Here is a 922,746-nt window from a genome sequence, read left to right as displayed (position 1 = left end):
GCGCACGTCCCTGACCGCGAGCTGCACCGGTAATGAAAGCAACGCGGCCTTCGAGCGAACGAACTGAACCCTGTGTCATGAGATAGCCCTCTCTGCAGAATTGAAACTCGTTCTAGTAGTAAACCCTGCACACCGCCCTTCGCGGATGGATTCGAGAACAGTTCGCGGAGCAACCGAGTCACCCACGTGGATGTCGGCCGCTTCCTTCAGCGTTTCGTTTGGCAGACGAGGCGAGCAGTCGATCACCACTTCGCACTCGAGCTGTGACCGCTCGCCGGTATGAACGTGCTCGACGCAGACGGTCCCTCCAGCGATTTCGACGACACGGGACGCGAGCACCCTGGTGATCCCGGCCTGCTGGATGCGCGTGTTGGCGCCGACCAGATCCCCACTCGCACCGAGCCTCGAACCGACGATGCTGTCGGGGGTCACAATCGAGACGGAGACGCCCTGGGCCGCGAGCACTTCTGCGAGCGCCACCGCGATCGGTCCACCGAGCGGATCGATCAGCGCGACCGGACCCGGCCCCACGGTGGCCAACTTCTCGAAGGCTTCCGACGCATCCAACCACCGAACCGAGTCGTCAACCGGATACGTCGGCGGCCGCGCAGCACTACCGGTGGCAAAAACAATCAGCTCGCCCCGACCACGTGCGTCACTCAGGTCCTTCGCGTCGACCGTCACCCCGGTTCGCATCGTCACGCCGCTACGACGGCATTCGTCCTCGAGCCACTTCGCGAGGAGTGTGAACCGGCTTCGGCCGCCACCTCTCGCAAAAGTTCGGATCATGCCGCCAAAACGCGATGAACTCTCGACGAGCGTGACCGAGTGCCCTGCCACCGCCGAGATCCGCGCGGCTTCCATCCCGGCGGGGCCACCCCCCACGACCAGCACGGCTCCCGGTGTCGAAATCTGCTCTCGCTCATCGAGGTCCACCGTCTCGAAACCCGCGCTCGGATTCCCGACGCACGTCACGACAGGATTGCGAGGATCACGCACGAGGCACGTCTGATTGCAGAGCACACACGGCCGGGGACGATCGCCGCGCGCGGCTTTCACGACCAGGTCCGGGTCCGCGATCTGGGCCCTGGTCATCTCGACGAACTCGGCTACTTCCAGCGCTGCGTGAGCGTCGGCCATATCCACGACGCTCCCCTGCAGGACAACAGGAATCGACACCGCGGCCTTGATCTCACGGCACAGGTCGAGGTTGAAGTTCGGCGGGCAGTGAAAGTCGGGGCGGTACCTGTCAGACGAATAGAGTCCGCCACGAACGACAACAAGGAGATCGAGGAGCGGAGACACTTCACGCGCAATACCGATGGCAAGATCGGGCGTCAGGCCCGCCCATGGCGCTTCCTCGTGGCAGGACAACCGCAAGGAGACAACGTGATCCGGTCCTAGTTCGTCACGCACGGCCGAAAGGATCTCGCGAACAAGGGCGACGCGATCAGTACCGTATCGATCGTGCCGAGTGTTGGTCAGGCCCGAAAGGAATTGCCGCAGAATACTTCGAGGGCCGGCATCGAGTTCCACTCCGTCCATTCCCGAAGCGACGGCCAGCGCCGACGCTTCGCAGAAGCCGGCTATCAGCTGGTCGATTTCCGGCTGCCCCATTGCCATCGGCAATTCGCGCGTCACCGGGTCGGCCACTCTTGACGGTCCCCACAGCACCGATTGAGAGTATGCGCTGGAACCCTGCATCCCGGTATGCCCCAGCCCGGCAAGAACCAACGCTCCGTACGGGGCGCACGCAGTCGCGATCGACTGCCACCCCGGGCCACATTGCGACGCCAGCGGTGCCCGCTCGTACGGCCAGTCGTTCTCCAATACCGAGGCCACTTCGGTGACGACGATCCCGGCTCCGCCTTCGGCGCGGCGCTGGTAATACGCCCGGTGCCGATCGGAAAGCGAGCGTCCCACAGCAAGGTTGGTCTCGTGCGGACCGAAAACAACCCTGGACCGGACTTTGCGTCCGGCCAGGGTTGTGTGTTCGTGAAGGCTCAACTCACAGCTCGATCAGAGCCGGAGATTCAGCTCGCACCCAGCGTGCGGGTGAAGCCTTCCGGGATCACCAGATCCGCCGGGCTCAGCTCGGTGATGGACGAGTGGCCGAGGCCCATCAGCCCCGAGTCGATGCCCATCCGCATCAGGTCGAGCACGTTCTCGACACCGGCCTGGCCGTTTGCCGAGAGACCCCACAGGTAGGCGCGCCCGAGCATGACGGCCTTGGCTCCGAGTGCGAGCGCCTTGACGACGTCGCCGCCGCGCCGAATACCGCCGTCGAGAACAACTTCCACCTGATCGCCCACGGCCTCGGCGATGCCCGGGAGCACGCGGATCGGCGCCGGGGTGCCGTCGAGGTTGTTACCACCGTGGTTGGAGACCGAAATAGCGGAGACACCGGCGTCGACAGCTCGCTTGGCGTCGTCGATGCGCATGATGCCCTTGAGCATGAACGGTCCACCCCACTGCTCACGCAGCCAGGCGATGTCTTCCCACGTCGGAAGCGGAGTCTGCATCCACTCGCCGTACGCGCCGAAGAACGTCGGCGCCGGCTGGCCGGGAGCCGCGAGGTTGGGTGTGGTCAGATCCGGGATCTTGCCGGTCTTGGCGAACTCCAGCAACCACTTCGGACGCATGATGCCCTCGGGGGCGAACTGGAACATCGCCTTGAGATCCATCTTCTCGGGGATGGACGGGCTGCCCCAGTCGCGACCGTACGAGAAGGACCAGTCGGTGGTGATGATCAGGCCCTTGGCACCGGCAGCGCGAGCGCGCTCCATACGTTGGAGAAGCACGTCGCGGCTGCCGACCCAATACATCTGGAAGAAGACCTGCGGGTTGGCCGCGGCAACTTCTTCGATGGACTTGCTGGCGAAAGAACTCAGTCCGATGGCTGTTCCCCGTGCTGCAGCCGCACGAGCTACCGCTACCTCACCGTCGGGGTGCACTGCCTGCACACCGGTCGGTGAAATCATGACAGGCAACGAAATGTCCTGGCCCATAATGGTGGTGGACATCTCGCGCTTGTCCGACAGTCCCGCAGCGTGGGGAGCGAAACCCAGTTCGCTGAATGCCGCGACGTTGTCGTCGACAGTCAGCCCTTTCTCGGATCCCGCCACCAACGCCGCGTACACGGACTTGGGCAACCTCTTCTTCGCACGGCGCTGTGCTTCTGCCACCGTCTCGAAGAAAGCATTCTTAGCCATTGAACTGACCTCTCTGGGGTGCAGCTTTCGCCGCACTGTCGGTATCGCGCAGTAGTTACTGCATTCCCGCAAGCGGGTTTTCGTCACAAATCTTGGCGGGCGGACGCATCATCAATGTCAGGGGCACCGATGCACGTGGGGTCTTACGCTGACCGGAACGGGAGTGATCGACACTGGACTTCGGGACCTCTCCCGCCGACGCCAATGCCTTTTCACCGTTGCCGATGACGCACTCGGGGTCAGGTCCGTCCATCGGCAGTCCGGTGAAGAACTTGGCCGCCATGCAGCCACCCCGGCAGGAGTCGTAGTGGTTGCACTTGCTGCAGGCGCCACCGGTCTGCGGCGAGCGCAGCTCCTCGAACAGGTCCGAGTGCTGCCAGACTTCCTGGAATCCACCGTCTTTCACGATGTTTCCGGCAAGGAACTGCTCGTGAATCGCGAACGGGCACGCGTAGACGTCACCGACCGGGTCGATCAGGCACACGACACGACCCGCGCCACAGAGATTGAGACCGGGCAGTGCATCGCCGAACGCGGAGAGGTGGAAGAACGAGTCTCCCGTCAGGACGCCTTCACCATTGGCCACCAACCAGTTGTAGAGCTCACGCTGCTGTTCGGGGCGTGGGTGCAGGTCGTCCCACACGTCGGCGCCGCGGCCCGAAGGGCGCAGTCGAGTGATGCGCAGGGTCGCGTCGTACTTGTCCGCGAGAGCCTTGAACTCGTCGAGCTGACTGACGTTGTGCCGCGTGACGACCACCGAAATCTTGGCGTCCTTGAAGCCGGCTTCCTTCAGGTTCGCGAGAGCACGCTCGGCCATTGCGAACGAACCAGGCCCGCGCACAGCGTCATTGACTTCAGCGGTGGCACCGTCGATGGAAATCTGCACGTCGACGTAGTCACTGGCGGCGAGGCGCGCCGCGACCTTCTTGTCGATCTTCACGCCGTTGGTGGAGAACTTCACACCAACCTGGTGGTCCGTCGCGTAGTCGACGAGCTCCCAGAAGTCGGAGCGCACCGTCGGCTCGCCGCCACCGATGTTGACGTAGAAAACCTGCATACGCTGCAGCTCGTCGATGATGGACTTGCACTGTTCGGTGCTCAGCTCGTTGGGGTCACGACGGCCCGACGACGACAGGCAGTGCACACAGGACAGGTTGCAGGCGTAGGTGAGTTCCCACGTCAGGCAGATCGGGGCGTCGAGTCCGAGTTCGAACTGATCGACGAGGCGACCCACCTTGGCGGGCGGGGAGGGTTGTTCAAGAACTGAGGTCATGGCTGTGTCCTCGCGAAGAAATGAAGCGGGCGAACGTGCAGAAGGGCTGTTCCGCACGTGGGGGCGAGCGTCTGGCTCAGACAGGCACGATCATGTGCGAGTCGGCGAGAGTGCTCAGCGCGCGGGCATATTGGGGAGCCGCGTCATCTTCGATGCCTTGCGCACGTAGTGCGGACCGGACATCAGGATGGTCTGGCAACGCCTTGACCACCGCAACGATGGTCGTGTTCTTCAGGAACGACAGCTTGCGCGTTCCGAAGTGGTAGAGCAACGCCCCGAAAGGTTCGGGGCGAAGCGCTACCTGCGGGTGGAGTTTCCACCCCGCATCGAGATCCAAAGCAGACACGGTCAGTACACGCCGCACATGCCGTCGATGGAAACTTCCTCCACGAGGGACTCCTCGACGAGGTCGTTCTCGAGCGCCTTGTTGTCACGATCTGACATGGATTCCTCCTGCGGTCGCACTCCGTCTGGAAGTCTGTAGATCAGACTTCCAACCTGGGAGTTGGTGGTCACTAGTGGGACTTCACTGTGACTCGGTTCACCACTGTAATGGCATCGAGTGCAGAATGACACACATGGAGCGAAAAAAGTATGCGTAGCCGCAAGAAACCGTCCGCTCGGATAGGTCGTCGCCCCTCCACAACGAAGGAGGGAATCAGCACGATCGGCATCGAACTGTTCTCCACAGTCGGCTTCAACGAGGTGAGCGTCGACCAGATAGCCGACGCCGCCGGCATCGCGCGTCGGACTTTCTTTCGCTACTTCCCGTCAAAGAACGCCGTCCCCTGGGGCGACTTCGACGGGCATCTCGACGAGATGCGTGAGCACCTGGATTCACTGCCCGCTGACATCCCGTTGGTCGACGCACTCGAATCCGCATTGTTGACGTTCAACACCTTCCCACCGGAAGAGACTGCGGTACATCGCAAACGGATGGAATTGATCCTCGAAGTTCCGACGCTTCAGGCATACTCTGTGGTGATGTACGAAGGTTGGCGGCAGGTGGTCGCCGACTACGTCGCACGCCGAATGAATCTCGAGCCGACCGATCACGGCCCACGCACGGTCGGCTATCTTCTGCTCGGGGTCGCCGTGTCGGCGTACGAGCAGTGGCTCACCGACGATTCACTCGAGCTACCGGAACTCTTGAAAACGGGTACGCAGTCCCTGCGGACCGGCATCAGCACCTGAGAAGCATCACCACCCGAGAAAGGCGATCATGTCCACCATCACGAACGAACCGGTCCTGGATTCACTGGCACCGTCGACGCCGGGCGTGTGGTCGTTCGGGCATGTCACCGTCGAACGCGTCGATTCCGGTCCGATCTCGCTCGATCGCCGAGGCGGTCGCCTCCACGTCAGGCACTCCCTCACTCCCGCCGACCTGAGTGAGCGACTCGTCGCCGGAGTCACCTCGTCGATCCAGGACGCAGAGTTCGGCCAGGACGAATTCGAGTTGACGATGGTCGGCCTGGTTCGCTCCACCGTGGACGGCGCTCTCGAATCCTGGACCACCTACTACCGGAACTCCCTTGCCGAACTATTGGACGGCACTGCAGATTTCGCGCCGATTCACGACAAAGCCCATGAACTGGTTCGCGGTTCCGTGCTCGATCTGGGTTCCTGCTTCGGTTTCCTGCCCCTGCGACTCGCGCGCGCCGGAATGGAGGTGACCGCCACGGACATCCTGCCCGGAACGATGATCCTACTCGAGGCGGTAGCCCCCGAACTCGGCATCACGATCGACACGGTGATCTGCGACGCGGGTGAAGTTCCGGCACCGGACAACAGCGCCGACACCGTCACCGCGATTCATCTCCTCGAGCACGTCGACGACGCAGTCGGCGAAGCCGTGATCGCGCAGGCACTCCGGATCGCACGTCAACGGGTCGTCATAGCCGTCCCCTTCGAGGACGAAGCCACGGCCTGCCACGGTCATATCCGTACGTTCGATCTCGAATCATTGCGTGCGGTCGGCCGGCAGACCGGTGTGCCGTTCGAGGCATTCGAGCATCACGGCGGCTGGTTGGTGCTGGACGCTACGGCCGCCTGAAAAGAACTAGCCTTCTTTCAGCGTATGGGCGACAAGTGCATTCGCGTGTCCATGACCCATACCGTGCTCCGACTTCAACCAATTGACCAATTCCATGTGCTTGGTGAGGTCTGAGCTTCTGATCAGCTCTTGCCATTCAACGATCGGCCGACCGTACTTCTTCTCGATCGAAGGAAAATACGACGCCGGGCCTTTCACGGGTTCAGTCATGACCGGAATCTACCTCCACCGCCCGACAATATTCGCGCACCTGCGGCACCCGCATGTCCGCACCTGCGGAATCGCTGGGTAGATACGCGACTATCGGATTATGGTCGAAGCACACCCAGCCGAGAGCACAGGAGTTCAGAGATGCGACTGTCAACGCGAAATCAACTCAGCGGCACAATCACCGAGGTCAACCTCGGCACCGTCATGGCAACGGTCAAGGTGAAATTGGACGGCGGCAACCAGATCGTGACTTCGTCGATCACCCGTGATGCCGCACTGGATCTCGACCTCGAACCAGGCCAAGCTGCAACGGTATTCGTGAAGTCCACCGAGGTGACGATCGGCGTCGAATAACTGGTGAGCGCTGAGATCAGGGCCGAGTGAGCTGCGTGGTCATCGTGTAGTTCTTGCTCGGCCCCGTCACGGTCCAGACGACAGTCCAAGCCGATCGATTGCCGGCAGTGACGTCGATTCGCCCGCGGTAGGTATCTGCACCGCACAGGTGCTCGACTTCCTCCCCCGGCGCCCAGTCGTGGAACTCTCTACCGTCTTCGAATGTCACAGCCCATTCGAGGCCACGCTCTGCAATGAACAGAGTCCGGAACACCGGCAGCTCCAGATCGCCGTCACGCAGAGTGCCACTCTCGTACCAGCGCATCCGACCGTCACCGGCGTCGGAGATAGTGGTCTCGCCGAAGACATGTTTGGTGTAACCGGAAAGGCGGTCGACGATGTCGCGCTCGAAGTGCCACGTTCCTGCCAGCGCCCTCGGCTCGATCCTCGCGTCGTCAACCATGTGACAATTCTAGTGACCTTGAACAAGGACTTGCGAAGGAGCCGAACGAACTGCGGAGAGTATGTTCCGAGTACACCCGGAACACGCAGGAGATTCACACAACCATGAACGATTCGGCCGCCCTTCACAAACGCACAGTGTTCGCCGACGATCTCGAGATCGGCCAAGTGATCCCATTGGGCTCGTACACGGTGACCGAAGAGGAGATCGTCGAGTTCGCAACCCAGTGGGATCCCCAGTGGTTTCACATCGACAAGGAAGCCGCCGGGTCCGGTGTCTTCGGCGGGTTGATCGCCAGCGGGCTCCACACCCTGTCGATCTGCCAGAAGTTGGTGGTCGCCAGTCTCTACGACCAATGGAACGTGATCGCCGGAAAGACCATGCGCGACGTGAGCTTCCGACGTCCACTTCGCCCCGGTGACACCCTGAGCGGAAAGGCCACCATCGACAACGTCGTGTTCGACAATCGCGCGCGAGGATTGGTCACCATCACAGCGAAATTGGTCGATGCACAGGGCAATCGCGTTCTCGACGTGGTCACGGACGCCTACCTGCACTGCCGCCCGACTCGCGGACAGTGAATTGTCGGTAAATTTCGCACCGCATTGTCTGAATTGCCGTACTTTCAGTGACGTTGCGATGCAACAGTACCCATCCCCCCAATCAGGAGTTCCTCACACATGAGCAGCCTCGGCGAGATCAATCCTCTCGGCATTCTTCAGATCCTCATCTACATGCTCTTCGGTGGCTCGTCCAGCACTCCCGAATAGACCCTAGCTTGCCATTGCCATAGTCAGCGCCTAAGGTGCTGACTATGGCAATTACTAGTCAGGTATCCGCGGCGGCCGGGCAGTCGACGGACGCAGCGATTCATCACACCGAATTCGACTCCAGCTGGCGGAGTTTCGACGGCATTCAGGGCGGACTCGCCGTGGCACGGATGCTGCGAGTGGCAGCGGAGGCGTCCGGAGCCGAACCTCTGGCAGTCACGGCGCACCTGGACCGCCCCGTCCCTCCGGGGCCGGCCGAGTTGACCGTCGGCGAGATGCGGGGCGGGCGGACCGTCAGTTGCCACGTCACGCTGACCGGTTCGGGATCCGCTCTCGTTCGGTTAGCCCGAGACACAGGAGCCACGACGCTGTCCGCCCCCGGAGTCGAGCCGAGTCCGGTCGACCCGGCAACCCTGCCTTCGCTGGAGATCCCGGTGGATTTTGTGCCGTTTTCCCAGCACCTCGACATCCGGCCGATCAACTCCGCGAGGCCGTTCGCCGGTGGCGACTCCCCCGAATTCGACGTCTGGATCCGCCTGCTCACAGACCTCGATTTCACGGCTCAAGAGCGCGCCGCGGTCCTGCTCGACGCGCTTCCGCCCGGCCTGTTCGCGACACTGACGATGCCAGTGGCTATACCGACCATCGAGTTCACCGCGCATTTCACACCGGAGCACCTCACGGCAGATCCCCAATCACTGTCACCGTGGTATCGCCTACGCCACGGGACCGCCTGGGCGACAGACACTCTCTGTGTAGACGAATCCGAACTATTCGACTCGACCGGACGGCTCGCTGCTCGGGCACGCCAACTTCGTCGAATTCTGAGTTGAGTTCAGCTCTCCTACACCTGGAGGTCGCGACGACGGAACGCGACAAGCGATGCTGTCGAAAGCACTACTGCCACAACGATCATTGCCAGCAGCGGCAGAACGGTCACAGGCTCGGCAGGGGCACCCGGCACGTGGGTGAAGGGCGACAGGTCCAGCACTACCTGCGGAAGCTTCAACAACGTGCCGAGTTGCCCGAGCACGATGCATGCCGCCAAGATTCCCCAGGAGAGCGCCGACGCGTATGTCGGGAACAGTCCGAAAGCCAACGACACCAACCCCACGACTACGAGCACCGCAGGCAGATAGGCCAAGGCGGCGCCTGTCATGCGAAGTGTGTTGCCGCCGATGTCGTCCGTGACGAGACCGAAGGCGAATCCGGTGAACGCACCCATCAAGACGTGCGCGAGTATCACTCCGCCCACAACCACCCCTAGATGGGACAGCATCCACTTCCGCCGCGACAGCGAGGTTGCCAGCAACGGTTCGAGCCGTCCCAAGGTTTCCTCGCCCCGCATCCGGAGAAGACTCTGGACCGAGTATGCCGCGATGACTATCGACGTGAGCCCCAGAGCGGTGGCCAAGTAGGAATCCACCAGATCCGTACCGCCGCCACCGAGTTTCTCGAACATCTCCGCGGTCTGCTGCGACGATCCCACCATCGCGTCGATCTCGTTGCCCACAGCGCCGTACGCGAACCCGAGTATGACAACGGCAAAGATCCACCAGAACATCGTCATTCGCTGCATGCGCCACGCCAGGCCCCAAGCCGACGGTAGCCACGATGCCGCGGCCGGCGGGCCGGGTCGAGGCTGAACGAGTCCCGCTCCCTGATCGCGATGGCCGATGAGAACAAAGGCCACCACCACGTGCACAGCCGCAAATCCGATCAGCAACAACAGGATCCACCAGGCGTCGTCGTCGAAAGGTCGGATCTGTTGCGCCCACCCGATCGGTGAGAGCCACGACAACCAACCGCTCACCACGCGAGTTCCGTCGTCGACGACCGTACTGTTCACGTCACCGACCGCACGCAGCATGAAGGCAACACCGATCGCGGCGCCCGCCAGACCGTTGGCCGTACGAGCACCGTCGGTGATCTGCGCCGTCACGGCTGCAACTCCGGCAAACGCGATTCCGGTCCCACCTATCGAGGCGCCCAACGCGAGCGAACCAACGACAGGCAAACCGACGGCGATCGATCCCAGTGCAATTCCCAGTGTCAGAACGACGTTCGCACCGACCGTGACGATCAGTGCGGAGGTCAGGAGCGCTCGTCTACCTACCACCGCAGCACCGATCATCTCGGCTCGGCCGGTCTCCTCGTTCTGTCGCGTATGACGAACCACCGCAAGGGTGCTCATCAATGCCGCCACCAACGCGAACACGAGCACCGACTGACTGGCGACTATCGCGCCCTGCGAATCACCGGACACGATACCGTTGGTCGCCAGCGCCACCGGCGATACCGCGGAACTGACTGCGATGTTTCGTAATTCCTCGGGTGTCGAGTACAGCCCGGTCACACTGGCGACAACGAGCAGCATGAACAAGACGATCGAGATGACCCACACGGAAAGCTGAATTCGGTCCCGTCGCAAAGCCAGCCGGACCAGTCGGCGCGTACCGGTGAATTGGCTCGCCGACGCCGGTACCGGTGGAGCGGCCTCGACAACGACGGTCACGGCCGTACCCCGGTCTCGGCTCGCAGGTGGACCGAAGTCTCCCTGGCACGCTCGTCACCGTAGTGCCGCAAGAAGAGTTCTTCGAGTGTCGGCGGAGTGGAAGTGAGCGCCACGATTCCGAAGCCGACCAAGTACGTCATGAATGGTCCGAGCTGCGCGCTGTCGACTTCGCAGGTGAAGTGGTTACCGTCGATCACCGCGTCGTGCACACCGCCGAGTCCGTCGAGTCCACCGATCGGGCGCTGTGTCTCCGCCGAGACAGACGTGCGCGTGAGGTGCCTGAGTTCGGACAGCGTTCCCTCTTCCACCGTCCGCCCGTCGCGGATGATGCTCACGCGATCGCACAGCGCTTCGACCTCGGCGAGGATATGGCTCGACAGCAGAACCGTCTTTCCGTCGTGAGCCACTTCCTCGACGCAGTCCTGAAACACGGCTTCCATCAACGGGTCGAGCCCCGATGTCGGTTCGTCGAGTACGTAGAGGTCGACGTCGGACGAGAACGCAGCCACGAGTGCAACCTTCTGCCGGTTACCTTTCGAGTACGTCCGCGCCTTCTTGGTCGGATCCAGTTCGAAGCGATCGAGCAACTCGCTGCGGCGTTTTCGGTCAAGGCCACCACGCAGACCCGCCAACAGATCGATAGCCTCGCCGCCGGTGAAGTTGGGCCACAGATTCACCTCGCCAGGCACGTAAGCGAGACGTCGATGCAAAGTAACAGCGTCTCGCCACGGATCGCTACCGAGAACAGTTGCTTCTCCGGAATCAGAACGGAGCAGGCCGAGGAGCACCCGAATGGTTGTGGATTTTCCGGAGCCGTTCGGCCCCAGGAATCCGTGAACTTCACCCGTCGAGACGTCGAGGTCGAGGCCATCCAGCGCGCGGGTGGTACCGAACGTCTTGACGAGGTTCTTCACTGAAATCGCCGCACCCATGAACTTGACCGTACGCCGATTTCACAAATGTGTGAAGATAGGAAAAGAGGAAAGATCGAAGGGTTCCGATGACCGCCACCAGCAATACCGTTGCACCGGACGAGAGCCGACATTATGTCGAGCGACTCTCACTCGTGCTGAGCGACATGGGTTTTCCGCCGATGCCCGCCCGCGTGTGGGCCGCGTTGATGACCAGCGAGACGCCCTCGTCCACACCCGGAGATCTCGGATCGCGGTTGGGAGTAAGCCCCGCCTCCATCTCCGGAGCAGTCAGATACCTCCAGCAAGTCGGGTTGATCGAGCGTGTGGCCGTCCCCGGATCGAGGCGTCAGCACTACTGCGTCAGCGTCGACATGTGGGCCGACGCGTTTGTCACGAAACAGTCCTCGCTCTACCAGGTCTCGGCAGTTGCGAGCGAGGGCATTCGGGTCCTCGGCGAAGGAACGACGGCCGGCGATCGTATGGCTGATCTGCGCGACTTCTTCGACTTCATGGCCGCGGAAATGCCACGAATGCTCGCGGACTGGCGCTCCCGGCGAAAAGACCGGACACCTGGTAGGTAACTTCAGGTTTACCCTCAATTTCGGCGGGGTACCTCAATTCTCGTTCCAGCATGGTGAGGCGCGGCGTACTCGAGGAGTTGCTGATGAAGCTGTCGATCAGGGGCGCGAACACTTCACCGACTCCACCCTTCGCACGAACCGCCTCACCCGAAACCTGTGAACGATCGATTTCCTTGAACCGCACCGCCGCCGAAGCATTCGCCGGCGATCATCATGCACTGTCGAAACTCCTGGCCCGATTGCACCCTCGCGTCGTTCTCTACTATCGCGCCAGACTCCTCGGGACGCCTGTTGCATCGTTCGCCGACGATCTCGCCCATCAATGCACCCTGGACGTCATCACACGAATGTCCGATACGATCTCGGCCGACACACGCATCGAGACCTTCGCTTACGAGTTGGCCTCTCGACGGATTGCGTCAATTCCCCAGTCACGCAACATCGACGGGCAATTCAAACGCCCACGTCGCCTGACCGACGATCAACGTGAGGTCCTGGTACTGCGAATCGCAGTGGGTCTGACTGCCGAGATGACCGCGTCGACTCTGCGCACAACTCGATCGAGTGTGCTCCTCGTACAGCACCAGGCGCTGCGCGCTTGGACGGTCTCCGAGCGGAGCTAGATCAGACCTTGCTTACTCGCGGCGTAGACGGCCTCGGCTCGCCGGCTCACCTCGAGTTTGCGCATGATGTTACTGACGTGGAACTTGACGGTGGTCGGTGAGATGAACAATCGCTCACCGATCTTGATGTTGGACAAGCCGTTTGCGAGAAGCCTCAGCACTTCCAATTCGCGATCGGTCAATCGTTCCTTGGTTGCCGACTGTCCGTTGAGCGAACGGACGACAGCCGATGCGCTGCGAGAATCGAACGCACTCTCGCCTCGCGAGACCGCCCTGATCGCCCGCACCAATTCGGTGGTGTCGACGTCTTTGACCACATAGCCGCGAGCACCCGCGTGCACCGCTCGCACCACCAGTTGATCGTCGAGAAAGGTGGTGAGAACCAACAGTCCGAGCCCAGGATGCGCGGACGACAACTGGCCACAGAGGGTCAGCCCCTCGTAATCGGAACTGGCGGAGAGCTTGAGATCCATCAGGACGATGTCCGGCCCGACCTTGTCGACGACGGCAAGCGCCTCGGCGAGGGACGACGCCTCCCCCACGATCTCGAGGTCGCTTTCGCGCTCGAGCACCGAGCGGAGCCCTTGCCGCAGAATCGCGTGGTCGTCGACCAGGACTATGCGAACCAAACTTTGAACCGGCGACGCTCCACGGGTGACGACGGGACGGGCAGTAGTCATGATTCCTCGCTCTCGATTTCAGTGGTAGAGCACAGGTTTTCAATGCCCGAGTCGAGCGGCAGTGCCCCTGGCAGCGGCAGTGGCAGTCGCACGAGAATCTGAATCCCACCGATCCGAGCCCGTCGCACTTCCAGCGCGCCACCCAACTCCAAGGTTCGCGCCTGCATGTTCGCGAGACCGCGGTGGCGGCCGTCGAGATCGTTGGTGGCTGCGAGTTTGAGAATAAGCCGCATCCGGGCGGGGTCACCATCACCGTCGTCGGAGACCGACAACAACACGGAGTCCGCCCGATAGGTCAGACGGAGTACCGCCCGATTCGCGTGAGCATGGACCGCTGCGTTGAACAGGGCTTCCCCGGCGATCCGCAGAAGGGCGTGTTCGGCATCGCTCGGAAGTTCGGTCGGGGTCCCGCCGACGCGAACGCTGACTGCCAACTCGTCGGGCATGTGAACCACGCCGAGCTGCTCGAGCATCTCGGGCAGCGACGTCCTGTCCGCGTCCGAGGAATGATTGAGAGCGTAGATCGCCGAACGGAGCTGCTCGACTGCCCGCCTGGTCAAATCCTTTGCCAAGTCCAGTCTTTCACTGCGCTCGGCCTCCGGGATGTCGCTGCGGCAGACCTCGATCTGCATTCCGGCTGATAACACCGCCTGCGTCACACTGTCGTGAAGTTCGCGGGCGATCCGGTGGCGTTCGTCGTCGACCACCTGATGCCGGTGAGCCACTCCCAACTGACGCTGAGTGGACTCCAATTCGCTGTTACGCACCGCAAGATCTGCCGCAGTGCGATTGGCCTCCGCATACGCATCCTCAGCACGCTCGAGCAGTAGCTGTCCGCGCTGGTAGAGCGCCGAATTCTGCAGGGCCACAGCAGTCTGGCTGGCCAGAATGCTGAGCACGGCGCCGTCCGTCGTATCGAGCGTCCGGTTGGCCGGCGTCCAGGCCGCAAAGGCGCCGACCACACCACCGCCGAGCACGATCGGCACAAACGCGTAGTGAGCGTCGATCACCGAGTTGGATTCGATTCTTCCGTACCGGATGTCGTCGAGGCATTCGACGACATCCTCCGGAAGCGGTGGCCCCTCCACATTGTCGACCAGGAACGGCGTCGCATCCGGACCGAGGACCAATCGCCGGGGCCCGGCGTCGGGCAAGGTCCCATCGGCCAAGGCGAAGACTATCCAGTTGGCACTCAGATGAGCGCGGGCAGCTTCCGCGACCGCGCAAACCAGGGTTTCCGGGCCCTCGACGGTGCGCACCAATGCCCGCGAGATCAACTCCAACGCATGTACGACGCGCTCGAGGCGCTCCGCCGCACCGCGATACTGCGGGTAGAACGAACTCTTCCCCGACCGTAATCCGGTGAGCCGGGACAGGTCCGCGGTCATCGTCTGCACCACTTCACAGCGTCACTCTTCACAGCGTCCCTCTTCACAAGGCACCTCTGAACAACGCCACCATCTGCTCCTGCGTCGCTTCCCTGGGATTGGTGGACATACAGGCATCGAGCAAAGCGAAGCTGGCGAGCCTACTCAGATCTACCTCTCGAACACCCAACTCCCCCAACCCCTTCGGCACGCCGACCTCACGCGCAAGCCGTTCGACCCGATCGGCCACCGCCAGCGCTGCTTCCTCCGGGGTGCCGTGCTGCTCGGGAAGACTCAGTGCCGCAGCGATGGCAACAAAGGGGGCAGCGTCCGTCGTGGAATTGAACCGGATGACGTGGGGCAACAGAATTCCGTTGATGACGCCGTGTGGCAGGTCGAGCATGCCGCCCACCTGATGGCTCATCGCATGCGCGGCGCCGAGTATCGCGTTTGTGAACGCCAACCCGGCCTCGAGGCTCGCCTGCGCCATCACCGACCGCGCTTCCATCCCCATCGGGTCCTGGATCGTGTGCACCAGATTCTCGGTCACCAACCCGACAGCGCGGAGCGCGTGATGATCGGTCAACGGATTGTGGGCCAGCGAGACGAAGGCTTCGATACCGTGCGTCAGTGCATCCAATCCCGTTGCAGCATTGAGCCACTCGGGCATCGTCGTGAGCAACCGCGGATCGATGACCGTCACATCGGGGACCAGTGCCCGGCCGATGATGGTGATCTTGGTGCCGCGGGTCGTGTCCGTGACGATGCAGAACTGCGACACGTCCGCGCCCGTGCCGGACGTGGTGGGAACCATCACCAACGGTGGGATCGGTTTTGTCGCCTGATCCACACCCTCGTAGTCGAGTATGTTGCCGCCGTTGGCAGCGAGGACGGCAACACCTTTTGCTGCGTCGATGACGGAACCGCCGCCGAGCGCGATGATGACGTCGCACTCGCCTTCCTGGTACACCTCGAATCCGGCCGCGATCTCGAAGTCCTTGGGGTTGGGTGTCAGCCCTGACCACACCGTCGCGGTCAGTCCCTGCTCGGTGAGATGGCCTTCCAGTTCGCTGACCCATCCGGCGTCGATCAGACCGGGATCGGTGACCAGGAACGGTCGGAACCCACCGAACCTCAAAGTCGCGTGTGCTGCCTCGACCAGGGAACCGATGCCGAAGACGATCTCGGGGGCGTGAAATTTGACCAGTCGAGCAGCAGTGCCGCGGCGATGAACACCGTGGTTCACAGCATCCGGATATGCCACGGACACGACCCCACTCTCCTCTCGCTGCGCTGAGATCTCCGCTCGGGATTTCGCATCCGTCGCTCTCAGTGCATCAGCTCTCACGTGCACCAACTGGTGTGATCCACCTTACAATCGCTGGCCCCGAGCCTACGCGGACGGCAGTCGGGGCACACCCACCGAAGGAGAGGCACTTACCTACCCGTTCGGGCAGGTAAGACATCTCTGGAAAATAGATGGCGCGGCGGCCAGGTCGCGTTGTACTTTCGGTTTCGGCCAGAGCGGCCGGTAGTACTGATCCAGAAGGTGTTTATGACCCAGCCCGCGCCGAGCGCGCCTCCCGCCCCTGCACTGTCGGCAACCTCGAGGGTCACTTGCTGATCCTCGAAACGTCGGACTGACAGCCGCGAGGCCCCCTCGGCCTGCTCCTACTGCTTTGTTCACTCAGCTAGGAGTTCTCCAGTGCCTCGATCACACAATTCCATCTCGAAAACCGACACCTTCTCCTGCGTTCAGTGCGGACTCACCGTCATGACGTACGGCCCAGACGGCGATCGCCGAAACCATTGCCCCAGTTGCCTGCATTCCCGACACCTGTTCGACCAGGCGGAAGGTGGGCCGTCAGACTGCGGAATGCGGATGGCCCCCATTTCGATCGCGGTGCTGCGCAGTGGCGATTGGATGATCATCCACCGTTGCGCACAGTGCCTCGAACTCACCTCCAACCCCGTCAGCCGAGACGACAACCAGTTGTTGTTGATGAGGATGGCAGTGCGGCCACTCGCGCAACCGCCCTTCCCGCTCGAAGCCTTCGGCAACTTGTAATGGGTGGGAACGCAGATGCCACGTAGGAATCCCAGCACCCGCTCGCGGCGGGCACCGCAACGCACCAAGCAAGTACTGCACGGAATCGGCGGCGAGCCAGGATCGAGTTTCCGTTGTCTCACATGCCGTTTGGATATCCCCACCGAGGCCCCGGGTACCGCCCATCGGAACCACTGCCCGAACTGTCTGGCAAGCCGACACGTGGACGGGCGTATTCCCGGCGACCGAGCACAACAGTGCAGAGGCGCAATGGCGGCGCTGTCCTTGACAGTCCGGCACGACGGTGAATGGATGCTCGTTCACCAGTGCCTCGAGTGCAATACGTTGAAAGTCAACAGGATCGCCGGCGACGACAACGCCTTGGTCCTGCTGCGCTTGGCGCTACGTCCGTTGGCGGACCCTCGCCTGGGCTCGCGAGCGTTGCTAGCGCTCTGATGAATCGTCAGGTGTAATCGCACGGTTCTGCGCGCGATTACGCCTGACGACAACCACGAACATGATCCCGGCGAGCAAGCCGACCACAGTCGGTCCGAGGACCAATCCCGAATACAACCAGGGGGCAGGTTCAGCCGGAAAGAGGTCCATGAATTCGGGTCCGGTGAATGTAGGTCCGGAAAATGGATCCCGATAGGATCCGCTGGTGAGAATATGCGGTGACGCCAACGACTTCCACCACCACTGAAACACACCGAGCGCGACAACCCCACACACCGCTCCGAGCACTGTCAGCGCCGCGATCGGTCGCCAGATCGATCCCCTGATTTCGGTCATGAGATCAAACTAGTTCACGACGGATCGCGCAGTGACATCAGTGAAGTGCAGTGGCATCAGCGAAGTGCGTGCCCCAGTTCGGCGGCTTTCGTCATCAGTTGCGCGGCATCTCGGGCAACAACAACCTCGTCGCAGATCTCCGAATACTCCGGCATTGCGCACGATGCCTGGTTCCAGTAACGCTGTGGTTCAGGCGTGATCCAGGCCAGACGGTGGACCTTTCGGCGGAGTTCCTCGAGCTTGTCCACCTGCGGCGGCAAGCCGTTGCATCGACCGTCACCCACGATGATGACGGAAGTCCGCGAGTTCAAGGTGTTTCCGTGCTCGTCCAACAATTCAGCGAGCACCCGCCCGTAGTCGCTGCTCGCTTCCAGATCCAGTCCCGGGTGCGCGAGTACTGCGGCCAGTGCACCGTCACCGCTACTGGCGAGAAGGGTGTCGGTCACGTCGACCGGACGATCGACGAACGCGAGCACTTCACAACGATCTGCCCGGCGATGCATCGCCTGAGCCAACCGCAGCGTGAAGGCTGTGATGGGCCGCACGGACAGCGACACGTCTGCGATCAGAAGCAGCCGAACACGATCGGGGCGAGGAGCTTTCACGACCAGATGGAAGGGTATCCCGTCAGTGCGCAGGCTCGAACGCACCGTGCGGCGCATGTCGAGATGCCCACGAGAGCGCTCACGGGGTCGCAGCCTGGACGGACCTCTCATGCGCCGAAGCACCTCGTGGCACGCGAGTTCGATGTCGTTGTGCGTTGCACCTGCAGCAGATTCGCTGTCCGGCGCATCGGGAGCGGATTCGGCGAGCGCAGCGGCCGAGAGCGCTTGCACAAACGCTTCGACCGCCTCGACGAGCCGATTCAATTGCGCCTGCGTCAACGGCCCGTCGTCGGAGACGTCCGCGTACGCCTTGCTCGGGTCGTATGCGTCCAGCCAGGCCAGGATCGACGTCGGATCGTCCCACGACAAAGAACCGACCACTGCTGCAGCAACACTGGTACTGAGGTCACCGACCACTGCCGAGGCTGCACGGTCCACGTCGACCGTGTAACTGACTCCGCGTCGACCGGTCTCCGAACCGGTATCGACCGACAGTTCGGCGTCACTCGACGTCATCGACACATCGTCGTCGTCCTTGTGCGGGTTGAAGCCCTTCTCCGCTTCCGGAGTGTCGAAGTAGTCGCCGACCTCGGCCGCACGCTCGTTGTACTCGGCGTACCGACCAATTTCTTGATCCTCGTCGATCCCGAGCGCGGTGGGCAGACCGTCCGCCACCTCGGCGCGCGACGCCATCCGCTCAGCGTGGGCCGTCTCCGCAGGCTGCCGGAACAGCGCGTCGAACGCCCGCTCGAAACCGGCCTGCTCGTGAGAGTACTTGGCGCACACTGCCCGGAGACACGCTCGCAATGTCTTGCGATCCGAGGCACCGACCATCGCGAGGACACGCCGAACCTCGATGACCTCGGCCGGTGACGCAGAAACTCCGGCCGCCCGCAGCAATCGGCCGAAGCTCGCGGACACCACGTCGAGAACAAACGACGGTTGCCACACGGCAAGGCCACCGAGCGTCGTCATCGCGTCGAACGGATTCCGCTGCCGCCGCGGATTCCCTGTTGATGAGGGTCACGTCCACCCGTGCCCCGGAACACGGCCGTCGTCGTGTTGGCGGGTTTGCTTGCCACCGTGGATCGCTCGATCGGCTCGCCACCGTCACGCGACGGTGATTCGAGAAGCTTTCCGTCGAATCGTTGCTTGGCCAGCGTCACATCGGACGAGTACTTGAGCAACGCCGTGAGCAGGATGTCGCGCACCTTGGCGTCGGAGGCGGTGTCGAATCCGCTGGCCGCGAGCACTGTTGCCGCCCTGGCCGCGTCGATGACCTCCGAGATGGACGGACTCTTGCGCAGCGGGAGGTCACGCAGAATGCGAGCCAATTCGACGACCTCGGTGGCCGTAGCCGAATCCACCTCCGGCGCTCGGGCCGTGACGATCTCGCGTTCACGCTCCGACGTCGGATAGCCGAGATGGTAATGCAGACAGCGACGCTTGAGCGCGGGTGAGAGTTCGCGGGTATCGTTGGACGTCAGGATGACCCAGGGCTGCGAGCGGGCAACGAACGTACCGACCTCGGGAATGGTGACCTGCTGCTCGGCGAGAATCTCCAGGAGCAGTGCTTCCATCGACTCCTCTGTGCGGTCCACCTCGTCGACCAGAAGCACCACCGGTTCGGGTGAGAGGATCGCTTCGAGCAGCGGCCGTACTGACAGGAAGTTCTCGGAGTACAACCCGAAATCCTGATCGGCCAGAAACTTGGACGCTTCGGCGACGCTGTCGAATTTCGAAACCTGATCGCTGATCCGGTCACGGAGCATCTGCACGTGCAGGAGTTGCTTCGCGTAGTCCCATTCGTACAGGGCGCGATTGTCGTCCAGCCCTTCGTAGCACTGCAATCGCACCAGTTTGCGGCCCCCGATCGCAGCCAGCGACTTCGCCAGTTCCGTCTTGCCGACACCGGCCGGCCCTTCTAGCAGGAGCGGACGCCCCAGCGCCGTCGCCAGATGAACGACTACCGCGAACTCGTCATCGGCAATGTAGTCCTGCTCTCGCAGAGCATCTTTCACTTCGATTCCGCTGGAGAAACTGCGACCGGACATGGAATACCTTTCGATAGGGGCACAGCCCCTGTGCGCCTTTTTGGTAGTGCGGGCTACCAAAAAGGCGCACGGGGCCGGAGGCCCTGCTAGAAGTACGACTTGTTGATCGCGTGATCGACAACCGGAATCATCGACTCCACGGTGACCTCACGGGGGTTACCCGGGGTGCACCAGTCGTCCTGAATGTGCTCGGAGATGGCGCGCACAGTCTTCTCGTCACCCTTGATGACATCACCACGACCCTCGTACTTCTTGGTGTTCATCTGGTTCTTCGCGTACGAATCGGTGCGAACCTGACCGAAGTTGTCGGGGATACCGACGTCCTTGGCCAAACGGATGGCAGCCTCGACGGCAGCATCTGCAGCCTGAACCGTGGTGAGGTTGCGAGTGTCGACACCGAGTGCGCCGGCCAACTGGGCGTAGCGCTCGTAGCGCGAAGGCAGGTTGTACTCCCACACACGTGGCAACGCGATGGCGTTGTTCAAACCGTGGTGGCTGTCGAAGAAGGCACTGACCGCGTGCGAGATCGAGTGAACGATGCCCAGGCCGCCGGAGTTGAATGCCTGTCCGGCGATGTACTGCGCGTTCATCATTCCCTCGCGAGCCTTGAGGTTACGCGGCTCGAAGACAGCCTCGCGCAGGTTCTTCGCGACCAACTCGACCGAGTAGATCGCGTTACCGAGCGAAGGCGCGAAATCGAGACGAGACACGAAAGGCTCACTGCCGTGAGCGAGTACGTCGAAGCCGCAGTACGCGGTGAAGTGCTGAGGGCAGGTGTAGTAGAGCAGCGGATCGTCGATCGCCAATGTCACGATGGTCGCCTCGTCGAAGCCCACCCACTTGTGCGGGTTGTTCATGTCCGACGTGTCGGTGATGACGTACGCCCACGACGTCTCGGAACCCGTTCCGGCCGTGGTGGATACGGCGATATGCGGCGGGTTCTCCTTGTTGGTGGACTTGGCGAAGCCCTCGAACTCGTTGATGTTGCGACCGTCGTGTGCGATCACGACGCGAGCGCCCTTGGCGGCGTCGTGGCTCGAACCACCGCCGATCGAGATGATCGAGTCGCACTTCTCCTTCTGGTAGAGAGCCGCGGCCTCCATGACGTTGTAGTCCTTGGGATTCGACTCGACCTTGTCGTAGAGCACGACCTCGACACCCTGGTACTCGATCTTGCCGACGAGTTCCTCGATGATGCCCGAACCGCGCAGACCGGTCGTCATCAGAAGGGTGCGCTTGAAGCCGAGGTTCTTGGCCTCCACCCCGATGATGTCGTGGGCGCCCACACCCATCAGGGCGCGAGGGAAGGGGTGGAACTCCTTGATGGGAAAGTCCCAGATCTGGTTGAGCTCGATAGCCATCGGTATCTCCTCAGGGATGTGCACGAATGTGACTGCGGGAGGGATTCGAGCCGATTCTTTGTGACCGGCGTCTCACCTGGTTCCCACTGTGTACCGACAAACAGCCCGTGCACAGACTTCGACAGCTCAACCGCCCGGACGCCGCCCGTGAACCGCCCGTTCGGGCAGGTGATCGCCACCCCGGACCGCCAGGACGGCCGGATCAGACCGCCGTGGTTCCCGCTGATCGGGAACGTGTTGCTCGGCGACTACGATCCCCAGTAGCTTTTCATCACTGCTAACATTGAACTAGAACACGTTCTAGATGTTGACCTTCACTGACCTGCGCTTTACCCAGCTTCACGAGAGGACTAGCTTCGCGATGACGACAGTCGAGGTACCGCACAGCTCGCGATCGGCGGTACTCACCGTGTCCGGAGTCATCGAAGAGACTTCCGACGCCCGGTCGCTGGTGTTCGAGATTCCCGCAGAACTGAAGGACAAGTTCGACTACAAGCCAGGTCAATTCCTGACCCTGCGCATCCCGAGCGATCAAACCGGCTCGGTCGCACGCTGCTACTCCCTGGCCAGTTCGCCCTTCACCGACGACGCCCCCAAGGTGACCGTCAAGCGAACCGTCGACGGCTACGGCTCCAACTGGTTGTGCGACAAGCTCCAGGTCGGCGACACCATCGAAGTGCTGCCGCCGTCAGGTGTCTTCACGCCCAAGTCGCTCGATCACGACTTCCTGCTCTTCGGTGCAGGTAGCGGAATCACTCCGGTGATCTCGATCCTCAAGTCCGCCCTCACGCAGGGCAGCGGCAACGTCGTGCTGATCTACGCGAATCGCGACGAAAAGTCCGTCATCTTCGGCGCCGAACTGCGCGAATTGGCAGCGCAACACCCCGGCCGCCTCACCGTGGTCCACTGGATCGAAACCGTGCAGGGACTCCCCGCCATCTCACAGTTGGCGACACTGGCCAAGCCATTTGTCGCGTACGAGGCCTTCATGTGCGGTCCAGGCCCCTTCATGGACGCCGTCCACAAGGCACTGGCAGAGGCCGGGATGCCCCGCACGCAGGTTCACGCCGAGGTCTTCAATTCACTCGCGGGCGACCCGTTCCGTGACGTCGAGGTAGCCGAGGTCTCCGACGAAGAAGCAGCCGACGCCGCAACCGTCGAAGTCGAACTGGACGGTGAAACCCACACCCTAGTCTGGCCGCGCAAGCAGACGCTCGTCGACATCATGCTCGCCAAGGGCCTCGACGTTCCGTACTCCTGCCAGGAAGGTGAGTGCGGGTCGTGTGCCTGCACCGTTACAGAAGGCGAAGTTCAGATGGACAACTCCGAAATCCTCGACGCCGAGGACGTGGCGAACGGCTACATCCTCGGCTGCCAGGCGAAGCCGATCACCGATCACCTGAAGATCGAGTTCTGAACCCTGCTTCGATGCATGACGGCCCCTGATTCCCTGCGGAATCGGGGGCTTTGTCATGTTCCGAGTCTCGCGAGTCATCTCCCGAGTCATCTTCTGAGTCCCTCCCCGAAACCCACGCAGGCGCCGTTGTGGGCAACCGCCACAGCGCAAGAATCAGTACGAGGGTCACGATCAGGAAACCCTCACGAAGGACCAACCCCAACGGCAGCAGGAGCGGCGACGTCTCGATGAACTGCTGTCCCATACTCGGCCCGCAGTAGACGAGCGCCAACCCCAGAGCGGCCGCACCGAACTGCAGCGGCGATCGAAGCCGAAAGAGAACCGTGACGGCAGCAGGCACGAGATACACCCAGTGGTGAATCCAGCTGATCGGCGAAATAATCGGCGCGCTCAATCCGATCACCAACGCCGCATCGACCGCATGCCCGACGCGATAGACATCTCGGGCGATCCAGAGCGCTACCACCGCGCACAGCACGGTCAGCGGCATCGCCAGAGACGCCGTCCAGGTGCCCAGGGCGGCAAGTCCGCCCTGCAGCGAACTGTTGCCGGCACTCGCGATCGCCTGCCCGCTCAAATCCACCCGGTCACTGAGGTTCCAGACGACGTCCGACCAGAAGGTCCAGCTGACGGCCGGGTCCACCACTGTTGCGACGGCAGTCGCCGCGGCAAATCCGATCGAACTCCAGATCGCGAGTCGCCACTGCTTCGTGACGACGAAGTAGACGATGAAGAGAGCCGGAGTCAGCTTGATCGCAGCCGCGACGCCGATCAGCAGTCCTCGCGGAAACCACCGGCCGAATCTCGAATCCTCCCGGCGAATCACGTCGAGCAGTACGAGCACCATCAGCACCAAGTTCACCTGGCCGAAGGAGATGTGCGCACTGACGATGGGAGTCACCGACACGGCGAGGACCAATGCCGCCATGACGAGCGGCCGCTTCGGGAGGCGAGCGGGAGTGAACCTCGCAACCGTCCACACCAATGCCGCGATGCACAAGCCCGACCACAGCAGATAGGCAGTCCACCAGTCGAAGAGAACAGTCGGCCAGAGGAAGATCACCGCGAATGGGGTGTACGTGAACGGCATACCCTCGTCGACGATCAACGGGCCGACAAGATTGCCCTCGTAGATGTTCGATCCCGCTGCGAACGCCTGGGCAGCGTAGCGGTAAACGAGAAAATCAACGGGTTCGACGGCTCGAACGGAGTACACGAGATAACACAGAGCTGCGACGCCGGCAGCGATCAGTGAACCGATTGTCACAATTCGAGACGCCTCGACACGGGTGGCGGGCATACCGAGAATCGTCCCACAACCTTCCGAGCGACACTTCGCTAGCGGGCCGCTCGGAAGTGTGCTCGCTCGTCTGCGGTCAGGTGTTCACACGCGTAGCTCAGCGCCGTGCGTCCCATGTCTGCTGCATTCGCTTCGAGGAACCCGGTCAACAAATCCCGATCCACCCGTTTGCCGACCTCGCGGAGCATCCAGCCCATCGCTTTCTGGGTCAGGTCCCGTCGATCACCCAGAACTTGCGCGGCGAGTTCGAGGGTGGTCGACGCGTCGCCGCAAGTAATGAACCCGTACGTCGTCAGCAGCGCCACCCGTCGTCGCCACAGGTCACCCGAATCGGAAAGCTCGAAGACCAGCCGACGATCTCGGTCGTACAACCAGCCGCCGAGGATCTGTCCGGCGGACGAATCCACGAGATCCCAATTGTTCACCCGCCCGTCCTCGACAGCACTGAGATAGAAGTCGGCGATGCGGGCGCGACTCTCGTCGTCGAAAAATTTTGGGCGACTGACTTTTTCGAATTGAGCGACCAGGATCAGCAGCCCGGCCAACCGGTGCTCGTGAACGTCGCTGTCGAGAAGGAGGCGTATCTGAGGCAACGCGAGGCCCACATGCTTCTTCACCACCGAACGCGTCTTCGGCACTCGCACTCCGATGAAGACGTCACCCTCGCCGTACTCCCCCGGCCCCGTCTTGAAGAACCGCTGAAGGTGGACGGCATCGGCGGGATCGGCGAGATCGGCCAACTGCTCGATCACGTCCTGGGCACTCGATTGCGTCACCCCAGAACCTTCTCACGAGTCGCCTGTGCTGACTCTTCGATTCTCAGCGTTCTCACACCGTGTGCCCTGCTCGGCCACAGGTCGGCAGACGACACTCGGGGACAGTCAGTGAAAGGACCACCCATGATCACCGCCGCTATCGCATTCACCACTCTCACCCTCATGGCACTCTCGGGACATATCGCGGCAAGCGCGCCGCGTGGGCTCGTGGCAATCCGGACGAATGGTCACAAATCTTGATATTCGAGCCTCCGCATCGACCCTAACTGCAACGCGAATGCAATTGGCGGAGAGTTGATCTCGATCTTCCGCGGGCGTGTACTACAGGTGGACACACTCTCGTCTTTGGAGGTCTCGTCATGAAGTCGTGGAATCGAATGCAAGATGCCGTCGCGGTGGTTCTCGGCGTCTTTGCGGCTCTCTCGCCGATGTGGCTCGACACCACCGATCGGGCAATGTGGTCACTCGTCGTCCTGGGTGTCCTGGTTGCACTGTCGGGTCTGGCACACATGGCACGTCCGGACATGGCCATGGCGGATTACGCGATGGGCGTTTTCGGCGTCTTGATGTTCGTTTCACCCTGGGTCATGAGCTTCGACGCTCTGCGCGGTGCGTCGTGGACAGCCTGGGTGGTCGGGGTCCTGACAGTTGTGGTCGCGGTGAGTGCGATGCCGGTGATGAGTGCGCGGATGCATCACGGGGGTCACGGCGGCGTAGCCGCCCATTGACAAAGCGGTTTGATCAGGCTTTGATCGCGCCCAACAACCGCCCGGCGTCGAAGGCTTCGGCGCTGGGCGGTAGCGCGCCCGGCCGCCCGCTCACAAATACCTCGACGGTTCCCGATCCCACGCCCGCGGCGCTGAGCCCGTCGATCCGCCGCAAAGTCTGTCGTGCAACGGCTTCCGCGCTGTCGAAGAGTGTGACGCCGGCGGGCAACCGCGCTGCGATTTCGTCGGCGAGCAGTGGGTAGTGAGTGCACCCGAGGACAACGCCGCTGACGTCGTCGGGCGTACGGGCAACCGCGGAATCGATGGCAGCAAGTGCGGCTGCGCGATCACCGAGATCTATCGAATCGGCCAGGCCGTGGCACGGCACCCCGACGACCTTGGCGCCGTTACCGAACTGCTCGATCAGATCGGCTTGGTACCGGCTGGCAGTTGTAGCGGCGGTCGCCCAGATCGCCACTGAATCGCACGCGGCGGCAGCGGGCTTGATCGCAGGCACGGTTCCGATGACGGGCACTTGCGGTCCGACGAGTTCGCGGACGTGCGGCAGCGCTGTGACGCTGGCGGTATTGCATGGAAGAACGATGACCTGAGCTCCACGATCGAGGCTCCGCCGCACCGCACCGAGGACCCGGTCGATGACCCACGGCTCTGGCTTGGGCCCCCACGGGGCGCCGTCCGGATCCAGGGACAGCACCAGATCGAGATCCGGGCGCAGGCGTCTGAGCCACGCAGAGGTAGGGAGCAGGCCCAGTCCCGAGTCGATGAGTGCAACGATCACCGCACAAATCTATCGTCTCGGAACCGGTCCTGCCTCATCCGTTCAAGCTGGTGTGGACTCCAACACGTCCGAGATGGGCGTGCCTGCCGCGATCTTTGCACGCATCTTCATCACGGCCCCCGCGCTACCTCCGCCGACGACAGCTGCCAACACACCGTCGCGCTCGTAGTAGGCGACGAACTTGCGGCCGTCGTCCTTGACGATGTGAACGGTATCCGTGGGTGCGACGGTCCCCAGAGCCTGGATCTTGACGTCGTACTGATCGCTCCAGAAGTACGGAACCTGCGCCGGCGCATCCGGATCACCCGTGCCGGTGATCGCACCTGCCAGGATCTTGGCCTGGTCCCCCGCGTTGGTCCAGTGTTCGACACGCTTGCGTCGATCACCGATCTGCCAGGACGCGACGTCGCCGACCGCCCAAACGTGTTCGGTGCTGGTGCGGCCGACGCCGTCGCAGAGCACTCCGTTGTCGAGTTCGATCCCCGAACCGTCGAGCCATCCCGTGACTGGCACCGAACCGACTCCGATCGCCACCACGTCGACCGGGATCTCCGAACCGTCGCTCAAGGTCGCGGCGGCAACCGCCCCCTCGCCGGACAGCGAGGTCAAGCCGGTGCCGACGCGGACGTCGATGCCCTCGTTCCGGTGCAGACGTTCGACGAGGGCGCCGACGACAGGACCCAGCACCGACGCCAGCGGTGTCGGTTGGGGTTCGAGCAGGACGACGTCGACGCCGTGAGACTTCATGCTCGCGGCCAGTTCACAGCCGATGAAGCCGGCCCCGACAATCAGCGCGCGCTTGCCGGGAGCCAAGTCGCCGCGAAGGGCCAACGCCTCCTCGATGGAGCGCAGAACGTGCACCCCAGACAGCTCTGGAAGGCCGGCAATCCGACGGGGAGTCAGTCCGGTCGCGATGATCAACTCGTCGTAGTCCAGGGTGGATCCGTCGGCGAACGCCACGGACTTCGCAGCAGTGTCCACCGAGGTTGCCGGCGAACCGAGCTTGAGGTCGACCTTGTTCTCGACGTAGAACTCTGCCGGGCGCAGTGTTGTCTCGTCCTTGTCACCGCGGATCACTTCCTTTGACAACGGAGGCCTGTCGTAGGGCAGATGCGTTTCCCCACCAGCGAGCGTCAACTCGCCGTCGAAGCCCGCTCGTCGTAGTTCCTCGACGGTCCGCAGTCCCGACAAACCCGCACCCACGATCACTATCCGTGCCACTACGTACCACCCTGTCCGACCCACGTCACTTGCAGCGCCCACTATGAACGCCGTCACCATTTGCCTCCGACTCTGCCATACCAAATGCCGGAGTAGGTGTGGTGCATCCCGCATGTCCACCTACCAGTCACTACAGTTGTAAGTACTTCAGACGCACGCACTGACACATGAGCAGGGAGCCCCCATGACCAGCGATTCCAGTGAAAAGAACAGCGTCCGATTCGGCGCCGACGGTGGCGCCGAACTAGTCAGCACCCAGGGCAAGACGATCATCGCCGACGCCGTGGTCGCCAAGATCGCCGGTATCGCGACCCGCGAGATCAACGGCGTGTACGACGTCGGCGGGGGCACAGCGCGTGCGGTGGGGGCACTTCGCGACCGCATACCGGGCGCCCGCGTCAACCACGCCCAGGGCGTGGCGGTGGAGGTGGGCGAGAAACAAGCCGCCATCGACATCGGAATTGTCGCCGAGTACGGCGTCGCACTCCACGAACTGGCGGTAGGTATCCGCCGAAACGTCATTGCCGCAGTCGAAAGCATGACGGGTCTCGAGGTCACCGAGGTCAACATCACCGTCTTCGACGTCATGCTCTTCGAGGATGCAGAGAGCGGTGGCAGTACCGATCCGGAAGCCAAGCCGAGGGTTCAGTGAGTACGGCCGACGCCGGCCGCGAGATCGACGCGGCCGAGGTTGTCGCCGACGCAGTTCTTGCGATCCCGGAAGTGGCAGATCTGCACGGCGGGCAGTTCGGCGAGGTGGGAACCTACCTCCCAGGACGCCGAATCACCGGCGTCGTCGTCGACGAAAACTCCTGTGCGGTACATATTTCCGTTCACTACCCGGCCGACGTTCGCAGCGTCGCCGAACGCGTCAGAGCTGTGGTGGCGCAGTTGGTCGACGTACCGGTCGACGTCACCGTCGGAGACTTGTCGACAGCGGGGTACCTGCCGGATATCTCCGAGAATGTAGTCACAGAAATTGCACCGAACATTCGAGAAGGGAACTGACATGAACAGCACCACCGTCGGACTGCTGGTCGGTCTACTCCTTGCGCTCGCCGGAATCATGGGTGGATTCAGCGGATTCGTCTTCGCAGTCCTGCTCGGCGCCGCCGGTATGGCGATCGGAGCACACCGCGACGGACATCTCGATCTCGGCGCGATCCTTCGAAGCCGTGGCCGTGGCTGAGCCAGTTGATTCGAGCGCGGCAGACGATCCCGGCCTACGCGGTTCGCTGGTCATCAAGGACCGGGCGATGGCCAAGATCGCCACGGCCGCAGCGGTAAACGTCCCCGGAGTGGTCCGCCAGTCCGGCGGTTTGACCCGCCTGACCGGACGCGACCTTCCGCGAGCGGACATCTCGATGGGCAGCGACGCCGTCGCCATCAACCTCTTTCTCGCCGTGTCCTGGCCGTGTTCGGTCACCGAACTGACCGGGCGCGTACGAGCGGAAGTCGGACGCAGCGTCGAGTCGCTGACCGGCCTGCCCCTCCACGACATGAACGTCATGATCGCGGCAACCGAGGGCACCGACGATTCTTGCGTTTCCGGCGTCGAGATCGCGGAAGACCCTGCACAGGAGGCGCTCTCGGATCCGATTCCACCGCGAGTTCCCTCCGCGAACCCGGCCGCCGCGGTCTCCGCCGTCGTCATCGCCTGCGGCCTACTCGCGCTCGCGTTCGTGGTCTCTCGCGAATGGTTCATCAACCGTGGAACTTTCGAATCGGCACCCTGGATCCGAAACTCCGTGGAATGGACGTCTCGTCTGCACTGGCAATCGTGGCTGCTTCCAGTGGCAATCGCTGCCGTCGTCGCAGGTGTGGTCCTCATCATGTCGGCGGTCAAACGCCGCGCTAAAACCCATGTCCCACTGGGCAACCCGGGCGCATCGACGGTATGGATGCGACCAACGGACATCGCACGTCTGTGCAGTAGCCACGCAGCGATCGTTCCCGGCGTCGGCTCGGCTCACACCAGCGTCGACCGCAAACACGTCAAAGTCCACGTCGAATCCACCGGTGGCGATCGCGCCCAACTTGCCGCGTCCGTCGATTCGGCAGTCCGGCCTCACCTCGCGATACTGCAGCAGCCACTGCAACTTTCGGTGGTCGTGAGAGAAGCTGCCGTACGACGAAAGGACGCCTCGTGAACCGTTGGATCTCCGCGGTCGATCGGACCATCGTCCTCATTGTCGGAATCGCGCTGCTTGCGGCCGGCACATACGCCATCGCGTGGGACGCGGGTGCCTCGCTGATTCGAACCTGGGTGTCACGACTTGATCGGGAAGTCCTCTTCGGCCTTCCGGAACAGCCTTGGTGGCACTGGGTCCTGTCTGGCACCTTTGTTCTCTGCGTCGTCACCGGTTTCGGGCTTTTGTACCTGAACCTTCGCCGGCGCCGAACGAGCGCGGTCACATTGCGGCACAACGAATCCGGTACCGACGTCAGCGTGGATCTCGGACCCGTTGCCGACGGTGTAGCTGCCGAACTAGCCCAGCTGAGCGGCGTGCGAAGCACCAGGAGCAAAGCGGCGATCGATCGCGGCCTGCCGACGCTGTCGATTGTCGTCACCGCAGACCCGGCGATCGACGTCGCCGGGTTCACCGCTTCGGCCGAACGCATCGCCGGCGCAACCAGGCGAAGCCTCGACGGCTCACCCGTCGCAGTGCAGGTTCTGTTGCATCTCGACCGGGTCGAAGCCACCAAGTAGGTAAGAAGCAAACAGGCACCTGATCACAGACCACTTGATAACAGACACAGAAAAGGCGCTCACTCCCCGAAGGGAATGAGCGCCTTTTCTAGTGCTGTGAATCAGCTAGCGAGACAAGAGTCTCACTTGATGATCTTGGCAACCTTGCCGGCGCCGACCGTACGGCCGCCTTCGCGAATTGCGAAGCGCAGGCCCTCGTCCATGGCGACAGGCTGGATGAGCTTGACGGACATCTCGGTGTTGTCACCGGGCATGACCATCTCGGTGCCCTCAGGCAGCGTCACGACGCCCGTAACGTCCGTGGTACGGAAGTAGAACTGCGGGCGGTAGTTGTTGAAGAACGGGGTGTGGCGGCCGCCCTCGTCCTTCGACAGGATGTATGCCTGGCCCTCGAACTCCGTGTGGGGAGTCGTGGTGCCCGGCTTGACGACAACCTGTCCACGCTCGACATCTTCGCGCTTGATGCCACGAACGAGCAGTCCGACGTTGTCGCCGGCCTGGCCCGAGTCGAGCAGCTTGCGGAACATTTCGATACCCGTGACGGTGGTCTTGGTGGAGGTCTCCTTGATGCCGACGATCTCCACCTCCTCGTTCACGTTGACCGAGCCGCGCTCGATACGACCGGTGACAACGGTGCCACGGCCGGTGATCGTGAAGACATCCTCGACGGGCATGAGGAAGGGCTTGTCCGTCTCGCGGACCGGGTCCGGGATGGACTCGTCGACAGCAGCCATCAGGTCGAGAATGGACTGCGTCCACTTCGGGTCACCCTCGAGTGCCTTGAGTGCCGAGATCGGAATGACGGGGGCTTCCTCGTCGAATTCCTGAGCGGCCAGCAGTTCGCGGACCTCCATCTCGACGAGCTCGAGGATCTCGTCGTCGTCAACCATGTCGGCCTTGTTCAGGGCGACGAGGATGTAAGGAACGCCGACCTGGCGAGCGAGCAGGACATGCTCGCGCGTCTGGGGCATCGGGCCGTCGGTAGCTGCGACGACGAGGATAGCGCCGTCCATCTGAGCTGCGCCGGTGATCATGTTCTTGATGTAGTCGGCGTGACCCGGTGCATCGACGTGCGCGTAGTGGCGCTTTTCCGTCTGGTACTCAACATGCGAGATGTTGATCGTGATGCCACGAGCCTTTTCCTCGGGAGCCTTGTCGATCTGATCGAAGGCCGAGGCCTCGTTCAGGTCGGGGAATGCATCCGCGAGAACCTTGGTGATGGCCGCCGTCGTCGTGGTCTTGCCGTGGTCGACGTGACCAATGGTGCCGATGTTCACGTGCGGCTTCGTCCGCTCGAACTTCGCCTTCGCCACTTTGTGTCCTCCTGGACTGTTGTTGCTTGCCGTATGCAGCAGTGCGGTTGGTTGTTACTTGGTCGTGCTTCGTGCCGGAAGAAACCGAGGTCACTTACCGGCGCGGGCTGGGGAGCTCGCTGTGCTTACTCGCCCGTCGCCTTGGCGATGATTTCCTTCGAGACGTTCGCGGGAACCTCTGCGTAGGAATCGAACACCATGGAGAAGTTCGCACGGCCCTGGGTCTTCGACCGCAGGTCACCGATGTAACCGAACATCTCCGAGAGCGGAACCAGCGCCTTCACGACACGGGCACCACTGCGTTCCTCCATGGCCTGGATCTGGCCACGGCGGGAGTTGAGGTCGCCGATCACGTCGCCCATGTATTCCTCGGGCGTTGTGACCTCGACAGCCATGAGCGGCTCGAGAATGACGGGGCCGGCCTTGCGGGCGGCTTCCTTCAGTGCCTGCGAACCGGCAACCTTGAACGCCATTTCCGAGGAGTCGACGTCGTGGTAAGCACCATCGAGCAGCGACAGCTTCAGGTTCACGAGCGGGTAGCCGGCGAGAACACCGTACTGCATCGCGTCCTGCGCACCGGCATCCACGGAGGGGATGTACTCGCGCGGGATACGTCCGCCGGAGACCTTGTTCTCGAACTCGTAGGTAGCACCGTCTTCGCCCACGAAAGGCTCCAGAGCGATGATGACCTTTGCGAACTGGCCCGAGCCACCCGTCTGCTTCTTGTGGGTGTAGTCGTGCTTCTCGACCTTCTTGGTGATGGTCTCGCGGTACGCAACCTGCGGCTTACCGACGTTCGCCTCGACCTTGAACTCGCGACGCATACGGTCGACGAGGATGTCGAGGTGGAGCTCGCCCATACCGCCGATGACGGTCTGGCCGGTCTCTTCGTCGAGTTCGACCGAGAAGGTCGGATCCTCTTCGGCCAGCTTCTGGATCGCGACGCCCAGCTTTTCCTGGTCGGACTTGGTCTTGGGCTCGATGGAGACCTGGATGACCGGCGCGGGGAACGACATCGACTCGAGGACGATGGGGCTCGCCTGATCGCACAAGGTGTCACCGGTGGTGGTGTCCTTGAGACCGATCATGGCGTAGATGTGGCCGGCTACGGCCTCGTCTACCGGGTTCTCCTTGTTGGCGTGCATCTGGAAGAGCTTTCCGATGCGCTCCTTCTTGCCCTTGGTTGCGTTGAGCACCTGAGCGCCCGGATCGATACGACCCGAGTACACGCGGACGAAGGTCAGCTTGCCGAAGAACGGGTGAGCAGCGATCTTGAAGGCGAGAGCCGAGAACGGCTCTTCCTTGCTCGGCTTGCGAGTGATCTCTACTTCTTCGTCACCGAGCTTGTGGCCGACGACCTCGCCGATGTCGAGCGGGTTCGGCAGGTAATCGATGACTGCGTCGAGCATGGGCTGAACGCCCTTGTTCTTGAACGCGGAGCCACAGATGACCGGGTACAGCTCGGAAGCGACCGTCATCTTGCGGATGGCGCCCTTGATTTCCTCAACCGTGAGCTCTTCGCCGCCGAAGTACTTCTCCATGAGAGCTTCGTCGGACTCGGCAACGGTTTCGAGCAGCTTCTCGCGGTACTCTGCAGCCTTCTCGACGAGGTCCGCGGGGATCTCTTCGATGGTCGGCAGTGCACCGGTCGGAACCACGCCGCGCCAGGTGATGGCACGCATCTCGACCAGGTCGACGACGCCGTCGAAGTCGTCCTCAGCGCCGATGGGCAGCTGGAGAACGAGCGGCTTCGCGCCGAGACGGTCGATGATGGTCTGGACTGTGAAGTAGAAGTCCGCGCCCATCTTGTCCATCTTGTTGACGAAGCAGATGCGCGGAACGTCGTACTTGGCAGCCTGACGCCAAACCTGCTCGGACTGCGGCTCGACACCTTCCTTACCGTCGAAGACAGCAACTGCGCCGTCGAGCACGCGCAGCGACCGCTCCACCTCGACCGTGAAGTCGACGTGGCCGGGGGTGTCGATGATGTTGATCTGGTTGTTGTTCCAGAAGCAAGTCACGGCGGCAGACGTGATCGTGATGCCGCGTTCCTTCTCCTGCTCCATCCAGTCCGTCGTCGACGCACCGTCGTGCGTCTCACCGATCTTGTAATTGACACCGGTGTAGAACAGGATGCGCTCGGTGGTGGTGGTCTTGCCGGCATCGATGTGCGCCATGATGCCGATGTTGCGGACCTTGTTCAGGTCAGTCAGCACTTCCTGTGCCACAGGTTTCTTCCCCGCTCGTTGCTTGGTTTTCGGGTGTCGGCCGTATCCGGTGTGTTCCACCGTCAAGGCCATGGTCTTTCAATTATGTCTCTGCCGAGGCGCACCTGGCCACCTGCGTCCGGAAACCGGCGAGATGATCAGGTTCGCCAACGGCGACAAGCGTCGGAGCCCCACCCGATGGCAGTTGCTCCGACGCTTTACATCACCAGCGGTAGTGGGCGAATGCCTTGTTGGCTTCGGCCATCTTGTGAGTGTCTTCGCGACGCTTCACAGCTGCACCGAGGCCATTGCTGGCATCGAGGAGCTCGTTGGCGAGACGCTCGACCATGGTCTTCTCACGACGTGCACGCGAGAAGGTGACCAGCCAGCGCAGTGCCAGCGTGGTGGAACGACCGGGACGAACCTCGACCGGCACCTGGTAGGTAGCGCCACCGACGCGGCGGCTACGAACCTCGAGTGCAGGCTTGACGTTGTCCAGGGCGCGCTTGAGGGTGACGACCGGATCGGTGCCGGTCTTCTCGCGTGCCTGCTCGAGAGCCTGGTACACGATTCGCTCTGCGGTGGACTTCTTGCCGTCCAGCAGGATCTTGTTGACGAGCTGCGTCACCAACGGGGAGCCGTAAACCGGGTCGTTGATGAGCGGGCGCTTCGGAGCGGGGCCCTTACGTGGCATTAGCTCTTCTCCTTCTTGGCGCCGTAGCGGCTGCGTGCCTGCTTGCGACCCTTGACACCCTGGGTGTCGAGGGAGCCGCGGATGATCTTGTAACGGACACCCGGGAGGTCCTTCACACGACCGCCACGGACGAGCACCATGGAGTGCTCCTGAAGGTTGTGACCTTCGCCGGGGATGTACGCGGTGACCTCGACCGAAGTCGTGAGGCGAACACGTGCGACCTTACGGAGCGCGGAGTTCGGCTTCTTGGGGGTGGTGGTGTACACGCGAGTGCACACGCCACGACGCTGCGGGCTGCCCTTGAGGGCTGCCGTCTTGACCTTGGCGGTCTTGTCGCGGCGACCCTTGCGGACCAGCTGGTTGATGGTTGGCATTTACCGGCTTTCTTGTGACGAACAGACTGCTCGAGCGAACTCGGGCCGTTCGAAAACGTGGCTGTTCTGAAATTAGGGATCTAGCAGTTGGAGCAAGAGAGCTGCTGCTCCTCACCCACCTCAGAGTCTGTACTCAGCACTTTCGCGCCGTGCACCACCCCCGAGGTCGGGCGTGTCGCATACCCCCACACAGGCAGCCGGATGCTCGTTCATCAGCAAATTCTGCTCGAACGCGCGCACGGCAATACCTAGCTAGGCACACAGATCGGCCCGGGCATGCCGGACACGACCCATAACGATACCTGTCGGCGCGCCACAAGGTCAAAGTGAGGCCCCGGTGATAGTGGCCTCATGCTCTGACCAGACACTCTGGCCGCATGCGCAGACCGCATAGCTGGACCAAGCAGTCAGAACGGTCGCGCTCAGATGCTCCGGTTCAACGTCAACCCGCCGAGCTTTGCCGCGGCCTCGCACGGATCCGCTCCGCCTTGCGGCTCGGTGACCCACCACCCGAACACTCCCCCGGCCGGCGCGCTCGCGCTCACCCCGCAACTCTGCGGATCGGCCGGCTGGCGGACCTGGTACCCGCCACTGCCGTTGATGTCGATCTTCGCCACCACGTATCCCAGATGTTCGAATGCAGCGCGCTCGTGATCGAGGGTGCCCGTCTCGAACCAATTGAAGGTGATCTTGATCGGACCCGCAGCCCCGATGCCGTCCCAACGGCAGATAGCGCCGAAGAACCCACGCCCGACGGCGTCGGCACCCACGGCGCCGGCGATCTGCTCGTCGGTGACCGCTTCGCATTCTTGGAGGACGTTCGCGAATTCCTGGCTGTCACTACCGCGGTAGCTGCCCTCCGCGCGGGGAGTCCCGGTGACCACCGAGCCGCAGCCCGTGAGTAGAACCATCGACCCCACCAGGGCGAGTCCGATCCTTACGCCCTTCACTGTGCCCTCGAAACTGTTTTTTCCATCAGATCCCGTGCCACCGCGCACGGATCAGTGGTCGGAGGCAACAAGCCGTAGGTGATCGACCAGTGCACGAAGTCTCCGCCGAAGGCGATACCCAGCTCGCACAACGAACCCGCTGTGGACGCGATGAAGCCCTGGTGACCACCGATCGTGATGTCGTCAGCGGGACGTCCGAGCAGGTCGGACCCTGCCCGTTCACGGCCGATCGGGCTTCCGCGGTACCAGGAGAAACTGACGCTCGGGCCGTTCGAACCGGCGACCTCCCATTGGCAACCGACGCCGTTGCGCGTCGTCGTCGCAAAAGTGCCGAGATTGAAGGCGTTGACAACTTCTTCGTCGGTCACCGAGCCGCATTCGGCGAACATCGGACCGGGAGCGGTGGGTGCGAGCGCCGGCGAAGTGGCGCCGCCCCCCGGCCGATCGGCAGACCCGTCGTCAGAGCTGCAGCCGACCACCGCCGAGAGCACGGCAGCCGAGACCAATACCGAAGTCCCGATCGAAGTGAGAGTGCGTGCGGCCATGGAGCCGACTGTACTTCTCGGTGGCCCCCGACACACGCCACGTACATGCCTCGCGCAGCGGCGGCGGACGCGCCGCTACCGATTCAGGGGGTTGCGACCGGTACCCGAACCAGCGTGGAATCCAATTGCGCCGCCCACTGTTTGACCACCTCGGTGCGCCGGCGCGAGTCGTCGGTGAGTACGTCAGCCAGCCCCAGCCCTCGGGCGAGGTCCAGTGTCGCCTGGACCAGGCGATGCGTCACCGGATCGGAGTCGTCGACACCCAGACTCTCGACGGCCATCCGGTGCGCGATGCGCCCGAACCGTTCCTCGAGGGGCAGCACGCGGGCACGCAGGTCGGGGTCGGAGGCGGCGGCCGTCCACACCTGCAGTGCTGCCTTGAAGAGGGTCCCGGTGTAGTACTCGACCAGCCGCGAAATGATCGCCTCGGTTCGTCCGGCTCCCACCGGAAGATCGGTCGATTCCTTTCGTGCCTGATCCATCCGGGCGTCGAACATCACCTCGAGCGCCGCGGTGATGAGGTCCTCGCGAGTCGGGAAGTGGTGCTGCATCGCACCTCTGGACACCCCGGCACGCTGCGCGACGACGCTCATCGTCGTTGCGCTCCATCCGAGTTCGGCGAGACATTCCACCGTCACTTCGAGCAGGTGGGAGCGCGTGACTCGACTTCGGTCCTGCTTGGGTTCTCGAGTCATCGCGCCGCCATCCCTTCTACTCCTGTGTTCCAGTGCTTCTGTGTTCCAGTGCGCAGTTTCTACTGCGCCCAGGCCGCTGGACGCTTCTGCAAGAAAGACATCATGCCCTCACGAGCCTCCTCGGACGAAAACAGCCGAGCCGACTGCGCGATCATCTCCTCGCCGTCCCGGTCGAATCCGGCCAGGACCGAACGCGTCGTGATCCACTTCGATTCGGCCAGCCCCTGCGGTGAACATTGGCGCAAGGTGCCGAGTAGTTCGGTGATCGACTCCCCCGTGTCCTGCGACGCGGCGGTGACGAGTCCGATGGATTCGGCCTCGTGCTGGCCGAACTTCTCTCCGGTGAGCAGGTAACGGCTCGCAGATCGTTGGTCGAGCCTCGGTAGGACCGTGAGCGAAATGATGGACGCTGCCAAACCCAACCGTGATTCCGTCACGGCGAAAGTACTCGCCGGTCCGGCCACGACGATGTCGCACGCCCCGACAAGACCCATGCCTCCGGCCCGGACGTGTCCGTCGATCCGCCCGATCACCGGCTTGGGAAGCTCGAGAATGCTGCGCAAGAGCGTCAACATTCCCCTCCCGCGCTCTTTGACGGTCTCCTCCGGTGATGCGGACGAACCGGAGGCCTCACTGAGATCGGCTCCCGCACAGAATGTTCCACCGGTGTGGGTGAGCACCACCGCTCGAACTTCCGGATCGGCGGCCGCTGACGTCAGCCCAGCCTGCAACTCCGTGACCAACCGCGCCGAGATCGCATTGCGGTTGTGTGGTGAGTCGAGAGTGATCGTGGCCGCACCGCCCGCTACTTCGTACCGTACGTATGGCTTGTCCTCGTCCGTCATGGTTCGCCCTTTCTCGTGAGACCGTCTAGTAAGACCGCGGCAGACCGAGGGAATGCTGCGAGACGAAGTTGAGGATCATCTCGCGACTGACCGGGGCAACGCGGGCGATACGTGCCGCGCCGAGCATGGCAGCCAGTCCGTATTCCTTCGTCAGACCTGCGCCGCCGTGCGTCTGAATCGCTTGATCGAGTGCCTTGATGCTGGCCTCGGCGGCCGCGTACTTCGCCATGTTCGCGGCTTCGGCAGCACCGAAATCGTCACCGCTGTCGTAGAGCACCGCGGCCTTCTGCATCATCAGCTTGGCGAGTTCGAGTTCGATCTTCACCTGCGCGAGAGGGTGCGAAATACCCTGGTGCGCACCGATCGGCGTCTTCCACACCGTTCGCTCGTTGGCGAACTTCACCGCAGCGTTGAGGGCGTAACGGCCCATACCGATCGCCATCGACGCACCCAGAATGCGCTCCGGATTGAGGCCGGCGAACAACTGCATCAGGGCGGCATCAGCTTCACCGACCAGAGCGTCGGCCGGCAGGCGCACGTCGTCGAGGAACAGGATGAACTGGTGGTCCGGTTCGATGATGTCCATCTCCATCTGCGTCTTCACGAATCCGGGAGAATCCGTGGGGACGATGAACAGAGCGGGCTTGAGCTTGCCGGTCTTGGAGTCCTCGGTGCGCGCGACGATGAGAACCGCATCAGCCTGATCGACACCCGAGATGTAAATCTTGTTGCCGCTCAGGATCCAGTCGTCGCCATCCCTGCGTGCCGTCGTGGTGATCTGATGAGAGTTGGAACCCGCGTCGGCCTCGGTGATTCCGAACGCCATGATCTTGGAGCCGTCGGCGAGGCTGGGTAGCCACTGCTGCTTCTGCTCCGCCGTGCCGTACTTGCCGATGATGGTGCCGCAAATGGCCGGGGATACGACAACCAGAAGCAGACCGGCGCCCTGTGCCGCCAATTCCTCCTGCACCAGCGCGAGTTCGTAGATACCGGCACCGCCGCCGCCGTATTCCTCCGGCAGGTTGACGCCCAGGAATCCGAGTTTGCCCGCCTCGTTCCACAATTCGGTGAGCGGCTCACCCTTGCGCGCCTTTGGCAGCACGTAGTCGACGTAGTTGAAGCGCTCACCCAGTTTGGAAACGGATGCCCGCAGTTCCTTCTGCTCTTCGGTTTCGATGAAACTCATCATGCTTCCTCTTCTGTAGCGGGTTCTTCCACACGTGCGAGTACCGATCCGACCTCGACCTGCTGGCCGACAGCGACCGGAAGTTCCACCAGGACACCGGCAGTCGGCGCGGTGACGGTGTGTTCCATCTTCATGGCCTCTAGCCACAGAATCGGCTGGCCGGCAGTGACGGTGTCACCGAGTGCGGCACCGAGGCGGATAACCGATCCCGGCATCGGAGCGAGCAACGAACCGGCCGCGACTTCCGCCGACGGATCCACGAAGCGCGGTGCTGCCGTCAACGCGACGGGCCCCAGCGAGGAGTCGACAAAAATCTCACTCCCGTAGGCCGCCACGTCGAACGAACGCCGTACTCCGCTCTGCTCGAGCACGACTCGGGCAGCAGTTGCCGATACCAGGCTCACGTCGTCGAAGCCTTCTGCGCTCAGCACCCCGCTTCGGCTCAGGGAGTATCGGATGTCGTAGTCGCCCGACGCAGTGGAGTAGCTCTTGCTCTGCGGCTGCGACGGGAGGTTGCGCCACCCGCTGGGCAAGCGGCCGATGACGCGCGCCGACGCCCGGTTGTGAGCGGCATCGGCAAGTGCCGCCGCCAGCGCCGAAAGCCTTTCGGCGTCGGTGTCGGCCAGAGGCGTTGACAACTTCTCGAGGTCATGGGTCTCGAAGAACGCCGTATCGGTGTCTCCGGCAATGAAGGCCGGGTGGCCCAGGACGTTGACGAGCAGGTCCCGGTTGGTACGCAGGCCGTGAATCCTGGTGCGCGCCAGCGTCGATCCGAGTAGCCGCGCAGCTGCCGTTCTGGTCGGCGCATACGAGATGACCTTGGCCAGCATCGGATCGTAGTGGACGCCCACAACACTGCCGTCAACGACGCCGGAATCGAGCCGAACGCCCGGCTCGCGCAGAACACTGAATTCTGCCACGTCACCGGGCAACTCGATGTGGTGAACGGTTCCACTCTGCGGCTGCCAGTTCTTGGCGGGATCCTCGGCGTACAGGCGCACCTCGATCGAATGCCCACGGATCTCCGGCTGTTCGTCCGGAAGTACTTCACCTGAAGCGACCTGCAATTGCAGTTCCACCAGATCGAGGCCGGTGGTGCACTCCGTGACCGGATGCTCTACCTGCAAACGGGTGTTCATTTCCAGGAAGAAGAAGTCGCCTTTTTCGTCAGCCAGGAATTCAACGGTTCCTGCGCCTTCGTAACCGATGGCGTTGGCTGCGAGCCGCGAGGCGTCGAAGAGCTTGTCGCGCATGGCGGGGATGCGTTGCACGAGCGGCGACGGTGCCTCTTCGACGACCTTCTGGTGTCGACGCTGGATCGAGCACTCGCGCTCCCCCACCGCCCACACGCCGCCGTGCCGGTCGGCCATGACCTGAACCTCGATGTGCCGACCGGTCTCGAGGTAGCGCTCGCAGAAGACCGTCGGGTCGCCGAAGGCGGACTGCGCCTCACGCCGCGCCGCTTCCAGTTCGCCGTCCAGCGCCGACAATTCACGAACGACACGCATTCCGCGTCCGCCGCCGCCCGCCGACGCTTTGATGAGCACCGGAAGATGAGCGTCGGTCACCGCAGCGGGATCGAGTTCGGACAGCACCGGAACTCCGGCCGCGTCCATGATCTTCTTGGACTCGACCTTCGATCCCATGAGCTCGATGGATTCGACGGGCGGACCGATCCACGTCAGCCCCGCGTCGATGACGCTGCGCGCGAACTCCGCGTTCTCGGAGAGGAATCCGTAGCCGGGGTGAATCGCGTCGGCGCCCGAAGCCTTGGCGGCGGCGACGATGAGCTCACCCCGCAGGTAGGTCTCGGCAGGCGTGTTACCCGGCAGCCGAACGGACGCGTCGGCTTCGGCGACGTGCGGACTGTCGGCATCTGCGTCGGAAAATACCGCGACCGTGCCGATTCCGTTCCTGCGGCAGGTTGCAAAGACACGGCGGGCGATTTCGCCACGATTGGCGACCAGTACAAAAGTGATTGTCACGGCGTGCCTCACATACGGAAGACGCCGAAGTTCTCGGTGCCTTCGATCGGGGCGGTGGCAATGGCCGACAGGCACATTCCCACCACGGTGCGGGTGTCTCGGGGATCGATGACGCCGTCGTCGTACAGACGCCCGGACAGGAACATCGGAAGTGACTCGGCCTCGATCTGGTTCTCGATCATCGCGCGCATACCGGCATCAGCCTGCTCGTCGAAAACCTGGCCGCGGGCCTCGGCAGCAGCGCGTCCCACGATGGAGATGACGCCGGCGAGCTGCGCACCACCCATGACGGCGGACTTGGAACTGGGCCAGGCAAAGAGGAATCGCGGATCGAACGCCCGTCCGCACATGCCGTAGTGACCGGCGCCGTACGACGCTCCGAGCAGGATCGAGATGTGCGGAACCTTGGAGTTGGCAACCGCATTGATCATCATCGATCCATGCTTGATCATGCCGCCCTCCTCGTATTCCTTACCCACCATGTAGCCGGTGGTGTTGTGCAGGAACAGCAACGGCGTGTTGGAACGGTTGGCGAGCTGGATGAACTGCGTGGCCTTCTGGGATTCCTCGCTGAAGAGCACTCCACGTGCGTTGGCCAGGATGCCGATCGGGTAGCCGTTCAGCTCCGCCCAGCCGGTCACGAGAGAGGAACCGTAGAGCGGCTTGAACTCGTCGAAGTCAGAACCGTCGACGATACGGGCGATGACCTCACGCGGATCGAACGGGATCTTCAGGTCGGCCGGAACGATGCCGAGCAACTCTTCCGGATCCTCGAGCGGTTCGATGATCTCGGCGCGGGGTGCCGGCCCCTTCTTGGTCCAGTTGAGCCGCTTGACGATCGAGCGACCGATGCGGATCGCGTCCTGCTCGTCGGCGGCGAAGTAGTCGGCCAGGCCGGACTTGCGAGCGTGCATTTCGGCGCCGCCGAGTGCCTCGTCGTCGGATTCCTCACCGGTGGCCATCTTGACCAGCGGCGGGCCAGCGAGGAACACCTTGGAGCGTTCCTTGATCATCACGACGTGGTCGGACATGCCCGGGATGTACGCGCCGCCGGCCGTCGAGTTACCGAAGACCAGTGCAATGGTGGGGATTCCGGCTGCGGACAGCTGAGTGAGGTCACGGAACATCCGGCCACCGGGAATGAACACCTCTTTCTGCGTCGGCAAGTCTGCGCCACCGGACTCGACGAGCGAGATCACCGGAAGGCGATTCTGCATCGCGATGTCGTTCGCGCGGAATCCCTTACGCAGCGTCCATGGATTGCTGGTGCCGCCGCGCACGGTGGGATCGTTGGCGACGATCAGGCATTCGACACCTTCGACGACGCCGATACCGACCACGGTGCTGGCGCCGACCGGGAAGTCACTCCCCCACGCAGCGAGGGGGCACAGTTCGAGAAACGGGGAATCCTGATCGAGCAGAAGCTCGATCCGCTCGCGTGCCAGGAGCTTTCCCCGCTTGTGGTGACGCTCGGTGTACTTCTCGCCACCGCCCGCCAACGCCTTGGCGTGCTCGACCTCGATCTCGGCGAGCTTGGTGTTCATGGTCGATGTTGCGGTCTGGTACACCTCGGAATTGGTGTCCAGTGTTGACCGAATGACACTCATGACTGATACCCCAATCGCTTGGCCGCGAGGCCGGTGAGGATTTCGGTGGTTCCGCCACCGATTCCCAGAATTCGCATGTCCCGGTACTGCCTCTCCACTTCACTTTCCTGCATGTATCCGAGGCCGCCGAACAGCTGAACGGCTTGGTTCGCAACCCATTCACCCGTTTCGACCGCCGTGTTCTTGGCGAAGCACACCTCAGCGATCAGATCGCCGTCACCGGCCATGTACCGCTCGATCACCGAGTGCGTGTACACCTTGGCGACGTCGATCTTGCGGGCCATCTCGGTGACGGTGTTCTGCACGGCCTGCCGACTGATCAGTGGGCGTCCGAAAGTCTCGCGGGCGCGGCACCATTCGAGGGTCAACTCGAGGCATCGCTCGGCACTGGCATACGCCTGCGCAGCGAGGGCGACGCGCTCGGAAACGAAGGCCTGCGCGATCTGCGCGAAGCCGCTGTTCTCTGCCCCGACCAGATTCTCCACCGGAACCCGGGCGTCGACGAAGGACAGCTCCGCGGTATCCGATGCACGCCAGCCCATCTTCTCGAGTTTGCGCGAGACCGTGAATCCCGGTGTGCCCTTCTCGATCACGAGCAGCGAGACGCCACCCGCGCCAGGGCCACCGGTACGCACGGCCGTGACGACGAAGTCTGCGCGAACACCGGAGGTGATGAACGTCTTCGCGCCGTTGACTACGTAATGGTCGCCGTCGCGCTTGGCTGTGGTTGTCAGGTGTCCGACGTCGCTGCCTCCGCCGGGTTCGGTGATGGCGAGCGAGCCGATCTTGTCGCCGCGCAGGGTCGGCTTGACCCACTTCTCGATCTGCGCCTCGTCGCCGGCCGCGATCAGGTGCGGCACCGCGATGCCGCAGGTGAACAGCGAGGCGAACAGCCCGCCCGACGCACCAGCCTGATGCATCTCCTCACAGATCACGATGGAGTCGACGGCGTCGCCGCCCTCACCGCCCGCCGATTCGGGCGCACTGGCCCCGAGGAGGCCGAGAGCGCCTGCCTTGCGGTGCAATTCGCGCGGAATCTCGCCGTCGCGCTCCCACTGCGTCAGATGCGGCAGAATCTCCTGGTTCACGAATCCGCGTACGGTCTCGCGAAGCGCAAGCCTTTCCGGTGTGGTCCACACGGTCACCGTGAATCCTCTTTCTCGTCAGTTACGGGGAGTAGCGAAATCGGGATGTCGATGTGGCGCGAGCGCAGCCATTCACCAATTCCCTTGGCCTGCGGATCGAACCGCGCCTGCGAGGCCACACCCTGACCGAGAATTCCCTCGATCACGAAGTTGACGGCACGAAGGTGCGGCAGCTGGTAGCGAGTGACGTTCAGGTCTGCTGCTTCCGGTAGCAGTTCCTTGAGCATTTCGACGGTCAGAGTGTGCGCCAACCACTTCCACTGCTCGTCTGTGCGAACCCAGACTCCGACGTTGGCGTTTCCACCCTTGTCTCCACTGCGCGCACCGGCGATAGTGCCGAGCGGCACCGAGAGCGAAGACTGAGGCGGCAAGGGCTGCGGCCGCTCGGGTTCGTCGACCGGTTCGAGGTCCTGCGTCAGCGTCGACGGAGCGATGTCCACGCGAGTGCCGTCTGGAAGTACGGCAACGTGAGGCACCGATCCCGCGTCGACGTAGCCGGGGGTGAACACCCCGTACGGTTGGCCGTTGCTCGGCGGAGCGGTCAGCGAGAAGCCTGGGTAACTGGCAAGCGCCATTTCCACCGCAACCGCAGAGAAGGGACGACCGATCACCTTGGGGTCGGAGTCGCGAACCACGCAGCGCAGTAACGCACTCGCGGTTTCCTCGGTGTCGGAATCCGGGTGATCCGTGCGAGCGAGAGTCCAGACCAGTTCGGCCGGCTTCTTTGTCAGCCAGGATTCGAGTTGAGTCTTCGCCAGATCAGCCTTGGCCTCGATGTCGAGACCGGTGAGAATGAAAGTGGCCTCGTTGCGGAACCCGGCCAGCGTGTTCAGCGAGACCTTGTACTGCGGCGGCGGGGCCTCTCCCGTGACGCCGCTGATCAGCACCCGATCCGGGCCTTCCTGGGTGAGCACCGCGTTGTCGATGCGGGTGGTCACGTCCGGGCCTGCGTAGCGTCCACCCGTGATCTCGTACAACAGCTGCGCCGTCACGGTGCCGACGCTCACCTCGCCGTCCGTTCCGGCGTGCTTGGTGATGACCGAAGATCCGTCCGCGTTGATCTCAGCAATCGGGAAGCCTGGCCGGCCCAGATTCGGAACCTCTGTGAAGAACGCGTAGTTGCCGCCGGTGGCCTGGGTTCCGCACTCGATGACGTGGCCCGCTGCGACAGCACCGGCCAGCTGATCGAAATCATCTCGCTTCCAACCGAAGTGATGAGCGGCTGGACCGACGATCACCGACGCGTCGGTGACACGTCCGGTGACCACGACATCGGCGTCGGCCGACAATGCTTCGACGATGCCCCAGGCGCCGAGGTACGCGTTGGCCGTCAGCGGGGAGCCGAGTCCGAGTTCGTCTGCCCGAGAGACCAGATCGTCGCCCTCGACGTGGGCGATCTTCGCGTTCAACCCCAGCTTGGTGTTGACCTCGCGCAGCGCATCGGCCAGGCCGGCGGGATTGAGACCGCCTGCATTCGCGACAATCTTCACGCCCTTGTCGAGCGCGAGGCCGAGGGTGTCTTCCACCTGCCGCAGGAACGTCTTCGCGTAGCCGAGCGACGGGTCCTTCATCCGATCCCGGCCGAGGATCAACATCGTCAGTTCGGCCAGGTAGTCGCCGGTCAGGTAGTCGAGTTCGCCGCCCTCGAGCATCTCGCGCATCGCCGAGACGCGATCGCCGTAGAAACCGGAACAGTTACCGATCCGTACCGAACTCATTTATCCACCTCCGCTTCTCGTCCCTCGCGGCCGGATCCGACGGCAGCTCGTCCCTCGCCGCTGGGCCCCGCGAACGCCTGCGCGAACCCGAGCCACTCGTCTGCGTCGGCGCCCACGGCGACCAGGTCGAGATCAGCGCGATTGGCCCGCTGAGTGACCAGCAAGCAGAAGTCCAATGCCGATCCGGTCACCTTCTGCGGCGCATCTTCCGGCCCCCAGGTCCAAAGCGACCCGTCCGGCGCGGTCAACTCAACCCGGAAATCCTCGGCGGGCGGCGTCTTTTCATTGACCGAGTACGCGAAGTTCCGCGTCCGTACACCCAGGTGAGCGATGTTCTTGATGCGCGCCGTCGGGGCGCGTTCGGCGCCAAGGGCATCGGCGACGTCCTGTCCGTGTGCCCACGTCTCCATCAACCGCGCGGTTGCCATGGAGACTCCGCCCATGGGCGGGCCGTACCAGGGAAACTTGGTGCCGGCCGGCGCTGCGGTGAGCGCCTCGACGAGAGCAGTGCGCCCCGCTCGCCAATCGGCCAGCAACTCCGCAGGCGGGCGGGCAGCCTGCTCGGCCGCACCGTCGTCGACGAACCCCGCCGGATTCACGAATGCCGCCTTCAACTGCTCCGCGAACCCGTCCGGGTCGGTAATCGCAAGGATCGCGGCACTGTCCGTCCAGTGCAGGTGCCCGATCTGATGCGCGATTGTCCACCCTTCCGCAGGCGTCAGTGTCGCCCACTTCTCCTCGGGCAGATCTGCAACCAGGGCATCGAGGCTCTCGCCTTCGGCCCGCAAGTCATCGATGAACGTCTGAAGTTCGGCCATGCGACCAGCATCACACTCGCACCCATAAAAATCAAGCACGAATGATTGTTATTGCGAATTCTTGTGGTGAGAGACTTAGCTCAACCGCCATCGACTACCAGGAGCACCCATGAGCGACGCCGTACTGATCTCGCGAACCGGCGATGTGGTTACGTGGACCCTCAATCGTCCGGACACCCGCAACGCGATCTCCGAGATCGACATGATCGAAGCTCTCGAAGACGCGGTCACCGCGGTGAACCGAGATCAGAGTGTGCGCGCAGTCATCCTCACGGGAGCCGGGTCAGCCTTCTCCTCCGGTGGCAACGTCAAACACATGCGAGACAAGGAAGGCATGTTCGGTGGCGCGCCCGGCGAGATCCGCCAGGGCTACCGGCATGGCATCCAGCGCATTCCACTCGCGCTGTACACGTGTGAGGTGCCGACCATCGCAGCCGTCAACGGACCCGCCATCGGAGCGGGCTGCGATCTCTCGCTCATGTGCGACCTCCGCATCGGGTCGACGGCGGCGGTCTTCGCCGAGAGCTTCGTCAAGGTAGGACTCATCCCCGGCGACGGCGGAGCGTGGCTACTCCCCCGCGCGATCGGCAACGCTCGCGCCGCCGAGATGGCATTCACCGGCGAACCGATCGATGCGGCGAAGGCACTCGACTGGGGGCTGGTCTCGCAAGTCACCGAGCCCGAGGAATTGCTCTCCGCAGCGCATGCCCTGGCAGCGCGGGTAGCGGCCAATCCCCCGCAAGTACTCCGGATGACCAAGAAACTGCTTCGCGAGGGCCAGCACCAAAGCCTCGAGAGCCTGCTCGAACTCTCGGCCGCCATGCAGTCGATCGCCCATCACACCCGCGATCACCACGAAGCCGTCGCGGCCATGCTCGAACGTCGTAGTCCTGAGTTCACCGGAGAATGAAGACCGGCAGTCAGCTACTGCCGGTCGGCGCAGTCCTCACCTCTATACTGTCGCTCCAGTTCGGAGCGGCATTCGCGACTACACTGTTCTCGCAGATCGGACCTGCCGGCGCCACGACGCTGCGACTGACGATCGCCGCGATCATCCTCGGCGTCGTCCGCCCGCGATGGAGCCGGTGGTCGAACCGACAGCGCAAGGGTATCTTCGCGCTGGGCATCGCCCTCGCCGTGATGAACGGTGCCTTCTACCTCGCCCTCGAGACGGTGCCCATCGGCACCGCCGTCACCATCGAGTTCCTCGGACCGCTCACCCTGGCCGCAGTTCTGTCTCGTCGGTGGGCCGACGGAGCATGGGTGCTGCTCGCCTTCGGCGGAGTGTTGCTGCTGGGGCTGGGCGATCACGGCGAATCCGGTTTGGACCCGATCGGGGTGATGTTCGCGTTGATCGCCGCTGCCGCGTGGGCCGGCTACATCGTGGCCGGCTCCCACCTGGCAGCGACGCTCCCGAGCGCCGACGGGTTGGCGGGCGCAAGCATCGTCGCAGCGGTATTGACGCTCCCCTTCGGCATCGTCTCCGGCGGGAGTGAACTGCTGGATCCGAGGATGCTCGCCGCCGGCGCGGCCGTCGCCATCCTCTCGTCCGTCATCCCGTACAGCTTGGAAATGTGGGCGTTGCGATCCTTGGCCAAGAAAGTCTTTGCTGTCCTCATCGCCCTCGAACCCGCTGCGGCGGCGCTGGCCGGAGTTCTCGTGATCGGGCAAACGCTCGATGCGTTCACACTCGTGGCCATCGGACTGGTGGTAACCGCGGGTGTCGGGACGGTCGTCATGAATCGAAAACCCACACCGAAATAGTCCAGGTACCGTCAGAGCACGTCATTCCAACGCACAGGAGAACCATGACCAACCCGATCATCGCCACCGTTCTCGGTAACACCCCGCAGATCGACGAAAGCGCGTTCATCGCGCCCAACGCCACCGTTGTCGGCGCGGTGACCATCGCTGCGGGCGCCAGCATCTGGTACGGCGCGGTTATCCGCGGCGACTCCGAGTCGATCTCCATCGGCGCGGACACCAACATTCAGGACAACTGCACGGTTCACGCCGACCCGACGTTCCCCGCGGTACTGGGCGAACGAATCTCGGTCGGCCACAACGCGGTGCTGCACGGATGCACCGTCGAAGACGACGTGCTCGTCGGCATGGGCGCCGTGGTGCTCAACGGCGCGCACATCGGTTCGGGATCGCTGATCGCGGCCGGTGCCGTCGTGTCTCAGGGAATGCAGATCCCGCCTGGATCACTGGTAGCCGGTGTGCCCGCCAAGGTCAAACGTGAACTCTCCGAAGGCGAAAAGGCCGGTATCACCGCCAACGGCGCCGGCTACTTGATGCTCGCCAAGGCCCACCAGGACATCGAGCAGGCCTGATCGACGTCTGCAAAACTCGAACTGGCGCAACAGGTCCAGGCAGCTCAACCGTTCAGCGCCCCCTGACCTTCGCGGCCGGTAGCGTCCTCGGGTCCAGCATCGTCACCGCAGAATTCACCATCAGTTACCTGCGTCCCGCGTGCGGAGCACTGCTCCGGGCGCGGGCGCGCGTGAACAGCAAGAGCAGATCCCAGGCCCTCGCCCGCTGCGACATTTTCGCAGTAGCCGAGGACGGCAGTAAAACCCTGTGCGCCGCAGGTCAGGGAACGGTCAGCGTCATCACGTTGCGCGACTAACCGCGGGGCCGCAACGTACTGTTCGGCAACTCGGGCGCCGACAGCGCCGGACCGTCGTATCCCGGCACGACACCAAAACGCTGATCCTGGACGCTGCCGTCGAATCCGGAGGCCAGTTCGGCCTGCCACTTACGTCGATACTCGACGATCTCTTCGTGTGTACGGCCCATGAAGTTCCACCACATGATGACTTGCTCTCCCAACGGTTTACCGCCGAGAAGTAGCAGTCGAGTGGGTTCGGAACCCGGATTGCGCAGAGTCAGTTTCCCGAAACCCGTTGCTTGATAACCCAACTCAGCCCAGCCGACGGTGGTTCCGCATAGCACAACCGATCCTTGATCGACGATCACCCCGTGCTCATGTGAACGATCGACGTCGAGGGCAATCTCGGCGCCAGGATCCAAAATCACCTCGGCGCCCAACAATTCGGTGAAGGTCGACACCGGAGACGAGTCACCGGCGAGCGAGCCGAGGAACACACTGAGCGTGGCGCCGCCGATGGTCACCGGCTCGGGCCGGTAGTGAACAAATGCGGGTGCGGTCTCGCGCGCCGCGTCCGGAAGCGCCACCCACAGCTGCATCCCGTGCAGAACCTTCGTGTTCGGCGTCGACACCTCGGAGTGCGCGATCCCGCTCCCGGCCGTCATCAAATTCAGTTCGCCCGGCCGCACCATCGCATGGGAGCCGATGCTGTCACGGTGCTCGATCTCTCCGGTGAACAGCCAACTGACCGTCTGCAATCCGGTATGCGGATGCGGCGGCACATGCATGCCTGGTCCATTGCCGACATCGTCGGGCCCGTAGTGATCGGCAAAACACCACGCCCCGATCAACGAACGCTCGCGCTGCGGAAGGGTGCGCCGCACTCGCATTGCCCGCGGGCCACCGAGCGGCACGTCGCGCGGGGTGAGAATCTGAATCTCGCTCTCGACCGGATGGCCTTCGCATTCCTGCTCGACGGGTTGCGCTTCGAGGTTGCTCATATCGTCCATCCTGCCTCTGGTCATGCCTGCGTGAGACGCAGACGCGTGCACAATTCGGCCAACAGTCGAAGTTCGTCCGCGTCCAACGCCGGTCCGACGTGGCGGCGAATACTTGCCGCATGACGGCGACCCACTGATTTCTGCAGCGCTGCACCCGCTTCGGTGAGTTGCACGATCGTGCCGCGACGGTCACGCGGATCAACACTTCTCGATACCAAGCCTTCGCCTTCCAGCCGCTCCACCAGGCGGCTGAGCGACGGTTGACTCAACAGAATCTCCCGGTTCAGGTCATGCAAGCGCAGACAGTTCCGCGGCGCGAGACTGAGCGTGAACAGCACGTCGTACTCGCGCATCGTCACCTGATCCCAGACGTCATCGGCAGAGAGCCGCCGCATCACCGACACCTGGGCGCGAAACAAGGCCTCCCAGGCGTCGGTGGCGAGCTCGGTGGTGCTGACCGGAGTCTCTGTCTGTTGTGCGTCAGGCAGTGACACTGCTTGCCTCACGAGCCGCCTTCATCGACGCGTGAGTAGGCGGGTTGTCCGGCACATGGGCGGGGCGCCTGGCCGCGAACTCACGGCGCAGAACCGGAACAACTTCCTCACCGAGCAGATCGAGCTGCTCGAGCACTGTCTTGAGCGGAAGACCCGCGTGATCCATCAAGAACAACTGGCGCTGATAGTCACCGAAGAAATCGGCAAAAGCCAAGGTCTTCTCGATGACCTGTTCGGGGGAACCGACCGTCAACGGGGTCTGCTCGGTGAACTCCTCGAGCGAAGGTCCGTGGCCGTACACAGGGGCATTGTCGAAATACGGACGGAATTCCTTGACCGCGTCTTGACTGTTCTTGCGCATGAAGACCTGACCGCCGAGTCCGACGATCGCCTGATCCGCGGACCCGTGGCCGTAGTGCTCGTAACGCTGGCGATAGAGCTTGATCAGCTCGATGTAGTGCTCTTTCGGCCAGAAGATGTTGTTCGCGAAGAATCCGTCACCGTGATAGGCCGCGATCTCCGCGATCTCTGGGCTGCGAATCGACCCGTGCCACACGAACGGAGCGATGCCGTCCAGCGGGCGCGGAGTGGACGTGAATCCCTGCAGCGGTGTGCGGTACTCCCCCTGCCAGTTCACGACCTCCTCGTCCCACAGCCGGCGAAGAAGTTGATAGTTCTCGAGCGCCAACGGGATTCCGGCGCGAATGTCCTTGCCGAACCACGGGTATACCGGCGCGGTGTTTCCGCGTCCCATCATCAGATCGACGCGCCCCTCGGCGAGGTGCTGCAGCATCGCGTAGTCCTCGGCGATCTTCACCGGGTCGTTGGTGGTGATCAGCGTCGTGGACGTGGACAGCGTGATCTTCTCGGTCTGAGCAGCGATGTATCCGAGCATCGTCGTCGGTGACGACGGAACGAACGGCTTGTTGTGATGCTCGCCGGTCGCGAAGACGTCGAGACCGACTTCCTCTGCGTGCTTGGCGATGGTCGTCATGGCCTTGATGCGATCGTGCTCGGTGGGCGTGACCCCAGTCGTGGGATCAGTGGTGACGTCGCCGACCGTGAAGATTCCGAACTGCATGGTTGCTCCTCCGCGAACTAGATCCATGCGTTTGCATGTAACTCATCAAACATTCAACCATCCTGCTGTATTCCACGGCAAAAGGTGAGGGCGGCACACATGATGTGTGCCGCCCTCACCTGGTCAAACCTGGTAACGGAAACCGGTCAGTGCATAACGATCGGTGTTACCGTCTCGCCTTCGGCCACCGGCCTGGTGGTCTTGCTCCGCGGCAGAAAGAACGCCGGGATGAGGGTCAGGACGATCAACACGGTGGCCACGAGGAAGGTGTTGCCGAATGCGTCCGACGCTGCGCTGAGAATCGACTCGGCCGCAGACTCTTGCGGGCTACCCGGCTCGGTCGGAATGTGCGACGCCGCCCCGACCATCGTCGTATCGAGGCCACGATCGAGGAGCTGGTTGGTGAGAACCACCGACATCACAGCGGTACCGATCGAACCTGCAGTCTGCTGAACGATGTTCATCAGGGTGGAACCGCGAGCGATCTGCTCGTTGGAGAGCGTCACAATTGCTGCGGTCATCAGCGGCATCATGGTGCAACCCATGCCGAGGCCCATGACGAACAGCGCGCCCATCAGCAACCACGTCGGGGAATCCGAGGCGACCTGTGTGAACACACCCAAACCGATGAGAATCAACGGCAATCCGGTCAGGACGATCTTGCCCGGGCCGATCTTGTCGACCAGTCGGCCCGCAATCGGCATCGTGACCATGGCACCGAGACCCTGCGGAGCCATCAACAATCCGGCAGCGAGCGTGGTGTGACCGCCGACCTGAATGAAGTAACTCGGGAAGAGCAGTCCGGCGCCCATGAACGCGACGATGAACAGCGACGTCGTGATGACGGCAGTGCTCAACTGACGGTTCTTGAACAGGTGCAGGTCGATCAGCGGGTGATCCTTGTTGAGCGCGTGGAACACGAAGGCGATGATCAGCGCCAGACCGATACCGGCCGACACCAGAACCCTGGCCGAGGCAACGGTTCCCACTTCGGGGATGGACGACACACCGAACAAGAACAGCGCGAGGCCGGGCGACAGCAGGATCATGCCGAGGAAGTCGAAGGACTCCGAAGGCTTTGCCTTGTCTGACGGCAGAATGATGAATGCAGCTGCCAGGGCGATGATGCCGATCGGCAGGTTGATGAGGAAGATCCAGTGCCAGCTCGCGGCCTCGATCAGCCAGCCACCGAGAATCGGGCCCCCGATGGGGCCGAGCAGCATCGGAATACCGAGCACGGCCATGACCCGACCGACACGGTCTGGGCCGGCAGCCCGGGTCATGATCGTCATGCCGAGCGGCATCAACATGCCGCCACCGAGGCCCTGGAGCACCCGGAAGCCGATCAGCGAGGTGATGTCCCACGCCATCGCACAGGCGACTGAACCGAGAACGAACAGCACCAGAGCGGTCATGTACAGGCGTTTGGTACCGAATCGATCTGCTGCCCAGCCGGTGACCGGGATGACCGTCGCCAAGGCCAGTGTGTATGCCGTCATCGTCCATGCGACGGTGGCGTACGAAGTCTGGAAGTCCTCGGCAAATGTGGTGAGCGCGACACTCACCACGGTTACGTCGAGAATCGACATGATGGCGCCGAGCACCACCACGGAAGCGATCTTGAGGACCGCCCCGTCAAGTTTGTCGGACGCCGGTGCCGGCGCGTTCGGCGATGTCATCGCGAAGTCTCCTGGTTGAGTGCTCGCAGATAATCACCCGCGAGAATGGGCTTGAGAGCCTCGAACAAACGAATCCGCTCTGGCTCTGGAACGCGCGACGCGAATTCGCGAAGCTGGCCGCGCTTGCACTCGATGTGGTTGGTCGTCACCTTACGACCGGCCTCCGACAAGGAAACCCGCTTGACGCGTCGGTCCCGCTCGTCTTCACGGCGATCGACCAGGCCCATGTTCACGAGCTGATCGATGTTTCGTCCCGTGGCTGCCACCGAGAGCCGAAGCTCGTCGGCAACCTCGTTGATCGGGATCGCCGCATCACGTTGTGCAAGTACGAACAGCACACGCACCTGAGAGAACGAGAGATCCAGTTCGATCAACGCATCGATCGACTCCGAATCACCGGCGCTCATCAGGCGAGTGAACAACTCGTCGAGTGCTCCATACAGGTCATCAGAATCGGAAGCGATCACCTGGCAAATGGTAGTGCGATTGCAACTATTGCCCAAATGAAAACATGTTGCAACTTATTAATTGGTGACCACCATCACGTTGCAAAGAATCATTCCTGCAGCAAGATGGCCTTTCCGAGAACTTTGCCGCTTTCGAGATCAGCCAGGGCAACTGCTGCATCGGCAAGGGGATACCGTGCCTTGACCAGCGGTCGCAAGCCGTTTCGGACGTGTTCTACCAGCGATGCGTGCACCTCGGCTACCGCTTCGGGATTGGTGCGTGTGAACTCGCCCCACGCGGCTCCGACAATGCTGATGTTCCGGAACAGCACCCGGTTCACCTTGACCTCGGGTATGCCGCCACCGGCAAATCCGATCACCACAAGTCGTCCTTCGGGTGCCAGAACACGGACGGCGTCGTCGAACGCGTCGCCGCCCACCGGATCCACCACGATCTGAGCGCCGACGCCGTCGGTCAGTTCCCGAATACGCTCGCCCCATCCCGGGGCAAGCGCGACCACCTCGTCGGCGCCGAGTTCACGAAGGAAGTCCTCGACGCCCTCGCGTCGCACCACGGCAATCACCCGGGCACCGTGCGCCTTGGCCAGCTGGATGGTTGCCGTTCCGACTCCGCCCGCAGCGCCGAGCACGACGACCGTCTCCCCCGCCACGATCTTCGCGCGACGAGCCAGCGCGAACTCCATCGTCTGATAGTTGATGATCAGTGAGGCCGCCTCGTCGAAGGCGAGTCCGTCCGGAATTCGGAGTACCTGCGCCGGGTTGACGGCAATCCGCTCTGCATAGCCGCCCAGATATGCGGCCGCCAGAACACGATCACCCGGAGCGAAACCCGAACCCTCGGGCGCGGAGACCACGACGCCCGATATCTCCGCTCCGGGAATGAACGGCGGTTCCGGGCGGATCTGATACTTGCCGTATGTGATCAGTAGGTCCGGAAAGCAGACGCCACTGGCCTTCACGTCGATGAGGACCAGACCTTCGGCTGCGGGCTCGGGAACCTCCTGCGCGACAATTCCTTCGGGACCGGTCAGTTCCGTAACCACCATTGCGCGCACAGAAAGCTCCTCTTCGGGACATCTGAAATCTGGACCGGTAACCCGGTTTTTCTCGACTTTAACCCGGTACTCACGTCAGATCATCGTTCGCTCCCGATGTGCAGTCGTTCGAGTCCGTCGAGAATCAGATCCAGACCGAAGGCGAATTCGGCAGCGTAGCTGTATCCCGGCGCCAGCACGTGCTCGGTGGTCAACTCGGCCAGGTGCGGATACTGACCGCTCTCGAACGATCCCATGATCGCGTTCGCCAGTTCCGTCGTCTCCTGCGTAGTTTCGAACGGCAAGCTCACCTCTTGCAGCACGAAGCCGTAGATGTACGCATCCATGATCGAAAAGGCATGCGCAGCAAGGGCGACCGGAAATTCGGCCGCGCGTAGCGTCCCGATCACTGCGTCGTGGTGACGCAAGGTCGCGGGACCAGGCGTCGTTCGAGACTCCATCAATGGAGTTGCCCACGGGTGCTTCCCCAACACTGCACGAGTGGATACCGCTCGCGCGCGAAGTTCCGTTCGCCATGGGCGTCCCGGCGTCGGCAGGTCGATCTCCGCAAAAACCGCGTCGACCATTCCGTCGAGCAGGTCCCCCTTGTCCGACACGTGGTTGTACAGAGACATCGCCTCGACGCCCAACTGCGTCCCCAGTTTGCGCATCGTCATCGATTCGATCCCCACGGAATCGGCCAGTGCGACGGCACCGCCTACTACGTCATCTCGGGTCAATCTCGCGCGCTTGTCCACATTGACAGAACTTACACCGTAAGTGTCATACTTACGATGTAAGTATTCGATGAACGGAGACTCGCATGGCACAGGAACTGATGACCGCCGTCGTACAGGATCGCTACGGCGAGGCCGACGTTCTCTACGTCGACCGCATTCCACGACCCGCTGTCGCCGACAACGAAGTGCTGATACGCGTCGAGGCCGCGTCGGTCGACCGCGGGGCATGGCATCTCATGGCCGGGTTGCCATATCCAGTGCGCCTCGCAGGATTTGGACTGCGCGCACCCAAGAACCGGGTACGCGGACTGGACGTCTCCGGTCGCGTCGAGGCCATCGGCAGTTCGGTTACCCGCGTGACAGTCGGCCAGGAGGTGTACGGGATCGCAGTCGGTTCTTTCGCGGAATATGCGTGCGCGCTCGAAACGAAGATTGCCGCAAAACCTGCCCGGTTGTCGTTCGCGCAAGCGGCAGCGGTGCCGGTCTCCGCCCTCACAGCGCTGCAAGCCGTGCGCGACCACGGCCGCGTGCAGGCGGGGCAATCCGTCCTCGTACTCGGCGCATCCGGTGGCGTCGGGATCTACGCGGTGCAGGTGGCAAAAGCCCTGGGAGCGCACGTTACCGGCGTATGCAGCACCTCGAAAACCGATACGGTCCGCTCCATCGGTGCCGACGAGGTTCTCGACTACCGCGTCGACGACGCCACCGACGGATCACATCGATACGACGTCATCATCGACACCGGCGGCAACCGCCGACTGCGAGACCTACGACGAGCACTCACACGCACCGGAACGCTGGTGATCGTCGGCGGCGAGAACGGCGGACGGTGGCTCGGCGGAATCGATCGCCAAATCCGCGCCCTGTGCTTGTCTCCGTTCATATCTCAGAAAATGGGCACCTTCATCGCTTCGGAGAACGCCGACGATCTGGAGGTCCTGACGCAGATGATCGACGCAGGTGACATCGCCCCGGTGATCGACTCCGTTCATCCCCTTGCCGACACCGCCGTCGCCGTGGCACGAATGGTCGACGGTTCCGGCTGCGGAAAGCAGATAATCGCCACTCGCTGAAAAGCCTGACAGAATCGGCTCACTCCAGCGAACAGGAATCTCACGTGAACCCAGATCTCACGCTCGCGCAGCAGCCAGAGCGAGGACCGATCTTCGTCAAGTCCCGCCCGGTCCGCACCGGCGACATCGACGTCGCCAAGCAGGTCAGGCTCGACGCCGTCGCCCGCTACCTGCAGGACGTCGGCAACGACAACATCGAGGCCGCGGGAGCCATCGACACCCATCCGCTCTGGATAGTGCGTCGTACGGTGGTCGACGTCGTACGCCCGGCGATCTGGCCGGAAGAGTTGACGATGACTCGCTGGTGCTCCGGCTTCTCCACGAGATGGGCGAACATGCGCGTGCGCTTCGACGGCAGCAACGGCGCGCTGATGGAAACCGAAGGCTTCTGGATCAACATCAGCGCCCAGTCGGGCATGCCCACCCGGATGAGTGACGAGTTCATGCAGCCGTTGGAAGAATCCACCGACGAGCATCGCCTGAAGTGGAAACGCGTCCTCGCCGAGAACGCACCCGACGCGGACGACGCCGGCGTTCTCGACACGCCGTTCGCTCTGCGCGCCACCGACATCGACCCGTTCGACCACGTCAACAACGCCGTCTACTGGCAAGCGGTCGAAGAGGTCCTCAGCGCTCGCACAGAACTGCGTACCGTTCCGCATCGAGCGCTGATCGAGTACCTCTCCCCCATCGTCTCCAGCGACGACGTCGTCCTGCGCAGCCGCGTCGACGACAAGACCGTCACGGTCTGGTTCCTGGTCGGCGAAGCGCTCCGCGCAGTTGCGCAGGTGAGCGCCCTCTAACGCAGTTTCTGGGTCGCGACAGCCGCGACACCGAACACCAACGCAAGAAGAATCGCGGCCCAGAAACCGAAGAGCCACCACACCACGCCGAACACGACCACTGCCGGGGCAACGGTGATGAAGGCGATGGTGGGGCTTTCGCGTACCACCTCGAGTGCAGTTCGGGCATTAGTTCGATCGAGCTTCTTACCGGCCATCGAAAACCTCCTTCAAGGTCCTGACCATCCAGAGTAACCGGACTGACGGGCATAAAGCGGATACCGTGAACGCATGGCCGACCACCGCACCCTCGTCCTCATGCGACACGGCAAGTCCAGCTATCCCGAGGGCATCCGTGATCACGAGCGTCCGCTCGCCGAACGGGGCCTGCGCGAGGCCCGCATCGGCGGCGAATGGATCCGTGAAAACGTCCCGCCCGTCGACGCCGTTCTGTGCTCCACCTCCCGGCGGACCGTCGAAACCCTTGCCTCGACAGGTATCGAGGCGCCCGCCGGATTCGAGAAGTCGATCTACGGCGGCTCACCCGCCGACGTGATCGCAGCTGCGCGGACCACTTCCGACCACGTCAAGACGCTACTGGTCGTCGGACACGAACCCGGAATTCCCTGGACTGCACTCGATCTCGCATCGAACGAAAACTCCGAAGCGGCCCAGCGTATCCGCGACAAGTTCCCGACTTCGGCGATCGCCGTCCTCTCCGTACCGGTGCCGTGGACCGAACTCGACGACTCCGTCGCCACTCTGCTCGAGTTTCACGTGCCTCGTTAGATCAACCACACTGCTAAAGCACCTCACGTAGCAGGCGGTCCGAAAGTGCAAGCGCGTCACGGTCGTACGTCGACGTGGACGCCAGCACTTCGTCGGCACCGATCCGCTCGGCCAGATCGTGAAGCTGCTGCTTCACCTCGACGGGCGTCCCGTGCAGCGCCGACGCCATGAACGACTCGATACGCCTGGCGTTTCGATCACTGCGCGGGGCGCGCCTGATCTCGTCCGGCGACGCGAGCGGCGGAAACTCCCCTGTCCGTGACGATTCTGCGAGCGCGTACGCCTCCGGGATCAGCACCTCACGGGCCGCGTCGGTGGTATCGGCGACCGCCACCTCGAGGGAAACCACCACATAGGGTTCGGGATGCGTGTCGGTGGGCCGGAAAGCTCGGCGGTACTCGTCCAATGCATCCACCCGGCCGGTGCTACCGATTCCGAGTATCGGCCCACCCACGACCACCGGAAGCCCCAGCTGCGCTGCCACTTTCAAGCCTGCGCGCGTCGCGAGCACGAAGATCGGCACCCCTGTCTCCGACGCCGGCCTTGCCGTCACTGCCGCGGATCCGTCCAGGTAGCGCCTCACCTCTTCGAGATCTGACCCAAACGTGTCCGGAGTATCCTTACTGCGTCGTAGTGCGTGACGGACAGGCTCCGTGAACCCCAACGATCGGCCGAGCCCGAGATCGATACGCCCGGGATACAGCGCCTCCAACATCAGGAACTGCTCGGCGACGATCAGCGGTTGGTGATTCGGCAGCATGACCCCACCGCTGCCGAGCCTGATATCGCGCGTATGCGCGCCGATCGCGGCGAGCAGTACTGCCGGCGATCCGCTCCCGATCCCCGGCACCGCGTGATGCTCGGCGACCCAGAACCGGTGGTAGCCGAGAGCGTCGGCGTCGGTGGCGCGTTCGAGCGAATGCGTCAGAGCTGCGGAGTCGGGGTATCCGCTCCTGGTTCGGGATCGGTCGAGCAGTGAGAGAAGCACTCTCGGAGCAACAAGGAATTCGGAGAGTTTCATCCGGGCGCCAAACGAGGACCGTTTCTGACCGCAATACCCGCCACACTGGACCTGTCGCCGGAATTCACCATCACATGAAGGGCACGTCATGGACATCAAGCTCGAACTGGTCGCCATTCCCGTCACCGACATCGACCGCGCCAAGGACTTCTACGTCCGCCTCGGCTTCAATGCCGACCATGATCACACGGTCAGCGAGGACCTGCGATTCGTCCAGCTGACCCCACCCGGTTCGGCCTGCTCGATCTGCATCGGTAAGGGAATCACGGACGCCGAGCCCGGTTCCGTCGTCGGCATGCAGGTAGTGGTCAAGGACATCGAAGAGGCTGAGCGTGAGTTCAAGAGCCGCGGCATCGACATCAGCCCGATCGACGACCGAGCTTGGGGACGGTTCATCTACTTCGCCGACCCCGACGGCAACAAGTGGGCCGTCCAGGAGATCGTCATCCCGGACCTCAGCGGCAGCAACGCCTGAAACGGATTCCTGAAAACGAGAAATCCCCCGTCTCATCAGAGACGGGGGATTTCTACCAACTAACCGCTAGCGGTAGTCGTTGCTGAAGCCGTAGTCGTCCAGCGGAACTGCAGCACCGGTGTTCTGGCCGAAGCCGTCCGGGCTGTAGTACTGGTCGTCGTACGACGGCACTGCGTAAGCAGCGGCGCGTGCCTCTTCGGTGGGCTGAACCTGGATGTTGCGGTAACGGTTGATACCGGTACCGGCGGGGATCAGCTTGCCGATGATGACATTTTCCTTCAGACCGATCAGCTTGTCCGAGCGGCAGTTGATAGCCGCGTCGGTCAAGACACGAGTGGTCTCCTGGAACGATGCCGCGGACAGCCACGAATCCGTCGCGAGCGACGCCTTCGTGATACCCATGAGCACCGGACGGCCGGCCGCGGGCTCGCCACCTTCGGCGACAACGCGGCGGTTTGCCGACTCGAACTCGGCGCGCTCGGTGAGCGAACCGGGCAGGAACTCGGTGGCACCGGAATCGATGATCGTCACGCGACGAAGCATCTGGCGCACGATGACCTCGATGTGCTTGTCGTGGATCGACACACCCTGGCTCCGGTACACCTCCTGGACCTCGTTGACCAAGTGGATCTGAACCTGACGCGGACCCATGACTCGCAGGACCTCGTGGGGATCGGCAGCACCTTCCATGAGCTGCTGTCCGACCTCGACGTGGTCACCGTCAGCCAAGAGGCTTTCGCGACCGTCGGCATGCTTGAAGACGCGCAGACGCTGACGCTTGCTGAGCTTGTCGTAGACAACCTCTTCGCCGCCGTCGTCCGGAACGATGGTGATCTTGTAGAAACGATCGCCGTCTTCGAGCTGTACCCGACCGGTGACGTCCGCGATGGGAGCCTTGCCCTTGGGCACACGTGCCTCGAACAGCTCCTGGACACGCGGCAGACCGCCGGTGATGTCATCTCCTGCGACACCACCCTGGTGGAAGGTACGCATGGTCAGCTGGGTACCGGGCTCACCGATCGACTGAGCGGCGACGATACCGACAGCCTCACCGATGTCGACCAGCTTGCCGGTGGCCATCGAGCGGCCGTAGCAAGTGGCGCAAACGCCGGTTCCGGTGGTGCAGGTCAGGACCGAGCGGACCTTGACCGTCGTGATGCCGGCTTCGAGCAGAGCATCGATCGCGGGGTCACCGAGATCGTGGCCACGCTCGACGATGACGGTGCCGTTCGCGTCGACTGCATCGGCCGCCAAGGTACGGGCGTACGTGCTGGTCTCCACGTGAGCATCGCGGATCATCGTGCCGTCGGCCTGCTTCTCGGCGATCGTGGTGACGATGCCGCGCTCTGTTCCACAGTCGACCTCGCGGACGATGACGTCCTGCGAAACGTCCACCAGACGACGGGTCAGGTAACCCGAGTCGGCGGTGCGGAGTGCGGTATCGGCCAGACCCTTACGAGCACCGTGTGTGTTGATGAAGTACTCGAGAACGGTCAGGCCTTCCTTGAAGGAAGACTTGATCGGACGCGGGATGAACTCACCCTTCGGGTTTGTCACCAGACCCTTCATACCGGCGAGCGAGCGAACCTGAGTCATGTTGCCGGCTGCGCCGGACTTCACGATCATCGGGATCGGGTTGCTGTCGGGGAAGTGAGCCTCCATGGCCTTGCCAACCTTGTCGGTCGCTTCCTGCCAAATGGTGACCAGAGCGCTGTTGCGCTCCTTCTTGTCCAGAGCACCACGCTGGTACTGCTTCTCGATCTTGTCGGCCTGAGCCTCGAAGTCCTCGATGATGGCAGGCTTCTCCGGCGGCACGAGCACGTCGGAAATCGAGACCGTGACACCCGAACGGGTGGCCCAGTAGAACCCGACGTCCTTGAGCTTGTCGACGGTCTGAGCAACCACGATCATCGGGTACCGCTCGGCGAGATCGTTGATGATCGTCGCCTGGCGCTTCTTCGGCATCTGCTCGTTGACGAACGGGTAGTCCGCCGGAAGCAGCTCGTTGAAGAGCACACGGCCGAGTGTCGTGGTAGCGGTCCAGCCGTCACCGTACTTCCAGCCCTCGGGGAACAGTTCGTTCTCGAGGTCGCGCGGCGGACGCTGCTGCGTCAGACGCACCTTGATCTGAGCCTGCACCGAGAGAGCGCCGCGGTCGACTGCCATCTGAGCCTCGGCGGGCGAGGAGTACACGCCCTGCTCTGCCTCGTCGTTGGTCGGAGCAATGAGCTCACCGGCGACACCCTCGTCGAGACGGGTGAGGTGGAACAGACCCGTGACCATGTCCAGACGCGGCATGGCGAGCGGGCGACCCGAAGCAGGCGAGAGGATGTTGTTCGAGGACAGCATCAGGATGCGTGCCTCGGCCTGAGCCTCTGCAGACAGCGGGAGGTGAACAGCCATCTGGTCGCCGTCGAAGTCGGCGTTGAAGGCCTCACACACCAGCGGGTGGAGCTGAATGGCCTTGCCCTCGACGAGCTGCGGCTCGAATGCCTGGATACCCAGACGGTGCAGCGTAGGTGCACGGTTGAGCAGCACGGGGTGCTCGGCGATGACCTCTTCGAGGACATCCCACACCTGGACGCGCTTACGCTCGACCATGCGCTTTGCCGACTTGATGTTCTGCGCGTGGTTCAGATCGACCAGACGCTTCATCACGAACGGCTTGAACAGCTCGAGAGCCATCAGCTTGGGCAGACCACACTGGTGCAGCTTGAGCTGAGGACCGACGACGATCACGGAACGACCCGAGTAGTCGACGCGCTTACCGAGCAAGTTCTGACGGAAACGACCCTGCTTGCCCTTGAGCAGATCGCTCAGGGACTTCAGCGGGCGGTTACCCGGTCCGGTGACCGGACGTCCACGACGACCGTTGTCGAACAGGGCGTCGACCGACTCCTGCAGCATCCGCTTCTCGTTGTTGACGATGATCTCGGGAGCACCGAGGTCGATCAATCGCTTGAGGCGGTTGTTGCGGTTGATGACGCGGCGGTACAGGTCGTTGAGGTCGGACGTCGCGAAACGTCCACCGTCGAGCTGAACCATCGGGCGAAGCTCCGGCGGGATCACCGGAACAGCGTTGAGGACCATGCCCATCGGCGAGTTGCCGTTGGTCTGGAAAGCCGCAACCACCTTGAGGCGCTTGAGAGCACGCAGCTTCTTCTGGCCCTTGCCGCTGCGGATGGTCTCGCGAAGAGACTCTGCCTCGGCGTCGAGGTCGAAGTTCTGCATCAGGATCTGGATGGACTCTGCGCCCATCGCACCCGTGAAGTACTCGCCGTAACGGTCGACCAGCTCGCGGTACAGGAGCTCGTCGATGATGAGCTGCTTGACGCTCAGCTTGGTGAAGGTGGTCCAGATCTCGTCGAGACGATCCAGCTCACGCTGCGCGCGGTCACGGAGCTGACGCATTTCGCGCTCGCCGCCGTCCTTGACCTTGCGGCGGACATCGGACTTCGCGCCCTCTGCCTCGAGCTCCGCGATGTCGGCTTCGAGCTTCTGCGCACGTGCCTCGAGATCGGCGTCACGCTGATCTGCGACGGTCTTCTTCTCGACCTGCATCTCGGCTTCGAGTGTGGACAGCTCGTTGTGACGGAGCTCCTCGTCGACACCGACGATGACGTAGGCAGCGAAGTAGATGATCTTTTCGAGATCCTTCGGAGCCAGGTCGAGCAGGTAACCGAGACGGCTCGGAACACCCTTGAAGTACCAGATGTGCGTGACCGGTGCGGCCAGTTCGATGTGACCCATACGCTCACGACGAACCTTGGCGCGAGTGACCTCGACGCCACAGCGCTCACAGATGATGCCCTTGAAGCGGACACGCTTGTACTTACCGCAGTAGCACTCCCAGTCCCGGGTGGGGCCGAAGATCTTCTCGCAGAAGAGGCCGTCCTTCTCGGGCTTGAGCGTGCGGTAGTTGATGGTCTCCGGCTTCTTGACCTCGCCGTAGGACCAATTGCGGATGTCCTCTGCACTGGCCAAGCCAATGCGGAGTTCATCGAAGAAGTTGACGTCGAGCACGTAACTTCCTTTCCCCGTTGGGGTTACGGTTGCCGGTCACCCGGCAACCTGACTGCCAATTCAAATGTGAACTACGCCCCCGGGCCGCTCTTTCAAGAGCAACCCGGGGACCGAAACCTAGTTCGCGAGGTCGTCGACCGTCGCAGCTTCGTTCCTGGACAGGTTGATGCCCAGGTTCGCTGCGGCCCGCTCCAAGTCCTCGTCGTCGCCGTCCGCCATCGTGATGGCCGCGCCGTCCGAGGACAGCACCTCCACGTTGAGGCAGAGCGACTGGAGCTCCTTGAGGAGCACCTTGAACGACTCGGGGATGCCGGGTTCGGGGATGTTCTCGCCCTTGACGATGGCTTCGTACACCTTGACTCGACCGACCACGTCGTCCGACTTGATGGTCAGCAGTTCCTGCAGCGTGTAAGCCGCGCCGTAGGCCTGCATCGCCCAGCACTCCATCTCACCGAAGCGCTGGCCACCGAACTGGGCCTTACCACCGAGAGGCTGCTGCGTGATCATCGAGTACGGACCGGTCGAACGAGCGTGGATCTTGTCGTCGACCAAGTGGTGCAGCTTGATGATGTACATGTAACCGACCGAGACCGGGTACGGGAACGGCTCGCCGGAGCGGCCGTCGAACAAGGTGGCCTTTCCGTCGGGTCCGACCATCTGCTCGCCGTCACGGTTCGGCAGCGTCGCGCCGAGGAGACCGGTGAGCTCGTCTTCCTTCGCACCGTCGAACACCGGGGTGGCGATGTTCGAGTCGGCCGGAGCGGACAGCATCTCTTCCGGCAGGGTCGCAGCCCAGTCGGGACGAGAGCCGTCGGACGCGACCTGAACGTTCCAGCCGGTCTTGCCGATCCACCCGAGGTGGGTCTCCAAGACCTGACCGATGTTCATACGACGCGGGACGCCGTGCGTGTTCAAGATGATGTCGACAGGCGTGCCGTCCGAGAGGAACGGCATGTCTTCCTGCGGCAGGATCTTGCCGATGACGCCCTTGTTACCGTGGCGGCCGGCGAGCTTGTCGCCGTCCTGAATCTTGCGCTTCTGTGCCACGTAGACGCGGACCAACTCGTTGACACCGGGAGGCAGATCGTCGTCTTCGTCACGCGAGAACACGCGGATTCCGATGACCTTGCCGGTCTCACCGTGAGGAACCTTGAGGGACGTGTCACGAACCTCGCGAGCCTTCTCACCGAAGATGGCGCGAAGGAGGCGCTCTTCGGGGGTCAGCTCGGTCTCGCCCTTCGGCGTGACCTTTCCGACCAGCACGTCGCCGTCACGAACCTCGGCACCGATACGGATGATGCCGCGCTCGTCGAGGTCAGCGAGGACCTCGTCGGAGACGTTCGGGATGTCGCGAGTGATTTCCTCGGCACCGAGCTTGGTGTCGCGGGCATCGATCTCGTGCTCCTCGATGTGAATCGAGGTCAGGACGTCCTCTTCCACGAGACGCTGCGACAGAATGATCGCGTCCTCGTAGTTGTGGCCTTCCCACGGCATGATCGCGACGAGCAAGTTCTTGCCCAGCGCCATCTCACCGTTCTCGGTGCAAGGGCCGTCGGCCAGAACCTGGCCGGCCTCGACACGCTGTCCCTCGTCCACGATCGGACGCTGGTTGGCGCACGTGCCCTGGTTGGAGCGCGCGAACTTGCGCATCCGGTACGTCTTGCGGCTTCCGTCGTCGGCCATCACCGTGACGTAGTCCGCGGAGATCTCCTCCACGACACCGGTCTTCTCGGTGATGATGACGTCGCCGGCATCCACAGCCGCACGCAGCTCCATGCCGGTTCCGACGAGAGGTGCCTCGCTGCGAACCAGCGGGACAGCCTGACGCTGCATGTTCGCGCCCATCAGGGCACGGTTTGCATCGTCGTGCTCGAGGAACGGAATCATCGCGGTTGCGACGGACACCATCTGACGCGGCGAAACGTCCATGTAGTCGATGTCGGAGGACGCGACGAACTCGACCTCGCCACCCTTACGGCGGACGAGAATCTTCGAGTCGGTGAAGCGACCCTCGCGGTCGATGGCCGAGTTGGCCTGCGCGACTACGTGGCGGTCTTCTTCGTCGGCGGTCAGGTAGTCGACGTCGTCGGTCACCTGTCCGTCGACGACGCGACGGTACGGGGTCTCGATGAAACCGAACGGGTTGACGCGTGCGTAGACCGACAGCGAACCGATCAGGCCGATGTTCGGGCCTTCCGGGGTCTCGATCGGGCACATGCGGCCGTAGTGCGACGGGTGAACGTCGCGAACCTCGAGGCCGGCGCGCTCACGGGACAGACCACCGGGGCCGAGGGCGGACAGACGACGCTTGTGCGTCAGCCCCGACAGCGGGTTGTTCTGGTCCATGAACTGCGACAGCTGGGAGGTTCCGAAGAACTCCCTGATCGCAGCGACGACGGGACGGATGTTGATCAGCGTCTGAGGCGTGATTGCCTCGACGTCCTGCGTGGTCATGCGCTCACGAACCACACGCTCCATGCGGGACAGGCCCACGCGGATCTGGTTCTGGATGAGCTCGCCGACCGTACGCAGACGACGGTTGCCGAAGTGGTCGATGTCGTCGACCTCGACGGGAACCTCGACGCCGCCCGGAGCCGTCATCGAGGTGTCACCTGCGTGCAGACGCACGAGGTACTCGACGGTGGCGACGATGTCTTCTTCGGTGAGCGTGGATGCAACGATCGGCTGACCCGCGTTCAGGCCGAGCTTCTTGTTGATCTTGTAACGACCCACGCGAGCGAGGTCGTAGCGCTTGTCCTTGAAGAACAGGTTCTCCAGCAGAGTCTGCGCGCTCTCCTTGGTGGGGGGCTCGCCCGGACGCAGCTTGCGGTAGATGTCGAGCAACGCCTCATCGGTGCCGGCGGTGTTGTCCTTCTCCAGCGTGGCCATGAGGATCTCGGAGAAGCCGAAGCGCTCCGTGATCTGCTCGGTGGTCCAGCCGAGTGCCTTGAGCAGGACGGTGACAGGCTGACGACGCTTGCGGTCGATACGGACACCAACGGTGTCGCGCTTGTCGACGTCGAACTCGAGCCATGCGCCGCGACCCGGGATCACCTTGACGCTGTGCAGATCCTTCTCGGTGCTCTTGTCGACGCTCATGTCGAAGTACACACCGGGGGAACGCACGAGCTGCGAGACGACCACACGCTCGGTGCCGTTGATGATGAAGGTGCCCTTGTCGGTCATCATCGGGAAATCTCCCATGAAGACCGTCTGGCTCTTGATCTCACCAGTGTTGTTGTTGATGAACTCCGCGGTGACGAACAAAGGCGCCGCGTAGGTCATGTCCTTGTCTTTGCACTCGTCCGTCGAGGCCTTGACCTCGTCGAATCGAGGGTCGGAGAAGGACAGCGACATAGTGCCGTTGAAATCCTCGATCGGAGAAAGCTCCGCGAGGATGTCCTCGAGACCACCGGACACTGCATTGTCGCCGAGTGCCGCTGCTCGTTCGCGCCAACTCTGCGCGCCGACCAGCCACTCGAACGAATCTGTCTGTACGTCAAGAAGCCCGGGAACTTCGAGGGGTTCGCGAACTTTCGCGAACGAAACCCTCTTCGGGGCTCCGGGGATTCCGGAAACTGCCTTGGTCTGGCTAGAGACTGCCAAGATGCGTCCTTCCAGCACCTCACGCGGGCCGCTCCGTGCTGTTGCGACCGCCGCTGTATCTGCTTCGAATTTCGCTGGTTACAACCCGAACGAAACCCGTCGCAGAAAGCAAGAAGTACTTGACTTCGCAGCGGTTGAGACGAGGGGTGGACAGGAGGCAGCCAGCGCAACGTCCAAAAGTACACCCTTACTCAGGAAATGTCGAGTCGGGTGTAACTGAGGGTCTAATTCAGATACTGACGTGAGACTGCCGATCACTCGTCCGTGCATGTTCACCGATCAGAGTGGACCTTGCGGACCGCCCCGTCAAGGGCGAGAGCGCGTGTCGCAGCATTCGAACATTCGTCACCTGCATTCGAACACTGCCACCCGAAGTGTAGCGAGCACCGGCGTCACATACGAAAAATCTGGACCGACATCGTGCGTCGGTCCAGATCTTCGCGCTGGTGCCCCAGTGCTACTGGTCGCGTATCTCCGAGATCAGCCAGTTTCCGTCTTGCTTCTCCAGGCTCACGATGACCATTCCGGAGCGAGAGTCTGCCGCCACGCCGTTCTGCGTCGAGCTGACGTTGAGTTGGGCGAGCAACTGCGCCCGGTCCTTCTCGAGTCGTGTGACCCCGATCAGCGGGACATCAGCGGTGGTTGCCGTCTGGGTTTGTTCGACGCCGGCCTTCTGAGTGTCCTTGTACTGGGTCAGTTGGTCACGCATCGACTGATTCAGGCCCTGGACGCCCTTGTCGAAATCGGCGTCGAAAGTGTCGGGCGAGAACGTGAAGACTGCGGCCAACGCCGACGGCGTCACGCGAAGAACCTCGGCCGTGGCGCCTTCGTCCACCCAGGCGATGTCGTCCGTCTTCGCACCGACTTTGAAGAAGGCGACACCCGCGAGGATCGCGACGACCACCGCTGCTGCCCCCAGGATCGCGACCAGGCGCCAGCCGGCCTGGGATGGTGGGGATGTTGTCGCCGACTCCCCCGCGTCTGTCTCCGGGGCAGCGGGGGCGGTGGTCTTCGGTTCGTCGGCGACGGTCTTCGCCGACTTGGTGAGATCTGGGCCCGGCGTGGATTCCGGCGCGTCGGATTCAGGCTTCGAAGGCTCGGCACCCGAAGCTTGCGCCTTCATGAGGTTCGGCTTCGCAGCTTCCCGCGTCGCTGGTTCGGGAGTCGCCACTTCCGGGGTCACTGCTTCCGGCTGCTCGATCGTGGGCTCGACCGGATCCGAATCGGATGTCCCCGCGGGGACGTTGAGCGAGCGAGCGCTTCCCGCGATCTTCGGCCGACGGTTCTGCGGGGAGGACGGTCCGCCGGTACGACGTTTGGGTGGCATTACGCGCTTCTCCTTCGAGGGATGTCGGTGTGCAGGTTCGTAGAACTACCGGCCACCGGAATCACCGCCCTCGGTTGTCGGTGCAGGAGCACTGGATGCGGGTGCTTCGGTCCCCGAGCCGGGGGCGGGCGTCGCATCAGGTGCCGGCGTGGAGCCGTCGGCGGCCGGCAGAGTGCCGGAGCCGAGGTCGACCCGCGATCCGACCGGATCGGCCGACTGCGCCTTCCAGACCCCGTCCACCTCGACCATTCCGAGCCGCATCCCGAGCTGGTTCTTGACGAACTGGTTGCCCTGGGTCGTGGTCACTCGAACGACGACCAGAGCCGTGGCTGTCCGATCATCGGTGTTGAGTTCGGTCAGAGCGGACTGCACAACCTCGGTGTCAGCCTTCGAGCCCGAGTTACGCAATTCGTCGGTGATGGAATCCTGAACGGTCTGCAGGTAGGTCGTCATCTCGTCACCGGTCACCGAAGAACGCATGTTCTCGATCGACTGGTCGAGATTGGCCGAGTCCGCGTTGTTGAGATTGATCGCGACTTGCTGCGCACCGATCAACGCGTCGTCACGCATCTCGGCGGTGGTGTGGTCGGTGGTAAGCGCCCGCACGTAAGGGACGCCGAATACACCGAGCGCAACCACTGCCGCCAGAAGCAAGACACCGACCGCAATCAGAGACGCTGTCAGCCCCTTCGGTTTGCCGGTCGTCGGCGTTCCCGCTTCGACTTGCTCGGGCCCGCCGGACTGCGGGGAACTGTTTCTCTGAATCACACTCACTACCCTACTTACCTGTTTTGCCCAGCCTCTGGCCGCGAATCGTCAACTGCCACAACTCAGTAGCCTGAACTGCACAAACTCGATCACATTCGGATCGGTCTACTTCGGTGTCACTCCGAGCATCGGCGCCAACTGCGTCGCGATCGGGTTGAGGTTCAACTTGTCCGGATCGACCTTCGGCTTGAAGTCCCAAGGCTGGATCGTGTCGGGATCGGCGTAAACCACGCGGTTGGCACTACGAACACCCGTCTCGCTGCCCAACGGCACCTCACACGACGCCGCGGTGTTGAGCGGGAAATCCTGCTGGGTGTCGTCGAAATTGGGATTCTGACGCTTCATCTCGTCCAGGATCGCCATCGTGCCTTCGTAACCCACCGTGCACGAGAGCGGATTGTTGGTCTCCAGCACCAAGCCCTGATGGACAGTTCCGTCGCCGGGAGCAACCGTCGGTGCGGCAGCAGCCAGGCCCGGAAGGAAGATCAGGAACGGCTGCAGCGCGATCGTTCGCGGCGCAAGTGTCTTGGTGGTGGCCGCCAGGTTTGTCAGGTCGGTCGTCAGGCTCGGACCACCCTCGTTTATGAGAGCGCCAATCTGATCGCTGGCCGGAATGCCGTTGTCGATCAAGCGTCGGATGTCCGGATCGCTGGTCCGCAACTGCGCCGTGACAGCATCGAGATCGCTGCTGAACTGCTTGATCGCAGAGGACTGGTCCGACTGCGTCGTCAGAACCGTCTCACTGTTGCGAATCAGCGCGAGTGTCTGAGGCAGGGTATCGAGACCGGACTGTGAGAGACCCGACAACGAATCGGCCAGGACCTGAATGTCCTCACCCTTGCCGTTGAACGCAGCACCGAGTTCGACGGCGACGGTGTGGAGTGCGTCCACCGGCACGGACTTGACCAAGCCGTTGGCACTGGTCAGGACATCCTCGATCGGGATAGGAGTTGTGGTGTCCCCCACCGCAATCACCGATCCGTCCTCGAGGAAAGGTCCCTGATCGGTATCGGGCTGAAGGTCGACGTACTGCTCGCCGATGGCGGAGCGGTTAGCCACGACTGCGCGGGCCGACGAGGGAATCTCCGGAGCACTGTTGTCGATCTTCAGGTCGACCTGGATTCCGTCCTCGGTCAACGACATGTCGCCGACTCGGCCGACCGGAACGCCGCGATACGTCACTTCGGCGTTCGTGAAAATTCCACCGGACGTGGCCAGTTCGGTCTTGACCGTGTACTGACCGAACCCCATGAGGTTGTCCAGACGCACGTACTTGGCACCGACGTAGATGAGCCCCAGAAGCGCAACCAAGACAAAGCCGACGAGCTGCCATTTGACCAGAGCTGATCTCACTGTCCATCACCGCCAATTCCGAACTGTTCCAGCATTCCCTGGATGGGATTGAGTGGGTCCGCCGCCGGCGCCGGGGTTGCCGGGTCTCCCGCCGTTGTGGCAGGAAGACCAGCGACGACGGGGATCTGCGGCAGGATCGGAGCGATCGGCAGCAGTGACACCGTCGGCCAACCCGGCCGCGGCCCATTGCCGTTGTAGTACGGGTTGGACGGATCGACTACCGGCTTGGGGTTGCCGAACTTCGGCTGACGGTATTCCGGTTCACCCTGTCCGACACCAAGACCCGAGAGAGTATTGCCGATCTGCAGGTCAACGCTCAGGAAGAGGTTCACGGAACCACCCTGCGCAATCTTCTCGACACCGTCCGGGAACGGGAATGTCGGGAGGAAAGGAAGTGCCCCGACGAAGTCGTCACCGGAGTCGGCGAGCGCCTGCAGCGTCGGACGAAGAGCCTGAAGATCTGCGATCAGATCGTCCTTGGACTGCGTGAGAACGTCGGTTCCCACTGTTCCGAGTCGATCCACCTGAGCGAGCATCTGCGTCAACTGCGGACGCTGCTCGTTGAGAACCTGTGTCGCAACGGGCAGTTCCTCGAGAATCTTGCCGATCTTCTCGTTCTGATCGTTGACTCGACTCGAGAGCACGTCGAGTCCGTCGAGGGCGCGCGTGATGTCGTCACGCTGCTCGTTGAGTCCACCGATGAGAGTATTCGCCTGCTCCAGAAGACTTCTCGTCTTGCCTTCGCGGCCGTCGAACGCGGCCCCGAGTTCTTCGACGATGGGCTGCAACTGGCCGACACCGCCGCCGTTGAGCAGCAGCGACAGCGCCCCGAGAACCTGCTCGATTTCGGTGGCGTGCCGGGTGCGATCGAGCGGAATCAGATCGCCGTCGGCCAGCTTCGCAGAGTCCGGTCCGGACGGCGGGGCTGACAGTTGGATGAACTTCTCGCCGAGCAGGTTCGTCTGCTCGACCGCGGCAATTGCATTGGCGGGCAGATCAACCGACGAGTCGAGGACGATGCCGACATCTGCGGTCCATCCGTCCGGTCCGACCGACACGTCGTCGACGCGACCGACGGGAACGCCGTCGACCTTCACCGCAGACTGCGGAACAAGGTCAAGGACATCGTCGAACTGAATGGTCAAGTGCATCGGATCCGAGCCCACATCAGGACCGCCCGGAAGCGGGACCGCGTAGATACCCTCGGACGAGCAGGCGGTTGCCGAGATCAGGACAGCGCACAATCCGGCGCCGAAAATCAATGAACGCTTCACTCGCCCTCCCCGTTTCCACTGGTCAGCCGCGGTGACACGACGCCGGGCACAGTGCCCGGAACTACCTGCATCTGCCGTTCGGAACCGGCGAGGATGCCGAAGGGAAGGTTCAGGCCTGCGGCCTGATTGGCCGCGTCGGTCATCGCGGCGACATTTGCGCACTGGTCGATTGCCGGCTGCATCTGCCTTCCCAACGCCTCGAACCGCGGATCACCGGGCAACAGTTTGCCGAGATCCATCAACTTGCAGAGCACTCCGGCCGGGTTCTGAAGATCCGGGAACGCCAGACGTGAAGCCAGCACTCCTGATTCGGCGTCGTAGGAGTTGACCAGGTTGGAAATCGCCAGAGGAAGCATGGTGAGCGTGTTGGCCAGGGCTTCCTTGTTGTTCGCCAATGTCTGCGTCGGTTCGACCAGTCCCTCGGTTGTCTGGACCAACTGATCGCGGTTGTCGGCCACGAACTTCGCGACGTCGCCGAGAGCAATCGACAGCTGATTCAGAGCGGCACCGAGATCGTCTCGCTCACCCGCCAAGAATCCGGTCAGATCCGACAGCTGAGTGTTGAACTGACGCACCTGCTGATCGTTGGCAGCCAGCGCACCGACGAACGTATCGAGGTTCTTGATGGTGAGCGAGATGTTGTCTCGCGAATCGTTCAGCGTCCGTGCGGCATCCGAGAGGTTGGTGATGCTGTCTCCCAACGCTTCACCGTTGCCCTCGAGGTTGGCCGCGCCGGTCTCGACGAAATCGGAGAGCGCACCGTTCTTGTTGGCGCCTTCGGGACCGAGGGCCGACGCGAGTTCGTCGATGCTGGAGTACAACTGGTCGACCTCGACGGGCGTCGCTGTCTTCTCGATCGGAATGACTGCACCGCTGGCCATCTTGTCGCCGCCGGTGAAGACCGGAGTCAACTGGATGTAGCGGTCGGCAACCACCGACGGCGTGATCTGGGCAGCACTGGCGCCGGCGGGGATGTCGATCCCACGATCGACACGAAGCTCGACCTTGACCTGATCTCCCTGAGGTTCGACGGATTCGACGGTGCCGACCTTGACACCGAGGACACGAACGTCGGACCCGTCGTAGATACCCACCGACTTGTCGAAGTAGGCAGTGATCTTGGTCGTTCCAGCGCGCGTGAACACCCACCACAGCGCGCCACCGATTACGAGTAACCCGATGAGAACAGCAGCGATGATCGCGATCGAGCGCTTCTTGGAGCCGCTTCCGGCTTCGGCAGTATCAGCCATCAGTTGCCTCCCAACGTACGAACAGGGTCACGGTAGCCCGGAATATCCGGTAGACCCGGCGGAAGGAGGTTCACGACGACCTGGTCGAACCAACGGCCGTTGCCGACCACGTTGGCGTACAAGCGAATGAAGGGTTCGTAGAGCTTCAGTGCCTTGTCCAAGTTCTCGTTGTTGGCCTTCAGGATGTCGATGACGCCGTTGAGCTGCGTCAGCGCCGGCCCAATTGCCGCCTCGTTGTCACGAACGAGGCCGGTGAGCTGCTGAGAGACGCGCTGAGTTCCGGTGAGCAGCTGCGAAATCGCCTGCTGGCGATTGTTGAGCTCCTGCACCAGAAGTCCACCGTCGCGGATGAGCTGGGTGAATTCCTTGTTGCGATCAGCAAGGATCTGTGACGTCTTCCCGGTCGCGTCGAAGAGCTTTTGCAAGTCCTGATCGCGGCTCGCGATCGTCTGGGACAACCGGCTGACTCCGTCGAGCGAGGCTCGCACGTCGCCGGGTGTCTCGGAGAAGGCTTGGGACAACGTCTCCATGCTCTTCGCCAACTGGTCGGTGTCGATGTCACCGACTGTGTCCGCCGCTGCCGAGAAAGCCTGAACAACGTCATACGGAGACGTGGTGCGCTCGAGCGGAATCCGGTCCTTGGGATCGAGGTTGTCGGTTCCGCGCGGATCGAGTGCGAGGTACTTCTGCCCCAGAATCGTCTTGATCTGGATGGACGCCGAGGTTTGATCGCCGACCCACGCGTCACTGACCTTGAAGTCGACGAGAACCCGATCTCCGTCGAGATCAACGGAGGTGACCTTGCCGACCTTCACACCGGCGATACGAACCTCGTTACCGGGCTTGAGCCCGGCGGCTTCGGAGAACTCGGCGGAGTAGGACGAACCTGCCCCCACGAACGGAAGCGAATCGAGGAAGAACGCTGACAAAGTGGCTAACAGCACCACGAAAATACCGATGGCTCCGGCCATTGCCGGACTGCGACGTTTACTCATCGACCTTGCAACTCCCTCATACCGTCTTGAGTGCATCGCGTGGCCGCGTTGGTGTAGATCGGCTGGTTGACCGTCGGCAGGCCGGTGGGCAGATTCAGCGAGGCAGACTGTCCGGGACCGGCGACGATGTCGATTCCACACAGGTAGAACTGGAACCAGGAACCGTAACTCGCGACGCGGGAGAGCTTGTCGAGCTTGACCGGCAAGGTCTCGAGCACCGCATTCACGTCGTCACTACGACGGTTGAGTGTGGTCGCCAACGTGTTGAGTGCCGTGATCGAGCCCTGGATCGACGGCCGCGTCGGCTCGAGCAGGTCTGCCGTCGCGTCGGTCAGGCCGGCGAGTGAGGTCACGGCCGAACCGACCACACCACGCTCGTTGGCCAACCCGGTGACCAGTTGCTGGGTGTTGACGATCAGCGAATCGAGGTTCTTGTCATTCGCGTTGACGGTGTCGAGAACGTCGTTGAGGTTCTTGATCACCGCGCCGATGACAGCGTCCTTGTCGGCAACGGTGTTGGTCAGGCTCGCGGTGTTGCGTACGAGCTCACTGATGGTGCCCGACTCACCCTGGAAAACCTGGATGATCTGGTACGACAACTTGTTGACGTCGTCCGCGCTCAGGGTGGTGAACAGCGGCTTGAATCCGTTGAAGAGCGTCGTGAGGTTGACCGCCGGGCGCGTCTGCGCCAGCGGCAGGGTGTCGCCGCCGGTGATCTTCTTGCCCTGGCTACCTTCGCCTTGTGAGAGGGAGATGTACCGCTGCCCCACCAGGTTGCGGAACCGGATCGTGGCGATGGAACTCGCCGGCAACCAATCACGGTCGGATACCGAGAACTGCACCTCGGCCTGATTGTCGTTGACGATGGCGATCTTCTCGACCTGCCCGACACGAACACCGGCAATGCGTACCTCGTCGCCCTCGTTCAGCGAAGTGACGTCGGAGAATACTGCGTTGAACTTGGTTCCTCCGCCACCGCCGAGGTTGGCGATACTGGCCGCCAGCAATCCCGTCGCCAGGACGGTGACCACCACGAAGATGATGAGCTTTGTCAGCGGAGCTGCGAGTCCTCTCATTGGACGCTCACCTCCGCACCGGCGAATGCCGGAGCACTGACCATTGTGGTCCACGCCGGAACGTCCTCCGGCGCAACACCGTTGGCCTGTCCGTAGATCACCTTCAACGTATCCTCTTCGAGTCGCGAGCCCGCGTAGCCGGCCTGCTGTGCAGGACCACTGTTGTTGGTCGAGAAGAGCTGCGGTCCGGAGCCCTCGGGTGCGGGCAGGAATTCCATGGTCGCGGGTCCTGGGTTGCGGGACGGCACCTGGTAGGAACCGTCACCGTACGACCCACCGGGGTACTGCGGGAACGGGCGACCGGGCTCGGTGACGTTGTCGTAGCAAACCGGGCCGCGGTTGTCGACGAGCCGGGGCTCGTCCTGGTTGGGCAGGTAGCGGCCCTTGGGGTTCACGATCTGAATACTCGCACGCACACCGGGATTGGGCGCGTCGGTGGACAGAATCTTGGCCGCTTCCGGAGCAGTGTCCGAGAAGCCCTTGAACGTGCACCCGAAGGTCGGCGAGTATTGCGCCAACAGCTGGAGCGCTTCGGTCGAATCCGCAGCGAGCGTGATGATCGAGGACGAGTTCGTCTCGAGGAATGCTGCTGTGTTCGACGAGGTCGCGGTGAGCGACGCCAGCAGTGTCCGCAACTGATCCTGCTTCTGCACCACCGTGTTACCCGTTGTCCGCAGATTGTCCAGAGCGTTGACCAGATCGGGCGCAGCGTCCGAGTACGTCTGGGAGAAGTCCGCGAACTTCCGCAGATCCTCTTGCACGGCAGGTAGTTCGGTGTTGACGCCGCGGAAGATCTCTTCGAGACGATCGACTGTCAAACCGAGCTCGGCACCGCGTCCCGTCAGGCCCTGAGCGAGAGACCCGAGAGTGTTCGCCAAATCCTGCGGCGGAATGGCCTGCAGGAGTGGGAGCAGGCCGTCCAGAACGTCGCCGACCTCGACAGCGTTGCCGCTCTTGTCCTGGTGGATCACCGTTCCCGCGGAAATCGGGGTCGCGGTGGTTCCCTCCGGGATGATCAGGGAGACATATCGCTCACCGAAAAGCGTCTTCGGAAGCAGACGCGCCGTGACGTTGGACGGAATCAGATCAGCCTTGTCCGGTTCGATCGCGAGGACCGACGTGACCTGGCCGTCTTTTGTCGACGCGGATCGCACCTCGCCCACCAGCAGCCCACGGACCTTGACGTCCGCGTTGGGCGGCAAAGCATTTCCGACGGTGTCAGTCACGAGGTCGATCTTTACTACGTCCTTGAACGTCTTGTTGAAAGTTCCGATGGTGAAGGCCAGGAACAAGGCCAACACCACGAAGAACACGAGTCCGAGCACACGGCGGCGCAGGACTGACGGAGCCTCGATCATCCGGCCACCCTCACTGTCGTCGTGGTGCCCCAGATTGCGAGGCTGAGGAAGAAGTCGAGAACGGCGATCGTCACGATTGCGGCACGAACAGCGCGGCCGACGGCCACGCCCACGCCTGCGGGACCACCCGAGGCGTGGAAACCGTAGTAGCAGTGGATCAGGATCAGCACGAAGGCGAAGACCAGGACTTTTGCAAACGAATACAGCACGTCCTGCGGTGGCAGGAACAGGTTGAAGTAGTGGTCGTACGAGCCCGTCGACTGCCCGTTGAACACCGTACTGATCACTCTCGAGGCGAGGTACGCCGCAAGCAGACCCACGATGTACAGCGGGATGACGGCGACGAAGCCGGCGATCATGCGGGTCGTGACCAGGAACGGCACCGACGGCACCGCCATGACCTCGAGTGCGTCGATCTCCTCCGAGATTCGCATGGCGCCGAGCTGAGCTGTGAAACCACAACCCACCGTGGCCGAGAGCGCAAGAGCCGCAACGATCGGAGCGATCTCACGGGTGTTGACGTAAGCGGAGAGGAAGCCGGTCAGAACCGAGCTACCCAACTGCTCGAGGGCCGCGAAGCCCTGCAAACCGACGACGACACCGGTGAATCCCGACATCATCGCGATCACGCCGATCGTTCCGCCGATGACTGCGAGCGCACCGCTACCGAACGTCACTTCGGCGAGCAGCCGAAGTGTCTCCTTCCGGTACCGGTGCAGGGTGCGCGGTGTCCACGCGATTGCGCGCGCGTAGAACGACATCTGCTCGCCCGCGCGGTCCAACGCGTTCAATGGAATCTTGGCAACTTTGCGGCTCTTCAGCAGGAACTGATCGCCGCGGCCTCGTGCGATGGTCATTTAGGTCAAGATCCCTTCGCCGGCACGATCTGGAGGTACACCATCGTCAGAATCAGATTGGCGAAGAACAACAGCAGGAACGTGATGACGACGGCCTGGTTCACCGCCTCACCGACGCCCTTGGGGCCACCGGACGGGTGAAGTCCCTTGTACGCGGAGATCACACCTGCGATGACACCGAACACCGCGGCTTTGATCTCACCGCTCCAGATGTCCGGTAGCTGCGCAAAAGCTGAGAACGACGAGATGTAGGCACCGGGGTTACCGCCCTGCAGAATCACGTTGAAGAAGTAACCACCCGCGATACCCACGACGGACACCAGTCCGTTGAGCAGCACAGCGATCAGCACCATCGCAAGTACACGCGGAACCACCAGGCGCTGAATCGGATTGATTCCGAGGACTTCCATCGCGTCGATCTCTTCGCGAATGGTTCGTGAACCGAGATCGGCCGTCACGGCCGATCCGGCCGCACCGGCGACCAACAATGCTGTCACCAGAGGGCTACCCTGCTGGATCACCGCCAGGACGCTGGCAGCGCCGGTGAACGATTCTGCACCCAACTGCTTGATCAGCGAACCGGTCTGCAATGAGACGACGGCGCCGAAAGGGATGGCTACCAATGCCGTCGGCAAAATCGTCACGCTGGCGATGAACCAGGCCTGCTCGATGAACTCACGGAACTGAAATGGACGCCGAAACGTATTCCTGACGACGTCGACGAACAATTCGACGATGTTTCCGGCCTGAGTTAATGCTCCGTTGACCGGACTCAGAACCGAGTTGCGGGTAACCCCCATCCGATATGCCTACCCTTGCCCGTGTGTCGTGTTTCCGTAGGGATCGCCCTCGTATGCAGGAATGACCTGCGTGTCTTGCGAGTTGTCGTTCCACTCCCCCTGGTAGCCGCTCGCTTCGGCGTACTGGGGATCGTACTGCCCAGTTCCGTCAACCTCGTCCAGGCTGTCCTGAATTGCCGCCTGAGCGTTAGCTGGGAGGGTGTGCATGATCTGGCGGACGCGCTCCTGGCGACGACGAACGGCCTGCCGCTCCGGGTTTCCCGGGGTGGCCTTCATCTGCGGCACGATGCCCTCGACGTCGTCGACACCACCAGCATGGTGACCGGCGTCGACGAGCGCCTGCTCGTGCGCCATCTGGGCCTCGTCCTTCTCTTCCGACATACCGATCGGACCGATCATCGTTCCGTTGAGGAACTGCTTGACGACGGGTTCGTCCGAGGTGAGCAGCACCTCGCGAGGGCCGAACATCACCAACTGACGACGGAAGAGCATGCCGATGTTGTCCGGCACCGTGCGCGCGAGGTTGATGTTGTGCGAGACGATCAGAATCGTCGCGTCGGACTGCGCGTTGATGTCGATCAGCGTCTGGCTGATGTAGGTCGTGCGCACCGGGTCCAGACCGGAGTCAGGCTCGTCGACGAGGATGATCTCGGGATCGAGGACGAGTGCACGCGCCAGACCGGCACGCTTGCGCATACCGCCGGAGATCTCACCGGGAAGCTTGTCCTCGGCGCCGACCAGACCGGTGAGGTCCAACTTCTCCATCACGATCTTGCGGATATCGGATTCCGACTTCTTGGTGTGCTCACGAAGCGGGAAGGCGATGTTGTCGTACAAGTTCATCGAGCCGAACAGAGCGCCGTCCTGGAACAGAACGCCGAACAGTTTGCGGATCTCGTAGAGCTCCTTGGAGGAGCACTGCAGGATGTCCGTGCCGTCGATGACGATGGAGCCTTGTTCAGGGCGGAGCAGTCCGATCAGGGACTTCAGGAACACCGACTTACCGGTACCCGAAGGCCCGAGCAGTGCGCTGACCTCACCCGCGGGAAGTGTCAACGACACGTCCTGCCAAATCCTCTGCGACCCGAAAGACTTTGTCAGTCCTTGTACCGCTACCTCGACTCCCACCATTACCTCCGCGACGTCCGTTGCATGCATGCACCCGTGTGGGTTGGGTCACTCTATCGCATGGGAGTGGTACCCGTGACTGCGAATACTACTAACGAGTAGGGAAGAAGCATAATTCAGGTCACAGCCCAGTTCGGACACCCCTCCCACCTGCACGGATTCCGACATATCACCCGCGAAAAAAGTTCAAAAAAAGAGGGCCACTCCCCGTGGGGAGTGGCCCTCTTCGTTACTACTCGCGAAGAGCAGCGGGAAAACCGTCTTACTTGATGACGATCTTTGCGCCGGCAGCTTCGAGCTTTTCCTTGGCAGCCTCTGCGGCGTCCTTGGCAACCTTCTCGAGGATCGCCTTCGGAGCGCTCTCGACGAGGTCCTTGGCTTCCTTCAGGCCGAGGCCGGAAACGACCTCACGGACGACCTTGATGACCTGGATCTTCTTGTCGCCAGCCGACTCGAGGACGACGTCGAACTCGTCCTGCTCTTCAGCAGCTTCTGCGCCGGCAGCCGGTGCGCCTGCAGCGGCGACGGCGACGGGAGCAGCAGCGGTGACCTCGAAGGTCTCCTCGAATGCCTTAACGAACTCCGAGAGCTCGAGGAGGGTGAGCTCCTTGAACTGGTCCAACAACTCTTCGGTGCTGAGCTTCGCCATTGTGGCGGTCCTTCCTGTAAGTCCCATGTCGCTGATCCGCGACCGGGCGGGGTTATAGCAGTGATGCGCGGGTGCGGATCAGCTTTCGGCTTCGGCCTCGGCCGGAGCCTCGGTGGCAGCCTCTGCGGGGGCCTCTGCGGCTCCGCCTTCTGCAGCCTTCTTCTCCTGCAGGGCAGCGGCCAGACGGGCCATCTGCGAAGCGGGAGCATTGAACAGGCCTGCGGCCTTTGCCAAGTTGCCCTTCATCGCGCCGGCAAGCTTTGCCAACAGGATTTCGCGGGATTCGAGATCCGCGATCTTGTTGACCTCTTCCACGGACAGCGCAGCGCCGTCCATGTAGCCGCCCTTGATGATGAGCGCCTTGTTGTCCTTAGCGAAGTTCTTCAGAGCCTTCGCAGCGTCGACCGGTTCGCCCTTGATGAATGCAATGGCGGTCGGACCAACGAACAGGTCATCAAGGCCCTCGATGCCGGCCTCTGCGGCGGCACGCTTGACCAGGGTGTTCTTGGCGACGGAGTAGGTGGCACCTTCTCCGAGAGCGCGTCGCAGTGTCGTGATGTTGCCAACCGAAAGGCCACGGTATTCCGTGACCACAGCGGCGGTCGAACCCTTGAACTGCTCGGTGATTTCCGCAACTGCGGAAACCTTCTCAGGCTTTGCCATACTTCGCCTCCTCTCGTGACAGTCGTTGTCCCACTCAGGAACCGCTGCACCTCATCGGGGTGAACCCGAGAAGACACAGTCCGCGACATGCAAAACGCCCCGGCGCAAGCGCACGGGGCGTACAGAGGAAACATGAAGAAGAGGCTTACGAATCAGCGTAACCATGCAACGCAAAGCGGTGCATAACCAGGCAAACTGTAGAACCACTACATCAAGCTATCCCCCTACCTCGTTCACCTACGTGGGCCGCCGGGCACTCCCGGACTTTCAACCACACTCATTACTGAGTGCAATCACCAACGGTCTTGGGTAGAACATGATTTTGGGGTGAAGTTCATATCCAGCACTGAACTCCGCGTCGAAGACTACCTGACTACTTGCTGCATAACCAAATCGGGTTCGTCACGCACCTGGTTTCTTCACGCACCCCGTTTCTTCAAGCACCGATAGCCCTGGCGATCTTGTGTTCGATCTCTGCCCGAGCTCGGTCCGGCAGCACCAGCAGCCCGTCGAGTTCCTTGTGGGCCTTCCGATACGCACTCTGACGTTCCTGTGGCGTCGCGCCATCGTCCATGGCCAGTCGCAGCAGACGTTGCGCCCGTACCAGGCGCTCTTGTTCGTCGAGGGTGAATCCGCTCCGACGGCGACGTTTCGCCTCCGCCTCTGCGATCTCGAAGGCGATCGAGTAAGCGTGCACCGCCTCGCGGTACTCGGTTTGTGCCTGCTGGTTACCGATCATCGTCTCCGGATTGCCTGGACGGAGCAGATCGGCACGATATTTGGCTCGATGAAAATCGGCCGTCAAAGGCTCACGCATGTCCGTCATCATCGGAGTGTCGAGCAGTGTGACCGGGTCGAGCTCGTACGAGAACCATCGGGCGTCGACCGCATCGTGCTGCTCGATTGCCTTGGCCAGCTCTCGACGCTGTGTTTCTTCGTCGGCGTGATGTTGTGCGTTGGCCTGCGCGATGGCGACCTTGGTCTGCTGCTTGAGCCGGAAGCGCTCTTGCCGGCGCTCGATCCGCCTTTCGTTGGCAACCGCGACACCTTTCAGCGCCCCACCGATGGTGCCGCCGAAAACGAAGATCAGCCACCAAAAGTTTCCGAGGAACTGGAACGCTTCGTGCATACACCCGATGATGCCACTGCTGTACCGGATGCCACTGCACAGCGAGGCGGACCTCGCCCACAACAGACAAGAAGGCCGGCAGGGAATGATCCCTGCCGGCCTTCTTGTTCGTATGCGGACTGCTTACGCGTCTGCAGCATCCTCGAGGAGGTTGCGAGTACGGTTCGGATCCACCGGGATGCCCGGACCGGTGGTGGTCGAGACCGTGATCTTCTTCACGTAGCGGCCCTTGGCCGACGAGGGCTTCGCACGCAGGATCTCGTCCAGGGCTGCGCCGTAGTTCTCCACCAGCTTCTCATCGTCGAACGATGCCTTGCCGATGACGAAGTGCAGGTTGGCCTGCTTGTCGACGCGGAAGTTGATCTTTCCGCCCTTGATGTCGTTGACAGCCTTGGTGACATCCGCCGTGACGGTGCCCGTCTTCGGGTTCGGCATCAGGCCACGCGGTCCGAGGACACGGGCGATGCGGCCGACCTTGGCCATCTGATCAGGAGTCGCGATTGCGGCGTCGAAATCGACCCATCCACCCTGGATGCGCTCGATCAGGTCTTCTGCACCGACTACGTCAGCGCCTGCAGCCTCGGCTTCTGCTGCCTTCTCGCCAACAGCGAACACGATGACGCGAGCGGTCTTACCGGTGCCGTGGGGCAGGTTGACCGTTCCGCGGACCATCTGGTCAGCCTTACGGGGGTCGACGCCCAGACGAACTGCAACCTCAACGGTTGCATCCATCTTGGTGGACGACGTCTCCTTGGCGAGCTTTGCAGCCTGAAGCGGGCTGTAGAGCTTGTCTGCGTCGATCTTCTCAGCGGCGGCGAGGTACGCCTTGCTGCGCTTTGCCATTTGTTCTGTCCTTACTTATCACTGCAGCGAATTACCTGTGCAGTGGTGAATGGTTCAGTTGTGGTCGGGGCCTGGCCGGCCCTCCCACGGAATGCTGTGGAGCGGACTACTAGCCCTGGACCGTGATGCCCATGGAACGAGCGGTGCCGGCGATGATCTTCGCGGCCTGCTCGATGTCATTGGCATTGAGGTCTTCAGCCTTGGTCTTCGCGATTTCGCGCACCTGATCCATGGTCACCGAGGCGACCTTGGTCTTGTGCGGTTCGCCGGAGCCCTTGGCGACGCCGGCTGCCTTGAGGAGCAGCTTGGCGGCGGGAGGGGTCTTCAGCTTGAAATCGAAGGTCCGGTCTTCGTAGACCGAGATCTCGACCGGCACAACATTGCCGCGCTGGGACTCAGTCGCCGCGTTGTAGGCCTTGCAGAACTCCATGATGTTCACGCCGTGCTGACCGAGCGCGGGACCCACGGGAGGTGCAGGGTTAGCCTGACCTGCCTGGATCTGCAGCTTGATGAGCCCGGCGAGCTTCTTCTTCTTTGGGGGCATCTCTAGTTCCTAGTTTCTAGCTTGGGTGTGTGTCTTGCGTCGAACAAATTGCAAGTTTTGGGGTGGTCAGATCTTCGCGACCTGGTTGAAGTTGAGCTCAACCGGGGTTTCACGACCGAAGATCGACACGAGAACCTTGAGCTTTTGCTGCTCGCCGTTGACCTCGCTGATGCTGGCCGGAAGGGTTGCGAACGGGCCGTCCATGACGGTGACCGACTCGCCGACCTCGAAGTCGACCTCGATGAGGGGCTTGCCGAAGGACTCGGACGGTGCCTCGCCTGCTGCGACGGCGGCCGCTGCAGCCTGCTGCTTCTTCTGCTCCTGCTGCGGGAGCAGGAACTTGACGACCTCGTTGAGGGTCAGCGGTGAGGGACGCGACGTGGCACCGACAAACCCGGTGACGCCAGGTGTGTTGCGCACGGCGCCCCACGACTCGTCGTTGAGCTCCATGCGAACGAGGATGTATCCGGGCAGGACCTTGCGGTTGACCTGCTTGCGCTGACCGTTTTTGATCTCGGTGACCTCTTCGGTGGGAACTTCCACCTGGAAGATGTAGTCACCGACATCGAGGTTCTGAACGCGAGTCTCGAGGTTGGTCTTGACCTTGTTCTCGTAACCGGCGTACGAGTGGATGACGTACCAGTCGCCCGGGGCGCGACGCAGCGCAGCCTTGAGTTCGGCAACGGGATCCTCGACCTCGAGCTCGGCGGCGGGAGCGGCCTCGTCGGAGTTCTCGGCATCGTCGGAGATGACGTCCTCGGTCGCTGCAGTGTCGGCAGCGTCTTCAGCAACGTCTGCATCGGTGCCTTCGGCAACGTCTGCATCGGTGCCTTCGGCAACCACGACGTCTACTTCGGCTGCCGCCTCGGCAGAAACACGCTCTTCGGCCAAAGCCTCATTCGTGTCGTTCTCGGGGGTGCTCACTGGGGCACTCGCTTCCTCTCGTTACTCGGACCCGGGTCGGGTCTTGTCGCGCTCGCAGGCAAAGACGCCCGGCTGCTACGGCGATCAGCCGAACAGCCAGGTGACACCCTTGATCACAGCGATATCGACGCCGCTGATGAAAGCGACCATGAAGACCACGAACGTCAGCACGACGCTGGTGTAGGTGATCATCTGCTTGCGGTTCGGCCAGATGACCTTACGGAGTTCTGCGATGACCTCGCGGAAGAACTTACGCAGGCGCTTGAAGATGTTGTCTTTCTTCGCCTTGGGCTTCTTGCCGGGGTTCGTTGCAGTCGGCTTGGCCGATGATGTTCGGGATGCCGTCCGGGCCGGAGTCTTCACGGTGGACGCGCTGACCGAGGTGCCGCGTGCAGCGCGCTTGCCGGTCGGCTTGTTGGAAACCCCACTGGGTGCGGAGGGGACCTCTTCGGCACCGTCCTTGTCCAGCGACAGATCGGAACGCGTAGTCGCGTCAGCTGCAGTGTCGTCGACACCGGTCGAATCGGCAGACGTTGAAGTCTCCGCATCCGAAGTGTCGGCGTCGCGCTTGGCGCGCTCCTCGCTCACGTCGTTCCTCTCAGTCGCTGGCATCCGGGGGCAGGGGCGACAGGACTTGAACCTGCAACCTGCGGTTTTGGAGACCGCTGCTCTGCCAGTTGAGCTACGCCCCTTTGGTCGACCTCGACAGGTGAACCCTGCCTGAATCAACCGTTCTGCGATCACACAACATACGCGCTACCCGAGGTGAATGTCTTGCAACATTCAGGGCAGCGCGCAGCGCTGAGGAATCCCAGAAATCTCAGTGTACTTCAAAGCCCCGGAACAAACACAATCCGCCCTGCGATCAGGCTAGACGGACCGTGGCAGTGGCACGACCGAAGATCTTCTTTCCTTCGGACTTGGCCACGATTGCCAGTACTGCGGTCTTGCTTTCTTCGTCGATCGACTTCACCTTGGCGGTGAAATCGATCTCGGCAGCCTTGTCGGCCGCCACGATGACCGGGCTCGTGAACCGTACGTTGTACTCGGTCACTGCGCCCGGATCTCCCAGCCATTCGGTGACGTATCCGGCACCGATGCCCATGGAGAGCATGCCGTGCGCAACCACGTCCGGCAAGCCGGCAAGTCGTGCAACCTCGTCGCTGAAGTGAATCGGGTTCGGATCTCCCGAGACACCGGCATAGTTGGCGAGGTTTCCGCGTGTCAGGGTGACGGACTTCTCGGGGAGAAGTTCGCCGACACTCACGTCGGAGAATTTACGAAGCGACATGCATCATCACGTCCTTGACTGCGTGGGCGATGTTCTCGTCCACTTCCCCACCCGTTCGAGCGACAAGCGTTGTCCACGTGGTGACAACTGCCTCGTCGTTCTGATCGGTGATGATGTTCTTGGTCACGATGATGTCGCTACCTGCGGCCTGCCTGAACGAATCCAGGAAGACATCGCAGAAGAGTCGGTCACCGACCTGCATGGGCTTGTGCAGCACCAAACGCTGATCGGTCTGAAGAATCTGACTCAAGTCGTAGCCTGTGACGATCTCTTCGAACAGACGTCGCTGAGCAATGGCACCCACGATCGCGACAAAAGTGATGGGAGCGATCAGACCGTCGTATCCGAGGCCTTTGGCTGCCGACTCGTCGTAGTGCGCGGGATGCGCGTCCTGGACGGCGCGAGCGAACTCGCGCACCTTCTCGCGTCCGACCTCGTAGAAGTCTTCGACACGATAGTGGTGACCGACCATCTGGACGGCATGAGCGGCCGGGTCCGTAGGGACCTCGGCCGCTGCCTGGTTCTCTTGCAAATCTGTCACGCGGTGAGACTCTCTTCTAGCTAGGACCCGAAGACGCAGGCCCGGAGAGGGTCTTCCGCGAAAATCGTCGTCCTGTTAAGGACTTACTACTTCGACTCGCGATGCGACTGGTGGGTTCCGCAGTTGGGGCAGAACTTCTTGAGCTCCAGGCGATCGGGGTCGTTGCGCCGATTCTTCTTGGTGATGTAGTTGCGGTGCTTGCATACCTCGCAGGCCAAGGTGATCTTGGGCCGAACGTCGGTCGAGGAGGCCACGGGATGCCTTCTTTCGGGTGTATCTGATTACGAGCAATCAGGGTGGATCATGCATATTGTGTAGCGGTGACCGGACTTGAACCGGCGACGCAACGATTATGAGTCGTTTGCTCTACCAACTGAGCTACACCGCCTCGGTGTCGAGTGTCGCGCGGAAAGCACGGCACCACAATCCAGCGAGCCCCCTAACGGAATCGAACCGTTGACCTTTTCCTTACCATGGAAACGCTCTACCGACTGAGCTAAGGGGGCGTGGCTCAGGAGCGCGTTGCCGCTCTCTTGAAGCCTCCGAAAGATTACACACGAACGAGCGCCAGCACCAAATCCGCTGGTCATCGGGGCAAAAATGGTGCCGGAGCCCATTCTTGCACCGATCGGGGCCTGTGGCGAGGGCTTTGCGGGAACCAACTTGGCCCCGCACTCCCCCGAAACCATCCCCCGGGGCCCATCCCGAGGCCCCTGCGCCCCCGACGCCCCTGAGCCGCAGCCGGCTCCTGCGTCGCCAACGCGCGCTCGACCTCGGCACAAGCACAAAAAAGTCAGCCCCGATTCTCGGAAAGAGAATCGGGGCTGACTTGGTGTGGCAGATGTAGGATTCGAACCTACGTAGGCATAAGCCGACGGATTTACAGTCCGCTCCCATTGGCCGCTCGGGCAATCTGCCGTGCTTGCACCAGGCTTCGATCCGGCGCATTCGCAAGTATATCGCGACGTGCGGCGGCCGAAAACGGCTTCCTCGGTGCGGTGAGAAGAATACAACGAACACACCCCCATTTTGCAAACCGGGTGGTAACGGGCGGTGCCGACCCGATAACGTCGAGGTGTCCACCGGTATGGAAGGTGGGCGGAACTCGATGTTCGTGAACTACCGGAAAGCGGGAGTGTGAAGTGGCTGATTCGTCCTTCGACGTGGTGAGCAAGGTTGACCGTCAAGAGGTGGACAACGCCCTACATCAGGCTGCCAAGGAGTTGACCACGCGTTTCGACTTCCGAAACACGGGAGCGTCGATCGAGTGGTCTGGTGAAGAGACGATCACGTTGAACGCCGACACCGAGGAGCGACTGCTGGCCGCCCTCGACGTGTTCAAGGAGAAGTTGATCCGTCGTGACATTTCGCTGAAGGCATTCGATGCCGGCGAGCCGGCGCAATCCGGAAAGATCTACAAGCTGTCCGGAACCCTGGTCCAGGGCATCAGCAGCGAGAACGCGAAGAAGATCACCAAGAAGATCCGCGACGAGGGCCCCAAGGGCGTCAAGGCGCAGATCCAGGGTGAGGAACTTCGTGTGAGCAGCAAGAAGCGCGACGACCTCCAGGGTGTCATCTCCTTGCTCAAGGGTGAGGACTTCGGGATCGCCCTGCAGTTCGTGAACTACCGGTAGTAGGGGCTGCGCCCCTGTGCGCCTTTTTGGTAGTTCCGACGACCAGAAAGGCGCACAGGGGCCGAAGGCCCTACATCCCCGCCATCTTCTCCAAACGCTCGATCCGGTCCGCCATAGGCGGATGCGTCGAGAACAGCTTGCTCACCTTGTCCCCCGCCCTGAAGGGGTTGGCGATCATCAAGTGGGACTGCGCCGCGAGCTTCGGCTCGGACGGCAACGGCGCGGCCGCGACGCCCGACTCGAGCTTGCGCAGCGCCGACGCCAACGCCAACGGGTCACCGGTGAGCTCGGCTCCCGATTGATCCGCCTGATACTCGCGAGAGCGCGAGACGGCCAGCTTGACCACGGTTGCCGCTATCGGTCCCAGGAGGGAAACGAGCAGCAGCGCGATCGGATTACTTCCCTGCCCGTTCCCTCGTCCGCCGAAGATGCTCGCGTACATCGCGAAGTTGGCCAGGCCCGAGATGACGCTGGCCATCGCGCCGGCCACGGACGAGATCAGAATGTCCCGGTTGTAGACGTGGGAGAGTTCGTGCCCGAGCACGGCCCGCAATTCGCGTTCGTTCAGGATCTGCATGATGCCGCTGGTCACGCACACCGCGGCATGACGAGGGCTACGACCGGTGGCAAACGCGTTCGGGGCGTTCGTGGGGCTGATGTACAGCCTGGGCATCGGTTGGTGCGCCGTCGTGGCGAGTTCGCGCACGATCCGGTAGATCGCCGGTGCCTCGACCTCGGTGATGGGCTGGGCGCGCATCGACCGAAGAGCCAGCTTGTCGCTGTTGAAGTACACGTAGGCATTCATGCCTACGGCAAACAGAACGGATCCCCACAGGAGGAACGGGCTGTTGAACAGCGAGCCGATGAAGACGATCAGCGCCGACATCCCCACCAACAACCCGAATGTCTTCGCACCGTTCGCGTAGCCGTGCAAACCGCTCACCTCTTGCCTCGCCGGAGCCGAAGGCTCACCCGAACTCCCCGGCGTGTGCACCGGGTCTGTTCAGTCAACGAAGGACAGGGTCATCAGGGTTCCCACCCAGAGCTCGTCCGGGTTTCCACCCGGTAGCCCCGATTCGTCGAGGTGTCAGCCGACTCGTTCGATCGTGTAGTCCACGAGACGCACCAGCGCTTCGTTTGCGGGCCCCTGGGGCAGTTCGGCCAACTGAGCCTTCGCCGCGACGGCGTACTCACCCAGCTTTGCCTTCGCCTTGGCCATGCCCGGCGAACGTTCGAGCAGTTCGAGGGCTTCTTCTACCAGGGCGTCTTCGGTAACCGGGCCCGCGAGCAGCTCCCGCAGGCGATCCGCGTCGGCTCCTTCTTCGCGGAACGCGTACAAGACGGGCAGGGTATGGACGCCCTCGCGTAGGTCGGTGCCAGGTGTCTTACCGGACTGCGCCGATACGGACGAGATGTCGATGATGTCGTCGGAGATCTGGAATGCGGTGCCGACGGCATCACCCAGGCGCTCGAGGCGCTCGATGTGAGCTGCGTCGGCGCCGGAGAAGGTGCCGCCGAATCGTCCGGAGGCAGCGATCAGCGAACCGGTCTTCTCCCACACGACCTTGAGGTAGTGCTCGACCGGATCCTGCTCCTTCTTGACGCCGATCGTCTCGCGCATCTGGCCGGTGACCAGCTCGGCGAAGGTCTCGGCGATGATCCGAACTGCTTCGGGCCCGAGCGTCGACACCAGGCGCGACGCGTGTGCGAACAGGTAGTCGCCGGCCAGGATCGCCACGCTGTTTCCCCAGCGGGCGTTTGCGCTGGGTGCCCCGCGCCGCATGGACGCCTCGTCCATGACGTCGTCGTGATAGAGCGTTGCGAGGTGAACGAGTTCGGTGACGGTCGCTGCGGTGATGATCGACGGATCGTTCGGCACCGGTCCGAGCTGCGCGGTCAGGATCGTGAACAACGGACGGAAGCGCTTTCCCCCGGCGCGCGCGAGGTGCAGCGCTGCCTCGGTGAGGAAGTCTTCGCCGTCGGACAGCTCGCTGACCAACAACTCCTCGACATCGGAGAGTCCACCACGCACTACTGCGGCGAGCTGTTCGTCGCCCAGGTCGATGCCTGCAACGACGGTGCTCGATGCGGTTGCGTCGGCAGCAGTCTTTTCGGTGCTCACGATGTCAGTACCCATTCCTGTCGTCAGTGACGGCTCGGTTCCCACGGTAGTGAACCTAGCGGTTCGCGCTCGGGACGGCCTCGCCACGGTGGCGATCGCGAGCCTGGGAAGATGTGAGTGTGTCCGTAGAAGAGCAGTCCCCCGTCGTCGATTCGCTTCCGACCGAAACCGACATTGTGGTTATCGGCGCAGGTCCCGCGGGTTCTTCGGCCGCTGCATGGGCCGCCCGCAGCGGCCGAGACGTCGTGCTGGTGGACGCTGCCGTGTTCCCGCGAGACAAGACTTGTGGTGATGGACTCACTCCGCGCGCCGTAGCCGAACTGGATCTCCTCGGCCTCGGTGAGTGGGTTCGGTCACATACGACGAACAAGGGCCTGCGGTTGTCCGGCTTCGGTCAAGAACTCGAACTCGAGTGGCCAGGAACATCCTTCCCACCGATCGGCAGTGCCATCCCCCGCACCGAACTCGACGACGCCATTCGCCGGTGCGCCGTCGAATCCGGCGCGGTCATGGTCGAGGGCACCAAGGCTGTCGACGTCGAACTCGACGGTGATCGCGTAGCCGCCGTCGTGCTCGCCGGCCCTTCGGGACGCAGCACCCTTCGTTGTCGGACGCTGATCATCGCCGACGGCGTTCGCTCGACGCTCGGCAAGAAGCTGGGTCGTCAGTGGCACCGGGACACCGCGTACGGCGTCGCGGCACGCGCGTATGTCGCGACGCCGCGCAGCGCCGATCCGTGGATCACCTCGCATCTGGAACTGCGGGACGCGGAGGGCACGTTGCAGGCGGGGTACGGCTGGATCTTCCCGCTCGGCACCGGCGAGGTGAACATCGGCGTCGGGACACTGGCGACGTCCAAGCGTCCGGCGCCGGGCGCCCTGCGTCCCCTGCTCGACTTGTACACCGATCAGCGCCGAACCGAGTGGCAGTGGAGCAGCGAAATACATTCCGTAGCTTCGGCTTTGCTGCCAATGGGCGGCGCCGTCTCCAACATCGCCGGACGCAACTGGGCCGTGATCGGCGACGCCGCAGCGTGCGTGAACCCGCTCAACGGTGAGGGCATCGACTACGGCCTCGAAGGCGGACGTTTGGTGGTCGAACAGCTCGGCGCCGACGACCTGACGCAGCTGTGGCCGACCGTGCTTCGGGAGCATTACGGTCAGGCGTTCTCGGTCGCGCGCCGGCTCGCAGGCCTGCTGACTGTTCCGCAGTTCCTGCCCGCGTCAGGTCCGATTGCGATGCGTTCACGAGCACTGATGACGGTTGCCGTCCGGGTTATGGGAAACCTCGTCACCGATGCCGACGCCGATCTGACGGCGAAGGCCTGGCGCGCGTCAGGAGCCGCGTCGAGAAAGATCGACTCGCGACCGCTGTTCGGTTGAGCAATTGCTGTGCGGGTCAGGCAGTGGCGTAATGCAGCGCCACGATGCCGCCGGTGAGGTTGCGCCACTTGACGTTCTTCCACCCGGCAGCCTCGATCTTGCGGGCCAACTCTTCCTGGGTCGGCCAGGCGCGGATCGATTCGGCGAGGTAGACGTAGGCGTCGGGGTTGCTGCTGACGGTGCGTGCGACCTGCGGGAGCGCCTTCATGAGGTACTCCATGTAGACCGTGCGGAACGGCCCGAAGACTGGCGTCGAGAACTCGCTGACGACGAGGCGTCCGCCAGGCTTGGTTACCCGGGCGATCTCGCGCAGTCCGGCTTCGAAGTCGGAGACGTTGCGCAGGCCGAAGGAAATCGTCGCGGCATCGAACACGTTGTCGGCATAGGGCAGGTACATCGCGTCACCTGCGACCATCGGAACTTTGCGTGAGATTCCGGCCTTGAGCATTCCCTTGGAGAAGTCGGTGGCGACGCACCAGGCACCGGAGCGCCCCAGTTCGACGGTCGAGACTCCGGTTCCGGCGGCGAGGTCGAGTACCTTCTCGCCCGGCTTGAGGTCGAGGGCTTCGCGGGTGGCCTTGCGCCACCCCTTGTCCTGGCCGAAGGACAGCACGGTGTTGGTGAGGTCGTATCGCTCCGCGACGTCGTCGAACATCGACGCGACTTCGTGCGGTTGCTTCTCGAGAGTTGCTCGGGTTCCGTGTGTAGTGGCCACACCCGAAACGCTACCAACCCTCGGGCAGCGAGGGCGTTCAGGCTGCTCTGGCACCCGTTCGCCGCCCGAGGCCCTGCACGTCCTCGTAGTGACGGAGCAACTCTTCGCAGATTGCCGGCCAGGTCCGGTGCAGCACCGAGCGCCTCGCCGCGGAGCCGAACTGCACTCGCAGATCACGCTGGCGAAGTGCGTCGACGGCGCTTGGCAGGAGTTCGGTGAACCTGTCCGTCGGCAGGAGGTAGCCGTTGCGGCAATGCGAGATCAGATCACGGGGGCCACCGGCGTCCGGTCCGACGACGGGCACACCGCTCGCGAGGGCTTCCTGAACCGCCTGGCAGAAGGTCTCGTGCTCGCCGGGGTGAACGAACACGTCCAGGCTGGCGTACGCGTCAGCAAGCGCGGTACCGCCGAGTTGTCCGGTGAAGATCGCGTCCGGCATCAGTCGTTGTAGGTTCCCGCGATCCGGGCCGTCTCCGACGATCACGATCTGCACGCTGGGGTCGGCCGCCAGCACGGCCAGTCGCTCGATGTGCTTTTCGGGCGCGAGGCGACCGACGAAACCGACCACCAACCGGTCGCTGTCGCCGATCCAGGACTGCCGCAACGCCGAGCTACGACGCGAAGGCGCGAATCGTTGTGCGTCGACTCCGCGGGCCCATCGGTGCACGCGCGGAATGCCGTGCTCTTCGAGGGCGTCGACTGCCGACGTGGAGGGCGCAAGGGTCCTGTTGCAGCTCTTGTGGATTCGACGGGTCCACGCCCACGCGGCGCGACTGGTGACGCCGAGACCGTAGCTTTCGGCAAATCCGGCGACGTCGGTCTGGTAGACCGCGACGGTCGGGATCCCGAGCCGCTTGGCGACGGCCACTCCCCCGGCGCCGAGCAGGAACGGTGACGCCAGATGCACGACGTCGGGCGAGAAGGTCCGCACGGCCGTGGTCAATCGTGGTTGCGGCAGGCCGACGGGAAGTGAACTGACTTTGGGCACCATGACGGCGGGCACCCGAACCACCTGAACACCTTCGTGTTCGGTGGCGGCAGAGGTATCGGATCCGACAGTGTCCGGCGCAATGACCATGGCGTCGTGGCCAGTGCGATCGAGGTGTTCGAGCACGCGTAGTACCGAGTTGGTGACGCCGTTCATGTTGGGCAGGAATGACTCCGCAACGATGGCTACTCTCACACCGAGAACGGTGACAGGGCCAGGAAAAGTCCACGTCATGTTCGTGTGAAGTTCGGGCGAAGCGCGAACTAACTCGAGGCGACCGGCGCCGATCGCGGAGCCCCCGCTTCCCGCTTGCGCAGATACCAGATCGACGGTCCAGCCAGAAGCCACGTCACGACGATCACGGATCCGGCCGGGATCAGCGCCACGGTCGCATTGCGTCCGGCTACCCTGACCAGGTCGGGCTCCGTCTTGTAGTACTCCACCTCGATGCGTTGTCCCACAGTCAGATTGGTGGGGTAGAGCACGCCGAGTTCAGGGTTGTGATTTGCGCCGTCCGGTGTCACGAAGCTGATCGCCGACCGAAGCGAGCCCGCCGAGAGCACCTCGGCGGTTGCGGTCCCCATGTTCGATTCGATGGTCCGATCGTTGCGCCAGGCACCGAGAACGAGGATGACCGCGAGCACCGAAATGCCGACGGCAACCACCAGCACGCCGATGCGGAGCCGACGCAGAACTGTTTGTGTCACAGCTGTGCCCGCACAGAAGCGTGGAGTTCGCGCAGCCCACTGCGATCTGTCGCGACCTCGAGAACACGGATCCCGTTGGCAGGTTGCGCCAGCGTCGTGGCCAGGGCGTCGACGGTGACGGCTCCGTGTGGCACGCGGTACGCCGCACAGAGCGCAGCGAGGTCCATGCCGTGCGGTGTTCCGAACACTCGCTCGAAGACTCCGGCGTACTGCGGGTCGCCTTGTTCGAGGAGCTCGAAGATGCCGCCGCCGTCGTCGTTGGCGACGACGATGGTGAGGTCGCTCGGCCTCGGCTCACCGGTCCCGATCAGCAGTCCGGAAGCGTCGTGCAGGAATGTCAGGTCGCCCATGAGAGCGACGGTCCGGCCACCCTCGTACGCCAGTGCGGCACCGACCGCCGCCGAGACGGTGCCGTCGATACCTGCGACGCCGCGGTTGGACAGCACCCGCACGGCGGGCTTGGGGTAGCTCACGAGGGCCGCGTCGCGAACGGGGTTGGAGGCGCCGAGCAGAAGCTGGTCACCGTCCACCAACGCATCCATCACGGCCGCTGCGACGTGCAGGCCGGTGGCCTTGGGGTGGGCGTCGAGTTGCTTACGCACGGCAGTTTCGGCGTGTTCGGTCAGCGCGGCGCACCGAGCGATCCACGCGGGATCTGGCGTTCCGGTGATCACTGCCCTGGTACCGGTGGCGAGTACGTTGCCGGACACGTCAGGCCAGCGCGGCCCGGTTGTCAGCGCGTAGACGTCGACGCTCGGGTCGGCCAACACCTTCGAGACCTGGCGATGCAGCGTCGGGCGGCCGGTGATGATGGCCTGCTTGGGCTTGAGTTGCGAGAGAGCGAGTGGATGCAGCGCGATCCCGTGCATCGGAGCCGTCGGCTCGGCCACCGTCGGCAAGCCGGCCAGCTCGGGTCGAAGTGCACTGCCGTGTCCGGAGATGACCACCGTGTCCGCGGTGAGGTCCAGATCGACCGGAACGTCGAGCGTCGCGTTCTGCGTGGTGGTCCAGGCCGCACCGCCGGGACGGCCCTCCGGAACCGGTCCCTGGACGTGCACGTCCGGCACCAGCGGCTCACGGAGCGGGATGTCGAAATGCACGGGGCCCGCGTTTCCGGATCGGGTTCCGCGGGCAGCGGCGAGGACACGGCAGACCGCGGAGCGCCACTGGCTGTTCTGCGTCGAATCGTCTTCGGCCAGGCCCAGGCTGATGGTTGCGCGAACCTGACTGCCGAAGAGCCCAAGCTGCTCGACGGTCTGGTTGGCGCCGGTGCCGAGCATCTCGTACGGCCGGTTCGCGCTCAGGACGACGAGCGGCACTCGCGCATAGTTGGCCTCGAGGACAGCGGGTCCGAGGTTGGCGACGGCGGTCCCGGAGGTCATCACAATGGGGACCGGTCGTTTCCCTGCGATTGCCAGTCCGAGTGCCAGAAAGCCTGCGGTCCGCTCGTCGATCCGCATGTGCAGACGCAACCGGCCGTCGAGGTCGGCAGCCTGTAGGGCAAATGCGAGGGGCGCGTTGCGAGAGCCTGGACACAGCACGACTTCACGCACGCCACCACGAACCAGTTCGTCGACGACGGCTGTGGCTTGTGCAGTGGACGGATTCACGCCTTCAAGAGTGTCAGATGTTCAGGCCCAAGCATGCCCAGGGGCGGGGACAGCGGCATTATGTGGGGGTGCGCACACTCTTCGATCCAGCCGAGCTCGAACCCCGCCGGTTCTACCAGTTACTCACCGCTTCGGTGGTCCCCCGGCCGATTGCGTGGGTGTCCACGGTGTCGGCCGACGGCGTAGGCAATCTGGCTCCGTACAGCTTCTTCACCGTGGCCAGTTCGGCGCCGCCGATCGTGCAGTTCACGTCGGTCGGGCGCAAGGACAGTCTGCGCAACATCGAAGTGACCGGCGAATTCGTCGTCAATCTCGCGACGGCTCCTCTCGCGGACGTCGTGAACGCCAGTTCGGCTTTCTACGACGCCGATGCCGACGAATTTCTCGAGCTCGGTATCGCGAGTGAGCCTAGTGAGCGGGTTCGCCCCGTCCGGGTCGCCGACTCCCCGATCGCCATCGAATGCACGCTCCACCAGGTCATCGAGGTCGGCAATTCGTTTGTCGTGATGGGAAATGTGGTCGCGGTCGCTGTTCGTCCCGAAGCCGTGGCCGACGACGGCCTACCGGACTTCGCGGCTATCGCGCCGATGAGTCGATTGGGCCGAGCACAGTGGGGCCTTCCGCCCGAAGTCGTCGAAAAGGACAGACCCACCACTCCACAGCGACACTAAATCAGGTTAGGGTTACCTGATTAGGTACGAGTAACAGATAATCAGGGAGCAACCAGTCATGGCCAAGCGCGCCAAGTTCGTGAAACCGGCCTCACGCAGCATCGTGTCGGCGCAGGTCGTGGCGAACAAGCGAATCAGCCCCAGTTTCATCCGAGTGACCATTGCGGGCGAGGAACTGTCCACCATCGCACCGATGGGTGCCGATCAGTGGTTCCGCATGTTCATCCCGCAACTCGGTCAGAGTGAACTCCGGTTGCCGAGCGCGGCAAGCAATCTCTGGTACGCGCAGTATCTGTTGATGTCCAAGGACACGCGACCTGTCGTGCGCAACTACACGATTCGCGCCTACCGCGCGGCCGGATCAGGCCTCTTCGGCGAGACCACGGAAATCGACATCGACTTCGCCTACCACGGGGACATCGGCCCGGCATCCGCGTGGGCGGACGCCGCGTCGGCCGGCGACAAGGTCGCCCTCCTGGACGAGGGGTGCATCTACAACCCCACTCCCGAGGCCACGTGGCAACTGCTCGTCGGCGACGAGAGTGCGCTTCCCGCGATCATCGGCATTCTGGAAACCGCGCCCGCAGATCTGCGTGCCGAGGTCTTCGTCGAGATTCCGAACATCGAAGACAAGCAAGACATTCCGGAGCTGGTGAACGTCAATGTTCATTGGCTGGTTCGCGAGGAAGAACACACGACACCGGGTGTTCTGACCCTCGAGACCGTCCGCGATGCCAAACTGCCAGAGGGGCCGTCGTACACGTTTGTCGCCGGCGAACAGGCGCTTACCACCGGGCTGCGTCGGCATCTCGTGAACGACCGGAAGTTCGCCAAAACCGACATCACCTTCACCGGCTTCTGGCGCCACGGCCATTCGGCTCACTGACGGACACATCAAAAGCAACGAGCGGCCCGGGAGATTCTCCCGGGCCGCTCGTTGTTTTATGTTCGCTTAGGCAGCGTGCTTCTGGATCAGCTCGCCCAGACGGGGCAGAGCTGCAGTCACATGCTTCTTGGCCGAACCGCGCAGCTTCGAGTACATCGACTTGACGACGGCCTTGTCGCTGCCGTCGATACGCTCGTCCGTCACCTCGAGGAGGGAATCGGCAACCGCGTCACCGCGGGCGCTGATGAAATCGGCGAAGCTACCTTCGCCGGAAGCCGAGAAGTCCTGCCAGTACGGCTCGAGCTTTGACACGAAAGCCGGCAGAAGCGCGGTGACGGCGTCCGGCACGATGGACGGGCTCACCTTCTTGACCGCGCCGTAGCCACCCTTGAGAGCCAGCCCTGAGGCCCCCGACTTATCCGAAACCTCTGCGTCGATCAAGGTCTGCACGTCCGCGACGACCGCGGGAACCCGTGATTCCTCGAGCAGGGTTTCGTTCAGAGCTGCAACCACTTTCGATCCCTTCATTCTTCACTGATGTTCATCAGGTCGCGCCCGAGACTATACGAAATTCGGCTGGTCCCTACTGCCGAGTATCCGATGGCAGCGCCGAGCCCGCTTCAGCCACCAGTCGCGTCGGTCCGCGGATGCGGCCAGCGTCTCGAGCAGAACCGGATCAGGCTCGACGGCACCCACCGACAAAGCACCGTCGACAGCTGCCCCGGTAACCGCGACATCCCGGACGAACAGGCCGCCGGTGCCGAGGCCGCAGGCAAACGGAAGCGAAGGCAAGGCTGCCGCGGCCGCCAGCCCCGCTGACATCCCCACAGCCGTGTCCAGCGCACTCGAGACCACCACCGGCACCCCGTAGTCCGCCAGCTGCGCCGACAGCGCCACCACAGCACGCATTCCGCCCAGCGGCGGCACCTTCACGACGGCTACGTCCGCTCCCCCGGCTCGTACGACGCGCAGGGGATCCTCGGCACGGCGAATGCTCTCGTCGGCAGCGATCCGCACACCGGTCCCCGCCGCGCGGACCCTGACCAGCTCCTCGACGCTTGCACACGGCTGCTCGGCGTATTCGAGTTCACCGTCTTCGGTGATCGCACGCAAAGCCGTGATCGCCTCGTCCACACCCCAACCGCCGTTGGCGTCGACGCGTACGTTCGGGATGTGCCGACGCACCTCGTTCACCCGCGCGACGTCCTGCGCCAGAGACTGCCCCTTCTCGGCGACCTTGACCTTGGCGGTCCGGGCCCCGGGGAAGCGCTCCAGCAATTCCGGAACGGCAAACGCGTCGATCGCCGGCACTGTCGCGTTGACGGGAACTGCATCACGAAGCGCCGGCGGCGGACCCAGCCACGCCGCTTCGATACCCGCGAGCAGCCACTGCGACGCCTCTTCGTCGTCGTACTCGACGAACGGGGCGAATTCTCCCCACCCGGCCGGGCCACGAACGAGCAAGGCCTCACGAGTCGTGATGCCGCGAAAGCGAACTCGCATCGGCAGCGCGAGCACCGCGGCGTCCGCGATCAGATCGTCGAACGAGGGGAACATGTCAGGGCTGTCCTGGAAGCAGTTCGATCATGAGCGCCTCACCGTCGGCGAGGAGCTTGCCGTCGAGGTCCGTCAGGCGCGCGCTGACAAAAGTCTTGCGACCCTCGACCCGATCCACCTTCCCCTCGATCACCAGTTGTGTGTTGAGCGGAGTGATGGCGCGGTAGTTGATGTGGAGGTAGCCGGTGCGGGAGATCGGACGGCCACCCGCGTGGACCGTCATCCCGAAGACGTCGTCGAAAAGCAGGGGCAGGACACCTCCGTGAGCGGCGCCGTTGCCGCCCAGGTGGTAGCGGCGGAAGACACCGGTACTGCGGACTCCTTCGGTGTCGAACTTCTCGACCATCCACGGGAGCATGAGGAGGCTGCCGCGACCGGGCAGTTGAATGTTGGAACCCGCGGGCGACTTGCCTTCCGGGACCTCGTACGGCGTCAACCGATCGGCAAGTTCCTCGGCCTGCGTAGCGATGTCTGCGAGTACGTCGTCGGGCACGTTGGTCGAGACCGCAAGGTCCTGCAACCTGCGCATCGCTTCGACGAAACGGCCGAAGTCCGGACCTGCGGGAGTGTGCCGGAACCGCGGAAATCCGCCCCGGTTCTCACCGTCTGTGACGATCTCCGTGCCATCTGCGGTTTGTTCGCTCATGACCTGCACGTTAGCGCGCCCGGGAACGTGTTCTACCTCAGGTATCCGTTAGACGCGCGACGCTTGCCTCTATCGTGACTCAGGTGACCTTCAACCCGCAGCTCTGGCGCCCCGTCCCCGGATTCGAGAACCTCACCGACATCACCTACCACCGGCATGTCAGCCAAGGCACCGTTCGCGTCGCCTTCGACCGACCGGAAGTGCGTAATGCGTTCCGCCCGCACACCGTCGACGAGTTGTACCGCGCGCTCGATCACGCCCGGATGACCTCGGACGTGGGCGCGGTGCTCCTCACCGGCAACGGACCGAGCGAGAAGGACGGCGGTTGGGCGTTCTGCTCCGGCGGAGACCAGCGCATCCGTGGTCGCAGCGGCTACCAGTACGCCGAAGGAGAAACGGCGGACACCGTCGACAAGGCACGCGCAGGGCGCCTGCACATCCTCGAGGTCCAGCGCCTGATCCGCTTCATGCCGAAGGTCGTGATCTGCCTGGTCAACGGCTGGGCTGCGGGCGGCGGCCACAGCCTGCACGTGGTGTGCGACCTGACCCTCGCCAGCCGCGAGCACGCACGGTTCAAGCAGACCGACGCCGACGTCGGAAGCTTCGACGGCGGCTACGGCAGCGCCTACCTGGCAAAGATGGTGGGCCAGAAGTTCGCCCGCGAGATCTTCTTCCTGGGTGAGACGTACACCGCCGAGGAAATGCATCAGATGGGCGCCGTCAACAAGGTTGTCGACCACGCCGAACTCGAAAACGTCGCGATCGACTGGGCCGGCAAGATCAACGGCAAGTCGCCGCAGGCGCAGCGAATGCTCAAGTACGCGTTCAACCTGCAGGACGACGGGTTGGTCGGTCAACAGTTGTTCGCCGGTGAGGCAACCCGTTTGGCATACATGACCGACGAGGCCGTCGAGGGTCGCGACTCGTTCCTCGAAAAGCGTGATCCCGACTGGTCACCATATCCCTGGTATTTCTGAGACAGTAGTGAAGAGAGGGGAGGTCGGACGTGGAGATTCTGAGCAGTCGGACGATTTTGCGCCCGAGCGAGTACGAACGAACGCTGAGCTTCTACCGGGACACCCTCGGCCTGGCGATCGCTCGTGAATATCCAGGCGGCACAGTCTTCTTCGCCGGCCAAGGGCTGATCGAAGTCGCTGCGCACGGCGGCACCGGCGAGGGTGGCTTTCGCGGCGCGATCTGGCTGCAGGTCCGTGACCTCACTGCCGCTCAGACCGAACTGGTTCTCTCCGGGGTCAAGATCGCCCGCGAGGCCAGACAAGAACCGTGGGGACTGCACGAGATGTGGATTGCCGACCCGGACGGGACGCCGATCGTGATGGTGCAGATCCCGGAGGACCATCCCATCCGACGCGATTCCCGACCGCCGTCCGTGTAGTCGAGACACAGCTGTAGCCGAGCAGAGACAGATGCCCGCCACGAACTTCCGTGGCGGGCATCTGTCGGTTCTTCGCAGAGATCAGTTGCGCGTGCTCAGCGCCTGCGAGATCTGATCGCTCTGGGCCTGACCCTCGAGTAGTTGACGAACCAGCCACAGCCGCAATACCTTTGCCACCGATGCGGCCAGGAAGAGCGCAACACCGACCACTGTCAGGGCGAGGAAAACCACGGTGAGGATCTGGTACGACACCAGATCCCGCAGGTCCGAAAGCGTCAGCGAAGAGATGTAGACGACGAAGGCGCCGACCACTCCGACGACCATGAGCACCAGGCCCGCGATGCGCGTCGCCGCGTCGCCGCCTGCCTGCTTCTTGTCCAGCTTCAACTCTGCGATGTTCTTCTTGAATTCCTCACGGCGATCTTCGGCGAGAGTAGTCATCGTCATCCTCCTAGATAACTGGTAGAAAGTTCGTTTTCGATGTCGTGTGGATCGCCGGTCTTGACGACGCGTCCCTGCAACATCAGTGCGGCCGAGGTCGCGATGGGCAGCACCGCTCGTGCGAACTGCTCAGCGACGAGAATGGAAATGCCTTCGGCTGCAAGCGAGCCGACGACGTCGTACATCTGCGAGACGATTCGAGGTGCGAGGCCCATCGACAGCTCGTCGAGCAGGAGCACCGTCGGGTGAGTGCCGAGTGCCCGTGACAGCGCCAGCATCTGCTGCTCGCCGCCGGACATCGATCCGGCCAACTGTCCGCGCCGCTCCCCCAGGATCGGGAACCTGCCGTACGCAACCTCTTCGAGTTCGGCCAACCCGACGCCCGTTCCGGTGGCGATCCACAGATTTTCGCGCACGGTCAGGTTGGCGAAGATCCCGCGCCCCTCGGGGATGGAGCAGACCCCCAGCCGAGCCAACTCCGAAGGCTCGACGCCGTTGACGACCTGGCCCGCGAGCCGGAACTCGCCGCGGGTGACCGGCAGGACACCCGAGCAGATCTTGAGCGTCGACGTCTTGCCACCGCCGTTGGGTCCGAGCAGCGCCACCACGGCGCCCGGTTCGAGAACCAGATCCACCCCGTGCAGAACCTCGATGGATCCGTAACCGGCACGGACACCGGACAGTTCGAGCAACGGTTCGGTGCGGTCGGGGCTGCGTATGCCCTCGTCGATTTTCGCCTCGCCAATTTTCGCTGAAGTCATACCGCCTCCTCCTCGGTCCCGATGTAGGCTGCGATCACTTCCGGATCCGTCCGGATCTTCTCCGGATCGCCCGAGGCGAGGACTGCGCCGTAGTCGAGCACGTGGATGGTCGAGCACACTTTCATCACCAGCGGAATGTCGTGCTCCACCAGACAGATTCCGAGTCCCCCCGCTGCCAGTTCGGTGAGCATCTCGGCAAAGACCTCGGTTTCCTGCTCGGTCTGGCCCGAGGCCGGTTCGTCGAGCAGCAGCACTCGCGGGTCGGTCATGAGCGCCCGTGCAACTTCGACGACGCGGGCGCGTCCGGTGGGGATGTCCGCGACGTCCTTGTCCGCGACATCGGTGAGTCCGGTCAGCTCCAGCAGGCGATCGGTCTCGCTGTCCACGTCGATCTTGTTGCGGCCGTTCGCCTTGTGGATGTCTCCGGCGACGCGCAGGTTGTCACGCACCGACAGTGAGACGAACAGTTCGAGCCGCTGGAAGGTACGTGCCAGCCCGCGACCTGCCCGCTTGTGCGGCGGCAGCTTCGTCACGTCGACGCCGCCGAGGAACACCTGACCGGAGGTGGGTTTCTGCAGCCCGGTGATGGTGTTGAAGAGCGTCGTCTTACCGGCGCCGTTCGGGCCGATCAACCCGGTCACCGTTCCCGGAGCCACCGTCAGTGAAACGTCCTTGACGGCCACGTGTCCACCGAAACGAACGCTCACACCGCGTGTTTCGAGCAGAGGTGTCTCAGACATGGGCGGTCAACTCCTTTTCGGACTTGACGAGGTCGATGCCGAGTTCACGGTCGAGTTCCTCGCGCACCTCGTCGCTGTATGGGACGTCGATCCCGACCTCTTCCGGGACCAGCATCTTCTTCGCCGCCAGTTCTTCCGGAGTGAGAACCGCACTGGGCATGACCATCTCACCGATCACGGGCAGCATGAACACGACCGCGATGGTGATGGACGCGAACCACCAGTTGCCGAGCACCCCGGTCAAGGCAAGGACGTACGTCACCGCGATCACGGCGGCGCCGCCGTAGAGGACTGGCGTGGCGTCGGTGAGCCTTCGGTAGCCTTCGACGACCTGGTGGATGGTGCCACTGGGGTTCGCGCCGACCCCGATGCCGATCAGTGCCGGGCTGACGGCCGCGATGTTGCCGAAGAGCAGCCACATTCCCTCCAACTCCGGTTGCGCCGAAGCCAGATTGGTGAACGAGACCATGATGACGGCGAAACCGATTCCGGCCATGAGGCCACCGAACAGCGCGCCGGTGACGTATCCGATACCCGCGACGACGGTCAGCATGAGCAGCGAGAGGCTGACCATGATGGCAAAGCTTTCGCCCGAAACGGAGCCCATGGCGCTCGACATCAGAATGCCGCCGAGGCCGGCGATCCCCGAGGAGATCATGAAGACACTCAGCTTGAGCCGAACCAGGCTCTGCCCGAGCATGGCCGAACCGGCCGGGCTGTCCTTCATCGCAGCGAGTCGGCGCCCGTAGCCGCTGTTACGCAACGCGATGACGCCGACACCGAGCACCGAGAACAGCGCGGTCACGGTCATCAGGAACACCGTCTCGTTGCTCAGATCGAGCGGGCCGATCTTCAGCGGTGGGAGGGCGATGTTGCCGTCCTTGAACAGCGAATACTTCATGCCGAACATCTCGTGCTCGGTGGTGTCACGAAGGACCATGTTGGAGAGGAACACTCCGAAGGCCATGGTCGCAAGCGCGAGATACAGTCCTCGCAGCCGCAGCGCCGGCAGGGCAACGAGGCCGCCGATGACTGCGGTGACCAGGACTCCGACGACGATGCCCCACAGGTTGAGGTGCGCGGCCAACCCGGAACCGGAGATCCCGAAGTGGAAGGCCACGATGGTGGCGATAGCACCGAAAGATACCGGCGCCAAGTTCAATTCACCCGCATAACCGGTGAGGAGGGTGAGCGAGAGCGCGATGATCGCGAACGTCATTCCGATGGTCAGTGTGGTGACGGCGGAGGTCACCATCAGCAGACGGATCAGGTAGACGATGACGATCAGCGCCACGCCCCAGACGACGGCCTTGCGCACGCTCGGAACGTGGTAACGCTCGCGAGTCCGAGTGACCGCGCCACGCAACCGGTCCTGTGGGAGCACGATCAACACCACGAACAGCGCGATCATCGGCAGGGAGACACGGAAATTCGACGTCCAGCTCCAACTCGTCGGAAAGTACGCCAATACGTACGTACCGGCAAGCCCGAGAACCACGGCGCCGACAAACGTGCGCGGAATGCTGCGCAACCGGCCGAACATGGCCGCGGCAAACGCGTCGATCACCAAGAGCGTCAACATGTTCGCCTCGAGTGTGCCGCCGCTGATCGGGGTGATCAGGATGCCGGCCAGGACTGCGAGCGTCGAACCCATCGCCCAGGACAGTGCCGCGAGACGCTCCGGATTGTGGCCGTTGAGGCGCAGTAGTTCCGGATCGTCGACGACGCCGCGCATCGCGACGCCGGCGCGGGTGCGCGTAAACAGGAGCCGCAGGCCGACGGCGATAGCGATCGCAACGAGGATGCAGATCAACTCGTGGTAGCGGATGCTTGCGCCGAACACCGTGATCTTGGACTGGTCGCCGAAAAACATCTGCATCGTCCGAGCAGTTTCGGGGTGCCAGAACCAATGCGAGATCGAGAGCATACCGAGCAGGATCGAGACCGTCACAACGATTTTCGTGACCTCCGCCGTATCGCGCAGACCCTTCATGATCAAGACGTAGAGGCCGAGGCCCATCAGTGGCCCGACCAGGACGAGTGAAATCAGCAAGGCAACGGCGGTGGGAAGTTCCCAGCCGTAGCGCAACTGCCAGTAGATGAACGCACCGAGCATTGCCTGAGCACCGTGCGCGAAATTGAAAATGCCTGACGTGTTGTACGTAAGCACCAGCCCGGAGGCGGCGATCGCATACACCGATCCCAGGACCAAACCCAAGATCGTGAAAGTGACAAAAGTGTTCATAGCTGAACCCTCGTTAGGGACTCGGGCGGTGGTTGGCGCTCACCGCCCGAGTCAGGAGAATCAGGACTGCGGCTTGATGACGTTCGCGTTCTGGTACTTCGTCGACACGCGGTCGGCGCCGAGTTCGGTTCCCCACGTGCTCTTGTCGGTCGCGACGAGGTACTTGGGGTCACACTTGAATTCGCCCGCGGTGGACGGGAATGCCTGCGAGTAGGTATTGCCCTTCAGCGAGGTCATGAGTCCGCAAGTGGCCGGCATGTTCTTGCCGGGATCGGTGGCGGCGTGCAATCCGCCGCCGTCCCACTCGTGAATGTTCGAGAGTTCGTCGACCATGCACTGGCGCGTCAGATCGCTGCCGCACTCGTCCGCGGCGGCCGCCCACAGCAGGAACGACGACGCCGCCTGCATCCCGAGGAGCGCCGTCTTTCCGCCCTGCTCGGAGACCAGATCCACGTACTTCTTCACTGCGGGCACCTTGTCCGCGTTCTCGAGCATCTGGAAGGTCATGCCCGCGTTGAGGTTGTCGAGCAGGCCGGTGTCCTTGTTCCAATCGGAGACGGTCGCGCCGTACCAGGTGGCTTCGCCGAAGAAGATGGGCTCGATCCCGACCTGGTCGAGAGCCTTCACGAAGTTCAGCTCCGACGGGCTCGCCGATCGTGACGTCCAGATACCCTTCGCGCCACACTCCTTGTACTTCTCGGCAAACGGCACGTAGCTCGATTCGCCCTCGTAGTTGAGGGTGACGCCACAATCCTTGAGCTTGAAACCCGCAGCCTCGGCGATCGAGCGAATCTTCGTGGTAGAGCTGATGATCGTGGGCATCGTACTGTTGACGACGTCGAAGTCGTTCACCAGGTCGGGGTGCATCTCGGCCATCTGGAACCACTGCGAGCCGTTCGCGTAATCGACCGGGAACGGGACACCCTGGAACGTCATCGGTCCGTTGGCTGCGTCGGGCGAGACGGTGAAGCCTGGCACGGACACCAGATTGCACGCGACACGCGTCTGCTCGGCGGTCTGATCCATCGCGAAGCCGTAGCCGACCATCATGAACTGGCTTGCGCACGCTTCCTGCATGACCGAGTTGGCCTGCGTCATCGCGGCGTCGTAGTCGGTTCCGACGACCTTGCGGCCGTTGATGCCGCCCTGATCGTTGCACCACGAGATGAGCGCGTTCACCGCGTCGCTCATTTCCTTGTTCAGCCCCGGCGACTTCACGTACCCGCGGTCGTCGCCGAATCCGATCTTGATCTCGGTGTCGCTGACGCCCTGATCGGTTGCGCCGGTGGCGTCTCCTTCGCCACACGGCGAATCGAGGGTGCCGAACTTCGCATCGGAGGTGCTCGACGCGAGGTCGGCGCTGACGCCGGATCCGCCGACAGCGACGGCGTAGGGATCGTCACCACGATTCGATGCGCAGGCTGACGCCAGAACGGCGGTCGCGGCGAGTGCCACGATCAGCTTCGTGGACTTGTTGGGCTTCACGGTCGGAGCTCTCCTTCTCACTGACAGACACCGAGAAACAGGGGTGAAACCCCTGTTCCGGTGCGCTCGGTGCCCGTAGGTAATCAGCGTTTAAAACGGTCCGAATGTGCCTTCCCGGTGAGTGAGACCAAAAAGTGAGGTCCCACACAGGGTTCCAATTTCGTGGCGCTGAACACATCACGAACGGCAGCGCCGCAGCCCACGCACGGGGACGTACTCCACGGAGCCCCTGTTCGCATCCCGTTCGCTGTACTTTTACGCGTTCGATACGCACAATTCACGTTGTGACCGCAGAGCTCGTAATCCTCCTGGTGGTAGTTGTCACCGCCCTCGCGTTCGATTTCACGAATGGTTTTCACGACACCGGTAACGCAATGGCCACCTCCATCGCGACCGGTGCACTCAAGCCCAAAGTTGCGGTCACACTTTCCGCGATCCTGAACCTGGTCGGTGCATTCCTGTCCGTCGAGGTCGCCGCGACGGTGGCCAAAGGTGTCGTCAACCTCGGCGCGGTCAGCGGGCAGGATCTGCTGCTGATCGTGTTCGCCGGTCTTGTCGGCGGAATCATCTGGAACCTGGCGACCTGGCTTCTCGGATTGCCGTCGAGCTCCTCGCACGCACTGTTCGGCGGATTGATCGGCGCCGCAATCGCCTCCATCGGTATGGGCGGAGTCGAGTGGGGTGGAGTTCTGACCAAGGTCGTCGTCCCCGCAATCCTCGCGCCGGTCGTCGCGGCTCTGGTCGCCGGCGTCGGCACCAAGCTCGTGTACCGCATCACCGCATCCGTCAAGGAAGACGAGCGCGAGCGCGGTTTCCGTTTCGGACAGATCGGCACCGCCTCACTGATCTCACTTGCACACGGCACCAATGACGCCCAGAAGACGATGGGCGTCATCTTTTTGGCCCTGGTCGCTCACGGCACCATCACCGCCGAAACCGAGATGCCGTTCTGGGTGAAGTTCACCTGTGCCGTCGCGATCGCGCTCGGCACCTACCTCGGCGGTTGGCGCATCATCCGCACGCTGGGCAAGGGCCTTGTCGAGATCGCCGCGCCACAGGGTCTGGCAGCCGAAGCGTCGTCCGCCGCCATCATTCTCACGTCGAGCCACCTCGGACTCCCCCTCTCGACCACCCACGTCGCCACCGGATCGATCCTCGGTACCGGCATCGGCCGCAAGGGCGCCGAGGTCCGCTGGGGCGTCGCGGGCCGGATGGCCGCCGCCTGGTTGATCACCTTGCCGTCGGCCGCCGTCGTCGGCGCTATCTGCTGGGCACTCGCGCATCTGGTCGGCGGACTTGCCGGGGTGCTCGTCGTCTTCGCCGCTCTCATCGCGTTCGCGATCTTCATGTACCTGCGTTCGCGTAAGGAACCCGTAGACGCGGCCAACGTGACCGCCGAATGGGACGAGAATCCGGATGTGACGGCTCGAGAGATTCCGGTCGCCGATCCCACTCCGTCCACCGAACCCACTCGCAACTCCTGAAAGGGGCGCAAGAGAATGCATCTACTCACCGATACCCTCGATTCGCTCTGGCAGGTAGTGGCAGTCGGACTGCTCTTCGGAGCCGGACTGCCGGCGATCTTCGCCTTCGGTCTCAAGTCGCTGAGCCTGCCGAACGCCGACGGCACCGAAGGACCGTCCACCCTGGGTAAAATGGGTGCGTACCTCTGTTTTGTGGTCGTGCTCGTCACGATCTTCGCCGGAATACTGTTGTTGATGAAGAACTTCTTGGCCAGCACGTTCGGAATCCACGTCTTCTGAGTGGTCGTCGCGGCACACCACTGAAACCACCGAAACGAAAATGAGGCCGAGGATTTGAGCAAGTATTCATTGCGCAGCGTGCTCGACTGGCTGCGTGCCGGGTACCCCGAGGGCATCCCGGACAAGGATCATTTTGCACTGCTCGCCGTTCTCCGTCGTCGTCTGACCGACGAGGAGATCGAGCAGGTCGTTTCGATGTCCATCGAGTCCGCACACGAGGTACCGGACCGGCACGTCGACTACGACACCATCCGCGCCATCATCGAGGGAATCCTCAACGAGGAGCCTTCCGAGGACGACGTCGATCGTGTCACCGAGAGGTTGCGCGCAGGTGGGTGGCCAGTCATCGAAGACGCGGAATCCGACAACGAAGTTCGAGACGTGAGCTGACCTCATGGCCCTTCCGCCCTTCCTCACGTCGATAGTCGGCTGGTTGCGGGCCGGCTATCCCAATGGCGTCCCCGAGCAGGACTACATCCCGCTCTTCGCACTTCTCACTCGCAGACTCTCCGAAACCGAGGTCGACGCCGTCGCCGACGCGTTGATCGAGGACGGCGATCTACCCATCGAGAAGACCGACATCCAGGTCCTCATCACGAAGATCACCAACGAGATGCCACTCGAAACCGACGTCGACCGCGTGCGAAGCCATCTGGCTGCCGGTGGTTGGCCGCTGGCCGGGCCGGATGTCCGGTGAACGTTCTTCGCACACTGGCCGTTCCGCAGGGTGAGGCGGTTTACGAGGTACTGCCGCGCATCGCGCAGATCCTCGAAGGCAAGCACGACGCCGTGCTCCCCGTCCCGGCGTCCGACGCGCGCGAGACGGCCCGCCTGAGCGATGCTCTGCACCCCGATCAGCCCATCGACGACGGTGCTTCGCTGGTAGTCGCGACCTCGGGAACCACCGGCACTCCGAAGGGTGCGATGCTCACGGCGAGCGCACTGCGGGCAAGCTGCGACGCGACGCATGAACGCCTCGGCGGGTCGGGGTCCTGGTTGCTAGTTCTCCCCCCGCACCACATCGCCGGTATGCAGGTTCTGTTGCGCAGTGTCCTCGCCGGAACACAACCGGTGATCGTCGACGTCAGTGCGGGTTTCGACCCGGCGGCATTGCCGGGCGCTGTCGCCGCGATGAGCGGACCGCGCCGCTACACCTCGTTGGTGCCGACGCAGTTGGTCAAGGCGCTCGGTGATCGCGCCGCGGTCGAGGCATTGGCTTCGCTCGACGCTGTCCTGCTCGGCGGCGCTGCGACTCCAGCACCGGTACTCGCGCAGGCAGCCGAAGCTGGCGTCACCGTCGTCCGGACCTACGGAATGAGCGAGACGTCAGGCGGCTGTGTGTACGACGGAATCCCGTTGTCCGGGGCACGGATTCGTATCGACGACGGCCGGGTTCTGCTGGGTGGGCCGATGCTCGCGTCCGGGTACCGCGGGCTTCCCGACCACCCTGCCTTCGCCGAGCCCGGGTGGTTCCGGACCGACGACGCCGGATCAGTGGTCGACGGGGTCCTTGGCATCAGCGGCCGGTTGGACGAGGCAATCTCCACCGGCGGGCTGACCGTCGTACCGCAGGTGGTCGAGGCCGCGTTGGCCGATCATCCTGCCGTGCGCGAGTGCGCGGTGATCGGCGTCGACGACCAGCGGCTGGGGCAGCGGGTGGTGGCCGTGGTCGTACCCGAGGGCGAAGCTCCGACGCTCGAAGAACTTCGCGCACATGCTCAGCGGACACTCGACGTCACTGCAGCGCCGCGGGAGCTGTTCGTCGTGGACGCACTCCCCCTGCGTGGACCTGGCAAGCTCGATCGCGCCGCTCTGGTGGCGCGGTTCAGCTAGCAGCCGCAGCACGATTGTTCAGCCGCAGGCCTGATCAGCGCCGCGGCTGCACAATCAGCGCGCGGCTCCGCGGAGGCAAGCCCGCTCGAACCTTTCGCGGACGCGTTCGAAGTCGCGAAGATCCGCCCATACCCACCGGAACACCTCGAACCCCGCGTCCCGGATAGCGTCCTCCCGCAGTTTCTCCCGCTCTACCGCCCTACCCGGATTGTCGCCGCGGTACTTGACCATCCCGTCGAACTCGCCCACCACACCGTGCTCTTTCCAGAAGAAATCGACCCTTGCGATGAACCGGCCAACGTGACGGATCTCGTGCTGCAGGGTCGGCATCGGCCAACCGTCGTCGCGCATGCGTACCCGGCTGATGGACTCCCCCGGACTCTCGGCACCAGGTTCGATGAACGTCGCCGCCACTCGAGCGCGACTCATCCCCAGCCGTCCGCGCGCATGATCGAGCGAAGCGTCGACGTTCTCACGCCTCATCCCACGTCGCAGGGCGCAATCACCGATCACCACGGCGGTCTCGAACGGCGTCGTCCGTGCGAGGTCGACGAACGTTCGCGCAAGCGACGTGGTTGCGACGCCGTCGATCAGCACGACCTCCTCGGTCGGGACCACTGCTGGATGAAGATGCAAGGTCTGGCTCTTCCGCCCACCCGAGCATCGGTTCCGCGTCATGTGCACGGTGTCCAATCGCAATCCGCCGCAATCCAATCCGTGCGTGACCGCTGCCGAAGCGTGGCTCACGATTGCGTCTGGTCCACAGCTTTCCGCGGCTGCCATGACAGCGCAGCGGTGGCGTGCTCTCGCATCGAGTTCGCGGAAGTGATCGGCGCGCATGTAGATCCCCGCTGCGATTCGGTGCAGCTCACCGCGCCTGACCGCTCGCTGCAACTGCGCGTCGCTGGTGCCGTCGCGGTGAGCCTGTGCCCGCGTGAGAATCTCCATGCAGCGAGCGTGATGCCGCCGCGCCCGCACACCGACAAGCAAGATCCGTCTGGGGATTGTTTGCCGGTTGTGGAGCACCGACCTCGCGCGCTGTGCAAGTAACCGCAAGTTCCACGCAAGGTCCATGCAAGATCGGTCTGCCAAGCTTCATCCCATGAACCACACAGCTTCGCCTCTTGCCATCGAGGCCGACGGACTCGTCAAGAAGTTCGGCGAGCACCGCGCGGTCGACGGCGTCAGCCTCACCGTCCCCACCGGCTCGGTCTTCGGCGTCCTCGGGCCGAACGGCGCCGGCAAGACCACCACCGTCCGCATGCTCGCCACCCTCCTACGCCCCGACGGCGGTGAGGCACGCATCTTCGGCCACGACGTCAGCCGTGAACCCACCGCGGTCCGTTCCCTGATCGGCGTCACCGGGCAGTACGCCTCCGTCGACGAGGACCTGACCGCAACCGAGAACCTCGTGATCTTCTCGCGGCTGCTCGGCCTGAGCCGCCGCGATGCGCGCACCAAGTCCCTCGAACTCCTCGAGGAGTTCGAACTGGTCGAGGCCGCAAGCAAACCGCTCAAGAACTTCTCCGGAGGCATGCGTCGACGCCTGGATCTGGCGGCCAGCCTGATCGCTCGCCCGCCACTGCTGTTCCTCGACGAACCCACCACGGGTCTGGATCCGCGCACCCGCGCCCAGATGTGGGTGACCATCCGACGATTGGTCGCCGAGGGTTCGACGGTGTTGCTCACCACGCAGTATCTGGACGAGGCCGATCAGTTGGCGGATCGCATCGCGGTGATCGACCGCGGCCGCGTGATCGCCAACGGCACCGCCGACGAACTCAAGGCTTCGGTCGGGATCTCCTCACTCCAGCTCAAGCTGGTCGATCGTGATCGCACCGAGGAAGCTCGCTCGCTCATCGCGTCGGCGCTCGGCGTCGAGGTAGGTGTCACGCCCGAGGTCGGACGGATCACCGCCCCGTTGAGCGACCCGTCCATCACCGCCGACCTGTTGATCCGCCTGCGCGAGCAAGGTATCGCCGTCGACGAGATCAACGTACAGAAACCCAGCCTGGACGAAGTGTTCCTGACCATCACCGGGCACCAGCCCGAAGACGGTGGACGCAACGACGCCCAGTCCGACAACGACTCCGATCGGAGCGTCGCATGACAACCACCCTCACCAAACCCCGGTCACCGATTGCCCAGCCGGATGCCGCACCCCGCCGCATCAGCCTGCAGCAGAGCTTCGCGAACACTTTCACGATGGCGTACCGCGGAATTCTCAAGATCAAGCACAACCCCGAGCAACTGTTCGACGTCGTCATCCAGCCGATCATCTTCACGTTGATGTTCACCTACATCTTCGGCGGCGCACTCGCCGGTGACGTGACGGCGTATCTGCCGACGATCATTCCCGGCATCCTCGTTCAGACCGTCATCACCGGTTCCATCGTCACGGGCACCCAGCTTCGTGAGGACATGGACAAGGGCGTGTTCGACCGCTTCAAGTCCCTGCCCATCGCTCGGATCGCCCCGCTGTCCGGTGCATTGCTCGCCGACGTCGTGCGCTACGGCATCGCCACGACCATCACGTTCATCGTCGGTTTCGCGATGGGATACCGCCCCGCAGGCGGCGTGGTCGGCATTCTGTCCGCCGCGATCCTGGTCATGGTGTGCGCGTTCTCGATCAGCTGGATCTTCGCCCTCATGGGCGTAATGATGAACAAAGCGTCCACGGTGCAGGGCGTTTCGATGCTCGTGCTGTTCCCGCTGACGTTCCTGTCGAATGCGTTCGTCGATCCTGCCACCATGCCGAGTTGGCTTCAGAAGTTCGTGAGTATCAACCCGGTCTCACACTTGGTGACCGCGGTTCGCGAGCTTGCCAACGACGGTCACTTCGGTATCCACGTCGTGTGGTCGTTGGTCGGCGCCGCGGTGATCGTTGCCGTCATGGCACCTTTGACTGTCCGTATGTACATGCGCAAGACGTAAGTCCCGCACCACTGTCCAGCTCTAATCCAGCACCGGTCCGCGAAGCACAGCCAACACTGCTTCGCGGACCGCTCTGCGTGAGTAGCCCGACACCTTCTCGGTTTCCTCAGACCACCTGTCGGCTCCGACCACACCAACCGCGAAGTCGGAGAGACGCGCATGGTGGAGCGAGACGAAGTCTTGTCTCCCGGGCATTTTCAACGACAGAGCCATCAGTTCGACCCCGCGGTCGATGTTGCCCGTGACAAGATCGAACGAGCCGATCGCCGACGCCAAGGAACCCGCGAGCGGCAGGTCCGCATAGCCGTTCGGATCGAACTTGAGAGCACCCGAATCCTTCATCTGCAGAACACGACCGGCCACGAGTTCATGTCGTCCGTGAACGACGTGAGCGCACACTGCCGCGGCACCGAGCAGAACGACGAAGGGATCACCGAAGATGTTCTCGATTGCAGGACCCAACAGCTCCAGTGCTTCTCGATACCGAGCCAGGCCGTCCTCGATACGGCCGTCCGCGAGATCCGCCTCGGCAATGCTCGCCATGAGCGCCGCGCGCCGTTGATCGGTTTCGATGGCACCGGTCCCGGTCGAGTGCGCCAGGGCCGGGCGCGCCCGATCGAGAAGTGTTCGCCCGCCGGCGGTGTCACCGGATGCGATCATCGCTCCGGCTTGAAAGCAGATGAGCTGCATCGCCTCGTCACGTGCACCGAGACGTTCCATCGACGCCGCCGCAATCGCGTAGAACGCGATGGCGTCGCCATAGCGGGCGGACTGGCTGTGAACTGACCCGACATGCTGGGCTGCCATCGCCAGTCCCCATTCGTCACCGACACTGGTCGCGTAGTCGAACAGAGTCTGCCCGTCCAGCAATGCGCCGCGCAGATCGCCGATGTTCTCCCGCATGTTCGAACGCGCGGACAGCGCAGCCATTCGGGTCTCGGGGTCGGAACTGCGAACGCCTTCCGCAACCAACCGCGCAAGTTTGTGGTTGGCGATCCCACTCGTGGAGAGCCTGATCAGAAATGCAAACAACGGACCGAGATCATCGCGCTCACGCAACAGCTTTCGAAGACGAACCCGCGCACGGGCATGGTTTCGATCGGCCTCTGCGAAGAAGAGATGCATCGCCACCAGAATGAACGTCGCGCCCACCAGTTCTGCGTTCACGCCGCGCAGATCGTTGTCCGCGGTCGCCTCGACGATCTTCGACGCCCAGTTCGAGATTTCCGAGTTCGATCCTCGTACTGCCCACAGAATCGCGAGGACGGGAAAGACGTTGGCCACGGTGACCGCGTCGCCGCGCTCCACTGCCCAGCGCAGCACAGCGAGAAGGTTGTCGTGCTCGGCGTCCAGGTCGGCAATCAGGCGAAGCTGATCCGTTCGTGATCGCACAACGGCGTCCTCGGCGATCGCGATCGCCCAGTCATCCAGACGCCGAATCACTTCCGGCCCCTCACCGGACGCAGCGAGTTGCTCCTCGCCGTATTCACGGACCGTCTCGAGCATGTAGTAGCGAAGCTCACCCTCCCCGTCGCTGACGGAAAGAAGAGACTGATTCACCAGCGCTTCGACGGCACCGGCCACATCGGTCAACTCGCCCCACCCTGCAACGGCCTGCGCCGAGGAAAGCGTGAAGCCTGCCGGGAATCGGCACAACCGACGCAGCGCGATCTGATCTCCGCCGCCCAACAGATTCCAACTCCAGTCGATCACCGCGTGAAGCGTGCGATGCCGATCCGGCGACGTCGGATCATCGGAGCGCAACAACGCGAACCGATCTCGCAGTCTCGAACCGATTTCGTCGACGCTCATCGTCCGGACCCGAGCGGCCGCGAGTTCGATCGCCAACGGGAGTCCGTCGAGCGTCGTACACAGCTTGACGACGGCGTCGACGTCCAGATGAACCGAAGGCCGCACCGCGCGGGCTCTCGCCGAGAAGAGCTCGACTGCCGAGCCGGTTCCGTCGTCGATCGCCAACGGCGGCAACGGGTACACGGCCTCGGCGCTGATCATGAGCGGAGATCGACTGGTGGTCAGTACCGTCAGCTGACGGCCGGCCGCGATCATCTCGGCCACGATCTCCGAACACGCGCCGATCACGTGCTCGCAGTTGTCGAGGATGAGCAACATCGGACCGGCGGAGAGTGCCTCTTTGAGTCGCTCTCGTGCCGAATGTGTCCGGCCGACGGTCAATTTTCCTGGCGCCAGGTCGGATTCACTGATTCCGAGGGTGCCGCCGATAGCCGCGATCACATCTTCGCTGCTGCGCAACGACGCCAACTCCACCAGTACCACCGAGACGCCCGGCTGGTTCACGGATGCATGCAGACCCAATTCGTGTGCAAGACGTGTCTTTCCGGCACCGCCGGGTCCGAGAATCGTTACCACACGTGAGCGGGCGAGCAAGGATTCGATCTGGTCGATGTCGTTGTCGCGACCGAGCAGGGTGTTGGGCGCAGCGCGCAGGCCGATCGCACGCCCAGCCCGCGGTATTGCCGCCGGCGCCCCCAGAAGTTCTGCGTTCAGAGTCACCAATGCTGGTGACGGATCAGCGCCCAGACGGTTGGCGAGGTGGTTGCGGAACTCCGCGAACACTTCGAGCGCCTCGTTGACCCGGCCGGCTCCGGCGAGCGCACGCATCAGCGCTTCGGCTGCCGTGTCGTCGAATGGATTCGCCAAGTGCCGTCCGCGCACCAGCGGAATGGCTGCCGTGTACTCCCCCAACGTGAGGAACGCGTCGATCTGCGCCGTCTCCAGTTCGTCGTACACGCGGCCCGCGTCGAGCGCCAGACGATCTGCGACGTCGCCGACGACGTCGCTCCCGGGTGTACCGCGCCACAGGCGCAGCGCCTCGGTCGCGGCCGCAAGTGCCTCGGACGCCTCGGCGTCGCCGGCGCGTAGACGACGGGCCGTGTCTGCTGCCCTGGCGAGGTCGACGCGCGGCCTGGCGAGAGTGAGCCGGTATCCGGCCGCCGTGACCTCGAGGGCCCCGTCCGGGAGTGCAGATCGCAGGCGCGAGACCTGAGTGTGGAGGGCGTTCATCGGTGAGCGCGGCGGCTCCAAGCCCCAGACGTCGTCGATCAGGCTTTGCGCGGTACGTGGCTCGCCAGGATTGCGAGCCAGCGCAACCAGCAGAGTTCGAGCCCGCGGACCCGGCAGCGGAACGAGGCGATCGCCCACTTTGGTCGAAACGGGTCCGAGCAAGGCAATGTCGGCCAGGTCTTCGCCCGACTGCGCGTACCTGGCGCGCTCACTCACGTCTCGAGTCATGTGCTGATCCACCGCGTTCGATCGTATTGCACAGTGCAAAGATCGTTGTATGGCAACAGCTGCTCAATGGATCGAAGGCGCGAGGCCGCGCACACTCCCGAACGCGATTGCGCCCGTGCTGGTCGGCACCGGAGCCGCGGCGTCCCTGGACCTCGCAGTGTGGTGGAAGGCGCTCCTGGCACTGGTCGTCTCCTTGGCCTTGATCGTCGGGGTGAATTTCGCGAACGACTACTCCGACGGAATCCGTGGAACGGACGACGACCGCGTCGGGCCACTGCGTTTGGTCGGGTCGAAGTTGGTCAGTCCCGGAGCCGTGAAGGCCGCAGCGATCAGCTGCTTCGCCGTTGCCGCGGTGGCCGGGTTCGTTCTGGCGGCGACCACAGCGTGGTGGCTGGTCGCGGTCGGCGTGTTCTGCATCATCGGTGCCTGGTTCTACACCGGCGGCAAGAAGCCGTACGGATACAGCGGGTTCGGCGAGATCGCCGTATTCATCTTCTTCGGGCTGATCGCAGTGCTGGGAACTCAGTTCGTGCAGGCCGAGCGGGTGGATCTGGCCGGGCTGGCCGGAGCGATCGCCATCGGCTCTTTCTCGAGCGCGGTGCTCGTTGCCAACAATCTTCGCGACATCCCGACCGACACCGAGTCCGGAAAGATCACTCTCGCAGTACGGCTCGGTGACGCGAAGACCCGCACGCTGCACGTGATCCTGCTGGCCGTTCCGTTCGTCGCGACCCTGCTGCTGATCCTGCGCACTCCGTGGGCATTGCTCGGATTGCTCGCGTTGCCACTGGCAATCCGAGCCAACGCCCCGCTGCGTTCAGGCGGGCAGGGAATGGACCTGATCCCCGCGCTGCGCGATACCGGACTCGCCATGCTCGTCTGGGGTGCCGCGACCGCAGTTGCGCTCAGTCTCGCCTGAACGTCGACGCACTCAACGGTTGTCGGGGACGAACGCGCTGAGCAGGAAGTTCACGATCGAGATGATCAGCGCCCCCCAGACTGCCGTCCAGAAGCCGTCGACCGTCAATCCGTAGGACGTTCCGGACGAGATCCACGCCGTCAGCATCAGCATCAGGGCGTTGATCACGAGAGTGAACAGTCCAAGCGTCAGGATGAGCAGCGGTAGCGAGAGAAGCTGCACTACCGGCTTGATGAAGGCGTTGACCACCGTGAAGATCAGGGCGATCACCGCGATCACGAGAACCGTGCCCCAGGTGCCGTTGCCGTGGTTGGCGATCGTGATGCCGGTGACCCACGCCGACGCCAGCCAGATGGCTATGCCGTTGATGATGAGACGTGCCAGAAATGTCATGTCTGAATGCTGGCACATCCCTCCCGTGCATGCGGAACCGTGCCGAATCTAGGCGGCGCGATTCATCTTCGCTTCCAACCGCTCACGGATTACCGGCACCGTGACCTGCGTTTCGAGGGCCTCACGGGTGGGCCCGTCGGCGACACGCAAGATGCCGAGCAGGATGTGTTCGGCGCCGATGCGATTGTCCTTGTGCGCGAGCGCTTCACGAAGCGAGAGTTCCAACACCTTCTTGGAGTCCTTCTCGAATCGTGAACGAGGGAACCCGAATCGGCTCTTGCGAGAGGAATCGACGCTGTCCGGCACAGGAGTCTCGTCCAGCACACCCTCGCCGAAGGACTGCTCGAGACTCTCCCGCACCGCATCGAGATCGATGCCGATCGACTTGAGTATCTCGGCGTCGTCGTCGAGATTGTTCGAGCTACCTTCGCTCGAGCCGGCGCCGGCGTGGCGGATCGCATCGAGCGTGACACCCGACTCGGTGAGCACCTCGGTGGCGATGCCTCGATCAGCTGTGAGTAGCGCGGAAAACAGTTCCATCGGAGTGACAGGACCGGAGCCGGCGACAGCATCGACGACGACTCCCCTCGCCTGCGCGGAGAACCTTTCGAACATGGCACTTACCTGCCCTTCTCGCGCAGTGAACGCAGCATCGATTCCGATTGAGCGGACGCATATTTCTTGTGTACGGCTTGACGGCTGACCTCGAGGGTTTCCGCGATTGCCTGCCAGGACCATCCGTGGCGACGCGCATTGGCGACCTGAATGGCCTCGAGTTTTTCGAGTAGACGTCGCAGTGCTCGAACGGCGCGCAATCCCTCGGCGGGATCCGGACTGCCGGCGGCAGCGGCGAGAGAGGTTGCTTCGGTCATAGTGTCAATTTAGATTGACATCCCGTTGTTGTCAACCAAAATTGACACCGTCATGTCAGTACCCGGCGACTGCCCCGTCCACTGCCAACTGCAAGTCAGCCTGCACAGTGCGGGCGATATCCATCGGCTTGTCCGGTAGTTCGGTCACGGGCACCCCGACAAAGACGCTCGCAGCCTTCACGTCGCCGGGGACCGGGCCGTAGTTGATGCCGATCGACACCAAGGCCGGCGAGCATCCCAACTTCCCGGCCCGGGCGACGATGTGGCCGATACCGCTGTTGACGTGCTGCAGCCGCGCCGGATCCTCGGTATTGCACGTCCCCTCCGGGAAAATCGCCAGACAATCCCCATTGCCCAGACGCTCGGCCGCGACGTCCATCATCACGCGGCCGGCATCCGAAACAGCGCGAAGGCCGTAGTTCTTGCTGCGAAAAACCGGAATGCTGCCCATCATGTCGACCTTCTTGCGCTGCGAAGGATCAACGAAGAGTTCGTCTTTGGCGAGGACCCTGGTGCGTCCGATCACCCGACGCAAGGGAGTACGCCACGCGGTCGCGGCGAGCGTGAATTGGTCGCTCTCCGTCAGATGATTGACTGCCACGACCAATTGCGTCTTGCGTTCGAGCAGAGTCTTCAGCGCAGCTTCCGCACCCGGCGCATACTTCACCCGTGGGCGGTACTTCAACGCCAGAGCGGCATAGGCGAGCTGCGCCACAAACCGGTTCTGCTGATGGCTGCGGTAGTACTCGTACACAGCCTCGTAATTGTCGAGTGAAACTTCAGGATTGCCCATGATCCGCCCTCGCTGGAGAAGTGTCCCTTGGACAAACGATACACAACCTACGGTTGCGTAGGTTTGTGTTTCACATGGCGTAGCGCTGGGAGAAACGCACTTCTCGAGGTAAAACGGTTTCTGTGATCCGCTCGGCCATATCTACCGACCTACCCGCACTGCAACAGATCGAGATCGCCGCGGGCGAACCGTTCCGAGACATCGGGATGGACGCCATCGCAGACGATCCACCGCCGACGCTCGACGAGTTGAACGATTTTCTCGCAGCCGAGCACATCTGGGTTCAGACCGACGCAAACGACGTGCCCGTGGCGTACGCACTCGTCGAGATCGTGGACGGCGGCGCGCACATCGAGCAGGTATCCGTTCACCCCGACCATGCACGCAAAGGCCTCGGAGCCCAACTGATCGACGCCGTCACCGAATGGGCGGCGGACCATCACCACGATCTCGTGACTCTGACGACCTTCGTCGACGTTCCGTGGAACGCGCCGTACTACGAGCGACTCGGATTCGTGCGCCTGGCCGACAACACGCTCTCCCCCGGCCTGATTCGCATCAGAACGGACGAGCAGTCGTCCGGGTTGGACGCCTGGCCACGCGTGACGATGAGCCGCCCCGCCCGTGGTCACGTGTCAGCAATGCAGAAGTACGCGGTTCAGGAGTTGGCGGTCCACGCACCCGAACGTACGAACTCGTCCAGCACTGCCGTCGGGCCGAGCAGGTCGATCCCTTCCGACGCCACCCATTCGTCGTTGTAATAGGTGCCCGAGTAACGCTCTCCGCCGTCACACAGCAGCGTGACGACGCTGCCGCTGCGCCCGGCCGCCATCATCTCCGCAATCAACGCAAAAGCTCCCCACAGGTTTGTCCCCGTCGAGCCACCCACTTTGCGCCCCAGGGCTGCGCTGGCATGCCGGGCGGCGGCGATCGAGCCTGCGTCCGGCACCTTGATCATTCGGTCGACCACCTGACCGACAAACGACGGTTCGACGCGCGGACGGCCGATGCCCTCGATCCGGGAACCCCGTGTACCGACGATCGACGGATCACTCGCTCGCCACGCGTCGAAAAACACGGAGTGCTCCGGGTCTACCACGCACAGCCCCGTGTCGAATTTCCGGTAGCGAAGAAAGCGGCCGATCGTGGCGCCGGTTCCACCCGTCCCGGCTCCGACGACCACCCAGTCGGGAATCGGATGTTCCTCGTGCTCGAGCTGAGTGAAGATCGATTCGGCGATGTTGTTGTTTCCGCGCCAATCCGTCGCGCGCTCGGCGTGGGTGAACTGGTCCATGTAGTGGCCGTTCGACTCACTCGCGAGCCGATGCGATTCCGAGTAGATCGACGACGGATCGCTCACGAAGTGACAACGTCCACCCTGCGCCTCGATCAATGCGATCTTGGCGGGACTCGTGCTCGCGGGCATCACCGCGACAAAATCCAGGCCGAGCAACTTCGCGAAATACGCCTCGCTGACAGCCGTCGAACCGGACGACGCTTCGATGACGGTGGTCTCTTCGGTAACCCAGCCGTTGCAGATCGCGTAGAGGAAAAGCGACCGTGCGAGTCGATGCTTGAGACTTCCCGTGATGTGGGTCGACTCGTCCTTCAGATAGAGCTGGACGGTCCAGTTACTCGGCAGCGGATAGCGCAGCAGGTGAGTGTCCGCGCTGCGTTGTGCGTCGGCTTCGATCAACCGCACCGCGTTGTCGACCCACTGGCGCGACGTCCGCCGGTCGACGTCGAGCGACTCCGTGGTCACCGCCCATCTCCACGCAGCTTGGAACGAAGATCGTCACGATCGGACCGGCGCTGGGCGTCGACGGCCGCGATGCCCGCGTTGACGCGTTTGCGCAGTTTCGCGAAGAGCAGCAGCGACAGCGGCAGCGCGATCAGCACTGCGAACAGTGCGGCGACAATCAGGGGAACGTCGGTCCCGGCGAGCTTTCCGCCGCCGATGATGAGGGCACCGATAGCGACGACAAGCAGCAGTCGAGCGACCGAGTACAGCACCACGTCGCGGGCCAGTTGACCCTTGGTCACCGGCCCGGCAGCCGACTTTGCTTGCCCAGAGTTTGCGGAAGGTTTACTGGCTTTCGCTGGCTCGGAAGGAACATTTTCGGGGTTTTCAGACAACTGACTCACCCTCTCAGGTTACCCATTCCGAATACCGGTGGCACCGAGCCCGCTATATCCATTTTGTCCTTTACTTAAACATTACCTTAACTTGAAGGATCGACTACCCGGCCATAACTGTGCAAACATTGCGCTACCACTCAGAAAACGGTCGAATGTGAGCGAAGGACTTCGAAACAAACTCGACGCAGGTTTTTGGCAACTGCTCGACACACCAGTTCGGAACCAAGGTCGGAACCACTGCTCGCTTCAGAGTCACTGCCCGTCAACGTTCGACATCAACATGGAGGACCTCACAATGAGCGCACCAACCTTCAATACCGCCGCAGACGCACTCATGACGCCCGGACAGGTAGCGGCATTGTTTCATGTCGATCCCAAGACCGTGACCCGCTGGGCACACGCGGGACGACTCGGCTCGCTTCGCACACCAGGGGGACATCGTCGATTCCGTGAGACCGAGGTCATGCAGCTTCTGCGCTCGCTGACCACGGAAGCGGACCACAACTGAGCGTCTGCAGCCCGCAAAGAGAAACACGTACTACCCGACAGATACAGCATTGACGCACTGAGCCGAAACGCTTGTCCGCACTACTTCTGGTGATGCGGGCCGGAGACTGAGTAGGCTCGAACTCAGTTCCCTGAGGAGGTGCGCCGTGTTGTATCTGTTGGCGTTGGTGGGTTTGGTGACATTGATCGTTCTGATGTGGAAGGCATTCGGGCCCGATCCGTCGACGCGTGCCCCGGTGAGCGGCGTGCGCGGGCCGGATGACGATCCCGAATTCCTGTGGAATGTGAACCAGCAAACACGACGCAAGCGCACGGAAGGTCCGGACGTACCGCCGACTGACACGTCGATGTAGCGTCCGGGCGTCACCCGGCTGTCCGATTACCGCCCCGGCAACCCGAACGGGGAGGCCGGAAAGTCCTGCGCAACCACCGCAGCCAACTCCAGCACCGCTTCCCGAGTACCTGGGCGGAGCCGGTCCAGGTCGATTTCGGCGCCCTCTTCCAAATGCTGGTCGAACGGAATCAGTCTCACTGCTCGACAGCGCTGCTCGAAGTGCTCGACGACCCGCGGTAGATCAACCTTGCCCGAGCGAGGCCGCACCGCGTTGATGACGGCCACGGACGTGGCGACCAACCTGCCGTAACCGTGAGCGTCGAGCCAGTCAAGAGTTGCGGAGGCGCTACGCGCACCGTCGACGGATCCGGAGCTGACGACGATCAACGAATCTGCACCCTCGAGAATGGCCTGCATCGCCGAGTGCATCAAGCCGGTGCCGCAGTCGGTCAGAACTATGCTGTAGAACTTTTCGAGCATGTCGACCGTGCGCGTGTAGTCCACGCCGCTGAATGCCTCCGAGACTGCTGGATCACTGTCGGACGCAAGCACTTCGAGCCGGTGCTGGTTTTGCGATGTATAGCCTCTGACGTCGCTGTACTTCTCGATACTGTTCTCGTCACGCAGCAGGTTGCGCACCGTTGCCGGCGTCTCGAGCGGGATTTTCTGACTCAGGGTTCCCCGGTCCGGGTTTGCATCGACTGCGACGACACGATCGCCGCGAATCGAGGCGAACATCGATCCCAGCGTCGCAGTTGTCGTGGTTTTGCCGACGCCACCTTTGAGACTGAGCACCGCAACCTTGTAGCAGCCCTGCAGGGGCTGGTTGATCTGGCGCGTCAACTCGACGACATGCTGATCCTTCGCACCGTTCCCGAGGTTCACCGAACGGCCGGACATCGTGTACAGCGCCTTGCGCCAGCCACCAGCCGGGGCTGGCCGGACAGGCTTGACGAGGAGCGCAGCCGAGAGGTCTTGCGCCGTCATCGAAAGAGCCGGTTCGGGACGATTGCCGGGAGCGGGGTTGAATCCGGCCTGCTGTATCGGAGGGTGAACCGGTACCGCCGGCGGCGGAGCAACCGGCATCGCCTGCCCGTTCTGCAGGGTGTGACCATTCTGCGGCGCTTGACCGTTCTGCACCGGCGCAGCGCCGGGGTGACCGAACTGCCGAATCACGGGATTGGGCTGATGCATGCCAGGCAAAGACGGTGCCTGCGGTTGCTGGAGCGGTCTCGCGGTTGGGCGCGCAGTCGGACCGGGCTGGTTCTGGACGCGCTGCGAGTTCTGAACGGACCCTGCACGATTCGTGGGTTCGTAGGTCTGCATCGGCATCGCGGGTGAGGACGCGAACAGGCCGTTGACCGGGCCGGGCTGCGCCGCCGGGTACTGGATGACCGGAGTATTGGGGCCCGAAGTTTCAGGAGCCGAAGTGTTAGGTACCGGAGTGTTAGGTACCGGAGTGTCAGGAGCCGGAGCCTTGGGGTCCGGAGCCTGAGCTGATCCTGGAGATTGAGGTGTTCCTGCCGCCGGAGTCACTGAGGTCGTCAGCGGCGGCGGGCCCGCGGGCGCACTGGGCGCCTGGCCGGCTAATTGCTGGAGCGGACCGGAGTCGGCCGGCGCCACGAAGAGACTGCGAACATCGCCGGGAACCGAGGCGGATGAGGGCTCGGGCGCGGATGCGCGCGGATGTCGCCGCGTCGGCTCGGCAGGGCGCACCGGCTCCCACAGTCCCGCTCCGGCGTCTTCAATCTTGCCTGCTCCGGCGTCTTCAATCTTGTCGGCCATCTCGCCGTTCCCCCTCGTCGATCCCACAGCTACGAGACAGCTAGTTATTCACCGAGCTTCATCGTAGCTGGTGCCGCCCCTGACTTACCTACCGGTGATACCTACAGACCGGTCGGCAGCCACCCACGGTACCTCGAGAGGATCAGTTGAGTCCCGCGTAAGAGTGCAAGCCGGAGACGACCATGTTGATGATGAAGAGATTGAACAGCATCGCAACGAAACCGGCGATATTGATCCAAGCAGCCTTCGTCTCCCGCCACCCGGACGTTGCCCTCGCATGCAGGTAGGCCGCGTAGATCACCCAGGCGATGAAGGACATCGTCTCCTTCGGATCCCAACCCCAGAAGCGTCCCCACGCAGCTTCCGCCCAGATGGCACCCAGGATTACGCCCGCGCCGAACAGCGGAAACGCGATGATCGTGCTCTTGTACGCCAAGCGGTCGAGAGTCTGGGCGTCCGGCAGTCGCTCTGCGATCCGGCCGCCGATGCTCGTGCCTTCGTCACCGGGCGGGAACTTCAGTCGCAGCAGGAACAGGAGGCTCGCGATACCGCCGATCATGAAGATGCCGGAGCCGACGCTGACGATCGTCACGTGAATCGGAAGCCAGTACGAGCGCAGCGCCGGAACCACGGGAGCCGCGTCGGCGTAGAGGACCGTGCCGGCGAGGAACATCAGAATCAGAACGGGAACCAGCAGGAAGACCCACATCGGACGGTAAGTCGGCTTGATCAACAGGACGTGCCCGACCAGCAACGACGCCGCACACGCCATCGCCACGAATTCGTACATGTTGCCGAGTGGGAATCGTTCCGTCGCAAATCCGCGGAGCACGATCGACGCGATGATCAGAACCGTTCCGACGACCAGGACAGCTCGGCCCATTCCGCCGAATCGCTCCGAGAGCGACTTGGTCGAAGTCTCCGTGACCCTGCCCGGCACGGAAGCGTCGACTCCGCCGGCCGAGACCAGTTCCTTGTTCTGAACCGCCTTGGCTCTGGCCGACGCGTACTGCACGATGAGCAGCACGAACGCCAGAACGAGCACGGTGAAGGCGGACTTGAAGGCCCAGTCGCTGTACTGCGCGAGTGTCTCGTTGGTTGTCATCGGGCGTTCTCCTGGGCGTGCGGTTGTTTCACCGCGGTGGTCGGATTGCTTTTCAGCAAGCGGTCGGTGAGGCGGTCGAACTCGTCGCCCCAGCCTGCGTGGTCGGTGCGGGCAAGCCCACCAAGTTCTACTACAGTACGTCGTTCGTCATCGGGATAGATACGTGCCCAGACGCGGCGACGCTTGATCACGAGCGAGACAAGCAGACCCGCCATCATCGTCAACGCCGAAACCAACACCCACACCTGAGCGGGATCGTGGGAGACCTGAAGGTTCACGAAGTCGACGGCACCATCGAATCGCACCTGGGTGCCGTCGGCAAGCGTCGCGCTCTCCCCTGGGAAGAGATTGACTCGATCCTGCTTGACCAGTCGACCCTGATTGATCAGTTCGGTGTTGAGTTCGAACAGCGATTGCGGGTTACCGGTATCGAGTCCGGTATCGCCCTTGTAGATGTCGATGGCGACGGCCGGGTCGTTCATCGCCGGGTAGCTCGACGACAGAAGGTTGCCGTGGAACAGCGCGGTGGGCGCGAACAATCCTTCGATGGCAATCTGATTCTTCCGACGCTCGTCCGCATCGGGATACATGCCGCCCGGCGGGTCGAAACGCATCGCGCCACTGCTCAGGAACGTCGTTGCGTCGTCGGGACGCCACTGGAGCGTCTCGGTGCGGGTCTCGCCGTTCGGGAACGTGACGGTGAAGGTCGGCGCGTATCCGTGTCCCTGCAGATACACACGATCGCCGGCGATCCGCAGCGGGTGGTTCACCTGGATGGTCGTGTCCCGCCAGGTATCGGACTCGAGGTCGTCGCCTGCCTGGTACGAGATGTCCGATGTGAACATCTCTGCCTGACCGGTCTCGAGGTAGTCGGCCTGGAAATTTTTCACACGTACACACAGCGGGGTCATGCCGGTGCCGTCGAGGCTCAGACCGGCGACGAACGAGTCGAACACGGCCGGCGAGGTCGTGCAGAAGCCAGGTCCGTCGTTGGCGATGACGATGCGATTGCCCTCGTAGCCGAACAACTTGCCCGCGGCGATCGCAATCAACAATCCGACCAACGACAGGTGGAACACGAGGTTGCCGAATTCGCGGAGGTATCCCTTCTCCGCCGAGATGGTGATCTCGCCTTCACGGCGCGATTTCGTATCGCCGCGACGCGTTTCGACGCGCCACCCACGCAGTTCTTTCGACACCCGGGCGGCAAGTTCGTCGGGACTCTCGCCGTCGACGACGCTCTTGGTGTGGTGCGGCAGGCGAGCAAGATTGCGCGGCGCGTTCACCGGACGGGTGCGCAGCGCCTTCGCGTGCTCCACGCAACGCGGCAGTATGCAGCCGACCAGCGAAATGAAGAGCAATGCGTAGATCGCGGTGAACCAGAAACTGCTGAACACGTCGAACAGTTCGAGGCGATCCATCCACGGACCGAGCGTCGGCCGTGCGGCGATGTAGTCAGCGACCTTGCCCTCGTTGAGGGTTCGCTGTGGCAGCAGGGCGCCGGGTATAGCAGCAAGCGCGAGGAGGAACAGCAGTACCAGCGCGGTCCGCATCGAGGTGAGCCCGCGCCAGGTGTTGCGCCCGAGTGCAACGACTCGACCGATCACCGACTGCTTCGGCAGGACGGGTATCGAGTTGTCGTTATTGTCGTCAGCTGTCATATCGGCAGCGTCACCTCCGAGATAAATGCGTCACGAACCCAGCCGACGAACTGGTCCCACGCGCCTGTGACGAGGGCGATTCCCACTGCCACCAACATGATTCCGCCGAAAATTTGAATGGTGCGTGCATTACGCCGCAACCAGCCGACGCCGGTCAGCGCACGTGCCGACCCCAGCGCCAGAAAGATGAACGGCAGGCCGAGCCCGATGCAGTACGCGACGATCAAGGTGACACCGCGCGCGGCGGTCATCCCGTCGGTTCCCGCGGCTACGGACATCACACCTGCCAATGTCGGTCCGAGGCATGGCGTCCACCCCAGCGCGAACACACCCCCCAGTAGCGGTGCCCCCACCAGCGACGACACACGACGCGGTTCGAAACGAACGTCTTTCTGCAGCGCCGGTATCAGTCCGATGAACACCAGGCCCATCGCGATCGTGACCACACCGCCCACGCGCATCAGGACCTCGCGGTTGACGAGCAGAGTCGAGATCACGCCGAAAACCGACGCGGTGGCGAGAACGAAGACGACGGTGAAGCCGGCGACGAACAGTCCGGCCGCACCGGCGACCCTCAAGCGACTGCTTCGGGTGATCATCCGGGTCCTCGCCTCGTCGGCGGTGATCGCGGGGGCGTCGGCGCCGACGACGCCGGCGAGGTAGGAAAGGTAGCCGGGAACGAGCGGCACGACGCACGGTGAAGCGAACGACACCAGACCAGCGAGCACGCAGGCGCCGAGGGCCAGCAGCAGCGGACCGGACGACGCTGCGTTCTGAAACGCTTCGCCCACACCGGCACTCAGTGTGTCGCTGCCGGCCAGCAGCGTGGTGGTCGTGGTTGTCATGTCTACTGCGCGTCTTCCTGAGCTATTCGCTGGACGACGGGCAGCAAATCCTCGGCGAGAAGTTCTTGGAGAAATACCGCGGCGACGCGGTGCTGGCGATCGAGGACGATCGTCGTCGGAATGACCGACGTGGGGTAGCCGTCACCGAGGGCGATCAGCGAACGCATCGACGGGTCGTAGATCGACGGGTACGAGACCTTGTTGTCGACCACGAAGTCCTGCGCTTTGTTCTTGGTGTCGTCGCGGACGTTGATGCCGAGGAACTGCACGCCCGAATCCTTGGTCTGCTCGTAGACCTGTTCCAGATCGTCGGCTTCGGCGCGGCACGGCCCGCACCACTGACCCCAGACGTTGAGGACGACGACCTTGCCCTCGAAGTCCTCGACGCCGACCTTCTGACCTTCGTTCATCAGATCGGGCCCGGAGAGCTTGCCGATGGTGCCTCGGTCGGACGGCGGATCGTAGAAGATCTTGGTTTGTCCGCCCGGTGAGACGAAGTCGAAAGTTCCGCCCTGTGCGACGGCGTCGTCGCCGGTCGCGCAGGACGAGAGAAGAAGCATCGCCGACGCAGCGGCTGCGAATGCTGCGGCGATGCGGCGCGAAATCATGCCACCGGAGCGGAGCGGAGTCATGCTCCTGTCACTCTCGGGTCGGAGGCACCGGCAGGTTCGGAGTAGACGATGTCGACCAAGGTGTCGCCCTCGTAGACCAGTGACGTCAACGAGGCCAGACCGCACTGACGGTGACGGGGGTCGTGCCAGAGTCGCTCGCCCTGCAGGAATCGACGCAAAGTCCAGACCGGAAGCTGATGGCTGACAACGACGGCTTCGTGTCCGACTGCCGCGACGCGTGCGGCGTTGACGGCTGCCAGCATCCGATGGGCGATCTGCAAGTAAGGCTCGCCCCAGGAGGGGGTGAACGGGTCACGCAGTTTCCACCAGTGACGCGGACGCGAGAGCGCACCGTCACCGACAGCTACCTTGAGACCCTCGAATTCATTGCCCGCCTCGATGAGGTTCTCGTCGGTGACGATGTCGAGCTTGTGCGCCTCGGCGATCGGAGCCGCGGTTTCCTGTGCGCGCTGCAGCGGCGACGCGACCACGTGGGTGATGTCGTGATCGGAGAGCACGGATGCGACCGCACGAGCCTGTGCCTCGCCCGCCACCGACAACCGGAAGCCCGGGAGCCGTCCGTAGAGGATCCCGCGCGGGTTGTGAACTTCGCCGTGGCGAAGGACATGGACGATGGTGCGGGTGGACGTGTGGTCGGGGTGATCGGCGTCGGTCACAGTCGAGGGTCCTCGCTGAAGATGATGGATGTCGGAAGCGTGCGGGTGTTCTGAAACCGGTCAGGGCTTGACGGCAGCAGCTGCGGCCTTGGCTGCGTGAGGCATGGCGTCGGCGATGATCGAGAATGCTCGATCGTCGAGTGCTGCGGAGACGAACCACGCTTCGAATGCGCTCGGCGGCGGGTATACGCCACGGGAGAGCAGCGCGTGGAAGAAGGCGGGGAATCGCCAGGTCTGCGCAGCTTTGGCTTCGTCGTAGTTGGTCACCGTGTTCTCGGTGAAGAACACGCTCACCAAGGTGCCTGCGTACTGCACTCGGTGTTCGACGCCTTCGGCGGTGAGTGCTTGGGTCATGAGGTCGCCGAGGGCGGTCGCGTTCCGGCCGAGCTTGGCGTACACCTCGGTGTCGGCGGCGCGCAGGCTCGCGAGTCCGGCGGCGACGGCTACGGGGTTACCCGAAAGGGTGCCCGCCTGGTAGACGGGACCGTCCGGTGCGAGGTGGCCCATGATGTCGGCGCGGCCGCCGAATGCTGCGGCGGGCAGGCCGCCGCTCATGACCTTGCCGAAGGTGTAGAGGTCACCTGCGACGTTGTCGATGCCGTACCAGCCCGAGGCACTGACGCGGAATCCGGTCATCACCTCGTCCATGATCAGGAGTGCGCCGTGCTCACGGGTGAGACGACGCAGACCCTCGTTGAAGCCGGGAAGCGGCGCGACAGCGCCCATATTTCCGGCGGCAGCTTCGGTGATGACGCACGCGATGGCGCCGGGGTTGGCGGCGAACGCCGCGGCCACTGCGTCGAGATCGTTGTAGCGGACGACGATGGTGTCTTCGGCTTGCGCGCCGGTCACACCGGGCGAGGTCGGCAGTCCGAAGGTCGCGAGGCCTGATCCGGCGTCGGCGAGAAGGGCGTCGACGTGGCCGTGGTAGCAACCGGAGAACTTGATGATCTTGGAACGCCCGGTGAATCCGCGGGCGAGGCGGACTGCGCTCATCGTGGCTTCGGTTCCGGAGTTGACCAGACGAACCTTTTCCACGGGCGCGACGCGGGCGACGATTTCCTCGGCGAGAGCAACTTCGCCTTCGGTGGGCGCACCGAAGGAGAGACCTCCGAGGGCTGCTTCGCGAACGGCTTCGACGACTGCGGGGTGAGCGTGCCCGAGAATCATCGGACCCCAGGACGACACCAGGTCGACGTAGTTGTTCCCGTCGACGTCGGTGAGGGTGCAGCCGGACGCTTCGCGAATGAATCGCGGTGTTCCGCCGACCGAACCGAACGCGCGGACGGGCGAGTTGACGCCACCCGGAATCACGTTGCCGGCACGTTCGAAGAGCCGAGCGGAGTTCGTTGCATGCACGTCGGGATCACCGGAAGACACAGTCACGGCTTCCAGTGTCCCAGTTCTGTCGAATCTGACAACGACAGGGTGTAGGACTTCGGTGCTCGGGGCGAGTTTTCCGGTCGAACCGGGCCCCGCGTGAGACGATTTCGGGCATGAAGCGACTGTTGACGACGCTGATGGTCTCGGCTGCGATTCTTCTCACATCGTGTGGTTCGGACGCTTCCAGTGACGACAGGGCGACAATTTCGTCGTCGCCAAGTGCCACGGAGGCGGTTGGAACGACCGCGGCAACGAGCACCGAGCCCGCGTTTCTCGGCGGGTGTTCGGCCGTATCCGTCTACGTTCAGCAGCGTGTTCAGAGCGGCGACACGTCGACACAGACGGCGGGAGCCGACTTCCTGAAGATCGTCGAGAACGACCCTTCGTACCAGGCTATGTCCGAGAGCGAGAAGGAACTCTTCCGTCAGGGAATCGAAGCGGGCGCCGCAGGCTCCTGCTGAATGTGAGGGTTGGGATCGAACCGGGTTGCCCGCGGTGCGCTACGCGCTATCGTCGGTTCCATGGCCACCACAGCGGACCACCTCAGGACAACACTCGACGGACGCTGGCGGGAGGTGCGTGAGCGCGTTCGCGGCGAATTGAACGACGAACGTTTTGCTCCGCACTACACACCCAACACCGCCATAGCGCGTTCCAAGGCTCTCGAACAGATGCGGGTTCTCGCCGATCTCGGTTACGCCGCAAACGGTTTCGCGGTATCTCACGGCGGAACGGGCGACGCCGGCGGCGCCGTCACCAGCATCGAGATGCTGGCGATGTCCGACCTCTCGCTGATGGTCAAGGCGGGCGTCCAGTGGGGATTGTTCGGCGGCGCCATCGAAAACCTCGGTACCGAGCGTCACCACCAGGCGTACGTCAAACCGCTGATCGATCTGGACCTACTCGGTTGCTTCGCGATGACCGAGACCGGCCACGGCAGCGACGTACAAGAACTCGAGACCACGGCAACCTACGACGTCGAGACGGGCGAGTTCGTCGTCAACTCCCCCACTCCGTCCTCGCGCAAGGACTACATCGGCGGCGCTGCACAGCACGCCACCGTCGCGGCGGTGTTCGCTCAGTTGATCACCGGTGGCGAAAGCCAGGGCGTCCACTGTTTTGTCGTGCCGATCCGCGACGACGCCGGCACCGACCTCCCCGGCGTCACGACGTCCGACTGCGGACTCAAGGGAGGACTACCCGGAGTCGACAACGGTCGCATCGTCTTCGACCAGGTTCGAATCCCGCGTGAGAACCTGCTCAACCGTTACGCCGACGTCGCCGAGGACGGCACGTACAGCTCGGCGATCGACAACCCGAACCGTCGTTTCTTCACAATGGTCGGCACGTTGGTTCGCGGACGTGTCACGGTCGGTGGTTCGGCAGCAGCTGCCGCCCGCGTAGGATTGGCCATTGCCGGTCGATATGCCTTGCAGCGCAGGCAGTTCAGCGCTCCGAAGAGTGACGACGAGGTTCTGATCATGGACTACCTCGTCCACCAGAAGCGTCTGTTGCCGTTGATCGCCCGCTCGTACGCACTGCAGTTCGCACAGAACGAACTTGTTGCCGCGATGCACGACATCCAGAGCAGCGACAACCCGGATCCACAGGAGCAGCGCGAACTCGAGGGTCGCGCCGCCGGACTCAAGGCCGCCAACACGTGGCATGCCACGCGGGCCATCCAGGAGGCACGCGAAGCGTGCGGCGGCGCAGGCTATCTCGCGGAGAACCGTCTCACCGCACTCAAGGCGGACACCGACGTGTTCACCACGTTCGAGGGCGACAACCACGTTCTGACGCAGTTGGTCGCCAAGGAACTGCTCACCTCCTACGCCGACGAAGTACGCGGCATGAGCCCGGTCGACTGGATGCGCTTCGCCGCTACGACGGTCTCCGACGTGGTCAAGAAGCGCACGGCGGCGCAGCAGATCCTGCAGACGATCGTCGACACCCGCCAGGACAACGAAGAGGACGGCAGCCTCTTCAACCGCGGCACCCAGATGAAGATGTTCGAGGACCGCGAGGAGTACCTACTCGCCACTGCGGCAAGGCGATTGCAGGCTGCACAGAAGCGCGAGGAGAACCCCTTCGACGCGTTCAATTTCGTGCAGGACCACGTGCTCAAAGCCGCGCAAGCACACATCGAGCGCGTCATCCTGGAAGCATTCGTCGCCGGAATCGACTCCTGTGAGGACGAGACCACAAAGGAACTCTTCGGCGAGGTGTGCGACCTCTATGCACTGTCCGTCATCGAGGAGGACAAGGCCTGGTTCATGGAGCACCGGCAGCTGTCGGTGGAGCGTTCGAAGGCCGTTACGCGCGGGATCAACGAGCGTTGCCGCACCCTGCGCCCCCACGTCGAGACGCTGATCGACGGGTTCGGCATTCCGGAGATCCTGCTGGGGTCGGCAATGTTGGACGGACCGGGTACGGACACTGTGCGATTGAAGTAGGCGGTTGGGTGGGGTCGGCAATCGCCGACCCCACCGCACTTAGTGTGCTGCCGCCCTTTTCGACTGGCGAGAGGCGACCAGTCCGGTCAGGCCGAGTGCCGCGATCAACCAGATGCCCAGAACGAGTACCGCCTCGCCACCCAAGTAGACGACGGAGCGAATGGGGCTCCATGGCCGCCGATCTGCGCCAGAATGAACGAATGTGCTGCCAGAATCTCGGCAGGAACGACACCGGGCTGGAACGACACCGTGATGGCGCCGCCCGAACTCGGGAAGTTGACGAAGACCAGCACCGTCAACACTGCAAAGATCGCCGCAAAACACTGCGGTCGGGCGATGCAGGCACTGATCGATCAGTACTGAGCGAAGACCTCGTCAGCGAACCGTCGAATCGAATCGAATCGCGATCACGAACACCCGTCGGCGGGATGTTGATACCGAAGGGGTCGAACGAACCGTGTCGTTCAGGAACGAACGAGGCGAGCGATAGCTGCCTGAGCTTCCTTGATCTTGACATCCGCTTCCGGACCGCCCTGTTTGGCAGCTTCGACGACGCAACCTGCGAGGTGGGCGTCGAGAAGCTTCAGGGATACGGACTGCAGCGCGCTCGTCGCGGCGGACACCTGGGTGAGCACGTCGATGCAGTACCGGTCGTCTGCGACCATGCGCGAGATTCCGGCCACCTGACCTTCGATACGACGAAGGCGTTTCAGCAGATCGTCCTGCTCGGGGCTGTAACTACTCATACCGCAAGTATACCCCCTACCCGTATGAGGGCTAGCGGGATGCGACGAAGCCCACCCGGACGCGGCGCACGACATCGATGGCCATGAGCCCCGCAACCAGAATCGACACCCCGGCACCCGAGATCCAGAGGCCGTCGTAGTGCGTGCTCTCGAACGGCGGAGCGCCCTCCAATATCGGGCCGAAGTCGGTAGTCGTCGTACCCGACCGCCAGCACACGATCACCAGAATCGTGGCGGCGACGATGCCGAGGACACCGATCCACGTCTTCACGTCGACGAGCGGAGATGGCTGCGACTCAGTCATCGGCACACCCGTCCGGTTCCACACCAACCGTGACAACCTGGCTCAACGCCTCCCGAAGTCCCTGATCGTCTTTGGCCCACGCCCGCACCAATCCCCCGGTGGTCAGACGCAAGCCGATACCGTGCCGACGCCTCGGCACTCCGGACAGCTCACCGAGTGCGCGTGCGGTTTCCCACGGTTCCATTTCGTCCTCGTAGGCCGCGTCGTCGGACTCTGGGAACACCTCGGCGATCTCGGTGATCGGCACCTCTTCGGTTCCCTGACGCAAAGTAGTCGCGGTCAGAAGTACGCTCGCATGCCGGCGCGCGGCAATCACCTGCACGTACACCAATCCGGTGAGAATCACAGCAAACATCGCCAGACCGAACCAATGCACGACGGGGCCGGTGAACAGTTCGATGACCAAGGCGATCAGGCAGAAGATCGGACCGAACGCGACGGCCCACCACCGCGAACCCGGTTCGTAGTAGAGAACGTCCGGGCCACTTTCGGGAGCATGGTCAGCCACGGGCAAACCAACTTCGTGTGGTGTCTCGGTAGATCGCAATGCAGGCACAGATCAGCATGACGGGAACAACAAGCGCGAGCACGGTACTGATCCCGGCCACGACCAGCGCGATCTGCAGCACAGCGAATACTCCGGACACGATCACGAGTATCCGTCGACAGAGAGGTTTTCCGGCGCGAGTAGGACCGGCAAGGCCGCCGATCGCGAGACCGGTCAACAGCAGAACCAGCCCGGACACCCGCACGAAGGTGACGTAGATATCGATGTTTCCAGCCGATACGCCTTGATCGGTGAACTGCTCGCGCAGCGAATACGACGCGCTGGTGACGTTGATCAGGCCAAAGAGTATGAGTAGGAACGCGCTGGCGATCCACAGCCAAAATGCTGCCTCGACGGCCGTCGGGCGCCTGACCTTCGTAGAGATACTCACGGGTTCAAGTGTGCGCTATCCGCTGACGATGCCCGGAATCATGAGCACCAGGAGTGTCACCAGAACAGAGGCGCCGAGGATCGCGAACAAGATCACTTCGGTGCGTGAACCACGTTGGCGCAGTGGCGCGTCGTGGGTGCTTTCTGTGCGCAGGGCGTCCTGAGAACTCATCGCGTGCGACCTCTCCCCTACTACTGCAGTGACCCGTTTCACAGTACCCCGAGCTACCTACCGGTTCCCCGCCGGGGGGAAACGAAGGAAGTACGGATTGGACTCTTTTCGGTGCATCATCACAATCGCGCCGACAGCAGCAACTGCCTGCAGGATTTCCGCTCCACCGAACAGCAAAGTGGCCGCGCCGCCGTCGCCGCCGAGCCCGAAGATCACCGGGATCGCGGAGACCAGCATGAAGACGCCACAGAACGTCAGCAACATTCGAGCCCAGTTCTTGCCGCGACTCATCGAGCGCACGAACAGAAGGAACACCGCGGTGACGATCACGACCAGCACTGCGGAGAACACGATGACCAGTGGGAACATACCGTCCACGTCGGAACGCGTCAGGCCGGCATCGACAGCTGCTTGGTTTCTGAGCATCTCGTCGACGAACATCGACTTCTGCCCGAGCAGCATCCAGATCATCGCGCCGCCCTGGACCAAACCCAGCGCCGTCACAGCCCACCACAACTGAATCGCAGTCACGACATCCGTCGGCGGCTCGGGTTTCGGCGCAGGCCCCGGGTATCCGTTGTAACCGGGGCCGTATCCCGGGATCTGACCGGTAGGCATCGGTCCGAGTTCGCGGTACGGCTGGTTCTCGAACGGCTGGTTCTCGTAGGGAGGTTCCCGGCGGGGCGGTTCCTGGCGCGACGGCGGCCACTGCTCGGTCATGAGACCAGCGTATCGGTCGATACCGGCGCAGCCACCATGCGTGACACCGTCACAGCCACCATGAGTGACACCGTCACAGCCATCCGGCGACTTCCGACGCCCAATAAGTGAGGACCACATCGGCACCGGCCCGGCGAATGCTGGTGAGCGATTCGAGAATCGCGGCATCCCGATCGATCCACCCGTTCTGCGCAGCGGCCGTAATCATCGAGTACTCGCCCGAGATCTGGTACGCCGCGACCGGAACTGGAGACCGGTCTGCCGTCTCACGCAGAATGTCGAGGTAGGACATCGCCGGCTTGACCATCACCATGTCGGCACCCTCGGCGATGTCGAGGTCTACTTCGCGCATCGACTCGCGGCGATTGGCACCGTCCTGTTGATAGGTACGACGATCACCTTGCAGGGAGGATCCAACAGCTTCACGGAACGGTCCGTAGAACGCTGACGCATATTTCGCGGCATAGGCGAGCTGACCGACCTCGACATACCCGGATGCATCGAGCGCACCGCGGATAGCAGCCACCTGACCGTCCATCATGCCGCTGGGTCCGAGCAGGTGCGCACCCGATTCCGCTTGCGCGAGAGCCATTTCGACGTATCGAATCAAGGTTGCGTCGTTGTCGACAGCACCGCCGGCAGTCAACACGCCGCAGTGGCCGTGATCGGTGAACTCGTCGAGGCAGGTATCGGCCATGATGACCGTCGAATCACCGAGTTCTTCTGCCAGCGCACGCAATCCGACGTTGAGGATGCCGTCGGGATCGGAGGCACCGGAACCCTGTGGGTCCTTGTCCTCCGCCTTGGGGACACCGAAGAGCATCAGGCCACCGACACCGGCTTCCACCGCTTCCACCGCGGCGGACCGCAGCGAATCGAGTGTGTGCTGGAAAACGCCTGGCATGGAACTGATCTCACGCGGCGAGTCGATGCCGTCGGCAACGAACATCGGCAAAACGAGGTGCCGGGGTTCGAGCGAGGTCTCTGCCACGAGTCGCCGGAGCGCTGGGGTGCGCCGGAGCCGGCGAGGGCGATGAGTGGGAAACACGAGAAGTAGCCCTCCTTCGTCGGGACCTGTGAGTGGTTGAGGAGCCCACAGACTCCTCAACCACTCACGGGTGCGCTAGCGCCTTCGAGACTTCTTACGCGGGGGCGGCAAAGCACCTTCGGCGCGCAGACGAGCTGCGTGCTCGGCCAGAGCCTCCACCAGCGGTCCCACCTGAGAGGTCTCGGGCTGCACGTCGACGCGCAGACCGAACTCGATAGCGGTTTCGGCCGTCTTCGGGCCGATGCACGCGACCAACGTGCGAGCGTGCGGCTTGCCGGCGATGCCGACGAGGTTACGCACGGTCGACGACGAGGTGAAGCAGACGGCGTCGAACCCACCGGTCTTGATCATCTCGCGGGTCTCGGCCGGCGGCGGCGCTGCCCGGACGGTGCGGTAGGCGGTCACGTCGTCGATCTCCCAACCACGTTCACGCAGGCCCTCGGCGAGGGTTTCGGTTGCAATGTCCGCGCGCGGCAACAGAACCCGGTTGACCGGATCGAAAACGTCGTCGTACGGGGCGAATTCGGCCAACAGGCCTTCGCTGGACTGCTCACCGGTCGGGATCAGCTCGGGGTTGATACCGAACGAGCGCACCTTGGCTGCGGTTGCTTCACCGATGCAGGCGATCTTCACGCCGGAGAAGGCACGAGCGTCGAGACCGAACTCTTCGAACTTCTCCCACACTGCGCGAACAGCATTGGTGGAAGTGAAGACGACCCACTGGTAACGACCGTCGACGAGACCCTTGACCGAACGCTCCATCTGAGCCGGGCTGCGAGGCGGCTCGACGGCGATGGTCGGAACCTCGATCGGGATCGCTCCGTGAGTGACCAGACGGTCGCTCATCTCGCCGGCCTGATCCTTGGTGCGCGGCACGAGGACGGTCCAGCCGTACAGAGCGCGAGATTCCCACCACGACATCTTGTTGCGTTGCGCGACGACCTTCCCGACGGTGACGATGAGCGAGCCCACCAGTTCGGATCCCGCTTCGTTGAGCGTGGCGAGAGTTGCCTCGACGGTTCGCTGCTGACGAGTGGTGCCGCGGACGGTGATGGCAGCAGGCGTCTGCGGAGCCAAGCCGTTCTCGACCAGCGCGCTGGCGGTCTCGGCGAGATGTCCTGACGTTGCATGCAGGACAAGCGGTCCCGGTGCAGCGGCCAGAGCAGCCCAGTCGACTTCACCGCGAACGTCGGCCTCGGTGTGACCCGAGCCGAGCGCCATACCGGCGTAGCTCGGCACTGCCGAACCGGATGGAAGACCGGGGAGGACCTCGAACTGAACCTGCGTGCGAGCGACCGCGGTGACTTCTGCAATCACGGAATCCGTGGTCAGCGGGTCACCGGAGACCAGACGCACGACGTCGTGACCGTTCTTGGCCTCGTGGACCAATGTCTTTGCAACCTCGGCCGGCTCACCGAGTGCCGGACGCACGTCCGCGATCAGCTCGCCGGTCTCCTCGTCACGACCCATGTCGATGCCGACGAGCGCGACGACGCCCTTGTCGACGTCCGGATCGGTGAATGCCATTGCGGCGCCGGTGAGGACGTCACGTGCGCGAACGGTGAGCAGGGCGGGGTCGCCCGGTCCCGATCCCACGAACAGGATCCGTCCGGGAGTGTTCTTTCGGACTCGGGTCATCGGTGATTCTCCAGTGCGCTGTATCGAAATGGGAACTTGGTGCAAGTGCAAAGTGGGGCGTCAAACATCGGCTGCCTCGCCTGTGGTCACGTTCATCAACTCTCGGGCGCCGAGTTCGAGTAACTCGTGCGCTACCGCTCGGCCGAGTTCCTCGGCCTTGTCCGGCGCACCGACGGCGCCGGTACGGATGACGTCCGAGCCGTCGATGGCGGCTGCGCAGCCGCGTACCGACAGTTCGTCGAAGATTCTGCCGTCGTCGTCGAGGGACTCGACGATTTCTGCAATCGCACCTACCGGCGCTGTGCATCCGGCTTCCAACTCGGCGAGAAGTGCACGCTCGGCAGTGACTGCTGCTCGGGTACCCGCGTCGTCGTGCTCGGCCAGAATTGCTGCCAATTCCGTATTGGCAGAAAGACATTCGACGGCCAACGCGCCCTGCGCCGGAGCGGGGAGCATCTGTACGGGCTCGATGTTCTCGGTGATGAGATCGAGCAGGCCGATCCGGGACAGGCCGGCGCGGGCGAGGATCACGGCATCCAGTTCACCGGATTCGACCTTGCCGAGGCGACGCTGCAGGTTGCCCCGCAGCGGCACGATGTCGAGGCCGAGCCCGAGTGCCTTCAGCTGTGAAACACGCCGCGGCGCCGAGGTTCCCACCTTGGAACCGGCCGGAAGCTCGCCGAGGACCAGACCGTCGCGGGCGACGAGCGCGTCACGCGGATCCTCACGAGGCGGAATCGCAGCGATGACAAAACGCGGATCCTGCGCGGTCGGCAGGTCCTTGTAGGAATGCACTGCGACGTCGACGCGGTTGTCCAGCAAGGCTTCTCGAAGCTCAGCGGTGAATACTCCGACGCCGATCTTCTGGACGGGATCCGTGGACTGATCGCCCTTGGTCTTGATGATGACCAACTCGGCGGGATGTCCGGCTGCAATGAGGGCATCGCGCACGGTTCCGGCCTGTGTGGTCGCGAGAAGACTTCCGCGAGTGCCGATCCGCAGCGGGCTCCCCGATTGCGGGGTGGTGACGCTCATGCCTGCAGGTCCCTTCCAGTGCGGTCGCCGTCCACCAGATCGGTGGGTGTGGCCACGGCCGCGGGAGATCCGGGGCTGAGTTCGAAGAGTTCGCGCAGCGCTGCTGCGTAGGAGTCGCCGCCGGGGGCCGACGCCAGTTGCTTGACGCGCACGGTCGGGGCGTGGAGAAGCTTGTCCACGACGCGGCGCACGGTGCGCGCAACCTCGTCGCGCTGCGGATCGTCCAGGCCGGGTAGACGCGAATCGAGCCGCATCAGTTCGGCTTCGACGACGTCGGCGGCGCGCTGACGCAAAGCCGTGACGGTCGGAGTGACCTCGGCGAGACGCTGTCCCGCAAGGTACGTCGCAAGCTCGCCGGCAACGATGGTGCGTGCGGCATCTGCGTCGGAAGCGGCGGCGCCTGCCGCCGGATCACGCTGGAGCGTCTCCATGTCGAGAACGGTGACACCCGGCAGGCCGGCGACGGCGGGATCGATGTCGCGCGGCAACCCGAGGTCGCAGATGACCAGGTGCTTTGTGTTGTTGCGATCGGGCTCGGCGAGTGCGCGGTGCACATCCGCCAGGGTGACCACTGCCCCGACCGCGCCGGTACAGGTGACCATGACATCGGCTTGCGCCATCGCGGCCGAAAGCTGGTCGAAGGCAACACCGTCGGCGTCGACGCCGTTGGAGCGTGCTGTCTCGGCGAGGTGCTCGGCTCGTTCCTGCGTCCGGTTGACGACGACGATGCGTTCGATTCCGGCACGGGTGAGGTGCGCGACGGACAGACCGCCCATCGAGCCTGCCCCGACGACCACGGCAGTGCGGCCGACCAGGCCGCCCTCGCCGATGATGCCGGCTGCACGATCGAGAGCCACGGACACGACTGACGCTCCGGCGGAGTCGATTCCGGTTTCGGAATGCACTCGCTTTCCGACGCGCAGTGCCTGCTGAGCCAGTTCGTGGACGACGCGTCCAGCGGCCTGCTGCGCATCCGAAGATGCGTAGGCAGAACGGATCTGGCCGAGAATCTGCTGTTCGCCGATCACCATCGAGTCGAGGCCACTGGCTACCGCGAAGAGGTGTTCGACCGCTGCTTCGCTGTAGCGGACGTAAGCGTGAGCGTGCAGCGCCGTCAGGTCGAGACCTGAATGGTCGGCCAGGATCTCGCCGACTTCGGTGAGAGCACCGTGGAACGCGTCCACCACCGCGTAGACCTCCACGCGGTTGCAGGTGGAGACGATCATCGCTTCGGAGATGTGCGAGGACGCCAGAAGCTTGTCGATCAGCTTCGGACGATCGGTGTCGGTAACAGCTACTCGCTCGAGCACCGGGACGGGCGCGGTTCGATGCGAGACCCCGACAAGCAGAACACTCACGGCGCGATCACTGATCCGTTTCTTGTCGAACCTGCTCCGACCGGAGCGGGTGAACTGGTGGATGGAACTGACGAAGCGGATGCGGCGTGAGCCACGCGTACTCGCGGCGCGCTGGATGCCTGATCGGCATTGCGCGCACTGTTGAAGGAGAGAACCTGCATCTCGACGGCCAGATCGACGCGCCGCAGTTCTACGTGATCGGGAACGTCGAGGGCGATCGGCGAGAAACTCATGATGCAGCGCAGCCCGGCGCTGACGAACTGGTCGCACACGCCCTGCGCTGCTTCGTCCGGTGTGGAGATGACGCCGATGGTCGCGTTCAGTTCGCGGCAGGCGACGGTCAGTTCCTCGGTGCTACGCACGACGAGGTCGCCGACTCTGCTTCCGATTCGATCTGCGTCACTGTCGAAGAGTCCGACCATCTCGAAACCGCGGCGGCTGAATCCGCCGTAGCCGACCAGCGCCTTGCCGAGGTTTCCGACTCCGACGAGGACGACCTTGTGCCCACGATCGAGTCCGAGTGCACGCTCGATGCGAATGCGGAGCCTGTTGACGTCATACCCGACGCCGCGGACGCCGTTGGGTCCGAGGAACGACAGATCTTTGCGCAATTTCGCTGATCCGACACCTGACGCCTGGGCAAGCTCCTCGCTCGAGACGATGGAGGTACCCCGGTCGGACATCACTCCGAGGACCCGCAGGTATGCGGCCAAGCGCGTCACCGTAGCCTGGGGGATGACGCGATCCTGAACGATCGAGTCGGTGACCGAGGCGCTGGCAGCGTCGGTGACAGAAGAGCCCGCAGCGCCGGTGACGCGCTGAGCCACAGGCTCATGCGTCTGGTGCGGTTCGGTCACGTCGCTGGCTCCTCGTCCGGTCGACACGACTGTCGACCTCCACGATGCTCCGGGGGGAATGTTCACACCACGGTAACCGCTTGTGAACCCATGCACAAAGTTGCTCGAGACGGGTTCGATGTGCCGTTCACCTGCAAAGCGGCTCCGCGGACATCTTTGAGGGTTGCCTTACTTGCGTAAATCGTCGCGAAGGCGTTCTTCGTCAACTTCCCAGTAACCGTGCTCGCGTCCGTCGAGAAGAATGACCGGCAATCTGTCCCCGTACTCCGCTCTCAGCTCTGGATCCGTCGCGGCAGCTTCGTCTACGTCGATGCACGTCAATTCCAGCTCGAACTCGGAACAGACCCGTCGTAGTACCTCCGCCGCGCCGACGCAGGACGCGCATCCTGCGCGTGTCAACAGGGTTACTTCATGCGTAGCTGCAGTCATCGACGCAGACCTTTCTTCAGCTGGGATGCCATCTACTTGATCGGTCGAGTGTGCCTCCAGAGCCCCACTCGGTACCAAATCGGCGGAGAGGAACGTCACACACCCCAGGGAAGGTCGCCATCCAACCCATCGGGCCTCATTGCGGAGGATAGGCTGACTCGAAGAGTTCTCTGCTCGAGAGTGCAACACGGGAGGTGCGGGTGCCTGCGCGATCACTACCGAACGGCTCCGGATTCGGATCAGGGCTGGCCGGGGTCATACTCCCCGGACGTCGCCATGTGAAAAATCCGCTGGGCCCGAGTGAGTCGGAAGTTCGAGCCAATCTCGCCGGCGAGGCGAGTGCTGATGCAGCCCTGGCGTTACACGAAGCTTCCAACCCCACAGAACCCGAAACTGGCGAAGAGCCGCCGACCGTTCCGCGCGACCTCACGGCCGCCGCATTCTTCGACGTCGACAACACCATGGTGCAGGGCGCATCGATCATCCACTTCGCCCGTGGTCTCGCTGCTCGCAAGTATCTCAAGACCTCGGATCTGGTCGATTTCGCATGGAAGCAGATCAAGTTCCGAGTCACCGGCAGAGAAAGTAGTGACGACGTCGCGGAGGGCCGTGAGAAAGCACTGTCATTCGTGGCCGGTCGATCCACTGCCGAACTCGCCCGCCTCGGCGAGGAGATCTACGACGAGGTCATCGCCGACAAGATCTGGCCAGGCACGAGAGCGTTGGCCCAGATGCATCTCGACGCCGGACAGCAGGTGTGGTTGGTGACGGCGACTCCTGTCGAACTTGCTCAGGTCATCGCTGAGAAACTGGGACTGACCGGCGCCTTGGGCACCGTCGCCGAGAGTGAGGACGGCGTCTTCACCGGCCGGCTCGTCGGCGACATCCTGCACGGCATGGGCAAGGCTCACGCCGTGCGGACACTGGCCGTACGTGAAGGACTCAATCTCAAGCGCTGTTCCGCCTACTCCGACAGCCACAACGACGTGCCGATGCTCTCTTTGGTGGGGACGCCCGTGGCGATCAATCCCGACGCAGATCTTCGTGAACTCGCGAAGAACCGTGGTTGGGAAGTTCGCGATTTCCGCACCGGACGAAAAGCGGCCAAGATCGGCGTACCGACGGCGCTCGTGCTCGGAGCTGTCGGCGGGGCGCTCGCGGCAATTCTTGCAAGGCGCAAAGAACAGAACGCCTGAGCGGGTGCGGTCCGAATCGACTGGCGATCCGGACCGCACTCAGCCGAGAAAGACGTTGCGACGCTTGGCCAACAGTCGATACAGCGTCTGTTGAATCGTTTCTCGAACATGGTCCGTGACCTCGAACAGGACCATCGGGTCGTCGGCGGCACCGCTCTCGAAGGTGTCGGTGACGATGGGCTTTCCGAACTCGATGTACCACTTCGACGGCAACGGAACCAGGCCGAGCGGCCCGAAGTGCGGAAACAGTGGTGTCACCGGAAAATACGGCAACCCGAGAACCCGCGCGAGTGTGGTCAGATCACCGATTTTGGGATAGATCTCCTCCGAACCCACGATCGAGCACGGAATGATCGGGACACCGGTACGCATTGCGGCCGACACGAAGCCACCGCGCCCGAACCGCTGTAACTTGTACCGCTCACTGAACGGTTTCCCGATGCCCTTGAATCCTTCCGGGAACACCGCCGCAACTTCCCCCTCGTTGAGCAGACGCTCGGCATCGGGGTTGCACGCCAACGTATGACCAGCCTTGCGCGCCAGACCGCCTACCACCGGCATCTCGAAAGCCATGTCCGCAGCCAACATTCGCAGCGGGCGGTGCGCCGGATGATGATCGTGCACCGCAACCGACGTCATCAGGCCGTCAAGCGGGATCACACCGGCGTGATTGGCAACCACCAGCGCTCCCCCGGTGAGGGGAATGTTCTCGATCCCGCTGACCTCGACGCGGAACCACTTCTCGAACAACGGCCGCAACATCGGCATGACGACGTTGTCCGCGAAATGCGGGTCGAATCCGAACTCGTCTACCTCGTAGTCACCGGACACCCGACGTCGGAAGAATTCTGCCGCCGAGCCGATCTGGTCGACGATCGCCGACCTGGCCGCATCGACGAACGTGCTCTCACCGCCTTGGTCGGCCGCCGACGAAACTCCGGACGGATGCCGACGCTCACTTTGTTCACGGATGTCACGCTCCGTGCCGGTGACGGACTCACGCGACCGAGAGGTTGCCGACTTTCCGGTGTGAGTTGCACTGGGCCGCAAGGGAATTACCTTTGCCACGTCACTCACCCCTTCACCGCACTTCGTCCCGACACCGGCATGTGCATCACGTCTGCAGTTGCCGCTGCCTCGGCGGTGTCACCGCCGAGGATGGTGCTCAACGCATTCTCTGCCCGATCGATCCACTCGGACTTGATGATCCGGCGGGTCTGCATCGCACGCATGAAATCGTCGAGTGCCTGCATGGTGGTCCATCGCGGCTCGAACCCCAATTCGCTGCGCATGCGAGTGGTGTCGAGTCCGCAGCCGAACCGGAAGTACTCGAGTTGCTCGTCGGTGTACAGCCTCATGGACGATCCCACCAACGCGCTCCCGACACTGCGGAACAGCGCGAGCGGCATCGGAACTTCGACCCTTCCTGCCCGGCGGATCGCCTGCGACATCATCACCACCCCGTCGCCGGCGATGTTGTACGTACCCGAGGCGTGTCCGATGGTCGCCTTCTCCAACGCTGCGAGGGCATCCTCGACGTGGAGCAATTGCAGACGCGCGTTGCGCCCGACGATGGTCGGCACGAGCGGGGCGGTGACGTAATGCCCGACAGTTGCCGTCAGTTGAGGTCCGATCAGCGGCGCCAACCGCAGAATCCCGACCGAGATGTCGGGACGCCGACGCCCCATCCCGCGGAGGTATCCCTCGATCTCGAGACTGTCGCGGGCATATCCGCCCGGCGGCCGGCGGCGCGCACTCATTTCTTCGGTGAACTGGGCGGGGTCCTTGGCACTGCACCCGTAGACAACCGAGGCCGAGCGCAGGACCACCTTGCGAACCGTCGGAGCTTTCTGGCAGACCGCGAACAGTTGCATGGCGCCGATGACGTTCATGTCCTTCATCGCGGCGCGGCTGCCGGCTTTGGGGGCTTTCTGAAGCGTCGACGCATGCACGACGGTGTCGACCTCGGCGTTTCGGATCACTTTACCGATCAGCGGATTGCGGATGTCTGCTCGCACGAATTCCGCGCGGCCCATTCTGCGCATCATGTCCTTGCTCGGACTGACCGCGTCGACGGCGATGACACGCTCGATCGACGGATTCTGCGCAAGCCTGGTAATCAGGTAGCCGCCGAGGAATCTGCTCGCCCCGGTCACCAGTACGACGCGAGGCGCCGTGCCCCCTGAAGTGTTGTCACCTTCAACCACCAAGTACCCCCATATCCAGTAGAAACGCGCTCTGCCGAAGCGTTCCTCCCGCGATTTTCCCCCACTTTACGGGCAGAGGGGGTCCCGCGCTGACTACCCAAAATTCGGCCATTCAAGACAAACCGCCCAGACAATGAGACGGCCGACACATCTCTCCCCCTGAGATACGTCGCCCCTCCCCTGAAATAGATCGATGCCCGCCACCCCGGGAGGGGCGGCGGGCATCAACAGGTATTGCTTATTTACCGAGTTTCCTGCGCTGTACTCGGGTACGACGAAGCAGCTTGCGGTGCTTCTTCTTCGACATGCGCTTGCGACGCTTCTTGATCACTGAACCCATAGCGGGTGTCCCTCACGTTCTTCTCTAGCGTTCCTGCGCACGCCGGTCACGTACGCCTGCGCCAAGCAATTGGCGCCTGGCCCTCGTTTTAACTAGCTCAGCGCCTTACGACACCAGCTTGCTGGTACGACAGTGACTCATCGTACCGGTGTGGACTCACTCGGCATAAACCGAGCCTCCGGCACAGCAACCGCTGTGCCCGCGACTCAGCTCACGCCGAGGTCATCCTCCTCGAACCGGCTGGTCAGCCGGCATCGAAGTACGAGGTTTCGAGGTAATCGTGCACTGCCTTCGCATGTACACGGAACGAACGGCCCACTCGTACAGCGGGCAATTCGCCACTGTGCACCAACCGGTACACAGTCATTTTCGACACCCTCATCAAAGTTGCTACCTCAGCAACAGTGAGGAATTGCGTGCCGGCCACTGCCGGCTTTCCGTCGTGGGACGAACCCATGGACGGCTTGTTTGCAGACACCATTAATCCACATACCTCCAGCACGACTCGCGCCGCCGGCTTCCCCTCCGGCGGAACAGACACGTACGTACTAAGTCGAGCTTAGCTGTACTGGTGGGGTTAAAGCGACGGGTGTGGCTAAACGGACGACTATTCCGCAGCTGCACCCATCGCGGCCGAGCGTGTCTTGGCGGCATCCAAGGCATCGAAGAACGCCGTCCGCAGGCCGCCTGCTTCGAGCTGACGCAGTGCCGCAGCCGTCGTTCCGCCCGGTGACGTCACCGCGGCGCGAAGATCCGTCGCGCTGTCGCCGGTGCGATCGAGCATCGCTGCGGAACCGACCATCGTCTGCACCACCAATTCGGTAGCGACCGGGCGCGTCAGGCCGAGACCGACTCCCGCGTCGATCATCGCTTCGGCAACCAAGAAGAAGTAGGCCGGCCCCGAACCCGAGACAGCCGTGACCGCGTCAATCTGCGATTCGGGAACTGTGACTACTTTGCCGACGCTGCCGAGGATGCCGCGTACAAGTTCGAGGTGCTCGGCCTTGACGTGGCGTCCGGGTGACAGAACGCTCACGCCCTCCCCCACCAACATGGGGGTGTTCGGCATGACGCGGACGACCGGGAACCCTGCCGGCAGACGCGTTTCGAAGAACCCGGTGGGGATTCCCGCCGCGAGAGAAACGATCAACTGCTCGAGGTCACCGTCCAGATCGACCTTCGTCAACGCGGTGAGCGCTGATTCGACGTCGTTGGGCTTGACTGCGATGACGATGACGTCTGCACCCTCCGCGGCATCGGCGACCGTGCTGACACGGATGGAGTATTCGGCAATCAATTCGTCCGCGCGAGGCTGATACTGCTCGGCGACAACCAGATCCTTGATGGCGTGGCCGGCCTGCAACAGCCCGGAGATCAGCGCCTCGCCGATCTTGCCGCCACCGATAATCGCAATTCTTGTCATGGCGAACAGCCTGCCACGACCGCAGCGATCGACCCTAGCGGGGCATCATCGCCAGCTGACGGCTCTGTACGACAACCGCTCCAGTCGAATCAAGGACTGCGTGGTCCTCTTCGAACCACGTGCTGCCCAGAACATCCGAACTTGCTCGCACACGAAGCCATCCCGGCGTGGGCAGTCGGCGCAGGTACGTCGTCAACTGCACTGTCGGCGCCCACCCGAACAAGCCGCGGTTCATCGTCACCGGCGCGCTGATGTCACCTGCCATGATGGCGAACAGCACAGCGGTGTCGAGATCGTTCTCGTCTTCGGGCCCGGGGCGGACCCACATCCTCACCTCGGCCTCGCCTTGGCTCCCCGTCAGGAAGTGCGCCGAGGTGGTGTCGATTCGCATGTCGCAGCCCTGCCCGACGTGCACGACCTGAGCCATCGGATGATCACCGATGACTGCCACCGCACTCTCCGGCGGTTCCGGTGACATGTCGTCGATCGACGAGGCTGTGACAAATGTCGGGTCGCCGTCGTCCGGGAATCCCAGCGTGACCGCCGCGCGAACGGCGCTGCGACCGGCCTGGCTCAATTCGACGTCGATCAACGCGACCTGCCGTCCCTGCTTGCGGACGGTCACTTCCAAGTCGACTTCACCGGGGTCGGGGGCGGAGAGATAGTTAGCGCTCACGGCCAGCGGCTGCATCGCCAGAAGCGAGTCGTTCTCGCCCGCGCCGTCTCGCAGACATTGACGCGCGGCAGCGGCACACACCGCCATCATGGAGCCACCGTGCACCTTCGGCCCGATGGTCCAGATCGGGTCGATCGTTGCGGTGTATCTCCCGTCGCCGAGCGAGGTGAGGCGATTGAGATCTTGAAAGGGGCTGGTGCTCATCGATTTTCCTGTTCGGTACTGTCTCGGTGTTGCGGGAAATGTCGTGCGGCAAGGTCTTGGTGCGCCAAGCGTCGCAAAGCTGTCAGGACGGGTTCGTACATGGCGGTTCCGAGGACTGCATAGCGAATGCCGTCCTCGGTCGAAGCGGCGTGGCGAACGCCCTCCTTCGTCGTACCGGTGGGCATCAGCTCGATTTCCACTTCGGCAATCCCTCGGATGTGCTCGCCGTAGGCGCGCAATCGTTCGTCCGACAGGCTCAGTCCGGCATCCTCGAGGCCTATCAGTGCACGCTCGAGGTGAGCAACCGCCACGTACCTCGGCTCGTAGACCTGACCGAGAAACTCCAGAACCTTGCGAGCCCTGGGAAACTGTTGATCCGGCACCGGATCGACGTAGGGCGGTAGTTGTGCGATCGCGCGACCGAAAGTCTCGAATTCGGATCGCTCGTTACTGTCCACCAATTCGAGCACCGCGCGAATTCGTGGGATCGCGAGTCCCGCGCCGGCCAGGGCCCTGATCAACGCGAGTCGCTGGACGTGCTGTTCGCCGTACCTCGCTCCCGTTGCGCTGGTCGGCTCACCCGGCATCAGCAGACTTTCACGGAGGTAGTACTTGATCGTGGCGAGAGCAACGCCGGACTGCGCGGCCAGTTCGGAAACCTTCACCGTTCCTCCATCCGTCGACTCGCCGAGTTCATTGGATAGTGATGCTATCCAATGACTGTGGCACGCCCGAACAGAGGGCACGGGTTGCGCTAGGGTTGAACCTTCTTTGCGCAAACCACCAGAAATTTCCGAACGGAGCGAACAGGCGGAATGACGGACTTGCAGTCGGAGGCCCAGCCCGACGAACAGTGGCGCATCGTCGAACCACTGGCGCTGACTCCCCTGCTCACCGCCGCACTCGAGGTGTTCCACGAACTCGGTTACCACGGAGCGTCGGTTCGTGACATTGCCAAACGCGCCGGCGTCACCGTGCCGACGCTGTACTACCACCACGGCAATAAACAGGGCATCCTCGTCGCACTGATGGAACCGGGAATCGAGAACGTCACCGCGCGCGCGAGCGCTGCCGTCGATGCTGCCGGGCCGTCGCCAACGGCGCAATTCGGCAATCTCATCGAGGCCTGCGTCCTTCACATGACCAGTCGCTCCGACATCGCGTTCCTCGATTCCGAACTCCGATACCTCGAGGACGCGGAACGAAAGAGTTACGCGGCCAAGCGAAAGAAGCTCGAGAACCTACTCGTCGACGTACTGACGGCAGGCGTCGAGAGCGGTGAGTTCACGGTCCCCGACATCACCGGAACGGGCCGCGCACTGCTGGGCATGTGTCAGTCCGTCGTCCTCTGGTATCGACTCGACGGACCGCAGACTCCGCGCGAAGTCAGTGTTCTGTACCGCGAGATAGCGTTGAAAGCCGTCGGTGTCACTGCGTGAGCGCTGGTCGAATTTCCAGTCACGTCCGACTAGCCCTGAGACTGACGAACGTCACACATCCCGGCTGACACCGAAACCGGGACGCGTCCACGGTCACGGGTCCACACTTAGAAGCAGAGATGCGCGGGGTGGATCCGCAGACCGAGGGAGTTCTTGACGTATGGCCAACAGCAATCCATTTGTTCCTCCTAGCGCGGTCGACGTGGACCTTTCCGCGGTCGCCTGGGGAGCGAACCGCACGATGTCCGACTTCGAGACGGGAATGTGGCGGATGGAAGAGGCGCAGCCGCAACTGCGCTCACCGATCGTTGCGGTAGAGGTTCTCGATCGCGCCCCGGACTGGGACCGTCTGCTCCACGCAGTCGAGTGGGCATCGCACGTGGTTCCGCGCATTCGTATGCGCGCGGTGGAACCGGCAATGCAGCTGGGCAATCCGGTGTGGTCGGTTGATCCCGAGTTCGACATCGGCTACCACCTACGACGCGTCCGCTTGCCTGCACCGGCCGACTTCGATCACGCGCTGCGCATGTGTCGTCACCTTGCCACGGAACCTTTCGACAAGGCTCGGCCGCCGTGGAGCGCGCTGCTCATCGAAGGTCTCGACGACGGACGTGCCGTGTTCGTGGTCAAGACTCACCACTCCATCACCGACGGCATGGGTGGCATCCAGATGATGACGCTTCTGCACAGCAGGCGCCCGGATCCCACTCCGAACAAGCCCGACCGCATACCGCCGGCTCCTGAGCACCTGTCTTCGGTAGGCGCCTTCGGTGAGGAGGTCGTCAGCGAGATCCGGCGTGCGCCCTCCCGTATCGCCAAGCTGGTTCGCGGCGCCACCAATGTTGCGACCACAGCGATCTCGAGTCCGTTCAGCACGGCTTCCGAGGTCCTCGGGTACGCCAATTCACTCCGCAAGATCGTCACTCCCCCAGCTCGTTCCGGTTCCCCTCTGCTCCACGATCGCGGTCTCGGACGATGGTTCGGAACTCTCGAAGTGGGTGTCCCCGCACTCAAGGCCGGGGCGAAAGCTGCCGGCGGTTCACTCAACGACGCGTACGTTGCTGCCCTGCTCGGCGGGTTCCGTCGCTACCACGAATCGTTCGGACAATCCGTCGACAGCATTCCGATGGGGATGCCGATCAGCATGCGAACCGGCGCGGATGCCAACGGCGGCAACCGGTTTGCAGCAGTCCGCTTCAACGGCCCGGTCGCCGAGACCGATCCGGCCAAACGCATAAGGCAGGTACGAGAAATCGTCCTGGGTCTGCGTGAGGAACCGGCGTTGGACGCTCTCGACGTCGCTGCCCCGATCCTCGCCCGCCTACCAAATTATCTACTCGCGAACTGGTATCTGTCCCAGTCGACTGGACTGGATCTGCAGGCGAGCAATGTCGCCGGCGTACCGGTACCGGTGTATCTCGCCGGCGCGAAGATCGAGCGGATGTTCCCGTTCGGGCCGGCGCCCGGGTGCGCGGCAATGGCAACACTGGTCTCCCACGTCGGAGTGTGCTGCATCGGAATCAATCTCGACACCGCTGCGATCACGAAACCCGCCTTGCTGATGCAGTGCTTGCAGGAGAGCCTGGACGAGATCGTGGCTCTCGGAGTTCCAACGGAAGGTGCGTGAGTCATGAGTGAAAACACGAGCAACCCGCGCGTATACCTCACCGAAACCATGACAGAGGCCGAAGCCGGAGTACTGCGAAAGTGGCTTGCCGACAAGGCAACCGCATCCGAAACGCGGCCGGTCACCGTCAACATCACCGACAAGACCCTGGCAGAACTGGCGGCGCGGACTGACGACCCGATGCTCGCGCCGCTTCGCGTTGTGTGGATTCCGGACACCCGTACCAAACACAACGTCGCGGTGCGACTGCGCGATGCACTGGCACCACGCGATCCCCTCCACCCTGGACGCGGTGCGCAGCGCAGAACCCTGCGCACCGACCCGTCACGGTGCCAGGTCATCGAAGGTGAACCCGCGCCACTGAGCGATCTCGAGCGTCGACTCGAAAAAAGTGGTGGCGGTTCGCTACCCGAGTTCATCCGTCGTCAGGCCGCGCTGGCGCTCGAGCGCGCCGAGTTGGGCCTTCTGGGTGGTCAGTACAAGGTGTCGCGGTTCGTCGTCGACGAGATCACCGACACCCGCCGGTTCGCCACCGAGGTCATGGCGTTGGCCGACCGGTTGAACATCGCCGTCGCCGACGTCGATCGCCGTGCGCGTGAAGCACTCGAAGAAATGGTTGCCACCCAAAGTCGCCAAGCCATCGCGGTGTGGGATCGTCTGGGCCGCTACTTCGCCCGCGCGTACAAGCTCGACGTGGACACGAGCCGCTTCGAGGAACTCCGTGAGCTGAACAAGGAACACTCACTGGTCTTCCTCCCCAGTCACCGTTCGTATCTCGATCCCCTCGTTCTGCGTCCGGCGTTGATCGCGAACGGCTTGCCGCTCAATCACGTCATGGGCGGTCTCAACATCAGCTTCTGGCCCATGGGCTCGATCCTCAAGCGCAGCGGCACCGTCTTCATTCGTCGAAGCATCGGCAACGACGAGGTCTACAAGTGGTCGATGCACGAGTACATGCGCTATCTCCTGACCAAGCGCTTCAATCTGGAGTGGTACATCGAGGGTGGACGCGGGCGCACCGGGAAACTGCGCCCGCCGCGCTTCGGTCTCCTGACCTACCTGACCAAGGCATTTCAGGTGAGCGGCGCATCCGACGTGTACCTCGTTCCGGTCGCGCTGAGCTACGACCAACTCTACGAAGTCGGTGCAATGGCTGCCGAGGCTCTCGGCGCCGAGAAGACACCGGAAGGCCTGCGCTGGATGGTGGGTTACGTACGCGCACAGGGGAAACGCAACGGCGTCGCGCACGTGACCATCGGCCGACCACTCTCACTCGCAGAGGCACTCAGCCAAGAAACCGACCAGCGTCTCGCCATTCAGAAGGCCGGAATCGAGGTGTGTCACCGAATCAACGAGGTCACACCGGTGACCGTGTCGTCGCTGGCGATGTTGGCGTTCCTCGGAATCGAAGACCGGGCGTTGACCGTTCGTGAACTCACGGCGATCCTGACGCCGCTGTTCGGGTACATCACCGCGCGCGATCTTCCGATCGCCGGCGACGTCGAACTGTCCGATCCGCATGTCATCGAGAAGGCATTGCAGACACACGTTGATTCCGGCGTGCTCGAGCGTTTCGATCGCGGCGGCGAGCAGGTCTTCTACCTCGGCAAGGACCAGCATCTTGTCGCTGCCTTCTACCGCAACAACACAATTCACTTCCTCGTCGTGCGTGCCATCACCGAACTCGTACTCCAGGCAGCCGTCGAAGAACGGTTCGAGGATCCCATCGGGGACGGGTGGGCGGAGGCCAAACGGATCCGGGATCTGTTGAAATTCGAGTTCTTCTTCAGCGACCGGGACACGTTCGAGCAGGAGATGAGGACCGAACTGACCCTGATCGACCCCGAGTGGGAAACCGTCATGGCCGACGACAAACGAACTGAGCACATGATCGAGACGGTTCGGCCGTACCTTGCGCACCGCGTGCTCCAACCGTTTCTCGAGGCATATCAGGTTGTCGCCGATCAGCTTGTGCTTGCACCGATTTCGACGTCGTTCGACGAGAAGTCTTTCATCAGCAACTGCATCGACGTCGCACATCAGCGTCGCCTGCGGCAGCAGATCGCCAGCAACGAATCCGTCTCCGGCGAATTGTTCTCCACTGCACTGAATTTGGCGCGAAACCGTAACCTGATCGAAGTCGACGACGACGGAGTCAGGGCCCGGCGCCTGGCATTCGCTGCCGAGATCAAGGTTCAGGTCGAGCGCCTGCGTCACCTTCGCGCACTCGCGCATGCACGGCTCGATCAGGTGGCCATGCCGGTGCCCGACGCCGCCGCAGTAGTGACCATTCCAGAAGCAAACCGAGCACCCGCCGAGAACGAGGAAGTAGGACTGTGACCGGACTCGAGCGTCTGCACTCAGCCATCGAAGCCGCCCCTCCCGGGCCCGGAACGATCGCCGCCTTCGACCTCGACGGCACCTTGATCAGCGGTTACTCGGCCAGTGTCGTGTACCGAGACCGCCTGCGACGCTTGGATATCAGCGTCGGCGAATTGTTGCGCACCACCGGTGCCGCGATCGACACCCAGTTCCGTGGCGCTGATGTCGGAGCACTGATGGACATCGGCGTTCGCGCCCTGGGCGGCCGTACCGTCGAGGAACTGAACGACTGGGGCCGACGGTTGTTCAAGCAGGAGATCGCCGCGATGATCTACCCGGAAGCACGCGGGCTTCTGGCAGCGCACCGGCGCGCCGGCCACACGATCGTGATGGCCACGTCGGCGACTCCGTTCCAGGCCAAGTACGTCGCCGAAGATCTCGACATCGAAGATGTGCTGTGTACCGAACCCGAAGTCGTCGACGGAATGCTGACCGGCGAACTGTCCTCACCCGCTCTGTGGGGTCCGGCCAAGGCCAATGCGCTTGCGGAATATGCCGAGACGATGGGCGCCGACTTGAAGAACGCATTTGCCTACTCCAACGGTGTCGAAGATGTTTTCATGCTCGAGGCCGTCGGGCGACCTGTCGCGTTGAATCCCGATCGTGGCCTGGCCAAGATCGCGTTGCGCAATCACTGGCCTTCGGTCAGCCTGCGTAAACCGCAACGAGGCGCTACCCCGATCTCCACGATCCGAACGGCGACGGCCATGGGCGCGCTTGCTGCCACCGCCGCCCTCGGCGCGTCGGCGGGCATCGTCACCGGCAACCGACAACTGGGCGCGAACCTCGTCGGAACGTACGGTCCCGACATCTCGCTCTCGCTGCTCGGCATCGACGTCGAGATCGACGGCGAGCACAACGTGTGGGATCACCGCCCGGCGGTGTTCATGTTCAATCATCAGAGTTCCCTGGACATGTTGGTCCTCGGCACCGTCATAAAGCGTGACGTGACCGGTGTCGCGAAGAAGGAAGCGGCAAGCGATCCGCGGTTCATGCCGGTCGGCGCATTGCTCGACGTCGCGTACATCGACCGTACCGACACCACAAAAGCGAAGGCCGCATTGCAACCGGCGGTCGACAAGCTGAAGAACGGCGTCTCGATAGTCATCGCTCCGGAGGGCACCCGTTCTCCGACGCCACGCCTGGGCCCTTTCAAAAAGGGTGGATTCCACTTGGCGATCCAGGCCGGTGTGCCGATCGTGCCCGTGGTGATTCACAATGCGGGCGAAAGGATGTGGCGCAATTCGCTTGTCGCTCATCCGGGCCCGGTCTACGTCTCGGTGCTCGATCCCATCTCGACCGAAGGCTGGGAGACCAAGGACCTCGACGCTCACGTGGAGAAGGTGCGCACGCAGTTCGAGGCTGCGCTACTTGCCGGCCACCGCTGAACGTGCCAGGTGCTCGCGTGCAAACGCGAGCGCCTGCGCCAGCATCGAGGACCGCTCCCGCCGGGTGCGCGCGTTCTGAGTGTTGATCTCGATGACGGCCTGGCCGCTGAATTCGCTCGCGGCCAACTGCTGACACAACTCCGCACACGGCTGTGAACCATGCCCCGGGATCAAGTGCTCGTCCATCGACGCCCCACGACCGTCGGCCAGGTGCAGATGCTCGAGTCCCCTACCCATACGCGAGGCCAACTCCAAGGCATCCATGCCCGCCGTCGCGGTGTGCGACAGGTCGAGTGTGTAGTGAGCGTGATCGGAATCGGTCGGGTCGTACGACGGACTGAATGCCGACAGCGCCGCGCCTGGACCGCCCCGTTTGCGTAAACGCTCCGCAGATTTGTCCTTGCCGCCGAAGAAGCTGTCCGCGCGCATGGGGAACATGTTCTCCACCGCCACGACGACGCTGCTCTTCGATTCGAGGTCGACAACCTGTTCGGCGAAGCCTTCGGCGTACTTGCGCTGCCACCGGAACGGCGGGTGGACGACCACCGTCGTGGCACCCAAGGTTTCGGCGGTGCGAACCGAACGCTCGAGTTTCTCGACGGGATCGGAACCCCACACGCGCTGCGAAATCAGCAGACACGGCGCATGCACAGCCTGCACCGGGATCGCATATTTGCGAACGAGGGCAGCAACAGCACCGACGTCCTGGCTGACGGATTCGGCCCACACCATCAGTTCGACACCGTCGTATCCCAGATCGGCGGCGTAACGAAATGCCGCTTCCGTGTTCTCCGGATACACAGAAGCCGTCGACAAGCCGACGGCTATCGGCCGACGAATCATGCGCTGCGATCCCCCGATCATCGTCCGATCAACCCGAAGTCAACAAGAACGCCAATGGACCGAGCGTCACGATCATGCCGACGACCACCGCGATCACAAAACTCGTGATGTCGTCCGTCTTGCGCAGAACCCGCACGACGGCCACCAAGCCGACAATCACGATCAGCGCGAGCACCAACGCCACCCACGGCAGCATGTCCCACAGCTTCTCGAAGCCCTTGAACATCGCGCCGCCGACGATCAGTGCAACAACAACCTGACCGGCAAGCACTGCCCATTCACGGATCGAGTTGCGCTCGCCTGCCTCTTCCGCTGCCGGTTCGGCTTCGACGTCGGACTCCGCGACGGCACTGGACTTTTTTGCACTGTCAGCGACTGCCGGTGCCTTGACCAGATCGACCACGGAGGTCGATTCGGCCTCGCCGGCATCCGCGTCCGCGATCTTGTCGATCAGTTCGGTGCTGTCGTCCGGAGCGGCCGGAGCAGGAGTAGGTGTCTTGACGACGGGAGTAGGGACACGCGGCGGCAGGATCGGCGGACGCAACGACGGCGACTGGTTTGCGGCACGCTCCTGACGCATCAGGTCGCCTGCCAGGGTCTGACCCGACAGCAGTGCCGGTTCCTGCGTTACCTGCGTCGGCGACGAGGAGCCGAGCGGTGCCCGGCTCACCCACTGTCCGGGCGAGGACTTCGAGGTCTGTCCCGGCGACGGTGTGGAAGGCGGCTTCGGGGTGGTGACCGGCGGCGCGGCAACCGGCTTCGATTCAGCCTTGGGTGCCTGCGGGTCGTCATCGTCGTCGTCATCGTCGAACGAGACGGCGAAGGCGGCGGTGCGGTCGGCGGGAACCTTCGGTGCCGGCGCGGTGGGCTTTGCGGTTTCCGCAACAGTCTCGGCCGGCGCGGAAGGTGCAGCGGTTTCAGGTGCTGCGGTTGCCTGCTCGGACGCCGCTGGTTCAGCCGACTCGGGCTCGGCTGCCGCGCGCGATCCCGACTGGCGAACGATCGGGATCTCACCCGTCAGTTCGGCGACGGAGATGCCACCGGCAACGCCGCGCCGACGTCGTCCACCTCGGGATTCGACGCTCTGACCGTTCCGCTTGAGCAGTTCCGCTACGGAAATCTGCTGACTGTCTTCGGTCATCAAGCACTCACCACCAATTCACCGCCCATTTCTGTGTCGAGCTTTCGCAGAATCAGACCCTCACGCAGCGCCCAGGGACAAATTTCCAGTTCGTCCACTCCGAGCGCCCGCATGGTTGCCTCTGCGATGAGCGCGCCGGCCACAATCTGCTGTGACCGATCTGAGCTCACTCCTTCCAATTCTGCACGGTCCGCTGCCGTCATCCTGGATATGAAGGCTATGAGTTGCCTGAGTCCGCTGGAAGTCAGGGTCCGTTTTGCCCGGGGGCCTGCGGCCGAGGGGGCCGCGCCGGTGAGCCGAGCCAACGATCGGAAGGTCTTCGACGTCCCGACCGTGCGGTCCCAGTCGCCTGCGGCACGCAGTTCTTTGGCTGGTCCGACCAACTCCGCGTCGAGCCAGTCACGCAAGACAGCGACCCGGCGCTTGCCCGGCGGATCGGCCTGTAGCCAGTCGCGTGTCAACCGTCCGGCACCGAGTTGCAGTGAGAAGGCGACGTCCGGATCCTCGTCACCACCTGCGGTGAGTTCGAGCGAGCCGCCGCCGATGTCCAGGTTCAGGATGCGTCCGGCGCTCCAGCCGTACCAGCGGCGCACGGCCAGAAAGGTCAAGCGGGCTTCGTCGACCCCGGAGAGAACCTCGAGATTGACTCCGGTTTCCGCGCGAACGCGGGCGAGCACGGCTTCGGAATTGTTGGCGTCACGGACGGCGGAAGTGGCAAAAGCCATCATTTCCTCGCACCCGGACGTCTTGGCGATACCGGCGAATTCGGAGACCGTCGACACCAACCGATCAGCTCCTGACGTGGTGATATCGCCGCGGTCGTCGGTGTTCTCTGCCAGCCTCAACGTGGACTTGGTCGAGCTCATGGGTGTTGGGTGGCCGCCCCGATGGGCGTCCACAACCAATAGATGGACGGTATTGCTTCCGACGTCGAGTACCCCTAGTCGCACATCGCCACGTTACTGGGTCTACCGTCGGCCCTTGTGACAGCAGGTAACCCAGACCGGTCCCACAAGATGACTCCGAGCCCCGAGGTCGATCTCGATTTCCCGCGCGAGTGGGTCGAATTTGTCGATCCGGAGAACTCCGAGCACCTCATTTCCGCTGATATGACGTGGTTGCTCTCGCATTGGACCTGCGTGTTCGGCACGCCGGCGTGTCAGGGCATCATCGGCGACCGCCCGGACGACGGCTGCTGCTCGCACGGCGCTTTCCTCTCCGATCAGGAGGATCAGGACAAGCTCGATGCGTCAGTGAAAATGCTCACAGCCGAAGACTGGCAGTACATGGAAAAGGGTCTCGGCAAGAAGGGCTACGTCGAAGAAGACGACCTCGAGGACGAGCCCGCACTGCGCACCCGCCGCTACAAGGGTGCGTGCATTTTCCAGAACCGGCCGGGTTTTGCGGGCGGTCCCGGCTGCGCGTTTCACTCGATGGCGCTGAGGAAGGGCATCGAGCCGCTCGAGGTGAAGCCGGACGTGTGCTGGCAGCTACCCATCCGCCGCACTCAGGACTGGGTCGACCGGCCGGACGGCGTCCAGATCCTCAAGACCACGATCACCGAGTACGACCGCCGCGGCTGGGGTGAGGGCGGCGACGACCTCGCCTGGTACTGCTCCGGCTCCCCCGACGCTCATGTCGGGGAGCGGCAGGTCTGGCAGTCCTACGGGCCCGAGTTGACGGAGCTTCTCGGAAAGCGCGCGTACGACGAGCTGGCTCGCCTCTGCAGGCGTCGCGCGGGCCTCGGCCTCATAGCGGTCCATCCGGCGACCACGATCGCTCAGAACAAAGCTCAGGGCTGACTCCGCCTGAACAAAAACAATTCAGCCGCTCACACGATCGTGTGAGCGGCTGAATTCTTCTCGACATTTCTTCTCGACGAGGTTCGATCACGCTTCGAGCTTGTAGCCCAATCCGCGGACGGTGACCAGATGTTCCGGCTTGGCCGGATCCGATTCGATCTTCGAACGCAACCGTTTCACGTGTACGTCAAGGGTTTTGGTGTCACCGACGTAGTCGGCTCCCCAGACGCGGTCGATCAACTGTCCGCGGGTCAGCACCCGGCCGGAGTTGCGGAGCAGGTACTCGAGGAGGTCGAACTCCTTGAGCGGCAACGTCACCGGGTTACCTGCGACCTGCACGACGTGACGCTCGACGTCCATCCGTACCGGTCCGGCCTCGAGCACACCGTTGTCGGAGGCGAGGTCTGCCTCGTTCTCCACCCCGCGGCGCAGCACCGCACGGATGCGGGCGATCAGCTCGCGCGCCGAATACGGTTTGGTCACATAGTCGTCCGCACCGAGTTCCAGGCCGACGACCTTGTCGATCTCACTGTCGCGCGCCGTCACCATGATGACGGGAACGCCGGAACGCGACCGCAGCGCCTTGCAGACGTCCGTGCCACTCATGCCGGGCAGCATGAGGTCGAGCAGGACGATGTCCGCTCCGGAGCGATCGAATTCCGCCAACGCCGACGGTCCGTCGTTGACGATGGTGGTCTCGAAGCCTTCCTTGCGGAGCAGGAACGCCAGCGGGTCCGCCAAGGACTCCTCGTCCTCCACGATCAGCACACTCGTCATCGTTTGGCCTCCATGCCGTTTTCTCTACTGCCTTGTTCTCGTCTGCCGATCCGCGTGGAACCGGCGGTTCCCGCGTCGTCAGAGTCGATGTCGTCGTCCGACTCCACGTGTGCCGGTATCTGCAACGTGAAGGTAGACCCTGTTCCCGGTTTGCTCCACAGTTCGATGGAGCCGTTGTGATTGGCCGCGACATGTTTGACGATCGCCAGCCCCAGACCAGTTCCACCGGTCTGCCGTGACCGCGCCTTGTCCACGCGGAAGAATCTCTCGAACACTCGCTCCTGATCCGCTTTCGCGATGCCCTCACCTCGGTCGGTGACCGCGATCGCGACATTGTCGCCTCGCACCGACCGACTGACGGACACCGGAGAACCCTTGGGCGAGTAAGCAATAGCGTTCTCGATGAGGTTGGACAGTGCAGTCACGAGAAGGGTCTGATCCCCGAGCACCTCCAGCCCGCTCGGATGGTCGGTGGTGACGGTGATCCCGGCGGCCTCGGCCGACAGATTCGCCCGCGACAGCGCCTCGGACACCACCGTGTCGACGTCGACCACGTCGAGATCCGGCAGCTTCTCGGCACCTTGCAGACGCGAGAGAGCAATCAACTCGGTGACCATCTTGCCCAGACGAATCGACTCACCGAGTACCCGTTCGCCGAAGTGGCGCACCGACTCCGGATCGTCGGCGGATTCGAGCAGTGCCTCCGCGAGCAAACTCATCGCGCCGACCGGGGTCTTCAGTTCGTGGCTGACGTTCGCGACAAAATCGCGTCGTGTCGCCTCCATGCGGACCTGCTCGGAATCGTCGTCGGCGAACAGAACCACGAAGTTGCGGTCGTCCTTGCTGAGCAGCCGAGCGGTGCCACGAACGGCAATCTTGTCGCGGCCGCGCTGCGCGGTCTGCGCTGTCAGATCCACCTCGACGGTCTGACCTGTCCGCAGGACTTCCTGTGCTGCCCGCCACGCTCGCTCGTCCACCAGACGATTTTTGACCAGGCCGAGTTCTTCGGCGCGAGGGTTGAAGAGAACGACGTCGTGGAAACCGTCGACGACGGCGATGCCGCTTTCCGAAGCCAACACGATGAGGTCGAGGACCTGGGACATCGTGAGCCCGGTCTGTTCGTCGGAGCGCTGACTCTGGCGCGACGACAGCCTTGGCACCAGCACCCCGCCGACGAGGTAGCCGACCAAGCCGGCGACCACGACCAGCAGCACTGCAATCACGACACTCACGGCGCAATCGTACGTTCGCGCGAAGTGTCGGTTACGGCGGGTTCCGACGTTCCCGCCCACGTAATCCGCCAGGTGGACGGCGTTGGTTCGTCGTTCATCTGTTGTTGGCCGAGGCCCCCCGAAAACACTGTTCGGGGGGCCTCGACGCACATCATCGGGTTGCTACTTTCCGCCCTGATTCGCCACCGCGGCGGCGCCGGCAGCGGCGGCCTCCGGATCCAGGTAGGTGCCACCCGGGTTGAGGGGCTTCAGGTTCTCGTCGAGGTCGTAGCGCAGCGGGATGCCGGTCGGGATGTTCAGGCCCGCGATGTCCTCGTCGGAAATGCCGTCGAGGTGCTTGACCAATGCACGCAGCGAGTTGCCGTGCGCGGTGACCAGCACGTTCCGGCCGGCGAGCAGCTCCTGCGAGATGGTGTCCTCCCAGTACGGGATCAGGCGCTTGACGACGTCGAGCAGGCACTCGGTCAAGGGAACCTCGTCGAGGTTCGCGTACCGAGGATCGGTGTCCTGGCTGTACTCGCTGCCGGCTTCGATGGCGGGCGGCGGGGTGTCGTAGCTACGACGCCAGAGCATGAACTGCTCGTTTCCGTACTCTTCCTTGGTCTGAGCCTTGTTCTTGCCCTGGAGAGCGCCGTAGTGGCGCTCGTTGAGGCGCCAGTCGCGAACTACCGGGATCCAGTGGCGATCGGCGGCGTCGAGTGCGAGGTTGGCGGTGCTGATCGCACGGCGGAGGAGAGACGTGTAGAGAACGTCGGGCAACAGGTTGTGCTCGGCGAGCAGTTCGCCGGCGCGCTTGCCTTCGGCCATGCCCTTGTCTGTCAGGTGTACGTCCACCCAGCCGGTGAACAGATTGAGTGCATTCCATTCGCTCTCGCCGTGGCGGAGCAGGACCAGGGTTCCGATACTCATGGCGTTCATCCTGGCACGAGTACCGGAACCCTTCTTGATCAACCCTGTCTGGAAATCAGCTCGAGGCTACTTCCGCAGTTCGCAGATCCTTGCGGAGGATCTTTCCGGCCGCTGATTTCGGCACGGTGCTGATGAACGAAACCTGGCGGACCTTCTTGTGCGGCGAGACACGCTCGGCGACAAACGAGATCACGTCGGCTTCGGTCAACTCGGCGCCGTCCTGGAGAACGACGAATGCCTTCGGTACCTCTTCACCCTCGGCGTCGAGCACACCGATCACGGCGGCGTCGGCGATCTGCGGGTGGGTCAGCAGCAGAGCCTCGAGTTCGGCCGGGGGAACCTGGTAGCCCTTGTACTTGATCAGTTCCTTGAGTCGATCGACGATCTTGACGACGCCGTCGCCGTCGACGGTCGCGATGTCACCGGTGTGCAGGTAACCGTCGTCGTCGAGGGTGTCCTTGGTGGCCTGGTCGTTGCCGAGGTAGCCCACCATGATGTTCGGGCCCTTGCACCACAGTTCACCGGGCTCGCTGACCCCGTCCGTGCCGAGTGCCGGGTACGCGACCTCTTCGCCCGTTCCCGGGTCGACGAGCTTGCATTCCATGTTGGCGATGGTGGGACCGCAGGTGTCGAGTGCGATGTCGTCACGATCGAACGGGATCGCGTGCGAGACGGGGCTCATCTCGGACATCCCGTAGCCCTGGCGGACGTGGCAGTTCAAGCGGTCGGCGACGGCCTTGCCGAGCGCCGCGTCGAGCGGGGCCGCACCGGAGAAGATGGTGTGCACGCTCGAGAGGTCGTACTGGTCGACCAGCGGGTGCTTGGCCAGCGCGACGGCAACCGGCGGCGCGACGAAGATGTACGTCGACTTCTGCTCGGCGACGATCCGCAGGAACTCGACGAGATCGAACTTCGGCATCGTGATGAGGCTCGCACGGCGGTAAAGCGCAGCGTTGAGCAGGACCGTCATGCCGTAGATGTGGAAGAACGGCAGGACCGCGAGGATCTTGTCGTCGGTCTCGATCCCCATCCGCGGGATGATCTGGCAGACGTTGGCCACGAGATTGCGATGGGTGAGCATGACGCCCTTGGGCCGGCCGGTGGTGCCCGAGGAGTACGGCAGCACCGCGAGCTGGGTGGCCGGGTCGAAGGAGATCTCGGGCGCCGCTGCACCCTCGCCGAGCAGATCTCGCAGCGACAGATGGCCTTCGGCGCCGTCGAGCACGAACACGTTCTCAGCGGGGATGCCGACCTGATCGGCGGCTGCCTTGGCCTGCGGCAGCAGCGGCGAGACGGTGAAGAGGAACTTGGCCTTGGAATCGGTGAGCTGCTTGGCGATGTCCTCGGCGGTGTAGAGAGCGTTGATGGTGGTCGCGACACCACCGGCACGAAGGATGCCGTGGAAGACGGATCCGAAGGCCGGGACGTTGGGCGAATGCAACCCGACCACGTCTCCGACGGCCAGTCCGCGCGCTGCGAGAGCGCCTGCAACGCCGTTGATCTGTGCGATCAGCGAAGCGTATGTGGTGACTGCGCCAGAACTGCCCTCGACGAATGCCGTCTTGTCGAGGTCTGCGGGGTCGGTGTTTCCGAACAGAAAGTCGTAGACGCTGAGGTTGGGGATTTCAACGTCGGGGAACGGACTCTTGAAGCTCACTGTGCTCCTCGAAAAGTTGCGCGGCAGGGTGGTGTGTCCAACTTACTGTGACTCACGGGAACAGTATTATTCCGTGACGACAGTCACAAGTAAAGGTCACTTTACGTGACACATCCGCAATGTGTCTCACCCCGCTCTGTCAGCTTTGCGCGGGCTCCTCCTCGATGAGGTGCTTGAACGGTTCGAGATTCGCCAGCGACTCACCTCGCGACACCCGCCACGCCCACTCACGCTTGATCGACGAAGAGAAACCGAGTTCGAGGATGACGTTGAAATCGCCGTCGGCGGCTTCGAGAACCTGACCGAGCACTCGATCGAGTTCATCGCCGGTCACGGCATGCTCGGCGATCTTGCCGACCAGGTAGATGTCCCCGACCTTGTCGAGCGTGTACGCCACCCCGTACAGACGGCGGTTGCGCTTGAGCAAGAACTTGTAGACGCCTTCGAAGTTCTCGTCCACCTTGCGGCACACGAATGCCTCGACCCGCACGCCGTGATTGCCGACGGTGAGCAGAGTCGACGTCTTGAGTTTGTGCTCGCCGGGAAGTTCGACGATGAAATGCGCGTCGTCTTTCCTGGTGAACTCGAGTTCGCGCTCGGTGAGGGCCTGCTCGATAGTGTCCGAAATGCTGCTCATGTACGCACTCCCCCGGTCCGGCGTAGACGCCACAGACCCCGCGCACGGCGGGGCGAGAAGTCGCTGGGACCGGTTCCGTTGTTGTAGTTGACTGCGGCTTTGCGATAGCTCTCGAGTAAACCGTCCGCGGTGTGTTCCCACGAGAAATTCTCGGCGTGACGCGGTGCCTGCGCGGCGAGTTCGGACAAGCGCGTCGGCGTTGTCACCAAAGATTCGAGGGCGCCGGCCCAGTCTTCGGTGCGGTGTCCTTGAACCAGCAGGCCCGTCTCACCGTTGCGTACGGCCACTCCCAGTCCGCCGACGTCGGCGGCGATCACCGGGGTCCCGCAGGCTTGAGCTTCGATGGCGACCAACCCGAAGGACTCCGAATAGCTCGGCACCGCAACCAGATCCGAGGCACGGTAGACATCGGCGAGACGCTCGGGTGCCTGCGGCGGCAAGAACGTCACTTGCGCCGTGATGCCGAGCGAACGTGCCAGTTCGATCAACACGTCCGGCCTCGCGAGACCGGTTCCGGAAGGCCCACCGACAACAAGGATGCGCAGGGGCAAACCGGGCCGGCGGCTGATCACTTCGGCTGCAGCACGCAGCAGCACGTCCGGCGCTTTGAGCGGTTGGATGCGGCCGACGAATGTCACGACCACTTCGCTGGGGTTCAATCCCAACAACGCGCGGGCAGCATCGCGGTCACCTGGTCGATAGCGGGTGAGGTCGGCGCCCGGCGCAACAACGTCGATACGCGTGGGATCTGCGCCGTACAACTCGTGCAGCGCTTTGGCTTCGTCGGTGGTGTTGGCGACCAGCCGATCGGATTCGGCGACAACTTGCTGCTCGCCGATCTGCCGTGCTGCGGGCTCCGGAGTGTCCCCCTCGGCCAGCGAAAGATTCTTCACTGCCGCGAGGGTGTGAGCGGTGTGGACGAGGGGCACGCCCCAACGGTCGCGGGCCAGCCAGCCGACCTGCCCGGACAACCAGTAGTGCGAGTGAATCAGGCTGTAGTACCCGGGTTCGCGTCGCGCTTCCTCCCGCAGAACTCCCGCGACGAAGGCACACAGTTGAGTCGGCAGATCTGCCTTGTCCAGTCCTTCGAAGGGTCCGGCCGCGATGTTGCGAACCCGCACCCCGGGAGCGGCGTCCACGACGGGCGCGTCCGCGGAAGACGTCGCGCGGGTGAATATCTCCACCTCGACGCCACGTTCGGCGAGTTGAATGGCGGATTGCAGAACGTAGACATTCATCCCACCCGCGTCACCGGTGCCGGGTTGCGCCAATGGCGAGGTGTGGACCGAGAGAACGGCCACCCGGCGAGGGCGCGAAATGTGCATGGGCGTCACCACTCCATACTGCCCCCTCACCGGGCGCGAACTCTAACCGAGGCTCGAGATGAAGGTTCGGACTTCGGACACGAATCGTGTCGGATCCTCCACGAACGGGCCGTGATTGCAGCCTTCCCAGTACGACGCCTGCGACTTGGGAATCAATTCCTCGGCGTGCTTACCTGCGCTCACGTCGACGACGGAGTCCTCGGTTCCGTGCAGAACGAGGACCGGGATGTCCAGGTTGCGGAGCAGGTCGTCGTGACCGACGGTACGGTTGAACAACGCTGCGCGCACCCGCGGACGCGTCGAGAGGCTGTACCCGAACAATGCCTGCGACGCTGCGCCCTTGCCCTCGGGTGGGCCGGTGAGCGCGTTGCCGAAAGCGCCGAGTGCCCGGATCGCCTCGCGGGGATCTTCGGACATCGCGCCGGGAACCGCACTCCGCATCGCCGAGCCGACCTTGCCGCCCTTCTCACCGCGCCCGATGCTGGTGATCGCACCGACCAAAACCGCACCCGCCACCGCTCCGGTTCCGTGCGCTGCCAGGTAATCGCAGATCACCAGACCGCCGTACGACCAGCCGAGCAGGATCGCGTTCTCGGTGACGCCTTCGGCAGCGAGAACCGCCGCGACGTCGCCGGCCCAGTTCGCGGAGTCGTCGTATCCGGATTCGGGCGCATCGGAGTAACCGTGGCCGCGCAGATCGACGGCGATCAAGCGGTAGTCCGCTGCCAGGTCCGCGAGGACCTGCTCCCCCCAGCACTGTGACGACTGAGCCCAGCCGTGCAGCAGCACCAGCGGGGTCCCCGCCGAATTTCCGGTTACTCGATAGACGATGGACGTGCCGTCGACGCTGACGGCTTCACGAATAGACATGCCGTCACGATAGAGGCTGCGACTGCGGCGCCGACGGCGAGCATGTAGGCGGAGGAGACGTCGTAGCGGTCGATCAGCTGCCCGGCCAGCGCAGAGCCGAGCGCCACGCCGACGCCCAGACCGGTGACCGTCAGGGTCATTCCCTCCGTGAGCTTTTCCGGTGGGACGATCTGCTCGACCAGGGCTGTCGCGATGATGAGCGTCGGAGCGATGGTCGCGCCGGCCAGGACGTACGCGCCCGCAAGTGCGGCCACGTTTCCGACCAGTAGAAGCGGGACGCTGAGAAGGGCGACCGCGGCGGACGCGATCATCAATTGCCCACGCAGCGATCGCGCCGGGTGCATCGATCCGAAGATCAGTCCCGCGATTCCCGAACCCCCGGCGAACAACGCGAGGACCAGCGTCGCGGAGCCAGGTGAATTCTGTTCCTCGGTGAACGCGATGGCGCCGACGTCGATGACGCCGAAGATCGTTCCGAGCATCACCATGATCACGATGACGATCCACATCACGTGGTTACCGAGTACCGATCGTCCGCGGCCGGGTCGACGCGGATGCACCTTCGGCTCTGTTCCGCGCTGGATGACCAGCAGCAGGGTCCCCGTGACCAGCAGAATCAACCCTGCAAGTGGTCCAGCCTCGGGGAAGAGCCCGATGCTCAAACCCACCGAGATGACCGGGCCCGCCACGAAGCAGAGCTCGTCCACCACCGATTCGAAGGCGAAGGCGGTGCGCAGCTGAGGTTTTCCGACGTAGATCGCGACCCACCTGGCGCGAATCATCGCCCCGATCGTCGGGGTGGCGCCGCCGGGAATTACCAGGACGAAAAGCAGCCAGTCGGGGGCTTCCATCCGGACTGCGAGCAACAGAGCCCCGATCGCGGTGACGCTGACGGCCGCGGCAATCGGCAGGACCGCCCTCTGTCCGAAGCGGTCGACCGCGCGCGAGACTGCGGGCGCGATGATCGCCGACGAGAGCGCAAAAACCGCGGCGAGCGCGCCGGCGAGCGCGTAGTCACCACGAAGTTGCGAGATCATCGTCACGATTCCGATGCCGATCATCGCGATCGGCAGCCTTGCGACAAATCCGGCGGCCGAGAATGCGACCGATCCGGGGGCCGAGAATATCTCGCGGTAGGCGCTCAGCAGGCCTTTGTTGGTGGATTCGCTCATGTCAGCTTCTCGTGCACTGAACTAGGTTCACAGAGCCGAGGCCGACTCGACAAATCGTTTTCACTGTGCGCTCGGGTTGACCTGTCGGTAACTTGCCTTACGATTGCGCGAATGAGTGTCCTGGTGTGTTTCCACGCCCATCCCGATGACGAAGTTTTCACTACGGGCGGCGTGATGAGAATGGCCGCCGACGCAGGTCACCGCGTCGTAGTCGTCACCGCTACCGACGGTGCTCTCGGTGAATTCCCCGACGGACTGTTGGACGAATATGAGACGTTGGCTCAGCGCCGCAGCCGTGAGCTCGAGGCGTCCACCGACGCGTTGGGCGCCAATCGCGTCGTGTCCCTGCACTACCCGGATTCGGGGATGGTGGGTACGCCCGAGAACGAGAATCCGGAAGCGTTCTGCAACGTCGACGTCGAGAAGGCAGCCGAGCGTCTGGCCGAGGTTCTTCGTGAGGAGAACGCCGATGTCCTGACTATCTACGACCCCAACGGCGGATACGGGCACCCGGATCACATCCAGGTTCACCACGTCGGAGTTCGGGCTGCGGAACTCGCGGGCACGCCGTTCGTTTACGAAGCGTCCACCAACCGCGATCACATGAAGATGCTGATGCAGGCCAACCCCGAGTGGACCGAGGAGGCGCAGCCGCCGGATATCGAATCGTTCGGGCTTCCGGCAGACCAACTCACCACCGCCGTCGATGTCAGTTCGGTGATCTCGTCCAAGCGTGCGGCCATGCACGCGCACGCAACGCAGGTCGGCGATTTCGGCCCGTTCCTGGAAATGCCGACGGAGCAACTCGCCGCGGCATTCGGTACCGAGTGGTTCCGGCGCCGAAACGCGCCGGAGGGGCTGTCGGAAACCGCCCTTCCCCTCTGAGTCTTCACCTTCGATAAACCGAAGTCCCGACGCAGGTTTCGGCGGCTCGTTACCATCGGTAGGCATGGACCTCGAACAACTTGTCGCGAGCATGCCTTTTGCAGTTCACACCGGAATTCAGTTGGACAGCGCGGCACCCGAACAGGTTGTCGGCCATCTGGATTGGGACAGCCACCGCACCACCGCCGGCAACGGAATGCACGGCGGCGCCTTGATGACGCTGGCAGACAGCGTCGGCGCCGTCTGTGCATTCCTCAATCTTCCGCCCGGCGCAAGTACGTCCACCACCAGTTCGTCGACCGTGTTCACCCGTGGGGTTCGCAAAGGCACGGTCACCGCAACTGCCCGTCCATTGCACGCGGGGCGCAGCACCGTCGCGGTCGTGACCGAGATTCGTGACGACGAGGGCCGCCTCGTCGCTCAGGTCACCGCATCGCAGGCAGTTCTGGGACCGTGAAGCTTCCCTCGTACCGCGCCTCCGGTGCCACCCTTCCGTTCGGCAATCTGCTTGCCTCCCATGACGTTGCGATGGAGGGTTACTTCTGGCGATTCACGATGCCGGAGACCGGACGGGTGGTGATTGCGCTCGCCGGAATCAACAAGTCCGACGGTGGCAACTGGTCGACGCTCGGTCTCGCGGCGCATCCGGGCGGATTCCTCCGGACCGCCGAGTACCCGGGTGGATCGGCCGATCCCCGCATCCTGGGCGCTCACGCCGACAACGCTTTCTGTGGCAACGCCGATCAACTGCAGGTCGATTTCGGCGACAGCCATCTCGATGTGCGGATCAGTAATCAGCGATTCTGGCCGCACCGCCGCTTCGGCGGATCGAGCTACTTCCAATCTGTTCCCGCGCTCAATCAGTACTGGCATCCGTGGCTTCTCGGCGGCCGGGTCGAGGGAAGCGCCGTCATCGACGGGCACAGCTGGGATCTCACCGGAGCACAGGTGTACGGCGAGAAGAACTGGGGAAAGGGAGGATTCCCGGAATCCTGGTGGTGGGGGCAGGCCCAGGGATTCACCGATCCACGGGCCTGCGTGGCGTTCGCCGGCGGCCAGGTCAGCGCCGGGCCTCTGCGCACCGAAGTCACCGCCGTGGTAGTCGCCTTGCCAGACGGCACGGTGTTGCGGTTGGGCAATCCGCTGACGTCACAGGTGGAGACGACCGTGTCCGACGATCGCTGGACGCTTCGGGGTTATAGCCGAAAGTGGAGCGTCGACATCGACGGGACCGCGCCCATCGCCGACGCGCACATACTTCCGGTACCCATTCCTGCCGAGCGTCGAAACGTACCCGGAGCGCTCGAGCATCTCGGTGGAACCATGTCGGTTATCGTCCGGCGACGCGGCACCATAGTCTGGAAGGACCGATCACGATTGGCCGCTCTCGAGCACGGCGGATTGGATCGGGCGCAGGCCGAACTCACTCGGAGGGAACAGCTCTCGCAAGATCGATGAGAGCGGATGCCGCCGGGTTCTTGCCGCCCGACGAACGCCAGACCAATTCCAACCGAGATCGAGCTTCAGGCTCGAGATCGATCCGATGCAACTCCCCTACCGCCGACTCGGGAAGCACAGCCATTCCCAGCCCCTGTGCGGCCAACGAAACGATGATGCCGAGGTTGCTTGCCTCGAGCGCAACCGTCGGCTTCGTGCCGGCCGCGGCGCACGCGAAGTCCAGACACGTCCTGATACCGGTTCCCTCCGGAAGACAGATGACCGATCGTATGGCGAGTTCGGCAAACGGCAGAGACGACAACTCGGCCAGCGGATGATCCGCCGCCACTCCGGCCACCAGTCGTTCGTCGGTGATCACCCTCGATTCGAGGCCTTCCGGTAGCTCACCCGCAACCCCGATGACGGCTATGTCGAAGGTTCCGTCCACCACTCCGGCAAGCAGGCTGCGCGAATCGTCCTCGGCAAGCGAAATGTCCAAACCTGGGTGCCTGGTGTGTAGACGACTGAGCAGATCGGTCAGATCGGCGGAAGCGCAGGCGGTGACCATCCCGACCGAAACGGAGCCCCGAACCAGTCCGTTCAGGGCGTCGACAACGTCGCGACTGCTTTGCACGGAAGCAAGTGCAGCGCGGGCGTGTGGGAGGACGGCTCGCCCGGCGTCGGTCAGACGAACGGTTCGACCACTACGATCGAGCAACTCTTGCCCCAGCTCGCGTTCCAGTCTTTTGACCTGCGCACTCACACCCGGCTGGGCCACGTGAAGCCGCTCGGCGGCGCGGGTGAAATTGGCTTCCTCCGCTACCGCGACGAAGTATTCGAGCTGCCGAAGTTCCATAACTGTTGATTCTAGCTTTGAGACAAACTAGATCTTGGACTTATCGAAACTGTGCTTGCACGATGGAAGCATGACAACAACACATGAAGTTCAGAGGGCCGCAACCCCCGAAGACATTGCCCGACTCTTCGTCCAGTTCGCGAACGCCGGAAACGCAGACGCTGTCGCCGGACTGTACGAGGAAAACGCTGTGATGGCGTTTCCACCCGGATCCCTCACGATCGGCCGTCAGGCTATCCGCGAAGTGATTTCTCAGATGCTCGCAGCGGCACCGACATTCACCGTCGAAGACGCCCTACCGACCGTGATCAGCGATGACCTCGCCATGACCTCGACCAAACCTTCCGACGGAACCGGCGGACGCACACAGGTGGCGCGCCGCCAGCCCGACGGTTCATGGTTGAGGGTGCTCGATCGACCGGAACTCTGACTGCCTTCTTCGCAGTCAGACAGCCGACGCACGCCGCATGGCCGCCGCCGGGTCGGCGAACAGCGAGCTCAGTGACACGACCGTCGAGGCGTATTCCTGAACGCGATTGCCGAAACCGGTGATACGAATGTCCTTGCGCTCCAAGGAGGATGCCGACGAGAAAGCCTCGGCGACGTGCGGCACGCCGGCCGGGTAGTCGGTGAACGCCTGACCACCGAGGATCACCCGATCCGGGTTGAACAGGTCACGCAACATCGCCACTGTCCGGCCGAGCACGCGCGCCCGGTCGACCAGAAGTTCGTGGGCCGGAATGGAACCCGCCGACGCAGCACGATAGACATCGGCGATCGTGACACGCTCACTGCCCTGGATCACTGCGCCCGAAGACAGCGCCTGCGCGACGACCGCGCGGTCGCTGATCGTCGCTTCCAAGCAACCCACCGCGCCGCAGGTGCACCGCGCCGACGAGCCGGTGGGGAGGTGCGCGATCGAACCGGGCCCGCTGGACGGGGTGCGCACTCGTCCTTCGAAAGTGATTGCGATACCGGCGGTTTCACGGGCGTAGAAGTACAGACCGGTGGTTCCCGGCGTCGGAGCCTCGGCGCGGTCGTTACTGAGCAGAAGTTCCGACGCGGCCATCGCCTCGACGTGTGCGGCAACCGAAACGGGGAGGTCCAAGCCGGCCCCGATGATGGACCCGACCTTGGCGCCCTTCCACCCCAGACGCGGGTGATCGACTACTCCGGTCGCTGAATCGACGCGACCGCCGATTGCCACGCCGACGGCGAGCGGGCGGCGCTTGTGCCACCGTGAGGCAAACGATTTGGCCGACCGCGCAATGGTGGCAAGTGCGACAGCGGAATTGGTGGCGGGCGTCGGAATCTCGACGGCGCCGAGCACCTTGCCACGAATGTCGCTGGCGATGATGCTGGTGACTACGGCACCGATGTGGATGCCGACGGTCAGGTACGGCTCGTGATTGACCTCGAACGGAACCCGCGGACGCCCGATTGCTCCGGAGGCCGTCAGGTCTGCGCGTTCGCGCAGGATCCCGAGGTCCAGCAGGCTCGTAACCTGCCGGTTCACTGTGGCGATGCTCAGTCCTGATGCCTTTGCCGCGGTGTCACGTGAGAGCGGCCCGCGGGATCGAGCAATGCGCAACACCGTCGCGGACGGACCGTCGGCAATGCGCAGTTCGGGCGCAACTATCTGGGTACGGGTCCGGGTTCCCGATAGCGCGGTTCGCGATCGGATGTTCGGAATGGCGGAGATTGTGGGTGTCGACATGGCTGTCCCTTGCAGAAGGAGGAGAAGGCGCATATCTCTGTCGACCGAGAATCAGCGTTTCCACTGGTCACACGAAGAAATAGACAGAAAAGGCGCAGAAATTAGCTGCAGAAAGAACGGCGGCGACAACACAGCTCTCGCGCCAGAGGCAGACGCGAACCAAGCGCAGCGGTCACATAGGTGACCCGCAAAGCGGCAGGCTGGTCGGTCGACATGGCTCCAAAAGTAGCAGCTTCAGGGAGATTCACAAATCAGGTGCGGTAACGATCACACTGAACGCAACCCTGTCGGGGCGAAATCTCGCGTGTTTGGGTGGGCACACTCCCCACGAAAGGTGCACCATGTCTACAGCTTTCGCCAAGCCGACCCTCACGAATGCGGCATCAACGAACGGAGCGGCCGTTGACGCCGCTCGCGGCACTGTCACCACCCTCGGCGCGCATATCGGCGCCCGAATCGACGGAATCACTCTCGGCGGGCATCTCGACCCGGCGACGATCTCGCTCATCCGACAGGCACTTCTCGAACACAAGGTGATCTTCTTCCGCGGGCAAGACCACCTCGACAACGATTCGCAGTACGAGTTCGCCCAGCTGCTGGGCACCCCGACCACTGCCCACCCCACGGTGAAGTCGCACGGCGCAAAAGTCCTCCCCATCGATTCGGACCTCGGCAAGGCCAACAGTTGGCACACCGACGTCACCTTCGTCGATCGCATCCCCAAGGCGTCGATCCTGCGCGCGGTGCAGCTACCCGAATACGGCGGTTCCACGACGTGGGCGTCAGGGGTAGCCGCGTACAACGGACTGCCGGATCCGCTCAAGGTGCTCGCGGAGAACCTCTGGGCTCGCCACACGAACGTCTACGACTACGCGGCCACCAGCGCCGAGCGGCTCACCGAAGATCGCACGGCCGCCTACCGCGAAGAGTTCCAGTCCACGTACTTCGAGACGGAACACCCAGTGGTTCGTGTCCACCCCGAAACCGGAGAACGCACGCTCGTCCTCGGACACTTTGTCAAGAACTTCGTCGGGTTGAGCACCGAACAGTCGAACGGTGTATTCAAGCTCCTGCAGGATCACGCCATCAAACTCGAGTACACGACGCGCTGGAACTGGGCGGCCGGTGATGTCGCCATCTGGGACAACCGCGCCACCCAGCACTACGCGATCGCCGACTACGACGATCAGTACCGCCGTCTGGAGCGCATCACACTTGCCGGTGACATTCCGGTCAACATCCACGGGGAACGAAGCAGCAGCATCGCCGGCGACGCCTCCGAATACTCGATTATCGAAGGTGCCTCGACTCTCCCATGACTTCACCGGATTCCGCCCTTCCTCCGCATTCCCGCGGTTGCGAAGGCTTCAAGGGCCGAATCGGCCGCACCGCAGCCGATTCGGCCCCGACTCCCCGATCACTCTGCGCGCCGTCACCTACACACCCGGTCGGATACAAGTACCGCGTCGTCACATCGAATCCATCGAACGGGAAGCAGAGTATGCCGCCGACTAGCCCTACGATTGCTTCATGACCATTTCTTCCGATGCCCGCATCGCCGTAGTCACCGGAGCCAGCTCCGGAATCGGTGAGGCCACCGCCCGCACCCTGGCAGCTCAGGGATTCCACGTCGTTATCGGTGCTCGCCGCGTCGATCGTCTCGAGAAGATCGCCGAGGAGATCGGTGGTACCGCGCTCGAACTCGACGTCACCGACGAGGATTCCGTCGACGCGTTTGCGGCCGTGGTCCCCCGAGTCGACGTGTTGGTCAACAACGCAGGTGGGGCAAAGGGTCTGGCGACGGTCCTGGACGCCGATCTGGACGACTGGCGGTGGATGTGGGAGACCAATGTCCTGGGCACGTTACGTGTGACGAAGGCACTGCTGCCCAAGCTGATCGATTCGGGTGATGGTCTGGTCGTGACCATCACCTCTGTGGCCGCGCTGGAGGCATACGACAACGGCTCGGGTTACACCACCGCCAAGCACGCTCAAGCCGTCCTCCATCGGACATTGCGCGGTGAACTCTTGGGTAAGCCCGTTCGTCTGACCGAAATTGCGCCGGGAGCCGTCGAGACGGAGTTCTCACTCGTCCGGTTCGAAGGCGATCAGGACAAGGCCGACAAGGTGTACGAGGGAATCACACCGTTGGTGGCGCAGGACATCGCCGAGATCATCGGTTTTGTCGCGTCGCGGCCGTCGCACGTGAACCTCGATCAGATCATCGTCAAGCCGAGGGATCAGGCAAGCCCCGGTCGGTTCCACCGCACCACCAGCTAGTTCGAATCGTTCTGACTAACCAGTGCGAATCGCCCGGTGCAGGACGAGGCCGAGATTGCGTGCAATCTCGGCCTCTGTCATTTCCGTGGAAGCGCTGCGGGCACTCACGGTTTCACCCGCGGCGATGATGTACCGACCGTCACCGGCATAGTCGTACCAGTGAAAAGTTATTCCGTCGTCGGTCGGCCTGCTGTCGACGGCTCCTCCCGGGTATGCGGTGACTTCACCGATCGAGATCCGCTCTCGGCCGAAGAATCTGCTCACTTCCTCGCTCCCGCGCGCACCGGCGGCGCTGCTCAGAAAGCTCTGCCTCCCGGCAGTTTTCGGCCTTTCGATGCTCAGGCCACGCTCCGATCCAGCGGGGCAGGTCGGCAGGTGATCGACGAGCATCCGCGGAATTGCAGATGGGCGTGCCACGGTGAAAACCACGTCGGAGCCACAGTCGACAGTCCTGCCGGGCAGTTGAGTCAGGAGCACACCCAGGTCGCCGGCAACAACACCGTGCAATCGCGTCACCGTACTCATCTTCTGCCCGTGAAAACCGGAAACCTCCACACGAGCATCAGGATTCGCAAGAGCACCGAGAACATGATGCAGCCGATCGTCGAGCACGGCAGCCAGGTGCGCTCCCGCTCGACGTCGCGCCGCTGTCAGCTCGTTCATGGTGTCGGCCGTCGGACGAAACCGCAGCGGGTACGGGAGTCGGTCACGTCCGACCGCTTCCCAGAGAATCTGGAATTCGAGGCCGGTGAACTGCCACTGCTTGGTTATCATTCGCCCAACACCGCCGGGGAGACCATGGGTAGGTCGCCGATCAGGGCGTTGCCGTTCTCGACGGTGACGAGGTAGCCGGGGGTGTCGTGAACGTTGTCTTCGCCTTGTCCTTGTCCGCGTCCCGGTGCCATGCCGCCGACGCCGCCCATCGCGCCCCGACCACTCTGCGCCCCCGTCGCCGAAGTACCGCCGGTTCCGTTGACTCCCCCACGTCCGCCACCGGCGAGGCCACCGCCGCCGCCAGGGCCGCCAGGGCCGGGAGCGCCACCTCCGGTGCCGCCTGGCCCGAAGCCGCCGGTACCGATTCCACCTGCGGAGCCACCACCCGATCCGCTACCCATGAGGCCTGAAGGCACTCCGGAACCGAGTTGAGCGCCATTCGGAGTTGCACCTGCCAGGCCACCTGGCGCTGCACCGGCCGGCAGCGCGCCGGCATTTGCCGCGGTAGTCCCGGCCGGGCCGGAATCGTTTGCGCCCCGGGCTGCATCGGCACCCGAATTCCCTTGGGCCTCAACGCCGCTACGGTTGTCACCATTTCCGGAATTGGTGCCGGATGGGTTCTGACTGGAACCGTCTCCGGCCGGATGTTCAACTACGAGGTGTCCACCGTCCGACCCTTCAACCGCTCCGTCTCCTGATGTGAACGGCATGCCGGATCCGTTCCCCGAGCCCGAAGTGTTCCCGCCGCCGGAACCACCGCCACCGAATGCGCCGCCCCCAGACCCTCCACTGCCAGCCCCTCCACTGCCGGTGACCGGATTGAACGCGGCCGGGAGAATCGGCACCTGGTCGTCCGCGCGCTTCATGTACGGCAGATACATGTCCTTCATCACCTGGCGCGCTTGACGTTCGGCTTCTTCCGCTTCGTACTGGGCCTGCTTCCACGTCGCTCCGGGAACCAAGCTGAGAAACCTCTCGACCGTCGAGGCGCCGTCGGGTGCCGGAATCGAGCGTTTGGCCTCGTCGAGTGCGATCTTTGCCTCCTCGATCTTGTTCGAGATCAGATCGACGCGCACCTTCAGCTCACCCGCATCTGCCGAGTAGGCCAGCACGGCTTCCAACGCAGCCGAGCCGCCCCGCCCCTGCCAGCCTTCGGTGATCGCGCCGTTCACATCGTTCTGGAACTTCCCGATGCCGGCTTCCACCCGGCCGGCAATAGCCTTCCACGCCTCGCCGATTGCACGCAGGGTTGCCGGATCCATCTCATTGACGTGATCGAAGATTTCGGAGTGCGACATCGCGTCGAACGGATCGTCGTCCACGATTGCGTGTTCGCTGTACTCCAGTAACGAGGTCTGGGCGGTGAGAGCATCGCGCTCACCCCAGGCTCGTGCGCGCTCTGCATCGGCGACAGCAGTGGCAGCAGCCATCTCGCCGTCGAACGCGCCGCGGTCGTCGGTCACGGATTGAACCAGAGCAGATGTAGCGATTGCGCTCGCGACAGGAATACCGACAACTGGCAATGCCGCCAGGCCGGAAGGGACGGCCCGCGTCGCTTCGGAAATTCTGCCCAGCACGTCTTCCAGAAATGGAATGCCCACTGCCGTCCCCCTGACGTCGAAACCTCCGTCAGACTCCCCCGAGCCGACAGCACTTACCTGTACAGACGCAAGCAACGACCGGATGGTTCCGAATTTCGACAGATTGCTCGGTTCACAGCAACAAATCGGTTTACGGCAGTGCGGACATCGACTTCCAGGTCGGCAGATCGATCGCCCAGTCGTAGATGTCGCCGTCCGCAGCGGACAGGTCGATCGACGTGCCGGTCACCTCGACGGGGTCACCGTAGAGGGCGGTTCCGAAGTATTCCTGCGCGTCGGATGTCGACAGGTTGATGCAACCGTTCGTGACGTTCGACGAGCCCTGCACCCCGGTGGTCTCAGGATTGGCATGGATGAATTCGCCGTTGTTGGAGATGCGCACCGCCCAACGCTCACGCACGTTCTCGTAGAACGGCGGGTTGGACATCATGAAGTCTTCGTACTTCTCCGTCACCATGTGAATGCCGCTGCGCGTGACGTTTCGAGGTTCGTTTCCCTCGCCGTAGCTGACGGGAATGTCCATGATCGTCTGACCGTCTCGCACCACCTGCATGCGGTGGCTCGGCGCGTTCGCCTTCACGATCTGGCTACGACCGATCGTGAAGTCGAGCGTGAGATCCTGGTCGCCGTACGCGCCACCGCCGTAGTTCAAGCCGTAGAGCTTGGCATCCAGATGGACAGTTGTGCCAGGCATCCAGTAATCGGCCGGTCGCCAATGGGCCCGTGATCCGCCGTTGTCGTCGGGCAGCCATGCCCACGATCCGGCGGTGGGCGGCACGGTGGTCACGACAAGCGCCTTCTCGACGGCCGCCTTGTCGACGACGGAGTTGTCGAACTGCAACGTGATCGGCGCCGCGATACCAACTTCCTGGCCGTCGGCGATGTTGAGGGTAGCGCTGGTGGTCGACTCCGGGGCAACCGTCGTAAAGCTCCCTTGCACTGGCACAGATTTGCCGTCGGTTCCGGTTGCCGAGCCCGACCACGAATACGTGGTGCCGTAGCCGAGTGCCTCACTGACGGTGAACGTCGTCTTGTCAGGCGAGAGTTGTCCGGCGACGGCCTTACCGGCCGCGTTGCTGAGATTGACGTCGGACAGTGTTCCCTGGGTCACCGCTACCGAGACGGGCGCGACCGGGCTGACGTCTTTGGTACCCGGTGCCGGCGTCGACACCACGGTCACCACCGGTGCTGGTTCGGCAGCCGCCGCACCGCCTTGTCCGTCCTTGCCACCGATCGTGCAGCCGACGGCGGCCACCATCACAGCGAGCAATACAGCTACCAACGCAACAAGACGCGAACGACTTCTCCGACCACCCAGCTCATGCACTTCAACAGGCTACCTGCGGGCTCCGTCAGGAATCAGATGGTGAGGCCCACAGTTACCGGTTCCGGTTCCAGGTGGACGCCGAACGCGGCTTCGACGCCGTCGCGAACCGTCCGCGCGAGCGAGACCACATCCGCGCTCGTTGCCGACCCTCTGTTGGTCAACGCCAAGGTGTGTTTCGTCGACAGCCTGGCCGGCGCATCTTCACCGGGATAACCCTTGGAGAATCCGGCCCGTTCGATCAACCATCCGGCCGAGAGCTTGGTTCCACCACTGCCCGGGAACTGCGGCACGGTGACGTCTCCGAGCTGTTCGGTTATTGCTCCGAGCACAGCGGGCAGCTTGTCGTCCGGCACCACGGGGTTGGTGAAGAAGGAACCCGCGCTCCAAGTGTCGTGGTCGTACGGATCGAGCACCATCGCCTTGCCTGTCCGCAATCCCAGAACCGCCTCGCGGACCTGCGACGCAGGCAACCGCTCGCCTTCCTCGGCCCCGAGTGCGGTGAACAGTTCGCGGTACGCGAGCGGGGCGCTCAATCCGTCGGTCGACGCATCGAATTCGACGGCGAGAACCACTGCTGCATCGGAATGCTTGAGAACGCTCGACCGGTAACCCAACTCGAGTTTCGACGGTTCGACCCACGACACTTCGCCGCTGCGTCGGTCGAGCAATTGAACCTGCCGAAGCCGCGAGCCCACCTCGACGCCGTACGCGCCGACGTTCTGCACCGGCGTCGCACCGGTCGAGCCCGGAATCCCGGACAGGCATTCGAGGCCGCCCAGTTCCGCGGCGACGGATTGGCCGACTACTTCGTCCCACACTGCGCCCGCTTCGGCAATGACGCGGTCCGTGTCGAGGCTCACGGTGGTGTTGGCCACACGAACGACAACTCCGTCGAATCCCGCGTCTGAGATCACGAGATTCGATCCGCCGGCGAGAATCAGCGTCGGGATCTGCTCGCGATCGAGCAGCGTCACGACGTCGATCAACGACTGCGTCGTCGGGCATTCTGCGAGCAGCCGCGCCGGTCCTCCGATTCGGAGCGTCGTCAATCCCGACAAGTCAACGTTCTCGGACACGAAAGCGCCTGATTCCACGACGCGTCTGCCAATGGTTACGTCCCACACATCGATAAACGGTAGCCTCCACAATCGTGAGCCGTCGCATCGAGCATTCGTCGAAGTACACAGTCCCCGCCGAAAAGGTCCATGAGGCGGTGACCTCCGAGCAGTACTGGCGCGACCGAATCGTCGCTGTCGGTGGTCCCGGCGCAACGATCGAAGAGCTGACCGTTCGCGACGAGACCGTCGCGGTCACGATGTCGCAGATCATCGCTGCCGAGCATCTCCCGAGCATGGTGTCGAAGGTCGTCAACGGCGACATCGTCATCAAGCGCAGCGAAACGATGGCACCGTTCAAGGACGGCAAGGCCACCGGCACCTTCTCCGCCCACGTCGACGGTGTTCCCGCCCGTATCGAGGGCACGCAGGTCCTGACTGGTGACGAGAACTCCGCCACTCTCGAGATCGAGGGTGAGGTCGAGGTCAAGATCCCGTTCCTCGGCGGAAGGATCGAAAGCGCGATCGTCGACGAGGTTGTCCGGCTCATCCAGGCCGAACAGGACTTCACCCGGGAGTGGATCGCTAAGTAAAATCCTGCGGGCGGCGATAGTTGTGGATACTGCCAATTTGGCTTGTCACAGCGCGTAACAGGTATTCTTTCCGATCATGGCTCGCCGCATCGACTACTCCGCCCGCTATCAGCACTCCCCCGAGCAGGTCTACGCGGCACTGGCGGACCGCTCGTACTGGGAGGCCCGCGTCGAGGAGATGCGCAAGCATTCCGAGAACCATGTGGAACATTTCGAGGTCACCGATTCCGGAATCGATCTCGTGCTGCACCACATTCTCCCGCGCACCGATTTGCCGGACATTGCTCAGACGGTGATGAAGAAGGATCTGGTCATCACGCGCAAGGAGTCGTACGGCGCCTTCGGTGACACCGTGACCGGAACGTACGAAGCGTCCATCCCGGCCGGGCCGGGGAATCTGTCCGGAACCATGGAATTGTTCGCGACCGATACCGGGTCCACGCTGCGAACCACGTCCGAGGCCAAGGTCTTCATACCGTTCATCGGCGCGAAGTTGGAACAGCTCATGCTCATCAACCTCGTCGATCTTTTCCGCACCGAAGCTCAGGTCACGGCGACCTGGCTCGCCGCACGCTGAAGCGGCGTGAAGAAGGCTCCACCCCCGAAGATCGAGGGGGTCATCACCCGTGGCACGACGGGGATCAACAGACTGCGACGAAGTGACCGGTGGATCGTCCACAACCGCACTATCGCGCATGCCCTGAACAACGCGGCCGATCCGTTGATCGTCGACCTCGGGTACGGGGCGACGCCGGACACCACCTTCGAGATGGCAAGCCGCCTCACCGCTGTCCGGCGGGATCGACGCGTCATCGGGCTCGAGATCGACCCCGCCCGCGTAGTCGAGAGTCGTGACGGTGTCAGCTTCGCCCGTGGCGGATTCGAACTAGCCGGTCTCACACCCGTTTTCGTACGCGCCTTCAACGTCCTCCGGCAATACCCGGAGGACGCTGTGGACTCTGCGTGGGCACACATTCAGTCCGGCCTCGCCCCGGGCGGACTGCTACTCGACGGCACCTGCGACGAGCTCGGAAGGCGTTGCGCCTGGGTGCTTCTCGACGCCGATCGTCCATTGACCCTGACGCTGGCCTGGGACCCCTTCGACATCGAGCGTCCTTCCGACATCGCGGAACGTCTCCCGAAGGCTCTCATTCACCGCAATGTTCCAGGTGAGCCGATCCACGCTCTGCTCAGCGCGGCCGATCGAGCCTGGGCCACCGCTGCGCCACACGCCTCGTTCGGACCTCGACATCGCTGGGCTGCCGCATTGGAAATTCTTCGGGCGCAAGGAATTCCCGTGCAGCCCGCGCGACGACGTCTTCGCGACTGCATCCTGACGGTGCCATGGCATGTCGTAGCGCCGAACCCCTGAACTCGCAGACGGGAAACGCCTCGCCGCAGAAGTTGTCTCTGCGGCGAGGCGTCTGTGTGCAGGCGTCGGGCTAGGACCCGAAGATGTTTTCCAGGCTTCCCAGCGAACCTGTCGAACTGCCGCCGTTGTCGGGATCGCCGCCGTCGGACTCTGCCGTGACCTTGACTGTGACTGCGGCCTGGGTCTCGGAACCGAGATAGCCGTCAGTTCCGCTGAACACCGCGGTGATTCGGCGATCTCCGAGTTCGGTGAAGGTGTGCGAGAGCGTGGCCTTACCGTTCACCACCGCAACCGGTCCACCGATCGGGGTGGTTCCGTCCATGAACTGAACCGTTCCTGCGCTGAGCGTAGGTACCACTGCCGCAACGAGATCAACCTTCGCGCCCTTGACCGCTGACGCCGGAGCGCTCACGGTGATGGACGTTTCCTGATCCTCCGCGGCCGGAGCCGTGACCGAAACCGGCTGAGCGGCCGAGGTAGAGGTGAGGAATCCTGTTGCACCCGAGTACACGGCCGTGATGTCGTGCGTACCGACGCTCGCGAACTCGTGCATGATCGATGCCTTGCCCTCGACGACCGGTACCGGCGAGCCGAGATTGCCCGAGCCGTCCTTGAACTGCACTGTGCCGCCCACCGGTGTCGGCGTGACGGTTACGGACAGACCAACTGCCGTACCGGTTTTTGCATCCGCCGGAACGGTCAAGACCGTTTGGGTCTGCTGGTCGGTGGGGGCCGGCGCCTTGACGTTCACGGTCTGGGCGTTCGATGTCGAGCCCAAGTAGTTACCCGAACCCGAGAACACTGCGGTGATGCTGTACTCACCCGCCACGTTGAAGGTCGGCGTGGTTGTCGCCTTACCCGTTGCGTCCACGGGAATCGAGGGGCCCAGATCCCTGCCACCTTCCTTGAACTGCACGGTTCCGCCTGCAGCACCGGTCGAGACGGAGGCAGTGAACGACAAGGCCTCCCCCGTTGAACCTGTCGACGGGCCGACGAGGGTAGTCGCGGTGCTCTCCTCGACCACTACCGGAGCGACCGTCAACGCATGCGGCGCCGACGTCGAGGCCTGGTATACGCCGGAACCGGAGTACACCGCCACGATCGAATGCGTTCCTTCTGCAAAGGAATTCGTCAGCGAAGCCTTGCCGTTGGCATCGACGGTAACGGCGCCGCCGAGGTCGGTTACACCGTCCTTGAACTGCACCGTGCCACCCGCTGGAGTAGGCGACACCGTAGCCTCGACGGTCACGGACTCACCCGCCACAGCACTTGCGGGACCGGTGATCGTCGTTGCAGTGCTCTTGTCGGCTTCGGAGACGACGACGTCGACGGCCGACGACGTCGAGGTCGCTACCTTCGCATTGCCGAGATATTTGGCCGTCACGCTGTGCGTTCGAACGTCAGCAGCTGTCCAGGCAAGTGTTGCAACACCATTGGCGAGCGTGCCCGCACCGATCTTGGTGGCACCGTCGAAGAACTCCACCGAATCACCCTCAGCACCACCGGTCACTGCCGCCTTCAGCGCAACAGACTGCCCTACCTTGACGGCGTCCGTGGGAGACAGCGTCGTCGTCGAAATGTTCTTCGACACCGTCACCGCCGGGCCCTTGTTCTGGAAATCGGAACTCGTCACTGACGCGTTGTAATGCACAGACGTATCCAACGGCACCTCACGCGCACAATCGGCGCCCACCGTGTACTTGAACTCGAACGACTTCGTGTCGTTGTTGTACAGCGGCCACTCGATCGGAGTCCCCTTCACACGAACAAAATCAGCACCCTTGGACTCGACACTCCGCGTCGAACCATTCACCTTCGCCGAACCCTCGACATACGTCAGACACGTCGGATGAACATCCTTGATCGCATACAGGTAATCCACGACGATGTTCTTCCGCTTGAACACAGTCTTCACGGTGATCGTCTCACCCTCGGACGGAGTCACATTGCTGATCGTCCGCGTGTACTCGTAGTTGTTCGCATTCCACGTCAACGAACCCGGTGTCTCCGGAGCAGCTCCCGCAACCCCGACACCCGCAACCACCGCGAAACCCGCAGCAACAGCAAACACACTCAAACCTGCAACTACACGACGTGCAGAACCTACAGACATAGATTTTCCTTCTCGAGAAGTGAGGGATATGGGTGATGCCCCACCACCTGAAGCGGGCGGGGCATCACCGGGTATCGATTGCTAGGAGCCGAAAATGTTGCCGAGGCTACCGAGCGAACCGGTGCCGTTGCCTGGTTCTTCACCGTCGACCGGTGCGGCGATCTGGACGGAGACCTGATCGGAGGATGCCGTCACTGTGCCGGCGCCCGAGTACTCCGCCGCGACAATTCGCTGACCCTGAGTTGCGGGCTTCCACGAAAGGCTGGCCTTTCCGGATGAATCGACCGTAGCCGTGCCGATGACGGTCTCGCCGTCCTTGAAGGTGACTGTGCCACCGGCATTTGCTGGGCTGACCTGAGCGGAGATGGTCTGCGCTACGCCCACCTGCCCCGCTCCTACACTGAGATCTGTTGTGGAACTTGTTGTTCCAGCGGGCTGTTCGGCCACTGTTACATTTGCGGTGGTACTCGACCCGGTGACGCCCGATCGGCCGGAGAATACGGCTTCCACTGTCTGCGCACCAGCAACCGTCGGAACCCAGGCGTAGGTGGCTTCACCGTTGCCTGCCACCGGTACCGAAGCCAGCACCGTTCCACCGACCTTGAACGTGACCGTTCCGCCGGCGCCCGACGCAGACACCGTTGCCTTGAGCGCGGTCGACTTGCCGACCTGCGCACCCGAGATCGGAGCCAGCGTCGTACTGGACTGAGCATCGGCCTGCGAAACGCTCACGTTCACCGGTGCCGAAGCGGATCCGACTGCGCGCGCCGTGTCGGCGAACTTCGCTGTGATCGAATGATCTCCACGGGTGGCCGGTGTCCAGGCTAGTGTTGCAACACCATTGGCGAGGGTGCCCGCACCGATCTTGGAACCGGCGTCGAAGAACTCCACCGAATCACCGTCGGCACCACCGGTCACCGTCGCGCTCAGCGCAACAGACTGCCCCACCTGAGCGCCACCGACCCCAGCCAATGTCGTCGTCGAGACGTTCTTCGACACGGTCACCGCCGGGCCCTTGTTCTGGAAATCGGAACTCGTCACTGACGCGTTGTAATGCACAGACGTATCCAAGGGCACCCCACGCGCACAATCGGCGCCCACCGTGTACTTGAACTCGAACGACTTCGTGTCGTTGTTGTACAGCGGCCACTCGATCGGAGTCCCCTTCACACGAACAAAATCGGCACCCTTGGACTCGACACTCCGCGTCGAACCATTCACCTTCGCCGAACCCTCGACGTACGTCAGACACGTCGGATGAACATCCTTGATCGCGTACAGGTAATCCACGACGATGCTCTGCCGCTTGAACACAGTCTTCACGGTGATCGTCTCACCCTCGGACGGAGTCACATTGCTGATCGTCCGCGTGTACTCGTAGTTGTTCGCATTCCACGTCAACGAACCCGGTGTCTCCGGAGCAGCACCAGCAACCCCGACACCCGCAACCACCGCGAAACCGGCAGCAACAGCAAACACACTCAAACCACCTACAACACGACGAACACCACTCACGGACATCCACAACCCTCTCGACAAACGGGGGCAGACAGCCGTCCAGGACAAGCGTCCGTCTGCTTTCGATGCCGTGACGTTATCCCATTGACTGTAAAGTAACTACGCTTTTCGCAGATTTAGTTCATCTGCGACATCGCCGATCTGCAATAACCCTAGGCCGAAAGTCCTAGACGACCGATCTCGATGTCGTTCTACCTGCAGGAAAGAGAAAATCTTCGCCCCGAAGTTGCGCATATCAAATCTCTGATATCGGCGTCATATTCGATTTCGGACGTGATGCCAGAAGGTCGCAGAAACAAAAAGAATTCAATCTCGATTACAGGCTTGCGGCGAGCGCCAACTCCACTCGAACAGCAACATCCACACTCGCGTTCTCACACGAGAGAAACAACTCGTGCGCGTCGAGTCGACCGATCGCCACCGCATCGGCGACTACTTCGTTGAGTAGGACTTGGGAAATTCCACCGGAAGCCAGGTCGTGCACGGTACGCAACGGCGTGGTGATGCGGATGGGCCCGATCTGTTCACACTCGTCATCCGCGAGCGGCAGTCGGTGCAGGGCGACCTGGCGGGTCGGCGCCGCGAGAGGGTGCGCAACGGAGAGATGAATGAAGCGAGGTTGCAGGTGCCCGAGGCCGTGTAGATCTGCGGCACTGTAGTGCGAAACAGTGGCGCTACCGGCGAACCACGTGCACCACTTCGCAAACTCGTCCAAGGCAGTATGCCTGACGCGTTCGAGGCGAAAAAGTCCGCGACACTCAATCGTCCAAGCTCCGGATTCCGTCATCTCGTCCATCAAGGCCAGACCGAAACCCAGTTCGGATGCCTGAAGAGCCGTGACAAATCCACACTGTCGTAGCGCCAGCAGCTCGAGTGACTCGTAGTCCGAAGCCATGACCACCTCCGGTGACCGTCGAAAACGCCGTTTCGAACAGACTACGGGCGACTGTGTCGCGCATCACAGGAATGAAGAAGTGCGTATTCACAGAGTTCGTTCAGACTCGTCGGGAAGAATCTGGCGAATGACTGTCGCAGCGAACAACCCTCGTCCGCGCAACCGAGTGCTCATCATCCTTCTCGTGGTGATCGCCGTACTCGTCGCGGCACTCGTCGGTGGAGAACTGTACGTACGCAACCAGGTGAAGACCTGCATGGCCGACCAGTTCCAGAGCGAACTGGGATCCCAGGTCGATGTCGGGTTGAGCTGGAAGCCCGTACTCCTGCAGGCAGTCGACAAGAAGGTGCCGTACATCAGCATCGACAGTGACGACTCTTCGTTCGGCCCCGCAACGGGAATGCAGGTTCACGCGAAGGTGAACGACATCAACTTGCAGCCCTCGGCGGGTAACAGCGGCACCATCGGCAGCTCCAGCGCCGACGTCAACTGGTCTACCGCAGGCATTCTCGCCACTTTGCAGGAGCAGACCTTCGGTGGCCTCGTCTCCGGCGTCACCGCCGACTCGAGCGCCGGAACACTCGCATTCGACGTCGGACCGGTCGGGCTCGCGAAGCTCACGGTCAAGCCCACCGTCACCAACGGAGTGGTCGACGTTCAGACCGTCGGTGCCGAGATTCTCGGATTGGGTCTGCCGACCGACCTGGTCGACGGCATCGTCCAGACACTCACCGACAGCCTGCAGACATACCCCCTGGACATGAAGCCCACGGAACTGACCGTCACCGACGACGCTATCGAGATCTCGCTCGAGGGTGGCGCCTACGCCATGCCCGTCGCCGACGCGAACAACCAGAACACCTCGGCGGTGCCGGACAGCTGCGGCCTGCTGACCTAGTCGGTCAGACCGTCCAATACTGCTCGGGTTCCGGACAATCCGAGGCGGGTGGCACCGGCCGCGATCATGTCGAGTGCCGCCTGCGTCGTACGTATTCCGCCACTGGCCTTGACTCCCACGCCCGGGCCGACGGTCTGCGCCATCAGTGTGACGGCCTCGACAGTTGCCCCGCCTGCAGGGTGGAATCCGGTGGAGGTCTTGACGAAGTTCGCCCCGGCGCGCACGGCTGCGCGGCAGCATTCGACGATGGCCTCGTCGGACAGCGCTGCGGTTTCGAGGATCACTTTGAGGATCGCACTCTCCCCCATCGCCTCGCGGACGGTGAGGATGTCTGCCAACACCGCGCTGTAGTCGCCGGCGACCGCCGCTCCTACGTCGATGACCATGTCGATCTCGGCTGCGCCTTGATCGACGGCCAGTCGCGCTTCAGCGCCCTTGACCAGTGAATGATGCTTCCCCGACGGGAATCCGACGACGGCCGCCGTCACCAGTCCTTCGGCGCGAATCGGCAACATCGACGGCGAGACGCAGACAGCGAGCACACCGAGGCTGCGTGCTTCGGCGATCAGGGCGGTCACATCGGCCGCGGTGGCTTCGGGTTTGAGCAGAGTGTGGTCCACCATCGCGGCAACCTGGGAACGAGTGAGTGCGGCTTCAGACATGATGGAAAGCTTGGCACACCACCACGCGACCGTCGCCGCAGCCGCACCTGAGAGACTAGGCCGCATGACCGCTGCACCTTCGATCGATGATCGTCGCTATGTTCTGTCCCTCGGCTGCCCCGACACCACGGGCATCGTCGCACGCATCTCGACCTTTCTCACCGACGTCGGTGGATGGATCGTGGAAGCTGCGTATCACGCCGATGCCGACACCGGATGGTTCTTCACGCGGCAGGCGGTCCGTGCGTCTTCGGTGAGCATGAGCATCGACGAGCTTCGTGAACGGTTCAAAGCTGTTGCGGCCGAGATCGGTCGGGAAACCGAGTGGACTCTTCACGACTCGGGTGCTCCCAAGAAGATCGTGCTGCTCGTGAGCAAGGAAGGTCACTGCTTGCATGATCTCCTGGGCCGCGCTGCGGGCGGGGAACTCCCGGCCGAAATCAGCGCCGTCATCGGCAATCACGAGGATCTGCGCAGTGTCACCGAGCGCCACGGGATCGACTTCCACCACGTTCCGTTCGCCAAGGACCCGGCTGAACGGGGACCGTCCTTCGAGAAGGTCCGCGCCCTGGTCGACGCTCACAACCCCGACGCCGTGGTTCTTGCACGCTTCATGCAGGTGCTGCCCGAATCACTGTGCGAGCACTGGGCCGGCCGCGCGATCAACATCCACCACAGCTTCTTGCCGTCGTTCATCGGTGCTCGCCCGTACCACCAGGCCTTCGCGCGCGGTGTGAAATTGATCGGCGCCACGTGCCACTACGTGACCGCCGAACTCGACGCCGGCCCGATCATCGAGCAGGACGTGATCCGTGTGGACCATGCCGACGATGTCGCCGACATGGTCCGTCAGGGTCGGGACATCGAAAAGCTCGTACTCTCACGCGGACTGCGCTGGCATCTCGAGGATCGTGTCCTGGTCCACGGGCGCAAGACGGTTGTCTTCAGCTAGAGCAGCGGTGCGCTAGAGGTTGCGCAGTCGCACGATTTCCTTGTCGAACTCGTCGATGTTCTCGATCGACGACATATGACCGACGCCCGGCAACACGATCAACCGTTCGAGGTTGCCGGCGTCGTCAAGGACCTGCGCAAGCTTGCGCGCATGGACCGGCGGAGTGAGCCGATCGAGCGAGCCGACGAGCACGGTGGTCGGCACTTCGAGATTGTCGAGTCCCTCGTGAATGTCGAGGGTGCTCAGCGCTGCTCCCCAACCGCCACGGATGCGGGGCTTGCACTCACGAACGATGTTCTCGCAGAACTGAATCTCGGCCTTGGTCGCGTTCGGTGACATCGAGACGTATTGGATCGCCTTCGTCATCGCGCCCGAGGAGACGAACGGAACGGGCGAGCTGAGGATGGCGCGGCCCACCGGGACCGGCACCCGAGGAAAACGATTGGGCAGTGGGATGACCGTGGTCTCCGCGATCAACCTCTCGCTCGCGGTGCTCGCGAGCATGACCGCCGATGCGTACGTCTTGACCTCGTCAGGGTGGCGACCAGCCCAGGCGATGATACTCATCCCGCCCATGCTGTGACCGACGATGACTGCCTTCTTGTCCTCGCGAACCGTGGCTGCCAGCACTGCAGACAGGTCGTCGGCGAGGACTTCCGGGCCGAGCGGAAGATTGCCGACGGTGCTGCGGCCGTGACCGCGCTGATCGTAGGTAATGACGCGATACTCGCCGGCAAGCGCATTGACCTGCGGGTACCAGAATTCGGTAGAGCACGTCCATCCGTGACTGAGAACGATCGGATCGCCGTCGACGGGACCGTAAGCCCGGACGTTGATGATCGCACCGTCGTCGGTGGTCAGTTCGCTGACATCGGCTTTGAGCGTCGGAGTCTTCAGGAGTGCGTTGGGTTCGACATCGCTCGAGAGGGTCAAACCGCGCGTGGATCGGCGATGACGGATCCCCGCGACCACCGCGACGAGCGCTCCCACTCCGACGGCGCCTGCCAGTACTCGTAGCTCTGTGGTGCGCGAACGACTGGACATGCATTTACCCCTGACTGCTGCTGACGACAGACGGATGCAATCTATGTGTGACTGCCGTTAACCGACACTATCACTCGAACAACGCTCGTTGTCAGCGCTGAAGCGAAGAGTGGGGCAGCACACGATGAGCGGAAACCGCAGCACCGGATGAGCGGGAACCGCAGCACCGGATGAGCGGGAACCGCAGCGCACTACCAGCGAGAACCGCCGTGCTGGATGTCATCCACGCGCGGGCGAACGTCCACGAGATACACGCACACTGCAACGACCGCGATGATGCCCAGGAGACCGACAGGAGACGTCGCCAAAAGGATCAACGCCGCGACGATCAGAATTCCCAGCCAGATCGGTTTGGTCAATTTGTTGACGGCAGTGAAGGCGTCCGGGCGCTGCCTGACGGCATGGACGATCGCGTAGACAGCACCCACCAGCGCGAGCACTTTCAGTGCGAGAAATATCAGACCGACTAGCCCATCGACTTGAGTCACAACTACATCCTAAGTTCTCATCCGGTTCCCGACGAACACGAAGGCTCCCACACTCGGCTGAGCGCGGGAGCCTTCGTCAGGTGGAGCTGGGCAAATCAGGCCTTCTTGGCCGGAGCAGCCTTCTTCGCCGGAGCCGGCGCGGTGGCCTTGGCCGGTGCAGCCTTCGCGGGAGCAGCCTTGGCCGGAGCGGCCTTCTTGGCGGCGGTGGTTGCGCGCTCCTGGACGTCGGAAGCAGCAGCGGTCACGCGAGCGGCAGCTTCCTTGGAAGCCTCGTCAGCCTGGTCACCGAGGTCGAGGACCTTCAGCGCAGCCTCGTCGCCGGCGTCGGCAATCTTCTCACCGGCGTCAGAGATCTTCTCGCCGACCTCTTCTGCGGTGTCGGAGATGCGTCCGGCAGCGCGGCCGGCCAGCTTGGCAGCCTGCTCGCCCACGGCGCGCGTCTGACGAGCAACGGTTCCGAGTGCGTCTTCGGTCAGCTCGACGGCGTCGCCGAGTGCCGACTCTGCAGCAGCGATACCCTCTTCGACTGCGGGCTGCTTGCGGATGCGCTCGACTGCGTCTTCGCCGCGCTCTGCGAGGGAGTTGTACAAATCGCCGGCAACCTTGAGATATGCCTCGGCGACCTTGCGGAGCTCCTCGGGTGCGAACTTCTCGCGCAGCTCGGCGAGCTCTTCGGGCAGCTCGGACGGCAGGCCGGCGAGACGCTCACGCAGCGCATCGACGCTCTCGGCGACGTCACCCTGGACGGAAGCAAGCTTCTCGCGGGCACCGTCGACACGGCCGTTGACGTCACCCTGGGTGTTCTCGGCGCGCTCACGAACCTGAGCAACAACGTCGGCTACGGCCTGGACGACGAGGTCGCCTGCACCGACGGCGGCGTAGAGCGAGGTCTTGACGCTGTCGATGGCGTTCTTGTCAGTCATCTTTTTCTCCTAGTGAAGTCTCGGTGTCTGGAATTGCGGCCGATTCAGCGAAATCGGGCGCTGCGGCTGGTCTGGACGACTCGTTTTCGCGACAGAACGAGTCGTAGATTTCGAGCAGTACTTGCTTCTGCCGTTCGTTGATGGCCGTCTCGGCCAACACCGCGTCCCTGATGGGACTGTGCGGGCGTTGTTCGAGATATCCCGCTTGGACGTACAGGACTTCCGAGGAGACTCGAAGACCCTTGGCAATTTGCGCCAGTACGTCTGCCGACGGTTTGCGCAATCCGCGTTCGATCTGACTCAGATACGGATTGCTGACGCCGGCGAGTTGAGCAAGTTGGCGCATCGAAACTTGGGCGGCTTCCCGCTGTGCACGAATGAACCCCCCGATGTCGTGTGCCGCAGAGCTGACGACGCGAGCTGCCAAGTCGCTTGCTCCGGCTGCGGCACCGGATAATTCACGATCTCCGTCGTCGGAGTTCGTCGACTTCGCTGGCATTGCGTCCTCCCTTTCCAGTGGACATTTCCCAGGATAGGAGAGGGTGCTAACTATTGCAAGCACTACTGCTAGCACTCGTGGTGGACGTCACATATCGGACATCTCAGCCGAAGACGAGCGTCGAAATCGTATAGATCAGCAGACCGGCGATCGACCCGACAACGGTGCCGTTGATACGGATGAACTGAAGGTCTCGACCGACCTGCAATTCGATCTTTTCGCTTGCTTCGTCGGCATCCCACCGCTCGACCGTGTCGCTGATGACCCCGGTGATCTCGTCGGTGTAGTTCTCCGCGATGTACTTGGTGCCCTGCACCAGCCAGCCGTCGACCTTCGCGCGCATGGAGTCGTCGTCGCGCAGCCTGACTCCGAGGCCGGCCACGTTCTCGGCGACCTTGGTTCGCAGGGTGCTGTTCGGATCGTCGACGGACTCCATGATGAGTCGCTTGGCGACCTGCCACGTCGACGACGCCAGACCGGTCACTTCTTCGCGGCCCATGATCTCGGCCTTGATCCCCTCGGCCTTCTTGATGGTCTCCGGGTCGTTCTGAAGATCGTCCGCGAAATCGATCAGGAAGCGATTGGCAGCGAGGCGCACCTCGTGCTCGGGATTGGAACGAACTTTCCAGGTGAACTCGACGAGCTCCTTGTAGATCTTCTCCCCCAGCATGGCGTCGACGAACTTCGGCGACCATGCCGGCGAATCACGAACGATCACACGATCGATCGTTTCCTGGCTGCCGAGAGCCCACTGATGCGCGCGCTCGGCCAGCAGTTCGATGATCGGCAGTTGCTTGTTGTCCTTGAGAAGCTCACCGAGCACTCGGCCGATCGGCGGTCCCCACATCGGCTCGGCGAGACGCTTCACGATCGTGTTGTCGATGATCTGGGCGATGTCCTCGTCGCGAAGAACCTCGACCATGCCGCGCAAGACCGTCGACGTCTCGGCGGCGACGCGAGCGGCATTGGCAGGTTCAGCCATCCACGTGCCGAGCCGGAGCGGAATCTGCGCCTGCTGCACCTTGGCCGACACAACTTCGGGAGCCAGGAAGTTCTGTCCGACGAACGAACTCAGACTGGCCCCGAGCTGGTCCTTCTTGCGCTTGATGATCGCGGTGTGCGGGATGGGAAGCCCCATCGGATGACGGAAGAGTGCGGTGACGGCAAACCAGTCGGCAAGTGCGCCGACCATGCCGGCCTCCGACGCGGCCCGGACGTATCCGACCCACTCTCCGGCACCGCGGGATTCCTGCCACCGGCAGAAGATGTAGACCACCGTCGCGAAGCCGAGGAGGCCCGTGGCGAAGACCTTCATCTTGCGAAGGTCCCGACGCTTGGCTGCGTCGTCGAAGGCGGAGAGGCTCAGTTGCTGCACCCTCGCCATTGTGCCGAAAGGTGTGACGCGGCGTAGCGCGAGCGACACGAAGTCTGATTCTGCAGGACCCAATCCCCCTAACTGCCGATGTGAGTGCCCGAGATAAAGGCACGGACATTAAGCTGGAACGGAAAAGTAGACCGATCGGACGTGGCTCGCACCACAGATATGAGATGACTCGTGGCCAAGAATGCCGTGCAGGACAACGAGCAGGTAGACGGCACAGTCGTTGCTGATGCGAAGCCCGAGAAATCCGACGGTCGCAAGCGTCGTTGGCGTGAGCACAAGATCGCTCGCCGCGAGGAACTCGTCGACGGCACCATCGCCGCAATCCGGGCGCGCGGCCGTGAGATCGGCATGGACGAGATCGCATCCGAGATCGGTGTCTCCAAGACAGTGCTCTACCGCTACTTCGCAGACAAGAGCGACCTCACCACCGCCACGATGATGCGGTACGTCGAGACAATCCTCTCGCCGCGTATCTACGAAGCGATCAGCGGTGATCTCGACGATTTCGAACTCACTCAGGCCAGCATCACCGCGTACGTCGAAACCGTGGCATCCGACCCGGACATCTACCTCTACGTCATGGCCAACGGCGCCGGCGCCAACCGCGACGTCGTTGCCGACTCCGAGCGCATGATCGCCGAATTGCTCTCCACGGTGTTGGGCAATCGTCTTCGCGAGATGGAAATGGATTCCGGCGGCTCCCTGCCGTGGGCGTTCGGGATCGTCGGCGGAATTCAGCTCGCGACGCACTGGTGGATCTCCAACAAGTCGATGTCCGCAGAATCGCTGATCGACTACCTCACGATGATGACCTGGGGCGGAATCACCGGCATCGCTGCGGTCAATGGATCACCGGCCAAGTTCAAGTCCGTTCCCCATCCCCTCGTCAAGCCCGCCGAGAACTGACTCGCCCGAGACCGAACTTTCAGGTCACAGGGGTCAATCCTGTGACATTCTTTCGGCATGGCACAAGACTCGCTGTGGGAAACACCAGCCGCCAAAGCCCTGCGGGCAGACCCCGGGTTCGAACTCGATCAACTCGATCGCAACAGCACTTCGGGATTCACCGGAAACAAAGCTGACGGCGCACGTCTGCTCGAGGAGCGCGGCGCGGTTCTGTCCGACCTGCAGGAGTTGCTGTACGCCAACGGCCGGTCCGGGGACAGTCGCTCGATTCTGCTGGTCCTGCAAGGCATGGACACCGCAGGCAAGGGCGGCATGGTCCGGCACGTGATCGGTCATGTGGATCCTTCAGGAGTTCAGCACGCAGCTTTCGGTGTCCCGACCGAAGAAGAGAAGCAACACCACTACCTCTGGCGGATCAAGAAGGAACTACCCCGCGGCGGCTATCTCGGTGTGTTCGATCGCTCCCACTACGAGGACGTCCTGGTCGTGCGCGTTCACGATCTTGTCCCGGAGGATGTCTGGAGCAAGCGCTACGACGAGATCAACCAGTTCGAGAAGGAACTCGTCGACGCCGGAACCACCATCGTGAAGGTCGCAATGTTCGTCTCGCTCGACGAACAGAAGAAGCGACTCGAAGAACGTCTCGACCGTCCGGACAAGTACTGGAAGTACAACCCGGGCGACGTGACCGAGCGCGGATTGTGGCCGGCTTATCAGCAGGCGTATCAGGCAATGCTCGACAAGACGTCGACCGAGCATGCACCGTGGTACGTCGTGCCGTGTGATCGCAAGTGGTACAGCCGAATTGCGGTCACGGAGCTACTGATCGATGCTCTGGAGAAGCTCGATCTCGACTGGCCGCCTGCCAACTTCGACATCGAGGCGGAGAAGGCGCGACTCGCACAGTCCTGATCAGAAGCAGTCCCGATCAGAACAGGTGTGGGGATTCGCGGTGCACTTTGTGGTCGTGACGCACAGTGCTGGCGTACAGGGCTACCGCGAGGCCGATGGACGCGACGCCGGCGAGTCCGGCGATCAATGCCCAACCACCCTGTCCTGAGCCTGCCGCCACCAGGAAACTGCCGAGGCAGACCACTGTGGCCAACACCAGGAAGTACGACGCCCACGCTGCAAAGAGATTGAGCTTCATCGTTCGCTCCTCCGGTCGGATCTCTTTCGTTTCGACCGTACGCCGGAGTATGACGGTCGACAAGGCACACTCGTCGCGAGGTTTCCCGACGACCACGCCGGGTAGCCGAATTACATGGACATCGGAACTCTTTACCGCGGAATCGAATCGGCGCGCGGACTGGACGGTCCGTCCACTGGCATGAGGCGCAGGATCCTCGCGATCACCGAGCGATCAGACGGGTCACGTACTGTCGCAGCGCTTCTCCGGGGCGCTGCTGTCGGGCATCCCATCCATCCCGCCCTCGTAGCGATTCCGGTAGGCGCCTGGACGACTTCGCTGATGTTCGACACCGTGCTCCGCGACCCGCGGACCGCACGACGATTGATCGGGCTCGGGTTGGTCTCGACGCCACCGGTTTTGCTGACGGGCTGGCTGGACTGGTCCGAACGTGGCGACGTCGCCCGCCGTGTGGGACTGGTGCACGCTGCGTCGAATGCAGTGGGTATCTGGTCCTTTGCCGCGTCGTATCGGTTACGCGGAAAGGACTCACCAGCGCTGGCGCGGGTTCTCTCGGCGCTGGGACTCGCCGCGGTCGGCATCGGTGGTGCGCTCGGCGGTCACATCGTCTTTCGACTCATGGACGATCCGGGCGTCGAAGCTGCCTCGACGCCCGTTCTCGATCCCATTCTGGACGTGGTCAACTGAGCTGATCGAATCTGAATACTGTTCAGGCGTAAGCACTTCCGGAATAACTTCGCAGTTCCCGCGCGGTCTCGTCCGAATCCGCCAGCGGCCTGTTCATGACCCAGTGCGGGCTGCGGGTGCCCAGTGTCGCGGCAAAGTCGGCGACTGCGTCCGGGGCCGGCACCGCGTGTTCGCCCAGATATCCGAGAACGATCAGGTCCTCCCCCGAACGAGTCTCCACGGCCAAGGCCCAACCGCACGTCTCCTCCCAGAGCAACGCCACCTCACGCCCGGGAAAACGCGGCAGCGTTCGGTCCAACGCGATGTAGGCCTCCAGGGGGTGCTCGCGCCTGCAACACCATTGCTCGATGCCGGCTCCCACGCCGACCGCCACACGTTGTACGTACCGCTCGAACCCGAGTCCGACGGTTGCGTCGACCAGCATTTGTTCTGTCATCGAACCTCACTCCTCGCCATCGTGTTTGGAATGTGCCCAGCGCCGACCGCGCCGAAACCCGGTTCAGATCATGGACTCCGGGTATCCCCAGACGAACCGATCAAGTGGAGAGGGGACCCGATGAAGTACTCGCCCGCTATGGCTCCCGGACGAATGCTCAAGATCTCCATGGTGTCGGTCAACGCCGATCCACTCGCACCGGTGGGCTGCTCGGCAGCTGGTGCACAGAACCTGCACGTCGACGAGCTGTCCGCGGCCTTGGTTCGCGCCGGACACGACGTCACCGTCTTCACCCGGAGGGCGCATGTCGGTGGACCGGACCGCGTTCGCGCTCGCACCGGGTACTGCGTCGACTATCTCGAGGCCGGTCCGACTCAGGCTCTTCCGGATGCCGAAATCCTTCCTCACCTGGGAACCTTTGCCAGCATTCTGCGCGCTCAATGGAGTACCGACCGACCCGATGTGGTGCACTCGCATTTCTGGATGTCTGGTGTGGCAACGGAACTCGCGACCCGCTCGCTCGGCATCCCTGTACTTCAGACATTCCATTCCCTGGGATCTGCCGCGCACCGCCACCTCGGAGCAGCCGACGACAGTCCCTCGGAGCGGACTCACCTGGAACCGTTGATCGCCCGGGGCGCAACCCATGTCATCGCGACCAGTTCGGACGAAATCTTCGATCTGGTTCGGCAGGGATCACCACGATCACGCACCACGATGGTGCCATCGGGCGTCGACACCGAGGCGTTCACCCCTGAAGGACCCGCCGCGAAGAAGACCGCACCGCATCGATTGATCTGCGTCGGAAGGCTGGTGGAGCAGAAGGGCTTCGATGTTGCCGTCGCCGCGCTGGCTTCGCTGCCGGACACGGAGTTGGTGGTGATCGGCGGGCCGCCCGTCGCACAACTGAGCACCGACGAGGTGGCGATCCGCTTGGTCAAGCTCGCCGAGCGGCTCGGCGTCGCAGATCGAGTCCAATTATTGGGGCGGGTTCCGCACCGCCAACTACCTAAACTGATGCGATCGGCCGACGCCCTCGTCTGTACCCCCAGATACGAACCGTTCGGAATCGCGGCTCTGGAGGCGATGGCGTGCGGAGTCCCGGTTGTGGCGACTCCTGTTGGCGGACTGCGGGATACCGTGATCGACGGGCTCACCGGGCGGCGGGTCCCGGTCAACAATCCGGCGGAAACCGCGCGGGCAGTCCGGCATCTTCTCGACGACGAGGACGAAGGCGCGGCATTTGCACGGCAGAGCCGGGCTCGCGCGTGCGAATCGTATTCATGGGATCACGTCGCCACCGAAGTGGTCCGAACCTACGGCCGCTGCGTCACAGCACCGCCGAGAGCCCGCCAACACAAGGGCACTCACCGAAGTGAAGTGCACTGACGCTGACGGGCTCTACGAACCTGATTTCACAAAGCTGTGAGTGACACTGCGAAATCAAGCCGGGAAACGTCGGGTCTCTTCGAGGCCGATCGCGTGATCCAGCGACTCGTAGCAGGCAAACATCGACTCCTGACCAGCTGCTTTGAGTAGCCTCTGAACCGGGCGGGCGCAGACGAGCGCGAGTGTGCCGCCCACGTCGCGTGATCGCGTCGACAGGACCGACAGCACGGACAAGCCGCACGTCCCCATGAATTCGAGTTCGGAGAGATCGACAACCAGCGTCCGGTCCGCGGCAACGTGGTACGTCAAGAAGTCACGAAAAGCATTGGCGCTCATCAGGTCGATCTCGCCACGAACGTGGATCACAGCGGTATGTGCACTGATGCGGTGCGCGTGAAACGATGCGGTCGCTGTCCCGGTCGCGGGAGGTCCGTAATCTACCGATCCCTTCGCCGCGTTCGTAAAGCCTGAAATAGATGATCCTGGAACAACAGTCATGGTTCTCCCATCCCGCAACGGTTTACACTCTGCAAAAGAGAAGGGACCTCCGAAGGAGCCGCACGATGAACGGGTCTCCAGAATTACGGATAAATCCCTCATCGGCTGTGTGCTCAACCTCGGTTTGAAACAGTACGCCAGCATGACCGGCGTCACAAGTGCGTTGCGACCATTCGTTTCGGTGTTCCGAACAAAAATGTGGTTTGGTCTGCGCTTCCGCGAGGTAATCCGATGTTGCGATCGCCAACGGTCGTGAGCAGATCTGTGTCGTTTACCCCGGCACCACCATCGACCAAATTTCGTGTTCGGGGGTCACTGTGAAGGTCGAGATGGGTATCGTTCTCGGCACCAGACTTCACCGCGACCCCTGGTACGACGATCCGGAGAACTTATGGCACACCTCAGCGCACTCGAGCCCGATCAGGATCAGACTCAGCCAGTTGTGGAGTTGAGGATTCAAGCGACTCTCGATCAGCTGTCGATTTTGCGTGCACTGGCCGCCACTGTTGCCATTCAGGAAAACTTCGACCTCGACGCCATCGCCGACATCAAATTGGCCATGGACGAAATCTGTACGCATCTGATTGTTCGTGCTGCCCCTGATTCGGTTCTGGTGTGTCGGTTCGTGTTCACTCCCCCGCAACTGCACGTATCCGTATCGACGACAACCACGGAGTACGAGGACAGCACTCAGCGATCGTTCGGGTGGCACATCCTCACCGAACTCACCGATTCGATTTCGCTCGACCAGGAAGAGAACCTCGGCGGCGTCGGCTACATCACGACCATGAAGTTCACCAAGGCCCTCAGCGGGCGCCTGTGACCGCTTCCGCAGACGGCCCGTCACGCCCGCGCCGGCGGTCCACCGACGAATATCGGGACGTCATACCCGTTTTCGAGGAAATGCGGACCCTCGAGCCCCACAGTCCGGAGTACGAACGAGTGCGCACCGCACTGATCACCAGGTGCCTACCGTTGGCCGAACACATCGCCAGACGATTCGACGGGCGCGGCGAGGCACACGACGATCTGGTTCAGGTGGCGCGCCTCGGTCTGGTCAACGCCGTCGACCGTTTCGATTCCACGCGCGGATCCGATTTCGTCTCGTTCGCAGTTCCCACCGTAATGGGTGAGGTTCGGCGACACTTCCGTGACACCGGTTGGGCGCTACGAGTTCCGCGTCGGATGAAGGAGTTGCATTTCCAACTCGGGCAGGCGATCAGTGAGCTGTCACAACAACTCGGGCACGCGCCGACCGTCGACGAGTTGGCCGAGACGTTGGGAATCGAGCGCGAAGAAGTCGCCCAGGCGTTGATCGCCGGCAATGCGTACCAGACCGTCTCGGTCGACGGTGCCGCGTCCAATCACACCGATGATCTCCCGCTCGTGGAGACACTCGGTGACTACGACGCCGCACTCGAGAACGTCGAGAATCACGAGGCGTTGCGTCCTCTTCTCGACAAGCTTCCCGAACGAGAGCGGACGGTGTTGATGCTCAGATTCTTCGGAAACCTGACGCAAACACAGATCGCCGAGAAAGTTGGCGTATCCCAGATGCACGTGTCGAGATTGCTCGCGAAGACACTGAGTAATCTCCGCGAGCAACTCGACTGAGTGGGACTGAGCGGGTCAGATCGTTGCGGTGTCGATCACGAATCGGTATCGCACATCGCTCTTGATCACGCGCTCGTAAGCATCATTGATGTCGCTCGCCGGGATCAGTTCGATTTCTGCACCGATGCCGTGCTCGGCGCAGAAATCGAGCATCTCCTGTGTCTGCGGGATACCGCCGACCATGGAGCCGGCGAGGCTACGACGGTTTGCGGCGAGCGAGAATGCTCGAACTTCGATCGGCTTCTCCGGCAGGCCCAGTTCGACGAGAGTGCCGTTGATGGCCAGCAGGGACATGTAGGCGTCGATGTCGAGATTGACCGAGACCGTGTTGAGGATCAGGTCGAACTCGCCGCGAAGAGCCTTGAACGTCTCACGGTCGTTGGTCGCGTAGTAGTGATCGGCGCCGAGGCGGAGCCCGTCTTCTTTCTTGCCGAGCGTCTGGCTCAGGACGGTGACTTCCGCGCCGAGCGCCTTGGCGATCTTCACACCGACGTGACCGAGGCCGCCGAAACCGATGATGGCGACCTTCTTGCCTGGGCCGGCGTTCCAGTGCCGCAGCGGTGAGTACAAGGTGATGCCTGCGCACAGGAGCGGCGCGGCAACGTCGAGTTCGATGCCCTCCGGGATCGAGAGCACGAAGTGCTCGGTGACGACGATGTGTGTCGAGTAGCCACCCTGTGTGCGCTCGCCGTCGCGACCGGTGGCGTTGTATGTACCGGTCACACCCTTGCGGCAGTACTGCTCTTCGCCGGCGGTGCAGGCTTCGCACTCCCCGCACGAGTCGACGAAGCAGCCAACGCCGACGCGGTCGCCGACCTTGTGCTTGGTGACATCGGAACCCACAGCGGCGACGACGCCGGCGATTTCGTGTCCAGGGACGATCGGGTACTTGGCTCCGCCCCACTCGTTGCGAGCTGTGTGGATGTCGGAATGGCAGATGCCTGCAAATTTGATGTCGATGAGAATGTCCAGTGGACCGAGCTCGCGGCGTTCGACGGTGGTCTTCTCGAGGGGACCGTCAGCGGACGTCGCGGCATAAGCAGCAGCAGTAACCATGCACACATGCCTACCCGTGCATGGAGGGACCTGCAAATCGCAGGCCCCTCCATGACTAGTTCTTTACGTGATTTACCCGGCGTCGCGCTCGGCTTGCTCGGCGCGACGACGCAGGCGCCTCGCGGCCGCAACCATGTTGCGCAGCGAAGGCTCGAGCTGCCAAGGATGGCGGGTCTTGAGGCCGCCGTCCGGGTTTGCCCACAAACGATCGAGAGAGATCGATTCGCTTGCCTCAGTGAGCAATTCGTCGAGCTCGTCGATGTCGGGAATCCGAGCCGAGCGAGATTCGTAGACACCGGGGCCGACGCCGTGCGTGAGCGCGCCTTCCTTGAGTGCCTCGAGAACCCACGTGATGGAGCGGGTCGCGACGATAGCCGTCACATCTGCGTCCAACCGTTCGATGGCGTCGACCACCGACGACCGAGCGGAGTACGTCAGATGCGTGTGGATCTGTGTTTCCGGCTTCGCTCCACCTGTTGCCAGACGGAACGCGTCGACGGCCCACTCCAGGTAGGCCTCCCGGCCGTCCTCACGCAGTGGCAGCAGTTCACGAATTGCCGGCTCGTCCACCTGGATGATGGCGATTCCGGCGGCTTCGAGATCCGCGATTTCGTCTCGAATGACAAGTGCCAGTTGCTCTGCCGTTTCGTAGAGCGGCTGATCCTGACGAACGAACGAACGAGCGATCATGGTGACCGGACCCGTCAGCATGCCCTTGACCGGCTTGTCGGTCAGCGACTGCGCGTAGGCAATCCACTCGACCGTCATCGGCTTCGGACGTGCGATGTCGCCGTAGAGAATCGGCGGACGCGTACAACGAGATCCGTAGGCCTGAACCCAACCGTTGTGCGTGAAGGCATAGCCCTCGAGCAGTTCGGCGAAGTACTGGACCATGTCGTTGCGCTCGTGCTCACCGTGCACGAAAACATCGAGACCAATATCCTCTTGCAGACGGATTGTGCGCTCGATCTCTTCCTGGATGCGCTTGTAGTAGTCGTCCCACTCCAAACGCCCCTGGCCGAGTTCGTAACGCGCCTGGCGAATCGCGTCGGTCTGCGGGAACGAACCCAGTGTCTGGGCCGGAACCAAAGGCAGGTTCAACCGTTTCTGCTGCGCTTTGCGACGCTCCTCGTACGGTGCACGCACGCGATCTTCGGGCTTGATCGCGTTGACCCGAGCACGGACTGCGTGCTTGAGCTTGAAGTGCACCTTCGTCGGACGCTTACGCCACTTGTCCGAAGGACCTTCGGTGAGCGCCTTTGCCAGTGAGACGACCTCGCCGACCTTCTGCTTCGCAAAAGCCAGACGGTCTGCGACGTCTCCCGGGATGTCGTACTCGGAGAGCACGTCGTACGGCACGTGCAGCAGCGACGACGACGTGGAGACGACGAGGTCAGGCACGACGTCCTTGAGTTCGTTGAGGTACGTCAAGGTGTTGAACCGGTCGACGCGCCACACGTTGCGACCGTCGACGACGCCTGCGTAGATACGCTTGCGCTTGATGTTCGGCACCGCGGCCAGTTCCTCGGCCGTGATCTTGCCGTGCACCAAGTCCAGACCGAAGGCCTCGATCTTGGTGGGCGCCAGGATGTTGAGGGCTTCGCCGAACTTGCCGTACGGACCCGTCACCAACAGGCGCGGGCGCAGCGGGGCCGTCGAAAGCTTCTCGTACGCACGTCCCAGAGCGGCGAGCTCCTCGGCGGTGCGGTCCTCGGTCACCGAAGGCTCGTCCAACTGAACACAGGTGGCACCGGCCTTGGCGAGCTGCTCGAAGAGCCTCTCGTACTCGGGCAGGATTGCGTCCAACAGATCGAGTGGGGTGAAGTTCGGATCGGACTTCTCGGTGGCAGGCCCGACCTTCGAGAGCAGAAGCAGCGAAACGGGTCCCATGATGACGGGGCGCAATTCGATGCCGCGCGCCTTCGCACGTTCGAACTCGTCGAGCAGTGCTTCCGAGTTGAGCGAGAACACCGTGTTCGCGTCGATCTCGGGCTGACGGTAGTAGTAGTTCGTGCCGAAGAAGCGCACCAGCTCGAGAGGCGGGAAGTCGGGGCGACCGCGGGCCATCGTGAAGTAGAAATCGAGCGAATCGAGTGCGCCCTCGAGCGGCTTGAACCGCTCCGGCACTGCGCCGAAAAGCAGCGCATTGTCGAGCACGTGATCGTAGAAGGAGAAGGTGTTGCCGGGAACCTGGCTCAACCCCGTCGCAGCCAATTCGCTCCAGGTCGATTCCTGGAGTTCCTTGGCGACCGCGAGGAGTGCGTCCTTGTCCGAAGTGCCGTGCCAGTAGGACTCGAGGGCGCGCTTGAGCTCACGGCGCGGCCCGATGCGCGGATACCCCAGGACGCTGGAGCCGAATGCTGCAGTGCTGCTGGACATGCGGTCGACCTTTCTAACCGAGGGGCGCGAGCGCCCTGTGCGCCTCTGTGGTAGCCGGAACTACCAGAAAGGCGCACAGGGGCGTTGGGCCTTAGCTTGCCTGCTTGGTGGAGCGACCGTTGTCGGCGTATTCGTAGAAGCCCGCGCCGGACTTCTTGCCGGTCAATCCGGCTTCGACCATACGCAGGAGCAGCGGCGGAGCGGAGTACAGCGGCTCCTTGAACTCTTCGTACATGGAGTCGGCGATGGACTTGACGGTGTCGAGGCCGACCAGGTCGGTCAGCGCCAGCGGACCCATGGGGTGCGCGAGGCCCAGAACGGTTGCCTTGTCGATGTCTTCCTTGGTGGCGAAGCCCGACTCGACCATGCGGATCGCCGAGAGCAGGTACGGCACGAGGAGCGCGTTGACGACAAAGCCGGAGCGGTCGGCACTGCGGACGACCTGCTTGCCGAGGATGTCGCTGGCAAAAGCCTCGGCGCGCTGCGAGACGGAGGCACTGGTCTTGAGCGTTGTCACCAATTCGACGAGCGGCAGAACCGGCACCGGGTTGAAGAAGTGCATACCGATGACTCGCTCGGGACGCTTGGTCGAGATGCCGAGCTTCATGATCGGGATCGACGACGTGTTGGACGCGAGAACCGCATCCGGGTCCGTCACGACCGCGTCGAGCTCGGCGAAGATTTCGCTCTTGATCTTCTCGTCTTCGACGACGGCCTCCACGACGAGCTGGCGGTCCGCGAAATCGCCCAGATCGGAGGTGAAACGCAGACGCCATGCGGCCTGCTCACGCTCGCGTTCTGTGATCTTTCCGCTGCTCACGCCGCGGTCGAGCGAACGCAGGATGCGTGAACGCCCGGCTGCTGCAAGCTCGCGAGTCTGCTCGAAGACCAGAACATCGACATGTGCGCGGGCGCACACCTCGGCGATTCCGGCACCCATGATTCCGGCGCCGATAACGCCGACGCGCTGAATTTTTTCGCTGGTCACGTCAGCTCCTTGTTTGTCTCGTGGAGTTTGTCTGGTGAAGGTGTTGCAGTCTGATCAAGGTGTTGCAAAGAAAGCACTTCGAACTGCGTCGACACTGGTGGCCGACGCAATTGGAACTGCCTTGAAGACGAGAGAAAGTAGATCGGTGATACAAGCAGGGGAGAGACCCGAAGCCGAGCCTCTCCCCCACCCGAAGTCAGTTCTTAGTGGAACTGGCCCTCTTCGGTGGAGCCCTTGAGAGCTGCCGTCGAGGTGTTGGGGTCAACGGTGGTGGCGATGGTGTCGAAGTAGCCGGCGCCAACCTCACGCTGGTGCTTGATGGCGGTGAAGCCACGCTCTTCAGCAGCCTTGAACTCGCGCTCCTGCAGGTCGACGAATGCCGTCATGCCTTCGCGGGCGTAGCCGTAGGCCAGGTCGAACATGCCGTAGTTGAGCGAGTGGAAGCCGGCCAGCGTGATGAACTGGAACTTGAAGCCCATTGCGCCGAGCTCCTTCTGGAACTTCGCGATGGTCGCGTCGTCCAGGTGCGCCTTCCAGTTGAAGGAAGGGGAGCAGTTGTAGGCCAGGAGCTGGTCCGGGAATTCGCTGCGAACGGACTCGGCGAACTTCTTTGCAACCTCGAGATCCGGCACGCCGGTCTCCATCCAGATGAGGTCTGCGTACGGTGCGTAAGCCTTGGCGCGAGCGATGCAGGGCTCGATGCCGTTCTTGACGCCGTAGAAGCCTTCAGCCGTGCGGGTTCCGTCGAGGAACGGGCGGTCACGCTCGTCAACGTCGGAGGTGATGAGGGTTGCGGCCTCAGCGTCGGTGCGGGCGATGATGACGGACGGAACGTCCGCAACGTCGGAAGCCAGGCGAGCCGAGGTCAGGGTGCGGATGTGCTGCTGCGTGGGGATGAGCACCTTGCCACCGAGGTGGCCGCACTTCTTCTCCGAAGCGAGCTGATCCTCCCAGTGGACACCGGCAGCGCCGGCGCCGATCATGGCCTTCTGCAGCTCGTAAGCGTTGAGAGCGCCACCGAAGCCGGCTTCGGCGTCGGCAACGATCGGAGCGAGCCAGTTGCTGACGGAGGTGTCACCCTCGGTCTTGGCGATCTCGTCGGCGCGCAGCAGTGCGTTGTTGATGCGACGAACGACGGTCGGAACCGAGTTGGCCGGGTAGAGGCTCTGGTCCGGGTACGTGTGGCCCGAGAGGTTCGCGTCGCCGGCAACCTGCCAACCGGAGAGGTAGATGGCCTTCAGGCCGGCGCGAACCTGCTGCACAGCCATGTTGCCGGTAAGTGCACCGAGGGAGTTGATGTAGTCCTCGTTGTTCACGAGATCCCACAGGATCTCGGATCCGCGACGAGCGAGGGTCTGCTCCTCGACGACGGTGCCCTGGAGCTTGACGACCTGATCGGCCGTGTAGTTACGAGTAACGCCCTTCCAGCGAGGGTTGGTGTCCCAATCCTGCTGGAGCTCAGCTGCGGTCTTCGGGGTGCCGGTGGTCGACATCAAGACTCCATCTCTTTGATCTGCTGGTCCGGCCTGTTGTGAGCAGTACGTGCGTACTACTTCACATACTTGCCAGGCCCTTCTTGTGTACTTACCGAGAATGGCACATCGAAAAAGTGCCGTCTACCTGTTGCTAATGCCAATCTTCGCTACCTTTTCAACACACTTTGCTAAGTCTGTGAAGATTCCTACACGGCGAGCACTACCCATTCGGACAGGTTCCGTACTGGTGAGTAGTAATGAAACCGCAGGCTGTGAACGAAATGCACTCAACTCCGCCGCTAGTGAATTACGCCTGTTCGCGCAGCGCACGGAACGGGCCTGTCCGCTACTTCGGAGTCAACTTCATTGCCCGCAAGTGACCGCAATCACTCCATCGCAACAGCATTCGCGCGAGCACTTTCCCGAGATCGAGGCCTCGCAAAGCCCCCGACAACCCGTTCGCCGGCCATATGCTGTCGAACCATGACTTGTCGTTCGACGCCCTCGACACCACTGAACGGGCGATAAAGCTGTGCCGGACAACTATCAGCAGCCACCGAACAACCAGGCATGGTCGCAATCCGGGCCTCAACCGCCGCAGTTGGGATACCGGGCCGCGCCGCAGTCCTATCCCCCACCGCAGGGATTCCCGCCTGGTCCGCCACGTGGAAATCCGCCGCCACGACGACCCGGCTGGGTGATTCCGGTATCGATCATCGGTGTCATCACCGTGTTGGCTCTCTTCGGCGGGCTTGCATGGGTTCTGTGGCCGAAGGACGTCCCCAATTCGACAGCCGGTGGAGCCGCCCACACCACCACCGCCGCGAACACACCCGGCACCACCGGTGCCACGACAACTGCTCCCAGCACGACATCCCCGACGACCACACGCGCCGCGAACTTCCCGGCAGGCGCGTCCGCCTGCCCCGGCAGGCAGCCTGCCGGAAGTTACAAGGAGTCCGCGACCAGCGGGGGTAAGACATCGTGCGAGTTTGCCGAGGCAGTTCGGATCGCCTACGGAAACTCCGGTGCCGCCGGTCGATCCAGCACGGTTTCCGCACGTAGTCCGGTGACCGGCAAGGAGTACACGATGGCGTGCAAGGTGGCCTCCGGCATCGTCACCTGCACCGGCGGAGACAACGCAGTTGTGTACCTCCGCTGACGTGCACACTTGCGGCGGTAGCAACCCGGCGCTTGTCGTTCCAGTGTCGCACTGACGGATCCTCCGATAGCGTGACCGCATGCCCCTGTACGAGTTTCGCTGTACCGGCTGCGGCCCACTCGAGCGGTCGTTCGCGATGGCCGAAGTGCCCCAGTCGATCAGTTGCCCCCAGTGCAGTCTCGAGTCCAAGCGGGTGGTCTCGTCTCCCCGGTTGAGTCACGCGTCGTCGGCCGCGATGGGTCTGCTGGACAGCACTGCTCGATCGGCTCACGAGCCTGCCGTGGTCAGTGGGTCACTACCTGGCCGCGGCCGAAAAACTGCCCCGACCACATCCAATCCGTTGCACCGCAAGCTGCCTCGCCCCTGAGCACCCTCGCCGCAAGTCACGATCCGACACGAAAGTCCTGCCGCCACGAGTTTTCCGTTTCTTCGAGAATGAGGAGTGCATATGCCTGAACTGCTGTTTCCACTCGATTCCGCCAAGAAATTCACCGACCAGGCGATCGTCGGCCACAATCGGTGGCACCCGGACATCCCGGCAGCGGTGACGGTGAAACCCGGTGATGCGTTTCGTGTCCATTGCCGCGAATGGTTCGACGGCGCAATCCACAACGACGACTCCGCCGACGACATTCTCAATGCGCCACTGACCACGGTCCACACGCTGTCCGGCCCCTTTTCCGTCGAAGGCGCGAAGCCCGGCGACCTGCTGATCGTCGACATCTTGGATATCGGTCCTATCCCCCAAGAGGATTCTGGTCCGTTGGCCGGCCAAGGCTGGGGGTACACAGGCATCTTCCCCCGGAACAACGGCGGCGGCTTCCTCACAGAACAGTTCCCCGACGCGTACAAGGCTGTCTGGGATTTCTCCGGACAAACGGCGACGTCACGTCACATTCCGCACGTCTCGTTCACAGGCATCGTCCACCCAGGACTCATGGGCACGGCTCCGTCGGCAGCCTTGCTCGCCAAGTGGAATGCCCGCGAGGGTGCCTTGATTGCCACCGACCCCAATCGGGTTCCCCCGCTTGCGCTTCCGCCTGAGCCCCGCGATGCCGTTCTGGGAACCTTGACCGGTGACGAGTACACACGCGTGGCCGGCGAGGCGGCTCGCACCGCTCCCCCGCGCGAGAACGGCGGAAATCAGGACATCAAGAACCTCACCAAGGGCAGCCGAATCTTCTATCCGGTGTTCGTGGACGGTGCGAATCTGTCGGTCGGCGATCTTCACTTCTCTCAGGGCGACGGTGAGATCACTTTCTGCGGTGCCATCGAGATGGGCGGCTTCATCGATCTTCGTGTGGACATCATCAAGGGTGGAATGGATACCTACGGTGTTTCCGAGAACGCCATCTTCATGCCGGGCAACACGGATCCGCAGTATTCCGAGTGGCTTGCATTCTCGGGCACGTCCGTCACGTTGGACGGCGAGCAGAAGTACCTGGATTCACATCTGTCGTACCAGCGTGCGTGCCTGCACGCGATCGAGTACCTGACCAAATTCGGGTACGCGCCAGAGCAGGCGTACCTGCTACTCGGTGCGGCACCGATCGAGGGCCGTCTGTCGGGTGTCGTGGATATCCCCAACTCGTGTTCGACGGTGTATCTCCCGACCGCGATCTTCGACTTCCCGCTCGCACCGTCGTCGAGCGGACCGTTCCAGATCGATCCCGGAATCGGCGCCCCTCGTTCGGAGAACAGGGTCTGAGCCTTCGGCCCGTGAGTGGTTATGGAGTGCCAAGGCTCCTCAACCACTCACGGGGGCGGAGCCCCTGTGCGAAGACTGCGAACCCACCTTTGCGAAGCCGGACCGTCGCTCGTATCCTGGGAAAATGTCGAAAACCTTTGTCGGTGTCCGGCTCCGCCAACTGCGGACCGAGCGTGGGTTGAGTCAGGCTTCGCTGGCCAAGACGCTGGAGATCTCGGCAAGCTATCTCAATCAGATCGAGCACGACGTCCGGCCACTCACCGTGCCGGTCCTCCTGCGAATCAGTGAAGTCTTCGGTGTCGACACCACCTTCTTCTCCCCACAGGACGACACACGCCTGATCGCGGAAATGCGTGAAGTTGCCCTCGATCAGGAGATGGGCATCGACGCCGACGCCCACGAAATCGCGGAGATGGTCTCCACCCACCCCGGCCTCGCCAAGGCGATGGTGAACATGCATCGCCGCTTCCGCAACACGACGGCCCAGCTCGCCGCAGCGACGGAGGACCGTTTCTCGGACGGCAGTGGCAGCGGTTCGATCACCATGCCGCACGAGGAAGTGCGCGACTACTTCTATCAGCGACAGAACTACATCCACGATCTCGACACCGCAGCCGAAGAACTCACCGCCCGAATGCGCTTTCACCGTGGCGACGTCGCCGGCGAGATCGCCAGACGTCTCGAGTCCGTCCACGACGTGCAGATCGTTCGACGAGTCGACTTGGGCGAGAACATACTTCATCGCTACGATCCCGACACCAGGGTGCTGGAAATCTCCGCAAGGCTCTCGGGCGGGCAACAGGTCTTCAAGTTCGCGACAGAACTCGCGTACCTCGAACACGGCGAGCTGCTCGACTCGTTGGTGGCCGAGGGCAACTTCACCAGCGAAGCGTCGGTCTCCCTAGCGAAGCTTGGCTTGGCCAACTATTTCGCCGCGGCCACCGTGCTGCCCTACAGCCAGTTTCACGAGGTTGCCGAGGACTTCCGCTACGACATCGAGCGCATGTCTGCCTTCTATTCCGCGAGCTACGAAACGATCTGTCACCGCCTCTCGACCCTGCAGCGCCCCAAACTTCGCGGGGTCCCCTTCATGTTCGTACGTGTCGACCGTGCCGGAAACATGTCGAAGCGTCAGTCCGCCACCGGATTCCACTTCTCCACCAGCGGCGGTACGTGCCCGCTGTGGAACGTCTACGAAACGTTCTCATATCCGGGCAAGATCATGCCCCAGATCGCGCAGATGCCCGACGGCCGCCGATACCTCTGGGTTGCGCGCACGGTCGAACGTCGAGCGGCTCGATACGGACAGCCCGCAAAGATCTTCGCCATCGGATTGGGATGCGAGATTCGACACGCCCACCGACTCGTCTACAGCGACGGTCTGGATCTGGACGAGTCGAATCCGGGAACGCCGATCGGCTCGGGCTGCCGCGTCTGCGAACGCCTCAACTGTCCGCAGCGTGCCTTCCCCCCGTTGGGTAAAGACCTCGATATCAGCGAGCACCGGAGTTCGATTTCGCCGTACGTGATTCGCTGAGCGCACTGACTAACTCACGTGGTTGCGAAGGAACGCGACTGTGCGATCGAACGCAATCATCCCGTCCACGGTATCGAGGTCGAACTGATATTCGTGGTCCAGTGCAAGCTCGTGATCGTCCGGGTAGAACAGTGCGTCTACTTCGACGCCCAGACCGGCGAGCCGTTCTGCCATGGGTTTCGACTGGCTGGCAGTCAGCGGATCGATGTTTCCGCCGGTGATGAACGTCGCTGGAAAGGTCGAGGTGACATGCCCGAGTGTCGACATCTGACCCACTGCAGTCGACCCGTCGAAGTCCCTCCTTCCGAGGTATCCCCACAGCGATTGCTTGTCGACGCCCCAACCGAAGTACTTCCCCTGCGACAGTAGCGGTTTCAGATCGAAGACCCCACAGTCAAGGACAACTCCGCGTATCTGCTCGGGACGCAATGCCGGTTCCACACCCATTTCCCACGCGTAGTCAGGGCTGGTCATGACCGTCGCCAACTGACTGGACAACTGCGCGCCTGCCGAATCTCCCGCAAGAAAGAGATTGTTCGAATCGACATGCAACCTGTCCGCATTGCTCACAATGAATCGATACGCGTCGTTCAGTTGATTCACGGCGGTGGGGTAATACGCCTCCGGCCCCAGTGAATAGTCCACCGAAATCACAGTGAAACCTTGATTTGCCAACAGTTTGTAGTAACCGTCGGCATCAGTTCTCGATCCCGATACCCAGCCACCGCCGTGCACCCAGACCACCGTCGGTAGCGCCGAAGTGGACTCCGACGGGTAGTACACGTCCAGTTGCGCATCGTCGTCGCCGTCGCGGTACGACTGATCGAGAATCGAGACGATTCCTGACGGTGCATGCCTGTCGAGTTGTGCGTGAGTCGCTTCGGAGCCACCCGCTGACATCCACCGTACGAGGAGAACTCCCGGCCACGGACTGACGAGTGCCGCGGTTACCCCGGACAGCAGAATGACGACGAATACCGCCGCGATTCCGACAATGCGCCTTCGCCGTCTGTCGGGGGAAGACGCGCGCACAACAACTCCTGGGGTCGGATCGGATTCACCCAGGCTAGACCAAAAGGACTAGTCGAGAATTCCCCGGCAACACACCCGCGGCGCTTTGTCTGAAATGACCATTTTGCCAGTGGTTCACCATCATCCGACAACTAGCGGGTGTGTGCGTCGAGAAACTGAACCGTGCGATCGAGGGCAGTGAGACCGTCGGCATTGTCCAGATCGAACTGATACTCGTGACCGAGCGCCGGAACGTGATCGGCCGGATAGAACAGTGTGTCGACCGCAACTCCCCACCCCGTCAATTTGTCAGCCAACGGTTTCGACTGAGAATCTGTCAAAGGATCCGCGTTGCCGCCGCTGATGTAGGCAGGCGGAAATTGAGCGCTGACGTAGTTCAAGGTCGACATCTGATCCGCTGCGTCGGTACTCATGAAGTCACGCACGCCGGTATACGCCCAGAGGGACCGATCAACCCCCCACCCGATGATGCCGGGTCCGCCGACCATGTTCCCGACGTCGTAGATTCCACAGTTCAGGATTACTCCACGTAACTGATCCGGCCGCAGCGACGGGACCACGCCCACACGGTTCGCATACGCGGGATCAGTGATGAGAGTGGCGAGCTGACTCGAGAGTTGCGCTCCCGCAGAATCACCGGCGAGAACGACCGTCGTCGGATCAACATGCAGCCGTTCCGCATTCGCAACGACGTACGCGTGAGCGTCGTTGAGCTGCCGCACCGCTGTCGGATAGTGATGCTCAGGTCCGAGTGAGTAGTCCAGGGACACAACGGTGTAGCCACGAGAGGCCAGCAACTCGTAGTACGGCGCGTAGTTGGACTTGCTTCCCGAGATCCAGGCACCGCCATGAGTCCAGATCACCGTAGGTAATGCGGTCGTCGTCGCTGCGGGAAAGTAGACGTCCAGGTATGCGTCGTCGTCATCGGCGCGGTACTGCTGGTCCTTGATCGAGTCGACGCCTTCGGGGGCGTGCTTCTCGAGAGCCTCGGTGACTTTCACAGCATCACGATCGAAGACCCAGCGCACGGTGAGCGCGCCGGGTCTCGGGCTCAGTACAAAAGCTAGAACCACGGCTCCGACAAGGACTATCACTATCCCGAGAGTCCACAGTGCTCGCTTGCGCCATCGGTGCGGCGAAGGGTTCGTCATCGGGTTTCCCTCACTCTCGGCACAATGTCCGGATCAGCGTAACGCGAAGCCGATACCGCCAGGCGCGATCAGCTGAGTTCTGCGATCCGCCTCTGCGCGAGCGCCGTGACTTCACCCTTGGCTACCTTGCCGCCGGCCGCCATCGGCAATTCGGCGACCGTCATCACGTACTCGGGTATGTACTCGCGGGTCACTCCTCGGCTCTGCAGCCAGGCGGTCAAGTCCTCCGAACTCAGATCGCTATCAGCGGACACGACGACCGCACAGACCTTCTCACCGAACAGCGGATCGTCGACTCCCACCACGGCGACCAGTTCCACCGAAGGGTGCGCGCGTACATACTCCTCGACTTCGACCGCGGAAATGTTCTTGCCGCCTCGAATGATGATGTCGGCTTTTCGTCCGACCACACGCACCCGTCCTGTCTCGTCGATCTCGACGATGTCGCCGAGAAGCATCCAACCGTCGTCGGTGTACAACTCGTCGTTCGCATCGGCGTCACCCCAGTACCCTTGGCACATCAGTGGGCCGTTGACCGCAGGCTGACCTCGACGGACGGCTTCGGTCACTTCCTTTGCCGCATCGTCGAATACACGAACTTGCATTCGATCGATGACGTGACCGCACGTCTTCAGTCGGGTGTCGGAATCGTCCATGACCGTCGTCACCGAGACGGCGCCGGTTTCGTTCGATCCGTAGAACTGCAGGACTGCCGCCCCGGTACGTTGTTCGAAGGCCAGTGCCTCCGAATACGGCACGGCTTCACCACCGGTGAACATGAAACGAAGTGACGAGAGATCGGCCGATTCCGCGGCCTCCGAACGCAACAGCATCTTGAATTGTGTACTCACACAATTCAAAGCAGTCACCCGTTCGCGCTCGATCAACTCGATCATCACCGAAACGTCGAAGCGTTCCATGACGACATTACGAGCACCGAGTAGCGCCGGCAGGAAATGCGAAGTCCAGAGACCGAATCCGAAAGGTGCCGGAACCGCGCCGAGGAACACCTCATCCGGACCGATCGCCGCCGCCTCGGCGGCAATCTCGGAGAAACCAACCCAACGATCCTCGGTTTGTGTCACCAATTTGGGCAGGCCTGTTGTGCCGGAGGTCGAGTTCAGCATCGAAACAGCTGACGTGACAAAACACGGACTGGTTGCGGGGAACTGCTTTAGCTCGACCGGCAACGAGATGAGTTCGCCGTGTGCGCTCACGCGTTCGAAACTCACGTCTGCGCGTTCGTCGGCGAAGACGACGTCCAGTCCGGGATGCTCTGCCCGCAGACTCGCCACGAGTTCGGCGGTATCGACGCCTCGCAGCGTGCGAGTGGTGACGAGAACGGAGGCTTCCGAGCGGGCGATCAGATGAGAGATCTCGCGAATGCCCGAGCGCGAACCGATTCCGACGGCGACGCGGCCGGTACGAAATGCTGCGCAGAGAGCCGCATGGAATACAGCGGTGTCGGGGAGCAACACGGCTACATGTCCGTATCCCTCACCAGCTAGATCCAGCGCCGACGCGATCGCATCGGCAATCGCGTCGTACTGTTTCCACGACACCCTCGATTCCGGAGTGACAAAGGCGGTTTCGTCCGGGATGGTCTCAGACCAATGCCTGACCATTTCGCTGATGCTGACGCCGGCGAACCGGTCCGGATTCGTGGCGAATTCACCGACGGTGAAGTCGAGTGTCTTCGTTTCAAGCATGATCGTCGATCATCTCCCGTCGGCGCTGAGGACGCCCATCGATTGTTTGTACGCGTTGTCCAGTGTCGCTGCGGAATCGCATTCGCGGACGAGTTCGCCGCGCTGCATGACATATCCGCGGTCGACAACCGATTTCAGTGCAGTAAGTGCCGGTTCCGTCACGATGACGGTCACACCCTCGGCGGCCAGACCCCCGACCAGCGCTCGCAGCTCCGCGACGATTTTCGGTGCCAGTCCTGTCATCATCTCGTCGAGGAGCAACACCTTCGGGGTTTCCAGAAGGGCCCGCCCCAGAACCAACATCTGCTGCTCACCACCGCTGAGGACCCCGGCATAACTCTCCGAGCGTTCACGCAGGATCGGGAACCTCTCGAAAGCTGTTTCCACGGCTTCGGCTTTCAATCCCAGCAGGTCTGCGCCGACGCGTAGGTTCTCGCGAACGGACATTCGCATGAACAGTTGCCTGCCTTGGGGAACGTAGGCAAATCCGCTGCGGACACGATCCAGTGCCGATAATTTCTGGATCTCTCGACCATCGAATCTGATTGTCCCGGTGGCGGGAACCGAGCCGTAGATGGATCCCGCCAAGCTGGTCTTGCCTGCACCGTTAGGACCGACGATCGCTGTCACTTCACCGGCGGGGGCGACAAGGGAGACTTCCCGGACGGCGACAGCGGATCCGTATCGAACTGTGACTCTGTCGAGTTCGAGCATGTCAGGCGCCTTCCTCGTATTCGGAACCGAAATAGACTTCTCGCATCGCGTCGCTGGCCAAGCACTCCTGCGGTGGTCCGTAGAACGCCACTGATCCGAAATTGAGCAGCACGATCTTGGTGGCGAGCGCCGCGATGAGATCGACGTTGTGATCGACCAGGACTACTCCTTTGCCCTGCGCTGCAATCGATCGCACGGCACCGGAGATTGCAGCGATGCCGTCGTGATCCGCGCCGGCAAACGGTTCGTCCAACAGGAGAACATCGGGTTCGGTCGCCATCGCCCGCGCCACCTCGACCAGACGCTGCGCGCCCAAACTGAGATCCCCGCAAGCACTCTCGACGTCGGTGACCGAGTATCGCGCAGCAATCTCCCGGGCCCGCTGTGCTGTCCGGTCCCAGTTCTCGAACGGTCCTTTGATCGCCCACCACAGCGAGTGCAGAGGTGAGGTGATCTTGTGTCCGTACAGTCCCGGGATGATGTTGTCGACGGCGTCGAGTTCCGCCGCGAGCTGCGGATGTTGAAACGTGCGCGAGAGCCCTTGCCGTGCACGGCGCTCCGACGGCCCGGTCAAGGCAGCACCCGCGAGCGCGACGGTTCCGGAATCTGCTTGCTGTGTACCGAAGATGCAGTCCACCAGTGTGGTCTTGCCTGCCCCGTTCGGGCCGACCAGTCCGATCACCTCTCCCGGTCCGACGCTGAACGAGACATCGTCGACAGCGCGGACGCCGCCGTAGGACTTGTGGAGCCCGCTCACTTCGAGTAGCCGAGTCATCGATTGCCACGCTCCTTGTACAGACGGTTCATTCGACCCAGAACGTTCTGACTCCACCCGATCACCCCACCAGGCGCGACGATGAGGATCACCAGGACGGCTCCGGCGAGCAGCAGTTCACCGCTTCCCTGGTACCCGGGCATGTTCAGCGTCACGATCACCACGATCAGTGCACCGAGCGGAGCACCCCACGCGGAACCGCGACCACCGATGATCGGCATGAAGATCGCGAGGAAAACAATACTGAGAGTGAATGTTTCAGGAGTGACAGCTTGCACCGACACGGTGAACAGCGATCCGCCGGTCGACGCGATGGCGGCACCGATCGCCAGCGCCACGACGGTCAGGTGAGCGGGATTGACGCCGGAAGACCGTGCGACATTGCGATTGTCGCGGGCAGCTTGCAACATCAGACCCCACACCGATTTCCGGAGTCGATCGACAGCGACCGCGATAACACACACGAACAAGATCGCGAACACGACCAACGCGTAGCGCGGTGGCTCCCAACCGAACATCGTCGCAGTCTCGACACCCGAGATCCCGGCCGAACCTCCGGTGAAGCTCGGCCCGTCGATCAGCCAGTGCTCGAAAGCGATACCGAACAACAAAGTGACCGCGGCGAGGTAGAACCCGGAGAGTTTCTGCGTCGCCAAGCTGAGGAGCACTGCGGCCGCTGCGGCGGCGAGGGCGCCGAGAATCCATCCCCACCACATCGACAACCCGGTCCGAACAGAGATCAGCGCAACGGCGTACGCACCGATCGCGGCGTACGCGCTGTACGCCATCGACAGTGATCCCGCGAGCACGAATGGCACGTACATGCCAAGTGCGATCAGCGAATACGTCGCAGCGAGGAACACCAGATCCTGCCGGTACAGACTCGGCCCCATCCACAGCAGCACGGCGGCAACCACTGCCACGGTGATCAGAGCTTCCCGTGACACAGCGAGCATTCTCGCCCGGGAACCGCCACCTGAAGTGGGCGGACTTGACGTGAGCGGACTGGTAGAAAGCGAGGCCATCAGACGCGAACCTTCCTCGAGAGCAGGCCTTCCGGACGGAAAGCGAAGAACACCAGTGCAATCAGCAGAATCGCGGTTTGAGCAGCACTCGCACCGAAGTAGTACGGGGCGAACACCTGGACGACGCCCAACACCATTCCGCCGATCAGCGGAGCCCAACTCCGGCCGGTACCACCGATGACGAGTGCGATGAATGCCGTCAGCGTCCATGACAGACCGCTCGTGAACTGAACACCGGCCTTGGGAGCGAACAGAAGTCCGGCGACCGCGGCGATCACACCCGCGAGGGTGAACGCGATGAGGCGTACCCGATCCACCGGCAAGCCCAGGACGCGGGCAGCATCCGGACTGTCGCCGACGGCGCGGAGCAGACGGCCCGACGTGGACCGGTTCAGCCACAGTCCGATACCGACGAAGATCAGAGCAGTTCCGACGACGAGCACAACGGTCGAACTGTCGACGGTCGCACCGAGCACCGATATCGGATCGAAGTCGACGATCTTCTGCCCGGGAAGTGGTGTGCGGCCGAAGACAGTGCCGGCGAGCTGCTGGATCCCGAACAGTACTGCGGTCACCGCCACCAACGCCGGTAGTTCCCCACGACCCGAACGCTTCTGAACCTGTTTGACCACAAGCTTTTCCGTCAAGATCGACAGCGCCACCGCTACCGCGATCCCCAGCGGCATGGCAATCCAGAGAGCGAGCCCGTAATTGATCGCGACCCAACTCGACGCCATGGCCGCAGCCATCGCGTACGGGCCCATCGCAAAGTTGAAGAAATCGGCGCCGACCACCACGAGATACATTCCGAGGGCTATCAGTGAGAAGAATGCACCGATCTCGATGGCTGCGAACCACAGTTGTGCGTCTGTCATGTCAAGGCTCCTCGGTTATCCGCACGGGGGTTGGTAGGAATCCCACGGATGGGCCGGCTTGTTGTCCTCACCGAATTCGACGAGCACCAGTCCGCAGAGGCTGTCCGGAGCCAGGTGATCCTGCGAGGAGAACGACAGTGTCAATCCGTCCTGGCCGAAGCTGGCGGGAAGTGCCGAAACCTGTTGAAGAGCATCACGAACGGCCGTTCGATCTCGGTGGTCGCCGGCAATCTCGATGGCCTCAGCCAACATCATGACGGCGTCGTACGCCTGTGCGTCGTAGGCGGTCAGTTGATAATCAGGCCCCTTCACCGCCTGCACCTTGCGACGCAGTTCGGTGGTTCTCGGGTTGTACTCACTGAGCGAGCCCATGTACACCATGCCGCTCAACGCCTTCGGGTCCGCCAAAGCCCAAGATGCGGGCTGGTTTCCGATGGAAGCGAGTGAGAAGCGTTGCGTCTGCGGGGTGATCTTCGACAAGGTGTTGTGCGCGAGGATTTCGAAGTGCCCGCCGATACTGGCGACCAGAATCGCGTCCGGTTCGGTTTCCGCGAGACGTGAGACCTGTGCGGTGATGTCCGCGGCATCGACCGGCGCCTTTTCGACGCCCGTCACTCTCGCGCACTTCTCGAGCGCCGGCCGCAGGGTCTTGATGATTCCGTCGATGGACGCACTCGCATCACCGAGAATTCCCAGGGACTTGTACCCCATCTTCTCGAAAGCCCCGCAGTACACCTGGGCGTACTGCTTCAACGAGTTCGGAATCATGAACGAGTAGTCGTTGTCAGGCGCCGAGGCAAAGGCGTCGCTGAGAACGACCGGAGCTATCGCGGGAATCTTCGACTGCTGGAGAATCGACTTGGCCTGCAGCACCGACCCGCTGCCGGTGGCGAGGATGACCGCACTTGATCCGTGATCGACCAACTTCCGAATGATCGACGGGGTCTTGGTGGGACTGCTCTCGTCATTCTCGACAACCAATTCCACCTGCTTACCGTTGATTCCGCCGGCCTGGTTGATCAGGTCGACAGTCATACGCACGGTCTTGCCGGCGATCGTGCTGTACGACGCACCGGGCCCGGTGGAGTCTTCGTCCAAACCGATGACGATGGTGTCTTCGGGAATGACACCGGCAGATGCGCACGCGCTCGCCCCGAGAACCACTGCCGCGCAGACGGCAATCGCCTTTCCGAGTCTCACATCAATCTCCCGTCCAAACCATGCTTGGTAAATCAAACAAGCGCTTGATTTACGAGTGTGGACAGAAGTATGCACTGGGTCACACCGATAGTCAAAATTCGAACTACACGCGCAGGAACTGCGTTGTTACGGCTTCTGCAGCTGCCGGATCGAGGAGCTGAGTTCGCGAATGACGGACTTCAATTCGTCGACGTCCGAACGGAGTTCGGCCATTTGGGAGTCCGAACGGAGTTCGGCAAATTCGGAGGCAGGAGATACGGTCTGCGCTTCCTTCTTCGCCGTGCGCCGCGCAATGCGTGCCACCGGCTCGCCGTCGACGGAACGTGCGGCGAAGCCGTCCAGGAAAACCGAAATCAGATTGCGCTGAAGATCATCCGCCAACTCGGACAGCTGAGGGCGATACTGCGCGACGGTGGACCAGACGGATTCACGCAGGAGACGGTGAAACTGTTCGGGATCGATGTCTTCCCGAAACTCCGCGTCGGCAATTCCGCGAGCGATAGCCGATCGCCAGTAGCTGTGTGCCTTCTGAACCAGGATGGTGATGGGCGCGTCCGCCGGTTGCGACGAAAGTATGGCTTCTCCCTGATAGACCTCCGTGGCATACGGGTGATCCACCGCCGAGGCAAAAGACACCGAGACCATCGTTGCCAGGCGATCTCGGGCCGAACCTCCCGGCTCGATCGAGTCTTCGTACCTGACGTTGAGGTCTTCGAGAAACCGGACGACGATCTCGTTGGCTATCGCATCCTTGGAGTCGAAGTAGTGGTAGAGGCTGCCGGAGAGAATCCCGACTTCGTCGGCGATGTCGCGTACCGTCGTCGCGGCGATTCCCCGCTCACTGAACAGCTTGGCCGCATGAGCGAGTATTTCGTCCCGTCGGGTCGAGCGCACGAGAAGATCCTTCCGACGTTCCGATCGTCAAGCGAGTGCTTGATCAATTTCTCGTCGATGCTAACACCGCACCCTCGCTGACCTGCGGTGTGAGGTCCTGGACATCCAATCGAAACACCGGACACACACTTGTCACCGACAGTCATTCCACCGCAACAACTTCCACCTACTCTGTGCACTCGACGAATACAGCGTTGTATACGCACTCCGGATACAGATCTGTCAGAGCCATTGTCTGCCAGAGCCATCGACACGAAAGGCCCGTACATGCGAACCTTCTCGAAGCGCACCCTTGCCGCGCCGGCCGCTCTCGCCGCGCTGGGCTTGGTTCTCACCGGCTGCGGAAGCAAGGCGACAGACACCGCATCGGGAGATTCGACGGCTACGTCGTGCGTCGACACCTCGGGGGACACGATCAAGGTCGGTTCCCTGAATTCACTCTCGGGCACCATGGCCATCAGTGAAGTGACGGTCCGCGACTCCATCTCGTTGGCGGTGCAGGAGATCAACGATTCCGGCGGTGTGCTGGGCAAGAAGATCCAGATCGTGGCAGAGGACGGCGCGTCGGAGCCGACGGTGTTCGCCGAGAAGGCCGAGAAACTGATCAGCAGCGATTGCGTCGCAGCAGTTTTCGGTGGCTGGACCTCCTCGAGCCGTAAGGCCATGCTGCCGGTGTTCGAGGACAACAACTCTTTGCTCTACTACCCGGTCCAGTACGAGGGACTGGAAGATTCGAAGAACATCTTCTACACGGGTGCAACGACCAACCAGCAGATCATCCCCGCTCTGGATTACCTGAAGGAGAAGGGCGTCAAGTCGCTGTATCTGGTCGGGAGCGACTACGTGTTCCCTCAGACCGCGAACCGCATCATCAAGGCGTACGCGGCAGCGAACGGAATCGAGATCAAGGGCGAGGATTACACGCCGCTGGGTTCGACCGACTTCTCCACCATCGTGAACAAGGTCCGCACTGCCGACGCGGATGCCGTGTTCAACACACTCAACGGCGATTCCAACGTTGCGTTCTTCCGTGAATACTCGAATGTCGGCCTGAAGCCCGCCGACATGCCCGTCGTCTCCGTCTCCATTGCGGAGGAAGAGGTCGGCGGAATCGGGGTCCAGAACGTCGAAGGCCAGCTGACGGCGTGGAACTACTACCAGACAATCGACTCCCCCGAGAACAAGAAGTTCGTCGAGGCGTACAAGGCGAAGTTCGGCCAGGACAAGCCCACGTCCGATCCGATGGAAGCGGCATACACCTCCGTCTACCTCTGGAAGAACACCGTCGAGAAGGCCAACTCGTTTGCGGTCAAGGATATTCAGGACAACGCCGACGGTGTGACCTTCCAGGCACCCGAAGGACTCGTCACCATCGACGGCGACAACCACCACATCACCAAGACTGCCCGAATCGGCGAAATCCGTTCCGACGGACTGATCTACACGGTCTGGGATTCGGGACAGCCGATCGAGCCGGATCCGTACCTGAAGAACTACCCCTGGGCCGAGGGACTCGGCAGCTGATCAACGAAAGGCGGAATTGACGGAATCGACGAGTAGAGAGGTGGAGCGTCTGTCATGGATGTTGTGATCGGACAGTTGTTCACGGGTTTGAGTATCGGATCGATTCTCCTGTTGGCAGCGTTGGGATTGTCTCTCACGTTCGGGCAGATGGGTGTCATCAACATGGCACACGGCGAGTTCATCATGGCCGGCTCGTACACCGCATACGTAGTGCAGCAGGTGATCTCGAATGCAACGGGATCGTTGATCATTTCTCTGCTCGTCGGTTTCGTCGTCGGCGGACTGATGGGTGTCGTGCTCGAAGTTGTCCTGGTATCGCGGATGTACCACCGCCCCCTCGACACTCTGTTGGTGACCTTCGGCGTCGGATTGATCCTTCAGCAGTTGGCACGAGACATTTTTGGGGCGCCGGCAGTCAATGTTTCAGCACCGACTTGGCTTTCGGGTGGGGTCGACATTTTCGGCGCCGTGGTCCCGAAGACACGAATCTTCATTCTGGTATTGGCGATCGCTGCGGTGATCGCGCTTTCGGTCGCGCTGAAGCAGTCGTCGATGGGTAGACGCATCCGCGCCGTCGTACAGAATCGCGATCTGGCCGAGACGAGCGGAATCTCTTCTCGTCGTACGGACATCACGACCTTCTTCCTCGGATCCGGACTCGCCGGCGTCGCGGGTGTCGCGTTGACGCTCATCGGTTCCACCAGCCCGACCATCGGCCAGTCGTATCTGATCGACGCCTTCCTGGTTGTTGTCGTCGGCGGTCTCGGTCAGATGAAGGGAGCTGTGATCGCAGCCTTCGCCCTCGGCATCTTGAACTCGTTCATCGAGTACTCGACGACGGCGTCGATCGCGAAGGTGATCGTGTTCGTCATCATCGTCGTCTTCCTTCAAGTCCGGCCACAGGGCCTGTTCGCAGTCAAGACGAGGAGCCTCGTATGAGCATCCTGAACAATTCCCGAATTCGGGTGTGGGGCGGTTTTGCACTCGCCGCCATCGTGCTGTTCGCCGTCGCTCCGGCTGCGCTCTCGGACTTCAGGCTGTCACTGTTGGCCAAGTTCCTGTGCTTCGCCATAGTCGCTGTCGGTATCGGTTTGGCTTGGGGCAGAGGTGGAATGCTCACGCTCGGCCAGGGGGTGTTCTTCGGGATCGGCGCCTACGTGATGGCGATGCACCTCAAGATCGCCGATGCCGAACTCAAGGGTGACGCGGTCCCGGACTTCATGTCCATCGCCGGCAAAACAGAACTGCCGGGATACTGGCAACCGTTCGCCTCGCCATTCGTGGCGATCTTCGCCATCCTTTTCCTGCCGGCCGCTGTTGCCTTTCTCCTCGGACTCGGTGTGTTCAAGCGGAGAGTCAAGGGCGCGTACTTCGCGATCCTCTCGCAGGCACTCGCCGCGGCTTTTGCAATCCTCTTGATCGGCCAGCAGTCGATCGGTGGCAGCAACGGCCTCAACCGTTTTCGTACGTTCTTCGGTTTCAATCTCAACGATCCGGCGAACAAACAGATGTTGTTCTTCATCGCTGCCGGAGTTCTTCTCGCGTCGGTCGCTCTCATTCGCCAGCTGATGAACTCCCGATACGGCGAACTCCTCGTCGCCGTCCGTGATCAAGAGGAGCGAGTACGTTTCCTCGGATACGATCCGGCGAACATCAAACTGGTCGCCTACGTGACCGCGGCGTTCCTTGCCGGTATCGCCGGCGCGCTGTTCGTTCCGATCGTGGGCATCATTTCCCCCGCCGACGTCGGGATCGTCCCGTCCATCGCTTTCCTCATCGGGGTCGCGATCGGCGGCCGCGCAACGCTTCTCGGTCCGGTACTCGGTGCGATCGGCGTCGCATGGGCACAGTCGACATTCTCGGAGAAACTCCCATCGGGATGGATCTACGCTCAGGGGCTGATGTTCATCGTCGTGGTCGGATTCTTCCCGGCAGGTGTGGCCGGATTGTTCACCCTGATGCGCCACCGCAAGAAGCGTGAGACCCCGGCCGACCCACCGGTCAAGGTCTCCCAACCCGAACCAGTGGAGGTGTCGTCATGACCAACACAACCGCCACCAGCGAACCCACACCGGCACTGGGCGGCAACGCCGGAATGTCGTCCGAGTACCTCGAAGTACGGAATCTTTCGGTCAGCTTCGACGGTTTCAAGGCCGTCGACGGCGTCGACTTGACCCTCATGCAGGGCGACCTGAGGTTTCTCATCGGCCCGAACGGGGCTGGAAAGACAACGCTGGTCGACGCCATCACCGGACTCGTTCCCGCGACGGGTTCCATCACGAAGTCCGGCGAGCAACTGCTCGGCAAGAAGGTTCACAAGATCGCCCGCCTCGGCGTCGGGCGAACCTTCCAGACGGCAAGCGTCTTCGAAGAGCTCTCGGTGCTGCAGAATCTCGATATCGCGGCCGGAGCCGGCCGATCACCGTGGAACCTGCTCAGAAAACGCAAAGGTGTGCTTCCCGAGATCGAAGAGGCGTTGGAGACAACCGGGTTGGAGCACCTCAGGGACACCGCCGCGGGCATTCTGGCGCACGGACAGAAGCAGTGGCTCGAAATCGGAATGTTGTTGGTACAGAACTGTTCCGTGCTCCTGCTCGACGAGCCCGTCGCAGGCATGAGCCTCGAGGAGCGCGAGGAGACCGGGAACCTTCTGCGGCGCATCGGCGGTGCACGAACCGTCGTCGTAGTCGAGCACGACATGGACTTCATGCGATCCTTCGCCACGTCCGTCACAGTGCTCGCCGCTGGGAAAGTGCTTGCCGAAGGAACTGTGGCGGAGGTACAAGCCGACCCCAAGGTGCAAGAGGTCTACCTCGGCACAGCCGCTGCCGGAACAGATCTCGGCGCCGACACCGAACCGACCCCGGAGGACTGAATCATGCTCGAACTCGTCGACATCCGCGCCGGCTACGGACGTACCGAAGTGATCCACGGCGTTTCCCTGCTGGTTCCCAGCGACGGGGTTGCGGCAGTCATGGGTCACAACGGTGCAGGTAAAACCACCTTGCTGCGCGCCGCCGTCGGACTGATCAAACCCACACGGGGAAAGGTACTTCTGAACGGTGAGGACATCACCGGTCTACGGCCGAGCGCCCGCGTCGCTCGCGGACTCGCCTACGTACCCCAGGGTCAGCAGTCGTTCGGACAACTGACAACTGCCGAGAATCTTCGGGTCGTCGCCGACGGGCGCAAACGCGGAAAGGCACTCATCGCAGAGGCGTTGGATCTGTTTCCAGCACTCACCACGCTGCTCGATCGACGGGCCGGGCTTCTCTCCGGTGGGCAGCGACAGCAGCTTGCGATCGCTCGCGCACTGATCACCGAACCCAAGATCCTCATCCTGGACGAGCCGACCGAGGGCATTCAGCCGAACGTGGTCGCCGAAATCGAAAGAACCGTAATGGAACTCACCGAGCGAGGCGATCTCGGTGTCCTCCTCGTGGAGCAACACATCGGTTTCGCGCTCCAATCAGCACAGCATTACAGCATCCTCGCGGCCGGACACGTGACCTCGACCGGTGAGGGCGGCACCACGTCCACCGATGCGGTTCGTCGAGCGATGGCAATCTGACATGAGTGTGCGGCCGCCGCTGCGCGAGCAGGTCTACCGGTCGATCCGGAACGATCTGATGTCGGGTCAGATCGCGCCATCCGAACGACTCGGCGAGGAGCGGTTGGCTCATCTCTACGGCGTCTCGCGAACACCGGTCCGCGAGGCGCTCGCAAAGTTGGAATCCGACGGGCTCGTCGAACGCGACGAACACGGCCTCTTTCCGTACCGACCGCACCTCGACGAGTTGGGTGGCCTCTACGAGCTGCGCACACTCCTCGAGGTGCACGGACTTCGGCGGGTACTCGATGGTGAAGCCCCCGTCCATGACAAAGACGCGCTCGGTTCCGAACTGGACCGGTGGTACGCGTTTCGCAAACAGATGCCGTCGCCAGACGCCGGTTTCGTGACTCTCGACGAGGAGTTTCACATTGCGCTCCTCGCCTCGTCCGGCAACCACGCACTGGTCGACGCTCTTCAGGCCGTCAACTCGAAGCTGCGCCCCGTGAGGATGTTCGACTACCTGACTCCCGACCGTATGAAGGCCACCGTGGAGGAACATATCTCCGTCGTCGAACTGGTTCTGGACGGCAAGATTCCGCAAGCGCACGAGGCACTGGTATCGCACATCGACATCTCTCGCGCGGTCGTACTCGACCGCGCTCGGCAAGCCCTCTCGTTGGCCGCTATGGCGAATGCCGTGCGGAATTGATCAGGTTCGTGTCGCTGACTCGAGGGTCACGACTTCGGTGACGTGGTCTCTCGTCAGGGGGATCAGCAGAGACTCCCCCGGTACGGTTGGCTTCGGACCGAGTTCAGAGCCTGGGACCGTACCCGTTGTGCCATCAGAGCATTCGACGGCGACTTCGCCCGCGTAGTCCACATCAGGCACAACTTCGCAGGTGAGTCCGTCATCTGTGGTGAAAGCGGAGATACTCGAACCGACGGGCCCGTGGATTACCGTCCCGATTGGGTCCGCCGGAGTCGAGGTGACGGACGTTGTGGTGACGGGTGTTGTGGTTAGCGGTGGACTTGTCTGCAGCGTGGTGGCTGTTGCCGCGGTGGTGGTTGTGGCCGCTGTAGGTTCAGGCGTCGTCGTTCCCGTAGTCGGCGTGGTGGTCACGGGAACAGCTGTCGCTGTTGTCGGTGTCGGCTCGGCGACTCGCGCTGCCTGTCCGGTGACAAGGCTCAGCGGCGTCACCGGAGGTGAAGAATCAAGCCCGCACTGAGCGGCCGACAGATTGACGGATATGTTCGTCGATCCCAGGATCACTGTGACCAGCCCTTCACCCAAGATCGACAATGCGACAGTTACGGCCTCAACAGTGAAGCTCACTGAAACAGTCGAAGACGCGACAAAAGGCGCGGAACCGGAAGCCGCTCGGGTACTGGTGACCTTGATGTTCGAGAAGCGCGCTTCTACCCGCGCGAGCAGTGGGACATTCGCCATCACGAAGGTTGCAGTAGTCGGCGACGTCGACGTGGCCGAACCGTTTGCACCCACCGCCGGGATGGCAACCGTGGCGCCGCCGACTTTCACGGTTCCCGTCGGCTGGTCAGTAGCCGCCGACGTACTCGCACAGCGTGCGTTTGTCTTGACGCTCGTGCTCGTGATCGCGTCCGCCGGTATCAACGTGATCCCCAGTACCGAAACCAGATTCAATTGCAAACCCAATGTAGATGTAGTTTCCGCGTCCGCATCCGACCCGGCCGCCCCGCATGGGGTCGATGCCGACGCTCCTACGAGATACGCGGCGCACTGAACGGCGCTACCAGTGCGGCTGAGTGCGGGCAACCCCAGCAATACACCGGAGTTGTCCGCCAACGAAACGGTCCCCGTGGTTTTGCCCGGCGCGAGTTGAGTTTGCGCGGTCGGATGTTCGATCAACGAACCGCCGAGATTTCCTCCGAGAGTTATCAATCCGCCGGTCGCCGTTCCTTTGCCCGACGTCGATCTGCCGTACCCGCTTGTTGTCCAGGTTCCGGTGGAAATCGGGCCGGTCACGTACTCCGAGTCGGTCCACGCCGCTTCGGTCTCGCCCAGAAGTGGGTGAGCCGAAAATCCGGAGCCCAGCACTACCGCAACTGCCAATACGATGACTGAGAACAGGTGGCGACGCTTCATTGCCTACCGCCCCCCGGCGGTAGAAGAACCTGAATGGGTTCGGTTTTCGGGTCGGCCGAGTCGGCATCAGCGTCGTCATCGGTAGTGCGCGGCCAGAATACCGCTACCACCAAAGCGGCCATGGTCAGCGTGATCGCCCCCAGAACAAGAGGATTCGAGAAGTAGACGATCACCCGCGCCAGTCCCGGAACGTGCCAGAGCACCTTCCGAACCGTGGTGACCTCGTAAACCGCGGGATCAGCCGAGGCGTTGGCATCACCCTTGAGATCGAGAATCGTGATGCCGTTGTCCTGGGTACGAGCGGAGACGACCCGGTGGGTCACCGGCAGTTCGGACACTCCCCGATCGACGGTGACGACGTCGCCCACCCCGACCGAATCCGCAGGCACTTCACGCACAACTGCCAGAGATCCGGTCGGAATGGTCGGCGACATGGAGCCCGTCTTGAACATGATCAGCGTGATGTCGAAGGCGAAGGCACAGACCACCAAAGCGATACAGATGACCCCACCGACTGCAAGAACCTGAAGGATGCAGTCCCCGATGATCGTCGGGACCGAACGCTTCTTCGTCCTGGCATGTGTTGCCCGGGCACGTGTTGGCATTGCAGCTCCTTCAGGGTGTTGCACTGAACTGCCAAGTGGGAGTTGCCGTTTTACCGATCAACGCCGAGTTGCTCCAATTGGCCGAGGTCCCGGGCAATGAAATCTCGAAGCACAGCGCCACCGGAGCTCCCGGGGACACTCCACCGGTGGGTAGCGCGATGGCCCCGGCTGCGGAACCAGTTGAGAGCGACGGAAACACCGTCGCACTTCCCACTACGAATTGTGGTGTTCCCGTGGAGAAGGCTGACGCATCACAGGTGGTCGACTTGACCACCCGATACCGCAGCGCCGACGCCAGAGTGGAGTCGCCGGCAACCGTGGCCGCCTGCAGAGTGACGGATGCTGCCGGCGAGGCCGGCACTGTTCGAAGGGAGACCGGGCCGTACGAGAACGCACCGGGGCGTATCAGGAGCGCCGAGGGCGTGTACGTGAAAACCCCAGGGGCGCTGGACGAATGCGACGACCATCCGCCGCCGATGTTCGACTCGATTCCGAATGTTCCGGTGCGAAACGATGCATCGCCCATCGTGCTGTCCACCCAACTGGCGGCCACGGTAGTTGCACCGATACCCAGGACGAGTCCCGAGGCCGCCAGTGCGTACACCTGACGCATTCTCCGTGTGACCACGCAGGCGTCAGGGGGTGGACTGGCCGGTGAACTGCCAGAGCAAGCGCCCGGTGTCCTGGCCCGACACGATCGAGGGGTCCACTCCGGCAGGCAGCGTGACCGCGAAGCAGAGTTCGACCGGAGTCCCGGGACCCGCTGCGCCACCGGCCAAGGTGACGTCCGAGCCCGAACCTGCCGTCAAGGCCACCGGACTGGCTGTCGTGCCCACCCACGCGATACCTGATCCGATACCGGCCGCAGTGCAAGTCGCCGACGGGACATTTCGATACACCGAATACCGCAGGGCAGGTTTGAGTACGGCATCGCCGCCGGTCGCACCGAGCAGTTGTACCGTCGCACCGAGTGTGCTGGCTGCGGGACCGATCCGTAGCGCTACCGGCGCATACACCGTCGTCCCAGGCGAGAGCGCTGCGAATCCGGTGCTGAATGTGAAGTGGCCGGCGGAGGCATCGACCTGGTACTCGCCCCAGGTCGTCAGTCCGTCGAAGCTGCCTTGGAGATTCCAACTTCCCGTCTGGAACTGCGCGTCGCCGAAAACGTTGTCCGTCCACGCTGCCAAGGTGACGGCGGCGCCGATACCGAGGACGAGTCCTCCGGCAAGCAGTGCACGTACTTTGCGCCTGTTTACAGCCTTCCGATCAGTGGCCATGCTGGTCTCGATTCACTGTGAATGCGAAAGAACCTCCGATTCGGGAAATCTAGCCCCCGCTTTCACCCGAAATATCCGAAATGGCCGAAATTGAGACAAAGATTTGACGCCTTCACCGCCATCCGTGGGCGCTGACCAGGGGGAAATAGGAAAGCCGGCCAGATGGTTGCACCTTCCAACGACACTTGCGTTCTGATCGCTGAGAAAGGCACCACATTCATGGCCGTCCCACTTTCCATCCTCGACCTCGCCCACATCGGCGACAACGAAACCGCCAAAGACAGCTTCGACGCCAGCGTGACGTTGGCGCAGCGTGCCGAGGAGTGGGGCTACAAGCGAATCTGGTACGCCGAGCACCACAACATGGGTTCCATCGCTTCTTCGGCAACCAGCGTCCTGATCAGCCACGTCGCCGCGAACACCAGTAAAATCCGCCTCGGCGCCGGGGGCATCATGCTCCCCAACCACGCACCGCTGACGATCGCCGAGCAGTTCGGCACCCTCGAGACACTGCACCCGGGTCGCATCGATCTCGGTCTCGGCCGCGCACCCGGTAGTGATCAGAAGACGATGCAGGCACTGCGACGCGACCCGAGTTCTTCGGACAGCTTCCCGCAGGACGTACTCGAGCTTCAGGGCTACCTCGGCGACACCTCGCGCGTCCCCGGAATCAACGCCGTTCCCGGCAAGGGCACTCACGTTCCGCTCTACATCCTCGGATCGTCACTCTTCGGCGCCAAGCTCGCCGCGATGCTCGGCCTGCCGTATGCATTTGCCTCACACTTCGCTCCCAACGCCCTGCGCGATGCCGTTGCGATCTACCGACGCGAGTTCAAGCCGTCGGAGCAACTGGCGGAGCCGTACGTCATCGCCGGCGTCAACGTCATCGCCGCCGACACCCATGAGCAGGCCCAGCAGGACTTCCTCGCGGCCAAGCGTTCGCGTGTCAGCCTTCTTCTCGGACGCGGACGCAAGTTCACGGACGACGAAGCGGACATGCTGCTCGACTCCCCCGCCGGTCAGCAGGTTCTTCAGATGACCAAGTACAGCGCCATCGGCACGCCCACGGAGGTGCGTACCTACCTCGACGAGTTCACCGAGCACGCGCAGGCCGACGAGCTGATCACGGTGTCAACCGGTACCAACCGCGAGGCTTGGTTGCGCACGTTCGAACTCCTCGCCGACGTGAGCGATCTGGTGCCCGCCTAAGCTGCCGGTATGGGCGATCCATCCCGTCGGGGGTTCATCTCGGTACTGGCCGTTCTACTTTCGACGGGTTGGGCAGCCAACCACTTTGCCTCGCTCATCCCGGTTCTCCGGGTGGACGAGGGCCTTTCGCATGCCGTGCTCGACGGTGTTTTCGGTATCTACGCGCTCGGACTCCTGCCCGGCCTGTTGACCGGTGGAGCACTGTCGGACCGCGTCGGCCGAGCCGTAGTCGTCCTGCCCGGAGCGCTCATAGCCTCACTCGGAACCTTGACTCTTCTCCTCTGGCACGACGCGCCCGGGCTCATGGTCGGGCGCCTCGTAGTCGGTATCGGTGCCGGTCTGGCGATCGGCGCCGGTACCGCGTGGGCGGCTGACCTTCGCGGCAAGTCCGGCACCGTGATGGCGGGCGTCGTACTTACCTCGGGTTTTGCACTGGGACCGCTGTTTACGGGCCTGCTGGCGCAATTTGCCGCTTTCCCGCTCGCCACGCCGTTTGTCGTCTCGGCCGTCTTGTCGGTGGGTTCGGTTGCCGCGGCGGCAGTGTGGAGTCGTACTCCTGCTCCCACCAAAGCCGCGATGTTCACACAGATTCCCGACCGCGCAGAGCGGTCGGGAACCGGCGTGAAGGTCGCACTGCTCTGGGCACTTCCGTTGGCGCCATGGGTGTTCGCCAGCGCAACAGTGTCTTTCGTGACCATGACGGCCAGGCTCGGGGACCGCTACTCAGGTCCTCTCCTTCCGGGTTTCGCGGCGGCGCTGACTCTGGGTGCTGGAATCCTGGTTCAAACCGCTGCGCGCCATCGCAATTGGGGCCCTCAGGCCGGCACGGTCGGCGCCGCACTGGCGGCGCTCGGATACTGCCTGGTCGCCGTCGGCGGTGCACACCCCGCGCTCGGGTTGTTCATTGTCTGCTCGCTCGTCCTCGGTACGGCCTACGGACTGTGCTTGCGTGAAGGCCTACTCGATCTCGAGTCGCTGGCTCCCCCGGCCTCGCGGGGCGCTTTGACCGGGATCTTCTACGTCGCCACCTATCTCGGATTCGGACTGCCGGTGCTGCTGGTCGTCATCGAACCCACGATGGGTCCGTCACTGCCGTTGGTGATCCTCGCCGCTGTTGCCGCCGTAGTTGCCGTGGTCCGATTCCGCCGATTGCGGTCGACACAGGCTTCCGCGTCACATCCGCGTCTCGAAGCCGCATCGGTCTGAGCGTCCATTCGGACGGAGTTGGCGGTACTTGCAGTCGCAGCTACCCGGCGGTGTTAGCGTCGGAGGACCAGAAAGTCACTGCGTAGGGACACAGCAATGAGCAAGAGCGAGGCGGGCAAGGCCGAATCGGCCAAGAGTAGTGCGGACGACCTGACGGGTCGGCGCATCCTGATCACCGGCGCTGCCCGCAATATCGGTTCTTCGCTGGCCAGACGCCTGTACGACCGTGGCGCGTCCGTCGGACTCCTCGGCCTCGAGCCGGAACTTCTCGAGCAAGTCGCCACCTCCTGCGGCCGCGCGCCGTGGCAGTTGTGCGATGTCGCCGATCTCGAGCAGGTATCTCGCGGCGTCAGCTACATCGCTGAGCAGCTGGGAGGCATCGACGTAGTCGTGGCCAATGCCGGCGTCGAGGCGAATTCGTCGATCCTCGGCGGAGACGTCGAAGACATGCGTCGCGCAGTCGAAGTCAACCTCATGGGCACGTACTACACCCTGCGCGCAGCGGGTCCCCACATCAGTCACGAAGATGGTTACGCCCTGGTGGTCGCATCCGCCCACGGCGCGGCGAAGCACCCGTTTCGCGGACCGCTTCGTGCTTCACGCGCCGGCGTCGAGGCGTTGGGAGACGCGTTACGCCTGGAAATGAAACAGCTCGGCACCAAGGTGGGCGTCGCGTACATCGGCGACATCGACACCGACACCACCGCACTGTCGTTCGACGGAGCACGCGGAACTCTCGCCAACTCCGGCACCACGACCGTCGCTGACGCCGTCGACGCGTTCGAGCGCGGTATCGTCGGCCGGAAGTCACGCGTACACGCGCCCCGCCGCAGCGCTGCGGTTCGCCACATCGCGCAACGAGCTATCGACCTCCGTCCCTCTCACGTCCGTGGAGTCGCATGAACCCCCGCATCCCGCCCGGCCGATTCAAGGACCTCGGTCCGATCAACTGGGGAATCTGGCGTGTCCTGTCGAAGGTTGCCGGAGCACCCGATGCGCATCTGTTCAGCACATTGGGACGCACGGGTGGACTCTTCCGCGGTTGGCTGCACTACTCCGGCTCACTCATGCCCGGCGGCAAGATCTCTCGCCACGACACCGAACTGATCATCCTGCGGGTCGCGCATCTGCGGGACTGCGGTTACGAGATGGATCACCACATCAGGCTCGGCCGCAAAGCCGGAATCGACGCAGAACAACTGGCCCGGATCATCGAGGGCCCTGGCGCTTCAGAGTTGAGTCCGCGTCACCGTGCGATCTTGACTGCGGTAGACGAGTTGGTCACCACCAAGGACATCACCGACAACACGTGGGGAACGCTCTCGCAGCATCTCGACGATCGTCGGTTGATCGAATTCACATTGCTGGTCACCCAGTACGACGGCCTGGCCACCACGATCGGAACCTTGCGGGTTCAGCGCGACTTCTCCTGAAGTTCCGCGGCGGCCGTAACTCAGCTCTAACCCGAGGACATCTGGACGAAACACCTGATCAATAGCGTATACAGGTATGTCGACAGGGATGAATACGGCTCCGGAGCCACTGCGTGAGGTGGTCTACCGGGAACTACGCACCGAACTGGTCAACGGGACCATCGGGTTCGATCAGCGCCTGACGGAACCGAAGCTCTCCACGCGTTTCGGCATTTCTCGCACGCCCATACGGGAAGCGTTGACGATGCTGTGCGCCGATGGACTCCTGCGCCGGGAAGAGTACGGATTCTCCGCCGTGCGCCCGAGCATCCCGCGGATCCGAGATCTGTACGAACTCCGAATCACCCTGGAATTACAAGGAATTACCCGGGCGATCGCAGATCCGACGATCCGGCACGATCGAACGATCCTCGACGACGAGCTGGTGCGGTGGCGTGCCCTGGCTCTCGATCCGCCCGCTCAGGAACCGGGGTTCGTCGAACGGGACGAGGAGTTTCACGTCGCCGTGCTCAGGGCGTCGGGCAACAATGAACTGGTCGCGTCACTGCTGTCGGTGAATTCCCGTATCCGGCACGTTCGGATGTACGACTTCATGGTCAACGGCCGCATCGACACCTCGATCGCGGAGCACATTCGAATCCTCGAAGAACTACGTGCCGGCAATCTGCCCGAGGCCCGCACGCTTTTGCATCAGCACATCGGCGAGTCTCTCGACGTCGTCCTCGACCGGGTGACCCGCGCGATCACCGCGCTCTCACTCGCCACCATCACGGACTGATCGGAGCAGTACACAACCATGACCATCGCAGCAGAAGTTTTCACCCCGACAGCCCGGGTCGAGCAGGCATTCCAGCGGATCGAGGAAGTAGACCGCCCCGAAGTCTGGATCACGTTGCGTTGCAAGGAAGATGTGCTCGCCGACGCCGCCTCGGTTGAGGCCAGACTCGCTGCGGGCGAGCACCTTCCCCTGGCGGGGCGTCTGGTCGCCGTCAAGGACAACGTCGATGTCGCCGGTCTGCCGACCACAGCGGCGTGCCCCGAATTCGGGTATGCGCCGGATGAAACGGCCAGTGCCGTTGAACGGTTGATCGAGCACGGCGCTGTTGTGCTGGGAAAGACCAACCTCGACCAGTTCGCCACCGGGCTGGTCGGAACTCGGAGCCCGTACGGAGCCGTTCGCTGCGCCTGGAACGAAGAGCTGATCTCGGGAGGTAGTAGCTCCGGATCCGCCGTCGCCGTCGCCCTGGGAATTGTGGACATCGGAATCGGTACCGACACCGCCGGTTCCGGCCGGGTGCCGGCAGCGTTCCACGGGATCTACGGACTCAAGCTCTCCCTCGGCGTCATCCCAGCCCACGGAGTAGTGCCCGCCTGCATCGACTACGACGCTCTGACGGTGTTCGCCGACGACCTCGAATCGGCAACCGCGGCAGCGGCAATCATGGTCGGCCACGAACCTCGAGATCCCCGCAGCCGAGTCTGGCCTTCCGACGTTCGTCTCGCGGCGGCGCCGAATCCCCGCGTCGCCGTCCCCCGAATCGAGGATCTTGCTCAACTGAGCCCGTCGTATCTGGCAGCGTTTCAGGACACCGTGGCGGCTCTGGTCGCCGGCGGCGCCGAGACCGAGACGGTCGACATCTCCGGGCTGCTCGACGCGGCCCGATTGCTCTACGACGGCGCCGTGGTGGCGCAGCGATACGCCGCTGCCGGCGAGTTCCTCGAAACCCGCCCTGCCGGAGCAGATCCCGCGGTGTCCGACATCGTGCTCGGCGCGAAGCACCCCACCGGATACCAGCTCGTCGACGATCTCGACGCTCTCACCCGCGCCAAGGCAGCTGCCCGGGAACTCCTCGCCGGGTTCGACGCCCTGCTGCTTCCCACCACCACCGAACATCCGACGATCGCCGCCGTGACCGAGGATCCGTTCGGAATCAACCGCCGCATGGGAACTTTCACCAACTTCTGCAACCTGCTCGACATGGCGGCCGTCGCGGCGCCAGGACACCGCACCGCCGAAGATCACCCGTTCGGCGTCATGTTCGTCGTACCTGCGTTCGGCGACCAGATCGCCATCGACCTCGCTGCGCGACTCGGCGGTGTGCCTTCACCCACCCTCGTGAACACCGGAATCGACCTCGCGGTGTTCGGCGCTCACCTGCGCGGGCAACCACTCAACAGACAGTTGGTCGACCTCGGCGCTCGGTACGTCGAAACCGTCACAACCTCGGATGCCTACAGACTCTTCGCCCTCGACACGACGCCACCGAAGCCCGGCCTGGTGCGCCGCGGTCCTGGCCTCGGCGCACCGGTCGTCGGCGAGATCTTCCGGATCTCACCGGCAGGTCTCGGAACGTTCCTCGCCGAATTGCCTGCGCCGATGGCGCTCACGAGCGTCGAATTATCCGACGGCAGAACGACAGTCGGTTTCAGCTGCACTCATGACGCCGTCGTCGGCGCGAATGACATCACCGACTACGGCGATTGGGCTGCATACCTCTCTCGCTGACAGCTAGGGCTTGCAGATTCGAGTGACTGCCTCGCGCAACACTTCGCGTCGGCGCGCAATCTCGTCGGCATCGACGTTCTGGTTGTCAGCCACACCGGGTGCCACCACCCAGCCGAACACAAGGCCGAACAGCATTGTTATCAAGTCCTGGGGATCCCAGTGCTTCGAGATGATGCCGTCATCCTGTGCCTTGCGGATCATGGCCATTCGCGGAACCCAACTGGAATGTTCCTCGGCCAGCTTCTTCATCCTCGGTGCCTCGCCCTGCAGTTGGCCCCAGATCATCATCCGTTGAATCTGTGGCTTGCCGAGCATGGCGTCGAACAGTTCGACGGCATGCTCGGGCATGTCTTCACCGGTGAACTCGATGGACTCCATCGCCTGCTCGAAGTCGACGTCGAGCACCGCGTGGAACAACGCGACCTTGTCGCCGAAATAGGCGTAGAGGCGCTCCTTACTGGCGTTTCCGTTCTTCGCAATCCGATCGATGCGCGCACCGGCAAGCCCGTAGGTGCCGAATTCTTCTTGCGCAGCGTCGAGGATTCGCTGTTTCGTCGCGGTCACGTCAGTGGGAGCCATAGTGATGATGGTAACCGAACGAACTATTTCGTTTGACTCATCCGAGAAGGCTGGAATACCTTTTTCCAATGACCACCACGTCCCACGTCGACGGCGGCACTCTGCCACCGATCCCGGCTGTCTCCGAGAATCCGAATCATCAACGTCGCTGGCTGGTGCTCTGCATCGTCGCGTTCGCTCAACTCATGGTGGTGCTCGACGGCACCATCGTCTCCATCGCCCTACCGGCGGCCCAGGAGGAACTGGGCATCAGCGACCTTGACCGCGCGTGGGTGGTCACGTCGTACGCCTTGGCGTTCGGTGCGCTGCTGCTCCTCGGCGGACGTATCGCCGACTACTGGGGCCGCAAGCGATCCTTCATCGTCGGCATGGCGGGCTTCGCGGTTGCCTCCGGCATCGGCGGCATCGCGCAGAGCGGTATCGAACTGTTCATCGCCCGCGCCGGCCAGGGCGTCTTCGCAGCATTGCTCGCGCCCGCTGCGCTGTCGATGCTCACCACCACCTTCATCGGAGAGAAGGAGCGCGCCAAGGCTTTTGCCGTCTATGGCGCGATCTCCGGCGGTGGCGCTGCCATCGGACTGCTCCTCGGCGGAGTGCTGACGCAGTACGTCGACTGGCGCTGGTGCCTGCTCGTCAACATCCCGATCGCGCTGATCGCCATCGCTGCAGCCGTCCCGATCGTCAAGGAAACCAAAGCGCACGGTGACACGAGCTACGACCTTCCCGGCGCTGTCCTCATCGCCCTCGGGCTCGGATCACTGGTCTACGGATTCACTCGCGCCGAGCACGGCTGGGGTCAGGCGGACACTTTGCTGTTCATCGCACTGGGTCTGGTCTTCCTCGCGATCTTCGTGGTCGTCGAGAGCCGCAGCAAGAATCCGCTTCTACCGCTGAGCGTTCCGTGGCATCGTGATCGCGGCGCTGCTCTGATCGGCTCCATGCTGGTGGGCGCCGCCCTGCTCGGCGGCACGTTGTACCTGACGTTCTACCTGCAGATCGTGCTCGGATTCAGCCCGGTCATGGCCGGCGTCGGATCGCTGCCGATGGCATTCTTCATCGTCTTGGCGTCGACCATCGCAGCGCAGTTGTCCACCAAGATCGGCCCCAAGCCGCTCATGGTCGCCGGCCCGCTGGTGGCAGCAGTAGGACTGCTCATGCTGACCCAGATCGAGGTACACAGCTCCTACTGGACGCACGTGTTCCCCGGCCTCGCGATCTTCGGCTTCGGACTCGGTCTACTGATGGTGCCGATGCAGAACCTCGCACTGATCGGCGTTCCCGACCACGACGCCGGCGCTGCCAGTGCCCTGGTCAACGCCACCCTGCAGATCGGCGGCGCACTCGGCACCGCACTGTTCACCACGATCTACGCTTCGGCCAAGTCGGCCTTCACCGCCGACAACGCGGCGCCGATCCCGCCGGAAGGCATTCCTGTCGACATGTCGAATGCGACCATCCCGACCGGGGACCAATTGGCGCTACTCCCCCAGCCGGTGCAGGACTTCGTCGCCTCGATGACGGACTACTTCTTCGGCGCCGAGGTATCCGGATACTCGGCCGCATTCGGTTGGGCGGCAATCCTGTTGGCGATCATCGCACCGGTAGTGCTGGTTCTGGTCCGCGCCAAGAAGGGTGATCTGCCCGCCGAGGGTGCAGTCCACATGGGTAACCCCTGTGCGCCTTTATCAACCGCCCGCGGTTGATAAAGGCGCACAGCAGGTCAGGCCTTCTTCAACACCTCAGCCACCGGAGTGTTGCTGCGGCCGATCAACTTCTGCAGGTCACCAGACTCAGTGTCCAACGCCCCCTTGGCAATTGCAGCATCGGAATCCGCGAGAATCTCTGCGACCGGGGCAGGCAGGCCGACGCTCTCGAGAATCCCCTTGTATGCGTCCTCGCTCACGAACTGGTACGCGATCGGCTTGCCGGCAAATTCGCTGATCCTCTCGGCCAATTCGGCGTAGGTGAGCCTCTCGTCACCGCCCAACTCGTACACTGCACCTTCGTGGCCATCTGTGGTCGCGACTACTGCTGCGGCGTCGGCGTAATCCGCACGCGCCGCAGCCGCGATCTTGCCTTCCGCTCCCGCACCGACCAGTGCGCCGCGTTCGATCACACCGGCCAGGTCGTTGGTGAAGTTCTCCCAGTACCAACCGTTGCGCAACAGCGCGAACGGAATACCGCTCCGAGTGAGCACGTCCTCGGTCGCCTTGTGCTCGGCAGCAAGCTTCATCGGCGTGTCCTGAGCATTCAAGATGCTCGTGTAGGCGATGAATCCGACGCCGGCAGCCTTCGCCGCGTCGATGATGTTGGTGTGTTGCGCGAGCCGTGACCCCACTTCACTTCCCGAGATCAGCACCAGCTTGTCGACGCCCGCCAATGCGGTTTCCAACGCCGAGGCATCGGCATAGTCCGCTTGACGTACAACTACTCCGCGGGCGGCGAGGCTTTCCGCCTTCTGTGGATTGCGGACGACTGCGACGATGTCGGACGCGGCGGTTCCCCGCTCGATCAACGACTCGACTACCAGTTGTCCGAGGTTTCCGGTTGCGCCGGTGACTGCAATGCTCATGCGAACTCCCGATCCAGGTTGAAGCGTAAATGCGTTCTGCAACCATCATGCACTTATTTTTCGTAAGTGCAACACGTCGAGTTAGCGCTATGGGATCGTGCAGTAGTAGCCTGGGTTCATGACCAGCACCGACTCACCTTCACGTGCTGCCCAGACCCCTGATCCGAATGCCGACGTCGTGGACCCAACGCTCGAGGCTGACGTCTTCGCTCGCGGGTGCAACTCTCGGGCGGCATTGCAGAATGCAACCGGACGCTGGGGCGCACTCGCGCTGGCGGCATTGAACGAGGGCCCGTACCGGTTCAGTGCCCTGCGCCGACGCGTCGACGGAGTCAGCGAGCGCATGCTCTCGCAGACCCTGCAAACACTCGAGCGGGATGGCCTCGTGCACCGTGAGGTACTCGAAACCATCCCGCCAAAAGTGGAATACAGCCTGACCGAACTCGGCGCCGACGTCGCCGCAAAGATCACGGCCCTGATCGAACTACTCGAGTCGCAGGTTCCGAAAATCGTTGCGTCACAAGCGTCGTACGACGCTCGGAATCAGCTCAACTTGTCCGAGAGCTGAGCGATGAACTCGTCGAATGCGTAGGGAACGCTCAGCACCGTCGGAGCGGAAGTAGCCATGGCGTAGTCCATTCCGACCAGACGAACCAGACGGCCGTTCGACACCGAGGTCATGTTCGCGAACGGACCGAAGGACATGAGCTTGTCCAGGTTGGTGCCATCGGCGTCGACGAGAATGAAGACGTCGGCGTCGAGTGTGTCGATGGATTCCATGCCCACGGACACCGAACTGTCGCCGGAAGTGCACACTGCGTCGACACCGGGCGAGGTCTTCACCCCGAGCTGGCCGAGAAGACGGATCCGCGGGTCGGTGCCGCAGAAGACGATCAGGCCCTCGTCGGTACGCATTGCATACGTTGCGGTTTTGCCCTGGAACTGCGGGTGATCAGCGGCCTGCTTCTCGAAGTACGCCCCGGTCTCGTCGATCAGCGTCTGAGCCTGCGCCGGCTGTCCGAGCGCTGCACCGATCATGCTCATCTGCTTGTCCCACGCCGTATCCCACGGCTGGTCGGGGAACGCGACGGTCGGCGCGATGTCACTGAGGCGCTTGTACTCGCCCTCGTCGATGCCCGAGTAGACGGCGAGGATCACGTCGGGATCGAGCCCGAGGATCTGCTCGAACGGGATATCGGGATTGGTCGTCATGAGAACGGGCTTCGCACCGTTCAGACGCGAAGCGTCCCAAGGCAGAATGTTGTTCTCGATGCCGTCGCCGGAGAAGCTCTCCATGGCGACCGGGACCTTGTTCAGTGCAATCACCGAATCCTGGCCACTCCATCCGATGGTCACGATGCGCATAGGCTCCGCGTCCATCGTGGTCGAGCCGTAAGCGTGGTCGACGGTCACGGGGAACGCCCCCGCCTCGGCGGCACCCGAAGCTTCGGTGTCCGATCCGGCGTCACCTGAGGTTCCACAGGCGGAGAGCGTCAGCGCGACGCAAGCCGCGAGCAGTACGGAACGAGTTTTCATGAGTGGTCCTTCGAAAGCCGGATGGTCGACTCGGGACGCTAATGCGTTGCGCGCCTACACCCCGACTCGAAGGCCTCAGATGGCGGTTTCGCAACACAACTCGACACAAAAGACGAAAAACCCCGTGCGTCTTTCCGGTAGTGCGAACTACCGAAAAGGCGCACGGGGCCGAAGGCCCTGCCGTCAGAAGTTGATCATGTGGCCGGCGAGGCCGTGGATCGCTTCCTGCAGTGCCTCACTGAGTGTGGGGTGGGTGTGGACGTTACGTGCCAACTCGTTGACCGTGAGGTCCCACTTCTGGGCCAAGGTCAGCTCGGGCAGCAGTTCCGAAACGTCCGGTCCGATGAGGTGCCCGCCGAGCAGTTCGCCGTACTTCTTGTCGGCGATCAGCTTGACGAAACCGGTCGGGTCACCGAGACCGTGTGCCTTGCCGTTGGCAGCGAACGGGAAGTTCGCGACCTTGACGTCGTAGCCCTCGGCTTTGGCCTGCTCCTCGGTCAAACCGAACGAGGCGACCTGCGGCTGGCAGAACGTCGCACGCGGCATCATCCGGTAGTCACCGAGTGTCTGCGTCTCCGCGCCGCCGATGGTCTCGGCAGCGACGACAGCCTGAGCTTCCGCGACGTGCGCGAGCTGCAGCTTGGCGGTGACGTCACCGATGGCGAAGATGTGCGGGACGTTGGTGCGCATGTAGTCGTCGATCGCGATGGCGCCGCGATCGGTCAACGCGACACCGGTGTTCTCGAGACCGAAGCCCTCCACGCGCGGTGCGAAGCCGACGGACTGCAGAACCTTGTCGACGACCACGGTCTCGATCTCGCCGGACTTGTTGTCCTTGATCGAGACGGTGACCTTGCTGCCGTCGTCGCTGATGGACTGCACAGCGGCACCGGTCTTGATGGTGACGCCGAGCTTCTTGTACTGCTTGGCGATTTCCTTCGAGACGTCGGCGTCCTCGTTGGGCAGTGCCCGATCGAGGAACTCGACGATCGTGACGTCGACGCCGTAGTTCTTGAGGACGTAACCGAACTCCATGCCGATCGCGCCGGCACCGACGATCAGGATCGAACCCGGAAGGTCACGGGTGAGGATCTGCTCTTCGTAGGTCACGACGTTCTCGCTCAGCGAGGTGCCGGGCAGCAGCTTGGTGTACGAACCCGTCGCGATGATCGCGTTGTCGAACGTGATCGTCTCGGTGCCACCCTTGCTCAGCTCCACGCTGATGGTGTTGGCGTCGACGAACGTGCCCTTGCCGTCGTACTCCGGGATCTTGTTCTTCTTCATCAAGAAGTGAATGCCCTTGACTCGCCCGTCCGCGACCTTGCGGCTGCGATCGAAAGCGGAGCCGAAATCGAAGGACACGTCTCCGGACATGCCGAACGTCTTCGCTTCTTTCGTGAAGATGTGCGCGAGTTCGGCGTTACGGAGAAGCGCCTTGGACGGAATGCAGCCGACATTCAGGCATACACCGCCCCAGTACTTCTGCTCGATGATGGCGGTGCTCAGGCCCAGTTGTGCCGCGCGGATAGCAGCGACGTACCCACCGGGGCCGGCTCCGAGGACAACGACGTCATAGTGTGAGGTCACGATTCACCAGGGTAGTCCTGCATCGTTTCGCTGTCCCCAGATGGTCGCATTACCCGTCGGTAGCCCACACTTCTCGGGCAACTCGGGCGAAATTTCCGCCGTACACGGCCTCGATCGACGGCTCGTCGAAGCCCCGCTCACGCAATACCTGATCAAGTGTCAGCACGTCCTCCGGAGGAGTCCACTGCAGTGGCCCCCACGCGGTGTACGCCTCGGAGAACGACGACGGGTTCTGCTCGATCTCTTCGCGGAAGTCGTCGGCGTCGAAGGAGAAGTCGGAGCCGATCCCGACGTGATCGATGCCGACGAGTCCGACAGCCTCTTCGATGTGGTCGGCCATCGCGGACAGCCGAGCCTGGTCGTCATCCGGTCCGTTGACGCCGAGGAATATGCCCACGCCGTTGATCCCGATGACGCCGCCGGTCTCCGCACACGCTCTGGCCTGATCGTCGGTGATGTTGCGCGGATGCTCCCACAACCTTCGGAGGTTCGAGTGGCTGTAGATCATTGCTCGCTGGGTGATAGCTGAGATGTCCAACCCCGTCTGTACCGAACAATGTGAGCCGTCGACCGTCATTCCGACGCGATTCATCTCGGCAACCAGGTCACGACCGTATCCGCTCAACCCCGTGTCCGCCAGGTCCAAGCAGCCGCAGCCGGCAGCGTTCATGTAGTTGTACGTCGGCAACATCGAGCGGACTCCGAGGTCGTAGAAGTACGAGACGTTGGCTAGGTCTCCCTCCAGCGGATTCGAGTCCTCCAGGTCGAAGGCCAGGGCAATTCCGCCGGACTCCTGAACCTCGACGACGTCGTCGACAGTGAAGACAGGGGTTATCTCCGGAAACTCGACCCGCGCCTGCCACGCGAAACTCTTGGCGATTGCCGTCGAGTCCGCGCGAGTCTGCGGCGAGTAACCGACGTTCACCGAAACGTAACTCCCCGCTGGGCGCTGATATCGGAGAAGATCTTCGACAGACGCGTTCGACTGCAGAGGTAGGCAACAGTGTTGTTCCCATAGTGGATATGTCCGGTTCACTCACTAATCCCGTCGATGATCAGGGAAATTCACCTGAAACTGGTCGTACGTTCAGCAAATCTCTGGTTCACTGGCGGATAACGCACCGATGCGGTAGAACTTACAAGACTCACACGCCCTGTATCTATCGGCAGAGCATGTACCAGCAGGAATTCCCGCACGGGAACAGCAACAAAGGACCGTTCACTCCTGGGCGGATTCGAAGGAATTTTAGGTGGAGGTTTCTGAACGTATGCGTGCTCGCACTTTCAAGCGTGGCCGTCTGGTCGCCGCTGTAGCCGCAGTATCCGTGCTGCCGATGCTGATCAGCCCTGCCGTCTCGTCCGCAGGTGGAGATCCGTCGACCACCACGGCAACTGTAGCCAAGGTAAACACAACGGGTTCCAAGCTCTCGAGCCGCACGGACAACGGGCGCATCGCCACCATCAAGGTGTACTCCCCTTCCATGGAACGCGATATTCCGCTCGAGGTCATCGTCCCAGCAGACGGCAGCGAACCCCGCCCGACGCTCTACCTGCTCAACGGTGCGGGCGGCGGCGAAGACCGGGCGACCTGGCAGCGTCAGACCGACGTCAACGAGTTCTTCGCTGACAAGAACGTCAACGTCGTGACCCCGCTCGAAGGCGCATTCAGCTACTACACCGACTGGGTGAACGACGACCCGTCCCTCGGCCGTCAGAAGTGGCAGACGTTCCTGACCCAGGAACTCCCGCCCGTCATCGACGCCGAGTTCAACACCAACGGCGTCCAGTCGATCTCCGCGATCTCCATGACCGCGACCTCGGTCCTCAACCTCGCCATCGCAGCTCCGGGCCTCTACAAGGGCGTCGGCGCGTACAGCGGATGCGCTGAGACCAGCACACCGGTCGGCCAGTCCTCCATCGAACTGGTTGTGGGCATGCGCGGCGACGCTGACGTGACCAACATGTGGGGCCCCCTCGACGGACAGGGTTGGATCGACAACGACCCCGTCGTCAACGCCGAGAAGCTCCGCGGCACCGAGCTCTTCATCTCCACCGGCTCCGGACTCCCCGGCCCACACGACACCCTGAACAACGAGGCGATCAACGGACAGGTCGGCACACTCGCCAACCAGGTGATCGTCGGCGGCATCATCGAGGCAGCAGTCAACTACTGCACCCACAACCTCGCCTACCGCCTCAACGATCTCAAGATCCCGGCCACCTTCGACTTCAAGCCGACCGGCACCCACTCGTGGGGCTACTGGGAAGACGATCTCCACAACTCCTGGCCGATGCTCGCTCGTTCGATGGGCATCTGACCGAAATCGTTCCGGCTCGACCCCGCTCCCTGCACTTCCGGGAGCGGGGTCGAGTCCTTGTCTGGGCCGATTCGAGGGTTAATTCGGGGGTTAATTCCGGGGCCAATTCAATTGTCAGGCAATCGAATCGCGTCACTTTCTGCGCCGCTCTGCTTTACTGACACATAATAAAAAGTGAACCTGTTCCAGTAAGGGCTCACAGGCACTTCGATCCGTTCCGGATCCGAAGACATTCAGGTGGAGGATCCGAACGTATGCGTGCTCGAATTTTCAAGCGTGGCAGTGTGATCGCAGCTCTCGCAGTGGCCACGGTGCTGCCGATGCTGGTCAGTCCGGCGACAGCTTCTGCGGGCGGTGACACGTCCGGATCGCACGTCGTGAGCAACACCAAGACCGGCGACCGCAAGGTCACCATCTCGGTCTTCTCCCCGGCGATGGATCGCAACATCCCGCTCGAGGTCATCCTCCCAGCGGATGGCAGCGAACCCCGCCCGACGCTCTACCTGCTCAACGGTGCAGGCGGCGGCGAGGACTCGGCGACCTGGCAACGCAAGACCGACGTCATGAACTTCTTCCAGGACAAGAACGTCAACGTCGTCACACCGCTCGAAGGCGCATTCAGCTATTACACCGACTGGGTGAACGACGATCCGGTTCTCGGTCGTCAGAAGTGGCAGACGTTCCTGACCAAGGAACTCCCGCCCGTCATCGACGCCGAGTTCAACACCAACAAGGTGCAGTCCATCTCCGCGATCTCCATGACCGCGACCTCGGTCCTCAACCTCGCCATCGCGGCTCCCGGCCTCTACAAGGGCGTCGGTGCATACAGCGGATGCGCCGAGACCAGTACTCCCGTCGGTCAGAGTGCGATCGAACTTGTCACAGGTACCCGCGGCGGAGCTGACATCACCAACATGTGGGGCCCGCTCGACGGTCAGGGCTGGAAGGACAACGATCCGGTCCTCAACGCCGAGAAGCTCCGCGGCACCGAGCTCTACGTCTCCACCGGCTCCGGACTCCCCGGCCCACACGACACTCTCGCCAATCCCGCGATCAACGGTCAGGTCGGTGCGCTCGCCAACCAGGCGATCGTCGGCGGCATCATCGAGGCAGCAGTCAACTACTGCACCCACAACCTCGCCTACCGCCTGAGCGACCTGAAGATCCCGGCCACCTTCGACTTCAAGCCGACCGGCACCCACTCGTGGGGCTACTGGCAGGACGATCTCCACAACTCCTGGCCGATGCTCGCTCACTCCCTGGGCGTCTGACCCGATTCGTTCTCACTCGACCCCGCTCCAGTGTTTCGGGAGCGGGGTCGAGTGCTGTCGGGAGCGAGCAGTAAGAATGGACGTATGACTTCCGATCAGCAGCCCACCACCGGCGACGACCCCTACCTCTGGCTCGAAGACGTGACCGGTGAGTCTGCACTCGATTGGGTCCGTCAGCACAATGCCGTGACCGAGGAGCAGCTCACCGACAACGAGCGCTTCGATCGACTGCAGAGCGACGTGCGCGAGATCCTCGATACCGACGCGCGAATCCCCTACGTCCGCCGTCGAGGTGAGTTCCTCTACAACTTCTGGCGCGACAGCACCCACGTTCGCGGATTGTGGAGACGCACGACGTTCGATCAGTACGTCACCGACGACCCGGAATGGGACGTCCTCGTCGACCTCGACGCCCTGGCCGAGGCCGAGGGCGAGAACTGGGTCTGGAAGGGCACGCAACTTCTACGCCCGCACCGCAACCGTGCATTGATCAGCCTCTCCCGCGGTGGGGCAGACGCGGCGGTCGTTCGCGAGTTCGACATCGAGAAGCGCGAGTTCCTCGCTCCCGAGGGCGAGAATCCCGGCTTCTACCTTCCCGAGGCCAAGACCGACATCGACTGGATCGACATCGATACCGTCTACGTCGGAACGGATATCGGACCAGGGTCGCTCACCGATTCCGGATATCCCCGTCTGGCCCAACGGTGGAAGCGCGGCACTCCCCTCTCCAGCGCCGAGACCGTCTACGAGGGCCAGACCACCGACGTGGCCATCTCGGCTTCGCACGATCCGACGCCCGGGTTCGAACGGGACTTCGTCACTCGCTCGGTCGATTTCTACAACTCTCAGCATTTCGAAGTTCGCCCCGACGGTGAACTGGTGCTCGTGGACGTCCCCGAGGACGCCGGTATCTCGATTCACCACGAGTGGTTGTTGATCCGCACCAAGTCCGTGTGGGTCGTCGAGGACACCGAATATCCGACCGGCGCACTGCTTGCCATCCGCTACGACGATTTTCTTGCCGGCTCACGAGCACTGACATCGATCTTCGAACCCGACGCACATTCCTCGCTCGAGCACTACACCTGGACACGCGATCATCTGATTCTCGTGGTACTGACCGACGTGCGCACCACGCTGCGCATCCTGACGCCGGGCGAAAACGGCTGGGAGGATGGACCTTTCGAAGGACTTCCAGAACTGACCAGTATCGAAATTCTCGACACCGACCCCGATGTCAGCAACGAGTACTTCGTCAATTCGAGTGGATACACCTCCCCTGCAACTCTTCTGCACGGCGTGATCGGCGAAACCGAACCCACTGCACTCAAGCAAGCTCCCGCGTTCTTCGACGCCGAGGACATCACCACGGAGCAGTTCTTCGCCACCTCCGCCGACGGCACCCTCATCCCCTATTTCGTGGTCCGCAATCCGCGTAGCGAGCCCGGCCCCACCCTGCTCTACGGGTACGGCGGATTCGAGATCTCGCTGACGCCGTCGTACAGCGGTTCTCTGGGCCGTGCCTGGTTGACGCAGGGCGGAACCTATGTGGTTGCGAACATTCGTGGTGGCGGCGAGTACGGACCCGGTTGGCACACACAGGTTCTCAAGGCTGGGCGCCACAAGGTGCACGAAGACTTTGCTGCCGTCGCGAGAGACCTCGTCGATCGCGGAATCACGACCCCGGATCTTCTGGCAGCTCAGGGCGGAAGCAACGGCGGCCTGCTGATGGGCATCATGCTGACCAAGTACCCCGAACTCTTCGGCGCCATCGTCTGCCAGGTCCCGCTGCTGGACATGCGTCGATTCCATCTCCTGCTGGCCGGCGCGTCCTGGATGGCCGAATACGGTGACCCCGATGTCCCGGAGGAGTGGGCATTCATCTCGGAGTATTCGCCGTATCAGAACATCGACGCCGCCGCGTCGTACCCACCGATCCTGATCGCGACATCCACCCGCGACGACCGCGTCCACCCCGCGCATGCCCGCAAGATGGCCGCACGGCTGGAAGAGCTGGGCAAGCAGGTGCTGTATTTCGAGAACATCGAGGGTGGCCACGGCGGCGCCGCGGACAATGCTCAGCTGGCCTTCAAGACCGCGCTGACCTACGAGTTCCTCTGGCAGAAACTCGGCTGATCTTTCAGCGGTCGCGCAACCACGCGACGACGCGCTCGCTCACAGCGGTGGGATTGCGTATCCAACCGTTGTGACCGAGTGGTTCGTCGATGTGCGTCATCGTCACTTGGGCCCTGGAGAGCTTGTCCACCAGGTTCTTTGCCGACCGGCGTGGAGCGAGATCGTCCCCTTCGATCGTGATCGACAGAACCGGCAAGGTCAGGCGGGCGATCCGCTCCTCGTAGTCGATATCCGCACCGATGGGTTCCATGCGACCGGTCCTGGCGAACCGTGCCCAATCGGTGATCAGTACTTTCGACTGTCGACCGAAGCCGCCGACGTTGACCCGGTCTCCCGGCCAGAAGCCGGCAATGTTGGCTGTCACCGACATCGCGGACGAACCCAGATAGAGTCCGGGCGCACGGATTCCGGGGAATCCGCGGTGATACGGCGATCCGGAGGCAACCAGGATCAGTCCGCCGAGCCGGCCCCGAATCCTCGACGCGTACATGACCCCGATCTGGCCGCCCATGCTGTGCCCCATCAGAAATGGTGTGCTGGCCGGAAACCGCTCGCGCACCACCTCGAACGTCGCCGGACAATCGATCGAGACCAGTTCCTGATATCCGAAAGCACTCGACGCGCTCGGGCGCGGTTTGCTGTCACCTTGGCCGCGCAGTTCACCGATGGCCGCATTGAAGCCGGCTTCGACCAGGGCCTGCGCCACCGGATCGTAGAACCCGGCGGGAACTCCGAGCCCGGGCAACATCACCACCACGGGTGCGTCGTCGTTCGGTCCGGGAAACAGACGGATCGGGGTCACGGTGCCGTCGGGGAGTTGGATCGGTACGGTCTCCATTCAACTCACACTAACCACCCACGCCGCGGATGGGCAGAGCCCACGCGCCGACTATTCGAGGCTTCCCACGATCAGCGGATCCGGAGTACCCACGATCTCGTAATCCTTGTTGTCGTAATCGAACTGACTGAGCACGTGACGCATCGCGTTTATCCGCGCGCGTTTCTTGTCGTTGCTCTTGATGACGGTCCACGGAGCGGTGGCGGTATCGGTGAACCGGATCATCTCTTCCTTCGCCGCCGTGTACGCATCCCACTTGTCCAGAGAAGCGATGTCCATCGGCGAAAGCTTCCACTGCCGCACGGGATCGACCTGTCTGATCGCGAACCGCGTGCGCTGCTCCAGCGGTGAAACCGAGAACCAGAACTTGATCAAGCTGATGCCGTCGTCGACGAGCATCTGCTCGAACAACGGCACCTGGCGCAGAAATCGCTCGTGCTCCTCGTCGGTGCAGAAACCCATGACCCGCTCGACCCCGGCCCGGTTGTACCAAGATCGATCGAACATCACCAGTTCCCCGGCGGCGGGAAGGTGCTGCACGTAGCGCTGGAAGTACCACTGCGTCGACTCGCGAGCCGACGGCTTCTCCAGCGCGACGACGCGAGCGCCACGAGGATTGAGGTGCTCCATGAATCGTTTGATCGTTCCGCCCTTACCGGCAGCGTCGCGTCCTTCGAACACGATGGCGTGCCGTGCGCCGGTTTCTTTCGACCAGTTCTGCAGCTTGAGGAGTTCGATCTGCAGCAGACGCTTGGACATTTCGTACTCGTCCCGAGGCATCCGTGCGTCGTACGGGTAGCCCTCCCGCCAGGTGTCGACCTCGAAACCGTCCGGCGACGTCAGCAGCACCGGATCGTCGTCGTCATTGTCGTCGACGGTGAAGGCGGCGGTGTCGGCCAGATCGACGGCGGTCGAGAGATCCGCGAAGGCGCTGAGGAACGGTCGGCGTTCTGCTAAATCGGTCACCGCCGACAAGTTAGTCTCCCGCAGCAACCGTTCGGTGAAGCTGGGATGAACTACCGGGGTATGACACGACGGGCTCAAAAGATCAGGGTGCAGATCGGGGTCGTCCCCGATGGTGCCTGATGCGATCTCGCTTCAGAATTGAAGCATGACATTCGAAAGCAACACACCTCGCCCCTTCACCCGTTCCAACGACAAGAAAATGTTCGCCGGAGTGTGCGGCGGAATTGCAGATTACTTCGGCGCCGACGTCAATCTTGTCCGTCTACTCGCCGTTATCGCCGCTATTTGCACGGGGGGAACCGCGGCATTGGTATATCTCGCCGCCTGGATGCTCATGCCATTAGGGTGAGAATTCCGGCAATTGACATGGCGAGAATTACGCGCCGACAAAAAGTATTTCGGGGCCTACGCGCCAACACGAGCAGGCCCCGAAATCAACAATCTACTTGGCGGCCTTCAGCTCTCCACCGCTGAGCGCAGCGAGGGCCTCGAGACCCTTGACGGCCAGGCCACTGACGCTGCCCAACCAAGATGTTCAGTGGTTCACTTGGGACGAGGAAATGACGCCAATCCGAAAACTCAGGGAATGACAGGCGGCGTAAAGCCGGGGGTGCCGAGAGATTATCTTTCGACCAACTCACGATTTTGGTCGGAAACTGCCTGCAGAAGCGTCGTGAACCCCACCCGCAATAATTCGATGTAGTGCTCGATATCCGGCATCGTCTCTCGCGAGACGATGACATTGAGCGTCAGAGAACCTCCACGCGCAGCAATGAGGAAGTGGCGCAGAATGTCTCCGTCGACCGGCGCCTGCCCGCCGAGAACTGCCACCGCCGGCGCACCTTCGAAGACATTGCCGTCGACCGATACCGGGACATTGCTGATCGTCGTGTTCTGAATGACCTTGTGCGAAGGGTCAAGCTTGTTGATCCGACGCGAGAGACCGGTGAGTCTGAGCAGAGCCGCGGGCGAGGTTTCGATGCGTGTGCCGTAACGACGGACGGCTGGGTGCGAACTCCGCCCTTTGGCCCTCAACGCCGAATCTCTGATCAGTGTCAGCCGCTCGACCGGATCTTCGACGTCCGTGTGCAGATCGACCGTCAACAGCGCCAGTTGGTTGGCCGACTCCCATTCGGCTATCTGCCGCATCGATCGGGGAACCATCGCTGCCAACCCACTGCCTGATTTCTCGCCCTTCTCCGACAGGTATGCGTCGAGAGCGCCGGCGACGACGGTCAGGAAGATGTCGTTGACCGTCACGTCCGGAACGGCCGCTCGGATCGCTTTGATGTCTGCGCCGTCCAGCGTCAGGAAATCGATCGTGATGTCTCCGCCCAGCATGCCGTTGAATCGGGTCGGCAGGCGGTCGGCCGAGTACGTAGGTAGCTCTCCGGCCTCTTCCGCCTCCCGAACCGTCTCGGCCGCAACCTTTGTCACGGACAGACCCCGGCCGAAACGGATCGCCTGGCCGGGCAAACCCACGACCGTGCGCCCGATCAAGTCCAGCGACGAAAGCCCCGAACCGGCACGCTTCGTCTCCGGCTTCGGCGGACCGGAGAAGAGAAGGTTGGTCAGATCGCGGATCGCCAGACCGTCACCGGCCCCGTGGTGGGTCTTGAGCATGATCAGCGTCAGATTGCCCGGTAGCTCGTCGATCCCGTGCACTCCGGTCATGACGTGCAACTCCCAGGGCGGCCGGGACAAGTCCATCGGCTCACCGAGCGAGCGCCCGAGCAATTCACGAACCGGCGCCCACCCGGCAACCGGGGCACGATGGACGTGCACGTGATCATCGACGTCGAAATCGGCCGGGACCCAATAGGGATAGTCCAGATCCAGCGGAACTCGCTGGAGTCGACTCGTGAACAGTGGCCAGTATCCGAATCTTTCGGTGATCCACCGAACCGCGTCGTCGTGCGTCATCTCTGCGAGCGGATGGCCCGTCGTGTCGAAGAAGTAGGCGCAGACCATGTGGCTCAGATGTCCGCCGGACTCGTTGTAGACGAACTCCGCGTCTCGCGGCCCCATCTGAGATACCGCGGCTGGCAACGAGTTCCGAAAGATCATGCATGCCCCTCAATTCCGACGCTGAACGAATGTCCGAATTGTAGCGAGCTGACATGCCGATCCTCTGGGTTCTGCTCGGAATCGTTGGGTATCACCGGATCCAGCAATCGGAAAAGGTGCCTGTGATTCCGATCGATCAGGAGGCAACCTCTTGGTTAGGTGAATCCGCAGTCTGCATCGCGGCAGCCGCTGCCAAATCATCGAAACTTGCTCGCAGTAGTTCGATGTAATGGTGGAGATCGGGCATGGTCGCGGTGTCCGCAATGACGTTGAGGGTCAGTCCCCCACCCGCTGCGGCGACCATGAAATGCCGTAGCCCGTCGCCGTCAACCGGGGGCTGGGTTGCCAGCACCGCTGCACCCGGTGCACCGTTCAACGTCAGCCCTTCAACAGAGAGCGGAATATTGCTCACCATTGTGTGCTGGTAGCGGGGACGAGTGACATCGTGGGAATTCCTACTTCGCGCAAAAGCAATGAATCTCAGCAGGAATGCCGGCGCCGTTTCGATCGCGGCGTCCACACGGCGAGTGGCAGGGTGGGAAGTACGTACCTTCTCCGAACGCGAGGATTCCGCGATGAGTGCCAATCGTTCCAGCGGCGCCGCAACGGACGTGTGCATATCGACTGACAAGGTCACCAGTTGATTGGCAGACTGCCACTCCTCGACCTTGCGCATCGAGCGCGGCACCATTGCCACCAAGGATCCCCCTGGCGGCTCACCATTTTCTGTCAGATACCGCGACAGCGCACCACCGACGATCGCCAGGAGAACATCGTTGACAGTGGCGCCTGGAACTGCGTGTTTGACCCCACCGATTACGGCACCTGGAAGGGTCAATTGCTGCAGCGTTCCCGATCCGCTGACTTTGCCGTTGAACCTGGTAGCCGGACGTTCGTTGAGGCTCTCGACCCATTCACCGGCCGATTGGGCCGCGTTCGCAGCGCGTTGAGCAGCGCGATTCCCAGGAACGCTCCGGGCGAATCTGAACATCTGGCTGGGAATGCTCGCCAACGATTCGAGGAGTACACGCACCTTCAATAGTCGAGGTACTGGAACGTGTCGGGCGGCTCGCTCTTCGCCCGAGAAGATGGATTCCCCCAACATCCGGATTGCTATCCCATCCGCTGCGCTGTGGTGGGACTTGAGCACTACGGCGGTCAGCCTCCCGTCCAGATCGTCGAGACCTTCGATTCCGTTGAAGAAGTGCAACTCCCATGGCGGACGGGTCAAGTCCATCCGTGAAGTCATCAAAGCACTCAAAGGCTTCTCGAGTGATGCCCAACCAGGCTCCGTGAGGTCTGTGACGTGTACGTGGTCACGGATGTCGAAGTCATTGACGGGCATCCAGTACGGATGATCGAGTCCGAGCGGGATACGACGTACCTTGTGGGTGAACATTCGATGGTGGCCGAGCCGTGCGGTCACCCATTCGACTGCTTGCTCGCGCGAGAACTCCGACTCAGGGCGCTGAGAAGTATCGAAGAAATACACCCCTATCAAATGCCCCAGATGGCCGTCCGCCTCGTTGTAGATGAAATCGGCATCACGCGAGCTCAACCGCGCCAACTGCACCGCAAATTTGCTGGGCAATCGCATCGACACTACCTCGTCTCACTGCATCGGTAATCGTGACCGGAACTCGAAACCGAACGATCCCCGAGGCGTACGTCAGCCTCGGGGATCATTCGGACTCGGTGGCGTATTCCAATTCAGACTCCACCAAGAATTTCCTACTTCGGATTCTGAAGCATCTTGCTTCCGGCGGAGGTGAGGCCCGCTGTGTCGATAACCCATTGCACGATCGAAGTCAGGTATCTTTCAAGCATTGTGCATTTCCTTTCATCACACTGGGAAGGACGAAAGCGCGTTCAGGTATTTCCCGATCGTGCCCACGAGATCAACCGACCCGAAATTGACGAGATCGGACAGGTACGTCAATGATCCGTTCAACATTTCTTTCTCCTCTTCGGATTAGGTGCCGGCTATGGAGCCGAGGCCGGATTGGATCGATCCGGCTGACGCAGCGGATCCTGTGACACCCAGTTCAATGAAGGAAGAGATAGCTGCGAAAGCTCCCTCGATAATTCCCTTGAGAGCCGCCAAGGGCAACTGGACCGAGTTCGCGTCAATGCTGCCGACCGCGTCGATCAAACTTGCTGTATCCACTGTACTTCCACACTCCTTGGAATTCGTTCGTTCGGGTTTCGAAAAGAAAAACAGCGGAGTCCATCAGATCTGCGTGGCCGTTATCCAAACACGCGGGTCTTGACGATTCCGAATTACGGCAGAGGGGGAACCTGCCACCCCAGGTCGATCGACGACATTATCGGCGCGAAAATGATGCCCGCAATGACCGACTTGATCAACCCTCCCATTTCGCCTTCGAGCACATCAGCGACCGATCCCAAACTACCCATCATTCACTCCCACTGTCAGAAAGATCCTCGGAAATTGAAACTATCGATCAGCTGAGTTCGATAGCGGATACCAACGAGCCTGTGCCGGCCTCTACGCCCGGCAGCATCGACCCGCTCCATGTGTTGGCCAGCAGATCGGTGAACAATTGCGCAGTCGCTTGGAGGAACATGACGATCATACTGATTCCCACCCTTTCGTAGGTCTTGGTTTACTCATAGGACGTTTACATCGGACCGCTTGCAGTAGCCCACAAAGAACTGGTCCGAGCAGCAAAGAGAAAGATTTTGCAAACCAGGTAACCGATATCCTTCGGGGCGTACGCGCCCTTTCGCGGCTGTGGGGTGACATCAAGGTAGTGCAGAAGAGCCCGATTTGGGGAACTTTCGGCTAAACATTTTGAAGCTTTCTGAAACCTGTTCCATTTTTGCAGGTCGCGGGCCCGATCCGGCCACAATTTCTACTGAAGTCCATCAACACACCGCACTCAATAGCTTGGGTAACGCGGCACTACACACTGCAACGTATCTGCCGACGAGTGCAATCGATCTGTCTACCAATACCGTTCGACTACGCAATCCGAAGGTGAAACCATCCCGCGAAAGTACTAGTACTAGAGGACGTTTCAACTCCGGCGCACCGACAAAAGTGCTAGCCCTCAACCATACAAGTCCGAACGGCTATGACTGCCAATAAGATTGAATCACGTTGCTGGATCACCAGATGATCTGAGCACAGGAATGTCTGTGGAGGAAACCAAGTCCACAGTCGCGCATCACAGCTGACCGAGAGACGTGACCGCCTGTGCCAATTTGCACGGACGGCCACGTTCTCGCCGCATATCACCGCCGCGACCAATTGGACTAATTCACGACGGAGGCAGAGCATCCAATGTTAGTGAAGCGTGCCGGCGCCCGCATTGAGTGCCGGGTAACTTCCAACCGCCCCCGTGATGTCGTCAGACGGAACACAAGAGGTAGATGCACTGACTGGAATCACAACGGCTACTCCGTTCGCCTTGAAGCTGAAGTAGTTATTCGCAAAGTTACCGAACTCGGCTGCGGTTCCCGAAGTAGAGAGTTTTACATCGAACACCGGAGACGTCGTCACAACGGTGATCTGAGGTGCCTTGAATGTCGTGCTCGGGCCGACTCCAAACTTCCCAAGAGTAATAATTCCGCCTGAAGCCGAAACAGTAGGACTACCCGAACTGATATTCGTACCCGAACTCGTCTTGGTCGCGCTTGTCAACGTCGCGGTATTGTACGAGAGCTTGTACTGAATATCACTCAATCCCTTGAAAGTGTAACCCGGGAACGAGCTCGGCGTAGTCTGGTCCCCGAATTGGATTGTGTAGGTATTCGGCTGACCGGCCGGCGCAACGACCGTGTGGTCAACGGTGACAGAAAGGTTTTCCAACTGCGCAACATTTCCAGGTGAACCGGCCCAACACGCGTTCTTAAAGCTTGTTGTCGTGGGCCCCGCTGTTGCCGACGCCGGAGCAACGGCCGCGAACACCAAACCTGCTGATGCAGCTACAGCTGCGAGACCAATCGTAGTACGTCGCGCCAGTGATACAGTCATGTTCTTCACTCCTATTTCCTCGTAAGGCGGTTTGATCGAACTGCCTGTCCGACGCGGTTACGCTCGCAGCGTTCCGTGTCGTCAGTTCCCCCTACCCGCGGATATCCCGGGTGGAAGTCATCGACTCGTAGCCGAGTCAGATATGGCAACAGATGCAGTCATCCACTCCGGCCTTTAATCAACACGCAGTGGATCCATTCATTAAACTCACCTGTATCGTGAAGAATTTAACAACAATATTAGATAAGCTTCACCGCCCGGCCGAAGACGCCAGAGATAAATATTCCATTATATACGCAGAGCAACGAATCGTTCCCTCAAATATTCCAATCACGATTTCGAGAAATTGAAATTTGCAACCCATAGAAAATAGTACTTGTATAAACCAAAAGGCATAGACATGAATCCATCTGCTTCGATACATTTCAATTGCTTCGGACCGGAACTTTCCTCCTCGATGCGCAATACTGTAACCCAGATCACTGCAACATGTATCAGTTTTGTGAAGATTTTCGGAAATAGTCTATTTTAGTTGCATTTTTCCACCAAAAGAACTAGTTGATTTCACACTAAAGCCTTACTTAATTCAATCATCTGTTGGATATGTTGGCACTAAAGTTTTAGCACTAAAGAACTTGTCCAACGGTCGTAAACCGATGCGATTGACCGCCGTTAGGATGCCGTCTCCAGACAAGCAAAAGCCCGGCCCACCGAATGGTGGGCCGGGCTCTAGGAGCTAGGTGGAGATGGACTCAGAAGTCCATGCCGCCCATGCCGCCGGTCGGATCGCCTGCAGGCGCTCCGGCCTTCTCGGGCTTGTCAGCGACAACGGCTTCGGTCGTCAGGAACAGAGCCGCGATGGACGCTGCGTTCTGCAGTGCCGAGCGGGTGACCTTGACCGGGTCGTTGATGCCTGCAGCGAGCAGGTCGCCGTACTCGTTGGTCGCAGCGTTGAGGCCGTGACCTGCGGGCAGGTTGGAGACCTTGTCCGCAACAACGCCGGGCTCGAGGCCAGCGTTGAATGCGATCTGCTTGAGCGGAGCGGACAGTGCAACGCGAACGATGTTCGCGCCGGTTGCCTCGTCACCTTCGAGCTTGAGGTCGTCCAGTGCGGGAGCTGCCTGGAGAAGTGCAACGCCACCACCGGCGACGATGCCCTCTTCGACGGCTGCCTTTGCGTTACGCACTGCATCTTCGATGCGGTGCTTGCGCTCCTTGAGCTCGACCTCGGTAGCAGCGCCGGCCTTGATGACTGCAACGCCGCCGGCCAGCTTGGCCAGACGTTCCTGCAGCTTCTCACGGTCGTAATCCGAGTCGCTGTTCTCGATCTCGGCGCGGATCTGGCTGACACGACCGGCGATTGCGTCGGCGTCGCCGGCACCCTCGACGATGGTGGTCTCGTCCTTGGTGATGACGACCTTGCGTGCCTGGCCGAGGAGCTCGAGGCCTGCGGTCTCCAAGGAGAGTCCGACCTCTTCGCTGATGACCTCGCCACCGGTGAGGATGGCGATGTCGGCGAGCTGAGCCTTACGACGGTCACCGAAGCCGGGAGCCTTGACGGCAACAGACTTGAAGGTGCCACGGATCTTGTTGACCACGAGGGTGGAGAGAGCTTCGCCCTCGACGTCCTCGGCGATGATCAGGAGCGGCTTGCCGGACTGGATGACCTTCTCCAGCAGGGGCAGCAGATCCTTGACCGTGGAGATCTTGGAGCTGACGAGCAGGATGTACGCGTCTTCGAGGACGGCTTCCTGACGCTCTGCATCGGTGGCGAAGTACGCCGAGATGTAGCCCTTGTCGAAGCGCATGCCCTCGGTGAGCTCGAGCTGCAGGCCGAAGGTGTTGGACTCCTCGACCGTGATGACGCCTTCCTTGCCGACCTTGTCCATAGCCTCGGCGATGAGCTCACCGATGGACGGGTCGCCGGCGGAAATACCGGCGGTAGCAGCGATCTGCTCCTTGGTGTCGATCTCCTTGGCGGTCTCGAGCAGGCGAGCTGTGACAGCCTCGACAGCCTTCTCGATGCCGCGCTTGAGGCCGAGCGGGTTCGCGCCGGCTGCGACGTTGCGCAGACCTTCACGGACCAGAGCCTGTGCGAGAACGGTAGCGGTGGTGGTGCCGTCGCCAGCGACGTCGTCAGTCTTCTTGGCGACCTCCTTGACGAGCTCGGCGCCGATCTTCTCGTACGGGTCGTCGAGTTCGATCTCCTTGGCGATGGAAACACCATCGTTGGTGATCGTGGGGGCGCCCCACTTCTTTTCGAGAACGACGTTGCGACCCTTGGGGCCCAACGTCACCTTGACAGCGTCGGCGAGGGCGTTGAGGCCTCGCTCGAGGCCACGACGTGCCTCTTCGTCGAACGCGATGATCTTTGCCATTGCGAAGTGATCCTCCGGATAGGGGGTGACACACAAGGTGACCGCTCGTCGGGTCACCTCATCGGCACAAGGCGACCGTTTGACCAGTCACCTCATTACACGGGCGACCGATTTGCCTGGTCACCCATCTACGCCTGTGGTCTAGTCAGTGCCCGCGACGGACGACCGGGGGTGTCTATGGTTCCCGGTCTCACTGCCTCGACCTGGCACTCACGGTTCGCGAGTGCCAACTGCATTTTTAGCACTCGAGCGTGCCGAGTGCAAGGTTGAGCCTCAGCCCGCGATGCAGAACTGTCCGTTACTCAAATTGACCGCAAACGAGAGCACTCCGACGCAGTCGACGCCGTTGGCATCGGCCGTAGCGCCCGCTCCGTAACCGGCGATGGCGAAGGTGACATTTCCGTCAGCCGCCCCGGCCCGCGCGATACCGCCGCCGAGTGCAAATGCCTGCGCCTGACCGTTACCGCGAGAAGCCCCCAGCGCGGTTCCGAAGCCGTTGGCATATGAATTTGAGTAGCCGTTGTCGGCGGCGACGCTCACAGCGGTACCGCTCTCGGCGGCACCGGCCTGCGAACGGCCGGCTCCGACGGACTGCGCGCCGCAGCTCGCGGTCTCGGAGACCTGGATGTCATTGGCCGACGGCGGCGAGACACACGTGACGGGGGCTGCCGAAGCAGCTCCCGCACCGGTCAGCGCCAGCCCGGCGGCGAGCCCCATACCTACAGTCATCACAGCCCCTGTTCTCGCCAGGCGGCCCCCCAACCGACTACTGGAAATTCCGCTGACTCGAGAGGATGAGCGGCGGAACCAGACTGACGAGATCAAGGGCATAGAAACTCCTTCGTGGAACAAGTTCATTGGATTCGGGCGCGAGAGTACCCGCTCGAGTGAAGTCCGTCACCCCCGCCTGGTCAAGCCTCGAGGACGACCCCGAGAAGGGCCGGAAGATCCGCGACCGAATCGATGACGTGGTCGGGCTTCTGAACCGAGAGGTCGAGCACTGTTTGCCGAAACTTGCCTGTGCGCACCAGAACTCCGGTCAGGCCGACCCGCTGTGAGGAGAGGACGTCCCCGATCAGATCGTCGCCGACCATCACCGTCGCCTCAGGTTCGACATGCATCAGCTCCGTGGCTGTAAGGAACCCCGTGAGAGACGGTTTACCCACCGCGGCGATATTTACACCCGCCACTTCCTCGAAGCCGGGCAAGTACGTTCCGGTGTCGATTCGAAGGCCACCTGACGTCTCCCACATCATCCCGCGGTGCATCGCGACGACGGGCACTCCGGCGAGCAGTAGTTCGAGCACTCTGCTCAGCGCCTCGTGGGTGAACTCCGGGCCGGCGCCGCCGAGAATCACGACCTCGGGATCGGCGTCGTCGAATTCGATTCCCTCGAGATCGGCGGACACGTCACCGTGATTGAGTACCCACGCCCTCGCGTCCGGGTACGTCGCCCGCACGTACTCCCCCGTGAGCCTGGCGGCAGTAACTATCTGGCTCGCCTCCACCTCGATACCGGCGTCGCACAACCCCTGCGCGATGAGTGTCGAACTGCGCGAGGTGGTGTTGGTCAGAAACCCACAGGCCAATCCGCGCCGCCGAACTTCGCGTACTGCTTCCCCTGCTCCCTCGATCGGCTGCCAGGACGTGAGCAGGACTCCGTCGATATCGAACAGAACACCTTCGATGTCGGCCATTGCACCAGCCTATATTCGCCATCGAGGTCCTGCCGAGGCGTCGAAACCCGAAATCCGTCGATCGCTCAGTAGGCTCCCACCCATGGACCTGCGCGACGACGACCTCTTCTCCGTTGCCGGTTCTCTGGCCGAATTGCTCGGCGCTCCCGTCACGATCGAGGACGAGAACTCGACGGTTCTCGCGTACTCCGGCGGCGAGCAGGCCGTGGACGAAGCTCGCATCGGCACGATCCTCGGCCGGCAGGTGCCCAGTCGATTCCGCCAATTACTCTCCGATGCAGGAGTATTCGATCGCCTCCACCGAGAGAGCGATCCCATCTACGTCGATCTCGAAGACCCTGCGATCACGCCGCGCCTGGTCATCGCAGTTCGCGAGAACGATCACCCCGTCGGCTCGATCTGGGTCGCACTGGCCGGATCACCGACGCCCACACAGGAATCGATACTTCGTTCCGCGGTATCTGTCGTGGCCGAGAGAATCGCCTCGGAGCGTGACCGGGTCGACAGCACACGCCGTCGCCAATCCCAGCGCGTCCAAGCTCTGATCGGCGGTGGCGAACCCGCATTCCGTGCCGCAGACGACTTGCGGTTGGCAGGCCCGCTCACCGTCGTCGCCGTCGGAACCGTCGCGGGACCACTGCCGGCGGGGTTGGTCGCGTCCTTGAGCTTGTACCTCGACACTCTGGCCGTCGACGCCGTTGCCGCTCAACTGTCCGAGACTATCTACCTTGTCATCGCGGCCGACGAGACCAACGCTCGCCGATTGTCCGCCGACTTCCTCACCCGCGCTCGCGGTCGCGAATTCCTGGCAGTGGCCGTCGGCCGGACCGTGAAGTCTGCAAGCGAATCACATCTTTCACGCTCGGACGCCGACCATGTTCTCGGAGCGCTTCGTCATGGCCGGTCCGGCGGAACCGTCGCGGGAATGAGGGACACGTTGGCCTCCGTACTCGCCCTGCATGTCGCCGACATCATCGACGGACTCGGCGACGCCACGCCGCTCGGAAGCCTCGAACGTCACGACTCTCAGCACGGCAGCGATCTGGTCGCAACGGCAAAGGCCTTTCTCGAGCACGGCGGTGACGTGGCGAATTCTTCTGCCGCACTCCATGTTCACCCCAACACGCTCCGCAACCGCTTGCGTCGAGGCAAGGAGATGTGCGGCGTCGACCTGACCGACGCCGACACCCGCTTGATTCTGATGCTGCAGTTCAAACTCGGTCGCTGAGCAGGCGCGGCGGTGCGTTGTGCGAATCCACAACGAGGTAGCTCCGACGATGGCCGAACGGCCAGTCCTTTTGCCGCCCCTGCGATTCATGCTTGAGAGAAGAGCCGGATGTGACCGGCGTCTCGGTTCGAGCAGAGTCTGTAGAAGGAGTGCGTCATGGGAACTCGTCAAAGCCCCGATCGTGTGGTCGTGGTCGGTGCGGGTGTTGTCGGATTGTCGACGGCCTGGTTCTTGCAGGAACGTGGAGTCGAGGTCACCGTCGTCGATCGCGACGGCGTCGCGGCCGACGCGAGCTGGGGCAACGCCGGTTGGCTGGCCCCCGCATTGACGCTTCCGCTGCCGGAACCCGCAGTGCTCAAATACGGCTTGCGCGCGATGCTCAGCCCGTCGTCACCGGTGTACGTGCCACTCACCACCGACCTGAAGCTGATTCGGTTCCTGGTCGGGTTCGCGCGCCACTGCACTCCGTCGAAGTGGCAGGAAGCGATGTCGGTCTACACCGAGGTCAACCGAACAGCCTTGGGCGCGTACGACGAACTCGCCGACGGTGGCGTCCGAGAGCTGACCCGCCTGGCCGATCCTTTCCTCGCCGCGTTTGCGTCCGAGAAGGACCGACAGACCTTGGTGGACGAGTTCCATCACGTAGAGGCTGCGGGCGGCGAGGTCGACTTCGACCTCCTCGACTACGACGCGATTCATTCGATCGAGCCTTCACTCGGCCAGGGTGTGAAAGCCGGTTTGCGTCTGCGTAATCAGCGTTTCATCGATCCCCCATTGTTCGTGAACTCGTTGGCGGACGCGGTTCGTGAACGTGGTGGAGAAATCGTCAGCGGTTTCGACGTCACGCAGATCGACGATCGGGTCGGCGGAGTCAGTGTTCGCAGTGCACACGGTGATTCACGCGACGGTGACTCCGTAGTCATCTCGAGTGGTGCCCGCTTGAACAAGCTCGCCGCACCGTTCGGTGTGCGCAAACTGGTGCAGGCCGGACGCGGATACAGCTTCAGTGTCAAGCCCGAGCACCTCCCCAAGAACCCTGTGTATTTCCCCACCCAGCGCGTCGCATGCACTCCGTTGCACGATCGCTTCCGCGTGGCAGGAATGATGGAATTCCGCAGCCCTGACGCGCCGCTGGATCCGCGCCGGGTGCAGGCGATCATCGATGCGGCCAAGCCGATGCTCAGCGGCATCGACTGGACTGCACGGGAAGAGGAGTGGGTGGGCTCACGGCCGTGCACTACCGACGGTTTGCCGTTGATCGGCGCCACGCGCTCGTCGCGCGTGCACGTCGCCGGTGGTCACGGAATGTGGGGAATCGCCTTGGGTCCGTTGACCGGAAAGATGGTGGCCGACTCGATGACCGGCGCTCAGACGCCAACCGTCATGCGCCACTTCGATCCGCTGCGCTGACAGCCGGTTTCACCCACTTGTAGTACGCGCCCGTCAGCAGAACCAGCCATCCGGCACCGACGAGCAGGGCGACTCGGGTATCGGCGATGACGCCGAGCAACACGATGACAAAAGCCAGGAACACGATCGCGAAGATCTGACCGTACGGCCACAGCGGCACTGGAAACTTCAGTGCCGCTGTTTCGTCTGCACTCATCTGAGCGCGGGAACGGAACTGCGAGAGCAGGATCATGATCCAGACGAAAATCGTGGCGAAGGTGGCCAGCGAGGCGATGACGAGGAATACCTGGTCCGGGATCAGGTAGTTGAGCAGGACTCCCACCAACAGGGCAACGGTCATGATGACAACGGTCATCCACGGAACACCGTTGGCGGAGACTCTCTTCATCACCTGTGGAGCCTGGCCGGCGTGCGACATCCCGAACATCATGCGACCGGCACCGAAGACGTCGCTGTTGATGGCCGACAGGGCCGCGGTGATGACAACGATGTTGAGGATCGAAGCGGCCGTTCCCAATCCGAGATTCTCGAAGATCTGGACGAACGGGCTGTTGTCGGAGTTGATGGTCTGCCACGGAATGATCGCCATGATGACAGCCAGGGTGCAGATGTAGAAGAGAATGATGCGCACCGGGACAGTGTTGACGGCTTTCCTGATGGTCTGCGCCGGATCCTCGGCTTCGCCCGCGGTGATACCGATGATCTCGGTGCCGCCGAACGCGAACATGACGATCGCAAAGCACGCGACGAATCCGCCGAAGCCCGTCGCGAAGAACCCGCCGTCCGACCAGAGGTGGCTGATTCCGGCATCGGTGTCGTGAACGCCGAATCCGAACACGATGATCGCGATGCCGCCGGCGATCATCGCGACGATGGCGGTGATTTTCACGAGCGTGAACCAGAATTCCAGTTCACCGAACACCTTGACGCTCAACAGGTTTATCGCGCCGATGAAGAAGACGACAGCCAGAACCCAGATCCATCTCGGTACGTCCGGGAACCAGAACTGCATGTATAGGCCGAAGGCGGTGACGTCGGCGAGGCACACGATCACCATCTCGAACGTGTACGTCCACCCCGTCATGAAACCGGCGAGTGGTCCGAGGTGCTTGTTCGCGTACTCGCTGAACGAACCGGAGACCGGGTTGCGGACCGCCATCTCGCCGAGCGCTCGCAGCACCAGATAGACCGCGATGCCGCCGATCAGATAGGCCAGGAGCACCGACGGGCCGGCCCGTTTGATGGCCTCGGCGCTGCCGTAGAACAGTCCGGTTCCGATTGCTGATCCGAGGGCGATGAAGCGGATGTGGCGTGCCGTCAGCCCTCGTTTGAGGCCATCCTGCGTTGCGGCGTCGCTGTTCACTTCTCGGTACTCCAGTCGGATGGATCGTCATACGTGCGCGAACCATTGTCCGCTACCACCGCGCGTGTTCCCGCACGACCCTGTTGGACGGCCGTACAGTGACCTGACACACATGGTCCATTGACGGATCGCTTACGATCGACAAAAGTGTTTGTAACTTTACGTAGCATCAACTCGACTGGAGAGACTGTGTCCAACACCCTCGAAGCAAGCATCGACATCGACGCATCACCGCAGGATGTGTGGGCAATCGTCGCCGACCTGCAGCGCATGGGCGAATGGAGCCCACAGTGCAAGGTCATGAAGGTGATCGGCGGGACCGTGCGTGAGGGTGCCAAGACCATCAACATCAACCGCAAGGGCCTGCTGGTCTGGCCGACGTCGTCGAAGGTCGTTCGTTTCGAACCCAACAAGTCGGTGGCGTTCCGCATCGCGGAGAACCGCACGATCTGGTCCTACGAACTCGAGCCGACCGCTACCGGCACCAAAGTGACCGAGCGTCGCGAGGCTCCCACCGGAACGTCGAAGGTCTCGCAGTTCCTCGTCAAGACCGTTCTGGGCGGAAACGCAGACTTCGAGGTCGAACTCGTCGAAGGCATGAACGCCACCTTGAAGCGTGTGAAGAGCGAGGCCGAGGCGGCTGCACGCACCTCTGCTTGACCCTCGACCTGGTCGAGGCATCAGGATCCGTTCCATGGATCCCGTGATGACACAGATAGCGCAGGCACAAGAATTGGCGAGCTCCGGCGATCGAGCCGGGGCTCGCTCTGCGTTCGAGAAGGTGTGGGAAGAGATCAGCGTCGCACCAGACGCGCTCCACGTCGTCTCCCTCGCGCACTACATGGCCGACGTTCAAGACGATCCTGCTCAGGAGCTCTGCTGGGACCTGCGCGCCCTCGACGCTGCCGATTCGTTGACGGACGCGCGAGCCCAGGAACACCACGCATCGCTGCAGGTCGCCGGTTTCTATCCATCGCTGCACCTCAACCTGGCTGCCGACTACCGCAAACTCGGACGCGACGCCGAGGCCGTCGAGCATCTGACGAAGGCCGAGGCGTCGGTCGGCACACTCGCCGACGACGGTTACGGCCGGATGATCAGGGGCGCCATCGAGCGACTGCGGGCAGAATTGATCCGTGACCACTAGTTCCGCCCTCCTGACGATCGGCGAGATGTCCCGGGCGTCGGCGCTCCCGATCAGCGCGCTGCGGTTCTACGACAAGGAAGGCGTGCTCGTCCCGCATTCCGTCGATCCGCACACCGGTTACCGCTGGTACACCGACGATCAGCTCCGCGACGCACGCGTGATCGCCGGTATGCGACGCGTCGGTGTTCCGATCCGCGACATGATGGCCGTCCTGACCGGGCCGGAACCCCATTCGTGCCTGGACGCCCATCTGCGCAACCTCGAGGACGGTCTCGCCGACGCCCGCGCCGAACTGGGGCGAATTCACCGGCTGATCGATTCGCTACCTGCCTCCGGCGGCGTGGACATCGACTCCTGGGATCTACGACGCGCACTCGACGCCGTGCTGTTCGCCGTGAACGAGGAATCGGAGTTCCCGATACTTCGCGGCGTCCACCTCGACATTCACGACGGCGTCGCTGCGTTTGTCACCACTGATCAGTTCCGGCTCGCGGTCGCCGAGGTGAAAGTTCACTCCGCTCTGACAGTGTCCGCCGTCGTTCCCGTGGCCTTCGCGCGATTGTTACGCGACGTCGCCGGCGTCGTGACGTTGACTTTCTCCGCGCGCACAGTGAGTGCGTCGTATCCGGGAGGAGAGGTGTCCAGCCCGCTGATCGAGGACGGCGAGTTCCCCGATCACCGAATCCTGCGCGAGCACCACGACGCGGTCGAACTGAGCGGCGACCACCTTGCCGCCCTGCTCAACGGCACCGGACACGGCGCCGTCGTCAGCATCGACGAAGACGGCGGTGCCCGGGTGGATCCGGGTGCAATGGATCCCCGTGAGAGGTTCCGAGTACTGGTCGACCGGCAGCGACTGCGCGACGCCGCAGCGGCCCAACCGGGGCGGCAACTGGTGATCCGAGTAAGCGGCGCGACGCTGCCGCTGGCGATACGCACGGGCGACTGTGTCGGGTACTACTCGTACTTGATGCCACTGCAGGGACGTGCATGATGTGGCAGTAGCCCGTAGGAGAGAAGGCATTCACGTAATCTATGGATGCTCTACCACCCCGTACTGTCAGTGCGACCAGCAGAAGACCTACCGAGTAGTTAGAGGAGCCTGTGGCACGCCGACCCACACCCCCCGGAACCCCGCAACCCACCGGGATCGGACATATCGTCGATCTGGTTCGCCATGCGATTCCGCCACTTCATCCCGCCGGCCTGCCGTTCGTGCTGGCCCCGCTGGGAGTTGCAGCTCTGGGCCGCAACCGTAAGTGGGTGCGCCGAGCCGGTCTGACCACCGCCGCCGCATGCGCCACGTTCTTCCGTCACCCGCACCGGGTGCCGCCCAACCGCATCGGCGTCGTCGTCGCACCCGCCGACGGCGAGGTGGCGCTGGTCGACAACGCCGTTCCGCCCGCCGAGCTCAATCTCGGAAGCGAGCCGCGCCCGCGCGTCAGCATCTTCCTGTCGGTTCTCGACGTGCATGTCCAGCGCAGCCCTGTCGGTGGAACGGTCAAAGAAGTCGTTCACCAGGCAGGCAAGTTCCTCTCCGCAGATCTCGCCGACGCCAGCGAGGTCAACGAGCGCAACAGCATGCTCATCGAAACCGCCGACGGTCACGACGTGGCAGTTGTCCAGATCGCGGGACTGCTCGCACGCCGCATCGTCTGTTACGCCGGTGTCGGTGACGTCCTGCCGATCGGCGACACGTACGGACTGATCCGTTTCGGCTCGCGCGTCGACACGTACTTCCCCGCCGGAACCACACTCCTGGTCGAGCCGGGACAACGCACGATCGGTGCTGAAACAGTTATCGCGCAACTGCCGTGAAGACGCCGAAGATGAAGTCAGCCGTGAAGAAGCCGGGAGCAGCCCAACCCGGCGCGAAGATGCCCAAACGCACCCAGGCGGTCCGGTTGCTGCCGTCCGTCATCACCATCCTGGCGCTGTGCGCCGGGCTGTCCGCCGTCAAGTTCGCTCTCGACGGACAACCCGGTACTTCGCTCGCGATGATCGGCGCCGCAGCCGTCCTCGATTCACTCGACGGCCGCATCGCGCGACTGCTCGACGCCACCAGCAAGATCGGCGCCGAACTCGACTCACTGGCCGACTCCATCTCCTTCGGCGTCGCCCCGGCCCTGGTCCTGTACGTGACCTTGCTCGACGGCACCAGCATCGGCTGGATCATCGCGTTGATCTACGCGGTCAGCATCGTGTTGCGACTCGCACGTTTCAACACCCTGCTCGACGACGACGACGTCCCTGCGTACGCACGTGAGTACTTCGTCGGCGTTCCGGCTCCCGCCGGCGCACTCATCGCCCTCACTCCCCTGGCCGCGACGGCTCAGTGGGGTGACGGCTGGTGGTCTTCGCACATCGTCGTCATCGTGTGGACGCTCTTCTCGGCTGCACTGATCGTCAGCCGCATCCCGACGCTGGCGATGAAGTCGGTATCCGTGCCGCCGCACATGGCGGCCGGCCTGCTCGTCCTGGTGACGTTGGCTGCGGCCGCACTCATCACCTACCCGTACATCCTGCTGATCGTTCTCATCGCGATCTACCTGGTGCACATCCCGTTTGCCGTGCATTCGAAGCGGTGGGTGGCAGCGCGTCCCGAAACCTGGGACATCAAGCCTTCCGAACGCCGCGCGATCCGACGCCAACCCAACGTCGGTGGCCGCCGCTCGGCCGCTCGTCTCGGACTGCGGCGACCCCGCTAGTCCACGACGTACTCTCGAGAGGTGACTTCGCCGGAACTCGCCCTCACCGTTCGACTCAACACCTCTGCCGCCGACCTACGCCGCGGGGTCGTGCGCTTGCACCCCGAAGCGTTGGCGGCGTTGGGCATCCGCGAATGGGATGCCATCGCACTCATGGGAGCCCGCGGCACCGCGACCGTCGCGGGCCGTGCGCCCACCGGAACCCCGGCGGGCACGATCCTTCTCGACGACGTCACCATGTCGAACGTCGGACTCACCGAGAACTCTTCCGTCGTGGTCGGTCCGGTGACGGTGTACGGAGCGCGATCCGTCTCCGTCACCGGCTCGTCCATGGCGACAAATTCGATCAGCTCGACGGTTCTGCGACAAGCCCTTCTGGGCAAGGTCGTCAGCGTCGGCGACACGGTCTCGCTCCTACCCCGCGATCTCGGTCCGGGTACGAGCACTTCCGAAGCCACCCAAGCGCTTTCCCGCACCTTCGGCGTCGCGTGGACATCCGAACTGCTCACCGTCACGGCCGTCGAACCTGCCGGTGGTCCGGTCAGCGTCCAGCCGAATTCGGCGGTCAACTGGGGTTCCGGCTCGGCGGGTGCGCTGACGCCGAGTGCGCTTGTTTCCAGTCCCGATGCAGTCACGATCGAACCCGCACCGTCGGTTCCGCTGGATCACCTCGTCGGCGCGCAAGTGCAGGCGGCCAAGCTGACCGAGTGGCTCGGCCTGGCACTTGACGAACCAGAACTGCTCCGCACGCTCGGCGCCTCCCCGCACCTCGGCGTCCTCGTCACGGGGCCCGCCGGCGTGGGCAAAGCCACGCTTGCCCGCTCGGTCCTGTCATCTCGCAAACTGGTCGAACTCGACGGCCCGGGAGTCGGCGCCACCGAGGCGAATACCCGCCTGCAGCGAATCGTCGACGCCGTTGCTGCCGTGCGCGGCGGTGGTGTGCTGCTGATCAGTGACATCGACGCACTACTTCCTGCCACAGCCGAACCGGTGTCCGCGCTGATCCTCGAACAACTGCGCAGCGCCGTCGCCACCCCGGGCGTGGCATTCGTCGCGACCTCCGCCCATCCGGAGACCGTCGACGCGCGCCTTCGCGGCCAGGATCTCTGCGACCGGGAACTCGCGCTTACTCTGCCGGACGGCGCAACACGCAAGGCGTTGCTCGAACTCCTGCTCCGCCGCGTGCCCACCGGAACCCTCGAACTCGACGCCATCGCCTCGCGCGCACCCGGATTCGTGGTCGCCGACCTCGCGGCGCTCTGCCGTGAAGCTGCTTTGCGAGCGGCTACGCGAGCGTCCAAATCCGGTGATTCTCCGGAGATCACGCAGGAAGATCTTGTCGGTGCCCTCGAAGTGATTCGGCCACTGTCCCGTTCGAGCACCGAAGAACTCTCGATCGGCAGCGTCACCCTCGACGACGTCGGCGACATGGTCGAAACCAAACAGGCGCTCACCGAAGCAGTTCTGTGGCCGCTGCAGCACCCAGACTCCTTCGCGCGTCTCGGAGTCGACCCGCCCCGCGGCGTGCTCCTCTACGGACCTCCCGGCTGCGGTAAGACGTATCTCGTTCGCGCCCTTGCCAGCTCAGGTCACCTCAGCGTCCACGCCGTCAAAGGTGCGGAGCTGATGGACAAGTGGGTCGGCGCCTCCGAGAAAGCCGTGCGCGAGTTGTTCCAGCGCGCACGCGATTCGGCACCCTCGTTGATCTTCCTCGACGAAATCGACGCCCTCGCCCCGCGTCGCGGTCAAAGCTCCGACTCCGGGGTGTCGGATCGCGTCGTGGCCGCGTTGCTGACCGAACTCGACGGCGTCGAGCCGCTACGCGACGTCGTGGTGTTAGGCGCCACCAATCGACCGGATCTGATCGACCCGGCCCTCCTGCGCCCCGGCAGACTCGAACGACTCGTATTCGTACCGCCGCCGGATGCGGAGGCTCGCAAAGCGATTCTGCGTGCTTCCGGAAAGTCGGTACCGCTCGCCGAAGATGTCGATTTGGACATTCTGGCCGTCGATCTCGAGGGATACTCGGCAGCAGACTGCTCGGCTCTCCTGCGTGAGGCTGCACTCGCCGCCATGCGTCGGAGCATGGACGCGGCCGACGTGACGGCCGCGGACGTGGCAACCGCCCGTGAGAAAGTACGTCCCTCACTCGATCCCGAGCAGGTGGCACACCTACAGGCGTACGCGGACAACCGATAAGGACTGACCATGGCTGCTGATCTGGTTCTGTACGGCGACATCGTGACCATGCACGAGGACTCACCACGCGCCCAGGCACTCGCTGTGACGGGAGGCCGGATCACAGCTGTCGGCGCGCGCACGGACGTCGAGAAACTGGTGGGGCCGGATACCCGCGTCGTCGACGTCGGAGGTGCCGCTGTTCTGCCGGGGTTCATCGAGCCGCACGGTCACCCCCTCGAAGAAGCGATCGTGCTCGGGCCCGACGTCGTCGACATCCGGCCTGTCACGATCGCCGAGGCAGACGCCGTAGTTGCTGCCGTCGTCGACACGGTTCGTTCGCGAGGTGCTGCCGGTGCTTCTCTGAACGGTTGGGACCCGTTGCTGCAGAAGGGCCTACCCCACCCGACCATCGACTGGCTGGACTCCGTGGCGCCGGAGTACCCGCTCGTGATCATGCACAACTCGGGTCACGTCGCGTATTTCAACACGGCGGCAGCGGTACAGGCCGGCATCACCCGCGATACCCCCGATCCGATCGGCGGATCGTACGGCCACGACGCGACGGGCGCACTCGACGGAGCCGCGTACGAAATGCCTGCGGTGTTCGCAGTCGCGGGCCACGCAGTCACCATCGGTGACGACTTCCCCGCACTGGTGGCGGCCGAATGCGCCCGGCTGAACGCCGCGGGTATCACCACCATCGCCGAATTGTCGTTCGACCCCAAGATGCGACCGGCCCTTGCAGCGATAGCCGACACCGGACTGCTCACGACGCGCTTGCGGCTCTACGAAATGTCCAACGACGCACGCACTACCGAGGCATCGCCGGGCGACGGAAACGACCTGGTGCGCCAGATCGGGATCAAGGTCTGGTCCGACGGTTCGCCCTGGGTCGGCAACATCGCCACCAGTTTCCCGTATCTCGATACCGAGGCAACCCGCGCGCTCGGGATCGCCTGCACGCACGGGCATGCCAACTACACCGGCGAACAGATCCACGACATCAGTTCCGCTTACTTCGCCAAGGGGTGGCAGATGGCGTGCCACGCCCACGGCGACGACGCGATCACCATGGTTCTCGACGCGTGGGAACGACTTCTGAAGGAGCACCCCCGGCCCGATCACCGGTTGCGCCTCGAACATGTCGGCGCGATGCGTCCGGATCAGTTCGTCCGCGCAGCGGAACTGGGCGTCACGGTCAGCATCTTCATCGACCACCTGCACTACTGGGGTGACGTTCTCGTCGATGACCTGTTCGGCCCCGAATACGGATCCGTTTGGGCCGCAGCAGGATCTGCACTCGCGGCCGGACAGCGGTTCACCTTCCACAACGACGGACCCGTCACCCCCGCCAATCCGCTACGGAACATGCAGGATGCCGTCACCAGGCTTTCGCCCAGCGGCCGCGTCGTCGCGCCCCAGGAGCGGATCCCCGTGGACGCCGCCGTTCGCGCCCACACGGTCAACGCCGCTTGGCAGCTGTTCAGCGAAGATCACATCGGGTCCATCTTCCCCGGCGCCTACGCGGATCTTGTTGTCCTGTCGGCGAATCCCCTCGATGTCGAGCCGACCGAGTTGGCCGACATCAAGGTGCTCGCCACCACCCTGGAGGGCCGGACGGTGCACGGGGACCTGAGCGCGATCGGCTGATCTCGAACTCAAAGTAGTCCGTTTTGTCTCTGGTTCTCGAAAGTATGTTCGATTAAACTTTGAGCATGGACAGCCGGGAAGCATGGCACTTGGATGGTGAGGATCTCAAGAGTGAGGTTCTGGATCTGGTGCGCGCCCGGCACGAGTTGCAGTCGCGGATGGTGTTGCTGATCGTGGAGATGTTTTCCCGGGAGGTTCTCGGAGGGAAGGGTTTTCGGGCGATCGCGCAGTGGTTGCACGGTTCGACGAATTTGGAGATCGGTGAATGCAGTCTGCTCGTTGGTTTGGCGCGGTTGCTTCTGCTCGAGCCTGTTGTCGCGGATGCGTTTCACCGTGGTGATGTTGATGCGTTGAAGGCTCGTCAGGTGGCGTCGTTTTGTCAGCATCCGCCGAAGAACATGACGCCGGCGGATGTGGACAAGGCTCGTGGAATCTTGTTGTCGTTGGCGTCGAGGAATATTGCGGATTGTGATGCGGTGCGGGCGGCGATCCGGAGGATCGAGAAGCAGTACGGCAACCGTGAGGACGGTGTTCCGGTGGGTGAGGATTCGGAGCGCAACGAGTTCTATGCCTCGAAGGGCTTGTATGGACGGGTGACGGTGAAAGGTGATCTGGATGCGGTGAACGGTGCCCGGTTGATCACGTTGTTGTCGAGCCTGTCGGCTCCGACACCGGAGAAGGACGGCGTCAAAGACACCCGCACGCCGGCGCTACGACGGGCGGACGGGTTCTGCGAACTGCTGCGCCGCTACGAGCGGGCGGGACTGGGTCCGATCGAAGGCGGCGTGAAACCACACATCACAGTCACCGCCAGCGCAAAAGACATGACCGATCTGCAAGCCTTGAAAGACCTCCTGCCGTCCACGGAGGAACTCGGGTTTGCATGGACGGACTGGGTGGGCCCGATCAGTATCGACACCGCACGGATGCTCGCCTGCGACTGCACCGTGACGCGGATCTTGTTGGACGAGAATGGTGTTCCGCTCAAGTGTGGTAAGGAAGTAAGAACGGCGACGGTGCCGCAGCGGCGTGCGTTGACGGTTCGTGATGGTGGGTGCGCGTTTCCAGGGTGCGGGACTCCGTCGGGGTGGTGCGATGCCCACCATATTGTTCACTGGGGTGATGGTGGCCCAACGGATCTCGACAATCTGATCTTGTTGTGCGGTCATCATCATCGGACACTGCACCACACCGAATGGCGGGTGGAGATCGGCCCGGATCGGAAGACGGTGTTCTACCCGCCGATGTCCGTTGACCCGTATCAGCATCCGATCGGCGGGAACAGCCCGCCCACAGCAGCCTGAAGTGAAACAACTCGAGACGCGAGCACCGGGGCACGATCATGCCCCGGTGCTCATGCTGCGTTCCGTCATCTTCGCGGAGACGTACGGCCTACCAGCGGTTCCGAACCTCCTCGGCAAATCCGAGGAGATCTCGAACCACCACGGAGGTACCGTCGTCGAGGATTACTGTGCCGGAGAACTTTCCGAACACCTGATGCTGAATCGAACGCAGCACCCCGACGTCGAAAGTCGCGGCACGGTCGATGATCGGCTCGAAAGTCATCTCGAAGCGACCATCGTTGCTCGAGAAGTTCCACGGAGCGCCGTCGTACGTTCCCTGCGGGATATCGAAGTCGATCCTGTCCAGTTTGTGTGCCCGCCCTCCGACAAACACAATGTTCTCGCTGGCTGCCCTGGTATCCCCGAAGCCGTACCCGATGTTGAATCCGAACCGCTCGCCGTTCACCAGTCCGGACGCAGAACCCCAGTACCAGGTGTTGTCGTAAGTCCAGACTCCCCTGCCCCAATCGAGAACGCCGAACGAGTCCTCCGAGCGAAATGTGAAGTCGTCGGTCCCGATTCGCACGGTCCCGGTAGCGGGCAGGCAGTTGATCTTCTGGTTGTAGTAGAACGACCGCGGCGCCTTCGGAAACGGTGTGGCGATCACCATCCGGTCATCGGCAGGACTCGCCAGAAACAGATCGGCATGTAGACCTCGCCCACCGCCGAAAGCCGGATAGTCGACGATCAGGTGACGCCCACCGTCCACATGGCGAAACTCGAACCGTGCCTTACCTTTCGACACCACCACATCACCGTCGTCCGCACTTTCGGGCAAACCGAGCCTTCCCATCGGGAACGGCAGCATCACGTTTTCGGTGATCTCGTGCGGTGTTCGGAAATCGAGCCAGGAGACTCCGAGCAAGCCCATGTACCCATTGTCGGCGACGGTCAACGCGATGCCGTAATCCGCAGTGAGAACGCAGTAGTAGTCCCATTCCTTGATCCGGAACTTGGGAGCGGTGATCGCAGAGCGTCGATACTTGCGAATCTCCGATGGGGCCCAACCCGTCTCGACCAGATGTCCGCGATCGTCGAGAAGCGGGCCGGGCGACATCAGTGTCTGCATTCTTACTTCCAGCGTCCCAAGATCTCGTTTGCGCGGTTGGCCAAGGCCATCTGGAAGAACGGACCGAAGCTCACCCGCGCCACTCCGAGCGGACCGAAACTTGCCGGGTCGTCCTGATCCGGGATTCCGATCGCATTGATCGGAAGTGGGAGTTCGGACGTCAAGCGGCGCTGGGTTGCGTCGTCGTGACGCCCGACGGGGTAGAGAACGTCGGCGCCGGCATCGGCTGCCAACTTGAGGCGTGCGATAGCGCGATCGACGCGATCGGACTCGTCACCGACCTGCTTCACGAACAGGTCGGTACGCGCGTTGACGACAACGTGAACTCCGGCGGCGTCGGCAGCCTGGCGAAGCCCGCCCACGAAGTCGGCGTGCTCTTGCGCCTCACGCAAGCGTCCGCCTTCACTGTGAACGGTGTCCTCGATGTTGAGTCCGACAGCGCCGGCATCGATCAGCCCGTCGATGAGAACTGCCGGCTCGAGCCCGTAGCCACCTTCGATGTCCACCGAGATCGGGGCGTCGACTGCACCGGTGATCTGCTTGATCCGGTGCAGAAGTTCGTCGAAGGTAATGCCCTCGTTGTCCGGCTTGCCGATGGAATCGGAAACCGGGTGGCTGCCCACCGTCAGGGCTGCAAAACCTGCAGCCACCGCAAGATTCGCCGACCACGCGTCCCAGACTGTCGGGAGAATGACTGGGTTGCCTGGCTGGTGCAACGCCAGTAGAGCTGTTGCCTTGTCGTTGATCGAAGTCATGCGGTGGCTCCTCGAGATCGTGGGGTGTACCTCTGACCTACCGACTCTAGTGAGCGACCGGGCAGCCTGTGCTCTTGTAATCGACCTGGAACTCCTTGATGCCGTTGATCCAACCCGAGCGCAGACGGCGCGGATCACCGATCTTGGTGATGTCCGGGACGTTGTCGGCAATCGCGTTGAACATCAAGTCGATCTCCATACGAGCGAGGTTGGCACCGATGCAGAAGTGCGCGCCCGTTCCACCGAAGCCCAAGTGCGGATTGGGATTACGAGTGATGTCGAACGTCATCGGGTTCTCGAACACGTCCTCGTCGAAGTTCGCGGAGCTGTACAGCATCACCACGCGCTGCCCCTTCTTGATCGACACTCCTGCCAATTCCGTGTCCTCGAGCGCGGTGCGCTGGAAGGCGGTGACGGGTGTCGCCCAACGGACGATCTCGTCGGCCGTCGTCTTGGGACGTTCCTTCTTGTACAGCTCCCACTGCTCGGGGTTGTCCAGGAACGCGATCATTCCGTGCGTGATGGCGTTGCGGGTGGTCTCGTTGCCCGCCACCGCCAGGATCAACACGAAGAACCCGAACTCCTCCGGGCTCAAGGAGTCGCCGTCGATGTCGGCCTGGACCAGTGTGGTGACGATGTCGTCTGCCGGGCAGGTACGACGCGCGTCTGCCATTTGGTACGCGTATCCGAGGACCTCGGTGGACGCGACTGCCGGATCACCCTGGTATTCCGGGTCGTCGTAGCCCATCATCTCGTTGGACCACTTGAACAGCTTGTCTCGATCGTCCTGCGGTACACCGATCAGATCCGCGATCGCCTGGAGCGGCAGCTCGCTGGCAACCTGCTTCACGAAGTCGCCCGGACCTTCGCTCACAGCAGTGTCGACGATGCTCCGTGCACGACGATCCAACTCGTCGCGCATGCCGTTGATCGCGCGAGGCGTGAACAGCTTCGAAATCAGCTTGCGGAGCTTGGTGTGCTCCGGCGCATCCTTGTTGAGCAGAAGATGGCGGAGCATCTCGACGGCCTCACGTGGCATGTCGTCGGCGAAACGCGCGATCGCGGTGTTCTCCCAGCTCGAGAACACATCACTGCGCTGGCTGACCTCTTTGACGTCAGCGTGACGCGAGACCACCCAGTAGCCCTCGTCCTGGAATCCACCGACCGTCGGCGGCTGCTCACACCACCACACGGGTGCGTTGCGTCGCAGTTCGGCGAATTCCTCGAAAGGGATCCGCTCCCCGAGGACAGCAGGGTCGGTGACGTCGAATCCGGCCGGCAGGTCAGGCGTGCGTGTTGTGTCCGAGATGGTCATGGCGTCCTCTGATCGGTCGAATGTGCGCTACACCACAGAGTAGCTTTCACTAACGGCCTGTCAAGTGAAAGACGGGGAGTCTCGTGCAATCGTCCCGCAAGAGCCCCCGCGGCACTAGGATCCCGGTAATGACAGATACCTCCGGCAGACTGACGCTGCGAGAGAAGCAGAAGCAGCGAACCCGCGCAGACCTCGTGGATGCCGCCGGCGCGCTCTTCACCGAACGCGGATACGCGGCTGTCACCGTGGAAGACATCGCCGGCCGGGTCGGCTGCAGCCGAGCCACCTTCTACCTGCACTTCCCCGGAAAGATCGACATTCTCAAGGCCCTCGGCTCGAACACTGTCGTATCCAGCACCCTCGCCATATTCCAGGATCTCGACCATGTACTCGATTCCGGTTCGCGCGAAGAGTTCGCCGGCTGGATCACACGCGCTCTCGACTGGTGCCGCGATCACCACCACATGATGCGGGCGTGGGACGAGGCCATGATCCTCGAACCCGAGTTCCGCACACTGGCCCGCGAGGGCATCTCCGCACTGCCTAACGCGATGCCGTCGTACCTGGCCCGCTGGCCGCAGGACCGACATGACGAGGCAAAACTTCGAGTAGAGCTCCTGCTCACACAAGTCGAGCGTTTCTTCATTCGCTGGGCCGAGCAGGGCGCGATCACCGCGGGTGCGGACGTCGCAGCAGACGTTCTCACCGACATCTGGTTTCCGGCACTCACGCCGCCCGCTACTGATGGTGCGGCGCCGCGATAGGTTGGCCCGATGCCACTCGATCTTCGAGCGATCCTCACCACCGTCGCTGCGCTCCTGTCCGGGATACTCGCTGCGCTGGCCCTGACCAATCCAGTTCTTCGTGACTGGGCCATCGTCGCCTCCCCATCGGAAGTGGATCGCTGGATCAGTAGCGGACCCACTGCTGTCGGACTCGGCGCCGTAGTTGCCGTGCTTGCCTGCGCACTCTCACAGCGTCGCGGTTCCCGTCGGGCAGCCTGGATCGCGATCGCTGTCGGGGTCGCCGTCATCGCGATCATTCGGGCAGTCGTACCCGAGGTTGCGTCACTGGACCTGCTGATCGCCTTGATCATCGTCAAAAGTGTTGCAGCCGGTGCGATTCTGGGCTGCGTGGTTGCCGTCAGTTGGGACCGCACTGCCACGAAGAACGCGACACTCCTCGGCGTGCTCGCCACCTTCCTCGCGATCCGCACGTTCGCCGGCGGGTCTGGCCGGATGAGTACGTCTTCGGTAGGTGAGCCGTCGTGGTGGCTGATCGGCGCCACGGCCGCGGCAGCGATTGCCTGTGCAGTCACCGCGCAGGCCGGCTTCCGGATCCGCAAGCCCGACGCGGGCGAAATCCGCATCGCGCTCGTGGTGATCACCGCGCTGGCGATCGGGCATCGCGTGCTCGGCGCCGTGATCGACCGCCAGCAATACGCGTCCGAGGCAACCGCCTGGATCGTCATGGTTTTGGCGGCAGGTGCTGCGCTCGCGTTGACGTGGATCGCCGCCTACCGTCTCGGCGACACCTCCGGTGCTGGTGGCAAGTTCCTCTGGGCGGCAACCGCTCTGGCCGCTGCGTCGGCTCCGTTGTTCGTCGACATCGCGAAGGGTTCCGGTCACTGGGGTCAGCTGAAGTCCCCCTGGGTACTGGTGCTTTTCGCAGCCCTGCCGGTCGCCGTCGGATTGCGACTGCACAAGCAGGTGCCAAACCTCGTGCCCATCGCCGTTCTCGTTGCGGTACCGCTGTCAGAACTACTACCATTCGACTCCGCGCACGGTGTCTGGGCAATCGCCCTGAAGATCGCCGCACTGGGCCTCGCCACCGGATTGCTGTTCGGTTCCCTGGCTCCCGGCAGCTTGGTCGACGCCACCCTCGGACTCGCCATTCCCTTTGCCGCGATGACCTTCTCGTCGATCGCCATTCTCACCGATCAACTCACTGCGCCGCCAGAGTTGACAGCGGCAGACATTCAGCGATTGATGGAACTTCCCATCCCGGCGCACGTCAGCGCTGACGGAGGATTATTCGGACGCGGCATCGGCATCACCGTCGACTACGTCACCGCGCAGACCGTCGGCACTGCAATCCTCTTCGCCCTGATCATCGGCTTCTGTGGTGCGGCGATCCTTCGACGATCCCACCCGCCCGTCGAGGTATCGGAACCCACCGAGACCGCCTGATCGGGACAGACCGATGACCATCGACGTCCGGTCAAGCACCGGCACCCTTGCCGCCTTGCTCTCGGGAATCCTTGCGGCCGTGGCGCTGACTAGCCCAGCCCGCATGAGATGGCTTGTTACCGAGCCGCAGTCGAAGATCGACCAATGGATCAGCAGCCAATCCACCAGCGTCGTGGTCGGCGCCATCGTCGCGGTGGCTGCCTGCGCGTATCTCCAGCACCGCGGTTCTCGCAGGCGTGCGTGGGCGTTTGTGTGTGTAGGCGTTGTCGTGCTGATTCTGATCAGATACCTCGTACCCGAAGAACTTGGTCTTGATCTGCTGAGCGTTTTAGGTTTTGCCAAAACCATTGCAGCAGGAATCATCCTAGGTGGCGCGGTCGCCGCCTCGTGGGACAACCGCATCGGACGCAACCTACTGATCGTGGGCGTGGTGTCGACGTGGTTGGCCGCGCAATCGTCCACCGGAGATTTGATACCCACCAGCACGTCGTCCATCGGTGAACCCGCCTGGGCACTTCTGGTGCTGACGCTGATCTGCGCAGTAGCGTGCGCCATCACGGTTGACCCCGAATCTCGGCCAGGTGAAGGCGAACCGGGCGTTGCCGCAGCCGCTCTGGCAGTTGTCACCGGCCTCGCCGTCACCCAACGGATTCTGAGTTCGGTCGTCGACCGGCAAGAGGACCCGTCGACGTATTCGGGTTGGGTGGTCATGGTTGCGTCCACCGTCGCCGTCCTCACCCTGACCTGGTTCTGTACGAGGAAACTCGACGCCGCATCAGACAGCGGCGGATTCCTCTGGGCTGCAACCGCTCTTGTGGCCGCCGCCACGACGGTGTTCGCCGATCTGACCGACCGCTTCTTTCTCGACGGCGACCGAACTTCACCGTTGGTGATCACTGCCCTCGCGATCATCGCAGTTGTCTTCGGGTTGACGCGTTCTCGACACGGAGATCGCAGGATCGTGGGTCTTGCGCTCCTGGCTTCGATCCCGTTGTCGGAGTTAATCTTCAGCGGCGATCACGAACTGGCTCTGTTGCTCCGGATCGTCGCGCTAGGCGTGGGATCGGGATTACTGTTCGGATCCGTTTTGCCCTCGAATCCCGTCATCGGGGCGCTGGGGTTGACCATTCCTTTCACTGCCCTGATCTTCATGTCGATCGGGCAGCACGAGATCGAGACAGTGTCATCAACCTACGTCCAGCCCGACGCCCCATCGACTTACCTCGAGCGCAACTCTGAACTGCGCGGCTACATCGACGCGAGCGAGCCCGGCGCAGCGTATCGGGCGGAAGCCTCGACGATTGCCTACGCATACGAGGAGCCACCTCGTTCCGTCGGTACCGCGCTTCTGATGTGTGTAGTTGTCGTCGCCACCGGTATCGCGCTGCGCCGCCGAAACCCCGTTGACACACCGTCACCGGACTGAGACCTGCTATTGCGGTGCAACTGGTACCGGATTGACTATTTTGGAGCAGTGCCCATCGCCCGCAGGACGCTGCTCGTCGCACTGAGTGGTGTGACGGCATTCGTCGTCACCGTCGTCGCTTTGGCGCCCTTCGTCAACAGCCAGTCGACGTCGATTTCGACGGGCGACCGATTCTGGTCGATATCGACCATCGGTGCCGGCGTTCTGGCTGTCGTCGCGGTCGGGACAGCCGCGATGATGGCCCGTTGCCGGTTACGGACCGCTGCCATGACGGCATTCGGTGGACTCCTCCTCGAACTGCCCGGACTCTACGATCACAACTTCGAGGCACTCTCGCCCGTCGGTGCGGGAGTCGCCGTCGGCGCGGTCACGGTTGCTGCCGCTCCACGGGTCCGAGCCGCTTCGGTCGCGGGAACGATTGTTGCCGTGCATGTCTCGGATTCACTCCTGGACGAGGACGCAATTCCTCGGCGGTACGCGGATTACATCGCCGACAACACCAACCAGTTTCAACCACCAGTGCTGGCGGCAACACTGATCGCACTGGCGTTGACCGCCGCGTGTGTCGCCGCGTTCTGGTTCCACGATTTCGACAAGGACCACACCAAGGAACGGATGGCCGTTCGGCCGGTGACGATCGCGGCGGTGCTCACCCTCTTCGGCGTCGCGGCAAATTGGTGGTTCGAGATCACCACCGTCACGGCGGCGGTGCCCCTGCTACTCGTCGCGTTAGTGATCACGGTGATCTGCGCGCGAGTGTTGGGCGACGGCAGTCGGATACTGCTGATGTGTACCGCTGCCGTCGCAACTCTGGCGGCGGTCTCGGCGAACCGTCCCGCAACCGAGGCTATGGAGTGGTCGAAAACCCCGGCCTCGACCGCCGTCGTGATCGGAGTCGTCATCGCCGCCGCGGCAGTAATCGGCGCGATCGCTCCCTCGCGGGTCGTCGGCTACGGATTGCTACTGACGGTGACGGTCGCCGGGATCGTCAGCTACGCCACGTCGCCGTCGCCGAAGATCGGTGACGTTCTCACGATCAGCGATCTTCTTGTCGCCTTCACTGCAGCGATCGTCACGTACGCGATCGCCAGCGCGATGTACCGAGAGCCACCGCGGACCGGAGCGTCACGAGCCCTCGTCGGACTCGGTGTCATCTTCGGCCCGACGGCGCTGGCCCTCCTCGTCTATCCGCAGTTCGACTACGGATGGACGGCGTACACGCCGCTGGACGAGAACAAGCCCTTCAATGGCATCACGACGGTAGGCCCGTTCGAGATCTCGACCGACATCCTGATACTCGACGCCGTGGCGCTGATCATCGTGGCGGTCTGCGCCTATGCGAGTCTGCGCTTGGGCCGGATCAGTCGATCCGTTCCTCCGCCGATCAGTCGATCAGATCCATCGACGTCAGGCGATGGAACACTTTGAGCGATCCCGGCGCCACCTCGTCCATCGCTGCGTACTCGGCGAGCGTGAAGTAGCGGAACTCGGCGATCTCGCTGGTCGGGCGCGGGTCTCCGGCCATCTCCGCCAGATAGCAACTCATGTGCAGGCCTGTGTCCGCGGAATGTCCGAAAGCGTGAGCCTCGAAGACATCGAGAAACGTGACCGTCCCGTCGACCAGATCGACGTCGAGTTCCTCCCGAATTTCGCGGTGCAGTGCCTGCTCGGGCGTCTCACCCGGGTCGATCTTTCCGCCGGCCATGTAGAACGCGGTCTTGCCCACGGAGCGGGTCTGGATCAGCTTGCGGTCACGAATGTGCGCGAGGGCAGCGGTACGGATGATCGTGGTGGGAGTCGACGAATTCACGTCGTCCAACCTACGTGTATCCGCGAGTGCCGAAGATGTCCGAATCGACTCGCTGCACATCGAAACTGCCACGCCCGGTAATATGTACGCAAAGACAACCTCTCCGACTAGGTGAATTGTCTCGTTAATCCGATAGGTTCGATTTTGTTCGGACACCCCGCCGCCCGCTGACAACACGACGGAGTGCCTTTTGCTCGCTATCTTGCTTGCCCATGCCGTTGCCGCCCTCTTGGCTCCGCTTGTGGTGCGCAGGTTAGGGCGAAACGGCTTCTTCCCCCTCGCGATAGTCCCCCTCGCCAGCCTCGGCTGGGTCATCGACAAATGGGGCACCGTCGAGACGCTGCACATCACCTGGGTTCCCGGCCTGTCGATGGACATCGACTTCAGGTTCGACGCGCTCTCGGCCATCATGGCCGTGCTCGTCCTAGGCGTCGGCACGCTCATCCTGGTCTACTGCGCCCGCTATTTCAACGACGACGAACCTCGACTCGGCATCTTCGCCGCCGAGATGGTCGCCTTTGCCGGCGCCATGTTCGGGCTCGTGACCAGCGACAACATGCTGCTGCTCTACGTGTTCTGGGAACTGACGACGGTCCTGTCGTTCCTGCTGGTCGGTCACTACGCCGAGCGCGCCACCAGTCGCCGCGCCGCAACCCAAGCACTGCTCGTCACCACCGCCGGTGGTCTGGCGATGTTGGTCGGCATGATCATCCTCGGTCAGGTCGGCGGCAGCTACAACCTGTCCGAACTGGTCGCGAACCCCCCGACGGGTTGGCTCCCGTCCGTCGCGATCGTCCTGATCCTGATCGGTGCGCTCTCCAAATCGGCAATCGTGCCCCTGCACTTCTGGCTGCCCGGTGCGATGGCCGCGCCCACCCCTGTCAGCGGTTATCTTCACGCTGCCGCGATGGTCAAGGCCGGTATCTACCTCGTCGCGCGCCTGGCTCCCGGATACGCCGATTCGCCGCCATGGCGCATCACCATCATCAGTTTGGGTCTGCTGTCGATGATCCTCGCCGGTTGGCGAGCCATGCGCGCGTACGACCTCAAACTGGTCCTTGCCTTCGGAACCGTCAGTCAACTCGGCTTCATGATGGTCCTTGTCGGCATCGGCACGCGTGACGCTGCCCTGGCCGGCATGACGATGGTCGTGGCGCATGCGATGTTCAAGGCCGCACTCTTCATGGTCGTGGGCATCATCGATCACACCACCGGCACCCGTGACCTGCGCAAACTTGCTCACCTGGGTAAAGCTGCACCCGCTCTCGCAATCATCGCGAGCCTCGCTGCCGCCAGCATGGCCGGTCTACCACCGCTACTCGGCTTCGTCGGCAAGGAAGCCGCACTCGAATCGGTGCTCGAAACGAACGCGCTCGGCCACTGGTCGTCCATCGCCGTCGTGACGGTGATCGTGTTGGGCTCGATCCTGACCGTCGGCTACAGCATTCGGTTCATCTGGGGTGCCTTCGGACGCAAGACCCTGGGCAAGCCGAGCCCGGCCGTGAGCAAGATGCACAAGCCGGGTTGGCTGTTCCTGTTCGCGCCCGGCCTACTCGCGGTTCTCGGTCTGGCCGCCGGCATTCTCTCGCCCCAACTCGAGAAGCTGCTGACGCCGTACTCCACCACTCTGGCCCCGGGGCCGCACGCCGACTACCACCTCGCGCTGTGGCACGGATTCAACACTCCGCTGCTGCTCACCAGCATCGTCATCGCCGGCGGTGTCGCGCTCTACATCGCGCAGCGTCAGATCAGCCGCCTGCACTTCGAGCACCCGCCGCTCGGCAACGCCGACCGTATCTACGACGCGACCCTGCGCGGCATGGACACCATCTCGATGCGCCTGACCGGCGCCACTCAGCGTGGTTCGCTCCCCCGCACGCAGTCGACGATCCTCGCGACGCTGGTCGTCGTTCCACTGTTCTTGCTGATCATCGACACCAAGGGCGGCGGAGTCGACCTTCGGATGTGGGATTCGCCCATCCAGTTCACTATCGCGCTGATGATGATCTCGGCCGCCATCGCCGCGACGCTGATGCGCAACCGCCTCGCCAGCGTCATCCTGGTCGGACTCACCGGCTACGGCTGCGGTGTGTTGTTCGCGCTGCACGGTGCTCCAGACCTGGCTCTGACCCAGTTCCTCGTCGAAACACTGACGCTGGTGATCTTCGTACTCGTACTCCGAAAGTTCCCCGCCGAAGTCGACGAGAGCAAGGCGATCGGCTTCAAGTGGCCGCGTGCCGCACTCGCCGTCGCCGTCGGAATCACCGTCACCACCATCGCGGCATTCGCCACCAACGCCCGGAACACTCGTCCGATCTACGAACTGCTTCCCGACGCGGCCTACGACCTGGGCAACGGCAAGAACGTCGTCAACGTCCTACTCGTCGACATCCGCGCATGGGACACCCTCGGTGAGATCTCGGTGCTGCTGGTCGCGGCAACCGGCGTCGCCAGCCTCGTGTTCCGCAACCGCCGCTTCGGTATCGCGCCGCGCGTCGCCGACGCTCCCTCCGTCATCGTCGACAAGGCGGCCGCCAACTCTGACACGACGTGGTTGCGCGGCGGAGACCTGATCGATCCGCGCCACCGTTCGCTGGTTCTGGAGGTCACCACGAGGCTGATCTTCCCGACCATCATGGTGTTGTCGATCTACTTCTTCTTCTCCGGCCACAATGCTCCCGGCGGCGGTTTCGCCGGCGGCCTGACGGCGGGCCTGGCGCTGGTACTTCGTTACCTCGCCGGTGGCCGCTACGAACTCGGTGAAGCTGTACCCATCGACGCGGGCAAGATTCTCGGCCTCGGTTTGGCGCTAGCCGCGGGCACCGCCCTGGTGTCGCTGTTCCTCGGCGCCCCGGCGCTCTCGTCCGCCGTCTTCGAGTTCACCCTCCCGCTCATCGGCCACGTCAAACTGGTCACCGCTCTGTTCTTCGACCTGGGCGTCTACCTCATCGTGGTCGGTCTGGTCCTGGACGTACTCCGAAGTCTCGGCGCCCGCCTCGACGCAGAAATCGAGGTGAAAGCACCATGAGCGCAAACATCGGAATGCTGATCCTGATCGGCGTCCTCACGTCGGCCGGTGTCTACCTGCTGATCGAACGAAGCATCACCCGGATGCTGCTCGGCTTGCTCCTGTTCGGCAACGCCATCAACCTCTTGATCCTGACCGTCGGTGGATCGGACGGGAATCCGCCCATCGTCGGCCGAGATTCGGTCCACGAGGAGATAGCGGATCCGCTCGCCCAGGGCATGATCCTGACGGCCATCGTGATCACGATGGGTATCGCCGGCTTCGTTCTGGCACTGGCGTACCGGTCATTCAAGATCAACACCGCCGACGCCGTCGAGGACGATCCCGAGGACACCAAGATCCTCAAGCGTCGCCTGCCCGCCGACGCTCCCGACCACGACCGCTCCGACGACCCGCTCACCGGTGCCCCGAGCATCGGCGGCGACGCATTCGACAAGGACGGCAACCCAATTCCCCTCGAACAACTGGTCAACCTCGAGGACATCGAATGCTACGACGACCTCCACGACGGCGACTTCGAGGACGAACCGGTACCCGACTGGGCCACCGACCTTGCCCGTAAGAAGGAATCCGAGAAGCGGCGCAAAGACGCTCGCCAGACCAAGATCGAGGGAGGTGGAGGCGCATGACCATCTCGGACAACCTGATGGGAGCCCTTGCGCCCCTGCCCGTCCTGATCCCGATGTTGGCCGCAGCCGCGACGCTGGTAGTCGGCCGACGTCCGCGCTTCCAGCGTGTGATCACCCTGATCGCGCTCGTCGGAGTCGTCGCGGTGTCGGGCCTGCTTCTCTACCTCGCCGACCGCGACGGTACGACGGCTGTTCAGGTCGGCGGCTGGGATTCACCCATCGGTATCACGCTCGTGGTGGACCGTCTCTCGGCGATGATGCTCGTGGTCTCGTCGGTGGTGTTGCTCGCCGTCATGATCTACGCGATCGGTCAGGGTATTCGCGACGGCAGCGAGGCCCAGCCGGTCTCGATCTTCCTGCCGACCTATCTGGCATTGACTGCCGGTATCTCCAACGCGTTCCTCGCCGGTGACCTCTTCAACCTGTACGTCGGTTTCGAGGTCCTGCTCGCCGCGAGTTTCGTGCTCCTGACGCTCGGTGCCAGCGCCGACCGCGTCCGGGCCGGCATCTCGTACGTGATGGTCTCGATGGTGTCTTCATTGATCTTCCTGGCGGGCATCGCCTTCGCCTACGCTGCGACCGGCACCCTCAACATGGCCGACATGGCCCTGCGCTTCGACGACATTCCGCCAGGAACACGAACCGCCATCTTCGGTGTCCTCCTCGTGGCATTCGGCATCAAGGCTGCGGTTTTCCCGCTGTCGGCGTGGCTCCCGGACTCGTATCCGACCGCGCCCGCACCGATCACCGCCGTCTTCGCGGGGTTGCTCACCAAGGTCGGTGTGTACGCGATCATCCGGGCGCACTCGCTGCTGTTCCCGCAAGGAGAACTCGACAACGTACTGATGGTGTGTGGCCTGCTGACGATGGTGGTCGGCATCATGGGTGCCATCGCGCAGAGCGACATCAAACGTCTGCTCTCGTTCACCCTGGTCAGCCATATCGGTTACATGATCTTCGGTATCGCGTTGTCCACGACGTCCGGACTGTCCGGCGCGATCTACTACGTCGCCCACCACATCATCGTGCAGACGACGCTCTTCCTCGTCGTCGGTCTGATCGAACGACAAGCCGGGTCGTCGTCACTGCGCCGTCTCGGTGGTCTCGCGGCGGCCAGCCCGATCCTCGCGATCGTCTTCCTGATCCCGGCCCTGAACCTCGGTGGTATCCCACCGTTCTCGGGCTTCATCGGCAAGGTCGCACTCCTGCAAGCCGGGGCGTCCGACGCCAGCGCGCTGGCGTGGATCCTCGTCGCCGGCGGCACGATCACCAGCTTGCTGACGCTCTACGCGGTCGCCCGCGTGTGGACCAAGGCATTCTGGCGAGCCCGCGCCGACGCGCCTGAAGGTGACCTCGCCGACGTCAGCCCGTCAGCGTTGATCGACGAATCCGAGGAGGACATCGCGTTCGTCGACCGCGAGGACGTCGGCAAGATTCCGATCTTCATGCTGATTCCGACGGTCGGGCTCGTCATCGTCGGACTGGGGCTGACGGTGTTCGCGGGCCGGATCATCGACATCAGCGACCGAGCGGCGAAGGATCTGCAAGACCGGTCCATCTACATCGACGCGGTTCTCGGCAACCACCGACCCGTTCCGGTCGACGAAGCTCCCGTCGCTGCAGACGACCCTGCTGTAGCTCCCAGTACCGATGCCCCGAACACCGAGGAGGCTCCGCGATGAAACGCGAACAGGTACTTCGCGTCGGGATCCTGCTGTGGCTGATGGTCGTGTGGATCCTGTTGTGGGGCAACATCAGTTTCGGAAACATCTTCGGCGGACTCGCCGTCGGCCTGATCATCATGGTCCTGCTTCCCCTCCCCCGCGTACCGGTCGAGGGCCGGGTGCATCTGCTGTCGATCCTGCGTCTGTTGTGGATGATCGTGTACTACGCGATCCAGTCGAGTATCCAGGTCGCTTGGCTGGCGATCCGTCCGTCGCCGCCGCCGGTCACCGGGGTTCTGCGGTACCAGCTCGGGATCAAGTCGGACCTGGTTCTCACGCTGTGCATCGACGTTCTGAACCTGATCCCGGGCACGATGGTTCTCGAGATCGACCAGAACCGGCGCATCGTCTACGTCCACGTGCTCGACGTCGGCTCGCAGAAAGCCGTCAGCGCGTTCTACCGCTCTGTGGAGGACCTCGAGCGGTTGTTCATCGCGTCGTTCGAACGTGATTCGGACTGGCGGCCCAGCCCGTGGCACCAGCGCGACTACGAATTCGATGCACCCCGGCAGGAGGACCAACCATGAACGGGTTCATCACCACGATCCTGATCATTTCGGGAGTGATTCTCCTGATCGCCGCAGTATTGACCACGTTCCGATTGCTCGACGGGCCGAGCTCACTCGACCGCCTCGTCGCCCTGGACACGATCATTGCGGTCTCGATGTGTGGGCTCGCGGTCTGGGCCGCGTACAGCGAAGACACGACCATCGTTCCCGCGATCGTCGCGCTGGCACTGGTCGGCTTCATCGGTTCGGTGTCCGTCGCGCGCTTCCGGGTGAGTGACCAGTGATCGGCAACATCCTCGACACGATCGGGGCAATCTCCATCTTCCTGGGCGCGCTGCTCGCGCTGACCGCGGCGGTGGGAATCGTTCGCTTCCCCGACACCCTGCGTCGTATGCACGCGGCCACCAAGCCTCAGGTGGTCGGGCTCATCCTTGTTCTGATGGGTGCCGTGTTCCTGCTTCGTGGGAGCGTCGACATCTGGATGCTGGTACTGGTCGGCATCTTCACGTTGCTGACCGCGCCCGTCATCGCACACAGCGTCGGCCGCGTCGCCTACCGCGAACAGCGCGAGGAGGACGACCTCATGAAGATCAACGAACTGGAAGACCCGGACTCTCTCCGGTAGCGGCATCCCACTCACCGTCGCGCTCGCCCCACACTGCAAGAGCGGTGCCGGGGCGGGCGAAGAAGGTGCCGAAGTACGCCACCGACATGAGAACCAGAACAGCCAGCAGCAGCGGACCGAAGATCGCCGGGTACTCGGCCATCTGCACCGAAGCGAATCGGTACGAGAGCAACAACCCCGCGAGCAGTGCCGAGCCACCGATCAACAGACGCACTCGGAACCAACCCCAACCGCGCTCCGGATCCCGCAGCGCGGCATCGAGGGTCAAGCACAGAACCGCACCGGCAATGAGGTCGACGCCGTAGTGGAATCCGAAACCGAGCGTCGCCGTCAGGGTCGCGACGAGCCAGAACGATCCCAGGCTGCGAATCCACCACGGGCCGCTGCGCGAGTGGATGAACAACGCGACTGCCCACGCGGTGTGCAGGCTCGGCATGCAGTTTCGTGGCGCGGCGTCGTCGAACGGCAGCGACGACGGTGACGCGAAGTCGAAGTTGGGCACGATGTTCGGCCAGTAGTCGCCGATCTGGAATCCGAAACCACGCGGACCGAAGGCGAACACCGGACCGACCACCGGGAACAGGACGTAGAAGATCGGGCCGATCAACCCGATGAGCAGGAACGTACGCAGCAGGTGATGCGACGGCCACCCCTTGCGTACTTGATAGAGAGCAACCACGATCACCGCGACGGGTAGTTCGACGTAGATCCAGTCGAGCGCTGCGGCGCCGACGGGGCCCATGGCGTCGACGATCTGGCCCATCACCCACGACGGGTTCCCGAGAGCCTGGTCTGCGAGGAAGACGTACTCGTCCCACACATCGGTGCCGACGAGAATGGTGATCTCCAGCCACGTCTCGGCAACCTTGGCCGCGATGATGAGCAACGCGCCCAGCGCAACGCCGTGCAGAACGCTGAGTCGACGCTCACCGGTCAACTTCCACACCGCGTACACCGCGATGGCCGTCAGCACCCAGGTGCCGCCGGTGCCCATCGTCAGCGGTCCACCGGAGAACCAGCGGATCGTGCCGACGACCACGTCGATCACGACCGCCGCGGATACCGCGTAGATGCGTTCTTTGTTGTTCAGTCCGACCAGTGCGAGAGCGAGGCCCACCCAGGGCATCGTCGCGGAGCGGGGAACGAGGAAGTAGTCACCGAACAGGCTTTCCACCGGGCCGAGATAGCCCTTGTGCGACGCGAACGCCTGCACGCCCAGGACCAGCACGGTCAATGCTGCTGTGCCGATCAGAAGGCCTCGATGAGAACTCGACCACGAACGATCCGATTGTCCGGGCGCGTCCCCTCGTTGGGACCAACTGTCTATCAACACCGGACAATAGTAAACGGCGTGTGAACCGAATATGGACACCCACTGGACAAACGGTTGGTATGCCCGGATTTCCAGCGCGCGAAACAGCCCTTTGAGCGTTGAGCCTGCTAGGTGCCCAACTCCGCGACCAGGGCGTCGACGACCGCAACCAGATCGCCGCCGGTCGCTTCCGCAACACGGCGTTGGCGCTGGTAAGACGCGCCACGACGGGGAATGTCCGCTACCGACGCCAACTCGTCCGCGCACCCGAGTGAGACCGCAATCGGCGCCAGGTCGTCGAGCAAGCGATCCAGATCGTCAGTGACGAGGCACTCGTTCGAGTCGGAGTCGAGGATGATCTCGGCGTCCAGTCCGTATCTCGCTGCGCGCCACTTGTTTTCCTTGACGTGCCACGGCTGCATGTTCGGCAGAGTCTCACCGGCGGTCAGTCTTCGGTCCAGGTCGACGATGAGGCAGTGGACCAGAGCAACGAGTGCGCCGAGTTCTGCGCGCGTCGAGACGCCGTCGAACACCCGGACCTCGATGGTTCCCCACTTCGGTGCGGGACGGATGTCCCAGTGCATGCCACCGATCTTGGTGATCACACCGGTCTTCATCTGGTCGTCGATGAACGACTCGTATTCGGCCCAGTTCTCGAATTGGTACGGAAGGCCCGCGGTGGGCAGTTGCTGGAACATCAACGCGCGATTTGACGCGTATCCGGTATCCACACCGGCCCACATCGGCGAGGACGCCGACAGTGCCAGCAGGTGCGGATAGCGCTGCAGCAGTGCATTGATGATGGGGAACACGCGGTCCGCGGACGAGACACCCACGTGAACGTGCACGCCCCAGATCAGCATCTGCCGACCCCACCACTGCGTGCGTTCGATGAGTTCGTCGTAGTCGGGCGTCCGCGTGACCAACTGCGTCGACCATTGCGCGAACGGATGTGTGCCCGCGCTGATGAGGTCGACGCCGAGCGGATTCGCCGCGCGACGCAGCAGATCCAGTGACCTGTCGAGATCACTCATCGCCTCGCCGACCGTCGAGTGAATACCCGTGACGAGTTCGACGGTATTTCGCAGTAGCTCCTTGGTGATGTGCGGGGTCTCGGAGCCGGCAAGCTCTTCGACCGCCGAAAACACCTCGGCTGCTGTATTGGAGAGGTCTCTGGTCTTGCGATCAACCAGCGCGATCTCCCACTCCACGCCCAGCGTCGGGCGCGGCGAACCTGGAAATGGAACTACCACGCAGAGAATCCAATCACAGTGTCGGTAAAAACACCGTGCTGGCTACTGCGTGGTAGTCGCCGGAAGTGATGCAAAACTCAAGTGAGTTGTCAGCTCTTGGCGATGACACCGCAAGCAACGCGTCCGCCTGCGTCACCGGTGTCGAGTGTCTGCTGATCCGGTGCCGGCGCGTAGCGCGTCGGGATGTTGCCGAAGTTGTCCGCACCGGCATGGATCATGACGGAAGTTCCACCGTTCGCGACCAGTTCGTCGACGGTGAATGCATCGGTCGTGGTGACCAGCGTGGCGGTGCCGTCTTCGAGGACCTGGACCGAAGTGAGGTCACCGCTGGCCGGATGGCCCGTGTGGCCCTCGGCCTGGAAGTGTCCGCCTGCCGAGAGGAAGTTACCCGGCTCTCCGCCGCTCGGAGCTACGGAATTGGTCTCGCACTTGGCAACCTGGTGAACGTGGAATCCGTGGAATCCGGGGGTCAGGCCTTTGGCGTCGAGGGTGACCTTGACGTCGCTACCTTCCTGGGCGAAAGTGACCGTTCCGACCTTGGCGCCGTCGGTGCCGTTCAGTGTCGCGGTGACCGTCTCGGCAGAACCGCCGGCGTGAGCCGTCTCGGAACCGTGGCCGCCCGCGCTTTCGTGCGCGCTGGGATCGGCTGCACCGGTCCACACCGGAGGAGTCGTGCCGGGGACGCTGCTGGGCTCTTCGCTGTTACTGCAAGCGGTCAAGCCGAAAGCGGCAATCGCGACTACAGGGGCAACGACGCGCCAGGACATACGCCGGGTGCTGCTGGGGGCCATCGAACCGCTCCTTTGAGGTGGCGAGAAAGTGCTTCTGATCATAACGGCGTGTGTAGTAGCTGGAACCGACGGGTCAGTTCCACCTTCACGACCGGTCAGTTGGAGGTCACGATCACGATCACGCCAGGTGACGCGTTCGCGATGCCGGCGAATCGAGGTTCTGCGGTGACTCCGAGTTCAGCTGCGATCTTCTGCGCCGCTGCCTTCTCCGCCGCGGACGATCCGTAGTACACCGTCGTCGTACTGACGGTGCCCTCGCTGTAGTTACCCGTCTCCTCGACGTTCCAACCTGCTGCCGTCAACTCCTCGGCAGTGCCTGCTGCCAGGCCGGAGACGGTGCTGTTATTGAGAACTCGAACGCTGACATTCGACGTGTCGGTGCCGCTCGCGGAGCTGGAAGTCGTGGTCGTCGCAGTTCCCGAGGGTCGCGACGTGGTGGTGGTATTGCCCGAAGCGGGTTGCGTCGTCGCTGCCGGCTTGGAGGTGGCAGGGGCCGCAGCGGGAGCACTCGTCGTGGCAGGCGCCGATGATTCGGTCTGCTCTGCTGCGGTGTTCTCGTCCCCCGATCCACCGTCACCCGATCCACCGAGAGAGGCTGCTCCGAGACCGATGAACACGATCGCCAGAGCGATCAACACCATGGCGATTGCGCGAAGCGGAGGTCCGGACGGCTGCTCTTTCGGGGTACTCACGATGTCGACCTTATCGCCAGTACGTGGACAGTCCGCTCATATGTACGCGTGATTCAGGTGACCTCGAAGCCGAGGCGCCGAGCGGCCCTGGCCTTCTGACGGCTGGCACGCAGACGACGCAGGCGCTTGACCAGCATGGGATCAGCCGCCAAGGATTCGGGGCGATCGACCAAGGCATTGAGAACCTGGTAGTAGCGGGTTGCCGACATGTCGAACAACTCCTTGATGGCCTCTTCCTTCGCGCCGGCGTACTTCCACCACTGGCGCTCGAAAGAGAGGATGTCGTGTTCCCGGCGGGTGAGGCCGTCTTCGCCGACCTCGTGCATGCCAGCTGTATCTACTACCGAATCGTCGGCGCCAGTGCCTTCGGACTGGTTCCGACTACGCGCGGTTGCGCCGTCCATGTCACTCCTCGACTGCTGTGCTCGGCGTCAGCGAAACTCGTATGCCCGGTGTTCTTGTTCCGACCGAATTCTCGCGGCCGTGAGTTTCCCGGTCCCCTGGCCCGAAGGTAACTCACAATTTCCCCCGCGGCCCACGTTCCGACCGAGCAACGAATTACATCGCTGTTCTTCAGCAACCATTGAACCATGATCGAGTGTGCGGGCCGTGATAACTACGCGGGCGCGCCGCACTATCCTTGTCCGCATGGCTATCCTCCCCATCCGAATCGTCGGCGACCCGGTACTGCACAAAGCGACAGAGCCGGTCACTCAGTCCCCGGCCGAGATCGCCGAACTGATCGCAGACATGTACGAGACGATGGACGCCGCCAACGGCGTCGGTCTGGCGGCCAATCAGGTCGGTGTTTCACTCCGAGTCTTCGTCTACGACTGCCCCGGTGACGACCGCACCAGCGAGCGTCGACGCGGTGTCGTCGTCAATCCAGTACTCGAGACCTCCGAAATCCCCCAGACGATGCCCGATCCGGACGAAGACTTCGAGGGTTGCCTTTCCGTCCCCGGCGAGCAGTTCCCGACGGGCCGCGCCGATTGGGCGAAGGTCACCGGCACCGACGCCGACGGCAACCCGATCGAGGTCGAGGGCACCGGATTCTTCGCACGGATGCTCCAGCACGAGACGGGCCATCTCGACGGCTTCCTCTACACGGACGTGCTGATCGGGCGCAACGCGCGCGCCGCCAAGAAAATCATCAAGCGTTCCGGTTGGGGCAAGCCCGGTCTGACGTGGACGCCGGGCACCGTCGACGATCCGTTCGGTCACGACGACGACGATTACGAAGACTGAGAATTCTGCTCTGAACGGCAACATTTCGATCGGTAGCCGGGTGGTCCTGCGATACAAGCTCCCACCCGGCTACTCGCATCCCATGACCGACGTCATCGGCATCCTCGAGGGCGCCGATCCCATCGCCGTCCGCGCCGGCGACGGTCGTCTGGTCCAAGTCTCCGTCGATCAGGTGATTGCACTCAAGACGCTCTCGGCCCGTCCGATTCGCATCGGCGAGATTCGAAACCTCGAAACAGCGGCCGCGGCGGCATGGCCGGGGGTCGAGCAGGCCTGGATCGACGGTTGGTTGCTACGCGCCGGTCACGGGTTCACGGGTCGCGCCAATTCGGCTTTGCCACTCGGTGGTTCGGGGACGGTGGCAGGCTTCGACGCGAGCACTCTCGAACGGATACGCCAGTGGTTCGGTGACCGCGATCTGCCCACCCTGCTGCTCCTCCCCGATCGGCTCGGCACCGCGCCGGACGGGTGGACCTGTGAGAAGGAAACCATCGTGATGGCGGCCGATCTGGGCAACGTCACGCTGCCGGCAGGCCCACCGGTCACCTCTTTCTCCGACCGCCCCGACCACAACTGGTTGTCGATGTACGACGCCAACGCCGATCCCACACACGTCGAGGCGGTCCTCACCGCCGTGGTGGGCAGCGCAACGTTCGCCGCGATCGGAAACACCGATACGACGCTCGCCATCGGGCGCGCAGCGCTCACCGAAGCGCCCGACCACAAGCGCTGGATCGGGCTCACCGGTATTCACGTCGACCCCGAACACCGTCGTCACGGAATCGGGTCGCTGATCTGCGGGGATCTACTCTCCTGGGGTCGCGAGAACGGTGCGACGCACGCGTACCTCCAGGTTTCGGCCGGGAACTCCGCGGCGATCGCGCTGTACGAGCGGCTCGGGTTCGTCGAACACCACCGCTACCGATACGCCACCGATCCTGTCGGCGGCTGACGCTAGGCTTGCCCTCGTGCGCATCGCTACTTGGAACGTCAACTCCGTCCGTGCCCGTACCGACCGGATCATCGACTGGCTCGGTCGATCCGACGTCGACGTCCTGGCAATGCAGGAAACCAAGTGCAAGGACGAGCAGTTTCCGTACGAACGCTTCAAGGAGATCGGCTACGAGGTCGCCCATGTCGGGTTGAGCCAGTGGAACGGTGTCGCGATCGCTTCCCGCGTCGGCTTGGAAGACGTGCAGATCGGCTTCGAGGATCAGCCCGGGTTCGACAAGGATCCCGAGGCCGATCCGGTCCGCGAGGCACGCGCGATCGGTGCGACCTGCGGCGGTGTGCGGGTGTGGAGCCTGTACGTCCCCAACGGCCGTGATCTCGAAGACCCGCATTACGCCTACAAGCTGGATTGGCTGGCCAAGCTGCGCGACGACGCGGAGGGCTGGCTCAAGCAGGATCCCGAGGCGCAGATCGCCTTGGTCGGCGACTGGAACGTCGCTCCCACGGACGACGACGTGTGGGATCCCGCATTCTTCGAGGGCAAGACCCATACGTCGGAGCCGGAGCGAGCGGCCTTCACGGCGTTCACCGAATCCGGGTTCGCGGACGTCGTCCGCCCGTACACCCCCGGCCCCGGTGTGTACACATACTGGGACTACACGCAGCTTCGCTTCCCGAAGAAGCAGGGCATGCGAATCGACTTCATCCTCGGTTCACCGGCATTCGCAGCGCGCGTCGAGGCGGCCGAGATCGACCGGAACGAGCGAAAAGGCAAGGGCGCCAGCGATCACGCTCCGGTGATCGTGAATCTCGGGTAATCGTAAATCTCGGAGCGTGATCGTCTGTTCGTAGTTGCCGGCGGTCAGTCCTCGACGAGCAGTTCCAGGTACTCGGGATGCTCGCCGAGGTACCGCTGAACGTAGGTGCACACGGGACGTACCGACCACTCACGGTCACGGGCACAGTCCATCGCGAACTGCACGAGTACCGCTGCCAGCCCCTGCCCGCCGTACTCTTCCTTGACGACGGTGTGCATGTACGCGACCACGTCGCCGGCTTCGGCTCCGCTGCCCAGAATCTCGTCCTCGTCGCGATAACCGAGGATGCCAACCAACTCGTCGCCGGAGAGCAGTTCGAATCGTTCGTGCGACGGATTGTCCACGAGCGTCACTTCCGGTGAGGTTCCGGCTTTCGAGTTTTCGATGTCGTTCATAGCGGCGACCTCCACGGCACGATGTGCACCTGCGCGATCGGCGACAGCTGCGTTCGCACGCTCTCCATAACTGTGATCCATGCCACTCATAGAATCAGCTACCGACGACGCTGTCCCGGATTCGACTAATTTTTGCACCGGAAGCGACCGGATCGCAATCGCCGTTCGCGCGGTCGTTCGTACCGTCGTTCGTGCAATGGATGGACCGAGCTGCCGTTTCCCCAGGTCCGATCGGTAGGCTCGTCGTCGTGAAGCTGCTGCCCCTGACCCCCGCCGGACAGACCCCGATTCGGGCATTGACCATCGCCGGAACCGATTCCGGCGGTGGAGCCGGTATCCAAGCCGATTCCCGCACGATGGCGATGTGTGGAGTGCACGCCTGCGTGGCCGTCGCCGCCGTGACGGTCCAGAATTCGGTGGGTGTCAGCGGTTTCCACGAGATTCCGCCGGAGATCGTCGCCGACCAGGTACGCGTCGTGGTCTCGGACATCGGTATCGGCGCAGCGAAGACAGGAATGCTGGCGTCGACGACGATCATCGAAGCGGTAGCCGCAGTCGCCGCCGAGGTGGGGATCGGGCGCGACCGACCGATCCCGCTCGTGGTCGACCCGGTGTGCGCGTCGATGCACGGTGATCCGCTGCTGCACGAAGAAGCGCTCGACGCGGTCCGCAACACCTTGATTCCGGCTGCCACGGTGGTCACTCCGAACCTCGACGAGGTTCGGTTGATCACCGGCATCGAGGTCGTCGACGACAAGAGCGCCCGCCAGGCGGCAGAAGCGCTGCACGCGCTCGGCGCTCAGTGGTCCATCGTCAAGGGCGGTCACCTTCGAACGTCTGAGTTGTCCACCGACCTGCTGTTCGACGGCGACCGCTTCCTCGAATTCAGCAGTGCCCGGATCGACACCGGCAATGATCACGGTGGTGGTGACACATTGGCTGCTGCGATAACTTGCGCTCTCGCACACGGCTATTCCGTTCCGGACGCAGTGGCATTCGGCAAGGAGTGGGTGACCAAATGCCTCGAGGCGTCGTACGACCTGGGCGCCGGCCACGGTCCGGTGTCCCCGCTCTGGCGGCTCCAGGTCTAGCACTCGGGGTCTAGTGCGCTAGTTCCGTCGTACGCGCCAGATTCCCAGATCGACGGGAACTCCGTTGGGCGTGGTCGCGAAAAACCCTCGCCGCCATGGCCGAATCGTGAGATCGAGATCCTCCAGGGTGCCGGCTTCGAGTTCCTCGAGAGTTGTCGCCGACATCATGACGTTGCCGTCGCCGCCCAAGCCCATCATCCGGGCGGCAATGGTTACGTCGACACCGAGCCAGTCGTCGCCGATCTGACGCGGAGTTCCCGTGTGAAGGCCGACGCGCATGCGTGGGGTATATCCGTCGAGGTCGACTCCCGCGAGCGCGTCCTGTGCGTTGAACACCGCTTTCAAGGCCGCATCCGGGCGAATGAACACCGCCATCAGGCCGTCGCCCATCCGTTTGACGACGTGTCCACCGTTGTCGGTGATCGGGGTTTCCACGGCCTGCGCCACTGCGCGCAGAAGTGTCAGCGTGGCGCCGTCACCGGCTTCGAGCGACCACGTGGAGAACCCGACCAGATCGGTGAAGACGATGGTCAGTTCTTGATCCCCGCGGCCGCGGCCCATCTTTTCCAGCGCTGCCTGCCATACCTGCAGTGCTCCGAGGCTCACTTCGCGAGTGGCTGCCGGCTTCTGATCGAGCAATCTGTCAGCGACGCGGGCCACGGCGCGGGCACCGCCGGGGCCGGCGAGCGAGAGCGGATCCCCGAACCCGGGATCGCCGGGTAATACCCGCCTGAGCCGCCTTAGCGCGTCGATGAGCTGCTGTCGACGGTTCAGTTCTGCCGCAGAATTCAAGACGACGTCGACGACGCCTCGAACCGAGGAGGAAGAAGCACCTGTCGTGTCGGTGCTCTCCGGGGACAGATCAGCCATAACTCAAGCGTAACTCAGAGTTACAGACAGTGTGCTGCCGCGGTTCTCGCACAGTGGCCTCCTGGTCGCTCGCGCAATCGATCAGTCAATCATTCGGTCAGTCGATCACTCGGTCAGTCGATCACTCGGTTCTGGCCTGTGTCCGGGCATCGCCTACGGGCACTCCGTTGGGCCCGCTCAAGTCCTGGGAATACGTCGCAACTCCGAAGGCTACTGCAGAAGCATTGACGGCGAGCGCTTCGCGATCGATGTTCGCAAGGTTGTCCTGGGCACTGTGGTAATTCGGGTCGAAGGTCTCCTCCGCTTCTCCGCCCCACTTCTCGGCCTGAGCCGGCGTCTTGCGTTCGTCGGCGCCGCTGAACACTCCACCCGCCGGGATTCCGATCTCGATGAACGGGCCGTAGTCGGAGCGCCCGTCGAAGTCCGTTCCGTCCGCCGCAATTCCTCGCCCGGCGAGAAAATCGACGAAAGTGCGCTCGATGCCCGCCGACCCCTCGGGCCCGGACCCCTCCCCCACGGCATCCGAGTTGTCGCCGTCGTAAGCCAGGTACCCGGCGTTGGGCGAACCGAGCATGTCGAAATTCAGGTACAGGGCGATGTCGGCCCGATCCTGATCGCTCAGGCCCTCGACGTAGCGAGTGGAGCCGACCAATCCCACTTCTTCCGCTCCCCAGAATGCGAAGCGCACGGCATTTTCGATGCTCGGTGAGCCTCCCATCTGCAACGCGGTTTCCAGTACGGCGGCGGTACCGGTTCCGTTGTCGTTGATTCCGGGACCTTCCGGCACGCTGTCGAGGTGGGCGCCCACGACAACCACGTTGTCGGTCGCGCCGGTCTTGGTCTGTGCAATCACGTTGCGCGACTTCGTCGTTTCCGTCGACGTGTCGAGAATCAGCGTGAGGTCTCCGGGCGCTGCCGCAAGAGCCTCTCCCGACGCCTTACTCACCCCGCCCGTCGGGATGCGGGCGTCTTCGGGTTCACCCAAGGTAGCCCCGCCCAGCATTGCGTCTTCGTTGTTCGCAACCAGCAACGCTGCCGCGCCGCGGTCTGCGGCGATCTTCTGCTTGTCGCCGAACGGGCACACTCCGCGGGTGACCAGCACGATGGCACCGTTCACGTCGCGGCCGTCGTAGTCGGTGGCCTCGCAACCGGGGGTCTCGTCGGCGGGAATCGCCACCAGACGCGCCGTGATTCCTGTCGGTCCCGTGGACGTGGAATACGTCAACGCCCGCACCGGAACATCCGAGCCGTCAGCGGCTTTCAGGGATTCGGTCCCGGGATCGAAGGAGCTGAAGTCGAATTCCGGGGTGCTGACCTCGAAACCCTTGTCTTCGAGCAGGTTTGCCACGTAGTCGACGCTGGCGTCGTAACCGGGGGTTCCGGCCGATCGATTGCCGTCGTTGTTAGCGGCGATCTTCTCGAGTTGCTCCAGATGCCCGGTCACGGCGTCGACCGTGACGGTCTCGGAGAATGCAACCGGGTCTGTCGGGACGGCCGCTTCACTTCCCGACGAGCATCCACTCACCACGAGCGCTCCAGCCATTCCGACCACAACCACACCGAAGAGTCTCATCTTCGGAGGATATCGGCCGAAGCACAGGAAAGGGACCCAGTACGAATGGTTTTTCGTACTGGGTCCCCTACTCTGCTGTCACTCCTGGTTCTCGGTAGGTCTCCCGACAACACCTACCGAGGGAGCGACAAGATCAGGCGTCGCGACGATTCACGATGACAATACTTACTCCGAAAATCACCAGAACGAAGGCCGCGAAGTAAATCAGGCTGCCCCAGGGTCCCCAGTGGAAATCAAGGCTTCCGCCGCCGGGGCTGAGGAAGTGGTTTGCATTCGCGAACGGCAGGAACGGAGTGATCTTCTCGCCGACACTGCCGAACAGTCCGAACAGGCTCTCGATGAGCAGCGGCCAGAGCAGGAGCAACGCAATAGCGCCGGCCGACTGACGGATGATCGATCCGACGCCGACAGCGAGGATCACGCACAGGAAGGCGTAAACCGGGATGCCGTAGATCGCACGCCAGTCATCGCCGGTCGACAGGGTCAGACCCGTGCTGGCCTCGGAACCGGCCATGGCCTTGGCCACCGCGTAGGACCCGAAAGCGAGGACAAACGTCAGCACCGCACCGAAGGCACCGATGAGACCGGCCTTGGCGATCAGAACCGAGGCACGGTTCGGAACTGCCTGGAAGGTGGTGCGGATGGTCCCGAAGCGGTACTCACTGGTGACCGCGAGGGCCGCCATGATCATGAGAACCATGATTCCGAAACCCGAGATCCCGGCTGTGGCGACGGCGGTGTCGAGGTCGGGTGCACCCTGGACGTCCGAAGACGTCAGAGCCGACTTGGCAACGGCGCCCATGATGGCTGCGAAGCCGAGCGCGAGCACAACGATGATGACCGAGCACCACAGCGGCGACTTGGTCGTGGTGATCTTGATACGTTCAGCACTGAGAACAGCCATTACAGTGCACCTCCCATAGCCTGCTGTGTGTTTGCGTGGTGGGCTCCGGCACCCGGATCGACACCGGACGCGTGGTACTGGACATCGTCTCCGGTCAACTTCATGAACGCATCCTCGAGCGACCCCTGCTGAGACGCCAACTCGTACAACATGATTCCCTGCGAACCGGCCAAACCACCGATCACATCGGTCGTCGAATCAACGACCACCAACGCCGGCGCAACACCGGAACCGTCCTCACGCACCGTCAGCCCCTGCGAGAGCAACACACTGCGCAACGCATCGAGCTGTGGGCTGCGCACGCGCACCGTCGACTCCGACGAACGATCCACGAACTCCGCCACCGTCGAATCCGAAATCAACCGACCCCGACCGATCACCACCAACTGCTCCGCCGTCAACGCCATCTCCGACAGGAGGTGACTCGACACGAGCACGGTGCGGCCCTCGGCCGCCAACCGCTGCATGAACTTACGAATCCAGACGATACCCTCCGGATCGAGACCGTTGACCGGCTCGTCGAACAACAACACCTTCGGATCACCCAACAACGCACCCGCCAACCCCAGACGCTGCGACATACCCAACGAGAACCCGCCGGCCTTCTTGCCCGCCACCTCGGACAACCCGACCAACCCGAGCACCTCGTCGACCCGGGACTTCGGAATCCCGTTCGAAGCAGCCATCCACTGCAGATGCGCCCGCGCACTGCGATTGGGATGCACCCACTTCGCATCCAACAACGCCCCCACCGTCCGCAACGGTGTCTTCAGCTCCCGGTACGGCTTGCCGTCGATCAACGCCGCACCCGACGTCGGCTGATCCAAACCCAGGATCATCCGCATCGTCGTCGACTTGCCGGCACCGTTCGGGCCCAGAAAGCCCGTCACGATGCCCGGCTTGACCGTGAACGACAAATCGTCCACCGCTTTCGTCGGTCCGTAAACCTTGGTCAATCCCCTCAGTTCAATCATGAGGAGAACTTTGCCCTACGGGCTAAGACCAGCACATCGGCCACAGGTCTAGTTCCGAGTGGTACTCAGGTAGGACACAAAGCGGGGCAATCCGGGCATAACCCTGAGAAACACCCGGAAATGGTCCGTCAGGACGATGCTTGGGCCCAGAACCGCTTGGGAATCCGGCCGGCATGACGCGCCTCGAAACCGGCTACCACTGCGTGCCGCATCGCCGACGCCATCAGTGCGGGATTCTTGGCGCGCGTCACCGCTGTCGCAAGTAGGACTGCGTCGCAGCCCAACTCCATGGCAAGGGTGGCGTCACTGGCCGTTCCGATTCCGGCGTCGAGGATGACGGGCACGCCGGCCCGCTCGACGATCATCTCGATGTTGTGCGGATTCGCGATACCAAGCCCAGTGCCGATAGGTGAACCGAGCGGCATGACTGCCGCGCAGCCGACCTCTTCGAGGCGAAGCGCCAGAACCGGATCGTCCGTGGTGTACGGCAGGACGGTGAAACCGTCGTCCACCAATTGTTCTGCGGCGGAGACTAGTTCGATCGCATCGGGCAGCAGTGTCCGCTCGTCGGCGATGACTTCGAGTTTCACCCAGTTCGTCTCGAGTGCTTCCCGTGCCAGCTGCGCCGTCAGCACTGCTTCAGCGGCGCCGCGACAACCGGCGGTATTCGGGAGCGGCTCGATTCCGAGGCGTCGAAGCAGGTCCAGAACACCGGTGCCGCCGGCCGCGTCGACTCGCCGCATCGCGACGGTGGTCAGTTCGGTGCCCGAGGCCACCAGAGCTTCTTCGAGCACCGCGAGGTTGGCGGCGCCGCCCGTCCCGGTGATGAGCCTGGAACCGAAACTACGGCCCGCAATGGTGAGAAGATCCTGCTCAGCCACCCTGCACCGCCGTGAGGATCTCGATTTCCCAACCACGTCCGACGGATTCGTCCCAACGACCGCGCGGAAACAGTGCACCGTCGACGGCGACGGCGATGCCCTTGCTGGGCAAATCGAGGTGCGTCAGTAGTTCGGTCACCGTGACTGCTCGATCGAACTCGAGGTCTTCGCCGTTGACGGTGATCCCGATCGGGACCTGCTCACTCATGAATTTTCCTTAGCTGCTGCGAACCGCTCGGGTTCGGTTCCTTTTACCTCGACCAAAGATGTGCCGTTCAACAACGCGAGCGTCGCATCGGCGGTGACGGGCGTCAGTAGAACGCCGTTGCGGCCGTGTCCGGTGGAGACGACAACACGATCGGACACGCGCCCGATCAACGGCAGGTTGTCCGGCGTCATCGGACGTAGGCCTGCCGCGCATTCGTAGAGTTCGTATTCGCCGATCGCGGGCATCAGCGCCTCGGCGTCGTTGATCAGGTCCCGCACTCCCGCCATGGTGACCTGTGTGTCTTCACCGGACTCGTATTGTGTTGCGCCGACGACGATTCCGTCGCCGCGCGGGACGAGATACGCGGGTCGTCCGTGGACGCTTCCGCGGATTGTGCGGCTGGGCGCCGGGGTGACTCCAGGTCTGCTGCGCAGGCGAAGGATCTCACCCTTGACCGGCCGCACCTGCAGTCCGGGCCACAGCTTGGGTGACGCGATGCCGGCGGTGAGCACTATCTGATCGGTATCGAGTTCGGCAAGGTCGTTGACAGCACGCGCGATCAATTCGACGCCGGATTCCGCACAGGCCTTCTGCAACGCCTCCAGCAGAAGTCTGTTGTCGACGGCAGACTCACCGACAGCCATGAGTCCCGACCGGATGCCGCGGCCGAGCATCGGTTCGAGTTCACGGATGCGTGCGCGACCGAGGATTTCGAGTTCATGGCCCTGCGAGCTCACCCATTCGGCGATGGTCTGCAGGTCTTGCGCGTCGGCAGCATCGAGAGCGACCGTCAGCGAGCTGTCCGCAGTGAAGACCGAGGGCCCGAAGTTTCCGAGCTCTTCACCGAACGCCGGCCACCGCTCCAGGGAGGCCGCGCCGACGGCCAACGCTGTTTCCTCACCCGGCCAGCCTTCGGACAGTGGGGCAAGCATTCCGCCCGCCACCCACGAAGCCCCTGATCCGATGGACGGGTCGTACAACCGAACGGCCCAACCGTCGCGGGCTGCGCGCCACGCTATTGCGAGACCGATGACACCGCCGCCGACCACCGACACCGTACGAGCGTGTGTATTCACGAAACTCCACCTCCACTTCCTGCGCCGGCATGATCCGGGTCAGGTCTGACGGTCGGGATCTGGTCGCGATCCCCTCTCAGCCCTACGAACCTCGTAGTCACGACAAAAAGTGACGACGACGTTTCAGGACTCCCGTGTCGAACCTTGCTCCCTAGAGGCTACCGTTTGCTCCGTGCACCCCACACATCCCAGTAACGTCATCGACCGGCGCGAGCGCCTGGCAGCAGCACGGCTGTACCTGTGCACCGACGCGCGCCGCGAGAAAGGCGACCTCGCGCAGTTCGCCGAGGCAGCATTGTCCGGCGGAGTCGACATCATCCAATTGCGCGACAAGGGCTCTGCCGGTGAGCGCGAGTTCGGCCCGCTCGAGGCCAAAGACGAACTGGTAGCGCTGGGCATTCTCGCAACGGCAGCGCGGCGCCACGGCGCATTGTTGGCCGTCAACGACCGCGCGGATCTCGCAATGGCTTCCGGTGCCGACATCCTCCACCTCGGCCAGAACGACATCCCCGTCCCCTACGCGCGAACTGTTGTCGGTGAAGACGTCGTCATCGGCCGTTCGACGAGCAGTCGCGCGCAGGCCAGTCTGGCCGCCATCGAAGAGGGCGTCGACTACTTCTGCACCGGACCAGTCTGGGCGACACCGACCAAACCGAATCGAAGTGCGTCCGGTTTGGAACTGGTTCGATCGACCGCAGACGCCGCGCCGCCGCGCCCCTGGTTCGCGATCGGCGGCATCGACGAGGAGCGCCTGCCAGAACTGCTCGACGCCGGTGCCACACGCATCGTCGTCGTGCGTGCAATCACGCACGCGTCGGATCCCCAGGCGGCCGCGCAACGCCTCGCCGCAGCCGTCGCTGGACGCTGAAAACCGGTAACTGGCGACCGTCAACTGTTTGCCGGGACAAATCCGCACAGTTACGGGTCAGCACGCCTGACTCGAAACATGAACGGAAGTTGTCCGATCAGACAACAAACCCCCAGTTCGTAGGCGCGATTGAATGTCCGAAATGTCGGAATACGTGATCTTAATCACAGTTGCTCCGATTGCGTGTCACATCCCATTCGGTTTGTTGTAGTTTACCTCCAGTTACTAACTGAACCTAGGAGCACTAAATGGGATCCCTCGACACCGGCTCGCTCAGCACCGAATCGCTCGAAGACCTGAACCTCGGCAAGATCAGCGAGCTGCTCAAGCTCGGTATCACCGCGGTCAGCTTCATCACGGCGCTGAACTCGCTCAGCTGAGCCTCGTTTCGGTCGGGAGACCGAAACACGGAAGGGCCGGACTCCTGAGGAGTCCGGCCCTTCTGCTGTGTACGAAACTGTCAAGACTCGAGTTGTTACGACTGGGTGCTGCTCGCCGTCCTACTCGCCTCGGTCAGGTTCTGGTCACTGTCTTCGGTGGAACTACCCGACAACCATCCGAATCCGCCGTCCTCGAGCAGGACGGTGTGCGGGTCGGCGTCTACCGACACAACCGGCGCAGTACGGAGTTCCGGCCACGAGGAACCGAATCCCGGATGCAGTGGCAGAGAATCGACATCGGCTTCACGGACCCACCGCAACTCGGTGCTCTCACCGTTGGCAACGGTCGACAGTGGATGTGCCGCGTCAGCTACGACGGTGGTGTACGTCCACCCGCTCTCGGCGCGCATGGTGACTACCTCGCCGCGAACGCGGACGGCGTCCTCGGCGATACCTGCTTCTTCGTGGGCCTCCCGGACAGCAGCGTGCGTCGTGCTCTCGTGTGAGTCCCGCGCTCCGCCGGGCAGTGCCCACGTTCCGCCCTGATGGCTCCACGCAGCACGATGCTGCAGCAAGACCATGGGCGATCCGTCCGAATCGGGGGCGCGCAAGAGCAGCCCGGCGGCACCGTGTTTACCCCAATGCCGCGTACCGTCCGACCCGATGGACCAACCGTCACCGTCACCACGCATCGACTACCTCGCTCCGCCTGCTCTCGCCGTTGTCCCACACTAACCGTTTCAATCTGCTCCAGGTGTAGGTGATGCTTATATGCTCGCGAAGATGCCCTGAATCATTTCTCGGCGACATCATTTCTCGGTAGCCCGCGTACAACAGCGAAATGAGGTGCCCGATGGTCGACCGTGTCGTCCCGTCCATCGAACCCCGGTCGCTGCCGCCCTCCGAGGCCACGTCCGTGTCGGCGGAGGACGAGCGGGCACTTCTGCGGCGCGAACTCCAGGCATTCATGTCGTCCACACCTGGTCGGCTGACGGTCGTCGGACTGATCCTGATCGCGATCACCCTGATCGCCGGACTCCTCGCCACCGCAGCGATCGAGAACCGTCAGGCAAATCTCGACCTCCTCCTCGTCGAGACCGAACCTCTCGCCAACTCCGCCCAGAATCTCTACAGCGCGCTGTCGTTGGCAGACGCCGCCGCGGCCACTGCCTTCATCTCCGGCGGCCTCGAACCCGCCGAGGTACGCGACCGATACACGCAGTCGATCGGTGAGGCGTCGGCGGAGATCGTGCAGGCATCGGCCGGCCTCGACTCGACGGATCTCGCCGGCCACAGCGCGTTGACCACCATCTCGACCGACCTGTCCGTCTACACCGGGCTGGTCGAAACCGCACGGGCAAACAATCGTGTCGGAAACCCCGTCGGAGCAGCGTATTTGAGCGAGGCCTCGCAGTTGATGCAAACCTCGCTGCTGCCGATGGCTCAGCAACTGCACGCATCGCAGGAGACTCTGGTTTCCCAGGTACAGCGCGATTTCGAGGCTCCACCGTGGTGGCCGATCGTGGCATTCGTCCTCGTCCTCTGCGCGCTGGTCGCGGTGCAGGTGTACTTCTCCCGCAAGAGTCGCCGACGCTTCAATCTCGGGTTGATCCTCGCCTCGCTCGCGGTCTCGGCAGCGCTGCTGTGGCTGCTCACCGTCGGACTGGTCTCCGCACTGGCCACCGGGCGCGCTCTCGACGCGGGCGCCGAGCCACTGCACGAACTGACCGAAGCACGAATCATGGCGCAGCAAGCACGCACCGTCGAAACTCTCACCTTGGCGAGACGGGATTCAACCGCCGAGGACAACGTGACGTTCACCCGCAAGGTCGACGCTCTGCGCGATATCCTCGAGCGCCTGCAAGACGATGATCGCGCCCGAGTGAACAGCGAAGTCCTGACCGCCGCACTCGACTCGCGCCAGCGGTGGGTGGCTGCGCACACGCGCATGTACGACCGTCTCGGAAACGGCGACTTCACGTCCGCCGCAGCCATCACCATCGGCGCCGGAGAACAGGATTCGGCCGCGGAGTACGGAAGGCTCGATCACGAACTCTGGCAGGGAATCGTGGATTCGCGTACAAATCTTCGATCCGACGTCTCGTACGCCTCACGTGTGTTGGCGGCCTCCGCACCGGGCATGACTGTATTGGCAGTTCTCGGTGTAGCCGGAATCTTCATCGGATTCTGGCCCCGACTGCGGGAGTACCAGTGACTGGAACAGCAGGGTTACAGCGGAAGCGCCCGGTTGCACGCATCGCGATTCTTGCGGCGGCCGTGCTGCTACTCGCTGGGTGCGGTGCGGGACGAGTCGAAGACCTGAACAACTCAGCCGGCACGTCGTACACGGAACCGCCGCTACCCGCCGAAGCCACGATCGCTCCCAGCCCGACGCCGACGACCGCCGCCTCGTGCACCAACCTCACCGCAAGCCTGCGGCCGACCCCCGCCGACGCTTCGCCGCGTCCGCCCACCCCGAGCCTCGACGCCATCCGAGCGCGCGGGCGTCTGATCGTGGGCTTGGACACCGGTTCCAATCTCATGAGCTTTCGCGATCCGGCCACCGGACGCCTCGAAGGTTTCGACGTGGACATCGCCCGCGAGATCGCCCGTGATCTGCTCGGCGACCCGGAGAAGATCGAGTATCGGATCCTGACGTCGGACGATCGGATCGCTGCGCTTCAGGAATCGATGGTCGACGTGGTCGTCAAAACCATGACCATCACGTGTGACCGGCGTGAGAAGGTCGACTTCTCGACGCAGTACTTCTCCGCTGAACAACGAATTCAGGTCTTGCAGGGGTCACCCGTCCGCGGCATCGACGACCTCGCAGGCAAACGGGTCTGCGCTGCCCGCGGAACGACGTCGGCCACTCGAATCCAGCAACTCCAACCGGAAGCCACCGTCGTGACCGTCCCGATGTGGTCCGACTGCCTGGTCGTCCTGCAGCAGGGGCAGGTGGACGCGATCAGCACCGACGACACGATTCTCGCCGGGCTCGCCTCGCAGGATCCGTACCTGATGATGGTCGGCGGATCACTGGGCGCCGAACCCTACGGAATCGGCGTCAACAAGGACAACCCCGATCTGGTCCGATTCGTCAACGGAACACTGGATCGGATCCGGGGCGACGGAACCTGGAACCGTATCTACGACCGCTGGCTCAGTGTCCTCGGTCCGTCACCCGGTCCCCCGCCGGCTGTCTACCGGGATTGAGGCTGACATGACCGAAGAGACCGGCCCCGAGCCCGACGCCACCCAGGCAGCCCTACGACCTGAGCCCGAAGCCACCGGTGCCTATGAGCGTCCCGAACCCGAAGCCACCGGCGCCTACGAGCGTCTCGAACCGACGTCGGCCCAGATGCGGGGAACCACGCCGTCCGCGTCCTCCTCCCCCACCGGCCGCTCCACCCGATCCCGCCGCAGCCGGTCGGGGCGCAAGCTGCGCCTCGGCGGCGGTCTGGTCGAGGTTCCCCCCGTCCCGCAGATCGACCCGGCATCTGCGGTGATGAGTGACCCTACGGTCCCCGAACGCAAACGGTTCTGTTGGAAGTGCAACGAACCGGTCGGCCGTAAGAGCGCAAGCACCAAGGCAACTCAGCACGGAACGTGCCCCAAGTGCGGTTCCACCTTCGACTTCCGCCCATTGCTCGAAGAGGGCGAACTCGTGTCGGGGCAGTACGAGGTCCAGGGACCGATCGCGCACGGCGGCCTGGGATGGATCTACCTCGCGATCGATCGCAATGTCAGCGACAGATGGGTTGTTCTCAAGGGACTCTTGCATTTCGGTGATTCCGAAGCGCAGGCCGTCGCGGTGGCTGAGCGTCAGTTCCTCGCCGAGGTCGCCAACCCCAGCATCGTCAAGATCTTCAATTTCGTCGAGCATCCGCGCCCGGACGGCACACCCATGGGATACATCGTCATGGAGTACGTGGGCGGACGATCGTTGCGCGAGGTGCTGGCCGAATTCCCGGACGGCAAGCACATGCCGATCGAGCAGGCGATCGGCTACGTTCTGGAAATCCTTCCGGCACTGAGCTATCTGCATTCCACCGGCCTGGCGTACAACGACCTCAAACCCGAGAACGTGATGGTCACCGAGGATCAGTTGAAGCTGATCGACCTCGGTGCCGTGTCCGGAATCGAAGACTACGGATACCTGTACGGCACTGCCGGCTATCAAGCACCGGAGATCATCGAGACCGGCCCGACTATCGCGTCCGACATCTTCACCGTCGGAAGAACACTCGCGGTTCTCACTCTAGACATGCCCTCGAAGCACGGAAGGTATCTCGACGGCCTCCCCGAACCCGAGGACGAGCCACTGCTGCGAGACCACGAGTTCTTTCACCGCCTGCTGTTGCGCGCCACCGACCCGGACCCGAAGAAGCGATTCCAGTCCGCCGAGGAGATCGCAGGCCAGCTCACCGGCGTTCTGCGAGAAATCCTCGCGGAGCAGACCGGGCAGGAAAACCCCGGACTCTCGCTCGTGTTCAGCAGGCAGCGAACGTCTTTCGGCACCGACGAGTTGGTCGGGCAAACCGATGTGTACGTCGACGGTGTCAGCCACGACGCTGCTCTCGATCCGCGCGAAGTTGCGCACGCACTTCCCATTCCGTTGGTCGACCCCACCGATCCCAGCGCGCCGTTGCTGGCAGCAGCGGTGCACAGCGAACCGTCTCAGACTCTCGATGCTCTCAAGCATGCCCGTGAGAACGGCATCGACCGAACATCCGGCACACCGGCGGCCTCCGTCTCGGGCGAGGTTCGACTGGCCGAGGCCAAGGCTCATCTCGATCTCGGCGATCCGAAAACCGCACTGACTGTTCTGGGTGAACTCCAACAGAACATCGGGGACCACTGGAAGATCGAGTGGTATCGAGGACTTGCGGCGTTGCAATCAGGCCGATTCGAGCCTGCTTTCAGTCATTTCGAGACAGTCCTCACCGCGCTGCCAGGCGAGGCGGCACCCAAGCTGGCGTTGGCAGCGACGGCAGAACTGATTCTCCAGCACTGGGAGAGCGACGACCCGGACCAATGGTGCCGCTTCTCCGAGAAGTACTACCGCACCGTCTGGCGGACCGAACGGAATTACGTGAGCGCAGCATTCGGGCTCGCTCGCCAACTCGCCGATCACGGCAACAAGAAGGCAGCCATCGCCGCCCTCGACGAAGTCCCCACGTCTTCCCGGCACTACAACGTCGCGCGGATGTCGAGCGCATTGACGATGCTGTCCGGTGTTCCGATCGCCGAACTCGACGAATCGACTCTGAGGGAAGCCGCCCGTCGTGTTCGGGCGCTACCTGCTGAAGAGAGCCGAAGTCTGCAGATGCGAACCCTGGTGTTGGGTACGGCACTCGATTGGATTCGCTACGGCAACCGCTCGCACACCGAACTCGAACCCATCCTCGACCTGCCCTTCACCGAGCAAGGTCTACGCACCGGAGCCGAAGCCTGCCTTCGCGCCCTCGCTCGCGCCACGCCCTCCCGCACACACCGCTACGCCCTCGTCGACCGGGCAAATGCTGTACGTCCCCGCAGCAATTTCTGACGCGCCCCGAGATTTACAGCGCGGCCACCAAAGCCTTTGCCGCGCGGGCGATCGCCAATTCCTCGTTCGTGGGGACCACGAGCACTTCGACGGCCGACGAGGATGCGGAGATACGACGCTCGTTGCGACTCTTCGCCTCGTTGAGAGCCGGGTCGACCTCGATACCGAGACGGGAAAGGCCGGCCAGGCTGTCGCGTCGCACGTCGATATTGTTCTCCCCGACGCCACCGGTGAAGGTGATGACGTCGACGCCGCCGAGTTGAACGATGAAGGCACCGATGTACTTGCGGAGCATGTGTACGTAGACGTCGTACGCGAGTTTTGCGTCTTCGTCGCCGCCCTCGATCAGTGCGAGCAGAGCGCGGAAGTCGTTGACTCCCGAGAGTCCCTTCAAACCGGAACGACGGTTGAGGAGGTCGTCGATCTCGTCGACCTTCATTCCCGAGTTGCGGTTGAGGTGCAAGATGATGCCGGGATCGATGTCGCCGCTGCGAGTGCCCATGACAAGACCCTCGAGCGGGGTGAGACCCATCGTGGTGTCGATAGCCTTGCCGCCCTTGACCGCCGAGGCCGAAGCGCCGTTTCCGAGATGCAGAACTATCTGATTCAGCTCGGCCGGATCCTTGCCGAGGAAGTCCGCGACTCGTCCCGACACGTATTCGTGTGAGGTCCCGTGGAAGCCGTACCGGCGAATCTGGTTGGCCTTGGCCACGTCCCGATCTATCGCGTACGTGGACGCTGCGGCAGGCAACGTATGGAAGAACGCGGTGTCGAAGACGGCTACGTGCGGAACGTCCGGCAGTTCTTCGCGCGCCACCTCGATACCGATCACGTTGGCCGGATTGTGCAGCGGTGCAAGGTTCGACAGATCCGCGATGGCTTTCACGACGCCGTCGTCGATGAGCGTCGGCGAATAGAAGATGTCGCCACCGTGCACGACGCGGTGACCGACTGCGATGATTCCGGCCTCGCTCAGCGGCCGTCCGACCTCGGCGACGATGTCGAGCACCATCTTCAGGCCCGCGCGGTGATCGGCGATGAGAAGGCTTCTATCTTCGACTCCGGTGCGGTGGTTGTAGACGATGTGGCCGTCGGGTTCGCCGATGCGTTCGATGAGACCGTGCGCCACCGATTCCGCCGTATCCGGGTGCACGAGTTGAAATTTGATGGATGACGAGCCGGAATTGATGACCAGTACGGTGCCGTCGCTCACTCTTACGCTCCCTGTGCCTGAATTGCCGTGATAGCCACGGTATTGACGATGTCCTGGACCAACGCACCGCGTGAGAGGTCGTTAACCGGCTTGTTCAGTCCCTGCAGAACCGGGCCGACGGCGATAGCGCCGGCGCTGCGCTGCACTGCCTTGTAGGTGTTGTTGCCGGTGTTCAGGTCCGGAAACACGAACACCGTGGCCTTGCCTGCCACCAGCGAATCCGGCATCTTCTTGTCGGCGACACTCTGCTCGACGGCGGCGTCGTACTGAATGGGCCCTTCCACCAACAGGTCTGGTCGGCGCTCGCGCACCAAAGCGGTTGCGGTACGAACCTTGTCGACGTCGGCTCCACTGCCCGAATCGCCGGTGGAGTACGAGAGCATAGCGATGCGCGGATCGATCCCGAACTGCGACGCCGTCTGTGCGGACGAGATCGCGATGTCCGCCAACTGCTCCGACGTCGGGTCCGGAACCACGGCGCAGTCACCGTAGGAGAGAACGCGGTCGGCCAGGCACATCAGGAAGATGCTCGAAACCGTCGCGACGCCGGGGGCCGTCTTGATGATCTCGAACGAGGGCCGGATCGTGTGAGCGGTGGTGTGGGCGGCACCGGAGACCATGCCGTCGGCAATACCCAAGTGCACCATCATCGTTCCGAAGTACGAGATGTCGGCGATCACCTCGCGGGCTCGCTCGATGGTCATGCCCTTGTGTGCACGCAGCGCGGTGTATTCCTGTGCGAAGCGCTCGGTGTACTCGGACTGCGCCGGTGCGAGTACCTGTGCGCCACTGATGTCCACGCCGAGTTCCGCTGCGCGTCGACGCACACTCGGTTCGTCACCGAGGATCGTCAGGTCGGCAACCTGGCGCTGCAGCAGCCGGCCGGCGGCGCGCAGGATCCGGTCGTCGTCACCCTCCGGCAGGACGATGTGCTTGCGGTCGCGTCGAGCACGGTCGATCAGCTTGTACTCGAACATCTGTGGGGTCACGACCGACGGAATCGGCAGTGCCAGTCGGTCCATCAGGACGTCGGCGTCGACGCGCTGTTCCATCAAGCTCAGGGCGGTGTCGACTTTTCGCTGCGAACCGACTGCCACGCGTCCGCGGGTTTGGGCTGCGGCGCTTGCGGTGTCGAAAGTTCCGAGGGTTGTGGTGAGGATCGGAAGACGCTGTTTGAGGCCGGCCATCAACGCCGCGATAGCCGGGTGCGGCGTGATCCCGCCGTTCATGATGATGCCCGCCAGCGACGGAAATCCCTCCGCCTCATGCGCATTGAGCAACGCGAGCAGCACGTCAGAGCGATCGCCCGGTGCGATCACGACCATGCCTTCGACCAGACGCTCGAGGATGTGCTCGGCGGTCATGCCGCCCACCATCACCTTCAGTGCCTCGCGGTGCAGCAGTTCCGGGTCACCCGAATACAACTCGCCGCCGGTGGCCTCCATCAACTCCGCCATCGTGGGCGAGACGAGCAACGAAATCTCCGGCAGGCTCCACGTCGGAACACCGATGTCGGACAGGGCTGCGGTGACCTCGTCGAGCTTGTCCGGATCGCAACGATTGGCGACGACGGCGAGCAGATGGGCGTGGTTGGCGGCCAACTCGGCGGCGCACAGGTGCGCGAGCTGAGCAACCTCCTCGACGCTGCGCCGAGCGCCTCGAACCGCCAACAGGACCGGCGCTCCGAGGTTCACGGCGATGCGGGCGTTGAAGCTCAGTTCGCTGGGGCTTGCGACGTCGGTGTAGTCACTGCCGATGATCACGACAGCGTCGCACTGCTCTGCCACGGTGTGGTACCTCGCGACGATGTCGGCCAGCGCGGCTTCGGGGTCGGCGTGAACCTGCTCGTAGGTGACGCCGAGTGCGTCGGCGTAGGAGAGATCGGCAGTGGTGTGCTCTAGCAGGAGTTCGAGGATGTAGTCGGTTTCCTCGGTCGAGCGGGCGATCGGGCGGAAGACACCGACCCGGGCGACGGTGGCGCACAGCATCTGCAGCACGCCCAGCGCGATGGTGGATTTTCCGGTGTCACCTTCAGGAGAGGCGACGTAGACACTCGACACGGCAGCGGGCGCTTCTGGCATGCCCAACAGCCTAGTGTGGGCCGCCGCCCACCTTGCCACTGATCGTGGCCACGCTCACGCTCGTGCCGATAACCGGCAGCTACGAGAAAGACGAACGGTGCCTGCCACACGTCGAGTGGCAGGCACCGTGATCAGCTTCTGGATCAAGTCAGCCCAGTGCGCGGAGCCGGGGCGCCAGGTCGCGCTCGAACAGTTCGAGGAACCGGCGCTGATCATGGCCCGGTGCATGGAACACCAGGTGGTTCAGGCCGGCGTCGACGTAAGCCTTGACCTGCTCGACAGCGTCGTCGGGATCGGAAGCGACGATCCAGCGCTTGGCCACCTGCTCGATGGGCAGAGCGTCGGCAGCAGCTTCCATTTCGATCGGATCTTCGATGCTGTGCTTCTGCTCCGGTGTCAGGGACAGCGGAGCCCAGAAGCGCGTGTTCTCGAGCGCAGCCTCCGGGTCGGTGTCGTAGCTGATCTTGATCTCGATCATCTTGTCGATGTCTGCGACGTCGCGCTCGGCCTTGGCTGCGCCCTCGGCGACCGCCGGAAGCAGCTTCTCGGTGTAGAGCTCCATGCCCTTGCCCGAGGTGCAGATGAAGCCGTCGCCGGCCCGTCCCGCGTACCGAGCGACAACCGGTCCACCGGCCGCGATGTACACGGGAATCCCGCCCTCGGGAACGTCGTAGATCGAGGCGCCGCGAGTGGTGAAGTATTCGCCTTCGAAGTCGACGCGATCGCCGAGCCACAGCTCACGCATCAACCGCACGGACTCGCGCAGCCGCGCGAACCGTTCCTTGAACTCGGGCCACTCGCCCTGGAAACCGGTCGCGATCTCGTTGAGAGCCTCGCCGCTGCCGACGCCGAGCATGATGCGTCCCGGGTAGAGACATCCCATCGTCGCGAACGCCTGAGCGATGACCGCCGGGTTGTATCGGAACGTCGGCGTCATCACGGACGTGCCGATCTGCACACGCTCGGTGCGCTCACCGACGGCCGTCATCCAGGCGAGCGAGAACGGCGCGTGTCCACCGTTGTGGCGCCACGGCTGGAAATGATCGCTCACGGCAACGGAATCCATGCCGTGCTGCTCGGCCAGAACTGCCAGCTCTACCAGTTCGCGAGGGCCGAATTGCTCAGCCGAAGCCTTGTATCCGAGCTTGAGTTCCTGCGCCACCGTGCACTCCCTTGTCGTCTGTTTCGTTTACTTCTCTGACATGCTTCTCGTTCTTTGCAGACTATCCAGACACCGCAAGGACTTCTCTGCATATCTCAGCGAGCGAGGCTGGTGACAACTGTCGCGATACCGGCTGCCACGGCAACCCCCGCCAATGCCAGGGCAAACAGCCACAGTGCGTGCGGTTCTGGCATCGCGGCTCCGTCCTCGAGCGCCTTCTTCACCTGTAGCCAGCGTCGCATACCTACCAGTGCAGCTGCCGCCGAGAGTGCGATCAAGATCAGACCGAGCGCCGTGCGGACCCACCCTGTGCTCCACTCCGGCACCAACTGGACGACGGCGATGCCGCCCGCCAGCAAGGCAAGTGAGCTTCGCATCCAGGCGAGGAAGGTGCGCTCACTGGCGAGAGTGAAGCGTTCGTCCGGGCGGTTGGGTTCGCTCATGCGTGCTCGCCTCCGTGCGGTGCCACCAGATCCGGGTCCTGACGCCAGTCGTAGACGACCTCGGTGCGCAGGACGATGTCCTGCAGCGAACGTCGTCGTCGATCGACCGCCGACCACAACAACCCGAAGGCGAAGAGTACGCAGAGCACCGCGCGGACGAACGCCAACGGCCAGCGCACGAGGCGATGCCCGGACGTGATCACGCGCAGCCCCATCACCAGGGAGCCGACGGTCCGACCGGTGGTCGCCCAGCAGGCAGTCAGATAAGCCACCGAGACACCGAGAAATGCCGTCGTGGACAGAAAGATTCCCGGTTCCGAGAACGTGAAACTCTGCGGAGAGAAGAGCAGTCGGACGAAGGCGAAGCCTACGTACACGGAACCCATCAGGAGCAGGACGACGCCCAGGTCGATCAGTCCGGCGAGTCCACGGGTGACGATGCCGGCCGGGCCGGAACTCTCCTGGGCCACTAGCGTTCGCCTGCGTTCGTCTTCGGATCGGCCTCTGGTGACGGCTTTTCTGATGACGGCATTTCTGGTGACGGCATTTCTGGTGACGCTGCGTTGTCGCGGCCGAACAGTCGCCCGACGAACCCGGCGACAGCGTCGTCCGCCTGCATGCCCTGCACCCGCGCTCCGTGCACGGCTTCCGTGGAGAGTGAGCCGGTCGATTCACGAATCATCTGTGGGAGGTCGACGCCCTCGATGACCTGGTCGGCAATCTTGACGAGGTCGATGCGGTTGACCTGGCGTTCGAGGTCGACCGTGTCGACTATCCCGTCGAGGTCGAGGCGATCGATCACCGCTTTGACGTCGAGGCGACTTGCGATCTCGTCCACGTCGACCCGGTCGATGATCGGTTCGAGCGAGACCCGCTCGGCAATCTTGTCCACGTCGATGTTTTCGGCGATTCTGTCGATGTCGACGTGGTCTACGACGATTTTCGTGATGTCGACTTCGGCCAGAGCAGCATCGACGACAGCTTTGATCACCGTCCGCAAGGTGGAGTCGGCGAACTCCGCAGTCGAGCGAATCGCTTCGGTGCCACGGCTGGTGACCTGGGTGATCGCGTCGTCGAGAGTGCCACCGACGACGGGGATCCGCTGCACCGAATCAAGGGCGAGACCAGCGGTTCTGCGCGCCGCACCGGCCGTGATCGCAGCAAGCCCGAAGGCCAGCCGAATCACGTCGGATTCGGGGTGGTGCGACTGCGATCCCACGCAATTGTCTCCATCTTCTTATCGGACCGTTATCCGGACATTCGTCACTCTTCTTCGCATTGTGCCACTGTTGGAAGGCACAAATACGCTGTCCGGCTTGCGCCTGGGGGGAAATATGAAGACACGTCGTTTCACGGTTCGGCTGACGATGGCGGTGGCCATGGCTGCCGGCTTTCTCGGCCTCACTGCGCCGACGGCGAGCGCGGATTCCGTGGTCAGTCGCATCGACGTCTACTCCCCCTCGATGGACCGTTGGATCGCCAACGACGTGATTTCCCCGGCCGGCGGCGGCGCTGCCCCGACGTTCTATCTGTTGACCGGCGTCGGCGGCGGTGAAGACGGGATCTCGTGGTTCAACAACACCGGAGTCCGTGACTTCTTCGACGACAAGCACGTCAACGTGGTCATGCCGGTCGGCGGCAAGTTCAGCATGTACACCGACTGGAACGCCGACGATCCGGTACTCGGGCGGAACAAATGGCAGACGTACCTCACCAAGGAACTACCGGCTGCAGTCAACGCTCGGTACAACACGACCGGCGTCAACGCGCTCGGTGGTGTGTCGATGGCCGGTGGACCGGTCCTGGACCTCGCGATCCAGTCGCCCGGCACCTACCGCGCCGTCGGCTCGTACAGCGGCTGCCCGCGCGCCGGCGACCCGCTCGGTCAGGCAGCGGTGCGTTCGATGGTCGAGATACTCGGCGGCGGTAACGCAGGCAATATGTGGGGACCGTGGGGTAGCCCGCAGTGGGCTGCGCACGACCCGCTGATCAACGCCGAGAAACTGCGCGGTACAGCACTGTTCATCTCGACCGGCAACGGACTTCCCGGCCCGGTCGACGGAATCAACTCACTGGCGATGGCTGCCGGGGTCGTTCCCGGCGCTGTGCTCGAAGGCATCACCAACATGTGCACTGCCGCGTTGCAGGGTCGATTCGGTCAGCTCGGCATACCCGCGACGTTCAGCTTCCGCCCCGAGGGCACCCACACCTGGGGACTTTTCGAAGCTGATATGCGTGCGTCGTGGCCGATGATCGCCGATGCTATCGGAGCGTGAGCTTTCGCGCCCTGATCTTCGCCGCAAAGCGCGGCAAGCTCATGCTGCCAACAGCGCGGGCAGTCCCCATTCCTTGGCGAGCAGTTCGTACGAGCGCAGGCGATCCTCGTGCCGATAGGTCACCCCGGTGATCACCAATTCGTCCGCCCCGGTGAGCTTCTGCAAACTGTCGAGCCTGTCGGCGACGGTGGTAGGTGAACCAACGAACTGCGTGATCAGCCGATCCTCCACCACTGCTTTGTCGGCATCGGAGAGTGGGAGCGCCGTTGCCGGATCGGGATACGGTATTGCTACGTGCCCGCTGCGGATGCTGTGTGTCCAGTGCCCGAACGTCGACGCCAACTCTCTCGCCGTCGCATCGTCTTCCGCAGCAACAACATCCGCGGACACGACGACGTACGGCTCGGAGAGAACTGCCGACGGCCGGAATGCCGCACGGTATGCTTCGACGGCATCGAGCGTACTCGACGGCGCCACATGATAATTCGCACCGAACGGCAATCCGCGCCGTCCGGCCAGCTCGGCGCTGGGGCCTGCACTGCTTCCGAACACCCACAATTCGACGTCGGCATCCTCACCGGGACTGGCGTGCAATTCGATGCCGTCACGGGTGCGGTGCGTGCCGTTCAGGAGCGAAAGTATGTCGTCGACCTGCTGATCGAAATCGGGCGCCTGCGCTCCCGGAAACGCCAGCGCCTCGAACGACGCCTGCAACCGGGGTGATGTGAGAAGACCGGTCGGATCGAAGGGCGCCGGAATCACCACGCCCTCACGTACGACGTTCTCCCGCTTCGATTCTGCGGGGGCAGTCGCTCCGGCAGCGACGGCACGAAGCGCCTCCACCCGACGCTGACCACTACGCCCGATACCCAGATCGATTCGACCCGGATACAAGGCTTCGACGGTGCCGAAGGCTTCCACCACCTGAGCTGGCGTGTTGTTCCCCAGCAGCACGGCGGCCGAGCCGACGCGAATGGTGTTGGTGGCGGCTGCGATCAGCCCGACAAGCACTGCCGGTGACGACGAGGCGACCCCGACGAAATGGTGTTCGGCGACCCAGAACCTCTTGTATCCCCAGGCCTCGGCAGAGCGCGCCAGATCCAGCGAATTCCGCAGAGCCTGGCGGGCGGTTCCGCCCTCACTGATCGGCGAGAGGTCGAGTACGGACAGCGGCGCGCTCACCTCGGTGCGCTTCCGGAGCCGGTGTCGGGTGTCTTCTCGCCGGCTTCCACCGCCAATGTCAGGCGATTCTCGGCGGGGGCCACGGGGCACGTCGCGTAATCGGTGAAGGCGCAGGGCAGGTTCGACGCCCGATTGAAATCGAGGACTACCGCGCCACCGGGCTCCGGTGCGCTCACGTGCAGCGAGCGTGCGGCCGGGTAGGTGGACACACCACTGGTCGCATCGGTGAACAGGATGTGAAAGCCGTTGTCCTTGCCCGCGAACGCAATCAGCGTGTGCGTTTCACCGCCGTGTTCGAAGCCGATGGTTCCCCTGGCGTCGTGATGATGCTCGAGGCGATCGACGACCGCGCCCGTCGTGACCGTGCGAGCCTCCTCGAAAGCAGTGAAGACACCGTCGATGCGCCACTGCGGATTCGGCTCGAAGGTCGGAATACCACTGAACTGTGCCAATGCCGGGGCCGACGAATCATGAATCCGCAGTGCCACCTCGCCGGTGCGGCGGATGACCTCGACCAGCCGTGCACCTTGCTTGACGATCAGTCCCGGCGCACCCTCGATCGGATTCAGAGTGGCTGAACCGTCCACTGCGACGCCGTCGATCGAGAGGTCGTCAGCCGGTGTCGCGGTGACGACAACGGCATTCGCGTCGGCGCGCCATGCACCCGGCAGATCCGCGAAGGTGGAATCGGTGTCCACCAGCCAGTGCAACGCAGTCAGGCTCAGCCAGCCGAGTGGCTCGCTGAAGGTGGCGTCGCGCGAGGCATGCCAAGCATTCCAATCGCCGGCGAAGGTGCTGGTGGACGTGTCGGTAACGGTCATGATGCGCGGACTCCTTCAGCCTGCTCGTGCGGGTGACGCAGCCCGAGATGGCTGCGCAGGGTGGTTCCTGAGTATTCGGTCCGGAAACTGCCGCGGTCCTGCAGTTCTGGTACGACAGTGTCGATGAACTCGTCGAGGCCACAGGGGGTGAGGTGGGGAACGAGGATGAATCCGTCGCTCGCGTCGCCCTGGACGTAGCTGTCGATCTCGGCAGCCACCTCGGCGGCACTACCCACGAACTGTTGGCGGGCAGTCACTTCGATGATGAGTTCACGGATGCTGAGGTTTTCGGCCTCCGCCTTCGCACGCCACTGATCGGCAACCGCTCGCGGATCCTTGACGTGCCGGACGCGTCCGCGAGTGATGTTGACGTCGTCCGACGGATCTTCCTGCGGCAAGGGGCCGTCGGCGTCGTACTGCGAAAGGTCTCTGCCCCACACCTGTTCGAGAAAAGCGATGGCAGTCTGGGGCCCCACCTGCTGCCGCCGGATGTGATACGCCTTCTCCTGCGCGTCCGCTGCGTTGTCACCGAGGACAAAGGTGGCGGCGGGGAGAATCTTGAGGTCTGCGTGTGTACGTCCGTACTTGGCCAGGCGCCCCTTCATGTCGGCGTAGAAGGCCTTGCCCGCTTCGAGGGTTCCGTGCCCGGTGAAGATGGCGTCTGCCTTGGCCGCGCCGAACTCGCGTCCTTCGTCGGAGTCACCTGCCTGCAACAGAACTGGATGCCCCTGCGGACTCCGTGGTACTTCGAAGCGTCCGGAGATGTCGAACTGCTTACCGGAGTGTTGGAACTGGCCGACCTGCTGGTCGGTGGCGAAAACACCGCGCTCACGGTCGACGATCGGACGGTCGATGCTCCAACTGTCCCACAGCGTCCGTACTGCGTCGACCAACTCGTTGGCGCGTGCATACCGCTCGGAATGCTCCAGATACCCGCCGCGGCGGAAGTTCTCGCCGGTGAAGGCGTCCGAGGAGGTGACCAGGTTCCAGGCGGCGCGGCCGTCGGAGAGATGATCGAGCGTCGAGAACTGCTTGGCCAACTCGTACGGTTCGTTGAACGTCGTGTTGATCGTCCCGGCCAGGCCGAGATGCGTTGTCACACCGGCAACCGCATTGAGAATACTGAAGGTGTCCGGGCGACCGACCACGTCGAGGTCGTGAATTTTGCCCTGATGCTCGCGTAGGCGCAAACCCTCTGCGAGGAAGAAGAAGTCGAACAATCCGCGTTCGGCACTGCGTGCGAGATGCTCGAACGAGCTGAACTCGATCTGACTCTTGGACGCCGGATCGGTCCACACCGTGGTGTTGTTCACGCCGGGAAAGTGAGCGCCCAGATGAACCTGCTTGCGAATCCTGTTCTGTGTCATCGGTGTTCCTGTTCTTTACTCGCGCTACGCGAACTGATTGACGGGCAACTCGAAGCCCAACCGCTCGCGCAGTGTCGGGGCGGTACTCGGTCGCGGATTGAGAGTTGGAACTACGTCCGTCGCGATCTTGTCCACGGCGGCGGCCAGCGCCAGGGGACGCAGAACCACACCGTCGATCCCGGCGAGCCCACCGATCTCACGCAATAGCGCAGTCAAACCCGCGCTGTCACCGCGATAGAACAACGAGTGCGGTGCATACGGCGCTCCCGCCCATTCCTCGAGTTCCGCCAAAGCGTCGTCGGCGGCACCGCGATCGGCTCCGAGAAGTACGTCGACATCGAGGAGCACTCTGACGCTGCGCCCGAGGGCAGCCGCACTCGCGTGGACCAGCTTGGCCGTAGCTTTGCCCTCGCCGAGGTCGGTTGCCGAAATCCGAATCAGATCTCCGCGCGCAACGGCGAGTTCGCGGGCCTCCGGTCGACTCGCGTCGACGGCGATCAGCGGCTGGCCCTGTGGCGATCGCGGCGTGATGGACGGGCCCTTGACGGAAAAGTTCTTTCCCTCGAAATCGATGTAGTGCAGCTTGTCCCGATCGATGAAACGTCCGCTCACAGCATCACGTATCTCGGCGTCGTCCTCCCAGCTGTCCCACAGCCGACTGACCACCTCGACCGCCTCGGACGCTTCCTCCCACGCAGACTCCGGACCCTGCACTGCCTTTCGGCCGAACAACGCCGCCTGCTCGGTGGTGTCGGACACCGCGACCTGCCAACCGGCCCGCCCAGCAGACGAGTAGTCGATGCTCGCGACAGCCTTGGAAATATGGAACGGTTCGGTGTGCGTGACCGTCGCAGTGGGGATAAGGCCGATGCGCGAGGTCACAGCACTCAGCCTCGCCGCGGTTGCCACTGCTTCCAACCTGCCCTGTACAGCGTGCTGGCCCTCGGATTGGAGCCCGAAAGAATCGGGGAGGAACGCCAGATCCACCCCACCCTGATCCGCGGCGGTCACCAGGTCCACCCAGTACGACGGCGTGAACAGATCTTCGGCGCGCGAATCCTCGCGTCGCCAGGAGTGCGGATGAGCTCCGGCGCCCTCGAATTCGAGGCCGACTAGGAATGCTCCGGAACTACGCTCGGACATGTTGGGCCTTTCCTGTCGAATGATCCCGCCCGGGGATCGCGTCGAGAAGTGTGCGTGTGTACCCGTTTCGGGGATTGTCGAAAATCTCGGCGGTAGTGCCGATTTCGAGCAATCGCCCAGCTTGCATGACGCCGACTACGTCACTGATCTGGCGAACTACCGCCAGATCGTGGGAGATGAAGAGATAGGTCAGTCCCAGCTCTCGCTGCAACTCGTCGAGTAGCGCCAAGATCTGCGCTTGAACCGAGACGTCGAGAGCGGATACCGGCTCGTCGAGAACGAGCAGATCCGGCTTCAGAGCGAGCGCGCGAGCGATCGCCACCCGCTGACGCTGGCCGCCCGAGAGTTCGGCCGGCTTGCGGCTCAGGAACTGCTCGGGCAGTGCAACCTGATCGAGCAACTCGGCGGCACGGCTCTGTTGCTGACTGCGTCCTCCAACCTTGAAGGCCCGCAGCGGCTCCGCCACGATGTCTTGGACGGACAATTTCGGGTCGAGTGACGCGTAAGGGTTCTGATACACGAGCTGAATCTTTCGACGCAGCTCGCGCAGGTCTCTGCCCTTGACCTTCGTGATGTCCTGACCGTCGAAGGTGATGGTGCCGGCGTCCGCCTGCTCCAATCGCACGGCAATGCGTGCGGTGGTCGACTTGCCGGAGCCTGACTCCCCGACCAGTGACACCGTCTGACCCTTCGGGACAGTCAGCGACACTTCATCAACCGCGGTGATCGAACTCCCGCGGCCGACGTTGAAACGCTTGGTGATTCCGGTCAGCGTCAGCAGCGGCGTCGTGTCCTGACGGACCGGGCGATCAACCGGTCCCGAGGACAGGCTCGGCGCAGAGTTCAGCAGCTTCTTCGTGTACTCGTCTCGCGGGTCTCCCAGAATATCTGCGGTACGGCCGGATTCGACGATCCTGCCGCCCTGCATGACCAGGATCCGGTCCGCGCGGTCTGCGGCCACACCCAGGTCGTGCGTGATCAGGAGCACGGCGGCACCGGATTCGGCGATTCGCTCGTCGAGATGGTCGAGAATGCGTCGTTGAACCGTGACGTCCAGAGCACTGGTCGGCTCGTCGGCGATGATGAGGGTCGGGTTCGCCACAAGAGCGATGCCGATCAGAACTCGTTGCCGCATACCGCCGGACAGCTCGTGTGGGTACTGGCGTGCCCGGATTTCCGGGCGGTCGATACCCGCACGCTCGAGCACGGCGACGGCATCCAACCGCGCTGTTCGCCGGTCGGCGAGGCCGTGGATCCGCAGGACTTCTGCAACCTGGTCGCCGATCCGGGTCACCGGGTTGAGCGAGGTCGTCGGATCCTGCGGCACCAAACCGATACGAGCGCCGCGGATTCGCTGCCACGCGCGGTCGGAGTACGAATCGATTCTCTCACCTTCGAACTCGACGCTTCCGCCCGTGATGTGGCCGCTACCGGCGAGCAGGCCCAGTATCGCGTGCGCCGTTGTCGACTTTCCCGAACCCGACTCCCCCACCACCGCAACCACTTCGCCGCGGCCGACGGTGAAACTCACACCGGATACGGCCGGCTCGTTGCCGTAGGAGATCTGCAGGTCGGTGACGGAAAGCAACTGTTCCTCGGTCGTGCTCATCGTCGGTTGCTCCTTTCGATCTCATGGCCGATACGGTGTGCCGAGATGACCACGGCGACAATCGCGAGACCGGGAAGTGTTGTCATCCACCAGGCATTGGCGAGGAAGTTGCGCCCCTCGGATACCAGCGATCCCCATTCAGGGGTAGGCGGAACCGCACCGAATCCCAAGAAGCTCAGTGCCGACACTGCAAGAACTGCCTGCCCGAACTCGACTGCGGACAGCGCGACCACGGGCGCGTACGAGTTGGGCAGCACGTGCCGACGCAGGACACCGAGCCACTGCACACCCGAGCTAAACGCGGCCTCGACGTACTGAGCGCCGCGCACCCGCATCACTTCGGCACGCATCACTCGCGCAAAATTGGCGACCATACTGACGCCGACCGCGATGGCAACGTTGATGGTGCCGAAGCCGAGTGCGGTCACCAACGCCAGCGAGAGCAGCAGCGCCGGAATGGACAGCAGGACATCGACAATGCGCATCAGAACGGCGTCGACGACTCCGCCGACAAAGCCCGCGAGCAGACCGATGATCGATCCTGCTACCAACGCGATTCCCACCGCTACCAAAGTCGCGGTCAGGGACAGTGCAGCGCCGTGCACGAAGCGTGTGTACAGGTCACGCCCGAGGTTGTCGGTTCCGAACCAATGCGCCAGGCTCGGGCCCTGCAGTTTGTCTGCCGGGACGCCGGACAACGGATCGCCGCTGGCAAAAAATCCGGGTGCGACGGCAAAGCCGATGGCAAGCAACACGATCAACACCGGAATCACCAAGCCGGGCTTTCGGATCCAGCCGATGGCCGTGGACTTTCGGCGCGAAACAACAGGTGCCTTCGCCTCGACGCGCGGATCGAGGAGTAGGGGTTCGATCAATGTGTCAGACATGAGCCGGCTCCAGATCGGTCGAGCTTTCGGTATTCGACTTTTCGGTGTGACTCTTCTTCGTCTGGATGATCCGTGGATCTATCAAGGGGTAGAAGAGGTCGACCGCGAGGTTGACGAGCACGAACACGAGAGAGGCGAACACAACGACTCCCTGCACCACCGGGATGTCCTGCGCCATCACCGACGTCTGGGTCAGACGGCCGACGCCCGCGCGGGAGAACACCGTCTCCACGACCACCGAACCAGCCAGCAGAGTTCCGACCAGTACACCGGCGATGGTGAATGCCGGAATGCTCGCCAGTCGCAACGCGTGACGGGTCTGCACGCGCCAACGGCTGGCACCCTTGGCATAGGCGGTCTCCACGTGCGGCGAACGCAGCGTCGACTGCAGGCTGGTCGTGAGGACCTGTGCGATAACGGCGCCGGTCGGGATCGCGAGGGTGATCGCGGGGAGAACTACCGTTGCGAATCCCTTGTCCCCGAATGCCGGGAAGATGTGCATACGGAACGAGAAGAGTTGCAGGAGGATCAGACCCACCCAGAAGGTGGGCACTGCCACTCCCAGAGGCGGCAGCGAGAACAACAGGTTCGCCAGCCACCACTTGCGGGTGTAGGTAGCGAAGAACGCGATCGCCACTCCGAACAGCACGGCGAGAACCAAAGCCGTGGTTGCCAGCACCAGGGTGCTCGGCAATGCCGAGAAGATGGCATCCGTCACCGACTGACCGGTGGAGATCGACGTACCGAAATCGCCGCGAAGAGCCTTGGTCAGCGATGTCCAGTACTGCACCCACACCGACTGGTCCAAGCCGTATCGTGCCCGAAGCTGATCGAGCGCAGCCTGATCCACTGCAACACCCTGCCCGGATGAGTCCGCAGCCATGCTGACCGGATCGCTCGGCAGGAGGAACAGAATCACGAACGAAATGGTGAAGGCGGCCCAAAGGACAACTGCGGCCTGGCCCAGTCGGGTGAGTACGTATCGAGTCATGACTACTTACCCGACAACCATGCGTCGTAGAACTGCAGGCGTGACGAGGCTTCGAAGTTCAGATCCTGAACACTCGATCCGGCGCCGATGGCCTGCGAGAGCTCGATGGTGGGAATGGACAGCCCACGGTCGAGGATCAATTCCTGTGCGGTGGATACCAGTTCGCCGCGCTGCCCGTTGTCCGTGGCTGCAAGCTGCTCGGTGAGAACCTTGTCGAGCTCCGGATCTGCGCCGCGACGGTTGAGGTTGCGGCCCTCGGTGCTGAACGACGCCCGCAGGATGTCGGCGTCGGCCCTAGTGCTGTTGTAGTACAGCGAATCGTAATCACCCGACACCCCCTTCTCGGTCCATTCACCGTTCGAGACCAGATTGAGCTGCAGGTCGACGCCGACCTTCTTGAGCTGCTGCTGAACGAGCTCGAGAATGGCCTGATTACCCGAGAACACCGGGCTGAACGTGACGCTGAAAGTGAGCTTCTGCCCGTCCTTCTCGCGAATACCGTCGCTTCCGGTCTTCCAACCGGCTGCATCGAGAAGCTTCGCCGACTTGTCGGCGTCGTACGTCACGACACTGGATTCGTCGGTGTAGAGCGGAGTGGTGTGAGCCAACGGGCTCGTTGCCGGGAAGAACGACGGATCCAGAACGGTGTCGACGAGCTCTTGCCGGTTGATCGCCGGAACGATGGCCTGGCGGACAGACTGATCAGCGAGAACTCCACGACTGACGTTGGGCTGGAAGAAGAAGCTCACGCCCGGGTTCGGCCGGGTGAGGATGCGTCCGCCTGCGCCCTCGATCTGCGGTGCGTCCTGTGGGAGCGCATCGCTGACCGCATCGAGCTGGCCGGAAGCCACGCTGCCCGCGCGCACACCGGATTCGGGGACCACGGTGAAGTCGACGCCGTCGAGGTAGGCCTCGCCCTGATGCGCGACCGCGTCCGACGCCCAGTTGTATCCCGCGCGCTTGGCGATCTTGACACTCTTGTCCTGCTGCCAGTCGGTGTAGACGAACGGCCCGGAGGCGATTACCGCTGCACCGGGGCAGCGCTGCTCGGATGCCAGTGCAGTGGTGGAATCAGCGAGGATTCCGAGCTGCGGCGTCGAAGTTGCTTGCAGGAACTGAACATTGGGTCCAGAGAAATTGATCTTCGCCGTGTGTGCGTCAACGACGTCGGTACCCGTGTAGGAGGACAGGTAGCTCTTCGCCAACGACGCGTTCGGCCCGAGGTTCTTGACCGAATCGAAGGTCTTCTTCACCGAATCCGCCGTCACCGGTGTGCCGTCACTGAAAGTGGCATCGTCGCGAAGGACAAACGTGAAGCTCGCGGCGTCGGGGCTGATCTCCCAACTCTTGGCGAGCCACGGGGTGATCTCTCCGGAGTCGGGATTTTGATCGGTCAGCGAATCCACCACGGTACGAGTGACATACACCGTCTGGTTACTTCCGGCCTGGGCCGGATCGGCGCACGTCGGCGCCTGCGAGAGGCCGTAGCGAAGGGTTCCACCGGACTGCGCGGGACCCGCGTCGGCACCGCTGTCACTTCCGTTGCTGCTGCAGCCGGCGAGGACCGTGCCGAGAACCGAGAGAGCACCGATACCGGCAATTACGGTCGCGCGTTTACGGGCACCGAATGAGGGCGAGGACACCAAGAACTCCTAAAGAGGCATGCCGAAGAGCGCACCCGCCGCCCTGAAGCAAGAAGCTCCGAAAAGGCGATCGAGCACGAATCACTTGTGCAGAGAAGAGAAAACAGACTTGTCGACGACTCGCCTGAGTGTGAATGACTGACCGAGGTCAGTTGGTACAGAAAGATCCCGCGGTGCGGCACAGGTCTACGTGACGACGCGACCAGGCGGTATCGAAACCGCCTTCGACTGCCTTCATTTCGTGTTCCTCCATCGGTCCTGGCGGTAGCACCCGCACCCGATCACTCGGGGGGTTGCTGCGACTTCAATGAGCCAGGTCTCTCGGTCGCTCTGGATGGTCGTTCGCAAGTGTACGAGGTCAAACCCGGGTGTTGTCAACCCGGTCGGTAGGAATTGCTGCTCGGGTCACATTTTCGAGCACTCGAAGTTGTTTCTCGAACGGGTGGACTCCCACCTCTTCGGGCGAGAGTGAAGCGTCGTAAAGCGGTGTGTATCCACTGGACAGATACAGCGCGAGCGCCTCGGGTTGCCGAGGGCCCGTCGTGAGGAACACCCGGTTGTATCCGCGAAGTTCGATCTCTCGTTCCAACTCACGAACGACGACCTTGCCGAGGCCGCGCTTCCGATAGTCGGCCGATGTCCAGATTCTTTTCAGTTCGGCGGTGGTGGAATCGAATTGGCGAAATGCACCGCCCGCAATCGGTACATCCGCGTGGGTGAGCACCAGTAGCGCCCCCTGCGGGTACGCAAATTCTTCTGCCGGGTACGTGGTGAGATCCTCGAGCATCGCTTCGCGAGTTCCGCCGTAACGCGAGCTGTATTCGAGCGCCAACTCCGCAATCAGTGGAGCTGCCAAGGGATCGTCCTGCGATACCGAGTAGACCTCTACCGCGCCGATACCGTCGAGCTGCCGAGTCCCGAGCTCCAGTGCCACAACACTTTCCTCCATGAATCTGGTCAACGCTCCCCCAGCCGAAAAGCTTCCGAAGCGAGAGTGGTTCCGTCGACGAGGTCCGATACAAGTTCACCCAGGGCTGGACCGAATTTGAATCCATGACCCGAGAATCCCGCCGCAACCGTGACATCGCCGACTCGGTCGATGACGAAGTGACTGTCCGGCGTGCTCGTGTACAGGCACGTGATCGACTCGACCTGGGCGGAATCGACGCCGGGTAACCACGACTCGGCGTACTCGACCAATCGTTGCTCACCGTCGACATCAGGGGTGTAGTCGCGGGTCTGCGGAGTCACCACCGGCCCGGTCGCGTGTTCACCGATCTTGATGCCGTCCTCGGAACCGAGTCCGTAGATTCCCGCAGTCTCCAACTGTGCACCCGGGTGGTGAACGAAACTCGGCCACTCGACTCCCGGATCGAGCGGTGCGAAGTGCGCCGGTTGTTCCTGCGTCGTGCGCAGCGTCGGCAATGCGATTTCGGAGCCGAGGCCGCTGTCTGCGATCAGGTCCGCAGTCCACGCACCGGCCGCGATCACGACCTGACGAGCCGCGAGCGTTCCACTCTCCGTCACCACGTCCACGCCGTACGACGCTCGCGCGAGTGCCAGTACCCGAACGTCGTGACGGACCTCGGCACCGGCGAACACCGCTCCCGCCTTCAAAGCGGTCACGGCGCGATCCGCATGCAACCGGCCTGCATCGGGGTGATGGAGCACGGTGGTGTCGAATCGCAGCCCCGGCCAGCGCGCGGACGCCTCGGCAGGAGTGAGGATCTCACCCTTGATGCCCGCCTCGACCAATATCTGCGCCTTGGACTGCACCGCCTGCGGCAGACCGTGATCGACCGCGCCTGTGAGTTCCAGGAACCCGATGTCCGTCGTGGTCTCCAACTCCCGCCACAGCGGCAGCGCGTCGGCCGCCAACCCTGTGTACAGGTGATTGTCGTAGGCCTGACGGTAGATGCGCGAAGTACCGTGCGACGCACCGTGCTTGTGCCCCGGCCCGAACTGTTCCAGCTGTACGACGCTACGTCCGCGCGCCGCGAGCCGCCATGCGGCGGAGGACCCGACGAGCCCTCCGCCGATGACGATCACATCGGGAATCTCACTCATGGACGAGAGCTCACTTGGTCTTCGGAAGGCCGGGCGGGTTGATCAAAGACGTGTCGACGGCTTCACTGGTGATGTTCCAGCGCTCGAGGATCCGCTGGTACGTGCCGTTCTCGATCGTGTGGTTGATCGCGTCATTGATTGCCTTGATCAGACCGTTGTCCTTCTTCACCAGCACCGCGATCTGCCCCTGCAGAGTGTCGCCGGCCCCGGAGAACTCACCGACAACCTCGGTCTCCCCCGACTGCTTGGCGTGGAACTGTGATGACGGGTTCGGCCCGAAGTAGGCGTCGATCCGGCCGGACTGCAGCGGGAGGTAGTAGTCGGTGGTGTTCTGGTAGTAGGAGATGTCGGTGGGCGCCAGGCCGGCCGCGACGTTCTGCTCACTCCACTTGACCAGCAGCGCTTCCTGATTGGTGCCCGAGGAGACGGCGATCTTCTTGCCCGCGACGTCCTTGGGTTCCTTGATGGAAATTCCGGCGCCCTTCTTGGCTTCGAAGGCCAGGGTGTCGAGGCGGTAGGTCGCGAAGTCGTACTTCTCCTTACGCTCCTCTGTGACAGTCACATTGGAGAGGAAGGCGTCAGCCTCGCCGGAGTCGACGCGGACGAAGTTCTGTGCCCAGTCAGCTGTCTGCAGGTCGACCTTCAAGCCGAGAACGTCGCCGATCAGGTAGGCGAAGTCGGTCTCGGAGCCGATGAGGGTGGTGTCGTCGTCGGCGTAGAAGCGGAGCGGCGGAGCGGAACCGGCACTACCGGTGACGCGCAGCGTGCCGCGGTCGCGGATGTCCTGAGGCAGCTCGGCGGCGATGGAATCCACCTTGTCGGTGGTGATGCGATTCTGGTCGGCGGTGAGGTTGTAACCCGCGGCAGCGGTGACCTGGGCTCCGTCGGACTCGGCGTCCGCACTGCTGCACGCTGCGCTGAGCAGTCCGACGGTGGCGACAGCCGAGATCAGGAAAGTGGCGCGACGGGATGGGGAGAACATCAATTTTTCCTTTCGGGAATGTGTCTTGGTCGCGTCAGAGAACGCGGGAGAGAAAAGCCTTGGTTCGTTCGTGAATCGGATTGTCGATCACCTGCGAAGGTGGGCCCTGTTCGACGATGACGCCGCCATCCATGAAGACCGCGGTGTCCGCCACTTCCCGAGCAAAACCGACCTCGTGCGTGACGATCACCAAAGTGGCGCCGTCACGGGCCAGCTGAGCCAGGACTTCGAGAACCTCGCCGACCAGTTCCGGGTCGAGCGCCGAGGTCGGCTCGTCGAAGAGAATGACCGCCGGCCGCAGTGCCAGCGCTCGCGCTATGGCGACGCGCTGTTGCTGGCCACCGGAGAGTTGGCGGGGATACTCGTCGGCCTTGTCCCCCACTCCCACTCGCTCGAGCAGTGCGCGAGCTTCGCGGTACACCTCGTCACGGTCTCGTTTCTGGGCCGAGAGCGGAGCTTCCACCACGTTTTCCAGCGCAGTCAGGTGCGGAAACAGGTTGAAGTTCTGGAACACGAATCCGATGTGTGAACGCTGTTTCAGGATCTCTCGGTCACGCAGTTCGTGAAGTCGATTTCCCTTGCGCCGGTATCCGATCAGTTCTCCGTCGATCCGCACGGTCCCTCGGTCGACCTTCTCGAGGTGATTGAGGGTGCGCAACAAGGTGGACTTACCGGAACCGGACGGGCCGAGAATGACGGTCACTTCACCCTTGCGGACCAGGAGATCTACGCCGGCAAGTACTTCCAGCGCGCCGAACGACTTGTGGATTCCGCGCGCTTCGACGGCGTACACCGTCTCTTCGGCCAGCTCTGCGGTCATCGGGTCGCACCTCTCGGAAAATCGAGACGCGCATCACGAATCTCGTCGAACTTCTTGCGAGCCTTCTGTATCGGAGTCAAAGGAAGAGCGCGGGCGGATCCACGGGCGTAGTGGCGCTCAACGTAGTACTGACCGATCGAGAGCAACGTCGTGAGGATGATGTACCAGATCGTGGCGACCATCAGCAGGGGCACAACTCGTCCGTTGCGGCCGAAGATGACCTGCACCTGGTAGAACAGTTCGGCGATCGCCATGGTGGAGACGATGGACGTTCCCTTGAAGAGTCCGATGACCTCGTTGGCGGCATTGGGGAGGATCGCCCGCATCGCCTGCGGGAGAACGATCTTGAAGAACTGTCGACTGCGCGGAATACCGAGCGAGTGAGCAGCTTCGATCTGACCGTGATCGACCGAGATGATTCCGGAGCGGATGATCTCGGCCGAGTACGCGGCCTGGTGTAGCGCCAAACCGATAACTGCTGCGGTGAATCCGCCGATCACACCACTGACCTGGAAGGTGAAGAACTCCGGCCCGAAAGGTATTCCGAGAGAAAGCGTCTGGTACAGGTACGTGATGTTGAACCAGAAGAGCAGCTGCACGATGAGCGGAATCGAGCGGAAAGCCCAAATGTAGGTCCAGGCGATCACCTGCAGGACCGGGTTCTTCGACAACCGGCCGAGTGCCAGGAACACTCCGAGACCGAATCCGAGGATCGTCCCCCACAGGGTCAGTTTGATCGTCATCCACAACGCGGCAAGCACTGATTTCGCAGTGAAGTACTGCGCGAACGTAGGCCAGTCCCAGCCCGGGTTGACGACGAGTCCGTGAATGAACTGAGCAAGCAATGCCAGCACAACTGCGCTGATCAACCAGCGCAGCGGGTGCCAGGTACGAGCAACGACAAGTTCCGAGTCGGGAAGTTGCGGCTCGGCCACCGACTTGTCGGGGCGGACATCGGTGGGCGCGCTCACGGCGCACTACCTGACGGAATGGACATCACGAATAGACCTTTCAGGGAATGGGGACGCAGCTGTGTTCTCGAGGTGGTGTGCTCGAGTTGCGAAGACGACGGCAGTTCGGTCAGTGACAGTGACACGAAGCGGTGCGGCACAGATCGATGTGACGACGCCTGTGCGCAGCGTGCGAAGTGGAACCCATGTGATGCCTTCCATCGGTCCTGGCGGTAGCACCCGCTCCCGATCACTCGGGGGGTTGCTGCGACGTCGACGAGCCAGGTCTCTCGGTCGCTCTGGATGGTGAGCAAAGACTAGACGCGAAATGCCGAGTCGTCAAATATTGTATTTCCCTGCACTGCAAGGGAAATGAAGGTCTCTCCACGTTGAAATCGCACTGATTCCAACGGTGCCCGAAGCCTTGGCCGCCGTGTTCAATGGAGTGTTCGAATCAAGACCGGGACCGCCGTCCGGACTGACTTTTCCTCTGCCGTACCGTCTGCGGAGTGAGTGGAATCGACGCTTTCTTCATCTTGTTGGCCGGTATCGGTGCGGGCGCGATCAATGCCGTGGTCGGCAGCGGAACGCTGATCACGTTTCCCACCCTGGTCGCCTTCGGCATGCCGCCGGTGACCGCGACGATGTCCAACGCAGTCGGGCTCGTCGCCGGCGGGGTTTCAGGGACGTGGGGATACCGGCGTGAGTTGTCGGGACAGGGGGATCGTCTGAAATGGCAGATTCCGGCGTCGCTCGCCGGCGCGCTCCTCGGTTCGTGGTTGCTCATGCACCTACCCGAGAAACTGTTCGAGACCATCGTTCCGGTGCTGTTGATCCTGGCTCTCGCACTTGTGCTCCTCCAACCACGTATCCAGGCGTGGGCGAAGAAGCGCTCCACCGAAGAAACGGCGCTGTCCACCAAGAGGCTGATGCTCCTGACCGCCGGCACCTTTGCAGTCGGCATCTACGGCGGTTACTTCACCGCCGCGCAGGGCATCCTCCTCATCGGTGTGATGGGTGCCATCCTCCCGGAAACCCTCCAGCGCATGAACGGCGCGAAGAACCTGCTCTCACTGCTCGTCAACATCGTCGCAGCCGGGATGTACATCACTCTTGCCTTCGACCAGATCAATTGGGCAGCAGCCGGATTGATCGCTGTCGGCTCACTCGGTGGTGGCGTTCTGGGCGCCCGCTACGGACGACGCCTGTCCCCCACTGCACTGCGCTACACGATTGTCGTCGTCGGCCTGGTCGGCTTGTGGCGTCTTCTCGCTTGACCGCCCACATCGGGCGGCCCCCGCACATACTGGAGATATGACCAGAACAGACGATCAGACCGGTTGGACCTACCTCATGGACATGGACGGGGTTCTCGTCCACGAGGAGCACTTGATACCCGGAGCAGACACGTTCCTGGCAGAACTGGCGTCGAACGACATTCCGTATATGGTGCTCACCAACAACTCCATCCGCACCCCGCGTGACCTGCGAGCACGCCTCCTCAACTCGGGACTCGACATCCCGGAGAAGTCGATCTGGACGTCAGCGCTCGCTACCGCGACCTTCCTGGCCAACCAGCGTCCGGGCGGCAGCGCCTACGTGGTCGGCGAATCGGGGCTGACCACTGCACTGCACGACATCGGCTACGTCCTGACGGATAGTGACCCCGACTACGTCGTCCTCGGCGAGACGCGCACGTACTCCTTCGAGGCAATCACCACCGCCATTCGCCTGGTCGAGCGCGGATCGCGGTTCATCGCCACCAACCCCGACGCCACCGGGCCGTCGCGCGACGGCTCTCTACCGGCAACCGGCTCGGTCGCCGCTCTCATCACCAAGGCAACCGGACGCGATCCCTACTACGTCGGCAAGCCCAACGCTTTGATGATGCGCTCAGCCCTGCGGTCCATCGGCGCTCATTCGGCCAACACATTGATGATCGGCGACCGCATGGACACCGACATCGTCTGTGGCCTCGAAGCCGGACTGCAGACGATTCTGGTGATGACCGGGATCTCGACCCGCGCGTCGGTCGAGCTCTACCCCTACCGCCCGACCATCGTCCTCGAGTCAGTCGCCGATCTTGTGGGAACGACAACCGATCCATTCCGTAGCAACACAAACAATTGATTCAAATTGCAAAACAAAACCGCGAGTCGGTAATTAGCCGGCGAAAGAACGGTGAATTTGCCAGAATCCGACTAGTCCGCTTTTTCCAACTAGACAAACAATCGGTTTTCTTCAGACCAGAATTACATAATGGTAGTTATACACAGTTCAGAAGCGGTTTTCTGGACCAGAAAAGGTGGATCGCAGTCGAAAAAGAATTTGCGACAAAGCAGTAACGAATCGTTTGCCGTGGATGATACTCATTTCTGAACGACCCATTTCGGGTCCCAGACATGAAATGAGATTTTCATGAAGAAGCAGACCAAGGGCGCGATCGCTGCTGCGGCGGCCGGTGCCCTCCTCCTCGGCGGTGCGGGCTCGCTCGCAGTGTGGAGCGACTCAGCCGACGTCGGAGGCGGCGGACCCGTCACTTCCGGTGCACTCGACCTGAGCGCCTGCGCACCGGTCGGCGGCGGTTGGAACTCCCTCAACCCAACGAAGACCGCAATCACCAACATCTCGGCTTACCGCATCGTCACTACCGAGAGCATCGAATACACCTGCGACGTCACCGTGACCGCAGTGGGCGATCGTCTCGCGGCTGTTCTGACCGCGGATACGGCCGGCATCGTTCCGGGTGCCAACAGCGCCGAACTTGCCGCCGCTGTACAGCCGGTTACGACCATCAAGGATGCTGGTGGCAACCCGATTTCACAGATCACCAAGGTACAGAACGGCACGATCGTGCACGTCGGAGTCCGTCTGAACTTCACCGAGGTGGCCAATCAGGTCGCACAGAATCAGTCGCTGAACTTGGCGGCGATGAAGTTGGTCGTCACTCAGCCAGCGCTGACTCCGGCTCCGTAATTTCATGAGGAAAAGGGTCTGGGGAGCTATCGCAGTCGCGGTGGCTGCTGTAGCGGTGTTCGCATCGTCACAGCAGTCGCTCGCACTGTGGTCCGATTCGGCGAGCGCGAGTGGTGGGACCGCAACTGCCGCCAGCGTCAACCTCACCGTTGGCACATCGGCCGGAACCAGTGCGGCCTACTCCCTGGCGAACTTGACGACGGCCGCGACGCCTATCGTCCCGGGGAACACGGTGCAAGCTCCGCTCACCGTCAAGAATTCGGGGTCTGATCCTCTGCAGTGGCGAATGCAGTCGACGACCACACTTCCGGGATTCACGTTGACCACGTACGGAGTTGCCAACGAAGGTGCCTGCCCTGCCGGCGTCAACACCACGGCCCCGGCAGTGACCCCATTGACGTCCGGATCGATGAATGCATCGCTGCAATACCCGGTTTCTCCCGCGTACATGCCGACTCCGCTCGCATCTGGTGGCACATACGTCCTGTGTCTGCGGCTCACGGTGGAGGCTGGTGCGGTTTCCGGTCAGACGAACAACGCCACCTTCACGTTCCAGGCAGGGGCGGCATGACGAAACACTCGACCAAACGCGGTGAACGTACCGGCCCTCTGTGGTGGGTCACCTCGATTGTCAGCTGGACACTGCTGTTGGCGATTTCGGCTGTCATCGTCGCGACCATCGTCGTCCCCTTCTTTGCCGGCGCACAACGCTTCACGATTCTGACCGGTTCGATGCGCCCGACGTACAACCCTGGATCACTGGTGGTAGTCAAACCTGTCGATCCATCCGAACTTGGGATCGGTACACCCATCACCTACCAGCTCGAATCCGGGCAGCCAACCGTCGTCACGCACCGGATCATCGCCACAAGTGAAAACCAGAAGGGTGAAAGAACTTTCATCACCCAAGGCGACGCGAACGGTGAACGCGACGAGAAAGAAGTACGGCCAGTACAGATCCGGGGAAAGGTTTGGTACAGCCTTCCGTATCTCGGCTACGTCAACACTTGGCTCACAGGAGAGCAGCGGATCGTGATCGTGGTGATAGTCGTGACGGCACTACTGCTGTACGCGGCCTACATGATGATCAGCGGCATCCGCGACGGCCGGAAGGAGCGAGCTCGAGCCCGATTGGCTCCTGACCCTGCAGCTTCCAACGTCACCGACTCCGTCCAGATCGAGAGAGGCCAACACGATGCCCTCGCACCCTGACCGTCCGGCCCACCGGATTCGTCACCTGTTGACCAGCACGCGTTTTCGCGCGCTGCTCGCACTGGGGATGGTGCTAGGCGTCGGCGGTGTGACCACACTCGCGGCCTGGACGTCCTCCGCCACTGCGATTTCGGGAAACATCACGACCGGGTCGATCAATCTACAGTTGAACACCACAACCCAACCCATGCTGACCACAACACTGAGCTTCAGCCAACTCGGCAAAACCGGGATGCTCCCCGGCGACTCGAACTCCGCCATCGTCAAAGTCAACAACGTGGGGGCAGGCGTGAATCTTCCTCTGAAATACACGATTACTTCCACCAGCGCCGGCGCACTGACGACCTACTTGCGGATGACTGTGTCGTCGAACGGAACTGTGGCCAACAAATGCACAGATGGCAGCAATGTGGTGTCGTCTTTACCCCTGACCCTCACCGCAAATCAGGCGGTCGGTGCGCCCGACCGTTCTCTGGCTGTCGGGGCAACCGATAATCTCTGTGTCTCGGTGACGCTTCCGACAAGTCCGACCCCACCGACGAGCAGCTCGTCGAGCGTCGTCCTGAACTTCTCGGCAAAGGTGTGAGCGCCGTGTCACGACATACCAATATTCGACCGAAAGCCTCTATGCCGAGGCGGATTCAGGAAATCCTGCTCACGGTCGGAGCCCTCGCCGGTCTGGCATCCATCGCCTTGTTCGTTGCCGGCTTCGCTTTCGGTATCACGCCGCTGATCTTCAAGAGCGGATCGATGTCTCCCACGATCGATACCGGCGCGCTGGCATTTGCGCGCACAGTGCCTGCTTCGGAAGTTCAAGTCGGTGACATCGTCAGTGTCTACGACAACCAAGGCGTTCGAATCACCCATCGTGTCGACACGATCGAGCAGCAAGGCAACAATCTTGCCGTCGCACAACTGCGCGGCGACGCAAATCCCGTCGCAGACCCAGATCCTTACGTCATCACCGAAGCGGATCGAGTCTTCTTCAGCGTCGGCCGACTCGGCTATGCCGCAGTCTGGTTGTCAGGGCCGAGTGGCATTGTCCTCGGTGCGATTGCCGTCGGGGGACTGCTGTACATCGCATTTCGCCCCCGAAAGAGAGCGGATGAAGGGGAACCCGGGCTGGATCGTCAGGATTCGCGCGGCGATTCCCACGCCTTCAAGGCAATCGTCGCATTGGCAACGGTCGGTCTCAGCGTGACGGGCATTACGAACATAGGTGGAACACAGGCCGCCTTCACGGGCACGGCGACAGCGGGCAGCATTTCGTTCAGCACTTCAGCAAGCTTTCCGAAACCTCCCGCATCAATGACCTGCTCGGACAAGGGAACTTCCGTCCTGCTCGCTTGGCCTGGCGTTGCCACGGATACATTTCGAATCATCGTCCGAAATGCAACCAACACCACCCAACCTCCGCTGATCAGAGACGTGACCGGCCTCTCGACGACCCTGACGTTGTCCGATCTGCCCAGCGGCGGGATTCTCCTGTCGAACACGAACTACGATGTCGAATTACACGGACTCGGTGGAAGTTACGTGACACCGGAATACACCGGGTACCGCATCAGCAGTTCGACACTGCTCATCATCCTCAATGACATGGCGTGTGTATCCGGACCCACGAGCGGAACCACGGCAGCCTCAGCTCCGGCCGCTCGGTCGGCGCTGGTTGCGCAAGCTCAGAGTGCTACGACCACCACCCCCACCGCAGCAGTCAGTTCGGTCACACCTTCACCCACGACTACTCCGAGCGCATCAACAACCACGCAGGCCACGACAACTACCAGCACAACTACGCCCTCGACAACCACCTCGTCACCGGCTACAGCTACGCCGTCCTCAGCGACAACGACCAGGACAACGACACCCGAAACAACTACGACCACCGCGAGCGAGGTTCCCATCGACGCCCCGGCGACCACGACCGGTCTCAGCGCCCAGAAGCTCTCGACTGTCAGTGGAACCGTTGTGTCCGTGTCGAATTCATCAGGGACTGAGATATACCGAGGTACCGTCGACACCGACGCTGTCCTCCACTGGCTCACCGGAACTGATCAGTTGTATGTGATCACCACTGCAGGCGTCACCGTCATCGACACGTCAACGGGGGTCTGGGCCGAATCTCCCGCCCCGAGCGAACTTCCGGACGAGATCAAGGCATTGGTGCCGTGATGAAAAAAACGACGAAAGCCGCAATGGCAGTCGCCGCGGCCGGAGCTGTATTGCTCGGCGGTTCGGGCACATTGGCGAAGTGGACGGACAGCGCGACTTTGACAAGCGCCGCCGTCCAATCCGGGAGGCTGGAGCTGGGGGCATGCGTCACCACGCAAGGGGGAGGGTGGTATTCACAGGTGTACGTGAACTACGACCCCAATCCGAACCCACTCGTACCCATCCCCGATATCACTACGTATCGACTCAAGCCCGGATACAACTACACATTCTTCTGCGACTCGGTAGTCACGGCCACTGGTCCGAGATTGAAAGCCAACGTCATGGTCGACAAGTCCAAGCTGAGCGGCGGCATCGCCACTGCCCCCAACGTCGGCCTTCGAACCTATGTAACGGATCAGAGCAACAATCTGCTCTATGACAGCAGCGCACCCGCACCCAACGTCGGAGTGGTCACCTCGGCGCTGAACAACACCTATCTGGCGGCCCAGGTGCTGTTCACGATCTACCCCGCTGACACGACGAGCTCAGGTCTCACGCTGAATACGACGGCGTTGACGATCGACGTCGAACAACTGGGTCTCACGCCCGCGCCGTAGAACGCCTTGCCGACGGAAGTTCAAGGCAAGGCGCTCTAGCGATTCAGCCGAGAGCTCGCTTCAGATCAGCCAACAGATCAGCCGTGTCTTCGAGCCCGACGGACAGACGCACAACGCCATCTGTAAGACCCACTGCCGCACGGCCTTCCGGACCCATCGCCCGGTGCGTCGTCGTGGCGGGATGAGTGATCAAGGACTTGGAGTCACCGAGGTTGTTGGAGATGTCGATGATGCGCAGGCCGTTGAGAACCTCGAATGCCCGCTTCTTGCCCTCACCGTCGGAGGCGTTGAGCTCGAATGTGACAACGGTTCCGCCGCCGCTCATTTGAGACTTCGCGAGCTCGTGCTGCGGGTGTGAAGTCAGGTACGGATACTTGACCCACTTGACGCCGGAGTGCTCTTCGAGGAATTCGGCGATCTCGAGGGCCGAAGCCACGGAGTGCCGAATGCGGACCGGCATGGTCTCGAGACCCTTGAGCAACGTCCACGCGTTGAACGGGCTGAGCGCAGGTCCGGTGTGCCGCATCAGTTCTCGAACGGGACCGCTGATGTACTCCTCGGTTCCGAGGATCGCGCCACCGAGCACGCGACCTTGACCGTCGATGTGCTTGGTGCCGGAGTACACAACGACGTCGGCACCAAGATCGAGGCTGCGCTGCAACAGGGGTGTCGCGAAGACGTTGTCCAGCACTACCTTTGCCCCGGCCGTATGAGCAAGCTCCGACACCCGCCGAACGTCGACGAGGGACTGCATCGGGTTGGACGGCGTCTCGAAGAACACCGCCGTGGTGGGCACGGACAGCGCCTCTTCCCACTGCGCATTGTCCTCGCCGTCGACAAAAACGACCTCGACGCCCCAGCGCGGGAGAATCTCGTTGCACACCACGAAGCAGGATCCGAAGAGGCTGCGCGCGGCAACCAGTCGGTCGCCGTTGCCCAACAGCGCACCCAACGCCGTGAAGACGGCTGACATTCCGCTGGCCGTCGCAAAGCAGGCTTCCGCGCCTTCGATCAGACGAAGACGCTCTTCGAACATCTTGACCGTCGGGTTGCCGTAGCGAGAGTAGACAAAGTGATCCACCTCGCCGGTGAAGGCTTGTTCGGCGGCTTCTGCACTCTCGTAAACGAATCCGGAGTTGAGGAACAGCGCTTCGGACGTCTCCTCGAACCCGGTGCGCATCAGTCCGCCGCGAACACCGAGAGTGCCGAGACCGACGTCGTCCGGCAGCGCTCGTTGAAATGCGCCACCCTGTGGAATTCCACTCACTGCTGCCTCCATGGCAGGCCGATGGCCCGCCAACCTACAAGTCCGCGATGTCCGTCGGCACCCAATGCGCCTTCGAACCCGTCGAGCACGTTGAACGACGGGCCGATGCCCGCCGCAGTCGCAGCTTCCGCCGCACCGATGGAACGCTGTCCGGATCGACACAGGAAGATCACCGGACGCTCCGACCCGGAGGAATCGGCAGTGATGCCGGCTTCCTTCAACTGGTCGACGAAGTTGTCATTGCGCGCGCCGGTCGGGTGGCTCACCCATTCGATCAGTGCGGCCTGCTTGCCGAGGGACGAGACATCGGGGACACCGACGTACTTCCACTCTGCATCGGTCCGCACGTCGACCAGCACGGCGTCGGGGTTTTCGCGGAGCAGCTCCCAGGCTTGCTCCGGCGTCAGATCGCCTGCGTAACTCACGTAGTCCATGTTTTCACAAGACTGCCGTTGGCGCCTGAGCGGGCCGTCAGTTGCAGACGACCCAGCGGTTGCCGTCACGGGTCAGTGCCCAGGTCGAGACTCGATCTCCCGCTCCGCCGCCGGTGATCGTCACGTCGGCCCGGGCACGATCGCCATTGACCTCGACCTTGTCCACGCCTTTGAGTTCGACGGTCCCGTCCACGCCGGCCAGCGGACCAGTGCTCGAATTGAAGCTCGCACAGGTCAGGGTCTTGACTGTCTCCGCGTCATCTCGGTTCTCGGCATCGACGTAGTCGGTGACGGAACGGCTCACACGGTCGGACTCGGTGACGTTGTCCTCGGCCGGCGAAATCCACGACGCGACAAAGATTCCACCCAGAATCAGGGCGACGATGGCGACAGCCAAGAGGAACGGCCCCGCAGACGCCTTCTTGCCATCGATGTTGTCGGATTCGCGAAGCTCGTCACTCATAATGCCAATACTCCCCCACAACTTGAAATTGTGGCCCGCCAAGGATCAGGCCCCTACCCCGAATACCCGAGACAACAGGAGAATGGGAAGAAAGAATAGGTTTACCCACAACCGATCGAGTGAGAGTGTGGATCCGTTCGGCCGCAACCGAGGCACTGTGCTTAGGTTCGGCTAAATTGGATACTTGTCGATATGTTGTCCGAACTTCGAAGAAGGTAGCTGTCCTCACGATGACTGACTCCAACCGCCCACTCCGGGTCGCGATCGTCGGCGCCGGCCCCGCCGGCATCTACGCCGCCGACGCCCTCATGAAATCCGACACCGCAGTCTCCGGCCGCGGCGTCAGCATCGACCTCTTCGAGCGTATGCCCGCGCCCTTCGGCCTGATTCGTTACGGCGTCGCGCCTGATCATCCGCGTATCAAGGGCATCATCACCGCCCTGCACAAGGTGCTCGACAAGCCTCAGGTACGCCTGCTCGGCAACATCGACTACGGCACCGACATCACCCTCGACGACTTGCAGTCGTTCTACGACGCGGTCATCTTCTCCACCGGCGCCAACGCCGACCGCGCGCTCGGCATCCCGGGTATCGAACTCGACGGCAGCTACGGCGCGGCCGACTTCGTCTCCTGGTACGACGGCCACCCCGACGTACCTCGTACGTGGCCGCTCGAAGCCGAGAAGGTCGCCGTCCTCGGCGTGGGCAACGTTGCGCTCGATATCGCCCGTGTCCTCGCAAAGACCGGCGACGAACTGCTGCCCACCGAGATCCCCGCGAACGTCTACGAGGGCCTCAAGAACAACAAGGCCGTCGAGGTTCACGTCTTCGGACGCCGCGGCCCGGCCCAGGCCAAGTTCACGCCTCTCGAACTGCGCGAACTCGACCATTCGCCGACCATCGAGGTCATCGTCGACCCCGAGGACATCGACTACGACGAGGGTTCCGAGCAGGCTCGCCGCAACTCCAAGCAGGTCGACATGGTTGCGAACACCCTGCAGGACTGGGCAATTCGCGACGTCGGAGCTCGCCCCCACAAGCTGTTCCTGCACTTCTTCGAATCTCCCACCGAGATCCTCGGTGAAGACGGCAAGGTCGTCGGCCTGCGCACCGAGCGCACCCAGCTCGACGGCACCGGCAACGTCAAGGGCACCGGCACGTACAAGGACTGGGATGTCCAGGCCGTGTACCGCGCCGTCGGTTACCTCTCGCAGAACGTCACTCAGCTGCCGTTCGACGATCAGGCAGGCACCGTTCCCAATGATGCCGGACGCGTCGTCGCCGACGACAACGCCGAAGGCGCGGCCCGGTTCATGCCGGCCACGTACGTCACCGGCTGGATCAAGCGCGGCCCCGTCGGCCTCATCGGCCACACCAAGGGTGACGCCAACGAAACCGTCGCGAACCTCCTCGAGGATTCCGTCAACTTCGCCGGCGCCGCGAACCCCGACGAGAACGCCGTCATCGAGTTCCTCGAAGGCAAGCAGGTGCCGTACACGACGTGGCAGGGCTGGTACCGCCTCGATGCCCACGAGCGCAGCCTGGGTGAGCCCGAGGGCCGTGAGCGCATCAAGGTCGTCGAGCGTCACGACATGCTGAAGGCTTCCGAGCCCGACCGCACCAACTGAGTGCACAGAAGTAACTGAACAGAAGCCGCCTACCGGCCCGACGCGACCCAGGTCACATCGGGCCGGTGGTGTGTGCAGGCACCCAGGACGACAGGGCAAAATAGACTCCGTGTTTGACGCCCATGTGCATATCATCGACCCGCGCTTCCCGCTGGTCGAGAATCACGGGTACCTGCCTGAGCCCTTCACCGTCGCCGATTACCGGGCGCGAGTTGCCTCGCTGAAGGGCCTGAGTGTGGACGGCGGAGCGGTAGTAACCGCGTCGTACCAGGGCAATGACCAGGAATACCTGAAGGCCGCACTGTCCGAACTGGGCGAAGGCTGGGTGGGCGTCGCCGCTTTACCACTCGATGCGACGGACGAAGACATCGTTGCTCTGGATGCACTGGGAGTGCGCGCCGTCCGGTTCAACCTGCGCCGCGGCGCCACCGACCTGCGTCTGCTCGCCGATCTTGCCAACCGCGCATTCGATCTGGTCGGCTGGCACGCGGAGTTCTACGTCGATGCCACACTGTTGCTGTCGTTGGAACCTGTTTTCGCCAAATTGCCCGCGGTGAGCATCGACCACCTGGGAATGTCGACCCGCGGACTGCCGTATCTCCTCAACCTCGTCGACCGTGGGGTACGCGTCAAAGCCACCGGGTTCGGCCGCACCACCATCTCCGACGTCGGCGATGTTCTGCGACAAATCCATGCGGTCAACCCCGCTGCGCTGATGTTCGGCACCGACTTACCCGGCACACGGGCACGTCGAGCTTTCGAGGTCCACGATCTGGACGTGATCGCCGAAGCGGTCGGCGGCGACCTCTCCGCTGTCATGGGCGACAACGCCCGCTCCTGGTACCGCTGCGGTCAGGTGAACGCGACGGCGCCCAGCCACAGCCCCGCGGCGATCAGTGCTCCGAACAGTTCCACCAGCATCGACAATCCGACTGCCTTCACCGCGTGAAGCGTCGACGCCCAGGCGATGTCGTAGCGGCGCAGTCGCGCTAGTTCGGCGAAGTACGTTCCGACGATGAATCCGAGGAACAACCCCACCACCGGGATCACGAAGAACCCGATGATGCCGACGACGCCACCGACCACCACCGACAGGTTGGGCACTCCCCCGGACTTCATTCGCTTGCCGGGCCACGTGTACTTGACGATCCCGGTGACCACCAGCGCCAGCGTGGACAATGCGAACACCGTCCACGCCGTCGCGCCACCGGTCATGCTCGCCCACACCAGAATTGCACCGAAAACGAGAAGTGTCCCGGGGAGGATCGGAACGACGACTCCGATCAGACCGACCAGGATGACCAGTCCGACGAGGACCTCGGCCGCTGGACTCATCCGACGGGACGCACTTTCGACGCGGCTTCGCGGGCGCGGGCGCGGGCGGTCGGGACATCAGCAGCCGTCGACACCGCAACACCCATGCGACGACGTGTGAAGCTCTCCGGCTTGCCGAAGAGTCGCAGGTCCGTCTCGGGAACCGCGAGAGCCTCTGCGACACCGTCGAATCCGATCCCCTTTGCCTCCACACCGCCGTAGATCACTGCCGACGCTCCCGGCGCCGTGAGTGTCGTGTCGACCGGCAAGCCCAGGATCGCGCGGGCGTGCAATTCGAACTCGGAAAGTCGCTGCGTACGCAGAGTCACCAATCCGGTGTCGTGCGGCCGTGGGCTCACTTCGGAGAAGAAGACGTCGTCGCCCTTCACGAAAAGTTCGACGCCGAAGACACCTCGCCCGCCCAGAGCCGTGGTCACCTTCTCGGCGACGTCTCGGGCCGAGGCGAGGGCAACCGCGGACATCTGCTGCGGCTGCCACGATTCGATGTAGTCGCCGGCGTCCTGCAGGTGCCCGATCGGCTCGCAGAACGACGTCTCGACCTCACCGCTCTCACCGACGGCGCGAACCGTCAATTGGGTTATCTCGTAATCGAAATCGACAAAACCTTCGACGATCACCCGGCCGTGATTCACACGACCTCCGGCCATCGCGTAATCCCAGGCGGCGTCGAGATCGTCGGCGGACCGAACAGTCGACTGTCCCTTCCCCGACGAGGACATGACGGGCTTGACGACGCACGGGAAACCGATTCGGTCTGTCGCTGCCTGCACTTCGGCAAGCGAGTCCGCGAAAGCATACGGCGAAGTGGGCAGACCCAACTCTTCGGCTGCGAGTCGGCGGATTCCCTCACGATTCATCGTGAGCTGGGTAGCGCGAGCGGTCGGAATGACCACCGCGCCCCCGCGCTCTTCGACGAGGGCAAGAGCGTCCGTCGCGATGGCCTCGATCTCGGGAACCACGAAGTGAGGCTTTTCCAACTCGATGACGGCAAGCAGCGCTTCCGGATCGGTCATGTCGACGGTATGAGCACGATGAGCTACCTGGTGCCCAGGGGCGTCGGGATACCGATCCACCGCAATCACTTCGACGCCCAGACGCTGCAACGCGATGACAACTTCCTTACCCAACTCGCCTGATCCCAACATCATCACGCGGATGGAGTTCTCGGTCAGTGGAGTCCCGAATCGGAGCGGAAGGGTCGGCAGGTACGAAGGCGTCGAATCAAGCTGCATGGGTGCGACTATATGCCAATCCCGATGCAGGTCAGCGCAGTTATCGGCCGTCCACCACACCTTCGCGGTCAAAACCACGTCTGATCGTTCGTGGTACGGCTGGTTTGCGATAGGTGCGGGTGACCGTGTCCGGCTCGGAATTCTGTTGCGGCAAAGCATCGTTGCCGACCTGGCGCACTTTCACGAGGTTGCGCCCGGCACGCTTGCCGTCGTACAGAGCCTCGTCCGCGACGCTCATGAGGGTGGCCAACGTCGGCGTCGCATGATCGACCCACGCGACTCCGACGCTGACTGTGCTCGTCACGTCTGATTCGGCCGAGTACTCGACTTGTGCGCCGCGGACGGCCTCGGCGACGTCGACTGCTCGCGTGAAACTGCAGTCCGGCAGCAGAATGGCGAACTCCTCGCCGCCAAGCCTTCCGATCAGATCGCCGTCGGACAATCGGGCAGCGGCCCGTTCGGCGAAGTTAGCGAGAACGCTGTCACCGGTCATATGTCCGTGAGTGTCGTTGATGCTCTTGAAGTGATCCAGGTCGAGCATCAGCAGGCCGACCGGGGACTGCGCGCGGGCCGCGTTGGCAAGTTCCGATTCCGCATGTCCGAGAAAGGCGCCGCGCGAGAGGACCCCGGTCAAATGGTCGAATTCCACCGCGAGAAATAGTTCGCGCTCGGCAGCACGACGTTCCTCGGTCGCACAGGCCACCGCGATCGGCCCCAACGCGATCAACGTGACCGCAATGGACGTGATGACGTCCTCGTTCGAACTCGAGGTGCCCTGGTCCCCGATATCGAGTCGACCGCTACCCGCCATCATGAGTGACCACACCGACCAGACCACGGACACGAAGGCAGTACTCGGGACCGAGATACGAGTGGCACACCAGAGGAGAGCTGGAATCGGCAGGACCAGCGCGATCGGCCCTTCGATGTTGAGGGCGATCGGCACGCAGGCTGCAGTCGCGAGCAGGGGAACGCTCACTGTGGCGACGGTTTTGACGGTCAGTGTGCGGCGGAACTCGGCAAGGCTCGACGGGATGGTGAGAGTGAGAATGAGAGGAAGGACCAGCAGGTACGCCATTACCTCGGTGGCACCCCAGTGGACAAACGTGTCGGTGAAGGACTGACCGCGAAAGAGACGGTCCAAGGCGCCTGCCGTAGCCGCGGTACCAGTCGCCGCGACGAACGAGACGAAGACCATCCACACCAGCGACTGCGAATCGACCAATCGGAACGGAGTGCGCTTCAAGTAGTGCAGAGCAAGGACTCCGACCGTCACTCCGGCGACATTCGCCCCGTTCAACTGCACCGCGAGCGACAGGGAGTTGCCGGTCACCAGGTCAGCGCAAACGTATCCGACCGTCGCGGCGATCCACGTCGGCCACTCGATCAGAACCGGCCACCTGACCATCATTCCCAGCAGCAGGGCGTTCGCGCACCAGAACGTCGCGAGCAACCCTGGTGGGCGCGTGAGGATGCCGATCAACGAAGCCGCAAGCACGACGGACAGCACGAGGAGTAGACGCAGAAAGCGACTTGTCCTAACCATGCGTCACCTCGCGGTCTGCTACCTCTTAAGACAGGAGCACTGGACGTCGCGACACGTTTGCATGCCGTCGACGGTATGTCGATGTCGTCGATCCATCGTACGCAGGTGCGCCCACCGCTGGCCTTCGTTCGATCGCCGAAAACACCACCTACGAAAGCCCGCGAATACGGGTGCCCTCCGACCACGAGAGTGGACAGAGGGCACCTGCAATGCAATCCGAAGTGCAGAGCCGTATGGATCTGCCGGAAAAGGATGACTATTCGGCGGATCCACTGGAGAGACCCGAAAGCGAACCGGTGGACGAGCCCTCGGCCTCGCCGGACAGCGATTCGGTGGGAACGGACTTGAGGAAAGCGCCGAGCGCCGTGAGCAGGGGTCCGAGGGTGCTGAGTGATCCGAACATAAAGGTTTCTCCTGTATGTGAGGTGGTGTGATGTTCCAGCGCCAGACCGGCCGCAGGCGGCGACCGGAATGGTTCGGGAACTCCTGCCGCGCGGAAAGCGGAACCGCCCCCCGAACAACATCCCGAGTTGTGATGTAGCGCACTACCTTGGCGCTGTGTGCATTTATAGACCGACTACTCGCGCTTGTCCAGCTACCGAATAGCTACCATCGCGGATCGCTCGTAACACCTTTCGGCATAAGTGCAGATCAACGGGCAGTTTCATAAACCGGATCATTGCCATATGTGATTTAGCTCACACCTGGGACGCTAAAGGTGCGGCTCGCAGACAACTGCAAGCGACACTTTCGAACAAATGACACTTACTTATCAGCATCCGATCCGGTTCCGGGGTGAGTGAGCCCTTTTCTCGGGATGCAGTTGTGGTCACGAACGCGAGGGCGTTCTTTGCGGAAGGCGCCGAGATTCTGGATCGAGGTCATGCGGCCACTCCCATGCATGTTTCGAAAGTCGTCTGCGCTCGAACGTCAGATGGTCGAACGTCAGGAGTTCGTTTCAATCGCTCCGCCCCTTTGTGGCCAAGCTATATACGTACGTCCAGTTTGTTTATTTTCAAGAAGAACATGACATATTGGATCCAAATGTCAACCATCAGTTCGGGCGTTGTGACCTGAATTCAATCTCGAATTCAATGTGTTCTACATCACAGCCAATTAGGGCAAAAGGATGCAATCGTCAGAGTCGGTGCCGACCTCGACCGCGATCTGTCATACCGTGTGCGTGTGATCAATCGCGAACGAGCGGCAACCCACGCAACTCACCGGGAACCGTCGTGTTAGCAAAACTCCTCAAGGCGTACCTGCCGCCGTACCGCTGGTTGCTTGCCGGAGTCCTCGCACTTCAACTCTTCGGGGCTATCGCGTCGTTGGTCCTCCCCACGCTCAACGCGCGGATCATCGACGACGGCGTCGCCCGCGGCGACACCGGGTTCATCATGTCCACCGGCGGGATCATGCTTCTCGTCTCGCTTGCGTCGATCATCGCGTCGGTCGCGTCGACCTATCTGGCCGCAAAGTCCTCGATGGGTTTCGGCCACGACGTTCGAGGCGCCTTCTACAAGGCCGTCGGCAGTTTTTCGGATCGCGAGTTCAACAGTTTCGGCGCGCCGACCCTGATCACACGAAACACCAACGACGTCCTGCAGATCCAGGCCCTGGTGATGCTGACGTCCTCGATGCTCGTCAGTGCACCGTTGATGTGCATCGGCGGCATCATCATGGCGCTGCGCGAAAACCTTCAGATGTCATGGCTCCTGACGATTTCGGTACCACTGCTCGGCATCACCGTCTCGGTCGTGGTCGCCAAACTGATCCCGCATTTCCGGACGATGCAGACGCGGATCGACAACATCAATCGATCACTGCGTGAACAGCTCACCGGTATGCGCGTCATTCGCGCCTTCGTTCGCGAACCTGACGAGACGATCCGTTTCGACAAGGCCAACAAGGAACTGACCGACACGGCACTCCTCATCGGCCGCTACCAAGCGGTACTGCTACCCACCGTCATGCTGATCGCCAACCTGTCGAGCGTCGCGGTGCTGTGGTTCGGCGCGCATCTGGTCGATACCGGAGACATGCAGATCGGACAGATCAGCGCATTCCTGGCCTACGTGATGCAGATCCTGATGTCGGTGGTCATGGCAACCATGTTGGCCGTGGTGATCCCGCGCGCAGCCGTGTGCGCAGACCGCATCAAGGAAGTCCTCGACACCGAGCCGACCGTGCCCGCACCCGCCCAGCCGCTTCGTCCGACATCTCCTTACGGTGTTGTCGAGTTCGGTGGAGCCGGCTTCACGTATCCGGGAGCAGAAACGCCGGTCCTGTCGAATGTTTCGATGCGATGCATGCCAGGCACGGTCACCGCGATCGTGGGCAGTACCGGTAGTGGCAAATCGACCCTGGTCTCGCTCATCCCCCGACTCTTCGACGTCACGGCCGGCGCCGTCCTGGTCGACGGCTTGGACGTCCGCGGCTGGGATCAGGACGAACTCTTCGCCAACTTCGGATACGTGCCTCAGAAGGCGTACCTGTTCGCCGGCACGATTGCGAGCAATATCCGCTACGGAAACCCGACGGCCACCGACGACGACATCTGGGCAGCCCTCACCATCGCTCAGGCAGACGACTTCGTCAGGGAACTGTCAGACGGTCTCGAGTCACCCATCGCCCAGGGCGGCGGCAATCTCTCGGGCGGACAAAGACAACGTCTCGCCATCGCCAGAGCTGTGATCCGCAGACCCCGGATCTTCGTGTTCGACGATTCGTTCTCGGCACTCGACATGCACACCGACGCTGCAGTCCGGCGCGAACTTCGTACGGTCTCGACGCATTCGACTGTCATCATCGTCGCGCAACGCGTCGCGTCCATCATCGATGCCGACCAGATCATGGTCCTCGAGGACGGCGCTCCTGTCGGCCTCGGCGACCATCAGTTCCTCCTGGCGAACTGTCCGACCTACCAAGAGATCGTGGCTTCCCAGATTCCCGCGGAGATGAGCGCATGACCAGCCCGCAGGACCCGACATGGGGCAGCCCCAACAGCCAGTACTTCGACGATGCGCCGACCGTCGTGTTCGACAAGATCCCGAACGAGCCGGAATCCGCGGACGGCGAGGCGAAGTCGAGTAACCCCGAGAATCCCGACAAAGAGTCGAAGCCCGCGCTGACCGCGACGGACACCAAGCCACGCCACTTCAAGGCGACGATGAAGCGGCTTCTCTCGCTTCTGCAGCCACACAAGTTTGCAGTCTGCTGTGTCGTCGTTGCGACGATCGCCAGCATCGCACTCTCCGTCGCGGTGCCGAAGATCCTCGGTCACGCGACGGACCTCATCTTCGCCGGGTTCATCGGCAAGAGCCTGCCGGCCGGGCTGACCCGCGATCAGGCAGCGGAGGCGATCCGGGCATCAGGAAATTCGACGTTCGCCGACCTCGTCGCCAACTCGACCGATGTCGTTCCCGGTGTAGGTCTGAACTTCGACGCCATCGGCAACGTCGTCATGCTCGCGATCGGCGTGTACTTGCTCTCGTCGCTGCTGGCCTGGTTGGAAGCATTCCTCCTCAACATCATCGTCCAGAAGACCATCTACAACCTGCGCGCCTCGGTCGAGGCGAAGCTTCACCGCCTGCCCCTTCCGTACTTCGACAAGACACCGCGCGGCGAGATCCTCAGCCGCGTCACCAACGACATCGACAACATTTCGTCGACGTTGTCGTCGACATTGACCTCGCTCCTGACGTCGGTGCTCACCGTCCTCGGTGTCCTGACGATGATGTTCGTCATTTCTCCGATGCTCGCCCTGATCGCGCTGATCGCCGTGCCGGTATCGGTACTGCTCGTTGCCAGGGTCGCCAAGCGCGCACAGGTCTTGTACAAGGCTCAGTGGGCCGAGACGGGCAAGATCAACGCACAGATCGAGGAGAACTACAGCGGTCGCGATCTGGTTCGCGTGTACGGGCATCAGGCCGAAGCCGAGCGTGAATTCGCCGAGCAGAACAAGAAGCTCCTCGACGCGTCCTTCGGCGCACAGTTTCTCTCCAGCCTGATCATGCCGGTCATGAACTTCGTCGGAAACATCACCTACGTGCTGCTCGCGGTGGTCGGCGCACTCAAGGTCGCCAGCGGCAACATGTCACTCGGTGACGTTCAGGCGTTCATCGTCTACTCACGCCAGTTCAGTCAGCCGCTCACGCAGATCGCGTCCATGTCGACGAGCCTGCAATCCGGGGCCGCGTCGGCCGAGCGGGTCTTCGAGCTTCTCGACGAGCCCGAGCAGTCACCCGACATCGACGTGCCGCTACTCCCCGAGCCTGCCGGACGCCATCGCAACGTCGGTCACATCGAGTTCGAGAACGTCTCCTTCCGTTACGAGCCAGACAAGCCGTTGATCGAGAACGTGTACCTGACGGCTCGGCCCGGGCAGATGGTCGCCATCGTCGGACCTACCGGCGCCGGCAAGACCACCTTGGTCAACCTGCTCATGCGCTTCTACGAAGTCGACTCTGGCCGAATCACTCTCGACGACGTCGACATCTCGCAGATGCGCCGCTCCGACTTACGCAAGCACGTCGGCATGGTTCTGCAGGACACCTGGCTCTTCGGCGGAACGATCCGCGACAACATCGCGTACGGCCGGCTCGACGCCAGTGAATACGAGATCCACGAAGCCGCACGCGCCGCCTTCGTCGACCGCTTCATCCACACGCTCCCGGACGGGTACGACACCGTGCTGGACGAGGAGGCGTCGAACATCAGCTCGGGCGAGAAGCAACTCATCACGATCGCCCGAGCATTCCTGTCGGAGCCCTCGCTGCTGATTCTCGACGAGGCGACGAGCTCGGTCGACACACGTACGGAACAGCTTGTGCAGCAAGCAATGTCCGCGTTGCGCGTCGGGCGCACCAGCTTCATCATCGCGCACCGGCTCTCCACCATCCGTAACGCCGATCTGATCGTCGTGATGGAGGCGGGCAAGATCGTCGAACAGGGCACACACGACGAACTCATCGCAGAGGCGGGCGCGTACTTCCGTCTCTACAACGCTCAGTTCGAGGGTGCCGCCGTCTAGTGATCGGCGCCTCCCTTGGCGGACACAGTGCCCCGGAGCACACCTGATCGATTCGACACGTTACCGTCGAGTCAGGAGTGTTGTCACCGTCTGAATTGGGAGTGCGTGTGTCTGCAGAAGCTGTGGAGAAGAAGGGCCCGCTCGCGGGCATTCGGATCGTGGAATTCGCTGGATTGGGACCGGGCCCGCACGCCGCGACGCTGTTGGCGGACATGGGCGCCGACATCGTCATCGTGCAGCGCGCAGGGCAGATTCCGCAGGACTCGAACGCAACCGACCAGATCAAGCGCGGCCGCCGCATCGTCGAGGCCAACCTGAAGGATCCGGCCGACGTCGCCAAGGTGCTCGATCTCCTGGGCCGCGCCGACGTCCTCATCGAGGGCTTCCGCCCCGGCGTCATGGAACGCATGGGACTCGGACCCGACGTGGTGTCGGAGCGCAATCCGCGCCTCGTCTACGCCCGTATGACGGGCTGGGGACAGGAAGGACCGCTCGCCAACGCCGCCGGTCACGACATCAACTACATCTCACTGACCGGTGTCCTCAACGCCATCGGACGTAAGGGTGAACGTCCCGTCCCGCCGCTCAACATGGTCGGCGATTTCGGCGGCGGTTCCATGTTCCTGATCTTCGGCATTCTGTCGGCTCTCGTCGAGCGCTCGACGTCCGGTAAGGGCCAGGTCGTCGACGCGGCGATGGTCGACGGAACCCTCGCGCTCTCCCACATGATGTGGGCATTCCGCGGTCGCGGCGTCTGGTCCGACGAGCGAGGCGTCAACCTCCTCGATACCGGTGCCCCGTTCTACGACACCTACGAGACCTCCGACGGTAAGTACATGGCCGTCGGTTCCATCGAACCGCAGTTCTACGCACTGCTGCTCGAGGGCCTCGAACTCGATCCAGCTACGCTCCCCCACCAGATGGACACGTCCAAGTGGGACGACATGAAGAAGCTCTTCACCGAAAAGTTCCTGTCCAAGACTCGCGACGAGTGGGCCAAGATCTTCCTCGGCACCGACGCCTGCGTCTCGCCGGTCCTGACGTTCGCCGAGGCACCGTCGAACGAACACATCGCGGCCCGCGGTTCGCTCATCGAACTCGACGGCGTCACCCAGCACGCACCGGCGCCGCGCTTCTCACGCACGCCCACCACGACGCCCGCCGCCCCGGCGCGTGAGGCGACGGTTATCGACACGGTCTGGACCTAGGGCCTTCGGCCCTGTGCGCCTTTTTGGTAGTTACTGCAACCAAAAAGGCGCACGGGGCGTCAGCCCAACCTGTAGAACCTGAACATCTCGTGCTCGATCGGCAGCACGTCCACCCGCTCGAAACCTGCTGCCTTGGCATAGCTTTCGAGAGTCGAGTGTCTCATCACCGTCCCGGTGCCAATGCTGCCTGGATGCGAAAGACTGTCCGGCAAGCAACAGGTCAGCGAAAAGCCGTACAGCAATTGCTCGATCGGACCCGCCTCGGGATCGAACGCATCCGCTGTTCGTTCGTCCATCACGATCACCGGAGCGCCCGGCTGGGCAATCGCCCGAGCCGTGGACAGAAATCCCACCGGATCCGGTACGTCGTGGAGGCACTCGAAAGCAAAGACGGCATCGTACGTCCCGGCATCGGCTCGGCCTGTCTCCGGAGCTTGGCCGGCAACGTCGACCAGAGAGAAATGCACGCGGTCGTCGACCCCGCGATCGTGGGCGTTACGACGGGCGGCGTTCACCGAGGCTGCGTCGACGTCGAAACCGTGCACCTCGATCTTCGGGTAGCCGAGGGCGAGCGCGATCGACGACCAGCCCTCCCCCATTCCTAGATCAGCGACCTGCCCGCCGTCCGAGAGAACCGCATGCAGGTCGGTGACTACCGGCAGGAACTGCTGACAGAGCTGCTGCAGATACATCGGCCGGTTCAGCAGTGCCTGGCCCTCGCGAGCATCGGGTCCCATCGATTCCCACGTGACTCCGCCGCCATGACGATAGGCGTCCAGTAGACGTGGCATCGACCCCGTCGTCGCGACGAACAGCCTCGCCAGCGGTGTCAGGAACCTCAGGTTTTCGTCATCGACCAACACTTCGGCGTGGGCCGGCGACAGGCTGTACCGACGATTGGCATCCGAATTGACCTCCACATATCCGGCCACGGCCTGCTGCTCGAGCCACTCCCGCGCATACCTTTCGACGGTCCCCGTCCGGTCCGCCAGCTCCGTCGACGTGAGCGGGCCGTGATCACTCAGCGCGCGGTACCAGCCCAACCGGTCGCCCAGATACACAGCCTGCAGCTCCGACGCGCCGAGTGTGGCCGCGAACAATCGTTCTGCCAGCGCCTCCGCCGCACTGGTTCCCGCTGCGCCTGTACCGTCTACGACCGTCATGCCTGACCTCCTGGTTTCACACCTCTTTCAGTGTGTGTACCCAGTTCTCAGACGACGACCATTCGTTGGTCGGCCGTGTCGCGATCCGTCGCGAGAGTGTCGTAGGCAGCGGCGATGGATGCAACGCCGCGAATGAGGTCCTCAGGGGAACGCGCGTACGGCACGCGGATGAATCGTTCGAACGCGCCTTCGACGCCGAAACGCGGGCCGGCAGCGAGGAGCACTCCGAAGTTGGGTGCCACCGCCGCCAATGCCGTCGAGACGGGCGCAGACATACGCATCCAGACCGACATACCGCCGGAGCCGATGGTGGGGCGCCAGTCCGGCAGACGCTCGGCCACCGCACCGAGGAGTACTGCGCGCTGTTCGCGCAGAACTTCGCGACGCTGTTCGAGGAGCGAGCGGTCGTCGGCTAGTAGATAGGCAGCCGCAAGCTGATCCATGACGGGAGTACCGAGATCGATCGCGGCACGCGCACCGACCAACTGTGTGATGAGCGCGGCGTCGGCGCGAATCCAGCCGACACGCAGTCCACCCCACAGCGACTTCGCCGTCGAACCGATCGTCACCACTTCGGTTTTCGCAGCGCCGCGCCCATGTGAGGCGACCGGTGCCGGCGGAGGTGCGTCGAGCCACAGGTCCACCATTGTCTCGTCGACGACCAGAGTCATCCGCGTTTCGTGCGCGATCTTCGCAAGTTCGGCGCGCCCGGCAGAATCCATGCAGAGTCCGGTCGGGTTGTGGAAATCGGGAATCAGGTACGCCATTCTGGCAGCGGTTTGCCTTGCTGCACTTCGAATCCCGTCGAGGTCCCAGGCTCCAGCTGCCGCGAATTCCGGTCGGACCGGTACCGGGACCGGTCGGGCACCGTTTCGCCGAATTGCCTCCAGCGCATTGGGATACGTCGGATGATCGACCAGCACTCGCTCGCCGGGCGAGGTGAGCACCGAGAGCAACAACCGAAGCGCGTGCTGCGCGCCCGAGGTCACCATGATCTGTTCGGCGGTGGTGGGCAGACCTCGTGCTGTGTAGCGCTGCGCGATCACGTCACGCAAGTCGCCGATCCCGACCGGTTCCATTCCGTGCGTGGGCAGGTAATTCGGAAGTTCCCGCAGCGCAGACGCATACGCAAGTTCGACTTGCGCCGCGGGAGCTGCCATCGCGGCATAACTGAGGTCGACGACGGGTCCACTGGGCCCCGGCTGGTGGGAGCGGAACATCAACCCGTTGGGCTGAGCACCGGCCGGTAAGGCCACCGTGCTTCGCGAGCCCTGCCGGCTGATCAGGTACCCCTCGTCGCGCAACACCGAGTACGACGACGTGATTGTGGTCCGGCTGAGTTCGAGCACCGTCGCAAGTTCGCGCTCACTGGGCAGCGCGACGCCGAGCGGAACGCGGCCGTCGTGCACGAGCAGGCGGATACCGTCGGCAAGCGCGCGGTACGCGGGCCTGCGTCCGGACTCTTCCTGCCAGGACCCGAGATCACGCGCAAGCGAACGGGCACCAAGAACTCGGGTCATCATGCAGTCCAGTATCGACAACTTGGCTATGTATTTCAATACCAGTCGAGTTGATCATATGTCCATGACTACCTTCGCAACCCTCATCGGCATCGGCCTCTTCGTGGCACTCGTGTACTTCTTTGCACCTGCCGAAGGTGAAGGTACCTACATTCGCGTCGAGCAGTTTCGCCTGGCAGCACCCCTCGGCGGCATCTTCCACCACGCAACTCCAGACCGCGAGAACAACTCTGTCAGACCTCCGTGCGATTGCGATCAGGGGGAAGAATTCACTGATCTCAGTCCAGTTGCCTAAAACTGGACTCTATTGCGTACCTGGAAAGTCTCCAGACGAGGCGCCGCAATTCTTCTCTCGCGCGCCACAGCCTGGCACGACAAGGTTCTGTGGGTCCAAGAGCACCTCGGAATGGAGGAGGGCAGCGTCGCACACAAACGACTGATTCTCTCGCACCACAAGCACCTCAACCGAGGCGACTTCCTCGTCGACGACCGCGGAGCAAACGGCGCAGACCGATTCGAGGGTGAGTGGATCAAGTTCGGCAGCACCGAGTTTCCCGACTGGAAGACCGTCACCGCGCACCTGTCGAAGCTGGCTTGAAACACGAAATCCCCGTTCCTGCAGGCAGGAACGGGGATTTCGAGGAATCGAATTAGCGGACGATCTCGCGCCGGACGATCGTCTCGTCGCGGCCGGGGCCGACACCGATGCATGAGATGAACGCACCCGAGAGCTCCTCGAGTCGTAGAACGTAGTTCTGCGCATTCTGCGGCAGTTCCTCGAAGGTGCGAGCCTCCGAGATGTCTTCCCACCAGCCAGGCATCTCTTCGTAGATGGGCTTGGCGTGGTGAATGTCGCTCTGCGACATCGGCATTTCGTCGTGACGGACACCGTCCACCTCGTACGCGACACAGATCGGCACGGTGTCGAGGCTGCTCAGCACATCCAGCTTGGTGAGGAAGTAGTCGGTGATGCCGTTGACGCGCGTCGCGTAACGCGCGATGACCGCGTCGAACCATCCCGTGCGACGAGCGCGTCCGGTGGTGACGCCGACCTCGCCGCCCTGCTTGGCCAGGTATGCGCCGTGATCGTCGAACAGCTCCGTCGGGAACGGGCCGGAACCGACACGCGTCGTGTACGCCTTCAGAATTCCGAGGACCGTGGTGATCTTGGTGGGACCGATTCCCGAACCGACTGCCGCGCCACCCGAAGTGGGGTTGGAGGAGGTCACGTACGGGTACGTGCCGTGGTCGACGTCCAGCAGAGTGCCCTGCGAACCTTCGAGCAGAACGGTCTCGCCGCGCTCGAGGGCGAGGTTGAGTTCCAGGCGCGTGTCCGAGATGCGGTGCTTGAAACCCTCGGCCTGCGTCAGTACCTCGTCGACGACCTGCTGCGGGTCGAGTGCCTTGCGGTTGTAGATCTTGACCAGCACCTGGTTCTTGAATTCGAGTGCTGCTTCGACCTTCTGGGTCAGGATCTTCTCGTCAAGGACGTCCGCGGCACGGACACCGACACGGGCGATCTTGTCCTGGTAGCACGGGCCGATACCGCGGCCGGTCGTGCCGATCTTCTTCGCTCCCAGGAAGCGTTCGGTGACCTTGTCGATGGCCACGTGGTACGGCATGATCAGGTGCGCATCAGCAGAAAGCAGCAGGCGGGACGTGTCCACGCCGCGCTCTTCCAGTCCTGCCAATTCGGTCAACAACACACCCGGGTCGACGACGACACCGTTACCGATGACGTTGTTGACGGCGGGGGTGAGGATTCCGGACGGGATGAGGTGCAGTGCGAACTTGTCACCGTTCGGCAGAACCACGGTGTGTCCGGCGTTGTTACCGCCCTGGTATCGCACGACCCACTGAAGCTGCTCGCCCAGTAGATCTGTAGCTTTGCCCTTACCTTCGTCGCCCCACTGGGCGCCGATCAGGACGATTGCCGGCATGACGTTGTCTCCTACGGTCGACGTGCAGCAGTTGTCCCGCCGCATTGGTACTGCCTGGCTTCCGCGCACATGATGCAGCGCCGAACTGTTGCAGTGACCGAAGGAGCAGTCTAGCCCAGAGCACCAGACCAGACCTGACGGTCCAGAATTTGGCCGGTGACCATCACGATTGCGAGTCGACACAGACACTCGCACTAAGATCGTCGGCAGTGATTCGGACGGCCATTTCGGGGAAGGGTGGCGAGGTCCCACTACCCGAGAAGAAGTCTGATCGAGCTAGGAGTGGCTTTGACCCCTGTGGTGCTCAAATGTGGCGATTCGCCGGTTCCACTCCCCCTGGGTGAACTCACGTCGTTCACTGTCCCCGAGCTTCCGGAGAAGCAAGACTTCGACGAGGCACTGTCCCAACTGCAGGTCGTGACGGAGCCGCGCTTGATCGTCGTGGGCAACGACGGCGCGTTTGCCGCTGCATTGACGCGGTTGATGCGACTCGAGCGACTCCACGTCGAACTCGCCTACGTCACCGAGAACAGGTCCGATGCGACCGACGCGTACAAACTCGCGACTGGTGCACGGGCTGCGCGCACGGCGTTGAAAGGCACAGTCCACACCGTGCCGCTCATTCGTGACGATGCCGGAATCGCGTTGGTCGGCGCAGCAACGGTCACAGGCCCGGCCGATGCCGCTGAACTGATCGGCGAGGCCTACGTCGACGACAACAAACTGTTCTCCGGCACAGTCCCCGGTATCCGGATCGTGCCGAGCCCCAAGCTCCCCGGCATCAAGGCATCTGTCGATCGTAAGAGTCGTTGGAGCGGACGACGCTGGCTCGAAGGCCGTGCAATTCAGCTGGGATCGCCCGCAGCTCGCCTGGTTCGCGACGGTGTGCCCAACCCGCGCGATCTCAAGCGTTCGACCTTCTACCGGCACGACAAGACTTGGTTGTTGGTCAGGTGAGAACCGGAGCAGCACGGTCGGCGGTTCGACCCAGCCCCGTCTTCCTCGGCGTCGTTGCCGTCACCGTCATTGCCGGAGTCGTCGCTTGGAACTCGACGTGGGGTTCCATCGCGGGCCGCGCGGGTGTTTTTGTCCTCGTGGTTGCCGGCTGGGTGGTCACGCTGTGCTTGCACGAGTTCGCCCATGCGTATCTGGCGTGGCGTCACGGAGACACTGACGTCGAGGCTCGTGGCTATCTGACACTCAACCCGCTCAAGTACAGCCATCCGATGCTCTCGATCGGGTTGCCGGTGCTGTTCATCGCGTTGGGCGGCATCGGGCTTCCGGGCGGCGCCGTGTACCTGCGCACCGGGATGTTCCCGCCCAAGGTGCAGGCGCGAATATCGCTCGCCGGTCCGTTCACGAACGCCGTCGCCGCGGTGATCCTCCTCGTCGTCATACGTGCGTACGGCTCAGGGACCGAGCACCTGACGTTCTGGGCTGGCCTCAGTTTTCTGGCGTTCCTACAGGTCATGGCAACAGTCTTGAACCTGCTCCCCGTCCCCGGTCTGGACGGTTACAACGCGCTGGAGCCGTACCTCGCACCCAACACACGACACCAACTCGAACAGTTCAAGCCGTACGGGCTACTCCTGTTGGTTGCGCTCCTGTTTGTCCCTCAAATCAATGTCGTCTTCTTCGACGCGATCTACTGGATCTTCGAACTGAGCGGTGTGTCCGACTACTACGCCATGCTCGGTAACGCCCTCATGCGTTTCTGGACGTGATCGAGTGCGCTGGAGGAGACTCGTGAGAGTCTGACATTTCAGACATTCATCTTCTTCAGGAGAGCATCGATGATTGCGACGTCATTTCAGTCCGGCGGAGTGGAGTACACCCTCACGCGGGCCGAGATTCGACACGTGGAAGCACTGATCGACTTGCTCGCCGACGACCCGATCGGGAGCACTCGGGAGACGACCAACCCCGAGGCTCGAATGATCTACGAGGACGCGTTCAAGCGAATCGACGAGGATCCGGCGCAACTCCTCGTCACAGTTCTTGTCGGCGACGCTGTAATCGGCACAATGCAATTGACCTTCATTCCAGGTATGAGCCGGATGGGCGCGACGCGACTGCAGATCGAAGCCGTTCGCGTGCACGAGGATTTCCGCAGCAAGGGCATCGGCAGTTCGATGATCCGCTGGGCCTGCGAAGAAGGTGCCCGGCGCGGTGCCTTCCTGGCACAGCTCACCTCGGATCAAACTCGCAAGGAAGCTCACGACTTCTACGAGCGACTCGGATTTGTCGCCTCCCATGTCGGGTTCAAGAAGTCACTGAGCTGACTCCCAGCCACCAAGACTCCAGAACGCAGGCTCGAGCACCGGAGCACGACTGTGCCCCGGTGCTCGCGTCTTGAGTTGCTTCGGTTCAGGCCGCGGTGGGTGGACTGTTCCCGCCGATCGGCTGCTGGAACGGATCAATCGACATCGGTGGGTAGAACACCGCCTTCCGATCCTGGCCGATCTCCACCCGCCATTCGGTGTGGTGCAGCGTCCGATGATGATGACCGCACAACAAGATCAGGTTGTCGAGATCCGTTGGGCCACCGTCACTCCAGTGAACGATATGGTGAGCGTCGCACCACCCCGACGGCGTTCCGCACCCCGGGAACGCACACCCACCATCACGCACCGTCAACGCTCGCCGCTGCGGAACCGTCGCCGTTCTCGCTTCCTTGCCGCAGTCGAGCGGAACACCATTTTCATCCAACAGGATCCGCGTCGCGGTGCAGTCACAGGCCAACATCCGTGCGGTGTCGATGCTGATCGGGCCCACCCAATCCGCCCACGCAAACCCCAGCTCCTCCGTCGACGGCAGCAAGTCCTTCAAGGCCTGCATATCGGTCATGTCTTTTGCGCTGGCGGTGACCGTGATGTGTGGTTTCACGCCGCCTTCGATCGGACCCAACCCCGCCCGCTCGTACCGCCGCAACAGTTCGCAGAACCCGTCCGCACGTCGTAGTGCCGGAGTGCGGGTGTCTTTGACGCCGTCCTTCTCCGGCGTCGGCGCCGACAGGCTCGCAGCAACGTGATCAACCGTGCACCGTTCACGGCATCCAGATCACCCTTCACCGTCACCCGTCCATACAGGCCTTTCGAGGCATAGAACTCATTGCGCTCAGAGTCTTCCCCGACCGGAACACCGTCCTCGCGTTTTCCGTACTGCTTCTCGATCCGCCGGATCGCAGCACGCACCGCATCACAATCCGCAATATTCTTCGACGCCAACGACAACAAGATTCCCCGAGCCTTGTTCACATCCGCCGGCGTCATGTTCTTCGGCGGATGCTGACAAACGACGCCACCTGCCGCGCCTTCAACGCATCCACATCGCCCCGGTGAAACGCATCCGCGACAACAGGTTCGAGCATCAACAACCGCGCCAGGCCGACCAGCAGGCTGCACTCACCGATCTCCAAATTCGTCGAACCATGCAACCACTGCGCGATCGCCCGAAAACCCTTCCCGCCGAGAACCTCACGGGAAAACATCTCCACGATCAACAACACCATCCGCGACTGCAACTCGTGCCGGACACGCACCAGATCCAGAACCTCACACTTGAGATCCCCACCATCCAACTGCCACGCATCCCGACTGTCCATGCCCAAAGTCTAAGCGAACAAACTTTCGATAACTAGAGACATAACAGACAACTTCAAGAAGACCGAAAAACTCGAGAGCTGTTGAAATGCATCGCTATTCGAGCCGACGTCCACGCGATTCGTTGACAGAGACGCGCAACTCGCCGAGCGGCACTTCACGCCCCGACTCGCTGCGCACCTCGACGCGAACGCGCTCACCGGTAGCGTCGTCCGCCACCGCCAGCGGACCACCCTTTCCTCCGTGCAGGTAATTGTCCCCCCACTGCATCAGCGCGAGAACCGCCGGCAGCAGGTCACGACCCTTCTCGGTGAGCACGTACTCGTGCCGCGTCCGCTTTCCAGGCTCCTTGTACGGCACACGCTCGAAGAGGCCCGCCTCCGTGAGCTCCTTCAGCCTCGCCGACGCCACCGCCTCGGTAATGCCGACCCGCGACGCAAAGTCGTCGAAACGAGTTGTGCCGTAGTAGGCCTCTCGCAAAATCAGCATTGCGGAGCGAGTGCCGACCACTTCCATAGCCCGCCCGATCGAACAATGCGTGGCCCGCCAGGCGTCGCGATCTTCGAGCACCCCGGTCAGTCGTACAGCGTCCATGGGTTTCACCATACCCCCTGGCTTGCCATAACCATAGCCAGAGTCTAGATTGCTGACTATGGAACTTCATAGCCAGCCGGTGCGGACCGGACCCCTCCTCGCAATACTGTCGGGGGCGCCGTTCGTCGCCAGCCTTGACCTCTTTGTGGTCAACGTGGCCTTCGGCGACATCGCCAAGAGCTACCCGGGCCACTCGCTCGGCGAGTTCAGTTGGATCCTCAACAGCTACGCGATCGTCTACGCCGCGCTGTTGATCCCCCTCGGACGCTGGGCGGACAGGATCGGACACAAGCGCGCCTTCATCGCCGGCCTCGCACTGTTCACCCTCGCCAGCGCCGCCTGCGCTTTCAGTCCGTCATTGTGGGCATTGGTGGCATTCCGCATCGTCCAGGCAGTCGGCGCCGCAGCGCTCACCCCGGCCAGCCTCGGCCTCCTGATCAGTGCACTCCCGGCGGCGAAACGCCAATCCGGCGTACGTATCTGGGCGGCGGCCGGTGCAGCTGCCGCGGCATTCGGACCCGTCGTCGGCGGCATTCTCGTCGAGGCGTCCTGGCGCTGGGTCTTCCTGATCAACGTTCCGGTGGGGATCGTGTTGCTCTACTTGGCAGTCCGACTCGTACCGGACACGACCCACAAGGACCCCGATGCCGGGATCGACGTCGTCGGCGCTGCCCTGCTCACAGTCGGAGTCGGCTCCCTCGCGCTGGCACTCGTGCAAGGACCTGACTGGGGGTGGACCGACAGTCGCGTTCTGATCGCCTTCGCGGTGGCCGCCGTGACACTACTCTCTTTCTGGTGGAGCAACTCTCGTCACCGAACTCCGTTGATTGCTCCGGATCTTCTGAAGATCCGCTCATTTGCCTGGTCCAACGTCACCGCCATTCTGTTCAGCGCAGCGTTCGCCGCCGGCCTGCTCTCGAACATCCTCTGGCTGCAAGAAGTTTGGGGATACTCGGCATTGCGTACCGGCTTCGCCGTCTCACCGGGTCCGCTTCTGGTTCCGCTGTTCGCCATCGCCGGTGGATCGCTTTCGCGCAAGTACTCGGCCGGTCGCGTCGCCGCACTCGGCAGCCTTCTGTGGGCCGTCGGAACGGTATTGGTCCTCGTCTCGGTTGATACAACGCCCAACTACGCGACCGGACTCCTACCCGGTTGGATCATCGCCGGAATCGGTGTCGGTCTTGCCCTGCCGACCATTTTGTCGCAGGCCACGGCAGATCTGGCACCGGCCCGATCGGCCACCGGTAGTGCAATCGTCAGCATGAGCCGACAGATCGGAACCGTTCTCGGCGTGAGCGTTCTGATCGCGGTTCTCGGCTCTGCTGTCGACTACGACACCTTCCGCCAGGCCTGGTGGGTGATCTTCGCCGTCGCGCTTGCGTCTGCCCTGGCATCGCTGGGAATGACACCTGCGACCACACCCACCCCAGTTGTCCCTGCTGAATCCGCCATCCCTGAAAGGAATTTGTCATGAGAGACGCAGTTATCGTCGAAGCCGTTCGCACTCCGATCGGCAAGGGAAAGGCGAACGGCGCCCTGCACCGCATCAACGCCGTCGACCTCCTCGCCCACAGCCTCACAGCGGTAGTCGAACGCACCGGAATCGATGCAGCACTGATCGACGACGTCATCGGTGGCGCGGTCAGCCAAGTCGGCGAGCAGAGCCAGAATGTCACTCGCACTGCCCTTCTCGCCGCCGGCTACCCGGAGTCGGTACCGGGAACCACCGTCGACCGCCAGTGTGGAAGTAGCCAACAAGCAGTTCATTTTGCCGCTCAGGGCGTTATTGCCGGTGCATACGACATCGTTGTCGCGGCCGGAGTCGAGTCCATGAGCCGAGTGCCGATGGGCTCGAGCAGCATCGGGCGCGAATCGCTCGGCGTGGGTTTCGAAGAGCGCTATCCGGACGGTCTGGTACCGCAGGGCATCAGCGCCGAATTGATCGCCGCCAAGTGGGGACTGAGCCGCACCCAACTCGACGAGTTCTCGGCGTCGAGTCACCGGAAAGCCGCGCTGGCAACCGAAAGTGGATACTTCACCAAGGAACTCGCAACTCTCCCGCAACTGTCGGTCGACGAGGCCATCCGCCCCGGCACCACCGTCGAGACCCTTGCCGGCCTACGGACCGCCTTCGAATCCGACTATTACGCACAGCGATTCCCACAGATCGACTGGTCCATCACCGCAGGCAACAGCAGCCCCCTTTCGGACGGCAGTTCGGCGGTGATGATCACCACCAGTGAGATCGCCGCGAAACTCGGCCTCACACCGAAGGCACGACTGCACAGCTTCGCTGTCGCCGGCGACGATCCGCTGTACATGCTCACCGCGGTCATCCCTGCTACCCAGAAGGTCCTGGCCCGTGCGGGGTTGACGGTCTCGGACATAGATCTGTTCGAAGTCAACGAGGCTTTTGCCCCAGTGGTCCTCTCGTGGGCAGCGGACACCGGCGTCGATCTGTCCAAAGTGAACGTCCACGGCGGCGCCATCGCGCTCGGCCACCCGCTGGGCGGCAGTGGAGCGCGGATCATGACCACTCTGGTCAACGCGATGGAACAGCGCGGCGCGCGCTACGGACTCCAGACCATGTGTGAGGCAGGCGGGTTGGCCAACGCGACCGTCCTGGAACGCTTGGGCTGAGCACTCTCCCCGATGGACGGCATTCCGACATCAGTGACCGAGTGCCGTCCATTCGGGGTCCGGCTTGCGCGCAACGACCCGGAACACGATTCCACCCCGTCCGGTGCGCTGCACCTCGTCGATCAGGAAACCGGCGTTTTCGAGGTATGCCACCGGTTCGCGAGTGAGGTGATCAGCTCCGAACCGAACAAAAAGCGGTTCCACGGCCTTCATCAACGCACGAGCAACAATGTTCTTGCTCGGCCCGTGCTCGGCGAGAACGAATCGACCACCAGGCACCAGGACCCGAAATGCTTCGCTCGCAACTCGGTCCGGATCGGGGATCGTACAAAAGGCGTACGTGGACACCAACGTGTCCACGCACTCGTCGGGAACATCGAGTGCTTGCACGTCTCCGAGACGTAGGTCGACTTCGGTCTTCACCCCCTCGGAGACCTTGACCCTGGCCTGATCGAGCATCGCACTCGAGATATCCACGCCGATGACGTAGTCGACGTCATCCCCGTAGAGAGGCAGGTTCAGCCCGGTACCCACGGCGATCTCGACCACGCGGCCATGCGCCTGGTCCACAGCCCATTTCCGGGCGTCACCGAGCACAAAGCGTTCGAAGCGCCCGATCTGTCGGTCGTAGTGCGCCGCCATTGCGTCGAAAGTCTTGGCGACCTGTGCAGTGTCTGGTTCACGCATAGTGCCCCGTTTCGATCGATCTTCTGTGCAGTCTTACATGCGAGCACCGGGTCGGGAAGACCTTTCGTGACGAAGGGCAACCGACCGAGCAAGGTCGTCCCTGACGGATGCCCCCGGTATCGTTCCAGGTGACCTGACCTCACCTACGACGATCATGGATAGAGACCTCGTGCGATCAAGTAACTGCGTCACCGGTTCGGTCCGGCCACCTTTTTCCACTGATTCCACTGGAGGTCTGTGATGGCCGGCGGACTCTTCGCCCTGCTCGACGACGTCGCGGCCCTGGCTCGTATGGCAGCCGCCTCGATCGACGACGTCGCCGCAGCAACCGGTAAGGCGACCGCCAAAGCTGCGGGTGTCGTCATCGACGACGCAGCCGTCACACCGCAGTACGTCCGTGGACTCGCGGCCGAGCGCGAACTACCGATCATCAAGCGCATCGCCATCGGATCGCTGCGCAACAAGCTGCTGATCATCCTGCCGATCGCTCTGCTGCTCAGTCAGTTCCTTCCCTGGCTCCTGACACCACTGTTGATGGTCGGTGGCTGTTACCTCAGCTATGAAGCAGTGCACAAGATCTGGGGTGCGATATTCGGCCACGGTGATCACCACGAAACGGCCGACGAGCACCCTCGCGACGAAGAGGCCGTGGTTTCGGGTGCTGTCCGCACCGACCTGATCCTGTCCGCCGAGATCATGGTGATTGCACTCAACACCATCGCGGGCGAAGGTTTCTGGAGCCGGTTGGTAATTCTTGCCGTCGTCGCCGTGGTCATCACCGTGGTCGTCTACGGCGTCGTCGGACTGATCGTGAAGATGGACGACATCGGCTTGAAAATCGCCGAGACGTCGTCGGGCTTCACCCACAAGGTCGGCCGTGGACTGGTTCGCGGTATGCCTCACGTGATGTCGGTGCTCTCGGTGGTGGGTACCGCCGCGATGCTGTGGGTCGGTGGCCACATCTTGTTGGTCGGCATCGACGAACTGGGCTTCCACCCGCTGTACGACGCCGTTCATCACGGGGAAGAAGCAGTCAGTGACATCGCCGGAGTCGGTGGCGTACTGGCGTGGATCGTCAACACCCTTGCCTCGGCAGCGCTGGGCCTGGTGGTTGGCGCCATCATCGTCGCAGCTCAACTGGGTATCACCCGCCTGCTCGCAAAGCGTTCTGCGACGGCCTGATCGCCTACCTGTGGCGGAGCACCATCTGCTCCGCCACAGTTCGCATCCCTTCACGCAAGGACGAGGGTTCGAGCACCTCGACGTCGGCTCCCAGCCCGATCAACTGTGAGAGCGCGACGGCTTCGCTCTCGAGTACCAGCTCGGCACTCACCCATCCGTCGTCGTCCTCTGGTCCCACTTCGACTGCAGCCGCAAGCTCGCCCACCACATCGGGCAGTCGACGCCTTCCCTCGCGCGACACCCGCACCTGGCAGTCGAAACGAAGCAGCGACCGGTCGAACTCGGCCATCGACGCAGCCCACCACGACGGCAGATCGAAATCCACCGGCCGGGTGAACGAATCATCTTCTACCACCGCATTTTTGATGCGGCCGACTCGAAACGACAGCGTTCGACCGTTCATCCCCGCCACCAGGTACCAAACACCGGCTTTGATGACCAGCCCCAGCGGTTCGACCGTCCGCTCGCGATCGCGGTAGGCGAAGCGCAGCCGACGCGAGTCGAGCACAGCGGATGTGACGATCGGAAGACCTGAGATGTCTTCGACTCCGCCGAACCAGCCGGGGACGTCCACCAGGATGCGGTCCTGCCACAAGCGCGCGCTCTCGCGCAGCGGACCGGGCAGGGTGCGCAGCAGTTTGGCCCCCGCCGAACCGACGGCGTCGGATCGCCCGAGATCCGCAGCGATGGACGGCACGCCCAACAGCATGAGCGCGGACGTCTCGTCGTCCGTCATGCCGGACAGCTTGGACTGCCAACCGTCGAGCAGACGAATGCCACCACCCGGTCCGCTCTCGGTCCAGATCGGCACGCCGGCAGCCGACAACGAGGCCACGTCGCGATAGATCGTTCGCACCGACACACCGAACTCGTCGGCCAACTGATCGGCAACGACGCCACGACTGCCCTGCAAACGCAACATGAGTTGGAGCAACCGCGCGGATCTCATGACGCGAACATTACCGAGAATCACTGACAGAAATTGTCAGGAATAGGAGTGCACAATGACCGTCATGGTCACCTGGAAGCAGTTCTCCGAAGAAGTTCCCGCCCTCGCCGACGCGGTCCAAGCACGATTCAAGGCCGACAAGCATCACGTCCTCGCAACGCTGCGCAAGGATGGTTCACCGAGGGTCAGCGGCACCGAAGTCGAAATTCTCGATGGGCGTCTGGTGCTCGGTTCGATGTTCGGTGCACTCAAGGCGAAGGACCTCATCCGTGACGGGCGCTACGCCCTCCACAGCAATCCCGGCGAGCACACGATGGAAGGTGGCGATGCCAAGATCGCCGGAATTGCACGCGAAGTGACCGGCGACGAGTTCGAAGCCGTGCTGGCAAGCTACACCTACGAGGTTCCGAAACCCCTGCACCTCTTTGTCCTCGACATCGACGAGGTGGTGCACACGACTGTCGACGACGAGCACATGTACGTAGACCTCTGGAAGCCGGGCAAGGAGATCACCCGCTTCACCAAGTGACGTTCTTCTCGCAGTGCTCGCCGTTGGCACACGATTCCACCTGGACAGTGGCGTGGGAAAGACCGTGACTCTCGAGGACGGTACGCGCGGATTCCAGAACGTTCGACGAATTCGCGTCACTGGTCAGGTGGACCGTCGCGACATCCATTCCGGTGGTAAGCGTCCAGACGTGTAGGTCGTGAACACCCATCACGCTCGGCAGCGCAGCCAGGTCGGCCTCGACCGCTTCGACATCGACGTCGGCCGGCGACGCCTGCGTCAGAATGCGCAGCGATGCTGCGGCCAATTTGATCGCACGCGGCACCACCCACAGCGAGATGAGAACACCGACGACGACGTCCGCCCACGTCCAATTGAACAGCAGGACAAGGCCACCGGCGATCAGAACACCGACGCTACCAACGGCGTCGGCAAGCACTTCGAGGTAGGCGCCGCGCACGGCCAGGCTGTCCTTGGAGTCGCCGCGCAGCATCAGCATCACGACGATGTTCGCGGCCAGACCGGCAGCCGCAGTGATGATCAGGGCGCCGCCCGGGATCTCGGGTTCGTTACCGATCCGGCCGATTGCCTCGTAGAAGACCCAGGCCGCGACGGCCAGCAGCATCACGGCGTTAGCCATGGCGGTCAACACTTCGGCGCGATGCCAACCGAAGGTCCTGGCCGCGGTGGTGCTGCCCTTCTTCGCGAGTAGCAACGCCGTCAGGCCCATCGCCATACCCACCACGTCGGTGAGCATGTGACCGGCGTCGGCAAGCAGAGCCAACGAGTTGATCAGGATGCCGACCGTCGCTTCGAGCACGAGGAACGCAACGAGGATCGCAAGTGCGACCGCCATTTTTCTGATGCGCTGCGGTGACGGTCCTACGCCGACCGAATCTGCTGCCGAGTGGCCATGTGAATGGCCGTGCCCTGCTCCCATTTGTCCTGTTCCCTCCCAAGTCCTTCTCAGAGCATATGCATACATTCGCATATATACAATGAGTTGCTCAGTGAGCGGGAAAGGGCAGAGGTCAGTGATCCGGCTCGTACGCCGGGTGTGGCACAGTCGGCGGCAGAGTGGCGATCGACGAGATGCGCTTCATGCCCGCAACCTGCAAGAGGTCGACCACCAACGATCTGATCTGGGCGAACACCACCGTCGAGGACAGGCCCGCGTTCTCGACTACCGCCGGTTTCAATTCCTTGGCCACCGAGCGGAGGACACGCGCTGCCTCGGCTTGATCGGGCTGCTCCCCCGGCTCCGCCAGGATCATGTCCTTCAGCACTTCGACGGCTTTCGACAAGCGCTCGACCTGAGCCACCAAACGGGGATCGAGAATCTCGTCGTCCCTGACCAACGTCAACGAACGACGCGCGAGTACTCGAATATTGCGCAACGCATTGTCGATGGGATCGGCTGTCGCCATGAGCCTTTCGAGACGAGGTCGACTGTTCCAGTACAGCGGGGAGATCCGGCTGATTTCGCGCCCGCCGAGGAGGTTGGTGCGCAATCCGTCGATGGCACCTTGAGTTGCGCGCGCCTTCTGGAGCGCCTTCACGATCGGGTCCGGATCGTTCGCGACAAGGCCGTCTGCCACCAATTGCAGTACCTCGGAAGCTGTTCCGAGAATCGACGCAGCATCCTTGCGTGCGCGTCGCACCGGATGGGTGGGGATGATCGCGACAACCGCGATGCCCACCAGACCACCGACCAGGGCATCGATCATGCGATCGGGCCCGCCGCTGCCACCCGGTGGGATCAGCGTCGCCACCAGCACTGCCGAGTTTCCGGCCTGCATCGAGAAAATCGGCCCGCTGTTCAGAAGCACCGCGACGGACATCGCCAGCACGACGACCAAACTGATCTGCCACGGTCCGCTCCCGATACCGGAGATGATCAGGTCGCCGATTCCGATACCGACCGTGACGCCCGCAACCAACTCGAACGAGCGCCGCAACCGGGCACCCAGCGACAGACCGAGCGAGACCACGGCGGCAATCGGCGCGAAGAACGGCGCATGGTGCCCGATCACCGTAGTGGCAACCCACCACGCCAATCCGGCCGCCAAGGCACATTGAATGATCGGTAGCGCCGACGTCTGAAGCCGACGCACCGATTTGCGAGCACGGTCCTTGATGCCGGCCCGGCTCGGACGGAAACTGCTAACCGAGGCCAAGCGCTTCGGCGGCGTTGGGATCGCAGTCTTCGAGCAGATCGAGGCAACGCGCGTACTCGTCGGCCTCACCGATCGTCTTCGCGGCCTTGGCCAGGACAGCAACGCAACGCAAGAAGCCACGGTTCGGTTCATGGCTGTAGGGCACGGGGCCGAAACCCTTCCAACCGTTACGGCGTAGTTGATCGAGTCCGCGGTGATAGCCGGTACGCGCGTAGGCGTAGGCAGTGATGGTTTCGCCCTTGTCCAGGGCAGCCTCGGCGAGGTAGGCCCACGCGATGGAGGCAGTGGGATGGTCGGCCGCGACCTGGGCCGGGTCAGCGTGGTTGAGCAGTGCCGATTCCGCGTCGTCGTCGCCGGGAAGCAGAGTGGGCTTGGGTCCGAGCAGGTCACCGAATTGGGTCATGCGCTCATTGTGCCCGCTACGCCTTTCCGCCACAGGACCGCCTCGCCGACGGTGGGAGTTATGCAGGCTACATACCGGTCGTTACCCTGACATGGTCATTGCTGCATAAGACCGAAGGGTTACCCGTGCCGGACTCGAAAGACGACAACTCGAAAAAGAGCGCAGCCCCGAACGGTGCGCCGGAGAAGTCGGTCCCGACCGAACCTGCGACTGTGGCGATTCAGAAGGCGGGCAAGGGCTCGACGGCACCGAAGGCGGACGCCGGAGTCAAGGCGCCGAAGGCGGACGGCGAAGGCACGGCAGCGAGTGCGCCAACCGTCGCGATTCCGAAAGTCGCGCAGCCGACACCAACATCCCGGCAAGCTCCGACACCACCGCCTCAGCGCGCCGCGCCTCAGCGGGTAGGCGTCGCGCCAACCCCACCTCCGGCCCAGCCGATGCCGACTCGCATCGAGCCCGCCGCGCCGGAAAAGACCAAGCGCAGCGGCAAGGGCTGGTATATCGCAGCAGCAGCGGCAGGCGTCGCCGTCCTCGCGGCAATCGGCATCGCGGTCTTCGTCTCGTCAAACAGCGGTAGCGGCGAAAGCTCACCTGAAGCTCAGGTCCAGACCGCCATCTCGACGTACGTCGACGCACTGCAAACCGGCGATCTGGCAACTCTGCGAACGTCGACGTGTGGAGCGCTGGGCGAGTACTACCGCACCATTCCGGACGCGGCGTTCGCTCAGGTTCACGACAATGCCGTCGCGCAGAAGACGATTCCGCAGGTCGGAGCCGTCGACGCGGTCCGCATCACCGACGACACCGCGATCGCTCAGGTGCAGGCAAGTTTGCCGAGCACCGGCGAGCAGTCGTGGCGCACGTTCGACCTCGAGCGCCAGGACGGCACGTGGAAGGTTTGCGATCCCAGCAAGTAAGAACCTGAACAGAAAATGCGCGCCGGCGAGAAATTTGCCGGCGCGCATTTTGTTCGGTGAAGCTGAGTTGTGAAGCCGATCAGCCTGCGGACACCGAGCGTCCGGCCGACTTCAGGTCGTTGCACGCCTCGACGACGCGAGCCGTCATGCCTGCTTCGGCCTTCTTGAGGTAGCTGCGCGGGTCGTATGCCTTCTTGTTTCCGACCTCGCCGTCGATTTTGAGGACGCCGTCGTAGTTGGAGAAGAAGTGTCCGGCGATCGGACGGGAGAACGCGTACTGCGTGTCGGTGTCAACATTCATCTTGACGACGCCGAAGTTCAGCGAATCCTCGATCTCCGACTTCAGCGATCCCGATCCGCCGTGGAAGACGAAGTCGAAGGGCTGTGAGCCGGCGGCCAGGCCGAGCTTGGTAGCGGCAACCTTCTGGCCCTCTTCGAGAACCTCGGGCTTGAGCTTGACGTTGCCCGGCTTGTAGACACCGTGGACGTTTCCGAAGGTGGCTGCGAGCAGGTACTTGCCCTGTTCGCCGATGCCCAGAGCATCGACCGTCTTCTCGAAGTCTTCACTCGAGGTGTAGAGCTTGTCGTTGATCTCGGCCTCGACGCCGTCCTCTTCGCCGCCGACAACACCGATCTCGACCTCGAGGATGATGCGTGCAGCCTTCGAGAGGGCGAGCAGTTCCTTGGCGATGGCCAGGTTCTCGTCGATCGGGATGGCCGATCCGTCCCACATGTGCGACTGGAACAGCGGGTTACGGCCGGCGTCGACCCGCTCCTGTGAGATCGCGAGCAGCGGACGCACGTAGGTGTCCAGCTTGTCCTTCGGGCAGTGGTCGGTGTGCAGCGCGATGGTGACGTCGTACTTTGCCGCGATCACGTGTGCGAACTCGGCGAGCGCAACAGCGCCGGTGACCATGTCCTTGACGCCCAAACCGGAACCGAACTCGGCGCCGCCCGTCGAGAACTGGATGATGCCGTCACTGCCGGCGTCCGCGAAGCCCTTGATGGCTGCGTTGATGGATTCGGAGCCGACACAGTTGATGGCGGGGAAGGCAAAGGAATGCTCCTTGGCCCGACCAAGCATCTCGGCATAGACCTCGGGAGTTGCGATAGGCACGGCGGGAGTCCTCCATTTACGTGTCGTTCGGAGCGCTCGGCGATGGGAAAGCGCTTCGTGTGGTCCTAGCAGTATGGCAAGTCCGACTCGTCACGTCTCTTTGCGGTCTCGGCCGCCGCACAACCCCGGCATCAGTCACCGCCACCGACGCGATGACCTGCGGTGGTGGGAAACACTCAGATTCGGCCGGTACTCTGGCCCCCGTGAATGTGCAGGCAGCAACTGAATCCGTGACGAACCTGGCCTTGCTGCCCGGCTTCCTCGATCCCGTGAACCTCTTGAATTCCTTCGGAACGTGGGTTCTGGTGGGATTGCTTCTGGTGGTCTTCATCGAATCAGGCCTGCTGTTTCCGCTCTTGCCCGGCGATTCACTCCTCTTCACCGCAGGGCTGATCGCGGCTTCCAAATCGACCGAGATCGAACCGTTCGCACCTCTGTGGGTGCTCTTGGTGACAATTCCGATCGCCGCGATTCTGGGCGACCAAGTCGGGTTCTACATAGGCGCCAAGGGCGGAACTGCCCTGTTCAAGACGGACGACGCGCGGTTCTTCAAGAAGAAGTACATCGACGAGTCGCACGCCTTCTTCGAAAAGCACGGCCCGATCACCATTATCCTGGCTCGGTTCGTACCGATCGTGCGTACTTTTGCACCGGTGGTCGCCGGTGCTTCGAAGATGAAGTACTCACTGTTCCTGACCTACAACATCGTCGGCGGCATCCTGTGGGGTGCGGGCGTGACTTTGCTCGGCTACCTCCTGGGGCAGATCGAATTCATCCGCGACAACGTCGACTACATCTTCATCTTGATCGTCCTGGTGTCGGTTCTGCCGATCGTCTTCGAAATCGGAAAGCGAATTCTGGCGTCGAGACGTGGTGAAACGGCGAATACTTCCACTACGGACAATTCGACGGTGACAGTCCCCGAAGACCCCACCCCCTGATTGCAGAACGAGGCGAAGTACTGACGACGATGACGCTCGCATCCGGCAGTTTCTCCCCGCTCGAGACTGCCGGGCCTCTGTTGGTCTGGATCATCGTCGTCACGTTCGTCTTCATCGAGTGCGCGATCATTCTCGGATTGTTTCTGCCCGGTGATTCGCTTCTGATCACAGCCGGAATCGTTCTTGCCGGCCACGAGTCCGGTGCAGGCCACGTGTGGGCACTGTCGGTGGGCGCGATGATTGCCGCTATTGCCGGTAACCAGGTCGGGTACGTCATCGGCCACCGGACCGGCAATCACATCAAAGCCCGTAAGGGCGGCAAGTACTTCACCGAGAAGAATCTGCACCGCGTCAACATCTTGTTGGAAAAACACGGTTTCTGGGCGGTCCTGATTGCCCGTTGGGTTCCATGGGTGCGCACTCTGTGCCCAATGGTCGCGGGCGCGGCCAAGATGAACCACACGCGCTACACAATCGCGAGCACCATCGGCGCGATCATCTGGGCGCCGGTGCTATTGCTGCTCGGCTTCTATGGTGGCTCGTTCCTCGATCGTGTTCCGTGGTTGCTGCCCGCCGTACTGATCGTGATGATGGTCAGCTTGGTCATCGGTACCGCGTTGGGCATCTGGCAGTACCGCAAGGAGATGGCCCGTCCGGCCGAAGACGTCGAGGTCGAAGAAGTCCTCGACTAGAAGATGTCTTCTCAGTGCAGGTGGCTCTGGTCCCACGCCGGCAGCGGATCCTCGTAGCGAGTCCAGGCCCGCGATCCTTCGCGTAGTTCGTCATCGGTCAGCAGAGCCGGATCGAGGATTCGTGACGGCGCCGACTGGTCGAGTTTCACTCCGATGAACACGATCTCCTGTCCCGGCACCTCCGCCGCCGACGCCCACAGTTGAGCCGGTTCGATGACGAGGTTGGGGCCTGCCTGCGACCAGATAGCGGCGAATTCGGGCCGGCTGGCGATCCAGCAGAAACCCTTGCTTCGCAGGAGTCCGGCGAACTGACCGAGCGCAGCCTCGAGACGCGCCGGATGAAATGGTCGCGAGGCGCGATACGTGACGCTTCGTATTCCGTATTCCTCCGTTTCCGGGGTGTGCCCACCGGCCAGTTCCTCGTCCCAGCCCGGTACCTGCGCAGCCAGTTCCGGGTTGTAGAGACCGGTTTCGAGGACGCGATCGAGGGTGACTTTTCCGTGGTCCGTCCGAATCAGTTGAGCGGTGGGGTTGAGCCTGCGGAGCGTTGCCTCGACGGTTCCTGCCGCCCGCGGACTCACCAGGTCGGTTTTGTTCAGCAAGATGACGTCGGCGAACTCCACCTGATCGACCAGGAGATCGGAGATGCTGCGTCCGTCCCCCTCCCCGGCTTCGAGGTTGCGCTCGTCGAGTCGTTCGCCTTTTGCCAGCTCACCGAGGAAAGTCGACGCATCCACCACCGTCACCATCGTGTCGAGCTTCGCGAGCGAGCCGAGGCTGAAACCGTCCTCGAATTCCCAGTCGAAGGTCGCTGCCACCGGCATCGGTTCGGAGATGCCGGTGGACTCGATCACCAACTGATCGAACCGTCCTTCTCGCGCCAGAGCGCCAACGGCGTCGATCAGATCCTCACGCAATGTGCAGCAGATGCATCCATTGGTCAGCTCGACCAACTTCTCCTCCGTGCGATCGAGGTGGCCCTGGCCCGCGACAAGGGCCGCGTCGATGTTGATCTCGCTCATGTCGTTGACGATGACGGCGACGCGTCGACCGTCACGGTTGGCGAGGATGTGGTTGAGGAGTGTGGTCTTGCCTGCGCCCAGAAATCCGGACAGCACGGTTACCGGTAGCTGCTTCATCCCTTAATGATAACCGTTGTCATTATTGGCAACGTGAAGCGGGCCTACTGCACTGCGGACGTACTACCCGAGAACTGGCTCTCGGGCCTCGGCAAACCGAAATGATCGCGAAGCGTCGTACCCGGGTATTCGGTCCGGAACAGGCCGCGATCCTGCAGGATCGGGACCACTCGCTCGGTGAAGATCTCGAGTCCACCCGGGTAGTACGGTGGCATGACGTTGAATCCGTCGGCAGCACCGCTGGTGAACCATTCCTCGATCGTGTCGGCCACCTGCTCGGCGGTTCCGGCAAAAACCCGATGTCCGCGCGCACCCGCCAATCGATGAAGCAGACCACGAACCGTCGGACGCTCGCGCTCGACGATCCCCGCGATCACCTGCAATCTGCTTTGCTTGTTGTCGGTGACATCCCCTGCAGCCGCGAACAATTCGACGGGTACCGGTGCATCCAGTTCCAGATTCCGAACATCGGTCCCGGTGAGTGTACCGAGTTGCGCGAGCCCGTACTCCGGCGAAGTCAACTCGTTGAACTCCTGCTCGAGCGCCTTCGCCTGCTCCTCGGTGTCACCGATGAACGGGCTGATTCCGGGCAGGATCTTGACGTGATCGGGGTTGCGGCCGAACTGAGCAGCCCTCGACTTGATGTCGGTGTAGAACGCCTGAGCGTCGAAAAGTCTCTGGTGCGCTGTGAAAATCGCCTCTGCGTACTGACCGGCAAACGCGCGACCGTCGTTGGACGCACCGGCCTGCACCAGCACTGGGTATCCTTGCGGCGTTCGCGGTGCGTTGAACGGCCCCCGCACCCGCAGATGCCGCCCGACGTAGTTGATCTCGTGAATCTTGTTTCTGTCCGCGTAGATTCCGCTCTCGCGGTCCAGACTGATCGCGTCGTCCTCCCAGCTGTCCCACAGCCGCACCACCGCGTCGACGAATTCCCGTGCACGCGAATACCGGTCACCGTGATCCGGATGCTTGGCCAGCCCGAAGTTGGCTGCTGCCAGATCGGTGCCGGTGGTGACGATGTTCCACCCCGCGCGTCCGTTGGAGATGTGGTCGAGCGAGGCGAACAGCCGAGCCAGGTTGTACGGCTCGTAGTACGTGGTCGACGCCGTCGCGATCAATCCGATCCGCTCGGTCGCCACTGCAATGGCCGTCAACAAGGTGATCGGCTCCAACGTCCCTGCGGGACCATGCTCGACGTCGCTGCGCAACGCGGGACCGTCGGCGAAGAAGATTCCGTCGAACTTCGCTGCCTCAGCGGTGCGAGCGATCTCCTGGAAATACGTGACGTCGAACAGACGTTCCGGTGTCGTCCACGGATGACGCCACGCCGCTTCGTGATGGCCGGCGGGGTGAATGAACGCGTTGAGGCTCAGTTGGCGCGAGGAATCAGACATGCCTGAATGCTGGCAACAACCACCTTCCTCCGACAGGGTTACGGTTCGTGTGATTCCAACTCCGAGCGGGCGCTCGGTATCCTCGCATAGGTGACTTGTGTAGTTGTAGCCGAGTTCGTACCGTCTCTGAGGACATCACCTGTTCTTCGGCAATGGTGCGAAGTGTTCTCCGAAGGCCAGCGTCACCTTTCCGGAGCGTCGCCGACAGCGACTGCGCTGATGGAAATGATCGAGGCCGAAGACAATTCGGCCGATATACGGCGTTGGATTGCACGCGACGCCGGCACCGACGAGGTCCTCGGCATCGCCCAGGCACGACGAAACTCGGCCGAAGTCGATCTCGCAGAGTTTCGAATGTACGTGACACCCCATGCGCAACGACGAGGGGTAGGACGAGCGCTTGCCGAACTGGTCGAGGTCGACCTCGCCGGGTTCGGCGTGCAGAGAATCCGGGTCACTGCGCTCGTGGGAAGTGCAGCCGAACCCTTCCTACAAAGGTTCGACGGCCACCGCGTGTTGCTTCGGTTGGCCAACCAGGTACAGCACCTCAGCCCTCCCACCGCAGACAGCACTCGCCCCGGCTATCGAATCGTCAGTTGGCGCAACCGAACCCCGGACAAATTTGTCCGCTCCTTCTCGGAGGCATTGAACCGACTCCTCGACGCACCGGGCGCCGGACTGCAGATGCCCGAACGTAATTGGGGAGTCGACGAGGTCAGATCGTGGGAACGGAAGATGACCGGTGGCTCTCAGATACTTCTGGTGTGCTGCGCGGTCGACGACGCCGTCGGCGAAGTAGCCGCAGCGACAGTGGTGACGGTGGACGAAAATGACAGCACCCACGCTTCGCAGCACGACACCGTTGTACTCCCCCGGCACCGCGGGCACGGTCTCGCTCAGTGGGTCAAGGAGCAACAAGCGTCTGTGTTGGCAGCTGAATTTCCTTTGCTGAGAGAGATTTACACAACGGTGAACGCGGAAAACCACCCGATGCTGACCGTCAATCGGAGACTGGGATACCAGACCGTTGCGGAGCGAATCCTGGTGGAGATTGGATCGCACACGCCTCGGTGACAATCTCTCTCCACAGGTCCGGGTGAGACTGCCAGAAGTTGTGCGCGACACCGTCGACGACACCGAACTGACCGTTCGGCACGAGCGCGGCCAGTTGCTGCAACGGCCACGACGGGCGAATGTCGTCGGCCGCCGCGAGAAACGTCATGGGCACCTGTGAGTCAGCCAGCTGCCGAAACAGCTGTGGTTCATGGATCCATTCGATGAACGACTCTTGAAGCGATTGCCAGACAACAGGTTCCCAAGGTATCTGCGGGTCCTGCTCGATCCCCGCTTCGTACTGCTTCGACCACGTCCGGTCCTTGTGGAGACCGTGCCCCGCGATTCCGACGACGCCGGACACCGATTCCGGGCAGTCGAGTGCGTACCTCACTGCCAAGTCAGATCCCCACGAGTGCCCCAGCACGACCCAGCTGTCGATCTCGAAGGTGCGCCGGACCAGTTCGAGGTCCGCAACCGCCTGCGCCATCGTATGAGCGCCGCCACCGGAACGGCCGACTCCGCGCGGCTCAGGGCACCACGCGCGCATTCCTTCAGGAAGCAACTCGTCGTTGCCGAGATAGTGAACGCATCCCGGGCCGCCGGAGAGAACCAGAACGTCCGACCCTGACCCACCGACATCGATGTGAAGACGAACACCGTCAGTGTCGATCACGTGCCGGGATTCCATGACGAAGAAGCCTAACGCTTACGCGGGTATCCCGCCGCCGAGACGACAAATGCCGCTTCCATGAGCATCCACCCGCCCACCTGCACCGAGAGGTCTCGCTCTGGGACGCTCGACGAGCGCACCGTCCCGGCGGCGAAGGTGGCGATGTCGCCGGACAGACTGGGCAACTGGGCGTCCTTTGTCCAGTCGTGTCCGAACAGCGGCAGTCCTTCGATCTGCAGTCTGTTGTTCCAGGCTGCTTCCGCGGAGGACAGAACGATCTGCGCTGCAAGTTCTCGCGCTCGCAGGTCCTCGTGGGTCTCCCACGACAGGTTCACCACCACGAACGCGAGGTAGCGAGCCAAGATCGCGTTGAACAATCCGCCGTCGCCCCCGCCACCGCCCGTGATGACTCCGTACTCGGTCATGCCGTCGTACACGGCGTCGACCAGCTTGTGGACTCGCTCGCGGTGACGCGGTTCGCCCAATCGCGTCGACAATTCGGTTTCCAACCCCAGCGTGACGCCCTGACAGTACGAATAGATCGCGCGCTCGAGGGTGCCGTCGCGTCGGATACCGTCGAAGATCAGTCCGGAGTCCGGATCCCGCAGCGTCTCGTCGATCCAGTCGGCTGTTGCCTGAGCACGCCAGAGTTTTCCGGTGCGCGCCAGCATGATTCCGGCGGGTCCGTTTGCCGGGGTGTTGTAGAAATCGGAGCCCTTGCACCACGGAATACCGCCGCCGTCGGCCGGGGACCACGAATCGAAGAGTTGCGATTCGAGCGCCTGGACCGCTGTTCGGTGATCGACCGAGAACATGCGTTGAGCACGTTCGAGGGATAGACCCAGCCACGCCATGTCGTCGTAGTAATTGTTGGTCCACGCCGAGACGTTGCGGACCCGAACACTGCGGGCAACCTTCGCGACCCGGCGACGACGCTTGGGTGTCGGGTCACGTTCGAGCGCGTCGATTGCAGTATCGAGCAGGTGTGCTTGCCACCAGTAGTGCCACGGCTTGAACATCCTCTCGCGCCGAACAGCAGGCCAGGCAACCACGCCGAGTGCCGTCCGGGGCATTCCCCACAGGCGCCGAAGGTGACGACTGACTATCGCGCCCTCAGCCGCATCGGCCCGCTCTGCCCACACTTCCTGCATAACTACCTATCCTGTCTGGTCGAGGCGCTACACGCTAGCCGGAATTCGCGAGCGAGATCAGCGGGAATCGGCGAGATCGGCATGCTCACGTACCCACGCGTGCATCGCAATGCCGGCCGCGACACCGGCGTTGATGCTGCGAGTCGACCCGAATTGCGCAATCGAGACCGTCATGGACGCAACCTCTTTCGCATGATCGGTCACTCCGGGCCCTTCTTGACCAAACAGCAGGATGCACTCTCGCGGCAGGCTTGCCGTTTCCAGCGGCACCGACCCGGGAGTGTTGTCGACGGCCACGATCGTGAGTGAATTCTCACGGGCGTACTCGACGAGCTCGCCGATGTCGGCGTGGTGAACGATGTGCTGGTATCGATCGGTCACCATGGCGCCCCGCCGATTCCAGCGCCGACGCCCCACGATGTGGACGGCGGCTGCGGCGAACGCGTTGGCCGTGCGGACCACCGTGCCGATGTTGGCGTCGTGCGCGAAGTTCTCGATGGCAACATGCATGGTGTGACGGCGCGAGTCGATGTCCTCGACTATCGCTTCCCGCGTCCAGTACCGATACTCGTCCAAGACGTTTCGACGATCACCCTCGACCAGAAGTACCGGGTCGTAGCGCTCGTCGGTAGGGGGTTCGGTGTCGTGCTCCTCGGTCCACGGCCCCACGCCGTTGGGGTTCTCACCCCATTCGGTGGGTCCCGGTTCGCCAGCCCCACCGGAAACGTCGTCGGCAGCGACTTCGGTCATCAGAACACCTCGTTGGAATGTGCAGCCACGGTGAAGCCGTGCGTGGTCTGATCGTTGACACACGAGACGTCTGTCGCGGTGGTCGTGCAGGTGAAACCCAGTTTGCTCAGTGGTTGACCGGCCGCCAACACCGGATCGGCGTCGGCGCCGCCCGACGTGTACACCTCACCGCCCGAACACATGAAAGCACCCTCGCCCTCGCCGGTGACGCGAATACCGTTGCCCCAGTTGACCATGCAGCTCTCCGGTCGCGGCGGAACCGGGGTGGTCGTGCCCTCGCACCCGGCTTCGGTCCTGGTGGGCAACTTGATGATGCCGCACTGGAAGTTCCCGTCCGGAGTGGTGAAGTAGTACGACTCGTTGCGCTCGAACTGCACGTCCGTGAGCGTCGTCGTCGGCGGCAGTGTCGTGGTCGGAGGTTCGGTGGTCGTGGTGACGACGGGCGCGACGGTGGTTGTTGTCGTCGGCACGGCTGTCGTGGTGGTCGAACTGGGCTGCGCCGCTACGGTCGGCGCTGAATCCGCCTCGCCGCCACACCCTGCAAGCAAGAGCGCCGACCCGACACCCAACAACACGAACCCCACCCGAACACGAACCACCCGACTACCTCCACACACGTCACCTTGGCCCAGCAACAGCCGACAGTGCACTCTATCGCGTGGTCGACTAAGTGCTGGTGACGCGCTTGTTCATCAACCGTGAGAGCCACGCGGGCGAGAACCGCGACGCGCTGAGGAAGAGTTTCGCCTGAGTTCCGACCGGGTAGTGAACCTTGTGTATGCGTCCAGCGCCGCGCGTGGCCGCCCACAACTCCTGGGCGACGTCGGTGGCGGTCAATTTGATGCCCAACGATCTGGTGGCACCGGTGTCCATTCCCGTGACCATCGCCGTCTGGACGAACAGGGGCCAGAGCGCGAGTACGCGGATGTCGTGCTGCGCCCATTCCAGATCGAGCGCCTCGGTCAAGCCGCGGATCGCGAACTTCGTGGCGCCGTAGGTCGCGAGTTCGGGTTGGCCGTAGATTGCCGAGGCGGAGCACAGATTGACCACCTGCGCCCCGGCGGTATCGCGGAGGTACGGGAAAGCCGTGTGCGTGCCGTTGAGGGTGCCGGTGACATTGATATCGATCATTCGGCGATGTGCCGCAAGAGAAATATCCTCGAATCGTCCTGAGGAGAGCACACCCGCGTTATTGATCAGGATGTCCAGACGCCCTGACTGCCCGGCAAATTCGGCTAAGCACTGCGCCCAGCCGAGCGAATCCGTGACGTCCAGGACTCCCGTCACGACGCTGCCAGCGAAACCGTCGATCTCGGCCTTCAGGGAGGCAAGGCCGGCGTCGTCGATGTCGAACGCACCGACGCGGTATCCGTTGCGCGCGAACAACAGCGAGGTCTCCCGCCCGATTCCCGCCGCAGCACCGGTGATGAAGACGTTCGGTTCGCTCATGCGGTCAGGCTATCCTGGATGTGGAGGAAATCTGATGAATCACCGTCGCGTCGTACACACCGTATGTTTCATCGCGGTGGGGTATCTGATCGTGCTCGCGGTGTGGCTCGGATGGCTGGTCGAGCACACTCCCCCTGGCACTCTTCCCTATCAGATCGGCGGACTGCTCGCCGCTTTCGGTTCGGTTCTCGGATTCGGGATGGCCTGGGCCAACCGCCCGACCCGCGCCGAACGCAAACTCGAAAAGCACGGTCTCGAAGGATGGGCACGAATAGACACGGTCACTCCCTTGCGCCGAACCGTCGACGGTGAACTGGCCAAACTCGCACTTCACCTCACGGTTCCCGGCTCCGGCTCGTACTCGGGCCGGATCGAGTACGAGATCCGACCCGAGTACAAAGACAAGATCACTCCCGGATCCACGGTCACCGTCCTGGTGGACCCGCAGAACCGAGACCGAATCATGCTGTGCCCGTGAAAACTAGATGCTCTTCTTGCGTCCCAGTGCCAACATACCTTCCACCAGCATCAACTGTGCGCCCGCGTACGACGCCAAGATCACACCCTCGGCAGCGGCGCGGCCCGCGGTCCCGCGAATGAACAGTCTACGAACCACGATCAGCCCGTCGGACGCGGTGAAGAGCACTCCGCCCAAACCGAGCCAGGAGCGTCGATCCTTGTTCGGAACGACCACGTCGAGCACGGCCTTCGACTGCGGCGCCAGAGCGGGGTCCGCCGACAACGTCGAGGTGGTTCCCAACATCAATCCGTATCCGGTCAGCGGCGCCGACACGCTCGGCGCCTTGGCACGGAGCAGACCGGACGCCGTCGACCAACCGCTGATGCGGGGCCGCAGGGCAGCGCGGGTCGGGCGAGCGCCGCGGCGCAGCAGGAGCGCAGAGTAACTTGCCTGCATCACCGCGAACGACGACGCACCCTTGATCAGACGGGCATCGTTGTCCGGGTCGATCATGAACACGTCGCCGACGGTTGCGGCGGCGAGGCCGGCCAGAAGCAGTGCGGTATCGGCAGTTTCCGTCTCCGAACGCTTGCGCAGCACTCGGGCAGCCAGGGCGGGTGCGATCAACGGCTTCGCGATCTGCTGAACCCGCTCGTTACCGACTACTGCCCCGACCACGGTCGCTGCCGTCGCCGCCGCAAAAACTGCGTGCTCGATGCCCCACTTGCCCGCCATCACAATCCTCCTGTTGGTTACACGTCCAACAGCGACCGTACTGGGTCACTCAAGCGGCATCGCCGGATTTGACGTCCGCGCCGTAGACATCGACGTATTCCTGCCCCGATTGCTCACAGAGCACTGCCATCAATTCGTCCGTCGCCGCACGTACGACGGCCTGGTACCCGCGAAGTTCGCGATATCGCGAGAAGTCGATCGGCTCCCCTACCGTGATCCGAACCTTGCTGAAGCGCCACATCCGAGTACCCGGCGGGTTGACGGCGTCGCCGCCATGCACGACGACGGGGATGACCGGCGCCCCGGTTTCCAAGGCGACACGAATCGCTCCGGTCTTTCCCTTGTACAGGCATCCGTCGGGTGATCGTGTTCCCTCGGGGTAGATCCCCCAGACACCACCCTTGTCGAGAATCCCGGTGGCCGTGTCCAACGCCGCACGGGAGGCGTCGGCGCCGCTACGGTCGATCGGCACCTGACCCGCCCCACCGAAGAACCAGCGCTGCATCGCGCCCTTCACACCGGTCCCGGTGAAATATTCACTCTTCGCGACGAAGGTGATGCGTCGGCGCACCATGAGAACCAGGAAGAACGAGTCGACGACTGCCCGATGGTTGCCGGCGAGAATCACCGGTCCTTTCTTGGGGATGTGGTGCTGACCCTCGATCGTCGGCCGCCCGAACAGCCAGAGGACCGGGCCGATCAGGACGTATTTGAACAGCCAATAGAGCACAGGGCATCACCTTTTCCGTCTAGTAGACAGCGTCTACGTCGAGAATAGTAGACACTGTCTTCCATGACTGTCAGCAGCCTTCGCGAAACACTCGTCGCCACCGGCGTCGAGATTCTCGATGCCGACGGCGCCACAGAACTGACGCTACGGGAGATCGCGCGTCGTGCGGGCGTGTCACACGGCGCCCCGCGGAGATACTTTCCGACCCACAACAGCCTGCTTGCCGCAATTGCCTCACATGGCCTGCGCGATCTCACCGACAGACTCGACCCCATCCTCACCGGCAAACAACCCGCTCGTAGCCGATTGATCTCGGCAGTAATCGAATACGTGTCATTCGCCCAGGAACGACCGGCGATGTTCGAGTTGATGTTTCGCCACGACCTCCTCGAGGGCGCAGGCAGCAACCTCCGAGAGTCTTCACTCCCACTCTTCGCCACCCTGCACTCCCTGTGCGAAAAGGCCGACGCCTCCGATCCCACCACTTCTGCGTTGAACATCTGGACCGGAACCCACGGCATCGCAGTGCTGGCGGCAAATCGAAGCCTCGCGCTCGTCGCACCCGACCTCGATGTGCCGTCACTGGTCGCCACCGCCGTGACGGACCACCTTTTACAGACTCGTTGATTTACATAGTTAACCTATGCAATAATATTCTTCGTGACAGATGAAGAACAGCAACTGCACGAACTACTCGTCGACCTCGTGAGCAATACGCACCGCTTCGCGAAGCTGGCTGGTTCGTTCGCGTCCGATCAGTACCCACGCGCCTGGCTGCGCGCGCTCTCGCTACTCGAGGAATACGGCGAAATGCGGATCAGCGATTTCGCTCGACTCGACAGAAGCTCGCAGCCCTCTGCCACTGCGCTACTGCGCAAACTCGGCGAGAACGGTTACGTCGAACGCCGCGCCGACCCCGAGGATGCCCGGGCAGTTCGAGTCGCCATGACGGACAAGGGACGAAAGATCTTGAACGACGGTCGAAACGAGATCGCCGACGCTCTAGTCCCCCACTTCGTCGAACTCGGGCCCGAACAAATCAAGAAACTCGCCGACGGATTGGCCGAATTGCGGTCCATCATCAAAACTTCCGACCCCAGCTGAAACACCCACCACTGAAAAAGGAGGTGGCCGTGAGCAACACGACCGCGACATCAACGCACCAGAACGAGGCTCCGCCGAGCCTCCTGAAGCAACCGAAAGCGGTGTGGGCGGTAGCCTTTGCCAGCGTCATCGCCTTCATGGGCATCGGTCTGGTCGACCCGATCCTCAAGCCGATCGGTGAACAACTCGACGCCACGCCGTCCCAGGTTTCACTCCTGTTCACCAGCTACATGCTCGTCACCGGCGTCGCGATGCTCATCACCGGTGTGGTCTCGAGCCGCATCGGCGCCAAGAAGACACTCCTCGCCGGGCTCGCGATCATCATCGTGTTCGCTTCTCTTGCAGGCGCTTCCAGCACCATCGGTCAGATCGTCGGATTCCGTGCAGGCTGGGGGCTCGGCAATGCGCTCTTCATCGCAACGGCGCTCGCGGCTATCGTCGGCGCGGCCAGTGGCGGCGTCGCTCGTGCGATCATCCTCTACGAGGCTGCATTGGGAATCGGCATCGCGGTCGGACCGTTGGTCGGCGGAGTTCTCGGTGACATCAGCTGGCGCGCACCGTTCTTCGGCGTCGCAGCCCTGATGGCGGTTGCCTTCATCCTCATCGTCGTGATGCTTCCCAGCGCACCCAAGCCTGAACACCACACATCCATCGCCGCGCCGTTCCAGGCGCTGCGGCACCGCGGACTACTCACCGTCGCCATCACCGCGCTGCTCTACAACTACGGATTCTTCACCCTGCTCGCGTACACACCGTTCCCCCTCGACATGGGGGCGTACCCGATCGGATTCATCTTCTTCGGCTGGGGACTGATGCTGGCGATCTCGTCGGTTTTCCTCGCCCCACGCCTGCAACGTCGCTTCGGCACACTACCGATGATGATGCTGGCGCTGACACTGTTTGCACTCGACCTCGGCATGATGGCGCTCTTCACCGAGAACAAGATCGTCCTGATCGTGGGTGTCGTCCTCGCCGGTTTGTTCCTGGGTGTGAACAACACACTCATCACCGAAACTGTCATGATCTCGGCTCCCGTGGAACGGTCGACCGCCTCTGCTGCTTACAGCTTCGTTCGATTCGTCGGCGGCGCCGCAGCCCCGTGGGTAGCCGGCAAGCTCGGCGAATCCAACGTCCACATGCCGTTCTGGGTCGGCGCGGTTCTCACCCTCGCCGCCGTGTTCGTCCTGTCGAGCGGACGCAAGGTCCTTGCTCACGTCGACGACCACGATCCCGCGCCGCACAGCGTCGACGAAGCACTCGCCGTAACCGTCGGCGACTGACCCCTGTGAGTGGTTGAGGAGTGCGAGGACTCCTCAACCACTCACGGGGCGTCAGCTCAGGTTCAGATCTTCCAAGCCCAGCAGCGATCGGTACTCGACGCCCTCGGCACCGATCACCGCATCCGCACCCGTCGCGCGATCGACGACCGTAGCGACTCCGACCACGGTGGCCCCTGCCTCGCGCAGGGCCTTCACTGCTGTCAACGGAGAATTGCCCGTCGTGGTCGTGTCCTCGACAACCAGGACACGCTTGCCGACGATGTCCGGGCCCTCGATCTGTCGCTGCATCCCGTGCGCCTTGGCAGCTTTCCGAACGACAAACGCGTCGATCGGGCGCCCGGGAGCATGCATCACCGCCATCGCAACCGGATCGGCGCCCATCGTCAAACCTCCGACGGCGTCGAAATCCCAGTCCGCGACCAGTTCACGCAGCAGTGAGCCGATCAGCGGCGCAGCCTTGTGGTGAAGCGTCGCGCGGCGAAGGTCGACGTAGTAATCGGCTTCCTTGCCCGAGGACAACGTCACCTTTCCGTGTACAACAGCCAATTCGCGCACCAGCGCAGCCAAATCCTCACGATCGCTCATGAGTGCTCAGCCTACCGACCACTGCCTTACGTTCGGCTTCTGCCTCTGGGCTACGTGCGCCCGCGGCCTCGTCCGACGATGTTGGTCAGCCGGCGAACCAGCCCCTTGGGAACCAGACGCCCGGCTGTAGTGAGGACCTTGTACTGGATCCCCGGAATACTGATGACCTTGTCGTCACCGAGATCCTTCATCGACGCCGCAACCACCTGGTCGACGCTCAGCCACATCGGCTTGGGGATGGTGGACATCTCGATGCCCGCGCGCTCGTGGAACTCGGTGCGGATGAAGCCCGGGCACAGCGCCTGCACACGCACTCCCGTTCCGGCCAACCCGCCGGACAGTCCCTCGGTGAACGAAATGACATATGCCTTGCTGGCCGAGTACGTCGAACCGCGCCCGGACAGCAGGCCCGCGACGCTCGCCACGTTGACAATCGTTCCGTGCGCCGACGTGATCATGCTGGGCAACGCAGCGCGAGTCAGCCGCATCACGGCGGTGACGTTGACGTCGAGTTGCGACTGCAGAAGCGCCGGATCTGCAGTCCAGAACTCGCCGGAGGTACCGAATCCGGCGTTGTTCACCAACACCTCGACGCCCTTCTCCAGACGCAGCGCGACCGAATCGCGTCCAGCCTCCGATGCGAGATCGGCAACCAGAATCTCCGACTCGGTGCCGAACATCGTCTTCATCTCGGACGCGAGATCGTGCAATCTGACCTCGTCACGCGCGACGAGAACCAGGTCGTATCCGAGGGAGGCGTATTTCTTGGCGAAACCTGCGCCGAGACCAGAAGTAGGTCCGGTCACCAGGGCAACGGGACGCACGGGGCGATCCGAGTGGGAAGTCGACATACCGGCCACGCTAGTGGTTATTGCTACTGGACGGGAACCTGAAGGTCAGTCGACGGGGCGAATTGTGCCCGAGCGCTGCGACGCCGGACGCTGAGCCGGCTTGTCAGCCGCCTCGGGTTTGCGCAGCGATTGGTCCTGACGTGGCGCAGATTCACGCGGTCCAGACTCACGCGGCGTAAATTCACGCGGCGCAGCCTCACGAGGAGGCTGCTCCTGACGCGAACGGGGATGCTCTACCGGATCCGGAGCGGGGCGAGACTTCTCGGTACCAGGCCGCGGGCGGCTCGGATCGTGATCAACCTCGAGTTCGTTGGGATCGGTGACCGGGGGCAGTACGTGCAAAATGCCGGACAGGCGCGCAACCGACTCGATTGCCGCGTCCCAATCCCGGCCGTTGCTGGTCACCGGGAGCGAACCGAGCGTCCACTGCCCTTCACTCCACAGCATGCTGATGGACGAGGGAACCGATTCGGTGAACGCCACCATGCGCTGATCACAAACGCGACGAGCAATCTCGAGGTCCGTCGCAAAAACCACCCGGGAACCGATCGCACCCAGCAGGTTCAGGTCGCCGTCCTTGGGCGGAGCCGTCGACTTCAACCGAAGATCGATGTCGACGTCCGACCCGATCTCGCGGCGAACGGCCACGATCGTTGCGGTCTCTTCCAGGTCGAACAGCACGAACTGCTCTCCGCGACGGCGGCCGCGGACAACGTCGGTAGCAGTCAGGTAGTCCTGCTTGGCCATGACCGCGCGGTGCCATTCGCCTGCCAGCTGATCGTCAGTGGCCGTGTACGTGTAACCCTGAGCCTTTGCCCAGATCTGACGCACTCGCCCCGATTGATCTCGCCTCGTCCTGTCGACGTACAGAAGCGCACCCGCGCCTGCGAGTGCAATTACTGCCAGTCCGAACCACATTCCAGTCATCACCCTCCAGGGTAGCGACTCACGGCCTCAACCTCCCGCGACACCCTGGTGGACTCGCCCGATGTGTCGTGAACGACTCAGTTGCCGAACTTCGGCAACGACGTACTCAGAATCGTGTTGGCGGTCATCGTGCCGTTCTCCACCGGAGTTCCGTCGACGACGATGTTGTCACCCGGTTGCAGATCGGCGACGGTCGCACGGTTAAGCGCGATGAGTGTGGTGTCCGCAGTGGTCAGGACCGTCACTTGCGAGCCGCCGATCGAATCGATGACCAACGTGCCGCCGTCGTTCGACTTGACGGTGCCGACTGCTCCCCCGGCGTCACCGATCACTTCGCCGAGCCCGCCCGGAAGCTGGCTGAGCGGGGAATCCGTCGTCGGAGTCGGCGCCGTGGTGCTTGCCTTCGGCTGTGTGGTGGTCGGTGCCTGTGTCGTAGTGGTCGGGGGGACGAAAGCGGTCTGGGTGCCCTTGTCATTCGAGCCGAACGCCGAGAACGCGATGATCGCGATCACGGCGACCAGGATCCCGACCACGCCGGCGGCCACCCACGTCGCGAGCTTGCGCTTCTTGCCGCCTCCCGGTGACCCGTCTTCGATGAACGGCTGTTCCGGCGGAACCCCGCCACCACCACCGGCAACCGGGTACTGCTGCGTATTCCCGTACTGCTGGGCCGTGTACGGCGGATAGGCCTGCGTCGCACCGGGCGGCGGCGCCTGCGGATCGAACTGCGGGTTGTAGGCAGGAAAGGCCTGGGTGGGATTCGGCTGCTGCCCCTGCTGACCCAAGTACTCCGTGTTCTGATCCGGACCACCGTAGGGATACTGCTGTGCCCCTGGCGGTTGACCGAAATACTCCGTCGGCTGGTTCGGATTCGACTGGCCGGACACGGTCCCGTACTGCTCCGTTGGCTGGTCGGGCGTGCGCCCCCACACCTCGGTCGCCTCGGGATCCTCACGGCGCGCCCCACCCGAGTTACGCGGATCGTTCTGATCGGTCATGCCTGGCCACCTTCGGTTAGGACGAAAGAGCGTCGAAGTCGTTCGGAGAGGCGCGAGTGCAGACATCCCCAGTTCGAGCATCCAGCCATCCAGGGTAGAACAAAATGCGAATGCCCCGCCGATCCACTTGGATCGACGGGGCATTCCGCTTACCGAATCAGGAGAGAACCAACTGATCCGCGTCCTCGCTGACACCGACATGCACGGTGTCGCCGTCCTGGACCTTGCCGGCCAGGAGCAGCTTGGCGAGCTGGTCGCCGATCGACTGCTGAACGAGTCGACGCAATGGCCGAGCGCCGTACAGCGGGTCGTAGCCGCGCACCGCGAGCCACATCCGAGCCGCACCGTTCACCTCGAGGGTGAGACGACGCGCAGCCAGACGCTTCTGCAACTGCTCGAGCTGGATGTCCACGATGTGCTCCAACTGCTCTTCGGAGAGCGAGTCGAAGACAACGACGTCGTCGAGACGGTTGATGAACTCCGGCTTGAACGCGTGGCGTACCGCGTCCATGACCTGCTCACGTGTTCCACCGGATCCCAGATTGGAGGTCAGGATCAGGATGGTGTTGCGGAAGTCCACCGTGCGGCCTTGACCGTCGGTGAGTCGGCCTTCGTCGAGCACGGCGAGCAGGACGTCGAACACGTCGGGGTGTGCCTTCTCGACCTCGTCGAAGAGGACCACCGAGTACGGGCGTCGCCGAACTGCTTCGGTGAGCTGGCCGCCGGCTTCGTAGCCGACGTATCCCGGAGGGGCACCGACGAGTCGGGCCACCGAGTGCTTCTCACCGTATTCGCTCATGTCGATGCGGATCATCGCGCGCTCGTCGTCGAAGAGGAAGTCCGCCAAGGCTTTGGCGAGCTCCGTCTTACCCACGCCGGTCGGGCCGAGGAACAGGAAGGAACCGGTGGGCCGATTGGGGTCGGCGACACCTGCTCGGGCGCGGCGAACCGCATCCGAGACGGCGACGACGGCGTCGGTCTGGCCGACGACTCGCTTGCCGAGTTCGGACTCCATGCGGAGCAGCTTCTCGGTTTCGCCTTCCATCATCCGGCCGGCGGGGATTCCGGTCCAGGCTGCGACCACGTCTGCGACGTCGTCTGGCCCGACCTCTTCCTTGAGCATCACGTCACCGTCGGAGGCGGCTCCGGAAGCGGCTGCTGCCTCTTCCAGTTCCTTCTCCAGCGCCGGGATGCGACCGTAGCGCAACTCGGCTGCCTTGCCCAGATCGCCGTCACGCTCAGCGCGTTCGGACTCTCCTCGCAGGGTTTCGAGCTGTTCCTTCAGCACGCGCACCGAGTCGATGGCCTGCTTTTCGTTCTGCCAACGGGTGCTGAGCTGATTGAGCTTTTCGCGGTCGTCGGCGAGTTCCTGACGCAGCTTCTCGAGCCTTGCCTTGGACGCGTCGTCGGTTTCCTTCTCGAGTGCCACTTCTTCGATTTCGAGTCGGCGAACAGTGCGTTCCACCTCGTCGATCTCGACGGGTCGCGAGTCGATCTCCATACGAAGTCGCGATGCGGCTTCGTCCACGAGGTCGATGGCCTTGTCCGGCAGGAACCGCGACGTGATGTAGCGGTCCGAAAGCGCGGCAGCAGCCACCAACGCGGAGTCGGTGATGCGCACGCCGTGGTGCACTTCGTAGCGCTCCTTGAGGCCGCGCAGGATGCCGATGGTGTCCTCGACCGAGGGCTCACCGACGAGCACCTGCTGGAAACGACGCTCGAGTGCTGCGTCCTTCTCGATGTACTTGCGGTACTCCTCGAGCGTGGTGGCGCCGACCAGTCGCAGCTCACCGCGGGCGAGCATCGGCTTGATCATGTTGCCTGCGTCCATCGCGGATTCACCGGTGGCTCCGGCGCCGACGATGGTGTGCAACTCGTCGATGAAGGTGATGACCTGTCCTGCGCTGTTCTTGATGTCGTCGAGAACTGCCTTGAGGCGTTCCTCGAATTCACCGCGGAACTTGGCGCCGGCGACCATGGACCCGAGGTCCAGGGACACGACGGTCTTGCCTCGCAGCGATTCCGGGACGTCACCCGCGACGATGCGTTGGGCCAGGCCCTCCACGATCGCGGTCTTGCCGACGCCGGGCTCACCGATGAGTACCGGGTTGTTCTTGGTACGACGCGAGAGCACCTGCACGACACGGCGAATCTCGGTGTCGCGACCGATCACCGGGTCGAGCTTGCCGCTTCGTGCGGCTTCGGTGAGGTCAGTGGAGTACTTTTCCAGCGCTTGGTAGGTGCCTTCGGGCTCCGGGCTGGTGACTCGAGCGCTGCCACGGACAGTGGTGAAGGCTTCACGCAATGCGTCCTGGGTGGCGCCATGACGTACGAGCAACTGTGCGACGTCGGAGTCGCCGCCGGCCAGTCCGTAGAGGACATGCTCGGTGGAGACGTACTCGTCGTCCATCTCGGTGGCGAGGTGCTGAGCAGCGGTCAGTGCCGCGAGTGCCTCACGCCCGAGTTGCGGAGTGGAGCTTGCGCCGGTTGTCTTGGGCAGGCGATCGACGATTGCCTGCGCTTCTCGGTGTACGACGGTGGGGTCGACGCCTACAGCTTTGAGTAGTGGGGCAGCGATGCCGTCGGTCTGGTCGAGCAATGCGACCAGCAGATGGGCAGGCCGGATATCGGGATTACCCGCCGACGACGCCGACTGCAGTGCAGCCGTCATCGCAGCCTGGGTCTTGGTTGTTGGTGTGAACGAGTCCACTTGTCACCTTTCTGGCGAAGTCGAACGGGAAGAGCCGCGACCGGTTGGTATTGCGACTGTGTCACTATGCTCAACGCGGACAAACTTGAGTCTATTCCGCTCAAGTTTGTTTTCGCCAGGCCGAGTTGGTTTCGTAGGTCACATTTTCGGCCGTACTAGAATTGTGGCGAGAGTTGCAGCTGGTGCGAAAGGGGGATGGATTGGATCCGACAGTGATCGCCCGTCTGCAATCCAGCCTCGATTCTCTGACCGACGACGAAGAGAGCCGTGCGCACTTCTCGGCCGTGTTCTACACCGGCCTCTTTGCGGAACATCCTCTGTACCGCTCATTGTTCCCGGCCGGGATGGAATCGCAGGGGCACCGTTTCTTCAGAGCGATCGAGTTCGTCGTCAAGAACCTCCCCCAGCATCGCCGGATCCGAAAGTTCCTCACCCAACTCGGCCGAGACCACCGTCGCTACGGTGTCGAGCGTGAGCACTACGAGGCCGCCGGCGTCGCTCTGAAGCGCGCGGTTCGGTCGATGTACGGAACCAGCGCGCACAGTCGCTACAAGTGGACACTGGAACTGGAGGACGCCTGGTCTCAGTTCACCGATCTCGTCGTCAGCACGATGGCCGACGGTGCCGAATCCGATACGTCCCCGGCGCTCTGGGGTGGGACCGTGGTCAGCCACGAACGAGTGCTCGACGATCTGGCGATAGTGCGACTCGAAGCCGACCCACCCATTCCGTACGGGGCGGGGCAATACCTCGGCGTTCAGATTCCCCAGCGCCCGAAAATGTGGCGGTACTACTCGCCGGCGATTCCGACCAACCCTTTCGGCCAGCTCGAGTTCCACATCCGCAAGGTGTCGGGAGGATGGGTCAGCCCCGCGATCGTCAGCGAAACCAACGTCGGTGACCGCTGGGTCATGTCCACTCCCCTCGGCGGTCTCGAGGTCGACTTCACCAGCGACCGCGACGTTCTCATGATCGGGTCCGGCACCGGCATCGCTCCACTGCGGGCCCAAGTGATGGAAATGTCTCAACGCGCGCACAACCCGCGCGTGCACCTCTTCGTCGGCGGCCGCTATCCGTGCGACCTCTACGACCTCGAAACCCTCTGGCACATCTCGCTCAGCAACCCGTGGTTGACCGTCGTACCGGTTTCCGAAGAACCCGAAAACCCTTGGTGGCACAACGGACCGGCGCTCGAACCACCCTTCGGAATGCACAGCCGGCTGATCGGACCGATCGGAAAAGTGGTCGCGCAGTTCGGCTCGTGGGCCGACCGTCAGGTGCAGATCTCGGGGTCACCGTCGATGATCAAGACAACCGTCTACGCCTTGCGTGCCGGCGGAACTCCGCTCGATCAGATCCGGCACGACCCGCTCTACTGACTACAGGAGAACTTTCATGGCCCAGCGAACCTGGTCGAGCACAGTCGTCGAACATCACCGTCTCCGTGAGGATCTGGCGGTTGTCCGCCTGGTCGGCGACGTCATCCCGTTCCGCCCCGGCCAGTACGTCGACGTCAGCGTTCCGCAGAATTCGCGGTTGCTCCGCCGACTCTCCCCCGCCCTGCCTCCCTCACACGACGGGAAGTTGGAGTTTCACGTCAAGACGGTTCCCGGAGGTTGGGTCAGCGGCTCGATAGTCAAGGACACCCAGCCTGGTGACGTCTGGCAGATCCTCGACCCGCGCGGCGATCTGTCGGTCGACGAGAACGGCCCCACCGTCATCATGGTCGCGGGCGGAACAGGTTTGGCCCCACTCCGCTCGATCATTCTCGATCTGGCTCAGACTCCGAACCCGCCGCAGGTGTACCTCTTCTTCGGCGGCCGAACGCTTCGTGATCTCTACGCAGCGGACATGCTGTGGCTACTCGCCGACCAGTTTCCGTGGTTGCAGCCGATTCCCGTCGTCGAAGATCTTTCCGACGGCGGCCCGCCCGACGGATGGTTCGACCGTTTGAACGTCGACATCGGATTCGGCGACGACCATCTCATCGAAGGCACACTCGCCGACGTCGTCGCGTCGTACGGTGCGTTCACCGAACATCAGGTCCTGGTGTGCGGATCAGCGGCCATGGTTCGATCGACGCGTGATCGATTGATCGAGGCCGGAACGCCGGCCGAGGTCATTCAGTTCGATCCTTACTGACGGTCAGTACGTCGGATCATTGCGAACGGTGTCGACGTCGATGCCCACTGCGCGAAGCCTGAATTTGGTGCTGTTGACCATGGATTCGCTGCCGACGACCTGAATGTCGTAGCCCGCCCAGTCCCCGAACGAGGTCACGACCTTGCCGACCTTGCCGGTGATGCGCCTGGACATTCCGATCGGGGGCAGCGGTTCCGGCTCGGTGTGCCACCACGGATTCTCGTCTTCTTCTGAGACCGGGATGATCGTGAGCCACGGGTGCTTCTCTGCCAGCTTCCACAGATGCGGAAGGTCGTAGAGATCGCACGGATGCTGTCCTGAGTAGAACAGTTGGACCTTGCGGGTGTTGCCGCGTCGGATCAGTTCGAGGATCTGTGCGCGCAGCGGAGCCACTCCGGTTCCCGACGCGATCATCAAAATGTCCTTGGAGTTCTCCGGAATCCCCAGGGCGCCGATGGGTGAACCGACCACCCAGGTGTCGCCGACCGCGGTCTGGTTCACCATGACCGGGCTGACCCACCCGCCGGTGACCTGGCGAACGTGGAACTCGAGGATTCCGGTCCCGTCGTACGGCGTGGCCGGCGAGAGGTAGCGCCACATCCGCGGCCTCGCGGCGACCTGCACGCTGACGTACTGACCGGCGCGGTACTCCATCGTCTGGTCGAGTTGCAGCCTGACGACGGCGACGCCCTTGATGGCCGGGCGGCATTCGATGACGGCGGCGCTCCAGGCGGGCGGGCCGTCCTCCGCGTTGGCGGCGTCCATCATCGCTGCCGAGATGATCGCGAGCGCGTTACGCCACGCGCTGTCCACCTCGTCGGTCCACATTTCGGCGCCACCGAAGGTCTCGAGTGCTTCGATCAAGGCATTGCCGACTGCCGTGTAGTGCTCGTCGGTGACGCCGTACTTACGGTGATCGCGACCGAGCTGCGCGAGGTACTCGAGTATCGCGTCGGACTCGTCGAGGCGTTCGACGACGTGAGCGATAGCGCTGACAAGCCGATCACGCTGCACATCCATTGATGCCGGAAAGAACTCCCGGGTTTCGGGCGATCGAGCGAACAGGATCGAATAGAAGGTACGGGCGAGCCGTTCCGGACCATCTTCTACCGCAGTGACGGATTTGAAGCTCGACCGGACCAGAGAGATTGCTTGCGAATCCACGCTCATCCTCGTCCCGACTAGACGCGGCAAGACCCGCCGCGGAATTTCGTCTGCAGCTTATGTCACAAATGTCTGACTCGTAAATCATTCTGGACAAGTGTCACAATGCGACCCCATTTCGCGGTGTGACCGTCCCTTTCTTATTCTTGCGTGCAAGATAAACAAGAGCTTCGACACTCTCGATCGCCGAGCTAACGTTCAGCGAAATCTCAACCAGCCAAACAGGAGTCGTGCCGTGGATTTTGTTCGACAGGACGAATTGCCCACCGATAGCGGGCTTACGTCCCAGATCGCCTCCACTACCCCGACGCTGACCGAGCTTCAACGTCGGGAACTCGAGTGCGTCGAATTTTTCGACTCTCCGGAACTGGGCCACCTCCCGACGGCTCGACGGCGCGAGGCCTTGCGTGAGCTCCATCGGAGCGGCACCTACACGCACACAGCGGAGGAATTGCTCGTCGGCGCCAAACTCGCCTGGCGAAACCACGCCAGGTGCGTCGGTCGCGCACATTGGCGGACCCTCAAACTCATCGACGCGCGCGACGCCGTCACGGCTTCCTCTCTCGCAGAAGCATGCTGGGAGCACCTGCGGCTGTCGACCAACCGCGGCGCTCTGCAGTCGGTCGTGACGGTCGGGCCACTTCCACGCGAGGACGGCCAGGAGTACCGCATCCTCAGCCCGCAACTGATCCGCTACGCCGGCTACCGGCAACCAGATGGCACCATCTTGGGCGACCCTTGGCACGTCGATCTGACCGCTCAGGTCACCGCGATGGGATGGAAGGGCGCCGGTACACCGTTCGACGTTCTCCCCGTACTGATTTCGGTTCCCGACGAACCCCTGCAGTACTTCGACGTCCCGACCGACCTCGTTCTCGAGGTCGAGATCGAGCATCCCGAATACAGCTGGTTCGCTGATCTGGGGCTGAAGTGGCATGCCGTTCCCGCGGTCTCGGACATGAACCTCGACATCGGCGGAATCGTGTATCCCTGCACCCCGTTCAGCGGTTGGTACGTCAGCACCGAGGTCGGCGCCCGTAACTTCAGCGACGGTGATCGCTACAACATGTTGCCCACCATCGGAGCGATGATGGAACTCGACATGAGCCACGACCGCACGCTCTGGAAGGATCGTGCACTGGTCGAACTGAACCGCGCAGTTATTCACAGCTACCGCAAGGCCGGCGTCATCATGGTCGACCACCACACTGTCGCAAAACAATTCATCGATCACATCGCGCGTGAGGACAAGGCCGGGCGCAAGTGCCCCACCGACTGGTCGTGGGTGAACCCGCCCATGTCCAGCTCGCTCACACCGACGTTCCACCGCCTGTACGACGAGCCCGATCTCGACATCCGGCCCAACTTCGTGACGAAAAAGAAGAAGGGCACCGACCAAGGCCGGTGCCCCTTCCACAACTGATCGCGCTCAGAAGGGGATCTGCCCCAATCCGACGCCGACCACGAGCATCGTGATCGAGATCAGGCCGGCTCGCCATAGAACCTTCTTGTGGTGATCCGCCAGGGACACGCCGGCGAGTGTGACCAGCAGCAGGATCGCCGGGACCAGCGGGCTCTGCATGTGCACGGCCTGCCCGGTGATCGAGGCGCGCGCCATCTCAACCGGCTCGATTCCGTACTGCGCTGCCGTCTCGGACAGCACCGGGAGCACACCGAAGTAGAACGCGTCGTTGGTCATGAAGAACGTGAGCGGAATGCTCAGGACGCCCGTGATGACGGCGAGGTGCGGGCCCATCGCGTCGGGGATGACCTGCAGCAGCCACTCTGCCATCGCCTCGACCATGCCGGTTCCCTGGAAAACGCCGGTCAGCACGGCTGCTGCCAGCACCATCGCGACCACCGAGACGATGCTCGACGAATGGCGTGCGATTGCTTCACCCTGATCCTTGACCGCCGGGAAATTCACCGCGAGAGCGATCGACGACGCAATCATGAACAGCACCGGAATGGGCAGGATGTCCATCACGAGCACAACCAGAAGGATCGTCGTGAGCGCTGCGTTGAACCAGAGCAGCTTCGGCCGCAAGGTGTCACGCCCGGGGGCAAGTCCGTCGATGAAGCGTCCGGTGTCGCCGCCGCCGTCCGCGGGCTCATTCGAGCCGCCGGTGCCGGCGCTTCCGGTGCTTCCGGTGCTTCCGGTGCTGGAACTTCCACCGTTCCCGACTTTTTCGAGGATGCGCTCAGAAGTCAGGACCAAAGTCCCGATCCTTCGGCGCTCCATGATCCCGAGGTGAATCGCGAACCCGAGAACCATGATCAGGCCGACGATCAATGACGGCACCATCGGGACGAAGACGTCGGAAGGAGAGAGTCCCAGTGCGCTCGCTGCCCGGACGGTCGGGCCACCCCACGGAATGATGTTCATCGTCGCGTTCGACAGGCCGGCGATCACCGTCAGGACGACGGGACTGACACCGAGTTTGAGGTAGAGCGGGAGCAGCGCGGAGGTCACGATGATGAAGGTCGTCGAACCGTCTCCGTCCAGCGAGACCACCATCGCGAGCACTGCGGTTCCGACGACGAGCCGCATCGGATCGTCACGCACCATCCGCAGGATGAGCTTGACCAGCGGATCGAAGAGGCCGACGTCGATCATGATTCCGAAGAAGATGATCGCGAAGAACAACAGCGCCGCGGTGGGTGCGAGCGACTTGATGCCGTCGGTGATCATGTCACCGATTCCGAGGCCGGCCCCGGCGAGTAGTCCGAAGGCCACCGGAACCAGAGTCAGTCCCACCACCGGGGTCGCGCGTTTGGTGAGGATCAGGAACATGAACACCGCAACCATGAGGAAGCCGAGTGTGACGAGCATGATGAACTCCTTTTGTGCTGAATTGCCGAGAAAAACGGCACGGCAAATCGAGCCGGTGACCTTCGTGGAGGTGAAACGAAACTTCGTTGTGCTTAGTTGATGCCGGGTGGATCGAGTGTTGCGTCGACGAACCGGGATTGATCGGCGAGGAATGCGGAGAACTCGGGTTCGGTGAGAACTGCACTGTTCCAACCGTTTCGGCGAGACAGCTCGTTCCACCGCGGGCTCGCCGCCAGATCCCGCACCAAATTCTGCAAGTGCTGACGCTGATCGTCCGTCAGGCCCGCCGGCGCCATGAGCCCGCGCCAATTGGTGAACGTGACGTCGACTCCCGACTCCGCCATGGTCGGTGCATCCACCGCCGGAGTGCGCTCCGGCGAACTGACCGCAAGGACCCGAACCGTGCCTGCCGCAATCTGATCCAGGTACTCCCCGATACCCGTAGCGGCGACGTCGACCTGCCTGGTGAGCAGTGCGGGAAGCAGTTCTCCGCCGCCGTCGTAGATCCGGTACGGGGAACGCGACGGATCGACACCGACCGCGCGGGCGAACAGAAGGCGGAACAACCCGTCCGGTCCACCTTCACTCGAACCACCGCCGATCGAGATCGACGACGGATCCGCCACCCAGGCCTGCATCAGATCGGCGAGAGATTTGTACCGTGAATCTGCTGGAACCAGTAGCGCTTCGGGTTCTTCGACCAGTCTCGCAATCGGCGTCACGTCGGCAAGTGTGTGCTCGGACGGAAGTATCTCGAGCGAACCGAGAACTCCGAGTCCCATGACCATGAGTAAGTCGGGGTTTCCGCGTTCGAGAGCCAACCGGTTGAGTCCGACGATGCCGCCCGATCCGGGCAGCACAACGACGTCGGCGTCGACGGTTCCTTCGTCGGCAAGTGCCTGCACCATGGTCCGGGCGGTCAGGTCGTAACCACCACCGGCCACCGAGGGCACCAGTACGCGCAGTTCTTCGGAACTCTCACCCGCACGGCCACCGGCAAAGAAGGACTCGACCGGAGCGCATCCGGTCGAGAGCACGAGAGTCATCGCGCAGGCACCGAGCAGGGCGATATGCCTGCTCAGCCGCTTCGATGCGCCCATGGCGTCGTCCTTGTCTGTTGGCTGCCTGCTGGTAGCGATGTGTGAACAGGTTTCATACTGACGCACTTTGTGACTGGGGTCACCATTGGGAAAGCAGATTGATTTGTGCTCATTGTGCTCACGAACGGCCGCTTTCCCGGCATCGAACTGAAGGCTAGGGTCTGGCTGGTGTCCTCAGGAAACGTGCAAGCAGAGCGAGAGCGCAAGTCGCCTCTGCGGGCGCGCCTGCGTCGGCGCCGGCACACTCTGGCGACACAACTTCTCGAACTGCAACTTCTGATTGTCGTTGCGGTTCTCGTGTGCGTCACTGCCCTCTCTCTCGCGCAGTCGTCTGCGAGTTTCCAACGCGAGGAGGGACGTCGCGCTCTCTCGGCAGCTGAATCGCTCGCAGCCAATCCGGCAGTACGCGAACTGCTCCCCCAGGCTCAGACCCGCCTCCGCTCCGGACTACAGGGTTCGGTCGACTCGGTGCGCGCCATCTCGGGTGTCACCTACGTCTCGCTTGCCGATGCCGACGGCGGTATCGTGATTTCGACGCGTCCCGGCGATGTCGGCATCGGCGCACGTCAGACAGAAGATCGGTCTTGGACGGGTTTGGTCGACACCCCCTCCGGCAGGGCCGTGGAGGCGCACGTTCCGATCCTCGGCAGTGAAGGAGCGATTACCGGAACCGCGATCGTCGGCATCGAGTACCCCTCGATCTGGACGCGGCTAGGGCAGTCGGCGCCGAATCTCCTGGTGTACCTCGCGGTGGCCTCACTTCTCGGCGGTGTCGGGTCGATCCTGTTGGCCCGCAGGGTCAAACGGCAGACCCTCGGCATGGAGGCCGGCGAGATCCTGGACCTGGTTCGCCAACGCGAGGCAATGCTGCGCGGCCTCAAGGAAGGCGTCATCGCATTCGACGCGCAGGGAAAAGTGGTGCTGATGAGCGACAGTGCCCACCAACTCCTCGACATCCCACGCGGCAGTGCCGGCAGATCGGTGCGGGACCTCGGTCTCGACGACCGCCTCCAGAGTGTACTGACTTCCGGCACAACCGAATCCGATCAGTTAGTTCTTGTTGGCGATCGCTTGCTCGTCCTCAACACCGTCTTGGTCGAATCGAAGGGCCGCACCATCGGGTCGGTCACCACTTTCCGCGACCGCACCGAATTGCGCTCTGTGGAAGAAGAACTCGACGTGACCAAAACCAGCACCGACGCACTACGCGCTCACATCCACGAGTTCGACAATCAACTGCACACCATCTCCGGCCTCATCCAGCTCGGCGAATACGACGAGGTGGTCGGCTACGTCGAGGGTCTGACCATGGAGCGCGCGCAGGTCAGCGCGACCGTGACCGAGAAGATCGCCGACGTCGGCACCGCCGCACTCGTGATCGCCAAGATAGGCGCCGCTGCACAGGGGTTGGTCACGGTCGAGCTGGCGCCGGACACACATCTGGAGACGGTGGACCGCAGACTCGGACGAGATCTCGTGACGGTGGTCGGAAACCTCGTCGACAACGCCGTCGACGCCGTCGGTGAGATGCCGGAAGCCTCGCGCCGCAGGGTTCGGTTGTCGATTCGAGACCGTGGCACCGCCGTCGAAGTGCGGGTCGAGGACGCCGGCCCCGGTATCGCGCCGGAGAATCGCGACAGAGTGTTCGGCCAAGGTTGGAGCACCAAGGGACAATCGAGTGACGGACACGGTTTCGGCTTGGCGCTGGTACGCCTGACGTGTCGTCGGCGAGGCGGAGACGTCACCGTAAACACTCGTTCGGCAGAAGGCATCGAGTGGACTGTCTTCACTGCAGTCCTGCACGACGGAGAGGGCGCATGATCCGGGTACTGGTGGTCGACGACGACTTCATGGTCGCAAAGGTGCACAGCGGATTCGTCTCGCGGATAGACGGTTTCGAAGTGTGCGGCGTTGCCCATTCGGCCGAGGCCGCACTGACCGCAGTCGGCGAATTGCAACCCGACCTGGTGCTTCTCGACGTGCACCTGCCCGGCACCACCGGACTCGATCTGATCGCCCCGTTTCGCGAGCTGGCACCGGAGCTGGATGTTCTTGTCATCACGAGTGAGCGCGAGGCGGGCTCGGTCAAGAAGGCACTGCGCAGCGGCGTCGTGCATTACCTGATGAAGCCATTCACGTTCGAGGTTCTCCGTGAGCGTCTCGAGCGGTACCGATCGACGTACGCGAACCTCGACAGCATCGGCGAAGCAGAACAGGGAGCGGTGGACGAGGCTTTCGGCGTGGCCGGTGGCGCGACAGGAGCGTCGTCTCTCAAGGGTCTACCGAAAGGACTCAGTCCCGAGACCCTTCAGCTGGTCGAGACAGCACTACGAGACGAATCCGAACCCGCTTCGGCTACAGACATTTCCGAGAGGGTCGGCATCTCACGGGCGAGCTCGAGGCGCTACCTCGAATACCTCTACGAAACCGGGCGGTCCACCACTTCGCTGAAGTATGGAGTGGTGGGCCGCCCGGAACGTCGTTACGTCTGGAAACGCTGACCCTTCGCTACACGACGCTGGTTCCTAGACCGCGCGGGCGCTGGTCTCCCAGTACCTCGCGCGCAGTGCCTTCTTGTCCAGCTTGCCCAGCGGCGTCAGCGGAAGGGAATCCACGAAGTCGATGCTCTTGGGAGCGTGAACCGACCCCTTGGCCGCCTTGACTTTCTCGACCAGCTCCTCGGTGTCGACGGTCAGTCCGGCACGAAGTACGACGCAGGCCTTGACGGCTTCACCCCACTTGTCGTCGGGCACACCGACTACCGCCACCGAAGCGACGGACGGGTGCGACGAGATCACGTCCTCGATCTCGCGCGGGAACACGTTGAAACCACCGGTCACGATCATGTCCTTCTTGCGATCGACGATGGACATGAACCCGTCCTTGTCCTTACGCGCGATGTCGCCGGTGTGCAGCCAACCGCCACGGAACGCCTCGGCGGTCTCGGCCGGCTTCTTCCAGTACCCCTTCATGATCAGCGGACCACGGACACAAATCTCACCGAGTTCTCCCTGCGGCACCTCGTTCAGGTCGTCGTCGAGCAGCCGGACGTCGAGCCACGGCACCGGACGCCCACAAGTGGCGAGGCGGGCCGGATCGTCGGCGAGGTGTTCTTCCTTGCGCAGCACCGAAATTGTCATGCCGCACTCGGTCTGACCGTAGAACTGGAAGAAAATCTGACCGAACTTCTTGATGCCCTCCTGCAACCTGGCTGGAGACATCGCGGACGCTCCGTAGAACAGCGTCTGCAAACTCGAGACGTCCCGCTTGGGCAGATCCGGGTGATCCATGAGCATGTAGATCATGGTGGGCACCAACATGGTTGCCGTGATCTTGTGCTTCTCGATCGCTTCGAGCACAGCACCTGGTTCGAAGGCAGGCAGGACGATCAACGCACCGCCGCGCAGCAAGGTCGGGATGAAGAACGCTGCACCTGCATGTGAGAGTGGCGTGCAGATGAGGAAGCGGTTGTCCTCGGGCCACTGCCACTCCGACATCTGGATCTGATTGAGCGCTGCACCCGAACGGAAGGATCCGACAACACCTTTGGGCTTGCCGGTCGTTCCGCCGGTGTAGACCATGCTGCTGGCGTCTTCTGCGTCGACACGCGCTGCCTTCAGCGGCGCGGGCTCGAACGTTGCAGCCAGCGCGAGGATGTCGATTCCCACCTCGGACGGACCCATCGAGAGCACGTTGGTCAACGAGGGTGACGACGCCTTCAACTCGGCGGCACGCTCTTCGAAGGCGTTGGGATCGAAGATGAGGGTCTCGATCTCGGCGTCGTCGACGATGTACTTGTGGTCGTCGAGCGATCCCATCGGGTTCAAGGCGCTCGCCCGGCAGCCGGTGATCATGGTCGCGCCCATGCTGATCAGTACCTCGGGGCGATTCTTCGACAGCATCGCGGTGCTGGTGCCCTGAGTGATTCCCAAAGACGCGAGAGCCTGGGCGAAGCAGCTGATCTGATCGCGCATCTGACCGCCGGTGAGGATCACGTCGCCGAGGTACAGCGCGGGCTTGTCGTGATTGCGTTCCAGAGCGGTGATGAGCAGGTCCGGACCGTATACCGGTCGGTGCAGGTCAGCGAACTCGTCTGTCATCTGGTCTTCCTTCTGCTCGGCGCGTGCAGTCATCGAGATGTGCTCCCGGTCACGGATACGATATCCAGAATTGCACAAAACTGGAACAGGTTCCACCTCTTCGATCGAATCCGAGAATGCTCCCGATCAGCGGGAAGCCCGTCGTCACCCGCCAGAGCGGTGGTTAGCGTCGATGTACCCACCGAGACGACAGCGTCTCGGTCGCGTCCAACGGAGAGTGTCATGACTACCAACCTCGGTACCGCCCACTTCACGGCATCTGCTCCCCGCACGGCCACCACGCTCCTCTCCGATTTCGACTCGTTGTACGGCACCGTGCGATCGGCACCCGACGGGTCCGTCGTCGAACAGGACGTCGTGTTCTTCGGCCGGCCTGATCCGGGCGCACTGCTCACCGGATCCGTAAGGCCGCTGGGCTCGACGCTCGAACGGATCACCGAATACCACGACCAGACCGGGCATCTGGTGGCCGAGGTCTTCGTCCGGGAAGCCCCGACAGCGGGCACAGGAACCGATTCCGTTGCTGCCCTTGCTGATTTCGCCGCTCGTCGTTACGGCTCCGCGTCGCTACGACGGTTTCGCGGACGCTGCACCGCGACTTCCGCGGGAGCAGATCTGAACTGCTCCGTGACGGTGCTCGCCACATACGAGAAGGACCACGAGAGCGTCGCCGACGTAGCTCTGGTCGCCACCGATCCCGCTGGGGTTGTCACCGCTCGGGCCTGGGCGACTCTCGCCGTCGACAATGCTGCGACTTACGCGATCGACGACGCGGCGACTTACGCGATCGACAACGCGGCGACACTCGCGAGCTGAATCTCTGCAGGTCACCGAGCAGGTGTTCCATCCAGCGGGAACTGCCGTATCTCCAGAGGACGCTTCGTCGTTGTATGAGACGGATCACATCACTGGAGCGTCGCAAGACGCGGCTCGGAGGAAGACATGGCACTCGGAACCGGCCCACTCACCACTACGGACGCCTCGACGCAGTCGGGCGCCGGCGAGGAAATTCGAGAAATCGAAGCGGCAGCGCCCCCGGCGCGGTTCGCGCGTGGATGGCACTGCCTCGGACTGAGCAATACCTATCGCGACGGTCAGCCCCACCAGATCGAGGCATTCGGCACCAGCCTCGTCGTCTTCGCCGACAGCAAGGGCGACATCAAGATTCTCGACGCCTACTGCCGCCACATGGGTGGCAACCTCGCTCACGGAACCGTCAAGGGCGATTCGATCGCCTGCCCGTTCCACGACTGGCGTTGGGGCGGTAACGGAAAATGTACGGCGATCCCCTACGCACGACGCGTTCCGCCGCTGGCCAAGACGCGGGCGTGGACCACACTCGAGAAGAACGGTCAGCTGTTCGTCTGGCACGATCCCCAGGGAAATCCCCCGCCCGCCGAGGTCACAATTCCCGACATTGAGGGCTTCGGAAGCGATGAGTGGAGCGACTGGAGCTGGAACACGCTCACCATCGAAGGCTCTCATTGCCGCGAGATCGTGGACAACGTCGTGGACATGGCCCACTTCTTCTACGTTCACTACTCGTTCCCCAAGTACTTCAAGAACATCTTCGAAGGTCACGTCGCGAGCCAGTACATGGAATCGGTGGGACGTGAGGACATCATCAGCGGCACCAACTACGGCGATCCCAACGCTGTTCTTCGTTCGGATGCTTCGTATTTCGGTCCGTCGTACATGATCGACTGGATCAAGAGCGAAGCCAACGGGCAGATCATCGAGACCGTCCTGATCAACTGCCACTACCCGATCTCGAACAATGCGTTCGTCCTGCAGTACGGCGCGATGGTCAAGAAACTACCCGGTATGGACGACGAGTCCACTGCCGCGATGGCAGCGCAGTTCACCGAGGGCGTCGAGATGGGATTCCTTCAGGACGTGGAGATCTGGAAGAACAAAGCCCCGATCGACAACCCGCTGCTCTCGGAGGAGGACGGCCCGGTTTACCAGTTGCGGCGCTGGTACAACCAGTTCTACACCGACGTCGAGAACGTCACGGAAGACATGACGAAGCGCTTCGAATTCGAGATCGACACCACCCGCGCAGTGGAGAGCTGGAAGCGGGAAGTCGCCGAAAACGTTGCCGCACGCGACGCCCAGGCGCTCGAGACCACCTCCTGATCCGCAGCCGAAAACACTGCTGAGACAAACTGACTGGATGCAAGGAACAACATGACGTACGAAGTGCTCGAACAGATCAACGCGATGGCCGACGACATCTTCGCCGAAGGCATCGAGGCCGAGCGGATCGGCCGGGTGGCCGACGACACCGCAAAGAAGATGAAGGCAATCGGTTCCATCCGCATGCTGCAGCCCAAGGAGCATGGCGGCATGGAGGCGCATCCGCGCGAATTCGCCGAAACCGTCATGCGCATGGCTTCACTGAACCCGTCGGCCGGCTGGGTCCACGGGATCGTCGGAGTTCACCCGTGGCAACTTGCGTTCGCGGATCCCAAGGTGCAGCAGGAGATCTGGGGATCCGATCCCGACACCTGGATGGCATCGCCGTACATGCCCGGCGGAATGTGTATCCCCACCGACGGCGGCTACAAGTTCTCCGGTCGCTGGCAGTTCTCCTCCGGCACCGACCATTGCGACTGGGCATTCCTCGGCGCGATGGCGTGTGACAAGGACGGCAACATGGAGATGCCGCCGCGCATGCTCCATGTGATCATTCCGCGCACCGACTACGAGATCATCGAAGACTCGTGGGATGTCATGGGACTTCGCGGCACCGGCTCCAAGGACCTCGTAGTCAAGGATGCGTACGTCCCCGATTACCGCGTCATGGACTGCGACGAGGTCATCGACGGCACGGCAGTGCGCAAGTACGGGCGCACCGAAACGCTGTACCTGATGCCATGGTCGAACATGTTCCCCCTCGGCATCACCGCCGCCACGATCGGCATCTGTGAGGGAATGCTCTTCCACGCCAACGAGTACCAGGCCGATCGCATCAATGCACAAGGCACGGCGGTCAAGGACGACCCGTACACCTTGTTCGCAATCGGTCAGGCGACTGCCGACATCCGGGCCGCGCGCGACACCCTGCTTGCCAACGTCGACCGCATGTGGGATCGAGTGGACGCCGGCAAGGAAGTGACCTTCGAGCAGCGCGCCGAGGGACGTCAGACTCAGGTGCAGGCCGCCTGGCGCGCGATCAACGCGATCGATCAGGTCTACCCACGCTGCGGCGGCAACGCACTGCGGATGGACAAGCCGCTTCAGCGATTCTGGCGCGACGCTCACGCTGGGCAGCACCACGCAATTCACGTACCGGGCACCGTATTCCACGCCGCCTCACTGAGCCGCCTCGGCGCCGACCCGCAGGGACCGCTGCGGGCGATGATCTGATCAGACTTCGACACAAGAAATCGACAGGAACCAGACACGATGACACACACTGACATCAAGGGACTTGGCTACGTCAAGATCTCGACCAACGACATGGCACGTTGGCGCACTTTCGCTTTCGACGTTCTCGGCTTCGCCAAGGGCAGTGGGCCGGACGAGAACGCACTGTACCTGCGGCTCGACGAGCGGGCTGCGCGCATCGTCGTCGTCGAAGGTGAGCGCGACGAGATCGTCAACATCGGTTGGGAGGTCGCCGATCACGCCGCACTGCGCCGTGTCCAGGAGGCCCTCGAAAAGAACGGCACCGAGGTGGAGCAGCTTTCGCTCGCCGAAGCGGATGCTCGACGGGTCGAAGAGGTCATCGCGTTCACCGATCCCGGTGGAGCAGCCATCGAGGTCTTCCACGGAGCGATCCTCGACCACAGCCCCGTGGTGACGCCCTTCGGCGCTCGATTCGTCACCGGCGCACAGGGTCTCGGCCACGTCGTGCTCCCGGTGATGGACAGTGCTGCGAGCTTCGACTTCTACACCGAGGTGCTCGGCTTCTACCCGCGCGGCGCCTTCCGCCTGCCGGCCCCGCCCGAATTCGGGCCGCTGCGAATCCGTTTCATGGGCGTCAACGAGCGTCACCACAGCTTGGCCCTGTGCCCGGCACCACACGGCGGCGCACCCGGCTTGATTCACATCATGGTCGAGGTCGACACCCTCGACGCCGTCGGCCAGGCACTCGACCGAGTGATGAAGGACGGATTCTCCGTGTCGTCGACCCTGGGTCGTCACACCAACGACAAGATGATCTCCTTCTACGTCCGCGCACCAGGCGGCTGGGACATCGAGTTCGGCACCGAGGGCGCGAAGGTGGATCAGGACTCGTACTCCTCCGAGGAGATCACCGCTGACAGCTACTGGGGCCACGACTGGTCCGGAAGCGAACCGCTGGCAGCTATGTAGTACCTGCCGGTGACGATGTAGTACCTGCCGGTGACGATGTAGTACCTGCCGGTAGTAAACCGACGAGGGGGCTTGCGCGAGCATTCGCGCAAGCCCCCTCGTCGTTTCCACCGTGACGCGCCCGAAAACAGACCGGTGATCCACTTCACAAATCCATAACTCTATGACACTATTTCTAATTGAAATAGCCAGTTCACTGGTTGTGGAGCTCTAAGAGAAGTGAGGTACACGATGACACTGCAGGCTGTGGATGCTTTAGGCGCCGATTCGGCCCCGACAGCAATTCTTGATCGCGTCTCGCTGGTTCTCGACGCCTTCGACGGTCCCGGCAGGTTGACGCTCGCTCAGGTCGTTCGGAGCACGGGCCTGCCCCGCTCGTCTGCCCACCGCATGCTCGAACGTCTCGTCTCGATGCGTTGGCTGCGTCGCGACGGCCGCGACTACGAACTCGGTATGCGTCTTGTCGAGCTGGGATCGCTCGCGGTTCATCAAGACCGGCTCCACGCTGCAGCCATGCCGCTTCTCCACGAGCTCTACCGCGTCACCGGCTTCGTGGTTCACCTTGGCATCCTCGACGGGCCCGATGTGGTCTACATGGAGAAGATCGGCGGACGCCTCGCAGCTGCGGTACCGACGCGTGTCGGTGGTCGACGCCGCGCCGAGACCACTGCGATCGGTCAGGCACTGCTCGCGTTCGGTTCGCCGAAGTCCTCAGGCTACGCACTGCCCCACCTCGCCAGGATTCGCGAATCAGGGGTTGCATTCGAAACCGGAAACGGCCTACCGGGATTCAGCTGTCTCGCGGCACCGATCGGCCCCATCGGCCGCGCTGTTGCCGCAGTATCCATCTGCGCGCCATCGAAGGCTCTCCGACTCGACCACGTCAGCGCAGCGCCGGTTCGGATGGCGGCCGCTGCCATTTGGCGAGGCATCGACGGCGGATCGCTTAGCGTCACTCCAACTTTGCAGCGTCGCCACCTGCTGCGCAACATGCCCACCGCAGCCGGGGCGTGACTCAGATATTCGAGCCGTTGCCGGTGAGACCGGCTTGCTCGAGCGCCAACACGTACTCCTCGACGTTCTTCCATCTGCCAGGCGTCGAGGGCAACGGTGATCCCAGTCGGTCATGCTCGGCGACGTTCGCATACTCGGCGGATGCACGATCGATGTCTTCGAGTAGTTCGCGAGCAAGTTCGATCTCGGCTCGGAAGTACCGTTCCGACCATCGCAACGTCATGACCGGGAACGACCAGGCCGGCTCGTTCTCGGCATGATCTGCGTGGAGTTTCGCGCGTCGAATCTGTTCTTCGACGTTGGCGATGTGGGCTTCCACCAGTGCCTTCAGTCGCTCGGGTTCGTTGAGGTGCCCCATCCACAGACGCAACATCACGCCGTGCTTGAGCACCGGCACCTCCACCGGCGCCTCCCGTGACCACGTCCGGACGGCGTCGGTTCCCGACTGTGTAATGGAGTAGAGGCGCTTTCCCCGCACCCCTGGTTCGGAAACGACCCGAGACTCCACGAATCCGATGCTTTCGAGCTTCTTCAGCTCTGCGTAGACCTGGCTGATGGACGGGCTCCAGTAGAAGAAGCCGACGCTCCAGTCAGCCCACTTCTTCAGATCGTTTCCGGTCAGTTCCTCCCCGAACGTGAGCATTCCGAGCACTGCCCAGCTGGTAGCGGGAAGTCCTCGGGACACGTCATCAGGTTCGGACATGCCCGAAGTCTAACAATCACTGGTGATTTGCTGGTTTCGTAGAATCCGAACGGACCGCTGAGCGGGATCAAATTTGCCCGAGACCCCTCCACCTGACACTCGGTCGGTCCGCACCCGTGCCGAGAAGCCATTGCTGCCATTGAGTGGGACTGCCGCTGGATTACGACCGCGGCGCCACACATCGTTGCTTCTGAAGCTGTTTGCAGGATTTTGAGCAGAGATTTGAACAAGGAGACGACATGACCGTGGAAAACGCCGAGCCGCCAGTTCTGGACGGACGCACACTTCGTAACGTGATGAGCAATTTCTGCACCGGCGTCACCGTCATCACTGCTCACGACGGAGATTCACCGCTGGGCTTCACCTGCCAGTCCCTGGTCTCGGTATCGCTCGATCCCCCGCTGCTCTCGTTCTGCCCGGCGAAGACGTCGACGAGTTGGCCGAAGCTTCGAGAATCCGGAACTCTCTGTATCAACGTTCTCGCCCACGACCAGCAGGACATGTGTTCCGCCTTCGCACGCGGCGGGACCGACAAGTTTCTCGGCATCGAGTGGGATGCCGCCGGCAACGGTGCTCCGGCGCTCAGCGGCGCGCTCGCCCGCATCGAGGCAACCGTCGAGCAAGAACACGACGCCGGTGATCACACCATCGTCGTCGCACGCATCACCGATCTGAACGTGCTACGCCACGACGGTCCGCTTCTGTTCTACCGCGGCGGCTTCGGACGCTTCGACGCCTGAGTTTCTTGTGTCCGTCCCGCTGCGTGGGAGATTGCGGCGCCGAATCGAGACGGCACCGATAGCGTCCGAAGTAGTTGTCAGACCCTGAACTTCTCGACTGATCGGACTAACTCGATGACCACTCTCGAACCAGACACCACGGCCGCGATCACGGCGACGGTAACCACCTACCTCGACGCCGTGGCTCGCGGATCGTCAGCGGACATCGCCGCCCTCTACACCGAGAACGCAACGCTCGAAGACCCGGTCGGCAGCGAACCCCGCATCGGTAAGGCTGCAATCACAGAGTTCTACGGCGCTCTCGAGGGCGGTGCGCAAGAGACGGAGCTTCTCACGTTGCGGGTCAGCGGATCCAGCGCGGCCTTCCACTTCCGCGTCGTCACGCCGGTGGGCGATCAGGTCTACGAGGTCGAACCCATCGACGTCATGACTTTCGATGCGGACGCAAAGATCACTAGCATGCGCGCCTTCTGGTCACCGGCCGATCTGATTGCACGCTGATGCGGCAGGTCAGCTGCCGGAACTGCGGAAACAGCGTTCTGGTCGAGAAATACAGCGAAGCGCACACCAGCGTCCAATGGCTCGAAGAGTCGCAAGTGGTGTGCCCGGAATTGGGGCGTGAGAACGGTCGCGCCAACGCTCAGCGGACGTGTGGCGCTCTGCGCCAGACGATCAACGACCTTGCCGACGCCGGTGAGCTGGAGATGAGCCTGCGCAGCTACCCGGTGCCGGGCAAGCTGTCCTGAACGCTTCCGCGGAGGACTTCGGCGAACGTGCGCGCCGAATCCAAGTCGTCGGCGTTCGGCCGCCCCTTCCGGATACCGCCGAACGGCTTGAACGGAAAATGCGTATCCCACGCGCGGGACGAAAAGGCTGCGACCACATCGAAGCCCTTCTGCTCGAGCAGCTGAACCAGCGGGCGCGAGAAGCGGTGAATCCCCTGGTCGGGAAAACCACTGGTGGCGAAGACAAAAGCCTTGGATCGCCGTTCTTCGGGGAGTGCCTCGATGAACGCGCGTAAATCTTCGTGGTACGAGCGCAGGTAGATGCCGGAGCCGAAGCCCACCAGGTCGTAGTCGGCGAGCTGCGCGGCGTCGATGTCACCAGGCTCGACCACGCGAGCATCGAGAACTTCTCCGATGGCGTCGGCGATCCGCCGCGTATTGCCGTGGGAGACAGAGGTACACACGATGATTGCCTTCATCGGCTGCCTTCTTTCATCTCTGCGTGTGGGATGCCAACTACGTTCTCGCGCAGGTAGATCCAAGTGATGAATCCACCGCAGATTGCAAAGATCACGGCGACAATCGAATACGCGTCGAGGGGAAACCCAGTCCAGATCAAGCCGGCAACGAGGACCATCACACCAACAGCCAGACCCGCCGATACTTCCTTGGACATACGCACCCCTCCCCTGGCTTGTCACTGACAGTTCCAGGATAGAGGTCCCGGCGAAGCTACGGATAATCGTGACGGTGGGGAATGATGCCGGTATGTCAGCACGATTGAAAGGACGGAGACGCGCGGTCAACTTGTTGCTCGTCGACGTTGAACGATGGGCCGATGAGCACGACGGCGTCAAAGCTGTAGCGCTGGTCGGGTCGTACGCGCGCGGCGCGGAGCGTATGGCGAGTGATCTCGATCTGATGATCCTGGCCGAAAACCCGGAGGCACTCGCCGATGAAGGCTGGTTCGTGCAGATCCGTCCCCACGCCCGATTCATCAGAGCCGCGAACTGGGGTCCGGTCCGAGAGCGACGCTTCCGCCTCGGGTCCGGTCTTCTCGTCGAACTGAATTTCGCGACTGAAAGCTGGGCGGACGTTCCGCTCGACGGGGGCACGAGGCGCGTGCTCGAAGACGGCCACCGAATTTTGTACGACACGGGAGCTCTTCATGTCGCTGCGAGTGCCGTAAGAACTGATCGATGAGCACTGCGACGGCCTTCGAAATCCTGACAACCGAAATCTCCGCGTTGCGCGGCTCGCCTCTCATCGCGATTCACGTCGACGACTTCCTCAATCCGTCGAAGATTCGTCATCGTAGAGGGCGACAATCACCGGAAGGGTTCTGGCTCGACAGCTACGACTAAGACGCCCTCGAACGCCATATTCTCGACCCACTGACGCCGGGAGGGAGCCGAGAGTACCGACAACGACGGTACAGCGACGCATACCTCGTTGCAGCCGATGGAGCTATCGTCCTCATCGAAGGCCTGTTCCTGCATCGTGACGAACTCGCTTCCCGATGGGACTACTCGATCTTTCTCGACGTGCCCTTCGGGATCACCGCGCAGCGTATGAACCTTCGCGACGGAACAAACGCAGATCCGGGACATCCGTCGATGAACAGATATGTGGGCGGGCAACGGCTTTACTTCGCCGCTGCGAAGCGCTGGACCCGAGCCGACTGCGTCGTCGACAATTCCGACCCGAAACTGCCTCGAATCACGACGCATGCCGCGCGCTAGAAGTTACCGCTACTCATCGCCGACCTCGCGCTTCATCGGTGCGCTGTGGATGTGAATTGGTAGGTTGCCGCATCCACGATCTCGGCAGGCGTGATGTCGATCTCGCCGTTCAACCAGGCCGTCACCAATTCGGCCAGGCCGCCCACAAAGAGTAATCCGTTGATCTCACCCTGGTGGGGAGGCCAAGCTCGGTCGCCGTACAAGAGTGCAGCCTCGTCGGCCACCATCTGCGCGAACCCACGCAGCGCTCCGCGTCGGTGAGTGCGCAGCGGCTCGTAAGCCACCGACTCGACCATCGCGACGCGCCCTTTTCGGGGATCGTTCGTCAGGATGTCGACGAACGAAGCAATGGCGCTCCGCACGCGCTCCTCCCTCGTCCCGTCGGTCGCTCGGAGTGCAGCCATTCCGGCCACGCGCACCTCGTCGACGATTCCGTCGAAAACCTGCTGGAGAAGTTCGTCTTTACTGGTGAAACTCTCGTAGAAGTATCGCTCTGTCAGCTTGGCATGCGCACAGATGGCGGTCATGGTTGCACCCTGTCTGCCCGCGGCCGCAAAAACTTCCAGTCCTGCTGCGAGCAAGCTTTCACGCCGAAGCGCTGCCCGCTGCTCACCACTCAGACCGGCATATCGACGGGGTGTGGGAGAAGCCATGAGTCGATATTGACAGACGACGCGACTCTGACGCAGACTACCCACATCTGACAGGCATCGCTGTCAGATGTAAACCGGAGGCAGGTACGTGATGTCGAAGACCCTGGCCGTTCCCCCCATCCGGTCGCGTTTGCGTCCCATCTCAGGCAATTCGGGACTACCCGGAATTGGGCAGACTCTCAAATACATCCGCGACTCCCTCGAATTGATGCAAAAACGTTGGGATCGCTACGGCGAAGTCTCGTGGTTCTCGACTGCGAAGAGCACCTACGACAACGACGCGTTATGCAACATGCCTTCACCAGATCGCGTCTCGAAAAGACCGTGGACCTGCTGAATCCTGCGATCGCCTCGGCGCTCGACGCCTGGAGTCCGTCCGATGGGTTGCGCGCATACACAGCCCTCAAAGCTCTCACACTCAACCTCGCGACCGACATCTTCATGGGCGGCACGGAAGGGACTGCTGAGAACGAAATTGACTCAGTGAAAGAAGCTTTCGTCGATTGCGTGCAAGCCGAGCGGTGTGCGAAACCCAGATACAGGACCACTTCGCACCCGCTGGAACCGATGTGTCAGTGGTGCCACATTTCACTCACCACATGCCGCAGTACTGGCCTGATCCCGAACATTTCGATCCCGAACGCTTCGCGGACCACCGACGCGAAGACAAGGTACACCGGTATGCCTGGGAACCGTTCGGTGGAGGCGTGCACAAATGCCTCGGCATGCACTTCGCCGGCGTCGAAATCAGAGCGATCATGCACCACCTACTCACACGCTTCGATTGGCAGGTCGCGCCCGGCTACACCGCCCCTCTCAACTACACGTCCTTGCCGTTCCCCTCCGACGGACAGCCGATCGATCTGAAACTACTCACCACTTCTCATGACCGGTAGTGACCGAACCGACGACTAGATCTACTCGCACATGACTACCGGCACAGAGGCTTTCGAAATCAAGAGGAAAACATGAGCACTCGGCCCGCCCGAAACCGGCACGCACGCGCTGCTCCGAAACCAGAGGTCGTCGCCGCGGCGGAATTCTTACTCGCAGAATCCGACGCCCATATCTTCCGTCGCCGCTATCTCGAACTGCTCACCCACACCACAGCGCCGGATGGCGCAACCGTCACGGACTACACGGTCGCCGAAAGGTATCTACTCAACGCTGCAGCAAAAAGACGTGCTGCGCGGCGCCCGTCCAATCCTTAGCCACGATCGCCGGTTGGGCAACGCTCGCGAACTTCGAGCACACCGGCACTGGGGTCACGAAGTCGTCGTGGGGTAACGACGAAGAATAGAGTGTGCTGCCTGGGTGACAGTGGTGCGATCGTAGGTTTGCACGAAGTCGAAGGTCCGCTCGAGATCTGGACCGTTGTCATGAAGATCTCGCGCCGACAGCATCGCCGCATGGTGTGGCCCCAGAGTGACTACCGTCCACTCGTTGACGAGATCGTCACTCGGGTCGAGCGGTGCGTGTTGCACTTTACCGTCGAGCATCACAGACAGTCCGACGCCGTAGACACCGGCAAACCCTACGGTATCGGCGAGATGACGCCACCGCGCTGTTGTGGATGCAGTGAAATGTTCGGCGTGTTGAAAGGTGCCCAGAACAAGCATCGAGGAACCCGATGTGGCGGCTTGTGCTTCGAGGGACTTACTCAGTTGGATCAACAGACGCTTGGTACCGAGCCGAATCGGGCTGTGAGCCGACACGATCGAGTAGGGAGTGCCCACGTCGGGGATGGGATCACTCCACACCGGCGTAGCGGGCATCGCGACGACCGGTTCGGACAACAGTGAACTCGGATCATCGACTGCGGGATACAACTCACCCGTTCCGTAGGTGGCTCCGATGGTGAGTGCGGCGAGACGGGCGGATTCCGAGTCGACACCCTCGGCCACGATAATCGCATTCGATCGCTCGACGTAGGCGCTGAGCGCGTGCACCGTCGTTCCGATTTCGAAATATGCTGCCTTGGTGAGCAATTCAGCGGACGTGATAATGATGTCGGGTTCGACCAAGGACAGCAGTGTCGCGGAGTGCCTGTCGATGCCGACACTGTCGAGTGCAATCAGACGCCCGCCCGCGCGGGCTTCTCTGATCACTGCCAGAGAGTTGTGAGGATCGGCGAGCACCGCCGTGGAGTCGACCGTTACGACGATCCGTTGCAGATTTCTCGTAACTCCTTCGATACCAGGAGCGTTGAGAGCTTTCCGGGACGCCGAGTCGACGGCCACCAGTAACGGCAGACGATCCGCGACGGCGCTTGCGAGTGCAGTACGAGACATGGCCAGTTTGTGACTGTCGAACTCCGACCGTTGCTGCATCAACTGCGAGGCGCGGCGGAGGGCATGAGCCGAACTCAGAGAGGAATTGCCAGGCCCACGCAATTGCAGCTCAGCGCCTGCAAGTGCGTGGTCGTCGAGCCGGCGAATCGGTGCGAACTGCATGCTTACTTCCAGGCCAATCACATCGGAGAACAGGGTGATCGGAGGGTTCGACGCTGTCGAACTGCTGCTGGTGTCATACGCCATGGTGTGGTTCTTCCGTACGAGTCGGGACCACCAAGCGTTCATGCGGCCGGACGCATCGATGGCGGCGCCGGCTGCTCGACACAGAACGAGGCTACCGCAAATCTCGGCGCGACCCGGTGACGACAACCTGATCCCGCACCACAAAGTGCACATCCGCACGCAGATCAGACCAGGATCGAAGTCAACGCATATCGAGCGCTGCGCACTTCACATCGTTCGTGGGAGTTGTTTCCGGCTCAAGCACCGAGAGCGTCAACGGTCGACGTGGCGTCGCCCGCAAAAAGTTCGGAAGCGCCGAGAGCCTGAAAGATCATGGAGACCGCTCGCGTGGGGGCAAACAAGCGAATACGGTTGCGGCCACGCCCCGCAGCATCGACAACGGCATTTGCCACTCCGGACGACATGAAGGTCACGCCGGAGAGATCGACGTGAATATCGGTGTCGACCAAGAGAAGTCGGTCGAGCGCATGCACCAATTCGACACGCTGACCCATATCCAATTCTCCGGCCAGCCTCAGCACCGCATACGCAGGGGTATAGCTTTCCACCTCGATACTGTACCGATGCCCTTCTCGACCGGCGCTGTCAAAGAGATCGAGAACATTTGCAGCTGAAGAACGTTCGTTGATCGTAGTCATGAAAGCCTCTTGTCTGGACTCGTCGTGCCCCACCGCCGGAATCAGCGATGAATCACTGTGCGTCGGATATCCGTGTCGGTCACTGCGTTCCAGACGAACTCTGCCATCGGCAGGTTTCGCTGACACCTCCACATCTATAACGCTAGGGTCTCGAAAACGTCACAGCGCGATATCGCTCGTCAGATACCGCCCCCCGACGCCCAGAACGCACAAGCCCGCGCCTGGTCCCCGACGCACCTGCGAGTCGGCATCTATGCGGTGTTGACCACTACCTTTCTCGCTGACTGGGAAGGTGTGTTCGACCCACCGCGCTGCCGCAATACCTTCTGTGACATGGACAACATTGTCGACGTACTTGTCATCGGATCGGGCGCTGCTGGATAGGCCGCAGCGCTACAAGCGCACGCCGACGGCGCATCGGTCGTCATTCTGGAAAAGTGTGGACCTGATTCCGCGGGCGGCAACACTCGACTGTCCGGCAGCGGATGGTTCGTCAACCAGGACCCTGCCGCCGCCCGCACATTCCTGCGTTCATTGAACGGATCGTTCCCCGTTGCCGACGACGTCATCGATGCCTGGGCCGAGAACACCTACGGGCTGTCCGACTGGCTCCGCAGTCTGGGTGCAACTGTAGCGATGACCGGCGATTTCCATTCCACGGCAGAGTTCGCCGAACTCGACGGAAGTTCTTGTTACGCAGGGATGGACACCGTCGAAGGGAAGATGGGCAATGAACTTCTCTACCGGTTCCTCGTCTCTGCTCACTGAACGCGGCATCACAACTCTCTTCGATACCGAAGCGACCAGACTCCTGACGGATGAATCCGGAGCGGTGACCGGAGTCGAGATTCGTTCAGGTGGAAAAATTTCGCAGATCCAAGCGCGCCGAGGTGTCATCCTTGCCACCGGAGGTTTCGAAGCGAATCCGGCCATGGTGCGCGATTACTTACGCTTGGAGAATCCGAAGATCTGGGGCTCACCTTCGGCAACGGGCGACGGCCACCGGATGGCACAGGCAGTGGGCGCCGATCTATGGCACATGAACAACATGATGACCATTACGGGAATTCCCGGCGACCTCGAAAACCCGACGGGATTCTTTCTCGCTCTGTGGAACGCACACAACTATGTGTTCCTCAGCCGGGAAGGTAGACGGTTCACCGACGAGTCAGCCGAAATGCGGCACGGTCATGTGTTCAGAGAGGGTTCCTACCAACACTTTCCGGTGCAACCGATGAACATCGTGTTCGACGAGACGATGAGAGTGGCCGGACAACTGAGTCCCGGTCGTGACGCATTACCTGTCGGCCACAGGGTTCTCGACGAAGGGTACGAGTGGAGTTCGGACAATCAAGCCGAGATCGACAAGGGTTGGATCGTCAAAGCGGACACGCTTGCCGAACTCGCCGAGCAGCTCGGCTTGGACCCCGCCGTCGTGGAAACCAGTGTGCACCGCTACAACGAGGCGTGCGCGGACGGCGTCGACCATTCCTTCGGCCGCAATCCGGAAACTTTGGCCGCAGTAGCCACGGCTCCGTTCTACGCTGTCGCCGCACCGCCACTGCTGGGTTGGAGTAACGGCGGACCGCGCCGCGACGGTCATTCCCGCGTTCTCGATACTGCCGGCAATCCGATTCCAGGACTGTATGCGGCGGGCGCCGTCAGTTCCACGTACAGCGCGGCGAAAGACGGTGGATTCCATATCGCCGATGCCTTGGCGTTCGGCCGGGTTGCCGGCGCGCATGCTGCCGCGCGAGCGACAGCGGGCGACCGAGTCATGTACGAGCGGCCTTGACCTCGTCGAAGAACGCGACGACGGCGGCTTCGTTCTCCGGCGGAACGGTGAGCGATGCTCGTGGCCCCGCTACCGCGATGGAGTCGTCCGCGAGCCTGTTCCCGATGGTGAGTTTCAGTCCCGACTTCGACGGTTTTGCCTTCACTGCAATGTGTTCGACATGCCAACGAGCCACTTCGCTCGTGCTCGCGGCGGTGCGGTCGAAGACCTCCACCGTGCGGTGGTCGAGGACCATCACGATGTTGGTCCCGACGGTGACTTCCAGATAGCGCCGTTCCGCCACGGTGTACGCCTTTCGGTTAGGTGAAACCGACGCTACACACCGTGGCTGAACTCAGCGTGTCAAAACCTCAGCTGTTCAAGATTTCAGCTGTTCGAAACCTCAGCGGGACGAACTTCCTGCATCCACCGGCAGGGCGACCGACGTGATGTAGCGAGCCTCGTCGGAAGACAGGAACAGAGCAGCGTTCGCTACGTCCACCGGTTCGATCCACGGAATGGCGAGCATGTTCATCGTCATCGCTGCGGCAGCAAATTCTTCGCGCGTCGGGTTCTCGAGATCGGGGCGGAACTTGCCGCGCACCAACGGGTTCTGAATCATGAGGGTGTCGACGTTGGTGGGATGGACCGTATTGACGCGTACGTTGTGCGGAGCCAGTTCCTTTGCCAGCGAGCGCATCAGACCAACGACTCCATGCTTGGCTGCGGTGTAGTGCGCAACTCCGACCAACCCCCGCAGTCCGGCGATGGAACTGGTGAGCGTCATCGATCCCCCACCTCGCTCGATCAAATGCGGAGCTGCAACGGTGGTGGTGTGCCACACGCCGGTCAGGTTCACGTCCAGCATTGTCTGCCACATCGTTTCCGACATGGTCAGCGCCCCGTCAGAGGACGTGATACCGGCTGTAGCGCAGACGATGTCGAGACCACCGAGCGTTCCGACGGCCGAGTCCACGGCAGTGCGTAGTGCCTCGAGATCCCGAACGTCCACTACCGCAGATTCGACCTTTCGCCCCAGCGCCCGGATCTGCGCCACTGTCTCATCGAGATCGGCCTCCGTCGCGGGCGGCGTGACTGTGGTTTCCACCGAGGTGCACACGTCGACCGCGATGATGTCCGCGCCCTCTTCGGCAAAACGCACGGCCTGAGCCCGCCCGATTCCTCGTGCCGCACCCGTGATCAGCGCGATCTTGCCTTCCAATCGAGAAGTCATCAATTCACACTTTCTGGGTCAGGCCGGCGTCGACAACCAACTGACAGCCGGTCATGTAGCGGGACTCCGCGGATGCGAGAAACAGGACCGCATTACTGACGTCCACTGGATCGACCCAGGGAACGGGCAGCAAGTTGCGAGCGCTGAGCACTGCAGCAGCGTCTGCTTCGGTGGGATTCTCGATGTCCGGGCACAGGTTCGCGAACACTCGCTCGTTGATGATCATCGGGGTACGTACCGAACCCGGATGCACGGAGTTGACGCGGATACTCAGCGCCCCCAACTCGTTGGCCAGCGTTCTGGCCAGGCCCACCACGGCATGCTTGGCTGCGCTGTAATGACTTGCTCCGGCAATACCTTTGATTCCCGCTGTCGAGCTGACCAGAACGACGGATCCACCGTCGCCGAAGTGCGGAACGCAGGCCTTGACGGTGTGCCACGCCCCGGTCAGATTGACGTCCAGCGAGCGGTTCCACACTGCAGGATCGATGGTCCACGACGGTCCCGGTGTGTCGTAGACGCCTGCATTCGCGACCACGACGTCCAACCCGCCGAGTTCGGTAACGCACTCGGCCACGACGGCGGCCAGACCGTCGAAGTCCCGAATATCCGCCACACCGGTGACCGCGACACCGCCTCGATCACGCACTGCCTGAGCGGTTTCCGCCAACCCCGATTGCGCCTGTTCGACATCCAACGCGATCACGGACGCGCCTTCTTCGGCGAGCCGCTCACAGTGTGAGCGTCCCATTCCGCCGGCCGCACCCGTTACGAGCACCCGTTTGCCCTCCAGCCGGCTCATGCGTGCACCGCGCTGTTCAGTTCGAAGCCTCGGTATCCCGCTGCTGCCACGTCTGCACAGATGTCGGAGTAGACACCGAAGCCTCCGATGAAGGGCATGAATATCCTCGGCTTTCCCGGGATGTTGGCTCCCATGTACCAGGAGTTCGCGGATGGGAACAATGTTGCCGACGCCCGGCGTGAGCACTCCTCGAGCCAGTTGTCCACGGCTTCGGCACTCGGCTCGATGGTGTCGATCCCCGCCGAATCGAGGTGGTTGATCGCGTCGGCGATCCAGTCGACGTGCTGTTCGGCAGCGAGAATCATGTTGGACAGCACACTCGGGCTACCCGGCCCGGTGACGATGAACAGGTTCGGGAAGCCGTGCACTCCCAAACCAAGATAGGTTCTCGGACCCGCATGCCAGTTCTCTCGCAAGGTCTCGCCGTTGCGGCCACGGATCTCGATGCGATCGAGTGCCCCGGTCATCGCATCGAAACCGGTGGCGAACACCAATGCGTCGAGTTCGTAGTGCGAGTCGGTCGTCTTGATCCCGGTCTCGTCGATTGCCTCGATCGGTGCGCTCTTGAGATCGACCAGGCTCACGTTGTCACGGTTGTAGCTCTGGTAGTAGTCGGTGTCCGTCACGATCCGCTTGGTCCCGATGGGGTGGTCGTTCGGGATCAGCAGGTCGGCGATGGCCTGATCTTCGACCACCGATCTGATCTTGGCCTCGGCAAATGCGGCCGCCGTCGCGTTGGCGTCGATGTTGCTGGTCTGGTCGGCGAAGGTTTTGGCGAACAGGACACCGCCGAGCTTCCACCGCTCTTCGTAGGCCGCGTTTCTCTCGGCCTCGGATACCTCGAGCGCACTGCGAGGATCCGAAACGAACGGTGATCCACCGCCGCTGCGCTTGGACAGCGCTCGACGCTCAGCGTAGTCGGCCTTGATCTCTGCGCGTCGTTTGTCATCGAGAGGCGTGTTTCCCGCCGGCACACTGTAATTCGCGGACCGCTGGAACACGAAGAGGTGATCGGCCTGCTCGGCGATCAACGGAACGGACTGGATGCCCGAAGATCCGGTGCCGATCACTCCCACTCGCTTGCCGGTGAAATCGACGCCCTCGTGCGGCCAGAAGCCGGTGTGGAAGACCTCACCGCCGAAAGTCTCGCGACCTGCAATGTTCGGAACGTTCGCGGTCGACAAGCTACCGGTAGCACACACGACGAAGCGTGAGGTGACGTCATGACCACCGTCGGTGTGCACTCGCCACGTCGACGAGTCCTCGTCGAACTGTGCGCTCAGGACACGGGTATCGAAAGTGAACCCACTGCGTAGGTCGAAGCGATCGGCGACGTGATCGAGGTAGGACAGGATCTCCGGCTGCGCGGCGTACTTCTCGCTCCAGTCCCAATCCTGTTGCAACTCTTCGGAGAACGAGTAGGAGTAGTCGAAACTCTCGACATCGCAGCGTGCGCCCGGGTAGCGGTTGAAGTACCACGTGCCGCCCACTCCGGAGCCCGCCTCGAAGCCGTGGACACGCAGCCCCTGCTCGCGAAGTCGGTGCATGGCGTACATGCCGGCGACGCCGGCGCCGATGACTACGACGTCGAGTGGTGCGGTGGAGAAGTCAGGATCGGTCATGGTGGCCACGCTACGAGTGGGTTGAATGGTAGAGGAACAGGTTCTCCCGCTGGGTGGGCGAAGCCTCCACCCCATGACACTGGGTGGGCGAAGCCTCCACCCCATGACACTGGGTGGGCGAAGCCTCCACCCCATGACACTGGGTGGGCGGGCGGGACGGGTTTGTCCACCGATCGGGGGACATCGATGTCGTCCAGCACTCGGACCCGTAGGTGGACAGACCCGAAGGGGTTTCGGGGCCATAGTTGTCTCATCACCGAAACACACGGTCACCGAGACCGACAAATCGAGGAGAAACATCATGAGTACCAACACAATTCGACCCGAAGCACTTTCCTTCTCCGGCCTCAGCATGGCAGCTCTGGTTGCCCGCGCCGCCGGTGCGAACGCTGTGAAGTCGATAACCGACACTTCCGTCACGACGGCGATGATCAGCAATGCGGGCTTCGGTGCCCTGCATCTGGTCGACGCGTCCAACCCGAACGGTGACTGGATCGTCCCGCCGGCCGACTACATCCTCCCGAACATGAACGTAAACGTGGTCGCCACGAGCAAGAACCAGAACGACTTCCCCATCGTGCTCACGTACCGCTCCGACGACGGTGGAGTGTTTGTCTTCAGTGCCACCAACTCGAAGACCAGGGCGGATGCCGGCGGTACGTACGCCCCCGACAGCCACGACGTCACGGTGACGATGACCTCGGGTTACCCGGCCATGAACGTCACGTACGTCCTCCGGTGACGCCTGCTCACTCCAACAAACCCTGCCGCATCGCGGCGGCGACGGCGGCGCCTCGATCGTTGACTCCGAGTTTCTCGTAGAGGCGCTGCACGTGGGTTTTGACGGTGGAGGGCGCTAGAAAGAGCTGAGAGGCGATGGCGGGGATGCTGGCGCCCTGCGCGATCAATCCGAGGACTTCACGTTCGCGGGCGCTGAGCGTCGGGCCGGACGGTTCACTTCGACGCCGAACCTCCCCGACCAATCCGGCGGCGATACTGGGCGGCAACACATCTCGGCCCGCAGCACAGTCGAGCACGGCGCTCACGATCTCGGCGCGAGTGGATTCCTTCGGCAGGAATCCGGCAGCACCCGCTTGCAGAGCCTGATAGACGACGGACGACTCGTCGTGAGCGCTGAGCAGTAGCACCCGCGTCGGAAGCTCGTCTCGAACCACGGCGGCGGCGACCTGAGTTCCGTCCAGGTGCGGCATCCGGAAGTCGAGCAGTGCGACCTGCGGGCGTAGTTCGCGGATCATTGCGAGCGCTGCCGCGCCGTCGTCGGCCTCGCCCAGGACGTTGATGCTGTCATTGCCGGTCAGAGCCCGAACCACGCCCTCACGGAACAACGGGTGATCGTCGCCGACCACCACGGAAACCTGGCCGGCCAGCGGCTTCGTGCCTTCGCGCATTGCTCACTTTCTCACGCCCGTACCAGCAATGCGAGCACTTACGCCTCCCCCGATCGGGGGACACGCGATTCAACCCCGCCACGGCCCCGTCGGCGGACATACAGCAGCCCTGATTCGCGACAAGATTGATTCATCGCCGAGAACGGCAACCGCACACCATCCCAGGAGCAGACATCATGCGTACCAACACCACTCGCTTCGTAGCAGTCACCGCAATCGCCCTCGCTGTCGGCGGAACCGCACTGGGAACCGCAGCGGTCGCCAACGCCGGCACCATGCCCACCGACGGACCGACGGTTGCCATGACCATCACCAACAACACCGACAACCCGATGCTGCTGGACAGCGCGTCCAACCCCTACGGACAGTGGATCAACGGCCCCCGCTCCTACCTGGCCCCGCACACCACCGAGATCGTCACCGCGTACAGCAGCGATCCTCGAGGCATCGGTGTCGACGTCACCTACAACATCGCAGACGGCGTACAGACGGTCATGGCTGCCAACAACTACGCCGGCAACCCCACCCTCGACGGGACTCGCATCATCGGCGACCCGACGCACGTCATCCTCGCCGACTACATGGCCACCGGCTACCCCACGATGAACGCCTCCTACGACGTCTTCACCCAGAACTGAACCAAGCGTTGATGCAACCACGAACTTGATCCGCTACGGCCCACGACCCGGTATCCACATGGATGTCGGGACGTGGTGTGTGCCGGCCCCTAGACCCGCTCGACCAACACGCAGCGGGCGCCACTGAAGATCGTAGGCATGCACTTGTTGCAGTGGATGCACAGTGAATGAGTATCGGATTCGGCTGCGATCCGATTGATCAGATCGGGTTCTCTGAGCAGCGCCCGCGCCATGGCGACAAACTCGAATCCCTCCGCCATCGCCGTATCCATACCCGCTTTGTCCGTGACACCGCCGAGGAGCACGAGCGGTAACTTCACCGCAGCACGGATCTGTCGAGCCTCTTCCAGCATGAACAGCGGCTTGTACGGATAGGTATGCAACATGCTCTTGCCAACCAACTGCACACCGAGTCGAACTGGTTGCGGCATCGCGGCGGCAAACTCGCGGATCGGCGCATCGCCCTTGAACAGGTACATCGGGTTGAGCAGTGAGCTACCCATCGTCAACTCGAGCGCATCGACGCTTCCGGATGCTTCGAGCCACTGCGCCACCTGGATTGCTTCGTCCACCCAGAATCCGCCTGGCACACCGTCGTCCATGTTCAGCTTGGCCAAGATCGCGATCTTGTCGCCGACGGCATCGCGCACACTGCGCGCAGTTTCCAGTACGACGCGAGCCCGGTTCTCCAGTGATCCGCCGTAAGAATCCTTACGACGGTTGAGTTTCGGACTCAGGAACGAACTCGCAAAATAGTTGTGACCGAAGTGAATCTCGACGGCGTCGAACCCTGCCTCGACGGCAAGTTGCGCGGCGCTGCCATGTGCCGCAGCAATTCTGGCGATGTCCGCTGTACTGGCGCTGCGAATCATTCTCATGCTCAACGGATTGAACGAACTCGACGGCGCCAGCGCAGGCAAACCGGTCGACTTCTGATTTGCCACCGGACCGGCATGCCCCAGCTGCGCCGACGCTGCTGCCCCTTCGGCGTGAATGGCATCGGTGAGTCGTCGCAGTCCGGGGAGGGCTTCGGGCCGCATCCACAGCTGGCCGTATTCGGTCCGCCCTTCCGGTGTGACGGCGCAGTACGCGACGGTGGACATCCCGACTCCGCCGGCGGCTGGGCGACGATGGAACTCGATCAGCTCGTCGGTGACCAGGGCGTCGGGAGTTTTGCCTTCGAATGTCGCGGACTTGATGATTCGATTTCGAAGGGTCACCGGGCCGAGCTTTGCCGGGGCAAGCACGTCGGGAGAAGTGGTCATCGAGTTTGCCTCTCGCGGGAGTTGTCTGCAGGACGGTAGATCGAGGGCCCCGAGCCGGCTAGTACCCGTGCCACGGAGCGGGAAACGACTTCAGCCCGGCCGAGGCGGCCGGGCTGAAGTACCTCACTGCTGTTCAGACGCGTCCGAAGTACGCGTCCTTGAGAACTGCCAGGTCGTCGATGTCCTTGGCGTCGGCGTCGAGAACCACCTTGCCGATGTCGAGGACCGTCACGTGATCGGCGACGCTCATCGCGGCCTCGACTGCCTGCTCGACCAGTAGGACAGCCAGCCCTGTTTCCTTGAGTTGTTGGACGCGGTCCATCACCTCACCGACGATCACGGGAGCGAGACCGCCCGAAGGTTCGTCGAGAAGGAGCAACCTCGGCTGCGCCATCAGCGCTGCGCCGATCGCGAGCATCTGCTGCTGACCGCCCGACATGGAACCGGCGGGAAGCGAACGCTTCTCCCCCAGGATCGGGAACATCTCGTACATGGACTCGACGGACTCCATGAGTTCGCTGCGCTTCACCTTGCGGGTGTAGCCGCCGAGCAGGAGGTTCTGCTCGACGGTCTGCTTGTGAAAGACCCGCTTGCCCTCCTGCACGTACGCCATCCCCTGCCGCACCCGCTTGTGCGCGGGAACTCCGGTGATGTCGGCGCCGTCCATCTCGACCGTCCCCGAGGCCACTTTGTTGAGTCCGGACAGGGCGCGGAGCGTGCTCGTCTTGCCGGCTCCGTTGCGTCCGAGCAAAGCGGTCACCTGACCGGGATAGACGTCGAACGACACATCCCAGACGACGCGCAGATCGCCGTACCCTGTCTGCAGGTTCCGGACCTTGAGAATCGGTTCCATCACTTCACCTCACTGGTCTGATGGTCTACTGCGCCGATTTCTTCGAGAAGCGCTTCCTCATCGCCGGACTTCACTCCGAGGTACTCGCTCAACACGCGGGGGTGATGTTCGATCGTCGCGGCGTCACCGGTAGCGATCACCTGTCCCTGAGCCAACACCACGATCTCATCGGCCAACGAGAGCACGAGGCGGAAGTTGTGCTCCACCAACACCACTGTGGCCCCGGCATCACGCAGCACCCGGATCAGGTCTGCCAGGCGTTCGAGTTCGTCCTCGTCGAGTCCGGATGCCACCTCGTCGAAGAGGACGACCCTCGGCTCGGCGATGACGGCGCGAGCAACCTCGAGCATGCGACGCATCCCCAGGGGCAGCGACGTCGCGATCTCGTTGCGTAGGTGCGACATCCCCACGAGTTCGAGGACACGCTCGGCCTCGACGATGTCGGCCTTCGCGATCCTGCGGAAGCTGGGCAGGCGAAGCACGGCCGACGCCATAGACGCGTGGTGCACCGAATAGCGTCCGGATGCAACAGCTTCCAGAACCGTGATGTTCTCCGGAATCGTCGGAGTTTGGAACGTCCGCGCCACACCCACACGCGCCACCTTGTGCGGCGACGACTGCGAGACGACCGTGCCACCGATCGTGATCACGCCCGCATCCGCGGTGTAGAACCCGCAGATCATGTTGAGCATGGTCGTCTTGCCTGAACCGTTCGGCCCGATCAACGCAGTGACCTTACCGGCTTCTGCAGTCAGAGTTGCCGCATTGAGTGCCTGGTTGCCACCGAACGCTTTGGACACTCCGTCGACCACCAACCGTGCACCGTTGATCGGCGGCAGTTCCGGTGTTCCACCGCTGTTTCCCTTCACAGCGACAACGCCCAAGCCGGCCTTGCGATCGAGTTTCGAGACGATCGCTCGCCCGACCTTGGTCAAACCACCGGAGAGCAGCACACCGCCGATGATCAGGAAGCCGCCGTAGAAGATCAGCGAATACTCCTGGAATGCCGTCGACTGGTTGGGACCGAGCTGCATGATCGCGGCACCGACTACGGCGCCGTACACACTTGCCGCACCGCCGAGGATCGACGCCGCCAGAACTGCTGTGGCAAAGGTGAACCCGAAGGCCTCCGGCGAGATGAACAGGTCGGTGTTGGCGAACAGCGCACCCGCCAGACCGGCCGGGAACGCACCGATGGCATAACCGAGCAGCTTCATCCGGAACACCGATACACCCTGCGACGACGCCAGAACCGGCGACTGCTTGAGTGTGCGGAACGCGATGCCGTGGCGCGAGACCACCAGGTTGCGCATCACCGCGAACCAGAGGACGGTCACCACGACTACCACCATGTAGTACTGCTGGGTGTCGAGTTCGGAACCGAAGAGCGTCGGCGGCTCCATACCTGTGAGGCCGTTTCGGCCGCCGGTCTTGCCGCCGAAGATCGCCAGTACGTCCGGTACCAGCAGGACCAGGAAGAACGACGTCATCGCCAGGGACCAGTTGCCCAGTCGCAGACCGGGGACACCGGTCAGAATGCCGACAGCCAGTGCCACCGCACCGGAAGCAGCAAGCTGGAGCAGGATGTCGGTGTGACCGGCCTGGGACATCAGACCTGCGGTGTAGGCACCCGCCGCGTACATCGCGGCCTGACCGAGAGCCAGTTCACCGGCAAAGCCGAGGCTCAGGTTCAGACCACTGACGACAAGCGCCAGGATGCAGGCCAATTGAATCTGCCGTGATGTCGACAGATCGAGTCCGAGGGCCGGGAGCAGCAAGATCACCACGGCCAGGACCAGCGGGATGATCCAGCTTGGAAGGGAACGGAAAGTCCGCCACGCACTTACCATCTCACACCACCCGTTCTCGGACATTGCCGAACAAGCCGGCAGGTTTGACCATCAAGATGACGATCAGCACCGTGAATACGGCGATATTGCTGTACTGACTTCCCGCCCACAGGGCAGTGAACGATTCCACCAGACCGACGGTCAACCCGCCGATCAAAGCGCCTGGCAGAGAGCCGAACCCGCCGATCGCCAACGCCACGAACCCCTTGAGCGCCAGTGCGGCACCCAACGTCGCAACCGCAAACGTCTTGGGACCGACCAACAGTCCGAGGACACCGGCCAATGCACCCGAGAAGGCAAAGGCACCCAGCGCCAACCGTCGTACGTTGACTCCGCGCAGCATCGCCGCTTCACGATCCTCGGAGATACCGATCAGAGCCAGACCCGTCATCGTTTTCTTCGAGACGTAACTCAACCCGATGACCAATGCGATCGCAGCAACCAGCAGTGCGATCTCGACCGGGTAGGTACGGCCGCCGAGCAAGGTGATCGGTTCGTTCGATCCGAAGAACGGAACGGTGAGAGGTTCACTACCCCAGATCAATTGGGTGGCGCCGTTGAGCAGAGTCGCAACGCCCAACGTCGTCACCAATTGGTTCTGGTGATCAGCCACCGGTCTGATCGCGACTATCTCCTCGACCGAGGCGAGGAGCATCACGGTCACGGTTGCCATGACGGCCACCACGAGAACGGGGAGTTTCAGAGTCACCAGACCGGTGTAGGCGACAAAGGTGCCCACCATCATCAGCTGAGCTTGAGCGAAGTTGAAAGTGTTGGAGGAAACGAAAACGATGTTGTACCCGATGGCAACCAACACATAGACCGCGCCGAGCGCCAAACCGGACCACAGAATGGTCATGACGCAGCCGGGTTTCCGAACTGACCGTTGAGGATCTTCGTCGGACTGATGAACTTCAACTCACTGGTGTCCGGGTTCGGTCCGTGGTTGTCGGAGCTGAAGTTGTAGCGCGAGAGGAAGGCAGTCTTGGCATTCCCCTGGACCTCCGAGGTTTCCAGCGCCTCGGCGAGCTTCTTCGGATCGGTCGAACTGCCGACCTTCTCCGCGGCTGCCGCGACGAGAGGGAAGGCGTCGTAGTTGTCCGCGAGGATGAGTGTCGACGGGATGGAGCCCAGCGACGCCATCGTGTCCACCATCGTGGTGACGAGCGCATTGTTCGGATCGGACACCGTGCTGGTGAACACCTGCGTCACAAGGTTCTTCACCTGGGGCGTACCAAGCACACCGGCCGGCGGATCGTTCGCGATCAGGTTGGTGGCAGACACCGAGGTGTTTCCGACCAGCGGCACATCCCAGCCGAGTCGCTCGAGGCTCTGCAACACGTATCCGAGAGGAGCACCGTACGCATCCAAGGCGATGGCCGCGGCACCTGCATTCTTGAGCGACTGCAACTGAGCCGTCATGTCCAGCGCTGCAGCGTCGTACTCCTCGTTACCGGCAGCCTTCAGACCGACCTTCTCTAGTGCACTGGTCATCTCTTCGCCGAAGAGTTCACCGTAGGCGGTGCTGCCGTGCAGCACTCCGACGCTGCTGTAGCCCTTGGTCTTTGCATACTCGGAAATTCCGCGAGCTGTGTCGGTTGCGCCCGGAGCCAGGTCGAAGTTCAGCGGGAACTTCGAAGGGTCCGTCGAATCAGGCGAGGGTGCCATGCTCAACGAGAGGATGTTGTTCTGCTTGAGGATCGGGAGAACCGCAGCAGCGATCGACGAAGGACCCGAGTTGAGGTAGAGGTCAGGCTTGTTGCCCGAGTTGATGGCTTCGCGCAGCTTGGTGACGGCGATCGTTGCATCACCCGCGTCGTCCACCGTGGTGAGCTCGATCTGGCGGCCACCAATTCCCCCGGCCTCGTTCTGGACCTGAACGCCCGCCTTGGTGGCGAGCAGCGAGGTCTGCGAGTTCGCCGCGAGGACTCCCTGCGCACTGATCCCGCCGGTCAGCAGCACTCGGTAAGGCGAGTCCGCGCCACCGTCGGACTCCGAGGAACCACTACACCCTGCAAGAGCCAGAGCCGTCACGGCTACTGCCGCAACAAGAATGGGCCGACGATTCATGTCTGCACTCCTAGAACACATGTATGCACCGAACGTCAGGCGAATACCTGACGAAAGAAGGATCGGCTGGTGGACACGCCTGATTTCAAGCACCAACCAACCAAGCACTCGCTTGATGATCTAGCAAGCAGTTGCTTGGGTTGGAGCATAGAATGTGATCTGGATAACGTCAAACGCGCAAAAGAGAAGTCATGGAAGCGGACGCTATGCACGTACGAGCCGTCTCGACAGCACGATTCCCGCTGGGTGGAAACACCAAAACGGCCCCACGCCCTGCGGGATTCGGTGAAGTGAATCCCACTAGGCATGGGGCCGTGTTTCCAGAGTTCCGACTAGCGTTGGTTGCGAGGCTTCCAAACCACCAACGCGTTGTTGCGCGGGATCGGCACGAGGTCCCGGCGATAGCCCGCATGGACTTTCGCGATTTCCTCGGCCAATTCGCGGACGCGATGCTGCAGAGCCTCGACCTGGTTGGTCAGTTCGATGATCCGTTTGATTCCGGCAAGGTTGACGCCCTCGTCCTGCGAAAGCCGTTGCACTTCACGAAGAAGCGCAACATCACGCGGAGAGTAACGCCGCCCACCACCGGTGGTTCGGTGCGGGGTGACCAACCCGAGTCGGTCGTAGTTACGCAAAGTCTGCGCATGCATCCCGGCCAACTCGGCTGCCACCGAGATCACGAAGATCTGAGCGTCAGGATCGACCGTCGTATCCCATTGATTCTGCGGTCGCTCGGTCATCATGCACCGGCCCACCCGGCCCGTGGATCGAACCCGCTCGCCTTCTCGGCTTCGAGATAGGTTTTCAGCGCTTCGATCGCCGGGTCGTCCAACTTCTGCGGGACGGATACCTTGACGGTGACCAGAAGGTCACCGGCTCCCTCGGGACGCTTGGGGATGCCACGTCCGCGAACTCGCAGAATGCGTCCGTCCACCGTTCCGGCCGGAACCTTCACTCCGACACGGCCGTCCAAGGTCGGCACCGACAGTGTCGTTCCCAGTACCAGCTCGCCGTAGCTCACCGGAACCGTCAGTGTCAGGTCGTCACCGTTGCGGCCGAAGACGCTGTCCGGCTTGACGCGAATGTTGACGAACAGGTCACCCGCCGGAGCTCCGCGGAGTCCCGCTTCGCCCTTGCCCTTGAGTCTGATCTTCTGACCATCGCTGACACCCGCAGGCACCCGGACCGTGATGGTCCGTGTGCGATTGGTGACGCCGCTACCGTGGCAGTCCTCGCAAGGCGAGTCGATGATCGAGCCGGTTCCCCGGCAGTCGTCACACGGCTCACTGAATCCGAAAGCGCCCTGGTTCCGGCTCACTACTCCGGTTCCGTTGCAATGCGGGCACACTCGCGGGCTGGTGCCTGGCTTTGCGCCGCTGCCGTGACACGTGGTGCACGACGTCGGGCTGGTCAGACGAAGTGGGACGGTGACACCGAGCGCTGCTTCGCGGAAAGCGAGCGTCGTCTCGGTCTCGAGATCCTTGCCTCGACGCGGACGGTTGGGCGCAGCTGTGCGCTGGCCCGCTCCCCCACGGTTGAACAATCCGCCGAAGATGTCTCCGAGACCCGAGTCCTGTCCTCCGGCGCCGCCGCCGAACAGGTCGTTGATGTCGAAACCACCGGCGCCGGGGTTGAATCCGCCGCCGCCTTGCGCGCGGGGACCGAAGCCGCCGCTGGCAAACAGACGCCTGGCTTCGTCGTACTCCTTGCGCTTTTCCGGATCGGACAGCACTGCATGAGCTTCGCTGACTGTCTTGAAACGCTCTTCGGCCTTCGCGTCGTCAGGGTTGGCATCGGGATGCAGATCCCGGGCCAGCTTGCGATACGCCTTCTTGATCTCGTCGGCCGTGGCGGTGGACGAGACGCCCAGCTCTTTGTAGAAGTCCTTCTCGATCCACTCCCGTTGACTCACTGGGCGTCTCCTCCTCTCACTCTTACTTCGCTTCTTCCTCTGAACCGTCAGCAGACTTGTCGCCCACCCGGTCCGTCACGGCCACCATCGCGGTCCGAAGGACCCGGTCGCCGAGCTTGTAACCCTTGCGCATGACCGTCCCGAGTACGGGGTCGTGGCCTTCGCCTTCATGCTGCACCGCTTCGTGGAGCGCGGGATCGAAATCGTCACCCTCGTTACCGAAGTCGGTCAAACCCAGACCCGTCAGGGTCGTGTTGAGCTTGTCCGCGAGCGCACGCAACGGACCTGTTTCCAGATCACCGTGTGCCCGAGCACGATCCAGATCATCGAGAATTCCGATGAGCTCGGTGATGACCGAAGCCCGCGCGGTTTCCTTGATGACCTGCTTGTCACGCTCGACGCGACGACGGTAGTTGGTGAACTCCGCCTGAAGTCGCTGCAGATCCGCAGTTCGTTCGGCGAGCTGATCGGTGGCGGATGCTTCCTCCACGATCGACTCTGCTTCCTGAACTACCCCTGTGTCTTCCGAGTCGAGCGGCGGCAGGGATTCCCCCGCCGCCTCTCCCTGTGCACCGGTCTCGGGGTCGACCGGGTTGTTCTCGGAGTTGTCCGAGGTCACTTCTTGTCCGAGTCGGTGGGCTCGTCGACAACCTCGGCGTCGACGACGTCGTCGTCATTGCCTGCGCCGTCGGTGTTACCGGCCTCGTTTGCAGCGGAAGCCTCGTAGATGGCCTGGCCCAGAGCCTGCGACTCGGTGCCCAGCTTCTCCACTGCGGTCTTCACTGCAGCGATGTCGGTGCCTGCCAGAGCGTCGTTGACGTCCTTGACCGCTGCCTCGACCTTGGTCAGGATCTCCTCGGAGACCTTGCCCGCGTTCTCACCTTCACGCTGCTCCTTGACGAACTTCTCCGTCTGGTGGACCAGCGACTCGGCCTGGTTGCGGACCTCTGCCTCTTCGCGACGTGCCTTGTCTTCCTCGGCGTGAGCCTCGGCGTCCTTGACCATGCGCTCGATCTCTTCCTTGGACAGACCGGAGCCGTCCTGGATCTTGATCGTGTTTTCCTTGCCGGTGCCCTTGTCCTTCGCCGTCACGTGCACGATGCCGTTGGCGTCGATGTCGAAGGTGACCTCGATCTGCGGAACGCCACGCGGGGCGGGCGGCAGATCGGTGAGCTCGAAGGAGCCGAGCAGCTTGTTGTGCGAAGCGATTTCGCGCTCACCTTGGAAGACCTGGATCTGCACCGAAGGCTGATTGTCGTCAGCGGTGGTGAAGGTCTCGGAACGCTTCGTGGGGATGGTGGTGTTGCGCTCGATAAGCTTGGTCATCACGCCACCCTTGGTTTCGATACCGAGGGAAAGCGGCGTGACGTCGAGGAGCAGAACGTCCTTGACCTCGCCCTTGAGCACGCCGGCCTGGAGTGCGGCGCCGACGGCGACGACCTCGTCCGGGTTGACACCCTTGTTGGGCTCACGGCCACCGGTCAGTTCACGAACCAGATCGGAGACTGCCGGCATACGGGTGGAGCCACCGACGAGCACGACATGGTCGATGTCCTTGACGGCGATTCCGCTGTCCTTGATCACTGCCTGGAACGGCGCACGGGTGCGATCGAGCAGGTCCGAGGTGATCTTCTGGAACTCGCTGCGGGAGAGCTGCTCGTCCAGGAAGAGCGGGTTCTTGTCCGCGTCGACCGTGATGTACGGGAGGTTGATGGAGGTGCTCTGCGAGCTGGAGAGCTCGATCTTCGCCTTCTCCGCAGCCTCACGCAGACGCTGCAGGGCCATCTTGTCCTTGGTCAGATCGATGCCGTTCTGAGCCTTGAACTTGTCGACCAGCCAAGCGACGACGCGCTCGTCCCAGTCGTCGCCACCGAGGTGGTTGTCACCGGAGGTTGCGCGAACCTCGACGACGCCGTCACCGATTTCGAGCAGGGAGACGTCGAAGGTGCCGCCACCGAGGTCGAAGACCAGAATGGTCTGCTCGGTGTCACCCTTGTCCAGTCCGTATGCCAGTGCAGCCGCGGTGGGCTCGTTGACGATACGAAGGACGTTTAGGCCGGCGATCTGGCCGGCTTCCTTGGTCGCCTGACGCTGTGCGTCCTCGAAGTATGCGGGGACGGTGATGACGGCATCGGTGATGTCTTCGCCGAGGTAAGCCTCCGCGTCACGCTTGAGCTTCATGAGCGTGCGGGCGCTGATTTCCTGCGGCGTGTACTTCTTGCCGTCGATTTCCACGTTCCAGTCAGTGCCGATGTGGCGCTTGACGGAGCGGAGGGTGCGGTCGACGTTCGTGACTGCCTGGTTCTTCGCGGGCTGACCGACGAGAACCTCGCCGTTCTTGGCAAATGCGACCACCGAGGGGGTGGTACGTGAGCCTTCGGCGTTGGCGACCACTACGGGCTCGCCGCCCTCCAGCACTGCAACTACCGAGTTGGTCGTACCGAGATCGATACCGACTGCACGAGCCATAGTGTTCCTACCTTTCGTTCTGCGGTTCTCTGCCCGAGTGGTTGATCTCGAACATGACCGCGAGTTTTTCGCTTGGTGAGCGTCCTCCGCTCAAGTTTGCCTCCGACCGTGGCCGGGAGTCAACTTGAAGTTGAGCCGAGGGCGCTCAAGCTTGTCGAAATGGTCAACTACAGCCCACGTAGATTTGTTCCCGCCTTCCCCGAAAAGCCGAAAAAGTGCGCCACATCACTTCCGAATCTCTCCGAATGGCTACGATCGGCCGGTGACCGATCCCGACAATTCTCCCGTTCGACCTGCTCGACCGGCGCCGGCGCGCCCGGCACCCGAGCGACCCGACGTCTCGGTTCGGCCGCTCCGACCTGCAGCGAACGACGAGACGCCCAAGGCCGTGACCTTGTCCACCTCTGCCTGGATCGGCTCGTTCGTCGTCCTGGCCGGAATCGCCGCAGTGGTAGTCACCAGCCTCGACGACGTCCGATCCGCTCTCGAAGAATCGACTGCGCGCGACAACCCCGGATACTCGTCCACCGACATCTCCGACGCCGTGACCGTCGTGCTGGCAGGCAGCGGCGGCGGCGCTCTCGTTTTGGTCCTGCTCGCACTTTTGAGCCTTCAACTCCTCCGCGCACGCAATAACGCCGGGCGAGTGATGACGGCGATCGTCGGAGCCCTGAGCGTCGCGGCCGGGCTCGGCTTCATGTCTCTGGTCGACGGCGCAGCGGATATCGGCGCTGGAGTCCTGACGTGGGGTCCGATTCTCTACTGCGTCCTTGTCGCGGTGGCGGCGATCGCGCCATTTGCTCCCGGGGTCAGCGATTGGCTGCGAACACGCAGATGAAGATTCACGTACAACTCGACTCGGCGCCGGGAACAGGCGCTGCTCGCAGCCGTGAACTCGCGGAGACCGGCGCCGGCGGCCTGTTCACGTTCGAGGGGCCACACGACGTGTTCTTCCCACTCGTCGAAGCCGCTTCGGCCGTCGACCTCGACCTGATGACCAACGTCGCCATCGCGTTCCCCCGCAGTCCCATGCATCTGGCTCATTCGGCCAACGACCTGCAGTTGCTCAGTCGCGGCCACTTTAGGCTGGGACTCGGATCGCAGATCAAACCGCACATCGAAAAACGCTACAGCGCAACGTGGTCGCGTCCAGCGGCCCGCATGAAGGAGACGGTCGCCGCGGTCAAAGCGATCTTCACGGCGTGGGAGAACGCCTCGACGCTGAACTTCCGCGGCGAGTTCTTCACCCACACTCTGATGCCGCCGACATTCGACCCCGGACCCAATCCCTATGGGCCGCCGCCCATCCTGATGGGGGCACTCGGGCCGGTGATGACCCGTACCGCCGCGGAGGTTGCCGACGGACTACTGGTCATGCCGTTCCACTCGGAGCGACATTTCCTCGAGCGCACACTTCCTGCCGTCGATACAGGCCTTCACGAATCCGGGCGCACCCGAGACCAATTCACGGTCATCCCGCAGGTCATCGTCGGCGTCGGCCGCAGCGACGATCAACTCGTCGCGGCCGCCCGAGGCGTCCGGGCACTGCTCTCGTTCTACGGATCGACGCCCGCATACCGTCCGGTGCTCGACGTCGAAGGGTGGGGCGAGGTCCAGCCGGAACTCAACGCCCTGTCGAAGCGAGGCGGCTATGCCGACATGGCCTCGTTGATCACCGATCCGATGCTGACCACACTCGCAGTCGTCGGCACCCCGGAAGAATGTGCGACCGAGATTCGGCGGCGGTTCGGCGAGCATGCCGACGAAGTGTGTTGCTACTTCCCCGGTTACGACGCAGAGCCGGAAGACGTGGCGTCGATGATCTCGACTCTCGCCTGAACCTGGTCAGGCGCCCTGATCAAACCCCTAAGGTACGGGCCAACTCGACGAGCGATTCCCGGGCAGCGCGCAGGCTCGCCTCACCCTGCTCGATCAGCGGTGCCATCGCCGGAATACGCTGCGCCAAAGTCAGTTCCGCAGTGATGACGGAGACATCCATTCCCATCGACACCCCCAGTACCTGAACGAGCAGCGGGACGGTGTGATCGTTTGCCTCGTTCCCCGAACCCGGCGCATAGGTGTTTCCGCGGCTGGACACGATCACCACTGGCTTGCCTGCCATGGGCTGAGTGCGAGTGTCGAAAGGCACCGTTGTACCCAGGACGTGTACGTAATCGATCCACGCTTTCAACGTGGACGGGATCGACCAGTTGTACATCGGTGCACCGATCACGACTACGTCCGCCGCGGCGAGTTGCTCGATGACCCGAGCCTGCAGTGCTTCTGCGTCGGCGTCCGGCCTCTCTCCGTCGACGCGCAAGCGTGGTGCGTAGTGCAGGGCCGCGTCCGCGAGGTGCGGCAAGGGATCTCGGTGCAGGTCCAACGTAACCGTCGTGTGATTCGGGCTGATCTCCGACCACTGCGCAGCGAACAGTGCGGTCAGGTCACGCGAGGTCGAGTTGCGGAGTTCGGCAGACGAATCGATGTGAAGTAGTCGTGGCATCCCTCATCAGTACCAGAGCGTGCTCAACTCTTCTCCGCGGCGAGATCGGATTCGGCCGCGTACTGCGCCAGCAGGACACGCTCACGCTCGCGATGCGGATAGAAGAAGGTCACCACTGCGGCACCGGCGCACACGATGATGATTGCCGCGAGGTAGGCATGTGTATCCCCGTCCAGGAAGGCATTTTTGGCGGCGGTCATGATTTGGTCTGCGTATTGCGGGTAGCGTTCCGCGAGAACTTCAGCGCTGGAGAAAGATTTGGTGAGCGCGGCTTGAGTTTCGGGAGTCACCTCGGATGCGTTCGGCGAGGACGAGATCGCATTCCCCAACGATTTTGCGTACCCGGCCGTGAGTATCCCGCCGAGAATCGACTGCATGATGGCGCCGCCCAGGTCTCGTTGCAGGTCCGAGGTTCCCGACGCCATACCCGCGCGGTGCACGGGAACGGATCCGGTCAGCGAACGCGATGCCGGTGTGCCAGCCAGGCCGACGCCGATCCCGACAAGCGCATAGGCCAGCGCGACCTGCCAATACTGTGTGCTTTCGTTCCACAGGAAAAGCGCGACAAACAACCCGAGAACCACGAACAGGTAGCCGGAGAGCAGCGTGACGCGGGCGCCGTACCTTTCGATCATGGTCGCCGAACGCGGCGCAACGATCACCATCGCCAAGGCCGCCGGAATGATGGCCGCACCGGCTGCCAGCGTCGAGTAACTCAGTACGTTCTGCAGGAACTGCTGGCCGATGAACATCGCGCCCATGAGCGAACCGAACACCACCAACCCACCCACGGCTGCGACCCAGAAAGTTGGGCGCGCAGCTACGTGAAGGTCGAACAGTGGATTGACCGCGCGTCGCTGTTGCAGGAAGAACCCGATACCCGCGACGACCGCTATCGCCCCGAGCACCAGTGCCATCGTGCCCGAACCCTTGACCGGCGCGAAGTTGATGGACAGCACCAGCGCCCCGATGAAGACGATCGAAACTATGCCGCCGAGATGATCGACTCGCTCGGTCGTCTCGTTGACGTGAGCAGGCACCAACATCAGTGAGCAGATCAGTGCCACAAGAGCCAACGGAAGGGTGACGAAGAAGACCGATCCCCAGTGAAACTGCTCGAGCAACGCGCCCGAGACGATCGGACCGAGTGCTGAAATCGCGCCACCGATTGCCGACCACATGGCAATCGCCTTGGTCCGTGCCGGTCCGGCCCACAGCGCCGTGATGATCGCCAGCGTGGTCGGGAATGCAAGACCTGCCGAGACGCCTCCGACTATCCGAGCGAGGAACAGCACTTCGAAGTTCCCGGCGAATCCAGCCACGATCGACGCCGGAATGGACAGCGCCATGCCGGTGACCAGCAGCATCTTGCGACCGTATCGGTCTCCCAAGGCCCCCAGGTAGAGCACCGTTCCGGCCAGGCCCAGCGAGTAGCCGACCGCGATCAGATTCAGTTGCGTCTGACTGGCGTCGAAAGCCCGCCCGATGTCGGGTAGCGCGACGTTCGCGACCGAGAGATTGAGGTTCGCGACCGCAGCCACCAGGATGAGCGTCCCCAGGACGAAGGTGGCTCGATCCGGTGATGCGGACTTGATGTCACTCGCCATGCGCGTGCTCCCATCGAGGTGGGACCCGAACCTGGGAGTTATGTCCGGATCATCCCGAACTCAAGATAGAACCCTCGTCCGGCGCTCGCATAGTGAACGGGTCCCTATTCGGGCACAATTTCAGCCAAGACGCCCTCGGCGCTGCGGGCAGCAACCAGGCAGGCGCGCGAGGTGAATCTGTCGAATAGCGGATGTCTGGACAACTCGCGCCATCGCCGGACGGCCGCGGTAGCCCGCGCACGCTGCACCTCCGGCGATTCTTCCGGTTCGCAGCCCAGTCGGTCGCTGGCCCGGATTCCGTAGCCACCGATCAGCCTTTGCAGTTGTGCCAGGTCGTCGGGTGGCAGATCTGTGTGTACCGAACGAAGTCGCCCGAGCAGGCGAAGTTCGTGGAAGCCGTGAACATCGGCAAGCAACCGTTGCGCCTCCGCCGCGATCTGATCGCCTTCCTCACTCGGATCGGCCTCGAGTATCCTGCCCAGCGTCACCAGCGCAGTGTGCGATTTCAGTTGATCTGCCCGCTGCCCGAATTGAACGTCGATCACCTGACGCAGTTCATCGAGGCCGCTTCGCTCCAGCAATTCGGCGGCCAGAGACGGTGAATCAGTGGCCCCCAGCTTGATCGATGTCACGGCGAGGCGAATTCCGAAGAGCCCGAACCGATCGGCCAACTGCGCCCGCATCCCCGCATCGACCGGGAGTGGACTGTCCTGCCTGGCAAAACGATCCGCGGAGAGCAGTGCCAGGCTCAGATCCTCGGATGGAACCTGCGCGAGCGCCGAGAAGGCCGCGAACTCGCTCTGCCTCATCGTCCGAGCAGCGAGCGCGAGCAGACCTGCCACCGGAACCACCGACTGGCACAGGCCCGTTCGCTCCAACTCCTCGGCGAATCGTGCCGCGACGTCCTTCGCCGAAGACAACGCATCGAGCCTGCCTGCGCCGACCTCGTCGGCACGCGAGAGAACACCGATCACTCCGAGCGGCCCGGATTCTCCGCCCACGTGATCCGCGATCTTCCCGAGAAACTGCATGTCACTGGCGTTCAGGGCCCGAAGAAGATAGACCACTGCATCCGCGCCCGGTGCCCCGCCGTCAGGAACAAGCATGTCCCAGGTGCGGGCCGAAACCTCGGTCGAGAGCGAAGAGGTACCCGGTGTGTCGATGATCGTCGTACGAGCCAAAGCCGAAGACGGCCAGTCGACGTCGATGCGGTCCACCGAGCCTGCGGTGTACTCGCCCAGATCGAAGGTGAGCCTGCCGTCGCGGCGCGTCACCGGCACGTTGAACTCGGCGCCGTTCTCGGCCGTCGCGGTCACCTGCGGCGTTGTCCCGTTCCGATACCAGGTGACGACGCGCGTGCACTCGGTCGCGTCGGTTGGCGCTATATCCTGTCCGACGAGCGAATTGAGCAGCGTCGACTTACCCGCCTTGAGGGAACCGGCGAGCGCCACCCGGAGTGGCTCGTCGAGCCTGGCCGCACATTCTTCCAACTGGGCGCGCGTCTGTGGTTGATCGGCGTAGACCCGTCTGGCGTGATCGATCAGTGCGTGTGCCGACTCCACAGCGGTCACGGCGGTCACGGCATTCATGCGTTGGTCACCTTTGCCGAAGCGGGAGTTTCGCCGATCAGCGTTCCGGCAACGGCGTCGAGTTCCGCGACGACGCGCATATCGGTCTCCAGACGCTTGATACGAGCGGCATGTTCGCTCGACTCCAACTGCGCGGCTTCCTGCGTGGCGCGAAGGGATTCGTTGATCGAGCGCAGCGCCTGCTCGGCGATGTCGGTGAAGTGATCACGCAACAGCCGCTGCACCAGGCGGAGGCGATCCTTCGACTCCTTGCCCACCTGGAAACTGACGTCGTCGGCGAACCGTCGGATAGCCGCTTTCGCCTCAGCCCGACGCTTGAGCACCTGGGCCTGCTTGTCTTCACGATAAGCCTTGGTACCCAGCAGGACCCCGGCGCCGATGGAGATCGGGTTGACCAGAGCCATGCCCATCATCGTGGTGATCAAGCCGAACATCAGAACGCCACCGTACGAGCCGCGCATACCGACCAGGACCTTTTGAGTGATGCCGATTCGTCCGGATTCGAGATCCGACAATGCGCCGACCGGTTCCAGGAAACCGTCGGTGTCGGCAACGTCGAGATGCGGTAGCGCGACGTCGCCGGTCTCCGCAAAGTGCTGTGCCACAACTTCTGCCAACCATTGAGCTCGGTCGTGAGCCCACACGAAGTTGTCACCGATCGCGGTGGCGATCTCCTGCTCGAGCCACTCCCCCACTACGTCCCAGTCCTTACCGGGATCACCTTCGTCGACCGTCTCCTCGGCCTGGCGGGTAACCCGGCGCAACCGGTCCCGGAGGTCGTGATCGATGTCGGCGGCGAGGTCCGCGATGCCGTCGCCGAGGCTCTGTTGCCAGAGCGAGGTCTTCTTATGCAGTTCCTCGGCCGCTGCCCGGGCGCGCTGCAGACCCGCGACCGCCGCCTGTGCCGTCGACGGATCCTTCAGCGCCGCAAGCTCACTGCCCATCTCCAACGTCAGATGCGCTGCCGCAGAACGCACGTCCATCGCTACCGCGCGTCGAGTGTTCGATTCGGCACGCGCAACGACGTTGTCCCGCAGGAACTGATAGAGGTCCAGGAAGCCTGATTCCGCTTCGAGTTCTTTGTCCCCCAGCCTCAGCGCGTGCGAGCGCAGTACCGAGGAGATCGGAATGAGTGGCAGGTCCAACCCGGCGCGCTGGAGGTGTCCGCGGTCGGCGTCGAGGATCTGCCGCCAGTGCGGGTACAGATCGGTCTTGCTGATCAGCCCGGCCACCGCAGGACACAGATTGACGACCTGGCGGATGAATCCAAGCTCGGGTTCGGTGAACTCCTGGCTGGAGTCCGACAAAACCAACACGGCATCGGCCGCGGTGATCAACCCCAATGTTCCTGCAGCATGCGGATTTCCATGACCACCCACGCCGGGGGTGTCGATCAGCACCAAACCGTCGGCCAACAGCGGACTGGGAACACCGACCTCGACGCGCAAGACCTCACGCCCTTCGGCGCGAGGTGTGGCCGGGGTGATCCCCATGAGTTCTTCGAGCGGAAGTGGTACCCGGATGGGCGCCGCGCCCGGATCGGCGAGAATCAGTTCGGCAACCGCGGTCTCCGCGTACTGCACGACCGTCGCCACGGCAGTGGTCTCGTCGTCACCGACCGAGCAGACGTCGATGCCGAGCAGCGAATTGACGAACTGGCTCTTGCCCTGTTTGAGGGGGCCGACCACCACGATACGAATACGCGGGTCGTTGACTCTGACCTGGGCGTTCTCGAGTCGCCGCACCAGATCCGTGCGCCCGAAATCCTTCGCCACTACAGCTGTTCGTTCGAGCAACGACGCCGTCGACGACGCGACGCGCGCCTTCCGGTGGCTTACCTGACTCGCTGAATCACTCATGAGCTACGTTGACCCGCAATTCTTCCCGACTCGAATATCCGGCCCTGCGAACGCATAGCGCACGCAGGGCCGGATTTGTTACATCAGGTCATTTTGACCGACTTCAGTTCCTGCGTCAGCAGATCAGGGATGCAGGTGATCGACAACCGCAACCGGGTCGATGTGATCGACCGGTGCTGCAACCGAATCCTCGGCGAAGAGCGAGTGTTCGGTATCGGCGCTCAGGCCCGAAGCGGAACCCGAACCGAAAGCGTCGGTCGCATCGATCGACGACCACGGGTTCAACGCACCGGTCAACGAGCTCGTCAGGTCGGACACTCCGCTGACCGCTCCACCGAGAGATCCACCCAGGTCAGCGACTCCACCGCCGCCAACGGTACCGCCACCGTCGACGGTGCCACCGGCAGCGGCGGTTGCGTCTGCTCCGATCGAACCGGTCACGTCGGTGACTGCCCCGACGGCTCCGCCGGCTCCGACGGCTCCGCCGAGGGATCCACCGAGGTCAGCGACACCGTTCAGTGCACCGCCGAGCGACCCACCCAAGCCGGCCGCCGCGTTCGTGGCTGCATCGAGACCTGCGGTTGCGTCCAGACCTGCTGTTGCGTCCAGAGCGCCGCCCACAGTTGCTCCGAGATCGCCGGTCACAGCGCCGAGGTTCAGGCCGTCCGCCGCGATGCTTCCGAGGTCGACTGAAGGCAGTTCAGCGGAGATCGGGCCGAGGTTCACTGCGCCGAGGTCGACGGAAGGCATATCGGCGCCGATCGCACCGGTACCGATTCCGCCGATGTTCAGTGCCGTGTCCAGCGCTCCACCGAGGGCCCCTTCGGCACCGACAATGCTGTCGAGAGAGCCGCCCAATCCGGCCCCGAGGCCTGCGCCCAGTGCACCGTCGAGCGCGCCGGCGAGGTCTGTACCCACCGAACCGACAGCACCCAGGCCGCCTGCACCTGCGAGAGCGGTGTCGAGAGCCGCCGCCACACCGGCAGCCAAGCCTGCTTCGCCGCCCAGGCCGAGTGCACCACCGAGGTCGATTCCGGTAAGTCCGCCTGCGCCCAGTGCTGCGTCGAGTGCGCCGCCGAGGCCGCCCGCGAGCCCGGCATCAACGCCGAGTGCCGAACCGAGGACGCCTTCGAGGGCCGTCGACAGATTCGCGCCGCCGCCCAGAGCCGCCGCGAGGTCGGCGCCGAGTCCGCCTTCGATGTCGAGTGCTCCCCCGAGCAGTCCGCCGAGTGCGCCGCCCAGGTCGGCTCCGACCGTTCCGCCGGCACCGAGAGCGCCGGAGAGTGCCGCGCTGAGCTGCGCGCCGAGGTCTGCGCCGCCGCCGAGCACTGCGTCGAGGTCGAGTCCGCCGCCGAGGCCCAGTGCTGCGTCGAGTGCTCCGCCGAGTGCAGTTTCCAAGCCTCCACCGACGCCGAGTGCTCCGCCGAGGGCGCCGCTGAGTGCAGCACCGAGATCGAGCCCGCCCGCGATATCTGTGAGGACACTGACGTCGGTGATCGCGCCGAGAACGCCGCCGAGCGATGCACCCAGATCGGCGCCGATCGTGCCGCCTGCTCCCAGGACACCGGAGAGCGCGCCGGACAATGCCGTGCTGAGGTCACCCGTCAGAGCGCCGGCCAGGTCCAGGCCGCCGCCGAGGGCAAGGGCGGATTCCAGTGCGCCGGTCAGGCTTGCACCCAATTCGCCGCCGATGTCGAGAAGACCACTGAGGTCCGCTGCGCCGCCGAGGAGTCCACCGAGAGCCAGCCCGAGGTCGGCTCCGAGGTCGCCACCGACGGCGAAGACGGGTGCGAGGGCTCCGCTGAGCCCTGCCGTCAGGTCGAGTCCGCCGACTGCGCCGATTGCTGCGTCGAGCGCTGCTCCCAGTTCCGCGGTCAGGCCGCCGGTCACTCCGAGCGCGCCGCCCAGAGCCGCGCTGAGCTGTGCACCGAGGTCGAGTGCGCCGCCGAGATCGAATGCGCCACCGAGACCGAGGCCGGCTTCGATCACGGCGCCGAAGGCTGCACCGAGGTCGGCACTGATCTCGCCGCCGATGGCAAGCGCAGCACTGAGGGCTGCCGCGAAGTCGCCGACCAGATCGAACTGGCCGCCGAGGGCGCCGCCGACTCCGAGGCCCGCGCCGGCGCCGAGACCCAGGCTGCCCCCCAGACCGCCACCGAGACCACCGGTGAGTCCACCACCGATTCCGAGTCCGCCGCCGATCGCACCGGCAGCGGACGCGCCGGCGTTGACGATCGCGGACAGGTCGGCGCCGCCACCGGCAAAGAGTCCGGACTCGGCGACCAGCGGAGCAACAGCGACGATGTCGGCGGGGCTGACGTCGCACAAACCTGCAGCGTTGAGAGCCTCGGTCGGGTTGGCGCAGTAGTTGGCAGCTGCCTCGTCGTCGCGAAGTAGCCCGAGGATGAATTCGAGTACGGCGTTCGTTGCCATGGCGGGTTCTCCTGAAGTTCGTTGACCGTGATGTTGCCGGTGGGATGTTGCCGGTGGGATGTTGCCGGTGCTCCGGAAACTGGTGCGCTGCCAGAGGTAGCGAGTGGAATCAACGCTAAGAACTTTTGTGACCGGGGCCAACGGGGAGCATCCCCCTCTTCTACGGGGGCGGAGGGGGAAGTCCCCTACGGGCCACAACTGGCCTGGTTAGGGGATTTGCCCCGATTAGGGGATCGGCCCCCTACTTCGTCGGGGCGCCTCCAATCCGGTAACGATCTTGGTCCTGAAACCGACATCGCAGACAACCGCGACAGTCCTTCTGTCGCCCACGACCAGGGGAGTTCGTTCATGGCGGCAGGGCTCGGCATCAGCATCGGTTCGGCCACTCTCGTAGCTGTCAGCGACGGCTCGACCGGTGAAGCGCAACAGGTCCGCTTACCCAGTGCACTGCAATTGGACGACGGATCCGTCATCACCGGATTTGTCGAGCGCGTCGGAGACCCGATTCCGATACTTGCCGCCGACGGCACCGAGTACCGCGGCGAGGATCTCGCGGCAACAGCGGTAGGCGCGCTCGTCGGCCAGGCGGGCGGCGACGAAGGGCCAACGGTCGTCCTGGCTCACCCTGTGGGGTGGAACCGCCACACAGCACGCACCATGGAGTCCGCGCTGGATGACGCCGGGGTTCACGGGGCGACTCTCGTCACCGAACCCGCGGCCGTCATGGCGTGGCTCGCCGCTTCCGGAACTGTTGTCAACGACGGTCTGACCGTCGTCTACGACCTCGGCGCCCGTTCGCTCGACGTCACGATGATGTCCACCACCGGCGGACGAAGCGAGATCTTCGGAAAGCCTCTGCGCAGCGAGGACATCGGCGGCGACGAATTCGATCATCTCGTCACCGTGCACCTGCTCGATGCGGTGTCGGATCACTTCGCAGCCCTTGATCCCTTTGCTCCTCAGACGATTGAAGCGCTGGAAACTCTGCGCGAGCATGCTCGCGCAGCCAAGGAGGAACTTTCCACCGAGACGGAAACCGTTGCCCCCGTGGCACTTCCCGGCGCCGTCAGCGACGTTCGTCTCGTTCGTTCCGAGCTCGAGGATCTGATTCGCCCCGCCCTCACCGAATCGGTGGCCTTGGTTCGCGAAAGCCTGCGATCTGCAGGCGTCGAGTCCAGCGATGTCAATCAGGTTGTTCTGGCGGGCGGAAGCTCGTCCATTCCCCTTGTCGCCGAACTACTGTCTGCGGAGCTTCGTGTTCCGGTGATCGCCGACGCCGATCCGGCGTCGTGCGCGGCGTCCGGCGCAGCGACGCTGGCTGCAGAATTGACAGCCACCACGGCACTCGCTGTCCCTGTTGTCCCCGCCGAGCCCACCCGCAAGCCCGCGCCGGTTCCGGCCTTCTCCACTCCGCTCCTTGCCGAGCCGACGGAGGAAGAGAACACGGCGACTCGACGCTCGTCGAGGGTGGGCGTCGTTGCTGCGGTGGTTGGTGCATTCATCGTGCTCGCCGCAGGCGGGCTCGGAATCGGAACAGCCATGGACAAGATCAACGTCCCGTCCAGTTCGGCGAACACCACCAACGAGTCCACCTCCTCGACTGCTTCGACCACCCCAGGCTCTACTCCCGGCAGCACCACGGCAGCCGAAGCGGCAGGCACCGGATCCACGACTGCGAACAACGGAAGTCAGAACAATCAGCCGGGTTCTCCTGCCGCCGCAGGCGGCTCCACGACGGCACCAGGGGCAGTTCCGGTTGCCGGCGCACCAGCTGGATCTGCGCCCGCACCGGGCGAGACCGCCCAGTCGGCGCCTGCACCTGCCGCACCCGGCGCCCCGGCGCCCGCACCGGTTCCCGCCCCGGCACCAGCGCCCGCGCCCGCACCTGGAGCTGGCGTCGGAACCGGCATCGGTGATGCTGCGACCGGCATCGGCAACGGAGTCGGCGGTTTGGTCGACGGCGTCGGGAACGGCGTGGGCGGCGTGGTCGGAGGTCTCGGAAACGTCGTCGGTGGTGTCGGAAACGTGGTCGGTGGTGTCGTCGGCGGCGTCACCGCGCCGATCCGCTGACCGGCAGGCTTTCGATGAACCGTGACAGCGGCACCGAATCGTCTTACATCGCAGGACTTTTGCGCGGCATTGATCTGACTGCATCGCCACTGCGCCTGTTCCTCACCGGGACCGACGCCAGCGCTCGGCCCCAAGTGTCGAGGGCAGTGCGGAAAAGAATCGAATCGGGTGACAAGCCCGTGGTCACCACGCTCGCACATGATGCCCCGGCCGATGCGATTGTGGTGATCGCGGACGCGCAGGCTCTGACCTCCGATGAAATCCGAGCCCTGAACGAGCTTGTTCAACGCGACGACCTCGGAGTTGTCATCGCCTCCGATCGGATCGATCCTCCACTTGCACCGATCTACGCGAACATCTCGAGTTTCGGTACCGTCCTTCACCTGAACCCGTTGAACCGATCCGATATTCGGAAGATCGCCGCAGAGCGAAGGGTCCCACTCGACGACCGTGCCGTGCTGACGCTCGAGCACCTTGCCGGGGGCTCCCTCGGGGCCGTCGAAGCGTACTTCGCCGCCGCCTCGGCGGGCCGCCCGGAAATGGCGCCGGCCATACGCACACATTTTCTCCATCAGGTCACCGCTCTGCATCCGATCGAGCGGGAGATCCTGGAGGTTTCACTCGCCGTCCCGGACATCGACTCTTTCGAACTCGATCTGGGACAGGAGAAGTTCAGCCTCACAGCCGCATTCGACCGTGCACTGGCGACCGGACTGTTCGGGTCGCGATCTCCTCTCGTCGCGAGCGTTTTGGCAGAGTCGACCAGCACAGGGCGTATCCGCAGCGAGCTGATCAGAATCGTCGAATCACGCGCGCACGCGCGAACTCTCGACATCGACACAGCACGAAGACTTTTCGACTCCGGCATCCGCCACCGTGATCTCACGGCCGTACTACGAGACGCAATCGACGCCAGCATGCCGGCGGTCGCGGCAGATCTCTTTCGTCGTGTGCATTCGATCGAGCCTCTCGACCTGGCCGACACGCTGCTGTACGCCCAGGTCTCGGCTCGGAGTGGTGACCTCGACACTGCGTGCCGCCTGGCAGATTCCGTCATCGCCGAACCCGATCTCGACACCGCGAAACTGGCGACGGCAGTGCGGATCCGCGCAGCTTCATCCGCTAGCTGTGGTCAACTCGGCGCTGCTGCAGATCTCTACGCCTGGCTCGGGCCAGAGCGCACCAGAAGCGAATCCCCCTTCGCCGCAATCACCTTCCTAGGCATCGGCAAGGTCGACGACGCGAACGCGGCGCTCACCGGGCACACCGGATCACCGTCGAGCACCACGGTCGGCGCTGCCACTCTGGCCAACGGATTGATGCAATCGGTAACGGTGAGTGCACCGGGTGCGCTCAACACAATGTCACGCGCGCTCTCCCTCCCCGGCGGCGCCGACACCTCGCAATTCCAGCCTGATTCCGCCCCGGCACTCGTCGCGCTGGCGCTCCTGCACAACGGTGCCCACGAACGCGCCGCCGCTGTTGTCACCGCCGCGATCACCGCCGACGACGCAAGCAGTCACACGTGGGCACGACTTCACATTCTCGGTGCCTGGATCGCGATGATCCGTGGGAACGACACTGCTGTCGAAGACTTACCGGAAGAGGTAGTCCGCGGTCCCCTCCGCGAACGTGACGCACTGTTTCTGCATGCTCTGATCGTGGGTCTCGCTCGGCGCTCCGGCGATCTCGCTCAATTGCGTCGGGCTTGGTCCGGCGCGGCAGGCGCCCTCTCGTCCTGCAGCGTGGATCTCTTCAATCTGCTTCCCATCGGCGAACTGTGGCTTGCGGCAGTACGACTCGACGAGGCCGAGCAGGTCGAGCATCTTGTCGACGACGCGCGCTCACTCCTCCGTGCCCTCGGCGAGCCGCCGCTGTGGTCTTCGCCGCTTCATTGGTACGGCGTCCAGGCATCGATCCTCGCGCAGTCGCCGGCCGACCTTCTTCCACACGCGCATGTACTCGCGGAATCAGCAAAAACCCACACTTACGCATCCGGTTTGGCGACCGCCGGACGCCAGTGGCTCCTACTCATGCAGGGCACCGTGAACGCAGACGAAGTCGAAGCCGCCGCGCGAACGCTCAGCCGAATCGGACTCCCCTGGGACGCGGCCCGCCTCGCCGGCGAAGCAGCGCTGCGCACCCCGGACACCAAATCGGCGACGGCCTTGCTCCACGTCGCGCGCTCGCTACGCACAACGTCGACGGCCGAGACGAATGCAACCGATTCGGCCGACAGCGCGACACCACCGTCGGTTCTCACCGAGCGCGAACAAGAAGTTGCCGAACTCGTAGTCGTCGGCCTGACGTATCGGGAAATCGGCGAACGTCTCTACATCTCCGCCAAAACCGTCGAGCACCATGTCGCACGCATCAAGCGACGCGTCGGGGCACAGTCTCGTTCGGAATTGCTCACCATCCTTCGAAGCATGACACCGACGAACAAATAGTCAGCTGCACGTTGCGCAAAGGCCTGCGCATCTCCTCTCAAGGAGAGTTTTCACACGAAATGGAGCACGCATGCCGAGCGGTTCCGGCACCCGAAAATTCTCGACGCACAAGCTCCATGTCCCCCGGCACCACGCCCGCCACCGCGGCGAGTCCGTCCGGAGCGGTTTCGCAATCAGCGACCTCGCTCCCGTCGGAAGTACCCGACCTGGTGGTCCCGAATCCCGACATGCCCGCAATGCCAGTGGCCCGAGACCCGGAATGCGAAGTTAAACAGAAGGATTCAACTGTTCGAGGGAAGGCACATATTCCTCGTCAAAATTTTTCCCCTATGGTGGGTGCGGTACCTACCGGCTTGGTGCCGGGGACTTGAAGGGATTTCATGCCTAACTCGTTGGCGATCCGCACTGCTGTGGTCGGCGCCTCGGCACTACTGCTCGCAGCTCCATTCATCACGACGGCATCGGCAGAGCCCGCCTCCGACACGCATGTCGAACAGCTCGAAGCCGACCAGCTTCCGGCTGAGCTGGTCGAGGCAATCACACGCGATCTGAAGATCTCCCCGCAGGAGTACCTGGACCGCGCTGCCAAAGCTCAGGAGCTCGGTGCGTACGCCCAGGATTTCAAGTCCGAGCGCCCCGGCGACTACGCCGGCTCGTGGATGGGACTCGACGGTCAACCCGTCGTAGCCGTCACCACTACCGAAGCTGCACGCATCGCCGCCGACGACGGTTACCGCACGCACGTCGCCCCCGTCTCCGCCGATACTCTCGAGAAGACACTGGCCGACGTCAACGGATGGATTGCCGGGCTGCCCAAGGAAATCTCACGCGCAGTCAATTCGGCGACTATCGACGTCCTGAACAACCAGGTCGTCATCGACGTCGCGAACAGCCCCGTCGGGCAGGCACTCAATCTTCCGACCCTGCTCGAAAACACCAAAATCGTTCTCAGCCCGGACGGTGGCGGATCGGTTGACCCCCGAGCGCTCGGCGGCGACACCTACATCACGTCGACGGGCCCCATTCGCGAGACGCCGACCGAGAACATCTCGGTCTGCTCGTTCGGGTTCAACGCCGTCGACAATCAGAACAACGCACTCAATATCAGTGCTGGACACTGCAATCCGGCCGAGGGTTCGAAGTCGCCGGTCTACCTGCCGAATCACGCGAACGTCGACGACAGTCAATTGATCGGCGCCTTCTCACAGTCTTCCGTCGGCAACAACGCCGGCGATCTCGATTACTCGGTCATCAAGTTCGACCAGTCGGGCATCGACGCCGGCCTCGATCGCGCTGCCGTCCGCGGCGCCAACGGCACCACCCTGGCGATCACCGGAACAGCACGTCCCGTGATCGGCGCCCCCATCTGCAAGTCGGGCCAGACGTCCTCCTTCACCTGTGGCGTCGTGGCGGCGGATCGAGTCGAAACACAATTAGTCATGGCCGACGGTGATTCGCGAACCGTCCGCGGATTCGCCGGTACCGCGTGCACCCTCGCCGGCGACAGCGGCGGCGCCATCGTCTCCGGAACCTTGGCGCTGGGCATCACCAGCGGCTCGAACAGCAGCGGCGCCCCCAGTTGCAACGAAGCGAACCTGGTACTGGCGACCTCGGGTGGAACCTCGAATCTCGGTATTCCGGTCGGAGATATTCTCGACGCGGCAGATCGCGCATCCGGTGGCGGCGTCGGTTCCGGAATCCGCGTTCGCACTGCGGGTTGACCAACCCTGATCCACTCACCGTGCCCGCCGATCCGTATCTCGATCGGCGGGCACAGTGCTGTCGTCGGCCAGAGTCAGCGCTGTGTGCTCCTGTAACGGGTGGGATTAGTGCGTTCGAACCCATATAGTCATGGTCGACTGTGATCGGCTCACACAAGTCCGTGAGCCGTATCCGTGTGCTCCCAGGGGGGTGGTACGCGGTCAACGAAGTGGAAAGGCCCTCATGCGAAGCTCCATCGCACGTCGTGCCGCAGTGTTCGGTTCGGCCGCGCTGCTGCTCCTCGGACCGATTACCGCGGTCGCGAACGCAGAACCGAACGAATCCGGGGTATCCGATCAGGCAGCCCATCTGCCCGTCGAACTCGCCGAAGCTCTACAGCATGACTTGGCACTGACGCCCGACCAGTTCGTCTCGCGTTCCGAACTCGCGCAGAAGCTCGCGGAGTTCGCCGCCATCGCGCGCGTCCAGTTCCCCGACTCCTTTGCCGGCGTGTGGCTCGACGACCTCGGCAAGGGAGTCGTCGCTCTCGCTGACGGTCGCGACAAGGACGCTGCCCGCGAGGCCGCCGAGAAGGCCGGCTTCGAGGTCAAGGACGTCGCTCAGAGCGAGCAGGCCCTGCACGGCCAACTCTCGGCACTCAACGCGTGGCTCGATTCGCAGCCTGCCGAGGTCGCAGACCTCGTGCGTGGCATTGCCGTCGATGTAGTCGGCAACGGAGTTGCCCTTACAGCCGATCCTGCCGCCGGCATCGAATTGCCTGAATTCCTGAAACGGACAGTTGTACACACCGCTGCTCCGCTGCTGGTTCCCCCGATCGTCGCGGACCTCATCCCCGCAACCGGGTCCGCAACCGGCGACGCCGCACTGGGCGGAGACGCCTTCGGCGCAACCTCCGGCAACACCGGACTTCGTTGTTCGTTCGGATTCAACGGCACCGACGGTTCAGGACGCACGGTCAACATCAGCGCCGGCCACTGTGATCCCAACCGCGCCGCTGCCGGCACCTCGAACTCCAGCCAGGTCTTCCCTATGGTGAACAACCAGACCGGACCCCGCGTCGGATACTTCGCCAAGAGCAGCTTCGACGGGCGCGACTACTCGGTCATCAACATCGACGACAACGCGAAGTACCGCTTCGAGAACAACAGCGTGCGGGTCCCGTTCAACCGTTCGGTCAACATCACCGGTACCGCCGATCCTGTTGTGGGCGCCCCGGTATGCAAGGCAGGATCGACCACCGGCTTCAGCTGCGGCGTCGTCACCGGCGTCAACCGCGTCGCCAAGGTTTTGGATCACACGCTCGACAACGGTTTCACCACCAACATCTGCGTCCTGCAGGGTGACAGCGGTGGCCCCATCGTCTCCGGAACATTGGCAGTGGGCATCACGAGTGCCTCCAACGTCGCCACCTCCCCCCTGTGCGAGATCGCACAGGCCGAGACGCTGTTCGGACAGGAAGCACCGACGCAGTACGCGACGCCGATCAACGACATCCTCGCGGCCAATCCAGGCCTGAAGGTTCGCGACTACTGATCGCATGCTTTAACCGAGGTAGCAAAACGGGCGCCACACCTTCAGAAGGTGTGGCGCCCGTTTCGGCGTTTGTGACGTTCTACTGGAACAGCTGCTTACTGGAAGAGAGTTGTTCCGGCCGGAGCGTTCAGGACCTTGATCAGGTCCATACCCGCGACGATGGCGGTTCCGCCGCCGGCGAGGATCGTACCGGCGACTCCACCGATACCGGCGCCGGTGACCATGCCGGGCAGGCAGCCGATAACCAGGCCGGGCAAACCCACGATGCAACCGATGACTGCACCGACGATCGTGCCGGTGAGGCTACCGATCTGCGTGGCAAGCCCGAGCTGTGACTGGAACTTCTCGATGGCCTTCTGATCCTCGTCAGGCGAAGCCACCGGGGTGAACTCGGCAGCGACCGGTTTCGGCTTGGAGCTGGCCGGATCCAGGTTCGGCTTGAGGGTGAGGGTCTTGCCGTCCTCACTGACGGTTTCGTCGAACGGGAACTGAACGTCGCCGAGGTTGAACGCGAGCGGCAGGCTCACGAGAGTTGCGCCCTGGCTGTTCTGCAGATCGACGTGTGTTCCGTCACCCGATACTCGGAATGCCCCAGCGTCGATGGTGGTGACGACAGCCTGGTCGACGACCTCGGCGGTGTACGAAACGTCGGGTGACGTCTCCGGAGCTGCATAAGAAGTACCTGCAGCGATGCCCATAGCGGCAATGGTCATCGCTGCGACGGCCGCAGCTTTACGAATGAACATTTTCAATCCTCCCCGGGATCGGGCGGGCGCAAGTCGATGACTCACGCCACCCGTTTCCCCTGTGCGTGACGGGCGTAACGATAACAGTCGGTCGGTTGTCCTCACCTGCTCGGAACCCGAGTTAGGGCTGCCTGACAGATAGACACCTGATGGGCACCGCCTAACGTGACGACCAGACATGTCTGCGTCTGACCAAGCCCGTCCGACGCAGAAGATTGATCTCTCCAGGCCACGAGCGGTTACCAGCCGGTACCTACAGGCTGGTAATGCTAGTTACTGGCGGGTAACATAACGCAGGTTAGTATCAGTGGGCTGTCCCGAGGTGGCCGACGCGTCGCCCTGAAACGAAAGGCCGCGACATGAATGCCCTGACGATTACGTTGGGCACGATTGGTGCACTGCTGAGCTTGGTGTGTTGGTACATCTTCCTCTCAGGTGCATTGAGGATGTTCAACACCGTGCGCATCGGCCAGTCGGCACCCGATCGATGGCGCCCGTTCTTCCCTCGCTTCAAGCAGATGATCATCGAGTTCATCGCGCACACGCGCATGAACAAGTTCCGCAGCGTCGGCTGGGCCCACTGGCTCGTCATGGTCGGCTTCCTCGGCGGATTCCTGCTCTGGTTCGAGGCTTACGGCCAGACGTTCAACCCGGAGTTCCACTGGCCTATCTTCGGTAACACGTGGGCGTGGCACCTGTGGGACGAGATCCTCGGCCTTGGCACCGTCATCGGTATCACCACGCTGATCGTGATCCGTCAGCTCAACCACCCGCGTCTGCCGGCGCGCCTGTCCCGATTCGGCGGCTCCAACTTCAAGGCTGCCTACGTCATCGAAGGCATCGTCCTGCTCGAGGGCCTGGGCATGATCATGGTCAAGGCCGGCAAGATCGCGACCTACGGCCACGCCAACCCGTGGACCGACTTCTTCACCATGCAGGTCGCGAAACTGCTTCCCGCCAGCCCCGTCATGATCTCGGTGTTCGCGTTCGTCAAACTGATGACCGGCATGATTTGGCTGGCGATCGTGGGCCGCAACATCACCTGGGGCGTCGCGTGGCACCGCTTCTCGGCGTTCTTCAACATCTACTTCAAGCGTGAAGACGACGGCACCGTCGCCCTCGGCGCCGCGAAGCCCATGATGTCCAAGGGCAAAGCCCTCACCATGGACAACGTCGACCCCGACACCGACACCCTCGGCGCCGGAAACATCGAAGACTTCTCCTGGAAGGGCTGGCTCGACTTCACCACCTGCACCGAGTGCGGCCGCTGCCAGTCCCAGTGCCCCGCGTGGAACACCGGAAAGCCGCTCTCCCCCAAGCTGCTCATCATGTCGCTCCGTGATCACGGCTACGCCAAGGCCCCGTACCTGCTCGCTGGTGGACGTAAGGACATGGGTGGCGACGAGATCGGTCTCGTCGACAGCGAGGGCAACGTCAAGGAAGCCGCCCTCGCCGCGATCCCGGAGGCCGCACGCCTCGAGGCCGACCGCAAGCTCGTCGGTGAAACCGTCGAAGGTGAGATGGCCCCGGTCATCGACGCCGAAACCTTGTGGAGCTGCACCAACTGCGGCGCCTGCGTCGAACAGTGCCCCGTCGACATCGAACACGTCGACCACATCATCGACATGCGTCGCTACCAGGTCCTGATCGAATCGGAATTTCCCTCCGAGCTCGCCGGACTGTTCAAGAACCTCGAGAACAAGGGCAACCCCTGGGGCCAGAACTCCAAAGACCGTCTCAACTGGATAAACGAGATGGACTTCGAGATCCCCGTCTTCGGCAAGGACGCCGACAGCTTCGAGGACTACGAGTACCTCTTCTGGGTCGGCTGCGCCGGCGCCTACGAAGACCGTGCCAAGAAGACCACCAAGGCCGTCGCTGAACTCCTCGCCACCGCGGGAGTGAAGTTCATGGTTCTCGGCGCCGACGAAACCTGCACCGGCGACTCCGCGCGTCGTGCCGGCAACGAGTTCTTGTTCCAGCAGCTCGCAATGCAGAACATCGAGATGCTCAACTCGGTCTTCGACGGTATCGAGCAGCGCAAGCGCAAGATCGTCGTCACCTGTGCGCACTGCTTCAACGCGCTCGGCAACGAGTACCCGGAGGTGGGCGGCGACTACGAGGTCGTGCACCACACCCAGCTGCTCAACCGTCTGGTGCGCCAGAAGAAGCTGATCCCCGTTGCATCCGTGAGCGAAGACGTCACCTACCACGACCCGTGCTTCCTCGGACGCCACAACAAGGTCTACGACGCTCCCCGTGAACTCATGGAAGCCTCCGGCGCCAAGCTCGTCGAAATGCCGCGTCACGGTGAACGTTCCATGTGCTGTGGTGCCGGTGGCGCCCGCATGTGGATGGAAGAGAACATCGGCAAGCGCATCAACGTCGACCGCGTCGACGAAGCGCTCTCCACCAACCCCAAGAAGATCGCCACCGGTTGCCCGTTCTGCCGCGTCATGCTCACCGACGGCGTCACTGCCCGTCAGGAGCAAGGCCAGGGCGAAGGCGTCGAGGTTGTCGACGTCGCACAGCTGATGCTCAACTCCGTCACCCGCCTCGAACCCACCAAGCTCACCGAGAACATCAAGGTGATCCCGCGGGAGAAGGCACCGGTCGCTGCTGAGGCAAAGGCCGAAACTGTCGAGCAGGATCGGGTCGCCGAAGTCGAGGAAGCAGCCGCGACTCCGGAGGCCAAGGCCGCACCCGCCGGCAAGGGCCTGGCCATGAAGGGCCTTGCCAAGGCACCCGGCGCGAAAGCTCCCGGGGCCAAGGCACCCGGCAAGGGACTCGGAATGGCAGGCGGAGCAAAGGCTCCCGGCGCCAAGAAGGCTGCTCCCGCTGCAGCCGACGCAGCTCCCGCTGCCGAAGCCACAGCACCCGCCGCACCTGCGGCGAAGCCCAAGGGCCTCGGTCTTGCGGGCGGAGCCAAGGCACCCGGCGGCAAGGGACTGCAGATGAAGGGCGCTGCCAAGGCACCCGGAGCGAAGGCTGCGGCCACACCGGCAGCGGAAACTCCCACTGCTGAGGTTGCAGCACCCGAAGCTGCTGTACCCGTCGCCAAGCCGAAGGGCCTCGGCCTGGCCTCCGGCGCCAAGGCTCCCGGCGGCAAGGGACTGCAGATGAAGGGCGGAGCCAAGGCGCCTGGAGCGAAGACAGCCCCTGCTTCTGAAGCACCTGCCGCTGCACCCGAAGCACCCGCCGCTGCACCTGCTGCACCTGCTGCACCTGCAGAGGCTCCGGCCGCCGAGGCGGAAGCCCCGAAGGCTCCACCGGTTGCCAAGGCCGGCGGACTCGGATTCAAGTCGGGCGCAAAGGCCCCCGGTGCCCGGAAGGCAGCTCCCGCTGCGGCCCCGGCACCGACCGCGGAGGCCGAACCCGTCAAGGCGGAAGCACCCGCCGAAGCACCTGAGGCGTCCGCACCCGCAGAAGCTCCGGCTCCTGCTGCCGCGCCACCCGCTCCCAAGGCAGGCGGGCTCGGATTCAAGGCCGGCGCAAAGGCTCCCGGCCGCAAGAAGTAGACGCACCACACGCGAATGCCCTCACCGTCATGGTGGGGGCATTCGCGTTTGAATGGGAGCCCCTAGCCGACCGAGCACCCTTTCCCTCGACCCAGCACACAGTGCAGCACGCGGAAACCGGTGCTCGCCCTATGCAAGTGGTGCTCACTCCCCCGCCAAACTCGAGGCCGGCGTGTCAATCAGCGACAAGCATCACCGCACCGCGCGCACGCCCGACTCCCCTTTCCTGCTGCCGTCCGATGACATAACGCCCCGGGCCGATACCGGTCGCGCCGTGCTCCGGATGGATGAGGTACGCGGTCACTCGGGTGTCGAGCACGCCGAGCGCAAGGCCCCGAGCATCTTTCACCGGTGTCGACCAGGTGCACTCCCCTGCGTCTGCAACCAAGCTGTGAGGGTTGCCGCCCGCCGCGCTCCGCAGCAGTTCCACTCCGGAGAGCGGAACAGTCACGGATCGAGTCCACGGCAACGGCGCGACGATGTTCGCAAGCAGCGAGAACGGGATCACGATGAGATCGCCCTGTGCCTGAAGACCGTCGACCACAGGAATGGACACTTCCTTCTCGAGATAGTCGAAGACATCGAGGCCGGTAAGGGTGGTAAGAGCGGACAAGGTCATGTTCGAGTTCATATGTATCACCTGGGGTTTGAGGTTGAGGTGGGTTTGACGTTCAGGTTCGGCGAACGAGGCATGCATAGTCGGCACCGGTGATACCGTAGGTCCAGCCGGCGGCATCCATCGCGGACGTGAACCATCCCGGCACGTGAAGTCCGTATCGCCGCCGATGCCCATCGCGTTCGAGAGAGCCGTTGACCGCGAGTAGGATTCGCCCACTTCGGCCCCAGCCTTCCGGCGACGCATAGAGCTGCAGGAGACAACCTGCATTGCCGGGATCGTCAGTTTCGTCGACCAGCGTCAGTCCGGCACTATCAATGTAGGTATCCCAGCCGATGCGCTCGATCGCACATCGGCGGATCTCGACATTGCGCTCCTGCGCGATCCGTTCGGCGGTCGGGTTGAGCACCACCCAGTCGGGAACGATCGCCCCGTGCAGAACGAACGCGTTTGTGCCGTCGTCGAATTCGATTGCAGGGGAATCGGAATGGTGCAACCGCCGCGCTCCCTGCACGCTGCCCGGAATCGGTTCGGCATTCAAGGCGGTGGGTCGTTCAGCCATGATGCACACACTGTCGAACGCCCACCACCACCCGGTCGAGTCAGCCAGCGCCGTTTGCACGTCCAGGAGCTCACGATCTTCCGAATCGAATGTCGCAAGACCATATCGACGGAACGTCTCGTAGTACGCGATTCGATGGGCTTCTTGCTGTCCGTACCAGGTCACCCTGCCGGCCACCGGGGTCAACGTCGTTCGTATCGCAGCTGCGACGCCGTCGAACAGCGTGGTGTGCAACGATTCCCAAACGGATGCCCTGATCAGGCGTTCCCTCTGCCGGCGTTCTATCTGCCAGTCAGTTCTCCGACGTTCGATTCGCGCGTCCATGCGTCGGCGCGATGCCGCAAACATGCTCGCGATATACCCAGATGGGCAGTCGAGTCCGGTGCCGTCCACAGACATCTTGGTCAACAGCTCTTCGGTCGCAATCAGGTCCGAACCGGCGCGGGGAGACGGGACCCAGACAAACTCCGGTTTTGAGAGCCCGGATCGCCGATACAGTTGCACGACAGAAGATTCCGCGGTCGATCGATCGGCGGGACGAGTACACAATCCGCGTTCGAGCCAAACGTCGCGGATCTTTTCCAGGGCCTGACTGTCTTCATCGAAGAGATTGAAGTTCTCGGGCAATGTCGCTCGACGTGATGCCGACGAGCGAATCGGTGCGGCGCTCACGCGACGGTGGCGGTGTCCGCCTTTCCTGTAGTCATAGTTCTACAGCGTGGCACGCAAACGCTCCGAACGCAAGGAATGCCCGGGCGCAACGTCGAGAACCTGCCACCGTTTCCGTTAACAAAACACCCCCTCCAGTGAGGTGAAACCAGTTCGCACTGTGGACAAGTGGTGACCGATCGACATGGGGGAACAGACACATATCATCCGCAGGCCGGACCAACTGTCCCGCCTCGATGCCAACGGACGACATCGATTGCAAGTCGAGGCCGTGGCCGGTGCAGCATCACCCGGTGCCGCTGTCAGCCACATCTCGGCTGCGGTGCTGCACGGTTTCGAACTCTGGAGCACTCCGCTCGATGTCGTCCACCTGTCCCGGAGTCGGCGAGGTGGTGGCCGAAAGTCCGCTCCCCGAGTCACAGGTCAAATCCACGACGCTCGCGGGCTGGTCGGTCGCGTCGACTTCCTGTGGCTTGAACAGCGCACTGTCGGAGAGTTCGACGGCCGCATCAAGTACGGCCGACTGGTGCCCGCCGGTCGCAGCGCCGAGGACGTGCGCTGGAAGGAGAAACTCCGCGAAGACCGGCTCCGTGACGCAGGTTGGCAGGTCGCGAGGTGGACCTGGTCCGACCTGTCGACTCCGTCGCTCGTGACAGGTCGGATCACGGCGGCCTTCTCGCGCGGGCCGGTCAGGTACTAGCCGGCTCCCACAGCTCCAGCGCCGGAATGCCGGGTGGGGTGAATCCGAGCACCTGTCCGTAGAAGGACAACTCGGCGTTACGTGAGCTGATGATGGTCGACTGCTTGCGGAATCCGTGAGATTCACCCTCATAGGCCAGGTACGCGTGCGGAATGCCCTTGGCCACCAGGGCATCCCGGAATCGCTCCGCCTGCGAGGGTGGCACGATCGGATCGTCGAGACCCTGGAGCAGCAACACCGGGCAGTTCAACCCGTCGACGTTGTTGAGCGGAGCACGTTCCGCATACAGGTCGGCAGATTCCGGTAGCGGGCCGATCAAACCGTCGACGTAGCGCGATTCGAAATCGTGAGTTTCCTGCACAAAAAGGTCCAGTTCGGCTACGCCGAAATAGGAAGCACCACAAGCGAACACGTCGGACGTCGTCAGTGCGGCCAGCACGGTCCATCCACCCGCAGATCCGCCCTCGATGGCAAGGCGGGCCGGATCGGCAAGCCCCTGCTCGGCCAACCCGGTGACGGCGGTGACGACATCCTGCACGTCGACGACGCCCCACTCTCCGCGCAGTCGGTTGCGATACTCACGTCCGTAACCGGTCGACCCTCCGTAATTTACGTCGACGACGCCGATTCCGCGGCTGGTGAAGAAGGCGTAGACGAGGTTCAGTGCCGGTGCAACGTGTGCCGTCGGGCCACCGTGAACAAACGCGACGTACGGCGGCAGTTCACCGTCGAGACCTTTGTACCGCGGACTGCGCGGCGGATACGCGACGGCATGCACTTCTCGTCCCTGTCCGTGGGCGACGACGGCTCGCGCTTCCGGAAGATAGGCGGACTCGGGCAATCCTTCGACCGAGGAACGAATTTCTTCGAGTTCGCCGGTACCGAGGTTCAGTTCACGTAGCGCACCCGCCAGCTTTGCTCCGCCCGAGGTGAGCAGCAGCCGGTCTCCACGGACCTGCATGAGGCCGATGCTGGTGACGCCGGGGATCGCGATGTCGCGCAGTTCTCCCGACGCCGGGTCGAGTACCGCCAGTGTGTCGGTTCCCACGTTGCGTGCGGTGAGAAGGTGTCCGTTGTCGAGTTCGACGAACCAGCGCGCGCCGAATCGCCATTGCGGCCCACCGAAATCCGCATCCGCCGGGCAGACCGGGGTGATCTCCGCGCCGACTCGATAGATGTTCCACCAGCCGCTGCGATCGCTGATTGCGTAGAGCTCGTCGTCGGTGATCCACTCCGGTTGCAGGACAGACTCTTCGGGTCCACCGACCAGCACGGAGTACGCCTGCGCGACGCCGTCGACGAGTGAAGCGACCCGTAGTTCGGTACCGTCCCAGGGCATTTGGGGATGATTCCACGCGATCCAGGCGATCTTGGTTCCACTCGGCGAAAGCCTCGGCGAGGAGAGGAAATCGGATCCGCCGACGATCGAGCGAATCTCACCGGGGCCATCCAGCGGAATCGCACAGATGTCGCGCGTGATCGTCCCGTCAACAGCGTGCGATTCCCGAACCGCCCAGACTTCGCCGTTCACGATCTGCAGGTCCGCGTACCGCAGCGCGGCCGGCGACGCCGGCTCTGGCGTCAGAGCCCGCGGAGTGAGGCCGTCGAGGACGTACACGCGCTGATCGGAGAATTCACTGAAGACCAGTTTCCCGGACTCCGTGACGGTCCAGGCGCCACCGCCGTACTCGTGAACCCTGGTCCGCGCGTTCCACGGCGCGGGGAGAATGTCGACGGGTTGGTTGTCGAGACCAGACCGACGAATCGACGTCCGACCGCTCTCGGTCGGCCGGAGTTCGGCCCACCAGATCTCGTCGCCGACGTATCGTCCGCCCTCGACGGGGTGCCCACCTGCAGCGAGATCAGCTGCTGTGATCGGCGACGTCCACGATCCGTACGGGGCTGCAATCTGCTCGCTCGGGGTCATCGCTCGACAATAGCCAACGGGTCGTGCGACGCGGTCCCCGACAATGCACTGCACAGTCCCCGACAATGCACTTGCACAGTGGTGGGATCATGTAACTCGTGAGCACACCAGAACCCGTCCGCCATCGTCAGCCGCAGCGCGAGCTGGAGCAGTCGTCGAAGCTCCAGAACGTCCTGTACGAAATCCGTGGACCGGTGCACGCGCACGCCGCCCGGTTGGAGGCGGAAGGGCACCGGATCCTCAAGCTCAACATCGGCAACCCGGCACCGTTCGGATTCGATGCTCCCGATGTGATCATGCGGGACATGATTGCTGCTCTGCCCTATGCGCAGGGCTATTCGGAATCCAAGGGCATTCTGTCGGCGCGGCGCGCGATCGTGACGCGATACGAGCTGGTTCCCGGCTTCCCCGAGCTCGACGTCGACAACATCTACCTCGGCAACGGTGTTTCCGAGCTGATCACGATGACCATGCAGGCCCTCCTCAACAACGGCGACGAGGTGCTGATCCCAGCACCGGACTACCCGTTGTGGACCGCGATGACGAGCTTGTCCGGCGGCACACCCGTCCACTACCTCTGCGACGAGGCGAACGATTGGAATCCCGATATCGCCGATATCGAATCCAAGATCACCGACAAGACCAAGGCTCTCCTCGTCATCAACCCGAACAACCCCACGGGTGCGGTGTACTCGATGGAGGTTCTGCAGCAGTTGGTCGATCTGGCGCGCAAGCATCAGCTTCTGCTCCTCGCCGACGAGATCTACGACAAGATCCTCTACGACGACGCAAAGCACATCTCGCTGGCGACGCTTGCCCCTGATCTGCTGTGCCTGACTTTCAACGGCCTCTCGAAGGCCTACCGTGTCGCGGGATACCGCTCCGGCTGGGTGGCGATCACCGGGCCGAAAGATCATGCGGCCGGTTTCCTCGAGGGGCTCGATCTCCTGGCGTCGACGCGGCTGTGCCCCAACGTTCCCGGACAGCACGCCATTCAGGTCGCCCTCGGCGGACACCAGAGCATCGAGGACCTGATCCTGCCCGGCGGCCGCCTGCTCGAGCAGCGCGACGTCGCTTGGGAGCGGCTGAACATGATTCCTGGTGTCTCGTGCGTGAAACCTCGCGGCGCCCTCTACGCGTTCCCTCGCCTGGATCCGAACGTCTACGAGATCCACGACGACGAGAAGTTGGTTCAGGACCTACTTCTCCAGGAGAAGATCCTGATGGTTCAGGGCACCGGGTTCAATTGGCCGAACCACGATCACCTTCGCATCGTTACGCTTCCGTGGGCCCGAGATCTTGCCGTGGCCATCGAGCGATTCGGCAACTTCCTCACCAGCTACAAGCAGTAGATTCTCCGGCCGAATCCGGGCGAAATCGAGTAAACAATTCGTTGTACAAATGCCCCGTAAACGTAAAACGGCGGGGCATTTGTGCGACCTTGGTCACATATTTCGCAAACCACGCGGTTTGATTGACACTTGAACTATTTAGTGACCTGCCCTGATGTGAAAACGGTCCAACCGGTACGTGATTCGTTGTGAAATTGGTAGTTGGACAACACGCCAAATCGGTTTGAAATTGGGTAGATTAGATATCAGCACTTCGGTGCCGCGAGCACCTGGTATCCCTCCCCCCCCCTGTGGATACCAGGTTGGTGGCGGGGACAACCCCCCCCTGTTCCCCGCCACCCAGCTCGACCAATCTTAGTTTCACTCTCCGGTACTTCTATCCCGGATATTGTCTGTGCCGACACTGCCGTTGATCGACACTGCCGTTGATCGACACTGCCGTTGATCGACACAGTCCTCAGAAGCTGACCATTCGCTTCGGAGCCGATAACATTGCACCGGTGCAAATCCCCAGTCCGACACTCCGTTTCCGATGAGTCACGGCCACGGCCACGGCGGACCCATCCAGATCGGGCCCACCGCATCCCGCGTCGTCATCGGCTTGCTCGTCGTCATCGGCATGGTCGTCGTCGCGGCAGCAATCGCGCTGTGGCCCGACAAAAACTCTTTTCCGGTCCCGCTCCCGTTTCAGAATGCCGACGGCAGCTCGGTGGAAACCGAGGCGGGCACGGTCACCATGCAAGACCTCGGCGACTGCGGAAGTTCTTCCGCTGGAAGGGTATTCGTCGGTGCACCGCAGCCGCCGCCCACCTCGGCTTATCAATGCCAGCGGAGCATCGTCGATATCGAATCCGGGCCGAATGCCGGAACAAAGACCTTACTCGAGGTCATTCCGGGCGCCGGTCAGCCGGACCTTCGCGTGGGTGATCACATTCGCCTCGTGCGTCAGACGGACCCGAACGGCAATACGCAGTACTCCTTCGAGGACTATTCGCGGGGACTCCCGCTGGCGCTGATCGTCGTCGCGTTTGCCGTGGTCATCATCGCCGTTGCGCGGTGGCGCGGATTGCGCGCACTCGTCGGCTTGGTGATCGCCTTCGGCGTTGTCGTCGGATTTCTCCTCCCCGCCCTACTGGACGGCAAGCCTGCAATACCCGTCGCACTGGTCGCCGGGGCGGTGATCTTGTACGCGGTTCTCTATCTGGCGCATGGCGTCTCATTGAAAACCAGTTCGGCATTGCTGGGCACCCTCGCCGCGATGGTGCTCGCTGCCGTTCTCTCCTACCTCTGTATCGAACTGACGCATCTCACCGGACTGTCCGAAGAGCAGAACACCAATGTTCAGACGTACATCGAGCACATAGACATCACCGGCCTGCTGTTGGCGGGATTCATCATCGGCTCACTGGGCGTTCTCAACGACGTCACCATCACCCAGGCGTCCTCGGCATTCGAGTTGGCCGAACTCGACAAGCATGCGTCCCGCCGAAAAGTCTTCAGTGGTGCGATGCGGGTCGGACGCGATCACATCGCCAGCACGGTCTACACCTTGGTTCTCGCGTACGCAGGCGGGGCGCTGCCACTGCTGCTGCTCTTCAGTGTCAGCGGGCGCCCGCTTCAGGATGTTTTGGTCGGTGATGCCGTCGCGATCGAGATCGTACGGTCCGCGGTCGGCGGAATAGCTCTGGCTCTTTCGGTTCCGCTCACCACTGCCATCGCCGTGATTCTCGCACGTCCCCCCGGCAGTGCGGTCCAAGCCGGTTCGACTTCGGGTGGACGCCACTCCAAACGCTGAGAACCGGGCCTCAGAGTCCAGGAATCGGAGGAAGAACCGGCAACAGAATCGGCGGAAGCCCGGGAATGTAGATCGCGGGCGGCGGAGGCGCAGGCGCGGGCGCGGGTGCGGGCGGCACGTAGGTGTCCTGCACAACCGGCGGTGCCTCGACGACGGGTGGGGCTTCCTCAGTCGCAGTCGGAGGCGGAGTCGTTGTGGACGGCGGCGGCGTAGTCGTGGTCGTCGGGGCCGGCGTGGTCACCTCGGTTGCCACAGGTCCAGCTTCCTCGGAGTCTCCGAAGACCTTTCCTCCATAGCCCAACCCCAACCCGACGATGACGACTGCCGCGATCACACCGGCGCCGAGGCCTGCAAAACGCAGTGGATTCCTCGGTTCGGTGGACGTGGATTCCACAGTCTGGGTTCCGGAGAGCCACGACGGGTGTGCGGTTCCCGCTCCGACTCCCTCGTCTTCGCGCACTGCCGAGTACGCCTGGGCGTCAACCATCACGGCCTCGGTATCGGCGTCCCGTTCGGCCCCGAACCCGTCCGTGGACGGTTCACCGTCTGCGACGACAAAATCTGCACTCTGGTCGAATCGTTGCTCGTGCCGGTTCGGTCGCGGCTGCGGCAGTTCCGCAGCGTACGGACTCGAGATCTGTTCCTGCGGAACAGACTTCGCCTCGACAGCAACCTCAGGCACAGATTTCGGTCGTCCCGATTCGGGGAGCGTCGCGACTCCCCCATGGCTGAACGCCTGCACCGGGAGGGGCACCTCTGCCGGTGTGTGAATCGGATAAGGTGCGAAGATCGGCGCCATCGCGGGGACCTGAACCGGCGCGGCGACAGGGCGTGACGACGGCGCCATGGACAACTCCGCGATCAGCGCAGCGCCTTGCGCTGTCACCAGTTCAGGCTGCTCGGGCGCGATGACGGGGCAATCCAGCCACGCCGCGAGAATCGCTCGCACAATCGGGATGCGCGCGCCGCCGCCGATAAGGACAATCGCGTCCGGGTTACGGCCGGACGTTGCGATAACCTCTCGTATCTCTCGCGCGAAAGCCTCCACCGACGTGACGACCAATGAATCGAAAACTTCCCGCGACAACAAGAGAAGTCCACCGGGTCCGGGCAGGCACACCGCGCTCCGTGTGGACAGCTGTTCCTTGGCAAGTCGGCATCGCGACTGCAGTTCGGAGTCGCCGCCCGGGTCGGCCGGCGTCGCAATTCGGCGACGCACGGTCTGATCGGAGTAGACGAGGTCGTCGAAGTGGTCTCCACTGACCCGAGTCGACCGAGCGGTCACCACGGTCGATCTCGTATGCCTGTCCACAACACTGATCGTCGATCCCGAACTACCCATGTCGACGACGACGAGCGTGCTCTGATCGGTCAATGCGCCGGGTTCCTCGAGCATCCGAAGCGTCGCTGGTACTTCGGGAACCAGCTCGAAGTTGTCGATGCCTTTCTTTTCGAACGCGGACTGGAGTGCACCGGCTTGCGCTTGATCGCGGTAGACGACGACCGTATGGCTGCTGAGTTCGGCGTTCTCGGACAACGCCACTCGGGTCGCTTCTGCAGCGATGTCCTCCGGGACGTCTTGCCCCCGATCAACCGATCTCGATCGAAACACCGGACCGCTGTGGTCGGGCGTCCCCGGGCGCGCCAAACGCACAGCGCTGGCTCCCACCGTCACGCCCAAAACCAAGTTCATGATCCACCTTCGTCGACCGATGACGGGTCTTGTCAGCAGACCCCGTCATTCCCCGGCCGGAAGTCTACCCACTAGGGATGGGCTACGAGGTTCGCGCATCGCATCCCACGCCCAATCGCAGCTACTATTTCGCTACCTGGACGTTCGACCTACCGACCTAAGCCGCGATAGTTCCAACCGGCAGCACGCCAGAGTTCCGGATCGAGGCAATTTCTGGCGTCGACGATCACGCGTCGACGAACGAGGGGTTCCAGATCGGCAGGCTTCAGTGAGGCAAACTCGTCCCATTCGGTCGCGATCAAAACGACATCGGCATTCATGCAAGCGTCTGACGTGGAGGTTGCGTAGTGCAGGGTGGGAAACAGTCGGCGAGAATTGTCCATCGCCTTCGGATCGAAGACGGTAACTGCCGCCCCGTGCAGCTGCATCATTCCCGCAACGTTCAGCGCAGGCGAATCGCGCACATCGTCGGATTCAGGCTTGAATGCGGCCCCGAGCACCGACACGTTAGCTCCCAGCAAACCACCATCGCAGGCTGCCGTCACCAGTTCCACTGCTTTTGTACGTCGTCGCATGTTGATGCTGTCGACCTCACGAAGGAAGTACAGCGCTTGGTCTACGCCCAACTCTCCGGCGCGTGCCATGAAAGCCCGAATGTCCTTCGGCAGGCAACCACCGCCGAACCCCAACCCGGCATTCAGAAACCGCCTGCCGATCCGAGCGTCGTACCCGAGAGCGTCGGCCAAAATCGTGACATCGGCACCGGTGGCCTCACACACCTCCGCAATCGCGTTGATGAAGGACACCTTGGTCGCGAGAAACGCATTCGCAGACCCCTTGACCAACTCGGATGTCGCCAGATCGGTCACGAGGAACGGCACCCCCACACCTAACATCTCGGCGTACACCTCACGAAGAACACCTTCGGCATTTCCCGGTCGATCACGATCAACCCCCAGAACCAACCGATCAGGGCTCAGGGTGTCCGCGATGGCGTGCCCCTCACGCAGAAACTCCGGATTCCAGGCCACCTCGACGGCGCCACCCGCGGGCGCAGTGGCCCGCAGTCGCTCGCCGAGAGCCGCAGCCGTGCCCACCGGAACGGTCGACTTGCCGACGATCAGCGAAGGCCGTCGAAGGAACGGCGCCAACATGTCGATCACCGAATGAACGTGACTCAGATCCGCGGCGTACTCCCCCTTCTTCTGCGGAGTCCCCACCCCGACAAAATGGATGTCGGCAAAATCCGCGGCGTCGGCATAGGACGTCGTGAACCGGAGCCGACCCGACTCCAGATTCTTCTCGAGCATTTCGGTCAGACCCGGCTCGAAGAACGGGACCTCCCCCCGAGACAACTTGTCGACCTTGGACTGGTCGATGTCGACGCCCAACACGTCGTGACCCAGTTCGGCCATACACACTGCGTGGGTCGCCCCCAGGTATCCCGTTCCGAACACGGTCATTTTCATGTGTTGTTGGTATGCGCCCGAACTTTCCGACACACGTACGCCAGGTGGGCGCGAAACCAACATCGGGCGTACGACGAGTGCGTCGCGCCTGCGACCTATGCTTCTGCCATGCACGTTCTCTTTGTCTGTACGGGAAACATCTGCCGATCACCTACCGGTGAACGCCTCGCGCGTGCCTACGCCGCCGAAGCCGGGGCCACCGGATTCACCGCTTCGAGTGCCGGCACCCGGGCGATGGTCGGACACCCGATCGAGCCGACTGCGGCACGGGTGCTCGCGGGTCTCGGCGGCGACCCCGGAAATTTTCAAGCCCGCCGACTGACGACGGCGCTGGCTGCGGATGCAGATCTCATTCTCACTATGACCGAAGGTCACCGGGACAAAGTCCTGGCGATGGCTCCAACGCGACTGAAGCGCACCTTCACCCTTCGAGAGGCCGCACGGTTGGCCTCGCTCGCGGACGCCGGCAGTGTTGACGATCTCGCCGCCGCCAGACCGCGTTTTCGTGCCACCGAGCCCGAGGACGTCACGGATCCGATGGGCAAGGAAGAGAGCCTCTTTCACGAGATCGGACTTCAGATCGCCGATCTCGTGGGCCCGCTGCTCAGCCGACTTCGCTTCGGTGAGGGCTGAGCGACGTCACCGCGATCAACTGTGGTCGGGATCTGCTTTCTCGGCAGTGTGTGAAGTCCACACATCCGGGGCTAGCAGAACCGCTGCAAAGCTAACGGGCCCCCGAGCAATGCTCGGGGGCCCATTAGCGCGGACGCGGGTGAAACCAAAAGGTCAGTACTGGATCCGATCAGTTGACTGTCGACGGAGCCCGCACTGCACTGGCACCGGCGCTGGCCGAATTTCCCAGAGGTACGTCAGCGACAACAGGATCGGAGTCGTAGTAGTACTTGTACTCGTAAACCCCGCGACCGTTCAGTGGGGTCATCGTTATGACAGTGCCAAGAACCGTCGCACCCACGCTGTGGAGGTTGCCCACCGCCCTGCTCAACTGTTCCCTCTTCGTCGAACCATGACGAGCAATGACGAGTGCGCCGTCAGCCAGAGCAGACAGAACTGCAGCATCCGTAACCGGAAGCAACGGCGAGGCGTCGATGATGACGTAGTCGAACCTTCTGCGTAGATCAGCGAAAACTGCCTGGGCAGTGTCAGTCCCCAGCAATTCGCTCGGGTTCGGAGGAATCGGACCCGAGGCAAGAACTGTCAGGTCCGCATTGCTCGTAACCTGAAGCACGTCGTCCAGATCTGCTTGCCCGGCCAGGACCGAACTGAGCCCGACGCTTCCGATCAGTCCGAGGTACTTCGACACCCGCGGCTTACGCAGGTCACCTTCAACGAGACATACCTTCTTGCCCGCCTCGGCCAGCACGAGTGCGATGTTGACGGCGGTCGTGGTCTTACCCTCCGACGGAAGCGAACTCGTGACGACGATGACACTCGGGGGGCGATCCACTGCCAGGAACTGCAAATTGGTACGTAGTTCACGGTATGCCTCGGCACTGGCGGAGTTGCCTTCGTGGAAGTTGATCGCTTGATGAACTTCACGTTCCTTGTCGAACGGAATTGTTCCCACCATCGCCGCACCAACGATGTCCTCGACTGTCTTTCGTTCTTTGACAGTGTTGTCCAAGCGGTCACGCACCACCGCTAACCCGATCCCCAACAGAAGCCCGATCGCGGCGCCCAGTGCCACGTTCCGCGACGTCTTCGGCGAGACCGGTTCCGCCGGAGTTTGTGCTCGCTGCTCCACAACGACGCGCGCCGGCGCCGTGCCCCCGTTGGCCGGTGTACCCAGATCTTTGACCATGACGACAAATTCGTCCGACAGCGCATTTGCAATTTCTCGAGCCAGGTCAGGCGACGCATCTTTCACGCTCAAGTCGAGAAGTACTGTCTCCGGTGCCGATGTGGCGGTCACCTTCGATGAAATCTCCGCAGCAGATAGCCCGCCGAGCCGATCCGGCCCGACTGAATCGATAGTCCTCTGTGCCAGCGTCTCGCCGGTAAGGAGCTTCGCGTAGGAAGTGACCAACTGCTGCGAGAGTTGGTTGCCTTGATAAGCCTCGTTCACGGTTGTTCCGGTAGAGGTCGACACGAACAGGCGCGTGGAAGCCTGGTAGATCGGCGTGGCAATCAACGAGGCGCCCAATGCACCCAAGATCACGACTACAGTGACGACAGCGATTATCTTCCACCGTGCCTGCAGAATCTTCAGGTAGTCCCGTACATCCATCGTCGAATCTCCTTCGGCTCGAACACGAATCACGTCTTCGAGTAGTAATCGACAGCCGCTTGTCGAGCCGCTGCACTCAATCCAGGCTGAACGAGGCAGCCAATCTTCTATCGCAAACACATAGTGTGATTTCGTGTCCGGAACGAGCAGGTTCGCGTTCGCACATGGCACGTCATGACGCAGCCGATACATGAAGGCGTAGCGACGGGCTCGAGGTAGTGGACATCAGGGCCCTCTCCCACGTTTCCAGTTCCGGCCTTGCTTGCCGAGACCGCCCTGCGGCTACCCCAGCGCATGCATTCAGTCCGAATTGGGAGCAAATACTACGAACAGCTGGACTGAACTCTACTGTGTCATTAACCTTTTCACCACCGCAACAACAATTCGGCGCAGCTGTGCAGCAACATTCGATCCCGCCGTCCGAGCGAGGATCACCCACGGCCAATTGGCGACGAGGACCAAAGTCCATCCAGATGCATTCACGGATCACTGGGCCGAAAGCTGCTGCACACCAGCAGAACAAGGCACTATTCCACACCGCGACACCATCGGCGGGACGAGACCGCCGCGCCGCGCCGCCGCAGCGAATCTGTTGACGGACCTTGGTCCCGAGCTTTGGCGAATCCACCCGAAGGCGGATTCGCACCAGGCGCAGACCACTGACGGTTGCGACGATTTACGGCTGGTTTCAAAGATTTACGGCCTTCCGAGCCCTCGATAGGTCCACCCGGCGTCGCGCCAGGTGCTCGGTTCCAGGCAATTTCGCCCGTCAATGATCACCTTCTTGCGCACGATCGTTTCGAGGTCCGACGGCAGCAATTTTCGAAATTCGGTCCATTCGGTCAGGACCAAGACGACGTCAGCCCCTGCACACGCTTCAAGTGCGCTCGACGTATAGGTGAGAGTGGGGAACAAAGCCTTCGAATTTCCCATTGCCTTTGGGTCGTAGACATTGACGGCAGCGCCTTGCAGCTGAATCTGACCCGCGACGTTGAGAGCCGGCGAGTCACGAACGTCGTCGGAGTCAGGTTTGAACGCGGCACCGAGAACCGCCACACGGGCTCCGAGCAGCGAGCCACACGCTTCACGGGCCAGTTCGACCATCCGTGTACGACGGCGCATGTTGATATTGTCGACTTCACGCAGGAAGGTCAGTGCTTGATCTGCTCCAAGTTCACCCGCGCGTGCCATGAAAGCACGGATGTCCTTCGGTAAACAGCCACCACCGAAACCGATCCCGGCATTGAGGAATCGCCGGCCTATTCTCTCGTCGTGACCGATGGCATCGGCAAGTACCGTGACATCTGCACCCGAGGCCTCGCACACCTCCGAGATCGCATTGATGAACGAGATCTTGGTCGCCAGAAAGGCATTGGCTGATGCTTTGACCAACTCCGAAGTGGCAAGGTCGGTGACGACAAAGGGAATACCTTCGTTCAAGAGCTGCTCGTACACTTCACGTGCAACCGATTCTGCACGTCCAGGTCGATTGCGGTCTACCCCTAGTACAAGCCGGTCCGGGTGAAGCGTGTCCTTCACCGCGTAGCCTTCCCGGAGGAACTCCGGGTTCCACGCCACCTCGACATCTCGTCCTGCAGGCGCCAGCTCACGCGCCCGCGCACCCAATCGCTCGGCAGTACCCACGGGCACAGTCGATTTCCCGAAAATGACAGCCGGCCTGGTCAAGAGCGGTGCGAGGGTCTCGATCACCGAATCGACAAAACGCATGTCGGCCGCGAACTCCCCCTTCTTCTGAGGCGTACCCACACCGAGGAAATGGATGTCCGCGAACTCTGCAGCCTCCTCGTAGGAAGACGTGAACCGAAGACGTCCCGCGGCTATGTTGCGGCGCAACACTTCCTCGAGCCCTGGCTCGTAGAAAGGAACCTCCCCAGCTTCGAGCATAGCGAGCTTGTTCGGATCGACATCGACCCCGAGAACCTCGTGACCCAACTCGGCCATGCATGCTGCGTGTGTCGCCCCCAGATAGCCGGTGCCGAATACCGCAATACGAGAAGTCATAACGATGTCTGCCTGTCGAAGTCGGGTTTACGTCGAATAATCCTGTAGTACTTCATGTCCTGATCGAATCGACGTTCTGTCGATACCACTCCACGGTCGATGCGATCCCCTCAGACAAGTCAATCCTGGGCTGCCAACCCAAATCTCGAAGCTTCCCGATGTCGAGCAGCTTCCGCGGCGTTCCATCAGGTTTCGTGTGGTCCCATTCGATCTCGCCGCCGAACCCGACCTCGTCCGCCACGATCGCGGAGATCTCCGCGATGCTCTGGTCCTCGCCTGTACCCACGTTGACGTGCTCAACTCCGTCATAGTGGTCGAGCAGATGAAGGCAGGCATCCGCCATGTCGTCGACATGGAGAAACTCACGCCGTGGGGTCCCGCTGCCCCAGTTCACAACTGATGCCGCTCCCTCACGGCGCGCGTCGTCGAAGCGCCTGATGAGTGCCGGCAGCACATGAGAGCCCTTGGTAGAGAAGTTGTCACCGGGACCGTAGAGATTGGTCGGCATCGCGGAAATCCACGGACGCCCGAACTGCTTGCGAACAGCCTGCACCTGCAGGATTCCGGCGATCTTTGCGATCGCATACGCATCGTTGGTCGACTCCAAGTGACCGGTCAGCAGATACTCTTCGCGAATCGGTTGAGGAGCGAACTTCGGGTAGATGCAGGATGACCCGAGGAATAGCAGGCGCTCGACATCGAACTCGGCCGCCGCATCCATCACGTTCACCTGAATGCGAAGGTTATCGGAGATGAAGTCCACCGGCAGTGTGCTGTTCGCCAAGATCCCGCCCACTTTGGCTGCCGCGAGAACCACGTTCTTCGGCCTCTCCTCGGCGAAGAAGTCGAATACTGCACCGCGGTCGCGAAGATCGAGCTCGGAAGACGTGCGACCGACAAGGCGATCGAAACCGTCGGCTTCCAAACGGCGCCATATCGCTGAACCGACGAGCCCACGATGGCCCGCGACGAACACACTCTCGCTCCGATCGAGCGGCCGCTGCACGTAACCTCCTGTCATCGAGCGTGCTCCCAATCCACCAAGTTCGGACGATCGATCCAAGGCTTGCCCTCACATGTCAACGCCTCGATGTCCGCGTCGACCATGATTCGAGCCAGTTCGGGGGTATGCACTGTCGCTTTCCAACCGAGCTTCTGCTCGGCCTTTCCGGCGTCCCCGATCAACGCATCGACTTCCGTCGGACGGAGATAGCGCTCGTCGAAGCGCACATGATCTTCCCAGTTCAGGCCGGCATGCTCGAAGGCCACCGTCAGGAAGTCCTTGACCGAATAGTTGCCGCCAGTCGCGAGAACATAATCGTCCGGTTCGTCAGCCTGAAGCATCCTCCACATTCCCTCTACGTACTCCGGCGCGTATCCCCAGTCACGAATTGCATCGAGATTGCCCATGTACAAATTACTTTCAAGGCCAGCTTTGATTCGAGCGACTGCTCGCGTGATCTTGCGGGTCACGAACGTCTCACCACGGCGGGGGGATTCGTGGTTGAACAGAATTCCATTCACGGCAAAGATCCCGTATGCCTCACGATAGTTCTTCGTGATCCAATACGAATAGACCTTCGCAGCGCCGTACGGCGACCGAGGGTAGAAGGGGGTCTGCTCGTCCTGCGGAGGTGGTGTTGCACCGAACATCTCGGAGCTGGACGCCTGGTAGAACCTGCATTCGAGCCCTGCCATTCGAACAGCTTCGAGCAACCTGATCGACCCGATTCCCGTCGTGTCGCCGGTATGTTCAGGCTCGTCGAAGCTCACCCGTACGTGGGACTGCGCCGCGAGGTTGTAGACCTCGTCCGGCCGTATCTGTGCGAGAAGGGTGACCAAACGCGCCCCGTCGCTGAGATCTCCGTAATGGAGGAACAGCTTTGCATCCGGGGTGTGGGGATCTACATACATATGATCGATGCGAGATGTATTGAACGTGGACGACCTACGAATAAGTCCGTGGACCTCGTATCCCTTGCTCAACAACAGCTCGGCCAGGTAGGAACCGTCTTGGCCTGTAATTCCGGTAATCAGTGCGCGTTTCACTTGAAACCCCGTCCTCGAAGCAGATACTCGTCTGCGGATAGTCATCGGCCGAATTGTGTTGTGTGGGAGTACCGACCCCACAACCAGAACTGAGAAACCCTCACGGCATTACTGCCTCCTTGATCCGCGATCTCAAATCCTCCAGTTCCGCGGCAGCGGAATCCATTCCGTGGAAGATTCGGGCAGATTCGTCGTGCCCGAGATTCAAGCTGCCACCCGTCGAGTCGTCCATCCACAATGCCTGCGGCGCGAGTACCGGTTCCAGCGAATCCCTCAGCTTCGGTACCGAACTGCTGCCCGACATCACCGGTATCGATCCACCGCGAGCGCTCAGGATCAAAACATGGAGTCGGTCACTGATGGTCACAGCCGCGCGCTCGTACAGGGCACGGAGAGTGAACTCCTGTTGCCGATGGGTCACGTCATCGTCCCACCCCACGTAGGGAATTCCGAGCGTCGCAGCAACTTCACGGTTGTGGTTGTCGTCCTCGGCAACCTGGCAACAGGCCATCAGATCCAAACCATTTGCCGACACCTGATTGTGGATCGACCGAAGGTTCGCGTAGTTCACCGGTCGGTCATGCCGAAGCGAAAGCAAGGCTATTTCTCGGGCCGCAGATCCTTGGCCCGCCGACTTCGCTACGCCAGATGCGCTGCCCCGGAACGCGAGATCGGGATAGAACCGGCTCTTACCTCGCAGATATTCGCACGTCCGTTTATCACGTGCCGCGTAGACGTCGGCGACGCCGACGAGAATCTTCTCGGGTATTGCCGCGACGGAGCTTCGCACCTCGATCGATCGCCCCAAAACGAGGATTCGTGTACCGAATATGCGAAGCACCGCAAAGACTGTCACCAGTAACGAGTGTTTAACGACGCTCGCGACCGAAGCTCCCAGAACTGCAGGCCCTGGCGCCATGACGATCACTGCCCGCTTGCGGCGCACCGTATCGGCCAATACTGCTCGCCAGAAACGAAAGCCCGAGTTCATGACCTCGTCGGTTGGTTCCCAATCGAAGGCATCGACGTACTCCGCGCTCATACTGCCCGAAAAAACTACGGGGCTCAATCCCAGGCCGCGCATGTAATCGACTGCTGTTCGGCGTATCTCGATGTCTCCCAGATTCCCCTGGGCTGCCGCAATACTCATGAAGAACCTACGCATGGGGATCCCTCCTCATTGCAACGACAACGACGCAGGTCAGGAATACGGTTTGAAGTACGTAGCTGAGCGAGAGCGACCATCCAGCTCCGAGCGCCCCGTAACAGGGAGCCGCCACCACGATTCCGACTAGGCAGATCAACGTGCTCAAAACAGTTATGTAGGAGACAACTTCAACTCTGCCCGTGCCTTGCAGAATTGCGTTCAACTGCGACGAGATCGCTGCGAAGATCAAACTGAAGCAGACGACCTGCATTACCGGTACCGCGTCTACATATGCAGCGCCCAATACCGGTGGCACGACTACAGGTATGACTGCCGCGATCACACCGAAGATCACCGCGCTGGCAAGACACACATACATCGCGGGTCGCAGAATGCTCTGGGTGATTCGCCCAGTCGTCGAGCGCGCCGCTGCAGGCATGAGAACTGCCGCAAATGAAGTGGGAATCAGCCGCAGCGGAGTGGTGATACGACTCGTCACGCCGTAGATTCCGGAGACTGCCGGGGATGTCACGAGTCCAACCAGCAGTACGTCGAAGTTACGCGTCTGAGTGGCAACGGAATTCAACCAGAAGTGCGATGACTTACGAAGAATCGACGTATACGATCGCCTCGATCTGATACGAGTGATTACCGGTCCGAGCCGAATGGCCACGAAGACAGCGATCATCGAGGAGAACGCGAGACCCACTGAATACCAGAACACTGCATCGACACCCGAGAGCCAAGCGGCCGCGACGAAGACGAGGGCAAGTGCTCGTCGAAGGAGCAATGATACGGCGTTCTGCCAGGTATCCCCGTCAGCGAGTGGTAGCGAAAGCAGCGTCTCGACGTAATTGTCCAGGACAACCCACACTGCCAATGGCACAACGAACCAAAGCCTCGGCTCGAACGCCGAGGCCACAGCCGCGATCATTACCAGCAACGCCCCAACGGCCAGATTGGCGCGGCGCGAGAACTCCAAAGTCGAAGCTATGAGAGGTTCCTGGTCACCCAACGCACGGATTCGAACCAGAAATGGGGTGAAGCCGAAGTTCAGAACGGTTTGAAGCACCAGTCCGACGCCATAAGCCGCAGCGAAGATTCCAAAGCCGGACGGCCCGGAGATGCGAGCGAGGAGAACCATGCTCAGTGCCTGAATCAACGCGCCGACAAGACGTCCGCCGGCGATTCCGGTGAACTGCACCACCAGGGGGTTCGTCATCACCTTCACGTGGCACCAACCAAGTGGTGGAACGACTGTACGACTCCAGCGCAAAGCGGCCGTGTGCTTCTCATGCTCGTCCGATCACCGCGACCGGGGCACGGACAATTGCACTCGCCGGAACATCCGATATGACAAGGCAATTCGCGCCAATCACCGAGTGGTCACCAATCGACGTACCACGGAGGACGGTGGATCTGGCCGCAATCCATACGCCATCGCCGATGACGATCGGTCCATTGTCGAACTCGAAAGTCCGTGATTTCCTGCTATGACTGCCCGAGCACAGGAAAACGTCCTGCGAGACGCAACTGTTCGACCCGATGCTCACCGGTTCGAGATTGAGGATCCACGCTCCCTCACCCACCCAGGTGTTGTCGCCGATCGAGAGCTTCCACGGCCAATGGATCTTCACGTTGTGCCGTATCAGGACTGCTTCACCGATCTGAGCGCCGAACAGTCTGAGAATGGCGACCCTCATGCGTGCCGGCACGAACCAAGCCCGAAAGAGCGGTGCCACCGCGAGCCAGGCGATCTGCACTGACGCCGGACGTCCCTTGTCATATCCTGCCCCGGTGAATTCGCCGAGGGAGATCTGTGGATGGGTCACCGCGCTCGGGCTTCCGTCAGTCGAGTCGGCGAACTCGCTCGGTTGACAAGTCGGTCGAACAGTTCGCCGAACGCGATAGTGGCAGAACCGGGGGACAGTACTTCGTGCACGTACTCCCTCCCGTTTCGCGCGAGTTGCTCCGAACGGGCGGGGTCAGCCACCAACATCTCGATTTCACGAACCAATGCCTCCGGATTGCCGGCGTCGACGCGCACTCCCGCCCCTGACAGGGCGATCTCTTCGCCTGACGCACTGTCCGCAGACGTAGCCGCGACGACTGGCACTCCTGAGGCGAAATACGAAGTGAGTTTGCTCGGAACAGCCATACTGCGAAGATCGGCCAACTCGTTGAGAAGTAGCGCATCCGCTGCACGTAGCACGTCGGTGAAGGTTTCGCTGCCAACAGGATCCATGAATTCGATCCCCGCGCATCCCTTGGACAACTCTTCGAGATGGGCTCGCTGATTCCCGTCTCCCATCAGCACGAATTTGATATCGGACTGCCGTGCATCGAGCAAACGCGCGGCGTCCACCACGTTTTCGAGCCCTTGCTTTGCACCCATGTTTCCGGCGTGCAGAACTATCTTCTGGTCCGGCTCCCATCCCAATCGTCTTCGCGAATCCTCTCGGGCGCAAGCAGACTGGGTGAGGTCGAGGTGGGTCCAGTTCCTGATAACCGTGATGCTGCTCGAATCGACGCCGAGGTTCTCCTGGGCATGCTTCGCGAACCGCGGATGGATCACGACAACCTGATCGGACTTTCGCAAGATCCAAGACTCGACTCGATCGACGAGAGACGACAATCCACCGCTTAGTTGGCCGGTCTCGGAAGCGCCCAGTCCGTAGAAGTCCTGAACCCACAGCACCACGGGTGTGCGCGACCGAAAGAGCCTGGTCCTGATGACAAAGGCCGCTGAGGACAAAAGTGTTGGGCTTACACACAGAACGAGGTCTGCCCGGTGGAAAAGAGTCGCCCAGGACGCCCGCAGGGCGAAGCTTGCCTCCATCAGGATTCTTCGCAGGAAACTGGGATTCCGAGGGATGTAGTGACGGAGTCTGTGCACTGTCAGATTCTCTGACTTCTCGACCGAAGACAGTCCCGAGAAACCATCCATCTTTTTCCAGAATGGATAGTGCGGATACCCCGTCACCATCCTGACGTCAGCACCAGCATCCGCTATCGCATTTACCAAGCCCTCAGTGTAAGGAGCGATACCGGTTGGCTCAGGGGAATAGTTGATTCCCACGATCAGGATTTTGTTTCCCCGATTATCCATCGTGCTCATTTCCCTTTTCAGCTCACTCAGGACGACAGTCCGTGCACAGCTTGCAGGTGTGCACTTCTCTGCGAATCACTCTCGAATCTTTCGCCGACTTTCCGTGCGGGAACTCCGACATTCACAGAGAAACTCTCGACGTCACTCGTCACGACCGAACCTGCTCCGATCACGGCACCGTCGCCTATCGTCACACCGCTCAATATCACCGAACAAGCGCCTATCCATACATCTGTTCCAATTTCGACAGAATCACGAGCGCCAGGCTCTCGGTCCCCCACCCACGTCGACGCGAGCATCGGAATACCCACTTCGTCGATCGCGTGGTCTTCACGCCCTACGATGTAGACATTCATTCCGATCATGACATGGGATCCGATCGAACCGTCTACCTGGATAACAGTCCGAGGCCCGACGCTGACATTATCGCCGATATTCAATCCGTGAGGCGCACTGATGATTGCCCCACGGCCGGCGTTGAAGTCACGTCCTACTGAAACATTGCCGTTCGATATTGCCAGCCCGTTCATGAATCCTCGAAGGGCTCGCCTAACCCCTGACGGGAGGCGGGATCGGTTACTCATCGTGCGACCATCTCCTTGGGCCATCCGTCTTTGTCGAATTCAACGACCTGCCCTCTCAACGCGGCAGAGATACCCGATGCCATCGACTCAGCGGAATAGAGTTCTCCAACCTTCGTTGATATTTCCCTTGCCGATACGGGATTGGAGTCCAGATACAGAAAGTAATCGCGTAGTGCCACGGCCAGCGATTCCTCGGTTGTCGGCGAGTAACTCTGCATCGGACCGACTACGGCAAGCTCGATCTCAGGGGCGTGCGGGGCATCCTCGGGATACAGCATCGGAACTCCGAATCCCAGGCTCTGAGTGACACTCAATCCGACGTATCCTGGAGAGACCGACATGATTGATCGTGCGTAGATTTCGGCAAGCTCGACGGGGCTTTCGATACGTCCGTGTAGAACAACGGATTCTTCGAGACCGAAATCTGAAATTTGCTTCTCTATCGTTTCCGTAGCATTTCCGAAACCTACGATTTCCAAGACGGCACCCTTGTCTTTGAGGCCCGATCGATGGAAAGCCGGAATCAATTGATCCACGTTCTTCTCGGCAACCAATCGACCGACATAGACTATTGATTTGCGTGATTCAGTGGCGTTCTCGACGTTGATATGAGCGCGCTTGTACAAAGAATTCGGCGCTACCCACACTGGCTGGTCCGGTATCTCGCGCCTGGCCGGGACTACGCTGGCGTATCCGTAGAGAATAGTTCCCTGAGACAACCGGCGCATCGTCCGTCGAAGAAAAGCCGTCTTCGATGAAGACCCTTCTCTGGGATGAAGGTGACCCCAAACCAAAGTACGGCGTCGCATAATTCGCCGAAGGGCTAGAATACCCCACGCCGTGAGACTCCGAGGGTTCAAATCCAGAATGGTCACAGAAGCAGAAAGTGGATTTCTCCAGGAGCCAACCTGAAGAAGAACCCTGCCACCGAAGATTCCGATCCGTCGAACTCGCTCATAGAAATCCTTGTCGATACCAGTTCGAACCGTAGGATCCAGTCCGTAGTCCGAGGCAAGAATGCGGAGATTGCCATTTTCCATCTCGCGCAACACTTCGATGCACGGATTCCGATACGTTGGAATTACCGCCAAGTACATCGAATATTTCGACGATGACATCGAAACGGTTCCCCCAAAGTTCTCATCGAGTATGACCGATTGGCCAGTGTGCATTGCGCAATTCCCTCTACATCGGATCCCAGGCTGCATTCACCGGGAATAGCGAATCGGATTCGCGATTTGAATACAAAAGAATGACAGAACCGATCAGTAAGCGCCGTCACTTGCCATTACGGCTTTGAGCGTTTTCACGACGATCATGACGTCCCCAACCATCGACCAGTTGTCGACATAGGACAGATCCAGTCGAACAGTTTCTTCCCACGAAAGATCCGAGCGCCCACTCACCTGCCACAAACCGGTGATCCCTGGTTTGACCAGCAGTCTCCTTTTCACGGCCCCGTCGTACGCCTCTACCTCACGCCTCAACGGCGGCCTGGGACCAACCACACTCATCTCGCGACGGAGCACGTTGACGAACTGGGGCAACTCGTCTATTGAAAACTTTCGAATGACGCGTCCTACCTTGGTAACCCGAGGATCGTCACGCATCTTGAACAGAACGCCGGCGCCCTCGTTGTCCGACAGGAGACTGTCGACCTGCGCGTCGGCATTTTGAACCATAGATCGGAACTTCAGCATCGGGAAAGGAACCCCGTCCAATCCCATTCGCTCTGACCGATAGAGCACAGGACCCCGACTGGTGAACTTAACTGCCAACGCCGTCGCGATCAACACCGGACTGATCAGGATGAGAATGACAGACGCGAAGACGACGTCGAATGCCGTCTTGGCGAACCGTTGCGCACCGTGGTAGCGCGGACGTTCGACGTGAATCAGTGGAAGACCGGCCACCGGCCGCATCGAAAGCCGGGGACCGGAAACGTCCAGGATTCCAGGTGCCACAACAAGATCAACGTCCTTGCACTCCAGATCCCAGGCCAGTTTCCGCATACCGTCGTACCCGAGGTGTTCCGTCGCAGTGACCGCCACAGCATCGGCACCGACCAAGTCGAGCGCGTCAGTCACGTCGTGCTCGTCCCCGAGGACCGGTATTTCGTTGCCGTCGACGACTATGACTCTGTCCCGACGACCTAGTTGACTCGGTTGGCAAACGCCCACTACCCGATAACCGTCGCCGGGAGCTCGTTCGAAGGTTTGGGCCAGTTTCTTGACTGCAACGGGGCTTCCTACAACCAACACGGATGTCTGGAAGTCGCCTCGAGACCGCTTCCGCGCGATGACCTTTCGCCAGATCCAGCGGCTTGCCATCAGCGCCGTCAGCCCAACCGGGAATGCAAAGGCCAGATAGAGTCGCGCGATGTCCAACTGCAGCAGAAGACTGACAATCGCAATGAGTCCGAAGAGGCGAACTGTCGCTACGAAAATTCGCCTGTACTCTTCGGGGCCGCTGCCGATCACACGGATCGATCGAGTGCGGAAGATGCCCAGAGACGATAACCACATTGCCGCCAACGCAATTGACACACCGGTGTAACTCAGTTGCCCGAGGATGCCGGAGCTCACCGCACGGCCGTCCCCGCCGAACCGTAGCCACTGAGCCAGGAAAACTGTCCCCACGATGATCACCGAGTCGCCCAGGAACAGTCTCCTGCGGTATGCCGTTTCCCATTCCCGCCGTGAAGTCGATCCGCGGCGGAGGTCGGGCACTGCACGGGGAAGCGTGTGCTTGTTCTTGCCCAGCGTGGACACGTCGAGCGCCGTCACGTGATCAGTCCCTTCCTCATTCGTGGAATCCGTGCGTCATTGAATTCGTACGTCGTTGACAGGTGTTGAGCGTGATTCGTCAGATCGAGCAATACGCTGAAACAGCAAATCGCTCGCTTCGATCCGTTAAGTGCAATTCCTCGAGAATCGGAACGCTCTCACGCTCCGAGTGGATTACATTTCAGCACTGTCTGCGCGCAGGATCAAACGCAAAGTCGCCCCAGTTCAGGCCCGTAGCCGCGCACGCCCCCGCGCATTCCAATCTGACCGCAGCGCAACCGCTTTGCGACTTGCCTCTCGGGCGCTGCTCGATCGGAACAACGGGGCGAAAGATCGATTCAGAAGCAACTTTCGCGTTACTTCGTCGAAAGTGCAGCAAACAGAAGGACCTTACTCGCCAGTAGGCGGTTGCCACAGCGCACCGCCTCAACGATACCGCCTGAATAGAGGATCATTTCCATCGGTAACCGACGCAATGACTTTCGCCGACAGAAGGTGCCTGCGCTGTTGGGGACCTACGTCCCCGGCAGGGATCTTGGTCCCTACTGCCGATTCGATGTGCAATTCGAAGGCGAATAGCCATACAGCCCTTGCTGATACAGGTAGCGCCCCCGAAACAAGATCAGGTCGTCTGTCCAGTTCACGACAAACCGACCGCTGAAATGAATTTTTCATTCGTCTCACTATGTGAGATTTCTACCCGGCTTCAGCCGTCCACATCGGGGTGTTAGGAATTCGCACCTTGTAACCGATCACGTAAGGTCGACAAAAGTCGGGTTCGTTGACACATGCTCACGCCGGCCGACACGTCCGGCGCTGCCCGAGTAGACGACCAGTTCGAATAGGACTACATATCTTGAAGATTCGCGACCTACGCACGCAGTCGGGAATTATCCCCCGCCTCACTGTCCGCTGGCTGATGATTGCAGCCGCGACAATCTTTGCTTTCTGGCCTACCTGGACCAATTTGTGGAGGAGCACTGCGAGTGGCACCGCCATCGGATACGTTTTCGTCCTCCCCCTGCTGTGCCTGATAGCTGCCGTCGGAACAGATTTACGACGAGGCCCGGACCTCCCGATCCATGATCGTGAGACGGACAAGATTGTCGGCGGTATCGGCTTACTGGTGTCGCTGGGGTTGCAGGCACTCCTCATGCCACGTTTTGCCGAGAACTACGAATTGATGCATATCGATGTAATCGCGGCTTGGGTATTTGTCTGGAGCGCAGCGGTTCTCATGTTCGGGTTACGTCCAGTGAATCGTTACTGGGCAGTATGGGTTGTCCCGATCCTTCTGGCTCCGCTCATCTACCGCACGTTGGCGACTGAACTCGGCGGCACACGCTTCGACTACAGCATCATCATGGTGCTGGTCGCTTCGGCCGCCACGACGATCGCCGTCAGTCGAACGTGGAAGAGGGGATTCGCCGGGTTCGTCGGCTCGTCCGTCTTGGGTGCAGGCTTGGTCTACTACCTCTCCCGTCAGTACCCGACTGCGCCGTTGTTCAGCATCCAGCTGCTACCGGCATTAGGTAGCGCATTGCTGGTAGGCGGGTTCTTCTACCTGTACGAGCGACGCGGAAAGTCTTGGAAGCCGTTCGAGCGTCCGCTCCGGAATCCTTCGACGTCAACCAGTAACTGGACGATCCTGGTGGTGTTCGCCGCAGCGATTGTGATGTTCTTTACGCCAGTGCCCACCGCACAGAACGTTCCGGTCTCGGTAGGGCCGCCTGCGACATCCGACCCACGACTCGTCGTCCCCGCTGGTTGGCGTGAAATCTCGACCAACGAATACGACTGGCCGAGAAAGTACTTCGGTTCCACTTCGGCACTCACTCGCCAGTCGATTCGTGCCGACACACCCAACCCTGCATGGGACAGCCAGATGCGCCCACGCACCGTCCAAATGGACGTTGTTCAAGTGCGTCGCCCATCCACTTTGGCTGTCTATCCGAGCAACACAACCTATGATCTCCAGAATGCACGTGTCAGCCCGCCGGTACGAGTCGAGTTGAGCCGCGGGGTGGTCGCAGAAATGTACACCGTTGTCGACGACTCCCTCCTCCTCACCTGGAGCAACCTCAATTTCGTGTGGACACGTGGCGACGGTGCCGCACAGCGCGTCACACTCTTGACAGTGGACAATCATGAACCGAATGCCTTGTTCCCCGAACCGAAACCATCGATGGCGTCGAATGGAAGCAACACCTTGGCCGTTCTACTCAGAGGCCGGATATCGACGGTGGACAGTGAATCTCAGTACAAGGACCTCGGTATGCTCCAGTCACTCGGAAGGCTTGTCGTGGAGGCACAGAAGTGGTAATTCCCAATCTCTCGGTTGAGGACGAAAGCTCCGAGCAATTCAAACGAGCCGCACTCCACGACGCTGTGAACGGACTGCGTGAGCGCAAACCGATTTCATCGGCATCAGTTGCGTTCTATCCATGGCAGCGCAACATCCTGCTCGCGATTCTCGCGATCACAATCGCGTGTCTTGTCTTCTTCCTGACTCCCACGCTCATCGTTCTCACATTGGTGTGCACGCTCGGGTACGTGTGGGCGATGGTGGATCGACTTGTGTTGTTCACACGAGGTTTGGATGCTTCCTCGATCGTGACGATCAGCGATCAAGAGGCAAGCGCACTTTCGGATGAAGATCTCCCGCACTACACAATCCTTGTTCCGGCGTACAACGAACCGGAAGTAGTCGGGGACCTGATTTCCGCCATGCGCGCGATCGACTACCCCTCGGCCAAATTGCAAGTGCTGTTGCTCCTCGAAGAGGATGACGCTGTCACGATCGACGCTGCAACTGCCGCCGGAGTCGATGAAGTGGTGAGCATCTTGAAGGTCCCCGCTGCAGATCCACGTACCAAACCCAAAGCCTGCAACTACGGATTGCACTTCTCAACCGGCGAGATAATCACCATCTATGACGCCGAAGACTCTCCGGATCCTCTTCAGTTACGCCGCGTAATAGCGACTTTCGCGAAGCTTCCAGCGAATACTGCGTGTGTGCAGGCGAAACTAGCGTTTCACAATGGAACTCAGAATCTATTGACTGCATGGTTTACGGCCGACTACGCACTCTGGTTCAATTTCATCCTCCCGGGACTGATGCGGAGTCAATCACCAATTCCTTTGGGAGGCACGTCCAATCATCTTCGCCGAAGTGTGCTCGACGAGATCGGCGCCTGGGATCCCTTCAACGTCACCGAGGATGCAGACCTCGGAGTCCGCATCGCCGAGAGCGGTTACCGGACCGCAGTTCTGAACTCGACGACGCTGGAAGAGGCCAACAGCGACACGATCAACTGGATCCGCCAACGCTCACGCTGGTACAAAGGTTACCTGCAGACTTGGTTGGTTCATATGCGTCAACCGTTGAAACTGTGGCGCGGACTCGGCACGGTCGGATTTCTACGCTTCACCATCTTGATGGCGGGGACGCCCATTGTGGCGACACTGAACATGGCGTTCTGGCTGATCAGTCTGGGTTGGATCCTCGGCCAACCCGAGGTCATCCACGACGTGTTTCCCAACTACGTCTATTTTCCCGCCCTCGTGTCACTCGTGTTCGGTAACGCCGCAGTCCTTTACATGAACTTGGTGGCATGCCGAGAGACGCGAAATCCTATGCTGCTGATAGCTTGCCTGACCGCTCCGCTTTACTGGGTATTGATGAGCATCGCAGCCATCAAAGGCACATATCAGTTGATACGCAACCCGTCTTACTGGGAGAAGACCTTCCATGGCTTGAACACGTAACCTCAATTCCCGATCAATACTTGTGGCGCGGGTTGAGCTTTGGAGCTTGCGGTCCGATCACTCTCCGTCGACAAACATGCAAAGGCGAGAACGACTGGTAGCCAGTAATAGGCCTGCTCGAAGAACGCCGATGTCAGAGCGAATGTCATCATCGAGACCAGCACGCCGGCCGCGGCAGCGTTCTTGCCGGACTTCATCGATCTGAACGCGACCAGTGCCGTCGCGCAGATGATCAGTGCCACGGCAAGGGCAAGCACCACCCCGCCTTGGTACCAGGATCGTAGGAAAACATTGTGAACGACTGTGACATTGTCGAACGAGGCAGCATTCGCCGAGTTCAAACCGACTCCGGACAGCGGATGCGCACGAATCGCGTCCCACGCGAATCCGTAAGTGTCGTTGCGGATCTCGAGCGTGCTGACAGCCTTGGTCTGGCCGGTGACCTGGAGGTATCGATCGGCCGGCGTCTCCAGGTGCTTACCGAACTCGGTGTAGGTGATTGCGATCCAGAAAAGAATGGCGGCACCGACAAAACTCTTCGCGATGGTGGTGATCTTCACTCGCGAAGAAATCGCCACGACGATCAATCCGATCGCGCAGGCCGACAACGAACTCAAACTACCGGTCGCCAGCAGTCCCACCGCGTTCACGATCGAGATCAGCACCAGAACGAGCCGATTCTCTGCCTTTCGCACCGCAGCCCCCAGGCAGAGAATCAATGCAAGTGAGGACATGATTCCCAGAACGTTCGGATGACCTGCCAGCCCTGGAGCACGACCGTTCACAACACCGAATCCGAAGACAGATGAACCAGCCAGTTGGATGGCGGCGACCAGAGCAGAAACCGATTGGCTTGCGATGAACGCAATACAGACACGCCTGACAAAAGCCGGATCACGCTGGACATTGGCGACCATCACAAATATCCCGAGCCCGAGAACAATGAAAAGTTGGACTCCAACATAGAGATTTCCGGTGACATCACTGCCACGCGTCGCCGTTACCGTCGCGACGAGGGCTGCGTAGCCGGCCATCAACCAGATGCTGACAAACTGCGGCCGAGCGACTCGCCCCAGCGCTACTGAGGCCACGATGACCACAAGCACCGCCATCGCCCATAGCTGTGTGACGGTGCCGGGCAACGAGCGGTATATCGGAACTACGATCGCAATCGCCATCCAAATGACGGTGGTCGGCGAAAATGGAACTCTGGCTGTTCGCCTTGCCGTCGGAGCGACACCATCACGAAGGCCTTCAAGTCTGACCTGACTCGGCGTTGTCATTGAGTTCCTGCTTCCGACAATCGAATTTTTTGCATTTCACCCTCAATTTCACCCTTCACCAACGGCCGACTGAATAATCCCCGCTCAGAGAAGAAGTCAGTCCCCGTCAGCGCCGTCGCGTAACTGCAAATAAGCGAATCGCCGGCGAAAAACTTTGCCACGACATGACAGATATCCAAATGTCCTCGACTTGTAGCCGAAAGGAAGTGGCATATACCTCTCGGCTCAGGCAATATGACCGCTATGAGTGGTTTCTCCGCATGGGTCGAGCATCAACTGGAACTTCGCTCGTTCAGCGACATCCAGGAAGCTGCGCGTGCGCTGAAGATTCGACCTTCCGAACTGAGTCGATGGCTTTCGGCCAAGCGCCCTCCCACGCAGGACACGATGCGGACGGCATGTCAGGTCTTCGGTGCTCCGATTACAGAGGTGCTCGTAGCCGCCGGTTATCTGACTCCCGAAGAAGCGCGGCCGGGAACGACCCCACCGTCGGTTCTGAATTCGATCGCGACGCAAGCCCTGGTGGACGAACTCGCCCGCCGCGGTATCGATCAACACAGCGGTATCGATCAACACAGCGGTATCGATCAACACTGAGCTGCCAGAATCGCATCTAGCTTGGAGCAGGAGTTGATCGCGAGTGTGCCCGAATGAGCCCGGGCTACCGACGTTCACATGCACGCACGCAGAAATGGTGCGGATTCTCTTGCACCAAAACATATTTCGACCTCTGGTGTCATGGGTGGGATTCTTCAGTAGGTCAGCTGCGGATCGGGCTGATCCAATCGTTCCTTGAGCCAGACTCTCAATTCCGGTCCGTACTCGGTGCGGCTGAGCGCATGGTCGAGAGAAGCTCGCAGAAAACCGCCCGGGTTACCCAGATCGTGGCGGGTACCGTGATGGACGACGACGTGAACCGGATGGCCCTCCGCGATCAACAGCGCTATCGCATCCGTCAGTTGTAGCTCTCCACCTTGACCTGGCAAGATTCGCCGGAGTGCATCGAACACGGCTCGATCGAGAAGATAGCGTCCGGCCGCGGCGAGAGTGGACGGAGCATCCGCTGGGTCCGGCTTCTCCACCATGCCGACCACCGCGAGCACATCGGGATCGTCGCCTTCCACAGGTGCTTGCACGTCGAACACTCCGTAGGCGCCAACAAGATCCGGCGCGACGTCGAACGCGCACAGCACGGAACCGCCGCGCTCGGCACGCACCTTCGCCATAGCGTCGAGAACGCCGCAGGGGTGAACCAGGTCGTCGGGAAGCAGCACCGCGAACGAGTCCTCGTCCGCATCCAGCACCGATTCGACAAGACCGACAGCGTGTCCCAATCCCAGCGGAGACTCCTGCACAACCGGCTCCACCGAGATCAGGCCCGGAGCACGCCGCACGCGCTCGAGCAGATGATGCTTTCCGCTGGCCGCAAGCTTGCCTTCCAACACCAGATCCTCGACAAAATGCCCGACGACCGATGCCTTGCCCGGCGCAGTGACGATCACCAGACGTTCCGCGCCTGCCTGCGCCGCTTCGCTTGCGACCAGCTCGATCCCGGGTGTATCGACCACGGGGAGCAACTCTTTCGGAACCGTCTTGGTGGCCGGGAGGAAACGAGTCCCCATCCCAGCAGCCGGCACCACCGCAGTCTTGAAAGACCGTTCAGCGCACCCTGTCATCGTTCACCTCTCCGCTCACGCGATGTTTCACACACTTACCGTTACGCGCATGCAGCGGTCGTCCCCTCATTTAGACGACCGAGGCTCACACCGCATGTACAGCCTGCGCACAAGGTCTACCGGGCGACCGATGCCGTCGCAAGTTGACTCGAACTCGGAATTCGTTGCGCGCGAGAGCTACACACCACCCCGCATTGTCACTCCCACGACGGTCGCACCAAACTCCGCTCACTACCCGTTACCACGGCGAACTGTCGTGCCCGCTTTTCGACGTCAATCAGAACGGGACCGCCCTGTCAACCAAAGGGGCAGGTACAGCACAACTTCCGATCGCAGCGGTCCGATCGAACCGTCCTCGTGCGACCGGACGTAGGTCCTGCGGGCGCCGCGTCGATGGTCCCGCCCGGTCGAGGCGGCTTTCAAGTTCGGTTATCCGCAGGTGAATGCCACTGAATGCCATTGAATACAAACGAAATACGATCATCACATCACAAAGACACGTTCAGGTTGTTATCAAATCGTGATCAAATATCCGCTGCGCGAATAGTAGAAGGGTCGACCGGAGACCGCGCTAACCTGCCAGTGAAGTGATCACGTCGAAGAGTGGATCGTCAGGCCCGATGTCCATCGTGCACTCGTTCGGACGTGGATCCGGAACGAAGGCCCACAGGAGGGCTCCCGCCGTGCCGGCCGCCTTCTGCCCCGTCAGCTTCGTCTCGATATTCGTGGCTCTGGTCGCCAGTGATTCGCAACTGCCCGCCAATTCGCCTGTCTCGGCGACCAACAACGGCTTCCCGACGGTCGTCGCCTGTTCGATGCGACGCGCCAGTCCGTTCCACTGATCGCCCGGAAGCGGTACCCCGTCCGCTCCGTAGTCGTGATACTGCAGAACGTCGACGAAGTCGGACTCGCTCACGTATTGGTAGTCGTCACCAGCAGTGCCGCACTGACCGCCCCCGACGTATCCCGCCGTGATCAGAGTGTTCGGATCAATCGCGCGAAGCTCGGCGCCTGCCGTGTCGAAGAACTCCCGCAACACCTGCGCGGAATCAGACGGACACGTTCTCGTCCACCAATTGCAGGCCGCGTCGGTACACAGACTTGGCTCCGGCTCCCCCACCAATTCCCACGCCGCGACGGAAGGTTCGTTCTTCCAGCGGTCGACGGCGGTGTGCATCCAGTCCTGGAAGCTCATGGTGGCTCGACCCGGGATCAGGTTCGCGACCTTCCAGTCGTCGGTGTACCAATCCCTGGATTTGAATTGCCCGTCATCGCACCCACTGTCCTGGGGTGAAAGCACCGGAATCGTGAACTGGTTGTGCCGCGCCGCAGCGTCGAACACCGCGTCCATCGGGCCGAAATCCATCTCTCCGGAGAATTTGTTCACCGCAAGAGCTTGGAAGGCGTTGAAGCGTGTGACGGAGTTCGGTGGCAGCGAACCGAAGTACGCGTCGAGGTCGACCATGGCGCCACAGCCGAAGTTCACCGACCAATCAGTGGCCAGCTGATAGGCATTGAGCCCGGTAGGCCACCATGGCTGTCCGTCCAGTGTCAGTCCGTTCGACGACGCTCCGACCCGAACCTGCTTGGGAGAATCGGCTCCCGCGGGCATCACGAACATCCCCACCACCGCCGCGACGGCCACAACACCGGCTACAGCGGAAGCGACACGGCGCCGGACTGTGCCACGCTCACGCGGACGCACTTCTTCAGAAGACATCTGCAACCATCCACGTCATACGGACAATCCTCCCATACGAATTGCCTCATCGACCCGTCTGGCGTTCACCGGTGATGCGATACAAACGCCAGGCCGACGGGTCCATGCCGCCGTCGTTGGATACTTCGAGCGCCAGCGCTCCGACCCCTCCGGCGCCGGTGTCGTACATCGTCGGATAGCGCCGATTGACGGCGTCCGAAACGCCACGACCGGTATTCGGAACCGACAGGATGTACTCGACGTGATGTTCGGCGGGGTTGTTCAGTACGCGCACGAAGTCCGCATCGGAAGGCACGACAAACTGCCGAGGGTTGTTCGAGGATGCCACGACGGCATAGCTCTCCACGGTGTCGAGCAGAACCGAACCCTCCGGCAGATCCAAGTCGTCCAAATACTTGGCGATGCGACGCTCGGCCGCAAACGTGCGGAGATTCGTCTGCTCCTCGAGGTTCTTCCGGCCCGGAATGATCGCGCTGGCAATGGAATGCTCGAGCACTGCGAGCCGGGCATTACCCATCGCGACAAACGTGACCAATGTCGACCCGACCAGCAAACACAGAGAGATCACAAGGGGCAGAGAGGGTCCCGACTGCTCAGGGTACGTCGTCACCGAGCGTGACGCAGCAGACCCCGGTCGGCGCGTGACAACCGGAACGCCGCGCGGAGCGATCAGCACGACCAGCACGAAGCACAGCGGAATGATCGAAATGTAGAAGCGCAGAAGGGGAAACGTCGAACCCATCACGTAGAGCAGTGTCTGAGCGCCGAGGATCGCGCCGAACAGCACAAGAGGCACGACCACTTCGGCGTCCCGCCGCCGGAGTGCGTAGATGATTGCCAGGACCGCGAACACCGGGAGCGCCGGCCCGAGTACGGCCATTTCGGTAATAGAGAAAGCAAGGCGTGTAATCGGCGAGTCGGTTCCGGCCCCAGCCTGCTCGAGGATGGAACTGTTCCCGTACACCGACGAGAACTGTTGGAACGCTTGACCCGTGATGAGCCAGCTGGCAAACGACCACAAGACGAACGCCAGGAATCCCGGCATCATCACGACGACACCGTCGAGTGCCGCTGCCCAGAGCCGCAAGCCAGGTCCCGCGCCCTCGCCCCGTTCCTCTTCGGTCGGTTGAAAACGAAGCCAACTCACCACAGTCACCAGCACAACCGCGACGAACAGCGGTGCCAATGCGTCGTATCGGGTGAGGTACGCCAGTGCAAATGCGAGGCCGGCACCGATAAGGTCGTGTACGTCGTCGCTGCGAATCCACCGAATCAAACGACGTGTCGCCCACAGAACGAAGAACAGGAACGGGGCTTCGCTCATTCCGCTCGCCGCGTACATGACGATCATCGGATTGACAGCGAACAGCACGGTAAGGACGACGGTGACCCATCGCGCACACCCACGGTCGCGACTGATCCCGCGTATCTGAATCACCGCACCAGCCATGAACGCCGCGGACATCACGACCGCAGTGATGTTCCACCGCAGCAGGTCCGGCCACCAGTGGCCCATCAGGCCCATCGGAATCTGGACGGCCGCCGTCAACGGGGTGAACACGAATCCGATCGCCGCGAAGTGCGGATCACGGCTGAGCAGCATTGCCGACACCGCGGCAACACGGCTGAGCGAGTCGGTGAAGATGAAGCCGATGCCGGCGTTCATCCACACACCCAACGTGGTGTAGATCGCGAAGAGGACAACAAACATCCGCCAGGGCTTGCGGCCCGGCAGGTCGTGGACCGCGACGGACGGGGCCGGGCGATCGGTGACGGTCACTGTCCTCTACGCCTCGTCACGAGCACACCGCCGACGGCCACAGCGATCAGAACCACGGTCCCGAATCCGATCCAGCCGATCGTGACTGCACTCGGGCCGGTCTCTTCTTCGGCGGATGTCGCAGTGCCCAACGGTGCGACGTTGACTCCGATGTCGAACGGCTCGCCGCCCGCAGGCGCCACCAGTAGATCGCCCGTCAGTTCTGCGAATCTGTCCTTCCCACCTTCCAACCAGTTGAGCAGAGCGTCGGCGTCGGCCGCATTACCTTCAGACGTCAGTGCTACCACTTCGTTATGCGAACCCGAAACCACCTGCAAGGCACCGTATTGCCCACCGAATTCCAGGCCTTGCAAGCGCAGGAGCCCTTGATCTGCCGTGTCCATGGGGAGAGCAACCGGAGTGGGCAGGGTTCCGTCCGCCGCGATCAACAACGCCGGCAGCGAACTGGTCGCGGCGTCGCCGAACGGGAGTACACGCGGTTGCATCGGCAGGTAGCTCAACCGCTGCATCGCGACAACGAGGCGCTGAGCCCGAATGAGATCTGCAAAATCACCTCGACTCAAACCGACGTCGAGCGTGGGCAGCATCGACTGCGGCAGGGCCTGGAATCCTCCTGGCGTCGGCGGAAATCCGGTAGAGGAGGTGATGGTGCTTGCCGGATCGACGGTGAGGGAAGAAGGACTACTCGTGCCGCACTGAAAGTCGCCAGTCACGTCCATCGAGACCTCGAACGTCAAATCGCGCCGCAGGAGTTCGTTCGGAACATCGACCCCGATGTCGAAGCGCCCGGTCTCGTTCACCGTTTGCGAGGCAAGTCTCGTATCCCCGAGCGAGATCGAAAGCTCTCCGTTGCGCGAATTAGGCAGCGGCACATAGGAACCGATCATTCTTACCGACACGTCTTTCATCGGACGCCCCAACTGCGATTGACTGAACGGAACGTCGACCTCGATGTGATTGAGACCGGAGGCCGTCAACGTTCCGAGCTTCAGTTGACCGACGGTGATCGCGTCCTGGGAAATCTGTGCGACTGTGTTGTCCGGCGACGCCAGCGCTCTGCTGGCCGCCCAGTAGCCGTCGAAGTTCGCCGCCAAGAGACTGACCTGAGGGACGAGGGTCTTGTCGTCCCCCGAAATCCGCAGCACGGGTGAACCATTGGGAGTCGCCGCAAGATCGATTCCGGCGTCCCCGCTGTTGCCGAGCACGACAGCTCGCTCGAACAGTCCCGGCTCGGCGGACGGTAGGCTCTGGCCGTTCGGCAGCTGTTCCACCACCACGGCGTGGGGCTGACTTCCGTACTTGTTGACAATCGCTGCACTCAGTTGCAAAGCCGCACTCTGCTGCGACCCCGACGAGCCGTCCGTAACGTAGATGGTTGCCTTCCTCAAAATCGGAGGAAAGAACGTCGCCACAGTTCTCGGCTGCTGCTCGGTACCGTCGTAGGCGACAAAGGCATCCCTCAGCGCGAGGGGCTGGTATCTCGTTCGGTCGTAGCAACGGTCGTCGACGGGAACGAGGTGAGCGATCATCGACACGGTCACGCTACGGTCGACTACTTCGAGCCCTTGCAACGGAACCGAAATCGGTAGACCGGTTCCGGCTTGACCTGCGTCGAAATCGACGCGGCTCACCAGCCGGCCGTCGGCAGTCACTTCGAGCCAACCCCGACTGAAGTCGGTCGGAGCGGTCAGGATACCGGTCACGGCAGTTGCGGTCAGTCCGTCCGGCACCGGCACGGTCACCAACACGGGCGCGTCATCGGAGGAGAACACGATGTCTGTGCCCCGCCCGAGTTCAGTGAAGGAGATCGGGGTTGTCGCGCCAGCGGCCACCGAAGTGTCGGAGTCGTCCTCGAAATCCTGGGCCGAGGCCACACTGCCGAGCGGAAGTAATACAGCCACCGCGACAGCCACCGGCATTGCCAGCGCGCGCGTCAGCCAGGTTCGAGTGTGGCCCATCAGTGTGTCTCCTCGACATCTTTTGTTTCCGCGCAATCACCAAACACAAATCATGAGTAGCAATCTCGCCAGTTCGCTACGGTCCCAGGTCCGATCGCACCGTTACGGACAAACAAACCATAACGACCAATTTATGTGTTTGGCTAATTATCCCGTCGGGCGAGACTTTTGTTACGGCGCGTCACATGATTAGCAATCACCGCCACTGGGAAGCCGAAAGAATCCGCACGAAAGCCCGTCCATACGCCTGAACGTACGTCCAGTTTAAGCGATTCGCAGGTGGAAAGTTCTCAGATAAGGATGCCGTGACGATTAATTCGATCATTCCCGTCGGCAAGAACGCGATCGGAACACTGATCGGCGCACCGTTCCAATTCGCATCATCGCTGCGCATGGCCAGGGCTTTCCACCCTTACGGGCTCGAACTGAAGGGAACATTGAAACCGGCCACTCCCTGGTGGCCGGTATCGGAATCGTCGACGATTACCGTCAGCGCTCGAATGTCGAAGGCACTCGGAACACCGGGGGACCTACCAGACGTACTCGGCCTGGCTCTTCGATTGCATGATGTCGGCGCCGATGAAATCCCGTGGGACATTCTTCTCGCAACATCAGGACTTTCTACCTTCTCGAAAATGTTTCCCGCTCCGGCATTCTCATGGAACGGCGCGAGATACAGCACACTGGTTCCTTACTCACGCGCGGGCGGCGCCGCAGCGTGGCTGATCGTGACACCGCGCGGCGTCCACCCGACCGGCACTTCACTGCCCGCACTGAAGGCGGCCGTCGATCATTCCCCTCTGCACTTCTCCGTCTACCTAGCGAGAATTCAACGTCAGTTGATTCCGATCGGACACCTCTGCCTCGACGAAGTCGCGGACCACCCGGATTGCCTCCAGCCGTCCTTCGATCCGATTCTGAACAGGCCGACCCACATGCGCATGCTTCCGGAGTGGCTCGCGGAAACGCGGAAGTTCGCGTATCGCGGTAGCCGCAACGGTCGAGGAGACACAAAAAAGCGCGGTTGACCGAACTTGCCGATCAACCGCGCCGAAGCTCACTCAGCTGGTGAATTTGTCCTTGATATCCGAGACCTTGTCACTGACAGCGTCTCCGGCCTTCTTGACCTTTGCCTCGCCCTGATCGGCAACACCTTCGGCCGCCAGATCATCGTTGCCCGTGGCATTCCCGAACTTTTCCTTCGCCTCGCCGATGAGATCCTCAGCGCGGTGCTTTGCCTTGTCGATGAAGTCAGACATGTGTTTCTCCTTCTAGGATTCGGCCGTGGGATTCGGTCGTGTATTCAGTCGAACTCGAACAGCGTGTAATAGATGCGGGTCAGCGTTTTCCGGTGACTGCCTTGACCAGGAACAGCAAGATGACGGCACCGAGCAGGCAGGTGAGGAAGCTGAAGATCCAGCCCGCACCCTCGACATCGAAACCGAAGACCCGTAGCAGGAAGCCACCGATCAGGCCGCCGATCACACCGACAACGATGTTGAGGAGAATTCCCTGCTGGGCATCGGTTTTCATGATCTTACTGCCGATCCAACCCGCCAGTCCGCCGATGATGATCCAGGCGATGATTCCGAGTGAGAGCATTGTGACTCCTTGAGGTAAGGGACGGCGCAATGAGAGACTGCCGGCGAAGGGAGAGTTCCACGCGATCGGCCCGCGCAACTAGACCGTGATCGCGGGTTGTGTTTGCACACAACCGGACTCTCCGCCGCACGACGCGGGGGATCGTGCACTCGGTAGCAGCCACATTGTCTGCTTACCTTTCTATCAGGTGGTCACGACAGAACCAAAACGACTGGCGATTCAACACATACGACGAACAACACTCACCGACCCACACATGATCAGCGTCACGACGATTGCGATCACCATCGATGTCGCAGTCGCCACAAGAACCGTGACACAAAGTGCCACAGCAACATCCATGATTCTGTGCACAATGGGGAGGTCTACCAATACCCGGTCGTCAGGTGGCTCAAACCTCGATTGATCAGAGAGTTCTCGGCTCATCGTGTTTCGTACTTTTCACGGCGATGCGAATTCTGGTCGCGACGGACGAATCGCCGACTACCGCCTGGACTTGATCGCCTGTGTTGGCAACCCGAGAAACCAACTCGGGCAGCGTTTCCGATCCGGATACGACGCTCCGTCTCAAGGTCACCCGCAAATCGATTGTTCGAACTCCGCGGTCGACCAACGCTTTTCCTCGGACACCCGATACTTCGTCGAAGTCCTCCAATGATGCAGTCACTCCTTCGGCGACCGCACCCAGATCCGCGGTGATCGAATTGTGAGAGTTCGACCCCGGAACCGTGATCTCCTTCACCCGCCGAAGCGGCACATGAGAGATCAACCACCGCAACGCGAGGAGGGCAAGCAGAACTCCCCCTACCCCGACGGCCCATGGCCACCACGAGCGGTCGCCGAGATCTTCAGCCCACGGGATGTCGATTCGCGCCGGCAGATCCTTGATCACGTCGAGATTCCAGAGGATCGCTGCGACTCCCAGCGCTATCGCGAGTAGTCCTGCGATGCACGTCGCCACGCGATCTATCACCGTCGCCGTTCGGGTCATGATCTTTCCCCCGTCTGGATGCGAATCTTGATTCGAGGGGACGGTGACAACGTCTGGGCCAAGTTCCCCAGCACGGCACGGATTTCCGATTCCGCGGTCGCGGCACCATCGGGCGTGACCGAGGCCTTCACTTCGAGCTTGCGCCGAGTCGCGTGTGACGAAGCGGAGCGAACATTAGTCAGCGACTCGACGCGTACCGACGCTATCGCTGCTACATCGGCGGGATCGATCCACGTGTCAACGACTCCGACCAAGGCATTGGCAGTTTTTCGCCGCGGTTTGAGTCCGAGGATCACGAACCACAGGCCGAGGACGACGGCTGCGATTCCGGCCGGCAACATCCAGCCCTGGTAGGCGAGCCCGTCCACATATTCGAAAGCCCCTGATATCCAATGCGACCCAGTGATCGCGCCTAGGTCCACAAGGGCGTCTCGAATCCCGACCACGCCGAGCGCAAGTACCGCCGCTGCGATCAGAAATCCGGTGAACGCCGACCCTGGCGTCGCCAAAGGAACCGGAGCCGCAACCCTCGAGGCGGTAGGTAGTACGACCTTGTCCGAAGTCATTGCACTTTCCTTCCCGCATCACCCTTGGTCGATGCCGGGAGAACGCTCACGATCGAGACGTCCACGCCGTCTACGTCCAATCCCGAGACCGATTCCAACTGGGCCCTCACGTTGTCTCGCACCGCGGTGCCGATGACCGACAAGGATCCGGGCCACTCGATCGCGATGTCCACCTTGGCTCGTACCCGCCTGCCGGACAACAGCACTCGTGCCCTCGGCAATTCACGCCCGGTCAGTTTGTCCATGCCGCCGGCGTGGTGACGCACCCCCGGCGTTCCGCGAGTCGCCTCGAGCACCAACTTCTGCGCGACTCTGTCTCGAATCGTCAGTGATCCGCGTACGCCCGGCTCGCCAAGCACAGACTCCGGCAGAGCTGTCTCAGCCACGACCGCGACCCTTCAGCATCACACCGAGATCGAACTCACCGTCACGCTGACCACCGACGAGGTAACCGACCACGCCGAGAACCAGCGCGATGAGGAATCCGGTGAAACCGCCTGCAGCAGCTGCGACTCCGAGAAGTAGTCCTGCCAGAAGGCCGACAGTCGAGGTGGTCATGTGAATCCTCCGTTGTGGATGATGTTCAAATGTGCGAGTCAGATCTCGGTATAGGTCTTGGCGCCCGGTAGCCGAGCGCGCACCCGGGTGTACTGGGCCCGAACGGGTCTGACTATCTGTCGCATCGTGCCGCGCAGCGTCGGACGGACACCCACATCGATCGGGGATGCGAAGTCCCGGTCGATGCGTTCGAGCGCTCTATTGAGCGCGTCGGCTGATCCCCCAGCATCGGGGTGGTGCTTCCTGATCGCCGCTCGTCGTGCAGAACGGCGATCAGGCTCTGTACCGCGGGAACGCTCAGGCATTGTGCGGGCGGCCTACTACGTCTTCCACTGTCACATTCACGGGGCCGGAAATGAGTCCCGAAATGGCTTGGCGGATGCGTAAAGCGGTCTCTCGAACGGCGGCGTCGGCGAAGATGCAGACGTGGACGTCGGTCGACGACTCCGTCACCCGCACGCCGACGACACGACGACCGGGAAGGTAGGTGCCGACCTCGCCGAACATTCCGGCATGAAGTGATGCGACGCCGGGTACAGCCGTCACGGCCTCAGCGACGGTGTCAGCGATTTCGGAACTCACTGCACCCGGGTGGTCTTGGGCTCGCCTGCTTCGTCGTCGCTGCCCTCGTCGAGGTGAACGTCGTGAACCGTGATGTTCACCTCGGTCACTTCGAGACCTGTCATCCGTTCGAGCGCTGCGATGACGTTGCGGCGAATGCCGGTGGCCAGGTCCGCGAGTGATACGCCGTACTCGGCCACGATGTCGATGTCCACCGCTGCCTGCTTTTCGCCGACCTCGACCGATACTCCCTGGGAGTGGTTGACACTCGCGCCGGGAATCCGCTCGCGCAGTGCCCCGACGACCCGGGATGCTCCGCCGCCGACGTCGTACACACCGCTCACCTCTCTGGTGGCGATGCCGGCAATCTTCGAGACAACGGTGTCGGCGATCGATGTCTTTCCTTGCGAGCTCACCAGAGCCGAGTCATTCGATGATGCAACATCCTTCGTAGATGCTGTCGCAATCTGCGTGCTGACCATTGCCATCTCCTCCTGTTGATCGATCTACCTGTGTAGTCGTGACTCGAAGGCAAAACCGAATGTCCCAGTCGGGTGACGTGCGTCACTGACATTTATTAGTTACGGTCCGTAACATCCAACGCCCCGGCTGGACGAACAATCCTCGAACGCAGCCGAGTTTCCGCATTTCTGTGAGAGGAGCGACTGTGGCGTTACCGCACACACAGGGGCTCACGGGAGCGCCTGACGGCCTGGACACCGCGACAGTGGACGCTGCGATACTCGGCGACCGACAAGCATTCGAGTCACTGGTGCACCACTACGGACCAGCGCTCCACCGCTATGCACGTCGAATGCTCGCGGACGAAGGCGACATTCTCGAAGTAGTTCAGGACACCTTCGTGGCCGCGTGGCGTCAACTCGATTCGTTTCGTGGTGAATCGTCGATGCGAACATGGCTTTTCGCGATCTGTTCCCGAAAGATCGTGGACAGCTACCGAATCAAGAGAGCTCAACCGATCGACGACAAGCTGCTCGACCCTCTTGTACCGTCTCCCGAAGCCGGTCCATTCGACACGACCTCGAACTCCGCCTTCCTGGAGGCGCTGGAGGAAGCGTTGGGGGAATTGCCTTATCGCCAGCGTGCGGCCTGGACGCTGCGAGAGGTGGAGATGCTCACGTTCGTTCAAATCGGAAAGATTCTAAGACTCACTCCGGATGCGGTGCGTGGGCATCACCACCGTGCACGGGCTAACCTGAGTGAACGAATGACGAGGTGGCGATGACCGAATCACGAACCGACGCATTGATGGCCCACGCATCCGAGGCCCTGCGAAATGCCCCGGAGCCAGGCTGGGATCGAATCAGCGACAAGGTGATCCGGGCGCTCCGATCGACCTCGGCATCGGGCTGGCCACTGAACGCACACGCGTCCGAGGGTCCACGTCTCGGCACGGTGTCGGTAAGCGATCACGTACTCCGCACCCACCTCGCCGCAGAGATACGTTCTCGACACCACTGCTCACCGAGCAGCATCGAGTTCTTTGTCGACGGCCACGAAATACGTTCACTACGTATCGAACTGGCTGCGCCCTACGGAGTTGATCTGGCCGAGCTGTCGGATCGGGTGCGATTCACGGTCGTCGATGTCGTTCACATGATCCTCGGCAATATGGAACCACAGTTCTCTGCAGAGAGCGTCCACATCGCCGTGACCGACATCGTGGACGATCTACTTGCCGAGGAAAACACCAAAAGCCGTTCCGAACACTAGGTGTTTGTTCAGCACGTGTTTGGGAACCCGGCACTCATGACGACTCCCCCACCCCCGGATCCGGGCCCTGTTCCCGACCCCGGGTCGCCGACACCACCCGCGCCGACACCACCCGATCCGCTGAATCCGCCACCCGTGCCGCCCACTCCAACGCCACCGAACCCGTATCCCCCGGATCCGATCCCGCAGATCTGAAGTCGGCTGCCGCAGGGAGTTCAGCCGCCGAGTTCTGCGATCATCTCGCTCAACGATTCTGCGGCGATACGCAGTTCGCCTTCGTCGGGATTGTCGGGCGAGGAAGGCAGGCGTTCGGCCAACTGCTCGCGAGTGACAAGCGAGATACCCTCGAGGCCGAACCCTTCTTCATCGGGGACGTAGATCTCGATCTCGCCCCCGACCGCTACCAATTCCGAATGGGGGCCGCTACCCAGCAGTGCACGCAGGTGTTCGGTCGTCACGGTCATATGGTTCACGTGAAATCTCCTGCTTCGGTGACAGCTGACTTCGCTGGTTGTCGATTCGACCTGACGCACTACCCCCTACTGAGTACCCCCCGCGGGTGAGCAGGAAACGACGAGTACATGAACAACTACTTCCCGAAGGGAACGCAGACACCATGAGCGAACAGACTCCCACCGACCACACCGATCAGACGGACGAGCCGCGGACCACCGGCACCGACCACGATCCCGGCACCAGTCCCGACACCGCACACAAGGACGTTCAGACCGATCCGTCGGGCGAGCCTACGTGGGCCGACGAGGGCGGGGCGACAACCACCGGTCCGGCGACTGACACCGCCTGATCTCGCCCGGCCCGAATCATCGGGACCAAGGTCCCGTGAGTCCGCGCTCACGGGGCCTTGAAATCCTCACGGATCTAACGCTTTTCACCTGCGGTTTCGCGATGCGGTAAGGTAGGCACCCAGCACGGTTGAGCACCCAGCCGTTGAAGACGTGCACGGTTCGCGTGTTGCTTCCCGTGCCGTTTCCCGGTTTCGCACGAAACCGTTTCGAACTAGGCCGTTTCGAACCAGACCGATTCGAACGAACCGTTTCGAGCAATCCGTCAGGAGTTTCGATGAACGAGTTTTCGAGAACTACAGATGAGCGTGCCGACAGTCCCCCGATTTTCACCGTCACGTCCGCGGAAAACATTCAGTCACTGGTGGTCAGCGGCGAGATCGACATCCAGTCCCGAGCTGATTTTGCTGCCTGCGTCGATGATCTGATCAGCGAGCATCACCCGTTCGTAGTCGACTGCTCGGACGTCCAGTTCATCTCCGTCGGAGGTCTTTCCATCATCGAAACTCTGTCGGCCAAGGCTCGAAGGCTCGGCGTCCCGTGGACACTGATCGCAGCGCACCCCGTCAGGCGCCCGCTGTCCCTGTTGAAGATGGATGCCGACATCGTGTTCACCGACTCGGTGGCCGAGGCGGTCACCTACCTGTCCGCTACCGCCATCATGGACGAGACCCTGGCGGAGCCGATGTCGGCGTGAGTAACGATCTCGAAAGGCTCTCCGAATTCGTCGTTGTCGCCAACCGACTGCCCGTCGATCTGGAAATCGACGACACTGCAGCCGACGAGGACGGAAGCAAGAACTGGAAGCGAAGTCCGGGTGGGCTCGTCACCGCGCTCGAACCCATCTTGCGGCAGCGAGACGGCGCTTGGGTCGGCTGGCCGGGCGTCGCAGACGAGAAGGTCGATCCCATAGTTGTGGACGGCCTCCGCCTCTTTCCCGTCGAACTGACCTCTCAGGACCTCGCCGAGTACTACGAGGGGTTCTCCAACGACACGTTGTGGCCGCTCTACCACGATGTTCTGGTGGCTCCGACGTTCGAGCGATCGTGGTGGCACACATACGTCGCGGTCAACCAGCGGTTCGCCGAGGAAACCGCACGTTGCGCCGCGGACGGAGCTACCGTCTGGGTGCAGGACTACCAATTGCAACTCGTGCCGGCGATGCTTCGTGAGCTGCGGCCGGACCTGACTATCGGGTTCTTTCTTCACATTCCATTTCCTCCCGTCGAGCTCTTCATGCAGCTGCCGTGGCGCAAGGAGATCGTCAAGGGGATGCTGGGCGCCGACCTGATCGGCTTCCACTTACCCGGTGGCGCAAACAATTTCCTGTTCTTGGCCCGCAAACTACTCGGCTTGAAGACGACAACCGCAGGCGTCGGTGTGCGAAGTGCGCTGGGGCATGTCGATTTCGATTCTCGCGTGGTCAAGGTGGGAGCATTTCCCATCTCCGTCGATTCCGCCGAACTCGAGCGCCAGTCGAAGAGCGAATCGGTGTTGCGCCGCGCACGCGAATTGAAGGAAGAGCTCGGCAATCCCGAGAAGATCCTGCTGGGAGTCGATCGCCTCGACTACACCAAGGGCATAGACCTGCGGCTGCAGGCCCTGAAGGAACTTCTCGACGAGGGCCGCTTGGACCCGGAGAAGTACACGATGGTGCAGCTCGCTACGCCCAGTCGTGAACGCGTGCAGCACTATATCGATCTACGCAGTGTCATCGAGGAACAGGTGGGTCGCATCAACGGCGACCACAGTCAGATCGGCCGCCCCGTCGTTCACTACCTGTATCAGCCGGTCGACCGAGAAGAACTGATCGCGCTGTTCGTCGCTGCCGACGTCATGCTCGTGACTCCGATGCGCGACGGGATGAATCTCGTGGCCAAAGAGTACGTAGCGTGCCGCGGCGACCTCGGTGGCGCTCTCGTTCTCAGCGAGTTCACCGGCGCTGCAATGGAATTACGACAGTCATATCTGGTCAACCCGCATGATCTGGACGGCGTGAAGAATACAATCCTGACCGCAGTTCATCAGGATCCGAAAGAGGGCCGTCACCGCATGGCTGCCCTGCATCGCCAGGTCATGTCACACGACGTGCATCAGTGGGCCGAGTCGTTCCTGACCGCACTTGCCCCGACTGAACCGCGCCCGGAAGATCAGTTCGTCACGGAGCGCGAGTCGGACTTTGCGCGCAACAACTGACCACCGAGGGCTTGAGTCAAGGGTGTGCAGATACTCGAGCTAGGATTGGTTTCAGTTCATCGTCAAGCAGCGGCTGCGAACTGATCTCCTCGCCATAGCCGTGCAATGCTGCATCGGCCCAGAAAGACAGGCCGACCATGCCACTCACGATGAAGTACTCAGAGACCTACAACGACGCTCTCATTGCGCTCGCCGCCGCCACTCATCGGCCGGCCAATGTGGTGAATCTGTTCGGCGAGTACGCTATTCGTGTTGATCTCGAGTACAACCGATACTTACTCGCCACCAATACCGTTGCCGGGCTTTCAGATCAGCCTGATCTGGGCGACTTGTGGCTGGTGAGATTCTTTCAGTCCGAATTGGCCGACACTCCCGATCAACTGCTCGCAGAGGCGTCGCATCAATGGCTGGTCGATGCCCTGGATACAGCGCTGGAGCAGATCGAACGTGCCGGCAACAAGATCGTCGCAGATGCAGATTTCGGCGACCCTGCGCGCACCGACACACCGTCGCACCCCACGGAAACTAATCGGCTTCCGCAGTCAACTGACTGATCCGAGCCGCCAGAACGGCGTTCTCGGCTTCGAGAGACAAGATCAAACGAATTCCGACAAGATTGACTCCGTCGTCGATCAGCGCGGTGATTCGTCCGAGCGTATCCAGATCAGCCTCGCTGTACCGACGCGTACCGCCATCCGTGCGCGTCGGTGTGAGCAGGCCCCTTCGCTCGTAGAGGCGCAGCGTTTGAGGTCCCACTCCGGACAGTTCTGACATCACTGAGATCCCGTACACGCCACGCAGCGCCCGGGTCTGAGATTCCGACGTCACTGGAACCTCCTAGTTCGGTGTCGGCTGCCTTCGTCGGCGTTATTCGACCTTAGCACCATCGCGCAGTGAATCTGACGCGGACGACATAGATTCAAAGGTGTCCAGGACCACTTGCGGCAAAAATCGCGGAGCCGACAGAGCATGTAAGGGCAGGTGAAGCGCGTTTTCGTCGAGAATCGGCACACAACTTGCTTCTACAGTTGGAACGACGCAACCTTGCCAATTATCTACATTGGCTGATATAGATTTTGTAGCACCTGAAAGCGCCATAACCGGCACTCGAAGCTGCAGAACACCCAGACGTCGGAGTTGGTGGTTCAGCTGACTCCCACACGGCACACTCTTCACCGGGAGCAAGATGACGACGATCGACATCCCGCCAACACAGGGCGAGAGCAACACCGGCATCGGAATCACTGCCGCAAGCGCGACTTTGACGACCGTAGAGGTCAAGCGCCGAATCGCGATGATGTTCGGCGACCCGGTGACAGAGGAACCAGTCGCACTCGCGCACTGAACCTGACCGACCCGCGATCCGATTGACGATGGCGCGCGACCGCCCCATTGGAGGGCGATCCCCATCATGACGAGAGGAAAACATATGTCCGAGTTCACCGTACCGGGGCTGAGCAGCGCAGACGGCTCGACCGTCGCCGACACCCTGCAGGAACGCCTCAGCGCCTACAACGACCTGCACCTCACGCTCAAGCACGTCCACTGGAACGTCGTTGGACCCAACTTCATCGGCGTGCACGAGATGATCGACCCGCAGGTGGAGCTGGTTCGCGGTTACGCCGACGATGTGGCGGAACGTATCGCGGCACTTGGCAACTCGCCCAAGGGCACCGCAGGAGCGATCGAACGCGACCGGACGTGGGACGACTACTCCGTCGGCCGCGACGATGCCCGCGCTCACCTCGCGGCGCTCGACCTCGTCTACACCGGGGTCATCACAGACAGTCGCGCCGCAATCGAAAGCGTCGGAAAGATCGACCCGATCACCGAAGACATGCTGATCGGCCAGACCGCACAGTTGGAAAAGTTCCAGTGGTTCGTTCGCGCGCACCTCGAGAACTCCGGTGGCAGCCTCGTACACGAAGGCGCGTCCACCGAGCAGGATGCCGCAAATGAGGCACGCCAGAACTGATTCACCGTCCTCGATTTCGGCCGATCGGGGGTCGGCCGAAATCGCGCCCCCAGAACCGGAAAGGGTAGGAGCATGTCTGCGGACTCGCGCGGCACGTCAGCACAAACCCGTCGCGAGTATCAGATGTTCGTACTGCAGCAGCGCTTGTTGTTCGGATCGATCGTGGCAGGCACTGTGCTTGGGGTCCTCGCAATCAACTACTTATGAACCACCAGGCGCCGCAGCCGTCGAAGACAGGACAGAAACGACACAATCATGAGTTCGAGCACTCTCCGCTCGATCGCCCGCAGCGATCGGTTTGCGGCAAGCACTTCTTCTCTTCTCCTCGTGGACAGCGATTTTCGTGTCCGGGGAGCAAACGAGGAATACCTTGCCATGTCCGATCGCAGTTTGGATCAGCTGCACGGAGTGGAAGTGTTCGAGGCCTTTCCAGACAACCCCGCCGACTCTTTTGCCGACGGAATCTCCTCGTTGACAATGTCGTTCGACCGGGTGATGCGAACCAAATCTCGTGATGCGCTGCCAACTCAACGGTACGACGTGCGCGACGAGCGCGGTTCCGGGCTGTTTGTCACGCGCTATTGGAACACGGTGAATTCCTCGGTCACCGATGACGACGGCCGGGTGATCGGGGTGCTTCATCGTGTGTACGAGGTTTCACGACCGCAGGCTCAGCAGTCCAGTTCTGCGCCAGACGTACTCGCCCGCCTTCGCGCGGAAAATGACGAACTGAGAAGAGCTTTGGATTCTCGGCCCGTGATCGAGCAGGCCAAGGGATTGCTGATGGCCGAGCGTGAGTGTTCAGCGGACCAAGCTTTCGACCTACTGGTGGAGATGTCGCAAGAGTGGAACGTCAAGGTGCGCGACATCGCCGGCGGTCTTGTCGCCGCAGCAGAGAGACGATCCGGCGGTCTTGTCGCCGCAGCAGAAAGACGAGCCGTGGATCAAAAGAATTCCTGACGACCGGGATTCAAAATTTGTACGGCTGGGTAATGACCGACCAGAGGTACCCCCGAAATCCTCCCTCTCGAGGGAGGAGCCTCGAAGGTCCCGCCGGCGCAGACCATGCACCGGCGGGACCGAGCTTTGCACTAACGCCCGACCCGGGCCTCGATCCGAGTCGAGTTCGTCACGCAGCGAAGGGAACGTCCATGTTCATGCGCTCCTACACATCTCCCAGGCCCCTTGCCGACGAGTGGGACTGGCAACTGTCCGGCACCTGCCGCGACACCGACCCTGCTCTGTTCTACGACGACACGAACGAGCGCGGATCGAGGCGGGCGAAGCGCGAGAGTTCGGCGAAGCTGGTGTGTGCCAGATGCCCCGTCGTGCAGAGATGCCTGGTGCACGCCATCCAGACCGGGGAACCTCACGGCATCTGGGGCGGGATGACGGCCACCGAGCGAGAATCGTTGCGTAAAGCGCGAACTGCACCACTGGTCAGTGCTGTGTCGAGCTCGACCGAGCAATAATTTTTGGGGCAGGAACTGGTGGTGCGGAAACTCAGGGCCGCGCCTCGTGGTGTCGACGCCCATGCGTGCGTCGACGCTCCTTCATCTCGGATTCGAAGAGATGCGGCACTCCGCCGGCCAGTCGGTCGCGCACCACCTTCTCGCATTCGCGGAAGAACGACCAGTAGTTCTCGTCAAACTCCTCGACCAGCTGGAAAGTCCAACGCCCCTCGACCACGTTCCGGCCCATCAGCTCGTCCTCGACTTGACCTGCCAGTTCGTCGTTGCCGCTGGTGCGCAGTAGCTCGACGACCTCGTCGAGCATCAAATCCGCGTGCCCGATCAGCTGATGGAAGTCGTACAGAGCACCGCGCGCACGCTCCACCGTTTCGAGGGCGTTCGACAACACACCGGCCGCTTTCACTCCCTCGTCCGTGACGCCTTCCGGTCGAACGTGCACAGGGATCTGTCTTTCTGCATGGGTGTCCATGATGCGGAAGTACCCGAACGAGCCGCACATGAAAGATGGGATCAGGTACGAGTGCACCACAGGTGATGTGTCTCACAATTCATCTTCGAGTTCGATAATGAGGGTTAGTTCGCCGGGCGAAGGGTAATCGAAGGCTATGAACACCTCTGGGGTCGAGATGGTCGGCACGCATGGCCGCTACCGGTCCTTGCCTCGTTCTGCCGGAATACCGCCACATCTACCCACAGGAAGTCCCTTGATCCCTCTGTCGAGTTCGACCGAAGCCGAACTTACTCACGACTCCATCGCCTCGCTCCGTGTCCGGGCGTCGTACTCTCAACTTCCGACTCTGCGTGGAATCACCCGCACGGTCGCCAACAACACCGGATTGGATGTCGATGGGACAGCCGATCTCGCTCTGGCGATGGACGAAGTCGCAAGTATCCTCATCGGCCATGCGATACCGTCCAGCGATTTGACCTGCCGTTTCGAGACATTCGGTCGCACACTTCGGACCGTCGTTTCAGTGATTGCGCACTCCGAAATTCCCGACAAGTCGCACAGCTTCGGATGGTTCGTTCTCGAAGCACTGGTCGACTCCGTCCGTTTGGAACAATCGGAGATCGACGCGGACGGTCACATTACCCTGACGATGACGCTTGAAAAGGGCTTGATCCAGGAGCGTGCGTGACCGCTGTCCCACCGGACAAGAAGGACCAGTACGAACTAGCTGTCGAACTATTCGTCTCGATGGCTTCGCTTCCGCCTGATGATCCGACCCGAGAAAAAATCACCAACTCGATCATCGAATTGTGCCTACCGCTCGCCACCCACGTCGCACGCCGCTACCAGGGGCGAGGCCAGCCTTTCGAGGACTTGGAGCAAGTTGCGCGCGTCGGGTTGGTACAGGCCGTGCAGCGATTCGATGTGGAAAAGGGATCGGATTTCCTGTCGTTCGCCGTCCCGACGGTAATGGGTGAGGTACGCAAGCATTTTCGCGATCATGGCTGGTCCGTTCGCGTCCCGCGAAGTCTTCAGGAACGACACCTTGCCCTGAACCGGGCGCTCACGTCGCTGTCCCAGACTCTCGGGCGTGCTCCGACCGTCGCGGAACTCGCGAAAGAACTAGACATCGAGCCGGACGAGGTCGAACAGGGGCTCACAGCCGGCAACTCGTATCGGACCGCACCGCTCGACACCGCATCCGCCGGCGACGGGAGCGGACTGACTCTGATCGACACCTTGGGTCAGTACGACGAAGCGATCAGTCGGATCGACAATCACGAGACATTGCGGCCCGCGCTCCTGGCATTGCCGGAGCGGGAGCGCACGATCGTCGTTCTGAGATTTTTCGGTCATCTCACCCAGTCTCAGATTGCCGAGAAGGTCGGTCTTTCCCAGATGCATGTGTCCAGAATCCTCACTCAGACGCTGAAGCAGCTACGCACCGAGATGGGCGAAATCTTCTGACGGTATGTCTCGAGGATCAGATGTACTCCTGTGCAAGACGTTCCATCTCGTCTCGGTCGATGAGCCCGGGCTGGCCGATGTCGAGAGCCTCGAGATACTTGTTGGCGAGGCGATAATCGTGACCCCACCTTCCGTGCTCACCGTCCTGCTCGGTGCGCTGCAGACTGGAACCGGGCGGAACCTCGTCCCGCAGACCGTTGGTCTCTGCTCCGATCAGCGTGTCGAGCTTGGTCGAGATAGCCGTAAGTGCATCGCGGTCGTTCATCTGAATCCCTTCGTCCGGTGACGCTGACCCCCACCCTACCGAAGCGTATAGCCAAAAACATTGCACCGCTTAATGTTCGACTCCACGCCTGGACGGTTTTTCACCCTCGAGCTACACTGAGCGGTACCGAGGTTGAGAATACAGCCGGGGTTGAAGCCACTGGCGCTCGGTTCGCATCAAGGCTCTGGATCAGGTGAGTACGTTCTGCGCGTGTCCGTCCTGCGCATATCCATTGAGCTCTAGAGCTTTCCACAGCTGGACGCGTTCACTTTCCGCGCCGCCAGATCGGTCGTCAGCCTTTCGATGAAAGCACACAGACCGGATCTGCCATGAATCTGAATGAACTCGACCACACTTCGATTGATTCCATCGATCCCTCAACACAATTGGGGCCGATCTTGGAAACACAAGGCTTCGCTGCCTGGCGGGTAGCACCCTCGACAGTCCTGATCCAGGTCAATGTCGATCTCGACAGACTCTCCGCGCCCGAAGTACAAGAACTTCTCAGCTCGTACGCTGCGGAGTGGACTCGCGTCATCTTCGACCTGTCCAATTCACTGTTCGTCGGTGCGGTATGCCTCGAACTGTTCGCCGAGCTGAACTCCCGTTCGCGAACCCATGACTTCCAGTGGTCCGTTATCGGGTCACACCCACTTCGACGCTTGCTTCGGGCAGCGCGGGCGGAAGAAGAATTTCCGGTTACGAACTCTGTCGAGGCCGCCATGCGCGCGCTCCGCGAAGCCGAGAAGTCGCTCGAAGTCTCCTGACGGCACGCCCGGCACCGACGTCGAGCGCTGAGCGCTGAACGCTCGCAGCGACTAAGGTTCGTCGGGCTGTCCGACGAGCTGAGAGAGACCGAGAATGACAATCGCCAAGCGCCTCGATGCCTTGCAACAGAAGCATCCGGCACTGGGGTTCCCGATAGCGGTCCTCTACAAGTTCCTCGACGATCAAGGTGTTTATCTCGCCGCGCTGATCGCTTACTACGGATTTGTCTCGCTGTTTCCGCTGCTTCTCCTACTCTCGACGATTCTCGGCTTCGTGCTGTCGGACAACCCCGAACTTCAGCAACAGATCTTGGACTCGGCACTGCATCAGTTCCCGGTTATCGGTGACGACCTGGGCAACGCGCAACAGATCGGTGGCGGCGTCACGGGTCTGGTGATCGGAATCGTCGGCGGCCTCTACGGTGGCCTCGGTGTCGCTCTGGCTTGCCAGAATGCGATGAACACGGTGTGGTCTGTGCCCCGAAACATGCGACCGGATCCCATCCGCGGGCGGCTTCAAGGGTTACTGCTGCTCGGCACCATCGGTCTCGCGATCTTGGGGACCACCGCTGTCTCCAGCATCGGTGGCGCGCTTCATCTGGGCGGTTCGTTCAGCTTCTTACTGACCCTCGCGGCAGTCGTCTTGAACGCGGGTATCTTCATCGTCGCTTTCCGGCTCACCTGCGCGAGGCCGCTGTCTGTGGCCGATGTGGCACCCGGAGCGATCGCCGCTGCTGTTCTCTGGCAAGCACTTCAGTCCTTCGGTGCCCTCTACGTGACGTCCGTGGTGCGGGGTGCTTCCACCACCAATGGCGTCTTTGCCATTGTTCTGGGTTTGTTGGCCTTCTTGTTCCTCGCTGCCGCCTCGATCGTCATGTGCGCGGAAATCAACGTCGTGCGAGTCGACAAACTCCATCCGCGGGCGTTGCTGGCTCCGTTCACCGACAATACCGAGCTCATCGAAGGCGATCGGCGCACCTTCGCCGATCAAGCAAAAGCGCAACGCGCGGTTCCTCACGAGAACATCCACGTGACATTCGACGGGCACACCAAATCCGACGAATCGGACTGATCTCGACCCCGATCGAGTTGGGTATTTGGTCCCGTCCTGAGCATCGGGGTGACATTCTGCGCCGCAAATCCAGATTTAACACAGGTGTTGTCATTTCGCGCAGTATCGAAGCGACGAATACATCACAGCAGGTAGACGCGCATAGTTGAACAATCACCTGCTTCCGGCGCGGCCCCACAACGGGACAAACCCGCCAAATACTGCAACTCGCCATGCATGTAATTGGAGACAGAAAAAGAAGAGCATGGCAGGATCAGGTGTGAGACCGGACTCTCGATGGGAGGGCTCGGCTCGATGGATCCAGGAGAATTTGGTTATGGCTCAGGGCAGTGTCAAGTGGTTCAACGGTGAAAAGGGCTTCGGATTCATCGAGCAGGAAGGTGGCGGACCGGATGTGTTCGTTCACTACTCGGAGATCCAGGGCAGCGGCTACAAGTCCCTCGACGAGGGCCAGAAGGTCGAGTTCGAGATCGGACAGGGCCAGAAGGGCCCCCAGGCTCAGAATGTTCGCGCCATCTGAGCTCGATCCCAGTCTGAATTCAGACTGAAAAGGCTGGACGCTGCACCGCACGGTGCCGGCATCCAGCCTTTTCTTGGTTTCTGGGTCTACTTGGTTTCCAGGTCGGACGCGTGCCGAGTTCGGTACCGGTTAACTCGCTCGCGCCCGCTTCTTCTTGTGGGAGCTGTCGCAGAACGGCGCAATGGCGGTCCGTCCACATCGGCACAAAGCGACCGTAGAGCGCTTGTTCTCTATCGGAGTGCCGTCGTCGCGGAGCAACTCGAAGTCACCACGTACCAGCAGCGGTCCGTCCGAGCAGGCGGTTATGGTGGTGTTGCACCCGGAACTATCCGGTGTTTCGGCAGATGACGATTCGGGAAACGCGGTCATATGTCCTCTTCACTTCTCGATTCGGCCACTGGCGTGCCCACTTCCATGCCCGTTCCGCAGGCTCGCGGCCCACTGAGCGCCACTCTCGTTTCCATTCTGCTCTCCTCCGCCGATCCGAGGGAGCTGAAGGCTGCCGCTGACGCGTACGAAGACGCACGATCCACCGACCTCACCTACGACATTCTTCGAGACGATGACGCCCAGTTGACGCTGGCGCTCCTCTACGAGCTTCATCTGCAGGGAATCGAGAACGTCGCGGACGAGTGGGAGTGGAATCCGGACCTGCTCGCGGTGCGGTCTCGTCTCGAAACGCACTTCGAGTCCGCCATCGCGCAACTCGTGGGGACTGTACCGTCGTCTGGCGACGTGGTGGCCGACCTGTGGGCGATGACGGCGCCCAGTGCCGGACCCGGTCTTGCGGCCTTCATGGCGAAGGACGCCACGGTCGATCAGTTCGCGGAGGTGCTGATTCACCGTTCGCTCAATCAGCTCCGTGAAGCGGATGTGCACACCCTTGGAATTTCGCGGCTCTCCGGTGCCGTCAAGGCAGCCCTCGTCGAGGTGCAGAGCGACGAGTACGGAGGCGGCCGCGCAGAGCGTATGCATTCGCGTCTGTTTGCCGACACGATGCGGGCCGTCGGTCTTTCGGACCGCTACGGTCACTACATCGATGCCGTTCCCGCAGTGACCTTGGCGTCGTTGAATGCTCTCTCGCTCTTCGGTTTTCATCGCCGACATCTCGGCACCCTGGTCGGGCACCTGTGCGCCGTCGAGACCACGTCGGCGCTGCCGAGTAAGCGGTACAGCGCCGGCCTGCGCCGACTCGGATTCGGTTCGGACGCGACCCTGTTCTACGACGAGCATGTAGAAGCGGATTCCGTCCATGAACAGATCGCCGTTCGGGAGCTTGCCGGCGGTCTTGCTTCTTCACAGCCACACCGCGCCGGCGACATCTTGTTCGGCGCCGCAACTTGCCTCGCGTTCGACGATCTTCTCGGTGAACATCTCACATCGAGTTGGGAGAAGGGTGAGACTTCGTTGCGCGAATGACCACCAGTTGTTCGATTTCCTGACCGGTGGTGATCAACCCTCGCGCCTCGAGCATCGTGCGTCTCTCACGCATCACGGGCCCGAAAGGAATGTACTTCCGAGCCGAAATCTCTACCGCCATACCGTGTTCCTCGAGTATCGCCTCGGTCTTGTCGACCCCGCACAGTACCGACTGCAGGAGAAGAAGTGTGCCGCCGGGGACGAGTACGTCGTGAACGGTGGCCGCGATCCTGTCGATGAGGGCGCGTCCGTCCTTGCCTGCGTCCCAAGCACGTTCGATTCCAGCGGTAGGGAGATCATCTGCAATTGCAGGGACGTACGGCGGGTTGGAGATCACCAGATCGAAGAGTTCGCCGTGCACGGCCTCGGTGAGATCGCCACGACGGGAATCGATGAAGGTTCCGTTGAGGATTCCGTTGAGACGAGCGTTGGCGCACGCTCGGCGAGATATGTCGACTGCGACAACGTGGCCTGCACCTGCCGCAGATGCCGCGACGGCGAGGGCGCCGGTCCCCGTGCACAGATCCAACACCCGACTGCGAGCGGTGAGGTGCTCGAACAGCAGTGCATCCGCGAGTAACGACGTGTCGTGTTGCGGTGGATACACACCAGGTAAACGCAGGATCATCATCGGCTCCTCTTTTTCGGGCGACATCGCACATCGCTGCATGCGGCTACCCAGGAACCTCGAATTTCATGCAACATTGGAGTATCGACCGCCTGGAACGGTCACATCGCCGCAGTTTGCGGAGTAGACCTGAGTCATGACAGGCAATGCGGACACTCCACAGGGAGCCGCGGCGTTTGCTTCCGCAGCAGATTCGCTCGACACCCTCGCCGAGGCGATTGCCGGACTCCGGTCCAATCTGAACACGGACGAGCACCTGGACTCCATGCTCCAACGTCTGGCCGAGACGGCGGTCAAAGCACTGCCGGACGCCGACGCAGTCAGCGTGACCGTGTTGTCGGCCGATGGCCCGCGAACTGCTGCATCTACCGCGGACTATCTCTCCGGGATAGACGACGCCCAGCACTCCGCCGATCGTGGTCCGTGTGTGGACGCCGCGCGATCAGTCTCGTCGGTCCGGGCAAAGGTGGGTGATCACGAAGCCGAATGGCCGGAATTCACCGTCGAGGCCCGCAAACAAGGCGTCCGGTCCTACTTGTCCGTGCCGATCACCATGGGCGAAGGGAGCGCCGAACTTCTCGGCGCTTTCAACGTCTACGGATTCGCATCGACCGAGTTCAAGGCCTTCGACGAAGAGTTGATGAAATTGTTCACCGCCGGTGCGGGCGCGGCGATCGCAGATTCACGACGCTGGCGTCAAGCACACGAACACATCGAACAATTGCACTACGCCATGGAGTCTCGGGCCGAGATCGAGCAGGCCAAGGGCGTCCTGATCGCCGTCCACGGTATCGACGCCGAGGAAGCATTCAGGCGCCTCGTGCAGCAATCACAGCACACCAACGTCAAGCTGCACGACGTTGCACGGATGCTCATCGATTCGGTGCGCCACCGCAGTTTCTGAAGATTCTTCAGTCGCAAAACCCCGTTTGGTACCCCGAAGGCACCGCTCCCAAACGTATCCAGAGATGTTTCACCGAAACAGGTTTCGACCTGCGCGACTGCTGGCGGTCGAGCGGCGGCACTCGTCTGAAATGTGGTTATCTGTTGAGAACCGGGACGAAAGAAGACCCGACCGTACCAGGGTGAGGAAAGGATCGTCACTGTGCCAATCGACCAGGTTCTTGTCGTAGTTCCCGCCCACAACGAAGCCGAAGACCTTCCTAATTGCCTTCGTGCACTCGCAACAGCGGCATCGGCTTGCGTTGTCCCCGTCCGACTTGTTGCCGTCCTCGACAACTGTTCGGACGGAACCGCGGGGGTCATACCCGACGGGGTGGAAGTACTCCGCGTCGAGCATCAGAACGTCGGACGTTCGCGAGCGACGGGCTTCTCCGCGTTCGGCTTAGATTTGGGTGCCTCAGCGTGGTTCACCACCACCGATGCCGATTCGGTGGTCGGCCCCACGTGGATTGCGCGCCAACTGGAGTATGCGCGTACTGCGGACGTCGTCGCGGGAACCGTGCGCATCGCCGACTGGGAAGGTCATCCACACTCTGTCCGCGAACGATACGAACGTATGTATCACGAGCATCCGTACGGTCGACACGGTCACGTCCACGGTGCCAACCTCGGTGTCCGCGCCGACATGTACTGGAGCGTAGGAGGATTCTCCGATCTCGAAGAAGACGAGGACGTCGATCTCGTCCGGCGGTTGAGCGAGGCGGGTGCCTGTATCACGTGGGCAGAAGATATTGCGGTCACCACGTCTGCACGTCTCGACGGCCGAACTCCGGGCGGTTTTGCCGGACATATCCGTAACCTGGGTGGTATGACCGCCGATAACGAAGAAGCGGAGTTGGCACGATGAAACGACTACACACACTCCTGGACGCAGGTGGACTGTACTTGCCGTTGCCCGGCGGCGGCGCGACGGCCGCACGATGGACCTCCCTGGCAGAACTCACTCGAGAGAACGTGGTCCTCGGCCGAATGGCCGAGGCTCACACCGACGCCGTCGCGATACTCACCGAACTCGACGGCCCCGATCCCGAACCGGGACAGCTCTGGGGCGTGTGGGCAGCCGAGCCACCCGAACCAGTCGTGAATGCATCTGAGCACGTGGGGATCTGGACGCTCACCGGTCGCAAGTTGTGGTGTTCGGGCGCTAACACCTGCACACATGCACTGATCACCGCGTTGGTCGACGGTGTCCCCTCGCTCTTCGCGGTTGAGCTCGGACTACCTGGGGTACATCCCGTTCCCGATTCATGGAAGGCCGTTGGTATGGCCGAAAGCGACTCCAGCGCGGTCGACTTCGACATGGTTCCGGCAATACCGGTTGGCACGGCAGGGGACTATCTGAGCCGGCCGGGGTTCTGGCACGGCGCGATAGGGGTAGCCGCATGCTGGTACGGCGGTGCGTGTGGAGTTGCAGATCCGTTGTACGACAAGGCCGCAAGCAGCGAAGATCCCTATGTACTCGCGCACCTCGGTGCGGTCGACGCGGCGCTGGCCGCAGCGCGCAACGCGCTCGCAGTCGCGGCGGCGGAGATCGACGCCGACCCTTTCAACGAAGACGCCGAGGCCATGCAACGGGCACTGCGTGTGCGGGCAATCGTCGAACGCGCCGCCACCGAGACCCTGGATCGGGTGGGACGCGCTCTCGGGGCCGCACCGCTCTGCATGGACGCCGAGCATGCCGCCCGCGTCGCCGACCTCACCGTCTACTTGCGGCAGAGCCACGCCGAGAAGGATCACGCAGAACTGGGCCGGATTGCGGCTAAGGGGAAACGGCCGTGGTGAACTCGAAACTGTTCGCGCAGAAGCCCGTCGACGACGGCGGCACCCCCGAATCGACATGGCAGGCGTGGGGACGCAGTTTTCCGGAACTGGACCTCAGCGGGTGCTCGCGATTGATCGTCGTCGCTCCCCATCCTGACGACGAAATCCTCGGACTGGGTGGAACCGCGCTCCTGGCAACACTTTCCGGCATCAATGTTCAAGTGGTGTCCGTTACCGACGGCGGCGCTTCACATCCCGACTCACCAACGGTGACTCAGCCCGAGATGGAACAACTTCGACGGTCCGAGTCGGATCGAGCAGCGCGTGTGCTCGGAATTCCCACACCGGTTCGATTGAGCATCCCGGACGGGAGGATTGGCGAGAACCGGCGAGAGTTGACCGACCGCCTCAGCTCGATTCTCGGTGATTCCTCGGCCGATACTTGGTGCGCCTCGACGTGGCGCGGGGACGGCCACCCGGATCATGAAGCTACCGGGGACGCTGCGGCAAGGGCGTGCGCGGATACTGGAGCACGATTGATCGAGTACCCCATCTGGGCGTGGCATTGGGCCGCGCCGGATCATGCGGCAGTCCCGTGGGAACGAGTCAGAAGAATGACCTTGCCGTCCGATGTTCAGGCTGCAAAATCTGCTGCTGCCCAAGAGTTCACATCACAGATCGCACCACTCTCCGATCACCCTGCGGATGCACCCATACTCCCCCGACACGTGATGGAACGCTTACTGCGACCATACGAAACGGTGTTCGTATGACCGATCGTGAACTTCCCGCGGACTACTTCGCCAAGATGTATGCCGCACAATCCGATCCATGGGACTTCGAATCTCGTTGGTACGAGCAGCGAAAATACGCGCTCAGTATCGCGATGCTCCCGAAACCCCGATACCGTCGCGCGTTCGAACCTGGGTGCTCGATCGGGGTCCTCACCGAGAAATTGGCCGAGCGCTGCGACAGCGTTCTCGCCACCGACATCGTCCCGGCCGCACTCGAGAGTGCTCGTGCGCGGCTTGCCGGTCGCGACGCCGAATTCCGCCTCTGGGCTTTGGGTGACGACTGGCCCGGCGAGACCTTCGACCTCGTCGTCATCAGCGAGGTCGGCTATTACCTGACCTTCGACAAACTCGTCGACGCAATGCTGCAGGTCGTCGAGCATCTCGAGCCTGGCGGCACCCTGCTGTGTGCCCACTGGCGTCACGTCGTACCGGAGTATCCGCAGAACGGTGACGCCGTTCATTCGGCTGTGCGCCAGACGCCGGGGTTGGCGCAGTTCGCGTCGTACCAGGACGAGGACGTGCTGATCGACGTCTTCGTGAAGGGTCCGCCGTCACCACCGTCGGTAGCTCGTTCCGAAGGTCTGATCTAGAACACCTGTGCGCGGTTGAGGAGTGCGGGGACTCCTCAACCACGCACGGAGGTCAGTCTCGCTTCTCCAACGCGAGGTCCGTATCCGAGTGCAGTTCTCCGACTTCGGTCTTGAGGATCCGCATCGACCGACCGAGGCCGCGGGCGGCGTCCGGCAGCTTCTTCGAACCGAACAGCACCACGAGCACTACTGCGACGATCGCCCAGTGGGTCGGGCTGAGCGCGCCCATCAGGCGGGTTCCTTGCCCTCGGGGTACACCGCGTCGACCTCTACCTCGACGAGCCAACCGGCCACCGGCAGTCCCGCAACCTCCAGCGCGAAGCGGGTCGGCCGGGCACTGTTGCGTTCGATCGGAGCGATCGGCTCGGCAGTGCCCATCGGCACCAACTCCGTGTCACCCGTGTCAAGATTGGTATTGGCGAAGAACTGGCGGTACGCGCGATTCCATCCGGTGTAGTCGGCCTTGTCCGATCCCGGCGCGTTGTCGAGGAAGACGCGCATCGTCACGACGTCTTCTAGACTCAATCCCTGTGCTTCGAGGTTGTCGCGGATCTTCTTGAGTACGTTGATGCCCTGCGCCTCGGTGACGGTGACACCGGCCGGCAGAACACCGCCGGAGAACTGACCGTCGATGTACGACTCCGGCGAACCTTCCGGCGCCGCCTTGTTTCCTGCCGACGGGCCGATGCCGCTGGTCTTGTAGATCGCGGTGTCGCCGCCGATCGCGACACCCTGAGCGATCATCGGGTTTGCCTGCCCCGCTTCGAGAATCGATTTCGAGACGAACGAACTCGATGTGGTCTCTGCGTCCGCCTCGTCAGACGAGCAGGCCGTGGCGAACCCCAGTAGCGCAGTGGCGGCAAATGCCGCTGCAAGGACCTTGGTGCTGCGAGAATTCATGATTGGACCTCCAGAAAAAGTGATGGAAAACGAAGCACGTCAGGCAGTTTGCGCAACACGCTGATGCAGGTGGGTCACGACGTCCTGCGCGGACGTGAAGGCCCCGTGCTGCCAGGCGATGGCGTTGGAGAGGTGATCGCCGGCGAAGTAGATCCGGTCGACGGGTTCGAGCAGCTTGGTGTACTCGGGAGTTGCCATGCCGCCGTGGGAATCTCCCGCGCCGGCCCACGACGCCCAGGCGGATTCCGAATACTTGGTGCGGCGCCAGCTTCCGGAGAAGGACGACGAGATGTCGCGAGTGTATTTGTCGCCGTGGATTTCTGCGCCTTCGGCGATGGCCTTCGCCAGCCGCTGACGGTGAGTGAGCGATTCGAAAGCCTGTTGACGCTTACCCGAGCTGTAGTACGCGACGACGACGCCGCGGTCGGAGTTGTAGTGGTCGTAGGGGAACATGATCTGGGAGATGTCGCGGTCGGTGTTGGACGCGCCGCCGTAGATGCGGTCCTCGGTCTCCCACCACCGACGCGAGTATTCGATACCGAGCTTGCCCGACGACGACGGCTTGGCTGCATCCAACGCGAGCAGGATGTCGGAGGGCAGGTTGTTGTTCAGCCGCTTGATCAGGTGCGGCGGGATCGTGCAGATTGCGTAGTCGGCGGTGATCGACTTGGTCTTGCCGTCGACGACGTAATCGACGGTGACGCCTTCCGGCACGTTCTTCATGCCGCTGACCTCGGCGCCGAACTCGATGTTGTCCATGCCGATCGCGTCCTGGAACTTGTAGTAAATCCGGTCCATGCCGCCGACGGGGGTCATCATCGTCATGGCCTGGTCGTAACCGAACTCGAAGGAGAATGCACGCCCGATGCCGCCCTGGATCACCTCGCTCATCCCGAATGGTTCGATCTCGGTTCCGAAGTTGAGGCCGGCGCCCGGCTCCACGGCGTGCCCTCGACGCGAGGATCCGACGTAGCGGCCGTCGCTGGAGAGATCACCGAAGTCGGTGAGGAAGGACGAGAGTGCTTCCTTGTCTTCCTTGCTCAAGACCTGGTCGAGAGCGCCCTGATTGGTGGCCTTCTGCAGCAGCTCGGACATGTATCCGTAGGTGTCGGCCTTGGCTGCTCGGTAGGTGATCGACTGATTGGCCAGCGGCTTGTTGCCGGTGTAGTTGACGAAGGTGTTCGCATTCTGGTTTCCGAACATCTGCAGTTCGACGCCCAGTTCGCGGCAGTAGTCGATGGTGTTGTGATTTTGCGGAATACGCGTCGCACCGAGGTTGTAGAAGTGTCCCTCGGAGAACGTACAGGTCTGTGTCTCGCCGTTCAGGTCGGTTTCTTCGGTGCCGTTGCGGATCGACCACACCCGACCACCCGGCCGGTTGCGCGCTTCGAGGACAGTGACCTTGTATCCGGCCTTCTGCAGTTCGTAGGCGGAGCACAGACCGGACGGTCCGCCGCCGAGGATCACGACGGAGTGACTTCCCTTGACCTTTCCGATCAGGTCACCCGCGGCGGGTGCCTGGAATCGTCTCGGCGTCGACGCCACTGCCGGCGCCAGGCCGATGGACGACATAGCACCGAGTGCCAGGCCCGCGCCGCCGGTGATTCCCAGACTGCGCATGAAAGATCTACGTGTGTATGACATTCGAGCTCCCCAGTGTGCTCCCGGTGACCCGGGTGGTTGGTGTTGAACACAGACTTCAGGAGCGTTGGGTCCGGAACTTGACGCACAGGAAACAGTCAGTGGGGGTCGAGTGAGAAACCTGCGAGCATCAGCATCGGGCTCTCGCACCCGAGTGCGATCAGCGGAAGCATGTCCGCAATATCGGCGTTACAGGACCGGACTAGCGTGACGCGACATGTCCGCTCTCACCGAAGCCATCGCGCGGTCCTTCACCACGCGCGAGAAGCAACCCCCGGCGCGATCACCGCTGCGCGCGTTGGGCCGTCGGCAACTCTCGGGCGCCGAAGTGCTGGCCCAGTCGGTGGCAACCACCGCCCCCGCTGTGTCGATGGTCGTTCTGCCCGTCACCATGCTGACACACGGCCGATTGTTGAGCGGGATGATCACCATCATCGCGGCCACCGTGCTGGTGACGCTCATAGCCTTCTGCGTTTCGCAGTTCACCCGCCGAATGGCTGCGTCGGGCGGATTGCACAGCTTCGTCTTTCGTGGCCTGGGCACCCGGGCAGCATTGACCACCGGCACCGCCATGCTGGTCAAGTACGTCGGCAGCGCGGTGATGACGCTCTATCACGGAGGACAGGCCGCAATCGCATTGCTCGGCTTCGCGGGTGTGCACGTGGACAAGACTTTTCACGTCATCGCGCTCTATCTGGGGATAGCCCTGCTGATTCTCGGCGCCCTCGTTCGAAGTGTCAGATTTGCCGCTCTCGCGATCCTCGTCGTCGAAAGCTGTTCACTTCTGTTCATCGTCGGGCTCATGATTCTGGGCGGTTCCGGAAGTCAACAAGCACAGATCGTTCCGCCCACCTCCGGCCACGGGCTGTTACTCACCGCCCTGGCTGCCGTGTTCGCTCTCGCCGGATTCGAGAGCGCGGCCTTCTTCGGCCCCGAAGCTCGTCGTCCGCTGGTAACCGTCACCCGCACAGTCCTTCTCACACCAATCATCTGTGGATCGCTCTTCATCTTTGCAGGCTGGGCCGCTTGGTCGGGACGTAGCGACACCCTCGTCAACGCCTATCTCCACGGAACAGCGACGGGTGTGAGTCCAGGTGTCGTCATCGCGCTCAACGTCGGTCTGGGGTGCTCGTGGCTGGCGTCGTCGATGGCGTCGTCCAATGCTGCGTCGCGTCTGGTCTACTCGTTCGGCGTCGAACGCCTACTCCCCCGCCGGTTCGCCTCGGTTCACAGCGCATTTCGCACGCCCTACTTCGCGCTGACCGTCGTCGTCTGCACAGTTCTGGTGGGCGGCGGAGCCTTTGCCATCCTTGGACGCGGAGAGATTTTCGACGACGTTCGACTGACGGTTCGCGGTGCCGTCATCGTTGCCTATGCACTGGTGGCGATCGCATCGGTTGTCTTCCTGACGCGTATCGGAGAGCACACTCCCGGTGTTCTCACAGCCGCGTCGTGTGGAAGTGGTGCCGGTGCGATAGTTCTCGGTTACCTCGTTTACGCCAACACGATCGACCATGCGTACGTTGCACCGATCGCTGTGCTCGTGATCCTGACCTCGGGCACGCTCTGGCAGTTCTACCTGCGACGCCGAAGCCCCAAAAGTCTGCTGCATGTCGGAGCTTTCGACAGTCCCGAAACCGAGGACGTACTACCAGGAGCTGGGGTGTTCGCCACCGACGCAGCCGGAAACATCGTGCTGGTGGGCGAGCCGACTGCCGGCGCTCGCTGATGGTGGGCCGACCACGCGACCTCGGTGGGCACGAACCCCGAGCGGTTCAGCGCGCCCTTGCCCTCCTCGAGTCGGCGGCCAGGCTCGGATCGGGAGCCACCGCCAAGGACATTGCCGCCCTGGCCGACATCCCACCTGCCACTGCGTATCGGTTGCTCAACATCCTTGTCGCCGACGGTTACCTGGTTCGGATCGCCGACCTCTCCGGCTTCGCGCTGGGCCGACGCACCCGTGAATTGGCCGGGGCTGCCGCCGAACCCACCCCCGTCGACAATTCGGTGCTCCTCGAAGAACTTCGCGAGCAGCTACGGTTCGGCGTCTACCTCGCGTCGTTTGCAGAGAACAGAATTCGACTGGTCGATCGCGATCCCGACCATGAGCTCAGCGGCGAACGGACGCTGGTCACAGCCGTTCACGCGTCGGCTATCGGGAAGCTGCTCCTCGCCAGCCGACCCGAGTTGGCCGAGGCCCCATTGCGAAAGGTCACCGCACACACCATCACCGACGGCGACCAGTTGGAACTCGAACTCTCTCGGATCCGGCGCGGCGAGCCTGCCCGTGAGGTCGACGAGATTCGTGTCGGACGCTCCGCCGTCGCCGTCCCGATCCACGACGCGGAAAGGTGTGTGGTCGGCGCCTTGGCTGCGATAGGTCCGACCGGCAGACTTTCCGTCGACGACGCAGAACTTGTGGCGCTCTTGCGGGAGTACGCGGAACGCATCGTTGCACCGACGATGTCGAAGGCAAGCTGAAAATCAGAGGCCGAACACACGTTTGGCGAAGCCGAGATGCTCGTCAGCCCAGCCGATGACGCCGAGCGTGGAATCGAGATTCTGCGGCGGAGTGCGCACCAAGGTGTCGCGTCGGACGAGACGGTCGAAATCGACCTGCACGCGGTCGAACTGGACTCCGGCCGTGACCATGATGTTCGCCAGTTCTTGCGCCATCACCCCGTACGCGACTGTCGTGGGATGAACGCCGTCGAGCGAGAAGAGTCCGCCCGAAGCGCGACCACCGTGACCGTCGGCGGAGAGGAACAGCGAGTCCGGCACGGGTTGCAGGTCGGTCAACGCTTTGGGTAGGGGGTACGGCGTCCACCATGACGGCCGCGCATTGACGTCGGTGACGTAGCGCCGTGAAGCCACGCGCTCGAGCAACCCGGCGATGTCGCAGAGGTACCAGTCCTTCCCTACTCGACGGGCGTTTGCGACTGCCTGCTCGATACCGTCGTTGTACATGTCGATTGCGGTATCGACGGCCCACGCCTGCGCGCCGGTGATGTGTTGATCGTGCTGTGGGTCGAAGTCTGTGTCACGCACCCACGGTCGCGCGTAATACGGGAAATACCGTGATCCGATTTCGATCTTTCCGCCGAGCCCGTGAGCGATCGGTGCGATGGTCACGTGTGGGACGGTGCAGAGGATGACGTGCTGCGCGTTGATCTTCCGGATCGCGGCGAGCACCTCGGCATACTCCGACGCGAAGTGCTCGGGCTGCCACACCGTGTAGTCGCGCTTACCGTCCGGGTCACGGAAGTTGTTGCCGCTCCACTCGACTCGGAGTTCGGTGACGGTGCGGAGCGCGTTGTTGGCACCAAGGAAGACGATCAGAGTTTCGATGCCCTCCTTGCCCAACTCCGCTGCTGCATCGAACACCGTCATGCGCTTCTCGGCGTCGGAGCCTCGCGGCAGAACTCGCAGTGCGGCGCGCTCACCGTTGTTCTCGACGATCTGGCTGATCAAATCGTCGTGCGGTTGGCGAAGAGCATCCTCACAGCCCTGCGCCGTCTTAGTCAGAGCGTCACGAAGATCCCACCCGTACACCGAGAGGTTGTGGTTGATTGCCGAGAACGTCGGGGCTTCGCTGCCCGGTCCGCGTTCCCAGTAGTCCTCCACCTGGTCCGTGAACGCACGTGCAGCGAAGAGTGCGAGCGGAACCTCCCAGAGGTCGAGCCGTGGGCCGAAGCGCTCCTCGAGGGTGCGGAGCAACAGTTCGATGTTGAGCGGAAGCCCGCCCGGGCCGCCGTAACGGGGAAAGCGGAACTGGTCGAGCCGGCCCAACTGGTGAGCAATGATCGCCGGATACGACAGATCGGTATTGAAGATCGCCCCGCTTTGAAATCCCTGCGACAGCGAATCGCCGATGACCACCAACCGGTGGGGAGCATCGCCCCCAGGCGGAACTACCGAAATCCCCACCGTGGGATCGAACTGCGGAACCCTGGGTCCGCCGGCGGCCGCGGCCACGACGTCGTCGGGAGTATCGGATGGAAGTTCCATGCCCAACTCACCTCCGGAAAAGTCCAGCTGGTCAGCTGATCAGTGGTGGCTTACGCCGATCGGCGTTGGCCTGATCCGATTGCTTCTCGATCGACCTGACAACCTCGTCGGCCCACTGTTGATTTCGCCCGTCGAACTCTGCGCGGTCCCGCCGCGCGATACCGCGTCCGACCAGGATGGCAATCGGAATGGAACACACGACCCATACGAGTAGTACGCCACCGACAATCCACCACATAACCAGTAATTGTGCCCGATTCGACGACTGTTGTGCTCCAGGTCGAAACATCTGTCCGAATCGTGGCGGTCAATCCAGATGAGCGTGCAGGTCAGAAACGGTCTGCGTCGACGGTTTCACGGACTTTACGAACCTGATTCCATCCCCGGACGGCGATGCCGAAGGCAACAAGCGACATCAGATCCGAGACCGTCAAACCGTGTTCCCTGTTCAACGACCACAAGACCTGACCTTCCATCGGTCCATTGAAGAACAGCCACGCCACCCCTGCACAGGCGGTCGCAACAACACTGGCTTTCGACGGCTTCATCAAACACACGGTGCTGGTCACGAACAACAAGTTCATGAAAACCAGACCGTAGAAAATTCCGATCATGCGACTCCCCCCGAAGTTCGTTCGTTCAGCTGCGGTTGAAGTTCAGGTACGCCTTCGACGGTGTCGGGCCGCGCTGGCCCTGGTACTTGGATCCGGCCTCGGAGCTTCCGTACGGGAACTCTGCAGCGCTCGAGAGCTTGAGCAGGCAGAGCTGTCCGATCTTCATTCCCGGCCAGAGCGTGATCGGCAGGTTTGCGACATTGGACAGCTCGAGTGTGATATGGCCGCTGAATCCCGGGTCGATGAAACCGGCGGTCGAGTGCGTCAACAGGCCGAGGCGCCCGAGGCTCGACTTACCTTCGAGGCGACCGGCCAGGTCGTTCGGCAGTGAGCACACTTCGAGAGTCGAACCGAGAACGAACTCGCCGGGATGAAGCACAAACGGCTCGCCCTCTGCCGGTTCGACCAGGCTGGTCAACTCGTCCTGGCGAAGTGCCGGGTCGATGTGCGTGTACCGCGTGTTGTTGAAAACCCGAAACAGACCGTCCAGGCGCACGTCGACGCTCGACGGTTGCACCATGGAATCGTCGAAAGGGTCGATACCCAGACGTCCAACGGAGATTTCGGCACGGATGTCACGATCGGAGAGCAGCACAGGTAGAGGTTACCGGTTCCGCGGGCAGTGCCGACCCATCGCCGGGGCGATCACATTGCGGTGACGAAGCGCGATGGGTGAGTTCGGGACTCCCCCGCCGTGCCCCTGCCTCACATTGCCTCGAGCTATCCATACCGAAAGGCTCTCCCGCGCAGAACTTGTGGACAAAACATCCACCAATCGTACCGACTTCGACACGCGCCATCTGATCAATGACAGCCAGGGACACGCTGCTTGAGAGCTCGTCTGATAATGTTCGGAACGCACGTTGGTCGGCGGTGAAAACACGCCCGGTCGCTGCGACGCCGATGTAGTTCAATGGTAGAACATCAGCTTCCCAAGCTGAATACGCGGGTTCGATTCCCGTCATCGGCTCCACAGATTCTCCGCAGTTCAGAGCCCTTTTTCGGGGTAGCGCACTTCGCTTGTTTGGGTCCCAAATCCTGTGACAGGTACACCGCAGGTACACAACCTCCTCCATTCAGTGATCAGTCAATCTGAATCCAACGCCAATGGGGGTGCTAGAGGACCGCGTCTCTGAATTCTGCAGTTCATTGATGCCGTCCGACAGGTCGTCACCCGGCCTAAATCGGTGTCCATTGCTGTGCTGGCGCCGCAGCATCAGGGTCCGATACGAGTCATGACGCAGGGCCCTCAGCAGGTGTTCGTCACCAATTGCCCCTCGCGCATTGGTGGCAGTTCCTCGGCTCTCACATCAGCAGTTGCTCGGCTTGGCTCGTGGCCAAGGGCATCTGGGATGACAGAACGCACGTAAACGACAGTCGCGGGAACTCGGTGAACTCGGCATCCGTCAAAAGCTCCTGCGCCGTAAAGGTTGTTCTCTTCCGCCTCGCGGAAAGGGTTCCTGGTCATGTCTTCTCATCGGTGGAAGTACCTGCACATTCCACCCCCGACGACAATCCGTCCTGTGCAACTTCGCTGCCACGTCATGATGGATCTCTCAAAGGTGCGGGCAATCCATCACAGGTGAGAGTGACCCTCAGGTCGAAATCGCCAAGGCTCTGTTTTGCTCCACTGCGCCAATACAGATTGGTCATCTCGCACTTCTTTGGAGACTGGTCCGACCCCACAGCCGCATTCACAGAAACTCTGCCGAAACTGTCAGGGCGACCTGGGATTGATTCAGAAGAAGGATCAAGTAACCTCACGTCCCACTTCTGTTCGACCTGTCCAACCAGTTCGGACCGAGCCTGTCTCTCGGCTTCCTCTGGGTCCATTCGCGCTCGTGACTTGTCCGCCACCACGGTGATGGCGAACAGTGCAGTGACAACCCCGATCGCGACCAGCAGTTTCCTCGTCTTCAGATTGGACCTCTGCCCACGAAGACGGATCCATCCGTTCTGGATCAACCAAATGAGAAGCCAGAACATCACGATCGCCAGCAGAATGATGAACTTGCCGATGAACCAATCAATGATCGGTGAATCTCTCACATCAGCAAGGAAGTGGAAATCGAGGTATTGGTCATCCATGCTTCGGTTCTCCTCGCGATTGCATGCCATGCCGGTCCTGCCGCGGGTCCTGAGCAGAATCGCAAGTGGCAGAATACGTTGCACCGAAATCACATTCGGACATCAAGCTACTCAATTCCTTCTCGACGTTCACGATGGCCTTCGCCTCTCACAGTTCCCGTCCAGCCGACGAGTGCTAGATCGTGCCTGCATCGAGCGGTGACCGCAGTATTCTTGCGCGAGCCCGTACAAAGAGTTCGTGCGCAACGAAATCGAATTCACGACGCACTGCCACCACACAGGTTTCGTTCTGCTCCGGAGCCCCTGCCAGTACCGCAAAGGTGCGCTTCGTTCGTGTTTTCGTCAGGCGAGTGGTTCAGCCGAGCCATTCGGAGATGGTGGCGTTGTCGATGCCGCCACCGAAAGAGTGGAACACCAGCAACGCTTGCCCCGACATCACCAGGCGGCCGTCCTCGGCGAGGCCGATATCGAGCATCCCCGCTTGCCCTTGGACCTGGCACCACACGAAGTCGGGAACCTGCAACAGCCCCGACGCCGGGTCCGTATCGAGGTCCGCCGGATGAAGGGACACTTCACCGAAGACGTTGTCCTCGAGCGCTTCCGCGGTCTCACGGTCCACCAACACCAGCGGGCCCGCACCGATCAGTCCGTCGGTAGGTTGCCGCGTGAACACGAAGTGCGCCCTCTCCACGGTCGGCGGCAAGGTTGCGGTGTCGATAACTGTGCGATCCCCGACAAACCCTGGCTCTTCCGGGACGACGACCCAGTGGTCCATTGATTTCTCCCCTTGAAGTGTTGTGGTCGAAGCAAATTCGAGATTCTTGCAATCACATGGCTAGCCGTCGCCCAGGTCTTCGAGAACGTCGGCGAACACCGAATCCGGTAACGGGTAGTGCTCACGCACCGTGGCACGTCGATGCTCGTCGAGCCACCGCAGTGTCCTCTCTCGATCACCGGCAGTAGCCACCTCACGAAACTGTTCCCAGAACATGACAAGTGGACCTGCCGGGTCGGCAGCCCGGCTGCGGAGATAGTCGAGTTGGCTGTCGACGACCTCGAGCGGTGACCCGGTGTCGGTGATCACGCGATACGCCGCCAGAAACCTCCAGCTGGTACTACGCGACTGGTCTCGGACCAGATACTTCTCCTCCAGAAATGCCGAGAAAAGCTCAGCCGGCTTGGTGTCGAATAGTTGCATTGCTGGGCCCTGAGCCCACTGCGTCACTATTGCCGCAGCGGAGGCGGTGTCGAAGATGTCGATCTGCAGTCGGCGGAACTCCTGGTCCTGAAGCCTACTGTCGGGAATGTCCTGCCTCAGAGTGATGGCACGAGGAATGAGCGGTTCGAAGAGCCGGACATGGCCGATGGTCAGTTGTTCTCTGTTGGGGATCGGATCGATCCCGACGGTGTCGAACCACCACCGAACTGGCGTGTGCAGCAGTTCCGCTCGCAAACCGCTACCGATGATCGTCCAGTTGGGCCCGAGCTTCTGCACCGCCGCGCCCAGCACCTTCTCCCACGCAGCGCCTCTTCCTTTCTTCGGAGTCAGATCCGCGATCGCATCTTTCGCCATCTCCCGCAACTGATCCCGGTCCATTCCCAGGGACTCGAGCACCTCACTGACCGATTTCGAAGGCTTAGGCTTGTCATCGCTCATCAGTACACATCCTGTCCATCGAACGTCATTCGTTGTCCATCGTTTCAGGGAGAAGATTCTTAATCCAGTTCAACGGAATCTGCAGGAACTGCGCAACTTTTTCTGCCCAGGCCCGGTCAATAGTCGCGTTTCCCGTCTTGAGATCCCACACCTGAACGATAACCATCGTGGCATCCTCAAACTCGTCGATGATCGTGCGGATGAGTACGACATCAGGTCGGAAGCTTCCCAGCTCACCTCGACCCGCGACTTCCGGTCCCCCCTCGATCGGCCTGAACGACACTTCCGGCAACAACACAACTCCAGGAAACAGCTGTCCGACCTGTGGAGAGAGAATACTGCGGACGAAACCTTCAAACATCGAATGCGCGAAAATGCCGAGTAGCCACGGGGGTAGGCGTGTCCCGTAAAGGTCAAGTACGGTCCACCATGCCAGAGACGCCAGATACTGCAATATCGGCTCCACATGGTCAATGACGACCTGGTCCTCAGTAGTTGGCGGCGAATCAGGCGGAATGACTAGCGGTGTCCTCGGTGTCCGGGCTGGGCCCGGCTCGATAGCCGCTGATGGTGGCACCAGTTCGCCGGGGAGCGGCTTATCAGGTGATGTCGTCCCAGGGTTGGGGGTAGAAGGCCGCTCTGTCGGATCTTTTATGGCACCTGGCTGGGGGATCGTGCTCGGGTCGGGATCGAAGGGGTCGAACTCCGGGGGCCCGGGTTGTTGGGGCGCACCGGGTGCCTCGGGATCGACCGGAATGTGGCCTGGGTTGACCGGATCGACGGCCGGTTGCTCGCCAGGTTCGGGAGCCGAAGGTTGTTCGGGGTCAACGAATCCAGGTGTGGTGGCGCCGGGGTCTACTGGTGGTTCGAAACCCGGATCCGACGGTGTTGCCGGATCGCCTGAATCCGGCTCGCTGGAGGGATCTTGCGGCTGGGTCGGATCGTGATCACCCGGCAGACGCGGTACAGGCCGCGGTGTGGGCCTCCGAGGCGGCGGCTTCGCGGCAGGTCCGGCCGGCCCGGGCCTGGCGTGGCCGGGAGTGTCCTGCTCATGCGCTGGGGGCAGCTTCACGAACGGAGAAAGGACAGTGCGAAGAAGTGCCTGATCCTGCGGAGAAAGCAGGGCCATAGCCTTCACAAGCATTTCGGCGAGATTCACTCCGGCCTCGAGCGCCCATTCCTCGAGGTTTTCCATGCGGCCGAACAGTTCCGAATCCCCCAGACCCACACCTGCAAGGATCTGCGCGAACAAAGCTGCGATTCCAGCGGTGAGCATGAGCCCGGCTTCGGCTGCACTGAAGATGCCGCCGATGATCGGAATTCCTGCCAATTCCGCTTGGGGTGTGTCGGTTTCGTTCGGTGTAGCGGGCGCTGGGTCGATGGATGGGGATGTCCCGGCACCTGGTCCGTCCCCGCCGATGTCCTCGGCCGGCGACTGCTGCGGGATCTGCTCCGGCACTTGCGCCGGAGCCTGCTCAGGGACTTGTGGTTCGGGCTCGACCGCGGGTGGGACTGGTGGTTGAGTGGGTTTCGGTTTCTGTACTGGTGAATTGGGGGCCTTATGGCCTTCGACCTGGGGTGTCTCGTTCCAATGTGGACCGTCATCTGAGCGGGTGCCGTCGTCCTCGCCGGAGATCTTGGTCGGGCGCGCCGGTGCAGGCGATTTCTTGCCGCTCTGTGTGCGATCCTGCGGGTCCGCCAAAATCGGATACAGAACGTTCTCGATACCGGCGGTGTCGACGACCTGGACGAGCTGTCCGTCCCGGATCTCGTAATGCGTCGGAATGGGTGTGCCGTTGGCGTCGTACGCCCACGGGGCATCGATCGTCGAGACCGGATTCCCGTCGGCGTCGAAGACCGTGACCGTGCCATCGGGATTGACACTCATGCGACCGCCGGGCGGCACCGTCACCGGAATCACGGATTCGTGCGACGACGTTTCGTCGTGGATCAGGAAGAAGAACCGGTACCCGTCGGAGATCGGATCGAACACCCGCAACGAGGACTGCCCGCCAGGTGAATACGCCATGAGCGGTGAAGCGATAGTTCCGACGACCTGCGAGAGCACTGATTCCGGTGTGCGGGGGCTGAAAGGTCCCGGCCGCCCGCGCACTCCGATACCAGCAGCGGCGAACGCCGCAGCGCCGATCAGGGTGAGTTCGAGATACCGGTCACGGCCCGAGTCCTCCACAGTTGTGGAAACATCTGCTGCCGGGTCCGGAACCCTTTGGGCCGGTGCGATATTCGAATCCGAATCCGCGGGGATCGGTCCGGGACCACGATCGGGAACCGCTGTGGGTGCGGTCGATCCTGCAGGCTGCGGCGTATTCGGTGCAGGTCCGCCGGTGGTCGACGGAACCGGAACTCCCGCAGGGTTCTCGACACCAGATTGTGTCGGCGAATTCGTTTGCCCCGGTTGCGCCGCACCGGGCACGGGAACGATGGGGGTGCCGTTATAGGCGGGAAAGTTCGTCGGAGCATTCGCCCCGACATTCGGGCCACCGCCCGGAGCCTGTGCACCGGGAATCCCAACGGTGGTCGTGGGTCCAGCGGTTGCGGTAGTGGACGGCGCAGTAAGACACGGGTTGATGTACTCAGGCGGGATCGGTGCACCAGGTGGTAGTGAGGCGATCAGGTTCAGGTAGATTTGATGATCACGTGCCCGCACCGCCGCGCAATCCTCTTCCGGTGTCGCATGCGCCGGTCCGGCAGTGAGCGCGAGCCCCGCACCGATCACGCCGGCGGTCCCGGTCAACAGTGCGCCGGCTGCAAGAAACCCCGCGAACGACCTCTTGAGTCTCGGAGCGGACTTCAACGTCGATCACCACTGCTGCCCGACTTCTTCCGCACCGTGGCAATCAATTTTTCTGCGCCCCACCAGAACAGGCGCCCCGCGATCGACATCCACAGAAAGAACGCCAGATACACCAGGATCGTCCCGTAATCCTCGGCCCAACCCCCGAGTCGCCCGATCACCGCGAACGCTGCAATCAACAATGCGAGCCCGAAAACGGTGGCGATCACCGCCTTCGACGTTTCGCTCAATTCACTGTTCGGATCCCAGTCGTCATCGCCAGCGTTGCGGTCGCGACCGACAGCAGCTCGTTGATCAGCTATCGGATCAGGCCGAGAATGATCAGCACTACGGACAGCCATCACATGAACTCCAGATAATAAACGAGAACGGCAGCAGGACAGATGAATTCAGAGAGGATCTGAATGCGACAAGATCGAATGGCGCGCTAAGTCGATGTCAAGGCGCACAACGAAGTCAGAAAACAGTCAGTTGAGGCGCGGATGTCGAGCAGATATCCCCGCGTGACCGCCCCGGGATCAGAGGTCAGAGCCAGGTGGGATCGGAGTACACGAACAACGTGTTGTCGGACGTCGTCGTCGACACCGAGAGTTGCGCGTACGAGCGGATCGTCACCGGCCCCATGCACGCATCAACCTTCACGTGCACGTTCTCCGCAGTGATCGACGCCGTCGACGACTCGAGATCCTTCTTCCCCAACGGAATCGTCGTGATCGTGCCCGGCGCAATCGTCGACTGAATACTCGGATTCACCGACGCATTCACACCCACGCTCGCCGACGGGACACCCGAAATACTCACACCGACAGACGGACCGAGCGAAAAGCCAAGCCCCACGCCAAGTCCAGAGGAAACATCGATCTGGCAGCCGATCTGCAATCCCTGCTCCACATAACCGGTCTTCACCGCCGAATCGCCCGCACCACCAATCGTGCCGGTCACCTTCGCCGACACGAACCCCTCACGGGTGAACGCCGTCGTCGCCAGATTCGGCACCGGATTCGCCGAAAGTTTGGTAGCCGCAAGATCCAACGACCATCCGTCATCGGTGACCGTGCTCGCATACTTGTCTGCCAACGCCGTCGGGGCCGCCGAGGCGGTTCCACCGAAGACGATCCCTGCTACGACAACGCTTGCAGCACAAACACTTACAGCCCCAACCAAAGACTTCACACAGGGACGTGCTGCGCGATTCGATTGACCGATTCCCATGGACTGCTCCCGAGCTTCGAACGGCAACCTGACGGTAACCGATAACTAACTGAACAAGTTACCGGACAGTACCAATCGTCCCGTTTGGCCGCCACACCTCCAAATGCCCCGGAGCCGAAATACCTCGAAACTCCAATAACAGACACATCACGAAAGCAGGCCGACCTGCATGGGGGGAACTTGTCACAACGTGTCCGACATCACGTTTCCTGTTTGGCTCACGCGGTAGCGCCCCTGCGTTCCGGCCGTTCTCCGAGACGCGAGCGATAGTCGAAGGCATCGTGTACCGCTACCGGTGCGGGATCACTGGCGGGACGTACCGGAAACGCTCGGCCCGTGGCAGACGTAATCGCGTCTGTCCCAAGGGGGCGGTCGGTGTCCTAACGTCACAATTGTCAAGGACTAGCGCTCTGCGGGCTATCCGAGCATGAGTGCTTCTCGTTGACATGGACTGTCTCAATCGAGCGCACGCCGAGACCGATCGTGGAGTCTGACCGCGAACCAATTCAGCTTTGGGTCGCTTCGAAATCAGTTTTGTGGCGATTCGAAACAACCTGCATTCCGATAACAGAAACGCACAAGAGCCATTAGCGGCGGACAGCAGTCCATAACGGGATTGCAAATGGTGCTAGATTCTGGCAATGCCTTCGCCCTCAGGACTGAGGATTAACACATGACTCCACCCGGTGCAGGACCGATGCAGGAACCACCCGGTTGGTACCCCGACCCGAATTCGCCGTCTCTCCGCTGGTGGGATGGCATCGAGTGGTCCGATCGGTGGGCGCCAGCCTCGAATCGCCCAAATGGCGCCACGACCTCAGAGGCGACACAGATCGCATCTCCGAGTCCAACAAATTCCGGTCACTGGCAAGCGCCTTCTTACAGCTCTGTACAGGCCTATAGCCTCAGTACGTCGAAGACTGCTACGGCGCCGAAAAAGAAGCAGTTCACCGTCCTTTGGATTGCCGGACTGATCTTTGTGGTCGGACTCTTCGGCTCAATTCTGGCGAACAATTCCAGCGGCAGCTCAACTGCCGAAGCAACCAAGACCGTCGAAGGGCCCACAGACCCACAAAGTCTCGCGTCAGCTCTTCCCACAGTCGGAGATACGTCCCTCGGCGACCTGAACAGCTACAGAACCCTGGACGAATCCGAATTCAAGAAGATAATGCATCCGTCAGGGAACCTCGTAGAGTATCCGTACCCTTATGTGGGCTCGCGTGTTGTTCTCTATGGCAAGGTCGACGGACTTCCATCAGGATACGAAACCGCTGGCGGTGGCACCTACTTCGACGCCACCGTCAGCTGGCACGACCTCGGTCCAATAGTCAGCTGGAGTCTGAACTCCGTCGACGTACCCATCATCGGCTTGAGACCTGAACTTGGAAACGTCGAACCTGGCAGCAACCTTGCGATCTATGCGGAGGTTCGCCGCCCATTCCTCAATGGAGCGAAAGTATTCGACTCAGCGCTGCGCAAGCCATTCCTCATTGCACACGCAGTGCGCGTGATTCGCTAGATCGACGCGTGGGGCGGTGGTTTCATAAATAGCCGGGAACGACAGCTACCCGTAGCGGCCAGATCTTCCGGCTGTCGCTGACTTGTTTGAATGACGCCAATGCATGCCAGACCGACAACCGCATCTGAACACCGACAGGTACACACAGATGCAACGAGCACCCTGAATCCCCTCGAAACACCCCGCAGTGCAAGCCCACCAACCTGGGGCAACGCCATTCAGTCACATTCCCAAGCGGAATACGCGGGTTCGATTCCCGGCGTCGGCTCCACAGATTCTCCGCAGTTCAGAGCCCTTTTTGGGGCAGTCGCACTTCGCTTGTATGGGTCCCAAATCCTGTGACAGGTACACCGCAGGTACACAACCTCCTCCATTCAGTGATCAGTCAATGTGAATCCAACGCGAATGGGGGGTGATAGAGGACCGCGTCTCGAAATTCTGCAGTTCATTGATGCCGTCCGACAGGTCGTGACCCGGCCTAAATCGGTGTCCATTGCGCGCACTGTCAGGAGAGTGCTGTCGACCTCGAAGCCGATGGTTGCCGGTACCTCGGTTCGTTTGCCGTCCATCAGTGATTCGAGCGCGACTACCAACCAATGGGGTTGGAAACTGTCTCTGCTCGGGCTCCGCGCGCTTATCAGTTGAAGTTTTTAAAACCGATCTGCCGTAGCGCACCCGGACGCCGGGGACCACAACTCACGCAAGAATGCAGTTTTTCTCACAATCACAACTGTGAAAAGACCCAAGTCCGTCAAAAATCACCTTCGGAGAGCATCAAGTACGTATTCTTTCTCAGTACCGGACAGCCCTAACCGTAAGTCCCAATGCACGACCATCGGTCAGCACATTAAAAACCCTCACCAACCTACATCTTGCCTGCTCGGATCATCCGTGGATCAACTCATACACTCCAGATCCGGAGAGCCGGATAAAGCTCGAAGAAATACCCCAGTTTCGAGGACTGTCACACTAGCGTCGCGCCAACTTCCCGAAGACCTCAAGAAACCGGCAGGTTGGCCCCAATTCGATAGAAGGCCGTACGTGTCCAGAGTCAAAACCTTATTCCTCGCAAGCATTGCAGCGTCTTCCCTGGTTATGACATTCGGAGCTACGGCTTCTCACGCAACTCCCAAATCGGACGCGGCGCAGGAAAACACCTCGACGAGTGTTGTCTCCAGCGATGAGGCACAGATCTACATCCCGGAGGATGTTGCGAAAAATGTCCGCTAACGGTGTCCCCGCCAGTAAGCAGCACAGCCCAGAGTATACAGAGATGGCGTTGGACGAATATTGGACTCCAGAGCGTATGGAAAACGCAATCCCGGTGGATATGGACGTCTAAGGTGTAGTAGAAATCTCACCAGAATAAACTTCGACACCTTCGGAGGAGAAGAAACCACCACTGAATGCCGAGGCACCCGCGGTGTCCTTGTCAGACCCGATGGGTCCGACGGACCCATCGCCGGACATGGAGGAGCCAAGCCACGACACTACAGGTAGAGCAGCTACTCAGACAGAGAACGATATTAACTCTGGGCTGATAACTGCGGCGGTCACACCGACAACCACATATGCGCCGGCCAACGGCAAGGTCTTTTTCCGGAAAGTGTGCACTTTGCCGGAGGTGCTTCTGGTGGACCTTGGTTGGTGAACTACAACTCCTCGAATGGCCTCGGATATATCAGGACAGTCACCTCATTCGGTCCAGGCTCGCCTGCTTACATTGCAGGTCCCAATTTCGATAGCAGGACCTCTGGCCTGTATGCAGTAGCGAATGCTGCCGGGCTCTAGACGGAGAGAGGAGGTGAATTTGAAATGAATAACGTCCTCTTTGCTATCGTCAACGTGATCGTGGCGATGGCGAACGGTTCCACGATCCCCTTCTCATTAGAAGGCGCAGGGCCACTAACCGCCCCCGACTTGTAGAGAAGATCGGCCGACCGCATGTGGATGACAGTTTCAGCTCTGCCTGAAACCTGCATATCAGCAGATGCGCGGATCGTGCGGTGGTCACAAACACAATCTTCCCTTCCTGGGCAGGAAGGGAAGATTGTGTTTGACAGGTCCCAAATAGTCGATCGAGGCCGCCCCGAATAGGATCAGCAACCGAATGTCCCAGCGACGCCGGTTTGATCACGCAAGTGTGCACCGTGAGCAGAATTCACACAGAGGTCGATTTAATGTGCATCTGCTCAAACAGCATTCTCAGCTCCGGGTGATCGAATACGTCTGTTGGCTCGAGTGCCCTTGCCACGTTGAGGCAGCTACCGATCCCGGACGCGGGCGGGAGCTGTCGCTTGATGTTGACCACGATGGACCTGTACCTAGTTGGCGCCGACCATTTCAGGTCGTCGACCAGGTAGCCGATGGAAGCGCTGCGGTCTTCGGTCTGATCACGGGCGGCCGCACTATTTGGTGAGGATCGGTCGGTCGCCTCTTGAAATGTAATTGGCGAATCGCTCAATTCCTGCTTGTGAGAAGCTCCCTCGGCCTGCGCGTTTCAGTGCGGCTTCGACGAATGGGAGTGGTTTCCTGCGGTATGTGCGGTAGATGCTGTCGAGTACTGGTTGCAGTGCCCGGCGTGCGAGGTCTGCTGTTTCCGGGTCTGAACCCCCGAACTTCACTGTCACATTCGGCATAGATACCCCTGTTGGTCGAGTGTCCGATTCCCTGGCCGGAAGCGTACGTATCGGGATTGCGAATCAGTACAGAAACACCAAAACGGGGCGCTAAGTCCCTACTTGCGGTGGATGCGATTCCGTCTTTGGGTTGACGAAAAGGGGCCCGACCGCGGCGTGCGGTCCGGTTTCTGTTCTACGACTGCGGGTTACGCCCCGAAACCGAGGCTGCGGGTTTCGCCTACTTCACGTTGGGTGGCGAATTGCCGATTCTGACGGGTGTTTGCGTCAACACATAGCGAACTCCCCATTTGCAACGTCCAAGCAGAATGACCCCCGCGACATAGTTGCCGTCTTCGACGAGGTACCCGAATTCTTTGAGGGGATAGCTACCGGCCAGCCGAAGGTGCCCAGTCCCGTGGTCGACCACCTACAACGGGCGTTCCACGGTTCCGCAGAAGTTCAATGCCTGTGGTGCAAGGACCCGCGGGGTCGTCGCCCCTGCGACCACTGGCGGAACTGTCCACCGCTGTTGCCTCGGTTGGCTTTGTTGACCTTGACGGTGGCGTACTCGAGGTTGCGCTTTCGACCGCGTGGTCGGGGATCTGGAAGTCGTAGCTGGTCTGCAACCAGCCTGTTCCATCAGCCTCTGCGATGAATGTCCCGATGGGTAGCGCTCGGAGACCCAAGTCATCGATGCCAGTTTCCGCGATCTCATTGCCAACATGCCCCACGACGTTCTATGGTTCATTACATGAGTAATGAACCAGTGAACACCGAGCGCCGATCATCGTGATCGACGACGGACGACCACTGTTCCAGCAGATCGCCGAGCAGATCGAGAGTTCGATCATCGACGGCTCACTACCCGAAGACGGGCAGGTGCCGTCGACCAACGAACTGGCGGCGTTCCACCGGATCAATCCGGCCACTGCAGCCAAGGGCCTCAATCAACTCGTGGGCGAGGGGATTCTCTACAAGAAACGCGGAATCGGAATGTTTGTCACTGTCGGCGCCCGCGATGCACTCAGGTTCAGACGCCGAGAAGCGTTCGCACGCCAGTACATCGAGCCGCTGGTCACGGAGGCCGACCGCCTCCAGATTTCCCTCGACGAACTCAAATCCATGCTGGACGACCGGAAGGCGGACTGATGAACGCAAGCACGACAACGAGCGAGTCCCACGTCAGGCGTTTCGACGAAACTCAACTCGTCGCCTCGATGCGCTCGGTGGGCAGAAAGTACGGGGACGTCGACGCGCTCGCGGACGTCTCGTTCGAGATCAGCCGCAACAAGATCTACGGCCTGCTCGGCCGCAACGGCGCAGGCAAGACCACGATCATGCAGATACTGACCGGGCAGGACCTGCACACCAGCGGCGACGTCGAGATATTCGGGGCTGCCCCTTTCGAGAATGCCGACGTACTGGCGAACGTGTGCTTCGTCAAGGAAAGCCAGACGTACCCCGAAGACCTCAAGGTCAAGCACGTACTCGTCGCCGCCGGCCATCTACTCCCGAATTGGGACCACGCGTTCGCCGAGACACTGCTCGACGATTTTCAACTTCCCCTCTGCCGCAAGGTGAAGAAGCTTTCGCGCGGCATGCGGTCAGCATTGGGCGTGATCATCGGGCTTGCTTCCCGTGCACCGCTCACGCTCTTCGACGAGCCGTATCTCGGCCTCGATGCCGTTGCACGCCAACTGTTCTACGATCGTCTGCTTGCCGATTACGCCGAACATCCTCGCACTGTGGTGCTTTCGACTCACCTGATCGACGAGGTAGCCAATCTGCTCGAGCACGTGATTGTCGTCGACGGCGGCCGGATTGTCGTCGACGAGGACGCGGATGCACTGCGTAGCCGCGCCGTAGTGATGTCCGGTCCCATTGATGCGGTGGATGCCGTTGCCGCGTCCGGCAGGGTCCTGCGCCGGGAGACACTAGGCGCCCACAGCCGAATCATGTTGCAGGCCGATGTGACAGAGACCGAGCGAATCCGACTGCGGGAGGCGGGAGTCCAAGTGGAACCGGCATCTTTGCAGGAACTTGTCATCGCGACTTCGACGCAGCGCAAGGAGATCACCGCATGAGCATCACAACGACAGAGCCACGGACGGTCCCGAAGGCGCCCACTCGGTCCAGGATCGGTTCCGTCCTACAACTGCACACAGTCGCGTGGCCGTTGCTGATCGCCTGGCCGGTGGGCATCCTGTTGATCTCGTTCCTGATCAGCTTCACTATCTACGCGATCGTCGGGAACGATGAGGGTGAAGGATTCACCGGCAGTGTGTTCTCGGTTTACGGTTTCGTGCTGGCGTTCTACCTCCAGTCGATGACGCAGACGTTCCCATTCGCGCTCGGACTGAGCGTGACTCGACGCGAGTTCTTTACTGCCACAGCGGTAATGGCGCTGGCACAGTCCGCAGTCTTCGCAATTGCGCTGCAACTGCTGTCCGTGGTGGAGTCCGCCACCAACGGCTGGGGTGTGCACATGCGCATGTTCGGCATCGCACGCTATTTCACCGACAACACCGCCGTACAGTTGCTCGCGCTGTTCGCGACGCTGCTGCTGACCAGTTCGATCGCAATGCTGACAGGTGCGATCTACCAGCGGTGGAGGACCACCGGCCTACTCGCCTCCCTCACCGGACTTTTCGGCTTGCTCGGCCTGTCAGCGATCCTGATCACGTGGGCTGGATGGTGGCCGGCGATCGGTTCGTGGTTCGCCGACACCACCCGAGTTGTACCGATGGCACTACTCCCCCTGGCTCTTGCCATCGCCTGCATCGCCGGAGCCTGGACAACATTGCGTCGCGCAACGCCGTGACCGCGCAATCATGTGCGACGCCACATGTCGCGCCGTCTCGGAGTGCTCCTCGGATCAAAACCGTCTAGACAGCTCGTCCCCCTCCCTGAGCCAGGAAGGGGGACGAGCGTCGCAACAGCGTGCTATCCAGACCCCGATTTGTCCGCTCTACTGCCGAGCCACCCGCTCTACAAAACTCGAAGCCCGCAGCACCAGTTCATCTTTCCGATCCTGGCGCGCAGCGGCGGCATCGTAGCCGGCATAAGGGAGCGGGGGGTCGTTACGAACGTTGTCCGAGCACTGGAAGTCTCGGCAGATCAGTGTTCCGACCGTGCTGCCACGTCGACCAGCGGGCCCGGCCAACTTGGCGCCGTAGAAGACGACCTCGTTGGGAAGTCGCGTGTCTCGGCACCAAGAACACTGGGCGCGCGACCGCGGAGTGGCCTCCGCTTGAACGAGCAAGACTCCGATGGTCTCCCCGTCGAGTGTCGGGACGATCGCGTAGGCGCGTCGGCCCATCTTGGGATCTCGCCAGCCCAGATAGTCGAGAGCGTCGAAGTCGATGGTGCCGAAGCCGTCTGGCAAGGTGAGATCGGACTTCTCCTTGCGACTCGCGTTGACGAGGCTGGCACGGATAGATGTATCGGTCAAAATGATCATGGGTGTATACCAATCGTGGCTCGGTGAAGGTGGGTACAGCTCATGGCCCGATCAGCACCAAGTGCTGTCGGGTCCGAAGTGCGCTATCTGTCGCCGGCGAAGACGACGCCGACAACCCCCTCACACCCATGGGGCTTCACCGTGTACGTAACCACACCGCGATGGTAGCTAGAGGCAAGCGTCACCGGCCACTCGATTTATCAGTCACGCCACACCGCAGTGAACTCGTACCAAGGTCCGCCGAGGTGAGTTGCGGAGAAATCATCGAACCCCGATGGTGGGCCGCTGGGCGCGTACGCCCGCCCACTCGAGGTGATGAACATGCTGTCGTTGTCGATGAAGTAGACCTCACCGGGACGTACGACATGGGCACTACTGATATCGAACTGGCCGATCTCGAGCTCTTCGAGAGTCGATCCAGGCTGCTCCAGCAGAGCAATCGCGATGGTCTCGAACTCGCCGCTCTTGTCGAGGAAAGTTGCTGGTGGCATCAACAACACCGCAGCGACCACGGCGATAATGGCAACCGGAGAGGGCAGGATCCACCACGACCACCGTCGGTCCTGGCCGAGGACATAGAGGGTACGGATTGCCCACACCAGACCGACCACGCTCGAGATGAGCAGAGCCACAGCGCTGACGAGGATGGGATCCAACCATCTGAACTCCCCGAACGGCGAAGGCCACCAACCGTAATGCTCGCGGATCAACGCAACAAGCGGAATAACGGTGAAGGCAAGAAGAATCGGCCCAGGGGGCTTGGCGGACGCCGGAGGATCAGCTACCACCATTCACCCAACGACTTCGGCCTTCTCATCACCCCACCGTATCTGCAGGTCATGGCAAACTCAGTTGCATGACGAACGCCTTTGCAGTACAAGCACTCTCGTTCCACCCACAACATCCACCACAGCGATCGGCACTCTGCGCCACAACCGGCACACATAGACAATCTGCACAATCCGTACAAACAACGCGAATCGTGCGACAATCGGACGGTGAACGAGACCGCGAGTGGAGTTTCGCACCCGCGCCGACCGCGACTACTGAGCGTCGGCGTCCTCCTCTCCGCCGCCCTCCTGTGGTCCACTCCCCTCGCCGCCGCCGCGCCCACCGAACCCGGGCCAGCCAGTTGCATACCATTCGGAACCGCCCAACTGCCACCAGGTGCGCCCTCCGGTGGAGGTCGAGTCGGGTTGGCAAACCTACCGACATTCACCAGTTCAACCGCCCCCGGCTCGGTCGAGATCCGCACGCCAACTACCCAATTCAATCGTTTCTGGGACTTCGCGCTCGTCGACCACGACTTACTCGCTCGGCCACGAGAGCCAGGCGCATCAACGGCTGAACCGTGGCGTTTCGTGCCGATGCCCGAGTGCCTGCGTGGACGACTGGTCGGGATATCACTGGACGACGACGAACTCGTCGCGGTCGACGACAACGGCTGGATCTACACGATGGACAACGCCTCCCAGGATCCGCTGGTATGGAACTGGACCTCAGCGTGGGGTGCGCCCCTGTGGAGCGGCACAGGTCGACAACTTCCAGGAGACCGGCCGAACGGGTGGGCACTGAGCGTCTCGTCGCCTTGGGACAATCAAACTTTCACCGACATCGCAGGACGGATTCACTTCGTCGTGCTCGCTAAGATGACGATGATCCCCACGCTGACCGCGGACGGCAGCCGAATAACCTACGCAGACCCGTGGCTGCCCAACGACGACAGCTACGAGATCGGCGGCCCGCTCGGCGGGCGATTCCAGGCGGACTCGCTGTCGGCGGCCGGATCAACCACTTTCGTGATGAACAAGTACGGCGACATGTACACCCGCACATTTGATTTCGATTCTTCGGGATCGGACTCGATCTTCTTCCGCTACAGCTGGGAAGATCAGTCGGACAAGCCGTCGGCACCCAACCTCGTGGCCGAAACTCTGGACCGCAGCACCGCCGCGATCCAACTTCCGGCGCCCGACTGGGTGCACCAGCCCAAGATTCCCGGTGAAGTCACATCCGCGATCAGTGTGCACTCACTCGGTCCCGGCCCGAACCGGCGTGAGTTGCGTGTCGAGGGCCGCCGCGGCGCCGAATCCGGTTTCTGGCACAAGGATCTCGTCGGGGATGCTTGGGAGTTCACGCCGACCGGCGCGTCCCTCCTCGGCACACTGATCGAAAACGGGCCGACAGACCGGTCGACGGATACTCTGTCCCCCGCTGCCCCCTGGCACTTGTCCACGACCTTGCCCGCCCGCGACGGTGCCATCGACGGTCAGGCTCTGATCGACATCGGGTTTCCGTACTCTGTGGTGGATCCGCGCATGCTCGACGCGATCGGCCAGCACGCACAACCGTCCGGATACCGACTGGACGTGGACCATTTCGACCCGGTCGCCACCACCCGGACCGCAACCGTGACTGCACCGGATGGCACGGTTCTTCCGGTCGTCCTGCACACCGCCGACGGACTACGGATGGCTCCCCGCGCATCCGGCCTCGATGCCGATCCGCGCCACCTCGTCGGGGCAATCGAGATCCCGTCGGACGCGTACGCGGATCGGGCATCGAACCCCGCTCTGGACGCGTTCGTGCAGGACTGGATGCGCGGAAACCACATTGCCGCGATCACGCTCAGCGCCACCGACCACGACTTGGTGATCCGCTAGCCGAAGCCAGCGCCGTCCACCGTGTCACCTCGATTAGGCTCAGCAGATGGTCGACACCACACCCGACGTGCCGATATCACCCGTCGACGCTGCGAGCTTCCAGCTCGGCATGCACGTCCAGCCGTACCTGGTCACTATTGCCGGACTGCTCTCTCCGGGTGGCTTCGTCGATCGAGACGGTCGACCTGATCTAGTGCGACTTCACCGCACACTCGCCGCTCACATCGCGCAGGAGCCACTACTGCGGCAACGACCGGTTATGCGGAACGGGTCATGGTGGTGGACGGAAAACGACATCGACTTCGACCTCCATCTCTCGCTTGACGAACGCGGGCCTACAGAACCCGACTTCGAAGCCGTCTGTGGTCGACTTGTGATGCAACCCCTCGACACCACGCGACCGTTGTGGCACATCGCCTTCGTTCCTGCAGCTCGACCGGGTCTGTGCGGCATCGTCATCCGAGTGCATCACGCGGTTCTCGACGGCGCCAGAGTCAGCGACCTTTTCGAGCGCTTGTTCGCCTCGCCTGATTCGAGAAGAATCGACCCGGGCGCTCCCGTGCCAAACATCCCTCCGAAGGCCGCCGGTTCCCTCGACCTCCTCCGATTTCGAATCGGCACTTTCCTGCACCGGCCAATCCGATCACGGGTGTTGCTGGGCGCCATTGGTCCCACGAGATCGATCTCGTCCGTCAACGTCGACACCTCTCTGATCGAGCATGCCGCGCAGCAAGCGGGAGGAACTTTGAACGATGCCTATCTCGTTGCGGTGGGCGGCGGACTGCGATTCATCCTCCAAGAATGCGGCGAGCCCATCCCCACGTCGATTGCGGTATCGGTACCCGTCGCAGTCACAGCGATCGGTAGCGCACGCAATGCCGTCGGGTTCATGATCATCGACCTCCCACTTCGCGAAACCGACCCACAACGCACAGTCGCGATCGTCGCGAAGCAAACCGCTGCGGCCAAACCTTCCGCACGCGCTGCGGGAACAACCTTTCGGTCACCGCGTATCGCCGGCATTTTCGACAAGCTCGCAAAGCGGCAGCACATGATCGGTGCAGTCGTGTCCAACGTCCATGGACCGAGCGGCCCGCTCACGCTCGACGGGGCAGCGCTCGTCGAACTCTGGCCTCTGGGCCCGTTGGCGGGCAATGTCCGCGTCGGCTTCACCGCAGCGTCCTACAACGACACACTCTGGATCGGAATTCAGGCCGATGCCGAGCATCTCCCACCTGCAAGCAAGATCGCCCGAGCCGTCGAACGGACTCTCGACGAAATAGCCAGCACTGCACACTGACTGGATCTACTGCCACTATCCGATGCACCTCGCCGCTTGGGCAACGGATACTGTCGAGACGTCTCGACAACAACTCCACTGATTCGAGCCTGCAAGCCGGTGTCGTCACGACACGATCGTCACGAGGAAGGCGAAAGATGTTCACACCTGCAGAATTCGGCAAGGTCTCGGTACTGGTTCCTGAGAACGGTGGTGCCGTCCCCTACGGAAACACCGTGGTAGTGCACGGATCTGAAAGCACGCTCGTCATCGACCCCTCGCTATCCCTCGACCGAGATCCCGTAGGTGCAGATCTCGTATTCGTCAGCCACGGCCACGAGGACCACATCGCCGGACTACGCCATTTCGACACCCCGGCCTATGCGCACCACCTCGACGCACCCGCAGTCGCATCCCTCGACACGATGCTCGCCAATTACGGCCTTCCTCCGAACGAACGAGTCGAGGTCCAGCAGTCGATTGATACGCAATACGGCATACCCCCGAACCACGAGAACGTGTCGGGGATCGCGGGCGGCCACGCCTTCGACCTCGGCGACCGCACTGCGACAGTCATTCATTTGCCAGGGCACACCCGCGGACACTGCGGGGTCCTCGTCGAACCCGACGGCTTCTTCTACGTCGCCGACATCGACCTCACCTCCTTCGGCCCGATGTACGGCGACCTGGGTAGCAGCGTCAACGACTTCCTCGACTCCATCGACCACGTCGCAACGATCGACGCACGCTGGTACGGAACCTTCCACCAGAAAGGCGTGGTCGAGGGCAGCGACGAGTTCCGTCGCCGGTTGTCTGCCTACCGCGACAAACTACTGAGCCGCGAAGACCGTCTCCTCCAATTCCTCGGCGAACCAAAACTCTTGGAAGACATAGTCGCTCATCGACTCGTCTACCGCCCCCACGTATCGGCCCCGTACGTCGACGCCGTCGAACGACGGACAGCTCAGCTACACCTCGAACGACTCATCGCATCCGGTGCCGTCACAGTAGACGAAAACAAGGTGTTTCGCCGGACCCTCTGACATCCCTGGCGAACTGATCGCGCCCTTTCGGATACTTCCGAAAATCGTACCGAAGTTCACCGAAAAAGATCTGGCACTCAAGGTTGCAGAGTGCCAGATTCGTTGGTTATCATGTTCTCGCACAGTGAGTTCGGTCGCCGTCGAGGTGACGGTGACCTTTCTTCGACGTTACGGGAGGTGTGTTGCTGTGCTTCGTTTCGATCCTTTCACCGACATCGACGCGATCACCAAATCCTTGCTTGCTACCGGAACCGGTAGTAACCGAAGTCCACGCTTCATGCCAATGGACCTCTACAAGATCGATGACCACTACGTCCTGCATGCCGATCTTCCCGGCGTCGACCCAGGATCGGTGGACGTACAGGTAGACGGCTCGACCCTGACCTTGACCGCGCACCGCAGTGCCCTCTCCGAAGAGGGAGTGACGTGGTTGGCCGGCGAACGTTTCACGGGTACGTACAGAAGGCAGCTGTCCATCAGTGAGGACATCGATTCCGAACGGATCGTCGCCTCATACGACAACGGCGTGTTGACCGTGACCTTGCCGATCGCCGAGAAGGCAAAACCGAGGCGGATCGAAATCTCGTCGGGGCCGCCGTCCCGCACTGCGAACTCCGAGTCAGAAGCTCAGGGTCAGATCGTGGCCTGACCTGTTCGGCCTGTAGCGCTACCCATACATCGGGATCGCACCGCAGGATTCTGCAGCGCATTGTGCGAAATCGCCTGCACAAGAACCGTTCATCCCAGGAGGTCCACTATGTCCGCGACAACCATGGCCCCCGCCACCACCCTGGCCGAACCGGTCGTCTGGAACGAAGACCCGCAGCGGCAAAAGTGGTGGAAACGCATACTCGCAACCAGCCCGCCGGAGAATCCCCACAATGAAGAATTTCAACCCTGACAGGCCCAGACCGATCTCGACGGATGCGGGCACCCGCATCTGATACGGCGCCTTCCGTCCGTTCATCCTGGCGGACGGAAGGCGCCGTTCAGGCGTCTTTGCACACGCGCAGCTTGCAGGTCGTTCACCGTGCAATCTGCGCATACCAGCCGGCACTCGAGAGAAGAACCGCCCGAAATGGGCGAAGCAGGACGAAACACTCACACACCCAGGACGAAGCTCGCCGCCGCCCTCCAACCGTGACACGTACGGTTAATATGTAAACGTCAGTGACCTCACTGGCGTTCACCGGCCTCGTCGGTCCCCTGAATTGTGTGGCCGTCGAGGTCGTCTCATGTCGCCACCCAACGTGGCAGTGGTCAGGCTTCTGCACTCGACGGCGGCGAAGCCGTCGCCAGACCCTCCAGAAGGATTGCCAGGCCGCGCTCGAGTTCGTCCTGCCCGTCGTAGTGAGCCATGATCGTAGCCATCGACCGTAACCTCGGAAACTCGGCGAGCGGAAGCCGATGCAGACCGAACCGGAGGAGATCGTCTGTCTCCTCGGAATTTTCGGATACTGCCCTGGCTGAACCTGGATTGTCCGGTCAGCGCCACGAAATCGAAACGGCAGTCGGATAATTCGGATTCAAAGACGGAGATCACACCCCGAGCAAAACTGAGATCAATCCCTTCCAACGTGAGATACCGGATGTCCAATCCACCGCTACCCGCAGACAGGCCACGCACATCTACCAGACCATCGTCGGTCCCCGCCCATGGGGAGACGAGAGTGTGGGGCGGCTTGACGATCCGCGACTGATCGAGCAGCTGCGCCCGTAAATTATCGACGTCCTCATCTGACCAACGTCGACGTAGGGAGGTGATCGCGGACCGGTTCACGGATTCAATAGTATCGGCAAAATCCCCAGCGATTGGCTGCGGCTGTCCAAGAAGCGAACCACCACGCATCAGCACTTCGGTAGGAATCACTTCTCGGTGCGCGCAAAAACAGCCGGACCGTGAAATGCACGGCCCGGCTGTAGCGCTCACGCGCACCAAGTGGAACTCGGAGTTAACTCGGGTACTGAAACCGGTCGTGTACGAGTCGTTGACTCATCCCCGGATCAGTATCGAATTATTCACTCTCACAAGTTGATTACGTCGCCCACAAAGATCTGATCGGGATTGACGATCTGTGGATTCATGTCCCACACCTGCTGCCAGGTGAGACCTCGTTCTGCCGCGAGGTCGAACAATGTATCACCGGCTGCAACGACTACCTCTGAGCCGGACGCTGGAGTCTCCGACTCCGGAATGCTTTCTACCGGTGCAGATTCGGATGCCTCAGAGTAGACAACGGGCACAGGCGCCGGTTCCGGTGCAAATTCGGGTGCTACGTCCTGTGCCGGCACGGGCGCGGGCGCGGGAACAATACTCGACCCGGTATCGCACGCCCCGATCGAACCCAGGAAGGACATGGGATCGACTGCGCCTCCACTGTGAATGCGGAGGTGCAGATGTGGACCGGTGGAGCTACCGGTGTTACCCGTTGCCCCGATCTGGTCGCCTACCTCGACGTGTTGCCCCACACCGACCCATGTTTCGGAGAGGTGGCCCATCTGAATCTGCTCGCCACTGTCCGCTTCCAACTGGATGTACGTTCCGTATCCACCCGGATCATTTGGTCCGGCAACAGAAATCGTGCCCGATGTCGGCGCGTGGAGCGCGGTGCCGACGTTGACAGCGAAGTCGACTCCGTCATGTCCTGCGTGATACCCCTGCGAAAGTGATCCGCTTACCGGCCACTCCCAACTGCAACTCGCCGACCAGCCTTGCGCACCGGCCGTACCTGCATTGACAACTGCTCCGGCCCCCACAAGGGCGCCCAGTCCTGCAGTTACGGCGATGAATCGTTTTGTGCTGGAAGGCTTGTGTTTTCTGTGCTTACTCATAATTTCCTTGAATGATGTGCTCGGAGCCGGCGCAGGTTCCACCGCCAGACAGCACTCAGGACGTGCTGAGCTACGCGGTGCATCGCACCAAGACTCCGTTGGAGTGAAATTTTCGGATTGCGCCATGGAGAGAAGTACGGTGACACTCTCGAACGCGATCGCGCGCATAGACCCGCAGGTCTGTATCTCCTGGTGACAGCACAGGAGATACGGGTTCTACATCGAGGCAGTGCCTGAATCGATCGTTGATCGAGGACGACGAATGCCGGACCGAACTGAGGGCATGTTGTTCGAAGATCGACAGGGTGGGTGTCTACCCGGTTGGTCGGAAACGGGGTGGAACATGGAGATCCTTGCGTTGCGGATGAGGAATCACCTCATACGCTGTCGTTTCACGACGCTCCACACCACGGTTGAATTACCTGGGTACATACCTGTTTTTGCGCTTTCGACCCGACCGGTCGATATCAGGCGCCACTTCATTCCACGGCATCTGGTGAAAGAGTCCCAGTGCCTCACATCACTTCTGGAGACGATACCGCGCCTCGGTCACCCGGCACGTCAGCGTTATCGAGATGGGACATACAGCTGGCATTGCTGCTACACGCCGAACGGGAGACCAGTGCACGTTCCGGCATCGGAAACGCGCGCTGATCTCCCGTCAGGTCGATCTACTAGCTAGTGCATCTATGGTTTGCGCTACTTCTCTGCTGCGTGATGGGCGGCGATGTATCCGTAAACCAGCCCCTGGCCGATCGTCGCGCCGGCGCCCGGGTAGGTGTGACCGAATACGTTGGCCGCGGTATTACCGATCGCGTACAGGCCGTCGATGACGCTGCCGTCCTCACGAAGCACGCGTGCATGCTCGTCCGCCTGCACACCGCCGCAGGTGCCCAGATCGCTGAGCGTCATCTTCACCGCGTAGAGGGCGCTCTTGTCGAGCTGCCGAAGATTCGGGTTCGGAGACACTGTCGGGTCGCCGTAGTACCGATCGTATGCACTGCCGCCGCGACCGAACTCCGCATCGCTACCTGCAGCAGCGGCCTCGTTGAACTTCTGGAAGGACTCGGCAAACGCATCCTCGGGGAGACCGACCTTGCGGGCGAGTTCGGCCGGACTGCTCGCCTGGTGCGCGATGCCCGACTCGAAGAACGCCTGCGGAAGCGGCTGACGGGGGAAGATACCGCCTGCGAACACATAGCTGTTGCGGTACTCCTGGTCGAAAACAAACCACATCGACTCGGCCGGATCGCCAGCCTTTTCCCGTTCGAGCACGCGCTGGCCGAACGACATGTAGTCCGTCGCCTCGTTCACGAATCGACGACCGGTCTGGTCGACGATGAAAGAGCCGGGCAGCGCACGCTCTGCGAGCATCACCATCGGCGGGCGGCCCTTGATGCTTGCCACCGCGGGGAACCACCAGGACTGATCCATCGATCCGATACCAGCGCCGAGCTCTTGTGCTGCCTCGATCGCTTCGCCGGTGTTGCCCTCTGCGCCCAGGCTCTCATGCTCACCGAGGCTCTCGGACTGGTACTTGTGGCGCCACTCCATGTTGTGGTCGAACCCGCCGGCTGCCAGAACGACACCGCGTCGGGCGGTCACCGTCACTTCACGTCCGTCTTGCACAACAACTGCACCCGTTACGCGGCCATCTTCGGTGATGAGCCGAACCAACGACGTTTCCGTCCACACCGGGATACCGGCCTGGACCACACCTGCGAACAGGCCGGCGGCGAGCGCCTGACCGCCTGCGATGTATTCACGCTTGAGTACGTACTTGCCGTAAACGCCCTGCGCCAGGCGGCGGATGATGCGAGGGAAAGCCTTGCTCGGCTTCTTCACCATCAGGTTCATCCACTTGTAATCCGCACCTGTCACCGGCATCGGCAGTCCGGCTTCCATCAAACCGGGCCTCAGGCGACCGCGTTCCGCTCCCAGTACCGACGCGTCGAACGGCAGGCACTCGCAGGTACGTCCGGCGGCGCTACCGCCCGGCAGTTCGGGGTGGTAATCGGAGTATTCCTTGGCCCAGAAGAACTTCATGGGCGTCGTGCGGTAGAGCATGTCGACGGTGGCCGCACCGTTGTCGACGAAGGCTTCTCCTCGTTGGGCAGGCGCAGTATCACCGACCACCGAACGCACGTATGTCTTCGCGCGCTCAACGGTGTCGCCCGCACCGGCTTTCGCCAAGATCGGGTTGGCTGGCATCCAGAACGCCCCACCGGACCGCGCCGTCGAACCGCCGACGTACTGCGTCTTCTCCACGATCAGCGTGGACAAGCCGAGTTCGTTCGCGGTGAGGGCGGCAGCCATGCCGGTACCGGACCCGATCACCAGTAGATCGACAACGATGTCCTTGGCTTGTGTCGCGGGGGGTGCCTGATTCTTAGCCATTGAACAAATCCCTTCACGTGGTTATCGACGTAGAACGCTAAGGCAGTCGCGGCGCAGAAGGTTCCGGATGCCCAGTCAGCGGGACATTGCGAGTGGATTGGCGAAAACAGCTCTTGCCACGGTTCGGGCGTTGTGGCCGTCTCAGCAGAACTACGCCTTGCCCTCGTCGACCTTTAGGCTGCTCTCGTGACGACAGACTCCGGCATCGTTGACGAAACGCTCGGCACCCTTGTCCGCGGGCACTACATCTTGTCCGACGGTGAGCGATTGGACGACGACTACTACAGCCTGACCTGCAGCCTCGACGGGCGGGACGTCGGATTTATCGCCCACTCACTCGAGCCTGACGCCGTACGCGGCATGCTTCCCCGCCTACGCCACGTCTTCGAGCAGCACCAGGCTCTTCATCGTCTGGCTGTCGAAGCGATTGTCAGCGAAGAAGCTCCGTCACAGGACGAAGTGATCGATGCACTGCGCGATTTGGTGCTCGAGTCCGTCGAGGTCTTTCCCGACAACCACGTCGTCCTTGGTCTGACAGACTCGTGCGGCTTGCATTTCATGGACGGGTACTGGCCGGCGGTTCGTTTCAACGGCGGCGATGGCGTCGTCGAGGTGACTGTCGAATCCTGACCGCGATCCTCGTCTCGGACTATCTGCTGATGTTCCTCGGCACCGATGAAGAATAATCATCTACATGAAATGGAACACCCCTACAGAGACCGGCTGGTTCGTGAACCTTGCCGAAGGTGGTTCGGCCGTATCGATATTCGATCCGTCGGGGAGCGTCCAAGGCGAACTGATTCCCGCACCCGACGACGGATTGGAGAGCGTTGCCGACGGGCGGAAGAGGAAACCGTCAACAGCCGAGCAGGATCGACCCAGGCTCACATTCCGCAAAGGCCGACCTGCATCACTTCGATTGTCCGACGGAACGATCGGGACCCTGATCGACCAGAAGCCAAAGGCCATGCGCCGCAAGAACAAGCTGTGCGAAGTCGATATCGCGGGCAGAAGATACCTCTTCGTTCATTCATCGGGCCGAAAGGCAACAGCCCGGCGTGACGGAATCGCATTGGCTCACATGGAACGTGGGCGATGGTCCGGTAGAAGTATCGTCACCAGAAGAACCCTCACGGCAACGGACACCCTTGACGAATGTGTCCTGACACTGTTTCAGAAGGTAGTGACACCTGGACGTACCGGCGCCTTCGATCAGGTACTGACCGACCTCAGCAACATATGACGTGCGCCACATTCGGTGGATCTCAACCGCACTCGAGATACTAACTTTCAACTCTTAGGTCCACGGACATGCCTTGGACACAATGAGTTTCACATCTCGGATCGGAAGGCTGAAGCCAGATCATGGTCAATGTCGACGCTTTGAACACGCTCGCCCAGCGATTGTCGCCGGGTGCGATGATCACAGATCCAGATCTACTCAAGTCCTATCGGCAGGACTGGAGTTTCGATCCCGCAGCCGGCACGCCGATCGCCGTCGTACGTGCTTCGACGACGGCAGATGTCCAGGAAACCTTGCGCTTCGCCAACAGTCACAATGTCCCGGTCATTCCACGGGGCGCCGGCACGAGCGTCGTCGGCGGATCCACCGCCGTCGACGGCGCTATCACACTCAGCCTCGAGCGAATGAAATCCATTCGAGTAGACGTGTCGTCACGAACCGCGATCGTCGAACCAGGGGCCATCACCAATGCCGTCAAGGCTGCTGCCGCACGCGAAGGTTTGCACTATCCACCAGATCCGTCGTCTTATGAAATCTGTTCCATCGGCGGTAATGCCGCTACCAACGCAGGAGGACCGTGCTGTATAAAATACGGCGTCACCAGTGACTACACCCTGGGCATGACGGTTGTGCTGCCTGATGGGTCCGTCGCCGAACTGGGCGGAAAACGGACCAAAGACACCCCAGGGCTTGCATTGACCAAACTATTCGTCGGCAGTGAAGGAACGCTCGGTGTGATAACCGAGCTGACGCTGCGACTCATCCCCCAGCCTCCGACTCCCCACACATTGGTGGCCTTCTTTCCTCTGATGGCAGACGCAGTTGCCGCTGTCCGAGACATCACAAGTTCCATACGCCCTTCAGAACTCGAAATTCTCGACAACGCTGCTATCAAGGTGGCGGAAGACTTCCTCAACATGGAACTGGACACCGATGCCGGAGCACTACTGATCGGGCGATCCGACGCCGGTAACGGCGCAGAGACAGAGATGAAATTGATGAGCACTCTCTGCGAAAAGCATCGAGCCACAGCCACATACGCTACCGACGACCCTGACGAAGGCGAACTGTTCATCCGCCCCCGCTATGCCGTTTACGAGGCCTTCGAGCAGAAAGGGGTGGTCATCGGCGACGACGTCGCGGTACCCATCGACAGACTCACTGAGCTCACCGACGGTATAGCCGACATCGCAAAGCGCTACAGCACCACCATCGTCAGCTACACCCACGCCGCTGACGAGCTCACGCACCCAGTCCTCAACTACCCCATCGGAGACGAGGCCGCCGCGGAAGCCGCCTCTGCAGCACGACAAGAGATCTATGAACTGACGAGAAACTTGGGAGGTTCTGCAACGGCAGAATATGGTGTAGGACAGGATAAACGAGATACTCTTTCGAATTCGCTCGATCCCGTCGTCAGCAAACTGAACAGGACCATCAAGAATGCTGTCGACCCCAACAACATCTTGAACCCGCGCGTTCTGATCCCCTCGATCGGCTCGACGGACGGCATCTGAGGCCGCTACTGTATCGAATAGCGACGAGTACCTGAATTCTTCTGTGCAACCGGATATGGTGAGGCTGTCGTCTTCAATACAGCGGTGCAAGAAGGGAAGTTACGACCAAGACGTTATGTCGGGGAATACAAGCAAATCACCTGGATATGGCTGGAGGCTTCCGTGATGAATCTCGTTCGCCGACTGAGCGTCTGCGCATCCGTCGTGATCGTTTCGGCTCTGACGCCGGTAGCCCTCGCATCCGCTTCGGTGACCATTCCGTTTCAGATCAACCCTGCGCCGTACGGCAACCCGAACGGCAGCTTCGACGCGCCCGCCGTCCGCTGCGTAGCTGTAGTCGACGAACAACCCGGCACGGTGACGATCACCGGCGGCAAGGAAGACCGCTGGGGATGCCTGCTCTCGTCCGAAGTACGCTGGCTGAACCTTTCGACCGGGGCCTCGGGATCCGCTCGGCTCTCGGACGGTCTGAACGGAGTCCCGGCAGAGGCGATCGTGCAGACCGGGACCGGTCAAGTCGCTGTCGCCGTGATGTCTGTTGCCGGATCCATCATCACCCCAGGTGTCACATCGTTCTACGTGCCGTAGCACCAGAACTCCGCATCACGGACGCGGTGGTGCCTAAGCTCCTGTTTACCGACCCGTCATCCCGGTTAGCCTGAAAAGACGCTACCGAGAGGACGCCCATGACCTCGTCAGTGCACGAAACAATCGCAGTCGATCTGGATTTGATCGACGTTTACAAGGATCTCCACAGTCACCCTGAGCTGGGGTTTCACGAAGATCGCACGTCCAAGATCGTCGAAAAATATTTGCATGCATTGGGATTCGACATCACAACCGGAGTCGGGACTACCGGAGTCGTCGGAGTCCTGAAGAACAGAGCGGGCCCCACAGTGCTGCTGCGTGCGGACATGGACGCCCTCCCGGTTCGGGAAGAAACCGGATTGGACTATGCCAGCACCGTGACAACGGCCGACGATCAGGGAAAGACCGTCTCGGTCAGCCACGCGTGCGGCCATGACCTGCATACGACCTGCTTACTCGGTGCGGCCCGGATCCTCTCGCAGGATACGAGGACCTGGTCTGGCACTCTTGTCCTCGTCTTCCAACCGGCTGAGGAACTTGGCGCGGGTGCGCAAGCCATGGTCGACGACGGACTGTTCGAGCGATTCCCGAGGCCCGACATCGTTCTCGGACAACACGTATCGCCGCTACCGGCGGGCACGATCGCCGGGCACGCCGGCCCCTCGTATGCGGGATCGGACTCGTTGCGTGTGCGACTGGTCGGAAAAGGCGCGCACGGATCGATGCCGGAGAACTCCGTCGATCCCGTGGTCATGGCAGCCGAAACCGTGCTCCGCCTACAAACTGTCATTTCACGCGAAGTGCCGAGCACTGCGACGGCGGTCCTTACCGTCGGCTCCATTCATGCTGGAGATGCCGCCAACGTCATTCCCGGTGAAGCGGAACTCCAACTCAACATCCGTAGCTACAACGCCGGTGTGCGTCAACGCATCCTCGACAGCGTCGACCGCATCGTCCGGGGCGAAGCGGCCACCGCCGGTGCACCCACCCCACCGACCATCACCGAGACTGAGCGCTTTCCGATCGTCGTCAATGATCCGGCAGCGCTGGACAAGACCCTCGATGCTTTTGCCGAATGGTTGGGAACGAACAAGATTCTCGACCCCGGCGCGGGCGCAGGTAGTGAAGACGTCGGTGTCCTCGCGACCAATGCCGGTGCGCCACTGTCGTACTGGCTGTTGGGTGGTACCGACCCTTCACTGTTCACGACAGGTGACATGACCGATCCGGCTTTGCGAACCGTGCCGTCGAATCACTCTCCGCACTACGCCCCCGTGATCGAGCCGACCCTGACAATCGGTGTGAACGCCTTGGTCGTCGCGGCCAGGACGTGGCTCCCAACTCCCTAGGGTAATGCGAGTCCGCAAGCGATCGACCGTCCATGCGATCAAGGCCGCAAACGCGTAGGCGCCGCCGAGAAAACTTGCAGCGCCCCACCCTGCCGCGTCGAAAACCATAGTGGTGGAAACCGCCCCAGCCGCGCTGCCCAACGAATAGAACACCATGTAACTACCGATGATCTGCCCCGACGATTCCGGCGTGTTCGCGACGATCAGATTCTGGCTCGTGACATGAACAGCCTGCACGGCAAAGTCCAACGCAACAACACCGACTACGAGTAACACCAGCGAGTGCGTCGCCTGCGCGTTGAATACCCACGACAGCAAGAGAACGACCAACGACGCCCCGGTGACGCGTTGCGCTTTGCCTTGATCGGCCCACCGGCCGGCACCGACCGCGCCCAATGCTCCGACCAATCCTGCGATTCCGAAGAGCCCGATCTGTGTGGTCGACAACCGCCATGGTTCCTCACTCAACGGCAGGGCCATTCCGCTCCACAAAGCACCAAAGGACGCAAAAAGGAACAAGGCGATCAGTGCCCGGGTGCGAAACAGTCGGTTCGTAAGAGTCAATGTCACGACAGACCCCATTGCGCGCACGTACGAACGCCTATCGGGTTGCGAACGAGGATCTTTCGGCAGCATCGTCAACGCGACGGCCGCGACCAGTACCGAAATGAAAGTGGATCCCGCGTAGACCGCCCGCCAGCCTGCCAGATCCGCAACTGCGCCGGCGACAGTCCGAGCGAGGATGATGCCGACGACAACGCCGCTGGTGATGACACCGATGTTTGCGCCCCGCTCGTCCGGGTCACTGATTGCCGCAGCGTAGGCAACTATGACTTGAACAACTACCGAGAACGTGCCTGCGACCGCCATCCCGATCAACAGCTGCAGATTCGTGGTGGCCAGAGCAACAAGGATCGTTCCCGTTGCAGCAGAGACGATCTGGATTGCGATCAATTTCTTTCGATTCACGAGATCGCTCAGTGGCACCAACACGATCAACCCCACCACATAACCGAGTTGGGCGAGTGCGACTACGAAACCGAAGCCGGCCGGAGGAATGGAAAGATCCGAGCCGATTTGCCCGAGGAGCGGCTGTGCGTAGTAGATATTGGCTACCGAGACCCCGCAGAGCACTGCGAGCAACAGGCGAAGTCCGCGAGGAATTTTCAACCTGCCCCGTGCGTTCTCGACAGCATGACGTGCAGTCACTTCCACCTCAACTTGGTTGCGTTTTGATACCATTTGGAGGCTACGTCAATACAGTTTCAAAACGCAACCAATGAGGAACTCGATGCCGGATCGCACACAATGGACGGACCCGCACTGCCCGACGGCCCGAGCGGCCGACATCATCGGCGACAGATGGTCGCTGTTGATCGTGCGTGACGCCTTCGACGGGTCATCGAGATTCAGTCAGTTTCAACGAAACCTGGGCATCGCAAAGAACATTCTCACGGACAGGCTCAAAGTCCTTGTCGAGCAGGGAATCTTCGAAGTCCAACCGAACGCGCAAGGTACCCGCAACGAGTACATCCTGACCGAACGCGGTATGGATCTGTTCATCGTGATCACCAGCCTGCGACAGTGGGGAGAGCGCCACGCCTTCGATGACGGTGAGCCACACTCGATCTTGATCGACGACACCACGGGCGATCCGGTTCCCAGGCTTCGACTGATCAACGCGCGGAATATCGACCTGGACCCTACAAGTACACACGTGGAGAAGGTCGAGGAAGGTTGACTCGCAACTCGCCAGATTGATAGATGAGCGCGCGGGATTCGAAGTACGCGCATACTCCGATCATGACTGTCGATCTCGAGTTTTCCTGGCCACAGTTTCTCTGGATTGTATTCATCTTCGTCGGCGTGCCCACAATCATCGGCGCGGGCATCATCTGGACGATCTGGCGTTCCGAACGAACTGGCCTGGAGCACTCCACGACCGCCCACGGCGCCGGGCACACGGGATCGGGCCCACTAGGACTGTGGCGCACCGGCCTATTGGCCTTTGCACTGGGCGGTCTGTCTTGCGTGGGCTGGCTCAGCTGGTCAGCCGACTACAAAGGCGGAGTCCGCGGCCCCGGCCTGCCTGCCCCGACACAGTTCCCCACCTGGCAGGTCGTTGCCTGTGGACTGACAGTGATTCTGGCGTGTTTCGGTTCCGCACATTGCTCGCGATGGATGAAGGCGGGCGGTCTGACTGCAGCTGCCGGCACTGCTGCAGGATTCACCACAGCATTCAGTATCGACGCCAGTACCGATGTCACCGGACAGGCAGGCGTGGGCGTCGCACTGTCCACAATCGGGTGGGGCCTCACCCTTACCGCACTGATGCTTCTGCGCGGCAAGTGGTCGCGACGACGCTGAATCTGTCCCTCAGTGCGGTTCACCCGCGGCGCGTTTCAGTGGCGCGGGCAGTGTCGTCGAGGTGACGGTCGAATCTTGACGAAGGAATGGACGTGATGCCCAGACGGATCAGTATCGCGAGTAGTGCTGAATTTCCTCGCGATCTGCAGCGCAGATGCACTTTCGATCGAGACCGCGGTCGGCAGTCACTGCGCAGAAGCGAACCCCGAGCGGATCGTGGGATTCCATACTGTGCTGACACGCCGGGCAGATCGACGGTGTTTTCTGATCCTCGTCAGTCGACTCGGATTGCCCTCGTGCATTCGACACATCGGACGGGTTCGACGCCATACAGGCGCTCCAGTTCTCGGCCGTTCGACCACAGACCGGGTTGGCGTCGAGGACGACATGGCTTGACCGCGCATATTCGAATGACCCTCGACGTACCCCACGCTACTCGCTTCGGCACACCGGTTTGTACCAATTTCTGCCCACGCGACAATCCCGGTCGAGCAGGATAGAACTACTGCACACACCATTTCCGTGCAGGATTCGAATTCGTGCAGCATTCGTCGTGAAAGGGCTTCTCGTGAACACTTTCCAACGTGTATCCGCCGCCGTGAACGTAGTGGTCCAACCACTGATCGGTGCTCCTATCGTAGGCAAACTACTGGGCCGTTCAATGACCGTCATCACCTACGTCGGACGCAAGTCCGGTCGCACCTTCAGCGCGCCCGTGTCCTACAAACGAAAAGGTGACCATGTGACAATCGGCGTTGCCATGCCGGACAAAAAGAGTTGGTGGCGCAATTTCTATCCGGAACAAGGTCCGATCGTTCTCCAACTGGACGGTATCGATCGCCCCGGCGAGGCACTCGCACACCGAAAAGGCAAGGGTGTCTACGTCTCCGTCGAACTCGCTCCCGTCGACTGACGGGCTCGAACAGACACCGGCGCAATCATATTCAGCTCTCACCCGCCGCCTCGCGAGATCGTGGTGATTCAGATCTCGTGACGGTCGGGACCTTTGACCCTGTGCAATCGACACTCGGTCTCGCACCCTTCGACGCGGGTTTTTTTGTCGAACATCGGTCGGACAACCCGATCCTGTCGGGACATTACCGTCCGGTAACATCGACGGCAGGCGTGAGCTGGAAGAGGTGACCACCGTGACGATCGGCATCTATCTGGTCGACGACCACGAGATCGTCCGTCGTGGATTGGCAGACCTGTTGAATCAGGTATCGGGATTCAATGTTGTGGGCGAGGCGTCGTGTGTTCGCGAAGCCTCGGTCGGAATACCCGAATGCCGACCCGACGTGGTTGTCATGGACGTCAGACTTCCCGACGGCAACGGTGTGGAACTGTGCCGAGAACTGGCGTCGACCTACCCGGACGCGGCCACCTTAATGCTCACGTCGTACTCCGACGACGACGCACTGCTCGACGCCCTGATCGCCGGCGCGCGTGGATTCGTCCTCAAGAACATTCGCGGCCACGACCTGGTTTCAGCGATCCGTACGGTTGCTTCCGGCAAATCGCTGTTGAACACCCAGGCGGTGATCGGTTTAGTGCGGCGCATCCGATCCGAGCAGGAGTCGGGGACTGCGGCAACCCTGTTGACCGATCAGGAACTCTTGATCTTCGAGTTGATCGGCAAGGGACTGAGCAATCGAGAGATCAGCACGCACGCAGAACTCTCGGAAAAAACAGTCAAGAACTACGTTTCACGCATCCTCGAGAAACTGGGTCTCGAACGTCGAACGCAGGCTGCAGTTCTGGCGACAAAGCTTCGTGCGGGCACTTCTCACCCGGATCCTTCGGGCCTGGCGACTACTCACCTGCTGACGCCGTCCGGCTCGCCCTTCTCCGCCACCACGGGCACGCACCATGCCAGGTAGCCGCGACGCGCTCATGCTCAGCCTTTTCGGCGACATCGCCGCAAGCGCCGAAGTGGCTGCTCTGAACCCGACTGCGATTCCCAAGCTGCTCAGTGCCGTGTTGACTGTCGGGTCCACGCTCCAACTCGACGAAACCCTGCAACAGATAGTCGACGTTGCGCGGCATCTCCTCGAGGCGGATTACGGTGCGCTCGGGGTGAAGTCCCCCGACGGCCGCTTGTCGCGATTCATCCACTCCGGTTTGGATCAGGGTCAGGTTGCCGAGATCGGGCGTCTTCCCGAAGGTCACGGGCTACTGGGCCTGGTTGTTCGAGAACCCTGCCCAGTTCGAACCGACCGCATCTCCTCGCATCCGTCCTCGGCAGGGTTTCCAACCAATCACCCGCCGATGGACACGTTTCTCGGTGTTCCGATCTTCGTCAGGGGCGAGGTGTTCGGGAGCATCTACCTCGCGGACAGCTCGGACCGGACCGCCTTCGACGACCGTGACGAGGCCGTACTCCGGATCCTGGCAAATGCTGCGAGTATCGCAATCGACAATGCGCGTCTGTTCGAGGAATCCCGGACGCGAGAAGCCTGGCTCAAGGCCGTCGCCGCCGTCAATGCACGTCTGCTCAGCGGCGGATCCCGCGACGAGACGCTAGCGGAGGTGGTTCGGACGACGCGGCATCTCACGGATGGAAATCTTGTGTGCGTGGTTCGCTACGACCTCGGCAGAGAGCCGGTAGTCCACGTCGCCGATGCTGCCGATTCCCAGCGTGTCCCCGCGATCGGCTCAGCCGTCGATCTGTCCGGGACCGTGATCGACGACGCTGCGCGCAGTCGTCGGCCGATCTCTGCACCACATGGCAGTTCCGTTCCGGCACTGAATGTTTCCGGCGACGAATCGGTGATCGCACTCCCCCTCTCCGGAACCTCGTTCGGCGGCGGAGTTCTCTTCGCGTCACGCCGCAGCGACCGCCCGTGGGGTACAGAGGAGATCGAGCAGCTGACGGCAATGGCAGACATCGCTTCTGTCACTGTCGAATTCGCAGAACAGCAACGGAAAGAAAGACTGGTGGACGTCCTCGAAGATCGCGACCGAATCGCGCGTGATCTCCATGACCACGTCATCCAACAGCTGTTCGCCACTGGATTGAGCTTGCAGGGGGTATTGCAACGCCCAGGCGACGAGGACACAGTTCGAACCGTATTGGACACCTCTGTCGATCAACTCGACCGGACAGTCCGCGAAATTCGCACCGCAGTCTTCGACCTCCACACGAGCGAGATGTCCACGCCCACAAGTCTGCGGCGGCGACTACTCGACGCCGTCAACGGTCTGTCCGGCCACTCGTCGATCACTCCCAGCGTCACTTTCGAGGGAACCATCGACAGTTCCGTCCCGGCTCGACTTGCCCCGCACGCCGAAGCCGTTGTGCGCGAAGGCCTGAGCAACGCTCTACGACATGCGCATGCCGACGCCATCGACGTCACAATCCGGGCCACCGAGGAGCTTGTCATCAGCATCGTCGACGACGGTGTGGGTATCGACCAAGCGACCAGAATCCACGGTCTCGACAACCTTGCGACCCGCGCTCGTCAATGTGGAGGCTCGAGCAACATCACCAGCGAGAACGGTGTCACCGAATTGGTCTGGCGTGTTCCGCTGAGCCCCAGGCGAAGTCCGATACCGATCCATGGCCGTTGAGCATCAGAGTGGATCGAGTTGAGCCTTCAGCAGGCAGCACTCATTACCCTCGGGGTCCGCGAGAACATGCCACTGTTCCTGCCCTGTCTGGCCGATGTCAGCCGGGCGCGCACCGAGACCCAGTAGGCGTTCGAGTTCGGCCTCCTGATCGCGATCAGTAGTGTTGACGTCGATATGCAGGCGAGGCTTGCCCTTCTCCGGTTCATCTCTGCGACTGAGGATGATCGTCGGCTGTGGACCGCCAAAGCCTTCGCGAGGGCCGATCTCCAACGAACCGTCGTCCATTCGATCGAGCACGACGAAGTCCAGGACCTCGCACCAGAACCGGCCCAGCACCTCGGGTTCCCGGCAACCGAGCACCAGTTCACTGATACGGCATGCCATGACAATCTCGCTTTCTTTCCACCCGTGAAGACAACTCTCTCGACCGTACCGGACCACGTGATCTACGCCATGCCTCTGTTCCGATCCTAGGGACCTTTTCCCCTCGTCCGAGTTCCCAGTCGCCACGATCATTGCGTTATGTTCCACAGTCCCAGGCATTCTCGGTATTTCGTCGCGTCGATTCACGTAGGCGGCCGTCGTGGTTGATCTAGCACCCCGGCCGGTCAACGAGGTCGATATCCACGTCGGCGCAACTCCCCGAACCGCTCCGAAGGGTTCGAAACTGGTCGAGATCCTCAGGACTACCGATCACAAGATGATCGGCCTGATGTACATCGTGACATCGTTTGCCTTCTTCCTGATCGGCGGACTGATGGCGCTGCTCATGCGCATGGAATTGACCGTTCCGGGAATGCAATTCCTGTCCAACGAGCAGTACAACCAGTTGTTCACCATGCACGGAACGATCATGCTCCTGCTGTACGCGACCCCGGTCTTCTTCGGATTCGCCAACTACCTCATGCCACTGCAGATCGGGTCGCCGGACGTGTGTTTCCCGCGACTCAATGCATTCAGCTACTGGTTGTATCTCTTCGGCGGCCTGATCGCCTCCGCCGGATTCGTAACACCCGGTGGTGCGGCAGATTTCGGCTGGACCGCTTACGTGCCGCTCACCAGCGAACTCCACTCCCCCGGCATGGGCGCCGACCTGTGGATCATCGGTCTCACGCTCGGCGGCGTCGGCACCATCCTCGGCGCAGTCAACATCGTTTCGACGATCGTCTGCCTGCGCGCCCCTGGGATGACGATGTTCCGCATGCCGATCTTCACGTGGAATGCGCTGGTCGCCAGCATGCTGATTCTCCTCGTTTTTCCGCTGCTCGCTGCTGCCTTGATCGGACTGTGGGTGGACCGGCACCTGGGAGCGCACCTGTTCGACCCCGCCACCGGTGGAGTCATGTTGTGGCAGCACCTGTTCTGGTTCTTCGGCCATCCCGAGGTCTACATTCTGGCGTTACCGTTCTTCGGCATAGTCTCGGAGATCTTTCCCGTCTTCAGCCGCAAGCCGATCTTCGGGTACACCGGATTGGTCTACGCAACGCTGGGAATTGCGGCACTGTCGATCGCGGTGTGGGCACACCACATGTACGCAACCGGCGCCGTTCTCCTCCCCTACTTCTCGTTCATGACCTTCCTGATCGCAGTTCCCACCGGAGTCAAGTTCTTCAACTGGATCGGAACGATGTGGAAGGGGCAGTTGACCTTCGAATCGCCCATGTTGTTCTCCGTCGGCTTCCTGGTCACATTCTTGTTCGGCGGACTCTCCGGCGTCATTCTTGCCAGCCCGCCCTTGGACTTTCATGTCACCGACACGTACTTCGTCGTCGCACACTTCCATTACGTCCTCTTCGGAACGATCGCCTTCGCGACATACGCCGGAATCTATTTCTGGTTCCCGAAAATGACCGGCCGGATGTTGGACGAGAAGCTCGCCAAGATTCACTTCTGGTTGACCCTGATCGGCTTTCACGCAACATTTCTCGTCCAGCATTGGCTCGGCGCTCAGGGTATGCCTCGGCGGTACGCGGACTACCTGCCGTCGGACAATTTCACTCTTCTCAACACGATCTCGACCATCGGCGCGTTTGTGCTCGGAGCCTCGACGATTCCGTTCATCTGGAACGTTTTCAAGAGCTACCGGTACGGCCGAATTGTGACCGTCGACGATCCTTGGGGCTTCGGAAACTCGCTCGAATGGGCGACGTCCTGCCCACCACCGCGACACAACTTCACCGAACTCCCCCGAATCCGCAGTGAGCGGCCCGCGTTCGAATTGCACTACCCACACATGGTCGAGAGAATGCGCGACGAGGCGCACGTCGGACTGCTTGGACACAAGTCGGTTACCGGGGTAAGCACTGAGGTGAAACAACATGAATGACGGCACGAAGTACCGAGCCTGGGCAGAAAATCAGCAACACGAATGCCGAGCGAAACCCGGCCATCTTCTCGCGCCGTTGATCGCCCTCATGTTCGCGGTCACGACGCTCGTGTGGTTGCCCCTGACGACTGCCGTGTGCTCGATAGTCGTCGCAGGATTGTTGTTCGGCACTGTCCTGCAAGCAAGTTCGCATTCGACAGACACAACTCGAAGAGTTCACGATGAAGCCCGAATTGTCGACTGACCTCATCACCTCGGAGTGGTCCGCAGACGGAGCGGTCGTCGTGTGCATCGACGGATCCCCGCTGCGCCCCGGCGTGATCACGTGGGCGGCAGAATTTGCGCATCGCCACAGTCTCTGGATGCGAATCGTTTTCGTAGCTCCGAACCCTTGTGATCCGAACACCTCGGCGTCGCCGACCGGCCTGTTCATGGAGGCCATTCAGATCGCCGAGTCGGTGTCGCCAGATCTTCGGATCCGGACCGATCTGATCTCCGGGGAGAACACCGCAATCCTCACCGCGCTTACAGCTGAGGCCGCCTTGATCGTCAACCCACAGGGCGATCTCGCCGCACCTGGCCCGACATGTTCGTTCGCAAAAGTCGGAACACCGCGTGAAAGCAACGCTGCGGCAGCCTTGCCCGTTGTCGTCGGTTTGGACGGAAGCGCCCACAGTGAAAGCGCTTTGGCAATTGCATTCAAGGAAGCCGACGCAGTGAACACCGAACTTCTCGTCGTACATGCTGCCTCGCCCGAGGCCGAGTTGCGTCGAGACTTCGCATCCGGGCACGCGCCCCAGCACCCGACCCCGCTGACGTGGCAACTGTCGGGTTGGGCCACACTCTACCCTGGCGTCGCCATCCGTCAGATCGAGTTCGACGGCCCCTCGGAGGCCATTCTGGAACAACTCTCCACCGAGGCAAGGCTTCTCGTCGTAGGACGGCGTGGGCGAGGCTCGTTCGACGACGCCGGTCTCGGCACGACGAGCAGTGCGATGATTCGAAAAGCTCAGTGCCCGGTCATCGTTGCGAGCGAAGCCTGAATTCGTTCCTCACTCGCTCAGAAACCGTAGCTGTGGATGGGTGCGAGCTGACCGGCGTGATGGGCTTCGATCACGAAACGCTCGTGGTCGACCAGCTTCTCCGGGAGTTCGTCAACCGGCCACCACCGCAGATCTGCAGATTTCAACGGCTCCATCCGGCGTGGTTCACCCGACCACGTACGGCATTCGTAGAAGAAGTCCACTCGATGATCCACCGGTTCGATCCCTTCCGCGTGGCAGCGATGCAACACGGTCAGCGGCTTCAGTTCCGAGGAGAGCAACTCGACGCCAAGTTCTTCCGCAGCCTCCCGAACGGCAGCGTCGAGTGCCGGCTCCCCCATTTCGACGTGTCCCGCAGCACCGTGAGCCCAGTATCCGTCCATGAATCCCGTGCCCTCGCGTAATTGCAACAGCACCTCCGGGCGTTGAAGCGGGTTGCTTCGACAGAACATCACGTACACCGCTGGTACCAGCGCAAATTGATCGGCCACACGACCACGCTATCGTGCGCGTGAAATGACGGCGCCCCGCGAGTACGAGCTCGCGGGGCGCCGTCGACGATCTGCTGGATCAGTTGACGTCGAACCGGTCGAGGTCCATCACCTTGGTCCAGGCGGCGGCGAAGTCCTCGGCGAACTTCTGCTTGGCGTCTTCGCTGGCGTACACCTCGGAGAGTGCGCGCAGTTGCGAATTCGATCCGAAGACGAGGTCCACTGCAGTTGCCGTGTACTTCGGGTCGCCCGTCGCACGATCAACCCCGTCGTAGACGTTTTCGTCCGTCTTCGACGGCTTCCACTCGGTACCCATGTCGAGAAGGTTGACGAAGAAATCGTTGGTCAACGTCTCGGGACGGTCGGTGAACACCCCGTGGCCGGTCTTGCCGAAGTTCGCGTTCAGCGCGCGAAGTCCGCCGACCAGCACTGTCACCTCGGGCGGGGTCAGCGACAGCATGTATGCGCGGTCGACCAACAGAATCTCTGCCGGAATCTTCTCCCCACCCTTGAGGTAGTTACGGAATCCGTCGGCCCGGGGTTCGAGTACCTCGAACGAGTCGACGTCTGTCTGCTCCTGCGTTGCGTCCGTACGTCCCGGAGTGAACGAGACCGTGATGTCCTGTCCGGCGTTCTTCGCAGCCTGTTCAACGGCCGCTGTACCACCCAGAACGATCAGGTCGGCGAGCGAAACCTTGGCTCCACCTGCCTGGTTGAAGTCCTGCTGAATCCGCTCGAGAGTCTGAAGCACCGCGGAGAGAGCTGCGGGCTCGTTGACTTCCCAGTTCTTCTGCGGCTCCAGTCGGATTCGCGCACCGTTGGCGCCGCCGCGCATGTCGGTGCTGCGGAAGCTCGCAGCCGACGCCCACGCGGTCGACACCAATTGCGAGACGGACAGCCCGGAGTCGAGAAGCCGACTCTTGAGGATCGCAATGTCTGCGTCCCCGATCAGTTGATCATCGGCCGAGGGAACAGGGTCCTGCCACAACTGCGGTTCGGGAACCCACGGCCCCAGGTAGCGCGTGACCGGTCCCATGTCGCGGTGCAGGAGCTTGTACCAAGCCTTGGCGAACTCTTCAGCGAATTCTTCCGGATGATCGAGCCAGCGCCGGGTGATCTTCTCGTACGTCGGATCCAGGCGTAGGGAGAGGTCGGTCGTCAGCATCGTCGGAGTACGTCCGACCGACGAATCGAACGGGTCCGGGATCGTGCCCGCCCCCGCGCCGTCCTTCGGAATCCACTGCCACGCCCCCGCCGGGCTCTTGGTCAGCTCCCAGTCGTAGCCGTACAGAATCTCCAAGAAGGTGTTGTCCCACCTCGTCGGAGTGGGAGTCCACACGACCTCGAGACCACTGGTGATCGCGTCCTTACCCACACCCGTGCCGAAGGCACTCTTCCAGCCCAGCCCCTGCTGCTCGACGGGTGCGCCTTCCGGTTCCGGTCCGACGAGGTCGGCCGGGCCGGCGCCGTGCGTCTTGCCGAAGGTGTGGCCGCCGGCGATCAGCGCGGCTGTCTCCACGTCGTTCATCGCCATGCGAGCAAAAGTTTCTCGAATGTCGCGGGCAGCTGCTACTGGGTCCGGTTGGCCGTTGGGCCCTTCGGGATTGACGTAGATCAGGCCCATCTGAACTGCGCCCAGCGGCCCGGACAGCTCGCGGTCTCCGCTGTAGCGCTCGTCGCCGAGCCAGGTGTCCTCAGGACCCCAGTAGATCTCCTCGGGTTCCCAGATGTCTTCTCGACCGAAGCCGAAGCCGAAGGTCTTGAACCCCATCGACTCCAGGGCGCAGTTGCCCGCGAACACCAGCAGGTCGGCCCAGGAAACCTGCTTTCCGTACTTCTGCTTCACGGGCCAGAGCAGGCGCCGTGCCTTGTCGAGGCTGGCGTTGTCCGGCCAACTGTTGAGCGGGGCGAAACGCTGAGCGCCTTGACCGCCGCCACCGCGACCGTCTGCAATGCGATAGGTGCCGGCAGCATGCCAGCTCATACGCACGAAGAGTCCGCCGTAGTGACCGTAGTCGGCCGGCCACCAATCCTGCGACGCCGTCATCAACGCGATGACGTCGCGCTTGAGTGCCTCGACGTCGAGTTTGGCGAATTCCTGGGCGTAGTCGAAATCGGCTCCCATCGGGTTCGACTTCGACGAATGAGTCTGGAGGACCGACAGATCCGGCTGATTCGGCCACCAGTCGCTGTTCGTTCTCGGACGGTTCCCGGTAGGTGTCGGAGACGAGATTGCGGGGTTTTCACTTTCGCTGGTGCTCTCGGTGTTTCCATCGTGAGCAACCGGGCAACTATCGGACACGGTAATCCCTCCATGAGCGAGTAGAACAGACTTCGATCACGGGTGTGATCGCAAACTCTGAGTTGTCGAACAGTCGGCACACAGGCCCCAATAAATGACCTCGGCTTCGTCGAGCACGAAGCCGTTGTGCGCCGACGGCGTCAAACACGGCGCTTCGCCTACGGCACAGTCGACGTCCTCGACGACGCCACACGACCTGCAGACCACGTGATGGTGGTTGTCACCGACGCGAGACTCGTACAGCGCCACCGATCCGGATGGTTGTATCCGCCGTATCAATCCGGCGTCGGTGAGAGCGTGCAACACGTCGTAGACCGCCTGCCGTGACACCGCCGGCAGAACTGCCCGCACAGCATCGAAAATCGTCTCGGTGGCTGCATGTGGGCGTGCATGCACAACCTCGAGCACCGTGACTCTAGGACGAGTCACGCGAAGCTCAGCGTTACGCAGTCGGGCTGCGTAATCCGGCGTCGAAGGCACCTTTCCACTATTGCGCAATCTTCTGGACTGAACCCAGACTTTCGCGAAAAATCCTCGTCTACACGGATTTACCGACCGATTCGTCTGTGCTCCGAACAGGACGAACGGGCCTGGGAATCATGGGAGATGAATTGGGGGTAAGTCTTGTTGTGCCAGTCGCAGTTCAGCGGCCGCGATGACGCCAGGGAAGTAGTAGTGCCCCTCCGGCGACTGAACAAGAGATGCAGCGTCGATACCGTGGACTTCCCATACGTCAACCGGGCCGCCGGTGTTGTTCATTCTGACAAACCAGTCCCGTTCGCCCTCGTCACCGGCGAGGAAGCATCCCTCCTGCTCTGCTCGTAGACTTCCTGCTATTCCGCGAGCTGCGCCCATTCGGCGCCAGTCCAATCCGTACCGCTGGATCGACGCACGGTTCAAGACGGAGGTGACCTGGTAGCGGGTCGACATCGTCAAAAGGTAACAATCTTCCGTTTGTTCCAACTACCGTGAAGGGAGAATCCGCCGAGGTCAGGAGTGATCGTGCCCAAATTGGAGATCAAGAGGAAGTCAGAACTCTCGCGGCAGGAAGTCGCCGACCGACTCATCGCCCTCGGCCAAGCACTCGCCAGTGGATCGGAAGTGGAACTGGGATCGGGCGGGGACTCGATCGAAATCAGTGTTCCGGAACAGGTTCGGTGGGAACTCGAGATCGAAGTCGACGGCAATGAAGTCGAGATAGAAATCGAGATCCACTGGCGCGACGACCCTCAGGAAGAAGCGGAAGAGAAGTCTCCGCCTCTTGCCAAAGCAGTTCGTCGCAGCCGACCACGCAAGAGCACTGCCAAATAGGTCGAACTCGAACACAGTTGTCGGGCAATTAAGGAGACGCCGACACCTCGAGAGACACTACGCGCAGCAGAGCTCGGAGATCCCTTTCGATTCGTCGAAACAGTTGGTAGACAACGATGAATCCGGCGATCCCGCCCAAACACAGCGCACGGACGGTTGCGTTGAGTTCCTCACCGGCACCAGAACCGACAAAACTGAGCCCCGCGATTCCCACCAGGGGAACCGACGCCGCCACCGCGAGGTACCTCGTGCTGCTTCGACCCAGTGAACGTATATCGCGGCCGTCGTCGCTTCGTAACTCGCCGTGTGACAACAAGATCGGATACAGACATCGAACCGAGTAGAAGGTCAGGATGAAGAACGGATAGGCGACTGCGACGGCTCCGCACACGGCCAGCGACGACATCAGGTGCACGTAGGCTCGCTGCGGAATACCGCCGGCCGCAATCTGCAACGCAACTGGATATGCGATACCGGCCAGGACCCACAGACCGAAAGCGATCACCACTGCGCGGTGTCCGACGTTCAACGTAGCGGTACGCGCCTTGTTCAAGACCTCCGCGCTGTACGTCTGACCGTTACGCAGTCCGTGAGGCACGGTGAGCGCGAGCCGACACCAATACAGGACCGCTGCGGCGCCGAGGGAGAACGCGGCCACCCCGATGACCAGATGAACCTGCTCGAGATGCTGCTGAGCCTGCGGCGAGAGCCCCGAGATAATCAACATCTTGTTGTAGTAGTAGTTGTAGCCCGCCGCCAGGAGATTCGGAATTCCGATCGCGGCCAGCAGAATCGGCAGTGCCCATTTCCACAACGTCGAACGCGGGCTCCCTTCCGGTGGGTCCACCAGATTGCGGGCAGACCGGTCCAGACACAGAGCGAACTGACGGGCCAGCTTTCGGCCGCCAGACCACCTTCCGTCTCTCTCCGGCGCGAGAGACTTCACCAGAACTCGACGCAACGCCGGCGGACAGTCGTCCGGCAACCGGGCCTCGTCCGCGGGATCCACTCCGCGCCGGCGGGCCTCGAGCGCCTTCTTGGGCGACGGTGGGTTCTCCCCCGTTCCGTCGTCTGTGAAAGGCCTACTCCCGGTGAGGAGTTCCCAGAGCATCACGCCCAGTGCATAGATGTCGCTGCGGGTGTCGAGGGTGCCGGGCACCCCGACGGCACAGGCCTCCAACTGCTCCGGAGACATGTAGGCAAGCGAGCCTCCGACAAAACAAGCAGCGTCCTCGGTCGAGACCTCCTCGCTCGAGCTGACATTGAAGTCGGCGAGTTTGGGGATGCCTTCGACACTGAGCAGTACGTTCGCCGGCTTGATGTCCCGATGCAGAACGCCGTGTTCACGTGCGTACTCCAGGGCGTCGGCCAGTCTCATTCCCATCCAGGCCACGGTCTCCGGCCACGACATCGCAGCGATCTCGCTCCGCAAGCTCGTCTCGCTCGGCTTCATCTCGCCCTTCTTCGCCAGAGTTTGATCGATGGCGTCGAGAAGAAGTTGTCCGGACCGCTGGGCCTGCGGTGTCACACGCACAAGTTTGACCACGTCGAGCAGAGTCCCACCTGGCATGTACTCCATGAACAGGACTCGCAGTGCGCGTTCCTCGAGCAGTCGCTGATCGAAGACGCGGACGATGTTGGGATGGTCGAGCTGGGCGAGGGTCTGCGGCTCGACTCCGACGTTGCGTGAGATCTTCAACGCAACCCACCGCTGCATCGACAGTTGTCGGGCGAGGAACACTCGGGCAAATGCGCCGTGCCCGAGTTCCAATACGAGTTCGAAATCGTCCAGGTGCTGCCCGATTTCGAACTCGTCGAAACCCGAGAGACCCAACATCATGACCTCTTCGCGACCGGCCATCGAATCGCGGTCGAACATCTGCTCGAAACTCTCTGCCTGCAAAGGGAACTCGGTGACGTACTCGGCCGCCACGACGTCCTCGCCGCTCTGCTTCCGTAGCCGGAACTCCTCGTACAGCAGCTCGGCCGGTAGTGGTTCTTCGAGTAATTCCGGATACTCGGCGCAATATTCGGTGAGCCGCTTCAGGCGATCACTTTTCAGCCAGCGGTACTCCATGTCGATTCCGACCAGTTCGATCAGCGCGGCCCGGCGAATCTTGGCTGGATCGGGCAGATAGTCGCTCAGCTCGGACGGGGTTCCCGCCTCCCAGTCGCCGACCAGGCGCCCGAGCCCGTCGGCACCGTTGCGCCCGTCATGCCCCACTGGCAGTGTGGACGGGCGCAACTCGGTAACGGTGCCCCGTTCGGTCAGGGGCCCGCTCGCGACTGTCGCGTCACTGGCCTGCGCACCACGTTCATTCATGACACTTCTGCTCCGCACCTCGAGCACGATGAATCGAGGTGACTCACTTCAGCGTAACCCCGGTAGTACCCCAGACCCCAGCGAATCTATGCGGGGTGAACGGGCAGCTTCGCGCCGATGCGGACAAGGTCTTCGCGATCTTTGATCTTGACGCGGTCACGCCCGTGCCCCGCACCGAGGTCACGTTCGGCGGCATCGATGCGAAGCCATCCGTCCCAATCGACGGGCAGCAATTTTCCGGCCGCGAGTAATGCAGCGATCCGGCTGCGGTCCGATCGACGTTCGACATTCGAATCCAGCTGCCGCAGCATAGTTTCGACGGTTTGGCGAGCATCGGGACGCGCCGCACCGATCAGCCCGACGGCACCTCGCTTCATCCATCCGGTCACGAACAGGCCGGTGATGGGAAGACCGCTCTCGTCGACCACCGCACCGCTCTGGTGCGGAACCGTGCCGCGTCCGTGATCGAAGGGCACCCCGGCAAGCGGAGTGCCGCGAAGTCCGATTGCCCGGTACACGGCTTGAACCGGATAGTCGGTACAGGCCCCCGAAGAGGTGACGTGACCGTAGCCGTCAGGATCTGTGCGCTCGACGCGCAGTGCTTCGACTTTCCCGTTACCGAGAAGCTCCACCGGCTGTCGGTAAAAGTGCAGGTGAACCCGGCGCTGGGCGATTCGGTCGGCAGAAGCAGCGCCCGCGAAAGTGCGGAGCGTCTCGACAGCCAGTCGGGTATGCACCAACTGTTTGGTCACTCGCTCGATATGCCGATCCGGTGCGACATCGGCAGCGTCGACGACAACATCGACACCGGGCAGTTCACCGAGAGCGCGCAACTCGTTCGGGGAGAATCGAGCGTCGGCGGGTCCGCGCCGGACGAAGATGTGCACTTCTCGAACGAAGCTTTCGGCGATACCTTTCTGAACTTCGGCGGATACGTCCGTGGACTGTAGCGATTGAGCCTCGGAGAGGAGCATGCGCGCGACGTCGAGTGCGACGTTGCCACCCCCGATCACGGCGACCGATTCGGCGTTCAGCGGCCACCGCGGCGAACTGTCCGGGTGATCGTTGTACCAACCGACAAAATCGGCGCCACCGAAAGAGCCTGGAAGGTCGACGCCGGGAATGTCGAGTGGCACATCCTTTGGCGCGCCGGTTGCAATGATCACGGCGTCGTAGGAAGAAACTAGTGCCTCGACGGAAAGGTCCTTTCCGATCTCTACGTTGCAGAACAGCCGGAAGACACTGGCGCCGAGCGCGGTGTGCAGAGAATGGACGAACTTCTCGGACTCGGGGTGCCCTGGCGCGAGACCGTAACGCACCAGTCCGTACGGCGTGGGTAGACGCTCGAACACGTCTGTCTTGGTGCCGGGCGCCAGTTCAGCGAGAGCGCTCGCAGCGTGGATTCCCGCCGGCCCCGCTCCGACGACTGCAACACTGCGCGGAGGTGAGAAAACCGGGGGCGACGCAAGCGGGGATATCGCTCTCACACTGATCATGCACTGAGGCTAGGAGCTCAACTGCGCTAGAGATCAAGTCCCCCGCTTTTCAGTAGCCCGCTTTTCAGTAGCCCGCTTTTCAGTAGCTCTGCTCAGCAGGCTTGTGCTCGGTTGTGTAGCGGTAGAACTCCGCGAGTTCGAGTTCACCGGCAGCTGCCTCGTCGACGATGACGGTCACGTGTGGGTGCAGCTGAAGCACTGACGCCGGGCAGAACGCCGAGACCGGACCTTCGACCGCCGCCCGGACCGCGGGCGCTTTGCGTGCGCCATCCGCGATCAGGACGAGATGCCGTGCATCACTGATGGTTCCGAGTCCTTGCGTGATCACATGATGCGGCACGTCGGCCGGGTCCGCGAAGAACCGTGCGTTGTCGGCGCGGGTTCTCTCGGTCAAGGTCTTCACTCGGGTGCGCGAGGCGAGCGAGGAGGAGGGCTCGTTGAAACCGATGTGCCCGTTGAGGCCGATTCCGAGGATCTGCACGTCGATGGGACCGTTTTCGGCAATGGCTGCGTCGTAGCGCCGGGCGGCTTCACTGGGATCCGCGGCTCCGCCGTCGGGGCTGAACACTCGCGAATTGTCGATGTCGAGGTGATCCACGAGTTCTGTGCGGATGGTGTGCGCGTAGGACTGTGGCTGATCGGACGTGAGACCTACGTACTCGTCGAGAAGATACGCGCTCACGGCCGCGAACGACACTCCCGATTCTCGATGCCGCCTGATCAGCTCTCGATACGTGTGCAGCGGTGACGATCCGGTCGCGAGGCCGAGCATCCGCGCTCCGTTTTCGATGGCGGCGCAAACGATATCGGCAGCGATTCGCCCGCCGTCTTCCGGACTGGGAACTATGACGATTTCCATTCAGACTTCCTCACTGCTCTTGCCTGCTCCGACGATGGCCTCGCGTACGGAACCCGAAGCGCGGTCCAACAGTTCGGTTGCTTCGGCGAAGTCGCATTCGGCCAACAACATGACGACCGCTGCCTTCACATGACCATCGGCATTGTCGATGGTCTCCGCAGCGATCTCGGTATCGACTCCGGTGGCTGCCGCGACGATCCGGTTTGCACGATCGACAAGTTTGGCATTGGTCGGCCGAAGATCGACCATCAGATTGTGGAATGCCTTCCCGGAGCGAACCATACTGGCCGTGGAGAGCATGTTGCACACCATCTTCTGCGCAGTTCCGGCCTTGAGCCTCGTCGATCCGGTGAGGATTTCGGGGCCGGTCTCCACTTCGATGGCCACTCCGGCATGAGAACTCATTGCCGCGTTCCGGTTGCACGAGACTGCCACTGTTGCAGCGCCGAGTTCGCGGGCGTGATCCAGTCCCCCGATGACGTAGGGGGTACGACCGCTGGCCGCCAGACCCACCACGACGTCCGTGGCGTTCAACGAGATTGCGTCGAGATCGACCCCAGCCGCCCGCGGATCGTCTTCTGCCCCCTCGACAGCGTTCAAAAACGCTCCCGGGCCACCGGCGATGATGCCGATCACCTCGCCCGGATCTGTACCGAACGTCGGAGGGCATTCCACTGCGTCGAGAACTCCCAGACGCCCACTTGTCCCCGCTCCCAGGTAGATCAGTCGACCACCTTGTGCCCGAGCGGCGACGATCAAGTCGACTGCGGCTTCGATGGCGGGTAACACCGCCGCGACCGCGTCGGCCACGATTGCGTCCTGCTGATTCATCACCGTCAGCAGACCCGACACCGACATGACGTCGAGATCGCGGGTGAGAGGGTTGGGTCGCTCGGTGGAGAGCATTTCCAATTGCATTGTGACGAGTCCTCCTAGATCAAATCTCACAGTGACGACTCCTCGTCAGTGCCGCTTCGAAGCGATGGCGTCATGGCTTCGTTGTAGAGCAGAGAGTGCGCTGGGCAGCGAATGCGCCACCATTGCGAAAATTGTGTCGACTACCAACAGCTGACCGGTGCGGCTTGCCATCGCAGCCGATCGGAAACCGAATTCTCTACCGGCAGTGAGTAGAACGTGGTGTGACTGCACGGCGAGCGTCGATCGTGCCCCACCGGTGATCGCAGCCGTCGACGCCCCGGTACGACGGGCAAGGGCAAGTGGTTCGACGACATCCGAAGTCTCACCCGAATGTGAGATCCCCACTGCGATGTCGTCCGGTCCGAGCAAGCTGGCGCTGACCATGGCCGCGTCTCGGTCGAGATGAACCCGGCAGTTGACGTCGATGCGAGAGAGCTTCAACGTGAGGTCTTGCGCGACGATGCCTGACGCGCCGATGCCGTACACCTCGACCCGGCGGGCGGATCGAATGCGGGAAACAACTTCTTCGAGCGCAGCAGGATCGGTCAATTGCGCCGTGCCCTTGAGTTGTTCGGATTCGAACTCGGCGAGCTTGGCCATCACCTCGCCGGCCGAGTCGGCAGCAACGATGTCCACACCGAGCGGGATCGTGTCCCCGGCGCCGGACCCGCTGATGGCCGCCAGCGCGAGACGAAGCTGTGGATAGCCCTCGAAGCCGAGCCTTTTGGCTGTGCGGACCACTGTTGCCGTGCTTGTCGACGCTCGCTCGGCGAGATCGTTGACCGTCAGGGTGGAGGCCAGACTGGGATAGGCTTCGATGATTTCGGCGATCCGCAGCTCGGCAGGCGACAGGCTACTCAGTGATGCACGAATACGAGCAAGCAGGTCGACGGACGCCGGAGCACTCCGGTCCAAAGTCATAACGCCTCGATTCGCATCGTTTTCGGAGCTGACGGCACCGATGTGATTCTAGGCAGCCCACGGCTTCCTGGCGTCAGAGATCCGAGCACACTGGCGTGACGTGCACCGGTGCACGAAGCAATGCTTCCGGGCAATCCGTGTGCGGTGAGGAAGCCGAGAACCGCGAAAGCCAATGCTTCTTTGATGTCGGAGGTGACGCCGAGTTCGTCCGAAGACACAAGCGCGATGTCGCCCAATTCGTCACGGAGCATCGCCATCAACGTCGGGTTCTTGGTACCACCGCCTGACACCACCACTTCGGTGGCTGCCAGTCCTCTTACGGAATCGGCGACGGTCCGGGCGGTCAGTGCAGTCAGTGTCGCGACGATGTCGGCCAGAGACAAGGATTCGTAGCCCCGCAGAGCGGCGAGTAGATAGTCCCGATGGAACAATTCCTTGCCCGTGCTCTTGGGAGCGGGCTGCGCGTAATACGGTTCGCTCAGTAGTTGTGCGAGCAGATCGACGTTCGGTGTGCCGGCTGCGCCCAGAGCCCCACCGAGATCGAACCATTGCGCCCCCGCCGTGAATTCGCTTACCGCAGCGTCGATCAACGCATTTGCCGGGCCGGTGTCGAAGGCAATCGACACTGCGGCACCATCTGCCGTCGATGTCGGGACGCCTCCCGGAGCAGTGACGTTCGCGATGCCACCCAGATTGAGCGCGACGGAACCCGAAGTTCTTCCGTTGAGCCACAATACGTCGAATGCGCTGACCAGTGGTGCGCCCTGACCACCCGTCGCCACGTCGCGAGAGCGCAGGTCCGACACGACCGTGCATCCGGTCTTCTCGGCTATCCAGGCCGGCTGCCCGAGCTGGAGAGTTCCTTTTACTTGCGCTCCTTCGACCCAGTGGAACATCGTCTGACCATGTGAGGAGATCAATTCCGCACTGCCACCGCACAGTTCCGCGTTCGCCCGCGCAGCCACGGCCGCGAATGCCTGCCCGATCTCGGTGTCGAGTTGGCAGATCTGACCGACAGTGGTGGACGCTGGCGGTACCGCAGCAGCCACGGCTGCCCGCAACTCACCGGAATATGGTTCGCTGACCATCCCCAGTGGGGTCAGCACAAGAGTGTCCCCATCGATCCGGATATCTGCTGCGGCAGCGTCGATAGCGTCGTACGAAGTACCGGACATCAGACCGATGACTCTCATGAAATATCCCTTACTCGGATCGTTTCGGCATTCGGAAAAGCTGCGGTCAGTCGACGAGTGCCCGCTTGTGGGCATTTCCTCGCAAGGTACTCAAAGCGATCGCGCTGACGGCGCACGTTGCCATCACGAAGTAGGCCGGAATATCGAGATTGGAAGTTTCCTTGATCAGCCACGTGATGATCAGACCGGCGCAGCCCGAAAAGACCGCGTTGGACAGGGAGTATGCGAGTCCCAATCCGGTGTACCGGACCGAGGTGGGGAACATCTCGGAGAGCATGGCGGGTCCGGGTCCGGCAACAAGTCCCACTGCGGCGCCGGCGGCAAACACTGCAAATCCCTTGGCTGTCAGAGACGTCTGCTCGTTCTGCAGGACGTTGAGCAGCGGCAGAGCCAAGACCAGAATTATCACGGTGCCGGTGAGCATGACCGCGCGTCGTCCGATGCGATCGCTGAGTCCACCCGCGATCGGAATGGTCACCGCGAAGCCCGCATTGGCGAGCACGGAAGCAACAAGGGCCTGATGGAAAGTCGCGTTGAGCGAACTCTGAAGATAAGTCGGCATCACGACGAGGAACGTGTAGCCGGCAGCGGACCACCCCATCAACCGCCCGATTCCGAGCAGAATCGCCTTGGCTGTCTCTCCGACAGTCGGCTGCACTACAGGCGCCGCTGCATCAGCTGTCGGTTCGGACTGGACTGATCGAGCGCGCTCGAACGACGGCGTTTCTTCGAGGCGGAGCCTGAGCCACAGGGCAACCAGACCCATCGGAAGTGCAAGGAGGAACGGGATGCGCCAGCCCCAGTCACTGAGCTGTCCCGAGTCGAGGACAGTAGCGAGGAGTGCTGCGATACCCGCACCGGCGAGCAGTCCGAGTGCGACGGTGAACGACTGCCACGAGCCGTACAGCCCGCGTCGTCCGGGCGGAGCAAACTCGGTCATCACCGACACTGCACCGCCGAATTCACCGCCGGCCGACAATCCCTGCAGAATTCGAAGGACCGTCAAGAGCAGCGGTGCCAGAATTCCGACGCTCTCGTAGGTGGGGAGCACACCGATCAGCGTCGTCGCACCCGACATCAGCAGAAGAACGATCACCAAGGTGGGGCGTCGGCCGATGCGGTCACCGAGTCGACCGAACAGCGCGGCCCCCACTGGGCGGAAGAAGAAGGCCAGCGCAAACGACGCGTAGGTCTTGATCAGACTTTCGAGGTCGCCGGAGCCGTCGGCGCTGAAGAAGTTCGACGCGATGATCGTCGCGAAGAACCCGTACACACCGAACTCGTACCACTCGATGAAATTTCCGACGGAGCCGGCGACGAGCGCCCTGCGCCGTTTGAGCTGCGCACCATCGTTCCGTGTCTGCACTGTGATGCCCATGCCGTCCTCCGTTGACGAAACCCGAATATGCAACAAAGTTTCATCTGAACGGAGCATAAATGTCAAGAAGTTTCATGATTGGATTTTTGTGGCCGCGGAATCCCTATGCTCCCGCGAACGTGAATGCCTCCGCCTGTTCGAACCGGCCAGTGGAATCACCGGAATAGACGGTGCTCTCGTTCGGACCGAGCCCGAGCTTTCGGACGGGCGCCCCTTCCGCGAGATCCATCGAAGCCACGTCCACCCAGAAAGTATTCGGTGTCATCGCCGACTCGAAGAAATAGAGCGTGCGTTTGTGATCGACGACCGTGCGCCAACGGGTCGACGAGATGTTGGGCTCGTCGGGAGTCGAAATACCTAGGGGCACCGATACATTCCGAATAACGCTGAAGGTGGATGCCAATGCCGACCGCGGATCGTCCGTCTGCGGTATCGCATCCACATAGAACGATGCCCGCGCGAATCGGTCAGCGGCACGGTTGGTTCCGGGCAGCATGACGGTTCCGTTGATCTGCTTCCAGTACTCGTTGACGGCGAGTTGCTGATCGAAGATCGGCGAATTGGTCATCACCTGGTACTCGCGGCTGTGATGAATCGTCGGGTGCCCACCGACGTACTCGATGATCGCGCTGTCTCCTCCAGCGTCCGAGAGCGACATGTGCAGCGTTGCGAGGCGGTCTTCGCCGGGAACGGCGGCGGTCACCACAGTGAACGGTTCTGACGCCAATACGTCGACCGCTTCCCGAACTGTCGCAAAGCTGTCCAGGACGTATTGTGCCCACGCCGCGATCGACAATCCCGGGCTCGAACCGTCGTAGGTCGGGTACTCGGACTCGACCAACCACAAGAGATTGGCAGACAGCCCAGACTCGTTGACCCCGTCGGTCGTGCACATGTCGTAGGCCGTCGCGACAACGCTTCCGTATTTCGAGGTCCACTGTATCGAGTTCGAACCCGCGCAGCCCTCCCTGGTCATCCCGCGCGGGAATGCCCAGAGGTTTGTTCCGAGGTCGACCTTCCAATCCATCGATCGAGCAGTGATCACAGTGTCGTTGGGCCCCAAGTAGACCAAGCGTGTACACATCGATAACTATCCCTTCCGTTAGGGCGTGACGATATTGAAACTGGGGTCGAAGGTGTCCAAACCCGCCCAGCGTCTCCAGCACTGATTCGTCACCGTCCAGCGAAACCTTCCCGGCCTTGGCCAGTTCAGCGGCCGCGCTCGATTGCTGGAGCGCCGCCACCAGTGCAGCTTTACCACCCCATCTCTATCGGTTGAGCACGCGCTTGGAATCACCCGCGCAGGGTGAAGCTCACACGACCACGCGAGATGGTTGGCGAGGGTGATCAGCCGGGGAGTTCCTCCGAATTCCGAGATGCGAGTGCAATTGCCAGGACTGCGATCCCACATCCGGCAACCAGGATCCATCCCAGCCTCGATGCCTGTGCGACGTCTACCGGTGCACTGCCGCCGATAATGCCACCGGCCAGCGCCACACCGAGAGCAGCACCGAATTGGCGTGCACTGGAAGTTATTCCACCGGCAAGCCCCGCCTGCGATCTCGGCAACCCGTTGACGGCGGTGTTGGTGATGGGGGCATTCGAGAACCCGAATCCGATACCGAGAAACAGGTAAGCGGCCAACAGCATCGGAATCGCCGTGTTGTTGTCGAGCGAGACCAGGCACAGCCCGCCGAGCGTCGTGAAGCTACCGGCGATCAGCAGCGGCCGCCGCGGGCCGAAGCGTCCGACGAGTATTCCGGACAACGGCGCGCAGACCGTTGCCGCAACAGCCATCGGAAGGGTGATCGCGCCGGCCAGGGCTGGACTCATACCTCGGGAGTGCTGCAAGTAGAACGTGCCGAGCAGTAGCGTCGCGTTCAACGCTACGAACACCACGACAGCGCCGATCACAGCCGACGAGAACGGTCTGCGGCCGAAGAGCGCGAGATCCATCAGTGGCTCGCGCTTACGTGATTCGACGCGGATGAATGCGGCCAACGCTGCAGCAACAACCACGTACCCGGCCGTCGCCGCGGCAGAGAACCATCCGATTCGCGGACCCTCGATCAGAAGGGCGACCGCCCCGCCGACAAGAATCACCAGTAGCAACTGACCGGGAAGGTCGAGACGTCGCGACTGCTGCGCTCGGGACTCCGGTACAAACACAGCAGTCAAGGCGAGCACGGCCAAGATCACCGGCACGTTGATCCAGAAAACCGATCGCCAGCCGAAACTTTCGATGAGCACGCCGCCGACGATCGGCCCTGCCGCCATACTCAGGCCGAAGACCGCGGCCCACACCCCGATCGCCTTGGCCCGCTCCTTCGGGTCGGTCATCACGTTGACTACGATCGCCAAGGCAACCGGACTGAGCATCGACCCACCGACGCCTTGGACAATCCGCGCCGCGATCAGCACCTCCACGGACGGAGCGAGTGCGCAGGCAATCGACGCCACCCCGAAAACGACAAGCCCGATCTGAAAGACTCGTCTCCTGCCGAAACGATCGGCCACCGCGCCGGACGAGATCAGCAAGCTCGCCAGGACGAGTGTGTACGCGTTGACGACCCATTCCAGACCACGGGTTCCGACGCGAAATCCCTCACCGATCGTCGGCAGGGCCACGTTGACGATGGTCGTGTCCAAACCGACGACGAACAGGCTCGTGCAGCAGATCGCCAGGATGCCCCATCGCCTCCCTGCATCAAGTCCGATCACTTGCGGTTCGATCCTGCTCGAAGGTTTCATGGTCGGACTCCATCTCTCGAAGTGCTCTGCCGTACTCGACTATCGAAAGGATCGTTGCTCTCCAGCGTCCGAAGCCGGTAGAAATTTTGCGGAAACTGCAAAGATGGACGGCATGGATACTGAATTCGAGCAGTTGATCACCGATATCGGACCGAAGCTGCGCACGCTTCGACGCGATCGCGGATTGACTCTCGAGGCGCTGTCCGAGACCACCGGCATCTCCGTCAGCGCACTCTCACGCCTCGAATCGGGGAAGCGTCGTCCCACCCTCGATCTCCTGTTGCCGCTTGCCCGAGCGCACCGGGTCGCGCTGGACCAACTCGTCGGCGCTCCCGCTACGGGCGATCCCCGGGTTCACCTCACCCCGAGCCGACGCAGGAACGGCAGTGCCGTCGTTCCGCTGACGCGCTATCCCGGCCGCGTGCAGGTCTTCAAGCAGGTGATCGGTCCGCGCCCACCGAAGCTGGTCACCCACGCCGGCTACGAATGGCTCTATGTCCTCGCCGGGGATCTGCGTCTCATCCTGGGAGCGAACGAGGTTGTCCTCCACCCCGGTGAAGTCGCGGAGTTCGACACTGCCGAACCCCATTGGTTCGGGCCTGCCGATGAACAGGTGGTGGAAATCTTGCATCTTTTCGGCCCGCAAGGCGAGAAGGCGCATGTGCGCACGAAGGCAAAAACTACTACTACACAAGGCCTGGTTACCGAAAGTTAGTTCACCGCATGCGTTTTCAGTCGGTTCGACAGGGTATGAGCGTGCTCGAGGAGTAGCGTTCCCAACTCGGCATGACGCGCGGGCCGGAAGCGAGTTTCCACTCCGGTCAGGCTGAGCGCCCAGGCCGGGCGACCGTTGCGGTCGAACACCGCGGCACCCATCCCCCAGCTTCCCTCGACGATGAGGGCTGGATTAACGGCGTAGCCGGTGACCCGCGTCGACTCGATTCGCTCTCGAATCGATGTCTCACTGTGGATCTCACCCCATTCCGAATCCAGATTCACCCGGGCGAAATAGTCGTCGACGTCCCGCGCCGGTAGGTGGCTCAAGATGGCAAGCCCCGCCGACGCGATTCCCAACGGGAATCGCTTTCCCTCGTGCAGCACGTGAGATCGCAGCGGAAAACTGCCTTCCTGACTCAGGATGCAGACGGTCTCGTCGCCTCGACGTGCCGACAGGAATGCGCTCTCCCCCGTGACCCGGGCAAGTTCGTCGACGACGTCGCGAGCGCGGTCGGTGATGTCGTACCGATTTCCGGCCGCCGCCCCCAGGAGGTACAACTCCGGACCGAGAGACCACCGACCGGTTCGTGCGTCACGGTCGACCAGACCTTCGGCAGCCAAGGACGTGAGCAGTCGGTGTGCGGTGGGTCGAGCGAGGCCAGTGGCCTTGCCCAATTCCGTGGTGGAAGTGCCCGTTGGTTCGGACGCGCCGAGGGCTCGCAGAAGTGCCGCCACCCGCGCGACCATGGCCGGCGATTGCTCGTGAGTTGGCATGACTTCATCCTAGCGTCCACTCAGTGAACGAAATTCCTTCAGATGGTCAGTAGTCGATCAGTTCTCTGTCGATATTCGAGATTGCTTGAACCTGTGAGCTGGAGATAGTTCACTGGATACCGAAGTGAGTGAGTGTCTACTCAATGAACGCCTGGCAGGGAGAGATCATGACAGCAAAGGTGTACGAGTCCGCAGCGGACGCGGTCGCCGACATCGTCGACGGCGCAACGCTGGCAGTCGGCGGATTCGGTTTGTGCGGCATCCCCGACGTGTTGATCGGCGCGATCGCAGCTACGAGCGCAACCGACCTCGAGGTGTTCTCCAACAACTGCGGCGTCGACGATCACGGTCTCGGAATCTTGCTGAGCGCCGGACGCATCCGACGGGTGACCGCGTCGTACGTCGGTGAGAACAAGGAGTTCGCCCGGCAATACCTGGCCGGCGAACTCGAAGTGGAACTGACGCCGCAGGGCACGCTCGCCGAGCGTCTGCGCGCCGGCGGAACCGGAATCCCCGCATTCTTCACACCGGCCGGAGTGGGTAGCCCCATCTCCGACGGCGGAATGCCCTGGCGATACGACTCCGACGGCTCGATCGCGATTGCATCGCCGCCGAAGGAGACTCGCGTTTTCGGAACCAAGCGTTACGTGATGGAAGAGGCGATCAACGCCGACTACGCACTCGTGCACGCTGTTCTCGGTGACACCGACGGCAACCTCGTGTTCGACAAGACCGCGATGAACTTCAACCCTCTCGCTGCCATGGCCGGTCGCATCACCATCGCACAGGTGGAACGCCTCGTCGAACCCGGTGAAATCGATCCGGCGTCAGTGCACCTGCCCGGGGTCTTCGTTCAGCGCGTTGTCCACACCGGACCTCAGAACAAGCGAATCGAAAAGCGAACCGTCAGCGCTTCGGAAGGAACATCACGATGACCGCACCAGTGACAGTGACGGGTTGGACGCGTCAGCAGATGGCAGCACGGGCGGCCGCAGAGATGATCGACGGCGAGTACGTCAATCTCGGAATCGGCCTTCCCACACTGATTCCCGGATACCTGGGCTCGGACGTTCGTGTTGTCCTGCACTCGGAGAACGGAATTCTCGGCACGGGACCGTATCCCACCGAAGACAACGTCGATCCTGATCTCATCAATGCCGGCAAGGAGACCGTCACCGTCAATCCCGGTGCGGCATATTTTGATTCGGCCCTCTCGTTCGGGATGATCCGCGGCGGCCACATCGACACCGCAGTCCTCGGCGGCATGCAGGTGTCGAAGACCGGTGACCTCGCCAACTGGATGGTGCCAGGCAAGATGGTCAAGGGCATGGGCGGCGCGATGGACCTCGTCCACGGTGCCCGCCGCGTCATCGTCGTCATGGAGCACAACGACCGCGACGGCAACCCCAAGATCGTCGACGCCTGCACCCTGCCGCTCACCGGCCAGGGCGTGGTGAATCGGATCATCACCAACCTCGCCGTCATCGACGTGAGCGAAGAAGGACCCCTCGTTTTGCGTGAACTCGCCCCCGATGTCAGCGTCGAAGACGTAGTCGCCGCAACCGGCACCGAACTGAAAGTAGAACTGGCATGACCGACACGACCACAGTGATTGTTGCGGGAGCTCGCACCCCGATGGGTCGACTCCTCGGATCGTTGAAAGACCTCTCCGGGTCCGACCTCGGCGGCATCGCCATCAAAGGCGCCCTCGACAAATCCGGAGTCGCACCCGAACAGGTCGACTACGTCATCATGGGACAGGTCCTCACCGCCGGCGCCGGCCAGATGCCCGCCCGCCAAGCCGCCGTCGCCGCCGGCATCCCCATGAACGTCCCCGCCCTGAGCATCAACAAAGTGTGCCTGTCCGGCATCGACGCCATCGCCCTCGCCGACCAACTCATCCGCGCCGGCGAATTCGACATCGTCGTCGCCGGCGGCCAGGAATCGATGTCCCGCGCACCCCACATGCTCGAAAAAAGCCGCGAAGGCTTCAAATACGGCGACGTCACCCTCCGCGACCACATGGCCTACGACGGCCTCCACGACATCTTCACCGACCAAGCCATGGGCCTGCTCACCGAACAAGTCAACCAACAAGAAACCGCCCACATCACCCGCGCCGAGCAGGACGCCTTCGCCGCCGCCTCACACCAGAACGCGGCCCGCGCCTGGAAAGACGGCTACTTCGACAACGAAGTCGTCCCCGTCTCCATCCCCCAACGCAAAGGCGACCCCATCGTCGTCGCCCAGGACGAAGGCATCCGCGCCGACACCACCACCGAATCGCTCGGAAAACTGCGTCCCGCGTTCAGCAAGGACGGCACCATCACCGCCGGCTCCGCCTCCCCGATCTCCGACGGCGCCGCCGCCGTGATCGTGATGAGCAAAGCCAAGGCCGAAGAACTCGGCCTGACCTGGATCGCGGAAATCGGTGCCCACGGCGTCGTCGCCGGACCGGACTCCACCCTCCAGTCCCAGCCCGCCCGCGCCATCGCCAAGGCCTGCGCCAAGGAAGGTATCGACCCCACCGACCTCGACCTCGTCGAAATCAACGAAGCATTCGCCGCCGTCGGGATCGCCTCCACCCGCGAACTCGGCCTCGACCCCGCCAAGGTCAACGTCAACGGCGGCGCCATCGCCGTCGGACACCCCCTCGGCATGTCCGGCGCCCGCATCGCCCTGCACCTCGCCCTCGAACTGCAACGCCGCGGCGGCGGCATCGGCGCAGCCGCACTCTGCGGCGGCGGCGGACAAGGCGACGCACTCATCGTCCGCGTCCCCAAGGCGTAATTACTTCCTGCTGACCAGACGGGTCGACGAGCCCTCATCGCGCTCGTCGACCCGTCTGTTTCGTGCCAAAGGTTACTTGGGATCGAGCGTCGTCGAGCGGTTGCGCAACAACGCCTCGATCTCCGATCGTCGGTATCTCCGATGTCCGCCAAGCGTTCTCAGAGTTCCGACTTTGCCCTCCCTCGCCCATCTGGATACCGTGGTCCGGTCGACGTGGAACAGTGCCGCAACCTGTTTGGTCGTCAGCCACTCATCGACAGGTGCTGTGTGCTCTTCTTCTCGGCTCATTGACAGACATTCGTAGCCGCAGCCCGAATGGACGGGTCCGATGACGAATTGGCTACCCCAGGTGCGCTGTGAAAGACTCGCTGCAAAACTTTACTACCTCTTGGGGAAACTATGTCGAAGTCGGTAACTCTGATCCGTTCCACATCACTCTCTTCAGTCGCTGAATATGCCTATGCAGCAACGGCTCCCGCCGAGGCCCGACTGATCTTCCTCGCAGGATCGTGCCCGTTGAACGAGGACGGCTCCACCGCCGCCATCGGCGACTACGCGGGACAGGCAGCCAAGGCCGTCGACAACCTCAGAACCGCCCTCTCGGACGCCGGCGCGTCCATCACCGATGTGATCAACACCCGCGTTCTGGTGGCGTCGAGCAGTCAAGAAGACCTCGTCGCGGCGTGGGAGGTAGTCCGCGACGCGTTCGCCGATCATGACGCCCCAAGCACTCTGATGGGAGTGACCGTTCTCGGTTACGACGATCAGTTGGTCGAGATCGAGGCAATCGCGGCCGTCGTCGACTGAACTCGAACCTGGCTGGACGTTCCTACCGGGGCTCTTTCCTACCGTGGATCTTCGTGAGCAAGGGCCCGGTAGCCCTTTGCCCCCGCACGATCCACGGCGGCTCGCACAACAGCGAAGATGGCGCCCTGCAGTGCAGCGGCGATCAGGACTTCCCTACTCGACCTGCTCAGATCCTTGGGCTCGGGCGCATTCTTGTCGTCACCGATGCGCTTCCACACCTGTTGGAAAACAGCGCCCGCCAAAATGCCGCCCAGGACGCTCGTAGCCAGCGAGAGTGGCTTGTACATCGCTTTCGATACTGCGCTCATTGCGCGGATCCTCCGTAGTTCGATTCGTACCGCTTGAGCGGCTGACCGGCTCTCACTACCCCGCAGGCGAACTGTCGAAACATTGCACCGACGCGGCGCGAAGTTGACTGTCGCACGTTATGTTCCACGGTTTGCCATTTCGCGGGCCGGGTAGGATCGTCTTAGCGAAAGAAGGTTGTGTAAGTCATGGAAAACTACAGAATCGAACTACCGGACGGTACTACGGTGATGGAAGATTTCGTCTCGGATCGCGCCGCCATCGCATACGCGGTCGATCTGAATCACGGGTGTAGCGAGAAAGTATCGGTATTCCGCATCACCGACGAAGGGGAAACCATCCCGACTCGGATGTGCCCCAAGCCGAATCCTGGTTCGCGGCGTCGCACGCGAAGCGCCCGATAGAAGCCGGTCAAGAAGCATCCAGACGGGGGAAGAGCGTCTCCCTTGCGAGCAGCAGCAAGGCCGCAGCGACCGGAATCGCCAGCAACGCACCGACAATACCGAGCAACGCTCCGCCCAACAGGACCGCGACCACAGTCACCAACGCCGGGACCGCCACCGTCTTGCCGATGATCTTCGGAACGAGTAGGTAGTCCTCGAGCAGACGTAACGCGATGAAGAACGCAACTGTCGCCAATGCCGTTGGGACAGAGACTGTCAGGGAGACCAGGGCGACGATAACCCCTGCGATCGTGGAACCGACTATCGGGATCAGATCGAGCAGAGCGACCAGCAGTGCCAGGATCAACGGGTACGGCACATCGAAGATCAACAACCAAGCGAAGGTGCACACTGCGGTGATCACGGAGATCAGAACATTGCCGAGAACGTACCCACCAACACCTGCCAGTATCTGGTCACCGATGGCGATTGCTCGGGGCCGCCGCGAATGTGGCACCAGCCGATACAGATTCGTGCGGATTCGTGGATAGTCAACCAAGAAGTACGTCGTCAGTACAGCAACGATTCCGGCGTCGGCGACTGCGCTGAACACCGCCCGCCCCGCACCGAGCAAACCCGTCGCGAGCGCAGAACCCGAACCATCCAGTTGTGTAGTGAGGTGCTGTTCGAGGTGATACTTCTCGTCGAGGTCGTTGACGATCGGGTACCGGTCACGAATGTGTGTCAGAAGTTCGGGAGCGTGCGATGCAAACTGACGTCCCTGCTCGACCAGCGGGGTGATCGCAGCGACGAGAAACAGGGCCAACATCACGGCAATTCCGAGGAGTACCACGGTGACCGCGATCCAGCGCCGGAAATGTCTCCGCTCCAGCCAGACGATCATGGGTTCAATGCCCACCGCGAGAAACAGCGCGACCACGATCAGGATCAGCATGCCTCGCGCCGCCAGCAGCACCTCGATCACCGCGTACGTCACGGCAACTCCGGCCGCGGCACTCAGACCGATGAAGAACGGTGAACGACGATCGAATCTCGGTCCGGGTTTGCCCAGCGGCCGGACGGGCGTCGCCAATGCCGCGGCTTCGCGTTCCGCTTCAGCCATCGGATCTACGGCTTGGACTTCGCTTTCGGATTCCGGTGATCGATCCGCGGAACTGGGATCCATTCAAGCCACCTCACGATCCGCAGGACTTCCCGGCACGGGAGTGAGTACCCGTGCCGTAATCGGATCAACCTCGCGGCTTCTCCGCTCCGCTTCGTGTCAGCGCGAGCCCGGTTCCCACAACGCCGATGATCGACACAGCGATGGCGATGCTCGGCCAACCGTCGCTCTGCCAGTAGACGTCGTCGAGAGTGATCAGTAGCGCGGCCTCGTCGACGATGAGTCCGAGCGCAATGCCCAACGCGATGCCCATCCAGGTTCTTGCGCGAGGACTTCGGTCTACGAGTCCGAAGATCGCCACCCCGGCCAACAGCAGAATTCCCCATAGATAGTGATGCAGGTGAGTGCCACCGGCGCTGATGTCGCCGACATCCCTGGTATCGATCTGGATCAACCACGTCACCAGACGTGCTCCACCGAACGTCAATGTGAAGGCCACCCACGCCAACACCAAGCCGCGGCGTGATTCGTCAACCTGATTCCATCTGCGAGGGAATCTGAATCGCTCGGCAGATTTCTCTTCGTCATGGTCTCGAGAAAGCATCCTCCATGTTTACCCGATGCCGCTCAGAGTCAGATTTCGGGGTGGATGCACCAAAACGTAAATCGATAACAAAAAAGCGGTACCCGATCTCCGAAGAGATCGGGTACCGCTTTCTCAGCTACTCGCGCAGTATCGATCAATACCAGACTTTTCGTCCGCCCACTGCACGCCCGGTAGCACCGAGGATAGACAGAACTGCACCTACGACGACCAAGATGATGCCGACAGTGGTCAGAATGCTCAACCCCGTGAAAAAGCCGATCAACGCCAGAATAATGCCGAGAACAATCATGTGAGAACCTCATCCGGTATGCGTATAAAAATGATCTACTCAACTGACGCTACTACAGAAACTTCTCAACCGATAAATCCGATAAATACATTCATAAATACGAAACTCGTATTACTACCCAATAGTGTCGCCGTTAAAACATCAGCCTTTCTTTTACTTCTCCGTCACGGTTCCACGTCCTCGATCTTCGCCTCGACCGCCGGCGTGATGTGGCTCAATACGCAGCGCCAACGACCGTCTCGCCGGGCGAACACGTCGGTGGTCCACTCGTCGGCGTCGTACTGCCTGCCGTCGTAGTGCGCAGTATTGGTGATCCGCGTGGTGAACAGTGCAACGTCACCGAAGAAACGCACGCGAGCGCTCCCGACGCGGTCCATCGCCGAATGCGTCAGGTCACCCGAGGCCACGAAGCCCAGAAACTCCGCTTTGGTCGACACCCCGGATTCCGAGACGATCACCCAGTCGTCTGCCATGAAGTCGCCGATCCGTTCGGCGTCGTTCGAGCACATCGCGACGTTCCACTCGTCTGCGACAGCGATCAACGCCGCACTCTCCTGATCCGACATGTCTTCTCCCTGTCGTCGGGGCGTCACCCCTGGCGGGTGATGCCCCGACGACAGGGTTCCCGCAAGGCGGACGTCGAACCGACATGAACGACGAGAGAGCAGAGATGACCGACACCAGCCGCACCGAGAATGCAGCTCAGGCGTATATCTACGGATTTCCCCTCGTTTTCAATCTCGACCAGGTCCATCGGTACGTTCACGACGGTGTCGGAGCGAACCCCGCCGGACCAGACCACGGTAATCAGATTTCCCACGAACATTGCGTCGATCGTGGGCCGGTGGGCATGCGGTGGCGACGGCGACCTCCCCGCGGTGCACGCCTCGCAGGACGCCACCACCCTGACCGTCGTCGACTCCACCGGGAACTCGGCGGGTCTCCCAGTCCCCGACTCCGGGGTAAGCCAGGACCTCCTGTTCCTCGAGAAATTCCGCATCTGGTCACAGGCCTTTCCGCCGGCCCCACGCGATCGAGAACTCCAGGATTCGTTCTCACCGATCGGAATCACCGAGCACGGGGCTTCTCCCTATGTATCGGTGTCTGCCGACGACGCTGCGGCGCTCGCAGACGGGTTGACCGCCGGAGAGAAGAATCTGCACGAAGCACTCACGCACGGCTCCAGCCCCGAGGCCAACGGTTGGAAGCTGACTTTCCACGCCTTCGACTACAACCTCGACTACTTCGGGGTCGGCACAATCGACGATCCACAATTCAAGATCGCCGATCCCAGGTTACGCATCGTCGAACGCGCCGCGGCCGCCACGGGCGGGCTGTGGGGTAACCACCCTACGAAGCGGCGTACATCATGCCCTACGTCGACGATCAGGGCGAGCAGTTGAACGGAACCCACACCTACACAATCAGACTCGACCCCACTCCGCCGGTGAGCGCCTTCTGGTCGCTGACGATCACGATCAGCCACGAGGAGCCGAAAGATCTCACGGCGAAGGCAAACTGGCTGCCCGCCCCGCGCGGGGATTTCCGACCGGTACTGAGAATGTACGAGCCTTCGCCCGCCGTGCTCGATCAGTCCTACGTCGTCCCCGCCATCACTCGCTCGCGAGAATGACGGCTCGCGTCTGACGGCCTGCCTGGGGGTAGGCCGTCAGACGGACGCAGAATCAGGCGTGTGTGCCGCCGTCGACACGGATCTCCGTGCCCGTGATGAAGGCACCATCGTCGGATGCCAGCATCGCGATAACTCCCGCAACACTTTCCGGCCCGGCCATGGGAGCACCACCGGACTCCAGATCAGTGCTCAGAATTGGCGACAGCTTGCCGAAGAGCGACCAGTCGGTGTCTTCCGGCAGGTACGACGCCGTGGTGTCGGTGATCCCGCTCTTCACACTGCCCGGAGCTACCGCGACGGCACGCAGACCCTGCTTGCCGTATTCGAGAGCCAGTGCGTGAGTGAAGGACTGGATTCCTCCCTTACTTGCGGCATACGCGGCCATGTACGGGTGCGCGAAGGCAGCGGAGGTGGAACTGAAATTCACCACGACTGCGTTGCCGGTGGCAAGGAGAGCCGGCAGTGCCTGACGAGTGACGAGGAAAGAGCCCGTCAAATTCACGGAGAGCACCCGATTCCACAGGTCCAGCGAGGTCTCGTGGGTGTGCCCACCACGCAGTATCCCGGCGGCGTTGACCAGTACGTCCAATCCGCCGAGAGTCGAAATTGCCTGACCCACAACCTCGATGACGGAACTTTCGTCACCGATATCGACGACGAGGGTGTCGAGGCGACCCTCCGTCGAGGCATGTTCTGCCGACTTCCGGGTGTTCGCCAAACCCTTCTCGGAGATGTCGGCAGCAACCACTCGGCCACCTTCGGCGAGCAACCGCAGCGCGGTGGCCTGCCCGATTCCAGATCCTGCGCCGGTGACGAGAATACGACGACCTTCGAAACGATTCATTGCTGTGTACCTTTCACGAAAACGAGTTGGCTGGTAATCCAGGCTCGGTGGCGCCGACACTCACAACTCACCCGCGAGAAACTTCAGGTACGGGAAATGCGCAGCACTGCAACAGGTGCGGCACTGCGAAATCTCAGCGAGGCAATGCCCGCCGAAGTGGCGAATGTCAGACGGATCCGGCCGGTGCGGCCAAGGCTCTTTCGATCCAGACGAGACCAGAGGGGCGGCGGTCGATCGCCTTACACCCCCGTCGGAATGTCGCTACGCCGAATCGGGCCGTGCGCAGTGCACGGCCGGAAGCGAGAGAAGAGCGGCGTATGGACATCACAAGCACGGTAGCAGCGCGAGCACAGGTCGCTCAAACGCATTGTTCGCGGAGCGTGTCCTTTCAGGTAAGCAGATGTCGCTTCCGGACAACTGAACCTACTTAGGCAACACTAACCTGATCGTCACCTCAACAATCCGATCCAGGAGCACAACTGATGACATGTGCACCGGACGTCGGCGGCACTACACCAACCAAGATGCCAACCAAGATGCCAACTGCGGTGCTACGCAGCGCCGACCACAATCGCGGACTCAACGACGTTCTCGCGACCGTCGAGGCAATGGAGCGACCGAGCGACCATCTACTGAGGATCACCGCTCGCTTGAGCGAGCCGACCAACGACCCAATCTGGTCACGCCCGAATGTGGCGGTACGCATGAATCTCGGGCCGGACTTCGACGACGCTTCGCGCGTGTACACGGTGAGTTCCTACGATTCAGCGAGCGGATCGATCGTCATCGACGCGGTCCTGCACGGACAGAAGCGCCAGACCGGGGAGCGTGGGCAGTTCGGTGCAGGCGACCTCGTCATCTGTTGTGACCCAGCCGATTCCGACGACGTCGACAGGCAACTGCTCGATGATCGATTGCAACGCGGGTATTGCGGTGTCGTCCAGAAAAAGAGAGCGAGCTCGCCGATCCCGAGAGCTACGTAGTGTCGGGCGCCGGTGAGCGCAGTGAGATGCGCGCAATCCGGAAGCACTTCGGTCGACCGTCGGGCTCGACAAAAACGACGTCGCAATATTCGGCTACCGGAAGCAGGGCGTCAGCAACACCGAGATCGACCTCCGTCGGCGCGAGAACTACGAGCGCATCCTCGCCGACGGCGGAACCCTGACCGACATCGACGACCTGGCCATCGAGCTCTGATCGCGTACACCGGCCGACCTGACCGGCCGTGCACTGCGGTGATAAGTTCCTCTGTGCCAGCAGACCCCCACACAGGGGGTCAGGGAATCCGGTGTGAATCCGGAACTGACGCGCAGCGGTGAGGGTGACCGCCCGGGCTTACGCCACTGGATGAGAATCTGGGAAGGCGCTCGGGTGGGGCGATCTCGAGTCCGAATACCGGCTGGCAGCAGGGGTCAACAGACGCCTGTTCACACGGTAACGGGCTCCGCGAACGAGCCCCTGCGAGAACGAGATTCCATGCGTCTGTCCAGACTTCGCCTACCCGCCGCTGCCGTTGCAGCCCTGTTGGGCGCATCGTTGGTTGCCTGTTCCTCCGACGACAGTTCTGCCGAACAATCCAGCGCCTCAGTCCAGAACTGTGGCCGCGACGTCACGGTGGAGCGACCGATCGAACGGGCGATCGCGGTAAATCAGCCTGCGGCCGAAATGCTGTTCGCGCTGGGAGTGCAGGACCGGATGGCCGGCTACGCCATGAGCGATGACGACGTCCTCCCCGAACTGCGCGAGGCGCGTGGTCAGGTGAAGGCCTTCGACACCGAGTTCCCTTCATTCGAGAGTGTCCTCGAACGCGAACCGGACATGGTCTACACGACCTTCAACTACACGTTCACCTCGGAAGGCATCGCCGACCGGACCAAGTTCACCGACCTCGGGGTCGCGACGTATCAGTCGCCCAGTGAGTGCACCGGTCAGGATGCCGAGCAGAGCAAGGCCCTCACGCTCGACGACCTCTACTCCGAAATCGGCGACGTGGCAACACTGTTCGATGTCAAAGACAAAGGTTCCGAGCTGACCGAGAGCCTGAAGGATCGCGCGGCCACCGCCACGGCGTCACTGGGAGCCGAAAACGTGACGCTGGCGTGGTGGTACGCCGCCACGAAGACTCCGTACTTCGCCGGATGCTGCGGCGCACCGGGAATCATGACCGATGCGGTGGGTGCGAAAAACGCCTTCGACGACAACAAACAGTACTGGCCCGAAATCGGTTGGGAGAGTGTGCTCGATCGAGACCCGACCGTGCTGGTGCTCGCTGATCTCGACCGCGGCGGAGACGGTGACAGTGCCGCAGACAAGATCGCGTTCCTCGAATCGGACCCGGTCGCCAGCAAGCTCACCGCAGTGAAGAACAAGCGTTACATCATCCTCGAAGGCACGACGATGGATCCCTCGATCCGCAATGTCGGTGGCATCGAACAGCTCTCCGACGGGCTGCGCCAGTTGGGTGTGGTCTAGATGTCCGCGGAGATCAGAGAACTGGTGCGTCAGTGGGACGACCAGCAAGCGGCATACATCGCGGATCGCGAGAAGCGCTTCGACGTGATTCTCGACGTTCTCGAATTGCAGTACGCGCAGACACCCTTCACGGTCGTCGACCTCGCCTGCGGGCCGGGTTCACTGAGCGCCCGGATCCTCGAGAAGTTCGAGCACGCCGGCGTTGTAGGGATCGATTACGACCCGATGCTGCTGGAAGTCACCCGTCAGTCGTCGACTCGTTTCGGTGGCCGACTGCAGCTGATCGACGCAGACCTGGCGGGAGCCGATTGGCCGACTGCAGTGACTGCGCCGGTTCAGGCGATCGTGTCGACGACCGCACTGCACTGGTTGCAACCGCAGCAGCTCGTCGAGGTGTACCGGCAGTGCCGCGAACTGCTGAGCCCAGACGGTGTCCTGCTCAACGGTGATCACTTTCGCTTCGACGGCCGCTCCCCCGTCATAAGGCGATGGGCGAAGGCTCACGACGAGCAGACACAACGCTCCGCTTTTGCGGCCGGTGCTCCCGAGTGGGACAGCTGGTGGGACGGGTTGCGGGCCACTCCCGGCATCGGGGCACTGACCGACGAGCGTGAGCGCAGATTCGCCGGACGTGACGCCGCCGCGCCCACCGCCGTCGACTTCCAGTTGGCGGCGCTCGCGCAGGCAGGTTTTCGGGAGTCGGGAACGGTCTGGCAACTGTTCGACGACTACGTGGTCTACGGCGTGAGATGACGACAAGAGTTCGGCTGCGTGACATCCCGAAATCCGTCACCCTGCTGTGGGTGATCGGTGTTGTCACGCTGGCCGGTTCGGCCGCCGTGGCGATCACGTTGGGGCCGGCCGGTCTGTCGGTCGGCGAGGTGGCCTCGATCGTCGTCGGCCATCTCGGCGGTACCGCGGCGGACGTCACCCCTATCCGCGACGGCATCGTGTGGGATCTCCGTCTGCCGCGTACTCTGCTCGCCGCGCTCTGCGGTGCGGGCCTCGGATTGTGCGGAGCGATCATGCAGTCGCTGCTTCGCAATCCGCTGGCCGATCCGTTTGTCCTCGGTATCTCGTCCGGGGCCTCGACCGGTGCCGTTCTGATCGTGATCCTCGGAGTGGGGTCAGGGGTGGTCGGGTTGTCGAGCGGCGCCTTCATCGGCGCGGTGATCTCCTTCGCTCTGGTGCTGCTGCTCGCCCATGCGGCCGGCGGCACGCCGGATCGGGTGATCCTGGCCGGTGTCGCCGCGACCCAACTGTTCTCCGCGCTCACCTCGTTCATCGTCATCACCTCGGCCGATCCAGAGCAGACCCGCGGTGTGATGTTCTGGCTCCTGGGCTCACTCGGCGGCGCCGATTGGCTCGATGTCGCGCTCTGCGCGGCGGTGGTGGCAGTCGGCCTCGTGGTCTGTCTAACTCACTCCCGTGCACTCGACGCCTTTGCCTTCGGTGAAGACGCGGCGTCGTCGCTGGGAGTGAACGTGTGGCGGGTACGGCTGACCTTGTTGCTGGCAACAGCTTTGATGACCGCGGTGATCGTGAGCGTCGCAGGCGCCATCGGCTTCGTGGGCCTCGTCCTCCCGCACGCGGCGCGGGCTCTCGTCGGTCCGAGTCACCGGCGACTGCTGCCCGCGTCCGCACTGATCGGCTCGATCTTCCTCGTCTGGGTCGACGCTGTGGCACGCACAGCCATTGCGCCGCAAGAACTCCCGGCCGGTGTGGTGACCGCGCTGGTCGGTGTGCCCGCGTTTGCCGTCATCCTCTGGAGACGGAAGGCCAGGCCATGACACTCGAAGCAACCGGTATCAGCTGGCGCGTCGGCGGGGCACTCATCGTCGATGACCTCGATGTCTCCCCCACCACCGGCAGTACGGTGGGACTTCTCGGCCCCAACGGCTCGGGAAAGTCGACGCTGCTGAAACTTCTTGCCGGGCAGAATCGTCCGACAGCCGGCGAAGTGACCCTGGACCAGACTCCGTTGTCCGACTGGAAACGCCGCGACGTCGCGCGCCGGATCGCCACCGTCGACCAGCACAGCAACACCGAGATCGATCTGACTGTTGCCGAGGTCGTCGAACTCGGACGCACACCGCACCGCGGACTGTGGGGCGGGCAATCCGATTCCGATCGCGACGCCGTCCGCGCAGCGATCGAACACACCGGCCTCGCCGGAATGCTGGACCGGTCGTGGCACACCTTGTCCGGAGGGGAGCGACAGCGCGTCCAGATCGCGCGCGCCCTCGCCCAGGAACCCCACGAGCTGCTACTCGACGAACCGACCAATCACCTGGACATCAACCACCAACTCGAACTGCTCGCGCTCGTACGACGCCTGCCCACCACCACGATCATGGCATTGCACGATCTGAATCTGGCCGCCATGTTCTGCGATTCGATAGTGATGCTGAACCGGGGATCCATCGTTGCCCACGGGAGCCCGACCGAGGTCCTCACCGCCGACCTGATAGCCGAGGTCTACCAGGTCGACGCCGAGGTCCGCCTGGATGGTCCCGGGGGCGTACCCACCGTGCGATACCTTCCGCCTTGCCACGTGTAACCGTTCCGAGTGCCAATATGGATACGTGACCCTCGATGATGTCGCCGACGAGTTATACGGCCTCGAACCCGGCGAGTTCGTCGAGGCGCGTACACATCATGTGAGGACTGCCCGTGAGGACAACAACCGCACACTGGCTGCGGAGATCGGAAAACTTCGGAAGCCGACCACCGTGGGCTGGTTGGTCAATCTCATATCGCGCGATCTACCGCAAGATCTGGATGCACTTCTGGCGCTCGGCGAATCGCTACGCGATGCCCAGCGCCATCTGTCTGGCCCGGACCTGCGCCGACTGACGACACAGAGGCAGCAGGTGGTGCGGAGTCTCGCCCACAAATCCGGTGAGATCGCGGCTTCGCGTGGAAAGAGTGTGGGTGAGGATGCGTTACGTGATGTCGCGCAGACCCTCAATGCCGCCCTGGCCGACAAGGAGACTGCCGCGCAGGTCCGACTGGGACGAGTTGTGACCGCTGCGAGTTACAGCGGTTTCGGACCCGCCGGGCTCGCAGTGGTGAAAGAGAAATCACCGCAGCAGGCCCCGGTTGAAGAGCCGCAGACTCCGAAGTCGAAAACTCCGGACCTGAAGGCCGAACGTGCCAGGGCAAATACAGAATTACAGGAAGCCACGGCGCAGGCCGACGAGATCCGCCGCCGGGTGAAGGCAGAGACCGCCGAACACGAGGAGGCCAGAACGACGCTTTCCGACGTCGAACGTCGCGTTGAAGAACTGCGCGCCGAACTCGAGCACGCCGAGCAGCAACGGCAATTCGCTCGGAACGCCGAGAAGGCTGGTAACGCTGCGGTTCGAGAATCCGAGAAGGCACTTCGTGCTGCTGAGCGGCGGATCGAGGAAGCAGAGCGCACCGTCGACGACTTGGAATGAGAATGGCGCTCGGAGCGTCGAAATCGGTGGGCGGGCCTCAGCGTTCGGACTCGCCAACGGAATTGCAGACTGATCAGCCCGCGGCAGCTTCGAGCTCACTCAAGGATTCCTCGAGGTGACCAAGGAGCCGCTGCAGGTGAGGGACGTTACGGCGGCAGCCGACGAGACCGAACTGCATGGTGTCCGCGTAGCCGATGACGGTGATGTTCATTGCCTGCCCGTCCAACGGAATCGAAGCCGGATAGCAACTCTCGAGCTTCGCGCCATTCCAGTATCGCGTCGTCGTCGGGCCGGGGACGTTGGAAATCACCAGATTGAAGACTGGACGCCCGGTGATCAGTCGGGAGGAACCAGGGATCAGCGGCAACCCTAGGCCCGCGACGTTCAATGCACTGAGCGCCGTGATCTGAAGGGGCGTCAGGCCTGACATCAGGGACTTGGCGCTACTCATCGAGTCGTGAATTCTCTGAAGTCGGGCCGCCGGATCCGCCAATTCGGTTGCCAGATCACACAACACCGCACCTACGGCATTGCCGGAAGCCTCACCCACTTCGCCTTTACGAAGAGATACCGGCACCATCGCGATCAACGGTTTGTCCGGCAACTCGTCCAGTTCGATCAGGTATTGCCGCAGCGCGCCCGCGCACATTGCCAACACCGCATCGTTGAGCGTCACGTCTGCAACGCAGCTGACCTTGCGCAGGCGCTCGATCGGCCACGACTGCGCCGCTACACGCCTCGCTCCGGTGATCGGGACGTTGAAGATCGATTTCGGGGCAGCAAACGGCAACGGTGCGACGTGGTCCTTCACTGCCGAGGCAGCGGCGTTCACTATCGCAGGGCCTACCCCGACCACATCTTGCACGGTGTCGATCACGGAGCCCACACGTCTCTGCAGGTCCAGCCCGCGACTGGCTCGGAGCCGCCTCGAAGAAGGTCGCTGCGCCCACGGCGGCATCGACTCTCGATCGAGCGGATCCGACGAGAGACTGCGATACCACGCCTGAACAGCAGACACACCGTCCATGAGCGCATGGTGCGTCTTCATGTACACGGCAACTCGGCCGTCCGCGAGGCCTTCGATCACATACGCCTCCCATAGCGGCCGATGCCGATCGAGCAGCGTGCCGTGCAGCATCGAGGTCAGCTCCAGCAGCTCACGAACTCGACCGGGCCTGGGCAGCGCAAGCAACCGGACGTGATATTCGAGATCGACGTCCTCGTCCTCCGTCCAACGCACCGGCGCGAAGTTCGACAGGAACTGCACCGGCTTGCGGCGAAAGAGGGGGCGGATCGACTCGACGTCGGTGAGCGAACGGTAGAGCGATCTAGCGAATTCGCCGTCGTCCCCTTCCGGTGGAACGAACAGTGACAGGCCGCCGACATGCATGGGGTGCTCCCGTGACTCCATCAGCAGGAACATCGAGTCGAGCGGCAGCATCAGCGCCATGGCGATCCGTTCTCTCGGGCGGGTGTCCGGAGCACCGGTTAACCGCTGTTCGACAAAGTTACTCGCCTTGACTGCCCACATTGTTGACTCCGACAAAACATAGCCCGGCTCGATTTTGGCGGGAGGCCGATGTCCCCCTCGACGACCGCCATCTTGGCTGAAGTACTTCACGGCGATTCGGGATCGAATGATGAGACACAGGGCATTGCAACGAATTTCAATGCTCACGGCCACAAGTAGTAGCGGAGCCGATCGCAGTAATACTTTTGTCGGAATTGTTTCAAATTGTCTGTACATCCGAGTCACACGTGACTACCGTCACTCATCATCACAATCCCGACTGGTCGGTTGCACCCAAAGGAGAAATACATGTCCCGACGTTCGACGTCGCGTGGGCCTTTCAACGCGCTCGCCACCGCAACTGTGCTCGCCACCGTCACTGCGGTGGGTGCCCTATCGGCAGGTATTGCAGGCGCCGCCCCAACTGTGGAGACTCCCTTCGGCGGCTGGGATTCATGTCCCATCGACAATCCCGAGACCAGTACCTGCATGGATGTCACAGTCACCGGCGGAAACATGAAGATCGGCAAGCTCTCCGTCAGCATTCCCACCGGGGCGATGCGCATCGCCGGCGGAGTTGCCTACCGGGAGAATCCGGAGGCTGAATTCGGATTCGACCAAGTATTCATCCCGCCGAACGACAACAGCCGGGGGATCTACGCCAAGCCCATCGAGATCCCCGGCGGCGCACTCGGAATCGACCTACCGTTCAACAATCTCTTCGGACTGAACAAGGCCTCGGCCACCGTCGAGTCGACGTCTGCACTCCCCACCGTGGATGCATTTCAGCTTGGTGTGAAGTTACCCGTCAAACTGAAGATCGCGAACCCTCTCCTCGGCGGCAAATGCTACCTAGGCTCGGACAGCAGCCCCGTGCAGCTCAACTTGGACGTGACGGAATACGGTGTCCTCGAAGAAGTTCCAGGTTTTCCGGACACCGCTGTCGTTCGAAATACCGGACACACCGGACAGCCCTTCGCGGTCCCGACAGCATCCGGATGTGGTCCGTTCGGCGTTCTGAATCCCATCGTGAACTGGCGTGCCGGTCTTCCCTCGTCCACCACGTCCAACTCCCTGACCACAACGAGTGACGTCTACAACATCGGTGCCGACAGCCTCAGGCCCCAGCCGGCCGGATCGCCCGAGCCCGCCGCCGTCATCGCCGAACGTAGCGCCAACTAGCAATTCAACTCACTACCAGCCGGAACCGTCAGCGCCGAAAGATTTCTCACCCCGAACGGAGATCACTTGTCCATGCGCACAATACGATTCAGAGCCGCGCTCGCCGTCGTCGCAGCAGGAGTCCTCACTCTCGGGGCGGTGTCAACCGCGACGGCGGCCCCGCTGCCCAACGCCCCGTTCGGGGGTTGGGGCAAGTGCCCGATAGCCAATCCGGAGACAAGCACCTGCGTCGACGTTGTCGTCAAAGGCGGCGAAATGAACATCAACGGGCTCAAAGTACCGATTCCTTCCGGCTCGTTGAATATCGCCGGCGGTGTCGCCTATCGAGAGAACCCCGACGCAGAATTCGGGTTCGACCAGATCTTCATACCCCCAACTGACGGCACCAAAGGCGTCTATTCCACCCCCATCGAGGTGCCGGGCGGAATCTTCGGACTCGGTCTTCCGTTCCCCGGCGGCCTGACCACTATCAAGGCGACCGTCGAGCCGGTCGCGTTGCCAACAGTCGACGCATTCCAACTCGGCGTCACACTTCCGGCAAGATTGAAGATCTCCAACCCTCTGCTCGGCGGAAACTGCTATCTGGGTTCTGCGAGCAACCCAATCCTGTTCAAACTCGGAGTGTCCGAAAATGGTGTCCTGGAGGAAGTTCCAGGATTTCCGGATACCGCCGCCGTCAGAAACGTGACGCACGCCGACCAGAGCTTCGCGGTACCAGGCGCATCTGGATGCGGACTGTTCGGCGCATTGAATTGGGCCGTCAATCTTCGCGCGAACGTTCCGTCTTCGAGTGGTCACAACTCTTTGACCACCACAAGCGATGTGTTCAACATCGGCGCCGACAGCCTGCGGACGCAGTAGAGCAAGCACCGGCGACTCGAGAAGTATCACCGACAAAAAGGAGATATCGATGTCCCATACAGTTCGCCGCACCATCTTCGTCACAGCTGCCGCCGCAGCCGCGATTGCAGTCGCAGCCGGCACCGCTTTGGCTTCGACCGTCGTCACTCCAGCGGGTCAAGCCGTGACTGCTTCGAGCAGCAATCTCAGTATCAAGACAGGAACGATCACACTCACCTGCTCCAGCACCACGGGCTCCGGAACCATCCCAGTCGCGCCGGGTAACTCCAACACCGGCACCGGCGGGGTCAACGTCAACATCGGCACCCCCAGCCTGACCGGATGCAAAGCCAACGGTCTACCCGCTGTGGTCACAACCTCCGGGACGTGGCAATTGAACGTCTCCGGGGACGCCATGCCCGGCGGCTCTGCCCAGGGATCGCTCATCATCCCCGCTAACGGTGCAGTCGTCACACTGCCCGGATCGACATGCACGGTCACCGTCGTAGGCTCCGGAGCTGGAGGCACGGGAGTCAGCACCATCGGACCGCTGCCCTTCGACATCCCCAACCAGCGCGTCGTGGCAAGCAACACCGGCACCGTGAACTACACACGCACCGGCACCGGGCCCGTCTGCCCCGCCGCAGCCACTGGCACGGCAACGATGTCGGGCACACTTCAGTTCGCGTCGGCCTCGCCGATCAACGTGACACCGTGACGATCGACAGGTAGACAGCAAATCTCGTTGGGGGATCGACGCTTCCGTCGGTCCCCCAACGAACGTCCGACGGCCCGGACCCACACACGACCACATCGGTTGCGGCGCAAAGTGGACCAGGGCTTCATTCATCTCCTACCTCGGTGGCGTCGAGTAACGCGCCGAGCGCGAGGTGGAGTTCGGCAAGCTCACGTCCGCCGGCTTTCGTCAGTACGCGAGTATTTTCCGCGTCCAATTCGCGGACAATGTCTTTGGCGAGCACGATAACCCGTTTTCCCTCGTCGCTGAGATCTAGGCAAACGGCGCGAGCATCGCGGCTGTCGCGTTCGCTGACAACAAATCCGCCCTTCTCCAAAGCTCGCACGAGCTTGGATATGTAGATTCGCTGCAACCCTGTCTGTGCGGCAAGTTCTCGCTGACTAGGCCTTTCCCCCTCACTCACGAGACCGTGAAGTGACGCAAGCACCGAATACTGGGCGTGAGTCAACCCGAGATGCGCGACCGCTCTGTCAACTCCCGCCCGCCAGCGCAGGGCAAGATGCCACACCAGCGACCCCGTAGTCCATGTTTCTCGATCTTGCATACATATAGAGTACATGGCTACTATCCCAATTAGAGTATATGGAAACTATTTTAGGGAGTCATAATGCCTACAATTTCCGTGCTCGACTCAACCATGGCTTACAGCTCGTGCGGCGAAGGCACACCCTTCGTGCTGCTCCACGGAAATCCCACATCCTCGTATTTGTGGCGAAACATACTGCCACGCATAGGAAATATCGGCCGTGCACTTGCTCCCGACCTCATCGGAATGGGCGCGTCCGGCAAGCCCGCAATCGACTACGGTTTCCTCGACACCGCCCGCTATCTCGATGCCTGGTTCGACGAGATGGAGCTCGACGACGTCGTACTCGTCGGGCACGACTGGGGTGGAGCACTCGCCCTCGACTGGGCTACCCGCCACCCCGATCGCGTCCGAGGTGTCGCACTGTTCGAAACGATCCTCCGTCCGATGACCTGGGACGAGCACTTCCCGGGAGACGCACGAGCACGAGTCGAGGCACTGAGAGCCTCTGGGACCGGCGAGACGAAGGTACTCGACGAGAACTTCTTCCTCGAAATCGCGCTTCACAGAACAGTTCTCGGGGGTCTTTCCAAAACAGACGTCGACGCCTATCGTGCTCCCTACCCCTTCCGTGAGAGTCGCCGGCCCCTGCTCGCGTGGCCACGATCCTTCCCCATCGAAGGAAGTCCCGATGAAGTGAATGCACGTGTGTCGGCGTACAGCGAATGGCTCGCGGAAAGCACCGAGGTACCCAAACTCCTTCTCACCTTCAGCGGCCTCGCCGAACTTCTCATGGTCGGACCCGACGAAGTCGCGTGGAGCCGATCGAACATCGCGAATCTCGAGGTGACCGAGTGCGGTCCCGCAGGGCATCTCGCCCCCGAGGATCAGCCCTCGGCAATCGCCGCGGCAATCACCGAATGGACACAGCGGCAACACCGTTTCAGCCGCGAGTGACTCGACTCCGTCGCCAAGCGCTCCGAGCGCCGTTTCGCCGACGCGGGCAGTAGCGCCCCAGACCTTGCTCCGAAATATGGGACCGACACCACCTCCGCCGGATTTGTCCGATATAACTAACGGGCGAGTACGCCGGTTGGGTCGAGGTCGAGAACGAGGGGGCGTGGGTGGTAGAGGGGGCGTGGGTGGTAAATGAGGACGGGCTGGGACAGACCTCGGAATCGGGGGCTCCACACAGAGTGGGCGGGTTTCTCTATCACCGCAGCGGCGACCGATGGGAGTGGTCGGACGAAGTTGCGCGGATTCACGGCTACGAACCCGGACAAGTAGACCCCACGACTGAATTGATGCTCTCGCACAAGCATCCGGAGGACCGAAGACACGTTGCACAGACACTGCTCGCCATCCGCACTTCAGGCGGCCCGTTCAGTAGCCGGCACCGCATCATCGACACTGCCGGGAACACACACTCGGTAATCGTCGTCGGAGACAGCGTCGTGGCTGAGTCAGGTGAAGTGGTGGGGAGCTCCGGCTTCTACATCGACGTCACCGAAACCCTGGACAGCAACGTAAAAGCATCCGTCGACGAATTGGTCAACGAAATCACCGTGTCTCGCGGAGTGATCGAGCAAGCCAAAGGCATGCTCATGGTGATCTACGGCATTTCGGCCGACCGCGCCTTCGACATCCTCGTGTGGCGTTCTCAAGAGACCAACGTGAAACTCAGGGATGTCGCCGAGCAGTTGATAGTTCGGACACTGGACGACTTCCAGGTTCCGACACCACTGCGGACCCGGTTCGATCACTTGCTGTTGCAGGGTTGAATGACAACAGGGTTGAGGGATCTGCTTAAGGCGGTTCCCGTGGCTGGCTGCTCAACCTCGAGGAACCTCGCCCGCATTGATTCCGGGACGGTCCGATGCGGCCTATCCCCGTTGTTACCCAACACGGAGTAAAAGGAAACTACTCGTCGCCGGACTTCTTGTCGGAGGTCTCCTCGACCAGTTCAGGTGCCTGTTCGCGAGTTGCCATTCCACCGTCGCCGCCCTTGTCCACGGGCCCTGGGTGCCCGCCCTTAGGCGACTGGTCGTTGTTGTCTTTCTCGGTCATGCGGTCATCCTCGTCATCTGGTCGTGTCAGTCATACGGCGTGCGACCTTACCGGAGCCTCGGCCCACCTCCCTCTCAATCTATCGCTCTCAGGACTTCCCGCAACCCTCACCGATTTTGTTTGCATTTCAACACTTTCGGGCAGGTGACTGCGAACAGCATTTCCACGAGGAGAGGTCGATCCCAGTGCGTGCAGTGACTTGGCAAGGCAAACGGAAAGTAAGCGTCGATAGGGTTCCGGACCCCACGATCATCGAGCCCACCGACGCGATCATCAAGGTCACCACGACGAACATCTGCGGATCAGATCTGCATCTGTACGAGACTTTGGGTGCGTTCATGAATGCAGGCGACATTCTCGGTCACGAACCGATGGGCATCGTCGAAGAAGTCGGGTCGGATGTCACGAATCTCGAGATAGGCGATCGCGTCGTGATCCCGTTCCAGATCTCGTGCGGCGATTGCTTCATGTGCGATTCGAGTCTCTACACCCAGTGTGAGACGACTCAGGTCCGCGATCAGGGAACGGGCGCAGCGTTGTTCGGCTTCTCCGAGCTGTACGGATCGGTGCCAGGTGGTCAGGCTGAATACTTACGAGTCCCGCAGGCACACTTCACACACATCAAAGTTCCCGAAGGTCCGGCGGATTCACGATTCGTCTATCTCTCCGACGTGCTTCCCACTGCCTGGCAGTCGGTCGAATACGCCGACATCCCGCCGGGTGGATCCGTGACCATCCTCGGTCTCGGACCGATCGGTGACATGGCTGCTCGCATCGCGCACCACAAAGGATTTCGGGTGATCGGCGTGGACCGTGTGCCCGAACGCCTTGCGCGCCTTGCCGAACGCGGTATCGAGACCCTCAACCTGGACGACTACGGCAGCAAGATCGGCGATGCCGTCAGAGACGCGACAAACGGCCGCGGAACCGATTCGGTGATCGACGCTGTCGGCATGGAAGCGCACGGGTCTCCGATCGGAAAGCTCGCGCAGCAGTTCGTCGGACTCCTTCCCGATGCTCTTGCCGCGCCTGCGATGCGCACCGCAGGGATCGATCGGCTCGGTGCTGTCTATTCGGCCATCGACATCGTTCGGCGCGGGGGGACCATTTCTCTGATCGGTGTATACGGCGGAATGGTTGATCCACTGCCGCTGATGACCATGTTCGACAAGCAGATTCAGATCAGGATGGGCCAGGCGAACGTCAAGAAGTGGGTCGACGACATCATGCCCTTGCTCACTGACGACGACCCACTCGGCGTCGACGCCTTTTCCACTCATCAGCTGCCGCTCGATCAGGCGCCACACGCCTACGAGATCTTCCAGAAGAAGCAGGAAGGCGCGGTCAAGATCCAACTGAAACCGCACGGGTAATCCAACTCCGCAGTACTATCGCCCGATATGCCGTATTTGGATCGCGCCGGAGAAGTATTTGTCCTCCACCTGGGTAATGAAGGCGAGCCGGATACGCCGAATCCGTTCAATCCCCGGTGGCTCGACCAGGTCGAGGACCTCCTCACCGAAGTCGAAAACTTCGACGGTCCGGGAGCGCTGGTCACGACAGCTGTGGGCAAGTTCTATTCCACTGGGCTGGATACAGATTGGATTCTTCACAACGCCGATCAGGTCAACGGGTACATCGACCGCGTTCAAACCTTGTTCGCGCGAATGTTGACGTTTGCGATGCCCACCGTCGCCGCGCTTCCGGGACATGCCTTCGGCGGTGGTGCAATTCTGGCCGCCGCGCACGATCACGTCGTGATGCGAGAGGATCGCGGTTTCTTCTGCCTGCCAGGGATCACTATCGGCGCGAGTTACGCACCCGGAAGCATCGCCCTACTTGCATCACGTCTTCCGACACGCGCAGTCCACGACGCACTCGTCACAGGTAGGAGGTACGGCGGGATCGAAGCATTGTCAGCAGGATTCGTAGATCAAGTCGCGGCTCCGGACGATGTGCTCTCGACAGCTGTCGACTACGCACGCACGTTGACGCGAACTCGTGGACGCACGCTCAATGAGATCAAGGAACTGCTATATGCCGAGCCGTTGGCCCTCCTACGAACGCCAGTAGTGGGAATCGACAAGCAGGTGATACTGAAAGACAACTGACCGATACCACCGACCGTCGTACTCGCTTCACACACGCTCCACAGAAAGAAACTGAAACCGAAATGGCTCGCGAACTTACCGTCTCCGACAGCGTCGTCGTCAACGCCGACGCGCTCTCCCTCTACGAGCTCATCAGCGATCCCACTCGTATGGGTGCCTGGAGTCCCGAAAACTTAGGCGCAACCTTGCGAGGAGACAGAGAAAGAGCCTTCCTGGGCATGGAGTTCGACGGGCACAACAAGCGTGGGCGCGCGCAGTGGACCACGAGATGTACAGTCACCGCTGCCGACGCCGGGAAGCTCTTCGAATTCCGTGTTCACAAGATCGGCCTGAGTACTCCCCGGATCCCCGCCTCCATCGCAACCTGGCAGTACCGATTTTCACCGGTGCCCGACGGAACCCGAGTTACCGAAACGTGGACCGACGACAGACGCGGCTGGCCGGACTTCGCCGCCGAGATTTTCGACAAAATTGCCACCGGAGGAAAAACGTTCGCCGACTTTCAGCGCGGCAACATCCGCAAGACGCTCCTGAACCTCACGAACGCAGTTGAGCAGGAGGTTTCCGGCATCGAAGGTAACGCCGGCTGACCAGCCGACACCATTTGTGGCAGTTTCTGCCACTTTTGGTACAGTGCGGATATGGCAACAGCCCGCCGCACCGCACTGCTTCTCCGCGTCTCGCAGAGTTGTGCTGCCGCTTTCGTCGAACGCGGTGATACTTCGACAACCATCGCCGAGCTCGCGGAGCGCGCGGAAATCTCCGAGCGAACGTTCTACCGCTGCTTCGCCACCAAAGAGGAGAGCATCTGGCCGATGCTCGACGACGGGAACCGGAGTCTCGTCGCTGCACTCGGTGAGCAGCCACGCGATTCCGGACTGGCGCCGGCTGTCCGGAACGCCTTCGTCGCCTCGGTCGGTGAGTCTTTCGAAGACATGACACGATCCCTGATGCCGATCATCTTCGGCGATGCAGCACTCCGGAGAGTGTGGGAATCAGCGACTTTCGAGACGATGGAGCTCATTCGCCCCGAAGTGGCCCGGCTGATCGATCGACCGGAAAACTCGCTCGACGCCACTGCAGCGGCGGGTCAATCGACGCTCGCCGTGGTCGCAGCACTGCGGGAAATGGCAGATCACCGAACACCTGCACTCACGGCAATCAACCGCGCACTCGACGCGTTTTCGACGTCGTATCTCGCGCACCCAACAGGTAAGGAACAATCATGACTCAAGATCTCTCCGGAAAAACCGTTCTCGTCACCGGTGGCGCCCGCGGCCTCGGTGAAGCGTTTGCGCGCGGCATCGTCGCAGGCAACGGGCGCGTGGTCATCGGCGACATCCTCGACGAAGACGGCCGAGCGGTAGCCGAATCTCTCGGCGAGGCAGCGCGTTACGTTCATCTCGACGTCACCGACCCGGGATCGTGGAAGTCCGCCGTCGAGTTCGCCGTGTCCGAGTTCGGCGCAATCAACGGACTGGTCAACAACGCGGGAATCTCCGCTTCCGGCCAGACTGTCACCGATGAACCCCTCGAAACGTTCCAACGGATCATCCAGATCAACCTGGTGTCCGTACATACCGGTATCCACACGGTGGTCCCGTTCATGAAGGCCGCCGGCGGCGGATCCATCGTGAACATTTCCTCGGCCGCAGGTCTGATGGGCATGGCTCTGACCAGCGGTTACGGCGCAGCCAAGTGGGGTGTGCGAGGACTGAGCAAGATCGCTGCCGTCGAGCTCGGTCGCGACAAGATCCGGGTCAACTCGGTTCACCCCGGCATGGTCCTGACGCCCATGACTGCACCGACGGGTATCAGCCTCGAAGAAGGCGCATTCCCCAACAATCCGTATCGCCGTGTCGGTCGCCCGGAAGAGTTGGTCGGTGCGGTCACCTACCTTCTTTCCGACGATGCCTCGTACACAACGGGTTCCGAGATCGCCGTCGACGGTGGCTGGACTGCCGGACCGTCGATCGAGTACATCGCCGGTCAGTAAAGTCGGGTTCCACCCCCGCCTGAGTCTGCGCAGTCCGAGCACCCTCAGGTGGACACCAACATCTCCCTGATTGCATTCGGAGAAGACAACTTTCGCAGTCGTTGTAGCGCCCGATGCAGGTCTAGTGACACCTGATCGGTCGTACGGGCAAGCGATGTGGCAGTCGCCTTGATGTCGAGGCCGACGATCAACCGCAACACCAGGACGTCGCGTTCGACAACCGGAAGGTCTGTTGGAGGCGGAAGCGGCCCACCGCTGAACCCGTCGGATGCCGCCCGAGCAATCGCGACGCTCGTTCGCGCGTACAACAGGCGCAGGAACGGCTGATTCGTCTCCGATCCGTCGCACACTGCCGTGAGAACCGCGACGCACGCGGCATCCGCGGCGGAGTCGGAGACGGCCCGATCAAGCTCGGCGCGGCACCGCAGCACAACCATCGGACGAAATGCCGCATACAAACTGGTCATGGACTCACGGCTACCGCTCCGTGCCGCGGCGACCAGCACCTCCAGCGAGCCTTCCTGCAGCATGGGCTCACATTCTCTCTTTCTCGACGGAAATTCGTTGTGCAATCCGAGGGATCAACTGGAACCGAATAGTCCGGCGAAGCGGTTCACAGTCGGCGCGGGTGCATGATCTTGCCGGCGTTGCCATTAATTCTGGTTGTCCTGACCCCGGCCGTCGCCCCGATCCCAGGCACCGCCCTGATCCCAGGTACCGCCCTGCCCGCCGTTTCCACCATGGCTCCAATCCTGGGAGCGATCACCACCCTGATCGCCACTCCAACTTCTTGCGTCGTTCCGGTGCGGATGGTCGTGTCATGAACAATCCGTTCTCCGTAGATTTCTCGAGGCTGTCTCACGCAGTCGTGAATGGGACACACACCAGTGAAGTCCTGCATCCTTGCCGCCCACTGGCACTAACCTGGCAAATTACTGGCAGGGTGTTGATTCAAACCGAACGCCTTGCACTGCAGAACTTTTCGATTTCTCAGGCTTGTCTTTGCTGCTCCAAGTCCGACCGTTCCGTTCCACGCGACAAGGGGTCACACGGGCGTAAGGTCGAGAGAGTTCGGCTCAGTCGTCAAGAGCGGAAGGACACCTAGACAATGCGAAGCGATGGAGATACGTGGGACATCGTCAGTAGCGTCGGACTCACCGCGCTGGCAGTGGCAACGTTCCGAGCATTGGAGAGCACCCGTCCGGACGCGATCATCGAAGACAAGTTCGCATCGTGGTTCGTAGAAGCCGCAGCCGAGCCACATTTCACAGCTCTTCTGAAAGACCCCGCACTCCTCGACGACACACCCTTCGGCGGTTTCATGGGTTTGCGAACCAGATTCTTCGACGAATTCTTCCTGTCGTCAACCGAATCCGGAGTAACCCAGGCGGTAATCGTTGCGGCAGGCTTGGATTCACGTGCGTACCGATTGGATTTCAACTCAGGATCGACAGTATTCGAAGTGGATCAGCCGAAGGTGTTGGAGTTCAAGGCCGAAGTGCTCGCTGCGCACGACGCACAGCCGAAGGCCGATAGACGCACTGTGCCTACTGATCTGCGCAACGACTGGCCGAACGCACTCGAGGAGGCTGGTTTCGATCCTAGCGAACCCACGGCCTGGTCGGCGGAAGGCCTGCTCGCCTATCTCCCGGGCCCGGCCCACGACGCCCTGTTCGAGCGGATCGACGAACTCTCGGCCACCGGTAGTCGCTTGGCGGTGAACGACTTTCCGGCCGGAACCGACCCGAGCAAGCTAGCGGCCATCAGATCCAAATACTTCACCAAGGACCCGTTCGGAGACCTTGACATTTCGCAACTGTTCTACAGCGACAAACGATCCGATCCGGGGCAGTGGTTGGCTGAACACAATTGGACCGTCCGTCGCTTCAGCTCAGTCGAGTTGGCAGAACTGTACGATCACCGGATCCCCGAACTCCCCGAACTCCCCGAACTCCCCGAAGAAATCGCAGCACTGTCGACGCAACCGTCCTTTTTGGCCGCCACCAAGAACTAACTCTCACTGTCATCACGAAAGTTCCTCGGGTGCAGACCTTCTCCCATTTATCCAGCTTCAACGTGCGTGTCACCACTACACGTCACCCCAGCCGACTGGGTCAACGATCAAGCTGTACGTCCTCGGCGCGGTCGCGACGGCTGTCGAGAACGGGACACTCTCCTGGGATCAGAAACTCACCATCACCGACGACCTCAAATCGATGCCCGGTGGGACCATGCAGGACCTGCCATCGGGAACTGAAGCCACGGTCCGGGGAACCGCCGGCAAGATGATCTCGATCAGCGACAACACCGCCACCGACATGCTGATCGCTGCTGTCGGGCGCGAGCAGGTCGAAGCCGAGTTCGCCCCGATGGGCATGGCGGATCCTTCGCTCAACATCCCGCTCAAGCCGACCCGCGCACTGTTCCAACTCGGCTGGGGCGACGAAGGCGCACAACGTATCGCTTGGCGCGACGGAACTCCGGACGAGCGTCGAGCGATACTCGCGGCGCTGCCGGGTGATCTGGTGGACATCCCGGCGTCTGCATTCACCACCCCCGCATGGCCTTTCGACATCGATTGGTTCGCCTCGCCTGCCGGCCTGCGTGCCGCGTTGGTCTCGTTGCAAGAGACGGCGAAGACCGAGAGCGGCGCACCCGTTAGAGACATACTCGCCGAGGATCCGGCGCTCAGTGACGAGTCCGCGAATTGGTTAACCTACGGCGGATTCAAGGGCGGCAGCTCCATCGGGGTCCTTGCGGGTGCCTATTACATGGAACACGACGATCGTGCGTGGGTTGTCACCATGCAAACCCATGGTGAGGAGGCTGCACTGGTTGCCGACCCGGCTCTGTACTTCGATCCGGTAGACGCCGCGATGCTCTTGATCCAGAAGGATGCAACCAGCTAGAGCGCACTGGGCGGGTTGAACCCACGGACGCAGACTCCTACCTTCGACCGTGGAGAGGGCCGGATACAGAGAACCGCTGCGCATCCGGTGTCACCAGGATGCGCAGCGGCTTCGGTAAGTCTTAGCCCGTGGGAGGCTCAGTCTCGTCCGACGAGAATCCGTCGAAGAATGCGATGACCTTCTGAAGAAGTGTCGCGATGTCGAAATCTTCCAAGCTACCCATTGCGTTCGTCCTTTCGTTTAACACTGGAGGATGAAACGTGCATCGTGCAATTCCCAATGTAAAGCATCAATGAGATTATTTCTCGACCAGGCAACAATTCGACTGAAATGCCCCACTCAGCAAGATGTGAGCAAATTGCCACAAATAACAGCCCCACTAGCAATATTCCCATTATCCGCGACCCACGAATAGTTCCCAATTCGCAGGTGGGTAATTTTTGAGAAAAATTTCTGGGCGCGTCGATTCCGATAGATATTCTTGGCGACAACCTCAACCACAGACTGCAAGGTAGACGAAGTTTCGACACAGAAGGTATGCAACTCTATCGGAACCTCGACCGCGATAACGAATCGATTGCAGCACTATCCTTGATACCTCTCCTCAGCTTTGGATTTCACATGTAACCACTAGCGATTTCCGCTGATCGACCGCAATACCAGTTCAGGGATCCGAGAGTCTGAATTGATACTGTGCACGCAATTAGCTGGTCATATATCGGCCGCCCCGCCGTAGCTCGAACTTCGTCAAAACTTCAAACAATCCTAATGCTGGACGTTAGTTTAGATGCGTTCGCATTTCTCCGGAACCAGCTCGATAAATGCGAACCCGCACCGATGTATCCGAGACTGCACGGCGGCGGCCCCTCGGGACACGATCCGTGCCTCTACGACGGGTGGGCGGGCAAGCTCACCCGAGGGTGAAATAGGGGGTGAGACATGCCTGGGGGGCTCGTTTTACCGAGTCCGGCACAGTACGTTTTCCCAGGCACGCCAGTCCCCAGATTCACACGGCGTGCAAGGGCTCGTTGACGCTTCCGAGATGTTGGCAAGGCCGACCACAGGCCCCGTTCTCCCGACGAGAACGGGGCTTCCTCGTGTCTGTTTCCGCCTTCCACCGACCGGGTAGACGCGAACATGAGCGCCACCTGCTCGACTGGATCCACCGCTGGCCGCTACGAATCGAACGCCCCGACTGTCGGCGTCGAAGAAGAATTCATCCTCGTCGACCCGACATCGTGGTTGCCGTCCACCGACAGTGCCGCGGTTGCGGAAACCGCGTCGACACTCGGTTTGGATCTTCAGTTCGAACTGTCCCGGTGCCAAGTCGAGACCAACTCTCCCGTGTGCCGAAGCATCGACGAACTCCGAACCCACTTGATCGACATGCGTCGGCTCGCGGGGAAAGCGGCCGAGTTGAACGGCTGCAGACTGTTGGCAGTCGGCGCACCACTGTCGGGGCCTTCGCGTTTCGCGATAAGCGACTCGCCTCGCTACCGGAAGATGGGGCAACACTTCGGCGCCCTCGCTGCCGAACAGAGCATCTGCGGTTGCCACATCCATGTAGGCGTCGCTGATCGAGCAGAGGCAGTGCAGGTCTGCAATCACGTGCGCATCTGGCTGCCGGCCTTGCTCGCCCTGAGCGCCAATTCCCGCATTCACCAAGGAGTCGACACAGACTTCTCGAGTTGGCGGGCGGTTCAATGGTCCAGGTGGCCCGTCGCCGGACCGCCACCGTTCTTCGAGACCGCCGACGATTTCGACACCGCGGTCGCGATGATGGTGGATTGCGGAGTGATGCTCGACAAGCGGATGGCCTACTGGGATATCCGACCGTCCTGCCACCTACCGACCGTCGAGATCCGGGTCTGCGACGTTCAACCGACGGTCGACGATGCCGTGCTGCTTGCGACACTTGTGCGTGCTCTGGTCGCCACTGCTCTGCGCGCCGTAGACAACGGCGTCCCCGCACCGCGCGCTTCTCTCGAGCGTCTTCGCCTCGCGACATGGGTGTCTGCAAAGGAGGGCATCCTGGGAAAGCTGATCGATCCGGTTACCGCACATAGAATTTCGGCCACGGAGCTGTTTCATCGACTCCTGATCCATCTCCGCGACTCACTTGACGAGACAGGTGAGTACGCGAGTGTGGAGTCGGCGCTGCGCCGCAAGTTGGTCACCGGTAGCGGCAGCGACTGGCAACATCGAACGCTGCGCCAGGTCTGCCTTCGGGAACTGATCGCGCGCGCCGTTCGACTCACCCTCCCGACCGCGCAGGCGGGCATGGATACGCATGGCGGGCCGACTCCGGATCAGTAGTAATGCCGCCGACCGCCGATGGCGTGCCCGGCCGCGCCCAGCGCGTACAGGACGATTCCGATCACCAGCAAGACGACACCAATCGTCCACAGGATCGGAATGTTCACCACGAAACCGATTATCAGCAGGATTACGCCGAGGATGATCATGACAAGCTCCTTCAGTGCGTTCACTCGGGCGGATACGCCCGCCTCGAGCCGCATACACCGTGGATACCCGTCGGCCGAGCGTTTCATACCCTCTGCGACCGGGTATTTCGCTGGGCACCACAATATTTGAAGAATCGAGCACGCCATGATGAGAATTGTGACTCTGATCGTTCTGATCTGGCTGATCGTCGGAGCCGTCGCGGCCGGCCAGCGCGGTTACTACAGCAGTTCGCCGACCAACTGTGCCGGGGTCGGGACCATCGCGCTCACCGTCATCGCCGGCCCGCTGAACTACTTCGGCGTCAATCCCAAAGTGACGGATTGCACGCTTCCTCAACCGACCGAATGAACTGCCGAAAATCCACGCTAAACCGACTAGTCGTTACCCTGGAGGTGAGTCGACACACATCGAAGTGAGGGGCCACCATGACCACTGCACCAGATCGCACCCGAATCGAGTTCCCGGACATCAGCTCGCGTGCGTGGGAACACCCAGCCGATCGGGCCGCATTGGTGACGCTCCGGACGCTTCGGGGGTTCGACACTGTTCTGCGGACGCTGTCCGGCCTACTCCAAGAACGTCAGCATCGCCTCATGTATCTCGCCACGTCCGTGCGAGTCGACGAACGCCAGTTCAGCGACCTCAACGATCTGCGACGCGACTGCGTCGACATTCTGCAGGCCGACGAGACACCAGAGTTGTTCGTGCTCCAAACCCCGATGGTCAACGCCTTCACCATCGGCATGGACAAGCCGTTCATGGTGGTCACGACCGGCCTACTGGACGTGATGAACTACGAGGAGCAGCGGTTCATCATCGGCCACGAACTCGGCCACGCACTGTCCGGCCATGCGGTGTATCGCACCATCTTGATGCATTTGATGCGACTTGCCGGAACCATCGGCTGGTTGCCCGTCGGCGGGTGGGCCCTGCGTGCGATCATCGCGGCCCTCATGGAATGGCAGCGCAAGTCCGAACTGTCCGGTGATCGTGCCGGACTGTTGTGCGGGCAAGACGTCCACACAGCGATCCGCGTCCAGATGAAATTGGCGGGCGGATCCCGAGTCAGTGAAATCGACATCGACGCATTCTTGGCCCAGGCTGCCGAGTACGACGCCAGTGGCGACCTCCGCGACGGTGTACTCAAGCTCCTCAACATCGAACTGCTCTCGCACCCGTTCTCGGTACTTCGCGCCGCAGAACTCAAGAAGTGGGTCGACAGCGGAGACTACGCCGCAATTCTGCGCGGAAACTACCCGCGGCGAGGAGAAGACGACGGAGCGAAGATCAGCGACGAGTTCAAGAATGCGGCCAAGACCTACAAGCAGAACTTCGATGAATCAGAAGACCCTCTGATCCGAATGGTGCGCGACATCGGCAGCGGACTGGGCGGCGCGGTCGGCGCCGTCGGAAACGGCGTTGGCGACGTGGCGTCGGATATCAAGGAACGATTTACTCACTGGCGCAAGACTTCCGACAGATCAAAGGGCGCCGACGACGCCGAGTGAGCAGAATCGGGACCTGCCACCGAAGGCAGTCGGCGGCAGGTCCCGAGTTCTTGGCGTGAAGGTGATGCAGGCTTCCCTCTGCACCACCCTCACGTTCACAGACAGTACCAGCAGTCGAACAAACGTGCGAACCGAAAGCGGTCGTGTCGAATCCCCGGTTGTCGGGTACGCGGCATAGGACCACTACAGAAGGGAGCCGACATGCATGCTGGGCGACTGAAGAAGGTCGGTTCGAGTGACGGCCCGTTTGCCTCCGTGTACTTCGAGGACGTCCGCAACCGGGAGGATGCGCGCGAGCGCTTCGAACTCGAATGGCGCTCGATGCGCAACCAACTCTCGAAGCAGGGCGCATCCGAATCACTGATCGCACGACTGGACGAGGTGAAGGACAACCATCACGGAATCTCGGGACGCGCCGGGCGGGCTATCGTCGCCACGGCGGAGGCCGTGCTGATCGACGACATCCTGCTCGAACCTGCCGGATCGACCATCGCAACCTTGGGCGAGCTGCCCTACCTGGTTCCACTGATCGCACACGGATACGACACCGAGCCGTTCCTCATCGCCAAGGTCGACCACACTGGCGCAGACTTGTGCGTACGTGATGCCCGCGGGCGTGACGTGTACGGCGAATCGGTCGACGGCGACGGCTTCCCGGTCCACAAGGCACACGTCGGCGGTCAGGAGCGGTACACCGACAGCCAGAGCCTCGTGGAGGAGAACATCCGGAAGAACCTGACACAGGCCGTGGAGCGCGCCGCGACGCTCGCCCGTGAACACAAGGTTGCACTGGTAGTCGTGATCGGAGAAGTACAGTCCCGCAAAGCTTTTGCTCAGCTCCTTCCGTCGACGCTACGGGTGGTGGACGTCGAAAAAGGTTCGCGTTCAGTCGGTTCGACACCCGCCGAGGTGTCCAAGTCGATTCGTGAACTGATCGACACGCAGCGACTGCGCAGAATGGATACGGAAACCGAACGCTACGTCGCAGAGCAGGGGCGGGACTCCGGCCTCTCCATCGACGGGACCGCACGCGTCCTCGACGCACTCGAGCAAGGCAAGGTCGAGACGCTGCTGCTCACCGACCCCGACGACAAGGAAGTCACGAGTGGAAAGTTGATCGGGCCCGCCGATCGCGTACTCCCCTACATCGCAATCGGGACCGGCACCGAACTGGTACAGATCGACGAACGCCTGGTTCTCGCCGACGGCTACGGCGCGATACTTCGGCACCCCTGAACAACCGGCCTGCTGATCAGATTCGGGGGCGAGCACGTTCAGCGAGAAGCGTGCTTGCCCACCGAGTCCGGAAATCCATCGGCAATCGCTGCCACGAGCTCCAGATATGCCCGTGCAGTGCGCTTGTTCAACAACTTCAAGTCGATCGGACCGCCCTCGCCGAGGTGATCGTCGTAGGGCAGGGTCTTGACCGCGCGTACTCCACGCTGAGCGAAAACGTCCTCGAGCTGGTCGAGATCGAGCGAAGACGAACCCGGTCGCGTCGAATTGATCGCCACAACCGACCTGCTCACCAGATCTGCGTATCCATGTTTGGTCAGCCAACTGAGCGTTGCTGCTGCACTACGGGCACCGTCCTGCGCCGTCGGGCTGACGACAACCAAGGCATCTGCTTCGTCGAGAATTCCGTACATGGCCGAGTGCATGATTCCAGTGCCGCAGTCGGTGATGACGATGTTGTAGTGCACCTCGAGAATCCGCAGGGTATCGAGGTAGTCCTGCTCGTTGAACGACTCCGAAGTTTCCGGATCTGCTTCACTCGCAAGGATTTCGAGCCGGCTGTCACCTTGCGACGTGTAGTAGCGAACATCGCTGTACGTACGAATGTCGCCGTCGGCCAACAGATCACGAACGGTCAGATGATGTTCACGTCGTTCACGATCAGCCAGAGTCCCCAGGTCAGGATTGGCATCGATGGCTACGATCCGATCCCCGCGGATCGAGGCGAACGTGGACCCGACGGTCTTGGCCGCCGTGGTTTTTCCCACACCACCCTTGAGCGAGATGAAGGCTATCTTGTACACGCCGCGCACCGTGCGGTTGGCACGGCGCACCAGAGCTTGGTGTTCGAGTTCGGCAGCCGACTGCCCCGTGTTGATGCGACCGCCGGTCAGTTTGAACAACACACTGCCCAAACCGCGTTCAGGTGGACGCTTCGCCCGCTTGATGATGTCCAAGTCGTCGACGGAGGTCATAGGCCTGGGCGTCGAGGTTCGAAAATCGGTCGGCTCTTCACGCCGCTGCTGGCGCATCCGCTGGCTGGGCAACGGTTTTGAGGCTGGTTCGTCGAATTGCGGTGTGAACGTGACAGTTCGAATCGACGTTGAGTAGCCGTCGTCAGACGCGTCGAAAAGGCCGTCGCCTCTAGTCGTTCCCGAGTTGTTCCCCAGGACTCCGCCATTCGAACTGTTGTTATCGCTGCGCACCGTTTTCCTAGGTCGAGGTCGGAATCAATTCGGACATAGCCTCTCGGACGCTATCACTCTGGCGGGCTTGCCGTTCTCTGCTCAATACCGTCACAGCACAACAGACCGTTACACCCGCCTTTCGATGACTTTGGTCCCCCCGCCGGTGCCATTCTCAGCAAATACGAACGTCGTAACGATATGCGGCACATATATCTTCATCTGCCGCTGAAAACAGCTCTCCGCAATGTCAGGGCAAATCCCTTGGTACCAAACGAGAAAAGAGAGGGCGATCGCCTCGGCGACCGACCCACCTTCATGGACAAGTGTTCAGCTGCTGAAGAATTCCAGGCTTCCGCGAACGTCCGAAAATCGTCGACAGATCCATACTTCCGAATGAACCGCTCGTGTCGCAGTGGTTGATGGTGGGCGCGACATCAACGCCGGTGGCTTCTGCCGCATTCACGTTCACCCCGAAGTGTCCGCGGTTGTCTTCGCAACTTTTCTGCCGGCGCCGAGGAGGTTAAGGATGCCCTAAGCCGTCCCCCGGAGCCATCGCGACCCGGTCACCTACTAAGCCCGGTAGTAGGCGCCTGTATCCTTTCGCGTATGACGCCGGGTCCGAATGATGTCGCGCAGCTGCGCGGCGCCTTCGTGGGCGGTACATCCGGCGCGGTCTCTGTCGCGGCCCACGCCCTCGGTGGCGGCGGCATGGCCCCGTCCGAAAGCGCGGTGGTGTTGTTGATCCTCGCGTGCGCGAGCGTCGGCGCGGTGGTCACGTCCATCGACACCCGCCGCTCCCCCGCGCTGTTACTTGCCCTCATGCTCGCTGCGGGTCAGGCCATCGGTCACGCGACTTTGACCATCGCTGCGGATCATCAACACGGGCTGCTCCTGTCACTTCCGATGCTTGCGGCGCACATCGCTGCCGTCGGAGTGTGCGCAGTGCTGATACGCGGCGCAGAACGCGGGTACGTCGTGGCGGCGTCGACGGTGGCCGCCATCGTCGCAGTGCTTCTGCGCCCGTGGGCACCTGAACCGTCACCGTTCGCTGCGCGTACTCGATACCGCACCAAAGTTGTTCTGCGTCAACTTCTCACCTCTGGCCTGGGCACTCGGGGCCCACCGGCATTCGTGTAACTCACCTCCCCTTTCCTTTCACGCACGTGATTACGTGCGCCACTTTGCTGTACGCCTTTTTTAACCGCCCGCGGTAACGAAGGCGCACAGCGGGATCGAGTACACGCATGTCCGCACCCGAATTGGAGCGCGCACAGACGCGCGCGTCCAACGACAGTTCTCCCCCGAAGAAGCAGGTTGGCGGCGCCAGACCACTGATCCTGCGCCTGCACTTCTACGCCGGCATCCTCATCGGACCGTTCATCCTCATCGCCGCGATGAGCGGTGGTCTCTACGCGATGGCACCCACCATCGAGAAGTTCGTTTACGACGACTACCTCCAGACCGACACCACCGGACAGATCGCGTCACTGAACGACCAGATTCGTTCCGCTCAGCAGTACCGCCCCGACTTGACTGTCTCGGCAGTACGTCCGTCCCCTGTCACCGGCGAAACCACCCGGGTCCTGTTCACCGATCCGTCACTGGGCGAATCGGAGAGGCTCGCGGTCTTCGTTGATCCGGTGCTCGCACAGCCGGTCGGCGAGTTGGCGGTGTACGGAAGCAGTGGTTCACTGCCACTGCGAACCTGGATCTCCCAGCTACATCGCCACCTTCATCTGGGCGAGCCCGGCCGCCTCTACAGCGAATTGGCCGCGTCGTGGATGTGGGTGGTCGCTCTCGGCGGTGTCTACCTCTGGTTCCGTCGATACCGCACCTCCCGGAACGCTCGACTGCTCATGATCGACCGAACGTCCACCGGACGAAGCCGGACGCTGAACTGGCACGGTGTCGTCGGCATATGGATAGCAGTTGCATTGGTCTTTCTCTCGGCGACCGGCCTCACGTGGTCGACGTACGCCGGAGAGAACGTCAGCAATCTGAGAACCGCATTGAGTTGGACGACGCCATCGGTCGTGAAGACTCTCGGCGATGCTCCCCCACCGGCAACGGGCGGGCACGAGGGTCACGACATGGCCCCCGCTGCCACCGGCACGCTGACAGACACCAACGTCGGACGCGTCGACACCGTCCTCGGTATCGCCAGGTACAACGGGATCACCGGTCCGGTCGAAGTATCGATACCCGCGAACGCCGAGACAGCGTTCACCGTCGCCCAGACACGTCAGCCCTGGGTGTACAGCAACAACACCATCGCAATCGACGGAGCGACGCAAAAGGTCACCGACGAGTTGTGGTTCTCGGATTGGCCACTCGCAGCCAAACTTTCGGCCTGGGGAATCCAGCTCCACATGGGTCTGCTGTTCGGCCTTGCCAACCAGATCGCACTCGCCGCATTAGCACTCGCGCTGGTCAGCGTCGTGATCCGCGGCTACATCATGTGGTGGCGCCGACGCCCCACCCGAGGCTCCGACTGGGCAGTCGGCCGGGTTCCCGCCCGCGGCGGAATCCGCAACCTCTCCCCGATCAGCCTCGTTGCGCTCGTCGCGATCACGGCGTTGGTCGGCTGGTTCGTGCCGCTACTCGGCATCAGCCTTCTCGCATTCCTGCTGATCGACGTGTGCATTGCGGCGTCCAAACGCCGTGCCACCATCTGACCATTCACGAATTACGGAGACACACATGACTGTTCGTACAAAGATATTCGCAGCTGTTGCACTCACCGCGGCTCTCGCTCTGACCGGCTGTTCTTCCAACTCCGACAAGGAAACCGAAGCTGCACAATCGATCACCGTTCAGGATCAATGGGTCAAGGCGGCGCCGGAAGGAATGAGCGCGGCGTTCGCCGAACTCGTCAACTCCAGTGACAAGGACGTGCGCGTGGTCTCGGCAACCAGCCCTGCGTCGTCGCGACTGGAACTGCACGAAGTTGTGACCGGCGACGGCGGAACTATGACGATGCGCCCCAAGGACGGCGGTTTCCTGGTCCCCGCCAACGGTTCCGCCTCCCTCACACCGGGCGGTGACCACCTGATGTTCATGGACTTGTCCGCGCCGCTTCTCCCCGGCGCAGAAACCGACCTCACCTTGATCTACGACGACGGTTCCAGCACCACGTTCACGGCCCAGATTCGCGACTTCTCCGGTAATCAGGAGAACTACGACCCGAATCACGGTGGCTGAGAACACGAACCCGCCCAGCCGAGCTCTCAGCCGGCGGCGCCTTCTCGGAGGAGGCGCCGCCGCCCTCGGCGTCGCGGGAATAACCTGGGGCGCAACCACAGTGGTCGAGCGCCGCGAACACGAGCAGCAAGCAGGCAAGCTCGTGGAACCGTTCTACGGAGTCCACCAAGCCGGCGTCGACACCACGCCGCAAGCGCACGGCACCTTCATCGGGTTCGACCTCTTGCCTGGAACCGATCGAGCTGTAGTCGTCGGAATCATGAAGATGTGGTCCGAGGATGCGTCACGGCTCACCGCCGGCAACCCGGCGTTGGCGGACACCGAACGGGAACTGGCTGTGGATCCGGCCCGCTTGACGGTGACCGTCGGCTACGGCCCTGGCCTGTTCTCCAAGCTGGGATTACAGGCACGTCAACCGGATTGGTTCGAACCGTTGCCGAGCTACGCGATCGATCGACTCGACGATAGATGGGGCGGCTCGGACCTGTTGTTGCAGATCTGCGGCGACGATCCGGTGACCATCGCTCACGCTGTGCGAGTCCTGACCAAGAACGTGCGATCATTGACGACCATCCGATGGACGCAAAAGGGATTCCGCAACGCTCGCGGCACCATGCCTGAGGGAACGACGATGCGCAATCTCATGGGCCAGGTGGACGGTACGGTAAATCCTGCTCCGGGAACAGTGGATTTCGATTCGCTGATCTGGCACGACGGAGCCGGTCAGCCGTGGCTGGCGGGTGGAACCTCGTTGGTACTGCGACGCATTCGCATGGAAATGGATACGTGGGACGAACTCGACCGCTCGGGGCGCGAACTCACCATGGGGCGCACCTTGTCCAATGGCGCTCCACTCAACGGAACCAACGAATTCGACGAAGCGGACTTCACTCTCACGGACAAGTTCGGCATTCCGGTGATCCCGCCAGGATCACACATCGCCAGAGCCCACCGAACACACGAGAAGGAGCAGTTCTTCCGTCGGGCGTACAACTACGACGACGCACCCGAGAGCGGGCAGACCTCGAACTCGGGATTGATCTTCGCCGCATTCCAACGGGACATCGCCGAGCAGTATCTACCGGTCCAGCAGCGGTTGAGTGACTTCGACGCACTCAACGAGTGGACGACGCCGATCGGTTCGGCGGTGTATCTCATTCCGCCGGGATGCAGCGAGAACGACTATCTGGGAAGCGGATTGCTCGGATAGCGGCGCCATGCAGAAAGGCAGGCAACACTGTGGGGCGGGATCAATCGGATCCGCCCACAGTGTTGCTGCCTAGAAATGTTGTCTTACTTGGATTTACGAGGTCCCGGCATAGCCGCACCTGGACGGGCGGTGGTCAACCTCGTGACCCAACCACTGACGGGCCACTTCTTCAGGCCGACGTTGTGGGGGGTGACTTCCGTTCCGACGTACTTGGCAGCAAGCTCGTCGTCGACGGTTCCGTTGAACCGCCACAGTTGGCTTCCGTCGGCATTGCGGGTGGACACCTCCCATGACTGAGCACGGAATGCACCACGAATGATGCTGTCCGCAAACACCAGAACCGGGATGCCGATCTCGGCGCGGACAGCCGCACCGGCAGACCACTCGGCGCGCGCGAGTTCGTAGATCTCTTCCGGCGTTGCTCCCGGACGGGAGGAGGCCGGTACATGAAGGACGATGCTCGGTGTCGGGAGTTCCGGCGCGGGATCCGCCGAGTACCGCAAGGCGAGTTCCTCGACGCGGGTCGCACGGGCGTCCTTTTCCGAGGTATCGCCAGCGAGGTTGGTCAGGCCGTCTCCCGCGTCGGTGATCCGCAAGGCTTCCACGATTCCGCAGACGACTTCTCCGGTTGTGGCGGCCGAATCGGTGGCGGCGGAGACCGAGCGGAGGAGTACGAAGTGCTCCACCGCTGACCCCGCGTCGTAAATTTCGCGGATCCGAGCGATCTTGGCTGCGGTCACAGCAGTATTCGACTCGGCTGGGCCGTCCGCTCCTTCGAGATTCGCGAGTTCACCGAGCGCTTCGAATACCGGCGCGAACACTTGGTTTCCCGTGCCGTGCCCGACATGAAATACCTGGTCGTTGCGCGGGTCGCGCAAAGCAAAGACATACTGCCCCAGCCTCTTCCCGACCTTTTCGGTAAACGGCTGCGGAGCCGGCTTCCGGACGACGACCTCGGTGGACAGAGTGCGCATCACGGCCAGACGAAGTGCGTCGGGCACGCTACTGGAACCGGCAGCACCGGAAAAGATTGCCGCCGAAGCAGCGCTGATCGAGGTGAACGTGCGGCCGACTTGCTTCTCGAGAGATGCAGAGACCGTACCGACCGCAGTCAGTTTTGCATCGAGGGTGCCGTCACCCTCGACAAGGAACTCCTTGATCAACGGAGCAACGAGCAGGGTGGAGCCGATAGCGCGAGGAACTGTCCAGACAATAGCCATGGCACGAGCCTAGGCGATCACTTCGAGACGCGAGGCGAACGCGACTCAGCCCGCCGCTGCCGGCCCGGCCAGTCCCTGCACAAGAAGGTTCCACGCTGAGTGCGCGACTTCTCTTCGCGAGCTCTCGGCGGTCCGTTCCATGATCGCGGCAAACATGGCGATCGCCAGGATCACGTCCTCAGCAGTCACGGACTCGCGTATCTTCCCAGCTCGACGCGCCTCCTCGAGGCGTCCTTCGAGGAGATCGGTCAAACGTGTGCCGGCCGAATTCAGTCGAGAGTCGCCGAAGGAGACAGGCTTGATGACCTCCACGAACACGATCGAGGTAGTGATCTGGTCGACCAACAAACGAAAAAGATCGTCGAGAGTCGAATCCGGATCGGCAGCCAAGTCCTGCAGCTCGACGATGTTCTCGTCGAACACCGCGAGCGCAAGGCTTTCGCGCGTGGGAAAGTGCCGGTAGAGGCTGCCCTGGCCGACTCCTGCAGTACGGGCGATCAGGCTGAGCGGAGCAGCAAAACCCTGAGTGGCGAACACCTCGCGAGCTGCTGAGACGAGCGCCGCACGATTGCGCGCCGCATCTCTCGGCCCTCTGTTGAGGGATCCGCTATTGACGCGGCCAGACGATGTCACGCACACTACGATACCAACCGGACAGCATTGTCCGGTTGGTTGCGGCCCGACACCGGTTCACACCCCGACCCGACCGTCGTGAGCGCTCGAACACGCGCCTGCCCTCCGTGCTGCCTGTCAGTGAGGCACGTCTGTCCGTGAGAGATACGAAAGGCAATCCCGCACCGGGAGTTGGACTCGATGAAATCGTTCACGACCATCAGAACCAGATCTGCCATCGCACTCGTCGCATTGATCACCATCCTTCCGGTGTGTGTTGCCGCTGCCGAACCCGCCGCTGCCCCCGGCTCCATCCTCGAAGCGTCAGGCGTCGGCTCGAATGCAGCAAGTCGCGCGGAATGCGGGCCCGGTTCGATGCCCGAGACAGGGTTGCAGGGCGATGTACCCGCCGAGGACCGAAACAGCGGACGCAGCCGAGAGGGCTACAGCTGCAACATGTCTCAGATCGGTGGTTACTCGGGTCGCGGCGGCGGCATCACGTCCACCAACTTCGAACACTGTTCGTACGTCGGCAGCTTCTTCCCCGGAAACCTCCTGGGTCCCGCGCAGGGCGTCCAAGTTCTCGACGTATCAAATCCTGCCAACCCCGCACTCACCGCCACACTGACCGAACCCGCGATGCTCGCCGGAACGTGGGAGAGCCTCAAGGTAAACACCGCACGAAAGCTGCTGGTGGGCACGGGTGTTCCGCTCTTGACCGGCGTCGGCCTGATGTCGGTCTACGACATCTCAGATTGCGCGCACCCGAAACTACTCAACCCCGGACCCGGAACCGATCTGGGAATGCTGCTGCCCATCACCAATCACGAAGGCGGATTCTCACCGGACGGGAACACATACTGGTCTTCCGGCACCGCCCCCGGCGTTGTGAGCGCCGTCGATCTCACCGATCCCGCCAACCCTCGCGTCATCTGGCAGGACCTCATCGGGTTGTCGACCCACGGCTTCGGCATCAGTCCCGACGGAAATCGCATGTATTTGTCGAACAATCTCGGCGGAATACATGTTCTCGACATCAGCGAGGTTCAGCGCCGCGTCCCGAATCCGCGGGTGCGCCAACTGTCCCAGCTCTCGTGGACCGACGGCTGGGCCACCCAACACAGCATTCCGGTCACCTACAACGGTTCGCCGTACCTGTTCTCCGTCGACGAAGGTGGTTCCGGCGGAGTCAAATTGATCGACGTCTCGAATGACGACGAACCGGCCGTCGTCAATTCGGTGAAGCTCGAAATCAATCTGCCGGAGAATCAAGACGCTGCGCTGGCGTCCGCTGCCGGTGGATCACTGTTCGCGTACGAATCACACTACTGTTCGGCCGATCGCCCAGTCGACCCGACGGCGCTGGCATGTGGATGGATCTCCAGCGGGATTCGGGTCTTCGATGTTCGAGATCCCTTCGACCCCCACGAGATTGCGTACTTCAACCCACCCGCCCGAACCGGCGACAATCTCCAACTCGCCAACTCGCCGCACGCTCTTGCCTCGCTCATCGGGGTACCCATTCTCAGCACGCCGGCAATTGCGCAGTCGATCGCGCAAGGTCAGTTCGACCCCGGTCAAGCGCTGAGTTCACGATCAGGCATGCTCGCTCTCGGCGACGTCTCCACCGATTGGTGCTTCTCCCCACCCGAATGGCGAGGGACCACGTTGTGGGCGACGTGTGCCGACAACGGCTTTGTTGCCATGCAGTTCGAAAACGGTGTTTACACACCGCCCTCGAACCAGAAAACGACTGTCGGATCATGACGGCTACGCGGTCGGTCAAAGCCGTCGCGCTGGTGGCTGCGGCACTGATGCTGCTCGTACTCGGCGCAGCATTGCGTCCCCTGCTCGCGCCCGAGAACCACACGCAGACAGCTGTTCTGAGCGAAACCGAAATCGGATTCGTGCACGACATGGCAACCCACCATCAGCAGGCCCTCTTCATCCTCGCGCGTCTGAGTCCTGATGTGAACCCGGCGGTGACGAGGCTTGCCCAGCAGATCGACGAAGTTCAGCGAACCGAGATCGGCGTCATGCTCGGCTGGCTCCGACTGGCGGATGTGCCACCGAACAGTAGAACGCCGATGGAGTGGATGGAAGCATCCGCGAGCGGCACGGGCGATGGCCATCATCACCCGGCACCCACTGCGATCGAGACCGACGCCGAAGTCATGCCAGGAATGGCTACGACCGAAGAACTCGAGAGATTGGGCGCCGCTCGAGGCAGCGATGCCGAGGTCCTGTTCCTTCAACTGATGGAACGCCACCACCGCGGCGGGATCGCCATGGCGCTGGCCGCCGATGCCCTACTCGAGAGCGGGCCAGTGAAACAGTCCGCCCGCGACATGATCAACACCCAGAGTCAGGAATCCGGGCTGATGGCGCTGATGCTCGGACAACGTGGGGCACAACCACTGCACTGACCCGCGTGTGCACTGACTACGATAGGTGTCGACCTGCGAACTACAGCACCAACCGCGACGACGCCTCGTCCAGAAGGAATCGGCACTTCATCATGACCCTGCTCGTTCGCGGAATCGACTGGTCGAACCCGACAGCACCGCGGATTCGCTGCGTCGACGACACCACTTCCGCTACGACCTTCTTCACTCACGACTCGGTACTGCGATTCTCCGTCGACAAGGCGAAGGGCCGCCGTTGCCTCGGTTGGCGAGATCTCACCGCCGAAGGTCCGGGGCACTCGCCGTGCGACCGCGGGGCCATGGTCACCGCAGGACGCCAATGCGACCGATGCCGAAATCGCGAGGGGTTCACAACAGTTCATCAGGCACACGTCAGCGGCGCGCACATTCATCCGAACGTGCGTACCTACCTCGCACAACCACAATGGCTCTACGTCGACGTATTCGCCGGCGGTCAGATGAAGGTGGGGACGGCGTCCGAGTTCCGCAAGCATCCGCGAGTCGCCGAGCAGGGAGCGGTCTGTGCATTGTTCGTAGCGCGGTCGACGGACGGTTACAGCATCCGTTCGCTCGAAGCCCGGGTGTCGGAAGAATTCCACTTGAGCCAGGCCATACGTACGTCTCGAAAGATCGAAGCACTGACGGGATCTTTGGATCGCGAAAAACTCCGAAAGTCGTTGCATCACTTCGTGTCGTCTGTCAAAGACGACCTGAATGACATCGGGTCGGACATCGACGGAATCGAGATCCTGGAGGTTCCCGAAGAATGGACGGCGCCGGCGTGTGCCGACGTGGTCTTCGATGCGGCACCGTTGATCGCGTATCCGCACACTTTCGAGTCCGGGGAGCATTCTCTGTATTTGGAGGGCCTTGCCGGTTCGATCGCATCGCTGCGGATCGACCCCGACCCTGAATCACCACGCTTTGTCGCGGACGTGTCCGGACTGGTCGGTCGAACCATCACCGTCGGCGAGTTCGTATCCCCTGGCGTGGCGATTCAGGAATCGTTGTTCTGAAAGTAAATCAGCAGCTTCCTGCGGTCGCTGCGGCGAATCCGCGAGTGACCTCGGCCTGTTCGTCGGCAGACAGGCTCGACCATTCCGGATAAGCCTGGATGGACGTCATCATGTCGTTTGCCAATGATTCACGCGTCATACCCATTTCCTCGCCCGACTGATCGATTGCAGGCTGGTACGCGTCGAGGTACCGGAGTACGTCGGCGCAGGCTTGCGCGTAGGTCCGCGGCAGCGCCGAGCTCGCATTCGGGTCCGAAGGAATCTCCGCCGGAGCGCTCGACTCGACCGACGGTGCCTCGGTAGTCAGGTCCGACGACGTCGCCGGAGCCTCGGATGACGCCGTCGGCGTCGCCGTGGTAGTCGCCGAAGGGGAGGAAGTAAGTGTTCCGACCTCGGTCGGCTTGTCTCCGTCAGAACCGCAGGCGACCAGCGCCACCAGCGAGCAGGCACCGATGAACCCGGTGATCGTTTTCTTCATCCTTCAAGGATGCCAGAGGGCAGCCGGCGTATGAACGGACCGGCTTAACCTGCCGGCGAGAATCGTCCATGCGGACCGTCGAATCCGGGAGCCTCGTCCGCCCAACTGCTCGATTGGACTGTATGCCCCCTCCACGAACCCATGCTACCGTGACTTAACTAAAAAGTAACTATGGGTGGGATTGTCCGATCTGCCGCGTTCATCCGGAACGCTCCGATCGGAAATACTTCGTCTTTAAGGGGCTGGAACGAGTGGGACTTTTTCGTCGACGAGGTTCCCGGGAGGATGACGACGATCGCGGGCAAAACCTCGATCGCAGCGACCCCGGGTATGCCGCGTGGTTCGCGAACGTCGCCGACGCGGGCGGTCAACCGGTTCCGTACAAGCGGCCGCTGACCGCGCCGGTCTACCCGCAACTCCAGTCGCCGACACCGGACTACTCGCCAGACACCGGATGGCCACTCGACACACCCTCCGGGGACGGCTGGCTACCCGCCGACCGAATCGACGAATTCGAGTCGTCGAATGGCCGCTCATCTGCACCGAACGGAACAAGTCCTCAAATCTCACAAGCTGAACCGTTGCCGTCTGGCCCGCCGCCGATGCCGCAACCAACGATTCCACCTCGAAATGTACCGATGACTTCACCACCGAAGCATCACCTGGAGTCGCCCCGCGCGGCTCTGCCCTACCAAGGAGAAGCAATGAGCAACATCGACAAAATCCTCGGCGAATTGATGCGCATCGACGGCGCCAGCGGTGCAGCCGTAGTCGACGCCGACAGCGGCATGGTTCTCGGTATGAGCGGCAACCCGTCATTCAGCCTCGAGTACGCCGGCGCAGGCAACTCCGAGGTGGTGCGAGCAAAGCTCCGCACGATGAGTAACTTGGGGATTACCGACACTCTCGAAGACATTCTGATTACCCTGAGCAGCCAGTACCACCTCATTCGTGTACTCGAGACCCCTGGGCTGTCGACGCTGTTCGTGTACCTCGTATTGGACCGCGCACGTGGGAACCTGGCACTCGCTCGCCACAAGCTGGGCGAACAGACCCCGAAGATCGAGATCTGAAGCTTCCCCTCCTCGACAAGGCCCGGAGATCGCCGAACGGCGACACCCGGGCCTTGTTCGTTTCGCACCATCGATTTGCATACGACTTGCGGGCACCGATACTGAGACCGTGACTATCGCGGACACTCCTTGCGTGTGGTTGACCACCCTCCGAAGTGACGGCTCGCCGCACACGACTCCAGTCTGGTTCTTGCTGCGTCAGAACACATTCTGGATTCCGAGCGCCGAAAAGAATCGGAAGGTTCGGAACCTGCTGGACGACCCTCGGGTCTCATTGGCGGTCGACGGCTCCACACGCGACCCGTGGGTCGCACAGGGACTCGGGACAATTCATCACGACGTCGGCGAGTTCGGCGATCTCTTGAGACATTTCGGCGAGAAGTACGACGACTGGGATGCCGCGGACGAGACTCCCGACGGCCCGCGGGTTCTCATCTCGGTCCCGGTGACTCGGTGGCTCCTTCGACCGGACCGACAGACAGTGCCGGTTCGGCCCGAAATGTCGTGAATGACATACTTGTAGTTCATCTCTCGCAGAAATGGACTCTCACACATGGCACGCACGGCACATCACAGGCGCGGCATCACCGGCGTCACCATCGGCATCGCTGCCGTGATCGTGCTGGGAGGCTGCGCCAATTCGAAGGCCGCAGCACCCGAAACATCCTCTCTCGGTTCAGGAATCGGATCCGGCGTAACGACGACGGTTGTGGCCGGCGCCTCGACGCCGTCGTCCGCCACAGCTGAACTGCTGGCGCAGATCCCGATCAAGGGACGCGCACCCAAGACCGGATACGACCGCGCCCTGTTCGGTACGGCATGGACGGACGACGTCACCGTGGAGTTCGGCCACAACGGCTGCGATACACGCAACGACATCCTGCGCCGCGACCTCACCGACCTGACATTCAAGGATGGCTCCAAAAGCTGCTCGGTCCAAACCGGAACGCTCCGTGACCCGTACACGAACAAGACCATCGCGTTCACTCGCGGCCAGGACACGTCTTCTGCAGTCCAGATCGACCATGTTGTCGCACTCTCGGACGCCTGGCAGAAGGGCGCACAACAGCTCGATACGCAAACGAGAACCAATCTCGCCAACGACCCTCGAAACCTGCGCGCTGTCGACGGACCCACGAACCAGAAGAAGTCGGATTCCGACGCGGCGTCGTGGCTGCCACCCAACAAGGCCTACCGCTGCCAGTACGTGACTGCTCAAGTGGAAGTCAAAGCGGCATACGGTTTGTGGGTCACCCAAGCCGAACACGACGCCATCGCAGACATTCTCGCGACCTGCTGAAACTTTCGCGGTGATCTTCGGCCAGTGATCAGCGGCCTTTGATCAGATACCGCACAATCGCCATTCCGAGCGCGAGGCCTAACACGGTGACCAGCGCTGCAACCAGACCGTAACCGGTCACCGCGACGAACACACCGGTAATGATCGCGACAACAGCGATGATCCCCGCGTCTACTCTGCTTTGACCACGTTCAGGCATGGCACTCTCTCGTGCTGTCAGGTCCGTCCGCTCCCCTCGTAGCGGACGGACCCAGCGGCAATCTGTCGAAATACGCGAACTTCTGGTGGCCTCACCGGGCTGACTTTGCGGGCGGTCCTGCGAGGCCGGCACGTCCCCCGGAGCCAACTCACATCGGTTCACGAAGTCCGTACCTTCGCAGAATATACCGAGTGGTAGGTAATTGCCGGGGGGCTAAAGTCCCTGCTCGTGGACTGATGCGACGAGTGGTCGAAAACTCGAGACGAACGACGGCATCGGCGCGCCGAGCGTTCGAGACCCTCGACCTCATCCATGCGCGGTGAGAAGTATCCCGCGCTCCGCGAAATACCGATCGAACGTCTCCCATCCCATCGATACACCGGATTGCGTTTCCTTCGTCCTACCGGAGGGGTTGTGAAACGTCACGCCCTCGTCGGTGCAATCGGTGACCAGAACGAGGTGACCGCCGATCCGACTGGACGGGGGCGTACCGGATTCCGCATCACGAATCGAAGCATGCACGGACACCATGGCGAAACGATCCGGTGCGGTCAGGTGATCGCTGAGTTGATCCAAAGGCAGTGGAGCGACGGAGGTTGCCTCGAGGCCCCATGATTGTGTCGAGAGGTACTCGACGAGCGGCTGGTAGATCATTCCGGCAACCCGATCACCGTCTCGCCGGTATGCACCCGCAGCTTCCAGTTCTCGCATGAGGACCATTGCCGGTGGCGGCAGAACTCCCGAATTCGCCAATACCATTCGAAGGCAGGCGATCCCGCATCCACGCCACGACCAGAATGCGTAGTCCTCCGGAGTACTTGCGCCGGATGCAGACCAGGCCGGATCGTCTTCCGTCCGGATCCGGCCCGACAGAATGTCGTCGACAAGCTCAGGAGACTCCCATTGCGAAAAATAGGGAACGCCGGCGTTGCGGCTACTCTGCACGATTCGAACCTGTCATTCCAGTATTCGATCACACACCCGTATTTCAAGCCGAAACGTCGACGTTCCCAGCCTGACGAGGTGACTCAGCCTCCGAGTGAACCCGTCGGCAGCTTCGAGAAAATGTCCCCGATGTTCGTCTCGGCACCGGACTGAGCATTGATCGCAAGCCTGCCGTGCGCACCCGACGACGATGACGGACTGTTGCCGATCGCTTCGTTTGCGCCGGACAATCGGAGTCGGACCGTCCGCTGCGGGAGTGCCGTCCTCGTTGACACGAACCACCGAAGCAGGTTTCCCGGCAACAACATTGCCCGGATCGGTCACCGTCGCCGAGACGAACTCCGCGTTGGCCGGAATCGGAAGATCGATCTTCAAACGTGAGATCTTCTTGACGATTGCGCCGCTCACATCGTTCGGGATCTGGACGCTACCCGGATCTAGGTCGACGTCGAAGACTCGACCTGGCGCTACGACCGCAGAAGCCGAAACCCGCACCGTGGCAGGCTTTCCGTCTGACGACGGCTCGGAGAACGCACTCGGAACTGCGCGGCACGTGGCCTGAAAAGTTGTCGACGTGGTTTCAACAACGGGTGCCGCGGTCGCCGGAATCACGGCCACCGCGGTTCCACCGGCAAAGAGGCCGCTAGCAGCGCAGCATTCAGTAGGTAGATATCTGGTAAGAGGCGCTGTCAATTCTCCGTTCACACTCTACCCTTACGGGAGGGTAGAGTCTGAGAACCTCGTCAGGACGGAATCTCATGGCAGTAACCACCGCTTCATCCACCAACGACAACTCGGTACGGGCCGCGCTTCGGTCACCTCGCCGACTCAAAACCGAAGTCTTGGCCGGACTGGTCGTGGCATTGGCATTGATCCCCGAAGCGATCTCGTTCTCGATAATCGCCGGGGTGGATCCGCGGGTGGGACTGTTCGCGTCGTTCACGATGGCTGTGACCATCGCCGTCGTCGGCGGACGACCTGCCATGATCTCCGCGGCCACCGGCGCCGTCGCACTGGTCGTCGCTCCTCTGACGCGCGAGCACGGAATCGACTACCTGATTGCGACAGTCCTTCTGGCCGGCCTTCTCCAGATCGTGTTGAGCCTCCTCGGCGTCGCAAAGTTGATGCGTTTCATCCCGCGCAGCGTCATGGTGGGATTCGTCAACGCACTGGCCATCTTGATCTTCATCGCCCAACTCCCCCATCTGATCGATGTTCCGTGGCTCGTCTACCCACTCCTGGCCGTCGCCCTCCTGATCCTCGTGTTCTTGCCGAAACTGACGAACGCGGTCCCGGCTCCACTGGTGGCGATCGTGCTACTGACCGCCGCCACAGTCGTTTTCGCATTCGACGTTCCCGACGTCGGCGACGAGGGCGAACTTCCGTCGAGCCTGCCGACGCTCCTGTTCCCCGACGTCCCTCTGGACGTGCACACACTGTCGATCATTGCTCCGTACGCGTTGGCGATGGCGCTCGTCGGACTCCTCGAATCGTTGATGACCGCCAAGCTCGTCGACGACGTCACGGATACCCACTCGAACAAGACCCGAGAAGGGTGGGGCCAAGGCGTCGCGAACATCGTCACCGGCTTCTTCGGAGGCATGGGAGGGTGCGCGATGATCGGCCAGACCATGATCAACGTGAAGGTCTCCGGCGCTCGCACTCGGATTTCGACTTTCCTCGCAGGCGTGTTCCTGCTGATACTCGTGGTCGGCCTCGGCGACGTCGTGGCGTTGATTCCGATGGCCGCATTGGTGGCCGTCATGATCATGGTCTCGGTCGGCACTTTCGATTGGCACAGCATCAATCCGAAGACACTGCGCCGCATGCCGATCGGCGAAACAGTGGTCATGCTGGTCACAGTGTCCGTCACTGTCACCACCCATAATCTTGCCTACGGCGTGATCGTCGGAGTGATCACCGCGATGGTGATCTTCGCCCGCCGCGTCGCGCACCTCACCGAAGTTGTCGACGTAGCGCATCCGGACGAGGACACCCGCGTCTATGCGGTTCGGGGCGAGTTGTTCTTCGCATCGAGCAACGATCTGATCTACCAGTTCGACTACGCCGGCGACCCGAAGAACATCGTCATCGATCTCTCCGAGTCTCATATCTGGGACGCGTCGACCGTGGCGACCCTGGACGCAGTCACCACCAAGTACGCGACCAGAGGAAAGAAGGTCGAGATCGTGGGCCTCGACGGCGCGTCGGCCGAGCGCCATCTGCGCCTGTCCGGTCGTCTGGGCGACAGTCACTGAGAGGATGAAGGCCGAGCGCGACGAAAGTGGGAGTGATGTCTGAGCCGGAACACGCGGGCCAGGGGCAGAACATGCAGATCGGTCAGGTTGCCGAGCGCACCGAACTGTCGATCAAGACGATCCGTCATTACGACGAGGTCGGTCTGGTGACCCCGTCCGAGCGGAGCGCCGGAGGTTTCCGCCTGTACACCGAGGCCGACGTCCAGCGGCTACTGGTGATCCGACGAATGAAGCCGCTCGGATTCAGTCTCGAAGAAATGAAACAGCTCCTCGATTCTCTGGCAGTGCTCGGTGACAAAGCTTCGGACGCATCGATGCGAACCGGTGCAACCGAATTCGTCACCGCCTGCCATACCCGAGCGGAAGCAAGCTGCATACACTTGCGTAAGCAACTCGCCTACGCCGAAGAACTGACGGGATTGCTCGCCGACCACAGTCTGAACGGTGAACGGCATTCGTGATCTGCCGGCTGAACTAAGCTGGGTTGATGGCCCGATACTTCGACGTACATCCCGAAAACCCGCAGCCGCGCGCGATCAGCCAGATCGTCGAAATGCTGCGCAACGACGCGGTCATCGCCTACCCCACCGATTCCTGCTATGCCTTGGGCGCCCGAATGGACAATCACTCGGGCACCGATCGGATCCGCGAGATCCGTCATCTGCGGTCGGATCACCACTTCACACTCGTCTGTGCCGACTTCGCGCAGCTCGGGCACTTCGTCCACGTCACCAACTCGGCGTTCCGGGCGGTGAAAGCGGCCACACCGGGCCAATACACCTTCATCCTTCCCGCCACGAAGGAAGTTCCGCGGCGGCTGGCACACGCCAAGAAGAAGACCGTCGGGGTGCGCATTCCCAGCCACCCGGTCGTGCGTGCGCTCCTGCAGGAATTGGGTGAGCCGATCCTCTCCAGCACCCTTCTGCTGCCCGGCGCCGAGGAGCCGATGACGGACGGCTGGCAGATCAAGGAAGAACTCGACCACCAACTCGACGCGGTCATCGACTCGGGTGACTGCGGAACCGAACCCACCACGGTCGTCGACTATTCGTCCGGTGCCCCCGAGATCGTGCGCGTCGGAGCGGGAGATCCTTCCCGTTTCGAATGACCGTGCAGATCAGCTTCGCGTTTCGGGGTGGACGTTTGTCGAGCCACGCATCGATGGACGAGGAGCGGAATCGCCCTCTCTTCGAAGATGGTCTCGCACATCACCCGGAAGGGATGATCAGGCGGTCCTTCCTGCGGTCAACAGCGCAGCAACGAACTCACGCACCAACTCTCGCTCGTCGTTCTGGTCTGCCCCCGGCACCATGAGCAGCGAGAGGATCACTCGCACGATCCAGCGTGCTCGAGTGGCTACCTCGGCACCGGTCTCACCGAGCATCGCAACCCCCAGTCCGTTGATGACGTCGGATGAATTGGCAAGTTCACCGGCAAGACTCGCATCTCCCGGGGTGAACCATGCAGCCAACGTCGGCGTGCTGCGTACCGCGGACACCGCCGCGAGCATCGCCGTTTCGAGGCGCTCGCTCGGATCGTCGATGGCTGCTACCGATTCCGCGATCGCAGTTCCCAGTCTGCGAGCTTCGCGGTGAACGAACGCGATGTGTAGAGCCTGCCGATTCTCGAAGTACCGATACAGGGTGGCCCGCGAACATCCTGCAGCAGAAGCTATCTCCGCCATACCGACCGTTGCGACGCCCTTTTCGACGAACAATTGTGCCGCGCTGTCGAGGATCTTCTCGGCTGCTGCCAAAGCGCGGCCCTCACCGAGCCAGTCGTTGCTCACGGCCGGCTAACCGAGATCGGGGCGGTGAGTGGACGGCGGACGTAGTTGCCGGGTGCGTACTGCATCGCGTCGATGTCTACATGGAAGTCTGGAATCCGGGAGAGCAGCTCTTCCAACGCAACTCGTGCCTGCATCCGAGCGGCCGACGCACCCAGACAATGGTGGGCGCCATGACTGAAGGTAAGAATCTTCTGTGGCCGGCGCAAGACGTCCAACTCCGCCGCGTCGGGTCCGTACTTGTCGGGATCACGATTTGCCGCACCGTACATCAGCAAAACCTTACGTCCTGCCGGAATCACTTTGCCACCCAAGGCCACATCCCGCGTCGTGGTGCGTGCCAGACCTTGAACCGGTGAGGTGAGTCGAAGCAGTTCGTCGACTGCGTCAGTGATCAATGCGGGCTCGTCCAACAGGATCTGACGCTGGTCGAGGCGTTCGGTCAGCATCGCCACCGATCCGCCCAACATTCCTGTTGTGGTGTCGTTTCCACCGGCCACCATAGTGAAGGCAAAGCCCAGAATCGACAGTAAGCCTGACATGTCGCCTTCTTCACCGAGCCCAGCGGCCAGTAGGTGCGAAATCGTGTCGTCACCCGGTTCGACCTTGCGGCGTTCGATCAGCGAAGCGAAGTACATCATCAACTCACCGGTGGCGGCCTGCGCCGTCGTCGCCGCTGCGGCCACACCACCCGCCGAATTGGCAGCAACAATGGCCTCGGTCCAGCCGTCGAACTGATCACGGTCCGATTCCGGCACACCCAGATAATGTGCGACAACCATCGACGGCAACGGCTTGAACAATTCGACGACGATATCGCCGCTGCCACGCGCTTTCAACGCCTCGATACGTTCGACGACAAATTCGCGGACCATCGGCTCGACCGCCGACACCTGACGCGGGGTGAACCCCTTCGACACCATGCGCCGGAACTCCGACTGCACGGGCGGATCCTGCATCACGAACGGCGGATTGTCCTGCATCCCGATCTGCTCGAGTTCACCGTAGACAGTGGTCAATCCCTTTGCCGACGAATATGTCTCGTAATCGCGAGCAGCGTTGTAGACGTCTTCGTGACGGGTGAGCACCCAGTAGTCGTCCTGCGCCGCAGCTTCCGGCACAACATTGTGAACAGGATCGTTCTCGCGCAATGCGTCGTACATTGCCCACGGCGAACGCCAGGACTCCCCGGTAGAAGGAACAAATCGTGGCGATTGTGACACGGCGGTTGGCATGACTCGACTATGAGACAAATAGTCAGATGTGTCAACGTTCTACGATCAACCGTTCCTACGATCAGTATCGAGCAACTCACATCCGCGCAGAGCACTCCGGACGACGCGCAGTGGTTGCGGTCCTGCTCCCCGCGAGCATCTCCCCTTCATCAGAGACTGGTGTCTGCACCACATCGGGCAAGGCCGGGAGGTTGCCCTCTACGACAACACCGGTTCCGCCGGGTCCACCCGCAAGACAAGCGCATTCAGCCTCAACCACTGGCACGGACGCAGCGAGGACAAGAGCGGCAATTCTTACGGCGCCTTCACTCGATCGATGTCGGACAGTGAAGTTCGGGTCGCGTTCCGCAAGAGCTGCACGACCTTCCGGTGACGATCATCGATTGGCAACCGCGCGACGCGGAGAGTCGGATCGCGCACGGACAGGTGGAGGCCTACGTCGATTACGTGAGGCGATACCGCGACACCGTCGCGTGGGCAGCACTCATCGACGCCGACGAATACCTCTAACACGCACCAGGATTGGACTGGGAGGTTCTACTTGCCGGCGTTACTCAAGCAGGTTCGCATCGCGTCGTTCTCGATGCTCTGGAATACGAATCCAGGTGGACGCGCGACGGGCAACTACGAGACGTCGACACGCTCAAATACCTTGGGCTACAAAGGCACGGCTGCAAGAACATATTGCGGCTGTCGGAGATTCTGCGAGCAGACGTCCACTGGGCCTGGAAGACAACCGAACCCGACACGTTGATCCGGCCGGACAGATCGCTTTACTACTTCCGCCACTACCGCGGTTCGGAAGCGACACTCGACTTCACTCCGCTGCCGAACTTCGGACCCCAGGCTTACGAAGAAGGTGTGGACATACCAGCGGCAATCGACTTATCACAATAATGAATGTGCCTGCAAGACACAGATATTCGGGCACAGATAAACCTCCGGCCCGCGCCCCGAAGGCAATGCCTTCAGGTCGCGGGCCGGAGTGCTACCTATCCGAAAAACGGATCAGGAAAGCGACTGTGCAGCGGTGACTGCAGAAATGATTGCGATAACACCAGCGAAGAGACCGGCAACTCCGCCGATGCCCTTGCCGATTGCTTCCCAAGCCTTGAGGTCGTCTGCTGTGGAACCCATGTCTATCTCCTCATCATGGAATGTGTACGCGGTCCGCGCGCCCGGTATGTAACGGCGCTCACAATATACGTAAGACAGCCGAGTTTTAAAGTGGTGCCACCAAGTGGGACGTAACTCACATCTCATCCAGCGGGAACCCACGAGTAACAATGCGCGATTAGGACAACGCTTCGGGAACCGTTGAATGACGAGCAGGAGAACAGCAGTGGGCAAGTTGGATGGAAAAGTGGCCCTGATCACTGGCGCAGGGCAAGGCGTCGGCCAGGGAGTTGCGTTGGCACTCGCCAAGGAAGGTGCTTCCGTCGCCGTGGCGGGCCGGACCGAGTCGAAACTCGTCGTCACATGTAACGAGATCACCGAACGCGGCGGCCGTGCCGAACCGGTACTCGTGGACATCGCCGACGCGGATTCCATCACCGCCGCCGTGTCGCGAACAGTGGAACTGTTCGGCGGCGTCGACATTCTGATCAACAACGCCAGCCTCAACCCGCTCGGCAACGTCCTCGACCTCACTCCGGAGCGCCTTGCCGACGGACTGACATCCGGTCCCGTCGCGACGCTGCGAACCATGCAAGCGTGCTATCCGTTCATGAAGGAGCGCGGAGGCGGGGCGATCATCAACATGGTCAGTTCCGTGTCCGTCCGCTGGGACGCCGCCGGCTACGGCGGATACGCGGCCGTGAAGGAATCCGTCCGAGCCCTCAGTCGCGCAGCAGCCTGCGAATGGGGCGTCGACGGGATCCGAGTCAACGCGGTTGCTCCTCACGCGTCCTCGCCCGGGTTACGGCGTTGGGCAGATGCACGCCCGGAAGAGGCTGCCGCCTTTGTTGCCGGGATTCCGCTACGGAGGATCGGCGACTGCGAGACAGACATCGGGACAGCGGTGGCTTTCCTGGTCGGGCCGGATGCCGCTTATCTGACCGGAGCAACAATTCCACTCGACGGTGGTCAGTCGCGCTGGGGCTGAGAGGTTGCGTCGTCGAAGGCAAGCACCGCCGACTTGTCTTCGGCGATCGGGCGGCGGAAAACGAAACCGACCACAACGGATGCCAAAACCAACGCGGCCAGCACTATGAGCCCGACCATCCACCACATGGTTTTCAGTATGCCCGAACCCACATCGTCGAGAGTCGCGCCGGGCGCCTTCGAACTTCGTGAACCGAGCGCGAAAAATGCTTGGTACCAGTCAAATTCCTTTTTGACCGTTTCGTGAGCTTCTCGAAAACCCGTGATCGAGCGCACAATTTCGGATCTCGAACTGGGACGAGCGCGTGACTACCACCGCACCTCGGTGCATCCTGTCAGGTATGGAATCCGCTGTTTCGGCCCAAGTCGCCGACGGAAGCACCCTTACGCACCCGTGGGGCGGGACAAGCAACATCACCGATCTTGGTGGTGATGTTCACTGGATCGACTTCGGCGGTCCCAGCGGAGCGCCGCCCATCGTGCTCGTTCACGGACTGGGCGGCTCACACCTCAACTGGGTTCGGGTGGCACCAGCACTGGCGGCGCACACGCGTGTGTACGCACTGGACCTCGCGGGATTCGGACTCACCTCTGCCCGTGGGCGACACACCGGCGTCGATGCCAACTCAGCACTTCTGAATCGCTTTCTCGACACAGTGGTCGGTGAACCCGCCGTCCTGTTCGGCAATTCCATGGGCGGAATGGTCTCCGCGATGGCGACCCACGCCAGTCCCGAATCAGTGGCCGGCCTGGTCCTGGTGGATCCGGCACTCCCCCTGCCCGTCCAACTTCCCGACCTGACCGTCGCCGCACAATTCGCGCTCTACTCGATGCCGTACGTCGGCGAGCAGGTTCTCGGCTTCGGACGTCGGAAGATGTCAGACCACCAATTGGCCGCACAGATGACCAGATTGTGTTTCGCCGATCCGACGCGAGCAGACCCCGCGGTTCTCGAAGCGGGCGCCGCGCTGACGGCGATTCGCCGCAACGAACCCGCTCAGGATGCCGAGTTCCTCCAGGCAGCACGGTCACTGCTGAGGACCCTCGCCCGCCCGGCCTCGTATCGAAAGACCCTGCGAGAGATCATGACTCCGACGCTCCTGATGCACGGCGACCGCGATCGACTGGTCCCGGTCGAGGCCGCACGGGCAGCGGCTGCCGCTCATCCACACTGGACCACCATCATTCTCGGCGATACCGGCCACACCCCTCAGTTGGAGATTCCGGACGAGTTCTCACGCCATGCGCTCGCGTGGCTCGATCGCACGGGGTTGATCACGAACTGACCCGTACCGGCACCACAACGGTGGAACGTCCTTGCCGATCGAGCAAGTGCCCCATCAACTTCGGTATCCCGAGGACGATCCGGCGAAGATGACATTGGCAGGTCCGGCCCACAGGTAAGCGCGAACGGTCAAATACTCCAAAGCTCTCGAGCCCTGGGAATGTGTCGGGGTACTCGCGTAGCGTGAGAATCGCGCCTTCATTGGCCAGCCCGCTCTGTGTCCCTTGCTTGTGTATCCGTTTCGGTAAAGGAGAGTTTTCAGATGCCCGCACGTACAGCGCTCGACGGAACGCCCTGTTGGATCGACCTCACCAGCTCAGACACCGCGGTTGCCAAATCCTTCTACACCAACGTGTTCGGTTGGCAGGCTGACGCAAACGACGACCCGCAGTACGGCGGCTACGCGATCTTCAGCAAAGACGGTCAGCCCATCGCCGGGCTAGGCCCCCAGCAGGAGGGAAACCCGTACGGCGACGTCTGGACCACCTACATCTCCTCTGCTGATGCGGCAGCGTCGGCGTCCAAGGCCGAAGCCGCAGGCGGCATGATCATGATGCCGTCGATGCAGGTCGGTCCCCAGGGCAGCATGGCGATCGTGGGCGATCCGGCCGGTGCCGTCGTCGGTATCTGGCAGGCAGATCAGCACAATGGCTTCGGGCTGGTGGGCGAGGCGAGCACACCGGTGTGGCACGAGACATTGTCCAAGAACTACGCCGCAGTTCTGCCGTTCTACACCGACGTGTTCGGCTGGACCTACGAGTCCATCGGCGACAGCGACGAGTTCCGGTACTCACAGGCCAAGCAGGGCGACACCGTCGTCGCCGGTTTGATGGATGCCAGCTCGTTCCTCCCGGCGGAGGTGCCGTCGTTCTGGCAGGTGTACTTCGGGGCGGACGACACGGATGCTGCAGTCGCCAAGGTCGTCGAATTCGGCGGCAGCGTTTTGCGGGATCCCGAGGACACGCCCTTCGGCCGTCTCGCATCGGTTGCCGATCCTCTCGGTGCCAAGTTCCAGATCTCGACGATCATGGAGTGAACTTCCGCGCGCAGATTTGAACACTCGCCCAGAAGGTATGCAGTTTTCTGTGTCCAACGCCTAATCTCATGGGATGCCCGCCCCCGCACCTCTCCTCGATGTGTACTCCCAGCCGACTCTGTCGACGCTTGCGCCGTCGGTACTCGCTTCCCTCGGCGTGAGCGGCGAAGCGAACCGTCTCGATCTGCAGCCCAGCAAAAAGACCGTCATTCTGCTGGTAGACGGGATGGGCGCGAATTTGCTCGCCCGCAACGCCGAACATGCACCATTCCTGAATTCGCTCGCCGGAACGCCCATACGGGCAGGATTCCCCACGACCACGGCCACCAGCATCGTCTCGCTGGGGACCGGTCTGCCGTCGGGAGCGCACGGCATCACCGGCTACCAGTCCTACGTCGAAGAAGCCGATTCGGTGTTCAACTGGCTGGGCTGGCACAGCGCAGGCAAGAAGGATTCTCAGACCGACTCCATCGTCCCGGAGACCCTGCAGCCGCAGGCCACGACCTTCGATCGCGCAGCGGCCGCCGGCATCACCGTCACTACCGTCGTTCCGTCTAAATTCGACGGCAGCGGCCTCACCCGGGCGGGAATGCGCGGTGCCCAGTTCGCCGGGATCCAGGCGTACGGAGACCTCCTCGCTCGCACGGTGGCCGCGTCGAAATCCGCGGACCGGACATTCACTTACTGCTACATCAGTGAGATCGACGCGCTGGGCCACGTCTACGGGCCCGAGTCTGAACCGTGGACATTCCAACTGATGCTTGTCGATCGACTGGTCGAACAACTCGCCGCGGCTCTCGGTCCGGACGTCAGATTGCTGGTGACGGCTGACCACGGAATGGTCGACGTGTTGGACGAGAACAAGATCGACTTCGACAACACTCCGATTCTGTCAAAAGACGTACTCGCTCTTGCCGGTGAACCGCGTTGTCGTCACATCCACACCAGAGAAGGCGCCGCGCAAGATGTTGCGGACCGCTGGCGTGCCGAACTTGGTGACCGCATGTGGATCGGGACCAGATCCGAGGGCATAGTCGCGGGATTATTCGGGCCCGCAGTGCATTCCGAGTATCACGGCCGGATCGGTGATGTCATCGCCATTGCTTCCGGGGACGTGGCCGTCGTACGTCGATCTGTCGAATCGGGACTGTCCGGCCTCCGTGGACAGCACGGCGCCCTCACTCCGGATGAACTGCTGGTACCGCTCTTGTCCTCAGGGCAGCAGTAGGGCTCGCGCCCGGCGAATCTCGGGAACCCCGACGACCTTGCATGCGCCCAACAGGACGACGGCACCAACGGCCGCACCCGCCGACAATGAAATAACAGCAGCAAGCCTGGGCTCGGGGACTCGATTCTGAACCGCCACCACCAAAGCCAGCGCACAACCGCCTGCCAGAACTGCCGCCGTCGAAATCCTTCCGACGGTGGCCCGCACGTGGCGGAATCCCAACAGTCCATATCGCTTTCGAAGCAGGACGTGGCCCAGCACCGCTCCGCACACGTAGGAGAACGAGCCGGCTGCACAGACGGCCAGGACCAGCGTTTCGTCACTCGCCGACAGTGACGCAAGAAGAACAAGCGCCGTCTTGGCAACTACCATCACCACGGCTATCGCCGCGGGAGTTCGGGTGTTGTTGTCGGCGTAAAACACTCGGAGCTGAAGCATGACCATCGCAAACGGCACCAGCCCGAATGCGCTGACTGCCACGGCAGTTCCGATCAACCGGGCGCCGCTGCCGTCTACTCGGCCGAAGAAGATCAGGGTGGTCAACGAAGGACCGAAGACCATGAGCGCCACGGTAACCGGAATCAGCGCCACCACCGAATACCGAGCTCCCCGGCCGAGGTCGGATACGACGCCGTCGTCGTATCCCGCAGCAACCGACCTGGCGATCCGCGGCATCAGCACCGTCAACAACGACACACCGAGAACGCCGTACGCCACTTGAAACAGCAGATCCGCGTGCGTGTACATCGAGTAGACGTGACGTGAGAGCGTCACCTTCATCGTCACCCACACCCCAACCTGACCGGCAACGACGTACACCAGAACCCACCCGAGCAACGGCGCCCCGACGCGCACCGGGCGCCAGGTGTGCGGGACGACCCGCACGCGAAGGCGCCACCGAAACCCGTTGCGGTGCAGCGCTCGAGCAACGACGGCGGTTTGCGCCACGATCCCGAGCAGAGTACCGATACCGATCACCAGAACCTGCGCCATTGTCATCGACTCGGGAGTCAGAGCCACCGGCCCCGGGATGCACAGGAAGACTGCGACCGTCACCAGAAGGACGACGTTGTTGATCACCGGCGCCCAGGCCGGCGCACCGAACACCGATCGAACACTGAGCACAGCCGTCATCATCGCCGTGATGCCGTAGAAGAAGATCTCCGGCAGAAGCAAATACGCGAAGAGCGTCGTGAGCTCGCGTTGAGCCGGATCATCGATCACGGCCGAGACCAGCGGCGGCGCGCACACCACGGCCACTGCCGTCACGAGAGCAAGAGCAAGCGCTCCCACAGTGAGGACGCGCTGCGTCTGCTCACGTTCGAGCTTCCGCCCACGGCGTCGTTGCCGCGTCAGATACGGAAGCAGGACACTGGCGAGAATCCCGCCGAGGAGGAGCTGATAGACCATGTTGGGGAAGCTGTTGGCCGCGTTGTACGCATCGCTGACCAGGGCAATGCCCAGGACAGCGGCAAGGGCAAGGGTGCGGACGAAACCGGTGATCCGGCTGACCGTGCTGGCGAGCGCCACTTGCCCGCCCATCTTTGCCAAGCTGCCGCCCGTCTCACCCGTACGTTCGGACTCCCCCACGCTCTCGACCATCTCGCCAGGGTGCCACATCGCAGTGCTCAACGCGCCGGACCGGAAACGACCGCCCTCCTGGAAACGACTGAGCGCCCCGAACCGAAGTTCGAGGCGCTCAGTACGTACGCGTGAAGATCAGGCTGATTCTGCCCCAGCCAACGGCGGCATGACGACAACCTGACCGGCGAAGGACAGACCGGCACCGAAGGCGAGAAGCAGGGCCTTGTCGCCCGCCTTGCACTGGCCGTCGCGCAGCATCTGCTCCATAGCGAGCGGGATCGACGCCGCGGACGTGTTGCCTGTCTCGGCGATGTCGTTGGAGACCGGGAAGCCCTCGGGCAGCTTCATGCTGCGAGCGATGACCTCGTTGATGCGCTGGTTTGCCTGGTGCGGCACAAAAGCGTCGATGTCCTCGATACCCAGCCCCGACTTCTCCAGGGTACGAGTGGCGACCTTGCCCATCTCGAAGGCAGCCCAGCGGAACACCGCGGTACCGGCCATCTTGATCCACGGCCGAGGTCCGGTCGGGTTCTTGGTGTAGTCGAGCCAGCTCGGCTCCTGAACGATGGCGTCGGACTGGCTGCCGTCCGAACCCCACTCGACCGGGCCGATTCCGACGGTATCGCTCGGGCCGACGACAACTGCGCCTGCGCCGTCACCGAAGATGAAGCGAACGCTGCGATCGGTGGGCTCGGTGGCCTCGCTCATCAACTCGACGCCGACCACAAGAACGTGATCTACGGTGCCACCGCGAACGAGGTCGCTGGCCACCGCAAGGGCGGTACAGAAACCGGCGCAACCTGCTGCGACGTCGAATGCAGCCGGACCCTTGATACCGAGCTCGTGGGCGACGATGGACGCAGCCTGAGGAGTCTGCAAGTCCCACGTCGACGTCGCGATGATCACGGCGCCGATCTGCTCGGGCGCCATGCCACTGACGTCCAGTGCTTTACGGGCCGCGCTGATCGACATCGCGAGGATGCCTTCACCTTCGCCGGAGAACCGGCGCGACTTGATACCCGATCGCGTCTGGATCCACTCGTCGGTGGAATCGATCAGCTCGCAGATCTCGTCGTTGGTCACGACTCGCTCCGGGCGGTGAACGCCGAGCCCGAGAAGGACGGACTGCCGACCTCCGGCCACACTGGCAATCGGCTTACCCATTGATCGATCTCCTCGTTGGTTTCTGGTGATGACGCGCATTCGACATCACACGTTACGTACAGGACATAAGCCCCTGCCTCTCAGGTCACCGTTCGATCACGGCAACAACATGAGGCTGGCTCACATTACGCTTCGGTCAGGTATGTAGTCCAGATCCACGATCAGGCGCGTAAATGAGCTAGAACTGCCAAAACACGACGATGCCCGCTCTCGGAAGCCGACAGGCCGAGTTTTGCGAAGATATTTCCTATGTGCTTGCTCACAGCAGTGTCGCTGACGACCAATTTCCTGGCGATTTCCTGATTTCCCAGCCCCTCCGCCATCAGGCCGAGAACCTCGGACTCGCGTGGGGTCAGTGATCTGATCGGATCGTCGGCGCGTCGACGGCTCATCAGTTGGGATACGACCTCGGGATCCATCACGGTTCCGCCGTCGACGACCCGGTTCAATGCGTCGACGAACTCGGCTACCTTGCCGACCCGTTCCTTGAGCAGGTACCCGACCCCGCCGGCGCCTCCGGCCAACAATTCACCGGCGTAGCGATCCTCGACGTACGCAGAAAGGACCAGGACGGGAAAGCCCGGGCGAAGCTTGCGCACCTCGATCGCCGCTCGAAGCCCCTCGTTGGTGAAAGTAGGAGGCATCCGGACGTCGAGCACCGCGGCGTCGGGGGCTGTCTCCTCGAACACCGTGAGGAACTGTGCGGCGTCGGAGACGGCAGACACCTCGAAGCCCTCTCCGCGGAGCAGCAGTGCCAGCCCTTCTCGCAGGAGAGCGTCGTCCTCGGCAATCAGAATCCGCACGGTAGTTCCACCCTCATCGTTGTCGGTCCACCCTCCGGGCTCTCCAATACTGCGGTTCCTTCGAAAGCCTCGACCCGGCGTCGGATACCCGCCACGCCGCCGCCCGGGCGTTCGTTCGCGCCGCCCTGACCGTCGTCGATCACATCGATGAGCATCGTCTCACCCAACGAGTCGTCCGACGTCTCCGTCCGTGCCGTGACGGTGACGCTGCTCGCTCCGCTGTGTTTTGCGACGTTGGTCAAGGCCTCGGCGACGACGAAGTACGCAGCAGCCTCGACGGCAGCCGGGGCACGGCGGAGTTCGTCGATCTCGAGCACACAAGGCACGGCGGAGCGCCCGGCGAGCGCGGAGATCGCGCCCTCCAGACCCAACTCGTCGAGGATCGGCGGGTAGATGTCGTGCACCAACGTCCGGAGTTCGCTCAACGCCTCGGTGGCCGCATCCTGGGCCCGATGCAGTTGTGGCAGAGCCTGGTCCGGATTGTTCTGCAACGACCGCTCGGCCATCCCCAGCATCATCACCACCGCGACCAGACGGTTCTGCGCGCCGTCGTGCAGATCCCGCTCGATGCGCTTGAGTTCGGCCGAATGTGCGTCGAGCGCCGCAGCGCGGCTGGCCGTCAGGGCGGTGACGCGCTTCGAGAGGTCCGAACGCGTGTCCGGCGCAAGCAAAGTCGTGGTCGACCAGCTGATCCACTTCGCCATCGCGGGGATCAACCACCACGCGATCAGGAGGTACAGGATGCCGATCAACGGCATTCCGGCAGCGCCCAACCACGACGTCACGGGGTACGGATTGTTGACGGGTTCACCGGCGGGCATCTGCTGCCAGTACAGCGGGACAGCAATCGAATTGAGTGCACCGAGTGGCAGCGCAATGGTCAGCATCGCCGCGACGAAAGCCCCCAGACCATGAATCGACAACCAGGCCGCGTCGCGCCTCGTCGACTGATCGGTGAGGAACCGGCGCCAGTCCCCGAAGGTCGGATTGCCGGGCATCGGCGGGTATCGCTGCAGAACAGGGCGTCCGGTGTACGCAGCCGTTCGCTTACGAGCCAGGCCCGCCCACCACCGGAGCACTCGCACGTACGACGGCAACAGCAACCAGCCGACGATCAAAATCGAGAGCGACAAAAGAATGAGACCGACCATCAACAGGAACAAGGAGACCACAGCTGCCGCACCCTCGACGAGTACGTACACCGCAGCCCTGGTTCTCTTCTTCACTGCACCAGCATGCCGCACCGCACCGCACGATCCACTACAGCTGGCTACACCATCGATTCGGGACTCTGCTGGATGTCGACGAATGCCGAATCTCCATAGCGTTCATCCCATGAAGAATCGACACTCGGTCCTCGCCCCGCCGGCTCCTGGTGCCACGGCCGCTCGAACATCTGCCGTGCGACTCGAAGGCGTCAGCAAGGTCTACGGCAACGGCCGCGGCGCCGTGACCGCCCTCGACAACATCAGCCTCACCCTGCCGCGCAGCACCTTCACCGCCGTGATGGGCCCGTCCGGCTCAGGTAAGAGCACTTTCCTGCACTGCGCCGCGGGCCTCGACCGACCGAGCAGCGGATCGGTGTGGTTGGGCGACACCGAGATCTCACAGCTGAAGCCGAAGGCCCGCAGCATCTTCCGACGCGATCACATCGGTTTCGTCTTCCAGGCATACAACCTGCTCGGCGCTCTCGACGTCGAACAGAACGTCACGCTACCGCTGCTGCTCGCCGGACGACGAGCCGACAAGCAGTACCTGACCTTCGTCCTCGAATCCGTCGGGCTCGGATCACACCGAAAGCGCAAGCCCTCCGAACTGTCCGGCGGCCAGCAGCAACGCGTCGCCATCGCGCGCGCCCTCGTCACCCACCCCGACGCACTCTTTGCCGACGAGCCGACCGGCGCCCTCGACTCCCGCAGCGCCAAGCAGGTGCTGGAGTTGTTGCGCCGGACAGCCGCCGAGTTCGATCAGACCATCGTCATGGTCACGCACGACCCGGTGGCCGCGTCGTACGCCGATCGTGTGCTGTTCCTCGCCGACGGGAAACTGGTCGGGCACATCGACCGACCGACACCGCAGCAGATCGCCGAGCGCATGACACACCTCGGGGACTGGTGATGATGAAAGCGCACACTTTTGCCCATCTGAAAGCGCACCGCTCCGGGTTCGTCGCCGTGTTCGTCTCCGTATTCTGCGCAGCCCTCCTCACCTCCGGTTTGGGTGTACTGCTGGAATCAGGAGTGCGAGGCGGAGTCTCACCACATCTCTACGCCGGTGCCGACGCCGTGGTCAGCGCGCCGCAGGCACTCGTCGTCAAGGAAGACGCCGATCAGCCTTTTGCCGAGCGAGTTCTCCTCGACGGTGATGCGGTCCGCAAGCTCGAGGCACTCGACGTCACGGTGGTTCCCGACATCTCCGTCCCCGTCAGCACCGCCGAGGGCGTCGTACTCGACGCACATCCTTGGAACACAGCACAACTGGCGCCGTACTCGCTCGCTGAGGGTCGCGCTCCGCAGAGCCGCGACGAGGTGGTCTCGACCACCGGCGCCGCCCTCGGCGAGCGAATCACGCTGGCTCACGGCGGCTTAGTGGGCGATTACACCGTTGTCGGCACAGCAGATTCCTCTTCGGTGCCGTCACCCGACCGTCCGGCACTGGTCTTCCTCGACGACAAAGAGGCCGGCCGGTTGTGGCCGCACCAGAACTCGGTCACCGCAGTCGGATTGATCGCACCCGAAGGCGTGAATGCCGCCGCTCTCGCTCGCGAGGCACTCGCTGGGACCGGCGCCGAGATCTCGACCGGCACCGCTCGCGGAGGCATCGAATTCCTCGACGCCGGTGCTGCGCGGACTCAGTTGATCGTGCTCTGCGCCACGTTTGCGGGCCTTGCATTGATGGTCAGCATGTTCGTCGTTTCCAGCACACTGTCGCTCTCGATCAACGCCAGGCGCCGAGAGTTCGCTCTGCTGCGTGCAATCGGAGCCACCACTCGGCAGGTCCACGTCATGATCGGGCGTGAAGTGCTGCTCGTTGCTGCAGCTGCTGCGGCCCTCGGCGCGGTGCCCGGATATCTGCTCGCCCGAGTTCTAGGCGCACAGTTCGCCGCAGCCGGGGTCATGCCCACAGATTTCGCGTTGGCCTACAGCCCCCTTCCGGCGATCGCGGCATTCCTGATCTGCGTACTCACTGCCCGCGCTGCCGCTGCGATCGCTGCCCGTCGGCCGGCAAAGCTCGACCCTGTCGAAGCACTCCGCGAATCCGAAAGCGGCCCGGCGAAACTGGGCCTCGGACGCATCATCACCGGGCTGATCTTCGGCGCCGCCGGCCTCAGCGCGTGCATCCTCCCAGCTTTCCTGCCCGGCAGCGTGGCAGCCGCCGGAGCCGGTTCGAGCGCGCTGCTCTTGATCTTCTCGGTCGCGCTGCTCGGCCCGTTGTTGGTGCGCGGCATCATCAAGGCCCTCGGCGGCCCGCTGCGCCGTAGCCGATCGGCGTCGAAAGTTCTCGCTGCCGCCAACGCCGAATCCAACTCGAGGCGACTCTCGTCGGCCGTTGTTCCCTTGGCTCTCGCAATCGCGCTGGGCTCGGTGCAGTTCTTCAGCCAGAGCACCGTCGCAGCCGAGGCGACCAATCAGTCGATCAAGGGCGTCACCGCAGACCTGATCGTCGGCGCTCCGGCCGGTATAGCTCCCTCGCTCCTCGACTCGATTGCAGCGGTGCCCGGTGTGAGTGCGGCAAACCCCGTGGTGCGCAGCCAGGTCTTACCGGTACCGAGTGGCGAGGAAGGCGGCTCAGCCGACAGCGCGATCGCGGCCCAGGGCATCGACGCCGCCAGTGCCGACGCGACCCTCGATCTCGCGGTGACCGAAGGCGACCTGAGCGCTCTGACCGGCGATACCGTTGCCGTGAGCGAAGACGGCGCCTTCACACTCGGAGCCAAGGTTGGCCAGCGCGTCGACCTCTATCTGGGTGACGGAACGCTGGTGCATCCGATGGTCGTCGCGAAATACGGTCGCGGCCTCGGATTCGGGGACGTGACCATGCCGATCGAGACTTTGCGTCAGCACTCCACCGACGCCCTGATCGACACCGTTCTGGTTACTGCCGAACCCGGACGGTCGACTGAAGTACAGCAGTCGTTGCAGTCCTTCCCCTCGATCGCCGCGATGAACCAGGACCAGTTCGGCGCCGCAGGCGAAGATCAGCGGCGTATGCAGTCGTGGGTCAGCATCCTCGCCGTCCTCGTCCTACTCGGTTATCTGGCCGTCGCCGTCGTGAACACTCTGGTCGCCGCCACTGCCGAGCGTTCCCGCGAGTTCGCGCTCCTGCAGCTGGTGGGCTCGCGGACGAAGCAGGTCCGAGCGATGATGCGCATCGAATCGTTGATGGTGGTGGGAATTGCCGTCGTGGTCGGATCGCTGATCGCCCTGCCGCCGCTGATGGGCATCGCCGTGGCGGTGTCCGGGCAGCCGATCCCGTCGATCTCACCGGTGATCTACGGTTCCATCGTCGCCGTGACCGCGGTTCTCGGGTTTGTCTCCATCGCGATCCCGACTCGCGCCGCCCTGCGCAAGAACCCGATGGACGGTGTCCGCAAGAACTGAGTGCCACTACCGTCGTCATCTATGGATGCGGCCGCCTGGGACAAGAAGTACGAAGAATCCGAGCTCGTCTGGGGCGCTCCTCCCAACGAATTACTGGTGGAATACGCAACGGCCCTCCCCCACGGCCAGGCACTGGACCTGGCGTGTGGCGAGGGCCGTAACGCGTTGTGGCTCGCAACTCGCGGTTGGGAGGTGACCGGCGTCGACTATTCGGCCGCCGCGATCGAGAAAGCCCGCACGATCGCGGCCCGGTCACCCCGATCGGTCCTCGACCGTCTCGACTACCGATGCGGCGACGTCACCGTCGCGGATTACGCCCCCGGAAACGGGCAGGCATACGACTTGACCCTGCTTCTTTACCTTCATCTGCCCGCACCACAACGCACCCTGGTTGTGAACCGTGCCATAAATTCTCTGAAACCTGATGGAATCCTCATGATTTTGGGTCACGACCGAAGCAACATCGACTACGGCGTCGGCGGGCCGCAAGATCCCGAAATCCTTTACACACCAGAAGAATTGATGCAAGAGTTCCGCGGACAGCTCGAGTTCGAGATCGCCGGAAATCCCCACAGACACACCGAAACGGGAATCGCGATCGACGCGCTGGTCATCGGACGCAAATCCGGTGTTGGCAATGCAAAGAACGGCTAGTAACATGTATTAAGTTACCGACGAGTAATAAACTTCGGGCGGTACTAGGAGTGCTGGACCGCACCACCTCACTGGGAGAAGCAGAAGACATGGGCCATTACAAGAGCAACGTTCGGGACCTGGAGTTCAACCTCTTCGAGGTTCTCGGACTGGAGAAGCCACTGAGCGAAGGCGCTTGGGGCGACCTGGATGCCGACACTGTCCGCAACATGCTGGCAGAGGTCGCACGCCTGGCCGAGGGACCGCTGGGCGAATCTTTCGCCGACGCGGACCGCAACCCCCCTGTCTTCGATCCTGAAACGCACACCGTTGCACTTCCGGAATCCTTCAAGAAGTCGTTCAAGGCTCTGTGGGACGCCGAGTGGTACCGCATGGGACTGAGCGAAGAGGTCGGCGGCGTGCCGGTTCCCCGCTCCGTCGTGTGGGCCATCGGTGAGCTGATCCTGGGCGCACAGCCCGCAGCGCACATGTACCAGGCCGGACCCGCCTTCGCGGACGTGCTGTTCAACAACGGCACCGAAGAGCAGAAGAAGTGGGCAGCCACCATCGTCGAACGCGGATGGGGCGCCACGATGGTCCTCACCGAGCCCGACGCCGGCTCCGACGTCGGTGCCGGACGCACCAAGGCGATCAAGCAGGACGACGGCTCCTGGCACATCGAGGGCGTCAAGCGCTTCATCACCTCGGCCGACTCGGACGACCTGTTCGAGAACATCTTCCACCTCGTTCTCGCTCGCCCCGAAGGCGCCGGACCCGGCACCAAGGGCCTGAGCCTGTTCTTCGTCCCGAAGACGCACTTCAACTTCGAGACCGAAGAGTTCGGCGAGCGCAACGGCGCCTTCGTCACCAACGTCGAGCACAAGATGGGCCTGAAGGTCTCCGCCACGTGTGAGGTCACCTTCGGCGGCCACGGCATCCCCGCACAGGGCTGGCTGGTCGGCGAGGTCCACAACGGCATCGCCCAGATGTTCGACGTCATCGAGCACGCTCGAATGATGGTCGGCACCAAGGCAATCGCCACCCTCTCCACCGGTTACCTCAATGCTCTCGACTACGCCAAGCAGCGTGTGCAGGGCGCAGACCTGACCCAGATGACCAACAAGGCCGCGCCGCGCGTGACCATCACGCACCACCCCGACGTGCGTCGTAGCCTGGCAATGCAGAAGGCATACGCCGAAGGCCTGCGCGCGGTGTACCTCTACACCGCAGCACACCAGGACGAGGTTGTCGCCAAGCTCGTCTCGGGCGCAGACAAGGACACCGCGTTCCGCGTCAACGACCTGCTGCTCCCGATCGTCAAGGGCGTCGGCTCCGAGCGTGCGTACCAGTACCTGACGGACAGCCTGCAGACCCTCGGTGGCTCCGGCTTCCTGCAGGACTACCCGATCGAGCAGTACATCCGCGACTCCAAGATCGACTCGCTGTACGAAGGCACCACGGCCATCCAGGCTCAGGACTTCTTCTTCCGCAAGATCGCCCGTGACCGCGGCGTCGCGCTCGCTCACGTTGCCGGACAGATCAAGACCTTCATCGACAGCGAAGCCGGCAACGGCCGTCTGAAGGCGGAGCGCGCACTGCTCGCCACCGCACTCGAAGACGTCCAGGCCATGGCTGCCACGCTCACCGGCTTCCTCATGGGAGCTCAGGAGCAGCCCACCGAGCTGTACAAGGTCGGCCTCGGTTCCGTCCGCTTCCTGATGTCCGTGGGCGACCTGCTCATCGGCTGGCAGCTGCTCCGTCAGTCCGAGATCGCTCTCGCAGCACTCGACAACGGCGCTTCCGACAAGGACAAGAGCTTCTACGAGGGCAAGGTCGCCATCGCGTCCTTCTTCGCCAAGAACGTCCTGCCGGAACTCACCGCTTCGCGCGAGATCGTCGCGAACACCGAGAACGACATCATGGAGATCGACGAAGCAGCATTCTGATTCGTTCCTGATTCATGAAAAGTGCCGGTCCCGAGAATGTTTCGGGGCCGGCATTTTTGTTGTCAGCGGTCATCTGCGCTCGACGGTCGGGCAACTTATCTGTGCGGACAGTACGGACGTCGTCGGTTGTTCGCCGGCTCTCGCCGCCGTTCCGGTCATTGCGATTGCCAGACGCGTTCGGTCCGAGGAACCGGTCATCTCGAAGGGCGAGTCGTCACTGATACCGAAAGACACGAACTCTCCACTTTGATCGGAGAACTTCACTATCGCTCCGGATCGCCCTTGCTCCGGACTCTCGTTCACCATTACGTACAAGTGAAAATCGCGTCCCGGATACTCGCCGCCTCCGTCGTATTCGTAGAACGAACTCGTGTGCACCTCGTACGTCCATTGACGGTAGCCAGTTGGAGTGGCATCTCCGGAACCCGATTCGATACACGTGACAGATCCGGGCACCGAGACTTTGGCAGCGCCCGTCCAAGCCCCCGACAGCTTTATCGCTCCGTATGGCGCATCTTCGGCAGGCAAGTTCGGAACATTCGGAGGACCAGCAGCCGGATTGCGTCCGGTGAACGCGAAACGCTCTTCGCTGGACACGAACGGGGGCGACTCGCGCTCACCGGCACAGGAGACAACCGAGAGGGCGGCCATGACTAGTACCGCGCACATACCGCGCCTACGAACCGGCACCTCGACTCCCCCCGTCCCATTTCCAACAGAATACATACCGTTCGGTCTCCAAGTTACCGAACGTGTCCGACACATCCCATTCATGGGACCGCTCGCCCGCTACCGATGTGATTGGGTGAGCACAACATCAACTGAACCGGCACTCGGATTCGGTATCGGACCGAGTACAGCGACAGATAGGTGATCATGGTGGTCGCACCAGAGCACGCACAACTCGATTACGCCCCAGAACTGGCATTGACCGCCACGGACCTGGCGCTCGACGGCCCATGGGGGCCGGTGTTCGGACCCGTCAATCTCGAGATTCGTGCGGGCGGTGTGACCATCCTCGAAGGCTCGGCCGGTTCAGGACGTACGTCCTTACTTCTGACACTCAGCGGACGAATGAAAGCCAGTTCCGGATCTCTGTCCGTCTTCGGTCGAACGCGTCCCCGAGAGATCTTCGAGATCGCCGGGGTCGCCGGGTTCGAGGACATCGACGAGCTTGCCGAGTCCGTCACCGTCCGAGATTTGATCACCGAACAAATTCGCTGGGATGCGCCCTGGTACAAGCTCATCGGACGTGCCGGTGACCGCGAACTCGAAGCGGTGTGCGCTCCCGTCTTCGGCGATCATCCGTTACCTGCGCTCGGCCGGTACGTCAGCGATCTCGGGGAACTCGAGGCGACCCTGCTGCGTATCGCCGTCGCGAACACGAAGAAACCGGCCTTGCTTGTCGTCGACGATCTCGAACAGGTGCGGCGCGACTCCGAACGCGCATACCTCGTCGAGCGACTCGTCGAGATGGGGAGCTACCAGACCATCATCGCGTCGACCGTCAACCCGCTGCCCGACGGATCACCCATCGAAGCCGTCACCCTGCTCCAAGAAGTCACCAATCCCGACCAAGAAGGCGCTAGGTAACCGCGATGCTCGCTGGAATGTCTCTCGGAACCGAACTCAAGCGGTTCTCCCGCGGCGCGATGCCCAGAATTGCACTCGTCACCATCATCTTGATGCCGCTCCTGTACGGCGCGATGTACCTGTGGGCCTTCTGGAATCCATTCGGTGAGGTCAACAAGGTCCCCGTAGCGCTGGTCAACACCGACCGTGGCGCAATGGTGCAGGGTCAAGAGCTCAAGGCGGGCGACGAAGTCAGCAAAGCACTTCTCGATTCCGGTGAGCTCGATCTCCACCTGGTCTCACAGCAGGAAGCCGAACAGGGAGTCTCGGACGGCACGTACTACTTCTCTCTCACCCTGCCCGAGAATTTCAGCGAGGCCGTTGCCTCCCCGACGTCCAAGGACCCCCACAAAGCTCAGTTGCAGTTCACCTTCAACGACGTCAACAACTACCTCGGCACCATCATCGGCCAAAATGCCGCCCAGCAGGTTCTCAGTCAAGTCAGCGACAAGATCGGCGCGCAATCCGTCGAGACGGTTCTGGTCGGATTGACCGATGCGGGTGCAGGTTTGAAGCAGGCCGCCGACGGAGCACTCCAGCTCTCGGCCGGAGTGAACACTGCCAATGCCGGAGCCGGCGAATTGGCGTCGGGCTCGAAAACTCTGGCAGACAACATGGTTACCGCACGTGACGGCGCAGCCACTCTTGCCGGCGGTACAGCGCAACTCTCGACCGGCATCAATACCGCCACGGACGGCGTCCTCGCACTGACCGACGGTTTGGGGCAACTCGATCTCGGAGCCGTCCAACTTGGCGACGGCGCAAGCCAACTCAGTGGTGGCGTCACCCAGGTCGTCGACCAATTGAGCGTCCTCGGGAACACACAATCAGACGTCGCACAGCTGGTCGGGCAGGCAGTGGCCAGTCTTCGACTGAACCCGGATCCGGTCAGCCAACAGATCGCCAATGCCCTAGCGCCTGCCCAGGAAATGCTGCGCACTCAGGGTTTCGGTGAAGCGACCATGGGCCAACTGAGCGAACTCAAGAGCGGTGCACAACAACTCGCTTACCAACTCGACGATCCGTCGAGCACCTTCCGAGCCGGGCTGAATGCCGCGGCCAACGGCGGCGGTGAACTCCGCAACGGTCTGGTGCAGCTTCGTGACGGCGGTCAACAGGTCAACGACGGCGCTCAAACCCTCAGTAGTGGACTGGTTCAACTCACCGACGGTAGCGTCCAACTCTCCGACGGTGCGGCCAAACTCGCCGACGGCACCGAGCAACTTCGCGCCGGGTCCTCCGAACTTGCAACCAAACTCACCGAGGGCGCCGGTCAGGTTCCCAGTTGGACCGATCAACAGCGAACCGCAACCGCTCAAACGCTCTCCAGCCCGGTCGAACTGCAGGAGACGTACGAGAACCGGGCCAGCACTTTCGGTACCGGTTTTGCTCCATTCTTCCTGCCCCTCGCGCTGTTCGTGGGCGGCATCATCACCTGGATGCTGCTCAAGCCGCTCCAGAACCGGCCCATCGCAAACGGGCTCGGTGCGCTGCGAGTGGTCCTCTCCTCGTACTGGCCGGCATTGCTCATCGGCATCTGCCAGGTGATCGTGATGTACCTGGTCGTGCACTTTGCCGTCGGTCTGCACCCCACACACGCCCTCGGCACTGTCGGATTCCTGATGCTCATCACTGCCACCTACATGGCGTTGATCCAGGCGTTCAACGCCATCTTCGGAGTCTCTGTCGGACGCGTCATCACCCTGGCGTTCCTGATGCTGCAACTGGTTTCGGCCGGCGGCATCTATCCCGTCGAAACCACCGCGAAACCGTTCCAGATCATCCACCCGTTCGACCCCATGACCTACGCGGTGAACGGGCTACGACAACTCACCGTCGGCGGTATCGACTCGAGGCTGTGGGTCTCGATCGCCGTCCTCGGTGGCCTTCTCGTCGCCTCACTCGGCGCCAGTTCACTTGCCGCACGTCGCAATCGGCAATGGACCATGGACAGGTTGCATCCGCCGATCGAGGTCTAGGCCTCGGGCCAAGGCTCCACGGTCAGCGCAGGCCATTCCCTGCGCCACCGTGCCGCCTTGGCCTCGTAAACCTCTCTCGGCGCCAGCACCGGGTTGGGGCGGACGATCATGCCGAAAAGATCGTCGTATCCATGCGGGGCATACACGTCGACGGTGCCGTCCGATGCCTTGCTGATCCCGAAACAGCAAGTTGTGGAAGCGAAGTGGTCAATAGCGTCGCGGCAACTGGTGAACGGAACGCCGGGAATCCCGAAATGCTGCTCGTACCACAGGTGCACGCGAGCTTCGTTGCGCACTTCGACATCGACATCCACATCGGCGAACAGTTTTGCGGCCGAACGAATCACGCGATCTTCCGCGTCGTAGCTCAGATCGCCGGCGTCGAAATAGAAGAGGTCGTAGTCCTTGATTCCGGCTCCGGGGTCACGGCCGTCGATGTGATTCCAGACGGTTTGGAAGAGCCCACCTGCGGTCAGGTACCACTCAGCCAACTCCAACTTCGGCGCCCGATCCACGATCGTTGCGACCACCGGATTGGCCAGGGCGATCTCGAGAAATCGTTCACGCATGCTCTTCAGCCTCTCATATGACAAGGAAACTTGACATCTAGTGACAAGTATTCTTTACTTTTCCCATGACTGGAAAGGCTGGCGACAACAACGTGCGGGAGCACCGACGCCTCGCCGGCCTCACCCAGGCGCAACTGGCCACAGCAGGTCAGGTGAGCAGACAGAGCATCGTCTCCGTCGAACGTGGTGACTACGCACCGAGCGTCTACCTGGCACTTCGTCTGGCACTGGCGCTGGGGACCACCGTCGAAGCGCTCTTTCCCCTACCCGAATCGGCACTCACCGCAGAAATTCCAGAGGAGACGGCATGAGCACCATGATGAAGGCAATGCGGTTCGTCGGAGATCTGGACGACGACTTCTACAAGGACGAGCGCCAGCGCGACGTCTGGAACGAAGCCTCGGCGGTGGGCTTCCAATTCGCCTACTGGATTGCGTTGATCGCAGCGGCGATTCTCCCGTGGGTTGCCGGCCGAACCGGCGCATGGATTTCATTGGGACTGGTCATCGGATGGTTTATCTGTTCGATGGTGGTGCTCCGCTACGCGCAGGCTCACGACGTCGACGTCTACGCGAGCATGAAAGGTCTGCAGCCCCGATCTCTCGTGGCTGGGTCCGTCTATCTGATCGCATTGATCGGCGTCGTCGCCCAACTCGTAACTCGTCCGGGCGACGGAATCGCGACCTGGGCCGGCGCTGGGGTCGGTGCACTCGTCGGCGTCACGGCAGCCGCCCTAGCCGTAAAGCACCACCAACAGCGCGCCAAGCGACGCGAAGCGGCCGAAGAACTTCTCTGACTTCCGGAAGTCTGCCCGGCACAACGGAATCCATAGAGTTGGTAAAATCGTGCCAGGTCAACCGATCGCGAGTAACGTCGAAACGGTGAGCACTCGCCTCGGATACCAGATGCCCAACTTCAGCTACGGCGGTCCGGTCAAGGACCTCTTCCCCACCGTCATAGCGCAGGCCCGCGAAGCCGAAGCCGCAGGCTTCGACACTGCATTCGTGATGGATCACTTCTACCAACTCCCCGGAATCGGAGCGCCGGACGCCCCAATGCTCGAGGCCTACTCCGCGCTCTCCGCGCTGGCGACGGCCACCGAGACCATCCAGTTGTCTGCACTGGTCACGGGAAACACCTACCGCAATCCGCCCATGCTCGCCAAGACCGTCACCACCCTCGACGTGGTGAGCGGCGGTCGGGCCATCCTGGGTATCGGCGCCGGTTGGTTCGAACTCGAACACAATTCGTTCGGATACGAGTTCGGAACTTTCACCGAACGCTTCCAGAGACTCGACGAAGCACTGCAGATCATCGCGCCGATGCTCCGCGGTGAGCGGCCCACCTTCGACGGCAAGTGGTACCACGTCAAGGACGCCATCAACGAGCCTCGCGTCCGCGACGACCTGCCGATCCTGCTCGGCGGCGGCGGAGAGAAGAAGACGTTCGGGCTCGCCGCTCGCTTCGCGGATCATCTCAACATCATCTGTGGCCCGTCCGAACTGCCGCGCAAGATGGAAGCACTTGCGGCACGCTGCGACGAAGCCGGCCGCGACCCCGCGACCCTCGAGACCAGCTTCCTGACGTTCATGATGATCGACGAGGACGGTGACAAAGCTCGCGCGCATCAGCGGACATTCCTCGCGGAACGTGGTCTCGACATCACCACGGCGCCGGAGGACGTTGTCGCCAAGGCCACCGAACGTCATTTCGTGGGCAGCCCGGACGACGTCGCCGAGCAAGTTCAGACGCGCATCCTCGACCACGGCATCGACGGCGTCGTGATCAACCTGATCACCAACGGCGAAGAGCCAGGCATCGTCGACCTCGCGGGCCGCACCCTCGGCCCACTCGTCGGCAAGTAGTTCCCTACTCGCACTTCACGATCGGCACCGGGTCGTACTTGACGGTCCGGGTGTTCGAGGAAATCTCGGCACCACTCGCGTGGTCGGTGATCACGCGAGTGTCGCTGACCGTGAATCCGGGCGCACCGCTCGAAGCCACACAGCCAGGCCCCTCCGGCAACGTCACGGTGTTCGGCGACGTCGGCGACGTACGCGGGCCGGTCGTCGAAGCGACATCGACGGTTTTGGTTCCCCAGATCCGAACGGTGATGTTCGACGACGTCGCAATCGTCTCGATCATCACGCCGGTCTTCGCCGGATTACGGAACTGCAGGTCGATCGCACCATCGAAGATTGTCGCCTCACGAGCCTCCGGGTACCGCGAGATGTAGTAACTGTGCTCGGTGTGTGCAACGTCGTCCATGCCAGCGAAGTACGTCGCGTTGTAGAGCGTCGTCGCAAGCTGACTGATACCGCCGCCGACAGCCTTGTCCGGGCGCCCGTTGTTGATGATCCCTGACTCGACGTACCCCTGAGCGGCACCGCGTGGACCGGTGTATTCGTTGAGCGAGAACGTATCCCCGGGCTTGATGACCGCACCGTCGATCGCCGACGCAGCCAGGCCGATGTTCACACCGGACGCGTATTCGAAACCACCGGTGGTGAATTCGCCGATCACCTCGTTGATGCCGAGTGCGTTCGCGGCTTCGGTGGTCAGCGCCGGCGGAACCGGACCGTACACGGCAGGGGTTGCCCGAGAAGCCGTGCTGCCCAGCAGAACCGGAAGTTCCTTGACCGTGTCCGGCCAGTTGATCAGATCTCCGACAACACCAGGCACAACCGTCGGCTTACCACCGGCGAAGGTGAACGACGCATCCTTGGGTTGCACTTCCGTCGACACCAACTGCGGAGTCAGAATCTTGATCGCGGCATCCGTGTTGTACTGCGGGGTCAGCCCACCCGAGCCGTCGGGTGTGAAGGTCAGCACCTCGCCGATCTGGTCGACGCCGAGCGTCGCGACCTTGCCGTCACGGCCGTTGACCACGACGTCACCCGAGACGGCCGGAATAGCGATCTCCTGCAGTGCACGATCGACACCGGCCTGAGTGACGGTGACCGGCACTTCGTCGACTGGAAGATCGACGACGCCACCGTCAGACCACTCGGCGGCGAACGTGGCTCCCGCCTGCTGCGCTTCGAGTGCCTGGCCGGCGGCGGGCGAAATACCCGTCGCCTTACCGTCCTCGAACACGACTGCACCTTCGACGGGCGCACGATCGCTGTTTGCCGCAAGCTGCGACATCGAGGCGTCCAACGCCCCCTGGTCGACGGTCGACACGACCGGAACCTCGCGGGAGCCGAAGAACGACGTGATGCGGGTGATCGGGTTGATGGGCTGAGCGTTCACACCGGACAACGTGGCCGACCAGTCGACATCAACACCCGCAGACGCAGGAACGATCTCGGAGTCGACGCCGCCGGCATGGACGGCTACGGGTTCGACAAGCCTTGGGCCGAGTTCGGAGCGCAGCGTGGTTTCCGCGTCGGCGGGCGTGAGATCACCGATGTCGACCCCGGCGACCTGCGTGCCTCGGGGAGTTTTCCCCGACGACGTGAAGATGTCCACTCCGTAGGCAATCACTGCGACGGCAAAGATGGCGCCGACTGCTATCGCCGGTTTGACCCACTTGCGGGAAGACGCCGGAGCGGGCGCCACCGGTTGTTGCGGTGGCGGGGGTGCAACTACCTCTGGTTCGCGGACAACAGGCTCGTACTGCTGCTGGATGGGTTCGAATTGCTGCGTGTCGTACTGCTGCACGAACTCGGGGCGCGGCGGCTTCGGGGGAACCACAACTGCCGGGGGCTCGAACTGCTGTGTCTGCTCGCCGATGGCTTCTGTCGCCGGAGCCGAGTCGACAACTTCCGTCGGCGGTGCGTCGTCCGCCGGGACGACAGGGATGACGGTGGTGACCTCGTTTGCCGATTCGTCATCGGTCAGTTGGTAGTGGGCCGGCTCGCCGACGATTGGCTCGTCGACGGTCGCTTCTGTGGAATCGATTGCGTCTTCGTCGACAGGCTTCGGTGCTTCGACCGGTTCAGGCTTTACTGTTTCAGCTTCGACAACTGCCTCGGTGTCCTCAGGGGTCTGGGTTTCCTCGACCGATTCGTCCTCTTCGACCGCCTGAGGTTCCTCGACCGACTCGAGTTCCTGCTCTGGGAGGGACGAGTCCTCGCTGTTCGTCTTCTCGACGGACGGACCCTCTTCGTCACTCACCTGTTGGCTCCTCGCTGCATCAACCGTCGCTGCGGCGCTCACCGACAACTCAATACAGGATATCCGGACATACGAGAGCCCCGCGCTGCTGCCAGGTCGGGGGTCAGGCAGCAACACGGGGCTGTCATGAATATCGGTAGCTATTCTGCAGCGTTACACGCCTTCGCGAAAAAGTTTGCAAAGGGTTCGGGGATCCGGCCACCCCTCGTGGCCGGATCCCCGATTACGCATCCCCTCGCACCGATCACTGCAGGTGAGCGCAGTTTCACACGCGAGGGGAGATTGTGGAGCGGTTACCGCTCGATAATCGCCGTGACGCCCTGGCCGCCGGCGGCACAGATCGAGATCAGGCCGCGGCCCGAACCCTTTTCGGCGAGCATCTTGGCGAGGGAAGCGACGATACGTCCGCCGGTTGCCGCGAACGGGTGACCTGCAGCCAAGGACGATCCGTTGACATTGAGCTTGCTTCGGTCGATCGAGCCCAGTGCGCCGTCGAGGCCGAGGCGTTCCTTGCAGTACTCGTCGGATTCGAAAGCCTGCAGGGTTGCGAGAACCACCGAAGCGAAGGCTTCGTGGATCTCGTAGTAATCGAAGTCCTGCAAGGTGAGGCCGTTGCGGGCCAGCAAACGCGGGATCGCGTACGTGGGAGCCATGAGCAGCCCGTCCTTGCCGTGGACGTAGTCGACGGCAGCGGTTTCGGAATCGACGAGGTGCGCCAGAACCGGAAGATTGCGCTCGGCGGCCCACTCGTCGGTGGAGAGGAGCACTGCCGAAGCACCGTCGGTGAGCGGCGTCGAGTTGCCGGCCGTCATCGTCGCGTCGCCGAGCTTGGTTCCGAACACCGGCTTGAGCGTTGACAGCTTCTCGACGGTCGAACCGGGACGGAGGTTGTCGTCGCGGGTCAGGCCGAGGAACGGGGTGACGAGGTCGTCGAAGAAACCGCGGTCGTAGGCAGCTGCCATGTTCTTGTGGCTGGCAGCGGCAAGTTCGTCCTGGTCCTCGCGCTTGATGCCGAATTCCTTGGCGGTGATCGCAGCGTGGTCACCCATCGACTTGCCGGTGCGAGGCTCGCCGTTGCGCGGAATTTCCAGGCCGAGCATGCCCGCACGGACGTTGCCGAGCAGCTTGATGCGGTCGCCCGTGGACTTCGCGCGATTGAGGGAGAGCAGGAACTCGCGCGCCTGATCGTTGACGCCGATCGGGGCGTCGGACGTGGTGTCCGTGCCGCCGCCGATGCCCGAATCGATGCGGCCGGCCGAAATGGCGTCGCCGACGGCGATGATCGACTGCAGTCCCGTGCCACACGCCTGCTGAAGGTCGTACGCCGACGTGTACGGGCTCAGCGCGCTGCCGAGAACGGACTCGCGAATGAGATTGAAATCACGGCTGTGCTTGAGCACCGCACCGCCGACGACCATGCCGAGCTTCTCGCCCTGCAGATTGAATCGGCTCACCAGACCGTCGAGCGTCGCAGTGAACATGTCCTGGTTGGACGCCTGTGCGTACGCCTTGTCCGAGCGTGCGAACGGAATGCGATTTCCGCCGACGATCGCAACCGGACGGCGCTGACCTGCAGAATTTGCAGCGGCTGCGGCCGGTGCAGTGCGCGGTGCGGCGGGCTTTGCATTTGAACGGGCTTTGCTTGTCACTTGCGTCTCCAAGGATGGTGCGATTACCTGTTGAAGACTATTCTTACTCAGTAGTAAGTTACTTGTCTATCGCCGCATTCTTTCGATTGCCCGGTGAGAGACAACCCGAAACACAACAGAAGGTAGGACCGTGGCAGCCAGCAAGGGAGCTCCCGACCTCTATTCACAGTTCCTCTCGTCCGCCCCCGGCGCATTCATCGCGTCGAAGGCCGGCCTGCCCAGGCCCGAGAACCTGCGTCGATACAAAGCAGGAGAACCCGCACTCGCCGGACCTGTCCTCATCGGCGGCAAGGGTCGACTCGCAGAACCACTTCGCGTACTGCTCTCCGACTACCCGGCGGCTCAGGCACACGACAGCAGCTTCGGTGGACTCGTGTTCGACGCCACCGGAATCACTCAGGTCAGCGAGCTCGAGCAGCTGTTCGAGTTCTTCCAGCCCGTAATCCGCAACCTCGCACCGTCGGCTCGCGTCGTCGTTCTCGGCACGACGCCGGAAGAAACGTCGAGCGTCGACGAGCATGTCGCGCAGCGCGCTCTGGAAGGCTTCACCCGCAGCGTCGGCAAGGAGATCAAGCGCGGCTCCACCGCTCAGCTGGTCTACGTCTCCCCCAAGGCATCCACCGGACTCTCCGGCGTGGAATCGACTCTGCGCTTTCTCCTTTCGGCAAAGTCCGCCTTCGTCGACGGCCAGGTCATCGTCGTCGGCGCTGAAGATTCCGTCGCGCCCGCAAGCTGGGACAAGCCGCTCGAAGGCAAGGTTGCCGTCGTCACCGGCGCAGCCCGCGGTATCGGCGCCACCATCGCCGAGGTCCTGGCCCGCGACGGCGCGCACGTCGTCTGCGCTGACATCCCGGCCGCCGGCGAAGCGCTGTCCGAGACCGCGAACAAGGTCGGCGGCACGTCCCTCGCCCTCGACGTCACGGCAGCCGACGCAGCCGAGGTCCTCGCAGCTCACCTCCTCGAGCGTCACGGTGGAGCGGACATCATCGTCCACAACGCCGGCATCACCCGCGACAAGACCCTCGCCAACATGGACGAGGGCCGCTGGAACATGGTCATGAACGTCAATCTTCTTGCACCGCAGAAGATCACCGAGCACCTCGTCGAGAAGGGCGCCCTCAAGGAAGGCGGCCGCGTCGTCGACGTCTCCTCCATCGCCGGCATCGCGGGCAACCGCGGCCAGACCAACTACGGCACCTCCAAGGCCGGCGTCATCGGCCTCGTACACGCCGAAGCTCCCGTCCTGGCGAAGAAGAACATCACCATCAACGCCGTCGCACCGGGCTTCATCGAGACCGCCATGACCGCAGCCATCCCCTTCGCCACCCGCGAAGCCGGCCGCCGCATGAGCTCGCTCCTGCAGGGCGGCGAGACCGTCGACGTCGCCGAGACCGTCGCATACTTCGCCAGCCCGGCCTCCAATGCCGTTACGGGACAGGTCGTTCGCGTCTGCGGCCAGAGCCTCCTGGGCGCATGATGGCAACAAAGACCGTCGCGCTCACCGAGCAGCCCAAGACCCTCGACATATACTCCCGCGCGGTAATCGGATTGTTGCCGTGGAACAAGTCCAACTCACGCTCGGTGCCACAGCAGACCTTCACCCTCACCGGATTGAAAGTCGACACCGACAACCTGGCGGCGTACTGCCGCGTGACCGGACTGCGGTTCGGCGACACTCTGCCGATCACCTACCCCTTCACCTTGGCATTCCCGACCGTGATGAAGCTGATGGTGTCGAAGGACTTCCCCTTCGCCGCCGTCGGCTCCGTTCACGCCGAGAACGTCATCGAATCGCTGCGGCCCATCTCCGTCAGCGAACCGCTGGACCTCTCGGTGCATGCCGAGAACCTGCGTGAGCACCGCAAGGGCCTGCTGATCGACGTGATCACCGAAATTCGGGTGGGACGCGAACTGGTCTGGCGACAGACCTCGAGCTTCCTGAACCAGCAGAAGACCTCCCTGTCCGGCCAGCCCGGACCGGAGCCCAAGGCCGACGAGGTCCCGCCGATGCCGATGAGCACCATCCGCGTCGACCAGACCACGATCAGCAAGTACGCCGCAGTCTCCGGCGACCGCAATCCGATTCACGTCTCGTCCCTGGGCGCCAAGGCTTTCGGTTTTCCGAAGACCATTGCTCACGGAATGTGGAGTGCTGCAGCCCTTCTGCGGACCGTCGAGGGTTCTGTCGCGGACAAGGTCACGTACAGCGTGCGCTTCGGCAAGCCGATTCTGCTACCGGCGACGCTGAATGCATACGCCGACCGCACCGATGACGGCTGGGATCTGTCGCTGCGTCACCCGAAGAAGGGTTACCCGCACGTCACTGCGACGCTGCGCTGACCTAGGTTTTGTCGGGTTCCCACCCACCCCAATTCAGCGAACGTACCTTTCGGCGCCTTGGATGCGCTGAAAGGTACGTTCGCTCAGATTCGTTTTGGGGGCTACTCGGACTTCTTCTTGCCCGACAGACCGCGCCACGCGAGGGATTCGAGTAGGTCCGCTGCGGCATCCACTTCGATTTCCCCACCCGCGACTCGGTCGGCTACCGCCTCACCGGCACCGACGAGCGCGATGGCGATGATCCCGTAATCGTGCGCGGCATCAGGATCCTTGGTGCTGGACTCGAGCAGATGCGCGGTCAACTCGATCAACCGATCGCGACTGGACTGCACCGTTCCCGCAAAAGCCTGCTGCCCGACGGCCTGACGGTAGAGCACCATCCACGACTTGCGGTTTGCGCCCACGAACCCGAGGAAGCCCTCGAGAGCGGCGCGCAATTGTTCGCGCGGAGTCAGGTTAGGCGCGCCGGCCGGGGCGAGTGCCTCGAGGAAGCGAAGTCCTTCACGATGAATGCACGCCGCGAACAGCTCTTCCTTCGAGCCGTAGTACAGGTATAGCATCGGCTTCGAGATCTCGGCTTTGGCCGCGATGGCGTCCATCGAAGTTTCGTGAAACCCCCTGTCGGAGAACACGTCCACAGCTGCGTCGAGCATCTGCTGCTCACGCACTGCGCGTGGCAGCCGCTTGGTACCGCCGGCCATGCTTCCTCCAACCACAGGGTAAATGTCGATCTTACTCTACGGTAAGATTGTGCGTCGAATCGCAGCTTCGACTCAGCAGGTCACGACACCTTTGGCCGCGGCAACCGTGACGACGGCCTGATCGACTCGGGCCTGCGGAAGCGCACCCGACGCGACGGCCTGCTCGAGTTGGTCGAGAACCCGCGGTACGTCGTCGGTGGTCAGCCACAATGCCTGATCGACTCCTGCCGCAAGTGCAGCCTGAACGGCGTCGGCAATATCATATCGGTCGGTGATCGCCTGCATACCGCTGAGGTCGTCGGTGAACACCGGACCGGTGAACGGCGCTGCGCCGTAACCCACTCCGTCTCGAAGCAACGCAACGGCGGCGGGACTGATGCTGGCAGGCGTGCCAGGCTCAGTCAGACCGGGAACCTCGAGATGGCCCATCATGACGCCGACTCCGGTCCCCGACAGTTCACGGAAGGGAATCAGGTCCGACGCGATCAGATCCTGCAGCGGCGGCGTGGTCACCTCACCTCGGTGCGAGTCACCCGACGCGCTGCCGTGCCCGGGAAAGTGCTTGATCACCGGGAAGATTCCCGCGTCGCGCATGCCTTGCGCGTACGCACCGGCGTAGGCAACCACGGTCTCGGGGTCGTCGGAGTACGAGCGGTCACCGATCACGGAGTCGTCGGGTTGACTGCTGACGTCGACGTCGGGCGCGTAGTTGACCGTGATCCCGAGATCCTTCAAACCGCGTCCACGCTCGAGTGCCATCTGGTACGTCTGTTCCACTGTCATGGTCTGCGCAGTTTCCCTGGCCGACGGATCGGGACCGAGGATGTCCGCGACGCGCGAAACCCGTCCGCCTTCCTCGTCGATCGTCACCATCAACGGCAACTTCGACGCCGAAGAAACCTGCGGCACTTCGCGATTGGTGAGCATCGACTGATCAGTCCAGCTTCCGACGAAGATACCGCCGATCTCCTCGTTCTGCACGATCGACAACGCGTCGTCGGTCCCGGTGACGCCGACGTTGAGCAGCTGGGCAAGTTTCTGACGTAGGGACAGCGAAGCCAGAAGGTCGCTACCGCACGACGCGGCGACGGGCGCCGAGCTGGATGACGCAGGCGTCGACGTGATCTCGGTGCTTGTGCTGGTGCTGGGCGTGGCGCTCGAAACAGGATCAGCGGTCCCGTTTTCGCCTGAGCATCCCGCAACCAACCCTCCGCACAAAGCAATGGTCGTCGCAGCCTTCAGAAACTTGATCCGCATACCTCGACCGTAACGGACCCGGTACCCATACACTCCCTCACGGGCACATCGGGACGGTAGCCTGGAAGAGAACCGATTCCCCCGCTGACGAGGAGGTCGTGATGCCACAAGGTCTGATGCTCATCGCGTACGACGGTTCCGACAACGCCAAGCGCGCCGTCAACTATGCGGGGCGTTTCCTCTCCGCCAATCGCGCTGTTCTCGTCACCGCCTGGGAGCCGATGGTTCGCCAGGCCGCTCGCATGTCCGGCCTGTCCGGGGTGATGCAACCGGAGTGGGTTCCCGACGACGACGTCGAGGACATCGCGTACACCGACGCCAAAGTCACCCTCGCCGAGGGCGTCGCGCTGGCCGAAGCCGCTGGCCTGACCGTCGAAGGTAGAAGCGCCGAGTGCCGATCCGCGATCTGGTCTGCAATCGTCGAAACCGCAGACGAATTGGACGTCGACATCATCGTGACCGGCACCCGCGGTACGACGGGTTTGCGGTCGCTTCTGCAGAGCAGCGTCGCGGATCATGTTCTGCGTCACAGTCATCGGCCGGTGTTGATCGTCCCTCCAGGTAAGTGACCTTCGCGCATTCCTGATCCGCGGCCGACTAGTGTCGAATGCACCATGGATGGTTTTGTTCTCTCGCGCCCCGATCACAGCGTGGTCACCCGCGGCGTACGACGCAGCTTCGACAGCTCCGACGCGGCTGCCAACGCTTTGTCGGCGGGTTCGGCAAAGCTGATCGTCGGTGCTCTCCCTTTCGACCCGGCTGCCGCCACGGCGTTGTACGAGCCTGCCGAGGCAACGATCACGCCCCGTCCGTGGCAACCGGTTGATCCCCAGGCACTGCCCACGACCCGGGTCGGCCGAGAGATCCCGTCGTCGTCGGAGCATCTCCGTCGTGTGGAAAAGTTGATCGGACGCCTCCGCAGCGGAGAGGTCGACAAAGTTGTCGCGGCTCGCACTGTGGAGCTTCGGACGCAGACCCCGATCTCCCCGGCTGCGCTCGCCGCACGCATGGCGGCGCTCAATCCCGTGGCCAACACCTTTGCCGTCGACCTCTCTGCGGCGGGAGCCGAATTCGAGGGCCACGGCCTGGTCGGCGCAACACCCGAGGTGTTGGTCAGTCGACGCGGGCGCGTCGTGACTTGTCGCCCGTTGGCAGGGACCGCAAAGCGGTCCGCTGACGCCGATCAAGACCGCGAGGCAGGCGAGAGCCTTCTGCATTCGACGAAGAACCTGGCCGAGCACGCCTTCGTGACCTCATGGATCCGCGCGATCTTGCAACCGATGTGCAGTGAATTGTCGGTACCGGCGATACCCGAGCTGACCAATACCCACGAGGTTTGGCACTTGGCAAGCCCGATCCGCGGCACGCTGCGAGACGACACAACTGCGCTCGACCTCGCTATCGCCCTGCATCCGACGCCGGCGCTGTGCGGAACACCCACTGACGCGGCACTGAAAGTCATCCGCGAGACCGAAGAGCCACGCCGTTTCTACGGTGGCGCCGTCGGCTGGTGCGACGACGCCGGCGACGGCGATTGGGTGGTTGCCATCCGCTGCGCCGAGATCAGTGCAGACGGCCGTAACGCCTGGGCCAGCGCGGGTGGTGGAATTGTCGCCGAATCGGATCCGCAGGACGAACTCGACGAGACATCTACGAAACTGCGCACTCTGTTGACCGCGCTCGGTGCCGAAACCCTCGACTGACCAGCACGTCACGAGGGTAATCGTCCGGATTCTCGAGTGCGGGTGATACCTTGACCCGAGCAGTTCGTACGGGCCGGTAAGTCCGTCCGACCGCGAACGACCGACTAACGACCAATTGGGAGATCCGCGATGACGAAGTTCCTTGTCCCCGGTGTGGCCAGCGCTGTCATCGGTGCCGTTCTGGGTGCCGGCGTCATCTTCGGTGTCACGGCCGCCGCGTCGGACAACACTCGTCCCGAGATCGACCGCAGCGGAAACGCAGATTCTTCCGTGCTGAACCAGGTTGAGTACGGCAGCCGCTGAGAGCGCAGGCCTCGCGAGTTCCCGTTCTTCCGCCGACGCAGCGGTGTCTTCGGTAGACACCGCCCCGTCGGCAGAGCCCCTGTCGAAGCGGTGGCTGTTCGGCGCCTCCGTCGTAGCGTTTCTTCTCACTTTTCTGCAATCGCCGGGTCTGATCACCGCTGACACCAAGTACGACCTGACGCAGAATCCGTTCGGTTTTCTCGAACGCGCGTCGCATCAGTGGAGTAGTCAGGCGCCGCTCGGCCAGGTTCAGAACCAGGCCTACGGATATTTCTTTCCGCACGGGCCGTTCTTCGCGCTCGGCGAGTTGGCGAATGTTCCACCGTGGATCACCCAGCGCATCTGGTGGGCGCTGCTCCTGATCGCGGGTTTCTGGGGCATCATCCGCGTTGCCGAGGCTCTCGGTATCGGTAGTCGTAGTTCACGCGTCATCGCAGCGGTTGCCTTTGTTCTTTCTCCCCGCGTGCTGACCACGCTCGGTTCGATTTCCTCGGAAACCCTGCCGATGATGTTGGCGCCGTGGGTGTTGTTGCCGGTGGTTTTGGCCTTCGGCCCTGTGCGTGGAAAAGGAGTCCCTGGACTCCCTAACCGCTCACGGGGGTTGAGGCGGTTAGCCGCACAATCCGCCCTCGCCGTCGCTCTCATGGGTTCGATCAATGCCGTCGCCACCGCCGCGGCCTGCCTTGTCGCGATCATCTGGTGGCTCTCGCACAAACCCAACCGAACGTGGCTGACGTTCACCGCCTGGTGGGCCCTGTTCGTCGCTCTCGGCACCCTGTGGTGGATCGTGCCGCTACTGCTGCTCGGCAAGATCAGCCCACCGTTCCTGGACTACATCGAGTCCGCCGGTGTCACCACTCAGTGGGCCTCGTTGGCGGAGATACTGCGCGGCACGGACAGTTGGACCCCGTTCGTCTCCCCCGAACGCATTGCCGGCGCCGTTCTGGTCACCCAGCCGGCAGCAGTTGTCGCCACCGGTCTGGTTGCCGCTGCCGGCCTCGCCGGGCTCTGCATGCGGTCCATGCCCGCTCGCGGCAGGCTGACGCTCATCCTGTTCGTCGGTATCACCGGTCTGGCCGCGGGGTACGTAGGTGAACTCAGCTCGCCGGTATCGGAGTCGGTGCGTCTGTTCCTCGACTCGGCGGGCGCTCCGCTGCGCAACGTCCACAAGCTCGAGCCGCTGGTCCGTCTACCGCTGGTGCTCGGACTCGCACACCTGCTGGCCAAAGTGCCGCTGCCGGGATCGGTTCCACTCGCCCGATGGCGCCGCGCGTTCGCCCATCCCGAGCGCGAACCGATGGTCGCACTGACCAGCCTGATCCTCGTTGCCCTCACCCTCTCGACGGCCTTGGCCTGGACGGGAAAGCTCGCTCCCCGCGGTGCGTATCCGGACGTTCCCTCGTACTGGAACGAAGCAGCGCAGTGGCTCGAGGACAACACCTCCCCCGGATCGGAAGCCGAACGTGCCCTGGTCGTCCCGGGAGCGCCCTTCGGCAGCCAGGTCTGGGGTCTGACGCGTGACGAACCGCTCCAAGCGTTGGCGAGTACGCCGTGGGCGGTGCGTGACTCGGTCCCGCTGACCCCGCCCGGCGCCATCCGAGCACTCGATTCGGTGCAACGTCTGATCGCCGACGGACGTCCGTCGGACGGCCTCGCGCAGACCTTGCTGGGGCAGGGCATCCACTATCTGGTGATGCGCAACGACCTCGACGGCGAAACGTCGCGCTCGGCCAGGCCGATACTCGTGCACCAGGCGGTCGAAGGCTCGCCGGGGATCGAGCGAGTTGCCCACTTCGGTGACGACGACAGCCCCGAACCGATCGAAGGGCTGGTCGCTGACAGCGATCTGCGTCCCGGTTACCCGGCCATCGAGATCTTCGAGGTCACCCCGCCCGACGGCACCCCGGCGGTCAGTGGACCGTACTCCGTCGACCTGAACCAGGTTCCGCGCGTTCAAGGCGGGCCGGAATCTGCTGTGCGCCTTCACGAAAGCGGGCTGATCCCGGGGACCGGCCCGATGATTCTTGCCGCCGACGCCGAAGCTGCGGGACTGCCCGTCGATTCTGTCACCGTCACCGACACACCTCGCGATCGGGAAACCGATTTCGGTCAGGTCGACAACCACAGTTCCGCCCTGCGAACGCCCGACGACGCTCGTCGTACCTACAATCTGGTGCCCGACTACCCGGTAGCGAACACGCCTCTCGTGGAAGGCCGTTGGAGCGGCGCCTCGATCACCGTTTCCAGCGCAGCCTCCGACGCCACCCAGCTGGGCGGTACTTCACCGTCGAGCAGTCCGGCATCGACGGTCGACGGTGACCCGGCCACCGGCTGGTTCAGCAACGGCATCGAGCGTGCACTGGGCCAGTGGTTGCAGATCGACTTCGACACACCGATTTCCAGTGGGTTGCTTCATCTGACTACCAGTGCCGCGGCAATCGGAGCTCCCGTTAAATGGCTCGAAGTCTCGACACCGAACGGCAGCACGGCGGTGAAGGTGGAACGTCCCGGTGAGCCCATCACCGTCTCGATCCCGGGCGGGAACACTCCGTGGGTACGCGTCACAGCGACTCACACCGAAAACGGATCGCCTGGAACACAGTTCGGCATCAGCGAACTCTCCGTCGAAGACTTCTCCGATCGCAGCGCGCCGAAGACCGTCCCGATCCGTTTCGACACAGTCCTGCCGAGTACGCCGGCGGACGCATCCGTGAACGCTTGGAACCTGAGCCAGGAGTTCCCCGGCCGCAACGCGTGCGCCGACTCGACGGACCGCGTGCGGTGCAGCAATGCATTCATGGCCATACCCGAAGAGCCGAGCCGTTTCCAGCGCACGCTCACGGTGCCCGAAAACACAGTCGTTGCACCGACACTGACTGTCCGAGCGCGTCAGGGCAACGCCCTCGAAGATCTGCTTTCCGTCCCAGGCCGAATCACGGCTTCGGGTTCCAGCGACATCGGCGACACACGCGGATCTGCCTTCGCTGCCACCGACGGCGACCCACGCACCACATGGTCGGCGCCGCAGAGCACCACCGAACCGGGCGGCCCGAAACCGACGCTGACTCTCAATCTTCCCGAACCCACCCTGGTCACCGGCCTGGACATCACACGAGGACTTGGCACCCTGCCCTCGCTGCCGACCAGCGTCGCGGTGAACCTCGGCAACGGACCGCAGGTTCGAGAGCTGCCCGACCTCGAAGACGAAACGCCTCGAACCAGTCGAGTTACCCTCTCCCCCTACGTCACCGACAAGATCGTCCTCAGCGTCACCGATTGGGAGCCCGTCCTCGATCAGACGGCGCTCGGCTTCGCCCAAGCGCAGCCCACCGGCCTCGCCGAGGTCGGCGTCGTCGGCGCAGACGGGACACCGATCGCCGGTTCCGGCGTGCAGGGCCCAGACTCATTCGACAACCGCACCGTCACCGTCCCCTGTGGTGACGGCCCGACCATTTCGGTTCCCGGACAGCAGTTCCCCACCTCGATCACAGCGACGGCGGTCCAACTTCGCACCGGCGCACCGGTCGAGGCGCGTGTGTGCAGCCCGAACGCCTCGACACCCTTGCCGGCGGGACAGCCCGAGGTGGTCGTCGAACCCGGCCCAGCGTTCTCGGTCGACAACCTCCACCTGACGGCTTTCGATCCATCACCCGCACAACGGAATACACCGCTCGAATCGACCGCGTGGACGGCGAATCACCGCGAACTCACCGTCACGAACTCGTCCACCGATCAGCTGATCGTCAATCCCGAGAGCACCAGCATCGGTTGGATCGCCACGGCGCCGGACGGTTCCGAACTGACGCCGGTGGTCGTGAACGGATGGCAGCAGGGCTGGATCGTGCCGGCAGGCACCGCGGGAACCGTCACCATCGACTTCCCCAGTGACAGTTGGTACCGCCTCGGCATCTTCGGCGGACTCGTGTTGCTGATCCCGCTGCTGTTCGCAGCTTTTGTCCCCGCTCGCCGAGTGTCCAAGCCCCTCACACCGCCCCGACCGTGGCGCAGCGTCGCGGCGGGATGGGTGGGCGTGCTCGTGGCGGCCACCGTCATCGGCGGCGGAGTGGGAGCGGCGATCGCGGTTGTCTGCTCGATCCTCGGGCTCGCCGCGCTGCGATTCTTCGGCCCGACTCGAACCGCACGAATCCTGGTCGGCACTGCCGGCGTGGCGGCGATGATCGGCATCACGCTGCTCTCGACGGGACCGTGGCGGGCACCGGGCGGCTACGTGGGCGACTCGTTCGCGATTCAGTTCTCGTTGTTGGTCGCCTTGGTCGTGACCGGGTTGGCCGCGCTGCCCTTTGCCGGTTCACCGATGTGGCGACGCTTCTCCCACCGCGTCACCGCAACGCGCGCCGGTTCCTCCACCAACGCGTAACTGGCCGAGGCCACAGCGACGCTCAGGACGACCGTGAGGGCCAGGACGTAGAAGAAGCTGCCCGAGAACGGAACTATCCCGAACACGGGGAACACAGCGTTCAGTACGGCCAGGTGCCAGATGAACAGTCCGTAGGACCAGCGTCCAATTGCCAACGCCAACGGACTGGCCAGGAAACGATGCTGCGATTGATCGCGCAGAACCAGGGGCGCGATCAAGGAGAAGCTGATGATCGCGCCGAGAGCAATCTTGATCGCGTACTGCCACGGCTCAGGCCGCACCAGACCTTCCGGCCCGGCCAGATCGGTGCATGAGAGAACGAAGGCGACAAACGCAACAAAAGTCAGGAGTACCCGACGGTGCGCGAGGCGATGCACCCACGTCGATGGGCCCACTGCCAGCTCGGCCAGGATCATGCCGGCGCCGAACCACGGCAGGTAGCCGGGCAGCCAGTTGTCGTGGTGGATGGCGTCCGGCGTCGGAATCGGAATGAATGCCCACGTCAAGGCCAAGACCGACACCCCGAGCAGAAGCGGCAGCCGGAACCGGGTCGAGTTGCCACGTAGTCGCGCCATCAGGAAAGCGAACAACGGCAACAGGAGGTAGAACGCCACCTCGACCGACAGGCTCCACATCTGTGTGAGCCCCTCGGTGAGTGTCAACGGCACGAATACCTGCGCCAACCCGAGATTCGCCAGCCACAGTTGGTAGCCCCCGCCTGCGCCGGGCAGGAACAGCAGGATCAGGACCACTGCCACCCAGTACGCCGGCAGAATGCGCGTCGCGCGGGAGATCCAGTACCGGACGATCGACTGCGGCTGCCCGATTCCGCGAGCCTTTGCCGCGTGGGGGCGCCACAGGAGAAATCCGGACAAGGCAAAGAACACCGCTACGGCGAGATCGAGTCGGCCGAACGCGCGCCCGATCGCCCCGGACTGCGCTTCACCCGTCTGAAACGCAACATGGGTGACGAGGACGCCGAGCGCGGCCAATCCACGCATACCGTCCAATGCTGGAACGAAGCCCCGAGCCTGTGGCGGGACCGTCTGAGAGGAATTCGTGGAACTGATCATCACGGATAAGTGTGCACCCCAGGCCGATTGAGGGAAACCACCAGGGACTCACAACAAAATGCCTGGCCAATTCATGCCCTCATGCGACAAACCGGGCCGGTGGACTGTTAGTGTTCTGCCACACATGGTGTCCATCGGGGGCCCCATGCCATCTGCGCAGCTCATATTGTGCCGGTTGGGGAACCTCGAAAGACTTAACGGGTTAGGAGTCACAGCATGGCGGAACGCTCAGGGCCGAGCCGGATACTTCCTTGCATTCTGGTGGGCCTCGGTGCCTTCCTTTTGGCCATCGCCATCCTCATTCCTACCTACACGGTAGGCAAGCTGGAGAAGACGCCACTCGACCTCGAGGTGACCACCGTCGCCACGGGCAACGGTAGCGTCCTCAACTCGGCGGCCCTCCTCGGCGGAAAGGCACAGGTCGACACCAACGTGCCGATCGTCGCTCAGCGCTACGTCACCACGCAGGACCCGTCCGACGCCGACATCATCACCGTCGAAGCCGGCCAGACAGTCCGTCGTACCGACAAGCAGGGCGACACCGGGCTGCTGACCGCAACCCTGGACCGTGTCACGCTCGATCGCGTCAGCTCGATGCCGACCAACGATCCGGTCGGAACCGTCCAGACCTCCAGCGACCAGCCCGCCGAAGAAGTTTCCCGCGACGGTCTGCAGTACAAGTTCCCGTTCAATACGGAACAGAAGAGCTACCCCTACTTCGACCTGAACGCTCGCGCCACGAAGGACATCGACTTCGTCGAAGAGACCGAGATCAACGGTCTGAAGGTGTACCACTTCCAGCAGACGATCGATCCCGTCGACCTGTCGAAGGTCGTCAACTCCCCCACCAACAAGCTGAGCCTGCCGGCCGACACCTGGGGCGTTCCCGGTGGCGCTACTCCGATCACGATGACACGTTGGTACACCAACGTCCGTGACCTGTGGGTCGAGCCCAAGACCGGCGTTGTCGTCAAGGGCCAGGAGCAGTTGCACCAGTACTACGGACGCAACAAGGATGCCGTCGACGTCGAGGTTCTCAAGGTCACCCTGCCCTTCGACGAGGCGACCATCGAGTACCAGGTCCAGCAGGCGCGTGACGGCATGGACAAGCTCTCGCTGTTCGGCCGCACCGTCCCGATCGTGGCAGGTGTGCTCGGCGTCATCGCGCTGATCGCCGGTATCTTCCTCGGCCTTCGCGGCGGCAAGGGCGGAACTCCGGCCCGCGCTGCACACGGCGGAACGAACCAGAATCCCAGCGGCCAGGGCTCGCCCGAGCCGGCTCCGGGTGAGCACGACTGGACCTCGGACGACACTCAGGTGATCCCGCGTCCGGATCTGCGCAAGGACTGATTCAGACAGTAAGTAGAGCGCCCCTTCCACACGGAAGGGGCGCTTTGCTGCGTTTCGGGATGTTGTTGCCGGATCGGCGTACGGATTGGCGCGACGGGTCGTTCCCTCCGCACAGTCACGGGCTTAGCGTTTTCTGGAAGTCCAGATCACCCCGAGCACGAGGAGCCACATGCCCGCATCAACAGTTCTGGGGTCGCACATCTGTGTCAGCGATCTGACGCGACGGAGATTCGTGGTCGGCACGGCAGCATTTTCTGGGCTGTTCGCCGCCGGTTGCGCACGATCCGCCGGGACCGAAGGCGATGCATCCGGGATGCGCACGGTCACGACCTCTCTCGGAACCTACGACATTCCGGTCACCCCGAAGCGCGTCGTCGCCATCGACTCCCGACTCGACCTCGAACCGGCCGTCGCGATGGGCCTTCCTGTCATCGCGTACAGCTTCGACGCCGCCGAGCCGTGGGTTCCGGCTGATCCCGCGGCGCAGGTGTTCGAGGCACCGGTCAACGTCGAGGCAATTCTCGCGCTGGAACCGGACCTGATCATCTGCACCGACATCGGTGAGGCCTCCGACATGTGGCCGCTGCAGCAGTTGAGCCAGACAGCGCCTGTGCTTCCGATGGACTTCACGCGTCCGTGGCGCGAGAACATCGATCAGTTGGCGAACTGGCTGGGGCGCACCGAGAACCCCGACGTCCGTCAGATCATCGGAGCGTACGAGGACAGAGCAGCCGGATTGAAGGAACGCCACGCCCAGAGCTTGGCGAGCAAGCAGGTTGTGCTGCTGAACTACGTGGACCAGAAGGTCAACGGCGTCAACCGCAAGGGCATCTCCACGCAGGTTGCCGAAGACCTCGGCGTGCAACTCCAGTGGCCAGTCGAGGGACAGAAGGAGATCTCCACCGAAAATCTGGTGACTGCCCTCGACTCGGCCGACGGAATGATCGTCACCACCGCGCCCGGCGTCGATCCCGTCAGCGACGACCGTGTGATGTGGAACCGTATCCGCGCAGTTCGAGGCGACAACGTCGTCTACACGGGCGGAAACATCAACTACGGATCCGTCTACACCGCGATGCGTACGCTCGACTACTTCGACGATCTGTTCACGCGTCTGGAGAACTGACGCCACTGCGAGGTGCCGGCCCAGCGCGGTCGGCACTTCGCACTGCGGCGACGGACACCGCCAACGCCGTCGTCGACGCAACCACGACGGCGACACCGATCAACTCTCCCGGCGTCTTCGCCCACACCAGCATGACCGTCGCCTCCACAGCCAGCCCTGCCCATGCCAGAAGGGCCACTCGTGTGCGTTCTGACGCGATTGCGGACAGCAAAGCACCCTGGAGTACCGCCAGCGCTGCACCGTGCAGGGCGAAGGCCCACAGCATCGGAGCCACGGCGGCGTACGCGTCGCCCACGAGCATCGGCACCAGTGGGCCGGCCACCGCCGCCCCCAGAACCAAGACGGCGCCGATACCGAAGAGCACCGCCAACGCCGAGCGAACCGCTTGCGCCGAGTGCGCCGGATTCGCCATCTTCGGGTACAGCACGACGCCCACTGCCTGTGGCAGCCAGAACGCCACCTTCGTCGCAACGGCGCCGAGTGCGTAGACACCGGCGTCGTATTCGCTGAGAACGACGCGGACGATCAGCAGATCCAGCGAAGACAACGCGATAAGCGCGAGCTGAACCTGCGACGCCGCGAGCACGGAGACGACGCCGATACGCACCGGCCGGTCCTCGCTCACCGAGACGGTTCGGTCGACCACGCGAACTATCGCCACCAGCAACGCGGTTCCGGCCGCGCCCGCGACCAATGCCGCACCTGCTCCGCCGCCGAATGCCAGAACGATCACCGCCGGAAGAACTTTCATTACTCCGGCGCCGGCAAGTACCGCGCTGAGAGTGCCGAATCGACCGTGCCCCTGCAACAACCCCTGCTCCGTGGCCAGCAGAACCAACATGGGCGCAGTCACCAAGGCCGAGAACGCCGCCACGATTCCGGTGTCGAGCAGCCAGGCCATCGCCGGAGCCAGCGCCACCGCGAGGACAGCGACAATCGCCGTGCATCGATACCCCAACGACCGCAACGCATCTGTGCTCTTGCCGCGCACCGCCTCGCGAGCCACCACCGTCTGCAACGCCAATGCTGGAACCGCAAGTACCAACTGGGCGGCAAGCAGACTCGCGAACTCTCCGTAGCCGACCGGCCCCAACCATCGGCTGGCCAACCATGCCAACAGGTACGACGCGACATTGGCCGTCATCGATCCCACCAAAACCATGCCGACCCCGGCCGCGGCGGCGCGATCGAGCGGTTGGCGAGGCATGGCAGTAATGATGCACCACGTATCGTGCGCGTCATGACAGTGCAAGCCGGATACCGCCGTTACCTGCCTACGGCGTACAGCCTGGCGCTGGCACTGTTGATCCTCGGACCACTGCTCGGCCCCGGCTACCTCCTGCTGCGCGACGCCGTCAGCACGCCGCGCTCGTACCTGACCGACTCCGCCCTCGGACTCACCGACGCCGCAGCCCGCGCTGTTCCCCAGGACGCGCTGATCGCAGCGTTGAGCACCGTGATCGACGGCGGACTGGTGGTCAAGTTCATCCTGCTCGTGGCGCTCTGGCTCGCCGGTTGGGGCGCGGCGCGCATGGTTACCGTTCTGCTGCCGACTGCCGGTCTCGGTCCACAACTCGTCGGGTCGACGGTGATGCTCTGGAACCCGTATGTGGCCGAGCGTCTGCTGCAAGGACATTGGAGTCTGCTAACCGGATATGCCGCACTGCCGTGGATCGTGTGTGCCGGAATCGGAGTTCGCCGCGCAACGCCCGGATCGTGGTGGGCGTTGGCCGCGTCACTGGCATTCGCGGGCCTGACACCTACCGGCGCCCTGCTCGCTCTGACAACTGCGCTGATGGTGGTTGCCACCCCGGGAGGCCGGAACTCAGCCCTTCGGCGTGTCTGCGGCGCTATCGGATTGTTCCTCGTCGCCGCCTCACCATGGTTGGTCGCCACCTTCGTATCCGGAGCAGCAGGCGACGGTTCCGATCCGGCGGGAGTCGCGGCCTTTGCCGCCCGAGCGGAACCCGGTCTCGCGACCCTCGGCAGCCTCGCCGGTCTCGGCGGTATCTGGAACTCGGCAGCGACACCGTCTACTCGCACAACTCTCTTCGCGTTGGTGGGAACGGTTCTTCTGCTCATCGCGGTGTTCGCCGGTCTGCCCACTTTGTGGCGCCGACGCCGGAATCCTGTCGTCAGTGGGCTCGGACTGCTGGCACTGTTTGCGGTGCTGGCTCCGACCCTGGGCGCCACTCCCTGGGGTCTCGACGTCGGCCGATGGTCGGTCGAGGTGTTCACCGGCGCCGGTCTGCTGCGTGACGCGCAGAAGTGGGTCGCACTGGCCGTACCGTTCTATGCACTCGCTGCCGCCGCGGCGGTGATGTGGGCAGGCAATCGGTTCTCCCTCCCCCGCCCGACATCCTCGGTTGCCGCCGTCGTGGTGACGATCGTGGCGCTACCGGATCTGGTGTGGGGCGTCGGCGGCGCGTTGAAGCCCGTGCACTATCCCGGGTCCTGGACCGTGGTGGCCGAGCAACTACGAGACGAAACCGGTGACGTTGCAGTGCTTCCCGCCGGGATGTTCCGTGCCTTCCCCTACAGCGGTGATGCGCCGGTACTCGATCCAGCACCACGCTTCCTACCCCTCGACGTGCTGCAGACCGGCCAACTGGTGGTTGCCGGTGGTGCGGTCGGCGGTGAAGGAACCCGGGCCACCCAGGTCGAGGATCTGCTGCTTGCCGGCGGGAGTCCTACGCAGTTGGCCGATCTCGGAGTCGGATGGGTACTGATCGAGCGTGAGACACCAGGCCAGTTCGGCAAGGCGGCAGCGACACTCGACGGATTGGAACAGGTCTTTGCCGACAACGATCTCGAGCTCTACCGGGTACCCGGAGATGTTGCCGCGCAGGAAGCGTCGACCGGTGCCCGAACGTCCGTCATAGTTGCGCATTTCGCCTGGATACTGATGGGTGTAATCGCGCTGATCTCAGTCGGACTGAACCAGAACCGAATTCGACTCGCGAGGCGCGGCCAGTCCTGAGACCCACCGACCGTCCTTGTGCGCGGTCAGCACCTCGAGCACTCCGGTGCCGGTCTGCTCCCAGGAGAACTCGCCCGACCACACCCGAGCTTTCTCACCGAGCACCGTGCGGAGTTCGTGGTCGCGGAGCAGGGTGCCTGCCGCCTGCGTCAGATCGGCGATGTCGCCGTCGCCGGCGTGCTCACCGCCGACCAACAGCCCGGTCACTCCGTCGACGATCGAGTCGGTCAGACCCTTGGAACTGCGGTAACCGATCGTCGGAACACCGTGCTGCGCAGCCTCGATGACCGCCAGGCCCCACCCTTCCTTCCGCGAAGGCATGAGGTGAATCCACGACTGCGCAAGGAGTTCATGTTTACGAGCCTCGTCGACGTGACCGTAGAACGAGACGGCGTCACCGATTCCCAACTCGGCGGCGCGATCTCGCAGGTTCTGCTCCCACCAACCACCACCGATGACGTCGAGATGGATGTCCGGAAGCGTCGGACGCAGGGCTGCGACGGCCTCGAGTGCGTCCTCGATCTGCTTGTGCGGCACCAGTCGTGAGAGAACCGAGATGGTGGGACGCTCGGCCCTGGTGATCGATCCACCCGCGTCGACGCCGACGGGGAGCCGATCGGCACCGTTGCGCACCACGGCAATTCGTTCGCGCTCGACACCGAGGTCCACCAATTCTTCGGCCGAAGGAAGCGACACCGTCAGATACTGACTACGTCGATGGGTGCGCGGTGACAATCGCGATTCGACCCACCAGCCGATCCGGCCGACGAGCTTGCCTGCCACCGGCCATTGTTCACGATGGCAGTGATGGACCAGAAGCGTGACCGGTGCACCCGCCACGGTCTTCGAGAAGAAGGGGATGCCGTTCTGGGTGTCGATCACCGCGTCGGGTCGAATGCCCTTCAGCGATCCGAAACCCAGACGTCCGGCGGCAATGGCAGCCAGAGCGCGGGGGTACACGCTGAAACGTCCACCGGCCCGGCTGATGGTGATGCCGTCTCTAACCTCCGACGCGGGCGCCCCGGGATACGACGCCGTCCGCAGCGTCACCTTGATACCGCGCTCGGCCAACTGTGATCCGACCTGCTCGAGGTAACGCTCGCTTCCACCGCCCTGGGGATGCCCGGTATCGCGCCAGCAGAGCAACAGAACCTCGCGCACGTGCGTTACTCCCTGAGTTGGTCGGTGGTCACCCCGATTCGGGCGATCCTGCGGGATGCCCCGCCTGACCGGCCGGTAACCCTGCCGAACACCCTAACTGTTCGAGCGTCCGTATTGCCGCGCTCCTGACGGTGTTCGTGGACCGGGAGCCCCCGTGGCTAAAGTTGCTACCCGTGACCAAGCCCGCAGTGACCCGCATTTTCGGCCGACGGGCAACCCTGAAACGCTCGTTCGGCCTGCTCAGCGACTTCCGCCACGAGCAGACCGCACCCGACGTCTTCTACGGTGCGCTCGCACGCGACTCCGTCGAATTGATCTCGGACCTGCACGAAGGCCACACCGGACGATCCCTCGACGGTCTCACCGTCCTCGACGTGGGCGGCGGGCCGGGCTATTTCGCGGAGGTCTTCCAGGCCGCCGGTGCCCGCTACATTCCCGTCGAGCCCGATCCCTCGGAGATGCATGCGGCAGGTCTGAAAGTAGGAGGCGCGGTGCGTGGATCCGGTTTGGCGCTGCCGTTCCTGGACTCGTCCGTGGACATCTGCTTCTCCTCCAACGTCGCCGAACATGTCAGTGAGCCCTGGCTGATGGCGGAGGAAATGCTGCGCGTGACCAAGCCCGGCGGCTTGATGGTTCTCTCGTACACCCTGTGGTGGGGTCCGTTCGGCGGCCACGAAACCGGGCCGTGGCACGCGCTGGGCGGCGAGTACGCGGCCAAGCGGTACCTCCGCAAGACCGGACGCGAACCGAAGAACAGATTCGGGGTGTCGTTGTTCAAAGTCGGCGCCACCGACGGCTTACGCTGGGCCCGTGGAACCAGCCAGGGAACATTGCTCGCCGCGATCCCCCGTTACCACCCGTCGTGGGCGTGGTGGATGGTCCGAGTCCCCGGTCTGCGGGAGTTCCTGGTGAGCAACCTCGTCGTGGTTCTCGAAAAGAGATAGCGGCATGCGCCTCGCACTCGACATCGGTGGCACCAAGATGGCTGCCGGCATCGTGTCCGAGGATGGCCGTGTTCCCGTGTTCGACAGCGTGCCGACGCCGCAGACCAGCCCGTGGGGAGCGTGCGCAGCGCTACTCGAGCGAGTCGCCGACGGCCGCGCCGTCGACGGTGTGGGCATCGCGTGTGCCGGGCCCGTGGACACCGTCGCCGGCGTCGTCGCTCCCATCAACATCACCGAGTGGGCACAGGGATTCGAGCTGGTAGCGGGCGTCCGCAACCTCTTTCCCGACGCCGGAACCGCCCTCGCCATGGACGGGGCGGCCGCGGCACTGGCAGAGTTCCACCACGGCGCCGGACGCGGAACCCCGAACCTCCTGAGCCTGGTCGTCTCGACGGGAATCGGCGGCGGAATTGTCCTCGGCGGAGAGATTGCGCGAGGTCGAACCGGCAACGCGGGCCACATCGGCCACCTCGTCGTTCCAGGCTCTTCCGAACCGTGCAGTTGCGGGGGCGTCGGCTGCCTCGAGACGGTGGCAAGTGGACCCGCCGCGGTGCGATGGGCTCGTAGCCAGGGGTGGACGGGTACCACGGGCCGTCAGCTCGCCGAGAGCGCAGACAGCGGGGACACGATCGCCGTGGACGCACTTCGCCGCGCAGGAACGGCGCTCGGTGGTGCCATCGCCTCTGCGGCCGCCCTCCTGGACGTGGACCGCGCGGTGATCGGCGGCGGTTTCGCACAGTCGGGTGCACCGCTGTGGCAACCGATGCTCGACGCGGCTGCCCGACATGCCCGTTTGTCGTTCATCGCTGGGCTCCGGATCGTTCCCGCCGAGCTGGGTGGCGCCGGAACTCTGACCGGCGCAGGTCTGCTCTCGTTCACCGCCGCGATCTGACACGCGTTCTTCTCTGATAAATCCGCAGGGAGTCCCACTAAACGGGTGCCACCTGTTCCCAATTTCTGTAACGTGTTTTAGTGTTCTGACTCACACCGTTACGGGCACTGCGCGTGACACCTATGGGAAGGAGGTGACCGTGAGCCCAGACGCTTCCTCATCTGACGTTGCCTCGACCGTTTCTTCGACAGAAGAAGCCGAGCATCACGCCCAGGTCGCCCGACCGAGTGATTCCCTCCGCGACACCGAAGACCTCCGTGAACGACTGGAACGGTGGATGGCGGGAAAGGTGCCGCCCGGATCGACCGTGACCGTCGCCGACGTCACCTTGCCCGCAGCCAACGGCATGTCCAGCGAAACCATTCTCTTCGACGCCACCTGGGACGGCGATCATCATCCCTTGGTCGCCCGGGTAGCGCCGACGGAATCGACCATGCCGGTCTTTCCGACGTACGACCTCGAATCCCAGTTCCGCACCATGGCACAGGTGCGCGAACACTCGGCGGTGCCCGTGCCTGCGGTGTACTGGTCCGAATCCGACCCGGACGCGTTGGGTGCGCCGTTCTTCGTGATGGAACGCATCTCCGGCGAGGTGCCACCTGACGTCATGCCGTACAACTTCGGATCGTGGGTCACCGAAGCGTCCCCCGAGCAACGAAAGACCCTCCAGCGCAGCTCGGTCGACGTCCTGGCTCAATTGCATGACATCGACAAGCCTTGTGAGCGTTTCGACTTCCTCCGACTCCCCAATTCGGGACCGACTGCACGAGAAGCATTCACAGCACACATCGCCGAGCAGCGCGCGTACTACGAGTGGGTGGTCTCCGACGGCATCAGATCACCGCTCATCGAACGTGCCCTCGACTGGATCGAGGAGAACAATCCCGCGGACGATTCTCCGGCGGTGCTCTGTTGGGGCGACTCGCGCATCGGCAACGTCATGTACCAGGACTTCGCGCCGGTAGCCGTACTCGACTGGGAAATGGCAACTCTCGGCCCGCGGGAGATGGATCTGGGCTGGATGGCATTCCTGCACAGGTTCTTCGAGGACATCGCCGGCCTGGCGAACCTACCCGGCCTTCCCGACTTCCTGAGACTGCCGGATCTCGCGCAGACCTACGCCGAGATCACCGGCCGCACCCCACACGATCTGGAGTTCTACGTTACGTACGCTGCACTTCGCCAGGCGGTGATCATGTGGCGAATCCAGGCCCGCGCCATAGCTTTCGGACAGTCGCAGCGACCCGAAGACCCTGACGACATGATCATGCACCGCGCTTCGCTGGCCGCCATGCTGGACGGTACCTACTGGGAGAGGCTCACCTGACATGCTCTCACCGATGGACGACTATCCCGTTCACCAGATCGCCGAACCGATCCGTCACGTAGCCACCTCGGATCGAAACTTCTACGACCGCTACTACTTCAACTGCTACCCCACCGAATCCCCCGACGTGTTCCTCATCGTCGGACTCGGCCAGTACCCCAACCTCGGCGTCATGGACGCATTCGCTGTGCTTCGCCGCGGTGACGACCACATCGTTGCTCGCATGTCGAAGGCGCTGGGCGCCGACCGTACCGACACCACCGTCGGACCTTTGCGCATCGAAGTGATGGAAGGACTTCAGAAGCTCCGCGTCGTCCTCGAAGCGGGCAGCGAATACGATCTCTCCTTCGACATCACCTTCGATGCCACCATCCCGGCGGCGCTCGAGCCCAAGCACTTTCGCCGTCAACTCGAACGAGTCACGTTCGACACCTCACGCTTCCTGCAGACCGGCACGTGGACCGGATCGCTCATCGTCGACGGGGACAAGTTCGCGATCGACCCGAAGACATGGCGAGGTAACCGCGACCGCTCGTGGGGTGTGCGTCCGGTCGGAGAAGCCGAACCGCAAGGCAGACGCGCCGTCGACGGAATCCAGAACTTCTTCTGGATCTACGCGGTCATGCAGTTCGACGAGTTCACGATCTCGGTGATCATGCAGGAAGACGAGCAGGGCAGGCGCATCGTCGAAGAAGCCATGCGAGTGTGGCCGGACGAAGCCAGGGACAACGAATGGCTCGGCCGGCCCGAACACGAACTGACGTTCTGCCCCGACACCCGCGACGTCACCGGAGCGACCATCACCTTTCACCGGCCAGGCGGTGAAGTCCTCACCGTCACCTGCGAACTGTTGCTGGCCAACTACATCGGAATCGGCACCGGCTACGGGCTCGAACAGGACTGGCGTCACGGAATGTGGCAGGGCGAACTCGTCGTACAGGGACTGCGCCACAAGGTCCACGAGATCGAACCGTTCCAACGCATGTTCTCCCCCGTCGACAACCTCGCGTCCTTCACGCTCACCGAAGGCACGAATACCCGTACCGGCACCGGCCTTTTCGAGGTAGCCGCCATCGGACCGCACGAGAAATACGGATTCACCAGTTTCACCGACACCGCACAGGCAGACGACGCGTATGCCCTCGCGGCGACCGACAACACCGAGGAATGAATTGATGACTGACTACGACAAGCTCTACATCGGTGGAGCATGGGTGGCCCCGGCCACCGACCAGGTACTCGAAGTGTTCTCTCCCGCAACGGAGGAGCGCGTCGGCAGCTGTCCCATCGCAGCACCGGCAGACATCGACGCGGCCGTGTCCGCAGCCCGCGCGGCGTTCGAGGGACCGTGGTCACGCACCACCCCCGCCGAGCGCGGCGCGATCCTCGCCAAGGCCGCCAAGCTGATCGAAGAGCGCAGCGCGGAAATCAACCAGCTCATCTCCAACGAGATGGGCCAGCCGCCCGCCATGGTCGGCATGATGCAGCAGACCCCGTCGATGGCGACGCTGGGCTACTACGCCGAGCTGGCCGACAAGTTCGCGTGGGAAGAGAAGCGCACCGGCGCATTCGGGCAGACCAAGGTGACCCGTGAGCCCGTCGGCGTCGTCGCCGCCGTGCTGGCCTGGAACGTCCCGCTGTTCCTGGCGATCAACAAGCTGGCCCCCGCACTGCTCGCCGGCTGCACCGTACTGCTCAAGCCCGCACCCGAATCCCCTCTCTCCGTCCACGTGATCGCCGAGATCTTCACCGAGGCAGGCGTTCCCGAAGGCGTCATCTCCGTGCTCCCCGGCGGAGCCGAGACCGGCGAATACCTGGTCTCTCATGCGGGCATCGACAAGATCACCTTCACCGGATCCAGCGCCGTCGGCCGCAAGATCGGTGCCATCGCCGCGCAGAACCTCAAGCGCTGCTCCCTCGAACTGGGTGGCAAGTCCGCCGCGATCATCCTCGAGGACGCCGACATCGCCGCCGGAATGCCGATGCTCGTCATGTCCGGCCTGATGAACACCGGTCAGGCCTGTGTCGCTCAGACCCGAATCCTCGCTCCCCGTTCGCGTTACGACGAGGTCATCGAGGGAATGAAGACCGCTGCAGGCTTCATGACCGTCGGCGATCCGTCCGATCCTGCAGCACAACTCGGCCCGCTGATCTCCGAGAAGCAGCGCGAGCGCGTCGAGGGCTACATCGCCAAGGGCAAGGAAGAAGGCGCACGCGTCGTACTCGGTGGTGGACGTCCCGCCGGCCTGGACAAGGGTTGGTACGTCGAGCCGACGATCTTCGCCGACGTGGACAATTCGATGACCATCGCACGCGAGGAGATCTTCGGACCCGTTCTCTCGGTGATTCCGTACGACTCCGAGGACGAGGCCATCAAGATCGCCAACGATTCGGATTACGGCCTCGCCGGATCGGTGTGGACCACCGACATCGATCACGGCCTCGAAGTTGCCGCGCAGATCCGCACGGGTACCTACGCGATCAACTGGTACGCCTTCGATCCCGGATCACCGTTCGGCGGGTACAAGAACTCCGGTATCGGCCGCGAGAACGGACCCGAGGGCCTCGAAGCCTTCTGCGAGACCAAGTCCGTACTCATGCCGCCCGGCTACGTGGGCTGACCCACCCGGGAGTTGGCACCCTTTGCTGACAGTTGGCACCCGTTCCGACCTGCCGGAACGGGTGCCAGCCCCGTGAAATGGGTGCCAACTCCCAGCGAATCCACAGATCCACCCGGTACCGTCGAAAACGAATCAGTCATCTCACAAAGGACATTCATATGCTCACCAACGCCATCAACGCTTTCCTCGCACTCTGGGGCAGCGCCTCCGTCGGCAGCAGTGGATACCAGATCCCGCCGGGAACCCTTCCGTTCGGTTCCTGAGACAGGACAACAGAACCCGCTGAGCGCACGTCGCGCTCAGCGGGTTCTCTGTTCTCGTCGACCCGGTATCTACCGGTCCAGAACGTGATCCACCAATCGATCCTCGTGACCGGACACCAACGCATCGGCGTCTCCGGCGTTCACATGACCGAACCACGTACCACCAGGGTTCGCGATCACCAACGGCCCCAGGTTGCACGGGCTCAGACAACCCGTTCCCGTCACCTTTGCCGACGTTCCTTTGGCTGCGGCGCTCATGGCCCGGTGCAACGGTCCCGCTCCGTACGCCATACAGCGCGGGCCCTTGCACACCAACAGATGAGTCTCGTGCTGCTCGATCACGGACCAAGCCGGACTGCGATACGACGCCGGACTCGCGGTGATCGGCTTTCCGGCCGCGCCGAGTTCGTCGATCACCTGCGCGGCCACAGCACCTTCGAGCGTTTCCGATTCGTGGAGCGACACTTCCAGTTCGGCACCGATCCGGGTTTCGCGCCAGTTCGCGACCGCCTTGCTGGTCCACGTGAGCAGGTACCGATCCCTCGGCACCGCAACTGGAATCAACACGACCTTGCCCACGTCATCGGTATGCGCTCGATCGAGTTCCTCGTGAAGGCTCGGCGACGCGACATCGAGGTACGCAACACGAACGTCGGCGTCGGTGCCGGCCCGAACAGCGTCGAACATCCGTCGCGCGGCCGACTCGTCGAGGCCGCTGACGGTCGGCCGCAGTACGACGATCACCCGATGCGAACCACTGTCGACACTCATGCCGACGGCGCGGTTGTCCAGTCGATGCTGCTCGACGGAGCAAGTCCGAACTCTTCGATCTTCGCGCGCAGCTCTTCCGCGCCGTAGACGTTGGGGAATCCGCTGGTGAACATGGCGAGCGGGAGTACGACGAAGCGGTTCTGCTTGACGGCATCGAGATCGCGTAGGCCTTCTCGGCTCTTGATCGCGTCGATCTTGCCCTGTACTTCGTCAGCGCTCTTCTTGTAGTCCATGATCACGATGACGTCGGGTTCTGACTTCGCGACGGTCTCCCAGCTCGCTTTGAACCAGGTGTTGTCGACGTCGGCGAACACGTTGGTTCCCCCGGCGACGTCGATGATTCCGTTGGGGGCTCCGTTGCCTCCGCTGGTGTACAGATCTTCTTCACCGCTGTCGTAGATCAAAACCTTCGGCTTGTCGGCGGCATCTGGCGCGGACTCCAGACGTGCCAAACGTGAATCCAATTCGGTCAACGCCTCGGCGGCGGTGTCCTCGGTTCCGAACAGCTTTCCGTAATTGGTCACGTCCGCACGAAGGGCATCCCACGGACCCATCGTGCCGAGCGCGGAATCCGCTGCGGCACTCTGCCGACAACTATCGGAGATCACATATGCATCGATGTTGTTGCTCTGCAGCGATTCCGGCGTCACACCGGAGGCTCCCTTGAACAAGCCACTGTAGGAGCCGACCACCAGGTCCGCCTGCTTACCCAGAATCGTCTCCATCGTGATCGTTCCGTCCAGGTGTGGGACGTCCGCAATTCCAGGTCCGAACATCGACTCCATGACCGCGTCGTTGTTCGTGTTCAACACGACGGCCGCGAGACGATCCAAACCGCCGACTCGGAGAATGGTGCCGATATTGGCCGCATTGCTTGTCGCAACGACGTTCTCGATCGGAAGCTGGAAAGTGCTTTCGGTCCCGCAGTTCTCCAATGTCACCGAAGTCTTGTCTGCAGCTTCGTCCACCGGTGCAGTTGCCGAGCAGCCGGCAACTGTCAACAACGCTGTCGCGGCTACAACCGCACCGAACGACGCTCGGGTCTTGACATGTATCAAAGTGCACTCTCCGAAAATGATTGTTGTAGTTGAGAATTTCGTGATTCGAATACGAGGTGTGAACGGCCTGTCGCGGGGTTCACGAGCTCGAAAGTCTCGACGCCGAAGACAGTTGCCACCACCGAGGTGGTGAGTACGTCGGATGGATGTCCGAACGCCCTGGCCACTCCATCCGCGAGCACGAGCACCCGATCGCACACTGCCGCAGCCAAATCGAGGTCGTGCAGTGCCATGATCACCGTCCGGTCCAACGACCGGACCAGATCGAGCAGTTCGAGTTGATGCCGGATGTCGAGATGATTGGTCGGCTCGTCGAGGATGAGCACGCCGGCGTCCTGCGCGAGACCTCGGGCGAGAAATACCCGCCGACGCTCGCCGCCGGAAAGCGTGTCCATCGAAGAGAATCGGTGCTCGATCATTCCGACCTCGCCCAGAGCACGATCAACGACGGCATTCTCGTGCTTTCCGCCGACACTCCAGGGCTTTGCATGTGGCGTGCGGCCCAGAGTCACGTACTCGTGAACCAACAAATCGGCGGGACTCTGCTCTTCCTGCGCCACAAAGGAAATGGCTTTGGCCCGCGAACGCGCGGACATCGCGTGCACGGACTCGCCGCCGACGCGTACGTCACCGTCGGCGATCGGTCCGAGACCGGCAAGCGCACGCAACAAAGTCGACTTGCCCGATCCGTTCGGACCGACAACGCCGACTACTGCACCGGCGTCCGCCGCGATGTCGACGCCCTTGACGACGGTTCGGCGGTCGATGCGGACAACGACTCCGGACGCGGTCAGCGCCAGGGCGCGGGCGCTCACGAACTGCCACCGAATCGGTAGCGCCGACGGCCGAGAAGCAGGAGAAACAGCGGGGCACCGATCACCCCGGTCACCACGCTCAGCGGGATCTCGGTCGGCCGCAACGAGGTCCGCGCCACGACGTCGACCCACACCAGGAACGACGCGCCGATCAGCGCTGCCGCCGGCAACACCACTCGATGTCTGGCTCCGACGAGCATGCGTGTGACGTGCGGTATGACCAAGCCTACGAAGGCAATCGCGCCGGACACTGCAACCATCGTGCCGACCAACGCTGCCAGCACGCCGAACAGCACGTTTCGCAGGGTTCGGATGGGAATACCGAGCGAAGCCGCGACGTCCGGTCCGGCCGCCAGCGCATCCAGCCAACCGTGCAGGGCGAACACCGCTGCCGTCAGCAGGAACACAACGATGACCGGCGCCCACAACTTGTCCCAGGATGCCCCGGCCAAACTTCCCAGGAGCCAGAACAATACGGACTGCGCGGCCTGGGAATCATTGGTACGCAGCACCAGAAAACTCGCGATCGCCGACAGGGCGGATGCGGTAACGGTGCCGGTCAGAACCAATCGCAGTGGAGTGATACCGCCTTGCAGCGTCGCGATGGTGAAGACGAGAATCGCAGCTCCCAATGCCCCGATCATCGCGCCGAGGCTGAGCGCCCACACTCCCGCGCCGGCGAACAGTCCGGTGGTGATGACGGCGGTGGCACCGACACTCGCACCGGACGACACTCCCAGCAGGTGGGGATCGGCGAGAGCGTTACGGACGAGGGTTTGCACCACCGCACCGGCAACGGCAAGACCAGCGCCGACAGCCAGACCGAGCAGAACCCGAGGTGCCCTGATCCCCCACACGATCGCAAGTTCGGAACGCGTGACGGGTGGGCCTCCGAAGCGCGAGTGCACCACGTCCACCACAGTGGACACGGGGAGCATCTCGGATCCGAACGCCAACGCGCACACAGCAGAGAGCACGGTGACGACCAGCAGAGCGGGCAGCACGATACCCGGACCGAGTCGTCCTCGCGGTGCACCAGCCTTCGGCGAAGGCAGGTGGGTAGGTGGAGACAGAGCTCCGCCAACAGCATTCATGGTGTGACCGATCCATCCTCGTGGCATGACACAACGTCAACGAGGGTGGTATCTGGCTACGGTCGACGCATGGACGACCTCACAGTGGCGGGACCGCGCCGGAATTGCACCGACTTCCCATTACCTCGATGATGACGTCAGAACCATAACGGACCGCGGTCACCATTCTCGACACCGGATCAAGATTGCGACCCGATCATCGATCTCGTATGCCGCACGACGGCTTCCGTTCGCACTCGAAGTTCTTCGGGTGAATCCGATTCCAGCACAACCCGATGCACCTGACTGTCCACGGCAGTCACGGTCAGCCGCGACGTCAACAACGCATCGTCCGCGCTGAAACCGCGGCTCTGCAAGTACACCGAAAAACTTAGTACCAGTTGCTGATTCATTCCTTCGACCTGCTCGATGAGCTCACGCGTACGCGGAACCTGATCGTAGAGCAGGTGAAAGAACTCTCGCGGCTTACTGTTCACTTCGACCGCGCACTCCACCAACACCCGGACGGCCTCGTCCAGGGAGAGTTCGCGCTCGACGATGTCGGCAAGACAGACCGCAAAACTTTCCCGCGCAGCACTCACGTGACGGTTAGCCAACTCCGAGAGGATCTCGTACTTGTCGCCGAAATACTGGTAGAGCGAGCCCACCGACACCCCTGCCTCGTCAGCGATCCGGTTGGTGGTCGCCGCCATGCCCTCCGACGCGAAAACGCGAGTAGCCGCCTCCAAGATCGCGTCGTAGGTAGCCCTCGAGCGCTGTTGGGAGGGCCTTTTCCGCCGAGTCGACACGGTCCTCCGATGCGAGTTGTCAGCGGCGACGCCGGTACCGAGAATTGTGTAGGTGACCAGCGCCGATTACTCGAAGTTTATGCCCGACCGGTACACCGCCCACATGCCGGAGCCGACCCCGACGTGGTGGGGGTGGAACGGCAACACCGTCCACGTCGCGCGGGCAGTGGTTCCAGACGCGCCGGTTCGGGTTCTCGGTATCCACGGCGCCGGCGGGTACTCGGGTGCGTTGTGGCCGTTCGCCGAGATCGGCGTGAAGCTCGGAGCCGAAGTCCTCTTCCCCGATCTTCCGCTGTGCGGGGACACCGTCGCAGCCGATCCCGCCGGCATCCGGTACGAGCAGTGGGTCGATCTCCTCTGCGATCTCGTCCGGGCCGAGAAGGCAGCCGATGATCGGCCGCTGGTACTGCTGGGAGCCAGCATCGGCGGTCTGCTGGCCTACAAGGTAGCCGCGCGGACCGGTCTGGCCGACGCTGTCGTCGCTACCTGTCTGCTCGATCCCTCGAATCCGTCAGCCAGGGCCGCCGCGGCGCGGTTCGGCCCGATGGGTGTCTACGGCGCTCCCCTGATGCGGCGCACCGAAAGTCTGGTGGGCCGCATCCGCGTGCCCATACGTTGGGTCGCAGACGTCGCGAACATGAGCAGTAACCGTGAACTTGCGACGCTGTGCGCAACCGATCCGCGCGGTGGCGGTGTTCGGGTGCCACTCGGATTCCTCAGCAGCTACTTCTCGTTCGAGCACACCGCGCCCGAATCATTTCGGACGACGCCCGTCCTGCTCACCCACCCGGCCGACGACCGATGGACACCGCCCGAACTGAGTCTGCAGTTCCTCCACCGCATCAACGCCCCCACCGAATCCGTGATGCTGAACGGGTGCGGGCACTTTCCCGTCGAAGAGCCGGGCCTGACGCAGTTCCACGACGCCGTCGACACACTGCTGCGCTCCGTCGCCGAGCGTCACCACACGAAACCGTCATCACCCGCCTAGCCTGAAGTTCGTGAGTATCGAACCCAAGGCCGAGCCGACGGGAAACGGCGACGAGAGCACCACGACAGTCGTACTGGCGTTTGCGGCGAACGCACTGATCGCCGGGGCCAAGACCGCGGCCGCCATCGTCACCGGATCTGCCTCGATGGTCGCCGAGGCCACCCACTCCTGGGCCGATACCGGCAACGAAGTGCTGCTGCTGATCGCGAACCGCCGCTCGAAAAGGGTTCCCGACCGAGACCAGCCACTCGGGTACGGCCGGGAGGCCTACATCTGGTCGATGCTCGCCGCCCTCGGACTTTTTGCGCTCGGCGCAGGTGTGTCGATCACCCACGGCATCCAGGAACTGTTCCATTCCGAACCGGCCACCGACTTCGGTGTCGCCTACGCAGTCCTCGGCGTCTCGTTCATCCTCGAAGGCATCTCGTTCCGGCAGGCGTACAAACAACTCCGAACCGAAGCGTCCGCCGTGAACCGCGACGTCATGGCCCAGGCGCTCAACACATCCGACCCGACGACCCGGGCCGTGTTCGCCGAAGACGCTGCGGCACTTATCGGTTTGGTCATCGCGTTCGTCGGTGTTCTATTGCACCAGATCACCGGTTCGCCGATCCCCGACGCCCTCGGCTCCATCTTCGTCGGCATTCTCCTCGGGGTCATCGCGATCATCCTGATCGATCGCAACCGCCGCTTCCTGGTCGGCGAAGAGGCATCGCCGACGCTGCGGGCAGCAGCCGTCGAGGCTCTCACCCAACTGCCCGAGATCAACCGAATCACGTTCCTGCGCATGGAATACCTCGGGCCGCGGCAGGTGTACCTGGTGGCCAGCGTCGACCTGGTCGGCGACTACGCGGAATCGCGAGTGGCCCACACGTTGCGCGCACTCGAACGCTCACTCGAGCAGAGTCCACGCGTCGTACGAGCGATCCTGACCCTCTCGACGCCCGAAGAACCGTCGATCACAGTCTGAACTTCCGGCCGGGCGATAGGCTCTTTCGATGCGCGCACTGATCGTGATTCTGGCGGTTCTGGGATTTGTCGTCGGAGGAATTCCCCTGGTGGGCAGTCTGATCGACGTGATGACCAGTCCTGACGAGACCATCGTCTATCAGGGTTCCTACGTACCACTGCGCGGCGTGCAGATGGCTCGGGACTACGAGTCGTCGATGAACATCGCTTTCGACGCCCGATCGGACAATCCACGCTGGCTCGTCCTGGCCTGCTATCCCCTGATCGGAGCAGCACTGGGCGCTCTGACGGCCGTCGCACTGGGACGTCGCGGGTGGTGCCTGACGCGAGCCTGAACAGACGCCGATGGCCACCCGTCGTCTACACGAGGGGTGGCCATCCGAGGAATACGTTCAGATGTACATCGCAGGATCGATGTAACTGTTCGGGTCCACCAGTTTTTCCTTGGTGGTCCGTGGCCGCGCCACCGCCGGGATACCGGTCGCGATGGATTCGGCCGGAACATCCCTGGTGACAACGGCATTGGCGCCGATAGCGCTACCTTCACCGATGACGACGGGCCCGAGGATCTTGGCACCAGCGCCGACTGTGACCCGGTCACCCAGAGTCGGGTGGCGCTTGACCTGCTCGAGCGAGCGACCACCGAGGGTGACGCCGTGATAGAGCATCACGTCGTTACCGACTTCGGCCGTCTCCCCGATCACGACGCCCATGCCGTGGTCGATGAAGAACCGTCGACCGATGGTGGCACCGGGATGGATCTCGATGCCGGTGACGAAGCGTGTCAGCTGCGAGAGCACTCGCGCCGGGCCGCGTAGTGCGGGGACGGCCCACATGCGATGCGCAACCCGATGTGCCCAAATAGCATGCAGCCCTGAATAAACGAGCGCGTTCTCCACATTGCTGCGCGCGGCAGGATCCTGACCGCGCGCAGCCTGCAGGTCCTCGCGAATTGTCCCGAGGATACTCACAAGTCTCAGTCCCGGATGTGTTCGAACAGCGGGGTGGAGATGTAACGCTCGCCGAAGTCGCACACGACAGCCACGATCAGCTTGCCGGCGTTTTCCGGACGCTTCGCCAGCTCGAGTGCTGCCCAGACGATGGCTCCGGACGAGATGCCGCCCAGGATGCCTTCCTTGGTGCCGAGTGCGCGAGCGACCTCGATGGAATCGGGGAACGAGACGTCGATGATCTCGTCGTAGATCTCGCGATCGAGAACGTCGGGCACGAAGTTCGCGCCGATTCCCTGGATCTTGTGGGGGCCGGGCTGGCCACCGTTGAGGATCGGCGAGTCGATGGGCTCGACACCGACGACCTTGACCTCGGGCTTGTACTTGCGAAGGGTGCGTCCGACGCCGGTGATGGTGCCGCCGGTGCCGATGCCGGACACGAAGATGTCGACGGCGCCGTCGGTGTCGGCCCAGACCTCTTCGCCCGTCGTGGCCTCGTGGATGGCCGGGTTGGCCGGGTTCGCGAATTGGCTGGCCGAGACGGCGTTCTCGGTCTGCTCGACGATTTCCTTGGCCTTGGCGACCGCACCGGCCATGCCCTCGGAGCCCGGGGTCAGCACGATCTCGGCGCCGTAAGCACGCAGCATCACGCGACGCTCGGTGGACATGGTCTCGGGCATGGTCAGGATGACCTTGTAGCCGCGGGCAGCACCGACCATGGCAAGGGCGATACCGGTGTTACCACTGGTGCCCTCGACGATGGTGCCACCGGGCTTGAGTGCACCCGACTTCTCGGCGGCATCGATGATTGCCACGCCGATCCGGTCCTTGACGCTGTTGGCCGGGTTGTAGAACTCGAGCTTGACGGCAACCTGTGCGTCCAGGCCCTCGGTCAGACGGTTGAGCCGCACGATCGGGGTGCGCCCGACCAATTCGGTCACGTTGTTGTAGATCCCGCTCATATCTGGTCCTCCTGAGGATCGAGTGTGTCGACCCGCTCGCTGATCACTGCTTTACGGCTGAACTGCATTACGGCTACAGGCAAGGGCATACAGACGACCGATGCCGCATCGGTTCATCAAATTGAACCAATGCGGCACCAGGCCACTACATACGGGGGCGGTTTATCAGGCCAACCGCTGCTTCAGAGCTTCGAACTCGTCACGAATGCCGGTCGGCAGCTTCTCGCCGACGAAGTCGAACCACTCTTCGATGAGCGGGATCTCGGCCTTCCACTCGTCGATGTTGACCGCGAGGGCCTCGGTGATGTCGGCGTCCGACACATCCAAGCCTTCGATGTCGAGTGCCGATCCGGTGGGAACGACGCCGATCGGAGTGTCGATGCCGGCAGCCTTGTGCTCGATGCGCTCGACGATCCACTTCAGGACACGAGAGTTCTCGCCGAAGCCTGGCCACAGGAAGCGTCCGTCGTCGCCGCGGCGGAACCAGTTGACGTAGAAGACCTTGGGGAGCTTGGACGCGTCCGCGGACTTGCCGAGGTCGATCCAGTGCTGGAAGTAGTCACCGACGTTGTAGCCGAGGAACGGCAGCATCGCCATCGGATCGCGGCGCACCGTACCGACCTGGCCTTCGGCTGCTGCGGTCTGCTCGGAGCCGACCGTCGCACCCATGAAGACGCCGTGCTGCCAGTCGCGAGCCTCAGTGACCAGCGGAACCGTCGTCTTGCGGCGTCCACCGAAAAGGATTGCCGAGATCGGCACGCCCTTCGGGTCGTCCCACTCGGGAGCCATGATCGGGCACTGCGACATCGGGGTGCAGTAACGCGAGTTGGGATGAGCCGCATGGGTGCCCGACTCGGGCGTCCACTCGTTGCCCTTCCAGTCGATCAGGTGCTGCGGGTCGCCTTCGAGGCCCTCCCACCAGACGTCACCGTCGTCGGTCAGAGCGACGTTGGTGAAGACCGTGTTGCCCTGGTCGATGGTGCGCATGGCGTTGGGGTTCGACGACCAGTTGGTGCCGGGAGCCACGCCGAAGAAACCGAATTCCGGGTTGACGGCGTAGAGCTGTCCGTCCTCACCGAAACGCATCCAGGCGATGTCGTCACCGAGGGTCTCGGCGCGCCATCCGGGAATGGTCGGCTGGATCATCGCGAGGTTGGTCTTGCCACAAGCGGAGGGGAATGCCGCCGCGATGTAGTAGGCCTTGTCCTCGGGCGAGATCAGCTTGAGGATGAGCATGTGCTCGGCCAGCCAGCCCTCGTCGTGCGCCATTGCCGAAGCGATACGCAGCGAGTAGCACTTCTTACCCAGGAGAGCGTTTCCGCCGTAGCCGGAACCGAAGCTCCAGATCTCACGATCCTCGGGGAAGTGAGTGATGTACTTGGTGTCGTTGCACGGCCACGCGACATCTTCCTGGCCATCGGCCAGCGGAGCGCCCAGCGAGTGCAGCGCCTTGACGAAGAATCCGTCGGTGCCGAGCTTGTCGAGAACCTTGCCGCCCATGCGGGTCATGACGCGCATGGAGACGACGACGTACTCGGAATCGGTGAGCTCGACGCCCAACTTCGGGTCCTCGGCGTCGAGGGGGCCCATGCAGAACGGCACGACGTACATGGTGCGTCCACGCATGCAACCGCGGTACAGGTCACCCATGAGGGTGCGCATCTCCGCGGGGTCCATCCAGTTGTTGGTGGGACCTGCGTCGATTTCTTCCTTCGAGCAGATGTACGTACGCGATTCGACTCGCGCGACATCGGACGGATCGGAGTTGCCGAGGAAAGAGTTCGGCTTCTTCTCGTCGTTGAGGCGGGTGAAGGTTCCTGCCTCGACCAACTTCGTGGTCAGTCGGTCCCATTCTTCGTCCGAGCCGTCTGCGAAGACGACGCGGTCAGGCTGGGTGAGTTCGGCAACCTCTTGCACCCATGCAAGCAGTTCCTTGTGCTCCGTGGGGGGCGTGCCGTCAGTTCCATTGAGACCGGGAATGGTCGCTGAGGTCATCAAACTCTCCTGGGGTGAGCCGGAACCGGGTTCTTGTGACACCGGATGTGCGAACTGCAGCGCCCCGATACCAGTCGATCCCGGTGTCCCCCTCTCGACGGGGTCCAGCCGCGTCATCCACTCACGTGGATTTCACGGACGCCGGGTGTCCTATGTATTGAGGTTAACGCTGGCTGTTCACCTGCAGGTAATCGGGTGCGGTCAGAAATGTCACAGAAACGATTCAGTTGGTGTGTTCAGGGGCCTACCCGGCGCTCAGAGCACATAAACGGAAGCTTTTCAGAGCGCTCCGGCATCGATTTTCTGCCACACGAGGGAGCCTTCGTCGTCTCGACGGCATTCCCAGGCCGAGTAGTCACCGTCCGACTCGATCATCGTGAGGCGATCGGCGCTACCGTCGCGATCGAAATCGGACACGATCACGACGGCGTCGTCGGAGTGGACGACACGGCTGTCAACCGTTCCGTCACCGTCCAGGTCGAAGGCGTCGAAAGTCAGGTCGCCGGCATCGACCGGTCCCGACGAAGGCCCGAAAGTCTCAGGCTCGATACGTCCCGGATCGAGTGGTTCGGCTTCGTGACCGTCGATGTGTCCGGGCGTGATCAGAAATGCGTCCATTACTCCCCCTGCTGGATGATGACCTACTGCTTCGGCAACCCCTACCGAAACCGTGCGCTCAGTATTACCAGACTCCGACGATCAGACGTGGGTGAAATTGCGGCCCTGTGAACAACCCTCAATTCGAGGAATGTCAGAAGGCCGCGTTCAATACGGCGAGATCGCGCTCGCACGACGTCAGTTGACCCGATCTGGCCGCGGCAAGCTCACGTAGTTCGCCGTCGATCTCCACGATTCGGGCCTGCGCCGACGCCAACTGCTCGCGGCTCTCCGCCATGATCGCCGCTCCCAGATCCGCCTCGGCCTCGAGCAGAACGCTCTGGACTCGCTGCTCCCACTGTGCGCGAACCGTCGACATCGATTCGACGATCCACGACCTGCAGTGGGCGCGATCCGCCATCAGCCCGCGAGTTCGCGCCAACCACCAGGCCGCGGCGCCACCCAGAACCAACGTCACGGGGATACTCGCGAACTCCAATGCCGGAATCATCTCCAGCGGAGTAACCGCGATACGGCCGAGGCCGAGACCCGCGGACGCGCCGACAAGAATTGTCACCCGGTCCTCGTTTCCGCGCTGACGGCCCGGCGGGTCCTCCGGAATCCGTGGGGAAGGCATGTATCCGGTCGCCTCCGCCACCTCGGCAGCTGTCGCCATCGCGGCATCGATTACCCGCGTGTGATGGTCGACCTCGTGCTGCAACCGCATCGGTACGCTGCCCAATTCGGCTCGCGAGGCCGTGTCGACCCAGCCACGTGCCCCTGCGACCGTCGCCCGGGTTGCTTCGGCGATTTGTTGTGACAGATCCCCACGCGCTCGTTGCAGTCGGCTTCGCACCTGCACCAGTCGTTCGCCTCGCCGACCGTCACGATCTGCCAGCAGTCGCGATCGCTCGGCCCGCAGTTCAGCACCCGGAACGCTGTCACGCAGATTCCGGATCTCCACCTCGATCATCCGGCGCGTCTGCGCTATGACGCCGGAATCCGAGTCACCCGCCTGCCTCTCACGTGCCACCTGGCTCACGACGGCAACGAGCGTCTGCTCCTGACCAGGCACAATCGGAACGATCGATGCCTGGGCAAAAGCGGTGCAGTGAGAGGAAAGAACCTCGACATCACGCCGGCGCACAGCCTGCCAGTCTCGGTAGACGTCAACGCGGGTCAACGCCACCACCACCGGCGTTCCGCTTTCTGCTGCGTCGTCGAGCAGAAGAAGATCATCGCGACCGATCACGCTGGCAGCATCGACGACCAGAAGTACGACGTCGGCGTCCACCTCGCGTGCCACGATCGAACACTCGCCCGAAGCACGGAACATCTGCACGATGTCTTCCCGACCACATCTCTGTGGCCCGACGACGTAAATGCGAGTGCCACTGGATGATTCACCACCGACGAGGCGACCCGGATCGGAGGACGGGTTCCATCGTTGCACCACACGCAGAATCGAATCCGGAAGTACCGAAACGCTATTCATCGGTCACCGCCGGAGCAGAGCGATCGCCCCCGAGCTGCGCCCATCGACGCACATACCCGCGGCGAATCAGTGAAATCCTTTGTTGTGGAGCCTCTTCCGACTCGTCGACGAGCTCGCCCCACCACCGACTGCACGTGCCCGCGCCGTCAGCCGTCCGAGGATCGGGAGGTTCGCCTTGACACAGACCTCGAATTTCGGGACTCATCATCGCCGCCGCGGCGCCGAACAACACTGCGGAGTCCGAACTCAGATACAACTCGATCTCGTCCCTGCCCGCAGTGCTGCGCGAGGCAGATCGCGTCAGCGCTGGACCGATCTGATCGACCCGGCCCCACCACTGCGCCTCCAGGACAGGTCCGAGAGCCGCGAACAACTCTTCGACGCCGCGTCCGGTCAGCGTCTCCACCGGAACCGTGTGCACGCCGACGGTCTCCGAGATTTCCGCGGCCCGTCCCAGCGCCTCGTCCCAGCGCGGTCCGAACAGGTCGGCCTTGTTTGCAGCGACCACCGCCTGATCCGAGACTCGGGCGATCGCTCGGCGGTCGACTTCGCGGACCGCGTCGACCACCACGTAGACAACGCAACGATGACCCAGATCAGGGTTCGACGTTCCAGGGACGTCGAACGCCCGCGACTCGGTCACCACAACCGGTGCACCGACAACTCTGCGCGAGAACCGCTGATCGCGCCCCAGGACCCGGGCCAACGACGACCGCCCCACCCCTGCTCGTCCCGCGACTACCAACTCGAGCGGTGCGGTCAGCGATCCGAGCACGGAGTGAACCGCCTCTGCGGCTCCCGAATCGATCGACGCCAGCCGGTATGCCAGAGCGCGCAGCCCTTCGATCGGCTCCGCGCAGGCGTCGTCGAGCGATTCTGCGGGCAACATTCGTGACCAATTGCTGCATGCAAATCCTGTGTTCATCCCCACCCCACGTCCCCATCGTGTCGGTGAGATTCTGTCAGGTTCTCGGCAAGGACGGCAGGTGACACCGCCCTTTCGCCGGCTGTCCGAAGTCGGCGGTTTCAGGACTTTCCGTGGAAAGTCTCAACTCAAACTTCAGACCCGTCTGCGCTAAACGGGGGTCATGCGTGACAATGGGTTCGTGAACGAAGCCGATCAGCATGCACCGCAGACCCCGGACACGGGGCAGACGGACCACGCCAAGGGGTCCCGTCTCCATCCGAGAGTGACCAGCTTTCGCTCTCGCCGGGGTGCGCTGACCGACGCACAGCAGCAGGCTTGGGACCGTCAGTGGCCGCTCATCGGCGCCGACGTCTCGGACACACCGCTCGACGCGAACGCCTGGTTCGGACGCGAAGCACCCCTGATCATCGAGATCGGTTCGGGTACCGGCACCGCGACGTCCGCTATGGCCAAGGCAGAACCGCACGTGAACCTGGTCGCGATCGAGGTGTACCGCCCGGGGCTCGCACAGCTTCTCCAGCAGGTCGAACGCGAAGAGATTCCCAACGTCCGCGTACTACGCGGTGACGCGATGGACGTACTCGAGAACATGGTCGCCCCCGAGTCCCTCACGGGCGTCCGGGTGTTCTTCCCGGATCCGTGGCCCAAAGCCCGCCACCACAAGCGTCGCCTCCTGCAGGGACCGACGTTCGCGCTGATCGCCAACCGCCTCAAGCCCGGCGGAGTCCTGCACGTGGCAACTGATCATGCCGAGTACGCCGAATGGATCGAAGAAGCCGGCAATGCCGAGCCGCTGCTGACGGCACTCGACTGGGAGTCTCCGATGACCCACGAGCGTCCCGTCACCAAGTTCGAGGACAAAGCCCATAAGGTCGGAAGTGCAATCACCGAGCTTATATGGGGGAAGATCAGAGCATGAGCGTCAGCGAACAGCTATCCGACGACGTGACGTCGTCGGAATCTCCTCTCGACTTCGGTCGCGACTCCCGCCACCCCAAGCGGGTGCTTCTGGTCTGGGACGCCCCTAACCTCGACATGGGCCTCGGTGCCATCCTCGGTGGCCGGCCAACCGCCGCCTACCGGCCACGATTCGACGCACTGGGCCGCTGGCTGCTCTCTCGCACCGCCGAACTGTCCGCACAGAACAGCGGCACGCTCGAGCCTGAAGCGACCGTCTTCACCAACATCGCGTCCGGCAGCGCCGACGTCGTTCGTCCTTGGGTCGAAGCCTTGCGTAACGTGGGTTTCGCGGTGTTCGCCAAGCCGAAGGTCGATGAAGACAGCGATGTCGATTCGGACATGCTCGAGCACATCGCGCTCCGGTACGGCGAGGGCCTCGCCGGAATCATGGTCGCGTCCGCCGACGGCCAAGCGTTCCGCGAACCTCTCGAGGACATCGCAGCAACCGGTATCCCGGTCCAGGTTCTCGGGTTCCGTGAACACGCCAGCTGGGCTGTGTCGTCCGATATCTTGGACTTCGTCGATCTCGAGGACATCCCAGGTGTCTTCCGTGAGCCTCTGCCACGGGTAAGCCTGGACACCCTGCCCGACGAGGGCGCCTGGTTGCAGCCGTTCCGACCGCTTTCTGCCCTGCTCATCGGGCGAAAAAGTGTTGCCGAGTAGGAGTTGATCAGTGTTCGCCAGCTGGGGAAGCATCGTCTATCGAGCCCGCTTCACCGTCATCGCTGTCATGGTGGCGGGGCTCCTCGGGCTCGCTGCGTACGGCCTGAGCCTGCAGGATCATCTCAGCCAGAGCGGCTGGGACGATCCGGGGTCGGAATCGGTAGAGGCTGCAAAACTCGCTGACGGCACGTTCGGACGCAGCACGACGGGTGACGTTCTGGCGCTGTACACGGCGCCGGAGGGCAAGACCGTCGACGACCCCGAGTTCCAAGCGAAGGTCATCGACAATCTGCAGCGGCTCGTCGCCGACAACCCCGACCAGATCATGAAGATCAACGGCTCGTACTTCAAGGTCGACAACGGTCTCTCGGTGGCGGCCCTGGCGGACAAGACCAAGCAACACGCGGTCACCAGCATCGCGATCGCCGGCGACAACGACACCGCGGTGTCCAACAACTTCCGCGACGTCGAGTCGCAGTTCTACATCGACGGCGTCGACGTGCAACTCGCCGGCCTGCAACCTGTCGCGAATTCGCTCAACGACACGATGGCCAACGACATCAAGCGCATGGAAATGCTCGCAATTCCCGCCGTCGGTGTCCTGCTGTTCTTCGTCTTCGGTGGCGTCGTCGCTGCGGCCCTCCCGTTGATCGTCGGCGGTCTGACCGTCATCGGCGCCAACGGCATCATTCGACTGATCACCAACTTCACCGAGGTCAACGCGTTTGTTGCGCCCGTGGTCTCTCTGGTCGGCCTGGGTCTCGCGATCGACTACGGACTGTTCATCGTCAGCCGTTTCCGAGAAGAGATAGCCGAGGGGTACGACACCCCGACCGCAGTACGCCGAACGGTCATGACGGCGGGTAGAACGGTCATGTTCTCGGCGACCATGGTTGCCGTCAGCCTCGGCGGTCTGCTGTTGTTCCCGCAGGGCTTCCTCAAATCGGTGGCTTACGGCGCCATTGCTGCCGTGATGCTTGCCGCGATCTCGTCCATCACGATTCTTCCCGCTATTCTCGGCATTCTCGGCAAGCGGATCGACGCGCTGACCTTCAAGAAGCTGCGCCAGACCAAGACCAACGAGGAAATCGAGAACGGTTTCTGGGGCAAGCTCACCCGCTGGGTCATGCAGCATCCGCTCAAGGTCGCGGTCCCGATCGTCGCGGCTCTACTGCTGATGATCATTCCGCTGACGGGCATCAAGTTCGGCGGTATCAACGAGACGTACCTGCCCCCGGACAGCCCCACGCGTGTCGCGCAGGCGCAGTTCGACGAACTCTTCCCAGGTAATCGCACCGAGCCCGTTCGACTCGTCATCGAGGGAGCGGACAACACCACTCTCGGTCAGATTTCCAAGACCGCAAACGCTGCGCCGGGTCTGGTCGAGAAGTTCACCCCGGAGGTTGCGACCAAGGACGGGGTCAACGTCCTCAAAGCCGGTCTGACCGAGCGCAACGAGGCACGGCCCACCATCGACTATCTTCGATCCGCGGATTGGCCCGAGGGCACAACTGTGCTCGTCGGCGGTACTCCGGCCATCGAGCAGGACAGCGTCGACGCGTTGCTCGACCGTCTGCCGCTGATGGTCGTATCCGTCATCCTGCTGACGACGCTGCTGATGTTCTTGACGTTCGGTTCGCTCGTCCTGCCCATCAAGGCTGCGTTGATGAGCGCGCTCGGCCTGGGTTCGACGCTCGGAATCTTGACCTGGATCTTCATCGACGGGCACGGTTCCGGTCTCTTGAACTTCACGCCGGGACCGATCATGTCTCCCGTCCTGGTGTTGATCATCGCGATCGTCTACGGCCTGTCGACCGACTACGAAGTGTTCCTGCTCTCCCGCATGGTCGAAGCGCGAGCGCAGGGCGCGAGTACTACCGAATCCATCCGAATCGGCACGGCACATACCGGCCGGATCATCACCGCTGCCGCACTGATTCTGATCGTGGTCACCGGTGCATTCGGCCTGTCCGATCTGGTGATGATGAAGTACATCTCGTACGGCATGATCTCCGCGCTGATCATCGACGCCACGCTGATCCGAATGTTCCTGGTCCCCGCGACCATGAAACTGCTCGGCGACGACTGCTGGTGGGCCCCGGCCTGGATGAAGCGGATCCAGCAGAAGATCGGGCTGGGTGAGCCGATCCTCGACAACGAACTTGTGCTCGCAAACGTCCCGCAGATCGCGCCCGTCGGTGCGATCGCCGGACCGGGTCAGCCGCGCAAGATCGAAGCGGCCTCGCGGGTCATGCCGCCGCCTGCCCCGGCTGCACAGCCGGAAAGCGGACCTCGTGTTCCCGATCCTCTCACCGAGCCCATTCCGCTCAGCGAAATGACGATCAAGGCACCGAACACGGATACACCTGCCGCGGAGAAGCCGGCACCGCGACGTCGTCTCGATATCGGGAGTGCAGCCAGCGCGCCCCAGAACTTGATCGAGGCACCGGTCCCCAATCCTTCGTACCGACCGCAACCGAACACCACCGACAAGCGGAGAAACCCGACGCCCGCTGCGCCGGCCGAGCGTCCCATCGAGAGTTGGTTGTCGGACCTGCGGGCTCGGGAACAGACTCCCCCGGCCTCACGGCCGCTGCCGGTGGTCCGGACGCCTTCGCGTACTAACGGTTCGGCAAGCAGCGGTTCAGGTACCAACGGCTCGAGCCGGAATGGCTCTGCAAACGGTGCTACCAACGGTTCTGCAACAAATGGCGCTGCAACAAATGGCGCTGCAACAAACGGCTCGGCCCCGACCTCGGTGGAGGCGACCCCCCAGTCGCCGCCTCCACCGATCGCTCCGGAGCGTCGTCCCACCGAGCCCCGAGTCTCGGATGCCTCTGACGGCGACGACAACGCCACCGGCAGGCACCGACCTGACGACGCAGGCGCCATCAGTGTCAGCGAGCTCATCGCTCGCCAGAAGCGGAGCTGACCTGCTCCTGCTTGGCGAAGGCTCGTGCATAACGAGTCCCGACCAGCAGGAGCAGCAAGCCGACCACCAGGAAGGCAGCGCTGCGCACCAGCCCACTGAGCGTGGCCAGGTCGAAGAGGAACAGCTTGGCCACTGCCGCGCTGGTGAGAGCAAGACCAGCTCCGAGCAAAACGCGAGCATGCTGACGGTTGTTCAGGCCGAGCACCAGCGCTGACGTGGCGGCAAGCATCCAGACGATGGTTGCAACGCTGTGCCCGGCAACAAATCCGGTTGCACTGTCGAAGATTTCGACGCCGGACGAGACGAGCGCACACGTCACCGCGTAGAGGACACCAAACCCTGCGGCCGCCCATAGAACCGCCGCATTCGAATCGGCGATCAACTTCAGTCGGTGAATCGCCCACACCAGCATCACCAGTGCACCTATCGCCGTCAGGCTCGAGAGTGCCGTGATCGCACCGAGTTGCATGGATGCGGCACGGGCAGTCGTCAACGCTTCCGGTGGAACCGTCGTGAGGTATCCGATCGATCCGATTGCCGCAAAGGCGGTTCCGAGGGCGAAGACGAAGCGCGAACCCGCATACAGCGAGACTCCGAGGAAGATCATGCCGACGGTGAGGACCAGCGGTACGACCAGAGTTTCCGTCGCCCCGGACAAGCAGCACAGTAACAATGCGAGAGCGCCGGTTGCGCCCAGTCCGAATCGCAGTTGCGTCGGCAAAGGCTTGGCTGCCGCTGCAGCGGAAAGTAGTAGTAGCGCAGCAATTCCGTACAGCACTGCGGATTCGGTGCGCCCGAGCACGGCCCCGACGCTCATCAGCGGAAGGGACGAGACAACAAAGGTAGCGGTGGACCACGCCCCTGCAACTCCGCCGCGCGAGGGCGAACCCGTCCACTGCATAGCCATCGCGCAGCCGGCGCCCACTATGGCAACCACGCCGGCACTGATCACCAATTGCACTGCACTGTTACCGGATTCGCTGAAGATGGACTCCGACGCTATCGCTACGAGCAGCGCGAGAACCACCGGTACTGTGCGCGCCATGCCCAGGTACTTCCAGTCACGACCGAGCTGGGCGGAGAACGTCGCCGACTGGATCGCGAAGAGGAAACCGACGAGAGTCAACGATATTCCCGACGTCAACACGGGAGCCAGCACCGCTGCGCCCAGAACGATCATGAGCGCCAGTGATTCGGAATCCCATTTCACCCCCAAAGCAACGCCGGCCGCGGCAATCCCGAAGGCAATCACCACCGCGAGCGGCGTCGTCACCCAACCGTAGAGAACCGAGGCCGCGACGACGTCGAGGTACATTCCCGCAAAACCGGTGGCGGCCAGAGCAATCGCTCCCACTTTGCCGCCTGGGCGTCCGTGGACCCGCACCCCGGCAAACACCAAGGCGCCGGAAAGGAGTGCGCCACCGAGCACCCGCAGCGGCGGTCCGAAGAATCCGGCCTGCGCTGCAAGTACCAGCAGCATCACGACGCCGATCAGAGTGACGGCAACACCGGCCGCGGCCAGGAGTCGACTGATGACGCCGTCGCGTTGCCACCAGGGCTGGCGAGGTGCCGCAACCGGATACGTCGGCGGCTGCCACGCGGGCACGCTCTGCTGAGAGCGGACCTGCTGCATCGGCTGTACCGGAGCCATGGGAACTACGGGAACAGAAGCTACCGGCGCCGGAACTACCGGCGCGGGCGCAGGCACGGTGGTCGAGGCCAGCTGAGTCTGCAGTATCGACAGGTTCTGACCCATGTGACGCAACTGCCGGCCGATGCTGTCGCACTCGGCCGAGAGGGCGGTCACCAGTCGCGGATCGACGGCGGAAGAACTCGGTGTGGTCATGGCTACGAGCTTGCTGCGTGGCCGAACCGATCAGATGAGTAGTACTACTCGATCAGCCTGGGGACTTCTCGTATTCAACTGAGGACACCTTCGACTGACAGCACCATCGACCGACTGCATCATCGACCGACAGGGAACTATCGCCGAGGCGCTGCATTCCGCAATCGTTCGGACAGAAGCCGACCCGAAGTGTGAAGCGGAGCGGGATCCTGACGCGCACGAGCGAGCACCAGCGCACCCTCGAGTGCAGACAGAGCGAGAACAGCCTCGGACTCTGCGTCCTCGCGAGACCAGCCGTCGGCTTCGAGGCGCTGAGCCAACAACACAAGCCACGAGTTGTATCCGTCCGCACAAGCGCCACGGATGACCTCGGATTCGGTTGCGGCATCCAGTGTTGCCGTAGCCAGGGCGCATCCACGTTCGTAATCCGAATCCGACAAACGCGCAGCCAGTGCGGCGGCGAATGCCGAGATCGCGGTGGCGGCATCGGGTGAGCTCTCCAGCAGATGCCGGATGAAATCGGCCATTGCCTCACCGCGTCGCCTCAGAGCCTCGCCTGCGAGTTCTTCCTTGCCGCCGGGAAAGTGAAAGTACAAAGACCCCTTGGTGGTCGAGCTCGCCGAGAGCACTTCCGACACACCCGTTCCCGCGTACCCCTTCCGCTGCAACAAGTCGGCAGCGGCATCGACCAACAAATCCCTCGTAGACATAAGTTCAACATACCGATCAGTACACATATCGACAACACTTGAAGTGCATAAATCTCCAAAACCTTGCATCGCTAGACCGATTGGTACATGATTCGAGAATCGAAACCGGAGCGCGGCCAACGACGCTCACGACGACAAAGGACCAAATCGATGTCACCGGATTCCACAAACCACACCACGACGACCGTCCTCGGGCCGGACGTAGATCCCGCCGGGACTCTCGCGGCCACCGGCGTCCGGATGATGGTTCGAAGCAAACAAACCGAGGGAGGATTCTCTCTTGTACAACACCGCATCGCTCCGTATTCGATGACCTCGCCGGTCCATCGCCACAGCCGGGAAGACGAGTACACGGTGGTTCAAAGTGGCCGCGTCGCAGCGATGGTCGGAGACGAGGTCGTCTACGCGGAGACCGGCGCCATGATCTTCAAACCGCGTGGCCAGTGGCACGCAGTGTGGAATCCCGACGACGCTCCAGCCCGGATTCTCGAAATAATCACGCCCGGAGGGATGGAAGACCTGTTCGAACTGATGCCGAAACTACTGGCCGATCCAGGTGCCGCAGCCGAATCGGTTGCAGCGCGGGTGGAAGCAGATTTCGGGATCGAATTCGATCTCGTGGCCACCGCCGAGATCGCACAGACGCACGGTGTGGGATTCGGCATCGAAAGTCACTGAAGCCCAAGCAACTCGCTACCCCAACCTTGAAAGGAAGATCCATGCTCGTACTCACCGGAGCAGAAGACCTCACCGCCAACCTGAACCAGGAGTTGGGCGTCAGCGACTGGCACGATGTCACCCAGGAGTCCATCGACGAGTTCGCCCGGGTCACCGGCGACGATCAGTGGATTCACGTCGATGTGGATCGCGCGAATGAGTCACCATTCGGCGGAACGATCGCGCACGGTAACTACACGCTCTCACTCGGCCCCAAGTTCTCGTACGCGATGTTCTCGCTCGAGGGTTTTGCGTTTGCCCTCAACTGTGGATTCGACAAGGTCAGGTTGCCTGCTCCGCTACCGGTTGGCTCTCGTGTCCGCATGCGTGCGACGTTGAGCAAAGTCGAACCGATAAGCGGCGGCGTCCAGATCACGGTGACGCAGACGTTCGAACGAGAACACGGTGACAAGCCCGTGTGCGTCGCCGAGATGTTGACCCGCGCGTATCACTGAAAGGTCAGGAGCCGAACATCTTTCGGATCGTGGTACCGAAGGGATGCTTCGCGGTGACACTGCCGAATCGCACTTTGCCGTGAACCACCAGGTGCAGCGGCCCCATCTGCGGACCGGAGCGAACCTTGTTGGACGCGCTTCCCCCGACTGCCTCGACACCGTTCATGTCCACCGTCGCCTCTTCGGGAACGATCAGTGAAATCGAACTGGCGTAGTCGTCGATCGAGATGTTCACGACCTGCGTCTGCATCACTGCACGCGTGAAATCGATGGTCACACTGGACATTCTGGTATCGACCACGACGGCTGGAGGAACGATCCATGCGCCGTTCCGCGTCACCGTCGCCATTCGTCCACGGATCACGGCCGCATTTGCCGCGCCGTAGGCACCGACAACCGGAGCCCCGACCGGAGCGCGGTAGGGCGGGTTCGGGTGAACCGGCGGCGGTTGGGGTTGGTAGGTCGGCGCCGGGTAGGGCTGGCCTTGGTACATCGGCTGACCCGTATTGGGATACGCGGGCGGGTCGTAGTCGGAGATCAGTGTGATGCCCGGAAGATCGGCGAGAACCGAGTTGAGTTCACCTCGCGTCTTCGCGGCCAAGGCCGTGTCCATGCGCTCGGTGAACTCACCGAGCGAGAGCATCCCTTGACCGACAGCTTTCTGCAGCAGCTCGCCGACATGCTCTCGTTCGGCATCGGATACGCGTAGATTCCTGGCCTCCATGATTTCCAGGATAAACGTTATTCGAGGCCTTGTTCTATTGCGTATCGAGTGAGCTCGACGCGATTGGCCAACTGAAGCTTCCGAAGCGTTGCCTGCACATGGTTTTCGACGGTCCGGTGGCTGAGCGAGAGCCTCGTGGCGATCTGTTTTGCGCTCAGCCCCTTGGCGACAAGGCGGAGCACTTCAGTCTCACGGTCGGTGAGCCGAGGCAACTCGGGCGCGCGATCGTCGGCCGGTGCCGTCGACATGCGGCGGTACTCACCGAGCACCAATCCGGCGAGGCCGGGTGTGAAGACGGCTTGTCCGTCGAAAGTCGCTCGCACGGCCTCGAGCAGTTCCGCTACCGAAGCACTCTTGACCAGGTAGCCCGACGCTCCGGCTTTGACCGCATCGAGGACATCGTCACGCTCTGCGGAGGCCGAAAGCACGAGTACCTTGCTCTTCGGCGAAACCTCGAGCACTGCGGTGGTGGCGTCGGCACCGTTTCCGTCCGGCAGGTTCATGTCCATCAGAACCACCGCCGGTTGCACGGCGGCGGCGCGGCGGCGCGCACTCTCGACACCCTCCGCCGTGGCGCTCACGGTGAAGCCGGCAGCTTCGAGGTCCCGGGAGACACCGTCGCGCCACATCGGGTGATCGTCGACGACCATCACCGTCACCGGATCCTCGCCCTGTTCTTCAGCCACGCTCACTTTTCCCCTTCGGAACGTTGATTTCCCATTCGGTGCCCTCCCCCGGCCCGGTTTGCAGGACCGCAGTGCCGCCGAGCACCTGCACTCGACCGAGAATGGACTTCGATACTCCCATGCGGCCTTCGGCCTCGGCCTGCGCCAAGCGACCTTCGGGAATTCCGACGCCGTCGTCGCGGACGCTGACGATCACTTCGTCCGGCAGATCTTCGAGCAACACGTATGCCTTCGCCGAAGTTCCGGCGTGGAGCCCGACATTGGACAGAGCGTTGTCGACGATGGCTGCCAGTTCGATGGCTCGATCGCGCTCGATCACGACGGGGTGCGCGGGCGTCGACACCGACACCGACGTGCTGGCCTGCGTGGTCAACAGTGGACACAGATCCACTGTCTGTCCGCCGACGTCTGCCGCGGCACCCGAAACCTGCTCGGAAATCAGCATTCTCAACGCGACCTCCTGCTCACCGGCCAGAGCAGCCAGTTCAGCTGCTTCGCCGCCGAGTGCCGCTCCTCGCCGACGGACCATTGCCAGCACCTGAAGAACGCCGTCGTGCACTTCGCGTGCCAAACGTTCGCGCTCTTCGGTGGCCGCCGCCAGACGTACGGCTTGTTCGAGTTGTCGATGCGAGCGCCGAGCAGTTGTGGTGGCCAAGCCCAACGCCAGGCCGACCGATACGAGCACGGGAGCCGTCGCATCGCGCCAGAGGTCCAGGTTGACCTGGTCGCGGATGATTGCGCTGGCCGCCGAGATGACAACTCCGGACGCCATGCCGAGCCACGGCCCGCCGAGAATTGCCGCGGAGATGACGGCGTTGGTGGCCCACAGCGTGGTGGGGAGCGTCTGGTGATTCTGATACCACTCGTGGTCGGAGACCAGCCTCGTCGACGCCATCAGCAAGATGACGACCACCTGATCGGCGATCACTACCTGGTACCTCGGCAGCTTCTTACCGAACAACGCACCGGAGGTTCCGAGCAGCAGTGCCGACACCCCGGACCACACTGCCATCAGAGCGACAAAGAACCAGCTGAGCCGAGTGTTGGCGTAGTCGGAGGCCGAGGCGAACTGGTAGCTGATCGCGTACACCAGCGTGATGAGGCGAAATGCCTGCGCCGCCCGCCACAGCGGGGCATCCGGGTCGGTGTCGACGCCCGACGCCTCGCGAACGGTCGGCTGATAGTGCAGCCGACGACGGCGGGTGGGCTCAGTCATCGGGAGGAGTGGGGTTCACGATGCGAGGCTGGGCGCGCGGCTCGTCGGGTTCGGCGGGGAACAGTGGGGTCTCCGGATCTTCGACGTGCAGTTCGGCGTACGCGATGTCCGGGTCGTCGGCGAGGAGAGAACGAATAGCGGTGTTGAGGACTGCGACGATCGGAACAGCCAAGAGCCCGCCGACGATTCCGGCGAGGACGATGCCCGTTGTAATGGCGAGAACGACTGCCAGCGGATGCAAGCGGACGGCGCGCCCCAGCAACAGCGGTTGCATCACGTGCGCTTCGAGCTGCATGACCCCGATGATGATGCCGAGGACGATCAGAGCAGTCAGAAAACCCTTCGTGACCAGAGCCACCAGCACAGCGACAAAACCGGTCAGAAATGCACCGACGATCGGGATGAACGCGCCGATGAACACCAACGACGCCAGCGGCAGGGCGAGTGGCACCCCGAGGATCGCCAGGCCGGCACCGATACCGATCGCGTCGGCGGCGGCAACCGCGACCGTGGCGCGCACGTAGCCGATCAGCGACCCGAAACCTGCGGAACCGGCGATCCGTACGCGACGACGAGCCTCGGTGGGGACGATCCGGGTGACGAACTGCCAGATCTGATCACCGCCGTAGAGGAAGAAGATGAGAGTGAACAGCGTCAGCAAAGCCCCGGTGAAGATCTCACCGATGACCGTCGCCGTGGTCAAGGCACCGCTGGTCAGAGACTCACGATTGGATTGCACCGACTTGACGACCGAATCACCCGCTTGGCGGATCTGATCCTCACTGAAGTGCAACGGTCCGCTGGTGAGCCAGTTCTGAATCTGCGTGACGCTAGCCGTGAATTGGTCGGTGAGCTGCGGCAACCCGTCGATGAACTGCTCGACGACAAACGTCATGATTCCCGCGACCAGCCCGATCGAGCCAAGCAACACGACAATGACGGCTGCCGAACGAGGAACACCCCACACCTGCAGCCGATCAACCACCGGAATCAACAGAGCCGATGCCAACAGAGCCAGCCCCACTGGGATGAGCACGGTTTCGAGACGTAGAACGACATACCCGAGAACCAACAGTCCAGCGAAGATCACAATGAGGCGCCACGACCATTCCGCCGCGATGCGCACACCCGGATGCACTGCCCGAGCGTCGGCGGATATGGGTTTGTTCATCCTCGAAGCTCGCTCCGCACGCCCCCTGTTTGCGTTCACATCGCGAGCCTAACCGGCCCGGCCGACACAGGTGAGCGGACGAATAATCGGACGCGCGTACCAACACTTCGACCTCTGCCAGCTAAATTGAACCCTGTGCGGGCCTCATACAGAGCAATAGCGGTGACCATCCGCAGCCGGTGGCCCCTCTATATGCTTTCCATGCTCGCGGCCAACCTGATCGGCGCGGTACTGGTCTTTGCATTCGTGCGATACGGCGTGCCGATCCAGGAGTCCGACGCGATTGTTGCCGACCGGGTCCGCAACTTCGCGATCTTCGGCGTGTACCTCGCGTTCGCCGGTGCCGTCAGTCTGACGGCAGCGGCCATGATGTTGAAGTCGGTCATTCGTTGGCGGCTGCGCGGGGGACCACCGACGAGGTCAGAGCAGATGGCGGCACTCCACGCGCCGCTTCGCCAGGCCATCGTCCACCTGGTGCTGTGGATCTTGGGCGGCATTATCTTCGTGTTCCTGACCATCACCGAGATGCCCGGACTCGCGATCGCCGTGATCGTGACGGTGTGCATGGCTGCGACAACGACCTTCGGGTTCACGTACATGCTCGGGGAGCGCATTTTGCGTCCGGTCGCTGCCCAGGCCTTGAGCGAGGGCGAATTCGATCGGACCATGGCGCCTGGCGTCGGAACTCGGCTGGCGATGACCTGGGGTCTCGGCACGCTGATGCCCGTCGCAGGCATCATCTTGCTGTGCTCGACGCAGCTCACGACCAATCTCGAGTTCTCCCCCGACTCACTCGCGTGGGCGATCCTTCTCATCTCGATCATGGCGATCGTGCAGGCCTTTGCGCTGTCGATGCTGACGGCTACTCAGATCTCCGATCCCATCCGCCAACTACGTCGGGCCATCGAGCGGGTGCAGCGCGGCGCCACCGACGTACGCGTCGAGGTGTTCGACGGCAGTGAGATCGGCCGACTGCAGGTCGGCTTCAACCGCATGATGAAAGAGTCCGACGAGCGTCGCCTACTGCGTGAGCTGTTCGGTCAGCACGTCGGCGAGGACGTGGCCCGGCGCGCGTTGAAGTTCGGTACCGAACTGGGCGGCGAAACTCGATTCGTGGCAGTGCTGTTCGTCGACATGGTCGGATCCACCGGTGCCGCGGCCGAGCGCCCGCCGGGCGAAGTAGTCGAGCTGCTCAACGAGTTCTTCCGTGTGGTCGTCGACGTCATCGATCGTCACCACGGTTTTGTCAACAAATTCATGGGAGATGCGGCGCTCGCCATCTTCGGTGCACCACTCGATCGACCCGACGCTCCGACGGCAGCCCTCGCTGCGGCCCGAGAGCTGCGGTTCAAGCTCAACGACATCACCGGCCTCGACGTGGGAATCGGCGTGAGCGCGGGGCTTGCGGTCGCCGGCAACATCGGTGCCGCCGAACGTTTCGAGTACACCGTGATCGGTGATCCGGTCAACGAAGCATCGCGGCTCACCGAGCTCGCGAAGCTTCGGCCCAGCCGGGTACTGGCGTCGACGAGCGCGCTGTATTTCGCGGACGAAGAGGAACAGGCCGAGTGGGAACTCGGAGAGCAAGTTCAACTGCGTGGACGCCGACGACTGACGCATCTGGCGTGGCCCGAAAAGTATCCAGAGGTCGATCCGGATCAAATTGGTTAGGGTGAGTCGATGGCTCAGCCTGGAAACACCCCACGGCGACTGAGACGACCACGCCCGCCCGTGGCCGAGACCAGTCGGGCCAGAGGGCGCTTCTGGTGGCTGAAGTGGCTGCTCGGGGTGGCGCTGATCGCTCTTCTGATAGTCGAGGGCACCATCCTGTGGCCCCGACTCAACGAGTACTGGCAAGCGCTCACCGAGATTCACTGGGGTTGGGTGGCTGCCTGCGTGGCGGCTCAAGCAGTGTCGCTCAGCGGATACGCATCCGTTCAACAACGTCTTCTCAACGCCGCCGGAGTAGTCGCCGGTCACGTCAAGAACCTTTCGGTCATTTACGCCAGCACAGCGATGGCGCTGACGCTACCTGCCGGCCAAGTCTTCTCCACGGCGTTCACGTACAAGCAGACTCGAAAGTGGGGTGCGACGCCGGTAGTCGCATCGTGGCAGTTGGCGATGTGCGGCGTCATCGCCGCTGCCACTCTGGCACTCCTCGGTGCCACCGGCGCAATAGCATTCGGTACCAAGGTCAGTCCGGTGACGCTGACGATTTCGCTCGTCGGCATGGCAGCGCTGTTCCTGGCGTTGCGATACGTAGCCCAGAATCCCGGCAGCATCGAGCGCATCGGGCACCGAGTTCTGGCGCTGTACAACCGTTCCCGCAAAAACCCAACCGGACGCGGTATGCACCGTTGGTCCGAAATCCTCAAGCAACTGGACTCGGTAGAACTGAGCCGCACCGACACAGCGATCGCATTCGGATGGTCGGCCGTTCACCGAGTTGCCGACGTCCTCTGTCTCGGTTTCGCTTGTTGGGCAGTCGGAGCCGATCCGTCGTTCGCTGGTCTCCTGATCGCATTCACGGCGGCAAAAGCAGTGGGCAGTATCCCGCTCTTGCCAGGCGGTCTCGGCTATGTGGAGCCGGTCCTCATCACAGCGTTGACGGTCGCGGGATCCACCTGGGCACAGGCCGCAGCAGCGGTATTCGTTTATCGGATAATTAGTTTCGTTCTCGTCGCACTGGTGGGATGGCTCGTCTTCCTCGTGTCGTTCCGCGCGACCCACCACGAAGACCTCGAGATGGACCTCGAGTTCGAACGTCGAGAACAACCCGGCGTCTAGCGTCGCAACGCTGCCGCCATGTCGTCGAGGTGGGCTCGGCTGATCCGTACCGCTGCCTCCGCGTCACCGGCTTCGATGGCGTCCACCAACATTCGATGCTCGTCCGCATCCGGCTGACTGTGTGGATGCAGGTCCAGAACCGCGATCAACTCGATCAACGCGGCCCGCAGACGCGGCATAAAAGTCTCGAAGAGTTCCGACAGCACGGGATTGTGTGCCGCATCCACCACCGCCCGGTGGACCGCGATGTCAGCGTCGACGAAGGCTGCGTCCCCGGAATGGGCGGCAGCAGTTCTACCGTCCAACGCTTGCCTCAGGGCCGCGACGTCGACGGCATCGCGCCGCTGCGCCGCCAGCCGAGCCGCTTCGATCTCGACCGCGTTTCGCACCTCGACGACGTGAAGAATCGCCTCGGCCTCGAGCACTCGGGGCCACTGATCCGGTGGCGTCGTACTCCGTAGAAAGACGCCGGCTCCCTGTCGCGATTCGAGCATGCCGAGGCCAGCGAGGGTCCGCACGGCTTCCCTGATGGTGGACCGACCGATACCCAACTGCGCCGCAAGAGTGGTTTCACCTGGAAGTTTGGCGCCGACTTCCCATTCACCGCTCACGATCCGCGCGCGCAGCAACTCCGCGGCCTGGTCGGTGAGCAGCCGACGCTCGACGATCGGGGACACGTGAACTCCTCAGGTTGTCTGATAAGTAATTTCGTTCTAGTGTAGCCCGCATGGCTACAGGAGCACTCCTTCTCGACTGCCGCGGCGGGGCCTGAAAGACCGGCACCCCTCCGCGGGGTTTCGCCATGCCGGTCTCTCGACTCGACCGCAGGAGAAACCGAAGATGAGTACAACCCGCGCCAACCGCTGGAACAACCAGAAGCGCTCACCCATGCCGTCCGAGCGCTATCGTGCAGCTTGGGACCGCGTCGACATTCCGGCTTTCGACCGAACCTGGCCGGCTAATCGCACCTCCGAGGCGCCCCTGTGGGTGCCCGTCGATCTGCGTGACGGCAACCAAGCCCTCGCAGAACCGATGGACCCCGAGCGTAAGCGTCGAATGTTCGAACTGATGGTGGCGATCGGCTACAAGGAAATCGAGGTCGGCTACCCCTCCGCGAGCCAGACCGATTTCGATTTCGTTCGAGACCTGGCGCGCTTCGATCTCGTTCCCGACGATGTCACCATCGTCGTATTCACTGCCGCGCGTACGGATTTGATCGAGCGGACGTACCAATCGATAGAGGGACTGCCGAACGCGGTCGTCCACATGTACACGGCGACGGCGCCGACGTGGCGAAACGTGGTTCTCGGCAAGGAGCGAGAAGAGCTGCACGACATGATTTTCCGCGCCGCTCAAGATGTGGCTCGCGGCGGCGAAGGCCACGACGGATGGCGATTCGAGTTCTCCCCCGAGGTATTCAACCTCACCGAGCCCGACTACATCCTGCAGGTGTGCAACAGTCTCACCGAGCTCTGGGACGCCAGTCCCGATCACCCGGTCATTCACAACCTGCCTGCCACAGTCGAAATCGCCACCCCCAACATCTATGCCGATCAGATCGAATACATGCACCAGAACCTGGCCCGACGCGATTCGGTGATCCTCTCGGTGCACCCGCACAACGACCGCGGCACCGGAGTTGCATGCGCCGAACTGGCAGTGCTGGCCGGTGCGCAGCGCGTCGAGGGGTGTTTGTTCGGCAACGGCGAGCGCACGGGCAACGTCGACCTGGTAACACTGGGACTGAATCTGCATGCACAAGGCGTCGATCCGGAAATCGACTTCTCCGACATCGACAAAATCCGTCGAACAGTGGAGTACTGCAACCGAATTCCCGTCCACGAGCGTCACCCATACGGCGGCGATCTCGTGTACACGGCATTTTCCGGCACCCACCAGGATGCAATCAAGAAGGGTTTCGCCCATCACTACGAGAGCGCGGAGTCTGCGGGCGTCGATCCGGGATCGGCGCCGTGGGCAGTCCCCTACCTGCCGATCGACCCCGCCGACGTCGGCCGCGACTACCAGGCGGTGATTCGTGTGAACAGCCAGTCGGGCAAGGGCGGAATCGCTTATCTGGTGCAGACCGAGTACGGAGTCGAACTCCCCCGGCGTCTGCAGATCGACTTCGCCTCGCGGGTGCAACTCGAGACCGACGACTCGGGCACCGAAATGACTGCCGATCAGCTGTGGAACCTGCTGCTGCGCGAGTACGGGTACAACGGAGGAGTGCGTCGGTACTCGCTGGAACACACCGCCGACGGTGATCAGTTGTTCGTTGCCATAGATCGTGACGGGCGCGAGGTCACCGCCGCGGCCAGCGCGTCCGGGCCGGTCGAGGCATTGAGCAAAATCCTGACCGAACAGGGCTCGGCCGTCGAGGTCGTCTCGCTCACCCAGCATTCACTGCCCCTCAACCCGAAATCTTCCGGAAGTGCAAATTCGGCAGTCACCATTGCAGAGTGCGTGGTGAACGGAGAAGGACGCTGGGGCATTGCGGTGCATCAGTCGGTGACAGCGTCGGCGCTTCACGCGGTCTATGCCGCAAGCACGCGCACCGTGATGCAGCTCACATGACCTTGCGGAAGGATTTTCAGGGGTCCATAGTTGAAGCTACAAGAACTTGAACATTCAACTACTTCTTCAGGAGCTTCCATGACCACCGCAACCTTGCCCACATTGACCGCCGGAACCTGGGTCATCGACACCGTCCACTCCACCGTCGGATTCTCGGTTCGCCACCTCATGGTTTCCAAGGTTCGTGGAACGTTCGACGAGTTCTCGGGAACGATCACCGTTGCCGAAGACGGAACCCCCGCCGTCGAGGCCGAGATCTCCGTGGACTCCATCAACACCAAGAACGAGCAGCGCGACGGCCACATCAAGTCCGCTGACTTCTTCGACGTCGAGAAGTTCCCGAAGGCCACCTTCAAGTCCACCGCAGTGCGCTCCAAGGGCAGCGACTTCGTCCTCGCCGGCGACTTCACGCTCCACGGCGTCACCCGCGAGGTCGAGCTGAACCTCGAGTTCAACGGCGTCAACCCGGGCATGGGCCAGGGCCCCGTCGCCGGATTCGAAGCCACCACCGTCATCAACCGCAAGGACTTCGACATCTCCATCGAGATGCCCCTCGAAGGCGGCGGAGCAGTTGTCGGCGACAAGATCACGATCACCCTCGAGATCGAAGCCGGCCTCCAGGCTTAACAGCACTGTGCGCCTTTATTAACCGCCCGCGGTTAATAAAGGCGCACAGTCGTATGGTGTGAGCGTGAAGAAGTACGCACCATTCCTACTGATCGACGCCATTCTTGTCATAGTCTTCTGCGCGATAGGGCGCCGTACCCACGAAGAAGCCAATGCGCTCGCCGGTCTGGCGAAGACATCGTGGCCCTTCCTGACCGGCCTGGTGATCGGATGGGCTGCCACGTTCGCGCTGTACCGCGACAAGTTCAACGCCGTTCTCCTTCTTCCCACCGGCATTGTCGTTTGGCTCGGCGCCGTCGTCATCGGCATGATCCTGCGAGTGTTGAGCGGCCAGGGCACCCAGTTCAGCTTCATCGTCGTCGCGACGCTGGTCCTCGGCGCGTTCCTTCTCGGTTGGCGCGCACTCGCTCCGCTGGTAGTGAAAATCCGCACCAAGTCGTAACCAAACTCCACGGCTCGGAACCACCCGAAATGCCCGAGCACGTAGGACACTTTTCGAATGAGCAACACTACGGAGCCCGTCGAACGTAGCGAGAAAGAAGACCGGGGGTTCTTCGGCCAACCCTTTGCGCTGGCGAACCTGTTCGGCGTCGAGATGTGGGAGAGATTCTCCTTCTACGGGATGCAAGGCATCCTCATCTACTACCTGTACTACAGCGTCAGCGACGGCGGCCTCGGAATCAGTCAGGCGGCAGCGACCAGCATCGTCGGCGCATACGGCGGCACCGTCTATCTGTCGACGATTCTCGGCGCGTGGGTGGCCGACCGACTTCTCGGCTCCGAGCGCACGCTCTTCTACAGCGCTTCGCTGGTGATGGCCGGCCACATCGCCTTGTCGGTTCTTCCTGGCATGTGGGGTGTGGGTGTCGGCCTGGTCATGGTCGCCTTCGGCAGCGGCGGCTTGAAGGCCAATGCGACCTCTCTGGTCGGAGACCTATATTCCGAACAGGACAATCGCCGCGACGCCGGATTCTCCATCTTCTACATGGGCATCAACATCGGCGGTCTTGTCGGTCCACTGCTCACCGGAGCCGTCCAGGACGCCTGGGGATTCCACGCCGGTTTTGCTCTCGCCGCCGTCGGCATGGCTCTCGGCCTGATCCAGTACACGCTGGGTCGGAAGCATCTTCACGGAATCGGAGCCGAGCCCGGCAACCCGTTGCCCGCGGACAAGCGCGCGCTCTACATCGGGATCGGCATTGCCGCGATCGTCGTCGTCGCGGTCGCCTCGATCACCGGTTTGATCACCGCGGACAACATGTCCGACGTCGTTGTCGGACTCACGATCGTCGCGTCGGTCGGTTACTTTCTCCTCATGCTCACCAGCAAGAAGGTGACCAAGGTCGAACGCAGTCGAGTCTTTGCATTCATCCCGATGTTCATTGCGAGCGCGGCCTTCTGGTCGCTGTTTCAGCAGCAGTTCACCACCGTGCCGGTGATCTCCGACAAACTCCTGGACCGCAATCTCTTCGGTTGGGACTTCCCGCCGACGTGGGTGCAGTCGATCAATCCGGTGTTCATCATCATCTTTGCCGGTGTGTTTGCAGCGATGTGGACAAAACTCGGTGACCGTCAGCCGTCGTCGCCGATCAAGTTCGCGCTCGGTACCGGCACGATGGGTCTGGCGTTCCTGGCGTTCATCCCGATCACCGGTGGCGGACCGAACAGTGCACCGCTCCTCGGCCTTGCCGGAGTGCTTCTGCTCTTCACCTTCGCGGAACTCTTCCTGTCCCCCGTCGGCCTTTCCCTTGCAACCAAACTCGCGCCCGAGCATTTCCACACCCAGATGGTGGCGTTGTTCTTCTTGTCCGTTGCGTTGGGTTCTTCGATGGCGGGAACCTTGGCCGGTTACTTCGACATCGACGACAGTCGCCCGTTCTTCCTGATCATCGGTTTCTCGTCAATCGGAATCGGAGTACTTCTTGCTCTTGCCTCACCCTGGATCAAGAAGCTGATGCAGGGCGTGAAGTAGACGGTCTCACTTCACCCACAACCACAGAGCCAACACGAATCCCGCTATCGCTACTGCCACACGCAGTACCGATGGCGGGATTTTCTTGACTACGGGCGGGCCACACCAACCTCCGGCCAACGCTCCGAGCGCCATCGCCAACGCGGCCACCCAATGCACCTGTCCGGAGAAGGCGAAGATGAGTGCAGCCACAAGATTGGCAATGCCGAGAAAGAAGCTCTTCAGGATCGTTGCACGCCACACCGTTTCGGAAGTGAGGATGAGCGTCGCGGCCAGGAAGATGACGCCGGCACCGGCACCGAAATAGCCGCCGTAGACCGCGACGGCAAACAGTGCGGCCGAGTAGATTCCGGGACGGTCACCGCCGCCGGACAACTCACGAATCTTCGGTTGCAGTAGCAACGCGAGCGAGGCGAACACAACCATCGCCGGCACAACGGATTCGAACGAACCTTCTGGTGCCAGCCACAGAATCAGAGCACCGATGATGCCACCGGCAGCCGAATAGAGAGACCAGCGAACAAGTTTCGGACCCGTGTCGGCAACTTCACGGGACGAGTTCGCCAATGCGCCGACGCCGACGGCCACCAACGCGACGGTATTGGTCATGTTTGCGCTGACCGGTGAGAGCCCGACGCTCAGCAACGCCGGATACGAGACGATCGATGCAAGACCGGTGACAAAACCGACTAGACCGCTGAAGAATCCCGCTACGACGAGGAATAGGAAATCGAGCAGGTTCACGAACCAGGAATCTACTCGCGGTGCCCGGTACTACTTGTCGGCAGGCTTGCCGAGTTCCTGGAAGAGCTTGTCCGTCATCTGCATTGCTCGATCGCCGCCGTCGGCGTCTGCAACGAACACTGCGAACGCGAAGTCTCCGCGTGATCCGTAGAACCAGCGATCGTCACCGCTCGCTGCACCGGCCGCCATCATGTCCGGGTACCCGGCCAATCCGCCGGCCCCTCGCATGGCGTCGCGCAGACGATTGTTCACGTCGCCGGGCAATGCCGTCGGGGCGACGTCGGCGGTAGCTGGTTGCCCGAAGACCATCATCGGAAGCGGGGCGCTACCGCGGGCGATCGACGCCGCCAGCATCGCCATCCCGAATGGAGTCACCGTCGGCGCACCCGAGTTGTTGGACGTCTTGTTTGCCATGACGTTGTTCATCGCCTGGTCCACGCCGGGGCGGTTCGCGGCCAGCACTGCCGTCTGCTGTTCGAGTCCCTGAATGTGGAAGCCGTTGCCGAGTCCGAGTTGCTGCCCGGTGTCGGCCAACTGCTCGGCTGACACCGCTCCGGGGTCGACGCCGTTCTGCATCGACGATGCGAGACGGACCAGATCGAGTGCGCCGCCGGCCGGGCGCAACCCGGTAAAGGCGATGGGCCCTTGTTCGATGGCCTGATTGTTCTGTGCTGCAGCCAGAATGGCGCCATCCGACGGGCGGATCGCGACGATGGCGGCAGGAGTACCCGCACTGACGACGGCTTCGATCGCGGCAAGTTGAGTGTGCGAGTCGAGGGTCGCGGCAACGTCGGGGCCGGGAGGTCCCTGGAAGCCGGCTTGCTTGATCGGGAACCCGTTGGGCTCGACCAGGTTGACCGCCCAGCCGGCGGTGGCGTCGCGATTGGCCTGCCACACGGTTCGCAGCGGATCAAGCAACGGTGAGTTGATACGACGGTCGGAGGCGATCAGCTTGGGTGTCTTGACCACGACGACACCGGGGATCGCAAAATCGCTTTCCAGGTAGGCGTAGTCGGGATCGCGGAGCAGTACGGCGGTGACGGGCTTGCCGGGGTTGGCGGCGAGGTCGGCCAGCATCGACTCCGAGGTGACCAACGGGGCGACAGGTTCGAGGACTGTGGCAAGGCGACGGGTGGTGTCAACGGGGTCCGGCATGGTGGCCGGGTCGAGAGTGATCGCGTTGATGGTCTGCTCGTTCATGAGCAGGGTGCCGGTGCTGTCGACGACCTTCGGCGGCGCTGCGTCCGTACGGGTGTACGAGACGGTGCGACCGTTGCCGAGGTCGGGGACGAGGACCGACGGGTCCCAGGACACACGCCAGCCGACGGACAGATCGCGAACCTCACCCTGCGACTGGTAGCTCCAGTCCTTGCCTTCGCCGAAGTTCCAGGAGGCGTCGAGGGTGAAGAGTCCGGAGTCGCTCCCCAGATCCATGACTTGAGCGACGTCGAAGTCGGAGGACTTCGCGGCCAGCCCGTCGAACATCTGCTGGATCGACGGCCGCGCCGCGTTGGGGTACGACGTGAGCGCCGCGGCGGCTTCGGCGTCGTGGTTGTTGAGGGCGGTGACGAAGTCCTCCACCACCGAGGCGGCATCGGATTTCTTCTCTCCACCGATGACACACGACGCCAGCGCCACTGTCAGAACGACAGCAGTTATCGACGCAACGACATATTTTCCACGACGGTTGTGCTGTCCTCCGGGCCCCATGCATGTAACTCTTTACTTCTGTCACACGAGTAACAAGCACGGGATGCCTACGAACGTGTCACGGTTGAGCTACGACGGTGTGATCCAACTGCAACGGAAAACAGGTTTCAGCGCAGAAAAGTGCCCGCTACCTGCACTGCAGGCGAAGAGCTGTCCGCACCCGCGATGAATACCGCAAATGCGAGATCTCCCTTGATTCCGACAAACCACCCATGCGCTGGGCCGCCCTCGGTTTCGGCCGTGCCGGTCTTGCCGAGAAGCCCTGAGATGTCCTGCAACGACGTCGCCGTACCGCCCGTGACGGTCTCGCGCATCATCACCCGCAACTGTTCGGTCACCTCCGCGGGAGCGGGTGCAACGGTCTGATCCGCCACGCCGGGCTGTCCCTTGACCAACATCGGCGCCGGCGTCGTTCCGTTGGCGATCGAGGCCGCCACCAGAGCCATCCCGAAAGGCGTGGCGGTCACGGTGCCCTGGCCGATCGCAGACTCGACGCGTTCGGCGGGGGTGTTCGCGTCGGGGACGTTACCCGTCACCGTCGTGAGCCCGGGGGTCACGTAGTCGACGCCGAGCCCGAACTGCAATCCCGCATTGTGCAGGGCATCCGCAGGCAGACCGACGGCCATCCTCGCCATGGTGGTGTTGCACGACTTCGCGAATGCGGTGTGCAGCGGGACCGATCCGAGGTCGAACTCGTCGTCGTTGGGTATCTGACGCCCTTCGATGTTCTCGGTACCCGGGCACGGCAGAACAGTGTCCGGTGTAGCGACGCCGGCTTGCAGGGCCGCGGACGTCGTCACTGTCTTGAACGTCGAACCCGGTGGGTACAGGCCGGTCAACGCGATCGGGCCCTGCGCGTCTGCGGGGGCGTTCTGGGCCACCGCCAACACAGCTCCGGTCGACGGCTGCAGCGCAACGATCGCCGCCTGTTGCGTCACCCCGGCCAGTGCGTTCTCGGCCGCGAGTTGCAGCGGTCGGTCGATGGTCGTCGCGATACTCGGAGCAACGGGCCCGTCTTGGCCGGCGACGGTGGTCACGGTTCCGTTCTGCTTCACCTGCTGTACCGCCCAGCCTGCGGATTTGTCCTGCCCCGCCTGCCAGAGGTCGGAGAGCCCGCTGAACGTCGGCGACGCCAACGCTTTGTCCACCGAGAGCAACCGCGCTTGCGGCGCCAAGCTCACTCCGGGAATCGCCGCCAACTGCTCTTCGATGGGTGCAAGATCCTCTGCACGCAAAGTGATAGCGGTAACCGGCTTCCCGCTGGCCGACGCAAGATCGCCGCTCAGAGATGCCGCCGTGATCGTCGGAGCGACGGGCGAGAGCAGGGCTGCGACCGCGGCTGTGTCCACCGGGGGAACCGCAGCGGAATCAAGATTGACCAGCGTCACTACCTGCTGCTCCATGATCGGCTGACCCGCAGCGTCCAGCACCGACGGCGGCGCGCCTGTCGTGGGTGTGTAGCGCAGCGTGGTCGAGGCGGTCAGGTCCGGAGCGAGCAGCGCCGGGTCCCACTGGATCAGCCAGTTGTCACCGCTTTTCGACGCGTTTCCCTGCGTCGAGTAGTTCCAGTCCTGACCTTCGCCGAATTTCCAGGCCGCGTCGAGCGTGAATGTCCCCGCGGAATCTCCGGACTCGGCGGCGTCGGAAACGGTGAATGTTCCCTCGTCCTTGCCCAGTCCTTCGATCAGGGCCGAAATCGCAGTCGACGCCGCCGCCGGGTCGGTGGTGAGGGCTGCCGCCGCTTGCACATCATCCGCGGTGAGCGCGGACGCGAACTCCTCTGCCACTGATTTCGGCTGGTCAGGGCCAGAACTGCACGCGACTACGGATCCTGCCGCCAACACCCCCAGAGCCACGGCAGCCACGGGACGACGGAAAATTCGAAAGCTCTGACGAGCGTGTGAAAGGCGCACGACGTCGATCATGCCCGAATTTGTGGCGTCAGTTCGACTATCGGTGTAATCATGTAATCAGTGCTATCAACAAAGCACATCAAACTCCACCAGCTTTCCGAGGAGAACGCCATGAAGAACTCACAAGGCTCCGGCGACCGCAGGTTCGGCCGTCCCGGAGGTTGGCAACAGGCATCGGTTCCCGACGCAAGTGATGCGGCAGACTGGTTTGCCGGTCGACTTCCCGACGAATGGTTCACTGGCACCGCCGACATCCAGGTCGACCGCGAAGAAATCGTCGTGATCGGTGAGCTCCCGGCAGTCGACGGTGGCGAGGCAGCCACGGACGGAAGGATCTCGCGCTTTCGCGAAACCACGCGCGCCGACCGGATGCGCATCGCCGACGAGGCCGAGGCTCGCTACGGACGCAAGGTCGCCTGGGGCGTACGCCTCGACGAAAAGACCGTCCTGTTCACACATCTCGCGGTCCCGGTGATGACACGGCTACGTCAACCCGAACGCAAGGTCCTCGACACTCTGGTGGACGCGGGTGTCGCTCGTTCGCGCGCGGATGCACTCATGTGGACAGTCCGGTTGGCGGGCAAGCACAGCGAACAGTGGCTCACCGAGCTACGAGAAGCGATGTCGAAGGTCGACGATCTGAGATCCGAGGGTCCGAAAATCTGAAGGGCCGAAAATCTGAGCACGAACACTGACGAGACCGACAGCACACGATAATTCGATTGCGCGGGATCGTTCGAGTGCTCTAACCTGGAACACGAATCATTCCCGACAGAACAGGAAACGGGCCGTTGCTCCTCTAGAGGTTCATTACGCGAAGGCACTCGCACCCATCAGCAGTTGCTGAGCCGGGCGCACAGTCCAAGCACCCTCTGGAGTACTCATGACCCAATCCCATTCTTCTCTGTCGCTCTCGGATCTCACCTTCACCTGGCCGGACGGCGAATCAGTCTTTTCCCGCACCAATTTTGTATTCCCCAGTGGCCGTGTCGGTCTCGTCGGACTCAATGGATCGGGAAAGTCGACTCTGCTGCGATTGATCGCAGGAGAGCTCTCACCGGAATCCGGATCCGTGACCGCTTCCGGCGAGGTCGGCTACCTTCGTCAGGACATCACACTCGATCCGAGCGTTCGCGTGGATGACATCCTCGGTATCCACGAACTCCGAAACGCATTGCACCGCATCGAAACCGGCGACGGCTCCGAATCCGATTTTGCGCTCGTGGACAACAACTGGGATATCGAGGAGAGCGCTCTCTCCACCTTGCATCGACTCGGCCTCGAGAAGGTGGTCCCGGATACGGCGGCACTGGGCCGAACCGTCGGCACCCTCTCCGGCGGAGAGACCGTCCTACTCGGGCTGACCGCAACGCTGCTGAGGAATCCACAGGTGCTGCTCCTGGACGAGCCGACCAACAACCTGGACCGCGACGCTAGATCACGAGTTCATGCTGCAGTCCAACAGTTTCCGGGATCCGTACTGATCGTCAGCCACGACCGGGAACTGCTCGACACCGCGGAGTACACGGTCGAACTACGTAGAGGGGATCTACGCGTGTTCGGCGGCAACTACTCGCACTACCAGGAGGTCGTGACCGCTGAGCAGGAAAACGCACTCGCCACCGTTCGCGACGCCAAAGCCGATCTGGCGAAGCAGAGCCGCGAGCTGATCGACGCTCGAACAAAACTTGACCGACGTAAACGCTATGGGCAGAAGATGTTCGAGAACAAGCGGGTGCCACTGATTATCGCGCAGGCACGAAAACGCCAGGCCCAAGTTTCGGCCGGAAAGCTGGCCCTCAACCATATCGGGAAGGTGGACGACGCCAAGTCTGCCCTGTCGGAGGCAGAGGAACTCCTTCGAGACGATCGAGAGATTCGTCTGGACCTTCCTGCTACACAGGTTCATCCGGGGCAGCAGGTTGCGCGGCTCGACGACGTGACGTTGCAGAGCGGCCAAGTGGTATCGCTGCAGATCACCGGGCCGGAGCGCATTGCGATAGTGGGACGCAACGGAATCGGCAAGACAACGTTGCTCGATGCACTCGCTGCGTCGACTCCGTTCGTAGCCTCTCGTGCGCTCCCCCAACGTCTCGACGTGTTCGACGAGGATCTCTCGGTGGCAGACAACGTCGCTTTGGCAGCGCCACACGCGACGCCCGAGGAAATTCGCGGGCAGTTGGCACGGTTCCTTTTCCGGGGAACGGATTCCGACGTGTTGGCATCTGCGCTCTCCGGCGGTGAACGATTGCGCGCGGCGTTAGCCACAATCCTTCTGGCCGAACCCGCGCCCCAATTGCTTCTTCTCGACGAGCCGACAAACAACCTGGACCTACCGAGTCTCGCCCACCTCACGCAGGCACTTTCCGATTTCCGCGGTGCCATGGTGGTGGTGAGTCACGATCTACCATTCCTGCACGACATCGGCATAACGCGGTGGATCAGCATGGACGAGAATGGTATTCAGGACATCGATCCCGCGTAGACCGACGGTTGTCGCTAACGGTGCGAGACGGTCTGGCCTATCGTGGGGCGATGTGCCTTCACCTCGACGCAACCGCTGCGCTGTCGCTCGCAGGTTGGGTTCGCGAAGAACCTACTCGATCGGCCTCTGCCCCAGTTCCGCGGCCGCTGGTCGGCGGTTGTGACCAACTCATAGTGTGGGCGAGTTCGTTCTCCGTACTTGCCAGTTCCGACGACCAGGTGTGGTTTCTCTCGGCGGAGAACTATGCCGGTGGAGTTGGCGTCAGCGATGAGGCGTTTCCCTGGAATGCGTTCCGGCACGAGAGCCTGGCGGTCGCTTCCGGGCCGGCTGAGCGCACGGCGATCAACGCCTTCTGGTCCACTCACCTCCCGGTTCTGCTGTCGGTACGCAATGGGTACGAGTACTTGGCGCTCGCACCCGACGGTCAGGTTGTCCGTGGGGGAGAGCCGGAGTTCGAGGAGGTCACCCTCGTTGCCGCTGATTTCGAGGCTCTACTTCGGGGCATAGTCGCAGGCGTCAGCACGGCAGATCCCTTCACCGATGCACTGCTTGGAACAGTGGATACTGCCCAGCAGGGCAGCGACCGGTAACTCGGAGAGAGGCCGAGCTGATTGCTCCACTGTTCATGAAAGTTCACGGCATCCGTCGGAATGGCTCCGGACTACTACTCGAGTTCACGTGCGTAGTAACCGGCACCCATACTGGACGGGTGTTGCACGACGTGAGAAATCCGGTGGACGGTGCGCGAATCACCTATCAGATCGTGGGCGATGGCCCACCCCTGTTGATGGTGCACGGCACAGCGTTGTCGCGCTCCATCTGGCGTGGCTTCGGGTACGTCAAGGCGCTCCAGGAACAGTATCGTCTGATCCTCGTCGACATGCGGGGTCACGGACGCAGCGACAAACCACACGACTCCGATTCGTACGCAATGGATCTGGTCGTCGGCGATCTCCTGGAGATCCTCGATACGGAGTCTCCGTTCGAACCGGCACACGTCCTCGGATACTCATTCGGCGGGCGCTCGGTGATGTCGCTGACTGTCGAGCACTCCGAACGGGTGCGATCGCTTACCGTCGGGGGCGGTAGTAGCCGGCCGATGACGGGGGCGTTCGACGCATTGTTCTTCCCGGGCTGCATCGACGCACTCGAAAGCGGCGGTATCGAAGGATTTCTGACCGGTTGGGGCGCGAGGCGCGGCAAACCGGTGGATCCTCAGACTGCGACTGCCTTTCGAATCAACGATGCCCTCGCACTCGCGGCCTACATGCGCCGGGCCGAGAAGGAGCAGGGCATCGACGACGCCGTGCTTCAACGGATCACCACACCGGCGTTGTTGTTCGTCGGATCGAGAGATCGCGAGCGCCTGCCGGATACCGAGCATCTCGCGTCGCTGATCCCGGACAGTGCCTTGACTGTGATCGAGGGGGCTGACCACGCGAGCGCAGTCGCGAACTCCGAAGCTGTGCTGCGTGCGCTCGTTCCGTTCCTGAACCGACAGTAGTCCGCCTTCATCCGCTCACTACTGCGGTGTGAGCACTCTCGACTCGAGCGCCGTCACCGGTGGATACCAACATCAGGATTGCTCCGACCTCCATCGGCAGCACAAACCCGACGGACGCTAGAACTCCGTAGCGAGGGGAACCGAGATCGCGTTGTATCCCGCTGCTCACCAAAGGTTCTGAACCATCTTCCGGTAGGTGGCGCGGGACAGCTCGATGACCGAGCTCACCGAACGCGGATCATCGCTGGCCAGAACAACTCCCGCTGACGCGATCGCCACGTCGGTTCCGGCACCGACCATCGCCGCGCGGTAGCCCGCAGCCTGAAGCCGAGATACCTTCGCTCCCTTGTCCTGCGGAAGCACCTCGGCGAAGACCTCGTCGATCCCGAGTCTGCGGGCAAGCGAATTGGCCACGGCCTCCGCGTCTCCGGTGACCGTGGCCACGCGTACACCCGCGAGCGTGGAGGGCGTCGACGGCCAATGCTGATTCCGGGGCGAATCTCGTCGGCCAATGCCAATGCCAATGCGCCGATCACCTTCTCGTCACACGCACTACATGCAGGACCGTCGACCCGCCACTGAGCCACACCGCCAGGCAAGGCCACGCGGCCAACGTCAACCGTTCAACTCCCCTTCAACATCGCTTCCATCTGAGTGATTTCCGCCTGCTGACCGGCAATGATCGCTTCTGCCATCTTCTCCACCGATGGATCGAGCCCGTTGTCGAGTTCAGTCTGGGACATGGTGATGGCGCCCTTGTGGTGCTCGATCATCATTGTCAGCCACAACTTGTCGAACTCCGCGCCACTGGCGTCGGTGAGGGCGGTCATGTCGTCGGCCGACATCATGCCCGGCATCTCGGCCATCCCGACGCCGTGTCCCGCATGCGCCGAATCATCCATGCCCTCCATCGAACTCGACGAAGGATCGGGGCGTCCCCACTTCGCCAGCAATTCCGTCATCTGAGCCATTTCCGGGCCTTGCGCAGCCTCTATCTGCGCTGCAAGAGAGAGAAGTTCGGCATTGTCGGTTCGACCGTCGACCATTCTGGCCATATCCAATGCCTGCGCGTGATGCGGGTACATCCCTTCGAGAAACTCGATGTCAGCAGCATTGACACCCGCAGGAATCTCCGACTGTGCTGCGACACTCGTTGTTTCAGAAGAATGGTTAACGCTCTCCCCGGAGTTGTCCGAGCATCCGGCAATCAACAGTGCTGCCGCTGCCACAACCGGAACGAACCGCGCGGCGCTCTTCCTGACCGTCAAAGACATGTTTTCACTCCCGAGAATTGATTCTGTTCGATATGCACTGCACCACAATTGATTTGATCACGATTCTGCAAATGCACAGTTGCCACGTTACCGGCGAAAATCCGTCTCGAAGCCCGATATCCGGCCCAAACAGACTTCCTTCATCGAATCTTCACAGTCGAGCGGAAACCACCACGCGACAGCAGTGCAGACACGCAGTCGACTAACCTCGGTTTGATGAGCGCCGAACTACGACCTGGTGAGGAACCGGGGCGTGTTCTTGTCGTCGACGACGAGACTGCCCTCGCCAAAGTTGTCGCCAACTATCTGACACGCGAAGGATTCACCGTGCGCCTCGCCCACGACGGGCCGAGCGCAGTACGTTCGGTGCGTGAATTCGAGCCCGCGCTGATAGTGCTCGATCTGATGCTCCCAGGCTTCGACGGCATGGAAGTCTGCCGACGAACCCGAACCTTCTCGGACGCGTACATCCTGATGCTCTCCGCCCGCGGTGAAGAGTCGGACAAAGTGACGGGCCTGGCGGCCGGCGCTGATGACTACGTGGTCAAACCCTTCGGCCCCCGCGAGTTGGTTGCACGCGTGAAAGCTCTACTCAGACGGCCACGCGCGTCGAGTTTGCTGCCGAAAGCGCTGCCTACACCTCCCGGACTCGACATCGACGTCCTGGCCCGCACGGTCCGTGTCGACGACAACCCGGTCGATCTCACCCCCACCGAGTTCACCCTGTTGTCCGCGCTCGCATCCCGACCCGACGCGGCCTGGAGTCGGGCCGAGATCATCGCCTCGGTGTGGGGGTCGTCCTGGTTCGGGGACCAGCACATCGTCGACGTCCATGTCCGTGCACTACGCCGCAAACTCGGCGACGACGCGACCGATCCGCGGTTCATCAGAACCGTCAGAGGCGTCGGATACTCATTGAGGTCGTCATGAACAAGGTCGTCATGAACAAACTCGGGCTACGCGGAAAACTGCTGCTCGCGCAGCTTGTCGTCCTGTTCGTCTCCTGCCTCGTCATCGCCGCCGTTGCCATCGCCGTCGCTGCCCCGCTCTTTCACAACCACCTCATGATGGCCGGCATCGAAGACTCGAATGTCCGCACCCACACCGAAGAAGCATTCGCTCAGACCATGACCATTGCACTGTTGTGCGGGATCGCGGTCGCACTGGTGGGCGCAGGCATCGCCGCGGTCTACATCGTCCGACGCATCACGGCACCGATCACAACGCTGGCAGAGGCGGCGCAAAGCGTCGCCGACGGGAACTTCGACGTGACTATCGGCAGGTCCGACGTAGATGCCGATTTCACGCGTCTCGAAACCGCATTCGCCGACATGGCTGCACGCCTTGATCGTTCGGACCGGGTCCGCAAACGACTGCTTGCCGACCTTGCCCACGAATTGCGCACTCCGGTATCGACTTTGGCTGCGTACGTGGACGGAATCGAGGACGGAGTCGTGCCGACAGATCCTTCGTCGTGGTCGGTGATGCGCGATCAACTCGAACGTCTGCGTCGGCTGTCGTGCGATCTGGCGGACGTCTCCGCCGCCGACGAACACGCTCTCGAACTCGATCGCCGCACCGAGAAACTCGACGACATCGTCGCCAGCGCAACGGCAGCAGCGGGACCACGTTTCGCCGACCGTGGCGTCGAATTGACGACCGCACTACCCCCGCAACCGGTCACGGCCGAGGTCGATCGCCAACGAATCGAACAGATCCTCGCCAACCTGCTCGAAAACGCGTTGCTGCACACTCCAACCGGAGGTTCGGTGACGGTGACACTCGCACGGGGAGGCGATCGCCTCTCGCTGTCCGTCACCGATACCGGTGACGGAATTCCCGCAGACCAACTCGAATCCGTCTTCGACCGTTTCCATCGTGGTGATCGTTCCGACGGCTCCGGTTTGGGACTAACAATTGCGAGGAGCCTCGCGCTGGCGCATGGCGGCAACCTGACGGCCCGCCGCAACGAGCATCCGCTCGGCAGCACGCTCGTCCTCACTGTGCCGATGGGACTCAGGCGGCTGCCTTGAATGGATCGTGCTCGGCGATCAACTTCTCGAGTCGGGCCTCGTCCACTCGAACTCTGACTGTGGACGCCTCCTGCTGATCACGAATCACCTTGGCCAACGTGAACGTACTGGTGACCAAGAACAGCAAGGACATTCCGAGAAATCCGCGTTGCCACGCATCGATCGGAAGATACGCAATTCCGAGGAGAGTGCCGACAAAACTGACGGCAAAGGCGATTCCGGCCTGCAGATAGAAGGCTGCAGTGGTCTTCGAAGGTTGGGTCGGTGCGCTCATGCGTCGAAGTCTGGCCTTTCGCCGCAACACTCGGATGCGTAGTCCTACTCGAGAGTGCACGGTACTTCCCCCGGCAATAATCAGATGCCGTTACCCATCCTGGTGGATAGTCTCGGTCCGGTATCCGGAGTTGTTCCAGAACAGTTGTTGTTCGACAACAGTCAGACCGCAGGAGTGATCGATGACCCGCAGACATATCGCCATGGTGAGCATTCCGGCACCGGGCCACGTCAATCCGAGCCTGGCGATCATCGCGCGTCTCGTCGCCGCCGGTCACCGCGTCACCTATGCCAACGACGAGTCGATGCGTGAGATCATCGAGGCGACCGGGGCCGAATTCGCGCCGTATGTCTCCACGCTGCCCAGCCTCGTCCCTTTCCCTGACGGCGCCGAACCGGAGAAGAGTTGGGACGGGGATCTGATCGATCAGTTGACGATTTTCCAGGACGACTACGAGTCGATGCTGCCGCAGCTGCGCCGAATCTACGACGACGACCGTCCCGACCTCTTTCTCTACGACATCGCCGGGATCCCCGCGCGAATACTGGCTCAGCAGTGGAATGTTCCCATCATCCAGTTGTCGCCGACGTACGTTGCCTGGGACGGTTACGAAGCCGACGCTGCGCCTATGTACGACGAGATTCGTTCCGATACGAGAGGCGTCGACCTGCTCGATCGGGAGGCCCGGTTCTTCCGCAGCGAAGGCGTCGAGGTCGATCCGCGCGACTTCACCGGACGCCCACCGCGTGCAATCGTTCTGATCGCAGAATCGATGCAGCCCAACGCCGATCGCGTGAACCGCGACGTCTACACATTTGTCGGCCCCGCACTGGAACCGAGCAATCAACCCTGGGTGAACCCGGATCCCGAACGCAAGATTTTGTTGATTTCACTGGGATCCGCCTTCACCGATCATCCGGATTTCTACCGCACCTGCGTCGAGGCTTTCGGCGAGATTGCCGGCTGGCACGTCGTCCTCCAGATCGGTAAACGGGTGCAGATCTCAGATCTCGGACCATTGCCCGACAACGTCGAAATACACCGATGGGTACCGCAGTTCGCGATTCTGCAGCAGGCCGACGCGTTCGTGACCCACGCGGGTATGGGCGGATCCAGCGAGGGACTCGTGACCGGCACACCCATGATCGCGGTGCCACAAGCCGTCGATCAGTTCGGCAACGCCGACTCCCTCGTCGACGCCGGTGTCGCAGTACGCGTCGACGGCGCTACCGTGACGGCAGCAGAGCTTCGTGAGTCGCTGACTCGGGTGAGCTCGGGCGAGTTTCGCCGACGCAGTGCAGAGTTGGCAAAAGAACTCGGAGCGGCGGGCGGTGTATCTCGTGCCGTCGAGTTGATCGAGTCCGCCCTGCCAGACAGCGGGCGGCGGTAGTGGCGGCTACCAGTGCCAGGCGTCGCCACCCACGTTAGTGATGGTTCGCTGCAGAACCGTGATGGTGGTGACAAATTCCTCTTCGCTGATTCCCTGCATCCGCTCTTCCTGCAGCATCTGCTGTACCCGCGCGGCGCGATCGAACTGCTGGGAGCCCGCATCAGTAGGGAGAAGGACAGACTCTTCTTCACGCGCCCAGCCCAGATCGAGGGCAGAGTCGACGGCCGCGTCGATCACGTCAGTTGATTCGTTCGGACCGATCGTTCGCAGGAGGACAGCTCGCTCCATCCCTTCAGGGTGCAGCGAAAGTTGGTGCAGGGCCCACCATTGCGGCTGAGTCACGCCGATTGCTTCGAGTGCCCCGCGCGTGCGTGCCCGAATCGCTTCGCCTGCGCGTGCGGTCCAGAATCCGATCGGCTGATTCGCCGGTGGCTGCATTGGCTGATTGGTCATGGACACGACGATAAAACCTCAATGGCAGTTCAGGTCAACCCAAGGCGGTGAGTTCTACATATGTTGTGTGATTGCTCCGCCGATAATCCGGGCGGCGTCGGGGAATTCGCCCGGGGTCGGACCGGCGTAGTTGAGCCGCAGGAACTTTCCGGTCGGTTCTGCCGGGAACCAATCGTCTCCGGCCCCGACGATGACGCCGGCCGACCGGCAGTCCTGCACGACGCGTTCGAGATTCGTGGTGTCCGGAAGCCGAAGCCAGAGGTTGAGTCCACCTTGCGGTACGGCGTCGAGGTGAGCGTCCGGCGCATGCTCGCGCAGACTCGACACGAGGAGGTCGCGTCTGGCCTCGAGTTGGTGACGAAGCCTGCGCAGGTGCGTTCGCCAGGCCGGTTGGGTAACGACGTCGAGGGCAACTGCCTGCAGCATTCCGCTGACGTACATCGAATCTGCTTGTGTATCAGCAAGAATCCGCTCGTAAGCCGGTCCCCGAGCGATCAAGCCAGCAACTCGCACCGATGGGGACACACTCTTGGTCAGCGCACGGAGGTAGACAACGTGTCCGCTGTCGTCTCGAGCAGCAATAGGGCTGGGATCGGCGGTGATGCCGAAATCGAGCGCCGAACTGTCCTCGATCAGGAAGGCGCCGTGCCGACGGACGGTCTCGAGCACCTTGTCAGCCAACGTCGGCGACCACAGCGCCCCCGTCGGACTCGCGAAACTCGGTTGTGCGTAGAACGCGCGGGCACCGGTCTGTTCGAATGCACGCGAAAGCTCTTCAGGATCAGGACCGTTGGCACCACTGGAGATCGGAATGACCGTGACACCGGCCTGGGCGGCAGCGAGGATCGCACCCCAGTACGTCGGCGATTCCATGAGCAACGGACGCCCCTCCCCCACCAGAGCACGGAAGGACGTCGCAAGTCCACCCTGACTGCCGGGAAGTACAACCACGTCGTTCGGCCCCGGCGGAGTAATCCCGGCGGGAGTGGCGGAACCCAATTCGGAGGCAAACCAGGATTGCAGTTCCGGAAGCCCGGCAGCGAGGGGCCGATTGAAGACTGCGTCGGTTCGCGTCGCCCTGGTGAAGGCTGCACGAACCAGTCCTTCCGGCAACAGCTCTCGGGCCGGATAGCCGGAGTGCAGCGCGATCACGTCGTTGGAGGTGGACTGCAGCGCAATAGGCAACTGCAGACGATGGTTCGGCGATCCGAGCGCCGCCGTCTGCCACCCGTAATCATTGGGTCGAACGACGCGGGCGGCGCGTACGAAGGTCCCCACACCGGGACGAGCCTCCACAACCCCCTGAGATACCAGTGTTCGCAGCGCCTTCTGCACAGTGACCGGACTCGCCCCGTGCGTGCTGACGAGCGACCGAGTGGACGGAAGCTTCGCGCCTGGAGGAGCCGTGGCGATCCACTCGCGCAAAGCTGCGACAATCCTCGAACTGCTATCATTGGACATGTCGAATCATAGTAGCGCTACTCCCCGCTCAAGGCTAGCGCTATCGCGAATTTGTGCCCGTTTCCAGAGCTGAACCCTGAGGCGCCCTTCTCGTCAGAAATACAACTCGCCCACCCGAACCGGAGAGGTACGTAACCGCGTGAACACACCCATCGATCAGGCCCGCAAGCTCGAGAATGTCAGGTACGACATCAGAGGGCGAATTCTCGACAAGACCGAAGAACTCGAGGATCAGGGACACACGATCCTGCGACTCAACGTCGGCAATCCGGCCCCCTTCGGGTTCGAAGCTCCGGACGAAATCATGATGGCCATGATCCGCAATCTCCCTACCGCGCAGGGATATTGCGATTCTCGCGGACTGTATTCGGCGCGCACTGCGGTGGTCCAGTACTACCAGACGCGGGGTATCACCGACGTCACCGTCGACGAGATCTATCTCGGAAACGGTGTGTCCGAACTGATCACCCTGACGATGCAGGCCCTCTGCAATCCAGAGGACGAGATCCTGATTCCCGCTCCCGACTATCCCTTGTGGACGGCTTCGGTTTCACTTGCCGGCGGCACGCCCGTCCACTACCTCACCGATGAAAGCCAAGGCTGGGCACCGGACTTCGACGATCTGGAAGCTCGGATCACGCCGCGCACCCGAGGGATTGTCGTCATCAATCCCAACAATCCGACGGGCGCCGTCTACTCGACGGAGGTGCTGCAACGGTTCGTGGACCTTGCGCGCAAACACGATCTGATGCTCTTCGCAGACGAAATCTACGAAAAGATCGTCTACGACGGCCGATCCATGACAAACCTTGCGACGATGACCGGGCGAGACGTCCTGTGTCTGACGTATTCGGGACTGTCCAAGGCCTACCGCGTCTGCGGATTCCGAGCCGGATGGCTGGCCATCACCGGACCACTCGAACGGGCGTCGAGCTTCATCGAAGGCATCAAACTGCTGGCCAACATGCGTATGTGTGCCAACGTGCCGGCGCAGCACGCGATCCAGACCGCACTCGGCGGACGCCAGTCCATCGAGGACCTGTTGCTTCCACAAGGCCGGCTGACGGCCCAGCGCGATCTCGCGCACAGCACGCTCAACAGCATCGACGGGATCAGTTGCCAGCAGGCCGACGGGGCGCTGTACCTGTTCCCGAAGCTCGACGTCGACAAGTTCGGCATCGTCGACGACGAGAGATTCGTTCTCGATCTACTGGAATCGGAGAAGATTCTTGTCAGTCACGGCCGCGCGTTCAATTGGATCGAACCTGATCACTTCCGACTGGTGACTCTGCCGAACACCGACGACCTCGCGACCGCCCTCGAGCGCCTCGGCAACTTCCTCAGTTCCTACAGCCAGTAATCCCAGGGCACCGGGACACCTCCACAAACGACTGAACGCCGACCGGAAATCCGGTCGGCGTTCAGTCGTCAAATTCAGCGGGCGATCAAGCAGTGACGATCGCGTCGAGTGCCGAGTAGAACAAGCCGAGTCCGTCGTCACTGGGGCCGGTGAGAGCCTCGGTGGCGTGCTCGGGGTGCGGCATCAGACCAACGACGCGGCCGTTGGCCGAGGAAATGCCGGCGATACGACGCTGCGAGCCGTTGGGGTTCTCCTCCGAGTAGCGGAAGACAACACGGCCTTCGCCCTCGAGTTCGTCGAGGACCTTCTCGGACGCCTGGAAGCGGCCTTCACCCGACTTGAGCGGGATGAGGATCTGGGCGCCGGCCTCGTAGCGTGAGGACCACGCCGTGTTGTTGGCTTCGACCGTCAACCACTCGTCGCGGCAGATGAAGTGCAGACCCTGGTTACGGGTCAGGGCACCGGGGAGCAGACCGGCTTCGCAGAGGATCTGGAAGCCGTTGCAGATGCCGAGGACCGGCATGCCGCCCTTGGCTGCTTCGACGACCTTGCCCATCGCGGGAGCAAATCGGGCGATTGCGCCGCAGCGAAGGTAGTCGCCGTAGGAGAATCCGCCGGGGACGACGACTGCGTCGACACCCTTGAGGTCTGCATCGCCGTGCCAGAGCTCGACAGCTTCACCGCCAGCCAGGTTGACGGCCCGAGCAGCGTCGATGTCGTCGAGCGTGCCCGGGAACGTGATAACCCCGATACGTGCGCTCATGCCTCGACTCGCCTGACGGTCCAATCCTCGATCACCGTGTTGGCCAGCAGGCCTTCGGCGATCTTCTCGAGTTCGGCGTCTTCGACACTGCCGTCGATCTCCAACTCGAACCGCTTGCCCTGACGGACATCGGATACTCCTGCAAAGCCCAGGCGAGACAGTGCCCCGACAATTGCCTGTCCCTGGGGGTCGAGAATCTCGGCCTTGGGCATGACTTCGACGACGACACGGGCCACGTGCTGCTCCTCGGTACTAGTGCGCGAACCCGGAGTGAAACGCTCGGGTGATGGCCAGTTTACCGGGCGCACCCGAGATGGTTCGCATCGAGTGATCGGGGCGTGACGGCCAACACCTGTGGGACTCGCCAGCGAGCCCTCCCTCGTCGGCGCATACTCGAAATCATGCGACTGACACATTTTGGCCATTCCTGTGTGCTCGTGGAGTTGAACGGCTCGAAGATCCTCTTCGATCCCGGCAACTTCTCGCACGGATTCGAAGGCATCACCGGCCTCGACGCCATCCTCGTGACACATCAACACCCCGATCACGCCGACCCGGCGCGCCTGCCCGAACTGGCCGAAGCGAACCCCGACGCCGTGCTCTACAGCGATCCCCAGACGGCTGAAAAGCTCGGTGGGCGCTGGACCGGAGTCCGGCCCGGTGACCATTTCAGCATCGGCAACGTCGAGGTGACCGGAACCGGCGGAGAGCACGCGATCATCCATCCGGACCTACCGATGATCGACAACACCGCGTTCCTCCTCGGCGACGCAACCAACCCGGCGCAGTTCATGCATCCAGGCGATTCCCTCTTCGTTCCCGAACAGACGGTCGACGTCCTTGCCCTTCCCGCCGCCGCGCCGTGGCTCAAGATTTCCGAGGCCATCGACTACCTCCGCGCGGTGGCGCCGCGTGTCGCGGTTCCCATCCATCAAGCGATCATCCGCGACGAAGCCGCCGGAATTTTCTACGGCCGCTACTCGGAAATGGCTGCCGACGGCACTGAGTTCCGCGTCCTCGACGAGGAGTCGAGCGTCGAGGTCGCCTGATTCAATCCTTCATGCACTCACATCGTCGATGATCCAGCCGGCGCTCGTCCCACCTGCTGTGTCGGTGAGTGTGTAGCGGATCCGGCCGACGCCGACTCGCAGCTATCGAAAAGTTGCCGTCGGCGGATTTCAGGCTGCGCCAAGTTCCTGAGACGGGGAGTTCCACCGATACACCTGCGATGTGGCTTCGTGAAAGAGAGCAAGGTCGACGGCGTCGAGAACGGCCTGCCGCGGTCCCTCGTTTCCCAACTGCTTGGCGGTGATCGACAACCTGACCAGTCCCCCACGCTTGGCGGCGCGCCCGGCCCCGAGAACCAAGGCGCGGCACCACCACGGCTCAGCCTTGAAGCCCTCGCCGATACCGAAAACCCGTCCCCGCTGCAAGGTTCCACGAGTCAGATCGTGCACGGCCCCGAGGCCTGCCATCGTCCGAAAGCCGGTCTCCGGCAACACCGACATGGCACCGGGCGACGCCACCCAGCGCGGCGGTGCGAACACCCGGGTCCTAAGACCTGCCTGTTCGAGGACTCGATCCGCAGCGAGTAGTCGCAGTTTTGCTTCGTGCTTCGACAGAGTGGCGAACTCGGCGCGACGGCGCTTGGTCGCCGCCTGGTCGTAGCCGTGCAGAACGATGGCGTCGCCGTGCTCACGACGCTCACGCAGCCAAGCCGTCGTCACCGCGTCGTCGGCCAGTCGATATTTGTCCTTCAGTCGCGGCGCCACCAGGAGCGACAGGCGGACGCCTCGAGCGTCCATCTCGTCAGCGAATCCGGCAGCGAGATAACATGTCTCGTCCCTGATTCCGGATACCGACACGATCAGTTCTGCGGACATACTCCGATAGTGGCAGCTGTGGGTGAACAGCACACTGCCGCCGGATGATCATCCGGCGGCAGTTTTCAGCGCAGCTACTAGTTCTCGGGAAGCGCAGCTACTAGTTCTCGGGAAGCGCAGCTACTAGTTCTCGGGAAGCGCAGCTACTAGTTCTTGGGAAGCGCAGCTTCGATCGCGGCCACAACCTCGGGTGCGTCAGGCTCGGTCCGCGGACGGAAGCGGTTGACGACGGTGCCGTCCGGTCCGATCAGGAACTTCTCGAAGTTCCACTGAATGTCTCCCGCAGCACCTTCGGCGTCGGCCGCCTTGGTGAGCTCGGCATACAGCGGATGCTGGTTTTCGCCGTTCACCTCAATCTTCTCCAGAAGCGGGAACGTGACGCCGTAGGTGGTGGAGCAGAACGTCTCGATCTCTTCGGCGGTACCCGGTTCCTGCCCCATGAACTGGTTGCACGGGATGCCGATCACGGTCAGACCGCGATCCGCGTACTCACTGGCCAGCTTCTCGAGAGCCGAGTACTGCGGGGTCAGTCCACACTTGGATGCGACGTTGACCACGAGCACGGCACGGCCGTCGTATTCACCCAACGAGGTGGGCACGCCACCGAGAGTGTTGATCGCGATGTTCTGTACTGGAGTTGTCATAGGTTCCAACTTAGCGACTGTCTCGCACACTGCTACTTCGCGTACTTCGCGCACCGCTAATTCGACGCTCCGAGAATGCGATCGAGGTCGCCCAGAACGGTGAGACCGCCGAGCGGTCCGACGCCGGTGATCCAGTACGACATGTCCACAAGATGTGGGTTCGGGAAGAATCCGGCGTTGTCCGCCACGGCCTTCGGCATCGTGCCGGAATCGGCCGGATTCACGGACGTGACCAGGATGAGATCGGCGCTCGATCCGGAGACGAATTCCGGGGAGAGGTCGACGGAGATCGAGTTCTCCCAGTCGCGTGCGGGAATGGTGAGCCCAGCGCATTCGAGTGTGCTTCCGGCAAACGACGTGGGTCCGTACAGCGTCAGAACGTCGTCGCGTGGGCGGATGAGCTGAGCGGTCTTGCCCTCGGTGCTGTGCTTGCTCGCCACTTCCTCGCAGCGTGCGGTGTAGTCACCGAGCAGTTCGCCTGCCTGATCGGTCTTGTTCAACGCCGCTGCGACGAACTGGACGTTGTCCTGCCACGGATCGGTCTGGGTCGCCATGTAGACGGTCGGCGCGATGGCAGCGAGCTGCTCGTACAGATCACCGTGCCGCGATTCCGTTCCGATGATCAGGTCCGGGCTCAGTGCGACGATCTTCTCGAGGTTCGGTGCCGCGACGGTGCCGACCATCTCGATCTCCGCGGCCTTCTCACCGAGGTACGCCGGAACCCCGGCCGTCTCGCTGAGTACCGCGGTGCCCACGGGAATCACGCCCAGCGCTACCGACGTGTCGAGCTGAACCGGCTCGAGCACGACAACTCGCTGCGGATCCATCGGTACGTCGGTAGTTCCGCGGGCGTGAGTGACCGCGTGCACGGTGTCGGGCTGCATCCCAGGGTCATGAAGATCGTCACCGCCACAAGCAGTCGTCGTTGCCACGATGGCAGCGAGGACAAAACCACCCAGCACGTACCTCGTACGCGAGTTACTGCGCTTCATTCACACACTCCTGTCACCGACTGCTTCCGACCTTCACAGCCACGCGCATTCACCACGGCTGAGCAAAGGATTCACCATCCAATAGTCTGGTGAGCCTAACCTACGAAACTGGAGCCTTTTCGTGTCTTCCCTCCCCTGCCACAGCGACGGTGTCGTGGGGAAGGCACCTATGCAGTGCTTTCCGGAATTCGTCGCCAATCCTCAAACCAGTCGGCGCCCTCACGCCTGTACACGGCAGTCCTCGGCCGCCGGAGAACCTATGGTCGGTCGCGCCGGAATGACACACCTGTGGGTGTTGATCGAGCACCCCGGGCCCTGGCCGGCGTCCGCCCCGGACGACGTTCTGCCAGACGCGCTCACCGAAAAAATCTACGCAGCGCAGGGTCGTATCCGACTCGTGGTGATCCGGCGGCCCCGCATCCGCCGAGTCCTCACCCCGACGTGTGTACTCGCGTGGACGGACGGCACGCGCCACTGGATGCGGGAAGGGTCGGTGGACCGATACGAGGACCTGTCGGCACTACCGTTCGAATCGATGGCCACCGGAGTGGAGCCCGCCTTCGACTGCTCCCGCACGGAACCGCTCTTCGGAGTCTGCACACATGGGAAAAAAGATGCGTGCTGCGCCGAACTCGGCCGTCCGGTTGTAGCGGCACTGGACGCGGCCCAGATCGCGGACGTGTGGGAGTGCAGTCACATCGGTGGAGATCGTTTCGCCGCCAACATGATTGCGTGGCCCGCCGCAGTCTATTTCAGCCGACTGGACGGCAACTCTGCGATAGATGCAGCCGAGAAGTACCTGAATGGAGAACTGTCCATGACGCACCTGCGCGGCCGGGCAGCGCTGTCTCAGGCCGCTCAGGCCGCCGAGCACGCTGTCCGGCGCGCCACCGAAATTGTCGCCGCGGACGCACTCGAGAGTGTCACCGAGAGGGTCGACGGAGTACGCACGACTGTCGATCTCCGGTTGGGAGCGAGAGACTTTCGCGTGGTCGTATGCCCCGGCGCTCCAGGGCAACCGTTCCGACACGATTGTGGTTCCGGCGGAACCGTCGAATGGAACGGATGGATCATCGAGCACCTTCACGAGCGATCACACTGACCACTCGGTTTAGGTACGGCTGCCCGGCAGGTCATCGAACCGAGATTTGCGCTGACTGACAACACTTCGAATCAGGTCGCGATGAAGGATCGACGCCCGTGGTGATTACGGCTTGCATTCTTGCCATGACCACCGCACTGACGCCGAATGCCGTACCCCGGTCCGCAGATCCGATCAAAAGTGAGGTCGACTACGAAACACTGGCAGAGAAATTCCGTCCGATCTTCGCGGACATCGCGCAATCCGTCGTCGCACGAGAACGCGATCACGTGCTTCCCTTCCAACAGATCGACGCACTCAAGAAGGCCGGCTTCGGCGCCGTTCGAGTGCCGACCACATACGGCGGATCCGGCGCGAGCATCCCACAATTGATCCGGTTGTTGGTCGAGTTGTCGAGCTCCGATTCCAACATCACCCAGGCACTGCGCGGTCATTTCGCGTTTGTCGAAGACCGACTGGTCGCCGACCCCGGACCGGAACGTGACACCTGGCTCCGACGCTTTGCAGAGGGACAGTTGGTCGGCAACGCCTGGACCGAAATCGGCGATGTTGCATTGGGCGAAGCCAACACCAAGGTCTCGCCGGCACCGGATGCCGATCATTTCCTGGCGAACGGGGCCAAGTTCTACAGCACAGGTTCGATCTTCGCCGACTGGATCGACCTGTACTCGCAGCGCACCGACACGGGCGCATTCGTGATTGCCGCGGTCGAGGCGAGGCAACCTGGTGTCACGCACAGCGACGACTGGAACGGCTTCGGCCAGCAGACGACGGGATCCGGCTCGTCCATCTACGAGAATGCGATTGTCCAGCCGGAGAACATCTTCGACTTCTCGACGCGATTCAAATACCAGACCGCGTTCTACCAACTGTTCCATCTCGCCACTCTCGCCGGCATCGCCAAGGCTGCGACAACCGAGATTTCTCGCCGAGTTGCCGCTCGCACTCGCACCTTCAGCCACGGCAACGCTCCAAGGTATGCGCAAGATTCACAGATCCAGCAAGTGGTCGGCGAAGTGTCCTCTGCCGCCTTTGCAGCCGAGTCCGTTGCACTGCACGCCGCGCAGTCGTCCCAATGGGCTTACGAAGCCGCGTTCTCCGGGTCGCCGGAGGAAGAGAAGGCGGCCAACATTGCGGCCGAAATCGATTCGGGGCGAGGCCAGGTCGCCTCGATCGGACTCGTCGTGCCGGCCACGGCCAAGATCTTCGACGCGCTCGGCGCTTCCGGAGTGAGCCGGGACCTCGATCTCGATCGATTCTGGCGCAACGCCCGCACCGTCGCCAGCCACAACCCGGTCGTCTTCAAATCCAAAGTTGTCGGCGACTACGAAATCAACGGAACCGAACCGATTTACGTGTGGGCCATCGGGACTGCACCGACTGAAAAGGATGTACCGGCGTGACCGTGACCAGTGAAACCGAAGTCTTCGTCGGCGTTCCCGACACATCCGAGGGTTGGATCGACCGCGCACGCGAGGTGAGCAACATCCTTGCCGCCGACGCACTCGCCCGCGACCGAGCCGGCGAACCACCGTTCCGAGAAGTCCAGCTGCTCAAGGACAGTGGTCTGGTGACGCTCCTGGGCCCGGTCGAGTTCGGCGGCGGTGGGCAGCGATGGGAGACCGCCTACAAAGTGGTTCGGGAGATCGCGCGCGCCGACGGCTCCGTCGGACAACTGCTCGGGTATCACTACCTGTGGGCATGGGCAGCCAGATTGGTCGGTACCGATCCGCAGATCTCCGCTGTCGAGGAGCTGTACACGAGCAACCGATTCTTCTTCGGCGGCGCGGTTAACCCTCGAGACACCGACCTCACCGTCGTGGACCGCGGCGACACCCTGGTGTTCAACGGTGTGAAGTCGTTTTCCACCGGCGGCCGAGTCACCGACCTGACGGTGCTCGAAGGAATCATCGACGGAACTGCGACGCATGTGTTCGCGATCGTGCCGACTGCTCAGGACGGCGTAGTCTTCCGCGGCGATTGGGACAACCTCGGACAGCGCCTCACCGATTCCGGCAGTGTCGAGATCAACGACGTCGAGGTCGACTGGGCAAGTGCGGCAGGCTTTGTCGACAAAGAATTCCAGCCCCTGGTCTACAACACCCTGAACTTCCCGGCGATCGAGATCGTGTTTGCCAACTTCTACCTCGGGATCGCCCGTGGCGCGCTGGACTCTGCGGCCGAGTACACCCGAACCCGTACGCGTCCATGGCCGTACGGCGGTGACAACCGCGAAATCGCAACGGACGAGTGGTACCTCCGTGAGGGCTACGGTGACTTGCAATCCAAGCTGTGGGCGGCGGAGGCCTTCGTGGACCAGGTCAGCCGCGAGGCCGACGCCGTACTCCACGATGCTCGCGAAAACCTCACCGAGCAGGCTCGCGGCGACCTCGCCGTACGCATCGCGGCCGCAAAACTTCGCGCCGCCGACGTCTCCTTGGAGATCAGCAACAAGATCTTCGAACTGACCGGTGCCCGAGCCACGTCCAACGACGTGGGCCTGGATATCTACTGGCGCAACATCCGGACGCATACCCTTCACGATCCGCTCGCGTACAAGCGCCGTGAAGTCGGTAGCCGCTATCTGACCGGCGAGATTCCCGAACCGACCTGGTACACATAGCACTCACGAACAGAAAGAGACCGTCGCACGGTTGGTGCGGCGGTCTCTTTCATCGTTACGACCAGGATCACTGATCGTAGATCGGGTTCCGCGCCTGCTGTGCAGTCAAACGTTCAGCAGAGCGGACGGATCTAGTGATGGCTCACAAACGATTGCCTGGTGCCGGTCGGAGCCGTTTCGAGTTTGTGCTGCTCTTCCTCGTCCTCGTCGTCGAGCATCGTTGCCTCGTTGAACGGAATCTTCCCGTCGAGCACCTCGACGACGCGTTCCTTGTCGATCGTCTTGGTCCACGCGCCGACCAGGAGAGTCGCGACCGCATTGCCCGAGAAGTTGGTGATCGCTCGCGCTTCCGACATGAAGCGGTCGATTCCGACGATGAGTCCGACGCCGTCGAGAAGCTCGGGGCGATGGCTCTGCAGTCCGCCGGCCAGTGTGGCCAGACCGGCGCCACTGACTCCTGCAGCCCCCTTGGAGGCGATGATCATGAACACCAGCAGCGAGAGCTGTTCACCGAAGGCGAGCGGCTGTCCCATGGCGTCGGCGATGAAGATCGACGCCATCGTCAGGTAGATCGCGGTGCCGTCGAGGTTGAACGAGTAGCCGGTGGGAACGACGATGCCGACCGTGGTGCGCTCGACGCCCACGTGCTCCATCTTGGCGATCAGACGCGGCAGTGCCGATTCGGAGGACGAGGTGGCGAAGATGAGCAGGTACTCACGGGCCAAGTACTTGACCAGCTTGAAGATGTTGAATCCGGTGACGGCGCGCAGCAGCGTTCCGAGAACACCGAAGACGAAGATCAGGCAGGTCAGGTAGAAGCCGATCATCAGGGTTCCGAGCTGGACGACGGCGTTCAACCCGGTCTGGCCGACCACGCTGGCGATGGCACCGAAAGCACCGATCGGGGCGAGCCAGAGAATCATCGTCAGGATCTTGAACACGAGCTTCTGGATGTATCCGACGGCCTTGAGAATCGGTTCACCCGACTTGCCGAGCGACTGGATCGCGAAACCGACCAGAAGGGCGACGAACAGAGTCTGCAGCACGCTTCCGGCTGTGAGGGAGGACAGCATCGACGTCGGAATGATAGACGCGATGAAGTCCCAGGTGCCGCCGGCGCTGTGGGCCTGATCTGCAAGCTTGGCCACCGAGGCCGCGTTGGGCGTGATGTTCAGGCCGCTGCCCGGGTTGAGCAGGTTGCCGACGCCCAGGCCGATCGCGAGTGCGATGGTGGACATCCCGATGAAGTAGGCGAGCGCGAGGCCGCCGACCTTGCCGACCTTGGCCGCAGCTCGAACCGAGCCGATGCCGAGCACGATGGTGCAGAAGATGACCGGGCTGATCATCATCTTGATCAGGCTGACGAACAACGTTCCGAGTACACCGACGGACTTACCGAACTCGGGTGCGAGCCAACCGACGAGGATGCCGCCGATGACCGCCACGATGACGCTCATGTAGAGCCAATGCGTCTTGTCGCGCTTTGCCTTGGTGCCCTCGGGCTGTGGGGAACCGTCTACTGTCCCTGTTGCCGTGCTGCTCATGGGGTGTCCTTTGGATCGGATATCTGTGAAGTGATCGGGATCACTTCGAGTCGTGGAGAATTCTTGTTGCAAACAGGTGGGCCCGGAAGTTTGTGTTCATTACGTTCAGGAGGCGCTCGATGGTCGAACGAAAGACCGGCCGACGTATGAGCGTTGCCAGGCAGATCCTGATCCTGCAATTGGCATTGTTGGCGCTGGTCATCGGCGTGGGGACCGCGCTCGCGGTTGTCGACGAACGCCGCGACAGCGATGACGCGATCCGTCGTCAGGTCAGCTCGATAGCGCAGACTCTCGCCCTGTCGGATTCGACGGCGGCAGCCCTGACGAGTCCGGACCCGACTGCGATTCTGCAACCACAGACCGAGAAAATCCGACAGTCAACCGGCGTCGATTTCATCGTGGTGATGGCGCCGGATCGCACTCGGTTCACACACACGAGCCCGGAACTGATCGGCCAACTGTTCACCGGGAACATCGACCGCGCACTCGCCGGCGCGACCTTCACGGAAACGTACGCCGGGTCGCTGGGGCCGTCGATCCGCGCCGTCACTCCTGTCTACGATTCCGGCGGAACCCTGGTAGGTCTGGTGTCTGCCGGTGTCACCCGCGAACAGATCAGCAAGCAGTTCGCCCAAAGTGTTCCGGTCATCCTGTTCGTTGCCGGCGGCGGTCTTCTTGCCGCGCTCTTGAGTTCGCTTCTGGTGAGTCGGCGTATCAGGCGACAGACCCTAGGAATGGCGCCGGATGAACTCCGCACCATGTACGAACACCACGACGCCGTCCTGCACAGCATCGGTGAGGGCTTGGTGGTGATCGGGCGAGGCCGAAGCAAGGATGCGCGAGTGGATATCGTCAACGACGAAGCACGTCGCCTCCTCGATCTACCGGACGGGCCCGTGCCACTTTCATCCATCCCCGAGACCTTGCGAGTCGACGACGCATCGCCCGCCAAGGACCAAGTGCACCTCACCGACAAGCGTGTGCTGGTGGTCAACCAACACCCGGTTGAGTGGGAGGGCAACAGAATTGGCACCGTGCTGACAATTCGCGATCACACCGAACTGCAGAACGTGCTCGGGGAATTGGATTCGGTACGTAGTTTTGCCGAGTCGCTTCGATCGCAAGCCCACGAAAGTGCAAATCGTCTGCACACGATCATCACGATGGTCGAGTTGGGGCGAAACGAAGACGCAGTGGCCTTCGCCACCAATGAATTGCGGGTGTCCCAACAGCTGATAGATCGTCTGATGAATGCGGTCCACGAACCGGCGCTGGCCGCACTACTGCTCGGAAAAATGAGCGAAGCGACCGAGCGCGGGGTCGACCTGACCATCACGGAAGACACCGCGCTCGGTCCGGTTCCTTCGCTCAATGCACGCGAGTTGGTCACGCTGGTCGGCAATCTCGTGGACAATGCTATTGACGCATCGCGCGCGAGCGAGTCTCCGTGGGTGGAAGTGACGGTAATGGAAGAGGATTCGATGATGGTTGTTGCCGTCGCCGACAGCGGCCCGGGAATGACACCCGAAGCACTCGAAAAGGCCAAGGGCCGTGGCTACTCCACAAAATCCGGCTCTCGCGGACTCGGTCTCGCGCTCGTCTCGCAAGTGGTGAAACGGCACGGCGGCACGCTCACCAGCGAACCGGCGATGGGCTCCATGCTGGTCGTCCGTATCCCGCTGCGCGAGGCGGAAGCACCGCGATGATTCGTGTACTGATAGTCGACGACGAACCGTTGATCGCGCAGGCACACCGTTCCTACGTCGAGCGAGTGCCGGAATTCGTGGTCCACGGCGTGGTTCATTCCGGGAACGCCGCCGTGCGTGCAGTTACGGCGGCCAACGCCACCGACCAGCCCATCGACCTGGTCCTGCTCGACATCGGGTTGCCCGACGCCAGCGGTCTCGACGTGGCTTCCGCCCTCGGCGGGTTGCGCCCCAGTCCGGACATCATCGCGGTTACCTCGGCGCGCGATCTGGAGGTGGTTCGAAGCGCCGTGGCTCGCGGGATCGTCCTCTATCTTCTCAAGCCGTTCACTTTCGCAGCATTCCGCGACAAGCTCGAGCGCTACCTCGAATATCGTGCAGCACTTCCCGCTGGAGAGTCTGCGGTCAGCCAGCACGACATCGACCGAGCGATGTCCGCACTACGAACGTCCGACGATCGAGCAGCGGCGCCGAAAGGCTTTGCGCCTCAAACGCTCGGACTCGTCGCAGCGTCTGTCCGGGATTCGGAGGGACCCGTGACCGCCGCAGAGGTGGCAGCATCGGTCGGCGTGTCCCGGGTGACAGCCTGGCGCTACCTGGAAAAGCTGGCAGACGACGGCATGCTCACCCGGGAGACCGAGTACGGGCGCGCTGGGCGCCCTCAGGTTCGTTACCGAAGAACCTGATTGACACAGAACCAGATTGACACCGGGCTAGTTCGCGCCCACGGTGTCCAGCACCCAGGCGAACTCGAACGCGACCTCTTTCCACTTCTCGTAACGACCACTGACACCGCCGTGTCCGGCGCTCATCTCGGTCTTGAGAAGTAGCGGAGCGTCACCGGTCTTCGTGGCGCGCAGTTTTGCGACCCACTTGGCCGGCTCCACGTACAGAACACGGGTGTCGTTGATGCTCGTTATCGCAAGAATGGCGGGATAGTCCTTGGCTTCCACATTCTCGTACGGGCTGTACGAGCGCATGTAGTCGTAGACGTCCTTGTTGTGCAGCGGGTCTCCCCATTCGTCCCACTCGATGACCGTCAACGGCAATGACGGATCGAGAATCGACGTCAGCGGGTCGACAAACGGAACATTCGCGAGAATGCCGGCAAACAGTTCCGGAGCGAGGTTGGCGACAGCCCCCATCAGCAATCCACCCGCACTACCGCCGTCGGCAACCATACGATCAGCGGCTGTGACACCGGTGTCGATCAAATGCTTTGCGCAAGAGACAAAATCGGTGAAGGTGTTTTTCTTCGTGAGCGTTTTACCGTTTTCGTACCAGTGACGGCCCATCTCGCCGCCGCCGCGCACGTGTGCAACCACGAAAACGACACCGCGATCGAGCAACGACAGCCGGGCAACCGAGAACGACGGGTCGATGCTCGCCTCGTAGGAGCCGTAGCCGTACAACAACAACGGTGCGGGACCTTCGGGGGCACCAACGCGCCTCACGATCGAGAGCGGAATGCGGGTGCCGTCGTCGGCCACAGCCCAGTCGCGGCGCTGCTCGTAATTACTCGCATCGAAGTCACCGAGAACGGGCTGCGACTTACGCAGTGCCAGTTCACCACCGGCGACGTAGTAGTCGTACACCTGCCCGGGAGTGATGAAGGACGTGAAGCCGAGCCGGATAGTGGGCTGCGCCCATTCCGGGTTGGACCCCATCCCGATGCTGAAGAGTTCCTCGTCGAAGTCGATCTCGTGACGTTCGCCGTAGCCGTCAGCGGTCAACGGCCACACGGCAACCCGAGTGAGAGCCTCGCGGCGGTAGCTCAGGACGAGGTGTCCGGCAAAGGCTTCGGCTTCTTCCAGACGAACGTCGGCGCTGTGCTCGATCAGCGTCGTCATGTTCGTCGGATCCGATACCGGAGCTTCCACCAACACGAAGTTCTCGGCCTTGACTCCGTCCACGACGTCGTTGTGGAGGATGAGGAAGCGGTCCTCTCCCCCGATCACCGCGTGTTCGGCCCCGTATTCGACGCCTTCGTGACGCGGGATGATGACGCGGAAGTCGCCTTCCGGATTCGCCGATTCCAGCATCCAGCCTTCGCTGGTCACCTTGGACCCGACCCAGATCATCAGGTACTTCTCGCTGCGAGTCGAACCCACGGAGACCCAGTAACGCTCGTCGGGCTCGTGGAAGACCGAAACATCTTGGCTCTGCGGCGTTCCCAGCTTGTGACGCCACACGGTGTCCGGACGCCAGGAGTCGTCGACGGTCATGTAGAAGACGTGACTGTGATCGATCGCCCAGGTGGCGCCGGGTGCGGTGTCGGGAATCTCGTCGGCGAGCATTTCGCCGGTCTCGAGGTTCTTGAACCGCAAGGTGTATCGCTCGTCGCCGACGATGTCGACCGAGTACGCGAGCAACGTGCCGTCCTCGCTGATGGAGAACGCGCCGAGTGAAAAGAACTCGTTCCCTTCGGCTTCGACATTGCCGTCCATGAGGATCTGCTCGCCGGCCAGCTCGACGCCAGGCGTCAGGTTGGGCGGAGTCCAGTCGTCCTCACCGGTAATGGGGCACCGGCACTGGACGGTGTACGACTTGCCTTCCACGCTGCGTGAGTAGTACCACCACTTGCCCATGCGTGTGGGTACCGACATGTCGGTTTCCTGCGTCCGCGACTTGATCTCCTGGAAGATCTTCTCGCGCAACGGCTCGAGAGCGGCTGTCTGCTCGTCGGTGTACGCGTTCTCGGCTTCGAGGTACGCGACTACCTCGGCAGTGTCCTTGTCCCGCAGCCACTCGTAGTCATCGACGAACGTGTGTCCGTGATGGGTACGTTCGACGGGGACCTTCTTTGCGACCGGCGGGACGAGGCTCATGCGCTGGGACCGACCCAATCGTCGAAGGACAACCCGGAAATGCGTTCGTACGCCTCGATGTAGCGTGCGCGAGTCGCATCGACGATTTCCTGCGGCAACGGCGGCGGTGTCGTGTCCGAGCTTCGATCCCAACCGGACTCGGGGCTCGTGAGCCAGTCGCGGACGAACTGCTTGTCGAAGCTGGGCTGCACCTTGCCTGCCTCGTAACCTTCGAGGGGCCAGTAGCGGGACGAGTCGGGGGTGAGCACCTCGTCGGCGAGCACGAGGTTTCCAGCGGAGTCGAGACCGAATTCGAGCTTGGTGTCCGCGAGAATGATTCCGCGATCGGCTGCGAAGTTGGAGGCGCGGGCGTAGACGTCGAGAGTGTCCTCGCGAAGCTGCACGGCCAGCTTCAGGCCGACCTTCTCCACCACCTGCTCGAAGCTGATGTTCTCGTCGTGATCGCCGAGAGCCGCCTTGGACGCCGGGGTGAAGATCGGGTCGGGCAGCCGCGACGCCTCGACAAGGCCCTCGGGCAATGCGACGCCGCACACTGCGCCGGTGTTGTTGTAGTCGACCAGGCCGGAGCCGGTGAGGAAGCCACGGACGACGCATTCGACGGGAACCATGTCGAGGGAGCGCACGACGAGAGCCCGGCCGAGCACCTCTTCCGGGATGCGATCGTCGTCGGGCTCGCCGGCCAGATGGTTGGTGCCACCGAGGACGTTGAAGAAGAACACGCTCATCGCGGTGAGAACGCGGCCCTTGTCCGGGATCGGTGTGCTGAGCACGTGGTCATAGGCCGAGATCCGATCACTCGCGACAAGCAGCAGATGCTCGTCGTCGATCGTGTAAAGGTCACGGACCTTGCCACCGGCCAGATGAGTGTAGGAATCAAGTGTAGGACGCACCCGGTCACCCTATCGGGCGTTCGCAGTTCGTACAGAACCCCGGTAGCCGGGACTGGTAAGCGTCCTCGCCGTTCGGAGAGCTGTCCGCCCTGTTCACCCGGATATGCAGGTGGCCCCTCGCCACTGGGCGAGAGGCCACTGTCACAGTCGATGAACTACCGGTTTGCGGGCAGCTTCGACAGGCCCTCGTCGATCGAATCCAGCGTCAGAAGAGCCGTCTGATAGGTCGCTGCCAACGAATGCCGAACCTGGACGACGTTGCCGGCCTTCACTGCGGGCAGTTCCTTCCACAGCTCGGAATCGACCAGTTCCTGAAGCTGCGGAGACATCGAGCCGTCGGCGTTGAGGCCGTAGACGATCACGTCGACATTTCCGAGATTCTCGCCGATCTTCTCGATGGATACCTGTTCGTTGTGGATGTCAGCAGGGTCAGCAGGGGTGCCGGGGAACTGCAGGCCGAGTCCGTCGAAGAGATTGGTCGTGTACGAAGACGCGTACTCGCGGGAGAACGTCCCAGCCTCGGGCTTGCAGACGTTGCACACGCCTCCGAAGGTGAGCGAGCCGAGCTTGTCCTTGTACTTCGCGGCCAATTCGGTGGTGCGAGCGTCGTACTCGCCCTTGAACTCACCGTAGGTGTCGGAAACATTGGCGGCGTCGGCGAACTTCTCACCCAACACGCGCCAATCAGCGGGAACCGTCGGCCCCAGGAAGACGACCGGAGCAGCAGCCTTGAGCTGAGCCATGTCCAACTGGCTTTCGACGCGAGCGGGAACACCCATGATGATCAGATCAGGCTCGGCAGCGACGATTCCCTCGTAGTTGAGCTGGGAGACGTTGCCATCGGGTGCGACCTTCGGCAGGGCTTCGTAAGCGGCCTTGGTTTTGTCGTCCATGTTGCCGAGTTCACGGGTCCACTCGCACACCGCAGCCAGATCTGCTCCTGCCTGGATCAACGGCAGAACCGCGTATCCGCAGGCCACGATCCGCTGCGGATCGCTCGGGATCTCGATGGATCCGTTCTGTGCCTCGAAGACACGGGTCTGCGAGCTCGCGGCCGTCGTCGAAGATTCGGTCGACGCCTCCTCGGAGTTGCTGCATCCGGCGACGCCTACTGCCAACGCGGCTGCTGCACCGATTACCACTGCGCGGCGAACCCGCGACAGACCTTGAACCCGCATGTTGAACTCCATCTGGACGAACCGGAACTGCACCGGAATTAATTTGGTGAGGCTAACCAATATCAGCGCACGGGGTGTTTACACAAACACAGGTCCCGAGGAATGAACCCCCTTCCGATGCAGTCAGGCGAAAACGCACGGCGCACTACTCGGTAAGCGAGCGAGCCTGCGCAATACGCCTCCCACTGAGAGGGAGCAAAGCAAGATTCTTCTCGAATCGGGCACTCGAACTCGCTACCTTGCCTTCGCGATACCTCATCGACTCGCCACTCTCACCGCTCGACGAAGGGCTCAGACATGTCCCGATCCACGCGCACCTACTCACTACGGTCTGCCGCGACCATTGCCTTGACCAGTAGCTTTCTCATCACCGGTTTCGGCGCCTCGATCGCACACGCCGAACCTGTCCCCTCGGCTCCACAATTCGGCTCACTGGATCTAGGCTCCAGCAGCTTCGGCAGTTCCGATCAAACTCCAGATGCCCCGCGGCTGAACGGGATCGACAACTTCCGCGATGTCGCAGGCACCGGCGCAGGATACTCGGGAACTTTCGGTCTGCCCGTGAACAAGGGTGTCTTCTACCGCGCGAACGCGATCACGCCCAAGGGCGATGACATGAGCATTCTCGAAAAGCTTGGACTGACAAAGGTTTACGATCTGCGCACGGCACCCGAGATCGCCAGCAAGCCGGACGTCCTGCCCGACGGGGTTGCGTACGAGAACATTCCGATCCTGTCCGGGAACATCGCCGAGATGGTCGCGAAGATCAAGTCCCCCGAGGACTCACGATCGATGATGCAGGACATGAACCGCGCCTTCGTCACCGGAACGACGGAGCGGGCCGGGTTCGCGCAGTTGCTGACCGGCCTCGCGGAAACTGAAGGTGCACAGGTCTTCCACTGCACTGCAGGTAAGGACCGCACCGGCTGGACGTCCTTTCTGCTGCTGAGCATCGCCGGCGTCGACCGCTCGGTGATCGTGAACGACTACCTGCTGACCAACGAGTACACCGCCGAAGGCATGAAGGCCACACGCGCGGGCATCGCGGCTAGCTTGGGCGAGCAGATGGCCGTCAACATGGAGCCTCTATTGGGTGTCGAGGCAAGCTATCTCGATGCCGGCCTCGCCCAGTTGGATCAGACCTACGGGTCGGTCGATCGCTATCTGACCGAGGGCCTGGGCCTGAGCCCGGTGACCGTCATGACGCTCAAAGCCAAGCTGCTGGGCTGAGCGACACAGATGCCCCGGGTTCGACGAGGGGCCGAACCCGGGGCACGTGTACTTCTCTGCCCGTGCCGTGCCGGATGGGGCGGCAGCGTCCCGTGCGTCAGCGCGATACGGCGATCACGTTGTTTCGGTACGCCCAGATGACGATCTGCACACGGGTTCGCACCTGTAGCTTCTTGCAGATGTTGCTGATGTGCGACTTCACCGTGCTCTGCTCGAGGCTGAGAGAATCCGCGATGTCGTTGTTTCCCAAGCCTTGTGCCAGAAGTTGCACCACATCCATTTCACGCGCACTGAGACCGTGATCCGATCCGGAGCGCGCCGTGGACATCGGTGCCGGCTTGCGCCGCGCGAACTCCACGATCAGTCTCGACGTCAATCTCGGAGAGAGCACCGAGCCACCCTCGGCCACGGTCAACACTGCCGACGAGAGCTCTTCGGGATCGGCGTCTTTGAGCAAGAATCCTGCGGCGCCGCTGTCGAGCGCCTCGAAAACGTACTCGTCGAGATCGAACGTGGTGATCACGATAACGCGGGTCGCCGGAAACTCGGCGAGAACCTCCCTGGTCGCAGTCAACCCGTCGCCGTGTGGCATGCGGATATCCATCAGTACGACATCCGGACGCAGTGCACGCACCTGCTCGTACGCCTCGACTCCCGTCTTGGCATGCCCGACGACGCGAATCTCGGGGTGCCCGGAGAGAAACAGCTCGAACCCCTGCCGTACCACCTGCTGGTCGTCCGCAATAAGGACATCGATCATGCGTTGATCCTCCCGTTCACCGGCACCAGTGCCTGCACAGCCCACTCACCTTCCGAATTCGGTCCAGCGTCCAGTTGACCACCCATGAGCGTCGCGCGTTCGCGCATTCCCACAATTCCGAGGTTTTGCCCGTCGGAGGCCGGGCGAGAACTTCCGAGAGTATTGATCACCCGCACCCGCACCGCGCCGGCTTCTCGGCTCAGACGCACCTTCGACTCACTGCCCGGCGCATGGCGAAGGACGTTCGACAACGCTTCCTGCACGATGCGGTAGCAGGTCAACTGAACTCCGCTGTCCAAGTCGTCGAAGCGGCCGACTTTCTCCAACGAGATCGACGAGATGGTGCGCCTGCAGTCATCCACCAACTCGTCGATGTCGGAGACCATGGGTGTCGGGAAATCGGGGTCTTCCTCACCCAGGCGAAGGATCCCCACGATCTGCCGCAAGCTGTTGAGGGCCCGCTGCCCCTGCTCGATGACGCCGCCCAGCAGGGCTTGCGCTTGTTCGGGATTGCTCGAGAAGAACTTGTCGGCGGCACGCGCCTGGATGATCATGCCGGTCATGTGGTGAGCCGCGACGTCATGCAACTCACGTGCCATGTCCTGCCGTTCGGCGACAACGGCATTCGCGATCTTGCGTTCGCGGTCCCGGTGCAGATCCGCTACTGCCTGACTGTTCTCCGCTGCTTGCTTTCGCAGACGCGCGACGATCTTTCCCATGGCGCCGATGACCAGAAAACTCGTGACGGTGTTCGCTGCCGGCTCGAGGAACAGGTGGGGCAACTCCCCCACCTGAACCTCGGCGACCGTCAGCCCGTCCCGTTCGGTGGTGTACATCGCCATGATCACGTCCATCGCCATTCCGAGGACCAGCAGTCCGACCAGGCGCATGCCTGTCACCCGGATGGACACTGCCATGATCGCGAACCAGAATAGCGGTGTGGCCCCGAGCGATCGACTGCCGAGGAAGAGCATCAACCCGCCGGATCCTGCCAACGTCAGCAGGTAGTACGCGATCGGGTACCGACGGCGCGCACACGCCACAACAGTCAACACCGTCAGGAAACACATAATGCCGACAACGGTTGCCGGATCGCTCAGTACTTGATTGCTCGTCTCGGATTCCGACTTGAGACTGGCGAGGCCGAACACCCAGGGCACACTCAACAGACCGACGATCACCGCCGCAGTAGCCGGGTTGTTCAGGCTGAAACGTCCCCAGCCTCGCGATGCCAGGACTTGCCCCGGGGCATTCTGACCAGCCGAGTCGAACATCCACTCCCCATTCCGCATCCGATGATTGACGTTCATGGTGGCATGCCCGCACCACTTGGTCACACATTCGACGAATGTGAAGGAAATGTTCGATTCTCGGGTCCTACCAAAGGACTAATTCGGAGTGGAAGTACTAGTACTTACGGATCAGCTGAACTGTTCGACCAACCGGTTCACCATATTGGTTGCGCTGTAGTAGTCGAGACGGAAGGTATCGAGCCCCACGGCATAGACATGGTGATCACGAATCGCCGGATGCTGAGCCAACAGGGGAAGTCCCTCGACCGCCTTCACCGCGCCGTCGTCGGCGCTGACCAAGATCAGGGTATTGCCCGCGATTCCGTCGTAGAGATTCTCGGCCGAGACCTGGATGATGTCCTTACGCTTACCCATCGATTCACTGCTCTTCGCAGACTTGGGAATGTCAGCGACCGTGAAACCCATCGCCGTGAGCAACTTCGCCTGCCCGGACTCGTGCGTCCAGATGTTGGCACCGCTGCCGTCCTCGTAGTAGACCAGGGCAGTGGTCGGCTGCGGTGGAAGCGTGATCTTGGCCTTGGCAGCCTCTACCGCACTGTCGAATCTCGCGACCGTCGCCGCGGCGTTGTCTTCGAGGCCGGTCGCCTTACCCAGCACTGCGGCGACTTCCTGCCAACTACTTCCGCCGTAGTCCACCACAATTGTCGGCGCGATGGCCGTGAACTGTTCGTACAGATCGACGACGGAGTCACCTCCAGTCGCCGAGACGACGATGAGGTCCGGGTTTTGCGCCAGAACGGATTCTGCGTTCGCACCGCCCATCGGCAGCACCGCGAGTCCACGTTCTCGAGCAATGTCGCCCCACTGTGTGAACAACCCCTGGGCGTCCGATACGTCGGTGTTCGGTCCCGTCGATGCGGTAGCCACCACCGGAGCGTCGATCGACAACAGCGTGCCTGTCAGCGTCACACTGGTCGAGACGATCCGCTCCGGCTTCGACGCTATCTCCATCAACCCCTTCGGCGATTCCACGGTTCGTGGCCAATTACCCTGCGATGCAGCTGAATCAGCATCACTATCGGCATCCGCAGAACTACATCCGGCGAGGGCGAACCCTGCTACCAAGACTGCGGAGAGCACCTTCAGGGTGCGTGATCTTTTCATTGTGACGCCCACTGGCGGACCACTCCTCGAATTCAAAAGCCCATCAAATTAGGTTAGGCTGTGCTCATGCTAACTCAGGCGGTGACTGAACTGTCCACTTCCCTTGCGACTTCGCCCGACATCGAGACGTCCTGGAATCGGATAGTGCAACAAGGCACGCCGATTATCGAAAATGTTGATACACAGACTGTTCGAGTCACCTTCCTCTGGCGTCAGCCCGAAGAGACTGAGGTCGAGCGCGTCTATCTGGATGCAAATTCGCTGACCGACCATCACGCAGAACAACTCAGCGTGATGCAGCGGATCGGTGACAGTCCGGTGTGGTTCTACTCTGCCGACGTCTCGAACACCTGGCGCAGTAGTTACAGCATCATCCCGGTATCGAAGTCCGTAGTCGACGAGTTCGACTATCCAGGAGTAGGCAAGGAAGACTCGACCCGCCGCACCCGCTGGTTGGGGCTGCTCGAACACCGAATCGCCGACCCACTCAATCCGCTCTCCGCGGGCGTGGACACAAGACGCTCCGTCGCCGAGATGCCCATGGCGCCGGACCAGTTCGGTTGGGATGCTCCGGTTTTCAGGAATTCGGCACAGCTCACCTGGGACAGTTCGACATTGGGTGTTGAACGCCCGGTGTGGATCTACGAGACCGTGGACGACGGGCTGACACCGCTCGAAGAACGCCCACTCGTGATACTTCTCGACGGGCGCCACTGGGCCGAGGTCATGCCCGCGGGTGCCGCCTTCGATCGTGCGGTCCAGACCGGCAAGCTGAAATCCTGCGTTCTGCTGGCCGTCGATTCCGTTGACAATCAACGCCGTTCGCAAGAATTGCCGTGCAACCGCGAATACTGGAGCGCAGTCGTCCACGAACTGCTTCCGCAAGTACGCGCCGTCGCACCCTTTTCGTCTGATCGAACGCGAACCGTGGTCTCGGGGCAGAGCTTCGGCGGACTGGCCTCGATGTTCGCAGCACTCGAGTTTCCCGAACACTTCGCGCTGGTCGCCAGCGGGTCCGGTTCATTCTGGTGGCCAACCGGTTTGAAGCGCGGCGAGGACGGTCCGCCGGGTGGAGACATAGCCGCACGCATCGAGCGCGACGGCGTGCCGGACGGTTTACGCGTTGTCCTCGAAGTAGGTAGGCACGAGTCCGACATGGTCGGGCACAGCGCAGCGGTCGCCCAGGCGTTGGAGGCCGCCGGGGCACAAGTGTCGTATCGGATCTTCGACGGCGGCCACGACTGGTTGTGCTGGCGCAGTGCCCTTCTGGACTCCGTTGTCGAACTGATCGGCCGTCCGTGAACCAGGCCGGTGCCGCTAGTTCAGTGCGCCGCGAATGACAGCAGCCGTGCTGTCGAGAATTGCCCGATTGGGCGTGCGAGGTAGTGCACGCAGGCCGAAGCCGTCACCGCGATTTCGAGGGATGACGTGCAGATGAACATGGAAGACTTCCTGCCCCGCAACAGCGCCGTCGGAGAGATGCAGATTCACTCCGTCGATGGGGAGAGGCCCAGTACGCATCGCCGCGGCGATCTTCTGTGCGACGGCAAAGATCCTGGCACCGTCGTCGGCATCGAGCGCGGACAATCCGCTCGCGTGACGCTTGGGCACGACCAGGAGATGACCGGACGTGAACGGCCGAATATCCATGAAGGCAAGGACATTCGCGTCGTCGTAGACGACACTGGCCTCGGCCTCACCGGCGATGATGGAACAGAAGATGCAGTTCATGGTCTCCGCCCCTGTGCGCCTTTTCGGTAGTGGTGACTACCAGAAAGGCGCACGGGGGCGTAGCCCTTACAGAATCGGCGACGGCGCGTACGCCGCAGCTTCGGGATGGGCGTCGACAAGTTTCCGGACCTCGGCGACAACGGCATCGACCTGAGCCGACGCGGCGCCGACAAAGGCTGCCTTGTCGGCCAGAGCCTCGTCGAGTGCAGCGCGGTCGAGCGGCAGACGGTCGTCGGCGGCGAGGCGATCGAGCAGATCGGGCTCCTTGCCCTCTTCACGCATCGCGAGTGCAACTGCGACGGCGTTCTCCTTGATCGCCTCGTGTGCGGTCTCGCGTCCGACGCCGGCGCGCACGGCAGCCATCAGTACGCGCGTCGTGGCGAGGAACGGCAGGTACCGCGTCAGTTCCTTCTCGATGACGGCCGGGTAGGCACCCATCTCGATCAGCACGGTCAGGAAGGTCTCGAACATGCCGTCGATCGCGAAGAACGCGTCCGGCAGAGCGACGCGACGCACGACGGAGCAGAAGACGTCGCCCTCGTTCCACTGTGCACCCGCGAGCTCGGCTGCCATGGAGCCGTATCCGCGCAGGATCACCTGTAGTCCGTTGACGCGCTCGCACGAGCGGGTGTTCATCTTGTGTGGCATCGCCGAGCTGCCGACCTGGCCGGGCTGGAAACCTTCGGTGACCAGCTCGTGGCCGGCCATCAGGCGGATCGTGTGTGCAAACGACGACGGTCCCGCGCCGACCTGGACGAGCGCGGAGATGACGTCGTGATCGAGAGAACGCGGGTACACCTGGCCGACGCTGGTCAGAACGTGCGCGAATCCGAGGTGCTCGGCGACCTTCGCTTCGAGCTGATCGAGCTTGGCCGCATCGCCGTCGAGCAGATCGAGCATGTCCTGAGCAGTACCCATCGGACCCTTGATCCCGCGCAGCGGGTAGCGGTCGATCAGCTGGCGCAGACGCGTCAGCGCGACGAGCAGCTCGTCGGCGGCGGAAGCGAAACGCTTACCCAAGGTGGTGGCCTGAGCTGCGACGTTGTGTGAGCGACCGGCCATCACGATGGACGAGTACTCGGCAGCGCGCTCACCCAGGCGGGCGGCGACGGCGATGCCGTGGCTGTAGACGTGTTCGAGAGAACGCACGATCTGCAGCTGCTCGACGTTCTCGGTGAGGTCACGGCTGGTCATGCCCTTGTGGACCTGCTCGTGACCGGCGAGTGCATTGAATTCCTCGATGCGCGCCTTCACGTCGTGGCGGGTGACCCGCTCGCGGTCTGCGATGGACTCGAGGTCGACGTTGTCGATGACGCGCTCGTAGTCGTCGATGGCGTCGGCCGGAATGTCGATGCCCAACTCTGCCTGCGCACGCAACACCGCCACCCACAATTGACGCTCGAGCACGATCTTGTACTCGGGAGACCACAGAGCAACAAGCTCGGGGCTGGCGTATCGGTTGGCAAGGACATTCGGGATGCGGCTCACGAGGCCTCAGTCTAACGGGGGCCAAGCAGTGCTGTTACCCCCGATAGTGACCGAGCTAGACCGGCGGCGCCATCACGTCGATCGATTCCAAGAGCATTCCCCTGGCCAACCCCCGTGGGTCCGGGTCGTACTCCCCCAGAGCCGTGATCATCGCGCCGTCGACCATCGCGACGAGACGACGCAGTTGCCCCTCGGGAGCCGACCGGCCCGAGCGTCGAAGCGCATCGGTCAACAGGTCGTCGAGCTGGGCGCGTAGGCGCAACTGCACGTCACGAAGCGCGGGATGACGGGCACACGCGACGAATCGTTCGTAGCGCGAGATCAAACGCTCGCGGCTCTCCGGACGCTTCTCTTCGTCGCCGAGCAGCAGTTCGACCAACAGTTCGACGGTTGATTCGGCGCCCCTCCGACGTTGGGTCACCGCAGCCACTCTGGCGCGCATCGCTTCCATGTCGGCGTTGCCGTTGAGCTCGACGGCGCACGCGATCAGATCGTCTAGTGAGTCGAAGTAGTACGTCGTCGAAGCCAGTGGAAGGTCGGCCCTGGTTGCCACCGCTCGGTGACGAACGGCGTCGAACCCGCCTTCCAGCAATAGTTCAGCAGCGGACGCCACCAGAGCTTGGCGACGTCGTTCGCCCTTGGGCGTAGCTGCAGAAGACACCACGACATCGTGCCAGCAGAGGGCACCTCCGCATGGCGAAACAGCTCGAAGACCCTGCTGTTTGTTACCCGAGCCACTTCTCGAGGCGAATCAGCGCCTCCTGGATGTCGGCTGTCGCACCCGCGAACGAAAGTCTGACCATCCGGTTTCCGTGGACGGTGTCGAAATCGATTCCGGGTGCCAACGCGACCCCGGTATCTGTCAGCAACCGCGCACACCAAGCGGTGGCGCCCTCGTCACCACACAGATGGCCGATATCCGCGTAGACGTAGAACGCGCCGTCAGCAGGAGCCAACTCCGTGATGCCCAGTTTCGGCAGTCCGGTCAACAGCAGTTCACGATTGACTGCGTACCGCTGAACGTGCCCGTCCAACTCGACCTTCGCCTCGTCCGAGAACGCCTCGATCGCGGCGTACTGCGAGATCGCGGGCGGACACACCGTCATGTTCGACGCGAGTCTCTGCAGCGGGCGCCGCAGGTAGGCCGGCACCAACATCCAGCCGAGCCGCCAACCGGTCATCGAAAAGTACTTGGACACCGATCCGATCACAACGGACTCGCGCGAGGTCTCCCAGGCGCTCGACGTGTGCTGATCGCCGTATCCGATGCCGTGGTAGATCTCGTCCGAGATCAGGAGAGTGCCGTGCTGCTCGCACCACGTCGCCAATGCAGCGAGCTCCTCGGGCGAGATCACCGTGCCCGTCGGATTTGCGGGGCTGGCGACGATCAGACCGGCAGGCGGCGCCGGCAACGCCTCGAGCATTTCCACCGTCGGCTGGTATCGAGTTGCCGGCCCACAGTCGAGTTCGACGACGTTGCAGCCGAGCGCGGCAAGGGTGTTGCGGTACGCGGGATATCCGGGACGAGCAACCACCACGGTGTCCCCCTCATCGAACGCGGCCAGGAAGAGCAAGGTGAACGCCCCGGACGAACCGGTCGTCACCACCACGTCTTCGGCGTCGACGGAGATTCCCGAGCGCTCACTGTGGTAGCGCGCAATAGCTTCGCGCAGCGGCAGGATCCCGAAAGTCTCGGTGTATCCGAGTAGTTCAGTGCCGAGAATCTCTCGCGTCGCGCGCAACACCGGCGCGGGAGCGGGCGTCGACGGTTGACCGGCAGCCAACGTCAGAACGTCACCGTGTGTCCGCTGACGTTCGGTCGCGGCCTTCCATACATCCATGACATGGAAGGTCTGGATATCTGATCGACGAGATTCTGAGCGCACACTCCGACGGTAGTCGAACCGTGGTGCGGCAAGAAACGAAGACCACCCATTGTGACGATCCGACAGATTCAGGCACTCAGCATGAGTCGATTCAACGAGACCTGGGCCACGTCACTCGCGCAACATTGATCAACGACTTCCTTCGATCAAAAGGTGCATCAGATGAAAGCTCGCTCAGTGCCCACCGCGGCTCTGGTCACGATCGGCGTTCTCACGGTTGCCTCATGCGGAAGCTCCTCTGATCGTGGCGGGGATTCTTCCGGCGATTACGCCAAGAACGGCAGCTTCACGACGATCGTGAACACCGACCCCGGCAACCTTCATCCTCTGATCACCAATCTGACTGCCACGCAGGCGATCAACAGCTATACCAACGACTCGTTGTTGGCCATCGACCCCAAGACCCGCGCAGCGGGCCAGTATCTGGCCGAAAAATGGAGCGAGAACGGAACTTCGCTGAACTTCACCCTCAAAAAGGGGATCACGTGTGAAGACGGCACGACCTTCACCGCCCAGACAGCGGCGAACAACATCAACTGGGTCGTCGACAAGACCAACGGCTCGCCGTGGTTGGGAGCATCCGTACCCGAAACTGCGGTAGCAACCGCTGATGGTGACGAGCTCACGATCAAGACAACGGAACCCGCGCCCTTCCTCCTCGAGCGCATCGGCGCTCTCAAGCTGGCGTGCCAGGCAGCGCTCGACGACCCTGTCAGTGTTCGAGGCAGCAGCAACGGAACCGGACTGTTCAAGATCACCGAAGTAGTGGCCAACGATCACGTCACGCTCGAACGCCGCGACGGATATAACTGGGGGCCGAACGGCGAAACCACGTCGGACACGCTCGGAGTGCCCGAGACGGTCACGATCAAGGTCGTGACCGACGCCGCGACGACGGCGAATCTGGTCCTCACGGGAACGGTCAACGCGGCCGCGGTTGCCGGCGCGGATATCGAACGTGTGGAAGCTTCCGGCCTTGAATCGATGACGTCCAACATCCTGAGCGGACAGTTCATCTTCAACCACAATGCGGCTCTCCCCACCAAGGACCAGGCGGTACGCACCGCACTCGTACAGGCGATCGACCTCGACGATTACACGGACATCAACACCGGCGGCAAAGGCTCACGCGCTACGGCACTGGCAGTAGTCGATCCGCGGGCATGCGACTTCGACAGCGTCACCGGTGTAGTTCCGAAGTTCGACATGGCCGCGGCGAAGAAGACTCTCGCGGACGCCGGTTGGAAGCCCGGATCCGACGGTGTCCTGACCAAGGACGGTCAAGCGCTGCAATTGACGGTCATCTTTGCCAACTACCGCGACACCACCTCTGCAGCAGCAGAATACGCAATGAAGCAGTGGCAGGAGCTCGGCGCGAAGGTAGAGCTTCGCGGTGGTGACAACAACTTCATCATCTCCAACACATTCGCGGCGAAAGACCTGACGTCATGGTCGATCTCGATCGGACTGACCGTCCAGAGCGACACCCCGAGCATCTTCGTTCCGTACTTCGCCGGCCCCACCCCACCGTCGGGTGTCAACTTCGCATCGATCGACAATCCGAAGTACACCGAACTGGCGGCGAAGGCCTCGGTTCTGCCCGGGCAGGAATCCTGCACGGTTTGGAAGGAAGCGGAACAAGCACTGTTCACCTCGTCTGACGTCGTTCCGGTGTCCACGTCGCCGAACTTCATGTTCTTCAACGGCGCGACGGCCCTGTATGCACCGGTTGGCGGCACCCTGGCCGGCCCTGGCATCCGCGTTCTGAAATAAGCCGGAAGACAAAGCTTTACGTCTGCATCTATTTCTCCGATTCGAAGGATCTACATGACTGACCGTCCATTTGTTCTCGACGACCTCCACCGTGTGGTCACACCCACTGAAACCGCAATCTCTCCCGACGGCAGCGTGGTCGTCTTCGTTCGCTCGGAAATTGTTGCCGGAAAGGCAAATACATCGCTCTGGGCAGTGTCCCGCGATTCCCAGGCTCGTCGCCTCACTGCCGGACCTGCCGATTCGGCCCCTCGGTTCTCTCCGGATGGAACCTCGATCGCCTTCCTCCGCAAGGTCGGCGACTCCGCGCAGTTGCACCTGATCCCGCTCGCCGGCGGCGAGGCCGAAACCCTCACCACAGCAGCATCACTCCCCCTCGGTGCCGGCGCAGCGACCTGGAGCCCGAACGGAAAAGCCATTGCATTCGCCGCCGTGGTCTCGCGTTCGGACTCCACCGATCCGAATGCGCCCATCGTCACCGACCGACTCGGATACAAGGTGGACGGCGCCGGTTGGCTCGGGACCTTCCGGCGCCACCTGCACACCGTCGAACTGGAGACGAAGGCAGTTCGACGACTCACCGACGGTGATTGGAATGCAGACGTTCCGTCCTGGTCACCGGACGGCAAGGCTCTCGCCTTCACAGCGAATCTGGAACCGGACAGCGATCTGAACCTCACGTTCAGCGCCTACCGAATCCTCGTCGACGATCTGTCGGTTCCGCCGCAGCAACTCGGTCACGCCACCGGGGTGCAGGGCTCGACGCTCTGGCACCCCAACGGAGATTCGGTTGTCGCCATCGGCACTCCCGAGGTCCGTATCGGAACTGCAGACCTGATCCGTCTGTCCACCCCCGGTCCAATCGAGACACCGGTCGACGTCACCCTTACCGCTCATCTCGATCGCAACGTGATGCCCGGCGCGCCCGGTTACCCCGGTGGCACACCGGCACTGTCGAACACCGGCGACGAGATCGTGTTCTGCCTGCGCGATCGCGGATGGACGCATCTGTACGCCGTCGACATCGAAACCGGCACCTCCCGCTCCCTCGTCGCCAATCCCAACGAGGTCGTCGCGGCGCTCTCCGTTGCCCGTGACGCGCGCGTCGCCTCCGTCATCGTCACCACACAGCAGTCCTTCGGTGAGGTCGCACTCGTCGACCTGGACAGCGGCGCCGTCACCACGCTGACAAGCTTCACCGCAGAAGCACTTCCCGAGGTGACCCTGTTTGCCGCCGAGGAACGCGAATTCACCATCTCCGACGGCCGTACCGTGCACGGTTGGTTGCTGTCCGCTCCCGAAACCGATGGCGCTGCACCACTTCTGCTCGACATTCACGGCGGGCCGCACAACGCATGGACTGGCGTTGCCGACACCTATCACCCCGCCCACCAGGTTCTCGCAGCGCAGGGTTGGCGCATCCTGACCCTCAATCCACGTGGATCGGACGGGTACGGCGAGGACTTCATGTACGCCGTCAACGGCGCCTGGGGCACCTCGGACCAAGCTGACTTCCTCGAGCCGATCGACGCTCTTGTCGCCGAAGGACTTGTCGACGGGAACCGACTGGCGATCACCGGGTACAGCTACGGCGGATACAGCACCTGCCACCTCACCTCTCAGACCGATCGCTTTGCCGCGGCGGTGGCCGGTGGGCTGATCTGCGATTTCAACGCCATGGCCGGGGTTTGCGATTTCGGTCCGCACCTCGCCTCACTGGCCACCGGAACGACGGTCCCCGAGAACTCCGCGGGGCTCCTGGCTGCCTCGCCCCTCGCCGCCGTGAAGAACGTGGTGACTCCGACGCTGATCCTGCACGGAAAGTCGGACGAGCGGTGCCCGCTAGGTCAGGCCGAGGCCTGGTTCGCCGCGCTGCGCCAGCAGCACGTCCCGACCCGAATGGTGGCGTATCCCGGCGCAAGCCACGGTTTCCTCGTCAACGGCTCGATCTCACACCGAATCGACTACAGCACAAGGCTCATCGAGTGGGTGAAGCGATACACCTCGGCGAAGCTGCCCAAGACCGGCCTGGCCAACGCGTCTGCCGGAGCCGGTGCATGGAAGCGTTCTCTCGACGTACTCTGCGAGCGTTACAGCGTCACCGGTGCTCAATTCGGTATTCTCACACTCGATTCCAGCGGCAAGGAAATCACCCGTACGACGGTGGCATCCGGCGTCATCAATGCAAACACCGGGGTCGAGGTCTCCACCGACTCCCTGTTCCAGATCGGATCCGTCACCAAGGTGTGGACCGCGATGCTGATCATGCAACTGGTCGACGAGGGCTTACTCGACCTGGACGCAACCGTCCGGTCGATCCTGCCCGACTTCGCACTGCAGGACGAGGAAACGGCCGCCCGCATCACGGTTCGCGCACTTCTGAACCACCGCAACGGAATCGACGGTGACCTCTTCATCGACAAGGGTCGCGGCGACGACGTCGTCGAACGCTACGTCGAGGGCCTGCGTGACTTCCGTCAGGTTCATCCACTCGAGGACGGCTTCGCGTACTCGAACTCCGCGTACGTCCTTGCAGCTCGTATCGTCGAGGTTCTTCGCGGCGGCATCTGGGACGACATCCTCAAGGAGCGGATCATCGATCCTCTCGGCCTCGAGCACACACTCACGTTGACCGGAGATGCTCCGCGATACTCTGTGGCAGCAGGACATACGGAAAACTCTGTCGTGATGCCCGTCTGGCCGATCACGCGCTCGATGGGGCCGGCCGGCTGCATCACTGCCAGCATCGGAGACCTACTCACGTTCGCCGAACTCGGACTCCTCGAAGGACGAAGCGTCGACGGCGTGCGGATCGTGTCGGAGGAATCAGCCGCCGCGATGCGTACACCCGAAATCGACATCAGCGATCTGTTCCCGGACAAATCCGGTTGGGGCTTGGGCTGGTTCCATGAAACCTGGTCGGGCGAAGAGATTTTCGGCCACGACGGCAGCACCATAGGGCAGCACGCATATCTGCGTATCTTCCCCCGCCACAATGTCGCGATCGCGCTGCTGACCAGCGGCGGCAAAGCAGACGGTCTTTACCGCGATCTCTTCACCGAAGCCGCGGCCGCGTTGATCGGGCTCGAACCTCCGCAAGCCCTCGCCCCGAACCCCGCGAGTGTGGAGTCGATTCCGGATTCGGTTCTGGGCAAGTACAGCTCGGGTGGAATAGCAATCGAGTTCCGTCGTGGAGAGTCCGCTGACGAAGCTGTGATCACCGTCATCGGTGACGTCATCCCGAACCCCGAGGAAGACGAAACAGCTCCGAAGAAGCCTGCAACGGTAGCTACTCTCGTACCGTCGCAGATCCCGGGGACCTGGACCACCCGTCAATCCGGGGCCGCCGGTTGGACGACGGTACGGCCGCACCGCGACGGCGTGTACGTCGGATTCCGCTTCCTACCACGGGTTAACGCGTGACGACGACCGATACACATACGATGACGGATACACAGAACGCCAGCGAACTCGAGGAATCAAAGATGCAAGAACAGCTTCAAGAACTCGTCGATCAGTGGAGGCTCGAGGCGAACATCCCCGGCGTCTCGGTCGGAATTGTGCATGGCGACAAGGACATCGTCGTCACCAGCGGCATCGAGAGCATCGAAACCCAGCTCCCGGTCACCGACAAGACGATGTTCATGATCGGCTCCACCACAAAGGTCTTTGCTGCAACTGCCGCGATGGCACTGGTCGAGGACGGTCTTCTCGATCTCGACACGCCGCTGGCCGAGTACGTCCCCGAACTGACCCTCGCCGACGACGCAGCCACCCGCACAGTCACGATGCGCCATCTCCTCACCCACACCGGCGGATTCACCGGCGACGCCAGCCTCTCGGCCGGTTGGGGCGAAGACGCCCTGGGCCGCTCGATTTCACGACTGAAAGAACTACGACAGGAATTTCCCGTCGGAGAAGTCTTCTCCTACAGCAACTCCGGATTCGTTCTCGCCGGATACGTCGTAGCCAAGATCAGCGGACTGACCTTCGAAGAGTTGGTCAAGCAGCGCGTTCTGGACCCACTCGACATGAAGAACTCGGCGTTCCTGCCCTGGGACGTGATGACTCACCGGTTTGCACTCGGCCACTACATTCGCGACGGTGAGCCGTTCGTATCCAACGAGACTGGGCTTGACCGCGGCATGACGCCCTGCGGCGGAATGTGGTCCTCGGTGCGCGATCAGCTCGTCTGGGCACGCTACGCACTCTCGGGCGAACACCCCGGTGAGGGACAGCCGCTCGACGAGTCCACCCGGTTGCTGATGCAGAAGCCGCAACGTCCCGCAGCGATGATGTTCGAGGAGGTCGGCATCGGCTGGCTGCTGACTCGGTACGGAACCACCCAGGTAGTGCGGCACGGCGGAAATGTGAGCAATCTCCAGGTCTCCGAGTTCTTGACGGTGCCCGAGAAGAACTTCGCCGTCACCGTGCTGACCAACGCACTCGGCGGCGGAATCGGCAAGAAGATCGTCGACTGGTGCATGGCCAACCTCGCGGAACTGCCCGCTCCGGTATCTCTCGACGTGGTCGAACCCGCTCCGTCGGCCGTCGATGCCGTCCTGGGCAAGTACCAGGCCGGCAACCTGACCATGACCGTCGCGCCCGGTGACGAGGGAATCGGCGTCCGAATGGGCAGCGCGCAGGACCTCGGCGAATACGAGGACATCGTTTGGCCGCCGGCGATCCCGATCGCCTTCGTCAACGACCTCGACTTCGCTGCGCGCGCCGACACCACGCGGACGCTGGGGCGCTTTGTCACCGACGACACCGGACGCGCCGTGATGCTCGAATTCGGCGGCCGAACCGCCAAGCGAGTGGCTTGATCCTGTAGTCGGGTGACGCGGTCCGATTTACGGGACCGCGTCACCCGTCTTCGTCAATGCACAGCCGCGAAGGTACAGACTGGACGCCATGAACTTCATCGGCGAGTCGATTCTGCACCCGTCTCGGTGGAGCGTACGTGCCCGTTCGACCGTGGCATCGACGCTCGTGATCGCCTTCTGCCTGGTGATCGCCGGGCTTGCACTGGTTTTCGTACTGGCGAACTCCCTGCATCTGTCCGCATTGAACAGCTCCGAAGCTCGCGCCACGCAGTTGGTCCAGCAGCTCAACGGAAAGAACCCGGCCGATCTCGACCCCTCGCTTCTGTCCACAGACAGTCAGATCGGAATCGTACAGATCGTCGACGCCGATCACCGAATAGTCGCCCAATCTCCCGGAACCGAGAGTGGCCTCCTGTCCGAACAGCTTCTCGGCCCTGACGAGTCGGACACCTTCGGACGGGTGAAAGAGTCGGACAACGAGGACTACTGGCTGATCGGACGCGGCGCTCAGACGCCGGCCGGACCGGTCACCGTCTTCGTCGGTGCCGACCGCGAACCGGTTGAAACCGTTGTCATCACCGTTGCCGTTCTGCTGGCCATCGTCGGCCCCCTGGTTCTGGCGCTGGCCGCATTTGCCACCTACCGCCTGGTCGGTTCGGCCCTCGCTCCCGTCGAACGCATACGCGCTCGGGTGGCCTCGATTTCGAGTGGTCGACAGGGTGAACGAGTACCCGTCCCGGCCGGGAACGACGAGATAGCCCGGCTGGCAACAACAATGAACGACATGCTTGCACGCCTCGACGAAGGTGCACTGGCCCAGCAACGATTTGTCAGCGATGCCTCACACGAATTACGTAGTCCGCTGTCCACGATCACGACGGCTCTCGAACTGGCACACCACCGCCCAGATCTCCTCGACGACGCGTTGATCGAGGACGCACTACTGCCCGAGGCGCGTCGCATGCGGCAGCTGATCGAGGATCTGTTGATCCTCGCGCGCTCGGACGAAAGCGAACTCGAAAAGATCGGTACCTCCGTCGATGTCGACCTCGACGACATCTTGTTCGCCGAGAAGAAGAGGATCGACGGTTTCTCCGAGGTCAAGGTCACCGCTGCCGTGGCTCCGGTTCGTGTCTCCGGAGACCCCCGAGCGTTGACGAGAATGGTGCGCAACCTGGTCGACAACGCAGTGCGGCACGCCGAGACCCTCGTGCATCTCGAGTGCACCGAAGCCGGCCACGAAGCCCACATCGTGATCGAGGACGACGGGCCCGGAATCCCTGCAGCAGAACGCGAACGAATCTTCGGACGCTTTGTCCGCCTGGACCAACCACGGTCGAGACAAGGGGGTGGGTCCGGACTTGGACTCGCCATCGCGTCGGAAATCGTGGCGGCGCATCACGGAACCATCGCCGTCAGCGAGAGAGTGTGCGGCGGAAGTCGATTCGAGGTGACAATTCCGGTACCGAACGACTGAAGATCAGGCAGTCCCGACAAAGCGGTACCCGACGCCTCGGACGGTTTCGATGCTGTGAGTTCCGAACGGCAGGTCGACCTTCTTACGTAGGTAACCGATATAGACCTCGACGATGTTCTCATCACCTTCGTAGTTGCGGTCCCAGACGGAGCGGACGATCTCGCTCTTGGTGACCACAACTCCGTTGTTGCGCATCAGAAACTCGAGAACGCTGTACTCACGCGGCGTCAGGGTCAATTCGCTTCCCGCTCGCCTCACCTGATGTTTGGCGGGGTCGAGGGACAGGTCTCCTATTTCGAGTATCGCCGGACGTTGCGGAGCTCCGCGCCGCACCAGAGCGCGCAGCCGCGCAAGGAGGACGACAAACGAAAAGGGCTTGACCAGATAGTCGTCGGCACCAAGGTCGAAAGCGTCAGCGAGGTCGTATTCGCCGTCCTTCGCCGACAGCATCAGGATCGGCGTCCAGATCTCCCGGGCGCGTAGGTCCCGCACGATGTCGTATCCATGCTTTCCCGGCAACATGATGTCGAGAACTATCACGTCGAATTCGTCATTGCAGGCAGTCGCGAATCCGTCGTCCCCGTTGAGTTCTACGGCGGTCACGAACCCCTCGGCCACGAGTCCCCGCCGGATCGTCTCGGCCAGGCGCACTTCGTCTTCGACCACCAGTACTCGCATCACCGGCCCCGTTTCGTCGACACACAGTTGTTCGGATGCACCCAGTAGAGCAGACGGTTGGCCCATGACCGAGTTCCGTTCAGCGTTTCTTCAGCTTCGGATCGTCACACTGCATTCATGCCTGCAACTGTGTCGACCGTGCGAAACGTGGTCACCGAAGTCCTGACCGAAAGCACTACCGCGGAAATTGCGGTTGCCGCAATCGTGGTAGCCGCAGCACTGTTCACGTTCGGTTCGATCTACCGAGCTTCCAGCGTTCGGTCTACAGTCCTCCGCACGTGCGGACTCGTGCTTGCCCTGGTGACGCTGTCGATCCAGGTATATCGAAACGGGTGGTTGACGAGCTTCGACGGGCCGGTGACCAACTGGATGGTCGATCATCGGAGCGGCGCCCTGGACCAGATCGCAGCCGCAGTCACAGATCTCGGCAGTCCTGTCGCCACCGCATTGCTCGGGATCACCTGCGGGGTGCTCATCTCGTGGCGAGCGCGTTCGGTAGTCCCAGGCTTGATCGTGATCGGAACCGTTGGCGGTGCAGCGGTTGCCAGCACAGTCATCAAGGCACTAGTCAGTCGCGAACGTCCGCCGACCAATATCCAAGTACTTCTCGAGACCGGCCACTCGTTCCCGTCCGGTCACGTGACCGGCACAGGAGCGCTGTTCGGCATCGCGGTTCTCGTTGTGAGCCTCGACCGAACACCGGCCGTCAAACGCCTTCTGATGCTCCTCGCCGTGACGGTCACCGTCGTCGTCGCGCTCACTCGCCTCTACTTGGGAGCTCACTGGCTCACCGACGTCATCGCCGGAGCCGTTCTCGCGACACTCGCGGTCACTGTGGGCGGCGCCGTCTTCCGGTTCCTCGGCACCCCCAGCCAAGCCGAATCAACTACTGCTGCAGTGTGCTCTGCAGAACCTTCAGCACTTCACGAGCCGCAGTCGGTCCGGTATTGAGGTAGAAGACGTCATCGTCGACAGCAACGGCGTGGTTGGCAACCACACCACGTAACTGCGCCCACAACGGCGCGTTCGTCAACGTCACCGGGTCCCCACCCTGCACCCCGTAGAAGATCCAATCAGCGTCCGCCACGTTCAACTCTTCCTCACTGATGTCTCGGGAGGTGTCGTCGAATTGCTGCGACTCCGGACGCGTCAGGCCGGCGTCCTGGGCGATACTGCCGGTAAACGAAGGAATACCGAAGATGCGCAGCCGATTTCCGTTCTGGCGGCTGAACGACACCGTCGGCGGCGACGAGAGGGAAGCACCCAGGGCTGCGGCATCCGCGTTGAAGGTATCCAGTAATGCCGTCGCCTGCTCTGTCTTGCCTATTCCGTCCGCAACGAGCAGGAAGTCCTGCTTCCAGTTGACGCCGGTCCCCTGCGTTGCCACGGTAGGTGCGATCGCCGAAAGCTGGTCGTACAGCGAATCGGCATCCTTCCCTGCGACATTCATCAAGATCAGGTCGGGGTCGAGCTTGACGATCGCTTCGTAATTCGGCGTGAAGCGCCCACCTGCGTCGACGACATCACCTAGCTGAGTTCGGAATTCGGGGTATGCGGCCGACAGGTACGGCGGCACCAGGTCCGCACCGTCACCACGCGTAGAACCTGCTGGCACGACACCGAGCGACAGGAGCGCATCGGCCTGTCCGGTCGAGATCACCACAACCTTCTCCGGCCGTGATTCGATCGTGGTGTCCCCTTCGAAGTGTGAGACGGTGCGGGGAAATTCGCCGTCCGACTTCCCGCTCCCCATGCCGGCCGGGACTTCTCGCGGAGCGACAAACGCAGAGTCCGTCGGCGCCGACGCTCGGATCTCAGCATCTGCGGTCGAGGCGTCCTCACTCGAGCAGCCACTGAGAGTCGCCACCAAGGCCAGTGCGCCGATCAGCAGGGCACTGCGTGACTTCTTTCGAAAATTCATGATCGTGTCCCGTACGTCGCGATGTTTGACAGATTCGTCCTCCGTCATGGTTAGGTGACCCTACCCTTCTAAGAACTGTAAACTATATCTGTGTCAGATACAGTTTCAGGGCGTGAATCACACGGGATCGATCGCTACTCCACTCGCGTGCCCACCACAGAAGAAACATCGAGATCACTCATCGCTGCGGTCTTCGAATTACGTCGCGCGCTGCGCGAATACATGGACACATCGGGCACCGACGCGACTTTGCCAGAGGCACAATCCGAAGTACTTCATGATGTTGCGCACCATCCGGGCACTCGCATCGGGGCTGTCGCCGATCGACTCTCCAGACGCCCGAACACCGTCAGCACACTGGTGCGCACACTCTCCGACAAAGACCTGATCGAGCGACGGCCCGATCCCACGGACGGGCGAGTGAGCACGCTTTACGTGAAGGACGAACGAAGCGCGCGACGGGACCGTCGGTCCGAACTACGCGTCGGCGTCCTCGCAGAAGAACTGGCATCCCTCGACGAGGGTGACCTCGACACGCTGACCGCTGCCATCGGCATCCTCGACCGGGTCAATCGATCATTGCGAGATCACGCGCCGCGGTGACACTGCTCAGGTGACTTTCCCGCTCTTCTCGTAGACGTCGGCAAAACGCTTCATCTGCTCCGTGATGCCCGTCAGGCTGTACCCCGTACGAAGTTCGACCGGCGCAATCTGTCCCGAAACCACAGCCGGAAGCCTGGTGAAAGTCGGCGAATTGAGCTCCGGTGCATCCGACCAAGTCGGCGGAATCAGGAGGAGATCAGCCGGAAAGACGCCCGGCTCTTCCCAACTCGCCGACGCCCAGAAACCGTCCTCGCTGTCGAGCTTGGCGAATTCGACGCCCATCATTTCGAGAATACTTCCGAGCGGAGTCCATCCCGGCACCGCGTAGTCAAGGCTCGACTCCAACGGAATCACGTATGCAACAGAGATATTCGACCGCAAAGTAGCCAAGTCACGCACTCGGTCACCGAGCGCACTCAACTCTTCCCGTTTCGCCGCGTAGACCGGCGAGGTGTCGGTGCCGCCGATACCCTGGACCAACGAACTGAAGCTGTCCAGCGCCGCTTGCGCCCCGTCGGTGATCTTGACGCCGGCAATGGGAGCAACCTCTTCGACGCGAGCGATATTGTCACCCCAGATGCTGCCGAAGTTCCCGCCGTTGTACGAACTCCAGATGTCGATGACGAGATCCGGGTCCACTGCCAGGAGTTTCTCGGCGCTGATATCTGTGTCAATCTCGCTGACATGGGCAATTCCGCTGAAGTCGAATGCATTCAACGTGGATTCGTCGAGCCTGGAGAATCCGATGATGCCGACCGGAATGACGCCGTATTCGAGTAGCACCGGCGCGGTGTCCGCCGTCGCCACAATTCGTTCAGGGACCTTGTCGAGCGAAATCTGCTGCCCACGCGCATCAACATACGTCCACGCTTCACCGTCGGACTTCGTGTCGGTCGTCGAGGTGCCACACGCTGCCAGTACCGTCGAAAGTGCCACTGCCACAGCCATGAAGATGGCCCTGCTACCGCGTTGGGAACGCGGCGCAACAAAATCGATCACTTCTGCCCCATGCTGTCGAGCGGGTTTCGGGAGAAACCCGAACCCGGAAAGTAAAGTAAGCCTCGCCTACATGGCTAACGGTAGGGCGGATCAGGAGTTGACGCAATCGCGGAGTTTTGTCAAAGAATGTCGAAATTCGATCAGCGGTCCGCGTTCTTTCGAAATGCCGTCGGCGTGACACCGGTGGACTGCTTGAAGGCGGCGACGAAACTACTGGGCGTCGAGTATCCGATCTGCTCTGCCACATCGGCCACCGCAATGCCTTGGCCGAGCAGGGACATCGCCACGTTCATCCGAAGCAGTACGCGCCACTGGCCGAAACTGACGCCGGTATCCACTTTGAATCGACGAGCCAAAGTGCTGGTACTGACACCGATCTCGTTCGCCCAGTCTTCGAAACTGCGTGGATCGTCCGGTTGAGACAAGAGGTCGCGCGCAATCCGGCCGACCGGCCCCGAATCGGGAATCTTCATCGCTCCGCGCTCGTCGCCGTGAACAACGAGGTCGAAGAATACTCGCTCGGCGCGGCGCCTCGCATCGTCCGACATGTCGCGAGCACTCAGATGCAGAAACAACTCGTACAGAAGCGGCGTGCCGTGCAACGCAACCGGGTGATCACCGAGCGAAGGTCCCTGCCCTACAGCGCAATACACGGTCAAGAATTGCGCACCCGCGGCAACGCGCACCGAGTGCCGAACCAGTGCCGGTATCCACAGACCTCTGCCCGGCAGCAAAGTCCACATCTGAGCGCCTGAGCGTACAACCACTATGCCGGAACGAGGGAACAGAATCTCGTTCGATCGGTGTGCGTGGGTTTCCCAGGTCACCGGTTGATCAGCACTCGACGCACCACCCCACAGAACCAAATCTTCGGGCTCGTCGTCCAATTCGTGTTCGGATACCACCAGCTCGTCGTTCGACGGCACGCCCCACCGGAGCCAATCACCGTCGATCTCGGATTTTGTCCGCCTCACGTCTACATCCCTGGATCGAGCGTCGTCTGTCCAGGTGACTGTAACCGCTGCCCACGCCGAACAGGTGCGGCAGAAGTTGATCCCACCGCACCTGACCGCGAGTTGTCGCTCTAGTTCATGTCGTTCGCAATGATGTTCTCGATATTCCGTTCGGCCAGAGCGGTGATGGTGACAAACGGATTGACTCCGACATTGCCCGGAACGAGGGATCCGTCGATGACGTACAGACCCGGGTACTCCGGCAGGCGACCGTAGCTGTCGGTCGCCTTGCCCAGCACGCAACCGCCGAGGGGGTGGTACGTCAACTGATCGCCCCATGTCTGCACCGGACCGAAGAGGTCGGTCCGGTAGATCGTGCCTTCCTTCTTGTTGATCTTGTCGAAGAGTTTCTTCGCCATGTCGATCGACGGCTGGTTCTGCGAGCGCTGCCAGTTCAAACCGACTTTGCCTGTTGCCGAGTTGAATTGGAACTGAGCACGTTGCGGATTCTTGGCAATCGCCAAGTACAGGCTGACCCACAGTTCGGTACCGGCTGGGAAGGGTGCGATTTCCGCGAAGACAGGTGCGGATGCGTCAGCCCAGTTGTCGATACCCATCACGGGGATCGCCGACTGCTTCGCGCCGGTGGCGTCCCACATGTGATTGGCGCGCCCCACCATCACGTTGCCGTTGTGACCCCATTCCTGTCCAACAGCACCCGGCAAATTCGCCAGCTGCCCTTGTGCTTTCATCGCGACCAGGAGCTTACTGGTGCCGATACTGCCGGCCGCGAAGAAGACCTTGTCCGCCGTCACCGTCTTGGTGCCGACGGTGTTGCCCTGCTCGTTGATCTGGTTCATCACCACTTGATAGCCGCCGCCGGTCGCGGCCGGGGCTACCGAGGTCACGACGTGCAGAGCTGAAATGGTGAGCTTGCCGGTGGCGGATGCCGCAGCGAGGTACGTCTTGTCCAGAGACTTCTTTCCCGCGTTGTTCCCGTAGATGACCTCACTGACCAGGGCAGACTTGGTGACCTGACCAGCAGCTTCCTGCTTCATGTAGTTGAAGTCGTAGACATTCGGCACGAACGTTGTTGTGTAACCGGATCTCTCAGCGGTCTTTCGCCCGGTTCGTGCAAACTTGTAATACTCGGTGGACTCGAACCAGGCCGGGTCGATGTTGTTGACTCCGAGCGCAGCGTTGGCCCGCGGAAAGTACGTCGAGTACATCTCGTTGGAATCGACCCCGGGCAGGATCTCTTCGAAGTAGTTGCGCTTGGGTGTGACGGCCATGCCGCCGTTGACCAGCGACCCACCGCCGACCCCTCGGCCTTGGTAGACCTTGATCCCGCCGAAATCCTCGGCGTCGAGAACACCGACGTAGCGGCTGATGTTCTTGTCCACCGAACCACCGGAGAAGTGTGAAACCGGTTGAACTGTACGGTCTCTGAGCCAGAAGGATCGACCGTCGGGCGAAAGCATCGGGCAGAAGATCTTGCCATCGGACCCTGGTGTGGTCCACGACTTCCCCATCTCGACCATGTGTGTGTCGATGCCGGCCTGCGTCAACCGAAGTGCCGCAACGGCCCCGCCGTATCCGCTCCCGATCACAAGCGCGGGGACACGGTCTCCGTCGTTCAATGCTCGCCTGGGCGCCGCGGCCGCCGTAGTCCACGAGGACGAGAGTGCAGCGGCGCCCACAGCTAATCCTGTTGCTGCCAAGAAGTTTCTACGCGAGAGCGTGGAATTGGTACGTGCGTGCCGTTCGTTGGATCCAGCGCGAATACTCAAGTGTGCCCTTCTCTTTCCGTGACCCCCGCGCTGAGATATACCGGGAGAAACCGAACGAGAAGTCCATACTCGTGGGTAACTTCAAGGAACCGTTGATTTTCCATGAAAAGGGCCGATGAACAGAAAGTTCACCGGCCCTCCGAAAGAACTAGTCAGGGAATTGAGATGCGACCTTCGACGGCGCCGAGTCCGATGTCCTTGCGGAAATGACCGCCGGGAAGCTTGACGTCGGCAATCTTTGCGTAGGCGTCGTCACGAGCTTCGGTCAGATCCTTGCCCACTCCGACAACACTCAGCACACGTCCACCGGCCGAGACGACGGCTCCGTCTTCACGCTTCTTGGTACCGGCGTGCAGGACTCCGTCGGCGTCGGCTCCGGTGATCACGTCACCGGTGCGCGGGGTTGCCGGGTAGTTCTCGGCAGCAATCACGACCGTGACGGCGGAACCGTCGCGCCACTGCAACGGACCGACCGAATCGAGAGTTCCGGTCGAGGCTGCATTGAGTAGACCGCCCAGCGGCGTTTCGAGGAGAGCAAGTACAGCCTGAGTTTCGGGGTCACCGAACCGGCAGTTGAATTCGACCACGGCCGGGCCGTCGACGCCGATCGCCAGACCAGCGTAGAGAAGGCCGGAGAAGCTGCTACCGCGCGCCACCAACTCAGCAGCGACGGGCTTGACCACGTCGTCGACGATCTGCGTGACCATCTCGTCAGGCAGCCACGGCAACGGTGTGTACGCGCCCATGCCGCCGGTGTTGGGTCCGGAATCTCCGTCGCCGACGCGCTTGTGGTCCTGCGCCGGGAGGAGCGGGATCACGGTTTCGCCGTCGACGAGGCAGAAGAGCGAAACTTCCGGACCGTCGAGGAAGGACTCGAGGAGAACCGGGTGTCCGGTCTCGAGCAGTTCAGCGGCGTGATCGCGCGCGGCGAGACGATCCGTCGTGACGACAACACCCTTGCCTGCAGCCAGTCCGTCGTCCTTGACCACCCAGTTCGGTCCGAAGCGGTCGAGCGCGTCGTCAAGCTTTGCCGGATTGTCGACGATCTCGCTGTGTGCGGTCTTGACGCCGGCGACAGCCATCACGTCCTTGGCGAAAGCCTTCGAGCCCTCGATGCGCGCGGCGTCGGCCGACGGCCCGAAGCAGGCGATACCTGCTGCGCGCACTGCATCTGCGACACCGAGAACCAGGGGAACCTCAGGTCCGATGACGACGAGATCGGCCTCGACTTGCTTGGCCAGCGCGGTAACCGCGTCACCCGAGGCAACGTCGACGGGGTGCTGCTCGGCGATTTTTGCGATCCCGGCATTGCCAGGCGCGCAGATCAGGGCCGTGACACCTGGATCGCGAGCAAGAGAGAGAAGGAGGGCATGTTCACGGGCTCCGGAGCCGATTACTAGTACGCGCACGGGGAACAGACTACGGCCTGCGGTAACGGCGCTCTCGGAGTGCTACGGGTGGCGCCAAGGTCGCAGGGTTCGTCCTTTGTGCGAAATATCCGTTTCGAGATGAGATCATATGAATACCTGAATAGGTGAACAGATGTTTTCGGACATCTGTCCACCGAGGAAAGGACACCCGTGAAACTCCACAAACCAGGCGTTCTGACGCTCACCGCAACCGCCGCAATCGGCGCACTTCTGATCACGTCGTGCAGTAGCCCGACCGGCACCAACTCTTCGGGCAATAACGACGGCCTCGTCTTGGCCGACGGCTACGAACTGGGCGGCTACAACCCGGTCGCAGGCTTCGGCGCTGCCGGCGAAGCCAAGATGTACGACGGTCTCGTCCGGCTCACCGGAGGCACCGGCATGCCTGGGTTCGAGCCGTCTTTGGCGGCAGAGATGCCGACGGCCAACGCCGACGCGACAGTCTGGACGGTCAAACTCCGTGACGGGGTCACCTTCTCCGACGGATCGACCTTCGATGCCGCCGACGTGGTTGCCACGTACAAGGCGATCCTCGATCCCGCTTCCGCCTCGGAAGCGCGGTCGTCGTACGACATGATCAGCGATGTCGTGGCCGTCGACGACAGCACAGTCGAGTTTCGCCTCGCCTACTCGTATGCGCCGTTGCTGACGAAGATGCTGATCGGCATGGTTCCGTCGGAGTCGCTCGCGACACCCGGACTGGCCGCCGAATCGCCGTTGAACACCGCGCCCGTCGGTACCGGTCCGTACACACTCGTCGACCTCTCACCGGATCGAGCGGTCTTCGAGGCGAACGAGAACTACTGGGACGGCGCGCCGGAGATCAAGAAGCTGACTCTCCTCTACGTTCCCGATGACAACACCCGCGCCCAACGTATGGTGTCCGGTGAGATCGACGGAACCAATCTTCCTCCGTTGCTTGCCAATACGTTCTCGGGCAAAGAAAACATGTCGGTGACAGCCCATCAGTCGGCAGACTGGCGCGGCCTCTCACTCCCCACGAACAATCCCGTGGCGGGCGACAAAGCCGTGCGTATGGCGCTCAACCTCGCCGCCAATCGCCAGTCGATGATCGACAACGTCCTAGGCGGACACGGCAGAGTTGCGGCCACTCCGATCCCCGAGGTCTACGGCGACTCGTACAACCCGAATGCGACCTTCGCCTACGACCCGGCCGAGGCCGAGCGAATTCTGACCGAGGCCGGCTGGATCGAAGGTGCCGACGGAATCCGTTCGAAGGACGGCCGGCGCGCGCAGTTCACGATCATGTACAACTCCGTCGACACCGTCCGACGTGATCTCGCTCAGGCATTTGCCTCCGACGCTCTCGCCGTCGGCATCGAGGTGGACCTCGAAGCTCTCTCCTGGGACCGCATAGACCCTCGCATCAACCAGGATTCGACGCTTCTCGGCGGCGGCGACGAACCTTTCGACCCTGACACACAGGCGTACGACGCGCTGAACTCGAAGTACATCGCACCCGGGGTCGGCAGCATCTACGACAACGCCAGCGACTACTCCAATCCAGCAGTCGACGCAGGCTTGGAAGTAGGACGCCGCAGCCTGGATCAGGCAACGCGTGACGCCGCGTATCGCGACGTTCAGCAGGCGTACGTCGAGGATCCCGGATTTGTCATCCTCGCCTTCCTCGACCATACGTACGTATCGAAGGATTCCGACTGGCAGATGTCCGGACCGGTACTCGAGCCACACTCACACGGTGTGACCTGGGGTCCGTGGTGGTCACTGCAGACGTGGGCCCGAGGGCAATGACAGCGGTCGACGTTCGGGCAGACGCGCCGCCGTCGCGGGGCCACCGTGACAACTCCCGCCGAAAGGCCATCCTCACGATGGTCGGTCGGCGGGTGTTGTTCATCGTGCCCGTGATCGCTGTGGTGTCCGCGGGACTCTTTGCCGCCGCGTCGATTTCACCGTTCGATCCACTGGTCGGCTATCTCGGCACGCGATACATGACGACCAGCGACGCGGACAAAGCGTTGATCGCCGACCAGATGGGTTTCGACAACCCCTGGTACAGCACGTACTGGAATTGGCTTCAGGGTGTGCTCACCGGTGATCTCGGAATTTCCAGATCGTTCAATCAGCCTGTTGCCCAGGTTATCTCCGAACGTCTGCCGTGGACCCTGCTGCTGGTCGGCATCTCACTCATCATCGCGATTCTCGCCTCGCTGGCACTCGGTGTTCTCGCCGGAATCCGCAGTGGAGGGTTCCTGGACAAGATCGTGTCCGGGCTGAGCGTCGTCGTACAGGGACTTCCGCCGTTTGTCTTGTCGCTGGGGGCCATCGCGCTCTTCGCTTTGACTCTTGGCTGGCTCCCGGTCGCCGGACTGACCGATGGGGGTGCCGATCCCACACCGGGACAGGTCATCCGACACTTGATCCTACCGGTGACGGTGCTCGCCATTTCGCAGATGCCGTGGCTCCTCCTCGCCGTCCGAGAATCCGTCGTGGGCTCGAAAGGCGAAGGGTTTGTCGCGGGCGCAGTAGCGCGCGGAATCCCTACGCCGACCATTACGAAGCGCCACATACTGCCGACGTCACTGGCACCTTTCGTGAACATCGTCGGCGTGCGGTTGCCCGAACTGGTAGTCGGGGCAGTGCTGGTGGAAGAGGTCTTCAGTTGGCCGGGGATCGCCGGCGCCATCGTTTCCTCTGCCCGCGACCTCGACATGGCTCTGCTCGCATTCCTCACCGTCGGTACTACATTGACGGTCATGCTCGGCTCACTACTTGCCGACGTCCTGGTTGCAGTACTCGACCCGAGAGTGAGGACCGATGGCTGAACGACGCTTCAAGATCGCCCTCGGCGTGCTGATCCTCGTTGCGCTGTACGCAGCGATGGTCCCATGGTTGGCCGACGTCGACGACCGAGTCACAGACTTCTCGGCGGCTCGCCTGGCTCCGTCGTTCGATCACCCGTTCGGAACCGACTCGGCGGGCCGAGATCTGTTCGTGCGTATAGCTGCAGGCATTCGAACCTCACTACTCATCGCACTCGCCTGCGCGCTTCTCGCCACGGTGATCGGCGTCGCCGTCGGTACCACGGCCGGCCTGGTCGGCGGCTGGGTGGACAGGTTCGTCATGCGCGGCACCGATGCCGTCAACGCACTCCCCCACCTGTTGCTCGGCATCGTCATCGTCGCAATGTTTCGCGGAAGCATTGCCGCCATCGTGCTTTCGATCGCACTGACCCACTGGACCCAAGTGGCCCGGATCATCCGCTCCGAGATCTTGAGTCTGCGCGAACGACCGTACATCGACGCCGCCATTCTCGCGGGGGCAAGTCGGCGTCACGTGATCATGCGCCACCTCGTGCCGGCGACGGCGCCGCAGGCCTTGATCGCGGTTGTTCTCCTCCTACCCCACGCCGTCTGGCACGAATCTACCTTGTCCTTCCTGGGTTTCGGCCTTCCCCCACACAAGCCCAGTCTAGGAACGCTTCTCGAAGAGGCACGCAGTTCTCTGCTCCTCGGCGGTTGGTGGACGCTGGTATTCCCCGCCGCAGTCCTCGTGATCGCCACCGTCGCAGTTGCAGTCGCCGGTTCGGCCCTGCGGTCGATGCTCACACCCCCTCGACCTTCGGAGTTGCGACTGTGAACCACGGCCTGCGCATCGAATCCCTCACCGTCAGGATCCCTCTACCCGGAGGATCCGTAGTCCACGCTGCGAGCGACATAGACCTCTCCGTTCCGGCCGGCACGGTGACCGCACTCGTCGGCGAATCCGGGTGTGGCAAGTCGATCGTCGCCACCTCGGTCATGAACATGTTGCCGCCGAAAGCTTCTCGAACTGGAGCGGTCACCGTTGGCACCCCCGATCAGGAGATCGACGTCTTCTCCGGCACCGCGTTCCGGGGGCGACATGCTGCGCTCGTTCCGCAATCTGCCGCAACACATCTCACCCCTGTTCGAACTGCGAGATCGCAACTGCAAGAAACCATCGACGCGCTCGGCAGCGATCACACCTGTGACGGCTTGGCGCTTCGCGTCGGACTCGAGCCCTCGGCTCTGGACTGCTACCCGCACGAACTGTCGGGTGGCATGGCGCAACGCGTCGCCATTGCCGGTGCATTGGCCGGGAATCCATCGGTGATCGTGGCTGACGAACCCACTGCCAACCTCGACCGCGAACTCACCGACCACGTCATGAGCCTGCTTCGCGAGTGCGCGGACGCCGGGGCGGCAGTCCTGCTCATCACCCACGACCTGGCATCACTCACCCGCAGCGGCGTCGCGGATCGACTTGCCGTCATGTACGCATCACGCATCATGGAAACCGGTCCGGCTACTCTGGTATTCCAGGATCCACTCCACGACTACACCCGAGACCTACTCGGCGCCTTACCTTCCCGCGGTTTGAATCCGATCCCCGGCTCGCCACCGCAACTGACCGATCTCCCCGACGAGTGCGTCTATCACCTACGACGCCCGGAGTCGAAACAGTCCGGTGGACCGACCGAGTTGGTAACCCTCGGCGAACGCACGTACCGAACATTGCGGAAGGTGGGCTGACATGAGTCTGCAGGCATTGGGAATCACCAGTGGTTACCACCGAAACAGACCGGTGCTCGAGAACATCTCCCTCGAGATTCCGACGGGAAAGCTGATCGGCCTGACCGGCCCTTCGGGCACCGGAAAATCAACACTTGCAAGGATTCTCGCCTCACTGGACGCACCGTGGTCAGGCGAAGTGCGGATCGACGGGTCACCCGTTGTGGGTACCAAATTCTCGGTACCCACGGCACTGCGCGGCACGGTGTCCATGCTGTTTCAGTCGCCCCGTGCATCAACCGACCCACGGCAGACGCTCGCCTCGATCATCGGTCAACCCGGCGATATTGCCGGCAGCACAATTGATGTGGTCGCACTGGCAGCAGAAGTGGGCCTCACACCAGACCTCCTCTCTCGTAGACCCCACCAGGTCAGCGACGGCCAACTACAGCGAGCCTGCCTAGCGAGATCGCTGGCGCAACAACCGAAATACCTCATCTGCGACGAGGCGACGGCCATGCTCGACGCCGCCACGACGGCCGCGCTCATTCGGTTGATCGAGAGTCGCGCCGCTGAAACCGACCTCGGCGTATTACTCATCAGCCATGATCGCGAATTACTCGACACCTGCTGCGACGTGGTCCACGACCTCGACGGCGTTCGCACTTAGGGCGTGTTGTCAAACCTGATCCGGCAGTTCGCGGGCGAGTGTTAATGCATGTCGCGTGATGCGATTCGGATGAAGCGTGGGCTGTGATCGGTCCGTTGTTCCCGAAGGTGAAGGCAACCGGTCAACCGCCGGTAGAGCGGCGCACGGTACTCGAGGCGACTGCGGGTCGGTTTCGGACGGGAGCCCTGTGGCGCGAAGCGCTGGAGGGGTTCAGGAGTTGGGTCACGATCTACAAGACTTTCGACTCGGCCTGAGATCTTCATTGCCGCCTGCACCAAAGAGGCGCTTACTGATCACACGGCACCGTGAACGACACTGGTTTGCCGCTGGCGCGCGCATACGCGACCTCTCGGCGCGTGGACTCGCCGATGTATCCGCCTGGGTTGACAACCAGAACCTGATCGGCCAGGTCGATCTTGCGCAAGTGAAGCGCGTCGAGCAGTGCCTTCTGCTCGACAGAGATCGCCTCGCCTGCTTCACCCGGCGCGACGACGATGACGCCTGCGAACGTCAGATCGCGGTTCACCTCCCGCATCTCTTCAGCGAATCGGGCAGAGCCGCAAATACAGACAATCTCAGGTCGATCAGGCACGGTTCAGTCTCTCATCAACTCGAGAGCCCGCGACCACACCAGTCTCATCAGTCACCTTCGGCAACACACCCCAGCCCATACGAATTAGCACTTGACTCGAACGCATGTTCGATTATGCTTCGTGTAGGGGATCGGGGGATTCAATGACTGTCTTGTTGTCGGACGTGGTGTCTGGTTCTGCGGTGGGGTTACGCGGACGTCTGTGGCGGTTGTCTGCTGCTGAGTTGCGAGAGGCTGCGGTGTCGGCGAGTGCGGAGATTCTGCGCCTGGAAGCCGTGCGGGTGGCGGTCGTGGACGAACTCTCGATGCGTCCCGACGATCAGGTGATCGCCAGCCGCGGAGTGGGTTGCTGGTTGGCGGCGAACACGATGCTGCAGGTTCGGGACGGGAAGAAGATCGCTGCTCTGGGTGCTGCGTTGCGGCCGTTTCCCGCGGTAGCAGCGGGATTTGATTGTGGGGATTGCTCGTTCGATCATGCCGTGTTGATCGTGGCGTTCTGTGAATCACCACCGAAGGGGATGCCGGAGGAGGCATTACCGAAGTGCATCGATTTGTTGTTGGCTGCCGCCTCGGGAGTGGAAGCGACGACAACGAAAGTGCGGAACGTTATCGCAACATTGGAGCGGTTGTTCGAATCCGATGAGATTCCGCCCGCCGAAGACACCGATCGCAACGAGCTCCGCATCGCCTCGACCTTGAACGGTCGGGTGGTGGTCCGCGGAGATTTCGACGCCCTCACCGGCGAAATGCTGCTGTCGGCGTTGTCGAATCTGACGATGCCCACCCAGGCGCCGGACGGAACCCCGGACGCTCGGTCGGCGGCGAAGCGGACAGCGGACGGGTTCACCGAACTGATCCGCCGCTACCTCGACTGCGCCAAGACCGGTACCGATGGTGGGCAACGCCCGCACGTGAACGTGCACATCAACGCCCGCGACCTCGCTGAGCACGGGGACTGCGCCGCACAGTCTTCGGATTCGGGTGATGACGGCTCTCTGGACCCAGCCGATCTTGATGTCGGGCACATGCCGTGGCTCGGGCCGCTGTCGATCTCGCAGACGAGGTTGTTGGGGTGTGATTGTTTCCTGTCGACGGTGTTGCTGGACGATCATGGCGCACCGCTCGATGCGAAACCCGGGAAACGGTTGGTCACCGCCGAACAACGAGTCGCCCTGATCGCCCGAGACAAGGGCTGCGCGTTCCCGGGTTGTTCGTGTGTTCCGGCGTGGACTGATGCGCACCACATTAGGCACTGGGCGAACGGCGGCCCTACGGTGATGAACAACCTTGTCCTGCTGTGCCGTTCACATCACCGGCTGATGCACCGGAAAACGGGGTTCGTCGGAAAATGGGAAATCCGAATCGGAGCCGACAACAAACCGTGGTTCATCCCGCCGCCCTCGATCGACCCCGGGCAGCATCGCAGGCCGGCGAACACCACATTCAAAACCTGAGAACAGCTTCTCAGGCACAACAGAACACGGCCAGGTCCGCATCGGAAGTGCTCCTCCGATGCGGACCTGGCGTGCGTTCTTGCTGGGTCAGCCTGCAACCGTCAAGTCGTAGAGGGTCACCCCGTCCACCGTTGTGGCGGTGAAGTTTTCGGTCACCCACGTCGAGATAGCGGTAGCGGTGCCTTCGGCGTTCATACCGCCACCCATCCCGCCGCCGGCGATGAAGAAGTGAATTTTGCCCTCTGCCACGTACTGTTGGAACTGCGCGAGCGTCGGGGACGGATCGCTCCCGTTGAACCCTCCGATAGCCATGACCGGTGACTGCGTCGCAAGCTGATAACCCGAGGCGCTGTTGGACCCGATTGCCGCGGCGACCCACGTGAACTGGTCGGAGTTCTCTTCGAGTGTGGACACGACCGCGGCTCCCGGTGTGCTGCCCTGCAGTAGACCACCGGCGGCACCGCCACCCATTGCCCCTCGCGTTCTATCGGTGGTCGATGTGGTGGTGCCCGGAGCTATTGCACCACCGGGCATCTGGCCCATTCCTGCAGGTGGCGTTCCGTCCGTCCGACGGTTACCGCCATCAGCCGTGCCGCCGAATCCTCCGAATCCTCCGCGGCCACCGCCTGGTCCACCCATTCCACCTTCGACGCTCGGTCCGGCCGAAACTATGGAGCCGGTATGCGGAGTGTTGATCGTGTCGATCGCGTAGGCAGTCGGACCCGCCAAGCCGGTGAAGATCGCCGCGAGAATCACTGCCACGGCCAGTCGACCTCTCGACACCGCCGGAATCAGCACTGCCACGGCAGCGACGATGCCGACTACCAAAATGGCCCACCGGAGCCACGGTACGAATGACGGCGAACGCCCGAGCAGTACCCACGCCATCGCGACGGTTGCGGCAAAGGACACCGCCAGAATGATGCGAACCCAGAGGACGTCACGATGACGCCACGCCACTACGGATCCTGAACCGAGCAGCGCGGCGATCGCTGGCGCCAGCGCAACGGTGTAGTAGGCGTGGAAGATTCCCGCCATGAAACTGAAGGTCAGTCCGGTCACCAACAGCCACAGTCCCCAGACGATGAACGAGGCGCGCTGTGTGTCGACGCGCGGAGCCTTGCCTCGCAGCACGATTCCCGCCACCAGAAGTATCAGTGCGGCAGGAATCAACCAGGCAATCTGCCCGCCCTGGGCAGATTCGAACAGGCGCGTAATGCCGGTACTCCCCCATATGCCGCCACCGGCCCCACCACCTGGAGCCATACCCCCTGCTGGCATACCCCCTGGCGCCATACCACCCGTTGCCTCGCCCATTCCCGGGAAGCCCCCCGCAGCGGCGCCGGTCGCAGCATCACCAGGACCGCGCATTCCGCCGCCGCCGACGCTCCCGGTCTCGTTGCCGCTCAAGCGTCCGAGCCCGTTGTAGCCGAGCGTCAGTTCGAGAATCGAATTGTTCTGCGAACCACCGATCCATGGACGTGAGTCGGCCGGCCACAGTTCGACGATTGCCAACCACCATCCGGCGGAGACGATCAGGCCGCCCAGTGCAGCGAACAGTTGAAGTACCCGCTTACCCAGTTTCGGCGGTCCGGCGATCAGATAGGTGAGTGCCAGTGGCGGCACCACCAACATGACCTGCAATTGCTTAGTCAGGAAACCGAATCCGCAGAAGACACCGACCAACACGAGCCAGCGGGTTCGGCCGTCCTGCACGGCGCGCATCATCGCCCACACTGCTGCGATCATCAGGAGTACCAGCATGGCATCCGGGTTGTTGAACCGGAACATCAGCGCCGCTACGGGAGTGAGAGCCAGCACCAAACCGGCGAGTAGTCCGGCGGCAGCCCCGAAGTACCGTCGAACCGTTCCCCACAACAGTGCCACCGATCCGACACCGAGCAGCGCCTGCGGCACTAACATCGCCCAGGAGTTGAGTCCGCAGATGCGAACTGACAGCGACATCAACCACAGGGACATCGGCGGCTTGTCGACGGTGATCGAGTTCGCAGCGTCCGAAGAGCCGAAGAAGAAGGCCTTCCACGACACCGAACCTGCCTGTACTGCAGCGGCATAGAACGAGTTGGCCCATCCGGATGCACCCAGGCCCCAGATGTAGGCGACTCCGGTGCCCACCAACAGCACTCCGAGCGCCCCCGGTTCCCAGCGCACCTGACGCTGCGGTTCCGGCGCCGGCACCGACGCGGCTGATCTTTCTACAGTGGCGGTCATCGATCAGCTCCTACGGGTTGTGCGGTGCGAAACACCCAGCGCAGTGCGATGAATCGACTCACTGTGGCAACAAGATTGGCAATGACGAGTACAGCAAGCTCGACGTGTTTGGACGCATCGTGCGCCACAACGTCGAGCACGAACAACGATCCGCTGGTGAGCAGCAAGCCGAACCCGAATACAAGCAGGCCCTGCATCTGGTGCCGGGCGGATCCTTCCGAGCCCCGGATCCCGAAGGTGAAGGCTCGATTGGCGGCGGTGTTGAACACCGCGGTCACCAGTAATGCGACGGCATTGGCCCACTGCGCACCCATAATCGAGTGCAGTGCGAGATAGAGCAGCGCGTACGCAAGCGTAGAAATGACTCCCACCACGGCGAAGCGTGAGAGTTGACCGACCATGCCTCGCGGAACACCCGGAACCAACGGTTCACGGCCGAAACTCGCCCTGAGCTCGGCCAGTGGGAGTGAGCCGGTCGAGAGTGCTCGCCCGACGCGAACCACACCTTTGAGGTCGGCGACTGCCGTGGCGACGATGTCTACCCGGCTGTCCGGGTCGTCTACCCAGTCGACAGGAACCTCGTGAATTCGCATTCCGGCACGCTCGGCCAGCACCAGCAATTCGGTGTCGAAGAACCATCCGGTGTCCTCTACCAGCGGAAGTAGTTGCCGCGCAACGTCGACGCGCATGGCTTTGAAACCGCACTGGGCGTCGGTGAAGCGAGCATGGAGCGCGCCTCGGAGGATGAGGTTGTAACTACGCGAGATGAACTCACGCTTGGGGCCACGGACCACGCGGGACGAACGTGCCAACCGGGACCCGATGGCGATGTCCGAGTGTCCGGAGAGCAGCGGTGCAATCAACGGCATCAGGGCGTTGAGATCGGTCGAGAGGTCGACGTCCATGTACGCGACCACGTCCGCGTCGGAATCGCTCCACACCTGCCGAAGTGCTCGACCACGGCCCTTCGCATCCAGGTGCACGACCCGGACATCGTCGAACTCTTCGGCGAGGGAACGTGCGAGCGCCAAGGTGTCGTCGCCGCTGGCGTTGTCCGCGATGGTAATTCGCGCAGAAAATGGCACCTGCGTGCGTAAATGATGGCGTAAGCGACGCACGCACGTCTCGAGGCCCGCCTCTTCGTTGTATACCGGGACGACCACGTCCAGCACTACAGTCGTCGCGGAGAGCTCCCCTGCGTCCGTGCTGCCCGCGGTCTGCATGGCTTCTGTCGTCATGCGTCCTAGATTTGTCGGGCCTGCTCCGACGAACCTGCGTCCAGCCTGGGAGTTTCCTGGCAACCGGACGCGGGCTAACCTCGGGGTATGCCTTCAGTCTTCAGCGCCATCATCAACGGGGATCTACCAGGACGTTTCGTGTGGGAGGACGACGACGTTGTCGCGTTCCTGACCATCGCACCGGTAACGCAAGGTCACGTACTTGTCGTACCGCGAGCCGAGGTCGATCAGTGGCAGGACGTAGATCCTGAACTCTTTGCCAAGGTCACCGCTGTTGCCCGCACCCTGGGTCAGGCTGTGAGGAAGGCGTTCGACGCGCCGCGGGCCGGTCTCCTCATCGCAGGTCTGGAAGTTCCGCATCTTCACGTTCACGTCTTCCCCGCATACGACATGGGGAACTTCGACATCAGTGGCGCCGACACTTCGCCGTCACCCGAATCTCTCGACGAGGCACAGACCAAACTCAAGTCGGCACTACGCGACCTCGGCTTCGAGGCAACAGTTCCGACTCGTTGATCGCGTACCTTTGACCGAATTTCGCTGGCCGATAACTGGACTCCCCGCCGCAGCCTCCAACGGAGGTTGCGGCGGTCGCATTTTTCGCTCCTACCGACCGTGACCTGCGATTGCACACCGAACAGTCCGTTTCGCGCTGTCGCGCGAGCACGAGTTTCGCTGCTACCGTGGGGCGCTGGTCCGGGACCTAGGGCCCTAAAACTAGTTCACGTGTTAACAGTCGGAGGACAAGGGAGCAATGCAGGAACGTGCCAAGATCAGTCGGCGTCAGATTCTTCGTGGCGCTGCCGATCGGTTCGAAGTCACGGGGTACGGCAGCACGAGTATGAACGACATCGTGTCCGCGGCGCAGATGACCAAGGGCGCGGTCTATTTCCACTTCTCGTCCAAAGACGAATTGGCTCAAGCTGTCATCGAAGAACAGCACCAGATCTCGATCACCGCCTTCACCGCAGTTGCAGCCACGGGCGCACCGGCACTGGAACAGCTCGTTATGGTGTGCCACGAGATGGGCCGCCAGCTTGTCGCGGACCCGATTGTTCGTGCGGGAGTCCGACTTACCCTCGAATTGGCCTCTGCTGACGGTTCGCAAGGTCCGTACCTCGCGTGGATCCGCGAGCTTCGAAAACTGGCCGAGGCCGCGAAACGCGAAGGCGATATACGCGACGACGTGGAGCCGGAATCGGTGGGCCGCGTGGCGATCTCGGCATTCACCGGCGTTCAACTGGTTTCGAACGTGCTCACCAGGCGAAGCGATTTGGACGACCGCATCGACGAGTTGTTCACTCTCCTGCTGGCCGGCGTCGTCTCCGACAAGCGCCGCGGCGATGTCGACAGCCTTGTCCGCTGCCGGCTCGAAACATACGCTTCCTGATCTGGAACACCCCGACGCTCGGATGATTCGGCATATCCGCACCGAACCTTCCGGTCAGCTTCGTCGATTCGTACAAGACCCCCCGTCGTCGACTCATTATCGTCGAATCCACGAATAACCCAGATATACGGATACCGACGAAGGGCTTCTCGAATGACCGAAACTGCCACGTACGTTGAGAGCGCACAGCAGGAGATCGCTGCTGTACTGGCCGAAGCGAAGACCGATGCGTTCGTCCACGCACGCGACATCGATTCCGGCGAAGAGTTCGGCTACGGCGCTGACGAAGGTGTCATCCTCGCCTCCGTGTTCAAGATTCCTGTCGTACTCCAGTACGCCCGTGAAGTAGCGGCATGCACCCTTGATCCGACCGAGCACGCCACGGTGACCGCCGAGTTCCGCTCCGGCGGCATCGGTATCGGCGGCTGCGCCGACGATGTCACCGCCAGCTGGCGAGACCTCGCTCTGCTCATGATGAGCTTCAGCGACAACGCCGCCACGGATTTCTTGTTCGAGCGTCTCGGACTCGACAACATCGTCGCAACGCTGCGTGGGCTCGGTTTGGAGAAGACCAACTTGGTCCGCGACTGCCGCGGTTTGTTCAAATCGGTCTACGACGACCTCGGAGTCGACAAGGGCACCTTGCTTGAAATGCCTCCGATCGAAATTCTCCGGACGATTTCCGTCATGGATCCGGCCCGCTCCAACTCCAGCACTCCTCGTGAGATCACAATGTTGCTGGCTGCAATCTGGAGGGACGAAGCCGGCCCCGCGTCGGCCTGCGAAGAGGTCCGAACGATCATGAGCAAGCAGGTCTGGCCACACCGCCTTTCATCTGGTTTCCCCGACGAGGTCACCGTCGCTGCCAAGACCGGGACATTGGGACTGGTACGAAACGAAGCCGGCGTCGTGGCGTACCCGGACGGTAAGCGTTATGCCGTCGGTGTCTTCACCAAGTCCCACGCACTCACTCATCGTGCCCCGAAGATCGACGCCTCGATCGGAACCGTCGGACGCATCGCAATCGAAGCACTTCGCAACAACTGACCGGAACCCACCGATAAAAATGCGGGTCGCGCCGAGAAACCAGCGCGACCCGCATTTTTCGGCTTTCGAACTAGCGTGGACCGCGCAGACGAAGATGCACCATCAACCGGAAGCGAACGTTGGGATCGTCGAGATCCAACGCGGCCATACCCTTCAACTTGCTGAGTCGATACCGAAAGGTGTTGGGGTGCACGTGCAATGAGGCCGCGGCGTCACCGACGTCGCCGAAGGCGTTGAGCCACGCATCGAGGGTGTCGACGAACGAGGTCGCATGGGCAGCGTCATGGCTGGCGATCGCCTCGATTGGCCCGAGGTCCGAGAATCCCTCGGCCGCAGCTTCCGACGCGATCTCCAACAGAATGGCGTCGACGTGGACGCTACTGAAAGTGGCGACGCTGCCCGACGCTCGTCCCGCCAACAACACTTCGAGGGCATGTTCGGCATCGCGCTTCGATCGGCTCAACTGAGCCGGTCTGGTCACGACCCGGCCGATCCCGATGATCGTGTCGCCGGACGCTCCGGTGCGGTCCAGGAAATCCGAGGCCACACGGAACGCCTGCAGCTCGGCTTCTGCCGGGGAGTGCCCTCGCACAGACAGCACCGCGTAGCCGGTTCCGTTGACCAATGCAGCCGCCGACTGCGAGTGGACCGCGCCTAGGTGCATGGCCAGAGCGTCGGTCAGCCGCACCACGTGGGCGGCATCGTCCGGCTTCGACGATCCCTCGAAAGACCTACGACCCAAGGCCATCACGAGTGCAGGACCGGTCCCGAGGCCGAGGCGATTCATCGCGTCGACCGCACCGGACCCACCGTCGAGAAGGGTCGCGATCAGGTCTGCGCGCAGTCGACGCTCGGCGTCGGCGCCGCCGCGCAACCGCAACATCTGCAGCGCGATCAACCCGGCCGAATCGCGCAGTGCACGCATCCGGTCCTCGGACATCGGCTCACCGGTTGCCACCCACATCGAGCCGAGGAATTCGTCGCCGGCTCGGATGGACACGGCGATACGTCCCATTTTTGTACCGAGAGTCTCCGCCGACACCCACACCGGATCGTCGCTGCGATAGAGCCGGTCGAAGACCCCTGCCTCTTCGAGCACTCGAATGTACTGGTCAGGAACTTGCCGCTCCAGAACGGTCGCGATACGTGGACCGTCTCCTTCTTCCTGGCGTCCGGAGAAGGCGATGACCCGTGAGCTTCGGTCCTCGATCGTGATCGGGGCATCCAAGAGCGCGCTCACGGCGTTGGCGAAGGCGAACAGATCGCCGGCCGGTCCACCTCCGCGTGAATGGATGTGCCCGACTTCGTTTCGGGCCGAGAGCACCGAATGAAGCAGGCTTGTCAGCTGAACCCACGAAACTCCGCGGGCCAACGTCAATACGACGACGCCAGAGGACATGATGGATTCTCGATCGGCGTCACTGACTTCGGTGGTCACTCGCGCGACCACCACGCGCACTCCGCGCTCGGCCAGGCCGGCGACGGACTCCGCGATACGTTCACCGCCGGTGATTCCGACCAGCAGCACCATGGAGTCGGGCGTCGAGGGTGAGTCGTCGTCAGGATCGTGAATGACCACCGAGGCGATCTCCTGGACCGCATCCGGGTCACCGACAACCGGATTCAGCACCGTAGTTCCCACGTCTTCGAGAAGCCGCACCAAACTGATGCGAGGTCGTACGGTGCCCACGTCTATCACTCCTTCGTCCTGTGAACGAAGTGTGTCATAGTGATTCGTCAAAGCCGATCCATGCCGATCCAATCGACCGAGGTGGTAATGGCTTCGAGCAGGTCAGGGATCGGTTCGACGCCGATACCCGGCCCTTCCGGAACCTTCACGCAACCGTCGTCGAGTACGAACGGCTCGGTGATGTCTTCGGCGAAGTACCGGTCGGAAGCCGACGTATCGCCTGGTAGGACAAATCCAGGGAGCGCGGCAAGAGCGACGTTGGCGGCCCGGCCGATTCCGGTCTCGAGCATTCCGCCGCACCACACCGCAATACCGTTGGCCTTGCAGACGTCGTGGATACGACGCGATTCCAGATAACCGCCGACACGTCCCGGTTTGATGTTCACCACGCTGCACGCACCGATGGCCAGCGCGTCGGCGGTGACCTTCGCGGAGGTGATCGACTCGTCCAGGCAGACGGGCGTCCGCATCATCTCGGCCAACCTGGCATGGCCGCGCAGTTCTTCTTCGGGAAGCGGCTGCTCGATCAGCAGGAGATCGAAGTCGTCGAGCCGCTGGAGATGGCGCGCGTCAGCCAAGGTGTACGCGGTGTTCGCGTCGACCTGGAGGAGTACGTTGTCGCCGAACCGCTCGCGGACTGCGCGAACCGGCTCGATGTCCCAGCCCGGTTCGATTTTCAGTTTGATGCGTAGGTATCCGGCGTCGAGGAAGCCGCCCACCTCCTCGAGCAGTTCGTCGATCGAATTCTTGATACCCACCGAAACACCTGCGGGTACCCGATCGACCACTGCGCCGAGATACGAGGACATGCTCGTCCCGGCGGCGCGCAGTTCGGCGTCGAGGAAGGCGGTTTCCAGGGCAGCTTTGGCCATAGGGTGTCCGGCGAACTGTTCCATCGTCGCGCTCAGTGCGTGCACGTCGGGATCGGTGAGTTCCCCCAGAGACGGGATCAGGAACTTGCGAAGGACTTCGGCGGCGCCGTCCGTGTATTCGGAGCAGTAGCGAGGCTCGGACATCGCTACGCACTCGCCCCAGCCCTCCGACTCCGAGCTGACTACCTTGACGAACAACACGTCCTTGGTGGTCTCCGTGCCGAACGAGGTTCGGAACGGCGCCTTCAACGGCATTGCCGCCCGGCGCAATTCAACTCCGTCGATCTTGACGATGTGGCCTCCGCTGTTGTTCTGCCGACCTGTGTTCCCGGCGCACGGTCAAGCACGTACTTTCCAGTTCTGGTGACGGCGAGAACCACTCCGTTCTCGGAGAGCACGCCCCCGAGAGTTTCGCGGACGGCCAGCCGCCAATCGTTCGCCGCCACCGGGTCCGACTTACGCAGTGTGTAGACGTCATTCGGCGTAGCCACCGTGACGAAACGATTCTTCGTCGACTTCAACACGGGCAGGCCGGCTTCGGAGACGGACAGCAGTTCGCTCGCCCCCAATGACTCGGGAGTCGGGACTTCTCCCGAACCGGCGACGACGTCGGAAACCTTGCTGCTACCGATCTCCCAGTCGATCAACAACCGGTCGCTGTCTGCGCCGCCGTTGAGGCTGTCGTTCATCGGCGCGTAGAAACGCGGCAGATACTGGACCGGAAACGCACCGAGTTTCGAGACGTTGAAATAGGCATTGCGCGCGACGAGCGGGTCGAAAGTCCACCGCACGTGGAGAATTCCCCGTTCCAGTGCCCACGCCCGCTGGAACAGTTTCAACGCCAAACCAATGTGCCCGTTCTGCACGTTCGGGAGAATCCCCGTGATGTGCGAATGCAACGAACGATGTTGTGGCTCTTCGAAGAAGGCAACCGAGCCACCGATCAGGTCTCCGCCACGAAAAGCACCGGCTACGTAATTACCGGAGTGCGAAAGCGCTTTCATCATGTCCCGGTGTACGGGCGGATTTCCGCTCTCCGGCTGCCATACCTTTTCGAACAGACCGAATACCTGTTCCAACTCGGCATGCCCGGTGACGGTTTCGATGGTCACACACGCAAGCAGAGCGGCCTGTTCGGCTTGGCTGATCGCCTGACGCATCCGCGAAGGCGAAACACCTCCCACTGGTTGAGCAATCTTGCGTTGGACATTGTTCGGCGACGTCATCGTCACAGTCCTCCCTCCAGGACTCGAGTCACCAGACCGGCCAACAACGTGGCGCGCGGGACCATCTGATCAATCTCTACGTGTTCTGTGGCTGCATGGGCCCCACCGCCGACGGCACCGAGGCCGTCCAACGTCGGGGTTCCGACTGCAGCGGTGAAGTTTCCGTCCGAGGCACCGCCGACGGCGCAGTCGCGCAGCATCCCCAACCCGCTCTCGCTGCTGACCTGATGAGCGAGAAAGTAGAGCTTCTCCGACGACGCGGATTCCAGAGGCCCACGGTTGGGTCCCCCGGTCACCGAAATTCGACTTTCGGCCAGCACCGGTACCAGCGCGCGGATCGAACGATCGATGCGTTCCTGTTCCTTCGCCGACCACATTCGAACGTCACACCACAGTTGTGCCTGCGCTGCCACGGTATTGGTGGTGGTTCCGCCACTGATCACCGACGGAACCACCGACGTCCCCGCCGCCGGGTCCGCGAGCTCCACCACGGCCTGAATCTGATGTGCGAGCTCCACTACAGCGTTCACGCCTCGCTCCGGTTCCAGTCCGGCGTGTGCAGCGCGTCCCTCGATGTCGACGCAGTACAGCGACATACCCTTGCGCGCGGTCTTCACTGCGCCGTCGGCGGCGGCTTCGAGTACCAGCACCGCGTCGACCTGACGAGCTTGCTCCTCGATCAGTGCGCGCGAGGTCGGGGAGCCGATCTCCTCGTCGGAATTGAGGAGCACAACCACGCCGTCGAGCGACGGAAGCGACGCGAGCGCATGGAAGAGCTGGACGATGCCGGCCTTCATGTCGAAGACTCCGGGTCCGGTGGCGATGTTGTCGGTGACGGACCAGGGCAACTCCGCGAGCGTTCCGAGCGGCCAGACAGTGTCGAAATGGCCCAGGAGCATCACCTTCGGCTCCGTGCCGAAGGACCAACGCAAGTGCTGACGACCGTCGATTCGAATACGTTCCGGTGCGCTCCCGAGATGGCGTTCGCCGATCTCGGCCACCACGTCCGCACACGCGTCGACTGCGCTGAGGTCGGAACTGGGCGACTCGGCGGTTACAAGCGCCGCCAGGTCCGCCACCATTGTCTTCTTGTCCACTCCGACGCTCTCCTGTCACCGACTTGCAACTTCGCAAGTTCAGCTTGGTCGAAGCGACCCTGTCGGATCTTGTCCAAGACTCCTGTCCTTCGGGCCGGGATTCGTCGTGTGCCACGAACAGCTGCGTGTAATGAGCAGCTGGGTTTCGTGAAGCAGGTATGTCAGGTTCCGATCTCGGTTCGGGCGGCTAACAGCTCGGGGAAGAAGCTCAACTCCAACGCACGTTGCAGGAACCCGGCACCACCACTCGATCCGCCGGTCCCCTTCTTCATGCCGATCACCCGCAGCACTGTCCGAAGGTGCCGGAACCGCCACAACTGGAAGCTTTCCTCGAGGTCGACCAACTCTTCGAATGCCTCGTATGCCGTCCAGTGCTGCTCGACGTTCTCGTAGATTGCCTTGACCAGCGGAATCAACTCGTCGTTGCACACGTAGGGCGCACTGACGTCTCGTTCGAGAGCCGACGCCGGAACGTCGTAGCCCTGTCTGGACAAGTACCGCCAGAACTCGTCGTACAGCGTCGGTTCCCCGAGCAAGGTTTCCAACAATTGGTGGGCAGACGGATCCGATTCGAACACCTTCAGCATGCCCGCGTTCTTGTTTCCGAGCACGAATTCCACGGCGCGGTACTGGTACGACTGGAACCCAGACGAGTTACCGAGAACGCCCCTGAACTCCGCATACTCCGCCGGCGTAAGTGTCGCCAACACCGACCACTGCTCGGTCAGAGTGGCCTGGATGTGTTTGACGCGTGCGATGCGCTTGAAAGCGACCCGGATGTCGTCGGCAGCTATAGCTGCTCTGGCCGCCCGTATCTCGTGGAGAAACAGCTTGAGCCACAACTCACTGGTCTGGTGCTGAATGATGAACAAGAGTTCGTCGTGGTGCTCCGGCTCGCTCACCGGATGCTGCGAATCCAGGAGCGTATCGAGTCCGAGGTAGGCCCCGTAACTCATCTTTTCGGAAAAATCGGTGACGACGTCGTCTTCGATCTTTCGTGTGCCGTCCGTTGCCGACATCTTCGTTCTCCTTCTCAGAATTTCGCCGGGGTCTGCGGAACGATCATGGCCACCAAAGCGGCAGCGCTCGTCGCTCCGACCAGGACTCCGAATGCAGCCATGTACGAGAACTGGTCCACCATCCATCCCATCACGAGCGGGGTGATGAAACCGGCGAACTGACCACAACCGTTGATCAAACCCATTCCGGAACCGAGGAATTCGGCGGGCAATGCCCGCAACGGCATCGCGAAGATCGACATCGAACACAGACCGCTGATGCCCAGAGCCAAGGTCTCGTAGAACGTGAACATCGCGACGGTGTCGGCGGTGGTCATCAGGAACAACAGGACTGCCGACGTGGCCATACACGGAACCAGAAGAATCCGGGCCCGGTCGTGGAAGTACTTGTCCACCAATCGCCCGCCCAGAATCGTGGCCAGCGCCGTGACGATGAAGGGGATCGCGGCAAAGATTCCCGTGTCGATCAGCGAGAGTCCCTTGTCGTTGAGCAGATAACTCGGCACCCAGGTCATCAGCCCGTACGCGGACATGTTGGCCAGACAGAACAGAATTGCGAACTTCCACACCGACGCGGACTTGAACACCGCGGCGCGAGAGTGCTCGCTCGCCAGAGGTTGCAGCGCAGCCTCCGGATCTTCCGAGATTTCCGTGTCCAACGGTGCCGGCAGCACCAACCACACCACCGTGCCGATCACAGCGCCGACGATCGCCACCAGCCAGAACGCGTCACGCCACCCAACAGCCATGAGGACCGGTGCGATGATCAGCGGTGCAACGCCGGGGCCGAGGTTGTTGGCGCCGAGCATGAAACCCATCGCGGTCGCTCTGGTTTTCGGACGCGTCCGCTCAGCCAAAGCCTTGAACGACGCAGCCGGAAAGAGCCCCTGGCTTACGCCGAACATCGCACGCATGACCATCAGCGAAATGAGCCCCCACGCGAACCCTGTCAACGCGGTGAACACCGACCACAGGATCAACGCAACGATCAACAGTGGCCTGGGTCCGAAGCGATCAGCCAACATTCCGCCGGGAACCTGCCCGAGCATGTAGAAGATCGCGAAGACCGAGACCACACCACCCAACTGCGTACTGCTGAGCGAGAATTCGTCGCCGATCATCGGAAGCGCAAGACCGATCATGACGCGATCGACCATGTCGATTAACCAGATGGTACTGAGCAGTCCAACCGTTACGGTTGTCGTGCGCCGAATCGACTTGTTGTCCATCATATTTCGAACCGAACCGCCGCTCCCCCGCGATGATTCTTCCACTCTGACGCGTTCCGCCTTCATCAAGCCTCCCGAATTGTCTTGTGCCGCATGGACTAGAACATTGAAAAGACTGATGAAGTGTGACAGCGAACACGTCTGCCGTATTGGTCCGTTTCACCAATACCCGAAGCAACGTTTGGTCGATCGGAACATGTTCTGCCCCAACAGATGACAAATGCCGCCGACACACACGGTGTCGGCGGCATTTCGAGATCGAGTCGTTACCGCATTACGTGCGATTGGCGACTGCCACGATTGTCGAGACGCCTGCGGCTGCGAGCCGAGCATTGACAGTGATCAGACCGAGAATGTCGTCGACGCTACCGAGTGTGTGCGAAATCGTGCGATCCGAAGTCCGTCGCGAGCCGGGAACAGCTTCGGCGAGTTCAGCTCCCGTAGTGGTGGGGTGAACGATCTCGAGAGTCCATTCGTCACGCAGCTCGACCGGCTTCAGTGTGTCGGCCTTGCGCACTGCACGCTCGGCGCCTGCTCGGATCTGCTCGCACGCGAGCGACGGCGGCAGCGAATTGGTTGCCGACCATCCGTGTGCCTTCTTGACCTCGACGGTCTCGGTTGTCGGCGAGGCCGCATCCACCAAGCCACAGATGATGTCGTCACCCGTTACCAGGCCGACGGGAACGCCCTGGGTGGCAGCGTAGAGGGTGTTGACGTCGGTCTCGGAGACGGACTTGCCGTCGAGGCGGACGTCGGCGAACAAACTCGAGAACGTGTGCGCCAGGACACCGGGTCCACCGGCTGGTGCGTGATAGCCGACAAACAGGGCTACGTCGTGATCCGACGTCATTCCTTCGGCCATGCATTGCATCTTGGGTGAGCCGAAGATCAGGCGCGCCCGTGGATCCAGGTCGGCGTGAAGCAGGTTGTCCATCGTTCCGTGGCTGTCGTTGACCAGGACGCTCGTCGCACCGGCGTCGAACGCACCGGCGATCGCAGCGTTGGTCTCGGCGGTCATGAGCATCTGCGCACGGTGGTAGCCGCCACCGCCGCGGATCGTCTGATCGAGCGTCGCGATACCCGCGATACCCTCCATGTCCACCGAAATATAGACGTGCATTCCTGTCCTCCATCAATCTCAATCGGATGAATTGGTAGCTTCGCTTTCACCTTCACACTCGACGGCATCCGTTTCTTGTCCGGTCGAACGGTGAGTCGGCCTCCATTTGGGACGTTCACACCAGAATCCGATACCCCGGCCGTGAAACCATCGGGACATTCGCCGGGCCAGGCGGTTCGACCAACGACAGGAGTGCAACTCTGATGCAGGTCCACGACATCGTGTTCACCGGCGGCCGCGTCGTCGATCCCGCATCGGGGACCGATGAGGTTCGCAACATCGCGATCACCGGCGGCAAAGTCTCGGCTTGGGGTCACGACACGATCGAAGCCCGGCAGACGATCGACGTGACCGGTCAGGTTATCTGCCCCGGATTCATCGACCTGCACAGCCACGGACAGGAAATCGCCGAGCAGCGACTTCAGGCATTGGACGGAGTCACGACGGCCCTCGAGCTGGAAGCCGGCGTCATTCCTGTTGCGAAGGCATATGCGCGGGCCGGCGCCGAGGGCCGCCCGATCAACTACGGCTACGCGACGTCGTGGGCTCACGCCAGAATGATCGAACTCTCGGGAGCCGATCCAGACGGCGACATCAGAACGCTCCTGCACCATCTCGGTTCCCCGAGCTGGCAGGGCGAGCCCTCTGCCTCCCAGCGTGCACACATTCTCGAACTTCTCGAAAACGATCTGGCCGCAGGCGCTCTCGGCATCGGCGTGGTGGTCGGATACGCCCCGAAATCCGATCCGACCGAGTACTTGCAGGTGGCGGATCTCGCGGCCCGCGCCGGTGTCCCCACCTACACTCATGCGCGCCCGCTCATCTCGGCCGATCCGTCGAGTCCGGTGGACGGCGCCGTCGAAATCGCCCGCGCAGCAGCCGAAACCGGCGCACACATGCACTACTGCCATGTCAACAGCACCTCGGGAATGCACGTCGACCATGCACTGTCGGTGGTGGCGCAGGTTCAGGCCGCCGGATCGCGCGTCACCACGGAGGCGTATCCGTACGGTTCCGGGTCGACAGCCGTCGGAGCTGCGTTTCTCGATCCCGACAAGCTGCACCTGATGAATCTGACACCACGATCGTTGACATTCGTACCCACCGGCGAACGTATCGCGGACCGCAAACAGCTCGAACATCTTCGGGCAACCGACCCCGGTGGACTGGTGCTGGTGGAGTTCCTCGACGAGAACGACACCGTGCAGCGCGAGTTCCTCGAAAGGGCGATGACTTTCGACCGCGCCGCCATCGCGAGCGACGCGATGCCACTGACCTGGCCTGGCCGTTCGTCTTCCGACGCATTGCAGTGGCCGTTGCCGGAGAAGGCACTCGGCCATCCCCGCGGCGCCGGTACCTATGCACGTGCGATTCGTACGCTGTACCGCGAGCGTCAACTGCTGTCGCTGTCGGAGATCATCGCGCGCTGCTCGTTGATCCCCGCGCAGATTCTGGAGGAGTCGGTTCCATCGATGGCGGCGAAAGGTCGGATCAGCCCCGGTAGCGACGCGGACATCCTCGTTTTCGACCCCGAGCAGATCACCGACAACGCCACCTACATCGACGGCACCCGTCCCTCCACCGGAATCAGCCGCGTGCTGGTCGGCGGAGTACCCGTCGTCGAAGGCGGTGTCGTGGTCGAGGACGCGTTGCCCGGTCGCCCGGTACGCCGCTCGTAACCGGATCTCATTCTGACCTGCATAGTTCTGACAGAAAGTCACCACACATGAACACTTCGTCTGCAATCAACGGCACAATCGATGCCATGACGGATTTCGCGACCCCCCCGATCGGTTGGCAGCACAAGGCATTCGGCACCGATCTCGAAGGTCGCGACGGTTCCGACCTCGAGCCGTTGGGGATCTCTGCACTCGACGGCAACCTCCTGCTACCCGTGATGACACTCAACCGTCCAGCGATCGCGCACAACGTCGACCTCATGGCGCAGTTCTGCTCCGATCACGACGTGGATCTGGCGCCCCACGCGAAGACCACGATGAGCCCCGAACTGGTTCGTCGGCAACTCGACGCCGGGGCTTGGGCGATGACGGCGGCAACCGTTGCGCAGGCACGCATTCTGCGTGAGTTCGGTGTGGACACGATCATCATCGCCAGCCAGGTTCTCGATCCCGCCGGCATTCGGTGGATCTGCGACGCCCAGGCCACCGACCCCGATTTCTTCGTCACCACCCTCGTAGACTCGGTCGAGAGCGTCCGCCTGATGGAACAGTTGATCGCGAAAGTCTCACCGGCCAGCCGTATCCGGGTTCTCGTCGAACTCGGCTACGACAGCGGACGCGCGGGCGCTCGCACTGTCGAGCAAGCACTCGACGTCGCACGCGCAGCATCGCAGGCACCTTCGTTGATTCTCACCGGAGTCGAGGGGTTCGAGGGCATGATGCCCGGAGCCTCGGTAGCAGCCCGCCGTATCTCCGTCGATTCGTATCTCAAATCCGCGCGAGTGTTCACGGAAATCTGTGTGGCCGAGAACCTGTTCGAGAACAACTCCGCGAAGGCTCCCAGGCCACTGGTCACTTTCGGCGGCAGTGCGTTTCACGATCTGGTTGTACGCGAGCTGGCCGGCCGATGGGCACTCGACAACGGTGTACGCGTCGTGCTGCGCAGCGGTTGCTATATCACCCATGATCACGGTCTCTATGCCGAAACTTCGCCGTGGGCGGACGGTCCGCGAACTCTGCAGGGAGCCGCAGAGGTCTGGGGCGTAGTGCTCTCCATACCTGAACCCGGACGGGCGATCCTGGGCTTCGGCCGCCGCGATGTCGGTTCCGACGCAGGCTTTCCCATAGTCCTGTGGCGCCGACGCGACGGATCCAACCGATCAGCGCGAGAACTGACCATCACCGCGCTCAACGACCAACACGCGTACGTCGACGTTCCGGCTGACTTCGACGTGACCGTCGGCGATCTGCTCGGTTGCGGAATCTCGCATCCCTGCACCACGTTCGACAAGTGGTCACTGATTCCCGAGGTCGATTCGGATTACCGCGTCGTCGGTACGGTTCGCACCTACTTCTGAGAAGCCGGTGCGGTAATCCGGCCTCAGTCGTCCTTCGGGTCACGCGGCAATTCGACGCGGAACGTCGTCCCCTGCCCGAGGGACGTCTCGACGCTGACGGTTCCGTCGTGCGCGGCAACCAAAGCCGAGACGATGGACAGGCCGAGACCGGCGCCTCCGGTCTCGCGGGTGCGAGAGGTGTCCGCGCGGTAGAAACGCTCGAAGATCCGCGCGGCATCCTCTTCACTCAAACCCTGACCGGTATCCGAAACCTCGACCACCGCGGAGTTCTCGGTCGTACCGACGCGAACTGTGACCTGTGCATCCGGCGGCGTGTGTTTGATCGCGTTGCCCACCAGATTGGCGACTACCTGACGCAGTCTGGCCTCGTCGCCGTGCACCTCGGGTAACCCTGGGCCGCCGGTCATCTGAAGTTTGACGGTTCGATCCGGTGCGATCGCTCGCGCTGCCTGCACCGAATCTGCCGCAACTGCAAGCAGATCCACCGGCTTGTTCTCGAGCGGTCGCTGTTCGTCGAGTCTGGCCAGCATGAGTAGGTCCTCGACCAGAAGGCCCATCCTCGACGCCTCGCCCTCGATCCGGTTCATCAGCGTTTCCGTATCCGTCATCGCCCCTTGGCGATACAACTCGGCAAATCCGCGGATAGTCGTCAAGGGTGTGCGCAACTCGTGGCTCGCGTCGCCGACAAATCTACGCATCTTCTCCTCGGAACGCCGTGCTGATTCCTCCGAAGCCTCGGTCGCGGCAAATGCGTGTTGAATCTGCGCGAGCATTCCGTTGAGTGCCACCGACAATCGGCCGACTTCGGTGCGGTCGTCACGCTCCGGAACTCGTCGATGAAGGTCGCCGGCGGCAATGGCAGCGGCGGTTTCCTCCACCTCGACCAGGGGACGCAGGCTCCGACGAACCACGAAATACGCTCCGCCGCCGAGGATTATCAGGACAACCAGACCGATACCGAGTTGCAGACCGACCAAGTCGTCGACGGTCTGCTCGTTATCCGTCAGTCGCACACCGATAGTCGTCGTCGTGCCGTCGCGGACCGTCGTGAGCACTCGCCAGTTCACGTCCGAACCATCGCTCGATCCGACGGTGATCGGGCCGCCGGTGAAATCTTTCGACAGGTCGGGTTCGGTGGTCGTCGACTTGTCGTTCAGGACGATCACCCGCCCGTCCGGGGTCACTGTCCGAACGAAGAAGGGGCTGGGTGGGCGGGTGCCCGGGCCGACGTCACTGGGCGGCTGTAGATCTCTGGTGTGCGGCTTTGCCCAACCGTCGACCGCCTCGTACAGCGTTTTGTCGGTTCGCTGGGTCAGCGAATTCTCGAGCGCCGAAGTGACCGCTACGCCCGACGCCAACAAACCAAGCGCCGCCAACACCAGCAAGGCCGCAACCAGGGTGAAGCGCAGCGGCAGTGAATGGAGACGGAAACGACCTCTTTTCGGCAGTTGCTCGTTTTCCGCGGCGGCGATCATTGCCGCGGTTCACGCATCACGTAGCCGACCCCACGCAACGTGTGAATCAGCGGCGTCTCCCCCGTATCCACCTTGCGACGCAGGTAGGACACGTAGGACTCGACAACTCCGACCTCCCCACCGAAGTCGTAGTTCCAGACATGGTCGAGAATCCGAGGCTTACTGAGAACCGTCCCGGCGTTGACCATGAAGTATCGGAGCAATGTGAACTCGGTGGGCGAGAGCGCAACCAATTCGCCCTTCTTCCAGACCTCGCGAGTGTCGTCGTCGAGTTCGATGTCGGCGAACTTCACCCGCGGCGACTGCTCCGGCGCGACACCGCGGCCGGCGCGGCGCAGGATGACCCGCAACCTCGTCACGACCTCTTCGAGGCTGAACGGCTTGGTCACGTAGTCGTCCGCGCCGAGCGTCAGGCCGCTGATCTTGTCGTCGAGCGAATCCTTCGCGGTCAGAAACAGGACCGGCGCGTCAACACCGTCGGCGCGGAGGCGTCGGAGCAGACCGAACCCGTCCATCCCGGGCATCATGACGTCGAGAACGATTGCGTCAGGGCGGAAGGTCCGTGCGACGTCCATGCCTTGGGCACCGCTCGATGCAGTTGCCACCTCGAAGCCCTGGAACCGGAGGCTCACAGAGAGCAACTCCACGATGGTGGGTTCGTCGTCGACTACGAGGATGCGAGCTTCAGGGGTCTTGTCGGTCACGAGAACTATCTTCTCTCCTGCCACTGGATTCTCGCTGTACGTTCCCTGGGAGCTTCCTGTGAACGGCTGAGTGCAGGTGAAAAGCTGAGTGCAGGTGAAAAGCTGGGATGCAGGTCCACGAACCGGAAGGAAGCGGCATGTCACTACCTCCATCGTGGAACAGGGACTGCTTGACGTGGCGTATTCCTCTGTTCACCAATAACTCCGATCCCGGAGAGGGTCCCGGCTTCATGCCGCCGGAGTCTTGGGCACAAGCCCTCGCGGCTGTTGCCCAAGATCTGCGCTGCCTGCGATTCGGACCTGAAGTTGTTGTCGATCGTCTGATCTGGGAATTCTCGATCAACAGCGACTACAACGTCACGATCGGCTGGCAGGGCGCACGTGACATCAGCGGATTCAGCTACTTCGATGCTCTGTCGATGAATACTTCATTCGCAGAGGCCACGGTGTGGGTTGCCGACACAGTTCAGACAAACTTGGCCGGCTACGACTTCGTCCAGTGGCCCAGTCGAGGACGCCATCTGCTAAGTCCTCGACTTCATGATGGCGAGCCGGTTTGGATGGATCCGCACGGCGATGTGACGGTCAGTCGCATCGGAGAGTTGTGCGAAAATGCGACCAATGATGCAGCAACGTAGCCACGTTCAATGGGTTCGGCCTTACGGCCCCGTGTCGTCTGCGCTGGTCGGCGGTGTGGTCGCTGCGTACGCAGTGGCCGAGTCAAGAGTCGACGACTTCTCATTCTCCGACGACGGCCTCACCTCGGTGGTGATCACGCCGCAGTGGGCGGGAGCAACCGCCGCACTGGTTGCGGCGGTCGGCGTTGCGCTACTGCATCGCTGGGGACGTGGCGGATTCGCGACTGTCTTCGCTGCAGTTGGCGCCCTCGCCATCGCGCTACCAACATTCGTTTCGATCTCCGCCCAAATGTCGGTGACTGTGAATGCAATCGGGGCCGGCGCTTTCCTCGCGGCGGCGGCATTTCCGACGAACGGGCACCGCGGAGCACAAATCGCTCTCGCACTCGGGGTGATCACGACGACCCTGTACTTCGACGCCGCGGACTTGTGGCGCGATCGCGTCGCCCGATGGTCACTCACCCTTCCAGGCGATGCCTACCCCGTACCATCCACGGTTCCCGTCTGGATTCTGCTCGCTGCAACTCTTCTCGTGGGCGGAGTCGCTTCAGTCGCACGGCCAAATCAGGAGCCGGGCGACGTCGATACGCGCCTGGTGACGCTGGGAGTTGTTCTGCCCCTGGCATTCACGGCCCTGTATGCGTGGTTGGGCTCGACGTCGACATCACATGGGTCCTGGGTGACTACAGTGGTGATCGCGGTTGCCGTAACGGTCGCGCTGGCTTGGCGCTCGTCGCCACACGACGGCCGTTTCATACTCGTCGGACTGGCAGTCAGCGCGGTTTCGGTCTGCACGACCCGATTTTCCTCCGACTGGACTTGGGCGGTGCTCGCGGGCGCTGCTGCCTTGGCACTCGGCGTCGTCGTCGGCTGGAAAAGACCGATGCCCCAACTCGGACTGGGACTCCTTGGCGTGACCGCACTATCAGGATTGTCAAACAGCCCCCTGACCACGCTTTCGTACGTCGTTGTTCTACCGCTGGCGTTGGGACTGGCCGTCACGTCTTGCCTGCCTGTTGCCGTCGGGGCAGTCTCGAGCGGGGCGGTACTGCCCTTCAGTCTTACGCTGTTCTCGGTTTCAGCGACCTTCTTGGAGCCGACCGCGCAGGAATTCGGGTGGTCGAACGGTCCACTCGTCGAACACGGCCCTGTCACGGTGAATACGCCGATTCCTATGGCTGTTCTCGCTGCAACGGCGACGATCGTGGTGGCCATGACGAGCATCCATCTGAAGCGGGTTCGACCGGCGGTGGTGACCTAAATCGCCACCTGATCAGGTCGTAGCGCAGAATTCTGTTGCTATGGTTGGTTGGTCAACGACGACATCCGGACGAGCGCACCGTACCCGGCCAGCGAAAAGACGGTGCCTTGGGAGTTGTTCACCATGGCATGGATCGTGCTCGTCATTTCCGGACTATTCGAAGCTGTCTGGGCTACCGCACTCGGTAAGTCCGATGGATTCAGCAAAATGTCCCCCACCGTCGTCTTCATCCTCGGTCTGATCGTCAGTATGGCGGGCCTCGCGTATGCAATGCGCACCCTTCCCATCGGGACTGCGTACGCGGTCTGGGTCGGCATCGGCGCCGCCCTGACCGTCGGATATGCGATGGTCACCGGCGCGGAGTCCACGTCGATCGTCAAGATTCTGCTGATCCTGGGAATCGTCGGTTGTGTCGTCGGCCTGAAGGTCCTTCACTGACCGGCGATCCAGGTGGGTGTTTGTGTGTTACCGGTTACAGTTAACGCATGAAACTGCTGGAGATGCTCACGCTTCCCCTACGTGCGGGCATTGCAGCCGCAGAGATCAGTTTGGGGATCGCCGAGCTGACGGTGACGACAGTTCGTATCGCCGTCAGTAATACCGGTGCCGTCACGGCGGGCGCTGCCACCCTGGCAAGCCCCCGCGGACCCATGCAGATGATCCAGCAGTTGTCATCGCTGACTGCAGACGATCGGCCCATCGGCCAGGCCTTGGCCCCCGGTGGGCCGCTCGACCGACTGCTCTCACCTGGCGGTCCGGTCGATAAACTGACTGCACCCGACGGCACACTCGAACGACTACTCGCTCCCGGCGGACCACTCGAAAGACTTCTAGCCCCGGGCGGACCGTTGGATCGAGTGCTCGCCGAGAACGGCGCTTTGGAGCGGTTGCTCGCCCCGGACGGACTCCTCGACCGAATGATGGCCGAGGACGGCCCACTGGAGCGCCTGACAGCACAGGACGGTGCCGTCGAACGCCTGACTGCCAAGGACGGCGTCATCGATCGCGCACTGGCCGAGAACGGCATCCTCGAAACACTCTTGGCGGAGAACGGTGCCTTCGAACGGCTCATCGCCGAAGGCGGCCCGCTTGACCAGATCGTTGCACTGTCCGACACCTTGACTTCGCTGGCTCCCAACCTCGAGCGTATGAGCGCGAGCATCGAGGTGCTTCAGGAAACAGTCGGAATCCTCAGTGCTGCAGTCGGTCCGCTCGGAGAACTGGCCGGCAAGCTTCCCAATCGATGGCTCAAGAGCCGAAGCGATCGCCCAGGGCCGGACCTTCCGATCGAATCGGCATAACAAACGGTTACTCGCTGATTACGCGGTCAGTTGTTGATCACGATATTGAGATTGATGATGATTCCGCCGAAAGTCAGGATCGTGTTGGCCAAGCCGACCGTCATGCCACTGTTCAGAGCCGCGATCAGTCCATTCATCGTCGTATCCCCTTCACTGTCTACGGGTTACGCGTACAAGATTGTGCGCTGGCGCTGACAATAGGCCAAGTTCGCGACCTGCGCGCCATTGCGGAGAAAACTTGTACCTCGGTCGCAGTTTTCACGTTAACTGTTGCAGCACAACATAATTCCGAATTTGGCACACTACCCACTGATGGCCGAATCAAACATCACGATTGGGCATACGTAGCCCACCCCGCATAACCGTCCGGCCCATCAGACACTTGTCCACCGAAACAGAGTGCACAACAGTTAGTCCGGTGCAACAATGAGACGAATCGGACATGCCTGCGACGTGATGGGGAAAGGTGGTTGAGACAATGACGGCGCCGCGCATTGCCAGAGCAGAACACCGCGGCCCCACCGGGGGCCGAAATTCCGCGTCGCAGGACAGCCTGGACGCCGCCTCGGACGCCTTTCAATCGCTCTATGCGCACCTCGATCCGCATGCCCAGGCAGAGCAATTCCTCGAACAGGTCTGCAAACACGCCGTCGACCTCATCGCCGACGCCGACATGGCCGGAATTACCGTCGGCGGTTCGGATGCGACGTTCCGAACCGTGGCCGCCACCCACCAACTTGTTCGCACCGTCGACTCAATTCAATTCCGACTGGACTACGGACCGTGCGTGACGTCGTCACGCACGGGCACGGTTGTCCGTGCACATGCCAGCGAAGCCCACAGCCGGTGGCCTCAATTCGCAAGCGCGGCAAAGGTAGTCGGTGCCGTCAGTTTCTTGTCGATGCCGTTACCCGGTAGAGATCGCCCGCTGGGGACCCTCAATCTCTACAGTCACGACCTCCGGGGTTTCACCGGCGCAGACGTGGCATTGCTCCAACTGTTCGCGGTCACCTCGGCCTACGCGCTGCACAGCTCGCAGCGCCTCGACATCGCCAGAAAACACGCGATGGACCTCGAGCGTGCACTCGAATCGAGAGGCGTCATCGAACAAGCCAAAGGCATCATCATGGGCACCCACCGCGTCGACGCCGACGGCGCCTTCCGCATCCTCATCCAGGACTCGCAGCGCAGCAATGTCAAACTGCGAGTAATTGCCCAGCAGTACATCGACGGCGTGATCGACCCGCGCCAGGCTTCGAACAAGCCTGAGACCAACTGAACCTGACAGGCGGCCGAGAGACCTGGCAAACACAGCACCTGAGCAAACACAGAGGCACCCACCATATTTTCGGTGAGTGCCTCTAATTTCGGAGCCTCCTGTCGGGATTGAACCGACGACCTTTCGCTTACAAGGCGAGTGCTCTACCACTGAGCTAAGGAGGCGAAGACCGACGCGTTGCCGCGACTGACTTTGCGGAGCCATCATATCCAAGCCGTCACGGTGGCCGCGCCCGGGTCACGTTAGATAGCGTGGGCCCCATGCGCAACTCCCACTCCGCCCCCTGATGGCGAAATTCACCGAAGTACTCACACGCCTGACGGGAAACCGGCAAGCCACCGTCGACACGGTCACGTCGGCTCCCGCGCCGCTTCAACCGATCGACCTGACAGACGACGCCGTCGTCGCGGAGGTCCTGGACCTCGCGGTTCGGGTGGGCGAAGTCCTCCTCGCATCCGGAACCGCAGCCATGGACACCGCTGAGCAGGTGCAGTTCATCGCCGCCACGTACGGCCTTGCCCAGTGTGACGTCGACGTCACTTACAACTCGATTGTGCTCTCTGCCTATCGCGGTCCGACGCGGCCGCCGGCGAGCACGATGCGCATCGTCCACTACCGGTCGATGGACTTCACGCGACTGGCGGCTGTCGACCGTCTGACGCGTCGCATCCGCCGTGAGGCGATCACCCCGGACCAAGCGCACGACGCTCTCACAGCCATCACGACGGCGCCGCACCCGTACAACCGGTGGACCGCGACCATGGCCTGGGCGGCGATGGCGGCTTCGGTCTCAGTCCTGCTGGGGGGTGGGTTCCTCGTTGCCACAGTCGCGTTCTTGACGACGATGGTGATCGACCGCGTCAACCGTGTGCTGAACCGGTTCGGGTTGCCGTTCTTCTTCCAGCAAGTGGTCGGTGGTCTCATCGCGGCTGCGCCCGCCGCCACGCTCTATACCTTTCAGGATCAGTTGGGGATCAGCATCCGGCCCTCACTGGTCATTGCGGCGGGTGTGGTTGTCCTGCTGTCTGGGCTGTCGTTGGTTGGCTCGGTCCAGGACGCGATCATGGGCGCCCCCATTACAGCTGTCGCGCGATTCTTCGAAGTGGTGATGATGACGGGCGGCATCATCGCGGGTGTCGCAATCTCGTTGCGAATGACCGGGATGCTGGGTTCGACGCTTCCACCGATCAACGTCGAAGTATCGACCATCACCCAGTTGCCGATCCTCATGCTCTCCGGCGCATGTGCGTCAGTCTTCTACGCACTCGCCTGCTACGCGGAGCGTCGTGCACTCACCGCGGCGTTCCTGGGCGGTGCGGCGGGCAGTGGTGTGTCGATCTTCGTGCAGACACTCGACGTCGGCCCCGTGATCGCGGCCGCGATCGCAGCGACAGTCGTCGGTCTTGCCGGTGGCCTGATGGCTCGCCGCGCCCTGACGCCTCCGCTGGTTGTCGCGGTCGCAGGCATCACTCCACTGCTCCCCGGCCTTTCGCTGTACCGAGGCCTGTACGCGCTGCTCAACGACCAGGTACTGATCGGTTTGACCGCCTTGCTGTCGGCCTTCGGTATCGGCTGCGCCCTGGCCGCGGGCGTTACCCTCGGCGAATGGGGAGCGCGGACGCTGCGTCGTCCACGAATCCTGATGCGCGTGGACTCGCTACGTCGACCGATGGTCCGCAAGCGCAGGCGTCGAGTTCCCGTCACCGAGAAGTAAGCGTCGTTCAAGCAGAAAGAGCTGGGCACCTGACGGTGCCCAGCTCTTTTCTCTTCACTCGGAAATTTCCGAGCGGTGAGAGAATCAGCTCTCGACTGCGTGCTTTCCGCCGGCAGCCTGATCGGCTTCCATGGCTTCGCGCAGGCTCTTCGGACGCATGTCGGTCCAGTTCGCCTCGACGTATTCGAGGCACGCCTTGCGACTGTCTTCACCGAACACCACGCGCCAGCCGGCGGGGACCTCGGAAAACGTGGGCCACAGCGAGTGCTGGTCCTCGTCGTTCACCAGCACGTAGAAGCGGCCGTCTTCGTCATCGAAAGGGTTAGTGCTCATCTCGCCTCACTCGTTACGTACGTGTCTTGTGCGCCCAGACTAGCAAGCGCACCAGCTCGGTTCTGGTGGCTCAGTACCGACGCCAGAATCTCCCCCGCCCGCACTGCCACGTTCGACAGCAGCGACGACGTCAATCCGTGAGTCTGTTCTGTCCCACCCTGCAGATAGATACCGCCTGTCACGTCCTCCGTTACAGCCAGTCGATAATCCCGACTGACGTTACGCGGAACGGACGAATCCGGCACGAGTTCACCCAACAAATCGCCCAGCGGTGCCGGGGTGAAACCCGTGGCCAGAATGAGTGCGTCGCACGACAGCGTGTCCGTCAAGCCGTCGAGATTGCTACGGACAGCCAGTTCGATGCCGGATTCGGACTCCACGGCACTCGTGATCTCCGAGGCCCGACGCATGAACAGTCGCCGCGGGCCGCGGACCATCTCCTGGTATTCGGTGGCATAGAGCTTGTTGATCAGTTCGATGTCGACGACAGAGTAATTGGTACTGCGGTGCAAATCGAGAAGTCGACGTCGTTCCGCGGCGTCGGCGCCGTGCAGTTGATCGACGGCTTCGGGATCGAAGATGCGATTTGCGTAGGGGCTGTCGTCTGCCGGGCTGTAGCCGTAGCGGGCAAAAACACTGTGGACTTCGGCGTTCGGGTAGTTCGCGTGCAGGTAGTCGACGATCTCCGCGGCACTCTGACCGGCGCCGAGAACAACGAACCTGTTGTGCACGGGCTCAGGCATTGCTTCGAGGTGGAAGAGGAACTGGTGATTGTGGAAGCACCGGGACGACGGCGTAGCCCACTCCGGGATCCGCTCTTTCAGTCCGGCGCCGACGACGATGTTGCGCGCGATCACCGTTTCACCGTCGGCTGTGCGAACCGCAAAGCGATCGACCACGCCGTCGGAGTTCCTGATGCCCTCGACCCCGTCGACGGTTGTACCGAACTGCACGTCCGCGTCGACTCGCCGAGCCGCCCAGCACAGGTAGTCGTTGAACTCGTGGCGCGTGGGAAAGAAGGTCTGGTGGTTGACGAAGTCGACCAGTCGCCCCTGCTCGAACAGATACGAGAAGAAGCTGTATCCACTCTGCGGGTTGCGGAACGTCACCAGGTCCTTCGGAAACGCGATCTGCATCGTGGCACCGTCGAGCAGCATCCCGGGATGCCACGCGAACTGAGACTGCTTCTCGAAGAACCGCGCGTTCACCCGATCAACGGCTGCACAATTTGCATTGTGTTCTTCGACAGCGATGGCCAACGCAAGATTGGCCGGACCGAACCCGACGCCGACGATGTCGACCATTGCGGGTTCGGCGCTGGAGTCTCTCGGTGATTCACTCATTACAGGTAGTCCATCCCCGACGGGACGACCTGGTACGGCCGCCAATCGATGTCCCGAAGTAAGTAGCAAAGGCTACCCTTAATGAGGTGAGGGTATCAACACCGTGAGCGCTCGTATAGCGGTCGACCCCGCGGAGGGATGCGACGTATGTCATAGTTTCGCCCCCTCGCTCACGTCATCGCCTTCGACGAGTGCCGCAGCCTCGATCACGTCGACCAGCTGACCTGCCCATTCACGGACCGCGCCCGCATCGACGAGGTCGGCACGGAACCCGAGAGTTGCAAAAACTGGCCCTTCGCCGACCGGCTCGTAAAAACTCAACGTCACATCCGCATCGGGCACACCCACCGGAATCGGTACGAGAGAACCGAAGTCGCCGAGCCCGTCCAAATCGGCCTCTTGGTGATGGATCACCATCACCTGAGGTCTCATCGACGCCGGATTACCCAGTGCCTGCTCGACATACACATATGAGACGTCCTGATTGCTCAGCGCTTCCAGATTGCTTTCCCGGATGCGAGCCAGCAATTCTGCAAACGTCGGACTACCGGACGTATCCGTGCGTAGGAGAACAACATTGAAGAATGATCCGATCATCGGTTCGAGACGGGGATCCGACCTGCCCGCAACCAATGAACCGATGGGAAGATCGGTACCCGCTCCAGCCTCCGTGAGGACGCTGGCCAGTGCGGCCTGCAGGACCATGAACATGCTCGTGCCGGTGCGCGCAGCCAGAGCGTCGATCACGGCATGCAGATCCGCCTCGATGTCGACAGCGACCACGTCACCTCGAGGCTCCGAGTCACCCTCCGGCAACGGAAGATTCACACTGGTCGGTATTCCGTCGAGCACATCCTGCCAATACGCAAGTTGCTTCGACGCACGGCTGGTGCCGTCCAGGGGGTCTCCCAACAGTTCGTCGGACCACACGGTGTAGTCGGCGTACGTCAACGCCAACTCGTCCCAGATCGGTTGATCTCCCTGCGACCTGGCTGCATAAGCCGAGACCAGATCTCCCAGCAAGGGCACAACGGACCACTCGTCGACAGCGATGTAGTGCATGACGAGAAGCAGTGTCCGAGAGCCGTCTTCACCGAGCACCAGATGCACCCGCAACGGCGATTGTTCACGCAGATCCATCGGAAGTTGAGCCAGTTCGAACACCACTCGGCCAACGTCCCCGGTGCCGACATCGACCACATCGACAGTCGGTCGCACCGATTCTCTTGCCACGACGATGCCGTCGACCTCGACGAAGGTGGTCCGCAGGGGTTCGTGCCGCGACGTCACATCGTCCAAAGCGTGTCCGAGAATTTCCGGATCGATCTTCGATCTCAGGTTCAGCGCCAGAGCGTGGCTTGCTTGCGGGTGCTCGCCTGCCGCGCGGAACAACTCCCACTGACGACGTTGCGGCGCAGACAGACCCATCGTCTCCGGACGTTTCACCGCCGGCGCCAGGATCGGGCGCCCACCTTCCGAACGCGCAACGACGGCCGCCAACTCCGCAACACTCGGCGCGTCGAATACGTCTCGGATACTGACGTCCACGCCGAACGCTTCGCGAATGCGACCGACCAGTTTCATCGATGCCATCGAATGCCCACCGAGTTCGAAGAAACTGTCGTGGACTCCGACGCTCGGGAGTTGCAGTATCTCCGCGAAGGCAGCCGCGACCGTGGACTCCACTGCGGTGCGAGGAGCAACATCACCCGCCAGCTCCGACCAGTCCGGGGCGGGCAGCGCCTTGCGGTCGAGCTTTCCGTTGGGCGTCAACGGCAGCGGACCGTCAAGGGCGACAACCATGGTCGGAACCATGTAGTCGGGCAACGACACTGCCGCGAGGTTCCGTACTGCCGTCGTGTCGACGACAACACCGGGTTCCGGTGACACGTACCCGACCAGGCGCGTGATTTCGCCCTGCCGATCCGCGACGACCGTCGCCTGCTTCACCGACGGATGGGCACTGAGAGCTCCGATGATTTCACCCAACTCGATTCGGAAACCACGTATCTTGACCTGATCGTCCACGCGGCCGAGGAAGTCGATGTTCCCGTCCGAACGCCACCGCGCGCGGTCCCCGGTGCGGTACATGCGATCGCCCGCGCCGAAGGGATCTGCGATGAATCTCTGTGCCGTCAGATCGAATCGGCCCAGGTACCCTCTGGCCAGGCCGCGGCCCGCGATGTACAGCTCGCCGGATACCCCCGGCGGAACCGGACGCAGTTGATCGTCGAGCACGTACGCCTGTTCGTTGGGATCGGGGATTCCGATGGGCACAGCGCCGTTCCAACCCGGCTCCGCCTGCCACAGTGTGTTGTTTACCGTGGCTTCGGTGAGTCCGTACGCGGCAAGCAAATTCAGCCGCTCCGCCCAGCGCCCGATCAGCTCCGGCGGCACCGTCTCGGTTCCGACCAACACGGTGCAACCCTGCGGCACTTCACATCCTTCCGGCAGGGCGGCCAGCAACGAGGGAGGGATGATCGCGTGGGTCACACAATTGCGCGTCATGAAATCCGTGAGCGCCGGACCGGCAACCCGGGCGTTCTGCGGCACGATCACCAGGGTGCTGCTCGTGCACAGCGCCATGGCCAACTCGAATACCGCGACGTCGAAGCCGACCGAAGCGAACTGCATCACCACCGAACCCGGTACCAGTCGCATCCGAACCTCGGCTGTGGCAACAAGGCTCGGGATACCGTCATGGGAGAGGACAGCTCCCTTCGGCTTGCCGGTCGATCCCGAGGTGTAGATGACATACGCCGCGTGGCTGACGCCGACTGGTGGCCTGGGAGTTTCGACGATCACTGCCTCGTCCAGTTCCCTACGGATCAACGGATCGTCCAGAAGGATTCGCTCGACGCCGACCACATCGTCGATTCGAGAACTCTCCTCGGAGGTGGACAGCAGTAGCGAGGCGCGGGAATCGGTGAGCATATACGTGATGCGCTCGCTCGGATGACTCAAGTCCAGGGGGAGATACGCTGCCCCCAGCTTGAGCACGGCGAGGACCGACGCGACCATCTCCACCGAGCGCGGGACGGCAAGTCCCACCACGTCTTCGACCGACACTCCGTGCCGATACAGCAAACCGGCTATCCGGTCACACTGCTCGGAGAGCTCGCGGTACGTGACTTGCCCCGCCTCGTCGCGCACCGCGATCGCCTCGGGTGTAGCAGCGACCCCCCGAGCAAAAGCGTCGTAGAACGTTTCTTCCGGCACGTCGACGGCGTTGTCGTTGAACGAGGTGACAACCTGTTCGAGTTCGCCTGGCAAGAAGATGTCGATGTCACCGATCTCGATGTCGGCCGATTCCACGACTGCCGCGATCACCGATTCCAATCGGTTCGAAATTCGCTGTGCGGTTTCGCGATCGAAGAGGTCGCTGCCGTATTCGAGCCGGACGTCGATGCAGCCTTCGTCGCCGAGGTACTCGGTGAAGCTGAATACCAGATCGAACTTGGCCGTGTACTCCTCGAGTTCGAACGGATCCCCGCCCATCTCCTCGCGGCTGTGATAGCCGACCATGACCTGGAACAGCGGGTTGCGTGCCAAAGTGCGCGACGGATTGAGGCGTTCCACCACAGTTTCGAAGGGAACGTCGGCGTTGGCGAAGGCCTCGAGGTCTCTCTCGCGAACGCGATCCACCAACTCCCGGAATGTCGGGTTACCCGACGTATCCGTGCGCAGCACAATCGTATTGACGAAGAAGCCGACCAAGTCGTCGAGCCCCTGTTCACTACGTCCGGCTACGGGAGCGCCGAGGGGAAGGTCCTCACCCGCTCCGAGCGCAGTCAGCAACGCCGCCGAGGCCGCGTGCAGGACCATGAACATCGAACTCTGGCTCTCGCGCGCCAGATCTCGCAGTGCGGCAGTTGTGTCCACACCCAACCGTGTTACCACTGCGCCACCGGAGAAACTCGGTCTGGCCGGTCGGCTCCGGTCGGTGGGAAGCAGCAGTTCTTCGGGGGCTCCGTCCAAACTCTTCGCCCAGAACTCCAACTGCGTGCTCAGGACACTCAACGGATCGTCGGCGCTGCCGAGTAATTCCCGTTGCCACAGGGTGTAGTCCGCGTACTGAACCGGTAGCGGTTCGAAAGCTGGCTCCTCGCCCTGAATCCGAGAGGAGTAGGCAGACATCAGATCGCGCAGGAACGGTCGATCGGACCATTCGTCCGTTGTGATGTGATGCAGGACGATCACGACGATTACGGCACCGTCGACTCGGATCAGACGGGCGCGAATCGGAATCTCGTTCGAAAGGTCGAACGGACGGCCCACTGCCACTGCAACTTCACCGGCGACGCCGGATTCCCGTGAATGAACTGTCTCGACCGGAACAGTCGCCGATTCAAGAATAATCTGTTCCGGTGTTCCGTCCACCAACCGGAACACCGTACGCAAGGATTCGTGTCGTTCAACGACGTCGCCCAGCGCCGCGGCGAAGACGTCCGCGTCCAATGCACTGTCCAAGCGGAGCACGATCGGGAAGTTGTAGGCCGCGGAGTTCTCCCCCATCTGTCCGATCAGCCACAATCGCTGTTGAGCGGCAGAAAGTGGAAGGTGGTCCGGCCGCGGCTTCGCTACCAGCATCGGTCGCGTCGATCCCTGCTCGGCCACAATGCGTTCCGCGAGTTCCGCGACGGTGGGTGCTTCGAAGAGATCACGCATGGTCAGACTGTTCGGAATGGCGATCCGAGCTCGACTGATCAGTTTGGTGGCCAGAAGCGAGTGCCCACCGAGGTCGAAGAAGTTGTCGTCGACACCGATGTCGTCCACATCGAGTACGTCGGAGAAGAGCTCACAGAGAACCTCTTCCGTGTGGTTACGCGGTGCAATCGACTCCCCACTCCGCTCCCCCAGCACCGAATCGGCCGTGGGCAGTGCCCTGACGTCGAGCTTGCCGTTGACGGTCATCGGTAGCGCCTCCACCTCGATCACCACGGCCGGAACCATGTAGTCGGGTAGGAGAACTCGCGCCTGCGCGCGGTAGTCGTGCGCGACGCCGAGGCGCACCGGTGTCACGTAGCCGACGAGCCTCTTGACTCCGCCCGCCCCGACGTCGACCACGACCGCTGCTTGCCGCACGTGCTCGTCGGATTCGAGAACGGAGACGATTTCGCTCGGCTCGATCCGATGACCTCGGATCTTCACCTGGTCGTCGGTACGGCCGAGGAAGTCCAGGTTGCCGTCACCGCGTCGCCGCACCAGATCGCCCGTGCGGTACATACGTTCCCCAACCCCGGCAGGATCGGCGACAAAGCGCTCGGACGTCAGCGCGAAGCGTCCGAGGTAACCGCGAGCCAAACCGGCTCCGGCAATGTACAGTTCGCCGGCAACTCCGTCGGGGACCGGACGAAGCCAGCCGTCGAGAATGTGCGCGGTGGTGTTCCAGATCGGCTTTCCGACGGTCGGGGTGTCGCTGTCGGACGTTCCGCCGCCGAGAGTGTTGATCGTGTATTCCGTCGGTCCGTAGAGGTTGTAACCCACGGTTCCTTCGGTGTCGCGCAGCTTGTTCCACACCGAATCCGGAACGGCTTCACCCCCGAGCAGGACAAGCGGCGGACGGTGTTGTCCCACACCGTCGTCGAGAAGTCCGCTGTCGATCAGGTGCGTCGCGTAGGTCGGCGTCACGTTGACGACGTCGATGTCCTGTGCGTCGCAGTACGCAACCAACGCCTCGGCATCACGACGCAGGTCCTCGTCGCAGATGTGCACCTCGTGGCCTTCCACGAGCCACAGAAGTTCCTCCCATGACATGTCGAAGGCGAAGGACACGGTGTGCGCGATCCGCAGGCGTCGGCCCGCCGCGGCGATCACCGGTTCGAAGATCGCCTCGCGGTGGTTGAACTGCATGTTCGTCAGGCCGCGGTAACCGGTGACCACGCCCTTGGGCTTGCCGGTCGAACCGGAGGTGTAGATGACGTACGCGGGGTGGTCGAGTCGATGCGGTGTCCCCGGGGCGAATGCTCCGAGTTCCGACGCGGAGAGTGCCCGCGCCGAGATCGTCAGTCTCCTTGCTGCTGTATCGGGTTCGTCGATCACGATAGTGCGGACGTCCGCACCTTCGAACCTCGGTGAGGCGGCAACGGTTGTCAGCAACACGACAGGATCCGCGTCGTCGATCATCACGGCCAACCGTTCGGCCGGATGGTCGAGTTCGAGGGGTAGGTAGGCAGCACCCGTGCGCAATACCGCGAAGAGCGCGACGACCATGTCCACCGAACGTGGTAGGCCAAGAGCGACAATCTTTTCCGGGCCGGCGCCGTAATTGATGAGCAACCGCGCCATCCGGTTGATCTCGCCGTCGAGATCGGCGTAGGTCATCCGGCGCTTCCCGAACACGAGTGCCGTGTCGTTCGGTTGCGCCGACGCGACTTCTTCGAACAGGTCGGCAATGGTGCGCTCCGGCAACTCCCGGATCTGCGTCTGCTGCGCTACTGCGGGAACCGGAGACGCAACAACCGATCCCGTCATGTCCTGCGACCAACTCCGCAGCAGATCGACGAAGTGACCGAGCAGGTCCTCGGCTCGACGTGCCGTCACCAAATGCGGATGGAACTCGAACTTGACGTTGACGGTGGTGCCCGGTGTGACCACGACGGTCAGCGGATAGTGCGTGTGATCGATGCTGTCGCTGCCGCTGACGTCGTGGGCGGCATTGAGAGCGTCTACTTGCTTCTCGTCCACGAAGTTCTGCAGGACTATCAGCACGTCGAACAGTTGACGATGCTCGGAAACACGTTGGATCGCTGCCAAGCCGAGATAGTCGTACGGCATCAGCGAAAGTCGATCCGTCTGTGTTCGACGAAGAAGTTCCTCGACGCTCTCGTTCGGATCCAGTTGCAGCCGAACGGGAACGGTGTTGAGGAACATGCCCACCACGGTGTCGATTCCCGGCACTTCGGGAGGCCTTCCGGCAACCGTGGAGCCGAAGACGACGTCCGGTCGACCGGAGGCCGACGCCAGCACCAGGGCCAGCGCTGCATTCAGTATCGTGTTGAACGTGACGCCGGACGCGGCAGCGCGCTCACGCAACGCACGCGAAAGCGATTCCGACAGAATCGCATCGCGTCGATCTGGAAGCTGACGTTCGGCGCCTGGCGCCGCCACGGCAACAAGCGTCGGCTCCTCGAGTCCTGCCAGCGCTCCGCGCCACCCCTCGTCGGCGGCTGCACCGTCGCGGTCGGCCAACCAGGCGAGGTACGTCTCGAACGCCCCCTCGGGTTCGCCGAATGCGCTGTCGTCACCGCCGGTATCGTAAAGCGCCAGAAGCTGACTGACGACAAGGCCGTTGGACCAACCGTCCCACAGCAGGAACTGCCTGTTGATCACCAGGCGATCGTGCCCGCCAGGCAGATGCAGCACGGTCATACGCCACAGCGGCGGCGCGGTCAGGTCGAATGGAGTCACTCTGTCTTGGGCAGCAATGCCGTCGGCGCGCTCACGAGCAGTCGAGTCGTCCAGTTCACGGAGATCGTGGACGGCAACCGGAACGTCGAGTCCCGCACTGAAGAACTGCACCGGCTCGTTCAGGCCTTCGCTCACGAATCCCGCACGCAGGGTGGGATTTCGTCGTTGAAGTGTCCGGGCGGCCGCAGTCAACCTGTCTACGTCGAGCGTGTGCCCGAAGTCCATCGAGAACTGTGCCGTGTAGATGTCCCCGCCAGCGCTGTCACTGCCGCCTGAGTATCCCGCCTGGAAGTACAGGCCCTCCTGCAAGGGTGAGAGCGGGAGGATGCTGCTGACACCTGCCGGACTCGCATCGGCTATCGCGTCGATCTCGGTCTGACTCAGGTCGAGCAACGTCACATCGGACGGGGTCAGAATGGGAGGCCCGGCGTGACGCGCGGCCGCAGCCGCCAGATCGCCGAGCGCCGAAACCCAGCCGTCGGAGAGTGACTGCGCGTCCTCCTCGGACAAATCTTCACTTGCCCAAGCGAAGTCGGCGCGAAGCTCCGAATCCACACTGACGACATTGACGATCAGCCGGTACGGGCCTCCCATGTCTGCGTCGGGATCGGTGGACATGGCTTCGGATTCCGCGGCCAGGGACCATGCGGTCGATCCAACAGCCGCCGAACGTCCAAGGTAGTTGAACAGGATCTGAGATTCGGAGCGCGCCGCCAATGTCGTTGCCGTGCGGGCATTTACGTATCGCAGCATCCCGTAGCCGATACCGCCGTCCGGAGCCGCCCGCAGGCTCTCCTTCACCTCGCGTAGCGTGTCCACCGGGTCGGTTCCGCCGTGCAGTCGCATCGGGGCAATCGTGGTGAACCAGCCGACTGTTCGCGACAGATCGGTTCCCGGAACCAACTCCTCGCGGCCGTGCCTTTCGAGATCGACCAGCAGTTCGCGCTCACTGCGGCCGGTAGAACGCCGCCAGCGATCGACGGACATCGCCAACGCGGCCAACAGAACATCAGTTCCTTCGGCACCCACCAGTGCCGCAACCGATCCAAGTGCCGCCTCGGAGATTGCTCCGTCAACCGTGACCGTGCGCCTCGAACCTCCGGATACAACGGCATAGCCCTCGACACCGGGTATCAACTGCGCGCCCGGAGCGGTCACGGTCAACCAGTGATCGAGTTCGGCAAATCGATGAGCGCTGTATGCGTGTTCGGCCACCGTACGGGAGAAGGTACGCAGCGAAGTTCCGACGGCATCCAGTGCGGTAGGCTCTCCGGCTTCGACTGCCACCCAGGCCATCGCGAGATCCTCGAGCAAGGTCGCCCAAGAAACTCCATCCACGACCAGGTGGTGTGCCACTATCGCGAGTCGGCCCAGATTCTCAGCGCCACAATCGAACCAGACCACCGAGATCATCCGCCCTGCAGACGGATCCAATCGGCGGGTCGCTGCTTCCGAGTGCTCCGCAATGAGCGTTCGCAACTCGGAATTGCCCAGCCCCCGAGCGTCGACTCGTTCGACGACGTCCGCTGCCCGGACACTACCGGGTTCCTCGACCCGTGCCGACCACATGCCGCGGTCATGACGGATCAAGGTTTGGCGGAGTCCGTCGTGGTGATCGAGCACGGCTTGCAATGCGTCGGTGATCGATTCGAGAGATGTTGCCGGAGAGTGGATCAGAACTGCCTGGTTGAAGCGATCGGTACCACCCGCCCATTCGGACAAGCGGTGAACCACAGGCAGCGGAACCAGCTCACCCACGCCGATGTCGGCCGTGACGGTGGCATCCGAAGTGACAACATCACCCACTGCTGCGGCGATCGCAACAGGAGTGCGCAATTCGAAGATCTGACGCGGGGTCAGTACTACCGAATCACGACGAGCCAGGTTGACCAGTCGGATCGCCAGGATACTGTCGCCGCCGAGAGTGAAGAAGTCGTCGCGCACCCCGACTCGAGGCAGGCCGAGAACCGTCGCGAAATGCCCGGCGAGGAGGTGTGCAACACCTGAAGAGACACCTCCCACCGTTTCGCCTACCTGTGCCGCGAAATCCGGTGCAGGTAGCGCTTTTCGGTCGAGCTTGCCACTCGGGCTCAGCGGCAGTGACTCGAGCCGCACGAAGGCGCTGGGCACCATGAACTCCGGTAGCACCGACAACAACTTAGCTCGAACCGCAACATCATCAGCATCTCCGACCAGGTAGGCGACCACTTGTGCGCGGTTGCTCGGACCGTCGGTTCGGACGATCACGGCACTTGCCGTGACTCCGGGGCACAGCGCCAATTGCGCTTCGATTTCGCCGAGTTCGATTCGGAATCCACGAACCTTCACCTGCTCGTCGACACGGCCGAGATACTCGAGAACACCGTCGGCATTCCAACACACGATGTCACCGGTCCGGTACATCCGCGAGCCGCCGTCGCTGTACGGATTCGCCACGAATCGTTCGGAGGTCAATCCCCCACGTCCGTGGTAACCACGCGCGAGTTGTGGCCCTGCCAGATAGAGCTCACCGGTGGCACCGGCCGGGACGTTCTGCAGGTAGGGATCGAGAACCAACAGGCCGGTGTTGGCTGCAGGTGCGCCGATCGGGACGCTGACGGCGTCTGCCGGAGTTTCCTGCACCGACGGCTGCCAACTGACGTCGACGGCGGCCTCGGTGGGGCCGTAGAGGTTGTCCACCAGAGTATTCGGCAGGATCTCGGCGACCTTGCGTGCAACGTGAACGGGCAGTGCCTCACCGCTGCAGTTGACGATCTCGAGCGAAGAGCACAGTGCTGCTTTCGGCTCCGCGAGAAACACGTCGAGCATCGACGGAACAAAATGCACTCGGGTCACGGAATGTTCGACGATGACGTCGGACAGATAGCCAGGGTCCTTGTGCCCGTCCGGCTCGGCCATCACGAGAGTTGCCCCCACCAGGAACGGCCAGAAGAATTCGGGAACGGAGACGTCGAAACTCGACGGGGTCTTCTGGAGCATCCGGTCGTTGGCATCCATCGGACGTATCTGCTGTGCCCAGAGCAATCGGTTGACCACACCCCCGTTGGTGACCACAACGCCTTTGGGACGACCGGTCGAACCCGAGGTGTAAATCATGTACGCGGCATCCGCGGGCGATCCTGGGACACTCAGCGGATCGGCGGGGAACTGCGCCGACTCCGATACCGTCACCCGCGGAACCGAACCCGAATCGAGTGAAGAATCTTCCGACACCACGACGCACACAGGATCGGCGTCACCCAGCATGTACGTCAGCCGCTCCGCCGGGTAGCCGGTGTCGAGGGGAACGTATGCTCCCCCGGCCTTTCCGATGCCGAGTATCGCGACCATCAGTTCGATCGAGCGCGGCAGGGCAACGGCCACCAACGATTCGCGTCCGACGCCCCGTTCGCGCAACAGACGCGCAAAACGATCGGCGCGAGAGTGAAGTTCAGCGTAGGTCAATACCTCGTCGCGGAAGATCACAGCGGTGGCTTCGGGCGCACGCTCAGCCTGATCCCGCAGCAGCTCGGTCAGCGTTGCACGCGGCTGGTCCAAGACCATACCGACACTCCCCGGCTGGGCAGGTGCCAGCGCGATCCGGCCGATCACCTGTTCGAGATCGCGGGAAAGCTCTGCGAGCACGACTGCAAGAGCTTCGGCCAGCGCCTGCGCGGCGTTGCCGTCCACCTGAGCGGCGTCGTACTTCAGCTCCAACGCCAACCGATCGCCTGGAACGACGATCAGCGTCAGTGGGTAGGCCGGTCGCTCGTCGAATCGAATTCCCTTCAGTCGCACCGAATCTGTCGGATCAGCGATTGCCGTGTCACCGAGGGGATAGTTCTCGAACACGACCAGCGATTCGAAGTTCTGCTCCAGTCCGCCGGTCCGTCGCAGTTCGGGCAACCCCACGTACTGATGGTCGAGTAGCTCCGACTGTTCATTCTGCCAACGAGAAAGTGCTTGCGAGGCAGGCTCTGCGGGGTCGAAGCGCAATCGGGCCGGCACTGTGTTGATGAACAAGCCCACCATGGTCTCGATACCGGGTAAATCGCCGCCGCGCCCCGATACGGTCGAGCCGAACAGCACGTCCGTTCGGCCGGCCATTCGGCCGAGCACCAATCCCCAGGCGCCATGCACAAGTGTGCTCAGCGTCAGGCCGTGTGAGCGTCCGTTGGTCGTCAGTGCACGAGTATCGCTGTCGGTCAGTTCGACTCGGGTAGCGTGGATCCCGCTGCTGCCGGTGCTCGGGGCGGGTAGTTCGATGGCGGGACCGGGAGAGTTCAGTGCTTTCTCCCAGACTGCTGCCGACGTCTCGTGATCGTGACCGGCCAGCCATTCGAGATAGCTGCGGTACGGCGCCGGACTCGGGAGCACGACGCCGGAATCTCCGACGCCGTACAACGCCATCAGTTCCCGCAGCATCACCGGGACCGACCATCCGTCTGCAACCGCGTGGTGAATCGACTGCAGCAGAAGGTACTTCTCCGAAGATGCACGGACAAGCGTGTAACGGACGAGTGGCGGTTGCGCGAGGTCGAACCCACGCGCACGGTCGGCGGAGAGCAGTTCATCCACATCGGCGCCGGCCACCTCGACTACTGCCATCTCCACGACGACGCTCGGGTGCACCACCTGCACCACCCGGCCGTCACCCAGGACTGAAAATCCGGTGCGCAGCGCCTCATGCCGATCGACGACAGATTGCAGCGCACGGTGCAGCGCCGCACTGTCCACCGCTCCGGACAGCTCCACAACCTGTTGCACGACATACTGATCCGCCCCCGGATCTGCAAACGCCGAATGGAAATAGATCCCTTCCTGCAGCGGAGTGAGTGGGAGAATCTCTTCAGCCTTCGGCAACTCGTCCACATCTGCCTGAGTGAGCGCCACCAGAGGGTAGTCCGAGGGTGTGGCGCCGCCAAAGGCTGCGAGCCCGGACACGGCCTTGAGCGAGTCCAGCCACAGCCGCGCAAACCTGTCGATGTCGCTACGCAGGAAGATGTTCGACGCCCAGGTCAGGGTGGCTCGCAGTCGTGGCCCACCGGCGGCGTCCTCGGCTACGACGTCGACAGACAACGCGTGTCCCAACGGCATGGACGGATCGGCAGCACCGTCCACCGACACCGGGAACCAGTCCCCCTCCGCTGCGGCAGTGCGTCCCAGATAGTTGAGCACTACCTCAGGCGCTGCGACGCTACCCAACTGATCCGAGCTGCCGAGGTATCGCAATGCTCCGTACCCGAAGCCGGCGTTCGGGACCCGTCGAAGTTGTTCCTTGACGCTCTTGAGAACCCCCGCCAGATCGTCGGTCGCGTCGAGATCTGTAGCGGCTGTACCGATCTCGAGCGCAACCGGGAACACCGTGGTGAACCAACCGACAGTACGTGTCAGGTCCACATGCGCAGCGCCGTCGCCGCGAACGATGCCTTCGTCGCGTCCGTGCCCTTCCAGGTCAATCGTCACCAATCCGGCCCCGCTCCAACGGGTCAGCGCCACGGCCAGTGCGGTGACCAGCACTTCGCTCACATCGGCCCCGAACGCCCTTGGGACACTGCCCAACAACTGATCGGCGAATTCCGGAGACAGGGTGATCGATCGCGCCGCAGCGGTGCGCGCGAGGTCAACTGCCGGGTCGAGTGCCCGACGGCCGAGAGATGCCCCTTGTGCGGACGTCACCCAGTCCCAGAACTCGATTTCCGAGTCCAGTCGCCCGGCTCCGACCGCCTCCGAGACGAGTTCGGCGTACCTTCGCACCGACGTGCCGACCGGAGCGAGTGCGGGTACGTCGCCATTCATCGCTGCGATGCCGGCGCGCGCGAGGTCCTCGAGGATGATGCGCCACGAGACGCCGTCGACCACCGCGTGGTGGATGACAAGCAACAGCCGTCCGGGACCGGTCACAGGGCGGAACAGAACAGCGCTGACCATCGTGCCGCCGGCCGGATTCAGACGGCCGACAGCTCGCTCGGTCTCGGCGAGGATCAACGCTCCGCATTCTTCAAGTGGCGCCGGTAGTGCACAGGTCTCGAAGACCACAGCCGCGTCGTTTGTCTCCGGAACAAGCAGCGTTCCTTCGGAAGTCAACGTCGCACGAAGTGCATCGTGGCGCGCCACCAGGGCGTCGAGCGCCGCCTGGACATGCTCGGCAGTCAAGGCTGACGGGGTCTGAATCAGCGCTCGCTGGTGGAAGGTTCGTACTACATCCGGCGTCCCGAGGGCCTTGGCGGCAATCGGCGTCGTGGCTACGTGGCCGATCGGTTGGTCCGCGTGGTCGACGATCTCAGCCGTTCGGCCGGACTGGGCACGCGCCATGGCCTCTGCGGTGCGCAGTTGGAACACCTCGCGTGGACTGATCGACAAACCGGCCGCACGAGCCGCGGTCACGAGTGAGATCGCGACGATGCTGTCGCCGCCCAGTGCAAAGAAGTCGTCGGTCACGCCGACCGAATCGAGGCCGACAGCCGACGCGATCAACGTGCAGAATTGTTGTTCAACTTCGTTTCTCGCGGCGACATGCGCACTCAGTTCGGCGAGATCGGGCTCGGGAAGTGCGCGGCGGTCGAGTTTGCCGTTGGCCGTGAGCGGAAACTCCTCGAGGACGGTGACGGTGGTCGGGACCATGTAGTCGGGCAGCTTGCTCGCCGCCCACTCGCGAATGTCCCGCGAGTCGATTGCGAGGTTCGTCCCCGACGCTGCACTCACGTAGGCGGCGAGATACTTTGCGCCTGTGGGTGCTTGACGCACCAGAACTGCCACGTGACGCACTCCGGGGTGCGAGATCACGGCGGCTTCGACATCCTCGAGTTCGAGACGCATGCCACGGATCTTCACCTGGTTGTCCGTGCGTCCGAGGAAGTCGAGGGTGCCGTCTGCGGTCCATCTGGCCAAGTCACCGGTGCGATACATCCGGGATCCGGCCAGATCGCCGGAAACAAAGGGATCCGCGACAAAACGAGATGCGGTCAATGCCGTCGCACCCACGTATCCGCGTCCCAGCAGGAAACCCGCCGCGTAGAGTTCGCCGCCCGTGCCGACCGGAACCGGCTGCAGGTCGCCGTCCAACACGTACAGGCGAGTGTTGGGGTTCGGGCGCCCGATGGATGTGACGATTCGTTCCGCGTCTTCGCGGTAGATCACATGGGAGACACCGATGGTCGCTTCCGCCGGCCCGTAGCCGTGATACAGCGTCGTGGACAGTTGGGCGCGGAACCGATCGAAGAGTTCAGGCGTGAGAACCTCACCGCCGCACCACACATGCTTCAACGAAACGAGCTGATCGCTCCCGTTCGCCAGGTCCAAAAGGATGTCGAGCATCGACGAAACCAGGTAGACGAAGGTGACCGATTCTCCGGCGATAAGGTCGAGCAGGTATTGCGGGTCGCGTTCCCCCTCGGGCTTCGCGATCACCAATCGACCGCCGGATACAAGCGGGAGCAGGATCTCGTTGATCGAGATATCGAACGAGAGTGGAGCTTTGAACAGCGAGGCATCGCCGGACCCGAACCCGAGAATCCGCTCCCGCTGCCACAGCAACCTTGCGCAGATTGCCTCGTGGCGGATCATGGCGCCCTTTGGACGACCGGTCGAACCGGACGTGAAGATGACGTACGCCAGTTGGGCACCGTGAATACGAACGTCGGGTGCCATGACCTCGGACAGGCGCGAAGGCCCGTCCTCGTACGCCCACGCGGAGAGATCGACCGGAACGGAGTCGTCGGCACCGTCGGAGGTGAGCACCAGTATGGCACCGGCATCGGCGAGTACCGATTCGCGGCGCTCTGCGGGCCACGACGGATCCAACGGCACGAAGGCGCCACCGGCGCACATGACGGCCAACAACCCCACCACCATCTCGGCGGATCTCGGAAGCCCGATCGCCACAACGGTTTCGGTTTCCACACCGCGAGAGATCAGGTGCGCGGCGAGCTGCGATACCCGAGATTCGAGTTCGCCGTATGTCAGCCGGACGTCGCCGTCGACCACAGCGACGGCGCCCAGATCGGCAGAGAAGCTGCTGCGCAACAAATCCGGCACCGTCGTGACGGGCTGCGGCTCTGCAGTGTCGTTCCACCCGTGGAGCACGAGTTCTCGCTCGGCCGGAGCCATGGGGTCGAGTGCCGAGACCGGAAGCTGCGGCTCGGCCACGAACCGATCGAGGAACTGTTCGATTCTGGCGGTGTGATCAGCCAGTTCGCGGTCGAATCCGGCCGGCACGCGGACGTCGATTTCGATCGGCTCCCCGTCCTGACCGCCGCGCACACTCAGATCCAGGTCACTGACTCGACCGGTTACCGAATTGCGCACGCGCACCGGGCAACCGCCGAAGGTGAGTGTGTGTTCGAACATCATCGAGTTGATACCGGGGCCGAAGACCTGACGGTCGGGATCGATCGCCCGAATGTCGCGAGCAAGATCCTCACCTCGGTACCGCCCGTGCTTGAGAATCGAGATCAGGGCGGTGTCGAGACGAGTTGCCAACTGGCCGATGGTTTCCGAGCGTTCTACCCGAATACTCAGCGGCAAGATCGTCGACGCCATCGAAGGAGTGCGACGCATGTCGCGCCCCACCCGAGCGGCCATCGGTACCGAGACGACAACGTCGTGTTGTCCGGTAGCGCGTGCAATGTACGCGATCAGCGCGGCCATGGGCAGGCGAGTTCGTCGAATCCCGGCGTCACCCGCATAGCGATAGAGCTGTGCTGCACGATCGGCATCGAGCGTGAGCATCGCCGAGATCGGCGGCAGCGAATCATCGACCTGCCCATGCAGAATCCGCGTCGCTTCCGGTCCTGCTTCAACTCGCTCCACCCAGTACTGACGGTCGAGCAGGAACCGTGGAGAGTTTCGATATTCCAGATCGGCCGCAACCACCGCATCGAGTGGCCATAGCGGCGCAGAAGTCTCGAGATTCGGATCGTCGTACCGTTCGGCGACGTCGGCGACGATGAGCGAGATGCCGTACCCGTCGACCACACTGTGGTGATAGCGCTGGTACCAGATGACTCGGTCGTCAGCGGTCAGCAGAAGTGTCTGACGGAAGAGCAGATCGTCCGCCCCGAAGACCCGAGCCATGTCGGTGTCCATCCACAATTGCGCAGCCGAATCGGGATTCGGCTCGCCCCGAAGGTCGAGTACTTCCACTTCCCAGCGCGCCTCCGGAATCGGCACCTGAATCAGCCTGTTGTCGGCATCCACCCGAAAGTGCACGAACAGCGCTTCGACGCGTCCGACAGAGGCCTTGATCGCCGCTGCCGCGCGGTCGACGTCGATCGTCCCGTCGACCTCGACGACAAGTCCGATGTTGTACACCGGACTGTTCGGATCGACGTTCTGAGCAACCCACACCTCACGCTGAGCGGCCGTCGCCGGGAGCGCTGCATCCAGATCGGCACCGCCCGATACCGCTGGGTGAGCTACCTGAGAGTGGTCAGACATCGAGAATCCGATCATCGTCGTTCATGCTCATCGAACGACGAACACCCTCGCCAGTTTAGGGTAGGCTACCCAGGAACGTGAAGGCACGCTCTCCGCCTGGTCAGACCTGGTCCCACGGACCGAATTCGAGCAGAACGTCGATTGCCGTCTTACCGTCCTGCGGCCGAACGACATGTTCGAGGGCGTAGACCCTCGATCCCTCCGCTGCGCGGGCGAGATCGGAAATACCGGGCAGAATGGTCGGTTCGGGTGGGCCGCCCACACCACGGTGGAAGTTCTCGATGGAATGCCCCAGATAGAGGACGCGTCCGCCTGGAGTCAACCATTGCCCGACGCGCTTCAGCGTTTCGGCCAACTCGTCGACCTCGAGGTGAAGGAAGCTGACCAACACCAGGTCGACCGAACCTTCCGGTTGCCACGTGGTCGCATCTCCGACCCGCCAGTCGACGGCCTTGTCCCGGTCACTCGCCCGTGCCAGATCGATCGCCACCGACGAGTAGTCAACCGCGGTCACCGACCAACCCCGCCCGGCCATCCACCGCGCGTGACGACCGTCGCCGCAGGCCAGATCGATCGCGGTGCCCGGCCTCAGATCGGCAATTCTTGTTGCGACGGTTCCCGCCGGGTCCACTCCCCATGGCTCCGTCACCGCTCGGTATCGCTCGTCCCAGTCGTGTGCGTCCACGATCGCTCTCCCCATATCCGTATCACCGAAGTTCGTTCCACCGTCATTGATCAGACGGTGCCCCCAGCAGCATAGAGAACCTTCAAAAGTGACAAACAGATACCCCTAGGGGTATAGAAGTGACGGTCAGGAATACCCCCACCCGTATCAGTAGGGGCTCATTGCCTGGTACGGAGAGTTTTTCGACGACGACAAGATCCGCAAGGAAGGCGACCAGAACTCGGCGGATCTCTCGGCCGCCGGCAAAGCGGTGTTCGTGGCAGGCAAGGTCCGCAAAGAACTCGAGGTCGACGCTCCGACCGTCCGGATTCACGTGCTCAACCATCACGTCCGCAGCGGCGATCTGATGCGCGCCGCTTTGGCCACGGGAGTGGTGGTGGCGATCGACGTCGACGACGACACCACGGCGTTGGACTGGTGCCGCGAACCTGGATCGAAGTCCTGGCGCGAAACGAAGCTCGAACGCCTCGTCGCCACGGCCTCCGCCGATGCTTCGGCAGATGACGACGGACAGGACGATACCGCCCCGGACGACGACGGCAGCGACATAGACCATGTCGGCAACCAAGGATGAGGAACTCGACCCCCTCAGCAGCACAGGATGATTCGACTAAGCCATGGCTGCACGACGATCATTGGAAAGCAGGTGACAAGGCCTGGTGGATTCTCGTCACCGGAAACGAGATCAGCCGGACGATGGTCGCGATCGTCTCTCCTGCCGATGGAACGGTGCGTGACCCGGAGGTGACGTACAACGACGGCGCATTCCGGTCGACCGGCAAGTTCGAGAGCATCCGTCACCGAGGAGACTCCTGCGCCCCGTGCGGAGACTCGGTACTCAAGATGCTCGCGACCGGACAGGATGCGTGGGCCGGCCACTGGATTCAGGAACAGGCTGCGCCAACCGGAGAATCTTCGGATAGCGTTGCCACACAACAATTTTACGAAAATCACCAACGCTCATACTGGCCGACGCAAGGGGGATAGGCGGATGATGGAAGACGAGTTCGGTGACGACGAGCAACTCGAGAACGATGTGCCGGCGCGGGTGTACCGGTGGGAGGATCTCGACGGGACACAGGCAGCGGAGCTGTGGGCGGAACTGATCGCATGGGTGGGGTGGTTCCGCCGGCGCTACGCGGTGTCCGGATCGGATGCAGTGATTCCGCCGTGCTGGTTCCGCCACCCCGTAGCGGTCGAGGAACTGACAGGGCTGATGGTCTCGCACCAAAGCGCCTACACCCTCGACGAGCCGGGCTCGGAACTCTCGGCGTTCCATGTGCAGTGACTCTGGCCTAGGTTGCGTGACCTTGCCGAGCGGGCCTGCTACAAGCGGTGCACCGACGCTAAGTGCTCGTTCAAGGCGCTCGAGATCGTCGATGACCTGGAGGGATTGGGGGAGTGGGTCAACGACGACATTGCCGTCCGCCAACGACGTCTCGCCCACGAAAACAGGCGGTGAGCTGCATGTATAGGCAATTTGATGTAAGATAGTGGAAGCGATCGAACGAATCGCACGGGGAGGGCTGGGCCGCATGACCACCGCACACAAGGTCACCACACGCACTGCATCGCGCAGTGTCGAAGAGTCGGTACAGTTCGCGACCGGTGTTGTTCGTCTCGCCGGTGGCACCGTCACCGAAGCGGACAAGGCTGCTGCGCGCCGCGTTGCACGAGGAGTAAGCACTCCGGAGCAAGAGCTGGCGGCCTTCCGCCAGGAACTCGAGCTCTAACCGTCCGTTGCCTGCGAAAACTTCACAGTTCCGTTCCTGGGATGACTACTTCATCCCGGGAACGACTGTTTTACGGAACAAGCTGGTCACCGCTGCCGAACCGTACGGGACACGGGACGCGGAAAAACTGCGCCGGTACGAAGTGCGAGCCACGCTTTTGCGGGCGATCGAACTCGACAGAAAACCGATCGAGGGGAACTTCGACTACGCGCACCTCAAGGCCGTCCACCGCGCACTTTTCCAGGACGTATACGAATGGGCAGGTCAGGAGCGGGTCGGCCCGGATCGGCAGATGTCGAAGAGCGGCCCCGACGTCGTCCACTTCGCGCCCGGGGACCCGGCAGCGCCCACGGTGCAGTACGGCTATTACCCAGGGGTCGGAGATCAGATCCGCGAGGCTGCGGAAAGGCAGTTCCGCAAGCTCGCGGCTGATGACCTGCTGCGTGGCCGGGATCGAGCGCAATTCGTCGCCGGCCTCGCTGATCACTGGGGCGAGATCAACACGATCCACAGTTTCCGTGAGGGCAACACTCGCACGCAGTCGGTGTTTTTCTCCCAGCTGGCCCGCGACGCCGGGTATGAACTCGACGTCGGGCAGTTCGCCGAGAATGCGCCTCTGAGAACAGAATTCGTGCAGGCACGTTTCTATAATCAGGCCACCGCCAGGACGGATCGTCTTGTCGGGGTCCTCGACAAGGCGCTCACGGAAATCGAGCCCCCAATGCGGTCACTGTCCGATCGGCCACCGACCGCAATGGAACGTTTGGCGCGCAGACACTCCCGCACGCATTCTCAAGACGAATTCGAGATGTAAACCTTCAACCTCACACACGCCGAAGGAACCCTGCAACCCCGTTGTCACGTTTTCACCCTAGAAATTACTCATCGAGTTCACGCCGAGGATTCGCGTCGATTGCCCTCTGCAAACTTTGCTTCAAACTGGGCACCTGCGGCGAAAACTTGTGCACTTCCTCCCCGGCGTTTGTCTGGAGCGTCCGCAGCGCAGCGACAACCTCATCCACGCCCAGGCGCGAGGTTGAGTCGAAGATTCGCTGTCTCGCCGCGACTAGTTCTACTCGCCTCCCAAATGCGTATCCTTGCTCATTCAGAATTATCTTCTCGACCAGATTCGGAAATTGGGAAACAAAACCGTATTCCTGTTCACCGTCTAATAGCAAATCAGCTCCTGAAAGGGCCCACGAAAGTTCATCAACTTCCGAATCACTTAGACGCAACGTGGAATCCTCAACCAGCGCACCTGCCAACTTACGCACCGTTTCAATTTTTTCAGACCATTCTTCATTTGTCGAGAAGATTAATACCTCTAAAGTCTCTTTAACTTCAATGGAATTCAAATTTCGATTTCGCGAATACCTATCTATAAATAGATCGTAACCATTCACCTGAAGTTCATCTACAACATCCCAGGTGTAGTCCTTGTTAACAATCTTGAGGGTTTCATCGAATTGATCCGAATGCCCATCCCAATACGAATCAAGGGAAGAAACGTAATTCTTAACCTCCCTCCGGAACGCCTCTATCCGATCTTCTGAGTTATCACTGAAATAGCCGACCCTTAACCCGAAATTGAACAGCTCTAGTTCATTGAGGAGCAGTAAAAGTTCCACTGCGTTGCCAGGATCAACGTCCTCGGGTGGCTCGCCATCACTTTGCCGAGCCACGACCCTCTGCACTGCATCTAGGCTGTAAGCAAGCAATATGTCATCTTCCGAGTGTTCATCGCGGAGGATATCCAGCTGTGGTCGCAACACTGTGTGAATGAATGCATTAGCTCGAAAATCTTGTGCATCGCTCATGTCGGCACCTGACCCTTTTCGATGAACGTCCAAGGATTTTCAAAATGGTCACGAATTGGTTTGCACACCTTTGAATGTGTCGTCTTATCCCACGAATCCTGCTTACCATCAGTTCGGTATCCGAGAGTAGTCACAACATTGTCAGGATTTGCCCATACAATTCGGGGTCGAAGTGCCTCAAATCCCGGCTCCAGTGCGATCTCTTCCGTCCATTTCTGCGTATCTTGCAAGACTCTAGAATTGGGTTGCATGTCTTTGAACGCAGGCGATCTACGGAGATAAAACTCCAGCCATCGCCCGAAAACCGATTCTTCAACCAACGCGAGGAATCCGCCGGACTGGAATCCGGCACTCGCCGGACTGAACAATCTGGTAGTGGCACTCAGCAGAACGTGCCATTCATCTTGGGTCCGTCCTTCATTGTCCCAATTCATAGCGACATCGAGGATTGCCCTGCGTATTATCAGACCACCCAGCGAATGTCCGACCAACACAAGCTCTTCGTAGGGAGTCGTAATGTCCGCCCGTCCGGACAAATCGTCTATCATCATCGCTGGCGCGTAAGGCTTTGGGTAGAAGTGGTCAATCCAATTCCGGATCCTAAGGGCGACCCCCAAGGGTCCGTCACGTTTGGAATTGTAGTCGATGAATAGCATATCCGATTCCAACCACCATTCTCGGTGGGCTCCCGGCTTGGTGAATTGTCCCCAAGTTTTTAGTCCGTCCCCGTTGAATCCATGTACGAATACGACAAGCCTTTTGACAGTCTCCGTGTGGTTGGACACCATCAACGTCCACTTGTCGTGTTGGTGGAGGAGGACAGGGGTGTGTGTCATCGTTCGATTGTCGCCTACATCACCATTTCTGGCACTGAAGCTCGTTGTCAATGGACTCCGAGGACTAATGCCGACCCCAACGCGCCCACCAACCCGCAGACGATGTCGCGGGTGTCCAATCGATCTCGGCGGTCAAGGACTGCCGAGGTCAAGGCAACGAAGCAACCAATCAGCGTACAAACGATCATTCCTGTTACGGGCATCATCCGCTCACTGAAACAGAAGGTGAAGGAAAATCTCAACGGGGTGTCGCCAACTTTTCCGTAGGTTCGGCGTCCAACTCGCGAAGCTGTCCCGCCAACATTCCTTCGCCACGATCTGGGGCGGCGGTCAGCGTTCGATGTCGCGGCCTCGGTGCTTCTGTTGGTCGGTGTGTTCGCGTTGGCGGGCGAGCATCATGGCGCGGTTGTTTCGTTCCTTCGCCTCAGGCTGGCCCATGTCCTTCGCGGTGGCTCGCTGTTCACGTTGCGTCGTTTCGGCGATGTTCTGTTCGGGTGTGAGTTCGCGGCGCCGGAGCCTGGCTCGACGGTCCAGCGGAGATGTTCCGCGCCGGATGACGATCACGCAGAATCGGTCCAAAACTGGCACCGACGAGAAACGGGAGGTGTTGTTCACCGCCACTCGGGGCGAGTTGACGGAATTGGTCGAATCTCTGCAGCGAAACATCACTCCCGGTGCCAAGTGAATTTGGTGGTCCGATTCCGAGGAGTCGGACCAGCGGCGCTACTCCCCGCACAGCTTAGGAGAACGTGCGGTTCCGGACGTATACGAACTCTTCGAATGCCGTTTTCTTTCGAAAATGGAGGAGCCAGACTGCGAGATGACGTGCGTGTAGGAAACCTAGAGAACTAGCCCGTTGGCATTACAAGGTGTTGTGTCGGGCGTACGTGTCGGCCCCCAGGTGTAGTGTTCATCACGAAACGAGACCGAGCCCCGAATCAACAAATTGCCAGGGCAGTGGATTCGGGGCTAGCGGCTGAACTTTGGACGGTTCTCGGTCAACCTAGCTTCGTCTCGGGCATGCGTCAAAAGATGCCTTCCGCTGCCGTACGCAGCGGAAGGAATCATGTACTCATCCGATCTCGCACATTCTGCCCAGACGCCCGATGGCACTAGCACTGGGAAAGGGCTTGCTGCGGTGCTTCGTGAAGCCCGGGAGCGCATTCAGGTCAGCACCGCAGAGCTTGACGAGGCGCGTCGCCGCCGGGATATGCTCGCAGGGTCTCTGCGGCGGGAGTTCGGTGTGGGGAGTCGTGCCTATGTAAACGGTTCGATCGCCCATGGGGATGCGCTGACCCCACTCACCGACGTAGATCTCGGCGTCGTCATCCCGAACCCTGACGGTGCATATGGTCCCAATGGCCGCGGCCCGCAGGACCTCCTACAACGCGCGGCCGAAGCAATTCGACGTGATCTCAAGTCCGAGTTTCCCAACCTCCGGGTCATTGTCGAGGGGCGTAAACGATCGGTGTACGTATCTTTCGGTAGCCCAGTCGATGCGAATCAAGACGACTTCAGCGCCGATGTCATCGTCGCGCTGGATCACCCGACCGGCCATGGACTATGGATTCCCAACTACAGTTCATGGGATCGTTCGGCACCTGAGACTCATACGAGGCTCGTTCGCGACGCGGCGAAATCGAGTGATTTCAACTATTCCAGGACCGTTCGACTGCTCAAGCACTGGTCCCGCACGCACTCCAAACCACTGTGCAGTTGGAATATCAAGGCGCTCGGGTTGGATTGTTTGTCTGTCGACATCGACCAAGTAGCGGGCCTGGTCGCTTGGTTTGATCACGCCGTCGACGAGCTGTCCTGGCAAGAAACTCCCGACCCCGCAGGTGTTGCTGGGGCCATCGGCCTACCAGGTGACCGTATGGAACTCGTTGCGAAGTTGAAGAACGCTCGCGACAAACTTGCCGACGCCATCGCCTACGACGCGGAAGGCTACAACGTACTGGCCGTCGAGGCCCTGGCTAGCTTCTTCAACGATAGCGAGATGCTTCCGCATCCAGAGAGCGCAGCCGTTGCGGCGCAACGCTTGCAACGAACAGCGGACCTGCGACAAGCTCGCGCAATTCGGACTATCCCGGCTACGGCACCGCAAGTCAGACAACGAACGCCGGCGAGGTCGTGGGCTCCGTGAGTTCATCTGGCGCACGCAAAGCGCGTCGCGCTGCGAACCGCCCGTCGCCGAGGTCCGTCGCTACCACGTCCCCGACCGCAGACCTTGTCGAGGACACCACGTCTAAGGTACGGATCCAACCTGTTCCCGCAGGGTTAATGCCGTCGCCATGGCGCGGACTCCTCCACACGAGGCATAACCTAGGACTGGGTAATTGGTACGGTTCATCGCCTGCCTGGCGGGTGGCGATCGAAGCCCAAGCGCGCCGCATTCACGGCGATACCTTGCACGTCGTCGAGGGCCCGTACGCACTGGCATATCAAATCAATCTTGATGTTCGGGGGCCCAACGACCTGGTCAACGTCGTTATTGTTTTTTACGCCCACCCGCCTCATGACACCTACGGATTGCCAGCTCAGGACTATCCGCGCGTGTGGGCGGAGCGCGGCATGTCGTCGAAGCATCGAATGCCTGACGATGATGCGTTATGCCTCTACTACCCGCGGGACCCTTCATCGCACCGATGGACGGCCGACAAAGGCCTGCTGGACCTCCTAGACCTGATTGTTGACCACCTCGGCTACGAATCGTATTGGCGCGCAACTGGCGGACATGACGGCGGAATATGGCTCGGCGATGAGGCCGAGCACGGATTCCTTCAGAAGGCAGCGTGAGGGTTTTGACAACACCAGAACCGCCAGCCACCGGGAGTACCGGTGAATCGAGCGGGTTCTTCACGGGGTTCGAATGGTCGGACGGCGCGACGATTATCGCGGCTATTATCGCCGCGCTCATAGCTGCGTCGATCGCTGTTGTTGGTTACAGTATCCAGCGCAAAATCACCCGCCGAAGCGAACGAGCAAACCTGTACGGCGACGCGATCGGTGCAGTCGAGGCGTATCTCGAAGGTCCGTACCGTATACGCCGAAAGATCGATGAGTCCAGTAACTGGTTCATGCTCTCCAGTGCGCTTTCGGATGCCAAAACGGCGATCTCCCATCACCAAGCACTAATTGAAATGCATGCCCCTTCAGAGGTCCACACCGCTTACAAAGCGTTCGTCGACACCGCAATTCGCGAAGCCGGGCCACAAATGACCAGAGCGTGGAGCGCTCCACCAGTGAACGCGCCAACCGATGTTCCATTAGGAACGGGATACGACCGGACCGATTCAGACGGAAAACGAGCTCAGCTTGTTAGTGTCATGGCGTCCGATCTGAAATCGATCGGTGCTTGGTGGCGTCTGACGCGATAGTGACGCCCCTTAGCATCCCCGCACAGCAGCGTGGGGCGCTGTTACAACCCCCAAGGGTTTCCCAAGCGGGGCGATGGGGATCATCCTCGGTGTAGCTGTGCTCCTGGACGCAGTGCTCGTGCGCTTGGTGCTCCTGCCAGCACTCCTGCGTCTCACCGGCCGGGCAGCCTGGTGGGCACCAGCATGGCTACGACGCATCCTGCCGAAGATCAGCTTCTCGCATGGCTGACCGTGTACCCGACATCACTGTTGCATTCATACCCCCAGGGGTATGATGAAGGCAAGAGAAATCGATGGCAGCGACACCGACAGCCACGACACCGACAGCCACAACGAGGAGCGGGCAATGACAACCCCCACAGAACCGATCGCGATTGCAACCAAGGTCACCGGAACTTTCGACGAGGTCGTCACCCGCACGCGTGCCGCTCTCGCCGAGCAGGGCTTCGGGATCCTGACCGAGATCGACATGCAGGCAACGCTCAAGGCGAAGCTGGACGAGGACATGGAAAAGTACCTGATACTGGGTGCCTGCAATCCGCCATTGGCCCATCGGGCAGTCTCGGTGGATCGTCAGATCGGCCTCCTGCTGCCGTGCAACGTCGTCGTCCGCGAAGATACGACTACCGAGAACTCGTTCTTCGTCGAAGCGATGAATCCCGCTCTCATGGTTCAGGTTTCCGGCGAACCAGGTTTGGAGTCCGTGGCGGCCGACGCAGCCGTCAAGTTGCGCGCGGCAGTCACCTCGATCATCTGACACCACAGTCGGATCGAGCACTGGATCAAACACTGACATGCCCCCAGGGGTACCCTCGGTCGCAGTACGAACACTCGAGAAGGGGCCACCATGACCGGCGACGAAGAGAGCATTTCGCTCGTATTGAACAGACTGCGGCGTGCTCACGGCCAACTTGCCGGGGTCATCTCGATGATCGAGAACGGCCGCGACTGCAAGGACGTCGTCACGCAGCTCGCAGCCGTGTCCAAAGCGCTGGACCGAGCAGGGTTCAAGATCGTCGCGTCGGGGCTGCGTGAATGCCTCACCGGCGAAAGCGCCGAAGGTCAGGAACCGATGACCGAGGCCGAACTCGAGAAGCTGTTCCTGGCACTGGCATGAAACACGAGGAAGGGCCTGACCCGCAGGTAGCGGGTCAGGCCCTTCCTCGTGTGCGAAAGAACTACGAAAGAACTACTTCGCCAGGAAGTCGATCAGCACCTTGTTCACGGCCTCCGGACGCTCGAGGTATCCGTAGTGCCCGGCGTCGGGAATCTCCTCGTACGACGCCGTCGCGATGCAGTCCGCCACCTCGCGGGAGAGGTAAGGCGGAATCATGCGGTCGTCGGCGAAAGCGACGGACAGGCACGGGCGCATGATCGACTTGTACTCGCTACGTCGATCGAAAGCGCGGTCCATGCCGAGCTGCGCGCGAACACCCGGTGACGTTGCGCCGCCGGTGAACTCGAAGATGTCCATCCAGTCACGCGCGGAGTGATCGTCGGCCAGCGTGGCCGGCGAGAGGTTCATCACTGCCGTCACTGCGGCACGGTACTTGGCCGGCAGGGCGACGCCGCTGTCGAACAACTGGCGCTCACCCTCGGTCAGGACCTGTTGGAAATGATCCATCCGAGCGTGGCCGGCGAGGAACACTGCTTTGTGAACCAGATCCGGCCTGGCGAGCGTCAGTTCCTGCGCGACCCGGGCGCCCATCGAGGTGCCGATGACATGGGCCGGGCCGCCGCCGAGATGCTCGATCAGCCCGGCGGTGTCCGCAACCATGTCGGTCATCGTGATGCCGCCGAGGCTCTCGCCGGACGGTGCGATTCCGCGGTTGTCGAAGGTGGCGACGCGATAGCCGGCGGCCACCAATGCCGGAGTCTGGTGCAGATCCCAGACGCGGCCAGGGCTACCGGTCCCCATGATGAGCACCACCAGATCTCCATCACCCTTGACCTGGTAATTGATGGGGATTCCGTTGATTGTGGCGACCGTCATGTCAGCCTTCCTCCTCGTACGTATGATCAACAATTTTGGTTGGATAGCCTAAGCTGATGGGTGGTCGTGTGACCGCAACCCCAGCCCATGCTCGTCCAGGAGGACCCCCGTTGAGAGTCGCTACGCTCGGATACCAAACCTGGGGCCACCGTACCCTGCAGGCCTTGATCGACTCCGATCACGAGGTCGTACTGGCAATCACACACCCGAAGAGCGAACACGTCTACGAACAGATGTGGGCGGACTCGGTTGCAGATCTGGCGGCCGAGAACGGTGTACCCGTTCACGTGGCGAACAAGCCTGACGACGCCTTCAAGGCCGCGCTGGCGGAAGCGGCTCCCGACATCATCGTCGCCAACAACTGGCGCACCTGGCTGCCGGCGGAGGTCTTCGACGCACCCAAGTACGGCACCCTCAACATCCACGATTCGCTGCTGCCCAAGTACACGGGCTTCTCCCCGCTCATCTGGGCTCTGATCAACGGCGAGGAAGAAGTCGGCCTCACGGCGCACCTGATGGACGAGGAACTCGATGCGGGCGACATCGTGCTGCAGCGATCGACGACGGTCGGCCCCGCGGACACCGTCACCGATCTGTTCCACCGCACGATCGACATGATCGGCCCCATCACACTCGACGCCCTGGATCTGATCGCGTCCGGGCGGACCGACTGGACGCCGCAGGACCGATCGCAGGCCACGTTCTTCCACAAGCGTGCACCGCAGGACAGCCACGTCGACTGGTCCTGGCCCGCCGAGGTCATCGAGCGTTTCGTCCGGGCACAGTCCGATCCGTACCCCAACGCTTTCGCGGAGTTCAAGGGCCAGCGCATCCGCATCCTGAAGGCGTCCGTCTCACGCGGGCACTACGGCGGAACCCCCGGCCGAGTGTTCATCCAGGAAGACGACGGCATGGTGATCGTCGCGGGCCCCGACGCGTGGTCGGGCAAGAACAAGGGACTGCGGATCGAGCGCGTCCGACTCGACGACGGCAGCGAGTACACCGCCGCCGAGTTCTTCCCCCACGGCGGCGGGTACCTCACCTGATCGTCTGAACGCCCTCAGTCGCGACCCTCCCAGGCCGCCCACAGTTGCGCGTAACGCCCGCCCGCGGACACCAGTTCGCGGTGCGGGCCTTCTTCTACGATCTGCCCGTGTTCGAGCACGATCACTCGGTCGGCGCCCGCGGCTTGGGTAAGCCGGTGTGCGACAACCAGAGTGGTGCGGCCCTCGGTAGCGGCTTCGGCAGTCGCTTCCAGTTCCCGCGCTCCGGCGCTGCCTGCCTCCGCTGTCGCTTCGTCCAGTACAGCGACGGCAGGGTCGGCCAATACCAGTCTCGCCAAGGCCAACTGCTGTGCCTGCGCCGCCGTCATCTCGTGCCCGCCCTCGCCCACGACGGTCAGCATTCCCTCGTCGAGAGCATCAACCCACTCGTACGCGCCGACGGTCTGCAGCGCAGCGGCTACGTCCTCGTCCGAGGATTCGGGAGCGGCCAATCTCAGATCCTCGATCAGGGGTCCGGCAAAGACGTGGACCTCCTGACTCACGATCGCGATGTGGCGTCGTAGGTCATCGAGGTCGGAAAGCGGGACGCCGCCGATCGACACCCGCCCCGACGTCGGAGTGATCGAACCGGCGGCGATCGCAGCAAGCGTCGTCTTTCCGGCTCCGGTCGAACCGACGAGCGCCACCCGCTCCCCCGCTCGCAGGCTGAGCGTCACTCCGTGGAGTACCTCATGGCCACCGTCGTAGCTGTGCCGGATGTCGTCCAAATGAAGGGAGCCGTCGGTCGGAACGGAACCCGTATCCGTCGAACCTTCCGTTTCGGGGATCTCGACAACGCCGACCAGTCTCGCGAGGCTGGCGCCGGCGGACTGCACTTCGTCGAAGGTGTAGAGCAGCGAGCCGATCGGGTTGAACAGGCGATGGAACAGCAGCGCAGCCGTCGTTGTCTGACCGACTGTCACGACGTCCTCACGAACCAGCAGGAATCCGACGACGAGGATCATGGACAGGCCCACGAATTCGGCGCGGTTACCGCGCCCGGCGAATCTCGTGAACAGGCCGAACACTCCGACGGCCAGATCACGCGCTTTTGCCGACGCTGCATCGATCTGACCCAGATGTTCCTTCTCGAGGCTGTACGCGCGGACAGTCTTGGCCCCCTGGAGACTGCTGATCAGCGCTTGTGAACGAGCGCCCATCGCTGCCCGCTCGGCAGCGTAAACGGGAGCTGATCGTGGCAGGTACCACTTGAGTGCCAGCGCGTACATCGGCAGCGCGACCATTCCGGCGAGGCCGAGCCGCCAGTCAAGTCCCAGCATGGTCACCATGCTCAGAGCCACGAGCAGGACCGCCGCGATCATGCCGGGAACCACGTCGGACACAGCCTTCGCGATCACCGACACGTCGTCGCCGACGCGTGAGAGCAGATCGCCCTTGCCGACCTTCTCGACGGTCTGGATCGGCAGGCGCAATGCCCGGTCCACGGTTCGCTCACGCAGGTCCGCCAGGATCGTCTCACCGAGTCGCTTGATCAGATAGGCGGCCACACCGGTGAACACACCGCCGACGACTGCTGCGGCGGCGATGATCACGACCACCCCGACGATCGTCGACGTGGGCGCGTTGTCCCGGACCCGGTCGACCAGGACACCGAAGACGTATATCGGCACCAATGCCATCGCCGACGCCGAAGCCGCGACGATCAGGACCAGCAGGCTCTGCATCCGGTGTTCGGCCAGCGCTGCCCGCAACCACTTCCAGGTCTGGCGACCACTCGCGATCGGCAACAACTCGCGCTCGGTCACCTTCTCCGCCGCCGGCATATCGGTTGTCATGTCCGTGGCCGTCACCGCAGCACCGCTCCTCGGTAGTTCGCGTCGCCGCGAGAGAGTTCGGAATGTGTGCCCGTCGAGGCGATCACTCCGTCGTTCAACACGATCACTCGATCCGTCACGGCCAGCAAGGCCGGGCTGCTGGTGATCAATACCGTCGTGTGGATGCCTCCGGCACCCTCGTGCCGCAGTTCAGCGATTCCTTCGGCGATCGACGCCTCGGTCACCGCGTCTACCGCCGTCGTCGGATCGTGCAGGACCATTACGGGTGCCTGTGCCACCAAGGCGCGCGCGAGGGCGACGCGTTGCCGCTGGCCTCCCGACAAACTCGCGCCCCGATCGGTCACTTCGAGGTCGAGACCGTCTGGATGTGCGTCGACGACATCCGCCGCTGCCGACGCCACCAGAGCGCTCTGGATGTCGAGAGCAGCAGCATCACCGGCGCCCGCGGTCACGTTCGACGCGAGCGATCCGGAGAACAGATCGGTGATGTGCGGCTCCACCAGCACCGTGCGGCGTGCCAATCGCAAGTCCATGTCGGACAGGCTGATTCCGCCCACCCGAACCACTCCGCGATACGCGTCCTGCGCCAGCTGACCGGACAGGACAGCGACAAGAGCGTCGGCGTCCTGCGGTTGATAAGCCACGACGCCCAGCAGTTCTCCGGCAGGCAGGTGCAGATCGATGCCCTTGAGGGATTTGTACTCGACGGCGTCGAGGGTCAGGTCGGTACCTTCGAGATCGGTCTGCGAACCCGCTCCCCGCAACGGCTCCGCGTCCAAGACCAGTGCCAGACGATCCGACGACGCGCGCGCCACCGCGAAGTATCCGGGAATCGACGCGAGTAACCCGAGTGGTTCGATGATGAACTGCGCAAGCCCCACCACGGTGATCAGTTCACCGACCGTGATCCGGCCCTGCAACGCGAAGTATCCCGCGAATCCGGCAACACCGACGGCGAGCAACGCACTGATGGTCGCGGCAACGCCGGTGTAGATACCGGTTGCCTTCGCCGTGCCGATCGTCGAAGCGAGCGCCTGACGGCTGACCGTACGGTAGCGCGCCGACGCGGTCTTCTCGCCCCCGATACCGCGCAGCGGACGCAGTCCACTGACCAGATCCGTAGCCATCGCCGACGCCCGAGCGATCGACGCCTGCTGACCGGTGGCCCGCGACGTGATGAGCGGCGCCGCCAGTTGCAGCAGACCGAGAATGACCGGAGTACCGATCAGAACGGCCAGTCCCAGCCACAGATCGATCCACACCAACGCCACCGCCGACGCCACCGCAGCGGTCAGGGCCGCCGCGGCGCGCGGGACGATGTCGGCGATCCACGAAGTCTGCTCGGCGTCCGAGGTTGAAACCGTCAGCAATTCACCCGATCGCAGATCAGTACGCACCCCACGCGGGTCGAGGACGCGGTGCGCCACCTCGAGCCGGAGACGATGAGCCTCCTGCTGCATCGCGGTGACGATGAACCGGGCGCCGAAACGCCACGCGGCCGTCAGAACGAGAAACAGAGCCGCGAGACCGAGGATCGAGACGATCAAGGCCGTGGTGTCCGAAGTCTCCACTGCACGGTCGATGATCACACCGATGGAGATCGGCACCGCCGTCTCGGTGAGTTGGTGCAAACAGACCAGGGCCGTGCCGATAGTGAGTGGGCCACGGTTGCGGACCAGGACGCGTCGCAAAATCGCAGCACCGCTGTGTTTGCCACTCTCCGGCTCGTCCGAGTCGACGGTCACACTCGAGGGGGTCGAACTCATGGAACTCCAAGCATCGATGGAAGCGATAAAGTTAAGTACGCAGATAAGTAAGTCGACCCTAATACATGAGCAACTAGCGTCGACACGCCCAGTTCTCATAGAGTCGCGAGTAAGAATCATTGCTTGCGCCGTGCAGGCAAGCACGAGAGGAACATGATGGCTGAGAACACGACCGTGGAAACCGAGATCGCGGACGAGGAAATCGAGACCGTCGCCGAGGAAACAGCGCGCATGGCGCAGCGCGTTGTCGCTGCCTACGCGGAAGATGCCGACGAGTGCAGGATGCTGCTCTCGATGCTCGGTATCTCCCCCGCCGCCAAGCTCGACTGAATCTTTCCCTCACCGACCGAGAAGGAACCACGTGCCTGTCAGTCCGGATTCGACCAGTTCAACCCTTTCTGACAGCGCACCTGCTTCTTCGACCGGTGACACCGTGTCCGGGCAGGCCGAGTTCGTCGTCGTAGCTAACCGCCTGCCCGTCGACTTGGAACGACTTCCCGACGGCACCACCCGTTGGAAGAGAAGCCCCGGTGGACTGGTCACCGCCCTCGAGCCGATCCTGCGCAGCAATCAGGGCGCCTGGGTGGGCTGGGCCGGCGTCCCAGACGCAGACCTCGACCCGATCGTCGAAGACGGACTCGAGCTCTACCCCGTGCCGCTGAGCGCCGAGGAGATCAACGAGTACTACGAGGGATTCTCCAACGCCACCCTCTGGCCGCTCTATCACGACGTCATCGTCAAACCCGAGTATCACCGCGAATGGTGGAACGCCTACGTCGAGGTGAACCGGCGGTTCGCCGAAGCCACTTCCAAGGCAGCGGCACAGGGCGCGACCGTCTGGATCCAGGACTACCAGCTGCAGTTGGTACCGAAGATGCTGCGGATGCTTCGCCCCGACCTCACCATCGGTTTCTTCCTGCACATTCCGTTTCCCCCGGTCGAGCTGTTCATGCAGATGCCGTGGCGCACCGAGATCGTCGAAGGTCTCCTGGGCGCCGACCTCATCGGCTTCCATCTTCCCGGCGGCGCACAGAACTTCCTTTTCCTGGCGAGACGCCTTGCCGGGCAGCAGACTTCACGCGGAACCGTCGGCGTGCGTTCCAAACTCGGTGTGGTGCAAGTAGGTTTCCGCAGCGTCCGCGTCGGCGCCTTCCCCATCTCCATCGATTCCGGCAAGCTCGACGAACTCTCACGCACCAAGGCAATTCGGGACCGCGCCAAGCAGATTCGCAAAGAACTTGGAAACCCCAAGCACATCATGCTGGGTGTCGACCGCCTCGACTACACCAAGGGCATCGACGTCAGGCTCGCCGCCCTCCACGAACTTCTCATGGAGAAGCGCATCGATCCCGCCGACACCGTCATGGTGCAGTTGGCGACCCCGAGCCGCGAACGCGTCGAAAGCTACGTACAGATGCGCGGAGACATCGAGCAGAAGGTCTCCCGAATCAACGGCGAGTTCAGCGAAGTCGGCCGCCCCGTCGTCCATTACATCCATCGGCCGATCCCACGCGACGAACTCGTCGCGTTCTTCGTCGCTGCCGACCTCATGCTGGTCACGCCGCTTCGCGACGGCATGAACCTGGTCGCGAAGGAATACGTCGCCTGCCGCAGTGATCTGGGTGGCGCATTGCTGCTCAGCGAATTCACCGGTGCTGCAGCAGAACTCCGCCAGGCATTCCTGTGCAATCCTCACGACCTCGACGACGTCAAGGATTCGATGGAGAAGGCCCTCAATCAACCGCGAGAGGACGGCCGACGCCACATGCGCGCGTTGCGTCGTCAGGTCCTGACGCACGACGTCGACCGCTGGGCACGTTCGTTCCTCGATGCGCTCGCGCACGGCGGCGCAGCAGGCCCAGCGCTGATCGCCCCGGCCGAATCTGGAGAGCACTGAGGTCAAGCATGCAACAGGCTGGAGCCGAGGAGATTAAATCTCCTCGGCTCCAGCCTGTTTCACGTCCGGCTCCAGCCTTCGTGTGTTTGATCAGAAGGGTTGGACGTTGTTCACGAGCCAACGCCCGTCCTGCTTCTCCAGACTCATCTTGACGCGACTGCCACTGGCAACGGCTTCGGGCGACTCCGAAGACGTGGTGATCTGATTGAGGAACAGCATCGTCGTCGCACTGTCTGCCTCGGCGTCGAGAACCGCGGCGCCCTGCACGACCACCTGAACGGTCAGCGACTTTTCCTTGGCCCCCGGAATGATCACCGATTCGATCAGATTGGTGAACGTGCCCTGGAAATCACCCGTCAAACCATCTGTGGCCGCATGCAACTGCTGGTCGACGTTGTTGTAGTCGTACTGGAACATCGCTACCGCCTGATCGGAAGAAGCCTGCGCCACTTCGTCTCTGGTCTGATCGATTGCTGCGGTGTCACGCGTTCCGTCCGGGCCGAAGTAGAGATACGCCGACACTGCCGCCAACGCGATGGCCACTGCACTGATCACACACAGAACGATGGCGAGCGGTGAGACGCGCTTGGGTTTCGGCGAAACCCCGGTGGCCTCGGTCTTTTGCTTGGCCGTCTCTGGGACTTCTTCTGGGGTCATGGCACAAACTCCACATTCGAGGCAAGCAACTGCCCGTCGACGTCGCACATGGTGATTCGGAGTCGGTAGTTGCGTTCGGCGGGCGCTTCGTCACCGTTCTTCTGCATTGCTCGCACCGCGACAAGGGAAGTCCCACAATCGCCGTCTGACTTCTCGAACCCGGCCTCGAGCACCTCACCGTCGGTCTGAACTCCGGCCTGCCCGAGGACGTCGACAAACGAATCCTTACGACCGTCGAACTGCGACTTGAACTCGTCGGTGGTGCCGGCGAGGAACTTGTCGAGGTCGGCGGCCGCTGTATCCGCATGCAGGGTCGTCAGATTCAGTGCGGTGGTCCGGGCTCCGGCCACGTAGCGCGCTCGGTCCTCGTCGGCATTGGACGCCTTGTTTCGATCGACGAGGAGAAACACCGTCAGGGCAGCAAGAGCAATGGCGATCACCGAAGCAACGGCGATCCCGACTACCAGCCCGGCCTTGGGCTTCGAACGAGCAGGCGTGGTGAAACTTCCGCCGGCCGTGGCGGTTTCCGAGCCACTGCTGACGACCTTCTCAGGTGGAGTATCGGTCTTGCCCAGAGAAACTGGGACCGCCGACTTCTGTTCAGCCGGCTTCTGTTCGGCTGTCTTCTGTTCGGCCGGCTTCTTTTCGGCTGGATTCTTTTCGGTGGGCACTACTACCGCGGCAGCGTCTGCATCCGCACCCGTGGGTCCGGCGCTGCGCGACGCGCGACGGCGCACCCGCTGCCCGGCCTGTGGATCTTCGTCTGTCATCAACCCTGCTGACCCTTCATGAACTGTTCGAGACTGACGTCGCCGCCACCGAGGTTCGGTTGCGAGTACGTCCTTCCGTCCGGCCCGATGTACTTGCCTGTAATCGGATCGTACCGACGCGCCGAGACCGAAGGCGTCGACGTGTACGAACTCGGGGTCGCGGTTATCGGTTCCGGAGGCCCGGATTGCGGGTTGGTGCCCATCGGTACGTAGCCGGAACGGCACTGCTCGACCGTTGCCGCACGACTTCCCGGATACTCCGCGCAGGGAAGGTTTCTCGCGCCGCGCACCGCGATCGGCGAATCCTGGGCAACCTGACAGAAGAGGTCTGACGGCGTCTCGATCGGTGATTCGTCCTTCGGGCTACGCCACTGATCTGCGGGCAGGAATCCTGTAGTGCACGGCGGCGGGTCGTTGACCTCCATGTGGAAGTCCACCAGCGCACCGTCCGCAGCCGGACCGGAGCCGGCCACCGTGACCAGCGCAGCGGCCAGTGGCGGGTAGATGACCAGAATCTGCTCAATCGCGTTGTTGTAGATCACGCCGACCTGTCCGACGGACACCAGGTTCGCCAGAAGAATCGGCAATGTCGGCTGCAAGTCTTGCAGGAGTGCATTCGCCTCCGCTGCTGCAGCCGGTCCCTTCTGGATGATGGCACGCAGATCTGGGTCGCTGGCTCGGAGCTGGTCGGTGAACGTCACCAGATTGCTTGTCCAGGAACGGATGGCGTCGCTGCTGACCACCTGAGTGTCCAGGAGCGGACCGGCCTGCTCGATCAGCGTCTTGGTCGCGTCGGAATTGTTGTTCGCTTCCTCGACGAACAGCCGAGCCGAGTCGATCAGCTTCTGCAGATCCGGGCCGGCACCGTTGAACGCCTTGAAGGATTCGTCGATGACGGTCTTGAGTTTGGTGTCGGAAATGCTCTGCAGCAACATATCTGCCTGGTCGAGCATCGCGCCGACATCCTGCGGGATGCTGGTTCGGTCTTCGGGAATCACCGATCCGTTCTCGAGATGACCGTCCACCACGATCGAACCGGAACTGTCGGTGTGCGGAATCAGATCGACAAACTGCTCGCCGATCGCCGACACGCTCTTGACTGCTGCGTCGACGTCCGCGGGCACCTTGACGCCGCTCTCGAGGGAGAGACGCGCATTCACGCCCGTCTCCGACAACTCCACCGCGTTCACGACGCCGATGGTCTGACCGCGGTAGGTGACGTTCGAGTTCTTGTACAGTCCACCGGTGGCGGGCAATTCGACGGTGACGTCGTATCGGCCGATACCGACCATCGCGGGAACACGCACGTACTGGGTGGCCATCACGATCAATCCGACGACCGTCAAGACGGCGAAGATGGTGAGCTGGATGCGGACGAACTTTGTGAGCATCATGGTGCCGGTGCCCCCTGAGGAAGTCCTGGAATGTTGATCGGCGGGAGTCCCGGAATCTGAATGGTATTCGGATCCGCCGCCGGAGCCTGGTCTGCGGGAGCCTGTGCGGGTGGCACGGCAGGCTTGAGCGGATCGCTCAACGGGTTGCCGGTCTGTCCGGCCAGCCCCGCCTGCTTGCCCAACACGCCTTCCGGTCCGGAGAGCGTTCCGGCCAACGGAGTTCCGGTGAGGAAGTTCGCGTCGAGTCGGGGCAGCGAGATGTCGATGGTCATCGCCAGGTTGGCGTAGTCACCGCGAATGACGTTGTCGATTCCGTTCTGTGGGAACGGGAACGTCAAGAGGACTCCGAGAACCTGGGTGAGGGCATTACCCGAATCCGCCAAGGCTTTCAGAGTCGGCGACAGCGCTCGAACATTGGTCGCGAAATCGTCACCGCTCTCCTGGATGACGCGACTCGCCACCTCGCTGAGACCACCGAGTGAGGTCAAGGCGTTGGTGATGTCCTGACGCTGAGCGACAAGAACCTCGAGTGCCGGCGGAATTCCTTCGAGTGCTTTGTTCAGGGTGTCACGCTGGGCCTCGACCGTCGAGGACAGTCGATCGAGTCCCTCCATCGCCGAAACGATGTCGCCTCGTTGCTTGTCCAGGCTGCCGACCAGCTGATCGAGCTGAGGCAGGAGGTCGCGAACGGAATCTTCGCGCCCACCGAGAGCTGCGTTGAGTTCCTTCGTGATGTCTTGCACCTGAGCGAGACCGCCGCCGTTGAGCACCACCGACAGCGACGACAGCGTCTGTTCCGTCGTCGGGAAAGCGCCTGCCCGCTCGATCGGAATCAAGTCACCGGCTTCGAGTCGGCCCTCGGGCTCCTCCCCGACCGGCGGCGCCAACTCGATGTGCTGAGAGCCGAGCAAGCTGGTCTGACCGATTTTTGCCGTCGCATTGGCCGGCAACTGAACCTCGGGGTTGAGTGACACCGTCACCAGAGCGTGCCAGCCTTGAACCTCGATGTTCGAGACGCTTCCCACTGCGACGTCATCCACCCGGACGGGCGAATTCTGCGACAGCGTAGTCACGTTCGGCATCTCGATCTGAACCTCGTACGCGCCTTCGCCCCGTCCCTGAGTGCCTGGCATCGGCACTGAGTTGAGGCCGTTCCATTCACAACCGCTGGTGCCGAGAGCCACTGCTGTGGCCAACACGGCAACCGTGGTCTTGCGAGCTACCCGCATCAGTTCCCTCCGCCTATGTTGAAGAGTTCGGCGAGATCCTTGGGAACACTCGTCATGGGAGCACCTGACATCGGTCCTGCGACGGTTTCCGGCTGATTCTGACTTGCCGCTTGCAATCCCGGCTCGGTGTAGACGATCTGATCCGGGAAAGCCTGCACGCCCGCGACCGGGTTGAACAGGAAACCGGGGTAATTGCCGATCATCGTGCTGAGCACCGGTCCGAGGTACTGCTTGCACAGATCGGCACTGTTCTGGGAGTTACCACTGTCGATGCCTTCGATGGAACCGCAGATCCACTGGATCGGATTCTTGAAGTTACTCAGTGCAATTGCGCCGGTCATGCTGCCCTGCGCCGGCTTGTAGATCTGGTAGAAGTTGGCCAGCGACGTCGGTCCGGAGTGCAGAACCTGCTCGATCTCGGGGCGCTTGTCCGTCAGTACCTGGGTGGCATCGGCCAGACGCGCGACCGATTCGCTCAGTCCCTCGCTGTTGTCCTTGACGAACCGCTGAACGTCGCCCACAGCCAGGTCGAGATCGCTGAGTGCGGAGCCCAACTCGTCGGAACTGCTCGCGAGAACGCTTGTCACCGAAGCGAGATGACCACTGAACTGCACGATCTGCTCGTTGCTCGAGGACAATGCAGTGACGAACGCCTGCAGGTTCCGAATGGTGGAGAACAAATCGGTCCGGCCTTCGGACAGCGTGTGCATCGTGGCCGAGAGTTCGCGCAGCGTCGACCGAATGGACTCGCCGTTGCCGTCGAGATTCGTTCCCACGGTGTCGATGAATCGTCCGAGGGAGCCCTGATCGTCCAGACCTTCCGGTCCGAGTGCGTCCGACAGTTTGGTGAGCTCGGTCTTGATCTCGTCCCACTCCACCGGTACGGCGGTGCGCTCGATCGGGATCTCGCCGCCGTTGGTCATCTGTTCCCCGCCGGAGTACACCGGGGTCAATTGCACGAAGCGTGCGGACACCAGGCTTTGAGCAACGATGAGCGCCTTGGCATCTGCCGGAACGTCCACGCTCGAATCGATCTTCATCTCGACGTAGGTGTCTCGATCACGCGGTTCGATCTTGGTCACCTCGCCGACGTTGACACCGAGCACTCGCACGACGTCGCCCTCGTAGAGACCGGTGGTCGAGACGAAGTGCGCGGAGATCTTGGTCTTGCCCAGGCCGGGGATGAAGAGGTAGGCCGCACCCGCCACGAGCAGCGCGACCAGCACACCCGCTCCGATCAGCACCCACTTCTTGCGCGAGTTGGTGGAGCCCTGTGAGTCCCGTGAATCCAATGTCTCGGTCATTCTCCCGGCCCCCTGATCGTCGGCGGAAGACCGGGGAAGAAGTCTTCCAGGTCGCCCGGCACCTGCTCGGGCGCAACGCTGGTGTCCACCAGGGTCTTCCACCAGTTGCTCGGCAGAATGTTGATGATGAAGGCATCGAAGAACGGGCCGCTGGCCACGGTCTCACCGAGCGCGGTGATGTACGGTCCGAGGCCGTCGAGCGCCCCGGCGATGTTGTCCTTGTTCTGCTGAAGCACCTCGGCGACGGAATTCAGTTTCTCGAGAGTCGGCCCCATCTGGGCCTCGTTCTCCTGCACCAGCGCTGACAGTTGGCGTGAGACTGCTCCGGTGTTGACGATCAGTTCGCTGATCGCGTCACGCCGGAGGCTCAGTTCGGCAAACAGCTTGTTGCCGTCGACCAGCAACGAATCGATCTGACCGCTTCTGTCGGCGAGGATCTTGGTGACATCTTCGGCCCGCGAGAGCAATTGGAGCAGACTTTCGTCGCGCGAGTTGATGCTCTGCGAGAGCCTCGTCATTCCGTCCAATGCGGTGCGAAGTTCCGGCGGAGTATCGGCCAGCGTGTCCGAGATCGCGTTGAGCGAATCGTTGATCTGTTCCGTGTCGAGTTCGGACACCGTGGTCCCGAGGTCGCCGAGCGCGTCGTTGAGCGAGTACGGGGAGTTGGTGCGTTCGATCGGAATCGGCGTATCCGTACGCAACAGTCCGGATCCTTCCGGCCGTACCGCCAACGACTTTCGCCCGAGAACCGTGTTGGTCTTGATGTCGGCAGCTGTCTGCTCGCCCAGGGCGACACCGTCCTGAACGGTGAAAGTGACCAGTACCTTCTGGTCGTCGAGTTCGACGTCGCTGACCTTGCCGACATTCACGCCGGCCATGGTCACGTTGTCGCCGGCGACCAGCCCGCCGGCATCTTGGAAGTACGCCGAGTAGCGAATGCCGCCGTTGATGAACTGGAGTTGATCGTATTGAAGCGTGGCACCGACGGTTGCCACCGCCAGGACGAGACCGATGACACCGATCTGTACCGGATTGCGTTCACGGGTAGGGGTCATGAGACTTTTGCGCACCTTCCCGTGTCCTGGACTGCCGTGGGCAAGATGATCGTCGTTCCGTCAGGTCCGGAGAACTTGAAAGTATTGGCGCACAGATAGAACTGGAAGAACGCTCCGTACGTGCCCACTCGGATCAGCTTCCGGTAGTCGGACGGCAGACGACCGAGAGCGGTGTTGATGTCGTCCTTGCCGAGGTCCAGCTGCGTCATCGTTCGGTTTGTCTCTCCGATCAGGGTCTGGATGTCCGGACGTGTCGCCTGCAGCAACGACGCGAGATCTCCGGTCGCGCCGGCGATCTCGGTGATCGAGTTACCGATCGGGCCACTGTCCTTCGCCAATCCGCTGACCAACTGCTGGAGCTGATCGATCGTGGTGGAGAACTGATCACCCTTGTCGTTGATCGTGCCGAGTACGTCGTTGAGGTTGGTGATGACGTCCCCGATCAGCTGATCTCGGTCCGCCAGCGTATTGGTGAACGAACTGGTGTTTCCCAGAAGTGAAACCAGCGTTCCGCCCTGGCCTTGGAGTACCTGGAGCAAGGCCCCGGAGAGGTCGTTGACCTGCTGGGGATCGAGTGAGCGCAGCAGGGGCTTGAACCCCCCGAGCAGTAGGTCCAGATCGAGAGCGGGTGAGGTCTGGTCGACCGGAATGGATCCACCCGACGGCAGCGTCTCGGTGGAACCGGCGCCCTCGAGCAGTTCCATGTAGCGATCGCCCACCAGGTTCTCGTAGCGCACAGTCGCTTTGGTGCTCTTCATCAGCGAGTACTGGGTGTCGACGTCGAACTCGACCTCAGCCTGGTTGGAGTCACCGATGGACACTCCGGTCACCGACCCGACCGGAACACCGGCGATACGTACCTTGTCGCCGGACTTGAGTCCCGATACATCCGAGAAGGTGGCGTGAAATCCGTTGCTGCTGCTGAAGCGCACCTGACTGAAGACGATCGCCAGTCCGGCGAAGATGACCGCCATGACGACGGTGAAAATCAGCAGCTTGACCGTGGTCGGTCTCATCACTTCCCGTCTTCCTGCTCGTAGGAGTCACCGAAGAGATACTGGAAAATGGTCGGCACGGTTACGCGCAGTTCGGTGTTGGGAACGAAAGGCACGTTGCCGGTGTTGGTGACTGCGAACGGGGCATGCCCGTCGACCTTCGGATCGAATTCGGGCAGACCATAACAATTGGGTCCACCGGAGGCCGCGACCTTGGGGAGAGATTGCGGGTTCTGGTACGCCTCGGCGCCGTACATGAAGCTCGCACTCAGCATCAGTGCCGCTTTGTCCCCGGTGCCGGCCAGTGGCTCGAACTTGATCCGGCCGTCGTTCAACCCGACGATGAAGCACGTCAGACCCGACGAGTACTTGTCGAGCAGGGTCGTCGTCGCGGTCAGAGTGTCGAGGGCGGTGGTCAGGTTCTGCTCGTTGTCGGTCAACAACGCGTTGCCGGTGTCCGCGAGGCCGGTGACGTTCAGCAACAGCAGGTCGAGGTTTGCCTGCTCCGCCACGATCGATCCGCTTGTCGCGGTGGCGTTGTCGAGGATGCGCATCAGATCCGGTGCCACGTCGGCGTACAGGTTGGTGACATCGGCGGCGCCGACCAAGTCTTCCTGGAGCTGCGGCAGAACCGGATTCATCTTCTTCAGATAGGTGTCACCGAGCTCGAGAACCTCACCCAGCGACTCGCCGCGTCCGTTGAGTGCGGTGGAGATCGCGCCGAGTGTGGCGTTGAGCTTTTCCGGTTCGATCTTCGCGAGTACGTCCGAAAGATGTTCGAAGACACTGTTGAATTCGACGGTGACGCTGTCCGAAGCGATGACGGCACCCTCTTGGATCGGCTGGGTCGAGGCATCGTCGGGAATCACGATGTTGACGTACTTCGCACCGAACACCGTGGTGGTCTTGATTTCCACCCGGGCGTTCGACGGAATCTTCGACATCTGGCCCGGATCCATCGCCAACTTCAGGTTTGCCTGGTCGCCGACGAGTGAGATCGATTCGACGCGGCCGACCTGCACTCCGCGCAGCTTCACCTTGGCGTTCGGTTCCATGACCAGGCCGGCACGCGTGGACGTCACGGTGATGGGCGTGCTCTTGGTGAACCCACCCGAGAACATGGTCAGGGCAACGGCAACGATCGCCACGAGTCCAAGGACCAGGCCGGCTGCGGCCAACTTCTTGTGCCATCTGGGTACGGTCATCGCTTGCCCGCCTATCCCGACAGGTTGAAGTTGCCGGACCCGCCGTAGATGGCGAGTGAGATGAGCAGGGTGACCGTGACGACCGCGATCAACGAGGCGCGCACTGCGTTACCCACCGCGACGCCGACGCCCACCGGGCCACCGGTTGCGTTGAAGCCGTAGTAGGTGTGGATCAGCATGACGGCCAGGGCCATGACTATCGCCTGGGCGAACGACCACAGTATGTCCGTGGGTATCAGGAAGGTCGTGAAGTAGTGGTCGTACACGCCGCCGGACTGGTTGTAGAGGAACACCGTCGCAAAGCGGCTGGCGACGAACGACGCGATCACCGCCAGTGAGTACAGCGGGATGATCGCGATCATGCCTGCCATGACGCGGGTGCTGACCAGATACGGAATCGACGGGATCGCCATCGTCTCCAGGGCGTCGATCTCTTCCGAGACACGCATTGCACCGAGCTGCGCGGTGGAACCGGCGCCGATGGTCGCGGCGAGGCCGATTCCGGCGATGACCGGCGCCGCGATGCGAACGTTGATGAAGGCGGCGAAGAAGCCCGTCAGTGCTTCCACACCGATGTTGCCCAGCGAGCTGTAGCCCTGAACGGCGATGGTTCCACCGGTGAACAGTGTCAGGAAGCCGACGATCACGACGGTGCCACCGATCACGGCGAGCGCCCCTGTACCCATGCTGATCTCGGCGATCAGTCGCAGAGTTTCACGCGGATAGCGCATCAGCGCTTTGGGAGCGTGGCCGAGAGCCTTCGCGAAGAACAGCGCTTGATCACCGATGCTGTCGATACCGCGAGAGATCGATCCGATCTGTCGACGTGTGCGCGGGAAGCGTCCCGCTGCGGCCAACGCCATCAGATCTCCTCCCGTCCGTCGTTTGTCGTTCTGTCCACTTCGATCTCTCCAGCTGCCGTGTGCCTCATCCGGCCGTCAACTTGATACCGATGGTCGTGATGAGCACGTTGACGACGAAGAGCGCCATGAACGCGAACACGACGGTCTGGTTGACCGCGTCACCGACGCTCTTGGCGCCGCCCTTGACGTTGAGTCCGAGGTAGGCCGCAACCAGGCCGGCGATCATGCCGAACAGTCCTGCTTTGACCATGGAGAGCATGAGCTCACCGAATCCGGTGAGCAGCGTGATGCCGTTGACGAAGGCGCCGGGGTTCACGTCCTGGATGAACACGGAGAAGACGAAACCGCCGAGGATGCCGATGGTGCAGACAAGTCCGTTGAGGAGCAGCGCCACTCCCGTCGACGCGAGCACCCGGGGAACGACCAACCGGTGGATCGGATTGATACCGAGCACCTTCATCGCGTCGATCTCTTCGCGAATGGTTCGGGCCGAGAGGTCCGCGCAGATGGCGGTCGCGCCGGCGCCGGCGACGATCAGCACGGTAACAATGGGGCCGACCTGTGTGACGGTACCGAGGGCAGCTCCGGCACCACTGAGGTCGGCTGCACCGATCTCACGCAAGAGAATGTTGATGGTGAAGCTGACCAGCACCGTGAACGGGATTGCGACCAGCACCGTCGGCACCATCGAGACTCGGGCCACGAACCAGGCCTGATCGATGAACTCTTGCCGCTGGAATGGGCGGGAGAAGACTGCCCTCAAGGTTTGGGCGGACATCTGAAAGAAGCCACCGACCGCTCGTAATGGCACCTCGACGAGGTCTACCATTCGCCCTCCTCGTCCTTGGTTGCCGCAGTACTGTCTGTTCTCATAGTCCAGCCCCCGACAGCTTGTGACTCAGGTCATATTAACTAGAACGTGTTCACCTGTCAAAAACAAGTGTCCAACTCTAAGAAGTAGCCTCAGGGCGCCGATCCGAAACCCGAGTATTCGGACCATGGGAAGCATCCCTTTTCGGTGGAATTTTCGCCGAAATATCCTGGAAGTTAATACTTTTGAATGATCAGCGCTTCTCGGTGTCGGATCGAGACCCATTATCGCGACAGCCTTGTCCGGGCACGTCGATCGAATATCGCATCATTCACAGGAATGCAAAATTGGAACACAGTCCAGTTTTTTCGAGACCGTTGGTCTCTTTACAGAACGCAGGCGGATTACCGCGCTCACCGACTCGTGAACACGCTATTTCTACCAGGAAGTGGACACGTAGACCCGCCTAAGTATGAACAACGGTCCTACGTGTCGCACGCACCAATCAGCCCAGCGCTCGCAGGGCCGCTGACGCCGAGAACATCTTTGCCGGGTCACGGCCTGCGAAATAGTCACCCATCACCGCGGACAGCGCTTCCGGAGACCAGGAATCGCCGTCTGCGTCGAACCTCTGCTCGACGACGGGCGCCGCCATCAGCGCAACCATCGGGCCGTACACCACGAATACCTGACCGTTGACGGCGTCGGCCGCCGGTGATGCCAGGTACGAAACGAGCGACGCCACGTGCTCGGGTGAGAGCGGATCGATACCGTCGGTCGGTGCGTCACCGAACACGCCTTCGGTCATCGACGTCCTCGCCCGCGGGCAGATCGCGTTGGCACGAACGCCGTAGCGCGAGAGCCCACGTGCGGCCGACAACGTCAGCGCCGTGATTCCGGCTTTTGCAGCGCCGTAGTTGGGCTGCCCTTCCGGTCCGAGGAGGCCCGCCTCCGAAGAGGTGTTGACGATGCGCCCGTACACCGGCGCACCGGCTTCCTTCGATTTCGCCCGCCAGTAGGCAGCGGCGTTGCGGCACAAGAGGAAATGGCCTCGAAGGTGAACCTCGAGTACCAGATCCCAGTCTTCGTCGGACATGTTGAACAGCATCCGGTCACGCACGACGCCGGCATTGTTGACGACGATGTCGACACTGCCGAACTGCCCCTGCGCTGCTTCCATCAGTGCGTCGGCAGTAGAACGCTCACCGACGTTGCCTGCCACGAATTCGACCTTGGCGCCGAGGCCCCGGATCTCCTCGAGTGTTGCTTCGACGGCCTCGTTCGGGGCCAGATCGTTGACGACCAACGACGCACCGGCCTTCGCCAGACCGATGGCCTCGAACTTTCCGAGCCCCGATCCGGCACCGGTCACGATGGCGACCTTGCCTTCGAGACTGGTTTCTGGGCTGTTCACAGCATTCATCGAAGCGCTCTCCCGGTTCTTTGCGGTCGTGTGTCGAGTTACCCGGCTCGATTGCCGTGACCCACGAGTTCGCAACTTTAGAACGTGTTCTTGTTTTGGGCAACCATCGTCACGGATGTTCGGTCAGCGCCGCACGCGGGCACTGAGCGATCGCGGAACGGACATCTTCCCAGCGATCCTCCGGCGGACGTACGGAACTGATCACGAGCTCCTCGTTGTCGTCGAGGTCGAAAATATCGGGGGCGATCCCGACGCACACACCGTTTGCCTCGCAACGGTCCAGATCAACCCTGACCTCCATGGCGATTCCTCTTCTCTACTCACAACTACTGGCACGAACACGGATACGAAACGAGTGCCGCAGGGCTGTGCCGCACACCGTTCCTGGCGATAACACTAGAACCTGTTTCAGTCGTGTGCAATGATTCGAAAAAGTCCCGAGAACGGACGTCGAACGATCCGCTGGACACAGCGAAGGCGCCCCTTGTCGCCGATGTACGCATCGATAGAACCCGTGTCAATCGAATGGTTGACGCTTTGATTCGTATCTCTATGGAGAGGTAACCATGCACATCACCTACACCCCTGAGCAGCAACAGCTCCAGGAGGAGTTGCGTGCCTACTTCGCACAACTCATGACTCCCGAACGGCGTGAAGCACTCGCCGCCACGACGGGTGAGTACGGCGAAGGCAATGTGTACCGCGAAGTCGTCGCGCAGATGGGCCAGGACGGCTGGCTCACCCTGGGTTGGCCGAAAGAGTACGGCGGACAGGAACGCTCCGCGATGGACCAGCTGATCTTCACCGACGAAGCTGCCATCGCCGGGGCGCCCGTGCCGTTCCTGACGATCAACTCCGTAGCGCCCACAATCATGCATTTCGGCACGGACGAGCAGAAGGCGTTTTTCCTGCCCAAGATCTCCCGAGGTGAGCTCCACTTCGCGATCGGGTACTCCGAGCCCGAGGCCGGTACCGACCTGGCGTCGCTGCGCACGTCGGCCGTCCGCGACGGCGACGATTACGTCGTCAACGGGCAGAAGATGTGGACCAGCCTGATCCAGTACGCCGACTACGTGTGGTTGGCGTGCCGAACCGATCCGGAAGCCAAGAAGCACAAGGGAATCAGCATGCTGATCGTCCCCACCACGGCAGAAGGCTTCTCCTACACCCCGGTTCACACCATGGCCGGTCCCGACACCAGCGCCACCTACTACCAGGACGTACGCGTCCCGGCGTCGTCGATTGTGGGTCAGGAACACGGCGGCTGGGCACTGATCACCAATCAGCTCAACCACGAGCGCGTTGCCCTCACCTCGGCCGGACCGATTCTGACCGCGCAGCGTGAGGTCCGCGAGTGGGCACAGAACACCAAACTGCCCGACGGCCGACGCATGATCGACCAGGAATGGGTGCAGATCAATCTGGCGCGTGTGCACGCCAAGGCCGAGTACCTGAAGTTGATGAACTGGGAAATCGCCTCCGCAACCGATCACGCTCCTGGTCCCGAAGCGGCGTCGGCCAACAAGGTGTTCGGTACCGAATTCGCCACCGAGGCTTACCGCTTGCTCATGGAGATTCTGGGATCTTCCGCCACGATCAGGCAGAACTCCCCCGGCGCTCTTCTACGCGGACGCATCGAACGCATGCATCGTTCTTCGCTGATCCTGACGTTCGGCGGCGGTACCAACGAAGTGCAACGCGACATCATCGGCATGACAGCTCTGCGGCTTCCCGCATCGAAGCGATAAGGACCAACGATCATGGAATTCACCCTTACCGAGGCCCAGCAGGACCTGTCCGGACTGACACGATCCGTCGTCACCGAACTGGTCACCAACGATCGCCTTCGTGAACTCGACGCCGCGGAAGACCGCTTCGACGCCATCTTGTGGAACGCTCTGGCCTCGGCCGGCGTCCTCGGTGCGGCCCTTCCGGAGTCGGTCGGCGGAGACGGATTCGGTGTCCTCGAGCAGTGCAGCATCCTGGCCGAACTCGGACGCGGTGTTGCAGCCGTTCCGTTCTTGACGTCCATCGTCGGATCCGCCGCAGCGATAGCGGAATTCGGCTCGGACCAACAGCGAGACGAATGGGCGAGCGCTGCCGCCGCCGGCGAGAAGATACTCACCGCGGCCCTCGCCGAGGAATACAACGACGACCCGGCCCACCCCGTCACGCGTGCCGAGAAGACCGCCGACGGTTGGCGCATCGACGGCGCGAAGATCACCGTCGACAGTGCGCCGCTCGCAGATCTGTTCCTCGTCCCCGCCATCACCGAGGACGGTGTCGCGGTCTTCCTCGTCGAACCGTCGGACGCGGGCGTGAGCATTACCAGGCAATCGACCACAGATTTCTCGAGTGCGGGTCTCGTCGAATTCGAATCGGTGCAAATCCCGGCCGATCGTGTTCTCGGCTCGGTTGCCCAGGGATCGGACATCGCAGCGTGGATCGTCGAGCGAATTCAGCTCGGTTCGAGCGCCTACCAGTACGGGGTGCTCGATCAAGCGTTGAAGCTGACCGCCGAATATGCCACCGAGCGTGTGCAGTTCGGTCGTCCGATCGGTAGTTTCCAGGCCGTGGCCCAGCGCCTCGCAGACGGATACATCGACGTCAAGGGCGTTCGTCTGACTCTGTGGGCTGCCGCGTGGCGTCTGAGCGAAGGACTTCCGTCCGACGGCGCTGTACAGACGGCGAAGTTCTGGGCTGCAGATGCGGGACACCGCGTCGGGCACACTGCGGTTCACGTTCACGGCGGTGTAGGTCTGGACGAGGACCATCCGGTTCACCGCTACTTCCTCGCGGCCAAGCATCACGAGTTCCTGCTCGGCAACGCAACAGATCAGCTTCGCGCGCTCGGCAAGGTACTTGCCGCAGTCCCTGCCTGAGTGCGTCCCACCGAGTGGAAATCCATGACCTGGTCCGAGACGAATCGATGATGATGCAGCTATGAGTCAGAGCCCCACTGTTTCCGATCTACTCCTCGGAGTCAGCGAGATCGACGACCGCGGTATCCGTTTCGAGGACCAGGTCATCACCTGGCGCGAGCACGTTCAAGGCTCGTTCGATCGAGCAGCGCTGCTGGACACGCTGCTCGATCGAACGCGCCCCAGGCATTTCGGTCTTCTGATGGAGAACGTCCCCGAGTTCTCACTACTGCTCGGCGCGGCATCGTTCTCGGGTTCGGTTGCAGCCGGACTGAACACGACCAGGCGCGGACCGGCACTGGCGCGAGACATTGCGCTCTCCGACTGCCAGGTGATCTTCACCGAGAACAACCAGGCACACCTACTCGACGACGTCGATCTCCGTGATGTCCGGGTGATCAACGTGGATTCTCCGGCCTGGACGGAGTTGTTGGCGCCCTTCGCCGATACGCCGGCCTACGCGTCGACGGCGCAGCCCGACGATCTGTTGATGCTCATTTTCACTTCCGGAACAAGCGGTGATCCCAAAGCGGTTCGGTGCACGCACCACAAGTTGGCCTCTCCCGGAGTCATGCTTGCCGATCGTTTCGGGCTCGGCGCCGACGACGTCGTCTACATGGCGATGCCCATGTTCCATTCCAACGCCATGATGGCGGCGTGGACGGTCGCGCTGCACGCTCGTGCGGGAATTGCCATGCGACGCAAGTTCTCCGCTTCGGGTTTTCTGCCCGACGTTCACAAGTACGGAATCACGTACTCCAACTACGTCGGAAAGCCGTTGTCCTTCATCGCGTCCACCCCCGCGGTGCCGAACGAGCGGGACAACACCTTGAAGATCATGTACGGCAACGAGGGTTCGGCTCCCGCCATCGCCACCTTCGTCCGACGTTTCGACGCCCGCGTCATCGACGGATTCGGTTCCACCGAGGGCGGCATTTCGATCTCCGCCGCGCCGGTTCCGCGGACCGGTGCCCTCGGACTGCTCCCGGACGGCGTCAAGATTCTTGATCCCGAGACCGGAGCACCATGCCCACCTGCAGTCTTCGACGCCGACGGCCGGATCACCAACGCCGACGAGGCAACTGGTGAACTGGTCAATGTCACCGGTCCAGGCACGTTCGCCGGGTACTACAAGAACCCGGAAGCCGACGCCGAGCGAATGCGCAACGGCCAGTATTGGAGTGGCGATCTGGCGTACACCGACGTCGACGGTTATGTCTACTTCGCGGGACGCAGTTCCGGTTGGCTGCGAGTGGACGGCGAGAACATCGGCGCCGCACCCATCGAACGCTCCCTGGTCGGTTACCCGGGCTTCGCGCAGGTGTCCGTGTACGCAGTCCCCGACAGCGACGTCGGCGACCGCGTCATGGCGTCGGTGATTCCGGTCGGCGATGTCGACAACTTCGACCCGGTAGCCGTCGCCGAATACATCGATTCCCGGCCGGAACTCGGGCCGAAGCAGAAGCCGACCTTGATCCGAGTGTGCAGTGAGTTCCCGAGAACGGCGACGTTCAAGGTGGTCACTCGAACGCAGAGCGCCGAACGCTGGAACACCTCCGATCCGGTGTGGATCCGACGGCGCGGAGAATCCGACTTCCAATTACTCACTCCCGAAATGGCACTCGGACTCGAAAAGACGCGAGAGCCCGTCTAGTCCCAATATCTCAGTAGTGCTGAGCAAGCGGTTTGTGCGCCGACACCGTCTTGTCGAACTCGGTGAGCCGAAACTGTGATGCCGCCGCCTCGTCGATCACCACGCTCGCATGTGGATGCAGTTGGAGGACCGATCCCGGGCACACCGCTGCCAGGGCCCAGTCGAGGCGGCGCACACTCTCAACGTGCACATCGGTGGCCTACGCGAGCGAAACGCCGGCCTTCATGCTGCCGAAGCGCAGCAATTTCACAGCACCGCAGTTCCGAAACACCGTGATTTTGCTCCGCTGCCTCACCATTGCGCCCGTTCTTCCGGCAAAATTACGGGTATGAAGAACCCGAATCTGACGCCTTCGCGCGTTCTCGCAGTTGTCCTCGCCGCCGCCCTGGTCATTTTCGTGATCGCACGCCGCCGCGACGACGGTGTTCTCAGCCGCGGAGAATGGTTGTCGGACAGCGTCGGACCCGACGACCTCGCCGGCTGAAACGACGTATGCCCTCGACCGAAACTCGGCCGAGGGCATACGCACGTGTCATCTACTACTTCATCGAATCCAGTCGGGTTCGCGCGTCCTCGAACCCTGACACCAGCTCTGCCATGACCTCGGCGACCGGGCGGATCTCGTTCATCCGTCCCACGATCTGACCGACGGGCATTGCCACAACTTCCGGGTTCTCCGATGCAGCGATTCTCTGATGAGCATCACTGACCAGTAGGTTCTGCAGCGGCATCGGCAAGGGCGCCGGTGCTCCCGGGTTCGACCAGGCTTCCGTCCACTTGGTCTTGAGCAACCGAGCGGGCTTACCCGAGTAGATGCGCGAACGTACGGTGTCGGCCGACGTCGCGCCCAACAGTGCACGCTGAATAGCGGACGGGCCTTCGCCCGACGCACTGCCGAGTTTGTATTCGGACGTGGTGAGCCAGTACGAGCCCATCCACACTCCGGACGCACCGAGCGCGAGTGCAGCAGCCACCTGACGGCCGCTGCCGATACCGCCGGCAGCCAGCACGGCAGCCGAATCACCTAGTGCATCAACGATTTCCGGAACCAGAACCATCGACGCAATCTCGCCGGTGTGACCGCCGGCCTCGTAGCCCTGAGCAATCACGATGTCGACGCCGTTCGCGACGTGACGACGTGCATGCTCGACGGCACCGGCCAGTGCTGCCACCGGCACGCCCTTCTCGTGCGCCTGATCGATGACGTCCTTCGGCGGCGATCCCAGCGCGTTCGCAATCAACGCGATCCGGTGTCCCAGAGCAACATCGACGTGTGACCGCGCCACCGAGTGAAGCCATCCCAGTACGCCGGTTGCATGCTCGACGTCGTCGGAAAGCGGCGGCACACCCAGTTCGTCGAGCGTGCGGTTGACGAAGGCGCGGTGCTCCTCCGGAATCAGCTTGTCGAGGTCGACGGCGCCGCCCTCGGTCGGCACCTTGGCCGGCATGACGATGTCGACGCCGTACGGCTTACCGTCGGTGTTCTCGTCCATCCACGTCAGTGCGGCTTCGAGCTCTTCCGGGTCGTTGAACCGGACGCAACCGAGAACGCCCAGACCGCCTGCGCGACTGATGGCGGCCGCGACGTGCTCGGAAGGAGTGAATCCGAAGATCGGGTATTCGATGCCGAACTTGTCGGCGAGATCCGAACGCATCAGGCTTCCACGCTTTCTGCCGGTGACGCCACAGGAGCGCCGTTTCCGTTGTGATCGTCAGCCTCGCGCGATTCCGTCTCGGCTTTCGCCCAGCGGTAGTCGGGCTTGCCTGCCGGATTGCGCTTGATCTGGTCCACGAACCACACGCTGCGCGGAACCTTGTATCCGGCAATCTCTTTGCGCGCTGCGGTGGCGATGTCGTGCAGCGTCGGCGACGTGCCTTCGCGTACCTGAACCACTGCGGCAACTCGCTGACCGAACCGGTCGTCGGGGATACCGACCACCAGCACGTCGAAGATGTCCGGGTGCGCCTTCAGAGCGCCCTCGACCTCTTCCGGGTACACCTTCTCGCCGCCGCTGTTGATGGACACCGAACCGCGGCCGAGCATCGTGACCGTGCCGTCGGCTTCGACCTGCGCGTAGTCGCCGGGGATCGAGTAGCGAACGCCATTGATGGTGCGGAAGGTTTCGGCCGTCTTGACCTCGTCCTTGTAGTAACCGAGCGGAATGTTGCCCCTGCGAGCGAGCATGCCGCGCTTGCCCGATCCGGGTTCGACCTCGTTGCCGTCATCGTCGAGAACCGTTGTGGAGGCGTCGATCTTGACCGTCGGACCGCCGGTGTGCTTCTGCCCCTTGCTCAATACTGCCAGTCCGCCGAAGCCGGTCTCGGACGCTCCGATGGAGTCGGTCAGCAGGCGGTTGGGCAGCAGTTCGAGGAACTGCTCCTGGATGCTCGGCGAGAAGAGGGCAGCACTGCTGGCCATCACGTAGAGCGTCGAAAGATCGTACGGCTCACCGGTCTCCGGGTTTCCGGCAATCAGTGCGTCGAGCATCGGGCGGCCCATTGCATCGCCCGTGATGAAGATCAGGTTGACCTTGTGCTTGTCGATGTTCTGCCACACCTCGTGGGCGTCGAACTCCGGGTGCATCAAACAGGTTCCGCCGCCGAAGAGGCTGTGGAACACCGCCGACTGAGAGCCGCCGTGAATCATCGGGGGGATCGGGTAGCGGATCATGCTCGGGTTGGCAGCGCCGACCTTCGCCATCTCGTACTCGTCCTCGACCGGGACTCCGGTGACGAAGTTGATGCCGCCGCCGAGCACACGCCACCAGTCCTCGTGACGCCACATGACGCCCTTGGGGCTACCGGTCGTGCCGCCGGTGTAGAGCATGAAGATGTCGTCGTTGCTGCGATCTTCGAAATCGCGCTCACCCGAACTCTGTGCGAGCGCGTCCTCGTAGCCGATGCCGAAAGCGCTGAAGTCCAGATCGGTGCCGTCCTCGACCACGATGACGGACTTGACCTTGGGAGTGTTCGGCAGGACGTTCGCGACCTTGTCCGAGTAGCGGCGCTCGTGAATGAGCGCAACCATGTCGGAGTTGTCGAAGATGTACTGCAACTCGTTCTCGACGTACCGGTAGTTGATGTTGACCATCACCGCCCGGATTTTGAAAACGGCGACCATGGCCTCGATCGCCTCGATGACGTTCCGGCAGTAAATGCCGACCTTGTCACCCGGTTGAACGCCATGTTCACGCAGGTAGTGACCGAGGCGATTCGCCCGGTCCTCCAACTGCGCATAAGTCGACTCGCGATTGTCCGAGACCAGCGCAACGCGGTCCGGAACGAGGTCGATTGCGTGCTCTACGAAGTCTGCGATGTTAAGGGCCACGAGATCAAAGTAGAACGTGTTACCGTTTCTGGCAAGACCCAATTTGAGAGCCAGCTCACAGACCCGCCAGGAGCCATCAGTGTCCACTTCGACGACCGAAAAATCAGACATTTCGGAAACCGCGCCGCATTGCCTCGTGGAGAAGCGCGGTCACGTCCTCATCGTGACCATGAACCGCCCCGAGCGTAAGAACGCCATCACCGGCGAGATGATGGCGATCATGGTCGATGCCTGGGACCAGGTCGACAACGACCCCGAGATCCGCGTCGCCATCCTCACCGGGGCGGGCGGCGACTTCTGCGCCGGCGCCGACCTCAAGAACATGTCCGCCAAGCCGCCGGGAGATTCCTTCGCCGGCGGCGGCGTCGACATGTCCAAGATCGAAGGCCTCCTCAAGGGTCGCCGGTTGACCAAGCCGCTCATCGCCGCCGTCGAGGGTGCAGCCATCGCCGGCGGAACCGAAATCCTGCAGGGAACCGACATCCGTGTCGCGGGTGAGAGCGCCAAGTTCGGCGTCTCCGAAGCCAAGTGGGGGCTCTTCCCACTCGGCGGATCCGCGGTGCGTCTGGTGCGCCAGATTCCGTACACGATCGCAGCGGACATCCTGCTCACCGGCCGTCACATCAAGGCTCCGGAGGCCAAGGAGATCGGGCTCATCGGCCACGTCGTCCCGGACGGTCAGGCCCTCGACAAGGCGCTGGAGCTCGCGGACCTGATCAGTGCAAACGGCCCCCTCGCCGTGCAGGCGATACTCAAGACCATCCGCGACACCGAGGGCATGCACGAGGAAGAGGCCTTCCAGATCGACGCACAGTTGGGCATGAAGGTGTTCATGAGCGCCGACGCCAAGGAGGGCCCGCGGGCGTTCGGAGAGAAGCGAGCGCCCCAGTTCAAGGGCGTCTAACCCACCCCCTTGTCGAGCGAACGTACCTTTCGGCGCCTTCAGTGCACCGAAAGGCACTTTCGCTCAGCCGGTTTCGTCCATTTTCGCCCACCTCGACCTCGCGAACACCTGCGGCCGGGGACGTGATTGCGCCAATCTGTAGTGCGCACGAAGGTCCTCGATCACGCGATCAGGGTCCGATCGCAGTGCACTGGGCACCGTCGGCAACACGATGATTCCCGCATTCTGCATACGCGTCCGGCGTTCCACCGTGCGCCTGTAGTCCGTCGGCGCGGCATGCCATTCCAACGAGTCGATGTCCCACGCGAAGGCAACCGAATCGATCCATCCGTCCGGAATTGCGACGAAGTCTCCCTTCGCATCCCGGATCTCATGGTTGAACAACATTTCCGGCAGTCCGCTGCGCTGCCACAGTTTTCGCGCGTGAACCTCCGGAACCGAGTGGACGTTTGCGTTCACTTCGCGCAACACGACCCGAGGTAGCGCGGAACCCCGACTGCTACCCGCCTCGAGTTCCTTCGCAAGTTCGCGCACCGAGACGTCGCCGCGCTGAACGACCTCGGCAATGAGTGCCCGTGTGGGATCGAGGGACTTGCACCGCCTCGCAGCGTCGAGTAGCGCCCGCGGCAGCGGGGCACAGCGCAGACCGTTGCGAATCTCCGGCTCGGGCAGTCGAATAGTGCGCTCCACCGTGACGAACCCAACCGATTGAACTCGACGGTCGATGGGGATGAGCACCTGCACATCCCCGGAGTGCGTTCGATATCCGTACTCCGCCATGGCAGATCGCCCGGTCAGCAGGGACTCGTCACCGCACAACATGAGCGCAGCGATCGATCGTTGACGTGGCGTGGGTTGACCATTTCGGAGCAGGATGACTCCTGGCAATATGCGCTGCCAGGGTCCGCCCACTCGACACCGGCTGTGCACGGCGGAGTTTGACACGCCCAATCGCGCCAACTCGGCCGTTCGGATCACTCCGCTTCGACTGACGCGGTAGATCGCGTCCAGATCATCGCCCCACGTTCCTCGCCGCATGGTTGCAGCATGACTCGAGTAGCAGCGCGGGCTCCGGCGGCGACCTGGGGTTTTGGCGGCCTTGTGGATAACTTTCGGCGAGCGAAAGGCGCGTTGAGCGCCTCAGATGCGCTGAACGTGCCGTTCGCTCGAAAAAAGGGGGCCTCCCGCTCGAAAAAGGCGGGGTCCCGCTCAACCACCCACCGCGGCCGCGAGCTCTCGCACATGGTCGGCGTCGCGGCAGGTCACCAGCAGCATCGTGACTCCGGCTTCCTCCCAACGCTTCACGTCTGCGCGCACCTCGTCGACGTTGCCGATGATCATGGTCTCGGTGACCATCTCGTCGGGGACGACGGCAGCAGCTTCGTCCTTGCGGCCCGACATGAAGAGGCGACCGATCTCGTCGACCTCCTTCTCGTAGCCCATCCGCTTGTAGACCTGCGCGTGAAAGTTCAACTCCGGGGCGCCCATTCCGCCGACGTAGAGGGCGGTCATCGGCTTGAGAGCGGCGATGGCAGCGGCGCGATCGTCAGTCACGATGACCTGGCACGTGGCGGCCACCTCGAAGTCTTCGCGACTGCGACGGGCCCCGGCTCGAGCAAAGCCTTCGTCGAGCCACTTGTTGTACATCGGGGCCAGGCGCGGGGTGTAGTAGATCGCCAGCCAGCCGTCGGCGATTTCACCAGCGAGCGCGACGTTCTTCGGCCCTTCAGCGCCGAGCCAGATCGGGATGTCCGCACGCAGCGGGTGCGTAATGGGCTTGAGCGGCTTGCCAAGTCCCGAACTGCCCGGTCCCGCATACGGCAGAGGGTAGTGGGGGCCGGGACTGGTGACGGGCGCTTCACGGGCGAGAACCTGGCGCACGATCGAAACGTATTCGCGGGTGCGCGCGAGCGGCTTCTCGAACGGCTGGCCGTACCAACCTTCGACGACCTGCGGTCCGGATACGCCGAGCCCGAGGATCGTTCGCCCACCATTGAGGTGATCGAGAGTGAGCGCGTGCATGGCACAGCTGGTCGGTGTTCGCGCCGAAATCTGTACGACGGAAGTACCGAGCCGGACGTTCTCGGTCCGAGATCCCCACCAGGCGAGCGGGGTGAATGCGTCCGATCCCCAGGACTCCGCCGCGAAGACCGCGTCGAATCCCGCGCCTTCTGCGGCCTCGATCAGTTCCGGGGCGTTTGCCGGCGGCTGTGCGCCCCAGTATCCGAGTTGCAACCCAAGCTTCATCGCAGGCCTCCACATTGCCGGTGATCAGAAGTGACTCTTGCCACAATCTCTAGAACCTGTTCTACTCGATCTTGTGACCATCGGAAAGAGCGGGGTGGCCGACAAGCCCCTGAGCGCACCATTGAATCTCCATTTCGACTACACCAGATCGACGGGACCGACCATCGGCGCGTTCGTGACTGCCCTGCGTGATCGCAAGGTGATCGGCGCACGTGGGTCGACCGGTCGTGTCTTCGTGCCGCCACCGGAATTCGATCCGGACACGGCCGAACCACTGACCGACTTCGTCGGGGTCTCCGACGGCGGAACGGTCGTGAGTTGGACGTGGATGCCCGAACCCATCGAGGGTCAACCACTGACGAAGCCTTTCGCGTGGGCCCTGATCAAGCTCGACGGCGCGGACACGTCGATGCTCCACGCAGTCGACGTCGACTCCCCCGACGACATCAGCACCGGCCTGCGGGTTCGTGCTCGCTGGGCGTCGGAGCGGATCGGGCAGATCAAGGACATCGAGTGCTTCGAACCAGGTGAGAGCGAAAACGGAATCGCGACAGTCGATTCCAGCGCCGATCCTGTCACCATGATCACGACGCCTGTCGACCTGCACTTCATGCATTCCGCTTCGGCCGAGGAGAGCTTCTACCTCCGTGGTCTCGCAGAAGGCAAGCTTATCGGTGGTCGCAGCGGACCCGAAGACAAGATCTACATCCCACCACGCGGCGCGAATCCCACCAACGGGAAGCCGACGAGCGAGCAGATCGAACTGCCGGACAAGGGAATTGTCACCACCTTCTGCATCGTCAACGTCCCGTTCCTCGGGCAGCGAATCAAACCGCCCTACGTGGCCGCCTACGTGCTCCTCGACGGGGCCGATATTCCGTTCCTGCACTTGATTCTCGAATGTGATGCCGCGGACGTACGGATGGGCATGCGTGTCGAAGCCAAGTGGAAGCCTCGCGAAGAGTGGGGTTACACCCTCGAGAACATCGAATACTTCCGGCCGACAGGTGAACCCGACGCCGAGTACTCCACCTTCCAACACCACCTGTGAGGCTCCTGAAATGACTTCTGCAGACATCGCAGTCGTGGGCTTTGCTCAGGCACCCCACGTCCGCGAAACCAACGGCACCACCAACGGCGTCGAGATGCTCGTCCCGTGCTTCCAGCAGCTCTACAGCGATCTGGGAATCACCAAGTCTGACGTCGGCTTCTGGTGCTCCGGATCTTCCGATTACCTGGCCGGGCGAGCATTTTCCTTCATCTCGGCCATAGACTCAATCGGAGCAGTCCCGCCCATCAACGAATCTCACGTCGAGATGGACGCTGCGTGGGCCTTCTACGAAGCGTGGATCAAGATCTTGACCGGCGAGGTCGAGACCGCGCTGGTGTACGGCTTCGGCAAGTCCTCCGCCGGGCACCTGCGCAAGATCCTGTCCATGCAACTCGATCCGTACCTCGTGACGCCGCTGTGGCCAGACTCCGTCTCGATCGCCGGACTTCAAGCCCGGCTCGGACTCGACGCGGGTAAGTGGACGCAAGAGGACATGGCGGAGGTTGCCGCTCGCAGCCGTCGTCACGCGCTGAGCAATCCGAAGGCTCAGCTCGCGGGCGAGGTCGACATCGAGGCACTTCTCGCCAGCCCCTTCCTCGCAGATCCGTTGCGCGCACACGATTGTGCGCCTATTACCGACGGCGCGGCAGCAATCGTCCTGGCCTCGGGTAACCGCGCCCGCGATCTCTGCGAGCGGCCGGCGTGGATCACCGGACTCGAGCATCGCATCGACTCCCCCAACCTGGGTGCACGTGACCTGACCACGTCGCCGTCCACTACGTCGGCAGCCAAGGCGGCAACGGGCGGCGAGGTCGGCAACATCGACGTCGCCGAACTGCACGCACCGTTCACTCACCAGGAATTGATCTTGAAGGAAGCGATCGGCCTGACCGACGCCACCACGATCAACCCGTCCGGCGGTCCGCTCAGCGGCAACCCACTGTTCGCCGGTGGTCTGGAACGAATCGGCCACGCCGCCAAGGCAATCTTCGACGGTCAGGCGAATCGCGCTCTGGCCCATGCAACAAGCGGCCCTGTGCTGCAGCAGAACCTGGTAGCAGTCTTGGAGGGACGGAACTGATGGCCGGAACGCCTCAACTCGCGGCCGTGCTCGGCACCGGCCAAACTCACTACGTCGCAAAGCGCCATGACGTCTCGATGGCGGGCTTGGTCCGTGAAGCCATCGACGCCGCGATGCTCGACGCCAACGTCGGCTGGGACGACATCGACGCCGTCGTCATCGGAAAGGCCCCCGACTTGTTCGAGGGTTCGATGATGCCCGAACTCGCCATGTCGGATGCACTGGGCGCCAACGGAAAGCCGTTGCTGCGTGTTCACACAGCCGGCTCGGTGGGCGGTTCGACGGCTATCGTCGCCTCGAGCCTGGTCAAATCCGGAGTCCACAAGCGGGTTCTGACAGTTTCCTGGGAGAAGCAGTCCGAGTCGAACGCAATGTGGGCGCTGTCCGTACCGGTTCCGTTCAACATGCCCGTCGGCGCCGGTGCCGGTGGATACTTCGCCCCGCACGTCCGTTCGTACATTCGGCGATCGGGCGCACCGGAGCACATCGGCTACCTCGTCGCGGTGAAGGATCGACTCAACGGCAGCCTCAATCCCTATGCGCACTTGCGGCAGCCGGACATCACTCTCGAATCGGTGCAGGCATCGCAGATGCTCTGGGACCCGATCCGCTACGACGAGACCTGCCCGTCCTCGGACGGCGCGTGCGCTTTGGTGATCGGCAACGAGGAAGCGGCCGCACAGGTCGAGGCCGAGGGTCGTTCGGTGGCGTGGATCCACGCGACGGCCATGCGCACCGAGCCGACCTTCTATGCCGGACGCGATCAGGTCAATCCGCAAGCCGGCCGTGACGCCGCAGCAGCACTGTGGAAGTCAGCGGGAATCACCGATCCGCTGAACGAGATCGACTGCGCCGAAATCTATGTCCCGTTCTCGTGGTTCGAGCCGATGTGGCTCGAGAACCTCGGCTTCACGGAGGAAGGCCAGGGCTGGAAGCTGACCGAGGCGGGCGAAACCGCGATCGGCGGCAAGCTCCCGGTCAATGCCTCGGGCGGTGTTCTCTCCTCCAACCCGATCGGTGCCTCGGGCATGATCCGTTTTGCCGAGTCGGCGATGCAGGTCATGCACCGCGCCGGCGATCACCAGGTGGCCGATGCTCGCAAGGCCCTCGGCCATGCCTACGGCGGTGGCTCGCAGTACTTCTCGATGTGGGTCGTCGGCTCCGAACGTCCCACCACGTAACAGCAGCACACACGCCGATCAGGAAGAGGACGAAGATGAAGTACACCGTCGGGGTTGCCATGAACCCCTTGGACCAGTTAGCCGGTATCGCCAAAACGGCCGAGGAATGCGGCTTTTCGTCGATCGCTCTCCCCGATTCACTGTTCTTCATGGAAACGCAGGCGGCGGATTACCCGTACACCCCGGACGGGTCTCGGATGTGGAACGCCGAGACCCCCTGGGTCGATCCGCTGATCGCCGCGGCCGCGATGGGCGCGGTGACCGAGAAGATCGAGTTCTACACCCAGGTACTCAAGCTCGGTAGCCGCAACCCGGTCCTGCTCGCGCGGCAGGTCGGATCAGTAGCGGCACTGACGAACAACCGTTTCGGCTTCGGTGTCGGAATCGGTTGGGCTCCGGAAGAGTTCGAGTGGTGCGGCGCGCCGTACAAGCGTCGCGGCGCCCGAGTGGACGAGATGATCGACGTCCTCAAACTGATTCTGGGCGGCGGCATGGTCGAGTATCACGGCGAGTTCTTCGATTTCGATCGCCTGCAGATGAGTCCGGCTCCCACCAAGCCGGTTCCGTTCTACGTCGGCGGCCACACCGAGGTCGCACTCAAGCGGGCTGCGCGCGTGGGCGACGGTTGGACGTCGGCGATGATCAAGTTCGACGATCTGGTTGGTGTCATCGCACGACTGCGTGAACTGCGTGCCGAGTACGGCCGCGAGAACGAGCCGTTCGAAATCCAGACAGTGTGCATCGATCGTTTCGGCAAGGACGGCTACGCCGAACTCGAAGACGCCGGTGTCACGGACATCATCACCGTGCCTTGGGTTTTCGACGGAATCGGATTCGATGCCCCACTGGAGGCAAAGCAGAATTCAATGCGCAAGTTCGCCGAGCAGTACATCAACTGAGGAGCCGCGATGACTGACGAACACCCCGCTCGCGTCGCGGGTAACGCTTCGCGCGCCGCAGCGAGTGGCAAGAACAAGGAAGCCTGGCTGGACCTCTTCGCCGAGGACGGTTGGGTGGAGGATCCGGTCGGGCCGTCGGGCTTCGACCCGGACGGCAAGGGGCATCACGGGCGCGAGGCGATCTCGAAGTTCTACGACATGACGATCGCCAACGCGGACAAGCTCGAATTTCTGATCGACGATTCCCTGGTGTGCGGCAACGAGAACGTCAACATCGGCAAGATCCGTACGACCATCGGCGGCTCGATCATCGACGCCGAGGGTGTGTTCGTCTACCGGGTGAACGACGACGGCAAGATCGCGTCGCTTCGAGCATTCTGGGAAGTGGACCGCGCGATGAAGACCGCACGCAAAGCCTGAGAACCCCAATACGAGAGCGGCCCCGGTCAGTGACCGGGGCCGCTCTCGTCGCAATCGAATTCGGCAGTGGTACTTGCACCGAGAACCTCGGAATGGTTTCCTGGTTTCCAACGTCGCGTGTCGATGACGGACTGCGTCAGGCATGGAGGCGTCGTACTGCAAGGGGTCACTTATGACCATTTCGTTCAATCACACCATCATCGCCGCAAAAGACCGACAAGAGTCTGCGTGGTTCTTCACTCACATGTTCGGTCTACCGGGCCCTGTCGAAGCCGGCTACTTTCTCGGCGTGGAACTCGATCACGGCGTGACGTTGGACTTCGCGCAAGTGGAAGAGGGCGTGGAGGTGCCGTCTCAGCACTACGCCTTCCTCGTCTCCGAAGACGACTTCGACGGCATCTACCAGCGCATACAAGCCTTGAAACTTGATCACTGGGCCGATCCGCGCCAGTCGAGTACCGGATTCAACACCAACGACGGTGGGCGTGGGGTCTACTTCCTCGACCCGTCGGGCCACTTCCTCGAAGCGATCACCAAACCATACGGCGGCTGAACTACAAACGGCGGCGCCTACGGGAGATGAGGGATCCCGCAGACGCCGCCGCAGTTCCAGGTTGCCAACTAGTGGCCCCCGGAACGTCTACTGTAGTTCTGCATGTTCGAGAGTGCCGAGGCAACTCCCGAAAAGCTACACAGAACCTACTCGCCGGTTATCAGGTCAGTATATGTCCGGATCAGTGTTTGACCGGGCAGCCCGATGTCTTGTAATCAACCTGAAACTCTTTGATGCCGTTGAGCCAGCCCGAGCGCAGGCGACGGGGATCGCCGAGCCTGGTGATGTCGGGTAGGTGATCGGCGATCGCGTTGAATATCAGATCGATTTCGAGACGAGCCAGGTTGGCGCCGATGCAGAAGTGCGCACCGGTGCCACCGAATCCGAGGTGCGGGTTGGGGTCACGCATGATGTCGAACTTCGTGGGGTTCTCGAAGACGTCTTCGTCGAAGTTGGCCGACGCGTACATCATCACGACGCGATCGCCCTTCTTGATCTTCTGTCCGCCGAGTTCGGTGTCTTCGAGCGCGGTGCGCTGGAAAGACGTCACCGGGGTGGCCCAACGAACGATCTCGTCGGCCGCAGTCTTCGGACGTTCCTTCTTGTACAGCTCCCACTGGTCGGGATTGTCGAGGAAGGCAACCATGCCGTGTGTGATGGCATTACGAGTGGTCTCGTTACCCGCGACCGCAAGCAGAATCACGAAGAAGCCGAATTCCTCTGGGGAGAGCTCATTTCCGTCGATGTCAGCTTCGATGAGCTTGGTGACGATGTCATCGGCGGGACACTTCTTGCGCTGATCCGCCATCTGGTACGCGTATCCCAGAATCTCCATCGACGCTGCCTGCGGGTCGATGTCGAACTCGGGGTCGTCGTAGGACGTCATCTGGTTGGACCAGTCGAAGAGCTTCATTCGATCTTCCTGCGGCACACCGAGAAGCTCGGCGATTGCCTGCAACGGAAGTTCGGACGCGACCTGAACCACGAAGTCTCCGGCACCACCGGCAGCCGCAGTCGTGACGATCTTTTCGGCGCGCTCGGTCAGTTCTTCGCGCAGGCTGTTGATAGCTCGCGGGGTGAATCCACGCGAAACCAGCTTGCGAAGCTTGGTGTGCTCCGGGGCGTCCTTGTTGATGAGGATGAAGCGCTGCATCTCGACGTTCTCACGCGGGATGTCGTCAGCGAAGCGAGGAATCGCAGTGTTCTCGTGAGTCGAGAAGATGTCGCTTCGCTGCGAGACCTCCTTGACCTCTTCATGACGGGTGACCACCCAGAAGCCCTCGTCCTGGAATCCGCCGATTTCCGGGGGCTGCGGATTCCACCACACGGGGGCCGTCTTCCGGAGTTCGGCGAACTCCTCGAACGGCATACGTTCTGCGTAGATGTCGGGGTCCGTGAAGTCGATTCCCTCGGGGAATGCGGGCTGTGCCACTGATGTCTCCTGCCCTAAGCCTTTTCATCACAGGGGTGATGGGGATCCGTGATGTGTAACACGTTCTACTCTCATTGAAACACAAGCCTGCTTACTAGGAAAGGAAACGTCGGCAGGTCTTGCTTCCCGCAGAGAACCTGTTCTACTTTTTCACTACAAGGAAAGGAGCCCGCTGTGGGCACACCAGTAATCGTCGAGGCTGTCCGTACACCGATCGGCAAGCGCGGAGGTTGGCTCGCCGGTCTGCACGCCGCCGAACTCCTCGGAGCTGCACAAAAGGGAGTTCTCGACCGGTCGGGAATCGACCCGTTGTTGATCGAGCAGGTGATCGGCGGCTGCGTCACCCAGGCCGGCGCTCAGTCCAACAACATCACGCGCACTGCTTGGTTGCACGCCGGTCTGCCGTGGCAGACGGGGGCAACGACCGTGGACTGCCAGTGCGGTTCGGCCCAGCAGGCGAACCATCTGATCGCCGGACTGATCGCCACCGGCGCCATCGATGCCGGCATCGCCTGCGGCATCGAAGCGATGAGCCAGGTTCCCCTCGGCGCCAACGTGGGTGACCAGGCCGGACCGCGTCGGCCGGCTACGTGGGACATCGACATGCCCAACCAGTTCGAGGCTGCAGAACGCATCGCGCGCCGACGCGGACTGACTCGCGACGACGTCGAAGCTCTCGGTGTCCGCTCGCAGGCACTGGCCAAGCAGGCTTGGGAGGAAGGGCGCTTCGACCGAGAGGTACTCGAACTCTCGGCGCCCCAGGTCGACAAGGAAGGAAACCTCACGGGCGAGACCAAGCTCGTCAATCGCGATCAGGGCCTGCGCGATACGACGGCCGAGTCCCTAGCCCGCCTGAAGCCCGTCCTCGAAGGCGGAATTCACACGGCCGGAACGTCTTCCCAGATCTCCGACGGTGCGGCCGCAGTCCTGCTCATGGACGAGGACAAGGCTCGCGCGCTCGGATTGAAGCCACGCGCCCGCATCATCGCTCAGGCCCTGGTCGGCTCGGAACCGGAGTTCCACCTCGACGGACCGGTGCAGGCAACCAGCCGCGTTCTGGAGAAGAGTGGAATGAAGATCGGCGACCTCGACCTGTTCGAGATCAACGAAGCATTCGCATCCGTCGCACTGTCCTGGGCCCAGGTCCACGAACCTGACTTCGACAACGTCAACGTCAACGGCGGCGCACTCGCTCTGGGCCATCCGGTCGGCAGCACGGGCTCTCGACTGATCACCACCGCACTGCACGAACTGGAGCGTCGCAACGGCTCGACGGCTCTGATCACGATGTGCGCCGGCGGCGCGCTGGCCACCGGAACTATCATCGAGCGAATCTGAGATGACTACTCCCCCAGCAAAACCCAAGGGACTCGACGCCCCGGTGACGGTCAAGTTCATCAAATGGATGTCGAAGGCAAACGTCGCCATGTATCGCGCCACCGACGGGAGGCTGGGTAGCAAGTGGCGGGTCGGCAGCGCGTTCCCACGCGGGCTGCCGATCTGCCTGCTCACCACTACCGGTCGCAAATCCGGCGAGGAGCGAATCAGTCCATTGCTGTTCCTCGAGGACGGCGACGACGTGATTCTGGTGGCGTCGCAAGGCGGTCTTCCGAAGAATCCGATGTGGTACCTCAACATCAAGGCGGATCCGGTGGTGACGGTGCAGATCAAGTCTCGGATCCGCTCGATGAAAGCCCGCGTTGCAACCGAGGACGAGCGCGCTCGGCTGTGGCCGAAGTTGACCGCGATGTATCCGGATTTCGACAACTATCAGGCCTGGACGGACCGCGTCATTCCCGTCATCGTGTGTGAGCCACTGACAAACTAAACAATTCGTTTACAACAAAACGTTTACATCGATCCGGGCTCGTGCCACCCTGGCTTCATGACCGATGACCAGTTCAGACCGATCGATTCCGGCCGCGAACGCTCACATCGCGAGTACGCCGGACTCTTTCGGATCAGCGAGCGCCACGGCGCGACCCAAAGCCAGCGCGCGCGGCAATCGCATCCGGAGATGCTCGAGCCCTACGGCGCGGTTCGCGTCGTGGCTCGTCTTGCCGGCGGCACCGACACACCCGAGGTGAACGAACCCGAAGTCGACGACGCCGACGTCATGGCTGCGTTGACTCTGATTCCCAAGGCCCGAGCCGAAATGGAACAGCTGGAAGCACTGTTCCTCGGAATTGCCCGTGAACGGGGCATGACCTGGCAGGACATTGCCTTCGGACTCGGGCTCGGCAGTACTCAAGCCGCCCGCCAGCGCTACGAACGACTCGTTCGCCGCACCGGAGGCTGAACACGTGCCATAACGGGCGAGTTGGAGCACTATTGACTCGTACGGTCCGCACGGCGTTTCGACAGAGCCTCGAACACAGCAAGGAGTCGCATATATGACGACGCATATTCAAGATCAAATCCTGGACCGACGCGAGATCACTTCCGCACTCGTGCGTGCGCTGGAGCGTCGCCACGAGGTGTTGGATGCAGTGGTCGACAGCAAGGACCACCAGGAGGCACTGACCACCGTCGCGGAACTCCTCGGCACGTCGGAAGCAAATGCCGAAGCAGTTCTGAGCCTCAAGTTCAGTGCGCTCACCAAGGCCGCACGCGATCGCATCCAGGGCGAGCTGGAGAATCTCGACGCAACTCTCGAATGGACGACGCTTGATCGCCCCGCGAGCAGTGGGCAGAACTTCAGCCTGCGTCCGTTCAGCGACAGCGCAGAAGACAAGTCGCTGTTCACGATTCGCTCGGGCGAGCAGCTCGACGAAGACGGCAAGCCGTGGAGCGAGGATCGAATCGAAGCCGAGCGCACAGGTGGCCTCGGCCGCATCGACGACGAGAGCGCTGCCTGGTTCGTCGCCGAGGACGTCTCCGGCGACAACCCGACGAGCGTCGGCCTGGTATTCGGCGAACTCGACGGCCAAGAGGTCAACGTCGCGATCTGGATTGCACCCGAGTCCCGCAAGAAGGGGTACGGCACCGCCTGCGTGAAGCATTCCCGGCGCGAGCTCGCAGCAGAGTTCCCCGGCACTGTATTGGTGGTTCGAGCGCCCGCTTAGGGGCAAGCCCCTGTGCGCCTTTTCGGTAGTGCCCACTACCAAAAAGGCGCACAGGGCCGAAGGCCCTACGCCCCGTACACCGGCGTCGGAATCTCCGCCTTCTCCAACAGCGTTGCCACGACGGGCCCGATCTCCTTCGGGTCCCAACGGTCACCTTTGTCCTCGCTCGGGCCGTGACGCCAGCCTTCCGCGACGGTGATCTTTCCGCCCTCTACCTCGAATACCCGGCCCGTGACGTCCTTGGACTCGGTGCTTCCGAGCCAGACGACCAGCGGCGAGATGTTCTCGGGAGCCATGGCGTCGAAGCCCTCTTCTGGAGCCTCCATCGACTCAGCCATCGCCCCGCCGGCACCGACGGTCATGCGCGTGCGCGCAGCAGGCGCGATCGCGTTGACACTGACGCCGTAGTTCTTGAGCTCGGCGGCGGCCTGGATGGTCATCTCGGCGATGCCGGCCTTCGCCGCGGCGTAGTTGCCCTGGCCGATCGAACCCTGCAGTCCTGCACCCGAACTGGTGTTGATGATGCGTGCGCCCACAGTCTTGCCGGCCTTGGCTTCGCCGCGCCAGTAGGCAGCAGCGTGACGCAATGGCGCGAAATGCCCCTTGAGGTGCACACGGATTACCGCGTCCCACTCGCCTTCGCTCATGCCGACGAGCATGCGGTCACGCAGGAAGCCTGCGTTGTTGACGAGTACGTCCAGACCACCGAAGGTGTCGATCGCGGTCTTGATCAGATTTTCGGCACCCGCCCAGTCGGCGACGTCGTCTCCGTTGACCACTGCCTGGCCACCCGCAGCGATGATCTCCGCGACAACCTGCTCGGCCGGACTTTCGCCGGTCTCGGAACCGTCGGCACCCGCACCAATGTCGTTGACGACGACCTTGGCGCCCTCAGCAGCAAACGCCAACGCATGCGCACGTCCGATACCTCGACCTGCCCCGGTGATGATGACTACGCGTCCGTCGACCAATCCACTCATTTTTGTCTCCTATTGCACTCTGCTCGGGCTTGTCGGCTCCGCTTGTGTGCTAACTTACCAAGCAATCGCTTGGTTTGGTACACAGACGTAAGGAATCCCGAAATGGGCATCAGCACCTCTTCCGACGGAACCGGCATCACCACGGTCACCATCGACTACGCGCCGGTCAATGCAATCCCGTCCAAGGGATGGTTCGAGCTTGCCGACGCCATCCTCGACGCGGGCAAGGATCTCAACACGCACGTGGTGATCCTGCGAGCCGAGGGACGCGGCTTCAACGCCGGCGTCGACATCAAGGAGATGCAGGCCACCGAGGGATTCGACGCACTGGTCGCCGCCAACCGCGGTTGTGCCGCAGCCTTCGCTGCCGTCTACGACTGCGCTGTCCCCGTCGTCGTGGCGGTCAACGGATTCTGCGTCGGCGGCGGCATCGGATTGGTCGGGAACGCGGACGTGATCGTCGCTTCCGACGACGCGATCTTCTCCCTTCCCGAGGTCGACCGTGGCGCACTCGGCGCTGCCACACACCTCTCGCGCCTGGTGCCGCAACACATGATGCGCACGTTGTACTACACGGCGCAGAGCGTCGACGCCCACACACTCAAGCAGTTCGGCAGCGTCTACGACGTGGTCCCGCGCGAGAAGCTCGACGAGTGCGCTCGTGAGATCGCCGCGAAGATCGCCGCGAAGGACACCCGCATTATCCGGTGCGCCAAGGAAGCCATCAACGGCATCGACCCGGTCGACGTCAAGGGCAGCTACCGCCTCGAGCAGGGCTACACCTTCGAACTCAACCTCCTCGGTGTGTCCGACGAGCACCGCGACGAGTTCGTCGCCACCGGCAAGCCGCGCGAGAACGCAACCCAGAAGGAAGGCTGAGAAAAACATGGCTAGCAAGCGTGACAAGACGAAGTCGCTCGACGAGGTAGTCGGCGAACTCCGCAGCGGAATGACGATCGGCTTGGGCGGCTGGGGATCTCGCCGCAAGCCGATGGCCTTCGTGCGTGCGATTCTGCGTTCGGACATCAAGGACCTGACCGTGGTCACTTACGGCGGACCGGATCTCGGACTCCTGTGCTCGGCCGGCAAGGTCAAGAAGGCGTACTACGGCTTCGTGTCCCTGGACTCCGCGCCGTTCTACGATCCGTGGTTTGCCAAGGCGCGCACCGCCGGTGAGATCGAAGTGCGCGAGATGGACGAAGGAATGGTCAAGTGCGGCCTCGAAGCCGCTGCCGCCCGTCTCCCCTTCCTCCCGATCCGCGCCGGCCTGGGCTCGGACGTCCGCAACTTCTGGGGCGACGAACTCAAGACCGTCACCTCCCCGTACCCCGAGGCCGACGGCCGTTCCGAGACCTTGATCGCGATGCCTGCGCTCAACCTCGATGCGTCGTTCGTCCACCTCAATCTCGGTGACAAGCACGGCAATGCCGCCTACAACGGCGTCGACCCGTACTTCGACGACCTGTACTGCATGGCCGCCGAAAAGCGTTACGTCTCGGTCGAGCGCATCGTCGAGACCGAGGAACTGGTCAAATCCGTTCCACTGCAGAATCTTCTGCTCAACCGCATGATGGTCGACGCCGTCGTCGAGGCCCCGAACGGTGCGCACTTCACGTTGGCCGGCGAAAGCTACGGCCGCGACGAGAAGTTCCAGCGTCATTACGCCGAGGCAGCCAAGACCCCCGAGTCGTGGCAGGCGTTCGTCGACACCTTCCTCTCCGGCAGCGAAGAGGACTACCAAGCCGCAGTAAAGAAGTTTGTAGAGGAGCAGGCATCATGAGCGAATCCACCGTCACCCGCGCAGAGTACGCTGTTCTCGCGTGCGCTGAAATCTTCTCCGGTGCAGGCGAAATCATGGCCAGCCCGATGTCGACGTCGTCCACCATCGGCGCTCGCCTGGCTCGGCTCACCACCGAACCCGACCTGCTGATCACCGACGGTGAAGCCCTCATTCTCGAGGACACTCCGGCAGTCGGAACGAAGGGCCCCATCGAAGGATGGATGCCTTTCCGCAAGGTGTTCGACGTCGTCGCTTCGGGCCGTCGCCACGTAGTCATGGGCGCCAATCAGCTCGATCGCCACGGCAACCAGAACCTCTCCGCCTTCGGCCCGCTTCAGCAGCCGACGCGTCAGATGTTCGGTGTGCGCGGCGCCCCGGGTAACACCATCAACCATGCGACGAGCTACTTCGTCCCCAAGCACTCCAAGCGAGTATTCGTCGACAAGGTCGACGTGGTGTGCGGTGTCGGATACGACCAGATCGATCCCGAGAACCCCGCATACAAGTACCTGAACATCCCCCGCGTCGTCACCAACCTTGGGGTCTTCGACTTCGGCGGTCCGGGAAACACGTTCCGCGCGTTGAGTCTTCACCCCGGCGTCACGCCAGAAGAGGTCGCCGAGAACACCTCGTTCGAGGTTGCCGGACTCGACGAGGCCGGTATCACCCGTGACCCCACCGCCGAAGAACTCCACCTCATCCGCGAGACCCTCGACCCGCGCAACCTCCGGGACCGTGAGGTCTCGGCATGACACCCACACTGAAGACCGCACTGACCGAACTGGTCGGCGTCGACTACCCGATCGTGCAGACGGGCATGGGCTGGGTTTCCGGGCCCGCGCTGACGTCGGCGACGGCTAACGCAGGTGGTCTCGGCATTCTGGCTTCGGCCACGATGACGTACGACGAGCTCGAGCACGCGATCAAGAAGACGAAGCAGCTCACGGACAAGCCGTTCGGCGTCAACATGCGTGCCGACGCCACCGACGCGCCGCAGCGCGCGGACCTGCTGATCCGTGAGGGCGTCAAGGTCGCGTCGTTTGCCTTGGCTCCCAAGAAGGAACTGATCGCCAAGCTCAAGGACCACGGCATCGTCGTCGTACCGTCGATCGGTGCCGCGAAGCATGCGGTCAAGGTTGCATCTTGGGGCGCGGACGCCGTCATCGTCCAGGGCGGCGAAGGTGGTGGTCACACCGGCGGTGTGGCAACGACATTGCTTCTCCCCTCGGTTCTCGACGCGGTCGATATTCCGGTCATCGCCGGTGGCGGATTCTTCGACGGCCGCGGGCTGGCTGCCGCGCTGGCGTACGGCGCTGCCGGTGTCGCGATGGGAACGCGATTCCTTCTCACCAGCGACTCTTCGGTACCGGATTCCGTCAAGCAGGAATACCTCAAGCGAGGACTGACGGATACGACGGTCTCACGCAAGGTCGACGGCATGCCTCATCGTGTGCTCAACACCGACCTCGTCAACAGCCTCGAAGGTTCCAGCTATGCAACCGGTTTGATCGCTGCTGCCAAGAACGCCACCAAGTTCAAGGCAATGACGGGTATGAAGTGGTCGACGCTCGCCAAGGACGGCCTCGCGATGAAGCGCTCGGGTGACCGCACGCTGATGCAGATCATCATGGCGGCGAATACCCCGATGTTGCTCAAGGCCGGTCTGGTCGAGGGCAACACGGAAGGCGGCGTGCTTGCCTCGGGTCAGGTTGTCGGAATGATCAACGATCTGCCTAGCTGCAAGGAACTGATCGAGAACATCATGGAGGACGCGGCCAAGCGTATCGACGCGCTTGCAGCTCTTCGCTGACACAGCTTTGCCCGAGTGCGTCTCCCCCACTGCGCTTTACGTGTAGTCGAGGGAGGCGCACTCTGTGCGTTGCGGGGCACTACCCGGTCTGCCGGCGACGACGGTCCGGCACCTCGAAATACTGGGAGATTGCCACGGCGGCCATCTGCACGGGTGCAACGTGCCGATCGTCGATCTTGCCTCGAACCAGTGGGCCACTGATCGACAGACCGACTTCGGTCCCTCCCAGTGCACCAACCCGCACTCCGATACAGCCGAGCCCCGAAGTACACGTGCCGTATACGACGCCGCGCTGACGGTGGGCAATTCCAGAAGGCTGCGCGAGTGGCGAACGGCGACCCGCCGCCAAGAGCGCTTTGCCTATGGCCGAGGACCGTGCAGGAATTCGAGTGCCGACGCCTGTCTGGAGTTCGGGTATCGCCCGGCTGCCGATCTTCTGGACGTAGCGCACGTTGCTTCCCTCGAGGACTCCGAGATGGACAGCCTGATCCGTCACGAGGTGCAGGTTGTACAACAACGGCACCACCACTCTCTCGAACTTGTTTCGATACAACGAAATTGCCCCGAGGTCACCGAGCTTGTCTCCTACTTCGTACTCGAGCCCTTCTCGTCGAAGCCAGTCCATTCTCACAAGCTTCAGAAGCATCCTGTGCACGGACGACCGCGGAATTCCGGTTCGACGAGCCACCTCCCCCAGCGTCAGTCGAGGTGTGTCACGAAAGCAATCCATCACCATCGCCAGTCTGTCGAGAGTTGACATGGGTATGGGCTCTTCGGTGATCGGTCCGACCAACATGGATGTCTCCGTTCCGGTGATCCGTCCGTCGAGCGGGCACCGCTGCGCGATGTGTTCGCTGCCGACTGCCAATCTGGGCTCAGTCGGCGCGCTCCGCCAGGGCATTTCCCACCGGGCGGGAGACGAACCCGCCTGGTCACTGCCACCTGCACCTATACCGATCACCGGTTGCGCCCGTTGAACCTGAGCTCACTCCTCGCCACAGTGGCACGGACAGACCCCTGAACAGAGGACGGCGTTATGACCACAATGGACCTGGGCGAAGTCGACGAATTCCGCGTCATCGATGAAGGCGTTACCCCTGAGCGGTTTGCCCGCGGCTGGCACTGCCTCGGGCTCGCGAACGATTTTCACGACGGAAATCCACATCCGATCGAGGCCTTCGGCACCAAGCTTGTCGTATTCGCCGACAGCCAGGGCGAGGTGAAGGTCCTCGACGCGTACTGCCGACACATGGGTGGAGATCTCAGTCAGGGCACGATCAAGGGAGATTCGATCGCGTGCCCGTTCCACGACTGGCGCTGGGGAGGCAACGGAAAGTGCACGGCGATTCCCTATGCCCGGCGGGTCCCTCCGCTTGCCAAAACCCGCGCCTGGACCACGCTCGAACAGGATGACCTGCTCTTCGTCTGGCACGACCCCGAAGGCAATCCGCCTCCTGCCGAGGTCGCCATTCCGATCATCAAGTCTGCGGAGCACGAGTGGACCGATTGGGTGTGGAAGTCGATAGTCATCGATACGAACTGCCGAGAAATCGTCGACAACGTCGTCGACATGGCGCATTTCTTCTACGTGCACTTCTCGTTCCCCACCTATTTCAAGAACGTCTTCGAAGGGCATGTCGCGATCCAGGAGCAAAGTGGCATCAACCGCGACGACATCGTGACCTGGACCGACCCCGACGTGCCGAAGTTGGTCTCGAACCTCTCGGTGGCCGCCTATCACGGGCCGTCTTTCATGGTCGACGATCTGGTGTACCAGTACGAAACGTTCAAGGTGGATTCGGTTTTGATCAACTGCCACTACCCGATCAGCCCGAACAAGTTCGTCCTGATGTACGGCATCACCGTCAAGAAGACCGACGAACTTCCCGCCGGAATAGCGGACCAAACCGTTGACGCGATGATCGGTTACATCGGCGTCGGGTTCGAGCAGGACATCGAGATCTGGAAGAACAAGACTCGCATCGACAACCCGCTGCTCTGCACCGAGGACGGTCCGGTCTATCAACTACGACGCTGGTACGAACAGTTCTACGTCGACGTCGCCGACGTCACGCCCGAGATGGTCGATCGCTTCGAATTCGAAATGGACACAAGCAAACCCGTCGAGGTGTGGAAGCAGGAGGTCGCGGACAACATCGCTCGCAAAGCCGCTGCAGGGGTGGACCGATGACCATGGAACCGCTGGACTGTGAGCGGTGCGGAGCATACGTCCTCGTCGAGAAGAACAGCTGGCACCACACGTCGACTCAGTGGCGATCAGATTCTCGAACCACATGTTTGGAGTACTGCGAACACGTCGCACCGACGAGCATTCGATCCGGAAGCTGCTCCGAGTTGAGAAAGTCCATCAACAGAGCCGCAGTCGACGGGCGCATAACCGTTCCCGAATGACACTCGCCCTCGCGGCCTCGACGGCTCACGCAAGGGCAGCGGACAGCTCCCGAGACAGCGTGCCTTTGTTCTCCACCTCGATGGTCTCGCAGCCCTGCCAATGGGCAGTTCTGCGAAGGAGTTCCGCCAACCGGGGAGCAGTGTCGGCATCCGCGGTGGGTTCGGCCCACGCGGCGCGCACCAGCAGCCGACGGTTCTGACGGTCGTTCTTCAGATCGACTCGGGCACAGATATTGTCGTCGATCAGGACCGGGAGCACGTAGTACCCGTGAACTCGCTTGTGGGCTGGAGTGTAGATCTCGATCCGGTAGTGAAAGTCGAAGAGCCGCAACGCTCGATCGCGTGCCCACACTACCGGATCGAAGGGGGATAACAACGCTTCCGCACGGATGGACCTGGGACGCTTCGCTTGTGGATCGATCCACACTTCCCGTGCTTTACCTCGACGCTCCCAGCCGTCGACGTATGCCCGGCGCACACTCCCGGCCTCTTCGAGTTCCTGCAACGCGGTTCGTGCTTCTGCGCTGGGCAGACGAAAGTAGTCGGCGATGTCGTCGAGTGTGCCCAGACCATGTGCCCTCACTCCCCGCAGCACCAGCTCGCGTATCGCCTCCGACCGCTCGACTCGTGCGTCGAGTATCTCGGGTTCAAGCAACTGCTCGGCCAGGCCGTAACGACGCTCGAAACCAGCGCGCCCCGCCGAGACCACTTCGCCCCAACGGAACAGCGTCTCGAGCCCGACCTTCACATCGGACCACCCCCACCACGGACCGCGTCGTGTGTTCGCCTCGTGTTCGATCTCGCTCGCCGCCATCGGACCGTTGTCGCGCAGCTCCTGCCGCAACCAATCGAGGAAGACACTCCGATCGGAAGCCCATCCGCCCTTGTCGCTCAACGCCTTGGCGCGAAACTGGTCCATCCGCCAGCGGAACAGCGGCCACATGTCCACCGGCAGGAACGTAGCTTCGTGGCCCCAGTATTCGAGGTAACCCGAGCCGGGGGCGAAGGCGAGCTGATCGAGTCTGGATTTGTCGTACGCCCCCAACCGAGCGTAAACCGGCAGGTAGTGACTGCGCTCGAAGACATTGACCGAGTCGATCTGCAGCACCTGCAACCGGTCCATCACGCCGACCAGATTGCGACGCGTGACCGTCGTGGGATGCGATTTGCCGAATCCCTGAGCGGCAAGCGCTATGCGACGGGCAGCTGCCAGTGACACGACTTCGCTCATAGTGGGCCAGACTACGCACACCCACCGACACGTTTCAGGAAGCCGATGTCCCGCGGCGCGTGGACACGGTCGAGGCGGCCTGACGGCCGAACAGTACTGCCGACATGAACATCTGCAACCTGGCCGCGTTCTCCGCGGCAGCGTCGAATTTCATCATGCGGCCGACGTCCGGAACCAGGTTGAGCGCAGCATGAACCACGAACTTCGCCTCTACCGCCGACAGTTCAGGCCGGATTTCGCGGAGTACCCGCACCCATTCGACCACGTAAAGCTTCTGGCGATTCTTCAGATCGCTTCGATGACTCGGCAGAAGGTTGTTCATCTCGGAGAAGTAGACCGACATCAATTCGTGCTGTGCGAACGACAATTCCACGTACATCGCCGACAATGACCGGAGCGCTTCTTCGTGTGAGTCAGCGGAATCGAACACCGCTGCAGTAGCCAAGTCCAAGCGATCTGCGGCTCGATAGAATACGGCGCCGAGAAGCTCGGCCTTGCTGGGAAAGTAGCGGTACATACCGGAGGCGTTCAAGCCGGCGGCCGCAGCGATCTCTTCGATGCTGACGTCGTGATACCCGCGAGAGTCGAAGAGTCGCACGGCTTCCTGCAGCAGACGTTCGCGTTTGTTCGTGGTCACCGTTCTGGGCAACGAGGACTGCTCCAGGCGGCTCGCGGTGGTTGCGCCCTCGCCGTGATCTATCGCCAGACACGCCTCGAGCAGAACCTGCTCCATCACCCGCTGGGGCAGTAAGAGATTATGGACGGTGATGCTGCCGATCACGCTGAACATCGCTGCCACGACGAGGGTCTTTTCACGCGCCGTCATTGCCGGATCGGAGCGCGAAAGATGCCGGGCTACCCGGCGATTGACCGCACTGGCTTGCGCTCGAACGGATTTCCGATCGGCGGCATCGAGAAACCGGCTCTCCCACCGATAGATTCCGGCCGTACGCCGATTGCGAATTGTCGTTCTTATCACTGCAATCAGATCTTCGCGCAACCGCTGCGCGTCGGTCGATGCAGGCGCAACCGAGACGACGTCCAGGGCACTGGCGAGCGCTTCGGTCAACTCCAACGCCGCGTGGCGGAACATCGCGTACTTGTTCGGAAAGTGCCGATAGAGCGCCGAACCCGAAATACCCACAGCCGACGCGATGTCATCGACACTGACAGCTGGATATCCGCGCTCACTGAACGCGATTGCCGCCGCTGCCGAGATCTGCGCCTTGCGATCCTTCGGGCGCCTCTTGACGGAATCGGACCTCGCCTGCCGAACAATCCCACTCGACGACTGCGCGTCGACGAACTGCTCGCTCGGGCTCACCGTCTACCCACTCTCCAGCCTTCACGCTCGAAGTACCTTGATCCGCCTGTCCAGCAGACGAGAATCAGCATAAGCATGATTCCGAGGATTCACACACATTTTTCAGCACATTGCGTTTCTGCCGCCAGATAACAGCTGGTGAAACGCCGTTCGACCACGACATACAACTTCGCCCTGACGCCAGCCAACGAGCCCCTCACCGAGAATTTCGGTTAACAAAACGTTGCCCGAAGCCGCCGACAATGGGTAGTGTCACCGCTCGAAGCGCAGTCCCTACGGCCGCGAAGCAATCCGACTGACAGATTCGGAATATCCGTAAACATACACGGGGTGGTGACATGAACGGTCCCGATACTTCCACGTCAAAAGCGGAAACTCGATCAACACTACAGGCAACCCGACGAGAATTTCGGTTCACATAATGCTTGCTTGGACACATATATGTGTGAGATGCTTCACAGGCAGTTCGCTCGACCGCCAGCGCTCGAACAGTTCGAACTCCGTGCCGAACACTGTTGATCTGCAAAGGAATTCAATTAGATGACGTACGAGCTACCAGCCGCGAAGGGCCCGGTACGAGACGTAGCGTTACAGGGGGGCTATTTGATCGGATTCTCGGTTCAGGCAATCTTCGGCCTGTTCACGGCAATCCTCCGCAGACGACTCTCGTTGCACGAGACGGTTACTCAGACCCTGTTCATCGGCCGCGTCAGCACCGGCCCATCGTTGCTTCTCATGATTCCGATCGGTGTCTTCATCGCCGTGTCGGTCGGCGAACTGGCAGGCAGGATCGGCGCTGGTGGCTATTCCGGGGCAGTCGTGGCTTTCATCATCGTCGGTCAAGCCGCGGCATTGGTGTGCGCATTGATGATGGCCGGTGTCGCCGGATCGGCGATCTGCACGGATTTGGGTTCACGAAAGATCCGGGAAGAGATCGACGCCATGGAAGTGATGGGCATCGACGTGATCGAGCGCCTGGTCGCACCGAGATTGGTTGCAGCAGTGATCGTCTCCCTTGCACTCTGTTCGATGGTCACCTTCGGCGGTGTGATCGCGTGCTACCTGTACCACATCTACGTCCAGCACCTTCCGGCCGGAACGTTCATGGCAACGTTCAGTCAGTACGGGCGATCTTCCGACTTCGTCATGGCCTTGGTGAAGGCTGCGATCTTCGGTCTCGCTTCGACTTTGGTCGCCACCTTCAAAGGTCTCCATGCAAAAGGTGGCCCACGCGGCGTTGCCGACGCAGTCAACGAAGCCGTCGTCATCGCTTTCGCGCTCGTCTTCATCGTGAACACTGTGTTGTCCGCGCTGTATACCGTGATCGTGCCGGCAGTCGGTGAATTCTGATGTCACTCGTCGATCTCCGGATCCGAGCGCGGCAGGCCGGCAGACCGTTGCGGACCGCAGGCGACGGCTTGGTGTCGCTCGGTCAGCATGTCACCTTTTACATCCGCACCATCGCCTCGATCCCCTTTGCTCTCACCAAGTACCGCAAACACGTGCTCGGACAGATCAGCGAAGTCAGCTTCGGAACGAACTCGCTGTTGTCCGGCGGCGGCACTATCGGCATCGTGTTCGCGATGTCTCTTGCAGCCGCGATGATGCTGGGTGTGGAGACACATCGCGGTCTCGAACTTGTCGGCATGACTTCGCTCTCGGGCATGCTGTCCGCGGTTGCCAACACACGCGAACTTGCACCTGTTGTCGTCGCTATCGCGTTGGCAGCCAAAGTCGGAACGGGTTTCACTGCCCAGATCGGGGCCATGCGTATCTCCGACGAGATCGACGCCCTGGACTCGATGGCGATCCGATCGATCCCGTTCCTCGCCGGTACGCGGGTGATCGCTGCCATGATCTGCGTCATCCCGATCTACATGATCGGACTCTTGGCCAGCTACCTCTCGACCCGACTGGTCGTCGTGTTCTTCAACGGCGCGTCGGCAGGTACCTACGACTACTTCTTCCATCTGGCGATCTCGCCGCAGGATCTCCTGTACTCGGGCCTCAAGGCCGTGGTGTTCGCCGCTGTTGTCGCGCTGGTTCACTGCGCGTACGGCTACTACGCATCCGGCGGTCCAGCCGGCGTCGGGCAAGCGGCCGGGCGCGCGCTCCGGACTGCGATCCTCGCGATCGGAATCCTCGACGTACTGATGACTTTCGCGCTGTGGGGCCTCGTGCCCCAGATCCCGGGAATGGGCGTCTGAACCGTGGACAGACTCACTACACGCACGAAGATCGTCTACGCACTGCGTGGCGCGATCGCCGTCGTGGTGGCCGTCGTAGCGGCAGTGACTATGGTGCTGCGTGGATCCGGAAACCTCGAGCAGAGCACCGACGTATTCGTGGCTGTTCCAGCCACGGCGGGCCTGATCAGCGGCGAGGCACCGGTCCGGTATCACGGGGTCAACATCGGCCGAATCGGCGAAATCGAATCAGGCACCGCAGAATCCGTGGTGCAACTACAGATACAGACTGAGGATGCATCGAAGATTCCCGCCGACGTGATGGCTCGCGTTGTTCCGCGCACGTTCTTCGGTGACATCTACATGCAACTCGTGGACAACCCGGCGCCGCAGGGCCGAACAACTCTCGCGGACGGAGACGAGATCCGCATGGACGACGGACCCGAGGCGGTCGCCCTCTATGACGTGTACACCAAGTTGGTCGGAGTCCTCACAGCAATGCAACCCGAGAAGCTTCAAACGGCTCTGACCGCTCTCGGCCAAGCCCTGGACGGAAACGGGGCCGAAATAGGCACCACGATAGACAATCTCAGTGCTGCTTCCGGAGTACTGGCTCCCGCTGCACACCAATTCCTGCAATCCACTCCGGAATTCCGATCTGTCATCGACGCATTGGACCGCGCAACCCCCGACATTCTCGATACCTTGGCGGCCGCCACATCCGTCTCGAACAGCATGGTCACCAACAGAGCGAATCTCGAGACCTCGATCGGCGCGGCCGCAGTCTTCGCCGCTACCGTCGACGATTTTGTCGCAGAAAACAACAGCAACATCATCACCGTGATCGATTCTGCCGGAAAGATACTCGCAACCACCGCGGCAAATCCCGAAGGACTGCGTTCCACTCTTGCCAATGCCAGCACGTTCGGCGCCTCCGGTGCGCGAGTCTTCGCCACCGGAAAGTTCGACATCACAGCAGTTGCCACGTTCGCCGAACCGCTCCCGTACACAGGTGATGATTGCCCGCTGTACGGGAACTCGTACGGAGCACAGTGTTCCGGCTCCAACCTGACGCCTTCACAACCCGTCAGTGCCCCAGTCGTTGGCGGCGAAGCCGAAGCCGCCACCCTGCGTTTCCTCGAAGATCAATTACTCGGCGGCTCGCCGGAGCAGTCGGACGCCCCCAACCCGGCAACAACACTGATGTTGGGGCCGATGGTCAGAGGTAATGAGGTGACCGTCCCGTGAAGGTCCTTCCTGGCCAGGTCATTCGGTTGTCACTCTTCTGCATCACCGGCGTCGCCTGTGCTTCGTTCGTGGCGAACACGTTGTCGGTCCCGGTTCGCGGAAGCACTGATTCGTACTCGTTCGAGTTCACCGACGTCGAAGGACTCAACCCGGGCAACCCGGTCACCATGTCGGGTGTGCGTATCGGCCGCGTGGACTCGGTTGCGTTTGCCGACAACGGAGGCGGGACGAGCAAGGCGATCGTCGACGTCGAAATCGAGTCGCAATATTCCCTCGAGTCGGATGTCCGTGCCGCCGTGCGCTACGGCGACATGCTCGGTGCTCGATATCTGGCCCTGACCCAGAATGACAGCGGGGCAACGGTGTCCGCACGACAGCTCGAACCAGGTGACACGATACCGCTGGCGCAGACAACACCGCCGATCAACTTGACGGCACTGATGAACGGGTTCAAGCCGTTGTTCGCCGCATTGGAGCCCGAGCAGGTGAACACTCTCACCCGAAGTTTTGTCGAAACTTTCAACGGTCAGGGCCAGGCAATGACCACCCTTCTCGATCAGATCGCGACCATGAGCTCCGGCCTGGTCGACCGTCAGGACGTCTTCGCGCAACTACTCACGAACATGAACACTCTTCTCACTTCCGTCGACGAGCGTCAACCCGAATTGGTCGGTCTGCTGGACGGTTTGAACAGTCTGAGCACCTCCGTCGTCGGGCAGAACGACCAACTGGTCTCGCTGTTGGATCAGGGAAACCGCACTGTCTCGTCGTTGGCTCAGATCATGGCCGGGTCGAACGGCGCATTCGGTCAGACCGTACAACAACTCGAAAGTGTCACCGGGAGTTGGATTGCGAGCACCGACGAGTTCAACAGACTTCTCGCCAACCTTCCCCAGTTCGCCGACGCCGCCAACCGGATCGGAAGTTACGGAAGTTTCATCAGCCTGTATCTGTGTAATTTCACTCTGAAGGCAGGCGACATGGAAGCCAACATCTTCGGTCCGACACATTCGCCGGTGTGCTCATGATGTTTCTGGTCAAGCTGATCGACGTGTTCGTCGGCATCATGCTCTTCCTGTTCAAAGGGGATCGCCGACGCAGCGGTAGCGGCACTGCTCTCGCTCTGGGTAGTCTCGGGATTTTTGTTCTGGTGGTGGGGCTCGCCGCAGCACTGGGCATTCCGAAACTCTCGTACAACGTCCGCACGTCGGCGTACACAGCCGAGTTCGCCAATGCCAGCGGGCTTTCCGATACCGACCCCGTCTATGTGGCCGGAGTTCCTGCGGGCCGCGTGGATTCGATCGACCTTGCCGGCGACCACGTGGTCGTCAACTTCCGTCTGGACAAGGATCAGCCATTGGGAAACCAGAGCACGGCGACGGTCAGGCTCAAGACGGTTTTGGGCAAGCGCTACCTCGAGATCGTGCCGGCCGGAGTAGTCGACGACTCCGACGAGCGGGTCATTCCGCTCTCCCGCACAACCGTGCCGTACAGCCTCGACGACGTCAGCAGTGACGCCACCAACGCGGCCACCGGCGTCGACCTACAGGCGATGGAGTCCATGATGAACACTCTTTCACAGGTGATTCCGACGGATTCCAATCAAGTCGGACGGGCTCTGGCCGGAATCAGTGGGGCCTCAGCGGCTTTCGCGCAGAATGGTGAACAGATCGATCAAATTCTCACGATGTCCCGAGAGCTGTCGGACATGGCGGTGGCACAAACCGATTCGATTGTCGGCACCGCCGCAAACGCTCAGACGATCGTGCGTACTCTGGCCGTCCGCAAGGACGCGCTGACTCAGTTGGTCGACAACCTGACAATCATCATCTCGAAGCTCTCGACGACGTTCACAGACCGTCAGGACGAGTTCGGGGCGATGACCGACAACCTCGTCGCAGTCACCACCACGCTGAAGAACAACGCCGATCAGATCGACCTGCTGTTGACTCGCCTTCCGTCCGCTCTGCGTTCGGTCACCGACTCCACCGGCACCGGCAATTGGACCGACGTCAACGCCCCGGCAGCCGTGATCCCGGACAATCTGCTCTGCGCGCTCGGCATCATGGAGGGCTGCAAGTGAATACACGAAAAGCCGTCACTGCCATGCTGGTCGTGACCCTGGCGATCGCCCTGCCCGGTTGGTACATCTTCGGACGAACCGATCAGTCCAAGACTGTCTACGCCGATTTCAGTTACGTCGGTGGGATTTACGAGGGAAGTAAGGTCACCGTCCTCGGGGTCGGCGTCGGGACGGTCACGTCGGTGGAACCTCGCGGAACTTCTGTTCGAGTGGCGATGTCGATGCCCAACTCCGTCGATTTGTCCGCCGACGCTTCGGCCTATGTTCTCAATCCGTCGGTGATCAGCGATCGCCACATCGAACTCGGTCCGGCGTACACCGGCGGAGAGACGCTGAAGGACGGCGATCAGATTCCGATCGAACGGTCCCACTCCCCCATAGATTTCGACGGGTTGATGGGAAGCGTCAGCACCTTGGCCGACGCATTTGCCGGGGAAGGTGGCAATCTCGGCGATCTAGTGAGCCGCGGCGCCGCCGGGTGGCAGGGTCAGGGCGATCAATTCAACACCGCCATTCGCAACCTCAGCACGGCCACCGGAGTTGTCGGCGCTCGGTCGGAAGACATCGGTGCACTTGTCGACAATCTCAACACCTTGATGGGTGCGTTGGACACACGGCAGGTCAGCTTGGACGAGCTTGTCGGTGACCTCGGCGAACTGGGCGATCAGTGGGCGAGCCAGAACATGGACATCTCCCAACCGCTGCAGGATCTGCAGGTCGTCTTCGATCAACTGAACAGCTTCATGACAACTCACGGCGACGATGTCGGTGCCATAGCCGACAACGTGCGAGTTCTCGGTGACACTCTGGCTGCCAAACAACCTGACCTCGCCGAGTTCATGGACTTGGTGCCGTTGATGATGCAGAACCTCTCCCAAACTATCGGCCCTGATCAGCGCGGACGCATTCGGCTCAATGTCTCGACTGCACTGACTCAGTTCGCCGTCGCCAAGCCACTGTGCGACGCGTACAAGTTGCCCATCTGCACCGGTGCCGGATTCACGAATCCGATTTCCTTCCCCCTCAGCACTTCTGATCCGCTCGGCATCGCCTCCGCGATTTCCGGCGGCGCCGTCCCCGGAGGTGGCAATTGACGAGGCAATCGGTTCGGATAGTCGCCGGCGTCGCGATCATCGGTATGGGTTGTGCGGCTGTGTTCGCCTTCGGCGGCTGCAGCGCAGGCATTCAGGACCTTCCGCTGGGTCGTTCGGCCGACGGTGACGCGTACACCGTGTCGCTACAACTGGCCGGCGCTGACGGCCTGGTGTTGGGAGCAGACGTCCGCAGCGGCCAGAAAGTCATCGGTCGAGTATCCGCACTGTCAGCCGACGTCGTCGGAGCCGACGTGACACTGAGTCTGGACGCTGCGACGCAGTTGCCGGACAAGGTCGAGGCCTCCGTCGAACTCCCGTCCGCACTGGGAAACCCGTTCATTCGGCTGCTGCTGCCAGAGGTTCCGTCCGGTTCTACGCTGAGCGACGGCGATACAATTCCGGAGTCTCGCACCGAGATCGGTCCGCAGGTCGAAAGTGCACTTGCCACCCTCGGTACGGTTCTGGCCGGGAGCGGCATCGATCAACTCGATACCGTCGTACGCGAACTGAACACCGCGTTTTCCGGGCGCTCAGGTGAAGTGCGTTCTCTGACCGATACCCTGACCTCGCTCATGGCAGAGGCAAGCAGTCACCGAAGCGAGTTCGACGAGGCCGTCGACCTCGCTGCCCGGGTCTCCTCGCAGTTGGCCGGGCAACAAGAAGTCGTCGACAACTACCTCGATTCCGTTCCACAGGTGGTGTCGATTCTCGTGGGGCAGAAGGATCAGATTGCGAGCCTCTTGAACTCGACCGTTCAGCTCGCCACCAACGCAAACACCATTCTCGACTCCTCACCCAACGGGCTCGACACGATGCTGCACGATGCGTCGACCGTTGTCGGGACTCTGGATTCGTTCAACTCGGAGATCGGCCAGACGCTGACGAACATGAACGGGTTGCTCGAAAACTTCACCGGCGCAGTGCAAGGCGACTACCTCGTTTTCGACGGCGCCCTGGATATTCCGGGAACAATCGACAAGCTCTGGAGCGGCGGTATAGCCGGACAATCGATCGCACCGGCGGGAACTCTCACCGATCTACTTCAGGGAGGTTCGCGTTGAGTCGCCTTGCGCTTGTTCAACTTGTCCTGTTCGCTCTGATCGCTGCTGTGGTCATTCCTTTCGGGATCGTCTACGTGGTCGGCCCTCAGGGTTTTGGTGGGCAAATCCGGCTGCACGCCAACATGTCCGACGCCTTCGGACTGACCAAGGGCACAGTCGTCACGTATCGCGGTGTACAGGTGGGGAAAGTGAGTGAAGTCGAACTCGACGCAGGCACCCGCTCAGCTCGGGTGGAACTCTCGCTCAACGACAACACCGAGATACCTACCAACAGCGTCGCCAAGGTGACGATGGGGACCGCAGCCGGAATTCAGAATGTCGACATCTACCCCAACACAGACCACGGCCCGTATCTTCGGGATGGCGGCGAGATCGCCATGCCCGCAGATCAGCAGCCAGTTCAGATGAGCCAGTTGATGCTTCAGGCGTCCGGCGTCCTGGAAGGTATTGATCCGCAGGCGATCAGCGACATCGGGACCGAACTGGGGAATTCGTTCAACGGGCTCGGCCCGAGCTTGGCGACGATGATCGACAACGGCGGGATCATGTCTGCGCAGTTGAACGACCAGTCGGCCGAACTCGCCGCGCTGCTGTCGCGAACCTCCAGGCTGATGGACTCCATGGCGACACAATCGGATTCGTTCGTCCGAGGAATGGCGGCAGCGAAGAACTTCACCGAACAACTCGAGTCCAACGCCCCGGTACTGATTTATCTCACCGATCATTCACCCGCCGCCCTCAATAGCGCCCAGCAGTTGTTCGACAAGTACCACAACACTTTCGGAGCGGTGCTGGCCAATCTCGTCACGGTCGCTCCGATCATCTCCGACCGCACGGATGCCCTGGAGACCGGACTCGTCACGATCCCCGAAGGTCTCGCCAAGCTGGCATCCATCGTCAAAGGCGATCGAGCTGATTTCGCCTTGGTGGCCACGCAGGGGCCGGTGTGCAACTACGACACCCCCAGACGAGAGGTAGGCGATCTCTCCCCCACCAGTCCGAGTCTGGCGATGTACTGCCCACCCGCCGACGACCTGGTCCAACGCGGAGCACAGAATGCTCCGCGGCCGAACGACCTTGGATTGCAGAACTCGACGGTCCCCGGCACGCCGATCGGTCCGCCGGTCGTCGCGGATCCGATTCTGATTCCGACCGGAGTCGACGCCTTGAACTACTGGAGATTGATGTTGGAAGGACTGGGAAATGGCACACGGTGAGAGCGCACTCCTCGACGAAGCAGAAACCGAGGTGGCCGAACATCCGACTCCCCCGTCGTTCTTTCGTCGACTGAAAGAGCCTCGCAACGCACTGATCTCGCTATTGGCGGTAGCACTGATCGCAGCATTGGTGGTGCTCGGATTCCAGATGTACTCGGCGAATCAGAAAGACACGCTGCGGCAGGAGGCCTTGGACACCGCGCGGGACTACTCGACCATCATGTCCTCCTTCGATTATCAGAACTTGGACGCCAACAAGGACACCATCGCCTCGATGTCGACCGACGAGTTTGCCGGCACCTACCGAACGATGGTGGATTCACTGCGCGAGGTTGTCGCTGGAGGTCAAGGTCGGGCGAGTGCGACGGCAACAGACGTCGGCATCGAGTCACTGGAAGATTCGTCGGCGAAGGTGCTTGTCTTCGTCGACCAGCAGGCCAAGAACATTGCTGCGCCAGAGGGTAATACACAGAAGTACCGGATGGTCGTGTCGTTGGTTCGTTCGGACGACCGCTGGCTCGTGAGCAACGTCGAGACCAAGTAATTCACCGCGCACGGAGGAGGATCGATGCCCACTCACTACCTGGATTCGGGAAGGTCCGAGTCGTCGCTTCGCACCGATCAGACACGCATCACCATCACGGCCGAGCGTAAGCGGTGGGCCCGCAAACCCCCGCACATCACCGACGCACTCGATTTCTGGTCGTTCGCCGGAGCCGCTGCCAACGTCATCCTGCAACTCGGTTGGCCCGAGGTGGCGTGCGGCGTCATGGAAAGCAAGGTCGAATCGGGTGCTCTGACCGCGCATCCATGGAAGCGCGCACGGACCACAACGCAGTACCTCACCGTCGCGATCCTGGGCAACGAGGAAGAGCGAAAGGCCTACCGCGAGGCCGTGAACTCGGTGCACCGACATGTGAAGTCGGATTCAAACAGCCCGGTCAAATACAACGCCTTCAATCGCGAACTCCAATTATGGGTTGCCGCTTGCCTGTTCATCGGTTTCGAAGACAGCCATCAGTTGTTGCACGGCAAGATGTCCGAAGAGCAGGCGGAATCGTTCTATCAGTCCGCGTCAACTTTGGGAACAACACTGCAGGTCACCGAAGAGATGTGGCCGGTCACCCGCGCAGACTTCGAGCGCTACTGGAACCTCGGTTGCGAACGCGTCGTCATCGACGAACGCACCAAGCAATATCTGATCGACCTGGTCAATCTACAAATGATCGCCTGGCCGATACGCCTGGTGTTCCGAAACTTGTTGCGGTTCCTGACGGTCGGATTCCTTCCGCCGATCTACCGCGACCAACTCGACCTCGAGTGGACCGAAGACGACCGCCGTCGATTCGAGCACCTCTTCATCTTCGTGTCGTTCGTCAACAGGTTCATCCCACGCTCCATCCGTCAGGCCGGCAACACCATTCAGATGCACGACATCCGTCGTCGGATCAAGGCGAGCAAGAATCTCGTCTGATCGTAGAGCCGGCAACGCGATACTCGTATCAATTCTGCTGCCCCACAGGTAAACCGGGTCGGTCGGTCGATAACACATCAAGCCTCGATTTGGGCTCCAGCGCGACCAAAGCCGGGGTCGAAAAGTCGGCAAAGCGAGCCAATCGGGCGACACATTCGCTGCATTTCGACGCCTTTACGGCCCTTTATCGGTGACTTGCATCACACTCTATCTCGATTATGTAACGCCGAGCGAGGTGACATATCGCCGCACGACCTGGGAAAACACTCTTTGATGCATTTCTGTTGCACAAACATGTGTCGACACGCCGACCCGTGACCAATCCGTAATCGTCTCCTATGGTTGGTGACAGCCCGATCAACCGGGCATTACCGAATCGCCACCGCCAGTCCCACCCCGCGGTTCGGATTCGACAACTTTCCTAGTGGTGGGAGCGGAGCTGAGACGGTCACCGTCCTCCGCCGGCGTGACTCGAGAGGATTTACCCAAATGACCAAGACCACCGTTACCCGCGCCCTTGCTTCTGTCGCCGCAGCCGGAGCCCTCGCAGCCGGAGCCATTGGACTGAGCGCCGGCACCGCATCCGCAGCCACCCACGACTGGTCGGGTGTCGCGGAATGCGAATCTTCGGGCAACTGGGCTGCGAACACCGGAAACGGCTACTACGGCGGACTCCAGTTCAGCCAGAGCACATGGGAGGCCTACGGCGGAGCGGGCAGTGCCGCCAACGCCAGCCAGGCAGAACAGGTCCGCGTCGCGGAAAACGTCCTCGCCGGTCAGGGCGCCGGCGCGTGGCCGGTCTGCGGACAGTACCTCCGCTGATCCCAGCCCAAGTAGTGCGTCACTGCCCGGTGTTCGTCGAGAATTCGACGGACCCCGGGCAGTGTTATACTAGCGACCTTCATGCCCCGCCCGATCCAGCCCCTCCGCCGCTGCTGTTGAAAGACATTACGGCGGTTCGTGATCCGTCGGGATGACGCGGCGCGAGCGAGGTGTACTGACTCGCCTTCCGATCACGCATCAGCCCTCGGAGAGCCATCCACAATTTTTGGGCCGTCCCTGCCAACCGGTTGTGAGAACTGACCGGCGCAGCCGTAGACGCGTTCGGGATGGGCTCCTTGCGCACGTAGTGCTCCATAACCCCAGTTTAGCCATGTTTCGATGGCGAAATGCTCGAATAAGGCGATGCCTCGCGGCCCTCATGGTGCCCGAACAAACTGTTCCAGCGAACTCGGTGATCCATCCTTGACCAGGCGTGCAAACCGGTCGGGTAAATCGCGTGGCCCGAACACTTCTCGACCATTGTGTGACAGAAGGCGGTCAACGCTCCACCACTCGAAGTGCTCGACCAGCTCGGCGGCCAGCGCTTCGCGCCCCAACGACCCACAGGGCTCGAATGCGGCCGCTACCGGCACGAGGAAGTAGTCGTTGATCGCACCGTCCCAACCCGGCAATATCGTCAGATCATGGATCTCCTCACGCCACACATGGGTGGCGGCGCCGTAGTCACGCAAGCCGATCTCCTCGTCCAATTCGCGCGCGAGCGCCTCGGGCGGGGTTTCGTCTCCTTCCAAGCCTCCGCCCGGAGGACACCAGACCGTCAGCCGCCCCCGGGTGCGATGAATCGGTAGAGCAAAAGACGGGACTGGTCGTCAACGACCAACCCCCTGGCCGAGTGCCTCAGGCGCATGAGTGCCACTGTAAGGCAGCAGGTCAGGCGATGACGGCCAGCTCCGGAAGTCCGGCAACCACAACCGCGAGGTTGTAACCCGACATCCGCAGTTCGCCGTTGTCCCCGGTCCTCGCGTACTCCGCATGCCCGAACGCCCGCTCGTGCTTCACTCCGTCCGGGGTGAACCCTTCGGCCGTGGACAACCGATGGAACTCGGTACGCGTGGGATCGCCGCCGAAACGGCCGAACCCCGCGATGCTGTCACCTTCCGCTTTCATGACGTAAACATGACGGTCGGCGATACCGAGGTCTGACTCCACCTTGGCCCGCACTCCGGGTGAACCGTAGAACACCACGTCGTCGACTGCTGCGCTTGCTCCGCGCTGCAGCGCAAGAGAAGTCGCGAGCGATCCGTAGGAATGGCCCAGCGCTGTGATGTGGACGCGTTCGTTGACCGACGCAGCACGAAGACCGTGAAAGAAGCTGCCCAATGCGTCGGCGGCTATGCCTGCTTTGGACGATCGACTGACGTCGAAGCTGGCCCGACCGATGTCGAACTTTCCCGGCCCGATCACCTGTGGCGCGTCGTATCCGATCCAGGCGATGGTGGCCACGCTTTCCTTTCGGCCGGCCAGTTCGAGTTGGCGCATCGCCTCGGCTCGTAATCGTGTTGCCTCGCCGACCATTCCGCGCATCGAGTCCTTGATGTTGGTGTTCAGTCCGGGAATCGTCACGGAGATGTGATCCGCGGTATCCGGATCACCGATCGCGATTGCAGCGAAGCCGCGTTCACCCGAGCGCATGTCCATGAGCAGTAACCGTCGACAAGGCTCGGCGCGAAACAACTCGTCGAGCGCGTCCAAATCCTCGAGTTTGCGTTCGGCGTACCACTGGCCCGCCCCGGTGTTACTCAGTCTGCCGCCGAAGAACTCGCGGTGAAGTTCTTGCGAGATTCGGACTGAATCGTCCTGCAGCCGTGCTCGTTCCGATTGAATTCGATCGAGATTGACGGGACTGCGAACCGCAGCAGGAATTCCGTCGAGGTTGGCGATCAGGCCGGGTGCATGACGCAACATCTGACGCTGCCGATCGGGGCTGAACGCTCGCCACTCCTCCCCCACTCGCACAGCTTTGTCACGGAGGTCTGTGCCGACCTGAGACCGCAGAGACAACGCATGATGAAGATCCGCGCTGACCAGCAGCGCCTCACCGATCAGTTCTCGAACTGCGACCTCGAGCAACCGGACGTGCAGGTGGAGCGGGTGACCGTCGGCGATGGGCGCAACCGCAGAGACGGTTCCGTCCTGACGAATATGCAAGTCGTCGGCGACGGCCTCTTTGCGTAGCGTATCCAGCCGTCGACGGATGTCGCGGACACGATGGGCGACCAGAACGCCCTCCAGCCCAGCTGACAGCTGATCCAACGGTTCGACGTCCCATGCGTCGATATCTGTGAGATCCACTCGGGTCAGGAGGAACGAGCAGCGATCCGAGCCTGCACTTCCGGACGACGCAACGGCGGGACGGTCTGAGGTGGCTGTCTACGAGGCGGCAGGGCGCTGAGCAGGCGCGTCGTCGTTTCGGTCACCTCACGCACCGCCTGTTCGAAGGCGTCTCGGTTCGCGTCGGACACCTTGGCTACTCCGCTCACCTTACGTACGTATTGGCGAGAGGCTGCCTCGATCTCCTCCGGCGTAGCAGCGGGCTCGAGTCCACGAAGTTCAGTGATGTTTCGGCACATAATTCGACGATAACCCTGCTCACCGACGCCGTCACGGTTCGATACACCAATGTATCCAAACTGCCACGCAGATCCGGGCATCACGGTAGTTTCAGTGAAATTCCCCCAGTGACTGGAAGTAGCCACTAACTCATGGACTCTGCACTCACCTCCGTCGGCCTACCCGCCGCACTCGCCATCATCATGTTCGGCCTCGGGCTTTCCCTGACGGTCGGAGATTTTGCCCGCGTGGCAAAAGCGCCGAAGGCCGTTTCGATCGCCCTGATCTGCCAGTTGTTGTTGCTCCCAGCCGCGGCCTTCGGCTTGGTCACGTTGTTCGACCTCGACCCACTGCTCGCCGTCGGCATGATGCTTCTCGCCGCATCACCGGGCGGCACGACAGCAAACCTGTTCAGCCATCTGTTCCGCGGCGATGTTGCTCTCAATGTGACACTGACTGCGGTCAATTCGGTGATTGCGGTGGTGACCCTTCCGCTGATCACCAACTTCGCGCTGGGTTACTTCGAACCCGAAGACGCGGACGGCACCCTCGGACTGCAGTTCACGAAGGTACTTCAGGTCTTTGCCGTCGTACTGATTCCTGTCGCCCTCGGAATGTGGGTTCGATTGCGCTCGAGCGCCTTTGCCGAGCGCATGGACAAGCCCGTCCGCATCGGATCTGCGGTGGTTCTGGCACTGGTGATTGTCGGAACGGTTGTATCCGAACGCGAGAACATCGCGGACTATCTCGTTGACATCGGCGCCGTCGCTGCGTTGTTCTGTCTGCTGAGCCTTTCGATCGGCTACGTCGTTCCCCGGATATTCGGCATCGAGGACCGACAAGCCATCGCCAGTTCCATGGAAATCGGCATCCACAACAGCACGTTGGCGATCACCATCGCCGTCAGCCTCCTCGACAATGTGCAATTGGCAGTACCGGCTGCGGTGTACGGCGTTCTGATGTTCCCGCTCGCCGCCGCCTTCGGCGCCACCATCACCCGCAAGTCACGGGCAACGGTCGAAATAACCTGATATCACGCAGTTTCCGAATAGACGGAAGCCGTTGCCATCGGCGCCGCGCCGTCACCGCCAGTTCGCTTGTGCCGTAACTGTTGTCGTCCTGGTTCACCGTCACCCCGGGCGCAACCAGTTCGTCGATGCGATCCAGGACCTCGACGGGCAATGTCGCGGTCGCCGCCGGTAGTTGAGAGTTGAACTGCTCCATCGCGCGCGGCCCGACAATCACGGAGGTGACAAGCGGGTCTTGGCCGTCGACGCCCGTACCGACCTCGAGCCCGCAATTGCCCTGGAACTACCGGTCTTCGGATACAACATCTCGCCCGCCACTGAGTGGGTTCCCATCGACGGCTCGGCCGAATACCTCAGCGACAAGCCCAATCTGGGGCAGATCCTCGGACTGGGCACCCGATCTCATCATCTGCGTCAACGCCGACAACGAGTACTGGCCCGCTGCAAAGCTCCAAGCCATCGCTCCCGTCCTGACGACCGAATCGAAGCAGACGTGGCGAGAGAATCTCACGCGCCCTCTCCGATTGGCTGGGTCGAACACCCACCACGGATCGCCTGATCACCGACTACGACGCTCTGATCACCGACATTCGCTCTCGACACGCTTCGGCGATCGCGGGAAAGACCCTCGCGAGTCTGTTCTACAGTCAATCAGGGGCGACTGAGCATCGAGGAGATGGATCGCCTTCGCGATTTCGACGCGTTCATGGTTTCCGTCACCGACAGCAGTGACACCACCTTCGATCAACTCTCGGACAACAAGTTGTGGCAACGACTTCCGGCTGTGCAGGCCAGGAACGTCACCGTTCTGCACGGCAGTACGTACTACGGGTCCATGTACAACAACATGTACGTAGTCAAGGGCTGGGACGATCTCTATCCGACGCTCGACTAGTCGGATTTATTCGTAGAAATGCCGGCCGCTCCCGCGCGGTCGTCATTTCACGTTTCGAGGTCGATGCCCAACGCTCCGGAGAGGGTCCGCAGACAGATCACCCTCAAATCCTCGTGCGGTATGGAAGGTTGGTCGAGCCAGTCGAGACACACGGCCCGGACGAATGCGATCCATCCCCGCACCGCGACGGTGGCGATCTGTCTTTCTTCGCCCTCGAATCCGAGTGCGTCGAGGATCCGAATCTGTTGCTGTTCGAGTTCCCGTTCGACGATCGCTCGGATACCGGCCTCTGCTGAGAGCGTCCCGACGTTGATGGCGCGCACTCCCCTGCTGTGGGACTTCACGTACGCGAAGTAAGCATCCAACCCGGCCGCCACCTGTTCACGCACCGGTAGCGTCGCGTCCGGCGCGGTCACCTCGAGCAGGTGTTGCGATTCGCGCTCGACGATTGCGGAGAAGAAGTCTCGCTTGGTCGGAAAATAGTGGTACATCAACCCGCGCGAGACGCCTGCAATCTCGGCAACCTCTTCGATCCACACGTCCTCGTACGAGCGATCGGCAAAAAGTTGCGCGCCGATGTCGAGCAACTGCGTGCGCCGCTGTTCTCGGTCCAGGCGTTTTCGTGGTGCGACCATAGGCAAGTCAGATTACTACTTGACACCGATTCAGTAAGGCGTACTTTGCGTACTAGACATCAATTCAGTAAGCGATATCACCCGGGGGACACACCATGAGCGTCGACACCACTCCAGAGGCGACGACCGATGCTCGGATCCCGCATCCGGCGTGGCGCCTGCCCTTTCTAGGCGACGTCCTCGGGATCAATATCCGGACGCCACTGCAGAACTCCGTAAGCATCGGCCGTGAACTCGGCCCGATCTTCGAAAGAAACGTCCTGGGCAATCGCTTCGTCTTCGCCTCGGGCGCGGACATGGTGGCAGAACTGTCCGACGAGTCCCGGTTCGCGAAACACCTCGCACCCGGGGTCAAAGCGCTCCGCGGAATCGGCGGCGACGGACTGTTCACGGCGTACAACCACGAGCCCAACTGGGGCAAGGCGCACAATCTCCTGGCACCGGCGTTCAGCCAGACTGCGATGCGCTCGTACCACCGCACCATGCTCGACGTGGCCGGCGAGTTGGTCGACCATTGGGACAGTCGTGAAAGTGACTCCCCCATCGACGTCTCCGCAGACATGACCAAGCTGACGTTGGAGACCATCGGACGCACGGGATTCAGCTACTCGTTCGACTCTTTCGAACGTGAAGAGCAGCACCCATTCGTCAAGGCGATGGTCGGCGCTCTCTCCCATTCACAACGCACGACGTTCCTGAAGTCCACTGCCCTGGGTCGAGTCCTCGCACGTCGCGCCGATCAACGTGACGAGGTCCGCAAGGCGTACATGGCCGAGGTGGTCGACGAGGTAATCCGTGTCAGGCGGGCAAGTACCGAACCGGGGCCGGAAGACCTACTCGAGCTGATGCTGCGGGCGGCACGCGAAAACGATCCCAACCGTATCGACGAACTGAACATCCGCCATCAGGTCGTGACCTTCCTCGTCGCGGGACACGAAACCACTTCCGGCGCATTGTCGTTCGCGCTGTACTACCTGTCACGAAACCCTGACGTGCTGGCCAACGCGCAAGCCGAGGTCGACAAGGTCTGGGAGGGCGAAGAGCCCGCCTTCGAGAAGATCGCGAAACTTCGATACGTGCGACGCGTCCTCGACGAATCGTTGCGCCTGTGGCCGACAGCACCGGCATACGGCCGCGCGGCACTCGAAGACACCACGCTCGTCGGGAAGTATCCGATGAAGAAGGGCGATTGGATGCTCGTGCTCATCCCGTCACTTCATCGCGATCCCGTGTGGGGCAACGATCCCGAGGCTTTCGATCCGGATCGTTTCCTGCCCGCCAACATCAAGGCCAGACCGGCACACGTGTACAAGCCGTTCGGAACGGGTGAACGTGCCTGCATCGGAAGACAATTCGCTATTCACGAAGCGGTCCTCGTGTTGGGCACCATCTTGCAGAAATACACGATCGAAGTCGATCCGGATTACGAACTGAAGGTGGCCGAACGGCTCACCCTCATGCCAGAAGGCTTCAACTTGACGGTCCGCCGACGCTGACCTCCAAAAACCGCGTCGCGCAATTCGGTTGAACAGTCTCAAATGCGGTAATCCCAGAGTTGGCAGCAGCGAGCACCGGCGCACCCTGGGAGTTCACATGACAAAGAGGCCTGCAGTGGGAATCGTCCTGCTCTCGGTGGCATTGGCCACGGGAGCTTGCTCGGCAAGCGTCGGGACGCCGCAAGTGGACAAGTCCGAAGTCGCAAGTCAGATCTCCACTCAACTCGCAGAGAAGATCGGCGAGCCACCCGACGACGTGACGTGTCCGGAAAACCTCGACGCCGAAGTCGGCGCGACGATCACCTGCATCCTGACCGAGCAGGGCACCGAATACGACGTCACAGCCACCGTGACCAGCGTTGACGGTGAAAGTGCGAACTTCGACATCAAGGTCGCGGATGTGCCGAACAACTAGCTGCTGTGCGCCTTTGTTAACTGCCGGCGGTTAACAAAGGCGCACAGCAAGACGTCAGAGACGCTCGATAATCGTCGCGTTTGCGGTGCCGCCACCTTCACAGATGGTCAGCAGGCCGTAACGGCCACCGGTGCGCTCGAGTTCGTTGAGCAGCGTTGCCATCAACTTGGTGCCGGTCGCGCCGAGCGGGTGGCCGAGTGCGATCGCGCCGCCGTTGACGTTGACCTTGGCCGGATCTGCGCCGATCTCCTTGATCCAGGCCAGGACGACCGGGGCAAAAGCTTCGTTGATCTCGACGATGTCGATGTCCTCGATGCTCAGACCGGCCTTCGCGAGAGCATGCTTCGTGGCCGGGATCGGTGCACTGAGCATGAAGATCGGGTCGTCGCCGCGAGCGCTGAGGTGATGAATCCGGGCGCGGGGCTTGAGGTTGTACTTCTCCACCGCTTCCGCCGACGCCAGCAGCAGCGCACTCGCGCCGTCGGAGATCTGGCTGGCCACTGCTGCGGTCATGCGCCCGTCTTCGACGAGCACCTTGAGCGTCGCCATCTTTTCGAGGCTGGTCTCGCGGGGTCCTTCGTCGACGGTCGCGTCACCCATGGCGACAATCTCGTTGTCGAAACGACCCGCGGCGATTGCAGCCTTGGCGCGCTCATGGCTCTGCAGGGCCCACTTCTCGAGCTCTTCGCGGCTGACGTCCCACTTCTCGGCGATCATTTCGGCGCCCTTGAACTGCGAGACTTCCTGGTCACCGTAACGCTCGGTCCAACCGACCGAACCCGAAGTCGGCGTGTCGAATCCGTACTGCTGACCGACGATCATCGCTGCCGAGATCGGAATCTGGCTCATGTTCTGAACACCGCCGGCAACGATCAGATCTGCGGTGCCCGACAGGATGGCCTGAGCGCCGAAGTGCACTGCCTGCTGGCTCGAACCACACTGACGATCGACCGTCACACCGGGAACGTGCTCCGGGAATCCCGCTGCGAGCCAGGACATACGGGCGATGTTGCCGGCCTGGCCGCCGATGGCGTCGACGCAACCGAAGATCACGTCGTCGACGTCACTGGGGTCGATACCGGTGCGCTCGACCAGTGCCTTGACGACGTGCGCACCGAGATCGATGGGGTGCACGCCGGACAGCGCGCCGCCTCTCTTGCCGATCGGTGTGCGAATGGCGTCGACGATGTAAACCTCGGACATAGCGTTAGCTCCTAGTTTCGTTGTGCAGCAATAGTTCTTGAAGTTGATTCAGCAATAGCGTCTGAAGTTGTGGCCGGATCGGAGAGCCCGTCGAGCACGATCGCGAGATATTGAGCCGCGACGGCGTTAGCCGAGAGGGATCCACCCGGGCGGTACCAGCGAACCGCGACCCACACGGTGTCGCGCATGAATCGGAATACTAATTCGACGTCGATGTCGGAACGGAAGGTCCCGTCCTCGACGCCGGCTTCGAGGACGCCGACCCACAGGTCCCGGAACTCGGTGTTGCGCTCGGCCAGGTAAGCGAAGCGCTCGTTCCCGACGAGGTGCTTGACCTCGTCCTGGTAGATCGCCACAGCCGAATGTGAGGCGTCGATGGCCTCGTACGACGTCACGACCAGCGCTTCGAGCGTCGCGCGACTGTCCAACCCCGCCGCGACGATCTCGCGGTATTTTCCGAAGAGTTCGTCGAGGAACTGGTGCAGGATCTCGTCGACCATCGACTCCTTCGAATCGAAATGGTGATACAGGCTGCCGGACAGTATCCCGGCGGCGTCGGCGATGTCGCGGACGGTCGTCGCGCGCACTCCGCGATCGGCGAACAGCCCCGCCGCGATCTCGAGCAGCTCGTCGCGGCGCCCGGACTTGCCGTTTGATTCGTCGGAATTTCGAGGTGGCGTCATGTATTCAATCCTATCCAGGGCCTTCCCCTGTGCGCGGTCAGCGAGTCCAGGGACTCCTCAACCGCGCACGGGGACGCTAGGCCCTCTGCGAAGAAACGGAGACGATCTCGCCGGTCATGTAGGTGGAGTAATCGCTGGCGAGCATCGCGATGACCGTTGCGATCTCCCAGACCTCCGCCGCGCGTCCGTAGGCCTCACCGGAAGCCAACTGGTCGAGCAGTTCCTCACTGGTGACCTTCGCCAGGAACGCGTGACGCGCAATGGAGGGCGAGACCGCGTTGATACGGACTCCGTACTCCGCTGCTTCGATTGCGCTGCACCGAGTCAGCGCCATGACGCCGGCCTTGGCTGCGGCGTAGTGCGCCTGGGAATGCTGCGCCCGCCAACCGAGGACGGACGCGTTGTTCACCAGAACACCGCCGTGGGGAACGCTCTTGAAGTACCGCAGCGCGGCGCGCGTCGAACGGAAAGTGCTGTTGAGGGTGATGTCGAGAACGCGATCCCACTGATCGTCCGTCATGTCGACGACGGGAGTTTCGCCGCCAAGGCCCGCGTTGTTGACGACGATGTCGATACGTCCCAACTTCTCGGCCGCTCCGACGAACAACGCGTCGACCTGCTCGGTGCTGGACACGTCACAGATGATCGACTCGACCTGCTGACCGGGGAATTCGGCCTTCAGCTTCTCCACCGTCTCGCCGAGTCGACGCTCGTGGAAGTCGGAGACGAGAACGTCGCCGCCCTCGAGAAGCACCCGGCGCGCAGTAGAGAAGCCGATGCCGGTTCCGGCTGCGGCGGTGATGATTGCCTTCTTGCCCGCGAGCAGTCCGTGGCCCGGGGTTTCCTCCGGCGCAACGGAAAGCGGGGACGCGGCTTTGGTGTCAGACATTAACGGGCCTCTCGGGGAAGACCGAGCACGCGCTCGGAAATGATGTTGCGCTGAATTTCGTTGGAGCCGCCGTAAATCGTGTCGGCGCGGGTGAAGAGGAAGAGGCGCTGCCACTCGTCGAGCTCGAGATGCTCGGGATCGGTGATGTCCGAGGCATTGCCTTCGGAATCCGCCCACGGTGCAACCAACGACGACGCTCCTTGCACGTCCATCGCCAGCTGTCCCAGATCACGATGCCAGTTGGCCCACAAAAGTTTTGCGACGGACGCTTCTCCGCCACCGGTTCCGGCGTCGACCGCGTCGAGAGTACGCATCGCGTGGGCGCGCATCACGCGCAGACCGACCCAGGCGCGCGCGATCTTTTCGCGGATGTTCGGATCCTGGTCACTGCCATTGGCTTTCGCCAGGTCGACGACGCCTTGGAGCTCGCGGGCAAATCCGATCTGCTGTCCGAGCGTGGATACACCGCGCTCGAAGGTGAGCAGCCCCATCGCGATCTTCCAGCCCTCGCCGGGTTCCCCGACCACCAGATCGGCGTCGGTGACGGCGTCGTCGAAGAAGACCTCGTTGAACTCCGATGTGCCGGTGAGCTGCTGAATGGGCCGAACTGTCACACCGGGCTGATCCAACGGGACCAGCAGGAAGCTCAACCCCTGGTGACGCTTGGAGCCCACCTCGGTGCGGCAGACCACGAAGCACCACTGCGCGACGTGAGCCAGTGAGGTCCACACCTTCTGGCCGTTGATGATCCACTTGCCGTCTTCGAGGCGTGCGGTGGTGGAGACGTTCGCGAGGTCGGAACCGGCGCCGGGCTCGGAGTAGCCCTGCGACCACAGTTCACTGACCGTGTTGATGCCCGGAAGGAATCGGCGCTTCTGCTCGTCCGTTCCGTACGCGATCAGCGTCGGGCCGAGCAGCTCTTCACCGATGTGGCTGACGCGAGCGGGCGCACCGGCCTTCGCGTACTCCTGATGGAAGATGACCTGCTGAGCGATGCTTGCTCCCCGCCCGCCGAACTCCTTCGGCCACCCGAGGCACGTCCATCCTGCGGCTGCGAGGTGCTTGTCCCACTCGAGTCGTTGCTCGAAGAACTCGTGCTCGCTGCCGGGGCCGCCCTTACCCTTGAGCTGGGCGAATTTGCCCGTCAAGTTCTCGGCCAACCACTGCGCGACCGTGGTCGCAAACTCGTCGTCCGTCATCTGCCCGTCCGGGCTCTCGCTCTGGTCCACATATGTAAGATAACCTACCAAGCACTTGCTAGGTAGCGTGTCAGGTAGGAGTCCAGTGACCGAACAACCGAGAACCATCCCATCAGCCCTCATCCGGGCCGCCGAGGAGTTCGGTGAGCGCGCGGCTATCGCCGATGGCGACACCCGACTGACCTTCGCACAGCTACACCAGCGTGTCCGCGATTTCGCCGGCGCACTGATCAACCGTGGGGTGAAGGCAGGCGACCGCGTCGTCATCTGGGCGCCCAACACGTACCACTGGGTGATCGCCCTGCTCGGCGCTCAGTACGCCGGCGCGGCCATCATTCCGATCAACACTCGATACACCGGCACCGAAGCTCTCGACATCATCGAGCGCGTCGACGCCGCTGCTCTGGTGGTCGTCGGCACGTTCCTCAAGGCCGATCGGTACCAGCAGTTGCTCGACGCCAACCCGAGCCTGTCGATTCCCACCGTCATCCAGGTACCGATCGACGGGAACGACGACCGTGACGGCGTCATCGAGTTCGAGGACTTCCTCGCGCTCGCCACCGACGCCGCCCGCACCGAAGCCGATGCCCGCGCTGCGAAGGTGCAGCCCGACGACGTCAGCGACATCCTCTTCACCTCCGGCACCACGGGACGCAGCAAGGGCGCGATCACCGCGCACCGTCAGTCCATCGCCGTTGCCAAGTCGTGGGGCGAATGCGCCGAGGTCACCGCTGACGACAACTTCCTCATCATCAGCCCGTTCTTCCACACCTTCGGGTACAAGGCCGGAATCCTGGTCTGTCTGTTGAACGGTGCGACGATCGTGCCGGTGTCCGTCTTCAACATCGACGACACCCTCGCGCTGGTCAACAGCGAGAAGATCAGCATCCTGCCTGGCGCCCCGACGATCTATCAGACCATCCTCGACCACCCCCGCCGCAGCGAATACGACCTGTCCTCGCTCCGCATCGCGATCACCGGCGCCGCACCCGTGCCGGTTGCTCTCGTCGAGCGCATGCAGGCAGAGCTTTTCGACGCCGTCCTCACGGCATACGGCCTGACCGAGGCAGTCGTTGCGACCATGTGCCGCACCGACGACGATCCGGTCACCGTCTCCACCAGTTCCGGCCGCGCGACAGCCGATTTCGAGGTCAAGATCGGCGACCAGGGCGAGATCCTGCTTCGTGGACCGAACGTCATGCTCGGGTACCTCGACGACCCGGAATCCACCGCCAAGGCAATCGACGCCGACGGCTGGCTGCACACCGGAGACATCGGAACCCTCGACGAACGCGGATATCTCGACATCACCGACCGCCTCAAGGACATGTACGTCAGCGGCGGATTCAACGTCTACCCCGCCGAGATCGAGGGTATGTTGGCTCGGCTGCCCGGCGTCCATGAATCGGCTGCCATCGGCATCCCCGATCACCGGATGGGAGAGGTGGGCCGCGTCTACATCGCCCAACTCGACGGTGCCGGCCTCACCGAAGAGTCGGTGATCGCCTTCCTCAAGGAGAAGATCGCCGGCTTCAAGGTGCCCCGCGAAGTACGCTTCGTCGATCACCTGCCCCGTAACCCTTCGGGCAAGGTCCTCAAAACGGTTCTGCGCGAGGAACAGTCATGACCGTTCCTTTTGAAGCCGACGTCGTGACCTACGAGGTTCGTGACTCGGTCGCCGTCGTGACGTTGAATCGCCCCGACTACCGCAACGCCCAGAACTCGGTCGTGACGTACGCCCTCGACGCGGCATTCCAGCGCGCCGTCGAGGACGACGACGTGAAAGTGATCGTCCTGGCAGGCAACGGACCTCACTTCAGCGCCGGACACGATCTGGGAACTCCGGGACGCGATCATCACGTCGAGTACGAGAACAAGGCCACCATGTGGTGGGATCACGTCGACAAGCCCGGCGGTGACCAGCGTTTCGCGCGCGAGATGGAGGTCTACCTGGGTATGTGCCGCCGTTGGCGGGAGATCCCCAAGCCCACCATCGCGATGGTGCAAGGCGCCTGCATTGCCGGTGGGCTCATGCTCGCCTGGGTCTGCGACATGATCGTCGCGGCCGACGACGCCTTCTTCTCCGATCCCGTTGTCCGCATGGGCATCCCCGGCGTCGAATACTTCGCGCACCCGTGGATGGTCGGTTCACGTTTCGCGAAGGAAATGCTCTTCACCGGCGATCGCTTCACCGCGCAACGCGCCTACGAAATCGGCATGGTCAATCGCGTCGTCGCCCGCAAGGATCTCGAGAAGGAGACGTTCGAGCTCGCCGGACGTATCGCCGAGATGCCCCGCTTCGGACTGGCTTTGACCAAGAAGGCCGTCAATCAGTGCGAGGACCAGATGGGGATGCGTAACGGCATCGATTCCGTCTTCGGTCTGCATCACTTCGCTCACGCTCACAACGCCGAGGTAGGCAAAGACTCGCTTGGTGGTCTCGATGCCAAAGCTATGGCTGCCAGTGCTCGCACACCGCAGGAAGGAACAAACTAGTGGATCTCGTATTCGACGACGCCACAACCGCATTCCGTGACGAGGTCCGCTCGTTCCTGGAGGCGAACGTCCCCGCTACTCCGCTGAAGTCCATGGACACCGCCGAGGGCTTCGAAGAACACCGGCAGTGGGAACACACCCTCGCCGACGCCGGTTACGCCGTCGTCTCCTGGCCCAAGGAACTCGGTGGCCGCGACGCGTCCCTGCTCGAATGGGTCGTCTTCGAGGAGGAGTACTACCGCTCGGGTGCGCCCGGTCGCGTAAGCCAGAACGGCATCTTCCTCTTGGCTCCCACACTGTTCGAGCATGCACATGCCGAGCAGTTGGCTCGCATCATGCCGCGCATGGCTCGTGCTGACGACATCTGGGCACAGGCCTGGTCCGAGCCCGAGTCCGGTTCCGACCTCGCGAGCCTGCGGTCGAGCGCGAAGAAGGTCGACGGCGGCTGGCTGCTCAACGGTCAGAAGACGTGGAGTTCGCGGGCCAGCTACGCAGACTGGGGCTTCGGCTTGTTCCGCTCCGATCCAGATGCGCAGCGCCACAAGGGCATCACGTACTTCATGTTCGACCTCCGCTCGAAGGGCGTCACCGTTCGCCCGATCGATCAGCTCGACGGCGAGCCCGGCTTCGCCGAGATCTTCCTCGAGGACGTCTTCGTTCCGGACGACCCGGCCAACCCCGGTGAGTCCGGTGTGATCGGCAACGTCAACGAAGGTTGGCGCGTCGCGATGAGCACCGCAAGCAACGAGCGTGGCCTCTCGCTGCGCAGCCCCGGCCGCTTTCTCGCGACAGTCGACCGCCTGCTCGAGCTGTACAAGTCCAGCGGACGCACTGACGACAGCGCTCTGCGCAACCAAGTCGCCGACGCCTGGATCGGCGCTCGCGCTTACCAACTCAACACATTCGGCACCGTCACCCGTCTGGCCGACGGTGGACAGCTCGGCGCCGAGTCCTCGATCAACAAGGTCTTCTGGTCCGAGTGGGATATCGCCACCCACGAGACTGCTCTCGAACTTCAGGGCCCTGAAGCCGAGTTGGCCGACAACTGGATGGACGGATACCTGTTCTCACTGTCCGGCCCGATCTACGCAGGCACCAACGAAATTCAGAAAAACGTCATCGCTGAGCGTCTGCTCGGCCTACCGAAGGCGGACCGATGAGATTCGCGCTCGACTCCTCCCACCAGGACTTCGCTGCAAGCATCGATGCACTGCTGACCAAGTCCGACATGCCCGCCGTCATCCGTTCGTGGAACGACGGTGACACCGAGCCAGGCAAGAAGCTCTGGCAGCGCCTTGCCGAGACCGGCGTCAACGGCCTCGTCATCGCCGAAGAGCACGACGGACTCGGCGCCGACGCCGTCGACCTGGTCATTGCGCTCGAACAGCTCGGTCGCCATGCAGTACCCGGACCGGTCGTCGAAACGATCGCCGTGGCACCGACGCTCCTGGCTTCCGTTGCACCGGAACGTCTCTCTGCTCTCGCCGAGGGGTCACTGGCATCCGTCGCCGCTCCCCCGCACACACCGTTTGCGCTCGACGCCGATGCAGTGGACCTGGTGCTACTTGCGCAGGACGGTGCCGTCTCACTCGGCGTCCCCGGCGAGGCCAAGGCGTCGGTGGATCTCTCCCGCAAGCTCTACGAGGTTTCTGCCGGCGAATCGCTGGGCTCCGCCGACTTCTCGGCAGCATTCGACATGGGCGCTCTTGCCACTGCCGCGCAGTTGCAGGGTCTCGGCCAGACACTGCTCGAGGTCACCACCGAATACGCGAAGCAGCGCAAGCAGTTCGGCAAGGTCATCGGACAGTTCCAGGCCATGAAGCACCACCTGGCCGAGGTTGCCGTCTCCCTCGAAATGGCTCGCCCCCTGCTGCACGGTGCCGCACTGTCGGTTCGCGATCAGTCGGCCGACGCCTCGCGCGACATTTCAGCCGCCAAGGTCGCGTGTGGCGATGCCGCCTACAAAGCCGCCCGCGTCGGGCTCCAGGTTCACGGCGCCATCGGCTACACGATGGAACATGATCTCTCCCTGTGGCTCACCAAGGTGCGGGCGCTACTCACCGCATGGGGCACGCCGTCCGAGCACCGCGCACGCGTCGTCGAAGCTCTGGTTGCGTCATGAGCATCGACACCGAAGACCAGGCAGCATTGCGCGCGTCGGTACGCGATCTCCTGAGTAAGCATTCCGACTCCGCTGCCGTCCGCGCCGCGATCACCACAGAGATCGGCTATGACGCGGCGTTGTGGAGCAAGCTGTGTGAGCAGATCGGCGTCGCCGCGCTGGCGATTCCCGAGGAGTTCGACGGCGTCGGAGCAGGTTTGGGTGAGGTACACGTGGTCCAGGAGGAACTGGGCCGCACACTGACACCTTCACCGATGTTGGGTTCCGCAATTCTTGCCGCACAGGCACTGCTGCTTTCCGGTGACAACGACGCATGCTCGCGACTGCTGCCCGGTGTCGCGGCCGGCGAGAGCACGCTCGCACTGTGCTGGGCGAGCGCCGCTGGTTGGAGTACCTTCGGCGTCGAGGCAACCGAGGATGCGTTGAACGGGACGGCGTCGTACGTCCTCGACGGGCACGTTGCAGACACCCTGCTCGTTCTGACCGCCGACGGGTTCTATGAAGTGGATCCCGCGGCCGAGGGCGTCTCCCGCCGACGCGTCCCCACCATGGATCCGACGCGAACGCTGGCGGAGGTCACGTTCTCCGGTGTTCGCGGTCGGCCACTGGAGTGGTCCGAAGATCTAGTCGATCGAATCCGAACCGTCGTCCTGATCGCGTTGTCTGCGGAGCAGGTCGGAGCAGCCGCAGCGATCGTCGAACAGACCGTCGAATACACCAAGTCGCGCAAGCAGTTCGGTCGCGCGATCGGTTCTTTCCAGGCCCTCAAGCACCGGATGGCCGACATGTACACGTTGGTCGAGACGGCACGGTCGATGACCTACGCCGCAGTGGCGACGCAGTCGGCCGACGACGCAGCGGTGGCGAAGATCTACTGCTCGGAAGCATTGCGGCAGATCACCTCCGAAGCGGTTCAGTTGCACGGCGGAATCGCGATCACCTGGGAGCACGACGCTCAGCTGTACTTCAAGCGTGCACACGGCAGCGCTCAGCTTTTCGGTCAGCCGAGCACCTACCTTCCGAGCCTCGCGCAGGCAGCGGGTTTGTAGACACGACGGTGCTTGTTCGCTCGTAGTCCCGGGCGAACAAGCACCGATGCTGCCCAGTCAGTGGAATGATCCGCAGATTTATGTGGCTGGATCACGCAGAATCGGTCACCAGACAGCTGTCCATCCCACAGACCGGAGTTTTCTCGTGAATCGATTCGACGACAAGCGCGTCCTCATCAGCGGCGCAGGATCCGGCATCGGCCAAGCCACCGTTGCCCGCATCCTGGCAGAAGGTGGCACCGTCGTCGCCGCCGACATTTCCGAGACCGGCCTCGAACAGACGCTGAACGCCGCGAAGGACGCCGGCCATTCCGATCGCCTCACCACGGTGAAGGTCGACATCTCCAGCGAAGAGTCTGTTCGCGAACAGGTCGGCGCTGCGATCAAGGCTCTGGGCGGCCTCGACGTGCTGGTCAATGCGGCGGGCATTCTGCGCTCCGCGCATACCCACGAGATGACACTCGATTTCTGGAACACCGTCATCGGGGTCAACCTGACCGGAACCTTCCTCATGACGAGGGAGTCCCTGCCTGCTCTGCTCGAAAGCGGGGCAGGCGTCGTGGTCAATTTCAGTTCCACCTCGGCGACGTTTGCCCACCCCTACATGACGGCGTATGCAGCGTCGAAGGGTGGAATCCAATCCTTCACGCACGCACTCGCTCTCGAGTACAGCAAGCAGGGCCTTCGCGCCGTGGCCGTCGCACCCGGCAGCATCGCTTCGGGCATGACGTCCGATCCCGGATTCCCGGCCGACATCGACTTCACGCTGCTCGGCAAGCTGGCCCCGGCGATCGGTGAGGGTTTCGCTCCCCCGTCCGCGGTCGCCGGTGTGATCGCGATGCTCGCTTCCGAGGACGGCTCATTTGTCACCGGAACGGAAATCCGCATCGACGGCGGCACGCATATGTGACCACCTGCTGTGCGCCTTTATTAACCGCCGGCGGTCAATAAAGGCGCACAGCAGCAAGGCGGCATACTTGTCTGGTCGCCCGGAACCGGTCCGGCGGTACGAAGTGCGGTGGGGAGCCAGCGGTGAGCGAGTCAACAGGCAGTACGAACCTCGAGCCCGTGCTGATCAGTCCCGTAGTCGACGGAATGATTCGCACGTGGTCCGAGGACGAGACCCGCTTGTGGAGCGTCGACTATCCCGAGGAGCTCGGCACACTGCTAGGTCGGGGCCTCGTGGCCCGTACTGCTCTGCCGGACAACAAGTTCCGAGAAGTTGCATTTTTCGACGCCCAGATGCAGACCCTCACTGTGCAGCCGCGCTTCGCTTCCCCGGACAGCACTGCCCTCGCCGCACCGTTCAAGCTCACCGAGGCGTCGGCCCCGGCCGCCGACGCTTGGGAAGATCTCGAGGCGGTACTCGCCTCCATCGCGATCTCCGCTGCCGGTCGCGGCGAATTCTGGCTCGCGGAACTCGGCGGGTGGGATTCTCCCCACGAACCGAACTGCCTCTTCACGACCGTCGACGAATCGGGACTGGCCAACGCAGTCATGGAAGCCACCCCCGCACCCGTGGGCACAGGCGTCTGGCCGGAGGTTCCACACGGACAAGCCGGTGTTTCGGTTTCGGCACCAGCTTCACAGGACACCATCGAGGCTGCCGGAATCTTCGCGGTATCAGCCATCGAGACGTGGGGCGTCACTCCGTGGGACATCAACCTCACCTTCGGCAAGCTGGTTGATTTCGCCTGATCAACGGCACCGACACGCGGCGGTGAGTTGTACGTCTCCCCTCAGCCGACGGCTCACGGTTCGTCACAACACGCCCGATGGCCACGACATCGGCCCCCTCGATGGGCATACTGAGGGAACTGGGGTTACTCCCGGTCACAAATACCCGTGGATCCGCGTCGGGGCGGGTGCGGTCCGACAACACGCGAGCAGCCACAGACACTGGCGGCTCCGAAAGGTTCAATCATGGCAACCGACCAATTACAGACGGTTGTATTGCACGGCGACCAGCTCAAATACGTCGACCAAGGCAGTGGCCCCGTTGTGGTGCTCATTCACGGCCTGCTGGGCGCGCACTCCAACTGGGAGCCGCAGATCGAGACGCTCTCACGCCACTACCGCGTCATCGCTCCTGATCTCTTCGGACATGGTGCGTCGGACAAGCCTGCCGGCGACTACTCACTCAGCGCTCACGCAGCCACTGTGCGCGATCTTCTCGAAGCCCTCGATATTCCGTCGGCCACCCTGGTCGGTCACTCACTCGGCGGCGGGATCGCGATGCAGACGCTGTATCTGTTCCCCGACCGCGTGGAACGACTGTGCCTGGTGGCCAGCGGCGGACTCGGCCCCGAGGTGAGCCCTCTCCTGCGGGCGGCGACTCTGCCCGGCAGCGAACTGGTACTTCCCGTCCTCGCGTCCAGGACGCTGACCGACGTGACCGACAAAGCGCTCGGACTTTTCAACAAGATCGGCCTGTTCAAGCTCGGCGCCAGCGCGAGTGAGGCCCGTAAGAGCTTTGCTTCGGTATCGGACGCGTCGACACGTCAGGCATTTCTGGCGACGGCACGATCGGTCATCAATTACAACGGCCAAACCGTCAATGCCACGCCACATTTCGCCAACTTCAAGAACCTGCAGGCACTACTGGTGTGGGGCGAGGAAGACACCATCATCCCCAACGCCCACACCGAGAACGCTCGCGCCGAGCTACCGCTCGGGCGGGTCGAGATCTTCAAGCGCGCCGGACACTTCCCCCACCTGGACTACCCGGATCGCTTCGACCGTGTCTTCTCCGAATTCATGACGGACTGCGGCGTCGGTATCGGCACCGGACCCAAGGCCGTCAGCAGCTGAACTAGCTCCCCTCAACCAGCTCTTCGAGGTAGCTCGCCACGCCGTCCTCGTCGTTCGTGGGCAAAATTCGGTCGGCGAGCTCGATGACCTCGGTTCTGGCGTTGGCCGGCGCCAGAGCCGTTCCGACCCAGGTCAACATGGCAACGTCGTTGAAGGCGTCACCGGCTGCGGCCACTTCCGACGCATCGATGCCGTCGATCGCGCACAACTGCGCGAGAGCGCTGGCCTTCGAAACGCCCGCTGCAGCCATTTCCATGTACGGCGCCCCGGAGTGGGTCAACTCCACACCCTCGATGCCCGCAGCGACCGCAGTTCGATACAGGTCGGCGCTGGGAACTTCCGCATGCCGGGCCACGATCTTGACCATCGGCTCAACATCGAGCGGCAAGGTGTCCGCCAGCACCATCTCGTGCAGGTGCCGGTGATGGTCCGCGAACTCACACAGAGCGGCATACTCCGGCTCGGCAAAGAACTGAGTGGGTCCGACATTCGCGAACACGACGCCTGGGACCAGTGCGCGTACTTGCTCCATAGCCGTTGCCGCCAAGGACATTTCGATCGAAACTGTGTCGACGATCCGCGGAGTCCCGTCGGCGAGATCGAGAATGACAGCACCATTGGCACACACAGCCTTGCCGCGAAATCCGCACGAGCTCGCCAACGTGTGTACCGAATGTCGAGCGCGGGCCGTCGCCCACACAACTTCGATACCCGCCAGCCGCGCGTTCTCCATGGCTTGTGCGGTGCGCGCCGAAATCGTTCGGTCGGAGCGCAGCAGGGTGCCGTCGAGGTCGGTTGCGAACATACGAATACGGGTCACCAGACAATGATGGCAGTCCGTTCGCAGCCCTCACCAACTACGTGGGATGGGCCGTTGCCCTGTCAATTACTTGCTTGGGCCTCGAGAAGGTGCCGACGCATCTCACCGAAGACCACACCCAGCCGCTCGACATCTCGCGGGCTCAGCAGGTCGAACATGCTCTCCCGTACAGCGGCCACGTGCGACGGGCTTGCCGACGCCAGTTTCTCGGCACCCAAGTCGGTCAGCTCCGCATTAGCGCCCCTCTTGTCGTCGACACACTCGACCCTTTGCACCCACCCGGCACCGACCAGGCGATTGACGGCCCTGGTCACACCACTTCGTGTAGCCATAACAGCGTCGGCGAGCTCACTCATGCGCAGTTGCCGCCCGGGCGCTTCGGCGAGAGCGACCAGCAGTTCGAAATCAGTGAAGGAAATGTCGGAGTCTCGCACCAACTGCTGATCGAGAACACGCTGGAGCAGTCGGGTCGAGTCCAGGTAAGCCCGCCAGGCCGTTTGCTCCGAGTCGGTCAACCATCGCGTTGATTCCATAACGCCAGCATATCCGAAGTAGTTGACAACGAAATCAAATGAGCTATTCTCAATATAGTTGATCAGTCAACTACTTGTTCGAAGAGAAGGTTCAACCGAGAGGCGGGCGCCATGAGCGACAGCAACGCAGTGCAGTTCGAGGAACGCCGTGCCGAGATAAGGGATCGGCATCTGATCCCCGCCGACAAACGACCATCATCGATGGCACGCGGGCTGCACCATACGGCCCTGATCAGCAGTGACGTCGAGCGAACCGTGAAGTTCTATCAGGATCTCCTCGGCTTCCCCCTCACCGAGTTGATCGAGAACCGTGACTACCCCGGGTCGTCGCACTTCTTCTTCGACATCGGCAACGGCAATCTCCTGGCCTTCTTCGATTTCCCGGGCCTCGACGTGGGCCCGTACCAAGAAGTACTCGGCGGTCTCCACCACATCGCGATCAGCGTCGAACCTGCCAAGTGGGCGAAGCTGCGCACCAGACTGACCGAGGCCAACATCGAACTGATCGAGCACAGCGAGGTTTCGTTGTACTTCCGCGATCCCGACGGCGCTCGACTCGAACTGATCGCCGACCCACTCGGCGAGATGTACGGCAATCACGTCCTCTGAAAACTTGCTCTCCCCCATACCATTCGGAAGGCACCCCATGACCTCCACTCTGTCGCAGCCGAACCTCGACGTCCGTCGATCGGGCGATCGCTTCAAGTCCAATGCCGGCTGGCTGGACTCGAAGCACTCCTTCTCGTTCAGCAATCACTACGACCCGAAGAACACTCACCACGGTCTTCTCCTGGTCAACAACGACGACATCGTCACGCCGGGAATGGGATTCGACACCCACCCGCACCAGGACATGGAGATCATCACCTGGGTTCTGAGAGGTTCTCTCGTGCATCAGGATTCGATGGGTCATTCGGGTGTCATCTACCCCGGTCTCGCCCAGCGGATGAGCGCCGGAACTGGCATCCTGCATTCCGAGAAGAACGACTCGTGGCGGCTCGGTGACATGGCCGGCGTGCATTCCGACAAGCACAGCGACCCGGTTCACTTCATCCAGATGTGGGTTGTCCCCGACGAAGCCGGGATCACGCCCGGCTACGAACAGTTGGAGATCGACGCCGAATTGCTTGCCGGTGGACTGGTTCCCGTCGCGTCCGGCATGGACGCGTACGCCGATCACTCGGCAATCCGGATCAAGAACAAGTACGCCGCGATGCACGTCGCACGTCTGCAACCCGGACAGCCCGTGACCCTGCCGGATGCACCGTTCCTGCATGTTTTTGTCGCCGACGGTCAGGCCGCCATGGAAAGCGTCGGCGTGCTCGAACAAGGTGACGCGGTACGCGTGTCCGGCGGCGGAGGCCAGCAGGTCAGTTCCGATACCGGCGCCGAGGTCATCGTCTGGGAAATGCACGCCACCGTTTCGCAGGGATGACATGAAGTCCTTCTCGTACGACCCTTCACCGGCTCGAATTGTCTTCGGCCAAGGGATGATCCGCGAGATCGCCGAAGAAGTCAGACGGCTCGGCCGTAGCCGAGTGATGGTGCTGGCAAGCCGTCGACTGGACGCGCTTGCCGCCGACGTCACCGAATCTCTCGGCGACATGGCCGTCGTCCGCTTCGACGGCGCCGTGATGCACACTCCAACCGAAGTCACGACAGCCGCGCTGAAGCTTGCCGAGACCCATCACGTGGACACCGTCGTCGCGATCGGCGGCGGTTCGGCAACCGGGTTGTCCAAGGCACTGGCACTACGAGCGGGGTTCGATCAGATCATCGTTCCGACGACGTATGCGGGTTCAGAAGCCACTCCGATGTTGGGTGAAACAGAGAACGGACGCAAGACAACTCGCTCGTCGCCCCACATCAGACCCGAAACCGTGGTCTACGACGTCAACCTCACTCTCGATCTGCCGCTGGACACCACGGTCACCAGTGCTGTCAACGCGATGGCGCACGCGGTTGAAGCGTTGTATTCCGCCGAGTCCAATCCGATCACCGACTCGATGGCAATCGAGGCACTCTCCGGAATCGCTCGGGCATTGCCGATCATCGTCGGCGATCCGAGAAATGTGGAAGGCCGGGCAGATCTGCTGCAATCGGCCTGGTTGTCCGGAACCTGCTTGGGCACAGTCGGTATGGGGCTTCATCACAAGTTGTGCCACACCCTCGGTGGCAGCTTCGGTTTGCCACACGCTCCCACCCACACTGTTGTCCTCCCCCAGGCAATGGCGTTCAACGCACCTGCCGTGCCGGAAGTCATGTCGCGAATAGCGACTGCCTTGGGTGTATCCGACGCCGCCACCGGCGTTTTCGACCTCGTCACCTCGTGCGGCGGACCGATCTCTCTGCGAGAACTGGGAATGAGTCACGATCAGATCGGCCGTGCAATCGAACTCGCGACCGCGGCCGCTTATCCGAATCCGCGTGAGATCACCCCGACAGGCCTGAGCGAACTCCTCGAGAACGCCTGGTCCGGGCGTCGACCCGCCATCAGGTGAGAACGAATCAGGCAGTACCGCCTCGAGGCCTGACATGTTCGAAGATCAGAATCGTCTCAGTCGCAGCAACCGCCGGATGCGCCGAGAGATTGTTGACGACGAAGTCGCGCAACTGCGCCGAATCCGTCATTGCGACGTGCAACATGTAATCGTCGACACCGGCCACGAAATACACGTTGAGCACGGAGTCCAGCTTGGCGAAGTCGTCACCGAGTCGGTTGAGATGCGACCGCGCGTTGGCCTGCAGTCGAACTGCGATCATCGCCTGCAGATCCATTCCGAGAGCGGCGGGGTCGATGTCCGCATGGAATCCCCTGATCACGCCGTTGTCCACCAAGGCGCGCACACGTCCGAGGCATGTCGACGGCGCAATTCCCGCAATCGCAGCCAGCGCATTGTTCGGAATCCTCGCGTCCTTCGCCAGCTCTTCGAGCAGAACCCGGTCGATCTCGTCCAACTTCATTGCTGCCCGAACATGCTTCGGCGAGGCAGCCGTCTGAATACCGATTTTTGAACTTTCACGCACCATGCATCCAGCATAGAGAATTATCTTCACTTCTCTTCACTATCTGGCGACGAAACTTCATGCTTGGCACCTGCCATTCGAAGAAACAACAGACTCAGTTCGGAGCCGTGTCATGAAGGTCGGAATCCCCCGCGAAATCAAAAACCACGAGTACCGCGTGGCCATCAGCCCAGCAGGCGTCCACGAACTGGTCGGCCGAGGGCACGAGGTCGTCATCGAAACGGGTGCAGGCATCGGCTCCTCGTTCAGTGACGAGGATTTCAAGGCCGCAGGCGCGCAGATCCTCGGGTCCGCCGATCAGGTCTGGGCGGACGCAGATCTGCTCCTCAAGGTCAAAGAACCCATTGCAGAGGAGTATTTGCGGCTCCGCAAGGATCAGGTGCTCTTCACCTACCTTCACCTGGCGGCGTCGAAGGAATGCACCGACGCGCTCCTGACGTCGAAGACCACCTCCATCGCCTACGAAACCGTTGTCGGTTCCGACGGTTCACTGCCCCTCCTCGCCCCGATGAGCGAAGTAGCCGGACGCCTGGCACCGCAGGCCGGCGCCTACCACTTGATGCGTCACGGCGGCGGACGCGGAGTTCTGATGGGCGGCGTTCCCGGAGTGCGCCCCGCCAAGGTCGTGGTGATCGGTGCGGGAGTGTCCGGCAAGAATGCCATCGCCGTGGCCTACGGCATGCAGGCCGACGTCACCGTTCTCGATCTGTCGATCGCGCGCCTGCGGGAAATCGACGAGCTGTACCACGGCCAGGTCAAGACCATCACGTCCAACAGCCTCGAACTGGAACAGGCAGTGCTCGACGCCGACCTTGTCATCGGCGCCGTGCTGGTCCCCGGGGCGAAGGCTCCAACACTCGTGTCCAACAGCCTGGTGGCGCGCATGAAGCCGGGTTCTGTCCTGGTCGACATCGCCATCGATCAGGGCGGCTGCTTCGAGGATTCGCACGCGACCACGCACGCCGATCCGACGTACCAGGTTCACGGATCGGTCTTCTACTGCGTTGCGAACATGCCCGGAGCCGTCCCCCGTACCTCGACGTACGCGCTCACCAACGCGACGCTTCCGTACGTCGTCGCATTGGCCGACAAGGGATGGAAGGACGCGGTCGCGACAGTTCCCGGCCTGGGGTCAGGACTGAGCACACACGACGGTCTGCTCCTGTCCGACAGTGTTGCAGCGGCACACGGGTACTCGGCTACGACTCTCTGACCCAGGCGGCTCTGACCCAGGCAAGGAAAGCTCGAGATCGCTAGCCTTGATCCATGAGCAATCCTGACATCACGCTGAATTCCGGAACCACGATCCCGCAACTCGGCCTCGGAGTCTGGCAGGCCACCAACGACGAAACCGAGCATGCAGTGCGGTTTGCGCTCGACGAGGCCGGCTACAGGCACATCGACACCGCCGCCGCATACGGAAACGAAGAGGGCGTCGGACGAGGTATCGCCAACTCGTCCGTCGCGCGAGAGGACATCTTCCTCACCACGAAGCTGTGGAATGCAGATCAGGGCTACGAGCCGGCGTTGAGGGCTTTCGACACCAGTATCGACAAGCTGGGCGTCGACTACGTCGATCTCTACCTGATCCACTGGCCGCTGCAGGACAACGACCGTCTTCTCCGCACGTGGGACGCGCTCGAAAAGATCGCGGAATCGGGCCGCGCCAAGGCAATCGGGGTGTGCAACTTCGAGCCGCATCATCTGCAGCTCCTCGTCGATCGCGGCGGAATGTTGCCCGCCGTCGATCAGGTGGAACTGCATCCGCACCTCACGCAGCACGCGATCCGGGGCAAGGCCGCCGAGCACGGGATCAAGGTCGAATCGTGGAGCCCACTCGGCGGCACCAGCAACGCAGGTTGGGGTAAGGCGTCGAAGCCCAACACGCTGCTCACCGATCCGATCATCACGCGAATCGGTGACCGCCACAGCAAGACTGCCGCTCAGGTCCTGATCCGCTGGCACCTTCAGAACGGCCTGATCGTCATCCCGAAATCCGTACACGATGCTCGGATCGCTCAGAACATCGACGTATTCGACTTCGAACTCACTGATCTCGATCTGA

Annotated in this window: 894 protein-coding genes, 6 tRNA genes, 10 pseudogenes and 6 riboswitches (2 of these 916 only partly in view); of the genes and pseudogenes, 418 read left to right on the top strand and 492 right to left on the bottom strand. The window is 62.3% G+C overall.

The features are described 5' to 3' along the window. The 6 genes from ACSW29_RS10275 to mftA form a co-directional block, all read right to left on the bottom strand. On the bottom strand, positions 1-79 hold the 5' end (the start) of the coding sequence (locus ACSW29_RS10275; RefSeq protein WP_003941966.1) for a mycofactocin-coupled SDR family oxidoreductase. 749 nt of this gene lie to the left of the window's left edge; the window shows 79 of its 828 coding nt (coding positions 1-79); its start codon is at positions 77-79; the stop codon falls past the left edge of the window. Beyond that, positions 76-2,007 (bottom strand): mycofactocin system FadH/OYE family oxidoreductase 1, encoded by a 1,932-nt coding sequence (locus ACSW29_RS10270; RefSeq protein ID WP_448277159.1) that lies wholly within the window; start codon positions 2,005-2,007, stop codon positions 76-78. Before ACSW29_RS10270 ends, ACSW29_RS10275 begins: the two co-directional genes overlap by 4 nt. Positions 2,008-2,033: 26 nt before the next feature. Next, positions 2,034-3,212: a pre-mycofactocin synthase MftD gene (mftD, locus tag ACSW29_RS10265; RefSeq protein WP_003942047.1), complete on the bottom strand. Its 1,179-nt coding sequence runs from the start codon at positions 3,210-3,212 to the stop codon at positions 2,034-2,036. Between the two features lie 55 nt (positions 3,213-3,267). Beyond that, positions 3,268-4,485 (bottom strand): mycofactocin radical SAM maturase, encoded by a 1,218-nt coding sequence (mftC, locus tag ACSW29_RS10260; protein WP_317825205.1) that lies wholly within the window; start codon positions 4,483-4,485, stop codon positions 3,268-3,270. Positions 4,486-4,561: 76 nt separating this feature from the next. Beyond that, the gene (gene mftB / locus ACSW29_RS10255) at positions 4,562-4,849 is read right to left on the bottom strand and encodes a mycofactocin biosynthesis chaperone MftB (RefSeq protein ID WP_007728309.1); all 288 of its coding nucleotides are present in this window, start codon (positions 4,847-4,849) and stop codon (positions 4,562-4,564) included. Further along, positions 4,834-4,929: a mycofactocin precursor MftA gene (gene mftA, locus ACSW29_RS10250; RefSeq protein ID WP_063836238.1), complete on the bottom strand. Its 96-nt coding sequence runs from the start codon at positions 4,927-4,929 to the stop codon at positions 4,834-4,836. Before mftA ends, mftB begins: the two co-directional genes overlap by 16 nt. 150 nt (positions 4,930-5,079) lie before the next feature. On the opposite strand from mftA, the gene mftR reads away from it, so the two are divergent. Together mftR and mftM are read left to right on the top strand one after the other, a co-directional pair. Further along, positions 5,080-5,679, top strand: coding sequence for a mycofactocin system transcriptional regulator (gene mftR, locus ACSW29_RS10245; RefSeq protein ID WP_230812207.1), 600 nt, complete (start codon positions 5,080-5,082; stop codon positions 5,677-5,679). 28 nt (positions 5,680-5,707) lie between these two features. Further along, positions 5,708-6,541, top strand: a complete 834-nt coding sequence (gene mftM, locus ACSW29_RS10240) for a mycofactocin oligosaccharide methyltransferase MftM (RefSeq protein WP_448277158.1) — start codon at positions 5,708-5,710, stop codon at positions 6,539-6,541. A gap of 6 nt (positions 6,542-6,547) precedes the next feature. On the opposite strand, the gene ACSW29_RS10235 is transcribed toward mftM, so the two are convergent. Beyond that, complete coding sequence (locus tag ACSW29_RS10235) at positions 6,548-6,751, bottom strand: DUF4287 domain-containing protein (RefSeq protein ID WP_230812205.1); 204 nt, start codon at positions 6,749-6,751, stop codon at positions 6,548-6,550. A gap of 141 nt (positions 6,752-6,892) precedes the next feature. On the opposite strand from ACSW29_RS10235, the gene ACSW29_RS10230 reads away from it, so the two are divergent. Continuing rightward, a complete protein-coding gene (locus ACSW29_RS10230) occupies positions 6,893-7,105 on the top strand; it encodes a TOBE domain-containing protein (RefSeq protein WP_230812204.1) in 213 nt (70 codons plus the stop codon). A gap of 16 nt (positions 7,106-7,121) precedes the next feature. Here the strand turns inward: ACSW29_RS10230 and ACSW29_RS10225 are convergent, their stop codons facing one another. Beyond that, positions 7,122-7,547: a DUF6314 family protein gene (locus tag ACSW29_RS10225; protein WP_317825201.1), complete on the bottom strand. Its 426-nt coding sequence runs from the start codon at positions 7,545-7,547 to the stop codon at positions 7,122-7,124. 104 nt (positions 7,548-7,651) lie between these two features. On the opposite strand from ACSW29_RS10225, the gene ACSW29_RS10220 reads away from it, so the two are divergent. Both ACSW29_RS10220 and ACSW29_RS10215 read left to right on the top strand, forming a co-directional pair. Continuing rightward, positions 7,652-8,128 carry a MaoC/PaaZ C-terminal domain-containing protein gene (locus tag ACSW29_RS10220; RefSeq protein WP_317825200.1) on the top strand — a complete coding sequence of 159 codons (477 nt, stop codon included), beginning with the start codon at positions 7,652-7,654 and terminating at the stop codon, positions 8,126-8,128. A 233-nt stretch (positions 8,129-8,361) separates the two neighbouring features. Beyond that, on the top strand, positions 8,362-9,150 hold the full coding sequence (locus tag ACSW29_RS10215) for a thioesterase family protein (RefSeq protein ID WP_448277157.1): 789 nt from the start codon (positions 8,362-8,364) through the stop codon (positions 9,148-9,150). 11 nt (positions 9,151-9,161) lie between these two features. On the opposite strand, the gene ACSW29_RS10210 is transcribed toward ACSW29_RS10215, so the two are convergent. Continuing rightward, positions 9,162-10,832, bottom strand: a complete 1,671-nt coding sequence (locus ACSW29_RS10210; protein ID WP_448277156.1) for an ABC transporter permease — start codon at positions 10,830-10,832, stop codon at positions 9,162-9,164. After that, on the bottom strand, positions 10,829-11,764 hold the full coding sequence (locus ACSW29_RS10205; protein ID WP_448277155.1) for an ATP-binding cassette domain-containing protein: 936 nt from the start codon (positions 11,762-11,764) through the stop codon (positions 10,829-10,831). The genes ACSW29_RS10210 and ACSW29_RS10205 overlap by 4 nt, the downstream gene beginning before the upstream one ends. A 68-nt stretch (positions 11,765-11,832) precedes the next feature. On the opposite strand from ACSW29_RS10205, the gene ACSW29_RS10200 reads away from it, so the two are divergent. Further along, positions 11,833-12,327 carry a GbsR/MarR family transcriptional regulator gene (locus ACSW29_RS10200; RefSeq protein ID WP_317825196.1) on the top strand — a complete coding sequence of 165 codons (495 nt, stop codon included), beginning with the start codon at positions 11,833-11,835 and terminating at the stop codon, positions 12,325-12,327. Positions 12,328-12,410: 83 nt separating this feature from the next. After that, a complete protein-coding gene (locus tag ACSW29_RS10195; RefSeq protein ID WP_317825195.1) occupies positions 12,411-12,950 on the top strand; it encodes an RNA polymerase subunit sigma in 540 nt (179 codons plus the stop codon). Here ACSW29_RS10195 and ACSW29_RS10190 read toward each other — a convergent pair. The 3 genes from ACSW29_RS10190 to ACSW29_RS10180 are packed head-to-tail and all read right to left on the bottom strand — an operon-like array spanning position 12,947 to position 16,267. Beyond that, entirely contained in the window at positions 12,947-13,630 is a 684-nt protein-coding gene (locus ACSW29_RS10190) for a MadR family response regulator transcription factor (RefSeq protein ID WP_230812196.1), read from the bottom strand. The genes ACSW29_RS10195 and ACSW29_RS10190 overlap by 4 nt on opposite strands. Beyond that, positions 13,627-15,018 (bottom strand): MadS family sensor histidine kinase, encoded by a 1,392-nt coding sequence (locus tag ACSW29_RS10185; protein WP_448277154.1) that lies wholly within the window; start codon positions 15,016-15,018, stop codon positions 13,627-13,629. Before ACSW29_RS10185 ends, ACSW29_RS10190 begins: the two co-directional genes overlap by 4 nt. A 43-nt stretch (positions 15,019-15,061) precedes the next feature. Beyond that, entirely contained in the window at positions 15,062-16,267 is a 1,206-nt protein-coding gene (locus ACSW29_RS10180; protein ID WP_448277153.1) for an iron-containing alcohol dehydrogenase, read from the bottom strand. 435 nt (positions 16,268-16,702) lie between these two features. Here ACSW29_RS10180 and ACSW29_RS10175 point away from each other — a divergent pair, with 435 nt between their 5' ends. Continuing rightward, positions 16,703-17,065: an RNHCP domain-containing protein gene (locus ACSW29_RS10175; RefSeq protein WP_347871424.1), complete on the top strand. Its 363-nt coding sequence runs from the start codon at positions 16,703-16,705 to the stop codon at positions 17,063-17,065. Positions 17,066-17,080: 15 nt separating this feature from the next. Continuing rightward, on the top strand, positions 17,081-17,500 hold the full coding sequence (locus ACSW29_RS10170; RefSeq protein ID WP_317825190.1) for an RNHCP domain-containing protein: 420 nt from the start codon (positions 17,081-17,083) through the stop codon (positions 17,498-17,500). Here the strand turns inward: ACSW29_RS10170 and ACSW29_RS10165 are convergent. The 4 genes from ACSW29_RS10165 to mdo all read right to left on the bottom strand — a co-directional run bounded on the left by ACSW29_RS10165 (position 17,489) and on the right by mdo (position 21,856). Further along, positions 17,489-17,836, bottom strand: a complete 348-nt coding sequence (locus ACSW29_RS10165; protein WP_317825189.1) for a hypothetical protein — start codon at positions 17,834-17,836, stop codon at positions 17,489-17,491. The genes ACSW29_RS10170 and ACSW29_RS10165 overlap by 12 nt on opposite strands. A gap of 56 nt (positions 17,837-17,892) precedes the next feature. After that, positions 17,893-19,416: a MadC family VWA domain-containing protein gene (gene madC, locus ACSW29_RS10160; protein WP_448277152.1), complete on the bottom strand. Its 1,524-nt coding sequence runs from the start codon at positions 19,414-19,416 to the stop codon at positions 17,893-17,895. Next, entirely contained in the window at positions 19,413-20,495 is a 1,083-nt protein-coding gene (locus ACSW29_RS10155) for a MadB family AAA-type ATPase (protein WP_230812189.1), read from the bottom strand. Before ACSW29_RS10155 ends, madC begins: the two co-directional genes overlap by 4 nt. 86 nt (positions 20,496-20,581) lie before the next feature. Next, a complete protein-coding gene (gene mdo / locus ACSW29_RS10150) occupies positions 20,582-21,856 on the bottom strand; it encodes an NDMA-dependent methanol dehydrogenase (protein WP_003942095.1) in 1,275 nt (424 codons plus the stop codon). A gap of 361 nt (positions 21,857-22,217) precedes the next feature. Here mdo and ACSW29_RS10145 point away from each other — a divergent pair, with 361 nt between their 5' ends. After that, positions 22,218-23,273: a ferredoxin--NADP reductase gene (locus tag ACSW29_RS10145; RefSeq protein ID WP_317825186.1), complete on the top strand. Its 1,056-nt coding sequence runs from the start codon at positions 22,218-22,220 to the stop codon at positions 23,271-23,273. On the opposite strand, the gene ACSW29_RS10140 is transcribed toward ACSW29_RS10145, so the two are convergent. Next, positions 23,245-24,573 (bottom strand): glycosyltransferase 87 family protein, encoded by a 1,329-nt coding sequence (locus tag ACSW29_RS10140; RefSeq protein WP_448277151.1) that lies wholly within the window; start codon positions 24,571-24,573, stop codon positions 23,245-23,247. The genes ACSW29_RS10145 and ACSW29_RS10140 overlap by 29 nt on opposite strands. A 38-nt stretch (positions 24,574-24,611) precedes the next feature. Then, entirely contained in the window at positions 24,612-25,349 is a 738-nt protein-coding gene (locus tag ACSW29_RS10135) for a DNA alkylation repair protein (RefSeq protein WP_448277150.1), read from the bottom strand. A gap of 359 nt (positions 25,350-25,708) precedes the next feature. Here ACSW29_RS10135 and ACSW29_RS10130 point away from each other — a divergent pair, with 359 nt between their 5' ends. Next, positions 25,709-26,077: an SPW repeat domain-containing protein gene (locus tag ACSW29_RS10130; protein WP_448277149.1), complete on the top strand. Its 369-nt coding sequence runs from the start codon at positions 25,709-25,711 to the stop codon at positions 26,075-26,077. A gap of 13 nt (positions 26,078-26,090) precedes the next feature. Here the strand turns inward: ACSW29_RS10130 and ACSW29_RS10125 are convergent, their stop codons facing one another. Beyond that, entirely contained in the window at positions 26,091-26,855 is a 765-nt protein-coding gene (locus ACSW29_RS10125; protein WP_230812185.1) for a glutamate racemase, read from the bottom strand. Between the two features lie 42 nt (positions 26,856-26,897). After that, the gene (locus tag ACSW29_RS10120; RefSeq protein ID WP_411742501.1) at positions 26,898-28,136 is read right to left on the bottom strand and encodes an NAD(P)/FAD-dependent oxidoreductase; all 1,239 of its coding nucleotides are present in this window, start codon (positions 28,134-28,136) and stop codon (positions 26,898-26,900) included. Between the two features lie 124 nt (positions 28,137-28,260). Between ACSW29_RS10120 and ACSW29_RS10115 the strand changes: the two genes are divergently transcribed. Genes ACSW29_RS10115 through ACSW29_RS10095 form a run of 5 tightly spaced genes read left to right on the top strand, consistent with a single transcriptional unit; the run spans position 28,261 to position 30,786 of the window. After that, a complete protein-coding gene (locus tag ACSW29_RS10115) occupies positions 28,261-28,728 on the top strand; it encodes an Asp23/Gls24 family envelope stress response protein (RefSeq protein ID WP_003941912.1) in 468 nt (155 codons plus the stop codon). Continuing rightward, entirely contained in the window at positions 28,725-29,084 is a 360-nt protein-coding gene (locus ACSW29_RS10110; protein WP_317825182.1) for a hypothetical protein, read from the top strand. Before ACSW29_RS10115 ends, ACSW29_RS10110 begins: the two co-directional genes overlap by 4 nt. A 1-nt stretch (position 29,085) precedes the next feature. After that, the gene (locus tag ACSW29_RS10105; RefSeq protein WP_003942043.1) at positions 29,086-29,265 is read left to right on the top strand and encodes a hypothetical protein; all 180 of its coding nucleotides are present in this window, start codon (positions 29,086-29,088) and stop codon (positions 29,263-29,265) included. Then, a complete protein-coding gene (locus tag ACSW29_RS10100) occupies positions 29,252-30,226 on the top strand; it encodes a DUF6286 domain-containing Asp23/Gls24 family envelope stress response protein (protein ID WP_411742500.1) in 975 nt (324 codons plus the stop codon). Before ACSW29_RS10105 ends, ACSW29_RS10100 begins: the two co-directional genes overlap by 14 nt. Further along, positions 30,223-30,786: a hypothetical protein gene (locus ACSW29_RS10095; RefSeq protein ID WP_347871430.1), complete on the top strand. Its 564-nt coding sequence runs from the start codon at positions 30,223-30,225 to the stop codon at positions 30,784-30,786. Before ACSW29_RS10100 ends, ACSW29_RS10095 begins: the two co-directional genes overlap by 4 nt. Before the next feature lie 122 nt (positions 30,787-30,908). Here the strand turns inward: ACSW29_RS10095 and tuf are convergent, their stop codons facing one another. The 14 genes from tuf to ACSW29_RS10025 form a co-directional block, all read right to left on the bottom strand. Next, on the bottom strand, positions 30,909-32,099 hold the full coding sequence (gene tuf / locus ACSW29_RS10090) for an elongation factor Tu (protein ID WP_019744283.1): 1,191 nt from the start codon (positions 32,097-32,099) through the stop codon (positions 30,909-30,911). A gap of 125 nt (positions 32,100-32,224) precedes the next feature. Next, positions 32,225-34,327 carry an elongation factor G gene (gene fusA / locus ACSW29_RS10085; protein ID WP_003942073.1) on the bottom strand — a complete coding sequence of 701 codons (2,103 nt, stop codon included), beginning with the start codon at positions 34,325-34,327 and terminating at the stop codon, positions 32,225-32,227. Positions 34,328-34,529: 202 nt separating this feature from the next. Further along, positions 34,530-35,000: a 30S ribosomal protein S7 gene (rpsG, locus tag ACSW29_RS10080; RefSeq protein WP_003941856.1), complete on the bottom strand. Its 471-nt coding sequence runs from the start codon at positions 34,998-35,000 to the stop codon at positions 34,530-34,532. Next, positions 35,000-35,374, bottom strand: a complete 375-nt coding sequence (rpsL, locus tag ACSW29_RS10075; RefSeq protein ID WP_003941908.1) for a 30S ribosomal protein S12 — start codon at positions 35,372-35,374, stop codon at positions 35,000-35,002. The genes rpsG and rpsL overlap by 1 nt, the downstream gene beginning before the upstream one ends. Positions 35,375-35,796: 422 nt before the next feature. After that, positions 35,797-36,285 (bottom strand): DUF3558 domain-containing protein, encoded by a 489-nt coding sequence (locus tag ACSW29_RS10070; protein WP_230812179.1) that lies wholly within the window; start codon positions 36,283-36,285, stop codon positions 35,797-35,799. Between the two features lie 35 nt (positions 36,286-36,320). After that, on the bottom strand, positions 36,321-36,869 hold the full coding sequence (locus tag ACSW29_RS10065; RefSeq protein WP_317825179.1) for a DUF3558 domain-containing protein: 549 nt from the start codon (positions 36,867-36,869) through the stop codon (positions 36,321-36,323). 83 nt (positions 36,870-36,952) lie between these two features. Continuing rightward, positions 36,953-37,564 (bottom strand): TetR/AcrR family transcriptional regulator, encoded by a 612-nt coding sequence (locus ACSW29_RS10060; protein ID WP_003942008.1) that lies wholly within the window; start codon positions 37,562-37,564, stop codon positions 36,953-36,955. A gap of 59 nt (positions 37,565-37,623) precedes the next feature. Further along, positions 37,624-38,409, bottom strand: coding sequence for an enoyl-CoA hydratase family protein (locus ACSW29_RS10055; RefSeq protein ID WP_317825178.1), 786 nt, complete (start codon positions 38,407-38,409; stop codon positions 37,624-37,626). A gap of 25 nt (positions 38,410-38,434) precedes the next feature. Next, the gene (locus tag ACSW29_RS10050) at positions 38,435-39,595 is read right to left on the bottom strand and encodes an acyl-CoA dehydrogenase family protein (protein ID WP_029536739.1); all 1,161 of its coding nucleotides are present in this window, start codon (positions 39,593-39,595) and stop codon (positions 38,435-38,437) included. Then, on the bottom strand, positions 39,595-41,580 hold the full coding sequence (locus ACSW29_RS10045; protein ID WP_448277148.1) for an acetyl/propionyl/methylcrotonyl-CoA carboxylase subunit alpha: 1,986 nt from the start codon (positions 41,578-41,580) through the stop codon (positions 39,595-39,597). Before ACSW29_RS10045 ends, ACSW29_RS10050 begins: the two co-directional genes overlap by 1 nt. Before the next feature lie 8 nt (positions 41,581-41,588). Beyond that, on the bottom strand, positions 41,589-43,187 hold the full coding sequence (locus tag ACSW29_RS10040; RefSeq protein WP_019744291.1) for an acyl-CoA carboxylase subunit beta: 1,599 nt from the start codon (positions 43,185-43,187) through the stop codon (positions 41,589-41,591). Next, positions 43,184-44,332, bottom strand: a complete 1,149-nt coding sequence (locus tag ACSW29_RS10035; protein ID WP_007728404.1) for an acyl-CoA dehydrogenase family protein — start codon at positions 44,330-44,332, stop codon at positions 43,184-43,186. Before ACSW29_RS10035 ends, ACSW29_RS10040 begins: the two co-directional genes overlap by 4 nt. Beyond that, positions 44,329-46,050: an acyclic terpene utilization AtuA family protein gene (locus ACSW29_RS10030; protein WP_448277147.1), complete on the bottom strand. Its 1,722-nt coding sequence runs from the start codon at positions 46,048-46,050 to the stop codon at positions 44,329-44,331. Before ACSW29_RS10030 ends, ACSW29_RS10035 begins: the two co-directional genes overlap by 4 nt. Beyond that, a complete protein-coding gene (locus ACSW29_RS10025) occupies positions 46,047-46,868 on the bottom strand; it encodes a TIGR03084 family metal-binding protein (protein ID WP_448277146.1) in 822 nt (273 codons plus the stop codon). Before ACSW29_RS10025 ends, ACSW29_RS10030 begins: the two co-directional genes overlap by 4 nt. Before the next feature lie 109 nt (positions 46,869-46,977). On the opposite strand from ACSW29_RS10025, the gene ACSW29_RS10020 reads away from it, so the two are divergent. The 4 genes from ACSW29_RS10020 to ACSW29_RS10005 are packed head-to-tail and all read left to right on the top strand — an operon-like array spanning position 46,978 to position 49,500. Beyond that, positions 46,978-47,778, top strand: coding sequence for a crotonase/enoyl-CoA hydratase family protein (locus ACSW29_RS10020; protein ID WP_230812173.1), 801 nt, complete (start codon positions 46,978-46,980; stop codon positions 47,776-47,778). Further along, on the top strand, positions 47,775-48,632 hold the full coding sequence (locus tag ACSW29_RS10015; protein WP_448277145.1) for an EamA family transporter: 858 nt from the start codon (positions 47,775-47,777) through the stop codon (positions 48,630-48,632). The genes ACSW29_RS10020 and ACSW29_RS10015 overlap by 4 nt, the downstream gene beginning before the upstream one ends. A 44-nt stretch (positions 48,633-48,676) precedes the next feature. Then, positions 48,677-49,204: a gamma carbonic anhydrase family protein gene (locus ACSW29_RS10010; RefSeq protein ID WP_317825173.1), complete on the top strand. Its 528-nt coding sequence runs from the start codon at positions 48,677-48,679 to the stop codon at positions 49,202-49,204. Beyond that, the gene (locus tag ACSW29_RS10005; RefSeq protein WP_317825538.1) at positions 49,201-49,500 is read left to right on the top strand and encodes a PaaI family thioesterase; all 300 of its coding nucleotides are present in this window, start codon (positions 49,201-49,203) and stop codon (positions 49,498-49,500) included. The genes ACSW29_RS10010 and ACSW29_RS10005 overlap by 4 nt, the downstream gene beginning before the upstream one ends. Here the strand turns inward: ACSW29_RS10005 and ACSW29_RS10000 are convergent. From ACSW29_RS10000 to ACSW29_RS09970, 7 genes are all read right to left on the bottom strand, one after another. Further along, positions 49,497-50,483, bottom strand: a complete 987-nt coding sequence (locus tag ACSW29_RS10000; RefSeq protein WP_448277144.1) for a pirin family protein — start codon at positions 50,481-50,483, stop codon at positions 49,497-49,499. The two genes, ACSW29_RS10005 and ACSW29_RS10000, sit on opposite strands and share 4 nt — an antisense overlap. Positions 50,484-50,503: 20 nt before the next feature. Continuing rightward, positions 50,504-50,977: a MarR family winged helix-turn-helix transcriptional regulator gene (locus ACSW29_RS09995; RefSeq protein ID WP_308251470.1), complete on the bottom strand. Its 474-nt coding sequence runs from the start codon at positions 50,975-50,977 to the stop codon at positions 50,504-50,506. Further along, positions 50,964-52,058, bottom strand: coding sequence for an LLM class flavin-dependent oxidoreductase (locus tag ACSW29_RS09990; RefSeq protein ID WP_230812168.1), 1,095 nt, complete (start codon positions 52,056-52,058; stop codon positions 50,964-50,966). The genes ACSW29_RS09995 and ACSW29_RS09990 overlap by 14 nt, the downstream gene beginning before the upstream one ends. A gap of 146 nt (positions 52,059-52,204) precedes the next feature. Continuing rightward, positions 52,205-53,737 carry a DHA2 family efflux MFS transporter permease subunit gene (locus ACSW29_RS09985; protein ID WP_448277143.1) on the bottom strand — a complete coding sequence of 511 codons (1,533 nt, stop codon included), beginning with the start codon at positions 53,735-53,737 and terminating at the stop codon, positions 52,205-52,207. Further along, positions 53,734-54,204, bottom strand: a complete 471-nt coding sequence (locus ACSW29_RS09980; protein ID WP_003941890.1) for a MarR family winged helix-turn-helix transcriptional regulator — start codon at positions 54,202-54,204, stop codon at positions 53,734-53,736. Before ACSW29_RS09980 ends, ACSW29_RS09985 begins: the two co-directional genes overlap by 4 nt. Before the next feature lie 89 nt (positions 54,205-54,293). Beyond that, positions 54,294-55,259, bottom strand: a complete 966-nt coding sequence (locus ACSW29_RS09975) for an NADPH:quinone oxidoreductase family protein (protein WP_317825169.1) — start codon at positions 55,257-55,259, stop codon at positions 54,294-54,296. 80 nt (positions 55,260-55,339) lie between these two features. Then, entirely contained in the window at positions 55,340-55,996 is a 657-nt protein-coding gene (locus ACSW29_RS09970) for a TetR/AcrR family transcriptional regulator (protein ID WP_317825168.1), read from the bottom strand. Between the two features lie 65 nt (positions 55,997-56,061). Here ACSW29_RS09970 and ACSW29_RS09965 point away from each other — a divergent pair, with 65 nt between their 5' ends. Both ACSW29_RS09965 and ACSW29_RS09960 read left to right on the top strand, forming a co-directional pair. Continuing rightward, a complete protein-coding gene (locus ACSW29_RS09965; protein ID WP_448277142.1) occupies positions 56,062-57,051 on the top strand; it encodes an NAD(P)-dependent alcohol dehydrogenase in 990 nt (329 codons plus the stop codon). A 44-nt stretch (positions 57,052-57,095) separates the two neighbouring features. Next, positions 57,096-57,854 (top strand): acyl-[acyl-carrier-protein] thioesterase, encoded by a 759-nt coding sequence (locus tag ACSW29_RS09960; RefSeq protein ID WP_317825167.1) that lies wholly within the window; start codon positions 57,096-57,098, stop codon positions 57,852-57,854. Here the strand turns inward: ACSW29_RS09960 and ACSW29_RS09955 are convergent. After that, complete coding sequence (locus ACSW29_RS09955; RefSeq protein ID WP_003941897.1) at positions 57,851-58,051, bottom strand: hypothetical protein; 201 nt, start codon at positions 58,049-58,051, stop codon at positions 57,851-57,853. The two genes, ACSW29_RS09960 and ACSW29_RS09955, sit on opposite strands and share 4 nt — an antisense overlap. 73 nt (positions 58,052-58,124) lie before the next feature. On the opposite strand from ACSW29_RS09955, the gene ACSW29_RS09950 reads away from it, so the two are divergent. Beyond that, the gene (locus ACSW29_RS09950; RefSeq protein ID WP_317825166.1) at positions 58,125-58,622 is read left to right on the top strand and encodes a SixA phosphatase family protein; all 498 of its coding nucleotides are present in this window, start codon (positions 58,125-58,127) and stop codon (positions 58,620-58,622) included. Between the two features lie 13 nt (positions 58,623-58,635). On the opposite strand, the gene ACSW29_RS09945 is transcribed toward ACSW29_RS09950, so the two are convergent. After that, positions 58,636-59,643 carry an MsnO8 family LLM class oxidoreductase gene (locus ACSW29_RS09945; protein WP_448277141.1) on the bottom strand — a complete coding sequence of 336 codons (1,008 nt, stop codon included), beginning with the start codon at positions 59,641-59,643 and terminating at the stop codon, positions 58,636-58,638. A gap of 88 nt (positions 59,644-59,731) precedes the next feature. Here ACSW29_RS09945 and ACSW29_RS09940 point away from each other — a divergent pair, with 88 nt between their 5' ends. After that, positions 59,732-60,118, top strand: a complete 387-nt coding sequence (locus ACSW29_RS09940) for a glyoxalase superfamily protein (protein ID WP_448277140.1) — start codon at positions 59,732-59,734, stop codon at positions 60,116-60,118. Between the two features lie 66 nt (positions 60,119-60,184). On the opposite strand, the gene ACSW29_RS09935 is transcribed toward ACSW29_RS09940, so the two are convergent. The 27 genes from ACSW29_RS09935 to ACSW29_RS09805 form a co-directional block, all read right to left on the bottom strand. Further along, positions 60,185-64,141, bottom strand: a complete 3,957-nt coding sequence (locus ACSW29_RS09935) for a DNA-directed RNA polymerase subunit beta' (protein WP_448277139.1) — start codon at positions 64,139-64,141, stop codon at positions 60,185-60,187. A gap of 117 nt (positions 64,142-64,258) precedes the next feature. After that, positions 64,259-67,765: a DNA-directed RNA polymerase subunit beta gene (rpoB, locus tag ACSW29_RS09930; RefSeq protein ID WP_448277138.1), complete on the bottom strand. Its 3,507-nt coding sequence runs from the start codon at positions 67,763-67,765 to the stop codon at positions 64,259-64,261. Positions 67,766-68,204: 439 nt separating this feature from the next. Beyond that, a complete protein-coding gene (locus ACSW29_RS09925; RefSeq protein ID WP_448277137.1) occupies positions 68,205-69,074 on the bottom strand; it encodes a hypothetical protein in 870 nt (289 codons plus the stop codon). Between the two features lie 45 nt (positions 69,075-69,119). Further along, positions 69,120-69,848 carry a hypothetical protein gene (locus ACSW29_RS09920; protein ID WP_448277136.1) on the bottom strand — a complete coding sequence of 243 codons (729 nt, stop codon included), beginning with the start codon at positions 69,846-69,848 and terminating at the stop codon, positions 69,120-69,122. A 99-nt stretch (positions 69,849-69,947) separates the two neighbouring features. Further along, positions 69,948-71,195 (bottom strand): MCE family protein, encoded by a 1,248-nt coding sequence (locus tag ACSW29_RS09915; RefSeq protein ID WP_317825161.1) that lies wholly within the window; start codon positions 71,193-71,195, stop codon positions 69,948-69,950. After that, entirely contained in the window at positions 71,192-72,469 is a 1,278-nt protein-coding gene (locus tag ACSW29_RS09910; protein WP_317825160.1) for an MCE family protein, read from the bottom strand. Before ACSW29_RS09910 ends, ACSW29_RS09915 begins: the two co-directional genes overlap by 4 nt. Then, the gene (locus ACSW29_RS09905) at positions 72,466-73,719 is read right to left on the bottom strand and encodes an MCE family protein (RefSeq protein ID WP_317825159.1); all 1,254 of its coding nucleotides are present in this window, start codon (positions 73,717-73,719) and stop codon (positions 72,466-72,468) included. The genes ACSW29_RS09910 and ACSW29_RS09905 overlap by 4 nt, the downstream gene beginning before the upstream one ends. Then, positions 73,719-74,714, bottom strand: coding sequence for an MCE family protein (locus ACSW29_RS09900; RefSeq protein ID WP_230812152.1), 996 nt, complete (start codon positions 74,712-74,714; stop codon positions 73,719-73,721). Before ACSW29_RS09900 ends, ACSW29_RS09905 begins: the two co-directional genes overlap by 1 nt. Further along, on the bottom strand, positions 74,711-75,790 hold the full coding sequence (locus ACSW29_RS09895) for an MCE family protein (RefSeq protein WP_230812151.1): 1,080 nt from the start codon (positions 75,788-75,790) through the stop codon (positions 74,711-74,713). The genes ACSW29_RS09900 and ACSW29_RS09895 overlap by 4 nt, the downstream gene beginning before the upstream one ends. After that, positions 75,787-77,148, bottom strand: a complete 1,362-nt coding sequence (locus ACSW29_RS09890) for an MCE family protein (protein ID WP_448277135.1) — start codon at positions 77,146-77,148, stop codon at positions 75,787-75,789. The genes ACSW29_RS09895 and ACSW29_RS09890 overlap by 4 nt, the downstream gene beginning before the upstream one ends. Then, complete coding sequence (locus ACSW29_RS09885; protein WP_230812149.1) at positions 77,145-78,005, bottom strand: MlaE family ABC transporter permease; 861 nt, start codon at positions 78,003-78,005, stop codon at positions 77,145-77,147. Before ACSW29_RS09885 ends, ACSW29_RS09890 begins: the two co-directional genes overlap by 4 nt. Positions 78,006-78,010: 5 nt before the next feature. Then, the gene (locus tag ACSW29_RS09880; RefSeq protein ID WP_003942038.1) at positions 78,011-78,805 is read right to left on the bottom strand and encodes an MlaE family ABC transporter permease; all 795 of its coding nucleotides are present in this window, start codon (positions 78,803-78,805) and stop codon (positions 78,011-78,013) included. A gap of 9 nt (positions 78,806-78,814) precedes the next feature. Next, positions 78,815-79,936 (bottom strand): ABC transporter ATP-binding protein, encoded by a 1,122-nt coding sequence (locus tag ACSW29_RS09875; protein WP_007728450.1) that lies wholly within the window; start codon positions 79,934-79,936, stop codon positions 78,815-78,817. A gap of 259 nt (positions 79,937-80,195) precedes the next feature. Beyond that, positions 80,196-80,582 carry a 50S ribosomal protein L7/L12 gene (gene rplL / locus ACSW29_RS09870; protein WP_003941857.1) on the bottom strand — a complete coding sequence of 129 codons (387 nt, stop codon included), beginning with the start codon at positions 80,580-80,582 and terminating at the stop codon, positions 80,196-80,198. Between the two features lie 78 nt (positions 80,583-80,660). Next, entirely contained in the window at positions 80,661-81,245 is a 585-nt protein-coding gene (rplJ, locus tag ACSW29_RS09865) for a 50S ribosomal protein L10 (protein WP_003942074.1), read from the bottom strand. 436 nt (positions 81,246-81,681) lie between these two features. Next, positions 81,682-82,374, bottom strand: a complete 693-nt coding sequence (locus ACSW29_RS09860; RefSeq protein ID WP_230812148.1) for a hypothetical protein — start codon at positions 82,372-82,374, stop codon at positions 81,682-81,684. Positions 82,375-82,497: 123 nt separating this feature from the next. Next, positions 82,498-83,217 (bottom strand): 50S ribosomal protein L1, encoded by a 720-nt coding sequence (gene rplA, locus ACSW29_RS09855; RefSeq protein ID WP_003941982.1) that lies wholly within the window; start codon positions 83,215-83,217, stop codon positions 82,498-82,500. Positions 83,218-83,326: 109 nt separating this feature from the next. Then, the gene (gene rplK, locus ACSW29_RS09850; protein WP_003941896.1) at positions 83,327-83,761 is read right to left on the bottom strand and encodes a 50S ribosomal protein L11; all 435 of its coding nucleotides are present in this window, start codon (positions 83,759-83,761) and stop codon (positions 83,327-83,329) included. Positions 83,762-83,827: 66 nt separating this feature from the next. Continuing rightward, the gene (gene nusG / locus ACSW29_RS09845) at positions 83,828-84,685 is read right to left on the bottom strand and encodes a transcription termination/antitermination protein NusG (RefSeq protein WP_050655835.1); all 858 of its coding nucleotides are present in this window, start codon (positions 84,683-84,685) and stop codon (positions 83,828-83,830) included. A gap of 84 nt (positions 84,686-84,769) precedes the next feature. Further along, positions 84,770-85,273 carry a preprotein translocase subunit SecE gene (gene secE / locus ACSW29_RS09840; RefSeq protein WP_448277134.1) on the bottom strand — a complete coding sequence of 168 codons (504 nt, stop codon included), beginning with the start codon at positions 85,271-85,273 and terminating at the stop codon, positions 84,770-84,772. A gap of 31 nt (positions 85,274-85,304) precedes the next feature. After that, positions 85,305-85,377: transfer RNA gene (locus ACSW29_RS09835), tRNA-Trp, on the bottom strand. Positions 85,378-85,550: 173 nt separating this feature from the next. Continuing rightward, positions 85,551-85,976 (bottom strand): (3R)-hydroxyacyl-ACP dehydratase subunit HadB, encoded by a 426-nt coding sequence (gene hadB / locus ACSW29_RS09830; RefSeq protein WP_317825157.1) that lies wholly within the window; start codon positions 85,974-85,976, stop codon positions 85,551-85,553. Then, a complete protein-coding gene (gene hadA / locus ACSW29_RS09825) occupies positions 85,963-86,517 on the bottom strand; it encodes a (3R)-hydroxyacyl-ACP dehydratase subunit HadA (protein WP_019744315.1) in 555 nt (184 codons plus the stop codon). Before hadA ends, hadB begins: the two co-directional genes overlap by 14 nt. A gap of 86 nt (positions 86,518-86,603) precedes the next feature. After that, on the bottom strand, positions 86,604-86,771 hold the full coding sequence (gene rpmG, locus ACSW29_RS09820) for a 50S ribosomal protein L33 (protein ID WP_003941903.1): 168 nt from the start codon (positions 86,769-86,771) through the stop codon (positions 86,604-86,606). 61 nt (positions 86,772-86,832) lie between these two features. Continuing rightward, positions 86,833-86,905: transfer RNA gene (locus ACSW29_RS09815), tRNA-Met, on the bottom strand. A 45-nt stretch (positions 86,906-86,950) separates the two neighbouring features. After that, a tRNA-Thr gene (locus ACSW29_RS09810) sits at positions 86,951-87,023 on the bottom strand. A 329-nt stretch (positions 87,024-87,352) separates the two neighbouring features. Further along, positions 87,353-87,435, bottom strand: a tRNA-Tyr gene (locus ACSW29_RS09805). Between the two features lie 224 nt (positions 87,436-87,659). Between ACSW29_RS09805 and ACSW29_RS09800 the strand changes: the two genes are divergently transcribed. Further along, positions 87,660-88,151 carry a YajQ family cyclic di-GMP-binding protein gene (locus ACSW29_RS09800; protein ID WP_003941854.1) on the top strand — a complete coding sequence of 164 codons (492 nt, stop codon included), beginning with the start codon at positions 87,660-87,662 and terminating at the stop codon, positions 88,149-88,151. A gap of 70 nt (positions 88,152-88,221) precedes the next feature. Here ACSW29_RS09800 and htpX read toward each other — a convergent pair whose 3' ends face one another. Beyond that, positions 88,222-89,085 carry a zinc metalloprotease HtpX gene (gene htpX / locus ACSW29_RS09795; protein ID WP_448277426.1) on the bottom strand — a complete coding sequence of 288 codons (864 nt, stop codon included), beginning with the start codon at positions 89,083-89,085 and terminating at the stop codon, positions 88,222-88,224. 153 nt (positions 89,086-89,238) lie between these two features. Then, positions 89,239-90,288 carry a polyprenyl synthetase family protein gene (locus ACSW29_RS09790; RefSeq protein WP_317825156.1) on the bottom strand — a complete coding sequence of 350 codons (1,050 nt, stop codon included), beginning with the start codon at positions 90,286-90,288 and terminating at the stop codon, positions 89,239-89,241. A 104-nt stretch (positions 90,289-90,392) separates the two neighbouring features. On the opposite strand from ACSW29_RS09790, the gene ACSW29_RS09785 reads away from it, so the two are divergent. After that, entirely contained in the window at positions 90,393-91,655 is a 1,263-nt protein-coding gene (locus ACSW29_RS09785) for a geranylgeranyl reductase family protein (RefSeq protein WP_411742499.1), read from the top strand. 16 nt (positions 91,656-91,671) lie between these two features. Here ACSW29_RS09785 and ACSW29_RS09780 read toward each other — a convergent pair whose 3' ends face one another. The 4 genes from ACSW29_RS09780 to menD all read right to left on the bottom strand — a co-directional run bounded on the left by ACSW29_RS09780 (position 91,672) and on the right by menD (position 95,675). Beyond that, a complete protein-coding gene (locus ACSW29_RS09780; protein WP_003941879.1) occupies positions 91,672-92,370 on the bottom strand; it encodes a demethylmenaquinone methyltransferase in 699 nt (232 codons plus the stop codon). A gap of 37 nt (positions 92,371-92,407) precedes the next feature. Then, positions 92,408-93,553, bottom strand: coding sequence for a glycosyltransferase family 4 protein (locus tag ACSW29_RS09775; RefSeq protein ID WP_317825154.1), 1,146 nt, complete (start codon positions 93,551-93,553; stop codon positions 92,408-92,410). Positions 93,554-93,621: 68 nt separating this feature from the next. After that, a complete protein-coding gene (locus tag ACSW29_RS09770; protein WP_317825153.1) occupies positions 93,622-94,065 on the bottom strand; it encodes a DUF3592 domain-containing protein in 444 nt (147 codons plus the stop codon). Then, the gene (menD, locus tag ACSW29_RS09765; protein WP_317825152.1) at positions 94,062-95,675 is read right to left on the bottom strand and encodes a 2-succinyl-5-enolpyruvyl-6-hydroxy-3-cyclohexene-1-carboxylic-acid synthase; all 1,614 of its coding nucleotides are present in this window, start codon (positions 95,673-95,675) and stop codon (positions 94,062-94,064) included. Before menD ends, ACSW29_RS09770 begins: the two co-directional genes overlap by 4 nt. A 68-nt stretch (positions 95,676-95,743) precedes the next feature. On the opposite strand from menD, the gene ACSW29_RS09760 reads away from it, so the two are divergent. After that, positions 95,744-96,346 carry a flavin reductase family protein gene (locus ACSW29_RS09760; protein WP_317825151.1) on the top strand — a complete coding sequence of 201 codons (603 nt, stop codon included), beginning with the start codon at positions 95,744-95,746 and terminating at the stop codon, positions 96,344-96,346. 58 nt (positions 96,347-96,404) lie between these two features. Then, positions 96,405-97,232: a siderophore-interacting protein gene (locus tag ACSW29_RS09755; protein WP_317825150.1), complete on the top strand. Its 828-nt coding sequence runs from the start codon at positions 96,405-96,407 to the stop codon at positions 97,230-97,232. Between the two features lie 66 nt (positions 97,233-97,298). On the opposite strand, the gene ACSW29_RS09750 is transcribed toward ACSW29_RS09755, so the two are convergent. From ACSW29_RS09750 to ACSW29_RS09740, 3 genes are read right to left on the bottom strand one after another with little or no spacing between them, the layout of a single operon-like run. Next, positions 97,299-97,745: a DUF6918 family protein gene (locus ACSW29_RS09750; RefSeq protein WP_230812140.1), complete on the bottom strand. Its 447-nt coding sequence runs from the start codon at positions 97,743-97,745 to the stop codon at positions 97,299-97,301. A gap of 48 nt (positions 97,746-97,793) precedes the next feature. After that, entirely contained in the window at positions 97,794-98,789 is a 996-nt protein-coding gene (locus tag ACSW29_RS09745; protein ID WP_317825149.1) for an o-succinylbenzoate synthase, read from the bottom strand. Between the two features lies 1 nt (position 98,790). Beyond that, positions 98,791-99,435, bottom strand: coding sequence for a PaaI family thioesterase (locus ACSW29_RS09740; RefSeq protein ID WP_317825148.1), 645 nt, complete (start codon positions 99,433-99,435; stop codon positions 98,791-98,793). A gap of 83 nt (positions 99,436-99,518) precedes the next feature. Here ACSW29_RS09740 and ACSW29_RS09735 point away from each other — a divergent pair, with 83 nt between their 5' ends. Next, positions 99,519-100,412, top strand: a complete 894-nt coding sequence (locus tag ACSW29_RS09735; protein WP_024487301.1) for a 1,4-dihydroxy-2-naphthoyl-CoA synthase — start codon at positions 99,519-99,521, stop codon at positions 100,410-100,412. A gap of 29 nt (positions 100,413-100,441) precedes the next feature. Then, positions 100,442-100,831: a VOC family protein gene (locus ACSW29_RS09730; RefSeq protein WP_317825147.1), complete on the top strand. Its 390-nt coding sequence runs from the start codon at positions 100,442-100,444 to the stop codon at positions 100,829-100,831. Between the two features lie 81 nt (positions 100,832-100,912). On the opposite strand, the gene ACSW29_RS09725 is transcribed toward ACSW29_RS09730, so the two are convergent. From ACSW29_RS09725 to ACSW29_RS09705, 5 genes are read right to left on the bottom strand one after another with little or no spacing between them, the layout of a single operon-like run. After that, positions 100,913-101,272 carry a hypothetical protein gene (locus ACSW29_RS09725; RefSeq protein ID WP_448277133.1) on the bottom strand — a complete coding sequence of 120 codons (360 nt, stop codon included), beginning with the start codon at positions 101,270-101,272 and terminating at the stop codon, positions 100,913-100,915. A gap of 2 nt (positions 101,273-101,274) precedes the next feature. Next, positions 101,275-102,033, bottom strand: a complete 759-nt coding sequence (locus tag ACSW29_RS09720; protein ID WP_317825146.1) for an ABC transporter ATP-binding protein — start codon at positions 102,031-102,033, stop codon at positions 101,275-101,277. Continuing rightward, positions 102,030-102,773, bottom strand: a complete 744-nt coding sequence (locus tag ACSW29_RS09715) for an ABC transporter ATP-binding protein (RefSeq protein ID WP_317825145.1) — start codon at positions 102,771-102,773, stop codon at positions 102,030-102,032. The genes ACSW29_RS09720 and ACSW29_RS09715 overlap by 4 nt, the downstream gene beginning before the upstream one ends. Continuing rightward, positions 102,766-105,018, bottom strand: a complete 2,253-nt coding sequence (locus ACSW29_RS09710) for an ABC transporter permease (RefSeq protein WP_448277132.1) — start codon at positions 105,016-105,018, stop codon at positions 102,766-102,768. Before ACSW29_RS09710 ends, ACSW29_RS09715 begins: the two co-directional genes overlap by 8 nt. Before the next feature lie 60 nt (positions 105,019-105,078). Beyond that, positions 105,079-106,503 carry an ABC transporter substrate-binding protein gene (locus ACSW29_RS09705; RefSeq protein WP_317825143.1) on the bottom strand — a complete coding sequence of 475 codons (1,425 nt, stop codon included), beginning with the start codon at positions 106,501-106,503 and terminating at the stop codon, positions 105,079-105,081. A 284-nt stretch (positions 106,504-106,787) separates the two neighbouring features. Between ACSW29_RS09705 and ACSW29_RS09700 the strand changes: the two genes are divergently transcribed. From ACSW29_RS09700 to menE, 5 genes are read left to right on the top strand one after another with little or no spacing between them, the layout of a single operon-like run. Next, positions 106,788-107,987: an inorganic phosphate transporter gene (locus tag ACSW29_RS09700; protein WP_317825142.1), complete on the top strand. Its 1,200-nt coding sequence runs from the start codon at positions 106,788-106,790 to the stop codon at positions 107,985-107,987. A gap of 15 nt (positions 107,988-108,002) precedes the next feature. Beyond that, positions 108,003-108,266, top strand: a complete 264-nt coding sequence (locus ACSW29_RS09695) for a hypothetical protein (protein WP_230812130.1) — start codon at positions 108,003-108,005, stop codon at positions 108,264-108,266. A gap of 54 nt (positions 108,267-108,320) precedes the next feature. Continuing rightward, a complete protein-coding gene (locus ACSW29_RS09690; protein ID WP_230812129.1) occupies positions 108,321-108,656 on the top strand; it encodes a DUF3349 domain-containing protein in 336 nt (111 codons plus the stop codon). 4 nt (positions 108,657-108,660) lie between these two features. Then, the gene (locus tag ACSW29_RS09685) at positions 108,661-108,963 is read left to right on the top strand and encodes a DUF3349 domain-containing protein (protein WP_003941976.1); all 303 of its coding nucleotides are present in this window, start codon (positions 108,661-108,663) and stop codon (positions 108,961-108,963) included. After that, on the top strand, positions 108,960-110,099 hold the full coding sequence (gene menE, locus ACSW29_RS09680; protein ID WP_448277131.1) for an o-succinylbenzoate--CoA ligase: 1,140 nt from the start codon (positions 108,960-108,962) through the stop codon (positions 110,097-110,099). Before ACSW29_RS09685 ends, menE begins: the two co-directional genes overlap by 4 nt. A 54-nt stretch (positions 110,100-110,153) precedes the next feature. Here menE and ACSW29_RS09675 read toward each other — a convergent pair whose 3' ends face one another. After that, positions 110,154-111,047, bottom strand: a complete 894-nt coding sequence (locus ACSW29_RS09675; protein ID WP_317825140.1) for a hypothetical protein — start codon at positions 111,045-111,047, stop codon at positions 110,154-110,156. 154 nt (positions 111,048-111,201) lie between these two features. Between ACSW29_RS09675 and ACSW29_RS09670 the strand changes: the two genes are divergently transcribed. Continuing rightward, positions 111,202-112,209 (top strand): ATP-binding cassette domain-containing protein, encoded by a 1,008-nt coding sequence (locus tag ACSW29_RS09670; protein ID WP_230812126.1) that lies wholly within the window; start codon positions 111,202-111,204, stop codon positions 112,207-112,209. Next, a complete protein-coding gene (locus ACSW29_RS09665) occupies positions 112,206-113,033 on the top strand; it encodes an ABC transporter permease (protein ID WP_230812125.1) in 828 nt (275 codons plus the stop codon). The genes ACSW29_RS09670 and ACSW29_RS09665 overlap by 4 nt, the downstream gene beginning before the upstream one ends. Before the next feature lie 21 nt (positions 113,034-113,054). Here the strand turns inward: ACSW29_RS09665 and ACSW29_RS09660 are convergent, their stop codons facing one another. Beyond that, entirely contained in the window at positions 113,055-116,303 is a 3,249-nt protein-coding gene (locus tag ACSW29_RS09660; RefSeq protein ID WP_448277130.1) for a BTAD domain-containing putative transcriptional regulator, read from the bottom strand. Between the two features lie 49 nt (positions 116,304-116,352). On the opposite strand from ACSW29_RS09660, the gene ACSW29_RS09655 reads away from it, so the two are divergent. Continuing rightward, positions 116,353-117,222 (top strand): 1,4-dihydroxy-2-naphthoate polyprenyltransferase, encoded by an 870-nt coding sequence (locus tag ACSW29_RS09655; RefSeq protein WP_448277129.1) that lies wholly within the window; start codon positions 116,353-116,355, stop codon positions 117,220-117,222. A 12-nt stretch (positions 117,223-117,234) separates the two neighbouring features. Here the strand turns inward: ACSW29_RS09655 and ACSW29_RS09650 are convergent, their stop codons facing one another. Genes ACSW29_RS09650 through ACSW29_RS09635 form a run of 4 tightly spaced genes read right to left on the bottom strand, consistent with a single transcriptional unit; the run spans position 117,235 to position 119,280 of the window. Next, positions 117,235-117,615, bottom strand: a complete 381-nt coding sequence (locus ACSW29_RS09650; RefSeq protein ID WP_448277128.1) for a phage holin family protein — start codon at positions 117,613-117,615, stop codon at positions 117,235-117,237. Between the two features lie 48 nt (positions 117,616-117,663). Beyond that, the gene (locus tag ACSW29_RS09645) at positions 117,664-118,230 is read right to left on the bottom strand and encodes a Clp protease N-terminal domain-containing protein (RefSeq protein WP_448277127.1); all 567 of its coding nucleotides are present in this window, start codon (positions 118,228-118,230) and stop codon (positions 117,664-117,666) included. A 5-nt stretch (positions 118,231-118,235) separates the two neighbouring features. Beyond that, a complete protein-coding gene (locus tag ACSW29_RS09640; RefSeq protein WP_230812121.1) occupies positions 118,236-118,487 on the bottom strand; it encodes an HTH domain-containing protein in 252 nt (83 codons plus the stop codon). Positions 118,488-118,542: 55 nt separating this feature from the next. Further along, the gene (locus ACSW29_RS09635; RefSeq protein WP_448277126.1) at positions 118,543-119,280 is read right to left on the bottom strand and encodes a lysophospholipid acyltransferase family protein; all 738 of its coding nucleotides are present in this window, start codon (positions 119,278-119,280) and stop codon (positions 118,543-118,545) included. A 122-nt stretch (positions 119,281-119,402) separates the two neighbouring features. Here ACSW29_RS09635 and ACSW29_RS09630 point away from each other — a divergent pair, with 122 nt between their 5' ends. Beyond that, complete coding sequence (locus ACSW29_RS09630) at positions 119,403-120,041, top strand: GNAT family N-acetyltransferase (RefSeq protein WP_317825133.1); 639 nt, start codon at positions 119,403-119,405, stop codon at positions 120,039-120,041. Here ACSW29_RS09630 and ACSW29_RS09625 read toward each other — a convergent pair. Beyond that, entirely contained in the window at positions 119,939-121,042 is a 1,104-nt protein-coding gene (locus ACSW29_RS09625) for a PLP-dependent cysteine synthase family protein (RefSeq protein WP_230812118.1), read from the bottom strand. The genes ACSW29_RS09630 and ACSW29_RS09625 overlap by 103 nt on opposite strands. After that, the gene (locus ACSW29_RS09620; RefSeq protein ID WP_411742498.1) at positions 121,039-121,425 is read right to left on the bottom strand and encodes a DUF4229 domain-containing protein; all 387 of its coding nucleotides are present in this window, start codon (positions 121,423-121,425) and stop codon (positions 121,039-121,041) included. The genes ACSW29_RS09625 and ACSW29_RS09620 overlap by 4 nt, the downstream gene beginning before the upstream one ends. 289 nt (positions 121,426-121,714) lie before the next feature. Between ACSW29_RS09620 and ACSW29_RS09615 the strand changes: the two genes are divergently transcribed. Further along, the gene (locus ACSW29_RS09615) at positions 121,715-121,927 is read left to right on the top strand and encodes a BldC family transcriptional regulator (RefSeq protein WP_230812117.1); all 213 of its coding nucleotides are present in this window, start codon (positions 121,715-121,717) and stop codon (positions 121,925-121,927) included. A gap of 145 nt (positions 121,928-122,072) precedes the next feature. Continuing rightward, a complete protein-coding gene (locus ACSW29_RS09610; protein ID WP_317825131.1) occupies positions 122,073-122,279 on the top strand; it encodes a hypothetical protein in 207 nt (68 codons plus the stop codon). Between the two features lie 26 nt (positions 122,280-122,305). Here ACSW29_RS09610 and ACSW29_RS09605 read toward each other — a convergent pair whose 3' ends face one another. The 7 genes from ACSW29_RS09605 to hemL form a co-directional block, all read right to left on the bottom strand. After that, complete coding sequence (locus ACSW29_RS09605) at positions 122,306-123,592, bottom strand: AAA family ATPase (protein WP_448277425.1); 1,287 nt, start codon at positions 123,590-123,592, stop codon at positions 122,306-122,308. 595 nt (positions 123,593-124,187) lie between these two features. Further along, positions 124,188-125,150: a c-type cytochrome biogenesis protein CcsB gene (gene ccsB, locus ACSW29_RS09600; protein WP_317825129.1), complete on the bottom strand. Its 963-nt coding sequence runs from the start codon at positions 125,148-125,150 to the stop codon at positions 124,188-124,190. Next, a complete protein-coding gene (gene resB / locus ACSW29_RS09595) occupies positions 125,147-126,811 on the bottom strand; it encodes a cytochrome c biogenesis protein ResB (protein WP_317825128.1) in 1,665 nt (554 codons plus the stop codon). The genes ccsB and resB overlap by 4 nt, the downstream gene beginning before the upstream one ends. Continuing rightward, positions 126,808-127,656 (bottom strand): cytochrome c biogenesis CcdA family protein, encoded by an 849-nt coding sequence (locus ACSW29_RS09590; protein WP_448277125.1) that lies wholly within the window; start codon positions 127,654-127,656, stop codon positions 126,808-126,810. Before ACSW29_RS09590 ends, resB begins: the two co-directional genes overlap by 4 nt. Before the next feature lie 2 nt (positions 127,657-127,658). Next, positions 127,659-128,264 carry a TlpA disulfide reductase family protein gene (locus ACSW29_RS09585; RefSeq protein WP_317825535.1) on the bottom strand — a complete coding sequence of 202 codons (606 nt, stop codon included), beginning with the start codon at positions 128,262-128,264 and terminating at the stop codon, positions 127,659-127,661. Between the two features lie 20 nt (positions 128,265-128,284). Then, the gene (locus tag ACSW29_RS09580) at positions 128,285-128,944 is read right to left on the bottom strand and encodes a histidine phosphatase family protein (protein WP_230816948.1); all 660 of its coding nucleotides are present in this window, start codon (positions 128,942-128,944) and stop codon (positions 128,285-128,287) included. 60 nt (positions 128,945-129,004) lie between these two features. Then, a complete protein-coding gene (gene hemL, locus ACSW29_RS09575) occupies positions 129,005-130,330 on the bottom strand; it encodes a glutamate-1-semialdehyde 2,1-aminomutase (RefSeq protein ID WP_448277124.1) in 1,326 nt (441 codons plus the stop codon). 110 nt (positions 130,331-130,440) lie between these two features. On the opposite strand from hemL, the gene ACSW29_RS09570 reads away from it, so the two are divergent. From ACSW29_RS09570 to ACSW29_RS09560, 3 genes are all read left to right on the top strand, one after another. Then, a complete protein-coding gene (locus ACSW29_RS09570; RefSeq protein ID WP_230816946.1) occupies positions 130,441-130,788 on the top strand; it encodes a hypothetical protein in 348 nt (115 codons plus the stop codon). A 60-nt stretch (positions 130,789-130,848) separates the two neighbouring features. Then, positions 130,849-132,780 carry an acyl-CoA dehydrogenase family protein gene (locus ACSW29_RS09565; protein ID WP_347871462.1) on the top strand — a complete coding sequence of 644 codons (1,932 nt, stop codon included), beginning with the start codon at positions 130,849-130,851 and terminating at the stop codon, positions 132,778-132,780. A 192-nt stretch (positions 132,781-132,972) separates the two neighbouring features. Further along, positions 132,973-133,143 carry a hypothetical protein gene (locus ACSW29_RS09560; RefSeq protein ID WP_448277123.1) on the top strand — a complete coding sequence of 57 codons (171 nt, stop codon included), beginning with the start codon at positions 132,973-132,975 and terminating at the stop codon, positions 133,141-133,143. Positions 133,144-133,244: 101 nt separating this feature from the next. Here the strand turns inward: ACSW29_RS09560 and ACSW29_RS09555 are convergent, their stop codons facing one another. From ACSW29_RS09555 to ACSW29_RS09500, 12 genes are all read right to left on the bottom strand, one after another. Next, positions 133,245-133,526: a metal-sensitive transcriptional regulator gene (locus tag ACSW29_RS09555; RefSeq protein WP_003942012.1), complete on the bottom strand. Its 282-nt coding sequence runs from the start codon at positions 133,524-133,526 to the stop codon at positions 133,245-133,247. A 31-nt stretch (positions 133,527-133,557) separates the two neighbouring features. Continuing rightward, positions 133,558-133,830 (bottom strand): hypothetical protein, encoded by a 273-nt coding sequence (locus tag ACSW29_RS09550; protein WP_448277122.1) that lies wholly within the window; start codon positions 133,828-133,830, stop codon positions 133,558-133,560. Then, the gene (locus ACSW29_RS09545) at positions 133,823-134,338 is read right to left on the bottom strand and encodes a hypothetical protein (RefSeq protein WP_448277121.1); all 516 of its coding nucleotides are present in this window, start codon (positions 134,336-134,338) and stop codon (positions 133,823-133,825) included. The genes ACSW29_RS09550 and ACSW29_RS09545 overlap by 8 nt, the downstream gene beginning before the upstream one ends. Continuing rightward, positions 134,331-134,768, bottom strand: a complete 438-nt coding sequence (locus ACSW29_RS09540) for a hypothetical protein (protein WP_042951199.1) — start codon at positions 134,766-134,768, stop codon at positions 134,331-134,333. The genes ACSW29_RS09545 and ACSW29_RS09540 overlap by 8 nt, the downstream gene beginning before the upstream one ends. Before the next feature lie 15 nt (positions 134,769-134,783). Then, entirely contained in the window at positions 134,784-134,939 is a 156-nt protein-coding gene (locus ACSW29_RS09535; RefSeq protein WP_230816942.1) for a hypothetical protein, read from the bottom strand. A gap of 57 nt (positions 134,940-134,996) precedes the next feature. Continuing rightward, a complete protein-coding gene (locus ACSW29_RS09530) occupies positions 134,997-135,659 on the bottom strand; it encodes a hypothetical protein (protein ID WP_230816941.1) in 663 nt (220 codons plus the stop codon). Between the two features lie 73 nt (positions 135,660-135,732). Continuing rightward, a complete protein-coding gene (gene hemB, locus ACSW29_RS09525) occupies positions 135,733-136,707 on the bottom strand; it encodes a porphobilinogen synthase (RefSeq protein ID WP_317825121.1) in 975 nt (324 codons plus the stop codon). A 75-nt stretch (positions 136,708-136,782) separates the two neighbouring features. After that, positions 136,783-138,345 (bottom strand): bifunctional uroporphyrinogen-III C-methyltransferase/uroporphyrinogen-III synthase, encoded by a 1,563-nt coding sequence (locus ACSW29_RS09520; protein WP_003941969.1) that lies wholly within the window; start codon positions 138,343-138,345, stop codon positions 136,783-136,785. A 60-nt stretch (positions 138,346-138,405) separates the two neighbouring features. Next, complete coding sequence (gene hemC / locus ACSW29_RS09515; RefSeq protein WP_448277120.1) at positions 138,406-139,380, bottom strand: hydroxymethylbilane synthase; 975 nt, start codon at positions 139,378-139,380, stop codon at positions 138,406-138,408. Then, positions 139,377-140,738: a glutamyl-tRNA reductase gene (locus ACSW29_RS09510; protein ID WP_317825119.1), complete on the bottom strand. Its 1,362-nt coding sequence runs from the start codon at positions 140,736-140,738 to the stop codon at positions 139,377-139,379. Before ACSW29_RS09510 ends, hemC begins: the two co-directional genes overlap by 4 nt. Further along, the gene (locus ACSW29_RS09505) at positions 140,735-141,622 is read right to left on the bottom strand and encodes a redox-sensing transcriptional repressor Rex (RefSeq protein ID WP_230816938.1); all 888 of its coding nucleotides are present in this window, start codon (positions 141,620-141,622) and stop codon (positions 140,735-140,737) included. Before ACSW29_RS09505 ends, ACSW29_RS09510 begins: the two co-directional genes overlap by 4 nt. A 141-nt stretch (positions 141,623-141,763) precedes the next feature. Further along, the gene (locus tag ACSW29_RS09500) at positions 141,764-142,024 is read right to left on the bottom strand and encodes a glutaredoxin family protein (protein ID WP_003941953.1); all 261 of its coding nucleotides are present in this window, start codon (positions 142,022-142,024) and stop codon (positions 141,764-141,766) included. 200 nt (positions 142,025-142,224) lie between these two features. Between ACSW29_RS09500 and ACSW29_RS09495 the strand changes: the two genes are divergently transcribed. Further along, positions 142,225-143,220, top strand: coding sequence for an HAD family hydrolase (locus tag ACSW29_RS09495; protein ID WP_230816937.1), 996 nt, complete (start codon positions 142,225-142,227; stop codon positions 143,218-143,220). 39 nt (positions 143,221-143,259) lie between these two features. Here the strand turns inward: ACSW29_RS09495 and ACSW29_RS09490 are convergent, their stop codons facing one another. The 7 genes from ACSW29_RS09490 to ACSW29_RS09460 all read right to left on the bottom strand — a co-directional run bounded on the left by ACSW29_RS09490 (position 143,260) and on the right by ACSW29_RS09460 (position 148,735). Next, positions 143,260-144,297: a lysophospholipid acyltransferase family protein gene (locus tag ACSW29_RS09490; protein WP_230816936.1), complete on the bottom strand. Its 1,038-nt coding sequence runs from the start codon at positions 144,295-144,297 to the stop codon at positions 143,260-143,262. Further along, complete coding sequence (locus ACSW29_RS09485) at positions 144,294-145,427, bottom strand: NAD-dependent epimerase/dehydratase family protein (protein ID WP_230816935.1); 1,134 nt, start codon at positions 145,425-145,427, stop codon at positions 144,294-144,296. The genes ACSW29_RS09490 and ACSW29_RS09485 overlap by 4 nt, the downstream gene beginning before the upstream one ends. Before the next feature lie 238 nt (positions 145,428-145,665). Beyond that, positions 145,666-145,767 carry a 30S ribosomal protein bS22 gene (locus ACSW29_RS09480; RefSeq protein ID WP_003402602.1) on the bottom strand — a complete coding sequence of 34 codons (102 nt, stop codon included), beginning with the start codon at positions 145,765-145,767 and terminating at the stop codon, positions 145,666-145,668. Between the two features lie 244 nt (positions 145,768-146,011). Continuing rightward, complete coding sequence (locus ACSW29_RS09475; RefSeq protein ID WP_003941845.1) at positions 146,012-146,248, bottom strand: helix-turn-helix domain-containing protein; 237 nt, start codon at positions 146,246-146,248, stop codon at positions 146,012-146,014. Positions 146,249-146,374: 126 nt separating this feature from the next. After that, positions 146,375-147,190 (bottom strand): pyrroline-5-carboxylate reductase, encoded by an 816-nt coding sequence (proC, locus tag ACSW29_RS09470; protein WP_317825117.1) that lies wholly within the window; start codon positions 147,188-147,190, stop codon positions 146,375-146,377. Positions 147,191-147,224: 34 nt separating this feature from the next. Beyond that, positions 147,225-148,070: a thioesterase family protein gene (locus ACSW29_RS09465; RefSeq protein WP_448277119.1), complete on the bottom strand. Its 846-nt coding sequence runs from the start codon at positions 148,068-148,070 to the stop codon at positions 147,225-147,227. Further along, the gene (locus tag ACSW29_RS09460; protein ID WP_317825115.1) at positions 148,067-148,735 is read right to left on the bottom strand and encodes a MerR family transcriptional regulator; all 669 of its coding nucleotides are present in this window, start codon (positions 148,733-148,735) and stop codon (positions 148,067-148,069) included. Before ACSW29_RS09460 ends, ACSW29_RS09465 begins: the two co-directional genes overlap by 4 nt. A 150-nt stretch (positions 148,736-148,885) precedes the next feature. Here ACSW29_RS09460 and ACSW29_RS09455 point away from each other — a divergent pair, with 150 nt between their 5' ends. From ACSW29_RS09455 to ACSW29_RS09440, 4 genes are all read left to right on the top strand, one after another. Next, positions 148,886-149,509 carry a TetR/AcrR family transcriptional regulator gene (locus ACSW29_RS09455; protein ID WP_317825114.1) on the top strand — a complete coding sequence of 208 codons (624 nt, stop codon included), beginning with the start codon at positions 148,886-148,888 and terminating at the stop codon, positions 149,507-149,509. Positions 149,510-149,669: 160 nt separating this feature from the next. Then, complete coding sequence (locus ACSW29_RS09450) at positions 149,670-151,136, top strand: wax ester/triacylglycerol synthase domain-containing protein (RefSeq protein WP_230816930.1); 1,467 nt, start codon at positions 149,670-149,672, stop codon at positions 151,134-151,136. A gap of 3 nt (positions 151,137-151,139) precedes the next feature. Then, entirely contained in the window at positions 151,140-153,476 is a 2,337-nt protein-coding gene (locus ACSW29_RS09445) for a glycerol-3-phosphate 1-O-acyltransferase (RefSeq protein WP_448277118.1), read from the top strand. Further along, on the top strand, positions 153,473-154,906 hold the full coding sequence (locus tag ACSW29_RS09440; RefSeq protein ID WP_230816928.1) for an HAD-IB family hydrolase: 1,434 nt from the start codon (positions 153,473-153,475) through the stop codon (positions 154,904-154,906). Before ACSW29_RS09445 ends, ACSW29_RS09440 begins: the two co-directional genes overlap by 4 nt. Here ACSW29_RS09440 and ACSW29_RS09435 read toward each other — a convergent pair. Genes ACSW29_RS09435 through ACSW29_RS09425 form a run of 3 tightly spaced genes read right to left on the bottom strand, consistent with a single transcriptional unit; the run spans position 154,886 to position 157,840 of the window. Further along, positions 154,886-155,770 (bottom strand): sugar phosphate isomerase/epimerase family protein, encoded by an 885-nt coding sequence (locus ACSW29_RS09435; protein WP_230816927.1) that lies wholly within the window; start codon positions 155,768-155,770, stop codon positions 154,886-154,888. The two genes, ACSW29_RS09440 and ACSW29_RS09435, sit on opposite strands and share 21 nt — an antisense overlap. Positions 155,771-155,777: 7 nt before the next feature. Then, positions 155,778-156,890, bottom strand: coding sequence for a hypothetical protein (locus ACSW29_RS09430; RefSeq protein ID WP_317825112.1), 1,113 nt, complete (start codon positions 156,888-156,890; stop codon positions 155,778-155,780). Next, a complete protein-coding gene (locus tag ACSW29_RS09425; RefSeq protein WP_003941975.1) occupies positions 156,890-157,840 on the bottom strand; it encodes a Ppx/GppA phosphatase family protein in 951 nt (316 codons plus the stop codon). Before ACSW29_RS09425 ends, ACSW29_RS09430 begins: the two co-directional genes overlap by 1 nt. A 66-nt stretch (positions 157,841-157,906) precedes the next feature. On the opposite strand from ACSW29_RS09425, the gene ACSW29_RS09420 reads away from it, so the two are divergent. Then, on the top strand, positions 157,907-158,692 hold the full coding sequence (locus ACSW29_RS09420; protein ID WP_448277117.1) for a hypothetical protein: 786 nt from the start codon (positions 157,907-157,909) through the stop codon (positions 158,690-158,692). An 87-nt stretch (positions 158,693-158,779) separates the two neighbouring features. Here the strand turns inward: ACSW29_RS09420 and ACSW29_RS09415 are convergent, their stop codons facing one another. From ACSW29_RS09415 to ACSW29_RS09380, 8 genes are all read right to left on the bottom strand, one after another. Next, on the bottom strand, positions 158,780-159,469 hold the full coding sequence (locus ACSW29_RS09415) for a response regulator transcription factor (RefSeq protein ID WP_003942020.1): 690 nt from the start codon (positions 159,467-159,469) through the stop codon (positions 158,780-158,782). Next, a complete protein-coding gene (locus ACSW29_RS09410; protein WP_230816924.1) occupies positions 159,466-160,701 on the bottom strand; it encodes a sensor histidine kinase in 1,236 nt (411 codons plus the stop codon). Before ACSW29_RS09410 ends, ACSW29_RS09415 begins: the two co-directional genes overlap by 4 nt. Before the next feature lie 162 nt (positions 160,702-160,863). Continuing rightward, positions 160,864-161,619, bottom strand: coding sequence for a phosphoglyceromutase (locus ACSW29_RS09405; protein ID WP_003941992.1), 756 nt, complete (start codon positions 161,617-161,619; stop codon positions 160,864-160,866). A 46-nt stretch (positions 161,620-161,665) separates the two neighbouring features. Continuing rightward, a complete protein-coding gene (locus ACSW29_RS09400) occupies positions 161,666-163,267 on the bottom strand; it encodes an AMP-binding protein (RefSeq protein WP_448277116.1) in 1,602 nt (533 codons plus the stop codon). Between the two features lie 139 nt (positions 163,268-163,406). Beyond that, the gene (locus tag ACSW29_RS09395) at positions 163,407-163,904 is read right to left on the bottom strand and encodes a type III secretion system chaperone family protein (RefSeq protein WP_003941943.1); all 498 of its coding nucleotides are present in this window, start codon (positions 163,902-163,904) and stop codon (positions 163,407-163,409) included. Further along, positions 163,901-165,229, bottom strand: coding sequence for a D-inositol-3-phosphate glycosyltransferase (gene mshA / locus ACSW29_RS09390; protein ID WP_448277115.1), 1,329 nt, complete (start codon positions 165,227-165,229; stop codon positions 163,901-163,903). The genes ACSW29_RS09395 and mshA overlap by 4 nt, the downstream gene beginning before the upstream one ends. A gap of 42 nt (positions 165,230-165,271) precedes the next feature. Then, on the bottom strand, positions 165,272-166,099 hold the full coding sequence (locus tag ACSW29_RS09385) for an alpha/beta fold hydrolase (RefSeq protein WP_448277114.1): 828 nt from the start codon (positions 166,097-166,099) through the stop codon (positions 165,272-165,274). Beyond that, positions 166,045-167,271: an MFS transporter gene (locus ACSW29_RS09380; protein WP_230816921.1), complete on the bottom strand. Its 1,227-nt coding sequence runs from the start codon at positions 167,269-167,271 to the stop codon at positions 166,045-166,047. Before ACSW29_RS09380 ends, ACSW29_RS09385 begins: the two co-directional genes overlap by 55 nt. Positions 167,272-167,382: 111 nt before the next feature. Between ACSW29_RS09380 and ACSW29_RS09375 the strand changes: the two genes are divergently transcribed. From ACSW29_RS09375 to ACSW29_RS09365, 3 genes are all read left to right on the top strand, one after another. Next, a complete protein-coding gene (locus tag ACSW29_RS09375) occupies positions 167,383-168,156 on the top strand; it encodes a PIG-L family deacetylase (protein ID WP_230816920.1) in 774 nt (257 codons plus the stop codon). 64 nt (positions 168,157-168,220) lie between these two features. Further along, complete coding sequence (locus ACSW29_RS09370) at positions 168,221-168,613, top strand: PaaI family thioesterase (protein WP_003942017.1); 393 nt, start codon at positions 168,221-168,223, stop codon at positions 168,611-168,613. Continuing rightward, a complete protein-coding gene (locus ACSW29_RS09365; protein WP_347871476.1) occupies positions 168,610-169,614 on the top strand; it encodes a tocopherol cyclase family protein in 1,005 nt (334 codons plus the stop codon). Before ACSW29_RS09370 ends, ACSW29_RS09365 begins: the two co-directional genes overlap by 4 nt. Here the strand turns inward: ACSW29_RS09365 and ACSW29_RS09360 are convergent. Beyond that, positions 169,580-170,449, bottom strand: a complete 870-nt coding sequence (locus ACSW29_RS09360) for a LysR family transcriptional regulator (protein WP_317825105.1) — start codon at positions 170,447-170,449, stop codon at positions 169,580-169,582. The two genes, ACSW29_RS09365 and ACSW29_RS09360, sit on opposite strands and share 35 nt — an antisense overlap. 70 nt (positions 170,450-170,519) lie before the next feature. On the opposite strand from ACSW29_RS09360, the gene ACSW29_RS09355 reads away from it, so the two are divergent. Further along, positions 170,520-170,879, top strand: a complete 360-nt coding sequence (locus ACSW29_RS09355) for a YybH family protein (RefSeq protein ID WP_230816916.1) — start codon at positions 170,520-170,522, stop codon at positions 170,877-170,879. Positions 170,880-170,894: 15 nt separating this feature from the next. On the opposite strand, the gene ACSW29_RS09350 is transcribed toward ACSW29_RS09355, so the two are convergent. Next, a complete protein-coding gene (locus tag ACSW29_RS09350) occupies positions 170,895-172,166 on the bottom strand; it encodes an ROK family protein (RefSeq protein WP_448277113.1) in 1,272 nt (423 codons plus the stop codon). 341 nt (positions 172,167-172,507) lie between these two features. Between ACSW29_RS09350 and ACSW29_RS09345 the strand changes: the two genes are divergently transcribed. Both ACSW29_RS09345 and ACSW29_RS09340 read left to right on the top strand, forming a co-directional pair. Then, complete coding sequence (locus tag ACSW29_RS09345) at positions 172,508-173,485, top strand: TauD/TfdA dioxygenase family protein (protein ID WP_317825103.1); 978 nt, start codon at positions 172,508-172,510, stop codon at positions 173,483-173,485. A 211-nt stretch (positions 173,486-173,696) separates the two neighbouring features. Then, complete coding sequence (locus ACSW29_RS09340; protein WP_003942076.1) at positions 173,697-174,446, top strand: SDR family NAD(P)-dependent oxidoreductase; 750 nt, start codon at positions 173,697-173,699, stop codon at positions 174,444-174,446. A 15-nt stretch (positions 174,447-174,461) separates the two neighbouring features. Here the strand turns inward: ACSW29_RS09340 and ACSW29_RS09335 are convergent, their stop codons facing one another. The 4 genes from ACSW29_RS09335 to ACSW29_RS09320 form a co-directional block, all read right to left on the bottom strand. After that, complete coding sequence (locus ACSW29_RS09335; protein ID WP_448277112.1) at positions 174,462-175,220, bottom strand: ESX secretion-associated protein EspG; 759 nt, start codon at positions 175,218-175,220, stop codon at positions 174,462-174,464. Then, positions 175,217-176,761: a WXG100 family type VII secretion target gene (locus ACSW29_RS09330; RefSeq protein ID WP_448277111.1), complete on the bottom strand. Its 1,545-nt coding sequence runs from the start codon at positions 176,759-176,761 to the stop codon at positions 175,217-175,219. The genes ACSW29_RS09335 and ACSW29_RS09330 overlap by 4 nt, the downstream gene beginning before the upstream one ends. Positions 176,762-176,891: 130 nt before the next feature. Then, a complete protein-coding gene (locus ACSW29_RS09325) occupies positions 176,892-178,088 on the bottom strand; it encodes a L,D-transpeptidase (protein ID WP_448277110.1) in 1,197 nt (398 codons plus the stop codon). 32 nt (positions 178,089-178,120) lie between these two features. Beyond that, positions 178,121-179,164, bottom strand: a complete 1,044-nt coding sequence (locus ACSW29_RS09320; RefSeq protein ID WP_448277109.1) for a UDP-N-acetylmuramate dehydrogenase — start codon at positions 179,162-179,164, stop codon at positions 178,121-178,123. 74 nt (positions 179,165-179,238) lie between these two features. On the opposite strand from ACSW29_RS09320, the gene ACSW29_RS09315 reads away from it, so the two are divergent. The 3 genes from ACSW29_RS09315 to ACSW29_RS09305 all read left to right on the top strand — a co-directional run bounded on the left by ACSW29_RS09315 (position 179,239) and on the right by ACSW29_RS09305 (position 181,108). Continuing rightward, positions 179,239-179,736 carry a DUF2505 domain-containing protein gene (locus ACSW29_RS09315; RefSeq protein ID WP_448277108.1) on the top strand — a complete coding sequence of 166 codons (498 nt, stop codon included), beginning with the start codon at positions 179,239-179,241 and terminating at the stop codon, positions 179,734-179,736. Positions 179,737-179,812: 76 nt separating this feature from the next. After that, entirely contained in the window at positions 179,813-180,313 is a 501-nt protein-coding gene (locus ACSW29_RS09310) for a DUF2505 domain-containing protein (RefSeq protein WP_019744409.1), read from the top strand. 6 nt (positions 180,314-180,319) lie between these two features. Next, positions 180,320-181,108: a class I SAM-dependent methyltransferase gene (locus tag ACSW29_RS09305; protein ID WP_448277107.1), complete on the top strand. Its 789-nt coding sequence runs from the start codon at positions 180,320-180,322 to the stop codon at positions 181,106-181,108. Between the two features lie 70 nt (positions 181,109-181,178). Here ACSW29_RS09305 and ACSW29_RS09300 read toward each other — a convergent pair whose 3' ends face one another. The 3 genes from ACSW29_RS09300 to ACSW29_RS09290 form a co-directional block, all read right to left on the bottom strand. After that, a complete protein-coding gene (locus ACSW29_RS09300; protein WP_448277106.1) occupies positions 181,179-183,221 on the bottom strand; it encodes an Ig-like domain-containing protein in 2,043 nt (680 codons plus the stop codon). Positions 183,222-183,302: 81 nt separating this feature from the next. Then, positions 183,303-184,700, bottom strand: a complete 1,398-nt coding sequence (locus ACSW29_RS09295; RefSeq protein WP_448277105.1) for an Ig-like domain-containing protein — start codon at positions 184,698-184,700, stop codon at positions 183,303-183,305. Positions 184,701-185,055: 355 nt separating this feature from the next. Further along, entirely contained in the window at positions 185,056-185,634 is a 579-nt protein-coding gene (locus ACSW29_RS09290; RefSeq protein WP_347871485.1) for a type IV toxin-antitoxin system AbiEi family antitoxin domain-containing protein, read from the bottom strand. Between the two features lie 127 nt (positions 185,635-185,761). Here ACSW29_RS09290 and ACSW29_RS09285 point away from each other — a divergent pair, with 127 nt between their 5' ends. After that, positions 185,762-186,532, top strand: coding sequence for an LmeA family phospholipid-binding protein (locus ACSW29_RS09285; protein WP_230816903.1), 771 nt, complete (start codon positions 185,762-185,764; stop codon positions 186,530-186,532). On the opposite strand, the gene deoC is transcribed toward ACSW29_RS09285, so the two are convergent. Next, the gene (gene deoC, locus ACSW29_RS09280) at positions 186,529-187,194 is read right to left on the bottom strand and encodes a deoxyribose-phosphate aldolase (RefSeq protein ID WP_448277104.1); all 666 of its coding nucleotides are present in this window, start codon (positions 187,192-187,194) and stop codon (positions 186,529-186,531) included. The genes ACSW29_RS09285 and deoC overlap by 4 nt on opposite strands. 64 nt (positions 187,195-187,258) lie before the next feature. On the opposite strand from deoC, the gene purU reads away from it, so the two are divergent. After that, complete coding sequence (purU, locus tag ACSW29_RS09275) at positions 187,259-188,146, top strand: formyltetrahydrofolate deformylase (protein WP_448277103.1); 888 nt, start codon at positions 187,259-187,261, stop codon at positions 188,144-188,146. A 12-nt stretch (positions 188,147-188,158) separates the two neighbouring features. Here purU and ACSW29_RS09270 read toward each other — a convergent pair whose 3' ends face one another. The 5 genes from ACSW29_RS09270 to ACSW29_RS09250 form a co-directional block, all read right to left on the bottom strand. Then, positions 188,159-189,190: an alpha/beta fold hydrolase gene (locus tag ACSW29_RS09270; RefSeq protein WP_448277102.1), complete on the bottom strand. Its 1,032-nt coding sequence runs from the start codon at positions 189,188-189,190 to the stop codon at positions 188,159-188,161. 191 nt (positions 189,191-189,381) lie between these two features. After that, the gene (locus ACSW29_RS09265; RefSeq protein WP_003941505.1) at positions 189,382-189,678 is read right to left on the bottom strand and encodes a DUF2516 family protein; all 297 of its coding nucleotides are present in this window, start codon (positions 189,676-189,678) and stop codon (positions 189,382-189,384) included. Between the two features lie 95 nt (positions 189,679-189,773). Continuing rightward, positions 189,774-190,601 carry a heparin-binding hemagglutinin gene (locus ACSW29_RS09260; RefSeq protein WP_230816899.1) on the bottom strand — a complete coding sequence of 276 codons (828 nt, stop codon included), beginning with the start codon at positions 190,599-190,601 and terminating at the stop codon, positions 189,774-189,776. Then, positions 190,594-191,100, bottom strand: coding sequence for a helix-turn-helix domain-containing protein (locus ACSW29_RS09255; RefSeq protein ID WP_141487579.1), 507 nt, complete (start codon positions 191,098-191,100; stop codon positions 190,594-190,596). The genes ACSW29_RS09260 and ACSW29_RS09255 overlap by 8 nt, the downstream gene beginning before the upstream one ends. A 103-nt stretch (positions 191,101-191,203) precedes the next feature. After that, positions 191,204-192,484: a DUF445 domain-containing protein gene (locus tag ACSW29_RS09250; protein WP_347871630.1), complete on the bottom strand. Its 1,281-nt coding sequence runs from the start codon at positions 192,482-192,484 to the stop codon at positions 191,204-191,206. 171 nt (positions 192,485-192,655) lie between these two features. Here ACSW29_RS09250 and ACSW29_RS09245 point away from each other — a divergent pair, with 171 nt between their 5' ends. Both ACSW29_RS09245 and ACSW29_RS09240 read left to right on the top strand, forming a co-directional pair. Beyond that, a complete protein-coding gene (locus tag ACSW29_RS09245; protein WP_230816896.1) occupies positions 192,656-193,390 on the top strand; it encodes a TetR/AcrR family transcriptional regulator in 735 nt (244 codons plus the stop codon). Positions 193,391-193,447: 57 nt separating this feature from the next. Then, on the top strand, positions 193,448-194,302 hold the full coding sequence (locus ACSW29_RS09240; protein ID WP_347871488.1) for a polyphosphate kinase 2 family protein: 855 nt from the start codon (positions 193,448-193,450) through the stop codon (positions 194,300-194,302). Between the two features lie 16 nt (positions 194,303-194,318). Here ACSW29_RS09240 and ACSW29_RS09235 read toward each other — a convergent pair whose 3' ends face one another. Beyond that, positions 194,319-194,540 (bottom strand): hypothetical protein, encoded by a 222-nt coding sequence (locus ACSW29_RS09235; RefSeq protein ID WP_230816894.1) that lies wholly within the window; start codon positions 194,538-194,540, stop codon positions 194,319-194,321. Between the two features lie 114 nt (positions 194,541-194,654). Here ACSW29_RS09235 and ACSW29_RS09230 point away from each other — a divergent pair, with 114 nt between their 5' ends. Continuing rightward, the gene (locus tag ACSW29_RS09230; protein WP_448277101.1) at positions 194,655-195,227 is read left to right on the top strand and encodes a DUF2231 domain-containing protein; all 573 of its coding nucleotides are present in this window, start codon (positions 194,655-194,657) and stop codon (positions 195,225-195,227) included. A 22-nt stretch (positions 195,228-195,249) separates the two neighbouring features. Here the strand turns inward: ACSW29_RS09230 and ACSW29_RS09225 are convergent, their stop codons facing one another. Next, positions 195,250-195,663 (bottom strand): DUF6292 family protein, encoded by a 414-nt coding sequence (locus ACSW29_RS09225; protein ID WP_230816892.1) that lies wholly within the window; start codon positions 195,661-195,663, stop codon positions 195,250-195,252. Positions 195,664-195,783: 120 nt separating this feature from the next. Between ACSW29_RS09225 and ACSW29_RS09220 the strand changes: the two genes are divergently transcribed. Beyond that, the gene (locus tag ACSW29_RS09220; RefSeq protein ID WP_448277100.1) at positions 195,784-197,052 is read left to right on the top strand and encodes a glycosyltransferase; all 1,269 of its coding nucleotides are present in this window, start codon (positions 195,784-195,786) and stop codon (positions 197,050-197,052) included. Between the two features lie 54 nt (positions 197,053-197,106). Here ACSW29_RS09220 and ACSW29_RS09215 read toward each other — a convergent pair whose 3' ends face one another. Then, the gene (locus tag ACSW29_RS09215) at positions 197,107-197,550 is read right to left on the bottom strand and encodes an STAS domain-containing protein (RefSeq protein WP_020968900.1); all 444 of its coding nucleotides are present in this window, start codon (positions 197,548-197,550) and stop codon (positions 197,107-197,109) included. A gap of 391 nt (positions 197,551-197,941) precedes the next feature. Here ACSW29_RS09215 and ACSW29_RS09210 point away from each other — a divergent pair, with 391 nt between their 5' ends. Then, the gene (locus ACSW29_RS09210) at positions 197,942-198,373 is read left to right on the top strand and encodes an ATP-binding protein (RefSeq protein WP_020968899.1); all 432 of its coding nucleotides are present in this window, start codon (positions 197,942-197,944) and stop codon (positions 198,371-198,373) included. Further along, positions 198,370-199,164 carry an RNA polymerase sigma factor SigF gene (locus ACSW29_RS09205; RefSeq protein WP_020906739.1) on the top strand — a complete coding sequence of 265 codons (795 nt, stop codon included), beginning with the start codon at positions 198,370-198,372 and terminating at the stop codon, positions 199,162-199,164. Before ACSW29_RS09210 ends, ACSW29_RS09205 begins: the two co-directional genes overlap by 4 nt. A 15-nt stretch (positions 199,165-199,179) precedes the next feature. On the opposite strand, the gene ACSW29_RS09200 is transcribed toward ACSW29_RS09205, so the two are convergent. From ACSW29_RS09200 to aceA, 4 genes are all read right to left on the bottom strand, one after another. After that, positions 199,180-200,220: an NAD(P)-dependent alcohol dehydrogenase gene (locus ACSW29_RS09200; protein ID WP_230816887.1), complete on the bottom strand. Its 1,041-nt coding sequence runs from the start codon at positions 200,218-200,220 to the stop codon at positions 199,180-199,182. Positions 200,221-200,292: 72 nt separating this feature from the next. Further along, on the bottom strand, positions 200,293-202,599 hold the full coding sequence (gene metE / locus ACSW29_RS09195) for a 5-methyltetrahydropteroyltriglutamate--homocysteine S-methyltransferase (RefSeq protein WP_448277099.1): 2,307 nt from the start codon (positions 202,597-202,599) through the stop codon (positions 200,293-200,295). 91 nt (positions 202,600-202,690) lie between these two features. Then, the gene (locus ACSW29_RS09190; RefSeq protein ID WP_003941541.1) at positions 202,691-203,587 is read right to left on the bottom strand and encodes a 3-hydroxybutyryl-CoA dehydrogenase; all 897 of its coding nucleotides are present in this window, start codon (positions 203,585-203,587) and stop codon (positions 202,691-202,693) included. A 203-nt stretch (positions 203,588-203,790) separates the two neighbouring features. Beyond that, the gene (gene aceA, locus ACSW29_RS09185; protein WP_003941533.1) at positions 203,791-205,080 is read right to left on the bottom strand and encodes an isocitrate lyase; all 1,290 of its coding nucleotides are present in this window, start codon (positions 205,078-205,080) and stop codon (positions 203,791-203,793) included. Positions 205,081-205,594: 514 nt separating this feature from the next. On the opposite strand from aceA, the gene ACSW29_RS09180 reads away from it, so the two are divergent. The 4 genes from ACSW29_RS09180 to ramB all read left to right on the top strand — a co-directional run bounded on the left by ACSW29_RS09180 (position 205,595) and on the right by ramB (position 209,469). Next, positions 205,595-206,224 carry a serine/threonine protein kinase gene (locus tag ACSW29_RS09180; protein WP_448277098.1) on the top strand — a complete coding sequence of 210 codons (630 nt, stop codon included), beginning with the start codon at positions 205,595-205,597 and terminating at the stop codon, positions 206,222-206,224. Positions 206,225-206,303: 79 nt separating this feature from the next. Beyond that, positions 206,304-206,591, top strand: a complete 288-nt coding sequence (locus tag ACSW29_RS09175) for an FmdB family zinc ribbon protein (protein ID WP_230816884.1) — start codon at positions 206,304-206,306, stop codon at positions 206,589-206,591. A gap of 81 nt (positions 206,592-206,672) precedes the next feature. Next, positions 206,673-207,932 (top strand): formamidase, encoded by a 1,260-nt coding sequence (fmdA, locus tag ACSW29_RS09170; RefSeq protein WP_019744435.1) that lies wholly within the window; start codon positions 206,673-206,675, stop codon positions 207,930-207,932. 124 nt (positions 207,933-208,056) lie between these two features. Next, positions 208,057-209,469, top strand: a complete 1,413-nt coding sequence (gene ramB, locus ACSW29_RS09165; protein WP_230816883.1) for an acetate metabolism transcriptional regulator RamB — start codon at positions 208,057-208,059, stop codon at positions 209,467-209,469. A 9-nt stretch (positions 209,470-209,478) separates the two neighbouring features. Here ramB and ACSW29_RS09160 read toward each other — a convergent pair whose 3' ends face one another. From ACSW29_RS09160 to ACSW29_RS09120, 9 genes are all read right to left on the bottom strand, one after another. Further along, positions 209,479-210,501, bottom strand: coding sequence for an alpha/beta hydrolase (locus tag ACSW29_RS09160; protein WP_347871492.1), 1,023 nt, complete (start codon positions 210,499-210,501; stop codon positions 209,479-209,481). Between the two features lie 131 nt (positions 210,502-210,632). Further along, complete coding sequence (locus ACSW29_RS09155) at positions 210,633-211,652, bottom strand: alpha/beta hydrolase (RefSeq protein ID WP_448277097.1); 1,020 nt, start codon at positions 211,650-211,652, stop codon at positions 210,633-210,635. Positions 211,653-211,720: 68 nt separating this feature from the next. Beyond that, positions 211,721-213,361: a class I adenylate-forming enzyme family protein gene (locus tag ACSW29_RS09150; protein ID WP_448277096.1), complete on the bottom strand. Its 1,641-nt coding sequence runs from the start codon at positions 213,359-213,361 to the stop codon at positions 211,721-211,723. A 9-nt stretch (positions 213,362-213,370) separates the two neighbouring features. After that, on the bottom strand, positions 213,371-214,075 hold the full coding sequence (locus tag ACSW29_RS09145; RefSeq protein ID WP_124567899.1) for an ABC transporter ATP-binding protein: 705 nt from the start codon (positions 214,073-214,075) through the stop codon (positions 213,371-213,373). A gap of 1 nt (position 214,076) precedes the next feature. Next, a complete protein-coding gene (locus ACSW29_RS09140; RefSeq protein ID WP_046378188.1) occupies positions 214,077-214,850 on the bottom strand; it encodes an ABC transporter ATP-binding protein in 774 nt (257 codons plus the stop codon). After that, entirely contained in the window at positions 214,847-215,806 is a 960-nt protein-coding gene (locus ACSW29_RS09135) for a branched-chain amino acid ABC transporter permease (RefSeq protein ID WP_448277424.1), read from the bottom strand. Before ACSW29_RS09135 ends, ACSW29_RS09140 begins: the two co-directional genes overlap by 4 nt. Positions 215,807-215,874: 68 nt before the next feature. Continuing rightward, the gene (locus ACSW29_RS09130) at positions 215,875-216,750 is read right to left on the bottom strand and encodes a branched-chain amino acid ABC transporter permease (RefSeq protein WP_448277095.1); all 876 of its coding nucleotides are present in this window, start codon (positions 216,748-216,750) and stop codon (positions 215,875-215,877) included. 15 nt (positions 216,751-216,765) lie between these two features. Then, entirely contained in the window at positions 216,766-217,950 is a 1,185-nt protein-coding gene (locus ACSW29_RS09125; RefSeq protein ID WP_448277094.1) for an ABC transporter substrate-binding protein, read from the bottom strand. Positions 217,951-218,076: 126 nt separating this feature from the next. Beyond that, the gene (locus ACSW29_RS09120; protein ID WP_133728568.1) at positions 218,077-218,844 is read right to left on the bottom strand and encodes a TetR/AcrR family transcriptional regulator; all 768 of its coding nucleotides are present in this window, start codon (positions 218,842-218,844) and stop codon (positions 218,077-218,079) included. Between the two features lie 267 nt (positions 218,845-219,111). On the opposite strand from ACSW29_RS09120, the gene urtA reads away from it, so the two are divergent. From urtA to ACSW29_RS09090, 6 genes are read left to right on the top strand one after another with little or no spacing between them, the layout of a single operon-like run. Next, complete coding sequence (urtA, locus tag ACSW29_RS09115; RefSeq protein WP_019744446.1) at positions 219,112-220,368, top strand: urea ABC transporter substrate-binding protein; 1,257 nt, start codon at positions 219,112-219,114, stop codon at positions 220,366-220,368. A gap of 54 nt (positions 220,369-220,422) precedes the next feature. Continuing rightward, on the top strand, positions 220,423-221,307 hold the full coding sequence (gene urtB, locus ACSW29_RS09110) for an urea ABC transporter permease subunit UrtB (RefSeq protein WP_095970422.1): 885 nt from the start codon (positions 220,423-220,425) through the stop codon (positions 221,305-221,307). Next, positions 221,304-222,410 carry an urea ABC transporter permease subunit UrtC gene (gene urtC, locus ACSW29_RS09105; protein ID WP_448277093.1) on the top strand — a complete coding sequence of 369 codons (1,107 nt, stop codon included), beginning with the start codon at positions 221,304-221,306 and terminating at the stop codon, positions 222,408-222,410. The genes urtB and urtC overlap by 4 nt, the downstream gene beginning before the upstream one ends. Beyond that, complete coding sequence (urtD, locus tag ACSW29_RS09100) at positions 222,407-223,243, top strand: urea ABC transporter ATP-binding protein UrtD (protein ID WP_003941545.1); 837 nt, start codon at positions 222,407-222,409, stop codon at positions 223,241-223,243. The genes urtC and urtD overlap by 4 nt, the downstream gene beginning before the upstream one ends. A 3-nt stretch (positions 223,244-223,246) precedes the next feature. Beyond that, positions 223,247-223,939, top strand: coding sequence for an urea ABC transporter ATP-binding subunit UrtE (urtE, locus tag ACSW29_RS09095; protein ID WP_050656708.1), 693 nt, complete (start codon positions 223,247-223,249; stop codon positions 223,937-223,939). Between the two features lies 1 nt (position 223,940). After that, the gene (locus ACSW29_RS09090; protein WP_347871499.1) at positions 223,941-224,630 is read left to right on the top strand and encodes a GntR family transcriptional regulator; all 690 of its coding nucleotides are present in this window, start codon (positions 223,941-223,943) and stop codon (positions 224,628-224,630) included. Here the strand turns inward: ACSW29_RS09090 and ACSW29_RS09085 are convergent, their stop codons facing one another. From ACSW29_RS09085 to ACSW29_RS09070, 4 genes are read right to left on the bottom strand one after another with little or no spacing between them, the layout of a single operon-like run. Further along, positions 224,631-226,043, bottom strand: a complete 1,413-nt coding sequence (locus ACSW29_RS09085) for a hypothetical protein (protein WP_347871500.1) — start codon at positions 226,041-226,043, stop codon at positions 224,631-224,633. Then, positions 226,040-226,648 carry a signal peptidase I gene (locus ACSW29_RS09080; protein ID WP_347871501.1) on the bottom strand — a complete coding sequence of 203 codons (609 nt, stop codon included), beginning with the start codon at positions 226,646-226,648 and terminating at the stop codon, positions 226,040-226,042. The genes ACSW29_RS09085 and ACSW29_RS09080 overlap by 4 nt, the downstream gene beginning before the upstream one ends. 10 nt (positions 226,649-226,658) lie before the next feature. After that, the gene (locus ACSW29_RS09075; protein ID WP_448277092.1) at positions 226,659-227,261 is read right to left on the bottom strand and encodes a hypothetical protein; all 603 of its coding nucleotides are present in this window, start codon (positions 227,259-227,261) and stop codon (positions 226,659-226,661) included. 22 nt (positions 227,262-227,283) lie between these two features. Continuing rightward, complete coding sequence (locus tag ACSW29_RS09070; protein ID WP_448277091.1) at positions 227,284-227,925, bottom strand: SipW-dependent-type signal peptide-containing protein; 642 nt, start codon at positions 227,923-227,925, stop codon at positions 227,284-227,286. A gap of 219 nt (positions 227,926-228,144) precedes the next feature. On the opposite strand from ACSW29_RS09070, the gene ACSW29_RS09065 reads away from it, so the two are divergent. From ACSW29_RS09065 to atzF, 6 genes are all read left to right on the top strand, one after another. Further along, positions 228,145-229,134 carry an LLM class flavin-dependent oxidoreductase gene (locus ACSW29_RS09065; protein ID WP_448277423.1) on the top strand — a complete coding sequence of 330 codons (990 nt, stop codon included), beginning with the start codon at positions 228,145-228,147 and terminating at the stop codon, positions 229,132-229,134. 9 nt (positions 229,135-229,143) lie between these two features. Further along, positions 229,144-230,340 carry an MFS transporter gene (locus tag ACSW29_RS09060; protein WP_448277090.1) on the top strand — a complete coding sequence of 399 codons (1,197 nt, stop codon included), beginning with the start codon at positions 229,144-229,146 and terminating at the stop codon, positions 230,338-230,340. Between the two features lie 96 nt (positions 230,341-230,436). Beyond that, positions 230,437-231,243 carry an SDR family NAD(P)-dependent oxidoreductase gene (locus ACSW29_RS09055; protein ID WP_448277089.1) on the top strand — a complete coding sequence of 269 codons (807 nt, stop codon included), beginning with the start codon at positions 230,437-230,439 and terminating at the stop codon, positions 231,241-231,243. Beyond that, the gene (locus ACSW29_RS09050; RefSeq protein WP_448277088.1) at positions 231,240-231,773 is read left to right on the top strand and encodes a carboxymuconolactone decarboxylase family protein; all 534 of its coding nucleotides are present in this window, start codon (positions 231,240-231,242) and stop codon (positions 231,771-231,773) included. The genes ACSW29_RS09055 and ACSW29_RS09050 overlap by 4 nt, the downstream gene beginning before the upstream one ends. A 76-nt stretch (positions 231,774-231,849) precedes the next feature. Further along, positions 231,850-232,551 carry a GntR family transcriptional regulator gene (locus tag ACSW29_RS09045; RefSeq protein ID WP_448277087.1) on the top strand — a complete coding sequence of 234 codons (702 nt, stop codon included), beginning with the start codon at positions 231,850-231,852 and terminating at the stop codon, positions 232,549-232,551. 18 nt (positions 232,552-232,569) lie between these two features. Beyond that, the gene (gene atzF / locus ACSW29_RS09040) at positions 232,570-234,279 is read left to right on the top strand and encodes an allophanate hydrolase (protein ID WP_448277086.1); all 1,710 of its coding nucleotides are present in this window, start codon (positions 232,570-232,572) and stop codon (positions 234,277-234,279) included. 3 nt (positions 234,280-234,282) lie between these two features. On the opposite strand, the gene ACSW29_RS09035 is transcribed toward atzF, so the two are convergent. Continuing rightward, positions 234,283-234,858 (bottom strand): TetR family transcriptional regulator, encoded by a 576-nt coding sequence (locus tag ACSW29_RS09035; protein ID WP_448277085.1) that lies wholly within the window; start codon positions 234,856-234,858, stop codon positions 234,283-234,285. A gap of 68 nt (positions 234,859-234,926) precedes the next feature. Between ACSW29_RS09035 and ACSW29_RS09030 the strand changes: the two genes are divergently transcribed. Beyond that, a complete protein-coding gene (locus ACSW29_RS09030; protein ID WP_448277084.1) occupies positions 234,927-236,561 on the top strand; it encodes an MFS transporter in 1,635 nt (544 codons plus the stop codon). Positions 236,562-236,578: 17 nt separating this feature from the next. Here ACSW29_RS09030 and ACSW29_RS09025 read toward each other — a convergent pair whose 3' ends face one another. After that, positions 236,579-237,430, bottom strand: a complete 852-nt coding sequence (locus ACSW29_RS09025; protein ID WP_448277083.1) for an SDR family oxidoreductase — start codon at positions 237,428-237,430, stop codon at positions 236,579-236,581. A gap of 118 nt (positions 237,431-237,548) precedes the next feature. Between ACSW29_RS09025 and ACSW29_RS09020 the strand changes: the two genes are divergently transcribed. Next, positions 237,549-237,998 (top strand): winged helix-turn-helix transcriptional regulator, encoded by a 450-nt coding sequence (locus tag ACSW29_RS09020; protein ID WP_007735410.1) that lies wholly within the window; start codon positions 237,549-237,551, stop codon positions 237,996-237,998. Here ACSW29_RS09020 and ACSW29_RS09015 read toward each other — a convergent pair. The 3 genes from ACSW29_RS09015 to ACSW29_RS09005 all read right to left on the bottom strand — a co-directional run bounded on the left by ACSW29_RS09015 (position 237,974) and on the right by ACSW29_RS09005 (position 241,589). Further along, positions 237,974-238,966 carry an iron-siderophore ABC transporter substrate-binding protein gene (locus ACSW29_RS09015; RefSeq protein WP_448277082.1) on the bottom strand — a complete coding sequence of 331 codons (993 nt, stop codon included), beginning with the start codon at positions 238,964-238,966 and terminating at the stop codon, positions 237,974-237,976. The genes ACSW29_RS09020 and ACSW29_RS09015 overlap by 25 nt on opposite strands. A gap of 183 nt (positions 238,967-239,149) precedes the next feature. Continuing rightward, positions 239,150-240,553 carry a dihydrolipoyl dehydrogenase gene (lpdA, locus tag ACSW29_RS09010; protein WP_003941477.1) on the bottom strand — a complete coding sequence of 468 codons (1,404 nt, stop codon included), beginning with the start codon at positions 240,551-240,553 and terminating at the stop codon, positions 239,150-239,152. 49 nt (positions 240,554-240,602) lie between these two features. After that, complete coding sequence (locus ACSW29_RS09005) at positions 240,603-241,589, bottom strand: dipeptidase (protein ID WP_448277081.1); 987 nt, start codon at positions 241,587-241,589, stop codon at positions 240,603-240,605. Between the two features lie 232 nt (positions 241,590-241,821). On the opposite strand from ACSW29_RS09005, the gene ACSW29_RS09000 reads away from it, so the two are divergent. The 3 genes from ACSW29_RS09000 to ACSW29_RS08990 all read left to right on the top strand — a co-directional run bounded on the left by ACSW29_RS09000 (position 241,822) and on the right by ACSW29_RS08990 (position 246,278). Further along, positions 241,822-242,871: an alpha/beta hydrolase gene (locus ACSW29_RS09000; protein WP_448277422.1), complete on the top strand. Its 1,050-nt coding sequence runs from the start codon at positions 241,822-241,824 to the stop codon at positions 242,869-242,871. A 254-nt stretch (positions 242,872-243,125) separates the two neighbouring features. Next, positions 243,126-244,142 (top strand): alpha/beta hydrolase, encoded by a 1,017-nt coding sequence (locus ACSW29_RS08995; protein WP_230816855.1) that lies wholly within the window; start codon positions 243,126-243,128, stop codon positions 244,140-244,142. An 84-nt stretch (positions 244,143-244,226) separates the two neighbouring features. Beyond that, on the top strand, positions 244,227-246,278 hold the full coding sequence (locus tag ACSW29_RS08990; protein ID WP_448277080.1) for a prolyl oligopeptidase family serine peptidase: 2,052 nt from the start codon (positions 244,227-244,229) through the stop codon (positions 246,276-246,278). 4 nt (positions 246,279-246,282) lie between these two features. On the opposite strand, the gene ACSW29_RS08985 is transcribed toward ACSW29_RS08990, so the two are convergent. After that, a complete protein-coding gene (locus ACSW29_RS08985) occupies positions 246,283-247,116 on the bottom strand; it encodes an alpha/beta hydrolase family protein (RefSeq protein WP_446837375.1) in 834 nt (277 codons plus the stop codon). 51 nt (positions 247,117-247,167) lie between these two features. Further along, positions 247,168-248,082, bottom strand: coding sequence for a polyphosphate kinase 2 (gene ppk2, locus ACSW29_RS08980; RefSeq protein ID WP_007733731.1), 915 nt, complete (start codon positions 248,080-248,082; stop codon positions 247,168-247,170). Between the two features lie 145 nt (positions 248,083-248,227). Between ppk2 and ACSW29_RS08975 the strand changes: the two genes are divergently transcribed. Beyond that, entirely contained in the window at positions 248,228-248,431 is a 204-nt protein-coding gene (locus tag ACSW29_RS08975) for a PspC domain-containing protein (RefSeq protein ID WP_003941534.1), read from the top strand. Between the two features lie 272 nt (positions 248,432-248,703). Here ACSW29_RS08975 and ACSW29_RS08970 read toward each other — a convergent pair whose 3' ends face one another. The 8 genes from ACSW29_RS08970 to ACSW29_RS08935 form a co-directional block, all read right to left on the bottom strand. Further along, positions 248,704-250,149, bottom strand: coding sequence for a wax ester/triacylglycerol synthase domain-containing protein (locus ACSW29_RS08970; protein ID WP_448277079.1), 1,446 nt, complete (start codon positions 250,147-250,149; stop codon positions 248,704-248,706). 136 nt (positions 250,150-250,285) lie between these two features. Next, positions 250,286-251,746: a wax ester/triacylglycerol synthase domain-containing protein gene (locus tag ACSW29_RS08965; protein WP_448277078.1), complete on the bottom strand. Its 1,461-nt coding sequence runs from the start codon at positions 251,744-251,746 to the stop codon at positions 250,286-250,288. Positions 251,747-252,121: 375 nt separating this feature from the next. After that, positions 252,122-252,316, bottom strand: a complete 195-nt coding sequence (locus tag ACSW29_RS08960) for a hypothetical protein (protein ID WP_347871515.1) — start codon at positions 252,314-252,316, stop codon at positions 252,122-252,124. Between the two features lie 298 nt (positions 252,317-252,614). Next, positions 252,615-252,746: a hypothetical protein gene (locus tag ACSW29_RS08955; RefSeq protein ID WP_255246887.1), complete on the bottom strand. Its 132-nt coding sequence runs from the start codon at positions 252,744-252,746 to the stop codon at positions 252,615-252,617. A gap of 713 nt (positions 252,747-253,459) precedes the next feature. Continuing rightward, a complete protein-coding gene (locus ACSW29_RS08950) occupies positions 253,460-254,158 on the bottom strand; it encodes a hypothetical protein (protein ID WP_042951134.1) in 699 nt (232 codons plus the stop codon). 743 nt (positions 254,159-254,901) lie between these two features. Continuing rightward, positions 254,902-256,527: a chaperonin GroEL gene (gene groL / locus ACSW29_RS08945; protein WP_003941476.1), complete on the bottom strand. Its 1,626-nt coding sequence runs from the start codon at positions 256,525-256,527 to the stop codon at positions 254,902-254,904. A gap of 273 nt (positions 256,528-256,800) precedes the next feature. Beyond that, positions 256,801-257,358: a DUF6764 family protein gene (locus ACSW29_RS08940; RefSeq protein WP_019744475.1), complete on the bottom strand. Its 558-nt coding sequence runs from the start codon at positions 257,356-257,358 to the stop codon at positions 256,801-256,803. 80 nt (positions 257,359-257,438) lie between these two features. Next, a complete protein-coding gene (locus ACSW29_RS08935) occupies positions 257,439-258,224 on the bottom strand; it encodes an HAD-IIA family hydrolase (RefSeq protein ID WP_064443292.1) in 786 nt (261 codons plus the stop codon). 82 nt (positions 258,225-258,306) lie between these two features. Here ACSW29_RS08935 and ACSW29_RS08930 point away from each other — a divergent pair, with 82 nt between their 5' ends. Beyond that, a complete protein-coding gene (locus ACSW29_RS08930) occupies positions 258,307-259,452 on the top strand; it encodes a PucR family transcriptional regulator (protein ID WP_347871517.1) in 1,146 nt (381 codons plus the stop codon). A gap of 156 nt (positions 259,453-259,608) precedes the next feature. Then, entirely contained in the window at positions 259,609-260,862 is a 1,254-nt protein-coding gene (locus tag ACSW29_RS08925; RefSeq protein WP_448277077.1) for an NAD(P)/FAD-dependent oxidoreductase, read from the top strand. On the opposite strand, the gene ACSW29_RS08920 is transcribed toward ACSW29_RS08925, so the two are convergent. Beyond that, entirely contained in the window at positions 260,834-262,225 is a 1,392-nt protein-coding gene (locus tag ACSW29_RS08920) for an amino acid permease (RefSeq protein WP_230816848.1), read from the bottom strand. The genes ACSW29_RS08925 and ACSW29_RS08920 overlap by 29 nt on opposite strands. Positions 262,226-262,414: 189 nt before the next feature. Between ACSW29_RS08920 and ACSW29_RS08915 the strand changes: the two genes are divergently transcribed. The 8 genes from ACSW29_RS08915 (at position 262,415) to ACSW29_RS08880 (ending at position 271,215) form a co-directional block, all read left to right on the top strand. After that, the gene (locus ACSW29_RS08915; protein ID WP_230816847.1) at positions 262,415-262,885 is read left to right on the top strand and encodes an SRPBCC family protein; all 471 of its coding nucleotides are present in this window, start codon (positions 262,415-262,417) and stop codon (positions 262,883-262,885) included. 34 nt (positions 262,886-262,919) lie between these two features. Beyond that, positions 262,920-263,372 (top strand): hypothetical protein, encoded by a 453-nt coding sequence (locus ACSW29_RS08910; RefSeq protein WP_182263358.1) that lies wholly within the window; start codon positions 262,920-262,922, stop codon positions 263,370-263,372. Beyond that, the gene (locus tag ACSW29_RS08905; RefSeq protein WP_347871519.1) at positions 263,362-264,366 is read left to right on the top strand and encodes a DNA polymerase III subunit beta family protein; all 1,005 of its coding nucleotides are present in this window, start codon (positions 263,362-263,364) and stop codon (positions 264,364-264,366) included. Before ACSW29_RS08910 ends, ACSW29_RS08905 begins: the two co-directional genes overlap by 11 nt. Before the next feature lie 110 nt (positions 264,367-264,476). Beyond that, a complete protein-coding gene (locus ACSW29_RS08900) occupies positions 264,477-265,190 on the top strand; it encodes a phosphatidylserine decarboxylase (RefSeq protein ID WP_003941540.1) in 714 nt (237 codons plus the stop codon). A gap of 59 nt (positions 265,191-265,249) precedes the next feature. Continuing rightward, positions 265,250-266,080, top strand: coding sequence for a CDP-alcohol phosphatidyltransferase family protein (locus ACSW29_RS08895; RefSeq protein WP_230816953.1), 831 nt, complete (start codon positions 265,250-265,252; stop codon positions 266,078-266,080). A 21-nt stretch (positions 266,081-266,101) separates the two neighbouring features. Beyond that, the gene (locus tag ACSW29_RS08890; RefSeq protein ID WP_448277076.1) at positions 266,102-268,279 is read left to right on the top strand and encodes an AAA family ATPase; all 2,178 of its coding nucleotides are present in this window, start codon (positions 266,102-266,104) and stop codon (positions 268,277-268,279) included. A 9-nt stretch (positions 268,280-268,288) separates the two neighbouring features. Continuing rightward, positions 268,289-269,911 (top strand): amidohydrolase, encoded by a 1,623-nt coding sequence (locus tag ACSW29_RS08885; RefSeq protein WP_448277075.1) that lies wholly within the window; start codon positions 268,289-268,291, stop codon positions 269,909-269,911. A gap of 65 nt (positions 269,912-269,976) precedes the next feature. Continuing rightward, positions 269,977-271,215 carry a DUF222 domain-containing protein gene (locus ACSW29_RS08880; protein ID WP_448277074.1) on the top strand — a complete coding sequence of 413 codons (1,239 nt, stop codon included), beginning with the start codon at positions 269,977-269,979 and terminating at the stop codon, positions 271,213-271,215. Between the two features lie 88 nt (positions 271,216-271,303). On the opposite strand, the gene ACSW29_RS08875 is transcribed toward ACSW29_RS08880, so the two are convergent. Genes ACSW29_RS08875 through ACSW29_RS08865 form a run of 3 tightly spaced genes read right to left on the bottom strand, consistent with a single transcriptional unit; the run spans position 271,304 to position 274,393 of the window. Then, positions 271,304-272,323, bottom strand: a complete 1,020-nt coding sequence (locus ACSW29_RS08875; protein WP_448277073.1) for a DUF2804 domain-containing protein — start codon at positions 272,321-272,323, stop codon at positions 271,304-271,306. A 2-nt stretch (positions 272,324-272,325) separates the two neighbouring features. Continuing rightward, positions 272,326-273,078 carry an isocitrate lyase/PEP mutase family protein gene (locus ACSW29_RS08870; protein WP_007730096.1) on the bottom strand — a complete coding sequence of 251 codons (753 nt, stop codon included), beginning with the start codon at positions 273,076-273,078 and terminating at the stop codon, positions 272,326-272,328. A 46-nt stretch (positions 273,079-273,124) separates the two neighbouring features. Beyond that, on the bottom strand, positions 273,125-274,393 hold the full coding sequence (locus tag ACSW29_RS08865) for a cytochrome P450 (RefSeq protein WP_003945041.1): 1,269 nt from the start codon (positions 274,391-274,393) through the stop codon (positions 273,125-273,127). 128 nt (positions 274,394-274,521) lie between these two features. Between ACSW29_RS08865 and ACSW29_RS08860 the strand changes: the two genes are divergently transcribed. From ACSW29_RS08860 to ACSW29_RS08845, 4 genes are read left to right on the top strand one after another with little or no spacing between them, the layout of a single operon-like run. After that, positions 274,522-275,157 (top strand): TetR/AcrR family transcriptional regulator, encoded by a 636-nt coding sequence (locus ACSW29_RS08860; protein WP_448277072.1) that lies wholly within the window; start codon positions 274,522-274,524, stop codon positions 275,155-275,157. 9 nt (positions 275,158-275,166) lie between these two features. After that, positions 275,167-276,582 (top strand): hypothetical protein, encoded by a 1,416-nt coding sequence (locus tag ACSW29_RS08855; RefSeq protein ID WP_448277071.1) that lies wholly within the window; start codon positions 275,167-275,169, stop codon positions 276,580-276,582. Between the two features lie 13 nt (positions 276,583-276,595). Beyond that, the gene (locus tag ACSW29_RS08850) at positions 276,596-278,008 is read left to right on the top strand and encodes a hypothetical protein (RefSeq protein ID WP_448277070.1); all 1,413 of its coding nucleotides are present in this window, start codon (positions 276,596-276,598) and stop codon (positions 278,006-278,008) included. Positions 278,009-278,056: 48 nt separating this feature from the next. Continuing rightward, positions 278,057-279,436: a hypothetical protein gene (locus ACSW29_RS08845; RefSeq protein WP_448277069.1), complete on the top strand. Its 1,380-nt coding sequence runs from the start codon at positions 278,057-278,059 to the stop codon at positions 279,434-279,436. Here ACSW29_RS08845 and ACSW29_RS08840 read toward each other — a convergent pair. Beyond that, complete coding sequence (locus tag ACSW29_RS08840; protein WP_448277068.1) at positions 279,393-279,818, bottom strand: NUDIX hydrolase; 426 nt, start codon at positions 279,816-279,818, stop codon at positions 279,393-279,395. The genes ACSW29_RS08845 and ACSW29_RS08840 overlap by 44 nt on opposite strands. Before the next feature lie 190 nt (positions 279,819-280,008). On the opposite strand from ACSW29_RS08840, the gene ACSW29_RS08835 reads away from it, so the two are divergent. The 6 genes from ACSW29_RS08835 to mnhG are packed head-to-tail and all read left to right on the top strand — an operon-like array spanning position 280,009 to position 286,333. Further along, positions 280,009-282,846 carry a Na+/H+ antiporter subunit A gene (locus ACSW29_RS08835; RefSeq protein ID WP_317825026.1) on the top strand — a complete coding sequence of 946 codons (2,838 nt, stop codon included), beginning with the start codon at positions 280,009-280,011 and terminating at the stop codon, positions 282,844-282,846. Then, positions 282,843-283,475: a Na(+)/H(+) antiporter subunit C gene (locus tag ACSW29_RS08830; protein ID WP_230816834.1), complete on the top strand. Its 633-nt coding sequence runs from the start codon at positions 282,843-282,845 to the stop codon at positions 283,473-283,475. Before ACSW29_RS08835 ends, ACSW29_RS08830 begins: the two co-directional genes overlap by 4 nt. After that, the gene (locus ACSW29_RS08825; RefSeq protein WP_230816833.1) at positions 283,472-285,157 is read left to right on the top strand and encodes a Na+/H+ antiporter subunit D; all 1,686 of its coding nucleotides are present in this window, start codon (positions 283,472-283,474) and stop codon (positions 285,155-285,157) included. The genes ACSW29_RS08830 and ACSW29_RS08825 overlap by 4 nt, the downstream gene beginning before the upstream one ends. Continuing rightward, positions 285,154-285,726: a Na+/H+ antiporter subunit E gene (locus ACSW29_RS08820; RefSeq protein ID WP_230816832.1), complete on the top strand. Its 573-nt coding sequence runs from the start codon at positions 285,154-285,156 to the stop codon at positions 285,724-285,726. The genes ACSW29_RS08825 and ACSW29_RS08820 overlap by 4 nt, the downstream gene beginning before the upstream one ends. Further along, the gene (locus tag ACSW29_RS08815) at positions 285,723-285,992 is read left to right on the top strand and encodes a monovalent cation/H+ antiporter complex subunit F (RefSeq protein WP_269068655.1); all 270 of its coding nucleotides are present in this window, start codon (positions 285,723-285,725) and stop codon (positions 285,990-285,992) included. Before ACSW29_RS08820 ends, ACSW29_RS08815 begins: the two co-directional genes overlap by 4 nt. Further along, positions 285,989-286,333 (top strand): monovalent cation/H(+) antiporter subunit G, encoded by a 345-nt coding sequence (gene mnhG, locus ACSW29_RS08810; RefSeq protein ID WP_058038511.1) that lies wholly within the window; start codon positions 285,989-285,991, stop codon positions 286,331-286,333. The genes ACSW29_RS08815 and mnhG overlap by 4 nt, the downstream gene beginning before the upstream one ends. Here mnhG and ACSW29_RS08805 read toward each other — a convergent pair. From ACSW29_RS08805 to ACSW29_RS08785, 5 genes are all read right to left on the bottom strand, one after another. Further along, the gene (locus tag ACSW29_RS08805; RefSeq protein WP_317825023.1) at positions 286,299-287,666 is read right to left on the bottom strand and encodes a phosphatase PAP2 family protein; all 1,368 of its coding nucleotides are present in this window, start codon (positions 287,664-287,666) and stop codon (positions 286,299-286,301) included. The two genes, mnhG and ACSW29_RS08805, sit on opposite strands and share 35 nt — an antisense overlap. Positions 287,667-287,773: 107 nt before the next feature. After that, positions 287,774-288,898 carry a glutamate--cysteine ligase gene (locus ACSW29_RS08800; protein ID WP_230816830.1) on the bottom strand — a complete coding sequence of 375 codons (1,125 nt, stop codon included), beginning with the start codon at positions 288,896-288,898 and terminating at the stop codon, positions 287,774-287,776. An 89-nt stretch (positions 288,899-288,987) separates the two neighbouring features. Continuing rightward, a complete protein-coding gene (gene sodC, locus ACSW29_RS08795; protein ID WP_448277067.1) occupies positions 288,988-289,689 on the bottom strand; it encodes a superoxide dismutase[Cu-Zn] in 702 nt (233 codons plus the stop codon). Positions 289,690-289,784: 95 nt separating this feature from the next. Then, a complete protein-coding gene (locus ACSW29_RS08790; protein ID WP_230816828.1) occupies positions 289,785-290,381 on the bottom strand; it encodes a LytR C-terminal domain-containing protein in 597 nt (198 codons plus the stop codon). Between the two features lie 53 nt (positions 290,382-290,434). Further along, the gene (locus ACSW29_RS08785) at positions 290,435-290,785 is read right to left on the bottom strand and encodes a DUF3263 domain-containing protein (protein WP_007730120.1); all 351 of its coding nucleotides are present in this window, start codon (positions 290,783-290,785) and stop codon (positions 290,435-290,437) included. A gap of 244 nt (positions 290,786-291,029) precedes the next feature. On the opposite strand from ACSW29_RS08785, the gene ACSW29_RS08780 reads away from it, so the two are divergent. Genes ACSW29_RS08780 through ACSW29_RS08770 form a run of 3 tightly spaced genes read left to right on the top strand, consistent with a single transcriptional unit; the run spans position 291,030 to position 293,398 of the window. Next, complete coding sequence (locus tag ACSW29_RS08780) at positions 291,030-291,629, top strand: peptide deformylase (protein ID WP_230816827.1); 600 nt, start codon at positions 291,030-291,032, stop codon at positions 291,627-291,629. A gap of 10 nt (positions 291,630-291,639) precedes the next feature. After that, positions 291,640-292,581 (top strand): N-acetylglutamate synthase, CG3035 family, encoded by a 942-nt coding sequence (locus tag ACSW29_RS08775; RefSeq protein WP_448277421.1) that lies wholly within the window; start codon positions 291,640-291,642, stop codon positions 292,579-292,581. 16 nt (positions 292,582-292,597) lie between these two features. Then, positions 292,598-293,398, top strand: coding sequence for an exodeoxyribonuclease III (locus ACSW29_RS08770; RefSeq protein ID WP_347871529.1), 801 nt, complete (start codon positions 292,598-292,600; stop codon positions 293,396-293,398). A gap of 44 nt (positions 293,399-293,442) precedes the next feature. Here the strand turns inward: ACSW29_RS08770 and ACSW29_RS08765 are convergent, their stop codons facing one another. Further along, the gene (locus ACSW29_RS08765; protein WP_230816824.1) at positions 293,443-293,793 is read right to left on the bottom strand and encodes a GNAT family N-acetyltransferase; all 351 of its coding nucleotides are present in this window, start codon (positions 293,791-293,793) and stop codon (positions 293,443-293,445) included. A gap of 248 nt (positions 293,794-294,041) precedes the next feature. On the opposite strand from ACSW29_RS08765, the gene thiD reads away from it, so the two are divergent. After that, positions 294,042-294,884: a bifunctional hydroxymethylpyrimidine kinase/phosphomethylpyrimidine kinase gene (thiD, locus tag ACSW29_RS08760; protein WP_347871530.1), complete on the top strand. Its 843-nt coding sequence runs from the start codon at positions 294,042-294,044 to the stop codon at positions 294,882-294,884. Positions 294,885-294,902: 18 nt separating this feature from the next. Here the strand turns inward: thiD and ACSW29_RS08755 are convergent, their stop codons facing one another. From ACSW29_RS08755 to thiO, 7 genes are all read right to left on the bottom strand, one after another. Beyond that, positions 294,903-295,754 (bottom strand): adenylate/guanylate cyclase domain-containing protein, encoded by an 852-nt coding sequence (locus tag ACSW29_RS08755; RefSeq protein WP_347871531.1) that lies wholly within the window; start codon positions 295,752-295,754, stop codon positions 294,903-294,905. A 121-nt stretch (positions 295,755-295,875) separates the two neighbouring features. Continuing rightward, positions 295,876-297,327, bottom strand: coding sequence for a M28 family metallopeptidase (locus ACSW29_RS08750; RefSeq protein WP_448277066.1), 1,452 nt, complete (start codon positions 297,325-297,327; stop codon positions 295,876-295,878). Between the two features lie 133 nt (positions 297,328-297,460). Continuing rightward, positions 297,461-298,231 carry an ABC transporter permease gene (locus ACSW29_RS08745; protein WP_347871532.1) on the bottom strand — a complete coding sequence of 257 codons (771 nt, stop codon included), beginning with the start codon at positions 298,229-298,231 and terminating at the stop codon, positions 297,461-297,463. Continuing rightward, a complete protein-coding gene (locus tag ACSW29_RS08740; protein WP_448277065.1) occupies positions 298,231-299,205 on the bottom strand; it encodes an ABC transporter ATP-binding protein in 975 nt (324 codons plus the stop codon). Before ACSW29_RS08740 ends, ACSW29_RS08745 begins: the two co-directional genes overlap by 1 nt. Positions 299,206-299,333: 128 nt before the next feature. Continuing rightward, complete coding sequence (gene thiG / locus ACSW29_RS08735) at positions 299,334-300,086, bottom strand: thiazole synthase (protein ID WP_007726857.1); 753 nt, start codon at positions 300,084-300,086, stop codon at positions 299,334-299,336. Then, positions 300,079-300,294: a sulfur carrier protein ThiS gene (gene thiS / locus ACSW29_RS08730; RefSeq protein ID WP_347871533.1), complete on the bottom strand. Its 216-nt coding sequence runs from the start codon at positions 300,292-300,294 to the stop codon at positions 300,079-300,081. The genes thiG and thiS overlap by 8 nt, the downstream gene beginning before the upstream one ends. After that, a complete protein-coding gene (gene thiO / locus ACSW29_RS08725) occupies positions 300,291-301,370 on the bottom strand; it encodes a glycine oxidase ThiO (RefSeq protein WP_448277064.1) in 1,080 nt (359 codons plus the stop codon). Before thiO ends, thiS begins: the two co-directional genes overlap by 4 nt. Beyond that, a riboswitch (TPP riboswitch) is annotated at positions 301,370-301,516 on the bottom strand. Its footprint overlaps the gene before it by 1 nt. Positions 301,517-301,542: 26 nt before the next feature. Between thiO and thiE the strand changes: the two genes are divergently transcribed. After that, the gene (thiE, locus tag ACSW29_RS08720; protein ID WP_347871535.1) at positions 301,543-302,238 is read left to right on the top strand and encodes a thiamine phosphate synthase; all 696 of its coding nucleotides are present in this window, start codon (positions 301,543-301,545) and stop codon (positions 302,236-302,238) included. Between the two features lie 248 nt (positions 302,239-302,486). Beyond that, positions 302,487-302,618 carry a hypothetical protein gene (locus tag ACSW29_RS08715; RefSeq protein ID WP_003944354.1) on the top strand — a complete coding sequence of 44 codons (132 nt, stop codon included), beginning with the start codon at positions 302,487-302,489 and terminating at the stop codon, positions 302,616-302,618. Between the two features lie 95 nt (positions 302,619-302,713). Here the strand turns inward: ACSW29_RS08715 and ACSW29_RS08710 are convergent, their stop codons facing one another. Beyond that, positions 302,714-303,310: an NUDIX hydrolase gene (locus tag ACSW29_RS08710; protein ID WP_317828098.1), complete on the bottom strand. Its 597-nt coding sequence runs from the start codon at positions 303,308-303,310 to the stop codon at positions 302,714-302,716. A 161-nt stretch (positions 303,311-303,471) separates the two neighbouring features. Between ACSW29_RS08710 and ACSW29_RS08705 the strand changes: the two genes are divergently transcribed. Genes ACSW29_RS08705 through ACSW29_RS08695 form a run of 3 tightly spaced genes read left to right on the top strand, consistent with a single transcriptional unit; the run spans position 303,472 to position 308,169 of the window. Further along, positions 303,472-304,833 (top strand): hypothetical protein, encoded by a 1,362-nt coding sequence (locus tag ACSW29_RS08705; protein ID WP_317828099.1) that lies wholly within the window; start codon positions 303,472-303,474, stop codon positions 304,831-304,833. Further along, on the top strand, positions 304,830-305,834 hold the full coding sequence (locus ACSW29_RS08700; RefSeq protein ID WP_230816261.1) for a glutamate ABC transporter substrate-binding protein: 1,005 nt from the start codon (positions 304,830-304,832) through the stop codon (positions 305,832-305,834). The genes ACSW29_RS08705 and ACSW29_RS08700 overlap by 4 nt, the downstream gene beginning before the upstream one ends. Before the next feature lie 7 nt (positions 305,835-305,841). Next, positions 305,842-308,169: a tetratricopeptide repeat protein gene (locus tag ACSW29_RS08695; RefSeq protein WP_448277063.1), complete on the top strand. Its 2,328-nt coding sequence runs from the start codon at positions 305,842-305,844 to the stop codon at positions 308,167-308,169. A 13-nt stretch (positions 308,170-308,182) separates the two neighbouring features. Here the strand turns inward: ACSW29_RS08695 and ACSW29_RS08690 are convergent, their stop codons facing one another. The 6 genes from ACSW29_RS08690 to ACSW29_RS08665 form a co-directional block, all read right to left on the bottom strand. Beyond that, complete coding sequence (locus ACSW29_RS08690; RefSeq protein WP_347871538.1) at positions 308,183-309,382, bottom strand: acetate kinase; 1,200 nt, start codon at positions 309,380-309,382, stop codon at positions 308,183-308,185. 2 nt (positions 309,383-309,384) lie between these two features. Then, complete coding sequence (gene pta / locus ACSW29_RS08685; protein ID WP_448277062.1) at positions 309,385-311,463, bottom strand: phosphate acetyltransferase; 2,079 nt, start codon at positions 311,461-311,463, stop codon at positions 309,385-309,387. A gap of 148 nt (positions 311,464-311,611) precedes the next feature. Continuing rightward, entirely contained in the window at positions 311,612-312,625 is a 1,014-nt protein-coding gene (fgd, locus tag ACSW29_RS08680; protein ID WP_003944371.1) for a glucose-6-phosphate dehydrogenase (coenzyme-F420), read from the bottom strand. Positions 312,626-312,720: 95 nt separating this feature from the next. Further along, complete coding sequence (locus tag ACSW29_RS08675; RefSeq protein ID WP_230816265.1) at positions 312,721-313,068, bottom strand: YidH family protein; 348 nt, start codon at positions 313,066-313,068, stop codon at positions 312,721-312,723. After that, positions 313,065-313,538, bottom strand: a complete 474-nt coding sequence (locus ACSW29_RS08670) for an RDD family protein (protein ID WP_283305840.1) — start codon at positions 313,536-313,538, stop codon at positions 313,065-313,067. The genes ACSW29_RS08675 and ACSW29_RS08670 overlap by 4 nt, the downstream gene beginning before the upstream one ends. After that, entirely contained in the window at positions 313,538-314,287 is a 750-nt protein-coding gene (locus tag ACSW29_RS08665; protein WP_448277061.1) for a hypothetical protein, read from the bottom strand. The genes ACSW29_RS08670 and ACSW29_RS08665 overlap by 1 nt, the downstream gene beginning before the upstream one ends. Before the next feature lie 115 nt (positions 314,288-314,402). On the opposite strand from ACSW29_RS08665, the gene ACSW29_RS08660 reads away from it, so the two are divergent. Then, entirely contained in the window at positions 314,403-315,344 is a 942-nt protein-coding gene (locus ACSW29_RS08660) for an alpha/beta hydrolase (RefSeq protein ID WP_230816268.1), read from the top strand. Positions 315,345-315,383: 39 nt separating this feature from the next. Here the strand turns inward: ACSW29_RS08660 and ACSW29_RS08655 are convergent, their stop codons facing one another. The 15 genes from ACSW29_RS08655 to ACSW29_RS08585 all read right to left on the bottom strand — a co-directional run bounded on the left by ACSW29_RS08655 (position 315,384) and on the right by ACSW29_RS08585 (position 330,014). Then, positions 315,384-316,526 carry an LLM class flavin-dependent oxidoreductase gene (locus ACSW29_RS08655; protein WP_448277060.1) on the bottom strand — a complete coding sequence of 381 codons (1,143 nt, stop codon included), beginning with the start codon at positions 316,524-316,526 and terminating at the stop codon, positions 315,384-315,386. Continuing rightward, positions 316,523-317,347, bottom strand: coding sequence for a DUF1684 domain-containing protein (locus ACSW29_RS08650; RefSeq protein ID WP_347871542.1), 825 nt, complete (start codon positions 317,345-317,347; stop codon positions 316,523-316,525). Before ACSW29_RS08650 ends, ACSW29_RS08655 begins: the two co-directional genes overlap by 4 nt. Continuing rightward, positions 317,344-318,714 carry an NtaA/DmoA family FMN-dependent monooxygenase gene (locus ACSW29_RS08645; protein ID WP_448277059.1) on the bottom strand — a complete coding sequence of 457 codons (1,371 nt, stop codon included), beginning with the start codon at positions 318,712-318,714 and terminating at the stop codon, positions 317,344-317,346. The genes ACSW29_RS08650 and ACSW29_RS08645 overlap by 4 nt, the downstream gene beginning before the upstream one ends. Positions 318,715-318,738: 24 nt before the next feature. Beyond that, entirely contained in the window at positions 318,739-319,857 is a 1,119-nt protein-coding gene (locus tag ACSW29_RS08640) for an LLM class flavin-dependent oxidoreductase (protein WP_448277058.1), read from the bottom strand. Next, the gene (locus ACSW29_RS08635; RefSeq protein ID WP_448277057.1) at positions 319,844-321,466 is read right to left on the bottom strand and encodes a dipeptide ABC transporter ATP-binding protein; all 1,623 of its coding nucleotides are present in this window, start codon (positions 321,464-321,466) and stop codon (positions 319,844-319,846) included. The genes ACSW29_RS08640 and ACSW29_RS08635 overlap by 14 nt, the downstream gene beginning before the upstream one ends. Further along, entirely contained in the window at positions 321,463-322,353 is an 891-nt protein-coding gene (locus ACSW29_RS08630) for an ABC transporter permease (protein WP_347871546.1), read from the bottom strand. Before ACSW29_RS08630 ends, ACSW29_RS08635 begins: the two co-directional genes overlap by 4 nt. After that, positions 322,346-323,344 carry an ABC transporter permease gene (locus ACSW29_RS08625; protein WP_448277056.1) on the bottom strand — a complete coding sequence of 333 codons (999 nt, stop codon included), beginning with the start codon at positions 323,342-323,344 and terminating at the stop codon, positions 322,346-322,348. Before ACSW29_RS08625 ends, ACSW29_RS08630 begins: the two co-directional genes overlap by 8 nt. 2 nt (positions 323,345-323,346) lie before the next feature. Continuing rightward, positions 323,347-324,987: an ABC transporter substrate-binding protein gene (locus ACSW29_RS08620; protein WP_448277055.1), complete on the bottom strand. Its 1,641-nt coding sequence runs from the start codon at positions 324,985-324,987 to the stop codon at positions 323,347-323,349. A 148-nt stretch (positions 324,988-325,135) separates the two neighbouring features. Next, positions 325,136-325,225 carry a putative leader peptide gene (locus ACSW29_RS08615; RefSeq protein WP_310504006.1) on the bottom strand — a complete coding sequence of 30 codons (90 nt, stop codon included), beginning with the start codon at positions 325,223-325,225 and terminating at the stop codon, positions 325,136-325,138. A gap of 8 nt (positions 325,226-325,233) precedes the next feature. After that, positions 325,234-325,328: riboswitch (SAM riboswitch) on the bottom strand. Positions 325,329-325,345: 17 nt separating this feature from the next. Further along, on the bottom strand, positions 325,346-325,936 hold the full coding sequence (locus ACSW29_RS08610; RefSeq protein ID WP_448277054.1) for a GNAT family N-acetyltransferase: 591 nt from the start codon (positions 325,934-325,936) through the stop codon (positions 325,346-325,348). 8 nt (positions 325,937-325,944) lie between these two features. Continuing rightward, positions 325,945-327,054 carry an FAD-dependent oxidoreductase gene (locus tag ACSW29_RS08605; protein WP_347871550.1) on the bottom strand — a complete coding sequence of 370 codons (1,110 nt, stop codon included), beginning with the start codon at positions 327,052-327,054 and terminating at the stop codon, positions 325,945-325,947. Positions 327,055-327,064: 10 nt separating this feature from the next. After that, positions 327,065-328,036, bottom strand: coding sequence for an ABC transporter substrate-binding protein (locus ACSW29_RS08600; RefSeq protein WP_317828110.1), 972 nt, complete (start codon positions 328,034-328,036; stop codon positions 327,065-327,067). Positions 328,037-328,070: 34 nt separating this feature from the next. Next, entirely contained in the window at positions 328,071-328,856 is a 786-nt protein-coding gene (locus ACSW29_RS08595) for an amino acid ABC transporter ATP-binding protein (RefSeq protein WP_411742576.1), read from the bottom strand. Further along, on the bottom strand, positions 328,853-329,827 hold the full coding sequence (locus ACSW29_RS08590) for an amino acid ABC transporter permease (protein ID WP_448277053.1): 975 nt from the start codon (positions 329,825-329,827) through the stop codon (positions 328,853-328,855). The genes ACSW29_RS08595 and ACSW29_RS08590 overlap by 4 nt, the downstream gene beginning before the upstream one ends. Positions 329,828-329,936: 109 nt before the next feature. After that, positions 329,937-330,014 (bottom strand): putative leader peptide, encoded by a 78-nt coding sequence (locus ACSW29_RS08585; RefSeq protein WP_374228084.1) that lies wholly within the window; start codon positions 330,012-330,014, stop codon positions 329,937-329,939. A gap of 7 nt (positions 330,015-330,021) precedes the next feature. After that, positions 330,022-330,116, bottom strand: a riboswitch (SAM riboswitch). A gap of 199 nt (positions 330,117-330,315) precedes the next feature. Here ACSW29_RS08585 and ACSW29_RS08580 point away from each other — a divergent pair. From ACSW29_RS08580 to ACSW29_RS08545, 8 genes are all read left to right on the top strand, one after another. After that, on the top strand, positions 330,316-331,083 hold the full coding sequence (locus ACSW29_RS08580; RefSeq protein ID WP_230816280.1) for a sulfite exporter TauE/SafE family protein: 768 nt from the start codon (positions 330,316-330,318) through the stop codon (positions 331,081-331,083). Between the two features lie 37 nt (positions 331,084-331,120). After that, positions 331,121-331,936, top strand: coding sequence for an HAD-IIA family hydrolase (locus ACSW29_RS08575; protein WP_230816281.1), 816 nt, complete (start codon positions 331,121-331,123; stop codon positions 331,934-331,936). 288 nt (positions 331,937-332,224) lie between these two features. After that, entirely contained in the window at positions 332,225-332,782 is a 558-nt protein-coding gene (locus tag ACSW29_RS08570) for an alternate-type signal peptide domain-containing protein (RefSeq protein WP_448277052.1), read from the top strand. A 4-nt stretch (positions 332,783-332,786) separates the two neighbouring features. Further along, the gene (locus ACSW29_RS08565) at positions 332,787-333,353 is read left to right on the top strand and encodes a hypothetical protein (RefSeq protein ID WP_448277051.1); all 567 of its coding nucleotides are present in this window, start codon (positions 332,787-332,789) and stop codon (positions 333,351-333,353) included. Beyond that, positions 333,350-333,994 (top strand): signal peptidase I, encoded by a 645-nt coding sequence (locus tag ACSW29_RS08560; protein WP_317828113.1) that lies wholly within the window; start codon positions 333,350-333,352, stop codon positions 333,992-333,994. The genes ACSW29_RS08565 and ACSW29_RS08560 overlap by 4 nt, the downstream gene beginning before the upstream one ends. 28 nt (positions 333,995-334,022) lie before the next feature. After that, positions 334,023-334,580, top strand: coding sequence for a SipW-dependent-type signal peptide-containing protein (locus tag ACSW29_RS08555; RefSeq protein WP_230816285.1), 558 nt, complete (start codon positions 334,023-334,025; stop codon positions 334,578-334,580). A 41-nt stretch (positions 334,581-334,621) separates the two neighbouring features. Beyond that, positions 334,622-336,166 carry a signal peptidase I gene (locus ACSW29_RS08550; RefSeq protein ID WP_448277050.1) on the top strand — a complete coding sequence of 515 codons (1,545 nt, stop codon included), beginning with the start codon at positions 334,622-334,624 and terminating at the stop codon, positions 336,164-336,166. After that, positions 336,166-336,765 (top strand): alternate-type signal peptide domain-containing protein, encoded by a 600-nt coding sequence (locus ACSW29_RS08545; RefSeq protein WP_448277049.1) that lies wholly within the window; start codon positions 336,166-336,168, stop codon positions 336,763-336,765. The genes ACSW29_RS08550 and ACSW29_RS08545 overlap by 1 nt, the downstream gene beginning before the upstream one ends. 43 nt (positions 336,766-336,808) lie before the next feature. Here the strand turns inward: ACSW29_RS08545 and ACSW29_RS08540 are convergent, their stop codons facing one another. The 3 genes from ACSW29_RS08540 to ACSW29_RS08530 are packed head-to-tail and all read right to left on the bottom strand — an operon-like array spanning position 336,809 to position 338,929. Then, positions 336,809-338,032 (bottom strand): O-succinylhomoserine sulfhydrylase, encoded by a 1,224-nt coding sequence (locus ACSW29_RS08540; protein ID WP_448277048.1) that lies wholly within the window; start codon positions 338,030-338,032, stop codon positions 336,809-336,811. Next, positions 338,029-338,457 carry a rhodanese-like domain-containing protein gene (locus tag ACSW29_RS08535; RefSeq protein WP_230816478.1) on the bottom strand — a complete coding sequence of 143 codons (429 nt, stop codon included), beginning with the start codon at positions 338,455-338,457 and terminating at the stop codon, positions 338,029-338,031. Before ACSW29_RS08535 ends, ACSW29_RS08540 begins: the two co-directional genes overlap by 4 nt. A 46-nt stretch (positions 338,458-338,503) precedes the next feature. Then, positions 338,504-338,929 (bottom strand): Rv0361 family membrane protein, encoded by a 426-nt coding sequence (locus tag ACSW29_RS08530; RefSeq protein ID WP_317828117.1) that lies wholly within the window; start codon positions 338,927-338,929, stop codon positions 338,504-338,506. Positions 338,930-339,159: 230 nt separating this feature from the next. Here ACSW29_RS08530 and ACSW29_RS08525 point away from each other — a divergent pair, with 230 nt between their 5' ends. Further along, positions 339,160-340,557 (top strand): FAD-dependent oxidoreductase, encoded by a 1,398-nt coding sequence (locus ACSW29_RS08525; RefSeq protein ID WP_230816290.1) that lies wholly within the window; start codon positions 339,160-339,162, stop codon positions 340,555-340,557. Between the two features lie 109 nt (positions 340,558-340,666). After that, positions 340,667-341,506, top strand: a complete 840-nt coding sequence (locus ACSW29_RS08520) for an amidohydrolase family protein (protein WP_448277047.1) — start codon at positions 340,667-340,669, stop codon at positions 341,504-341,506. Here the strand turns inward: ACSW29_RS08520 and ACSW29_RS08515 are convergent. From ACSW29_RS08515 to ACSW29_RS08500, 4 genes are all read right to left on the bottom strand, one after another. Beyond that, positions 341,410-341,892 (bottom strand): DUF456 domain-containing protein, encoded by a 483-nt coding sequence (locus ACSW29_RS08515; protein ID WP_448277046.1) that lies wholly within the window; start codon positions 341,890-341,892, stop codon positions 341,410-341,412. The two genes, ACSW29_RS08520 and ACSW29_RS08515, sit on opposite strands and share 97 nt — an antisense overlap. Continuing rightward, entirely contained in the window at positions 341,889-343,124 is a 1,236-nt protein-coding gene (purT, locus tag ACSW29_RS08510; RefSeq protein WP_448277045.1) for a formate-dependent phosphoribosylglycinamide formyltransferase, read from the bottom strand. Before purT ends, ACSW29_RS08515 begins: the two co-directional genes overlap by 4 nt. A gap of 40 nt (positions 343,125-343,164) precedes the next feature. Beyond that, complete coding sequence (locus ACSW29_RS08505) at positions 343,165-344,670, bottom strand: GGDEF domain-containing protein (RefSeq protein WP_347871556.1); 1,506 nt, start codon at positions 344,668-344,670, stop codon at positions 343,165-343,167. 256 nt (positions 344,671-344,926) lie between these two features. Further along, positions 344,927-345,073 (bottom strand): hypothetical protein, encoded by a 147-nt coding sequence (locus tag ACSW29_RS08500; protein ID WP_230816295.1) that lies wholly within the window; start codon positions 345,071-345,073, stop codon positions 344,927-344,929. An 832-nt stretch (positions 345,074-345,905) separates the two neighbouring features. On the opposite strand from ACSW29_RS08500, the gene ACSW29_RS08495 reads away from it, so the two are divergent. The 3 genes from ACSW29_RS08495 to ACSW29_RS08485 all read left to right on the top strand — a co-directional run bounded on the left by ACSW29_RS08495 (position 345,906) and on the right by ACSW29_RS08485 (position 350,910). Further along, positions 345,906-347,639, top strand: a complete 1,734-nt coding sequence (locus tag ACSW29_RS08495) for an ABC transporter ATP-binding protein (RefSeq protein ID WP_347871558.1) — start codon at positions 345,906-345,908, stop codon at positions 347,637-347,639. Further along, entirely contained in the window at positions 347,636-349,702 is a 2,067-nt protein-coding gene (locus tag ACSW29_RS08490; RefSeq protein ID WP_347871559.1) for an ABC transporter ATP-binding protein, read from the top strand. Before ACSW29_RS08495 ends, ACSW29_RS08490 begins: the two co-directional genes overlap by 4 nt. Positions 349,703-349,809: 107 nt before the next feature. Then, a complete protein-coding gene (locus tag ACSW29_RS08485) occupies positions 349,810-350,910 on the top strand; it encodes a CaiB/BaiF CoA transferase family protein (RefSeq protein ID WP_317828124.1) in 1,101 nt (366 codons plus the stop codon). A gap of 59 nt (positions 350,911-350,969) precedes the next feature. Here ACSW29_RS08485 and ACSW29_RS08480 read toward each other — a convergent pair whose 3' ends face one another. Both ACSW29_RS08480 and yczR read right to left on the bottom strand, forming a co-directional pair. Continuing rightward, entirely contained in the window at positions 350,970-352,073 is a 1,104-nt protein-coding gene (locus tag ACSW29_RS08480; RefSeq protein ID WP_317828125.1) for a class I SAM-dependent methyltransferase, read from the bottom strand. Positions 352,074-352,120: 47 nt separating this feature from the next. After that, positions 352,121-353,596, bottom strand: coding sequence for a MocR-like transcription factor YczR (gene yczR, locus ACSW29_RS08475; RefSeq protein ID WP_230816300.1), 1,476 nt, complete (start codon positions 353,594-353,596; stop codon positions 352,121-352,123). 61 nt (positions 353,597-353,657) lie between these two features. Between yczR and ACSW29_RS08470 the strand changes: the two genes are divergently transcribed. Together ACSW29_RS08470 and ACSW29_RS08465 are read left to right on the top strand one after the other, a co-directional pair. Beyond that, positions 353,658-353,888 (top strand): hypothetical protein, encoded by a 231-nt coding sequence (locus ACSW29_RS08470; RefSeq protein WP_230816301.1) that lies wholly within the window; start codon positions 353,658-353,660, stop codon positions 353,886-353,888. 12 nt (positions 353,889-353,900) lie between these two features. Then, a complete protein-coding gene (locus tag ACSW29_RS08465; protein WP_448277044.1) occupies positions 353,901-354,191 on the top strand; it encodes a 5' nucleotidase, NT5C type in 291 nt (96 codons plus the stop codon). A 52-nt stretch (positions 354,192-354,243) separates the two neighbouring features. Here ACSW29_RS08465 and ACSW29_RS08460 read toward each other — a convergent pair whose 3' ends face one another. Further along, complete coding sequence (locus tag ACSW29_RS08460; protein ID WP_095972424.1) at positions 354,244-355,533, bottom strand: adenylosuccinate synthase; 1,290 nt, start codon at positions 355,531-355,533, stop codon at positions 354,244-354,246. Between the two features lie 282 nt (positions 355,534-355,815). Between ACSW29_RS08460 and ACSW29_RS08455 the strand changes: the two genes are divergently transcribed. The 3 genes from ACSW29_RS08455 (at position 355,816) to ACSW29_RS08445 (ending at position 357,815) form a co-directional block, all read left to right on the top strand. Continuing rightward, positions 355,816-356,490, top strand: coding sequence for a hypothetical protein (locus ACSW29_RS08455; protein ID WP_230816302.1), 675 nt, complete (start codon positions 355,816-355,818; stop codon positions 356,488-356,490). Beyond that, on the top strand, positions 356,487-357,257 hold the full coding sequence (locus tag ACSW29_RS08450) for a site-2 protease family protein (RefSeq protein ID WP_230816303.1): 771 nt from the start codon (positions 356,487-356,489) through the stop codon (positions 357,255-357,257). The genes ACSW29_RS08455 and ACSW29_RS08450 overlap by 4 nt, the downstream gene beginning before the upstream one ends. 69 nt (positions 357,258-357,326) lie before the next feature. Continuing rightward, complete coding sequence (locus ACSW29_RS08445) at positions 357,327-357,815, top strand: GNAT family N-acetyltransferase (RefSeq protein ID WP_317828127.1); 489 nt, start codon at positions 357,327-357,329, stop codon at positions 357,813-357,815. A gap of 85 nt (positions 357,816-357,900) precedes the next feature. On the opposite strand, the pseudogene ACSW29_RS08440 reads toward ACSW29_RS08445, so the two are convergent. Together ACSW29_RS08440 and ACSW29_RS08435 are read right to left on the bottom strand one after the other, a co-directional pair. Next, positions 357,901-359,137: pseudogene (locus ACSW29_RS08440) on the bottom strand (DUF222 domain-containing protein). A 94-nt stretch (positions 359,138-359,231) separates the two neighbouring features. Further along, positions 359,232-359,729, bottom strand: coding sequence for a winged helix-turn-helix transcriptional regulator (locus tag ACSW29_RS08435; RefSeq protein ID WP_448277043.1), 498 nt, complete (start codon positions 359,727-359,729; stop codon positions 359,232-359,234). A 58-nt stretch (positions 359,730-359,787) separates the two neighbouring features. Between ACSW29_RS08435 and ACSW29_RS08430 the strand changes: the two genes are divergently transcribed. Together ACSW29_RS08430 and ACSW29_RS08425 are read left to right on the top strand one after the other, a co-directional pair. Next, the gene (locus ACSW29_RS08430) at positions 359,788-361,203 is read left to right on the top strand and encodes an MFS transporter (protein ID WP_230816307.1); all 1,416 of its coding nucleotides are present in this window, start codon (positions 359,788-359,790) and stop codon (positions 361,201-361,203) included. Continuing rightward, positions 361,200-362,369 carry a thiolase family protein gene (locus ACSW29_RS08425; RefSeq protein ID WP_448277042.1) on the top strand — a complete coding sequence of 390 codons (1,170 nt, stop codon included), beginning with the start codon at positions 361,200-361,202 and terminating at the stop codon, positions 362,367-362,369. Before ACSW29_RS08430 ends, ACSW29_RS08425 begins: the two co-directional genes overlap by 4 nt. Before the next feature lie 30 nt (positions 362,370-362,399). On the opposite strand, the gene ACSW29_RS08420 is transcribed toward ACSW29_RS08425, so the two are convergent. Next, a complete protein-coding gene (locus ACSW29_RS08420; protein WP_448277041.1) occupies positions 362,400-363,056 on the bottom strand; it encodes a class I SAM-dependent methyltransferase in 657 nt (218 codons plus the stop codon). A 240-nt stretch (positions 363,057-363,296) separates the two neighbouring features. Here ACSW29_RS08420 and ACSW29_RS08415 point away from each other — a divergent pair, with 240 nt between their 5' ends. Beyond that, the gene (locus ACSW29_RS08415; RefSeq protein ID WP_029254756.1) at positions 363,297-364,238 is read left to right on the top strand and encodes a DUF808 domain-containing protein; all 942 of its coding nucleotides are present in this window, start codon (positions 363,297-363,299) and stop codon (positions 364,236-364,238) included. Positions 364,239-364,242: 4 nt separating this feature from the next. Here ACSW29_RS08415 and ACSW29_RS08410 read toward each other — a convergent pair whose 3' ends face one another. Next, entirely contained in the window at positions 364,243-365,187 is a 945-nt protein-coding gene (locus ACSW29_RS08410; RefSeq protein ID WP_448277040.1) for a helix-turn-helix transcriptional regulator, read from the bottom strand. Positions 365,188-365,251: 64 nt separating this feature from the next. On the opposite strand from ACSW29_RS08410, the gene ACSW29_RS08405 reads away from it, so the two are divergent. After that, on the top strand, positions 365,252-365,716 hold the full coding sequence (locus ACSW29_RS08405) for a pyridoxamine 5'-phosphate oxidase family protein (RefSeq protein WP_448277420.1): 465 nt from the start codon (positions 365,252-365,254) through the stop codon (positions 365,714-365,716). Here ACSW29_RS08405 and ACSW29_RS08400 read toward each other — a convergent pair. The 3 genes from ACSW29_RS08400 to ACSW29_RS08390 all read right to left on the bottom strand — a co-directional run bounded on the left by ACSW29_RS08400 (position 365,706) and on the right by ACSW29_RS08390 (position 368,275). Continuing rightward, positions 365,706-366,635 (bottom strand): cation diffusion facilitator family transporter, encoded by a 930-nt coding sequence (locus tag ACSW29_RS08400; protein ID WP_230816311.1) that lies wholly within the window; start codon positions 366,633-366,635, stop codon positions 365,706-365,708. The genes ACSW29_RS08405 and ACSW29_RS08400 overlap by 11 nt on opposite strands. A 91-nt stretch (positions 366,636-366,726) precedes the next feature. After that, positions 366,727-367,872, bottom strand: a complete 1,146-nt coding sequence (locus ACSW29_RS08395; RefSeq protein WP_230816312.1) for an FUSC family protein — start codon at positions 367,870-367,872, stop codon at positions 366,727-366,729. Further along, positions 367,859-368,275 (bottom strand): DUF3151 domain-containing protein, encoded by a 417-nt coding sequence (locus tag ACSW29_RS08390; RefSeq protein WP_042452165.1) that lies wholly within the window; start codon positions 368,273-368,275, stop codon positions 367,859-367,861. Before ACSW29_RS08390 ends, ACSW29_RS08395 begins: the two co-directional genes overlap by 14 nt. 125 nt (positions 368,276-368,400) lie before the next feature. Here ACSW29_RS08390 and ACSW29_RS08385 point away from each other — a divergent pair, with 125 nt between their 5' ends. After that, positions 368,401-369,192, top strand: coding sequence for an Rv0361 family membrane protein (locus ACSW29_RS08385; protein ID WP_448277039.1), 792 nt, complete (start codon positions 368,401-368,403; stop codon positions 369,190-369,192). 79 nt (positions 369,193-369,271) lie between these two features. Here ACSW29_RS08385 and fbaA read toward each other — a convergent pair whose 3' ends face one another. Further along, positions 369,272-370,309 carry a class II fructose-bisphosphate aldolase gene (fbaA, locus tag ACSW29_RS08380; protein WP_448277038.1) on the bottom strand — a complete coding sequence of 346 codons (1,038 nt, stop codon included), beginning with the start codon at positions 370,307-370,309 and terminating at the stop codon, positions 369,272-369,274. A gap of 203 nt (positions 370,310-370,512) precedes the next feature. Between fbaA and ACSW29_RS08375 the strand changes: the two genes are divergently transcribed. Then, entirely contained in the window at positions 370,513-371,250 is a 738-nt protein-coding gene (locus ACSW29_RS08375) for a VTT domain-containing protein (RefSeq protein WP_003944390.1), read from the top strand. Between the two features lie 29 nt (positions 371,251-371,279). After that, complete coding sequence (locus tag ACSW29_RS08370; protein ID WP_003944306.1) at positions 371,280-371,942, top strand: DedA family protein; 663 nt, start codon at positions 371,280-371,282, stop codon at positions 371,940-371,942. Between the two features lie 11 nt (positions 371,943-371,953). On the opposite strand, the gene ACSW29_RS08365 is transcribed toward ACSW29_RS08370, so the two are convergent. Both ACSW29_RS08365 and ACSW29_RS08360 read right to left on the bottom strand, forming a co-directional pair. Next, positions 371,954-373,081: a GTP-binding protein gene (locus tag ACSW29_RS08365; RefSeq protein WP_347871567.1), complete on the bottom strand. Its 1,128-nt coding sequence runs from the start codon at positions 373,079-373,081 to the stop codon at positions 371,954-371,956. A 44-nt stretch (positions 373,082-373,125) separates the two neighbouring features. Continuing rightward, a complete protein-coding gene (locus ACSW29_RS08360) occupies positions 373,126-374,478 on the bottom strand; it encodes an LLM class flavin-dependent oxidoreductase (RefSeq protein ID WP_448277037.1) in 1,353 nt (450 codons plus the stop codon). 90 nt (positions 374,479-374,568) lie between these two features. Here ACSW29_RS08360 and ACSW29_RS08355 point away from each other — a divergent pair, with 90 nt between their 5' ends. Next, positions 374,569-375,552 carry a GNAT family N-acetyltransferase gene (locus ACSW29_RS08355; RefSeq protein WP_448277036.1) on the top strand — a complete coding sequence of 328 codons (984 nt, stop codon included), beginning with the start codon at positions 374,569-374,571 and terminating at the stop codon, positions 375,550-375,552. Here the strand turns inward: ACSW29_RS08355 and ACSW29_RS08350 are convergent. The 5 genes from ACSW29_RS08350 to ACSW29_RS08330 all read right to left on the bottom strand — a co-directional run bounded on the left by ACSW29_RS08350 (position 375,479) and on the right by ACSW29_RS08330 (position 379,554). Next, positions 375,479-376,222, bottom strand: a complete 744-nt coding sequence (locus ACSW29_RS08350) for an alpha/beta fold hydrolase (RefSeq protein ID WP_317828138.1) — start codon at positions 376,220-376,222, stop codon at positions 375,479-375,481. The genes ACSW29_RS08355 and ACSW29_RS08350 overlap by 74 nt on opposite strands. 11 nt (positions 376,223-376,233) lie before the next feature. Continuing rightward, positions 376,234-377,355, bottom strand: coding sequence for a glycoside hydrolase family 76 protein (locus ACSW29_RS08345; RefSeq protein WP_003944321.1), 1,122 nt, complete (start codon positions 377,353-377,355; stop codon positions 376,234-376,236). Between the two features lie 57 nt (positions 377,356-377,412). Then, positions 377,413-378,105, bottom strand: a complete 693-nt coding sequence (locus ACSW29_RS08340; RefSeq protein WP_317828139.1) for a TrmH family RNA methyltransferase — start codon at positions 378,103-378,105, stop codon at positions 377,413-377,415. Continuing rightward, positions 378,105-378,704, bottom strand: a complete 600-nt coding sequence (locus ACSW29_RS08335) for a DUF6636 domain-containing protein (protein ID WP_317828140.1) — start codon at positions 378,702-378,704, stop codon at positions 378,105-378,107. The genes ACSW29_RS08340 and ACSW29_RS08335 overlap by 1 nt, the downstream gene beginning before the upstream one ends. Positions 378,705-378,771: 67 nt before the next feature. Next, positions 378,772-379,554, bottom strand: a complete 783-nt coding sequence (locus ACSW29_RS08330; RefSeq protein WP_448277035.1) for an SDR family oxidoreductase — start codon at positions 379,552-379,554, stop codon at positions 378,772-378,774. A gap of 34 nt (positions 379,555-379,588) precedes the next feature. On the opposite strand from ACSW29_RS08330, the gene ACSW29_RS08325 reads away from it, so the two are divergent. Beyond that, the gene (locus tag ACSW29_RS08325; RefSeq protein ID WP_230816321.1) at positions 379,589-380,032 is read left to right on the top strand and encodes a hypothetical protein; all 444 of its coding nucleotides are present in this window, start codon (positions 379,589-379,591) and stop codon (positions 380,030-380,032) included. 3 nt (positions 380,033-380,035) lie between these two features. Here the strand turns inward: ACSW29_RS08325 and ACSW29_RS08320 are convergent, their stop codons facing one another. Both ACSW29_RS08320 and ACSW29_RS08315 read right to left on the bottom strand, forming a co-directional pair. Then, a complete protein-coding gene (locus ACSW29_RS08320) occupies positions 380,036-380,749 on the bottom strand; it encodes a lysoplasmalogenase (protein ID WP_448277034.1) in 714 nt (237 codons plus the stop codon). A 49-nt stretch (positions 380,750-380,798) separates the two neighbouring features. Then, positions 380,799-381,479 (bottom strand): lysophospholipid acyltransferase family protein, encoded by a 681-nt coding sequence (locus ACSW29_RS08315; RefSeq protein ID WP_317828143.1) that lies wholly within the window; start codon positions 381,477-381,479, stop codon positions 380,799-380,801. 63 nt (positions 381,480-381,542) lie between these two features. On the opposite strand from ACSW29_RS08315, the gene ACSW29_RS08310 reads away from it, so the two are divergent. From ACSW29_RS08310 to ACSW29_RS08300, 3 genes are read left to right on the top strand one after another with little or no spacing between them, the layout of a single operon-like run. Continuing rightward, the gene (locus ACSW29_RS08310) at positions 381,543-382,106 is read left to right on the top strand and encodes a TetR/AcrR family transcriptional regulator (RefSeq protein ID WP_448277033.1); all 564 of its coding nucleotides are present in this window, start codon (positions 381,543-381,545) and stop codon (positions 382,104-382,106) included. Positions 382,107-382,139: 33 nt separating this feature from the next. After that, positions 382,140-382,583: a MarR family winged helix-turn-helix transcriptional regulator gene (locus ACSW29_RS08305; RefSeq protein ID WP_003944339.1), complete on the top strand. Its 444-nt coding sequence runs from the start codon at positions 382,140-382,142 to the stop codon at positions 382,581-382,583. Between the two features lie 23 nt (positions 382,584-382,606). Further along, positions 382,607-383,863, top strand: coding sequence for an MFS transporter (locus ACSW29_RS08300; protein ID WP_003944384.1), 1,257 nt, complete (start codon positions 382,607-382,609; stop codon positions 383,861-383,863). A 51-nt stretch (positions 383,864-383,914) separates the two neighbouring features. On the opposite strand, the gene pyrE is transcribed toward ACSW29_RS08300, so the two are convergent. From pyrE to clpB, 5 genes are all read right to left on the bottom strand, one after another. After that, entirely contained in the window at positions 383,915-384,448 is a 534-nt protein-coding gene (pyrE, locus tag ACSW29_RS08295; RefSeq protein ID WP_003944385.1) for an orotate phosphoribosyltransferase, read from the bottom strand. A gap of 50 nt (positions 384,449-384,498) precedes the next feature. Further along, entirely contained in the window at positions 384,499-385,299 is an 801-nt protein-coding gene (locus tag ACSW29_RS08290) for an SDR family NAD(P)-dependent oxidoreductase (RefSeq protein ID WP_448277032.1), read from the bottom strand. A 45-nt stretch (positions 385,300-385,344) separates the two neighbouring features. Continuing rightward, positions 385,345-386,217: a hypothetical protein gene (locus ACSW29_RS08285; RefSeq protein ID WP_448277419.1), complete on the bottom strand. Its 873-nt coding sequence runs from the start codon at positions 386,215-386,217 to the stop codon at positions 385,345-385,347. Between the two features lie 86 nt (positions 386,218-386,303). Next, the gene (locus ACSW29_RS08280; protein WP_448277031.1) at positions 386,304-387,224 is read right to left on the bottom strand and encodes a hypothetical protein; all 921 of its coding nucleotides are present in this window, start codon (positions 387,222-387,224) and stop codon (positions 386,304-386,306) included. Between the two features lie 157 nt (positions 387,225-387,381). Continuing rightward, positions 387,382-389,934, bottom strand: coding sequence for an ATP-dependent chaperone ClpB (gene clpB / locus ACSW29_RS08275; RefSeq protein ID WP_230816327.1), 2,553 nt, complete (start codon positions 389,932-389,934; stop codon positions 387,382-387,384). A gap of 182 nt (positions 389,935-390,116) precedes the next feature. Between clpB and ACSW29_RS08270 the strand changes: the two genes are divergently transcribed. Continuing rightward, the gene (locus ACSW29_RS08270) at positions 390,117-391,313 is read left to right on the top strand and encodes an FAD-binding oxidoreductase (RefSeq protein WP_448277030.1); all 1,197 of its coding nucleotides are present in this window, start codon (positions 390,117-390,119) and stop codon (positions 391,311-391,313) included. A gap of 16 nt (positions 391,314-391,329) precedes the next feature. Next, positions 391,330-392,076: an FAD-binding oxidoreductase gene (locus ACSW29_RS08265; RefSeq protein WP_317828149.1), complete on the top strand. Its 747-nt coding sequence runs from the start codon at positions 391,330-391,332 to the stop codon at positions 392,074-392,076. Between the two features lie 3 nt (positions 392,077-392,079). Here ACSW29_RS08265 and ACSW29_RS08260 read toward each other — a convergent pair whose 3' ends face one another. After that, a complete protein-coding gene (locus ACSW29_RS08260; RefSeq protein ID WP_448277029.1) occupies positions 392,080-393,240 on the bottom strand; it encodes a globin domain-containing protein in 1,161 nt (386 codons plus the stop codon). A 235-nt stretch (positions 393,241-393,475) separates the two neighbouring features. Here ACSW29_RS08260 and ACSW29_RS08255 point away from each other — a divergent pair, with 235 nt between their 5' ends. Continuing rightward, complete coding sequence (locus ACSW29_RS08255) at positions 393,476-394,663, top strand: nitric oxide synthase oxygenase (RefSeq protein ID WP_317828151.1); 1,188 nt, start codon at positions 393,476-393,478, stop codon at positions 394,661-394,663. Between the two features lie 6 nt (positions 394,664-394,669). Here ACSW29_RS08255 and ACSW29_RS08250 read toward each other — a convergent pair whose 3' ends face one another. Then, complete coding sequence (locus ACSW29_RS08250; protein WP_448277028.1) at positions 394,670-396,073, bottom strand: CitMHS family transporter; 1,404 nt, start codon at positions 396,071-396,073, stop codon at positions 394,670-394,672. Between the two features lie 92 nt (positions 396,074-396,165). Beyond that, complete coding sequence (locus ACSW29_RS08245; protein WP_448277027.1) at positions 396,166-397,173, bottom strand: Bug family tripartite tricarboxylate transporter substrate binding protein; 1,008 nt, start codon at positions 397,171-397,173, stop codon at positions 396,166-396,168. Positions 397,174-397,341: 168 nt separating this feature from the next. Between ACSW29_RS08245 and ACSW29_RS08240 the strand changes: the two genes are divergently transcribed. Both ACSW29_RS08240 and ACSW29_RS08235 read left to right on the top strand, forming a co-directional pair. Next, positions 397,342-398,994 carry an ATP-binding protein gene (locus ACSW29_RS08240; RefSeq protein WP_448277026.1) on the top strand — a complete coding sequence of 551 codons (1,653 nt, stop codon included), beginning with the start codon at positions 397,342-397,344 and terminating at the stop codon, positions 398,992-398,994. After that, positions 398,991-399,674: a response regulator gene (locus ACSW29_RS08235; protein ID WP_448277025.1), complete on the top strand. Its 684-nt coding sequence runs from the start codon at positions 398,991-398,993 to the stop codon at positions 399,672-399,674. The genes ACSW29_RS08240 and ACSW29_RS08235 overlap by 4 nt, the downstream gene beginning before the upstream one ends. 24 nt (positions 399,675-399,698) lie before the next feature. Here the strand turns inward: ACSW29_RS08235 and ACSW29_RS08230 are convergent, their stop codons facing one another. Continuing rightward, entirely contained in the window at positions 399,699-401,273 is a 1,575-nt protein-coding gene (locus ACSW29_RS08230; RefSeq protein WP_317828308.1) for an AMP-binding protein, read from the bottom strand. A gap of 222 nt (positions 401,274-401,495) precedes the next feature. On the opposite strand from ACSW29_RS08230, the gene ACSW29_RS08225 reads away from it, so the two are divergent. From ACSW29_RS08225 to ACSW29_RS08205, 5 genes are all read left to right on the top strand, one after another. Then, positions 401,496-402,089 (top strand): hypothetical protein, encoded by a 594-nt coding sequence (locus ACSW29_RS08225; RefSeq protein ID WP_448277024.1) that lies wholly within the window; start codon positions 401,496-401,498, stop codon positions 402,087-402,089. Positions 402,090-402,215: 126 nt separating this feature from the next. Continuing rightward, entirely contained in the window at positions 402,216-403,412 is a 1,197-nt protein-coding gene (locus ACSW29_RS08220; protein WP_020906621.1) for a Rieske 2Fe-2S domain-containing protein, read from the top strand. Positions 403,413-403,463: 51 nt separating this feature from the next. Continuing rightward, positions 403,464-404,645, top strand: coding sequence for an acyl-CoA dehydrogenase family protein (locus tag ACSW29_RS08215; protein WP_019749417.1), 1,182 nt, complete (start codon positions 403,464-403,466; stop codon positions 404,643-404,645). Positions 404,646-404,684: 39 nt separating this feature from the next. After that, complete coding sequence (gene bphC / locus ACSW29_RS08210) at positions 404,685-405,596, top strand: biphenyl-2,3-diol 1,2-dioxygenase (RefSeq protein WP_029254739.1); 912 nt, start codon at positions 404,685-404,687, stop codon at positions 405,594-405,596. 231 nt (positions 405,597-405,827) lie between these two features. Further along, positions 405,828-406,610 (top strand): IclR family transcriptional regulator, encoded by a 783-nt coding sequence (locus ACSW29_RS08205; protein ID WP_020968790.1) that lies wholly within the window; start codon positions 405,828-405,830, stop codon positions 406,608-406,610. Position 406,611: 1 nt separating this feature from the next. Here the strand turns inward: ACSW29_RS08205 and ACSW29_RS08200 are convergent, their stop codons facing one another. Beyond that, positions 406,612-407,313, bottom strand: coding sequence for a PadR family transcriptional regulator (locus ACSW29_RS08200; RefSeq protein ID WP_448277023.1), 702 nt, complete (start codon positions 407,311-407,313; stop codon positions 406,612-406,614). 239 nt (positions 407,314-407,552) lie between these two features. Between ACSW29_RS08200 and ACSW29_RS08195 the strand changes: the two genes are divergently transcribed. The 3 genes from ACSW29_RS08195 (at position 407,553) to ACSW29_RS08185 (ending at position 408,799) form a co-directional block, all read left to right on the top strand. After that, positions 407,553-408,053, top strand: a complete 501-nt coding sequence (locus tag ACSW29_RS08195) for a flavin reductase family protein (RefSeq protein ID WP_347871584.1) — start codon at positions 407,553-407,555, stop codon at positions 408,051-408,053. A 114-nt stretch (positions 408,054-408,167) separates the two neighbouring features. Next, complete coding sequence (locus ACSW29_RS08190) at positions 408,168-408,554, top strand: nuclear transport factor 2 family protein (protein ID WP_448277022.1); 387 nt, start codon at positions 408,168-408,170, stop codon at positions 408,552-408,554. After that, positions 408,554-408,799: a hypothetical protein gene (locus ACSW29_RS08185; RefSeq protein ID WP_230816341.1), complete on the top strand. Its 246-nt coding sequence runs from the start codon at positions 408,554-408,556 to the stop codon at positions 408,797-408,799. The genes ACSW29_RS08190 and ACSW29_RS08185 overlap by 1 nt, the downstream gene beginning before the upstream one ends. On the opposite strand, the gene ACSW29_RS08180 is transcribed toward ACSW29_RS08185, so the two are convergent. Further along, positions 408,772-409,257: a flavodoxin family protein gene (locus tag ACSW29_RS08180; protein WP_448277021.1), complete on the bottom strand. Its 486-nt coding sequence runs from the start codon at positions 409,255-409,257 to the stop codon at positions 408,772-408,774. The two genes, ACSW29_RS08185 and ACSW29_RS08180, sit on opposite strands and share 28 nt — an antisense overlap. Next, positions 409,254-409,454 carry a hypothetical protein gene (locus tag ACSW29_RS08175; protein WP_448277020.1) on the bottom strand — a complete coding sequence of 67 codons (201 nt, stop codon included), beginning with the start codon at positions 409,452-409,454 and terminating at the stop codon, positions 409,254-409,256. Before ACSW29_RS08175 ends, ACSW29_RS08180 begins: the two co-directional genes overlap by 4 nt. A gap of 92 nt (positions 409,455-409,546) precedes the next feature. Between ACSW29_RS08175 and ACSW29_RS08170 the strand changes: the two genes are divergently transcribed. Then, positions 409,547-409,981 (top strand): nucleotidyltransferase domain-containing protein, encoded by a 435-nt coding sequence (locus ACSW29_RS08170; RefSeq protein WP_317828165.1) that lies wholly within the window; start codon positions 409,547-409,549, stop codon positions 409,979-409,981. Beyond that, positions 409,978-410,142: a hypothetical protein gene (locus ACSW29_RS08165; RefSeq protein WP_448277019.1), complete on the top strand. Its 165-nt coding sequence runs from the start codon at positions 409,978-409,980 to the stop codon at positions 410,140-410,142. The genes ACSW29_RS08170 and ACSW29_RS08165 overlap by 4 nt, the downstream gene beginning before the upstream one ends. Positions 410,143-410,552: 410 nt before the next feature. Here ACSW29_RS08165 and ACSW29_RS08160 read toward each other — a convergent pair whose 3' ends face one another. Continuing rightward, on the bottom strand, positions 410,553-411,173 hold the full coding sequence (locus ACSW29_RS08160) for a TetR/AcrR family transcriptional regulator (protein ID WP_448277018.1): 621 nt from the start codon (positions 411,171-411,173) through the stop codon (positions 410,553-410,555). Positions 411,174-411,264: 91 nt separating this feature from the next. On the opposite strand from ACSW29_RS08160, the pseudogene ACSW29_RS08155 reads away from it, so the two are divergent. Both ACSW29_RS08155 and ACSW29_RS08150 read left to right on the top strand, forming a co-directional pair. Beyond that, positions 411,265-412,069: pseudogene (locus ACSW29_RS08155) on the top strand (cytochrome P450). Between the two features lie 72 nt (positions 412,070-412,141). Then, positions 412,142-412,384, top strand: coding sequence for a hypothetical protein (locus ACSW29_RS08150; protein WP_317828168.1), 243 nt, complete (start codon positions 412,142-412,144; stop codon positions 412,382-412,384). 54 nt (positions 412,385-412,438) lie between these two features. On the opposite strand, the gene ACSW29_RS08145 is transcribed toward ACSW29_RS08150, so the two are convergent. Together ACSW29_RS08145 and ACSW29_RS08140 are read right to left on the bottom strand one after the other, a co-directional pair. Next, the gene (locus ACSW29_RS08145) at positions 412,439-413,626 is read right to left on the bottom strand and encodes a DICT sensory domain-containing protein (protein WP_448277017.1); all 1,188 of its coding nucleotides are present in this window, start codon (positions 413,624-413,626) and stop codon (positions 412,439-412,441) included. A gap of 320 nt (positions 413,627-413,946) precedes the next feature. After that, positions 413,947-414,258, bottom strand: coding sequence for an STAS domain-containing protein (locus ACSW29_RS08140; protein WP_317828170.1), 312 nt, complete (start codon positions 414,256-414,258; stop codon positions 413,947-413,949). 423 nt (positions 414,259-414,681) lie between these two features. Between ACSW29_RS08140 and ACSW29_RS08135 the strand changes: the two are divergent. Further along, positions 414,682-416,143: pseudogene (locus tag ACSW29_RS08135) on the top strand (FAD-dependent oxidoreductase). Here the strand turns inward: ACSW29_RS08135 and ACSW29_RS08130 are convergent. The 4 genes from ACSW29_RS08130 to ACSW29_RS08115 form a co-directional block, all read right to left on the bottom strand. Then, on the bottom strand, positions 416,124-416,426 hold the full coding sequence (locus ACSW29_RS08130) for a hypothetical protein (RefSeq protein WP_020906608.1): 303 nt from the start codon (positions 416,424-416,426) through the stop codon (positions 416,124-416,126). The pseudogene ACSW29_RS08135 and the gene ACSW29_RS08130 overlap by 20 nt on opposite strands. A gap of 99 nt (positions 416,427-416,525) precedes the next feature. Further along, positions 416,526-417,356: a mycofactocin-coupled SDR family oxidoreductase gene (locus tag ACSW29_RS08125; protein ID WP_448277016.1), complete on the bottom strand. Its 831-nt coding sequence runs from the start codon at positions 417,354-417,356 to the stop codon at positions 416,526-416,528. Between the two features lie 4 nt (positions 417,357-417,360). Beyond that, entirely contained in the window at positions 417,361-418,158 is a 798-nt protein-coding gene (locus ACSW29_RS08120) for a mycofactocin-coupled SDR family oxidoreductase (protein WP_317828173.1), read from the bottom strand. Next, complete coding sequence (locus ACSW29_RS08115; protein WP_448277015.1) at positions 418,155-419,780, bottom strand: flavin-containing monooxygenase; 1,626 nt, start codon at positions 419,778-419,780, stop codon at positions 418,155-418,157. The genes ACSW29_RS08120 and ACSW29_RS08115 overlap by 4 nt, the downstream gene beginning before the upstream one ends. Positions 419,781-420,081: 301 nt before the next feature. Here ACSW29_RS08115 and ACSW29_RS08110 point away from each other — a divergent pair, with 301 nt between their 5' ends. After that, positions 420,082-420,522, top strand: coding sequence for a hypothetical protein (locus tag ACSW29_RS08110; protein WP_448277014.1), 441 nt, complete (start codon positions 420,082-420,084; stop codon positions 420,520-420,522). A 7-nt stretch (positions 420,523-420,529) separates the two neighbouring features. Here ACSW29_RS08110 and ACSW29_RS08105 read toward each other — a convergent pair whose 3' ends face one another. Next, a complete protein-coding gene (locus ACSW29_RS08105; protein WP_448277013.1) occupies positions 420,530-421,189 on the bottom strand; it encodes a response regulator in 660 nt (219 codons plus the stop codon). A gap of 176 nt (positions 421,190-421,365) precedes the next feature. On the opposite strand from ACSW29_RS08105, the gene ACSW29_RS08100 reads away from it, so the two are divergent. Further along, positions 421,366-421,827, top strand: coding sequence for a hypothetical protein (locus ACSW29_RS08100; protein WP_448277012.1), 462 nt, complete (start codon positions 421,366-421,368; stop codon positions 421,825-421,827). An 89-nt stretch (positions 421,828-421,916) separates the two neighbouring features. On the opposite strand, the gene ACSW29_RS08095 is transcribed toward ACSW29_RS08100, so the two are convergent. The 9 genes from ACSW29_RS08095 to dnaK all read right to left on the bottom strand — a co-directional run bounded on the left by ACSW29_RS08095 (position 421,917) and on the right by dnaK (position 432,246). Next, entirely contained in the window at positions 421,917-423,092 is a 1,176-nt protein-coding gene (locus tag ACSW29_RS08095; RefSeq protein WP_448277011.1) for an NADH:flavin oxidoreductase, read from the bottom strand. Positions 423,093-423,225: 133 nt separating this feature from the next. Further along, positions 423,226-423,945 (bottom strand): ABC transporter ATP-binding protein, encoded by a 720-nt coding sequence (locus ACSW29_RS08090; protein WP_050656301.1) that lies wholly within the window; start codon positions 423,943-423,945, stop codon positions 423,226-423,228. Further along, positions 423,945-425,795 carry a branched-chain amino acid ABC transporter ATP-binding protein/permease gene (locus tag ACSW29_RS08085; RefSeq protein WP_448277010.1) on the bottom strand — a complete coding sequence of 617 codons (1,851 nt, stop codon included), beginning with the start codon at positions 425,793-425,795 and terminating at the stop codon, positions 423,945-423,947. The genes ACSW29_RS08090 and ACSW29_RS08085 overlap by 1 nt, the downstream gene beginning before the upstream one ends. A 1-nt stretch (position 425,796) precedes the next feature. After that, on the bottom strand, positions 425,797-426,654 hold the full coding sequence (locus ACSW29_RS08080; protein WP_020906602.1) for a branched-chain amino acid ABC transporter permease: 858 nt from the start codon (positions 426,652-426,654) through the stop codon (positions 425,797-425,799). Next, on the bottom strand, positions 426,651-427,865 hold the full coding sequence (locus ACSW29_RS08075) for an ABC transporter substrate-binding protein (RefSeq protein ID WP_448277009.1): 1,215 nt from the start codon (positions 427,863-427,865) through the stop codon (positions 426,651-426,653). Before ACSW29_RS08075 ends, ACSW29_RS08080 begins: the two co-directional genes overlap by 4 nt. A 332-nt stretch (positions 427,866-428,197) precedes the next feature. Further along, on the bottom strand, positions 428,198-428,608 hold the full coding sequence (locus ACSW29_RS08070) for a heat shock protein transcriptional repressor HspR (RefSeq protein ID WP_411742578.1): 411 nt from the start codon (positions 428,606-428,608) through the stop codon (positions 428,198-428,200). Then, entirely contained in the window at positions 428,605-429,777 is a 1,173-nt protein-coding gene (dnaJ, locus tag ACSW29_RS08065; RefSeq protein ID WP_050656306.1) for a molecular chaperone DnaJ, read from the bottom strand. Before dnaJ ends, ACSW29_RS08070 begins: the two co-directional genes overlap by 4 nt. A gap of 22 nt (positions 429,778-429,799) precedes the next feature. Further along, the gene (gene grpE, locus ACSW29_RS08060; RefSeq protein ID WP_448277008.1) at positions 429,800-430,396 is read right to left on the bottom strand and encodes a nucleotide exchange factor GrpE; all 597 of its coding nucleotides are present in this window, start codon (positions 430,394-430,396) and stop codon (positions 429,800-429,802) included. Then, positions 430,393-432,246: a molecular chaperone DnaK gene (gene dnaK / locus ACSW29_RS08055; RefSeq protein WP_019749384.1), complete on the bottom strand. Its 1,854-nt coding sequence runs from the start codon at positions 432,244-432,246 to the stop codon at positions 430,393-430,395. Before dnaK ends, grpE begins: the two co-directional genes overlap by 4 nt. Before the next feature lie 262 nt (positions 432,247-432,508). Between dnaK and ACSW29_RS08050 the strand changes: the two genes are divergently transcribed. Next, positions 432,509-433,084, top strand: a complete 576-nt coding sequence (locus ACSW29_RS08050; RefSeq protein WP_448277007.1) for a hypothetical protein — start codon at positions 432,509-432,511, stop codon at positions 433,082-433,084. Then, the gene (locus tag ACSW29_RS08045; protein WP_448277006.1) at positions 433,081-434,085 is read left to right on the top strand and encodes a TIGR03617 family F420-dependent LLM class oxidoreductase; all 1,005 of its coding nucleotides are present in this window, start codon (positions 433,081-433,083) and stop codon (positions 434,083-434,085) included. The genes ACSW29_RS08050 and ACSW29_RS08045 overlap by 4 nt, the downstream gene beginning before the upstream one ends. 19 nt (positions 434,086-434,104) lie before the next feature. Here ACSW29_RS08045 and ACSW29_RS08040 read toward each other — a convergent pair whose 3' ends face one another. The 5 genes from ACSW29_RS08040 to ACSW29_RS08020 form a co-directional block, all read right to left on the bottom strand. Continuing rightward, positions 434,105-434,749: an FMN-dependent NADH-azoreductase gene (locus ACSW29_RS08040; protein WP_448277005.1), complete on the bottom strand. Its 645-nt coding sequence runs from the start codon at positions 434,747-434,749 to the stop codon at positions 434,105-434,107. A gap of 23 nt (positions 434,750-434,772) precedes the next feature. Then, positions 434,773-436,356, bottom strand: a complete 1,584-nt coding sequence (locus tag ACSW29_RS08035; RefSeq protein ID WP_448277004.1) for an MFS transporter — start codon at positions 436,354-436,356, stop codon at positions 434,773-434,775. 104 nt (positions 436,357-436,460) lie between these two features. Beyond that, positions 436,461-437,945 carry a dynamin family protein gene (locus ACSW29_RS08030; RefSeq protein WP_448277003.1) on the bottom strand — a complete coding sequence of 495 codons (1,485 nt, stop codon included), beginning with the start codon at positions 437,943-437,945 and terminating at the stop codon, positions 436,461-436,463. Then, the gene (locus ACSW29_RS08025) at positions 437,942-439,804 is read right to left on the bottom strand and encodes a dynamin family protein (RefSeq protein WP_230816361.1); all 1,863 of its coding nucleotides are present in this window, start codon (positions 439,802-439,804) and stop codon (positions 437,942-437,944) included. Before ACSW29_RS08025 ends, ACSW29_RS08030 begins: the two co-directional genes overlap by 4 nt. Positions 439,805-439,927: 123 nt before the next feature. Then, the gene (locus ACSW29_RS08020; protein ID WP_448277002.1) at positions 439,928-442,237 is read right to left on the bottom strand and encodes an IniB N-terminal domain-containing protein; all 2,310 of its coding nucleotides are present in this window, start codon (positions 442,235-442,237) and stop codon (positions 439,928-439,930) included. A gap of 348 nt (positions 442,238-442,585) precedes the next feature. Here ACSW29_RS08020 and ACSW29_RS08015 point away from each other — a divergent pair, with 348 nt between their 5' ends. From ACSW29_RS08015 to ACSW29_RS08000, 4 genes are all read left to right on the top strand, one after another. Continuing rightward, positions 442,586-444,307, top strand: a complete 1,722-nt coding sequence (locus ACSW29_RS08015; protein WP_317828187.1) for an Hsp70 family protein — start codon at positions 442,586-442,588, stop codon at positions 444,305-444,307. Positions 444,308-444,321: 14 nt separating this feature from the next. Next, on the top strand, positions 444,322-446,757 hold the full coding sequence (locus tag ACSW29_RS08010) for a LuxR C-terminal-related transcriptional regulator (protein WP_317828188.1): 2,436 nt from the start codon (positions 444,322-444,324) through the stop codon (positions 446,755-446,757). Positions 446,758-447,137: 380 nt separating this feature from the next. Then, positions 447,138-448,478, top strand: a complete 1,341-nt coding sequence (locus tag ACSW29_RS08005) for a S1 family peptidase (protein ID WP_448277001.1) — start codon at positions 447,138-447,140, stop codon at positions 448,476-448,478. Between the two features lie 223 nt (positions 448,479-448,701). Next, complete coding sequence (locus ACSW29_RS08000; RefSeq protein WP_448277000.1) at positions 448,702-450,012, top strand: S1 family peptidase; 1,311 nt, start codon at positions 448,702-448,704, stop codon at positions 450,010-450,012. Positions 450,013-450,107: 95 nt separating this feature from the next. Here the strand turns inward: ACSW29_RS08000 and ACSW29_RS07995 are convergent, their stop codons facing one another. Next, entirely contained in the window at positions 450,108-450,758 is a 651-nt protein-coding gene (locus tag ACSW29_RS07995; RefSeq protein WP_230816366.1) for an ammonium transporter, read from the bottom strand. A gap of 359 nt (positions 450,759-451,117) precedes the next feature. Between ACSW29_RS07995 and ACSW29_RS07990 the strand changes: the two genes are divergently transcribed. After that, on the top strand, positions 451,118-454,276 hold the full coding sequence (locus tag ACSW29_RS07990) for a (Fe-S)-binding protein (protein WP_448276999.1): 3,159 nt from the start codon (positions 451,118-451,120) through the stop codon (positions 454,274-454,276). A gap of 175 nt (positions 454,277-454,451) precedes the next feature. Here ACSW29_RS07990 and ACSW29_RS07985 read toward each other — a convergent pair whose 3' ends face one another. Next, positions 454,452-454,907, bottom strand: coding sequence for a hypothetical protein (locus ACSW29_RS07985; RefSeq protein ID WP_317828193.1), 456 nt, complete (start codon positions 454,905-454,907; stop codon positions 454,452-454,454). Between the two features lie 40 nt (positions 454,908-454,947). Next, on the bottom strand, positions 454,948-456,126 hold the full coding sequence (locus ACSW29_RS07980; RefSeq protein ID WP_448276998.1) for a DUF6745 domain-containing protein: 1,179 nt from the start codon (positions 456,124-456,126) through the stop codon (positions 454,948-454,950). Positions 456,127-456,307: 181 nt separating this feature from the next. On the opposite strand from ACSW29_RS07980, the gene ACSW29_RS07975 reads away from it, so the two are divergent. Then, positions 456,308-456,823 carry a hypothetical protein gene (locus ACSW29_RS07975; protein WP_448276997.1) on the top strand — a complete coding sequence of 172 codons (516 nt, stop codon included), beginning with the start codon at positions 456,308-456,310 and terminating at the stop codon, positions 456,821-456,823. Here the strand turns inward: ACSW29_RS07975 and ACSW29_RS07970 are convergent. Continuing rightward, on the bottom strand, positions 456,813-458,750 hold the full coding sequence (locus tag ACSW29_RS07970) for a prolyl oligopeptidase family serine peptidase (RefSeq protein WP_448276996.1): 1,938 nt from the start codon (positions 458,748-458,750) through the stop codon (positions 456,813-456,815). The genes ACSW29_RS07975 and ACSW29_RS07970 overlap by 11 nt on opposite strands. Positions 458,751-458,848: 98 nt before the next feature. Here ACSW29_RS07970 and ACSW29_RS07965 point away from each other — a divergent pair, with 98 nt between their 5' ends. Together ACSW29_RS07965 and ACSW29_RS07960 are read left to right on the top strand one after the other, a co-directional pair. Next, complete coding sequence (locus ACSW29_RS07965; protein WP_019747413.1) at positions 458,849-460,102, top strand: pyridoxal phosphate-dependent aminotransferase; 1,254 nt, start codon at positions 458,849-458,851, stop codon at positions 460,100-460,102. 532 nt (positions 460,103-460,634) lie between these two features. Further along, a complete protein-coding gene (locus tag ACSW29_RS07960; RefSeq protein ID WP_283305974.1) occupies positions 460,635-461,897 on the top strand; it encodes a YibE/F family protein in 1,263 nt (420 codons plus the stop codon). 10 nt (positions 461,898-461,907) lie between these two features. Here the strand turns inward: ACSW29_RS07960 and ACSW29_RS07955 are convergent, their stop codons facing one another. Together ACSW29_RS07955 and ACSW29_RS07950 are read right to left on the bottom strand one after the other, a co-directional pair. After that, on the bottom strand, positions 461,908-463,590 hold the full coding sequence (locus tag ACSW29_RS07955; RefSeq protein ID WP_448276995.1) for an Hsp70 family protein: 1,683 nt from the start codon (positions 463,588-463,590) through the stop codon (positions 461,908-461,910). 149 nt (positions 463,591-463,739) lie between these two features. Beyond that, a complete protein-coding gene (locus ACSW29_RS07950) occupies positions 463,740-465,059 on the bottom strand; it encodes a UDP-glucose dehydrogenase family protein (protein ID WP_317828198.1) in 1,320 nt (439 codons plus the stop codon). 108 nt (positions 465,060-465,167) lie between these two features. On the opposite strand from ACSW29_RS07950, the gene ACSW29_RS07945 reads away from it, so the two are divergent. Continuing rightward, positions 465,168-465,692, top strand: coding sequence for an arsenate reductase/protein-tyrosine-phosphatase family protein (locus ACSW29_RS07945; RefSeq protein ID WP_317828199.1), 525 nt, complete (start codon positions 465,168-465,170; stop codon positions 465,690-465,692). A gap of 169 nt (positions 465,693-465,861) precedes the next feature. On the opposite strand, the gene ACSW29_RS07940 is transcribed toward ACSW29_RS07945, so the two are convergent. The 11 genes from ACSW29_RS07940 to ACSW29_RS07890 form a co-directional block, all read right to left on the bottom strand. After that, complete coding sequence (locus ACSW29_RS07940) at positions 465,862-467,304, bottom strand: polysaccharide biosynthesis tyrosine autokinase (RefSeq protein WP_317828200.1); 1,443 nt, start codon at positions 467,302-467,304, stop codon at positions 465,862-465,864. 696 nt (positions 467,305-468,000) lie between these two features. Further along, positions 468,001-469,326, bottom strand: coding sequence for a UDP-glucose dehydrogenase family protein (locus ACSW29_RS07935; RefSeq protein ID WP_230816377.1), 1,326 nt, complete (start codon positions 469,324-469,326; stop codon positions 468,001-468,003). A gap of 52 nt (positions 469,327-469,378) precedes the next feature. Beyond that, entirely contained in the window at positions 469,379-470,347 is a 969-nt protein-coding gene (locus tag ACSW29_RS07930) for a GDP-L-fucose synthase family protein (RefSeq protein ID WP_317828201.1), read from the bottom strand. Continuing rightward, positions 470,344-471,375, bottom strand: a complete 1,032-nt coding sequence (gene gmd, locus ACSW29_RS07925) for a GDP-mannose 4,6-dehydratase (RefSeq protein ID WP_317828202.1) — start codon at positions 471,373-471,375, stop codon at positions 470,344-470,346. The genes ACSW29_RS07930 and gmd overlap by 4 nt, the downstream gene beginning before the upstream one ends. A 100-nt stretch (positions 471,376-471,475) precedes the next feature. Then, positions 471,476-472,540, bottom strand: a complete 1,065-nt coding sequence (locus ACSW29_RS07920; protein WP_448276994.1) for a polysaccharide pyruvyl transferase family protein — start codon at positions 472,538-472,540, stop codon at positions 471,476-471,478. Further along, positions 472,533-473,744, bottom strand: coding sequence for a lipopolysaccharide biosynthesis protein (locus ACSW29_RS07915; RefSeq protein ID WP_317828204.1), 1,212 nt, complete (start codon positions 473,742-473,744; stop codon positions 472,533-472,535). Before ACSW29_RS07915 ends, ACSW29_RS07920 begins: the two co-directional genes overlap by 8 nt. A gap of 70 nt (positions 473,745-473,814) precedes the next feature. After that, positions 473,815-474,354: a DapH/DapD/GlmU-related protein gene (locus ACSW29_RS07910; RefSeq protein ID WP_448276993.1), complete on the bottom strand. Its 540-nt coding sequence runs from the start codon at positions 474,352-474,354 to the stop codon at positions 473,815-473,817. After that, positions 474,351-475,631, bottom strand: a complete 1,281-nt coding sequence (locus ACSW29_RS07905; protein ID WP_448276992.1) for a WcaI family glycosyltransferase — start codon at positions 475,629-475,631, stop codon at positions 474,351-474,353. Before ACSW29_RS07905 ends, ACSW29_RS07910 begins: the two co-directional genes overlap by 4 nt. A gap of 26 nt (positions 475,632-475,657) precedes the next feature. Continuing rightward, entirely contained in the window at positions 475,658-475,930 is a 273-nt protein-coding gene (locus ACSW29_RS07900) for a DapH/DapD/GlmU-related protein (protein ID WP_448277418.1), read from the bottom strand. Positions 475,931-476,211: 281 nt separating this feature from the next. Continuing rightward, entirely contained in the window at positions 476,212-477,387 is a 1,176-nt protein-coding gene (locus tag ACSW29_RS07895) for a glycosyltransferase (RefSeq protein WP_448276991.1), read from the bottom strand. 93 nt (positions 477,388-477,480) lie between these two features. Next, entirely contained in the window at positions 477,481-479,001 is a 1,521-nt protein-coding gene (locus tag ACSW29_RS07890; protein ID WP_374228080.1) for a sugar transferase, read from the bottom strand. Between the two features lie 856 nt (positions 479,002-479,857). On the opposite strand from ACSW29_RS07890, the gene ACSW29_RS07885 reads away from it, so the two are divergent. Then, on the top strand, positions 479,858-481,324 hold the full coding sequence (locus ACSW29_RS07885; RefSeq protein WP_448276990.1) for a hypothetical protein: 1,467 nt from the start codon (positions 479,858-479,860) through the stop codon (positions 481,322-481,324). Beyond that, positions 481,318-482,769, top strand: a complete 1,452-nt coding sequence (locus ACSW29_RS07880; protein WP_230816386.1) for a glycosyltransferase — start codon at positions 481,318-481,320, stop codon at positions 482,767-482,769. The genes ACSW29_RS07885 and ACSW29_RS07880 overlap by 7 nt, the downstream gene beginning before the upstream one ends. Before the next feature lie 2 nt (positions 482,770-482,771). Here ACSW29_RS07880 and ACSW29_RS07875 read toward each other — a convergent pair whose 3' ends face one another. Next, positions 482,772-483,947: an O-antigen ligase family protein gene (locus ACSW29_RS07875; protein WP_448276989.1), complete on the bottom strand. Its 1,176-nt coding sequence runs from the start codon at positions 483,945-483,947 to the stop codon at positions 482,772-482,774. A 348-nt stretch (positions 483,948-484,295) separates the two neighbouring features. Here ACSW29_RS07875 and ACSW29_RS07870 point away from each other — a divergent pair, with 348 nt between their 5' ends. Then, on the top strand, positions 484,296-484,649 hold the full coding sequence (locus ACSW29_RS07870; RefSeq protein ID WP_448276988.1) for a helix-turn-helix domain-containing protein: 354 nt from the start codon (positions 484,296-484,298) through the stop codon (positions 484,647-484,649). A 155-nt stretch (positions 484,650-484,804) separates the two neighbouring features. Here ACSW29_RS07870 and ACSW29_RS07865 read toward each other — a convergent pair whose 3' ends face one another. The 4 genes from ACSW29_RS07865 to ACSW29_RS07850 all read right to left on the bottom strand — a co-directional run bounded on the left by ACSW29_RS07865 (position 484,805) and on the right by ACSW29_RS07850 (position 491,186). Beyond that, positions 484,805-485,728: a UTP--glucose-1-phosphate uridylyltransferase gene (locus ACSW29_RS07865; protein ID WP_448276987.1), complete on the bottom strand. Its 924-nt coding sequence runs from the start codon at positions 485,726-485,728 to the stop codon at positions 484,805-484,807. A gap of 571 nt (positions 485,729-486,299) precedes the next feature. Next, positions 486,300-487,448 (bottom strand): beta-mannosidase, encoded by a 1,149-nt coding sequence (locus tag ACSW29_RS07860; protein ID WP_347873545.1) that lies wholly within the window; start codon positions 487,446-487,448, stop codon positions 486,300-486,302. Positions 487,449-487,494: 46 nt separating this feature from the next. After that, positions 487,495-489,228 (bottom strand): ABC transporter, encoded by a 1,734-nt coding sequence (locus tag ACSW29_RS07855; RefSeq protein WP_448276986.1) that lies wholly within the window; start codon positions 489,226-489,228, stop codon positions 487,495-487,497. Continuing rightward, on the bottom strand, positions 489,225-491,186 hold the full coding sequence (locus ACSW29_RS07850) for a hypothetical protein (protein WP_448276985.1): 1,962 nt from the start codon (positions 491,184-491,186) through the stop codon (positions 489,225-489,227). The genes ACSW29_RS07855 and ACSW29_RS07850 overlap by 4 nt, the downstream gene beginning before the upstream one ends. Before the next feature lie 305 nt (positions 491,187-491,491). Between ACSW29_RS07850 and ACSW29_RS07845 the strand changes: the two genes are divergently transcribed. Then, a complete protein-coding gene (locus ACSW29_RS07845) occupies positions 491,492-492,214 on the top strand; it encodes a hypothetical protein (RefSeq protein ID WP_230816393.1) in 723 nt (240 codons plus the stop codon). 33 nt (positions 492,215-492,247) lie between these two features. On the opposite strand, the gene ACSW29_RS07840 is transcribed toward ACSW29_RS07845, so the two are convergent. The 8 genes from ACSW29_RS07840 to ACSW29_RS07805 form a co-directional block, all read right to left on the bottom strand. After that, positions 492,248-492,445, bottom strand: coding sequence for a CsbD family protein (locus ACSW29_RS07840; protein WP_230816394.1), 198 nt, complete (start codon positions 492,443-492,445; stop codon positions 492,248-492,250). A gap of 79 nt (positions 492,446-492,524) precedes the next feature. Continuing rightward, a complete protein-coding gene (locus tag ACSW29_RS07835; protein WP_230816395.1) occupies positions 492,525-492,788 on the bottom strand; it encodes a GlsB/YeaQ/YmgE family stress response membrane protein in 264 nt (87 codons plus the stop codon). 406 nt (positions 492,789-493,194) lie between these two features. After that, complete coding sequence (locus ACSW29_RS07830; RefSeq protein WP_230816396.1) at positions 493,195-493,779, bottom strand: hypothetical protein; 585 nt, start codon at positions 493,777-493,779, stop codon at positions 493,195-493,197. Next, positions 493,776-494,345: a DUF6286 domain-containing protein gene (locus ACSW29_RS07825; RefSeq protein ID WP_448276984.1), complete on the bottom strand. Its 570-nt coding sequence runs from the start codon at positions 494,343-494,345 to the stop codon at positions 493,776-493,778. The genes ACSW29_RS07830 and ACSW29_RS07825 overlap by 4 nt, the downstream gene beginning before the upstream one ends. Further along, positions 494,342-494,731, bottom strand: coding sequence for an Asp23/Gls24 family envelope stress response protein (locus ACSW29_RS07820; protein ID WP_448276983.1), 390 nt, complete (start codon positions 494,729-494,731; stop codon positions 494,342-494,344). The genes ACSW29_RS07825 and ACSW29_RS07820 overlap by 4 nt, the downstream gene beginning before the upstream one ends. Continuing rightward, entirely contained in the window at positions 494,724-494,903 is a 180-nt protein-coding gene (locus ACSW29_RS07815; RefSeq protein ID WP_230816399.1) for a hypothetical protein, read from the bottom strand. Before ACSW29_RS07815 ends, ACSW29_RS07820 begins: the two co-directional genes overlap by 8 nt. A 297-nt stretch (positions 494,904-495,200) precedes the next feature. Then, positions 495,201-495,485: a hypothetical protein gene (locus ACSW29_RS07810; protein WP_317828220.1), complete on the bottom strand. Its 285-nt coding sequence runs from the start codon at positions 495,483-495,485 to the stop codon at positions 495,201-495,203. Beyond that, the gene (locus tag ACSW29_RS07805) at positions 495,482-495,946 is read right to left on the bottom strand and encodes an Asp23/Gls24 family envelope stress response protein (protein WP_448276982.1); all 465 of its coding nucleotides are present in this window, start codon (positions 495,944-495,946) and stop codon (positions 495,482-495,484) included. The genes ACSW29_RS07810 and ACSW29_RS07805 overlap by 4 nt, the downstream gene beginning before the upstream one ends. A 185-nt stretch (positions 495,947-496,131) precedes the next feature. On the opposite strand from ACSW29_RS07805, the gene ACSW29_RS07800 reads away from it, so the two are divergent. Together ACSW29_RS07800 and ACSW29_RS07795 are read left to right on the top strand one after the other, a co-directional pair. Beyond that, positions 496,132-496,710, top strand: coding sequence for an RNA polymerase sigma factor (locus ACSW29_RS07800; RefSeq protein ID WP_347873539.1), 579 nt, complete (start codon positions 496,132-496,134; stop codon positions 496,708-496,710). Then, positions 496,707-497,198, top strand: coding sequence for a hypothetical protein (locus ACSW29_RS07795; protein ID WP_347873538.1), 492 nt, complete (start codon positions 496,707-496,709; stop codon positions 497,196-497,198). Before ACSW29_RS07800 ends, ACSW29_RS07795 begins: the two co-directional genes overlap by 4 nt. A gap of 215 nt (positions 497,199-497,413) precedes the next feature. Here ACSW29_RS07795 and ACSW29_RS07790 read toward each other — a convergent pair whose 3' ends face one another. Further along, entirely contained in the window at positions 497,414-497,662 is a 249-nt protein-coding gene (locus tag ACSW29_RS07790) for a hypothetical protein (protein WP_007726566.1), read from the bottom strand. 152 nt (positions 497,663-497,814) lie between these two features. On the opposite strand from ACSW29_RS07790, the gene ACSW29_RS07785 reads away from it, so the two are divergent. From ACSW29_RS07785 to ACSW29_RS07770, 4 genes are all read left to right on the top strand, one after another. After that, positions 497,815-498,003 carry a PI-type proteinase gene (locus ACSW29_RS07785; RefSeq protein WP_448276981.1) on the top strand — a complete coding sequence of 63 codons (189 nt, stop codon included), beginning with the start codon at positions 497,815-497,817 and terminating at the stop codon, positions 498,001-498,003. Between the two features lie 275 nt (positions 498,004-498,278). Next, positions 498,279-498,698 carry an STAS domain-containing protein gene (locus ACSW29_RS07780; RefSeq protein ID WP_448276980.1) on the top strand — a complete coding sequence of 140 codons (420 nt, stop codon included), beginning with the start codon at positions 498,279-498,281 and terminating at the stop codon, positions 498,696-498,698. Continuing rightward, positions 498,695-500,197, top strand: coding sequence for an alpha,alpha-trehalose-phosphate synthase (UDP-forming) (locus ACSW29_RS07775; RefSeq protein WP_448276979.1), 1,503 nt, complete (start codon positions 498,695-498,697; stop codon positions 500,195-500,197). Before ACSW29_RS07780 ends, ACSW29_RS07775 begins: the two co-directional genes overlap by 4 nt. Positions 500,198-500,334: 137 nt before the next feature. Then, positions 500,335-500,751, top strand: coding sequence for a hypothetical protein (locus ACSW29_RS07770; protein WP_448276978.1), 417 nt, complete (start codon positions 500,335-500,337; stop codon positions 500,749-500,751). Here the strand turns inward: ACSW29_RS07770 and ACSW29_RS07765 are convergent. Next, positions 500,723-501,025 carry a MerR family transcriptional regulator gene (locus ACSW29_RS07765; RefSeq protein WP_230816408.1) on the bottom strand — a complete coding sequence of 101 codons (303 nt, stop codon included), beginning with the start codon at positions 501,023-501,025 and terminating at the stop codon, positions 500,723-500,725. The two genes, ACSW29_RS07770 and ACSW29_RS07765, sit on opposite strands and share 29 nt — an antisense overlap. Positions 501,026-501,383: 358 nt before the next feature. Here ACSW29_RS07765 and ACSW29_RS07760 point away from each other — a divergent pair, with 358 nt between their 5' ends. The 4 genes from ACSW29_RS07760 (at position 501,384) to ACSW29_RS07745 (ending at position 503,644) form a co-directional block, all read left to right on the top strand. Continuing rightward, positions 501,384-501,542, top strand: a complete 159-nt coding sequence (locus ACSW29_RS07760) for a hypothetical protein (protein ID WP_317828227.1) — start codon at positions 501,384-501,386, stop codon at positions 501,540-501,542. An 84-nt stretch (positions 501,543-501,626) separates the two neighbouring features. Next, positions 501,627-502,172 carry a Dps family protein gene (locus ACSW29_RS07755; RefSeq protein WP_230816410.1) on the top strand — a complete coding sequence of 182 codons (546 nt, stop codon included), beginning with the start codon at positions 501,627-501,629 and terminating at the stop codon, positions 502,170-502,172. Positions 502,173-502,427: 255 nt separating this feature from the next. After that, positions 502,428-503,132, top strand: a complete 705-nt coding sequence (locus ACSW29_RS07750) for an ANTAR domain-containing protein (protein WP_317828228.1) — start codon at positions 502,428-502,430, stop codon at positions 503,130-503,132. 197 nt (positions 503,133-503,329) lie between these two features. Continuing rightward, complete coding sequence (locus ACSW29_RS07745) at positions 503,330-503,644, top strand: WhiB family transcriptional regulator (RefSeq protein WP_411742579.1); 315 nt, start codon at positions 503,330-503,332, stop codon at positions 503,642-503,644. 31 nt (positions 503,645-503,675) lie between these two features. On the opposite strand, the gene ACSW29_RS07740 is transcribed toward ACSW29_RS07745, so the two are convergent. Further along, positions 503,676-504,113, bottom strand: a complete 438-nt coding sequence (locus ACSW29_RS07740; protein WP_347873536.1) for a hypothetical protein — start codon at positions 504,111-504,113, stop codon at positions 503,676-503,678. 235 nt (positions 504,114-504,348) lie between these two features. Here ACSW29_RS07740 and ACSW29_RS07735 point away from each other — a divergent pair, with 235 nt between their 5' ends. Both ACSW29_RS07735 and ACSW29_RS07730 read left to right on the top strand, forming a co-directional pair. Further along, on the top strand, positions 504,349-504,783 hold the full coding sequence (locus ACSW29_RS07735; protein ID WP_230816414.1) for an ATP-binding protein: 435 nt from the start codon (positions 504,349-504,351) through the stop codon (positions 504,781-504,783). Beyond that, positions 504,780-505,562: a SigB/SigF/SigG family RNA polymerase sigma factor gene (locus ACSW29_RS07730; RefSeq protein ID WP_374228081.1), complete on the top strand. Its 783-nt coding sequence runs from the start codon at positions 504,780-504,782 to the stop codon at positions 505,560-505,562. The genes ACSW29_RS07735 and ACSW29_RS07730 overlap by 4 nt, the downstream gene beginning before the upstream one ends. 16 nt (positions 505,563-505,578) lie before the next feature. On the opposite strand, the gene ACSW29_RS07725 is transcribed toward ACSW29_RS07730, so the two are convergent. Next, positions 505,579-505,827: a modification methylase HgiDII gene (locus ACSW29_RS07725; protein WP_317828231.1), complete on the bottom strand. Its 249-nt coding sequence runs from the start codon at positions 505,825-505,827 to the stop codon at positions 505,579-505,581. Between the two features lie 329 nt (positions 505,828-506,156). Here ACSW29_RS07725 and ACSW29_RS07720 point away from each other — a divergent pair, with 329 nt between their 5' ends. From ACSW29_RS07720 to ACSW29_RS07710, 3 genes are all read left to right on the top strand, one after another. Next, on the top strand, positions 506,157-506,594 hold the full coding sequence (locus ACSW29_RS07720; RefSeq protein ID WP_230816416.1) for an STAS domain-containing protein: 438 nt from the start codon (positions 506,157-506,159) through the stop codon (positions 506,592-506,594). A gap of 94 nt (positions 506,595-506,688) precedes the next feature. Further along, the gene (locus ACSW29_RS07715) at positions 506,689-507,666 is read left to right on the top strand and encodes a YihY/virulence factor BrkB family protein (RefSeq protein ID WP_230816417.1); all 978 of its coding nucleotides are present in this window, start codon (positions 506,689-506,691) and stop codon (positions 507,664-507,666) included. Between the two features lie 316 nt (positions 507,667-507,982). After that, the gene (locus tag ACSW29_RS07710; RefSeq protein ID WP_003943666.1) at positions 507,983-508,186 is read left to right on the top strand and encodes a cold-shock protein; all 204 of its coding nucleotides are present in this window, start codon (positions 507,983-507,985) and stop codon (positions 508,184-508,186) included. Between the two features lie 129 nt (positions 508,187-508,315). Here the strand turns inward: ACSW29_RS07710 and ACSW29_RS07705 are convergent, their stop codons facing one another. Next, positions 508,316-508,555 carry a CDGSH iron-sulfur domain-containing protein gene (locus tag ACSW29_RS07705; protein ID WP_230816418.1) on the bottom strand — a complete coding sequence of 80 codons (240 nt, stop codon included), beginning with the start codon at positions 508,553-508,555 and terminating at the stop codon, positions 508,316-508,318. Between ACSW29_RS07705 and ACSW29_RS07700 the strand changes: the two genes are divergently transcribed. Then, the gene (locus ACSW29_RS07700) at positions 508,556-509,605 is read left to right on the top strand and encodes an iron-containing redox enzyme family protein (protein ID WP_317828233.1); all 1,050 of its coding nucleotides are present in this window, start codon (positions 508,556-508,558) and stop codon (positions 509,603-509,605) included. On the opposite strand, the gene ACSW29_RS07695 is transcribed toward ACSW29_RS07700, so the two are convergent. Further along, complete coding sequence (locus ACSW29_RS07695; protein WP_317828234.1) at positions 509,562-510,260, bottom strand: HemK2/MTQ2 family protein methyltransferase; 699 nt, start codon at positions 510,258-510,260, stop codon at positions 509,562-509,564. The two genes, ACSW29_RS07700 and ACSW29_RS07695, sit on opposite strands and share 44 nt — an antisense overlap. A 109-nt stretch (positions 510,261-510,369) precedes the next feature. On the opposite strand from ACSW29_RS07695, the gene ACSW29_RS07690 reads away from it, so the two are divergent. The 5 genes from ACSW29_RS07690 to ACSW29_RS07670 all read left to right on the top strand — a co-directional run bounded on the left by ACSW29_RS07690 (position 510,370) and on the right by ACSW29_RS07670 (position 514,341). Beyond that, complete coding sequence (locus ACSW29_RS07690; protein ID WP_317828235.1) at positions 510,370-511,137, top strand: GAF and ANTAR domain-containing protein; 768 nt, start codon at positions 510,370-510,372, stop codon at positions 511,135-511,137. A gap of 201 nt (positions 511,138-511,338) precedes the next feature. Then, complete coding sequence (locus ACSW29_RS07685) at positions 511,339-512,043, top strand: glycosyltransferase (protein WP_448276977.1); 705 nt, start codon at positions 511,339-511,341, stop codon at positions 512,041-512,043. After that, positions 512,040-512,978 carry an acyl-CoA dehydrogenase gene (locus ACSW29_RS07680; RefSeq protein WP_317828237.1) on the top strand — a complete coding sequence of 313 codons (939 nt, stop codon included), beginning with the start codon at positions 512,040-512,042 and terminating at the stop codon, positions 512,976-512,978. The genes ACSW29_RS07685 and ACSW29_RS07680 overlap by 4 nt, the downstream gene beginning before the upstream one ends. After that, entirely contained in the window at positions 512,972-513,730 is a 759-nt protein-coding gene (locus ACSW29_RS07675; protein ID WP_448276976.1) for a PIG-L deacetylase family protein, read from the top strand. The genes ACSW29_RS07680 and ACSW29_RS07675 overlap by 7 nt, the downstream gene beginning before the upstream one ends. After that, positions 513,727-514,341: a class I SAM-dependent DNA methyltransferase gene (locus ACSW29_RS07670; RefSeq protein WP_317828239.1), complete on the top strand. Its 615-nt coding sequence runs from the start codon at positions 513,727-513,729 to the stop codon at positions 514,339-514,341. The genes ACSW29_RS07675 and ACSW29_RS07670 overlap by 4 nt, the downstream gene beginning before the upstream one ends. A gap of 52 nt (positions 514,342-514,393) precedes the next feature. Here ACSW29_RS07670 and tatA read toward each other — a convergent pair whose 3' ends face one another. From tatA to ACSW29_RS07655, 3 genes are read right to left on the bottom strand one after another with little or no spacing between them, the layout of a single operon-like run. Next, the gene (tatA, locus tag ACSW29_RS07665; protein ID WP_019747480.1) at positions 514,394-514,570 is read right to left on the bottom strand and encodes a Sec-independent protein translocase subunit TatA; all 177 of its coding nucleotides are present in this window, start codon (positions 514,568-514,570) and stop codon (positions 514,394-514,396) included. Then, positions 514,570-515,241 (bottom strand): Rid family hydrolase, encoded by a 672-nt coding sequence (locus tag ACSW29_RS07660; protein WP_230816426.1) that lies wholly within the window; start codon positions 515,239-515,241, stop codon positions 514,570-514,572. The genes tatA and ACSW29_RS07660 overlap by 1 nt, the downstream gene beginning before the upstream one ends. 39 nt (positions 515,242-515,280) lie before the next feature. After that, positions 515,281-516,861, bottom strand: a complete 1,581-nt coding sequence (locus ACSW29_RS07655; RefSeq protein WP_448277417.1) for a flavin monoamine oxidase family protein — start codon at positions 516,859-516,861, stop codon at positions 515,281-515,283. Between the two features lie 238 nt (positions 516,862-517,099). On the opposite strand from ACSW29_RS07655, the gene ACSW29_RS07650 reads away from it, so the two are divergent. Further along, positions 517,100-518,611: an APC family permease gene (locus ACSW29_RS07650; protein ID WP_448276975.1), complete on the top strand. Its 1,512-nt coding sequence runs from the start codon at positions 517,100-517,102 to the stop codon at positions 518,609-518,611. Further along, on the top strand, positions 518,611-519,363 hold the full coding sequence (locus ACSW29_RS07645) for an IclR family transcriptional regulator (RefSeq protein WP_230816428.1): 753 nt from the start codon (positions 518,611-518,613) through the stop codon (positions 519,361-519,363). The genes ACSW29_RS07650 and ACSW29_RS07645 overlap by 1 nt, the downstream gene beginning before the upstream one ends. A gap of 3 nt (positions 519,364-519,366) precedes the next feature. Here the strand turns inward: ACSW29_RS07645 and ACSW29_RS07640 are convergent, their stop codons facing one another. The 4 genes from ACSW29_RS07640 to dcd all read right to left on the bottom strand — a co-directional run bounded on the left by ACSW29_RS07640 (position 519,367) and on the right by dcd (position 522,099). Then, positions 519,367-520,890 (bottom strand): hypothetical protein, encoded by a 1,524-nt coding sequence (locus ACSW29_RS07640; RefSeq protein ID WP_317828241.1) that lies wholly within the window; start codon positions 520,888-520,890, stop codon positions 519,367-519,369. Between the two features lie 31 nt (positions 520,891-520,921). Continuing rightward, on the bottom strand, positions 520,922-521,128 hold the full coding sequence (locus tag ACSW29_RS07635; RefSeq protein ID WP_230816430.1) for a hypothetical protein: 207 nt from the start codon (positions 521,126-521,128) through the stop codon (positions 520,922-520,924). Between the two features lie 91 nt (positions 521,129-521,219). Beyond that, positions 521,220-521,504, bottom strand: coding sequence for a hypothetical protein (locus ACSW29_RS07630; protein WP_230816431.1), 285 nt, complete (start codon positions 521,502-521,504; stop codon positions 521,220-521,222). Positions 521,505-521,529: 25 nt separating this feature from the next. After that, entirely contained in the window at positions 521,530-522,099 is a 570-nt protein-coding gene (gene dcd, locus ACSW29_RS07625) for a dCTP deaminase (RefSeq protein WP_019747488.1), read from the bottom strand. A 304-nt stretch (positions 522,100-522,403) separates the two neighbouring features. On the opposite strand from dcd, the gene ACSW29_RS07620 reads away from it, so the two are divergent. Next, a tRNA-Gly gene (locus tag ACSW29_RS07620) sits at positions 522,404-522,477 on the top strand. Between the two features lie 569 nt (positions 522,478-523,046). On the opposite strand, the gene ACSW29_RS07615 is transcribed toward ACSW29_RS07620, so the two are convergent. The 6 genes from ACSW29_RS07615 to ACSW29_RS07590 all read right to left on the bottom strand — a co-directional run bounded on the left by ACSW29_RS07615 (position 523,047) and on the right by ACSW29_RS07590 (position 529,276). Continuing rightward, a complete protein-coding gene (locus tag ACSW29_RS07615; RefSeq protein WP_230816432.1) occupies positions 523,047-523,592 on the bottom strand; it encodes a hypothetical protein in 546 nt (181 codons plus the stop codon). A 355-nt stretch (positions 523,593-523,947) separates the two neighbouring features. Further along, complete coding sequence (locus ACSW29_RS07610) at positions 523,948-524,367, bottom strand: hypothetical protein (RefSeq protein WP_448276974.1); 420 nt, start codon at positions 524,365-524,367, stop codon at positions 523,948-523,950. Positions 524,368-524,427: 60 nt separating this feature from the next. Beyond that, positions 524,428-525,249 (bottom strand): hypothetical protein, encoded by an 822-nt coding sequence (locus ACSW29_RS07605; protein WP_448276973.1) that lies wholly within the window; start codon positions 525,247-525,249, stop codon positions 524,428-524,430. 25 nt (positions 525,250-525,274) lie between these two features. Next, complete coding sequence (locus tag ACSW29_RS07600) at positions 525,275-528,064, bottom strand: hypothetical protein (protein ID WP_448276972.1); 2,790 nt, start codon at positions 528,062-528,064, stop codon at positions 525,275-525,277. Next, positions 528,061-528,405: a hypothetical protein gene (locus ACSW29_RS07595; protein WP_448276971.1), complete on the bottom strand. Its 345-nt coding sequence runs from the start codon at positions 528,403-528,405 to the stop codon at positions 528,061-528,063. The genes ACSW29_RS07600 and ACSW29_RS07595 overlap by 4 nt, the downstream gene beginning before the upstream one ends. Before the next feature lie 184 nt (positions 528,406-528,589). Next, a complete protein-coding gene (locus ACSW29_RS07590; protein WP_448276970.1) occupies positions 528,590-529,276 on the bottom strand; it encodes an MspA family porin in 687 nt (228 codons plus the stop codon). A 697-nt stretch (positions 529,277-529,973) separates the two neighbouring features. Between ACSW29_RS07590 and ACSW29_RS07585 the strand changes: the two genes are divergently transcribed. From ACSW29_RS07585 to ACSW29_RS07570, 4 genes are all read left to right on the top strand, one after another. Continuing rightward, positions 529,974-530,795 (top strand): DUF2510 domain-containing protein, encoded by an 822-nt coding sequence (locus ACSW29_RS07585; protein ID WP_448276969.1) that lies wholly within the window; start codon positions 529,974-529,976, stop codon positions 530,793-530,795. 3,410 nt (positions 530,796-534,205) lie between these two features. Beyond that, positions 534,206-534,565 (top strand): GntR family transcriptional regulator, encoded by a 360-nt coding sequence (locus ACSW29_RS07580; protein ID WP_317828266.1) that lies wholly within the window; start codon positions 534,206-534,208, stop codon positions 534,563-534,565. Continuing rightward, positions 534,565-535,500 (top strand): ABC transporter ATP-binding protein, encoded by a 936-nt coding sequence (locus tag ACSW29_RS07575; protein WP_317828267.1) that lies wholly within the window; start codon positions 534,565-534,567, stop codon positions 535,498-535,500. Before ACSW29_RS07580 ends, ACSW29_RS07575 begins: the two co-directional genes overlap by 1 nt. Continuing rightward, positions 535,497-536,237 (top strand): ABC transporter permease, encoded by a 741-nt coding sequence (locus ACSW29_RS07570; protein ID WP_230816439.1) that lies wholly within the window; start codon positions 535,497-535,499, stop codon positions 536,235-536,237. Before ACSW29_RS07575 ends, ACSW29_RS07570 begins: the two co-directional genes overlap by 4 nt. A 147-nt stretch (positions 536,238-536,384) precedes the next feature. Here the strand turns inward: ACSW29_RS07570 and ACSW29_RS07565 are convergent, their stop codons facing one another. Together ACSW29_RS07565 and ACSW29_RS07560 are read right to left on the bottom strand one after the other, a co-directional pair. After that, positions 536,385-536,876 (bottom strand): FBP domain-containing protein, encoded by a 492-nt coding sequence (locus tag ACSW29_RS07565; RefSeq protein ID WP_317828269.1) that lies wholly within the window; start codon positions 536,874-536,876, stop codon positions 536,385-536,387. Positions 536,877-537,076: 200 nt separating this feature from the next. Then, positions 537,077-537,667 carry a DUF1109 domain-containing protein gene (locus tag ACSW29_RS07560; RefSeq protein WP_317828270.1) on the bottom strand — a complete coding sequence of 197 codons (591 nt, stop codon included), beginning with the start codon at positions 537,665-537,667 and terminating at the stop codon, positions 537,077-537,079. A gap of 207 nt (positions 537,668-537,874) precedes the next feature. On the opposite strand from ACSW29_RS07560, the gene ACSW29_RS07555 reads away from it, so the two are divergent. The 4 genes from ACSW29_RS07555 to ACSW29_RS07540 all read left to right on the top strand — a co-directional run bounded on the left by ACSW29_RS07555 (position 537,875) and on the right by ACSW29_RS07540 (position 542,510). Beyond that, positions 537,875-539,539, top strand: a complete 1,665-nt coding sequence (locus tag ACSW29_RS07555; protein ID WP_448276968.1) for a hypothetical protein — start codon at positions 537,875-537,877, stop codon at positions 539,537-539,539. 46 nt (positions 539,540-539,585) lie between these two features. After that, positions 539,586-540,839, top strand: coding sequence for a wax ester/triacylglycerol synthase domain-containing protein (locus ACSW29_RS07550; protein ID WP_448276967.1), 1,254 nt, complete (start codon positions 539,586-539,588; stop codon positions 540,837-540,839). 137 nt (positions 540,840-540,976) lie between these two features. Then, complete coding sequence (locus ACSW29_RS07545; RefSeq protein WP_448276966.1) at positions 540,977-541,861, top strand: MBL fold metallo-hydrolase; 885 nt, start codon at positions 540,977-540,979, stop codon at positions 541,859-541,861. Between the two features lie 187 nt (positions 541,862-542,048). Then, entirely contained in the window at positions 542,049-542,510 is a 462-nt protein-coding gene (locus ACSW29_RS07540) for an Hsp20/alpha crystallin family protein (protein ID WP_347873524.1), read from the top strand. A gap of 1,376 nt (positions 542,511-543,886) precedes the next feature. On the opposite strand, the gene ACSW29_RS07535 is transcribed toward ACSW29_RS07540, so the two are convergent. Both ACSW29_RS07535 and ACSW29_RS07530 read right to left on the bottom strand, forming a co-directional pair. Next, entirely contained in the window at positions 543,887-544,693 is an 807-nt protein-coding gene (locus tag ACSW29_RS07535) for a peptidoglycan DD-metalloendopeptidase family protein (RefSeq protein ID WP_448276965.1), read from the bottom strand. 699 nt (positions 544,694-545,392) lie between these two features. Beyond that, positions 545,393-547,090, bottom strand: a complete 1,698-nt coding sequence (locus tag ACSW29_RS07530; protein ID WP_448276964.1) for a 3-ketosteroid-delta-1-dehydrogenase — start codon at positions 547,088-547,090, stop codon at positions 545,393-545,395. 186 nt (positions 547,091-547,276) lie between these two features. Here ACSW29_RS07530 and ACSW29_RS07525 point away from each other — a divergent pair, with 186 nt between their 5' ends. The 5 genes from ACSW29_RS07525 (at position 547,277) to ACSW29_RS07505 (ending at position 551,787) form a co-directional block, all read left to right on the top strand. Further along, on the top strand, positions 547,277-547,720 hold the full coding sequence (locus ACSW29_RS07525; protein WP_448276963.1) for a hypothetical protein: 444 nt from the start codon (positions 547,277-547,279) through the stop codon (positions 547,718-547,720). 64 nt (positions 547,721-547,784) lie between these two features. Then, entirely contained in the window at positions 547,785-548,333 is a 549-nt protein-coding gene (locus ACSW29_RS07520) for a hypothetical protein (protein WP_448276962.1), read from the top strand. Positions 548,334-548,455: 122 nt separating this feature from the next. Beyond that, positions 548,456-549,850, top strand: a complete 1,395-nt coding sequence (locus tag ACSW29_RS07515) for an FAD-binding oxidoreductase (RefSeq protein WP_448276961.1) — start codon at positions 548,456-548,458, stop codon at positions 549,848-549,850. Positions 549,851-550,015: 165 nt separating this feature from the next. Beyond that, on the top strand, positions 550,016-550,438 hold the full coding sequence (locus ACSW29_RS07510; protein ID WP_317828281.1) for a hypothetical protein: 423 nt from the start codon (positions 550,016-550,018) through the stop codon (positions 550,436-550,438). Between the two features lie 98 nt (positions 550,439-550,536). After that, on the top strand, positions 550,537-551,787 hold the full coding sequence (locus ACSW29_RS07505; protein ID WP_448276960.1) for an amidohydrolase: 1,251 nt from the start codon (positions 550,537-550,539) through the stop codon (positions 551,785-551,787). Between the two features lie 27 nt (positions 551,788-551,814). Here ACSW29_RS07505 and ACSW29_RS07500 read toward each other — a convergent pair. Beyond that, positions 551,815-553,029 (bottom strand): annotated as a pseudogene (locus ACSW29_RS07500) (MFS transporter); the annotation flags it as partial. A 49-nt stretch (positions 553,030-553,078) separates the two neighbouring features. Here ACSW29_RS07500 and ACSW29_RS07495 point away from each other — a divergent pair. Next, the gene (locus ACSW29_RS07495) at positions 553,079-553,528 is read left to right on the top strand and encodes a winged helix-turn-helix transcriptional regulator (RefSeq protein ID WP_230816452.1); all 450 of its coding nucleotides are present in this window, start codon (positions 553,079-553,081) and stop codon (positions 553,526-553,528) included. A gap of 23 nt (positions 553,529-553,551) precedes the next feature. Next, positions 553,552-554,154: a hypothetical protein gene (locus ACSW29_RS07490; protein ID WP_308251492.1), complete on the top strand. Its 603-nt coding sequence runs from the start codon at positions 553,552-553,554 to the stop codon at positions 554,152-554,154. Between the two features lie 108 nt (positions 554,155-554,262). Here ACSW29_RS07490 and ACSW29_RS07485 read toward each other — a convergent pair whose 3' ends face one another. Continuing rightward, positions 554,263-554,484, bottom strand: a complete 222-nt coding sequence (locus tag ACSW29_RS07485) for an RGCVC family protein (RefSeq protein ID WP_075832430.1) — start codon at positions 554,482-554,484, stop codon at positions 554,263-554,265. Positions 554,485-554,722: 238 nt separating this feature from the next. Here ACSW29_RS07485 and ACSW29_RS07480 point away from each other — a divergent pair, with 238 nt between their 5' ends. The 3 genes from ACSW29_RS07480 (at position 554,723) to ACSW29_RS07470 (ending at position 557,724) form a co-directional block, all read left to right on the top strand. Next, complete coding sequence (locus tag ACSW29_RS07480; RefSeq protein ID WP_037129595.1) at positions 554,723-555,067, top strand: nitroreductase/quinone reductase family protein; 345 nt, start codon at positions 554,723-554,725, stop codon at positions 555,065-555,067. Between the two features lie 235 nt (positions 555,068-555,302). Continuing rightward, complete coding sequence (locus ACSW29_RS07475; protein ID WP_448276959.1) at positions 555,303-556,034, top strand: response regulator; 732 nt, start codon at positions 555,303-555,305, stop codon at positions 556,032-556,034. Next, positions 556,024-557,724 carry a sensor histidine kinase gene (locus tag ACSW29_RS07470; RefSeq protein ID WP_448276958.1) on the top strand — a complete coding sequence of 567 codons (1,701 nt, stop codon included), beginning with the start codon at positions 556,024-556,026 and terminating at the stop codon, positions 557,722-557,724. The genes ACSW29_RS07475 and ACSW29_RS07470 overlap by 11 nt, the downstream gene beginning before the upstream one ends. 3 nt (positions 557,725-557,727) lie before the next feature. Here the strand turns inward: ACSW29_RS07470 and ACSW29_RS07465 are convergent, their stop codons facing one another. Beyond that, positions 557,728-558,108 carry a VOC family protein gene (locus ACSW29_RS07465; protein WP_448276957.1) on the bottom strand — a complete coding sequence of 127 codons (381 nt, stop codon included), beginning with the start codon at positions 558,106-558,108 and terminating at the stop codon, positions 557,728-557,730. 199 nt (positions 558,109-558,307) lie between these two features. Between ACSW29_RS07465 and ctaD the strand changes: the two genes are divergently transcribed. From ctaD to ACSW29_RS07450, 3 genes are read left to right on the top strand one after another with little or no spacing between them, the layout of a single operon-like run. Beyond that, on the top strand, positions 558,308-560,050 hold the full coding sequence (ctaD, locus tag ACSW29_RS07460; RefSeq protein WP_317828288.1) for an aa3-type cytochrome oxidase subunit I: 1,743 nt from the start codon (positions 558,308-558,310) through the stop codon (positions 560,048-560,050). After that, positions 560,043-560,294 carry a hypothetical protein gene (locus tag ACSW29_RS07455; RefSeq protein WP_448276956.1) on the top strand — a complete coding sequence of 84 codons (252 nt, stop codon included), beginning with the start codon at positions 560,043-560,045 and terminating at the stop codon, positions 560,292-560,294. Before ctaD ends, ACSW29_RS07455 begins: the two co-directional genes overlap by 8 nt. After that, on the top strand, positions 560,272-561,093 hold the full coding sequence (locus tag ACSW29_RS07450; RefSeq protein ID WP_448276955.1) for a universal stress protein: 822 nt from the start codon (positions 560,272-560,274) through the stop codon (positions 561,091-561,093). The genes ACSW29_RS07455 and ACSW29_RS07450 overlap by 23 nt, the downstream gene beginning before the upstream one ends. A 17-nt stretch (positions 561,094-561,110) precedes the next feature. Here ACSW29_RS07450 and ACSW29_RS07445 read toward each other — a convergent pair whose 3' ends face one another. From ACSW29_RS07445 to ACSW29_RS07430, 4 genes are all read right to left on the bottom strand, one after another. Further along, positions 561,111-561,584, bottom strand: coding sequence for an NUDIX domain-containing protein (locus ACSW29_RS07445; protein WP_230816460.1), 474 nt, complete (start codon positions 561,582-561,584; stop codon positions 561,111-561,113). A 79-nt stretch (positions 561,585-561,663) separates the two neighbouring features. Beyond that, positions 561,664-563,886 (bottom strand): catalase/peroxidase HPI, encoded by a 2,223-nt coding sequence (gene katG, locus ACSW29_RS07440; protein ID WP_448276954.1) that lies wholly within the window; start codon positions 563,884-563,886, stop codon positions 561,664-561,666. Between the two features lie 36 nt (positions 563,887-563,922). Continuing rightward, positions 563,923-564,366 carry a Fur family transcriptional regulator gene (locus ACSW29_RS07435; RefSeq protein ID WP_317828291.1) on the bottom strand — a complete coding sequence of 148 codons (444 nt, stop codon included), beginning with the start codon at positions 564,364-564,366 and terminating at the stop codon, positions 563,923-563,925. A 117-nt stretch (positions 564,367-564,483) separates the two neighbouring features. Then, positions 564,484-564,816, bottom strand: a complete 333-nt coding sequence (locus tag ACSW29_RS07430; protein WP_448276953.1) for a hypothetical protein — start codon at positions 564,814-564,816, stop codon at positions 564,484-564,486. A gap of 72 nt (positions 564,817-564,888) precedes the next feature. Here ACSW29_RS07430 and ACSW29_RS07425 point away from each other — a divergent pair, with 72 nt between their 5' ends. Continuing rightward, positions 564,889-565,197 carry an amphi-Trp domain-containing protein gene (locus ACSW29_RS07425; RefSeq protein WP_317828293.1) on the top strand — a complete coding sequence of 103 codons (309 nt, stop codon included), beginning with the start codon at positions 564,889-564,891 and terminating at the stop codon, positions 565,195-565,197. 28 nt (positions 565,198-565,225) lie between these two features. Here ACSW29_RS07425 and ACSW29_RS07420 read toward each other — a convergent pair whose 3' ends face one another. The 9 genes from ACSW29_RS07420 to ACSW29_RS07380 all read right to left on the bottom strand — a co-directional run bounded on the left by ACSW29_RS07420 (position 565,226) and on the right by ACSW29_RS07380 (position 577,036). Further along, positions 565,226-567,520, bottom strand: coding sequence for a serine/threonine-protein kinase (locus ACSW29_RS07420; protein WP_448276952.1), 2,295 nt, complete (start codon positions 567,518-567,520; stop codon positions 565,226-565,228). A gap of 86 nt (positions 567,521-567,606) precedes the next feature. After that, on the bottom strand, positions 567,607-569,016 hold the full coding sequence (locus tag ACSW29_RS07415) for an FAD-dependent oxidoreductase (protein WP_448276951.1): 1,410 nt from the start codon (positions 569,014-569,016) through the stop codon (positions 567,607-567,609). Between the two features lie 79 nt (positions 569,017-569,095). Continuing rightward, a complete protein-coding gene (nagB, locus tag ACSW29_RS07410; RefSeq protein ID WP_317828296.1) occupies positions 569,096-569,875 on the bottom strand; it encodes a glucosamine-6-phosphate deaminase in 780 nt (259 codons plus the stop codon). Beyond that, complete coding sequence (gene murQ, locus ACSW29_RS07405; RefSeq protein ID WP_317828297.1) at positions 569,876-570,793, bottom strand: N-acetylmuramic acid 6-phosphate etherase; 918 nt, start codon at positions 570,791-570,793, stop codon at positions 569,876-569,878. A 45-nt stretch (positions 570,794-570,838) separates the two neighbouring features. Beyond that, positions 570,839-571,714: a MurR/RpiR family transcriptional regulator gene (locus ACSW29_RS07400; protein WP_317828298.1), complete on the bottom strand. Its 876-nt coding sequence runs from the start codon at positions 571,712-571,714 to the stop codon at positions 570,839-570,841. Then, positions 571,711-572,907: an anhydro-N-acetylmuramic acid kinase gene (locus tag ACSW29_RS07395; protein WP_317828299.1), complete on the bottom strand. Its 1,197-nt coding sequence runs from the start codon at positions 572,905-572,907 to the stop codon at positions 571,711-571,713. The genes ACSW29_RS07400 and ACSW29_RS07395 overlap by 4 nt, the downstream gene beginning before the upstream one ends. Positions 572,908-572,953: 46 nt before the next feature. Continuing rightward, positions 572,954-574,285 (bottom strand): MFS transporter, encoded by a 1,332-nt coding sequence (locus ACSW29_RS07390; RefSeq protein ID WP_050655637.1) that lies wholly within the window; start codon positions 574,283-574,285, stop codon positions 572,954-572,956. Positions 574,286-574,388: 103 nt separating this feature from the next. Beyond that, the gene (locus ACSW29_RS07385) at positions 574,389-575,369 is read right to left on the bottom strand and encodes a linear amide C-N hydrolase (protein WP_448276950.1); all 981 of its coding nucleotides are present in this window, start codon (positions 575,367-575,369) and stop codon (positions 574,389-574,391) included. Positions 575,370-575,632: 263 nt separating this feature from the next. Further along, positions 575,633-577,036 carry an MFS transporter gene (locus ACSW29_RS07380; protein ID WP_448276949.1) on the bottom strand — a complete coding sequence of 468 codons (1,404 nt, stop codon included), beginning with the start codon at positions 577,034-577,036 and terminating at the stop codon, positions 575,633-575,635. Positions 577,037-577,148: 112 nt separating this feature from the next. Here ACSW29_RS07380 and ACSW29_RS07375 point away from each other — a divergent pair, with 112 nt between their 5' ends. Beyond that, a complete protein-coding gene (locus tag ACSW29_RS07375) occupies positions 577,149-577,751 on the top strand; it encodes a helix-turn-helix domain-containing protein (protein WP_448276948.1) in 603 nt (200 codons plus the stop codon). Here ACSW29_RS07375 and ACSW29_RS07370 read toward each other — a convergent pair. Then, complete coding sequence (locus ACSW29_RS07370; RefSeq protein ID WP_230816474.1) at positions 577,748-578,527, bottom strand: IclR family transcriptional regulator; 780 nt, start codon at positions 578,525-578,527, stop codon at positions 577,748-577,750. The two genes, ACSW29_RS07375 and ACSW29_RS07370, sit on opposite strands and share 4 nt — an antisense overlap. A 167-nt stretch (positions 578,528-578,694) precedes the next feature. On the opposite strand from ACSW29_RS07370, the gene ACSW29_RS07365 reads away from it, so the two are divergent. The 3 genes from ACSW29_RS07365 to ACSW29_RS07355 are packed head-to-tail and all read left to right on the top strand — an operon-like array spanning position 578,695 to position 581,317. Next, the gene (locus ACSW29_RS07365) at positions 578,695-579,462 is read left to right on the top strand and encodes a CoA transferase subunit A (RefSeq protein WP_230816475.1); all 768 of its coding nucleotides are present in this window, start codon (positions 578,695-578,697) and stop codon (positions 579,460-579,462) included. Then, on the top strand, positions 579,459-580,121 hold the full coding sequence (locus ACSW29_RS07360) for a 3-oxoacid CoA-transferase subunit B (RefSeq protein WP_007726396.1): 663 nt from the start codon (positions 579,459-579,461) through the stop codon (positions 580,119-580,121). The genes ACSW29_RS07365 and ACSW29_RS07360 overlap by 4 nt, the downstream gene beginning before the upstream one ends. Further along, positions 580,118-581,317, top strand: coding sequence for an acetyl-CoA C-acetyltransferase (locus tag ACSW29_RS07355; protein WP_269590720.1), 1,200 nt, complete (start codon positions 580,118-580,120; stop codon positions 581,315-581,317). Before ACSW29_RS07360 ends, ACSW29_RS07355 begins: the two co-directional genes overlap by 4 nt. Positions 581,318-581,389: 72 nt before the next feature. Here ACSW29_RS07355 and ACSW29_RS07350 read toward each other — a convergent pair whose 3' ends face one another. Further along, positions 581,390-581,605, bottom strand: a complete 216-nt coding sequence (locus ACSW29_RS07350; RefSeq protein WP_230815090.1) for a BldC family transcriptional regulator — start codon at positions 581,603-581,605, stop codon at positions 581,390-581,392. 111 nt (positions 581,606-581,716) lie between these two features. Between ACSW29_RS07350 and ACSW29_RS07345 the strand changes: the two genes are divergently transcribed. Further along, on the top strand, positions 581,717-582,124 hold the full coding sequence (locus ACSW29_RS07345) for a RidA family protein (RefSeq protein ID WP_347873492.1): 408 nt from the start codon (positions 581,717-581,719) through the stop codon (positions 582,122-582,124). A gap of 38 nt (positions 582,125-582,162) precedes the next feature. On the opposite strand, the gene ACSW29_RS07340 is transcribed toward ACSW29_RS07345, so the two are convergent. Next, a complete protein-coding gene (locus tag ACSW29_RS07340; protein ID WP_209448388.1) occupies positions 582,163-582,432 on the bottom strand; it encodes a DUF4235 domain-containing protein in 270 nt (89 codons plus the stop codon). Positions 582,433-582,618: 186 nt separating this feature from the next. Between ACSW29_RS07340 and ACSW29_RS07335 the strand changes: the two genes are divergently transcribed. Then, positions 582,619-582,834, top strand: a complete 216-nt coding sequence (locus tag ACSW29_RS07335; protein ID WP_448276947.1) for a hypothetical protein — start codon at positions 582,619-582,621, stop codon at positions 582,832-582,834. A 7-nt stretch (positions 582,835-582,841) separates the two neighbouring features. Here ACSW29_RS07335 and ACSW29_RS07330 read toward each other — a convergent pair whose 3' ends face one another. The 4 genes from ACSW29_RS07330 to ACSW29_RS07315 form a co-directional block, all read right to left on the bottom strand. After that, positions 582,842-583,999: an AI-2E family transporter gene (locus ACSW29_RS07330; protein ID WP_317829496.1), complete on the bottom strand. Its 1,158-nt coding sequence runs from the start codon at positions 583,997-583,999 to the stop codon at positions 582,842-582,844. Positions 584,000-584,063: 64 nt separating this feature from the next. Beyond that, positions 584,064-584,540 carry a hypothetical protein gene (locus tag ACSW29_RS07325; RefSeq protein ID WP_003945539.1) on the bottom strand — a complete coding sequence of 159 codons (477 nt, stop codon included), beginning with the start codon at positions 584,538-584,540 and terminating at the stop codon, positions 584,064-584,066. Between the two features lie 136 nt (positions 584,541-584,676). Then, entirely contained in the window at positions 584,677-584,832 is a 156-nt protein-coding gene (locus ACSW29_RS07320; RefSeq protein WP_003945564.1) for a DUF6131 family protein, read from the bottom strand. A 164-nt stretch (positions 584,833-584,996) separates the two neighbouring features. Next, positions 584,997-585,398: a nuclear transport factor 2 family protein gene (locus ACSW29_RS07315; protein WP_317829497.1), complete on the bottom strand. Its 402-nt coding sequence runs from the start codon at positions 585,396-585,398 to the stop codon at positions 584,997-584,999. Between the two features lie 204 nt (positions 585,399-585,602). Here ACSW29_RS07315 and ACSW29_RS07310 point away from each other — a divergent pair, with 204 nt between their 5' ends. Both ACSW29_RS07310 and ACSW29_RS07305 read left to right on the top strand, forming a co-directional pair. After that, positions 585,603-586,235: a DUF1254 domain-containing protein gene (locus ACSW29_RS07310; RefSeq protein WP_448276946.1), complete on the top strand. Its 633-nt coding sequence runs from the start codon at positions 585,603-585,605 to the stop codon at positions 586,233-586,235. Beyond that, positions 586,202-586,465 (top strand): DUF1214 domain-containing protein, encoded by a 264-nt coding sequence (locus ACSW29_RS07305; protein ID WP_448276945.1) that lies wholly within the window; start codon positions 586,202-586,204, stop codon positions 586,463-586,465. Before ACSW29_RS07310 ends, ACSW29_RS07305 begins: the two co-directional genes overlap by 34 nt. 52 nt (positions 586,466-586,517) lie before the next feature. On the opposite strand, the gene ACSW29_RS07300 is transcribed toward ACSW29_RS07305, so the two are convergent. Continuing rightward, entirely contained in the window at positions 586,518-587,309 is a 792-nt protein-coding gene (locus ACSW29_RS07300; protein WP_448276944.1) for an SDR family NAD(P)-dependent oxidoreductase, read from the bottom strand. 764 nt (positions 587,310-588,073) lie between these two features. Further along, positions 588,074-588,208, bottom strand: a complete 135-nt coding sequence (locus tag ACSW29_RS07295; protein WP_448277416.1) for a hypothetical protein — start codon at positions 588,206-588,208, stop codon at positions 588,074-588,076. Positions 588,209-588,546: 338 nt separating this feature from the next. Next, positions 588,547-588,727: riboswitch (cobalamin riboswitch) on the top strand. Between the two features lie 58 nt (positions 588,728-588,785). Between ACSW29_RS07295 and ACSW29_RS07290 the strand changes: the two genes are divergently transcribed. The 5 genes from ACSW29_RS07290 to ACSW29_RS07270 are packed head-to-tail and all read left to right on the top strand — an operon-like array spanning position 588,786 to position 593,224. Then, entirely contained in the window at positions 588,786-589,781 is a 996-nt protein-coding gene (locus ACSW29_RS07290; protein ID WP_317829501.1) for an ABC transporter substrate-binding protein, read from the top strand. Continuing rightward, positions 589,782-590,534, top strand: a complete 753-nt coding sequence (locus ACSW29_RS07285) for a class I SAM-dependent methyltransferase (RefSeq protein ID WP_317829502.1) — start codon at positions 589,782-589,784, stop codon at positions 590,532-590,534. Then, positions 590,531-591,571 carry a FecCD family ABC transporter permease gene (locus tag ACSW29_RS07280; RefSeq protein WP_448276943.1) on the top strand — a complete coding sequence of 347 codons (1,041 nt, stop codon included), beginning with the start codon at positions 590,531-590,533 and terminating at the stop codon, positions 591,569-591,571. The genes ACSW29_RS07285 and ACSW29_RS07280 overlap by 4 nt, the downstream gene beginning before the upstream one ends. Continuing rightward, the gene (locus ACSW29_RS07275) at positions 591,568-592,341 is read left to right on the top strand and encodes an ABC transporter ATP-binding protein (RefSeq protein WP_317829504.1); all 774 of its coding nucleotides are present in this window, start codon (positions 591,568-591,570) and stop codon (positions 592,339-592,341) included. Before ACSW29_RS07280 ends, ACSW29_RS07275 begins: the two co-directional genes overlap by 4 nt. Positions 592,342-592,366: 25 nt before the next feature. Continuing rightward, a complete protein-coding gene (locus tag ACSW29_RS07270; protein ID WP_448276942.1) occupies positions 592,367-593,224 on the top strand; it encodes a hypothetical protein in 858 nt (285 codons plus the stop codon). A gap of 73 nt (positions 593,225-593,297) precedes the next feature. Here the strand turns inward: ACSW29_RS07270 and ACSW29_RS07265 are convergent, their stop codons facing one another. After that, positions 593,298-594,674, bottom strand: a complete 1,377-nt coding sequence (locus ACSW29_RS07265; protein WP_448277415.1) for a WS/DGAT/MGAT family O-acyltransferase — start codon at positions 594,672-594,674, stop codon at positions 593,298-593,300. A gap of 369 nt (positions 594,675-595,043) precedes the next feature. Here ACSW29_RS07265 and ACSW29_RS07260 point away from each other — a divergent pair, with 369 nt between their 5' ends. The 3 genes from ACSW29_RS07260 to ACSW29_RS07250 all read left to right on the top strand — a co-directional run bounded on the left by ACSW29_RS07260 (position 595,044) and on the right by ACSW29_RS07250 (position 597,474). Beyond that, positions 595,044-595,916 carry a hypothetical protein gene (locus ACSW29_RS07260; RefSeq protein ID WP_317829506.1) on the top strand — a complete coding sequence of 291 codons (873 nt, stop codon included), beginning with the start codon at positions 595,044-595,046 and terminating at the stop codon, positions 595,914-595,916. A 72-nt stretch (positions 595,917-595,988) separates the two neighbouring features. Continuing rightward, positions 595,989-596,777, top strand: a complete 789-nt coding sequence (locus ACSW29_RS07255) for a hypothetical protein (RefSeq protein WP_230815073.1) — start codon at positions 595,989-595,991, stop codon at positions 596,775-596,777. A 49-nt stretch (positions 596,778-596,826) separates the two neighbouring features. Next, entirely contained in the window at positions 596,827-597,474 is a 648-nt protein-coding gene (locus ACSW29_RS07250; protein ID WP_448276941.1) for a hypothetical protein, read from the top strand. Positions 597,475-597,598: 124 nt separating this feature from the next. Here the strand turns inward: ACSW29_RS07250 and ACSW29_RS07245 are convergent, their stop codons facing one another. Next, the gene (locus tag ACSW29_RS07245) at positions 597,599-598,057 is read right to left on the bottom strand and encodes a MarR family winged helix-turn-helix transcriptional regulator (protein ID WP_448276940.1); all 459 of its coding nucleotides are present in this window, start codon (positions 598,055-598,057) and stop codon (positions 597,599-597,601) included. 63 nt (positions 598,058-598,120) lie between these two features. On the opposite strand from ACSW29_RS07245, the gene ACSW29_RS07240 reads away from it, so the two are divergent. Both ACSW29_RS07240 and ACSW29_RS07235 read left to right on the top strand, forming a co-directional pair. Beyond that, the gene (locus ACSW29_RS07240) at positions 598,121-598,996 is read left to right on the top strand and encodes a haloalkane dehalogenase (protein WP_448276939.1); all 876 of its coding nucleotides are present in this window, start codon (positions 598,121-598,123) and stop codon (positions 598,994-598,996) included. A 185-nt stretch (positions 598,997-599,181) separates the two neighbouring features. Next, positions 599,182-599,820: a PAS and ANTAR domain-containing protein gene (locus ACSW29_RS07235; protein ID WP_317829509.1), complete on the top strand. Its 639-nt coding sequence runs from the start codon at positions 599,182-599,184 to the stop codon at positions 599,818-599,820. A 139-nt stretch (positions 599,821-599,959) separates the two neighbouring features. Here the strand turns inward: ACSW29_RS07235 and ACSW29_RS07230 are convergent, their stop codons facing one another. Next, a complete protein-coding gene (locus ACSW29_RS07230; protein ID WP_283306116.1) occupies positions 599,960-600,106 on the bottom strand; it encodes a hypothetical protein in 147 nt (48 codons plus the stop codon). Between the two features lie 185 nt (positions 600,107-600,291). Here ACSW29_RS07230 and ACSW29_RS07225 point away from each other — a divergent pair, with 185 nt between their 5' ends. The 5 genes from ACSW29_RS07225 to ACSW29_RS07205 all read left to right on the top strand — a co-directional run bounded on the left by ACSW29_RS07225 (position 600,292) and on the right by ACSW29_RS07205 (position 604,213). Beyond that, complete coding sequence (locus ACSW29_RS07225; protein ID WP_448276938.1) at positions 600,292-601,479, top strand: zinc-dependent alcohol dehydrogenase; 1,188 nt, start codon at positions 600,292-600,294, stop codon at positions 601,477-601,479. Between the two features lie 27 nt (positions 601,480-601,506). After that, positions 601,507-602,217: an enoyl-CoA hydratase/isomerase family protein gene (locus ACSW29_RS07220; protein WP_448276937.1), complete on the top strand. Its 711-nt coding sequence runs from the start codon at positions 601,507-601,509 to the stop codon at positions 602,215-602,217. A 62-nt stretch (positions 602,218-602,279) separates the two neighbouring features. Beyond that, the gene (locus ACSW29_RS07215; protein WP_448276936.1) at positions 602,280-602,807 is read left to right on the top strand and encodes an SRPBCC family protein; all 528 of its coding nucleotides are present in this window, start codon (positions 602,280-602,282) and stop codon (positions 602,805-602,807) included. A gap of 51 nt (positions 602,808-602,858) precedes the next feature. Further along, complete coding sequence (locus ACSW29_RS07210) at positions 602,859-603,446, top strand: TetR/AcrR family transcriptional regulator (protein WP_448276935.1); 588 nt, start codon at positions 602,859-602,861, stop codon at positions 603,444-603,446. Beyond that, a complete protein-coding gene (locus tag ACSW29_RS07205) occupies positions 603,443-604,213 on the top strand; it encodes a glucose 1-dehydrogenase (protein WP_230815063.1) in 771 nt (256 codons plus the stop codon). The genes ACSW29_RS07210 and ACSW29_RS07205 overlap by 4 nt, the downstream gene beginning before the upstream one ends. A 44-nt stretch (positions 604,214-604,257) precedes the next feature. On the opposite strand, the gene ACSW29_RS07200 is transcribed toward ACSW29_RS07205, so the two are convergent. After that, on the bottom strand, positions 604,258-604,743 hold the full coding sequence (locus tag ACSW29_RS07200) for an RNA polymerase subunit sigma (RefSeq protein ID WP_317829514.1): 486 nt from the start codon (positions 604,741-604,743) through the stop codon (positions 604,258-604,260). Between the two features lie 578 nt (positions 604,744-605,321). On the opposite strand from ACSW29_RS07200, the gene ACSW29_RS07195 reads away from it, so the two are divergent. The 3 genes from ACSW29_RS07195 (at position 605,322) to ACSW29_RS07185 (ending at position 609,438) form a co-directional block, all read left to right on the top strand. Beyond that, complete coding sequence (locus tag ACSW29_RS07195; RefSeq protein WP_317829515.1) at positions 605,322-606,227, top strand: class I SAM-dependent methyltransferase; 906 nt, start codon at positions 605,322-605,324, stop codon at positions 606,225-606,227. Continuing rightward, a complete protein-coding gene (locus ACSW29_RS07190; protein WP_448277414.1) occupies positions 606,130-607,122 on the top strand; it encodes a serine hydrolase in 993 nt (330 codons plus the stop codon). The genes ACSW29_RS07195 and ACSW29_RS07190 overlap by 98 nt, the downstream gene beginning before the upstream one ends. Before the next feature lie 1,137 nt (positions 607,123-608,259). Next, entirely contained in the window at positions 608,260-609,438 is a 1,179-nt protein-coding gene (locus tag ACSW29_RS07185; protein WP_448276934.1) for a carboxylate-amine ligase, read from the top strand. On the opposite strand, the gene ACSW29_RS07180 is transcribed toward ACSW29_RS07185, so the two are convergent. Beyond that, entirely contained in the window at positions 609,432-609,587 is a 156-nt protein-coding gene (locus ACSW29_RS07180) for a DUF6131 family protein (RefSeq protein ID WP_317828487.1), read from the bottom strand. The genes ACSW29_RS07185 and ACSW29_RS07180 overlap by 7 nt on opposite strands. 145 nt (positions 609,588-609,732) lie before the next feature. Here ACSW29_RS07180 and ACSW29_RS07175 point away from each other — a divergent pair, with 145 nt between their 5' ends. The 3 genes from ACSW29_RS07175 to ACSW29_RS07165 all read left to right on the top strand — a co-directional run bounded on the left by ACSW29_RS07175 (position 609,733) and on the right by ACSW29_RS07165 (position 612,332). Then, positions 609,733-609,936, top strand: a complete 204-nt coding sequence (locus ACSW29_RS07175; protein WP_003945456.1) for a hypothetical protein — start codon at positions 609,733-609,735, stop codon at positions 609,934-609,936. A 77-nt stretch (positions 609,937-610,013) separates the two neighbouring features. Next, positions 610,014-611,096, top strand: coding sequence for a M48 family metallopeptidase (locus ACSW29_RS07170; RefSeq protein ID WP_317828486.1), 1,083 nt, complete (start codon positions 610,014-610,016; stop codon positions 611,094-611,096). A gap of 201 nt (positions 611,097-611,297) precedes the next feature. Then, a complete protein-coding gene (locus ACSW29_RS07165; RefSeq protein WP_317828485.1) occupies positions 611,298-612,332 on the top strand; it encodes a baeRF2 domain-containing protein in 1,035 nt (344 codons plus the stop codon). Positions 612,333-612,370: 38 nt separating this feature from the next. Here ACSW29_RS07165 and ACSW29_RS07160 read toward each other — a convergent pair whose 3' ends face one another. Beyond that, positions 612,371-613,306, bottom strand: coding sequence for a MinD/ParA family ATP-binding protein (locus tag ACSW29_RS07160; RefSeq protein ID WP_230815042.1), 936 nt, complete (start codon positions 613,304-613,306; stop codon positions 612,371-612,373). A gap of 819 nt (positions 613,307-614,125) precedes the next feature. Between ACSW29_RS07160 and ACSW29_RS07155 the strand changes: the two genes are divergently transcribed. The 4 genes from ACSW29_RS07155 (at position 614,126) to ACSW29_RS07140 (ending at position 617,930) form a co-directional block, all read left to right on the top strand. Next, positions 614,126-614,656 carry a hypothetical protein gene (locus ACSW29_RS07155; protein WP_317828484.1) on the top strand — a complete coding sequence of 177 codons (531 nt, stop codon included), beginning with the start codon at positions 614,126-614,128 and terminating at the stop codon, positions 614,654-614,656. Between the two features lie 107 nt (positions 614,657-614,763). Continuing rightward, positions 614,764-616,194 (top strand): PepSY-associated TM helix domain-containing protein, encoded by a 1,431-nt coding sequence (locus tag ACSW29_RS07150; protein ID WP_448276933.1) that lies wholly within the window; start codon positions 614,764-614,766, stop codon positions 616,192-616,194. Positions 616,195-616,219: 25 nt separating this feature from the next. Continuing rightward, positions 616,220-616,720: a copper chaperone PCu(A)C gene (locus ACSW29_RS07145; RefSeq protein WP_019747182.1), complete on the top strand. Its 501-nt coding sequence runs from the start codon at positions 616,220-616,222 to the stop codon at positions 616,718-616,720. Beyond that, positions 616,713-617,930 carry a Dyp-type peroxidase gene (locus ACSW29_RS07140; RefSeq protein ID WP_448276932.1) on the top strand — a complete coding sequence of 406 codons (1,218 nt, stop codon included), beginning with the start codon at positions 616,713-616,715 and terminating at the stop codon, positions 617,928-617,930. Before ACSW29_RS07145 ends, ACSW29_RS07140 begins: the two co-directional genes overlap by 8 nt. Positions 617,931-618,013: 83 nt before the next feature. Here ACSW29_RS07140 and ACSW29_RS07135 read toward each other — a convergent pair whose 3' ends face one another. Next, positions 618,014-619,150: a GIY-YIG nuclease family protein gene (locus ACSW29_RS07135; RefSeq protein WP_317828482.1), complete on the bottom strand. Its 1,137-nt coding sequence runs from the start codon at positions 619,148-619,150 to the stop codon at positions 618,014-618,016. Between the two features lie 45 nt (positions 619,151-619,195). Continuing rightward, positions 619,196-619,783, bottom strand: a complete 588-nt coding sequence (locus ACSW29_RS07130; RefSeq protein ID WP_317828481.1) for a helix-turn-helix domain-containing protein — start codon at positions 619,781-619,783, stop codon at positions 619,196-619,198. 180 nt (positions 619,784-619,963) lie between these two features. On the opposite strand from ACSW29_RS07130, the gene ACSW29_RS07125 reads away from it, so the two are divergent. The 3 genes from ACSW29_RS07125 to ACSW29_RS07115 all read left to right on the top strand — a co-directional run bounded on the left by ACSW29_RS07125 (position 619,964) and on the right by ACSW29_RS07115 (position 623,204). Then, positions 619,964-621,529 (top strand): LVIVD repeat-containing protein, encoded by a 1,566-nt coding sequence (locus ACSW29_RS07125; RefSeq protein ID WP_448276931.1) that lies wholly within the window; start codon positions 619,964-619,966, stop codon positions 621,527-621,529. Beyond that, positions 621,526-622,188 (top strand): DUF305 domain-containing protein, encoded by a 663-nt coding sequence (locus tag ACSW29_RS07120; RefSeq protein WP_448276930.1) that lies wholly within the window; start codon positions 621,526-621,528, stop codon positions 622,186-622,188. The genes ACSW29_RS07125 and ACSW29_RS07120 overlap by 4 nt, the downstream gene beginning before the upstream one ends. Before the next feature lie 92 nt (positions 622,189-622,280). After that, complete coding sequence (locus tag ACSW29_RS07115) at positions 622,281-623,204, top strand: DUF2797 domain-containing protein (RefSeq protein ID WP_347873473.1); 924 nt, start codon at positions 622,281-622,283, stop codon at positions 623,202-623,204. 7 nt (positions 623,205-623,211) lie between these two features. On the opposite strand, the gene ACSW29_RS07110 is transcribed toward ACSW29_RS07115, so the two are convergent. Continuing rightward, positions 623,212-623,682: a hypothetical protein gene (locus ACSW29_RS07110; RefSeq protein WP_230815033.1), complete on the bottom strand. Its 471-nt coding sequence runs from the start codon at positions 623,680-623,682 to the stop codon at positions 623,212-623,214. A 704-nt stretch (positions 623,683-624,386) separates the two neighbouring features. On the opposite strand from ACSW29_RS07110, the gene ACSW29_RS07105 reads away from it, so the two are divergent. From ACSW29_RS07105 to ACSW29_RS07095, 3 genes and pseudogenes are all read left to right on the top strand, one after another. Next, on the top strand, positions 624,387-624,755 hold the full coding sequence (locus tag ACSW29_RS07105) for a hypothetical protein (RefSeq protein WP_230815032.1): 369 nt from the start codon (positions 624,387-624,389) through the stop codon (positions 624,753-624,755). 109 nt (positions 624,756-624,864) lie between these two features. After that, positions 624,865-625,263 (top strand): pyridoxamine 5'-phosphate oxidase family protein, encoded by a 399-nt coding sequence (locus tag ACSW29_RS07100; RefSeq protein ID WP_317828477.1) that lies wholly within the window; start codon positions 624,865-624,867, stop codon positions 625,261-625,263. Positions 625,264-625,308: 45 nt separating this feature from the next. Further along, positions 625,309-626,052 (top strand): annotated as a pseudogene (locus ACSW29_RS07095) (HNH endonuclease family protein); the annotation flags it as partial. A gap of 31 nt (positions 626,053-626,083) precedes the next feature. Here the strand turns inward: ACSW29_RS07095 and ACSW29_RS07090 are convergent. The 3 genes from ACSW29_RS07090 to ACSW29_RS07080 form a co-directional block, all read right to left on the bottom strand. Next, positions 626,084-626,254 carry a hypothetical protein gene (locus tag ACSW29_RS07090; RefSeq protein ID WP_448276929.1) on the bottom strand — a complete coding sequence of 57 codons (171 nt, stop codon included), beginning with the start codon at positions 626,252-626,254 and terminating at the stop codon, positions 626,084-626,086. Positions 626,255-626,560: 306 nt separating this feature from the next. Beyond that, complete coding sequence (locus ACSW29_RS07085) at positions 626,561-627,199, bottom strand: hypothetical protein (protein ID WP_448276928.1); 639 nt, start codon at positions 627,197-627,199, stop codon at positions 626,561-626,563. Positions 627,200-627,211: 12 nt separating this feature from the next. Beyond that, positions 627,212-627,817, bottom strand: a complete 606-nt coding sequence (locus ACSW29_RS07080; RefSeq protein WP_448276927.1) for a hypothetical protein — start codon at positions 627,815-627,817, stop codon at positions 627,212-627,214. A 140-nt stretch (positions 627,818-627,957) separates the two neighbouring features. On the opposite strand from ACSW29_RS07080, the gene ACSW29_RS07075 reads away from it, so the two are divergent. From ACSW29_RS07075 to ACSW29_RS07065, 3 genes are read left to right on the top strand one after another with little or no spacing between them, the layout of a single operon-like run. Next, positions 627,958-629,457 (top strand): SulP family inorganic anion transporter, encoded by a 1,500-nt coding sequence (locus ACSW29_RS07075; protein ID WP_448276926.1) that lies wholly within the window; start codon positions 627,958-627,960, stop codon positions 629,455-629,457. A gap of 35 nt (positions 629,458-629,492) precedes the next feature. Then, a complete protein-coding gene (locus ACSW29_RS07070) occupies positions 629,493-629,918 on the top strand; it encodes a MerR family transcriptional regulator (protein WP_230815026.1) in 426 nt (141 codons plus the stop codon). A gap of 26 nt (positions 629,919-629,944) precedes the next feature. After that, positions 629,945-630,565: an L-threonylcarbamoyladenylate synthase gene (locus ACSW29_RS07065; RefSeq protein ID WP_019747165.1), complete on the top strand. Its 621-nt coding sequence runs from the start codon at positions 629,945-629,947 to the stop codon at positions 630,563-630,565. 117 nt (positions 630,566-630,682) lie between these two features. Here ACSW29_RS07065 and ACSW29_RS07060 read toward each other — a convergent pair whose 3' ends face one another. Then, complete coding sequence (locus ACSW29_RS07060) at positions 630,683-631,246, bottom strand: TetR/AcrR family transcriptional regulator (RefSeq protein WP_317828471.1); 564 nt, start codon at positions 631,244-631,246, stop codon at positions 630,683-630,685. Further along, complete coding sequence (locus ACSW29_RS07055) at positions 631,243-632,478, bottom strand: cytochrome P450 (protein WP_448276925.1); 1,236 nt, start codon at positions 632,476-632,478, stop codon at positions 631,243-631,245. The genes ACSW29_RS07060 and ACSW29_RS07055 overlap by 4 nt, the downstream gene beginning before the upstream one ends. Before the next feature lie 369 nt (positions 632,479-632,847). On the opposite strand from ACSW29_RS07055, the gene ACSW29_RS07050 reads away from it, so the two are divergent. Together ACSW29_RS07050 and ACSW29_RS07045 are read left to right on the top strand one after the other, a co-directional pair. Next, positions 632,848-632,988 (top strand): hypothetical protein, encoded by a 141-nt coding sequence (locus ACSW29_RS07050; protein WP_448276924.1) that lies wholly within the window; start codon positions 632,848-632,850, stop codon positions 632,986-632,988. A 12-nt stretch (positions 632,989-633,000) separates the two neighbouring features. Continuing rightward, positions 633,001-633,375 (top strand): hypothetical protein, encoded by a 375-nt coding sequence (locus ACSW29_RS07045; protein WP_448276923.1) that lies wholly within the window; start codon positions 633,001-633,003, stop codon positions 633,373-633,375. A 111-nt stretch (positions 633,376-633,486) separates the two neighbouring features. Here the strand turns inward: ACSW29_RS07045 and ACSW29_RS07040 are convergent, their stop codons facing one another. Next, complete coding sequence (locus tag ACSW29_RS07040; RefSeq protein ID WP_003945944.1) at positions 633,487-633,615, bottom strand: hypothetical protein; 129 nt, start codon at positions 633,613-633,615, stop codon at positions 633,487-633,489. Between the two features lie 205 nt (positions 633,616-633,820). Between ACSW29_RS07040 and ACSW29_RS07035 the strand changes: the two genes are divergently transcribed. Then, positions 633,821-634,582, top strand: coding sequence for an SDR family NAD(P)-dependent oxidoreductase (locus tag ACSW29_RS07035; protein ID WP_448276922.1), 762 nt, complete (start codon positions 633,821-633,823; stop codon positions 634,580-634,582). On the opposite strand, the gene ACSW29_RS07030 is transcribed toward ACSW29_RS07035, so the two are convergent. Beyond that, the gene (locus ACSW29_RS07030) at positions 634,564-634,710 is read right to left on the bottom strand and encodes a hypothetical protein (RefSeq protein WP_448276921.1); all 147 of its coding nucleotides are present in this window, start codon (positions 634,708-634,710) and stop codon (positions 634,564-634,566) included. The genes ACSW29_RS07035 and ACSW29_RS07030 overlap by 19 nt on opposite strands. A gap of 212 nt (positions 634,711-634,922) precedes the next feature. Here ACSW29_RS07030 and ACSW29_RS07025 point away from each other — a divergent pair, with 212 nt between their 5' ends. From ACSW29_RS07025 to ACSW29_RS07015, 3 genes are all read left to right on the top strand, one after another. Next, the gene (locus tag ACSW29_RS07025) at positions 634,923-635,867 is read left to right on the top strand and encodes an alpha/beta fold hydrolase (protein ID WP_448276920.1); all 945 of its coding nucleotides are present in this window, start codon (positions 634,923-634,925) and stop codon (positions 635,865-635,867) included. A gap of 261 nt (positions 635,868-636,128) precedes the next feature. Continuing rightward, positions 636,129-636,902, top strand: a complete 774-nt coding sequence (locus tag ACSW29_RS07020; RefSeq protein WP_317828467.1) for a VOC family protein — start codon at positions 636,129-636,131, stop codon at positions 636,900-636,902. Between the two features lie 73 nt (positions 636,903-636,975). Then, entirely contained in the window at positions 636,976-638,130 is a 1,155-nt protein-coding gene (locus ACSW29_RS07015) for an alkaline phosphatase family protein (RefSeq protein ID WP_317828466.1), read from the top strand. On the opposite strand, the gene murJ is transcribed toward ACSW29_RS07015, so the two are convergent. The 4 genes from murJ to ACSW29_RS06995 all read right to left on the bottom strand — a co-directional run bounded on the left by murJ (position 638,116) and on the right by ACSW29_RS06995 (position 642,907). Next, positions 638,116-639,732, bottom strand: coding sequence for a murein biosynthesis integral membrane protein MurJ (murJ, locus tag ACSW29_RS07010; protein WP_448276919.1), 1,617 nt, complete (start codon positions 639,730-639,732; stop codon positions 638,116-638,118). The genes ACSW29_RS07015 and murJ overlap by 15 nt on opposite strands. Positions 639,733-639,849: 117 nt before the next feature. Beyond that, positions 639,850-640,878: a beta-ketoacyl-ACP synthase III gene (locus ACSW29_RS07005; RefSeq protein ID WP_448276918.1), complete on the bottom strand. Its 1,029-nt coding sequence runs from the start codon at positions 640,876-640,878 to the stop codon at positions 639,850-639,852. A 161-nt stretch (positions 640,879-641,039) separates the two neighbouring features. Further along, positions 641,040-641,681, bottom strand: coding sequence for a response regulator transcription factor (locus ACSW29_RS07000; RefSeq protein WP_003945784.1), 642 nt, complete (start codon positions 641,679-641,681; stop codon positions 641,040-641,042). Further along, entirely contained in the window at positions 641,669-642,907 is a 1,239-nt protein-coding gene (locus tag ACSW29_RS06995) for a sensor histidine kinase (protein WP_448276917.1), read from the bottom strand. The genes ACSW29_RS07000 and ACSW29_RS06995 overlap by 13 nt, the downstream gene beginning before the upstream one ends. 109 nt (positions 642,908-643,016) lie before the next feature. On the opposite strand from ACSW29_RS06995, the gene ACSW29_RS06990 reads away from it, so the two are divergent. The 4 genes from ACSW29_RS06990 to ACSW29_RS06975 all read left to right on the top strand — a co-directional run bounded on the left by ACSW29_RS06990 (position 643,017) and on the right by ACSW29_RS06975 (position 648,861). Beyond that, on the top strand, positions 643,017-643,799 hold the full coding sequence (locus ACSW29_RS06990; protein ID WP_095971362.1) for an ABC transporter ATP-binding protein: 783 nt from the start codon (positions 643,017-643,019) through the stop codon (positions 643,797-643,799). Continuing rightward, entirely contained in the window at positions 643,799-646,282 is a 2,484-nt protein-coding gene (locus ACSW29_RS06985) for an FtsX-like permease family protein (RefSeq protein ID WP_448276916.1), read from the top strand. Before ACSW29_RS06990 ends, ACSW29_RS06985 begins: the two co-directional genes overlap by 1 nt. A gap of 21 nt (positions 646,283-646,303) precedes the next feature. Continuing rightward, positions 646,304-646,936: a class I SAM-dependent methyltransferase gene (locus ACSW29_RS06980; RefSeq protein WP_448276915.1), complete on the top strand. Its 633-nt coding sequence runs from the start codon at positions 646,304-646,306 to the stop codon at positions 646,934-646,936. An 89-nt stretch (positions 646,937-647,025) separates the two neighbouring features. Next, positions 647,026-648,861 carry an acyl-CoA dehydrogenase gene (locus ACSW29_RS06975; RefSeq protein ID WP_347871955.1) on the top strand — a complete coding sequence of 612 codons (1,836 nt, stop codon included), beginning with the start codon at positions 647,026-647,028 and terminating at the stop codon, positions 648,859-648,861. Between the two features lie 69 nt (positions 648,862-648,930). On the opposite strand, the gene ACSW29_RS06970 is transcribed toward ACSW29_RS06975, so the two are convergent. Further along, entirely contained in the window at positions 648,931-649,551 is a 621-nt protein-coding gene (locus ACSW29_RS06970) for a hypothetical protein (protein ID WP_448276914.1), read from the bottom strand. A gap of 180 nt (positions 649,552-649,731) precedes the next feature. On the opposite strand from ACSW29_RS06970, the gene ACSW29_RS06965 reads away from it, so the two are divergent. Both ACSW29_RS06965 and ACSW29_RS06960 read left to right on the top strand, forming a co-directional pair. Further along, positions 649,732-650,454 carry an ATP-binding cassette domain-containing protein gene (locus ACSW29_RS06965; RefSeq protein ID WP_347871656.1) on the top strand — a complete coding sequence of 241 codons (723 nt, stop codon included), beginning with the start codon at positions 649,732-649,734 and terminating at the stop codon, positions 650,452-650,454. A 5-nt stretch (positions 650,455-650,459) separates the two neighbouring features. Beyond that, positions 650,460-652,472 carry a YhgE/Pip family protein gene (locus ACSW29_RS06960; protein WP_448276913.1) on the top strand — a complete coding sequence of 671 codons (2,013 nt, stop codon included), beginning with the start codon at positions 650,460-650,462 and terminating at the stop codon, positions 652,470-652,472. Here the strand turns inward: ACSW29_RS06960 and ACSW29_RS06955 are convergent. Next, positions 652,469-653,041 (bottom strand): nucleotidyltransferase family protein, encoded by a 573-nt coding sequence (locus tag ACSW29_RS06955; protein ID WP_448276912.1) that lies wholly within the window; start codon positions 653,039-653,041, stop codon positions 652,469-652,471. The genes ACSW29_RS06960 and ACSW29_RS06955 overlap by 4 nt on opposite strands. Positions 653,042-653,106: 65 nt before the next feature. Between ACSW29_RS06955 and ACSW29_RS06950 the strand changes: the two genes are divergently transcribed. The 3 genes from ACSW29_RS06950 (at position 653,107) to ACSW29_RS06940 (ending at position 654,906) form a co-directional block, all read left to right on the top strand. Then, positions 653,107-653,352 (top strand): helix-turn-helix transcriptional regulator, encoded by a 246-nt coding sequence (locus tag ACSW29_RS06950; RefSeq protein ID WP_019747144.1) that lies wholly within the window; start codon positions 653,107-653,109, stop codon positions 653,350-653,352. After that, the gene (locus ACSW29_RS06945; protein WP_317828455.1) at positions 653,349-653,837 is read left to right on the top strand and encodes a hypothetical protein; all 489 of its coding nucleotides are present in this window, start codon (positions 653,349-653,351) and stop codon (positions 653,835-653,837) included. The genes ACSW29_RS06950 and ACSW29_RS06945 overlap by 4 nt, the downstream gene beginning before the upstream one ends. Positions 653,838-653,922: 85 nt before the next feature. Beyond that, positions 653,923-654,906, top strand: a complete 984-nt coding sequence (locus ACSW29_RS06940; protein ID WP_317828454.1) for an LLM class F420-dependent oxidoreductase — start codon at positions 653,923-653,925, stop codon at positions 654,904-654,906. A 4-nt stretch (positions 654,907-654,910) separates the two neighbouring features. On the opposite strand, the gene ACSW29_RS06935 is transcribed toward ACSW29_RS06940, so the two are convergent. Then, positions 654,911-657,160: a VanW family protein gene (locus tag ACSW29_RS06935; RefSeq protein ID WP_317828453.1), complete on the bottom strand. Its 2,250-nt coding sequence runs from the start codon at positions 657,158-657,160 to the stop codon at positions 654,911-654,913. 293 nt (positions 657,161-657,453) lie between these two features. Beyond that, positions 657,454-658,809 (bottom strand): acetyl-CoA C-acetyltransferase, encoded by a 1,356-nt coding sequence (locus ACSW29_RS06930; protein WP_003945465.1) that lies wholly within the window; start codon positions 658,807-658,809, stop codon positions 657,454-657,456. 130 nt (positions 658,810-658,939) lie between these two features. On the opposite strand from ACSW29_RS06930, the gene ACSW29_RS06925 reads away from it, so the two are divergent. Both ACSW29_RS06925 and ACSW29_RS06920 read left to right on the top strand, forming a co-directional pair. After that, entirely contained in the window at positions 658,940-660,286 is a 1,347-nt protein-coding gene (locus ACSW29_RS06925) for a 3-oxoacyl-ACP reductase (protein ID WP_003945596.1), read from the top strand. After that, positions 660,286-661,149, top strand: coding sequence for a MaoC/PaaZ C-terminal domain-containing protein (locus tag ACSW29_RS06920; RefSeq protein WP_317828495.1), 864 nt, complete (start codon positions 660,286-660,288; stop codon positions 661,147-661,149). Before ACSW29_RS06925 ends, ACSW29_RS06920 begins: the two co-directional genes overlap by 1 nt. Before the next feature lie 101 nt (positions 661,150-661,250). On the opposite strand, the gene ACSW29_RS06915 is transcribed toward ACSW29_RS06920, so the two are convergent. Continuing rightward, complete coding sequence (locus tag ACSW29_RS06915; RefSeq protein ID WP_230815003.1) at positions 661,251-661,850, bottom strand: TetR/AcrR family transcriptional regulator; 600 nt, start codon at positions 661,848-661,850, stop codon at positions 661,251-661,253. A 72-nt stretch (positions 661,851-661,922) separates the two neighbouring features. After that, positions 661,923-663,107 carry a glycoside hydrolase family 3 N-terminal domain-containing protein gene (locus ACSW29_RS06910; RefSeq protein ID WP_448276911.1) on the bottom strand — a complete coding sequence of 395 codons (1,185 nt, stop codon included), beginning with the start codon at positions 663,105-663,107 and terminating at the stop codon, positions 661,923-661,925. Positions 663,108-663,208: 101 nt separating this feature from the next. On the opposite strand from ACSW29_RS06910, the gene ACSW29_RS06905 reads away from it, so the two are divergent. The 4 genes from ACSW29_RS06905 (at position 663,209) to ACSW29_RS06890 (ending at position 669,491) form a co-directional block, all read left to right on the top strand. Beyond that, complete coding sequence (locus ACSW29_RS06905; RefSeq protein WP_230815001.1) at positions 663,209-663,676, top strand: universal stress protein; 468 nt, start codon at positions 663,209-663,211, stop codon at positions 663,674-663,676. 45 nt (positions 663,677-663,721) lie between these two features. Then, entirely contained in the window at positions 663,722-664,810 is a 1,089-nt protein-coding gene (locus ACSW29_RS06900; RefSeq protein WP_317828451.1) for an isochorismate synthase, read from the top strand. 129 nt (positions 664,811-664,939) lie between these two features. Further along, positions 664,940-665,113: a DUF2613 domain-containing protein gene (locus ACSW29_RS06895; RefSeq protein ID WP_003945488.1), complete on the top strand. Its 174-nt coding sequence runs from the start codon at positions 664,940-664,942 to the stop codon at positions 665,111-665,113. A 43-nt stretch (positions 665,114-665,156) separates the two neighbouring features. Beyond that, entirely contained in the window at positions 665,157-669,491 is a 4,335-nt protein-coding gene (locus tag ACSW29_RS06890; RefSeq protein ID WP_448276910.1) for an alpha-(1->3)-arabinofuranosyltransferase domain-containing protein, read from the top strand. 23 nt (positions 669,492-669,514) lie between these two features. On the opposite strand, the pseudogene ACSW29_RS06885 reads toward ACSW29_RS06890, so the two are convergent. After that, positions 669,515-670,564 (bottom strand): annotated as a pseudogene (locus ACSW29_RS06885) (acyltransferase family protein); the annotation flags it as partial. A gap of 216 nt (positions 670,565-670,780) precedes the next feature. Between ACSW29_RS06885 and ACSW29_RS06880 the strand changes: the two are divergent. Beyond that, positions 670,781-671,914, top strand: coding sequence for a DUF3068 domain-containing protein (locus ACSW29_RS06880; RefSeq protein WP_317828449.1), 1,134 nt, complete (start codon positions 670,781-670,783; stop codon positions 671,912-671,914). Between the two features lie 169 nt (positions 671,915-672,083). Beyond that, positions 672,084-673,040: an ABC transporter substrate-binding protein gene (locus ACSW29_RS06875; RefSeq protein WP_448276909.1), complete on the top strand. Its 957-nt coding sequence runs from the start codon at positions 672,084-672,086 to the stop codon at positions 673,038-673,040. On the opposite strand, the gene ACSW29_RS06870 is transcribed toward ACSW29_RS06875, so the two are convergent. Next, a complete protein-coding gene (locus ACSW29_RS06870; RefSeq protein ID WP_448276908.1) occupies positions 673,021-674,247 on the bottom strand; it encodes a lipopolysaccharide biosynthesis protein in 1,227 nt (408 codons plus the stop codon). The genes ACSW29_RS06875 and ACSW29_RS06870 overlap by 20 nt on opposite strands. 33 nt (positions 674,248-674,280) lie before the next feature. On the opposite strand from ACSW29_RS06870, the gene ACSW29_RS06865 reads away from it, so the two are divergent. Continuing rightward, positions 674,281-676,020 carry a hypothetical protein gene (locus tag ACSW29_RS06865; RefSeq protein ID WP_448276907.1) on the top strand — a complete coding sequence of 580 codons (1,740 nt, stop codon included), beginning with the start codon at positions 674,281-674,283 and terminating at the stop codon, positions 676,018-676,020. On the opposite strand, the gene ACSW29_RS06860 is transcribed toward ACSW29_RS06865, so the two are convergent. Then, entirely contained in the window at positions 675,967-677,181 is a 1,215-nt protein-coding gene (locus ACSW29_RS06860) for a glycosyltransferase family 4 protein (RefSeq protein ID WP_019747129.1), read from the bottom strand. The two genes, ACSW29_RS06865 and ACSW29_RS06860, sit on opposite strands and share 54 nt — an antisense overlap. A gap of 173 nt (positions 677,182-677,354) precedes the next feature. On the opposite strand from ACSW29_RS06860, the gene ACSW29_RS06855 reads away from it, so the two are divergent. The 5 genes from ACSW29_RS06855 to ACSW29_RS06835 all read left to right on the top strand — a co-directional run bounded on the left by ACSW29_RS06855 (position 677,355) and on the right by ACSW29_RS06835 (position 682,965). Then, entirely contained in the window at positions 677,355-678,125 is a 771-nt protein-coding gene (locus ACSW29_RS06855) for a class I SAM-dependent methyltransferase (RefSeq protein WP_347871667.1), read from the top strand. Between the two features lie 4 nt (positions 678,126-678,129). Continuing rightward, positions 678,130-679,017, top strand: coding sequence for an ROK family protein (locus ACSW29_RS06850; protein ID WP_317828444.1), 888 nt, complete (start codon positions 678,130-678,132; stop codon positions 679,015-679,017). A 139-nt stretch (positions 679,018-679,156) separates the two neighbouring features. After that, positions 679,157-680,344 carry a phosphotransferase family protein gene (locus tag ACSW29_RS06845; protein WP_448276906.1) on the top strand — a complete coding sequence of 396 codons (1,188 nt, stop codon included), beginning with the start codon at positions 679,157-679,159 and terminating at the stop codon, positions 680,342-680,344. Between the two features lies 1 nt (position 680,345). Next, positions 680,346-681,515: a hypothetical protein gene (locus tag ACSW29_RS06840; protein WP_448276905.1), complete on the top strand. Its 1,170-nt coding sequence runs from the start codon at positions 680,346-680,348 to the stop codon at positions 681,513-681,515. 4 nt (positions 681,516-681,519) lie between these two features. Then, positions 681,520-682,965, top strand: a complete 1,446-nt coding sequence (locus ACSW29_RS06835; RefSeq protein WP_003945530.1) for an aldehyde dehydrogenase — start codon at positions 681,520-681,522, stop codon at positions 682,963-682,965. Positions 682,966-683,297: 332 nt separating this feature from the next. On the opposite strand, the gene ACSW29_RS06830 is transcribed toward ACSW29_RS06835, so the two are convergent. The 5 genes from ACSW29_RS06830 to ACSW29_RS06810 all read right to left on the bottom strand — a co-directional run bounded on the left by ACSW29_RS06830 (position 683,298) and on the right by ACSW29_RS06810 (position 687,754). Beyond that, entirely contained in the window at positions 683,298-683,999 is a 702-nt protein-coding gene (locus tag ACSW29_RS06830; protein ID WP_448276904.1) for a (2Fe-2S) ferredoxin domain-containing protein, read from the bottom strand. Further along, positions 683,996-685,057, bottom strand: a complete 1,062-nt coding sequence (locus tag ACSW29_RS06825) for an ABC transporter substrate-binding protein (RefSeq protein ID WP_448276903.1) — start codon at positions 685,055-685,057, stop codon at positions 683,996-683,998. Before ACSW29_RS06825 ends, ACSW29_RS06830 begins: the two co-directional genes overlap by 4 nt. Beyond that, positions 685,054-685,872: an ABC transporter ATP-binding protein gene (locus ACSW29_RS06820; RefSeq protein ID WP_347871672.1), complete on the bottom strand. Its 819-nt coding sequence runs from the start codon at positions 685,870-685,872 to the stop codon at positions 685,054-685,056. The genes ACSW29_RS06825 and ACSW29_RS06820 overlap by 4 nt, the downstream gene beginning before the upstream one ends. Then, the gene (locus tag ACSW29_RS06815; RefSeq protein ID WP_448277413.1) at positions 685,869-686,876 is read right to left on the bottom strand and encodes a FecCD family ABC transporter permease; all 1,008 of its coding nucleotides are present in this window, start codon (positions 686,874-686,876) and stop codon (positions 685,869-685,871) included. Before ACSW29_RS06815 ends, ACSW29_RS06820 begins: the two co-directional genes overlap by 4 nt. 117 nt (positions 686,877-686,993) lie before the next feature. Next, a riboswitch (cobalamin riboswitch) is annotated at positions 686,994-687,129 on the bottom strand. A 16-nt stretch (positions 687,130-687,145) separates the two neighbouring features. Next, positions 687,146-687,754 carry a TetR/AcrR family transcriptional regulator gene (locus ACSW29_RS06810; RefSeq protein WP_347871673.1) on the bottom strand — a complete coding sequence of 203 codons (609 nt, stop codon included), beginning with the start codon at positions 687,752-687,754 and terminating at the stop codon, positions 687,146-687,148. Positions 687,755-687,806: 52 nt separating this feature from the next. Between ACSW29_RS06810 and ACSW29_RS06805 the strand changes: the two genes are divergently transcribed. From ACSW29_RS06805 to ACSW29_RS06795, 3 genes are read left to right on the top strand one after another with little or no spacing between them, the layout of a single operon-like run. Continuing rightward, positions 687,807-688,745 (top strand): alpha/beta hydrolase, encoded by a 939-nt coding sequence (locus tag ACSW29_RS06805; RefSeq protein ID WP_448276902.1) that lies wholly within the window; start codon positions 687,807-687,809, stop codon positions 688,743-688,745. Positions 688,746-688,755: 10 nt separating this feature from the next. Continuing rightward, positions 688,756-689,715 carry a cation diffusion facilitator family transporter gene (locus ACSW29_RS06800; RefSeq protein ID WP_448276901.1) on the top strand — a complete coding sequence of 320 codons (960 nt, stop codon included), beginning with the start codon at positions 688,756-688,758 and terminating at the stop codon, positions 689,713-689,715. A 28-nt stretch (positions 689,716-689,743) separates the two neighbouring features. Next, positions 689,744-690,049 carry a hypothetical protein gene (locus ACSW29_RS06795; RefSeq protein WP_448276900.1) on the top strand — a complete coding sequence of 102 codons (306 nt, stop codon included), beginning with the start codon at positions 689,744-689,746 and terminating at the stop codon, positions 690,047-690,049. A 57-nt stretch (positions 690,050-690,106) separates the two neighbouring features. Here the strand turns inward: ACSW29_RS06795 and epsC are convergent, their stop codons facing one another. The 6 genes from epsC to ACSW29_RS06765 all read right to left on the bottom strand — a co-directional run bounded on the left by epsC (position 690,107) and on the right by ACSW29_RS06765 (position 696,638). Continuing rightward, on the bottom strand, positions 690,107-690,685 hold the full coding sequence (gene epsC, locus ACSW29_RS06790; RefSeq protein WP_003945907.1) for a serine O-acetyltransferase EpsC: 579 nt from the start codon (positions 690,683-690,685) through the stop codon (positions 690,107-690,109). Positions 690,686-690,690: 5 nt separating this feature from the next. Then, positions 690,691-691,626, bottom strand: coding sequence for a cysteine synthase A (gene cysK / locus ACSW29_RS06785; RefSeq protein ID WP_448276899.1), 936 nt, complete (start codon positions 691,624-691,626; stop codon positions 690,691-690,693). A gap of 165 nt (positions 691,627-691,791) precedes the next feature. Further along, on the bottom strand, positions 691,792-693,621 hold the full coding sequence (locus ACSW29_RS06780; protein ID WP_317828436.1) for a phosphoenolpyruvate carboxykinase (GTP): 1,830 nt from the start codon (positions 693,619-693,621) through the stop codon (positions 691,792-691,794). Positions 693,622-693,900: 279 nt separating this feature from the next. Beyond that, the gene (locus tag ACSW29_RS06775) at positions 693,901-694,239 is read right to left on the bottom strand and encodes a DUF6802 family protein (RefSeq protein WP_230814984.1); all 339 of its coding nucleotides are present in this window, start codon (positions 694,237-694,239) and stop codon (positions 693,901-693,903) included. Between the two features lie 133 nt (positions 694,240-694,372). Further along, the gene (locus ACSW29_RS06770) at positions 694,373-695,713 is read right to left on the bottom strand and encodes a hypothetical protein (protein WP_448276898.1); all 1,341 of its coding nucleotides are present in this window, start codon (positions 695,711-695,713) and stop codon (positions 694,373-694,375) included. Then, positions 695,706-696,638 (bottom strand): hypothetical protein, encoded by a 933-nt coding sequence (locus ACSW29_RS06765; protein ID WP_448276897.1) that lies wholly within the window; start codon positions 696,636-696,638, stop codon positions 695,706-695,708. Before ACSW29_RS06765 ends, ACSW29_RS06770 begins: the two co-directional genes overlap by 8 nt. Positions 696,639-696,801: 163 nt before the next feature. On the opposite strand from ACSW29_RS06765, the gene trmB reads away from it, so the two are divergent. From trmB to ACSW29_RS06750, 3 genes are read left to right on the top strand one after another with little or no spacing between them, the layout of a single operon-like run. Continuing rightward, positions 696,802-697,560 carry a tRNA (guanosine(46)-N7)-methyltransferase TrmB gene (gene trmB / locus ACSW29_RS06760; protein WP_230814981.1) on the top strand — a complete coding sequence of 253 codons (759 nt, stop codon included), beginning with the start codon at positions 696,802-696,804 and terminating at the stop codon, positions 697,558-697,560. Further along, a complete protein-coding gene (locus tag ACSW29_RS06755; RefSeq protein ID WP_003945733.1) occupies positions 697,557-698,264 on the top strand; it encodes an NYN domain-containing protein in 708 nt (235 codons plus the stop codon). Before trmB ends, ACSW29_RS06755 begins: the two co-directional genes overlap by 4 nt. Positions 698,265-698,274: 10 nt before the next feature. Continuing rightward, positions 698,275-701,196, top strand: coding sequence for an MMPL family transporter (locus ACSW29_RS06750; RefSeq protein ID WP_021343022.1), 2,922 nt, complete (start codon positions 698,275-698,277; stop codon positions 701,194-701,196). On the opposite strand, the gene ACSW29_RS06745 is transcribed toward ACSW29_RS06750, so the two are convergent. Then, positions 701,171-703,042, bottom strand: coding sequence for a DUF2339 domain-containing protein (locus ACSW29_RS06745; protein WP_448276896.1), 1,872 nt, complete (start codon positions 703,040-703,042; stop codon positions 701,171-701,173). The genes ACSW29_RS06750 and ACSW29_RS06745 overlap by 26 nt on opposite strands. 137 nt (positions 703,043-703,179) lie before the next feature. Further along, on the bottom strand, positions 703,180-703,752 hold the full coding sequence (locus ACSW29_RS06740) for a helix-turn-helix domain-containing protein (RefSeq protein ID WP_317828431.1): 573 nt from the start codon (positions 703,750-703,752) through the stop codon (positions 703,180-703,182). Between the two features lie 150 nt (positions 703,753-703,902). Here ACSW29_RS06740 and ACSW29_RS06735 point away from each other — a divergent pair, with 150 nt between their 5' ends. Then, positions 703,903-704,430, top strand: coding sequence for a cupin domain-containing protein (locus tag ACSW29_RS06735; protein ID WP_448276895.1), 528 nt, complete (start codon positions 703,903-703,905; stop codon positions 704,428-704,430). 41 nt (positions 704,431-704,471) lie between these two features. Continuing rightward, positions 704,472-704,924 carry a MaoC family dehydratase gene (locus ACSW29_RS06730; RefSeq protein WP_448276894.1) on the top strand — a complete coding sequence of 151 codons (453 nt, stop codon included), beginning with the start codon at positions 704,472-704,474 and terminating at the stop codon, positions 704,922-704,924. A gap of 4 nt (positions 704,925-704,928) precedes the next feature. On the opposite strand, the gene ACSW29_RS06725 is transcribed toward ACSW29_RS06730, so the two are convergent. From ACSW29_RS06725 to ACSW29_RS06710, 4 genes are read right to left on the bottom strand one after another with little or no spacing between them, the layout of a single operon-like run. Further along, positions 704,929-705,648, bottom strand: a complete 720-nt coding sequence (locus ACSW29_RS06725) for a DUF1707 SHOCT-like domain-containing protein (protein ID WP_347871684.1) — start codon at positions 705,646-705,648, stop codon at positions 704,929-704,931. Between the two features lie 17 nt (positions 705,649-705,665). Continuing rightward, positions 705,666-706,298, bottom strand: coding sequence for a response regulator (locus ACSW29_RS06720; RefSeq protein ID WP_047269712.1), 633 nt, complete (start codon positions 706,296-706,298; stop codon positions 705,666-705,668). A gap of 28 nt (positions 706,299-706,326) precedes the next feature. Continuing rightward, positions 706,327-707,550: a MacS family sensor histidine kinase gene (macS, locus tag ACSW29_RS06715; protein WP_448276893.1), complete on the bottom strand. Its 1,224-nt coding sequence runs from the start codon at positions 707,548-707,550 to the stop codon at positions 706,327-706,329. Continuing rightward, positions 707,543-708,721 (bottom strand): AI-2E family transporter, encoded by a 1,179-nt coding sequence (locus tag ACSW29_RS06710; protein WP_317828425.1) that lies wholly within the window; start codon positions 708,719-708,721, stop codon positions 707,543-707,545. Before ACSW29_RS06710 ends, macS begins: the two co-directional genes overlap by 8 nt. A 192-nt stretch (positions 708,722-708,913) precedes the next feature. Here ACSW29_RS06710 and ACSW29_RS06705 point away from each other — a divergent pair, with 192 nt between their 5' ends. Both ACSW29_RS06705 and ACSW29_RS06700 read left to right on the top strand, forming a co-directional pair. Next, positions 708,914-710,392 carry an adenylate/guanylate cyclase domain-containing protein gene (locus ACSW29_RS06705; protein ID WP_021343017.1) on the top strand — a complete coding sequence of 493 codons (1,479 nt, stop codon included), beginning with the start codon at positions 708,914-708,916 and terminating at the stop codon, positions 710,390-710,392. A 9-nt stretch (positions 710,393-710,401) separates the two neighbouring features. After that, positions 710,402-711,508: a lysylphosphatidylglycerol synthase transmembrane domain-containing protein gene (locus ACSW29_RS06700; RefSeq protein ID WP_230814971.1), complete on the top strand. Its 1,107-nt coding sequence runs from the start codon at positions 710,402-710,404 to the stop codon at positions 711,506-711,508. On the opposite strand, the gene ACSW29_RS06695 is transcribed toward ACSW29_RS06700, so the two are convergent. Continuing rightward, positions 711,505-712,185, bottom strand: a complete 681-nt coding sequence (locus ACSW29_RS06695) for a FadR/GntR family transcriptional regulator (protein ID WP_448276892.1) — start codon at positions 712,183-712,185, stop codon at positions 711,505-711,507. The genes ACSW29_RS06700 and ACSW29_RS06695 overlap by 4 nt on opposite strands. A 163-nt stretch (positions 712,186-712,348) precedes the next feature. Here ACSW29_RS06695 and ACSW29_RS06690 point away from each other — a divergent pair, with 163 nt between their 5' ends. The 4 genes from ACSW29_RS06690 (at position 712,349) to ACSW29_RS06675 (ending at position 716,684) form a co-directional block, all read left to right on the top strand. Beyond that, positions 712,349-714,085 carry a 2-isopropylmalate synthase gene (locus tag ACSW29_RS06690; protein WP_448276891.1) on the top strand — a complete coding sequence of 579 codons (1,737 nt, stop codon included), beginning with the start codon at positions 712,349-712,351 and terminating at the stop codon, positions 714,083-714,085. A gap of 78 nt (positions 714,086-714,163) precedes the next feature. Next, positions 714,164-714,712: a YceI family protein gene (locus tag ACSW29_RS06685; RefSeq protein WP_019747097.1), complete on the top strand. Its 549-nt coding sequence runs from the start codon at positions 714,164-714,166 to the stop codon at positions 714,710-714,712. Positions 714,713-714,776: 64 nt separating this feature from the next. Next, complete coding sequence (locus tag ACSW29_RS06680; protein ID WP_428691360.1) at positions 714,777-715,154, top strand: DUF3054 domain-containing protein; 378 nt, start codon at positions 714,777-714,779, stop codon at positions 715,152-715,154. Positions 715,155-715,211: 57 nt separating this feature from the next. Next, a complete protein-coding gene (locus ACSW29_RS06675) occupies positions 715,212-716,684 on the top strand; it encodes a peptide MFS transporter (RefSeq protein WP_019747095.1) in 1,473 nt (490 codons plus the stop codon). A 6-nt stretch (positions 716,685-716,690) separates the two neighbouring features. On the opposite strand, the gene ACSW29_RS06670 is transcribed toward ACSW29_RS06675, so the two are convergent. From ACSW29_RS06670 to ACSW29_RS06660, 3 genes are all read right to left on the bottom strand, one after another. Then, positions 716,691-717,428: a sulfite exporter TauE/SafE family protein gene (locus ACSW29_RS06670; RefSeq protein ID WP_003945554.1), complete on the bottom strand. Its 738-nt coding sequence runs from the start codon at positions 717,426-717,428 to the stop codon at positions 716,691-716,693. 30 nt (positions 717,429-717,458) lie between these two features. Then, complete coding sequence (locus ACSW29_RS06665) at positions 717,459-719,138, bottom strand: NTF2-like N-terminal transpeptidase domain-containing protein (protein WP_448276890.1); 1,680 nt, start codon at positions 719,136-719,138, stop codon at positions 717,459-717,461. A 107-nt stretch (positions 719,139-719,245) separates the two neighbouring features. Further along, entirely contained in the window at positions 719,246-721,063 is a 1,818-nt protein-coding gene (locus tag ACSW29_RS06660; RefSeq protein ID WP_448276889.1) for a penicillin-binding transpeptidase domain-containing protein, read from the bottom strand. A gap of 99 nt (positions 721,064-721,162) precedes the next feature. On the opposite strand from ACSW29_RS06660, the gene ACSW29_RS06655 reads away from it, so the two are divergent. The 4 genes from ACSW29_RS06655 to ACSW29_RS06640 all read left to right on the top strand — a co-directional run bounded on the left by ACSW29_RS06655 (position 721,163) and on the right by ACSW29_RS06640 (position 725,040). After that, positions 721,163-721,717 carry a hypothetical protein gene (locus tag ACSW29_RS06655; RefSeq protein WP_317828417.1) on the top strand — a complete coding sequence of 185 codons (555 nt, stop codon included), beginning with the start codon at positions 721,163-721,165 and terminating at the stop codon, positions 721,715-721,717. A 217-nt stretch (positions 721,718-721,934) separates the two neighbouring features. Further along, on the top strand, positions 721,935-723,536 hold the full coding sequence (locus ACSW29_RS06650; protein WP_448276888.1) for an ABC-F family ATP-binding cassette domain-containing protein: 1,602 nt from the start codon (positions 721,935-721,937) through the stop codon (positions 723,534-723,536). 50 nt (positions 723,537-723,586) lie between these two features. Then, entirely contained in the window at positions 723,587-724,126 is a 540-nt protein-coding gene (locus ACSW29_RS06645) for a hypothetical protein (protein WP_448276887.1), read from the top strand. Between the two features lie 143 nt (positions 724,127-724,269). After that, positions 724,270-725,040 carry an alpha/beta fold hydrolase gene (locus tag ACSW29_RS06640; protein WP_448277412.1) on the top strand — a complete coding sequence of 257 codons (771 nt, stop codon included), beginning with the start codon at positions 724,270-724,272 and terminating at the stop codon, positions 725,038-725,040. Positions 725,041-725,098: 58 nt separating this feature from the next. Here the strand turns inward: ACSW29_RS06640 and ACSW29_RS06635 are convergent. Further along, positions 725,099-725,674: pseudogene (locus ACSW29_RS06635) on the bottom strand (HAD-IC family P-type ATPase); the annotation flags it as partial. Further along, the gene (locus tag ACSW29_RS06630) at positions 725,664-726,314 is read right to left on the bottom strand and encodes a DUF305 domain-containing protein (RefSeq protein WP_448276886.1); all 651 of its coding nucleotides are present in this window, start codon (positions 726,312-726,314) and stop codon (positions 725,664-725,666) included. The gene ACSW29_RS06630 and the pseudogene ACSW29_RS06635, both read right to left, overlap by 11 nt. Before the next feature lie 216 nt (positions 726,315-726,530). Between ACSW29_RS06630 and ACSW29_RS06625 the strand changes: the two genes are divergently transcribed. Then, complete coding sequence (locus tag ACSW29_RS06625; protein WP_448276885.1) at positions 726,531-727,244, top strand: response regulator; 714 nt, start codon at positions 726,531-726,533, stop codon at positions 727,242-727,244. Then, on the top strand, positions 727,241-728,347 hold the full coding sequence (locus ACSW29_RS06620; protein ID WP_448276884.1) for a sensor histidine kinase: 1,107 nt from the start codon (positions 727,241-727,243) through the stop codon (positions 728,345-728,347). The genes ACSW29_RS06625 and ACSW29_RS06620 overlap by 4 nt, the downstream gene beginning before the upstream one ends. Here the strand turns inward: ACSW29_RS06620 and ACSW29_RS06615 are convergent. Then, positions 728,331-728,621 (bottom strand): YiaA/YiaB family inner membrane protein, encoded by a 291-nt coding sequence (locus ACSW29_RS06615; protein ID WP_448276883.1) that lies wholly within the window; start codon positions 728,619-728,621, stop codon positions 728,331-728,333. The two genes, ACSW29_RS06620 and ACSW29_RS06615, sit on opposite strands and share 17 nt — an antisense overlap. Before the next feature lie 181 nt (positions 728,622-728,802). On the opposite strand from ACSW29_RS06615, the gene ACSW29_RS06610 reads away from it, so the two are divergent. Beyond that, complete coding sequence (locus ACSW29_RS06610; RefSeq protein ID WP_448276882.1) at positions 728,803-730,011, top strand: macrolide family glycosyltransferase; 1,209 nt, start codon at positions 728,803-728,805, stop codon at positions 730,009-730,011. A 6-nt stretch (positions 730,012-730,017) separates the two neighbouring features. Here the strand turns inward: ACSW29_RS06610 and ACSW29_RS06605 are convergent, their stop codons facing one another. After that, positions 730,018-730,464 carry a MarR family winged helix-turn-helix transcriptional regulator gene (locus ACSW29_RS06605; RefSeq protein WP_347871701.1) on the bottom strand — a complete coding sequence of 149 codons (447 nt, stop codon included), beginning with the start codon at positions 730,462-730,464 and terminating at the stop codon, positions 730,018-730,020. A 54-nt stretch (positions 730,465-730,518) separates the two neighbouring features. Further along, positions 730,519-731,925 carry an aminotransferase-like domain-containing protein gene (locus tag ACSW29_RS06600; protein WP_317828409.1) on the bottom strand — a complete coding sequence of 469 codons (1,407 nt, stop codon included), beginning with the start codon at positions 731,923-731,925 and terminating at the stop codon, positions 730,519-730,521. 139 nt (positions 731,926-732,064) lie between these two features. Between ACSW29_RS06600 and ACSW29_RS06595 the strand changes: the two genes are divergently transcribed. Next, a complete protein-coding gene (locus ACSW29_RS06595) occupies positions 732,065-733,285 on the top strand; it encodes a pyridoxal phosphate-dependent aminotransferase (protein WP_448276881.1) in 1,221 nt (406 codons plus the stop codon). Positions 733,286-733,370: 85 nt separating this feature from the next. Here the strand turns inward: ACSW29_RS06595 and purQ are convergent, their stop codons facing one another. Both purQ and purS read right to left on the bottom strand, forming a co-directional pair. Beyond that, a complete protein-coding gene (purQ, locus tag ACSW29_RS06590; protein ID WP_050655460.1) occupies positions 733,371-734,048 on the bottom strand; it encodes a phosphoribosylformylglycinamidine synthase subunit PurQ in 678 nt (225 codons plus the stop codon). After that, a complete protein-coding gene (gene purS, locus ACSW29_RS06585) occupies positions 734,045-734,284 on the bottom strand; it encodes a phosphoribosylformylglycinamidine synthase subunit PurS (RefSeq protein ID WP_003945817.1) in 240 nt (79 codons plus the stop codon). The genes purQ and purS overlap by 4 nt, the downstream gene beginning before the upstream one ends. Positions 734,285-734,449: 165 nt before the next feature. Between purS and ACSW29_RS06580 the strand changes: the two genes are divergently transcribed. Further along, on the top strand, positions 734,450-735,097 hold the full coding sequence (locus tag ACSW29_RS06580; RefSeq protein WP_317828407.1) for an MBL fold metallo-hydrolase: 648 nt from the start codon (positions 734,450-734,452) through the stop codon (positions 735,095-735,097). A 129-nt stretch (positions 735,098-735,226) separates the two neighbouring features. Here the strand turns inward: ACSW29_RS06580 and ACSW29_RS06575 are convergent, their stop codons facing one another. From ACSW29_RS06575 to ACSW29_RS06565, 3 genes are all read right to left on the bottom strand, one after another. Next, positions 735,227-735,931: a DUF2334 domain-containing protein gene (locus ACSW29_RS06575; protein WP_230814952.1), complete on the bottom strand. Its 705-nt coding sequence runs from the start codon at positions 735,929-735,931 to the stop codon at positions 735,227-735,229. 146 nt (positions 735,932-736,077) lie between these two features. Next, positions 736,078-736,575 (bottom strand): glutathione peroxidase, encoded by a 498-nt coding sequence (locus ACSW29_RS06570; RefSeq protein WP_003945816.1) that lies wholly within the window; start codon positions 736,573-736,575, stop codon positions 736,078-736,080. A 56-nt stretch (positions 736,576-736,631) separates the two neighbouring features. Continuing rightward, positions 736,632-737,567 carry an iron-siderophore ABC transporter substrate-binding protein gene (locus ACSW29_RS06565; RefSeq protein ID WP_347871704.1) on the bottom strand — a complete coding sequence of 312 codons (936 nt, stop codon included), beginning with the start codon at positions 737,565-737,567 and terminating at the stop codon, positions 736,632-736,634. A 259-nt stretch (positions 737,568-737,826) separates the two neighbouring features. On the opposite strand from ACSW29_RS06565, the gene ACSW29_RS06560 reads away from it, so the two are divergent. The 3 genes from ACSW29_RS06560 (at position 737,827) to ACSW29_RS06550 (ending at position 741,292) form a co-directional block, all read left to right on the top strand. Then, positions 737,827-738,669, top strand: a complete 843-nt coding sequence (locus ACSW29_RS06560; RefSeq protein ID WP_448276880.1) for a sucrase ferredoxin — start codon at positions 737,827-737,829, stop codon at positions 738,667-738,669. Positions 738,670-738,794: 125 nt separating this feature from the next. After that, a complete protein-coding gene (locus tag ACSW29_RS06555) occupies positions 738,795-740,072 on the top strand; it encodes an acyl-CoA dehydrogenase family protein (RefSeq protein WP_448276879.1) in 1,278 nt (425 codons plus the stop codon). After that, complete coding sequence (locus ACSW29_RS06550) at positions 740,069-741,292, top strand: acyl-CoA dehydrogenase family protein (RefSeq protein WP_347871706.1); 1,224 nt, start codon at positions 740,069-740,071, stop codon at positions 741,290-741,292. Before ACSW29_RS06555 ends, ACSW29_RS06550 begins: the two co-directional genes overlap by 4 nt. 131 nt (positions 741,293-741,423) lie before the next feature. Here ACSW29_RS06550 and ACSW29_RS06545 read toward each other — a convergent pair whose 3' ends face one another. Beyond that, positions 741,424-742,836, bottom strand: coding sequence for a cation:dicarboxylate symporter family transporter (locus tag ACSW29_RS06545; protein ID WP_347871707.1), 1,413 nt, complete (start codon positions 742,834-742,836; stop codon positions 741,424-741,426). Positions 742,837-742,955: 119 nt separating this feature from the next. On the opposite strand from ACSW29_RS06545, the gene ACSW29_RS06540 reads away from it, so the two are divergent. Both ACSW29_RS06540 and ACSW29_RS06535 read left to right on the top strand, forming a co-directional pair. Continuing rightward, the gene (locus ACSW29_RS06540) at positions 742,956-744,542 is read left to right on the top strand and encodes an ATP-binding protein (protein WP_448276878.1); all 1,587 of its coding nucleotides are present in this window, start codon (positions 742,956-742,958) and stop codon (positions 744,540-744,542) included. Next, the gene (locus ACSW29_RS06535; protein WP_230814945.1) at positions 744,539-745,228 is read left to right on the top strand and encodes a response regulator; all 690 of its coding nucleotides are present in this window, start codon (positions 744,539-744,541) and stop codon (positions 745,226-745,228) included. The genes ACSW29_RS06540 and ACSW29_RS06535 overlap by 4 nt, the downstream gene beginning before the upstream one ends. 27 nt (positions 745,229-745,255) lie before the next feature. On the opposite strand, the gene ACSW29_RS06530 is transcribed toward ACSW29_RS06535, so the two are convergent. The 3 genes from ACSW29_RS06530 to ACSW29_RS06520 form a co-directional block, all read right to left on the bottom strand. Further along, complete coding sequence (locus tag ACSW29_RS06530; protein ID WP_448276877.1) at positions 745,256-747,370, bottom strand: S9 family peptidase; 2,115 nt, start codon at positions 747,368-747,370, stop codon at positions 745,256-745,258. Beyond that, positions 747,367-748,260: a phosphoribosylaminoimidazolesuccinocarboxamide synthase gene (locus tag ACSW29_RS06525; RefSeq protein WP_050655449.1), complete on the bottom strand. Its 894-nt coding sequence runs from the start codon at positions 748,258-748,260 to the stop codon at positions 747,367-747,369. The genes ACSW29_RS06530 and ACSW29_RS06525 overlap by 4 nt, the downstream gene beginning before the upstream one ends. 155 nt (positions 748,261-748,415) lie before the next feature. Next, positions 748,416-749,450, bottom strand: a complete 1,035-nt coding sequence (locus ACSW29_RS06520) for an ABC transporter substrate-binding protein (protein WP_448277411.1) — start codon at positions 749,448-749,450, stop codon at positions 748,416-748,418. A gap of 285 nt (positions 749,451-749,735) precedes the next feature. Between ACSW29_RS06520 and ACSW29_RS06515 the strand changes: the two genes are divergently transcribed. Then, a complete protein-coding gene (locus tag ACSW29_RS06515; RefSeq protein WP_448276876.1) occupies positions 749,736-750,668 on the top strand; it encodes a tyrosine-protein phosphatase in 933 nt (310 codons plus the stop codon). Between the two features lie 97 nt (positions 750,669-750,765). On the opposite strand, the gene ACSW29_RS06510 is transcribed toward ACSW29_RS06515, so the two are convergent. The 3 genes from ACSW29_RS06510 to fepB form a co-directional block, all read right to left on the bottom strand. Next, a complete protein-coding gene (locus ACSW29_RS06510; RefSeq protein ID WP_317828398.1) occupies positions 750,766-751,428 on the bottom strand; it encodes a response regulator transcription factor in 663 nt (220 codons plus the stop codon). Continuing rightward, positions 751,425-752,702, bottom strand: coding sequence for a sensor histidine kinase (locus tag ACSW29_RS06505; protein ID WP_230814941.1), 1,278 nt, complete (start codon positions 752,700-752,702; stop codon positions 751,425-751,427). Before ACSW29_RS06505 ends, ACSW29_RS06510 begins: the two co-directional genes overlap by 4 nt. Before the next feature lie 147 nt (positions 752,703-752,849). Further along, complete coding sequence (fepB, locus tag ACSW29_RS06500) at positions 752,850-753,857, bottom strand: Fe2+-enterobactin ABC transporter substrate-binding protein (protein WP_317828397.1); 1,008 nt, start codon at positions 753,855-753,857, stop codon at positions 752,850-752,852. Between the two features lie 54 nt (positions 753,858-753,911). On the opposite strand from fepB, the gene fes reads away from it, so the two are divergent. Then, a complete protein-coding gene (fes, locus tag ACSW29_RS06495) occupies positions 753,912-755,147 on the top strand; it encodes an enterochelin esterase (RefSeq protein ID WP_347871714.1) in 1,236 nt (411 codons plus the stop codon). Between the two features lie 15 nt (positions 755,148-755,162). Here the strand turns inward: fes and ACSW29_RS06490 are convergent, their stop codons facing one another. The 4 genes from ACSW29_RS06490 to ACSW29_RS06475 form a co-directional block, all read right to left on the bottom strand. Continuing rightward, on the bottom strand, positions 755,163-755,576 hold the full coding sequence (locus tag ACSW29_RS06490) for an HIT family protein (protein WP_347871715.1): 414 nt from the start codon (positions 755,574-755,576) through the stop codon (positions 755,163-755,165). 66 nt (positions 755,577-755,642) lie between these two features. Further along, positions 755,643-757,064: an adenylosuccinate lyase gene (gene purB / locus ACSW29_RS06485; RefSeq protein WP_317828394.1), complete on the bottom strand. Its 1,422-nt coding sequence runs from the start codon at positions 757,062-757,064 to the stop codon at positions 755,643-755,645. A 55-nt stretch (positions 757,065-757,119) separates the two neighbouring features. After that, a complete protein-coding gene (locus ACSW29_RS06480; RefSeq protein ID WP_003945736.1) occupies positions 757,120-757,725 on the bottom strand; it encodes a TetR/AcrR family transcriptional regulator in 606 nt (201 codons plus the stop codon). A gap of 64 nt (positions 757,726-757,789) precedes the next feature. Continuing rightward, entirely contained in the window at positions 757,790-758,950 is a 1,161-nt protein-coding gene (locus tag ACSW29_RS06475; protein ID WP_230814936.1) for a pyridoxal phosphate-dependent aminotransferase, read from the bottom strand. A gap of 162 nt (positions 758,951-759,112) precedes the next feature. On the opposite strand from ACSW29_RS06475, the gene ACSW29_RS06470 reads away from it, so the two are divergent. The 4 genes from ACSW29_RS06470 (at position 759,113) to ACSW29_RS06455 (ending at position 767,026) form a co-directional block, all read left to right on the top strand. Then, the gene (locus tag ACSW29_RS06470) at positions 759,113-760,723 is read left to right on the top strand and encodes an ABC transporter substrate-binding protein (protein ID WP_448276875.1); all 1,611 of its coding nucleotides are present in this window, start codon (positions 759,113-759,115) and stop codon (positions 760,721-760,723) included. A 54-nt stretch (positions 760,724-760,777) separates the two neighbouring features. Further along, the gene (locus tag ACSW29_RS06465) at positions 760,778-764,146 is read left to right on the top strand and encodes a serine hydrolase (protein WP_448276874.1); all 3,369 of its coding nucleotides are present in this window, start codon (positions 760,778-760,780) and stop codon (positions 764,144-764,146) included. Between the two features lie 20 nt (positions 764,147-764,166). Then, entirely contained in the window at positions 764,167-765,549 is a 1,383-nt protein-coding gene (locus ACSW29_RS06460) for a serine hydrolase domain-containing protein (protein WP_317828391.1), read from the top strand. Between the two features lie 88 nt (positions 765,550-765,637). Next, positions 765,638-767,026: a sensor histidine kinase gene (locus ACSW29_RS06455; RefSeq protein WP_317828390.1), complete on the top strand. Its 1,389-nt coding sequence runs from the start codon at positions 765,638-765,640 to the stop codon at positions 767,024-767,026. A 3-nt stretch (positions 767,027-767,029) separates the two neighbouring features. Here ACSW29_RS06455 and ACSW29_RS06450 read toward each other — a convergent pair whose 3' ends face one another. After that, positions 767,030-767,704 (bottom strand): response regulator transcription factor, encoded by a 675-nt coding sequence (locus ACSW29_RS06450; protein WP_317828493.1) that lies wholly within the window; start codon positions 767,702-767,704, stop codon positions 767,030-767,032. Positions 767,705-767,821: 117 nt separating this feature from the next. Between ACSW29_RS06450 and ACSW29_RS06445 the strand changes: the two genes are divergently transcribed. Then, positions 767,822-768,655, top strand: a complete 834-nt coding sequence (locus tag ACSW29_RS06445; protein WP_448276873.1) for a phosphatase PAP2 family protein — start codon at positions 767,822-767,824, stop codon at positions 768,653-768,655. Here the strand turns inward: ACSW29_RS06445 and ACSW29_RS06440 are convergent. Beyond that, the gene (locus tag ACSW29_RS06440; protein ID WP_448276872.1) at positions 768,591-769,625 is read right to left on the bottom strand and encodes an ABC transporter substrate-binding protein; all 1,035 of its coding nucleotides are present in this window, start codon (positions 769,623-769,625) and stop codon (positions 768,591-768,593) included. The genes ACSW29_RS06445 and ACSW29_RS06440 overlap by 65 nt on opposite strands. A gap of 90 nt (positions 769,626-769,715) precedes the next feature. On the opposite strand from ACSW29_RS06440, the gene ACSW29_RS06435 reads away from it, so the two are divergent. After that, positions 769,716-770,228: a MarR family winged helix-turn-helix transcriptional regulator gene (locus tag ACSW29_RS06435; protein WP_448276871.1), complete on the top strand. Its 513-nt coding sequence runs from the start codon at positions 769,716-769,718 to the stop codon at positions 770,226-770,228. A gap of 6 nt (positions 770,229-770,234) precedes the next feature. Here the strand turns inward: ACSW29_RS06435 and ACSW29_RS06430 are convergent, their stop codons facing one another. The 4 genes from ACSW29_RS06430 to purD form a co-directional block, all read right to left on the bottom strand. Then, positions 770,235-771,176 (bottom strand): ABC transporter substrate-binding protein, encoded by a 942-nt coding sequence (locus ACSW29_RS06430; protein WP_448276870.1) that lies wholly within the window; start codon positions 771,174-771,176, stop codon positions 770,235-770,237. Positions 771,177-771,367: 191 nt separating this feature from the next. Further along, complete coding sequence (locus tag ACSW29_RS06425) at positions 771,368-772,201, bottom strand: helix-turn-helix domain-containing protein (protein ID WP_448276869.1); 834 nt, start codon at positions 772,199-772,201, stop codon at positions 771,368-771,370. A 110-nt stretch (positions 772,202-772,311) separates the two neighbouring features. Next, on the bottom strand, positions 772,312-773,970 hold the full coding sequence (locus ACSW29_RS06420; protein ID WP_448276868.1) for a GMC oxidoreductase: 1,659 nt from the start codon (positions 773,968-773,970) through the stop codon (positions 772,312-772,314). A gap of 152 nt (positions 773,971-774,122) precedes the next feature. Then, a complete protein-coding gene (gene purD, locus ACSW29_RS06415) occupies positions 774,123-775,379 on the bottom strand; it encodes a phosphoribosylamine--glycine ligase (RefSeq protein ID WP_317828384.1) in 1,257 nt (418 codons plus the stop codon). A gap of 171 nt (positions 775,380-775,550) precedes the next feature. Here purD and ACSW29_RS06410 point away from each other — a divergent pair, with 171 nt between their 5' ends. The 6 genes and pseudogenes from ACSW29_RS06410 to ACSW29_RS06385 form a co-directional block, all read left to right on the top strand. Further along, a complete protein-coding gene (locus ACSW29_RS06410) occupies positions 775,551-777,173 on the top strand; it encodes an ABC transporter substrate-binding protein (RefSeq protein WP_448276867.1) in 1,623 nt (540 codons plus the stop codon). Further along, positions 777,170-778,204 carry an ABC transporter permease gene (locus tag ACSW29_RS06405; RefSeq protein ID WP_448276866.1) on the top strand — a complete coding sequence of 345 codons (1,035 nt, stop codon included), beginning with the start codon at positions 777,170-777,172 and terminating at the stop codon, positions 778,202-778,204. Before ACSW29_RS06410 ends, ACSW29_RS06405 begins: the two co-directional genes overlap by 4 nt. Further along, positions 778,197-779,018, top strand: a complete 822-nt coding sequence (locus tag ACSW29_RS06400) for an ABC transporter permease (RefSeq protein ID WP_317828381.1) — start codon at positions 778,197-778,199, stop codon at positions 779,016-779,018. The genes ACSW29_RS06405 and ACSW29_RS06400 overlap by 8 nt, the downstream gene beginning before the upstream one ends. Then, complete coding sequence (locus ACSW29_RS06395; protein WP_317828380.1) at positions 779,015-779,932, top strand: ABC transporter ATP-binding protein; 918 nt, start codon at positions 779,015-779,017, stop codon at positions 779,930-779,932. Before ACSW29_RS06400 ends, ACSW29_RS06395 begins: the two co-directional genes overlap by 4 nt. 1 nt (position 779,933) lies before the next feature. Continuing rightward, the gene (locus ACSW29_RS06390; protein WP_448276865.1) at positions 779,934-780,581 is read left to right on the top strand and encodes an ABC transporter ATP-binding protein; all 648 of its coding nucleotides are present in this window, start codon (positions 779,934-779,936) and stop codon (positions 780,579-780,581) included. 77 nt (positions 780,582-780,658) lie between these two features. Beyond that, positions 780,659-780,835 (top strand): annotated as a pseudogene (locus ACSW29_RS06385) (transposase); the annotation flags it as partial. A 32-nt stretch (positions 780,836-780,867) separates the two neighbouring features. On the opposite strand, the gene ACSW29_RS06380 reads toward ACSW29_RS06385, so the two are convergent. Continuing rightward, the gene (locus tag ACSW29_RS06380; protein ID WP_448276864.1) at positions 780,868-781,116 is read right to left on the bottom strand and encodes a hypothetical protein; all 249 of its coding nucleotides are present in this window, start codon (positions 781,114-781,116) and stop codon (positions 780,868-780,870) included. A gap of 200 nt (positions 781,117-781,316) precedes the next feature. Here ACSW29_RS06380 and ACSW29_RS06375 point away from each other — a divergent pair, with 200 nt between their 5' ends. Continuing rightward, entirely contained in the window at positions 781,317-782,627 is a 1,311-nt protein-coding gene (locus ACSW29_RS06375; protein ID WP_448276863.1) for a DUF222 domain-containing protein, read from the top strand. An 87-nt stretch (positions 782,628-782,714) separates the two neighbouring features. Here ACSW29_RS06375 and ACSW29_RS06370 read toward each other — a convergent pair whose 3' ends face one another. Then, positions 782,715-784,859: an ArnT family glycosyltransferase gene (locus tag ACSW29_RS06370; protein WP_448276862.1), complete on the bottom strand. Its 2,145-nt coding sequence runs from the start codon at positions 784,857-784,859 to the stop codon at positions 782,715-782,717. Next, entirely contained in the window at positions 784,856-786,097 is a 1,242-nt protein-coding gene (locus ACSW29_RS06365) for a glycosyltransferase (RefSeq protein WP_448276861.1), read from the bottom strand. The genes ACSW29_RS06370 and ACSW29_RS06365 overlap by 4 nt, the downstream gene beginning before the upstream one ends. 87 nt (positions 786,098-786,184) lie before the next feature. Here ACSW29_RS06365 and ACSW29_RS06360 point away from each other — a divergent pair, with 87 nt between their 5' ends. From ACSW29_RS06360 to ACSW29_RS06350, 3 genes are all read left to right on the top strand, one after another. Continuing rightward, positions 786,185-786,613 (top strand): HIT family protein, encoded by a 429-nt coding sequence (locus tag ACSW29_RS06360; protein WP_230814918.1) that lies wholly within the window; start codon positions 786,185-786,187, stop codon positions 786,611-786,613. A gap of 238 nt (positions 786,614-786,851) precedes the next feature. Next, positions 786,852-787,487: a ScbR family autoregulator-binding transcription factor gene (locus tag ACSW29_RS06355; RefSeq protein WP_317828375.1), complete on the top strand. Its 636-nt coding sequence runs from the start codon at positions 786,852-786,854 to the stop codon at positions 787,485-787,487. A 153-nt stretch (positions 787,488-787,640) separates the two neighbouring features. Then, positions 787,641-788,534, top strand: a complete 894-nt coding sequence (locus tag ACSW29_RS06350; protein WP_448276860.1) for a serine hydrolase — start codon at positions 787,641-787,643, stop codon at positions 788,532-788,534. Positions 788,535-788,604: 70 nt separating this feature from the next. Here the strand turns inward: ACSW29_RS06350 and ACSW29_RS06345 are convergent, their stop codons facing one another. The 7 genes from ACSW29_RS06345 to ACSW29_RS06315 all read right to left on the bottom strand — a co-directional run bounded on the left by ACSW29_RS06345 (position 788,605) and on the right by ACSW29_RS06315 (position 796,787). Continuing rightward, entirely contained in the window at positions 788,605-790,224 is a 1,620-nt protein-coding gene (locus ACSW29_RS06345; RefSeq protein ID WP_317828373.1) for a PucR family transcriptional regulator, read from the bottom strand. Between the two features lie 47 nt (positions 790,225-790,271). Further along, positions 790,272-791,351, bottom strand: coding sequence for an o-succinylbenzoate synthase (gene menC, locus ACSW29_RS06340; protein WP_448277410.1), 1,080 nt, complete (start codon positions 791,349-791,351; stop codon positions 790,272-790,274). Further along, on the bottom strand, positions 791,342-792,322 hold the full coding sequence (locus tag ACSW29_RS06335; protein ID WP_448276859.1) for a GNAT family N-acetyltransferase: 981 nt from the start codon (positions 792,320-792,322) through the stop codon (positions 791,342-791,344). The genes menC and ACSW29_RS06335 overlap by 10 nt, the downstream gene beginning before the upstream one ends. Positions 792,323-792,324: 2 nt before the next feature. Continuing rightward, entirely contained in the window at positions 792,325-793,419 is a 1,095-nt protein-coding gene (locus ACSW29_RS06330) for a M20 family metallopeptidase (RefSeq protein ID WP_347871733.1), read from the bottom strand. Positions 793,420-793,580: 161 nt separating this feature from the next. Further along, positions 793,581-794,438 (bottom strand): tryptophan 2,3-dioxygenase, encoded by an 858-nt coding sequence (locus ACSW29_RS06325; RefSeq protein ID WP_317828369.1) that lies wholly within the window; start codon positions 794,436-794,438, stop codon positions 793,581-793,583. Positions 794,439-794,452: 14 nt separating this feature from the next. After that, positions 794,453-795,670, bottom strand: coding sequence for an MFS transporter (locus ACSW29_RS06320; protein ID WP_317828368.1), 1,218 nt, complete (start codon positions 795,668-795,670; stop codon positions 794,453-794,455). A 271-nt stretch (positions 795,671-795,941) separates the two neighbouring features. Next, complete coding sequence (locus ACSW29_RS06315) at positions 795,942-796,787, bottom strand: M55 family metallopeptidase (protein ID WP_230814909.1); 846 nt, start codon at positions 796,785-796,787, stop codon at positions 795,942-795,944. A 203-nt stretch (positions 796,788-796,990) separates the two neighbouring features. On the opposite strand from ACSW29_RS06315, the gene ACSW29_RS06310 reads away from it, so the two are divergent. Next, entirely contained in the window at positions 796,991-798,466 is a 1,476-nt protein-coding gene (locus tag ACSW29_RS06310; RefSeq protein WP_317828367.1) for an amidohydrolase family protein, read from the top strand. A 47-nt stretch (positions 798,467-798,513) separates the two neighbouring features. Further along, positions 798,514-799,824: an alanine racemase gene (locus ACSW29_RS06305; protein WP_448276858.1), complete on the top strand. Its 1,311-nt coding sequence runs from the start codon at positions 798,514-798,516 to the stop codon at positions 799,822-799,824. Positions 799,825-799,847: 23 nt separating this feature from the next. On the opposite strand, the gene ACSW29_RS06300 is transcribed toward ACSW29_RS06305, so the two are convergent. Next, entirely contained in the window at positions 799,848-801,299 is a 1,452-nt protein-coding gene (locus ACSW29_RS06300) for a sensor histidine kinase (protein WP_230814906.1), read from the bottom strand. Then, positions 801,296-802,003, bottom strand: a complete 708-nt coding sequence (locus ACSW29_RS06295) for a response regulator transcription factor (RefSeq protein ID WP_230814905.1) — start codon at positions 802,001-802,003, stop codon at positions 801,296-801,298. The genes ACSW29_RS06300 and ACSW29_RS06295 overlap by 4 nt, the downstream gene beginning before the upstream one ends. A gap of 137 nt (positions 802,004-802,140) precedes the next feature. On the opposite strand from ACSW29_RS06295, the gene ACSW29_RS06290 reads away from it, so the two are divergent. From ACSW29_RS06290 to ACSW29_RS06270, 5 genes are all read left to right on the top strand, one after another. Then, entirely contained in the window at positions 802,141-802,641 is a 501-nt protein-coding gene (locus ACSW29_RS06290; RefSeq protein ID WP_347871735.1) for a hypothetical protein, read from the top strand. Further along, positions 802,625-803,902, top strand: coding sequence for a hypothetical protein (locus tag ACSW29_RS06285; RefSeq protein ID WP_448276857.1), 1,278 nt, complete (start codon positions 802,625-802,627; stop codon positions 803,900-803,902). The genes ACSW29_RS06290 and ACSW29_RS06285 overlap by 17 nt, the downstream gene beginning before the upstream one ends. A gap of 46 nt (positions 803,903-803,948) precedes the next feature. Beyond that, positions 803,949-804,011: riboswitch (guanidine-III (ykkC-III) riboswitch) on the top strand. A gap of 14 nt (positions 804,012-804,025) precedes the next feature. Further along, complete coding sequence (locus ACSW29_RS06280; RefSeq protein ID WP_230815099.1) at positions 804,026-804,340, top strand: DMT family transporter; 315 nt, start codon at positions 804,026-804,028, stop codon at positions 804,338-804,340. Positions 804,341-804,387: 47 nt separating this feature from the next. Then, positions 804,388-805,203: an ABC transporter gene (locus tag ACSW29_RS06275; protein ID WP_230814902.1), complete on the top strand. Its 816-nt coding sequence runs from the start codon at positions 804,388-804,390 to the stop codon at positions 805,201-805,203. Positions 805,204-805,681: 478 nt separating this feature from the next. Continuing rightward, complete coding sequence (locus ACSW29_RS06270) at positions 805,682-806,482, top strand: GAF and ANTAR domain-containing protein (protein ID WP_317828360.1); 801 nt, start codon at positions 805,682-805,684, stop codon at positions 806,480-806,482. A 92-nt stretch (positions 806,483-806,574) separates the two neighbouring features. Here the strand turns inward: ACSW29_RS06270 and ACSW29_RS06265 are convergent. Then, positions 806,575-806,646 (bottom strand) — tRNA-Thr (locus ACSW29_RS06265). Positions 806,647-806,768: 122 nt separating this feature from the next. On the opposite strand from ACSW29_RS06265, the gene ACSW29_RS06260 reads away from it, so the two are divergent. After that, positions 806,769-808,196 carry a threonine/serine exporter family protein gene (locus ACSW29_RS06260; RefSeq protein WP_007734361.1) on the top strand — a complete coding sequence of 476 codons (1,428 nt, stop codon included), beginning with the start codon at positions 806,769-806,771 and terminating at the stop codon, positions 808,194-808,196. 84 nt (positions 808,197-808,280) lie between these two features. Here the strand turns inward: ACSW29_RS06260 and ACSW29_RS06255 are convergent, their stop codons facing one another. From ACSW29_RS06255 to ACSW29_RS06240, 4 genes are all read right to left on the bottom strand, one after another. Further along, complete coding sequence (locus tag ACSW29_RS06255) at positions 808,281-808,529, bottom strand: MbtH family protein (RefSeq protein WP_003945538.1); 249 nt, start codon at positions 808,527-808,529, stop codon at positions 808,281-808,283. After that, positions 808,526-809,872 carry a lysine N(6)-hydroxylase/L-ornithine N(5)-oxygenase family protein gene (locus tag ACSW29_RS06250; RefSeq protein ID WP_347871737.1) on the bottom strand — a complete coding sequence of 449 codons (1,347 nt, stop codon included), beginning with the start codon at positions 809,870-809,872 and terminating at the stop codon, positions 808,526-808,528. The genes ACSW29_RS06255 and ACSW29_RS06250 overlap by 4 nt, the downstream gene beginning before the upstream one ends. Positions 809,873-810,022: 150 nt before the next feature. Next, positions 810,023-826,699, bottom strand: coding sequence for an amino acid adenylation domain-containing protein (locus ACSW29_RS06245; protein ID WP_448276856.1), 16,677 nt, complete (start codon positions 826,697-826,699; stop codon positions 810,023-810,025). Positions 826,700-826,799: 100 nt separating this feature from the next. Beyond that, positions 826,800-827,384, bottom strand: coding sequence for a class I SAM-dependent methyltransferase (locus ACSW29_RS06240; protein ID WP_448276855.1), 585 nt, complete (start codon positions 827,382-827,384; stop codon positions 826,800-826,802). Between the two features lie 256 nt (positions 827,385-827,640). Here ACSW29_RS06240 and ACSW29_RS06235 point away from each other — a divergent pair, with 256 nt between their 5' ends. The 5 genes from ACSW29_RS06235 to ACSW29_RS06215 all read left to right on the top strand — a co-directional run bounded on the left by ACSW29_RS06235 (position 827,641) and on the right by ACSW29_RS06215 (position 829,931). Further along, positions 827,641-827,958 (top strand): hypothetical protein, encoded by a 318-nt coding sequence (locus tag ACSW29_RS06235; RefSeq protein ID WP_448276854.1) that lies wholly within the window; start codon positions 827,641-827,643, stop codon positions 827,956-827,958. Next, positions 827,955-828,371: a hypothetical protein gene (locus ACSW29_RS06230; protein WP_448276853.1), complete on the top strand. Its 417-nt coding sequence runs from the start codon at positions 827,955-827,957 to the stop codon at positions 828,369-828,371. Before ACSW29_RS06235 ends, ACSW29_RS06230 begins: the two co-directional genes overlap by 4 nt. 4 nt (positions 828,372-828,375) lie before the next feature. After that, positions 828,376-828,672: a hypothetical protein gene (locus tag ACSW29_RS06225; RefSeq protein ID WP_448276852.1), complete on the top strand. Its 297-nt coding sequence runs from the start codon at positions 828,376-828,378 to the stop codon at positions 828,670-828,672. 247 nt (positions 828,673-828,919) lie between these two features. Next, positions 828,920-829,117 carry an antitoxin VbhA family protein gene (locus ACSW29_RS06220; protein WP_054801853.1) on the top strand — a complete coding sequence of 66 codons (198 nt, stop codon included), beginning with the start codon at positions 828,920-828,922 and terminating at the stop codon, positions 829,115-829,117. Positions 829,118-829,259: 142 nt separating this feature from the next. Continuing rightward, complete coding sequence (locus ACSW29_RS06215; RefSeq protein ID WP_448276851.1) at positions 829,260-829,931, top strand: Fic/DOC family protein; 672 nt, start codon at positions 829,260-829,262, stop codon at positions 829,929-829,931. Positions 829,932-829,995: 64 nt separating this feature from the next. Here the strand turns inward: ACSW29_RS06215 and ACSW29_RS06210 are convergent, their stop codons facing one another. The 3 genes from ACSW29_RS06210 to ACSW29_RS06200 form a co-directional block, all read right to left on the bottom strand. Beyond that, entirely contained in the window at positions 829,996-830,934 is a 939-nt protein-coding gene (locus ACSW29_RS06210) for a hypothetical protein (RefSeq protein ID WP_448276850.1), read from the bottom strand. After that, positions 830,931-831,770 (bottom strand): esterase/lipase family protein, encoded by an 840-nt coding sequence (locus tag ACSW29_RS06205; protein ID WP_448276849.1) that lies wholly within the window; start codon positions 831,768-831,770, stop codon positions 830,931-830,933. The genes ACSW29_RS06210 and ACSW29_RS06205 overlap by 4 nt, the downstream gene beginning before the upstream one ends. Positions 831,771-832,100: 330 nt before the next feature. Further along, positions 832,101-832,385 carry a hypothetical protein gene (locus ACSW29_RS06200; RefSeq protein WP_448276848.1) on the bottom strand — a complete coding sequence of 95 codons (285 nt, stop codon included), beginning with the start codon at positions 832,383-832,385 and terminating at the stop codon, positions 832,101-832,103. A gap of 628 nt (positions 832,386-833,013) precedes the next feature. On the opposite strand from ACSW29_RS06200, the gene ACSW29_RS06195 reads away from it, so the two are divergent. From ACSW29_RS06195 to ACSW29_RS06170, 6 genes and pseudogenes are all read left to right on the top strand, one after another. Next, positions 833,014-833,916, top strand: a complete 903-nt coding sequence (locus tag ACSW29_RS06195; protein ID WP_448276847.1) for a hypothetical protein — start codon at positions 833,014-833,016, stop codon at positions 833,914-833,916. Positions 833,917-834,137: 221 nt separating this feature from the next. Continuing rightward, positions 834,138-834,569 carry a hypothetical protein gene (locus tag ACSW29_RS06190; RefSeq protein WP_448276846.1) on the top strand — a complete coding sequence of 144 codons (432 nt, stop codon included), beginning with the start codon at positions 834,138-834,140 and terminating at the stop codon, positions 834,567-834,569. A 5-nt stretch (positions 834,570-834,574) separates the two neighbouring features. Continuing rightward, complete coding sequence (locus ACSW29_RS06185; protein ID WP_448276845.1) at positions 834,575-835,150, top strand: hypothetical protein; 576 nt, start codon at positions 834,575-834,577, stop codon at positions 835,148-835,150. A gap of 61 nt (positions 835,151-835,211) precedes the next feature. After that, positions 835,212-835,379: pseudogene (locus tag ACSW29_RS06180) on the top strand (MMPL family transporter); the annotation flags it as partial. Positions 835,380-835,496: 117 nt separating this feature from the next. Then, positions 835,497-835,907, top strand: coding sequence for a DUF302 domain-containing protein (locus ACSW29_RS06175; protein WP_448276844.1), 411 nt, complete (start codon positions 835,497-835,499; stop codon positions 835,905-835,907). A gap of 90 nt (positions 835,908-835,997) precedes the next feature. Next, the gene (locus tag ACSW29_RS06170; protein ID WP_230814895.1) at positions 835,998-836,267 is read left to right on the top strand and encodes a metal-sensitive transcriptional regulator; all 270 of its coding nucleotides are present in this window, start codon (positions 835,998-836,000) and stop codon (positions 836,265-836,267) included. Between the two features lie 72 nt (positions 836,268-836,339). Here the strand turns inward: ACSW29_RS06170 and ACSW29_RS06165 are convergent, their stop codons facing one another. Beyond that, positions 836,340-837,143, bottom strand: coding sequence for an alpha/beta fold hydrolase (locus ACSW29_RS06165; protein WP_347871740.1), 804 nt, complete (start codon positions 837,141-837,143; stop codon positions 836,340-836,342). A 110-nt stretch (positions 837,144-837,253) separates the two neighbouring features. Between ACSW29_RS06165 and ACSW29_RS06160 the strand changes: the two genes are divergently transcribed. Continuing rightward, positions 837,254-838,189, top strand: coding sequence for a methionyl-tRNA formyltransferase (locus ACSW29_RS06160; RefSeq protein WP_347871741.1), 936 nt, complete (start codon positions 837,254-837,256; stop codon positions 838,187-838,189). Positions 838,190-838,203: 14 nt separating this feature from the next. Here ACSW29_RS06160 and ACSW29_RS06155 read toward each other — a convergent pair whose 3' ends face one another. Together ACSW29_RS06155 and ACSW29_RS06150 are read right to left on the bottom strand one after the other, a co-directional pair. After that, positions 838,204-839,970, bottom strand: a complete 1,767-nt coding sequence (locus ACSW29_RS06155; RefSeq protein ID WP_448277409.1) for an ABC transporter ATP-binding protein — start codon at positions 839,968-839,970, stop codon at positions 838,204-838,206. A gap of 23 nt (positions 839,971-839,993) precedes the next feature. Further along, positions 839,994-841,748 carry an ABC transporter ATP-binding protein gene (locus ACSW29_RS06150; protein WP_448276843.1) on the bottom strand — a complete coding sequence of 585 codons (1,755 nt, stop codon included), beginning with the start codon at positions 841,746-841,748 and terminating at the stop codon, positions 839,994-839,996. A gap of 156 nt (positions 841,749-841,904) precedes the next feature. On the opposite strand from ACSW29_RS06150, the gene ACSW29_RS06145 reads away from it, so the two are divergent. Beyond that, complete coding sequence (locus ACSW29_RS06145; RefSeq protein ID WP_214886961.1) at positions 841,905-842,078, top strand: hypothetical protein; 174 nt, start codon at positions 841,905-841,907, stop codon at positions 842,076-842,078. Positions 842,079-842,181: 103 nt separating this feature from the next. After that, positions 842,182-843,645 (top strand): alpha,alpha-trehalose-phosphate synthase (UDP-forming), encoded by a 1,464-nt coding sequence (locus tag ACSW29_RS06140; protein WP_230815097.1) that lies wholly within the window; start codon positions 842,182-842,184, stop codon positions 843,643-843,645. A gap of 90 nt (positions 843,646-843,735) precedes the next feature. Here the strand turns inward: ACSW29_RS06140 and ACSW29_RS06135 are convergent, their stop codons facing one another. The 12 genes from ACSW29_RS06135 to ACSW29_RS06080 form a co-directional block, all read right to left on the bottom strand. Continuing rightward, a complete protein-coding gene (locus ACSW29_RS06135; protein ID WP_230814891.1) occupies positions 843,736-844,302 on the bottom strand; it encodes a twin-arginine translocation pathway signal in 567 nt (188 codons plus the stop codon). Next, positions 844,299-845,072 (bottom strand): hypothetical protein, encoded by a 774-nt coding sequence (locus ACSW29_RS06130; protein ID WP_448276842.1) that lies wholly within the window; start codon positions 845,070-845,072, stop codon positions 844,299-844,301. The genes ACSW29_RS06135 and ACSW29_RS06130 overlap by 4 nt, the downstream gene beginning before the upstream one ends. After that, positions 845,072-846,466, bottom strand: a complete 1,395-nt coding sequence (locus tag ACSW29_RS06125) for an MCE family protein (RefSeq protein ID WP_448276841.1) — start codon at positions 846,464-846,466, stop codon at positions 845,072-845,074. The genes ACSW29_RS06130 and ACSW29_RS06125 overlap by 1 nt, the downstream gene beginning before the upstream one ends. Further along, positions 846,463-847,695: an MCE family protein gene (locus tag ACSW29_RS06120; RefSeq protein WP_448276840.1), complete on the bottom strand. Its 1,233-nt coding sequence runs from the start codon at positions 847,693-847,695 to the stop codon at positions 846,463-846,465. The genes ACSW29_RS06125 and ACSW29_RS06120 overlap by 4 nt, the downstream gene beginning before the upstream one ends. Further along, positions 847,695-848,999, bottom strand: a complete 1,305-nt coding sequence (locus ACSW29_RS06115) for an MCE family protein (RefSeq protein WP_448276839.1) — start codon at positions 848,997-848,999, stop codon at positions 847,695-847,697. The genes ACSW29_RS06120 and ACSW29_RS06115 overlap by 1 nt, the downstream gene beginning before the upstream one ends. Then, entirely contained in the window at positions 848,996-850,054 is a 1,059-nt protein-coding gene (locus ACSW29_RS06110; protein ID WP_317828346.1) for an MCE family protein, read from the bottom strand. The genes ACSW29_RS06115 and ACSW29_RS06110 overlap by 4 nt, the downstream gene beginning before the upstream one ends. After that, entirely contained in the window at positions 850,051-851,070 is a 1,020-nt protein-coding gene (locus tag ACSW29_RS06105) for an MCE family protein (RefSeq protein WP_283307096.1), read from the bottom strand. Before ACSW29_RS06105 ends, ACSW29_RS06110 begins: the two co-directional genes overlap by 4 nt. Beyond that, positions 851,070-852,254 (bottom strand): MCE family protein, encoded by a 1,185-nt coding sequence (locus ACSW29_RS06100; protein WP_448276838.1) that lies wholly within the window; start codon positions 852,252-852,254, stop codon positions 851,070-851,072. The genes ACSW29_RS06105 and ACSW29_RS06100 overlap by 1 nt, the downstream gene beginning before the upstream one ends. An 11-nt stretch (positions 852,255-852,265) precedes the next feature. Then, complete coding sequence (locus ACSW29_RS06095) at positions 852,266-853,117, bottom strand: MlaE family ABC transporter permease (protein WP_283307006.1); 852 nt, start codon at positions 853,115-853,117, stop codon at positions 852,266-852,268. Between the two features lie 64 nt (positions 853,118-853,181). Continuing rightward, on the bottom strand, positions 853,182-853,946 hold the full coding sequence (locus tag ACSW29_RS06090; protein ID WP_003945687.1) for an MlaE family ABC transporter permease: 765 nt from the start codon (positions 853,944-853,946) through the stop codon (positions 853,182-853,184). Between the two features lie 487 nt (positions 853,947-854,433). After that, the gene (locus ACSW29_RS06085) at positions 854,434-855,351 is read right to left on the bottom strand and encodes a 3-oxoacyl-ACP reductase (protein WP_230814882.1); all 918 of its coding nucleotides are present in this window, start codon (positions 855,349-855,351) and stop codon (positions 854,434-854,436) included. A gap of 109 nt (positions 855,352-855,460) precedes the next feature. After that, entirely contained in the window at positions 855,461-855,652 is a 192-nt protein-coding gene (locus ACSW29_RS06080; RefSeq protein WP_007734330.1) for a ferredoxin, read from the bottom strand. A gap of 265 nt (positions 855,653-855,917) precedes the next feature. Between ACSW29_RS06080 and ACSW29_RS06075 the strand changes: the two genes are divergently transcribed. The 3 genes from ACSW29_RS06075 (at position 855,918) to ACSW29_RS06065 (ending at position 859,926) form a co-directional block, all read left to right on the top strand. Next, on the top strand, positions 855,918-857,099 hold the full coding sequence (locus tag ACSW29_RS06075) for an acyl-CoA dehydrogenase family protein (protein ID WP_230814881.1): 1,182 nt from the start codon (positions 855,918-855,920) through the stop codon (positions 857,097-857,099). A gap of 12 nt (positions 857,100-857,111) precedes the next feature. Continuing rightward, positions 857,112-858,233 (top strand): acyl-CoA dehydrogenase family protein, encoded by a 1,122-nt coding sequence (locus tag ACSW29_RS06070; RefSeq protein ID WP_230814880.1) that lies wholly within the window; start codon positions 857,112-857,114, stop codon positions 858,231-858,233. A gap of 61 nt (positions 858,234-858,294) precedes the next feature. Next, positions 858,295-859,926, top strand: a complete 1,632-nt coding sequence (locus tag ACSW29_RS06065) for a long-chain-fatty-acid--CoA ligase (RefSeq protein ID WP_448276837.1) — start codon at positions 858,295-858,297, stop codon at positions 859,924-859,926. Between the two features lie 10 nt (positions 859,927-859,936). On the opposite strand, the gene ACSW29_RS06060 is transcribed toward ACSW29_RS06065, so the two are convergent. Further along, positions 859,937-860,101 (bottom strand): hypothetical protein, encoded by a 165-nt coding sequence (locus tag ACSW29_RS06060; protein WP_448276836.1) that lies wholly within the window; start codon positions 860,099-860,101, stop codon positions 859,937-859,939. Positions 860,102-860,254: 153 nt separating this feature from the next. On the opposite strand from ACSW29_RS06060, the gene ACSW29_RS06055 reads away from it, so the two are divergent. Continuing rightward, a complete protein-coding gene (locus tag ACSW29_RS06055; protein ID WP_230814877.1) occupies positions 860,255-860,410 on the top strand; it encodes a hypothetical protein in 156 nt (51 codons plus the stop codon). A 55-nt stretch (positions 860,411-860,465) separates the two neighbouring features. On the opposite strand, the gene ACSW29_RS06050 is transcribed toward ACSW29_RS06055, so the two are convergent. Both ACSW29_RS06050 and ACSW29_RS06045 read right to left on the bottom strand, forming a co-directional pair. After that, entirely contained in the window at positions 860,466-861,581 is a 1,116-nt protein-coding gene (locus tag ACSW29_RS06050) for an NAD(P)H-dependent flavin oxidoreductase (protein WP_317828341.1), read from the bottom strand. After that, positions 861,581-863,254 (bottom strand): acyl-CoA synthetase, encoded by a 1,674-nt coding sequence (locus ACSW29_RS06045; protein WP_317828340.1) that lies wholly within the window; start codon positions 863,252-863,254, stop codon positions 861,581-861,583. Before ACSW29_RS06045 ends, ACSW29_RS06050 begins: the two co-directional genes overlap by 1 nt. A 79-nt stretch (positions 863,255-863,333) precedes the next feature. On the opposite strand from ACSW29_RS06045, the gene ACSW29_RS06040 reads away from it, so the two are divergent. Then, positions 863,334-864,158, top strand: coding sequence for a crotonase/enoyl-CoA hydratase family protein (locus ACSW29_RS06040; RefSeq protein ID WP_007734275.1), 825 nt, complete (start codon positions 863,334-863,336; stop codon positions 864,156-864,158). 63 nt (positions 864,159-864,221) lie between these two features. On the opposite strand, the gene ACSW29_RS06035 is transcribed toward ACSW29_RS06040, so the two are convergent. Further along, the gene (locus tag ACSW29_RS06035; RefSeq protein ID WP_448276835.1) at positions 864,222-865,196 is read right to left on the bottom strand and encodes a hypothetical protein; all 975 of its coding nucleotides are present in this window, start codon (positions 865,194-865,196) and stop codon (positions 864,222-864,224) included. A gap of 171 nt (positions 865,197-865,367) precedes the next feature. After that, on the bottom strand, positions 865,368-866,405 hold the full coding sequence (locus tag ACSW29_RS06030; protein WP_019746980.1) for an LLM class F420-dependent oxidoreductase: 1,038 nt from the start codon (positions 866,403-866,405) through the stop codon (positions 865,368-865,370). Between the two features lie 73 nt (positions 866,406-866,478). On the opposite strand from ACSW29_RS06030, the gene ACSW29_RS06025 reads away from it, so the two are divergent. The 6 genes from ACSW29_RS06025 to ACSW29_RS06000 all read left to right on the top strand — a co-directional run bounded on the left by ACSW29_RS06025 (position 866,479) and on the right by ACSW29_RS06000 (position 871,590). After that, the gene (locus ACSW29_RS06025; RefSeq protein WP_448276834.1) at positions 866,479-867,456 is read left to right on the top strand and encodes a Zn-ribbon domain-containing OB-fold protein; all 978 of its coding nucleotides are present in this window, start codon (positions 866,479-866,481) and stop codon (positions 867,454-867,456) included. A gap of 10 nt (positions 867,457-867,466) precedes the next feature. Continuing rightward, positions 867,467-868,537 (top strand): thiolase domain-containing protein, encoded by a 1,071-nt coding sequence (locus ACSW29_RS06020; RefSeq protein WP_448276833.1) that lies wholly within the window; start codon positions 867,467-867,469, stop codon positions 868,535-868,537. Then, the gene (locus ACSW29_RS06015; RefSeq protein WP_448276832.1) at positions 868,537-869,718 is read left to right on the top strand and encodes a thiolase domain-containing protein; all 1,182 of its coding nucleotides are present in this window, start codon (positions 868,537-868,539) and stop codon (positions 869,716-869,718) included. The genes ACSW29_RS06020 and ACSW29_RS06015 overlap by 1 nt, the downstream gene beginning before the upstream one ends. A gap of 35 nt (positions 869,719-869,753) precedes the next feature. Continuing rightward, entirely contained in the window at positions 869,754-870,617 is an 864-nt protein-coding gene (locus tag ACSW29_RS06010) for a TIGR03619 family F420-dependent LLM class oxidoreductase (RefSeq protein ID WP_230814871.1), read from the top strand. A 9-nt stretch (positions 870,618-870,626) separates the two neighbouring features. Next, positions 870,627-871,037, top strand: coding sequence for a nuclear transport factor 2 family protein (locus tag ACSW29_RS06005; protein ID WP_230814870.1), 411 nt, complete (start codon positions 870,627-870,629; stop codon positions 871,035-871,037). A gap of 142 nt (positions 871,038-871,179) precedes the next feature. Then, positions 871,180-871,590: a VOC family protein gene (locus ACSW29_RS06000; RefSeq protein WP_374228013.1), complete on the top strand. Its 411-nt coding sequence runs from the start codon at positions 871,180-871,182 to the stop codon at positions 871,588-871,590. Positions 871,591-871,771: 181 nt separating this feature from the next. On the opposite strand, the gene ACSW29_RS05995 is transcribed toward ACSW29_RS06000, so the two are convergent. Then, positions 871,772-873,022, bottom strand: coding sequence for a cytochrome P450 (locus tag ACSW29_RS05995; RefSeq protein WP_211921484.1), 1,251 nt, complete (start codon positions 873,020-873,022; stop codon positions 871,772-871,774). Positions 873,023-873,196: 174 nt separating this feature from the next. On the opposite strand from ACSW29_RS05995, the gene ACSW29_RS05990 reads away from it, so the two are divergent. From ACSW29_RS05990 to ACSW29_RS05975, 4 genes are all read left to right on the top strand, one after another. Continuing rightward, positions 873,197-874,360 carry a steroid 3-ketoacyl-CoA thiolase gene (locus ACSW29_RS05990; protein WP_230814868.1) on the top strand — a complete coding sequence of 388 codons (1,164 nt, stop codon included), beginning with the start codon at positions 873,197-873,199 and terminating at the stop codon, positions 874,358-874,360. A gap of 1 nt (position 874,361) precedes the next feature. Then, positions 874,362-874,850 carry a nitroreductase family deazaflavin-dependent oxidoreductase gene (locus tag ACSW29_RS05985; RefSeq protein WP_230814867.1) on the top strand — a complete coding sequence of 163 codons (489 nt, stop codon included), beginning with the start codon at positions 874,362-874,364 and terminating at the stop codon, positions 874,848-874,850. A gap of 57 nt (positions 874,851-874,907) precedes the next feature. Next, entirely contained in the window at positions 874,908-875,321 is a 414-nt protein-coding gene (locus ACSW29_RS05980; protein WP_230814866.1) for a DNA-binding protein, read from the top strand. 94 nt (positions 875,322-875,415) lie between these two features. Next, positions 875,416-876,087, top strand: a complete 672-nt coding sequence (locus tag ACSW29_RS05975; RefSeq protein ID WP_230814865.1) for a GNAT family N-acetyltransferase — start codon at positions 875,416-875,418, stop codon at positions 876,085-876,087. Positions 876,088-876,152: 65 nt separating this feature from the next. Here ACSW29_RS05975 and ACSW29_RS05970 read toward each other — a convergent pair whose 3' ends face one another. After that, positions 876,153-877,067 carry an SDR family oxidoreductase gene (locus tag ACSW29_RS05970; protein WP_448276831.1) on the bottom strand — a complete coding sequence of 305 codons (915 nt, stop codon included), beginning with the start codon at positions 877,065-877,067 and terminating at the stop codon, positions 876,153-876,155. Between the two features lie 102 nt (positions 877,068-877,169). Between ACSW29_RS05970 and echA20 the strand changes: the two genes are divergently transcribed. Genes echA20 through ACSW29_RS05950 form a run of 4 tightly spaced genes read left to right on the top strand, consistent with a single transcriptional unit; the run spans position 877,170 to position 880,657 of the window. Then, a complete protein-coding gene (gene echA20, locus ACSW29_RS05965) occupies positions 877,170-877,946 on the top strand; it encodes a (7aS)-7a-methyl-1,5-dioxo-2,3,5,6,7,7a-hexahydro-1H-indene-carboxyl-CoA hydrolase (RefSeq protein ID WP_003945611.1) in 777 nt (258 codons plus the stop codon). 7 nt (positions 877,947-877,953) lie between these two features. Then, on the top strand, positions 877,954-878,847 hold the full coding sequence (gene ipdA / locus ACSW29_RS05960) for a cholesterol ring-cleaving hydrolase subunit IpdA (RefSeq protein WP_230814863.1): 894 nt from the start codon (positions 877,954-877,956) through the stop codon (positions 878,845-878,847). After that, positions 878,844-879,599, top strand: a complete 756-nt coding sequence (locus tag ACSW29_RS05955) for a CoA-transferase subunit beta (protein ID WP_448276830.1) — start codon at positions 878,844-878,846, stop codon at positions 879,597-879,599. The genes ipdA and ACSW29_RS05955 overlap by 4 nt, the downstream gene beginning before the upstream one ends. Then, positions 879,596-880,657: an NAD(P)H-dependent flavin oxidoreductase gene (locus ACSW29_RS05950; protein ID WP_448276829.1), complete on the top strand. Its 1,062-nt coding sequence runs from the start codon at positions 879,596-879,598 to the stop codon at positions 880,655-880,657. Before ACSW29_RS05955 ends, ACSW29_RS05950 begins: the two co-directional genes overlap by 4 nt. A 79-nt stretch (positions 880,658-880,736) precedes the next feature. Here ACSW29_RS05950 and ACSW29_RS05945 read toward each other — a convergent pair whose 3' ends face one another. Next, entirely contained in the window at positions 880,737-881,525 is a 789-nt protein-coding gene (locus ACSW29_RS05945) for an IclR family transcriptional regulator (protein ID WP_448276828.1), read from the bottom strand. A 168-nt stretch (positions 881,526-881,693) separates the two neighbouring features. Here ACSW29_RS05945 and ACSW29_RS05940 point away from each other — a divergent pair, with 168 nt between their 5' ends. Then, positions 881,694-882,848, top strand: coding sequence for a Rieske 2Fe-2S domain-containing protein (locus tag ACSW29_RS05940; protein WP_448276827.1), 1,155 nt, complete (start codon positions 881,694-881,696; stop codon positions 882,846-882,848). 246 nt (positions 882,849-883,094) lie between these two features. On the opposite strand, the gene ACSW29_RS05935 is transcribed toward ACSW29_RS05940, so the two are convergent. Together ACSW29_RS05935 and ACSW29_RS05930 are read right to left on the bottom strand one after the other, a co-directional pair. Beyond that, positions 883,095-884,300, bottom strand: a complete 1,206-nt coding sequence (locus ACSW29_RS05935; RefSeq protein ID WP_317828329.1) for a winged helix-turn-helix domain-containing protein — start codon at positions 884,298-884,300, stop codon at positions 883,095-883,097. Between the two features lie 34 nt (positions 884,301-884,334). Next, on the bottom strand, positions 884,335-885,624 hold the full coding sequence (locus tag ACSW29_RS05930) for a TetR/AcrR family transcriptional regulator (protein WP_448276826.1): 1,290 nt from the start codon (positions 885,622-885,624) through the stop codon (positions 884,335-884,337). Between the two features lie 540 nt (positions 885,625-886,164). Between ACSW29_RS05930 and ACSW29_RS05925 the strand changes: the two genes are divergently transcribed. From ACSW29_RS05925 to ACSW29_RS05875, 11 genes and pseudogenes are all read left to right on the top strand, one after another. Beyond that, positions 886,165-886,974, top strand: coding sequence for an MlaE family ABC transporter permease (locus ACSW29_RS05925; RefSeq protein WP_448276825.1), 810 nt, complete (start codon positions 886,165-886,167; stop codon positions 886,972-886,974). Next, entirely contained in the window at positions 886,974-887,831 is an 858-nt protein-coding gene (locus ACSW29_RS05920; RefSeq protein ID WP_317828327.1) for an MlaE family ABC transporter permease, read from the top strand. Before ACSW29_RS05925 ends, ACSW29_RS05920 begins: the two co-directional genes overlap by 1 nt. 3 nt (positions 887,832-887,834) lie before the next feature. Continuing rightward, a complete protein-coding gene (locus ACSW29_RS05915; RefSeq protein ID WP_448276824.1) occupies positions 887,835-889,058 on the top strand; it encodes an MCE family protein in 1,224 nt (407 codons plus the stop codon). Further along, positions 889,055-890,086 (top strand): MCE family protein, encoded by a 1,032-nt coding sequence (locus ACSW29_RS05910; protein ID WP_448276823.1) that lies wholly within the window; start codon positions 889,055-889,057, stop codon positions 890,084-890,086. The genes ACSW29_RS05915 and ACSW29_RS05910 overlap by 4 nt, the downstream gene beginning before the upstream one ends. Further along, a complete protein-coding gene (locus tag ACSW29_RS05905) occupies positions 890,086-891,141 on the top strand; it encodes an MCE family protein (protein ID WP_448277408.1) in 1,056 nt (351 codons plus the stop codon). Before ACSW29_RS05910 ends, ACSW29_RS05905 begins: the two co-directional genes overlap by 1 nt. Continuing rightward, entirely contained in the window at positions 891,138-892,235 is a 1,098-nt protein-coding gene (locus ACSW29_RS05900; RefSeq protein WP_448276822.1) for an MCE family protein, read from the top strand. The genes ACSW29_RS05905 and ACSW29_RS05900 overlap by 4 nt, the downstream gene beginning before the upstream one ends. Continuing rightward, positions 892,232-893,296, top strand: a complete 1,065-nt coding sequence (locus ACSW29_RS05895) for an MCE family protein (RefSeq protein WP_448276821.1) — start codon at positions 892,232-892,234, stop codon at positions 893,294-893,296. The genes ACSW29_RS05900 and ACSW29_RS05895 overlap by 4 nt, the downstream gene beginning before the upstream one ends. Then, the gene (locus tag ACSW29_RS05890; RefSeq protein WP_448276820.1) at positions 893,293-894,513 is read left to right on the top strand and encodes an MlaD family protein; all 1,221 of its coding nucleotides are present in this window, start codon (positions 893,293-893,295) and stop codon (positions 894,511-894,513) included. Before ACSW29_RS05895 ends, ACSW29_RS05890 begins: the two co-directional genes overlap by 4 nt. After that, positions 894,500-895,057: a mce associated protein mas1a gene (locus tag ACSW29_RS05885; protein WP_448276819.1), complete on the top strand. Its 558-nt coding sequence runs from the start codon at positions 894,500-894,502 to the stop codon at positions 895,055-895,057. The genes ACSW29_RS05890 and ACSW29_RS05885 overlap by 14 nt, the downstream gene beginning before the upstream one ends. 24 nt (positions 895,058-895,081) lie before the next feature. Next, complete coding sequence (locus ACSW29_RS05880; protein ID WP_448276817.1) at positions 895,082-895,987, top strand: oxygenase MpaB family protein; 906 nt, start codon at positions 895,082-895,084, stop codon at positions 895,985-895,987. Between the two features lie 489 nt (positions 895,988-896,476). Continuing rightward, a pseudogene (locus ACSW29_RS05875) lies at positions 896,477-896,803 on the top strand (transglycosylase family protein); the annotation flags it as partial. Positions 896,804-897,186: 383 nt separating this feature from the next. Here ACSW29_RS05875 and ACSW29_RS05870 read toward each other — a convergent pair. From ACSW29_RS05870 to ACSW29_RS05860, 3 genes are all read right to left on the bottom strand, one after another. Continuing rightward, positions 897,187-897,612 (bottom strand): NUDIX domain-containing protein, encoded by a 426-nt coding sequence (locus ACSW29_RS05870; protein WP_448277407.1) that lies wholly within the window; start codon positions 897,610-897,612, stop codon positions 897,187-897,189. 88 nt (positions 897,613-897,700) lie between these two features. Beyond that, positions 897,701-899,122, bottom strand: a complete 1,422-nt coding sequence (locus ACSW29_RS05865) for an alpha/beta hydrolase (RefSeq protein ID WP_448276815.1) — start codon at positions 899,120-899,122, stop codon at positions 897,701-897,703. Positions 899,123-899,127: 5 nt separating this feature from the next. Next, positions 899,128-899,400 (bottom strand): DUF2277 domain-containing protein, encoded by a 273-nt coding sequence (locus tag ACSW29_RS05860; protein ID WP_230814845.1) that lies wholly within the window; start codon positions 899,398-899,400, stop codon positions 899,128-899,130. Positions 899,401-899,532: 132 nt separating this feature from the next. Here ACSW29_RS05860 and ACSW29_RS05855 point away from each other — a divergent pair, with 132 nt between their 5' ends. The 3 genes from ACSW29_RS05855 to ACSW29_RS05845 all read left to right on the top strand — a co-directional run bounded on the left by ACSW29_RS05855 (position 899,533) and on the right by ACSW29_RS05845 (position 901,303). Next, positions 899,533-900,411: a bile acid:sodium symporter family protein gene (locus ACSW29_RS05855; protein ID WP_448276813.1), complete on the top strand. Its 879-nt coding sequence runs from the start codon at positions 899,533-899,535 to the stop codon at positions 900,409-900,411. A 232-nt stretch (positions 900,412-900,643) separates the two neighbouring features. Beyond that, complete coding sequence (locus ACSW29_RS05850) at positions 900,644-900,967, top strand: hypothetical protein (protein ID WP_448276812.1); 324 nt, start codon at positions 900,644-900,646, stop codon at positions 900,965-900,967. A 117-nt stretch (positions 900,968-901,084) separates the two neighbouring features. Then, the gene (locus ACSW29_RS05845; protein ID WP_347871777.1) at positions 901,085-901,303 is read left to right on the top strand and encodes a hypothetical protein; all 219 of its coding nucleotides are present in this window, start codon (positions 901,085-901,087) and stop codon (positions 901,301-901,303) included. 47 nt (positions 901,304-901,350) lie between these two features. Here ACSW29_RS05845 and ACSW29_RS05840 read toward each other — a convergent pair whose 3' ends face one another. Continuing rightward, positions 901,351-901,938, bottom strand: a complete 588-nt coding sequence (locus ACSW29_RS05840) for a TetR/AcrR family transcriptional regulator (RefSeq protein WP_448276810.1) — start codon at positions 901,936-901,938, stop codon at positions 901,351-901,353. 95 nt (positions 901,939-902,033) lie between these two features. On the opposite strand from ACSW29_RS05840, the gene ACSW29_RS05835 reads away from it, so the two are divergent. After that, the gene (locus ACSW29_RS05835) at positions 902,034-903,434 is read left to right on the top strand and encodes a cytochrome P450 (RefSeq protein WP_448276809.1); all 1,401 of its coding nucleotides are present in this window, start codon (positions 902,034-902,036) and stop codon (positions 903,432-903,434) included. Between the two features lie 97 nt (positions 903,435-903,531). Continuing rightward, positions 903,532-903,849: a DUF4333 domain-containing protein gene (locus ACSW29_RS05830; RefSeq protein ID WP_448276807.1), complete on the top strand. Its 318-nt coding sequence runs from the start codon at positions 903,532-903,534 to the stop codon at positions 903,847-903,849. 54 nt (positions 903,850-903,903) lie between these two features. Here the strand turns inward: ACSW29_RS05830 and ACSW29_RS05825 are convergent, their stop codons facing one another. The 4 genes from ACSW29_RS05825 to ACSW29_RS05810 all read right to left on the bottom strand — a co-directional run bounded on the left by ACSW29_RS05825 (position 903,904) and on the right by ACSW29_RS05810 (position 907,853). Beyond that, on the bottom strand, positions 903,904-905,052 hold the full coding sequence (locus ACSW29_RS05825; protein WP_084326860.1) for an acetyl-CoA C-acetyltransferase: 1,149 nt from the start codon (positions 905,050-905,052) through the stop codon (positions 903,904-903,906). Positions 905,053-905,063: 11 nt separating this feature from the next. Continuing rightward, on the bottom strand, positions 905,064-905,735 hold the full coding sequence (locus ACSW29_RS05820) for a TetR/AcrR family transcriptional regulator (protein WP_448276806.1): 672 nt from the start codon (positions 905,733-905,735) through the stop codon (positions 905,064-905,066). A 76-nt stretch (positions 905,736-905,811) separates the two neighbouring features. After that, on the bottom strand, positions 905,812-906,624 hold the full coding sequence (locus ACSW29_RS05815) for an SDR family oxidoreductase (protein WP_003945582.1): 813 nt from the start codon (positions 906,622-906,624) through the stop codon (positions 905,812-905,814). Next, positions 906,624-907,853 (bottom strand): acyl-CoA dehydrogenase family protein, encoded by a 1,230-nt coding sequence (locus tag ACSW29_RS05810; RefSeq protein WP_317827419.1) that lies wholly within the window; start codon positions 907,851-907,853, stop codon positions 906,624-906,626. The genes ACSW29_RS05815 and ACSW29_RS05810 overlap by 1 nt, the downstream gene beginning before the upstream one ends. 55 nt (positions 907,854-907,908) lie before the next feature. On the opposite strand from ACSW29_RS05810, the gene ACSW29_RS05805 reads away from it, so the two are divergent. From ACSW29_RS05805 to ACSW29_RS05770, 8 genes are all read left to right on the top strand, one after another. Next, on the top strand, positions 907,909-909,450 hold the full coding sequence (locus ACSW29_RS05805; protein WP_230814835.1) for a FadD3 family acyl-CoA ligase: 1,542 nt from the start codon (positions 907,909-907,911) through the stop codon (positions 909,448-909,450). Beyond that, positions 909,447-910,319 (top strand): enoyl-CoA hydratase, encoded by an 873-nt coding sequence (locus ACSW29_RS05800; protein WP_317827421.1) that lies wholly within the window; start codon positions 909,447-909,449, stop codon positions 910,317-910,319. The genes ACSW29_RS05805 and ACSW29_RS05800 overlap by 4 nt, the downstream gene beginning before the upstream one ends. Further along, positions 910,319-911,479, top strand: coding sequence for an acyl-CoA dehydrogenase family protein (locus ACSW29_RS05795; RefSeq protein ID WP_230814833.1), 1,161 nt, complete (start codon positions 910,319-910,321; stop codon positions 911,477-911,479). The genes ACSW29_RS05800 and ACSW29_RS05795 overlap by 1 nt, the downstream gene beginning before the upstream one ends. Continuing rightward, positions 911,476-912,441, top strand: a complete 966-nt coding sequence (locus ACSW29_RS05790) for an acyl-CoA dehydrogenase family protein (RefSeq protein ID WP_317827422.1) — start codon at positions 911,476-911,478, stop codon at positions 912,439-912,441. The genes ACSW29_RS05795 and ACSW29_RS05790 overlap by 4 nt, the downstream gene beginning before the upstream one ends. Then, positions 912,438-913,490, top strand: coding sequence for an acyl-CoA dehydrogenase family protein (locus ACSW29_RS05785; RefSeq protein ID WP_317827423.1), 1,053 nt, complete (start codon positions 912,438-912,440; stop codon positions 913,488-913,490). The genes ACSW29_RS05790 and ACSW29_RS05785 overlap by 4 nt, the downstream gene beginning before the upstream one ends. Before the next feature lie 145 nt (positions 913,491-913,635). Continuing rightward, positions 913,636-914,400 carry an SDR family NAD(P)-dependent oxidoreductase gene (locus tag ACSW29_RS05780; protein WP_003945543.1) on the top strand — a complete coding sequence of 255 codons (765 nt, stop codon included), beginning with the start codon at positions 913,636-913,638 and terminating at the stop codon, positions 914,398-914,400. Positions 914,401-914,522: 122 nt separating this feature from the next. Further along, positions 914,523-915,188: a hypothetical protein gene (locus ACSW29_RS05775; RefSeq protein ID WP_448276804.1), complete on the top strand. Its 666-nt coding sequence runs from the start codon at positions 914,523-914,525 to the stop codon at positions 915,186-915,188. Between the two features lie 225 nt (positions 915,189-915,413). After that, entirely contained in the window at positions 915,414-916,301 is an 888-nt protein-coding gene (locus tag ACSW29_RS05770) for an alpha/beta fold hydrolase (protein WP_003945464.1), read from the top strand. A gap of 1 nt (position 916,302) precedes the next feature. Here the strand turns inward: ACSW29_RS05770 and ACSW29_RS05765 are convergent, their stop codons facing one another. Both ACSW29_RS05765 and ACSW29_RS05760 read right to left on the bottom strand, forming a co-directional pair. Further along, positions 916,303-917,121 (bottom strand): HAD family hydrolase, encoded by an 819-nt coding sequence (locus tag ACSW29_RS05765; RefSeq protein WP_317827425.1) that lies wholly within the window; start codon positions 917,119-917,121, stop codon positions 916,303-916,305. Positions 917,122-917,183: 62 nt separating this feature from the next. After that, complete coding sequence (locus ACSW29_RS05760) at positions 917,184-917,654, bottom strand: MarR family winged helix-turn-helix transcriptional regulator (RefSeq protein WP_448276802.1); 471 nt, start codon at positions 917,652-917,654, stop codon at positions 917,184-917,186. Positions 917,655-917,765: 111 nt separating this feature from the next. Between ACSW29_RS05760 and ACSW29_RS05755 the strand changes: the two genes are divergently transcribed. The 3 genes from ACSW29_RS05755 to ACSW29_RS05745 are packed head-to-tail and all read left to right on the top strand — an operon-like array spanning position 917,766 to position 920,155. Beyond that, complete coding sequence (locus tag ACSW29_RS05755) at positions 917,766-918,263, top strand: VOC family protein (protein ID WP_448276801.1); 498 nt, start codon at positions 917,766-917,768, stop codon at positions 918,261-918,263. Positions 918,264-918,300: 37 nt separating this feature from the next. Continuing rightward, a complete protein-coding gene (locus ACSW29_RS05750; RefSeq protein ID WP_317827428.1) occupies positions 918,301-919,089 on the top strand; it encodes a pirin family protein in 789 nt (262 codons plus the stop codon). A 1-nt stretch (position 919,090) separates the two neighbouring features. Further along, the gene (locus ACSW29_RS05745) at positions 919,091-920,155 is read left to right on the top strand and encodes a maleylacetate reductase (RefSeq protein ID WP_448276800.1); all 1,065 of its coding nucleotides are present in this window, start codon (positions 919,091-919,093) and stop codon (positions 920,153-920,155) included. Positions 920,156-920,162: 7 nt separating this feature from the next. Here the strand turns inward: ACSW29_RS05745 and ACSW29_RS05740 are convergent, their stop codons facing one another. Beyond that, positions 920,163-920,684 carry an Lrp/AsnC family transcriptional regulator gene (locus ACSW29_RS05740; RefSeq protein WP_230814824.1) on the bottom strand — a complete coding sequence of 174 codons (522 nt, stop codon included), beginning with the start codon at positions 920,682-920,684 and terminating at the stop codon, positions 920,163-920,165. A gap of 109 nt (positions 920,685-920,793) precedes the next feature. On the opposite strand from ACSW29_RS05740, the gene ald reads away from it, so the two are divergent. Continuing rightward, positions 920,794-921,894 (top strand): alanine dehydrogenase, encoded by a 1,101-nt coding sequence (gene ald, locus ACSW29_RS05735; RefSeq protein ID WP_230814823.1) that lies wholly within the window; start codon positions 920,794-920,796, stop codon positions 921,892-921,894. A 53-nt stretch (positions 921,895-921,947) separates the two neighbouring features. Beyond that, positions 921,948-922,746, top strand: the 5' portion of a protein-coding gene (locus ACSW29_RS05730) for an aldo/keto reductase (protein ID WP_448276798.1). The gene runs 77 nt beyond the window's last position; 799 of the gene's 876 nt are visible here — the first part of the coding sequence; the start codon lies at positions 921,948-921,950; its stop codon lies beyond the right edge, outside the window.

The organism is Rhodococcus sp. GB-02 (assembly GCF_053470465.1).
This window is presented reverse-complemented; position numbering and strand designations above follow the sequence as displayed.

Coding starts and splice junctions, on each gene's coding strand:
- ACSW29_RS05760 (WP_448276802.1), bottom strand. CDS start 917,654: ATGGAATCAACGCGATGGTTGACCGACTCGGAGCAAACGGCCTGGCGG.
- ACSW29_RS09755 (WP_317825150.1), top strand. CDS start 96,405: ATGGCCAAGCGCGCCAAGTTCGTGAAACCGGCCTCACGCAGCATCGTG.
- ACSW29_RS07915 (WP_317828204.1), bottom strand. CDS start 473,744: ATGACGAACCCCCTGGTGGTGCAGTTCACCGGAATCGCCGGCGGACGT.
- ACSW29_RS07605 (WP_448276973.1), bottom strand. CDS start 525,249: ATGAGCGATGACAAGCCTAAGCCTTCGAAATCGGTCAGTGAGGTGCTC.
- ACSW29_RS05815 (WP_003945582.1), bottom strand. CDS start 906,624: ATGTCTGACACCAAAGCCGCGTCCCCGCTTTCCGTTGCGCCGGAGGAA.
- ACSW29_RS06020 (WP_448276833.1), top strand. CDS start 867,467: ATGACTTCTGCAGACATCGCAGTCGTGGGCTTTGCTCAGGCACCCCAC.
- mftA (WP_063836238.1), bottom strand. CDS start 4,929: ATGTCAGATCGTGACAACAAGGCGCTCGAGAACGACCTCGTCGAGGAG.
- ACSW29_RS08000 (WP_448277000.1), top strand. CDS start 448,702: ATGCGAAGCTCCATCGCACGTCGTGCCGCAGTGTTCGGTTCGGCCGCG.
- ACSW29_RS07210 (WP_448276935.1), top strand. CDS start 602,859: ATGGCAACAGCCCGCCGCACCGCACTGCTTCTCCGCGTCTCGCAGAGT.
- ACSW29_RS09385 (WP_448277114.1), bottom strand. CDS start 166,099: ATGTCTATTCGTGAAGCCGTCAGCGTCGACGGCACGTCCATCGTCTAT.
- ACSW29_RS09670 (WP_230812126.1), top strand. CDS start 111,202: ATGAACCACACAGCTTCGCCTCTTGCCATCGAGGCCGACGGACTCGTC.
- ACSW29_RS08570 (WP_448277052.1), top strand. CDS start 332,225: ATGAAGAAGCAGACCAAGGGCGCGATCGCTGCTGCGGCGGCCGGTGCC.
- ACSW29_RS06920 (WP_317828495.1), top strand. CDS start 660,286: ATGGCAACAAAGACCGTCGCGCTCACCGAGCAGCCCAAGACCCTCGAC.
- ACSW29_RS07285 (WP_317829502.1), top strand. CDS start 589,782: ATGTCCGCGGAGATCAGAGAACTGGTGCGTCAGTGGGACGACCAGCAA.
- ACSW29_RS09380 (WP_230816921.1), bottom strand. CDS start 167,271: ATGAGCGAATCCACCAACAAAGGCCTGCTGAGCGCCTACCGCGAGATA.
- ACSW29_RS09695 (WP_230812130.1), top strand. CDS start 108,003: ATGCATCTACTCACCGATACCCTCGATTCGCTCTGGCAGGTAGTGGCA.
- dnaK (WP_019749384.1), bottom strand. CDS start 432,246: ATGGCTCGTGCAGTCGGTATCGATCTCGGTACGACCAACTCGGTAGTT.
- ACSW29_RS08715 (WP_003944354.1), top strand. CDS start 302,487: ATGGGATCCCTCGACACCGGCTCGCTCAGCACCGAATCGCTCGAAGAC.
- ACSW29_RS09880 (WP_003942038.1), bottom strand. CDS start 78,805: ATGGGGGTTACCCGCAACTCGGTTCTGAGTCCGGTCAACGGAGCATTA.
- ACSW29_RS07515 (WP_448276961.1), top strand. CDS start 548,456: ATGGTCAATGTCGACGCTTTGAACACGCTCGCCCAGCGATTGTCGCCG.
- ACSW29_RS09175 (WP_230816884.1), top strand. CDS start 206,304: ATGCCCCTGTACGAGTTTCGCTGTACCGGCTGCGGCCCACTCGAGCGG.
- ACSW29_RS09715 (WP_317825145.1), bottom strand. CDS start 102,773: ATGTCTGAGACACCTCTGCTCGAAACACGCGGTGTGAGCGTTCGTTTC.
- ACSW29_RS08625 (WP_448277056.1), bottom strand. CDS start 323,344: ATGACTCGATACGTACTCACCCGACTGGGCCAGGCCGCAGTTGTCCTT.
- ACSW29_RS10145 (WP_317825186.1), top strand. CDS start 22,218: ATGACGACAGTCGAGGTACCGCACAGCTCGCGATCGGCGGTACTCACC.
- ACSW29_RS09635 (WP_448277126.1), bottom strand. CDS start 119,280: ATGGGCAATCCTGAAGTTTCACTCGACAATTACGAGGCTGTGTACGAG.
- ACSW29_RS09375 (WP_230816920.1), top strand. CDS start 167,383: ATGAGTGTCCTGGTGTGTTTCCACGCCCATCCCGATGACGAAGTTTTC.
- ACSW29_RS08650 (WP_347871542.1), bottom strand. CDS start 317,347: ATGACCGTTACCGACACGTCCACCAGCACCTTCGCCGGCGATTGGAAT.
- ACSW29_RS07970 (WP_448276996.1), bottom strand. CDS start 458,750: ATGACCCCGAGCGAGCAGATTGCAGCCCCGTACGGATCGTGGACGTCG.
- ACSW29_RS07355 (WP_269590720.1), top strand. CDS start 580,118: ATGACCGACACGACCACAGTGATTGTTGCGGGAGCTCGCACCCCGATG.
- ACSW29_RS06650 (WP_448276888.1), top strand. CDS start 721,935: ATGACCCAATCCCATTCTTCTCTGTCGCTCTCGGATCTCACCTTCACC.
- ACSW29_RS08610 (WP_448277054.1), bottom strand. CDS start 325,936: ATGGAGGAAAGTGTTGTGGCACTGGAGCTCGGGACTCGGCAGCTCGAC.
- ACSW29_RS07090 (WP_448276929.1), bottom strand. CDS start 626,254: ATGCCTGAACGTGGTCAAAGCAGAGTAGACGCGGGGATCATCGCTGTT.
- ACSW29_RS07745 (WP_411742579.1), top strand. CDS start 503,330: ATGCGCTCCTACACATCTCCCAGGCCCCTTGCCGACGAGTGGGACTGG.
- ACSW29_RS07935 (WP_230816377.1), bottom strand. CDS start 469,326: ATGACTTCTCGTATTGCGGTATTCGGCACCGGCTATCTGGGGGCGACA.
- ACSW29_RS06560 (WP_448276880.1), top strand. CDS start 737,827: ATGGTCGGTCGCGCCGGAATGACACACCTGTGGGTGTTGATCGAGCAC.
- ACSW29_RS06615 (WP_448276883.1), bottom strand. CDS start 728,621: ATGAGCGCACCGACCCAACCTTCGAAGACCACTGCAGCCTTCTATCTG.
- ACSW29_RS09210 (WP_020968899.1), top strand. CDS start 197,942: ATGGCACACCTCAGCGCACTCGAGCCCGATCAGGATCAGACTCAGCCA.
- ACSW29_RS09740 (WP_317825148.1), bottom strand. CDS start 99,435: ATGAGCGAACAAACCGCAGATGGCACGGAGATCGTCACAGACGGTGAG.
- ACSW29_RS05835 (WP_448276809.1), top strand. CDS start 902,034: ATGAGCGTCGACACCACTCCAGAGGCGACGACCGATGCTCGGATCCCG.
- ACSW29_RS09270 (WP_448277102.1), bottom strand. CDS start 189,190: ATGTCCAGTCGTTCGCGCACCACAGAGCTACGAGTACTGGCAGGCGCC.
- ACSW29_RS08360 (WP_448277037.1), bottom strand. CDS start 374,478: ATGTCTGATTCCTCGCGCCAACTGAGCCTCAACGCGTTCATTCACCCC.
- ACSW29_RS08340 (WP_317828139.1), bottom strand. CDS start 378,105: ATGACCGAAGTCGCTGCCGACGACGTTTCCGGTGGGGCTGGCGAACCG.
- ACSW29_RS07005 (WP_448276918.1), bottom strand. CDS start 640,878: ATGGGTAAGCCGATTGCCAGTGTGGCCGGAGGTCGGCAGTCCGTCCTT.
- ACSW29_RS06520 (WP_448277411.1), bottom strand. CDS start 749,450: ATGGAGTTCAACATGCGGGTTCAAGGTCTGTCGCGGGTTCGCCGCGCA.
- ACSW29_RS06755 (WP_003945733.1), top strand. CDS start 697,557: ATGAGCGTCAGCGAACAGCTATCCGACGACGTGACGTCGTCGGAATCT.
- ACSW29_RS08470 (WP_230816301.1), top strand. CDS start 353,658: ATGACTACCTTCGCAACCCTCATCGGCATCGGCCTCTTCGTGGCACTC.
- ACSW29_RS07740 (WP_347873536.1), bottom strand. CDS start 504,113: ATGGACACCCATGCAGAAAGACAGATCCCTGTGCACGTTCGACCGGAA.
- ACSW29_RS09535 (WP_230816942.1), bottom strand. CDS start 134,939: ATGAGTTCTCAGGACGCCCTGCGCACAGAAAGCACCCACGACGCGCCA.
- ACSW29_RS06685 (WP_019747097.1), top strand. CDS start 714,164: ATGACCACCGCAACCTTGCCCACATTGACCGCCGGAACCTGGGTCATC.
- ACSW29_RS07695 (WP_317828234.1), bottom strand. CDS start 510,260: ATGTCGCCCGAAAAAGAGGAGCCGATGATGATCCTGCGTTTACCTGGT.
- urtA (WP_019744446.1), top strand. CDS start 219,112: ATGCGAACCTTCTCGAAGCGCACCCTTGCCGCGCCGGCCGCTCTCGCC.
- ACSW29_RS05955 (WP_448276830.1), top strand. CDS start 878,844: ATGAGCGAATCCACCGTCACCCGCGCAGAGTACGCTGTTCTCGCGTGC.
- ACSW29_RS06320 (WP_317828368.1), bottom strand. CDS start 795,670: ATGATGGACAACAAGTCGATTCGGCGCACGACAACCGTAACGGTTGGA.
- ACSW29_RS08985 (WP_446837375.1), bottom strand. CDS start 247,116: ATGGAGACCGTACCGATCCAACTCCCCGACGGCACCGTGACCCCGATC.
- ACSW29_RS06645 (WP_448276887.1), top strand. CDS start 723,587: ATGTGCCTTCACCTCGACGCAACCGCTGCGCTGTCGCTCGCAGGTTGG.
- deoC (WP_448277104.1), bottom strand. CDS start 187,194: ATGTCTGAAGCCGCACTCACTCGTTCCCAGGTTGCCGCGATGGTGGAC.
- metE (WP_448277099.1), bottom strand. CDS start 202,599: ATGTCCAGCAGCACTGCAGCATTCGGCTCCAGCGTCCTGGGGTATCCG.
- ACSW29_RS07330 (WP_317829496.1), bottom strand. CDS start 583,999: ATGGATCCCAGTTCCGCGGATCGATCACCGGAATCCGAAAGCGAAGTC.
- ACSW29_RS06210 (WP_448276850.1), bottom strand. CDS start 830,934: ATGAGCGATGCACAAGATTTTCGAGCTAATGCATTCATTCACACAGTG.
- ACSW29_RS06035 (WP_448276835.1), bottom strand. CDS start 865,196: ATGCGGCGAGGAACGTGGGGCGATGATCTGGACGCGATCTACCGCGTC.
- ACSW29_RS07335 (WP_448276947.1), top strand. CDS start 582,619: ATGGAAAACTACAGAATCGAACTACCGGACGGTACTACGGTGATGGAA.
- ACSW29_RS07110 (WP_230815033.1), bottom strand. CDS start 623,682: ATGAAGAAAACGATCACCGGGTTCATCGGTGCCTGCTCGCTGGTGGCG.
- ACSW29_RS08880 (WP_448277074.1), top strand. CDS start 269,977: ATGGACAGCCGGGAAGCATGGCACTTGGATGGTGAGGATCTCAAGAGT.
- ACSW29_RS06275 (WP_230814902.1), top strand. CDS start 804,388: ATGAAACTGCTGGAGATGCTCACGCTTCCCCTACGTGCGGGCATTGCA.
- ACSW29_RS08965 (WP_448277078.1), bottom strand. CDS start 251,746: ATGCGATTGCCCAGCAAATTTGCGGTGCAGTTGGCGCGGTTGAGCTCG.
- ACSW29_RS07505 (WP_448276960.1), top strand. CDS start 550,537: ATGACCTCGTCAGTGCACGAAACAATCGCAGTCGATCTGGATTTGATC.
- ACSW29_RS08445 (WP_317828127.1), top strand. CDS start 357,327: ATGATTGCGACGTCATTTCAGTCCGGCGGAGTGGAGTACACCCTCACG.
- ACSW29_RS07180 (WP_317828487.1), bottom strand. CDS start 609,587: ATGATCATCCTCGGCGTAATCCTGCTGATAATCGGTTTCGTGGTGAAC.
- ACSW29_RS08745 (WP_347871532.1), bottom strand. CDS start 298,231: ATGGCTGTTCTCAGTGCTGAACGTATCAAGATCACCACGACCAAGTCG.
- ACSW29_RS08935 (WP_064443292.1), bottom strand. CDS start 258,224: ATGGCCGACATCGAAGGTGTTCTGTTCGATATCGACGGAGTCCTGCTC.
- ACSW29_RS06985 (WP_448276916.1), top strand. CDS start 643,799: ATGATGAAAGCGCACACTTTTGCCCATCTGAAAGCGCACCGCTCCGGG.
- ACSW29_RS07260 (WP_317829506.1), top strand. CDS start 595,044: ATGTCCCGACGTTCGACGTCGCGTGGGCCTTTCAACGCGCTCGCCACC.
- ACSW29_RS08290 (WP_448277032.1), bottom strand. CDS start 385,299: ATGTCGACTTCCCACTCGGATCGCCCCGTGCGTCCCGTTGCCCTGGTG.
- ACSW29_RS07375 (WP_448276948.1), top strand. CDS start 577,149: ATGGATACTGAATTCGAGCAGTTGATCACCGATATCGGACCGAAGCTG.
- ACSW29_RS08640 (WP_448277058.1), bottom strand. CDS start 319,857: ATGTCCGAGCGTAGTTCCGGAGCATTCCTAGTCGGCCTCGAATTCGAG.
- ACSW29_RS08595 (WP_411742576.1), bottom strand. CDS start 328,856: ATGACCGCAGAGCTGGCCGAAGAGACGGTGTACGCCGTCGAAGCGCGC.
- urtE (WP_050656708.1), top strand. CDS start 223,247: ATGCTCGAACTCGTCGACATCCGCGCCGGCTACGGACGTACCGAAGTG.
- ACSW29_RS07125 (WP_448276931.1), top strand. CDS start 619,964: ATGAAATCGTTCACGACCATCAGAACCAGATCTGCCATCGCACTCGTC.
- ACSW29_RS08100 (WP_448277012.1), top strand. CDS start 421,366: ATGCGTACCAACACCACTCGCTTCGTAGCAGTCACCGCAATCGCCCTC.
- ACSW29_RS09945 (WP_448277141.1), bottom strand. CDS start 59,643: ATGAAACTCTCCGAATTCCTTGTTGCTCCGAGAGTGCTTCTCTCACTG.
- ACSW29_RS06910 (WP_448276911.1), bottom strand. CDS start 663,107: ATGCGGATCAAGTTTCTGAAGGCTGCGACGACCATTGCTTTGTGCGGA.
- ACSW29_RS08530 (WP_317828117.1), bottom strand. CDS start 338,929: ATGAGTGACGAGCTTCGCGAATCCGACAACATCGATGGCAAGAAGGCG.
- ACSW29_RS09230 (WP_448277101.1), top strand. CDS start 194,655: ATGGACATCGGAACTCTTTACCGCGGAATCGAATCGGCGCGCGGACTG.
- ACSW29_RS09070 (WP_448277091.1), bottom strand. CDS start 227,925: ATGGCCACTGATCGGAAGGCTGTAAACAGGCGCAAAGTACGTGCACTG.
- ACSW29_RS08005 (WP_448277001.1), top strand. CDS start 447,138: ATGCCTAACTCGTTGGCGATCCGCACTGCTGTGGTCGGCGCCTCGGCA.
- ACSW29_RS07315 (WP_317829497.1), bottom strand. CDS start 585,398: ATGTCGGATCAGGAGAGTGCGGCGTTGATCGCTGTCGCAGACGAGTGG.
- ACSW29_RS07590 (WP_448276970.1), bottom strand. CDS start 529,276: ATGGGAATCGGTCAATCGAATCGCGCAGCACGTCCCTGTGTGAAGTCT.
- ACSW29_RS10120 (WP_411742501.1), bottom strand. CDS start 28,136: ATGGTGACGGCGTTCATAGTGGGCGCTGCAAGTGACGTGGGTCGGACA.
- ACSW29_RS06900 (WP_317828451.1), top strand. CDS start 663,722: ATGGATGGTTTTGTTCTCTCGCGCCCCGATCACAGCGTGGTCACCCGC.
- ACSW29_RS06580 (WP_317828407.1), top strand. CDS start 734,450: ATGCGACTGACACATTTTGGCCATTCCTGTGTGCTCGTGGAGTTGAAC.
- ACSW29_RS09965 (WP_448277142.1), top strand. CDS start 56,062: ATGGCACAGGAACTGATGACCGCCGTCGTACAGGATCGCTACGGCGAG.
- ACSW29_RS08075 (WP_448277009.1), bottom strand. CDS start 427,865: ATGAATCGTCGGCCCATTCTTGTTGCGGCAGTAGCCGTGACGGCTCTG.
- ACSW29_RS05755 (WP_448276801.1), top strand. CDS start 917,766: ATGAGCGACAGCAACGCAGTGCAGTTCGAGGAACGCCGTGCCGAGATA.
- ACSW29_RS07640 (WP_317828241.1), bottom strand. CDS start 520,890: ATGGAACTTCCATCCGATACTCCCGACGACGTCGTGGCCGCGGCCGCC.
- ACSW29_RS05940 (WP_448276827.1), top strand. CDS start 881,694: ATGACCACAATGGACCTGGGCGAAGTCGACGAATTCCGCGTCATCGAT.
- ACSW29_RS07565 (WP_317828269.1), bottom strand. CDS start 536,876: ATGATCATTTTGACCGATACATCTATCCGTGCCAGCCTCGTCAACGCG.
- ACSW29_RS06315 (WP_230814909.1), bottom strand. CDS start 796,787: ATGCACGTCTATATTTCGGTGGACATGGAGGGTATCGCGGGTATCGCG.
- ACSW29_RS06460 (WP_317828391.1), top strand. CDS start 764,167: ATGACGGATACACAGAACGCCAGCGAACTCGAGGAATCAAAGATGCAA.
- ACSW29_RS10190 (WP_230812196.1), bottom strand. CDS start 13,630: ATGACTACTGCCCGTCCCGTCGTCACCCGTGGAGCGTCGCCGGTTCAA.
- ACSW29_RS08930 (WP_347871517.1), top strand. CDS start 258,307: ATGGACCTGCGCGACGACGACCTCTTCTCCGTTGCCGGTTCTCTGGCC.
- ACSW29_RS08645 (WP_448277059.1), bottom strand. CDS start 318,714: ATGACACAGAACAGGATTCGCAAGCAGGTTCATCTGGGCGCTCACTTT.
- ACSW29_RS07105 (WP_230815032.1), top strand. CDS start 624,387: ATGAGCAACATCGACAAAATCCTCGGCGAATTGATGCGCATCGACGGC.
- ACSW29_RS06775 (WP_230814984.1), bottom strand. CDS start 694,239: ATGGACGCATTTCTGATCACGCCCGGACACATCGACGGTCACGAAGCC.
- ACSW29_RS06735 (WP_448276895.1), top strand. CDS start 703,903: ATGTCACCGGATTCCACAAACCACACCACGACGACCGTCCTCGGGCCG.
- mftM (WP_448277158.1), top strand. CDS start 5,708: ATGTCCACCATCACGAACGAACCGGTCCTGGATTCACTGGCACCGTCG.
- ACSW29_RS07155 (WP_317828484.1), top strand. CDS start 614,126: ATGACGCCGGGTCCGAATGATGTCGCGCAGCTGCGCGGCGCCTTCGTG.
- ACSW29_RS06055 (WP_230814877.1), top strand. CDS start 860,255: ATGAAGAACCCGAATCTGACGCCTTCGCGCGTTCTCGCAGTTGTCCTC.
- ACSW29_RS09135 (WP_448277424.1), bottom strand. CDS start 215,806: ATGCTCGCTGTGTCACGGGAAGCTCTGATCACCGTGGCAGTGGTTGCC.
- ACSW29_RS06440 (WP_448276872.1), bottom strand. CDS start 769,625: ATGAATTTTCGAAAGAAGTCACGCAGTGCCCTGCTGATCGGCGCACTG.
- ACSW29_RS06380 (WP_448276864.1), bottom strand. CDS start 781,116: ATGCGGGAGGTGAACCGCGATCTGACGTTCGCAGGCGTCATCGTCGTC.
- ACSW29_RS06705 (WP_021343017.1), top strand. CDS start 708,914: ATGCTTTCCATGCTCGCGGCCAACCTGATCGGCGCGGTACTGGTCTTT.
- ACSW29_RS09950 (WP_317825166.1), top strand. CDS start 58,125: ATGGCCGACCACCGCACCCTCGTCCTCATGCGACACGGCAAGTCCAGC.
- ACSW29_RS09925 (WP_448277137.1), bottom strand. CDS start 69,074: ATGCCACCCAAACGTCGTACCGGCGGACCGTCCTCCCCGCAGAACCGT.
- ACSW29_RS08420 (WP_448277041.1), bottom strand. CDS start 363,056: ATGCGTGAACCAGACACTGCACAGGTCGCCAAGACTTTCGACGCAATG.
- ACSW29_RS07255 (WP_230815073.1), top strand. CDS start 595,989: ATGCGCACAATACGATTCAGAGCCGCGCTCGCCGTCGTCGCAGCAGGA.
- ACSW29_RS07635 (WP_230816430.1), bottom strand. CDS start 521,128: ATGTGGTGGATTGTCGGTGGCGTACTACTCGTATGGGTCGTGTGTTCC.
- ACSW29_RS08675 (WP_230816265.1), bottom strand. CDS start 313,068: ATGAGCGAACCCAACCGCCCGGACGAACGCTTCACTCTCGCCAGTGAG.
- ACSW29_RS09720 (WP_317825146.1), bottom strand. CDS start 102,033: ATGACTTCAGCGAAAATTGGCGAGGCGAAAATCGACGAGGGCATACGC.
- ACSW29_RS08895 (WP_230816953.1), top strand. CDS start 265,250: ATGCCCAAACGCACCCAGGCGGTCCGGTTGCTGCCGTCCGTCATCACC.
- ACSW29_RS09520 (WP_003941969.1), bottom strand. CDS start 138,345: ATGACCCGAGTCCGAAAGAACACTCCCGGACGGATCCTGTTCGTGGGA.
- ACSW29_RS07150 (WP_448276933.1), top strand. CDS start 614,764: ATGTCCGCACCCGAATTGGAGCGCGCACAGACGCGCGCGTCCAACGAC.
- ACSW29_RS06010 (WP_230814871.1), top strand. CDS start 869,754: ATGAAGTACACCGTCGGGGTTGCCATGAACCCCTTGGACCAGTTAGCC.
- ACSW29_RS08785 (WP_007730120.1), bottom strand. CDS start 290,785: ATGGACGGCGCAACCGCGCGTAGTCGGAACCAGTCCGAAGGCACTGGC.
- groL (WP_003941476.1), bottom strand. CDS start 256,527: ATGGCAAAGATCATCGCGTTCGACGAAGAGGCACGTCGTGGCCTCGAG.
- ACSW29_RS08405 (WP_448277420.1), top strand. CDS start 365,252: ATGGTCACCTGGAAGCAGTTCTCCGAAGAAGTTCCCGCCCTCGCCGAC.
- ACSW29_RS08090 (WP_050656301.1), bottom strand. CDS start 423,945: ATGGAACCGATTCTCAAGGTCCGGAACCTGCAGACAGGGTACGGCGAT.
- ACSW29_RS06765 (WP_448276897.1), bottom strand. CDS start 696,638: ATGAACACAGGATTTGCATGCAGCAATTGGTCACGAATGTTGCCCGCA.
- ACSW29_RS07950 (WP_317828198.1), bottom strand. CDS start 465,059: ATGAAAATGACCGTGTTCGGAACGGGATACCTGGGGGCGACCCACGCA.
- ACSW29_RS07960 (WP_283305974.1), top strand. CDS start 460,635: ATGAGTCACGGCCACGGCCACGGCGGACCCATCCAGATCGGGCCCACC.
- ACSW29_RS06335 (WP_448276859.1), bottom strand. CDS start 792,322: ATGACGTCGCCGAACAATGTCCAACGCAAGATTGCTCAACCAGTGGGA.
- ACSW29_RS09745 (WP_317825149.1), bottom strand. CDS start 98,789: ATGTTCCCCTCGTTCGACGATCTGATCGCGGACGCCGCGGTGCTCGCG.
- ACSW29_RS06490 (WP_347871715.1), bottom strand. CDS start 755,576: ATGAACTGCATCTTCTGTTCCATCATCGCCGGTGAGGCCGAGGCCAGT.
- ACSW29_RS07230 (WP_283306116.1), bottom strand. CDS start 600,106: ATGACCGAGAAAGACAACAACGACCAGTCGCCTAAGGGCGGGCACCCA.
- ACSW29_RS09025 (WP_448277083.1), bottom strand. CDS start 237,430: ATGAGCATTGCAGTCACCGGCGCAACCGGAAACCTCGGACAACTGGTA.
- ACSW29_RS06360 (WP_230814918.1), top strand. CDS start 786,185: ATGCCTTCAGTCTTCAGCGCCATCATCAACGGGGATCTACCAGGACGT.
- ACSW29_RS07185 (WP_448276934.1), top strand. CDS start 608,260: ATGAGCGCCACCTGCTCGACTGGATCCACCGCTGGCCGCTACGAATCG.
- ACSW29_RS05880 (WP_448276817.1), top strand. CDS start 895,082: ATGCCCACTCACTACCTGGATTCGGGAAGGTCCGAGTCGTCGCTTCGC.
- ACSW29_RS06290 (WP_347871735.1), top strand. CDS start 802,141: ATGTCACTACCTCCATCGTGGAACAGGGACTGCTTGACGTGGCGTATT.
- ACSW29_RS08165 (WP_448277019.1), top strand. CDS start 409,978: ATGAGCACTGCGACGGCCTTCGAAATCCTGACAACCGAAATCTCCGCG.
- ACSW29_RS08020 (WP_448277002.1), bottom strand. CDS start 442,237: ATGGCAACGAACGCCGTACTCGAATTCATCCTCGGGCTACTTCGCGAC.
- rpsL (WP_003941908.1), bottom strand. CDS start 35,374: ATGCCAACCATCAACCAGCTGGTCCGCAAGGGTCGCCGCGACAAGACC.
- ACSW29_RS07825 (WP_448276984.1), bottom strand. CDS start 494,345: ATGACTTCGGACAAGGTCGTACTACCTACCGCCTCGAGGGTTGCGGCT.
- ACSW29_RS09045 (WP_448277087.1), top strand. CDS start 231,850: ATGTCGACAGGGATGAATACGGCTCCGGAGCCACTGCGTGAGGTGGTC.
- ACSW29_RS08410 (WP_448277040.1), bottom strand. CDS start 365,187: ATGAGATCCGCGCGGTTGCTCCAACTCATGTTGCGTTTGCAGGGCAGT.
- ACSW29_RS10000 (WP_448277144.1), bottom strand. CDS start 50,483: ATGAGCAACCTCGAAGCGCAACCCGTCGAGCAGGAATGCGAAGGCCAT.
- ACSW29_RS06905 (WP_230815001.1), top strand. CDS start 663,209: ATGCCACAAGGTCTGATGCTCATCGCGTACGACGGTTCCGACAACGCC.
- ACSW29_RS07170 (WP_317828486.1), top strand. CDS start 610,014: ATGACCACTGCACCAGATCGCACCCGAATCGAGTTCCCGGACATCAGC.
- fmdA (WP_019744435.1), top strand. CDS start 206,673: ATGCCTGAACTGCTGTTTCCACTCGATTCCGCCAAGAAATTCACCGAC.
- ACSW29_RS05770 (WP_003945464.1), top strand. CDS start 915,414: ATGGCAACCGACCAATTACAGACGGTTGTATTGCACGGCGACCAGCTC.
- ACSW29_RS06725 (WP_347871684.1), bottom strand. CDS start 705,648: ATGGAGGCCAGGAATCTACGCGTATCCGATGCCGAACGAGAGCATGTC.
- ACSW29_RS06105 (WP_283307096.1), bottom strand. CDS start 851,070: ATGAGACCGACCACGGTCAAGCTGCTGATTTTCACCGTCGTCATGGCG.
- ACSW29_RS07710 (WP_003943666.1), top strand. CDS start 507,983: ATGGCTCAGGGCAGTGTCAAGTGGTTCAACGGTGAAAAGGGCTTCGGA.
- ACSW29_RS09905 (WP_317825159.1), bottom strand. CDS start 73,719: ATGGCTGATACTGCCGAAGCCGGAAGCGGCTCCAAGAAGCGCTCGATC.
- ACSW29_RS10010 (WP_317825173.1), top strand. CDS start 48,677: ATGACCAACCCGATCATCGCCACCGTTCTCGGTAACACCCCGCAGATC.
- ACSW29_RS07450 (WP_448276955.1), top strand. CDS start 560,272: ATGAAGCCCGAATTGTCGACTGACCTCATCACCTCGGAGTGGTCCGCA.
- ACSW29_RS08885 (WP_448277075.1), top strand. CDS start 268,289: ATGGCTGCTGATCTGGTTCTGTACGGCGACATCGTGACCATGCACGAG.
- ACSW29_RS08105 (WP_448277013.1), bottom strand. CDS start 421,189: ATGCGCGAAGGCACGAAGCCGCTGGCCGGCCAGGTTTCCGTGGTGGTC.
- ACSW29_RS07510 (WP_317828281.1), top strand. CDS start 550,016: ATGAATCTCGTTCGCCGACTGAGCGTCTGCGCATCCGTCGTGATCGTT.
- ACSW29_RS07135 (WP_317828482.1), bottom strand. CDS start 619,150: ATGGCTATTGTCTGGACAGTTCCTCGCGCTATCGGCTCCACCCTGCTC.
- rplL (WP_003941857.1), bottom strand. CDS start 80,582: ATGGCGAAGCTCAGCACCGAAGAGTTGTTGGACCAGTTCAAGGAGCTC.
- ACSW29_RS08525 (WP_230816290.1), top strand. CDS start 339,160: ATGACTGACTCCAACCGCCCACTCCGGGTCGCGATCGTCGGCGCCGGC.
- ACSW29_RS07070 (WP_230815026.1), top strand. CDS start 629,493: ATGTCTGAGCCGGAACACGCGGGCCAGGGGCAGAACATGCAGATCGGT.
- ACSW29_RS08175 (WP_448277020.1), bottom strand. CDS start 409,454: ATGTCCAAGGAAGTATCGGCGGGTCTGGCTGTTGGTGTGATGGTCCTC.
- ACSW29_RS07865 (WP_448276987.1), bottom strand. CDS start 485,728: ATGACAGGGTGCGCTGAACGGTCTTTCAAGACTGCGGTGGTGCCGGCT.
- ACSW29_RS08865 (WP_003945041.1), bottom strand. CDS start 274,393: ATGACCATCTCGGACACAACACGCACGCCTGACCTGCCGGCCGGATTC.
- ACSW29_RS06690 (WP_448276891.1), top strand. CDS start 712,349: ATGAGTACAACCCGCGCCAACCGCTGGAACAACCAGAAGCGCTCACCC.
- ACSW29_RS06135 (WP_230814891.1), bottom strand. CDS start 844,302: ATGACCCCAGAAGAAGTCCCAGAGACGGCCAAGCAAAAGACCGAGGCC.
- mshA (WP_448277115.1), bottom strand. CDS start 165,229: ATGCACATTTCGCGCCCTCGCCGGGTGGCCGTTCTCTCGGTCCACACC.
- ACSW29_RS06370 (WP_448276862.1), bottom strand. CDS start 784,859: ATGACCGCCACTGTAGAAAGATCAGCCGCGTCGGTGCCGGCGCCGGAA.
- ACSW29_RS06600 (WP_317828409.1), bottom strand. CDS start 731,925: ATGTCCAATGATAGCAGTTCGAGGATTGTCGCAGCTTTGCGCGAGTGG.
- ACSW29_RS08875 (WP_448277073.1), bottom strand. CDS start 272,323: ATGCAGACACTGATGTCGCCCGGCCCGCTTCTCGACGATCGCGGACAT.
- ACSW29_RS10200 (WP_317825196.1), top strand. CDS start 11,833: ATGACCGCCACCAGCAATACCGTTGCACCGGACGAGAGCCGACATTAT.
- ACSW29_RS07795 (WP_347873538.1), top strand. CDS start 496,707: ATGACCGAATCACGAACCGACGCATTGATGGCCCACGCATCCGAGGCC.
- ACSW29_RS10185 (WP_448277154.1), bottom strand. CDS start 15,018: ATGACCGCGGACCTGTCCCGGCTCACCGGATTACGGTCGGGGAAGAGT.
- ACSW29_RS08215 (WP_019749417.1), top strand. CDS start 403,464: ATGACGTACGAAGTGCTCGAACAGATCAACGCGATGGCCGACGACATC.
- mdo (WP_003942095.1), bottom strand. CDS start 21,856: ATGGCTATCGAGCTCAACCAGATCTGGGACTTTCCCATCAAGGAGTTC.
- ACSW29_RS09215 (WP_020968900.1), bottom strand. CDS start 197,550: ATGACTGTTGTTCCAGGATCATCTATTTCAGGCTTTACGAACGCGGCG.
- ACSW29_RS05885 (WP_448276819.1), top strand. CDS start 894,500: ATGGCACACGGTGAGAGCGCACTCCTCGACGAAGCAGAAACCGAGGTG.
- ACSW29_RS09020 (WP_007735410.1), top strand. CDS start 237,549: ATGACCAGCACCGACTCACCTTCACGTGCTGCCCAGACCCCTGATCCG.
- ACSW29_RS05950 (WP_448276829.1), top strand. CDS start 879,596: ATGACACCCACACTGAAGACCGCACTGACCGAACTGGTCGGCGTCGAC.
- ACSW29_RS09875 (WP_007728450.1), bottom strand. CDS start 79,936: ATGGTGGGAGTCGAGGTAGCGGTACAAGGACTGACAAAGTCTTTCGGG.
- ACSW29_RS09335 (WP_448277112.1), bottom strand. CDS start 175,220: ATGATAACCAAGCAGTGGCAGTTCACCGGCCTCGAATTCCAGATTCTC.
- ACSW29_RS08815 (WP_269068655.1), top strand. CDS start 285,723: ATGAACGGGTTCATCACCACGATCCTGATCATTTCGGGAGTGATTCTC.
- ACSW29_RS06260 (WP_007734361.1), top strand. CDS start 806,769: ATGGCGAAATTCACCGAAGTACTCACACGCCTGACGGGAAACCGGCAA.
- ACSW29_RS07720 (WP_230816416.1), top strand. CDS start 506,157: ATGAATCTGAATGAACTCGACCACACTTCGATTGATTCCATCGATCCC.
- ACSW29_RS09055 (WP_448277089.1), top strand. CDS start 230,437: ATGAGCAAGAGCGAGGCGGGCAAGGCCGAATCGGCCAAGAGTAGTGCG.
- ACSW29_RS08370 (WP_003944306.1), top strand. CDS start 371,280: ATGACGCTCGCATCCGGCAGTTTCTCCCCGCTCGAGACTGCCGGGCCT.
- hemC (WP_448277120.1), bottom strand. CDS start 139,380: ATGAGCGTCACCACCCCGCAATCGGGGAGCCCGCTGCGGATCGGCACT.
- echA20 (WP_003945611.1), top strand. CDS start 877,170: ATGGGCATCAGCACCTCTTCCGACGGAACCGGCATCACCACGGTCACC.
- ACSW29_RS09895 (WP_230812151.1), bottom strand. CDS start 75,790: ATGAGAGGACTCGCAGCTCCGCTGACAAAGCTCATCATCTTCGTGGTG.
- ACSW29_RS07990 (WP_448276999.1), top strand. CDS start 451,118: ATGAATGCCCTGACGATTACGTTGGGCACGATTGGTGCACTGCTGAGC.
- ACSW29_RS10060 (WP_003942008.1), bottom strand. CDS start 37,564: ATGACTCGAGAACCCAAGCAGGACCGAAGTCGAGTCACGCGCTCCCAC.
- ACSW29_RS08285 (WP_448277419.1), bottom strand. CDS start 386,217: ATGTGGTTCGGACTGGCAGTAATTGCACTCGCAGGCGCGGGTGCGCTT.
- ACSW29_RS08245 (WP_448277027.1), bottom strand. CDS start 397,173: ATGGGCGCATCGAAGCGGCTGAGCAGGCATATCGCCCTGCTCGGTGCC.
- ACSW29_RS08030 (WP_448277003.1), bottom strand. CDS start 437,945: ATGAATGCCGTGACCGCCGTGACCGCTGTGGAGTCGGCACACGCACTG.
- ACSW29_RS08430 (WP_230816307.1), top strand. CDS start 359,788: ATGGAACTTCATAGCCAGCCGGTGCGGACCGGACCCCTCCTCGCAATA.
- nagB (WP_317828296.1), bottom strand. CDS start 569,875: ATGGAAATCGTCATAGTTCCCAGTCCGGAAGACGGCGGGCGAATCGCT.
- urtC (WP_448277093.1), top strand. CDS start 221,304: ATGAGCATCCTGAACAATTCCCGAATTCGGGTGTGGGGCGGTTTTGCA.
- ACSW29_RS08080 (WP_020906602.1), bottom strand. CDS start 426,654: ATGACCATTCTGTGGTCCGGTTTGGCGCTCGGCGCGGTCTATGTGTTG.
- yczR (WP_230816300.1), bottom strand. CDS start 353,596: ATGATGACCCGAGTTCTTGGTGCCCGTTCGCTTGCGCGTGATCTCGGG.
- ACSW29_RS07145 (WP_019747182.1), top strand. CDS start 616,220: ATGACTGTTCGTACAAAGATATTCGCAGCTGTTGCACTCACCGCGGCT.
- ACSW29_RS08220 (WP_020906621.1), top strand. CDS start 402,216: ATGGCACTCGGAACCGGCCCACTCACCACTACGGACGCCTCGACGCAG.
- ACSW29_RS07395 (WP_317828299.1), bottom strand. CDS start 572,907: ATGAGAGTCATCGGTCTGATGTCCGGTACTTCGTACGACGCTATCGAC.
- ACSW29_RS06230 (WP_448276853.1), top strand. CDS start 827,955: ATGAGGAACTCGACCCCCTCAGCAGCACAGGATGATTCGACTAAGCCA.
- ACSW29_RS09200 (WP_230816887.1), bottom strand. CDS start 200,220: ATGGTTACTGCTGCTGCTTATGCCGCGACGTCCGCTGACGGTCCCCTC.
- hadB (WP_317825157.1), bottom strand. CDS start 85,976: ATGTCGCTTCGTAAATTCTCCGACGTGAGTGTCGGCGAACTTCTCCCC.
- ACSW29_RS08415 (WP_029254756.1), top strand. CDS start 363,297: ATGGCCGGCGGACTCTTCGCCCTGCTCGACGACGTCGCGGCCCTGGCT.
- ACSW29_RS07575 (WP_317828267.1), top strand. CDS start 534,565: ATGAACGCAAGCACGACAACGAGCGAGTCCCACGTCAGGCGTTTCGAC.
- ACSW29_RS08125 (WP_448277016.1), bottom strand. CDS start 417,356: ATGACTTCTCGATTGGAAGGCAAGATCGCGCTGATCACGGGTGCGGCA.
- ACSW29_RS07115 (WP_347873473.1), top strand. CDS start 622,281: ATGACCCTGCTCGTTCGCGGAATCGACTGGTCGAACCCGACAGCACCG.
- proC (WP_317825117.1), bottom strand. CDS start 147,190: ATGACAAGAATTGCGATTATCGGTGGCGGCAAGATCGGCGAGGCGCTG.
- ACSW29_RS07390 (WP_050655637.1), bottom strand. CDS start 574,285: ATGGGCATCACAGTGCAGACACGGAACGATGGTGCGCAGCTCAAACGG.
- ACSW29_RS08940 (WP_019744475.1), bottom strand. CDS start 257,358: ATGCCCTTGATCTCGTCAGTCTGGTTCCGCCGCTCATCCTCTCGAGTC.
- ACSW29_RS08180 (WP_448277021.1), bottom strand. CDS start 409,257: ATGAAGGCAATCATCGTGTGTACCTCTGTCTCCCACGGCAATACGCGG.
- ACSW29_RS07550 (WP_448276967.1), top strand. CDS start 539,586: ATGGTCGACACCACACCCGACGTGCCGATATCACCCGTCGACGCTGCG.
- ACSW29_RS06980 (WP_448276915.1), top strand. CDS start 646,304: ATGGATGCGGCCGCCTGGGACAAGAAGTACGAAGAATCCGAGCTCGTC.
- tatA (WP_019747480.1), bottom strand. CDS start 514,570: ATGGGCGCGCTCAGCCCGACCCACTGGGCGATCGTCGCAGTAGTGCTC.
- ACSW29_RS06605 (WP_347871701.1), bottom strand. CDS start 730,464: ATGACCAATCAGCCAATGCAGCCACCGGCGAATCAGCCGATCGGATTC.
- ACSW29_RS08115 (WP_448277015.1), bottom strand. CDS start 419,780: ATGACCGATCCTGACTTCTCCACCGCACCACTCGACGTCGTAGTCATC.
- ACSW29_RS05845 (WP_347871777.1), top strand. CDS start 901,085: ATGGATCGCCTTCGCGATTTCGACGCGTTCATGGTTTCCGTCACCGAC.
- ACSW29_RS05860 (WP_230814845.1), bottom strand. CDS start 899,400: ATGTGCCGAAACATCACTGAACTTCGTGGACTCGAGCCCGCTGCTACG.
- menC (WP_448277410.1), bottom strand. CDS start 791,351: ATGCCGTTGAAGGCGCCGTTCCGAACCTCGTTCGGCACGGAGACCACC.
- ACSW29_RS09395 (WP_003941943.1), bottom strand. CDS start 163,904: ATGAGCAGCATTTCGGACACTATCGAGCAGGCCCTCACCGAGCGCGAA.
- ACSW29_RS07680 (WP_317828237.1), top strand. CDS start 512,040: ATGAAACGACTACACACACTCCTGGACGCAGGTGGACTGTACTTGCCG.
- ACSW29_RS09710 (WP_448277132.1), bottom strand. CDS start 105,018: ATGAACACTTTTGTCACTTTCACGATCTTGGGTTTGGTCCTGGGATCG.
- ACSW29_RS08550 (WP_448277050.1), top strand. CDS start 334,622: ATGCCGAGGCGGATTCAGGAAATCCTGCTCACGGTCGGAGCCCTCGCC.
- ACSW29_RS09640 (WP_230812121.1), bottom strand. CDS start 118,487: ATGACCGAAGCAACCTCTCTCGCCGCTGCCGCCGGCAGTCCGGATCCC.
- ACSW29_RS10020 (WP_230812173.1), top strand. CDS start 46,978: ATGAGCGACGCCGTACTGATCTCGCGAACCGGCGATGTGGTTACGTGG.
- ACSW29_RS09145 (WP_124567899.1), bottom strand. CDS start 214,075: ATGCTCGAACTCGACAGAGTCACAGTTCGATACGGATCCGCTGTCGCC.
- ACSW29_RS09150 (WP_448277096.1), bottom strand. CDS start 213,361: ATGCTTGAAACGAAGACACTCGACTTCACCGTCGGTGAATTCGCCACG.
- ACSW29_RS10055 (WP_317825178.1), bottom strand. CDS start 38,409: ATGACGGACGAGGACAAGCCATACGTACGGTACGAAGTAGCGGGCGGT.
- ACSW29_RS09080 (WP_347871501.1), bottom strand. CDS start 226,648: ATGCCAACACGTGCCCGGGCAACACATGCCAGGACGAAGAAGCGTTCG.
- ACSW29_RS07535 (WP_448276965.1), bottom strand. CDS start 544,693: ATGAGTAAGCACAGAAAACACAAGCCTTCCAGCACAAAACGATTCATC.
- cysK (WP_448276899.1), bottom strand. CDS start 691,626: ATGAGCGGGATCTACAACAACGTGACCGAATTGGTCGGGCGCACCCCG.
- ACSW29_RS06175 (WP_448276844.1), top strand. CDS start 835,497: ATGACAACCCCCACAGAACCGATCGCGATTGCAACCAAGGTCACCGGA.
- ald (WP_230814823.1), top strand. CDS start 920,794: ATGAAGGTCGGAATCCCCCGCGAAATCAAAAACCACGAGTACCGCGTG.
- ACSW29_RS06085 (WP_230814882.1), bottom strand. CDS start 855,351: ATGAATGCTGTGAACAGCCCAGAAACCAGTCTCGAAGGCAAGGTCGCC.
- ACSW29_RS07835 (WP_230816395.1), bottom strand. CDS start 492,788: ATGCTCTCACTCGGAATCATCGCCTGGATCATCATCGGCGGACTGGCG.
- ACSW29_RS05935 (WP_317828329.1), bottom strand. CDS start 884,300: ATGAGCGAAGTCGTGTCACTGGCAGCTGCCCGTCGCATAGCGCTTGCC.
- ACSW29_RS09615 (WP_230812117.1), top strand. CDS start 121,715: ATGAGCGCACCAACCTTCAATACCGCCGCAGACGCACTCATGACGCCC.
- ACSW29_RS08750 (WP_448277066.1), bottom strand. CDS start 297,327: ATGAGACTCTTCGGTGTGGTTGTGGTCGGAATGGCTGGAGCGCTCGTG.
- ACSW29_RS08705 (WP_317828099.1), top strand. CDS start 303,472: ATGGTCGACCGTGTCGTCCCGTCCATCGAACCCCGGTCGCTGCCGCCC.
- ACSW29_RS05800 (WP_317827421.1), top strand. CDS start 909,447: ATGACCGTTCCTTTTGAAGCCGACGTCGTGACCTACGAGGTTCGTGAC.
- ACSW29_RS07365 (WP_230816475.1), top strand. CDS start 578,695: ATGACAGCAAAGGTGTACGAGTCCGCAGCGGACGCGGTCGCCGACATC.
- ACSW29_RS10225 (WP_317825201.1), bottom strand. CDS start 7,547: ATGGTTGACGACGCGAGGATCGAGCCGAGGGCGCTGGCAGGAACGTGG.
- ACSW29_RS08040 (WP_448277005.1), bottom strand. CDS start 434,749: ATGCCACGACTACTTCACATCGATTCGTCTGCCGAACTCCGCAACTCG.
- ACSW29_RS07195 (WP_317829515.1), top strand. CDS start 605,322: ATGCGAAGCGATGGAGATACGTGGGACATCGTCAGTAGCGTCGGACTC.
- ipdA (WP_230814863.1), top strand. CDS start 877,954: ATGGCTAGCAAGCGTGACAAGACGAAGTCGCTCGACGAGGTAGTCGGC.
- ACSW29_RS07360 (WP_007726396.1), top strand. CDS start 579,459: ATGACCGCACCAGTGACAGTGACGGGTTGGACGCGTCAGCAGATGGCA.
- ACSW29_RS08425 (WP_448277042.1), top strand. CDS start 361,200: ATGAGAGACGCAGTTATCGTCGAAGCCGTTCGCACTCCGATCGGCAAG.
- ACSW29_RS09465 (WP_448277119.1), bottom strand. CDS start 148,070: ATGAGCACCAGCCCCTTTCAAGATCTCAATCGCCTCACCTCGCTCGGC.
- ACSW29_RS06700 (WP_230814971.1), top strand. CDS start 710,402: ATGGCTCAGCCTGGAAACACCCCACGGCGACTGAGACGACCACGCCCG.
- ACSW29_RS06955 (WP_448276912.1), bottom strand. CDS start 653,041: ATGCGTGAACGATTTCTCGAGATCGCCCTGGCCAATCCGGTGGTCGCA.
- ACSW29_RS08185 (WP_230816341.1), top strand. CDS start 408,554: ATGCGGCAGGTCAGCTGCCGGAACTGCGGAAACAGCGTTCTGGTCGAG.
- bphC (WP_029254739.1), top strand. CDS start 404,685: ATGACACACACTGACATCAAGGGACTTGGCTACGTCAAGATCTCGACC.
- ACSW29_RS07160 (WP_230815042.1), bottom strand. CDS start 613,306: ATGACCTCCGTCGACGACTTGGACATCATCAAGCGGGCGAAGCGTCCA.
- ACSW29_RS06015 (WP_448276832.1), top strand. CDS start 868,537: ATGGCCGGAACGCCTCAACTCGCGGCCGTGCTCGGCACCGGCCAAACT.
- ACSW29_RS06950 (WP_019747144.1), top strand. CDS start 653,107: ATGACTGGAAAGGCTGGCGACAACAACGTGCGGGAGCACCGACGCCTC.
- ACSW29_RS09075 (WP_448277092.1), bottom strand. CDS start 227,261: ATGCGTCAGGTGTACGCACTGGCGGCCTCGGGACTCGTCCTGGGTATC.
- ACSW29_RS06350 (WP_448276860.1), top strand. CDS start 787,641: ATGACCGAAACTGCCACGTACGTTGAGAGCGCACAGCAGGAGATCGCT.
- ACSW29_RS07840 (WP_230816394.1), bottom strand. CDS start 492,445: ATGTCTGACTTCATCGACAAGGCAAAGCACCGCGCTGAGGATCTCATC.
- urtB (WP_095970422.1), top strand. CDS start 220,423: ATGGATGTTGTGATCGGACAGTTGTTCACGGGTTTGAGTATCGGATCG.
- ACSW29_RS07470 (WP_448276958.1), top strand. CDS start 556,024: ATGCCAGGTAGCCGCGACGCGCTCATGCTCAGCCTTTTCGGCGACATC.
- ACSW29_RS06145 (WP_214886961.1), top strand. CDS start 841,905: ATGGCTGAGAACACGACCGTGGAAACCGAGATCGCGGACGAGGAAATC.
- ACSW29_RS07065 (WP_019747165.1), top strand. CDS start 629,945: ATGGCCCGATACTTCGACGTACATCCCGAAAACCCGCAGCCGCGCGCG.
- ACSW29_RS09155 (WP_448277097.1), bottom strand. CDS start 211,652: ATGACGAACCCTTCGCCGCACCGATGGCGCAAGCGAGCACTGTGGACT.
- ACSW29_RS08320 (WP_448277034.1), bottom strand. CDS start 380,749: ATGGCGGGCAAGTGGGGCATCGAGCACGCAGTTTTTGCGGCGGCGACG.
- ACSW29_RS07895 (WP_448276991.1), bottom strand. CDS start 477,387: ATGCACACTGGCCAATCGGTCATACTCGATGAGAACTTTGGGGGAACC.
- ACSW29_RS08190 (WP_448277022.1), top strand. CDS start 408,168: ATGACCACTCTCGAACCAGACACCACGGCCGCGATCACGGCGACGGTA.
- ACSW29_RS06530 (WP_448276877.1), bottom strand. CDS start 747,370: ATGAGCCTCGTCCCGCCGGTCGCAAAGAAGGTCCCCGTCGAACGTACC.
- ACSW29_RS10155 (WP_230812189.1), bottom strand. CDS start 20,495: ATGTCCGGTCGCAGTTTCTCCAGCGGAATCGAAGTGAAAGATGCTCTG.
- ACSW29_RS07560 (WP_317828270.1), bottom strand. CDS start 537,667: ATGGTGGTAGCTGATCCTCCGGCGTCCGCCAAGCCCCCTGGGCCGATT.
- ACSW29_RS08660 (WP_230816268.1), top strand. CDS start 314,403: ATGAAGACACGTCGTTTCACGGTTCGGCTGACGATGGCGGTGGCCATG.
- ACSW29_RS08505 (WP_347871556.1), bottom strand. CDS start 344,670: ATGGTTAGGACAAGTCGCTTTCTGCGTCTACTCCTCGTGCTGTCCGTC.
- ACSW29_RS06470 (WP_448276875.1), top strand. CDS start 759,113: ATGAAAGCTCGCTCAGTGCCCACCGCGGCTCTGGTCACGATCGGCGTT.
- mftC (WP_317825205.1), bottom strand. CDS start 4,485: ATGACCTCAGTTCTTGAACAACCCTCCCCGCCCGCCAAGGTGGGTCGC.
- ACSW29_RS06990 (WP_095971362.1), top strand. CDS start 643,017: ATGAAGAATCGACACTCGGTCCTCGCCCCGCCGGCTCCTGGTGCCACG.
- urtD (WP_003941545.1), top strand. CDS start 222,407: ATGACCAACACAACCGCCACCAGCGAACCCACACCGGCACTGGGCGGC.
- ACSW29_RS06710 (WP_317828425.1), bottom strand. CDS start 708,721: ATGAACAAACCCATATCCGCCGACGCTCGGGCAGTGCATCCGGGTGTG.
- ACSW29_RS06915 (WP_230815003.1), bottom strand. CDS start 661,850: ATGGCCGGCGGTACCAAGCGGCTGCCACGCGCAGTGCGTGAGCAGCAG.
- ACSW29_RS08035 (WP_448277004.1), bottom strand. CDS start 436,356: ATGGCGAGTGACATCAAGTCCGCATCACCGGATCGAGCCACCTTCGTC.
- ACSW29_RS09890 (WP_448277135.1), bottom strand. CDS start 77,148: ATGATCGAGGCTCCGTCAGTCCTGCGCCGCCGTGTGCTCGGACTCGTG.
- ACSW29_RS06095 (WP_283307006.1), bottom strand. CDS start 853,117: ATGGCGTTGGCCGCAGCGGGACGCTTCCCGCGCACACGTCGACAGATC.
- ACSW29_RS06740 (WP_317828431.1), bottom strand. CDS start 703,752: ATGTCTACGAGGGATTTGTTGGTCGATGCCGCTGCCGACTTGTTGCAG.
- ACSW29_RS07455 (WP_448276956.1), top strand. CDS start 560,043: ATGAATGACGGCACGAAGTACCGAGCCTGGGCAGAAAATCAGCAACAC.
- ACSW29_RS09260 (WP_230816899.1), bottom strand. CDS start 190,601: ATGACTGACAAGAACGCCATCGACAGCGTCAAGACCTCGCTCTACGCC.
- ACSW29_RS06365 (WP_448276861.1), bottom strand. CDS start 786,097: ATGACGACAGAAGCCATGCAGACCGCGGGCAGCACGGACGCAGGGGAG.
- ACSW29_RS09940 (WP_448277140.1), top strand. CDS start 59,732: ATGGACATCAAGCTCGAACTGGTCGCCATTCCCGTCACCGACATCGAC.
- ACSW29_RS09130 (WP_448277095.1), bottom strand. CDS start 216,750: ATGACAGACGCACAACTGTGGTTCGCAGCCATCGAGATCGGTGCATTC.
- fes (WP_347871714.1), top strand. CDS start 753,912: ATGCTAACTCAGGCGGTGACTGAACTGTCCACTTCCCTTGCGACTTCG.
- ACSW29_RS09405 (WP_003941992.1), bottom strand. CDS start 161,619: ATGAACGCCATGAGTATCGGAACCCTGGTCCTGCTCCGCCACGGCGAG.
- ACSW29_RS09430 (WP_317825112.1), bottom strand. CDS start 156,890: ATGACCGAAGACAGTCAGCAGATTTCCGTAGCGGAACTGCTCAAGCGG.
- ACSW29_RS06115 (WP_448276839.1), bottom strand. CDS start 848,999: ATGACCGAGACATTGGATTCACGGGACTCACAGGGCTCCACCAACTCG.
- ACSW29_RS08025 (WP_230816361.1), bottom strand. CDS start 439,804: ATGAGTGATTCAGCGAGTCAGGTAAGCCACCGGAAGGCGCGCGTCGCG.
- rplJ (WP_003942074.1), bottom strand. CDS start 81,245: ATGGCAAAGCCTGAGAAGGTTTCCGCAGTTGCGGAAATCACCGAGCAG.
- ACSW29_RS07715 (WP_230816417.1), top strand. CDS start 506,689: ATGACAATCGCCAAGCGCCTCGATGCCTTGCAACAGAAGCATCCGGCA.
- ACSW29_RS06270 (WP_317828360.1), top strand. CDS start 805,682: ATGACGGCGCCGCGCATTGCCAGAGCAGAACACCGCGGCCCCACCGGG.
- ACSW29_RS09990 (WP_230812168.1), bottom strand. CDS start 52,058: ATGCAGTTCGGAATCTTCACGGTCGGCGACGTCACCACTGATCCCACG.
- ACSW29_RS07780 (WP_448276980.1), top strand. CDS start 498,279: ATGAACGAGTTTTCGAGAACTACAGATGAGCGTGCCGACAGTCCCCCG.
- ACSW29_RS07400 (WP_317828298.1), bottom strand. CDS start 571,714: ATGACTTTGGACCGGAGTGCTCCGGCGTCCGTCGACCTGCTTGCTCGT.
- ACSW29_RS08250 (WP_448277028.1), bottom strand. CDS start 396,073: ATGCTCGTCACACTCGGCTTCCTCATGGTTGCGGTGTTCATGTTCCTG.
- ACSW29_RS06565 (WP_347871704.1), bottom strand. CDS start 737,567: ATGAAGCGCAGTAACTCGCGTACGAGGTACGTGCTGGGTGGTTTTGTC.
- macS (WP_448276893.1), bottom strand. CDS start 707,550: ATGACTGAGCCCACCCGCCGTCGTCGGCTGCACTATCAGCCGACCGTT.
- ACSW29_RS05920 (WP_317828327.1), top strand. CDS start 886,974: ATGTCACTCGTCGATCTCCGGATCCGAGCGCGGCAGGCCGGCAGACCG.
- ACSW29_RS07030 (WP_448276921.1), bottom strand. CDS start 634,710: ATGTGGTGGATGGTCGGGCTCATAGTGCTGGCCGCGTTGGTTTTGGCA.
- ACSW29_RS10215 (WP_448277157.1), top strand. CDS start 8,362: ATGGCAATTACTAGTCAGGTATCCGCGGCGGCCGGGCAGTCGACGGAC.
- ACSW29_RS08995 (WP_230816855.1), top strand. CDS start 243,126: ATGCGTGCTCGAATTTTCAAGCGTGGCAGTGTGATCGCAGCTCTCGCA.
- ACSW29_RS06245 (WP_448276856.1), bottom strand. CDS start 826,699: ATGTCTGACCACTCTCAGGTAGCTCACCCAGCGGTATCGGGCGGTGCC.
- ACSW29_RS09030 (WP_448277084.1), top strand. CDS start 234,927: ATGACCACCACGTCCCACGTCGACGGCGGCACTCTGCCACCGATCCCG.
- ACSW29_RS10030 (WP_448277147.1), bottom strand. CDS start 46,050: ATGAGTTCGGTACGGATCGGTAACTGTTCCGGTTTCTACGGCGATCGC.
- ACSW29_RS08860 (WP_448277072.1), top strand. CDS start 274,522: ATGACAGATACCTCCGGCAGACTGACGCTGCGAGAGAAGCAGAAGCAG.
- ACSW29_RS06050 (WP_317828341.1), bottom strand. CDS start 861,581: ATGCGTTCGGATCTCGCCGACAAGTTCGGCATCGAATACCCGATCTTC.
- ACSW29_RS06400 (WP_317828381.1), top strand. CDS start 778,197: ATGGCTGAACGACGCTTCAAGATCGCCCTCGGCGTGCTGATCCTCGTT.
- ACSW29_RS08545 (WP_448277049.1), top strand. CDS start 336,166: ATGAAAAAAACGACGAAAGCCGCAATGGCAGTCGCCGCGGCCGGAGCT.
- purQ (WP_050655460.1), bottom strand. CDS start 734,048: ATGAGCGCACGTATCGGGGTTATCACGTTCCCGGGCACGCTCGACGAC.
- ACSW29_RS07120 (WP_448276930.1), top strand. CDS start 621,526: ATGACGGCTACGCGGTCGGTCAAAGCCGTCGCGCTGGTGGCTGCGGCA.
- ACSW29_RS06515 (WP_448276876.1), top strand. CDS start 749,736: ATGTCCCGATCCACGCGCACCTACTCACTACGGTCTGCCGCGACCATT.
- ACSW29_RS06125 (WP_448276841.1), bottom strand. CDS start 846,466: ATGATGCTCACAAAGTTCGTCCGCATCCAGCTCACCATCTTCGCCGTC.
- ACSW29_RS08230 (WP_317828308.1), bottom strand. CDS start 401,273: ATGACAGACGAGTTCGCTGACCTGCACCGACCGGTATACGGTCCGGAC.
- ACSW29_RS07770 (WP_448276978.1), top strand. CDS start 500,335: ATGCCACTCACGATGAAGTACTCAGAGACCTACAACGACGCTCTCATT.
- ACSW29_RS06505 (WP_230814941.1), bottom strand. CDS start 752,702: ATGTTCGACTCGGCTGGTCAGAATGCCCCGGGGCAAGTCCTGGCATCG.
- ACSW29_RS10205 (WP_448277155.1), bottom strand. CDS start 11,764: ATGGGTGCGGCGATTTCAGTGAAGAACCTCGTCAAGACGTTCGGTACC.
- murQ (WP_317828297.1), bottom strand. CDS start 570,793: ATGCAATTGGAAATGCTCTCCACCGAGCGACCCAACCCTCTCACCCGC.
- ACSW29_RS07490 (WP_308251492.1), top strand. CDS start 553,552: ATGAGCGCGCGGGATTCGAAGTACGCGCATACTCCGATCATGACTGTC.
- ccsB (WP_317825129.1), bottom strand. CDS start 125,150: ATGACAACCAACGAGACACTCGCGCAGTACAGCGACTGGGCCTTCAAG.
- ACSW29_RS07370 (WP_230816474.1), bottom strand. CDS start 578,527: ATGCCAACTCACGAGCAATCGCCGGCCATGGTCGCGCGGGTGGCGGCA.
- pyrE (WP_003944385.1), bottom strand. CDS start 384,448: ATGAGCGATCGTGAGGATTTGGCTGCGCTGGTGCGCGAATTGGCTGTT.
- ramB (WP_230816883.1), top strand. CDS start 208,057: ATGTCGAAAACCTTTGTCGGTGTCCGGCTCCGCCAACTGCGGACCGAG.
- ACSW29_RS06850 (WP_317828444.1), top strand. CDS start 678,130: ATGCGCCTCGCACTCGACATCGGTGGCACCAAGATGGCTGCCGGCATC.
- ACSW29_RS07220 (WP_448276937.1), top strand. CDS start 601,507: ATGCCGTATTTGGATCGCGCCGGAGAAGTATTTGTCCTCCACCTGGGT.
- ACSW29_RS06620 (WP_448276884.1), top strand. CDS start 727,241: ATGAACAAGGTCGTCATGAACAAACTCGGGCTACGCGGAAAACTGCTG.
- ACSW29_RS05830 (WP_448276807.1), top strand. CDS start 903,532: ATGACAAAGAGGCCTGCAGTGGGAATCGTCCTGCTCTCGGTGGCATTG.
- rpsG (WP_003941856.1), bottom strand. CDS start 35,000: ATGCCACGTAAGGGCCCCGCTCCGAAGCGCCCGCTCATCAACGACCCG.
- ACSW29_RS07610 (WP_448276974.1), bottom strand. CDS start 524,367: ATGGACCACTGGGTCGTCGTCCCGGAAGAGCCAGGGTTTGTCGGGGAT.
- ACSW29_RS08990 (WP_448277080.1), top strand. CDS start 244,227: ATGACTTCCGATCAGCAGCCCACCACCGGCGACGACCCCTACCTCTGG.
- ACSW29_RS06300 (WP_230814906.1), bottom strand. CDS start 801,299: ATGATCGCCGCCGCGGAAAACGAGCAACTGCCGAAAAGAGGTCGTTTC.
- rplK (WP_003941896.1), bottom strand. CDS start 83,761: ATGCCCCCAAAGAAGAAGAAGCTCGCCGGGCTCATCAAGCTGCAGATC.
- ACSW29_RS07345 (WP_347873492.1), top strand. CDS start 581,717: ATGTCGAAGTCGGTAACTCTGATCCGTTCCACATCACTCTCTTCAGTC.
- ACSW29_RS08460 (WP_095972424.1), bottom strand. CDS start 355,533: ATGCCGGCAATCGTCCTGATCGGCGCCCAGTGGGGCGACGAAGGTAAG.
- ACSW29_RS06975 (WP_347871955.1), top strand. CDS start 647,026: ATGGGCCATTACAAGAGCAACGTTCGGGACCTGGAGTTCAACCTCTTC.
- ACSW29_RS07175 (WP_003945456.1), top strand. CDS start 609,733: ATGATGAGAATTGTGACTCTGATCGTTCTGATCTGGCTGATCGTCGGA.
- ACSW29_RS09035 (WP_448277085.1), bottom strand. CDS start 234,858: ATGGCTCCCACTGACGTGACCGCGACGAAACAGCGAATCCTCGACGCT.
- ACSW29_RS06465 (WP_448276874.1), top strand. CDS start 760,778: ATGACTGACCGTCCATTTGTTCTCGACGACCTCCACCGTGTGGTCACA.
- ACSW29_RS10115 (WP_003941912.1), top strand. CDS start 28,261: ATGACCAGCGATTCCAGTGAAAAGAACAGCGTCCGATTCGGCGCCGAC.
- ACSW29_RS09500 (WP_003941953.1), bottom strand. CDS start 142,024: ATGACTGCAGCTACGCATGAAGTAACCCTGTTGACACGCGCAGGATGC.
- ACSW29_RS08565 (WP_448277051.1), top strand. CDS start 332,787: ATGAGGAAAAGGGTCTGGGGAGCTATCGCAGTCGCGGTGGCTGCTGTA.
- ACSW29_RS05790 (WP_317827422.1), top strand. CDS start 911,476: ATGAGATTCGCGCTCGACTCCTCCCACCAGGACTTCGCTGCAAGCATC.
- ACSW29_RS05905 (WP_448277408.1), top strand. CDS start 890,086: ATGTTTCTGGTCAAGCTGATCGACGTGTTCGTCGGCATCATGCTCTTC.
- ACSW29_RS07020 (WP_317828467.1), top strand. CDS start 636,129: ATGCCCGCACGTACAGCGCTCGACGGAACGCCCTGTTGGATCGACCTC.
- ACSW29_RS09685 (WP_003941976.1), top strand. CDS start 108,661: ATGGCCCTTCCGCCCTTCCTCACGTCGATAGTCGGCTGGTTGCGGGCC.
- thiS (WP_347871533.1), bottom strand. CDS start 300,294: ATGAGTGAGCAGGTCCCGATCGGGATCACCGTCAACGGCGAAGACCTC.
- ACSW29_RS09255 (WP_141487579.1), bottom strand. CDS start 191,100: ATGCCAGCGAAGTCGACGAACTCCGACGACGGAGATCGTGAATTATCC.
- ACSW29_RS06455 (WP_317828390.1), top strand. CDS start 765,638: ATGAACTTCATCGGCGAGTCGATTCTGCACCCGTCTCGGTGGAGCGTA.
- ACSW29_RS07860 (WP_347873545.1), bottom strand. CDS start 487,448: ATGTCTTCTGAAGAAGTGCGTCCGCGTGAGCGTGGCACAGTCCGGCGC.
- mftD (WP_003942047.1), bottom strand. CDS start 3,212: ATGGCTAAGAATGCTTTCTTCGAGACGGTGGCAGAAGCACAGCGCCGT.
- ACSW29_RS07055 (WP_448276925.1), bottom strand. CDS start 632,478: ATGCCAACCGCCGTGTCACAATCGCCACGATTTGTTCCTTCTACCGGG.
- ACSW29_RS10065 (WP_317825179.1), bottom strand. CDS start 36,869: ATGGCCGCACGCACTCTCACTTCGATCGGGACTTCGGTATTGGTCTCG.
- ACSW29_RS08780 (WP_230816827.1), top strand. CDS start 291,030: ATGGCTATCCTCCCCATCCGAATCGTCGGCGACCCGGTACTGCACAAA.
- ACSW29_RS08975 (WP_003941534.1), top strand. CDS start 248,228: ATGACATTCGAAAGCAACACACCTCGCCCCTTCACCCGTTCCAACGAC.
- ACSW29_RS06305 (WP_448276858.1), top strand. CDS start 798,514: ATGAACACTTCGTCTGCAATCAACGGCACAATCGATGCCATGACGGAT.
- pta (WP_448277062.1), bottom strand. CDS start 311,463: ATGCCAGAAGCGCCCGCTGCCGTGTCGAGTGTCTACGTCGCCTCTCCT.
- ACSW29_RS10140 (WP_448277151.1), bottom strand. CDS start 24,573: ATGCCCGCCACCCGTGTCGAGGCGTCTCGAATTGTGACAATCGGTTCA.
- ACSW29_RS06220 (WP_054801853.1), top strand. CDS start 828,920: ATGACCACCGCACACAAGGTCACCACACGCACTGCATCGCGCAGTGTC.
- ACSW29_RS06155 (WP_448277409.1), bottom strand. CDS start 839,970: ATGCCGGCGGCGGAGAAGGTGACCGAGCGCGAGTTGTTGCCGATCGCG.
- ACSW29_RS05785 (WP_317827423.1), top strand. CDS start 912,438: ATGAGCATCGACACCGAAGACCAGGCAGCATTGCGCGCGTCGGTACGC.
- ACSW29_RS10025 (WP_448277146.1), bottom strand. CDS start 46,868: ATGGCCGAACTTCAGACGTTCATCGATGACTTGCGGGCCGAAGGCGAG.
- ACSW29_RS07340 (WP_209448388.1), bottom strand. CDS start 582,432: ATGAGCGCAGTATCGAAAGCGATGTACAAGCCACTCTCGCTGGCTACG.
- ACSW29_RS08110 (WP_448277014.1), top strand. CDS start 420,082: ATGAGTACCAACACAATTCGACCCGAAGCACTTTCCTTCTCCGGCCTC.
- ACSW29_RS09015 (WP_448277082.1), bottom strand. CDS start 238,966: ATGAAAACTCGTTCCGTACTGCTCGCGGCTTGCGTCGCGCTGACGCTC.
- ACSW29_RS06770 (WP_448276898.1), bottom strand. CDS start 695,713: ATGAATAGCGTTTCGGTACTTCCGGATTCGATTCTGCGTGTGGTGCAA.
- ACSW29_RS09655 (WP_448277129.1), top strand. CDS start 116,353: ATGGCAACAGCTGCTCAATGGATCGAAGGCGCGAGGCCGCGCACACTC.
- ACSW29_RS07850 (WP_448276985.1), bottom strand. CDS start 491,186: ATGGGCCACACTCGAACCTGGCTGACGCGCGCGCTGGCAATGCCGGTG.
- ACSW29_RS07940 (WP_317828200.1), bottom strand. CDS start 467,304: ATGGATGTACGGGACTACCTGAAGATTCTGCAGGCACGGTGGAAGATA.
- purU (WP_448277103.1), top strand. CDS start 187,259: ATGACCGCTGCACCTTCGATCGATGATCGTCGCTATGTTCTGTCCCTC.
- aceA (WP_003941533.1), bottom strand. CDS start 205,080: ATGTCGACCACCGGCACCCCGAAGACCGCAGCTGAGCTCCAGCAGGAT.
- ACSW29_RS09560 (WP_448277123.1), top strand. CDS start 132,973: ATGAACGAATGTGCTGCCAGAATCTCGGCAGGAACGACACCGGGCTGG.
- ACSW29_RS07630 (WP_230816431.1), bottom strand. CDS start 521,504: ATGATCGGAATTTTCTACGGTCTGGTTTTCATGAACTTGTTGTTCGTG.
- rplA (WP_003941982.1), bottom strand. CDS start 83,217: ATGGCAAAGCGCAGCAAGGCGTACCTCGCCGCCGCTGAGAAGATCGAC.
- ACSW29_RS10040 (WP_019744291.1), bottom strand. CDS start 43,187: ATGAGTGTCATTCGGTCAACACTGGACACCAATTCCGAGGTGTACCAG.
- ACSW29_RS09550 (WP_448277122.1), bottom strand. CDS start 133,830: ATGACTGAGTCGCAGCCATCTCCGCTCGTCGACGTGAAGACGTGGATC.
- ACSW29_RS06075 (WP_230814881.1), top strand. CDS start 855,918: ATGCACATCACCTACACCCCTGAGCAGCAACAGCTCCAGGAGGAGTTG.
- ACSW29_RS06960 (WP_448276913.1), top strand. CDS start 650,460: ATGCTCGCTGGAATGTCTCTCGGAACCGAACTCAAGCGGTTCTCCCGC.
- ACSW29_RS09090 (WP_347871499.1), top strand. CDS start 223,941: ATGAGTGTGCGGCCGCCGCTGCGCGAGCAGGTCTACCGGTCGATCCGG.
- ACSW29_RS07015 (WP_317828466.1), top strand. CDS start 636,976: ATGCCCGCCCCCGCACCTCTCCTCGATGTGTACTCCCAGCCGACTCTG.
- ACSW29_RS08855 (WP_448277071.1), top strand. CDS start 275,167: ATGCCACTCGATCTTCGAGCGATCCTCACCACCGTCGCTGCGCTCCTG.
- ACSW29_RS09345 (WP_317825103.1), top strand. CDS start 172,508: ATGTCTACAGCTTTCGCCAAGCCGACCCTCACGAATGCGGCATCAACG.
- ACSW29_RS08120 (WP_317828173.1), bottom strand. CDS start 418,158: ATGAGCCGGCTGGAGGGCAAACGGGTGCTCGTAACGGGTGCGGCCGGC.
- ACSW29_RS08710 (WP_317828098.1), bottom strand. CDS start 303,310: ATGCGTGGTGACGGTGACGGTTGGTCCATCGGGTCGGACGGTACGCGG.
- ACSW29_RS09570 (WP_230816946.1), top strand. CDS start 130,441: ATGAAGCGACTGTTGACGACGCTGATGGTCTCGGCTGCGATTCTTCTC.
- ACSW29_RS08820 (WP_230816832.1), top strand. CDS start 285,154: ATGAAACGCGAACAGGTACTTCGCGTCGGGATCCTGCTGTGGCTGATG.
- ACSW29_RS07265 (WP_448277415.1), bottom strand. CDS start 594,674: ATGGCGCTGATGCTGCCGCTCGACTCGATGTTCCTGCTGATGGAGTCA.
- ACSW29_RS07975 (WP_448276997.1), top strand. CDS start 456,308: ATGGGGGAACAGACACATATCATCCGCAGGCCGGACCAACTGTCCCGC.
- mftR (WP_230812207.1), top strand. CDS start 5,080: ATGCGTAGCCGCAAGAAACCGTCCGCTCGGATAGGTCGTCGCCCCTCC.
- ACSW29_RS08195 (WP_347871584.1), top strand. CDS start 407,553: ATGACCGTGGAAAACGCCGAGCCGCCAGTTCTGGACGGACGCACACTT.
- ACSW29_RS08850 (WP_448277070.1), top strand. CDS start 276,596: ATGACCATCGACGTCCGGTCAAGCACCGGCACCCTTGCCGCCTTGCTC.
- ACSW29_RS07655 (WP_448277417.1), bottom strand. CDS start 516,861: ATGCGCAGTCTGGGAATCACCGGCGGCGCGGGCCTGGCACTCGGTGCT.
- ACSW29_RS06310 (WP_317828367.1), top strand. CDS start 796,991: ATGCAGGTCCACGACATCGTGTTCACCGGCGGCCGCGTCGTCGATCCC.
- ACSW29_RS09530 (WP_230816941.1), bottom strand. CDS start 135,659: ATGACCGAGCAGTGGCCGCCGTCGCGCCAGGAACCGCCCCGCCGGGAA.
- ACSW29_RS06000 (WP_374228013.1), top strand. CDS start 871,180: ATGGAGGCGTCGTACTGCAAGGGGTCACTTATGACCATTTCGTTCAAT.
- ACSW29_RS07075 (WP_448276926.1), top strand. CDS start 627,958: ATGGCAGTAACCACCGCTTCATCCACCAACGACAACTCGGTACGGGCC.
- ACSW29_RS06720 (WP_047269712.1), bottom strand. CDS start 706,298: ATGGTCGTCGACGATCACCCGATGTGGCGCGACGGTGTCTCCCGGGAC.
- ACSW29_RS10195 (WP_317825195.1), top strand. CDS start 12,411: ATGAAGCTGTCGATCAGGGGCGCGAACACTTCACCGACTCCACCCTTC.
- murJ (WP_448276919.1), bottom strand. CDS start 639,732: ATGGTCGAGAGCGTGGGGGAGTCCGAACGTACGGGTGAGACGGGCGGC.
- ACSW29_RS09370 (WP_003942017.1), top strand. CDS start 168,221: ATGGACCTCGAACAACTTGTCGCGAGCATGCCTTTTGCAGTTCACACC.
- ACSW29_RS05740 (WP_230814824.1), bottom strand. CDS start 920,684: ATGGTGCGTGAAAGTTCAAAAATCGGTATTCAGACGGCTGCCTCGCCG.
- ACSW29_RS07790 (WP_007726566.1), bottom strand. CDS start 497,662: ATGACCGTGACGACCGAACACCTGCGTGCACTGCTGGGTAGCGGCCCC.
- ACSW29_RS08235 (WP_448277025.1), top strand. CDS start 398,991: ATGATCCGGGTACTGGTGGTCGACGACGACTTCATGGTCGCAAAGGTG.
- ACSW29_RS08400 (WP_230816311.1), bottom strand. CDS start 366,635: ATGGGAGCAGGGCACGGCCATTCACATGGCCACTCGGCAGCAGATTCG.
- ACSW29_RS09555 (WP_003942012.1), bottom strand. CDS start 133,526: ATGAGTAGTTACAGCCCCGAGCAGGACGATCTGCTGAAACGCCTTCGT.
- ACSW29_RS08365 (WP_347871567.1), bottom strand. CDS start 373,081: ATGAAGCAGCTACCGGTAACCGTGCTGTCCGGATTTCTGGGCGCAGGC.
- ACSW29_RS07300 (WP_448276944.1), bottom strand. CDS start 587,309: ATGAATCGTTTCGAAGGTCGTCGTATTCTCGTCACCGGCGCAGGATCT.
- ACSW29_RS08390 (WP_042452165.1), bottom strand. CDS start 368,275: ATGACCCAATTCGGTGACCTGCTCGGACCCAAGCCCACTCTGCTTCCC.
- ACSW29_RS08330 (WP_448277035.1), bottom strand. CDS start 379,554: ATGAGCGAACCGAACGTCTTCATCACCGGTGCTGCGGCGGGAATCGGG.
- ACSW29_RS08170 (WP_317828165.1), top strand. CDS start 409,547: ATGTCAGCACGATTGAAAGGACGGAGACGCGCGGTCAACTTGTTGCTC.
- ACSW29_RS06225 (WP_448276852.1), top strand. CDS start 828,376: ATGATGGAAGACGAGTTCGGTGACGACGAGCAACTCGAGAACGATGTG.
- ACSW29_RS07985 (WP_317828193.1), bottom strand. CDS start 454,907: ATGAACTCGAACATGACCTTGTCCGCTCTTACCACCCTTACCGGCCTC.
- ACSW29_RS09480 (WP_003402602.1), bottom strand. CDS start 145,767: ATGGGTTCAGTGATCAAGAAGCGTCGCAAGCGCATGTCGAAGAAGAAG.
- ACSW29_RS07430 (WP_448276953.1), bottom strand. CDS start 564,816: ATGTCGACCCGCTACCAGGTCACCTCCGTCTTGAACCGTGCGTCGATC.
- ACSW29_RS07760 (WP_317828227.1), top strand. CDS start 501,384: ATGACGACGATCGACATCCCGCCAACACAGGGCGAGAGCAACACCGGC.
- ACSW29_RS05820 (WP_448276806.1), bottom strand. CDS start 905,735: ATGACGCCACCTCGAAATTCCGACGAATCAAACGGCAAGTCCGGGCGC.
- ACSW29_RS08515 (WP_448277046.1), bottom strand. CDS start 341,892: ATGAGTCCAGCGGCCGAGGTCCTCGTCGGACTGGTCATCCTGGTCGGT.
- ACSW29_RS07595 (WP_448276971.1), bottom strand. CDS start 528,405: ATGGCTGTCCGTAGTGCTGATCATTCTCGGCCTGATCCGATAGCTGAT.
- ACSW29_RS09225 (WP_230816892.1), bottom strand. CDS start 195,663: ATGACAGAACAAATGCTGGTCGACGCAACCGTCGGACTCGGGTTCGAG.
- ACSW29_RS08205 (WP_020968790.1), top strand. CDS start 405,828: ATGACACTGCAGGCTGTGGATGCTTTAGGCGCCGATTCGGCCCCGACA.
- ACSW29_RS06355 (WP_317828375.1), top strand. CDS start 786,852: ATGCAGGAACGTGCCAAGATCAGTCGGCGTCAGATTCTTCGTGGCGCT.
- ACSW29_RS07570 (WP_230816439.1), top strand. CDS start 535,497: ATGAGCATCACAACGACAGAGCCACGGACGGTCCCGAAGGCGCCCACT.
- ACSW29_RS07645 (WP_230816428.1), top strand. CDS start 518,611: ATGGTGGGCCGACCACGCGACCTCGGTGGGCACGAACCCCGAGCGGTT.
- ACSW29_RS06165 (WP_347871740.1), bottom strand. CDS start 837,143: ATGACGGTCGCCACAATCAACGGAATCCCCATCAATTACCAGGTCAAG.
- ACSW29_RS08755 (WP_347871531.1), bottom strand. CDS start 295,754: ATGGCTGATCTGTCCCCGGAGAGCACCGACACGACAGGTGCTTCTTCC.
- ACSW29_RS07750 (WP_317828228.1), top strand. CDS start 502,428: ATGAGTTCGAGCACTCTCCGCTCGATCGCCCGCAGCGATCGGTTTGCG.
- ACSW29_RS05750 (WP_317827428.1), top strand. CDS start 918,301: ATGACCTCCACTCTGTCGCAGCCGAACCTCGACGTCCGTCGATCGGGC.
- ACSW29_RS06150 (WP_448276843.1), bottom strand. CDS start 841,748: ATGAGTTCGACCCCCTCGAGTGTGACCGTCGACTCGGACGAGCCGGAG.
- ACSW29_RS07485 (WP_075832430.1), bottom strand. CDS start 554,484: ATGGCGTCGAACCCGTCCGATGTGTCGAATGCACGAGGGCAATCCGAG.
- ACSW29_RS06535 (WP_230814945.1), top strand. CDS start 744,539: ATGATTCGTGTACTGATAGTCGACGACGAACCGTTGATCGCGCAGGCA.
- ACSW29_RS06945 (WP_317828455.1), top strand. CDS start 653,349: ATGAGCACCATGATGAAGGCAATGCGGTTCGTCGGAGATCTGGACGAC.
- ACSW29_RS08200 (WP_448277023.1), bottom strand. CDS start 407,313: ATGTCCGAACCTGATGACGTGTCCCGAGGACTTCCCGCTACCAGCTGG.
- ACSW29_RS08225 (WP_448277024.1), top strand. CDS start 401,496: ATGACTACCAACCTCGGTACCGCCCACTTCACGGCATCTGCTCCCCGC.
- ACSW29_RS08925 (WP_448277077.1), top strand. CDS start 259,609: ATGGGAACTCGTCAAAGCCCCGATCGTGTGGTCGTGGTCGGTGCGGGT.
- ACSW29_RS09605 (WP_448277425.1), bottom strand. CDS start 123,592: ATGCCGATGCAGACCTACGAACCCACGAATCGTGCAGGGTCCGTTCAG.
- ACSW29_RS08095 (WP_448277011.1), bottom strand. CDS start 423,092: ATGACCACTTCTCCCGACGTGCTTGCCCCGGCAAAGCTCGGCCCGGTG.
- ACSW29_RS07900 (WP_448277418.1), bottom strand. CDS start 475,930: ATGCTCGCGTCGACGTGGGTGGGGGACCGAGAGCCTGGCGCTCGTGAT.
- ACSW29_RS09725 (WP_448277133.1), bottom strand. CDS start 101,272: ATGACTACTCTCGCCGAAGATCGCCGTGAGGAATTCAAGAAGAACATC.
- ACSW29_RS09445 (WP_448277118.1), top strand. CDS start 151,140: ATGAGTGAAAACACGAGCAACCCGCGCGTATACCTCACCGAAACCATG.
- ACSW29_RS06205 (WP_448276849.1), bottom strand. CDS start 831,770: ATGACACACACCCCTGTCCTCCTCCACCAACACGACAAGTGGACGTTG.
- ACSW29_RS10170 (WP_317825190.1), top strand. CDS start 17,081: ATGCCACGTAGGAATCCCAGCACCCGCTCGCGGCGGGCACCGCAACGC.
- ACSW29_RS07945 (WP_317828199.1), top strand. CDS start 465,168: ATGCACGTTCTCTTTGTCTGTACGGGAAACATCTGCCGATCACCTACC.
- ACSW29_RS07870 (WP_448276988.1), top strand. CDS start 484,296: ATGAGTGGTTTCTCCGCATGGGTCGAGCATCAACTGGAACTTCGCTCG.
- ACSW29_RS09235 (WP_230816894.1), bottom strand. CDS start 194,540: ATGAAGCTCAATCTCTTTGCAGCGTGGGCGTCGTACTTCCTGGTGTTG.
- ACSW29_RS07280 (WP_448276943.1), top strand. CDS start 590,531: ATGACGACAAGAGTTCGGCTGCGTGACATCCCGAAATCCGTCACCCTG.
- ACSW29_RS06545 (WP_347871707.1), bottom strand. CDS start 742,836: ATGAGCAGCACGGCAACAGGGACAGTAGACGGTTCCCCACAGCCCGAG.
- ACSW29_RS06730 (WP_448276894.1), top strand. CDS start 704,472: ATGCTCGTACTCACCGGAGCAGAAGACCTCACCGCCAACCTGAACCAG.
- ACSW29_RS08870 (WP_007730096.1), bottom strand. CDS start 273,078: ATGACTTCGATCAACGACAAGGCAACAGCTCTACTGGCGTTGCACCAG.
- ACSW29_RS08145 (WP_448277017.1), bottom strand. CDS start 413,626: ATGCAGTTCGCACCGATTCGCCGGCTCGACGACCACGCACTTGCAGGC.
- ACSW29_RS07415 (WP_448276951.1), bottom strand. CDS start 569,016: ATGATCAGTGTGAGAGCGATATCCCCGCTTGCGTCGCCCCCGGTTTTC.
- ACSW29_RS10235 (WP_230812205.1), bottom strand. CDS start 6,751: ATGACTGAACCCGTGAAAGGCCCGGCGTCGTATTTTCCTTCGATCGAG.
- ACSW29_RS06840 (WP_448276905.1), top strand. CDS start 680,346: ATGCTCTCACCGATGGACGACTATCCCGTTCACCAGATCGCCGAACCG.
- ACSW29_RS05840 (WP_448276810.1), bottom strand. CDS start 901,938: ATGGTCGCACCACGAAAACGCCTGGACCGAGAACAGCGGCGCACGCAG.
- ACSW29_RS08955 (WP_255246887.1), bottom strand. CDS start 252,746: ATGATCGTCATGTTCCTCCAAGCGACTGCGCAATTGTTCACCGATCTG.
- ACSW29_RS06625 (WP_448276885.1), top strand. CDS start 726,531: ATGAGCGCCGAACTACGACCTGGTGAGGAACCGGGGCGTGTTCTTGTC.
- ACSW29_RS06655 (WP_317828417.1), top strand. CDS start 721,163: ATGAAGAACTCACAAGGCTCCGGCGACCGCAGGTTCGGCCGTCCCGGA.
- purT (WP_448277045.1), bottom strand. CDS start 343,124: ATGCAGCTTGATTCGACGCCTTCGTACCTGCCGACCCTTCCGCTCCGA.
- ACSW29_RS09675 (WP_317825140.1), bottom strand. CDS start 111,047: ATGGAGATTCTCACGCGGGCACAGGCTCACCGCGACGGCACCAGCGAC.
- ACSW29_RS06540 (WP_448276878.1), top strand. CDS start 742,956: ATGGTCGAACGAAAGACCGGCCGACGTATGAGCGTTGCCAGGCAGATC.
- ACSW29_RS10130 (WP_448277149.1), top strand. CDS start 25,709: ATGAAGTCGTGGAATCGAATGCAAGATGCCGTCGCGGTGGTTCTCGGC.
- ACSW29_RS06065 (WP_448276837.1), top strand. CDS start 858,295: ATGAGTCAGAGCCCCACTGTTTCCGATCTACTCCTCGGAGTCAGCGAG.
- ACSW29_RS09435 (WP_230816927.1), bottom strand. CDS start 155,770: ATGATCGGGGGATCGCAGCGCATGATTCGTCGGCCGATAGCCGTCGGC.
- ACSW29_RS07215 (WP_448276936.1), top strand. CDS start 602,280: ATGGCTCGCGAACTTACCGTCTCCGACAGCGTCGTCGTCAACGCCGAC.
- ACSW29_RS06070 (WP_230814880.1), top strand. CDS start 857,112: ATGGAATTCACCCTTACCGAGGCCCAGCAGGACCTGTCCGGACTGACA.
- trmB (WP_230814981.1), top strand. CDS start 696,802: ATGCGTGACAATGGGTTCGTGAACGAAGCCGATCAGCATGCACCGCAG.
- ACSW29_RS09790 (WP_317825156.1), bottom strand. CDS start 90,288: ATGGGTACTGACATCGTGAGCACCGAAAAGACTGCTGCCGACGCAACC.
- ACSW29_RS08435 (WP_448277043.1), bottom strand. CDS start 359,729: ATGGACGCTGTACGACTGACCGGGGTGCTCGAAGATCGCGACGCCTGG.
- ACSW29_RS06130 (WP_448276842.1), bottom strand. CDS start 845,072: ATGACAGACGAAGATCCACAGGCCGGGCAGCGGGTGCGCCGTCGCGCG.
- ACSW29_RS06570 (WP_003945816.1), bottom strand. CDS start 736,575: ATGACAACTCCAGTACAGAACATCGCGATCAACACTCTCGGTGGCGTG.
- ACSW29_RS07690 (WP_317828235.1), top strand. CDS start 510,370: ATGACAGGCAATGCGGACACTCCACAGGGAGCCGCGGCGTTTGCTTCC.
- ACSW29_RS06280 (WP_230815099.1), top strand. CDS start 804,026: ATGGCATGGATCGTGCTCGTCATTTCCGGACTATTCGAAGCTGTCTGG.
- ACSW29_RS08630 (WP_347871546.1), bottom strand. CDS start 322,353: ATGTCTGACACATTGATCGAACCCCTACTCCTCGATCCGCGCGTCGAG.
- ACSW29_RS06285 (WP_448276857.1), top strand. CDS start 802,625: ATGATGCAGCAACGTAGCCACGTTCAATGGGTTCGGCCTTACGGCCCC.
- ACSW29_RS10105 (WP_003942043.1), top strand. CDS start 29,086: ATGAACAGCACCACCGTCGGACTGCTGGTCGGTCTACTCCTTGCGCTC.
- ACSW29_RS08345 (WP_003944321.1), bottom strand. CDS start 377,355: ATGCAGGAAGTGTGGGCAGAGCGGGCCGATGCGGCTGAGGGCGCGATA.
- ACSW29_RS07920 (WP_448276994.1), bottom strand. CDS start 472,540: ATGCGTAGGTTCTTCATGAGTATTGCGGCAGCCCAGGGGAATCTGGGA.
- ACSW29_RS09355 (WP_230816916.1), top strand. CDS start 170,520: ATGACAACAACACATGAAGTTCAGAGGGCCGCAACCCCCGAAGACATT.
- ACSW29_RS10050 (WP_029536739.1), bottom strand. CDS start 39,595: ATGAGTTTCATCGAAACCGAAGAGCAGAAGGAACTGCGGGCATCCGTT.
- ACSW29_RS05970 (WP_448276831.1), bottom strand. CDS start 877,067: ATGAGTGGATTGGTCGACGGACGCGTAGTCATCATCACCGGGGCAGGT.
- ACSW29_RS09310 (WP_019744409.1), top strand. CDS start 179,813: ATGGCTCGCCGCATCGACTACTCCGCCCGCTATCAGCACTCCCCCGAG.
- ACSW29_RS09450 (WP_230816930.1), top strand. CDS start 149,670: ATGGCCAACAGCAATCCATTTGTTCCTCCTAGCGCGGTCGACGTGGAC.
- ACSW29_RS07705 (WP_230816418.1), bottom strand. CDS start 508,555: ATGACCGCGTTTCCCGAATCGTCATCTGCCGAAACACCGGATAGTTCC.
- ACSW29_RS06870 (WP_448276908.1), bottom strand. CDS start 674,247: ATGCCTCGCCAACCGCTCGATCGCGCCGCCGCGGCCGGGGTCGGCATG.
- ACSW29_RS06630 (WP_448276886.1), bottom strand. CDS start 726,314: ATGTCTTTGACGGTCAGGAAGAGCGCCGCGCGGTTCGTTCCGGTTGTG.
- ACSW29_RS06675 (WP_019747095.1), top strand. CDS start 715,212: ATGAGCAACACTACGGAGCCCGTCGAACGTAGCGAGAAAGAAGACCGG.
- ACSW29_RS09420 (WP_448277117.1), top strand. CDS start 157,907: ATGACTCCGAGCCCCGAGGTCGATCTCGATTTCCCGCGCGAGTGGGTC.
- atzF (WP_448277086.1), top strand. CDS start 232,570: ATGACCATCGCAGCAGAAGTTTTCACCCCGACAGCCCGGGTCGAGCAG.
- ACSW29_RS06445 (WP_448276873.1), top strand. CDS start 767,822: ATGCCTGCAACTGTGTCGACCGTGCGAAACGTGGTCACCGAAGTCCTG.
- ACSW29_RS07385 (WP_448276950.1), bottom strand. CDS start 575,369: ATGTGTACACGCTTGGTCTACTTGGGGCCCAACGACACTGTGATCACT.
- ACSW29_RS07025 (WP_448276920.1), top strand. CDS start 634,923: ATGGAATCCGCTGTTTCGGCCCAAGTCGCCGACGGAAGCACCCTTACG.
- ACSW29_RS07290 (WP_317829501.1), top strand. CDS start 588,786: ATGCGTCTGTCCAGACTTCGCCTACCCGCCGCTGCCGTTGCAGCCCTG.
- ACSW29_RS09590 (WP_448277125.1), bottom strand. CDS start 127,656: ATGACAACCACGACCACCACGCTGCTGGCCGGCAGCGACACACTGAGT.
- ACSW29_RS06895 (WP_003945488.1), top strand. CDS start 664,940: ATGACGAAGTTCCTTGTCCCCGGTGTGGCCAGCGCTGTCATCGGTGCC.
- ACSW29_RS07755 (WP_230816410.1), top strand. CDS start 501,627: ATGTCCGAGTTCACCGTACCGGGGCTGAGCAGCGCAGACGGCTCGACC.
- ACSW29_RS09885 (WP_230812149.1), bottom strand. CDS start 78,005: ATGACCATCGCACGAGGCCGCGGCGATCAGTTCCTGCTGAAGAGCCGC.
- ACSW29_RS06255 (WP_003945538.1), bottom strand. CDS start 808,529: ATGAGCACTAACCCTTTCGATGACGAAGACGGCCGCTTCTACGTGCTG.
- ACSW29_RS07700 (WP_317828233.1), top strand. CDS start 508,556: ATGTCCTCTTCACTTCTCGATTCGGCCACTGGCGTGCCCACTTCCATG.
- ACSW29_RS06375 (WP_448276863.1), top strand. CDS start 781,317: ATGACTGTCTTGTTGTCGGACGTGGTGTCTGGTTCTGCGGTGGGGTTA.
- ACSW29_RS08490 (WP_347871559.1), top strand. CDS start 347,636: ATGACCAGCCCGCAGGACCCGACATGGGGCAGCCCCAACAGCCAGTAC.
- ACSW29_RS07615 (WP_230816432.1), bottom strand. CDS start 523,592: ATGGATGACCAATACCTCGATTTCCACTTCCTTGCTGATGTGAGAGAT.
- ACSW29_RS05980 (WP_230814866.1), top strand. CDS start 874,908: ATGACCGATGACCAGTTCAGACCGATCGATTCCGGCCGCGAACGCTCA.
- ACSW29_RS05825 (WP_084326860.1), bottom strand. CDS start 905,052: ATGTCCGAGGTTTACATCGTCGACGCCATTCGCACACCGATCGGCAAG.
- ACSW29_RS07660 (WP_230816426.1), bottom strand. CDS start 515,241: ATGAATTCTCGCAGCACCAAGGTCCTTGCAGCGGCATTTGCCGCCACT.
- ACSW29_RS06745 (WP_448276896.1), bottom strand. CDS start 703,042: ATGACCACACCGAGTTCTTCCGCCGTCGATCCGCGACTGGTGACCGCC.
- ACSW29_RS10165 (WP_317825189.1), bottom strand. CDS start 17,836: ATGACCGAAATCAGGGGATCGATCTGGCGACCGATCGCGGCGCTGACA.
- ACSW29_RS07465 (WP_448276957.1), bottom strand. CDS start 558,108: ATGGCATGCCGTATCAGTGAACTGGTGCTCGGTTGCCGGGAACCCGAG.
- ACSW29_RS06405 (WP_448276866.1), top strand. CDS start 777,170: ATGACAGCGGTCGACGTTCGGGCAGACGCGCCGCCGTCGCGGGGCCAC.
- ACSW29_RS06510 (WP_317828398.1), bottom strand. CDS start 751,428: ATGATCGATGTCCTTATTGCGGACGACCAGCAGGTGGTACGGCAGGGG.
- ACSW29_RS08740 (WP_448277065.1), bottom strand. CDS start 299,205: ATGATTGAACTGAGGGGATTGACCAAGGTTTACGGACCGACGAAAGCG.
- ACSW29_RS10070 (WP_230812179.1), bottom strand. CDS start 36,285: ATGGTTCTACTCACGGGCTGCGGCTCGGTGGTCACCGGGACTCCCCGC.
- ACSW29_RS08045 (WP_448277006.1), top strand. CDS start 433,081: ATGAAGATTCACGTACAACTCGACTCGGCGCCGGGAACAGGCGCTGCT.
- ACSW29_RS10015 (WP_448277145.1), top strand. CDS start 47,775: ATGAAGACCGGCAGTCAGCTACTGCCGGTCGGCGCAGTCCTCACCTCT.
- ACSW29_RS08150 (WP_317828168.1), top strand. CDS start 412,142: ATGAGCACTCGGCCCGCCCGAAACCGGCACGCACGCGCTGCTCCGAAA.
- ACSW29_RS06325 (WP_317828369.1), bottom strand. CDS start 794,438: ATGTCGGCAACGGACGGCACACGAAAGATCGAAGACGACGTCGTCACC.
- ACSW29_RS07240 (WP_448276939.1), top strand. CDS start 598,121: ATGCCTACAATTTCCGTGCTCGACTCAACCATGGCTTACAGCTCGTGC.
- ACSW29_RS07805 (WP_448276982.1), bottom strand. CDS start 495,946: ATGGTCAGCACGCAGATTGCGACAGCATCTACGAAGGATGTTGCATCA.
- ACSW29_RS08615 (WP_310504006.1), bottom strand. CDS start 325,225: ATGAAGGCAGTCGAAGGCGGTTTCGATACCGCCTGGTCGCGTCGTCAC.
- ACSW29_RS09985 (WP_448277143.1), bottom strand. CDS start 53,737: ATGACATCGCCGAACGCGCCGGCACCGGCGTCCGACAAACTTGACGGG.
- ACSW29_RS07040 (WP_003945944.1), bottom strand. CDS start 633,615: ATGGGTTCCACAGCAGACGACCTCAAGGCTTGGGAAGCAATCGGCAAG.
- ACSW29_RS06780 (WP_317828436.1), bottom strand. CDS start 693,621: ATGACCTCAGCGACCATTCCCGGTCTCAATGGAACTGACGGCACGCCC.
- ACSW29_RS09085 (WP_347871500.1), bottom strand. CDS start 226,043: ATGAAGCGTCGCCACCTGTTCTCAGTCATCGTATTGGCAGTTGCGGTA.
- ACSW29_RS05975 (WP_230814865.1), top strand. CDS start 875,416: ATGACGACGCATATTCAAGATCAAATCCTGGACCGACGCGAGATCACT.
- ACSW29_RS06390 (WP_448276865.1), top strand. CDS start 779,934: ATGAGTCTGCAGGCATTGGGAATCACCAGTGGTTACCACCGAAACAGA.
- ACSW29_RS08765 (WP_230816824.1), bottom strand. CDS start 293,793: ATGAACGACATCGAAAACTCGAAAGCCGGAACCTCACCGGAAGTGACG.
- ACSW29_RS08830 (WP_230816834.1), top strand. CDS start 282,843: ATGAGCGCAAACATCGGAATGCTGATCCTGATCGGCGTCCTCACGTCG.
- ACSW29_RS09650 (WP_448277128.1), bottom strand. CDS start 117,615: ATGACATTTCTGGCACGTCTCATCATCAACGGCATAGCCATCTGGCTG.
- ACSW29_RS05745 (WP_448276800.1), top strand. CDS start 919,091: ATGAAGTCCTTCTCGTACGACCCTTCACCGGCTCGAATTGTCTTCGGC.
- ACSW29_RS08350 (WP_317828138.1), bottom strand. CDS start 376,222: ATGGAATCCCGGCACGTGATCGACACTGACGGTGTTCGTCTTCACATC.
- ACSW29_RS09585 (WP_317825535.1), bottom strand. CDS start 128,264: ATGATTTCGCGCCGCATCGCCGCAGCATTCGCAGCCGCTGCGTCGGCG.
- ACSW29_RS08585 (WP_374228084.1), bottom strand. CDS start 330,014: ATGGGTTCCACTTCGCACGCTGCGCACAGGCGTCGTCACATCGATCTG.
- ACSW29_RS06835 (WP_003945530.1), top strand. CDS start 681,520: ATGACTGACTACGACAAGCTCTACATCGGTGGAGCATGGGTGGCCCCG.
- resB (WP_317825128.1), bottom strand. CDS start 126,811: ATGACAGCTGACGACAATAACGACAACTCGATACCCGTCCTGCCGAAG.
- ACSW29_RS08070 (WP_411742578.1), bottom strand. CDS start 428,608: ATGATGACCGAGCGACCGCAGAATCAATGGGATACGACGGTCGATCCT.
- ACSW29_RS07495 (WP_230816452.1), top strand. CDS start 553,079: ATGCCGGATCGCACACAATGGACGGACCCGCACTGCCCGACGGCCCGA.
- ACSW29_RS07585 (WP_448276969.1), top strand. CDS start 529,974: ATGCAGGAACCACCCGGTTGGTACCCCGACCCGAATTCGCCGTCTCTC.
- ACSW29_RS08085 (WP_448277010.1), bottom strand. CDS start 425,795: ATGGTAAGTGCGTGGCGGACTTTCCGTTCCCTTCCAAGCTGGATCATC.
- ACSW29_RS08010 (WP_317828188.1), top strand. CDS start 444,322: ATGAACCGTGACAGCGGCACCGAATCGTCTTACATCGCAGGACTTTTG.
- ACSW29_RS08480 (WP_317828125.1), bottom strand. CDS start 352,073: ATGACGGTCGTAGACGGTACAGGCGCAGCGGGAACCAGTGCGGCGGAG.
- ACSW29_RS06875 (WP_448276909.1), top strand. CDS start 672,084: ATGCCCGCATCAACAGTTCTGGGGTCGCACATCTGTGTCAGCGATCTG.
- ACSW29_RS08160 (WP_448277018.1), bottom strand. CDS start 411,173: ATGGCTTCTCCCACACCCCGTCGATATGCCGGTCTGAGTGGTGAGCAG.
- ACSW29_RS09285 (WP_230816903.1), top strand. CDS start 185,762: ATGACTGTCGCAGCGAACAACCCTCGTCCGCGCAACCGAGTGCTCATC.
- ACSW29_RS06030 (WP_019746980.1), bottom strand. CDS start 866,405: ATGAAGCTTGGGTTGCAACTCGGATACTGGGGCGCACAGCCGCCGGCA.
- ACSW29_RS07545 (WP_448276966.1), top strand. CDS start 540,977: ATGTTCACACCTGCAGAATTCGGCAAGGTCTCGGTACTGGTTCCTGAG.
- ACSW29_RS08015 (WP_317828187.1), top strand. CDS start 442,586: ATGGCGGCAGGGCTCGGCATCAGCATCGGTTCGGCCACTCTCGTAGCT.
- ACSW29_RS07530 (WP_448276964.1), bottom strand. CDS start 547,090: ATGGCTAAGAATCAGGCACCCCCCGCGACACAAGCCAAGGACATCGTT.
- ACSW29_RS07905 (WP_448276992.1), bottom strand. CDS start 475,631: ATGGATAATCGGGGAAACAAAATCCTGATCGTGGGAATCAACTATTCC.
- ACSW29_RS07350 (WP_230815090.1), bottom strand. CDS start 581,605: ATGAGCCGAGAAGAAGAGCACACAGCACCTGTCGATGAGTGGCTGACG.
- ACSW29_RS09220 (WP_448277100.1), top strand. CDS start 195,784: ATGAAGTACTCGCCCGCTATGGCTCCCGGACGAATGCTCAAGATCTCC.
- ACSW29_RS06830 (WP_448276904.1), bottom strand. CDS start 683,999: ATGAGTGTCGACAGTGGTTCGCATCGGGTGATCGTCGTACTGCGGCCG.
- ACSW29_RS07420 (WP_448276952.1), bottom strand. CDS start 567,520: ATGAATGAACGTGGTGCGCAGGCCAGTGACGCGACAGTCGCGAGCGGG.
- madC (WP_448277152.1), bottom strand. CDS start 19,416: ATGACGACGCTCGGTGGCCTTGCCGTGTGGCAACCGTCGTTTGTTCTC.
- ACSW29_RS09065 (WP_448277423.1), top strand. CDS start 228,145: ATGGCCGTCCCACTTTCCATCCTCGACCTCGCCCACATCGGCGACAAC.
- ACSW29_RS09050 (WP_448277088.1), top strand. CDS start 231,240: ATGAACCCCCGCATCCCGCCCGGCCGATTCAAGGACCTCGGTCCGATC.
- ACSW29_RS06080 (WP_007734330.1), bottom strand. CDS start 855,652: ATGGAGGTCAGGGTTGATCTGGACCGTTGCGAGGCAAACGGTGTGTGC.
- ACSW29_RS09860 (WP_230812148.1), bottom strand. CDS start 82,374: ATGCACGAAGCGTTCCAGTTCCTCGGAAACTTTTGGTGGCTGATCTTC.
- ACSW29_RS08325 (WP_230816321.1), top strand. CDS start 379,589: ATGAATCACCGTCGCGTCGTACACACCGTATGTTTCATCGCGGTGGGG.
- ACSW29_RS06610 (WP_448276882.1), top strand. CDS start 728,803: ATGACCCGCAGACATATCGCCATGGTGAGCATTCCGGCACCGGGCCAC.
- ACSW29_RS09300 (WP_448277106.1), bottom strand. CDS start 183,221: ATGTCTGTAGGTTCTGCACGTCGTGTAGTTGCAGGTTTGAGTGTGTTT.
- ACSW29_RS08280 (WP_448277031.1), bottom strand. CDS start 387,224: ATGACCGATCAGAACGATCCGCGTAACTCGGGTGGGGCGCGCCGTGAG.
- ACSW29_RS07875 (WP_448276989.1), bottom strand. CDS start 483,947: ATGGCGATTGCGATCGTAGTTCCGATATACCGCTCGTTGCCCGGCACC.
- ACSW29_RS08265 (WP_317828149.1), top strand. CDS start 391,330: ATGGCCCAGCGAACCTGGTCGAGCACAGTCGTCGAACATCACCGTCTC.
- ACSW29_RS09455 (WP_317825114.1), top strand. CDS start 148,886: ATGACGGACTTGCAGTCGGAGGCCCAGCCCGACGAACAGTGGCGCATC.
- ACSW29_RS09645 (WP_448277127.1), bottom strand. CDS start 118,230: ATGTTCGAAAGGTTCTCCGCGCAGGCGAGGGGAGTCGTCGTCGATGCT.
- ACSW29_RS06120 (WP_448276840.1), bottom strand. CDS start 847,695: ATGCGGGTAGCTCGCAAGACCACGGTTGCCGTGTTGGCCACAGCAGTG.
- ACSW29_RS06665 (WP_448276890.1), bottom strand. CDS start 719,138: ATGGGGCCCGGAGGACAGCACAACCGTCGTGGAAAATATGTCGTTGCG.
- ACSW29_RS08910 (WP_182263358.1), top strand. CDS start 262,920: ATGGATCCCGTGATGACACAGATAGCGCAGGCACAAGAATTGGCGAGC.
- ACSW29_RS06450 (WP_317828493.1), bottom strand. CDS start 767,704: ATGCGAGTACTGGTGGTCGAAGACGAAGTGCGCCTGGCCGAGACGATC.
- ACSW29_RS06575 (WP_230814952.1), bottom strand. CDS start 735,931: ATGTCCGCAGAACTGATCGTGTCGGTATCCGGAATCAGGGACGAGACA.
- ACSW29_RS06795 (WP_448276900.1), top strand. CDS start 689,744: ATGCGCGCACTGATCGTGATTCTGGCGGTTCTGGGATTTGTCGTCGGA.
- ACSW29_RS09290 (WP_347871485.1), bottom strand. CDS start 185,634: ATGGCTTCGGACTACGAGTCACTCGAGCTGCTGGCGCTACGACAGTGT.
- ACSW29_RS07245 (WP_448276940.1), bottom strand. CDS start 598,057: ATGCAAGATCGAGAAACATGGACTACGGGGTCGCTGGTGTGGCATCTT.
- ACSW29_RS09250 (WP_347871630.1), bottom strand. CDS start 192,484: ATGGCGAGGGTGCAGCAACTGAGCCTCTCCGCCTTCGACGACGCAGCC.
- ACSW29_RS09900 (WP_230812152.1), bottom strand. CDS start 74,714: ATGAGTAAACGTCGCAGTCCGGCAATGGCCGGAGCCATCGGTATTTTC.
- ACSW29_RS07200 (WP_317829514.1), bottom strand. CDS start 604,743: ATGCTGCAGGAAGGCTCGCTGGAGGTGCTGGTCGCCGCGGCACGGAGC.
- ACSW29_RS08500 (WP_230816295.1), bottom strand. CDS start 345,073: ATGTTCGGATCACTCAGCACCCTCGGACCCCTGCTCACGGCGCTCGGC.
- ACSW29_RS09660 (WP_448277130.1), bottom strand. CDS start 116,303: ATGACTCGAGACGTGAGTGAGCGCGCCAGGTACGCGCAGTCGGGCGAA.
- ACSW29_RS09350 (WP_448277113.1), bottom strand. CDS start 172,166: ATGTCGACACCCACAATCTCCGCCATTCCGAACATCCGATCGCGAACC.
- ACSW29_RS10230 (WP_230812204.1), top strand. CDS start 6,893: ATGCGACTGTCAACGCGAAATCAACTCAGCGGCACAATCACCGAGGTC.
- ACSW29_RS07670 (WP_317828239.1), top strand. CDS start 513,727: ATGACCGATCGTGAACTTCCCGCGGACTACTTCGCCAAGATGTATGCC.
- ACSW29_RS09240 (WP_347871488.1), top strand. CDS start 193,448: ATGGCACAAGACTCGCTGTGGGAAACACCAGCCGCCAAAGCCCTGCGG.
- ACSW29_RS06865 (WP_448276907.1), top strand. CDS start 674,281: ATGACAGTGCAAGCCGGATACCGCCGTTACCTGCCTACGGCGTACAGC.
- ACSW29_RS09360 (WP_317825105.1), bottom strand. CDS start 170,449: ATGGAACTTCGGCAGCTCGAATACTTCGTCGCGGTAGCGGAGGAAGCC.
- ACSW29_RS07325 (WP_003945539.1), bottom strand. CDS start 584,540: ATGCTTTCTCGAGACCATGACGAAGAGAAATCTGCCGAGCGATTCAGA.
- ACSW29_RS09565 (WP_347871462.1), top strand. CDS start 130,849: ATGGCCACCACAGCGGACCACCTCAGGACAACACTCGACGGACGCTGG.
- ACSW29_RS08310 (WP_448277033.1), top strand. CDS start 381,543: ATGACTGTCAGCAGCCTTCGCGAAACACTCGTCGCCACCGGCGTCGAG.
- ACSW29_RS07725 (WP_317828231.1), bottom strand. CDS start 505,827: ATGAACGACCGCGATGCACTTACGGCTATCTCGACCAAGCTCGACACG.
- ACSW29_RS08970 (WP_448277079.1), bottom strand. CDS start 250,149: ATGATCTTTCGGAACTCGTTGCCAGCCGCGGTATCTCAGATGGGGCCG.
- ACSW29_RS07205 (WP_230815063.1), top strand. CDS start 603,443: ATGACTCAAGATCTCTCCGGAAAAACCGTTCTCGTCACCGGTGGCGCC.
- ACSW29_RS05855 (WP_448276813.1), top strand. CDS start 899,533: ATGGACTCTGCACTCACCTCCGTCGGCCTACCCGCCGCACTCGCCATC.
- ACSW29_RS06110 (WP_317828346.1), bottom strand. CDS start 850,054: ATGACCCCTACCCGTGAACGCAATCCGGTACAGATCGGTGTCATCGGT.
- ACSW29_RS08600 (WP_317828110.1), bottom strand. CDS start 328,036: ATGTTCTCCCCATCCCGTCGCGCCACTTTCCTGATCTCGGCTGTCGCC.
- ACSW29_RS06880 (WP_317828449.1), top strand. CDS start 670,781: ATGGCGGAACGCTCAGGGCCGAGCCGGATACTTCCTTGCATTCTGGTG.
- ACSW29_RS07830 (WP_230816396.1), bottom strand. CDS start 493,779: ATGACCCGAACGGCGACGGTGATAGATCGCGTGGCGACGTGCATCGCA.
- ACSW29_RS07320 (WP_003945564.1), bottom strand. CDS start 584,832: ATGATTGTTCTCGGCATTATTCTGGCGTTGATCGGCTTTTTCACGGGG.
- ACSW29_RS09340 (WP_003942076.1), top strand. CDS start 173,697: ATGACCATTTCTTCCGATGCCCGCATCGCCGTAGTCACCGGAGCCAGC.
- ACSW29_RS06555 (WP_448276879.1), top strand. CDS start 738,795: ATGACCACCGCACTGACGCCGAATGCCGTACCCCGGTCCGCAGATCCG.
- sodC (WP_448277067.1), bottom strand. CDS start 289,689: ATGGCCCCCAGCAGCACCCGGCGTATGTCCTGGCGCGTCGTTGCCCCT.
- ACSW29_RS06660 (WP_448276889.1), bottom strand. CDS start 721,063: ATGATCGACGTCGTGCGCCTTTCACACGCTCGTCAGAGCTTTCGAATT.
- ACSW29_RS06090 (WP_003945687.1), bottom strand. CDS start 853,946: ATGGTAGACCTCGTCGAGGTGCCATTACGAGCGGTCGGTGGCTTCTTT.
- ACSW29_RS09955 (WP_003941897.1), bottom strand. CDS start 58,051: ATGGCCGGTAAGAAGCTCGATCGAACTAATGCCCGAACTGCACTCGAG.
- ACSW29_RS07275 (WP_317829504.1), top strand. CDS start 591,568: ATGACACTCGAAGCAACCGGTATCAGCTGGCGCGTCGGCGGGGCACTC.
- ACSW29_RS08635 (WP_448277057.1), bottom strand. CDS start 321,466: ATGAGCACGACCGAGGAACAGTTGCTTTCCGTCACCGACCTGCAGATC.
- ACSW29_RS05925 (WP_448276825.1), top strand. CDS start 886,165: ATGACGTACGAGCTACCAGCCGCGAAGGGCCCGGTACGAGACGTAGCG.
- ACSW29_RS06170 (WP_230814895.1), top strand. CDS start 835,998: ATGACCGGCGACGAAGAGAGCATTTCGCTCGTATTGAACAGACTGCGG.
- ACSW29_RS09000 (WP_448277422.1), top strand. CDS start 241,822: ATGCGTGCTCGCACTTTCAAGCGTGGCCGTCTGGTCGCCGCTGTAGCC.
- ACSW29_RS06100 (WP_448276838.1), bottom strand. CDS start 852,254: ATGACCGTACCCAGATGGCACAAGAAGTTGGCCGCAGCCGGCCTGGTC.
- ACSW29_RS07250 (WP_448276941.1), top strand. CDS start 596,827: ATGTCCCATACAGTTCGCCGCACCATCTTCGTCACAGCTGCCGCCGCA.
- ACSW29_RS07305 (WP_448276945.1), top strand. CDS start 586,202: ATGCCCTACGTCGACGATCAGGGCGAGCAGTTGAACGGAACCCACACC.
- ACSW29_RS09060 (WP_448277090.1), top strand. CDS start 229,144: ATGGGCGATCCATCCCGTCGGGGGTTCATCTCGGTACTGGCCGTTCTA.
- ACSW29_RS07995 (WP_230816366.1), bottom strand. CDS start 450,758: ATGTTCATTCGTAAAGCTGCGGCCGTCGCAGCGATGACCATTGCCGCT.
- ACSW29_RS08695 (WP_448277063.1), top strand. CDS start 305,842: ATGACCGAAGAGACCGGCCCCGAGCCCGACGCCACCCAGGCAGCCCTA.
- ACSW29_RS06250 (WP_347871737.1), bottom strand. CDS start 809,872: ATGAGTGAATCACCGAGAGACTCCAGCGCCGAACCCGCAATGGTCGAC.
- ACSW29_RS07650 (WP_448276975.1), top strand. CDS start 517,100: ATGTCCGCTCTCACCGAAGCCATCGCGCGGTCCTTCACCACGCGCGAG.
- ACSW29_RS07930 (WP_317828201.1), bottom strand. CDS start 470,347: ATGACAGGAGGTTACGTGCAGCGGCCGCTCGATCGGAGCGAGAGTGTG.
- ACSW29_RS08560 (WP_317828113.1), top strand. CDS start 333,350: ATGACGAAACACTCGACCAAACGCGGTGAACGTACCGGCCCTCTGTGG.
- ACSW29_RS07815 (WP_230816399.1), bottom strand. CDS start 494,903: ATGACCACCTCGACTGTCGGCCTTCTGGCAGGACTACTTCTCGGAGTC.
- ACSW29_RS07785 (WP_448276981.1), top strand. CDS start 497,815: ATGAGCGAACAGACTCCCACCGACCACACCGATCAGACGGACGAGCCG.
- ACSW29_RS06430 (WP_448276870.1), bottom strand. CDS start 771,176: ATGGCTGTGGCAGTGGCACTTTCGACGGTACTGGCAGCGTGTGGCACC.
- ACSW29_RS09665 (WP_230812125.1), top strand. CDS start 112,206: ATGACAACCACCCTCACCAAACCCCGGTCACCGATTGCCCAGCCGGAT.
- ACSW29_RS08605 (WP_347871550.1), bottom strand. CDS start 327,054: ATGAGTGAGATTCCCGATGTGATCGTCATCGGCGGAGGGCTCGTCGGG.
- ACSW29_RS07520 (WP_448276962.1), top strand. CDS start 547,785: ATGAAATGGAACACCCCTACAGAGACCGGCTGGTTCGTGAACCTTGCC.
- ACSW29_RS09475 (WP_003941845.1), bottom strand. CDS start 146,248: ATGGTGTCTGCAAACAAGCCGTCCATGGGTTCGTCCCACGACGGAAAG.
- ACSW29_RS07955 (WP_448276995.1), bottom strand. CDS start 463,590: ATGAACTTGGTTTTGGGCGTGACGGTGGGAGCCAGCGCTGTGCGTTTG.
- ACSW29_RS07380 (WP_448276949.1), bottom strand. CDS start 577,036: ATGAAACCTTCGAGCAGGATCGAACCGCAAGTGATCGGACTTGATGCA.
- ACSW29_RS10220 (WP_317825200.1), top strand. CDS start 7,652: ATGAACGATTCGGCCGCCCTTCACAAACGCACAGTGTTCGCCGACGAT.
- ACSW29_RS06005 (WP_230814870.1), top strand. CDS start 870,627: ATGACTGACGAACACCCCGCTCGCGTCGCGGGTAACGCTTCGCGCGCC.
- ACSW29_RS07165 (WP_317828485.1), top strand. CDS start 611,298: ATGCATGCTGGGCGACTGAAGAAGGTCGGTTCGAGTGACGGCCCGTTT.
- ACSW29_RS09415 (WP_003942020.1), bottom strand. CDS start 159,469: ATGACGAGTGTGCTGATCGTGGAGGACGAGGAGTCCTTGGCGGACCCG.
- ACSW29_RS05985 (WP_230814867.1), top strand. CDS start 874,362: ATGACTACTCCCCCAGCAAAACCCAAGGGACTCGACGCCCCGGTGACG.
- ACSW29_RS08575 (WP_230816281.1), top strand. CDS start 331,121: ATGACCAGAACAGACGATCAGACCGGTTGGACCTACCTCATGGACATG.
- ACSW29_RS08825 (WP_230816833.1), top strand. CDS start 283,472: ATGACCATCTCGGACAACCTGATGGGAGCCCTTGCGCCCCTGCCCGTC.
- ACSW29_RS09140 (WP_046378188.1), bottom strand. CDS start 214,850: ATGACTCGGCTACTCGAAGTGAGCGGGCTCCACAAGTCCTACGGCGGC.